Raw genomic sequence first — 922746 nt, forward strand, 5'->3', positions numbered from 1 at the left:
CTCTCCGGGGGAGCTTGGACCAGAGCGTGAAAGAGCAGATCGTAGCCGAACACAGCGCCGCGCCTGTCGAGAATAGGTTGCCGGGCCAGATATCCCACGCGCCGCAGTTCTTCTTCGACATTCTGTTCTGTTGCTATGCTGCCGAATCCCGCCATTTCTTTTTTATCGGCCACCTTCGGCTGAAGTTCAGAGGCGTCCCTCTGCTTGATCTGTTTGGCTTCCCACCTTTGCGCAGGGGATGTAACAATCGCTTGCGGAATCCAACTGTCCCCGGGAGATCTTCTGTACGATGCCTGCTCGCTCTGCGACCCGCTCAGCCCTTGCCTTTCTTTTTGTATCTGGTCTTGTTGTTCATTCATCCGCGCAGAAAAGCGCTGGCGGAAATGCGGACTGGGCTGCTTATAACGGTGGGCTGAACGGCGACCACTATGCCCGGCTGACGCAGATTACGCGCGCGAACGTGCAGAAGCTCAGGCAGGCATGGGTGTACGACACGGGGGAGCCCGGCGGGATTCAGACGAATCCGCTGGTGGTGAACGGGGTTCTGTATGGGTACACGCCAACGCAAAAGGTGATCGCGCTGGACGCAGCGACGGGCAAGTTGAAGTGGAAATTCGATTCGGGCATCAAGGGCAATCAGCCGGTGCGCGGACTGAGCCTGTGGAGTGACGGCAAGGAGAGGCGCCTGTTCGCGGGAGTGATGAACTTCCTGTATTGCCTCGATCCAGGAACGGGGCAGCCCATTACGAGCTTTGGGGAAAATGGACGGATCGATCTGCGCAAAGGACTGCGCGAGCCGTGGCAGGATCAGTCGATTGCGCTGACTTCGCCGGGGGTGCTCTACAAGGACCTGATCATCGTGGGCGGACGCGATCCTGAGACGCATCCTGCGCCTCCGGGGGATATTCGTGCCTTCGACGTGCACACGGGCGCGGTGCGTTGGGTGTTTCATACGATCCCGCGGCCGGGTGAGACGGGCTACAAGACCTGGCCAAGGGATGCGTATAAGACTGCGGGAGCCGCGAACAACTGGGCGGGCATGACACTGGATGAGAAGAAGGGAATCCTGTTTGTTCCGACTGGATCAGCAGTGATGGATTTCTACGGCGGCGATCGGCTGGGAGACGATCTGTATGCCAATTGCCTGCTTGCGCTGGATGCGGCGACGGGCAAGCTGCTGTGGCATTTTCAAGGCGTGCACCACGACATATGGGATCGCGACTTTCCCACGCCCCCGGCGTTGTTCACGATGAAGAAGGATGGCAAGGCCATTGAGGCGGTCGCGCAGCCGACGAAGCAAGGGTGGCTGTACGTGCTCGATCGAGCGACGGGCAAACCGCTGTTTCCGGTGAGCGAGAAGGCGTATCCAGCGAGCACGGTTCCGGGCGAGGTGGCGGCGAAGACGCAGCCGCTGCCGGAGTGGCCGAAGCCGTATGCGCGGCAGCAACTGACCGAAGACATGCTGACGACGCGCACGCCGGAGGCGCATGCGTGGGCGGTGCAGCAGTTCCGGGAGATGCAGTCGGCTGGGCAGTTTGTGCCCTTTCTTGCCGGTGGGAAAGAGACGGTTGTGCTGCCGGGGTTTGACGGCGGCGCGGAGTGGGGTGGGCCGGCGGTGGATCCGGTGCACAACGTTATCTATATCAACGCGAATGAAATGGCGTGGCTTGGTGGGCTGCAGGCTGCGGGCAAGACAAACAGCGCAGGCGAAAAGATTTATGCGGATCAGTGCGCGGTGTGCCATGGCGTGAATCGCGCGGGATCGCCGCCGGATTTTCCATCGCTTGTGGATGTGACGAAGCGGCTGCCGGAGGAGAAGATCGCTGCCACGGTGCAGGGCGGCAAGGGACGCATGCCGGGGTTCCCGGATGTGGCGGGGCAGAGGCTCAAGGATCTGCTCGACTATTTGAGGACTGCGCCGGCGCAGGCGGAAGACAAGAAGGAAATGCAGGCCGGTGCGCACGCCGATGATCCGGAGGGCGCGAAGGTGTACGCGCGCCGATGCGCGATGTGCCATGGCGAGAACAGGCAGGGAAATCCGCCTACGTTTCCACCGCTGGCGGATGTGGGCGCTCGCCTCAATGCGCAGCAGGTTACCGATCTGGTCCACCACGGCAAGGGCCGCATGCCCGCGCAGCCGGTGCAGGGAAGCGAACTGGCCGCTCTGCTGCGGTATCTGAACATGAGCGATGCAGCGGATGCGGGATCAGCTGTGCCGGAGTACACGTTCGCGGGGTACAAGAAGTTTCTCGATTCGGAGGGCTATCCGGCGATTGCACCACCGTGGGGGACGCTGAGTGCCATTGATCTGAACACGGGGAATTATCTGTGGAAGATCAATCTGGGCGAATTTCCGGAACTGGTAGCAAAGGGGATGAAGGACACGGGCAGCGAGAATTACGGCGGCCCGATTGTGACCGAGACGGGGGTTCTGTTCATCGGGGCGACGAATCACGACCGCAAGTTCAGGGCGTTTGACTCGTCAAATGGAAAGCTGCTGTGGGAGACGGTGCTGCCGTATCTGGGGAACGCGACGCCGGCCACTTACACGATCGACGGCAAGCAGTATGTGGTGATCGGGGCGAGCGGGGCACGGGACTCAAAGACGCCGCAGGGCAGTGCGTACGTAGCCTTCAGCCTGCCTTAGACGGGCAGAGGGAGAGTTGCAGCGGATTGGGAAGCCCCTGAGTCTCCGGCTGGGTAGGTCGTCGTGACAGGGGCTTTCCTGGTGCCTAGTGGGTGGCCACGGCGACAGGTGTTGTGCTGGCCGCTGCCGTGCTGGCGGCTGTCGTGCTGGCCGGCAGCTCATTAAGGATCCCTACGATGCCTGTGGAAACTGCCTGACCAACCCTTTGAACCTGATCCGACGTGGGTTGAGCGACCCCAAGCGACTTCAGCACTGCAGAGATGTTCGGAGCCAGAGCAGCGGTTACGGCAGCGGCTTTTTGTGCGCCGGTGCCGCTCTGCGTGCCTGCCTGCGCCGCAGCAGACTCGACCGATACGACCTCACGCAATCCCTGATTGATGAGGGAGGAAACGTTCTGCAGTTGGCTGCCAGTGGCCGGGTTCACGGCGGCGGCAACGCCGGTTGCCACGCCTTCTACCGTCGAAATGGTACTCTGCCCCTGGGCGCTGCCGAGGAAAGAGAACACGTGGCCGGCGTCGTGGACGACGCTGGAAAGAAACGATTTGAATCCCATGAGACGCTCCTTTGCTTCATTGATTTATCGGTGGGACAGTTCGACGCTGCGTGCGCCGCGGAGAAACCTGGCGTACCCTGTAACGGGTCTCTGCGAGCCGGTAAATGCTCCCGCCACCTTCTCAGAAAGCAGGAGGATATTCCCACCAAGGCAAGAATGTCGGCGATCCCCAGATAGAAACAGGAATGCTCGAACAGGTCGTTGGACCGCAAAATCATACACCCACGATTCAGTGGTACGCGACGCAGAAATTGTGACCGCGATCCTGAGGCTAACGCTCGCCGATCGGGAAGCTACGCTGACCTATACCGTGCAGGGCAGTGCTTATGTGGCGTATTCACCGCCGCAGAGAAGGCTCGCGGTTCCTGTCAGCGCGGTTACCAGGCCGTCCCGTAATAGCGCTTAAGCCAGGCACAGAGGCCGGGCAAGCCCGGGAAGAGCGTTCGTTCCGATACGTTGTTTTGATCAAGCATGTCCCGGACTTCTGCTTTTACGGAAGCGTCGATGATGATGCGACGCAGCAGGCCCGGATTGCTCTTGAGGTGCTTCTCCAGGAATGCAGTGTGGGAGGAAGCGCCATTGTTCATGATCGATAGAAGTCCGGACTGACTTGCGATCCGCATGTCGAGCGAAGGAGGCTCCCAAAGCAGCATCAACTCGCCATCGATAGCACTGGAATCAAGCGCATCCAGGGTCCGGAAACTCTGCTCCAGGATTGCTGGCTTCATTCACGCCTCGCAGTAAAGATGCGTCCACACTCCAGATTGCTCCGTCGTCCTTCTTGTACTTATCGTCTCCGCATGCGAAGTGTGCTGCGACGAGCGGGGATGTTGTCCAGTCGAGGCAGCGGGTCGGCAATCCGTTATGCTGGCCGACCGCGAGCATGTACCATTCCGATTTTTCATCGAAGCTTCCTGAACTCGCATATTTTCTGAAGCTTCGCAGCAGAGAACGCTCCACGACCTGGGGTTGCGTTGTGGGGAGCTTCGAGATGCGTTGCAGGCTTGTGTCCAGCGACCAACTGGCAACGTCGACCCCGCGAAAAACATAAGGAGAGCGGAGATGGTTGCCTTCTTCGGGACGCGGCTGAACGACCTCTCTCGAGTGCAACTCGGAAACCAGCTCGAGCCATGACTTGACATGAATCTCTCGGCCCAGGGATGGCATGGGTTACTCCTGAAGCTTGGTCCTGATGACGATACAGCGCATTCCAAGGAAGATTCAAGACTTGACTTCAATGGTCTAAGCAAGTCCATCTTCGAGCGCTCAGTTTCACCGAGTTAGCGAATTGACTTTTGAAGACGCCGCACAAGCTACACTGACCATGCCGCGCCGAAGCAGTTCGCGCGGCGGAGGGCCATCTTCATGGGGGGCATGATCAGCGCCTGGCGAACAATGAGCCAGGACCCTTCCGTAGTGAAGCAAAAAGTGAAACCGGGGACGGCGAAGCGCATGCTTTCCTATGCGCTGCCTTACACCGGCCTGCTCGCGCTGTTTCTCATCGTTGTGATCATCGATGCATCGATCGGGATTGTGAATCCGCTGATCTATCGGGAGGTCATCAACGAGGGCATCCTCAAGGGCAACGCGCCGCTCATCGTTCGGCTCGCTATCATCGTTGGAGGACTGGGGCTTTTCGACGGAGCACTGGGCATTGCGCAGACCTTTCTCGCTTCGAAGATTGGCGCGGAGATCGTTCTCTCGATCCGCAATCGGCTCTTCGCGCACATCCAGAGCATGCCACTGGCATTCTTTACCCGCACGCAGACAGGAGCTCTGGTCAGCCGCCTTAATACCGATGTGCAGGGCGCACGCACTGCGTTCACTGACATCCTGTCGAATGTGGTGGGCAATCTGATCACGGTCCTGCTGATCCTGGGCGCGATGTTCGTTCTGTCGTGGCGCATCACGCTGGGTGCGCTGATACTTCTTCCAATCTTTGTGCTGCCGGCGCGCTACTGGGGACGCAAGCTGCAGGCCATTACGCGCGAGACGTACGACCTCGCCGGAAACATGAACAACCTGATGGTGGAGCGGTTCAATGTAGCGGGTGCGTTGTTGTCGAAACTGTTTGGCCGGCCGGAAGAGGACGCGCGTGTATTCAACGAGAAAGCCCAGCGCGTTTCCGACATCAGCATCAAGCTGGCAATCTACGGGCGGCTCTTCTTCACCGCACTAGCAGTTGTGGCCACCGTTGCATCGGCACTCGCGTATGGATGGGGGGGCGTTCTCGCAGTGCATCACGTTCTGGATGTTGGCACTGTGGTTGCGATTACGGCGCTGCTGGCGCGGCTCTATGCTCCACTTGTCGGCCTTTCGAACGTACAGGTCAGCATCATGACGGCGCTGGTCTCGTTCGAGCGCGTCTTTGAAGTGCTCGATCTGAAGCCGATGATTCAGGAGAACCCGCGGGCTTTGCCGATTCCAGCGGGACCTGCCTCCATCGAGTTTGACCGCGTGAGCTTCCGGTATCCTTCGGCGGCCGAGGTTTCACTGGCTTCACTCGAGGCCGTGGCGGTTCCGGATAAGCGACCCCAGACCACCGTGCTCCACGAAATCAGTTTCCGCATTGAGCCGGGGCAGTTCGTGGCATTGGTTGGCCCATCGGGCGCCGGAAAGACGACGATTACGCAGCTTGTGCCACGCCTCTACGATCCGCAAAGCGGGGCCGTGCAGATCAGCGGCATCGATGTCAGGGAGCTCAAGCTTGAGTCGCTCAACCGACGCATTGGCGTTGTTACGCAGGACGCGCATCTCTTCCACGATACGATTCGCGCCAACCTGCTCTACGCCAAGCCTGACGCGAGCGATCAGCAGATATACGCGGCTCTGCGCGACGCACAGATTCTCGGACTCGTCGAGTCACTGCCCGACAAGCTCGACACCATGGTCGGGGAGCGCGGCTATCGCTTCTCGGGGGGCGAGAAGCAGCGCATCGCGATTGCCCGGCTGCTGCTGAAGGGTCCGGACATTGTGATTCTCGACGAGGCAACGGCACATCTCGATTCCGAGTCGGAAGCGGCCATTCAGCGCGCGCTCGAAACGGCGCTTGCGGGACGCACCTCGATCGTGATCGCGCATCGGCTTTCGACCATCCTGAAGGCCGACGAGATTCTGGTGGTGCAGAACGGGCGGATTGTGCAACGCGGAACTCATGCTGCGCTATTGGCGGAGCCAGGGATTTATACCGAACTTTACCAACGGCAATTCGCGGAGGCCGGAGCTAAAACACATCAGCCCGTTGTATAGCTGACAAACTGAGTGGACCTCGTTGCCTATCCGCCTGTAACCTTGACGCTCCACGATGCCCGAGGCTCTCGTTCCCGCCGATGCAACCAGCCGAGCGATCCGCCATGCACTGCGGCGACTGGTTCCGTTCCTGATGCTGATGTTTGTGGTGTCGTTTCTGGATCGCGCCAATGTGGCGTTCGCCAAGCAGGCGCTGGCCGCAACTGAGGGGATATCCGAGCAGATCTACGCGCTGGGTGCCGGACTGTTCTTTCTGTCGTACTCGACATGCGGATTTCCCAGCAATCTGATCCTGCACCGGATTGGCGCGCGGCGATGGCTTAGCACGCTGCTGATTGCGTGGGGACTGGTGAGCACAAGCACGATGTTCGTCACCGGGCCGGAGTCGTTCTATGCGCTGCGGCTGCTGCTGGGCGCGACCGAGGCGGGCTTTTTCCCGGGTGTGATTCTGTACCTGACGTACTGGTTTCCGAATCGGGTGCGGGGGCGGATGATGGGCTTGTTTTACCTGGGAGTGCCGCTCGCGCTGATCCTGGGAGGACCGCTGTCGGGATTTCTGCTCGACCTGCACGGGCGCGGCGGACTGCAGGGATGGCAATGGATGTTTCTGGTGGAAGGGTTGCTGGCTGTGGGCGTCGGCTTTGCTGCGTTTGCACTGCTTGAGGACAAGCCGGTCGAGGCAGCGTGGCTTCCGGGGGACGAGAAGCGGGCGCTGGTAGAGGAACTGGCGAGCGAGGAGCACGCGCGGCGTTCGGCAGGGCCAGTGGAACTGCTGCCGATGCTGCGCGATCCGCGGGTTCTTCGGTTCCTGCTGATTTATGCGCTGATCCAGACCAGCACTTACGGCGTGGTCTTCTATCTTCCTGCGGAGGTCGCCGGGTTGCTGCATCGGCCAGCGGGATTCATCGTCGGACTGGTATCGGCGATTCCGTGGATTTGCGCGTTGGCGGCGGTCTACTTTCTTCCGCACACGGCTGACGCGCGCTGCAATCATCGCCGAGTTGCGGCGCTTACGCTGCTCATTGCCGGGGTGGCCAGCCTGGTATTCCCGACGGCCGGACCGGTCGTTGGGCTTATCGCATTGTCCGTTGCAGCGTCTGGATTTGTCGCGGTACAGCCAGTTTTCTGGACATTCCCCACGAGCTATCTTGCGGGGCGCGCCGCGGCCGGAGGGATCGCACTGATTGGGGCAGGGAACCTGGGCGGATTCTTCGCTCCCAACCTGAAGGTGTGGGCCGATCGGGCGTTTCACTCGCAGACTGCGGGACTTTATCTGCTGGCTGGCCTGACACTGGTGAATGCGGGGCTGATTGCGACGATGCGCAACGCACCCGGAGATCGCTAGGCTGATAAGCTAACTGCAACGTCAGACCACTCATGATTCAGTCCCCCCGGGAGGAGCTTCTGTCCCCGTCGCGCAAGGGTGCCCTGTTCTACTTCGTCGTGGGCGCGGTTTTGTTTCTACTGCTCGGCTTGCTGGCTCACAATATGCCGGGGCAGCAAAACTGCGATTTCAAGGCGCTCTACACCGCATCCAAGGCTTTTCTGCAACATCATGACCCTTACCGCCAGGCCAATCTGGTGCGGGCCTATCAGTCGCTTTACCCGGGATATCATCCGATTCTGAGTCAGGTAGACACGATCTACGTTAACCTGCCCAGCACGGTGGTTCTGCTTGCGCCGTTCGCGTTGTTGCCGTGGACAGCAGCGCAGGTGTTATGGTCAGCTCTGACGGCGGTCAGCGTGATCTTCGCAGCGTGGCTGATGTGGGATCTCGCATACGTGTGGTCCCCGCGCGTTGCAGGGATTCTGACATTCGTTGTGCTCTCGGGCAGCCAGGCGCTACTTTTCGTGGGCAATCCGGCGGGCCTGGTGATTGGCCTCGTTACCATTGGGGCATGGTGTTTTGTCCGCGAGAAGAATGTTGCGATCGGCGTAGCGTGTATGGCAATCGCTCTGTTGATCAAGCCGCAGGACGCTGGCTTTATCTGGTTATATTTCCTGCTGATCGGCGGGAGGTCGCGGCGCCGCGCATTGCAGACTCTTGCCATCGTGATTCCCGTGGCGTGCTGGGCTGCGATCTCGATCGCACAGATCTCGCCTGACTGGATGATCGAGCTGCGTCAGAATCTGATGACAACGATGGGGCCGGAACAAGTCAACAATCCGCTTGCAACAAGGGTTGATCCTTTGTGGCCAGGATCGATGATCGTGAGCCTGCAGACTGTGACCGGCGTGTTCTGGACCGATCCCCGCATTTACAACGGAGTGGCTTATCTGGTGTTGGTGCCGCTGATCGTGTTTTGGGCGCTGAAGAGTAAGGGTTCGCGGCCGGATCCTGCGCGCGCCTGGATCGCTCTTGCGACTATCGTGCCCCTTTCGATGCTCGCGGGCTATCATCGCCAGCACGATACGCGGCTGCTGCTTCTGGCGCTGCCGGCGTGTGCCATGCTTGCCGCGCGCAAAGACCGCGTCGGCAGGCTGGCGGTAGTGTTTACTTCCATTGCCGCGCTGGCCAGCTCGAACCTGGTGCTGCCACTCTTCGGACATGTGAGCTATGGGTTGCGCGACCGAATGCCCGGCTTGGGCGGAAAGCTGCTTTACGCGATTGTGGGGAGGCCGGTGCCGCTGGCTTTGCTGGTGATGAGCGGCTTCTACTGCTGGCTTCTGCTGAGGCCGGCACTCTTGCGTGATGCGGATTTGAGCGTCGGCCGGATCGAGGAAGATGGGCCGGGTGTGGCGGTGATCTAAAGCGGGCACCTATCGTTTGGCCAGCAGAGATTCGTAGAACTCGACGTACTGGGGAATCACGAGCGTGGTGCAGAAACGCTTTTGCGCGGCTTTGCGGCCGGCGTCGCGCATGGTCTGCAGGCGGTCGGGGTTGGTGAGCAGGGCGAGGGCTCCGGCTGCCATCTCGTTGACGGCGCCGACGGAATAGAGAAGGCCAGTTTCGCCATCATCGATGAGCTCAGGCACGCCGCCAACACGAGTGGCGATGGACGGGACCTTGCAGGCCATGGCTTCCAGCGCCGCGAGGCCGAAGGACTCCAGCTCCGAAGGCATCAGCATCAGGTCGGCCAGGGGGAGCAGCTCGTTAACGCGTTCCTGCTTGCCGAGGAAGTGGATCCTGGAGTGGATTTTGAGGTCGTGGGCGAGCCACTCGGCTGCGGAGCGATCGGGGCCGTCGCCGACGAGGATGAGCTGCGCCGGAACCTGCGCGGCTACCTGCGCAAAGACCTTGACTACGTCGACTACTCGCTTGACGGGGCGGAAATTCGACAGGTGGATCAGAAGCTTTTCATCGGGCTTGGCAAAGCGCGCGCGCTCTGCAGCCCATTTCGATTCGTCTTTGTAGGGCTGGTAGACGTTGCAGTTGACGAAGTTGGGCACGACGGCGATGTCGCGCGTGATGCCGAAGGCTGAGAGGGTCTTGTCTTTCAAGTACTGCGAGATGCTGGTGACGCCGTCGCTCTGCTGGATGGAGTAGCGGGTGATGGGAAGATAGCTGCGGTCGAGTCCCACGAGGGTGATGTCCGTGCCGTGCAGCGTGGTAACGAAGGGCAGTTTGCGGCCGCGATCGGCGAGCATCTGCCGGGCGAGCAGCGCGCTCACCGAATGCGGAATGGCGTAGTGCACGTGAAGCAGGTCCAGTTCGTAGAACTCTGCCACTTCAGCCATCCGCGAGGCGAGGGCGAGGTCATACGGTGGAAACTCGAACAGCGGATAGTTCGAGACGGGAACCTCGTGATAGAAGATTCCGCCGTCGCGGCCGTTGAGGCGGAAGGGCTGCGAGTAAGAGATGAAGTGAACCTCATGCCCGAGGGCAGCCAGCTCAATACCGAGTTCCGTGGCGACGACACCCGATCCGCCGTAGGTGGGATAACACGTGATACCGATACGCATGAGGGTTCCTGAGGCTGCAGTTGCGACGACCACAAAATGGCCAACCGGCTATTTTATGGTTTGATCCCAGAGATTGTAGATTCATAGACCGGTGTGAAAGATTCGAAATCAAGGCCAAGGGCCAGTCTCGAGCGGAACAGTCCGCGTGAGAGGATCCACATCATCGAGCATGGTTCAGGATGGCGCCGGCGATCGCGGTTAGAGGAAGAACCTTGCAGACGCCATTCAGCTTGATGGCTTCTTTGGGCATGCCGAACACAATGCAACTTGCTTCATCCTGAGCGATGGTGAAAGCACCGGCTTGTTTCATTTCCAGCATCCCACGAGCACCATCGTCCCCCATTCCTGTCATGATGACACCCACTGCGTTCTGCCCCGCATAGCGCGCCGCGGAACGGAACAGCACGTCGACGGAGGGCCGATGACGGCACACGAGGGGGCCGTCTTTGATCTCAACGTAATATCGTGCGCCGCTGCGTTTGAGCAGCAGATGGTGGTTGCCTGGAGCGATCAGCACGCGGCCACGCAGGACGGTATCGTTCGTCTCGGCTTCTTTGACAGATACGGCACAGAGTCCATCGAGCCTGCTGGCGAAAGCCCGGGTGAACAACTCAGGCATGTGTTGCACGATCACGATTGCGGGAGAGTCGGCGGGCAGCGCTTCAAGCAATGTTTTCAGCGCCTCCGTGCCCCCAGTGGAAGCACCGACAACGATCACCTTTTCCGTGGTCTTCACCATCGCGCTCGTGGCTGGGGAAAGGACTGCATCGGCGGTCAACTTTGGCTCGACCACGTGCGCGGCGCGCAAGGTGCGTACCCGGGCAGACGCTGCTGCCTTGATTGTCTGGCATAGATTGGTGCGCGAATCCTCGAAGAACTGGCGTGCTCCCAGCTTGGGCTTGGTGACAATCTCCACCGCCCCATACTCGAGCGCCTTCAGCGTGCTCTGCGCCCCCTCTTCCGCGAGGCTGGAACAGATCACCACGGGGATGGGGTGCTGGCTCATCAGCTTCCGCAAAAAAGTGAGCCCATCCATGCGCGGCATCTCGATATCGAGCGTGATTACATCGGGAAGCTGCTGGCTGATGCGCTCCGCCGCTGCAAAGGGATCTCCCGCCGATCCGATCACTTCGATCTCCGGGTCTGACGACAGTATCTCAGTCAATGTCTGTCTCACCACCGCCGAGTCGTCCACGATCAACACTCGAACCCGCTTTGCAGTTATCACCCGCGTTCTCCCTCTCAGCGAGTCCGTCCGTGACGGCGAATGTCCGGAAGTGCTTTCTGTGGCGTAAGTGATCCGCTTGTGTCCAGACGTCGGACGAGAACTTCTCCTGTCTGCGTGTGAAAGGTAAGGTGCATCCCCGTGCTGCGGCCGAGACACGATGCGGAAATGCTGTAGCCTTCCTCTTCCAGTACGCGTATCGCGGAATCGCGATTCAGCATCCCCACGGTCGGCCGGCATGCGTCGCTATTAACGGACAGGACGTCGTTTCCGCCAAAGATCTTGACGATGGTTTCAACGCGGGTTGCACCATGGGAATCCAGCCGCCTGGCCATTTCACGAATGGCAAAATCCACATAGCGGCGGCCAGCGTGTACGTCGATCGTCCGGACTTTGTCGGCAGGGCACCGCGGCAACATGGGATGACAGAGCGCGCCAATCTCGAGCCTCGGCACCAGAAACGTGATGCCCACACATGAGCCCAACAACGTGCGCAGGATCGCGGGCCCTTCGACCAGGTGCGACTCGCCCGGCTGCACGTAAATCTCAGACGTGGATCTGTCAGAATCGGCCATGCAGCCTCCTGTAGAGCGCGGGCGCAACCGGGTCCACCGGCAGATCGAGTTCGTGCAGCGTCTCGGAGTGCCCCATGAACAGATAACTCTCCGGCCGCAAATGCTGGGTGAGCTTTGTCAAGATGCTTTGCTGCGTGGGGCGATCGAAATAGATGATTACATTGCGGCAGAAAATCGCGTCGGCTTTGATCTGGATGTCGTAGCTCGAGTCCATGAAGTTCAGGCGGCGGAACTCGATTGTCCTGCGCAACTCCGGCACTACGCGAACACGGGTCGAGCCCGGCTCGCGGCCGCGCATGAAGTATCTGACCCTGAGCGCGTGCGGCACCGGCCGCACTGTTTCCGTTGAGTAGATGCCGCCGGCGGCCTTCTCCAGCACCACCGTTGAGATGTCGGTGGCGAGAATCCTGAAAGAGAACCCGGAATGTGCGCGCGCATATTCGCTCAACACCATGGCCAGCGTGTATGGTTCTTCCCCCGTGGAACAGCCTGCACTCCAGATGAGGAAGGGCCTGCGATTGCTTTCCTGCGCCGCCCATTCAGGCAGTGCTTGCGAGGTGAGGAATTCAAAATGAGCGGGCTCGCGAAAGAAATCTGTCTTATTCGTGGTGACGACATCGACCAGGTGCACCAGCTCTTCCCTCTGACCGCGGTCGGAAAAGAGATAGTCGCAGTAGGCGCGGTAAGAGTGAATTTCCAGCGCCTTGAGCCGGCGGCGCAAACGGCCTTCCAGCATCGTCTTCTTTTGCGAACCCAGCACAATGCCGGCCTCCTCATAAATGAGTTGGCAGAGCCGGCTGAAGTCTGTGGTCGAGATGCTTTCGTCACGGTTGTGCATAGGGGTAAAAGGGGCGGCAGCAATCGCCGCCCTCTGTGATTCTCCTTAGGCAGCTTCCACGAGTTCCTGGGACGACTCCCGGTTGCGCACGAAAGCGAGTTCCTCAGCCGAGAAGACCCGGTCGATGTCGAGGATCATGATGAACTGCGCATCGCGCTTACCCATGCCTCGAATGAAGTCGCTGCGGATCTGGCTGCCGATGCGGGGCGCCGGCTCGATCTGCTCCGGATCCAGGTCGATGACTTCCTCAACGGAATCGGCCAGCGCGCCGATCACCATCGATTCGGAATCGAGCACCACTTCGACGACCACAATGCACGTGTTGCGCGTGGTCTCGGTCCTCGACATCCCGAAACTTAGTCGGAGGTCGACAACTGGAACCACGCTCCCGCGCAGGTTGATCACCCCGGCCATGAAATCGGGCGTCCGGGGGATTGCAGTGATAGGTGTGAGATCGAGCACTTCTCTCACCTTGGCCACGTCGGTGGCAAACACCTCGTTGCCGAGCTTGAAGGTGAGATACTGCCGCGTCTCTGTGATTTCGCTAACACTCATAGTTTTCAACTCCTCGTTGACCGTGAGACGGGGCGGAACTCGCGAGCGCCGCCCCAGGCAGTCAGTAACGCTCGAACTCTGAATCGAGTTCGTCGTGCTTGTCATTCAGCCGCAGAACCACACCTGCCTTCCCATTCGGCTTGACCGCGGCAACAATGGCGTGGGCCTCCGGCTTCGGCGGCCTCGCGGCGGGCGTGTGGGCCAGCCTTGCCGGTCGCGATCCGTTGGCACGCTGCCTGCGGGCGTCTCCCTCGTCGCCGGTGTGGAAGAAGGAAAGCGCGCTGACCAGTTGATCGGATTGTCCGGTAAGCTCCTCTGTTGTTGAGGCCATCTCCTCGGCCGCCGAGGCATTCTGCTGGATCACCTGTTCGAGCTGCTGCAGAGCCTTGTTGATCTGCTCGGCGCCGGTGTCCTGTTCCTTACTGGCTGCGGAGATTTCCTGCACCAACTCTGCGGTGCGCTGGATATCGGGCACCAGTTTTTGCAGCATCTCGCCCGAATTCTCGGAAACCGTGAGTGTTGTTGATGAAAGCTGATTGATCTCTCCAGCGGCCTTCTGGCTGCGCTCGGCCAGTTTCCGCACCTCGGCTGCAACCACGGCGAAGCCTTTGCCATGCTCGCCCGCGCGTGCGGCTTCAATTGCGGCATTCAATGCCAGCAGGTTCGTCTGGCGCGCGATCTCTTCAATGATTGAGATCTTGTTGGCGATCTCCTTCATGGCTGCCACCGCTTCCAGAACGCTCTTGCCGCTCTCCTGCGCGTCCTGAGCGCTCTTGTTGGCGATCTTGTCGGTCTGCTGCGCGTTATCGGCATTCTGCTTGATGTTGGAGACCATCTCCTCCATCGACGACGAAGCCTCTTCGGCCGCAGCGGCCTGCGCGCTTGCGCCCTTCGACACTTGTACCGAGGCAGTCGCGATCGACTGGCTCGCTGCCGCCACTTCGCCTGCGATAGATCGAATGTCGCCCACCGTGCGCGTGAGCCCGGAGACCATCGCGCTCAACGCCTGCATCAATTTGTCCTGCGCGGAGCGTTCTTTGACTGCAACGGTCAGATTGCCGGCCGAAATCTCCTCCGCCGCCCTTGTAATCTCGTTCATGGCGGCAATCAGTGAGTTCAAGTTGTTCTTGATGGTGTTGAAATCGCCATTGTACGTATCAGTGATCTGCGGCGGTATCTCCCCTTTAGAGATCAGTTCAACATACCGCGCCGAAACGTTGAGAGGTGCGATGACGGCGTCGAGAATATCGTTGACTCCGCGTACGATTCCGCTAAACGCTCCTTGAAATTCTGCGTCCCTGCCGCGCGTTGCGAGCTGTCCCTGCCGTCCCGCGTCGGCCAGGCGTCCCAGCTCCTTGTTGAGCGATTGCAGCACGATGCCGACGTTGTTGACGGCCAGCTTCATCTTCTCGTGGTCGCCTTTGTACGTCTGCGTGATCAGCTCGTCGATTTTGCCCGCTGAAATCTGCGCCAGAATGCGATTGCCTTCGCCGATGGGCAGCAGGATTGCGTCAAGCATGGCGTTTACGCCGTGGACGATCTCGGCAAATGTGCCCTGGAACTGATCGGGCCTGCCGCGCTCCGAGAGCAGACCGTCGTGCGAAGCCGCTATGAGCCGCACCATCTCCTTGTTGAGCGATTGCAGCACGATGCCGACGTTGTTGACAGCCAGCTTCATCTTCTCGTGGTCGCCCTTGTACGTCTGGGTGATCAACTCGTCGATCTTGCCGGCTGAAATCTGCGCTAGGATGCGATTGCCTTCGCCGATGGGCAGCAGGATTGCGTCAAGCATGGCGTTTACGCCATGGACGATCTCGGCAAACGTGCCCTCGAACTGATCGGGCCTGCCGCGCTCCGAGAGTCGCCCGGCGTGCGAAGCCGTGATGAGCCGTGCCATCTCCTTCTGCAGGTTCTCCAGTACTTCACCAACGCGATGCAGGCTCAGGGTGAGAACGTCGCGATCCGATTTGGCTGTGAGCTTGGTTGTCAGGTCACCTGCCGCCACCTTCTCAAGCGCCCCTGCAGCCGATCGAATGTACGCGACCAGGCCTCGAAACGATTCGGCTAATGAGCCGACTTCATCGCCAGAGGTGTATTCGACCTTCTGATTCACATCTCCAAGCGAGATGCCTTTCGCCGCCTCGGCGAGCTGAGCAAGCGGCCGCGAAATGCTGCGTGAGATAAAGATGCCCGAGGCAAGGCCAAAGGTCACACCCCCGATCGTGAGGATCAGCATGAACGTGCGGCTGCTGCGGTATACCTGTTCCGTCATACTTGCATCAGACTGCGCCAGCTCCGACTTCAAGGTGGATAGCGCTGTCAACGCGTTGTCCGCAACGTCAGCCTTCTCGCGCTCCGTGCCCATCGACATGTCTACCGAGGCACGATTCTGCTGAAGCTGATCCTTAGCCGCCATCTCAAGCACCTGGTCCAGCACCTGGTTGCGATCCCGTATCGCATCGTCAATTTTGGCGAGCAACTCTTTGCCTTTATCTGTATGGATGCGAGGCCGAGCGTTTTCCAAATTCTCCCGTAGCTTCTCCTGGTCGGATCGGATGGCCCTTCTGTACCGCTCGCGCTGCTCTGCGGTGCTGGCCAGCAGGAAGTTCTTCTCGTCTCTGCCCACGTAGATGAGATCAATATTTGCTTCCTTCAAATAGGAGAGGCCCAGAGTCTCCTTTGCATAGGAAGAAGCCGCACGTTCAGCGATGTCTCCCATCTTCGCAATTCCAATCAGGCCCACTACGGACGTGATGGCGCCCACCATAACGAAGGCTCCGATCAGCTTCGTCCCGATCTTCATGTTGTAGAACCATTTCATCCCGCTGCTCCTTACGGGCAGGTCGCATTGGCCGGCATTGCGGCTGCGCCATACCCTGTCTTTCGTTCTGAATGTCGGCCGGACCGATCAAGCGCATGAGCCGGCCCACGCCCTTCCTCTGCCTTCTTTGCTCCCTGGTCGCTAGCCGGTGTCGGTGTCCGCAATAGGGGGCGGGTCGGTTTGCGCATACCCCCGTGGTCGCTTCGACAGAATGCTTCGGTCCTCCGAATGCGCCGCTTCCTGGATCAGTCGATCAGGATCGAGAATCAAAGCTACGGTCCCGTTTCCGAGGATGGTGGCTCCGGCCACCATCTGCACCTGCCGGTAGACCCGTCCTAGGCTCTTGATCACCGCCTGGCAATTGCCCAGAATCTGATCGACCACCAGCCCCACGCGGCCCTTGCCGTTATCCAGAAAAATGACCTGGTCGATCTCCGGCCCGCGCAACGGCAGGCCGAAGTACTCGCGCAGCCGGATGTAAGGCACGATCTGCCCGCGCACGGTCGCAAAACGATGGCCATTTGACCTCTCGATTTCCTTGTGCGTCAACTCGATACATTCGAGAGTGCTAGCTACTGGCAGCACAAAGCTGCCGTCGCCCACTGTAACCAGCAGGCCGTCGATGATTGCCATAGTCAGCGGCAGGCGCAGCGTAACTGTGGTTCCTGCCCCGTTTCTGCTGGAAACATCCACGGCGCCGCGCAGGCTCTCCACCTTCTGCCGCACCACGTCCATGCCTACGCCGCGGCCTGAAACATCGGTGACTTGCCTGGCGGTCGAGAACCCGGGTTGAAAGATCAACCCATAAATCTGCGTTTCAGTCAGGTCTGCGTCCGCAGGAATCAGCCCGCGCTCGACTGCACGCCGGCGCACTGCCTCGCAGTCGATCCCGCGGCCATCGTCAGCAACCGAGATAAGAACGTTGGCGCCCGAGTGCTTCGCCGACAGGTGAATGCGAGCCATCGCCGCCTTGCCGTTTGCCACGCGGGCCTCCACCGGCTCGATGCCGTGATCCATGCTGTTGCGGATCAGGTGCATCAGTGGATCGCTCAACTGTTCGATCACCGTCTTGTCGAGCTCGGTCTCGGCGCCCTCGATGGTCAGGTCGACGTTTTTGCCAAGATCGCGAGCCAGGTCGTGCACCAGCCGCCGGAACTTATCAAATGTGGCCCGGATCGGCACCAGCCGCATGTTCATAGAGCTCTCGCGCAGAGCCGAGGTCAGCCGCTCCACTTCCTCGCCCACCGCCGTGAGTTCGGCGTCAACCCTGCGGCCGGCAAGCTCGCTCAGGCGCGCCTGCACCGTCACCAGTTCTCCCACGAGGTCTACAAGCTGGTCCAGCTTGGCCGCGGCAATGCGCAGGCTTGTCGCGTTGTCGGGCTTATCGTAGCTGCGCCGTCCACCCGGTGTCCCTCGCGACTCCTTCAGGACGCGGGCATGCTCGTCGGCATCGACGACTGGCGCGGCGTTCTCGCGCATACCCTCTGCCGACGCAGGCACTCCGACGCTCTCGATCTTCAGCTCGCACGTATCTTCGACAAAAATGAAGACTTCGCGAATCGCTTCTCTTTCCGCCCTGGTCTCAAGATGGATCTCCCAACGCACATAGCACCGCTCGGCATCGAACTCCTCGAGAGGTGGAACGGCTTCCATGCCGGCGCGCACTTTTGCGTGCCCCAGTTCGCGCAATTCTCGCAGCAGCATCCGCGGATTGGCGCCAATGCGCATCAGGTCTGGCCCGGGCGCGAACTGAATGCGCCAGGTCTGTATAGGTCCTTCGGGCGCAGGACTCGGTTCCACCTGCACATCAACCTTCGGCTCCGACCCAAGGTCCCTTTGTGGGCTGCTCTCTGCGCCTGAGAGCCGCCGCACGCTCTCGAGCAAGCGCTCGCGGTTCTCCGACCCGACACTCCGGGCCGGATCTTCCTCCAGCATTGCGCTGATCTCATCGAGCGCAGCCAGCGTCAGGTCGATCAGCTCGGAACTCGTCTCCAGCTGCCCGTTGCGCACCAGGTCGAATGCGGTTTCAAGATCGTGTGTAAACGCGGCCAGGTCCTCAAAGCCGAACATGGCGCCCGATCCCTTAATGGTGTGCAGACCCCGGAAGATCCGCCCGACCAGTGCACCGTCGCCGCGATTCTCATTTAATTCCAGCAGCGCCGACTCCAAATCGGTCAGTATCTCCCGCGCCTCTTCGCGAAAGCTCTGCTTGAACATCTCCGCGTTGGCTGTCGTCGCATGCTTCATGTCTTTGTTCCGATCGTCACTGGTGTTTCCGCCGCCGCGCCATTTCAATCAAACAGACGCAGGCCTTCCATACCCAGGTCCTCGACCGCATCCCGCAGCGCCTTGGGTATTTCTCCGCTGAAGCCAAACTTCACGTTCTTCTGCTCAGCCTTTCGCCTGGCCGCCCACAGGAGCGCCAGCGCTGTTACATCGAGATCGGAGACTCTCTCGAACAAGATCCGAATCGAACGCGCATTCTCGAAGCCGGCCATCAGCATGCTCTTCAGTTCCGCCGCCATGCCAATATCGATCGTCCCTGTTAGCCGGATGAGACACGCATCGCCAGACCTGCTCAGCACCAGCGGCTCCTCGCTGCGCGCTTCGGGCGGTTTCGCACACGTCTCCACTTCAACCTCGTCCGGCATCGTCGTCTCCTTGGCCCCACTCCGCCCGTTCCACAGCAACGCCGTCTGAGGCGCTGCTCAGGTCGATCTCGCCTCTTGATGGGCTGATTCAGTACAGAATGCTGGCTAGATTGTTTATCGGAAATTGAATGCAATTTCGAGGCAGAAAATAGATGGCACCGACAGAGGGTTCCTCATGCGGAAAGGGCGGCCCATTCTGGGCCGCCCCTGCGAAAGCATTCGGCGTCAGAGATTCAGAACAACTCAACCGTGGGGCCGCCGTCATCGCTCTGCCCGCCGCCCGCGATTTCCATGTGCGTGCGGGTCTGGCTCGCCATGCGATACTTGCCCAAATGCGTCGCCAGGATTCCCTTGAATGTCTGCTGCAGCTTGCCGTCCCACGTGGAATCGCAACTGAGTGCCGCCAACTGCTGGAGATGATCCCGCATCTCGCCAAGCGCCTCTTCCACGTGCCCCATCCTTTGCCGCATAACGTCCTGGAATTGAATGTGTCCCAGGGCTGTTGAGAGCCTCTCCACCGATTCGCTGTAACTCAACTCCACATCCCGGATGATATCCAGCAAAAGCTCTCCATTCCGGGAGAACTCGTCTCGCATGGAATCGAGGTCGCTTACCAGGTGACTCATCGCAGCCTGGGACTCATGCTGCTCGAGCGCGAGCCGCGCGCCCTTCAGTTCCGTTTCCACACTCTGCGAGGTTGCGTTGATCTTTGCAGCGATCTCCGTTGCTGCCTGCCTGGTTGACTCGGCAAGTTTGCGTACTTCGGTCGCTACGACAGCAAAGCCCCGCCCGGCGCTCCCCGCCCTGGCTGCCTCAATCTCCGCGTTCAAAGCCAGAAGATTCGTCTGCTGCGCGATCGAGGTAATCACCTTGATCATCGGCGTCAGTGAATTCACGCCCAGTGAAAGGTGGTCGATGCGGTCGAAATTCGCGCGCATCTCCTCCAGTTGCACCTGTTGCTCCAGGTGAACTGCGGCCACGACTCCGCGATAGCGCTCTACCCGGTCGCGCGTCGTGTCGGTAAGCGTGCGGCCGCTCTTCACGGAATTGGCCAGGCGCTGCTGCTGCTCCATCGAGCGCTCCACCAGGCTGTTCATCTGCTCGATGGCGGCCACCACCTGTTGTTCGGACTCTTTCAGGGAATCGCTGATGTGCTCCCGGAGTATGTCCACGTATTCCCGCGACTCGGCTATGTCGGCTCCCGCGGCCCGGCTGGCCGCCAGCACCCGCGAAAGCTCGTCAAAGCGCAGGTTCCCGAAGGCCCACATGTCCGCCACGGCCAGGTGTGCGCCCCGCCAGTTCCACCACTGGATCAGCAGCAGAGGGACAATGAGAATGGACGCGAACAACACGGTGGCGGCGATGAGAACACGAACGAAGTCCCGCCCCATCAGCATCCACAGCGAAGCCCACAGCACTGCCGGCAATGCAATCCCGAGAGCCGTCTGCACCAGCAGGCGGGACTCGATCCGCTTCATCCGCTGGCGCAAAACCTGCTGCTCGGTTTGTGCCGCCCGCTCCTCCACCAACGACTCGCGTGCCACTGTTCTACGCTCCCGGGAGTACTTTGCGGATAACCGCAATCAGGTCGTTGCCGGAAAGCGGTTTCACACACCAGCCTGTGGCACCCGCAAGTTTGCCTTCGTTTCGCTTGGCCAGTTCGCTTTCGGTCGTCAAGGTCAGAATGGGAACAAACTTCATGCCGGGAGTGGACCGCACAGCACGGATCAGATCCATCCCGCCCATCACCGGCATGTTAATGTCCGTCACAATCAGATCGGGCTTCAGCCCGGCCTTGAGTTTGTCCAGAGCCTCACGCCCGTTGCCTGCGCCCTCGGCGTGGAAGCCGTTCATTGTGAGCGTTGTCTTCAGGCTCAATACCATCGTGATTGAGTCATCGACAACCAGAATTGTCTTTGCCATTCCGCTGCCCGCTCTCCCAGTTCACCCATCGGCAGAAAGGAGGGCGTCTTTAAGCCCGTACACCTCCCTTTGGAGGAATGACGGGCGGCAAGGCGCGAAGACGGGTCACTTTGGCATTCAAATCAGAACGCGACCGCCAATGCGCCGGTGGTCAGAGCTCGGCGAATGAGATGAGGCAGCGAACTGGCCTAGCCTGCTGGCGGAGAGAGAGCAGGGCATCGCGCTCGATCTCGCGCGAGGAGAGCAGGCGGGTGTTGGCGTGGGCCAGTTCGGCATCATTGTAGCCGGGATGCGTGACGAGTTCGAACGTGCCGGCGCAGGGAAGCGCGTTCAGAAGAGAAGCGACTCCGCGCCCGTCGAGAGTTCCGGTGGCCAGCACGCCGAGGGCGCCCTCTGTTGTGGTGAAGCCCTCTTCGGTGACGATGCGGCGGAACGTAGCCTCCATCAACCGAAGCGCGCGCACCTGCATGCGACGGACGAGTGGAGCGCCTGGAGTGGCGCGGACGCTCCACGAAGGCTCAAATGGGTTGCGAACAGCGCGGATTCCACAGGCTCGCGCCGCGCGCAGGACCGGCCGAAGCACTCGCGGGAACATATGCGTGTGCTTGTGCGTGTCGATATGGGTCAGGCGGATGCCGCGGGCCTGAAGGGAATGAATCTGTGCACGCGCTTCAATCTCGATTTGGTAGTCGACTTTTCCAGACGCTCCCTGCTGGTAAATGCTGCGCAAGAGACTGCCCAGCGTGGGTTCAAACCGCTGTTGAACAGTGGAAGAGATGTTGGGAATGTCGTGCGCGGCAGAGAGGATCGGCTCGCCATCGACCAGAACCACATGACAGCCCACACCGAGGCTGGGCGTAGCCTTCGCGATCTCGATTGCCTCATCGGTTGCCGCAGCGCGCGCCATCACTGTGGCGCTGGTGAGCACGCCGGCCTGGTGCAGCTCGAGAACAGCGCGGTTGACGCCGGAGGTGAGGCCGAAGTCGTCGGCGTTTACGATGATGCGGGGCACCAGCCAGTGTACCAATCGGGCCGGCGCGCGAAGAGGGGCATCCTCTTTCGCTGGTATGATGATGGAAGGGCCTCCAGGGCCTTCCCACCACGCGTGGGCGGATAGCTCAGTTGGTTAGAGCGCCTGCCTTACAAGCAGGATGTCGGGGGTTCGAGTCCCTCTCTGCCCACCAGGAAACCCTTCACAAATCCTTTTTGCAACCGACAGCGTTAATAGAGCAGACATTAGAAGAACTGCCGTAATCTGCCGCGGGTGACGTTCCGGATTGAGTTGTGCAGCCTCGGTGCTATGGCATGCGCCGTCAGTGTTATTGCTGCAGCTGGTACGCCTGCCTTTAGATTAGGTCATTCAGCAAGTCGGGCCCCATGGATGTCTTGCGCCGGTTCTGGGGGAGAGCACGGCGCAAGCCCCTACAACAACGGCATTCCGGGGGAGACAGTGCAACTCGAGACCAAGTACGTGTATCTTGTCCATCTCGATTCCGAAGACGGATCCAGAAAAGCCGGGCAGCCCGCCGCCGTACGCTTCATCTTCGAACTCCTTGCCCATCAGCGGCCTGCCAGGCTTTCCTGCAAGATCGACATGCGCCGGCCGCGTTTGAGCGACTGCCGGGTCGAATTCAACGACTACGATTCAACAGACACAACGCGGGAACAGGAGCAGCCGGAGGCGTGACTTGCGGGGCAGCCGGTATTGGCCTCCGGCCTGCCTGATCCTAGGCGAGCCAGAGCTCGCGTTCCGCATTACGGCGGGTGACCAGCCCTTGCAGGACTTTGCCACCTGCGTGAACCCACTTCGGGAACTCATCTGCGGCTTCGTCCATCTTGCCCTGATTAACGAGCGTGAGCAGGGTTGAGCCCTGCAGGGCTCCGGATCCGAGGTTGAAGGTGAAGTCCACCAGCGCATCGAACTGGTTCTGGTTGAGCGGGACCCGGACTGCAGCGGCGACCGCATTTTCAGCCCACTTGACATCGTTCTGGAGCAGTTCGGTCGCCTGCTCCTCGGTGAGCCCATCGCTGAAGTCTTCCCCCGCCTTGATCAGGTGTCCGTAGCCGATGGTCGGCTTTCCAACGGCGTCCAGATACACGTGACCGACAAACCCCTCTGAGTCCTTGATGAGTTGGAGTCCCTTGTCTGACATTTCCATGGCGATTCCCCCCAGAGTTAAAGTCTTGAAGTTCCAGGGCAATGGAGGCGACGATCCCCAGGCGCTGTTCCGCCGCTACTTCGTTGCCAAGGAGTTTCTCAAGTGATGTTACACAGTTTCTGCATCTAAACCCTCTTATGGCAAGATGCGGCCTTGTGCTCGTCCGCATAATCTGTGTTCTGGCATTGCTTGCGGCTTCAGTGCCCGGATTTGCGTACTCCCTGCTCACCCACGAACAGATCATTGACCTCACCTGGGACGACTCCATCGTTCCGCTGCTGCTGAGCCGTTATCCCGGCCTGACGCCGGCGCAACTAGATGAGGCGCGGGCCTACGCGTATGGCGGGTGCGTCATCCAGGACATCGGCTATTACCCGTTCGGCCAGGCTTCGCTGTCGAACCTGACGCATTACGTGCGTTCGGGCGACTTCGTCATGGCGTTGTTTCGCAATGCCCACAATGCAAACGAGCTGGCGTTTGCGGTGGGCGCACTCTCGCATTATGTCGGCGACTCGATCGGGCATCCGCTCGCGACCAACCTGAGCGTGCCGATCACGTTTACTGAGCTAGGAGAGAAGTACGGCAAAAGCGTGAACTACGCCCAAGGGAAGGTGCAGCACGTGGAGGTGGAGTTTGCGTTCGATGTGGACGAGGACACGCACGGACGCACGGCGCCGATCCAGTACCTGCGCAAGATCGGCATGAGCGTATCGATGCAGCAGCTGTCCCTGGCTTACTACCAGACCTACGGGGTGTCGATGGACTTCTCGGGGACGCGGAAGCGCCGCGTGAATGAGAAGGCCTACCGGTTCGCCGTGCGGTCGTTTGTGCCTGATATCGCGGATGCAACGGGAATTCTGCACAAGCGCCACATGACCGCCGATCTGGATACGCCCGAGGCAAAGGAGCTGCATGGCGAAATCCACGCCATGTCGGTGGCGAACAACTGGGCGGCGTATCGCCATGGGCCCGGATTCGGCGCCCATGTGTTGGCCGGGCTGATTTTCATCATGCCTCGGTTCGGACCCTTCCGGCTGTGTGCCATCAAGGGGCCGACGCCGCAGGCCGAGGCCGATTACGTGCACAGCTTGATGCTTTCAGTCGCGGCCATGCGGCAGATGCTGGCGCGCTTTACTCCGCCAGAGAAGAGACGTGCGGCGGCTACGGATCCGCCTGCGGTAGCGGAGCCCAAGAACGAAGCTAAGCAACTGGAGAAGAGCCGGCACGCGCAAGCCGTGAGCAAAACGAGGTCCGATCCGCACCATCCGCTGCCCAACCGCGACCTGGATACGGGCGCGGTGGTAAAGCCGGGCGGCTATCCGCTCACGGACAGCACCTACGCCTATCTGCTTCACACGCTGACCAGCCAGCCGACCGTGCCCATTCCGCAGGGGATCAAGGAGGACATCCAGGCCTACTACGCGGACTTGGACGTGCCCTTCGCGACGAAAAAGCATTCCGACCAATGGAAGAAGGTGCTGGCGGATTTGCAGACACTGAAGACCATGCCGACAAGCCCGTTCCCGGAGCCGTTTCCAACCTATGAGGAGGAGCAGGGACAGGAATAGCGGTTCTTCTGGTCAGACCTCGTGTGCGGAAGGCACATGGCCGGGCTGGGGGACCAATTCGGTGAGTGCGATTCCGCCGAGGATGAGCATGGCGCCTGTTGCGGGCCGCAGGCCCAGCCGCTCGCCGAGAACAAGAAAGGACGTGATCCAGGCGAAAACCGGCTCAAGCGTGAGCATGAGCGCGGTGTGGGTGGAAGGCAGAATCGACTGAGCCCAGCTTTGAATGGACAATGCTGCCGCGGTAGCCAGGACGGCGGTGATAAGAAGGGCACTAACTAGGCGCTCCGACCAGTGCAAATGGGGTGGCCCCATTACCGGCAGTGTGACGGCCATGAATACCGCGCACCAACCCACCTGCAACGTTGCCAGGGGTTTGAAGTCGATCTTCGGCGAGAGATGGCCAAGTGCCAGGCAGTGCAGAGCGAAGCCGACTGCGCACCCGAAGGACAACACATCGCCCTTGTTGATCTGCCGGAAGTCGGGGATGGCAGCGGCCAGCCCCTTGGCGCCGGAAATTCCCGGAGCGGTGAGCAGGGCGATTCCGGCGAACGCCACGGCGGCGCCCAGGAAGGCGTTCCAGCGCGGCCTGCGCGTGCCCGGCGGATGCAGCCCCGGAATCATAGAGAAGAGCGGCACCAGCACGACGACCATGCCGGTGATGAAGGCCGATTTCGAGGGTGTGGTCCAGACAAGCCCGAGCGTCTGGAACTGGTACCCCATGGCCAGGCAGAAGCCGACGATTGCGCCGGCGCCAATGTGCCACGAGCGAAGTCCGCGAAGGTACCGGTGATAGCCTACCCCCAAAACGATGGAAGCCAGGGCCATGCGCGCCAGGTTGAACGCGGCCGGCGACGCGTCGGCGAGAGCGTCCTTGACGACCACGAAGGTGGCGCCCCATATGGCAACCACGAACAGCATGAGCAGGTAGGCGCGGGCTTTCATCGTTGAATCCATTATTCCAGCCGAGTCTCGGGGCGGGGCCTACTGGGTAGGTCCGGGCTGTTACTGTATGAAATTCTCTCGATAAAACCACCTTTGTGTCCGCTTTGCATCTGAGTAGAAAGGTAGTTCCTGCACTTAAAGCCGAAAGCCAAGCGGAATCAGGCCCTGTTTCGATTGGGTCAGGCCATTTTATCTACGCATGTAACAAACGGGGACCCTTTAGTTATGCGCTTTTTAAGAGCAGTTAGCCTCAGTGGTTTTCTCTGTGCCGCAACACTAGTAACTCCCTTCCAGGCTCAAACTCAGACTTCATCGCCCGCAGCCTGGGTTTACGTCTCGATGACACCGCCGAACAGCTCCGTCAATGAGATTGTGGGCTACGCGGCGGCGGCCAACGGATCCCTCACGCAGCTGCCCGGTTCGCCCTGGACCGCCGACGTCACCTCTATGGCGGTGAACGGCAAGTATCTGTTTGGCGCAAACCAGAACGGCGTCTACATTGACGCTTACCATATGAACGCGACGAGTGGCGCGCTCAGCCTCTGGTCGCAGACCGATGTGGCGAAGATGAACCCGAGTGACTGCGGCCACTCCGGGGATCTTGTGCTCGATCATACTGGCGCTACGCTCTACGATTTGGATTTCGACGATGATGGCTGCGCCAACAACGACTACCGTTCGCTGAAGATCAACAGCTCGGTCGGCAGCCTGTCGAACCTCGGCACAACACAGGGCAACACCTGGCTCACCTCAACCCCCACCATTCTGGCGAACAATGTTTACGCCTACTCGGCATCGTGCCTGGGCAATATGTACTGGGGTGTGTGGGGTTACAAGCGCCAGAGCAACGGCGACCTCACCGACCTGACGAGCTTCACGCGGACGCTGCCGACGCCCAAGTCGGGCGATTTCTGGTGCCCGTCCAATCCGGCGGCCGATCCGACGGGGCATGTTGCGATTGTGATGCAGCCGGTGGTGGCCGACAGCTTCAGCTCAGACGGCGGCGCGCAGATCGCGTCCTTCACGTCCGACGCCAATGGGAACCTGACTACGACCAACACCGCTGCGCAGATGCCGGTGGGCTCGTTCGGCGCGCCGTTTGCCACTTCCATGTCGCCGAGCGGGAAGCTTCTCGCCGTTGGCGGCAGTGCCGGGCTTCAGGTCTTCCATTTCAACGGAGCGGCTACCCCGACGAAGTACACGGGCCTGCTCGCGAATGTGGAAATCGACCAGATGTTCTGGGACAAGCAGAACCATCTCTACGCCATCAGCCGGCCAGCGGGTAAGCTGTACGTCTTCACCATCACGCCTACGGGGGTAAGCCAGGCGCCCGGATCGCCGCATGCCATCAGCTCGCCGCAGCACGTGATTGTGCAGCCGCTGCCGCTGTATCAGTGAAGAGTGGTTAGCAATGAGTGGTCAGTGTCCAGGGTGCAGGACCGACCACTCACCACTTATTTCACCGCCTCGACCAGGCTCTTCTTCTCATCTAGCTGACTCAGTTCCCACATCAACACCGCGTCCCGCTTGGTGTTGATGGCCTGAGCTTTCAAATCCACGGTTTCGCCGGGCGCGTGGGCCCCTTCGCCTGTAGCGCCCACGCCCGCGAGACCGGGCACCAGGTCGGCGACAAAGGCAATGTCTCCCGCGCCGCGCTTCATGGGATCGAGTTCGGGCATTTCACCGAAACCCAACTCCTTGTTGGCACGATTCAGCAACTTCAGCAGCGCGCGATTCTCTTCCGTGGGAGCCATTGCGGGATACCCCTCACCAAACTCGATTGTTGCGCCCGTTTTGGCGAGGTGTTCGCCCACGATCGCGCGCATCTTCTGTTCCACGCGCTCGGTCTGCTCGTTGCTGATGGTCCGGATGTCTCCGCTGGCATAGGCGGTGGGCGCGACGATGTTATCTTTGCCCGACGCGGTTGAGTTGTTGCCGGCATCATCGACGGTGATCTGGGTTCCGCCCGCCACCATGCCGACATTAAAGGTGAGATTCGGTTCGGGGAGTTTTGTGCGGAACTCGTCAATAATCCGGGCAAGCTCGTAGATGGCGCCGTAGCCCATGTGCTCTGAAAAGATCCCAGACGAGTGACCGGTTTCTCCGGTGCTGTGGACGCGCCATGTGATCGAACTGCGCCTGCTGACGCTGCCGTAGAACACTCCGTTCGATCGCGGAGTGCCTTCGAATTCCAGCGCGACGTCGCTCTGCTTTGCCGCCTCGCGCATGTCGCGCCGAGAGATGGACGCGGGCTCTCCGTGAGCTTCTTCATCGCCGCTGAGGACGACTCGCACCTCGATCTGGTCCAGTACACCCGCGGCCTGCAAGGCCTTCAGTGCGTAGAGCATGTCGACTAGGCCGCCCTTCATATCATTCACGCCGGGGCCGGTGGCGATGTCGCCGTTCACGGAGTACTTCTGGAAGGGGCTGGTCAGCTCGAACACCGTGTCCATGTGGCCGATGAGCAGGATGCGCTTTCCGCACTTGCCCTCGCCTTTGGAACAGGGATGCGTTGCGATCAGTACGCCCGCGCGGCCCACGTTATCGGGAGCGCGATCCATCGGCTTGAATTCCACCTGGAACCCGAGCGCCTTCAGCTCGTCCTCCATAATGTGCGCGACCGATCGCACGCCCTCGAGATTATGCGTGCCGCTGTTGATGTTGACGATGCGCTCGAGGAACGAATTGGCCTCGGATTCGTGCGCATCAACCCAGGCGGCGACGGTGCGATCCACGGCAGGAGGCGCCTGGGCGGCGACGGGTAGCGAGCATAAAACCAGAAGAAGAGCAGGGAAGCTGAGTGTCCTAGAGGCGATCATCGCTCACGAGCATACCATCCGGTCTGCCCGGCGACGCTGCGGGGAGCTTAGATGATCGGCTGACAGCGCGAACTCTGGAAATCGTCGAAGTAGGTGACGAGTGCGCGGCAGATATGCTCGGCGGCGCTGTTTTCTCCCGAGGTCTGGAGCACTTCCGTGGACCCGCCGATGCGCCAGTGATCCCTTCCCTCGTACTGTATGTCGACGAACTCGGGATCAGGCGAGGTCGTCGCCCACAGAGCGTGCAGCCCCGGAATTCCGCCAAGCAACAAGGTGAAGGTGCGCGAATCCCATTCGCGTTCGACGAAGCTTAGAGCCACGTTCTTCAGCACCAGGCTTTTGGGATGGGCTGGCAGTACGCGCCAAAGGAACAGTTCGCCCTTGTAGCGTTTGCCCTCGGCGGTGCTGCGAACAGCCTCCTGCAGATCGATCCACGCGCGCTGGGCCTCGCTGCGGAACATCGCCTCTCGCGCAGCCTGAGTAGACTCGCGGTGTTCCCGGAGTTGATCCGCCATTTCCCTTGTACGCAAAAAGTCTGTAAAACCCATGTGGGGGCCCTCCGGCTACGGAAAACGCGCATGAGCGGGGGGATTCTTGCGCGGGTTATGAATGACTTATTTTAACTTTCATTAAGTTACAGGGGGAGTTACGGGCGTTTGTCGGAAAGGTAATCGGGCGTAACCTCGAAAAGTGACGTTTGAGCGGCGGTGAGAGGGGACCAGCCCAGTTCATCCGTCCGAATCCGGCCAAAGCCAGGCCCAGGGCCGGGTGGCGGCAGAGCTTCTATAATGGAAGATGGCCTAATGTGCGTTTGTAACGTCATTGTCATCCATGCACATGCAGCCGTGATTACGCTCTCTTGAGGTCCTTCATCCCTTGAGCTCTGCCAACGAAGCCATCATCATCCGCGGTGCGCGGACGCACAACCTCAAGAACATCTCCTGCGAGATTCCGCACGGCAAGCTCACGGTTGTGAGCGGCGTGAGCGGGTCCGGGAAATCTTCCCTCGCGTTCGACACGATTTACGCCGAGGGGCAGCGCCGATACGTCGAATCGCTGTCAGCCTATGCGCGGCAGTTCCTGGAGCGGATTGAGAAGCCGGATGTGGACGAGATCGACGGTCTGGCTCCGGCAATTGCGATCAAGCAGAAGAACACCACGCGCAATCCCCGTTCGACAGTGGCAACGGCGACCGAGATCTACGACTACCTGAGGCTGCTGTACGCGCGCTGTGGCGTGGTGCATTGCATTTATTGCGATGGGCTGGTGCGCCGCGACAGCATGGACGAGATCGCGGAGAGAATCCTTGCGCTCGGCGAAGGCACCCGCATCCAGGCGCTGTTCCCGGTGAAGCACGAGATCACCAAGGCCGAGCCTGAGAAGCCCACGCGCAAAACCAAGGCCGCGGCGGCGAAGGCGGCTGCTAAAGCTGCGGTTGAGTCGCCCATGACCGATGCGCTGAAGGCGCGGCTGAATGAGTTGCGCAGCGGAGGTTTCAACCGCCTCTATCAGCATGGGCGCATCTTCGAGTTTTCGACGCCGGAGAGCCTGCTTGAGATTGATTTCACGCTGCCGGTATTCGTGCTGGTCGACCGCATCGTGGTGGATGCGGAGAACCGCGCGCGCATCGTGGATGCGGCCGAAATTGCGTATCGCGAGGCCGGCGAGGTGATCTTCGAAGAAGTTCCCAGGGATGAGAATGGCGAGCGTAAGATGCATCGGTTCTCCGCGGCCTATGAGTGTGCGAGCTGTCACCGGCCCGGCCGCGAGCCGGAGCCGCGGCTGTTCAGTTTCAACAATCCGTTTGGCGCATGTCCGCGCTGCCAGGGGTTCGGCAACACGGTCGATTTCGATTTGAACCTGGTGATCCCGGATAAGGGGCTCAGCCTGAACGACGGAGCGATCGATCCGTGGAACCGGCCGAAGTATCGCAGCTGGTTCACCGACATGAAGAAGCAGGCCGGCGCGCTGGGCATCCCCATGGACGTGCCTTGGCGCGAGATGACCGACGAGGCGCGCGAGATTGTGCTGCGCGGCAAGGGCAGCAGCTTCGACGGAGTGTACGGGTTCTTCGCGCAGATGGAGCGGAAGAAGTACAAGCTGCACGTGCGCGTGATGCTGTCGAAGTATCGCGGCTATGCGGAGTGCCCCGAATGCCGAGGACAACGGCTCCGCGCCGAAGCGCGCGCGGTGCGGCTGAACGGCCTGAACATCTGCCAGGGCACGGCGCTCACGGTCGGCAAGGCGAAGGAGTTCTTCTCGAAGCTGACGCTGACGCCGATGCAAGCGGAGATCGCGGGGCAAATTCTGCATGAGGTGCGGCAACGGCTGACGTTCCTGGATGCGGTGGGGCTCGAATACCTGACCTTAGACCGGCTGGCTTCCACGCTATCAGGCGGTGAGGCGCAGCGCATTCAGCTTGCGACTTCGTTGGGGTCGCAGCTTGTGGGTGCGCTCTATGTGCTCGACGAACCGTCGATCGGGCTGCATACGCGCGACACGGACAGGCTGATTCGCATTCTGAAAGACCTGCGCGATCTCGGCAACACGATCGTCGTTGTCGAGCATGATCCAGACGTACTGCGCGCCGCGGATCATCTGCTCGACCTCGGGCCAGGCGCCGGCGAGTTTGGTGGCAAGGTGCTGGCCGACGGCGTTCTGGCGGAGATTGAAGCGAATCCCAATTCGCTCACCGGGCGCTATCTCTCGGGGCAGATCACGATTCCAGTGCCATCGCGCCGGCGCGAGCCGGGCAGGGAAAAGCTGGTGCTGAAGGGCGCCTATGCCAACAACCTGCGTGGGCTGGATGTCGAGATTCCGCTGGGGATGCTGGTGGCGATCACCGGCGTTTCTGGCTCGGGCAAATCGACGCTGGTGCACCAGGTGCTGTATCGCGCCGTCGCACGTGCGCTGGGCCAGAGCGACGGAAGTGATCCGAGTGGCGTGTTCAAGTCGCTGACGGGAGTGGAGCGGCTTAATGACGTTGTGCTCGTCGACCAGACGCCGATCGGGCGCACCCCGCGGTCGAATCCGATCACGTATATCAAGGGCTTCGATCTGATCCGCGAGATCTTTGCGTCGCAACCGGATGCGAAACGGATGTCGCTCACCCCGGGGCATTTCAGCTTCAACGTGCCGGGCGGACGCTGCAACACGTGCGAAGGCGATGGAACCGTCACGGTGGAGATGCAGTTCCTCGCCGATGTGGAACTGCCCTGCGAGGACTGCAACGGAACGCGCTATCAGCCGCGTATTCTCGAGGTGCAGTACAAGGGCAAGAACATCCACGAGGTGCTGCAGATGACGGTGAAGGAGGCGCTGCGGTTCTTCGTGGGCCAGCAGCGTTTGCTCGAGAAAATCGCGGTGCTCGATGAAGTCGGACTCGGTTATCTGCGACTGGGACAGTCGGCCACGACTCTTTCGGGCGGCGAGGCGCAACGCGTGAAACTGGCGGCGCATCTCGCGGCCGTGCGTTCGGCGAATGCGAATGCGAAGCCGTCGCAGGCGAGCCGGATCCTCTACATCCTCGACGAGCCGACGACCGGACTGCACTTCGATGACGTATCTAAGCTGCTCACCGCATTCAAGAAGCTGATTGACGGCGGCGGCTCGCTCATCGTGATTGAGCACAACCTGGACGTGATCAAGTCGGCGGATTGGGTGATCGACCTCGGACCCGAGGGCGGCGAGGGCGGCGGACACATAGTGGCAGAGGGAACGCCGGAGCAGATCGCGTCGAATCTGCATTCGCACACTGGGCACTGGCTGGCGAAGGTGATCTAGATGCGGATTATCGAAACCAATTGTCTATTGAGCCTTCACCAGAACCATCGAGGATGCTAGGCCATCGCCATTGGGAGCGGGTACCGCGCCGTTGATCAGTTTCAATGCCCCAGAAGTCTGATCGACCTGAAGGACGCAGATAGCAGAGGCCGCATTGGAGGCATAGAGGTAGGTTCCGGTGGGATCTACCACGAAAGCCGGCACCGGGCTGCAGCTTCCAGGGCCACCGTTGCCGGTCCAGGTAGAGATATCTTTAAGTTGACCAGTGCTGCTATCGATTGAATACGTGACTATCTGGTTGTAATCCAAAACAAACACGAACTTCCCTGAAGGATGCATCGCCAACCCGGCCAGGAAAGGTCCGGCCGCAAAGGCCGCGCCTGGCATGGGCGTCAATACGCCAGTGGTGGTGTTGCGCGTATATCCCTGGACCTGATTCAACGCTGAGACCGCGACATAGACGAAATGGCCCGTGGGGTCAATCACGGGATCGCCGGGACCTGAGAAACTCGGGAGCAGGTAGGGCGACCCCGAAAGCTGCGTCAGTTCCTTCGTTGTTGGATCGATTGAGAACGCCGCGATACCCGCCTGAGGGTGTCCGTTCGCATCGTCGATGTCTGTTGCACCAATAGCCGCATAAACATTGTGTCCCGATGGGTCTACCACCAGCTGCCCGGCTCCGGATGCATTGCCGGAGTCGGGGCCGAAGCTGATCTTCGTTGAGAGAGGCGTGAGCTTTCCCGTCGCCGTATCGACGCTGAACCCAGTTACAAAGGCCTTCCAGGTGGCTGTGGGCATCATGACGTACAGCGCAGAGTTATCCGGCGTGAGGGCCATGAAGCCTGGGTCCATTCCTGCGAGTTCAGGATCCGGCAGGACAAACGGTGACCCGGCTACCAGCGTCAGGGTGCCATCAGAGTTGATTGAGAACGCATTGAAGGCAGGGCCGGCCGCATTATGCCCGCCATTCTGAGCGGCGAACAGGAATTTCGTCGGAACAGTGGCTGCCATGTTGGGAGCACCCTTGACGTTCATCTGCACCGGCGCATTGGGGATTCCGGTGCTGGTGCTCAGCTTGTATTGATCGATGAAAGGATAGCCGCCTGCGTAAAGGTATTCAGTCACGTAGGTCGGTGGCGGATTCCCGCCTCCGCCGCTGCCGCCGGTCTTGGTTCCCGGAGAGGTGCTGCCGCATCCGACTGTGCAAAGGACCAGCGCAGACACCACGCTCAAACTGCCTGCAAAGCGCAACCCAGATGACGTCACGAGGATTGCCACCTCTCTCTCCTAAGCAGCTTACATGACTTCGGATTTGAGTTGGCAGGAATTATTCAGCAAAGTCAAATGAAGAATCTGTCATCTACTCGACGGCGGTGACTTCGCGGTGTGCGTGTATAGAGAGTCAAGCGCCGATGACGACGGCGCTGTCGGCTACGTCGAAGTCGAGCTAGCGGTAGCTGAAGATGTGGACTTCGAGGAACTCACGGGGCACTGGCTGGCGAAGGTGCTCTAGGCACCGTCGCCAGCTCTCAATGGATCTGGCTGATAACGAATCCGTGCGCGTTGGCCTTTTTGTGGCATTCGAAGCATGACGCTCCCGAGTCATGAATTACGTCTTCAGTCTGGCCGTTGCCCATGAAGCGCTCGAAGCGCCATCCCCCGGTGTTTTTATAAAGGTTTGAGTCTTTGATCATCACGTCGACTCTCCTGCGACTGCCTTCGAAGATGATTCCATTCTGTTGCCGAGCCTCGCGCAGTTCGTACACGACTACCGAACCGTCAGCAAAGTTGCCGGAAGCATAGCCATCGACAGCCTTCTGATTGGCGAAGATATGGTGCATGCCCTGTTCGCTCTCAGGTATCGGGCCGCCAGGCAGAATGACGCCGGTTCCTACATGTACCCACAGGCGGAAGTTGTTTGGGTATTGGATGGGTTCAGATGCGTAGAGCAGCCCCATCGCGAGGATGAGGGTGAGCACCATCCATGCGCTTCGCCGGAAGCCAGCCCGAAGAGTGTTGAAAGAAGAATTCGTCATGGACCGATTCTGCCCATGGCGGAAGCACCCGTATTGTAAGAAATTCAACTTTTTACGGCAGCGGTAATCAAGCTGCTGACATCGCCGGACGCCATCCGGCTGTAGTCACGCGGAGTGATGGCAGCGAAGGCGCGGAAATCGTGGATGAGGTGCGCCTGATCGAAGTATCCACAATCAGCGGCAAGCTCTGCCCAGTTCACGGGAACACCCTTCTCGATCCGTTGGAGAAGAGCGCGAAATCGGCGCACGCGGCCGAACAGTTTCGGCGTAAGACCAACGTGTTCCCGGAACAAATGAATGAACCGTGTATGACTCAAGCCGGTATCCGTCTGAATCCTTTGAATGCTCGCCGAAACGCCTTCGCGCGACAATTGATCGACGGCGTACCGGATTGCCGGATGAAGCGGACGGGCCTCCGCCAGCTTCATGTGCAAATAACGTTCGAGCGCGCGAAACTCGGCGTCGATGCCGACTGCGGAGCAAACGTCGTTGAGCAGACGATTCGCGTCGCCACGGTCAAGATCACAGAGCGTGATATCGATGTTGTGCAGCTCATGCGCAGCTACGGGAAAAAACATGCGAGCCGCGCCAGGACGAAAGACAACGCCGATGGCCGGCGAAGACTGAGACGGGTCGATCTGGAACGATCGCGACCAAGGGCCGGCAAGTAAGGGCACTCGAACGCTGCAGGCCTGGTCGTCAATAAAGAAGCATGTGCTCTCCCGTCGCAGGTGAATCACCAGCGCCATTGAGCCATCGGGATAGATCCGCTGTCGCGACGGCTGCAACCCAGAACCTGTTGCACGCCACATGAATTCGACATACTGCGAGAGCGGAAGAGGGGGCCTGTACACGCGAAGTGCCATGCCTCAAATGGTAGGAAGTCGCCGAATCGCGGAAAACCGTTGCGGTTTGAAGCGGTATCCGAGCGGGGTGAAACGGAGAGTGAGACAGGATTTCCTGCCGGTATTTACTGAGTGCCGTCGGCGGGTTCGGCAGCCGGCCGATGGCCCCAAATTGAGTCGAGCACCAGCAGACAGGCACCGATGACGACGGCGCTGTCGGCCACGTTGAAGTCGGGCCAGTGATAGCTGAAGATGTGGACTTCGAGGAAGTCGACCACGGAGCCGTATTCGATACGGTCGTGCACGTTGCCGAGCGCGCCGCCGAAGATGAGCGCCAGCGCGATCGTGGTAAGCGTGAAGCGATGGCCCAGGCGGACCATCGCGATGAGCACGGCAATCGACGCGATGATGGTGAACCCGATCAGTCCCCAGCGCACTAGGTGCGGCGAAGCGGACTCGGCGAACATCGAGAACGCCGCGCCCTCGTTGGTCCAGTGCGAGAGGCGAAAGATGTGATCAATGACCGGGATGGCGCTGCCGAGCGCAATGTGCGCTTCCACCCAGGTCTTTGTCCAGCGATCCGCCGTGAAGACCGCGAGCGAGATGAGCAGCAGCCACGGCAGCCGGATTGCGGAGGTGAGGCTCACGCTGCATCCTCGGCTTTCGGCGGTTCAATGTTCATTTCTTGCAGGGCCTGATGGCAGCGGGTGCAGACGTTCTGCCAGATGCCGTAGTTCGAGACTTCCGGCATAAAGTTCCAGCAGCGGGCGCACTTGTGGCCGCTGGCGGGCAGGGCAGTGACGCGCAGACTTTCGCCAGAGACCACGCTAACCCGCGACACGTTCAGGATCTCTTTGAGGCCGGCAGCGTGCCTTTCGAGCAGCGCAAGCTGCTCGCCTGCTGCGGCGATTTCGAGCTCAGCTTCAAGCCCCTTGCCGATGCGCTTGGCCTGCCGCGCTTCTTCGAGAACGCGCAGTGCTTCATCGCGCACTTCAAAGAGGCGCTTCCACTCGTCGAGCACAGGAGCCGACTCTGACGCGAACACTTCCTCCGGCTTTGGAAACAGCGCGAGATGGACGCTGACTTCGCGGCCTTCCACAGCGGGCAGGTACTCCCACACTTCATCCGCTGTAAAGCTGAGGATGGGCGCAACGAGCCGCACCAGCGTCTCGGTGATCTTCCAGAGCACGGTCTGGGCCGAGCGCCGCGCCGGGTTCGTCGGCGCGAAGGTGTACATGCGGTCCTTCAGCACGTCGAGGTAGAACGAGCTGAGGTCGACGATGGCAAACTCGTTCACTGCGTGATACACGCGGTGGAACTCGAACGCCGCATACCAGCCGAGGATCTTCTCCGTTAGCTCGCGGGTGCGCGCCAGCATGTATCGATCCAGCGGCAATAGCTCGGCTTCTGGCACAGCATCCGTCGCAGGGTTGAAACCGCTGAGGTTCCCCAGCAGAAACCGGAACGTATTGCGCAGCTTGCGGTAGATCTCCGCGCAGCGGGCCATTAGGTTTTCGCTGGCTGCCATGTCTTCGCGGAAGTCGACCGACGCGACCCAGAGCCGTACGATCTCGCCACCCATGCGCTGAGCGATATCCACCGGGTCGACGCCGTTGCCAAGCGACTTCGACATGGCGCGGCCCTGCTCATCGAGCGTCCAGCCGGCAGTAGCAACGTGCGAATACGGCGCCCGCCCGCGCAGTGCAACGCTGGTGAGCAGGGAAGAGTGGAACCAGCCGCGGTGCTGGTCGCCGCCTTCCAGATACAACACCGTCGGGCCATTGCCCCGCTGAAAGGCCTTATATTGTTCGCGCAGATCCGCGTCCGATTCGCAAACTGCGAACCAGCTCGTGCCGGAGTCGAACCACACATCGAGGATGTCGGTTTCCTTGCGGAACTCGGACTTGCCGCATTTCGCGCACTTCGCATGGGCGGACAGCAGTTCCATCGCTTTGGGGGCGTGCCATGCCTCTGCGCCTTCGTCATCGAAGAGCTGAATGATTTTGCGGTTCAGGCCCGCGTCGATGAAGGGCTCGTTGCAGCCCTCGCACATGAATACGGCGATGGGCACGCCCCAGATGCGCTGGCGGCTGATGCACCAGTCGGGGCGCGTCGCAATCATGTTGGTGATGCGCTCTTTGCCCCAGCCCGGATCCCACGTGACCTTGTCGATCTCTTCAACGCTCAACTGGCGGAAGGTCGTCTCGGATCCGTCCTGGCGCTTCATCGGCGTCTCAAGCGAAATGAACCACTGCTCGGTGGCGCGGAAGATGACCGGGTTGTGGCAGCGCCAGCAGTGCGGATACGAGTGTTCCAGGTTCCCGGAGCCCAGCAGCGCGCCGCGCTCCACAAGCATGGCGATGATGACGGGGTTTGCCTTCCACACGGTGAGGCCGTCGTAAGGCGCAGGAGTAGTGTGCGGCCACGCGGCTTCGTCCACGTGGATGCGCCCCGAGGCATCGACACGGCACGTGAGGTCGAGCCCGTACTTCTGCCCGGTGTAGAAGTCCTCTGCGCCATGCGAAGGCGCCGTGTGCACGGCGCCGGTACCGGTGTCGGCTGTGACGTAATCGCCCAGGACCCCGAGGATAGAGCGATCAAGGAACGGGTGCTGGAAGGTCTGGCGCTCCAGCTTCGCGCCTTTGAAACGTGCGATCTCGACCGGGTTCTCCAACTTTGTCGCTGCCACAACACTGGAGGCGAGTTCGGCAGCCACGATGTACACCGGGCCGTCTGCCGTCGCCAGCGCGACGTAGTCGAAATCAGGATGGAAGGCGACCGCCAGAGACGCGGGCAGCGTCCAGGGCGTCGTCGTCCAGATGATCGTATAGACTTCGCGGCCGGCCAGCGCGGGATCGAGGGCTTCGGCCGGTGAAGTCAGCTTGTAGCGCACATACACCGAAGGACTGGTGTGGTTCTCGTACTCAATTTCGGCGTCGGCCAGCGCGGTGCGGTCGTGGATGCACCAGTAAACCGGCTTGAGTCCGCGGTAGACAAAGCCCTTCTCGAGGAAGCCGTAGAAGGCTTCGAGCGTCCGCGCCTCATAGTCCCGCGACATTGTCTTGTAGGGCGTGGCCCAGCGGCCGAAGACACCGATACGCTCGAATTGCGAGGTCTGCAGGTCAATATATTTCTGCGCGTAGGCGCGGCATGCATCCAACACCTCAGCGGCGGGCATTTCGAGCTTTTTACGGCCGAGCTGCTCGTCAACCTTGATCTCAATCGGCAGGCCATGGCAGTCGTACCCCGGAACGTAGGGGGCATCGTAACCAGCCATCGTCCTGGACTTTACGACGAAGTCCTTCAAGCCCTTGTTGAGGGCGTGGCCCAGGTGAATGGGGCCATTGGCATAAGGCGGACCGTCGTGGAGGATGTAGGAAGGGCGGCCCTTTCCGGCCTTCCGCAGCTCGTCGTAGAGGCGCAGAGACGCCCAGCGGGCCAGGCGAAGTGGTTCATTCTGAGGCAGATTGGCCTTCATGGGGAAGGCCGTCTGGGGCAGATTCAGGGTCGCCTTGAGTTCCGGCGCTGCGGGCATCGTTTCTCCGTAAATTCGTGCAGAATCTTCTCTTCCAGTGTAACTGGCGGGAGCGGCGATTCTTCAATGCCGGCCTGGCTGGAACAATTCCAGGCGCTCCGGTCCGATCGGGCCCGATCTCGTTCCGATCCGATCCGGACCAGAATCCAGAGGAAACGGCACCAAAGCTGGCAGAACGGCTAGTTTCGCGTTAGATTGGGCCTAACTCACACTGTTTTTCGGGATGTGCACCCTAACAACTCACAAGGCGGGTCGTCTATTACTTTATGGGAGTTCCTAAGCCTACAGAATATGAGATTCTGGAGCCCGGACAGTCCCCAGCTCGTCCGGTAGACTCGAGTCATCACTCGGAGACTTCCACCTCGTTCGCCGCGACAAGACCGACGGCATTCGAGCATAATGGATCACTAGGCGGGAATGGCAACGGCCATCACCGGCCTGCAGATCAAAGGGGAACAGAATCCGGCGGAATGGCCGGCAGTACATTTATGACACAGACCATTACCCCGTCTGACGTTCCCACGTCGGAAGGTCATGAACTCGATGCTTTCCTCGGAAAAGCGTTTGAAGAGAAGCCGATCTGGAAGGAGCTGTACGACAACGTACACGACGTCTTCTTCCCGCCCAAGCTTCCGCCGCTCGAGCTGACCTCCACACCGATTCCGGTTCCTGACCGCATGGCGGTCAAGACGAACCCCTGGGCCGTAGGTTCGGCCACCGTGATCAACGGCTTGATTCTCGCAATTGTGCTGGTCTTCGGCGCGCGCAAGATCTACCAGGAAATTAAGAAGCCGCAAGTCACCGGCATGTCCAACATCGATATCTCCGACTTCAAGGCGCCCAAGGCAGCCGTGAAGGCCGGCGGCGGTGGTGGCGGCGGTTCTCATGACCTGGTGGACCCGATCAAGGGACACCTGCCGAAGATTGATCCGCACCCGCAGGCTCCCCCGATGGTTCCGTTGATCGAGAAGCCGAAGCTGGCCGTTGATTCCGCGATCAATGTTCAGAAAGACATCAAGCTGCCTGACAATCCGATGCTGCCCATGATCGGCGTGCACAACTCGCCCAACGTGAGCCTGGCCTCAAATGGGCAGGGAACCGGCGGCGGCATGGGCACGGGATCGGGCGGTGGCCTTGGTTCCGGCAATGGAAACGGCTACGGACCCGGATCCGGCGGGAACACAGGTGGCGGCGTTTACCGCGTCGGCGGCGGCATTTCTGCTCCTGTAGCGATCAACGCGCCTGAAGCGGAATTCAGCGATGAGGCGCGCCGCGCCAAGTACCAGGGCGAAGTCATGATCAGCCTCATCGTGGATGCGCAGGGCAACCCACAGAACCCGCGCGTGGTGCGGCCGCTGGGCATGGGCCTGGACGAGAAAGCGCTGGAAGCTGTACGGAAGTACAAGTTCAAGCCGGCACTGAAGGATGGACGTACGCCGGTCCCGGTGATGGTGACAATCGCGGTGAACTTCCGGCTTTACTAAGCAGCGAGTAGTAGAACAAATCCCCGGCGCCTCTTTGAGGGCCGGGGATTTTCTTTGCGCGAATCTTGCTGCGTTCTAGTGGTACTTGCGCAGGACGCCGAGCACGCGGCCCTGGATGGCAACCTGGTTGGCGGGCACGTAGATCGGCTCCATCTCGATGTTCGAGGGCTGCAGGCGAATCGTGCTGCCTTCCGAGTAGAAGCGTTTCAGCGTGGTTTCAGCGCCGTGTACCAGGGCGACAACGATCTCGCCCTGCTTGGCGGTCTTGGTGCGCTCCACCAGCACGTAATCGCCGGAGATGATGTGCTCGTCGCGCATGGAATCGCCACGAACCTCGAGGGCGAAGACATCGCGATTGCCGACCACGTCGTGCAGCGAAATAGTCTCCACATTTTCGCTGGTCTCAACTGGGAGACCTGCTGCAATGCGCCCGGCAAGGGGAAGCCGGTCGCTGGTACGGGTGCGGGTTCCGGGGGGCAGCACGTCAATGGATCGGCTGCGGTTGTGCACACGGTCGAGCATGCCCTTCTTCTCGAGATTGGTGATGTGCTTGTGCACTGTGGCAAGGCTCTTGAGCCCCATGCCGCGTGCGATCTCTTCGAAGGATGGGGAGTAGCCGTTGCGGCCGACGAAGGTATCGAGGAAGTCGAGGACTTCTTTTTGTCGCCTGGTGACAGCCATGCGTGGATTATAGCGAATAAAAAGCGAATCGCAAGGGGAAATCCTGCCCGGATTGGAACCGCTAGTAACGCGGTTGGTTCCGGAATAGTTAGTGTGCTTTGGCGGAAGCCGGGATATTTTGTTTCGAAGGGGGAGTCATGCAACTCAGCGATCACTTCAGTCTCGATGAAATGACCTTCAGCTCAACCGCCGTCAGGCAGAGCATCGACAACACACCACCGCCCGATGTGGTGGAGCATTTGAAGGCAACAGCCGCCGGCCTCGAACAGGTGCGCGCCTTGCTGGGACTCCCACTCAACATTGATTCCGGGTACCGCTGCCCGGCACTTAACCACGCGGTTGGGGGTGTTCCTACCTCAGCGCATGTGACGGGCTACGCGGCGGATTTCGTTTGCCGGAGCTTCGGCGTTCCTCTGGAGATTGTCAAAAAGATCCAGGCCGACGGGACGATTCAGTTCGACCAGCTGATTCAGGAAGGAACATGGGTGCACATCTCGTTTGATCCGAAGATGCGGGGACAGGTGCTCACGGCGCACTTTGTGAACGGGAAGGCTACATATACGCAAGGGGCGTGAGTTGAGAAGCAGTACAGAGAAACAGGGAAAAGGGGATACAGAGAAACAGCGACCCGATCCGCCGAGGGGAGATTCCCTGCTTCTCTGTTTCTCTTCTTCTCTGTGTTACGGCAGATTGCGGACCCAGATGTTGCGGAAGCTGATGGGCTCTGATTTGTCCCCATGGGCCTGCAGCTTGATGGGCGCGCTGTCGTAGGCCTTGTAGAACGGCTTGCCGATGTAGAGCGTCTGACCCTTCAGCTCGAAGTGATTTTCGACGATGACGCCGTTCCAGAAGACGGTGGCGTACGCGGGCGTCTTGACCGAGCCGTCTTCGTTGAACGTGGGCGCGGTCCAGACGATGTCGTAGACGTTCCACTCGCCGGGCTTGCGCGCGGCATTAGCCAGCGGGATCGCCTGCTTGTAGATGCTGCCGGCCATGCCGTTCACATAAGTCGAGTTCTGGTAGGAGTCGAGCACCTGGAGTTCGTATCCGTCGTCCCCCGGGCCGGTGGAGGCGAGGAAGACTCCGCTGTTGCCGCGGGCCTGGCCTGAGCCGGTGATGGACTCGGGTACGCGGAACTCGATGTGAAGCTGGTAGTTCTTGAACTTCTGCTTGGTTTCGATGTTGCCGCCGGACTTCTTGACCTTCATAAGGCCGTCAACCACGTCCCAGGAAGCAGGGCCGTGATCCTTGACGTTGACCCATTCGTCGAGGTTCTTGCCGTCGAAGAGGACGATGGCGTCAGAGGGCGCGGCGCCGGCGTCTTTGGCGGGCGTAACAACCGGGGGAACCGGCTGCCAGATCTCGGTTTCTTCCGGCTTCATCTTGGGCTGAGTGGGCTGTTGGGCGACGAGGGAAGCACTGAACGAGGCGAGGGCCGAAACTGCTACGAGGGAGAAAACCTGATTGCGCGTCATGGCGGGAGTTTAAAGGTTGAGAGTAGGGGATAGGCAATAGGGACCAGAAATACAGGGATAGAGGGACAAAGGGAAGAAGGACAAACGAACACGGTTGTCGGCTTTCGCGGCTATTGCCTGACGCTCGACTCCGAGAGGACAAGTGCCCAGCGGCGGAGGGATTCCAGTGTGAGCTTGCCGTTGGGCGATTCGGCTGCGGCGAGTTGCACGGCGAAGTTGCCGATGGTGGAGCTTTCGACATTTCCGGTTTCGACGGGAAGGCCGGTGTGCTGGGCGGTGAGGCGCGTGAGGAGCTGGTTCTGGCTGCCTCCGCCAAGAATGTGAATGCGGCGAATGGGCCGGCCCAGCATTGATTCGAGACTCTCGATGGCGGACTTGTAGCGGCTGGCGAGGCTCTCGAAGATGAGGCGCGCAAACTTCGGTTCGTTGCCTGCGCAGTTTTCGATCGTCGCACATCCGATCTTGCGAAGCTCATCATTCAGGCGCTCAGGCATATCTCCATCGAGCATGAGCGGCGCTGCATCAACGGGAATAATGCCTGCGCAGTCGCACTCTTCGGCCTGGGCGATGAGCGCGGAGATCTCCCAGGCGCGGCCGGCCTGCCTCCAGCTCTCGAGACACTGCTTGAGGATCCACATGCCATTGACGTTGGTGTGGAAGCAGAATCCGCCGGCGGCTGCGCCCTGGTTGGTGTAGCCGGCTTGGAGGGCCTCTTCGGTGATGATTGGCGAGGAAACGACCGTACCGACCAGCGACCACGTTCCGGAACAGATGTAGGCTGTTCCATCGAGATCAGTGGCGATGCCGGCGATGGCCGACGCCGTGTCGTGGCACGCGGGAACGACGAGCTGCGTGCTGCGAAACGCTGGCAGCTCAGCGACCGGGCCGTTGAGACGGCCGACGATGGTTCCCGTTGAGACGATCGGCGGCAGATGATCAGCGGGAATGCCGAAGAGATCAAGCAGTTGATGCGACCAGTCGCCAGTGGCGATGTCGACGAGGCCCGTGTGCGTGGCGTTAGTGTACTCGGCAACGCGTCGGCCACCCAGACGGTGCAGCACATACTCAGGCAGGTTGACCCACGGAGCATGCGCATCGATGCCTGACTCCGGATCGGCCATGAGCTGGTAGAGGGTATTGATGCGCAGCGGCTGCGCGCCCGCCTTCTGAAACAGGCTGGCCGCAGAAATGAGCTGGTCGGCGCGCTCTTTGGTTGCGATCGTACGCTCGTCCCGATAGCAGAAGGGATTCGCGATCGGCTCCCCCTGGGCCTTGAGGCGGACGTAGTCGACCGCCCACCCATCCACCGCGATCGAAGCCACACCTTCCGGCGCTGCATCTGCCGCTTTGCGCAGACCTTCTTCAAGACCGGCGAAGATGCGATCGAACGGCCATCGAAGCGAAGAGCCGTCATGGGTCGGGCCGTTCGGCAGGCGATGAATAAGCTCGATTTGCGGCGTGTCGCCTCGCCAGCGGAGCAGCGAAACGCGGCAGCTTTCGGCGCCTAGGTCGATGGCGATGCGGGCAGGCTTCGTGGACACGGAAAAGTCGGAGTCTGAATCCACGAGAGCCTGCCTTTCGATCAGAGAGCCGAAGCGGGTTCGCGCTCGGAGCTCTGGTCGGTTCCATTGTGATTGTCGGGGTCGGCGGAGCCCAGAGTCTCCGGCGTGACGACGCGGTGGCGGACGTAGTTATACGGCGGCACGATGTGTCCGCGCAGCAGTGCGATGCCGAGCTGGATGAGGCGCGGGCCGTAGCTCTCGGCTCCATGCGAGACGGAACCGATAATGGCGCTCTTGCCGCTGCGCATCTCGTCGAGCACCTCAGGAATGCAGTCCTGGCCGACGATGGCGATGTCCTGCTCGCGTCCGGCTTGGCGCGCTGCGTCCAGAACGCCGAGAGCGCTCGAATCAGTCGCGGCGGCCACCAGCGTGCGCTGCCCCTTGCGCTGATTGCGCAGAAACTCCGAGACAGCAACGAAGCTTGGTTGGCGCATGCCGCGGCCTTCAAGGCGCAGGAAGCGGTCGGCGGGAACCTGGTCGAGCCGTTCGCGGATTCCCTCAAATGCGCCGGTGATGCGGCTCTGCACAAACGATCCAGCCTCGCTGAAGCCGATGCCGAGTACCCAGTCGACCTTGCCCTTCCACTTGTTGCAGGCGTACTGCGCGAGCAGCGCCCCTGCCTCGTATCCCACTTCGAAGTTATCGACCCCAAAGTAGGTCGCGTTGGGGTGGGGGATGTCGATCGCCACGAGAGGAATGTCAGCCTTCTTGAAGATGTGCGCGACGTGCGGAGCGACATGCTCTTCCACCTGGAACTCGAGGACTAGGTCGACGCGCTCCTTCACGAACTGCTCCGCATTCTTGATGGCAACATCCGGATCGTAGCGGTTGTCGAGCGTGAGCAGCTCGATGCCGGCAGCCGCCGCAGCCGAAGAAACGCTGTTGCCGACAGCAACGGAGAAGGGCATCTCGGCGCTCTGCGCAGCGAAGCCGAAACGCAGCCGCCGCGGTCGCGAGACGAGCCGGTACTGCCCGTTCTGCCCCTGCGCGACATACCCGCGATGCACGAGCGTCTTCAAGATGCGATAGACACTGGTCTTCGAAATCTTGGTCTGCTGGTAGACGTCTTCCAGAGCAACGGGTGCGTTGGTCTGTTCGAGCAGTTCAAGCACGTCGAGCGCCTTGGAGAGAATCGGGATAAGGTAAAGCCGCTTGATCTTAGTTTTCGACAAAACCGCGTTCCTCCCTCCGGCACCGGCCCCCTTGCGTTGCATCCTGCGTGCTCCTTTGACGGCCGCTGGGCGGCTGTTCACATTCCGCGCTGATGCCCTGCAAAATCCGCTTTCGGCGAGGGCTGCAAATAGATATCCAGCAGTCCGCGCATCCAGCGTTACTCGAGAACAAGAGGACTACGTTGTGCCAGAAAGCGCCACAAAAAGCTCTTCAACGGCGACAATCCAGCACTTGGCTTGCAACCAATCCTGTCACTCGCGATCAACCAATGCCGCTTTCAGTCATAACTCCCGGGCGGAGGCCGCGGCCGGGACCGTGGCCCTCATGTTCGCCTGGAAATCATGGCTCCCGTTAATGATAAGGCGATTTACCCGAGCGCGCCTCCACCTGAGAGATAACTGTCGTGAAACATCCTCGATTACTTCGCTTCCGAGCGAACCACAGCTACCGGTCCAATCAGGCCCGAAGGCAGCAGCGGCGATTTCGCCCGGTACGGTTTCACATCGGCAAAGGTGATTTTGGTCGCGCCGGGCTGCTCGTCGCCAATGAAGCGATTCACCCAGGCGTTCACCACCGTGATGACGACATCGTTCTTGCCCGGCTTGAGCGCCGACGTGACATCGATCCGATAAGGCGCATGCCAGACCACACCGAGGTCCTTTCCGTTCACCGAGACTTCCGCTAGGTTCTTCACATCGCCTAGGTCAAGCCAGAGATGCGAGCCCTTGCTGAACCAGTCGGCTGATGCCTGGATCGTTTTGGTGTAGGTTCCCACGCCGCCAAAGTACTTCACGCCGGGATCGCTGCTCTCGTTCCAGGCGGTGAGCGTGTCCATCGTGATGGAGGGCGGCGCGCCGCGGCCAGACTGGAATGCAACCTGCCACGGGCCTTCGACAGAAGCGACCTTCGTCTCGGTCGGCTTGGGAACAGTGTGTGACTTTTCCGCCGTAGCCTTGCGGAAGACCACGAACACGGTGCCCCATGGCTCCAGGTGCAGCGGAACCGTGGTGCGGCCGTCGGCGATGTTGAACGATGCAGGCTCGCTGGTGCCAGTCTCAGCACGCCAGAGTTCCGGCGCCTTGCCGGTCACCCGGAAAGTGGCATCGACTGTAGCTTCGTTGTCGCCGCGATTGTCGACAAAGTAGAGATCGCCGTCCGCCAGTTTGCGATGTACGAACCGCAGTTCGTTATCCTTCTGCGGCTTGGTGTAGTCGAAGTCGGGCTTGAGCTGCAGCGCATCGAACACAGCGGCCAGCGGCTGGCCTGCATAGACCGTGCCCTTGCCCACCTTGCGCACGCCGGTTCCGTCGCCGAAGAGCTCGTTGTTGAGCTTTGAGAATTCAGCGGCATCATCAGAGAGGCTGGGATCGTCTGCAGGCTTGGCGCCGGCGATCACTGCGCCATCCTGCGCAAGCTTGTAGATGGCGCGCAGCACCGGCAGCGACATGTGCTTGCTGTAGGCATCCAGGCCAAGCACCTTGTAGCGCATACCGCTCTTCGTGGTGAGCTGGCCATTCGAGACGCCCAATTCATGAATCAGCCCGTCTGCGTTGATGTAGTCGAAGCCATAGCCGGCTGGAATGTCAGGCGACTTGTCATTGAAGATTGCCGTCAGGTTCGAATCTTCACCGTAGAAGTAAACAAGGTCCGCGCCGAAGTGGCCCTGCTGCAGCAGGTAGCTCGAGCGGGCCAGATAGTTGATCCACGCGCCGGCCTGCTCCGCCCATGTTTCGTTGCGATTGAACCACTGGCCGAACGGCCCAAGCGTAAGACCTGGCTCCTTCGCCGGATCCACCAGCGGCTGGTGAGCCGACTCGTGAATCACGAAGCGGTTGATGCCGTTGAGCAGTTCTTGATCGGCGGTGGGTTTCAGCGTTGCCGGTGACCACGCCCATGGCGCGGCAGCCGCCGTAAGCGATTCAGCCGCAGCAAGGTTCTGCCCATAAAGGTGGGCCACAGACGCGGATTCGCGATCATCCGCGTTGTAGCCAAACTGTTCCTTGTTCACGCCCGGCGTCTGCGTCCACATGGCAGACATCGGGATCTCATTGAACTTCTTCACTTCCATGCCGTCAGCGACGAAGGCGCGGCCGCCTTCATGCGACTCGCCGTAGTGGCCCATGCCGCGCTCGTGCAGCGTCTCTTCAAGCTGCCCATAGTGTTCGTTGGCGATCAGGTCGCCGATAGTCTTACGGAAGTCCCACAGGAAGCGGTCGCTGGCCTCGGCGCTCTCCACCACGCGGCCTGCAAGCACCGGCATCCACGGCGTGGGATCGTAGCCGCGCAGTTTCTTGAACTGCGCAATCATGTTGTCAGTCCAGTTCTGCGAGCCGGCCTCCCAGCTGTCGTTGATGACGTAGCGGATGCCTTTCTTGCCCATCAGCTCGGGACCCACCGTCTCCTTGTAGCTGTCGAGATACTTCTCGAAATAGTCCTTTACGAAGCGGCGATCGAGCTTGTCCACTTCGAGTCCGGTAGCCTCCTTGGTTGCGGGATGGTTCGTAATGCCAAGCAGAGAGTAGCCAAAGCGAAGCACCACCCAATCGCCATCCGGAGCCGTCCAGTTGAGCGTGCCATCCTGCTGCATCTTCGAAGTGAGATCGACGACGTCAGCCTTCTTGATCGCATCGGCCGCGTCGACTGATGGCGTCGCAAATCCGTAGAGGTCTGGAGCAGGTACAAACGCTGCTTTCTCTTCGAACCGGTTCACGCGCGGCGCAGCATAGAGCGCCATCTCCGCAACTTCGTAATCCTTCGGCGGAGGTGGAATCTTGATCCCCAGTGCCGAGGCATCGAAGCCCTCGGCCCAAGCCGGTGGCGGTGGCGGAGCGGTAGCTTTAAAGGTGACGCGGAAGAACTTGGCTGTCACTGCTGCAAACGAAATGGTGTGTTCCGGCGCATCGCCGCCATTGAGACTCACCACAGGCCGCCAGTTCTGGCCGTCGTCGCTCGCTTCCAGATTCTTCTCGGGCGTTCCCACCATCATTCGCTCGATGAAGTTCGGATCCTTGGTCACGTACGAGATCGCGCGGATCGTCTGCGGAGCAGGGAATTCATACTGCACCCACGACACCGAACCTTTGGCCGGGATCGGAATCTTTGTGGTCTTCTCCAGGTCCCCATCACTTAGCACAGCGGCGTCAAACTCGGAGCCGCCGCTGGACGTGATCTTCGCGTGTTCCGGATCGATCGGCACGTCCGACGCTGCGCGGCGATAGGCGATGACCGCTGCATCCGCATAGAACTGCGGCGGATTCTGCATCTCTCCGCCAAATTGCTCATGAATGGCCATGTTCTGGAACGCGCCGGTGTTCGTAGGAGGATGTGGCAGCTTCCCATTGAACGGCTGCCCTCCCTTCACAACCGTCTCGCTCCAGACGTATTTCTTCATCCCGTGCTCAGCGGGAACCCAGGGCCCTCCCGTCTCGCTCCATCCGGGCGACCCGGCAATGGCTTCTTCCATTCCCAGCTGATCAGTCAGCTTCGTGGCATAGACAAAGGCCTGCTTCCAATCGGGCGTCATATAGGCCAGCCGCTTCGGCACAACCTGCGGAGTCTGCAGCGCGGCGTCGAAGTTCTGATAACCGGCGATCCCGACGCGATGCATCCACTCGAGATCGGCCTTGATGCCCTCCTGCGTGATGTTGCCGTTCATCCAGTGCCACCACACGCGAGGACGCGCGCTTTGAGGCGGGTCCTCGAAACCCTTCTTCAAAGGGTCAGTCGTGCTCTGGGCGAAGGCCGCCGCACCAAAGCCGAGCAGAAGAGTGACTGCAGTGGAAACAAATTTCTTCCAAGGGAAGGTCATGGCCTGATTTCTCCTGTGATGATGCGCCGTGCTGTTGCGCTGAGGACCCCTCTAATTACAGAGAAGGAGATTCGAACTGGTTTACCGTGGCGCGATGTCGAGGGAAATATAGGATTCGAAGAGCGACGCTGTCAAGAATTTTAAAATTATTTCTCTATTGGTTTGAATGAGCTAATTGATCCCGGTCTAAACAAGTTCCGGCGCCCTTGAGAGCACCGGAATTGCCGTTGTCAGGCCTTATGGAGTTTTGGAGTCTTTCCGCCAGCTGTGAACCGGAGCCCTAGGGATGGCGGCCCGCGCTGACCTTGCTCGAGTCCTGGCGCTGCGCTGCCGCGTGTGTCTCATAGCTGTTGAACAGGAATTGTCCGCCCAGAACCAGGAGCCATATCCAAAGGGCCAATCGCAGCGGCCGCCGGGGAACCCGCGCACTCAGCATCGTTCCGGCAATGGCCCCAAACGCACCGCCGGCAATCAGATGCAGCAGCAAGCCCGAGTCCGCTCCGTGGCCAAACCAGTGCGCTCCGCTTCCCAGCAGCGATACAAGGAATCCGAAGGCGATGTCCGTTCCCACCACCTGCGCCGGCTCCAGCGCTGTAAGGCTCAGCAGCGCAGCGCTGCCCAGAGCGCCCGCGCCGGCGGATGAGAATCCAACTTCCGCGCCGACCGGAAGCATGAGCCATGCGAGCCAGCGTGTGCGGTCCGGAGTGTTCACCTTCTGATGCATCGGGCGGAACGAGAACAGCAGCTGCCAGCTAGCCGTGGTCACCAGGATCGCACCAAGCAGGCCGTTCAAAAGATTCTGTGAGCCCGCGGTGACAAGGTGCTTCAGGAACAGAGACCCAATCAGCACGCCGGGCGCACCTCCCAGCAGCATCCATCCCAGCGTGCGCCACGCCACGTTCTTGCGCGCCACCTGCGCCGGTACGAGGATCAACTTCACAGCCGCGGAGAAGGTCAGACCGATTCCCACTGCGATGGGCGCAGGCACGCCGAGGAACAGCACCAGAATCGGCACCGTGATGGTTCCGGCGCCGACGCCGGTGAGCGCGATAAACAGCGCGATCAAAAATCCAATGAGATATTCCAATCGATCCTCGCCGACCTTCTATTTGCCTGCTTCGATATGGATGCCGCACTCCACCTTGCGTCCGGCCCACCGTCCCGACCGCGGATCGTTTGGATCCAGCGGCAACGATGTGCACGGCTCGCAGCCAATCGACGAATAGCCGCGGTCATACAAAGACAGCCGCGGAATTCCCAACTGCTCGCATGCGTGCCAGACGTCGCGTGTCGTCCACTCGGTCAGCGGAGCGAGTTTTATCACCTGCTTGCCGCCAGGAAGCGTGAACAGCGCGCGCTCTTCAAGTGCCGCCCTGCTCTTCGCCTGCTCGCGGCGCAATCCCGTAATCCAGACCCGATACTCGGCGACGGCCTTGAACAGCGGCTCCACCTTGCGAAGCTTGCAGCACTGGTCGGGAGCCGATTGATAGAGGATTCCGAACTGTGCCTCCTGCTGCTCGACCGTCTGCGCAGGCAAAAGGTTCACGAGATTCAGGTTCCACTCGCGCGCAATGCGATCGCGATACTCGTACGTCTCCGTAAAGTGATAGCCGGTGTCGAGGAACAGTATGGGAATCGCCGGATCGATGGCGATGGCCAGCTTTGTCAGCAGCACATCCTCGGCCTGAAAGCTGCACGTGAGGCAGACATCTCCAGCGCCGGTGATCTCCTGGGCGAGCGCGCTGCGCACGTTCTCCAACTTCGCGGCTACTTCATTTGCAATCTCGGCTACGCTCATTACAGGTTGGCCCCTTCTGCAGAAACAAAGATCCCTGCACGATTCAGTAGTTGGTGCACCGCCGATATAGCGTGCATCGGCTCGTTCGCATCCAAGCTGACCGATTCCGTCTCCACGCGCGCGGTCAACTCATCGCCTTCGTTTTCGCGGATGAGCAGCGTCAGGATCCCCGAACGCGTCTGCACGTCGATCAATGTGCCGAGCAGTGCCGGCTGCCTGAGGTCATCGTCGAGGCCCACGCGCGCGGACACCACCCCAATGGTGAACAACGACCGCTCAATCGCATTGATGAGTGTTGCCGGACCGCTAAGCTCGAGCACGCCGCCGCGATGTCCCCATCGCGCCTCGCGTTCGCCTGCCGTTACTTGGCCCCACGCATCCGGCGCATCATCGGCCTGCTCGGTTGCCGCGATCCCCGTCACCATGCCTGCGGCCACGGTCCCGTTGGTCTGCGGGTCGATCAGAATGAACGCACCGGTCGCGCGATTCTCCGCATAGCTATCCAGCGCCATCGGCCGCAGTAGCCTCAAGCGGACGGATCCGATGTCGTTCATCTCCAGCGTGGTAGCCAATTCGCGCTCCAGCAGCGCCACATTGGTGCGATGCTCAAGCGACGAGACGACCGCGGGCGCCGTGTGGCTCGTGTGCTTGATCAGGTACTTCCGCCCGATCTCCAACGGACGCGCGTCCATCCACACAACCGACGCCGTAACATCCCGGCTCACCTGCGCCGAAGGCCCCGCCGCAGTAATCAGATCGCCGCGGCTGATATCGACTTCGCTGTCGAGCACCAGCGTCACCGAAAGAGGCGCATGCGCCTCCTTCAGATCGCCGTCCCACGTAACGATGCGCTGCACCTTTGCGCTGCGGCCCGAGGGCTGCACAGTGATCGCGTCACCCACACGAATCACACCCGAAGCAATCTGCCCCGCGAATCCACGAAACGTATGATTCGGCCGAACCACCCGCTGCACCGGAAAACGGAATGCCTCGTCCTGTGTTGCGCGTGAAGACGGAAGCGACTCCAGCACTTCGAGCAGCGACGGCCCTTCATACCACGGCATCGCATCGGTGCGATGAACGACGTTATCTCCTGCAAGCGCGCTCACTGGAACAAAGACCGCCTCGACCGCCGTCCCGGTGTTCTCCGCGATCGTCGCCAGCACTGCGCGGAAGTCCTTCTCAATCGCGCGGAAAGCACCCTCGTCGTAGCCGATCAAATCCATTTTGTTCACGGCGACAATCGCATGGCGCACTCGCAGCAGCGACGCAATATACGCATGACGGCGCGATTGCACCAGCACGCCCTTGCTCGCGTCGATCAGCACCACCGTAGCATCCGCAGTCGATGCGCCCGTTGCCATGTTGCGCGTGTACTGCTCGTGCCCCGGCGTATCGGCAATGATGAACTTGCGTTTCGCGGTCGAGAAGTAGCGGTACGCCACATCGATGGTGATGCCCTGCTCGCGCTCGGCGCGAAGGCCGTCCGTGAGAAGCGCAAAGTCGATCTGGCCCGGAGCTGTTGTGCCCTTGCCTTCAATCGACCGCACCTGGTCTTCATACACCGACTGCGTGTCGTAGAGCAGGCGCCCGATCAGCGTCGACTTACCGTCATCCACGCTGCCCGCGGTCGAAAACCGCAGCAGGTCCTTGTTGCGCTCCAGCTCCAGAAATTCTTCAATAGAGAAGCGTTCGATAACTGCCGTAGCCATTTAGAAATAACCCTCCCGCTTCTTGATCTCCATCGAACCTTCCTGGTCGTGATCGATGACTCGATTCGCCCGCTCCGACGAGCGGAACGAAATCAGCTCGGCAATGATGTCGGGAATCGTCTCCGCATCCGAGCGGATCGCGCCCGTGCATGGCGAGCATCCCAGGGAACGCAGCCGGCACTTCACCATCTGCGGCTTCTCACCGGGCCACGCCACGAACTCCTGCTCAATCGGCAGCAGCGCCTCTTGTCCTCCGCTCAGCGGCCGCACATACATCGGCCGCTCCTTGGCGAAGTACAAATCCACCACCGGAATCTTCTCCTCGTGGATGTACTGCCACACATCCATCTCGGTCCAGTTCGACAGCGGAAACACGCGAATGCTCTCGCCCGGATGGACGCGCGCGTTGTAGAGGTTCCACAGCTCCGGCCGCTGATTCTTCGGGTCCCACTGCCCGCTTCCGTCGCGGAACGAATAGATGCGTTCCTTGGCGCGCGACTTCTCCTCATCGCGCCGCGCTCCGCCAAATGCAGCGTCAAAGTTGTAATGCCGCAGCCCATCGAGCAGCGCCTGCGTCTTCAGCAGTCCGCAGCAGCGCTTCGTGTCCAGCGCAATGGGATTCGTCCCCGCGGCAATCGCCGGCTCGTTGCGCCACACCAGCAATTCCGCACCCACCTGCCGCGCCATATCATCGCGGAACGCGATCATCTCGCGAAACTTGAATCCCGTATCGATGTGCAGGAGCGGGAAGGGAATCGGCCCCGGATAGAACGCCTTCTGCGCCAGCCGCAGCATCACGGACGAGTCCTTGCCGATGGAGTAGAGCATCACCGGCCGCTCGAACTCCGACGCGACCTCGCGCAGAATATGAATGCTCTCCGCCTCAAGCAGCCGCAGGTGGCTCAGGCGCGAAGAATCACTAACTATAGGAGTGCTTGACTGAATGTCGTTTGCGACAACCGGCATTTCGACCTCGTTGGCTTTGGGGATGCGCTGAGGCCGGTACGGCAAGACGAACTACCCGGCTCTCAAGCTACGGGTGCGTCTTGATCAATATGTGCAGGGAGATCAGAGACTAGCGTGTACACCCGTCGAATTGCATCGACAGGCAACAACAACAGAAGCGGCTTTGGGTGGCACGGTCCATCTGTTCGTTTCATCGTAGCAGAGGATTGCCGCCTGCACAATCCTCTGCCACATGCATCTCTGGATTCACACCATCGAGCAAAGACTCACTTTGTTATCAAAATGACGGCGGCGCAGCCATCTCCGGCTTTGTATCGGGCGTGGCCTGCATCGAAAACTCCAGCCGGTTCAATCCCGTATGCAGCTTCGCAATCGGAATCCAGTAATTCGCAACGCGCTCTCCATTCAGCTTCACGCTCGACACATAAACCCCATCTCCATGCCGCGTGACCTCCAGCGTCCGCCCGCCAGTCATCTTCAGCGCGGCCTTCGCGAACATCGGCGTTCCCAGCACAACTCCGCCAACGCCCGGCACCGCCGGATACATCCCCAGCGCGCCCCACACATACACGCCTGACGTCGCGCCCAGGTCGTCGTTGCCGGGGATTCCATCCGGAGTCGCCTTGAATGCCGTGGCCCCGATGCGAGTCACAACCTTCTGCGTCTTCCACGGCTGGCCCGCCCACACATACGCATAGGGCACCACAAAGTCAGGCTCGTTCTCGATGTTGTAGCAGGGCTCGCCCCAGCAGCGCAGCTTGGTGAAGAACCTGTCCAGCCGAGCCGTCGCCGCATCCTTCCCACCCATCGCATCGAACAGCGCAGGGTAGTCGAACGGCACCATGAACGAATACTGCCAGGTATTGCCTTCCTCGAACCCGGCTTGATCCGACGAACTCACATTGTCTTTCCGCTTCGGGGTCGATTTCTCCGCATCGAATTCGGCCAGCCACGTCCCATCGGCATTGCGCGGCCTGATCCACTTCGTTTCCGGATCGATCAGGTTCTTCCAGTTCCGCGACTGATTTCTGAAGCGGTTCGCCGTCTCCTTGTCGCCCAGCGACTCAGCCATCCGTGAGATCGCAAAGTCATCACTCGCATATTCGAGCGTTCGCGAAGCAGAAAGCGCATCCTCGTCGTTGGTCACGTAACCCAGCTTCAGATAGTTCTCAAGGAACGGCCGCTCCTTGTTGTCCTTTGGCTGCGTCGCCTTCGTCACCATCCACTTCAGCGCGGTCTTCGCGTCGAAGTCCCGTGCTCCGAATGCGTACGACGATGCAATCACCGGCGCCGGCGAGTCACCGCCCATCACGTACGTCACGTCGTTCGCCGCTTCCCATCGCGGAAGCTGCCCACCCTGCTCCGCGTCGTTCACCAGCGACTGCATCATGTCGCCCTCGCGCTCCGGCTCAAACAGCGCCTGCAACTGCACCGTATTGCGATAGATGTCCCAGTCGGAAAAGTTTGCGTACTGCGCCTTCTGCTTCCCGCTGACCGTGCGTACTTTTTTGTCGAAACCGATATACCGCCCATCCACATCGCTGAACAGATTCGGCGACAGAAACGAGTGATACACGCCCGTGTAATAGATCTTCCGTTGCTCGTCGGTGCCCCCTTCGACCGCGAAGCGATCGAGCAGTTCGCTCCACGTGGTCCTTGCCTTAGCTCGCACTTGGTCGAAGTCCCACGCGGGGATCTCGCCATCCAGGTTGTTGAGCGCGCCCATGTTGCTCGCAAACGAGACGCCAACCTTCAGAATCACTTCGCGCGCGTTCCCAAAATCCAGCCACGCGCCAGTTTGCTTTCCCAGAGCCGAGTCGGCCGTCCGCATCAATTCTTCATCCTTCCATACAGCCGTTTTCGTGAACCGCTTATTGAACTGTCCGAGCGCATAGATGATGTAGTGCGAGTCTGACCCGCAGAAATGTCCCGCCCGCGAGAATCCTGAGAACTCGTTACCGTTATTCAGCGCGATGCCGTTTTGCTTGAAATCCTTCGAGCCCGAGGGGATCTGCGCCCAGCTCGATCCCGCATTCACCAGCAGCCGCGCCGGCACTCCCTCAGGAAACGTGAACCGCGCAATGCCCGCGCGATCGCTCACCGTCAGCTCCACCCGCACGCCGTTCGCCAGCGTCACTGCATAGTAGCCCGGATGCGTCTCTTCCTTCGCGTGATCGAATGCCGCTTCATAGGCTCTCAAATCCTTGTCCGGGCTCGTCGTCAACTCGCCAGTCACCGGCAGCACGCCGAAGTCGCCATACACGGGACACCCCGCTCCGCTGATATGCGTCAGCGAGAAACCCAGAATCGTCTTCTCGTCGTACTTGTACCATGCATCCTGGTTCGTATCCGGACTCCACTGCACCATGCCGAACGGCAGCGTCGCGCCGGGAAACGTATTGCCGCCGCCCGCCGTGCCAATCCGCGTATCAACCGAGTCATACGGACTGGCGGCACGTGATTGACTCGATGCCGGAACTGCAACTCCAACGAGCCACCAGAGAGCAACCAAGGCCCATACACATCCACGCAAAAAAAGACTGCGCATGAAAACTCCTCCCAGAATTCCCGTCGAATCATACGCCACGCAGCCACGACGGAAGTGACTGCGAAACATCCCCGGACGACGACCCAACGGTTGTGGAACTGGCGCGGCACGCCTATGCCTGTTTCCCGTTGACCCCGCCCCGGGCCAGGAATTACCGTTGACTCTGCGCACGGGGCGCATCCGGTCCGCGGAGAGGGCAAAGCCCACCTGCAGCAGTTCGAGACACACAACCAGACGAATCTTCTTTCTGCCTGCGCTGCGGACACAGGCGATACACGGAAAGGAGATTTCCATGCCAAGGCAGCTTCCGCCACGTGCCAGTCTCGAGCAGCTCAAAAAACAAGCCAAGGGTCTGCTCAAACACCTGCAATCAGCCGACACCGTTGCGCTCCATCGCATTAGTGAGAGCCATCCGCGCTGGAAGCATCTCTCCGCCGAACAACTTGCCGCGTCACAATTCACCCTTGCCGACGCCCAATGCGCAATCGCAAACGAACATGGATTCCCGTCATGGTCGCGTTTGCAGTCTCACGTCAAGATGCTTGAAGCAGCCGGGACCACTGCGGAGATGGTCGCTTCGTTGCGAAATGCTGCCGGAAAGGGCGATCTTGCCGGGCTGAATGCTCTGCTCGACGCGCATCCGGAACTCATTGACGAGCGCGGCGGCGAGGGCGTCAGAACCGCGCTCCACCAGGCCGTCTTCGGCAACCGCGAATCAGCAGTCAAGCTGCTGCTGGAGCGCGGCGCCAATCCCAACATTCGCTGCGAAGGCGATAATGCTTACCCACTCCACTTTGCCGTGGAGAAGAACCGCGCAACCATCATCCGGCTCCTTGTCGAGCATGGTGCGGACACAGTGGGCGAGGGCGACTATCACGAGCTCGGCGTCATCGGCTGGGCCTCCGCGTGGCCCGACATCCCTGCCGACCCGCAGACCGTTGCCTACCTCCTGGAACACGGCGCGCGGCACAACATCTTTTCGGCCGTGGCCATGGGCGACGTCGATGCCGTTCGCTCCCTCATCGCGACCCGTCCCGGCGATCTCGAGCTGCGCATGCACGGGACGAAAATGAAGTCCATGCCCCTGCATCTGGCCGTCATCAAACGTCAGCCGCAGGTGGTTCTCACGCTGCTCGAACTGGGCGCAAACATCGAATCTCTCGACGAAGCCGGGTTTACTCCGCTCGATCGAGCAGCCATCATCGGCGCTTCCGAAATGGTCACGATTCTCACCGCGGCGGGCGCCAGGCTTCGTCTGCCTGCCGCTGCTGCACTCGGCCGCGACGCCGAAGTAGCCCGCCTGCTGCGGCTCGATCCCAATGCGCTCAAGCCCGGCTGCCGCTGGGGCAATCTCATCGTTCGGGCCAGCGAGCATGGGTCCGGCGAAATGGTGGAAACCCTCCTCCGCAATGGCGCGGTCGTCAATGTCCGTGACAACCCCCAGACCGCGATTGACTCAACCGCCGGCTACACCCCACTCCACGCCGCCGCGTGGAACGGCAATCTCCGAGTCATCCCCGTGTTGATGCGTCATGGCGCGGATGTCCGCGCACGCGAGGAGAAGTATCATGGCACTCCTGCTGGGTGGGCCGACTACGCCGGCCAAATTGAGGCGCGCAACATGATCCTTCAGGGCCACATCGACATCATCGAATCCATCCAATACGATCTCGCCGATCGCATCGCGCCCATCCTCGACGAAGATCCTGCCTGCCTCAACCGCACATTCCGCGACTATGGTCTGTTTCCCTGGGACGCTCAGCCATGGCACACTCCGCTGGCCTATGCGGTGTCGCGCGGGCGCGAACAGATCGCGCGCCTGCTCATTGAGCGCGGCGCTGACGTGACCGTGCGGTCGCCCGAAGGCGAGACGCTGAATGAAATCGCCCGGAAGGCCGGTCATGGAGAGATCGCCCGCATTCTCCGGGCGCCCGAAGCGGCAAATCCCTGACGCGGTTCTCGAGAAGCTTCCTTTAGCTCCCCTGTACCTCTGCCGCAATCCTCCGGATCTCCGGCAGCACATCTCCCAGTGCGACCGGCTCCGCACTGCGCGATCCCAGTGCGAAATAGACCCTCCGATACAGCGGATAGAGCTGCTCGTAGACCGCGGCCTGCTTTGGATCGGGCTCAATCGTCGTGTGATCCAGGCATAGCGCATCCTGCGCTTCCTCCACGGTCTTGAACACGCCCGCCGCCACCATCGCGAAGATGCCCGAGCCCAGGCTCGTCGGAACGCCCGACGGCACCAGCACCGGCTTGCCCAGCACGTTGGCATATACCTGGTTCAGCACCGGGTTGTTCTGCGGAATGCCGCCCCCGTTGATCACGCGATCCACGCGTACACCGTGTTCCGCCATTCGCTCCAGAATGATGCGCGTATGAAACGCCGTGCCCTCGATCGCTGCGAACAGTTCATCCTGAGCGGTATGGATAAGGTTCCAGCCCAGAGTCACGCCGCCCAGTTCGGGATTCACCAGCACCGTGCGGTCACCGTTGTCCCAGCTCAGCCGTAGCAGGCCGGTCTGACCCGCGCGATAGTTCTCCAGCCCTTTGGCCAGTTCCGAAACCTTCACCCCGGCGCGCCGTGCAATCGCCTCAAAGATATCGCCCGTCGCGCTCAGCCCCGCCTCAATGCCCGTGTACTGCGGATGCACGCTGCCCGGTACCACGCCGCAGACGCCCGGCACCAGCTCCGCCTTCTTCGCCATCGCGATAATGCAGGTGGAGGTGCCCACCACGTTCACCACATCGCCCTCGCGGCAACCCGCCCCCAGCGCGTCCCAGTGCGCATCGAAAGCGCCCACCGGCACCGGAATCCCCTCGCGCAGCCCCAGCTGCTCCGCCCAGTGCGCGCTCAAGTGCCCGGCAATCGCGTCGCTGGTCGAGTACTCACCGTTCAGCTTCTCGCGCACGCCATCCAGCAGTGGATCAAGCTTCGACAGGAACTCCTGCGGCGGCAGCCCATCCCACTTGGGATTCCACATCCATTTATGGCCCATCGCGCACACGCTGCGCTTCACCTTCTTGGGATCGGTGATGTCGCACAGCGTCGCGGCCACCATGTCGCAATGCTCGAACGCCGAGGCAAACTGCCCCCGCTTCTCCTCGTTGTTCCTCAGCCAGTGCAGCAGCTTCGCAAATCCCCACTCGTGCGAATACACGCCGCCGCACCACTCAATCGCCTCCAGCCCCTCCGCATGGGCCAGCTTCGTGATCTCCTGCGCTTCCTTCTTCGCGCGGTGATCGCACCACAGGTAGTACTCGTTCAGTGGCTGCATCTGCGCGTCGACGGGGATGACGCTCGAGCCCGTCGTGTCCAGCGCGATCGCCTCTACCTGCTCGCCCTTAAGCGCGGCAGCCGCGACAGCCTTGCGCGTTGCGCTGGCCAGCGCGCGCATGTGGTCTTCGTGCGCCTGTGTTGCGAAGTCCGGATCTTCCCGTTTCCGGTGCAGGGGATACTCCTCCACTGCCGATCCCAGCCGCCCCCGCTCGCTGTCCACAATCGACACCCGCACGCTCAGTGTTCCAAAGTCGACACCCGCAACAATCGCCATCGTTCTCGTCCTCTTTCGCTGCTGTCCAGAGATTCTAATGAAGCAACTTAGCCTACGTGGGTAAACGTTTTCCAGCTTACCAGACCGCTGCTTCTCCTGCCAGCAAACTCACTGATAAACCGAGGCCGCCTTGATCGTCTCGCAGCAACTTGCATGTCGATTGGAAAGCACGTAGCTCCTCAAAATCTACATCGTCTCGAGCAGAGCAAAGCGCCATCAATATGGCTCGGAGCCGATGAGACAATTGCGCTAATCTTGGGTTATCCATGGAGATTGACCAACAGAGCATAATGAATGCCCTGAAAGACAAAGGGCCTGAGGCGTGGAGTGCATATCTGCGTCGTTTCGAGGACGACCCCCAGCTTACGTCGCGCCTAAGTATGCAGGTGATCTTCCACTACGCGGCACCTCTCGCCAAGGATCGAGAGAGCCTGGACTGGGGTGAAGTTGCCGTTCGGGCTGCTGAGTTGGAAGCCCGGAACTGCAGCGGTGTTGAGCATGAAAATGCGCTCTTGTGGGCCATGAACCTGAGATCGTGGTTCATCTGCAAGATGGGATCACGCTCAGGCCATTTGGTTTTGGACAAGGAGATTATTCTCCGCTGGATCAGTGAGGGGCTACCCCTCTCGGTCCAACCGGCAAGGGAAAAGGCAGCGCGGTTCGGGGCGACTCTAACAAGAGGAAAGGTCTCCTCCGATTCCAAAGGGACGCAACTGATAGCTGATGATTTACGGCTGCTCCGGCGAATCAAGCACCGTCTCAATGTCGCCAAGGTGCTTCAAGATTGTGGGCAGCTCACAAGTGATCCCGAATTGGACGAATGGTTGGAAATACGCGAACTCCTGCCCTGACGAAGGGCCCTTGCTCCACTGTAGGGGGCCGTCACCCACGACAGGAAAACTCGGCGACACCGGAGCCACGCCGTCACAGGCGCCCCGGAAGGGGCAGCACGAGAATAGCCCCGGCCATGGTCCGAGCAGCGCGAGGACCTGGCCGGGGTTTCAGCGCCACACTCCCCGCGCGCGTCCCGCAAGGACGGCCGATTCCTCCGGATCACATGAGGGCATTGAAACACGAGCCGAACTCGTCGGGACGGAGAACGGCTATTTTCGAAGGAGCCCGATAAGAGGCGCTCATGATCCTCAGGCTCACAACGGGGCATGAAAAATGGCAGCGAATGGCGTCGGGTCAGAGCTTGGCTAGCTTCGAAGGAGGCCGAGGAGCCCCCCTCCCGGAGGGAGGCGCGAAAATAGCCAGGGACGGGAGTCCCGGGGCCAGCCCCACAATCGACCCTCAAGTCCCGTAAGGGACGTCCGATTCTTCCGATCAGATGGGAGGATTAAAACCCGCGCGTCCCATAAGGGCCGCGTCGAAATCCCTCCACCCGCACGCCTCGCCATGACGACAGTGACGGCCATCACTTCCACGGAAGCTACGCGACCCCATCATGAGAGTGTTGGGATTTGTGTGTCTACCGGTTACGGGGCTTTGAAATGATCATGCGCGCACCGACGAATAAGACGCCTGAACGCCCAAAAACGAAGAAATTGTGGGAGTAACTAGTGAGGTACTGGGTTTACTAGAAAATTAGCTACCCCTCCCCCTGTTTTTACTTCTCCATCCATTCGCCGAAAATCGACCTAACCTGCACAATATAAAACGAATATTGATATACATAATCTCATAGCACCAAAACAACTCGTTACAACATCTTATGCGTCATTGTACTTGTTAGTAAACATGCAGAAACGGGCATCCATTTCACTCAGACATCCCCTCTATTTCACGCTGATCCCGCCATCCACATCCACCACCACATCGTCTCCTTCAATCAGAATGGAGTGGATCTTCAGCCGTTCCAGCGATACCTTGTAGCCCGAGGTCGCAGTCGAGTCCGCCAGCGCCTTCCGCAGCAGATCGGCAGCATTCACCTTCATGCTCGTCGGCACCGTATGGCTCAGAAACGGGCGCACGAAGTTCAGCTCCCGCTGATCGCTCACCCGCTCCAGCCTCGCATCCTTGAAGCCCAGCGTCTCGCCCTCACCATCGGGCGCCACGCTCACCTCCGATGTCGGGGCCAGCGAGATTCCCAGGCAGGCACCGCGCAGAGACGTCCCGAGCTTCGCGTGAGTCTTCACCCGCACCAGAATTCGATCGCCGGCGAACGTCACCTTGGGATCCTCTGCGTACACGTAGCACGACGTCGTGGCCGACCCCTTGAGGTAGTAGCGCCCGTCCGCCGCGCTGAACAACTGCTGCTTCAAGGTCCGCTCCAGCGCGTCTCGAGTGATCTTCAGTTCCACCGCATAAGACTGCGCCGTTAGCAGGCCGCAGCACAGCGCAATCGCCGCAGCAATCCGCCAGATTTTAGCCATGAACCCATGCTGCCACGAGAGGGTTCGGCCTTTCCAGACCGCGCAAGTCCATGTTTAGACAGGCAATACCCCTTGCGTACGCTAAATATATGATTTTCAATAAAAAGGGCGATTCAGAATCTCGCGAGCTTTGATCAATTCGCCTCAGTTTTACACGGTTCGCCTATTGATTTCTGCATGAAAAATCCGTAAACTAAGATTCTAGTGACCGACCCTCAGGACCGGACCAGCCATCCCCAGGCGAAAGGCGTCCGAGGCAGCAAAAATTGAATTCACCCCTCTGAATAAGGACACCAAATGGCAAAGCGTCGTGGAAATCCGAATTGGGGCAAGCCGGAGCCCATCGGGCCCGTTGTGCCCACAGTGACCTCCTTCGAACAGATTGTGAAGGAGTTCAAGCTCACCCCGGACCAGTACATCCGGTCCACCCGTCTTCGCGAGTGGGCTCGTCGTAACAAGAACTCCAAGTACATTCCAGAAGCACTCCTGGAAGCTTGGGGCTTCGAGATCGAATCGACGTTGTAGGCCTCTGAACAGTCCCTTCTCAAGCGCCGCCCTCGGGCGGCGCTTTTGTTTGTTCCTTCTTAATTGCCGGCGAGCAATCTTCAGCCTGTCAATTCCGACAGCATCGGCCAGGTAAATGGCAGTCCCGCCAGAATGCGGCATCCTGGAACCCGCGAGGAGATCGCGGCGGCTTCAAAAATCGCCGTTAAGAATGGACCAGCCGATTAGTTCACGTTCGGGGTCGCGTTCTTTGAGGCGCGAAGCCATTCGTAGAAATAGCGGTCGAGCTGTTCGCTCCACGAGTCTGTTACCTGGTCCGTCGTCAGCTCATCCAGCACCCGCACGTCTTCTCGCATCAGGCTCACCACCATGTTCATCTGGTCACTGAAGGCACTGATCCGCGAGAGAGAACTGAGCATGGCGCGAGAAGCCTCGTCCTGCACCGGAAGGTTCTGCTGCATCTCAGCCGCGTCGTGGCTGAATTCGGTGAACAGCTCATAGAAGGCGTGAAACTTCTGCATGAGGGAGAAGGAAAGGTTCGGGGTATCGGAATTCATGGGGTCGGCCCTCCCGGGAAACGAGATGAAGGGAGTCTAGGACGATCCGCGCGGCGCGGATGTGATTTGCATCACGTCCATGCAAGAAACGAAATCTCGAGCCTGTTTCGCTATCGAAGAATTCTGGGCCGAAGCCAAGCTGCACTAGAGAACCGCGGCCATCTCCGCCAGAATCGCCTCGGCCGCCGCAGCCGGGTCAGGCGCCTGCGTGATCGGCCGTCCCACCACAAGGTAGCTGGCGCCGCTGCGCAGGGCATCGGCAGGTGTGGCTATGCGCTTCTGATCACCAACCGCACCGCCGGCTGGGCGAATCCCGGGAATCACCAAAGTGCCCTCGGGGCCCGTCATCGATCGCAACGCGCCCACCTCCTGCGGCGAACAGACGAATCCGCAGATTCCGCTGTCCATCCCCATGCGTGCAAGCAAGGCGACCTGCTCGGCCGGCGAACGTTCCGCCCCAACTGCTTTCAGCTGCATCTCGTCCATGCTCGTAAGTACCGTCACCGCCAGCAGCTGCGGTCCGTTCGTGAAGGCTGAAGCGGCCTCCTGTGCAGCCGTCAACATTACCGGACCGCCGCCGGCGTGGACGGTCAGCATCTTCGCGCCCAGGCTCGCGGCAGAGCGCACCGCGGCTGCCACCGTATTGGGAATATCGTGCAGCTTGAGGTCCAGGAACACTGAGTAGCCCCGGCGGAGGATCGGCTCCAGCACAGCCGGGCCGGCTGCAACGAAGAGTTCCAGCCCCACCTTGAACCAGGTGCACGTGTCGTCCAGCCGGTCGACGAGCACGGAAGCAGCGCGAGCATCCGGCACATCAAGCGCAACAATCAGGCGTTGGCGGGCCGATTCTCTGGGTTCGGAGCTTGGGCGGCTGGCTGCTTTAGACGCGGAGTTATGCAGGTCGAGGGCCATACTTCCATCGTAGTTGAGATCGAATCTCGTCGCCTGAAAAAGATGGCTTCCGCTGTTTCGAGCCGCGCGTCCGCTGCGCCATCCGAGTACCTGAAATGGCCTAGAATCAAGTCAGAGCCGCCTCATTTGCCCGTCTCGTGGAGAGGAGACTCGCTGCCAGGAGCCTCAACTTGAAGACATCGCGGATCGCGTGGCTGATCGTCCTTTTTATGGCAGGTGTAGCCGTCAGCCATGCCGAGGTCCACACCAATGCGTTGAACCGCGATCCGCTGGTGCGGGAGGCTTTCCAGCACTTCTACGACATGGATTATCCCGCCGCGATCGAACGTTTTCAGCGGGTGCACCAGGCCCATCCAAACGATCCTCAGGCGACCGCGTTGCTGCTTGACGCCGAGATCTTCCAGGAGCTCTATCGGCAGGACCTGCTCGATACCACCTTCTATGCCAACGACGGCTTTTTGACCGGCCATCACGCCACCCGGGAAGACCCTACGACACGCGACAAGATCTTCGCGCTGGCGGATGAAGCGGTACATGAAGCTGACGAGCGCATCTCGCACAATCCACGAGACGTAGATGCTTTGTATGCGCGAGGCTGGGCGCGCGCCTTGCGGTGCACCTATGTTGCGATGGTCGAGCGCGGCTTCGCATCGGGATTCCGGCTGGCGAACAAGGCCAAGGACGACGCCCAGAAGGCTCTGCAGATCGATCCCGACTATGTGGACGCGAATTTGGTCACTGGGGTCTACGAGTACGTGGTCGGGGCGCTGCCTCTGCCATTCAAGTTTTTCATTGGGTTTGCCGGTATAAGTGGCTCAAAGAAAACGGGAATGGCGATGCTGCATGATGCTGGTGAGCGGGGCATTGCCAGCTCTGTGGAGGCGCGCACGGTGATCACGCTTTTCCTCCGTCGCGAAGCGAAGTACAGGGAGGCCATCGAAGTTGTAAGGACGCTCGAGGCGCAGTATCCGCGGAATTATCTGTTCGCGCTCGAGGAAGCGAACCTGCGCAAGGACGCCGGGGAAGGCATGGTCGCCGTCGATGCGTACCGGAAGGTGGTCGCCAGCGCTGAAAGGCCCGGCTACTACGCCTCGGCCCGGCTGGAGCTTGCATACTTCGGTCTAGGCGATGCTCTCCGGGGTCAGCGGCACTTCAAGGAGGCAGCCGAGGCCTACGAGCAGGCCGGCTATACGCAGAATGTGGGGCCGGAGCTAAAGGTGCGGTCGATGCTGGCCGCCGGCCAGTGCCGCGACCTGAACGGAGAACGCGACGTCGCGAAGCGCGACTACCAGATGGCGATTGACGCAGGGCCGTCGACCTCGCGGGCAGACCAGGCGCGGAAGTATTTGAAGGCTCCGTACTCGGGGGCGTGAGAGAAGCAGCCGTTGGCCATCCGCGCTCAGGTTGGGCATAGACGCCGCCCGCCGTTCCGCTCCACAATGGAACCGTAAGTCTTCCCGCTCCGTATGAAAGGCTGAGGATTCGAGGGGGTCCGACCAAATGGCTGTCTTTTGTCATCGATGTGGAACGGGTTTGCCGGCAACCGCACGGTTCTGCTCCAACTGCGGCACGACGGTGCTGGTTTCGCCGCCCATGCCGGGACGGCCGCTGATGCGCCCGATTGTGGGCCGGCAGGTGGCCGGAGTTTGTCTGGCGCTGGCTCGGTCGAACGGCTGGGACGTGGGGCTGATTCGCATCCTTACGGTGATCGGGTTCATATTCTCCGGCGGATTCGTCGGCGTGGCTTACCTCGCCGGATGGATCGGGATTCCCGAGGAGCCGATGCCAATGCCTGGCGCGCAGCCGCCGGCCAACCTATGAGCCAGACGTACCGCTCCGACGGAGCGGCGCTGAATTATGTCGACGAAGGCCACGGCACGCCCGTGGTCTTTCTGCATCCGACGCCTTTGGATCACGATTACTGGCGGCCGATGATCGCGGAACTGCGAGGCGTTCGGGCGATTTTACCGGACTTCCGCGGGCATGGAGCTTCGGAACTGGGAGCGGACCTGCCGATTGGCGGATTCAGCCGCGTGCCGGATGCGCCGGTTCTGACCATGAGCCAGCTTGCCCGCGACGTTCTGTCTCTCCTCGACCACCTCTCGATCCAGACTGCAATCTTCGCCGGCTGCTCGATTGGCGGTTACGTCCTGATGGAGCTCTGGCGGCAGGCTCCGCAGCGTATGCGTGGGCTGGCTTTCATCTGCTCCAAGCCGCAGGCCGACGGTGAACCGGCTCTGCAGAAGCGCGCCGATAACATCGCCAGGGTTCGGGCTGAGGGTGTGAGCGGATTCTTTAACAGCGGAGCGAATTCGCTGCTGGGCGCGTCGGCCCGGAGACGGCGGCCGGAGCTGGTGAATGAAGTTCGCGCGCGTATGACCTTGTCGACGGAAGGAGTGGTCGCTGTTCAGGCTGGTCTGGCTACTCGGCCTGATTCGCTGACTACGGTGAAGACGATCACGGTGCCGGTGCTGTCGATTGCTGGTGGGGAAGACGGCGCGGTGAGCGCGGCGGACATGGCGGCGTTCGGGTTGGCGCCGGGCGGATGCGCGTCGCACGTGATTGCGGATGCGGGGCATTTTGCGGCGTACGAGCAGCCCGGGCGCGTAGCTGGATTGGTGCAGGAATGGCTGAACGGTATCGGGCCGACGTAGGCTGCGCAATTTCTGGCCTCAGACGCGGAAGGCTCCGCCGGGAGGCTCATCAGGTCTGCGTCGCTCTGTTTACTTTCGAGTAACTTCGCGAGTCTTGCGCCCAATTTTGGCCTATGAGATTTTGTAGATAGCTAAGTTGCTTATATTTAGTAGTTTAGCTAAAAATTAGGCTCAAAAAGCGAATATAAGGAGAAGTAAAAACAGGGGGAGGGGTAGCTAATTTTCTAGTAAACTTCCGCTTAAAGCTCCGAAGGCTGCGATCCGTGAACGGAACGCAGCCCATGAATAGAAATTAGCTTGATCGGAGATTCCGGTCTGTGATGGTTGTCACGCTCGATGCGGAAATCGGTTGATTGGAGAAAGCATGCCAGCCGCTTTTCTGAAGAGAAGCGGCTGGCGTGTTCCATTTAAAACCGAGGTTTGGATGTCCGGCTTAAAGGCCGAACGTACCTGACGGTTCAACCGGGTTTGGTGGTGGCGTTCCCGACGTGCCCGGGTGACCGCACCGTAGATGGCTACCAGCCGAGGACGTAGGCGAAGATCAGCGGCGCCACGATGGACGCATCCGACTCCACGATGAACTTCGGCGTCTTCTCGCCGAGCTTGCCCCAGGTGATCTTCTCATTGGGCACGGCGCCGGAGTAGGAGCCGTAGCTGGTGGTGGAGTCGGAGATCTGGCAGAAGTAGCCCCATAGCGGCACGTGTTCGCGCTGCAGATCCTGGTGGAGCATGGGGACGACACAGATGGGGAAGTCGCCCGCAATGCCGCCGCCGATCTGGAAGAAGCCGAGCGAGGAGTCCTTGGTCAGGTTGGTGTACCACTCGGCCAGCTCCATCATGTACTCGATGCCGGTGCGGACAGTGTGGACCTTCTTCACGTCGCCGGAGATACAGTGGCCGGCGTACATATTGCCGAGCGTTGCGTCTTCCCAGCCGGGCACGAACATGGGCAGGTTCTTCTGCGCGGCTGCGAGGAGCCAGCTGTTCTTGGGATCGATCTGATAGGACTTCTCGAGCTGGCCGGACAGCAGGATCTTGTACATGAACTCGTGAGGGAAGTAGCGCTCACCGGCCTGGTCGGCCCTGACCCACTCCTGCAGCACCTCATTCTCGATGCGCCGCATGGCTTCCATCTCGGGGATGCAGGTGTCGGTGACGCGGTTCATGTGGCGGGAGAGAAGGCCGGCCTCGTCGGCGGGGGTTAGATCGCGGTAGTGCGGGACGCGCTCGTAAAAGTCATGCGCCACGAGGTTGAAGACATCCTCTTCGAGGTTCGCGCCGGTGCAGCAGATGCCGTGAATTTTGTCCTGGCGAATCATCTCTGCCAGCGAAAGCCCGAGCTCGGCGGTGCTCATCGCGCCCGCAATGGTGACGAACATCTTGCCGCCGTTGTTCAGGTGGTCGACATAGCCCTGGGCTGCATCGACGAGAGCCGCCGCATTGAAATGGCGATAGTGGTGCTTGATGAATTTGGTGATTTCAGACATGACAGATTCCTCACTCTGCTGGAGCGTATTTCCGTTTGGATTGAAAACCGGAACGTCTCTCGCGGATTTTCCTTCCTCACGCGAGAGGCAGCGGGCGCGCTCCTGAGGGCACACCGGTCGGAACTGCTCTAAATAACCTACCACAGCACTGCAGCGACCAAGATGAACGTTGTGCTACTTGCTTTGAGCGAGGAGGGCATTCACCTTCTCCATCACCTTGAACGCGTCGGCGATGTAGACGACGTCGGCTTTGCCGCGTGCCCAGCCGCAGTTGGGGTCGAGGGAGATGGCGCGGCGCTCGCCGATGAATCGCCAGCCGACGACATGCGGCTCCTCTCCGTGGCAGCAGGTGGAGAGGCCTTTGGCGTGGCGTGGCGTTGCGCCGGTCTGGCCGATCTGGTTCATGTGGGTGAGGAAGGGAAGCACGGGCGCGCCATCGGTGCCCTGGTCGACGAGCGATTTGGAACTGCCGAGCGATGCGCTGGTGCGATGAATAAAGTTGAGGATGATTTCGCCGGCTTCGGCAGCGTGGGTTTGGCCGTCGGGCTGCTTCTTGGTCCAGCCGGCGCCGGCGACGAAGAGCAACTCGGCGTCTGGCCGAATCGTTTGCGCGTCCGATTGCGGCGTACGTACACCAGTGACCGTGGTACGCAACGCGGGCAATTGTATGTCGATATGTTCGAAGTTCGCGGTACCGAGCTGGGCGGAGTAGGCGGCGTGGGTGCCGGAGTCGAGCAGCAGGAACCATGGGCGGGAGTCGCGTGTAACGACAGCTTCAATGCGTTGGCGATAGAACCAGCGCGTCGCTTCCGGCTGAGCGGATCCAGCGATGGCGGTGATATGGGTGTCGATTACGCCGCCGAGACGATGGGCGACGCCTGCGGCGACTCGGGCGAAGCGTGAGGACGAGGGCGCAAGGATGATAGTTGCGTTGGCCGCGTGGCAGAGAGCTTCGCATGCTGCGGCGTCGCTTGCATAGCGGGGCTGCGCGAACGCTTTGCCTGAGACAGCTAGCAGGCGAGTTCCGGTGGCGGCGAGTGCGGATGCGGCAGGCGCGGGATCGACGGCGATGATGCCGATGGAGAGGGAGGCGCCGAGACGCGCGGCGAGTTCGAGGCTGGCCGTGACGGCTTCGAGCGAGGCCTTCGTCAGAGCGGAGTTTTCATCTGTGTGCGTGAGTACGAGAATCGAGTCCATCATTCCGCTCCAATCCATGCGACGACCTCGGCAGCGATCTCGTCGGAGTTCATATCTTTCACCACGCGGGTATCGCGCTGCTGTTTCGGCAGGCTCACCGAGACGTATTTGAGGCCGTTGGGGGCGAGAGCGGCCGGCTTCGCTTTTTGCAGTGCGGGCATTACGGTGCGCATGTTGACCATGCCGATCTGCGGGTTGTTGCGGGGCTCGGGCAGGTTTCCGGTTGCCCAGCCGAGCACAGCGGGCGCGCCTGCGCAGACGCTGGCCTGATGCTTGCCGCCTTCCACGCGCTCGAGTACTTCGAAGCTGCCGTCGTCGTGCAGGTCAATCTGGTCTACGCCCTGGAACTGGTCGGTGATGCCGAGGCGCTCGCCGACAAGCTGGAGCGTGATGCCGGCGCCGCGGGTGGCAGACTCCCAGCCGCCGAAGAGCAGCAGCTTGTCGCGGTCGAGGCCTTGGATTGCGGTGATGGCGTCGGCGAGCGCTGCGGCGGTGGCATGGGCGTCTGCGAATCCGCCGAGAGGACCATCGATTGGCACGAGTTCGAAGGCGACCTTCTGCGCGATGGTCATCATGACTTGCTGCAGCTTAGCCTTCGGGCCGAGAGAGACGAGCCAGAGTTTGCTGCCCGGGTTCTTCGCGACGAGGTTTGCAGCTTCATAGAGAGCGCTTGCGGCCCAGGGGTCGAGAACGGACGGAAGGACCATTTCGTTTTTGAGGCCGGGGCCGGTCGGATTCGTCACAGGTTCCAGCGTTTGAAGAGGATCGGGCACGATTCCGGCACAGACGATTATGTGGAGAGCGTTTGGCATTTGTCCTCGTTGATGTCAGGTTCTAGTTCTCTGCGGAGTGCAGGCCGCCGCTGCCGGCTTGAAAGGCAATGTTGCTGTGCTCGCCATCCATGGAGTGGCTGCAATTCCAGAGGCATGCGCCGCAGTGTACGCACTTTTCTCGTTCGAAGGTGGGCAGTCCGTCGGAGCCCAGGGTGATGGCCTGGCCGGAACACATGGCCACGCAGGTCTTTTCGTCGCACGCGGCGCATACGCGCAGGTCGCGGAAGAAGACGTGGTCGGCGAAGCCGGGCGACGCCTGCACCTTGCCGCCCATCAGGAGCGCGTCCTGGTGCGTGACCAGGAGCTTGCCGTCGAACTCGATCTCGGGCCAGCCGCGGGCCGTGAGCAGGGCATCGTGGAGCGGGCGACCGTCTTCCATGGCCAAGCGCACCGCGGATTCGCGCGTGAGCTTCTCCTTTGGGTCTTCGGTGCGCCGCATTTGCAGCCATGGGGCCGGAGTTGGGCCCTGCATGGTGACGCGTCCGCGGGTCAGGCCGGTAAGGGCCATGCCGATCAGACCGCGCACCGCGCCCTGCTGGAATCCGCCGCGGGCGTGCTCGGCTTCGCGCGCGCCGTGCTCGACCCAACTTGCGCGGCGGCGGGCGGCGTAAGTGGCGGTGAGGTTCTCCTGGGTGAAGGGCTTACCGGCGCGGAGCAGTTCGATGACCGCTTCTCCTAGTTGCACGCCAGTGGTCCACGCTTCGTCTACGCCGGAGTTGGTGAGCACGTTGGTCGAGCCGGAGCCCTCGCCGATGCGCGCGAAGCCGTCTCCGCAGAGAAAGGGCTCGCCCTGACGCCCTGACTCTTCAAGCGACTTCGCGCCCCAGGAGCGCAGCAGGCCATCCTTCAGATGCCGCCAGAGTGCCGGGTGCTGGATGAAGTGCTGCAGGTAGCGGTAAGCGGTCCGCGAGGGGTCGTGCATCCACGACGGCACGAAGATGCCGACCGAGACGAGGCGGTCAGGATGCGCGTAGAGGAATCCAAAGATCTCGGGCTCTGGGTAGCCTATCGTGTGCCAGATGGTTCCCGGTTCGAGTCGACGCTCGGCTGTTTCGGGCAGTTCGATGACGAACTTCATGCCAAGGGCCCACTCGCGGTGGGCGTGGCCCCGGGGCATGCCGAGCGCATCGTCGATCGCCTGACCGACTGCCCCTACGGGGCCATCGCCGACGACGGTAAGACGTGCCTGCACATCCATTCCGGGCAGGTAGCAGTCTTCGGGAGTACCGTGCTTATCGACGCCCTGATCGGCGAGCCGTAGGCCTGTTACGGCGCGGTTCTCCATCAGAGGAGCAGCGATGGGAGTGCCCGGCCAGATCTGCACGAGGCCGGTTTCCATCACCTTGGACGCGACCCACTGGTTGAACTGGCCTAGCGAGAGCAGCAGCCCGCCGTTTTTGTGCAGGAAGGCGGGAGTCCAGGGGAGCTCAAAGGCGAAGTCTTTGACGCCGGCTGCACGGCTGAGGGCGCGCAATACTGAATCGGCAACGCGCATGCCGAAGGGACGGCGGCTCGCGCCGATGGGATCGAGCAGATAGAGCACTCGCTCGTCGCGCACTTCGGCGGACATGGGGACGTCTTCCGGCTTGAAATCGGGAAAACTTCCGCGGATGCCGCGCGCGCTGGTGACGACGCCGCTGACCGCCGCCGCGAGATCGTCGGCGCGTTCGTAGCACAGTACCTGTAAGGGCATGCCGGGAAGGACGGCGCTCTCAAAAGCGGGATCGGCCGGATTTACGCTCCAGGCGCGGACGAGAGTGGTCAGGAATCCGCCCATGGCCGGGCCAAAGCCCGCGCAGGCTATGTCCACGTCCAGCGTCTGCCGGACGTCCTCTCCCAATCCATCGGCTTGGCTTAAGGCATTCATGTCGATCCTCACTGCTGCGTACCTACGGTGCTTTATTGCGGATAATCGAGTGCTTCGGGAATCATTACGGCGCTGACGGTTTCGGCGGCGCGGTCTTTGGCCAGACGAGAGCCGCTCAGGCACCGCGACAGCTTGTTTTGCATCTGCAGGAAGTCGCTCTCGCCGATGCAGCTGGCGCAGGGGCCGGCCTTGTCAGGATGCGAGCCGTCGGCCTTCAGCACATCTAAGACGATGGAGGTGATGCCGGGCATGGTCTGCTCGAACTCGGCCAACTCATCGACGGAGAAGCACTGGTTGCATCCGGCGTCGTTCCACGAGGGGTGCTTTTTGTAGCCGAAGACGAGCTCGGCACAGATGCGGCCCACCTCGCCGGCCGCTTTCGCGGTCTGGACGTGGCAAAGGTCGCCGAGGAACTGCACGGTTCCGCGTAGGGTATCCGCGAGCGATGCATCGGCTGTGCCGCGTGCCTCTAGTTCGAGTACATCGAGAATCTGGCAGCGCGAGGCAAGTAGCCAGCAGAGCGCGTCGGCCATAGCGAACGTCACGCCCTGGCGCTGGCCGTGATAGAGCTTGTTGCCCGCGGCGTCGGTGACCTTCTGCAGATGATTCAGCGTCCACAACCACATCTGCATCGCGGAGGCGAGCGTGCATGCGCCGGTGCCCGGACGGATTGATGCGATGTGGCGCATCTCGGTGATCCAGGCCCGAAACTGGGCGAGGAATACGGTGCTTGTCATGGTCACGGTGAGCTGGCGCCGCTGCACGGCTTCGGGACCTTCGTAAGTGGCTTCGAGCTGCGCGTCCATCCACTTGGAAGCCAGGAAGCCGGGGCAGTCTTCGGTAATGCCGTAGCCGCCCATGAGGCTGACGGCTTCCCGCATCATGTTTGCGCCGTGGCCGGTATTCCAGAGCTTGGTCGCGGGGCAGAGGACGTTGGCTTCGGCGTCTTTCAGCACATATTGCACCAGCGGATCGGCGGCATATTCCGCGCGGCGTGAGTCGTTCGGCTTCATGGTCAAGAACGCAATCGCGCTTTCTTCAGTGGCGCGCAACGCCTTCATCTCCGAGCGACCGCCGGCGATGCCGCGCTCTCTGAGGATGGCCGTCTTCTGCTTCTCCAGCGGGTCTAGCTCGTCGAAGAGTCGCGCCGCCGCGAAGCCGAGAGAGGCGGCTGCTTCACCGCTGGCCCAAACATCGACCAGGCGATGCAGCGCGTCTTCGCGCTGCTGGATGCCCTGTTCATAGCGCACCGTGCCGGGGCGCGCGCCCTCGGCTCCGCGGAAGCGGGAGCGCTGATAGCGGATCACCGGTTCGATAGCGGAAAGAAGCTTGGCGGCGGTCATCAGGCCGACGGTCACGCGCGTGCGGCGGAAGACCGCCTCAATTACTTCGCCGTGCGAGAAGTTCGGCACGATGACGCCGTCTTTGACGGTGTATCCGCCGACGATGCGGCTGGCGGGTACCTTGAGATTGAAGATGGGATCGCCCGTGGAGGAAAGCTGATGCACCAGCTTCCTGGTCGGCGTACCGGGGTCGAAGGTGCCTTCATCGCCGTCTTCGAGGATGATGACGCAACTGCCCTTGATGCGCGGATCATCGGAGCTTACCGCGGCCGTGACAAAGTTGGCGGTGGCGATATTCGTGATGAAGCGGCCGCGCTTGTCTACGTGCAGCAGCGGCTCTTCGCCGCCTTTCCACTCGGCTATGCGGACCTTCCCGCCGAGCATGCCGGTGTCCACGCCGACATAGGGGATAGGCTCTGTCAGCGCAAAGGCTCCGCGCCATGCCTTGCGGTCTTCACCCGGTTGCGGCGGCGCCGCCAGGCTCATGTAGTGTTGCGCCTGTTCCGGTGTGCCGCGCTCATGGATGGGGGAGAGCGCCAGGAACCCCGCAAGACTGGCTGTGGCCGCGCCGCCGTCTACCCACGCAAGCTCGAAGGCCGAGAGCGCCAACGCCAGGTTCTTCGGTCCAACGATGAATCCGCCCTCTTCCGGCTCCATAAAGACTGCAGTGAGGCCTGCGCGGTCGAAGGCGTCCATCATCTCGTCTTTTAGGGGCGTCCAGTCGTGCGTGTTGCGCTCGCCCGCGGCCACCAGCCGCGCCACTGTTCCGCGTGCCACGCCGCGCGCCGACTGCACCAGCATTTGGAGATCGAAACGATCGGCAAATCGCCACAGGATCGACCTCACCTGGTCGGTTGGCAAGGTAAGCATGGACGCGGTTTCAGGCAGCGCAGACGTGCTCATCAAGGGCTCCTCCATCAGCGGGGTAATTGTGCTTGAGGCGGAGCATGGCGTGATGTGACTCACATCACGTGCGCGGAGACAGGATGGCCGGTTACGGAGTGCCGGAGCGTCAAAATGAAGGAATCCGCGTTACTTCTTTCGTTCTGCGGTCCAGATGCCGTCTGCGCGGCCTTCCAGGGCGACGCGCCCGGATGCGGTGTCGCCGTCGAACCAGCCTGCCAGTCGTGCGGTGAAGGGAACTGGCTTCTCGTTGCCATCTTTCCAGTCGCCGGTAAAGCTCAGTTCCACGTAGCCGTCGCGCCAGCGGCCGGTGACTGGGCGACTGTCGCCCAAGGCGCCCGACCACGTGCCGGAGATGGCAGGGCCGTCGCGATTAAGATCCAGGGTTCCTTCAAACCGGCCATAGTCTGTGCCAAGCGCCACGTGCCAGGTTCCTGCGGGTTCGCCGCAGTTGCAGAGCGGGACGGGGGAGGAGGGCGTGATGCGCAGGTTGGAGAAGTACGACTCTTCGCCAGGGTAGCCCCATAGCGCGATGCCGCCCTTGAGGTCTTCACCTTTAAGGCCGTTGATCACCAGGCTCGGCAGCTTCGACCCGTTCAGAAAAAGGCGCGCCGTGCGGCCGTGAAGTTCGATCTGCACATGAGTCCAGGTCTCCGGCTTCAGATCAGCCCAGGCTTCATAGACCCAGGGCCACTGACGGCGGAGCGGGTACCAGTCATAGTCCGGCTTGGCCACGTACTGCACGGAGTGATTGCGCATGGCCTGATCTTCGGCGAGGGAGTTGCGCGGGCGCAGGTAGAACATGTCGTAGTGGGAGCCGTCAGACCGTGAGCGGAAGGCGAGCCCCGTGAATCCCGGCATGCGAACGCCGGGAGGCGTAGTGATTTTGATGGCGAGGTCCACGTCGATGGCGCCGTCCTGGAGATTGCTCCCATTCACGAAGGCGAAGATGTCGCTCTCGGCAGCCGTGGTGAGGCGCACGGCTTTACGGCCCAGATAGTCGGCGGCCTCAGCCTTGCCGCCGGTGACGGCGAGGGCAGATGCATCTGTTAGCGCAAAGTTCTGCGGGGCGGAAGCGGGCGCCGTCGCGTTGCTCTGCGCCATGCAGCAGCCGAGGGTGGCCGCGAGCAGAAGAAACATCCAGTGCGACCCGTGAGCGAAGCTGCTCATAATGCCTCCTGAAGGATCGTGAGGGGAAAGGTACCACTGAGTTGTAGAGCATTGCGCCTGCCATTGCCAAAAAGATCCCAAGTTCGTCACGAACATCGGCTTCCCGTGCAGGACTGTGTTGCGCTGAGGGGCAAACTGCGTCCGAAAGCGAAGGCGCGTGTTCGTTTTCGGACACGTTGAATCCGCAATCGCGCTGGACGTGATGTACGTCTCGCGCACGGAGTCAGCATGTCCACATTCGGTACATCCGTGTGACTTCCATCGCATACACAAGCGAAAACAAGTGATGAATTTGCGTGGTCATTGTGATGCGAGTCACTGATGTGAAACCACAAAAAGGAGTCTTCTCATACTCGTAACTCACCTTCAGCTCTCGGGCGCGGTGCACGAGCCGGATGGGCAGGCCAATCATGGCTGTGCTTTCCGGAGAAAGACGGCAGAATGTTTGAAGCCGCTCAAAGCAGTTGTTTGTTTTGCAGCAATTCTCAAGAGGCCAGTTCTTCGGATCCATACCAGACTGCAATCCTCCTAAATCAATTTCGAAATCTGAGATCTCTGGCCGGGCGGTTTTCGTTCCTTACCTTGGTGTTTGCGCTTATTGGCCTGGTTGGGGGGACGGCTCCGCCCGCGCAGGCGCAGACGGACTGCCTGGCCTGCCACTCCGACCAGAGCATGACGGACAGCAACGGCAACAAGATTGGCGTGGATGGCGACAAGTTCGGCAAGAGCATTCACGGCAGTCTGAAGTGCAACGACTGCCACGCTGATATCAAGGACTATCCGCATCCTGACAAGCCGGCGAAGGTGCAGTGCACGACGTGCCACAGCGACCAGGAAGCGCAGCTCAAGACGAGCGTGCACGCGGATAGCAAGGAGCACCCCTGCACAAGCTGCCACGGCGATCCGCACAGCGTCTTTCCGAAGAGTGACGTGCGCTCGACCGTATATCCCATGAACGTGCCCACCACCTGCGGCAAGTGCCATAGCAATAACGGCATGGCGCAGAAGCACGGGCTGCCCAGCGTGTATCCGAATTATGTGGATTCCATCCATGGCAAAGCATTGAACAAAGCAGGTCTGCTGGTAGCAGCCAACTGCCAGAGTTGTCACGGATCGCACGGCATTCTGAGCCAAAAGGACCCGAAGAGCCCCACGTTCAAGGCGAATATTCCCAACACCTGCGGCACCTGTCACGCCAAGATCAACATGGAGTACATGGATGGCGCGCACGGCAGGGCGGTCGCCGCCGGCAAGATGAAGGCGCCGGTTTGCAGCGACTGCCACACGGCGCACAAGATCCTGCAGCCAACGGAGTCCGAGTTCCGCATGCAGTCCACGCCGATCTGCGGCTCGTGCCACAACGACAAGCTTTCGACCTACCGAGATACGTTCCACTCGCAACTCGGCTCATTGGGCGGCTACGTGGAGACGGCGCGCTGCTGGGATTGCCACGGGGCGCACGATGTGCGAGGCAAGAAGGATCCGGCGTCGCCGATTCACCAGGCCAACTTGGTGACCACATGCGGACACTGCCACGCCGGCGCGAACGTGAATTTTGTTCAATACCAGCCGCACGCCAACGCGCGCGATCGCAAGCTGAATCCGGCGCTTTATTATGTGCGGCTGTTCATGAACGTGCTGCTGGCCAGCGTCCTCACGTTCTTCCTGATTCACACGATTCTCTGGCTGGTCCGCTCGCGCTATGACCAGGTCAAACACCACGGCGGCAACGGAGGGAACCATGCCTGAACTGGTAATCGAAACTGAAAAGACAACCGAGGAGGCAGGTGCCACCGGCGGATCGGCTACGACGGGCCGCTACTTTCAGCGCTTCACACGGGCGCAGCGCCGGCTGCATGCGGTGCTGTTCTCGACATTCCTGGGGCTCGCCGCTACGGGGCTGCCGCTGCGCTTCAGCGAGAGCCTTTGGGCGCGGGGCGCGGCGAAGTTTGTGGGCGGGTTCGGTGCGATTCTGTTCGTCCACAAAGCCTGCGCGTTGGCGCTGACTGTCGCCTTCCTCATCCACGTGAAGGACATTTTCACGCGCGCGTGGCACAGGGAGAAGGGAATCTTCTGGGGCGCCACCTCGATGGTTGCGAACTGGAAGGACGTGAAGGACATGGTGGGCCACATGCGGTGGATGATCGGCATGGGGCCGAGACCGAAGTTTGAGCGCTATGCCTACTGGGAGAAGTTCGACTATTGGGCGGTGTTCTGGGGCATGATGGTGATCGGCTTCAGCGGTTACGCCATGTGGTTTGCCCCGTTCTTCGCGCATTTTTTGCCGGGCTGGGCGCTGAATGCGGTGCTGGTGATCCACAGCGAGGAAGGGCTGCTGGCGATTCTGTTCATCTTCTCGATTCACTTTGTGAACACGCACCTGCGTCCCGACTCGTTCCCGATGGACATGGTGATCTTCACCGGCGTGGAGAGCGAGGAGGAGTTCGCGCACAAGCGTCCGCTCGAATATCAGCGCCTGAAGGCGGAAGGCAAGCTGGAGGCGAAGCTGGGCCAGAAGCCGCAGAGCTGGTTCGTCAACTTCTCGAAGATTGTGGGCTTCACCGCGATCACGATTGGCGTTGTGCTGCTGATTCTGACGCTAACGGCTTATTTCGGCTGATTCAGGCTCTTGGGTCGGATCGGGGTCCGGCAAAGCGCCGGACCCTTTCTGCGTCTGGGGCTGATTAGGTGAGGGCTGATGGTTAGGGCCGCTTTATGAGAAACTGGATTGAGCGGGATTTTTCCCTTTGGGCTGCATTGTTTGCGCCCGATCTTTTGCTTTGAGCCGCCGCGCTGCGCATCTGCGGTGAAGGCAATCAGCTACATCCAGCCAGGATTACATACGCAATGATCAGTGTCAGCAATGTAACCATGCGCTACGGCGCAAAGGTGCTCTTCGAGGAAGTCACAGTCAACTTTGTCCAAGGCCGGCGATACGGCCTTACGGGTCCCAATGGCTCCGGCAAATCGACCTTTATGAAGGTGCTGACCGGGGAGATCGAGGCGCAGAAGGGCGTTGTCGTCCGGCCCCGCAAGATGGGCGTGCTGCGGCAGGATCAGTTCGCCTTTGACGCCTATCGCGTTATCGATACCGTCATCATGGGCAACAAGCCGCTGTGGGCTGCTCTGGAGGAGCGCGACCGCATCTACGAGAAGCCCGAGATGACGGATGCAGACGGCATGCGGCTGGGCGAACTCGAAGGCATTATCGGCGACGAGGACGGCTACACGGCCGAGTCCGACGCGGCGGTGCTGTTGGACGGACTGGACATTCATGAAGACCTGCACGGCCGCAAGATGAGCGAGCTGCAGGGCGGCCAGAAGGTTCGCGTGCTGCTGGCGCAGGCGCTCTTCGGCAAGCCCGAAGCCCTGATGCTGGATGAGCCCACGAACTATCTCGACTTGGACTCGATCCACTGGCTCCAGGACTTTCTGCAGAACTACAACGGCACGCTAATCACCATCTCGCACGATCGGCACTTCCTGAACTCGGTGACCACGCACATCGCCGATATCGACTACGAGACGATCATCACCTATACCGGCGGCTACGACGACATGGTGATGCAGAAGACGCAGATCCGGTCGACGCTGGAGTCGCAGAATGCTCAGCGCGAAAAGAAGATCGCGCAATTGAATGAGTTTATCGCGCGATTTGCGGCCGGTACGCGGTCCAGCCAAGTCACCAGCCGCCGCAAAGAAGTGGAGCGGCTGCAGACCAACGAACTGGCGCGGTCGAATATCCAACGCCCCTACATCAAGTTCGACCAGGTGCGGCCGAGCGGCAAGCACGTGCTGGAGTTCAAGCACATTACGAAGTTTTACGACGACCACAAGGTGATCGACGGCTTCAGCGCGAACCTGTTGCGCGGCGATAAGGTCGTGCTCATGGGGCGTAACGGCGCGGGCAAGACCACGATGATCAAGAGCCTGCTGGCGAACTATCCCGGCCTGAGCGACCCCGAGTTCACGCTCGACAATGGAACGGTGTTCTGGGGACACGAGGCGCAGGTAGGCTATTTCCCACAGGATGTGGCCAACATGATCGAGGCCGATAAAGAGCCCAACCTGACGGTCGCCGATTGGCTGCACCGCTGGGATCCGCAGGCGCATGTTGAGGACATTCGTGGCATTCTCGGCCAGATGCTCTTCCGCGGCGAGGAGGGCGGCAAGCCGCTCAAGGCGCTCTCGGGCGGCGAGCAGGCGCGGTTGCTGTTCTGCAAGCTCATGCTCACGAAGCCGAACATCCTTGTGTTCGACGAGCCGACCAACCACCTCGATCTCGAATCGATTAACGCGCTCAACATTGCGCTGCAGCGCTATGAGGGAACGGTGCTGCTGGTAACGCACGATCACGACCTGATCGATGAGGTGGGCACGCGGTTGTGGATCTTTGAGAACGGGCAGATCGAGGATTTCCAGGGGCCGTATGCGGAGTGGAAGGGCAAGCACAACTAGAGCGCGGCTGGCGGAGCTAGCGGATACTAGCAAGCGACGTGAACATGCGGGCGGGCTGAGCACTCAGGTGGTGAAGCCCGCCCGAATTTTTTCCGGCTGAGTCCTTCTATCCGTGGGCTAGTTACTTCATAGCGCCTTTCGCATTCCGCGGGTCGTCGGCGGGGTTCACATATTTGAACTCCACTGGACCTTGCCCGAACAGAATGATCGTCGTCTCCTGATCGGTGGTGAAGGCGTAGTGATTCATGTTCGCGGGCATGAGCGCGTATCCGCCGACGGGCATGGTCTTGTTCTGGGCGGAGTCCTTCATAAGCTTGTCTCCCATGCCGAAGGTCAGCGCGCCGGAGACGATCACGACATTTTCGTCAGTGGGATGCGAGTGCGCGGCGATGGCGTAATTGGCTGGGAACTTCAGGCGGATGGAGTACGGGCCGGACGCCATAGGATTGCCCGAGAGTACGGCTATTTGCGCTCCTGGGGGAATCAGGGGCGGGGCGGGACCCCAACTGACCATATCGGGGTTGTCGAGGACGTGCTTCTGCGATTGCGAGTGAAGAACGAACAGCGATCCGGCGCAGAGGACCGCGGATGCCGTTAGGACGCGCGTAATCCCTTTCATGAGACCTCCTGGGGACCGAGTTAACTGCGCGAGGAATATACTGCTCGCGCGTCCCGCAGGCAAGGAGATAGTTGTTGCAGCGGACCCGCCCCCGGATATGCGGCGAGTTGCCCTCCGCTGCTGCCGATAGGCTTTCTGCTTGGGATTGGCGTGACTCGTAGATATACTGGCTGCGACTTCCCGAGGCATCCATGGCGACTACGACTTCCTCTCCTGCCGACCAGGCGCTTGCTGGCATTGTCAGCGGGCCCGAGCCTAACACCATTGCCGATGTGATCGCGCTGATGCAGGCCATCGATGCGGCTCTGGGCAATGATGACGGGCTGAAGTGGTTCAACAAGCTCTACCTGATGGTGACCGAGCAAGTGGACCTGAATCCGCCGGGTGGCGCGTGGCAGAGCCCGCGCTGGCTGGTGGCACTGGATGTGGTATTCGCGCGGTACTACTTCGACGCGATTCGCGGGTACCTGGCGGGGACCGGCACTGCGTCATCGTGGAGCGCGGTGTTCGAGGTGCGGTTCAAGGCGGGTGTCGACCGCATCCAGTTCGCCCTGGCGGGGATGAATGCGCACATCAACCACGATCTTGCACAAGCACTGACGGACACTGATGCGGCGCTGAATGTGATGCCCGCGCTGAATGGGCCGGAGCACGCCGACTACGAGTCGGTGAACGGGCTGCTGAACAACCTGATGCCGGCGACGCTTGAGATGCTGGCTTCGGATGTGTTGGGAGTTATTGCGCAGGATACGGGCAAAGTGGGCCAGCTTCTCGCGTTCTGGAACATCTGCAAGGCGCGCGATCTGGCGTGGGATTTCGCCGGTCATCTGCGGAGTCTGCCGGCGTTCGCGCGGCCATTCGCGATGGATGCGCAGGATGCGGTGACGGGCGCGCTGGGGCGGGCGATTTTGACGGTGGTTTAAAGAGACGTCAACGCTTTCCGATTGACAGCGGAATTGTGGCACTTTGTAATAGACGTGGTGGTGATGGAGTTCACCCTTAACCGCTGTCCTCTCTAGGTGGCTGGACAGATGATGACTCCTGACAGGGATGCTGCTGCGGCAGGGAAGCCTGCGGCGGCAGAACAGCCTGTTCCGAAGTCACGTCCCGGCTGCGACTTCCCTGAAAACTTGATCCGCAACGCTGCGGCTCGATCTGTGCCTGTGTGCGGAGCGGCCTGTTGAAAGGAGACAGCCTTGCAGAAGTATCTGCTGATTGCCGTGGGAGGAGCGCTGGGGTCAGTGGCGCGTTATTGGGTGGGAGCGAACGTCGGCAGCCGCATGGGCATTCGCTTTCCGTATGGAACCCTGATTGTGAATCTGACGGCTTGCCTGGTAATCGGATTCACCCTGACGTGGCTAGGGGAGCGGGTGGAATTCAGCGCGGCGTGGCGGTTCTTTATTCCTATCGGCTTCATTGGGGCATACTCGACCTTCTCGACGTATGAGTGGGAGACGCTGGAGACACTGCGCTCGGGCGCGTTTCTGCTGGCGGGTCTCTATGCCGTGGGCAGCCTGGTGCTTGGCCTCGGGGCGACGTGGTGCGGCGCGGCACTGGCGGAGTGGCTGTAGAGCAGCGGGCCGCGATCGCCGATGCTATCGCGCGTGCCTTGAGCTGGGCCGCGTGATGCCTGAATTGGCTCCGTAGCCGAAGACAATTCCGCGGCCGCCCTGTCCGACGTAGACCAGGTCCCTGGTGCGCATGTCCCCCTCGAGCGAGTTGATTTCACCGAACTGCATCCGAGGGGGGTCGCTGATACGGGTCCAGGTCGCGCCAGTGTCCTCCGATTTGTAGATCGCGTCGGCAGTGTCGCCGGGAGCGCGGCCGTGGACATAAATGAAGGGAGTGCTCGCGTCGTTCCCTTTGCCGAAAGCGACGAAGTCGGCGTACTCGAGCGTGGTCACAGGGACGAAGGTCTTGCCGCCGTCGGATGAATGGATGAGTTGATACATCCAAGGCTGGTTGGAGTTCGGCGCGAACGCCATCCAAACGTCGCCTGCCTTCGCGGGGTTAGGCACAATGCTCGCCTGAATGACCCAGTGCGGGTCCTGTGGCCAGGCGACGGTGCGGTTGGTCCATGTTGCGCCGTTGTCGGAGCTTACGTAGAAGTCGCCGTTGTTGAAGTAGTAGTAGGTGCCGGGAGCGACCTGGTCGGCGGTCAGCACGTCGCCGTTCCACCAGGGATTGGAAAGCTGCCAGGATGCGGGCAGCGGGGCGCCGTTCGATTTTGCGGGGTTCCAGACGACGCCACCGTCGAGCGTGTAGACCGGGCTTGCGTTGTAGGGCGCCCAGACCATCTTCTTCGGATCGTCGGCTGCCATGGCGATCTTGCCCGCGGTGCCTGGAGCGGTGTTGGGAATGTGCTTCCAGGTCAGGCCATTGTCTGCCGTGATGCCGGACATCGGCCTGGCAACGTCGGTCTCGTCCCAGCCGACGAAGACGGCGTTGTGGGTCTGCGAGGCACAGTAGGCAATGCCGGTGCCCTGCGCCACATAAGCGAAGGAGTCGATGGTTGCGGCCGGAACTATGTCACGGCTGGCGTGGCGAAATCCAACCATGTCGGCGACCACGCTCAGCAGGTCTGCGCCGGGGGTGTTCGTTCCGGGCACGGTGACGACGGGCGGGACGATCACCTTCTGAACGACCAGCTCTTCGAGGTTGTTCATCTGCCAGGTCCACTGGGTCGAGGCGGCGGTGATGTCTTCGGTCTCGAGTACGCCGTAGCCGTTGGTCTGCCACACGCGCTTGCTGTTTGCGGGATCGATGACGAGGGCCGCATTGCCCCACATTCCTGGGCCGGCGGGGTAGTACTGCGGTGTGTAGACATCCGGCGTAGCGCTCGGGATTGCGGACCAGGTGGCGCCCTGGTCGCTGGAGCGGTAGATTTTGCGATTGGAGTTTGCGGCGGCAAGTACGGTTCGCGGATTGGCAGGATCGACAGTGACGCCGGCAAAGGCGGCGTTTGCACCGGGCGGCGTAATGTCCTGCCACTTTCCGCCGCTATAACGCCCAACGCCTCCGCTGGTGGCGCCTTCGTCGCCGCCGAAGGCGACGAACAGGGCGCCGTCCGATGCGATGGCGGCACGTTCTGGATTTACTGTTGAGGCGATCTGAGTCCAGGTGGAACCGGCGTCGGTGCTGGCATAAACGCCGCTTCCGTAGACGCCCGCATAGAGATTCAGCGTTTCTCCAGAGGAATTGGTGCCGCCTGACTTGTCGAAGAGAACGAAGGTGACGCCTGGCGAGATTGAGGGCGAAGGCAGCGAGGAGGAGACCGGTTGCCAATCGAACTGGTCGCCGGTGGTGCGGACGCCGCGCCACAGACCATTCTGGCGGCTTGCGAAATAGACGACGCCTGGGTCGCTGGGATCGACGACTAGGCGCTCACCTGTTGTACCGCGATAGCTGTCGTTTGCGCCGATGTAGAGGCTCTTTGCTCCGAGCCCGGTGTTTGCCCACGTGGCGCCGCGGTCGTGGGAGACGAGCACTTCGGCGGGCGTCTGTACATTGGAGCCGCTGAGGGTGCGGCCGTGTGCGGCGGCGATGTAGACCGTGTTGGTGTCGGTGGCGTCGACGGCGATGCTCTCGACGCCATAAATTTCGGACTCGAGGCGGCCGTAGCGGTCGAGGAGGGGAATCCACTGCTGGCGCGTGCGGTCAAAGCGGTACGCGCCGCCGACGTCGGTGCGGATGTAGATGTCGTAAGGCGCAAGCGGATGGATGACGAGGCCGGTGACGTAGCCCATCCCCTGAATGTTGACGCTGGCCCAGTTGAAGCCGTTTTCTCCGGGAGTGGTGCGCGGCGTCGCGACGTGAAAGGCCTGCGTGGCGGAGAGCGAGCCCACGGTTGCGGTTACGGTGAAATCGCCCGCTGAGGTCGCGCCGAGCAGGCCGCCGGATGAGACGGTGGCGGGAGCGCCCGAGCTGACGGTCCAAACGGCTGTCGACGTTACGTCGTGAGAGGAACCGTCGGTGTATTTGCTGGTGGCGGTGAGTTGCAGGGTGTCTCCGATGAGCAGGGAAGTTCCGGGCGCGGAGACGGCGAGGCTCTGGGGTGTTGGAGTTGGCGTGGGCGGTGGAGTCGGCGGTGGGGTGGATCCGGAGCTTGATGCTCCACCGCTGCAGGAAACCTGCGCGGCACAGATTGCGAAGGACGCAAGGAGGGTTGCGGTGGGCGTGAGCGAAGAGCGGCGTCTTGAACGAGAAGGCAGATGAGGGCGCAAAGACCGCAGCGACACGAGGGCTCCCAGGTTGAACCGGAATAACGAGCGGATTATAGTCCGGCGTTACGGCAGTGCCTGTGTTGCCCGATACGATCTCGTCATCCGGGAATGGGAGGGCTCCGGTTTGCATCCAAAAAGGTTGGGGGAGCACTTGCATCGAGTGCGAAACGGGTGTCTAATCCGTCGTTGCCCCTGTGAGCGGGTGGCGGCAGCGGCTGCCAACGCTCGAGCTCGCCGCCCCTGATTACGAGGTGTGGCTGAAGAATGGAGCAGCCATGCTGACGACCGGAAAAGCCTTGAAGGTTACGGTGTATCTGAGCGACGGGGCAAAACACAAAGGCGTCCCGGTCTATACGGGGGTTCTGGACTTCCTGTTCAAGCACGAGATTGCGGGAGCGACGGTGTGCAAGGGGGTGGCCGGATTCGGGGCGGGACACCGGATTCATGCGGCGCACATCCTGGAGCTTTCGGATCATCTGCCGATCCGGATCGAGTTCATCGATACGGCCGAGCGGGTGGAGAAGATCATGCCAGAGCTGCAGCAGCGATGCGGGTGCGGGTTGATCGAGGTGCAGGAGACGAATGTGATCGTCCCGCTGCGTACTTAGCGGGACGAATCAGTGCGCTACTCTGGACCCTGTTTCTCCGAGGTGAACGGGGAGGCGGGCAGACCGTCGGAGTTGTAGAGGTTGCACTGGGGGTTGCTGGCCCAGCCGTAGCGAATGCTGACGGGGGTGGGGACGTCGGGGCTGGAGGCGACGATGGTTTCGCCGTCGATGGTGGCCTTGGCCTGGAAGTATTTGCCGTCGGGACCGGCGATCTCGACGCTGGTGACCTCTGCGCCACCTTTCGCTGTGAGTCCTTTGGCGTGATCGAACCAGGCGCGGATGGAGCTGCCCTCGGGGGTGGCCTGGCGGAACATGGGGCCGGAGTACTCGAGTTCGCGCTCGCCGTAGTTGAGGGCGCGGGCCGCGATGGCCAGGCGATGGCCGACGGTTGCCTTGTCGGTGGGATGGATATCGTTGGGATTGCCTACGTCGATGGCCACGGCCATGGCGGTGTTGCGCTCGCCGAGGGTGCGTCGCTGCTGGTCGCGCACATCGGCCCAGTTGGAGTCGGGGCCGGTGATCCAGTTGGCGAGCTGCACGTAATAGAAGGGGAATGGGCCGATGCCCCACTGGCGACGCCAGTCTTCGATCATGTCGCGCATGACGCGGTCGTAGGTGGGGAAGCGGTCGCTGCCGGCATTGGCTTCGCCCTGGTACCAGATGGCTCCTCGGATGGGGAAGGGGGTGAGCGGGGCGATCATGGCATTCCAGAGGTAGCCGAGGCCGAAGCTCTCCGGGGCGGGATGCCAGGGGAACTGCGGCTCGGGCTTTCCGGCGGCCTTGGCTTCGTCGCGCTGGCGCTGCTCGTCTTTGACATGGAGGGCGGTGTCGTTGGCGTCGTCGATCATTTTGCCGCGGAGGGTGATGAGCGAGCTGAGCTGCGCGTCCTGGCCGAGAGCGGTGAGGCGGGTCCATGCCTCAGCGGGGGTGCCTCCCCAGCTTGAGTCGATGACGCCGACCGGCACGTGCTCGCGCTGTTCGATCTCACGGGCGAAGTACCAGGCCACGGCGGAGAACTGCTTTGCGCTCACGGGGCTGGAGGCGGCCCAGCCGGTGGTAGGGATGTCCTCCTGGGGGTAGTCGGATGCCTTGTCATCGACGATGAGCAGGCGGATCTTCGGGTTATCGGCCTTGGGGAGATCAGTGGCGGCGGTGCTGGCGTGGTCCAGGGCGAACTGCATGTTGGACTGGCCGGAGGCAATCCAGACGTCGCCTACGAGGATGTCACGAAGGGTGATCGCCGGCGACTTTACCTGTGAGAGCCCGTTAGCGACCACTGTCATCTCGAAGGGGCCGCCGGCCGCTCCCGGCTTTAGGTACAGGCTCCAGCGGCCGATATTGGTGGAAGTGGTGGATTTCGCTTCGCCGCGGAAGCTGACGGTGACCTGCTCGCCCGGCTGGGCCATGCCCCAGACGTGCACGGGCAGGTCGCGCTGAACCACCATGTGATCGGAAAGGACTTTGGGCAGAATGACCTGAGCGGAAGCTGATAAGGGAAGCAGGGCGAGAAGGGCGAGCAAACGCAGTTTCAAGACGGGTGCCTCGGGATGCGAATCGATTTGAACTTGTTGGTTCGGTTTTCGTATTTCAAATTGCCGGAAAGGTAACGGTATCAAACCGCAGTGCGAGACGTCCCGGATCCTGATGGCAACTCCGAGGGCCGCTAAGTGTCTATTTCCTAAGAGGCGTTCCACAGAGGGTTCGCAAACCCCTGTATGAATTGCTGATAGGCAGGGTTCACGAGGCATATTCCACTGATCTAAACCGACCGAAACTGGGGCATACTTAAATGGAGGAGACCTCGTTTACTTTGCCCCTGGGAGAGACCTGATGCCATTGACGCGTGTAAGGACGATCTTCTGTGTCCTGTCCGTATTGGTCATCCTGGGCTTCTCTTCTTTGCGCAGCCAGGCGCAAGCCGCCCTGCTGATGGAAGAGCCGTACGGACTGTTTGGGACCCTCAACCCCACAGGCCACGCGGCAATTTACTTCTCGCGCCTTTGCGCTGAGACGCCGGTAAAGCTGCGCCGCTGCGAGCCGGGGGAACCGGGCGCCGTGATTGCGCGCTACCAGGGCATCGCCGGGTACGACTGGGTAGCGATGCCGCTCTACCCCTATCTGTATGCTGTTGACGACGCGGCCGATGTTCCACTGCGGGTGAATCGTGATGGGGTGCTGCACCTGCGCAGGGCGTACCACGACGAGCACATGCAGAGCCTGGGAGCCAAGGTCCACGAGGGCAACTTTGTGCACGGAGGCTGGGCCCAACTCATCGGCGTTTCTTACGAACGGAAGATATACGCGTTCCGCTTTGACACCACAGAGGAGCAGGACGAAGCGCTCATGGGGCGCCTGAACGACAGCCGGAACCACACCCAGTTCAACCTGCTGTATAGCAACTGCGCGGATTTTGCGCGGGGAGTGATGAACGATTATTTTCCGCACGTGTTTACGCGGACGTTCTTCCCGGATGCAGGCATGACGACGCCGCGCCAGATTACGTCGAAGCTGGTGCACTATGCCAAGAAGCATCCAGAGACCAAGCTGTCTATCTTCGCGATTCCGCAGATTCCGGGCTATCGTCACCTGAGCCACGCGAACATGAGTGTCTCGGGATCGCTGATGACGACGGCATATGCGATACCGATTGCGATTTTCAATCCTTACCTGGCGGGGGGCCTCTTCATCGACTACCTGGTGCGCGGGCGCTTCCCACGGAGCTACGAGCACTGCCCGACCCTGGAGCCGAGCGAGTTGGCTGAACTGAACGACGAGCCGCGGTTCCCGCCCGCTTCGGCGGCCCCGGCGCTGCAATCGCGGGTGACTTCAACAGCGCCTCAGCCGGGGGCTGCGACAATTGAGCCTATCGCACTGAAAGAGGCCATTGGATCGCATGAGTAAGCCCCAGCCGGTACAGGACTTCAAGCACCACGCACGTTTTCATCCGCCGTTCCACTTCGTCACCGGGTTTGCGCTGATGGCAAACGTGGTGTTTGCGATCGTCTATTTCGTGAAGCACATGAGTGTGTGGAGCGGATGGATCCTGGTGATGTCGATCGTGATCTGGATTCCAGTTTTGCTGATCCGCATTTATGCGCTGAAGGTGCAGGATCGGCTAATCCGGCTGGAGGAAAGGCTGCGATTGCAGTCGCTTGCGCCGCCGGAGTGGCACCCGCAGATCTATCGGCTGACGGAAGACCAGATGGTGGGGCTGCGCTTCGCTTCGGACGATGAGGTGGTGGCGCTGGCCAGGCAGGCGCTGGAAGAGAACCTGAACCGGAAGCAGATCAAAGAGCGGATCAGGTCCTGGCGGCCGGATCACTTCAGAGTCTGAGGGCCATCTCGGCATCCGCAGGGTTGCGCTTTTCTGCGCGCCGCAGCACTGGAACAGGCGTAGAATTTTCGGCATGAGGCGTCTGGCTGCAATCGCGATGGTTGCCGCGCTGGCTTTGCCGGTTGCGGTGGTTGCGCCGGCCCGGGGCCAGCGCGCTGGAGCGCATGGCGGATTTTCAGGCGGCCACAGCGTTGCCGCGCCACGATCGTTCTCGCCTCCGGGCGGTGGGTTCGCGCGGGGCGGCGGAGGCTTTGCGCGCGCGCCGATCGGCGTACGGCCGTCGCCGACGATTCCGCGGGCATTCTCGCCTTCCATGCCGCGGGCGTATTCCCCGGCTCATCCCATTGGACTGCGACCCTCGCCTGCGCCGCGGATGTTCAACTACGCGCCTCATCCGATTCAGCCTCGCTTGGGAAGCAATCCAATTCAGCCCCGCATGGGGAGTCATCCGATTTTGAATCGTCCCGGGCCGAGGATGCCATACACGAGGATCGGTCCGGATCACGGGCATGGTCCCTGGAATGGCCACGATCATGATCATGACCACGATCATCATCATCGCGGGGTGTACTGGGGCGGCTATGTGTATCCGTGGTATCCGTACTACGGTTACTATCCGTGGTATTACACGGGGCCGATCTTCACCGGCTATGTTGATCCGTGGCTGTTCACTCCCGATGACGATTGGTACGGGTATGGAAACACCGGCTATGTTGGCGCGCCGTACAGCGATTATGGGATGCAGTCGCAATCCTCGCAGCCGTATCCGCAGGAGTATTACGACACCGATGCTGCGGCCGTGGGCCAGGCGTTCGGCCGAGCGTCCTACTCGGGGCAGACGCAGGTGAGCGGGGCTGGCTCAGCGCCTGCGCCAACGGGCATGCTGACGGTGATCTTCAACGATGGCAGGCCGCCGGAGGAGATCCACAATTATCTTCTGACGGCGGACAGCCTCACCGTGCTTGACTCACACTATCGCCAGATTCCTATGGCGCAGATCGATGTTGCCGCTACACAGCAGGCGAACCGCGCTGTGGGTGTTGATTTCCGCGTGCCCGTGAAGCAGTAGGTTTTCCGCTTCCATCCCAATCAAAAGAATCAGTCTTGCGCGGGATTGGTCGCGGGATGCTTGCTGCCTTGCTGGCTTCGATCGCCGCGCGGGGTTTCTTCGACAGCGTTAGCCAGTGTTTCGGCGTCGAGTTGGTGCTCCTCGCGGTAGTGATCGGCAGACATCTTGCCATCCCACCAGGCGCTGTTCATCGGGTAGACATCGGGGTCGAAGAACACCTGATAGAAGTGCCATACGACGATGGCGAGCGTGGCGAGAATTGCTTCGTAGAAATGGATGGAGGTAGCTACGTCGACCAGCCAGCGCGCCAGCAGATTGCCTACCCAGACTTTCGCCCAGATCATAACGCCGGTGAGACCCATGAGCGCGGTGCCCCAGACGAGCGCCCAGTACTCGGCTTTCTCGGCGTAATTGAAGCGGTCGAACTTGGGCTTCTCGTCGCGGAGGTGAAGGTAATAGAGCATGGCGGCGAGGGCGTCTTTGAGATCGCGCGGGCCGGGAGCAAGGTCACGAAGCAGGCGGCGGCCGTCGCGGAATTTAGCCACATAGAAGGCGTGGTAGACGCCGGCGGCAATCAACGCGACACCCGCAATGCGATGAACGGTGCTGCGCAAATGCTCGCTCATGCCGAGCAGATGTGCGAACCAGGACTCGGGGTATTTGAGCGCGAAGCCGGTGATGACGAGGACGACGAAGCTCAGGAGTAACACCAGGTGCTGCCAACGTTGGTTGGGCGTCATGCGGACGACGGTGACGCTGTGCGCTTTGTGGCGGTCAGAGAGCTTGCGGCGCCAGATGACCAGGTTATGCAGGGCCATGAATCCGATGACGATGATGATCAACGGAATGTAGATCATGCGGACCCAGCGAACAGCGGTCGAGCCGATGTCACCACCGCCACTGACTCCGCCCGGGCCGCCATCCTGCATGTGTACGCGGGTGAGAACAAACTTCTGCGTCACGCCTTTGTGGCACTGTCCGCAGGTGGCGCTGAGGTTGGCGTGATTGATGCTCGAGTGCGGATCGGTGGAGGGGAGGATGTCGTGCACACCATGGCAGCTTGAGCAGTTCGCGGCGACGACCGATCCGCCTTGCGTGGCGAGGCCGTGGTAGCTGTCGAAGTACGTTGAGACGCGCTGGCCGGGAAGGCCGAACTCCTGCGAGAGGCGCACGCCCTCATGGCAGCGGGCGCAGCTATCGCGCGAGACATTGGCGGCGGCGACGGGGGAACTGGAATCGGTGTGGCGCTTGATGGAGTGGATTCCGTGGCAGTCGGTGCAATCGGGGGCCAGCTTGTTACCGCGTGCGATTCCCTGGCCGTGAATACTGGCTGTGAAGGTCTGCTGGACTTGGGAATGGCATTTGCCGCAGGTGGCAGGGACGTTGAACTTATTGATGGATGAGGCCTGGTCGTTCGGCGGAAGGATAGCGTGATCGCCGTGGCAGTCCGTGCAGACGGCGGCCTGTACGGAGCCGTTCTCGACGGCGTGACCGTGAACGCTGTCCTGGTAGGAGAGGAACGGCTGAGCGCTGCGGCCGTTGGACTCCATGAGGAATTTCTGGCCATGGCAGCGGCCGCAGGTTGCAGGTACGTTGCCGTGGCTTATGGACGCTTTCGGATCGCCGGCGCCGGTGACGTAATGCACGTCGCCATGGCAGTCGCCGCAGGTTGCGGCATTCGCTCCGGCCTTAGTGGCTTTCGCGTGAGTTGACTGATCGTAGGCCGCCTGCGCCTTAGAGTGGCACTGTACGCAGGTGATCTTCGCGGGCGTCTTATCGTGGGCGAGGCTGGTGACGTCCTTGTGGCAATCCACGCAGGCGAAGAGGCGTCCGTGAATGGAATGGCGGAGCTGCTTCTGGTCGACGAAGAGGCTGTGCGGCTTTCCGTTCGCATCCGAGCTCAGAGTGGAGTCGCCGTGGCAGGCGAGGCAATCTGCGTCCTTGAGCTTGTGCTGGCCGAAGAGGGTGGATGCTGCGAGGAGGGAAGTAACAATAAAAATCCGCGATAAAAAACGGGCCGCGTTCACGGCCAACACCATGCGCTTTATGGGCTTCCGGCTGCCGTGACACTGGTCACAGGTGCGCAAATGCTGTCTGCAGAACAGAACGGGAGGGTCTCCGTACCTGGACGCGGGGTCAACCCCTCACAACTGGGCGGCATCTAGTGTCCGAGGAGGAGGCCGGGCAGACGAGTCGGCGCGGCGATCCCCTGGGGCCAGATCTAGATTTCAGAACGACTTTTAGACCATAGACCTATTTAGGAGTAGAGCTATATGCGCAAATTACTTCTTGCCGGGATGGCAACAATCCTGGCGCTTCCCCTTACCCTTTCATCGCAGGTGCAGAGAGCAGGCGAAGGCCAGAGCACCTATAACCACGGTGAGTTCGCAGCCTACGGCGATTATTTCCGCTGGGCTCCGTCAGGACACAGCGCGGTTAACTTCCTCGGCCTGGGTGGCCGGGCGGCCTTCAACGTTCATCCGCACGTGGCTATGGAAGGAGAGATCTCGTACGATTTCGAGCGGAACTTCACAACAATCAATAACAGCGGCGGAACGACGACGACGGTGGTAACCGGAGTTCGTCCGCTGACTGGCTTGTTCGGGCCGAAGTTTCAGGTTGGGACCTCCGGGCCGTTCCGCGCGTTCTTGACTGCAAAGGCCGGGTTCATGGAATTCAGCACCAGCAATAAAGGGCCTTCGACAGGCACGTTCACCGGCGCTTTTGACCAGTTCGGCGGGAACTCGACGCACTTCGCTGCGTATCCGGGCGGCGGCATTGAGGCGTTCGCGGGGCCTTTCGGACTGCGCCTTGAAGCGGGCGATCAGATCTACGTAAGCAACGGGATGCACAACAATCTGCGCGTGGCGGTGGGACCGACGATCCGGTTTTAATACCCGCTCAGCGCACAAACATCGGCCTTTCTTCACTTCCAGTTTGCAGATTGGAAGTGAGGAAAGGCCGTTTTGCGTCTGGGGCATTGTTCTTGAGCCATCCCATCTCATGGACCAATCTCACCCGCCTAGTGATCTAAGTCACAGGAGAATGCGGTCCTAGCTTCGTACGCTTAAGTGAAATCAGCCAGGGATACGGTTTCGCGTTGGACCACGCCTGAGGGGCTTTCGCGATGCCGCGCGCATGCGCTGAAGGACACCTTCGGGGGCCGTATTGAAGCGGGTATTTGCAGCACTTGGTTTGACACTGTTGGCGGCCGCAACGCTCTGGACGGGCCGCGTCCGCGCTGGGCAGGAGCAGCAGTCGCCGCTGGTGAAGATGCCGGACGGGAGCGAATTCCTTCCCGAATATGCGCGGCAGCCCTCGATGTTTCGCCCGGCGACGGAAGCGCCGAACAATATTCTGATCGACGCGCCGGTGAATGGAACCATCTACCCGCCCGATGTGATTGCCCCGCAATTCAAATGGCGCGATAACAATCCGGCAGCGACGGTGTGGCGCGTTGAGATAAATTTCGGCGGGAAGGGGAAGCCGATCCGTGTTTCGTCGGATGGCGAGAAGCTGAAGATCCCCGAAGTCGATGCGAGTCTCAGCGGTTATGTTCCGCCGACGCTGAGCCCTGAAGAGCAGCAGATGCACGCGTGGCGGCCCGATGTGAAGATGTGGGAGGAGATCAAGAAGCGCTCCACCGGTGTGAAGGCGATGGTGACGATCAGCGGATACGCGGCCGAGAAATCGGCGCAGCCTGTTTCGAGCGCGCAGGCTACGTTTGAGACATCGCGCGATGCTGTGGGCGCGCCGATCTTTTATCGCAATGTGCCGCTGATTCCTCCGCAGGAGGGAACGACGCAGCGCGGCGTGATCAAGCCACTGCCTGACTCCGTGCTGCCCAAGATTCGCTGGGAGCTGCGGTATATCAACGAGACGCACAATCACCTGATGATGACGAACCTGCCGACGTGCGGCAATTGCCACTCCTTCTCGCGCGATGGCAAGGTGATGGGCATTGATGTCGACGGACCTGCGAATGACAAGGGCCTTTATGCGCTGACGCCGTTGAATAAGGTCACGACCATCAGCAACGACTACCTGGTGCGCTGGAGCGCCTTCAGCGAGGAGGGCGGGCAGAAGCGTTTCGGGTTCATGAGCCAGGTTTCGCCCGATGGCAAATACGTTGTGAATTCGATTGATGTGCCGCGCGCGAAGGGCATGCGCGTTGTCGATCGGCTGTACAACGGTTTTTATCCTTACTACGGGTTTGGGCAGGTGTTCTATCCCACGCGCGGCGTGCTGGCCTGGTATAGCAAGGAGAGCGGCAAGCTGCAGACATTGCCCGGCGCGGACGATCCCAATTTCGTGCAGACATCAGCCTTCTGGAGCCCCGATGGGAAGTGGCTGATTTTTTCGCGTGCCACGGCGAGCAATCCGTATCCGGCGGGCTACAAGCGCTCGCTGTATGCTAACGATCCCAACGAGACTCAGGTGCAATACGATCTTTACCGCATTCCGTTCAATAACGGAAAGGGCGGAGTGGCCGAGCCTGTGCGGGGCGCGAGCGACAACGGCATGAGCAACAACTTCCCCAAGGTCTCGCCCGACGGCAAGTGGATTGTGTTTGTGCGCTGCAAGAATGGGTTGCTGATGCGGCCTGACAGCAGGCTTTACATTGTGCCGTTCGAGGGCGGGGAAGCGCGGGCGCTTGAGTCGAACCTGCCGGTGATGAACTCGTGGCACTCGTGGTCGCCGAACGGGAAATGGCTGGTGTTCTCGTCAAAGAGCCCGTCGTTCTATACGCGCATGTATCTCACGCACATTGACGAGCAGGGCCACGCGAGCCCGCCGGTTGAAGTGGAGAATGCGACGGCATCGAATCGCGCGGTGAACATTCCGGAATTTTTGAATATCGGCGCGAACGATTTGGACCACATTGAAACGCCGGCCATTGATTACTATCGCGAGTTCGATACAGCGCAGCAGCTACAGGACGAAGCGAAATACGCGGAGGCTATTCCCGCATGGAAGGTGGCTGCGGCCAAGGATCCGACGGATGCGCGGCCTTTCAACAATCTCGGTGTGGCGCTGGCTGCAATGGGACAGTTTGATGATGCGATTGATGCGTACAAAAGATCGCTGACGATCAATCCTGAGAGCTCGCAGACTCACAACAATTTTGGCAGTGCCCTGGCCGAGGCGGGCAGGCTCGACGAGGCGATGGAGAACATCCGCACGGCCATCGAGCTGAATCCGGATAATGGCGCGGCGCACGTGAATCTGGGACACATGCTGGAAGTACGCGGCGGCGCGCGCGAAGAAGCGAAGGCCGAGTTGAGGAAGGGAATTGAGCTCGCGCCCAAGCTCTCCGATGGACACAATGTGTACGGCGTGATTCTGGCGCGCGAAGGGCAGATGGACGAGGCCATAGCGGAGCTGCAGACGGCTGTCGATCTCGCGCCGCGCTCGGCTGAGTGCCAGTTCAATCTTGGACGGGCGATGGCGGCGAGCAACCGCTTCGCGGACGCGGTGCCTCACTTCGAGGCTGCGGCCTCGCTCACCGGCGGCAAGGAGCCGGCTATTCTGCAGATGCTGGCCGGAATTTATTCCGACACCGGCCAATATGCGAAGGCGGTGGACGTGGCGCAGCGCGCGTTAGATATCGCCGAGCAGCGCAACGATCGCGAACTCGCGCAGCAATTGCGTGCAAATCTTTCGCGTTATCGCTCGCAGATGCAGACAGGGCAGCAGTGATCCTGGAGTTGTCAGTTGTCGGTTTTCAGGTATCGGCTAAAGGCCACGCTCACGCTAGGCTGCGGTCGTCGTATCGACAGGGATGAAGATGCGGAAGACTGTGCCCAGGCCTTCTTTGCTGCGCACATTGATCGTGGCGCAGGGCATTCCTGTGCAGCAGCTCGAGCGATTCGGGCGAGAGCGCGGATTGGTTGTTTAGCGCGTCTTCGATCGGACCGAGGATCAGCGTGAGCGGCGTGCGCAGTTCGTGGCTCACGTTGGAGAAGAAGGCCGTTTTGGCGCGGTCGAGTTCCGCCAGTGCCGCAGCCCGGGTGCGTTCTTCTTCGTAGGCTTCGGCATTCACGATGGCGGCGGCGATCTGTCCGGCAACGAGTTCGAGAAAGCGATCGTAAGAGGCGGTGAGTTGCCGGTATGGGTTGAGTCCGGCGATGAATACGCCGGCAGGCCGCTCCTGGCCGCGGCGGGTAATGGGAACCATGCGCGCCTGCACGGGAGGCCGGTCCCATACGCCTCGGGGCCGATCGGGGAACAATTCGGCGAGGTTCTCCACCGTCACGGCACGATTGGTCAGGAGCAGTTGCTCGACGGGCCAGGGGAAGTCCTCACTGTCGGTAGGGCTCTCGCGCACGGCGATCTTCTGGCCGAGCTCAACGCCGCTGTGCGCCACGAGGCGGACGCGCGAGCCATCCTCCTCGAACAGGTAGGTGAGGGCGAAGGGCATGTCGCGCTGGTCGGTCAGGCCTCGCGCGATAGCGGCAAAGACCTCTTCGCGCGTGTTGGCGTCAACCAGGGCAGCGCCCAGGGTACCGAGCGCGGCCATCTGGCGCTCGCCGATGACGCGACCGGTGTCTTCCATGACCACGCAAAGCATGCCTTCAATGTGATCGTTGGAGCCGAGCGGACTGTACGAGAAGGTGTGGTAGGTCTCTTCCTGGTAGCCGCTGCGCTCCAGGATCAGGAACAAGGTCTCATCCCACGATGCTTCGCCCGTTTCCATTACGCGCGCGATGCGGGGGCCGATGTCCGACCAGATCTCCGACCATACTTCCGTTGCGGGCTTGCCGAGGGCCCAGGGATGTTTCTTGCCGAGGGTTACGCGGGCGTAGGCGTCGTTGTAGAGAAAAGTTAGCTCCGGACCCCACGCCATCCACATGGGGAAGCGCGAGGTGAGGAGAATGCGAACGGTGGCTTTGAGGCTTTCGGGCCACTTGTCGGCCGAGCCCAGCGGGGTTGTTGACCAGTCGAAGTCGCGCACCAGGTCGCTCATCGGCTGCACCGGGAATTCCATCGCAATTCCGGCATCCGGAGGCACGAACTGGTCTTTCATTGAGGACTTTCTCCTGATTTCGGCCGGCCGCGCTCTTGCGGCGCAAGGACCGAGGTCTAACCAATTCGGGCGCAATGAATACGTGCGGCAGAAGTTAACACAGTGCAGCAATGATAGAAGAGCAAGGTTCGACCCAGGGGGTTGTCATCTTCGACAGATGCACAATATACCCCAATCAGTTGCCTGATTTCCGCTCGGAAAGCAACGAAAGGTAGGCTTCCTCCATCGCGACGCTTTCCGCTTTGGGAAACGAGGTGCCGGCGCGGGTTCGCGCAGGCTCTAGCACCTGCCTCGATTGGCTCCGTTGGGCTTCGGCCATTTATTCTTCGGCCATGCAAGCCCACTTCCCCCCAGGCGATTCCGGGTCCAACCGGCTGGATCATTCGTCATCTTCCTACCTGCGTTCAGCCCGCCATCAACCCGTGCACTGGCATCCATGGGGTGAGGAGGCGTTCGCCCGCGCCAGGGCCGAAGAGAAGCCGATCCTGCTCGATATCGGAGCGGTCTGGTGCCACTGGTGCCACGTCATGGACCGGGAGTCGTACGAAGATGCTGAGACTGCGGCCATCGTCAACAAGCATTTTGTAGCCGTGAAGGTTGACCGCGACGAACGCCCTGACGTGGATTCGCGCTATCAGGCTGCGGTACAGGCCATAAGCGGGCAGGGCGGATGGCCACTGACGGCGTTCCTGACTCCGGATGGGCACCCCTACTTCGGCGGGACGTATTTCCCCCACGACGAGCGCTACGGCCGCCCTGGTTTTCCGCGGGTCCTGGAGACCATGGCGCAGGTGTGGAAGGATCGCCGCGAGGAGGCGCTCGAGTCGGCATCGAGCGTGATGGCAGCCGTGGAGCACAGCGAGACCTTCACGGGACCGACAGCCGAACTGAGCCTAGGCGTCGTGGACAAGATCGCCGGAGCGATGCTGTCGCAGTTCGACGCTCGTAATGGCGGGTTCGGCTCGCAGCCCAAGTTTCCGCAGCCGGCAGCACTCGATCTGCTGCTCGAAATGGCGATGAACCGCGACAACGAGCAGGCCCGCGACGCGTTTCTCACAACGCTGGAGAAGATGGGCTGCGGCGGCACGTACGACCACCTGGCAGGCGGGTTCCACCGCTATTCAGTCGATGAGCGCTGGCTGGTTCCGCACTTCGAGAAGATGCTCTACGACAATACGGAACTGCTGCGCAACTACGTGCACGGGTTCCAGAGCTATGTTCGGCAGGACTTCAAGTCGGTGGCCAACCACATTATGTTCTGGCTTGACTCGAACATGACGGACCGTTTGCGGGGAGGCTTCTATGCTTCGCAGGATGCTGACTACGGGCTCGACGACGATGGCGACTACTTTACCTGGACTCTCGACGAAGCACGTGCCGTGCTTGGTCCGGACGAGTTGAAGGCCGCGTCGGTTTATTACGACATCGGCGAACTCGGCGACATGCATCACAATCCCGCGAAGAACGTGCTGCACGTGAAAATGACGCGAGAGCAAGCGGCGGTGCTGGTCGGTGTTTCGGTGGAGCAGTTCAATCAATTGCTGGCCTCCGCGCGCTCAAAGATGATTGCGGCGCGGGCGCAGCGGCCGATGCCGTTCATCGATCGCACGCTCTATACGGGCTGGAACGCGATGGCCATCACGGCTTATTTCGAAGCTGGACGCGTGCTCCGTAATCCCGCGGCGATCAACTTCGCACTGCTTACGTTGCGGCGTTTGCTGGCAGAAGCGTGGAGCGGCGCAGACCTGCTGAACCACGTGATCGCCTATTCCGATCAGCTTGCGGGCGAGGAGACGCAGAAGATTCCCGGTACGCTGGACGACTATGCATTCACCGTGCACGCCTGTCTCGACGGATGGTTTGCCAGCGGGCGGATGGAGTTCTACCGCGCCGCAATTACGCTCGCAGATGCGATGATCGCCCGCTTCTACGACTCCACTGCTGGTGCGTTTAATGACACGGCGAGCACGGGCGGGACTCTCGGAGCACTCACCGCAAAGCGAAAGCCTCTTCAGGACTCGCCGACGCCAGCGGGAAATCCTACTGCGGCATCAGCACTGCTGCGGCTTGAAGCGCTCTCGAATCTCTCCGAGTATCGCAAAATCGCAGAGACTACGCTGACGTCTTTTGCTGGCATCGTGGAGCACCTGGGCCTCTACGCGGGCAGCTACGGGCTTGCTCTCGAACGCCTGCTTCTCGATCCAGTCCAGGTGGTGATTGTCGGATCTGGCGCTGAGGCAGCGCGGCTCGAAGCGCTGGCCGTGGCGCGCTACAGCGTGAATAAGACCGTCATGCGCATCGGGCCGTTTCGCGTGACGCCCGGAGGTATTCCCGAAGCGCTGGCCCAGATGCTGCTCAACGTGCCGGCGCCGGAAGGGAAGGATGTGTGGGCGATCGTCTGCCGTGGACGGACGTGCCTGCCGCCGATTACGGATGCTGAGGAGCTGTTGAAGGCGCTGGAAGAAAACTGATCGCGCGACGACCTCGTACCCGGGCATCGGGCGGAAGTTACACTGCTGCCAGCACGAAATCGCCCCTCTCAAAATCGCGAGTACGAAGGGGACACAGCCCATATGGACAACACCAGGGTATTCAGGATGTCGTTCGCGAGCGTCTACCCGCTGCTGGTCGCTAAAGCGGAGAGAAAGGGCCGTACGAAAGAAGAGGTTGATGCCATCATCCGCTGGCTCACGGGCTACGATGACGCTACGCTGCAACGGCAAATCGAGACGAAGGTCGATTACCAAACCTTCTTCGCCCAGGCTCCACGTATGAACCCCAATGTCTCGAAGATCACCGGCGTTATCTGTGGCTATCGAGTGGAGCAGATCGAGGACAAGTTGATGCAGCAGATCCGTCACCTGGACAAGCTGGTGGATGAACTGGCCAAAGGAAAGTCCATGGACAAGATCCTGCGCAAGTGATCGAGATCGAGGTGACATCATCGGCCGGCTCAGCGGCCGATATCATCCTTCACCAGTGAACGGGTTCGTCTCCTGGGGCTTTAAAGTGGTTGGATCTGCGGCTTTAGCCGGCTCCTCGTGCGGGGTTCTCGCTGTGGCAAGAGCCTGCCCTGTTTCGCCGAACGAATTGAATACGCGCATGGGGTCGCCGGGCAACATGTGGTTTTGCTCCAGCGCCAGCCTCACGCGGCGCTGAAATTCACGCATGGGCCCGTACTGTTTGGTCGGCTTGGTCTTGAAGATTACGGGGAAGATCAGCTGCGATCCTTTCACTGAATCGACGCCAAGAATCTGCGGATCGGCCAGAAATGCATCCTTGAATTCCGGCTGGTTGCGGACGTCATTCGCGATCGAGGTCAGAATCTCCAGCACCTTGTTTGGATCGGCGGAGAAGTCGACGCTCACATTGATGGTGGCGTTGTTGAAGTCGACGCTCTGGTTGGCCACCGTGGTGATCTGCGAGTTGGGAATGACGTAAAGCGTTCCGTCGCCGCCGCGGACGGTCGTCTTGCGCAGCGTCATGGTCTCCACCGTGCCGGTCAGCCCGGCCACGGTCACCACATCACCCACGTTGAACTGGTCCTCCAGCAAGATCATGGTGCCGTTCAACATGTCTTTGACCAGGTTCTGCGCCGCGAGGCCTATGGCCACTCCGGCCACGCCGGCCGAGGTCAGCAGCGGGCCCACGTTCACCCCAAGAGCCTCAAGGAACTGCAAACCGACGATGGCGAAGATGATCGCAAGGCCCGTGGTGCGGACGACGCCTGCCAGCGTCTTGACCTGCGCCACGCGCACTATGTCTCCGCCGTGCCGCTCCGCCAGGCGGATCATCCGGTTCGTGATGAGCCGCAGAATACGTGCCAGCACGAGGGCAACAACGGCCAGGACAACCAGGTGCGGCAGCTTCGTCCGGACGAAATCCTGGGTGTCGCTCGCCCACTCGTCGAGGACCTTCCCCATGAACCGTCCTTCGGCAAATAGTCCGGTTCTTATCGTAAACAGGGCGAAACCGTGCATCCCCGCTCCCCCTTTTCCCTATCTATATTGATCAAGCGGGAATCCATATGCCCGCGGAAGTAGTTGTTTCGAGGCCAACAGCCGACCAAGCCCCGTACATTAACTGTAGCTGCAGCACCTACTTGCAACTTGATATCGGGTGCCTCTGCCGGGTGACAAAAAAATGACGAGTCTTTAGTCGATTTTCACCCGAGCGCATGTGAGAATGGCTTATCGCGCTTCCCTTTTCCCATGTGTGACTTGCTTATTTCTCCGGCCTCATAAGGAGTCTCCCATGCCAAGCGGCACACCCAGGGGTAATCGTCTCGATGCTCAACGACGCCCGCGTCGGAGTACGTGGTTGCGGGGCGTTGTTCTCGTTTTCGCCACGGCCACTTTGCTCGCCATCGCTCAGGAGGCGCCTCCGGGCAGCCCGGATCGGCCCCTGATCGATCCTGTCCTGAGCAAACCGCCCGACAAGAACGCCCAGATGCAAATGCAGCAACAGCAGCAGACCAAAAAGGCCAGCTATGAGGCTGCGAACACCGAGCGCAGGCGGCAGATCGCTGATGACTCTTCGAAGATCCTCGAGCTCGCCACCGAGCTGAAAAAAGAGGTCGACAAAACGGACAAGGACACGCTCTCGATCAATGTCATCCGCAAGGCTGAGATGATCGAGAAGCTTGCCAAGGGCGTCCGCGAGAAGATGAAGCTCACCGCCGGCGGACCCAGCTAACGTCCTGGTTCTGCGGCAGAGATGGTGGCCATGCGAGTTCAACTGAGACGACAACGAACCAGCACCTCGCAATGTGTATGCGGCCGGTCCGTGCGCGCCTGGCTCCTCTGCCTGTTCTGTGCCGCGTCTCTACTTCCTGCATTTGGGCAGGCAACGCCCACCTCGCAGAAGCCTACTAACCAAGCCGAGCCCAAGCCTTCGACCCTGCTGAGGCCCGACGCCAATCGGCTGCCTGACGCGAATGCCATCATGATGATGCGCCAGGAGAAGGTCACGAAGGTAAAGTTCGAGGCGGCCAACACGGAGCGCAAGCGCCAGTTGGATGAAGACAGCCTGGCGCTGCTCAAGCTCGCCGCCGAGGTAAACGGGTACCTTGATTCGACGGGCCACAAACCCTCACCTGAGTTGCTGCGCAAGATGGAGGAGATTGAGCGGCTCGCGCACAACGTGCAGGTGAAGATGAAGCTCACCATGACCGCGCCAAAGTAAGAGATGGCGAAAAGGAAAAGGGAAATGTTCGAGCATACTTCCCCTGGTTCGAATCGTCGATTTGCAGCTTCGTTGCTTAACGCGCGCCGGGCCTTTGGCTCTCCCGAAGTGCTGGCGCTGGCCGCGTTCCTGGTGCTTCCGGCGGCGGCGCAGAGCCCGGTGATGCCTTCCGGACCGTCAGGACCATCCCCCAACCATTTTGGGCATCGTCAGCAGCCGCAGCCGGAGTCCGAGATAGGAATGGACGGGCGCATCGAGGCAAGGAGAATCGTGCAGCTGAACCTGCTTCGGCAGAAGTCGATCATCTCCGATTCCGAGAAGCTTCTCCGCCTGGCGCAGGAACTCGATAACGATGCCAAAGCTGGTGCATCGGCCCTGTCGCCGGCAGAGCGCATGCGCAAAGCGGCCGAGATTGAGCGGCTGGCGAAAGAGGTTAAAGAGAAGATGACCTACAGCATCGGAGATCCGCCTCAGCCCGCTACTCCATTCGCCATCTATACGCGGTGACCTTGCGGGCTGAACTCGGCAGGCTCCCTCCCTGCCTCGAATGCCTCCCGGGTTGTACAATCACGGGTGGACTTCCGGGTTATGGCACGACCGGAGTCGCGGCTTCCCAAAGCCAGGAAAGTTGAGCCGAGACTACGACTTAAGTTCGTCCCGGTTCAGTTGTGCGCTGGAGAGGTGATCCTCCGAAGCAGGGAATTGAGATGCCGGAATGAGGGAGCAAACGGCGATGGATCTGGCAGTTTCCAGCCCGCGGGGGCTTGGGCAAGAAGAATTGAACGGCGAGCTCAGCCCGCAGGCAATGATCGACATCTACCGGTTGATGTACATGTCTCGCCGGATCGACGATCGCGAAATTCTCTTAAAGCGGCAGAATAAGATTTTCTTTCAGGTTTCCGGGGCTGGGCATGAGGCTCTGCAGGTGGGCGCGGCGCTGGCTCTGAGGTCCGGATACGACTGGTTCCTCCCGTACTATCGAGACCGCGCGCTCTGTCTCGCTCTTGGCATTTCGCCGACCGACATGTTTCTGCAGGCGGTGGGCGCTGCAACCGATCCACAAAGCGGTGGCCGGCAGATGCCCTGCCACTGGAGCAGCAAGCCGCTGCACATCGTGAGCACGTCTTCGTCGACCGCGACGCAGATGCTGCATGCCATTGGGTGCGCCGAGGCAGGTCGCTATTACAGCGCGCATCCTGAGGCCGCCGAGAAGGCCAACGGCGATTACCGCCAGTTCGCCGGCGTTGAGTTCCATGGCGATGAAGTGGTGCTGGCATGCATCGGCGAGGGGTCTACGTCGGAAGGCGAATTCTGGGAAGCGCTTAACACGGCCTCGAACCAGAAGCTGCCGGTTATCTTCCTGATTGAAGACAATGGCTACGCCATCAGCGTGCCGGTGGAAGTGAACACGCCTGGCGGCAATATTTCGCGCCTGGTCGCCAACTTCCCCAACTTCCACTTCCAGGAGATTGACGGGACCGACGCTGAGACGTGCCTGCGTGCCTTCCAGAATGCTGCGCGCTGGTGCCGCGCGGGCAATGGCCCCGCGTTTGTGCATGGCCATTGCATCCGGCCCTACTCACACTCGCTCTCGGATGACGACAAGCTTTACCGCTCGGCGGCGGAGCGCGAAGCCGACGCCATGCGGGATCCGATCCATCGCATGCAGATGCGCCTGCTACGGGACAAGATCGTCACTACGGACCAGATCACCGAGCTCGAGCACAAGTGGGACCAGGAAGTGATTGAGGCTGCTGACGCCGCGCTGGCTGCGCCGCTTCCGCAGATCGACAGCATTTCGAAGCACGTTTATTCGGAAGACCTCGACATTACTGCGCCGCCGTTTGCGAACGAGAACGCGGCGGAGGCTGGTTCGGCTCCCGGCAAGTCAAAGAGCTCGCAGGGAAGCGCGCCGAAGACAATGGCCGACCTGATCAACGCCTGTCTGCACGATGAAATGCGCCGCGACCCGCGCATCCTCATCTACGGCGAAGACGTTGCCGACGCGAGCCGCGAAGGCGTGCTGGGTGAAGCGAAGGGCAAGGGCGGAGTCTTTAAGCTGACTGCCGGCCTGCAGGCGGAATTCGGCGGGGAGCGCGTGTTCAACTCGCCGCTGGCTGAGGCCAATATCGTTGGCCGCGCCGTTGGTTATGCAGTGCGCGGCATGAAGCCGATTGTCGAAATTCAGTTCTTCGACTACATCTGGCCCGCCATGCATCAGATCCGCAATGAGCTGGCGCTGATGCGCTGGCGCTCGAATGGCGCGTGGGCTTCGCCTGTTGTGATTCGCGTGCCGATCGGCGGCTATCTCACCGGCGGATCGATCTATCACTCGCAGTCGGGCGAAAGCATCTTCACGCACATTCCGGGGCTGCGCATTGCCATGCCGTCGAACGCCCTCGACGCCAACGGACTGTTGCGCACAGCGATCCGCTCGGACGACCCGGTGATGTTCCTCGAGCACAAACGGCTTTATCGCGAGACTTATGGCCGCGCGCCTTATCCGGGGCCGGACTTCGCGATTCCGTTCGGCAAGGCGCGCACGGTTCGCTCCGGGACCGACATCACCCTGATCACCTACGGCGCAGTGGTTCCGCGTGCATTGCAAGCTGCGCAGCTTGCTGAGCGCAAGCACGACATCTCGGTGGAGATCATCGACCTGCGCACGCTCAATCCGTATGATTGGGAAGCCATCGCTGAATCTGTCCTCAAGACGAGCCGCGTCATCGTTGCGCATGAAGACATGATGAGCTGGGGCTACGGCGCTGAGCTTGCCGCGCGCATTGCCGATGAGCTCTTCGAAGACCTGGATGCGCCGGTGAAGCGCGTCGCCGGTATGGACACGTTCGTGGCCTATCAGCCGATTCTCGAAGACGTTATCCTGCCGCAGCCGGAGAAGATTTTGCAGGCGATTGTGGATCTGAAGGCGTGGTAGTCCCGGGCCGCCTGCGCTCAGATTGGCTCGTTTCTCATCCTTTCGCGGCGTTTTGCGGAGGATAGGAAAAGAACCGCTCCGATTTCTTTGTGCCTTTTTCTTACGCGCAGCGTCTGTTCCTCAGTCGTCCCGACAAAATAGAGTGCACCCGAGAGGAACTCCCTGGCCCATGAAGCGCGCCAAAGCCGTTTCCGTCATTCTGGCTGCAGGAATGTCGCTTGCAGCCGCAGCCCAAAATCCAGCCGCCACGGCCGCGGGCTCAACGCCGGCTCCAAAGGTGGGCATCATTCAGTTTCAGGCTGCCGTGACCGCGACGAACGAGTTCCAGCGCGACGTCGCCGCTCTGCAGAAGAAATTTCAGCCTCAGCGCGATCAATTGAAGAGTCTGAGCGATGAGATAGACGCGTTGTCCAAGCAGTTGCAGAGTCAGGGCGCAACGCTCAGCGATGCCGATCGTACAGCCAAGGGTCGCCAACTCGACGAGAAGCAGAAGCAGGCGCAACGCCTGGCCGACGACGCCCAGAACGACTACTCGCAGCAATTGCAGGATGTATTTTCCAGAGTGGCGCAAAAGGTGGATCAGCTCGTGCTCGACTACTCCAAGCAGCAGGGCTTCACCGTAGTCATAGATGGGGGCGCCACCGGACAACAGGACCAGACCCCGATGGTGCTGTATTGGGCCCCTTCGACGGATATCAGCAAGACCATTGTGGATGCTTACAACACCAAGTCGGGTGTGCCTGCGCCGCCGCCGGAAACGCCTTCCGCTCCTGCACCGGCGCCTGCCGCGCCCAGATAGCAAATGATCAGGTGATCAAGTTCTCAGGACGCTTGATCGCCGGAGCAGGCTGATCCACTCGAAGGCTCTGTCACTTTGTAACTTTGTCACTCGGACCCTGAGTGGCCGCATCTTCCTTTGCGAACTCCGCGCTCAGCGTATGCTTCTCCCGCGCGATGGGCAGCAGCGTCGGGTAGAACTGAACGAAGGTTGTATCCACGGCGGCGTGCTGCTGGTGGCACGAGTAGCAGGGCGCCTTCTCAGGAATAAGCGTGCCATTCTTGGTTGGCGAATCGAAGTCGAAGAACGCCCACTTGTTGGGGAAGCGCGCCTGGTCCTTCACGTGCACTTCGAAGCCACCCATGAGCTGCTCAGACTGGAACTGTCCTCGAGTATTGATCGATCCTTTGCTGCGCGCCACGCGGCCCTCGAGGACCAGTACTGTCTTGTCGGGCCAAGTTCCTGTGGCAACAAAGCTGCGATATGCCTCGGGATTCACAAACACGTTGTCGAACATGGACTGACCGCCCCCGGTAGCTTTGGGGTTGTAGCTCATGTCGATACCGGTAGTGAGGTAGATCCATTCACGATAATTGGGCGGAAGCATGTCGCCATTGGCGGCGTAGGCGGGCCCGGCCTGCGGCGCGGCATGCGCTACATGTTGTGGCTTAAGCAAAATGAACAGGAAAGCAGAGAGAGCCAGCAAGCACACGCCTCTGGCAAGCAGTTTCAGGCGCACGGGGACCTCCGATGAGTGAACTACGAAGTACACTAAACCCGGGTTCCCTGAGCCAAAAAAACAGAGTGAACTGTGAACTAAGAACCTCGAACGGCTCTTAGAACACTTTCAGCTTGATCGACAGATACTTCTTAGGGTTCTCGCGGATACCCTTCAAAAGCTGATGTGCCTGGTCCAGGGTCTGGTCCAGATTGTCATAGACTGACCGGTTCTGCATCAACTGTCCCAGCGAGCCTTTGCCCTCGTTCAAGCCCTTAAGAACGGCGTCGAGGTTGCCCACTGTGTCATCGAGCTTCTGCGCGAATGCCGGATCCTGGGTGAGTTTGCCGATCGCACCCTTTCCGCTGTTGATGCCTTCCACCAGCTTGTTGGTGTTGGCCACCGCAGAGTTCAGGTTGTTATAGAGCGTCTCATCGTGCAGCAGCTTGCCGGCGGTGCCATGGCCGGCGGCCAGCGACTCCGAGATCATATCGAGCCGGTCCACCGTGGCATTGAGCTTGTTATAGAGGCTCTCGTCCGTTAACAATTTGCCCAGAGTTCCTTTGCCTTCGTTGATCTGCTGCGTGACGGTCTGCAGATTGCCCGCGACTGCTGTCACCTTCTTGTAGAACCCAGGATCGTTGAGGAACATGCCCATGCTGCCGCGATTGGAGTTCAGCGTATCCAGCAGCGTGTTGACCTTGTTCATCACTTCGGTGAGCTTCAGCAGGCTCTGCTGGCTGGTGTCCACCACCTGCTGGATGCTGGGCGTCTCGCGCACCTTGAGCTCGGCGTTATTCTGGGGCACGGAGCCATGCGCCCCTACTGACGTGATGTCGAGATAGCTGTCGCCCAGTACGCCGGCGGACTGAATGGAGGTCGTGGAGTCCGTGTGGAGTCCATAGGCGGCGTTTTCGCCAACCTGCATGGTGACCTCAACCGGAGTGGGGTTGCGGCCCGGCACCACCCGAATGCGGATCACATTGCCGATGGTGACGCCTTCAAGGGCGACAGGAGCGCCCTTCTTCAAGCCCTCCGCGTTGCGGTAATAAGAGCGCAGCGTCAGCTTCTTGGCAAACAGGCCGCCTGTCGATCCCGACATCAGGAAGATCAGGACCACCAGTACCGCCACGCCCACCAGCACCAGGGCGCCGACCTTCAGTTGAGACCACTGAATTTCCTTCCGGCTTGGCACTCCACTCCTCGTGCGGTTCGTCTGGCGTTAACGGTTGCCCCTAACTACAGCGACTTGAGGCGCTTCGCCTTTTGAGGATAGCAGAACTGCCCGCGCCTACCGGCCATCCTCGAGCACCACGCTGGCCATGGCCAGCGTGCCCGTGTGCGTCAATGACAGTGCCGCGTTGCGCACCCCCATCCTCTCGGCACGTTCGGCGGCGCGGCCGTGGAACTGCAATCCAGGGCGGCCGCCCGACTCTCGCACCACTTCGATCTCGAGCCAGTTCACTCCCTGGCTGATTCCTGTACCCAGTGCCTTTGCACCGGCTTCCTTCGCCGCAAACCGGGCAGCGAAGCTTTCCGCTGCATGGCGCTTGCGCAGGCAATAGGCCTTCTCAGCCGCTGTATACACACGATCCAGGAAGCGGTCGCCATAGCGATCCATCGAGTGTTGGATGCGTGCAATTTCAACCAGATCAATGCCTGAGCCGACGATCATTCTGATTAAAAACTTACATCATGGGACTCGGGCGAGCCCTACGCCTGCTTGTCCTTGTGGCTGGAGCAATCCCCGGGCCGGAAAACGGCTTCAAACTACCAATGCATTTCGGACCCAGTTTCGCGCCGCCAGAAACCTTGACCGGTCCTGTTTCAAAGCCGGTCACGCACCGTTCGACTCCGAAACAGCTGTCATGCTCCAGCGCTCTGCTCCGATATAGGCGGAAGTGAGGTTTCAACGTGCTGCGTCGCAATCTGGCAAATTCGACCATTCCCTGGGCACTGGAAATGAAAGCGGTTTCGCAGGTCGAGCCGTCGCGCCTTGTCTGCAGTCTCACGGGGGCCATCCTCGGCTGCGGCGGGTGGGTGCTGAGTCGCGGCGCCAGCGACACTGGCATGGTCAATATGCTGTTCGAATTTGAACGCAATGCTTGCGTGGATATCTATAGCGTGCTCATTGGCGCGGGAATCGAACTCAGCCAGTACGGCCACCTTCGCTTTACTGAGCTGTGCCAGTGCACCCGCAACCAGGGAAGGGAATGCGGCGCGGAGATCGCCAGCGTCGATCTGGAAGTACAGACTTTCCCAGCCGAAGTGCCGGTCCGGCTTTCGGGCAACCAAGCCGCGTAGAGCTGTCCGTCAGCCGACCCCTCTAACCTGCTTCGACCAGTCCGTAGCGCCGCTGCCAGGCTTCTTTGAGCCGCTCGCGCACGCGGGTTCGCTCTGCTTCCGACACATCCGTTCCGGGGTCCGCCACGAAGCGCGCCGCCTCCTGCTTGGCGAGTTCGAGAACCTGCTTGTCGCGAATCAGATTCGCCACGCGAAAATCCGGCAGGCCGGCCTGCTTGGTTCCGAAGAATTCGCCCGGCCCGCGCATCTGCAGGTCGAGCTCGGCCAGCTCGAATCCGTCCTGTGTGCGCACCATCGCGTTCAGGCGCTCCTCGGCCTGCTCACTCACGCGCTCGCCGGTCATCAGGATGCAGTAGCTCTTCGCGGCGCCGCGGCCCACGCGCCCGCGCAACTGGTGCAACTGGGCGAGGCCGAATCGCTCCGCGTGTTCGATGACCATGACGCTTGCGTTAGGTACATCGACGCCAACTTCGATAACGGTGGTGGACACCAGCACGTCGATTTCGCCGCGCTGGAAACGCCGCATCGTCACTTCCTTGTCGTCGGCGTCGAGGCGCCCATGGAGCAGGCCAACGCGCAGGCCGGCCAGCGGACCGGTGCGCAGCTTCTCGTGCATCTCCATTGCCGATTTCAAGCCAGACTTCGCGGAAGGATTCGCTTCCTTCACCATTTTTGGGAAGAGGGTGGCGGTCTTGCCTTTCCTTGCAGCTTTCGGAGGCGAGGGTTCCGTTGACCCTGGTGCGGGCGAGTCCTGTGCGAAGTCGAACTCCGGCTGATCGTCTTTCGATCCTTCAATTACCGGATAGACCACATACGCCTGCCGCCCCTGCTCGACCTGCTTCCGCACGAAATCCCACACATCGTCTGCGCGCTCGTCGGGAACTCGCCGCGTGACGATCGGCGTGCGCCCGGGAGGCAGCTCGTCCAGCACGCTGGCATCCAGATCGCCATAGAGCGACAGCGCGAGCGTCCGCGGGATCGGCGTCGCGGTCATCACCAGCACGTCAGGCTCCGCCTGGTTGGGCTTCTTCATCAGCCGGAACCGCTGCAGCACGCCGAACCGGTGCTGCTCATCGACGACCACGAGTCCGAGCCGATCAAACTCGACCTTCTCTTCGATAAGCGCATGTGTACCGATCACGAGGTGCGCCTCGCCTCGATTGATGAGGCTGCGGGTCGCGCGCTTGCGGTCTTCGTCGAGTGAGCCGGTCAGCAGCACGATGCGGTAATTGCGCGACGACTTCTCCAGCAGCTTGCGTGCGGCCAGAAAATGCTGCGTTGCGAGGATCTCCGTTGGAGCCATGAGCGCGGCCTGGTAGCCGTTCTCCATCGCCACCAGCATGGCCTGCAGCGCGACGATCGTCTTGCCCGAACCTACATCGCCTTGCAGCAGCCGGCGCATCGGACTCGGCTCACGCATGTCCTGCACAATCTCGCCCAGCGTGCGCTTCTGCGCGGCGGTGGGATGAAACGGCAGCACTTCGCGGATTGCCTCGCGCACCTTGTCGGTCGTGGCGAAACTGATGCCGGCGCGCTCGCGCATCTTGCGCCGCTTCAACTCGAGGCCCAGCTCAAGGAAGAAAAGTTCTTCGAAGATGAGCCGCTTGTGCGCCGGCGTCGCCCAGGCCTGCAACGCATCCATGCGCGTGCCCTCGGGCGGAAAGTGCGCCTGGCACAACGCCATCTCGCGATCGGGCAGGCTGAGCCGGTCGAGCATCGCGCGCGGCAGGCATTCGGGCATCGCGCCGCGCAATCCTTCAAGCAGATGGAAGATGACCTTGCGCTGCCAGCGCGAGGCCAGGCGCGCTCCGCCCAGCGATTCATAGACAGGCGTGATCCGCCCCACTTCGAGCATGCGCGTCTCTGCGTCCTCGCTCGCGTCGGGCAGGATCTCGAATTGCGGATTGATCATCTTGAAGTTCCGCGTGGTCCGCGACGGCTCGACCTTGCCGAATACCGCCACCGTTTGCCCGGTGTGGAACTTGCCTTCCAGATAGCCGCCGTGGAACCACATGCACTTCATCGCCATGCGGCCCTGGCCCAGCGTGACCTCAAAAATTGGAGCCTTGCGCGTGCGCAGCAGCGCGAACCCGCGTACCTCGGCGATGACCGAGGCCATCTCGCCCACTTTCAGCTCATCCAGCGAGCGCGGATTCTGCCGGTCTTCGTAGCGAAAAGGGAGGTGATAGAGCAGGTCTTCGGCGGTCCGGATGCCCTTTGCGGCGAGCATCTCCGCCAGGCGCGGCCCGACGCCGCGCACCCACTTCACTTCATCGTCTAATCCGGGCACATAGTGGATGGTAATTGATGCGCTGGTGGTCGGGTGACAATTGAATCACTCCCCGCTCTTCGGCCGACCCGAGAATCCGCTTGCGCTACGCAGTTCATCCGCGTCCATCAGCTTGCCGTCCATCATCACCACGCGCGTATTGCGCAGATCTCCAATGCGGTGCGAAGGATCGCCCTCCACCAGCACCACATCCGCGTTCTTGCCCACCGCAATAGAGCCCGTGGTCTTGTCCGCCTGCACCAGCCGCGCTGGCATGATGGTCGCGGCTTCGAGCGCCTCCTCCGGCGTGAAGCCGGCCGCAACGTAGAGCTCCAGCTCGCGCACCAGCTCGGCGCCTGATCCATCGGTGCCGGCCACAATGGGAATGCCGTCCTTGTGCATAAGCGCAACGAGATCGCTGAGCTTCTTGAAGCTCTTGCGGAAATCCTCGCGCGTCAGGTCCCTGGGCACCGCGAAGCCGCCCGTCCTGAAGCCGCGCTCGGTGGCCGGGGGCAGCGTGCCCACAAACGGCGCATAGGCCGGCGACAGATCTCCATTCTCCGGCACAAACAGCGACTCCACCACCACGAGCGTCGGATCGGCGTAAATGTGCTTCGCGGCCATCGTGTCGAGCAGCGGCTTGATCGGCGCTGCATCCAGCTTCAGGTCCTTTGCGTAGCGTCCAGTTCCGTTGAAGCGGTTGATGCCGTTCGACGTGTCCACTATGTCCTTCGGCATGGCTTCCATTGAGACGAAGTAGATGTGCGTCAGCTCGTCATAACCGGCGGCAATCGCCTCGGAAGGCCGCATTCCCGCGGGAACATGCCCATGGACATGCAGACCGAGCTTGTGCGCCTCTGCTGCGGCCGGAGCCACCCACGCCGGATTGAAGGTGCCATAGAACTTGATGCCGGTGAAGCCCTCGGCCTTGGCTTTCTGAACCGCGGCAATGGCCTCTTCCGGAGACGTCGCGATTGTCCCTAGTTGCGCGGAGTTCGGGCCTTTCCCGTCGATGAGCAGCGAAGGATACACGTGCGGCATCAGCAGGTCGCCGCTCGCCCGGCGCTTGGCGCGCGCAATCGTCAGATCATTGTTGTTGCCGGGGTCGCGCGCGGACGTGATGCCCAGCGACAGAAGAAACGGGCCGGCAAAGTCATCGCTCACGTGCTGGTGCGAGTCCCACAAGCCGGGCACCAGCGTCTTGCCGGTCCCATCGATCACCTGCGCACTCGCGGGCACCTGGGCTGTGCTCGAAGGGCCGACGCTCACGATCTGGCCGTGATCGACTACGATCGTCTGGTTTTCGGCAAATCGCTCCCCATCCACAAAAGCGCGTACGTGCGTGAATGCCACGGGGCCCGCAGGAGTTTTGGCAAGGCGTTTGGCGAGCGCAGGGCTCTGCGCCGACAGCGCTTCGTCCTGCGCGTTCGTCATCGGTACCAGCGCCGATTCATAGCCCGCCGGCAGCACCGCGAGTACGCCCGCTGCACCAAAGAACTTGCCATCTTCCGTAGCCCACATGGGGCTTGGCGACGGCCCCAGGCCGCTGATGGCCCATGCCACAATCTTCTTCCGCTTGGCGCCTTCGCCCACGGTCAGCTCGGTGAGCCGCTCGGCCCGGGCCTTGCCACCAGGCAGCAGCGCCAGCGAGTGATCCGGACTGGCGAGCAGGGCCTCGAAAAACGATGAATCGGAGAACGTGCCTCCCACGGCAACGTAGAAGGCGGAGCCGGGATAGTCGGTCGTGCCCTTGTCCACGGGGGTCTGCCACTTGGCCTGTTTGCCCGAAACTGCAAAGGTCTCGGCCGCGTTGCCGGTGGGCGTGGAGCCGCGTATCTCCAGCGACGAAGGCATGTGGTCGGCCCCAAGCTGGACCTTTTCATCCACTTCCCACGCCATGCCGCGCAGACGCACGCTCGAGCGTGACATCAGGCTGCCGTCCGCCGCAACCCAGTTGTACGACTTCCCGTTTGTGCCGGACGTCGATAGCACCGTGAACTCCCGCGCATCGGCAGGCGGCTTGGCCAATTGCTCCGGAGGCGTCTGCGAGCCCAGTTGCGAAGCCGATCCGCCGATCAAGAACAACGTGGCACACGTGAAAGACAACCGCCAACGGCGCAGCAACCGAAACAGACTCATAGGAGAGACCTCGCAACAGGAGCAGGGATACTTGTGGGTGCGATCATACTATCCGCTGCTGGCGCCGTGAAATCGCGTCATTTGGGTCCCGACGGCCGCACGCAAAGCAAAGCGGGCAGCGTGACGCTGCCCGCCTATCGACCACCCGACCACGTGATCACCTGATCACGCGACCACTATCCCTTACACGCAGCGATCCGCGCCGTCCGCACTTCGGCCGCCAGCACCTTCAGGATCAGCACGGCCACGCCCGGCTCAGTCAGCATCATCTTCGAGAACTCATCGCGCCCAACGAAGCTGACGTCCGCACCCTGCTTGGCCTTGGCGGAGAGCGAATAGCGCGAGTTGCTCACCACAGCCGGCAGTCCCAGCAGCGATCCCGGCTCTGCTTTCATATCCATAACCGCGTCGCCGTCTCGCGTGCGCATGGCGATCGTCACCGTTCCGCCGTGGACGATATACACACCCACCGGATCATCGCCTTGGTAAAAGAGCGCGCGATCCTCCGAGCAGTCGACCGGGATCGAGCGTCCTTTCAGGACCCGGATCAACTCCTCATCGCCGACAAAAGCTGAAGCATCGAAGTTCACGAGAGCCATTCTTGCATGCGCGAAAAGCATGAAAAAGTGAGCTGCGTCACACCTCGATGTTTATTTGGAGAGACGCGGTCCACGTTAGCCAGCCTGACTCGCCGGTCATCGCCTGCAAAATGGATTGCCCGTAGCGTCGCTCCGTCCGGTCAACCACGACGGCGCCTGCGGGCCGAAATCGCTCGCTATGCGCCCGCATAAATTGAAGTCCGTGATGATTCAGAACGGTCCACTGCTGAAGCGCTGGGATGGAGTGAACACGCCTCCACCGCGCAAAGGCCCCAGCCGACCCGCAGCCTGATGAACTAGTCCTGAAACACTGCTGTCCGGCTTGTCACGTTTAGCTCGTGAGAACGAGAGCCGCCCCCGTAGGCTCGCATCATGAAGAAGAAGCTTCCCCCACATTGGCTCGGTGCGCTGGCCATGTGCGTACTTTTGCTCTCGCAACATTCGACGGCGCAAGCCGCAAAGCCGCTCAACGTTAGCATGACCGCGGAACACTGGCAGACGAAGGAGAACGCGGAGTTCCTGCGCGAGCTGGGCTTCTATCACGGCCTCATGCGCCTCAACAGCGGCGATGCCGTGCTCAAAGACGTGACATTCGCTAACGGGACGATCGAATTTGACGTGAATACAGTGGGCCGGGGAGCGCCCGGAATCGCATTTCATCAGCGGGACGACAAGAATTTCGAGCTTTTATACCTTCGCCCCGACCCTGCCTGTCCAGCGTTCAAGGCTTGCATCCAGTATGCCCCGCAGACGCACGGCGTGTTGTTATGGGATCTCTTCCCGCAATATCAAACACGAGCGCCGCTGCGCGAGAACGGTTGGAACCATATCAGAATGGTGATCTCCGGCCGCCGCATGAACGTCTTCGTAAACGATGCCGCAGTCCCCACACTGGAAGTTGGCAGGCTCGAGGGAGACGTAATGATTGGAAGCTTGCGCCTTCAAGGGCCAGCCACATTCGCCAACATGGTGATCACTCCAGATGCGGTGGAAGGGCTTTCGCCGCAGCCGGCCAAAGACGCGCTGGAAGACGACTCCGGCTTGATCCGAGATTGGCGCCTGTCACCCTTTCTCTCGCTGGCGAAAGGCAAGGACCCGGGCTATGCGGAGCTGCCCTCTGCCTCGCAGCCATGGAGAGACATACGCGTTGAGCGGAATGGATTGGTGAATCTGAGTCGCGAGTACGGCCTTCCCGTGACCGGTCGGAACCGCGCCCTGGCATGGGTCACAACAAAGATAAGTTCCGACAAGAAGCGGTCGGCGAATGCCCAGATTGGCTGGACGCGTGAGGTGTGGGTCTTCGTGAATGGAAAGCTGGTCTATGCCGACAAGAATTTCTTCGACTCTGAAGCCGATAGAAAGATTCCTGATGGCCGATGCTCGCTCGAGAATGGAGCCTTCACGCTGCCTCTGGAGGCAGGGGACAACGAAATCGCCGTAGCTATCGCGGACGACTTCTTTGGGTGGGGACTGATGATGCGCCTGGATGACCCGCAAGGAGTTCACCTGGCATCAAGGTGACGACCACCTGACCAACTGCTCACCTGACCATTACCCTTTTACAGCCGCAATCCGTGCAGTGGCCGATCGAGATCTAATCGCATACCAGCGCAGCGCCTTCGGGATACTCCACCTCAGGCTCCGAATCGAGCTCGGCCGCTGCGCCCTCGGCCAGGCGCGTGGTGAAGAAGGTATCCACCTGCTCCAGGACCGCGGCGCCGGTCTTCGCCTGGTAGATGGAGGCCCGCAGCTTCGCCCCGCCCGGCACGCCGTGGGTGAACCATGACGCAAACTGCTTCATCTTTCCGGCTACTTCGCGCACGGCGGCGTTCTTGTCGCCCGCGGAGGCCTCAGACTCATCGAGCAGCATCTGGAAATACGCTCGGATCATCCGGTACCTATCCTCAACGGTCGGCTGATCGTAGCTGCCGGTCGCGGTGTACTGGGCAATCTGGCGGAAGATCCACGGGTTCGCCGGCGCAGCGCGGCCAATCATCACCGCATCGCAGCCGGTCTTCGCGATCATCGCCGCCGCATCCTCAGGCGTGCGGATGTCGCCATTGCCGATCACCGGAATCGACACAGCCTGCTTGATAGCGGCGATCCACTCCCAGCGCGCCTGGCCCGTATAGGCCTGCTCGCGGGTGCGGGCGTGCAGGGCCACGGCGTTCAGACCCTCGCTTTCGGCCATCCGCGCCAGTTCCACGCAGACGATGTTGGTGTCGTTCCATCCCAGCCGGAACTTCACGGTGAAGGGAATCGTGACCGCTTCGCGCACCGCGCGGAAGATCTCGCCGATCCTGGGCAAATCGCGGAGTAGCCCCGACCCGCCATTGCAGCCCACCACGCGCTTGGCCGGGCAGCCCAGATTCAGGTCCACCGTGTCGAAGCCGGTGTCCTGGATGATGCGGGCGGCCTCGGAAAGCGTCTCGGGGTTCGATCCGAAAATCTGTGCCGAAATGGGATGCTCATCCTCATAAAAAGTGAGATAGCGCTTGCGCTTCGATTCGCGCATCCGTGAGAGCCCATCGGCCGAGGTGAACTCGGTCATCAGGAGCCCGCAACCGGACTGCTGATTGGTAACGTCGGCATCAATACCGGTTTCGACGGTTGTCCCTTTATCCCCCTCTGTCCCTGCAGTAAACAAGCTGGCGTGGCGGATGAAGCGCCGGAACACGGTATCGGTGACGCCGGCCATAGGCGCCAGCACGGTCGCCGGGGCCACCCGCACGGGACCGATGCTCATCTCCGCCGGCACACGCGCTTCGGCGGGCATCTCGTGCTCGATTGGGTTGTCCCAGTGCTTCTTCACCGTGAATCCTCTGCCAGCCACTTCAGCTTTTTAGCTCCTAGCTTCTAGCCTCTAGCTCTTTCCGCTAGCGGTCAACCATTTATGGTTTTCGTCCGGCCGTTTCGGGCACAGAAGTGCGATCTGGCCGATACACTCCGCACCACCACATCACTAGCTAGAAGCTAACGGCTACAAGCTAAGTGCTGCTTTCCCCCAAACACGCTAAGGCCCCCGCCGCGGCGGAGGCCTTTGAAAGCCAAATTGCTGATCAGGCTCGGGTTACTTCGCGTCGGCCTTGGCGTACTTGCGGCGGAACCGCTCCACGCGGCCAGCCGTGTCGACCAGGCGCTGCTTGCCCGTGAAGAACGGGTGGCAAGTCGAGCAGATTTCCACGTGAATGTCGCCCTTGTGGGTCGAACGCGTCTCAAAGTTGTTGCCGCAGGCGCAGACAACCCGCACCGGGGCATAGTTGGGATGAATTTTTTCCTTGGGCATCTGTCTTGTAAAACACCTTTCCTGCAGTCTTTTTATTGTATTTGGAACTAAGCGCATTGGCAATTCCATAGATCACGTAGCAACGTGACAAATCTGGCCTATAATGTGGCCGCAATCAAAAAACAGCTGCACGGATGCCGATTCCTCCGACACCGGCAACTGAGGAGATGACCAATGCGGAAACCCTTACTCCTCCTGCCCGCTGTGCTCGTTATGGCCTACGCAGGTTCGCTCGTCTCGCAGCAAAAACCCGCGCACAAGCCGGCACCCTCCGAGGCCGCCCCGCCTGCCACAATCCAGGTCGAGCCTCCCAGGCCAGAGGTCAAACAGATATATAAGAACGACTGCGCCATCTGCCACGGCGATACCGGCGATGGTAAAGGCGATATCGGAAAGACCATGACTCTGGACGATTGGACGAGCCCCACCGCCCTGGCAGGCAAAAGCGATGAACAGCTCTTTAACGCGATTCGCAAAGGGAGCGACGGCAAAATGCCTCCCGAGGATGCTGCGCGGGCTAAGGATAACGAGATTCGCGGGCTTGTGAAATACATCCGCGGCATGGCGAAACCCGGCCAGCCTGCAGCGGAACCGGCAGCGCAGCCTGCCGCAACTCCGGCTCCGGCGAGTTCGTCGCCAACGACTAAGTAACGGAACGCAGTATCCACCCTGGCTGGCAAGGCACCAATGCGCGGCCAGGGTTGGAACCGACATCTTTACGGTGCGCCGGCCGCAATAAACGGCTGGGCCAATGCCTGTGCGATCCCTTTCTCCACCAGCGGCGCCATGATGGCGTACCCCGCAGGCAGCGGATGCACCCCATCCTTGCTCAGGTTCGCCGGCAGGCCGCCACGCTCATCTTTCATCGCCGAGTAGTAATCCACATACACGTAGCCCTTTTGCGCGGCGTAATCCTTCATCCACGCATTCAGCTTCACGATCTTCGGTGCCGGCTCGAGCCCCGGATGCCATGGAAAATCGTAGGCCGGCAGCACCGAGCACAGGACCACCTTTATTTGGTTGGCGCGGGCGAGGTCCGCCATCGACTCGATGTTTGCCTCGGATTGCGCCAGCGTCATTGGGCCAGTATTGCCGGCAATGTCGTTTGTGCCGGCCAGGATCACCACCACCTTTGGCTTCAGGTCGATCACATCCTGCCGGAAGCGGACCAGCATTTGCGGCGAGGTCTGCCCGCTGATGCCGCGATTGATGTACGGTTTCGTGGCGAAGTCGCCGCCCGGCTTGTCAAAGTGCCAGCCTTCCGTAATGGAGTCGCCCATGAAGACGACGCGGTTCTCGCCGGCGGCCGGCGGGGGCAGCGCGACGTCGGCATCGTGGAAGCGCTCCAGCCAGCCGAAGTCGTTCAGGAGCTGCTTGTCGTGGGCGGTCCAGTAGGCGTCCGCCGGATGGCCACTAGCCGTTGTTTGCGGAACCGCCTTTGCCGGTGCCGGAGCCTGCGTTTCCGGTTTACTCGCAGGTTCCTGCGCGGACGCGGACTGAAATAGAAACACTGCAATAGCAAGAGCCGCCAATGCGCCACAGACTCGATTCACCTTAACCCCCTGAAAGTTCTGCGCTTCCGATTTTAAGCAACCGCAGCCATTCGTGTGTGGGAACACGCCGTAAAGAGTCTACGTAACTGTCCAGGACCGAAGGGAATGATGGGGGGAATGCTGCGGGCCCGAAGCGTTAATGGGTATCCGGTGCGCTCAAATGCACGGTGAATGACTCTACTTAGAACGAGGCAAAGAACCATTGTTGTTCTTCCAGCCGCTCGCGCTCGGTCCTCGCCGGGCCCATCCGGGCTGAAGAATACGCCGGCGGACACACCCGCAAGGGCTCGTCCGCCGGCCTTCGTCACTGGATGGTGACAGTTGAACTAGTCGAATTGTTCGTCTGCCAAAGATCCTGTGTTCCGGCAGAAGTCTTCAGCTGATTGGTGATCTTCGTTCCGCTGCTACCGATCGCGCGCAGGTACACGTTCACATACCAGGTCTGGCCCGGTTCCAGCCGCGCTTTGCGGCACGTGAGCACGCCTGTCGTCGCACCTATGTTGGGCCCTGTGCATCCGTCGCCGTTGGGTACATACACCCCGGCATAGGACATTCCGGCGGGGATCGCATCCGTGAAAACAACCTTGTCGCTGCTGTCAGGTCCGGCATTAAGAACGCGCGCGTGATAGATCACCACACCGTTCCTCGCAATTGAAGTGGCGCTCGTGGTGTTGGACAAACGGAGATCGGCGGCAATGGCGACCTTCAGGGCGAAAGCGTCGTCAAAACCGGCCATCTGCGTTTGCACGGCATTGGACGTGAGAGGTGTTGTCCCGCTGCCAGTTCCGGTCAGGATAGCGTTCCAGGCTTTGTCGAGTGAGATACCCGCGCCACCACCTCCGCCAATGAAGGACGAATAGTAAAGCCTACGACCATCAGCGTTAAACGCCGTGACATATCCGCTGGAAGGTGTCTTGCCGAATGCGCCCGCGCCGAGCGGAAAATCCGTTGAGCTGGTAAATCCGGTAACGAACGCCATCCCCCAGCTGTTCACGGCGATATCAGAAACTGCGTCGTCGCCGGTTCCGCCCAGGAAGGTTGAGTAGAGCTGAATATAGCCGGAGGCGTCGAGTTTCGTGACGAATCCGTCCGTTGAGCCCCCTCTGAACTGAGACTGGAATGCGCCGGGAGTTGTAGCCAGGCCCAGGCTTGCCGCGCCGCCTATGAACGCGTTGAGGCTGCTGTCCACTGCGATGCTCTTGCCCGCTACCCCGCGAAGAATCGTCGCGTCGCGCAAAGCCTGGCCGTAATTTCCGCTCAGCTTCGCCACAAACGTTTCACAGTCTGCGCCCAGCGTGTAGCAGACCCCGCCATAAGTTCCAAACGGGAACTTGCCCGTTCCGAAGCTCGCGATGAATGGCACATCCACGGTGCTGAGGCCAAGAGCGTAAACGTCATCATAGCGATCGACCGCGATGGAACTGATCTCGGTCGCACCGTCCGGCGTTCCGACATAAGTCGCGAAAATCCGCGAGGCGGATCCGCTGGTGTTGAGATTGAATCGTGCCACGTAGCCGCTCTTGCACCCCGCGCTGTTCATCGGGCACGAGTACTGATATGCCCCCGGCGTAGTGGGCAGATACGGATTGCGTGTGCCTCCGGCCAGGAAGACGTCCCCGTTTGACGCCAGTGCGAGCGCATTGGCATAGGTATCGCTCGGTCCCTCGAACGGCGCTGTTGAATCCATCACGCCGCCGAAGTAAGTGGAGTACACCAGGGCGGAGCCACTCTGATTCAGCTTGGTCAGCGTGGCGCAGCCGTTCCCACTGTGACACACCGTTTGATAGGCATTCGTGGTCACCGGGAATCCGCCCGTTACGGCTTCACCGGCGATGTAGGCGTAGCCATTTCCGTCCACCGCCAGCATTTTGCCAGTGGGCTCATGATAAGGGCTGTAGCCAAGGTCGCCCCCCAGGTAGGTGGAGTAAAGCAGCTGGCCGGAACTCGAAAACTTGGTCACGAAGTCCAGCGGTGTGTACACGCAGGCGATTGGAGTCCACGGGCACTCTGTTTGAAGAGCGCCGCGCGTTACCGGAAAGTCGAACGCATAAGTTTGCCCGGCTACAAAGAAGTTCCCTGCAGGATCCACGGCGGTGCTCAGCCCATGGCTGTACGGCCCACCCTCATCCGCCCAACGGTACATCGGGTCATGCACGCCCAGCAGCGTCCCGTATGCTACCACCGGATCGATGACGAGTTCCTTCCCGGGTGTTCTCGCCGGAACGCTGAAGCTGACGCGATTGCCATCGTTGACCGTGTACATTGCCCTAAGGGCGATTCTGCGGCCGTTGCGCATCTCATAGGCCTGCGGAACGGGCTGCCGCAGCCATTCTTTGTCGCCCCTGAGAATGCTGAGCGCGCCATCCTCCTCCACACGAAGGTGATCGGCGCCCTCGATGATCATTCCTACATCGGAGACTGCGGTCCGGCCCGACAGAATCAGGTCGTATTCCAGTTCTCCGCGCGAGCCAGAGTGATATCGGATATCGACGCCACGCAACGCTCCCTCTTCTCGTAACTCCGAGTAATGCGGAACATTGGCGATCCCGCGCGCCGCGTCCGGGCTGAGGAAATAGTTGCTGCGTCCCGCAAGGGGGCCTTTTGGTGTGAAGTGCGGAGTACCGGTCGGACCGGTCCACCGGAATGTGAATGAGCGCGGCTTCGGCGTCGGTGCATCCTTGGCCGAGATCGGGAAGATATATGTGAGCGATTGCGAAGTGATGAGAACCTGGTGAGACGGACGCTGCACCAGGTAGCTGACCTGCGCCGGGGTCTGGCCCATATTCGGTTCAAAGGCTAAAGGAAAGCTATTGATATCGGGTATGTTCTGCGACGCCCCACTGCACGAGAGTGCCACAAAAGCAGTGAGACATAGGAGTCGGGGGTTGGGCATGGTAGGGCCCTCCTGTGCGCAGAATCATGCGGCGGCATATCCCCGTGGGATGTGCTGCCGGTCACAGAGTGGCCGTAAATTCGATCCGATAAAACTGAGCGGTGGAGGCAAAAGTGCGGGGCCGGCGAACGGCCCCGCCCCCTTGTTCTACTGTGAGGACGTGATCCCTCTGATTTCAAAACCCTTCATGCACTTGAGGTACCGAAGGGTTTCAACCGCGCCGAGACGCGGCTTCGTGGGCCCGGTTCGCGTGCTTGTTTACAAAACCAGCAAACGGTCAAAAAACGCCCGATAGCGTTTGAGTGCCTGCCGGAGATCCTCGGTATTGACGTTCTCACCGCGATCCCATTGTTTCTCCAACTGCTCGCGCTCCGATGCGAATTGCTCCGCGATGCGTTTCACCACGTTCGCCACCAGGCTGTCTGCCTGTTCCACCGCTGTGCGAGGCTCATCCACAAACGAGGTCTGTACCTGGTCCCAGCGCGTGCGGAAACCCTGCAGTTCATTCTGAGCAAACAGCGGGTTGTGCTGTACCGCTGGGTTCGCTGCGGCGGCCATTTGGCCAGCACCCGCATTCGGGTCCGCGACGGTCCTCTCGCGAGGGGCCGACTCCGAGCGCGGAGGCTTGGCGATATCGGCGGTTGTTAATCTCTCGTCGTTCCTCACGCCTTCATTCCTGATGCCTTCGTTTTCTCTTTCTTCATGCCTGATCTCTTCTTTACGAAGCGCGTTTAATGGATTCATGAACAACTCCTCTTGGTGTGTCTGCTGGGGATTTCGGGATGTCGAGCAGTTCGTCGAACAGTGAACGGTAGTACACCATTGCCTGGCGCAGCTCTTCGGTTCCGGCTTCGCCGCGCGCATGGCTCTGTGCAATGACGCGGGCAGAGCGGTAGTTTTGCACAACGCCCGGATAGTTAACGGAGAGGTCGGCCGCTCGCTGGTCGAAATCGGCCATCGGGTAGCCCCGCGCTTCCATTACGCGGTTTACAAGCCTGTCAGCGTCGGTGACGGCCATGGATGGATCGTCTACGAAGCGGCGCTGCACGGCGGCCCAGTCTTCGGCGTAGCGTTCCCGCACCTCCGGTGCCAACTGCTTGATCGAGAAGCGATGCACCCGCTCCTCGCGCTTGATCAGCTCCAGCTCGGCCTTCGACGCATCGCCCCGGCTTTGCACCGCGCGATCGTACTCCGGACCGAAGTGTTCCCTGAGGCGCTGGCTTCTGCGTTTGCGAACCATCACCACGATGGCGGCGATCACGATGATCGCGACCACGACCACAACAGCTACGAGGGTTTTCTGGTCCATCTATCAGCCTCCTCGATTTGGGATGCCGAGGCAGGGATGGGGAGATGCCGCCAGAGTTGGACTGGTGCAACTCGCGCCAGAGTAGACGCTGAGGCAACCATCACGTTTTCCACATTCCCGCGCCGCTTTGCCTCCGCCGCATTTGAGATAGCCTTGAGAAAGATCATGAGCACCTGCCCCATCTGCGACGGCGTCGGCCTGGTTCGCGTCATGTCGCGCGACGGCCGTTGGGTTTCCCGCGCCTGCGAATGCCAGGAGATCCAGCGCGAAGAGCGCCGCGTGATTGCCGCCAAGATTCCCGAGCGCTACCGCGATTACGATCTCGACGGCTACGACTTCTTCCCGGGCATCGATGCCTCGCTGCGCCGTGCGCACCAGACCGCCCGCCACTTCGTCGACGCATATCCGGTTGACACGGCCGGGAAAGGCCTGCTCTTCACCGGATCCATCGGGGTAGGGAAGACGCATCTTGCCGTCGGTGTGTTGCGCCGGCTCATCCGCGACCGCGGGGTCAAGGGCTTGTTCTGCGATTACCGCGAGCTACTCAAGAACATCCAGAACAGCTACAACCCGCAGGTCAGCGTCACCGAACTCGAACTCCTGCAGCCGGTCTTCAAGGCGGAAGTACTGGTGCTCGACGATCTGGGCGCACAGAAGCCGAATGAGTGGGTGTGGGATACGGTCTCGCTCATCCTCAACACGCGGTATAACGACAAGCAGACCACCATCATCACGACGAACTACCCCGACATGGCTCCCGGCGGGGGCGCGCAGACCGATGTAGAGCGCGCGGCCCGCGAGCAGACCCTGGGCGATCGCATCGGCGAGCGCATGCGCTCGCGCATCGCGGAGATGTGCATCGCCGTCGAGATGAAAGGCAAGGACTTCCGGCAGACCGTGAAGCGCGCCAGTTTCGCTTAGGGCCGAGTTAAGCTGCTATCGGCGCAGTTTAAAGAGTTATTCGATCGTAGCCATCGGCAGAAAGAGCCGCCGGTGCGAGTCCGGGAAGCGTAGGAAGCCAAAGCTTGAGTAGAACTGGTGAGCGTTGTCATCCTTGGCATCCACCACCACCGCAGCAGAGGCGACATCCTGGCTGATTTGGAGCGCTCGGTGGAGTGCGTCTACGAGAAGCAACTCCCCCACGCCCTGTCCTCTATAGGCCAAATCACGCGCGAGCCGGCCCAGGAGTGTTGCCCCGATATACGGATAACGTGGCAGGTTCAATTGCTTGACGAGTTTTTCGGGTAGATCGGCCGCGTCGATGTTGTCTGCTGAAAGCGTATAGAAGCCAGCGATCCGCGCGCCATCTTCGGACAAGAGGACATAAACGGCCGCAGCTCGCCTGGCGATGTCCTGCGTAGCTTGCTGTTTCAGGTAGCGATCGAGTACTTCACTGCCGCACGAAAACGTCGCCCGAAGGCTTTTGTGATGGTCTCCGAAGGGCTCGACACTCTTGAACCGTTGCGTAGAGATACGCTACCTCCCAAACACCTGCGCATGCCTTGCGACAGCTTTCCGCAGTCGTTCGTTGGGTGCCGGTGGGTTGAGCAGAGCTTCTACAAATGCGAGCCTGTCACGCTTCGTCAAATCGGCCAGCTCACTTTCGCGCAGAATACGATGAGCAGCCTCCAGGGCGCTGCTGATCACGAAGTCCGACATCTTTCTCCCCTGGACTGCCGCCGCTCGCTCCAGCACGTCCTTGGTCTCCTGCGGAACCCGGGCCTCAAGCCGCGCATTGCGGCGCGCGGCATGGATCGATTGTCTCTTCGGGGAAATGGCGGGCATGGCGACTCCTTCGTCTTCACATAATGTACGGCGATTGTCCGTACATGTCAACAGCCGGATGCTACACTGCGGGTATTCCAGATCACCCTCCATCATGATCTAATGCGAGCAAATCCCGCTCGCCTATGAACGTCCCCTTCCACGCATTCGGTCCGGCCCATCTCGCCGTCATCGGCGCGGTTCCCGCACTCGCGGCGGCGCTGGTTTGGGTGCAAAGACGCATTTCCGCCAGCAACCGCGTCATTCGCTACACCCTGGCCGCGCTGCTGCTGCTGAACTTCCTCGCCTACTACACAAGCTTCGCGCTCGCCGGTGAACCGCTGTTTCCCGGGCACATTCCGCTGGAGCTGTGCGATGTATCGGTGCCGCTGACGATCGCAGTACTGCTCACGCGGAACCCGGCTCTCTTCGATGTGGCGTACTATTGGGGGCTGGCCGGGGCAGGGAACGCGCTCTTCACGCCAAACTACACGCACGCTACGTGGTTCATCTGGGTGCAGTACTTCATCTCACACGGGCTGATCGTGGTTGCGACTCTGTATCTGGTCTGGACCCATCAGGCTAGGCCGCGGCTGGGATCGGTCCTGCGTGCTATGGTCGCGACGAACCTCTACGCTTTGATCCCGGGTATCTGCGACTACCTCTACGGAACCAACTATATGTACTTGCGTGGCAAGCCGCCTGCGCCCACGCTGCTCAACGTGCTCGGCCCCTGGCCGTGGTACATCCTGATATGTGAAGTGCTGGCATTCGGGCTCTTCTATCTCTTGTATCTGCCGTTCCGGCAGGTAGGGGAAGCCGCTACGGAACGACAGGAAGACGGAAAAGGAGCCCAAACAAGTCTCAGCCGTAGCTGACGCGGCTCCAGCTATAGGGTCAGAAGGCCCAGAGGCTCCCGAGTACCAGCAGAATGGCGCCCACCGTTACGCATTTATAGACGGCTTCTTCCGCAGCGATGCGTCGGCCGCGCAAATTGTCCGGCGTGCATTCGGTGGGGACCGGGGATGGGGTGCGGGGAACGGACTGCATTGTGCGCTGCCTTTCTATCGCCCTGCGACGAAAAGTTATACTGCGGCCTCAAAAAACACTTCAACCGATACGGCGTCGGAACAACTTGAAATTCCGTTCTTAATGGCTTAGACGCTGCACATTTCTCAGAGATGCCACAAATTCACGGAACTTTTCCTCGACGTCATCGGCACTTCTCTTCTCACCGACCAGACGACCTGAGTTCTCATTCCGCTCCCCATGAGTCGATGTCAACGTGCTCCGAAGGGAACGGGTGTAGAATCCTGCCGTGAACACTGGTCCTGAGCTCATTCGCCCTGCTGAAGCCCGCGAGCGCAACTGGATGCCGATCATCATTGCGGCGGGTGTCGTTGTTCTTGTGGTGGGCATCGTCATCTTTGTGACGAGCCGAAACCATAATTCTCAAGTTGCCCCGGTCACAGCCGCGGCCGATCCTTATGCTGCCAGTCTGCCCGTCACCAACGTGCAGATGAGCGAATCGGCGAACCTCGCCGGAGGCAAGGTCACCTACCTCGACGGCCACATTGCTAATAAGGGGAGCAAGACCGTCAGCGGCATTATGGCGCAGGTGCTGTTTAGAAACTATGCCCATGAAGTTGCACAAAACGAGTCGCAACCCATGATGTTGATTCGCACCCGCGAGCCCTATATCGATACACAACCCGTATCTGCGGCGCCACTCAAACCCGGCGACGAACGCGATTTCCGGCTAAGCTTCGATACCGTTACACCTAATTGGGATGGCGCCTACCCCGAAATTCGCATTCTGCGCGTCCAGACTCAATGAGTCAGACTAACCACTCCCCTGGCTAATCCCGGAGCTGCAGGATGATAGCGTCTGCCGTGGTGCGGCGCCATGGTCATGGTGCGCGGCCTCGAACACGACAATCCACTGGCAGATGTGACAGAGAACCTGGCGCAGTCCGACGCGTTAACGCTCTTCCCGTAGTTGTTTATTTTGCCAACGAGCTGCGGATTCCCTCGGCGTATCCCTTCACCGTGAAGCCATCTGGGAGACCGTCGATCAGACCGAGGTCGTTGATGGAGTTGTTTTTCCGAAGTGGAATGATCGCTTGATACTCCGCAGAGTTATACCAAGCTGTGGCGGCGTTGCGGTCCGGAAATTCCATCAGCACCACCGCTCCCGGCCATGCACCCTCCAATACGTCCAGCGGCCCCATAGCTAGAAACCTGCCGTGAAATGGCTCGACCGTGGCTTCGACCTTCGCAAGGTAATCAACGGCCTGGGCATTTGGAATGTCGCCTGGAATGCGAAGGTGATTCACCAAGTAAGTTTTCATCGTCTGCTTCCTTTCAAGTAATCATCGGAGCAAATACTATCGACACTCCGTCTGAGTTGCCCCCACGGAAGACCCAATCTTAACCGGTCCGGACTGGCGTCCGACGACGTAAGACAGCGTAAGACAAGGCTGGGTGGCTGTCTTACAGCGGCATCGCGGCGCGTAACGGCGCTCCGACACCCATTTCGCCCAACCTCAAAATTCATAGTTGACACACGCACGCCTCTGCGATACTTTGCAATGTAAAGTGAAACGAGGGGCCCGATGGACGATCTAAATAAGGCGCTCGGAGACATCAGCAGCATCCGGCGCCAAATGGCGCGCAGCACCGAATTCCGCGGCTACGGCCCGGCTACCCTCGCCTCCACCGGGTTCATTGCCATCGTGGCTGCCGTGGCCCAGCAGATCTGGCTGACCGATCCTGCCCGCCACGTCCTCGTCTACCTCGGCATCTGGTTCACTACAGCCGCTTTATCTGCCGGCATTATCGGCACGCAGATGGTCACGCGCGCTTACCGGGTCCATTCCGGCATGGCCGACGAGATGATCCACATGGCAGTCGAGCAATTTCTGCCGTCCATGGGCGCCGGCGGCCTGGTGTCGTTGGTGCTTGTCAATCGCGCCCCCGGCGTCGCGTGGATGCTTCCCAGCCTCTGGCTCGTCACCTTCAGCCTCGGAGTTTTCGCGTCCTGCCGGTTCCTGCCCCGGCTGATGGTGCTGGCAGGCGTCTGGTATCTCGCCATGGGACTGATTACTCTGGGCTTGGGCGACGCGCGCTCCCTCGCCCCCTGGACCATGGGCCTCTCGTATGGAGCCGGCCAGCTGCTGGTCGCTGCCATTCTCGCCCTCAGCACAAAGGAGAATCGCGATGAAAGATAAGCCGAATGAAGGTCGCTTCGCCTATGAGGGCCTGGATCGCACCATTCACGAGCGCGCCCGCCTCAGCCTGCTCACGTCGCTCATCACGAATCCCAAGGGCCTCACATTCAACGACCTAAAGGAGCTCTGCGCACTGACCGACGGCAACCTGAGCCGCCACCTGCGCGTGCTTGAAGCCGCCAAACTCGTTGAGATCGCCAAGGGCATCGACAAGAATCGCTCGCTCACCGTCTGCCGCATCACGCCCACTGGGCGCAAGCGCTACCTGCACTACCTCGAAACGCTCGAGCAGGTGGTGCGCGACGCCGCGCAGGTTCCGATCCCCGCCAGCAAAAAAGATCAGCAGACCGACCTGGGCGGCCTCGCGCCGTCCCGGGCCTGATCTTTTTTTTGCCCGATTACTTTGTGCTGCAAAGTTGACGATTGTAAGACGATCGTAAGACAGCGCAAGACCCAACCCAAATATTCCGAAGAGCCAATTCAGGGAGGCAGTGTGAGTCATAACTTTACATCGCAAAGCGGAGATGGCCTGCACGTCGCCATCATCATGGACGGCAATGGCCGCTGGGCCACGCGCCGCGGGCTGCCGCGTGTCGCTGGCCACCGCGCCGGCGTCGCCGCGCTCAAGCGCATCGTGGAGCACGCACCCGACGTGGGTATCCGCGCCCTCACCGTCTATGCCTTCTCCGCTGACAACTGGGCGCGCCCCGCCGGCGAGGTGCAGAGTCTGTTCTGGCTGATGCGCGCCTTCCTCCGTCTCGAAACCGAACGCCTGCGCCAGAAGAGCGTTCGCATGCAGATCATTGGCCGCCGTGACCGCATTCCTGCCGCAGCTCTGCGTGAAGTGAACCGCAGCGAGTTCGTCACAGCCGCCGGTCGCCGCCTGCTCTTCCGTGTCGCCATCGACTACTCCGCGCGCGATGCGATTGCGCGCGCGGCAAGCTCCTCCCCAGCGCAGGAAGCTTCCGTCTCTGCCGCACGCAGTGCAATGCACCACGAGCTCACGCGCGAAGTCGGCGAAGTCGATCTGCTGATTCGTACCGGCGGCGAAAAGCGCCTGTCAGACTTTCTGCTGTGGGAGTCGGCCTACGCCGAGCTCTACTTCACCGACTGCATGTGGCCCGACTTCAGCCCCGCCGAACTCGACGCAGCCCTCGCTGAGTTTCGCCACCGCGAACGCCGCTTTGGCGCAGTGCCCACCGCAGCCGTCGCGGCCGGAGGCAGTCGATGAGCTTGCTCCCGGGATCGCGAATCAATCGGCCCCTGAAGGTGAAGTTCATCCTGCCCGCGCTGACGGAGGCGACGGATCCCTACTGGCGACCGGTGAAGTACTCGCTTTTCCCGCCGCTCGGCCTGGCCACACTGGCGGCTTATCTCAATGCGGACGACGAAGCCCTCATCGAAGACGAGCACGTGCAACCCCTCATCACAGACGACGCGCCTGACCTCGTCATCATTCAGGTCTACATCACCAATGCCTACCGCGCGTATCGCCTCGCCGATCACTATCGCAGCCGCGGCGCGTTCGTCTGTCTCGGCGGATTGCACGTCACGTCGCTGCCCGATGAGGCCGCGCCGCATGCCGATGCCATCTTCCTCGGACCGGGCGAGCAGACCTTTCCGCAGTTTCTCGAAGATTTGCGAGAAGGGAAGCCGCAGAAGGTCTACACTTCAGGCCTCGGGCGCACGCTCGAGCGCATTCCGCCCATACGCCGCGACCTGATCCGGCGCCAGCTATATCTAGTGCCCAACTCCATCGTCGTCACGCGCGGCTGCCCGCAGCACTGCGATTTCTGCTACAAGGATGCGTTCTTTCAGGGCGGTCGCGGCTTCTACACGCAGCGCGTCGACGATGCCCTGGCCGAGATCGATCGACTGCCCGGCCGTCACCTGTATTTCCTCGACGACCATCTGCTGGGCGATGCCCGTTTCGCTGCATCGCTCTTCAGCGGAATGCGCGGCATGAAGCGCGTCTTTCAGGGCGCGGCCACGGTCGACTCCATCCTCCGCGGCAACCTGATCGAGCGCGCCGCCGAAGCCGGCATGCGCAGCATCTTCGTTGGTTTCGAGACGCTGACGCCGGAAAACCTCAAATCCAGCAACAAGCGCCAGAACCTCGGCCGCGATTACAAAGCAGTCACAGACCGGCTGCACAGCCTGGGAATCATGATCAACGGCAGCTTCGTCTTCGGCATGGATGACGACGGCGACGACGTCTTCAGGCGAACAGTCGACTGGGCCATCGAGCAGGGAATCACTACCGCCACATTCCACATCCAGACGCCCTACCCCGGAACCCGCCTCTACGACCGTATGTTACGTGCCGGACGGATGACGAGCAGCAATTGGGATCTCTTTGATACCAGGCATGTTGTTTACCAGCCGGCGCGGCTCGCTCCGGAAAAGCTCAAGACCGGCTACGACTGGGCCTATCACGAGTTCTACCGCTGGTCGGCCATCGCCCAGGCCGCTCTCCATCACGGCACCGTCAAGCACCAAGCCAAGCACTTCTTTTACGCGGCGGGTTGGAAGAAGTTCGAGCCGCTGTGGGATTTCGTGATTCGCGCAAAGCAGCTAGCCTGGATGACCCCGATGCTCGAAGCGGTCCTATCGCGCGTGACCGGCGGACCAGCCCGGCGATTCAGCCCGCCCGCGGATCTGCTGCCCATCCTGCAACAGGAATCAGCGATTCCCGCACCCGCCGTCCAACGCCCGTAATACGGCGTAAGACAAGCTATTCAAAGAGGCTTTCGCCTCCCGGGAAAACCCGCGCCGCCGGGTAGAAACTACCGCCGCGGGTAAAAACTACGCCCCCGGAACCACGCAAATTTTTCCGTCCTTTCCACCTGCCAACTTGTAGACGCAGTCCCCGTATTGATTCCAAGGTACTTAGATTCGTGCCGCCCTCCCCGCGACTTTGGCACGGGGGTTGCTAACTATAGGGCGAGCAGGCAGAACGCTCTTCCCGCGATCTAACGGCGGAGACCAAAAAAGAAGATTAGAGGAGCTTAGATGAAAGCCCGCACTTTGATTCCTGGCCAATTGGCCATTGTCGCTTTGGCATCTGCGATCGCCATTCCCGCAGCTGCGCAGCAAGCGCAGCCTGCGCCCCCTCAGGACAACCCTCCTTCGGCTGCGCAGTCGCAGCCTGCGACGACCCCGCAAGCAAGTTCAGCGTCCCAAACGTCGCAGCAGCAGCCCTCCCCCGATGCAAACCAGCAGCGGCTGAGCAACAAGTCGAAGGAGGGGTTCTGGGGTCACATGCAGCCCTTCGCCCGCAAGAAGTGGGTGAAGCGGCAGACCGATCCAATCAACGATCGGCTCACTGAACTCGATGAACTGAACGCCAAGAACGCGAAGGATATTCAGGACGTCGATTCCCGCGCACAGGCCGGAATTAAGCAGGCCCAGTCCACCGCAGATGCGGCCAACCAGGCCGCAACCCAGGCCGGTGCACAGGCGCAGACCGCCAGCACCACAGCCCAGGGAGCTTCAGGCCACGTAGACCAGATCAACACCAAAGTGAACGGGCTTGACCAGTATCGTCAGGTCTCCGAAGTCGAAGTGCCCTTCCGCAACGGCAGCACAGTCCTCTCCAAGGACGCCAAGGATCAGCTCGATCAGCTCATCCAGAACGTGAACGGCCGTCAGGGCTACATCATCGAAATGGAAGCGCACACGCCGGGCCGCGGCTCGGTGGGTATCCAGAACTCGCAGCGTATTGCCCAGGTTGTAAATCGTTACCTGGCAGAACACGACATTCCCGTCTACCGCATGCATGCAGTGGCGCTGGGCAATGCCCAGGTCGCCTCAAACACTGGCGCCGACGAGCCGGCAGCTCCGGTTCGCAAATCGAGCGTACACGTGCGGTTGATGGAAAACAGCTTGGCGGCCCAAGGCGCCGCATCACCCCAGGGTGCAGCGCCTTCGACAGGTGCGGAGCGGCCCTAAAACCGCAGCCACTCCCCCGAGGCTATTACCGCGCCTTCGGCTCCCCCGCCGACGGCCGCCAAACAAGCTCTCGTAACAGAGAGAACCAAGGCAACTTGGCCCCCGCCGAAAACGGGGGCCGATTTTTTTTTGTGTCTTACGGCCGTCTCACACAGATGCGGGCGCCGTGAGCTCGGGAATTGAGCGGTTCCCTTGAGTAGCGAACGGGTTGAGGCCTCATCATCACGGCTCCTGCACCCATTCGAGCGCGGGACGATCCTCCGTTCCACCTCAATCTGCCCCGCGTTGATCCACGGGAAAAACGTGTGCCAAGCCGTTGATCGCGTGAACTCCATCCGCAGGAATGGACCTGAAGTCCTGGCTTTCTTCGGACACCCGCAGGCTGCGAACTCACATCTTAACCAGTTGTTCATATGGCGGTCTCCGCCGCCCGGAGGTTTTGTTGAGGATTAGGTTTTTTGCCGCGTCGGCTTCACTTGCATTTTGCGCGATCGTCCTGGGTTGCGGCGGAGGCTCAGGCTCGAACTCCCCGTTTACCGGCGGTCCTACTTCCGGCGGAGGCTCTGTCCCATCCAGCCGTCACGTAGTCGTCGTCATGGAGGAGAATCAGATCTACGCATCGGTAGTCGGCAATGCGCTTGTCTGGCCCAACCTCAACAAGCTCATGATGCAGGGCGCACTGGCGACGAATTACTACGCCAATACGCACTACTCCATCGGCAACTACTTCATGCTCACTACAGGACAGATACTGACCAGAGACGATAACTCGAGGCAGATCTGGAACGTGGACAGTATCGCCCGTCGCATGATCTCGGCAGGAGTGTCATTCAAGATCTACGCTGAAGGCGCGACACAGGGTTACACAGGCGGAAACACGGGCCAGTATGTACTTCGTCACAATCCCTTCGCGTTGTTGAGCGACGTTGCCGATTCTCCGACCACCGCCAGGAAGTACATCTGGCCGTTCACTCAATTGGCTTCTGATATCGCCAGCAATGCACTGCCTCAATTCTCCTTTATCATTCCCAGCATCGCGAACGATGCGCATAGCGGACCCCCCACCCAGGCCGATGCATGGCTGCAGTCGAAAGTGGTAGGACCCATCTCGGGCACACCCGCGTTCAAGGCGGGCGGCGACGGAATCCTCGCTGTGCTCTACGACGAAAGCATTGTGAGCGATACGGCCAACGGAGGCGGCCACGTAGCCGCGCTCTTCTGGGGCCCACTCGTTAAGCCCGGCTACCGGCAGAGCTCCAAGACCGTTTACCAGCACCAGAGCATGCTGGCCACTTGGATGGCCGCTCTCGACCTGCCAAATCCTCCGGGACAAGCCGCAAACGCGCCAGTGATGAGTGAGTTCTTCGTGCAAAAGTAGCCGCAACACCGAGGCCGACGCGACTGCCCTCATCCGGAGCAAAGCTCGGCGCTCCTTTATGAAGCGAGTCACGGGCCTGCATTCTTACGTTCTTATCGTGTCCGGAATGTCCTTTCGCCGGCTGAATTACGGGCAAGACAGCATTTCTGTCACTTTGAGCATCCAATTCGCTTAGAGTTTCCTCCTGCGCGGACCGCGGATCTCCAACTCAGTCGCTGTTTTCCCTTCTCCATGCAAAATGACCTTGGCACAGGCGGCGCTGTACAAATTTCCTCGGGAGTAGAGCGAATCTGCGGGCCCGGCGTGATGGCCGATCTCATCCGCACACACCACTGGATGAGTGCCGGCCTCGGCTGCATTGCGGAGTGGCCCGACGCACTTGTGGTTTTGATCAACATGATGCTGGCAAACCAGCATCCCATGATCCTCTTCTGGGGCGATGGCCTCACCCAGTTCTACAACGACGCGGCCATTCCCATCCTCGGTCCCGACAAACACCCTCAATCCCTCGGCCGGCGTGGCGACGAAAGCTGGGCGGAGGTGTGGCACGTGGTCGGCCACCAGATCGAGAGCGCCCGCCAGGGGACCCCCATCTGGAATGAGGACTTCCTCGCTCCCATCTTCCGCGAAGGCCACGTCTCGGATGCCTGGTTCACCTACAGCTACAGCCCGGTGCGCGATGGCTCCGGCCAGATCACGGGCGTTCTGGTCACCTGCCTCGAGACTACGCAAAGCGTCTTGGCGCGACAATCATTCCGCGCAGAGCAGGAGCGGCTGCTTGCGCTCTTTCAGCAGGCCCCGGCATTCTTCGCCGTCCTCCGCGGCCCCGACCACGTCTACGAATTGACGAACCCTCCCTATCAACGGCTGATCTCCGGCCGCAACGTCATCGGAAAGAAACTGCGAGACGTGCTGCCCGAGGCCGTCGAGCAGGGCTACGAGGATGTTCTCAACCGCGTCTATCGAACCGGTGAGCCATTCATCGGCAACGATGTCCAGTTCACCTTTCCGGCCTTTGCAGATCGCCCTGAAGAAGTCCGCAGCCTCGACTTCGTTTACCAGCCCCTGCGTGAGCCGGACGGATCGGTGTCGGGCATCCTCGTCCTGGGTGTCGACACCACGGAGCGCAAGCGCACGCTTGAGGCGCTGCTCGCCACCGAAAAGAGCGCTGCAACCGTGCTCGAGGCCATCAGCGACGGCTTCCATGTGATCGACAACCAAGGCCGCTTCCAGAATTTCAATCCGGCGGGGCGCGCGATCTACGAGTCGCAAGGACTGGACGCCGACGAACTAATCGGCAGAAGCCTGCACGACGTCTTTCCGGGCATTGAGAATTCTGATACTGGCCGCGCTCTCGTGGAATGCTTGCACACCCACCAGCCCACCACGGTCGAAGGGTGCTACCGCCCCTGGAACCGCTGGTTTTCGGTGCGCAACTATCCCACGCCCGATGGCGGCGTGGCCACCTTCTTCCAGGACATCACCGAGCGCCGCCAGACCGAAGACCAGCTCAGCGAGCAGCGCGAGCGCTTTGAATTCGCCACGCGGGCCGCGCAGATTGGCTACTGGTTCTGCAATCTCCCCTTTGACAAGCTCGACTGGGATGACACTGTGAAGGAGCACTTCTGGCTGCCTCCGGATGCAAAGGTCGATATCGAGCTCTTTTACCAGCGCATTCATCCAGACGACCGCGAACGCACCCGCGTGGCCATTGAAACTTCCATTGCCACCAATGGCCGATACGACATCGAGTACCGCACCGTGTCGCCGGACGGCGCGTGCAAATGGATTCGCGCCATTGGCCGCACCGCCTACAACGAAGACGGCAGCCCCGCGCGCTTTGACGGCGTCACCCAGGACATCACTGCCCTCAAGAAGGTGACCGAAGCTCTCGACGCCGAACGCGCACGTCTGAGCGCAGTGTTCGAAAATGTGCCGGTCGGCCTCCTCTTCACGCTCGCTGACGGCCGCATCGTCAGCGGCAATCGCCAGGCTGAACGCATTCTGGGCCGTTCCTTCTCGCACGAGGGGAGTGAGACGTATCGCGACCTGCACGTGCTGCACGCTGACGGTACGCGCGTCGAGGTCGGCGACCGCCCGCTCACGCTCGCTCTTGCCGAAGGTGGAATCCATCGCGGCGAGTATCAATATGTGCGCCCCGACGGCTCATGCATTTGGGTGGAGATGATTGGCGCGCCGATTCTGGATGCGCAAGGAAAAATCATCGGCGCGGTCGATGCTTTTGCCGATATCGACGTGCGCAAGCGAGCTGAGACCGCACTGATCCGTAGCGAGAAGCTGGCGCTCGTCGGGCGGCTTGCAGCGTCCATCTCGCACGAGATCAACAACCCGCTTGAAGCAGTGACGAACTTGCTTTACCTCATCGAGAACAACACCAAAGACGCCACCGCGCGCAACTTCAGCCGCACGGCACAGGATGAGCTCGCCCGCGTTTCGCACATCGTCACGCATACGCTGCGCTTCAACCGCCAGACCGTGGCCCTGGGCGAGCAGAAAATGTCGGGACTCCTCGAATCATCCGTAGCCATCTACGAAGGACGCCTCAAGAACTCCGGCGTTTCCCTCGACCGCGACTATGCCGACACGTCGCGCGTGTTCTGCTCGGGTTCAGAGATCCGCCAGGTGTTTGCCAACGTCGTCGGCAATTCGTTCGACGCCACCAAGACTGGCGGCCGCCTGGTTCTGCGCACGCGCGATCAGCGCCACTGGCGCACTGGCCAGCCGGGCGTGCGCGTCACCATCGCCGACACCGGCCACGGCATGCCCGAAGAGGTTCGCCGCCGCTTGTTTGAGCCGTTCTTCACCACAAAAGGCGACAATGGCACCGGCCTTGGCCTCTGGGTGAGCCGCGAAATCATCGCCAAGCACCACTCCCGCATGCGCGTGAAGTCGCGCCAAGGCGATCGCAGCGGCACCGTCTTTAGCATTTGGTTCCCGCTGAACGCCGTGGCCCAGCGCACCCCGGAAATCATCGAGCCTCACACCCACGCCGTTGTACATTCAGCGTGAAGGGGAATGGCGTCGCCACTCCCCACCGCATCTGTGCTACGTCTCGCTCATTAAGCTCACGGCATCCTCACCTTGCCAACGGTAGGCCCGCTTTCCATCCGGTCATCGCCGGCAACCCGTCCGAGTGACGCAGCGCACACCGGTTTGCCCCGATCTGCCGATTTTTACCTCCGGCCCTCTAAAATTCCCCTATATGGATACGAAAGCCCAGAACAGCGCTGTCGAAGAATCAATTCTGGACGGCAGCCGGTTTGTGCGCGCCTGCCTGCGCAAGCCCGTCGATCGCACCCCCGTATGGTTCCTCCGCCAGGCCGGCCGCTACATGCAGGAGTACCGCGACGTCCGCAAGCACCACACGCTTGTCGAAATCTGCAAGCAGCCCGACCTGGCCGCCGAAGTGACCATTACCGCGGCCGAAAAGCTCGGCGTCGACGCGGCCATCATCTTTGCCGACCTGCTGCTGCCGCTCGAGCCCATGGGCCTCGACTTCGAATTCCAGGCCGGCGAAGGCCCCGTGGTCCACCACCCGGTCCGCACCGCCGACGACGTGAAAGCTCTCCGCACCGACCGCGCCGCCGACCTCGACTACGTCGCCAAGGCCATCAGCAAAGTCGCCGCGCACTTCAAAGACCGCCTCGGCATCATCGGCTTTTGCGGCGCGCCCTACACCCTCGCCAGCTACATGATCGAGGGCGGCGGCTCGCGCAATTACATCGAGACCAAGAAGCTGATGTACGGCAACACCCTTGCCTGGAACAGCCTCCTCGACAAGATCGTCACCGTCCTCACGGAGTACTGCCGCCAGCAGGTGCAGGCCGGAGCCGACGTCATCCAGATCTTCGATAGCTGGGTAGGTTCGCTCTCGCTCACCGACTACCGCGACTACGCCTTCGAAGCCTCGAAGCGCTTGGTGCGCGCTGTGCAGGGAATGGGCGTGCCCGTGATCTACTTCGGCGTCGAAACAGCAGGCCTGCTCACCGACATGGCCGCAACCGGCGCAGACGTGATCGGCCTCGATTGGCACCAGCCTCTCGACGTCGCCTGGCGCTCGGTCGGCTATAACCACGCCGTCCAGGGCAATCTCGATCCCATCACCCTCTTCGCTCCGGTAGAAATCCTCGAGCAGCGCGTGAAGGAAGTTCTGCGCGCCGCCAACGGACGTCCCGGCCACATCTTCAACCTCGGCCACGGCATCGTCCCAAACACCCCCGTAGAGAACGTGCAGGCCGTAGTGAAGATGGTCCGAGAATTCCGGCTACAAGAAACAAGCCTGTAGCTCGTAGCCGGTAGCCTTGAGCTTCTGGCTACAAGCTGCGGGCTACTGGCCCTGAGCCCTAACCCCTAAGCCCTGTTCCCCAAGGATCCCCCGCATGCCCAAACAAGCCGTGCTCCTGCTAGCCCACGGAACTCCTGAAACCGTCGAGCAGATTCCCGAATACCTGCGCAACGTAGTCAGCGGCCGTCCGCTGCCGCAGCATGTCATCGAGGAGATCCAGCACCGCTACGGCCTTATCGGGCGCAGCCCCCTGACCGAGCTCACCATGGAGCAGGCGCGCCTCACTGCGGCGCACCTCGCAGCGGGCGGCGTCGACGTTCCCGTCTACGTGGGCATGCGCAATTGGCGTCCCTATATCCCCGACGTCGTAAAACAGATGCGCGCCGAGGGCATCGAAGAGGCTGCAGTCATCTGCGTCGCTCCGCAGAATTCCCGCACCAGCGTCGGCCTCTACCGCCGCGCCGTGCAGGCTGAGGCCGGCTCCCTTAGCATCGACTTCACCGAATCCTGGCCGCAGCACCCTCTCCTCATCCAGGCTTTCGCAGAACGCCTTCGCACCGCGCTGGCCAAGCTCACCGCTGAAACCGGCCAGCCTGTCCCAGTCCTCTTCACCGCGCACAGCGTTCCGTGCCGCACCGTCCAGACCCCCGCCGCCAGCGAAGGCGCACCGCGCCACTGGCCCGGCGAAGGCGCCGACCCCTACGCGCAGGAAGCCAAGCACACAGCCGAACTCGTCGCCCAGGCCGTTCCTGAAATCCCGCGCTGGTTCTTCGCCTTTCAAAGCCAGGGTGCCAGCGGCGGTCCCTGGATCGGCCCCACAGTGGAACACACCCTCGACACCCTCGCGGAAGCCGGACAGAAAGCTCTCATCCTCCAGCCCATCGGCTTCCTCTGCGATCACGTCGAAATCCTCTACGACGTCGACATCGCGTTCAAGCAGTATGCGCACGAGAAGGGAATCCGCCTCGAGCGCCCCGAGTCACTCAACGGCTCGTCCACCCTGGCAAGCGCCATCGCCGACCTCGCCCGCCAGGGACTTCAGCGGCTCCGCAGCGGGGCCTAGCCAGCCGTTCCAGCGCAAAACATAGACTTCCCAAAATGAAACGCACCCCCGGTAATCACCTCAGGTGACAACCCTAAGTCCTTGTGCATGCTACAATTTTGATTCCTCACAGGAAACGTAAGCGATACTGTCTTGAGCGAGTTAAAGAGTAAAGAGCACACTTCCGAAAAAGACACCAGCAGCGCAATTGTTTGCCCGACCTGCGGCAGGCAGTCCCTTCGCCGCACCTCGCGCAAAGGATTCATGCAGCGCGTCATCTATTCCCGCTTCGGCTATTACCCCTGGAAGTGCTCTGGCTGCCAGGTCATTCAGCTCCTCAAGAATCGTGGCGCGCGCCGTCGCCGCAAATCCAGCGAGTAGCCCGGCCGCACCGTTCTCTATAATGCGAGGGAACCCCTTTCATGGAGCCCCTCTTGCCCCACTCCAGTTCTGTTTTCCTTCGCGCCGCCGCTGCCGTCTGCGCGCTCGCCGCTCTCCCGCTCACCACCCACTCGCAGGCGAAGACTCCCGCGCCCGTTCCCACGACGTACGTCAAAGCCGGCCACCTCTTCGACGCCACCAGCGACAAGCTTCGCGACAACGTCGTGCTCGTTATCGACGGTGAGCGCATCAGCAAGATCGCTCCGGCCGCTGAAGTCACGATCCCCGCCGACGCCAAAGTCCTCGATCTGTCCAGCGCCTGGGTCCTGCCCGGCCTCATCGACTGCCACACGCACCTTGAAGCGCGCTCCGACAAATACGACCCCATCAACGAGGTCAAGCAGACGCCCTTCACGAACGGCTTCAACGGCGTGGTCAATGCGGCCAAGACCCTCCAGGCCGGCTTCACCAGCGTGCGCGACGTGGGCTCAAGCCCCTTCTTCGCCGTCGATCTTCGCCGCTACATCGATGAAGGTTTTATCCCCGGCCCGCGCGTCGTTGCCAGCGGACCAGCGCTCTCCATCACCGGCGGCCACGGCGACATGAACGGCTTCGCCCCGGCGGTCTCCAACATGTTGTACCCCGCCGAAAAGGACTTCGCCATCGTTGACAGTCCCGACGAGATCCGCCACGCCATCCGCGCGCAGGTCAAGTACGGCGTCGACGTCATCAAGATTCTCGCCACCGGCGGCGTGCTCTCCCAGGGCGACAAGCCCGGCGCCGAGCAGTTCACTTACGAAGAGATGAAGACCGCCGTCGAAACCGCGCATGCCACCGGCCGCAAAGTCGCCGCGCACGCCCACGGAACCCAAGGCATCAAGGACGCAGTCCGCGCCGGCGTCGACTCCATCGAGCACGGCAGCCTCATCGATGCCGAAGGCATCCAGCTCATGAAGCAGCACGGCACCTACCTCGTCGCCGACATCTACAACGACGACTACATCCTCGGCAAAGCAGTCGAGTTCGGCCTGCCCCAGGAGAACGTCGACAAGGAGAAAATGGTCGGCCGCCTCCAGCGCGAAAACTTCCAGAAGGCCGTCGAGGCCGGCGTCAAGATCGCCTTCGGCACCGACGCCGGCGTCTATCCCCACGGCGACAACGCCAAGCAGTTCCACTACATGGTCAAGTTCGGCATGACCCCCGCCGGCGCCATCCGCGCCGCCACGCAGTCCGCCGCGGACCTCATCGACCGGTCCAAAGACATAGGCACGCTCGAGTCCGGCAAGTATGCCGACCTGATCGCCGTTACCGCGAATCCTCTCGACAAGGTCGAAGTGCTTGAGCACGTCGGGTTCGTGATGAAGGGCGGCAAGGTCTACAAAGACGAACTCAGCCCTGCGAAGTAACCTCATCGGAAAGGCCGGCCTTGTCGCGAGCCCGCATCGACTCTCTCGTCTACTTCCTGATCGGAGCGGCGGTGTTCCTCGCGCTGGGCTGGCTGACCCCGCCTTACCCTGACCTCAGCCAGTCCGACTTCAAGGCCGTCTACTACGCCTCCAAGGCGCTCGTTCATCACCGGGATCCCTACCTCCAGGCCAACCTGCTTGAGCTCTACAGGTCCGAGCCGGGAAACACGTCCGCCGCGCAGCTCGGCGCATCGCAGGTCGTCACCGTCTGCGTAAACCTCCCCACAGGCCTGCTCCTCATAGCGCCCTTTGCTCTCTTGCCGTGGACCGTTGCCCACATCCTCTGGTCCATACTCACCGCGGCCCTGTTCCTCTTCGCCGCATATCTCATGTGGACCGCCGGCGTAGACCGCGCGCCCCGCGTCACTGGATTCCTGATGCTGGTGCTGCTCTCCGGCAGCCAGCTCCTGCTCCAGACCGGCAACGCCGCCGGCATTGTAGTCAGTCTCTGCGCCATTGCCGCCTGGTGTCTCCTGAGTCAGAGGCATGTTACCGCCGGCGTGATCTGTCTCGGCCTCGCTCTCGCCCTCAAGCCGCAGGACGCCGGATTCATCTGGCTCCTCTTCCTTCTCCTCCCCGCCTTCCGCCGCGCGGCATTGCAGGCTCTCGCTATCATCGCCGCGCTGGCCATTCCCGCCATGTCGTGGGCCTGGCGCATAGCGCCAAACTGGATCGCCGAACTGCGCGCCAACCTGCTCTCGACATTCGCACCGGGCCAGCTCAATAGCCCTGACAATCCGCTCACCGACCCCGCCGTCCGCGGCCCCATGAACGTGAGCCTGCAGACCATCACGGCGATCTACTGGAGCCATCCCGCAATTTATAACGCTGTGGCGTACGTTGTTCTCGCGGTGCTTCTGCTTGTCTGGCTCACTGCGGCTGTACGATCCATGCAGAACCCATGGCTGCTCCTGGCAGCGATCGTCCCCATCGCCGTCATCACCGGCTACCACCGCCAGTACGACACGCGCCTGCTCATCCTCGCTGTCCCTGCCTGCGCCCTGCTCAGCCGCGCAGGCTGCCGACTCGGACGCCTCGCCGTCGCCTTCACCTTCGCTGCTGCAATCCTCACCTCCGACATCGTCATCCCCGACATCGGCAACCTGACTCTGGCCATGCGCACCGACCACACCGGCCATGGCCGAACCATCCTCTACTCCCTCATCGGCCGGCCCGTTCCCTGGGCCATGCTGGCCCTCGCTGCCTTCTATGCGTGGCTGCTGTGGAACCCGCGAGGAACTAACGTAGTTCAGTGACCAAGACGAAACACCATCGGCAAATGCTTGGCGCTGAAGGCGCGATTGGCCGCACCGCAGGTGCCGTGTGGTATACGTTTTCCCATGTCCCGCGCACACATATTTCGCGCTCTCTATCTGCTCGCCATCATCACGTTCCTCTTCGGCCTTCTCGAGTCCGTCGATGCCCAGGCTGCGCCGAAGGCGCAATTGGCCGCACCGCAGGTGCCACCGATGGGCTGGAATAGCTGGGACGCCTACGGTCTCACCATCGACGAAGCCCAGTTCCGCGATAACGTGAAGGTCCTCGCCGGCATGAAGCAGGCCGGCTGGCAGTACGCGGTCATCGACGAAGGCTGGTACATGCGCGATCCCTTCGCCGCCACCACTGAGAAGCAGCAGTACCTCTACGACCCCAACGGCCTCCTTCTGCCGGTTGAGGCTCGCTTTCCCTCGAGTGCCAACGACGCCGGATTCAAGCCGCTTTCCGACTGGGTCCACTCCCTCGGCCTCAAGTTCGGCATCCACGTCATGCGCGGCATCCCCAAGGAAGTCGTAGACCACAACCTGCCCATCGCCGGCTCCAGCTTCCACGCCCCTGACGCCGCCGACCGCGACGCCACCTGTCCCTGGAACGACGCCAACTACGGCGTGGCCGACAACGCCGCCGGCCAGGCCTATTACGATTCCATGCTCAAGCGCTACGCCGACTGGGGCGTTGACTACATCAAGATCGACTGCATCAGCGACCACCCCTACCGCCCCACCGAGATCCGCCAGGTCGCCGAAGCCATCCGCAAATCCGGCCGCCCCATGGTTCTCAGCCTCTCGCCCGGCCCCACCAATCTCTCCCACGCCGACGAAGTTGCGAAGTACGCCAACATGTGGCGCATCACCGACGACCACTGGGACGTGTGGATGGCGAAGAACAAAGGGCAGGGAAGCGAGTTCCCCTTCGGCCTGAAAGAAGAATTCGACCGGATCGCCGCGTGGAACAAGCACGTGAAGCCCGGAACCTGGCCTGACCCCGACATGCTTCCCGAGGGCAACCTCGGCCCCCACCCCGGCCTCGGTGAGGCGCGCCAATCGCACTACACCCAGGACGAGCAGCGCACCGAGTTCACCCTCTGGGCCATCAGCCGCAGCCCCCTCATCTTCGGCGGCAACCTCACCAAACTCGACGACTTCACCCGCTCGCTCATGACCAACAAGGAAGTGATGGATATCAATCAGCACGCAACCGTCAGCGGGCCTGCTCTGATGCCCATGAACGAAGGCCGACCGGACTTGCAATGGCGCGCCTGGTATGCAAAGAGCGGCGGCAAGACCTACGCCGCGGTCTTCAACCTGGCAGATGAGGCAAAGACTCTCGACGTCGCGTGGCTGAGTTTCCACCTTGCCGACAAACCTCACACCGCGTTCGACGTCTGGAACGGCAAGCAAATCCCAACGGCCAAGACGCTCCACGTGGAGCTCCCCCCTCACGGCTGCGCTCTTTATCGCGTCGAATAGAGGGTTCTGCAACAAGGGCACGGCTTTAGCCGGGCCGAAGCGCCGTCCTGCCTCTACAAGCTTCGTATCAGGGGCTGCCTTCAGGCAGCCCGAAACCTCAGATCAAAGATGATGAGGGCTTTAGCCCCCGCGTCCCGAAACCAACACACACGTGACCGCCATCACCGCCCCAACTCACCAAACGCGCTAATCTCCATCTGTCGTGTGCCCTGTTCAGGATCGTCGCGTGAGTTCTGCGCCGTGGCTTCGGAGGTCGGGCAGAGGCCAAGTAAACATGCACCAGAATTGCAGCATGTTTACTAGAAAATTAGCTACCCCTCCCCCTGTTTTTACTTCTCCGAATTTTCGCTTTTTCGGCCGATATTTTCCGATAAAGTTTACTAATTAAGTAAGTTAGATAGGCTCCATAAAATCATAGATTTTTTAGGCGATGAAACGGCGAAACTGTTAAAAGGTTACTCATCTGTTAATAGACGTTCTGTAGCTGGGGCACGGCCGCCGCCTCCAATCTCGCCAGCTCCTCGAACCCCGCGTCAATATGCGACAATCATCCTTCCGCCTTAAGAGCGCTCCCCGCGAATCTCAGGCGCTGAGTCGAACATGGCCCTTTTGCGTTCCGGTTTCATTGCTCTCTCCAAGAACAAAACCCTTCGCCATTTCATGGAGCGCTCCCGCATGGGAGTCAAGCTCAGCTCCCGCTTCATCGCCGGCATGACCATCGACGATGCCGTCCGCGTCTGCGACTCGGTCAACAAGCAGGGCATGGCCGTCACCCTCGACGCCCTCGGCGAAAGCGTCACCGACGCCGCTGCAGCCCACCGCGCCGCCGGCGTCTATCACAAGCTTCTCGACGCCATTGCCGCGCGCAAGCTCAATGCCAACGTCAGCGTGAAGCTCACGCAGATGGGCCTCGAAGTCGACCGCGGCCTGGCCGAAGGCATCGCCCTCGACCTCGCCAAGCATGCGGCGTCCTTCAACAACTTCGTGCGCATCGACATGGAAGACTCGTCGCTCACGCAGGTCACCATCGACATCGTGCGCCGCATTCACGCCATGCCTGGCCTCGCCGGGGCCATCGGCATCGTGATCCAGTCGTACCTCTACCGCTCTGAAGCCGACATCCAGCAACTTCTCGCCGACGGCATTCGCATTCGCTACTGCAAAGGCGCCTACAAAGAACCGCCCGAGGTCGCCTTCCCGAAGAAGGCCGACGTGGACGCCAACTACGTGAAGCTGAGCAAGGTCCTTCTCGACAGCCCGGTTTACCACGGCCTCGCCACGCACGACGAGAAGATGATCGCCGCGGCTAAGGCATACGCCCGCGAGCGCGGCATCGCCAACGACCACTTCGAATTTCAGATGCTGTATGGAGTGCGCCGCGACCTGCAGCGCGACCTGATCCGCGATGGCTACCGAGTGCGCGTCTACGTGCCCTTCGGCAGCGAGTGGTACCCGTACTTCATGCGCCGCCTCGCCGAGCGCCCCGCCAACGTCCTCTTCATCGCAAAGAACCTGATGAGAAGCTAGAGAAGAGAAGGGCTCAGGTTTTAGGGATTAGAAAACAGCGCCAGCCGCAACTAACCCCTAAAACCTGATCCCTAACCCCTGCGCGCGCAGCGCGCTACTGCACCTGCTTCGCCTTCCCATTCTTCAGATACTCATCAATGATCGTGAGTACCTTGCCGTCCATCTCGCGGGCGATGCGTCCCTGCTGCTCGCCCAGCCGGCCCTGCTGTTCACCGAGCTTGCCCTGTTGCTCGCCAAGCCGGCCTTGCTGTTCGCCGAGTTTGCCCTGTTGCTCGCCGATCTTGCCTTCGATGTCGCCGATGCGTCCCTGCAGGTCTCCCAGCTTCTCTGAGATCTCCGCAAGCTGCTCGCTGGTCACAGTTCCGCCCTTCTGCGCGTTAAGCTTGGCGACCGCGTCAGAGAGCTGCTTAAGTTCCTTGCTCACATCCGGAGTGGGCACGCTGGCCTGCTCTTGCTTACGGCCAAGCTCTTCCTGCTGGCGCCCAAGATCTTCCTGCTGCTTGCCGAGCGCCTCCTGCTGCTTGCCTAGGTCTTCCATCCGGTCCTGCATCGGCTTGAGCTGCGCGAGCGCCGCCGGATCGTCGATCACATACGACTTGCCGTCGCGCTCGAACCAGAGAAAATCTCCATGCGCAACCTGGCGCGCCTTCTCGATCTTTTCCTTCGATCCGTGGTCCCAATTACCGGAGAAGTGCACGCTGTGTTCGCCGCTACCGGTGACATAGGCATACGAATCCCGATCCCCGAAGCTGTAGCCGTATCCATAGCCGCCGGCCTTCAGAGCCATCAACTGGCTTTGGTGTCCGGCCAGAACAGCGAATGCCTGCGACTGCTTCTCCATATCCCGCGCAGCTTTCATCGCCGCATTGAATGCGCCTGGCTTTACGTAGACCAGTGGATAGCCGCCACCCAGCGAGACAACGTCGCTGTCCGGTGCAACCGGCGCTACGGCTGGCACACCTGGTGTCTCAGGCGCGACGGGAGCCACTGCAGGTGCACCCGCAACCGGCGGAACGGCAGTCGGAGCAGCGGGAGCCTGCGGCGCAGTCGCGATCGTTTCCGGCTCCGGCGGAACCGCAATACCGGTACGATCGTCTGCCGGCGGCGGCGGAGGAACCGGCGCTGCGACCTGCGGTGCATTCGTCTGCGCAGCTTGCACGCGGACCAGCGCGGTAGCGGCAAACAACGCGACGGGAACCAGCAGCACGGCGACGGCAATGCGCGCGCGGCCGCCTGCAAATGCCTGACGGAAGCTGCTCTCATTCAGCAGCCGTTCAATGCGAGAGATCACATGCCCATGATTTGCCATGGCAACTCCTGTCGGGATGGGGCGCGGCAGCGCCGCGAATTCGAGAAGAACCTGTGCATACGACGCGTGACTGGCGGCATGATCCAATGCCGCGCGGTCGCTGATGGTCTCGCTCAGGTCAGAGAGTTTGCGTTTGATCCACCACCCCAGCGGGCTGAACCAGAACGCAGCGGTGTAAAGCGAAGCGCACAACTGCACCCAGAAATCGCCCTGGCGCACATGCGAAGCCTCATGCGCAAGAACGATGCGCAGCTTTTCGCTGTCCCACTCGGCGTAGTCCGCCGGCAGCACGATCCCCGCACCTAACGTGATGGGCGATGCGACGGACTTGCTGACCCGCACGCGTAATGTCTCAGGGATCGCGTCGGATGAAACCGGCACAGCCCCGCGCCACAGACGGAGTGCAGAAGCAACTCCGAACCCAAGCCGAAGCAGCAGCGCGAAGCATCCGCCCAGGTAAAGGAGCAGAAGTCCATCCGCAAAGTTCAGCCTTCCCGCGGGTCGCAAGGCCGGCTCAGCGGGCAAGAATCTCTGCGAATCTCCGACGCCTGACGAAATAGAGGGAGCAGGGAAGCGGCTGATCGATGCGCTCGGCGCCAAGGTCGAGGTGTCGTCGGCGGATTTCGTCCTTGGATGAAACGCGAGCGGCGCCGCCACCTGCGTGGAAGCTGCAACCGGCGTGTGCGCCTCAATCGGTTTGGCCTCCGGACGCGCATGCCATAAATTCTGCGGAAGCTGAATCGTTGCACTGTGCAGCACCGGGATGCGCGCAGCCCATGGCGCCAGCCAGGGCATCAGCACGGCCGCAGTCAGCACCAGCATCCACGCGGCCTTCTGCGCCACCACGTTGCGTGTGCGGAATGCGAACAAACCCACACCCACAACCGCCGCCACCAACAACGAGCGTGCCGCCGAATCAACCAGCAGAGCAGCCAATGAAGACGACATCATCACTTCGCCTCCTTGTTCCCAGCCTTCTTTTCTGATCCCTTTTGCGCCGCCGCAATTCGTTCCGCCATCCTTTGCAACTGGCGGCGATCGAGCACCTTCGAATCCACCATGCCCACCAGCAGAGCTTCCACTGAGCCGTCGCAGAACCAGTCGACAATGCGCTTCACGGCACGGCCAGCTACCCGTTCAGGCGACTCCGCCGGGCGATAAATGAATGTGCGATTTTCCGTCTCGTGCGCCAGGTAGCCTTTTTCTTCCAGCCGCCGCAGCACCGTCCGGATCGTGGAATCTTTGAGGGGTCGGTCCAGCTCTTCGCGCACCTGCTCGGCTGATACGCTGCCAAGCCGCCACACGGTAGTGAGAATATCGCGCTCTAGTTCGCCAAGCTCGACCGGGTCATGATTAAGGTGAGTGTTACTCGCCATAGTGTTACTGACGGTAACATATGCCGAAGGTGAGCGCAACTGCCGTTTTTTACGGCTGGATGGTCTTACGCCGCGGATTCCTTCTCGACCGGGCTTACCTCGGGCTTGACCCCGGCAATCAGCCGCACTTCCGCCAACGCATCGCTGAGCCGAGTCCACACCCGGCCCTCTTCGGCTCCGCTGATTCGCTTGGCGGCCTCAGCGGGGTCATCAGGATAATTCCAGATTCCGATCATGATCCGCAGCTTTGCATCGCGCGCACGCAGATTGCTGTAAATGCGATGCGAGCGCGCCAGCCCGAACGGCGGCAGCGCCGAGAGGAGCACAACATCAGGCTTTTCCTGGGCGACAGCTTTGAGGACCTCATCGATCCTGCTGGCAGGCAGTGCGACGGCCTGCACGCTTGGCCCCTCGAATACCTGCGCAGCCATGAGCGCGGCCAACTCGTCCGTCTCGTCGCGCACCGGCACGCACATTACCTTGATCGCGGCTCCATCCCCATGGCTCGCAACCGGCGCGAATGTGCGCACATCCGCGCCGTGATTTTCTCTGAAACCGAGTTCCTCGACGAACTCGCGCGACGCGTGGCGAATGAAACGCACTGACGATTCCTCGAGGTTGCCATTCTGCCGATCTTCTTCCGATTTCACCAGCGCAGGAATGAGCACGCCATCGTAGACCTGATCGAGCGGCATATCGCGAAGCGCCGACTCCAGAATCTCCCCGGCCTCGCGGCCATCATGCGCAAGCAGGCGCTGATAAAAGCATGTCCACTGCTGGATCGACGGCTGATCGCCGAGCATGATGGTCAGGAATTCAAGCGCCGGCATATGACTGCCGATGACGACGAGGCAAACGGTGAGCGGGACTGAAAGAACAAGTCCCACTGGACCCCAAAGCAGCGTCCAGAACGCTGCGGCAATCAGAATCGCAAGCGCCGAGAGTCCAGTGTGCTTGCCGTAAATGTGCGGCTCAACATAATTGCCCGTCACCACTTCGAGAACGAGAAATGTTCCCAGAACAATGAGCGACTTCTGCCACCCGTGAAACACGGCCAGTGAGAGCACCGTAGGGAGTGCGGCCGCTCCCATCCAGCCGATGTATGGCACAAAGCGCAGTATCGTCGCAAGCGTACCGAAGAGCAGCGCATGCGGAAGGCCAAGGAAATACAGAACGCCCACAATCACCGCGCCATAAATCGTATTCACCAGAAGTTGCAGTGAAAAGTAGCGGCTGATCCGCGCGCTGGCATCGCGCATGGCCTGCGTAATGCTGGTCACGTTGCGCTCGCCGGTGAGATGAATGACACGGTTGCGCAGGTCTTCACGCTGCAGCAGAACAAAGAATGTGAAGACAACGCTGAGCAGCGCTGTTGTGAGGGGCTCCAGGATGCCCCCGAGCTGGTCGAGTCTGGCCGGCGCGCGCGAGACTTCTCTCACCTGAATGGGGTGCTCGGGGCTCGCGCCCAGCGGCTTCTTTTCCGCGCTCAGACCCGGTGCCGGATTCGACGGAGTGGCATTGCCCAGGCCCAGTTCATCACCCAGCCGCTCAATCTCTCGCTCGGCGCGGCTGTAAGCTGAGTCGCTCGGTCTGTGCATTTTGGCCATCTTCTGGGCGATGTTGCCGCGATACGTTGGCAGGTCGTTCGCGATGGCCACAAGCTGCGTAAAGAAGATCCAACCCGAACAAGCGAGCAGAGCCGCAAATGCCAAGATGACCATAATGGCGGCGAGCGTGCGCGTGAGATGCAGGCGTTCCAGGCGAGCGACCAGCGGGGCCAGCAGGAATGCAAAAAGAACCGCGAAGGCCAGCGGCAGAAAAAGAATTTTGGCGACATATAGAACAGCGATTGCCACTACGCCGGCACTCAGCAGCCACAGCCGCGAAAGAATGCGCGCACTTCCCGTGCCGTTCATGGGCGGGCTCCGGAATTGAGGCGGCTGGCGGCGTGGCGGTCCGGTCGTGGAGAATTGGAACAGTCTTTCAGTCCACGCGCGGCGCTCGCCTGGGATGAGTTCGATAGGTGCACATACTGTTTAGATGCGACCTTTTCCTCCGAAACGGGCGACTGCTGCGTCCAAATCACAACGGTAGCAACTGGGATAAGCTGATCCGGGGGTGGTCCATGTCCGGCATTTTCAGCAGAATGCGCCATTGCGGCGCCGCAGTTGTGCTGGCCTTCGCCCTCGCAGCAACCGCGGCCGCGCAGCAGCCCAGGCTCAACCCTGCGCTTCCCCTTGAGCACACCGGCAGCGAACCCAACTCGGCAGCCGCCCAGAAATCCCACTACGTAGTGCTGGTCTCGCTCGACGGCTTTCGCTGGGACTACGCAACGCGCGACGGCGCAAAGCATCTGCTGGCGTTGGGCAAGTCGGGTGCGTGGGCGCCTGAAGGAATGTTGCCCAGCTACCCATCGCTGACATTCCCCAATCACTTCACCATCGTCACCGGCCTCTATCCCGGGCATCACGGCCTCGTCGCGAACAGCTTCTACGACGAGGCAAAGATGGCGCGCTACACAATGAGCGACGCCAGCGTCGTCACAGACGGATCATGGTATTCCGGCACGCCCATCTGGAGCCTTGCCGAAAGCCAGGGCATGCGCACCGCCTGCCTCTTCTGGCCGGGATCGGAAGCCGAAATCGCAGGACGCAGGCCCACGTGGTATGCGAAGTTCGATGTCAAGACGGAGCGCTCAGAGGCCGTCCAGCAGGCGCGCATTGACGATGCACTTGGGCTGCTCAAATTGCCCGAAGCGCAGCGTCCCCACTTCATCGCCATGTACTTCTCCGAGCCGGATCACGAAGGGCACGAGTTCGGCCCGGACGCGCCGCAAACAAAGGCCGCCGTGCTCAAAATGGACGCAATCATCGGCAGGCTCAAGGCGGCGCTCGACAAAACGAAACTGCCCATTGACCTCGTTGTCGTAAGCGATCACGGTATGGCGAAGGTCGAAGGCGGCTGGATCAATCTCAGCGACTTCGCCGACCTCGGCAACTTCGAGGCGGTCGGCTCGCTGCTCTACGGCAAGTCGGAAGAGAACCGGGCGAAGCTTTACAACGCGCTGAAGCATGCGTCATCGCAGTTCTTTGTGTATCGCCGGAAGGATGTTCCGGCGGGCCTCCACTACAACGAGAATCCGCGCGAAGGCGACCCGGTAATCGTCGCGACCGGTCCGTATGCCATCCGCGCCAGGAAGCCCGCTGAAGGCAAGCCCGATAATCCTCCGCAACCAGGCGCACACGGATACGATCCACGCACCATGCCGGAGATGAAGGCGAGCTTCTTTGCGACGGGTCCGGATATTGTGCCCGGCAAGACCGTGAAGCCTTTCGAAAACGTGAACCTCTATCCGTGGATGGCGCACATGCTCGGGCTCACCACGCCCAAGTCCGACGGCAACCTTAATATTCTCGCCGGAACGCTGCGCGACAACGGTGGCGAGACGCCTGAACCCGAGCCGGAAACGGCCAAGCCGCAATGAATGGAGTGAACGAACGAATGAGTGTAGTCCTGGGGATTGATGGCGGGGGCACGCGCACGCGCGCTTCGATAGTAGAAGGGGATCGTGTGCTGGCCTTTGCTGAGAACGGGTCGATCAAGCGGCTGCGTGTCGGCGCGGAAATCGCCGAGCAGAACCTGCGTGCGCTGTTGAAGGACGTGTATGCGCAGGCTGGCGTAAAGGGAGTCGCCGCAGCATCGGCCGGGGTTGCCAGCGCCACCATGCCCGGAGTGCCCGAGTGGATCCAGGCCGTGTTCACCGAGTTCAGCGTGGAGCGCTCCGAAGTCGTCGGCGATGAAGTGATTGCCCTTGATGCGGCGTTCAAAGGCGGCCCGGGGATTCTGCAGATCGCGGGCACCGGAACCAACTGCATCGGTCGCGCGCCGGACGGCGGACGCGAGGCGGCCGGCGGGTGGAGTTCGCGCCTGGGCGACGAGGGATCCGGCTACTGGATCGGGCTGCATTCCGTGCGGCGTGCGCTCAATGCCTACGATCGCGAGGAGCCGACGCGCGTTTTGGAAGTGGTAGGCCAGATCTGGGGGACGAACGGCATCGACGAGTTGGTAAATCTGGGCGATTCGACGCCGGGGCCGGACTTCTCGAAGCTTGCTCCAGCAATCAGCCAGCTTGCCGAGGAGGGCGACTCGGTGGCGCTCAGCGTTCTCGATCAGGCGGCGAAGGACCTGGTCGGGTTCGTGCTGCTGGTGCGCGCCAAATTACGAAGAAAGCACAGCTTAGCCGCCGAGGTTCCGGTGGCCTGGATCGGCTCCGTCCTCGGCAAATCGCGGCTGGTGCGAGAGCAGTTCTTCGCCGGACTGAAGGCGGCGGCGCCCGAAATGAACGTGCTCGACAAGGAAGTCGTCGCGATCGAAGGGGCGGTTTGGCGCGCGCAGAGCATGGCTAAGTAGGATTCGTCGGCGTCATCGTGGTCAGTTCTCGCCGGAGAGTTTGCAGTAGACTCCTGCTGATACCAGAACGGGCTGCGCTAGGGAACAGAGCGCAGCCCGTTGTTGGTGGAGGTCATTAACGAGTTGAGCGGTCAGTTTGACGCTTTTCCCGCCTCAGACTGATACCGCACCAGGTCCTCTTTGAGTTCGCCAGCCCCTTCCTGATTCTTCTGCCCTGCCACTACCTGAATCGCTGCTTCCGTTACGCGGACGGCATCATTGGGGCGCCCCAGCTTGTCATAGACTTTTCCCAGTTCCGCCAGACATCTCCAATTGCGGCCCTGGCTAAGCTCGACCGCCTTCTCCAGCGATGGAACCGCGTCGGAGTAATCACCGCGCGCCACCAGAACGACACCCAGATTGAAGGGGTATTCCGCTGAAGACGGGTCCAGCTCAATGGCGCGCTTCAATGGAGCGATAGCGCCCTCCTGGTTGCCGTTCAGATACAAAGACATGGCCAGATGATCGAGGTATTTCGGATTGCGCGGCGAAAGTTCTGCAGCCCTTTGGAACTCCCGCTGCGCTTCACCCTCCCGATCGCTGGCGCTCAGCGCCGTCGCCAGCAAGAAGTGCCCGGAGCCGTCTTCGGGATCAGCCTTTACGGCCTCCTGCAGAATGCTGAGCGCGCCTTGAATGTCGTTGGCCTCAATCATCTTGAACGCCTGGTCAAACAAGCGATAGAAGTCCATCGCTTTGGGCTCGATCTTGTCGATACTCATGCCCGCCGGCAGGTTGATGAACTCGGGAATGTTCACGGCACGATTGGATGCGGTCGTGTCGTCCACAATCACCGCGGGCGAGTCATTGCCATTCTCGTCGATGTGCGTCAGCATCAACTGCGTGTAAGGCCCGCGGCCCTTCGTCGAAAATGCCAGCCAGTGCCCGTTGGGCGAGAAAGTGTGCCACGAATTCATCCGTGCCTGGTTACAGTTCATCAGGCGAGCTTTTCCACCATTGAACGGCACCAAGTAGAGCTTGCTATCCGGCCGCATGAGCAGGCCGTTCCTGTTCTGCACGAATACGATCCATTTCCCATCCGGCGACACCTTCGGGAAGTTGTTGCTCATTCCATTCTCTGAACCGCCCTCGATACGCTCAGGCTTGCCTCCGCGGCCTCCATTAAACGGGATCCGGTAGAGGTCGTACTGGATCTGCGTCTCATTCGGATCATTGGCATACTGGGATGGCTTTGCGCCCGGCGGGAATGGTTCGCGCGCAGTCGCACGGCTGAACACAAGGTATTTGCCGTCGGGCGACCAGAACGCGGCCGTTTGGACGAACTGAGGGTCGTCCGCTCCGGGCAGAGGGTGCATCGACTTGTCGTTTGCGTCGTACCAGGCCAGGATGCCGCGTGTGGGATAGAACACCTGGTTGAACTCGACATTCGGGTAATTGACGCTGTAAATACGGTCGAGAATGCCCGAGACAAACCCGGGATCCCTCCTGTCGTTCTTGGTTGTGTTGTTAGGCGGCCCAATCGACGTGATCACATGCCGTCCATCCGGCGACACCTGCGACATGAAACCAAACCGCTTCACTGCCGACTCACCCGGGCGGACCTCTTCGTTCAACCCAAACGAACTCCACCGGATCACGTCCGAGTTCTGAATGGACATATCGCGGGAGACGCTTGCGAGCGCATACAGACCTTTGTCGTTCCTCGGTCCATCAAGATCCAGGCCCAGCGTCTTCCCGTTCCTCGAAAAAGAATGACAATTGGCGCACGTGTGCAGACCGGTCATCACCGTATGGCTTTCCGGCTGCCCGATATCGCGAATCTGCCATTTGATTTTCGGAAGGGAGCTCACCGGCAGAGGCGAAATGGGGCCATGTTCGCTGGGAGGCGGCAGTTGCAAGGGCACATCGCGGTAGAAGATCGGCGCGCCAACCGGATCGGCCGACGTGGATATGCTCACTTTGGCTTCCGAAACGGTGCGTCCGTCCGCGGACACTCCCTCAAAACTGATGTGGGCAGGAGCCTTCACTGACAGCCGCTTGATCCTGGCCCAGAGCTGCGCGTCGGGCTTCCAGGTATGCGTCGCTGCCTGCTCGGCCGTAAGAGGTAGCAGGGGACCGGCATCCGGATCGGGCTCCCTTGGCTGCATCCGGTCACCGGCCGCCTCAATGCGCAGAGCATCGGGGGCACCTTGCAGCGCGATACGAATCACCCATCGCTGCGCCCCCTCGTTCGAGTCGTGCCACAAAAAAGTGGGCGGCGTGATCTCGGGAGGAAACACAGACCCGTTCTGCGGATAGTCGATCTTGATAGGCGTGGTCGGAGTCGTGGCTTGGCCCGATGCTGCTATCTTCCATGGGCCCGCGCTGCAGACCAGGAATACCGCACAGGCAGCGGCAATCCCCGTCAAAAGGATACGTGTTAGTTTGATCTTCATCGGCTTCCGGCGCGGCCCGGGAGTTCCACGCCGCATTTCAGCATTATCCTTAGCGGGTCTGCAGCGGCTCGGTGATTCAGCTCACATCGAGCGATCTGCCTCGGGGACACGTGCAGCCTCGATTGCCCAGCAGGGGATTGCCTATAAGGGTACGCGGTTAGAAGGTTTGCCGCTAGAGAAATTCCCGTCACCCTGTCGCGAGTATCCAAGAAACGGATTCAGGCTCCAGCTTGACAGCCGGTTTGCGACTTCCGCATGCCGTCTCGCATCCTTAACTGGACGGGCAGGCTTCGGCTCTGCCCGCAATTCCATCGGCCCCGTACAATGAACAGGTAAGCCAACCTCCTGAATGACGGACGACGCGCACAAGACTTCCCCCAAGACCGAACAGATTTCCGTTCCCGCAAACGGGAAGGCGGGGGTGTCGGCAAATGGGCTGGATCCGACTGAGGAGGCGCTGGCGGACCGCGGCAACGGCAAGCTGGATGAGGCCGGCCCGGGTGCGGCCGCAATTGCGCCCGGAGCCGATGCAGCTGTAAGCGGCAACGGCACGGGCTCGGTTCGCAAGGTCGATACGGAGACCAGGACTCTGGCTAAAACTGCGGCGAAGAAGGCCGATGACGACCCGGTCGGGAAGGTGTACGACTCGGTTCTGATCAAACGGCTCGGCCACTATGTAAAGCCGTATTGGGTGCAGGCGGTCATCTCGTCGATTTCCGTGATGCTGAAGTCGCTGAGCGACGTGACCGGGCCCTACCTGCTGAAGGTGGCGATCGACCGCTACCTGGTAAAGGAGCCGGGCTCCGAGCTGACCTGGCTGGGACGAAGGCTGCCCTCCGATCCCTGGCACGGGATTACTCAGCTGGCCGAGCTTTACACGCTGACGCTGCTGCTGGCTTACGGCTTCGAGTTCATCCAGACCTACCTGATGCAGTGGCTGGGGCAGAAGATGATGTTCGACCTCCGTCGCGACATCTTCCGCCACATGCAGCGTCTGCACGTGGGCTTCTTCGACACGCATGCCGTGGGGCGGCTGGTCACCCGGCTGACCTCCGACGTGGACGCCATCAACGAGATGTTCACGGCCGGCATTCTCGCCATTGTGGACGACTTCGTCACTCTGACGATCATGGCCGTCATCATGCTGCGGACGAAGTGGTGGCTGGCCCTGTTGGCGTTCAGCGTACTGCCGCTGATTCTGATCGTGACGAGGATGTTCCGCGATTCGGTGCGCGAGAGCTACAGGCGAGTGCGCGCAGCCATTGCGCGCATCAATTCCTTCACGCAGGAACACATCAGCGGCATGAGCGTGGTGCAGCTCTTCAACCGCGAAGAGCGCGCGTACCAGGATTTCGAAGTCGTCAACAAGCAGCACATGGTCGCGTTCAAAGACACGATCTTTGCCTATGCGCTCTACTATCCCGCGGTGGATTTGCTCAGCACCGTGGCCGTGGCGCTGGTGCTGTGGTGGGGCGGATGGAGCGTGCTGGCACATACCAGCGTAACCGTCGGCATGCTGGCCATGTTCAACATGTATTCGCTGCGTTTCTGGCGGCCGATTCAGGATCTGAGCGACAAGTACAACATCCTGCAGGCGGCCATGGCGGCGTGCGAGCGAATCTTCAAGCTGATGGACACCAAGCCGGAGATCGTTTCACCGGCGAAGCCGAAGAAGGGCAACGGCTCGAATCGGATTGAATTCCGCCATGTATGGTTCACGTATCAGAAGTTGACGGACGAACAGAAGGCGGCGGTTCAGCGTGTGGTGGTAGCGGCACGCGACGGCGCTACCGCCAATGAGGAATTAGCCGCGCTCAAGGACATCGACTGGATCCTCAAGGATGTCTCGTTCAGCGTTGAGCCCGGGCAGACGGTGGCCATTGTCGGCCATACGGGTGCGGGCAAGACGACGCTGACCAGCCTGATGATGCGCTTCTACGAAGTGACCGCGGGGCAGATTCTGCTGGATGGCGTGGATGTGCGCGAGCACGATGTGCAGGAATTGCGGCAGCATTTCGCCGTGGTGCTGCAGGATCCCTTCCTGTTCACGGGGACGATTGCGGACAACATTCGCCTCGGCAATGCCGCAATCACGGATGCGCAGATGGAGCAGGCCGCGCGCGATGTGAATGTACTGGACTTCGTCGAGTCGCTGCCGAACAAGTTCGACCAGCCGGTCGAAGAGCGAGGCAATTCGCTCTCGACAGGCCAGAAGCAGCTCATCAATTTTGCCCGGGCGCTGGCTTTCAATCCGCGCATTTTGATTCTCGATGAAGCAACCTCGAGCGTCGACACCGATACGGAGCTGCGCATTCGCGGTGCGCTGGAGCGCATGGTGGAAGGGCGCACCAGTGTGCTCATTGCGCACCGCCTCTCGACGGTGCAGCGGGCCGATTCGATCCTGGTAATGCACAAGGGCCAGTTGCGCGAGATGGGTTCACATCAGCAGTTGCTTGCGCAGCGCGGCCTCTACTGGAAGCTCTATCAGCTTCAGTACAAGGACCAGGAACTCGGCGTCGGCAGCAGATAGTCCGCACTCTCGCGCCGGCCTGCCAGGCGCCTTCCTTGCCGCCAGGTAAAATCGCCCGTCATGAGGTTCGCCCGCCTTTCCTCACTGGTTGGGAAGATGACGATTGTTTTCCTAACCGCGGCGTACACTTGGTAGTCGAATGAGCAACATGGGCCAGAACGGCGGAGCGTCGGACGCGGCGGCAATTGGGGCGGTGCTGGCGGGGGACCGCGACGCCTATGGCGAGCTGGTCAAACGCCATAGTCGGATGCTCTTCCGGCTAGCCTACCGCATGACAGGCAACGAGGCGGATGCGGACGACGTAGTGCAGGACGCATTCCTCCGGGCCTATCAAAAGCTGGCGAGCTTCGAATCACGGGCGGATTTCGGGACGTGGATTTACAGGATCGCCGTCCATTGCGCGCTGGACAAGCTGGCTAAGCGGCGTGCGGAACAGTCGCGGCGCGTGAGCGAGGAAACCGATCCGGAAGAGGGCTCCATCCAGGTCCCCGATTCAAGCCCCAGTCCGGAGAGGCTGGCGCTGAGTGCGGAGATCGCCGCCCTGCACGAGGTTGCAATGCGGGCCCTTACACCGATGGAGCGAACCGCGTTCACTCTCCGGCACATGGAGGATCGCACCACGGAAGAGATCGCGGCGGCGCTGAACGTGACGCCGAATACGGCAAAACAGAGTGTTTACCGGGCGGTGCAGAAAGTACGGCACCGGCTGACGCAATTGAAGGTAATGGCATGAATCACCTGACGGACGAGGAGCTTGTGGAACAGTATTATGCCGCTGCGGCAGGCGCGGCCACGGCCGATGCCGCTGCTGCTGAAGCTATGGCGGGCAGAGCGGCCGAGGCGGCTGCGGCCAACGCCCATCTGCGAGAGTGCGCGCAATGTGCGGCGGCGCTCGCGGCGCTGGAAAGTGACTTGGCGGTGCTGCGTCCCGTGCGGATTCCGGAGCGCGATGAGAACTATGGCGAGCAGATGTGGGCGCGCGTAGAAGGGGCTCTGCCGCCGCGCGCTTTGAAACGGAGTCCGGCCCTCCGATTCGCGCTCTGGCGCGGACTGGCCTATGCCGCGAGCTGCGGCGTACTGGTGGCCGGTGGATTCTTTGTAGGCCGGGTCTGGGAGCAGCGCCACGCAGTGACGACGGCTCACGTAACAGCGGCTCCGGTCATGGTCGCTCCGCAGCCGAAGGTGGTTGTCGTCGTACTGGGGGATCACCTCGATCGTTCGGAGCGGCTGCTGGTGGAATTGAAGCACGCGAATGGCGATACAGCGGATCTGGCTCCGCTGCCTGCTGAGGCTCGAAGCCTGCTGGCGGCAAACAGGGTGTTCCGCGACGATGCGATGACCGATGGCGATCCGGGGCTGACCAAGGCTCTCGATCACCTGGACCGCCTCTTGACCGAGATTGCCAACCGGCCCGGTGGACTGGACGCGGCGGAGGCTGCCCGTATTCGTGACGAAATGAATGCCGAGGGACTGCTGTTCGAAGTCCGTGTGCTGCGATCGAAGAATCCGCACCGCATGAATACCGTGCGCGTGGTTGCAAAGGGGGGTGCGGCATGAAAGCCAATTGGATGTTGCTGACCTGTGTCGCGGCCGGGCTTGCGCTTGGGTCGATGCAGGCGCGGAGCCAGACGGGCGAGGCGCTTCTGGCTTCCGGATCGATATCGGGGGCGTTCGATGAAACGAACATGCCCGCCACTGCGCCAGATTCCAAGGAGTATGCGGTGGGCAAGCAGGCCATCCACGATGGACGCTGGGCCGACGCCGTCACCATCTTCGGAAAGATAGCCGATGCCGGCGGCCCCCACGCTGACAGTGCCTTCTACTGGAAAGCCTATGCGCTGAACAAGAGCGGCAAGGCCGACGAGGCGATCGGCACGTGCGGCCTGCTGCGCGACGTATTCAGGAAGAGCGGCTGGATTGAAGATTGCGATGCGTTGCAGATCGAGATCGACTCGAGCCGCGGCAAGCCGATTCAGGCCAAAGCGGAACAAAGCGATGAGTTGAAGCTGCTGGCCCTGGCAAGCCTGATGCGCTCGGACCCGGAAAAGGCCACCGCGCAGATCAAGGAGATCGTCGGCGGAGACGCCTCAGAGAAGCTGAAGGAGGGCGCGGTCTTCATCCTCGGCCAGCAGGTACCGGACTCGACGTATCCGCAGATTGTGAGGATCAGCTATCTCGAGGGCGACGTCCGAATCGCGCGCGCCAGCGAGAACGAGAAGTCCACAAAACCGGCGTGGGAAACGGCCGTGATGAACCTGCCGCTCAACGAGGGCGACAGCATCGTTACAGGCAAGGATGGCCGCGTCGAGATCGAGTTTGAAGACGCCTCGACGGTTTATCTTGGCGAGAACTCGGTGCTGAACTGCACGGATATGCATACGACCGGCGGAGTTCCGCACACCGAACTGGCCTTGGTAAGCGGCACCATGACAACGCATCTTGACTCGCTGATGGGCGGCGAGATGTTTCTGATCCGCACTCCGAGCGAAAATCTGCTGGCGCGCTACCCCGAGAAATCGGACCTGCGCATCACCAGCTACATTGACGGCATCGGAATCGCGTCGCTCAGCGGCGGCGCATTGAATGTGACCGGTGCGAACAGAGTCGACATGACCTCGGGCAAGACCGTCTTCATCAGCGAAGGTCATCGGGTGAGCACGGCCGAAGAGGCCGGCAAGGCGCAGGACTTCACTGCTTACGATGCGTGGGTCGCCGACCGCCATGCCGCCCGCACCTCGGCCGAGAGGACCGTGATGCAGGAGGCAGGCCTCCAGAAGCCGATTCCGGGGATCGCCGAGATGAAGGATCAGGGACACTTCTTCGAGTGCCCTCCATACGGCGTTTGCTGGGAGCCGAATGCGCCGCAGGCCAGGCCGGTGCTGGCTGCCGGTCCGACTCCTCCCCCGACGCCGAAAACAGCATCACCTTCGGCAGCCGGACGGCCCGCCGGCGGCACCAATGGCTCGGTGTCGGATTGGTTCCCATGCATGACCGCGTGGTATCCGACAGGATATTTGTACAGCCCCAGTTCTTTCTATGCCTTGGTGGATCCGTACACGTGGGGCGTCTGCCACTCCGGCGAGTGGATTCCCTATAACAACAGCTATGCGTGGGTGGCCGGCACCAGGCGCCATCACCGCATCCCGGTTCGCTGGGTCAAGATCGGTCACGACCCCGTCCCGATTCCCATCCATCCCAGGGATGTGAAAGGCAAGCTCCCGATCAACCGCATAGGCCTTCAACCGGTGAAGGGGAAGGATGGCGGCATTCATGTGACGCCGATCGCGGTGGACCCCGGAAAGAGGATGGAACTCCTGAAGTCTCCTCCAAAAGAGTTCCGCAATCTGCCTCAGCCGGTGCTGGCGCGTTCGGACGCTCCACGAATGCAGATGCTCGCAATCCGCGACAACGCCAAGGCGGGAATCACGGCGCACTCTCCGATCCCGATGACGTTCAATCATCAGCAGGGATTCATGACGTCGCACCAGGTAATGCAGGGTGGCCGTCCGGTGGCGGTGAACGTTCCGGTAGGCCGCGTGGGTGGCGGCGGCTTCTCCGGCGGCATGCCGAGCAGCGGCTTCTCGGGGCGTAGCAGTGGCGGTGTTGGGTTCGGCGCAGTGCAGCACGGTGGCGGTGGCTTCAGCGGCGGCAGTGTCAGCCATGGTGGAGGCGGCGTCAGCGTGGGTGGCGGCGGTGGAGGCCCCGCGATGCACAGCGGGGGCACGGTGAGCGCCCCGAGCGTCTCCACTCCGAGTGCGTCCAGCACGGCCGCACCCGCCAGCAGTCCCCGTAAATAATAGATAGAGAGAAAAGCGGGGTTCCGGCCGCGGCAGGCCGGAACCCCCTTTTATTGCGCGAAGCGCACCGGCCCGGAACGACTCACTGACCCAGGAGCAAACGCTTGGGCCAGTCGGGCATCAGAACTGAAAGGGTCTACTCCCCGGGGGATTCTCCGTTTCCGATGTCCAATTCAGATATCACTTCACTCATCCTGGTCCTCTTGTTGCTTGTCGGGCTCGCGCAGCTGCTGGGCTATGTGTTCGTGCGACTTCGGCAGCCCAAGGTCATCGGCGAGATTCTGGCGGGCATCGTGCTCGGGCCGGCGGTGCTGGGAAGAATCCCGGCTGTCTCCGGACTACTGGCGCACGCCAAGCACCAGGGTAATGTGCTGGACTTCATCTATTGGCTCGGTCTGTTGCTGCTGATGTTTCTTTCGGGCGCGGAGACGCAGCAGTTGTTCTCTCGCGAAGAGCGGCGCGAGGTGAGCTGGCTGGCGATTGTCGGCTCTGGGATTCCGTTTGCCCTGGCGCTGGCGCTGGGGCCGTGGCTCATCCGGCCTTCGCTGTTCGGCCCAAATGGGAACCGCATTTCGCTGATCATTATCCTTGCCGTTGGCGTTGCGGTCACGTCGGTGCCGGTGGTCTCCAAGATCTTCGCCGATCTGAAGATTCTTCACACGCGTTTCGCACGCTTGGTGCTCGGCGTAGCGGTCTGCGAGGACATCGTGCTCTGGCTGGCACTCGCAATCGCGACGGCCATGGCCGGCACCGCAGCCCTCGATCCGAAGAAGATGTCGCTGCATCTGCTGGCAACCATCGGATTCTTTCTTGCCGGGCTGACGATTGTGCCGCGCGCGGTGAAGCGCATCAACAAGGCCGAACACAACGTGCTCGTAAAGCAGTCGCCCACCGGCTATGCGCTGGCCGTGCTGTTTGCGTATTGTGCGGTTGCGGGCGCCCTGGATGTGAGCCTGGTGTTTGCGGCGTTTCTGGCGGGCTTCGCGGTGGTGCACAAGAAGCGGCGCATCTTCGCCGAGGCGCTGGACGCGATCGGCAAGGTCGCTTTCGCCTTCTTCATTCCGGTGTACTTCGCGATCGTCGGGCTCAAGCTCGACCTCGTCCGCGGCTTTGCACTGTGGATGCTGGTTGCGTTTCTGATCGGTAGCTGCGTCGTCAAGATGCTCTCGGTGGGGCTGGCGGGCCGGCTCGCCGGCTTCCGCGGACTCGACCTGTTCAATCTTGCGATGACCACGAACGCGCGCGGAGGCCCAGGCATTGTGCTGGCCAGCGTGGCGTTCGATGCCGGAATCATCAGCTCGCAGTTCTACACGACGCTGGTGCTCGCGGCGGTGCTCACTTCGCAGTTCGCCGGCGCGTGGCTGGAGTTCGTGCTGCGCAAGGGCTGGCCGCTGCTGACGCCAAAGGCCGGCGAAGCAGGCGCGGCGGGACTCGCAGCGGAGACTCCGCGCGCGGCCTGATTCCTGCGCAGCGGCTCCAAGACGCAGACAATCGCAGGAAAAGTCACGGCATTGTAAAAGCTGCATAACCACCGCGGGCGCCAGGTCGTCAAAGCTGCTGGATTCGTGCTAGCATCGGGTCCATCGATGCGCTCCCCCCGGTCGCTCGAAGTGACTGGCGACGCATTGGTTTTCCAGGTTCGCCAAATCCAAAGGAGGCGGACATGAGCCTGCCTAAAGTGACAGTCCTCCTGTCGACGTTGTGTTTTGCGGTGGCACTCCCGGCGCAAACAGCTGAAACGCATACAACCAGTGACAATGCATCCAAGGTTCGCATCGTGCGCCTCAGCGAGGTCAAGGGCGACGTGCAGATGGACAGGAACATCGGCCGCGGCATGGAAAACGCCATCGCCAACCTGCCTATCGTGGAACAGACCCGCCTGCAGACCGCCATGGGCGCCGCCGAAGTCGAGTTCGAAGACAACAGCACCCTGCGTGTTGGCCCGAACTCCATCGTAGAATTCCCCAAGCTCGAGCGCATGCCCAACGGAACCACTGTTTCGTGGGCGCGTGTGGTGAGGGGCACGGCGTACGTCAGCCTGATGAAGTCCTCGATGGCGAACCAGTTTGCGCTGCTCTTCGGCGCGCAGACCGTGCAGCTGCCGCCCGCGAGCCATGTCCGGCTCGATATGGGTTCCGGCGATGCCAAGCTAGCGGTCATGGACGGCTCCTTGAAGCTTCAGAGCGCCACCGGCGAGGTGGTTGTTCCCAAGAAGAAGACAGTCACCTTCAACCTGGCCACGGCCGGCGAATTGAACGTCGATAACCACGTCTCCTCCGGGCCGCTGGATCAGTGGGACAAGGAGTCCATCGGATACCACCAGCGCCTGGCAGTGGCGAGTTCCTACAACAGTTCGCCCTACTCGTACGGGATGAGCGACCTCAATTACTACGGCAGCTTCATGGATGCCAGCTCCTGCGGCATGGCAGGGTCGATGATGTGGCGCCCCTACTTCGCTAGCGCGGGCTGGGATCCATACGCGAACGGCTCGTGGGCCTGGTACGGCAACGCGGGCTACTCGTGGGTTTCGCCCTATCCCTGGGGCTGGACCCCCTACCACTCCGGCAGCTGGAATTTCTGCCCCGGCATGGGTTGGGGCTGGATGCCCGGCAGCACCTGGATGGGCCTGAATAACGTTGCCATGCTTCCGCCGCAGAGCGGGCCGGGCGGCGGCGGCGGCGGCCGGCCGCTCCTTCCAATCCGTCCTCCGTCGAGCGGCGCTCCGTCGCTGATCCCGGTCAGTACCCGACCGCTGGTTCGGTCTGAGCTGAAGTCGGGCGACTGGTTCGAGTTCCGCAGGGATTCGGCCGGTATGGGCATTCCGCGCGACACCCTCGGCAAGCTCGACAAGGTCTCGCAGCACGTTATTACGCATGGCTCGGTGCAGACGCCGGTCTATGTCACTGGACCTGTGATGGGTGGCGGCATGAACGGCCGCGCCGGCGCCGGTCCCTCCAGCGGGGCGATGCCGATAACGACGATTCATCGCGGCAGCGTATCGCCGGGGTTCGGGGAACCGCAACAGCCGTCCTTCGGAGCAGGAAGAGGTGGCTCGGGATCAATGCCCTCAGCGTCTGGAGGAGGAGCGCCCGCGCCGACCGCTCCTTCGCATGGCGCGAGCCCGGGCGCACCCAGCGGACGCCCACGCTAAAAACGCCAAAACATAACGAGGGCCGCGTCGCAATCCGGCGCGGCCCTCGTGTTTTCTGCTGAACAATCCGACCTAAACGATTGCAGGACCCTGCTGGACCACCACGGGGGAGGCGGCCTTCGGCGATTCCAGCGCCTTCGTTGCCATTGCGGCGAGCGCCAGCACCACCGCATCTTCGATAACCGCAGCAGGGAAGTCCCTGCCGAACGCCTCGGCGAGTTTGGAACGCATGGCTGAGCCGCCAACGGTTCCAGCCGCTGCTCCCACGCCACCCACAATAATCGCCAGCGGAAACACCGATTCGCCGGCTGTCACGGCGGCTGCACTGACCGCGCCACTGAGAACCCGCCAGGCAAACGCCGGAGGCGACTTCCGGTCGGGCATGAAAGGCAGCTTGTCGGCCACCATCTCGGCGATCGCAATCAGCGCAAACAAGGTGGTCGCGTCCATGTTGCCGATCAGCTTGGGAGACGAACCGCCTGCGGAGTTGCGGCTTCGGGCGGCGGTTACCGCGGCGGCGGGTGCGGACATCGATCGCAATCCGGCCGCGATGCCGAGCAGAAAAGTAGCGAAGAGAGGCATAAGTCCTCCGATAAGCGAAACCATTATCGCCGAATTACGGCCGTATGGAGGGCGAAGGATCGCTGTTCTCTTCGTCGCTGGATTTTGGAGTGTGCTCGCCCGAGTTCTTTTGCTCTTCCTGCTTGTTCAGCGTGGCGTCCTGCGGTTCGGGCGGAATCTTCATGTCGTAGTGGATCGGATCATCGGGCTGGTCGGGCATCTGCATCTCCTCCCCCTGTGAGATGCGGAAAGCTCTGATAGGTAGGGCGAGTGAAGCGAAAAGGCCGCTTCGCTTATGCGAAGCGGCCCTTCAAATTTCCAACAGCTCTGAGGCTTAGCGAGCAGCGACCGAAGGACGCGTGTCCAGCTTGCCGCTCTTGTAGCCGGCAGCCATCTCTTCGATCGGAATCGCCTTGTAGTCCTGCGCGTGGCCGGCCTGGCCGAACTCGCGCATGCGCTGTGCAACCACCTTGGCCATGGCCGCGCGGGCCGGAGTCAGATAATCGCGCGGATCGAACTTCTCCGGCGTCTCCGCGAACACCTTGCGGATGGCGCCGGTGATCGCGAGGCGATTGTCCGTATCGACGTTGATCTTGCGCACGCCGTTCTTGATGCCGAGCTGGATCTCTTCCACCGGAACGCCCCAGGTCTGCTTCAGGTGGCCGCCGTACTGGTTCACGATGTCCTGCAGATCCTTGGGAACCGACGACGAGCCGTGCATCACCAGGTGGGTGTGCGGCAGGCGCTTGTGGATCTGGATCAGCACATCCATCTTGAGCACCGAGCCGTCCGGCTTTTTCGTGAATTTGTAGGCGCCGTGGCTGGTGCCGATGGCGATAGCCAGCGCGTCAACGCCGGTACGCTCCGCGAACTCGACCGCCTGGTCGGGATCGGTGATGTGCTCCAACCCGGTGCCGCCCGCGCCGTGGCCGTCTTCCACGCCGCCCAGAACGCCGATCTCGCCTTCCACCGTAACGCCGCGCTCATGCGCATAGTCCACCACGCGGCGCGTCACTTCAACGTTCTCTTCGAAGGTGGTGGGAGTCTTCCCGTCTTCCTTCAGCGAGCCGTCCATCATCACCGAGGTAAAGCCCAGCGCAATCGCCGACTTGCAGGTTTCGAAGCTGTTGCCGTGGTCCTGGTGCATGGCGATCGGAATATCCGGATTCAGCTCGGCCGCCGCCTCGATCAGTTTGAAGAGATACAGATCCTCGGCAAACTTGCGCGCGCCGCGGCTGGCCTGGGCGATGACGGGGGAGTTGGTCTCCTTGGCCGCCATCATGATGGCCTGAATCTGTTCCATGTCGTTGACATTGAAGGCGCCGACGCCATAACCGCCTTTGGCGGCTTCGTCGAGGAGTTGCCGCATTGAAACGAGAGGCATTGAAAGTCTCCTTTTCTCTGGTCCAACCGCACGATTCTTGCAGGAAACGAACCCCCGCGGCGGGAACTGCAATCGTCCTTATGGTAACAGAGGCTGACAAGCAAAAAGTGTGTTCAAGAGCACACGCGATCAACCAGGGAAGGGTATTCAGACGTGCCCTGAACCCCACGCATTATCATCCCAGCCTTCCCCCCAAACCGGCACTGTGCACACTGACAGATTGTTTTGGGGAGCACAACACAGTTTCGCAACCGCCGGACGCAACGCTCAACCACCGCCCTGGCCTTGGCGACGGTAGAGATCCAGATCCGTCAGCGCGCCAACTTGCCGTGACTTAAGTAGTGCTCAGGCCATTGAGGAGCCTCAACTTCAGTAACATCTCACGTTCGATGGAGTCCCTTTCAATGGCAGGTGGCCCGGTCATGATCTCCAAATCTCACTCACGCATCGCAGAAATCCGAGGCTGTGCCCCGTTCATCGCGCTTTTGCGATGAGCGGGCGGGGAGCTACTCGATTCAGCGATACTTGGCACGCCCCACAACGGCTAGGAATATTAAACTGATCCCGCTGCTGCCTCCCCGGGGGAATACACATGCTGTCTCGTCGCGGGCAGGTGGCCCGGTCATGATTTCCAATCCATTCCAACGCATCGGATAAATCCGAAGCTGTGCCCCGTTCATCGCGCCTTTGCGATGAGCGGGCGGGGAGCTTCTCGATTCAGCGGGAATGCTGAGGCCATTAGCCGAGGTTCAGATCATCTGGCTGCTTAAAAGAGAAACAGCAGCTTCTTCTTGACCGGTTCTTCTGGAATGTTGAGGGCTGTGCGCGCCATCTGGCGGATCACCTTCGCGATTTCGGACCGGTTCATGGCCTGAGATTCGGCGTTGTTCTGCATGGCGCTCACGGCTTCGTAGTCATTCGGGATCTTCCATCTGGCCTTGCGGGTGAGCGCTTTTGTGATGTGATCCTCTGATATGCCGAGTCGTGAGGAGTCGTATCGGTTCAGCACTACCTCGAGCTTAGGGACGCGGCTGCCGAAGACGTCGCTGATAAGGCGGTTCGAATTGCGGAGTTCGGGGATGCTCACCTGGGTCACGAGGTAAAGCGTGGCGTGGGGATCGAAGAGCGTGGTGCCGGTCAGGTCGAATCGCGAGCCGGTATCCACCACCACGCAGTCGAACTCCTGGCGCGCAACCTCGATGAGCTTGTCCACTGCCGGGGACGGGAACTGCACGGGGGCCATCTTGCCGGGCGCCGGCAGCACAGAGAGTCCTGAGTCGTGCTTCAGCAGAAAGCCCTTGAGAAGACTCCCGTCGAGACGCGCATGATTTTGAAGTGCGTCGATCGTGGAGTACTGGGGTGTGAGCCCGAGGTTCAGAACTGCATCGCCGAGGGGGATGTCAAGGTCGATAAGTAAGACTCTCTTGCCGGATTCCTGTGCGGCCGCGGTGGCGAAGTTGGTGGCGATCGTCGTGACGCCCGATCCCCCTTTCGCCCCCCAGAACACGTTCACGAGCCCATCGGCCACCTTGCGCGGCCGCGTACGCCGGGCCGCGGCCCTGACCAGCGCTTCGGCCACCGCCGAGGGCTGCAGGGGCCAATGAAGAAACTCGCGGGCGCCGGCCCGCATGCATCGCAGCATGAGCTCCTGACTTACGCCGTCTGAATAGACCATCACTGTCGTCTGCGGGCTCAACGCACAGACGTTCTCCATCACATCCAATGCAGCGTCCGGGTTGCCCTCGAAATCGACGATCACCGCGTCGGGGCTCTTTTCCACGATTGCGGGAATCCGTGACATTGTCGGGTATCCCTCTATCTCCTTCGGCTCTCCGCACAAAGGCCCCTGCAGTGCATACAGGAGGTCCGACCGGCGGCGCTCGTTGGGAACGATCAGAACCACAGAAAGGCGCTCGGGATCATCGACCCTCGTCGCCGCGTCGTACCTGAGGTCTTTACCGTAAGACTGCAATGCGAATTCAAGTTCCTGGCTGCTCTCTTGGTGATTGGACATCTTGCCCTGGGCTCCTTCGGCGATGCCCTCTATGCGAACGGGCTCTCTGAAAACGGGGCGTTCGCATCTGTTATCGGCTGATTTCCAATTGAACTGTAAGGTTTCTCCAAGGGAATCACATGCTTGCATTGAGCAGTCGCCTGTTTGACTTTCCCTCTACGTTTCCATTCACGAGAAGAACCAGGTCGCAGGTTCCTGTTTCCAGATTGCTCACTAGCGATATGCTTGGCCAGCGCGCCCCACAACGGCCACAAATATTAAACTAATCCCGCTGCTGAACTCCCCGGGGGAATACACATGCTGTCTCGCCGCGGCTTTTTGAAATCAGGCCTCATCACAGGAGCGGCGGGTCTGCCGCTCAGCTCGTCTTTAAGCGCACTCGACGCGCCGCCCGCACTTGCAATCACAACAACCGATGACCATGCCCGCCTCGTTGAGCTTCCTCCGCGGCTGCAACCGGACCACGCCCCACAGCCCTGGCAGAAGAGCGTGCGCCGCGTGGGCCAGACCAACATGACCGAGCACGATCCCGCGGTGATGGACATCGAGGCGTGGGCCGACTACTGGCACGCGGCAAAGGCTGACATCGTATTCGTGAGCGTCACCGGCATCCTGGCTTACTACCCCTCGAAGGTGCCGTTTCATCGCCACGGAAAGTACCTCAACGGCCGCGACTTCTTTGGCGAATGCGCCGCGGCCGCGAAGAAACGCGGCATGCGAGTGGTGGCGCGCATGAGCCCCGACCTCAACTGGCCGGAAGCGCTCGCGGCTCATCCCGAGTGGGCCATGCGCCACAAAGACGGCTCCGTGCAGCACAGCGGCGAAGAACCGCGGCTGTTCAAGACCTGCATGTTCTCGTCGTACATGGATGACTACATTCCCGCCATCATCCGCGAAGTGAATTCGCTCTACGACGTCGATTGCTTCTACGCGAACGGGTGGCCGCCGCTCGGCAGCCTGCCCGACTGCCACTGCGCCATCTGCAGCAAGCTGCCTGCATCCGACACGCCGGCCTACTGGCGTGCGTTCACTGATCGCGTGCTCGACCTCTGGCAGCGCTATGACGCGCTCGCGAAGGAAAGGAAGAACGACAGCTTCTTCTTTGCGAACTCCGGCGGCAACGTGCGCGGCGGCCCCAACCTCGATCGCCTCGCCAAAACACTGGTCTGGTTCCAGGCCGACAACCAGGGGCGCACGCAGCACGAGCCGGCCATCTGGGGCTGCAGCCTGCAGGGGCGCGTGTGCAATGCGGTGCTCGACGGCAAGTTTGCCGCCAACGTCACAGCGGCGTATTCAAGCAGCCAGCCCGGCTGGCGCAACGCGTCGAAGAATCCGTTGGAAGCGCGCATGTGGCTCAACCAGACGCTGGCCAGCGGCATGGTGCCATACTTCCACTTTGTCGGCGCAGAAAATGAAGACCGCCGCTGGCAGCCTGTCGGCCGCGAATACTTTGACTGGACGGCGAAGCACGACGCGCACCTCACCACGCGCCGCTCCATCGCAAACATCGGCGTGGTCATCGGGCAGGGCACCCAGTTGCTCTATCCCGGCCCGGCCACCGCGCGCAGCCGCAACTACATGCACGAAACGACGAACGGAATCTATGACGCACTCCTGCGCGGCCGCTTCGCATGGGACTACGTGCATGAAGATCGGCTCGACCCGGACCGGCTCAAGAAGTATCGTGCCCTCCTGCTGCCCAACGTAGCGATGCTCAGCGATCGCCAATGCGGGCAGTTGCGGGAGTACGTAAAAGCCGGCGGCTCGTTGATGGCGAGCTTCGAAACCGGCCTGTACGACGAAGACCTGAAGCTGCGGGCGGAGTTTGGCCTGGCCGATGTATTCGGCATCAGCCGGGCAGGCGACGCAATCGGCACCAACGGCAATCCCTACTACGCTCGCATCGAATCAAACCACTCAGGCCACGCAATTCTCAACGGCTTCACAGACACGAACTGGCTGCCCGGCGCTGAGAACCGTGTCCCGCTCAAGCCTGTGGATGATCCAGCCCTGACCGTAGTCCCGGGATTTGTCCGCTATCCGCCAGAACTCGCCTACCCGCCGCAGTCACACACCACCGAGCCCGCCGTAGTACTGCGCGAATCCGGTGCAAGCCGCACCGCTTGGTTTGCCGGCGACGTCGAGCGGTCCTGGTGGATCACCGGCCACGGCGACCTGCTTCGACTCATGCACAACACCATCCGCTGGCTCACCAACGATGAACGCCAGATCCAGGTTGAGGGCCCAGGATTCGTTGAGATGTTCGCCTGGGAGACCGCCCCCGGCTATGCGGTTCACCTGCTCAACTACAACACGCCCGACGCGCAGCATGGATGGCTGCAGTCAATAGAGCCGCTCGGGCCGCAACTGGTCCGTATGAAGCTGCCGCCTGGCGCTCGCGTTAAGTCAGTCGAACTCCTCAGGGCCGGCGATGTGATTCCTCATCGCGTGGAAGACGCCGCGCTACAGTTCACGGTTCCAGTAATCCACGACTACGAGGTCGCAGCCGTCACGCTGACATGAAAACAGTGGGCGGGGAAACGCCGAAGAGGCCATGAAAGGGCACGACTTGACAGCTTGCTGAAAGGCTTCGGTGAGGGGCCTTGTATCGTGGCATGGTGTCAGTCATGCCCCTACAAGGCCACCCCCGACAGAAATCCGTGCAACCGCACGGCATGTTTCAGCCCTTGCCGCCAGAGAGTGCGTCTCTCCTTGCAATATTGTTCTTCCGGAATTCCGGTTCCGATAGGCGTTCCGTCTCGAACGCTACACCGTCTTTGATACGCCGAGTAATGATCGCAATACGTGCGCCAAGTCGCTCGGCTGTATCGATGTCGCCAGTACTGGGCCGGTCCTCATCGGCATTGCTTTGTCCCATCGCGCCAAGCCAGGTTCCCAGCCGGTTCAAGTCGCTGCGTGCGCCGCCGCTCCAGTTGTTACCTGGAAGGTCGCTGACTCCAACCCAGATCATGCCCATCTGCATGGCGAAAATTGAAAGTTGGAGTAGCGTTGTAAGCTTGTCGCCATTTTGAGACGCAGAGTTTGTGAAACCTGCTGCAACCTTGTCCTTCCAACGCTGCTCGAACCATCGCGGCTGGAAAGCCGATTCAAGAAACGATTTGAAAATAGCTGAGGCACTCCCCATGTACGTCGCACAGCCCAGCACGATTCCGTCGCAGCTATCGAGTGCGCTCATGAGGGTTTCGTTCGCATAACGTCCGTTATGTATATCCTCGCCACGGATTTCAAAAAGATTGGCGCTCGCCCCCTCAATGCTGTTAATGCCTTTGGATATTGAGTCCGCGAGTACCTTAGTGTGGCCTTTTCCCGACTGAAAAACTACCGCCAGCTTCACCATAGTGCTCTCCCTAGAAATATTTATTGCGTACGGCTTCCCGCAGTATAGAAGAGCCATTTAAGACCATATTGCTTTGTGCCCATTATCACCGCTGGAGGCCGCGGTGCCACAGCCATCCGGAATAAGCGCAGATCACCCACCTCAGCGACACGCATCCTCATCGCCGCTTGCCGCGCACTCAAACTGAACAGCCTGACTTTCACTGCGCAGTGGCTGCTTAGAAGCCGAACAACCGCTTCTTCTTCACCGGTTCTTCAGGAAGGTTCATAGCTGCGCGCGCCATCTGGCGGATTACCTTCGCAATCCCCGACCGGTTCATGGCCTGAGGTTCGGCGTTGTTCTGCATGGCGCTCACGGCTGCGTAGTCGTTCGGAATCCTCCAGCCGGCCTTGCGCGTGAGCGCTTTGGAAATGTGTTCCTCTGAAAGATCCAGCCGCGAGGAATCGTATCGGTTCAGCACGATCTCGAGCTTAGGCCCACGGCTTCGGAAAACGTCGTTAAGCAGGCGGTTCGAATTGCGCAGCTCTGGAATGCTCACCTGCGTCACGAGGTAGAGCATGGCCTGGGGATCGAACACGGTAGTGCCGGTCAGGTCGAATCGCGAGCCGGTATCCACCACCACGCAGTCGAACTCCTGGCGCGCGACCAGGATGAGCTTGTCAATCGCCACGGCAGGGAATTGCACTGGGGCCATCTTGCCCGGCGCGGGCAGCACAAACAGTCCCGAGTCGTGCTTCAGCAGAAACCCCTTAAGAAGATTCCCATCGAGACGCGCATGATTCTGCAACGCGTCGATCGTCGAGTACTGGGGCTTGAGCCCGAGGTTCAGAACCGCATCCCCGAGCGGGATGTCGAGGTCGATGAGCAGGACTCTCTTGCCCGACTCCTGGGCGGCCTCGGTGGCGAATATCGTGGCGACCGTCGTCACGCCCGACCCGCCCTTAGCCCCCCAGAACACGTTCAGGAGGCCATCGCCCGTCTTCCGCGGCCGCGTACGGCGCACCGCCGCCCTGGCAAGCGCTTCGGCTACTGTTGACGAATCGAGAGGCGAGTCAAGAAACTCGCGGGCCCCGGCCCGCATGCACCGCACCATGAGTCCCTGGCTCACTCCGCTTGAATACACCATCACAGTCGTCTGGGCGCTCAATGCAGAGACATTCTCCATCACATCCAATGCCGAGTCCGGGCTGCCGTCGAGATCGACGATCACCACGTCCGGGCTCTTTTCAACAATGAGCGGAATTTGTGACGTTGACGGGTATTCCTCGATCTGCTTCGGCTCGCCGCTTAAATGTTCCTGCAGCGCCAGGAGGAGATCGGTCCGGCGGCGCTCGTCGGGGACAATCAGAACCACCGAAAGGCGTTCCGGGTCATCGACCCTCGTTTCCATTTCTTACCTCAGACATTTACTGCAATACTGCAGTGCAAATTGAGTTCCTTGCCCCTCAATGAACAATCTGGCCCTGGGATTCTTCCGTGATGGTATCCATGCCAACGGGCTCTCCGCAATGACGCCTTAGCATCATTCGCCGAAGGGGGCCCTGCCCAACTCAGCCGGCACCCACCGCTTTTTAGGCCCAATTTGGAACACCGTTGCGCCCACATCCGCCTCGGGCTATCCTGAATCGGCCCATCATCCCCACTGGAGGCCACAGTGTCACAGCCATCCCCGGAAATGCACGAAATCACCCACGTCAGCGACACGGCCCTGATGGTCGCGGCTTGCCGAGCCCTCGAAACCGAAGAGCCTGACGCCTTCGCCCGCGATCCCTTTGCCGCCCGCCTTGCCGGCGAGCGCGGCTTCGCCATCCTGAATGGAATGTCGTGGTCGATGATCCTTCGCTTCGGCATGGCTGTGCGTACGCGTTTCCTCGATGAATTGCTGACGGAAGCTCTTGCAACCCATCCCATCCGCACCGTTCTGACGTCGGCTGCGGCCTCGATACCCGGCCCTGGCGCCTCGAACTGCAGCCGGAATTGCGCTGGATCGAAGTGGATTTTCCCGATGTGCTCGACTACAAACACGGCCTGCTCGCCGGAGAAAAGGCCCATTGCCACGTGGAGCGCCTCAGCGTGGATCTGAACGACGCCGCCCAGCGCCGTGCCCTCTACGAAGCCGCCGGAACCGAGCCGTCCATCGTGATCACCGAGGGCGTGCTCATGTATCTTCCGGCTGCCACCGTGGACGCACTGGCCGCCGAGATCCCCAAGGCTTCCGGTGTAACCCACTGGATCAGCGACATCACCACCACCGGTTTCGGCAAAGCGATCCGCGGCGGCCAAACCGTGGAAAGCGGCTTCGAGCACGTCCGCGCCCCCGACGCCCTGGAAGGCGAGCAGATCCTTGATGTCCTGCACACCCGCGGCTGGACGACGGAAGCCATGCGCAGCTACATACGCGATGCTGCCTTCACCCACGACCGTGTGCGCCGCATCTTCGGCGAAAGGCCGCAGTCGGCCCCGCCGCCGTTCGCTCCGGACGACCCCACGGGCATCCACCGCTTCGCGCGCGCCTAGATTCCACCGGGCAGAGACGAACAAATGCGAGAGGTCCGAGTTGGCGACAGTTCACCCGGAACGACACACTGGCGCGATATTTGATCGTTCGTCTGTTCTCGAAAACTTGGCCCAATTGACAATAGCTATTTCGAAAGCTACATAGTCTAAAGGGGCCTCCTGCGTCGGCATCTTTCGATTTCATCCTGAGCCTTGCGCCTTGATTCAATCACCTTAGCCGTTCAGGAGAGCTTGAATGAAAGCCACCGTCCTCTATAGACTCGCCAGCGTTTTGCTGATTGTCTTTGTCGCAGCCAATACAATCTGGCTCGTGTACTTTTGGCACACCGCGGCGACGAACGCCCCTCATTTTCCGTTTGGCCACAGCGACCTCAGTTACGCGCAGGTGGTCCTCGCTCTTGAGGTCTTTGGTTCCCTCTGCATACTGTTTGGAGCATACCTCTCATGGCACCTAGGAGCTATCGCTCGAAGAATGCCACAGGCCATTGGCGCGTTGGGCTGGGCCTTGCTCGCGTTCCAGACTGTCGGCGCTTTTGTGTGTTTGTTTTACCTCTCCGGTTTTGCGTTCCTCGTTGCCGCCTTGATTGCAGTCTGCACGGCCGGGGCGATCGGAAGAACACCGCAGGCATCAGCATAGGGTGTTCCGGGCGAGTGACCCCCATTCGGAAGTAACCCGTTCTTGAAGCCCTTCATTCTATCTTCTGTCGATACTTCGATCTGATATGTGTTCGTGCAACACTCTTTCATGGACCTCCGGCTCCGCGCCTATTGTGCGAATGACTTTGAGTTCGCGCGAGGGCTGTATTTCCAGACAATGCGCTGGGCGATTGAACGGATTTTCGGATGGGACCAGGCTTTTCAAGAAGCCAATTTTGTCGAATGGTTCAAGCCTGACGAAATCAGCATCATTGTGGCGGATGGCGCCGACGTGGGCTGGATCCAGCAGCGGCTCGATGGAGAAGCGATCTTCCTCGGTTCAATCTACATCGCTCCAGCCATGCAGCGAAAAGGCATCGGCACACGGGTCATCCAGGCCACTCTAGATTTGGCTCGGCTTCGGCATCAAGTAGTCACTCTGGCAGTAATGAAGATCAATCCGGCCTTAGCCCTGTATGAGCGCCTCGGGTTTCGCTTCACGCATCAAGACGAACACAAACTCTATCTGCGGGCTGATCCCTCATCCGCTAGTCGTTGCGGTCGAATAACCGCCAATTCGGAAGTGGTCATTTCAGGAGGGCACGGCTTTAGCCGCTGAGGGACGCTTTTGAGCCGCCCGACTCGCCACTGGGAGCTTTCCGCAGCCTCTTTAGCCCCGCTTGTGGTCTCCAATCAGGGCATCACTTCAGTGGTTCCGCAAGAGGCTGATCGTATGAACTCAGGCCGTTAGCCCGGCAGTTCTTCTCCCTGCAAGGAATTCCTTGCGCAGTCCACACACGTGACAGCCATCACGGACGCCCATCGCCGCACCCGCTACCATCCAGAAAGGGTTGCGCTCTTATCAGAAGCGCAGCCCTTCACAGTCTGAGCCAAAGTTTACTAGAAAATTAGCTACCCCTCCCCCTGTTTCGGCTTCTCCTTATCTTCGCTTTTCAGGCGGATTTTTCCGGTAACCATTTGACTAAAAATGACTTAGCTATTTACAAAATTCCATAGGCCCAAATTGGGAACAAAACGCACGAAGTTACTTAGCAGTTAACAGGCAGCGCAGCCAAGTCTCTTCTGTCGGATCTCAAAAGCGAAGGGCCGCTCCCGGAGGAGCGGCCCCTTTAGACGCTTCGTTCGGCAGAACGAAACCTTACAGCTTTTCGAAGAAATCGCAGGCTGAGCACGAAATGTAGACGCCGCCCGGAACGCCGCGCTCGCGGTCCTTCACGCGCTTCACAATGCGCGTCGGCTTGCTGCACTTGGGGCAGTCGGTCGACTTGGTCGTATCCATGACCTTCTTACGGTCACCAGTTTTTGCAATCTTTGCCATAGCTTGGGTGAATCTCCTTCTCGGAATTGTCTCTGCTCACAGGCACCGTCTCCGTGCCGCCAGCCCCAAAAGGAGTTGGCCGCACCGCAGGTGCCCGGCTTCAACGGCGCGGTCAGTATGCTCTTCTCTTGTCGCCTGAAAATGCGGGAGGGAGCGGACTCGCTCCCTCCAGTTTACATCAAGGCGTGATTTTAGGTCCGCATCAGCGTTGCGGTGACGGCTGCTGCTGTGCGGGCGGATTCGCCGGGGGCTTCTGGGCATCCGCTGGCTTATTCGCATCCTCGTCTGCGGGCGCAGGAGTTCGCGGCAGACCGGTAGCATCGGGATAGTCATCGGGCTTCTGCTGCGGGAACTGCACTGGCTTCATAGCGTCGTCGGGTCGCCTGTTCATAACGGCGGGGTCCGGTGTGTCGCCCTCTTTGTGCAGGGTGGGCGGCGGCGCCGGAGCCTGCGTGTTCGGGTCGCGGACCACGTCTCCGAGCGCCACCGTCCGAGTGTGATCATCGGTCGGCGCCAGCGGAGAGCCGTCTGTCCGCATCAGCCCCTCGACTTCATCTTTCTCAAAGATCTGCGGCGACTTGCCGACCGCAGCGATCTCCAGCCGGATGACGCGGTTGCCGTTGATCCGCACGAACTGCACCGGTTTCGGCGGCGCGCCATAGATCCACTCCTCGAAAGGCGTCTGGCCCTCCGTCTCGCGAACCTTGCGGTCAGGCTGCCCCATCGCGAACATCACCATGTCGGTGGTCATGCCCACCATCACATGGTGGTTGAGAATCGCGTCTTTCAGGGCCGGTGGAAGTGTGTCGGTGAAGGCCTGGATAGGCGTCTTCAGATCGAAGGAGATGAGCGGCGACAGGAGCGCTTTGACCTCCTTGTCAGTCAGTGGAGGAACCTGACCCTTGAAGGCGAGTGTCAAGCGGGCACCCTGCGGGTCCTGGCCATCGTCCTGCACAACCGGCGAGGTCATGCCTCCACCGGCGCCGATCTGGATGTGCCGGAGGAACCTATGCTTGGCATCAGGGCCGCCGTTCAGCATCAGGATGATCTTGTCCTTCTCGAACTTCAGGTCGGTAATCACCAGCCGCTCACCCGGTTTCGCGGAGATGCCCTGCTCCGTGACCATGTTGAGATAGGGCTCACCGGCGGGAATCAACTTGCCGTTGGCCTCTATCGTCAGACCCTTGTGGCCCTTGGGGAACGGCCGCATCGCGAATCCCTGCTCAGCCTGCAGCAGGCGGATCAGCTCCAGCCGCGTTTTGGTATCGAGAGGCCCGCTCGGCAACTGCACATGCGTAGGGGTGATCTGCGCGTATCGGCGATCAACCGGAGCGCCGGTCGCACGGCCATGCGTATCGATGGTGATCGCTTGGGAGAACGCCCGAGGCGCCGTTGCGCACACTGCGGCCAGAACCAGGGATCCGACCCAAACCCGGTGAGCTTTAGTCATATTCGGCCTGAGATACGATAACGAGCTCTTCATGGGGTTCCTCCCATGTTGCATCAAGCATGCGCCGCAGGCAGCGAGTGAAGCAAGAGCAAAGCCCAAATTCGCTTTTGTCCGGCTCTGCAGCCCGGTAAGACGGACCTGCAGGTTTGGACTTCCCGGACCCGGCGCGGTTACCGTGAGTTCGGGCCGCGAGCGAACGAATCCAACCCTGAACTCCTTGCGAAGCCGGAGGATGAAGACCGCCATTCTCTCTGCGGGAAGCGATTCAGCCAGGCCTTCAAGCGCCCTTTTGTTCCCGTCCCGAAACGTTACGCGTCTGGCCCACGGTACTTACTGTGAGGACCTACCGCGTGGATTCGTTGCCTGTATTCGGCTCGTCCGGCTCAGGATTCGCCGCTGGAGCTTGGGGAATCATCGGAGCCACCAAGGGCGCGCTCAGCGGGGCAATCTGCACCAGCGGGGGCGGAGCGGGCTCCGACGCGCCCATCGCGTCTTCGTGCTGGCGTCGCGCTGCGGCATCAATGTCAACTGGGATGCCGCCGGGGATGAGCTCTGGCACGTTGTAGCGGTAGTCCAGTTCGCGCGTCATGCGATAAATGACGGGGACAAGAGCCAGCATAACGATAAAGGCCAACCAGCTCGACTCCAATCCAAAGCCGCCGCCTGTTAGCCAGAAGGAGCCGGTGGGGTCGCCCTGCACGACCGCCGAGTGGCTGTTGTCTCCGTTGACCGCAAGGCCGAACAGCAGCGCCCGGCTGGCCTTCCAGCCGAAATTCAGTCCCCAGCTTACCCACAATGCTTGGGTGCGCAGGTATGCAAGCGACAGACCCACTGCCAGGACAAACGAGGTCACGGCGGTCGTTCGCGACGCGCCCGGGGTCATGCTCTCGAGGAATGCGTAGAGCAGGGAAAACCCGAATACCGCGCCCGCCTGCCCGGTGGCGCGCGCGAATCGCTGGAAGGCGTAACCGCGGAAGGTCAGTTCTTCGCCAAGGCAGAGCAGCGCGAAGTATGCGAAGTCGACCAGCAGCCAGCCCCATGAAGAAAGGGAAGGCGAGATAGACACGGCAATGCCGCCAAAGAGGGCCATGGCCGCCACGCATACCGCGGCGACGCCCCAGCCGGCAGCAAGCCCCATACCGAACTCCTGCATGAACCCCGCACGGCGCGGCAAGCCCTGTGCGCTGATGGGCTGAACCTGCCGATTCAGCGAGAAGCCCAGACCCGCAAATCCCAGGAGCAGCAGAAAGACGAGCATGGCCTGCTCAGTGAGCGGCTGCCACCGCTCGCCCACCAACCCGAGCGCGCCGTGATGCGCCAGCGCCCGGGCCAGAAAGTAATAGAACAGCGCAAACAGGAACTGCCCGTAAGCGCGGAGGCGGCTGTCGCGCACCTGAACTGTTGCGGTCGTCATCAGGCCCGCCTTCTCGGCCAAGCCAAATGCACGGGGCTGCCGTTGACACAGGAACTCAAGACAACTGCGAGATGAGCTTCACGACGCGCCAAGGACTAACCTTCCGTGTAGAACTGGGCCATCTTGCGGAACTTGGCCTGGCGTGTCGCGATGAGCTGATCGATCGGCTGTGCCTTGATCTCCGCCAGATGCTTGCGAAGAGCGTCGCCCAGCAGGCTGGCGGCAGCTTCGTGATCGGTATGAGCGCCGTCCTGGGGTTCGCGAATGATCTCGTCTACGCAGCCCAGCTTGGCCACTTCAGGCGCGGCGATGCGCATGGCTTCGGCGGCAAGCTGCTTCTGGTTCGCATCGCGCCACATAATGGCCGCGCAAGACTCCGGCGTAATCACGAAGTAGAGCGCATTCTCCAGGATGAGCACGCGGTCCGTCACCGCCAGTGCCAGCGCTCCGCCCGATCCGCCTTCTCCCGTGATGACCGAGATGGTGGGAACGCGCAGGCGGCTCATTTCCAGAATGTTGCGGGCAATGGCTTCGGCCTGGCCGCGCTCTTCAGCACCGAGTCCGGGAAAGGCGCCGGGCAGGTCGATGAAGCTGATGACCGGCCGGTTGAACTTCTCGGCGATGCGCATGCAGCGCAGCGCTTTTCGATATCCCTCCGGATGAGGCATGCCGAAGTTGCGGCGCACCTTCTCCTTCGTAGTTCCACCCTTGCGGTTGCCGATTACGAGGACTTCTTCGCCGTCGAGCCGCGCCATGCCGCACGCCACCGCTTCGTCGTCGCCAAAGGCGCGATCCCCGTGAATCTCGCTGAAATCAGTGAAGATCCGCTCGATGAACTCCATCGGATAAGGCCGCTCGTTATGCCGGGCTCGCTCGATTCTCGCCCACGCCGCTGAAACGGCCGGCGCTTGCGTTGCACTGCCAGTATGTTCGCTCATCGACACCTTAAATGAATGCGGACGCCGGGGAGGCCGCCCGTCTCTCAAAGATTCTACGGGGCGAGGCTACCTGCGACAAATATATGTCACTTGCGGTGCCGCCCGTACACTGGTGTGACACGCGCGTTCAGCGCGATCCCCATGGAGCGAGACCCCGCCGCATGAGCGCTGCCATTGAATTTCGCGACGTATCGCTTGCCACGCGCGAGGGCCGGCACATTCTCAACGGCGTTTCATTCACTATCGAAGAGGGAACCGTCACAGCGATTCTCGGCCGCAGCGGGTCGGGGAAGACCACGCTGCTGCGCACAGTGAATCGCCTGATTGTGCCTACCGGCGGGGACGTCTTGGTGCGGGGACATTCCGCCGCCGATGCCGATTTGATTGCTCTGCGGCGCGGCATCGGGTACGTCATCCAGGAGACAGGGCTGTTTCCGCACTTCACTGTGGAGCGCAACGTGGGCCTTGTGCTTGAAGTCGAGGGTCGCGCGCGCGCTGAGCGCAGTGAACGCAGCCATGAACTGCTCTCTGCTGTGGGACTCGAGCCTGGCACATACAGCCGCCGCTATCCCCATCAGCTTTCCGGAGGACAGCGCCAACGCGTGGGCCTGGCGCGTGCCCTCGCCGCCGATCCGCCGATTCTGCTGATGGATGAGCCATTCGGCGCACTCGATCCACTGACGCGCGCGGAGATGCAGGATATGCTGCGCACCCTGCTGGGGCGTATCCACGAAACCGTTCTGCTGGTGACGCACGATCTGGATGAGGCGCTCTACCTGGCTGATCGCATCGTTCTGCTGCACGAGGGACGTCTGGTAGTGCAGCTCTCGCCGGATGAATTTGTTCACTCTGCGCAGCCGGAAGTGCAGGCCTACATCCGCGCGTTTCATCGCGGCGAGCGCAACCGCGGCGAGCGCAATGCGGAGACGCGCTCATGACGCGCTTCCTGTCGCAGTACGGATCCCAGATCGGAACGCTCACGCTGGAGCATCTGTGGCTCACGGTAGGAGCAATGCTGTTTGCGACAGCAATTGCCGTGCCCGCGGGGATCTGGCTCACGCGTGCTCCACGATGGGCGCGCCCGGTCATTGGCGTGGCCAATGTGCTGCAGACGATTCCGTCACTGGCGATGTTCGGATTTCTTCTGCCTCTGCCGTGGCTGGGCGATCGCGCGGCGCGCATCGCCATCGTTGCGTTGACGGCCTATGCACTGCTGCCGATTCTGCGCAACACCTATGCGGGGATTCGCGGCATCGATCCGGCGGTGCTCGAAGTAGCGCGGGCGCTGGGACTGACCGGAACGCAACGGTTGTTCAAGGTGGAGCTGCCGCTGGCCGCATCGTTCATTCTTGCTGGATTGCGAACGGCAACGGTGACATGCGTAGGAATCGCAACGATTGCGGCTGCTGTCGGCGCAGGTGGATTGGGTGAGTTGATCTTCCGCGGCGTAGCTTCCGTGGATAATCGGCTGGTTCTTGCAGGCGCCGTGCCCGCCGCGCTACTGGCCCTGCTTGCGGATGGCGCGCTAGGCTTGCTGGAAAGACGGTTCAAGGTGCCGGCGTGAGAATCCTTGCCGCGGCATGCGCTTTCTTGATCGCGCTCACGGGCTGTGCGCCACCGCGTCCTGATCATCCCGTCATCGGCGCGAAAAACTTCACCGAACAGGTCGTCCTGGGCGAGTTGCTGGCCCAGGAGATCGAGGCCAAGTCGAATCTCAAGGTGGAGCGCCGCTTCTATCTCGCCGGCAGCTACATCTCAAACCAGGCGCTGGTCTCGGGCCGCATCGATGCGTACGTGGAATACACCGGCACAGCGCTGACGGCGATTCTGAAGCAACCGGTGGACCGTGACCCCGAGCGCGCGCTTGCCACGGTCAGGCGCCTTTACGAATCGAAGGATCACGTTACGGTTGGTCCTCCGCTGGGTTTCGAGAACACGTTCGCCATGGTGATTCGCGGAGATGACGCGCGCCGCTTGCACCTCGCCACGCTGAGCCAGGCCGCGCCCTATACGCCTCAGTGGAAGCTCGGCGTGGGATACGAATTCGAGCAGCGTCCCGACGGGTTGCCGGGCTTGAGCGCAGCCTATGGGCTGAAGTTCGAAGGCTCGCCGCGCACCATGGATCTGGGGTTGCTGTATCGCGCGCTGAGTGCGCACCAGGTGGACATGATCGCCGCCAATTCGACCGATGGCCCGATACAGGCAATGGGGCTTACCGCGCTAGCTGACGATCGACACTATTTCCCGCCCTATCAAGCCGTGCCGCTGGTGCGCGACGAGGCCCTGCAACGATGGCCGCAGATCCGCACAGCTCTGGATGCGCTGGCAGGGAAGGTGAGCGCGGAAGACATGCGCGGCATGAATGAGGCTGTCGATGGGCAACATCGCGATCCGGCAGATGTGGTGAGGGAGTTTCGCGCACGGAAGGGCCTTTGAAGCCGGAATTCGCATTTGCTTTTCTGGTCTGTCATTCCCGAAGGGAATCTGCTTGTCAGACCTCGGCTTGGCATACCAAGCCCGCTCCCCCAACAGATGTCATCCCGAGGCGAAGCCGAGGGATCTGTGGTTGTTCTTGCTTTTGCTTTCTGACAGTTCCCTGCAGAATCTCCCACTGCCCATCATCCCGTCGCCAAATTAAATGAAAGCCCGCCCAAACGCCTCGGCAGCTTCACGGCCCAGTTCCTCGATGTCTATCTTGGCTTTGCCATGAAAGATGTGGCGGTAGAGCATGGGGCCGAGAAGAAGGCAGATGGAAACGTCGATATCGAGACCGCTGGAAAGCTGGCCGCGCTCGATGCCGCGTTTTAGCGCATTGGCGATGGCCTTGCGGGCCGGCTCCATGATGTTGTGGCGCCACGCGGCGCCGAACTCGGGGTGAGTAGCGGAGTAAGCGACCAGGCCGGGCATCATGCGGCTGCGCAATTCTTCAAATGCGTCAGGCGGACGGCGCGTGAGGATCCAGGTGAGGTCCTCGACAACGTCTCCTGAATCGTACTCGCGGCGTTCGTCAGAGACGCCGTTGACGTAGAGCATGACCTCCATCATCAGCGCTTCTTTGTCAGCCCAGTGGTTGTAGAGGGTGGGCTTGGCGACGCCGGCTTCGCGTGCAATCGCATCCATGCTGGTGGATTCGAAGCCGCGCTCTGCAAACAGGCGGAGCGCGGCCTGAACCATGCGTTGATGTACTTCGTTACTGCGAGTCCTTGCCATCCTGCTAGATTTCGATCTTTGTGAAGCGCCATGCTCCAAAGACGAGGAGGATGACGCCGACGACTACAAGGACTGAAGCGTTCATGGTTGGAGGAAACGCGACATTCGGTGAGCCGAATGCGTGCCGCATCCCGTCGATGCCGTACGACAGGGGGTCGATGCGAGTGGCGTATTTCAACGGCAGCGCGATATCGGTGTTGAGGGGGAACATCGCGCCGGAGAGGAAGTAAATGGGCATGACGAGGAAGTTCATGATGAGCTGAAATCCCTGCATGTCCTGAAGCCCCGAGCCGATAGCCATACCCAGCGCTGCGAACAGCACAGCGATCAGCACCATGAATCCGAGGGCGACGGGAATGGCGGTGAAGCTAGTTGGCCGGAACCCGAACACCAAGCAGAGCACCATGACGAGCACGCCCTGAATGCATGCAACCGTGGCACCGCCGAGCGTTCGGCCGATCATGATTTGCAGGCGAGGCACGGGCGCGACCATCGTCTCCTTGAGGAACCCGAACTGGCGATCCCACAAGAGGCCGAGGCCGGAGAAGATGGACGAAAACAGCACCGACATGCCGATCACGCCCGGTGCAACAAACTGCAGATAATTGCCCGCGCCCGCCCGCTTGAAGATCGGCCCGAGGCCGAAGCCCAGCACGAGCAGATACAGCATGGGCTGGCCGAGTGAGGCGATGATCTGCGCGCGCGAGCGCGTGTAGCGCTTCAATTCACGCAACCACAAAATGTAGATGGCGTTCATGAGTTATCTCCTGTTCTGCTGCCACATTTTGGCAAATTGCCGCATTGCCGCCGCGGGGTCGGCGCTCTCGTCGCGGATGGTGTTGCCGGTGAGCTTCAGGAATGCGTCTTCAAGCGTCTGCGTGTCGGTCTGCTGCTTGATCTCGGCCGGCGTGCCCTGGGTGACCAGCTTGCCGTGATCGATGATGCCGATGCGATGCGCCACGCGGTCCGCCTCATCCATGTAGTGCGTGGTCAGGAAGACGGTTACGCGCTCGGTTTCGTTGACTTTCTTCACGATGGTCCAGAGCTGGTTGCGGCTTTGGGGATCGAGGCCGAGCGTCGGCTCGTCGAGAAACAGAATGCGGGGCGTGTGCAGGAATCCGCGGGCGATTTCGAGGCGCCGCTTCATTCCGCCGGAGAACTTCTTCACCTGATCGTTGCGGCGGTCCCACAGCTCGAACAGTTTGAGCAGTTCCTCGGTACGCTGCTTTCCGATCTTATGGGGCACGTGGTAGAGCACGGCATGAATCTGCATGTTTTCATATGCGGTCAGGTCGCCGTCTAGCGAGGGATCCTGGAACACGATGCCGAAGCGTTGCCGTGCCTGATTTTGGTGCGTTTGCGGGTCAAGCCCATCGAGCTGAATTGACCCGCTGGTGGGCTTCAGCAGTGTGGTGAGCATCTTGATGGTGGTCGTCTTTCCGGCGCCGTTGGGGCCGAGAAAGGCAAAGATCTCTCCCGCCGCCACGTCGAACGAAACATCATCGACGGCGGTAAAAGAGCCAAAGGTCTTCTTCAGGTTTTGGACGCGAATCAAGGAGCCGCCCTCCTGGGTGGAACGGTTGATGGGATTGTGTTGTATGGAGACGTACGAAGTGCGCTGTTATTGTGTCAGGGGATAACTATACCCCACAGTATAGTTATTGACAAGAGCTAAAATTGGCGAATTTGAAGGCGTGGTATGCTCGCATGTTTCGGTGATGCGGATGAAATTGTTTCTTGTCTTGACTTTGTTCATCGCCATGGCTCCTGCTGCATCGGCGGAGAGATGCTTCACGATTCGCGGGCGCGCGGTTTGGTACCGAGGTGACGGATTCTTTGCGATCTGGCATATCGGCACACACCACGAGTTCTATCCAAGAGGCGATGCTTCCATCGATCTGCTATGCAAAGAATTCGATTGCGAGAGCGGTCAGCGCCAACCCGCCTTGTTTGCAGACTTCACCGTTTGTCCGATGGACAAATATGTGCCAGGCGCAGCACAGGCGGTAACTGTGACGAAGGTCGAGCATCCGCGTGTCGTTGCCGATTGGCCTCCAGCTGATACGGCGAAGGAGTATATCGAGAGTTTTGTGGAATGGTGCGGCCCGCCTCGCGCCCCTGGAGAGATCACTCCGAAACGTAACGAGACATTGCGCTTGGCCCAGTGGGATCAAGGTCAGGAATTGCGGAACCTGATCGAACGAAACCCGGGCATCCTTACGCAGTGCGGAGATCTACTTCAAGGCGGCCCCGAAAAAGCAAGGACCACGGGTGTCGAGGAGGAATTCCGGGTAGGAGAAGTTACTCGAAGAGGCGGTCACTATCAGGCGCAGGTTCTTTGCTTCGATTCTCAACATGCCAACGGTACCCTGATGTCGGTAGTCGAATTCCGAAAGGACGCCGACAGATGGCTGATCGACAACTTCCGATACCCCTCCAATGGGACGGATTTGCTCGCGATCCTGAAGGCGAAATCTTCTAGATGATCTCGCCTTCATCCTTTGTGTGGGTTCAGTACTCTTCCGGCGGGCCCTCGGGGTTCACAGGCCCTACCGGTTTTGCGGCGACTGGCTCCTGTGGCTCGAGTTCTTCCGGATCAGGGCCAGCTTGCGGGCCGGTCTTAGGTACGGTTTCCAGGGCTTCTTTTTCTGGCGTGGCTGCAGGTTCCGTTGCCGCTGCAGGCGGTTGCGGCTCCAGGATTTCGTCGAGGCGATAACCTGCGTCCTCAAGCGTGACCAGCGCCTTCTCGATGTCGTCGAGAGTGATGGCTGCTTCCGCGCGATGCGGTGCAGCCGACTCAGCCAGCAGCAACAGCCGCGGCAGCGCCAGCCACCAGAGCAGGCTTTCGTACTGCTCGCGGACCAGGTAAGTGTGATCGCCGGCAACGTGCGCGCCGGTCAGCCAGCAGACGTCAGGATCCGCCCACAAGCCCGGAGGCACGATCAGAGCGTCTGCGGATATCTGCTCCTTTGCCGTTGTTGGCGCGGTTGTTTGCGTCGTTGCGGTTTGGGGCGCGTTTACCTCGACTGGGACCTCAGCCTTCGCCTGCGCGATCTTCCCGACGCCGCTCTGCATCAGCAGCAGCACCTTTACGCGGGCTGCCGCCATCCAGCCGTCTTCATCTTCGAGGCCGAGCGCCTGGAAGGCCTGCGCCAGCGGTTCACGCAAGCGGAGGCGATCGAAAAGCTCCAGTGCGATTGCCTGCCAGTTATCCACGTCAATGGCCTGGGCCAGCACCTGCAGCATGCAGGAAGCCAGCACCGGGCCCCATAACGCGGTGGATGGAACCTCCGGATGATCATTGGGAATCACGCGTCGTGCCGCTGCAGTCCACTTCTGCGGAAACAGTCCTTCGAGAGCGGGCACCCGGGTGGCCGCGCGCAACAACTTGCGCAACACCGGCGCCATCGTAGCCGGATCTGTGGAATACGCCACCGTACGGTTGCCGGCGAGCTTCGCATAGGCGGGCAATGCGGCGGTCTGCAACTCGGCGAATGCCTGCCATGCGCGATCCTGCAAGGCGTTCTGTGCCTTCGTGGCTGGCTTGTTCTGGCCGCTCGCTGCCTGCGCTGCCGGAGCCTCCGCGGCTTCCACCAGCATGTGCACAATCGCAGGATCGAGCGCGCGGCGCAGGGCGTCATGCACCGGCCGCAGCTCAAGGTTGACCAGAGCGTCATCGAGCGACGGCACGCCGCGGCCGCCGAGGATGTCGCAGAGACGATCCCAGGGCCTTTCTGCCGTCGCATGCAACTCGCGCCAGTCAAGAAAGACGTGGCTCTGATAGGCGTGCAGGTTGAGGCGAATTCCGCGCTCGCCCAGTTCATTGGCGCGGCGCAGATATTCGAGGTTGGTAAGCGAATCGCGGAAGGCAAGAATCGAGTTGCCATCCTGCAGGCCCAGGCCTTCCCACAGTGAACGTTGGCGGAGGCCGCCGGCACCCTTATCCGCGTAGGCGGCGGAGATGCGGATGGTGCCGCTCGTGGACCCGTAGACGTTGTTGTAGACCACAAGCGCGCGCTGGTCGTTCACGCGGTTCGAATAGGCGAAGACATTCTCGTCGACAGCGCCGGAGTCGTGGAAGAAGTCATAGAGCAGGAAGTTGTAGCTCTCCGCAAACAGCCAGCGGCGCTTGAGCAGGGGAGCGATCTGCACCTCGTGCCGCTCGATCATCCACTGGTCCGGCGTCTCGTCATAGCGCGGGCGCTGGTACTCCATGCCGTACTTTTCGGTAAAGCCCTCGATCTGCCCATGCCCGAACATCGGCAGCCCGGGCAGCGTTGCCATCATCACCGTCACGCCGAAGGCCTTGTCGCCTTTGCCGTACTGGTCGATTGCGGTGCGCTCGTCGGGGTTCGACATGAAGTTGACGTAGCGCTTCATGATGTCGGGATCGAACTCGAGCGTGTTCTTGAGCACCGACCGATACTTCGCATTGTCCTCGTCGCGCGTCATGACCATGAATGCAGAGTTGTACACGCGGTGCATGCCGAGCGTCCGAACGAAGTAGCCCTCCATGAGCCAGAACGCTTCAGCTAGTAGCAGCGTGCCGGGCACTTCCTGGGCGACACGGTCCACGACTTCGCGCCAGAACTCCTGCGGCATGATGCGATTGAATTCCTCGTCGCTCATGCCGTATTCGGCACGCGATGGGATCGCTCCGCTGGCGCCCGGACCTGGGAACCACAAGCGATGGAAGTGGCGCTTCGCCAGCGTCATGGCGGCATCAAAGCGGATCACCGGGAACAAACGGGCGACATGGAGGATAGTCTGGATGACCTGCTCGCGCACCGCGGGATTGAGATAGTCGAGCTGCGCGGTGTCGTTCCAGGGGAAGCTGGTGCCGTCGTTACCGTGATAGATGTAGCGCGTTTCGCCGGTGTGCTTGTCGCGGCGGCGGAAAACTACGGCCGCATCGGTCTGCGTGTAGTAGTGATCGTCGATCTTGATCTCGACGCGATCGTCGGCGGAGAGATCTGGACCGTTGAAGCTGTAGGCCGGATAAGGCGATTCCCAGCGGCCGATGAACCACTCGGGATGCTCCACAACCCAGGGTGAATCGATGCCCATGTGGTTCGGCACCATGTCGCTGGCGAGGCGAATGCCATGCCGGAAGGCACGATCGCGCAGCGCAACGTAGGCCTGGTCGCCACCGAGGTCATCGGCAATGCGGTAGTCGAAAAGGGAATAAGCGGAAGCAACGGCGTCCTGATTTCCGCACAGCAGCTTGATCGTTTTCGAGGCGCGGCTACGCTCCCAGATACCGATCAGCCAGAGCGTATTGATGCCGCGATGCGCGAGCGCTGCAAGCTCTTCATCCGGAATCTCGCTGACGTATTTGATATGCCGGCCGTACTTTTTGCTCAACTGCGCCAGCCACACCCACGTGCTCTTCGCCATCATCACGGTGGTCGGCATCCATGCGGTGTCGGGCGAGAACTTTTCGTACTCATGCTGCGGATCGCCGAAGGTGATGACCTCGGCAGTCGACGCCAGCGTGGGCCACTGCTGCTCCCCGCGTTCGCGCCGGCGCCGCGCGGCTTCTTCGGCCTCAGCCCGGGTGCGGGCCGCATCGGGGTTGAACTGCATCCAGATGGCCAGCTCTTCTTCACGCAGAATTTCGCCGGCGATCATGAGGAAGCGCTCCATGGCGTCGCCCAGCAGCGGCGTCCACAGTTTCCGAAGCAGTTCGAGTTGATCCTTAAGCGAGTTCGGCGCGCCCTTCGCCGGTGCGCGCAGCAACTCCAGGAGACTAATCGCGGTTGCGCCGGGAATCGGCACCAGCGGACGCGTTGCGAAGTACTCCGGCAACTGCTGCGTCACCTGCTTGTAGACGGTACGCTCGGCCAGCGGCTTGTCTTCAAACAGCTCTGCAAACGGCTTGAACGCTTCGTTGCGGTTAGCGGTCCAGAGCATCAGCAGTTCTTCGAGCGCCGCCTCGCGATGCGCGCGCCCGTTCGTGGATCCGGCGAGCCACTGCTTCGGAGTTTCTTCGCCGCGCATCACGGTCGATCCCGGAAAATGCTCGACGAAGGTGAGCAGCAGCTTGTCCAACTGCTCGGGGCCCACCTGGCCGCCGAAGAAGGCGAGGGCGTCGGTCATCACCTGGCTGTCGTACTGCTCGCGATAGCGCTGCAGCAGCACGTGGCCGGCCTCATCTATTAGCCCCATGGCAAACAGCGCGCCGGCATGCACCGCGCGGTCGGGATACTTCTCCGACTCGCGCACCTGGTTCATGCGGTAGGCGAAGGCGCGGCAGGCTCCCATGTTGGCGAAGACGACGTTGCCGTTGAAGGAAAACAGGGTGTCGGGGAACTGATAGCGGTCGCGTGCACTGCGCGAAATGTGGAATTCCAGCATAGAGGGTTACGTGCTCCCGAACTCGCGTTGCCGGTTGTGGAACGGGCGGCTGCGCCGTCCGTTCAATTCGTACTGGTGATGCTCCTCGACCTTCAGCTTAACCACCGCAGCTTAACCATCGTAGTACCGGGAGGTTAAGTATTGACAAGCGAATCGCGCCGGCCCCGCGCGGCAGGCGGGGTCGATCTCATCGGGTCGAAACCGTATGGATGCGGAATGCGGGGGTTAGGGTCGCTTCGGGCGAGGGAACCGGCGCCCTCGGCGGGAATGCCCGAGACAGGCAGGCGGCCGAACCAGGAGCTGAATTGCCACGTTGATCCGCTTGCCGTTAGACTAGGAAAGTCCCCAAAGCGGAGAGGTGGCAGAGTGGTTGAATGCACCCGCCTCGAAAGCGGACGTAGCTGAAAGGCTACCGGGAGTTCGAATCTCCCCCTCTCCGCCAGAATTGCAGGCAGCCACTGCTCGCTAGTCGCTCGCTCCCGCTTCTGCGTTTTCCCTCCCGAACCCCAAGCTTGTCCTGCCGCTTCAGACAACCGAACTAGTCTTCGCAGCACCCGTCTGACCGCTCAGAACGCTGCGGATCGTGTCCGATCCAAATCCCAGCCCAACCAACTGCCACCAGAATCCGGTCGTGTTTTGATCCGCGGTGGAGATTGCCAACGCGCACAGCGGAACGAGCAAGACTGCACCGAGTTCGAATGTTTCGAAAATCACCCGGCGCACCGAATCTTTCCGCGCCGACTTTCTTCGTGAAGCATTCTCCACCTGAAGGTCGATTTCATACTGATAGATGAGAGGTCGATCCGAGCCCGGGTTCACCGTGACCGGTTTTCCTTCCCAGTAAAAGCGCACTTCGACGGGGCAGCTCCGCAGGAAGCTCTCGAAATAGTGATATACGTCCCAGCCTCTTTCCCGGTAATAGGAAGGCCTCGACTCATCCGACCGCGGGCTGGTTTCCGATGCATCCAAAACCGAGCCTGGTGACGCCGGCGGCAGGCTGTTTCCGGCGTCGCCGGCAGAAGAGGTTGTGACCGGTGCCTTCTCCGGTGTTCCACTCTGCAGCGTCCCGCTTTGGGCGCTGATCCGCCACTCACAGAGAATCTCTCTTCTCGCGGCGGCAGAATTAAAGGTGGGCCGCCTGAAACGTACGGACATCCGGACCCGCTCTCCGGATCCGACGCTTTGGGGATCGAGTTCGATTTGGGCCTCACCGGCCTGGAGCGCTTCAATCAGCGCCCGAGGATCGACCCCTTCCGCGAGTTGCCGAAGCAAGCTTCTCGCCTCATTCAAGTTGTCGAGCGCGGGCGTGGCCAGCCATGTAATGAGGCGGTCTCTGGCTCGAACCCAGTGGTCAGTAAAAGCGGCCGGCGCAAGAAACTCGAACTCCCGAATCAACTCCAGCGCAGAGATCTGCAGGTCGGCGCGCACCGTTCCGATTTCCTCAATCCATTTGCGGCCGTCGTCGCCATCTTTCGGTAGCGATTCGGGAAGAGGGAACGATGACGTCATGGGCTGCAGGTCGATTGGCAGCGTCAGCGTCAAGCCCGCGCCAGCGACAAACTTGAAATGGCCGCTGATGTTCTTCCACCGCTCAACCAAAGAGGTCTGAAATGCGCTCTTATCTTCCTCCGTGGGATCATTGAGAAGCTTGTCTGCCGACTCCAGTGTTTGCTGAATGAGAACCCAGTCCTCATCACGGAACTGAACGCTCTGCAGTGCTTCCGAAGCCAGGTCCAGATGCCGCTCGATGGCTGCGATCCTGGTGGGAGGCGCAAGCTCATTCGCAACCAGCAGGTGCAAACGGTTGAGCGAGGCATCCAGGCGCCTTACGTAATCGATCCGGCGCTTCAGCGTTGTGATTCCTGAAGAGACTCTCTGTTCAACAGAGGTGAATCCAGGGCTTATGACCGAAACAGCCTTCCGCAGCGTGTCCAGGCTGAGACGCTCGACCCTCAACTGCACTCTCAGCATGGAATCCACTTCGTCCGTGATGCCCCGGGTCACCTTCGCGACCTCGATCAACTCTTCGCGAAGCGATCGAAAGCGCCGGTAATTAGGAATGGCGACGCGGAGCAGCACAGACCCCAGAGCGCCAACCAGCAACCACACTGCGACCCAGAGGTAATTCACGGTTCTGCTTCTCAGGCCCAGTTTGAATTCGGTTTCGACCGGAATGTTCTGTTCGTCGATGACCTGCGGGGCCTTATCGCCCCCTGAAACATAGCGAAGCGTTAACACACCCTTCTGCTTCCCGCTTCGCGCCAGTCCCGCTGCCTTATCCACAAACCAGCCGTGAGGCGGCGAAGTTCGCAGCGACACTCCGGCGTACTGCGGCAACGAGAAGGAACTCCATTTGGCCACATCGGCACAATCAGACGATCCGCTTCGCGTTGGCGGCTTCGAAAATTGTTCGACCGAGAAGTCGCAGACATCCGTGCCGTCGAATCTCAGCCGAACGCTGACCGAGTCGTAGCCAATGCTTGTCGGATTGCGCAACACGAAGAGAAGATCCTGATCCTCGGACTGCACCTGCGGAAAGTTGTCGATTGCCAAGCCGGTCTTGATGATGCGCAGGGTATTGATTTTCGTTCCCTGGAAATAGACCGGCACTGTCGAAGTCCCAAACGGAATGCGTCCGCTTATAGTCGCCGTCACCGCCCATTTGTTCCCGGCCTTGAGAGCTTTCTGAACCTGAATGGAAGGGAGGATCTGAAGGTCAGGGGATTCCGTGCTTGCCAGGGGGCCGACGACAAAATCCTCCTGTTTGGGTTCATCCGCCGCTGACACCAGCAGAGTTTTCGAAAACGAGTTGAGATTCGCGGACAGAAGTACCGGCATATCAGGAGGAGTGCTCGCGTCCGATGGAACCGCCCGCGATGGGGCTTCTTGCGCGTTCTGGGCGCTCGCCTGGTGAACAGCCGAAAGCACGAGCAATACGCCAGCAAAGATCCGACACCCTCTGGCCATCGGCACGATCCTCCGATTGATTGGGCATTATCGCGGGGATGATTTGCGATCGAGCGCCAACATATCACAACGGAAGAGGCTCGGAAAACGGTGTTTATCGCCGGTAGTCGCACCGATATGCGCGAAACCATAGGTCGTCAAGTGCATATCGACAGAAGAAGTCCCGAAAGCGCGACCTCCAACAAATGGCCGCACCCCAACGCTGAGTCATCCCGACCGCACCCTGAACGAAGTGAAGGGGAAGTGGAGGGATCTGCGGTTGCCTCTGACGATCCCCAGCCAGCGTTACCTCCGAGTCGGCGACCACGCAGGAGTTACGCAACTAAAATTGCGACATGCCACATATTCGCGTAGAGATTGTAGAGTTTGTGGACTCTGGCCAGCCGGGGTGGGTCGCCTGTACGTTTCGCGATGCGGACGCTAAGCTGCATCGGATCATCGACAAGATACCGCTATTTACGGCAGAGAACCTCTGGAGTGATTCCACATATCCTCAGCCCGGAATAATTGAATGCCGCGTGCTTGAGAGGATACCGAGCCCAAGCGGGAACCTCGTGCGCATTAGCATCGAACCCTACCACTACGAGTTGACAGACGAACAATCAGAGTTCGTGATCAACGAGGCCGACCTTCATCCGGGGAGCGGTTGGCAATGAGCTAATTCGGCTGTTCCGAGCGAGGGACCCCCTACTCTTCCCCTACAATCCGGACCGCGAAGCGGCAGCGCCCCGGAGGGGCAGCGCGATAATAGCCCCGGATGAAGTCCGAGCGCACTGCGCGCGGACGCGAATTCGGGGAAACTGACCCTATACTCCTCTAAGCCCCGGAGGGGCGACAGAAATCAGCCCCCGCAGTCCGCATCGCGGCGTAACGGATCAATGCGGGTCGACGCCGAAAACACAAAGCCCCGGCGGGGGAACCGGGGCTTTGCACTCTGCTTAGGCGGGCACAGTCGCATGGGGGATGCCGCGCCATTCAACTCGATGCGCTTGGGGGAGGAGCATCGAGAACGCCTGCGACAAGAGACGCAGCAACCGGTAGATGGGATGCTCCCCGTTCAAAGATCATCCGCCCGACATATTCATGTCGCACGCGCAGGGTCGCCCCGCGCGGTGCCGGTTTTGGATGACCGGGGCCGTTTGGGGTGGGTTACCCGCAATATCATGTAGCTGCCATGCACACCCCATTTGATCCTGATTGGCTCGACCGGCGCATCAAGGAACGTACAGACCAGAGACTGGCAGACCGGCTAAGGAACAGAGATCCGAACGTCGTGTCTATCGACGCCACCCAGTTCGCCCGGCAACTCTCCGACCTATCAATGACGCTCATGCACAAAGTCGAGAGAGAAGCACCACAGAATGTTCCGCCTTCATTGGTTGTGGACACCGGGGTGATCCTGCGGCAATTGAACGAGACCTACAACCTGATACTGTTTGTTAACGCGGAGGACACTCGCTTTAGACAACCGGGATACCGTCTGCCATACAGCTTCGTCATCCTGCCACTGGTCCGCACCATGATTGATGGATTTTACAACTGCACCGCACTTCTGGATGACCCCTCACGGTGCCGCACGTTTCGCATCAGTGGGTACTACCGAGTCCGTGAGACACTTCTCGCCGATGAGGCTGCCCATGGTCATGATGCGAACTGGACGAGCTATCTGCAGGCTACCCGCACTCGGCTAGAGAACGGCCTGAGAGCAGAAAGCCTGACGCATGCAGACCTCGACAACAAGAGGAACAAGTGGCCGCTGCTGGGCGCGTATTTAGAGAGCACACCAGACACAGCCCACAAGCAGATGCTCCGGAAGCTGACGCTTGGTTTCTGGAAAGAGTATTCATCGATCTCGCATGCTAGCTTTGATGGACTTGCCAGCATGGTTCCCTTCATCTGCCCCGATAAAGTCAAACACGACGAGCGTGAGCTGTTCGATGACGTCGCCGATCGTCACATCGCGATGCATATTGGGCGCACAGCTGGCGTCCTGCTGTGCCTTCTTACGGATATCCAGCACTTCTTCAAATTTGATGGCGCCGACATTGACGGCAGGCTATCTAAGATCTGGGCAGCGATCATACCTATGCTTGAAGTACGCGAACTATTCGACTTCCGGTACAAAGACCTGCTCAAGCACCCATTGCCATAGATGATGCCTAACCAAGGGGTGACTACGAAGAACCGCGAGGCGAAAGCAAGGCGAATATGAAACAATCCTTGTCGAGGCGACAGGGCGATGCAGGAGCGCACATCTGCGGATGCTGCCGTCATCGATGAGAGCACTGCCGAAAGCATTGCCGCGATTGGCAAGCGCAAGATCGTTCACGTCGATATGGACGCGTTCTACGCTTCCGTCGAACAACGCGACGATCCCAGCCTGCGCGGACGCCCGGTGGTGGTCGCATGGAAAGGAAAGCGCTCCGTGGTCTGCGCCGCATCGTATGAGGCGCGACGGTACGGCGTTCGTTCCGCCATGCCGGCAGTGACCGCCGAGCGCCTGTGCCCCGCCGCTGTCTTCCTTCCTCCCGACTTCGTCCGCTACAAGGCGGTGTCGCAGGCTGTGCGCGCGATCTTCCAAAGGCACAGCGATGCGATCGAGCCTCTGTCGCTGGACGAAGCCTATCTGGATGTCACCGAAAACAAAATGGGACTTCCGACAGCTACGCTCGTGGCCAAAACGATCCGCCGGCAGATATGGGATGAACTCCATCTGACTGCATCGGCGGGCGTGGCTCCCAACAAGTTTCTCGCCAAGATTGCGTCGGACTGGCGCAAGCCAAACGGCCTCTTCGTCATTCAACCGCACGAGGCGCAGGCGTTCCTCATGACGCTGCCCGTGGGCCGCATCCCGGGCGTGGGGAAGGTGACGGAAGAGCGCATGGCCCGGGCAGGAATCAAGCTCGTCGGCGACATCTACACGATTCCGTTGGAGGCGCTCGAGCAATCGTTCGGAAGCTACGCGCAGCGACTCTACGAACTGGCCCGCGGGATCGACCACAACCCGGTGGTATCCAATCGCGTCCGCAAACAGATTTCGGCCGAGGATACGTTCCCGGAGGATATTCCTCTCAGCGCATGCGAACCCCACGTCCGCCGCCTCGCAGAGAGAATCTGGGCGGCCTCGCATGACAATAAGCGCGAGGCCAAGACAGTCGTGCTGAAGCTGAAGACCAAAGAGTTCCAGTCGCTGACCCGGAGCATGACACTGGGCGGTCCGGTCGAAAGCTGCGACGTGCTTGTCAGCATCGCCCTGAGCCTCTGCGCGAAGGTGGATCTCCCGGAGAAACAGCTCTTTCGCCTGGTGGGCGTGGGCCTCAGCAATTTCCGCTTGGAACGGGAAACGGATGCGGCGGCCGAAACGTCGGACGAGCCTGCCTTGATTCCATACGATCTAGGCGTGCTGCCGTCGGCGGCAGTCGGCGATACCGACGATCTGTGACGACCGGCACAGGAAAGAAGGTTCATATCCGCGCATAATCGTCCTCCTGCCCTCCGCGGCGGCAAGGGAGAGCTATGCCCATTCGTCCGAAATCCACCCCTTCTCCCTTGTCCCTTTGTCCCTCTGTCCCTTTGTCCCTCTGTCCCTTTGTCCCTCCCGTCCCCCCCCCCGCAGAGCGAGGGACTCGAATCTATCCGGGAGCAGCACCCCCCACCCCCCCACGCAGAGCGAGGGACTCGAATCTATCCGGGAGCAGCACCCCCCCACCCCCCCACGCAGAGCGAGGGACTCGAATCTATCCGGGAGCAGCACCCCCCCACCCCCCCCCGCAGAGCGAGGGACTCGAATCTATCCGGGAGCAGCACCCCCCCACCCCCCCCGCAGAGCGAGGGACTCGAATCTATCCGGGAGCAGCACCCCCCACCCCCCCCGCAGAGCGGCGCGCGCATGGGGCGAAATTTCCACTGAAATATTCGCCGTTTATTCGCCTATACTGGATGCATGTTCAACATCCCGTCAACCCGGCGCTCCGACTTTACGGTTCGCTGCAAGGGTTGCGGAGAGAACATCCCCGCCCCCGTCGAGACCTTGCCTGACACCTGGATCATCGCGGACTGCCCGCTGTGCCGCGAGAAGCGGCGCTACGTGCCGTCCGAGATCTTCAGGGGAGTTCTTTCTGCCCGGCTGGATGCCCGAGCAATGGCGAGGAGGCGCACAGCCTGATGGGCGAGATGAGACGAGCCATCGACCGGGAGCAGCAGGACAGGCAGAAGCTGCGGGACAGGTTTGCCAGCACGCTGGTAATCGCGGCGGCGATCATCGCAGCGGTGCGATTGGCAAGGGAGACTGACATCACCAAGCCGACCCCCCGGCTCCTTTCAGTGGTCGCGGACAGCGTGTCACTGGCACAGAGGATCCTGGACAGGATTGTGGGCTAATCGCGGTACATAACCGCGGGAATTGGCTCCCTGGCGCGCCACTCCTTCCAGCAGGTCCGGATGCCGACAAAGTGGTTGCAGCATTCCGGTTATCATGGCCATTAACTGATTTCATACAGCCTTGAGCGGAATTCCCGGCGTACCGGTGCGGACCGGCTTCGAGGCTTTGTTGCAAGGGGTTGCGCGGGTCATGTTCAAGAGGGTCCTGATCGCGGGTCTTGCCGCACTTGGTTCTTTCGCTGGCTCTTCAGGCTGTACGCACGTGAGCGACGCCAAGCAGAGCCAGTCGCCCACGCCTTTCATCGTCGTCGATCAGTTTGGTTATCTACCGGACGCAAAGAAGGTCGCCGTTGTCCGCGACCCGGCTAGCGGTTTCGACAGTCAAAGGCACTTTGCGCCCGGCAAGGTCTACCAGGTCGTCGACGTGAAGACTGGCACAGTCGTCTTCAAAGGGGCGCCCGTGGCCTGGCACGACGGCGCAGTCGATCCTTCCTCGGGGGACCGTGTTTGGCAGTTCGACTTTTCGCGGGTTGTGAAACCCGGGCGCTATCTCATACGGGACCAGCAGGCGGGGTATGATTCCGTACCCTTTTCGGTGGCTCCGAATCTCTACAAGCCGATCCTGGTGCAGGCCGTGCGCATGCTCTATTACCAGCGCGCCGGTTTTACCAAGGAGGCGCGTTATGCCGGCGCCGGCTGGGCAGACAAGGCGAGTCATATGGGGCCCGGACAAGACTCGGAAGCTCGGCTCTACAGCGCGAAGAGCGATAAGGCGACGGCGCGCGACCTGCACGGCGGATGGTATGACGCCGGGGATTTCAATCGCTATACCCGCTGGAGCGGTGACTATGTGGTGGGCCTTCTTCACGCTTATCACGAAAGCCCGTCAGCCTTTACCGACGACTTCAACATTCCGGAATCCGGGAACGGCATTCCCGATTTGCTTGATGAGGTCCAATGGGAGATTGAATGGCTGAAGCGCATGCAGAACGAGGATGGGTCGCTGCTCTCGGTGATCGGATCCGCGTCGGGAAGCCCGGCTTCGGCGGCTACGGGGCGCAGCTTCTATGGGCCGGCGACGACCTCAGCGACTTATGCGGGCGCAGAGGCCTTTGCCTACGCGGCCAAGACCTACGGGCAGTTTCCGGCCCTCACGGCATTTGCCGATGATCTGAGGGTGCGGGCGATCAAGGCCTGGGGATGGGCCCAGGCCCATCCGCACGTGCTCTTTTACAACAACGATCCGCGCGATCATTCTGTCGGGCTTGCGGCGGGGCAGCAGGAGGTCGACGATTACGGACGCGAGATGGGAGCCATAGCCGCGGCCGTGTACCTCTTCGACCTGACCGGAGAGACGATCTACCGCGACTATGTCGACGCGCATTACCGCGACAATCAGATCTTCACAGAGCATCGCACGCTCGATTTCGACTACGTGCAAACAGCACCTTTGGTCTACTATGCGAGCCTGACTGGGGCGACGCCGTCGGTTTCGTCTGCCATCAAGACCGAGTTTGCCAGAGGGTTTGAAAACGACGGTTGGAAGGCCGCGGAGAGCGATCCCTACCGGGCCCATATTTCAGCGTATGTCTGGGGCAGCAACGCGACCAAATCCAACCACGGGGACATTTTCGGCGATGAAGCGCTTTATGGCCTGGGCAGCCACAGCGCGGCCGAGGCGACGAACGCCGCGGCGGATTATCTGCACTATATCGATGGGGTCAATCCACTCGGCAAGGTTTATCTGTCGAACATGAAGGCGTTCGGCGCGAGCAATTCGGTGGACGGTTTTTACCACACCTGGTTTACCCACGGCAGTGCGCTTTGGGGCAGCGTAAGCGGCTCGAAATTCGGCCCTCCGCCCGGCTACCTCGTGGGCGGCCCCAACCCTGGCTACACCTGGGCGAAGGGGTGCCCGGGCATCGACCGCCACTGTGGGCAGACGCCGCCTTCGCCCCCAGTTGGTCAGGCGCCACAGAAGGCCTATGCAGATTTCAGCGATGGCTGGCCCCTCGATTCCTGGGAAGTTACTGAGCCGTCAATCTCCTACCAGACCGCCTATATCCGGCTCCTGGCCAGGTTCGTTCGGTAGAGCGCCGAGTCAAGCGTGGCTGTTGAACCAATCGATTTCTATCTTGCTCAAGTTTGCTGTGGCGGTGGTGAGAATTTTGCTCGGGGATGGGAATTGGGCGAGAATAAAGCGAAGCAGAAAGTGAAGATATGAGTTTGCCGCGTACGCCCGAGCCACCGTTTATTGACGTCCCTGGAGCACTCGACGAGATTCGCGCGGGGCGGATGGTTGTGGTGGTCGACGACGAGGACCGGGAGAATGAGGGCGACCTGACGCTTGCCGCCGAGTTCGTGACGCCGGAGGCCATCAATTTCATGGCCCGCTATGGGAGGGGCCTGATCTGCCTTACGCTGACGGAGGAGCGCGCCGACTACCTGCGGCTGTTCCCGATGACGCGGCAGAATTCGTCGCGGTTCGGTACTGCGTTTACGGAGACAATCGAGGCCCGCGAGGGCGTTACGACGGGGATCTCGGCTGCCGACCGTGCGCACACTGTTCGTGTCGCGATTGACGAGGAGTCGACTGCGGCCGACCTGGCACGGCCGGGGCATATCTTTCCTTTGCGGGCGCGCCGTGGAGGCGTGCTGGTGCGTGCGGGACAGACGGAGGCTTCAGTCGATCTAGCGCGCATGGCGGGGCTGAATCCTTCGGGCGTGATCTGCGAAATCATGCGCGACGACGGCGAGATGGCAAGGGTGCCCGACCTGATTCCGTTCTGCCGCGAGCACGGGCTGCGGATTCTTACGGTGGCCGAGCTGATCCGGTACCGGCTGCGCCACGAGCGCTACATCGTGAGAGCGGGCGAAACTCGCGTGAATACTCGCTACGGCGAGTTCCGCATGATCGCCTACGAGTCGGAAGTGAATGGTGGGGAGAGCCACATCGCTCTGGTACGTGGCGATCTGTGCCCGGGCGGATGTCCCGCGTTCATTGCCGGGCCGGCAGGAATGCCGGGCGAGGCGAACTATCGGCCGCCGTGCTGCCATGCCGTGCTGGTGAGGGTACATACGCGTTGCACTGCCGGCGATGTTTTCGGGGCTGACTGCCACTGCCGCGAGACGCTGGACCAGTCGATGCGGATGATCGCCGAGGAAGGCTGCGGCGCCATTATTTATCTGCACAACACCTCGCGCGGCTTCGATATTGAGCACTCACCGGCCAAGGCGTTCGAGGCAGGCGGGGTGGTTCCGCCGTCGAAGGTGGATCCGGTGCAGCCGGGGCAGATCATCCTCCACCAGGAGCTGCGGTCGCGCGAAGGCGCCCAGGACCGATCGGGGCGAATACTGCGCGCGATCGGGCTCGGCGGACAGATCCTGTCGGATCTCGGCATTCAGCGGATTCGGTTGCTGTCGAATACGCCGATGCATATCCCCGCGCTGGAGGGGTTCGGGCTGGAGATTGTGGAGCAGGTGCCGATTCCGCTGGAGACGCCGGGCAAGGCTGCTAAAGCAGAGGCGGCGGTTGCCGATCCCTGGTCAGTGATCGAGGAGTAGCAGGTCCCTGGCCGCGAGCCATCAGCCGTCAGCCATCAGTTTGACTCTACTGTGATTCAGATCACCGGGAAGGGTGCCGAGCGCGTCCTTGTGCTCGCTTTTGCACTATTGTTGGTGCAGTGACGGGGGTGGGGGTACCCCTTCGGCTGGTACGGTCGCCCGGTTTGGCAAAGTGGCAGAGTCCCCGGTGGATGCCCGTCCGCTCCATTGGTGAGGGAGGGGGGGGAGGGGGGGTACCGCTCCTGCTCCGTCGCGGTACCGCTGCGATGTCTGCTGGCGATGGCCCGGGGGGGAGGGGGGTACCCCTTTCGGATGGTGGGGTCGCTCGGTTTGGCAAAATGGCAGTGACCCCCGGTGGATGCCTGTCCGCTCCATTGGTGGGGAGGGGGTGGGGGTGCCGCTCCTGCTCGGTTGCGGTACTGTTGCGATGGTCGGCTGGCGATGGCCCCCGGGGGGGGGAGGGGGGTACCCTCGGTCTGAATGGTCGCCCGGTGTGCCGGAGCGGCAGAGGCCCTGCGGCTCGGGAGAGGGAGGGGGCCCCGCTGTGCGCTTGCCGATGGGTTTGGGAGTGGATGTCAGACAAAATGGGCATAACTCTCCCTTGCCGCCGCAAGCAGCAGGAAGCGATTATGCGCCGATGTGAACTCCGGTTCTGTGCTGGCTGTCACGGGTATGAGGACCTGCCAAGTCTCCGGCCACGGCAGGTCGGAGGGTGATGAGTTGTTCGGGAGGTTTGGGTTTGTCAGTGGTGCGAGCACCCCTCCCAGGTCTCCAAAAACGGGAGACCTGGGGTACCCCTCGTAAGCCGACTGCAATGACCGGGGATGTGGGCCACCCGCCCGCGCAGTTCGATGTAGGCCAATCACCGAAATAGGGTGACGCTCTTTCAAAATCATTGGGATATCCACTGCTGCTTGAGGCGCAGATAGCCCTATTCAGTTCGCAATGCTTGAACTGGATCGATGCGCGACGCCCTCCACGCCGGAATCAGGCAAGCCAGCACCGCCACGGCCACCAGCATCGACGCTGCCGCTGCAAATGTCGTTGGATCCAGTGGCCGCGTTCCGTACAGCATCGACCTAAGCAGTCGCGTAGCCAGAGCGCTGGCTGCCACGCCAAAGACGAGTCCCACGATTGCAGGCCGCAGCCCCTCGACGAGGACAAGCCGCAGGAGCTGCGATCGCTGTGCGCCCACTGCGATGCGCAGACCGATATCCGGCGTCCGCTGCGTGGTCAGGTACGAGAGCACTCCATACAGGCCCACCGCCGCCAGCAGAAGTGAAAGCGCCGCAAAGGCGAGCACCAGGTTGGACGCGAATCCCTGGCTCGCCGAATTCTTGCCGAGAATCTGGTCCATGGTCAGCGCGTTGTAGACGGGCAGCTCCGGTTCGAGCGCCGAAATCTGTCGCTGGATTGGCATCGACATCGTGAGCGGATCGGCGGAAGTGTATGCAACGATGGTCGCCTCCGAAGTGCGATCCGGAATGCCGGAGAGAATCGGAAAGTACATTGTCGGTCGAATCGGCTTGGTAGTGTCATTGACCGTGTCGCCGACTTCACCGAGGATCTCGTAAACTTCAGGCTTCGTGTCCCAGTCCACGCGGACATGCTTGCCGACCGGGTCGTTGCCCGCCAGATACTGATCGACGAACGTCTTGCTCACAACGATGTAGTGGTCGTTGCTGAGCCGCTCGTGTTCCGTGAAGACGCGGCCGCGCAGGAGGGGAATCTGCATCACGCTGAAGTACTGCGGGTCGGCAGTGAAAATGGCGGCTTCGTACTGAAGGCTGTAGCTGGGTGCGGGCCGCTCGAGAACACTGAATACCCGGTCAAATGAGAAGCCCGCGCCTGGTGGCACCGAAACTAATGCCGCGCCGCGCACGCCAGGCAGGCGCCGCAGGCGCTCTAGCAACGCCTCGTGAAAGCGCACGATCTTTTCGCGCGTATCGTACTGGATCTCCGGCAGGCCGAACTTCATGGTGATCACGTGATCGATGCGGCACCCGAGATCGGTCGTGCGCAGATGGAGGAAGCTCTTGAAGAGCAGGCCGGCCGAGATCAACAGGACAACAGTAAGGGCGATTTCCACTGTCAGCATCGTCTTGCGCAGCCGCGCCCGCGCGCCGCTCGCGCCCACCATGCGCGTCGAATCGCGCAGCCCCGAAAGCAGACCTCTTCCGGTAGACGAAATTGCGGGCACAAGGCCAGCCAGCAGTGCCGCGGCTGCCACGATCGCCAGCGTAAACGTCAGAACCCACGCATCCACATGCACGGATTCGGCGCGCGGCAGGTTGCGCCAGTGCGCCGCGAGCCAGTAAGTGGAAGCCAGCGACAGCAGCAGGCCCAGTGCTCCGCCGGCCAGACAGATCAGCAAACTCTCAGTCATCTGCTCGCAGATAAGAACTATACGGCTGCCGCCCAGCGCGCCGCGGACTGCAACCTCCCTGCGCCGCGTAGCCGACCGCGCCACCAGTAGATTGGTAAGGTTCAGGCAGGCAATGAGCAGCATGCAGCCTACCGCGCCCAGCAGCACCAGCAGAGGCGTGCGCACATTCTTGGCCAAGTCGTCGATCATCGGCCTCCACCACACGTCTTCAGCTACTGGCTTCGACGCGTTGGCCAGGTGGATCTGATACTGCAGCGCGCTCACCTCGCGCGTCGCCGCCGCTGCGCTCACACCCTGTTTGAGCCGTGCCACTACCGTGCTCTGATGGTCGGCGTGGCCGTAGTCGCCCGGCGAGAAAGTCTGCCAATACGGCAGCCAGAATTGAATCCTTGCATCGGGATACGTAAACCAGCTCGGCAGCACGCCGATCACCGTGGTGGGTTTCGTGTCCAGATGAACCTGCTTGCCGATGATCGACGGATCGCCGGCAAAGCGCCGCTGAAAAATGCTCCACGTCAGCAGCACAACGGGCTGCCCTTCCGGCTGGTCTTCAGCGTCAGTAAAGGTACGCCCCAATACCGGCGACACGCCCAGCAGCGGAAAGAGATTGGCCGTTCCTGCGGCGCTCTGCACAACTTCAGGCAGCTCACTCTGCACGCCTGAGATGATGCCTCCGTAGCCGCGCATGGCGGCCATGTCTTCAAAGCTGTGGGTTTGCGCGCGCCAGTCGCGGTAGTCGCCGGCGGCCACGGTATTAAACCCATCCCCGCGTTGGTCGTGGCGAAAATGATCGTAGAGCATCACCAGCCTGCCGGGATCGCGAAACGGTAGCGGCCTCAGAAGTACAGCTCGCACAATGGTGAACAGCGATGTAGTTGCGCCGATACCGAGCGCCATCACCAGCACCGACACAATCGAGAAACTCGGCGAGCGCCACAACGTGCGTGCGCCATATTTCAGATCGCGCACCAAGCGCTCGAGCCAGTTCCACGTCCAAACGGCGCGCGTCTGCTCGCGAATCACCGTGGGATTGCCGAAGGCGCGCATGGCCGCAAAACGGGCCTCTTCCGCGGACACGCCTCGTTCCCGCTGCTCTTCCTCTTCCAGCTCAAGGTCGCACTGGAGTTCCCTCGCCAGCTCCTCATCCCGCTGCTTCCGGCGCCACCATCGCATATCAGCTCTCCTCGGGCGCAGGCCACATCACGCGCGCGACCGCCTCCGCCATCTGCTTCCACTGCGATTCTTCAACCAACAACTGTTTGCGGCCTCGCGGAGTTAACCGGTAGTACTTGAATTCTCGATTCCGGTCTGGAGCGGTTTCCCACTTCGCAGTGACCCAACCCCTTTTCTCCAGCCTATGGAGGGCGGGATAAAGAGAACCGTGCTGCATCTGAAGGAAATCATTGGTGGTCCGCTGAATGTGTTTCCCAATCTCGTGGCCATGGGCGGCGCCGGAGAGCAGCGTTCGGAGGATCAACATGTCGAGTGTGCCCTGAAGAAGACCGTTTCGTTTTTCCATAGAAGACAGACTACCCTCAACTGTGGGTGATGGTAGACATCCGACCATCGCCCCGTCAAGGACGGCGTTGTGAAATGGCGAGAACCTGCTTGAACCAGGAAGCCCGGGGATGGGCCAAGCCAAAGCCATGGATTGAGCGGCCGTTGATCCCTTCCTGGTTGGCCAAGACGGGAGCCGTTTCGCTTTCGCCAATCGCGGCATCTTAGTCTATAAGCGGTATTTACCTGATGTGGTCGATTTAGAATCGGTAGCGATCTGTTTTGTCTGGCCGCGCAAGCTCGGCGGGGACTCACAAGGTCACTGAACCGATCCATTTCCCGGCGCCGAGTGCATCGGACGCCAAGGAGCCCCATGCCAGCTACCACGAATGACTCATTGCACAAAGGAATTTGCTCTACCGGCCTGCAAGGGCTGGACGCCATCATCAATGGCGGTCTGCCGAGCAATTGCTTCTACCTCGTCCAGGGTGACCCCGGCTCGGGCAAGACAACTCTGGCGCTGCAGTTCTTGTTTGAGGGGCGGCGGCGCGGGGAGCCGGTCTTGTACATCACGCTTTCCGAGACAAGGGACGAGCTCGAGAAGGTCGCTACATCCCATGGTTGGTCTCTGGAAGGCATCCCGCTGCTGGAGTTTTCGGCTATCGAATCGCTGACTCAGCCTGAATCGCAGACTACGGTGTTTCATGCTGCTGAAATGGAGCTGAGCAAGGTGACGAAGTTGCTGCGGGACGAGATTGCCAAACATCGGCCTAAGCGCCTGGTTTTCGACTCGCTTTCGGAGTTTCGCCTCCTGGCCGAAACGCCCCTTCGTTACCGCCGGCAGTTGCTGAATCTGAAGCAGGATCTGGCGAGGCAGGGCAGCACGGTGCTGCTGCTCGACGACAAGATGGACAGCAACCGTATTGGCAGCGACCCGCACGTGCTGAGCCTCACGCACGGCGTGATCGAGATGGAGCAGCTGTCGCCCGACTACGGCAAGTCGAGGAGGCGGTTACGGGTGATGAAGATGCGAGGTGTCGGCTTCAGCGAGGGGTATCACGACTACATCATCGAGACGGGCGGCATTCGGGTTTTCCCGCGCCTGATAGCTGCGGATCATCATGTGGATTTCAAGCAGGAGTCAGTGAGCAGCGGGTGCGCTCCTCTGGACGAGTTGCTGGGTGGCGGATTGGACCGCGGCACAACGGCATTGATCATGGGTCCGGCGGGGACGGGCAAATCCACGCTGGCGCTTCAGTACGCGTGCAGCATGGCAGAGCGCGGAGAGCACAGTCTCCTGTTCACGTTCGACGAAACCCGCCAGACCATGCTGGCGCGTGCGGATGCGCTTGGACTTGGGCTGGTGGAGCACATTCGGAATGGTCTCATCCAGGTGCAGCAGGTCGACCCTGCGGAGATTTCTCCAGGAGAATTTGCGGGGCGAATTCAGGACGGGGTGGAAAAGGGAGCCAGGATGGTCGCGATCGACACGCTGAACGGCTACCTTAATGCGATGCCGGGCGAGCAATATCTGGCCAACCAACTCCATGAACTTTCAGCGTATCTGAATCAGCAGGGTATTCTGACGATCTTTACTCTCGCCCAGCATGGCGTGGTGTCTACTCTTGAGTCTCCGGTCGACCTTAGTTACCTGGCCGATACGGTGCTGAGTTTGCGCTACTTTGAGTCTGCAGGCGCAATGAAGAAGGCAATTGCCGTGATGAAGAAGCGTAGCGGTCGCCACGAGCAAACCATTAGGGAGTTTGCGCTTCGGACGGGAAAGGGTATCCGCATTGGCGGGCCTCTGACGGAGTTCCAGGGCATACTCACGGGTGTGCCTCAGTTTCGCGGCAGCTTAGAACAGATCATGCAGCGTAATGATGGAGAGTAGCCAAGTCGACGAGCGCGTCCTGATCCTCGCACCGGTCGGGAGGGATGGGCCGGCTATGGCGGCATTGCTGATGGGGCATGGCTTTGCGGCTGTGGTGTGCGAGAGCTCGGCGGAACTGCGCGCGAGCATGACGGAAGGGGCAGGGGCGCTGCTTCTGACTGAGGAGGCGCTTGAACTGGCGCGGCTTCCGGAGTTGCTGGAGCGGTTGCAAGCGCAGCCTTCGTGGTCCGAGCTGCCGCTCATCATCCTGACCCATGGGGGCGAGTCCCGCCGGGGACGCCTGCTCGATACAGTGGCCGCGGCAGCGGGGGGAATTTCGGTGCTGGAGCGCCCCATTGGCACAGCCACGCTGGTGCGCGCGGTTGAAGTGGCTGTGCGCAGTCGGCGGCGGCAGTACCAGGTGCGCAACTTGCTCGTTGAGAGCGCCAAGCAGATTGCGGAGCTGAAGGAGAACGAGCGCACAATTCGATTTCAGGAGGAGCGGCTGCGCAAGGTGGAAAAGCTGGCGGCAGCAGGGCAGTTGGCCGCGTCGCTGGCGCACGAGATCAACAATCCGCTTGCGGCGGTCACAAATGCGCTCTACATTCTGCAGAACTATTCGGAGCTGCCGGAGGAGACCAACTCGCTGGTAAATACGGCGGCGAGCGAGATTGCGCGGGTCTCAAGGATCGTGAAGCAGAGTCTCTCGTATTACCGTGTGGACCGATCTCCGAAAGAAGTAGATCTGGCGCAGATTCTGGAGGAGTCGCTGCGCATCTTCGAGGAGAAGTTCCGCAAGTCGGATCTGCAGGTGCGCGCGAGGATTCGTCCGCACATTACGATTCTTGGATTTGGAGACGAGATCCGGCAGGCGATCGACAACCTGCTGCTCAACGCGGTGGAGGCGACGCCCAAAGGAGGGCGGCTTGCGGTCTCGTTGCGGTGGTCGCGGGACAGGAAGGACGAGAGCCAGCCGGGGATCGCGCGGCTGACGATTGCGGATACGGGCCTGGGGATCTCCAGGGAGCAGCGTTCGCGGCTGTTCGAGCCGTTCTTCACGACGAAAGCGGAGAAGGGCAACGGGCTGGGGTTGTGGGTGGTGCGCGGCATTGTGACCAAGCATGAAGGCAGCATCAGGATTTGGAGCTCAACGAGGGAGAGCTGCCGGGGGACGGCGGTCTCGATTCTGTGGCCGCTTCAGCAAAAGGGTGCCGCGGCGGTAGCGCAGCCGGTGAATGTGGTCGCGCACGGGAAGTGATGGGCGGACGCCAGCCATGAGAGCCGCCGGACGCCCGCCGCCCATGAGTAGTAGCGTGCCTCCCGGCAGGACTTTGCTGTGGGCGCAGCGGGTCACCTGATGCCGGCGCTGCCGTTGTGGTGCTCGTCATTCCTCCACAAGCTGCCGGACAAGGTAGGCATCGCGCCAGGAGCTTATCGGTCCCGGCGCGATGGTTCATTGCGGCAGTTCCTAAGTCGATTGCTCCACGGCGAGGGCCGCGGCGGCCGGCGTATCCGTGGCATCCTCGGCGGGCCCGAAGGTCGGAAGATAGCTGCCGAAGTTCAGTTCGAAATCGCTTCGAACACCGTAACCGACGCCACGGAGCTTGGCGCGGCGCGCCTGCGCAGTGGGCCACGCCAAGGTTGGGAAGAACAGGTCGTTACTCGACTGAAGCTCGGCGGCTGTCGGCATTGCGAATCGATTGATCTGAGCCTTTGCTGCTCCGAGGGCTTCGCGGTCGAACGAAGCGAGGCGGCCGACCATGTTGTCGACAAAAGAGTCGAGGTCGTCATCATCGAGCGTGCGGTTGACCCAGCCATAGCGCTCGACGATATCGGCATCGAAATCATCGCCGCTCAGCACGATCTCGAGTGCGCGCGAGCGGCCGACGATGCGCGGCAGCCATTCCAGCGCTCCTCCGCCCGGGACTAATCCGACACCGACTTCGGGATTGCCGAAGATAGCGTTTTGCCGGCTGGCAAAGCGCATGTCGCAGGCCAGGATAAATTCGTTGCCGATGCCGCGGGTGCGGCCGCGAACCTTGGCAATGCTCACGACCGGCGAGGATGAGAGGCGTAGTACAAAATCGCGCCAAAGATCCAGCGTCTCCCGTCTTTCAGCTGCCTTGCCCACGTCGAGGTGAGCGATGAAGAAGTCGGGATTCTCCGACTGGAAGACTATGACTCTAACGTGCGGGTCCGTCTCGATCTCGCTCATGAGCGTCCGCAATTCGTCGATGGTTGCTGGGATGAACATGTTGACGGGCGGATTGCTGAAGGTGATGGTCCAGTGACTCGGGTGTGTGCGGTCGATGTTGAACTGCGCAATTTCAGGCATGGCGCATCTCCCTCCTTTTTAGGGAAGAACTCGGTGCAGTGCGTGGAGTAATTCCGGTCCCGCGGCAGTTGTTCTATTGCGGCAGCGTCGCGCCGGATTGTTCCGCAACCATGTAAGCGGCGTACCAGTCCGCCCAGTTTTCATCTCGCTGGCCCAGGCGTTTCTCATGCTCGCCGTGAGCGGCCTCCGCGCGCCGGAATGCGCCGGCTAAATCGGTGGCCGAAGCGAAGCTCGTGGCTGTGGAATCGATACGGCCGGGGAGCCGTGCTGTGATTTCCTGGAAGATCCAGCCGTTTCCGTCGGGATCGCTGAAGGAGGCGAAGGAGCGGTAGCTGCGACGCTCAGGGTCAGCACCGTTTACCCGAATGCGTCCGAAGAGGTACGGCTCGTCCGGTCCTGCATAGACGTTCTCGCCGCCATGGAACACTTCTCCGACGGCGATGCCGCGCCGCAGAAGATTTTTGCGCGCAGCCTCAATGTCGGTGACGATCAGGTAAAGACCCTGCGCGGAGCCGGGAGCCGCTGCCGTGACATTTTTGCCGAAGATGACGGAGCACCCGGACCCGGGCGGCGTGAACTGGATTACGCGAAAGTCGCTGCCATTGTCGTAGTCGGCATCCAATCGCCAACCGAGCTTCGCGTAGAACTCTTTGGCGCGATCGATGTCGGAGACCGGAATCACAACGATTTCGAACTTCATATCGACTTGCTGAACGCTCGCTACGCCGGCAGCGTCATCAGCCTGGACTTCGTATGTCGCATCTGCCATGTGATTTTCTCCTTTTGTTCATTTCCTTCGGTAGGCCCCAGCAGCGGAGCAAGGGCACAAGAGTGCAACTACCGCTAAAGGCTGAGGTTAGATAAACGATTGAAACCGTATGCTGAACGGTCTGTTTGCTTCCCGTTAACGAGAACTGAATTGATCAGGATTTAGGCGTTCTTTTGCCGAGGAATTCTGTCAATGCTCAGGCCCTGAAGGGTGCCTCCTCGTGCGGGGCGGCTGGGCGAGAGCGCGTTGTTCGGAAGGGAATCGAGAAATCGGGTTTGCCGATCTCTGCCGGGGGCCCTGCATCTTGCAACTGACGTGATGGCGTGCACGGGAAGCCGAACGTGACCGAGTATAAACCGATGATGCCTGCGCGAGCCAGCAATTACGCGGTTAAAAAGTCACACAGCACGTGGAGGCGAGGTGGACGGTCGAATCGCAATCACTTCGTGGCGGCGGGCTTTGGTGCGACGTAGCCTTTGCGGGCATGGACTTCGAGGCCGGGTTTGGCGAGTTTCACTTCCAGACGGTGATAGGCTCCGTTCGGCTTCACGTCTGCAAGGGAGATTTCGAGCAGGTAGGAGTTCTCTGGAACGTTGGCCAGCATCTCCAATCCGCCCTGGAGATCGTTGTTGTTATGGAAGTAGCGGCCGCCGGTTCCCACCGCGAGTTCCGACATGGCATTCTCGCTCGCCTGCATGGAAGCGAGGTGATTCTGGCCTTGCTGGTTGGTAACCAGCGCCATGGTGGATGTACTGCCGCCCTGGCTGGCATCGAGATTTCCAGCGTAGAGACCACGTGCATCGAGAGCATTTACGACCACGTCGTTCCTTGCCGCGAGGTCCATGATCTCGGACCTCAGGCTCATGGTTTCAGGAGACGGCGAAAGAAATCCGCTCGATACAAGGATCAGCACTCTTTCACCGGAGAGCTTCGTCATCGCGTTGATGACGTTCTCCACGGAGGCAAGCGACTCTCGCGCATCTTCTTCCCCCACAGCGAGGGCACGCGTCGCTGCGGCCATGGCTGCGCGCTGATAGGGATCATTGGGATTGCTGATTCCTGTGTATGGATCCTCGCTCGAACCCTGCGTCTGAATGCCTAAACACTGCCTCGCCTTCTCTACGGCCATCTGAAACTCCATGGCATTGTGGTGGTTCATGATCTGATCCGCGGAGTAGTAGTCGACATCGGGACAGTCGAACCGGTCGTGCTGAAGCGCCTGATGCAAGCTGAGCTTTGCGACGGCGGCCTGCAAGACAGCATGATCGTTGGTGATTCCAGAGTTGGCACCCATGAGCGACACGACTGCCGCGTAATCGTCCTCCGCGAGAGGCTGGTTCAGAAGGCCGTTCGCGGCCTTCTGCACGCGCGGCAAATCGTCGGCTGTCATGTGGCGATCGTCGAAGAGGAAGATCAGAAACCGCTTTCGGTTCTGGGCGGATGGCGGGGCTTCGGGCGCGGGCTTGTCCGGTGAGGTCTTGTCTGGGGTTGTCTCTTTCTCGTTGGTGCGGCTCTCGGTATTCCGCGTGCGCTTGAGCAAGGTGAATCCGGTGATGGCGCGCGGCTTTCCGTTATCGAGCACAACAAAGTCTTGTTTGCCAAGGCCTCCGACAGATCGTCCGGCCTTGTCGAGGACTACAGCCGGAACAAGCAGGGAATTCACGGCGATTCGGAAGGTAGGGACGCTTTCACTCGCCGCATTGGAGGAGACCGTCAGCGGAAGATCGGGAGCTTTCGTGGGCGCTGGAGCAGGCTGCGGCGGAGCAGGTTCTGCTGTGGCTTCGAGTGGTGGAGCTTCGGGCGTAACTGCGGGGGTAGACGGTGCGGGCGGCGCGGGCTTGCTCGTCTCGGCCACTGGTGTTTGCGGCTGCGGGGGTGGCGCTGGCTCTGCTGGCTGCGGTGTTGCGGATTCCGGCGCGGCTGCGCCTGCGGTGTCATTGACGATCCGCGCGCTGGAGCCGAAGCGGTGATAGTTGCTGAAGCGGGTCTCGTTGAGCCACTCCGTGACGCCATTTCCAATCATCGCTTCTGCGTTGGCTTGAGATTCAGAGACTGCCAGGCTGCGCAATGGGCAGATGAACGCGGTGCCTGAAATGTTGACCGGACCGTATTCAACAAGCATCGCCGCACGTTTGAACGGGGCACCCTTGCTCATGTCGGCTTCCATGGTGATGCGGTAGACGGAACCGTCGGCGGGGTCAATCCAGAGGGAGCCATGGTATGCCGGCTTGGTGCGGACGTATTCGATGTTGCTGGAATTGATGTTTGGCCGGAGCTCGATCCCCGAAACGCCGCGCCCATCGCGAGCAGAGCGGGTTCCTTCCACGCTTGTCTCACGCTGAAATGAGCTGATGATCTCAAAATGCGATCCGGAGGCTGGAACCGAGTAGCGGAACACCGCAAGTGTGCCTTTTGCGCCTTTCTCCCAGTGGTTCCATTTCACGTCCGCCGGGGCAGCCTCCGTGAGGATCATGCCGAGCGTGCTTCCGAATTCTCCGCCGGAGACAAGGCCGAACTTCGCTTGCCAAACGGCTGAACTCTGCGTCGCGGGCTGATCGTCCCTCTCGCGGTTTGCGGAGACCTCCGCGCTGGTAGCGCCTATGAGGTGCAGGCCGGAGCGCGTTGGCCAACCGCCCTCCGGCGGCGGTTGAGGCCTGTCGTCGTAGAGATCTATGGTGCGGGTGGCGAGAAGGTTTGGAAGTCCACGGAGCGTGTTCGCGACATAGTGCCGCGTGTTGTCGAGGATGCGCAGTTGTGCGGCATCGTCTGGCGCAGGGTCTGCGGCGATTTCGCTCGCAGGTGCATCCAGGAATTCGGATTGATTGGCGAGGACACGCAGAGCGAGCACAGTCTGCGAGTTCGATGGAAACTGCGCGATGAGCTGCGCGAAGGTGGCCTGAGGGATGCGCTCAGAGAGAGCAGTGTTTGCCAGCCGTTTGGCAATGTCGGAGTCGCGTTTGTGCGCTGCGATGTCCGCTGCCAGCGACTGCTGGAGCTGCGTGACGGTCAGCCGTTTTGGAGCAGCCTCAGAGGACAGCGCCGTGAAGACGAGAAGCCCGAGGAACAGAAACCATCGCAACCTGCGCACGTTGGCATGATACCGCCGAAAGTGATTATTCGTGGCGGAGAGCTTTTATTGGGTCGATGGTGGCTGCGCGGCGGGCGGGAAGCCAGCTTGCCGCGAGTGCGACGAGGACGAGCACCGCGGCCGCACCGGCGAGGGTGGCGGGATCGTGCGCCTTGAGTCCGTAGAGCTGACTGGCGATGATGCGGCCGGATGCGAGCGCAGCGCCAAGGCCGGCGACGATGCCGATGAGGGTCATCCAGCTTGCTTCGCCGAGAACCATGCGCATGACCTGCTCGGCACGAGCGCCGAGGGCCATGCGGATGCCGATCTCGTTGGTGCGGCGTGAGACCGAGTAGGCGAGGATGCCGTAGATGCCGATGGATGCGAGCACGAGCGCGAGCACGCCGAAGGAGACGGTGAGGTCGGCGAAGATGCGCTCATTGGAGAGCAACTGGTCGATCTGCTCCTGCTGGGTGCGGACGTCGACGAGGGGAAGGTTTCGATCTATGGACTGGATGGCGCGGCGCAGCGCGGGCGTGATGGCGGCGCGCGCAGAGGTTGTGCGCACGGCGTAGGTCATGCCCCAATCGACTTCGGGTGCCTGGCGATAGTTGAGATAGAAGACCGGCGGAGGATCTTCGCGAAGGCTGGCGTAGTGGGCATCGGCGCACAGTCCGACTATATGGAAGACGAGCTTATTCTGCTTGTTGTCCGTGGTCGAAAAGGTCTTGCCGATGGGGTTCTGGTTTGGGAAGTACTTTTTGGCGAGCGCCTGGTTGACGATGGCTACCTTGGGCGAGGTTTCGGTGTCGGTGAGCGCGAAGGCTCGGCCCGCAACGATGGGAATGCGAAGTGTCTCGAAGTAGCGCTCGCCGACGGTGGACTCGTTGACGCCCTGCGAATCGGAATCGAGCTTGGCGCCTTCGGGAGTGAAGTCATTGGTGTCGTAGCTGTTGGCGAGAGGGGGCACGCTGGTGAGCGCGACGGACTCGACGCCCGGCTGAGCGGCGATGCTGTCCGTAAGCTGGCGGAAGAGCTGGATCTGCTTCTCTCCGGTGTAGAGCTTAAGCGGAGGGCGGACATCGAACAGGACGAGGTTGTGGGGATCGAAGCCGGGGTTGATGCGGTTGAGATTGATAAGCGTGCGCAGGAAGAATCCGGCGGAGATGACGAGCAGCGTGGAAAGAGCGACCTGGAAGACGACGATGAATTTGCCGGCGAGGCCGCGTTGGCGGCGAGTGACGGTCTGGGCGCGGTCTTTCAGTGTCGTGTTGGCCTGGGTGCGCGTGAGCTGCCAGGCAGGGGCTGCGCCGAAGAGAAGTCCTGTGATGATGGAGAGGGCGGCGCAGAATGCGAAGACGCCCCAGTCGAACCCGTTGCTGATGATGAGCGGTTCTGATGGGCCGGAGAGCATGGCGACGATAGCCTTCTTGCCGAAGGCACCTAATGCCAGTCCAGCAAGTCCGCCGAGCACCGCGAGCAGGAGGCTTTCTGTCATGACTTGGCGGACGATGCGCCAGCGGCCGGCGCCAAGTGCGAGGCGCACACCGATCTCGCGCTGACGAGCCTCAGAGCGCGAGAGCAGCAGGTTGGCCATGTTGGCGCAGGCGAGGAGCAGGACGAGTCCGGAGAGAGCCATCAGGGACCAGAGCGGCTTGGCCATTTGTCCTTGAGCCTGATTGAGGCCGCGGCTGCCATCGTTGACTTCGATGTTGGGGATGGACTCGTTGGGCTTGATGATAGCGGTGGCGCGGATCGCGCTCTTGAAGGCGACGTCGAGTGCCGCGCGGGCTTTCTGTTCATCCGTGCCCGGAGAGACGCGCGCCATGATCTGCATCCACCAGACCTTGCCGCTGGAGAGCAGGGAATCGGCCGTCTGATATGGGTAGACGGCGGGCTGCACGCTGAAGGGCAAGAATAGCTGCGGGGAACTTAGGGCACCTTTCGCTCCTGTGAACAAGGGCGGATTCACTCCGACGATGGTAACGGGAACGAGATTGACGAGGATCGTTTTGCCGAGCGCGGATTGCGAACGGTTGAAGCGATGCTGCCAGTAGGCGTCGCTGATGACGGCGACTGGTGTTGCACCGGCGGTATCGTCGGAAGGGCTGATGGCGCGGCCTTGCTGCGGCTGCACCTGCATCTGCTGGTAGAAATTGCCTGAGACGAGATCGCCCTGGAGGACTTCGGCCTCGCCATCGACCGAGACGTTGAGGCGGCCTAGATTCTTGAATGCGAAGAGATCGCCGAGATCGTGATTCTGGCGGCGCATCTGCTCGAAGACGGGATAAGTGAACGAGGTGCTGCCACTGCCGTCGGGAGTTGAGTGAAACTCACCCCAGGAACTGTGCACAATGCTGTGGCCCTTGACGCGCCAGGCGAGCAGCCGCAATTGGCCGGGCTGCGGAACGTTGAGCTGATCGAGTAGAACCGCCTTAGCCATGGAGAAGATTGCGGTGTTGGCGCCGATGCCGAGCGCGAGGGAGCCGATGGCGATGGCGGTGAAGCTGGGGCTCTTGGAGAGCATGCGGGCGGCGAAGCGTAGATCGGCGCGGAGGTTGTCGATGAAACGCGTACCCCACGCGGTGCGGCATTGTTCACTGCTAGCAGGGATGCTGCCCAACTCGGCCTTCGCGCGACGGAGTGCTTCGCTGCGCGGAACGCCTTTGTTCATCAGGTCTTCGGCGTAGCACTCGATATGGAACTTGAGCTCTTCCTGAACCTGGGTGGCAAGTTGGCTGGGTTTCGACACGGCACTCCACCATGTTCTCATTCGGCTTTGCAGACTCATATCTCCTCCGCCGCAGTGCTGAGGATGGCGCCGATCACGTCGGCCATTTCGTGCCACTTGCGCGTTTCGGCATCGAGGCGGCGGCGGCCGGCGGTGGTGAGGCGGTAGAAGCGGGCGCGGCGGTTGTTCTCGCTCTGGCCCCAGTCGCCGGCGATCCAGCCTTCGTGCTCGAGGCGGTAGAGGGCGGGGTAGAGGGACCCCTGCGGGACCTCGAGGCGGTTGCCGGAGATCTGCTGGATGCGCAGCAGCACGCCGTAGCCATGCAACGGGCCAAGAGATACGGCCTTGAGCACGAGCATATCGAGCGTGCCCTGGAGCAATTCCATGCCCTGATCCTGCTTTTGCGCCATTGGTGGTCCTTCCCTAGATCATCTAGGAAGGACGTTACACGGGTTTTCCTAGACCGTCAAGGAGAAGGTTCGGTTCGGATTTTCCAGGGAATCGGAACAGCAGATTCCCCGACGGGAGTGGAGAAAGAAAGGCAAGAACAACAGCGGGTTCTTCGTCGCTGCGTTCTTCAGAATGACAAAGTGGCGGGGGGTACGCAAAGCAAAGACGGCGAAGAAGACGGGGAACTTACCTGGCGCTGGTCGCGTATTGTGTCGGCAGAGGTACTTTATGGTACACGTGCGTCCAGCTGCTCTTACCTTCGCTGCCGTGGCTCTGCTCTTCGCCGCATCCGTTGCAAGGGCGGAGTCGGACTGGCAGAAGTCCTATGCTGTCAATGGGAAACCTTCGCTGAGCTTCAGTACCGGCGATGCCGCCGTGGAGGTCACGTCGTGCGGCGGGTGCAAGGAGATCCGCATCCGTGTGCAGTGGAACGACCGCAACCCGTCGGACTACAACCTGAATGAGGTGCAGACGGGCGATCACGTGAATTTTGAGCTGCGCGAGAAAGGGCGCATGCACATCGTGATGGGGGTTCACCACGAGCCCCGCGTGTTTGTTCAAACCCCGTCGAGCATCGATCTGGAGGGCCGCACATCGGACGGGGGCCTGAAGGTCGCAGGGCTCAACGGGACGGTGCAACTGCAGACAAGCGACGGCTCGGTTGATCTGTCGGACGTGAGCGGCGCGGTGCGGTTGAAGGCGAGCGATGGCTCGATCCAAATGCGCAATATCTCGGGGACGCTGGAATCGCGTTCTTCGGACGGTCGGGTTCAGATCGACGGCCAGTTCACCGGCGTGCAGGTCCACACCTCGGACGGGAGCCTGGATCTCACGATGGCTGAAGGTACGAAGCTCGGTATAGCCTCGCGCATTGAAAGCTCTGACGGTCGCGTGATGATTCACGTTCCGCGGACGCTTGCTGCCGATCTTGAGGTTCATACCAGCGATGGGCGCATTCAGTGCGATCTGCCGCTGGTCATGGACGGATTCAATTCGAAGAGCGACTCCGGGCACAACCTGCGCGGCCGAGTTAATGGCGGTGGGGTGCCGCTGAGCATCCGCACGAGCGATGGCAATGTGACAATTGCATCGAAGTAGAACGCCTTGCAGGCACACGCGCAAAAACGCATTGGCCCTGTCCACGTGTTGTGGACAGGGCCAAATAGCAGCACTCCCCCGAGGCTTGCTATCGCCAGGCGCCCCAGGCGCTTACCAGCGATAGAGCGCGAGGTTATCTAGATACGCTGTCGAGCTACCGCTCCCGCTGAGCGCGCCGCCGATCTGGAAGTTGGTCAGGATTGTGGGAGCCCACCCCAGCTTGAATGCCGAGAAGACCTTGGCATTGATGCTCTGCACGGCGCCATCGAGCGCAACCGATTGGTAGGTCACGTAGCCTGAGGAATCGCGCGAATACCTGATCTGCACATGGTGCCAGGTGTTTTGCGCCCATTTGGTGGGATTGCACTTGGCTGCCGAGTGAATCCAGGCGTCTTTCGGATAGCTCGCCGAACCTTTGTTCGCGGTGTAGTCCCAGGTGCCGGTCCACTTGCTGCACTGGAATCCGAAGATCACGGTGAGCCCGTTCGACATCACCTGGTTCACATCCATCTCGATGTTGGAGACGGTGGTTGCCGTGTTGTGCAGGAATATCCAACCGTCATAGAGGAAGTTCTTGGCATTCACGTCATCGGCTATGGAGACCGAATAGCGCTGACCGCCGTAGTTCGTGAACGAGGTGAAGAACTTACGCGCGTTGCCGCTCTTGGAGGGCGATCCGGTCATGCTCATGGTGCCGCTGGAAGTGCCAGTAGTGCCCGCGTCGTGCTTGCTCTTCCAACTGCTCAGTGTCTGTAGTGAGCTGACCTTGGTGGCATAGGACGGAGCACTGAGCGCACCGGTGCCGCCGGTGCTGACAGAGCTATTCACGGCAACGGTCACATCGGCTACGCAGGACGCGCCGTTCAGGCCCCAGGCCTTGACGTGCAGCGTGTGCGTACCGGTGGCGGGAGCCGAAATGGTCTTGCTGATGGAGTTGCCGCTGGAAGTGGCGGTGGAGGAACTGCTGTCCCACGAGTAGCCCATGGAGCCAACCTGCTGTGAACTGCAAGCGGAGGCATTGGCCGAAAGGGTGAAGGAGGTGTTGACCGACTCGCCGGCCGTGGGGCTGGCCACCGTTACTCCGGCAAACGCGGGGATCGCGAGGGAGGCGAAGATGGCAGAAGCAAGAAGCTTAGTGAACTTCATAAGGAACCCTTGGGGATGAAATATTGGTGCGGCGGCGAAGGCCCGGTTCCGTGCTGAGACTTCGCTTCTTTCTTGAATCTTGCTAAACAACGCATTTATCGCGCGTCCGCATCTACATAAAGAGGTGCTTGAGCGCTCGAGCTAAGGTGTGGATATTTTCCGACCCACTTTGCGCTTGCACCTGATTGTCGGGCTTGATTGAGCAATCTTGCTCTTGCGGCTCACAAACTCTATTTACTTGGTCCCGGTTCTCCCTTGCCATCGAACCAGGGATGGACACGGCGGAATCCCTTTGCGAATCGATGCTTCGGATCTAGCTATATTGTTGCGGTCCGAATCGTTCGCTAAACTCTTCCGCTCCGGTCTGGCAGAACAACCTGTATGAATGTCCAACACCATCGTTACATCACTGTTGCATTGGGGCAAGCAAATCGGCGAAAAATCTGAGGAATTTTGCTCTTTTTCAGGCATCCCGGAAAACATTACCGGCATCGTGCAAATTCTTCACTGTGGCTGCGTAAGTTCTGCGTAGCACGATGGTTGTAGGCATGGCCTGATCGGAGCAGAGTCTCGGTCCCGTTCCATCTTCTGGCTTGTTCTGTTGTTATGGCTATTTGATTCAAATAATAAGCGGAAGATTCAGCGTAGTACTCGGGATCCGGCGCTGCGTCGCGGGCGAAGATGGTACCCATGGGAGACGCGGGTACGCGGCGGGACTCAATGATGGAAATCAGCTCTTCGAGAAAGCCGCAGCGGACGATCGCAAGCAGACCAGCCCACTCCAACTGGCCTCTTTCGGCTTCGCTCACGAGCTTGTCGCCGAGCACCAGGTCTTCGTTCTGCTTTCCGCGGAGGTTGCGCGAGACATGCTCTGCCCATTGCGGCGTCTTCTCGTCCTGCACTCCGGCGTAGCCGGCTGATGTCTTCTGCCACGCAGCGGCCCCGGAAGAGCGCGGCATCATTGCGCGCGGTGCGGATCAGTTCGATTTCCGCGAGAGGAAGGAGCAGAAGTAGCGCAAGGGCGAGGATCTGCTTGCGGGAGCGGCGGTCTTTGTGTATTCGCTTGGCGCTGCGGACCGATCTCACTCCAAACGGATCTCTGGACACATACGCCAAGTGCGCCGGCCTGTTTTCGTCTCGAGGGCATGCGTGACCACATCGTACATGCAGCCCCGTGCTGTTAGGCTCGAACTAACGCAATTCATTTCAGGACATCATCTTGCCCCGTAATCAATCCAGTTCCGCAGTTGCCTCGGCGAGGCCATTCCAGCATTCCGATTCGAAGTCTCCGCTCCATTGCGGGGCAGTGTCGCTCGAAGCACTCGCGAATAAATATGGCACTCCACTGTATGTGTACTCCGCCGACCAGATACTGGACCGGCTGGGGATGTTTCATGAGGCGCTGGAGGGCCGCGACCATCTGGTGTGCTATGCGGTGAAGGCAAACTCATCGCTTGCGATTCTCAAGCTGCTTGCGGAACATGGCGCAGGGTTCGATATTGTGTCGGGTGGGGAACTGGACCGCGTGCTTGCTGCCGCACCTGAGGCGGCGGGGCGGGTGGTGTTTTCGGGAGTGGGGAAGACTGCAGACGAGATTGATCACGCACTGAACGTGGGGATTCTGGAATTCAACGTGGAGAGCGAGGCGGAGCTGGACCTGCTTTCTGCGCGAGCCGCGAAGCTGAAGCGCAAGACGCGTTTCGCGCTGCGGGTGAATCCAGATGTGTTCGCGGAAACGCATCCGTATATCTCGACGGGGTTGCGCGAACACAAATTCGGTATCGACATCAAGCGCGCTGCCGAGTTGTACAAGCGAGTGAAGGGGAATAAGTGGCTTGAGGCGCATGGCATCAGCGTGCACATCGGGTCGCAGATTCGCTCGGCTGATCCGTTTGGCGCGGCGCTGGGACGCGTGCACAAGCTGGTGCGGCAGCTCAGGCGCGAGGGGATCGAGCTTCGATCGATTGATGCGGGCGGAGGATTGGGGATCGATTACCACGGCGGCAACTCCGATCCTGCGGCGCGTGTGCGCGATTATGCGGTGGCGATCAACGCGGCCCTGGATGGGTTCGAAGGCAGGCTGCTGCTGGAGCCGGGGCGGTTCCTGGTGGCGCAGGCGGGAGCGCTGGTGACACGGGTGCTCAACGTGAAGCAGAACGGGCGCAAGACGTTTGTGATTACCGATGCGGCGATGAACGACCTGATCCGGCCGGCGCTGTACCAGGCGCATCACGAGATTGTGCCGGTGATGCCGCGTGCGGGGCGTGCGCGAGCGGTGGATATTGTGGGGCCGGTATGCGAGTCGGGCGACTTCTTTGCTCGAGATCGGAAGCTTGCGCCGGTCGAGACGGGCGATCTGCTGGCGCTGCTGGATGCGGGAGCGTATGGGATGTCGCAGGCATCGAATTACAATACGCGGCTGCGCCCGGCAGAGGTGCTGGTGGAAGGGAAGCGGGCGCGGCTGATCAAGCGCAGAGAGACTATCGCGGATCTGCTGGCGACGGAGATCCCCTAGACGCCGAACTGCCGCAGATGATGATCGACGTGCTTGTACATGAGGATTGCCCAGTGTTCCGGCTTTAGGGGTCCGAAGAAGGGATGCGGGTACCGGGAACAGCACGCCGGGCCCTTTGTGGCGAAGCTCTCGATGGCTGCGATGAGTTGAGTGCGTTCATGATCGAAATCAGACGGTGCGATATCCGCGCGGAGGAGTTCCGGCGCGGTGGGTGAGTTGCGGCGGAAGGGCTTGTCGTCGCCTAAAACCATCGGCTTGATGAGGCGTCCCAGAACGTTGGCGGGAAAGGGTGCGCGTTTGGGATTGACACTGCCCGTGGCCATGTCAAAGGCGGAGGTGCAGTGCGCCAGCGTCTGCACGACGGACATCTTGCCCCATTGCCGCTCACTATCGGGTTGGAGGCGCAGGATGCGCTGCTTTAGTTCGTATGCCTGGGCAGGGTCAAAGAGGTTTTTCATGGTTTGTTGGTCACCAGCATGCATGCATTATCGCGGACCAGTTTCAAGAGCTTTGTATCATGCGAGGCGGAGCGATTCGGTGGCCCGGTTGCGAAAAGGCATCCTGGCTGGTTGAGCGGGAATCTCGGCCAGTCCATCGCAAATTCCGAATTGCAGCAACTGACCTTCTGAAACCTTCCCGCATCGCCGCCCGTCCCTATATCGTTACCTCCGGAGGAAATTCATGACGCATTTCGCTATGAAGGCGGCGTGTGCTTTGGCAGCCGTAGCGCTGCTTGGGCTCAACCTGACCGCCAAGGCAGATCCACTCACCGTTAAGACAGATCAGGGAAAAGTTCACGGGAAGACTATCAATGGCGACAAGGTCCGGGCATGGCTCGGGCTGCCATACGCCGCGCCGCCGGTAGGCGATCTTCGCTGGAAGGCTCCGCAGCCTGCGGCCAAGTGGAAGGGCGAGCGCGACGCCACCAAATATGGCCCGCATTGCGCGCAGAATCCTGTGTTCGCCGACATGATCTTCCAGGACGACACGAAGAACGGCAGCGAGGACTGCCTGTCTCTGAATGTCTACGCGCCTGCGACGGCGGATAGCAAAGCCAAGCTTCCGGTCATGTTCTGGATTCACGGCGGCGGCTTCTCCGGCGGCGGCAGCAACGAGCCGCGCCACAATGGCGATTTTCTTCCGCTGAAGGGTGTTGTGCTGGTTACGATCAACTACCGCCTTGGCGTTTTCGGATTCCTGGCGACCGCTGACCTGGCGAAAGAGGCAGATGGCGCGGCCGGCAATTACGGCCTAATGGATATGGTTGCCGCGCTTAAGTGGGTGAAGGCCAACATCGGGGAGTTCGGCGGCGACCCGAACAACGTGACGATCTTCGGCGAGAGCGCGGGATCGTTTGCGGTGAGCACTCTGATGGCATCGCCGATGGCGCAGGGGCTGTTCCATAAGGCTATTGGCGAATCGGGAGCAGCGGTTGGCCACGGGCCGATGCCCTACCAGTCGCTCGCGGACCGCGAAGTGAAAGATGCGCAGTGGGTAGCCGGGCTCAACGTGAAAACGCTTGCCGAGCTCCGCGCGATGCCCACGCAGGCCATTCTGGACGCAGCGAAGAAGCCCGGCGTTGGGTTTCCGCCGGACGTGGACGGCAAAGTGCTCGCTGTGCCTGTCGAAGAAACCTACACGGCCGGCAAGCAGGCGCACGTGCCCCTGCTGGCTGGATGGAACGCGGATGAAGGCAGCTTCTTCGCCATGCGCGGGATGACCGTGGCGCAGTGGAAAGAGTCGGCCGAGAAGAATTTCAAGGGTAAGTCCGCCGAGTTCTTGAAGCTCTATCCCGGGGACGACGATGCGCAGGCGCTGCGTTCGGCGATCGATTTCGGCAGCGATCAGTTCATTGCCTTCGGCACTTGGAGCTGGCTGGAGGCGCATCGCAAGACGGGCAACGCCCCGGTGTATCGTTACCACTTCGAACTCGCGGCAACGCCAAGCAAATTCCACCCCGGTACATTTGCTTTCCACTCGGATGACATCGAGTATGTGTTCGGCACGCTCGACACGCGGCCAGGTTGGAATGTCCGCCCCGAGGACCGTACGTTGAGCGATCAGATGATGACTTACTGGTCGAACTTCGCGAAGACGGGCGACCCGAATGGCGGAGATCTGCCGAAGTGGCCGAAGTACAACCAGGAGGGCTATCCGCTGATCCATCTGAACTCGACGATCACGGCAGGGCCGGATACTCTACGCCCGCGGTACGAGTTCCTGACGGATAACATGCCGCCGATGCATTTCTGACCTGAAAGGCTCAGCGTGTTGATGGAGGGCCGCGATGATCGCGGCCCTTTCATTTTTTGCGAGGGTCGAGATTCAGGGAAGCGGTTCCTGGCGGTAGAGTTCGGCAGTGTGGCGGGCGGCGGTGACCAGAGCCATGGCGGCCATGCCGATGGTTGCGAGGAGGCCGCCCACATCGAAAAGCAGCCAGGTGTGGCCGAAGAGATGGGAATATGGGCTGCGCAGCAGGGCCAGGTTGCCGATGATGAGGAGAATGCGGATTTCGGTCGGGCCGAAGATTCCCTGCGACATTTCGAATCGCCCGAGCGCATGGGTAGCGAGATAGCTCTCGGCCGAGAGCACGAGAAACGCGATCAGCATGGTGATAGCAATTTGTGGATGGACCAGGCCGGAGAGCGCCATGCCCGACATGAGCGCAACGGATCCGAGGATATCGACGATGTGATCGACGTAGAAGCCATAGCGCGGGCGCTGCTGGTTGCGAACGCGGGCGAGGGTGCCGTCCATGCTATCGCCGAGCCAGTTTAGGGCGAGGCAGAGGCAAGCGCCGATGAGCCAAAAGTGGTTGAAGCGAGCGAGCGCGTAGCAGCCTCCGGCGGCGATCTGGGCGGCGAGGCCGAGGATAGTGAGTTGGTCGGAGGTGACCCAGCGCGGCGCTCGGCTGGCCATCCATTCGAGTGCGCGCTTTTCTGCGGCTGCTGTGAGCGAACGGTTGATGCGCTGCGCGGCGGTGGCGGAGCCCATGACTGAGACTGCGGAGTGCGTGCTCATCGGCCGCCTCCTTTGGCGAGCTGCGGCGATCTTTTCAGTGCGTCGCAGGTTTGGCGCAAGGTAAACTCGAGCGATTCGCGAGGGACGGACTCGACAAACGGACGCGCCACCCAGCCAAGGCCGGCGGGGATGGAACGTGTGAGGGAGATTGACTCAATCTGGAGGTAAAGGCCGCCGTCGCGTTCTTCCCAGGTCCAGTAGGTGTTGAGGCGCCAGAGGAAGCCGTGTTCCTCTTTCGGCGCGAGGGCACGTTCCTTGTTGGTGCCGGCGTTTTCGATTTCGCGGATCTCGGTGCTGCGCGAGATGCTCCAACCGCCGGTGCGGCTTGGGGTGGAGAAGGTCACATCGTAGGTGGTATCCATGACGACGGTGAGCACGTGCTTCTGCTTGACGCGCATGGTGACGGAGTAGGCGTTGGTGTTGTGGGAGACGACGGCGGAGCGGACCACCTCGGGCGCGTAGATGCTTGTGTAGGAAGGGAAATCGCGGAGGAGGCGTTCGAAGTCGGCGGCTGTGGCGCCAGGGGCGAAGGCGGTGCCGCGCCAGTCGTGGAGCATGGCTCCGGGCGGATCGGCTTGCTTTTCGGGGATGAGCTTCTGGATGACCAGCTCGCCGGCACGGAGGCGATTGTGGTCAGCGGCGGCGAGGGCAGTGTTCTTCGAGGCGTGCTCGGTGGCGAGGCGCGACTCGACGGCGGAGGCGTAGGTGCTGAAGTCCGCTGCCGCTTTCGACGGGGCCTGGGCGTGCGCAGCTGGCAGCGCTGAAAAGAGGAGTAGTCCGGCGGAACCTGCGAGCTTCCGGAGTGTGCGTGTCATACCCAGATCATGCACTTATCGCCTCGTGAGAGCAATGGACGGCGGCTCATGCGAGCGCCCATGTTCCTCACCGGCTAAGTGGCTGTGATTCAGCGAATTGAAGCGAGTTCTCACGGCCGCTTAAGACTCTGGGCGGGGATCAAGGTCGGGTAAACTGTTGATCAAATGTCAGACGGTTCGATTCAACGGCGATATCGGTTCGGCACGTTCGAGGCTGATGCGGCTACGGGTGAGCTGCGCCGTCGAGGAATTCGGGTCAGGCTCAACGCGCAGCCGTTTCAGCTGCTCGTGATGCTGCTGGAGCGACCGGGTGAGCTGGTGACGCGCGAGGAGATTGCAGGAGCGCTTTGGCCCGATGGGACCTTTGTGGACTTTGAGCATGGGGTCAATTCCACGATGAACCGGATTCGTGATGCGCTGGGGGATTCGGCGGCCAATCCGCGGTTTGTGGAGACGCTGGCGCGGCGCGGGTACCGGTTTATCGCTCCGGTGGAGCGGGCGGAGGCGAACGCGGCAGACGGAAACGGCGCGGCGGAGGCTGGTCCGGCGTCGGCGGCCGCTGAGTTGGAACCGGCGCCGGGCGGGATTCTGCCTACGCCGCACGATCTGCCGAAGGCGTCGCGGCCGCTGGTGAACGCGCTGTTCCTTCTGTTTCAGTTGATGTACCTGGGTTTCTATGTGGGCGCGCTGGCGAACCTGGCGGAGATTCAGGATTTGCTGGCGCCTCTGCCGCGCGCCGGCCTGGTCTATCATCTGCTGATTGTGACGGCGGCGATTCTGATCCCGGCGCGGGCGTTCCTGCTGTGTGCTGTGCTGTTTCATGCTCCTGGGTTCAAGAGAAGATTCCTCCGGATGTGGATTTTCCTGCTGGTGTTCGATGTGATGTGGTCGCTCGCGCCGTTTCTGCTGCTGCACCATATCAACTTCGGGTTGGCGCTGGCGTGCACAGCGCTGCTGGTTTATTCGCCGTTTGTGCAGCGGTCTCTGGTGCTGATGGGAGCAGGAGGCGCGGCGCCGGCGGCGGAGAGCTGAAGCCACTGTCCGAATCCGGACGGCTGATCGCACCGGCGAACATTCGGATGGTCTGAGGCCTCAATTAAATCATTTGCTTTCTGCGCGTCGTGTGGTGCGGGGCGTGCAGACGTGTGGGTCGGATCCACGTGTGAGAGGGGAAGACGATGTTTCATCTTGCCACCGATGTGCGATATGGTCTGCGTAAGTTTCTGCGGGCGCCTCTTCTCATCTCCGCCGCCGTGATAACGCTGGCGCTGGGGATTGGGGCGAATGCGGCGATCTTCAGCCTGGTGGATGGGATCTGGATGCGGCCGCTGGCGATTGCCGATCCCGGACACCTGGTGGCTATTCAGAGCCTGAAAGCGGGAGCGACAACGGATTCGGAGCGGACCGATACCGCATCGTCGTTTGCGGAGTTCGATGATATTCGCGCGCAGACGCCGGCGTTTGCGGATGTGGCGGCGGTGGCTGATCGCGGGCTGGTGCTCGAGACGAACGACGGAATCCAACTGCTGTTGGCGCGGGTGGTCAGCGACAACTACTTCGCGTTCATGGGCGTGAAGCCGGAGCTGGGGCGGTTGCCGTCGGAGAGTGAGTGGAAGAACTCGACGACGCCACTGCTGGTGTTCAGCCATGGCGCGTGGCAGAGGGTGCTCGGTGGCGACAAGAACATCATCGGGCAGACGATCCGGCTGAAGGGAGCGCAGGCAGTTGCGGTGGCCGTGATGCCGGCGGGGTTCCGCGGGACAGACCGGATGATGGATCCGCAGGTGTATGTTGCGCAGTCGAGCTGGCTGGCGCTGCACCCGGGCGAGCGCAACCGGCCTCGTGGAGATCGCGAGTACAACGTATATGCGCGGCTGCGGCCCGGGGTGACGCTGGTGCAGGCGAGAGGGCAGTTGCAGGCGGCGAGCGCGAACCTCGCAGCGGCGTATCCGCAGACGAACCAGGGACGGACGTTTTCGGCGGACTGGAATTCGAACGTCAGCGACACGTTCATGCGGACGGTAAGCCTGTTGCTGCTGGGGATCGCGGGAGCGGTGCTGCTGATTGCTTGCACCAACGTGGCGAATCTGCTGATGGCGCTGAATGATTCGCGGCGGCGTGAGATTGCGATGCGAGTGGCGCTGGGGGCGACGCGCGGACAGCTTCTGCGGCAGCTTGTGACGGAGTATGCGCTGCTGGCGCTGGCGGGGCTGGGCGGCGCTTTGTTGATTGCAAGGCAGGTGATTGCGATTGTTCCGGCGCTGCTGCCAACGATGGGTTTTCCGTTGGGCTTCGATTTTCGCATTGATGACCGCGTGATCTTCTTTTCGGCTGTGGTGGCGCTTGTGGCGCTGCTGGCGTTCGGTTTGACCCCGGCGTTGTCTTCTACGCGGCTAGACCCGCTGGCGGCGCTGCGGGCGCAGATGGCTCCGCAGGGGCGATTCAGGATTCCGGCGCGGAAGATTTTCGTGGTGGCGCAGATTGCGATTTCAATGGGGCTGCTGATCGCGACGGGGCTGCTGATCAAGGCGCTGATCCATGTGCAGACGATGGACATGGGCTTCAACAGCGCGCAGAACGCGGTGCTGCTCGACATTGCGGTGCCGGAGGATTCTCCGCGCTACCACCAGATGCTGGACGAGATTGCGACGCGGGCGAGGGCGTTGCCGGGCGTGACGAATGCGAGTGTGGCGCGCGTGGTTCCGTTTCCCGATAACGGCGGCGGAGCGACGCAGGTGGTGCTGAAGCCGGGCGAGGTTGCGTCGCCGACCGCCGGCACGAGTGTCTGGTACAACCTGATCGACAACGAGTACTTCCGCACGATGCAGGTGCCGCTGCTGCGAGGGCGGAACTTCGGGAGCGAGGACGGTGCGAAGACGACGCGTGTTGCGATCCTGAACCAGACGCTGGCGAAGCAGTTGTTCGGGACTGAGGACGTGGTGGGCAAACATTTCCGGTTGGGGCGCAGGCAGCCGGTGGATGTGGAGGTTGTGGGACTGGCGAAGAACGGCGTGTATGGCGATTTGAACGAGGCGCCGCAGCCGTTTCTGTACCTGCCGTCGATTCAGTATGAGTGGACTGACATGATGCTCATCGCTACGACGTCGGGCGATGCAAATGCGCTGTTGCCCGCGGCACGCAAGATGATTCGCGATGTGAGTCAAGACATTATTGTGCTGGAGCCGCAGACGATGACCGATCACATGCAGGTGGCGACGTATTCGAACCGCATGGCGGCGTGGCTGACGACGTCGCTGGGCGGGCTCGCGCTGCTGCTTACCGGGATCGGGCTCTATGGAGTGACGGCTTACGCTGTGTCGCGGCGGACGCGGGAGATCGGGATTCGCATGGCGCTGGGAGCGATGCGGGGATCAGTTTTTGCCTCGGTTGTGCGCGACGGTTTGGTGCTTACAGCCGTGGGAGCTGCGATCGGCGTAGGACTGGCGCTGTTGTTGGGGCGCGGGCTGAGCAGCTTCGCGTTTGGCGTGAAGCCGATGGATCCGGAGATTTTGGCGGTGGCGGCGGCGATCGTTGCAGCTACTTCGCTGGCGGCGCTGGTGTCGCCGGCGCGAAGGGCGCTGAAGGTGGATCCGGTGCGCGCGCTGAGAGACGAGTAAGGCGGAGAACAGGCAACAGGGAACAGGAAATCTCCGACTTTGCTGTTTACTCGGATCTAACATGTGCGATTTAGCACCCAAATTCGGCCTATGAGATATTGTAGATAGTCAAGTCGCTTGTTGTGAATAAGTTATCGAAACATTCGACTCAAAAAGCGAAGAATAGGAGAAGCAAAAACAGGGGGAGGGGTAGCTAATTTTCTAGTAAACTTTCGCTGAAACTTCGAAGGGCTGCGCTCAGTGGATCTGAGCACAGCCCTAGAGTACGATAGCGGCTGTCGGAAGCCGGGTCTGTGATGGTTGTCACGCAGGCGATAGCTCTACGGCCCTTTTTATAGTTGGAGGGAATTACTTGACGTAGTTGCTGATCGTTTCCGTCACTGCGGCGAGAGACAATCCGCTCAATTCCCCGGCCAACTTGTCGTCGGGGTACTCGCGCTGGCCGACGAGTTGAACCGTATCTTCTGGCGTAATGCTTAGAGCGCCTGCAGAGCCGACGGTAGGGACCAGTCGCCCATCGGCTCTGCTAAGGAAGAAGATGTACCGGGCTCCCACAGCGAGGGAATCTGAAAGGTCTCCGTGTAGAGTCGCGACGTGTCCGTTGCTGAACGCGACATGTCCACCCTCGGCGGTGACGGCTATTTGAGAGGCGTTGGTCCCTTTCAAAGACTGTTTAATGTCAAGGTTGAAGGTCGTCTCGATCCGATTCCCGTCCGGGGTCAGTTGACTGGCTTTGCTGGTGACTGACGCAATGACGATCAAGTTGCTTCTTCTGGCAAGAGAATCGAGACTGTCCTGGCCCCACGACTCGTTTTGATTCGTGAACTCAACATCCCCAAATTTTGCGGTGAGCTTCTCAAGTCCGCCCGGCTGACGTAAGAATGCCTTGATCTCTCCAGGTGTCGGCCGCGTCGCCTTCGGAGAACCGGCTGAGGTCTGCGAAGCTGCGGAGCCGGCCATGAGGCCAAAGCTGAGGAAAATAGGAACAACCATGAATAGGCTTCTCATTTTGCTTCTCCTTAATAGCACTCGATACTGTCCAAGTTCAATTCCGCGCTGTCGAATACGCCATCGACGTAGAAGTTGATCGTTCGATAGGTGTAATAGCAGGTCTGCCCCCCCGATAGTGCTGAAAATGAGCCTCCCGTAGGGGTGCTGGAACTGTCTCCTCCCTGCCTGTTTATGTATGTTCGCGTCTGAAACCTGCAAAGCGGGATTGCAACTGCATCGCTGTGCAGGACAGACGTGGTTGGCACATTCGGATTAGTGCAGGCAAAGGGTAACGAGTTCGAGGGATTGTTCATAATTGTCGGGGGGGACGGGTTAGCTCCCGCATCCTTTAACCCGAGAGCGTGGCCGAGCTCGTGAGCTAGGATTGTGGCTCCAACGCCGTTTTGAGCCGCTTGGAGAAAGGTTGGACCATAATTGATTCTTCCGCTCAAATAGTCGTATTGAGCGCATCCGCCAGAGTTCGAATCAGTGCTCGATTTTACCTGTATATCCGGCCCGGCGTCGGGGTTAGGCGGTAGGTAGTCGATTTTGACGAGACTCGTGCTACTTTGGGCATTCCACTGGTTTGCGGCAGCTTGCATGGCGGAAGCTACGTTTTGGTCAGGTGTTGTTGGATTTCCTGACGAATCGACGTATGAGTATGTGATGTGTATGAAGCCGTCGGAGCCTGGAGCTAGGCTGTCGGCTGGATTATTGGCGTTCGTTGCTGCGGGGTTGCAACTTTGCGAGAGTATCGGTTGTACAGCAAGAAGCAACAGGACAATCGGTGGTGCAACACTCCGCAGGGTTCCTGAGAGCGATTGCTTTAGGAGCATGTGAAGGGGCCTTTTGTGGGGATCGAGTTACCCCTGCAACGGTAGTGCGAGTTGATGAGTCCTCAAAGGTCACGAGAGTACGATGTCCAAAAGTAATCCTCGTGAGCTATGTCTCAGACAGCAGTATCCCAGCCGCGGGGCTAACTCGGTAACGGAAGGCATACTTCATCGCCGTTTCGAGGATGTCACCGCTCCTTACTTGGAGAACCCGCTAAGCTTCTCACCACAAAGCACCGGGATCAGAATGAACTCTGAAGCCAAATGGAGATACTTGACTACCCCCAGCGTCCAATCTGAATGATGCTATTCCCGAAAGGTAGCCCCAGATCTTTCGTTGGATGACAGTACAGCAGAAAGGCCGCCCTCGGCGGCCTTTTGCGGATAGAGGATCGCGGAACGGCTACTTGTTCACGCCCGCGGCGGCGGCGAATCCGGCCGTCTGGGGGGCGGGAATGGTGCTGGAGGAGGTGGCCGGAGGGGCGGCGGAGGCTACGTCCTTGGCATTGATAGCGGTAGAGTAGTCGGGGCCAAGTCCGAGCTTCACGAGGGCGCGGGAGTCGGGCATCAGCTTGGTCTGCCAGCCCTGGTCAGCCTGAAACTTCTGCATGGCAGCCTGGGTGGTCGAGTCCCACACGCCGTTGGCATCGCCCGTGAGGTAGTGCTCACGGATGAGCGCCTGCTGGATCTCAGTAACCCGCTCAGCGTCAATGGCTTGCTGCCCGTGAAGTTTGTGGGATTTGGCCGATTTGGCCTTCGACTTACTGTGGCTCGACGACTTGTGGGACGAGGTGTGGTGAGTGGTGGTCGTTGCTGCAATGGCGGGCGCCGCGATCAGGAATGCAGCTGCAAAAAGAGAAATGACTGCTCGAAAGGACTTCATCCTGAGCGCACCTCCAGGTAGAGAATAAAGACTTTGGTTATGGGCGCTTCTCGTTCCACGAAGTGTATCGGAAGAGCCCGGAGTTTACTAGTGTGAAAATCGATTAACCGCGAAACAAATGTGCCGAACCCGGAACACACGGGGCGCATGGGACCCCAGTCCCACACGCCCCTTGAGATGCAGGCTTATTGCAAAGTGCCGCCTACGTAGTTGATTCCGAGTTCGGGATGGCGTGGATCCACGACCTCGAAGACCACGTCATCGCCGGATTTTAGCTTGCTGACGACGGCGTTGAACTGGTCGCGATTGCCGGTGTCCTGCTTGTTGATGCGAATGATCACCAGGCCGGGCTCGAGCCCCTGGAGATCGGCAAAGGAGCCGGTGCGTACGGACTGAACGACGACGCCGGGGTGCTTGATCTTGTTGGCCATTTCCGGAGAGACGTCGCGGACCATGATGCCGAGCTTGCTTTCGCCGGCGTTGCCGCCCTCTTCGGGCTGATCGTTCCGTTGCGGGTTGCCGAGGTCGGCGAAGACCTGGTCGCGGTCACCGATGGTGACGGTGGCGTCCTGGGGCTTGCCGTCGCGGACGAAGCCGAGGCGGATGGAGGAGCCGGGCCGGCGGCTGGCGATCTCGCTGACGAGATCGTCGCCATCCTTAATCTGTCGGCCGTCGATGGTGGTGATGATGTCGCCGGGCTTGAGGCCTGCCTTGGCGGCGGGGCCGTTGGGCTGCACCTGCTGGACCAGCACGCCGTTCTTGAAGCCGTAGACGCGGTTAACCGCGCCACTGAGGCCTTGCTTGAACTGGATGCCGATGGAGCCGCGCACCACCTTGTGGCTGGGCGAGATGAGGTCGTTGTAGATGTCGACGACGGTGTTGGAGGGCATGGCGAAGCCGATGCCCTGGTAGCCGGCGCTCTGGGTGTAGATGGCGGTGTTGACGCCGATGACTTCACCGGCCATGTTGAGGAGCGGGCCGCCGGAGTTGCCGGGATTGATGGCCGCGTCCGTCTGGAGGAAGTGCTGGAACTGGCCGCTGGCGCCGGGCTCGATGGTGCGGTTTTTGGCCGAGATGATGCCGGCAGTGACGGTCTGGGCAAGGGCGAAGGGGCTGCCGATGGCTTCAACCCAATCGCCAACCTGCACCTGCTCGCTGTTGCCGAGCTTGACGGTGGGGAGGGCCGAGGGGGCGTCGATCTTGATGACCGCGAGGTCGGTGGCCTTGTCGACGCCGATCACGCGCGCTGGACGGCCGAGGTCCTGGGAGTCGGGGTCGGTGGACAGCTTGACGTAGATCTTGTCGGCTTTGTCGACCACGTGGTTGTTGGTGATGATGTAGCCCTTGGCGTCGACGATGAAGCCGGAGCCGAGCGACTCGCGGACCTGGCCGCCGCCGTCGTCATCGCCATCAGGACCCTGCTGGCCGAAGAAGCGGTTGAAGAAGTCCTGGAATCCCTGCTGTCCCTGGTCGCCGCCCTGACCACCCTGGCCACCCTGACCGCCGTCCTGATCGTCATCGCCGTCAGGAGGGGCCTGCGGATTGGGCATGTTGCGGCCGTGGAAGCGCCGGCCGGGACGGTTGGCGGACTGCTTGGGCAGTGTCTGGGTGTTGATGTTCACCACTGCCGGTCCGACCTGCTTCGCGATTTTGGCGAAGACGTTCTGGAACTCATTGCTTGGGAGATTTGAGTTGGAGACCTTGAGAGGGGTGGCGTCGGTGGAGCTGTTCTGTTTCTCCTGCCCGCGCACTCCGTGGGCGAGGAAGGAGCCGCCCACAATTGCCACAGAGAGAGTGCTGAGAAGTACGAAGATCGAGGCGAGACGGCGTGTGCGCAGCCGTTCGATAAGCGATTTCATGAATTCGTAGACCTCGTTCATTGCTGAAGGTTCGGTTCGCAGTCCCGATCCTCAGTATAGCTGCTGGAGGATTGACGACGGCCTGTAACGGGAGCCATGAGAGCTGTGCTTAGGTTCGGTCAGACCCGGTGGGGACGGAATAGTCCCTATTAGTTACTTAGACGTAGATGCCGGGCTGGGGGTCGCGGGCCGCATGCTAACATCCGCCCATGGCTTCCCATGGCAAGGTTCTTTCTCTTCTACTGCTTTCCTGCTCAATGACATTTGCCCAGAACGCAACTTCAGGTCAACAAAGCTATCTGGATCGGCTGAACGCGCGGATCAACGGCGGACCAGGCGCATGGACGCCTGAACAGATTACGCGGATGCAGCAGATTCGCGATGCCGCGATGCGCGACCCGTACGCGCTGAATGAGCTGCGGCACCTGACGGACAATATCGGGCCGCGGCTGGCGGGGTCGCCGCAGGCTGAGCAGGCCGTGCAGTGGGTAGCGGCGGAGATGCGTTCGCTGGGTGCGGAGGTGACGCTCGAGAAGGCGATGGTTCCGCATTGGGTGCGGGGCGTGGAAACAGGCGAGCTGATGGCGTGGCCGGGGCAGGCGGCGGGAACGACGCAGAAGGTGGTGCTGACGGCTCTGGGCGGGTCGGTGGCTACTCCGGCGGATGGGCTGACGGCTGAGGTGATTGTGGTGCCGGACTTCGCGGCGCTGAAGGCGCTGCCGGCGGGGGCGGCGAAGGGGAAGATTCTGCTGTTCAACCATCCGTTCGACAAGGAACTGGCGGCGGTGGGGAATGGTGGCGCGGCGTACGGCGGCGCGGTGACGTATCGCGGAGCCGGGCCGATTGCTGCGGGAGCGGTTGGGGCGGTGGCGGTGCTGGTGCGGTCGGCGGGCGGGGCAGACTACCGGCTCCCGCACACGGGGATGACGATGTATGCCCCGGATGTGACGAAGATTCCGGCGGCGGCGGTGACGGCGGAGGATGCCGAGATGCTGGCGAACCTGGCGGCGCAGGGGCCGGTGAAGATGCATTTGAAACTGACTCCGCAGACGCTGCAGGATGCGCAGAGCTATAACGTGATCGCGGACTGGAAGGGCAGCGAGCACCCGGAGCAGGTGGTGATCGTGTCGGGGCACCTGGACTCGTGGGATCTGGGGACGGGTGCGATTGATGATGGCGCGGGGATCGCGGTGTCGATGCAGGCGATTCACGTGTTGAAGGAGCTGGGGATCCGGCCGAAGCGCACTGTGCGGTTTGTGGCGTGGATGTGCGAAGAGCAGGGGTCGCAGGGCGCCGAGCAGTATGTGAAGGATTACAAGGATCAGATCGCGAACCATATCGGGGCGATTGAGAGCGATCTCGGCGCGGATCATCCGACCGGCATTTCATATGAGGGCAAGCCGGAGCTGGGGAAGTTTCTGCGGCCGGTGGCGCAGGTGCTGGACGGGATCGGCGCGCCGCTGCTGGAGAGCGGCGGGTCGGGCGAGGACCTTGCGGGATTGGCGGAGAAGGGCGTACCGAGCTTCGCGCCGATCCAGGACAGCCGGTTTTATTTCAACTATCACCACACGGCGGCGGATACGTTCGACAAGGTGGATCCGAAGCATTTGAATGAGAATGCGGCGATTATGGCGGTGCTGGCTTATGCGCTGGCGGATAGTGGGGCGGGGGCGCCGCGGTAAAGCAGGAAGGCCGCTCCTCAAGGTTCGTGGTCTCCCACCCTTGCGACAGAAAAAAGTCGCAAGGATGGGGCACGGTGAGACAAACACTCGGCCCGGCGTCCCATTGGTGCTAAAGCCGTCTCATCACGGCACTGATCGCACAGTCGATTCAACTAAAATGGGTCTCGTGCGATCCCCCAGTGTTGTTGTGAAACTGCTCTCGTTGCCGCTGCTCGTTGTTCTTGCCGGATGCGGCGGTAAGCCTTCCATTGATGTGCCTGCTTCGCTCACTTCGATCGGGCAGGCGACGCCGGTGAGTGTGGTCGTGCATGACAAGCATGGGGTGAGTAAGGTGACCGCTACGCTGGAACAGAACGGCGCGCAGTATCCGGCGTGGCAATCGAGCGCGGCGACGAAGGATGCCGATTCGACGTTCAACTTCACGGTGGGCGCGAAGACGACTCCACAGCTCAAAGAGGGCAAGGCGAAGCTGATTGTGGAGGCGACGTCTGCGGGGTTCGGGCATGGCTCGGCGCGCGTGGAGCGCGAGGTGAGCGTGGTGACGCAGCCGCCGACTGTGAGCGCCGACTCGGACCAGCACTATCTCTATCGCGGCATGGCCGATCTGGCGACGCTGAATGTCACAGGGTCGTATACGGCAGCGGGCGTGCGCGTGGGAGAGCAGGTGTTTCGCGCATGGCCAATGCCGGGAGGTAAGCCGGGGCTCTTCTCCTTGTATGCGTTTGCCTGGAACATGCCGGACGGGACGTCGCCGGTGGTGTTTGCTTCGAACGGCGCGGGGAACGATGTGACCACGCCGCTGACGGTGATCTTCCCGAAGAAGGAGCAGCCGGTTTATACGCAGCACCAGATCCAGGTGACGGACCAGTTTATGAATAAGGTGCTGGGCGAACTGGATCCGAATGGGACGGGCGATCCGGTGGCGCGGTTTGTGAAGATCAACAGCGAGATGCGCAAGGCGAATAACAAGACGTTGTCGGATTTGCGGTTGAAGACGGCGGATCACTGGCTGTTCTCGCAGACGTTTGCGCGGCAGGCCAACTCGGCTGCCGAGGCTACGTTTGCGGACAATCGCGCTTACATCTATCACGGGCAGAAGATCGATCAGCAGACGCACCTGGGATACGACCTGGCGGTTACGCAGCATGTGGGCGTGGAGGCGTCGAATGACGGGCGCGTGGTTTGGGCCGCTCCGCTGGGTATTTACGGCAACTGCGTCGTTGTGGATCACGGGTATGGCTTGCAGACGATTTACGGGCACATGAGCCGGATCGATGTGCACGAAGGCGACATGGTGAAGCGGAGCCAGGTGATGGGCCTAAGCGGCATGACGGGCATGGCGGGGGGCGATCACATCCACTTTGCGATGCAACTGGATGGAGTGCAGATCGATCCGAAGGAGTGGTGGGATCCGCACTGGATTCAGGATCATGTTGCGCGGCGAGTAGAGTTGCCTGGATTCAGTGTGAGCGCAGCGGCGGCGGCTCCCGCGCCGAGGTCACATCATGCTGGGCACAAGCGGCGGTGAGTTTGTGGGGCTTGATGCACCATCGAGTTACTGAAACTTCTGCCAGCTTTCTTGCGGGCCGTGCGATTCTAGGCTGACAGATTGCGCGGGGCGACGAGAATGATTGTCATCTTTTTGGAAGGCTTGCTGCTACGCAACTGGAGGCTTGCTATGAGATTTGCGCGGAACCGGACCCTGATTGGAACTTTGGCGTTTTCCATGGTTGTTCTGCTCGCTGGGGCGCAGGCGGGTGGGCCGGTACTGCCCGACCCTGGCAATCCGCACATGAGCAAGGATCAGCAACAGCAGCTTGGGTTGCAGGCAGCGGGGCAGGTCTATCAGCAGATGCCGGTGCTGCCGGACTCGAGCCCGGAGACGCAATATATCCGGAAGCTGGGGATGCGGCTGGTTGCACAGATTCCGCCGGATCGCTCGTGGCCGTTTGAGTTCCACGTGGTGGCGCAGAAGGAGATCAACGCGTTTGCGCTGCCGGGCGGGCAGATGTTCGTGAACATCGGGACCATTGAGGCGGCGGCGAATGAGGCGCAGCTTGCGGGCGTGATGGGGCATGAGATGTCGCATGTGTATATGCAGCACTCGGCCAAGCAGCAGTACAAGGCGGAGTGGACAGAGGGGCTGGCGGGGCTGGCGGGTGCGGTGCTGGGCAGCCGCGGCGGGATGGTGGGCCAGCTGGGACAGATGGGCACACAGTATGGCGCTGGCCTGATGATGCTGAAGTACTCGCGGACCGATGAGGCCCAGGCGGATGCGGTAGGCGCGATGATTCTGTACAAGGCTGGCTATGATCCCCGGCAGCTTGCTGAATTTTTCAGAATGCTGGAAGCGCAGGGTGGAGCGCCGCCGCAGTTCCTCAGCGACCATCCGAGCCCAGGTAACCGCCTGGACGCGATCAAGAAGGAAGTTGCGGCGTGGCCGCCGCATAAGTACCTTGGCGACTCTCCTGATTTCGCGCAGGTGCGCCAGCATGCAAAGGGCGTGAAGTCGTATAACGCGCAGGAGATTGAGGCGGGAGCGAAGAACAAGCAGTGGGAGTCATTCAACAAGAGCCACGGTGCGGTGTTCAATGGGCCGCAGCCGGTGAATGGGACTGCGCAGGGAACGGAGCAGGCGCAGGGATCGCAGGGGGCTCCGTCGCAACAGAGTCCAGTGAACGCGCAGAGGGGAACCATAGCGTGGTCGCAGGTTGCGCCGAGCGATCGCTACCAGATGGTGGATCTCGGGCCGATCCATATTGCGCACCCTGAGAACTGGAACGTAATCGCGCCGAAGAAGCAGGGGCAGTCGATCACCATTGCGCCGGCCGCTGCTGTTGCGGGCGATGGCGTGGGCTATGGGGTTGTGATCAATGGCGCTGCACCCAAGCAGCAGGGCATGTCGATCGATGCGCTGACCGATGAGCTGGTGAACACGTTCCAAAGCGGCCAGGCCGGCATGAAGAAGATTGGCAGCACAAGGACGGTGCAGGTTGCGGGCGTCACTGGCCGCAGCGTGCAGATGCAGTCGCCCTCGCCGATTCCCGATGCGAACGGGAAGCCGCAGAACGAGCGGGATCAACTGGTCACGGTTCCGCAGCCGGATGGTTCGGTGATCTTCCTGGTGTTCGTTGCGCCGGAGTCGCAGTTTGAGCAGCTTCACTCGGCGTTCAACAAGATCCTGAGCAGCGTGTCGATCGATAAGGATTAGGCGCGATTAAGCCTGCGGTTTTTCCTTAGTCATGACCGCTGGATTTCTCTTCGGAGAGCCAGTTCGTGTCTGGTCCGCCACGTGACGGATCGCCTGGATTACCAGCTCGGGCGCGTCCTCCTGAACGTAATGCCGGCTGTTGGGCGCGAGCACCTGTTTGATCTCCGGAGACTGCGCCAGCAGCTCTTTGTGGAGCTGCATCTTGAGGTCCTGCTCCATGGGATTTCCGGGGAAACCAGGATCCTTCAGGGTGCCCGTCAACAGCACTGTTGGCACGGCGGGCAGGGGCAGTGAGTTCTCCACCAGCTTGCCGCTTTCCTTTGATGCTTCCAGCTCGGCCTTCTGCGCAGGGGATGCGGCTGCCATCATCTTTTCCAGCATTTGCTGGCGCGCGTCCCAATCGGCCTTGTCAAGATGCGCGTGAAGCAGCTCGAGCAGCCTTCCATCCTCCGGATCGACCAGCACGAGCCCAGCGATTTCATCCGCATATCGGTGCGCGTAGATCTCCACAATGGCTCCGCCGAGCGAGTGCCCGACCAGCACATAGGGAGGCTTCAGGCCGCTATTTCTCAGGACAGTGTGCAACTCATTCAACATTTGGTCCATGTCCTTCGGGCCCGGCGCGTCTTGCGACTTCCCGAGTCCCGCGCGATCGTACACAAACGTGCGGCTGAACTTCGCCACCTCGGGAGCCACCTTGTCCCAGGTGGACGAGTCTTCTCCCAGGCCGGCCACAAACACCACGGTCGGAGACCCCGATCCGCTCACAGCAGTGAACACTCTGTATCCGCCCGCGTCGATATTGGCGCCGGCCGGCTTCTGGGCGACTGCCAATCCGGGCAAAGCAATTCCAATGGCGAAAAGGACAATGAGGGCCCGAGGGTGCAGAGTGCGCAGCATGGTTGACCTCCTGCAACGACTACGGAGGGCGCGCACGCAAGGTTCCGACCGTGCCCCTCGAGAGCCCGATTTTTGATGCAGAACGAATCGCCGGCTCGGTGAAATCTTCCTTCGATGCTTTGAGAGGTTCGGCCTAGCGGGTATCGCCGAAGGCTACGAAGGCGCCCAGGCCCATCATTCCTATGCCGGAGGCGACTCGCTGATTGCGGCGGAAGCGCGCGCTGGAACGGAGCCGCGTGCCAATGGGCGCAGCGAACGAGACCACGAGCACGTCGGCTGTGGTGTTCAGCGTGACCGAGATGAGCCCGAGCAGCAGGAACTGCACGACGGCGTGACCGAGCGCGGGGTTCACAAACTGCGGAAGGAACGAGAGGAAGAACAGAGCTGTTTTGGGATTGAGAAGCTCTGTCATCACGCCCTGGCGAAAGGGGTGATTCCGCTTGGGAGTTTCTGAGGGCTCGTCCATGGGGACGTTGCGTGTGCGGATCATGCGGAAGCCGAGCCAGACAAGGTAGAGGGCGCCTGCGTACTTGACCACGGCGAACGCTGTGGCAGATGCGGCGAGGACCGCGGAGAGGCCGAGGGCGGCGGCCACGACGTGGATCAATCCACCGCCGAATGTGCCGAACGAGGAGAGCATGCCTTCGCGCTTTCCGCCGGCGAGGGTGCGGGTGAGGACGTAGAAGATGCCGGGTCCGGGCGTGACGGCGAGCAGAGTGGCGGCGGCGAGGAAGAGTACGAGGAGATGCGTGTCCAGCATGTGGGGATTATAGAGGCGGGAGAAAAGTTAGCTGGGAACGCCACAGCAGATTCCCTACGTTACGCGCGTTCCCATTACGGTACTTGTGGCGACGGCTCGTGGGCCTTCCGGCTTCTTATGAATCCTGCTTAACGTTCAAGACGGCCATGTCGATGAAGTCTATTAAGCACATTTGCTTGCGAGAGACTTCATGCGAAAGACACGCGGAAATCGGGAGCTGAGCCGTCGGGATTTCATCAAGACCGTGAGTGTTGGTCTGGGCGCCATGCCCGTTGTTGGAGTGGGCATTGGGACTCTGCTCACCGGTTGCGGAGGCGAGCAAAGCCCGGCGCCAACGGCGTGGCCGATTGCGCGGCCGGTGCTCACCACGGCGCAGCAGCAGGTTCTTCCGGTGGCGGTGCCCGCGACTGCGGGTCCAATCATCCCGGACGATGTGCCTGCGTATGCCGAACAAGGCTACAGTGCGTGGAATATGGGCGGACCGCTGGCGCATGTTCCTCGCCACGATCTTGCGCCGGCTTACAAGGGCGCTCCCAACCAGGCCCGGCTGCTGTATTACTACGCGATGTCAGACATTCACATTGCCGACAAAGAGTCGCCGGCGCAGCCCATTTTTGTCGGAGTAAACGCCGGGTACGGCTCGGGTATGTTGACGGCGTATTCGCCGATCCTGTTGTCGACGACGCAGGTGCTGGATGCGGCTGTGCAGACGATCAACGCGCTGCACGAGGAGACTCCGTTCGACTTCGGTCTCTCCCTGGGCGATGACGCCAACAACTCGCAGTACAACGAACTGCGCTGGTTCATTGACGTCCTCGACGGCAAGGTGATCACTCCCAGTTCGGGCAAACACCTTGGCGCCTGGACGATCGACTATCAGAAGCCGTATCAGGCAGCGGGCATCAATCCGGCAATCCCGTGGTATCAGGTGGTGGGCAATCACGACCAGTACTGGATGGGCTCGGCTATGGAAGATACGAAGACGCGGAACGCACATATTGCGGACACCATCATCAATATGGGAGACGATCCGAAGAGTCATGATTCGGTAAACGGCGAAGGCTACTATATGGGTGTCGTGGACGGCTCGACCCCCTACGGCGATATCGTTGGGGCCGGCGCGGTAAGCGAGTTCAAGAAGCCGCCCGCGGTTGCGGCGGATCAGGATCGCCACACGATGTCGACTGAAAAATCAACCACCCTCGGCTGGATGCGGGAGTTCTTCAATACCAGTTCGCAGCCGGTGGGCCATGGCTTCAAGCAGTCGAATCTGGATAAGGATTTCGCTTGTTACAGTTTTGTGCCGAAGTCGGATATTCCGATCAAGTTCATCGTGCTGGACGATACGGTGAAAGGGGCGGACCAGCCGGATTATGCGGCGGGCGGGCTGGATGATGCTCGCTATGACTGGCTGGTGAACGAGCTGGAGGCGGGCCAGGCCGCCAATCAGCTCATGGTCATCGCCGCGCACGTTCCCATCCTGCCGCAGACTGAGCTGACGGATACCACTCCTTTTCCCGTCTGGCCCGGCCCGGTATACACAGACGACTACGTGCTCACCATGCTGCACAAATATCCCAATCTGATCATGTGGATGGCGGGGCATCGGCACCTCAACGTGGTAACCCCGCAACCCGACCCCAGCGGCGACCCCACACTCGGCTTCTGGGAGGTGGAGACCTGCTCTCTGCGCGATTTCCCGCAGCAGTTCCGCACGTTTGATATTCGCCGCGACCAGGACAACACAGTTTCGATCGTCATCAGTAATGTGGATCCAGCCGTGAAGGCCGGCTCGCCCGCGTACAAGTCGCGCGGCTATGCCATTGGCGCGGCGCGGGTGTATGCCCAGTATCCGCGAACCGACACAACGTCTCATTCCTACAACGCTGAGCTGGTGGTGCAATTGACGCCGGTGATGCAAGGGATTGTTGCGCAGGCAGGAACAACGCTGAAATAAGCGGGTTGAGAGCTGAAGGAAAAGCATACGAGGGTGGCCCGCCCTGACCACAGTCTTAGGTGGTTGGGACGGGTGCTGCCACGTTATCAGTATGCCCTGATGACTGTCGGGGACAAGATGTTTCCAGCCTCGCCGGAACTTCGGTATCATTCGCACCAATCCGTTTCCCCAGCGTGCTTCGTACATCTTGCGGGTCCCCAAATTCCTGCAGTGAGGTCGATCGATGGCGCGCATAGGCGTGTTCTGCTTTCCGGGCACCGGGCACATCAATCCCATGACGGCGCTAGCGCGCACGCTGGAGCGGCGCGGCCACTCGGTTGTGATCTATGGCATTGCCGATACGGAGGCGCGGATTCGGGCGGCGGGGATCGAGTTCATGCAGATTGGCGCGGAGCACTATCCGCTGGGTACGCTGCGGCAGCTCGATGAGCATCTGGGCACGCTGAAGGGGCTGGCCACGTTCAAGTTCACGGTGGAGCGCGTGCGGAATACGGCTCGGATGATTCTGCGGGATGGGCCGGATGCGGTGCGGCGGTCGGGCGCAGAGGTTCTGCTGGTGGATGAGGCCGACATGGGCGGGACCGTGGCCGAGTATCTCGGGCTGCCGTTCGTGTCGATTGCGATGTTTCCGCCGCTGATCCGGGACGCGCGCATTCCAGCGTTTTGTTTTCCGTGGCAGGCGGGGGAGAGCTGGTGGATTCGCTTGCGGAACATTCTCGGGTTTCGGCTTCTGTCGCGGGTGGCTTCTCCGATTCATAAGCTGGTGAACGCGCAGCGGCGGGCGTGGGGGCTTGAGGTTCGCCGGCATGCGGTTGAATTCCTCTCGCCGATTGCGCAGATTGCGCAGCTGCCTGCCGCGCTGGAATTCGATGTGCAGGGGCTGCCGGATGTCGTGCACTACACGGGGCCATTCGTGGATCAGCAGCAGAGGCCGCCGGTCGAGTTTCCGTGGGAGAAGCTGGATGGGCGGCCGCTGGTGTATGCGTCGCTGGGGACGATGCAGAATGGGTCGGAGTCGATCTTTCGCACGATTGCAGAGGCGAGCGCCGGGCTGCCGGTGCAACTTGTGATCTCGCTGGGCGGTGGGCTTGCGCCGGAGAGGCTGGGTGAGTTGCCGGGAGAGCCGATTGTTGTATCGTATGCGCCGCAGCTCGAACTGGTGAAGAAGGCAGCGGTAGTGATTACGCATGCCGGATTGAATACGGTGCTGGAGTCGTTGGCGGAGGGCGTGCCGCTGGTGTGCATTCCGTTGGGGAACGATCAGCCGGGCGTGGCGGCGAGAGTGGCTGCGCGGCGGGCGGGGCTGGTGGTAGAACGCAGCAAGCTCAACGCGAAGCGGCTGGGGGCTGCGCTGGCGGAGGTGCTGGGGAATGCGATGTATCGGGAGTCGGCGGCGAGGCTGAGGGATGACATCCGAGGCGTCGACGGGTTGAACCGGGCGGCGGATGTTATCGAGGGAGCGCTGCGGCTAAAGGGCAAGGGACAGGCAACAGAGATCAGAGAGCGCGTGATGCAGGGGCAGATTCCAGCGCTTGGAATCAGTTTCTATCGGCCCGAATGAAGAGGCCGTGAAGTGCCCGCCGGAGAAACATGCCTCAGGGGCTGAAGCCCCGAAACTCTTATCTGTTCGGTTGTCCGGGCTAAAGCCCGGACCTACCTAAAACTCGGACCCACCTAGATCGCGATGCCGGCGTGGTGGTTGGTGGGCACTTCGGGTTCATGGCTGAGGGGTTCGCCGCCGGCGAGGGGCTGAGCGGGCACGTTGAGTGCGGCGCTGACGGGCAGGAAGACGCGGAAGCAGGTGACGTTGCCGTCGCGGCCGCGGAAGGTGCGGCAGGTGAGGGTGCCGTCGTACTTCTGAATGATGCCCTTGCTGATCCAGAGGCCCAGACCGGTGCCCTTCGTTGACTTGGTGGAGAAGAAGGGCTGGAAGAGGCGTTTGAGGTCGTCGGGCTGAATGCCGATGCCGGTGTCGAGGATGGAGATGGCGGTGCCTTTGCGGTTGCGCGACCAGTCGCTGACCTCGCGCAGGTAGACGCCGAGGGTGCCACCGGTGGGCATGGCCTGTACGGCGTTTCCGATGAGGTTGAGGAAGACCTGGCGCAGCTCGACGGGGAAGCCATGGACGACCGGCGTGGCGAGGTAGCGCTTGGCGAGCCGGATGCGGCTGGTGCTGAGGGCGCGCTCCTGGAGGTCGAGCACGTCATCGAGCAGCTCGGGAAGATTGACCGGGATGGGCTGCTTGGATTCGCGATAGAAGCTGAGCGTCTGGCGGGTGATGTGCGAGACGCGCTGCAGCTCCTGCTCGGCGACATCGGCGAAATGGCGCGCGGTGTCGTCGAGGGAGGGGTGATTGCGCACGAGGTAGAGTGTGTTGGTGATGGCGGCCAGGGGGTTGTTGATCTCATGGGCGATGATGCCGGCGACGCGGCCCATGGCGGCGAGCTTCTCGGCTTCGCGCAGAGCTTCCTGAGCCTGCAGCTGCTCGGTGATATCGCGGCTGACTTCGAGGATGAGATTGCCCTGCTGGGTCATGGTCTTGCGGCACGCCACGACAACTTCGTTGCCGTTGCGGGTCTTCTGAACCAGATTGCCCGACCAGGATTTCTGCTCTCCCAGCATGGATTCGATTTCGGAGCGGGGGACAGGAAATACGGTCTGGAGCAGGCCGTGCATGTCCTGGTGCATCACTTCGTCGCGAGTCCACCCGTAGAGGGCCTCAGCGCCGGAGTTCCAGAACTGAACATGGCCCTCGAGATCGCGGACCATGATGGCCTCGGTGGCGAGATCGAGCAGCTCGGCGCGGGTGCGGTACTGCTCTTCGCGTTGGCGCAACTCTTCTGTGCGCGCTGTTACGCGCTCTTCGAGCTCGGCGTTGAGGACCTCGAGCTGGCGGGTTTTGCGATGGAGTTCGACGAAGACGCTGATCTTGGCGCGCAGCACTTCAGGAACGACCGGGACGGAGATGTAGTCGACTGCGCCGGAACGGTAGCCCTGGATCTTGTCGGAGTCAGTGAGGTGGACGCCGGAGATGAAGATGATGGCGGTCTTCTGGAAGCGGGGATGCTGGCGGATGACGTCGGCGAGTTCGAAGCCGTCGAGGTCGGGCATGCTGACGTCCATGAGGACGACACCGATGTCAGTCTTGAGCAGTACGTTGAGGGCTTCGCTGGCGGTATTCGCCTTGATGAGGTTCTCGCCGAGCTCGGCGAGGATGACCTCATAGCTGAGCAGTTTTGCGGGCTGATCGTCCACCATCAGTATGTTGACTTTGTCGTCAGCTCTCATTCGTTCCCTCGATACTTCCCGGGCATAGATTCCTTATGCAGCAAGCGCCCGACCGCAGTCAACCGCGACCGGATGCGCCGTTTTAATGTGTGAGACCGCGCACGAAGAACCGCGGGCTCAAGCTGCCGCCTAGCGATGCAGCCACATCCGCAGAGCGGAGAGAAGCTGTTCCGTATTGACGGGTTTGGCAAGATATTCGCTTGCGCCGGCTTCGAGGCACTTTTCGCGGTCGCCCTTCATGGCCTTCGCGGTGAGGGCGATGATGGGCAGGCGGCGCAGGGCCGGGTTCTGGCGAATGATCTGCATGGTTTCGTAGCCGTCCATCTCGGGCATCATGATGTCCATGAGGACGATGGCGAGGTCGGGAGTGGACTCGATGATCTGAATCGCTTCGCGGCCGTTGCCGGCAGAGACGACCTGCATGCCGCGGCGTTCAAGCACGCTGGACAGGGCGAAGATGTTGCGGACGTCGTCGTCGACCACGAGCACCTTGCGTCCGGCGAGGGCATCGTCAGACTTGTGCAGACGGTCGAGCATGTCCTGCTTGGGCTTGGGCAGGTCAGAGACGACGCGGTGGAGGAAGAGCGCAGTCTCGTCGAGCAGGCGCTCGGGCGATTCCACGTCCTTGACCACAACGCTGCGAGCCAACGAATGGAGCTGGGTGTCCTCTTCGGCGGTGAGGTCGCGGCCGGTGAAGACGACCACCGGCAGATCCTGCAGGCCGGGTGTGTCGCGCATCTTCTCAAGGACCTCGAAGCCGGTCATATCCGGCAGACGAAGGTCGAGTACGGCGCAGTCATACTGGCCGGAGGAGAGGGATTCAAGCGCGCCCGCACCAGTGTCAACGGTGTCGATGTCGATGTCCTTGTGGCCGAGGAGTTCCTTGATGCTGAGCTGCTCAGCGGGATTGTCTTCGACGACCAGCAGGCGCTTGCGGCGCGGCTGCGAGTAGTCCCAGATGCGGGTGAGAGCAGAGTCGAGGCCCTCAGTGCTGGTGGGCTTGGTGACGAAGGAGAATGCGCCGCGCGACAGGCCGTGATGGCGATCCTCGTCGAGTGTGAGCATCTGCACGGGGATGTGGCGCGTCCGCGGATCCTGCTTGAGGTGGTTGAGGATGGTCCAACCGAGCATGTCAGGCAGGAAGACATCCAGCGAGATAGCGGTGGGGTTGTACTCGCGGGCGAGGGCGAGGGCCTCTGCGCCCGTCAGGGCAGAGAGGACCTTGAAGCCCTTGTCGCGCGAGAGATCGCAAAGGATGCGGGCGTAGTGCAGATCGTCTTCGACGATGAGCAGCACGGCGTCGCCTTCCTGAATGTTGCGGCGATCATCCTCGATGCGCGACTCGGTTTCAGCCGCGGCAACGTTGGTGAGGAAGATGGGAACCTGCTGCTGCGGCGCCAGGCCGGGACGCTCCGGCGCCTTGACGATGGCGGGAGCGGCTGGACCGACGTAGGTCTGCGGCAGATAGAGGGTGAAGGTGGAGCCCACGCCAGGCTGCGACTTGAGCTGGATCTCGCCGCCGAGCAGGGCAGCCAGTTCGCGGCTGATGGCGAGGCCCAGGCCGGTTCCGCCGTACTTGCGGGAGGTGCCGGCATCGGCCTGCTGGAAGGCCTCGAAGATGATGCGCTGCTTCTCGGGTGGGATACCGATTCCGGTATCGGAGACTTCGAAGGCGATGACCGAGCCTGCGCCGGCGAGGAGCGGGTGATCGGGGGTCCAACCGCTGGTGACAGGCGAGATCTTCAGCTTCACGCTGCCTTGCTCCGTGAACTTGAAGGCGTTGGAGAGCAGGTTCTTGAGGACCTGCTGCAAGCGCTTGGAGTCAGTGACGAGGCTGCGGCCAAGGCCGGCTTCAGCGGTGATGTCGAAGGTGAGCTTGCGATTTTCGGCCTCGTGACGGAACGGACGGGCGACGGTTTCAAGCAGAGCGCCGAAGAAGATTTCTTCAGCCTCGACGGACACCGTGCCAGACTCGATCTTCGACAGGTCGAGAATGTCGGAGATGAGGTTGAGCAGGTCGGTTCCTGCGGCGTGGATGGTGCGGGCGAACTCGACCTGCTTGGGCGAGAGGCTGCCGTCGGGGTTTTCGGCAAGTTGCTGGCCGAGGACCAGGATGGAGTTGAGCGGCGTGCGCAACTCGTGCGACATGTTGGCAAGGAACTCGGACTTGTACTTCGAGGTGAGGGCGAGCTCGCGGGCCTTTTCTTCGAGGGCACGGCGGGCCTGCTCAATTTCCTGGTTCTTGCGTTCCACTTCGTAGTTCTGTTCGGCGAGCTGCTGAGCCTTCTGGGCGAGCTGCTCGTTGGTGCCCTGCAGTTCCTTCTGCTGCGTCTGAAGCTCGGTGGCGAGCTGCTGCGACTGCTTGAGCAGGCCTTCGGTCTGCATCGTTGCTTCAATGGAGTTGAGCACGATGCCGATGGAAGAGGTGAGCTGTTCGAGGAAGGCGAGGTGCGAAGGCGTAAACGCGCTCAACGATGCGAGCTCGATTACGGCCTTGATGCGGTCTTCGAACAGAACCGGCAGCACGATGATGTTTTTGGGCGGCGCCTTGAAGAGGCCGCTGCGGATGGGAGCGGTCTTCTTGGGCAACTCGGTGATGAGCATGCGGCGCTTCTCGAGGGCGCACTGTCCGACGAGGCCTTCGCCGGGGCGAATCTCCTGCAAGTGGCCTTCAGGAGTGTCGGCAAAGGTGGAGAGCAGGACGAGGCGGCCATCGGGCTGGTCAGGGTCGCTTTCCATCTGGTAGATGACGCCCTGCTGCGCGTTGACGAGCGGGGAGAGTTCTCCCAGCAGCATGCGGCCGACGACCCCAAGGTCGCGCTGGCCCTGAAGCATGTTGGTGAAGCGGGCCAGGTTGGTCTTGAGCCAGTCCTGTTCCGTGTTTCGATCGGTGGTGAGTCGAAGGTTGTCAATCATCGTGTTGATGTTGTCCTTCAACTCGGCGACTTCGCCGCGAGCTTCCACCTGGATGGACCGGGTGAGATCGCCCTTGGTGACGGCGGTTGCCACTTCAGCGATGGCGCGGACCTGGTTGGTGAGGTTGTCGGCGAGCAGGTTGACGTTGCCGACGAGGTCCTTCCAGGTGCCGGCGGCGCCGGGCACGTTGGCCTGACCGCCGAGACGGCCTTCCACGCCGACTTCGCGCGCCACGGTGGTGACCTGGTCGGCGAAGGTGGCGAGCGTGTCGGTCATGCCGTTGATGGTTTCGGCGAGGGCAGCGACTTCGCCCTTGGCGTTCACGGTGAGCTTCTGGGTGAGCACGCCATTGGCGACGGCGGTCACGACCTTCACAATGCCGCGGACCTGTTCAGTAAGGTTGGCGGCCATGACGTTGACGTTGTCGGTGAGATCTTTCCACGTGCCGGCGACACCGGGTACGTTGGCCTGACCGCCGAGCTTGCCGTCTGTACCGACTTCGCGGGCCACGCGGGTGACTTCGGCAGCGAACGCGTTGAGCTGATCAACCATGGTGTTAATGGTGTCTTTGAGCTCGAGGATTTCGCCCTTCACGTCGACGGTAATCTTGCGGGACAAATCGCCGCGGGCCACGGCGGTGGTGACTTCGGCGATGTTTCGGACCTGCGCGGTGAGGTTGCCGGCCATCGAGTTGACCGAGTCAGTCAAGTCCTTCCAGGTACCGGCGACGCCAGGCACGTTGGCTTGACCGCCGAGACGGCCTTCGGAGCCGACTTCGCGAGCGACGCGCGTGACTTCAGCAGCGAACGAACGAAGCTGCTCGACCATGGTGTTGAGCGTTTCTTTGAGCTGCAGGATTTCGCCGCGAACGTCGACGGTAATCTTGCGGCTCAAGTCGCCGTTGGCGATTGCGGTGGCGACTTCAGCGATGTTTCGGACCTGGGCGGTGAGGTTGCCGGCCATGAAGTTGACCGAGTCGGTCAAATCCTTCCAGGTACCGGCGACACCGGGCACGACGGCCTGGCCGCCGAGTTTACCGTCGGTTCCGACTTCGCGGGCGACGCGGGTGACTTCGCCGGCGAATGCGTTGAGCTGGTCGACCATGGTGTTGATGGTGTTCTTGAGCTCGAGGATTTCGCCCTTCACGTCGACGGTGATTTTGCGGCTCAAGTCGCCGCGCGCCACGGCGGTGGTCACTTCGGCGATGTTTCGGACCTGGCCGGTAAGGTTGCCGGCCATGAAGTTCACGTTGTCGGTGAGATCCTTCCAGGTGCCGGCGACACCAGGCACGTTGGCCTGGCCGCCGAGCTTGCCTTCGGTGCCGACTTCGCGGGCCACACGGGTGACTTCGCCGGCGAAGCGGTTGAGCTGGTCGACCATCGTGTTGATGGTTTCCTTCAGCAGGAGGATTTCGCCCGAGACGTTGACGGTGATCTTCTTCGACAAGTCACCGTTGGCGATGGCGGTTGCGACTTCAGCGATGTTTCGGACCTGGCCGGTGAGGTTGGAGGCCATGGAGTTCACCGAGTCGGTGAGATCCTTCCACGTGCCGCCGACGCCGGGGACGTTGGCCTGGCCACCGAGCTTACCGTCCGTACCGACTTCGCGGGCGACGCGGGTGACTTCGCCGGCGAACGCATTGAGCTGGTCGACCATGGTGTTGATGGTGTCTTTGAGCTCGAGGATTTCGCCCTTCACGTCGACGGTGATCTTGCGGGACAAATCGCCGCGGGCCACGGCGGTTGCGACTTCGGCAATGTTACGGACCTGGCCGGTGAGGTTCGACGCCATGAAGTTGACGTTGTCGGTGAGATCCTTCCACGTTCCGGCGACACCGGGTACCTGGGCCTGACCGCCGAGCTTGCCGTCGGTACCGACTTCGCGTGCGACGCGTGTGACTTCGCCAGCGAACGCATTGAGCTGGTCAACCATGGTGTTGATGGTGTTCTTCAGCTCGAGGATTTCGCCCTTCACATCGACAGTGATCTTGCGGGACAAGTCGCCGCGTGCCACGGCGGTTGTGACTTCGGCGATGTTTCGAACCTGGGCGGTAAGGTTGCCGGCCATTGCGTTGACCGAGTCAGTGAGATCCTTCCAGGTGCCGGCGACGCCAGGCACGTTGGCCTGACCACCGAGACGGCCTTCCGAACCGACTTCGCGGGCGACGCGGGTGACTTCGCCGGCGAATCGGTTGAGCTGGTCGACCATGGTGTTGAGGGTTTCTTTAAGCTGCAGGATCTCGCCGCGGACGTCGACGGTGATCTTGCGGCTCAAGTCGCCGTTGGCGATGGCGGTTGCCACTTCAGCGATGTTTCGGACCTGGCCGGTGAGGTTGCCGGCCATGAAGTTCACGTTGTCGGTAAGGTCTTTCCAGGTGCCGGCAACGCCCGGGACGTTGGCCTGACCGCCAAGCTTGCCTTCGGTTCCGACTTCGCGGGCGACGCGGGTGACTTCCGAAGCGAAGCCGTTGAGCTGGTCGACCATGGTGTTGATGGTGTCTTTGAGCTCGAGGATTTCGCCCTTCACGTCCACGGTGATCTTGCGGGAGAGATCGCCGCGGGCCACGGCGGTGGTGACTTCAGCGATGTTTCGGACCTGGGCCGTGAGGTTGCCGGCCATGGCGTTGACCGAGTCGGTGAGATCCTTCCAGGTTCCGGCGACGCCAGGGACGACGGCCTGACCGCCGAGTTTGCCATCGGTGCCGACTTCGCGGGCTACGCGCGTCACTTCCGAAGCGAACGAGCGGAGCTGGTCGACCATGGTGTTGATGGCTTCTTTGAGCTGGAGGATTTCGCCGCGGACGTCGACCGTGATTTTGCGGGAGAGGTCGCCCGAGGCCACGGCGTTGGTGACTTCAGCGATGTTACGTACTTGGCCGGTGAGGTTGGAGGCCATGGAGTTGACCGAGTCAGTAAGGTCCTTCCAGGTGCCGGCGACGCCGGGAACGACGGCCTGACCGCCGAGCTTGCCGTCTGTACCGACTTCGCGGGCCACGCGCGTCACTTCCGAGGTGAAGATGGAGAGCTGCTGGATCATCGTGTTGACGATGTTGGCGGAGCGCAGGAACTCGCCTTCCAGCGGGCGGCCGTCGACGTCGAGGCGGACGGTCTGGGTGAGATTGCCCTGGGCTACGGCGCCGATGGCGCGGGTCACTTCAGTGGTGGGGCGGAGCAGGTCTTCTACCAGGGTGTTGACCGAGACTTCCATTTCGTCCCAGGCGCCGCGGCGGCGCTCGAAGCGGAGACGCTCGCGGGTCTTGCCTTCTTTTCCGACGGCCTGGCCTACGCGCTTCAACTCAAGAGCCATCTGCTGGTTGGCAGTAACAATCTCATTGAAGCTGTCGGCGATTTTGCCGGCGAGGCCTGTCCAGGTCACGGGCAGGCGAACGCTGAAATCGCCGTCGCGCATGGTCTGGAGGCTCTCAAGGATGGCGGCCATGTATGCCGATTCGGCGTAGCTGCCGTTGCCATTTTGGAGGCCCGCAGTAGCTTCTGAAGGGAGACGATTGGGATCGTCTTGGCCAAGGCCAGGCTGTTCGAACGAAGTAGCCATTTTGTTCACTGCTCCTGCGCAGGTAGATCGGGAGAGGCGCCACACCCAGACGTGAAATGCCTTGAATCCCCAGAAATGCAAGATATTTATCTCAAGGCGTTCTGTGCGTAAGGGAATGCTCTGAATGGGGTTGGATGCACGCAGCGGCCATCCGGTTGTTTCCAGTTTTGAACTTGCGGGGGAGATCGCTCACCGAACCGGTCGAGACTGCTGGTAGAGCCCTATGTATAGATCCAGTGCAGCTTGACGGCACGGGAGCAGCCCTGGGCCGGTGGGATGCTATCCCTTCTGAACCAGACTCGCACATATCGTAGTGCGATTCAACTGGAGGAACAGGAGCTTCAAAGGCGTTGTAAGCTGGTTCGCCGGGCGGATATGGTTAGGACGTGAGCCTTTACTGCGGAGTTGGCGGCGTTGACAGGGAACTAGGCGAGGGAGAGCTGCGGGAGCTGCTGACCGCAGCGCTGGGGAGGATGGGTCTGCGGCAGCGGGTGCTGGCGGTGCCCCCGGACTTGACGCGTATTCACTCGCAGGCTGGGGTGCTGACCCGAATGGCCTATCAATACTATGGCGACCGGCTGGCGGCGGTGCTGCCGGCGCTGGGCACGCATGTCCCATTGAGGCCGGAGCAGATTACGCACATGTTCGGCGACGTGCCGCAGGAACGGTTCCTGGTGCACAACTGGCGCACGGATATCGAAACGCTGGGCGAGGTTCCGGCGGAGTATATTCGCGAGCAGAGCGAGGGCAAGCTCAATTACGCATGGCCGGCGCAGGTGAACAAGCACATTGCGCACGGCGGGTTCGACTTGATCCTGTCGATTGGGCAAGTGGTGCCGCACGAAGTGATCGGGATGGCGAACTACAACAAGAACATCCTGGTGGGCACGGGCGGACGCGAAGGGATCAACCGCAGCCATTACCTGGGCGCGGTGTATGGCATGGAACGCATCATGGGCCGGGCAGAGAACCCCGTGCGCAACGTGCTGAACTATGCGGCGGACCGGTTCCTGAAGCATTTGCCGATTGTGTATGTGCACACGGTGGTGGGGCGGCGGGACGATGGCGAACTGGCTGTGCGCGGGCTCTATATTGGCGATGACCAGGAGTGCTTTCTGCGGGCGGCCGAGCTGAGCGTGCAGGTGAATTTCGAGCATCTGGATGAGCCGATCAGGAAAGCTGTGGTGTACCTCGATCCGCACGAATTCCATTCGACGTGGCTGGGGAACAAGGCGGTGTATCGAACGCGCATGGCGCTTGCAGACGGCGGGGAACTGATCATTCTTGCGCCGGGAGTGCGCGAGTTCGGCGAGGACAAGCGCATCGATGAGTTGATTCGGAAATATGGGTACCGTGGGACTCCGGCGACGCTGGCGGCGGTACGGGATAACCCCGATCTGGCGAGCGATCTGAGCGCGGCAGCGCATCTGATTCATGGCTCGTCGGAGGGGCGGTTCCGGATTACGTATTGTCCGGGTGGGTTGAGCAGGGAAGAGATCGAGGGCGTGGGATTCGAATACGGCGACCTGGCGGAGATGATGCGGAAGTACGATCCGGCGAAGTTACAGCATGGGTATAACCGTGTGGATGGGGAGGATTTTTTCTTTATTGCGCATCCGGGACTGGGGCTTTGGGCGCATAAGTCGCGGTTGAGTCAGTAAATCCGGCATTGCACTGCGATCGTGATCATTACGGGAACCGGCTGCTTGCCTTTGAAGATAGCCGGTTTGAATCTCGCATTGCGCACTGCGTCGATGGCCTTTTGATCTAGGCCTTTTCCGAGCGGGCGGGCCACGCGGACATTCATCGGCATGCCGAAGGCATCGACGATCAGGGTAACCATCACCTCGCCTGAGTATTTGGCCGTGTTGCCGGAACCAATCTCGACGATGGGAGCGGCCGGTAACATGACCGGGGGAGTCACGTCTGGACCCGGCCTGAATATGCCGCCGTTTAGATCCAAGGTAGCATTCGTGTAGATCACCTCGCCCGGATAGATCTCAGTCGGTGAGAGGTGCAGTTGCGGCTGTGAGCGGACCCGAAGGAACGTTGCGCCGGGCGAGCCGGACTGCACCTGCACCGGACAGGCGTCGAGCTTTATGGAGACGGATTCCGCCACCGGCACTGGTGAGCCATTCGATTCACCGGGTTGGAAGGGTGCGGCGGCAAGCGTGCTCAATGCGAGGCTGTCGAGGTCATTGCCGAGCGGGTGCACAAACATGATGTTGCGAGGCGCGCCTGAGACGTCGATGATCGTGGCGAGTTCGATTTCACCGGAGAGCGGAGTTGCGCAATCCGCGGTTGCGAAGCTCGTGGGGAGCAACTCCGGTGCCGTGACGCCATTACCTGCTTTGAAGACCCTGACTGTCTCAGGCTCTGCGACTTCCAGTTTGACGGATTGCTGCGCGGCCGCGAGCGAAAGCGCCGACACTAGAAGCGCCAAAACAAAAAGGCCGTTGCGCATGAGTTGGTCCTGAAGGCGCGGACAGTGTCTCACAGCATTCCGAGTTCCTTCAGCAGGAAGGCGTAGTCGAAGGCGATCTCCTTGAGGTAGTCGTAGCGGCCGCTGGCGCCGCCGTGGCCCGCCTTCATGTTGGTGACGAGGAGCAGGGGATTGTTGTCGGTCTTCAGGGTGCGGAGTTTCGCGACGTACTTGGCCGGTTCCCAGTACATGACCTGGCTGTCGTGCAGGCTGGTCTTGACTAACATCGATGGGTATCTCGCCGCCTTCAGGTTGTCGTAGGGCGAGTAACTCAGCATGTAGTTGAAATACTGCTCTTCGTTCGGATTGCCCCATTCTTCGTACTCGGGAACGGTGAGGGGCAGGGTCGCGTCGAGCATCGTGTTCATGACATCGACGAAGGGCACGTGCGAGACGACGGCGCGGAAGAGATCGGGGCGCAGATTGACGACGGCGCCCATTAGCAGTCCGCCGGCCGAGCCGCCTTCGATAGCCACGCGCGCGGGATCGCCGTAACCATTCGCAGTGAGATGTTCGACGGCGGCGATGAAGTCGGTGAAGGTGTTGCGCTTGACGAGCATCTTGCCGGCGTCATGCCAGGTTTTGCCGAGATCACCGCCTCCGCGGATGTGTGCGTATGCGATAACGATGCCGCGGTCCATGAGGCTGAGGCGATTAGAGCCAAAGCCTAGTGGGAGCGCGTATCCGTAAGAGCCGTAGCCGTAGACGTAGAGGGGGTTCTTATCAGTCTGCCGCTTGTCTTTGCGGTAGACGATGGAGATGGGGACCTGGGTGCCGTCCGACGCAGTGGCATGGATGCGCTCGCTGCCGTAGAGAGTGCGGTCGAATCCACCGGGCACTTCAACCTGCTTGAGTAGCAGCGACTCGCCGGTGCCGAAGTCGTATTCGTACACGGAGCTGGGCGTGACGAGCGACTGATAAGCGTAGCGGAAGGTGCGGGTGTCGAAGTTGCGATTGATGTGCGGGTGCGCGCTGTAGGCCGGCTCGGGGAAGGCAATTTCACCGATGCTCTCGGCGATGGATGTTTTGCGCATGAAGCGCCAGAGCCGCAGGCGCGGCAGGCCGCCTTCGCGCTCGCAGGCGATGTAGAAGCGGTCGAAGAGATCGACATCTTCGAGCATCACGTTCTCGCGGTGCGGAATGCACTCCATCCAGTGATCACGCTGCTCGCGGCCCACTGGGCAGACGACGAGGCGGAAGTTGCGGCCATGGTCGTTGGTGCGGATGTACCAGAGGCCGTGGCGATGATCGATGTAGTATTCGTGCTCGTCCTGGCGCTCCAGGATGATGCGGAACTCGCCTTCGGGCTCGTCCGCGCAGAGGACCCGGCACTCGGTAGTGGTGTGGCTGGCTGATTCCAGGATGATGTATTCGCCATCGCGGGTGCGGCCGGCGCCGATGTTGAAGCGCTCGTCGTCGTCCTGGTAGACGAGGTAGTCGGCCGCATAGGGCGCGCCGCGCATGTGACGCCAGAACTGGAACTGGCGCTTCTGCTCCTCGTCTTCGACGGTGTAGAAGAGGTTGAAGTCGTCGGCGGCCCAGACGACCGAGCCGACGCGCTCGACGGAGCCGGGCAGCAGTTCGCCGGATTCGAGATCCTTGATGAAGAGCGTGTACTGGCGGAAGCCGGTGTAGTCAACGGTGTAGGCGAGCCAGCGGCCGTTATCGGTGATATCGGTTGCGCCAATGGCGAAGAACGGACGACCTTCAGCCATGACGTTGCCGTCGAGGAGGACTTCTTCGTGTGCGCTGTCGTGCGGGCCGTCCTCATCGCCGCGTTTGCGGCAGAAGATAGCGTATTGCTTGCCCTCTTCGGTACGCGAGTAGTACCAGTACTTGCCGTCGCGGAAGGAAACGGAGATGTCAGTCTGCTTGATGTGGCTGAGCATCTCGTTGTAGAGCTGATCGCGCAGCTCCGCCTGCGGCGCCATGTAGGCTTCGGCCCAGGCGTTTTCGGCTTCGAGATACTCGGCGACCTCGGGGTTCTCCTTCTCGCGGAGCCACGCGTAGTCATCGGTGAGGACGATACCGTGCAGAGGAGTTTCCTTTGGTTCCTTGCGGGCGACGGGAGGGGCGGGAAGACTGGTAGTGCTCATGTCTAATCCAGTTTACCGGTTTGACTGCGGGTGGAGAGAACTGTACAGTTCAAGAGAGCGGAGTGTACAGTCCATGGCTGGATCAGCGGCGCAAAAAGTAAGGGTAATTTCGGCATTGAACGCGCGTGCGAACCTGGGCAAGCTCCTGAACCATCTGGAGCAGGAGTCGGAATCTCTCGTTATCGAAAAACGGGGAACTCCTCGGGCAGTACTGATGAGTTTGCGCGATTACGTGAAGATGGCAGCGCCGGAGCCTGAGGTGCTTCGCCTGATAGGTGAAGAATCGAAGCGCAAGGGGACAGATGCGCTAAGTTCTCGGCAGATAGACCAGGCAATCAAGGCAACACGGAATCAGAAGACGCGCTGATGCTGGCGCTTCGGCTGGTGGTGGACACGAATGTTGTGGTTTCGGCAGCACTGAAGCCGGATGGCCTGGAGCGCACAGCTTTTCTGATCGCCATTACGAAACCCGCTCGTTTCTATGTCTCTGAACCCATCCTCAAAGAATATGGCGACGTGATGGCGCGGCCCTGGCTGGGTATCCGGCGGGGAGCGCGATTGCAGCTGCTGGATACGATTCGGAATCGAGCGATCATGATCGCTCCGCGCATTCATCTCGCAGTCAGCAATGATCCGGGTGATAACAAATTCGTGGAGTGCGCCGATGCTGCGAGGGCCGATTACCTGATCACGGGCAACCGGCGGCACTTTCCGCAGTACTGGAAGTCGACGAAGGTGATCACGGCCAGAGAATTCCTAGAGCTGGCGTCGCCGCATCTGTTGCCGTGAGGCCCATCAACGGAACCTGATGACCATCCAAAACGTACAATTGTTAGCGATGAACTCCTCTTATCGCGATATTGCGAAAGGGTTGCGACTGGTCATCGTCGCGACCCTGCTTTTTGCCACCGCGGTGCTTCGCGCCGAGCGGCCGGAAGACCTGCCCCTTCCCACGGACTATGTGAGCGACTTCGCCCATGTGCTTTCGCCCGATGCTGTTACGCGTCTCGATCAGTATTGTAAGCAGCTCGATACGCAGGCCAAGGCGAAGATTGCTGTGGTGACTGTGAAGTCGCTGGACGGGCAAGACTCCGCCGACTGGTCGAATGCGCTGGAAACCCACTGGAAGATGGGGAGCAAGAGCGCCGGCGGTGACCGACTGGTATTGATCCTGCTCGCGGTGAACGACCACAAGCGGCGCATTGACGTCGGGTATGGGCTGGAAGGCATTCTGCCTGACGGAAAAGTCGGCGATATCGGCCGGGAGATGGTGCCGTACCTGCGACAGAACAACTTTGATGCCGCAATGATGACGGCAGTGAAGCACGTGGGGCAGGTTATTGCCGACGACGCAAAGGTGACGCTGGAGGACTCGGGCGACGAGTGGCAGTTGCCGCAACCTCAGCAACAGCAGCATCGCCGAGTGCATCACGGGAATCCACTAGGTGGATTCATTTTGCTGATCATCCTGCTGGTGATTTTCGGCGGCGGGTCGATCTTCCGGCTGCTCTTCGGCTGGGGCCTGCTTTCGGCGCTGTTCGGCGGCGGCCGCGGCATTGGTGGCGGAGGCTGGGGTGGAGGCGGTTTTGGCGGCTTCGGCGGTGGAGGTGGAGACAGCGGCGGCGGCGGTGGTTTTGGCGGGTTTGGCGGCGACGGCGGCGGGTTTGGCGGTGGCGGAGCCGGCGGAGACTGGTAAAAGCAGGCATTAGGGATCAGGCATTAGGCATTAGAAAACCGGGGCTCGGATGAGCCGGAGGAGAACGTACTGTATGCGTCGAGGATCTTTGGTCCTTCTGGTCGTAGTCGGAATCATCGTGATTGCCGGGATGTTTGTTTACGGCAGCTTTAAGAGCGCGCAGAACCAGATGGTGCAGAAGCAGGAGAATGTCTCGTCGAAGTGGTCAGACGTGGACGTGAACCTGCAGCGCCGCGCCGATCTGATTCCCAACCTGGTGGAGACCGTGAAGGGCTTTACCAAGGAAGAGAACAGCGTGTTTGCCGATATCGCTAACGCGCGCGCCGGCCTGCTGAGCGCCAGCACGCCGCAAGACAAGATTCGCGCCAACGGAACGCTGGATTCGGCGTTTGGCCGTTTGCTGGCGCTGACCGAGAACTATCCGCAACTGCGGTCGAGCGATCAGTTCATGCGTCTGCAGGATGAGCTATCGGGGACGGAGAACCGGATTGCCGTTTCGCGCCGGTACTATAACCAGGCAGTGCAGGACTACAACACGTTCATCGGGCAGTTTCCCAACAGCATCTGGGCAAACATTCTGGGCTTCCATCGGAACGACGCGTATTTCCAGGCGAGCGAGGCGTCGCGTACGGCTCCGAATGTGAAGTTCTGACGAGACAGCTTCTAGCCGCTAGCTTCTAGCTTGAAAGGCCATATGGCCTTTCTGTTTTTGTGACGTTCAGGCCGAAGCAGACTGTGTGCGGCTGACGGCCCTCCAGGCCATGAAGCCGATGGCGACGCCGGCTGCGGCGAAGCCGATGGCTGCAGGGACGAAGGATGAGCGGCGGGAGCGCCGCGGATGTTGTTGCGGCGCCGGACGCACGTGCTCAGGTTGGGCGCCCATTCCGATGGCATGGCCCAGCAGTCGCTGCACGCCAGGGATTTGTGTGACTACTCTGATCTGCCAGGGGGCCTTCATAGGGCCGGTGGCAGCGAAGATGCGCGAGAATCCGCGATGCGCAAGCGATTGCGCCCCCTGCGTGATCCGGGTGGGAAGGTCCCGGCGGCGCTGCACTGCGGCCAGTGTGGAGATCCCGGAACGGCCCGCGAGCAGCGGTTCTGCCAGGATGTTGGCGGCGGCGACGGCGTCCTGGATAGCCAGATTGATGCCGACTCCACCGGCGGGCGACATCGCGTGCGCGGCGTCTCCGATGCAGAGCAGGCCTTCGCGGTACCAGCGTCGGAGCCTGTTGATCTGCACGGTGAGGATCTTGACCTGATCCCAGCTCTGGATTTCGTGGACACGATCGGACAGGTATGAAACGATTCGGACGATGCTGGCGCGGAAAGCTTCGAGCCCCTCTGACCGGACGTCGTCATAAGAACCCTTGGGGATAATAAAGCCAGCCTGGAAGTAGGTGGAGCGATTGATGAGGATGAGGGCCCTGCCGTAGTTGACGTTTCCGAGGACTTCGCCGGGATCGTCTGGCTTGCGGCTGATGCGGAACCAAAGCACGTCGATGGGAACGCCCTGCTCGATGACCTCGAGTCCGGCTGCTTTGCGGGTGATGGAGTGGCGTCCATCGCAGCCCACCACAAGATCGGCGCGCACGTGCACCTCGCGGCTTTCGTTTTGCGCTATGACTCCTGTGATCCGGTCGTCACTGCTGAGCAGATTGGTGACCTCGTGCTGCATCCGCAGTTGGAACTGCGGAATATTGCGAGCGTGGCTGGTCAGGAAGTTGAGGAAGTCCCACTGCGGCATGAGCGCCACAAACCTGCATGTGGCCGGCAGGTGGCTGAAGTCTGCCACTCCGAGGTTTTCGTCGCCGAAGTGTAGTCGGGCGGTCTTGATTTGCTGGTGCGGAAGGCTGAGGAACTCGTCGAGCAACCCAAGCTCGCGCAGCACTTCAAGCGTGGAGGGATGGACGGTGTCGCCCCGAAAGTCGCGGAAAAAGTCGGCATGCTTTTCGAGGACGGTGACGGCGACACCGCGGCGTGCGAGAAGATAGCCGAGCATGACGCCGGCGGGGCCTCCGCCTACGACACAACAAGTCGTATCAAGGACCTCAGGTTCCATGGGGAAGGCCTCCTGGGGAGTGGCTCGAAGACACTCTCTGTGGCCGATCGTACTGCGACGTGCTTCTATCCTGTTTGATGCCTTGCAAATAAAAAGGCCATCCCCAAGGGACGGCCTTCTCCGCATAGTTCGGTGCGATTTACTTAAACGAGGCGATGCCGCTGGCTTCATCCTCGTAGATATCGAATACGGTATAGAGCTTGGTCAGCTGCAGAACGTCCTTGACCTTCTTATTGAGGCCGAGCAGCTTGACGCTGGCGCCCTGATTCTTGGCCGTGGTGAAAGCGCTCACCAATTCGCCCAGTCCCGAGCTATCGATGTAGTTGACGTCACCCATGTTCAGCAGGATGGTCTTGGAGCCCTTGCTGATCAGATCGCGAACGGCCTCACGCAACTGCACACTGCCCTCGCCCAGGGTAATCCGCCCGTTGAGGTCCAGAACGGTGACGCCGTCCACTTCACGGGAGCTAATAGTAAGTGCCACGGAAATTCCTCCTTTTGCAGGTACTACGGTTATAGCACTCTCTCACGCAGGCCCGGGGAAACGCATGTGCAAAGCGGCCCTGAAGGCCAGCGGCGCGCCGTTTCCGGTCAGCCGCGGGAGGGTGCTTTTAGCTGGTCGAAGCCGGTGCCGCCAGGTGCTTGACCAGCGTCAGCTCGGTTCCAGGATGCAGTTGACGGAAGTTTACCTCATCCATCATGGAGCGGATGAGAAAGATGCCACGGCCGGTGCCGCGCAGAAGGTTTTCAGGATCGCGAGGATCGGGCAGCTTGGCCGGGTCGAGACCGATGCCCTCGTCAGAGAGGGTGAAGACCAGGTCTTTGCCGGTGTTCTCGAAGGTGAAGGTAACGAACTTGGCAGGATCGTATTCGTTGCCGTGCAGTACGGCGTTGACTGCCGCCTCGCGTACGGCCATGGTCACGTGAAAGGTGGCGTCTTCATCCAGCCCAGCGTCGTTGGCGATCTTTTCCGCCATCCCCTCAATCTCGCTGACGCTCTCCATGGTGGAGGTAAGGCGAATGGTCCGCCGTGCTTCAATCGGCTCGCTCAACAGTTTCCAACCCCGCAATCTTGCCGCGAACCGGGTATGCCGGCCGGCCTTGCTCGTTACAGGAATCCTGACCGAAGTTTCTTAGCTGGAACAGATTGTGTCAAGAAGCAGAAGATGAAAAGGCGGACTCGGAGTGCCCTCTAATCGGGTTACCGAACCAGGTGCGTGCCTGTCCGCGAACCCGCGGAAAGCGGCTACACTCATCCCATGCCGCCTCGTATTACATCCCGCGTCAGTCTCACGGCTCTTCTGGGCACGCCGGTGACGGATTCGCAGGGGCATCTGAAGGGGAAGCTCAAAGACATTGCGGTGGCGACCGGGCCCGATGCGGGCAACGTCGCCGGGCTGGTGCTGAAGACGCGCTCCGGGCTGTGCATTGTTCCTTCGCAAGAGGTGATGGAGACGCCCGCCGGCACCCTGGAACTGCGCAGGCCGAGCGCCCTGGTTCCGCTGAAGGACGACGGCAACTTCATCTACCTGCAGCAGGACCTGGTGGACCGCCAGATCATCGACATTCACGGGCGCAAGGTCGTCCGTGTGAACGACGTTGAGCTGGAGTGGATGGGGCAGGGTTCGGCCCATCTGCTGCGGGTGACCGAAGTGGAAGTTGGGGTCCGGGGCGCGCTGCGGCGGATCTTCAAGGGCATGCTGCCACGCACGCAGATCGAGAAGATTGCCGTACGTTTCACGCCCAAGGTCATCCCGTGGCAGTTCGTGGACGTGATCGAAGTCGATCCGGCGCGACGCGTAAAGCTCCGCATCGAGTACGAGCGCCTGGCCGACATGCATCCTTCGGATCTGGCCGATATCCTCGAAGACCTGTCGCCGGCAGAACGCGAGGCCGTGTTTCAGTCGCTGGATGAAGAAGTGGCGGCCGACACGCTGGAAGAGGTCGATCCCAAGCTGCAGGTTTCGCTTCTCGAAAAGCTGGACGAAGAGAAGATCGCCGACATTGTGGAGGAGATGGATCCGGGTGCGGCGGCCGATCTGCTGGCCGAGCTGCCGGAAGAGCAGTCAGACGCCATTCTCGAAGAGATGGAGCCGGAGGAGCGGCAGGAGGTCGAAGAGCTCCTGGAGTTCGACGAGCGGTCGGCGGCTGGGAGCATGACCACCGAATTCGTCTCGGTGAACGAGAATGCCACAGTGCAGGACGCGGTGCAGGCGCTGCGCAGTTTCGACGGCGATCCGGAATCGGTGACGGAGATTTATCTGCTGGGCGATCGGCGGCTCCTGAAGGGCGCGGTGCCGCTGGCGCGGCTCATCATGGCGCAGCCGGAGTCTCGTGTGGCAGTGCTCGCCGATGCGCGCGTGCTCTCATGCCCGGCGGATCTCAGCCAGAATGCGCTGGCGGAGATGTTCGACAAGTACAACCTGCACGCCCTGCCTGTGGTGAACTCGCAGGGGCGTATGGTGGGCGTGGTCCAGGCCGATCACGTGATCAGCTACCTACGGGAACGCATCTAAGTTTTCCTCAATCGGCACTCCAACAAAATAGTGCGATCCCTGTCACGGCAAAGCCGTTCTGAAAGCGGTATCATCCGTGCCGGTCGAGTTGCGCGGCTCCGCGGCGGTGCGACCGCGCGGGGCCAGAAAAGATGTGCGTCATGCAAGCTACGGTGACATTGGTGGAAGCGGTTATCGCTGGCGGAATTGGCACGATCACCCTGAATCATCCGGAGAAAAAGAATTGCCTGAGCGAGGCGCTGATCTGCGATCTGTGCGCGGCGCTGGAAGAGATGTGGCGGCATGAGGCCAGGGCAGTGATCCTGCGCGCGCCTGCTGGGTCTCAAGTCTTCTCGGCGGGCCACGATGTGCGGGAACTGCCTACGCACGGACGTGATCCGCTCACGTACAACGATCCGTTGCGGCGAGCCGTGCGCGCGATCGAGCTGTTCCCGGCGCCGGTGATCGCGATGGTGGAGGGCAGTGTGTGGGGCGGCGCCTGCGAGCTGGTGATGAGCTGCGATCTCATTGTGGCGAGCGATGACTGCACATTCGCGATGACAGTAGCCAAGATGGGCGTGCCTTACAACATATCGGGTGTGCAGAACCTGATGAATACCTGCGGTATGCCGCTGTGCAAGGAGATGCTGTTTACCGCGCAGCCCATGCCCGTAAAGCGGCTGGCGCACCAGGGCATTGTGAGCCACGCCGTGCCCCGCGCGCGATTGGAAACGGTGACGCGGAGCATCGCCGAGCAGATCGTGAAGAATTCGCCGCTGGTAATCTCGCTGCTGAAAGAAGAACTGCGGCTGCTCTCCGCATCGCACAACCTGGGGCCGGAGACATTCGAACGCGTGCAGGCCATGCGGCGTCGCATTTACGACAGCGCCGATTACCAGGAAGGCATTCACGCGTTCTTCGAGAGGCGCTCGCCGCAGTTCGAGGGTAAATAGCCCGGTGAAAACCCTTGACTGGGTCAACCCGCGTCGGCCATCTGCATCCATGCCAAGGAACCCCGGGCCCCCAGAGAGCAGCAGACCATGGCCAATGTACCCCGCACCCAGTTCCGGAACCGCATCCTCAACCGTCTTTCAGAGTCGAATCCTGAGGTGCTCTCGCGCCTTACTGCACTGGATCTGCCGCTCAGCATGGTTCTGCGTGGACCGGGCGGAGAGGACGGGCAAATCTATTTCATCGAAGAGGGCATGGCGTCGGCAACCGCGCTCTCCAGCCAGGGAAGCTCGATCGAAGTAGGCCTGATTGGCCGCGAGGGGCTGGTGGGTGTTGGCTCGGTGCTAGGGCATCCTGGGCTGCCTCACCAGACCTTGATGCAGGTGGCAGGGCGAGGTTTCTCCATGCCAACGGACCTGTTTCGTGTGGAGTTCGCGAAGCCCGGGCCGGTGATGGCGGCGGTGCACGACTTTCTCTATGCCCAATTGATTCAAGCTTCCCAGGCGGCGTTATGCAACCGCCTGCACCCCACTGAGCCTCGTCTGGCCAAGTGGCTGCTCAATACCTCGGACATTGTGGAATCAAACACGCTTCAACTGACCCAGGAGTTCCTTGCCCAGATGATCGGGGCGGAGCGCTCCAGTGCGACGATAGCGGCGGGCGCTCTCAAGCGCGCCGGACTGATCGACTACCAGCGGGGCCTTGTGGAAATTATCAACCGGCCCATGCTGGAGGATGCAGCCTGCGAGTGCTATGCCACAGTACGCGCTGAATTTGCTGCTATTTTCGGTGGGGATCATGCTTCTGTGGGATAGCCCACAGATTCAAGGCCCACGTTCCCGGTAGAAGAGAAGAAGATACTTATTTCTTCCCGGGTGCTTATGTCTTTTTCGGAGGCCCGCAAGGGCGTTCCAGCTAATTCAAGTGTGCGTGTGCTGCAGATCAGCGATGATCCGGATATCGCGGTACCGCGCGTATTACTGCTTGAGAGTGCTGGTTTTGTGGTAGAACATTGCACAACCTGGCAGGTTCGCACGCTTGGCAACCTGGACAGGTTTGACGTCTTTTTCTTTTGCCAGTCGATTGACCCTCAAAGTGCGGGAGAACTGGCGATCCGGATCCGGCGGGAAGCGCCGCGAGCGCGGATTCTGCGGGTGCGTGCCAAGCGCGGCGACTACGATCATCTGGCAAATTTATACCTGCATGCGCCGACACCACCGGAGGAACTGCTCCACGCGATGCAACTGCTTGTTTCCACGCTTCCGCCACGGCCGGAGCACGGCGAGAGCGTGCTGTAGACGGAAACTCGACAAACCGGGGAAATCTGCTGGCTGCATTGAGGCTTTCCTCTGAGTGGAGCGGGCGTAGTATTCTGTCCGCCATCCTGCGGTTCCCCGGAGGTTCTCATGAAGCTTGCCCCGCTTCTTGCTATGTGTCTTGCGGCCGGCGTTTCGTTTGCGCAGATGTCGATGGCGCCGAAGCCGCCTGCCCTTATGTCCGGGCTGAGCAATCTGCACCATCCTGTTTCGACGACGAATGCCGAGGCGCAGCAGTTCTTCGACCAGGGGCTGCGGCTGGTGTATGCCTTCAATCACGACGAGGCTGCGCGGGCGTTTCATCGTGCCGCTGAGCTCGACCCGAAGATGGCGATGGCGTGGTGGGGCGTGGCGCTGGCGGTGGGGCCGAACTACAACCTGCCCGTGGATCCGGAACACGAGAAGGTTGCGGTAGACGCGATCGACAAAGCGAATTCACTCAGCGCCGCTTCTCCGCAAATCGAGAAGGATTACATCGAGGCTCTGGGGCGGCGCTTTACGCATGAGGCGAATCCCGACTATCAGAAGCTCAATGCAGATTATGCGAAGGCGATGCATGATTTGTCGGCGAAGTATCCGGACGACCTTGATGCTGCGACGCTGTACGCCGACAGCATGATGAATCTGCGGCCGTGGAAGCTGTGGAATGCGGATGGCACTCCGGCCCCGGGAACTGAGCAGATTGTGTCTACGCTGGAATCAGTGCTGCGGCGCGATCCCAACCACATTGGTGCGATGCACTTTTACATTCACGCGGTTGAGGCGTCGCCGAATCCGGAGCGCGCGCTACCCTATGCGGATCGCATTCCGCAACTTGCACCGGCGGCGGGACACCTGGTGCACATGCCGGCGCACATTTACGAGCGCACAGGGAACTACGATGGCGCGCGGGTGCAGAATGTGTCGGCTGCAAAGGCCGATGAAGATTATGCCGCTGCGACAGGCATGATGGGCGTGTACACGATGATGTACTACTCGCACAATCTGCACTTTGGCGCGATTGCGGCGAGCATGCAGGGCCGGTGTGCCGAGGCGCAAAGCCAGGCGGATCGGCTGGCTGAGAATGTCCGCCCGGGCGTGAAAGAGATGCCCATGCTCGAGGCGTTCATGACGATCCCGCTGGTGGTATCGGTGCGGTGCCAGCGCTGGGACAGCTTGCTTGCGATGAGCGAGCCGGCCGCGCAGACACCGGCGCTGAAGGCTCTCTGGCTCTACAGCCGCGGGAGCGCGCTGGTGGCGAAGGGGAAGACCGCCGAAGCGGAGGCGCTGCAGAAACAGCTTGCTGCAGTTGAGAGTGCAACGCCGAAGGAGGATATCTACATGCCGCCGGTGGAGAATCATTCGCGGCAAATCTTCCATATCGCAAATAGTGTGCTCTCGGCGCGCATTGCCGCTGAAAAGGGCGATAAGCAGGAGGCGATCCGATTGCTGAGCGATGCGGTGGCGGAGCAGGACAAGCTTCTTTACGACGAGCCCACCGACTGGTACTACCCGGTTCGCGAAACGCTGGGCGGGATGCTGCTGCAGACCGGCGATAGCAAAGGCGCGGAAGAGGTGTTTCGCAGGGACCTCCAGCTGACTCCGCGGAACCCACGGAGTCTGTTCGGACTGCACGAAGCTTTAACACGGCAGAACCGGAGTTACGAGGCCGGTTGGGTCAAGCAGCAGTTCGACAATGCGTGGCAAGGCGCTGACACTCAGATCAAGGTCGAGGATCTGTAAGTCATCGGTTTGGTTGAATTGGCATGATTGAGGACTAAAGAAACTATCGCCGTCCAGAAACTGGACGGCGATAGGGCAGATTGAGCTGAGTGAGCCGGAATACTGCGTATGTCACAGCCGCTCTGCACTGAGAGGGCCCGCCTCGAGCGGTAAGTCGCGTTATGCCGGGCCCGTTACCGCTGGGGTCTACCGCCGGCTTTACGGTTGTCGCCGCGGAGGTGCGCTTTTGGCGCAGTCCCACGGAAACATTCCGCCCGATCCCACGAGTCGGCCCTTACTACATCCGGCCGGAATGTTTCCTGAAACTCCATCATCCTACCCATAATTTGTTAGATATGTTGTGATCGTTATCACCCTAGTATGTTTACGCAAGACGCGTCGTAAGCCGACCTATTTGCTTGACTTAGAGCATTTAAGCAGATTCCACGCCCGATTTCAGCAGCTAACTCTGGAAAACTCAGCACTAACTCAGATCGCTGTTTGCTGCCGCCAGCAGAAACACAAGCGGCGCATTCCAGTTAATGGCGATCTCATTCATGGAGTAGGCCCGCTCATCGTCGATCCACATTTTCATGGGGGGCTGCTTGGGCAGTTTGTTCGCTACCGGGTCGCCACCGCCGGCATTGGGTCCGCCGGAGAGCAGGCCCGGCCAGGGCGCCTCGATCTTGTCTGCACCACTTGGACGGTGGTGCGGGCGTTGAAAAGGCTTGTGCCCCAGTTGCGTGACCCACGAGACGCCGTGACAGTTGCAGCCGATGAGATAGTGTAGGTTCGCAAGCGCCGCATCTACGGCTGCGCGATTCGGCTTGAGGCGATGCGCCATGAGCAGGAGAAGGGAATCGTTGGCAGCAGCGCTGTTCGAGCCCCACACGTAGTCGGTCAGGCGCAGCGTGTTGCCGTAGCCACTGCGGCTGGAGCGCAGAATCCGCAGCGTCGCTGCTTCTGCCGTGGCTTCCGCAATGCGCGTGCGCAGGAAGCGATTGCTCTTCTCAGCCAGGGCGTAGGACCACCATGCCATGGGAGCCACGCTGCCCCATGTCGCGGTATCGAGCGCTGTCATATCAGGCAGATCGGCCATGAATGCACGGGCGTATTGGTCTTCGCCGGTGGTGCGGAACAATTCTGCGGTGGCCCACAGGATCTCGTCATCGCAGTTGCGGTCGCCGTATTCGCCAGTCGAGATGCCCTTGGGATTGCGGAAGATCACCTTCGGATTCGCGACGGCCCAGGACCAGGCCTTGCGTGCTGCGGCGAGGCAGCGGTCTGCATACGCGGCGTCGTAAGGCTTGAAGCAGCGCGCGGCGATCGCGGCTACGGCAGCCAGGTTCGCTGTGGCGCCAGTGCTCTTGTAGGGCTCTGTGCCCGTGCCGACAACGTAACTGGTGAGGTTGTCCTGCTCAGGCATGATGAACGCGCAGAAGGCTTCGCTGGTCTGCTTATGCCAGACACCGCCATCGGTCGGGTCCTGCATCGAGAGCATCCAGTTGAGATTCCAGCGGATTTCGGCGAGGTAGTCGGGCACCTTGCCGCCTGACTCGGGAATTTCAAGCTTAAGATTGCGCAGCGGCTCGGGGTATAGCTCCCACGCCCACAGCAGAGTCCCAGTGGTGATGCCGGAGTTCACTACGTAACGTCCGTAGTCGCCTGCATCGTGCCAGCCGCCGCTGTTGGCAATCTTGCCGTCTTTGCCGGACGTTTTGTGGAATGCGCCATCCATGTGGCAGGCTTCGTGATGATAGCCATCGCCGAGGTCGACTTTGCAGCCGCAACGTTGGCCGTAGAACGACCGCATTGTCAGGTGCAGGGCTGCGGCGTAGGCGTCCTCGCCAATGACAAATGTGTCGCTTTGCTTTCCGCAGACTTCAAGGCGATACGTGCCGGGATCGGCGAGGGAAGAGAAGTCAGCCCACGCAACACGATCGCCGGAGGCTTCGTCCTGCGCGGGTTCGGTCAGCTTGCCTTCTTTGCGTACGGCTCCACTGGCAGCCTCGACGACGCGAAACGCAGCGACGGCAGGAGCGCTGCCATCCAACACAACCGCCGCCTTCTTCGCATGTTTGGGACGGAAGCCGACCTGGTTGAGCGCGATCATGACCACGCCGCAGGAAGCCCCATGATCGCCGGCCGGCGCAAATAAAGAAAAGCCTCTTGCCCGTTCGGCAAGAGGCGCAGCAAGCACACCAGCAGCAAGAGACCGCAGAAGATGACGTCGATTCATGGCAACAGGATAAAGGTAAAAAGCGATTTAGTGCTCGTGCTTGCCGGGACGCATCATCAAATCCCGCAGCGCCTCGCGTGGGTCCTTGCCTTGTTCGAGGATGAGCTCCATCTGCTCGGCGATCGGCATCTCCACGCGATGCTGGCGCGCGAGCCCGAGGGCGGCGCGCGTGGTCAGTACGCCCTCGGCCACATGGCCGCCGAGCGACGCTAGAACATCGGGCAGCTTGCGGCCTTTGCCCAGTTCCATGCCCACGGTGCGGTTGCGGCTCAACGATCCGGTGCAGGTGAGCACCAGGTCGCCTGTGCCCGAGAGGCCGGCGAGCGTTTCGCGCCTGCCGCCGCAGGCGACCGCGAGACGCGTGATTTCGGCTATGCCTCGCGTGATCAGGCCGGCCGTGGAATTGTAGCCGAGCCCGATGCCTGCTGCTACGCCAGCGGCGATGGCGATGACATTCTTCAAAGCGCCGCCGAGTTCTACGCCGATCACGTCGGAAGAGGTGTACAGGCGCATGGACTCAGACGATGCCTCGCGCTGCACTAACGCCGCGACCGCGCGATCATCGAAGGCCACGGTGACTGCGGTGGGCTGCCCTTCGGCAACTTCCTTTGCGAAACTTGGGCCGCTCAATGCGCCGATCGGAAGCGTGAGTCCAACCTCGGCCACCGACGATGCGATCACCTGGGTCATGCGCAGGAATGTGTTGTTCTCGACGCCCTTGGTGGCGCTCACCAGGATCTGCTCAGAGTGCATCTGGCTGCGAAGCCGCGCGATGGTCGGGCGCAGGAACTCCGAGGGAATGACTGAAAAGAGCAGGTCGGCATGCGCAATCGCGGTGTCGTCGCCTGTGACGACGATGTTTTCAGGCAGCCGGAATCCCGGCAGGAACTGCGTGTTTTCATGCGCGGTGTTGATGTCGCGCGCGAGTTCCGGCATGTGTGCCCACAGGGTGACAGTGCGGCCATTGCGAGCCAGAGAAAGGGCCATTGCGGTGCCCCAGGCTCCAGCGCCGAGCACTACGATTCGGGGAGCGATTGGCAGAACGGTCATTTGTTTTTCGCCGCTCCAAAGCGGTTTTCCGTGCCGGACAGCAGCCGGCGAATATTCGCATGATGTTTGATGATGATCAGCGAGGCAACAGTGATCTGCACGGCAATAAAGAATGCGGGCCGCTGCCCTGAAACCGTAAACCACGCGAACACAGGGAAGCTCGCGGCGCCGAGAATCGAAGCGAGAGAAACGTAACGGCTGAGCGCTACCAGGATGAAGAACACGGTGATGGCTGCGAGAGCGGCGAGTGGAGCCGCATAAAGGAATACGCCAAATCCCGTCGCCACACCTTTGCCGCCTCGAAAACGCAGCCAGACAGGAAACATGTGTCCGAGCACAGCGAACAGCGCCGCGAGTGCTTCAACGTTTCGCTGTGGCCAGGTGGGAATCAACGGCGCGGCGAGATGGGCCGCCAGCATAACCGCAGCGTAGCCCTTCACCGCATCGAGCAGGAAGGTTGCTGCGCCAAGTCCCTTGCCGCCCGAGCGTAGAACATTTGTGGCGCCAATGTTGCCGCTGCCTACGGTGCGGATGTCCTGCTTGCGAAAGATGCGCACGAGCAGATAGCCCACCGGAATGGAGCCGAAGAGGTAGGCGAGAACAGCTATCCAGACGCTTGCAAGGGGCATCACTCAAACGAGTTTAGCAGGCGAAAGTCTGTGTATGACTCGCGTAAGTGCGCATTGCGCTTGCATGGCGAGCTACCTAGTCGACCATCAGCTCGCCGGGCAGAATGGGCCGTGTGCGCGGAAGCTTACCACCCCATGCAGCCATGCCCATGGTGACGAGAGCGCCCGCATACACGATCAGCTTGATGACGGATCCCTCTCGCGTGTGAGCAAGATCAGCGGGCATTGCCTTCCACATCACCAGCAGCAGGGTCTGACCAGTGACTACTGCCCATACCGATCCGTAGAAGTAGCGCCGCTCAGTGCCTTCGCCTTTCGTGGAGCGGCCCACGCGCGGCAAAAGTCCGAGCGCGCCGAGCAGCAGAATGAGAATGCACAGCGGCAGATAGACGTATTGATACAACTGCTTCATCACCCAAACGCCGGTGATGGTGGCGATCAGGAGGCCTGCGAGGTTGAGGATCGCGAAGTTCAGGATGGCGTTCCACGCAAACGTGTAGCACACCTTGCGATAGAGCGGATTGGGCCGGTCTTCATCGAAACGAAGAATGTACGGTGCGGGCTCACAGCCGGGCGCCTGCCCGAAAGCCAACGCGATGCCGGTTCCGCAGAGCACCAGGGCCAGCCAGATGGAGTTGGCCACGCTGAAGCCGGTCGCGAAGAGGCTGAACGTCAGGGGGCCGGGCGCGAGGAAGAAAACCCAAATCCAGATGGGCCAGTGAAGAAAGCGGTAATACGTTTTGTTGCGGGTGCGCATTTTTCGGGCGTCCGCATATTCAACTCTGCCGCTGTATCGCATGGCGGCAGTTTTGCAGAGCGCGAGCGGGCGCGTCAATGGCGCCAATGAGAGACAATGGGAACGGAACACTGACTCACCCTTTGACTGCATGTTCTCACCTCTCACCGCACACATCCTGATCATTGCTATCGTGGCGCTCAGCATCACGCTCATGTTGCTGCGCCCGCGCCGCATTGCCGAGGTGTATTGGATCGGCGGCGGCGCGTTGCTGCTGCTGATCCTGCGGTTGATTCCGCTGGAGCTTGCGGGGCGCGCGATCGCGGAGGGGACGGACGTCTACCTGTTTCTGACCGGCATGATGCTGCTGTCGGAGCTGGCGCGCATCTTCGGCGTGTTCGACTGGGTCGCGTCTGTTGCGGTGGAGCACGCGCGCGGATCGTGCATGCGGCTGTTTACGCTGATCTACCTGGCGGGAACCGTCGTGACGATTCTCATGTCGAACGACGCGACGGCTGTGGTGCTCACGCCCGCGGTGTTCAGTGCCGTGCGGCGATCGAAGGCCGAGCCGCTGCCGAACCTATTTGCGTGCGCGTTCATCGCCAATGCTGCGTCGTTCGTGCTGCCCATATCGAATCCCGCGAACCTGGTGGTGTTTCGCACGCAGATGCCGCCGCTGGGCCAATGGGTCGCTGCGTTCGGGCTGCCATCGCTCCTGTCGATTGTTTCGACCTATTTGATTTTGTCCTGGTACTTCCGCCGCGATCTGGTCTGCGATCTGCCGCGCGATCAGCAGCCGACTAGGCTAACTGGCAACGGACGGCTCGTGCTCGTCGGCATCGTGCTCACGGCTGTGGTTCTGCTGGTGGCGTCAGCAATGAAACGCGACTTGGGGCTGCCCACCTGCATCTGCGCGGTTGCTGTGTCGTGCATCGTTCTCATCAGGGCACGCATAAACCCGATGCGTGTGGTGCGCGATATCAGCTGGGGCGTGCTGCCGCTGGTCGGCGGCCTCTTCATCCTTGTGGAGGCAATCGACTCTATAGGCGCGATGCGGCTGAGTGCCGCAGTCATGCAATGGGCGGAGAAGTTGCCGCCGATTTCCGGAGCGCTGATTACCGCAGGCGTGGTGGGTGTGGGCAACAATCTGGTCAACAACCTGCCGCTTGGGCTGATTGCGGGTAGCACGCTGAAGGCGACCAGCGCGCATGGTCTGATTGCCAACGCGGTGCTGATCGCGGTCGACCTCGGCCCGAATCTCTCGGTGACCGGGTCGCTTGCGACGATCCTATGGCTTATTGCGCTGCGCCGCGAAGGCGTGCACGTGGATTTCCGGGATTTTCTGAAGGTAGGCGCGATTGCCATGCCGATTGCGTTGGCGCTTGCCATCGCCGGGGCTGTGGTGGTCAACGCGCTCTGAGGTCGCTTACATCAACTTGCGGCGAATCAGGTCGAGCGCCTGCTGTGCGGTCCACTCGCGCACGCGCTGGCGCGGGCCGCGGAAATTGCGTTCGAGCACGTCGGTGCGCTGCGGGTCGCTCACGGCGATGTAGACCAGACCAACTGGCTTCGTATCGGTGCCGCCGGTGGGCCCGGCGATTCCGGTAATGCCGAGGCCGATGGTCGCGCCGGTTCGCTGGCGAATGCCCGAGGCCAATGCGCTAGCGACTTCTTCGCTGACGGCGCCGTGCTGTTCGATCAGCTCCGGTGGTACGCCCGCGAATGCAGTCTTAAGCTCGTTGGAGTAGACCAGAGCTCCACCAAGAAACGAGCGTGAACTTCCCGGTATCGCGGTGATGCGTTGAGCGACCAGGCCGCCGGTGCAGCTTTCGGCTGTCGCGAGAGTTGCCTGGCGCAGGCCGAGATAGTAGAGAACGATCTGCTCCAGCGTCTCGCCTTCAGTGGAGTAAAGCCAGTCGTCGAGCGCCTCTTCCATCTTTGTGGCGAGTTCTTCCACGCGCTGCTCGGCCGTATCCATGTCGCGCTTCGCACAGAGCAGCGAAAGTTGAATGTCGCCGTTGTGCGCGAGGATCGTTGTCTCGATGTCGGTATAGGTCGTGTAGATGGGGGCCAGCAGCTTGTCGCATTGCGACTCTGGAATCATCGCAGCCTTGAGCGTGCGCTTAGCGATGAAGCGGGGCGGGACAATCTCTCGAAGTCGCGGCAGGCACTCGGCTTCGAACAGCGGCTTGCACTCGCTGGGCGGCCCGGGAATGAGCATGATCAGCTTGCGAAAGCCCTCGAACGTGACGTCAAGCCACTGGCCGGGCGCGCTGCCGTTGGCATTCTGCAACACGGTTGCGCCGTCAATCACGTCGGCCTGCTTGAGGTTGTTCTCCGGCATAGCAATGCGCCAGGTCGCGGCGCGTGCGTGCAGAGCGGCCACCAGCGGAGCTTCGCGGCGGAGTTCTAGATTGAGAGCTTCCGCAGTCGCTTCGCGGGTAAGGTCGTCTTCTGTCGGCCCGAGCCCGCCCATCAGGATCAGGATGTCGGCGCGGCCAAGAGCGGTCCGAATCGCGTTCACAAGATCCTTGCGGCGGTCGCCGACAATGGTCTTGAAGGCGACGGTCACGCCGATCTCGTTCAACTTTTCAGTCAAGAAGAGGGAATTGGTGTCCTGGCGGAACGGAGTGAGCATCTCAGAGCCGATGGCCACGATCTCAGATTTCATAAATGCAGCTCTTAGCCCTCAGTTTCTAATCGGAACTATCGGGCTAAAACAACGCCAGCCCCTCGACTCCCAAGTCCACATCATAAATGGCCTGGTTGGTCGCGAGCGCGGCGGTGCCGAGCGGGCTGAAGGCGATGCCCACCAGGTTGTTCCCGGCCAGCACTAGTTGCGCCGATCCGTCGCCGCTGACACGCACAATGCCGCGTCGGCCATGCAGGCACGCTGCAACGTAGATGCTGTCGTCAATGGCGATGGCCATGCCCTGTGGCCGGCCCAGTCCGCGATACCACGGCCGGGTGTCGCCGTTCGGCTCGATGGCCCAGATGGTCTCGTTCGAGGAGAGCGTCGGGGCCGTGACGAAGAGCGTTCCTTCGGAATTCACCGCCATGTGGTAAGCGGAGACGCTCGGTTCCAGCGTGGCGTGCACGAAGATCTTGCGGTCGGTATCGATCTTGAAGATGGTTCCGCTGCGGTCGCCCACAAACAGATTGCCGTCGCGGTCGAATGTGGCGCCGGTGGCTACTCCCATGCCTTCGGCGTAGACCGTGAACTCTCCGGCGGCGTCGACGCGATACACATTGCCCTCGGCGCGAGAGCTCACGAACAGGTCGCCGTCGGGATTGAAGGCCAGGCCAGTTGCGTTCAGAATGCCTTCGACGAACGGAGTGCCACGTCCGTCCGGGCTGATGCGCACGATCGAAACCGGAGTGGCTTTCCCGCGCGGGCCGGAGATGGTCGCATAGATCATTCCCGAGCGGCTGACCGCCGGGCTCGTCACCGGATGCAGACCCGAGTTCAGCTCCCGCGCAATGCGTAGCGGGACCGAATTACTGGTGGCTCCGTGGCTGCGGACCTCAACCTGCCCCGTCGTCGCGCTCGCCGGCACTTGGAACATGACGCGCGATGAGCGGCTCATGCAAATGTGTGCGGCGCTTCCATCGACAAGTACAACCGGGGGAGTGGAGCCGCTGGGGCCGAGGTTCGATCCGATCAGTTCGACTTCGCCGCCGGGCAATGCGGCCGCGGGCGTAACGTCGTCAATACGCGGCTCTGAGCTGCCGTCAGCGGCTTGGGGTCGGAAACGAGGCATGTGAAAAGGAGCCATTGCTCTAGAGCCAGATGCGTACGATCGCGGCTACTCCCCAAGCATACAACCCGGCGGCAACGTCGTCGAAGACGATGCCCCAGCCTTCGGGCAGGGCCTCAAGCTGGCGCGCGGGAAAGGGCTTGGTGATATCGAAAAGCCGGAACAGCACCAGCGCGATCAGGCCATGCTTCCAGTCGGCGGGGCTGCCCAGCAGAGCGATCCATTGGCCGGCGACTTCGTCGACGACGACGAACCCCGGATCCTTCCGGCCGCTTTCGCGTGCGGAGATGGTGGCGGCCGGAACGCCGAGCGCGATCGAAAGCACAATTCCGCCGATTAGCGCGATCAACACGGTCGATGCCGGCGCATGAGCTCCCATCGCGAGTGCCGCCCACAGCAGCAGCGCGGCAAGCGAGCCCCACGTGCCCGGGGCCGGCTTCAGCAGGCCTGAGCCGAAGAAGGTGGCGATCGCCCACGCCCAAAGCGTCTTGCGCGTACATGCAGGTGCGGGGGTGGTGCTATTCACGTTCTGTGTCCTTGGGGTGGCCGGCCAGACCGCCCAGATCTTCCAGCACTTCAGGATCGAGCACCGGCGAGCTGATCTTGTAGACACCCATGGCCCACTTGCCTAGATCGATCTTGCGGCAGCGGTCACTGCAGAAAGGGAAGTCCTCGTCCTTGGCTTGGACAAGCATGGCGCACGTGGGGCAGCGAAGAACTTTTGCGGTTTTTTTCTTGGGAGCCATAGGTAAATTCCCGGGTTCGGACTACAGCTATTTTCTCACCATGACGATGATGCCGCTTGCCCACGACATTGCTGCGCTGCGGAAGCGTGTATCCTGCGCGAGCTGTTCCATCAGAGCTGCAGCTTTCTGGTCGTGGCCTTCGGGCCAGGTCGGCTGGGGCAGCATGTCGTCCACGATGTAGTAACCGCCTGGCTTCACCAGATCCAGAGCTTCATCCAGCGCCACGTACTTGCCGGGCATGGCATCGGCGAACACCAAGTCAAAACTGGCCTGCTTCTGCCGCCACAAAAAGCCGCAAGCGTCTACGGCGAGGAGAGTCAGGCGTTTGTCTTGACCAAGCACATCGCGCGCAACCTGCTGAACCTGCTCGTCTGTATCGACACTGATCAGGGTTGAAGCTGCATCCATGCCGTCGAGCAGCCATGCCGTAGCAAGTCCGGTGCCCGTGCCGAGTTCGAGTATGCGGCCGCCGGGTTTGGTCGCGGCAAGCGTCCGCAACAACATGCCGGTGCGCGGCTCTGACGCCATTGCAAACTGCAACTCCTGCGTCCGGGCCTCAATAGCATTGACTGCTGCTGGTGGATTGAGGAAGAGGGTCTCGTTCATGTTCTTTCACTTACATGGGGCCCGAAGTAATCCGCGCCACCAGGTCATAGTCGTGCGCCTCGGTAATCTCCGCGCGATAAAAGCGGCCGCCCTCCAGCGCTTCCAGATCGCCGAAGTCGTTGATGTACACCTTGCCATCGATCTCGGGCGCGTGGAACTGCGTGCGGCCTTCCCAGAGCAGCGGCGTCTCTTCGCTTTCGCCCTCGGCCAGGATCACCAGTTCACGTCCGACCCACTGCTGCTTGGCCTCCTTCGAGATGCCCTGCTGCAGCTTCATCAGCTTGCGCTTGCGGGATTCGATGGTGCGCTTGGCGACTTTGCCGTCGTAGGCGAATGCCCCCGAGCCTTCTTCATCCGAATAGGTGAACACGCCCAGCCAATCGAATTTCGCGGCTTTCACGAAATCCTCAAGCACCTTCACATCTTCAGCGGTCTCGCCCGGGAAGCCGACGATGAATGACGTGCGCAGGGCGATGCCCGGAACGGCGGCGCGTACCTTGTCCAGAGTCTTCAGGAAGATGTCGGCCCCGGCGCCGCGCTTCATCGACTTGAGCACCGACGCAGACGCGTGTTGCAGAGGCACGTCCAGATACTTGCAGATGTTGTCGTGCTTAGCGATCGTCTCCAGCAGCTTGCCTGTGATTCGATTGGGATAGGCATAGAGGAACCGCAGCCAGCGCAGGCCTTCGATCTTTGCCAATTCATCGAGCAGAAGCGCGAGGCCATCCTTCAGGCCCAGGTCCTCGCCGTAGCAGGTCGTGTCCTGGCCGATCAGCGTGATCTCCTGCACGCCGCGCTCGACGAGGCTGCGTGCCTCGGCCACAACCGACTCAAACCGTCGCGAGCGGAACTTGCCGCGCAGGTTGGGAATCACGCAGAACGTGCACGGGTGATCGCAGCCTTCGGCAATCTTGATGTAAGCCGATGCCTTGCCGGTCGCCAAGAGCCGCGGTGTGGTCTCGTCGTAGAGGTAAGTGGGCAGCATGTGCGCCGCGCCTTCCCAATCGTCGCGGGTAAAGCGGCCCTGCTGCTCCCTCAGATCGCCCTCAGCTCTCGCCGGAGTTGGCCGCACCGCAGGTGCTTTGTGGGTGCCTGAGAGCGATTCCTGCCCCAAGTGCACCTCAGCCTGAACGCTGGTCAGGATATTGAACGGCGAAGCCGGCCTGGGCGCCTGCTGCACGCCCGCAGCTTCCAGAATCGACTCGAGTTCGCCCGTGCCGACGACCGCGTCCACCTCGGGAATGTTCTTGCGGATCTCGTCGCGATAGCGCTCGACCAGACACCCGGCAACGATCAACTTCGACGCGCGGCCTTCAGTCTTGTGGCGCGCCATCTCCAGAATCGTGTCGACGGATTCCTGCTTGGCGGAGTCAATAAAGCTGCAGGTATTCACGACCAGGATCTCAGCCTCTTCGGGCTTCCCGGTCAGCCGCGCACCGGCGCGGTCCAGCAGCCCCATCATCACCTCGGAATCGACCAGGTTTTTGGGGCAGCCTAACGAAATAAAGCCCACGGTAGGCGCCGTGGGTGGGGAAACTTTGCTCACTTCTCTATTGTACCGGGAACCTGATTTTATGGGGCCTTAAGCGTCTGGCGGTGTTAGACTAGCTTAAGCTAGCTCATTTGGAGGGGCTCCGTGCAGATTGGCGCGTTTGAAGCAAAGAACACATTAGGCTCACTTCTCGATCGGGTTCAGCAGGGTGAGGAGATTGAGATCACGCGACACGGCAAGGTGGTCGCGCGATTGGTTCCCACCAGCGGAGCTGTTGACCGAGTCGCAGCGCGTGCCGCATTCGACCGAATCCGCGCGCGTGCACCTCAGGCAAGAGTCAAGTTCGATTGGGCGGAACTTAAAACAGACCGCGACACGGGTCGTCCATGAGTCTCGTGCTCGACAGTTCGGTCACTTTGGCTTCTGTCTATCCTGACGAAGCAAGCCACGCCGTACTCGAGGCTTTTGCTCGAGTGATTGCAGAGGGCGCGTGGGTTCCCGCCCTCTGGAGGCTTGAAGTGGCGAATGTGCTGGAGATGGGTGTTCGCCGCGCCCGTATCGATGCAGATTTTCGCGAAGCCGCGCTGCGCGACTTGGCGCTTCTGCCCATTCGGATTGACTCGGAAACGAATACGCACGCGTGGAGCGAAACACTGCGCATTGCCGAAAAACACAGGTTGACCCTCTACGATGCGGCATATCTTGAGTTGGCCATTCGTAGGGCGTTGCCTCTTGCTACGCTAGACTCCGAACTAAGAGGCGCAGCTCTATCTGAGGATGTGGAATTGCTGGGAATGTAGGAGACCTCATGATCGCACGTCACTGGCGTGGATGGACAAAACCTGAAGATGCTGATGCTTACGAGAAACTCCTGCGCGACACTGTGTTGCCCGAGATCCAGAACATTGAGGGGCACAAGGGCGTTCTTCTCCTCCGCAACGACGGGCCCCAGGAGTGCCAGTTCGTCGTGATCAACTTCTTTGAGTCGCTGGACGCGGTGAAGCGCTTTGCCGGCAATGACTACCGGGTTCCGGTTTTTGAGCCAGAGGCAAGACGTCTGCTCTCGCGCGTCGATCCGTTTGCCAATCATTTTGACGTGCGGGCCGCCCACCTGCCGGAATAGCCACTGCTGATTCGGGCCTAGGTCCGATCCAGGTTCCGGTAGACATCCGCGACACATCCGCTCACGTCGTTCTGCAGCGGCGGCGTCGATCCGAAATGGGTGTTCTCGGCCCATTGGGTCCTCTGCAGAAACTCGCCGTATCCGTTGGATTGCAGAGACTTGAGCGATGCGACCGTGATCCGCTTCTTTATCTCGTCGAGCTGCTGCCCGGCGGCTTTGCCGTCTGACACGCGCTCGGCCAGCTCCTCGATAAAGTTTCTCTGGCTCATCATCACGGTGCGGTTGTTCTGCATCGGTCCGTGGCCGCCGAGCACATGCTGAAAGTCTGCCTTGGCAACCTCGTCGATGGTTGCCGGCCACTGCCGCGGATATCCGTCGCCTATATTCGGTACCCAGCAGTGGCTCGCGTCGCCTGTCGCGATGGCACGCAGCTGGGGGCAGAACACGAACACATCGCCAGAGGTATGCGAGCGCCCATGCCACTCCAGGTGCAGATCGAAGGCCGCATCCTGAAGCAGGTGTGTCTTGTCGAACGTGATGGTCGGCAGTTCCAGCGTGAAGTCCTTCATCTCCGCCTGGTAGGCCTGGATGTGACTGATCTCGTCAGCGCAGAAAGCCTTCTCGGCAGCCGACGACGCCTTGCCTGCCCGCTCGCGCAGCACTTCGATCTGCTTCGACATTTCATCGAGCGACTGCTTCAGCCGGTCCATCGAATACTGCGACATGTTCTGCTTTGTGGCTTCGCTGGCGATGATGTCGACCTGCGAACCTGTCTCCTTATAGGCTTGCGTGCCCTGCATGTGATCCCAATGGAAATGCGTGTTGATCACATAGCGAACAGGCTTGTCGGTGATCTCACTGCGAATCTGCTGGATCAACGACGCGGCGGCCGAGGGCTTCGAATGCGCATCGACAACCACCACATCCTTCGAGCGCACAAACACTGCAGCATTGCAGTTAATTACGGTCTGTGGGCGCGCATGGGCGAAGAAAACTCCGTCGGCGGCCTTCTGCAAGTCGAAAAGCTTGGCCTCGCTGGCCGGCGCAGTAGTGCGAGCCCATGCGGCGCGGTGCCAGGCAAGCTCCATCATGGATGCGCCGGTGAGCGTAGTCCCCATCAGGGTGCGCAGGAAATCACGGCGCGTAGGCAGTCGTTCCGGGACCACATGGCGGTGCGAGAGCGCGTGCGAGTGAGGCTGAAGAGAATGCTTGTCGTGGAACTGGCACATTGTCGCTACCTCCGTTCAGGAGATTCTCCGAGGCCCCGAATGCAGACTGCGACAGCTTATTTCGTGATGCCAGCCCCGGCAAGAATTGCTTTTGCGTCCGAGGAATAGGGGCCCTTCGGATCGAGTTGCAGGTACTTCTGATAAGCATCGGCGCAACCCGGCGGCAGAATCATCTTGCCCGAGGAATCCATGGTCGCCTTCGCGACCAGAGCCTGGCCCTTGAAGTAGTAATTGGCAGGGCGAGTCGGATCGAGGGCGATGGCCTGATTGGCGGCTTCGAGTTGTGCGTCAGAGTTGCCCGCCAGGAAGAACACCACCGTTTCGTTGTGGCGGAACTGCGGTGCGCGAGCCGGCAGGGTCTTGACTGCCTTATCGAAGGCGGCCTGGGCCTCGGCTGTTTTCTTTTCGTGCGCGTAGATTTCGCCCAGTCCGGCCCATGAGACGCCTACAACTTCCGGCGTGCGCGAATCCGTAGTGACGACTACATCATCTCCGGCAGTATTGCGCGACGCGCGTGTCGCTGAGGCGGCGACAACACCCGGAGCGTCGGGTTGCACGTAAAAGTTGTCGGAGCGAGCCTTCTGAATGGTGGCCGGGTCTATCCCGAGCGCCGTCATGTAGCTGGTCTTCGCATCGTCGAACTTCTTCAGACCCAGTTGCGCAGCCCCAAGTTCTACCCAGGGCAGGATCAGGGTTGGATTGTCATGGGTGACTTTGAGCATCATGGCTTCTGAGTCTGCGTAGCGGCCCTCCGCAGTGGCTCGGCGAGCCTCGACAACGATTGCGTTAATGCTCCCGGAGACCTTCTTGGTGATGACACTATCGTCGGGTCGGGCAATGGGAGCGAGGGGCGGAGCGGGCTTCGGCAAGGGGGCGCCATTGTCCTGGGCCAGGGCGATAGGCAGCGACGAGCAGACGACTACGAACAGCAGCAATGGGCGGACCATTCATTACCTCTCAGCAGGGCTTTCAGTCGGTGGCGGAAGTATATCCCGATCACAAGGTGAGACAAAGACTGCTCCGGGAGGTTAGTCACAAATTCATCCCCACCTTGAGTGGTAAAATCCATAAGTGCCGGGTCCTACGCGACGTAATCCCGCCAACCCCGCCAGGTCCGGAAGGAAGCAACGGTAACGGGCTAGTACGGGCGCAGTAGGTCACCCGGTACTTTTATGGGCGCAATCGGTGCTATTCGGCCCGTAGCCCAGTGCTTTCATTCAAGGCGCGCTGCGGCATTTCCTGAGTTCGTGTGCTCTCGCCCGCATCCTGCCAGGTCTTCGCTCCCGGATGGTCGCGACGACTTGAGATCATCGGGTTCGGCTATAGTTGCTCAGGAAATGCGATAGCGCCTTTTATCATTGCGATGCGCTGCACCTCAGCCGGCCGCTGCGCAATGACGTTGTAAGGAGAATTGCTTTGAGCCTTTCTGTGCGTCCCGTAGTGGGCCGCCGCGCAAAAATCACCGCGCTCGGCACGTACGTTCCTCCCCAGGTTCTGACCAATCAAGACCTCGAAAAGATGGTGGAAACCACAGACCAGTGGATCCTGGAGCGGACCGGCATTCGCGAGCGCCATGTGCTGGAGAAGGGCAAAGGCGTCAGCGATATCTGCGTGGAGGCCGCGAAGAAGGCTCTGGCCGCGCGCGGCGTTGGGCCTGAGGCGGTCGAGGCCATCATTGTCGGCACCGTTACGCCCGACATGATGTTTCCCTCCACAGCATGCCTGGTGCAGACCAAGCTCGGCGCTCCCCGCGCGTGGGGATTCGACGTATCGGCAGGCTGTTCGGGATTCGTGTTTGCGCTACAGGCCGGTGTGAAACTGGTGGAGAGCGGCGCGCACAAGATGGTCCTGGTGTGCGGAGCCGACGCCAATACGCGCATGACCGACTACACCGATCGCGCGACCTGCGTTTTATTCGGCGATGGCGGCGGCGCCGTGCTGATCGAACCCTGCGAAGAGGGCGAGATCGGCATGATCGACTTCGTCCATGAGATTGACGGCTCTGGCGGTGTGGCTTTGAATCTTCCGGCCGGCGGAAGCCTGCTGCCGTCGAGCCACGAGACGATCGATCAGAAGAAGCACTTCATCCACCAGGACGGGCAGGCGGTCTACAAGTTTGCCGTTCGCAAGATGGCCGAGGCCACCAGCACCCTGCTGCAGCGAAACGGAGTCGAAGGCAAGGATCTCGGATGCTTCATTCCGCACCAGGCCAACAAGCGCATCATCACCTCCACATCCGACCGGCTGGGTATGGATCCGGAGCGTGTGATCATCAACATCGATAAATACGGCAACACCTCGGCCGGAACCATTCCCCTGGCGCTTGAGACAGCCATCGAAGAGGGCAAACTCAAGAAGGGTGACCTGGTCCTGCTTGCTGCTGTGGGCGCAGGATTCACCGTGGGTACAGCCCTGCTGCGCTGGGAGATCTAGCGAACAGGAGCTTTCATAGTGAGAGGCCGCTTTTGCCGGGATGGCGAGAGCGGCTTTTCATTGGTCGCTAGTGAAAGAGTGAAGTAGAGAAGCAGCGAAGAAGAGCCTCATCATTGAATCAACGACCGTGACCGCCATCACTTACACCAGGAATCACAACTTCCTACCATCGCAGGGTCAGTGAAAAGGCAGGGGAGTTGTGTTCGATACCCCTGCAATTCGTAAGAAGCTCGCGGCATGGTAACCACAAAAATAACAGATAAATTGCATGTTGAAATAAATCTGTGGAAAACGTCGCCGATATAACTCAAATATTTCCAACTAAATAACGGAAATATTCAACGTCACAAACTTTCGCCCCTATCCCGAAGAAAAGGCGAATCTGAAGCGAAGATTTCGACGGCCGTTTCGGCAGCAAGGTTAACTACCGAGTAAACACGTCGCCAGCTCCCACATCACTCCTTCACTCCAGCGGCTTCAACTCGCCGAGCACCGTCGGTATGAGCTCCGCCACCGTGGGGTGGATATGGACCGAGTGCGCCAGCAGTGACGCGGGCTGCCGGGCGTACATGCAGGTGGCGATGCAGTGGATGGCCTCATCGGCCCCGGGGCCAATCAGTGTGGCGCCCAGGATGTGCTGTGTATGCTCGTCTACCAGGATCTTGATGAACCCGAAGGTCTCGCCTTTCTCGATCGCCCGCGACACGCGGGTCATGGCGCGCTTGCCGATCAACGCGCGAATGCCGCGTTCCCGGACTTCATGCTCGCGCAGCCCGACATGGGCGAGCGGCGGATCGGTGAAGAGCGCGTAGATGGGCAGGCGGTCCGAGAGGCTGCGCGCAGCTCCGTTGAGCAGGTTGTCCGCGACGATCTCATAGTCGTTGTAGGCGGTGTGGGTGAAGGCAGCGCGTCCGTTGCAGTCGCCAAGCGCGAAGATGTTGTGAACGTTGGTGCGGAGCTGCTCGTCGACGGGAATGTAGCCGCGATCGTCGGTGTGAACGCCGGCGACGGCGAGGTTAAGGTCGTGCGTGTTGGGCGCGCGGCCAATGGCGAGCAGCACGTGCGAGGCCTCGATGTGCGGGGCCCGCTCGTCGCACTTGATGCCGACGTGAATGCTGCCCTCACTCTGCTCGAGATGGATGCATGTGGCGTTGACGGCGATGTCGATGCCTTCCGCTTTGAATACCTCGTGGATAACCGCAGAGGCGTCTTCGTCTTCGCGTGGCGCGAGGCGCCCATGCATGTCGAGGATGGTGACTTCAGAGCCGAAGCGGCGAAACATCTGCGCAAACTCGCAGCCGACGTATCCACCGCCCACGACGGCGAGGTGACGCGGCAGTTCTTCAAGTTCGAGGATGGACGTGCTGGTGAGGTAGGGCACGGTGCCGATGCCTGGCATGTCGGGTATGAGCGGCCGCGCGCCGACGTTGAGGAAGATCTGATCGGCTTCGAGAATGTCGTCGCCAACACGCAAGGAGCGGGGCGATTCGAATGCGGCGTGGCCTTGAATGACCGTGCAGTTCTCGGTGCCGCGCAGCCATTTCTCCACTCCGGAGCGGGAGCGCTCGACGACCGCGTTCTTGCGTGCTTTGACGGCGCGCAGGTCGACCCGGACGTCGCCCGCGGTGAAGCCGAAATCGGGGCCGCGGCGGGCGAGGTGAGCGGCGTGAGCGCTGGCCACCATTGTCTTGGTGGGCGTGCAGCCGGTGTTCACGCAGGTCCCGCCGAAGAGGTGCCGCTCGACCAGGGCTACTTTCTGTCCACCGGTGGCGAGGCGGACGGCAAGAGACGGGCCGGCCTGGCCTGCTCCAACGACAATGGCGTCAAAGGATTGCTTCATGTGTGGCCTCGCGGGGAATGGGGATAGGGCCAAGGAGAATCGTAATTGATCAGGCGAAACCGAGCACTTGCGCTATTTGCGGTCAGCGAGGGGAATACGGACGAGGATAGCGTCATCTACGCGAACGATGAGCGAGGAGAAGCGTGGCTTGCCGACGTTGTCGAGCGCGAGATAGTGCGGATTCTGCGGCTCGACGATGACGCGGAGCGGAGCTTTGGGATCGCGAGGGACGTCGAAGTTGACAACGACGTCAGGACGGCCGTCGCCGTCGATGTCGACCATATCGGAGATGCGCGCGGGCAGGGCTTTGGCGGGTTTCCAGTCAAGCTGCACGTAGGGCTTTTCGCTCTGGAACATGTGCGTGGAGACTTCGCGATGGACCTGGATGGCGTAGGCGCCCATGGGGATTGCACGCACTGCAGGACCGCCGGTGATGACTTCGTCGATTTGCAGCGGTAGCGCAGCCACGCCGCGGCTGAAAAAGCCGCTGAGCCAGAACGGTGTGAGTATCGCCAGAACAAGAGTCAGGGTGGCTCCGGTGTAGCCGAGAACGGCGCGCGGTTTCATAAGCATCTCAACCTCGCAGGACCAAGTGAAGGATGGTGTAGAGTCCGGCGGCGATGATGGTTCCGCCAAACATGGTGGCGAGGGCCCAGGCCGAGTAGAGAAACATCAGGCGGGCGCGTTCGGGATTGGCGTCAGAGCCGGTTCCTTTGATGTGGAAGCTGACGGCATGCCGCGGGCAGGCATCCACGCACGCTCCGCACTTCATGCAACTCATCAGAGCTTCGCCGCGGTCGATGGCTTCGTCAGTGATGGACAAATTGGGGCAGGCATTCTTGCAGAGCAAGCACGGCCGGCAGCGGGTGCGGTCGATCTTCACCGTGAAGAAGCTGATCTTGTTGAACAGCGATTGAAATGCCCCGAACGGGCACCAGAAGGCGCACTGCGTGCGCTTCTTGGTGAGCCAGGGAAGAACGATGACGAGTCCAGCGAAGAGCAGGATGAAGATGATGTTCTGGATGAGGCCGAGAAGATTGCGGGCGGCGATGTACTCAGTGACAGCTTTGAAGGGGCAGAACCAGACGCAGTAGGCCGGCTCAAAAAACGCCAGTGAAAGCAGCACGATGGTGAGCAGCACCGCCCAGGGAACGAAGCGCCAGCGCTTGTCGATGTGGCGGATGCGGGGTTTGGCGGGGATGGCCGCGACTCCCTCTTCAATTCCGCCGAAGAAGCAGGCATAGCTGCACCAGGCTTTGCCGAGCACGATGGCGAAAGCCAGCCACAGCCCGACCATTACGGCGATGCCTGCGCCGGATGCGCCTCCGCCGGCGGCAAGCGAGCCCGGGAACGGAACGGATCGCGTGAGCGCCGCGGGAAGAATCATGGTGGGGATGGGCATGAAGCAGAACGGAGTACGGCCGGCGATCATCTCTTCCATCGGGATCCCCATGGAGCCGCGCACCACGATGAGGTTATGGATGAATTCGACCGGGAAGAGCACCCCGAGAGCGACGAAGAAAGCGCGACGCCAGCGGTAGGTGGTGCGGGTGCGCATCATCGCGAAGAAGAGCGCGGTCATGAAGAGCGCTGTGATGGAGGCGGCGATGAAATAGGCGCGGTTGGTTCCTGTGCCGGGACGAAGGAGCATCAGCAGCGACCAGAGAAGGATCGGCGCAGTGAGCAGCAGGGAGCGGCCGAGGCTTCGGGGGGTGGGCGCGAGGCGGGAGGCGATGGGTGGGTGCGTGCTAGTTGCCATAGACTCTTACTCCGGCGAAGAAGGCGATTCCCAGGAAGAGATAGTAGAGGGCGACGAGAGCCATGGTGATGCGCGCCACGGTCACGACGGCTTCATTGCGTGCGACGCATCCGATTGCGGTGAAGGGAATGAACCAGACCGAGGTTCCGAGGAAGAAGAGCGCGAAGAAGGCGAGGGCTTGGAGCATGCTGGCTGATTGCGCGGCGCGGATCCCGGCGGCGATGAAGGGCGGACAGAGGTTGAGGCCCGTGAGGAGTCCAAGTGCGGCTGGACCCGCAATTCGCCCGGCCACGCGCTGAGGTGCCGGATCGCCGATCTGAACCAGCTTGGAGGCGGCGCAGGCGTGCACGGGAGCGAAGTGGCTCGACCACGCGTACCAGAGCAGGACGACGGCTAGAAGCGTATACACCGCCGCCGTGAGAGTGAGGCGAGCGGCGACCGAAATCGAGATGAGGGCGCCGAGCTGCCACGCGATGGCTGCGAAGAGCAAATAGCCGGTGAGGCGGGCGGCGAGGAAGACGGTGAGGTAGTTGGCTGCGGGGCGGATTCCGCGGTTGCCGGCGAGGAGTGTGGGAACGAGCACAGGTCCGCAGGCAGCCAGGCACACCGGGCCGGAGGCGATGCCGAGGGCTACGGCTTCGCCGCAGAGCGCGACTCCGCTTGCGTTTGACACGACAGACCCTAATAGCACCAGGGAACTTGCTGGGTCTGTGACTGGCAATACGTACGCGTGTGTCGAGACCTTGAGCGAGTGCACCATTGCTGTGGGATCGCGCAGCGACACCCGGGAGCGAGCGCCTATACTTTCTTTTTGGTTGTTGATTGCGAGGAGCCTGAATGTCGTCAGCTGCAGTTGCCTTTGCGCGCGAAAACCATGCGCGATTCCTGGATGAGTTGAAGAGTTTGTTGCGGATTCCGTCGATTTCGACGCTGCCGGAGCACGCCGGCGATTGCCGCAAAGCCGCGGAGACGTTGGCCGCGGAGTTCCGGCGGATTGGGATGGAGAATGTGAGGCTCGTCGAGACCGCGCACGAGGGCGGGCACCCGATGGTCTATGCCGATTGGTTGCATGCGGCGGGCAAGCCGACGGTGCTGGTCTATGGGCACTACGATGTGCAGCCGGTAGATCCGATCGATGAGTGGCTCTCACCACCATTCGAACCGACTGAGCGGGATGGGAATGTGTACGCGCGCGGCGCGGTGGACGACAAGGGTCAGGTTTGGATGCAGGTGAAGGCGCTTGAGAGTCTGCTGGCAACGGGCGGACTACCGTTGAATGTGCGGGTGTTGCTCGAAGGCGAGGAAGAGGTTGGCGGCGAGGGCATTGCGGAGTACGTCGCGTCAAAGCCTGCCGATCTGAAGGCGGACTTCGCGCTGGTGAGCGATACCGAGATGTTCGCGCCTGACTTGCCCACTCTGTGCGTGGGACTGCGCGGCATGATCTATACCGAGCTTGAGGTGAAGGGCGCGAAGACCGATCTGCACTCCGGCATGTACGGCGGCGCGGCGCCGAATCCTTTCATGGCGCTGGCGCACATCCTCGCGAAGCTGAAGGACGAGAACGGGCGCATTCTGATTCCGGGCTTCTATGACGATGTGCTGCCGCCGAGCAAGGAAGAGCTTGCGGCGTGGAGGAGCCTGCCGTTCGACGAGGAGCACTATCGCCAGACCGAGGTGGGCTCGAAGACACTTGTAGGCGAAGAAGGCTATAGCGTCCTGGAGCGCACGTGGGCGCGGCCGACCCTGGAAGTGCATGGTATGCCGGGCGGATTTACGGGCGCTGGCGCGAAGACGGTGATTCCGGCGAAGGCGCTGGCGAAGGTCTCGATGCGCCTGGTGCCGAACATGACGCCGGCGAAAGCGTTTGAGCAGTACAAGGCGTATGTCGAAAAGATCGCGCCCGCAGGTGTAGATGTGACGGTTCGGCTGATTCACCAGGGCGATGCGTGTCTCATTCCGGTCAATAACAAGTACATCCAGGCAAGTGTGCGCGCCATGCACGAGGTTTGGGGCAAGGACACTGTGTTCATCCGTTCCGGAGGGTCGATTCCGATTGTGGGTGATTTCGACCGGCACCTTGGATTGTCGAGCGTGATGATGGGATTCGGCCTCCCCGATGACAATCTGCATGCGCCAAATGAGAAGTTCAATCTGAAGAACTTCCGGCTGGGGATCGAGTCGCTGATTCGCTTCCTGGAAGAAGCCGCGGCTTGAGCATTACCTGCGGTGCGGCGTGAGTGCGCTATTGTCGGCCGAAGGGTTCGTACTGGCGGGCGGCCAGTCGAGCCGCATGGGCCGGGACAAGGCTCTCCTCGAACTGGCCGGAAAGCCGCTCATTTTCAGGGCGCTAAACACGCTGCGGAGTGCGGGTCTGCTCGCGAAGATTGCGGGTGCAAAGGCAGACTTGAGCCCTTTTTCATCGGTAGTTCCGGATGAGATTACGGATGCGGGGCCGCTGGGTGGTATCTGCTCGGCGCTCGAAGTCGCGGAAGCCGACCTGATCGCGTTCTTGCCGGTCGACCTGCCGTTGATTCCTGCATCGCTGATTCGAATCCTGATCGAAGATGCAGGTCTGACTGGTGTGGCGGTGACGGTGCCTTCGCTGAACGGATTTGCCCAGACTTTTCCAGCGGTGGTGCGGCGGGAGGCGTCGCGCGTATTAAGGGCGGAACTGGAGGCCGGGCGCTTAGGCGTGTTCGCGGCGTTCCGTTCGTTGGGTGTGCGAGTTGTGCCGGTGGAGTTCGTCCCACTGAGCGATGAGCACGGCTGGCCTGCATATCGCTGGTTCTGGAATGTGAATACGCCGGAAGACCTCGCCAGAGTGGAATCTGCTTTGAGCGCCGGCTGAGGCTCTCATAGGTGTTCGCGTAAGCTGAAACATAGGGATGTCAGATCTGGTCAATTCGGGGAATGGGCTGAAAGCGCGCGCGGCGGAGGTCGCCGAGCCGGTCATCGTGTTCGAGAACGTCTTTATTTCGTTCAGCGGACGGCCGGTCCTGGAAGACGTGAGCTATCACGTCGGAAAGGGGCAGACGCTTTGCATCCTGGGCCGTAGCGGCGTGGGGAAATCGGTTTCGTTGCGGGTTTTGATGGGGTTTCTGAAGCCCGACGCGGGTTCGGTGCGGGTAGAAGGGCAGGAGATCACAGACCTGAGTGAGACGGAGATGAATGCGCTCCGCCGCCGGATCACAATGGTTTTCCAGAACGGCGCGCTGTTCGACTCGCTGACGGTGCGCGAGAACGTGGCGTTCCCGCTGCGAGAGCAGGGGGGCCTGGAAGAAGACCAGATCATGCAGGTGGTTGACCGGCTGTTGGATCTGGTGGGTGCATCGGATGTGGAGGGGCTGCTGCCGGCAAGCCTGTCAACGGGGCGCAGGCGTGCTGTGGCGATAGCCCGGGCGCTGGCGGCGCAGCCGGAGATCGTGCTCTACGACGAGCCGACCACGATGGTTGATCCGCTGATTGCGCGGCGGCTCGGCAGCATTATTCAGCGGCTAAAGAGCCAGCTTGGATACACCAGCATTGTGGTAACTCATGATATGCGGTTCGCGGAGCGGTTGGCGGACCTGGTGCTGTTCCTGCACCAGGGCAAGGCGCACTTCTTCGGACCGCTGAAGGCGTTCATGGAATCTCAGGATGAAGCAATCCAGCAATTTTTGACGCTCGATGCTTACGAACTGCCCATGGATTGAGTAGCTTGCGAGCGAATTGACAGTCGTAACGAAGTTTTCACTTGAAAGCGCGGCACCCGGGGCGCGATCCTGTAGGTGCACTGAACAGCAGTACAGAGAATCGCTCCGAAGCAATGGGCTCTTATATTGAAAGCGAGGAGCGCGGGATCTGCCTCTTTTGAACGTTTGATTTGTTCTCTTTGCTCCTTGGTGTGGGGACCCTCTTCTACGGATCGCGGATCTGGAACGATCGCGTCCCACATAAGCAACAAAGACCGGTGAGAAGAGCTTGGGCTATTTACTGCTGATCCTGCGTTGATGCCGGATCGGTTGACTTAGGTTGCGCCGGGCAAATCAGCCAGTGCTGTTCCTTGATCGCATGAAAAACGAACCAACGCGGCCGATGTCTTTGGCTGAAGCGAGTTGGGTATATGGTTACGTCGAACTCATGGCAGAGAATCGTGGCGACGGTCAGTCCCGCGGAGTGGGCGCAGCAATCGCCGGATGAGGCTTTCGGCGGTTATTCCGCGGGGGCAGCCAAACGTCTGCTTGATCTGAGCATGGCGGGATTGGGACTTGTAGTGCTATTCCCGCTGCTGGCGGTCATCGCGCTTGCGGTGAAGCTGGATTCGCGAGGGTCCGCGTTATTCATCTCGCGGAGGCTTGGAAGGAACGGCCGCGTGTTCCAATGCTGGAAGTTCCGTACCATGACGCAGGACGTGCAGGAGACGCGGCTGGGACTCTGGCTGCGCCGGCACGGGCTTGACGAACTACCACAGTTGATCAACGTGATCCGCGGTGAGATGAGCGTCGTGGGGCCAAAGCCGCTGATGGCATCGGAGTTCCCGAAGGAAACGGCATCTCGCTTGCGGCGGCTGCAGATGATGCCGGGAATGACCGGATTATGGGCTGTATCGGATGCGGAGTCCTCTCCGCTTACACCCTACATCTCGCCCGATGATGTTTATCGCAGGAACTGGAGCATTTGGCTGGACGTGATAATCGTGGCTAGGAGCATGGGCGCGGCGGTGGTTGGCCATTAGGCTTCCGCCCCGGGATTTAGACTGGAAGCGTGAAGATTGCGCTGGCGCAGATTGATCCCACCATCGGTGATTTCACAGGAAATCTTGCGAAGATTGTAGAAGTCAGCCGGCGTGCGGCCGAACAGGGCGCGCGGCTGGCGGTGTTCTCAGAGCTATGCGTCTGCGGCTATTTGCCGGCGGATTTCCTGGAGAAGCCGAGCTTTCTGGAGCGGTGTCGCACTGCTGTGGATGAGCTTGCGGCTGCCACGAGAGAGTTACCGGTAGCAATCCTGGTGGGGGCGGCATTGAAGGCTCCCGAGGGAGCAGGCAAGCCGGCGGTGAATGCCGCATTCCTCATCGACAAGGGCCAAATTCTGCTGGAGCAGCATAAGCGCCTGCTGCCGTTCTACGATGTCTTCGATGAACAGCGCTACTTCAGCGCCGGGAACTCGCAGAAAGTAGTGGAACTGGATGGCGTGCGCCTCGCAGTGAGCGTTTGCGAGGACGCGTGGAACGACAAGAATTTCTGGCCGCAGCCTATCTACTCCATCGATCCCATAGAAGAGCTGATGGCGCAGCACCCGCAGATTCACATCAACATCTCGGCGTCGCCTTACTGGCACGGCAAGCGCGCGGTACGGCGCAGGATGTTATCCGCGATTGCGAAGCGCGATGGCATTCCGGTAATGCTTTCGAACCAGGTGGGTGGAAACGACAGCCTGATCTGCGACGGATCGTCCCTGGCGATCAATGCGCAGGGCCAACTGGTGGCGCAGGCGAAAAGCTTCGACGAGGACCTGTTGATCGTAGATCCATTTACGGCGCCGGGGATCGCCGATCCAGATGAGGACGACACCGAGGGCGCGTATCACGCGCTAGTGCTGGGCACGCGCGACTATGTGCGCAAATGCGGATTCAAGAAGGCGATTGTGGCGCTGAGCGGCGGCATCGATTCGGCGCTGGTGGCGGCTATCGCTAAGGATGCGCTGGGAGCGGAGAATGTGCTGGGTATTGGGATGCCAAGCCCATATTCTTCGCAAGGTTCGATCGACGACAGTAAACGGCTGGCTGCGAACCTGAGGATTCGCTTCGAAGTGATCGGCATCAGCAATTTGTTTAGCGGATTTACCGAGGCCTTGGAACCGTTCTTTGCCGGCAAAGCGGCGGACCTGACGGAGGAGAATATTCAGCCGCGCATTCGCGGAACGCTGTTGATGGCGCTGTCGAACAAGCTGGGCGCGCTGGTGCTGACCACGGGCAACAAGAGCGAAATGGCTGTGGGCTACTGCACGCTCTACGGCGACATGGTGGGAGCACTGGCGGTAATCGGGGACTTGATGAAATTGCGCGTGTATGCGCTGTGCCGCTGGCTCAATCGCGATGGCGAGGTAATTCCGGAGGCGATTCTCACCAAGCCGCCGTCGGCGGAACTGCGGCCGGGGCAGATGGATACGGACTCGCTGCCGCCCTACGAAGTACTCGATCCGATTCTCGAGGCATATGTCGAGCGGTACGAGACGCCCGAAGCAATTGCTGAGACTCACGGATTTTCGCGGGACATCGTCCAACAAGTGGTGCGGCTGGTCGAGCGGTCGGAGTACAAGCGGCAGCAGGCTGCGCCGGTATTGAAGGTTACGTCGAAGTCGTTCGGCATGGGGCGCAGGTTTCCCATTGCCGTGAAGGTTCAGGTATAAGGATCGAGGGACAAGGATTCCGGTGCCGGTTGGTCCTGCTGTGGCGCGCCCCCAAGCAGGGAAGAGATAATAGAAGCATTCGCTCGAAGGAGAAGGATTTGATTCGTCAACTTGGCCGTTTTGCCAGCTTCGCCGCGCTGGCCGTATCCACCACCACATTTGTGGCTGTCGCGCAGCAGGACCAGCCGAAGCAGGTTCCCCCGGCGCCGGCACAGGCCCAGGCACCCTCAGCACCCGCGCCCACAGCCGAGGCGCCCAAGTTTCCCCCGCCGGATCCGAAGAACTTTACGGCCGATAAGCCGACCAAGCAGGACATCGATGCCTTCCTGACGGCAAGCTGGGGCTACGATCAGAATCGCGTGTGGGAGGTGGCCGCGATCCTCAAGACTCCCGTGGAAGGCCTCAGCAAGGTAGTTGTTTACGTGGGCGACAAGACCGGGCAGCAGAAGCCGAGCGCCTTCGGGTTCTTTGCATTGCCTGACGGCAAGCACATTATTGCGGGCGACGACGTGTATCCGTTTGGCGCAAAGCCCTATGTGGAAGCGCGTGCGAAGCTGCAGGCCGATGCCAACGGGCCGTATCGCGGCGCTGCGGAAAAAACGCTCGAGCTGGTGGAGTTCGCTGACTTCCAGTGCCCGCACTGCAAGGAAGTGCAGGCCAACATGGACAAGCTGGCGACGGATTATCCAAAGGCTCGCATTGTCTTCCAGAACTATCCCCTGGAGCGCATTCATCCGCAGGCCAAGCAGGCGGCTGAGTACGGCGAGTGCGTAACCAAGCTCGGCGGCAACCAGGCGTTCTTCACGTTCGCGAATGCGGTGTTCGAGGGACAGGACGGCCTAAATACGGCGGACGGCGCGCAGTTGACTCTGAACAGCGCGGTCACAAAGGCGGGACTGGACCCCGCGAAGGTGGATGCCTGCTCGAAGACTCCGGAGACGGCGGACGCGGTTGAAAAGTCGGTGAAGCTGGCGCAGGATCTCAACATCAACCAGACGCCCACGCTGGTGATCAACGGGCGGCAGGTGCCGATCGGTGCGGTGCCGTACGACATGATCAAGAAGATCATCGACTACCAGGCAAAGATGGACGGGATCGGACAGTAGCGTTTTTGGTCGGGAGCAAAGCCCCATGCCTGGCAGGCGTGGGGCTTTTGCTTTTCCGCGCCCAAAATCACATGCCCATTGAAGGGGATCGCTCGTGGTGAGCATGAGAGCGTACTCGAAGAAGAAGCAGCGAAAAGGCGCATGCATGAAGGCGATTCTGTCGTCTTTCGCGATACCGAATACGTCTATCTTCACAGGTCTCTTCCCCTGCCACGCACGCGATCCGCATCACTCTGCGGACCAGATTTGTGTGACTTGAGACCGTGGGGCTCGCTTGCTTCGATTTCCGAGACTGATGAGTGGTACGCTGCGCGCACTCGGCTGGCGCGCTCTCATGTTGATTGCGTCCACGGTGGCGATCTTGGCGGCCGGAACGGTGCGCATGACTTCCGTCGCTTCAGCTGAGCGGACAGAACCGCCGCCACCGAGCGCCTACGCGGGTGATGCGGCATGTGCGCAGTGTCATGCGCAGCAGGCATCAACTTATGGTGTGACTCCGCATGCGAAGGATTCCGCAGTTGCTGACAAACACCATATTCTCGGCAGTTTCAGCGATGAACACAATGTGCTGCGTACAGCGAATCCCAACCTGATTATCGCCATGACCCGCGAGCCCAACGGATTCTTCCAGAGTGGCATCAACATCAGCGATCCGAAGCATCCCACGGGAGAGGCAGAGCGGTTTGACATCGTCATCGGCTCGGGACGCCACGGACAAACGTACCTGTACTGGGACGGGGATCAGCTCTACGAGCTCCCCGTTTCGTACTCGACCTGGAAGCATGAATGGGCGATGAGTCCGGGGTATCCGCCGGACAAGGTGCATTTCGACAGGCCGGTTGTGCCGCGTTGCCTTGAATGCCATAGCAGCTACTTCCAGTGGTTGAATCCTCCAGCGAATCGATTCGCGAAGGACAGCCTGGTGCTGGGCATTGGCTGCGAGCGGTGCCATGGCCCGGGGGCTCTGCACGTGGAGCGGGAGCGTTCTGCTGCTCCTCCGCCGCGCGGCTCGGAGCAGGAAGCGATTGTTAATCCGGCGAGCCTGACGCAGGAGCGGCAAATGAGTCTCTGCTCTCTGTGTCATGCGGGTGCAGTCGCTCCAATTGGCGCGCCGATGCGGTTTGTGGCTGGCGACAATATCCGCAATTATCTGGAGATTCTGCCGCCGAGTCCCGATGCGCCGGTGGATGTGCATGGCAATCAGGTGGGTGCTCTGGAACAGAGCAAGTGCTTTGGTTCCGGCAAGCTGACCTGCTCGACCTGCCACGATGTGCATCGGGTCCAGGAGAACGCGGATTCGTTATCCAACCATTGCCTGACCTGCCACAAGATGCAGACCTGCGGAACTTACAAGAAGCTGGGCGCGTATATCCAAACGCGGTGTGTGGAATGCCACATGCCGGTGCAGGATTCTGCGAAGATCACCTTCAGTGAAGGCACGAACACGCTGCGCGCCGAGTTGCGCTCGCATCGAATCGCGATCTATAGCGACGTCTCGGAGAGGGTGGAGCGCCGCCTGCAAAGAAAATGACGCGAACTGAAATCGCGTCGTACCGATGGCAGAACTGGGCTACACTGTTGCCGCAGCAGAACCGTGTCCAAGAGGCACCTGAAAGGTGAATGAGCAACATGAAGAATCTACTTCGAGGCGTAGTGGCGTTTTCCGTTTTTATGGGTTCAGTCGCATTGAGCGCGCAGACTGCTGACGAGGTCGTCAGCAAGCACCTTGAGGCGATTGGCGGCAAAGACTCAATCGCGCAGGTAAAGTCGATGTCGATGGATACCTCGGTCCAGGTGATGGGCAATGATGCCCCGTCGAGCATCGTCGTGGTGGATGGTGTTGGCTACAAGTCGGAGACCGACTTTAACGGCTCGAAGATCATCCAGTGCTACAACGGCAAAGGCGGATGGACGGTGAACCCCATGGCCGGAGCGGCTGACCCCACCCCGATGAGCGACGACGAATACAAGTTGGGGAAGGACCAGATCTACGTCGGTGGCGCGCTTTATGACTATGCCGCCAGGGGCAGCAAGGTCGAGTTGGTCTCAAAGGATGCGGACACCTACAAGATCAAGGTGACGCCCAAGGATGGGACCGAGAGTGTGTACACGATCGACGCCAAGACATACTACGTGAAGTCTGTGGCAGGTAAGGCGCCGATGCAGGGGCAGTTGGTGGATTTGACGACGAACTTCTCCGACTACCGCAAGACGGATGGCGGCTTCGTGATTCCTTACTCGATGGATATCGATTTTGGCGGACAGTTCCAGCTCAGCATCACGGTGAAAAAAGTCGAAGTGAATAAGACGATCGATCCGGCGATCTTCGAAATGCCGAAGGCAGCCGCTCCGGCGAGCGCGCCGGCAAAATAGGCGAGTCAAGTTTTCACGTAAACGGGAGGGCTGCCGCGCTGCGGCGGCCCTTTTATTTGGCGTTATCGATTCCCCTGCGTGCGCTCGACGCGGTACATGGGCGTGTGCCCTGCGGCATGAGGGCTGCGCAGCACGTGCGGCGTAATGATGATGAGGAGCGTGGCAGAATTGACTTGGTCGTTCTTCTGGGTGACGTTGTTGAGGCCGGGAATCTCGCTGAGTCCGGGCCAGCCGCTGATGGCACGGCTCTCGGTCCTGTCGATCTCGGCGGCGAGGACGACACCTTGGTTGACCGGCACCGTGACCGCGCCGGTGTAACTGCGGTTGGCCAGAATGGGCACGTTGTTGATGGCGCTCCCAGCAAGGGCGGTGATCTTCATGTCGAGGGTCATGGCCACGTCGCCGGAGCGCAGCACGCGCGGCCGCGCCTTGAGTGTCAGGCCAAGGTCTTCGTACTGGAACTGCGGGATGTTGGAGGCGCCTCCGGTGAAGTTGGCGAGCAGCGAATTGAGACCGCCGGAGGTGCCGGGAAGAGTAACGCCCGCCAGCCCGGAGCCGGCGATGCCCAGGTTCGAGAAGGTCGACGTCATGATGGGATAGCGCGTTCCACTCTTGAGCGTGCCCTCTTCGCCGTCTTCCAGGCGCAGCGTGGAGCTCTGGAGGGCGCGCGACTCCGATGAGTTGAGACTGAGGTTCACCGTTGCGATGGTGCCAGGCGTGACCCCCGTTAGGGTCAAACCTCCACCGAAGACAAAGAAGCCATTCTGAAAGATCGAACTGGAGACCGCCCCGGAGGCGATGAGAATGGCGAGGATGGCGAGTGTGTCGCCCGGCGAAGCGAGCCCGGAGGCGATGATCTGCTGGATCAGCGCCTGGTTCTGCTGGAAGATGGACTGCACTTCAGAAGTGACATTGAATGCGGTGAGCGTTTGCATTGGCTGAATGCCCGTGTTCAGTCCACGATTGTGTGCCAGTTGGATCATGCGTACATCGAGGAGGACTTCGCTGCGGCCTTCGGAGAGATTGTCGAAGGTGGCATTAAAGGCGTTGAGCGTATCCGTGGGGCCACGCAGGACGATGGTTGCAGCGCTTTGATCGACGTTCAACTGGCGCACATCGAAGACATTGCGCGCGATGTTGCCAATCTCTGTCATGTCGTTCGTCGACATGCCGGAGAGGTAAACCGTATCGACTGCATTGCGCTCGTATTGCATGCGATTAGCGACCGTGTTGCGCGCGACCAGCACTCGATGCATGTCGATGGGCACGTAGAACGAATTGCTCATCAGCATGAGCGCGCGCGAGGCCTGGGTGAAGTCGACGTCATCAATATCGAAGCGGACGCGATCGCTGCGCACGGTGCTATCAATGGTGGCGTTGATTCCGTAGGCGGTGAAGACCTGCTGAATAACCTGCCGCGCGCTGCTGTGCAGGTGAAAACTCTGAGTGCCCGGTTTGGGCAGGATCTCGATAGGACCACCCAATGCAGGCGCTCTAGAGGCCAGCTCAAGAGCAGTCGGCTGGCGAATGGCGGCATCGGCCAGGCCGCGCATGCGATCGGCAACACCGGTGTTCTGCGGATCGAGCTGCTGCGCGCGCTCGAGCGCGGCGCGCGATGCGGCGAAGTCGCCCCTGATTTGATTCTTGGTGGACTCCTGAATGAGCGCCGTCACCGCATGGCTCCGCGCGACTTCTGCGGCGAGCGCGTAGTTGGGATTGGTCGGATCCAGTTCGGCGGCCTGGCGGTTGAGCTCCATCGCCTTTTCGAACTGCTGCGCCTCGTAGAGTGACGCGGCCTGCATATAAAGCTTCGTGGCACGGCGACGCTCGGAGGTCGTAGGTAGCTTGGTGTTCTTCGCCGGTTGCGTCTCGGCCGGCTTTGAAGCTGCGTCTGCCGGCGTTGCGGGTGCGGGCGATTGGGCCTGCGCTGATGTGAGCGCGGCCACCAGCACAAGGCTCACGAAGCGCTGAAGAGTGGAGAAACGCGGCTGGTTCATGTGGCGCTCTCATCGTTGCCGCGCGTGTATACCAGAAGATCGGCGAGGGTGGTGGCGCAGGCTTCAGGATGAAGCGCTTGCAGCTCTTCAAAGCTCGACCGGCCGGTGGCAACCGCGATTACGGGAAGGGAATTGGCGTGTGCGGCTGCGATGTCGCGCGGAGTGTCTCCCACGACGCAAACGCGTGCGGTGGGCCCTGCCAGCTCTCTGGCCTTTTGAGCGGCGTGCCCGATCAGCTCGGAGCGCACCGGGAAGTTATCGCTGAATCCGCCGAACCGGAACCACTCGCGCAAACCGGCATGTTCCACCTTGAGCCAGCCGATCACTTCGAGGTTACCGGTGGCGACTCCAAGGAGCTTGCCGCGCGCCGCGAGATGGCGCAGCGCGTCTTCAACGCCGGGCATGCGCACCAGTTCCATCTCATGGCGCTGGGCCGTGACACGGTCGCACATGGCTTCAAGAATGGCCGCAGTTTGCGACTGAAGCACATCTGCTGGAATACCGGCCTGCTCGCACGCTTCGCGCAGAATGCCGGTATCCGTGTTGCCCTGAAGCGCGATGCCTTCGAGCGAAACCTCGAAGCCGAGGATGCGCTGGACGCTGTGGGCAAAAGAGTTGACGTGAATGCGGTCGCGGCTGCGCAAAAGAGTGCCGTCAATATCGAACAGATAGGCGTCCTGCTCGTCCCACATGAAACCGGGGGCGATGGCTATCTGTGGCTTCGGTATGGCTTCTTGAATCCGGGTCTCCATCGAATACGGCGCAGTATCCAGTTTACGGAATGAGACCGGGCTTGTGGGGAAACCGGGACGTGTGGTCCCACCCCGAACGCAAAAAGCAACCTTAGGATGGGCAACGAACGGCGCCCGGTCCCTACAGCAAACAGGCTCGAATTTCCGCAGACGGATCAGCCCTGGCGAAGGCCGTGGCGTATCGCGCTGAATACAGGACGCTCGGAGCGTGGCGGACGCTTGAGGCTGGCGCGCACTTCGGCGAGACTGAGACCCAGCTCAGCCATGGCGCGGCTGAGGGTGTTGCGGTGCATACCCAATTCTTCGGCGGCTTTGCATTGATTCCCGCGATGGGAAATCAGGACCTCGCGGAGGTATTGCCTCTTGAATTCCTTGACAGCATCTTCATAGCGGATTCCGCTGGAATGCATCTGTGTTACCAGGCTGTCCAGTTCTCGTCTCAACTTGCACCTCTCGCGCTTCCTGATAGATTGCCACAACCGCCAAGACTGCACACTGCTAAAACAAACACATCAACTCTGCCCCGGATGCAGCCAGCGCGGAGACTCCGCCTCCCACGCTCGCAATCCGCTACGAACCCGCTCGCCGAGCTCGGCCGGCGTAACGTTGGCGCTCACGTGACATGCTCCGAAGAACATGCGCGGCAGCCGGGCATCTGCGATCCAGTGGGCTTGCGGGAAAAATGCCACAACCACCAGAATGCCGATGATGACCAGCAACGCTCCCTGGAAAAAGCCGAACACAGCGCCGGCAAGGCCGTCGAGCCACCCCAGACCGAGCAGGCGAAGCGTTTTGGCCAACAGGTTTCCGATCAGGCCGATAACGGCCATCACGGCAATTGCGATAAGCAGAAAGGCAATTGTATTCGCAACGGCCGGAATTTTGACAAGCGGCAGAAACAAAGAGGCAACTTTTCCGTAATTCCAGGCCGCAGTGACAAGTCCGAGAATGACACCGAGCAGTCCGCAGACTGAACGGAAGAACCCCTGGGCCAGTCCGGCAAGGACTGCGCACGCCAGGATAATGACAACTCCCCAATCGACTGCCGTCATTCGGCCATGCTCCGCGTTACGCGTAATTCTAAGGTCAGAGATTTAGATGCCGGCCAGTGAGGAGCCGGAACGCCTCGAGGTACTTCTCCTGTGTGCGAGCGGCCACATCATCAGGTAGCGAAGGAGCTGGCGCCTGCTTGTTCCAGCGGATCGACTCAAGATAATCGCGTACAAACTGTTTGTCGAATGAGGCCTGAGCGCCGCCGGGATGCCAGAGCTTTCCATCCCAGAAGCGCGAAGAATCAGGAGTGAGCACTTCGTCGGCCAGGATGATGCGTCTGCCGCCGGATCCGTCCTCGACGGTGCCGAATTCAAACTTGGTATCAGCGAGAATGAGGCCGCGCGACTCGGCATGTGCGGCAGCCTTTGCATAGATCGCCATGGTCAGGCGGCGGAGTTCGTTGGCATCCGCGGGGCCAACGAGCTCGGCAACGCGGTCGAAGGGAATGTTTTCATCGTGTGCGCCGTCCTGGCTTTTGGTCGCGGGAGTGAAGATCGGTTCGGGCAGCCGCGAACCGTCTTGAAGACCGGCAGGCAGCGGAATGCCGCACACGGTGCCCTCGGCCTTGTATTCCTTCCAGCCGGAGCCGGCCAGGTAACCGCGCGCCACGCATTCAACCGGGAACATCGTCGCGCGCCTGACCAACATGGAGCGGCCCTCAAGCTGATCGCGATAAGGCTGCAACTCGGCAGGGAAGTCGTTCACGTCGGCGGAGATGATGTGGTTGGGAACAATGTCCGCGAGCAGGTCGAACCAGAACAGCGAGATCTGCGTGAGGATTTTGCCCTTGCCAGGAATTCCGGTGCCCAGGACGTGATCGAATGCAGAGATGCGATCCGTGGCGACGAGCAGAAGATTGTCGCCTACAGCATAGAGATCGCGGACCTTTCCGCGGCCAAGGAGAGGAACGTTTCCAAGATCAGTTTTGATGAGGGCGCTCAAGGCGGGGCCTTTCGTAAGACGGCTTGAAGTCTCGATTTTCGAGCGGACGGCGGGGTTTGTCAAACGGGCAAATCACCGGCATGTGAGATGGCATGGGCCCGCGCTGGAACGTTGAAGATGCTCATTTTATTCGTGAACAAACCTGTGTGACGGCCGTCACGGATTGATTGGTTACGATAGGCGAAACTCCAGTTGTCAACATGGTTCGAGAGGCGTGTAGTAAGGCCTCTCTAGAGCCGGGCGACACGAGACAGCCGTGGAAAGGGGAAGCCGCAGCTGAGCTCGTTCTAAGGGATCGCCAGTAGCCGCGCACTACCGACCTCCAGTGCCGGCTACTGGTCCCCGTTCGCTATCTTGTGACACGCAAGCGCCTCCGAAGCGACGATTTCCTTCGGAGGCGATTTTTTTGTAAACGTGACGCAAGTGCTTACGAATTCCATATGCTCCTCGAAGTTGCGTCTTAAAGGATGCGGCGCAATCCCGGCACGCGCACGAGTGGATCGGCGACAAGCCAGCAGGCTGCGACCGCGATTGACCCAGTGCATGCCCACTTGATCATCGGCAGCGCAGCCCAGGATCGCAGCAGCAGCGCAGCCCCAACCAGCAGAACTGGATGGATGATGTAAGCGGCATAGGCGCGACGGTCAAGCCACAACCACATAGGCGTCTTCACATTGGTGTATTTGCGAAACGCGAGCAGAAATGCGGCGATGAAACCCCACGCCACGAACGGCTCCCACACTGCCCAAAAGATCGCTGCCCAGGGCATGCCCTTCGCGAAGCTCACTGCCGACCACGTGTCGGGCGTGCGATCGAGCGAGAGATGAATGGGCATCAGCACCCAGAGAAACGGAAGGCTCAGTATCCACCAGCGCGCACGCGCCCATGTAAGCTGGCGCAACCAATCGTGCCGCCATGCAGCCACGCCGACGGCGAACAGAAAGATGTAGCTCGAAAAGAAGCCGATCTGCAGGCCGAGAGCATTTTTGCCGACAGGGTACCGCACGCGAAAGAGCACCGCCACCGCGCCTACCACCACTGCGCTTGCCAGCCACCACACAGACCGCGGAACCGACGAGCTGTCACGGCGCGCCTGATTGAGCGGAGTTCGTGTCAGCCAGCGATAGACGCAGTAAGCAACACTGAACATCAACAACGCCTGGGTGAACCACAGAGGGCCGTTAACGAAATACATTCCCTTCCAGACGCTCAGCATCGTCTGCCAGAAGTCCCGTCCCTGTGCCGTCTGCGCCATGGCAATCGTGAGCGGTCCGAGAAATATGCAGAAAGCGAGCAGCGGCAGGCCAAGGCGCAGGAGGCGGTCGGCGATGAACCGCGCGTAACCCTTGCGCTCCAGCGAAGGCGGTGTGAAGTAACCCGCAAGCAGGAAGAAGAACCCCATGAAGTACGCCTGGCTGGTGAGCACGAACAGCGAAAGGATTTGGCTCGATAGCGCTTCTGAATGCTTCACTTCGAAATAGAACCAGCCTCCGACGCTGCCGTAAGTGATGGCGCAATGAAACACGATCACCTGCATGGTGAGCACGGTGCGCAGGTGGTCAATGTAGTATTCGCGCTGCGGCGGGTTTTCCTGCCTGGCGAATTGATCCCGGATAACTCGCGGTTCCACAATGGCGGTAGTCATAGGATTCTCCGAAGTCCCGGCATTCGAACAAGCGGGTCGGCGATGAGCCAGCAGATCGCGCAGCTAACTGTGCCGGTCACAGCAAATTTGACGAGTGCGGGTGCTGTCCATAGATGCAGCAGAATAGTGATGCCCACCAGGATCGGCGGGTGAATGATGTACACCGCGTAGGCGCGGCGATTGAGCCATGACCAGAACGCGGAAGGTTGGTTGCCGAATCGCCGCATGAACAGTAGCCACGCGGCGATGAATCCCCAGGCCACGAATGGCTCCCAGAGCGCATAGAGAGCGGCATGCCACGAGATGCCACCGGCAAAATCACCCTTGCTGTGCGTGATCTGCGCGACAGCCACGCCGGCAGGCATCAACGGAAGCGCGATTGCGCCGGCATAGATGGCGGTCTTTGCGTTGTTCCAGTTGAGTTGACGGATCCAGTCGTAACGCCACGCGGCGATCCCCGCCGCGAAGAGAACGATATACGTTGCGAAGTAGCCGAGCTGCAGCGAAGCGATGTTCACACCGACGTGAATGAATTGCCGGATCGCAAATGCGCCGATGCCGGTAAGTAGCGCGCTCAAGAGCCATATCCCGGCGCTGGGCACTGGCCGCGGCGTGCGCTCAGCTCCGGCAAGCGGCGCGCCGAACATTGCCCGCCAGCCGCAATAGGCTAGGCAGAAGATGAGCAGGGCTTCTGCAAACCATAGCGGTCCGGGGATGAGAATGAAATGTTGCGCGAGATAAGGGAAGACCTCCCAGAAGCGCCCCGTATCGGCTGCATGCGCGATAGCTGCGGTGAGTGGACCGAGAATCAGAATGAACCCGAGCAACGGCAGACCGAGGCGTGTGAAGCGGTCGCGCAGGAAGGCTCCGTACCCCTTCCGCTCCAGCGAGGCCGGCGTGAAGTATCCGGCCAGCAGGAAGAAGAACCCCATGAAGTAAGCCTGATTGATGGTGCAGAACTGGATGAGCACCTGGCTTGAGATCGCTCGCGAAGGCTTCAGCTCATACCAGAACCAGCCTCCGATGGCTCCATAGGTAATGGCCGTGTGATGCAGAATGACGAAAGCCGTCATGATGCTGCGCAGGCGATCGATGTAAAGGTCCCGAGGGCGGCTCAGCTTGATAGCCGCATCGGCAGCGGCTTCGATTGTGCGTTCTTGCGTGGCTTCCGGCATGAGCCATGATACGCAGAGACGCTTGTGCTGGTTCGAACAGAGCATGAAAAATCCCAGGCCTCAATTGAGACCTGGGATTTTCAGAATCAGGGACGAAACGAGTTAGTACTTCACAATGGACGCGAACGAATCGGGCTTGAGGCTGGCGCCGCCGACCAATGCGCCGTCAATCTCTTCCTGTCCGATGAGCGCTGTGGCGTTGTCGGGCTTCACGCTGCCGCCGTAGAGAATACGCATGTTGGCCGCGACGTCCGAACCTAGCAGGCTGGACACTTCCGCGCGAATGATGCGATGCGCATCGGCAGCCATTTCCGGCGTGGCGGTCTTCCCGGTGCCGATAGCCCACACGGGCTCGTAGGCGATCACGATGGAAGAGATGACCTCGGCAGCCAGGCCTTTGATGCCAGCGAATGCGCCGTTCACCTGAATCTTCAGCACGCTTGCTGTCATGCCGGCTTCGCGCTCTCCCAGCACTTCACCAATGCAGACTACTGGCACAAAACCGTGCTTGAGCGCGGTGTGCAGCTTCTTGTTGACGATGTCGTCAGTCTCGCCGAAGTACTGGCGACGTTCAGAGTGGCCGATGAGCGTATGCGTTCCGCCAATGGCGGCGAGCTGGCTGGCGGAGGTTTCGCCGGTGTAGGCGCCTTCTTCTGCAAAGTGGATATTCTGCGCCCCGATGGCGATACTGGAGCCGCGCGCCGCTTCGACTACTGTGGGCAGCAGCACAGGCGACGGGAACAAGGCGATCTCGTCACGTGTGTGGTCGGCAACGAGAGGCAAAAAAGCATCCACAAACGCCTTGGCTTCGGCAGGCGTCTTGTACATCTTCCAGTTGGCAGCAATCAAGGCTTTTCGAGACATGTGTTGTTGTTCCTCATGTCCGATTTTAGAGGACGGATTCGCGGCGCAGCGTGACGCGGGGCACACGATGAGCGTGTCCCCTGTTTGCCCGATCAGGCGCTAGTGGTGAAACCTGGGCCGCATATGCCAGTGATGCGCTTTGCGCGGTCGCTCCGCGACTCGATTCGTCAGAGTCGTGAGGCCGGCGCCCAATGCTGCCACGATCACAATCGCGATCGATAGAACGGCGAAATGTGCCTGTGCGCGAGTGTGCATAAGTTGCGGAATGTAATTGAGGATCAAATAGGAAACCAGCCACCACAGTCCCAGAACCAGTGCGAAGCTGGCGGCCGAGAGAAGAGTAGCAACGCCTACAATCGTTGCCCGGCGTTTCACGGAGCGCCCCTCAAGGGAATGCCACTTGCCGGGGAAAGCATTGGCATCACGATCCCTTTGTGATCAGTGACTATAGCGCGATCGGAGCGAGGGTTCAAGCGGGCAACGGGCGCGACCGGAGCCATGCTCGGCGCGCTTCCGGTCTGTATTTTTTTAATTCCCCGACGCAATTTGCCGGGTATACACTTACTCCTCCGGGTCATGTTGTTGGACGAAACCGTGATTAAGTTCGGTTCGCCCAGGGAATCCCCGCTCCTTACGCTGACCTTCCTGTTTTGTTGCCCGACGATAGAAACCGGCCCCCTCGCGTCCGAGAGAAGACGGATTTCAACCAGTTGGAGATGAGTCATGCGAATCAATCAGACCTTGCTGGCGGGCCTTTGCCTTCTGGCAACCGCGGCGATGTACGGCCAGACAGCCTCTGTGCAGCGCAACCCTAAACAGAACAAACTGGGTCCCATGAGCTTCAGTTACGATGCTCAGCACGATCAGATCGTGCCGAATGGCATACAGCTGAATGCGCACGCAGCCAACATCAACATCACGCCCACCACCGGCAGGATCGAGGTGACGGTGAACATCAACCCCCAGAGCCACTTCGATAAGGGCACGAAGTTTCACTGCTCGTTGCTCGTAATAGGTGGTGAGATCGACACTACGGATGGCGTTGTCGGCGGCGGAATCGAAACCACTAACTCTGTGGCGAAGAAAGATACCTGCACTCTGACCATTCCGTACTCCTGGACCATCCCGCCAGACTCCGGCGCTTCTTCTGGAATGATCCTTGCGGTCGGCGTATCGGCCGTCCAGGGTGGTGAGCCCGGTCATTCGGGGCACGACGCCGAATGGAACGGCAATGGCGGCGGAATGGTCGTCCGCACTTCGCTGCAGGTAGGCGGTGTGGAGGCGCTTCCGCCTAACGGTTCAACCACCTCGATCACGTTTGAAATTGTGCTGTAAAAGAGTTCGTTCTAGGAAAAGCACCTTGAGAACTTGGGCCCGCGCCTCGAAGTGGTCCGGCCAAATGTATCTACGCTGAACGGAAGGACAGATTTGCCGGCAACTCGATCGATACGAGCGTGCCACGTCCGGGATTGCTGACTACCGTGAAGCGCGCCTCTGTGCCGTAGAGGACCTCGAGGCGCTCCTGCACGTTCTTCATCCCGATGCCGTTGCCGGTGCGCTTCAACGCCGAATCGGGCCGCGCCACGATGCCCACGCCGTCGTCAGCGACTTCGATCATCACCCGCTCGCCCTGCAGACGGCTGCGCAGCGTAACGGTGCCGCCATTGATGCGCGGTTCGAGTCCGTGCTTGATGCTGTTCTCAATCAGAGGCTGCAACAGGATGCTCGGCACCAGCACGTCGAGCGTCAGCGGATCAATCTCCTTTTCGACGCGCAGCTTGTCTGCGCCGAAACGCACCACTTCGATATCGAGGTAGTCGTCCGTGAAGCTGAGCTCCTGGCTCAACGGCACGTAGGTGTCGTGTTCCTTCAGCAGGGCGCGCAGAATATTCGCGAGCTTCACGGTCATTTGTCGTGCCAGCTCGGGTTTCACCCGCACAAGGGATGCAATCGAGTTCAGCGTATTGAACAGAAAGTGCGGATTGATCTGCCGCTGCAGCGCGTCAAGGCGTGCCTCGAGCAGCAGACGCTCCTGCTGCTTGAGCTTGATCTCGACGCGGAGGGTGTTCCATACCTTGAGCACGATTCCGACGACGACGGGCGCGCAGAGCCAGACCAGCACCTGCAACTCCCACCGATTGGTGTTGAGCGCGAACAAGCGCCGAGGATGCATGCGGCCGATCCATTCACGCACGATCTCCAGCACCACGATGACGAAGAGCATCAAAAACTGGCGATCGACGCGCAGCTGGCGCAGGTTGCGCCGGACCCAGCGATAAAGGCTCAGGTCAATGAAGGGCGTGAAGCCCCAGATCTCTTCGCGCTCCACGAAGCGGCCCAGCGTGCCGGCGGCGAAGCCGAGCGCGGCATAGAAGGGAAGCGAAAGGTATTCGCCATGGATCATGGCGGGCCCGGAGAGCACGATGCCGCCCAGCATCGCCCACCACGGGCCGACTATCAGGCCCAGCAGAATTACGGTTTCAAACGAAATGTCGGCGGCCAGAAAGTTGGAGACCGTGGTGCGAACCCACACACCCAAGGTCAGCGGCACTAGCAGGAACGCCAGCAGACCGACGGTTTGGCGGGCGCTTCGCCGCTCGGCGAAAAGCAGACGCTGGAAGGTGTGCGCCCGCGCCAGCGCGCTGGCCACCGACGCGGCCACGCCCAGCTTGACCAGCAGCGTGATCAGAATGAGGGTGTTGGTCACGCTTGTATCCTACCCGCTGGCCGGCCTCGTAACCAATCTACGCAGCCCCGTATGCAACGGCGCCGCACTTGCTGCTTCTTCAAGTGCCGCTCGAGCATCTGTGATGGATGACGCGGCGACAAATCCTTGGGCCGGTAGAATGGGAATATGGAGTTTGAAAGCGTAAATAAGGTGGCACAGGCGGCCTTTCCTACCCGCTGGGGCAGTTTCCAGATCATGGGCTTTGAGGGCATTCTGCCCTCGGCACGCCCGTGCTGCGAGCATGGCGAAGCGTCGGGCAAGCGCGTGGAGGGCCTGGTCGCCCTGGTGATGGGAGACATCCACGGCGCTCCGCCGGTGGTGCGTATCCACTCGCAATGCCTGACGGGGGACGTGTTCGGATCGCTGCGCTGCGACTGCCGGCTGCAGCTTGAGCTGGCGCTCAAGAAGATTGCCGACGAGGGCGCGGGCATTCTGCTCTATGAGCAGCAGGAGGGCCGCGGCATCGGCCTGATGGCCAAGCTGAAGGCCTACGAGCTGCAGGACCAGGGCTTCGACACGGTTGAGGCCAATGTGGAACTCGGCTTTGCGCCTGACTGCCGTGCCTATGAGCTTCCTGCCGAGGTGCTCAAGCTACTCGGCGTTCCAGCGGTGCGGCTGATCACCAACAATCCGGAAAAGGTGGCGGCACTGCAGTCCGCGGGCATTGAAGTGGTGGAGCGGGTCAGTGCCGAAGTCGAAGCGCAAGATACCTTCGAGCGCTACCTCAGGACCAAGCAGGAGAAGATGGGACACATACTCGATTCGATTCCCGATGCGCTGGTGGGCGAGGAGTAGCGCTTAATTGGCTGTGTAGCCCGCCATCCTTGCGCGGCGCCACCATGGCGTGCGCAAGGATGACCGGGAGATGAAGTTCGTTCAGGCTGCCGTGGTGCGGCTGAAGATGCTGCGGCTCCTGATGGATGCCGGCCAGGTGTCCAGGTCGCTGGGCTGCGCGCTGATGGGTGGAATGCGCGGTGGCTGGTGGATGTGACTTATCGGTGGCAACGCTCTGACACTGCTTGCGTCATCCGCATCGATAGGCAGTTCGTCGCAGAAAGGCGAATGCGAGGTCGCATTTGACGCGCTTACGGTCATTGGTTCAAAGAGGTCGACAAAAGCTGACAACTGAACAGGCGTCATGCGTTCTACCAGGTCATGAGCCTGTTGCCTTGCAGGAGCGGGGGGTGGCAACATGGTTCTCTCTCCTGGGCAAACATGCTTGCGCCAGTCAAGCACCGCTGTCAATAGGGGTGTTCACGGGGTCTTCGCGCCAGCGGCGCGGGCCAGCAGTCCGAGCATTGGCAGTGCGACTGCAACGCAATAAAGGGCTCCGAGAGTCCAATTCAGCCACCTCGTGGGGTGATTGATCCAGTAGCAGAGCAGCGCCGAAAGCAGCAGCGCTTGCGGAACAATCTCAAGATAGCCGCGCATCTGCATCAGCACCGGTGTGGTGGTGAAGATGAACCCTTCCAGTGAGCCTGAAGGCGCGGCGAAGGTGCCAAGAATTCCGATGCCGATCAGCATCCATGCCATGCGCAGCCAGCCGTTCTTCCGGCCGAAAAACTGCTCCCGGAACAGGTAGAAGATTGAGGCGAAGAGAATTCCGCGGAAGATCTGCAGCGGCGCACCCAGCATGATCCACAGGGAATCGAACGGGCGCAAGCCTGAGTTGGGCTGGTTGAAGATCTGCTCGTAATGCAGGAAGTGCGCAGCCAGCGCGCCCATCAGCATGTAAGTGACTGTATGGCAGACGACCGTCTTTGCCGCCAAAGGCAGAAAACGGGGTTGCGGCTCTTGCATGGCAACGCTCCGGCGCTTTTGGATTTTGCGAAATCCTAACGTACCGTCCTATGCGCAGCTATGAGCGCGGTCACAATGCGATGTGAGAGGCGACGGTCAGGCTTCGGCGCGCAGCGCCCTGAGCAGCTTGGCTGTTGTAACCACCTGGCCGGTGTGGCGCTGGGTGTGATCGGCCACGTGGATCAGTGCACCGCCCATGCTGGTGGGCAACTGTTTGCGGCCTACACCGCGCAGCTCATCATAATTACCGCCGGCGAGCGTTCGAACACGGGTTTCGGCCGAACTGAACGCGGATTCGAGCTCAGCCAGAAGCTCAGCGAGTGTTTCGGCGCCGGCCTGCTCCGCCTTCATCGCGGCGAGCTGGTCCGGCGTTAGCTGACCGCCTTCGGCATAAGTGAGGATGCGGTCTGTGGAGCGCGCAATGTGCTTGATGTGAAACGACACGGCACTGAGACCCAGCGGCTGCGCGTGGACCTCGGTGTCGGTCAGCCCGTCGGTCCACTTGCGGATGTCGTCGAGCGCAAGCTCAAGCGCGTGCAGCACGGCGCGACCCACGGCCGGAACGTCGGTGTGCGTTCCGCGGAGCCAGGGCTCCGTGTAAGGGGCGGATACGGGGGAAGAATTCATCGGCAACTCTCCGGTACTGGATGGGCGCGGACGCCTCATCCAGTTTCAAGGACGACTTGGCGGTTGTGCAAATTGCAGAAAGACGCGGGCCGCCACTCCACCGCAGCGGGCCCACTCACTCAACCCTGAGCGCGGCGCAGCACCACCGGAATAGTTCTCGGAATGCTCCACGACGGATCAATCGATGGGTCGGAGCCGTCGGGGGCGGGACCGATCGCCGGCGCATTCGGTGCTGGTTGCGCAGGTGTTGGCACGTCCCAGGGAATCTTCACCGATCTCTGAAGTTCAATGCGATCGCCTTTGATGGTGCCCTCGAAGGTGTTCATGCCGGATTTGAAAGCAACCTTGTTGCCGTCGACCAGACCTTCCGTTACCGGCACTGGTACATCGTCGCCGCCAAAGAACCCGCCGCTACCTTCCACCGTACCTGAGAGGCTGTCACCCTGCTGCTTGAGCGTAAAGACGGAGTCGGTCCCGAGGAACTGGGACGCGAAGTCATCGGAGCCTGAGCGCTCCGGCCGCCATAGGCCAGTGATGCCCGCGCCTTTCGGGATCTCGCGCTGCCAAACGGGTATCTGGGGCCGCAGGTCAACACGCTGCGTGGCCACGTTAACGGAACCGGAAGCCAGGCCCGGTGAAGAGGCCTCTACAGAGATGTCTCCCGGTTCTTTGCTTGCCTGCACCAGCGCCATGCAGTATCCCGAGAACGCCTTGCGCGTTGAACCTTTGTCGGGGTCCTGATCTGTAGGATCTCCGTTGCCCACGCCCAACAGCTTGCCTGCACCCGTGACGCGAAACGCAATTTCGTTCGAGGTGATGGGCACAGTGCGACCCTGCCCATCCTGAACTTCCACCGCAACCATCACCACATCTTCGCCGTCTGCGGAGACACTCTTGCGATCGCTCGTCACTACCAGCTTCGCGGCATCGCCGGTGGTTTCGCGTTTCGCGGTCATCACCTGCTTTCCGTCTTTGAAGCCGCGGGCCTCAAGGGAACCCGGCGCGTACTTTACGTTCCACGCCACGTGCGAGTCCTTCTTCACATCTTTTGCGCCCAGGCTCTTGCCGTTGTGGAAGAGCTCCACGCGATCGAGATTGGAGTAGACCCACACCGCGATCTCCTTGCCTTCATAACCAGGCCAGTTCCAGTGCGGGAACAGGTGCAGCACCGGTTTCGCGGTCCACCACGACTGATAGTAGTAGAACGAGTCCTTGGGGAAGCCGCAGGTGTCGATGATGCCGTACTGCGAGCTTATGTTGGGCCAGCCATTCGGCGAGGGCTCGCCACGATAATCGAAGCCGGTCCACACAAACCCACCGGAGAGCCAGGGGCGCGCATTGCAGAAGCTCCACCAGCCTTCCGCGGACGCTCGGCCTGACGTCGTGTAGGGATCGTAAGAACTCACGAATCCCTTCTTGGCATCCGTGATATAAATGCCGCGCGTTCCCACCGCACTTACCGTCTCCGTGCCCATCACCGGCTTTTCAGGATGCTGCTTGTGGAAAGCCTCCGCCGCTGGATCCATGTAGTTGTAGCCGGCCACGTCGCATACCGCCAGACCGCCCGCGTTGATGGCGCCCGTCGGCGCAATCGAGACGGGGCGTGTACCGTCGCAGCGCTTGGCCACTTCCTTCATGGCCGTGAGAATCAGCTCGCCGCGCGGCGTGTTGGCCTGGCCTTCTTCATTGCCCATAGACCACATGAACACGCTGGGACGGTTGCGATCGCGCCGCACCAGGTTCTCGAATTGCGCCAAGCCCTCCGGGTTCGACGACATCATGCGTGTCTCGTCGAATACCAGCATGCCCAGTTGATCGCACGCGTCCAGCAACTCAGACGTGGGCGGGTTGTGCGAAGTGCGCAGAGAATTGCAGCCCATCTCCTGCAGCTTGCGCACGCGATAGTACTGCACGGCGTCAGGCAGCGCGGCGCCAATACCCGCGTGATCCTGGTGATTGCACGTTCCCTTCAGCTTCACCGGCGTGCCATTGAGAAGAAGCCCGCGCAGCGGGTCGAAGGCCGCGGTGCGAATGCCGAAAGGAGTCTCGTATCGATCGACCGCTTCACCGTCCACCTGGATCTCTGTCACGAGTTTGTAGAGGTTGCGTTCTTCCAACGACCACAGCTTGGGACGGTCGACCTTGAACTCCTGGTGATAATCGCGGTCGCCGCCCGCGGGGATCGCAGATGCGGCAGTCACGTCTTTCGCAATGGCAGAGCCGGATGGATCGATAATGGTGGAGACTACCCGCGCCGCGCGGTCGGAAACATCGTCGTTGCACAGTTCGGTGAGGATGGACAGCTCTGCATCCGATGCCCGCACATCCGATCGCACAAACGTGCCCCACTTCTTCACGTGCACCGGATGCGTTTTGACCAGCCACACATGCCGGTAAATACCCGCGCCCTCGTAGAACCAGCCGTCGCTCTCGGTGGCGTCCACGCGGACAAGAAGAACATTGCGCTCGCCCACATGGGCGAACGTGGTCACATCGAAGCTGAAAGGGTCATAGCCGCCGCTATGGCGGCCGATGTAGAACCCGTTCAGCACCACCATTGCCTCGCGATACGCGCCGTCGAACTCGAGCGTTATCCGCTTGCCCGCATCTTCCGCCGGAAGATGGAAAACGCGCCTGTACCAGCCCACACTGGTCTCAGGGAATTTGCGACCGAGTGGATAGAAACCTTTGCTCTGCAGCTCCGGATCCTTGGTAAAGGGCAGTTCTATGGCCCAGTCGTGGGGCAGATTGACCGCATGCCAATCCGTATCGTCGAACGCAATTGCGCCAGCAGGAATGAAGTTGCCAGTCTTCTGGAAGTTGCCCGTCTCAGCCGTGCCGAATCCAAAGTCCTTAGCGGGCTCGTTGGCGTGCCCCAGATGGAACCGCCACCCGAAATCGAGCAGGAGGCGTTCGCGGCCGGCGCCCGGCGTGGGATTCGCGAGCGGCGTGGGAGTCAGAGGGCCGCTTGTCTCCTCAAATGCATGAGTGGCGGCATGAACGGGGTTCGATCCCTGGACTGCCGCAACCGCGGCTGGAGCGATCAAAGAAGATTTGAGAAGGTCGCGGCGTGAAAAGGTTTTCATTCTGCCCTCCGATAACTGCGCTCGCTGAATTCAGACCGCCCTGCTTTGGGGCGAATCCGAGAATTGGAATTGAAAGCGAGCGAAGTATACGTCAGCCCTCGAAAGCTTCGGAAGGGAATTCAGTGATCTGTTGGAAGGCGCATGTGTGCTCTGCTCACCTTTTTAACAAGCAGAGCAGGTCACGCAGGAGCAAGAATCGAATTCGGCAAAGCCGGGATTGTGCGGCGAAACAGCTAGCCCGCGCTCTTCACTCTGACCACCGTAATCTTCGAGAACCCTTCCTCGAAAACAGGCGGCTTCAGCTTTTCGGCCATCTTGCGCATCACCTCCTCGGCAACCATGCGGTCGCGCGAGCGGTTGCGCTCCAGGCAAACTTCCAGCGGCACATCGAAGAACACGGCCTGTACGTCATAGCCGAAGCTCTTCGCCATCTTGATCCACTGGCGACGCTCGTGGGCCGACAAATTCGTCGCGTCCACATAATTCCACGGCATCTTGGCGATCAGCCGCGCGCGGAGCAGGGAACGCAGCGTGGAGAAAACCAGCCCCTGATAGCGCTGCTCCTCCACGTCGTCGAAAAGGATATTGCGCAGCAGGTCGCTCGAGAGCGGCGTAACGCCCCGGCGGCGGAACCAGGTGGTCTTGCCTGATCCCGGCAGCCCGATGGTCAGCACGACATACCCCTTGGGCGCTTGCGCTTGCGGATCTGGCGGAGGCACGGACGGCATCTCCGGCTGGGTTTCTAGCTCTAGCTTGCCGGCCGCGGTGGACGGGTTGTACTCCGGCATCTGCGGACGGGGCGCCCGGGAAGCCGACGACGGTCGCTGCTCCTGGTTGCGCGAGTCGGCACGGGATTCGGAACGCCCTTCCCGGCGATCATCCGGCGAAGACCGGCGGTTTTCCTGAGGGGGCGGCGCTTGGCGCGTCATAGGAGGCTGGTCAAGATAGCTTGGCACCAGCGGCGCCGGCTGATTGGCGGGTATCTCCTGCCCGATTTTGCCCGTTGATTCAGAAAGATTGGGTGCGCGTTTCGACCGTCTTCTCATTCCGCCTTCAACCCCAAAGAGTTACCTACCGGTATAACGCACTGGGGTTAAGCGCTGCAAACTACTGACCTCATTCGACGACCGGCCTCGCCAAGGAACTGTGCATTTTGTCACATCCGGCCGTGTGCTCTCCCGTGCAAACTAGCGTTGAGCGGTTTCATTTGTGGGAACGGCGCGCGATTTAAGCCCCTCGAATTTCTGTACCCGTTGACAGGAATGGTAGGATCAAGGGTTTGGTGGAATTGCCTGCAGGGCTGTCTTATAGCCGCCGAACGCCACGTTTTCAATCCAGTTTCTAACCAGCTTCTTGAAGGAGAACTCACACATGGCAGTGAAGGTTGGCATTAACGGCTTTGGCCGGATTGGCCGCAACGTTTTGCGCGCCGCCCTTGGCAATCCCGAAATCGAATTCGTCGCGGTCAATGACCTGACCAGCCCCGCAACCCTGGCTCACCTGCTCAAGTACGACTCCATCCTCGGCAACCTGCCCAACGAGATCAGCGCGACCGAAGATTCGATCATCGTCGACGGCAAAGCCATCAAGGTATGGGCGGAGCGCGATCCCGCCAAGCTGGATTGGGCTTCGGTCGGCGCGCAGATCGTAGTCGAGTCCACCGGCCACTTTACCGACGCCACCAAGGCGAAGGCGCACCTCGGCGCAACCGTAAAGAAGGTCATCATCTCCGCTCCCGCCACCAACGAAGACATCACCCTCGTGCTCGGCGTCAACCAGGACAAGTACGACGCCTCCAAGCACAATGTCATCTCCAACGCGAGCTGCACCACCAACTGCCTCGCGCCTGTCGTCAAGGTGCTCATCAAGGAGTTCGGCATCGTCAGCGGCATCATGACGACGATCCACAGCTACACCAACGACCAGGTCATCCTCGACTTCCCGCACAAGGACCTGCGCCGCGCCCGTGCCGCTGCTATCAACATGATCCCCAGCTCCACGGGCGCCGCCAAGGCCCTCAAGCTGGTCATCCCTGAGACGGCCGGCAAGCTCGACGGCTTCGCCATCCGCGTCCCAACCCCGAACGTCTCGATCGTCGATCTCACCTTCATCAGCGAGAAGACGACCGACGCCAAGGCCGTGAACGCCGCCCTCAAGGCCACCAGCGAAGGCGATCTCAAGGGTATCCTTGGCTACGACGAGAATCTGCTGGTCAGCTCCGACTTCAAGGGCGACAAGCGCTCCTCGATCGTCGACGCGCCTCTCACCAAGGTTGTCGGCCAGAGCGTGAAGGTGCTGAGCTGGTACGACAACGAGTGGGGCTACTCCAACCGCGTCGTTGACCTGATCGGCTTCCTGAACTCCAAGGGGCTGTAAGCGCAGTTCATAGTTCGCAGTTCTTAGTTCTCGGTTTGCGGCCACTTGTCTGGCTATGAGCTGCGAACTGAGAACTGTGAACTCCTTATTTTCGACCTATTCGTATGCGAAAAAACATCAGCGGCACCTCTCCCTACGAACCAACCATCGGCTTCTCGCGCGCCGTCCGCGTGGGCAATACCGTTCACGTCTCCGGCACTGGCCCTGTGGGCGCTGACAACGAAGACGCTGCCGGCCAGACCCGCCGCATCTTCGCCATCGCCGAGAAAGCACTCGCCGAAGCCGGCGCATCGTTCAACGATGTCGTTCGCACGCGCATGTACCTCACCCACACCGAAGACTGGGAAGCCATCGGCCGCGTGCATGGCGAGTTCTTCGCTAATGCTCGTCCCGCCGCCACCATGGTCGTCGTCGCCGCGCTGCTCAATCCGGCGTGGCGCATTGAAATGGAATTCGAAGCAATCATCCCCGATTCCAACTGAATCGGCCAGCCGCCATCAACTGTGAACTGCGAACTGCTCTCAAGGAAGGCATCATGGCGAAACTCACGATCCGCGACATCGACCTGACCAATAAACGCGTTTTCATCCGCGTTGATTTCAATGTGCCGCTCACCGAAGACGGCTCGACTATCACCGACGACACGCGCATTGTGGCAACGCTGCCCACTATCGAATACGCCCTGCGCCACAAGGCAAAGGTCATCCTCGCCTCGCACCTGGGCCGTCCCAAGGGAAAGCCCAATCCGAAGTACTCGCTGCGTCCGGTGGTCGACCGCCTGCGCGAACTGCTCGACAAGCAGATCGGCGACAGCATCAATGTGGCTTTCGCGCCCGACTGTGTCGGCGAAGTGGCCGAAGAAATGGCTCGCCAGCTCGAGTCGCGCCAGGTGCTGCTGCTTGAGAACCTGCGGTACCACGCAGAAGAGGAAGCCAACGACCCTACCTTCAGCCGCAAGCTCGCCAGTCTGGCCGAGATCTACGTAAACGACGCCTTCGGCTCAGCACACCGCGCGCATGCGTCCACTGAAGGCATCACGCACTTCCTCAAGCCCTCGGTAGCCGGCCTGCTGATGGAGAAGGAAATCACCTATCTAGGTAAGGCGCTCGAAGCCCCCGAAAAGCCCTTCGTCGCCATCATCGGCGGCTCCAAGATCTCCGGCAAAATCGACGTCATCCAGAACCTGCTCGACAAGGTCGACACGCTGGTGATCGTCGGCGGCATGGCGTATACCTTCTATCGCGCGCTAGGCGTCTCCACGGCTAAGTCGCTCGTCGAAGAGGACAAGATCGAGCTCGCCAAGGAGACGCTCGCCAAGGCAAGGGCCAAGGGCGTGAACCTGATGCTTCCGCAGGACAACATCCTCGCCGACAGCTTCGCCAACGACGCCAAGACGCAGGTGTGGGATTCGAGCAAAGACTTCCCGGCTGACTGGCAGGGCCTCGACATCGGTCCCAAGTCTGTCGCGGCCATTGAAGAAGTGGTCTCCACAGCGCGCACCATCGTGTGGAACGGCCCCGCCGGCGTGTTCGAGTTCCCGACCTTCGCCAAGGGCACGAACGCCATCGCCAAAGCAGTTGCGGCCAACAAGGCGGCCACGTCCATCATTGGGGGCGGCGACAGCGTAAGCGCCATCAACCAGGCCGGCGTTGCCGACCAGATCACGCACATCTCCACCGGCGGCGGCGCCAGCCTCGAATTCCTCGAAGGCAAAAAGCTCCCCGGCGTAGAAGCACTGACCGACAAGTAGCACATGGCGGTTGGTAACTCGCCCTCAGGGGACCACCAAAAATCGAATCGCATCCGGTGAAGGTCTTGCTGGATGCGATTCGTTTTCTCAACTACTGCCCAATAGCACAGAATAGGGAACGCCACTATCCGGCTGGAGGAATGCATGGGGTATTACACGCGGGTCCTGTCCAAGCTCGATGACTATCCCTCGTTCGATGACTTGAACCAATTCATCCGCTCCGAGCACCCTTCCTGCAAACTGGTGATCGAAGAGGGAACTGAGGACGAGTGGGACTCGCTTCTGCTTTCAACCGATGACGACGTCGAAATCGCGGTGCTTGAGCGCAACCCCGTTGCAGATGGTTCGATCGGCCAGGATGAGATCGCCGACTTCATCGAGGACACACAGGACAGCAAGCCAGAGAGCGGCGTTCTATGGCTGCACGAATTTCTCGTAGAGGTGAAGACCGTCTACGCTTTCCAGCATCTTCAGGGTGCGGACTCTGTCGAAGGTTCGGCAGCCCTTCATGCTCTGCGCTCACACCTCTGGGAGCGTGGTGAATCCATCATCCAGGCTGACCAGGAAGGCTTCACCAACGAAGACGGCTACCACATCGTCTGGCAGTTCTCAGACACAGTTTCCGGTCCTTGGAACATGGCCGTCCTGCAGGATGGCACCTGGCATCATTTCAAGATGGATCTGGGCGATCCCGACCAGCGCGAAGCCTTCCTGAATGGAGAAGTCCCACCCGACGCGGCGACCGTTCAGCTCGCGCGCCCCGGCGAATAGCCGAGCCTCCGCAGTCAGCGGCTACCGCTTACACGCCGCCTTGGCCATCTTCGACCAATCCGGCACATACACCCGCATCGACTTATCGGGCTGTGCCTTGATGTTTCCCGCCACCATCTGGCACCAGTAATTGTTCAGGTAGAACTCGAACGGATCAGAGGGCGTCGAGTCGATCATCGCCAGATCCGAGTCAAACATCTGCTCGCGGCCATATTGCATGGTCCCGCCCCGCATGGCCATGTAGTTCTTCCACGGCCGCGGCTGCAGCTTTGGTGCGCCTTGCCCGAACGTGAGCACCAGGCCTTGCCCCACGATCTTCACCCCGGAAATCTTCGCCCGAATCTGCGGCGGTGGAAATGCCGATTGCGGATCAATCAGGAACGCGTCCTTGTCCACCGAGAGCCCGCGCAGCCCCTTCTGGCTGATCAGGTCATCGAGGCTCATCCCCATCGCGTCCATCAGTCCCTTCACCGGCAGATCGGCGGCCTTGACCTTCTCTACCCAAATCCGAATCCGATTGTCGTTGCTGATCCCCACCGTGGCCCTCGAGCTGAACGGAACGTGCAGCCCTTTCTTCATCGTGCCGCGGATCAGCAGCCGATCGCCCTCCGCCGCGATACGTACATCCTTGAGCTGTGCCTTGGGCGACGCGAGCAGCCACGAGTTCATCAGCGCGCTGAGTTGCGCAGTGCTCATGCGCATCTCCGCGGCATCGGTCGCCACCACAAACGACGATGCATCGTTGAAGCTCACCACCGCATGGCCTTTCGCGGGAAGGAGGCTGCCGCGCAGCCGCACAATGTTCACCGTCAGTTCCGGAGAGTAGCGAAACAGCACGTTCGCAATCTCAATCGACACGCCTCTGTCCGCATCAGCCGAAGCGGCTGGCTGTTCTGTCTCCGCGTCTTCCGGAAGAAGCAGCACAGCGCAACACAGCGCCAGGAAATACAGCACCGTCGGAACGAGGAGCAGAAAACTGCGTAGGGTGAGGAGCATGGGGAACTTTCAGGGTGGCTCGATTAACGGCCCACTCAATGGGATGCGCCGCGACGCCTTCGCGATAGGCAATCCGCCCGAACCTCCGCCTCAGAACATCGCCGCGACGCTGCTCAGTCCCGTGGTATACCGTTAGCTGAGTGAACTTGAGCGAGGTCGCCGCCCGTGAGCTACCAGTCCCACACCCCTGAATCTGTGGTGCACTTCGAGAAGATCGGCCAGATCGCCGTCACCGTCACAGATTTAGCCCGAGCCAGGGATTTCTACCTCAACACGCTTGGCATGCGGTTCCTCTTTGAGACCGGCCCGCTGGTCTTCTTCCAGTGCGGCGACATCCGCCTGATGCTCAGCAACACTGAGGCCAGCCAGTCCCGCGGCGGCACCGTCCTGTACTTCAAAGTGGAAGATATACACGTGGTTTATGAAGCGCTCAAGGCCCGTAGCGTGAACTTCGTCGACACCCCGCACCTCATCGCCAGAATGCCCGACCACGACCTATGGATGGTCTTCCTCAAAGATCCTGACGAGAACCTCATCGGCGTCATGTGCGAGATTCCCCAGCCTGACCGGCCGGAGTTCATGCCGAAGTAGTCTGCGCGGCCGCAACTTTGCGCTGCTTCTCCCGGTCCGCGCGCCACATTGAGAACTCTTCGTTTGCCGTGCGCCCGGCGCGCTGGAACTTGCGCTTGCCCCGCAGATACTCTGTGAATTCCGCATAGTCGTCGTGCGTGCCCTGGGGCATATTCTCCGGTTCCATGGCAACATGCGACGTCTTGGGGCGCTCGAACAGCCATCTGACCTCGAACGGTGCAAGTCCGGGGACCACGTACTGCAGCAGCCCAAACAGCGGCACCTTCTCTCTGCCCAGAACCATTCCGATCATCGCCCCTACAAAGCACAGGTGACCGACGATGGCCATGGGAACCGACATCGATAAGCCAATCTTCTGTACTCCTGTTACTCCCACATGCATGATCAGGTACAGCACAAACAGGTGGTACGAGACCAGCACGGGTATATAGGGTGTCGCTGCACTCGCCGGCAGATAGTTTCCGGCTAAATAGCCCACGCCGGCACAAAGGACATACACGACAAAAGGCATGAATCCACCTTCCGCTAGCCTTAAATTTCAGAACCGTTTGGCTGCTGAGATTGGGTAGCTGTATTTAGCCAACGAAATCCTCCAAACTCAATGACACAAACGGGTCAGCTAATTGCTCAGGGCCCAATTCCGGAACTATGCCGGGCGATTTGAACTTGCTTTCTCGCGAGCGGCCTCGGCAAGCGCGCGCTTCTTCCGGTAATCCTTGAGCCAGGCGGCGTATTCCTGATGGAGCGTGTAGCCGGCTTTCTGGAACTTGCGTTCGCCGCGTCTCATGCATTCCAGGAATTCGCTGTATTCGTCTTCGTTGGCTTGAGGCATCCGCGACTCTTGCACGCTTGCCGAGTGGCTGTGCAAAGTGTTGCTCTCGAACGGTTGAATCGACGCTTTCAACTCCTCTGGGGTAATCAGCGGAGAATTCGCCGTTTTAGTCCTGCGCAGATAAAGGCCTCCCCGAATCGCATTCCAGTAGTAGGGAAGCACCATAAGAATGATCACGATCCGATAAGTAAGATGCGGGTGGAGGAGGATTGCCGACACTCTCTCAAGGATGTACAGAACCAGGCCGGCGATCGCCCATGGCAGGGACAAACGATAAACGCGCCATGCCACAACCGCGAACAATGTCGCATCAATGAGACCCCATCCGTGTGCACCCAGGACTGGGGTCTGTGTGAGGATTGCTGCGACATTGATTGCGCCGGTGACCACTGCAACCAGGCTGGCAGCATAGGCCCCATTGTGCATCGCCTGGGTGGCATTTTGCGGATTCGAGATAGTCGGAAACCACTTGTCATCAAGGCCGTTCGCCATGGAGCGTTCCATTCTAAAAAGGAGATTGCACGAATGTTAGGACGTTCCAGATTGCGCTTAAATGGCGCTTTTGGGGGAGTGCTCCTCGTTTTGGCCGTCCATCACGGCTAGTAACTGACTGGTGACCGATTGCGGTCCGCGCCGCTTCAGTTGGCTGTATGCTCAAGGAATGGTCCGCTTCACAGTGCTGGCTTCCGGTTCCAAGGGCAACAGCACGGTTGTCACCGGCGGGCACACCCGCATTCTGGTCGACGCCGGCCTGAGCTGCCGCGAGCTCTTCAAGCGAATGGCCGCCGCGGGTGAAGACCCTGCCTCGCTCGACGCCATCATCGTTACCCACGAGCACCAGGACCACGTTAACGGCATCGGGGTCACTGCACGCAAACTCGGCATTCCTGTTTATTTCACTGAGGCCACGCACCGCGCCTGGATGCGCTGGCTGACCCCGCGTCGCCAGATGACCTACGCCCAGTGGCTTGAGCAGTGCCGTCAGCAGGCGGCCGCACGCCAGGCTGAAGCCGAGCCGGCAGAATGCGAATGCGACGATACGGAAGCCGAGTCGGCCGAAGCTGCCGCTTCAAAACCTGCAACGGAAGAGACGGCGAAATCCCAGCAGGAAAAACCCGACCCAACGTGGCTGCCCTCTGTGCAGTACTTCCAGGCCGGCAAGCCCTTCCGCATCGGCGACATCGCGGTGAGCCCGTTCACCATCCCCCACGATGCCACCGACCCGGTCGGATTTGTCTTTGAAGCCGAGGGCGTCCGAATGGCCTTGGCCACGGACCTCGGTTACATGCCGCCCAACGTCAAGGCGCAGCTCAAGAAGCTGGATCTGTTGATGTTGGAGTCCAACCACGATCTCGAGATGCTGCGCGACGGCCCATACCCCTGGCAGGTCAAGCAGCGCGTCCTCTCACGGGTCGGCCACCTCTCCAATGATGCCGCCGCAGAATTTCTTGAGTCTGGATACGATGGACAAGCGACTTATGTCATTCTCGGGCATCTCTCAGAGAGTAACAATCTTCCGGAGCTGGCCAGAGTGGCTGCGGAACGGGCCCTCAGTAACCATGCCAGCCTGCTTGCCAATCGGTTGGTTCTGGCGGCACAGGGCGAGCCACTTTCCTCTATCCACTTTTGAGGGAAGAAGTTACAATAGTAAGAGCACGGGCATCACTCTGTACTTTCAGGGGATTGGCGCAGGGCGTCAAGGCCGCAGAGCTTGACGCATACCCTTTGCGAGGCGACTCAACCTTTTGTGTAGGCATCGTAAGCGGGGACAGCCTGGCAGCAAAACCGCGCGTTTGTTTCGCGCTGGGAAAGCGGACTTTCTTCATAGGTGAGTGATTATGGGAAGAACCCGGTGCAATGATCACGTCGTTGGCGCAATTCTCGCCAGCTGGCGCTACGACATCTCAGGGATCTCGCCCGAGATGCGCAAAGACTATGAGCTGCACTTTGCAGGTTGCGCGCACTGCCGCGCGCGGCTGCAATTCCACCGCAGCCTCGACGTCACTCTTGCAGTGCTCACTTCGCTGGCCGTGTTCTTCTTCCTCTTCGCGCTGGCGGTTCTCAAGCACATCAAGCCCCTGGAACACGTCGCTTTCAACGTCTTCGGACTCGACATCGAGGACACCTACCGCATGCTGTTCTCGGCAGGAATTGCGGGTCTGATCTTCAGCATTGTAGCGTTCGCCCTGGTGCTGATGGCGACTCCCGCGCCCACTTACCTGGGCGGAATCGCCGCCGAGCGCGCCAAGGTCATCGAAGAGCGCCTGCCCGCCGCAATCCGTTCGTTGCGTTCCCGCTGACCCATTCTCGACTCCCACAAAGCCGGCTGCTCGTTCAGCCGGCTTTTGTGTTTCTGCCGCAGGAGGGAACCGTCGTCTAGCGCCGTGCGTAAGGCACTTCTATGAACAGGGGAGTATCGCTGGCTCTTTCTGCCGCCTGCGCTCTTGCATCCGTGTCGGCTCTGTGCGCGCAGCCGCGGCCTACCTCGTCCACAGTGAGTGCCGCGGATATCATGGCTCGCGTCGCGGCCAACCAGGACCGCGCCGAGGCCGAACGCGCCCACTATGTCTACGTGCAGCACTCCACCATGTCCTCGCGCAAAGGCAAGACAATCCAATGTGAAGAAATCACCGACTACCGCATCACGCCTTCTGACAATGGCGTGCACGACGAACTCGTCAAACTCGACGGCCGCCTGCGCGTGAACGGCAACTACGTCACCTACCACACCCTCGCCCCTGACAGCGATAGCTCGAAGGTCGAGAACGAGAAGGACTCCGTATCTGTAACCATCGGCGGCGACAGCGCTGATCGCGACATGGTCGAGCACATGCGCGCCAACCTCATGCACGACAAGTCAAAGGACGGCCTGAATACCAAGCTCTTCCCCTTGACCTCGAAGGAGCAGGCCGATTACGCCTTCCAACTGACTGGACAGGAACGCATGAACGGCCGCGACGTCTACCACATCACATTTCGCCCCAAGGATAAGGACGACTTTGGATGGAAAGGTGAGGCGTACGTCGATACTGAGGCATTTGAGCCGGTAATGGTGACCACTGGCATGGCGCGTAAGATTCCCTTTGCCGTGCGCACATTCCTTGGAACCAACCTACCCGGCCTGGGATTCACCGTGATTTACGCGCCTCAACCCGATGGCGTCTGGTTCCCGGCATCGTTCTCTACGGAGTTCAAGATCCACGTGCTCTACTTCTTCCGCCGCGATATCTTGATGAACGCGCAGAACCGCGAATTTGAGAAGACCCATTCAACCTCGCGCATGCTCGACGATGTCACGCCCGTTGACCCCGCCAAGCCGTAGCGGTTGCCAATCCAACTCGCTCTCTTATCTCAGGGCACCTCCTGCGGCAAACTCTATGACGGCAAGAACGCCAGCACTCTTGGTCCATGACGGTTGCGAAGTGCCAAAATGGGAGTTTAGGTTCGGCGCGCTCCATGCCCTCACGTTTCTGGTAGACACATTTTCGAAGCCGTGGCTAGTATCCAGGCACTAATACCGTGCGGGGAGCCTCCCGCTTTCCCGCGCAGTGCTATTTGCATGCGTGGAAAATATTCCCCGTACTCCGACCCATGGCGTTTGGAGTCCGGCACCGCCCCAATGAACTACCGGAATTATCTCCAGGGGAAATGAGTCTCGATAGGACTTGCGTCTATCCCATCAGGATCAGAAGCTGATTATCATCATGCGCAATAAGCGGCAGTGCGCCTTTTGCGCTTTGCGCGGAGTTTTTTCCCGCATCTAATTCGCTCAGACAGTTTTGCGCGTAAAACAGCGCACTCAGACGATCACGGTTGATTGGTGGGCTCCCGGGCTCTGCAAGTCATTTCCCAGGAGGTCAACCCGATGCGCACCAGTGGGCGCTCAATCCTTTTCGCAATGTTTTTCGCGTTCCGCTTACTCGCTCCATCTGCTCTGGACGCGCAGGACGACACCAACAAGGAATCTTGCCGATGGAGGATTCACGAACCAACGATCTCCATCTGCGTGCAGCTTGCAGATCGTTTTCGGGACGAAACGGAACAGCAACATCGCGCCATCATCTCTGATCTGATGTTGCGGATCGATGATTTAAAGAAGCTCGCATTGATCTCAGACGATTTGCGCTGGCTCGTTGAGGAGGGCCACAATGCCAACAACGCTGCCGAACAGGATAGGCGCCTCCAGATAATCGGAAAGACATCCTGGAACCTGTGCCGCAATCGCAACGCGCGTTCCGCCTGTCGAGCGGCGTTCCGCCTCGACAAGGGGAGCGGCGCAAACGACCTGGGGGCGGACGTGGTGCTTCGGACGATGCAGGCGGACGTGTCCTTCTGCATGGGCCTGCTCAAAGGCTCAGGCGTAGCCGACGTCCACTACTCGGAGCGTCTTCAGAAAATTGCGGCCGGCGCTGTTCGTCTGTCCGCTCTGTTCAAGCCAATGTAACTCGGGTCGACGTGCCGCATAAAACGGCGAAGCCGCAATGGCTTCGCCGTTTTTGTTCTGGGGCAGGGAACTAGTTCTTTACCGGCACGCGCAGATCGCCGCCGGTCATCTCCTTCGGCAATCCAAGCTTCAGCAGGTTCAGCAGCGTCGGGCTGATATCCCGCAGCGATCCATCCGTGCGCAGGCGATAGTTGTTCGCCTCCTCGCTGATATAGATCATGGGCACCGGATTCGTCGTATGCGCGGTGTGCGGGCCGCCCGTAACCGGATCCACCATCAATTCAGCATTGCCGTGGTCAGCGGTGATGAGCCAGCTTCCATTGCGCTCCTTCACAGCCTTGTAGATGCGCGCCAGCTGCGCGTCCACCGCTTCAATCGCCTTGATGGTCGGCTCCAGCTTGCCAGAGTGACCCACCATGTCGGCGTTGGCAAAGTTCACAACAATCAGGTCGAACGCTGTATCGTTCACGGCCTTCACCACCGTATCGCCGATCGCCTCTGCTTTCATCTCCGGCGCCAGATCATAGGTCGCCACCTTCAGCGAGGGAACAAGCTGCCGATCCTCGCCCGGGAACGGAACTTCAATGCCGCCGTTGAAGAAGTAGGTCACGTGCGCAAACTTCTCCGTCTCCGCAACGCGCAGGTTGCGCAGTTGGTGCGCTGACAGGATGTTCGCCAGAATGTTGTCCATCGACTCCGGCAGAATCACCAGCGACAGCTCATAGAGCTTGTCATACTGCGTCATGCAAACGTAGTGCAGGCCCTTGGGAATCTCGCTGCGCGGGATGATCTCGTCCAGCGCTTCCCATGCGTCCAGATCGCGCCCACCGTTCTTGTTCAATCCGCTCTCGCGCGCCAGCACGCGTGTAATCTGCCGCGCACGGTCGGCCCGGAAGTTGAAATTGATGCACACGTCCTCATCCCGGATCTGCGCGACAGGCTTGCCGGCGTGGTCGGTGACCACAAACGGAATCAGAAACTCATCTGTGACGCCGTTGTTGTAGCTCTCCTTGATGCGCGCCACGGGTTCGGCATACGCGCCGCCCTCGGCCTTGCCATTCACCATCGCGTCAAAAGCCTTGCGCTCACGCTCCCATCGCTTGTCGCGGTCCATAGCGTAGTAGCGGCCGCTCACTGACGCGATCTTGCCCACACCGTATTCGCGCATCTTCTGCTCGAGCTTTGCCACGTATTCCGCGCCCGAAGTGGGCAGCGTGTCGCGCCCATCCATGAAGGCATGCACAAACACGCGTTCCAGCTTGTACTCGCGCGCAATCCGCAGCAGCGCATACAGGTGCTCCTGGTGCGAGTGCACGCCGCCGTCCGACAGCAATCCAAACAGATGCAGCTGCCGTCCGCCTTCGCGGGCGCGCTGCATGGCGTTCACGATCGCAGGATTCTTTTGGAGTTCACCCGTGCGGATAGCCTCGTCGATGCGCGTGATATCCATCTGCACAATGCGGCCCGCGCCGATGTTCAGGTGACCCACTTCGCTGTTGCCCATCTGCCCGTCCGGCAGACCCACAAAATGTTCAGACGCCCGGATCAGTGTGTTGGGAAACTCACGCAGAAGCTTGTCATAAGCAGGCTTGCGAGCCAGCGCAATAGCGTTGTTGGTGGTTTCAGCGCGATAACCCCATCCGTCAAGGATGGTCAAGACTAGAGGACGTTTCGACACGCAAAGAACCTCGATTCCGAGAGAAGATTGGCACTTTCAGAATAAATGCTGAACCTATTCAGCGGGTGTGAGTTGCAGCACAACCATGAATCGCTTTAGCGGGCACCGCAAGCGTTCCCTCCCGTGACCGCCTCATGCTCACGCGGGAATGTGCCAGCGGGAGAAACTCGAGATGCGAGCAGCAATCGTGCGGATCGGTGTCGGAGCGACCTTATTACCGACCGATATTGGTAGGAACACATACATCGGCTTCTGTCCATGCACAAACAATGAGCGCGAGCATACCCTCCTACTACGGAAGGGTGGCTGCCGGTGACAGCAGCTCGCTTTGGTTCGAGGACACCAAAGGCACTCTTCGGCAGGTCGCCATCCCTGCAGGCAATACCGTATTTACGATCAGTCGCCAGAAATAAGTCACTTGGAGGCAGCCGGTGCGTGGCTGGCCGCATGCTTCCGCTTCACTCCGGCAGCATGCTGCTTGCTACCATGATGTGCGGTGCGCACCATGTGCGCCCCTGCAGGCCTCTGCTCAATCTCTTCCTGCAACGGCGGCAAACCTGCCAGCGCCAGCAGCGCATTGTTCGCGCCTTTGAACAAATTGAAGCCGCGCGTTCCGGCTCCCGGCAGCCCATCCGTTGAGGCAAGAAACAAAGCCGTATGGCTTGCCGGATGAATTGCGATATACGTCAGAAATCCTGCTCCGCCTCCGGTCTTCTCAATAATGTGGAATGGATCGTCGTTCCCGCCCAGGTGCATCCATGCCAGCCCAATTCCTGTCGGCGCGCCCGCATGATCCAGGCCGCTCACCCGCACCAGCTTGGACGCCAGCAGATAGATCCCATGCGCATCATCCGCTTGCGCCGGAGCACCCGCTCCCCCGGCGCCCAGCAGATACTTGAGCCACCTCGCCATATCGTTAGGCGTGGAGTAGAGCCCGCTGCTCCCCATGGTGTTCTCGGTGCTGGTGCAGGGGCCCTGATCGTTGGCGCCCAGCAGCAAGTGGGCACACTGGGTCGCGTCTGGAAACAACGTGGTCTGCTCCATGTTCAGCGGCGTCAGTGTGCGCGATGCCAGTAGCGCGGCATACGGATGGTGCGCTGCATCGGCCAGCGCATCGGCCAGCAGGTCATATCCCGTATTCGAATAGAGCGCCACCGTCCCCGGCGTAGAAAGCAGCCGCTGCTTGCTTAGCCATTCCCATCGCGTGGCATAGCTCGGATACGTAAAATGCGGCGTGCCATGCGGCGCAGTTCCAATCTCACGCGTCAGTCCCGCCGTATGCATCGCCAGTTCCTGCAGCGTGATCGGCTTTTCGCGCTCCGGCACCACCGCATCGCGCGGAGCAAAACGCTGTAGATGATCATCCAGACGCACCGTATGATCCGCCGCCAGCTTCGCAAGCAGATCCGCGGTGAACGTCTTGGTCAGCGAGCAAAGCCGCACCACCGAGTCGCTCTGCGGAACCAGGTGCGATCCTACCGCGGTCTCACCATAACCGTGAAAGTACACCTCGTCTCCGCGCACCACCACCAGCACAAGTCCCGTCGAACCCGTATTCCTATAGAGGTGATCGCCCAGCGCTTGGGCTTCTTTCAAGTCGTGGAGCGAAATAGCCGGTGCTGCCCGCTGCGCATAAATAGGCAGGATTCCGAACATCAGCAACAGGGCCATCAATGCGCGCATGCATGTCCAGTGTAGCGTCGGATGCAAATTAAGCGAATCTTCAGCTTCAACCCAAAAAGAGAAGGGGAGAGCCAAATTCGCTCTCCCCTTCAGCACTCCCGTTCGCTCCACCACAGTTGGCGGCGAAGCCGCAGTCAGCCCCACCGCAGGTGGTGCTTAGTCGTTGTAGTTCAGGCTCTCCAGCCCCAGGAATGCCGCGCCCGAGCCCAGCTCTTCCTCAATCCGGAGAAGTTGGTTGTACTTCGCAATACGGTCCGTGCGGCTGACTGAACCGGTCTTGATCTGGCCCACACCCGTCGCCACAGCGAGGTCGGCGATAAACGTGTCTTCGCTCTCGCCCGAACGGTGGCTCATCACGGCGGTGTAGCCGTACCGGCGGCCCAGGTCGATCGCTTCCAGCGTCTCGGTCAGCGTGCCGATCTGGTTTACCTTGATCAGGATCGAGTTGGCCACGCCTTCTTCAATGCCCTTCTGCAGACGCTTCACGTTCGTCACGAACAGGTCGTCGCCCACGAGCTGAATGCGGCTGCCCAGCTTGTCGGTAATCAGCTTCCAGCCCGCCCAGTCATCCTCGGCCAGACCGTCTTCAATCGACACGATTGGGTACTGCTTCACCCAGCCAGCCCAGTAGTCGACCATCTGTTCGCTCGTCAGCTCGCGCTTGTCGCTCTTCTTGAAGACATACTTCTGCTTTTCCTTGTCGTAGAACTCGCTCGATGCCGGATCCAGCGCAATGCAGATCTGCTCGCCCGCCTTATAGCCGGCCTGCTCGATGGCTTCCAGGATCAGCTCCACAGCCTCGTCGTTCGACTTCAGCGAAGGAGCAAATCCGCCCTCATCGCCCACCGCCGTGTTGTAGCCCTTCTTCTTGAGCACGCTCTTCAGCGTGTGGAACGTCTCCGCCGACCAGCGCAGCGCGTCCGAGAAGCGTTCCGCGCCCACCGGCATGATCATGAATTCCTGAAAGTCCACGTTGGAGTCAGCATGCGCGCCGCCGTTCAGGACGTTCAGCATCGGCGTCGGCAGAATGCTCGCGTTCACGCCGCCCAGATAGCGGTACAGCGGAATCTCCAGCGTCTGCGCCACCGCGCGCGCATTGGCCATCGAAACCGCCAGAATCGCATTCGCGCCCAGCTTGCCCTTGTTCGGCGTGCCGTCCAGCGCAATCATCGTCGCGTCAATCAGCCGCTGGTTGGCCGCATCCATGCCTTCGAGTTCCGGCGCAATCACAGTCTCAACGTTTTCAACAGCGTGCAGCACACCCTTGCCCAGGTAGTGCGTCTTGTCGCCGTCGCGCAGTTCAACGGCCTCATGCTCGCCGGTGGAGGCGCCCGAAGGCACAATGGCGCGTCCCAGCGCGCCGCTTTCCAGAATCACATCGGCTTCAACGGTCGGATTTCCGCGCGAATCTAAAACCTCGCGCGCGCGAATGGCAACAATTTCAGTCATATCTGTCCTCGCAATGCGGTGCAGCAGCCGGTCATTCAACTTGGGACGGCGATCGACGGCAACATCTTCTCCGGCCGCGCTTTGGATTGTGGTCAGAAGATCAAGCCCGGTTCGCATTTCCACGCCATCCCATACATAAAAACGTCGGATATTTCCAAAGGGATTCTAACAAACGACCTCGCGCAACCCCGTGTGGCGTCCGTCACAACAAGGCGCTTTCCCGACTTCGCCTCAGCAGTGCCTTTCCTGATTCGTAACGCATGAGGCACACAGATCCGGGAAGCCATGTGCGCGCGTCTCACAGCACGGTAGCCTTAACTTGAACCAGGTGTCTCCTGTCAAAAAATCCCTATCGCGGGAGAGCAACACTGGATCGGTGGCGGGGTCTTATATACCACGGTGCGCTGCGCCCGCCTCCAAGGAGTTTCTATGCATCGGCCGATTCTGACCTGCGCCTTCCTCGTCTTAACCAGCGCCGCTTACGCGCAACAGCAGCAGAGCCCCTCTGATCCCTACGAGGGCCAGTCGAAGCCGCCCTCCGACGACGTGATCGTCGCTACGCAGCCCGACCAACCTACGCCCCCGAAGGCCAAGCCTCAGGCTGGTAAGCCACTCGCCCCGCCGCAGGCTCAGCCTGCCGAGGTTGTGCCGCCTCCCGCGACGGTCGCACCCAGCGCTGCGCCGCAGCCCTCTCCCGTTGCCCAGTCGGCCGATTCTCCTGATCCTGACGCGAACGGCACCGACGACGGCATCGTGGGCGTCGCCAGGCCGGAGCCTGCCACTCAGGCTCAAGCCCCAGCGCAGTCCTACTCCGCTCCGTCCGACTCACAGCCGGCGCTCATGACCCGCGGCGCCGCGGCTGATCCCGACGGCGACATCGTCCGGCCAACCGGACCAGGCGAGCTTGCCTACGGAACTACCATCCGCGTACGCCTTCTCACGCCGCTCTCGAGCGATAAGACCCAGCAGGGCGACATGTTCCGCACCCAGGTTGCCACAGATGTTCTCCAGGACGGCCAGGTGCTCATCCCCGCGGGCTCAGAGATCAGCGGACGGGTAACCCAGGTAAGCGCAGGCACAAAGCGCAGCCACGGCAGCATCCTTCTCCGGCCTGAAACCGTCACCCTGCCAGACGGCAACCGTTACAAGCTGCAGGCGCAAGTCACCGGCACTCCCGGTTCCAAGACCCGCGTCAATCACGAAGGATTCATCGACCCGCCCTCGCGCCTGAAGAAGGATGCAATGCTCTACGGCGCCGCGGTGGGCACGGGAGCGGGCGTCGGGGCGGTGCTCGGCGGCGGAGTGGGTGCTCTGACGGGCAGCGCCATTGGCGCCGGAGTCATCACATTCCACATACTCAGCAGCCACTCTGAAACCAACCTTGAACCCGGAACCGTCCTTCTCCTCACCCTCAGCAACCGGCTCAATTTGCAGGCGGCTGCCCCCGTGGCCAACCCAACTGGAAATTGAAACGGTCACAACTGCTGCACGTGGGCGGCGCGACCTCAAAGGTCGCGCCGCTTTTCTCGTTGAGCAGGAAATGAGTGCGGTCTCCCAACCGTCTGTCGTGCGGGGTCTCAAAATCCGCGCTCCCCGACGCGAAGCTGTGAACTACAAACTGTGCACTGCGAACTCGCCTCTCAGCACTTCGGGTGCGGATTCTTGAAATCGATCTCCACCGGCAGCCAGTCTGACAGGCGCTTATTCTCGAGTTCCGACTCCGTTGGCCTCGGATTCACGCTAGACCGCTCGAATGCGATCTGAATCTTGACCTTCCCCTTCAGGCAATACGCGCCTAGATAAGCCGCCAGCTCCTCGCTCATGTGGTCCATATAGTCCGCCGGCAGCGCGCCTTCCGCGCCCGGAATATCCGTCGCGCCCATGATCATCTGGTTCATCACCGCGTCGTCTTTTTTGCCGCCCGACACGTCGAACCGCACCGCCACAGCCGCGCGTCTTTCCAGCAGGTCCGGATTGGCCGTCCACTTCACCGTGGGAATCGTGAGCCCCGCCGAGTTCGGCTTCCGCTCCTTCGTGTCGAACGCCAGGCGGTAAGGAAGCCCCTTCCACTTCGGCGTCGCAGGCGCCGCCGCCTGCTTATTTCCTTCGCAGCCCGCTACGAACAGTAATCCGGTCAGGACCAGCAACATGGTCTTCCTCAAAACACCCTCCTCTTTTCAGACGACTCAAATTGTGCAGGAATTTGCGCAACCAGCTTACTCGAAGCCAACCGTATATCGCATCTGTTTCTCATCTGTTCGTGATAACCATCACGGACAGCCCCGCCCGCCGCCTCCGACCATGAACGGCAGAACGAATTTCAGCCGAAATCGCTACGAGGAGGGCCCGTGTTCAACCGGCGCGAAATCCTGATCGGCGCAGCCGCGGCGAGCACAGCTCTCCTCTCGGGTTGCCATTCCCCTGGATCAACCTGGCTCGTCTTCACCGACGACCAGGCCCGCACCCTCACCGCCCTGTGCGACCAGATCATCCCCGCCGACGACTGGTCCAGCGCCTCCCAGGCCGGCGTCCTCACCTTCATTGACCGCCAGCTCACCGGCCCCTATCGCCGCCACCGCACGACCTACCGGCAGGGAATCGAAGCCACCGAAAAGCTCTGCCACGACCGGTTCGGCCTCGACCTCACCGCCGCTATGCCCACCCAGCAACTAGAGATCGCTAAAGCCCTCGAGCACCAAAACTCAGCTTTCTTCGCCCTCGTCCGCACCCACACCATGCAGGGCTACTACGGCTCCCCCCGCCACGGCGGCAACAAAGACGCCGTCTCCTACCGCATGCTCGGCCTTGACTATCCCCTCCTCCGCGGTCGCGCCCAATACGACTTCACCGCCGGACCCAAATCATGAAGCGCGTCAACGCAGTCATCGTCGGAGCAGGCGCAGCCGGTGGAATTGTCGCCAAGGAACTCGCCACCGCTGGGCTCAGTGTCGTCCTCTGCGAGCGCGGCCCCTGGTACACAGCCCACGACTGCCGCAAAGACGATCTCCGCAACCAGCGCGTCACAGCGCTCGGCAACGCCTTCGGCCCTGACGACGATGGCAACCCGCGCGTAATCGTTGACTCGAAGGGCATCCCCCGCGAAGTCCTCCCCTCCGACGGCAGCTACAACAACAACGCCGCCTGCGTTGGCGGCGGAACCCTCAGCTACGGCGCGCAGGCTTGGCGCTTCATGCCCCAGGACTTCCGCATGCGTTCCACCTATGGCGCGCCCGCTGGCAGCTCGCTTGAAGACTGGCCCATCTCCTACGACGACCTGGAGCCCTTCTACGACAAGGCTGAGCACGAAATTGGCGTCTCCGGCGACGTCTCCACCGACCCCTTTCACGGCCCCCGCAAACGCGACCTCCCCATGCCGCCGCTGCCGCCCAACAAGGAAATGGACATCCTCTGGCCCGCCGCCAAGCGTCTCGGCCTCCATCCATTCAACGTCCCCATGCTGCGCAACTCCGTGCCCTACAACGGCCGCGGCCCCTGCATGCGCTGCCGCTGGTGCTGCGGATACGCCTGCGAAGTCGACGCCAAGAACGGCTCCCAGAACACCGTCATCCCCATGGCCCTCGCCACCGGCAACTGCGAGCTCCGCACCGAATGCATGGTCCGTGAAATCCTCACCGACTCGCATGGCCGCGCCGCCGGCGTCTCCTACATTGATTCCCGCGGCAACTCGCGCGAGCAATACGCCGACATCGTTATCGTCTCCTCCGCCGCCATCGAATCCGCCCGCCTGCTGCTCAATTCCAAATCGCGCCTCTTCCCTAACGGACTCGGCAACCGCTACGACCAGGTCGGCCGCAATCTACAGGGGCACCACTACACCGGCGCCACAGGCTACTTTGACTACGAGGTCTACGACGACCTGGGGCCCGGCGTCTCGGTCGCCGTTTGCGACTACAACCACGGCACTCCCGGCCTCAGCGGCGGCGGCATGCTTGCCAACGAGTTCACCCGCCTCCCCTATCAGATGACCGACCGCCTGCCGCCCGGTACCCCCTCCTGGGGACTTGCGCATAAGCAGGCCATGCGCCAGTGGCACAAGCGCGCCATCATCATCATGGGCCCCACCCAGCAGATACCCTCCCCCTCCGCCCGCGTTACCCTCGACCCCAAGGTCCGCGACAAGTACGGTATGCCCGTAGCGCGTCTCGAAGGCAACGTCCACCCCCACACCTTCGAGATCGGCGACCGCCAGTCGGAGCGGGCCGTGGCTTGGCTCAAGGAAGGCGGCGCCATCCACGTCAGCCCCATGAACTGGCACCCCGATACCGTCAGCGCCGGCCAGCACCAGGCCGGGACCTGCCGCATGGGAACCGACCCCCACGCCTCGGTGGTGAACAAGAACTGCCAGCTTCACGACGTCGACAACGTCTTCGTCATCGACGGCTCCGTGCACGTCACCAACGGCGGATTCAACCCTGTGCTCACCATCATGGCCGTCGCCTACTACGCCTCTGACGCCCTGGTGCGGAACTGGAAAGGAACCCGGTTCCGCTCATGAGATTCAGGCTTATCAGCAGCGCCATCGCGGCCTTCTTTGTTGTCGGCATCGCCGTCCTCGTCACCTGGGGCAGCACTCTTTACTACGCCGCCGGTCACGGATCCAACTGCGCCAACTGCCACGAGATGGCCGCCTCTGTCAGCGCCATGCACGCCTCCCCGCATGGCAACGCCCAATGCGCCGACTGCCACGATGTCTCCCTCGGTGACAAACTCCGCCACGTCCGCGTGCACCTCTTTGGCAGCCGTCCCGATGGCGTTCGTCTCCACGAAGCCGACGTCCGCAGCATGATGACCAAGTGCCAGTCGTGCCACCAACACGAGTATGCAAGCTGGCACGCGGGCCCGCACTCCGCCACATATTCCGCCATCTTCACAGACGCCAAGCACAACACCAGCCGCCGCCTCATGGACGATTGCTTCCGCTGCCACGGCATGTACTTCAACGGAGGCGTCCGCGACATCGTCCAGCCTCAAAACACCAGCGGCCCGTGGCACCTCACCCACCCCGAACTGGCCAGCGAACCCACCATCCCCTGCCAGTCCTGCCACTGGATCCACCGCGAAGAAGCTCCGCAGTCCAAACCAGCCGCCCGCATCTCCACAGCCGGCCCCGCCGTCCGCGACTCGCTCGCCTTCTACGACCGCCGCGAAGAACTGCACTTCCGCGCCGCAGCCCTCTCTATTCCCGAGCTCTACGACGGCCCCAACAAATTGAAGATCAGCGCCGACCCGCGCCAGGCCGTCTGTTACCAGTGCCACGCCCCGCGCCCATCCGAGCCCAACTCCATCGCCGCCGCAGCGAACTGGAAACTCCAGGCTGGCTCCGGCGATGACCGTACCCCCATGGGCGTCCATGAAGGCCTCAGTTGCGTCGCCTGCCACAACGGCCACAACGAGAACGCCCGCGCCTCCTGCGCCAACTGCCATCCTGCGCTGTCCAACTGCGGCCGTGAAGTCGAGAAGATGGACACGACCTTCGCCGACCCCAAGAGCACCCATAACATCCACTGGGTAAAATGCGCCGACTGCCACCAGCACGGCATTCCCAAATCCCGCAAATCCGCCCTCTCCCAAGGCGAATAGCGTTCTTGTATTTCGATTTCTGGCCTCTCCCGCGGGGAATCCGCCGTTGCTTCTGTTCCCTGTTGCCTGTTCCCTATTCCCTGTCCTTCGCCAAGTACAATACCCAGATGGAGCCAGACCAGCACATCCTTCCGACCAAACGCGGAAAAAAGGCGGTTCTGCCCGCATGAAGCGCTTTATCGGACTGCTCCGGTTTGGGCTGCCGTACACGTTTTACTGGTTGCCGGGCGTCCTCTTGTTAGCCGCTGTTGGATTCCTCGATGCCCTCCGGATGGCCTTCTTCGTTCCGATCCTGGGCGTCGTTCTCAAGCCCGACAATCCATCCAGCGCTCTGCCGCTCTTTCCCTTCGCTCCCGCCAAATGGCAGTTCGACATCCACCGGTTCTTCCCGCCGGCACTGCACATTCACAACGTGCTCACCGTTGTAGCCTGGGCGCTTGTTGGTTCCACGGTTCTCAAAGGGATTTGCGACTACGTCGGCACCTATCTCGTCAATTACGCCGGCTTCGGCCTCATCACCGATCTCCGCAACCGCCTCTACGAAGTCATCATGCGCCGCTCGGCGAGCTTCTTCCATCGCCACCCCACGGCCTCCATTCTCTCCACGCTGATCAACGACGTAGACAAGGTCCAGACCTCGGTCAGCACGGTTCTCGGAGACTTCCTCCAACAGTTCTTCACCTTCGTCTTCACCGTCGCGCTTGTCATCATGCTCGGCGGACGGCTCAGTTGGGTGCTGCTGCTCTTCGTGCCCGTCGTCATCACATCCGCGCGGCGCATTGGCCGTTCCGTGCAATCGCGCACCCGCACCGGCCAGGACAAGCTCGCTGAAATCCAGAACATCCTTCACGAGACCGTCACCGGCCATCGCATCGTCAAAGCCTTCTCCAACGAGATCTTTGAGATCACTCGCTTCAAAAGCGCTGCGCGCCGCCTCTTCAAAGCCAACCTCCGCAGCGTCCGCATTCAGTCCATCAGCTCGCCGCTCATGGACACCATCGGCTCCATCGCCATCGCCTTGCTGTTGTGGATTGGTCGCAATGAAATCAACCACGGCCGCATGGACGCAGCCGTTTTCATTACTTTCATCATCGCCCTTTTCAAGCTCTACGACCCGGTTCGCCGCTTCGCGTCCTACTACAACAGCTTCCATCAGGCCCTTGGCGCGTCGGCGTCCATCTTCACCTTCCTCGAGCATCGTGACGACGTGAAAGAGAAACCCCATCCCCGCGGCCTGCCCGGCTTCCACAAATTCATCAAGTTTGAGAATGTTGGCTTCTCCTATTCCAGCGAAGATGGCGAACACCAGATCCTCCACAACATCGACCTAGAAGTCCGCGCCGGCGAAGTCCTCGCGCTCGTCGGACCCAGCGGGGCAGGGAAGTCCACCCTCGTCAATCTCATCCCTCGCTTTTTCGATGTCACCTCCGGCCGCATTCTCATCGACAACTACGACATCCGCGACCTCTCTCTCAATTCCCTCCGCCGTCAGATCGCCCAGGTCACCCAAGAAACCATCCTCTTCAACGACACCGTGCGCCACAACATCGCCTATGGCCAGCCCGAAATGAAGTTCGAGCTCGTTGAGGCCGCCGCGCGCAACGCCCTTGCTCACGACTTCATCACCCGCATGCCCCAGGGCTACGACACCGTCATCGGCGAAAAAGGCTTCCGCCTCTCCGGCGGCGAGCGCCAGCGCATGGCCATCGCGCGCGCCATCCTCAAGAACGCGCCCATCCTCATCCTCGACGAAGCCACTTCCGCCCTCGATGCGGAGAGCGAGTCGCTCGTGCAGACCGCGCTCGCCAACCTCATCCAGAACCGCACCGTCGTCGTCATCGCGCATCGCCTCAGCACCGTGCGCCGCGCCAATCGCATCGCCGTTGTCGAAGAAGGCCGCATCACCGCCATCGGCTCGCATGACGAGCTCCTGATCACCTCGCCCACCTATCGCCGCCTCTATCAGCTCCAGTTCATGGAACCCGCCGAAGGCAACGGCGATCGCGGTCCAAATCACGGTCTCGACCAGCTCGAACCCGAACCCACACCACCACAGCTTCTCGAACCCGCTCTCTCTCGCGAGGCGGAGGAATAACGCAAGATGCCTCTCTATTCAATGACCGGCTATGCCCGCGTCCAGGTCAGCGTCCCCATCGGGGAGCAGGCCCAGCTCGGCTACACACTCAGCCTCAAGAGCGTCAATCACCGCTTCCTCGACATCCAGCTGCGCCTGCCTTCCGGCCTCGATGAACTCGAGATGGAGCTGCGCCGCGCCCTCAAGGAAAACCTCGTCCGCGGCCACGTCGATCTCACACTCTCTATCGAGCGCTCCGCCCAGACCGCCGCCGGTTACAACCGCGAGTTCGTTGCCAATTACATCGCCGCGTTCGCCGCCGCGCGCGAAGAGCACGCCCTCACCGGCCAGCCCGACCTCAACGCCATTCTCCGTCTCCCCGGTGCGCTCCAGGCTGACAGTCGCAGCAACAGTGATCAAGATCTCGCCCCGCTTACGGAGAGCGTCAAAAACGAGATCGGCCCGCTCCTCCAGCAGCTCAAGGCCATGCGCGCTCGCGAGGGCGAATCGCTCGAAGCCATCCTGCACGCCTCGCTTGACCGCCTCACTGAAGCCGTTGCCGGCGTCGCGCAGCTCCGTCCTGAGGTCGACCAGCGCTACCAGGAGCGGCTCACGCAGCGCCTCACCACTGCGGTCGGCAATGAGTTCAACCGCCAGCGCTTGCTTGAAGAGGTCGCCGTCCTCGTCGATCGCAGCGACATCGCCGAAGAACTCGCCCGCATGAACACCCACATCGGCCACTTCCGCGAACTGCTCTCCGCCGGCGGCGAAGTCGGCAAGAAGCTCGACTTCCTCCTGCAGGAGATGAACCGCGAAGCCAACACGCTTTTGTCGAAAACCGGCGGCGTCGGCGGCAAAGGCACCAAGATTACCGAGCTCGGCCTCGCCATGAAAGCCGAAATCGAAAAAGCCCGCGAACAAATCCAGAACGTCGAATAAAGACAGCCCCTAGCTTCTAGCCTCTAGCTTTCGTTCGTGCAGTACAAGGATCCTCGACTCACCGGGAACGAGCTAGAAGCAAGGAAGCTAGCAGCTAAGGAAAGCAATGGCAGGCATCCTCTTCATCATCTCCGCACCCTCCGGCTCCGGTAAGAGCACCATCGTCAACGAGCTGCGCAAGCAGGTTACGGGCATCGACTTTTCCATCTCCTACACCACCCGCGCCCCGCGCGGCTCTGAAGAAGATGGCCGCGAGTACCATTTCTGTAATCGCGCCGACTTCGAGCGCATGATCGCCGAAGGCGCCTTCCTCGAGCATGCCGAAGTCTTCGGCAACCTCTACGGCACAGCCCGCCACTCGCTTGAAGACGCCCGCAAGCAAGGCCACGACCTGCTCCTCGACATCGATGTGCAAGGCGCCGCGCAGGTCCGCCAGAAAATGCCGGAGGCAGTCAGCGTCTTCGTCATGCCGCCCAACCCCAAGGTCCTGCGCACCCGCCTGCGCAACCGCAGCCGCGCTGAGGGCCAGGTAAACGAGGCCGAGCTCTACCGCCGCCTATCTGAAGCCAGCAAGGAGATCGAGAACTACACCGGCTATACCTACATACTGGTCAACGACATACTCGACCGCGCCGTGGCCCAGCTTGAAGCAATCGTGCGAGCTGAGCGATACTATCGCAACAGCGAACCGATAGCCGTCCGCTCACGCCGTGTACTTGAAGTTGCAGCGGCCTGTCGCCAGTCCAACTCCCAGGAACGGCTCAAGCCCGTTCTTGAGGCCTTTGGGATAGGCCCCGATTCGAACCAGCAGCAGTTCAATTTCGAAGAGGACCCGGATGAAGATTGAGACTCAGTTCGATTCCAACTACCGTAAAGTTCTCGTCGCGGCCCGCCGCGCCCGCCAGATCCAGAACGGCTCTTCAGCCCTCGTCAACACCCACTCCACCAAGGCCTGCCGCATCGCCCAGGACGAAATCGAAGCCGGCAAGATCGCCTTCGTTCGCAAGGAAGAGGTCCCCGTCGTCAAGCCCGCTGTCGACGAAAACGGCCTACCGATCATCCACGGCTAACTCCTCATCGGAATCCCTTCTCGCGGCGCGGTGGCCATTCGCGCTACCGCTCTGCCTGTCCGTGGGAACCATTTCTGGCCGGCCGCTCTCGATGGCCACCCCGTCGCGGCGCTCTAACTGACGATGCCGGTCACGGCAGATGATCGTAATAACACGCTCCGTTTGTGTTCTGCGCTGGCGGGGTAGGCGGGGATATCCAAGGCGGATTGTCAAAGTCGAAAAACTCCGTCATGTCCATCTGTGCCGCGTCGCGCTTGGTGAGCGAAGGCAGATTGAATCGCGTTTCAATCAGCTTCAGGATCGCCGTTGTATCCGCTACGGTATGCGAGACGTAGTGCCTTTTTGTGAAAGGAGAAACCACGATCAGTGGAATGCGGCCCCCGGTGTAGACAAAATCACAGATCGGGCCGGTCGACCGCGTACACAATTCGCCGGGCTCAAGATCCAAAGGCTTGATACCGTCGGGGCTGGGCTCCGGCTGCGGGGAGACGTGGTCGTAGAACCCGCCGCTCTCGTCGTAGGTCAAAATAAAGACCGAATCTTTCCACGATTGGCTCTGCATGAGCGCGTTGATCAGCGTGGACACATACTGAGCACCACGCTGCACGTTGGTGCCCGGGTGTTCGTCCCGGCCCCATTGCGTTATCTCCGCCACCTGTGGAAGTGTGCCGTTCTTCACATCGCTGAAATACTCAGAAATAGGTGCGATGTGTCGAGGGTATTCCTCAGCCGCCTTCTGGTAGAAAGAGAAGCCCCACAAATCGCTCAGCGTCACCAGACATGCCGGATCATACGGTGGCCCTTTGCAAGCGCTCCCCGCCGGATTCACATAGATCTTCCATGTGATGCCGGCAGTCTCGAGTTGCTGAAAGATCGTCTTGACATCGAGCGCAGACCGGTCGGAGCGATCAGTTCCCAAGGGGTAAACATATCCGCCCGACGTGCCCGCGATTAAATATGCTCGACCTGGTGCAGTATTCGACATCACGGGTTGGAACCATCGATCGGACGTGGCGAAATTCGAGGCCATGAAGTAGTAGTAGTTCAGGTCATCGCCATCGTAGTACCCCATCGCGCGGCGGCCCTCGATATCGTGAAACTGCTTGTAGCGGGCGGTTTGCGCGGCTGACCAGACAAAACCATTCATCTTCGCTGCGTGGTTGCCCACGGGATCGTTGTAATCCCAGTCGAAATGCGATGGACCCCACGCGCCCGAAAGCGATTCGGTGCACTCGGTCTGGTAATGAAACGAAACGATCGGGCGGGCAGGATCCCAGATACAATTGGATGCCGGTGAACTGGGATCGCAACCAGGGAGCGACGGCGGCGCACCGTAGTGTGGCAACGCACCGTTCATTGGATTGAATTGCGGTAGACCGTCGAAAGACTCGTCCGGGTAGCCGTTCTGGGACCAATACTCCCTGAGCGCGCCAAAGTAGCTGTCCAGACTTCGGTTTTCCTCTTCCATGAAGACAATGTGCTTCAACGCTGTAATCGTCTCAGGAGCCGGTTGAGGCGGTTGAGGCGGTTGAGGCGCTTGAGGCGGTTCAGATTCTGGCCTCAAATCAAACGAAGCGCACCCGGATAGAAACAGCGCAAAACTCACCGGGATCGCGCAGATACGCGCAATTTTGGATGAATCCATGTTTTTCTCAGAAAGTCGAGCTAGGTGGCCGGAAACGCGGAGCCCAAGACGGTCATAGGATGCGTGCTTACGATTTAGAGATGTCCGGCCTTCAGATCTCGAACCTTCCGATCAGCAGCCCGGGGTCAAGCTGAACACCTTGAATCGAACGGAGTGACTCCTGATTCGTCAGTTAACGACTCGCACACAAAATCATCGGGAGCTACCACGCGCCTTCTCTTCCTGAAGCTCCACTCCCGCCTTCAATCAGCTCAAGAGCGATCAGCAGAACGTCGTCATGCCCTGCGGCGATCCCCTCAATCGTGGGGCCGGCCACAACGTCCGGAACGATGCCCACCCGCTGCGTTTGCCGATGATCCGGGTAGTACACCCCCAGGCCGCTGATCATCGTGCTCAGGTTTCCTGGCAGTGGGATGCGCGACACGTTCCCATCAGCACCCGCCGTCGTGCTCCCCACCACCAGCGCATTCGGCATCGCCCGCAGCGCCATCGCCGTGTACTCCGCCTGGCTCTGCGACATTTCATCCACCAGGATGATCATCTTCCCGCCATAGTGCTCGGGCCCCGGCTGAATCAGCGGACCCGGCCCGAACCGAAATGCTCCCGGATTGGCAAGCTCCGCGAACGTGAAGCTGACAAAAGGTGTCGGCTTCGTCGCAAAATACTGGCCTATCGCAAACGGCATGAACTCCGAAGGGTAGTTGCGAATATCCACGATCAACCCCTTCGTGCCCTTCGCCTTCGCAAAATAGCCCGGCAAGTCGCTGGCTTTGATGCTCGACAACTTCACATAGGCCACCGATGGCGACAAGAGCTGGAACGTATCTCCTCCCTTATCGTGCGTAGCAAATCCAGCCTTGTCTGCCACTCGCTGCGTTTTGATCGTCTCCGTCTTCCCAGCCCGCGTTACGTCAATCGAAACCGCACCGCACGCTCCCCGCGTAAGACTCGCGGCCATATCCCGCCGCCGCGCCGCTTCATTTGAATCTGCATAGAAGACCCGCCAGTCGGCCACCAACTGTGCAACGGGCGCACCCTCAAGCCTCTCAATGACATCCCCGGCCTGCAGCCCGCCATCGTTCGCTGGCGTGCGATACACAACGGCCTTGTCATTCACAAAGCGCACATCCACGGGCACTCTGCACTCGCCTGTGGGCGGGCGATCCGCGAGAGAACTCCATAGATTCGCGTGCGTGTCATTGGCCGTCGCGATCAGTTCGAACAAGGCCAGCTCATACGCTTTCTTGTCCGCCGCGAGCGCTACCTTGCGAATGGAATGCGCCAGCACTGCGGGCCAGTCCTGGCCTGCAATCTCCCGATCCGGCGCCCAGTACTGCATGATGTTCCACCATCGGAAAAGCGCCAGCAGTTGAAAACCAAAGTCAGCATAGGCCAGCTGCGGATAGGCTCCCTCATGGACAAAAGCAGGATTTCCCACATCTGGAGCCAGCGACACATAGAACTGCCGTCCGCTCCGATTCGCATAGATCTGCTCAAGCGATGCGGCGAGCGGCACTCCAAGCGCAGAGCGGTCATGTATCCATTCGAGCGCCGGCTTCAAACTCAGATCGCCTATCGGCGCAGGAACACAAGGCTTGCATTCACTCACCGGACCCAGCGCCTCAATCCACTTCAGAATAGCGTCGTCTGCCTGCTTTCGATCCGACGCCGCAAGCACCTCCGGCAGCACACGGAACAGGTCGTAGTCCCAGTTGCGCCGTCCGGCGGTAACCGCGGGGTGGTGATATTTCAAAAATCCCCACACGCGTCCCAGCGTGACCAGGTTATCCACCTGCACATCCGAGAGAGCCGTTACCTGAATGCGCGATCCCTTGTCGAACTCTGTGTCCGCCGGAACATCCGCTGCAGCAGCCTTGGCTGCCACCTGCTCAATCGGCTTTCCATCCACGTAGAACTGCAAATCGTCCGCCCAGACTTTGCCGGCGCTTCCGGAAGCGAGCACGCCGAAGTAGAGTTCCTGTGCCTGTGCGTCAAGCGGCAGGGTGATCCGGTACTCCGTCCAATCGTGCGATCCTGTCACCTTCTGCGACTGCATGTTTTCGAGCGCCAGCATCTGCCCGTCGGCATCTTCACGCATCCACAGTCCTGCATAGCCCGAAATATTTTCGAGTCGCAGAGATCCCCGCAGCTCAACCACCCCTCCCTGAAAATCGACCGGAATCTTGCGCGTGATTGCCGAGAATCCATCCGCCGTCTGCCCGTCTCGCTGCAATCGCACTGACCAGCGGCCGCTGTGCGCTACCTGGTCGTCGGCAAAAACCGTCCCCGCAGGGTTCAAGTACCACCCCGACAGCTCGTGACTTGTCTGATCCTCGAATCCAAGGATGGTCTGTACACTCGCGCGGGAAACAGCAACCTGCGCGATTCCAGGAAGATAAGACAACAAAAGGAACGACAAAACGGCACGCACGGTCATAGTGGCCCCTGTCTTTTGCGCTGGAGAACCAACAATTAGACGTTGCAGAACGGCCAAATTATAGGTCAGCCAGCCCGCCGTAACCTGTTGTACGCATCACGCTTTCTCAGAGCCAGGCAGATTTGCCAACAGATGTGCGGATCCCTCGCGATCGCAAGGTTTTTTGCGTCCCAAACCGGCCCTCTCGGCCGATTCCGAATCTAAGTCTCTCGGCCCTGTTTTGCAGCGCTGATATCTGCAACCAAAACAGGGGAGAGAGGCAACCTTATGAAGAGAGCGGTAGTCGTGCTCGCACTTCTTGGCTTTGCGTTTCAGTGTCTGGCCGAGTCCGATCGCGAGAAAGACATCAACCGGCTTGATAAAGCGGCTAGATCGTTGCACGAACTCATGAGTGCACCCGACCAGCGAATCCCTGACCACGTTCTGAAGCACGCCAGGTGCCTGGCAGTGGTGCCACATCTGGTCAAGGGTGGCTTCGTCTTCGGTGGAGAAGAAGGAAAAGGTGTCGCCACCTGTCGCACTGCGACAGGCTGGAGCGCCCCAACGTTCTTCGAGATGGGTGGCGGTAGCTGGGGAACTCAGTTCGGCGTAGAATCCGTGGATCTCGTAATGGTCGTGAGGGGCAGGGAAGGGATGCAGAAACTCCTGTCCAGCAAGTTCGAGCTGGGTAGGGATGCATCGGCGGCCGTAGGGCCAGTGGGCCGGCACTCGTCAGAGAACGTGGACCTGAAGATGAATGCGCTCATCCTTACCTACTCGCACGCCAAGGGCGCCTTTCTAGGCATGACCTTCGACGGCGCTGTGGTGCGTCCTGATAATTCCGCACAGCGCGCAATGTACGGCGCTCGGGGCACCACCAGCAGAGCGCTGCTCGGAGAGATTCCTCCGCCGGCCTCCGCTAGGCCATTCCTGATCGCCGTGCGCGGTGCGGAAGGCCGCGCAGTCGCACACCGGAGCGGAAGGCACGCAAGAACGCACACAAGAGCGTTGCACGAAACAGCAAGCGCCCATTGAACGCCAAGCTGACTTCACGACCGTTCCTTGATCGCACTGAGTGCCGTCAACAACGGTCGTGCACAAACCCGCTCCGAGGCTGATTCCCGGACTCCCTCGCGAAGGGGTCCGCTCCCACCCTGTCACTCACGTCACAGTCGCCCATCCTCCGTCCCGTCGAATCTGCTCCCGCTTTCCTGACAGGTGCAGCGATGAGAGCGAAGTGCTATGCTTTCCGCCTCCCCAAAAGCCCGGCGATATGCGTCGTGCATACGCCTGAGGACAACAACGACGGATCCGGGCCCGCGGCATGTCCTGAAATCCGGGCTCGCGGCAAACACCGACGCAGGGAGCAGTCATGAGTACCACGAGTACTGAGCACAGCACCCAGGCAATCACTCACTTGCGCAAGCCTGAACGCAGCTTCTGGCAGATCTGGAACATGAGCTTCGGCTTCCTTGGAATCCAGTTCGGCTGGGGCTTGCAAATGGCCAACATGAGCGCCATTTATGAATATCTGGGGGCCGAGGCTCACCAGATACCGATCCTGTGGCTGGCCGCTCCCCTCACAGGCCTGCTGGTTCAGCCCATCATCGGGCAGGCGAGCGACCGCACCTGGGGTCCTCTCGGCCGGCGCCGGCCCTACTTCCTCGCTGGAGCGATCCTCAGTTCGCTGATGCTCGTTCTCATGCCCAACAGTTCTTCCCTCTGGATGGCGGCCGGCATGCTCTGGATCCTCGATGCCTCCATCAACATCAGCATGGAGCCTTTCCGCGCTTTCGTGGCCGACATCCTGCCTGAAGGCCAGCGAACATCCGGTTTCGCCATGCAGAGCCTGTTCATCGGGCTCGGCGCAGTCATAGCGTCCGCGATGCCGTGGCTGCTCACCAACGTCTTTCACATGCAGCAGGCCGCAGGAGACACGCACGCCATTCCCACCACCGTGCGAGTCTCCTTCTACATCGGGGCAGTCGCATTCATGGGCGCCGTCTTGTGGACCATCTTCACCACAAAGGAGTATCCGCCCGAGGACGTCGACGCATTTCGCAAAGCCAAAGCCCGGAAAGCGGGGCTCGCGGCCAACGCAAAGGAAATCTTCGCGGCTATCGCAGAAATGCCTCAGACCATGCGCAGGCTCGGCCCCGTGCAGCTATTCACATGGTTGGGACTGTTCTGCATGTGGCTCTACTTCCCGGTTGCTGTAGCTCGTAACGTATTCGGCGCAGAAGACCCCAGCTCCCCGCTTTACAAGGAGGGAGTGGAATGGGGTGGCATCTGCTTTGCCCTCTATTCCGCCGTCTGCTTCGGCTTCTCGTTCATATTGCCAATCCTGGCTCGGAAGCTCGGACGCAAATCTACGCACATCCTCTGCCTGGTCTGCGGCGCCGCCGGCCTCTCGTCAGTGGCCGTGATCCACGACAAATACCTTCTCCTGCTCACTATGGTCGGAGTCGGTATCGCTTGGGCCAGCACCCTGTCGATGCCCTATGCTCTGCTCGCCGCCTCTCTGCCGCCGCAGCGAACCGGCGTCTACATGGGGATATTCAATTTCTTCATCGTGACGCCGGAGATTCTCGCGTCTCTCTTCTTCGGATGGCTGATGCTCCACCTTCTCAACAACAACCGGATCCTCGCAGTCATTGCGGGTGGCGGGTTCATGCTTGTCGCTGCAGTACTCATGCTCCGCGTAAACGATCCGCGAATCCTTAGTGTGGAGGACGTCTAGAGCAGACTAAGATTCTCACCATTGGCAGGCCGGCGCCCATCCTTGACGCCATCTTCTCGCATCACGGATGGGCAACCTTCGACCGAAATCTCACCTACGCCGCAAATCCACCATCAATCAGCAACGAAGCGCCCGTAATGTATCCGGCCTCCGGACCCGCCAGGTACGCCGTCATCGCCGCAATCTCATCCGCATGTGCGTAGCGTTTCATTGCCAACAAGCCAAGCATGACTTCTGCAAAAGCCCCGCTCGCCGGATTCGCCTCCGTATCCACCGGCCCCGGCTGAATATTGTTCACCGTGATCTTCCGCTCGCCCAAATCGCGCGCCAGCCCCTTCGTAAAGCTCGCCACCGCTCCCTTCGTCAGCGCGTAAATCGATCCGCCCTGGAACGGCATCCTCTCGCTGTTCACTGACCCGATCGTGATGATCCGCCCACCGTCCGGCATATGCCGCAACGCCTCCTGGACCGCCGTAAAAACACTCTTCACATTGATTGAGAGCGCCCTCTCGAAATCATCTGCCGGATAGTCAGCGATCGTTCCCAGCGCTAGAACGCCCGCGTTGTTGACCAGAATGTCAATCTTCCCAAACTCCTTCGCCGCCTTCTGCACCGCCTCCCGCACAGCCGCTTGGTCCGCCGCATCCGCCTTGATCGCAATCGCCTTGCCGCCGTCCTTTACGATCCCGTCCACAACCGCCTGCGCCCGATCTGGTGAAGAACTATACGTGATCGCGACCGCGGCCCCTTCTTTCGCCAGTCGCTTCGCAATGGCCGCGCCAATTCCGCGCGACGCCCCCGTAACAATCGCCGACTTTCCCGCCAGTGTCGCCATTCTCATCTCCTCCAACTCGTCTCTTATTTCTGGAGCCACCCGTAAAGCAATATCGATTCCGCTTATTCTCAAGCCTGAGTTTCAGTTACGTTGTGGAATTCTTGCGAATTGTTGGTGGCCAGATCGCATTTAAGCGCTGACTTGCTCTCTCGCTGCCGCGCCAACTCGCTGCTAGAATTCAGCTATGCGCGTAACCGTTGGCGTCTCAGGAGGCATCGCTGCCTACAAGGCCGCAGAGCTGGTCCGCGAACTGCAGCGTCAGGCTCTTGAAGTTCACGTAGTGATGACAGAAGCTGCCTGCAAGTTCGTGCAGCCGCTCACCTTCGCTGCACTCAGCGGGCACAAGGTCATCACCGGCCTGTGGGACGACTCCGACTCCGCTCAGGGTTCCTACGAATCCTCCATCGAGCACATCGGCGAAGCTCAGTGGGCCGACGCCCTCGTCGTCGCCCCCGCTACCGCCGACACCCTCGCCAAATTCGCCCACGGCATCGCCGATAATTTCCTCACCACCATGTACCTCGCCACCAAGGCACCGGTCCTCGTCGCTCCCGCCATGAACGTCAATATGTGGGAGCACCCGGCCACTCAGGCAAATCTCCATATCCTTCGAGAGCGCGGCGTCAGAGTCATCGACCCCGGCACTGGCGACCTCGCTTGCGGCATGGTCGGCGCCGGCCGCATGGCCGAGCCCGCCGCCATCGCGGAAGCCGTCCTCAACATCCTGGGCCCTCGCCACGACCTCGCCGGCGAGACCATCCTCGTCACCGCCGGAGGCACCCGCGAAGCCCTCGACCCAGTCCGCTTCATTGGCAACCGCTCCAGCGGCAAAATGGGTTACGCCATCGCTGAAGCCGCCCAATCTCGCGGAGCGAAAGTCGTCCTCATCAGCGGCCCCTCCGCGCTCTACCCCCCCTCCCACGTTGAGCTTGTGAAGGTCACGACCGCTGACCAGATGCGCAACGCCGTCCTCGAGCACCTCAACGATGCCAGCATCGTCATCAAGGCCGCCGCCGTCGCCGACTACCGCCCTGTCGTCGTTTCCGATCAGAAGCTCAAGCGCACGGGCCCCATGACCATCGAGCTCGCGCCCACTGAGGACATCCTCGCGGAAGTCGCGCGACGCCGTCGTCCCGGCCAGCTCATCATCGGCTTCGCCGCCGAAACCGAAAACCGTGTTGAAAACGGGCGCGCCAAGCTCCTCCGCAAGGGTGCCGACGCCATCGTCATTAACGACGTCTCCGGCGACCGCACCGGCATCGACTCCGACCTGAACGCGGCCACCTTCCTTACCCCCTCCACCTCCATCGAGATGCCCGTCATGACCAAGCGCCGCCTGGCCGACCGCATCCTCGACGAAACCCTGCTCCTCCGTCGCCCCAAGCCGCTTGTTGTCGAAGTCGAAGGAGTGAACCCGCAGGACAAGGTCCTCCAGCAGTCCCTCACACCCGCTCGTCGCCCCGTCATCGTGGAGTAGCCGGTGCCCGCCCTCGATCCCGCAACCCAGCAGGCCCTCGCCGCGCGCCTCCGCTTCTACCGCGACCTCGGCCTCACCGACTTCTACCGCCGCCCCCTCGACCCTGCGCTTCTGGAATCACTCGCATCCGAGCCCACAGCTCCGGGTGCCCCCGGTCCCTCGCACTTGGGGACCGGGGACTCTCCAACCCAGCCCGAACCTTCCCGTGCCCCATCCTTACCGGCAGCTTCATCGCCGGAAAGGGTGGGAGACCACGAACCCCACCCCATCGATGTTCAGGAGTCCGACATCCCGCCCCGCAAGCCCATCGCCGCCCCGCCCGCCGTCGCTCCCGCGGTCACCGACCCCGCCGAAGCCCTTCGCATAATCCGCGACGAAATCGGTGACTGCACCCGCTGCGGGCTCCACAAGGGTCGCAACAAGCTCGTCTTCGGCGACGGCTCTCCCACGGCACGCCTCATGTTCGTAGGTGAAGGCCCAGGAGCCGATGAAGACGCACAAGGCCTCCCCTTCGTCGGCAAAGCCGGTCAGCTCCTCAACAACATGATCACGGCCATGGGGCTCAAGCGCGAAGACGTCTACATCGCCAACGTGGTCAAGTGCCGGCCCCCGCAGAACCGCACCCCCGAGCCCGACGAAGCCAACACCTGCTCCCCGTTCCTCTTCCAGCAGATCGACGCCATCCGCCCCGAAGTCATCGTTGCCCTCGGCGCCACCGCCGCGACGTATCTGCTCGGCCAGCGCCAGCCTCTCGCCGGTCTCCGCGGACGCGTCCACACCTGGCGCGGCAGCAAGCTCATCGTGACCTACCACCCCGCCTTCCTGCTCCGCGACCCGCGCCAGAAGAAGGAGGCCTGGGCCGATCTCCAGATCGCCATGCGCGAACTAGGCCTGAAAGTAGCAGGTAAATCCTGAAGCTCTCTACCTCTTCCACGCCGTCAGGAAATCCCTGATCGCCTTCTCGCTGTATCCGGTATTCCCGCTCTCCAGCGTGTTCGTGTCCACCGACTTCAGCAGCTTCCCGTCACCATCCAGAACAAAGATCCATGGGTAACCCGGAATCGCCGGATATTGCGATAGAAACGCCACGTTTTCGTTATTCCCGCTGAAGTTCACTTTCAGCAGCACGAACTCTGCATCGCGAGCCGACCGCACATCGGCATGCTCCAGAAAGAACTTGTCCAGGATCTTGCACCACGAGCACCAGTCGCCGCCCACTTCCATCAGAATGCGCTTGTGGCCAGCCGCGGCCTGCGCCTGCGCCGCCGCCAGATCCTTTGCTGGATCGCGCTTTGGGTCGTACGCGCTTGAAAAATCCTCTGGCGCAGTCAACACCGCCTTCGGCTTTGGCCTGTCGTACGACGGCACAAACGGCTTGCCATCGATCGGGTAAAACACTGTCTGCGCCACTTCAACCGGTTGCCCGTCCACATGGTATGGCTTGTACTTCCACTTGTTGATCGCGTTCTCCAGCGCATCACCAAGCTGCGTTGAGAACACCGCCAACTGCCCACGCTGCACCTTCACGCTGCCATCTTTCAGAATAACGATGGGCACCGGTATAGCACCGCGATAAGGAAAGGTGGGGGCCATCCCCAGCGACGCTGCCACCTCATACACCGACTCCGGCTTCGGCATTCCCGACTCCACCACGTAAGGCTCCGGTACGGCACCCACCGGCGGCTTCACCTCTGCCTCACTTCCCGCCGGCAGCGCCTCCAGAGCCGACACCTTCATCTCTGCCAGTAGTCTTCCTTGCTGAATCACTTTGACGTTTCGCGCCACCGCCTTGCCCTGAAACATCTGCACATCGTCGAACTGAACCGTCGTATCCCCCGCCACCGTCAGCCGTAGATGCAGATCCGTGTCGAAGCACGTCGTCGCGAAAATGAAGTCCGGCTCATCCGTGTACCGCGCGCCGTCCACTACCGACGCGCAGTTCAGGGTCACCCCCTCGGTGGTCGTGCGCACTGCCTTCATCTCGTAATCAGGCTTGACGTTCGCTGCCTGATACAACGGCTCGATCACCGGACGCGTCACCCGTAGCAGTAGGAAGTGATAGCCCTGCGGACGCATGCCGCGCTTTGAAGTGAATCGCTCGGTGCGCGAAGTGCTCCACTCGGTGCCCGTGGCGCCTTCATCGGAACTGGTGTAGGTCCGCCGCCATTGGTAGGGCCCCGCGTGCCACTCCTCGACGCTCCCGCTCACCAGCTTGGGGCTAGGATCATTGCGCATCTGGTAGTCGATCTTGATATGCCACGGCGCAAGATTCTCGTCGGCGAGGGCATTCGTCTTCAGCCCCGCCTGCAGCAGCCTGTGCGCCAGCCCGTTCAGCTTCGCATTCGTCGGCGGCAGGTGGGCGTCAGGCCCCGTTGTTGTTGTCGGCGTATTCGATCCGGCGGCCGCGCCGCCATTCGGTCCTGAAGCAGTCTGTGCGACCACAACTCCAGTTGGTAGAAGAACGCAGAGAATCCCCCGCAGCAAAGCAGAAGTAAATCCAGCGCACATGAAAGGCCCCTTTGATTGTTTGCGGGCCATTGTTTCACGTTCGGCTCATGCTGGAAAGTGCACAGGCCACCTCAACGCCGCGCTACAATCCGCGACGCAATCAGCAGCGGCACAATCGCCAGCCACGATGCCACCGGCACCGCGAGAAACGCAAATGTGGTGTGGCGGCCTGGTCCGCTCATCGCTGCCGCTCCATAGATCCCCAGCGAGCAGACCATGATCACCAGCGCCGAGCCGCGCATCGAGTTCGCAATCCCCGTCGGCACTCGCTCCGCGCTTCGTTCCGCAAGCAACAGACCCGCGAACGGCGACAGCACCCACACCGCGAACAATGCCCTCAGCAACACGGATGCATTATGCCGGCCCGCATACACCGTGAAGCACAGCGAACCAACGGCGCCGACCCACAATCCTGCGCGCACCATCGCGCGCAATGTTTCGCCGGCCTTCATCGAGCGTTTCGGCGAGTTGCATGCTCGCTCAGCGTGTCATCCCGCCACAGCGCCACTCCGCCCAGCAGGCCGGTCTCATTCGACACCACCGTCACATCGTCCGGCAGCTTGAACTCGATCTTCTTCGTGTTCCCGCCGCCCAGGTAGAGACGATCCCAATTGAACGTATTCCGCAACTGATCGATCATCTCCAGCACGTACTTGTTCCAGCGCTTCTTGCCGTACTTGTCCAGCCCGCGCCGCCCAATGTAGTCCTCGTACGTGAACTTCTTCCACGGATGATGCCCCAACTCCATCGCCACCAGCCGCCCGGACGTATACACGGCATTTCCCATGCCCGTCCCCAGCGTGATGACCATCTCGATCCCATCGCCCTTGATCGCACCATAGCCCTGGATCGCTGCGTCGTTCGCCACGCGCACCGGCTTCTTCCAGCGCTTTTCCAACTCGAGCTGCAAATGGAATCCACTCCACGTGGGGTGCAGGTTGAATGCGCTCATCGTCACCCCGCGCTTCACCACGCCAGGAAATCCCACCGACACGCGATCGAAGTTCGGCAGCAACTCCCGCAGCTTGTCGAGCTCCTTCATTACCGCGTTCGCCGTTGGAATCGCCGGCGTCGGTATGCGCTCCCGCTCACTCACCGGGTTTCCGGCCGCGTCCAGCAGCATGGCCTTCAATCCCGATCCGCCAATGTCGATTGCCAGGGTGATTGGTCCGAGAGATTTCGTCGAGAGTGCCTGCGAGGCAGCAGTGGGCTTGGCCGAAGCTTTAGGTTTCATCACCCGGAATTGTATCGAATGAGGGATAGGGAGAGGCGAACGAGGGAGAGAAAAGTAATCGCCTTTGCCTTTGTTTTTCTTTCTGTCATTCCCGGAGGGAATCTGCTTTTCGTCTTTCTGATGTTGGAACTCCGCCCTTGCGGCTTCTTTCTGCCGCAAGGGTGGGAAAGCACGACCGCATTACGGCCAAGAATGGCGGCGAAGCCGCAGTTGGCCGCACCGCAGGTGCCTACTAAACTGGACTTTGCCCTTCATGCCTCTCTACTGCGAAGTCGCGCTGCCCGTCCCGCTGGACCGCACCTTCACCTACGCGGCCCCCGACGGCCAATATCCGCAGCGCGGCTCCCGCGTCATCGCCCCCTTGCGCAATGAGAAGCTCATCGGCGTCGTCATGAGCGTCAGCAACACCGCGCCTGCCGACTTCGAAGCCCGCTATCTCGAAGCCGTACTGGATCAAACTGCAGACCAGAGCCTCGAGTCCAGCGCCGAAGCCGAACCGCTCCTCAGCGAAGCCCTTCTCTCCCTCGCCGAATGGATCGCGCAATATTACCTCGCCCCCATCGGCGAAGTCCTCCGCGGCATGTTGCCTCTCATGGCCGAGGTCAGCCGCACCGTCTACTACCGCATCACCGACCTCGGCCGCGACATCCTCGCCAACTCGCTCGAAAACCAGTCCGGCATCCCCTTCGCGAACAAGACCGCCAATCCGCGCAAGCCTGCGAAGAACGACAACACCGGCGAAGAACAAAACACGCCGCGCCGCATCCTCGAGCGCCTCGCCTCCGGTGATCCCGTCAAAGTCTCCACGCTGCGCACCGCCTCCGGCGCGTCTCTCTCCGATCTCGCCGCCCTCGTCCGCAAAAAATGGATCGCGCGCGAAACCGCCGCCGCCGAGCGCGACGCACGTCGCACCGAGCGCTTCGCCGTCCTCATTCCTGAAGCGCGCCTGCCCGCTCTCTCTACGAACCAGCAAGCCATCCTCGCCGAGCTCGCCGCCTGCGGTGGCGAAATCCCCATCCTCGAGCTGCGCAAACGCGGACTCTCCAATGCCACACTGCAAACCCTCGTCCGGCGCGGCCTGGTCCGCATCGACGAACGCGCTGCCGCCTTCCGCCTCGGCGGCATCGAGCGCTCCAGCCCGCCCATCCGCCTCAACGAGTCGCAAACAGAAGCACTCGCCTCCATCGCTTCCGCACTCGGCGCATTCCACCCCTTCCTGCTTCACGGCGTCACTGGATCAGGCAAGACCGCAGTCTACCTCGCCGCCATGCAGCGCGCGCTCGATCGCAACCTTGCCTCCATCCTCCTCGTCCCCGAAATCGGCCTCACGCCGCAGACCGCCGGCCTCCTCGACGCCGCCTTCGGCAGCAAGGTCGCCCTGCTTCATTCCGCACTCACGCCTGAAGAACGCAGCGAGCAGTGGCGCCGCATACGCAACGGAGACGCGCCCATCGTCGTAGGCACGCGCTCCGCAATCTTCGCGCCCGTGCCCCACCTTGGCCTCATCCTCGTCGATGAAGAGCACGACCAGAGCTACAAGCAGGAAGAGACCCCGCGCTACAACGCACGCGACGTGGCCGTCATGCGCGCCAAGTTCGCCAACGCCGTCGTCGTCCTCGGCTCCGCCACGCCCTCACTTGAAACCTGGCACAACTCCGAGCAGTCGAAGTACAAGCGCATCGAAATGCGCGAGCGCGTCAATCAGCGCCCGCTGCCCGAAGTTGAGCTAGTCGATATGCGCGGCGAGTTCCAGCAGACCGGCCAGGAAAATCTCTTCTCGCGCTCGCTTATCCAGCAAACGCAGGCCGCCCTCGAACGCGGCGAGCAGGCCATCATTCTCCTCAACCGCCGTGGCTATTCCTTCGCCGTCATGTGCCGCGCCTGCGGAGCCAAGCTCGAGTGCCAGAACTGCGCCATCGCCCTCACCCATCACAAGCCGCCCGCCGAAGGCGAGCTCGCGCGTGAAGGCCAGCGCCTCGAATGCCACTACTGCGGCTACCGGCGCACCGTTCCAGCGCGCTGTCCGCAATGCGACTCCGAGCACCTCTACTACCTCGGCGCAGGCTCGCAGCAGGGCGAAGAACGTCTCACTGAAATCTTTCCCACTGCCCGCATCGGCCGCATGGATCGCGACACCGTGCGCGGCCGCCACGATCTTGAACGCCTGCTCTCCCGCCTGCACTCCGGCGAAATCAATCTCCTCGTCGGCACGCAGATGATCGCCAAAGGCCACGACATCCACGGCGTCACGCTCGTAGGCGTCGTTGGTTGCGATCACGCGCTTTCCATGCCCGACTTCCGTGCCGCCGAGCGCGTCTTCCAGCTCATGACCCAGGTCTCAGGCCGCGCCGGCCGCGGCGAACTCCCCGGCCGCGTCGTCGTGCAGACCTACCACCCCGACCACTACGCCATCCTCGCCGCCGCCAAGCACGACTATGCCGCCTTCATCGAGAAGGAACTCAAGTATCGCCGCTGGATGCACTACCCGCCCTTTGGCGTCCTCGCCAACGTGCTCATCCAGTCACCCAAACTTGAAGAAGCCGCCAACTGGTCTGCGATCCTCGGCAAATGGTTCCAGCAGACCGCCCCGCAAGGCGTACGCGTGCTGGGCCCGTGCACCGCGCCGGTCGCGCGCATCAAGGGCATCTACCGCTTTCACCTGATTCTGAAATCCGTCTCGCGCCAGACACTCAACGGTGTCCTCCGCAGCATGCTCGCCCACGCCGACACCGCCAACATCCCCCGCCGCAACATCACCGTAGACGTAGACGCCCAACGCCTCATGTAACGAGAGGCGCCTTCGTCAGCCCAGTAAGCGGAGTGAGCGGCGTGCCAGTTCCCCCACAGCGCTGTCATCCTGAGCGAAGCGCAGCGGAGTCGAAGGATCTGCAGTTGTCTATGCTCTTGCTTTTCTTGCTGTCATTCCCACACCGACTGCTGTTCCGGCGCCAACTGAATCTACTGCGCCGGCGGCTCCCCCGACTCCGGCACAATCCTCAACTCTCCCCGGAACACCTGGTATTTCTCGAACCGTATGTCATTCACCGCCGTCACAGGGAATTTATCCACCACCTTGAAGACTTCGTAATTCGTCTGCGTCCAGTTGGCGGCGTGAGTTGCGGGTACAAGCATGGTCGAAATTCCCTTCAGAGGAAGAAAGTAGCTCTTGCCTCCTATCTCAATCGGGCCATACTCCACCACGATTCCCGCCCGCGTGATCGGTGCATCCTTCTCGAGCTCTGCCATGATGGTGAGGCGTACAACCTTCCCTGTCTCCGGCTCGACCGCAATCTCACCGTGATACGGTGGAACGGCTTCAAACTCGTTCATTCCGCCGCCGGGCCGCATATAGCAGCACCACTTCAAGTAATACGTCGAGTCGTTCTTGTCGATCGCAAACCGAAGGACCGCAACTTTGCCCGCCGCGCTCCGTTCCCAGCGGCTCCAGCCCACCTTCGATTCGACGATGTCGCGCATTGCGTGAGCGAGGAGCGGCCCAAAGATGCCCTGCATCGTCAGCCCCATTCGCGATGGACGAAAGGTGGCTGCCGATTCCGGATCTTCAGTCACCCAGCCTGCAGGACCGTGCGATCCGCCCCAGCGTTGGTCCTCTTCGGCCTCCATCCAGCCGATGTACTGCACCTGCGCGCTGTTTCGATCGAGAAGGTGAAACACTCCCGGTGTGAAGTATTCCGGGATATTTGCATTCGGAACGTTCTTCGTGTCTTGGAATCGGGTCGTCTTCCGCGTCGCGATGAAGTTCGGCAATCTCTCCGTTTCCCGACCAACAAACTCAACGGCGCGCGTGAGAATCTCACCCTGCACCTTCATCTCCGGAGCGGGATCGGTCGGTATCTCGGCGGCGGGTGGAATCAGGAAGGCCGACGCGTCGGCCAGCGCCAGCAGTGCCATGCGCGACTTATCACCGGGAAGTGCGGCGCTCATCCGTTCAAGCCTGGCAGTGCTCAAGCGTTCCGTGAGCGTAAAGTTCGACAGCCGCGTTGCAATTTTCTTGTCTGAGTCTTTGTGCCAGCCTGACAGTCGCTCCTCGAGCCCTTGAACGCTGACCTTCTCCAGAGCAACAGCCGGAATTCCAATCAGCAGAACGCACAGCAGCAAACCGACCCTTCGCATAAAGGCCCCTCGGATCTACTCATCGGAACGCGCCAGAATCATACCGCAACTGCAATCAAGAGCAACGCTCACGACCGCGCCGGCTTACCGCGCACACGTTCACCCAACTGACGTCCCGAGCCACGCTGCGGTTATTGCGGAGGCTCCAACACTGCAGAATCGGCCAGCTCCGCCAGCACAGCCAACCCCGCTGCTACCACTGCGTCACCTTGAACGGATCAATCCCAGTCAGTTGCGCCAGCCACGCGTTATCAAACGGAACCGGCGTGAACGTCAGGATCAGAATGAGCAGCCCCACCCAATCCGGCAGCACGCGACTTGGCTCAGCGGCTCTTACGCCGGCATCTTCGAATGCCGCATGGCCGAATCGTCAGCATGAAGAGGGCGCCGTTCGCAGTCGTGGTGAGGACGCTGCCCGCCAGCAGCAGGAGAGGAATCCCATGGCACAAACGCTTTGCGCGCACTCGTGGACGGGACGCCCATCCTCGGCAGACGGAACAGCTTCGCCGCTTATTATCCGCGTAGAAGGCACGCCCAGGCACACCCCTGGCACCCCAGTTTGGTGGGCTCTTAGAACCGGCTGCTGGCCCAACCTGGTTTATTCGCCGTTTGCAGGTGTGCTGCCGCCGGAGCTGTCGCCCTCCAGCGCGTGCAGGTCTTTGCCCGGCTTGAATCGGACCGCCTTGCCCGGCGTGATGCTGACTTCGGTCCCCGTGCGCGGATTCCGTCCAATGCCCGTCTTGCGCGCCCGTACGCTGAACACGCCAAATCCCCGCAGCTCGATTCGTTCGCCCGCTGCCAAAGCCTGCTTCAAGCCTTCGAACACCGTATCGACGGCCGCTTCTGCCTTGGTCCGAGGCAGGCCAGTGCGCTCAATCACATGATGAACAATGTCCTGCTTAATCAATGGGGAACCTCGCAATAGCAATTTTCAACCGCACGCTTCAACGCCTTCGCTCGTCCGACTGCTTCGTGCTGGGTCCGGAACGATCTCAGCTCTCGCTGAAATCGGTTCTGAGCTGCCGCTCAAGCGCTCTACCTTAGTGATGCTACAGGTTTTGCGCCGTTTGGGGAACTGCCGAATTTGATCCCTTGCTCGATTTTCTTCCCATTCCTACGTCCCGGCCCCAGCCAGCTCGGTCCCGCGTTGTCTTTGACCGCTAACTCCCGTAGGATGAAAGCACCGACGGTTATCAACCTGTGAAAGCCATTTGACGGCGAACCGGATTACCGCAGCATCCCGCCCTCACAGGCCCACAGCCGCAAAACGTTGCATTTCTTGACCCAGCTCTAAGTTACCCAAATGGCCGAGGCAGGTTCCCAGTTCAGCCTGGTACGGAGTAATGCGTGTCCATAGATAGAACCCCGCAGCCGATTCGCATCGGCGTCCTCGCCGGCGAGGAGATCCGTCTCCAGGGCCTCACCATGATTTTCGAACAGGCCCCCCCTCCCGATCAGCCCCGCCTCCTGCCCGTCTTCGATACCCTCGAAAAGCTGCTTTCGAACCCAGAGGTTGAATACCTGGTAGTCGATCTCAACTCCGCTGACGGCGGCTTTCACACCCTTGAAGTCGTGCGCCGCTCCCGTCCCGCTATGCGCCAGATCGTCATCGGCCCCGACGACGACGACAAGGTCCTCGAAGCCATCATCGCCGGCGCTCGCGCCTACCTCTACTCCTCCGCCACCCCCGAAACCGTCCGCATGGCCATCGACATCGTCGTGAGCGGCTCTATCTGGGCCCCCCGCCGCCTGCTCTCCCGGCTCATCGACGAACTTCTTGGTATTAGCGGCAGCAAGGTGATCGCACCCGGTGCGCAACTTACCGACCGCGAACGCCAGGTCCTGAAGTTAATACTCGAAGCTAAGTCGAATCGCGAAATTGCAGAGGAGCTCGAAATCGAGGAACGCACCGTGAAGGCCCACGTAGGCCGCCTCATGCGCAAGACCGGCGCCGAGAACCGCATCCAGCTGACCACCCGCGCTATGAACCGTTCCCTCCTGCCGGAAGGCCAACACCCCCCTCGCTCCGCCGAAGAAGACTGACCCCCCACGTCTGCTCCTCATCTTGAATCTCCCTGGCGTGCTTCAGCTGTCCGCAAGTCGGTGAAAAGATAACCTTGTCATCCTTAACCGCGGCGAAGGATCTGCTGTTCCCATTCAGCCAACGCGTTCCCGGGAAGCAGGGAAGTACGCATTTTGCGCTGGAGTCCAAGAACCCGCCTAAACCTGGTGGATACCCCGGTTACCTTTGCGGTAACGGCATGGTTACTAAAATCCATTGTCCTTCCGTACTCTTGTTACAAATACCCATCCCCGCGAAACTCATGTCAGAAACAACGCAGATCTGGGGAAAGGAGTTCTCCGGTACGCCGAAGAACTCCTCTTTTTTTTGCCCCGCCACCTCGATCGCGTTTTCCTACTCCCTACTTCCTAATCTCTATTGCCTGCTTTGTCCGCCCCCTGCTGCTTAATAGCTCTCTAGATACCACCCCCTCCCTATTCCCATCACATGGCGGTAGCCTGAAGCAGACAGGACGCCCCGTCCGCGACTTCCTCGCGCCGTTTGCGTCTGTACCTGCAACGCCCCGCCCCTGAGCGGGCCGAAAGGATTTACGAATGAAGAAGCTGCTTGCAACTGTTTCCCTGTGCCTCCTGCTCTCCTGCACCGCCTTCGCCGCTTCTTCCCGCGAGGAGCTGCAGGCGCGCGTTGACTCGGCCAAAGACGTTCTCGATGCCATCATGGGCGCGCAGGACAGCAGCATCCCGGCCAATATCCTCCAGCACGCCACCTGCGTCGGCGTCGTCCCTGGCCTCAAGAAGGGCGCCTTCGTCTTCGGCGGTCAGTACGGCCAGGGCGTCGTGACCTGCCGCACCGGCCATGGCTGGAGCGCCCCCGTCTTCATCCGTATGGCAGGCGGTTCCTGGGGCCTTCAGATCGGCGCGCAGTCCACGGACCTCGTCCTCATCGCCGTGAACAAGCAGGGCTTCCAGGATCTGCTCCGCAATAAGTTCAAGATCGGCGCTGACGCCGCAGCCGCGGCCGGTCCCGTCGGCCGCAACGGACAGGCCGCCACCGACTGGAAGATGAACGCCGAGCTGCTCACCTACTCGCGCAGCAAGGGTCTCTTCGCCGGTATCGATCTTGACGGCACCGTAGTCAGCCAGAACACCGACGACACCCAGCTCTACTTCGGCCGCGAGCTCGGCGCCGATCAGATCCTCACCGGCACGGTCGACGTCCCCGTAGGCGCAGTACCTTTCGTCAAAGACGTGGCCCACCACTTCGTTGCCGCCAAGCGCGGCGAATGATGATTTTCGGCCTGCACGTCTCGAATCGATCGTAGATTCGTCATCCTGAGCCGCAGGCGAAGGACCCGCTTTTCTGGTCTCCGTTCCTCCTAAGACCAACCGTGCCCCATCCTGTCGACTTCTTTCTGTCGACAGGGTGGGAAAGCACGAACCTGACCGCTCGGTTTTGCTCTTCTTTCTGTCATTCCCGTCAGGGAATCTGCTTCTTCTCCCAGCGTTCCGCAGCAATTACACTTGATCTTTACGCATGCAGGAACGCCTCGAATACTGGCTGGTCACGGCCGTCGCGCGCACTCTTGGCCGATTGCCCCGCGGTATCTCCCGCATCCTCGTCCGCATCCTCACCTTCACCTGTTACATAGCGCTGTCCCGCCTCCGCCGCGTCGGCCAGCGCAACCTGGATCTTGCCCTTCCCAAACTCCCGCCCAACACTAAGAAAAAAATCCTGCGCCACGTCTACCGCAATCTCGGCTGGCAACTCGTCGAGTTCTGCCGCATGCCCCGCTACACGCCCGAAAACACCCGCAACTGGATCCGCACCGAGGGCCTCGACCATTACCTCGCCGCCCGCGCCCGCGGCAAAGGCGTGCTCATTCTCACCGGCCACCTCGGCGCATGGGAGCTTTCCAGCTTCTACCACTCCCTCATGGGGTACCCCATGGGCATGGTCATCCGCCGCCTCGACAACCGCGTCCTCGACGAGTACGTCAACGGCATCCGCTGCCTCCATGGCAACCGCGTCCTCCACAAAGACGACTTCGCCCGCGGCCTCCTCACCGCCATGCGCTCCGGCCAGACCGTTGGCATCCTCATGGACACGAACATGACCCCGCCCCAGGGCGAGTTCGTCAAGTTCTTCGGCGTGACTGCCTGCACCGCCTCCGGCCTCGCCCGCGTCGCGCTCAAAACCGGAGCCGCCGTCCTCCCCGGCTTCTGCCTCTGGGAAGAGAAGGAGCAGCAGTACGTCCTTCACTTCGGCCCCGAGCTCGACTTCACCCGCACCCCCAAACCTGAATCAGCCCACGAAGCCGACATCCTCGCGCTCACCCAGCAGTGCAACGACGTCCTCGAATCCTGGATCCGCCGCTACCCCGACCAGTGGCTCTGGATCCACCGCCGCTGGAAAACCCGGGCGCCAGGAGAAGCTGGCGTGTATTGAGTTGTATTCCGAGAGGCCACACTAGATCAAGCGGATCAAGGAATCGGATGAAAGAGAGATTCAGCAGCACCTCGCGCGGTCAAAGGGCGTCTCCGTCGATGACGCCGTTGTCCACATGATCTGGCTGCCGTATGAGTAGATGCGCTATATCGAGGGCGACAGGCACATCACTGGTGGTTTTACGAGAGAGTTCGTTTCCGAGCCTTGGTACTACTGGTATTCATCGATTGCGCGGGAGCTTTTCACGCCCAAGAGGTGGGTGGTTTCGCTGACCGATCCGGTCTGCTGGGATAACGAATCTGATCCTATCCCAGAGGAACGCCTGACGTTGACACTTAACCGAATTGAAAGGGCAGTCCTCAGCAGGGGAAAGCGATGCCGGATTGAGGTCGTCGATGGGGATGACCGAGTCACTATTCGTCAGAAATAACGGTGCGGGCTTGGGTACTCATCCCGTCAACGCCGTAATCTTGTAGTCGAATGAAACTCAGCGACCTAATCGAACGCCTGGGCGGCACACTCGCGCAGGGCAGCCCTGACCACCGCCTCCGCGGCGTCACCTCACCCTCCCGCGCAGGCGCCAATGACATCGTCTTCGCCGAAGACTCCGCTTCCGCCGAAGACGCCCTAGCCAGCAAAGCCGGAGCCGTCGTCCTTCGCAAAGGCCTCGTCGGTTCCTACCCCGCCGCCAAATGCGTCGTCGAAACCCCGCAGCCCCGCCTCTGGTTCGCCCGCGCCGCCAAGCTCCTCAAGCCCGCCCTCCCCGTCGGCGGAGTCCATCCCAGCGCAGTTATCGGCTCCAAGGTCCAGCTTGGTGAAGACGTCACCATCGGTCCCTGTGCCGTCATTGAAGACAACGCCCACGTCGGCGCACGCACCCGCATCGAAGCGGGAGCAGTCATCGGCCGGTGCGTCGACATCGGCGACTACTGCCACATCCACCCACGCGCCGTCCTCTATCCCGGCACCACACTCGGCAACTGGGTCGTCGTGCACGCCGGTGCAGTCCTCGGCGCCGATGGCTTCGGCTACGTCCGCAACCCCCAGAACGGCGCCTACACCCAGTTTCCCCAGCAGGGAACCCTCGTGATCGAAGACGAAGTCGAAATCGGCGCCAACACCACCATCGACCGCGGCGCACTCGCCGAAACCCGCATCCGTCGCGGCGTCAAAATCGACAACCTCGTCCACGTCGGCCACAACTGTGACATCGGCGAAGACGTCATCCTCGTCGCCCTCACCGGCATTTCCGGCTCCAGCACGGTAGGGAAGTCCGCAGTCCTCGCCGGCCAGGTCGGCATTGGCGACCACGCCCACGTTGCCCCCGGAGTCATCCTCGGAGGCCAGTCCGGCGTCTTCAACGGCAAGACCGCCGCCGCCGAGCCCGGCACCGTCCTCTACGGAACCCCCGCCCGCCCCCTCAAGCAGGTCCTCCGCGAACAAGCCGTCCTAGCCCGCCTCGCCAAACGCTCCAAGCCGAGCGACCGTAGTAACTAACTGTGACCTACGAACTACGAACTGTGAACTTTAAAGCTGTCTCAAAGCGCGACACTCCACACCACCGTCATTAAAGTCCCCGCCCCACCCGCCGATAACCTCCCTATCCGCGAAGGGAGGACCCCCATGGACATCGGCCCGGTAAACGCCATCCGTCCCGTCCAGGCGGTCCGCCCTTCGCCTCCTGGTTCCGGCAACAACCCCGACCTCACCGGCGTCTTCGCCACCGAGTTCCGTCACCAGCAGCGCGACGACTCCTACTCCCCCAGCCGCAACCCCTCCCGCGGCCTCGAAGACGAAGACGACGACCTCGACCCCGAACCAGCCAACGAAACCACACCCGAGTTCAGGCTATCCCCATCCTCCAACTCCATCAGCTTCTTCGCCTGATATTCCCCGTCGCCCGTTTTTAGGCAACAATAGACAAGTGAAGCGTTCCGGCACCGCCGATCTCCCCCTCCACGGCGGACGTGTCCCCCAATGGCTCGCCACCCGCATGACCGAGCTCGGCACCGCCATCACCGAGCAGATCGTCCTCCACTACGGCCCGTCGGAATTCCTCTCCCGCCTCAGCGACCCCTTCTGGTTCCAGGCCTTCGGCGCCGTCATGGGCATGGACTGGCACTCCTCCGGAATCACCACCTCCGTCATGGGTGCGCTCAAGCGCGGCCTCAACCCGCGTCTCTCCGAACTCGGCTTCCAGATCTGCGGCGGCCGCGGCCGTCACTCTAAGCGAACCCCCGATGAACTCCGCGACTTCTCCGCCCGCAGCGGCCTCGACGGCAACACTCTCGCCCGCACCAGCCGCCTCACCGCCCGCATCGACAACAACGCCATCGCCGACGGCTTCCAGCTCTACCTGCACACCTTTGTCATCCACACCTCCGGCGAGTGGTCCGTCATCCAGCAGGGCATGAACGACGCCACCGGCCTCGCCCGCCGCTACCACTGGCATTCGCCCGCGGTGCGCGACTTCGTCCACGACCCGCACACCGCCATCCTCGGCCGTCCCCAGGGCGAAATCCTCAACCTCGTCGATTCCCGCGCCACCTCTGCCCAGCAAGCCCTGCTCACCATCGCCGGCCAGCCCGTCCAGGCCTCAATCGACGAAGCCCGCCGACTCGTCATGCCGCGCCATCACGACGTTCGCGCCGAAGATGTCGACCTCAAGCGACTCGGCGCAGTCCTCGCCGTGGCGCACGAACAGGACCTCCGCGATTTTGCCTCTCTGCTTCTGGTCGAAGGCCTCGGTCCGCGTACCCTGCAGTCGCTCGCTCTCATCGCGGAAGTCGTCCACGGCGCGCCCAGCCGATTCTCCGATCCCGCGCGCTTCTCCTGGGCCCATGGAGGCAAAGACGGGCACCCGTTCCCTGTGCCCCTCAAGACTTACGACGAATCCCTCGCCGTGCTTCGCCGCTCGCTCGACGCAACCCGTCTCGGCCACACGGAGAAGTCAGAAGGCTTCCGGCGCCTCGACAAGCTCACTCGCGCCGTCGAGCAGAACCGCGATCCGCTCGCCGACTTCACCGCCGCCCTCGAGCACGAGCGAGAGATCTCACCCTCGCTCAACGGCCGCACAGTATTCGACGACCGCCGCAGCGCGCGCCGCAAGCCCGCCGATCCGCAGTTGCCGCTATTCCCTGCTCAAGGCTTCGACACGACATAGCGGCGCATGAGCGACTCCAGATCATCCCACACGTACGCATGCTCCATCAGCGGAGCGCCGCCAATCTCGATTTGCTTGGCGCGCACAAAGTGTGCTCCCAAGCGCGTGTAGAACGTCTTCGCCGGATTCCTCGCCAGAACCCACACCGCCATCTTCCGCAGTCCGCGACGCCTAAGCGCGTGAGCCAGTTCGCGCACCAGGTCCTTCCCGATCCTGGCCCGCTGCTCCTCCTGCAGCAGGTACACAGCGTAGAGCTCTCCATCGCATTGTTGGGTGCGGTCCCTGCATCTCCCGCCCATGATGAATCCAACAATCAGCCCCTCGCGTTCGGCTACGAAGGTGTCGTAGTCACCCCCGAGAAGATCCTGCCACAACTGCGTGCGGTCTGGCTCGTCCAGAGCATCCAGGTAAGCATCGGGAACGATTCCCTTGTAGGTGGTGCGCCAGCTCTGTACATGCACGTGCGCGATCCCAGCCGCGTCGTCCGGCTCCGCCTTACGAATGAGGATCATGGTACCGGTAATCTAGCACCAATTCTGCGCCAGCTCTTGTGACGTTAGTCTCTCAAGTGTGGTGACCTGAGCACCTGATCACGATTACCAGGTCAGCCTGATGACCCGACCATCTGACCACCTGATCACCCGATCACTTAGCCAGTAGCACTAACCAGTGATCACTCGTACCTAAGCGCCTCAGCCGGCAGAATCCGCGAAGCCGCCACCGACGGATACAGCGTAGCCAGCAGCGACACCCCAATCGACACCGCCGCCACAATCACGCCATCGATTACCCGCGGCGCAAATGGCAGCGTGTCGATCGAGTACACCTCGGCCGACAGATGAATGAAGTGATAGTGCCCGCCTGCCCACGACGCGATATACCCCATCACCAGCCCCGCCAATGTGCCCACCACAGAGATCAGGAAGCCCTGCAGCAGAAAAATCCTCCGCACCTGCATTGGATCGACGCCGAAGCTCATTAACACGGCGATATCGCGCGTCTTCTCCATCACCATCATGGTCAGCGCAATCAGAATGTTCAGCGCCGCCACCACCACAATCAGCGTGATGATGATGAACGTCACCACCTGCTCCAGCCGCAACGCGCGGAACAACTCGCGGTTCTGTTCCATCCAGTTGTTGGTCATGAAGCCTTTGCCCGCGGCCTGCTCAATCGCGCGTCCCACCTCCGGCGCGCGGTTCAGGTTGTCGACCTTGAAGCTGATCACGCTCAGCAAATCCGGCTCATCGAACAGCCTTTGCGCATCCGCCAGGCGTATAAAGCCCCAACTCGCGTCGTACTGATAAAAGCCCGAGTGGAAAGTCCCCGCCAGCCGGAACGGCACCATCTTGGGTATCTGCCCATACGGAGTCATCTCGCCCTGCGGACTGATGAGAATAATGCGATCGCCGATCGTCGCTCCAACTGTCTCGGCCAGGTCTGATCCCAGCACAATCGGCTGCAGATCGCCTGGCTTCGGAGTAGTTCCTTCCGGCAGCGGCTGCAACGCCGCAACGGACCCCGGTGTCGCCTGCTTCAGCAGGCTGCTCACCGTAATCTCCTGGTCCGGCAAAACGCCCTCAATCAGCGCACCGCCATCCCGCGCTCCCCGCGCCACGAGTACCTGCTCATACAATCCTGGAGAAGCCGCCGTCACATGCGGTACCTTCCGGAGCCGCTCCAGCAGCGGCCGCCAGTCGCGGATGCCGTCGCCCTCCACGCGCATCAACTGCACGTGTGCACTCGTGTCCACCAGACGATCCTGCAGGTCGCGCCGCATCCCGTTCGTGATCGCCAATGCGATGATCAATGCCGCCACGCCCGCAGCCACGCCGGCAATCGAGATGGACGTGACCACGCCCACTACCGCCTGCCTGCGCTTGGCCCGCAGATACCGCGCCGCAACGAACAGTTCAAACCGCATCGTTCAACCTTTGTCGGATCATCAACTGAGTTGTCATCCTGAGCGAAGTTGGCGCGCTTTTCGCCAACGAAGTCGAAGGATCTGCGGTTGTTTGTTCTTCGGATCGCTCCATCATCAGCTCCGGAGAATTTACTTCCCCTCGCCCGCCGACATAAACACCGTCTTCGCCAACCCCACATTCTCATGCCGGTCATACACGCGCACCGCTAACAGATGCTCGCCCGTCTTGCCATTGAACGCGGCCTCCGGAATGCGGAAGTCATAATGCTCGCGCTTCGAATCCGACAGCGCGCCCACCGGCTCCACATACTGCCACGGACCCGCATCCAGCGAGTACTCGGCCTTCACCACCGCCGACATCACATCCTCAGCATCGAACGTCACCTGTGCTGCGCAAGGCGCCTTCGCGCACGGAGCCGTCTCTGCGGCGTGCAACGCCGTAATCACCGGCGGAGTGGTGTCCACTTCAAATCGGTCGCTGATCTTCTCGCCCATCAAAGCATCGGCCGGTGTATGCGAAGGCGCATCGCTCGCAACCACCCTCATCTGGTACCCGCCGTCGGGAATCAGCGTCTGGTCGAAGCTGTATGCCTTCTCCGTAATGTTGTCCTTCAGCAACCGCCACACGTGCTCGCCGTCCCCGCGCAGATAGAGCGCATACGTGAGGTCGTCGCCGTTGTCGTCATGCGCGGCCCATCGCGCCGTAACTGCGGTCCGGTCCTTCGTTGCCGTAATCGAACTCGCCGCGCTGCCGCCATCGAATGAAACGCTCGCCGCTGCCTGGTTTGAGGGCAGGGAAATGTTCACCGTTTGCGCCTGCCCGCTCTGCTGCGCCTGGGGCGTCATCCGCGCGCCTGGAACCACAACCACATCCTCAACCACCGGTGCGGCATTCACCGCGAGATAGTTCACACCCACGCCGCTCAGCGTGCCGCCCTGGTGCAGCACAGCCTTCCATTGCAGAAAACGTCCCGCCGGCGAAGCCACCGTGCCCGCATTCAACGGTTGCCAGTCACTCCAACCGCGCACCGGCTGCTCCACATTGCCGCTGCGTGTCATCAGGTCATAGCCCGTAGACCCCGGCTCAATCTCCACGCGTCCGAACCGCGCCAGCGCGCCGGCATCCAGCACATCGCTCAGATACTCGTGCTTCTCCGGTGCGCCAAACTCAACCATCTTGCCGGTGTTTCCTGTCGCAATCAGAATCGCCCCGTGCGCTCCCGCTGTCATCGCCAGACCCTGCTGCGCATCCAGATGCCCCACATCGGCGTAATCCCCGTTCTCCTGGATGCGGAACACGCGCCCGCGATTTCCCGTCAACGCCAGCAGCCCGTCCGGCCGCGCCGCCAGCGCATACACAACCTCATCCTTGCCCGTCCATATCTTGCGCGGTGCCTGGCCTTCCTTCAGCGCGTAAACCTCCGTGCCCTCGGGAGCAGACGTGCTCGCATTCGCCGCCTGCAGCGATCCCGGCTGCACCACCGTGAACGTCACCACGCCCGTACCCTGGACCGGCAGCGGCGGCAGCGGATTGCGTGACTTGTCCCCAACGCTCGCCGCGTAAATGGTTCCATCCGCACCAATCGCAAGCGCCGGAATCTCCCTTCGCGGCGCGTCGAACAGCACGTATCCCTTGCCCTCGGGACTGATGCGATACACCAGCCCGCTGCCATCCGACCCCGCAATCAGGTTGCCCTTCGCATCCCATGCGAGGCAGCGAATATGAGGCTCATCGCTTTTGAAGAACAGCTCCGGCGTCGCGCCGCTCTTGGCCGCATCCACGCGATACACAGCCCCCGGCCCACCCGTTGCGATATACAACCGCCCCCCTGAGTCGAACGTCATGTCCCAAACGTAGTGCGACTTCGACTGATCCTTCGCGGCCGACTTATCATCATCGCCTTCAGCCTTCGCAGCTTCCGCACCCGGCACTTTCGCAGGATCGAAAACAACTGTCGCGCTCGCCTCATCCTGCTTTGTCGACGCGTTCGCGCTCAGCTTGTACACCTTGCCGCTCGGCATCGTCGCAGCGTACAGCGCGCCATCCGGCCCCAGCCGCACCGCCTGCACGCTCAGGTCTTTCGTTTCAAAAAGAGTGAACGGCTTGCCGTCAGCGCCCACGCGCAGCACCGTCGCCGGTGAGCCGGTTCCCAGGTACGCCGTCCCATTCTTGTCCGCGGCCACAGACCAAACGAACGTCGAAGGCGTAGTCGCAATCTCTTTTAGTCCCGGCCCCTCGCGCAGACTGCCATCGCTGGCCAGAGCCACACCCTGCGGCGTGCCCTTCTCGAACTCCTCCAGGCGCGACTGCGTCCACAGATGAGTCCCCTGCGCCCTGGCCGGCGTCAATCCGGCGACACAGGCAAGAAAGGCCGCACCTGCGGCCACCACAATTTTGTAAGGAATGCGGGTGAGACGGGCTGCTATCACCATGCTGCTGTTGAGTCTACTAAACGGAAGCGGCACGCTGCAGGAAGCCTCGGAGTGAGTTCAGGTGATCTGACCACCTGTACACCTGATCACCGGGCGCGTCAGCGCCCGCCCCGGAACTGAATAATCCTCCGCCGATCGCGCTTGCTCGGCCGGCGCTCCGGCAGAGGCATGAACTCCTGCATCGCCTTCCGCTCCGCAGCAGCCTTCTCGCGCGCATCCTTGCTGGCATCGGTTTCGCGATACAGCGTATGCGCCACCGCGGCGGGCCCGCGCATCTCGCTCAGCCCCAGCACCTCGACTTCGTAGTCGCCGCCCTCAGTCTTGATCTGCAGCATGTCGCCGGCCTTCACATCGCGCGCCGGTTTGGCCTCTGTCCCATGCGACTTGATCCGCCCCAGATCGCAAGCCTTCGCAGCCATCGCGCGCGTCTTGAAGAACCGCGCCGCCCACAGCCACTTATCCATGCGCACAGAAGTCAGCGATGTATTCACTAGCGCCTAATCCCTAATGCCTGCTTCTCTCAGTTGGAGAGCACCGCCCGATACCGAACCTTGTTCTTCTTCACCCGCTCGATGGCCTCATTCACCTTGCCCATCGCGAAGCGTTCGGTCTGCGCCTTCAACCCATGCCGTGCGGCCACATCCAGCATCTCGCGGATACGGTGCGGCGGCCCGATCGGGCTTCCCGTAATCGTGCGCACACCCGAAATCATCGGGAACGCATGCACACTCACCGGCGCCGGCGGAACACCCACAAAGCACAGCGTTCCATTGGGCCGCAGCGCCTGCATGTAAATGCTCCAGTCTTGATCGGCGTTCACCGTGCTCAAAATGAAATCGAACGTACAGGCCAGGTCCTTCAGTGCCCTTGTCTCGCGCGTATTCACAAACCGGTGAGCTCCCAGCGCGCGCGCCTCTTCCTCTTTCGCGGCCGACGTCGAAAACGCCGTCACTTCCGCTCCAAACACCTTCGCAAACTGGATCCCCAGATGCCCCAGTCCTCCAATGCCGATCACGCCCACGCGCGACGAAGGATTGATGCCGTGACTGCGCAGCGGATTGTAGACCGTGATCCCCCCGCACAGCAGCGGAGCCGTGTTCTCGCTCTCCAGCGCCTCGGGAATCGGCATGACAAACCGGGCGTTCGCGCGCACTCGGTCCGCATAGCCTCCATGCCGGCGGACACAGGTAGCCTCCGACTTCAGGCAAAGGTTCTCCAGGCCCTTGGTACACCACTCGCACTCGCCGCACGAGTTCGACTGCCACCCCAGCCCCACGCGCTGACCCATCTTCAGGTCGCGCACCTCGGAGCCAACCAGCTGAATCTTCCCTACAATCTCGTGCCCCGGAATAAACGGAAACTGGCTGATCCCCCAATCGTTCGAAATCAGATGAAGATCGCTATGGCATATGCCGCAATGGGAAATCGCAATCTCTACTTCGTGTGCCCCCAGCGGACCGGGATCGTAACGAAACGGCAGAAGTTCGGCTCCTGCTGCGTGAGCTGCTAATCCTTGAATATTGGACATGTCTCTGGATCCTCACTGGGGGTTTAAGTGTGCGGGATGGCCGCGGCTATCCTGGCCTTCCTTAACACAAAGCCACACTGCTCAAAAAAACTTAACCGCTATTTGTATGCCTGTACAGCAGAACCAGATTCATGTCCCACCCGACGGCGCTCAATTCAGGTTACCCCGGAGCACGAATCACTCCGCACGGGCGAGCGCGACAAGCCTTCTCTGGTTTTGCTTTAGTCTACCCCGCCGCCCGGTTCAATGCGGAGATTAAGTACCTGGAACCCCGACAGCACTCCTCCCGCCGCCGCCGCCGCCGCCACCTGCGCCGACTCCCCATTCAGCGAAACATCCTGCGCCGCCCGCATCGGCTCCAGCGCATTGGCCATCGAGATCGGCACGCTCGAAAGCGTCTGGCCCTGCATTCCCGCCTGCGTCTCGGGCACCAGCAGGCTTACATACACCCGGTCCTGCGGATGTTGATTCCGCGCTTCCGCCAGCGCCGTCTGCATGTCTGATGGCCGCGGTATCATCTTCGGCTGCGATAACGTCCTGTCCAGCGTCCCCGCATCCGATACCAGCACCCGCACATTTCCACCCTGCAGCCGAGCCGGAACCTTGAACGAGATCCGCACATTCTTCTCCGGCTGCTGCCACGGCCTGAGGGTCGCCTCCACCGTCACCGTATCGCCGGGGTGCACAATATTTCCCGACGTGAACCGCGCCGAAGCCAGTTCCACCGACGCCCGGTGCGGGATCGCCTCCACCTTGAGATTCACCCCCCGAATCGCGCCAAGCCGCGCTCCATTCGTATAGAGCTTCTGGAACCGATCTGCCGACAGCAGCGCCGCGGCAAGCTGCGGAGGCAGTCCCTCCGACCCCCCAGCCCACACATCCACCGGTGACGCCGGATATCCATCCACGTCGATCGTGCCCGTCACGTGATAGCTGTTATCGGCCCCGCTCTCATTCGTCTGCAGCAGAACCTCGTACATGCTCACCAGCACGGCCTGCGACGTGAGGGAAGGCAAGTCCAGCACCTCGATATTGAGGTTGCGCGTCTTCTTCCCGGAGTGCACCGCTATGTGCACCGGAATCGTCTGCGCAGTAGCGCCCAGTACTCCCCGGATGGCCGCATCGCGATCTTCGGTAAATGCGCCAATGCGCTCGCCCGTATTCACGATTTTGAAGGCGTTCAGCGGCGATGCCAGGGTAGCCACCACCTCGGTAGCAGTCATCGGAAGCGAAACCGGCCCCGCCTGTTGAAGGGGATGCCCGCAGGCCAGAAGCTGTTTGAGGTCGACATAGGTAACGGTGCACGTCGCCGCAATCTCCAGGTCGCCCCCCACCAGCAGCGCGCTCACCGCCGATCCCGGAACGATGCTTGCCGCTGCAGCAGCTGAAATCTTATCGGACTTAGACGTCCCTCCGCCTCCGGCTGCAACCGTTTCCAGCCCCGTGCCCTCCATCTTCTGCTGCCACAGCTTGATCGCCTCGGGATGAAAACCGCTCATCACCAGTGGCGTCTCCATTGGCAAAAAGGCCGGCTCCTCGCCCATCGGCCCGGTGTCCTTCTTCCGCTGCAACTCGGCCACGCGCGTCTGCTCGCCCACCGGGATATCGCGCACCTCGAGCATCTGTGCAATCGGCGTAATGCCGGCAATGGGGTCCTTGCTGAACTGCCCGATCCGGTACGACAGCGATCCCAGCAGCTTGTCGCCCACATATACCGGGCTGCCGCTCATTCCCGCTACTACGCCCGTGTACTCCGGCTTGGTGCCGTGGAGCTGCGCCAGAATCATGTCGTGCCCCGGGCCCCGTGCGCCCTTGAGCACTCCCAGAATCTCCACCTGCATGGGCTCCGGCTTGGTCCCGGTGAACACCGTCCAAGCGGTCGCCATCAGTCCACGATGGACCTCGCTCAGCGGGAAGAATCCGCCCGTCGAAGGCGGCGGTCCAGCCGCCGAAGTGGCCGCAAGGTTCGCAGATTGAGAAAGAAGCGTGCCGGGCAGGGCAGTGCCCGCCAGAACGGCGGCAGCCAAAATGAGGGGGAGCCGGATGTCCTTCATGCCGATTTCCACGTCTATTAAATGTAAACCGGCTCTCCGGCCCGCTGTGTGAGCTCAAATACAGTACTGCTTCCACGGGAAGCGCAAAGGCCACGAGCCCCGGTTCTATCTAGAATGAGTCATATCCGCGTATGCTGTTGAGCACAGAGGTCGCCATGCCCAGGAAGTATCTGATGCCGTATCTTCGTCACCGCCTGCACATTTGCACGTTATTTATTCTCGCCGCCCTTGCCGCGGCTCCCCTGATCGCGAGTGCGCAGGCCCCTGCGCCCGCGCCGCAAAAGCCTCAAACACCCGACCAGACCTCTCCTGACTCAGGCGGCCCCACCGGCGACAACGGCTCCATCGCGCTGCCCAAGAAAAAGGAATCCGACACGCCGCCTCCTGCGCCTGCCGAGCCCAAGTTCAAGAATCCTGCCAACGCCCCCACCTACAACCTGCGAGTCGAAGTTCCCGAAGTCACCGTCGACGTGGGCGTCATCATCGACAAGACCCACCAGTTCGTCCCCGGCCTCAAGCCCGCCAATTTCAAAGTCTTCGAAGACGGCGTGGAGCAGAAGGTGATCGGCTTCAAGCGCGTCGAGGCGCCCATCACCGTGCTGATGCTCTGCGAATTCGCCGGCAGCAATTACACCTACGCGTTCCAGTACGACATGCTCAACGCCGCCTGGGTCTTCGCCTCGCAACTCCGCCCCGACGACTACGCCGCGCTCATGACCTACGACATGCGCACGCACATCATCTCGGACTTCACGCAGGACAAGCGCCAGGTCTTCGAAGCCATCCGCCAGCTCATGATTCCCGGATTCAACGAGCGGAACATGTTCGACGCCGTGTCCGAGGCAATGGACCGGCTGAGCCGCGTGGAAGGGCGGAAGTATATTGTCCTGATCGGATCGGGCCGCGACACCTTCTCAAAGCTCACCTGGGACCAGTTCCGCAAGAAGGTAGCGAACTCGAAAGATATCACCATCTACACCGTTTCGACCGGAGGAGCCCTCCGCGCCATCACTGAAGGCCGCCCCGGCTGGGGCAACGAAATGCGCGATATGGATTACCTCCAGGCCGACAACGAAATGAAGACCATCGCCAACATGACCGGAGGCAACTCGTACTTTCCGCGGTTCGAGGGTGAGCTCCCTGAGGATTTTGCGGATATCAACAAGAACATCCGCTCCAAGTACGAGCTGGTCTACCACCCCACCAATCCCAAGCAGGACGGCACCTATCGCAAGCTGCGCGTGGAACTGGTGGACGACGAAGGCAAGCCGCTGCACTTTCAGGACGAGAAGCACAAGCCGCTCAAGTACCAGATCATCACCCGCGACGGCTACCGCGCCCGCCCCGAAGTGGAATAAAAAAGCGAATTAGGTCATCCGCAAAAGCGTGAAGGAGCGAAACTGCAACGCCAAATGCGCTCGCCAGATCGCTCCTTCACTGCTTCACTGTCTCACCTCCGGGCTTCGTATTAGGGCTTTGCATGTCCTAACGGGCCGAAAACTTACTGAGGGTTCGTATCAGGGGCTGATTTTAATCAGCCCACCAACCGGCCCGAAAAGTACCTGGGCTTTAGCCCCCGTCCGGCCGGTTGATCTCGCCCACACCGCCTGCACGCAGGCCCGCTGCTTTGTATCAGGGCTCTCGACTTGCGAAGCTCGGTGAAAAACTCTGGTAAGGGTGCTTCGTATCAGGGGCTGATTTCAATCAGCGCGCAAGCTGCACCATAAACACTTGAGCTTTAGCCTCCGCCACGCTTCTTCATCCGTGCCAGTTAGGCATAACAATACGGCCACTCGTCAGGGGCCGGCGCAAGTCCGGCCTTCACCGGATTCTGGGCGATGTAGGCCCTATGCTGTGCCAGGCTCCTCTCATCCATCACCCGAACTTCGGAGTACCCTTTCTGCCAGACCTCGCCAAGGTATCCCGCCTCTTTTTTCAGTAGATACGAGAATCCACCTTTGACCAGTTGCATGGCCTTCTCAATCGACATGCCATCCCTCACCTCCACCAGCAGATGAAGATGGTTAGGCATCACAACGAAATCGAGCACGCGGAATCTGCTGGCCGTCGCGCACGTCCGCAACACTTCAATCAGAAGCGTCGCGTTTCGCTCAGACTGAAGCAGGAACTTCCCTTGAAACGTATTGGTCGTAGCGAAAAAGATCCGGGCTCGGGACACGATATCCGCAGAATCAGCATTGCGAGCAGGCCTCGCCATAGGTTTACGCAACTCCAATTCTAGAAATCAGGTTAGGCTGCAAACACCTTCTGCTTCGTATTCTGCAAACACCTTTTGCTTCGTATCAGGGGCTGATTTCAATCAGCCCGTTCACCGGCCCAATAAGGACCTGGGGCTTTAGCCCCCGTGGGGAATCTCCGCGCTGCAACGTAAAAGCGGGATGCAGAGAGTGAACTCCGCATCCCGCCTTTCCTTTGCGGGTCGAGAGACATATCGGAGCGGGTTAGGCCCCATTCAGGTAGACAAACCCTCGATCTCCCGAGGCCAGGCCCCGAGAGCTCGCGCAGCCGGTCCAGCCCTGCTAGAACTGGTGGAAGATGTCGTAAATGTAGTAGCCGATTACGAACACCGTGGCCACGGCGGTAACCGTCACCATGGCACGAAACACCGGCTGCACCTTATTGACTTTGGTGACGATGGCTGCCTGGGCCGCACGTTCATGGCTGAAGGCATCGTCGATGAAGATCTGGTCCTCTTCGTCGCGCTCCAGCCGTGAGCGATAGATCCAGACGGCCGCAGAAATCACAACTAATGCACCCCATACCGTCCACATGACGGGTACCATAACCACCTCCGGAACTTTCCGGTCCCAGAACCCGCGCCCGTAAAGGAACCGCGGATCGTGAGTGCAGGGGCCCTTACGGTCCACCATCATAGCGCTGGTTCAGCTCAGGTAACGTGACAAAGATCACTGTCGTTTGTATTGCGAAAACGTCTTAATAAGGAGTTCTCAGGTCCAAATCGGAAGCCGGATAGATTCCGAAGCCGATTCCGGACCTGTAGCATCCAATGGAACGGCTGCGGGATCAGGTCTTGTGTCGGATTTCCCGGGCCGGTAAACTAGCAATAGGACAGAATTTCACGTTTTGGGAGAAAACATGGCCACCACAGCCACCGTACCCGCTCAGGAAACCAAAAAGGCGCCCCTTGTGCTGACGCCCCAGGCTATCGCGAAGGTCCGCGAAATCATGGCGACCCAGGATCCGATCCCGGCCGGGCTGCGCATCGGCGTGGTCGGCGGAGGCTGCTCCGGCTTCCAGTACTCCATGGCCTTCGAGAACCAGGGCGGCATGATGGATAAGGTCTTCAGCTTCGATGACCTGAAAGTCTTTGTCGACGCCACGTCGCTGATGTACCTGAACGGCTGCACGGTCGATTACGTCGAGACCCTCGAAGCCGCCGGCTTCAAGTTCGACAACCCCCAGGTGAAGTCCACCTGCGGTTGCGGCTCCTCGTTCAACGTCTAAGCCTTAGTTCCTCGCACAGAAGCCCGCCCCCCCCCCCCGAGGCGGGCTTTCTCATTCAGTTTTGAAAGGGCACCACTTCAGTGGGTGCCGTTGAGCTGCGCGGAACGAACGAGGCTTTAGCCGCTGAGGGATGGCTTTGACCTGCCAGCCTAACCAGTTCAGTGTTCTTCCGCAGCCTCTGCATTCATCACATCGACCGGTGAGCCCCATCACCGCCACGCCCTCAGTTTGGCCCTATCCTGTTTCTCAGGCGGCGAGAAACGTCAGCGCGGTTCTGTGCCCGAAAACAGCCCTCCGCATAATCGAAAGCTTAAGGGCCACAGCGACACCCCCCACCCCCCTGGCGATCCGGGGATCAGGGCTGGGACAGCGATGAGCAGATCGAAAGGCAGGAAGACCCACCCCCCTCCCCCCCACCAGACATGGCGGGTCAGATGACCTCCCTCGGAAAAGGGCAGACCACCAGGGCAGAGGGCAGAGCGGCTCTGAAGGGCACCCCCCACCCCCCCGGGTGGAGCATTCGGCGGATGAGGGGAAGGGAGACATTCCCACCCCCTCCCCCCTGCCAAGAGCAATGGTGAACCGGAGGGATCCCCCCGATGGCTCGAGGTCAGGGCAAAACGGGCGACTCGGGCGGAAGGCGACCCCCCCCTCCCGTGCACCAGAAATGGTGCAAGCAGAAACGGGAGACATATTTCGCGAAGCGTCGGGCTGAATCCGAAACGGAGTACCCCCACCCCCGCGCCACAAAAAGAAATAGTGAAGTGCCTACTTGACAATCCTCTCGACCGACCCGATACTTAAGCCATAGCTTCAGTGTCTACAGAGGAGGGCAACAACATGGCGGACCCCAAGGTTATTCACAGCACCTTTGTTCTCGAGCGCAAATTCTCCAAACCAGCCGCAACCGTCTTCGCGGCGCTGTCAGAACCGGAGAAGGTGAGGCAGTGGTTCACCGACGAGAAGAACAGTGAGACGCTCGAGTTCTCCCTTCGCTTTGCCGTAGGCGGCTCGCGGCGCCTGGTCTACCGCCTCGGACCGACTACGCCGGTAGCAGGCATGGTCATCATCAACGACGGCTACTTCCAGGACATAGTTCCCAACGAGCGCATCGTCACTGCTACCACCATGACCTCGGGTGACAAACGCCTGGAAGCCTCCCTCACCACCTTCGAACTTCTGCCTTCCGACGAGGGCACGGACCTGGTCTGCACCGTGCAAGGAGCCTTCTTCGAGGGCCTCGGTCCCGACCCGGTGGGCCTTATCAAAGCCGGCTGGAACGGCCTGCTCAACAAACTCATGTCCGTCGTGAACGCAGAATGACCGCGGCAAGCGGTCCGCGGGGGATCCGATGTCCGAAAGCATCAACATCGATCGGCTGTTTCACGCCCTGGGAGATCCGACGCGGCGCGCTATTCTCGATCGTCTGAGGGAGCGCCCGCTGTCTGTCTCTAGGCTCGCTGAACCGCTCGGGATCACGCTCACAGCGGTGATGCAGCACCTTCAGATTTTGGAGGAGTGCGGCCTCGCGCACACGGAGAAGGTCGGCCGCGTGCGTACCTGCCGCATCGGCACGGCAGGCTTCGACGCGCTGGAGAAGTGGGTGAAAGAGCACCGCACCGCCTGGGATCAGCAGCTGGATCGCTTGGGCGAGCTGTTGGAGTAGGGCGCTGATATGACTGTTGCGGTCCGGCAAAGAGAGAAGTGATCAGGCGATCTGCGGCTGCAGAATCGCTTCGATCACGTCGGCAGCGGAGTAGGTGTGCTCGCCCGGCCGCAAGTAGCGCGCGACAGTATTGATGTCGTCGCCGAGCGTGACCAGTGGTGGCTCAACCACGCCGTCCGTGCGAAGCTGGGCATGGCCAATATTGGCCAGCAGGGCATTGCACAGGCACTTCCTGCCGACGGTAGCTTCTTCCGCGCCGCCTTTGGCGACGTAACAGGAGAGGGGCTCCGCGGAGCAGCGCCACGCGAGTTCGCCGTCCGCACGGACATAGGGTTCGCGCAGGAGGCCGACGTCGCAGAGGCGCGGACGCAGCGCGGCCACTGCGGAATCAGAGGCAGTTCCGGCGAGTTGGGCGACTTTGAAGGGAAATCCGGTCGGCGAAGCGAGCGGGTCCGTGAGGACGCGGCCAGTTCCAGCGACGGCCTGGGCGAGCAACTCACGCTTCAAGTCGGAACGGAGACCGGATTCTTCGCTGAAGGCGAACGCGGTGCCCACCTGGACGCCGGACGCGCCCTCCGCCAGTGCTTCGGCGAGCTTCTCAGGGCTGCCGTATCCTCCGGCAAGCCAGAAGGGAACGCCGAGAGCGCGCATTTCAGCCAAGTTCACGCGGTCACGATCGCCGTAGAGTGGCTCGCCGCTCGCGTTGAGTTGCAGCTTGCCGCGAGGCGGGGCGTTGTGTCCGCCGGCGGTGGGGCCTTCCACGACGAATCCATCGACGCGGCCGGAGGCGCGGCGCAGCAAGCTGGCGGCCAGAGTGTGGGACGAAACAATCGCGAGGAAAGTCGGGCGAGTGAGGGACGGCAGAGGCGCATCGTCGGCGTAGTCGGCCGGGTCGAATCTGACCGTTGCGTCTGCTGTGTGCTCGGTGCCTCCGCCGGAGACGGAAAGACGATACTCAGCCGGCCGGCGCGCCGCGAAGGCGTCGAGAATTCCCGGAACCTGGGAGGGGATTCCGGCGCCCATCAGGACGTAGCCCACGCCGGCGAGCATCGCTCCGTAGATGGAGGCGAGGTGGGGGAGCTGGACTTTCTCCAGGAAGTTGATGCCGACTGGGTTCTGATGGCCCTCGCGGGCGAGGAAGACCTCAGCGAAATTGGCGGCCATGCAGAGCTCAACGAGCTTGCGAGGCTGGCGGTGGCTGTGGAGCGGCAGGGCCGGGTAGGGCTGCGTGGCGGGCTTGCCGCCCGCAATGAAGAATTCGTCGAGGATGCGGCGGGCGACAGCGGGGAAGGGAAAAGCAGCGAGGGCGCGGCGCATGGCGCCGCTCGGGTCGCCGTCGGCGAGACGGCGCACGAGGACCTGGTCGAGCGCGGTGCCCGAAACTACGCCGAGCTGGGCGGTCAGGGAGACGGCCTGGGCCAGCCGCCAGTTCGAGATGCCGACACCCATGCCGCCCTGAATGATCGTGGGGACTTTAAACATCGGTAGATTCTCTCATCCAACACGGCGAGGGAGTTCGTGACGGGGCTCACACTTGTTGGGCAGTGAGCATTTGTAGGAGGATTTCGCCGGCGTGTTGGGGCTCGTCGGTCTTGAGTGCCGGATCGACCGCAAGGACTTTGGCGTTGGGCGCGAGGCTTCGGAAAGTAGCGAGGGTCTGTTCGAGGGCGTCAGGGCGGGTGCTGGGCCCGACGAGGATGAAGTTGGGCTTCTCGATCATGAGGAGGATCTTTGCATCGCGAACCAGGCTGGCCGCCTTTACTTCATAGGCATGCTGGGTGAGCACGGCTGTGGCGAAGGCACAGAAGTCGGGTGACTGATCTACGAGCACCACGCAGCCGGCGGCGCAGGGCACGCAGGCGGTGCTGGCGTCTCTCTCGAGGAATGAAAGGACAGCTTCGTCTTCGGAGGCGAATAGCTTCAGGACGGAGTCGAGCCGCGTCATCCTGAGGATTTCGAGGATCGTCGGGGTGACGGCGGCAAGACGGAGGTCGCCGCCGCGCTGGCGAAGGCTGTTGGCGTAGCGGACGATGAGGCCGATTCCGGAGCTGTCGATTCGGCTGACGCCAGCCATGCCGAGCACAACATGCTTGAGGTTGCGGAACGAGTCCTTATGCAGAACAGCGAGGAGCGACTCGGTTTCGGGGCCGGAAGCGATGCGGCCGGCGCACTCGACGATGAGGACGGTTCCGCAGATGTGCGTATTGAGTTCGAGAGGCATGGGACTTTTGGGTTCAATTGAAAATAGCATGTGAGGCAGTTGTCGGTTACCAGTTTTCAGCCCGGTTGTGCCCCCAAGGTGCTCAGATCTGCGCTGTTTACTATCGAGTACAATCTCGCAGTGTTTGTTGCAACGACTTGTTTTGGTGCTATGGGATTTTGTAGAACGATAAATCTAAACATCTATATCAGTTAGGTTGATTTTTGGCGAATAGATGGAGAAGTAAAAACAGGGGGAGGGGTAGCTAATTTTCTAGTAAACCCAGTTACTGCCTAATTAACCGCCCTTTTTGGTCTTCGTGTGGCAGTGCGTGATCAGTGCTCTCGGGTCTCTCCATGGATCGCTGCGGCAGATGAGACATGAAACACTACTCCCTGCCTTCTGAAAGGCCCTCTAATGGTAGGACGTCGGACTGAGTGAGTATGTGATGGCGGTCACGAATGCGGGACGTTCTTGGGACTGTGGTTTCCACGGAAATGCGGGGCTGCCAGAACGCGTGGTTTCCAGGCAAAATGCCAATTGATATCACACTCAGACGCCAAGTGGGTGGAGGTTTTGGCACCGACTATTATTACGGAAATGCTCAGGGAGAAGTGGAACCTCCAGCAGACGGAGTGCTTACACTCATCTGGAGAGAGCAGCAAGCGTCCAGTTGATCGCGTCCGCAGGTTTCGTGCGAAACGATATGGACTTCGCCCGATACGCCGCCAGAAGTTCTAAGGAGCCTCATTGCCAAGTTCGGAGACCATCCGAGAGTAGCAGGAAATGTCTAAGGTCTCGGCCTGAGTTTCAGCCCTCTTTTCCATAGCACAATATTCCCAGAACGAAACGCGCTGCACAGAGCGGCAATCGCATCCCTTCTCACGGCCTCCGAAGCCGTCTTCTTGGGTGGCGTCTTCCTTTTTGGTGGCTCAGGTGCGCGAAAGATCTTTTGGCATCGTTTCCTCGAAGGTCTTTCGCGCATGTAGCCCTTCCTTGTGTTGGTATTTCACCTTGTTGCCTCAGCTTTCGGGGTAGGGCCATTATGATGATTGCAGTTGAATATGGCGTCCTGGTGTCCGAGAGTAAATGAGCAGAATTCATATGTATGTATGAGTCTGTCAGGGCCTCTCCATTTGAACCTGCCTAAGATGAATGCGATAACCCTCCCATCCGCGCTGGCAAGGCTCTGAGCGGTTTGCTGCGAAAACTTCTCATTGCCCTTGATAGTTACATAGTTTTTGCCGGGAGGTACTGTCATGTTGAAATTGGTGTTTTGGGGCTCATCAGCGGCAAAATAGCGCCATACATGTTCCTGCAAATCAAGCCAATTGTCATTGTTCGAGGGAATAGGTTTATCGGAGTCACTGATCGCTACCGTGACGCGCCCTCGCATACTCAGGTCCACCGTCGATGGCCCCAGATTCTCGAAGTAAACGTTGACGCGCTGTTCCTGTCCCTCTTGCGGTGGCGAAAAATCATATGGTTTGTACAGATGCATCTGCGGCCTTACCGCGTCGTCCAAACGGGAGGCGGATGATCTTCTTGTGGACCTCAACGATTGCGGCATCGGTCCAGAAGGTTCTGATTGCGACAATGACGGCTTGGGCGGTGGTCCCGTAATGGAGAGCGTAGGAAGGTTTTCCTTCCCTTGAGATGGTTGTGTCGCCATAGGGATAGATCGGTCCAGTAGGAATGCAATCGCGCCCGTTGCAAGGACAGCCCCGATGAACCATCCCTTCCAATACCTTCGCTTATATAGCCAAGACAGACACAGAAGAACTAGCCCTAGCCAAGCTAATGCGAGAAATACACGCGAGCCTCCCTTACTTTGGTACCCACGTGTTTGTAGAAACTCGTTAAATCCCCAGATCGCCAAAGCGCCGAAAGACACAGAGAAGACCGAGCGAAAGAAAGTCTGCTTAATGCGGCGCTGCCGCATTTCCGAAGGTTCCGCGATTTGATGATCCTCGTCGGCGCCTTGCATGTGCTGATTTTCGCGCGACGGAAGAATCTCAGGCTTTTCGGCCATGGCGCATTACCTCCTTAGCGGAACTGTGCTAGCGCATAGAAACAGGCGACTGAGGCGGGTAGGTGCAGGTTCCGCCACCGGCCACGTTGGGAGGGAGTCGTAGAAATGGCGAAGTGGTGATGTCCCCATGACGTTCTTCGGAAACTGAAGGCTTCGTATCATACCCTCCGTCCACCGCTCGCACGTCACTTGGAGTAGTTCCGCTATACACAAGATTAAAGCGCCGCTCCTCTCCTGCGAAAAGTACGTCAAACTGCGGCGAAAGAACAAGTCTTCCGTGAAGGTCAGTGCATTTCATAACCCATATCGGATAGTCCGAGGTCAAATAGAAGTCTTCCAGTTTTGCCTTGGGGTCCACGTATAACAGCGTGGCCACATTGTAGGCGTCCCGATTCGTTTGATTACTGACCCTGTATCGAAACACCTGTCCAGATTGGATGGTGATCTGCTTCGGGCTGATCGATATCAGTGGCCATAACCAATAGCCATACGCAACCAGAGGTATCGCATGGAGGAGGAGCAGTAACGCTCTTAGGCCCGGTGTGGGGATGAAAAGACGTCAACAGTTCCAGCCGGGATGCCACAACAGAATGTAGGCAAGTGACAGGCACCCGATAATTGTGAGAGGCGAGTGCGGGGCAAAGCTGACAACTATTCCCACGACGGCACACCCCAACCCGAGCCATCGGTCCATTGGTGACGTGGCAGTATTCGCAGCTTCTGCCTTTGTAATTCCACCTGCCTCCTGCCGAGAGGAGAATCGCTCAGCGCGGCGCGTCCGGCGATTCGGTTTCGCCTCCAGGCCCTTATTATGTGGCATGACTCAATTGTCCCCTGATTAGGGACGTGCTTCAAGTGTGTTATTAGCCAAACTGGTAGACCACTTGGGGACTTTGAACCCAAAGGTGGAGTCGGGGGGAGACCGGGGTCGTTGACTTTTTGTATGGTCCCACAGGGACTTGGTGCACCTGATGGAACAGATTTCCCCAAGTTGAAACGCGGGGCTAACGATCGCTGCGCCTACGGCGCGGGATGGTGAGGGCGGCGGGGCGGGGTTTGTGGTTTCCCACTCATCCACGATAAGGCAGTGGATGAATGGGGCACTCAGGTTTCTGGTGACCTCATGACCGGGCCACCTGCCTCAGCCGGACACACTTTAAGGGATTTAGCGGCGCGAATAAAGTCGTGCCCTTTCGAAACAAAGGTTGGGCGCAGCCCGAAAGCTGCGCCCTCGCTTTGTTCGCGGCCAGTTGATCAGCAGGTGCCGGAGTGCACGTCTGGCCCCGTCTGTTTCTCCTGGAGTGCCGCCTGCGCTGCGGCAAGCCTTGCCGTCAGCAACCGGAAGGGCGAGCACGATACATAGTTGAGCCCGATCTTGTGGCAGAACTTGACGGACTCAGGGTCGCCGCCATGTTCGCCGCAGATGCCGACCTTCAGCGTCGGACGCGTATTACGTCCCTTGGCAACGGCGGTCTTCACCAGCGATCCAACGCCAGCCTGGTCGAGGGTGGCGAACGGATCCTGCTTGAAGATGCCGGCTTTGAGATACGCGGGCAGGAAGTGGTTGATGTCGTCGCGCGAGATGCCGAACGTGGTCTGCGTCAGGTCGTTGGTGCCGAACGAGAAGAACTCGGCTTCCTCGGCGATCTGATCGGCAGTCAAGGCTGCGCGCGGCAGCTCGATCATGGTACCCACCATGAAGTCGACCGTGGTGCCCTTCTCCTTGAAGACCTGCGCGGCAATCCGCTTCACAACCGCGGACTGGTTGCGCATCTCTTCGATGGAGCCGATGAGCGGAATCATGATCTCGAGGTGCGGATCGCCGCCGTGGTTCTTCACGTTGACGGCCGCTTCGAGGATGGCCCGCGCCTGCATTTCGGTGATCTCGGGGAAAGCGATGCCGAGGCGGCAGCCGCGCAGTCCGAGCATGGGGTTGACTTCGTGCAGCTCCTGCACGCGAGCCAGAAGGACGCGGAGCTCCTTCAGCTTGGGCGAGCGGGGCTTGGTGTCTTCAAGGTGCTGGATTTCGACCAGCAGCTCTTCGCGCTGCGGCAGGAACTCATGCAGCGGCGGGTCGAGCAGGCGGATAGTCACAGGCAGCGATTCCATCGACTTGAACAGCCCGATGAAATCCTGGCGCTGCATGGGCAGCAGGTGCTTGAGGGCGGCGCGGCGCTCCTGCTCGGTGTGAGCCAGGATCATGGCGCGCACGTGCTCAATGCGGCCTTCCGCAAAGAACATGTGCTCCGTGCGGCACAGTCCGATGCCCTCGGCACCGAACAGGCGGGCCTGCTTGGCGTCGCGCGGAACGTCGGCATTGGCGCGGATGCGCAGCTTGCGGACGGGGTCAGCCCAGCCCATGAAACGGACGAGGTCCGGATCATCAGGCTGTGCCGGGATGGTCTTCAGCTTGCCCTCGATGACGCGGCCCGTGGTGCCGTCCAGCGAGATCCAGTCGCCCTGCCGGAAGGTCTTGCCCTTCACGCGGAGCTCCTTGCGGTTCTCGTCGACCGTGCACTCGCCGGCGCCGGCTACGCAGCACTTGCCCATACCGCGGGTGACGACTGCAGCGTGCGAGGTCATGCCGCCGCGCGAGGTGAGGATGCCGGAGGCTACTTCCATGCCGCCGATATCCTCAGGCGTTGTTTCGCCGCGGACCAGGATGATGGAGGTGTAATCGCCCTTGTGATGGTGCTTCACAGCATCTTCAGCCGTGAACACGATCTGTCCGACAGCCGCGCCCGGCGACGCCGGAAGACCGGTGGCCAGCACTTCAACCTTGGCGCCCTTCTCATCGAGACGAGGCACAAGGAAGTCATAGAGCTGGTTCGGTTCTACGCGGAAGATAGCCTCTTCCTGCGTGATGAGTCCTTCGCGCACCATGTCAATGGCCACGCGAACGGCCGCGAGGCCGGTGCGCTTGCCATTGCGGGTCTGCAGCATATAGAGCTTGCCATCCTGGATGGTGAACTCGAAATCCTGCATATCGCGATAGTGCTTTTCCATCTTCCAGGTAATGGTGCGGAGCTGGTCGTAGACCTTGGGCATGGCCTTCTCGAGCTCGCTGATGGGCATGGGAGTCCGAACGCCCGAAACGACGTCTTCGCCCTGCGCGTTCATCAGGTATTCGCCGAAGAAGATGCGCTCGCCGGTGGCGGGATTGCGGGTGAAGCCCACCCCCGTGCCGGAGTTGTCGCCCAGGTTGCCGAACACCATGGCTTGCACGTTGACCGCTGTGCCAAGCCAGTCATCGATGTGGTTGATGCGGCGATACGTCTTGGCGCGTTCGTTCTGCCAGGAGCGGAACACGGCGTCACGCGCGGCCGAAAGCTGTTCCAGCGGATTCTGCGGAAACTCCTTGCCGGTCTCTTTCTTCACCAGCTTCTTGTATTCCGCGATGATGTCTTTCAGAGCAGCGGGCTGCAGCTCGTAGTCGTAGTGCGCCTTCTCGCGCTCCTTGACGGAGTCGAAGATGTGCTCGAACTTCTTTTTGGGAATGTCGAGGACAACGTCACCAAACATCTGGATGAGGCGGCGATAGGAATCATAAGCAAAGCGCGGATTGTTGCTGCGTTTGGCGAGCGCTTCAACGGCGTTGTCGTTCAGGCCCAGGTTAAGAATGGTGTCCATCATGCCCGGCATGGAGAACTTTGCGCCGGAACGCACGGAGACGAGCAGCGGGTTGTCGCCTGCGCCGAGCTTCTGGCCCTGCATGCGCTCCAGGCGCTCAAGGGCGGCGTGCATCTCGGCATCCATCTGCGGGTTGAGCTGCCCGCGCATGTACTCGCGGCACGACTCGGTCTGGATGGTGAATCCGGGGGGAACAGGAAGGCCCGCGTTTGTCATCTCCGCCAGGCCGGCGCCCTTGCCGCCCAGCGTGTCCTTCATTCGACCGTTACCATCTGCCTGGCCGCCGCCGAAGAAGTAAACGTATTTGGTGGTTGCTGAAGTTGACGTCGAGCTTGCTGTGTCGGCAAGCTGCTGTTCCATCACGCCCTGCGTCATGGCGATGATGCCTCCGTGCGTGAGATGCCCGGATTCATTTGCGACCGTTCTCGCCTGGATCCGGGTTGCCGTAAAACGGCACGCATGAGGGATGAAGGGACGTTGAGCTCAGCCGGCAACGGGAAGAACTAGATTTCGGCTGGGCGCGTGCGAATCACCCGTCATTCGAGACACGTTTCGCGGGTACTGCGATTGCGCAAGTACAAATAGTCCTCCGGGTCAACACTTGAATGTGTTGATCGTCACAGACAATCTTGTTGCAAAGGGAGTCAAGTGTGTACCTTGGGTGGGAATTTTTCGCATTTCAAGACAAACCCAGCCCCGAAACTCGTCATATGAGACGATTTCAGGCGTTTCGCGCAAAGCGAGACACGAAACCCGCGCCGGATTACGAAGTGCGAACCGCATGGTGAGATCCAACCTGAGCATCTGACCACCCGACTTCCAAAGATGTCAAATGCAAATGCGGCGGCGGGCTTGTGCCCGCGCGGATCAGATCGGCTGGATCGCGACACTCGCGTTGGCAATTGCCGGCAGACGGAAATCTGGAACCGAGAGTTCCAGGCGCGTGCGGGTTGCCAGCGCGTAGGTGGTGAAGGTGATCGGCGTGCCAGGGCAGAGCTGCCGCATGTGGACGCGTCTATCGTCATTCTGGTTCGAAACCGTAAACGAATTGGTTAGGTCTATGGGAATGCTCCACACGCCGGTAAGGCTGAACGCTGCCGGGGCTGGATCGAGCGCCCCCGTCCAGCCGTAGCCGGAAATGGGCCCTCGCTCGGCGGAGTCGGAAGTCAGACACTTGTCGTGCCAGACTGCCGTGATGTAGGTGAGGTCCGGCTGGCGCATGGGGGCGAGACACCCTATCCCAACCGTGATCGGTTCGCCGTCCCAGCCGGTCTCAGGGGTGCATATCCCGAACCCGGGCACCTCGAACCTGGCTGCAGGAAGCGCGATCGTGCTGGTGCGGATCGCGCGCCCCTGATCGATGGCAAGCGTCAGATGAAGAGCTACGGGGCCGTTACGGAACTGGTCGAAAATCGCACGGGGCATGGCAAGGCGCAAGACTATGTCTGTCAGGCCCGGAACGAGTTTTTCTCCGCCCATTTGCTGCCATGGCGATTCCCAGCGCACCCCGTCCGCACGGTCCAGCGTGACCTTCCGCGCGGTCGGGATCAGCACCGATCCGGAGGCGACGCCGTCGACATGAACGGGCAGGGCAACTTCCACAATTCCCTTGTTGCTCGTTTCGTGCGAAAAGGGTTTGTGCATGGAGTCGGAGCCGTAGGTGATCTGCGCGAGCGGGGCCGCATTTTGGCTGGCGGCTGGATAGTGGCCGTTCATGAACGGCTGATCGGCGTCGTAAAACGCGGTGGACCCGAGGAGCAAAACGGTGGCCGCGGCAACGATCCAGGCAGTCCGCGTGCGGCGGCGGGCGTACTGGACCACGATGACAGCGGCGGCTCCGCAGATCGCAACAACAAAGCTCACGAAGCCAGTAACGAGGCTGGGTGAGCTGGCGAGCCGGGGTATGAGATTCGAGGCGGTGACGAGGCCCGCGACATAAACCACAAACCCCAGGATGATCAGGGTCATGCGCGCCAAATTGCTGGTGAGCACGGAAAGCGCCATCAGCGGCAGCACCAGCAATCCGGTCAGCAGGACTGCATTAAATAGGAGCCCCGGCACGTGCGCGAGTGGATTGAAGCCCGCCACGCGCAACAGGATGCATTGGATGATCACGAAGGGCAGATACACAAACGCCCCAACAAATAGAGCCTTGGCGCCGAGCAGCAGCGGCCACTGATAAGGCCGCGTGACCCAGAACTGCGTGTTGCCAACGAGTCGCTCCTCATGGACAAGCCGCGCCACCAGCACCCACCAGCTGATGGGTATAAGCAGGATGAGCAGGCTGGTGAAGAGGTCTGGGGAAGCGGCCAGTGCCATGAACGAATAGCTGACCACCTCGTGGTGGAAGTCGGCATGAGCCCATTGCCGCGGATACAGGATGATAAGCGCGGACTGCAAAGCCAGTGAGACGAGAATCTCCGGACACAAGTGGCGGACATCTTTGCGGAAGATAGCGACGATCTGCTTCATACGTTCAGCTCCCGGGGTTCGGCTGCAACGGCGACAGGTACCGGCTGGGCGCGGCCGGACTTAGCGACAGCCAGAAAGATGGCCCGCAGGCTCATAGGCTCGACGGCGATATCGCGCGCGCCGGGGAACATGGCCGCCAGTTCCTGCTGTGCCGCGGCGGGCTCATAGCGGCTGTGCACGAAGCGCAGCACGCGGTCCACGCTTTCGCATTGGAGCCAGTGCGGCGGAACAGGGAATGGTCGCGGCACAGGCTCGGCAAGCGTGACCGTCACTTCGCGGAACCGGGCGGTGAGGGAGGTCATCTCTTCGGAGAAGAGCAGGCGGCCATTTTCGAGATAGCCCACATGGCTCGAGAAGCCTTCGATCTCCGCGAGGTCGTGCGAGGAGAGAAATACTGTCGTCTCAGGTGCTCGCTCCAGCAGGCCATCGATAAGCTCGTCGCGCACCAGTGGGTCCAGGCCGGAGAGGGGCTCGTCAAGGACGATCAGAGAAGGCCGGTAGGCGAGCGACGAAGCGAAGGCAGCCTTCATGCGCTGGCCGCGCGACATGTGCTTGAGCTTGCGGTCGAGCGGCAGGTTGAACTGGCGAATGAGCTGCTGCTCGAGCGCTGTGTCCCACTCAGGGTAGAAGTTGCGGTAGTAGTCGAGGAGCCCGCGGACCGTCATCCACTCGGGCATCTCCTGGTTTTCCGAGACATACCCGATCTTCGTAAAGTGCTTACCGGCGATGAGGCGTGAGTCGACCCCGAGCACAGTGGCCGATCCGCTGGAGGGCTGAAAGATGTTCATCAGCACTTTAATCAGCGTGGTCTTGCCGGCCCCGTTCGCGCCCACAAGCGCGTAGATAGCGCCCTCGGGTACATCAAGGTCAACGCCGGCGAGTGCGACCGTGCGGCCGAAGTTCCGGGCGAGAGCGTGCGTGTGAATCACGGCGTTCATGGGCTATTCGGCTCCCTTGGTAACGGACTTGGGGGACATTTGGGCGGTGTCGGGGCTGAGGCGGTTCCAGTGTTTTGCGAACGAGGCGAGCATTTCGTCCAGCTCGATGCCGAGACGCTTGGCCTCTACCACCAGCTCTTCCATTTCCTGGCCGAGCAAGGCGGTGCGCTGCTTGCGTGTGGAGTCGGGGAGGGAAGCGACGACCGTGCCGATGCCGGGGCGCGTTTCGAGCAGGCCCTCGTTGATCAGCGAGGCGACAATCTTGTGCGCAGTATTGGGATTGATCTTGAGTTCTTTGCTGAGGGCGCGGACGGAAGGAAATGCGTCGCCGGGGAATAGCTGGCCGGAGATCAGGGCTTTCTTCGCGGCGTAAACCACCTGCTCGAAGATGGACGCGCCGGCGCGAAATTGAACTCGGAACGGAATCACATGTGTACTATGACGCATAGTACACCGCGACGCAAGATTTTTTTTAGGCTGGATCCGCTGGCTACCGTTTAGGCGGGGAGAAAAGAGCGGCCCGGTCCCTCGGGTTTGCCGCAGAGGACCGGGCCGGAAGGGTTGATTAGTTCTGCGGCATCTCGACGCTATCGACAGCAAAGACCTTCACGGCCTGCTGTGTTGACTGAAGGTCCAGGCCATACTGATCGCGCAGCGTGGAGGCCAACTGGCCGGGATCGGCGGCGGATGAGAAGGAAAGTTCGAAGTCGTAGCGGCCGGTCAGCCCGGTCTTGTCGACGACTTCATGGCCCAGTTGCCGTGAGAGGCTGTCACACAACACTTGCGGCACCCCATTGATGATGGAGTAGGAGTGCTGGTTATCTTGCACGCGGTCTTCCACTCGGGCCTTCATCTCCACGTGCGTTACGTTGGAGGGCTCTGGATCGCGCGTGGGGGTGAGCTTAGAGCCTCCGTTGGCTACCACCAGTTCGTAGACCGGAAGGACTGCGGAATCGCCGCGGACCCTGAGGCCGACGCGTTCGACAAGGAAATTCCGCAACATGGCCTGGAGCGCGGCGGGAGCGGGAATCTGGGTTGCTCCGGGTGCGTGACCGGGGCCTGCGGTAGCAAACATCACCTTAGACATGGTGTGGGCTGGAGCAGGGGGCGCACCGGGTGGCGGAATCTCCGATGTGGTTTCGGCAGTGGGAGTCCAGCGCGCTTCAAAGTCGAACCGCTGCGTGTTGATCCAGTCTGGGCCGCCGACTATACGGTCGGGTCTCACTCCGTATGCAGTAGCGATCAGGCTCTTCAAGGTGATGCTTTTTGAGACGAACTCTTTGTCGTGCAACATGAAAAAGGTGTTGCTGTTGTCGCCCTGCGTAGGTGTGAGCGAGACGGAATCGAACTTCAGCGCAGAGAACTGCTGCGCTTCATCGGCCTTCACAACACTGGGATTCAGCAGGCCCAGTGCGATCGGGCATGCAACGGCTGCGACGGCCACTCCTGCCAGGAGCATCTTGCGGCTGCGGCTGAGGGGGATTGTAGCTGCATTCATGATTTGCACCATCCTTCTTTTCAGATCGGATCCCGAGACTCCTGACACACAAGTAAGTGGAGATTCCACGCAAAAACGGCAGGCTTTGAGAATCGCGTCCGCATATTGTGCCGGCTCGTTTCCGATCTGCAGCACGGCTTCGTCACAGGAGCGCTCCCGCTCTTCGAGCAGGCGCGCTCCCATCCACCACACCAGGGGATGGAACCAGAACGCAGCTTCCACACACATGTGCAGAAGCGCGAGAAGATTGTCGCGGCGGCGCACGTGCCATACCTCGTGCGCCACAATCGCAGAGACCTGCGCATCGTCCAGATGCGCTGAAATGCCTTCAGGCCACAGCAGCACGGGGCGGAAGATTCCGAAAACTCCCGGCTCCATGCAGTCCTTCGAGAGCAGCAGCGGCAGCGGCCGCCGGAGGCCGACAATGCTCTCGGTCGCGCGCAGCATCTCGACTTCGCGGCCCTCATGCTGCGGCACTGCCAGCTTCACCAGCCGGCGCACACGCGCCATGCGGACCAGCCACGTAAGCACCACTGCAACTGCGCCCGCAGCCCACAGAAGCACAATGCAGAGCAGCCACGGGAAATGACCGGCCGCAGCTGCGTGCTGAGCAGTCGCGGCAGGCAGACCTGAGAATGGCTTGCCAATATCCATGACCGTCGTGACTACGGCGCTCGACGGCGCCTCGAACACGCGGCGCGTTGCGATCCGCTGGCCGATCTGCTCCAGCAGCGCAAACGGCACCAGAAACTTGAGCGAGGCAAGCATCCACGTCGCATGACGGAACCGCGCTTCGCTCTTGCGCAACGACCACGCCAGACCGACAGCGACGCCGGCAACCAGCGTCGATTGCCACAAATGATCGGCCGCAAGCCGGGCCACGGCAGAGGGATCAGACATGGTCATGGCTTCTCCTTCTTCTGCATCTCTTCAAGCGCGCGCTCCGCTTCACGCACATCGTCCATCGTCAACTTGCCTGACTCGATGAGGTGCGCCATAACGGGCTGTGTCTTGCCGCCAAAAAACGCGAGCAGATCGTCAATCACGCGGCGCTGCGCGGACGCGCGCGACAGCGTCGCCGCAAACAGATGGAAGTTGCCCACCTTGCGCACCCGGCGTACCGCATCCTTCGCTTCCATGCGATACACGGTGGTCTGAATGGTGGTGTATGCGGGCTTCTTCTTTCCGGGAATGCCTTCTTGAATGTCGCGGATGGAGCACTCTCCGCGCTCCCACAGAACATTCATAATGGCGAACTCAAGTTTGGACAGCCGGGTCTGGGTCACTCGCCCCTCCTACATGTGTATGCGAATCTACTACACGTGTTTGAGACGAGTCAACAGTAAATTTGTCACCAGCCCAAAATCGGCTTGAACCGACTTGCGCGAGCCCAGTGAATTAGTTCACTGCTTGTTGTCCTGCTTCAGAAACTCGCCGGTCTTTTGCGTACTCTTCTTGAGGGCGTTCCAGACATTCCGGCTTGACCGGCTGAGGGCGTTCCCGGTCTTTCCGGCGGCTGTTCCAAGCGCAGCGCCTGTGTTGTCGTCGGCGACGCCGAGAGCGGAGTCGGTAGCTTGCGCTCCCGTTGCCGCGCCGCCCAGGCCGGCGTTGACTCCCAGGATGGCGGCCTGCGCCGGGCGCTTCGACGGATTTGCCCACACCGCATAGGACTCCCTCAAGCGATCCGCTCGCGCGAGTCTGGCGTCGCTGAAATCGGACCGGCCCAGTTTGTCCTTGAGAGGCCACTCGGGCGAAAGCAGCCAGTCGCTCCCATTCATTGGCGCGCCAATCTCGCCGACATTGACGATGGCTCGGGTCTTCACGGGCTCCACCTCTTCGCAACGATCGCCGCCGCAGCCGTGCGCACAAAGCTCTTTGGAGAGAAACGAGCCATGTTTTCCGGAAGAGATCCACACCGTGGCTCCGTGATCTTCCGCAGCGACACTCTTGGCGCGCGCCAGATGGCTCGCATCGCAGACCGTGTCCTCATGTGCGGCGGCATACCAGTAGAGAGCCTTCGCTGAATCTGCATCCCCGTCAAGGTGAATGAGAGCGGAGACGTGTTCCGCGTCCAGAGCATGGCCGAGCTCGCCGCAGTCTTTGCGCCACAAATGGTAGTAATGCAGCTCAACCTCTCCCGGGCGATCTTTGCGAGGGAAGGCCTGGCCATAGATGGTGCCATCGTCTTCCATCACCGTAGGCTTGGTTATCTGCCGCACAAACCGCGCCGGCATCACAGAGCAGTCCGTTCTGCTCACCATAAAGACGGGAGAGAAGCGCGCCAGAAGCGCAGCCTCAAGTGAATCTGAAAGCCCATCACGGTCACTATCCTGCGCCGGAGTGGACAGCGGTTTGTCGTTTGCATGCAGAGGATTCGCAGCCATCAAACAGAGCAGGAACACAAAGAGAACGATGAGGATGCGATGGGTTCTCCCGCTGAAAAGCCTCGAGCACAACTGGTGTTCCACGGAGCCAGGTCCCTTCTGCTACGTCACCAGTGTCGCAGAGGTACCCGCGGGCAGCTAGTGCGCGGGCAGAGAAGGGAACCTGTATTAAGTTGTTCGATTGATTTCTGGGGAAGGGAAGCCGAAGTGCCCGGCTGAAATAAATCTATGCGCTTGCTCTATGCGGATTTAAGCACGAGGCAATCGCATTACGCGGCTGGGCACTCCACGCAGGGTTGCATGGCAGGCGGCGGGATCTGGACGGCATCCTGCGTTACGAGGATGTGGTCCAGCCCCACGAGTCCGAGAATCTCCGCAACGTGCGGAGTCACATTGCACACGCGGAAGCTGTGTCCCGCGGTGCGCGCGCTGCCATAGATGGAGATGAGCGCCGCAATGCCGGCCGCATCAATGCGGCGCACTTCACTAAGGTCGAGCACAGCGTTCCGCTCGCGTACCACGGGCGTTAACAGCGCCATCAGCCGATCCTCATTCCCGCGCACGAGTTCATGGAAGTCGGCAGGCGCGCTCACAAGAGATCCGTTGTTCTGGCTCATGATCGTATTCATTCTTTCCTCCCTCACAGCCCTTCGGCAATTCCTTGGGTCACTGCGTACCGCTCGATTTCCCGAAAGGTCGCCGCTCCTTTGTTGTCGCGTCGACTTGAACGCATCGGCTTCGCGATATGCCCCCAGGAATTGCGTGTGCGTCTGCCTGGTCAGGCTGTGTTGGCCATTGATATTGCATGCCGCGGGCCAAAGGTCCGGCGACGGAATATGCTGAAAGCAGAGGGGATATTGAAACTACAGCGAATCCCCGTTTGCTGACCCCTGTTCGAATGCGCATTCGGTGTTCGCAATCGAACATGCTGTGGACTATTACGATGACGGAGGCGACCCGGTTCCATGAATTCGAAAGAGACAATTTCGAATGACGGTCCAGGTTCCTCCTCAGGGCCTTCTATCAATACAGACGAGATAAGAGCGCTTGCGGTTAACAGCGGTTTCAGTAAAGCCGGCGTCGTCGCACTGCCCCATGCCCACGATGTGCGCGATGCGCGGAGATTCTCTGATTGGGTTGATGCTGGCCGCGCCGGAACGATGCAGTATCTCAAGCGTACGAACCCCGAAGGTGAACTGGTCCGCGCGCGCGTTTCCACTCCGTTTGAATGGGCACGTTCCGCGATTGTGTGCCTCGCGAATTACAACAGCGATCAGCCCAAATCGACCGACCCCACATCCCCCAATGCAGCTTGGATTGCGCGTTACGCATGGTCGAGCCGCATCGATCCGCAGCGCGGCCGCGTGCCTAGCGATTATCACAAGGTTCTGCTCAAGCGATTGAAGGCCCTTGAATCGCAGTTGCAAGAGCGCTATGGCGAATTCGAATCCCGCGCCTATGTAGATACCGGCCCAGTGGTGGAGCGGTCACTCGCGGTAGCCGCAGGCCTGGGGTGGTCCGCAAAAAACGCCTGCCTCATTCATCCGAAGCTCGGTTCCTACGTCTTCCTATCAGTACTGATCACGTCGCTGGACGTCGTGGCGGAAGGCACTGTGCTCAGCGTGCCGGATCGCTGCGGATCATGCACGCGCTGCATCGAGGCTTGCCCCACCAACGCGCTCTTCACGCCTTACCAGATGGACGCGACGAAGTGCATCTCCTATCTCACCATCGAGCACAAGGGAGAGATCGCTCCGGAGCTGATGCAGGGTATGGGACGGCAGGTCTTCGGCTGCGATATCTGCCAGGACGTGTGTCCATGGAACCGCAAGGCCCCCGTCGCCGCCGATCCGGAACTCGCCGCACGTGAAAATCTCGTGAATCCCGCGCTGGGATGGCTTGCCGACCTGGACGAGCAGTCCTTTGAGCGCGCGTTTAACGGCTCGCCGGTTCGCCGGGCGCAATACGGCGGGCTGCGCCGCAACGTCGCCATCGCTATAGGCAACGCCTTCGCGGCAGGCCATTGCGACGCGCGCCTTATCGAGCGCCTGCGCGCCTGGTCCCACTCGGAGGACGAAGGAATTCGCACCGCCGCCGAGTGGGCGCTAAGTCAATTGGAGATTCGGGGAAGCACCGCAGAAAACCGCTGACCGCAATAATCAGGCGTGCTGCACAAGCAGAGCGACTGAGGAAGCCGCCCGCGCACTTCCTACGAAACCCGGAGAACGTTTGCCGCGCTTAGGCCCTTGGGACCCTGCTGGCACTCGAATTCCACGCTCTCGCCCTCATTGAGCGTCTTGTAGCCCTTCTCCTGAATCGCCGAGAAGTGGACGAAGACGTCCTCGCCGGTGGAGCGCTGGATGAACCCGTAACCCTTGGCCCCGTTAAACCACTTCACAACACCTTGTTCCTTCATGCGCATTTCTCCTCTATGGGTAAGGCACAGCTAAACTGCCGGCCTGCTCATGGAACCGCAAAATTTCTGGCAGGATGCGTTGGACTCGTTAAGGGAAGACCATAGGCGCGAACATGATACCCCCGCCGCGCCGTGCCTCAGTTATGGCAGGAAATTGGTTGATATGCAAGGATAAAATTGCGTGTTTTCCTTTCCCAACAGGAAGTTTGAAGTCACGAAATAGCCGGAAAGTTTATCCTGATTACAAAACCTCCTAAGCCTGACGGCATGTTCGATCTGCCGTGGAGGCTCAAATCCATGGAGCCAATCCAGGAGTTATGCAGTGGCCGTTATCTCAGATCCCGGTACAGTTGCGGAGCCAGTTGTAGAAGCCCCGGCAGGACCGGACTGCGCGCCCTCCGTTGTCGACTCTGCCGCTGTTTCCGTAGAGATACCCAAGTGGTACCGGCTGCGCAAGGAAGGCGCAGCGCTCATCAGCTACCTGCTCGACAGCGAAGTGCACACGTTCGCCTTCAGCGTGGCAGCCAACGCAATCCTGTCATTTATCCCCCTGATCCTTTTGCTCTACACGCTTGCTATGCGTGTATTTCATTCGCAGGCCATGATCGGCGTCATCGGAGATATGGTTGATTACTTCCTGCCGGCCACGACCACTCCGCGTAACTGGGTCGCGAATAACATCCAGATAGCTGCCGCACTGTCATCGAGTCACGGCATCCAGATCTTCTCGCTGATCATGATCCTTATCTCGTGCACCGGTATCTTCCTGCCGCTCGAGGTGGCGCTGAACCAGGCATGGGGCGTGAAGAAGAGCCGCAATTACCTGATGAACCAGGTGGTGGCCTTCGGCCTCGCGATTCTGATGGTTGGATTGGGTATGGTGGCGATCGTGCTGAGCGCGGGCCAGCGCGCCATTCTTGATTTCCTGTTCTTCCATCACACAGAAGGCGGCGGATTCCTGCCCTGGCTGTTCAATGCGATCAGCACCGGCTGGATGGCGATTTCGAGTGGCGCGGCATGTATCGTGTTCTTCTTCTTCGTTTACTGGCTGCTGCCTAACTGCAAGGTGCCGCCGCGGCCAGTCATGCGCGCTTCCATCGTGGTGGGACTTATCTGGCTCGCGTCTCGCTATATCTTCGTGCTGGTCCTGCCGCACCTTGACTTGAAGTCGATGTACGGACCGTTCTATGTCAGCGTCGGCATCCTCTTCTGGGCCTATATCTCGGGGCTGATCCTCTTCGCCGGCGCGCAATACAGCGTGAAGCAATTAGGAACGGCGAAGTAAGCCCCTAATCTTTCGTTCCGACGAGCCGCCCGTTGCGGCTCTATACCTGTTCAGGTATATTAGGACGCGAGTGGACAGCACGGAAAAGCCGCTGTACTGGATCGGGAGCAGCAAGCGCGATCTAATGGAACTGCCCGTCCCCGTTCGAAAGTTCTTCGGCCATGCGCTCCATTTCGCCCAGTTGGGCGAACAGCACGAGGCGGCAAAACCGTTGAAAGGATTCGGCGGCGCGGGCGTACTTGAGATCGTTGAGGACAGCGTTGGCGGCACATATCGCGCGGTCTACACGGTGAAGTTCGCAGAAGCCGTCTTCGTGTTGCACTGTTTTCAAAAGAAGAGTAAGAGCGGGATTGCGACGCCCAAGAAGGAATTGGATGTTATTTCTTCGCGACTGAAAGTCGCCGAAGCCGTTGCAAGGGAGATTCGTCATGCCAAAGCACGCCAATAAGAACGCCGAGGTCGAGCGCAGCTCCGGCAATGTCTTTGCCGATCTTGCCCTGCATGATGCCGAGCGGCTGAAGATCAAATCTGGTCTCGCGATCGAAATCACGCGGGCAGTGCGCCGCCTTGGCCTGACCCAGCAGGAAGCGGCTGCGCGGATGGGCATCTCGCAGGCCAAGATATCCGGCCTGATGCGGGGGGATTTCAGCAACCTGTCGGAACACAAGTTGATGGAATGTCTGAACCGCATTGGCTACAACATTGAGATCAAGGTGACTGCGGGGGAGCGGGTACCGGGTACCCGCAAACTCAAGGTCGCTTGATCGTCTACTTCACCGTGAACGCCTTCACCGCAATCGCATTCGGCCCGCGTCCGGCGGGCAGCATGGTGAACAGCGAGCGCGTCGATGTCCGCACCACTGCCACATCGCCCGAGCGCGAATCCACCACAAACAGCAGGTGCCCAGCCGTGGAGAAAGCCATCGCCGAAGGTCCGTCCCCAATGTGGATAGAGGCCGCGCGCTTGCCGTCGTCGATGGAGTACATCGTCACTTCCGACGAGCGGGCCGCGGCCACGTAGAGCAGTGAATTGTCGCTTGAGACGATGCCGCGCACCGGGTCATCGCCGATGAGCGACGCTCCGCCCACGTCATTCGTCGTCGTCACCACTTCGCTGATCGAGTCCGACTGCTCATTCGAGACAAACAGTTCGCCGCCGTCGGGCTTCAGCGCCAGGTGCACCGGAGCGCGGCCCACGTCCATCATGGCCTCCAGTTGGTCCGCGCCGCCCACGTTGAACTTCGAATTTGCCAGCGTAATCGCCATCAGCTGGTGCCCTGAAGAGCAGGCGACAAACGCCTTCGACGAGTCCGGCAGAATCACCGCATCGCTCGCGCCCGGGCAGCCCTCGAAGATGGCGCGCACGCGGCGCGAACCCGCATCGATGATGCTGACCGAGTTGCCCGTGCGGTTCGGCACCACAATGGTCTTGCCGTCCGGCGCAACGCGCGCTGTTGCCGGGTGCTCGCCCGTGCCGATCTGCGCTATCTCGCGCCTGTTCTTCAAATCCACCACCGAGACGCTGTTCGATCCCCAATTGGCCACGTAGGCCAGGTCGTGTTCGGCGTCGATATCGATGGATTGCGATTCCTTGTGCAGCGGGATCGTCGCGGCGATGCTGTTCTTTTCAGCATTCAGCACGGTGACGGCACCCTGCCCCGTTGCCGCGCCCTGGTTCACCACATAGACCTCGTTGCGCGAGGGGCTCACCGCGACGGCTACTGGCCGCTGGCCCACCTGGACTTCGCGATCGAGCCGCACGTTCACCACGTCGTAGATAGACACGGTGCCGCTCTCGCCATTCGTCACATAGGCATATTCGCGATAATTCGCCGGATACTGCGGAAAATCATGCCGCCGGCAGGCTGTGAAGAAGCAGGCGACGAATAAGAGGCAGGAGAAGAGAGAGACGCGGAAAAGGCGGCCACTGCGGCCGCCTTCCTCGATGGTGGGTATTTGCTTACTTTCTTCCGTCATGGACGCCGGTCGTGCTCTCCACATGAATGCCGCGCGGAAGGGTGCGATGCACCACCGGCGCGATCTGCTCAATCTCATTCATCATGGTAACGAACTGTTCCGGGTAGATGGACTGCGGGCCGTCGCTGAGCGCCTTTTCCGGCTGATGATGCACTTCCACCAGCACGCCGTCCGCGCCCACCGCAACCGCGGCCCGCGCCATCGGCAGAACCTTGTTGCGCTTGCCCGTTCCGTGGCTTGGATCCACCAGAATAGGCAGATGGCTGAGCCGCTGCACAGCCGGCACGATGCTCAGGTCGAGCGTGTTCCGCGTGTGGTCGGCGAACGTGCGCACGCCGCGCTCGCACAGAATCACCTCGTAGTTGCCCTCGCTCATGATGTACTCGGCGGCCATTAGGAACTCGTCGAGCGTCGCAGACATCCCACGCTTCAGCAGAACCGGCTTCCTCAGCCGCCCGGCATGCTTCAGCAGCGAGAAGTTCTGCATATTGCGCGCGCCAATCTGGATAACGTCGGCCCACTCGGCCACCAGTTCCAGCGTCTCGTTGTCGATGGCCTCGGTGATAATGCGCAGCCCGAATTGGTCGCGAATCTCCGCCATGATCTTCAGAGCTTCCACGCCCAGACCCTGGAATGCGTAAGGCGATGTGCGCGGCTTGTAGGCGCCCCCGCGGAAGAACTGCGCTCCGGCCTTTGCCACCTGCTCTGCTATCGCGAATGCCTGTTCGCGGCTCTCGATCGAGCACGGTCCCGCCACGATGGCGAGGCTCCTCCCGCCGATCTGCGCGTCGGTGCCTTCAAACCTGATGATGGTGTCTTCTTCTTTGACGTCGCGGCTGGCCAGCTTATAGGGCTTACTGACGCGGATCACTTCCGCCACACCCGAAAGCTCTTCGATATTGCCGCGATCCACTTCGCCCTGGTTGCCGGTGACGCCGATTGCCGTGCGCTGTGCGCCGGGCATGGGATGGGCGCGGAAGCCCAACTGTTCAATATGGTCGCAGACGGCCTGGACCTGCTCCGGCGTGGCCTGCGCCTTCATGACTACTAGCATTGCGGAACCCTCAACCCCTGAGTCTACCGGGTTGAGAGTTGAAGGGCAATGTCGTTTGCAATGAGAACAGGCACACGAGCCTCTCCGGGTCTGTGTGCCTGCAGGCAGAGAAAACCAAGGATGATTGCTTTACAACAACGCAGATCCGGGTGTCGATCCGGGGTAAAAGTGATGATTGCGTCAGCCGGCTATTTGCCTGCTTGGAGGAGAGGAGATTTGTCCACCCGGGCCGAAACGATTGCCGGAGCAACTACCATTCCGACAAAGGCAAGGGCGATCAGCAGATCGTGCATCTCTGGCTTCTTCACTCCGGGCGGTGGGCTGTGTTGGCCATCCGCCTCTACAACCCATAATCGGCCTGAACGGCATTTAGCTGAATCCCACGAACACCGAAAGTAATAGCCCCAAAGGTGGGATTCACGGGAAAAGCCGCAGATAAGCCCCGATGATCGACTGGCCCCAAAGCGCGCTGACGATGCCGCCGATACAAAGAAAGGTGCCAAGCGGCAGCTGCGCCGTGGCCCATGAGCCCTCGCCTCGTCTTGACCGCATCATGAGCGTGCCCACCGCATAGACCGCCCCGAGCACGACCCCAAGGAAGAGCGACAGCAGCGCCCCTTCCAGCCCCAACCACGCAGCCAGCATCGCCATCAGCTTGGCGTCGCCCAGCCCCATGCCTTCGCGCCGGCGAATGAGCCAGTAGATCCAGCGGATGATAAGGATGATGGTGGCCGAGATTGCGATCGCCAGCAATCGCATTCCTATCCCCTTGGCGTCGCCCCACCGATCGCTAGGCACGTGGAGAGCCCAACCTACTTGTTCGCCCTGAATGAGCCACCACAGAAAACCAACTCCGATCCCGGTCAGCGTCATCGCATCCGGAAGCCAGAGATATTCGGAGTCAAGGACGGCGAGGCCGATCAATAGCCATAAAAAGAACATCATTCCAGCGGCGTATTCGACCGGCAAGAAAGCCTTCCATGACTTCCACGCCATAAGTGCCCAAGTTACCCCCACCGCCGCTTCCACCAGCGGATACCGCACCCGGATCCAAACCCCGCACCCCCGGCATCTGCCCCGCAGTGCGACCCAGCTCACCAGCGGCACATTCTCCCACCACGCCAGCGTCCGCCCACACGCGCGGCAATGCGAGCGCGGATGCACCACGCTTTCGCCGGCCGGCCAGCGGCTCAGGCAGACGTTCAGGAAGCTGCCGAAGCAGAGCCCCAGCAGCGCCGCGAAGATCGTTCCGATGATGCGAAGCATGAGTCGGCTTGAGTATACGTGGGCTGGACGTTCAAGGAGCTATTTCCGCTCGTACACAACACGCCCGTCGAAGATCGTCATATCCACCTTCGTCTTCTCAATCGCTTCCGGCGGAATCGTGAAGATGTCCTCCGACAGCACCACAAGATCGGCCAGCTTCCCCGGCTCAATCGAACCCTTCACCTTTTCCTGGTGCTCCGCAAAGGCCGACCCCATCGTGTACGCGTGCACAGCCTGCGCCACCGTGATCCGCTGCTCTGGCACCCACCCGTTGGGGTTATTTCCGTCGAGGGTGCGCCGCGTCGTAGCGGCATAGATCCCCATCACCGGATCGAGCGGCGCAACCGGCCAGTCTGACCCGAAGGCCAGCGTCGCCCCCGCATCCAGCAGCGACTTCCACGCATAGCTTGACTTGATCCGCTCTGGACCAAGTTCGGTCACAGCCCACCGTCCGTCATCAATCGCGTGATACGGCTGCATCGACGCGATGACGCCGAGCTGCGCAAACCGAGCATAATCCGCCGGGTGCAGATGTTGCGCGTGCTCAATCCGCAGCCGTCGATCGGCCGGGCCATTCTCCTTTTCAAGCCGCTCATACAGATCGAGAATCGTCCGGTTCGCGCGATCGCCGATCGCGTGAATCGCAATCTGCAACCCCGCCTTATCCGCCTGCCGTAGCTCTCCGTAGTACTTGTCCGGATCGAGCAGGTCAGCGCTCGAGATGCCGCTGTAACCGGGTTGATTCGTAAACGGCTCATCCATCCACGCGGTCTCCGAGCCCAGCGCTCCATCGGCAAACGACTTCAGATTGCCGATGCGCAGGCTAGCATTGCCGAACGGCGCGACCACGCCGCTGTCGGCCAGTGCTTTCCAATCGCGAATATTCATCGCCTCATAGATACGGAGCGTGAGCTTGCCCGAGCGCTCCAGCTTCTGAAATTCACGGAACTGATTTGGCTGGTCCTCATCCTCGGGTGTGTCCGCCATGTTCTGCACGCTGGTCACGCCATGCGCGGCCGCTTCGCGCATGGCCGCCTCCATCGCGCGGTCCTGCTCCTCGGCAGAGAGCGGCGGCATGATGCGGACCACCATCGCTGCTGCCGCGTCTTTCAGGATGCCTGTCGGATTCCCGTCGCGATCGCGCTCAATTTCGCCGCCTGGCGGATTCTTCGTGTTGCGGTCGATCCCGGCCAGCTTCAGTGCCAGCGCGTTCACCAGCACCATGTGTCCGTCGATCCGCCACAGAAAAACCGGATGATCGCCGGTCACGCCGTCAATGAGCTGGTGATTGGGCAGCGCCACCGGAGTCCAGTTCTGGTGGTCCCACACGCCATCGCGAATCCACGTGCCGGCCGGCAGCGTCTTCGCGAAATCTGCAATCCGCTGCTTGAACTCTGCCTGGCTCTTCGCATCCCGCGTCTGCACCGTGGTCAGCGACTCGCCGCCGCCGAACAGATGCACATGCGCGTCGTTGAACCCAGGCAGCAGCAGCCGCCCGTTCAGGTCGATCACCCGCGTGCCGGCGCCAGCAAGCTTGCGAATCTCGTCATCCGTACCGACGGCGATGATCCTGTTGCCGTCCAGAGCCACCGCCTGCGCGGTCGGCTCCGCCGGGTTCTCGGTCCAGACCTTGCCATGCACCAGGATCAGCGTCGCCTCACCCGCCCACGCCGAAGCGGACACAAGCAGGACGGACAACACAAGCAGCAGCAGGCGAAGACGCAATTGCATTTGGAATCTCTCAGATGGGAAGTTGATCTGCCCAAGTGTACAGGGGCTCAGCGCTCGAGTGATGCCCGCGACTCCATGTAGGTCTGTTCCTCGGCAGCCGCGCCATGCGACCGCCGAAAGGGGCCCAACAGTCCCCACATTGCCAATTGCCACCAAACCAAAGTGCCGAACGTTACGACCATCTGGCTGAAGAAGTCATCTGCTTCATCTCGTGCGGTAGGCACGCCAATACTGAACCATGCGCGCAGAACTGCGATCCCTACGGCTGCCGTCAAGCCCATAGCCACCACTACGTGACGGTGGTGCGCAGTGAACGGGTTGGCAGGGATGCGGAAGTCGGGCGGTGTGTGCACATACCAGCGCCAACACCAGAGGACCAGGATCAGAAGCCCGGCGGCCGAGCTGACGAGCTGCAGAATCGAGCTGAGATGCCACCAGCCGAGCCCCGGCAGGCGGAACCCATGGTGCAGCCACTCTACGTGCTGACCGATCCAGTACCGGTCATGTGTGACGCCGTCCCATACCAGGTGGGTCGCAATGCCGATCAGCATGGATAAAACCACATGCAGAAATCGCAACGGTGGCCAGAATCGACACGGCACAAGCGTTCCGGTGAGCCGCGCCCGGACGCTGTCCGGCAGAAGATACGCAAGCGGCACCTTCACCAGCCGATGAAACAGCCATAGCGTCGCCAGCCCTAGTGGCAGGTCAAGGCCGAAGATGCCCACAAGAGTATGCCCCCAGCCGCCGCCAGACCCGAGCCGGATGAAGTACTCGAGGTCAGGCGCAAACGTGCCGATCAGCAGTGCCGAAGGTACGAGGCGCGCTCGCCGGAAAGGCAACGCTGCTGCCGCATGAGATAGGGTGAAGGGCACAATCCCCATTATTGACGACAGGCAGGAGATTGTCTCGCGGAGCAGGCCGGAGTGTGCGGCCGGAGATCCTGCTCGGTCGTCCAGATCGCGTCCGGCCCAGATTGAGCCGGACGCGCCTGAACCAAAAGCTATTTGCGCTGGCCGCTGAACATCGCGCGGAGAGTGCCGGTGAGTTCGTCGGGCTGGCGCTCCTGCGGAAGCTCCACGACAGGCGCAGCCGGAGCGGGTGCTGCTTCAACTACCGGCGCCAGGTACGAGGGCGTCGCTGCCGAAACGGCTGGCGTGGAACCCAGGGAGCGTCCGTTGCTTGAGCTGCTGCCCAGGCCCACGCGGCGCTGCAGCCGTTCAATCGCTGCTATATCGAGCTTGTACTCTTCTTCAATCTGCCGCTTCAGGGCTTCAAGTTGATCGCGATCCAGGTTCATTGGGAGCTATACCTCCAAAATCCTTCCAGTTGGAAACTTGTATGGAAGTGTGCCATGAGGCAGCGGATATTGTGCCTACACGAAGGTGTTACGACGAATGTCACTTGATGGTGCTGTTGCCCCACGCCTTCCCGTCGTGCTGACCCGAATCGAGACACTTCCTCCCATCCCAGCGGTTATCCTGTTGAGGATGGACGTTGCACCCGGCGCAGGCAGTCCAGATTCCAGTGTCCCCGCTTCCCAGTCCGGCTCGGCGGTCGCGACCGATCCGGCGGGAGCGGCGCAGCTCTTTGAGCAGTCGGCCGAAATCATGCGCCGCCTGCGTGCTCCCGGCGGCTGCCCCTGGGACCGCGAGCAGACCTTCGACACCATCCGCAAATACACCCTCGAAGAGGCCTACGAAGTTTTCGACGCCATCGAGCGGCGCGACTTCCCCCACCTTGCCGAGGAACTCGGCGACCTGCTGCTGCAGGTCCTTTTCTACGCCGAAATGGCAGCCAACGAAGGCCGCTTCACCATCAGCGATGTGCTCGAGCACCTCAATCGTAAGCTGATCCGGCGTCACCCCCACGTTTTCGGCGAAGAGGCCTCGCGCGCTGCCGGCAATCGCGCCGACGTCGATGCCGATGTGCAGGGCTCGTCCTCCGCCGTGCTGCGAAATTGGGAAGAAATCAAGGCCCTCGAAGCATTGCATGCAGCGAAGTCTTCAGAGCCCCAAGGCAGGTTGGAAGGGGTGTCCCGCGCAATGCCCGCTCTTGCCGAGGCTGCGAAAATCGGCGGAAAAGCTGCCAAGGCAGGATTCGACTGGCCGCACTGGCGCGATCTGCTGCCCAAGATCGCCGAGGAAGTAACCGAGCTCGAAGCCGAAGCGGAAAGCGGCGACCAACCGCGGATCGAAGCCGAATTGGGCGACCTGCTGTTCACCGTCGTGAACCTCGCGCGCCATCTCGACGTCGACGCCGAGATGGCCTTGCGCGGCTGCAATCTCCGCTTCCGCCAACGATTCAAAGAAATGGAACGAGCAGCACCCAAACCGCTCGAAGACCTATCTCCCCCCGAACTGGAAGAACTCTGGTCCGCAGCGAAGAGAAAAGAACGGGGACAAGAGAACAGGGAATAGGCAGTAGGGAATAGGGAATAAAGACAGCACGAAGAGCAAACAGGGTTCAGGCCTGATGAGCTGGTGGCTGACAGCTATCAACTACCAACTGTGAACTGTGAACTAACAACGGAGCTCGCTTGATCCAAATCCGCACCTGTCAGGGACATGACGAACTGGAGGCCTGCGTGCAACTCCAGGTCGAGACCTGGGGCTACGACGCCACCGACATCATCCCGCGCAAGGCCTTCCTCGTCATGCAGAAGGTCGGCGGCCAGGTTCTCGGCGCATTCGACTCGGACCTGCCCGGCGCCCCCGTGAACGGCGACGCGTCCAGCATGATCGGATTCGCCCTCTCTTTGCCGGGTGTGAAAACGGGACCAAATTCCCCCAATGGCCAGCCGTATCCTTATATCCACTCACACATGCTGGCGGTCAAAGAGGGCTACCGCAATCGCGGCCTCGGCGCGCAACTCAAGCTGGCTCAGCGCCACGATGCCCTTGCTCGCGGAATCACCCATATCGAGTGGACCTTCGACCCTGTGGAAATCAAAAACGCTTTCCTCAATATCAACAAGTTAGGCGCGATTGTCCGCCGTTATACCGAGAATTTCTATGGTGTATCCTCTTCTCGACTGCAGGGCGGCCTCCCCACCGATCGCCTGATTGCCGAGTGGGAACTGGACTCTGCGCGCGTAAAAGGCATTTTGGAGGGGAAACCTCCCGCGGACCTGGTCATTGAAGAGCGCATATGCGTTCCGGCTTCCATCTACCAGTGGAAAGCTTCGGAACCGGATAGGCCGCGGGCCCTCGCTGTACACACCGAGAATCGCCACAAGTTTCAACAGGCATTTGCGCGCGGTCTGGCCGTCATCGGCTTTCAGCGCGACCCCCAAGGCAACGGAATCTTTGAACTGGGACCACTGGACCAGCCCGGACTGGGCATCTAAGAACCCAAGGACAGCGAGAATATGCGAATCGACGGAATCGTTCTTCGAGAGATCCAGTTACCGCTGGTGCGCCCTTTTGAGACAAGCTTCGGCGTCACGCGCCATCGCCGCATCCTTTTAGCGGAAGTCCGATCGGAAGGCCTGGTCGGCTGGGGTGAGTGCACCGCTGGCGAGCGGCCTTACTTCTCCGCCGAGTCCACCGACACCTGCTGGCAGGTGATCCTAAGCGAACTCGGTCCCATGCTTGCCGCGGCGCCGGACCTCGAGCACGGAGGCGACTGCCCCAAGCTATTCAACCAGGTGCGCGGCCACCAAATGGCCAAGGCCACGCTTGAAAACGCTATCTGGGATATCGAAGCGCAGCGCGAAGCCCTGCCGCTCTCGACGTTGCTGGGTGGCGTGCGCGAGAAGATTCCCTGCGGCGTTTCGCTTGGCATTCAGAAGTCCATCCTCGAACTGATGGCCATCATCGAGAAGGAACTGGCCGCCGGCTATCAGCGGATCAAGCTCAAATGCAAACCGGGCTGGGACGTCGACGTATTCGAAAAGGTTCGCAGCCGCTGGCCCGATATTCTGCTGAGCTGCGACGCCAACTCCGCTTACCGCCTGCGCGACCAGGAACACATCAGCGCCTTTGACCAGTTCGATCTCCTCATGATCGAGCAGCCCCTCTGGCACGACGATTTCTTCTTCCACTCCTCCTTGCAGAAGCATCTCAAGACCGCTATCTGTCTCGACGAGTCCATCCGCAACCGGCGCGACGCGCTGGCCGCTATTGAGATGGAGTCCTGCCGCATCATCAACATCAAGCTGGGCCGCGTCGGCGGATTTTCTGAAGCCATCGCTGTGCACAACGCCGCCATGGAGCGCGGCGTTCCCGTCTGGTGCGGCGGCATGCTCGAGGCGGGCATTGGCCGCTCGCATAACATCGCACTGGCATCGCTTGAAAACTTCTCGCTGCCCGGCGATGTGTCGGCCTCGGCGCGCTACTGGGCCGAAGACATCATCGAGCCCGAAGTTACCGTCACCAGCAAGGGCGAAATCGAAATCCCCGCGATCCCCGGCCGCGGCTACGAGGTCCGCACCGACCTCATCGAAAGCCTCACCGTGCGCAAGGAGACAATCCGCGAAGTCGTGATGGCGTAAGCCCGCGCACGACCTGCGCGATTAGCCGATGGTCCGACACTCTCTCCTGCCAATCCGGGATAAGTACCCTACGCGCGGCAAGCGCCGTCCACCAGTCCGCGTGCTTGTTGCGGCAGCAATTCTGGCCTTGCTCTGCGGTACCTGGGTCGCGCTCTACGTTCAACAGCGCACGCTTCAATCCCGCGCCGAGACCCTGCTTGCCGCTGTGCAACGGGTTAAGCTCGGCACTACAAGTTCCGCCGATGCTCAGGCCGTCATTGCCACCTGGTATCAATTTGGCCCGGTCGGCACGACCTGCGGCCCCGACGGATGCTCGTCAGTAATTCGCCTCCGTCACACGCTGCCCGGCCCACTTACCCGCCACGGCGAGAGGCCGGCGAACAACCAGCTCGCGGGTCTGGCAGATCACCTCGGCCTGCGCGGCTCCGCCGTGAGCGCCGGCTTGAAATACAAGAATGGAGTAGTTACCGGCAAGGCATTCTCCGTGGAAGTCATGCTGCCGTTCCGCGACTGGTTGGTGCGCGGAGAGTTCGTTCCCAACCTAGCCGTGTTGTCGAATGAAACCGCCGCGTTCACTGAAGACGAGCTCCAGCACGTCTTGCCCACGCGTCCCTATTGTGTGGTGCGCAGGATGAAGGGTCCAGGCAGCCTCAGCATCAGCTTCATGCCCCAGGAGCCCGCTGATCGCCAGGCGCAATACATGGACTTTCGCCTCTCCTGCATCTCGCAGTTCACCCCATGCAACCAGGAAAGCCAGATACTCCCGGCAGCCTCGGAGTTAGTAAACGAGACATTCTGAGTTAGAACGAACAGCACCGCACAAAAAACGGGACGGAGAGCGGTCAGTCTCTCCATCCCTTCACGTCTTACAACCGGCCAGCGCCTTTTGTCTGGCCTTCTTTCATCTCGCTTACCAGCTATACAGCATGAAGTTGTCGAGATACACCTTCGACGAACCCGACGTCGATGTATAGCCGTCAATCTGGAAGTTCGCATTGAGGCTCGGACCCCAGCCCAGCGCAAATGCCGACAGCACAGTTACGTTCAGATCCTGCTGCGTGCCATCCAGCCAAACTGATTGGTAAGTCACGTTGCCCGAGCTATCGCGCGAGTACTGCATCTGCACGTGATGCCACGTATTGGTAGCCCACTTCTGCGGATTGCAAGTCTGCGTCGAGTGAAGCCAGTGAGCTACCGGGCTCGTCGGGCTTCCGCTGTTCACCGTGTAGTCCCACGTGTTCGACCATCCATCGCACTGGAACCCGAAGATCACCGTCTGCCCATTCGACATCACCTGATTGAGATCCATCTCGATATTGGCGATCCCCGTCGACGGGCTGGCAATGTAGATCCGCGTGTCATACACAAAGTTCGTGTAAGTCTGGTTGTTTCCGAACTTGACGTTGTAGCGCTCGCCGCCGTAGTTGGTATACGACGTCGCAAACTGCCGCGCAGAGCCGCTCACCGCGGGACTCGTCACCAGTTGCATCGCGCCCGTGGAAGTCCCCGGCGTGCCCGCGTCATGCTCCCCGGTCCACACCGTCAGGTTCTGCAGGGCCTTGGCAACCACGGCGTTCGACGGAATGGTCGGTCCAGAGGAGCCAGAGGTTGTGACCGGAGCCTTGACTGATACCGCCACGTCGGTCACGCACGAAGCTCCATTCGTACCCCATGACTTCACGTGCAGCGTGTGCGCGCCTGTGCTTGCGCTCACTTTGGCGTTCACGCTCGTCGCATTCACGATCGTTGTGGACGAACTCGAGTCAAGCGAGTAGCCGAACGCGGTAAGCGTCTTCCCCTGGCACAGAGTGCCTGAAGCGACCAGCGAAAACGGCGACGTCAACGAAGCACCCGCCGTTGGGCTCGAAACCACAACGTTGGTGCTGGTCGAACTTGCCGGCGCGGCCTGAACCACGGAAATGTTTACATTGGTCGTGCAGGATGCGCCCTTGTTACCCCACGACTTCACATGCAGAACGTGGGCCCCTTGCGGCGCGGAGACGCTCGCGGTCATCGAACTGCCCGATGCCGTAATTGTGTTGGTGCTGTTATCGAGGGAGTAGCCCATAGCTGAGATAGTTTGCGAAGAGCACGGGCTGGCGGTTGCGGAAAAGCTAAAGGGTGAAGTCACTGTCGCGCCGTTCGCTGGGCTATTGACGGTAACGTTGGCCAGGGCCGGCGCTGCACACGGCAGCGCAAGAACAAAAAGGCAGAGAGCTTTCATCAGAGGGCCGTACCATTTCTCTGCAGACACACATCGGCTTGCAAGATCCTGCTCTTGCAGAGGACTGTCTGTGTGCCCAGGCGAACGGGGAGGTCACACAGCAGTGCCTCAGAAGATCTACACGACTGTAATCGTTGCAGCTTTATTTTGATTGTTGAGTCGACGTTACCCTAAGGAGGTAACCAAAGCAATAGATTTCCGACGTTACGTGAGTTGTAGTGACCATCGTCACAATCGGCCTCTAAGTGCTAGAAACTACGTCAGGCCTTCGAGTTACATAAGCCGACTTGCATACACGCAATAGGTCGTCTCATATCGTGAAAAGTCAGTGACTCAGGTCACATGTGAACCAACGGGAACCCGCGCCCCGCTTGCTTCGTACCGTTTTGGGGCGCGTGCAACTTTGTCCCTGTGCCTGCGTCTCAATCGGGAGGCGCAGGCCCTGTTAAACCAAAGGCGCAGCCGGAGGAAACTCAGTGACTCCCCAGGAACAACAGCTCTTGATGCAACTCACCCAGCGAATCAACCAGACACCACTCCAGGAGAAGGATCCCGACGCGCAGAACCTGCTGGGACGCGAACTCGGCGCCAACTCCGATGCGCTCTACATCATGGCGCAGACCGTGCTGGTGCAGAACATGGCGCTCGAACAGCTCAAGTCGCAAGTGGAGCAACTGAAGCAGCAGGCCCAGCAGGTACAGCAGCCCGCGCACGCCACCAGCTTTCTCGGCCGCCTCTTCGGCGACAAGGATGACGCGCAGCCCGCGCCAACGCAGCAATATCAGCAGCCGCAGCAATACCAGCCGCAGCAACAGGGCTGGCAGCCTGTGCCCAACTACCAGCAAGCTCCTCCGCCGCCATACGCGCAGCCGCAATATTCGCAGCCACAGTATGTCCAGCCCCAATACGCGCAGCCGCAATACGGAGCAGTCCCAGGAGGCCAGCCCAGCTTCCTGCGCGGCGCAATGCAAACCGCCGCGGGAGTCGCCGCCGGCGCGCTCGTCTTTGAAGGCGTCGAATCTCTGTTACATCCCTGGGGCCACGGCGGCGGCTGGGGATACGGCGGAGGCCCTGGCTTTGGTGGAGGCTTTGGCGGCCCTGCTTTTGGAGGCGGCTACGAGCGCCCTGTCGAAGAGACCGTCATCAACAACTACTACGATCAGCCCGGCCAGCCCGGCGCCGAACACCACGTGTCCGACAGCGGCGGCAATCTCAATGATCAGCTCGATCGCGACTTCGGCAGCGAACACCATGCCCACGAGCCCGCGCAATTCGCCGACGCCAGCCAGAACACCAGCCAGCTCGATCAGGGTTTCGACAACAGCCTCGATAGCGATTCCGTCATCAACGACAGCAGCCTCGATAACGTGCAGATCGACGACTCCGGCAATAGCTTCGATTCCGGCAGCTTTGATGACAGCAGCAGCTTCGACGACGGCGGCGGCTTCGACAACAGCGGCAACGACGGATTCTAAAAAACAGGGAACAGGCAACAGGGATCAGAAAACCAAAAGGCCGGAACCCCCAAGGGGCTCCGGCCTTTCACATTCCAGCACAGGTTCTAGTTCGTCGCCGCCGCTGCCGGCTTCACAGCCTGCACCCGCACCACCTTGCACTCCACCTTCTTGCCCTGGGCGCTTTTCAACTTCGCCTTGTCCTCATCCAGCTCATAGGTGATGTTGCCGCCCACGGGCCACTCGGTCGCCTTCACCTTATCGTCGTTCTTGGTGCGGCAAACGTACTCGTTCCCCGACGCCTCGAACGTCAGATCGAAAAGCTGCTTCTTCTGATATTTTGTGTCGGTCGTTCCGGCCGGTTGAAAGTCCTTGAGCGTTGCCGCTCCCTTCTGCTTGTCACCAGCCATAGCCGGCAGGCTGCACAGCAGTGCCAATACCAATACGCCCTTGCTGAATCGCATGCACTATCCCCCGGAAAATCGCAAACAGTTTCGCAGCGTCCGGCGGGTACCGCAACTGTCAGGATAGGAAATCAAAGGCAGCGGCGAACTCTCCTGTTCCGCCGCTCCCTGATCGCCCACTGAACCGGCCTAAGGCGTCTGCTGCGCCGTCACTTCCGGATACGACAACACTCCGCTAACCGCCTTAACCAGCCCATAGTAGGTCGGCGTCAGATGCTGATACATCAGCACCGATCCCCACGTGTTCCAGTTCGCCGGGTTCGCACCCTCGTTGGTCAGGAACGTCTGCATCTCCTGCTGGCTCGGCAACGTCATGGTTGAAGTAAGCGGCATCAACTGCACATTTTCCGGCCGCGCGTAAGCGGGCACGTACTTGGCGATTTCCTTCACCAATTCCTGCTGCTCCACCAGGTGCTCTTCATGCTTAGCCGCGTTTCCGGTTCCAAAGACGGTCGGCCCATAGTTCAGGAAGCCTGACGGCCACTGATACTTGCCCCACAGGTTCCCGGCGTTATCCAGCGCAGGTTCTGAAAACGCGCAGGGCACCAGGTCATCCTGATTCACCCAGAACTGGCTGCTGCTGCCGAAAATCCCGTTGTAGTACGTGACAAAATCCGCGTCGCCCACCGTCGGCGGCGCAAACGCGTGCGCAATCACAGGCGAAGCCGTCGACAGCCCGCTCAGCTGCCAGTTGAGATAAGCTGCCACAACCTGCGTCAGCGCGCCGCCCAGGCTATGCCCGGTCACAATCACCGGCGTCCCCGGATAGCTGTTGAGCAGGCTCAGAAGCTCGCCCGCAAGATACGTCGGCGTCTGGCTATTTATTTCACTGTACTGCACCAGGTTGCTCACTGCGATCAGTGCGTCGGCGCTGCCTTGGGCAACATTGCCGGTCGCCGACGACGGCACCGCAAGCGAAGCGGGATTCTGAAGCGTCCAGCCGTTCGTGCTCCCGCCATAGCTGTAAGCACCGCTGAGAACGTTCGCCCACGGCTGCAGGCTGAAAGCATCCAGATCTTCGGTCACCTGCGCCAGCCCGCCACCGGCATCGGTGCCGCGGCAAATCACGGCAAAGAAGAGAGGCGTCCCGGAGCTCGACCCCTCCCGGTAGGAAAGAATGGCGATGAGATTGTCGTTGAAAAGTCCGCCGGCGTTCGTGCACAGCGCCGGGCCCCAATCCAGATTCCAATACCCCGTTGAAGGCAACTGCGACTGCGTGATCGCCGGCATCGCCGCAACCGCGCTCGCCATATTGGCCGCAATGCTGAGCGGATAGTCCTGGCAGGTGTAAGCAATGGTAGCCATGGCCAGATGTACCAGCCCGTAGCTGGTCCCGCCAAGGTCTTCGATAAAGCCGCTGTAAGGTGGCGCGTACGCCATGCGTATCTCCTTCGGTAACTCGTGATAAACACGCATCTCCGGGAGGGAAGGGAAGTAACAGCTTTGCAGTTGTGAATATCTGATGATTCCGTTGGTGCCCGTGGACTGCACGAAAGCTTGGTTAACGGCAGCCGCAGCGCCCCGGCCTCGTTTGAAAACCCGCGATTTTCCAGCTTGCCGACACCGTTCATTGTGGGCGGGCTTTGTATCAGGGCATGACTTCAGCCATGCCGATAGACCCCCAAAAAGATCCGAGCGATCTCAGCCCCGAGGCGCGATTTGCCCAGTCTCCGACTCACCACAGACAGACAAATCCGCCGTGTTTCACCGGTAACTCAAAATGTGTATCTAAACACTCACGGAAAGAAATGCAGGGACGGCAGTAACTACGGGGAATTACCTTGATAACTCATCCCAGCCGAGTTACGCAAGAGGATTCTCTCCGCGTCGGACCTGCGCAGCTAGGGCCGGCTCGATCTGCCCCAATCGAACCGCCGCCCCAGAATTCCCTTGATCAGCCATCGATCCGTCGCCGCTGTCGGACCAATGCCCGCGCCAAAGTTGATCTCCCACTTTGGCGACACGTCCAAATCCGACACCACAAAGATCTGCTGCTGCTGTTCGTGCAGCGGCAGCATGTTGGTAATGTCCCCATAATCGGCGTAGTACTCCGTGCCTGCGCTTACCACCTTGGTGAAATTCCAGCCCACCTTCACGGCCGGTATGAACTGCAGCCCCTCATGAATGCCTGGCCCATGCAGCGCCCGCTCAAAAGCCGGATTGATCGACCAATAGAGCCGCCCCTTCTGCTTATCCACAATCGGCCGGATCTCCCACGTCCACGTGTCTGCCTGGAACCGCGCACGCTGGTAGCCCACTTCCTGGCTCAGGCTCACGCCCACCGGCCAGTGCCAGCTCTCTGGCGCGCGCACTCGCGGCCGGATATGATCCCCCACCCAGTCGAACCCCGCGTCCGGCTTGATGCTCGTGAAGACGTAGAAACCCACTTCCGACCAGCTCGTGATTCCGTGCGTAATCTCCAGCGTCTCGTGCGTCGCGTGGTGTGTCGGAGCCACCCCGTCCACATAGTTCTTCTGGCCTTCCAGCGTGAAGTTCGAGTGCAGCTCGAACATCGTGTTGCGTGGCTTCACCATGTCGGATCCGTACACCTGGATCTCGTAATTTCCCTGGGCGTGCGCGGCCACTGTGGCCAGCGCGGTCAACATCAGCAGAGCAGCAAGTATCTTCAAAAGCACCCCTGAATGAGTAACCCCGGATGAAAAGCAAGCGTGGGGAAAGCTAGCTGTTAAGACGTTCTAAAAACCGCTCGGTTGCGGAATCGTCGCCCTGACCAGTTAGCGCGGGGGAAGTCTTCTCCCTTGTCCCTGTTGTCCCTGTACTTCCATCCTCGCATTTTTTTGGTAACATCACGCGCTCTTTCAGAGTGCTCAAAATCACACCACTTCGGCGGGCATTTCAATCTATTCGATCAATCAACGCAACGGTGCCAAGCTTCATCAAACGCGTTAACGATGGAGCCGCGAGCCCGCAACCTCAAGATGAGGGCTGATGGCTGAGGACTGAAAGCTGCCTCACACTCGGAGATTTGCACGTGGGCCACAACTATAAGAGCGAGTACGAACGCCGCCGCGAAGTGCAAGCGCGAGCGATACGTCAAGCCCGCCATCTCGACCTGAAAATCGTCGAAGCCGTTTTGACCCGAACCGAGAAGTCCCTTCAGGGTTCGTTCGAACGCCTCAAGCGCAGCGACCAAGTGCTCCAGCAGTACTGGGCCTCCGTTGGCGGCCCCCCGCTGAAATAGCCGATTGCGGCCCCTCGCCGGGGCCTTCCAGCCAATCCGCCGAATGGTATACTCCGGAAGGGCGGGCGCGTGCGAACGCCTGCATTTTCACCATTCTGAGGTTCCCATGTCCGGCCATTCGAAATGGGCCACAATCAAGCACAAGAAGGGCGCGCTCGATGCCAAGCGCGGCAAGATATTCACCCGCCTGATCAAGGAAATCAGCATTGCCGCCAAGCACGGCGGCGGCGACCCCGACGGCAATCCGCGCCTGCGTACCGCCATCCTCGCTGCCAAAGCCGAGAACATGCCGGGCGACAACATCAAGAAGGCCATCCAGCGCGGCACCGGCGAGCTTGAGGGCGTCAACTACGAAGAAATCACCTTCGAGGGCTACGGCCCCGGCGGCGTCGCTGTCATCGTGGAAACCCTCACCGATAATCGCAACCGCACCGTCAGCGAAATCCGCCACACCTTCTCGAAGATCGGCGGCAATCTCGGATCCACCGGCTCCGTCATGCACATGTTCTCTAAGAAGGGCGTCATCGCCATCGCAAAGACAGCGGCCAGCGAAGATGATCTTATGAACATCGTCCTCGAGGCCGGCGGCGAAGACCTCAATGACGAAGGCGATAACTGGGAGATCACCACTGACCCCGCCAGCTACGAGAGCGTGCTCAACGCCGTCAAGGCCGCGAACATTCCCGTCGAAAACAGCGAAGTCACCATGGTCGCCTCCACTTACACGCAGCTCGACGACGTCGCCGCCAAGCAGATGATGCGGCTCCTCGAAGCGCTTGAAGACCACGACGACACTCAGAACGTTTACTCGAACTTCGACATGACCGCCGAGCAAATGGAGCTCGCCGGCTGACGAAGGTTCTTCCGCACCAAGGTTGGAAGGGCCGCCTCACTCGGCGGCCTTTCTTATGAAGTCTGAACATCTTTATGACAAATTGATGCACTGAGGAACGAACGTTGATGGGATATCGGAAGGTCTTGCCTGCCCTGGTGCTCTTCTCTGCAATGCTCGGCGTTCAGGCCCAAAGCGATTCCAGCCATGTCGCCACGAACAGCCGGAATTTCGCACCTCTCGCCGCGCTGCCCGACGATAGTCCGGCTCCCCACAGCCGCGGTGCCCGCGCCTTCCACTGGGGGCCCTTCGTCAATTACGGCAACGGCATCAGTGAGCGCTCCGACTTCCGCTTCCTCTCCGCCGGTGTCGAAGCCGGCAAGGCGCTCACTCCCGTCCTCCACGCCGGACCCCTCAGCGGCCAGTTCGAGCTCGCCGGAAACATCATGCCCGTGTGGTCCTCCTTCACCCCCGCGCCGCACACCGAGACCAAGACCTGCGTCGACCAGAATGGCCAAACCTACAGTTGCCAGCTCCCCGTTGGTGGCGGCAACTACTTCGGCTTCTCCGTCACCCCCGTCATCTTCCGCTGGAAATTCGCCACCCCCTGGAAAGTCGTCCAGCCCTGGTTCCAGGGCCAGGGCGGAGTGGTGTACACCACCCACAAGTTCCCGCCTGACGTCCTCGTCGTCCCCGGCATGTCCGGCGGCACCTCCGTCTGGAACTTCACCTCCGGCGCTGGCCTCGGCACCCACATCTTCGTCAGCCCCAAGCGCTCGGTAGACGTCCATGTAAACGCGATCCACCTCTCCTCGGCATCTCTGGGCGATCGCAACCCGGGCGTGAACGCGCAAATTCAGGTGCAACTGGGATACACGTTCTGGAGATGACCCCCCACACCCAATCCGCCGGCCCTCAGGTGGTCGAGTGCGTCCCCAATTTCAGTGAGGGCGCCGACCCCGAGCGCGTCAAAGCCATCATCGCCGCCATGCGTGTCGATGGCGTCCATCTCCTCGACTGGTCCATGAATGAGGATCACAATCGCTGCATCGTCACCATCGCCGGCGAGCCCAACGCCGTCGTTGATGCCGCCGTGCGCGGCGCCGGCAAGGCGGCCGAGCTCATCGATCTCACCGTCCAGCAGGGTCAGCACCCTCGCATCGGCGCGGCTGACGTCATCCCCTTCGTCCCTGTCTCGGGAATCCGCCTCGAGCAATGCGCCCTCCTCGCCCGCCAGGCTGGGCTCGAAATCTGGCGTCGCTACGGCATCCCCATTTACTTCTACGAGGCTGCCGCCGCTCGCCCAGACCGCGCCAGCGTCGAAGACATCCGCCGCGATCAGTTCGAAGGCCTCCGCGATATCGTGCGCAAAGACGCCTCCCGCCGCCCCGACATAGGCGGTCCCGGCCTCCACCCCACCGCGGGAGCCTGCGCCGTCGGAGCCCGCAAGTTCCTCGTCACTTACAACATCTCCTTCGACTCCAGCGACGTCGCCCTGGCCCGCGCCATCGCCAAGGAGATCCGCGCCTCCGGAGCCGGCAAGAGCCTCAAGGCCATCGGCGCACTTCGTCACGGCCGCGCTCAGCTCACCATGAACATCTCCGACTACGAGCGCACCCCCATCTCCGAGATCTTCGCCAAGGTCTCCAAGCTCGCCGCCAAGCACAAAACCGCCATGGTCGGTGGCGAGGTCGTCGGCCTCATCCCCGAAGCCGCCTGCGAGCGCGAAAGCGAGTGGATGCGTCACTTGATTGAGTTTGATCCCGCGGCACGCATACTCGAGCGCCGCCTGGAGAACCCGCTCGTCTGGCCGGATAAAGCACCCTCGACCTGATCGCGCGGCCGCCCCGGGCGTACCGCAACTTGTTCACGCCCGTCGGGGTTCATGCCGATCAGTTACGACGAAGCCTTTTCGGGCGTCTAAATCACATAGCGGGTAAAATGAAAAACAGGATCGCAATTTCCTGGGCACGCGCGCTGCCAGTTAGGTCAGGACTTTAGCCCTGACAATATCCCGCCAAACCTGTCCGGCCTTTAGGCCCTGAGGTTTAATCCAGGAACCAGCGCTCCGGAGGAAGAGCTTTGTTGAGGAATTCATTCAAATCGGCCGCTGCCATCGCGGCTCTTGTCGTTGCTTCTGGTCTTTCCGCAAACGCCGCCCAGCTATCCGGCGACGCGCGCGCCGCCATTCCTCGCGATGTGCAGCAGCTCGTCGTAATCGACTACCGCCAGATGCAGAATTCGCCCACGGCCATGCAGCTTCGCGACCGCGTCATGCCTCCCGATCTGCGCCAGTTCGATGAAGCGCTGCGCCGCTCCGGCCTCAATGAGAATCACGACGTCGATCAGCTCGCCTTCGCGCTCTTCCGCCCCAACCAGGCGCAGGAAGATGTGACCACCGTTGGCATCGCGCAGGGCCAGTTCCCGATCGACGACATCATGGCCAAGTTCAAGAAGGGCGCAGTCAAGCCCAAGCTCATCCGCACCAACAAGGTCTACCCCATGGGTAAGACCGGCTTCGTGCTCTGCTTCGTTGATCAGTCCACTATGGTCTTCGGCCAGTCTGATGCGGTGAAGGCTTCGCTCGACGCCCGCGACGGCCAGGTCCAATCGCTGCTCAACAACTCCTCGCTCATGGACGCGATGAAGACCGTCGACTCCGAAGATCTCTGGAGCGTACTCGACGCCAAGGGCACCCAGAACATGATGAAGCAGGTCCTCGGCGAGGCCGGATCGATGGCCGATTACGAGTCCGTGCGCAAGCGCCTCCAGACCTCCTACTACTCCATGAACTTCCAGCACGGCGTGAAGTTCGACCTCACCATCCAGACCGGCGACGCCTTCGCCGCTGCTACCGTCTCTTCGCTCCTCAATGCCGCGGTGGTCTACCGCCGCATGACCGGCGATGAAACTGAAAAGACGGCCATGTCCGGCACCGATGTCACCTCCAGCTCCGGCAAGCTAGCCATCCACTTCGCCGCCAGCGACAACGACTTCGCCAGCCTCCTAAAATCCCAGCTCTTCCAAAGCATGGTCCGATAAGGGCAGGGAACAGGCAATAAGGAACAGAAAGACAACGGCTGCATCGATCGTCGATGCAGCCGTTGCTGCTTTTTGCCTTTGCTTTTCTTTCTGTCATTCCCGTAAGGGAATCTGCTGTTCCCGCGTCCCGCAGAATGCGTAGCTTTAGCATCCCTCAACACGGTCCAGAACGTGAAGTGGATAAATCTGTCCCTTCAACTCCCGACCCTCAAGCCAGCGGCAGTACACCTCATCGTCCAACATCTCGAAGACCACCATGACTCGGCCACCAGATCGCAACCTTGCGCAGTCTCCCCGCTTGAGTTCGTGGGCCACCCGGGAACTTCTCCTATTCAGCATTCTGCAGAGACATGCCCACGAAATCTGTGATCAAGCTCACCTGCCGGAAAACCCCTCTGCTATTTCCCGCGCTTCAGCAACACCCTCACGATCGGCATCAACGTACCCGCCAAAATCTCCGACCCCTTCGCCGTAGGATGAATCCCATCCGCCTGGATCGTCCCCTGCTGCTTGATCACATCCTTGTAAAGCATCGGCACAAACGCCGTGTGATGCTTCGCCGCCAGCTCTTTGAAAATCCCCTCGAACGTGCGTATGTAGTCCGCGCCGTAATTCGGCGGCAGCGTAATCCCCGCCAGCAGCACCTTCACATGCGCGGCTTCGAGCTGCGTCAGCACCGCATCCAGATTCTTCCGCGTCACATCCAGCGGCAGCCCGCGCAGCCCGTCGTTCCCGCCGAACTCCACAATCACCACCTGCGGCTTCAGCCTCAGCACCGCGGGAACGCTCGCCACCGCATCCTTGGTCGTCGCCCCGCTAGTCCCTTCGTTCACCACCTTGTAGTGGTACCCCGCCGCATCCAGCTTGCGCTGCAAGGCCGCCGGATAAGCCTCATTCGGCTGCAACCCATAGCCTGCTGTGATGCTGTCGCCAAAGCACACCAGCACCGGCCGCTCGGCCGCCCTTGCCGGAAATGCCACAATCAGAACCAGGAATGAAACGAGAACACGCCGAAATACGTCCACAGGGATAGGGTACAGGGTTCAGGGCTCATGGTTCAGGCATCAGAAAACCTCAACCCGGAACCACCAGCCCCGCAGCACGTAATACCAACTGGGAACTACGAACTGAGAACTGCGAACTGAGGGAACCTCTTGATCGAAGTCCGCGATGCAAAGAAATGGATCCAGAACGGCTCCCGCCGTGTCGACATCCTCAAAGGAATTTCCCTCACCATCCCCGCCGGCCAGTTCGTAGCCATCGTCGGCGCCAGCGGCAGCGGCAAGAGCACCCTCCTCGGCCTGCTCGCCGGACTCGACTCCCCCAGCTCCGGCGAAATCTGGCTCGACGGCGTGCCCATCCACAACCTCGCCGAAGCCCAGCTCGCCTCCGTCCGCGGCCGCAAAATCGGATTCGTCTTCCAGTCCTACCAGCTCATCCAGACCCTTACCGCCCTCGAAAATGTCCTGCTCCCCCACGAGCTCAACGCCGAGGGCGGCGGCCTTCCCAAGGCTCGCGAGCTGCTCACCTCAGTCGGCCTCGCCGAGCGCATGGACCACTACCCCATCCAGCTCTCCGGCGGCGAGCAGCAGCGCGTCGCCATCGCCCGCGCCTTCGTCGTCGAGCCCCCCATCATCATGGCCGACGAGCCCACCGGCAACCTCGACACCTCCAACGGCCGCATGATCCTCGACCTCCTCCTCGAGCACAACAAGCGCGCCGGAACCACCCTCGTCCTCGTCACCCACGATCCCGGAGTCGCCGCCTCCGCCGACCGCCAGATCCACCTCCGTGACGGCCTCATCGTCGAAGACACTCTCCCCTTCGCATCCGATCCGGCCGCCGAGCAGGTCCACCATGGCTAGCCCAGCCATCCCGACAGCCCCGAAACGCGCCCTGACTTGGAGGCGCGCCACAGCCATCGCCCTCCGCGACCTCAAGTCCGCCCCCGGCAAATTCGGATTCGTCGTCCTCTCCGTCGCTATTGGTGTCGCCGCCCTCGTCGGAGTCCGCGGATTCGCCGAGAGCTTCCGCCGCACCCTCGGCTTTGAAGCCCGCTCCCTGATGGCCGGCGACCTCAGCGCCCGCATCTTCGGCCTCCCCACCCCAGCCGAAAACACTAGGATCCAGGCCGTAGAAAAAGGCCTTCCCGGCACCCGCTCCACTTGGGTCACTGAGACCCTCTCCATGGCTTCGGTTGCCCCCGACCCTGTCCCGCTGCTCGTTACTTTGAAAGCTGTCGATCCAACAGCTTACCCGTTCTATGGTGAAGCAAAACTTCAACCTTCCATGACCCTCCAGCAGGCCCTCGCCGGAGACTCCGCCGTCGTCGCCGACGAGTTCCTCGTCCGCCTCAACGCCCACGTCGGCCAGAGCCTCCGCCTCGGCGACAAAACCTACCGCATCGCCGCCGTCCTCCAGCAGGAGCCCGACCGCATCAGTGCCGGAGCGGGCATGGGCCCCCGCGTCATGATCTCCCGCGCCAGCCTCGACGCCTCCGGACTCATCGCCCCCGGCAGCCGCGCCTCCGCCCGCCTGCTCCTCAAGCTCCCTGACCCCCTCCCCAAGGGCGTCACCCCCCTCAGCGTCCGCCACGACCTTGAAGCCGCCATGCCCGACGCCCAGGTCATGGACTACCGCGAGGGCAATCCAGCCATCACTGACGGCCTCGACCGCGCTACCGCCATCCTCTCCCTCATCTGTCTCGTCGCCATGGTCCTCGGAGCCATCGGCGTCGCCATGGCGATGCACGCCCACCTTGAGCAGCGTATGGACATGCTCGCCATCCTCAAAGCCATTGGCGCGGGCTCGGCCGACCTCCTCCGCATATTCCTCATCCAGACCCTCGGCCTCGGCCTCGCCGGAGGCCTCCTCGGAGTCGCTGCCGGAATCGGCGTCATGAAGCTCCTTCCCGCTGTCTTCGGAAAACTCCTGCCGGTCCATACCGTCCTTGAAGTCCCGTGGCACAGCATCGCCGCCGGTCTCGGCACCGGCCTCCTCACCACGCTCCTCTTCTGCCTGCCGCCCCTGCTCGATGTCCGCGCCGTCCGCCCCGTCCTCGTCCTACGCCGTTTAGTCGAGCAAGGCCCCGAAGGCATCGGCGGATGGGTCGCGAAACTCCGCGCCCGCTGGCTCCAGCTCGCCATCGCGCTCGTCGTGCTCGCCGCTCTCGTCGGAATCGCCTGGGCCCTATCTGACTCCGCCACTGTCGGCTTCTGGTTCGCCGCCGGTCTCACCGGCGCCCTCGCCGTCCTCCTCGTTCTCGCCTTCCTCCTCCTCCGGTTCCTCCGCTGGATCCTCAACCGCGTCCGCCTTCACCTGCCGTCCTCCCTCCGCCACGGACTCGCCAACCTCTACCGCCCCGGCAACCAGTCCGCCGCGGTCCTGGCCTCCCTCGGCACCGGCGTCATGCTCATCCTCTCCGTCTATCTCATGCAGTCGTCGCTGCTCCGCGAGATCAAGGAGACCGCCTCGCCCAAGCTCCCCAACATGTTCCTCATCGACATCACCAGCGACGAGGCCCCCGGACTCCGCGACTTCCTCGCCCACCAGCACGGCGTCACTGAACCGGTCGACCTCATGCCCATCGTCCGCGGCGAATTCGTCTCCATCCACGGCAAGCCACTCGACCAGTTCAAGGGCCAGCACGTCCCCCTCCGCTCCCTTCAGAACTCCGAACTCACCTGGTCCGACAAGCTTCCCGAAGGTCTCAAAGTGCTCAAAGGCGCATGGTTCACTGGCCCCGACGTCCAGCAGATCGCCGTAGCCGACTGGATCGCCGACCGCCTCCACCTCGCCATCGGCTCCAGCATGGAACTCGACACCGCCGCCAACGGCCGGCACAAGCTCACCGTGTCCACCATTTACAAAGGCGACGGTCAGCACACCTCCAGCCGCGAATCCTTTGTCCTGCCCTCCGGAGCCCTCAAAGGTGAAGTCGCCACCTGGTACGGCGGCGTCCACGCCCAGGCCGCCCAGATTCCCGCCATTGAGCGCGCCCTCTTCCAGGCCTATCCCACCGTTACCGTCATCAATATTGCTGACATCCTCACCCGCATTGAGACCGTCGTCGACCAGATCACCTTCGTCATCCACTTCCTCGCCGGCTTCTCCATCTTTGCGGGACTCACCATCCTTGCCTCCTCGATCGCCAGCACGCGCTTCCGCCGTATGCGCGAGGCAGTCGTGCTCAAAACCCTCGGCGCAACTCGCATGCGCATCGTCCGCACCTTCAGCGTGGAGTTCAGTGTCCTCGGCCTGCTCGCCGGCATGGTGGGAGTCGTCTTCGCCAATCTGCTCACCCGCGTCCTGCTCCACCGCATGCAGGTCGGCTATCACATCAACTGGCCTGGCGCCGCCGTCGCCCTCATAGGCACCGCCATCCTCGCCACCGGCACCGGCTGGATCGCCAGCTACCGCATCCTCGGCCTCCGTCCCCTCGAAGTCCTCCGCGAAGAATAGACCTCCACAAATTTGTCATTGTGAGCGTTTGTCATTGTGATGCGCACAGAAGAACTTGCTTCTCGAGGGCGCCCCCGACCTCGATTGGGACCGGGCAAAGCACGAACTTTCGTCACCATCCTCGCAACTTTTCCCGGCCGCCCGGGTTGGAGACTAGAATGCCAACTCTGCCCGTCCGGACATCAAAGACGAACCCCAGATACGAGCACGGAAGGGCACCGTGGGCAGTGCAAACCTGAACCCTGAGGCAGCCTTCGTCCGCTCGCAAGCATCTTATAAACCAGAGGGTTCCATCCCAATGTCCGGTGCAGAGCGGTCAACCTCAGGCGGGTCAATTAGAATCGCCAAGTACTGAAGCCGGCTTGCATCAACTTGGTGCCTTCCAGCTTTCATTTCCCCAATGGTCCGATTAAAACCAATATCTGCTGGAGGTCAGCCGATGGCTGAGATGAGTCTTCCAAAGCGCATTCTCATCGTCGATGACGAAAAGAACATTGCCGACACGCTCGCCATGGTCTTCAAGATCAAGGGTCATGAATCCATGGCGGTCTACAGTGCTGAAACCGCCGTCGAAACCATCGAGGTCTTTGAGCCCGACGTGGTCCTGAGCGACGTCATGATGGGGAAAATGACCGGCGTCGACCTTGCCATCTACCTCTCCAAGGCTCGCCCCGACTGCAAGGTCCTTCTGTTCTCCGGCCAGGCAGCCACCGCCGACCTGCTCCGCGAAGCCAGCCGCAAAGGACACGAGTTCCGCCTCCTCGCCAAGCCCATCCATCCCCAAAAGCTCCTCGACGACATCGGCAGCCTGTAATCCCCACTCGCCCCACGGCCGCGCTTCGGCTACTCCCCACCTTGCCCTCAAATTTCGGGTGCCCCATCCTTCGCGCGCGAAGGGTGGGAGACCACTGACCTTCCCCTGCCGCGCTTTTGCTCTTCTTTCTCTCATCCCCGCAGGCGATCTGCTGTTACGTGGCGCACTCCCATTTGACATTCCGCCCCATCGGCATCACCATCGAGCCATCGGGAGTTCGGCCATGCTGGACACATACGATGAAATCGCCTCCCAGATCCTCATCTCAGATGCTGAGCTGGCTCTGACTTTCGTCCACCTCGGCAATATTCATTCCGATGAGGAAAGCCGAAGGGCGTCGTTCTCGCGCGCATCCGAGGCGTATCACTCAATCGGCGAATCCATGTGCAGGATACGATTGAAGAAACACGATCTCGAGAAGCTGGGGCTGCTGCTCCAGGAACTCAGGCATAAACTCGATCGCGCCCGCTCCACCCAGTGAACCTCCGCTCACTCATCTGGCCGTCCTGCAAAGCTAACCCAGCAGCAACCCTGATTCGAAACGCCGAATCTATCCGAGGTGCGCGCACCAGGTTAGTTTTGGGGCTCACATACGAGAAAGAAACGCCACACCCGCACTTTAGATAAAGCGTCCAGAAAGCGCCGCTCCGGCGACTTTCAACCAACACCTGCTCGATCGCCCATCCGCGGCGAAGGAGTACAGTTTTCATGCCGACATTCCCTGGATTTGCATATCGTGCGCTGGCCGTGCCGGCGCTGGCCGCGTGCGCGCTGTTTCCTCTGCGCGCCCTGACGCAAACCTCGCCAACCTTTGCAGCCCACACCTTTTACAACGGTGAAGATATGGCAGTCCTGGCGCACGGTGATTTCAATAACGACGGGCGCGAGGACCTGATCGCCAGAGTCACTGACAACAGCAACGCCTATCTGTACTTGTCCAACAGCGACGGCACCTATAACGCTCCCATCCAGATGTCATCTCCCAACAACGTACCGTTTGCCGTGGGCGATTTTAACCACGACGGTAATCTTGACCTCGCGGTGGGAGATGCGACCGGACGGGGCGTTCACGTGTTGCAGGGCCATGGAGACGGAACGTTCACGGACGTCGCAGACCTGACGTCCGATCTCGGCGCGGGGAATCTCCTCGCGATCGACGTAAACCACGACAGTTGTACCGATCTCGTGGTGGTGGCCTCCAATAATGGAGCCACCAGCGTCCAGACATGGAAAAGCAACTGTAGCTCGACCGCGTCGTTCACCAAAGGGCAGTACCTCACCTCCAGCTCAGGCGTCATCGCGGCCTACGTCGCCGCGTCCGGAGACTTCGATGGCGATGGCAAGCCGGACCTGGCGCTCATCTACACCAGCAGCAGCAGCCCGGCCACCAGGGTGCAGGTCTGGTACGGTGACGGAGCCGGCAACTTCGCAAACCCCATTCAGGCCACCGATCCCAGGGCCGAATCAAATGCCCTGGGCAGTGTCGCGGACCTTGACGACAACGGCACAAGCGACCTGGTGATGACGCCGCGCGGCAGCTCGCCTGCGTATCCTTACTTCGTCGCGTTCAAGGGCAACACCAATCGCACACTCACTTTCCAGACCATCAATACGCCCAACGGTGATTGCACCCGCGGTGGCCTCCAGGTAGCTGACTTCAACGGCGACGGCCTGAACGACATTGCCTACACCACCATGTCCTGCAGCTCCACCACTTCAACCGCAAATGATGTCCGCGTACTGTCGGCAACGGGGAAGGGCGTGTTTGGCGCCGAGACCTCCATCTACTCCTCTGCTTATGGAGCAATTGATCTGAAGGCGGTGAAGTCGACCCAGGGCACCAGGCCCGATCTTGTGGGGACAGAGTATGCGTCGCAGAACGCGTCTTCCTATCCTCCCGTGAACCTTTACCTGCTCGAAAACAACACCAGTGGTGGGTTCCCGGGCTGCGGCACAACCAAGCAGGCCGAAGGCATCCGCGTGTGCTCGCCCAGCACTGCCAGCGCCAATTCCCCGGTGAAGTTCTCCATCAGTGCGGCAGGGCCGACGCCCATGCGCACCGTGGCTGTGTGGGCCGATGGCACAAAGTTGAAGGAACAGTTGACGCACGCCTTCTCGAACTACTCGTTCCTCGACCAGTCAATCTCGCTCGGTGCCGGCACGCACAACATCACAATCTATGGCACTGGCTGGGACAACACTCTCCAGAAGAAGAGCTTCTCGCTGACAGTCGGCACAAGCGGTTGCGCTGCGCCTTCGGGCTATGGCGTGAACGTGTGCAGCCCTGTGAACGGCTCGACAGTGCACTCGCCAGTACAGGTCACGGCCACGGCGCATATCCCCGGTACGCTCGCACGTATGGAGATCTGGGCCAACGGCGTCAAGAAATACACGGAGACGACCAGTACGAGCTTGAGTACCACCGTCAGCCTGACCGCGGGCACGTATCAGTTCGACATCTACGCGGTGAACACGGCGGGTGCCAAGTACGAAACAACGGTACGCGCCACCGTGCAGTGACATTCTGACCTGGGGCGAAGCCGAAGGAGAAGAACCCCCTCTTCTCCGCCCGTTCCCCCACAAACCCATGCGCCCCATCCTGTCGCCTTTTCTGACGACAGGGTGGGAAACCACGTTCCTCCGCATCCGGGAAATGAGCTCCAACGTGCAACGTCCGAATGAGGTCACCCCGCGAAAGACACCCCAGCCGTGCAATCGCCGCTTCACCCCGGTCCCGCGCTCACCACAGGAGATCCCACCTAATTTCCCCATTACCCTCTCGGGGCACGAAGGCACCCCAAGCGCAGTCGGCCGCACCGCAGGTGCCCTCAGAAATTGAACAGCGCGAACGGATGCTCCTCGCCCTTTTCCCTCAGGATGCTCAGCGCTACGTTGCACACCCGCACCCCCCCCTTCGACTCGGCCGAGAAGGTCCCATGATGCGCATGCCCATGCACTGCCAGCGCCGGCTTGTGCTTGTCGATCGCCCTCTGCAGCCGAGAGCTTCCCAGGAAGGGAAAGATCGGCTCCGGCTCGCCCACCACTGTCTCCTTAATGGGCGCATAGTGCATGATCGCGATCTTCACCGGCGTCTTCAGTTGCTCCAGCCCGTAGTCGAGCTTCACCGCCTCGCGCTCCGCAATCTCCACAAAGTTCTTGATCCCGAATTCGCCAAACGGCATCAGCTCATACGGCGAAAAGCCACCCGCAAACCCCTTCGTCCCCGCGAACCCCACTCCATCCACTTCGAAGCAGTGCCCGTCCAGCAGGTGCACACCGGCGACGCGCAGCATGCCTGCCAGCTCATCCTGGTAGCCGCTCTCGTGATCGTGATTGCCCAGGACAGCAATGATGGGAACCTGCACGCACTCCAGCACCGCGAGCACCGCGCGCATCTCTTCCGGCAATCCATGATTGGTGAAGTCTCCGGCAACCACCAGCGCATCGGCCAGATCGTTCACCTTCGAGAATGCCGCGACATTCTTCTCGTGATCCTCAGCCTTCAAATGGATATCGGCTACGGCTGCAAGCCTCATTCCTCGCTCCCGACCGAATTTTCGACGCGCAACGGGCAAGGGTGGTTGTCGCAGTACTCCTGGTAGAGATTGCGCTCACCCCACTCATTCACGTCGATGGCAAACATGCGCGGATCCACCAGCGATCCGCGGAAAGGCGCGCTCTTGTCCGGCTGCCGCAGCTGCTCACCGAAGCGCTGCGTCAGCTCGCGCCACACCGGCTCCGGCACCACGTCCGTATGCGCGGGATACACATATGCGTACAGAATCAGCGACCAGTACAGCAGCTCCCAGTGATCGCCCATCAGGTCGAACACGCGCCGCCAGTCGAGCCGCCGTCCGCACGCCTTAATCAGATGCACAATGTCCGCGCCGTCAAACCGCTCGCGAAACGCTACGAAGCACTTCGATGCGATGCACTCCTCCGGGCCCAGCACGCAGCAGGGAACTCCCAGCACGATCTCGTGCAGCCCGCGGTCAATCCATGTGCGGTCGATGACGAGGCTCGCGTTCCCAACGCCCGTGATGAGATCGACAAAGCAGTCGCCTCGCTTCGCCTTCGCCAGCCACACCGGATCTTCCACGCTGGTCGCGAATCCGGCCATCTCGAGCCGCCTGAACGCTGCTGGAATGTCACAAGGTGCCAGAAAGAAATCGATGTCTTTCGTCGTCCGCCAAATGCCGGTGTGCCGATGAATCGCGAACGCCCCGCCCACGACAAAAGGAACAGGCGGCCCGTCCTCCGGATGGCTGGCAAGAAGCGCCTTTAACGCCTCCCGGTAACACTCCTCTGCTTCCGCTGTCCACGCTGGTTCTTCCGAGGAGGTTAAAGGAAGCCGCGGGTCCCAATGCGCCATGGAAATGTTTGACGCACGAAACGCCTTCCGCAGCCGCTTCACTGCTGAAACGCTTCAAGTTCTTCGCATCAGGGAGCACTCCAGCGTCGCGTGTCTCGAACACCAAATACGAAAGGGAAGCACCCGGTTTGATCGTTTGACCTCAGCCGCGCAGCCCACGTATGATGAACAAGTTGGCTGCGGTTACCGGCGCCTGCCGGGAATGTGTGCCAACGTGGCACCCCGCCAGAACAACGGCGCTTGTTGCCCCCTCGTTCAATGGTAGGACAGCTGACTCTGGATCAGCATATCGGGGTTCGAATCCCTGGGGGGCAGCCATTGTAGAATCAATCACTTACCGCTCCGTAAAACCTCCCAAAAAAACGAACATTGCAAGTACTGCTAAGTCCTTTAAAGGCGCATATGGGCGCACCAGGTCTTGATTCCACATTTGGCAGCCGTTCGCCCGAGCTTATTGGCGGGCGCGTTAATAATGTGCCGATTTAGGCGTAGGGTTGGCATTCATGGTTTGGCCGCTCTGACGGCTTGAGGAGGTTGTTGCGGCCATCCTCCTGCAAGTGATTTGTAGAGGCTGACTGCCGCGCTGGCGCTCTCAAGATGGCTCGTCGCATATGCATCTTCGGCCTCAAGCTCGACACGTTCCGCATCCAGCATATCGAGAAGCCCCGTCGCACCTTCCCGGTACCGGACATTGGCGAGGTCGGCCGCGCGCTTGCTGTCCGCGGCGGCTTGACGCAATTGATCATCCTGCTCACGCGAGCGTGCATATCTCACCAGCGCGTCCTCAATATCCTGCAGTGCAAGCAGAATCGTCTGCTGATATTGGGCAAGCTGAGCGTCCCCATCGGCACGGCTCGCCGCGATCCTGGCACGCACCCTGCCTCGATCGAGGAACGACCAGTCAATGTTGAGTGCAGCCAGGTTGACAGGGCTCACTCCATCGAAGGTTGAGTCGGAATGATATTGAAACATTCCCAACAGTCCGGCAAAGTTCACCCGGGGAAACAGATCCGCCGTTTGTACGCCGATCTGCTCGGTTGCCGCATGAAGGCGCTGCTCCGATGCACTGACATCTGGACGGCGTCGAACAACATCGGCCGGTGTGCCGGGATCTATCTTCTCCGGCAGGTCAGGCAGAGCCTTTTGCTGATCGAGCTCGGCGACGAGCGCACCCGGCAACTGACCGCATAGAACGGCCAGCCGATGCTCATCGAGCGCGATTGCCGACTGGAGAGCCGGAATACGCGAGGTCGTGCTCTCATAGAGCGCACGCACTCTGGCCAGATCGAATTGTGTCCCACGTCCGGCCGAGTAGGTCGCTTCGACAAGCTTTACGGTGCGGCCTTCATTTTCTACATTCTGTCGTGCTACGCGAAGCCGCTCCTGCTGTCCGCGCAGATCGATGTAGGTCTGGGCGACCTCGCCTGCGATCGCCACTTGCATCGCAGCCAGATCGCTTCCGCTGGCCAGGAGCTGCTGCCGCTGCGACTCGACGTTGTGACGAATTCGCCCGAAAAAATCGAGTTCCCAACTAGCATTGACGGTTGAGTTCGAGTACCGGCCGTTCCTCGGAAAGCCAAACGCCTGGCTGGCCGCCAGCTTCTGACGCCCGACTTCTTCGCTCGCCGTTACCGTCGGATAGCGATCGAACTTGCTCAAGCGCCACAGAGCATTGGCCGCATCGTAATGGGCCAGAGCGCTCCGCAGATTGTTGTTTGATGCCAGAGCCCGTTCGACCAGAGCGGTCAGCTCTGGATCGTGAAAGCTATGCCAGAATTGCGTATCGGCCGCTTCGGGCTGCGGAGACGAACTCACCGGGCCCGATGCAACGGGTGCCGTAAACTGAGCCGGCAGGTTCGTATCGGGCCGTTTGTAGTGCGGCCCAACAGAGCAAGCCATGCAACTCAACAGCACGATGGATGCAAGCAATGCATTAAGCGACCGCATCGAGTTCTTCTCCTTCTTCTTCTACTTCGCGAAGCTTGGCCGCTCCGCTCCACTTACGAAGGGCGACATAGAATACCGGCGTCAGGAACAGACCAAAGAGGGTCACGCCGAGCATTCCCGAAAACACCGTAATGCCTGTCGCCTTTCGCACCTCACTGCCCGCTCCGTGGCCCAGAAGCAGCGGCACCGAGCCGGCGATGAAGGCGATGGACGTCATGATGATGGGCCTCAGTCGCAAGCGGCAGGCCTCAAGGGCCGCGTCAATTGTGCTTCTGCCTTGTAGTTCCAACTCCCGGGCGAACTCGACGATTAGGATTGCGTTCTTGCACGCGAGCCCCATCAGCACTACGAGTCCCACCTGAACGAAGATGTTGTTATCGCCGTCTGAGAGCCACACGCCGAACAGAGCCGCGAAGATGCAAACCGGAACGATAAGAATCACAGCGAGCGGCAGAGTCCAGCTCTCATAGAGCGAAGCGAGAACCAGGAATACGAGCAGGATTGCCAACGGGAACACAACCGCCGCGGCATGGCTCTGCGTCGTCTGCTGATAACTCAGGTCGGTCCACTCCAGCACCATGCCGGGGGGAAGAACCTTTTTCGCAATCTCGTTCAGCTTGTCGATCACCTGCCCCGACGACAGAATGCGCGGGTCCGAGTCGCCGATTACATCCGCGGCGGGATACCCGTTGTAGCGCATCACAGGGTCCGGTCCGTAGGCCTGTGTAATCGTGGCCACCGAGCCGATCGGCACCATCTCTCCGCTGCTGTTGCGGACACGGAGATTGGTGATGTCCTCAGGCCGCTGCCGGTACCGGCTGTCTGCTTGCACCATGACCCGGTAGACACGGCCAAAGGTGTTGAAGTCGTTGACATAGTCCGAGCCGAGGTAGGTTTGCAGCGTGCCGAAGACATCTGTCAGCGCGATACCCTGTGCTTTTGCCTTTTCGCGGTCGACGTTCACCTCAAGCTGCGGAATATTCGATTGGTACGATGAGATGGGAAACGTCATGCCTGGCGTTTGCGCTACCGTTGCCTGGAATGCGGAGAGCGCCTTTTGCAGTGCACCATAGCCGAGGCCGGCTCGATCTTCAATGTAGAGCGAGTAGCCGGAGCCATTGCCTAGGCCCTGAATGGGCGGCGGCATGAGAGCAAAGGTGATGGCGCCGGGTATCTTCGAATACTTCTGATTGATCTCCTTGACGATTTGCGCGGCGGACTCATGCCGCTCCTCGAAGCCCTTCAAGCGGATGTACGAGGTCGCGAGGTTCGGAGTGTTGGTGACCTGCAGCGCGTTGTAACCCGACATTGCGGGCAGCATCTCGACCCCGTCCACCTCGTGCGCTGTTTGCACCATCTCCCTCAACACGGCATCGGTACGGGCCAGCGACGCTCCTTCTGGCAACTTTGCGCCGCCAAAGAGGTAGAGCTTGTCCTGCGTTGGAATAAAGCCGCCGGGCACATGGTTGAACAGAACATAGATCGATCCGAGCAGCACCGCGTAGGCGAGAAACACGACGCCGCGCATGCGAAAGCTGCGTCCAACTGCTCCCTGATAAGCCTCGGAGCCGCGCTGAAAGAAGCGATTGAAAGGCCGGAAGAACCAGCCCAGAGTGAATTCGATGACTCGCGCCAGGCGGTCTTTGGGCGCGCCGCGCTCGCGAAGCAGCTTCGCAGCCAGAGCCGGAGACAACGTCAACGAGTTGATGGCGGAGATGACTGTAGAGATCGCAATGGTCACCGCAAACTGTTTGTAGAACTGGCCCGTGATTCCCGTGAGAAAGGCCATGGGCACAAAGACCGCGCACAGCACGAGTGCGATTGCAACGATCGGACCGGAAACCTCCTTCATGGCATGATGCGCCGCGTCGCGTGGACTAAGGCCGTGCTCGATAAAGCGCTCGACGTTCTCGACGACAACGATGGCGTCATCCACAACGATGCCGATTGCCAGAACCAGGCCGAACAACGTGAGCGTATTGATGGAGTAGCCCAATAGATAGAGCCACGCAAACGTGCCGACAATCGATACGGGCACCGACACAAGCGGAATAACCGAGGCGCGCCACGTCTGGAGAAAGACAATGACAACAATTACGACCAGGATCACAGCTTCGATCAGCGTATGCTCGACTGCGGAAACCGACTCCCGCACGAAGACAGTCGGGTCCCAGACAATGCGATACGTCATGCCCTGTGGAAACGCTTTGGACAACTCGGCGAGTCTTGCATACACATCCTTCGCCACTCCAAGCGCATTGGCGCCAGGAGAGAGAAAGATTCCGATGAATGCCGATTCGCGCGTGTCGATATAGGTGTGCAGCGTGTAGTCGCTCGAGCCAAGCGAGACTCGCGCCACATCGGAGAGGTGAACGACCTGGCCGTCCGGACCCGATTTCAGGACGATGTTGGCAAACTCCTGCTCAGTGGTCAGGCGTCCACGTACGTTGATCGAAGTCAGAAAATCCGGCTTGTTCGGAGAGGGTTCGGCACCAAGCTGTCCCGCGGACACCTCGACGTTCTGTTCGCGGATCGCGCGGATAACATCGTCTGAAGTCATCCCGCGAGAAGCGAGACGATTCGGATCGAGCCAGATGCGCATGGCGTAGTCGCCGGAACCGAGCAACTGCACGTCGCCAATTCCGGTCAGCCTGGAGAGCTCGTCTTTGACGTGGAGCAGGCCGTAATTGCGCAGATAGAGCGAATCGACCTTTCCGTCTTTCGACTCCAGCGCAACATACATCAGGGGTGTCGGCGATTGCTTCTGCGTGGTGACGCCAAACTGCCGCACTTCGTCCGGAAGACGCGACAGAGCCTGGCTGACGCGGTTCTGCACGCGCACCGCGGCCGTATCCGGGTCCACGCCGGGCCGGAAGGTTACGATGACCTGAAGGCTGCCATCCGAACCGGCGACGGACTTCATGTACATGATTCCCTCGACGCCGTTGATGGCCTCTTCAAGCGGCTCAGCTACGGTTTCAGCAATCGCTTTTGGATTGGCGCCGGGGTAGTTGGTGTGAACGACGACGCTTGGAGGTACTACTTCCGGATACTCGCCCGAGGGAAGAATGGGGATAGCGATCAAGCCAAGGCAGAAGATGATGATCGACAGAACAATGGCGAAGATCGGGCGATCGATAAAGAACTTGGAAAAATCCATGGCCGTGGCCTCCTTATTTCGTCTCTGCAGCGGCCAGAGTGTCTGCTACGTGGAGCGAGGCGTCCATCGTGGTCGCCTTTGGCGAAACCGGAGCGCCGGGGAAGTAAATCGTCTGTAGCCCGCCCACAATCACTCGATCCTGAGGCGACAGTCCGGACTTGACGATGCGAAGGCCATCGACCATGCCACCGAGCGCAATATCCTTGCGCTGTGCGGTGTCGCCTGGGCCAACGACATAGACATATTTGCGGTCCTGGTCGGTTAGTACTGCTTTGTCATCGATCAGCACGGCCTGCTGCAACGCAGCGCTCTGCAGTTGCACGCGCGCAAACAAGCCCGGCGTCAACGAATGATCCGGATTAGGAAGAACAACACGCGCCCGAATCGTTCCGGTAGAAGGATTGAGTGCGTTATCGACAAAGTCGATGTGTCCTGTGTGCGGAAAGCCATTTTCGTCTGCGAGAGCGACCCGCACCGGATTGTCCGAGCCAACCGCGGCGCCGTGGCGCCGGCCCTGTTGGAAACGCAAATAGCTTTGCTCATCGCAATCGAAATAGACGTAAACAGGGTCGATGCTAACGACAGTTGTAAGAATGGTCTGGTCTGCCTGGGCAAGATTTCCGGGCGTGAGTTGTGTGCGGCTTATCCGGCCGTCGATCGGAGAGCGGACTTCGGTGTAGGAAAGATTGAGCTCGGCCGATGCCAGGGCAGCCTCGGCCGCCTTGACACGGGCACCACTCTGGAGCAGATCGGAACCGCGATTCTGCAGCTCTTCCTGCGAGACCGCGTCGGACTTCTTGAGTCTCTCCGCACGGTCCGTCTGGATCTTCGCAAAATCCGCCGCAGCCCGTTGGCGGTCAAGCTCAGCCTTCGCGCTGTCAACGGCGTCCTTGTAGGGGCGCGGATCGATGACATACAGCAGATCACCGCGGTGCACCATCTGTCCTTCGCGGAATGCAATGCGGTCGATGTAGCCGCTTACCCTTGGCCGGATAGCAACATCGTCCGTTGCCCAAACGCGGCCGTTGAACTCGTCGGAGACGCGAACTTGTTTCACCACAACCGGGGCGGCGCTCACTTGAGCGGGGGCGGAAGGTTTGGCCTCCACGGCGGTGTGCTTGCAGCCCGCCACTGCGACCAAGGTCGACAAGCCAAGCACCAGCAGTCCCAGGTTGGCCGGCGTCAATCCTCGTTTGTGATCTATGTGCATTGGACCTCTCCATTTTTAGAACGAACGTTCCTAATCGATGTCTGGAGAGTCGACAGGATGCGATTTTTTCTGTAACGTACAGTCCAATAATTCAGGAGTCACAAATGTCGCAACGCGGGCGTCCCAAATGTTTCGACCGGGAGAAAGCGTTGGATGCGGCTCTACTTCTGTTCTGGGAGCAAGGATTCGAGCAGACCAGCGTGGACGATGCGGCCGCCGCCATGGGAATAGGCACTTCAAGCCTCTATTCCTCCTTTGGAGACAAAGAGGCCCTGTTCCTTGCTGTGATCCGGCAATATCTGGCAGGCAGGGGAAGTGTTTACAACAAAGTCGTGAGAGAAGCTAAGACCGCGCGCGAGGCGTTCTCCAAGCTGCTTCACGTTTCGGCAATCGAATTGACCCGGCCGGATCAGCCGCGAGGCTGCTTGCTATGGCTCGCGCTGCCGACCTGCACTCCAAAGTACGAAAAATTTCAGGAGCAGATGAATCAGTTTCGCGATGAGACAGAAGCCGTGTGGCTTGAGCGCTTGCACGAGGCCGTCGAATCGGGGGAACTACCGAAATCAACGGACATTCGTTTGATCGCTTCCTACTTTCGAACAACTCTGGCAGGAATGTCACTGCAATCGCGGTCTGGCGCTACGCGCAAACAGCTGATTCACATCGGTGAGCTGGCGATGGCGATCTGGCCCGCGCCTCCTGCCAACCGATAGAACGTTAGCGCGCAAGTCAGCATCCTTTGCGCGTTGGCCGACTATCTCGCCCGCGCACATGTCGAATCGTTCGAGAGGCGATCAGCTGGGCGCTGCGCCCGACGGCAGGAAGGAATCGCTGATTGGGAGCATTCGCCGAACACGGCGTCGTTGGTCTGACAGTGCGCCGGACGTCAGAAAACGTCAATCTCGAGCGTTGTACGTTGGGCCAGCAGGGAAGAAGGCACCAATACGCGGATCTTTTCCACTGTACCCAGGGAGGAGCCGCGCAGTGGACGTCCATCGGACGCATGGATGTGCACGTGCAAATCGCCGGCAAACGCTTCGGTCAGCGCGAGGTTCACCTTCCATCTGCCATTGTTCCCCGCCTCGGTTGTCCAGGAGATCGGCCCAAATCGTGTGGCACAGTTCTCCACGTGAATGCGTTGACCTGCGCTGAACCAGGATTTTGGCGCGGCTTTCTGCAAGTGAACCACATCCCGCTCATGCTTCACTACTGTCGCATGGCGACCTCAGGGTTTACCGCTTATCGAGCGCGAAGGAAGCGCAGCCGTCTGTCAGTTCACGAGTGGGCGATAATGCGTGACACGAGAACCATCTCAGGCGACAAGCCCGTTTACCTTCTGCTTTCAGCTCAGGCATAGGGACAGTTGAATTTATCCCGGCGCACTGGTCTTGCGATGATTCGTAAGGTGACAGCAACCGCGTTCTCAGTAGCAATCTTCTCGTTTGCGATCCACGAAGCGGTTCGCGAATGGTGCGGGGCAGCCACCCCGACGCTCGGGTGCAACCGGGACGGCTTTGTTGCCTCAAGAATTAGGCGATCTGCGCGTCTTCAGCTTTTGTTTAACCTCTTCGCGTACGCAATGGACGGCCTGAATCAGGCGGCCAAGATGCCTTGAATGCAACAGCCACACCGAGAGCACCGGGGAAAAGTCTTTCACCCTTATCGCTCGCACGCGGCCTCGCAACGCGGAAGTCTCGATGGCTTGAGGCAGCATGAGACCGAGGCCAACCCCTTCGGAGATCAGCGAAAGCTGTAACTCATATCCTTCTGCTTCGACGGCAATAACGAAGGGAATCGCGCGCTGACGAAACGCCGCTTCCAACATTTGGTGGCTGCTGCATCCACTGGGATTGATCAGCCATTTATGGAACGCCAGTTCTTTCAACGTTGTGGGTTGAGGTATTCTCTCCGTCTTCGCGGCAACAAACGTGAGCGGCACATTGCCGAGGCGCTCGGAGACAAGTGAATCCGGTGGTGTGGTTCCTTCAGGCAAGAGCACAATGCCGGCATCGAGAGTCCGGGTTGTGAGGCGCTCCAGGAGCACTGCGGACCACTGCACAAAGGCCTGGATCTGCACTCGAGGAAATTGTCCGCGCAGGCGACTGATGGGTGCACCTATGGCAAGATCCCCAAGAGCCCGCGACATCCCAAAGCGAAAGTTGCCTGAAGGCTCTCCCCCATGCAAGATGCCCACCTTCAGATCGTTGACAGAACTCAGCACGGGTTTGGCGAACTCGTATGTCTCTTGCCCCGCACGCGTGAGCAGCAAGGGCCGGGTCTTGCGATCGAGAAGGGGCATGCCGAGCGCATCTTCGAGATTCTGAATCCGGCGTGTCACGGCCGATTGCGTGAGATGCAGCCAAGCCGCTGCCGCCACCACAGAGCCGTGATCCACCACAGAAACGAAGGCTTCCAAATCGGAGAGATTCATAGGACTTCCATCCTTGGTGTCTGTTGACTGTGATGTCTTACATTCCGGCCTGGATTCCCATTTTCGCGGTTGCGATCGATATAAAATGCCCAACTCGCATAATGAGTATCGAGAAGTTTCATGATTCTTAGTATGCACAAGTGGAATCTATCATTTCGTACCCCGACTGCCGCACCTCAGGTAACGGGCAAGGCCGCTTCCGGCGTACGGCCATCGCCAAGCGAGGAAAAAGCACATGTGGATTGTCAGACTAGCCCTTAACCGGCCTTACACGTTCATCGTGCTGGCTCTGCTCATTGTTCTGGTGAGCCCCGCCGCCATACTCCGCACTCCGACCGACATCTTCCCCAACATTGACATCCCGGTGATCGCGGTGGCCTGGGCCTATACCGGACTGGATCCGGAGGATATCGAGACCCGCCTGACCACGCCATACGAGAAGGCTCTCACGACGTTGGTCGACAATATCCAGCACATCGAGTCGACCAGCTATAACGGCGCCTCCGTGGTGAAGATCTATCTGCAGCCGGGAACCAGTCTCGACACGGCGAATGCGCAGGTTGTTGCGGTAGGCCAATACTCGCTGCGCAACCTGCCACCGGGTATCCAGCCGCCCGAGATCATCAATTTCAGCGCATCCAGCGTTCCCATCCTGCAGCTTGGGCTTTCGGGAAAAGGGATGTCGGAACAGGCTCTGAACGACGAAGGATTCAACTTCCTTCGTCCCCAGTTGATTACTGTTCCGGGCGCGGTGATCCCTTATCCCTATGGCGGCAAGCAGCGGCAGGTAATGATCGGCTTGGATCAGAGCCGTATGGAGGCCAAGGGGATTTCGCCCACGGATGTGCTGAACGCCGTCAATGCCCAGAATCTGATTCTGCCGACGGGGACGGCGAAGATCGCCGAGAACGAACTGGACGTTCGGATGAACGTGGCTCCACGCACCATCGAAGCGCTAAATAACATTCCCATCCGGCAGATCGGCAACACCACCATCTACCTCCGCGATGTGGCTCGCGTCAGCGATGGGTTCGCGGTGCAGACCAACGTTGTCCGTCAGGATGGCCATCGCGGTGTACTCGTGTCGATACTCAAGTCAGGGAAGTCATCGACCTTGAGCGTGGTGTCCGATATCAAGCGCCTGCTGCCTCATGCGGCAGCGGTTTTGCCCCCGGAAATGAAGATTACCCCGCTCGCGGATCAATCGCTGTTTGTCCGCAGCGCGATTTCCGGAGTCATTCGCGAAGGGGCGATCGCAGGAGCATTGACCGGGTTGATGATCTTGCTCTTCATCGGCAGTTGGAGAAGCACACTCATCATTGCCATTTCAATTCCACTGTCGGTTCTCACATCCATACTTGCCCTAAGCGTACTCGGGGAAACCATCAACATCATGACGCTTGGGGGCTTGGCCCTCGCCGTCGGGATTCTGGTCGACGATGCCACCGTCGTGATCGAGAACATCAACCGCATTCTCGAAGAAGAGGACGAAACGGACATCAGGCAGGCGATTCTTGATGGGTCGCAGCAGGTGGCGATCCCCGCGCTGGTATCCACGCTCTGCATTTGTATCGTCTTCATGCCACTGTTCCTCCTCAGCGGTGTGGCGCGATTCCTCTTCGTTCCGCTCGCGGAAGCGGTGGTGTTCGCCATGCTTGCTTCCTATTTCTTCTCTCGAACGCTGGTGCCGACTCTGGCGATGTACATGCTCAAGCTGAACGAAGGCCGCGAGGCGTCGCGGAATCCATTCGTCCTGCTTCAGAGGACATTCGAGCGGGGCTTTGCGAGAGTTCGAAGCGCGCATGAGCGACTGCTGGGGTGGTTCGTGAGGCACCGCAGATTCTTCGTACCTGCGTGTCTCGCGCTCTGCACGTGCACGTTCCTTCTCGCACCCTGGCTCGGAGAAGACTTTTTTCCCGATACCGATAGCGGTCAATTCGCACTCCACATTCGTGCCAAGACGGGGACCAGGATTGATGACTCGGCGCAGCTTGCCGACCTGATAGAGGCTTCTATTCGGAAGGAAATACCGCCGCAGGAAGTCGACAGCATCCTCGATAACATCGGTTTGCCTTATAGCCCGTATAACACGATGCATTCTACTTCCGGTGTGATTGGCGCCGGCGACGCCGATGTGCTTGTGACGTTGCGGCGCCACCACCACCCCACGTCGCAATACGTTCGATCGCTTCGCCAGCAGCTTCCGCGGGAATTTCCAGGAGCGACGTTCTACTTTCCTCCTGCGGATATCGTGGCGCAGATTCTCAATTTCGGCATTCCGGCGCCGATCGACGTTCAGGTCGAAGGGAACAATCTTCAGGCCGATCACGGTCTCGCCGAGAAGATCATGGCCGACCTGCGCAAGGTGGCCGGCTTGACCGACCTCCACATTCAACAGCCCCTTGACTATCCCACCCTCGAAATCAACGTAGACAGGACTAAGGCATTGCAGGCGGGTTACCAGGAACGAGATATCGCGTCGAGCGTGCTGAATTCTTTAACCGGCAGTTTCCAGACCACCCCCAACTTCTTCGTCAACTGGAAGAACGGAGTGACCTACAACCTCGTTGCGCAGACCCCGCAATACCGGATCCAGTCATTCAAGGACCTTCAAAATATCCCCATCTCCGCAAGCGGCAAGGCCACCCCTGAGATTCTTGCCGACGTTGCCTCGATCACGCGGGGCAGTGAGGTCGCCGTCATCTCTCACTACAACCTGCGCCGCGTGATCGACATCTATGGCGCGCCACAGGGCCGCGACCTCGCCGCAGTGAACAGCGACGTCCAGCAGGTCGTCGCTAAGTATCGCAAGGCGTTGCCTCGAGGAACCTTTATCACTATCCGCGGCCAGGTCGAGACCATGCGTGAATCGTACACCGGCTTGGTTGCGGGGCTGGGATTTGCCATCGTATTGGTCTACCTGCTCATCGTGGTGAACTTCCAATCGTGGTTGGACCCCTTCATTATCATCACGGCAATTCCTGCAGCCATGGCGGGCATCGTTCTCATGCTCTTCTTCACGCACACCCATTTGAGCGTCCCGGCGCTCATGGGAGCACTGATGTGCGTAGGGGTTGCTACTGCCAACAGCATTCTAGTCGTCTCTTTCGCCAAGGATAGGCTCGTGGTCCACGGCGATGGTGCAAGGGCCGCGCTTGAGGCCGGCGCCACCCGGTTCAGACCCGTCATCATGACGGCACTCGCCATGATCATCGGTATGGTCCCCATGGCGCTGGGTCTCGGCGATGGCGGCGAGCAGAACGCACCCCTGGGGCGAGCCGTGATTGGCGGCCTCTTGTGCGCCACGGCGGCGACGCTGCTCTTCGTCCCCTCGGTGTTCGCACTCTTTCATAAGGTTTCTCCCGTTGCCGCTTCTCTCGAGCAGCCAGAAGCGGACCGGGACCAACTTATCGCTTAAGACGGAGGCCCCTCATGACACCCATCGAGACAAATCAGGCACAAACTGCAACTCCCAAGCCGACATGGGCCGGCAGATGGTGGATCATCGCCCTGGGAGCAACTCTCACCCTCGGCTTTGCCTACGCGGTATTTGAGGGGATTCATTCCCGTGTCGAGGCAAAGACTGAGTTGCACCAAATGGCCATTCAGTCCGCCGTCTCTTCCGTTAACGTTGTGTTTCCAAGTGGCGGGAACCAGTCAGAAGACATCGAACTGCCAGGCAGCACACAGGCGTTCACCGAAACGCCAATCTATGCCCGGACCAGCGGCTATGTAAGGCACTGGTACGCCGATATTGGCGCGCGGGTCAAGCACGGCCAACTCCTGGCTGTGATCGAGACGCCCGAACTCGATCAACAGTTGCAACAGGCCATGGCAGACCTGAAGAATGCCGAAGCGAATCTGCAGATCGCCGATATCACCGCCACGCGCTGGCAAAACCTGCTGAGGTCCGACTCGGTCTCGCACCAGGAGGCGGACCAGGCGGTCAGTGACTTCCATGCCAAGGAGGCACTGGTTGAATCGAAGCGCGCCAACGTGGACCGCCTCCAACAGCTGCAAGCATTTGAGCGCATCGTCGCGCCATTTGACGGCGTCATCACCGCGCGGAACACAGACATCGGAGCCCTGATCCAGGCCGATACCACGGCTCCGAAGGAGCTCTTTCACATTTCTGCCGTTCAGAAGTTGCGCATCTACGTTCCCATTCCCGAAATCTATGCTCCTACGTTGAAGACCGGAGACAAGGCCGCAGTGACCTTCGACGCGTTTCCGGGCCAGCCGTTTGCGGGAGTGCTGGTACGCAATGCGAATGCAATCGACCCCAACTCCCGGACATTGACCGTTGAAGTCGATATCGACAACTCTTCCCGGCAACTGATGCCGGGAGCCTACGCCTTCGTGCATTTCAAGGTCCCGCCCAGGAAAGGATCCGTCACCATCCCGTCGAATGCTCTGTTGTTTCGCTCGGAAGGCTTGCGCGTGGGCGTAGTCCGGAATTCGCGTGTGGTCCTCGTTCCCATCGCCATCGGCCAGGACTATGGGGATGCGGTCGAAGTAATTTCGGGACTGGCCGCACATGATGCCGTAATCGTGAATCCTTCCGACTCGCTCACCGGCGGCGCAGAGGTTCGGGTCGAGAGCAATCCAAATGGCGGAGAGCGGAAATGAAGCGTGATTGGTCTGTTGCAGTGAAAAGGTTGCGGAACATGAAAAACCCTGTCGTACTTCGGTCGCCGCGGCGATCGAAGTATCCGCGGTTGCCTTCCTGGGCTTCTGGTAAACAACTCCCCGGGACAGGCCTCTCTCTGGGAATCGTCGGAAGCGCCGTCATTCTTTTGCTGACCGGGTGCATGGTGGGCCCGAAATACTCGAAGCCCACTGCGCCACTTGCTCCCGGCTTCAAGGAAGCCACGAATTGGAAGCAGGGTGATGGCTGGAAAATTGCCCAGCCCGACGAACCGGTGCTGTCCGGAAAATGGTGGCAGCTCTATGGCGATGCGAAGTTGAACGGGTTGGAAGAACAGGTAGATTCTGCCAACCAGACGTTGAAGATTGCAGAAGCCAACTTCCGTCAGGCGCGCGCGGCCGTCCGCTTCCAGCGCGCTGCGGAGGCACCGACGATCGGGACCTCTCCCAAGATCGAATCTCTGCGAGCTTCTGCCAACACCCCATATTTTCCCAGCAGCCAGGCGAACAATGGCTCAGGCGATTTTGTCCTGCCGGTCGATCTCACCTACGAGGTCGACCTGTGGGGGCGCGTGCGCCGCAGTGTGACGGCTGCGAAAGAGGAGATGCAGGCCGGCGGCGCGGATCTTGAAACAGCCCGTTTAAGTCTGCATGCCGAGGTCGCCATCGACTACTTTGAGGTTCGCAGCGCCGATGCGCAGGAGAAACTCCTCAATGACACCGTTGCCGCCTATAACAAAGCGCTCGAATTGACAAGAAATCGATATCAGGGCGGAGCCGCTCCCAGGTCGGATGTGGCGCAGGCCCAGACGCAACTCGACACTGCGCGCGTTCTCGCGACAGACGTCATGGTGCAGCGCGCCCAGTACGAGCATGCTCTGGCCATCCTGATTGGGAAGCTTCCCGCCTCATTCAGCCTGCCCTCCATTCCTCTCAATGTCCAAGCGCCTCAACTGCCCCGTGTACCCGTCACTCTGCCGGCGCAGCTGCTTGAGCGGCGTCCCGATATTGCGGGGGCCGAGCGACGCATGGCAGCGGCCAACGAGCAGATTGGAATTGCTGAGGCCGCCTACTACCCGACGCTGAATCTTGCCGCAACCGCAGGTCTTGAAGGCTCGTCCCTCTTCAATTGGTTCAACTGGCCCAGCCGCTTCTGGGCGGTTGGACCAGCGCTCTCTGAAACACTGTTCGATGCGGGAAGACGCCGCGCCACTACTGAGTCGGCGCGAGCGAATTACGACGCAACTGTCGCCAATTACCGTCAGACCGTGCTGACCTCATTCCAGCAGGTCGAAGACAATCTTGCAGTTCTGCGGATATTATGCAGGGAACTATCAGAACAGCACGAAGCCACTGCCTCCGCCGAGGACTCACTCCGCCTCTTTCAGAATCGCTATGCCGGAGGCGTCGATACATACCTTCAGGTTGTCACCGCACAAGCCACCGCCCTTGCCAACGAGCGCAATGACATTGAGTTGATGCGGAGGCAACTGGAAGCCAATGTGTTGCTGATCAAAGCCGTGGGTGGAGGATGGAATACCTCGAATCTTCCTGTGTCGTGACCCCGTCAGGTCTAGCGCAACCCGATCGCTACTTTGATTTCACGGAATAGATCATGCACAGAAGTATCCGAGGAGATTGCCGCCCGCGTCAGGGAGTCGTTTGAACGCCGGGGAGCGCGCGTACATCTCAATACCCAGGTGGTCTCCGTAGTTGATGGCCATGTAGTACTTTCGACGGGTGAGCAGTTCGACGCTCATATCATAGTTTGGGCCGCTGGAAACGGTGCCAACCCAGTTGTCGCCAGGCACACCGAGATTCATGCCGGTCGGCCCTGAAATGAGCTTGCTTTTTCCTCAGATTGAATGTTCGATCATTTGATCGAGAACGGGCTCCTCCGCTCAGGCGAAGACGTGAAGCGCCGTTGTCTCTAAGGTTCCTTCTTAGAAGAAGCGATGGGGTGCGATTCTCTCCTCATCAGCCGCCGCCCTGCAAACTTCCCGTACACTCGAGGCCGATCGTACGCAAGAAGAAGCCGCTCCAGGCCTTAGAAATTCCCCGCGGAGGAAGTGTTGGCTGACAAGTTGATCAGAATCCTGGTTGTTGAGGATCACCACGTCGTTCGCAAAAGCCTGGTCACTCTCCTGGAGACCGTCGCAGGCTTCGAGGTTGTAGGTGAAGCTGGAGATGGCGTCGAAGCAATTAACCAATTCCATCTTTGCCAACCGGATGTGACGTTGATCGACTTGCGATTGCCTGGGATATCGGGTGCGGAAGTGGTCAGGAGCATTCGCAGTGAAGCCAAGCATGCTCGCTTCATCGTGTTGACCACCTATGACGGTGAAGACGACGTCTACCGCGCACTGCGATCCGGTGCACAGAGTTATCTTCTCAAGGGCATTACGAGAGACGAACTCATTGCGGCAATTCATTTGGTCAACGAAGGCCGATCTCATGTTCCGCCTGAGATATTTGCAAAACTGGCCAGGCGATTGGAATGGGAGGAGTTCACTCCTCGGGAATCGGAGGTTCTGGAACATATAGTCCAGGGCCGGTCAAACAAACAGATTGCTCAGTCGCTCGGCGTTTCCGAAGCCACGATCAAAGCGCATATCAACAGCCTGCTTAGCAAGCTGGGCGTATCAGATCGCACGCAGGCAGCGATGACCGCCATTCAGCGCGGCCTCGTTACTCTGGACTTCTCGTAGGAACTACACGGGGGATCCGGAGGATGACCCTCCCTGTCGAGATATCAGATTCCTCTTCAGGCAGGCCTCCATCGAATGGCTAATTTCCAGCTTCGACCTTGGGAGGGAGACAGGGACGCTTCCTATCTAGAGAATTCTTTGACGAGCCCCTTTTCTTCTCCTGAGGTCACAAGTTTGAGATCTTCACGGTTTTTCGAGCGCCTCCCCCTCGTTTTCGCTCCTTGCATCCTGAGTGCGTGCCTGTCCGCCGCCCAGTCCGCGACCACCCCATCGCAGCCGCCGCTCTACGGTGGCAAGGGGCCTGCAGCTCAAACCGGTTCTTCGACTGCAGGCGTATTTGCACCCGTGCTTGACTCGGAGCAGCGCCCCATCACTGCTGGAGGCTTCGTCAAATCCGGCCCAATCATCTACCAGGACATCTCAGAGAAGGCTGGCCTGACCACGTGGAAGCACAAGATGGGCACACCGCAGAAGCCATACATCCTTGAGACGATCGGCTCCGGGGTGGCGCTGCTCGACTATGACCTTGACGGCTGGCTCGACATATATCTCGTGAACGGCTCCACGAAGGAAGGACTGGACGGAAGCGCCGAGCCGCCGCATGCAGTCCTCTTTCATAACAATCACGACGGCACATTTACAAATGTCACAGCCAAGGCAGGAGTGAGCAACGACCGGTGGGGATTCGGCGTCGCAGTTGGCGACTACGACAATGACGGCTGGCCCGATCTCTATGTCGGGAACTACGGCAAAAACCGCCTTTATCACAACAATCATGACGGCACGTTCACAGATATCGCGGAGACAGCGGGCGTAACGCTCGGCAACTGGTCGACCGGGCCCAGTTTCGGTGATTACGACGGCGATGGCCTGCTCGACATCTTTGTCCCTGGTTACATCCACTGGGACATGGACCACCTGCCGCTCTCCGGCAATAAGGAGGTCGGATTCGCGAACTGCTCGTTCCGCGGCGCGGCAACCATGTGCGGCCCACGCGGCCTGCCGGGCGAACCGGATCATCTGTTCCACAACAACGGAAACGGGACGTTCACCGATGTGAGCGTGAAAACCGGCGTGAACGATAAGAGTCACTACTACGGCTTTTCATCCACATTTGTCGACATTGACGACGACGGCAAGCTTGACCTGATCGTTACTGACGATTCTTCACCTAACTACCTGTATCTGAACAAGGGCGACGGTACATTCCAGGACGCGAGCTTCTACTCCGGCTTTGCGCTGAACCAGGACGCGCGCGAAACCGCGTCCATGGGCCTGGCCGTGGGCGACTACGCGAACAACGGACATCTCGACCTGTATACAACGACCTTTTCAGATGACTACAAGACCCTCTATCGAAATGATGGCGACGCGAACTTTGTCGATATCACACCGCAGATGGGGATCGCCGAACCGACCTACCCATTCCTTAGCTGGGGAACGCAATTCTTCGACTACGACAATGACGGCTGGAAGGATCTGATGTTTGTCAGCGGTCATGTGTATCCGCAGGTGGATCAGCACAACTGGGGCACCTCCTTCGCCGAGCGTCCCCTGCTGTTCCACAACCTGGTTCACGGGAAGAAGTTCGAGGTAATGCCGGCGGTTGAAGGAACCGGACTTGCCGATGTGCTCCCGGCCCGCGGCGCGGCATTTGGCGACCTCTTCAACGATGGCAAAATCGACGTCGTCATCAACTGCCTCGATCACACACCTGTTCTGCTCAGAAATGTGAACGCCGACAAGAATCACTGGGTCGGATTGCAACTGATCGGTGGCCCCAAGAGCCCGCGGGACGCGGTAGGTTCCACGGTATACCTCACGGCAGGAGGCCAGCGGCAGCGCGGAGACGTGATGAGCGGCGGCAGCTTTGAATCCTCAAACGACTTTCGGGTGCATTTCGGGCTAGGTGACACCGCGGCCATCGATAAGGTCGAAATTCACTGGCCTGACGGCAAGAAAGAGACAATACAGGTCCCCGGGATCGACCGCTATTTCGCGATCGAGGAAGGCAGGGGAATCGTTCCCAGTGTGTATGACGGCATCGCGGCCGATCATGCCTCTGCGAAAGGCAACACGGCGTACGGCGGCCGCTGAACTCAATCGCCATGCCTGAACGAGGAGGACACAAACGATGAAATCTCTACCACTCGTCTGCTCATGCCTTGCGATTGCCGGCTGGCTGATGCTACCCGCCATCGGGCAGGAGTTGGGGCCGCCCCCAGCCTACACTCCTCCTCCGGCAGGTAGTGCGCCTGCGGTCGACACTCCCGCACAGCAGGGACGCCTGAAGCTTCTGGAAGAGCACGCTCAACAGAAACAGCAGAGCGACCGCGAAGCTCACAATAAGCTCGTCGATCCGGAGTACAACTTCCATTACGGCAAAAGGAACCCCTTCACTCCGGGCAATCTGCAGGTGCAGGGTGAAGGTTTCATCCAGCCGGGGGCGTTCCCAACCGCCGAGTATTGTGGCGCCTGCCACCAGGAGGCCTACAGCCAATGGCGGCAGGCATTGCACTCCAACTCGTTCCGAACTCCTTTCTATCGCACCAGCGTCAACCTGCTGCTACGCGACAAGACGCGCGGCATTAGCTTTGCTCGCCACTGCGATAGTTGCCATAATCCAATCGCTGTGGTCTCGGGCGCCTTAACCGAGAATCCGAAGGTCGATCGTACTCAGATGGATGGCGATGGCTTGACGTGCACCACATGCCATTCCGTGCTATCGCTCGATTCCACCAACGGTAACTCAAGCATTCAACTCGGAGTGCCTGCGGTCATAGTTGACGAGAAGGGCGATCGCATCCCGGGCGAGGTCCCATTCTCCGAGATCCTTCGCCATCCCGAGCGGCATTCACAGGCCGTCATGCACGACTTCCTGCACAAACCCGAGTTCTGCGCTGCATGCCACAAAGCGAACCTCCCGGCTCCTCTCAATGATTACAAGTTCATCCGTGCTTTCACGGCCTATGACGAATGGCAGCAGTCGAAGTTCTCAAAGCGCAATCCCCTCACGTTCTATCAGGCGGATTTCACTTCATGCCAGGGCTGTCATATGAAGCGTAATGCTGTGACGCATCCGGAATACGGAGCGAAAGACGGTACCTTTGCATCGCATCGCTGGCTCGCTGGCAATACTGCTGTGCCGTTCTACTACAACTTCGACGAGCAGTTGAAGAAGACAATCGAGTTCCTGCGCGCTGGCAATTATCTCAACGTCGATATCTTCGCCCTCAAAAAAGAAGGCAGCGATCAGATGATTGCGCCCTTGGGCAGCACCCACTACTCCCTCGCGCCGGGCGATACGGTCGAGGCATTCGTGGTGGTGCAAAACAAGAATATCGGGCACTCGCTCATCCCTGAAGTCCGCGATCTGTTCGAGGCATGGGTCGAATTCACAGTTAAAGATACGAACGGCAAAGAGCTCTATCACAGCGGATTTCTCAAGCCAGATGGGATGCTTGATCCACGCGCACACAGCTTCACTAATCGTCCGGTGACGAACGAAGGTGACTTCGTGGACAACCACAAGGTGTGGACAATCCACTCAGTCGCCTATGACAACACCGTGCAGGCTGGCCGTTCCGTGTTGGTTCGTTATCAGTTCCATCTGCCCCCCGACATCACCGGAGTCGTGTCCGTGACTGCGAAAGTCAATTACCGGCACCTGCGTCAGAGTTACCTCAACAACATCTTCGGCAAGGGCGATCATCCGGCCTATCCTGTCGTCGAAATCGCTTCCCGCACGCGTATGCTCAAGATCGGTGAGAACAGTCCTCAGGCTCCGGATGAACACGACAATCCCGATTGGATGCGCTGGAACAATCTGGGCATTGCTCTCCTCGATCAGACTCAGTATGCAGAGTCGGTCGCGGCATTTACTGAGGTAATCAAACTGCGCTATGACTATGCCGACGCATACACCAATGTTGGGCTTACCGAGATCCTTTGGGAGAAGTACGACTCGGCGCGCACGGCCATCCACAAAGCGCTGACGCTCGATCCAAACAATGTCCGCGCTCATTACTATGACGGGCTGTTGCAGCGCCGGGCGGGCAACACAGAGCAGGAGATCGCCGACTTCAAGAAAGTCGTCGAGGCGTATCCTGACTCGCGCGACGCGCGACGCGAGCTGGGAATCACCTATTACCAGCAGAACATGGACAAGGAGGCCGTCGAACAGTTCGAAGCGCTGCAGCGCATCGATCCCGACGATTTGGCCGCTCACTATAACCTGTCGATTCTCTATCGCCGGGCGGGCCGCCGCAAGGAAGCTGCCGACCAGCAGGCCATGTTCGTAGATAAGAAGGTCGACCCTGGCGCCCCCACTTACTCGCTGAACTATTTACGCGTGCATCCGGAGATTGCGACAGAAAGCATACCTTGGCATATGCACACGGACATGAATCAGAGCGGAGGCCAGACGAGCAATGGACGCTAAGGTGCTGAATCTCGCGCGATGCATCGCACTGCTTGCCATAATTCTGGGATTCTCCACGATGGCACGCGCTGCAAACAACTGTCCCTGGCTCAATGAGGCGACGGCTTCCGGCATCCTTGGGGGCGATGCGACAGGCCTTTACGAGCCGGCAGAAGCGGGCAAGCCAGCTACCTGCACATTCGCTCAAACGGAGAGCGGCATTACACGCCAGCTCGTCATCGCGGTCGAGATCGTCGCGAAGCCGCATGATCGTCTGGTAGAGCTGATGCACAACTGTGGCCCCATGTCACAACCGGTGCCGTCCATCGGCAACGAAGCATTGCGCTGTGCGGCAGCAGATGGCAAGGCGCACGGAGAGCGTGTGATCGGCCGTGTGCGCGATCAAATCTTCACTATTTCCATCACGACCACTGCGGAACGGGATTCCGTCCTTGCTCCACATGAACTTGCCATGCGTTCGCTGACCGCAGCCGAGGAAGTGTCGGGAAACCTCTTCTGATTCGGCGATGGGCCCGGGGAAAATGACACGAATCACGCAAATCGCAGCTCTGAGTCTCATCCTGTTCCTGTGCTTACGTGGAGCATCTGGTCAGGAGGATGACTCAGAGTCCGTCATGCGCAGCCACTATGATGCTGCGTACCGATTGCAGTCGGCCGGCAGGTTCGATCAAGCGGACCGTGAATATACTGCCTTTCTCGTGGCTACGCTGTGCCGGCTCGCCAATGGATTTGCGAATACCGGCAACTATGCGAAAGCCAAGCTCACATATGAGGAAGCTTTGCGGCTGGAACCTGGCAAAGCCCGGCTTGTTCGCGACTTCGCCGCCGCGGCACTGAATGCTAAAGACACGGACACAACAGAGCGGTTGCTCTCTTCGGCACTCTCTTCTACTGATGCCATGAGCCCTGCTCAGCAGGCTGAGGTGCACGTATTGCGCGGCAAATTGCAACTGGCGACCAAAGGGCGTCAAGCGGACTTGAACGAATTTCGATCTGCCGTTGAGCTTGAGGCGAGTTGCGAAAACATTTACGAACTGGCCACTGCCGAGCTTGCTGTGGCCGGCCCCGCTGCCGCGGAACGCGACTACACCCATTACCGGGCGCGATGCGGAAATACCCCCGCCGTCCGGATCAAGATTGGCCGCGCCTATGCGATCAACGGCGCTCCCGACCGCGCCCTCGTTGAGTTTCGTGCCGCCGCGGTTCTGGATACCCATCATCCCGGCGTTCACTATTGCATTGGCGCCGCTCTGCTGCAAGCTTCGAAATCCAACTTCGACGCTGCGGAAGCTGAATTGCGAAAGGAGCTATTGCTCCACCCAAATGATCGTCTCAGCCACGCCCAACTCGGGCATAGTGCGATCTTGCGGCACAACAACGCAGAAGCTGAGCGGGACTATCGCCGCGCGGTCGCTCTTAATCCACGGGAAGCGTCGAACTTTATTGAACTGGGTCAGCTTCTGGCCACATCCAATCGAGGTCCCGAGGCCGAGCCGCTACTGCGGAAAGCTATCGAATTAACACCCGACCCATCGCGAAACAACTATGACATCGAGCGGGCACATTTCCAACTTGGCCGCGTGCTCATGAAGGAAGGGCATCAGGAGGAGGCGCAACGGGAGCTCGCCATTGCCGCTGACCTGCTGAATCGAAGCCGCCATCAAGCTGAAGCCGATCTCAACGGCGACTCGTCCTCCGCTGCCAACCCCCTGGCTGTTACGCGCGTACCCACGGAGCAGGAGAAGTCTCAAGTCGAAGCTTACGTTCGCGGGATCGCGCCCTTGCTTGCATCGGCATACAACAATCTCGGCGTGCACATGGCCAACGCCGGCAGCCTTTCGCTCGCGGCCTCAGACTTTGCAGCGGCGGCGCGATGGAATCCCACGCTCTCAGGCGTTGATGCGAACTGGGGCAGGGCGGCGTATCTGGCCGGCGAATTCGCCGAAGCAGTCGCGCCACTTGAGCGAGCAGTGCGAGCGCATCCGGGCGAATCGGAATTGAGCAGCATGCTCGAACTGTCCCGCCAGCGCGCATCCCCCACGAACCGGCCGTAATAAGCCACCAAGAGTGATCTAAATCACTCATCCGCTAATACATACGATCTAGTCAAAGACACGCCGAAGGGGCGATGCGGGCTCAGACCAAGCCTCATATCCTTTCTTTGTCCATTCCCCGACAGACATCTTATGGAGTCCCCGTTACGACAGGCGTGCTGTCTCGGCTTATCGCGAACGGCGGACTTGCGATGTAGATGAGTCGGGGACCATCGGAAGAAGGGAAATGCTCGTGATTCAGAAGATCCGGCAGTTCCAGTTTGCCAGCTTTGATTGTCTTTATGAGGCCAATTCATGAAACGCACCGTTCTCTTCATCTGTGTGGCGATCTATCTCACGCTGCTGCCCAACACAGCGCAGGGTCAAAGCGCCACCGCCTCTCTGCGTGGCGTTGTCATGGATGCGACCAGGGCTGTAGTGCCGGGCGCCGAAGTCACCCTCTCGTCGACTGATACGGCTCTCCAGCGAATAGTGCGCACTGACAGCAACGGCGAATTTTCGTTTCAGGAACTCTTCGTCGGTGATTATCGCGTCGAAGTGCGATCTCAGGGCTTCGCGACCTGGGTTAATTCACGCATACACCTCGATGTTGGAAACCAGTCACAGATCGTCGTGCAGCTTGTCGCGTCCGCCGGCCAGGAGACGGTTGAGGTGAATGCCGAAGGCGCGGGACTTGAAACTCATGAAATGGCGCAAGGCGCTGTAGTCAGCGAACGGGAGATTGCCAACCTGCCGTTGAATGGGCGCAGTTTCGCTCAGCTCGGAATTCTGCAGCCGGGAGTGCGTCCGACCTCGGCGAGTCTGATGGTCATGGGCACGTTTCGCCGGAATGGGCAGAACTATGAAGTGAACGGTCAGCGTCCCGAGTCCAACACCTTCCTGGTGGATGGCATGCGCAACATCAACCGCATGGACGGTGGATATGCCTATCGTCCGCCTGCCGACTCGATTGCTGAGTTCCGCATTCTCACCACCACCGCACCGGCTGAGTTCGGCGGAACGAATGGCGGCATTACGACGATCGTCACGCGTTCAGGCACCAACAAATTTCACGGCACGGTGTACGAGTTCTTACGCAACGACGTGCTGAATGCGAATAACTATTTCGCGCCGAAAAAGGAAGCGGTCAGGCAAAACCAGTTCGGCGGCACCATCGGCGGCCCACTGGTCCAAAACCACGCTTACTTCTTCACGTATTACGAGGGCCTGCGCAACACGCAGGACATCACGCACGGGGTGATCGTGCCCACAATGGCGGAACGCAAAGGGGACTTTTCAGCGGACGCGCCCATCCTTCTGAATGGCTCGCTCAAGCCCTTCGGCAATGATCTTTCTGGTCAGATCAGCCCGATAACGGCTCGATATCTCGCAATGTTTCCAGTGCCGAATTCAGCGCAGGATCCCCATCTGGCGCAATCCACAAATCCGAGTGATTACAACAGCGATCAGGGCGGCATAAAGGCTGACTGGCTGCCGCGAAACGCAGATGTGCTCAGCGCGCGCTACAGCTACTCCACCATGGAACTCATCAGCCCCTATTCGGAGTTGGGCGCGGATTCGCCGGGCTTTCCGGTCGGCTACTACACCAATACTCATCTGGGCGGCCTTACGGAGACGCATACCTTCTCGGCGAACACCGTGCTGACTGCCAATGCCAGCTTTTTTCAGAACCACATCGTTCTCGACAAGAGGCTCTCCGGCTACTCGCCGCAAGCCTTCGGATTTGGTTACACGTCCACATGGCCCTCGGCCACCGGAGCGCCCTTGATCATGACGCAGGGCTACTCCAACGTCGGCGATCCAATCATCAATCCGCGCGATACCATTCAGAACGACTACGCTTACATGGCTAATCTCGCTCACACGCAGGGCAAGCATGTCATGAGTTTCGGCGCTCAGTTTCGCAGGACGCAGCTCAACGGATACCAATCGAACTTCGCTTCGGGCACTTTTTCCTTTACCGTTCAGGGCTACACCAACAACGCCCTGGCAAACTTCTTGCTTGGCCATCCGGACATATTCACCCAGGCCGGCGGCGACTTCACGCGCGCCCTGCGTGGGTGGGAGTTAGGCTCCTACGCCCAGGACGAGTACCGTATTAGCCCGAAGCTTACCCTGAATTACGGCGTACGCTATGAAATCACCACGCCTTTCAACGACATTCATAACCGGTTGATGGCATTCGCTCCGGGCAAGCAATCTTCGGTCTATCCGCAGGCGCCAACGGGGCTACTGTTCCCAGGCGATTCTGGGATTCCCAACACCATTGCTCCCATCTTCAAAGGCGATTTCGCGCCGCGGGTCGGCTTCGCATGGGACCCACGCGGGAACGGCCGCACCGTGATCCGTTCAGCTTATGGCATCTTCTACGACTGCCTGTTGAACGGCGTCGGCATGCCGATGCGTGCAGCCAGCAACGCACTGCCTCAGACAGTGGTTCGCACTCTTACCGGATACACAAAAATCAACTATGCCAACCCCCTCGGCGCGGTATCCGACCCGTTCGCACCCGGGCAAATCGCTCTGCCCGCGTCGACGTTCACCATCGATCGCAACCTCCTGCCGCCCTATACCCAGGACTGGAACCTGACTGTGGACCAGACGCTCGGGAATCAAGTGCTGTCGATCGGATACATCGGCGCAAAGGGAACTCGCCTGCCGCGCCTTGTGGAAGCCAATCCCGCGATCTATGAACCGGGGGCAACATTTGCCAACTCGCCTCGGCGGCGGCTCTACTCCGGCTGCACGCTAACAAGCGGCACCTGCACGTTGGGCACGGCCGGGCTGGTGGAAGGAAATGCCAATTCAACTTTTCACTCAGCACAGGCTTCCATCACGCGCCGCGGCGCCAAGGACCTGAACTACACGTTCTCCTACACCTTCTCAAAGGACCTCGACTATATCTCGAGTCTCCACATGTCCGGTCCCGCCCCATGGCTTGTTCTGGGAGAACTTGATATCGCTCAGAACAACCAGAACCTGAAAGCAGAACACGGGCGCTCGCTGTTCGATGCCCGCCACCGCATCGCCGCCAGCCTGACCTATGCCGTCCCGTTTGCGCGTAGTCTTACGGGACCGTCTCGCATTCTGCTGGATGGCTGGCAATTCAACGCTCTGCTGGCGGCGAACACCAGCACGCCTTTCACCGTCTACGATTCGGCGAATGTCTCTCTGCAGGCGCCGCATCCGGGAGTGTCAGGCATGTTCGGAGACCGGCCGAATGTAACCGGCAACCCGAACAAGAGAGCCCCCCACAAGATTTCCGAATGGGTATCCCGTTCCGCATTCCAGCGGCTCGATCCGGTCGCAAACGCTGGTCAATTCGGTAACCTAGGGCGAAACAGCGTGAATGGCCCGGCGTTCGGCAGTCTGGATGCTTCGCTCGACAAGAGCTTCATGCTAGGCGAGACCGCAAAGGTTCAGTTGCGTGTCGAGGCGTTCAATGTAACGAACCATCTGAACCTCATATCGCCGGTGTTCGATCTCAACTCGCCTGTCTTCGGTGAAGTCACCGAAGCGCAGGCCCCGCGAGTCATTCAGCTTGCTCTGAAATTTCAGTGGTGAGCTCGTGTTCACTGCGCCAGCGCATGATTCAGGTCGTCGATGAACGTGATTTCATTCTGCTCAGATCGCTCGAACACGAAAAGCGCCACGCTCACTGCGGCCTTACCGTTTGGAACCGCGCCACCGAATAGCCCATCGCAGATCCTAGGAATACATCGGAAGGGAAGTGCGCCAGCGTAGTAATCCGCGATGCCGCGATCGTCGAGGCAAGCGCATACGCCAGAACCGGAACCCACTTGTGATTGCGGTAGCGATACGCAACCACCGTGGCGACTGAGAACGCAGCCGTTGCATGTCCTGATGGGAAACTCGATCCCTTCAGCGGCGACTTTCCGCCATTGAAAAACGTCCCCGTGAATGGTTCACCGTAAGGCACGTCCGACGGCCTCTCGCGGCGGGTAATGGCCTTGATAAGCAGATTGGGAATCACGCTGTCCCCGTAGGCCAGTGCACCCATCAAGCCAGTGCTGATCTGGTAGTTGTCATGCCGCGCATAGCCGGCCGCCAGCAGCCCCGCCGGGAGCGCCACGACCATGCCCGTCGTGATCATCGGATCGAAGCCGTCGTTGATCTTGTCGATATTCTTCTGGTGGTCGCGGAAGTAAGGCATGATGTGCGGATCGGCGTAGATCAGCCCCGCAGTCACGCCCGCCACCGCCAGCACCGGAACCCAGTGGTGCCCCGTCGCCAGCTTGCCAGGGAAAGTAAACCAGATGTCTTTCTGGTCATGCAGGAAGTCGCGCGGCAGAGTCTTCCACGTAACCATGCGCGCGTTCGCCCGTTCGGGGTGATACTTATGCCCGGTGGCTCCGGGGCCCGCCGGCTCTGGCGCATCGGGTAGCCCCGGCGCATCAGGCAGACCGTCGACGTTCAGATCAATCGCCAGCATCTCCGCGGACGAACTCGTCCCGCCATCGCGTCGGCCGCTCATGGCGACCGGCTGGAGTGTATAGCCCGCTCCGCGTGTTTCCCAGTTCTCCAGCAGATGGAAACGAGGCGTAGTCGAGCCGCCCCATATGTCCCGCTCCTGAACCCCCGGACGGGATCGATCCGGGCGGAAGACGCCATCGTCCAGCAGCGCCGCGGACGCGGTGAAATGCGGTTCCGGAAGACTGCTCACCTGAGCTGAGCCGGCCGCTGAAACGCCCCAAAACGGGGCACAGGAAATCAAAGCAAACAGGGGAGACCAACCACCGAGTTTCATCAACGGGATTGGATGCGAGTTGCAGAATCCGCGGCAGTTCGACTTTTCAAAAAGCACCGAAAGGGGACGATGCATGCGACAGAGCCCGAAGCGAAGACGGGGCCGATCTCACCTTGCCGCTTCGCAACAATTGCCGCTTTTTCTTCGCCCTTTAACGCATTTCTGTTTTATCCTTGCTTCCGCACCCGGAGGTAGCATTAATGGACGTTCTGAAAAGCATCATCGCCGAATTCGATTCCGAAACGGAAAGCACCCGCAAACTTCTCAACGCCATACCTGACGGCGCGGACTTCTCCTGGAAGCCGCACGACAAATCCATGACCCTCGGCAAACTCGCCAACCATGTCGCCGACTGCACCGGCGACTGGGCGGTCCATGCCCTCACCACCGATCGCCTCGACTGGACGCCCGACATGGCGCCAGCCGATTACAAGAACAAAGCCGATCTGCTCGCCCAATTCGAGGCGAAACTGGCGACCGCCAAGTCAGCACTCTCCGCCATGACTCCCGAAAAATGGGATTCCAACTGGAAGTTCGTCGCCGGCGATCAGACCTGGATCGATGACACGAAATACAACGTCATGCGCACTTGGGTGCTCAACCACATGATCCACCACCGCGCGCAGCTTGGCGTCTATCTTCGTCTGCTCGGCACGAAAATCCCCGGCATGTACGGCCCCTCCGCCGACGAGATGCCCGCAGAGCAACCGGCCGAAGTGGCCTAAGAACCAGCCCCTCAGCTTCAGCCGTCAGCTCAAGGCAATCAACACAGCCAGGCTGGCGGCTGACGCCTCTCGGACCGTCTACTCTGATTGCATGGCTTATCAGTTCCCGCCGATCTATCCGATTCTTGATTCCTCGTTCATTCCTGCCAGCGGTCGCAGGCAGTTTCTTCACGACCTCGGCGCTGCCCTCGCGGACGCAGGCGTCACGCTTCTCGAGTACCGCAAGAAGACCGGCTCCGACGCTGAGCTCCGTTCCGATGCCGAGACTCTGCGCGCGGTCATGTCCGACGAGAGCATCCGACTCATCCTGGACGACCGCGCCGACCTCGTATGCGAGGTGGGATTCGACGGCGTCCACGTCGACGCAGGTGATATCTCGGTTCGCGAGGCCCGAAGGATCGTTGGCCCGGGCCGCATCATCGGGACCTTCGCCGGGAGTGACGCGCTGATTCCCGGCATTCTCGACGAGCCCGCAAACTACTTCGCCATCGGTCCTGTCTTCTCGACGACCACCAAGCAGACCGACAAGAAGCCCATCGGCATCGATGGCGTCCGTCGTCTGCGTCAGCAGGCTGGACCGGACGTGATTCTCACCGCCGCGGCGGGCATCACCCTCGACACGGCTCCGCTCGTACTCGAAGCCGGGGCATCAACCGTCGCCGTCGCAGCCGCGCTCTTCAGCGCCGCAGATCCCGCATCCGAATTCCGCCGCTGGCGCGAACGCCTGGCCGACTTCTAGCAGGTATCCTCCAATGACCCATCCACGTCACTAGTCTTTAGGCCGTCGCTATGGACGGATCTCACCTCTTGCGCTTACCTTGGAACCACCCCTGCACGCGAGAAAGATAAAGACATCCTGGATAGAAAAGCGTAAGAATGAGCGAAGTGACGACCCCCCAAACCGTTCCCGGCACCCAGGCCGCTCCAAGCAAAAACGGCTCAACCAAAATGGTTCAGAGCCTGGGCCTGTTCAGCTCCACGGCACTCGTCATCGGCTCCATGATCGGTTCGGGCATCTTCCTCGTCGACTCCGACATTGCCCGCGTAACCAACTCTCCGGCTCTCTACCTTGGCGCCTGGGTCGTGACCGGGGTCCTCACCATCATTGCCGCGCTCAGCTACGGCGAACTTGCCGCCATGATGCCCAAGGCCGGCGGTCAATATGTCTATCTTCGAGAGTCGCTCGGCCCGCTATGGGGTTTCCTCTACGGCTGGACACTCTTTGTCGTCATCCAGACCGGCACCATTGCCGCGGTCTGCGTCGCATTCGGCAAGTTCCTCGGCGTCTTCTTCCCGTCCGTATCCACGACGAATTGGCTCTGGCACATCGCGCACGTGCCGCCCATCCATGTCGGCCCCATGGTCCTCGGCAACATGGACATCGGCGTAAACACCGCCAACCTTACGGGCATCGTCATCGTCTTCCTGTTGGCGTTCGTCAACATCTTCGGCGTCAAACTCGGCGCGCTCATCCAGAACGTCTTCACCTCGGCGAAAGCTCTCTCACTGGCCGCGCTCATCATCCTCGGCATCACCATCGGTCGCAACGCCGGCGCCATCAATTCCAACTTCGGCGCGCACTTCACCGAGTTCTGGTCGAACTCAGGCTGGCACGCTCTGCACCCCGTTCAGGTCGGCGTCGGGGGACCCATCGTCATGGTCAACCTGTTCGTCGTCCTCGCCGTCGTGCAGGTCGGATCGCTCTTCTCCTCAGACGCGTGGAACAACATCACCTTCACCGCCGGGGAAGTGAAGAACCCCAGGCGCAACATCCCGCTGTCCCTAGTCCTCGGCACTGGGTTCGTCATCACCGCTTACATCCTTGCGTCGCTTGTCTACATCATGGTCCTGCCCATGCATGGCGACCCCAACGGCGCAACCGTCTTTACGCGCGGCGTGCAATATGCCACCGAAGATCGAGTAGCGACCGCGGCACTCAACCAGATATTCAGCTTTGGCGGAGCCAAGCTGATGGCCGCTGCCATTCTGATCTCTACGTTCGGCTGCGCCAACGGCCTCACACTGGCCGGCGCGCGCGTCTATTACGCCATGAGCCGCGACGGCCTCTTCTTCAAGTCCGTCGGCAAGCTCAATCCGAAGTACCACACGCCTGTTGCGGGGCTCGCCGTTCAAGCCATCTGGACAGCCGTCCTTTGCGTCTCCGGCTCTTACAGTCAGTTACTCGACTACATCATCTTTGCCGTGCTCGTCTTCTATATCCTCACCATCATCGGCTTGTTCGTTCTGCGCTTCAAATGGCCCGCCGCACCCCGCCCCTATCGAGCCCTCGGATATCCAGTTCTACCGGCCATCTATATCGTCATGGCCAGTTGGATATGTATCGTATTATTGCGGTACAAACCCCAGTACACCTGGCCGGGTCTGGTCCTCGTTCTCATTGGCATTCCCGTCTATTTCCTGTGGTCGCGGCGCGCGCCCGCAATGCAAGAAAGCTGATTCTGATTTCGAATACTTGAGAGAGGCAGTTCCTCGTCATGTCCAGACTGTTTCGAACTAAACCCATGTCGTTACTTTCGGCCGAAGCGAACGAGCAGGGCGAACATACGCTCAAGCGCTCCCTGGGTGCCGTTAACCTCATCACCTTGGGAATCGGGGCCATCATCGGAGCAGGCATCTTCGTCCTGACTGGAACCGCTGCGGCTGAAGACGCCGGTCCGGCCGTCTCCCTGAGCTTCGTTCTCGCGGGAATTACCTGTGCTTTCGCTGGACTCTGCTACGCCGAATTCGCCTCAATCATCCCGATCGCGGGTTCCGCATACACCTACGGTTACGCCACTCTCGGTGAGTTTGTCGCCTGGATCATCGGATGGGATCTCTGCCTCGAGTACGGTTTCGGTGCGGCTACAGTTGCAGCCGGCTGGTCAGGATACCTCTCCAGTCTGCTGGCCCAGTTTCACATCTACATTCCGCCTCAGTTCACTGCCACGCCTGGCACCCAGCTTGTCTTCTTCCAGAACGAATGGATCCCGCTGAAGTCGCTGCCCATGGGTATTGATCCCACCAATCTGCAGCATGCCACCGGGCTCTTCAACCTCGTGGCCCTGCTGGCCATCCTCGCCGTCACCACCATTCTGGTCATCGGCATCAAGGAATCGGCGAATCTCAACAGCTTCATCGTCTTCGTCAAGCTCGGCGTAGTCGCCGTCTTCATCGTGCTCGGCGGATGGTTCCTCTTCCAGCATCCTCACATCGCCACGGCCAACTGGCATCCTTTCATTCCGCCCTCCGACGGGGCAGGGCATTTCGGCCTGAATGGAATCGCTATGGGTGCGGCGTCGGTCTTCTTCGCCTACATCGGCTTTGACGCAGTCTCCACCGCGGCGCAGGAAGCCCGCAATCCGCAGAAGGATATGCCCATCGGTATCCTCGGATCGCTGGTCGTCTGCACCATCCTCTACATCATCGTCTCCACCATCCTCACCGGTCTGGTGAAGTACTCCAACCTCGACGTCGCCGCTCCCGTCGCTCTTGGCATCAAGGTGACAGGAGTCGGCTGGGGCACGCTGCTCGTTGATATCGGCGCGGTTTTCGGGCTTGGCACTGTCATGCTGGTCATGCTCCTTGGCCAGTCGCGAGTCTTTTTCTCCATGTCGAAAGACGGTCTCTTGCCGAGATGGTGCTCCGACATTCACCCGCGCTTCCGTACGCCGTGGATTTCTACGATCATTGTGGGATTGGTTGTGGCTGTGATGCCGGCATTCCTCGATGTCAACGCTCTCTCGAAGCTGGTAAACATCGGTACTCTGTTGGCGTTCACGATCGTTAGTGCCGGTGTCTGGGTCCTTCGCGTCCGCGAGCCCAATTTGCCCCGCCCGTTCAAGACTCCCTTGGTGCCGCTGGTGCCTATTCTTGGAATGATCTCGGCGCTCTTCCTGATGACCCGCCTGCCTGCCATCACCTGGGAGGTCATGATTGGATGGCTGCTCGTTGGCCTGATCATCTACTTCGGCTATTCCCGCAAGCACAGCAAAGTACAGGCGCTTCCCGAAAGCGTCGCTGCAGGCGACTGACACCGCAAGCGACCGGCCTGGATCCACACTGGCACGACAACGGCCTCCCGCAAGGGAGGCCGTCCCTTTTGGTTTCCCCGGTTGACTGGGGCCCCCTTATGTCCGCTAGGCAACTTTGTCCGGCCTCAGACGCATCCAAGCTCTCATCGCACGTGCATCTTGCGTTTTCAAGAGGTAATGGGTGGATTCAGAGGTGAAGTCCGCTTCAACGGGCTCAGGTCCTGCAGTGTCAGTGGGGGAACGGGTCATAATCGAGGGCTCCGATACTCAGTACGTCGTACTGAGCGTGGACCATGGAACAGGCCAGGCAGAACTGCTGCGCCTGAACACGGGACGCATAGAAAGCAATGTCCCGCTATCGAACTTACAACGGAAGTCGGAGGCCGGGGGCGGCTCGCGTGAGCAGTGAGATTTAGCGTTCCCTTACACGAAATGAGAATGCCCCGTGTGCGCGATCGTGTGCGCGTAGAAGGACACGACGAAGTTTTTGTAGTGGCGTATGTAAACGAAGGCAGCGGTTGGGCGGATCTGGCTTGCGTCGAAAGAGTCGGCTTCCTCACCCAGGTGCCCTTGCCTTTGATTTCGCTGGCCGACGAGGACGGCTCGGCGCGTGAGGTCACATAAAACAGAACACAAGTGACATGAGCAACCCGTTTGGGCGCCGCGCGAGCTGCGCCCATTGTTTTTTGCCCCTTTGTGCGTTACGCCGAGCGTGACCAGCGCCAGCCGCCCCTTAACAGTCGTGTTCCAATTCCGAACCGCCGCTGCATCCACAGGCACTTGGGTGTACAGGTCGCGCCCCCATGCGCTATCCTGACCCTTAGTCCATGATCTTTTCCCGTGAATACATTGGTTACCTGGGCCGTCGCACGGTCAAGCACCTCGTTGACTCCAAGTTCATCACCACGAGCGACTTGAAAGCGACGGAAGAGCGCGTCTCCGCAGCCCTCATAGAAGAGCTGTCTCTCGAGGACCGCATCAACGAAGAGGTGCGCATGATCCTCGAGGCCTACTCCGAAGAAATGCGCAAATCCGGCGCCCAATACGCCGAGATGTTCAAGAAGGTAAAGGGTGAGCTCGCGCGCAAATACAAGGCGGTGCTATGAGAATCAGCCGCGACAAGCTGAACAAGCTCGCCCACACCGTGGCCGACGCCCTCGCCGATATCGAGCAGGTCGGCTTCCTCGAGGATCGCAACACCATCCGCCAGGAAGCCCGCAAAGCCCTCGAGTCACTGCTCATGGAAGAGGCCCGCATCGACACCGCTGCCCGCGCCAAGATCGCCAGCCAGCGCAAGATCATCCTCGAAGGCTCCCAGGAGTGGGAGATCCTCTACCGCAAGTACTACAACGAGGAAGTCCGCAAACTCGGCATCTGAAGCGGCTACCCGCGCCGAAGCCCTTTGGCGCAAACGCAGTTTTTTGTTAAAGTAAGGGAAGTGGCCTTGGGGTCATCCCCGTCAAAGTGTGGCGCTATCGTCTAGGGGTTAGGACGTGAGATTCTCAATCTTAAAACACGGGTTCGATTCCCGTTAGCGCTACCAAAACACCTTCCGAAGAAGTCCAATACAGTCCAGACAATAAACTAACTCCTTTATTTGCAACGGACCGGTTCCGAGAAGGTCTGAGTGCGTTTGTTGACAGCCAGACCCATCTGGGGGCAAACATTGGAGGCAACTACGGGAGCGGCTTCTCACAGTTGCCCCCAGCCTATTGCAGAGACCCAAATGCCCCTTACGGAACTACAAATCAGAAATGCCAGGCGCCTGGAGGGAAAAACTGTCAGGCTATTTGATGCCCGCGGTTCGTACCTCGAAATTTCGGCAGCGGGTGGAACCTGTGGCGACTGAAGTATCGCTATGCGGGGAAGGAAACCGTAGGTGAAATCGTGCGATCTTGGCGTGAACTCAGGCGATTTAGCCAGCTGGAACTCGCTCTTGAAGCTGAGGTCTCTCAAAGGCATCTGAGCTTCATCGAAAGCGGACGTTCGGCACCATCCAGGGGAAATGGTTCTGCATTTGGCAGAACACCTGGACGTTCCTCTGAGAGAACGGAATGTGATGCTCCTCGCCGCGGGATATTCGCCCCTTTATGGCGATCGGTCATTACAGGATCCAACGTTACTCCATGCCAAGGCTGCTCTCGAACGACTCCTAAGGGCCCATGAGCCCTATCCCGCGTTGCTCGTGGATCGGCACTGGAATTATTGTCGGTGCGAATGAGGCTCTCGCACCGTTACTCGATGGTGTCGATTCTGAGTTGCTGAAGCGCCCCGCGAGCGCCTTACGCATCAGCCTTCATCCGCGCGGACTCGCCCGAATATCGTTAACCTTGGCGAATGGCGTCAGCACTTGCTCGATCGCTTACGCCGGCAAATTCGGATTTCCCGCGACGCTGCGTTGGATACTCTCCTGAACGAGTTGAGCAATTATCCACTCAACTCCAGTGAGCAACAGAATGGTTCCGAAGGTCACTCGGCGAATGAAGTAGCGCTCCCTCTGAGATTGAAAACGCCAAACGGAGACCTATCGTTTCTCAGTACAGTGACCGTATTTGGCACCCCAATTGAGATCGAATTGTCGGAAGTGACGCTGGAAGCATTTTATCCAGCTGATGAAAAGACCGCACAAGCTCTAGGAATTGGCAGATAGATTTCTCCACCCGCGTAACGCTGAGGAAGGCGTGAAGTTCCAACTGCATGGTGTCCAACAAACGGCGTATATAGCCGAGATAATCGAACTTCACTTTTATGTCGCCGCTTCCAGGTAAGCGATTTCAGATTCAGGCGGGTACCAGCCATGAGAAACAATTTGAACAGGTCGATAGCGCTCATTTTATTGTCATGGTCGCCGATCGTCGGCTGTCACCGGAGGCATCCAGCGTGAAAGCCGATGGCACACCAAAGTGATTGGGTGTACCAGAGGCTCAGGCAGAAGATAAGACCGCCGACGCCGGCGACGACCAGGCCGAGCAACGATTCGCCAACATTATTGATTGGGATTGGGGTCAGTCGTTTCTGTATGGTACGCCTGACAGTGGTGAACTCGCTAGCGGTCATCTTTTGGATTCTCGCGCTATCGGAAATCCTTTGTGGAGCGGAGGATCCACCGGGCCCGAGGGAAGCCTTCTTATGCTTCCTCTTCTCGTCGGGATCGGTTTGTCGATCTGGGCTTGGTGGGGCCGGAGACGGGGTGCGGGCTCTTGAGTGAATGTCCTCGTGCGCAAGACACGGGATATGGCGGCTGCTCCATGCAATCCAATAAATCCCGGCAGGGAATAGAGCCTGGCGAAGGGCGCACCTCTCGGTGAGAAGGTACAGTGTCGGATTGACGCCTGGACCTGATTACCAGCTTGTAGTCGATCTCTTGTTAAACGTTCAATTGGATCGGAGCGGAAGGAGTTTGACAACCATAGAGTACGGTAGTACGCTATCAAGCATGCGGTACTCTCAGGAACACAAAGCAAAGAACCACGAGAATATCCTTTCCGTTGCTGCTCGTTCTTTTCGCGAGCATGGCGCCGATATCAGCGGTATCGGAACCGTGATGAAGAAGGTCGGCCTGACGAAAGGTGGCTTCTACCGGCATTTCGAGAGCAAGGATGATCTGTTCGTCGAAGCTGTGACGCGAGCCTTCGACGAGATGGGAAATGGCATGGTGGAAGCTGCAGAGTCCGCACCGAAAGGCCACGCTTTGCGAGCCATGATTGAGCGATACCTAAGTATGCGGCATGCGAATTCACCGGGTTCGGGTTGTGTCGTTTCTGCGTTAGGGCCGGAACTCGCGCGGAAGCCTGTCTCGGTGCGAAGAAGGGTGGAGGCATCGTTGGACGCGTATCGCGAGCGGTTGTTGCCATTCATTCCCGGTCGAAGTCGAGAAGAAAGACTTGCCAAGTGCAGGTTGTTGTTTTCAAGCATGGCCGGTGTGTTGATGATGGTCCGAATTACTTCGGACCCTCAACTTCGCGAGCAGAGATTGAACGAAGCAAAGGAATTCTTTATCCGAAGCTTCGCGGAGTAATTTTGTTGACTCAATAAAGAGTACGATCGTACGCGATGATGGAGACCTACTAACATTCCCCGAACCGAGAGGTAAACCTGATGAAATCTGTAAATGCAATTCTCCTTGGGGTGCTGTCGACAGCTTCCCTGGCTTTCTCACAATCTGCGGCTCCTTCTGGCCTGCCTAGCATAGCCGTTCCGAAAACCACTGCAGTGCTCGTGATCGAGACCCCCAAACAGGGCGTCAGCTTCCAACAAGTAATGTCTGTCATTCCTCTAGAGGTCCGAGCGACCGTCAAGCTATACCTCGATGGGAAGATTCGTGAATGGTATTCGCGTGGGGATGGCAAAGGGGTCGTTTTTCTCGTTGACGCGAAGAACGAAGATGAGGCGAGAGCAGTGATGGAGACGCTGCCGTTCGCGAAGGAGCAACTGATGGATGCCGAATACATCCCCGTTGGCCCCCTCATGCCGCTCAGAGCTTTGATGGCTCCTGGCGGACAACAACAGCCGCCCTCTCCCCAATAGCCGTAGGTGAGAGACGGCGCTATTGGAGATGATGATGTTCGAGTCGAAGGTCACGATGGTCGGCCCGGATGGACGGTGTGGTAGCCGCGCCACCGCTCAGTTGCGGAATGTACTCAATTCTTGCCTCACTGCGGAATACGGGGAAGACAGTCTGATCTACCCGCAGAATGGGAGGAGACACCGAATGAGATTTCTTGCGGTTGTTGCGCTGTTTATCTGCTTCTTCTCTACTCGAGCGGCATTTGCCGGCGAGATCAAGCCATACAATCCGGCTGAGTTCGCTAAACTCGCCGGCGAAGGCAAGCCGATACTGCTCGATGTTCGAGCAGACTGGTGTCAAACCTGCGCGGCGCAAGCGCCTGTGATTCGGGACCTGATGGCGCAAAGCAAGTACAAGGACGTGACGGCGTTCACGATCAATTTCGACACCGACACGGCACTGCTGCTTGCCTACCATGTGGAGGTTCAAAGCACGCTGATCGTATTGAAGGGAAAACAGGAGGAAGGCCGGTCGGTTGGCGATACCAGCAAACAAGGCATCGAGCGCTTGCTAAGCAGCGTAGTTCACTGAGACTCGTGGGCTTGACTCAGCATGACGAGAACGAGAATATCCTTTCGAGCAGCGTCCACTTGTGGCGCAGGGATGGCATTTGTTGCGTTCTATGTTTTCGCACTTTGCTACCCCCAGCCGTTTTTTCACTACTCGATCCGTCACGACAACATTCGTCTCTATTCGACCGCTCCAATTCCAGCCAATGCAGTAGCCCTTCTGGAAGAGGTTGAGGCAAGGCTGTCAACATCGCCCATTTATGACCGCAGCATTGAACAACGTGTCTTTGTCTGCGGGAGTGCTGCACATTTGCGTTCTTCGCGAATTCTGGATTCAAGTCGAGCGCGCTTACGTACGCTTCCCTCAATCGGAATGTGTTTCTGCGGCCATCCGAACTTGATCGGAATGAGTTGATTGAGTATACGGGTCGTGAAGTGAGGGACGATCGAGATCTGGTGTACTACATGACCCATGAGCTCACCCACAGCATGACTGCTTCCTACGCCGGAGCGGGCCGTTGGCGCGATATCCCTAGATGGTTGAGAGAGGGCTACTCGGATTACGTCGGGAAAGGACAAAGCTCATTCGCGGATCTCGAGCGGAAGTTCGGCGATTCTTCCTTTCAGACCAATCGCGAGTACCTTCGCTATCAGCTGATAACCGCCTATTTGCTACAGGTGAGGGGAGTGAAGGTTCGCGACCTGCTTGGTGGTAATTACGCCGCCAACAGTGCTGCGGCCGTCAGGTTCGTCGAAAGCTTGAAGCAATGAAACCCTCCCTGCGAGGGCCGAGGGGAACCTTATCACAGTGAGCTATTGATAGTGCACATAGGATTTGCATCGTACGCTGTTGCTTTCTTGGCAGGACTACTGTCGACCTTGTCGCCATGCGTGTTGCCAATTGTGCCGATTCTTCTCGGCACCGCAATCAGCATGCATCGTCGTGCACCGATAGCATTAGCCGCAGGATTGGCGGTGTCCTATACGGCAATCGGAACGATTCTGGCACGGTCAGGCGCTGCGCTTGGCTTCGGTCCTGGCATCGCAAGGATTCTCGGTGCAGTTGTTCTCGGACTCTTCGCGCTGATCCTTCTCTCTTCAGAGCTTCAACAACGTTTCGTTATTGCAACCTCGCGAATTGCCAACACTGGGAACTGGCTGCTATCGCGCGTTTCCTTGAATGGAATTTACGGGCAATTCGTCATCGGGATCGCGCTCGGGATGATCTGGAGCCCTTGCGTCGGTCCGACTCTGGGCACTGCCATCGTACTGGCTAGCCAAGGAAACGAGCTTCTAAGCTCTGCAGCGCTCATGAGCCTATTCAGTCTAGGCGCTGTGCTTCCGATCGTGCTTCTTGCCTATATTTCGCGGTCAGCGACGATCGGCGTCCGCGACCGACTCGCGCAGGCCGGAAGCATGGGTAAGGCGGCACTCGGCAGCTTGATGCTGGTAATCGCGATTGCAACCGTCACAGGCAAGGATAGGTTGGCCGAGGCTTGGTTCGTTGAGCATTCCCCAGTGTGGCTGACGAGCCTCACCACACGGTTTTGAACCTGGAAGGATAAAGGCGATGATTCAAGACTTAGGTGCAATCCGGCGAGGAAGCCCGTCACGCCGGGCGGCGGTCATCATCATGTTCCTCTGTAGTGTCTCTGGTATCGCGCGCAACGCGATGGGGCAAACCGTGCAACATGAGATTCACGCGCTCAAGGTTACGGTTCTTTCGACGATGCTGGTCGGCGACACTTCCGGGATCGGTGAATGGGGTTTTTCCGCTCTGGTTGAGGCAGATGGTCACCGGATCCTTGTGGATACGGGGGCGCGACCCGACACGGTGATCAGAAATGCGCATGATCTCCATGTCGACTTGTCGGGCGTGCAGGAGGTTGTTCTCACTCACTCGCACTGGGACCATGTCGACGGTCTGCTCGCACTTCGTCGCGAGTTGATGAAGAATGATCCAAAAGCACTGTCGATTGTCCACGTCTCAGAAGGCATCTTCGAGAGCCGTCCTGCGGAATCCGGGGAGCGCAATCCAATGATCGCTATCCGTAAAGAGTATGTCGCGACGGGCGGCCGCTTTGTTGTACATCGGTTCAGCGCGGAACTGATTCCCGGTGTTTGGTTCACTGGTCCGATACCTCGCGTTTATCCAGAACACAACTGGGACGGGCCAGGAAGAGTTGTAACCGCGGCAGGAGTTGCTGAAGACAACATTCCAGAAGACTCGTCCTTGGTGCTCAATACCGCTAAAGGACTGGTGGTGGTTACAGGATGCGGGCACGCCGGAATCGTGAACATCGTGACGCAGGCCGCGAAACTCGTTAACGGCAAACCTATCTTCGGAGTCGTCGGTGGTCTACATCTGTTCAGGGCTACGGATGAAACGGTTGACTGGACCGCCTCCAAATTGCAGGGATTTCACCTAGCAAACCTGCTTGCTGCGCATTGCACCGGGATCGAAGCTACCTTTCGATTGCGGCAAGATCTTGGCCTCACGCGCAAGTCGGCTGTGGTCGCGAGCGTAGGTTCTTCGCTTTCACTGGCTGCCGGGATCGAAGCAGGTCCTCTCGCCCAATGAACGAGATGAGAACTTAGCTCGGGCACATTTCTTGTTCTCGTCGACTCCCTAACGGTTGAACAAGCAAATAACGCGAGAAGCTGCGTCAGATGAAGCATTCCGGCGCGGACCTAATTGCATTCTACGAAGAGTACGACAGTACGCTTACAAGGAGCGCGACTGCCACGCAACTGAGCAGTGGCGAACTGTTGAAACCGCGAATCCAAGGCTGGACATTTAGCTAAAGGAGCTGACTTGAGAGCACGAATATGGCATCTTGTGATGGTGGCAATCGTGACCATCCTTTCGGGATGTAAGGGGTTCTGGGATCCGCCGCCGTCGCCAACACCGAAGAGCAGTAGTGGAGTCTTTTACGTTCTTAATCGGAAAGCCCTCCAAATTGAAGGTTTCACCATCGTTTCCGGATCCATAAGAAGCGTGGCTGGAAGCCCATATTCCTTGAGTTCTGAGCCCATCGCCGTTGCACTTTCACCGAGCGGCCATTTCGTATATGTAAGTACGAGTGCTGGAATCTTCCTCTTCAGAGCGGGGAATAGCGGTACTCTGACTTTAGCCAATGGCGGAGCAGTGATATCATCCGACCCTGCGGAGGCGATGCAGGTCGCTCCGGGTGGATTGTGGTTGCTGGAGGCAGTTTCGGGAAGTGGAACACTGAGCGCAATTCCGTTGGATTATACAACCGGATTACCAGCGGATGGGGCATCAGCGCAGTCCGTGGCGTTGCCATCCAGTAATGTTCCGCAGCTAGCGATGTCTCCCTCCAATTCGACACATCCATATCTCTTTGTGGCCATGGCAGCGCATGGTACTGCCGTGATTCCGTTCTCCGCTGGCAATACAAACCCTTTGGGGGCAATCAGGACTATCCCAGTGATGAGTTCGACCGGGGAAGCCACCGCTGTTGCCGTTGATGTGGCTAATCGCCTTCTCTTTGTTGGAGAAACGGCTGCGCTTCCCGGAACACAGAGTGGCGGCGTGCGAGTTTTCGATATCACTTCCAACATAGGCGAATTGTCCGATTCTCCCTATCGGACTGGTGGAACCGGACCCGCTGCAATTCTCGCAACCGAGTACTACGTCTATGTCGCGAACAAATCTGTGAGCGGTAGTACTAAAGGTAATATCGCCGGATTTGCAATCACTGAGACGGGGTCGGAGTACTCCCTGACCACGCTGAGTAGCATTGCAGCAGGCATTGCAACTGTCGGGCTGGCGGAGGACAACACCTTGACCTATATCGCGGCGGCAAATTCGGGTGGCGGCCCCGACTTGAATGTATATACGTTCGACTCGAGCACACATGGCAAGTTGGATTCTGTGACAACCGGCTCGATCGACGCCGGCGCAAATCAGGCAGTTGCAATCGCGGCTACTCCGTAGAAAGAACTGGGGGAGGATGGGAACTAGGTGTCGATCGTTATGCGATATTGTCGACGATTGCGATGGCATTGGGGGACAATCTAGTCGGAATACACCGAATCCGGAGATAGTACGGAAGATCCTACCCGCTTGCGGGCAGAGGGTTGTAAGCATGATCACAGTTTCCAACGGAGCCAGACGATTTCGGCAAGGCCGGTATTACACATTCGCTCTCATCGTAGTCGTCACTGCATCGGCCTATCCGCTGGCCGCCGCGCAGGCGCTCTCACTGCAATCAAAAAAGGAACTAAAGGAGTCCTTCCAACGCCAAGAGCAACTCCTAATGGATTCGGTTGCCATCGGCGATAAGCATCCATGGAACAATACGCTCGATGATGACTGCATCATTACGAATGAGGAAGGCGAGGTCCTGACCAAGAAGACGTTTTTGGAGCAGCTTGCAGGATTGCCTGGTGGGCTTTCGGGAAGTATCGAAGTTGCCGAGCTAACTGTCCAGCGGGTCAGCGACTCTGTCGCGGTGGTCAGGTTTCGCATGAATGAGAAGGAAACGGTCTTCGGTCAACAACTCACAACCAGCTACCGATCTACCGATACGTTTGTGCGGAAGGGGACCGCTTGGAAGATGATAGCTTCGCACCAGAGCCTAATTACGTCCAATCCTCCCACCCAAGAGGTCTCAAAAGCGAATTGGCCGGCCTTCGCAGGAACGTACCAACTCCTTCCGAATGGATGGGTTGTGCACGTTGTGCTGAGGAACGGCCAGTTGTACAGCGGCCGCGATTTGAACGATCTGAAGAGGTTGATACCGATAGGCCCAAACGTTTTTACGCGCGAGGGCGACCTCGGAGAGTGGATCTTCTGCCTCGATGAAAAGCAAAAAGCAACGAAGATTGTCGAACTGCGAAAGTTCGAACCGCTTGTCTGGACCTTCGAAAGCGAGGGCCCCTGATGATTGGATGGGCGATCAAGTACGCGGTCGCAAGAATGACGGCGATCGAATGTGGGTATCGGTAGGTGCCTGGCAATCCTCAGAGTGCTGGCCACCGCGTGGAGCGAGGATCAGCATCGTCTTGGACAAAATGCATCCTGTCCGAACGTATGCATCAACCCCCATTCGCTACGTAGGATGGGAACATCTCTCTTCAACTCGTAGGAGCACGCAAGGCGGGAACGGTCCATTTTGGCTTGAAAAAGTACTGAGTGAGTGATGTGCAAAGGGGCGTCATTAGAGCGGTTCCAACGTTTGACGCACTCTCAACCACGGAGTCGGCCCGATATGCATCATGAAGAACCGATCGACAGTGAGCTGTTCTCGCGCTACCGCGTCTGAGAGTTCAGACACAGTTTGAGGGTAAAAGAGCTCCCTTTCTTCCAGTTCCTGGAATGGATCGCTGCCATATAGTAGCTTTTGCTCCGGGAAATAGACCATCATTTGCCGTTCGCTCGTTTCTCCGTGAATGGGATAAATCTCAATTCTGTTGGGACCTGATCCCACTACTGTCTTTCCACTCACGGGCAGCAAAACGGGTGGCGTTGGCTTTTGGCTGAGATGATCGGGGAATTCAATACGAGGTGCGTATAGAAACCTGTCGATCAGCGGAACGGTTCTGTCCAGCACATATGCAGGGATTCCTTCTGCAACATACTCGCGTACTCCGCCGATATGAGGCCACGAATCAGAGGTCGTTATGACGGCCTTGATCGGGATCCCGGGGAACTTGGTCTTTGCAAGTTGAATTACCTTCGCCGAATACCCAGAAGAGATCGGTGCTTCTAGAATCACGATTCCGTCTTCCTGCCGAATGATTGTGGTGTTCCATGCACCGGGAATGAACAGAATGCCCGGCGCCAGTTCCGTAACGGCTTGTCCAGGTGCCCGGTCATCTATAGTTTTGCCAGCCCGTGAGGTAAATGCCGTTCTGGTCTCGGGCGTGATGGAGAATGTACTAGGCGAAAATGATGTGTTGAACTCGAGCTTCGTGATGGTTAGTGTCTGATCGTGAAGACCATCACGAAAGATATCGGCTTGAAGCGGGTAGTGAATGCCATCCTGTAACCACCAGAAGGAATAATAGATGCGCGTGTTCACATCACCCCAGATACTCCAGAAGACGCCGTATGGATATGCACATGTCCACTCCACTTCTGTCGGCAAATGCGTATCGGAATTCAAGTAGACGCGGATGAGCCTGCGGTTCCATGTGAAGGCAATGGCATGATGGGTCACTCCCTGTAACACAGAGTCGGGAAGGGAGCGGAGATCGGCACTTGCTGCAGCCGTTATCAGCACGCGCTCGGGGCTTATGGCCAACGCTTCTGCAGCGTCCTGGAGTTGCTGCCCTGAGGCGGGTGCTGGGTGGCCATCGTAGCTTAGCGATGCGGCACCCTCGTCAACGACTGCCTCCACAATAAATTCCGGTTGCATGGATACATGTGCTTTAGATCTCTTCTTCCATGCAGCCGCTCGGAAATCGCGCCATTCTTCTACCTGACCGGTTTCTAGAATGTAAGGACCTTCGGGCCGCTCCGATTGCTCAAGTTCGTTCCGCACGACAGAAGCTACAAGGTGTATTCCAGCCAGATCGTGGAGCTTCTGCGCTCCGCCCATTGCATTCAGCCCCGCAGTAATAAAGGTCATTGCGGGGTCGGGAGATTGGGGATGCGCCACGACCGAGAAGCCAAGAATGAAGAAGAGAAGGGAAGAAGCCTTCATGCCACTCCTCCGGAGGAACTCTGAACGGGATCACTGCTTAACTTCTACGCAAGCCTGGTCGCGTTTCCACGTAAGTTGTAATGAAGCGGTCTCCTGATGCGTCAGAGCGGCTGACCATAAAAGTCATCGGCCTGGCCGGGCTTAGAGATGATCGTTACGGCACCTAGTTCCGGCTATCAATTTCGAGCCAGCTGCATTTCAGCTGAATCTTTCCCGAAAACAAATCTGCATCCAATAGAGTACGATCATAATCTTACACTCGATGCGGGTTTGAGGCGGTGACCATATCCGCGGGCGATCCGAAGAATGCGAAAAGTCAACCGAGGTGAACTGGATGACGACTCAAGAACTACCTAGCGCGGCTATACCCACACCGATGGAAGTGTTGGTCCTTTTGGCCCCAAAACAGGGCGTAACTGTTCAACAGATCATGGCCGTTCTGCCCTTAGAGATTCGAGCAACGGTGAAGCTGTATCTCGATGGGAAGATCCGTCAGTGGTATTCGCGCGGAGATGGCAAAGGCGTGCTCTTCTTCCTTAAGGCTCAGACCGAAGACGAAGCGCGAGCCATCATGGAGACCCTACCCCTCGCAAAGGAACAGTTGATGGAGCATCAATACATCCCAGTTGGGCCCCTCATGCCTCTTCGGATGTTGTTGGGAACAGAAACTCAACAGTGATCTGGACGATCATCTCCAGAGCGGCGCCGCTTTCCACTCGCGATGGTTGCTATCGGCACGACGTGATGGCGCAAACTGGGCAGGAGAATCGCGGCCTTTACATGTTCTTTGCCAGCCAGAAGCAACTGGCTATGCAGATGTTCGCTATTCCGTGGAACATGCGCTTGCGGCAAGATCCGACGGCTTGTCGGGGATCGGAGGGGTCGGCAGAGCCTTCGTTCGTTTGTGATCGGCTCGCTTAAATACTCGATCTTCCAAGAGCCAACCCGGAATTGAGCACAGTGCTCAATGGCCGATGACGGCAACCCGGCGTTGCGCTAGCCGGTACAGCAGAGACGGCGAGAATCATCCCAATACGCCCTCAAACCGAAGCTGCCGCCATAAGAAGAGGATCAGCCAATACGTCTGAAAGGAGAGGAATCGCATGCCAAACCCAGTATTAGTCACCGGAGCAGCCGGCGGACAGCAGGGAGCAAGCGGACGCCACGTCGCATCGCACCTGCTTGAACGAGGGATACCTGTTCGAGCTTTTGTCCGAACGGTTGACCATCGGGCCGATGCACTGCGCAAAGAAGGCGCTGAAATCTTTGTGGGGGATCTTCTTAACCCGGTTTCAGTCCACGAGGCAATGAAAGATGTTCGGCGTGCTTACTTTACCTACCCTGTCGCTGACGGGCTTATGGAAGCAGCCACGATGTTCGCCGCGCTAGCCCGCAGTCACGGACTAGAACTCGTTGTCAATAATTCGCAATTCCAGGACACGCCGGACGACAAATTCATCCGCGATCTTGTGGGTGCCCCCACACGTAGAAACCTGCAGCACCGCCTGACAGATCGAGTCTTTGATTGGGCAGACATTGGAGCAGTCCATGTTCAGGCTCCTCCCTATTACGAAAACGTGCGGGCACTCGTGAACCGCACCGTCTCCGAAAAGGACACCATATTCCTGCCCTGGGGCAACGGAGACGCTGTCTTTCCCCTTGCAGGCGGGGAGGACGTTGCTTGGGTTGCCGCTACCCTCCTGGCCAACAATGCCCCGCCTTCGCAAAGGGTGTATCCTCTGGTGAACGAGGCTCTAACAGTGCAACAGATTGTCCAGACGCTCAGCAAGGTGCTTGGCCGTCCAATTAACTACGTGTCAATCACTGATGAGCAGTGGGCCAACTCGGTGAAGGAGCGCATCAACCCCCACGCGGTCGATCATCTCTCCCGCCTCTGGAGTTACTTCAGGACTCGCGAACATCAGGCACGCCCCACAGATGTCATTCGTAAAGTCACCGGTCGAAATCCGCAGAGGCTAGAAGAGTTCTTCAGGGCAAACATCGAATTCTTCGCTCCAGTGAACTAGCAGACTGGTTGCTGAAACGGCGGCGAAGGATGGCACTTCGGCACCTTCAGCGCCGACCACAATATCTGGATATTCCCTTTGAAAAGCAAGTGATCACAGAAACCTCTGATAGAAGCCATCCAGGCGTGGCGTGACAAGCTCCTCCTCAGTATGGAAACGGGATTTCTCAGGTAAAACAAACCGGGCTTTCCAGCGTTGACCGAGTACACAACGGGCCGATTAGCTACTCGACCGGTTATCCAGAAATGGCGCAGGTCGTGGCTGCGCAATCAAGGAACCTATGGCATTTGAACTGTTCACGGTTCGCGATTGGTTTTTCTTTCTTGGAGGTTACATTTGCTGGTGCCTCGTGGCTAACGGTATCTGGTATTTTGCCCGTAGGCGACTCAGAGGGCTAGCATTGCGGGCCTTAGTCTTCGGCATCCTATTTGCGCCAGGTGCAATACCTCTTGTTCGCGAAGTGTATGTGATTGGCCCCGCTCTACTCGCACTCATTTGCGTTTGTGCCTTCGTAGTAATCCGACCTGGAGCGGGTCTTTCTGTTTTGATTGGTATGTTGCCGGTAAGCATTCTTTCAATCGGTGTGCTAGCCTGTGCGTTTGCCGTGGTAGCTCGGAGACGTCCATTGTAGGTAAGCAGATCACAAAGCGGCCGGAGCGTGCCGGTTGCGTTCGCGACGAAGGTTCCCTGGGCACGTTCCGAAATCCGGCAGCAGTCAGCTGCTGCGGAGCGCAGGCGGGTGTCCTCGATTCGATGACCCTTCCTAGTCGTGCCCACGGTACCGTGCCTGTTCCGGCATCCGCGACGACGCGACTGCTCAGCACCCTTCTATACGGGGTACGAGCGCTGGATCCAATTACGTTTATTGCGGCTTCCCAGCTGTTCATCGTGGCGGGTTTCGTGTTGATTGCATGCCATGGCCACACGAAGATCCGCACCCGCGCAAAAAGAAGGAGCCGACTCAGAGCCGGCCCCACGGAAAGCAACAAGGCGAAACGGTTAGTTGACGATGACGCTGATCTTTGCGGTCTGCGTTGCGACTGAGCTTCCGGAAGCAGGTGCGGCCGTAACGGTCACGGTGTAGGTGCCCGGGGTTACGGTCAGTGCCGATTTCTTTTTCGAGTTGCCGCTATCACCACAGCCGACCAGCATTGCGCCCGCGGAGAGGAGAACAACGAGCCCGAGAGCCGAGAGCATGCGGATGCGTTTGCGCCGGCCGATGAAGATGCCGAACATCACGACAAGGCTTAATCCGGCTGCCGGAACTTGCCACGGAGATGCCGGCTGCTGCAATTGGGCATGGTCCGCGGTTGTGCCGATCACCAGAGTTGCCGTGGCAGAACCGTCAGCCGCCAGGGTCACGCTGCCTGGGTTGATTGCGCAGGTGCCATTGGTGGGCATCCCTGAGCAAGTGAGAGTGACCGTGCCGCTGAAAGTGGAGTTGGCGGTCACTCCGAGCGTCACAATGCCCTGCGCGCCGCCCGTCACCGTGACGGATGCGGGCGAACCGGTGAGGGTAAACGCCGGGGGGACAGTCGCTACTGTGATGGTGGTTGTGGCGGGGGGTGCGGGATTGAAGTTGTCATCGCCCGAGTAGACCGCCTTGATGGTGTGCGAGCCAACCGCCAGCGGCGCCGGAACGTACGCGGCGGAACCGTCGCTCAAAGTGCTGGTACCCAGAAGCGTGGTTCCTTCGTAGAACGAGACCGTACCGGTGGCCGCGGGTCGACCGGAAAGAGCGGCGGTAACTTTCGCGGTAAGCGTTTCGCTGTTGCCGAAGTTGATGGCTGTCGCCGAGGGAGTGAGCGCGAGCGTTGAACCACCCTGGCCGATGAAAAGCGCAGGGCCGTAAGCTGTCGCGGTCATCACGTCCATAGCGCCATCGGCGTAGAAGCTGCCTGCCTGCGGCGTGTCGCTCGCCAGGCTCTCAAGCTGGTTGACCGGTGCGGCGAAGAGACCATTACCGTAGCCGAGCAGCGTGACCATACCGTAGTACTCGACGGGCTGGCCCTGGTGTTGATAGAGCGTGGCGACGATATCCTGATTGCCGTCGTTGTTCATGTCGGCAATCTGCAACCCGAGGAAGAAGTTGTTGGAGGTGATCATGGAGGGCGCGTTGAAGGTGCCGTCGCCATTGCCGAGGAAGGTGAGGATGCCGCCTGTAGTGATATCACTGCCAACAACCTCTTCAGCGCTGAGGACGAGGTCCATCTTGCCGTCGTTATTGATGTCAGCGGCGGCGACGTCGCTGACAATGTAGCTGCTTTCAACGGTGATCGCGTTACCGAAAGTGCCGTTGCCATTGCCTGGAAGAAGGGAAACCTCGTAGCCGGAACCATTGATGAAGGGCACATCGTTGAGGATCATGTCGGGCACGCCGTCGCCGTTCATGTCAGCTAGCACGGCGCTGTAAAGTTCTGTGCCGAAGGCAGTGAAGGCAGGTTTAGCGAAAGTGCCATCGCCCTTGCCGAGGGCAACCCAATAGCCCGAGGCGCCTCCGGCAGTAGAGCCGCAGGCCGAATCGCCGGCGTAGGGAATCACGATGTCGACTTTGCCGTCGCCGTTGATATCATTTACGTCGGCATAGTATTCAGGACAGGGCTCGGCGCCGAGGCCGATCGACTTGGGAGTTGTGAAGGTACCATCGCCTTTCGAGAGCGAAACAAGAACGTCTCCGGTTGCATTTGTGTAGGCGATATCTTCCAGACCGTCGCCGTTGAAGTCGGCATGGAAGGGTTCGAAATATACAAGATCGGAAGGCACACCGCCGGCCAGGGCCTGGACGACTTTGAAGTGACCCTCGCCATCGTTGACCATCGTGTCGACGGCGGACAGGTTCTTGATCGCGTTGGTATAGAACACGAGGGGGCTGACGTATCCCGAAGCGGTGTACTTTCCGCTCGTGGCCAGCACCCAATTGGTGGAGACCGGATCCTTTGAACCAGTTACAACGGGGGCTCCGCGCAGCGTTGTGCCGTTGTTGAAGAACAGCGAGACCTGCTTGTAATCGCCTCCGAGCTGGGCGATGTCCTGCTTGCCGTCGCCATTGAAGTCTCCGGCTGCCAGCGAGTAGGAACCAGCAGGGTCAATGATGAACTGACTTCCGTAGGCGGGAGTGGTAAAGGTGCCGTCGCCCTTGCCGAGCATAACTCCCAGGGTGTCACCTGCAACGACAAAGTCTTGTTTGCCATCGCCATTCACATCGAGAATGACCGCAGTAGAGCCATCGGAGATTGGCTCATCGCTCGAAACGGCTACGCCGAAGTTGCCGTCGCCAGTGCCGGGAGCGGTGTAGATGGTTCCGTTCATATCCGAGACGATGTCGAGCTTGCTGTCGCCGTTCACGTCCTGCAGATAGATTCCGGAGGTGGCAAATGGGACAAGGTAACCCCGGACGAGCTGGATTCCCTGGATCGTAGCCGAGGTGAGCTGCGCTTTTCCGAGGGCTGCAAAGGAGCCATCGCCGTTGCCGAGGGCGGTGGTCACAATGTACAAACCCGTTTTGCCGAAGTTTTCGTTCACCCCGAGCGCGAGATCCAGTTTCCCATCGCCATTGAGGTCCGCGATCGCCATGCTTTCGACCTGGCTTTGCTGTGCATCGGCGGCTACGGTGAACTGCTGTGTCTTGGCATCAGAGGGCTTGCCGAAGGTCCCATCGCCAACGCCCAATAGAGACTCCACCATGATGGTGGAGCTTGTGGGGGACTCGTTGGTGGTCATGGTATAAACAACGTCCGCTTTGCCGTCCCCGTTGATGTCTGCGACATATACGGTGTTGGCATATCCGAAGGTGGTGTCGAGCGGAGTGGTGATAGCAGCGTTGAACGTGCCATTGCCGAGGTTAAGCCAGGTGATCATGGCATTGTTCAGGTAGTCGTATGCGATCACATCGGGACTGCCGTCGCCATTAACATCCGCGGCATAAGCAACCAGGACGTTGGTCGTCTGCTGGTTGGGATTCAGGTAGCTCACAGGAGTGGCCAGATTGCCTGCTCCGTCTCCCAGCAGGACGTTGAGCGTCCCCAATTCCTGGAGTACGGCAAGATCCGGCTTGCCATCCTTATTGAAATCGGCGACAAGCTCGACCGTTACAGCGGTATCGAAGATGCCCGATGCCAGCGATGCGGTGTTGCGCGCTGCGAACATCGGGGCGTTGACGTATCCGCCGAAGTTCGGTCTTGCCATGTCGCTCTTTGACGATGTCGCCCAATTGGGAGCCGCCTTCGCGTGCGCCTTCAAGTAAGGAATCATGACCATATCGGCAGGCGTCTTGTAACGCTTCTGCTGTGCCGATTTGTTGAGTACGGTATATGACCGCACCGGCAGGGTTCGCACAGGCCGCGCGGCGAACGAGATACCGGAAATCATCATCGTAAATAGCGCGGCAACTCGCGCGCCGGCAGGGAACAATCGCAGCATTGATAGCCTCCTCGGAATCCTCTTGGCACTATGAAAGAACTGCACTAACTCGGGACTGAAGCTCATCGCATCCCCGCGTCTGGGGCATTCACTCACCTTTTGAAACCCGCTTGGATCGTGGGCTTCATAGAGTTTGTCCGCATAGTTGTGATCATGCGATGAGCTCTAGTCTCAATTCACCGTTACATTGACCGTCGTTGTCTGTGTGGTTGCATCCGGCGCTGTTGCGGTCACCGTTACTACGTACGCCCCGGCAGTGGTTCCGGTCTGTTTGGTACCACCTCCGCCGGTGGACGACGTCCCGCTGCCGCCGCATCCCATCAGGCCGCCGAGTGACACCAATCCGGACAGCACATTCAGCGCGAGCAATCCGCGAAGCTTGCGGCTGCGCTTAAGCGGCAGTATGAAGAGCAGGCCGAAAGCAAGGGCTGTTCCGCCGCCCACGCTGCTCAGAGAGGGCTCAAGGAGAGCACTCGTCGTACGCGCCGTCGAGCTGATGGTGAGCGTAGAAGTTGCAGCAGCCGCACCGCTGACCGTGACAGAGGACGGAGAGACGGCGCAGGTAATTGGATCGGTGGCTCCAGACGGCGAAGTTGTCACCGAACACGCGAGGGCGACTGCTCCGGCGAATCCATTGAGAGGTGTCACTGTCAGCTTCGCCGTGTTTCCTGAGGTGGCGCCCGCAGTCAGCGCAATCACTCCACTGTTAGACAGGAAGATCCCAGGCTGAGCGGTGACAGTCACAGCACTTGTCGTTGAGGCGGTAATCTTGCCCGTCGCCGCATCTGTGCCGGTGATCGTCACAACGTATGATCCAGCGGTTGTAGACGCGGTGGAGTTTACCGTGAGTGTCGCTGTGGCGGCGCTTGTGCCCGTCATCAGCAGTTGTGCGGGGACCCTGCAGGTGATCGGGCTGGTTGCGTTCGCTGGTGACGTGGTGACGGAGCACTTCAGGTTCACCAGTCCGGCAAAGCTGCCCGTTGACGTCGCGGTGATGGTCGCAGTGTTGCCGGTGGTTGCGCCGGCAGTGATATTGATTGCGGTCGCTTTCAACGTGAAGCCCGACCCATTCATGGTGACCGTGATCGTGCCCGTAGAGCCTGCATAATTCGAGTCGCCGCTGTAGGTTGCGGTGAGCGTGTTGATGCCGTTAGCAAGTTGCGAGCCTTGCACCGGGAAAGTAGCCGAGGCTACAACGGTGCCATCGCTGACAGACGATCCACCGCTCAACGTTGTGGTGGTACCCAGCGTCGTGCCGTTTGCTGTCAGCGTGATGGTGCCCGTGGGAGGAGCGGCCAAGCTGGATGTCGTGATGTCAACCTCAATGTTGTCGGTTGACGAGGATGTCACCGTTGGCGTGGCCGGATACAGCATTGGCTTCGTCGTCCCCTTTACCACGGTGAAGGTGACGGCATTGGATGTATTCGCCTTGTAGCTGGCATCGCCGGGGTACGTTGCTGTTACGGTGTGTGTGCCCGCCGCGTAGGGATAGACTCCTCTCGTCAGTTTGGGGAACGAAGCGAAGTTGCCACTGGTGATGGGAGCAGTGCCGATGATCGCTCCGTTGTCGAGCATCGATATCGTGCCGGTTGCGTAACCGAGCGACGCATCATAGCCCTCTGGCGTGCCATAGACCGAGCTCTCGGAGAAGATGTAGGACCCATAGGGGATGGCGTTCAGGTTTGCGATGGTCGCCTGGTTCGACGCCGCATATGCGTTTACCCAGAGCTTCGTTGAACTGGCCTCGGCAACGATATCTACGCTGATCGCATTCGACTGGCTGGCTGACGTGGAGGTGTCGCCTCCATAGGAGGCATAGACCGTGTACTGACCGCCGGGAAGACCGTTATAGGTGCCTGTGCCGGAGCCGTTGCTGATTGGAATCGTAAAGGGCTGACCGTTTAGCGTGGGTTCTCCCGCAGCGGCAGTTGCGGTGGTCACCAGGGCAGCCACGCCAGTGGAACTGGTGGGATCGATACTCACGCCGAAGTTCAGGCTTGTGCCATGCGTCGCCTTGATTGCCGCTGTGGATCCGTCAATCGTCAGCGTGGTTTTCGAACTGGCTCCTGTCGCCGAGTTCCAGTTCGCCACCATCTGTGTCGCATCGACACTGCCCAGACCGGAGGCCATATCGTATCCGGCGACGGCGTCGTAGCCACTGGTGAAGCCATTCGCACCGCAGTCCGGAGTTCCTTGCGTGCATACAACAGCGTTGTTGCCATCTGTTATGTCATGAAAGACCGTGCTGTACTTCGTCGCTGCCAGCCTGTAAAGGACATTGTTGACGTTGCCGAGGCGTGAACCGATCGCCTGTTCCAGCAGCGCCAACATACCTGCGAAGGCCGGCGTAGATGCCGAGGTTCCGCCTGCGCCAGAGAATCGCGCACTGTCGGCGAAGACCCCATTGCTGTTCTCGCAATCGACCCCATAGAGGGCGCCCTCATCCGTGCATAGCACCCATACTGCGCCGTAGAGCCCGTTCGCAGCCAGGAAGGACACGTCGGGGACGTCGCGCGCGCCGTCCGGCGGCGTGAGCGATGTTTGAAACACGGGCTTCGTCCACATGCTGCTCCGGCCGCCGCCGGCGCCGATGATATCGGTTGTACCGGAGGAGAGCATGAACGGCTGATTGTTTCCCAAAGCACCGTTGACGCTGGTCGAATCGTTCCACGGCTCCTCAGGAATGTAGGAGAGCGCTGTCTTGTAGTAGGGCGGCTGGCCGCTGTTTTGATTTCCGCTGCTATCGGTCGTGCTTACATACTTAGTGAACGATGTTTCCAATACGTCGTAATCGGTGCCGCCTACCGAGACGTTGTAAGGGGACGATCCCAGTCCGTTCACCGCAAGCCCGCGCGTAGCAGTGGTCTCAACATTATCGTTGTCGCAACCCGCGGCGCCGGCATCTCCTGAAGAGACGGTGACGGTGATGCCCTGCGCAGACGCCTGCGCGAAAAGCTCTCCCATGTACTGCACAGTGGTTGCGCCCAGGCCGGCTTCGCACGCTCCAAAGCTCATGCTCAGGATGCTCACCGTGTTGTCGTTGATGGCGCGTTCCAGCGCGTTGAAAAGGCCCGCCGAGAGATCGCTGTCGCCGCTGGTGTAGAAGTTGATTTTGGCCTTGGGCGCGATGCCACCCAGGATCTCAAGATCGAGCCATGCTTCGAGCTGATCGCCATTCGTGCCGGGGTCCGCGCCGTCGACGATGACCGTCGGCAGATTCACGTTGCCGGTCGTCTCTCCAAGGAACGCCGTGCGGTAATTTGCGACAGGAGACAGTTCCACATCCGTATCGCCCACAACGCCGACAGTGATTCCGGCGCCATCATAGGACGTGCCTTTATACGACGTGTTCAGGCTTGCATTCGGAGTGTCATAGATCGTTGCGGCGTCTGCCGGATCTACGTAGAAATACGGATTGCCCTTGCCATCAAACAGAGTGAAATCAGGTACGAACTTGCGCGCTGTTTTGTCGAACTTTGCCGTGGGTCCGGCGACGGCGTTCGAGCGCGGATGGAAATCGTCCAACCCCACGATGCCCTTGACCGCCGGCGCCAGAGCACGCGGAATCCGCGGCTGGCTGATGTTGGCTATGTGCTTCTCGCCATGCACGAGCACGGAATGAATCGAAGTTGAGAACGCTGCCTGCATCTGTCCAACGGAGCCAGACACCATGATCGTGTTCGCAGCTTGGGATGCGCGTTCAATCTTCAGCCCCTGCGACTGCAGCCAGGCTGTGATCGTTTCCACATCCTCGCTTGCTGCGCCAAAGCGCGCACCATACTCGGCCGGCGTCAGCCAGTGATGATAGTTCGCAGAGTTCTTGTTCTGCACATCGCTCAGGTACTGGTCGAGCGCTGCCTGACGAGCTGCGCTGCGTGCAAGCAGCAGCGCCACATGACGCGCGGAGAGGGAAGGGTCCGCGGCACCCAGGTCCGTCCCCCTTGCAATATCGCGCCGCATGCTTCCTGTGAGAGCGACCCTGTCGGCGTTATTCACCGCGGTTGTGATGGCTCGCGTGGCCGGCGTGACTTGAGCTCTCGCGGGAACCAGCGAGAGGATGCCCGCTACAAGAACAGTTCCTGCCTGAAGCGTGCGATACAGTGCATTCCGAATCATTCCAAAGACTCCTGTTTCACTTGCAATCGAACTACTGGAGATAGAGCGTTCAGTACAGGTTCAGGACACGGCTGCTTTGCATTGTTTTCTTTCAGTGAGGGTGCACGATCGCCAGCAGAACAGCCTGGGCTATCAACATTGGCGAAGCGCTGTGCATCAATGCTGTCGAGGCAGCAGGTGAATGCTCATGTATGTTGCTTGGGTCTGAGCGTACATCTGGAAACATGGCGGCAATCTAAGGATCGTTACGGTATGCGACGAACCGTGCATTTTCTGCGCCGAACAGAGGCCCTTACTCATCTTGTGGCGCTCTGTGGTATGCGTACAATGAGTAGCAATGCCACGCACTTCCTCTAATCGGCGCATGGCGCGCTTCTGGCCTTTGCAGCTCATGGGCTGGGGCCTCTACACCGCCATCAACGTGCTCTGTTCTCTCCCCTGGTGGAGACGAATCGACTATGACGCCTTCCGCGGAGGCTTTCTGGTCGCCAGCTTTCTTTCCAGTTTCCCGATGTATTGGCTTTGTCACCAACTGTGGAAGCGCAAGGTGGATCTGCGCATCGCCGCCGTGATCTGCATGGTTGTGGCATTCCCCCTGGGGATGCTGGGTTCTTTATGCGCCTTCCAGTCAGCGCTGTACTTCAGTAATACGCGGCCTCCCTTCCACTGGACCGACATCATCACCGCGACGCCAAGCGGGTGGTATGCGCTGATGTCCTGGGTTTCCTTCTACTTCGGCATCAAGCACTATCTCTCTCTCGAAGCGAAACACCGCCAGCTCATCGCCACCGAGATGCTCGCAAAGGAGGCGCAACTACGTGCTCTTCGATTTCAGTTGCAGCCCCATTTTCTCTTCAACACCATGAACGCCATATCTACGCTGGTTCTCAACGATCAGCCGCACGCGGCGACGGAAATGATCGGCAAGCTTGCGCATCTGCTGCGCAGTACGCTGGACGCACCTGAACTGCATCAAATTTCGCTGGCCGATGAACTGGCTACCACCGAGGAGTATCTGGCTATCGAGGCAATTCGCTTTGGCGATCGCCTCACGGTCCGCTGGGATCTCGATGACGCTCTGGTCGATGTCCTGGTGCCGCGTCTCATTCTTCAACCTCTGGTTGAGAACGCCGTTCGCCACGGCATCGCGCGCCGTCCTGCCGGCGGTTTCGTCCTGGTCAGAACGCGGCGTGACGGCGACTATCTTCGCATACTCATTGAAAATGAGCCGCCCGAAGAGTCGGCCTCAATTCTGCTCGACGGCTTCACACGTCCGGGCGGAATCGGCCTGCAAAATGTACGTCAGCGTCTCGAAAAGATGTATGGCGATGCAAGCACTATGCACACTTCCACGAACGCACGGGGAAATTTCGAAGTCTCCTTTACGCTACCGATTGAATACAGCCGCAGCCTGTTGGCCCATAAACTATCCATGGCAACAGATGAAGCATAGTGTCCTGATCGTCGATGATGAACCTCTCGCCCGTCGTGGAGTGACGCTGCGGCTTCAATCCAACAGTGATCTCGAGGTTGTTGGCGAATGTTCGAATGGACGGGACGCGGTCCAGTTCATTACCAGCAACAAGCCTGATTTGGTTTTCCTCGATATTCAGATGCCCGTGATGAATGGGATTGAGGTGATGCGGGCGCTGAATCCTGAAGTGCTCCCTTTCGTTATCTTCCTGACCGCGTTCGATCAATACGTGATGCGCGCCTTTGAAGTACACGCGATCGACTATCTTCTCAAGCCGGTGGACGATGCGCGTTTCAATGCATCGTTGAATCATGCACGCCGGATCCTGGGCGCGCAGCAGGCTGCGGCTTATAGCCGGCGCCTGCAAGCCGTCCTCGATAGGAAGCCAGCTCCGGAACCATTCCGCAGGATCGCGGTTCGCGTAGGTAAGCTGGTGCGTTTTGTTTCCGTTGATGACATCGATTGGATAGAAGCGCAGGGAGACTATGCAGAGATTCATGTAGGCACGCGATCGCACTTGATTCGCGAGCCACTTAACACGCTGACTGAGCGGCTCAATCCGGAAGATTTTCTTCGTATTCATCGCTCGGCAATCGTGCGCCTTAATCGCATCGCGGGCGTGAACTCACTTCCCAATCGCGACTGCACGGTCACGTTGCATAATGGAACATCGCTACGCGTGAGCCGGAGCTATAGCGATCATTTGCGCAAGCTGCTCAGGAACCAACTGTAGTTGGCCAAACTCGATCTGGGGCCGGGTAATCCTATTTATCATCTCGATTGTCCTCGTGGTTTCATTGCTCGCCGTGAGTGCGATGGGGCAACCTTCAACCCACAGCTCCCCAAGGATTCTTCTGTGCCTTCCCATGCTCGTCTTCTTTTCCGTCGGAATCGTACTCTGCGGCTCGCGCTCGAGCAGTCCTACGCCTCGGGTGACGAATGTCTGGACCTCGTCGAACCAGATTGTGAATTCGACGTTCAGCCGCCACCAGGCATCTGGCTGAAGAGCTTGGAGCAAGCGGTTGAACAAGTTCGGAACCTGCGGCGCGTTTCACAACAACTCCGACCGGATTGCGTGCACGTCCGAGATGTTTCCGAGAGGCTTCGCGATAAATGCGCCCGCCTTCTAGAGGGAGGAACACTCGATGTCGCGGACCTGTGCGATACGATCAGTCGCTAACGCACCGCGGCTTAACTCGCTGATCGCGCTTTCGCTCGCCATCGGAATCGGGGCCACCAACGCCATCTTCAGCTTGACAGACACGTTGTAGCTCAAGCCTGTGCTTTATCCCCATCGCGAACGGCTCGCGACTCTGAGTGCTCACCTTGCCGAGTCGCGCACATCTAATAGATAAAGGTCAAAACTGGAGGCACCATATTATGCTCGAAAGCAAGGTCAGTCGACTCCTTGCAGTCGTGGTTGTGTGCAGTAGCTTTGCCGCCGCATCAAGAGTGCCCGTGCCCAGGGTTTTCATCGGCGAAACGGACTGGGGAACCGAATCGAACGCAGCCCCTGCATTCACGCCAGACGGCAAGACCGTCTTCTTCACGCATTGGCATGATGGCGATGGCACCATCATGGTCTCTCATCTGCGCGGCGGCACGTGGTCAAAGCCGGAAACGGCGCCTTTCTCCGGCCAGTGGCGAGATATTGAGCCGGCCATGGCGCCCGACGGTTCCTATTTAGTATTCAGTTCAAATCGCCCGGCGATAGAGGGCGGGAAGGCCATTGACGGATTTTTTCAAGGAAAGATTCAACCGGGAAAAGGCGGGAACTTGTGGCGAGTAAATAGGACTGCCAACGGTTGGGGCAAACCGACGCGTCTTCCCGATGAAGTCAACAGCAATACGGCTGTTTACTCCCCCTCGGTGGCGCGAAGCGGAAATCTCTACTTCAATCAGAGCGACCCTGTTACCAAAAAAGAGCGCCTTTGCTGGTCGAAGTGGATAGACGGCCACTATACCGCGCCGCAGCCTGTCTCGTTTGACGACGGTGAGACAAGAAACTTCACTGCCGCAGTTGCCCCTGATGAGTCATTCATCCTATTTTCGGGGCATCGTCCTCCCAGTCCGGACCATCGGGCTGTGGTATTCGTGGCGTTCGCGAAACATCACAAATGGCAGACGCCTATTCCCTTCAAGCCTTACCTGTACGGGGAACAAGAGCGGTTGAGTCCCGATCTGAAGACGCTGTATTTCGTGTCTGATCGACCGCGCATGGACGCAGGCAATCCAAATCCGAACGTAAATGCTCCCAGGAAGATATGGCAGATATCGCTGCGAGACTGGACTGTGTTGGGAAAGTGAGCGCAACCATCTGGCGCTACGCCACCGAGCCCATTGAGGGTGAGGATGGCGGGCTTCACGCGGCGACCAGGTGCGCCTGCAGCGGTTCGAGGTTGATGTAGTAACCGGCGGTTTGGTCGATGGGAAACTGTTTGCGGCCGTCGGCAGCGACAATATCGGCTGCCTCCTGCGCTCGCTTGAACGGAATGCCATCGCGGAGCCTTCCGATGGGACGAATGGAGAAGCTGATGCGATCGGCGGCGTCGTAGCCAAGGCGATTGGCCATCCAGATCTCGGGCGCGGCCTCTTCGTCGGCGTCCGGAGGGAAATACAAATGGAAGCCGGGAGCGAGCGCCCCGGCAATCACTGGCCCCGGCCCGCCGGAGAACTGCATCGTCTGGCCGATGACGGCCTGGTTGCCGCCAAACCGACGCATGAAGTACTTGTAGCTCAGGATCGCAACCGGGGGCAGCTTGGGAGGAGCAGCGGGCGCAGAGCCGCCCGGCGGAGCCTGCGGCTGCGGCACTCCGTCCTCGGCGTTGAAGTCGCGGCCATACATGACTCGTGCGCCCGTCAGGTGACGATGGCATAGCGAAGCTGCTCCGGCGTGCTGTCCGCGCTCGGAGCGATCAGCCGGCCAGTAAAGACGCCGGCCATGTCGGAGAAAACTGACTTGGTGCCCTCGCGCAGATCGAATGAAGTCGGCGTTCGAGAAAGGCAAATTCTGGCGGAGTTCCATGCCCGCGATGACGAGTTTGCCGGGTTCGCGATAGGGAAGCAGGCGAAGCAGGACCGCATTGGCAACGCTGAAGATCGCGGTGCTGGTTCCCACGCCGAGGGAGATGGTGAGCACTGCAACGGCCGTGAAGAGTGGATTCCGGGCCAGGACGCGGACAGCAAGAACCAGCGTACGCGGGGACATCGGTGACCTCACTGCCGCCGGAGCGTGATCGCCGGCGGGTTCGCGGACGTTAGACTATTATCCACCCCAACAGGTTCAATCGGGACGCAGGCAGCAAGGCCTTCAACAGCGTCTGGATTTATGGCAGATCAACTCCCATTTAGGCCGGCGTTAGGGAGTTGGAACTCAACTGTCGCGCGCGGCCAAGGTACTCATTGAGCGGGAGAGCGGCTCACCAAACTTCCGTTCCCTGCTGAAGATCGGTCGATTGCGGCATCTTCTTCACTCGGAATCCGACAACAGCCCTACGCGTGTCCTGTTGGATGTCAAGGGCATTAGGTCGTTGTGCATCAGTATCGAATTGTGACCCCGGTAGATACTGCACGTACATTGTGATCGGAAGTTGTAATTGAATATCCGAGGCCTCCAGCACGGCTCCGAGAGTGACCTTGCCGTTCTGTTGGGCAATCAACGCGATCAAAAATGTTTAGTTCACACCGCCGACTTTCCTCACTATTCTGAACATGGATTCGCTCCTATCCTGGGATCCTCAGGACAATTAATGATGCGTATGTGGCTAGCGCTGTTCTTGTCGGCGGCTTCTCACCTGTCGTGGGCGTCTCCTGCCGATCAAAATCTGGCCACCGCGCGCGATGAAATCAAGGCTGTTCGCGCAGCGCTGGATGCGGCTGCATCGGCACATGACAAAGCTGCGTACGAACGGCTGCTCGCGCCAGGTTTCATGTTCATCCATTCGACCGGAGCAACGGAGACTCGCGAAGAGTACATAGCGCGAGCGTCCAGAGGAGCACTCGCTTTTCAACGGCAGGTGTCACCACGGGTGTTCTTTGGCAGGACGGACGTGAGATATGGCGAGCCGCCCGCACGCACTGAGTCGTGCCGGCCACAGAGTGTATTGCACAATGCGAACCGCTTCGGGAAGTTTTTGCCTTCTCATTGGCAATACCAATCAGAGTAGTGCGCCTCGAAGGCGCAAAAGCGCGCTCGACATCCATATCAAGAGATATTCATCGTTCACGAAGGCCACGCAGGGTTCACGGTTGGAACAAGCTCGCAAGACCACTCCCGTTCCGGAAATGCAGGTGGGGCGATATCCCTCAACATTGCGGGCGAAAAAGTAAGTATTTCGCCTTGAAGTCAACCTGAGCCGACATGCGATACGCTACCGGCACAGCGCAACCTGTGATGAGCGAGGCTGCATTTTGGCGCCTCGTTGGATAGCCGTTGTCGGATGTCTGGGACCGCATAGAATAGCTCAATCGACAGCCGCCTTAAGGGAGCCAACTCTGAACACCCTGGTGACACGATCTGCAACACAGAAGAAGTCTCTTGGGCTGTTTGCAGGCTTGTGTATGGTGGCGCTTGGATTGAGGCTCGCAGGCGCGATCTTCTTCTCAGCCGAACTGCCCGGCGCGCAGATCGCACGAGCAATGCTAGCCGCATGCGGCTTCACGCTGCTTTTGATTGGCGGTAGCAGGTTGCTGCGTCGAGACGGGTTCCCGGCAGATGCTTTGGGACTGAAATTCAACTCGCGGCACACGGAAGGTCTTCTTCTGGGAGTAGGGAGCGCTACAGCAATCATTGCCTTGCTGGCTGCGGTACTCGCCGTTCAAGTGCCAATCCATTGGGCCAAAGGCATGTTACGGCTCAGCGATGCTGCCCTGGCCGCTCATATATGTCGCAGCAAATTTCTCTTGCATCGATTTACTAAATTGATTTATTGTCTCTGCGCAGCAAATCTGCAGCTTTGAGGTCACTCTAACGGCTCAAAGCGCTTCCCGGTCGAAAAGCACGCCACAAGACTACGCCCCAAAAACGTGGCGACATGCCGCGCGGGGAGACTTGTGCCCCTTCTGCTTCAATTTGCCCCACCTGCCTTGCACCCACTTTTTCCAACGAGGGTAATCACCATGAAGAACACACTCCCCTTCGCAGTCGTAGTTCTGACTGCTGCGTTCGCCTGCGCCTCCGTCGTCACAGCCCAGGGCACAGCGTATGTTGACTTCGGCTCATCCCAGCAGTCCATTGCGGGATTCGGCGGGGCCAGCGCATGGCTATCCCTCAGTAGCTCGCAGGTAACCACCCTGTACGACAGCGGCCCCGGACATCTCGGCCTCTCCGTGCTACGAGTCCGCATCGATCCCGGAGGTCAAGCCAACTGGGGTACGGAACTGTCCAATGCCAAGCTTGCAAAAAGCCACGGCGCAATCGTCATCGCCACGCCCTGGACTCCGCCTGCCTCCATGAAATCCAACGGCAGCACCGTCGGCGGCAGCCTCAATGCGTCGCAATACGGCGCTTACGCCAGCTACCTCCAAAGCTACGTCAACTACATGTCCAGCAACGGCGCCTCTCTGTATGCCATCTCCATGCAAAACGAGCCCGACGCCAACGTTACCTATGAGTCTTGCTTCTGGACCGGTGCTCAAATGGACACTTGGACGGCCAATAACGCCTCCACTTTAAGCATTCCCCTCTTCATGCCCGAGTCGGAGAGCTTCACCACTAGCTACTCTGATCCGGCCCTTAACGACACCAACGCGGTCAGCCACATCGGTGCAATCGGCGGACACCTCTACGGAGTTTCCCCGTCCTACTACACCAACGCGTTCAACCATGGTAAGCAGGTCTGGATGACCGAGCACTACATCGACGGAACCGGCATCGGCAACGCGCTGTCTGTAGCCAAGGAAATCAACGACTCCATGGCTGTGGCCAATTACAGCATGTACGTGTGGTGGTGGCTCACCGATTTGCCGTCGCAGAACTCCTACATCGGACTTATCGACGCCAACGGAAACGTGAAGCCGGCTGGCTGGGCGCTGGCACAGTACGCCCGCTTCATCCGTCCCGGATATGTCCGCTCTAACGCCACCTACAATCCCACCACTAACGTCTATGTCACGGCCTACAAGGGAAGCGGCAGCTATGTGATCGTCGCGATCAACATGGGGACGGCGGGAGTCAACCAGCCGTTCACCATCCAGAACCAGTCCATCGGCTCGCTCACGCCCTACCAAACCTCGGCTTCCGCGCTCTCGATGCAGCAGCTCGCCACCGTATACACCGCCAATAACTCCACCTTTACCGGCTACCTCCCGCCCCAGAGCATCACTACCTATGTCGCGCAGGGCTCCACGGGCGGCACCATCAACACCAGCGCGTGGTACCAAGTCGTCAACAAAACCAGCGGCATGTGCGCCGATGATAATGGCAACTCCACCACCCCCGGCACCGCCCTCATCCAATGGCCCTGCGGAAGTGGAAAATACAACCAGGAGTGGCAGTTCCGCCCGGCCTCCACCACCGGCTACTACGATGTCTTCAATCGCAACGCGTCTTCGCTCGTCTGGGACGATTACAACTTTGGCGCCTCCAACGGCACCAACGTCGACCTCTGGACCTACATCAGTGGACAGAGCAATCAGCAGTGGCAGAGCACTTATCTGGGCAACGGCCTCTGGACGTTCAAAAACTTGAACAGCGGCCTCTGCCTCGATAACACTGGCTCCACCACCCAGGGCCAGCAGATGTGGCAATGGCAATGCCAGTCCGGCAACACCAACCAGCAGTTCCAGCTCGTACAGCAGCCCTGACCGAGCTATCCCTCTGCCCCATCAGAGCGCCACCGTTCAGGGGCGCTCTGATCAGGTCGTCGGCGTCACTAGGCTGGAATATCGATTGCACGAATTGGCACTTGGCTCGTCATGTTTTGTATCGTCGGCTGTTGCGTCGTCTGAAAAGCATTTGGAAGGTCATTTCCGATCAATTTGAAGAACCCGGACCGTTCCTCGGCGCTTTTGATCCGCGGATTGTGACGGCTCGCTTTAGCTGACCGCCAATCTCGCCAACGTCGCCTATCTGGGCAAAAAACGTAGGGGTGATGTCGTACCAGACTTCCGGTACCGGCGGGAGCGCCGACATGCTGGAGGGACCGAGCGCGCATTGCTGCGTGAATTTCGGTCCTCACGGAGGCTGCGCGAGCCGTACCTCGAGTCCATTGGAAATACGCGCCAAGAGCTCGCAATATTGGACCTATTGATGCTGCGTCGCATTGCTTATTTGCCCAACAAAGTGAACAGATCTCAGGTACGTGATCTGCCGAGTTCAAATGCTCACACGCCTAAGAGAAACCGACAGTTAAGCGCGAGCACGATGGCGCAGGTAGCCAAAATGCGGTACCAATTGATCGGCACTCGACGTGCATCGACAACATAGATTGAGAGCAGAACCACGCAGATGCTGAGTTGCAGCAAACGGTAGTGCGTGACGACCAAGGGACCAACCGAAAGCAGACCCGGCGGACAAACCGATGCTCCCTGCACAATAAGGTCAAGCACGAAATGCGAAAACACAGCCAGCCAGAGAACGCATATGACTCTCCGCGCCCATCTCCCGAACAATGCGGAGAAGAGACTGGCCCAGAGCATCGACATAACGAGCGAGTGCGACCAGTCATCGTAGTTTGTTCGATCAATCCGAAGGACACTTAACATGATCCAAAGGCCGTCCAGCACACAGGCGCCCAGGATTAGCTCTATCAACGGGGCCCGAGGTGCACGACCCTTGAGAGCAAGACCTGCAGCGAAATGAGCAGCGAACATCAGCGTTTCTCCCACCAATCTCTGCTGTGATTAAGCGCGCTGATACAAAGTGCCGGCAATACGATAAATAGCAATTCGATGATTGCTCGCCGTAATGTCATGCTTGACCTCCGACAATCAACGTCACCGCCTTTATGTCGTATGGTGTGCGTTTGGCAGCTCATAGCGGCATACTCTTCGAGATCATATCCGCGACCCCGACTAATCCGGATCAAAAGAGAATCTTTCTAAGACAAAACCCGACAAATATGCAGCGCTCCACAGGATAAGAAAAGCGTCCAATCCTGCAGTGCGGCTTCGTTCGTCGCCGTGCCGAAAGTCCGTTGCACCAGCTAGAGGCAGCAAGGGACTCTGAACAGGCATTTGCAATCTGAGCTATGGGCGTATTTATCTTTCAAAACGGCAGCAACTCCGGCTGGAAGCGGATTGATCGCAGTCGACAGATTTGGCCGAGTGCTGTTTATTTCGGGTTCATATTGGCAGGCTTGTTGGGAACTTACTTCCTGATGACCAGACTGATCGACGCGCCCCGAACTCTGCCCGATTCCGCGCGGGCGAGCGAATCGTACAGATTGTTGCCGACGCTAACTGCTGTGAGTGTCAAGCGACGTGCGACATTGATTCTGATTCCGGCAGGCACAGTTCAGATTGGCGACAACAACGGACCAAGCGCAGAACGGCCAGCATTCGAGTTCAGATCGCGCGCCTTCCTCATGGATCGTACGCCCGTGACCGTCTCTCAGTTTGCTGACTTCGTCAAAGTCACCAGATACAAGACGGACGCCGAACGATACGGGTTTGGCGGTCATCTCGAGAAGTCGAGTGGCGCCTGGGTCGCCGTGCCTGGAGCGTCCTGGAGGTATCCCCTTGGTCCAAAGAGATCGCCTGCTCTTGACGACCATCCCGTGACCCAAGTGAGTTGGTTCGATGCCAATGAGTTCTGCAGGGCGTATGGTCTGCGGCTCCCCACAGAGTCCGAATGGGAGCGCGCAGCGCGGATGGGCCAAACACCTGACGGGCACGTGTTCAAAGCTGGCGATCCTATTGAACTGAGCCATCGCTACTTATTGAACGCGTGGGAAGGAACATTTCCGCTCGCGAACACCGGAGCCGATGGCTATCAGACGACCTCACCCGTCGGGGCATTTGGAGTCACACCGTCTGGGCTCACGGACATGGCCGGCAACGTCTGGGAGTGGACTTCCTCCAGGTATCTGCCATACGGCGCTCCACAACAAGAAAGCACGAGGATCCCGGCAGAAATGGTCTCGCGCGGGGGATCGTTTTTGTGTTCGCCGGAATTCTGTCAAGGTTACCGTGCCAGTGCTCGCAATCACACTACGCCTGATACATCGCTGGAGAACATCGGCTTTCGATGTGCTGCCGATCCGGGCTTACCCACAGAAAGCAGGAAAGAAAGCCAATGAGCATAAACAGAAGACAATTGAGAATTGCCTCCCTTTTGATTTCGGTTGGCCTTATCGCGATCGCGAGCGCAGTGGTGTGGAACTCATGGCTCGCTCAGCAACGCGTCCCGGTAATCGCGGCGACAAAACCGAACATCATCGTAATTTTGGCGGATGACCTCGGATATGCGGATATATCCGCGTACAAAATCGACCGCTTTCATACCCCAAACATCGACCGCATCGGCTTGCAGGGAGTTCGCTTTACCGACGGTTACGCGACCGCTCCGGTCTGCGGACCATCCCGTGCAAGTTTGATGACCGGCCGTTATCAGGAACGTTTTGGGTTTGAATTCAATCCTGAAAGCACAGAGGCAACTTTGGGCCAGGGACCTGGCCTGGCTGTGGGTGAGATCACCATTGCCCAGCTGCTACGCAGTGCCGGCTACCACACAGGCCTGATTGGCAAATGGCACCTCGGCAGCCAGGATCAGTTCTATCCCACAAATCGCGGGTTCGACGAATTTGTTGGATTTCTCCCCGGCCAGACAGCCTATATGGATCCAAAGCAGCCTGGCTTACACGCCTCGGTCGGATCTATCGGAGACGCTGCTCTGACGAGTCGGACTCAGCCCACGATCGAAGATGCCGATCAGGAAAGAAGAATGAACAAAGTTGCCGGTCTGTTCGTTCGTCGCCCAACAAACGAGATCATTGAAGGACCTGATCGTCATGTTATTCACAATGAATCCGAGTACCTCACTGACTATTTCGGGAAACGCGCGACAGAATACATTCAACACAATGCGAAGAGCGGTAAGCCCTACTTTCTTTACCTCGCTTTCAATGCTGTACACGCGCCGCATATGGTGACGTCGCAGTACTATGATCGGTTTCCACAGATTCAGGACCATCAGATGCGCGTCTACGCGGCCATGGTCGCAGCCCTCGACGATAACGTAGGTCGAGTGCTTGACGCGGTTGATGCCACGGGTCAAGCGAACAACACCATCATCTACTTTGCTTCAGACAATGGATGCGCTGCCTATTTTCCGGGCTTGTGCAGCTGCACGCCTCTGCGCGGTGGGAAATTGTCTCACTTTGAAGGTGGGACACGCGTACCATTCATGATGCGCTGGGCAGGACACATCCACTCAGGAAGTGTTTATCGGGATGTGGTCTCACTGCTGGACGTTCTTCCCACCTCGGTCAATGCAGCTGGCGGCACGCTCCCGGCTGATCGGATCTATGACGGTGTAGACCTGATGCCGTATTTGATGGGGAGGAAAACTGGCTCTCCGCACGATATGTTGGCGTGGCGGCGCTTGCCTTTGTTTTCAATTCGTCAGGGAGACTGGAAGCTCTGGGAGTCGGTAGACGACAAGACCGGCAAGTACGGCGAGTATAAGCTGCTGTTCAATGTGAAAGAAGATTTAGACGAGACGACCAATCTGGCGGATAAGTACCCTCAACGCGTCAGGCAATTGGAGGGCCTGGCGCATCAATGGGCAAAGGAGATGACGGATCCCAAGTGGCCGACAAGAAAAACGGTCACATATAACGTGTGTGGGACTCCGTTTACGCTTCCCATTTGAGGCGCCGATCCTCGGCATTTCGATCGCCGGACTGTCGCTTCCGCAGGTATCTGCTTCTCCTTCACGCGCCACGGAAGCTAAGGTCGGAATCAGCTGTCGTGCGGGTGAATCTTCAACGCGAGAACCGACAAAATCCGACAATTAGAAGACGGCCAGCTCAACTGTTGAATCGTCTGAACGATTGTGCAAAACGAAATCAAAACCGATACGCTAACCGAGTCGCTTAAACAGGAACTTCCCACAGCAGTGAAGAGTGCAAGCGGAACCCCATGGTATCTTTGGTGCTCGATCTCTGCAGTGACGTCAGGGATGATTGGCGCTCGCTGGGATGTCTCGTGGCACGAGTCGATCGGGCGCGACACCTTCTGGACGCCCGCCCACATGGCGATCTATCTGTGCAGCGTGCTTGCGGGCGTGGTCTGCGGTTATCTGATCCTGAACACGACGCTTCGCTCGCCTCAGCAGTTCGTACCTCGGTCCGTCCATGTGTTGGGCTTCAGAGCACCGCTTGGAGCCTTCCTGGCCGCCTGGGGTGGCGTCGCCATGCTCACTTCAGCGCCCTTTGATAATTGGTGGCATAGTGCCTATGGACTCGACGTCAAAATTATCAGCCCGCCCCACGCCCTCTTGATGTTGGGCAGCGTTGCGATTGAAACCGGAACCCTTTTGCTGACCCTGGCGGAGATGAACCGCGCAGCCACCAGCCAATGCAGGACCAGGCAGCTCCAGTGGCTCTTGATCTACCTGTTTGGAATCTTGCTTCTGGCGGTCACTTTCTTCTGTTCGGAATACACACGCGACGTGTTGCTCCATTCTCCACTCTCGTATCTCGTCCTGAGCGTCGGTGTCCCATTTTGCTTTGCGTTGGCATGGAAGGCGTCACGCCATCGTTGGGCAATGACCGCGATTGCGGGGATCTACACCATCGTGACGATGGGCTTCATTTTGATCCTTCCTCTTTTCCCGGCACAGCCAAAACTGGGGCCGGTCTATCAGCCGGTCACGCACTTCGTGCCACCACAATTTCCGTTGTTGCTGCTTGTGCCCGCTGTATTCCTGGACCTCCTCTTCTGGCGTATCGGAAATCGAGACCGGTGGCTGATTGCTCTCGCAGGCGCAACGGTGTTCCTTCTCAGCCTCTTGGCCGTGGAGTGGCCCTTCGCCGATTTTCTGATGACCACAGCTGCACAGAACCCTTTCTTCGCGACCGGTTACCATGCCTACTTTGTGCCGCCGTGGAGTGCAGGGGTAACGCGACAGTTCATCCGCGTGGCCCATGGAGTGCGGTTCCAGGGCTTCGGCCTGGCGATGTTCTGCGCTGTGATCAGCATGTGGCTGGGACTCAAGCTGGGTGACTGGATGCGAAAGGTACAACGATGATGCGATTCAAACAAGCGGTGTCTGCGTTCATCCTTCTGTGTTCACCTGTGGCATACGCGCATGTCGGAAGCTCGGATGTTTACGCTGAGGGCCAAGCAGGTCCATACAAGCTGTCGGTCGTTGTGCGACCTCCGGTTGTTATTCCCGGCGTCGCGGAGCTGAACGTGCGCGTGCAGACGGAGGGAGTAGACCACATCACAATCACACCAGTTCCACTGGTGGGCGAAGCCTCAAAACATCCACCGGTGCCCGATACCATGCGGCAGCCTACAAAAGATCCACGATTCTTTACGGGACAGCTGTGGATTATGGCTCCGGGTTCCTGGCAAGTTGAGTTCGCGGTGAGCGGCAGCCAGGGACCGGGGACAGTATCGATTCCGCTACCGGCAACGGCATTGGCTACGCGAAAGATGTCGCCCGCCCTAGGAGTACTGCTAGCAGTCTTGGGCATCTTTCTGGTCTTGGGAATGGTAGGTATTATCGGCGCCGCTGCTCGGGAAGCTCAAGTGCCTACCGGCATGCCAGTTTCTGCGGCACGCCGACGGCGTGGCTACGTCGCCATGACGGCAACCTTCGTCTTCTTGGCGCTTGTGATTCTATTGGGAGACCGTTGGTGGAAGGCTGATGCAGCAAGCTACTCCGGGAACATTTACAAGCCACTTAACATGCAGCCGACTCTTGAGCATGGCAACCTACTTGATTTGAAGATCTCACATGGGGGTTGGCTTTCACAACGTCAACTTGACGACTTCATTCCGGATCATAACCACCTCATGCACCTCTACATGATCCGTTGGCCGCAGATGGATTTCGTCTTTCATCTGCATCCTGAGCCGATAGGAACTGGCGAATTTCAGCTCGCTCTTCCAGATTTGCCCGCTGGGGAGTATCACCTCTATGCAGATGTGGTTCACGCTGACGGATTTCCAGAGACGCTGGTGGCGGAGACATCTTTGCCATTAGTTTCTGGCAGAGCGTTAGCTGGTGATGATGCTGAAGGCCAAGCGAATCCAGTAGAGAACAGCGCAGCATTAGCCGCCAATAGAACTTTGCATGAAGAGCGGTTCAAACTGAGTGATGGGTACACGATGGTGTGGTCTATGCCTGCTGCAATAGCTCCGCAGGTTCCGGAAACATTCAGCTTTGAGTTGCTTGACCCGACGGGAAAGCCTCCGAGCGATATGGACCTTTATATGGGTATGCAGGGCCACGCGGCTTTCGTCAAAACCGACGGGACGGTCTTCGCCCACATTCATCCCACCGGAACCGTAGCTATGGCCGCATACATGATGGCCAATCCTGCTACCCCCTCGCTGGATTCAAAGCAGATGCCTGACATGCCAGGCATGGACAGGACCGAAACCTCACTTCCCAACAGCGTGAGCTTCCCCTACGGCTTTCCGAACGCAGGACGCTACCGCATCTTCGTGCAAATGAAGCATGGCGACAAAGTCGAAACCGGCATCTTCGACGTGGACGTGCCGCAGGCGCGTTAGATTCTCTGACAATTACCGACAGAACACCTTCTTCGCTTGAAGTCAGTTTGCGTCTATTCGGACGAAGGAGCTAAACCCGGAGGTCTTATGAAAACCAAACATTCAATCTACTTGGCGTGTGCGTTGGTCATTGCGATTGCGCAGACCAGTACTCTTTCGCACGCAAGCACCGCGGCACCAGCATCAACTCTCCAGAATGCTACGCCGGACAACGATGCCGCTCGGAGTCTCACTGGAAGCTGGCAGGTGTCATTTGCCGGCAGAAAGGGAGAACGCCAGGCAACTATGCAACTCCGGCAAGACGACAACAAGCTTAGCGGATCGTTCGAGGGAGGACGCGGCGGAGCGCCTCTAACGGGCAGTTTGAGCGGAAATCACGTTTCGTTCACCGTAAAGATGCCGCGGCGGAAAGTCGAGTTCACAGGGACAGTTGAAGGTGACAAGATGACCGGTTCGACCAAGGAAGGAGGCTCCTGGACGGCAACACGACAGTGACTCACCTTCGTCGATCTCCGCTTTGAGTCTGGTCAGTTGAGATCGCAAACGAACTTCTAAACGATACGCCGATGCCGCAGCGAAGTGCATTTCCGATCCCTCGAGATCACTTGCTGCGGCAAAGGTGTCTTGTGACGAAAATGGATTTCCGCACCATAGCAGATGTGGCCGCAATGCTATCTCCAAATTCTTGCATTTCCTGAAGACGGGATTGCCGCCGATTATGCCAGTAATGCACGCTCTTAAAATAGAGGCGACGCCATGCCGCTCAAAGAAGATCCAGCGAAATCGATTCGGTCCGATTCCCAGGGATTATCACGCCCTATTCTTTTAATCGACGATGATCGTGATATGGCCGAAATGTTGGCCGAGTATCTCCGCCCGGAGGGGTTCGATCTTCATCTTGCATACAAAGGAAAGGACGGGTTGGAGCGTCTGAAGGATGGTGGGCTCATGCTCGTCATCCTCGATGTCATGCTTCCGGACCTAGATGGATTCACAGTTTTACGCGAAATCCGTCGAACGAGCCACATACCGGTCGTCATGCTTACAACACGGTCCGCGATGGAAGACAAGCTCATCGGCTTAAACGGCGGCGCGGATGACTATATTCCCAAGCCATTCACCCCCGTCGAACTGCTGGCAAGAATCCGTTCAGTTCTTCGACGTACCCAGCCTTCGCGATTTGGCTTGCCTTTTTTGACTATCGAAGATCTGACGTTGGACACCGGTTCGCGCACGATCGAGCGCGGTGGAAGAACGATTGACTGCACGGCGGCGGAATTCGACGTTCTGCACGCCCTCGTGTCGAGTGCGGGCCAAGTCGTGACACGAGAGCACCTCACGCGCGTGGCGCTGGGGCGCTCACCTTACGCTGGAGACCGCGCCATCGATAATCTAGTCAGTGCTCTGAGAAAGAAGCTAGGACCGTACGAGAACGGTCAGGAACGCTTCCGGTCATCTCGTAACACCGGATACATCTATCTCCGCAGTAGAGTTGTTGAACCGCAAGGAGAGGATAGATGAGGCTGTTCTTGCGCATCTTTCTTGCATTCTGGCTGGCCACGATCTTGATGATTGCCGCCGTGCTCGCTGCGGGAGAACTCTGGCCGGCAAGTTTCCCTGGAGAGCGGGGCGCTCTATTCAAACCTGAAGCGGCATCATCCGTGCTGAGGAGGGCGATCAACACCTATGAGGTTCGGGGAGCAGAAGCGTTCGTTGCGGAGGTCCAGACATCTGCACTCCTCCGCAACGGTTCTTTGCATTTGATCGATCCGAAGGGGCATGTCCTGGCGAGTGACGGCACCCCTCCACCATTCATGGCACAACTCGCTGATGATGCTTTCAAGAGCAATTCTATCGAGGTGATGCGTTCAGCACTGCGAGTGGAATTTGCGTTTCCGATTCAAAGTGGCTCGGGAAAACGCTATGTTGCCGTACTCACGGCGTTGGGCGCCAAGCGCCGGATCTCCAGGCCGCATTTCTGGTTTCATCTATCGTTGGCGACACTGCCGGCCACTCTGGTTTGCATAGCGCTTTCGCTCTACCTGACGCGGCCAATCACTCGCTTGCGCGCGACAGCTCAGCGTCTTGCCGAAGGCGATCTGGCTGCGCGATCCTCGCCGCGCCGAATCACCCGCGGAGATGAGTTGGGAGATCTTGCACGCGACTTTGACATTATGGCAGCAAGAATTCAGCAATTGATGACGGCACAGCGTCGATTTGTCGCCGACGTCTCGCACGAACTTGGTGCACCCCTCACGCGAATGCATTTAGCACAGGCCTTGCTGCGCCGAGAAATCGAAGGAGCTTCAAGTCAGGCTCTGAAGCGGATTGAGCGCGAAACTGACAAGCTCAGTAGCCTGGTTCAACAGTTGTTGCTTCTCGCAGGGTTGGAGGCGGGGCGTTGTCCGGAGGAAACGATGGTGCCGGTAGCCCTGCACTCCTTGTGCATGAGCCTCATCGATGATGCGAATCTTGAAGCCGAACACGCGAACTGCCGAGTTGAGAGCACGCGAGATGACGTTACCATCCTCGCTTATCCGCAACTTTTGCGGCGTGCTATAGACAATGTTCTCCGGAACGCAATTCGCTATGCGCCCCCAGGTTCTGAAATCCAACTGAATTGCAGAACTGATGCAGTGAAGAAGGAGGTTATCGTGGAAGTCCTCGATTCCGGACCAGGCGTTCCGGATTCGATGCTCTTTGATATCTTTTTACCGTTCTTCCGCACGGCTCCAGGGCGGGAGAGTAACAGCGGCGGAACGGGTCTCGGTCTCGCCATCGCCGCCGAGGCGGTACGTCTCCATGATGGCACTATTGCAGCGTGGAATCGTCGGGACGGAGGGCTTCAAGTTGTGATCGCCCTCCCCCACCGACTTCCCGTTTCGTAGCAAGGGACAAGAGTTGCGAATGTTAGAGTCGTTTTCGAATGAGTGTTTCGGCTCTCCACCAAGCTCATGATTGGCAAGAATCTCATCTGGTAATCAGGCGATTACCAGATGAGATTCCGTATATAACGGAGGCCAAAACTGACGCCTGCCTCTCTGAAGATGTTTGCGCCCGTCGAGCCTGCCGGATACCATGTGTTGACCGCCACGATACCGCCCGAGAACGGGCCGATGAATCGAGCAACAGAAAAGGCTTCATGGCCATCGTCTCCTCTCCTGGCCAGAAAGGTATTCTCGAACGCAATCTTGAAACGCGAGACCGAGCACGGATGGCTGCAATGAACATGCCGGATATCCTCTCGCAAGAGGTCCGCGAGCAGGTATTCTGTGGTGCCGCGTACGGCATGTTCCCCCATCGCGGAGCCAAATCTATCTGCGTATCCCTCCGCACCCTGCGGCCATTCGCTAGGGTGATCACGTGCTTGCGCAATTCCGGCGTGCGCTCCGGCTTCAAGGATGGATTTTACACCGTACGTTTGTCGTAAGTAGCTCTTGAATCGTTCTTCTTGCGTAGGGCGAGCATAGTCTGAGTTCGCTGATTTTGATATAGACAGATCCGGAGCATCCGGCAAGTGCGTCGGCGCCTGTTGTGCCCAGCAGACGCCGTACGACAGACTGAAGATTCCCAGAAAGAGAGCAGCAAAGTCTCTCATCAAACCTCCCGAAGAATTGAGCGTCGAGTCCGGGGAACAGGACAACGCCAGATTTAAAGCTGCAGCAGACTACTTTCTGCGACGGTATGTGCGGGAATTGCCATTCGGTCCGGTCACAGTGGTCCTGTTTCCATAAGGTCCATGAGTCGTCGATCTGCTGTACGTTTTGCCGTTCACTCCAGTTCGAGTGTCGGACGTGACGAGTCGGCCGTTGGCATTTCGGCTGGCGGTGTAATCATTCGTGTGTGTCTTTCCATCCGGAGTGGTAACAGTCCTGTCATTGGTGTATTGCCCATTTTGAAACGAGCGCGTATCCGTAACTGTGTCGCCTTTTCGATTGGTGCGGGTAGTTGTCTGCTGTGCAAAGGTGGCGTTAGCTGCGAGGACCGACGCCAGTGCGAGTGCTGTCTTCCGTAGAATTGGAATCATTGATATTCCTCCTTCGATTGACTTTCAATTGCATAGACCGGCGGATGCGAAAGAAAGTCGTCCCTGGAGCTCGACTCGCGACAATTCCCGACAATTCTCATGATTGGAATCTCTTTGAGCTGCGCTGCCTTCGGCCTGACTTGCCCCGACCCAGGCAGGCGACGCAAACACTATGGCGATCCCGCACACACTTTCGTCTCGACGCTTGGTGGACATGCGAGGTTTACAATCGCGATTGCGTCGATCAAAAGTGCTATGCCAATAGTCGTCATGATCGCGGCCACAATGCCACATAGATACATACGCCCGAGAGTTCGGAATCAAAACCAAATGGTTGGACATCTGAACCGAACTCGGGCACTTCGCACATTCATGACAGAGCTTTGTCGTAACGGTGCACTGAACATGCGCAGGATTGGTCAGAGCAGATGTATCCGGAACGAAGGGCTGTCGGCCCGAGTGCAGGGCCTCTTTCGGCCTGCTATCGATCGCATTACTGCTGTATCCGTGTCTCTATGCTTCATGCGCAATGTAGCAGTCAAAAGACGAGGTGGGCGTTCGGAATTGTGAGCGTGCCTGGCTGACGGCTCTTCGGAACCGTGACGCTGCAACGCTCGATTGTCTCCTCGATGAGGACTTCATCGACACAACTTGGAATGGGCAGTTAGGCGCCTAGTCTCCCTTTCACCTTTCCATCATCGAAAACGATGAAGGATTGATCAGGCGCGATCGCCGGAACATGCACCGACACCGCTGGATCACTGAGCGTCACAAACTCCGCAGGCAAATAGATCCCGCCCACATTTCGCGAACGCCAGAAATGCATCGCTTTTCATCCGGCATTCCAACGCATGAAATAGAGCGTGCCAACAAGAGCATTACTGGGAAGGTCGACGAAGACATCATTGTTAATAAATGGGGCCAAGCCAGACGGGCTCGCCCCAGCCGTCTTCTTTGCGGTCCACCCTTCATATGTTGGTACCCGGTGCTTTCCCGTCGGCAAAATAGTTCTGCGTCAGAGGCAAGCCTCCCGGTCGGATCGCTGCGATCGAAAAGACTGTATTCCCGTCCAGCGTCAGAGCGAGTATGTCGTCGCTATCGGAATAGATAATGCCATCCAACGTGACCTGCATGCCTCTCCCGTCGGTGGTTCAGCTACAAGGGCCCAAGGGGTCGCCCACAGCATGGCTGCAGCCACAATGAGGCCTGCTAAACGCGCGACATGATGTGCGTGCTCTGTGCGTCTGTCGGAAAGATCTTCGTCCTGCGCAGATCGAAATGCCGGGGATCTATCGTTTCATGCTGGCCTCGCTCAGGGATCGAGACCTGGCCGAGACGTTGACGCAGGAATCCTTTCTGAAGGCATATCGAAACCGATGCAGCTTCCGCGGGGAGTCTTGCGCCGGGACTTGGCTGATGCGGACCGCGATCAATCTTCAAAAAGATCATTGGCGCGATCGCAAGAGGCGCTTTTGGCGTGAGATGCAGACATGCCGTGGACGCGGATAGCGCGATGGAACTGCTGCCGGGCGCGGAACCGTGACCGGAGGAGCGGATCATCGCTCGCGAACAGACCACGCGGATTTGGGAGTTCGTTAGATGTCTCAGTGACCGCGAACGGAGTGTCTTCCTGCTGCGTTATGTGGAAGAACTCGAATTTCGCGAGATTGAGCAGTGCACCGGCTTAAAAGTGGGAGCGCTGAAGGTGTACCTGAATCGAGCGCTGACAAAGGTTCGGGACGGATTGGAAATCGTCAAACGTCGACTTTTCTCGCCAGGGCGAAAATTTGCTCGAAAAACTCGAGCGAACGGGAAGTTTCTGCGTCGCTGACTCCAATACAAGGCAGGGTAGACATTGCGGTGGTCATGGATTGGTCGAAACAAAGGTCCGAAGACTAGCACCACTTGGTCCGATGCTGAGCTTATCATCCGGCTGAAGCAGAGGGACGAGGGCGCTTTCCTAGATGTCTATGACCTGCATCGCTCCTCGGTCTTTCGGTTCTTGATGCACATGACCGGGTCAATCGCCTTAGCGGAAGAACTTACGCAGGAAGTGTTAGTCGTGATTCTCGATTCAATGACCACGGGAACCATCGGGCAATTCGATCCCCAAAGGGGAACAATGGAAGGTTATCTGCTCGGAATTGCGAGAAATCTGGCCAGAGCGGAAAGACGGAGATCGAACCGAGTGGTTTCGTTGGATAGCGTCGTAGAGACACCGGAATGGAACCAGCTTCTCGACGACGCTTGTCGGAGGATTCAGACGCGGGACATTTCGATGATCCTGGAGAAGCGATCTGAGTTGACGGAACTCTACCGCGCGATATTTGATTTGCCGGAGCATTACCGGGAAGCAGTGGTACTTTGCAGTCTTCAGGAGAAGAGCTACCGCGAGGTTGCCGGGATTCTGGAATGCTCGGAAGGGACCGTTGCCTCGCGAATGAATCGTGCGAAGGCGATCCTGGCGGCGAAGCTGCGCAGGACTGGATCGACTGGTTTGCGCGAGATTGTCGCGCAAGGACAGGGGGAGTCGGATGCCGGAACCGCGATTGAAGCAAGCGGAGACTGAAGATGTAATGCACGTTGATTCACTTTTGAGCCTCATCGGCAACCTGTCGAAACGGGATCCCTCTCCTGCCCTCCGGGAACACCTCAATGCCCTTGCGTCTGAACGCTTGAATCCGATTTCCCGAACTGTTTGCCGCAGGTCAGAGGCAAGGTTGAAACCTGCTATGGCAACTGTGTGCCTCCTTGCAGTTGGACTCGCAGCGGGATTGTCATTTCATTTCCGCCAAGGCGAACCCGTTCACCGCGGTAAAACCGTCATAGCAAAGACGCCTGCTGTTTCGACGCAAATCGCCGCCCACTCTGAGCCACGAGCTGTGCCGTCGGCCGGCAGGTCACGCAACACGCGCCGTTCACGCAACCTGGATATGGAGCCTACTCGTCCGCGACAAATGACGGTACAGCTTCCCTATTCCAACAGCGCAATCGAAACCGGAACCGGCGCTACGATTAGAGTCTCGATGTCGCAGTCCGATCTGTTGTCGCTTGGATTTCCCATCAACACAACCGTTCAGGAGAGGCGCATCGTTGCCGAATTGACCCTCGGTGATGATGGCTTGCCTCGCGCGATCAGCCTGCCTCTGCCCCTTGAGGTAATGAAGGAGAAGGAATGATCTCATCGATTCGTAAGAGATCGCTCTACGGCTTGGCGGCAGTACTGCTCACCAAGACCGCTGTCAGTATCGCTCAAGCACCCGGTACCCCCATGTCAATGCCCGCGCCGCCTTGCATGGATGGTAGTTGTCCGGGCCCGCAAATCTCTGTCGCCGCCATCGGCGCTCCTCCGATCGGACCTGCGCAGGTCGGCGTAATCACTACCGGCGGAATGGCTGTTGCTCTCCAGGAGAATACCGAAACGGTGAAGAACCAGCCATACCAGGCTGTGGCGATCACCGATGTTAAGCAGACTCTTGCAGACGGATCGCATATCACGCAAACGACTAGCGCTACTGTGGCTCGGGACAGTGACGGCCGGACGGCTCGCGTTCAGCAATTAAGCACCATCGGCCCATGGCGGTCTGGGACGGACTCTTCCCAGACGAAGGGTCCGACGCTCACGACTATCTTCGATCCGGTAGCAAAGACCCATACCGACTACACATCGGATGACAAGGTGGCGCATGTATCGAAGTTCCCACCAATGCCACCGTCCGACGCATCGACAGGTCATAGCGGAGGTGGCTTTGCAGCATTCTCCTTCGCTCCGACAGCTGGTGCGCCAGGCGGAGGTACGCCAATGACGTTGACTGTGCAAGGGCCCGCAATTCCACCCCAGGCAGACCAAGACCAGGCAGCGCCTGACGTTAGGACCGAATCGCTCGGCTCCAAGATCATCGAGGGTATTCCTGCGACCGGGACGAGGACTACGACGATCATTCCCGCAGGTGCTATCGGTAACGACAAGGATCTGTCGATAACCCGCGAGACCTGGTATTCGGCAGATCTCAAGTTAGTCATCCAGAGCACGCAAACTGATCCGCGTTTTGGCGAATCAACGTACACGCTCACCAAGATCCAGCGGAGCGAGCCCGATCCGAGCATGTTCCAGGTGCCCTCTGGATACACGGTAGACAAGATTCCGATGGTTATCCAGAAGCGCTGAGCAGGGTGCTTTTGATCACGATTGTGGTGGCGCTCCTGGTTTAGCTGCGATCTGAGGTAAGTTGCGTTCACGACCGATTGGTCAGGCCGGCGACGTCAGAATCCTCGCGCAATCCCAATTGTGAACCCCTCTGGTTGTTGTCCTGCGCTGCTCGAGGGCCTTGGAAGATCGTCAACAGAATCGTTCATCCGCTGGCTTGAGCGGAATTGTTCCATGCGGCGTCTTTTGGAAGGCACTGCTGCCGCGCTCCTATGGCTGAATACGATTCGGAATTGACGCGTCTTGTCGAGCAGATCAATCGCTCGGCCAAGGAACCCAAAGCGGACGAAAGCAAGCTGCTCGACCAATTCTTGAGCCTCGCAGTACAGCGTGAGGCTTCGGATCTTCTTCTAGTCGCTGGTTCGGCCGCCATTCTGCGGGTGAATGGCGGCCTCACCGCCGGAGTCGGGCAAATTCTCTCAACCGCCGAATTGCGGGGCATTTTGCTGCCAATCCTGACCCCAGCGCAGAGCGAAGAACTGCAGGCCCGCAAATCGATCGACTTTTGCTTCGTGCGACAGGAGATCGGCAGGTTCCGGGCCAACTATCACTATCAGCGAGGGACTCTGGCAGCCGCAATTCGCCTATTGTCCGAGCAGGTTCCTTCACTGGAATCGCTGCACCTGCCGCCCACCCTCGCGCTCCTGATGGAGCGGCGGCAAGGCCTTGTGCTGGTTACCGGTCCTACTGGATCGGGAAAGAGTTCGACCTTGGCGGCGTTGATCGACCTGATCAACCGCAAGCGTCGCGACCACATCATCACGATTGAAGACCCGATGGAATATCAGCATCCCAATCGAAGCTCCATTGTTGAGCAGATCGAGCTTGGCCACGATACGCTGAGTTTCGCGGATGCTGTGCGCGCAGCTCTCCGGCAAGATCCGAACGTAATTTTGATCGGTGAGATGCGTGACGCCGACACCATGGCTGCAGCATTGACCGCGGCTGAGACAGGCCATCTTGTTTTGAGTTCTCTGCACACGAATGATGCTGTGCAGACTGTCCTGCGCATCCTCGACATCTTTCCGTCCAGCTATCAGTCGCAGATACGGCAGCAACTCTCATTGGCTCTTGTGGCAGTGATCTCGCAGAAACTCATTCCGGCGGCAGCCGGAAGCGGACGCTATCCGGCAGTCGAAATCATGCTCGCCACTCCAGCGATTCGCAACCTGATTCGGCGCGGGGACGATCACCAACTCCGCGCCCACATAGAAACCGGAAGGGCTGAAGGAATGCTCACCACCGAGCAGTCTCTTGCCGAGTTGGTCCGAAGAGGGCGAATCTCCCGTGACACTGCATTCGATCATTCCCATCACCCCGATGATTTAGAGCGCCATCTCATCCCCTGACCGTTTCCTAATTGCTCTCACGAGATCAAGGCAGTAAGAAATCCTGAGCATCCTGAGCTCGTTCTGCGTCAATGCGGACAGGACCACTGACTGGGTGTTCAGAGCAGCATTGCCACCACGCATGCCGCTTCCTATTGAATAACGGCCCTTCCGTCCTCCTCTCGGACGTTTCAAAATAATTCCACTTCAATCTGGAAGTTTTCCTCTCTCTCGGAGCAATCCCCGTTAGGGGTATTTTCCTTGTGAAGACTTCGAAACGAGCAACAGCACATTTAGTCCTCATTTGCACTCTTATCTTCCTTGCCGCGCCTTTGCCGATACGCGCGAGCCAGTCTGCTAAGTCACTTTATAAGCAGGGGCAATCCGCTGAAGCTCGCGAGGACTATGACTCGGCCTGCAACGCCTACCGAAAGGCGATGCTGGACGAACCCGGCAACCTCAAGTACAAGACAGCCTACGAGCGAATCCGACCGCTCGCCTCGGAACAACACATCACCCGCGGAAAAGAACTGAAGGAGAACGGGAAGATCACAGGCGCTCTGGCCGAGTTTCTCCGCGCAGCGGCTATCGATCCGTCAAACGAAGCGGCGGGGCAGGGCATTGCCAGCCTGAAAGATCAGATCACGCCAGCTCCACAGAAAAGCGATATGCCCCAATTGCCAAATGAGCGAAAGCGGCTGGCGGGCTTGGCCAGGCCTGTTGAGCTTAGACCTATCTCCGATGAACCCATCTCGCTGCACATGGCGGAGGACGCGAAGATCATCTACGAAAGTCTCTCCAAGGCGGCGGGCATCAATGTCTTGTTTGACCCGGAATACAACTCCAAACGTATTTCCGTGGACCTCACGAACACGGGCCTCGAGGATGCGCTGCGCGTGGTCGCCACCACCTCTGGGACGTTTTGGAAACCCCTTACCGGGAACACGATATTTGTGGCGGCCGACACCCGTGCCAAGAGAACGCAACTGGAACAGCAGGCAATTCAGGTTCTCTATCTGGCAAACGCGACACAGCAGAACGATCTGAACGATATCCAGACCGCGCTGCGCAACGTGCTGACAAACGTAAAACTTTATGGTGTGCAAAGCCAGGATGCCATTGTCATGCGCGGCTCTCCCGATGAACTTCTCCTGGCAGAGCAGCTCATCGATGACCTCGACAAACCCAGGCCCGAGGTCATGATCGACGTAACGGTAATGCAGGTCGACAAAGACAAGGTCCGGAATATGGGGGTGCAGTGGCCGCAGACCCTCAGTGCAACCCTCAAAACAACCAGCACCGATTCCAATGCCACGTTGACGCTCAATGATCTGGCCAATCTGAACGCGAAGAATTTCTCCCTCACCGTCGGGACCGCTCAGGCCGAGATGCTGCTGACCGATACCGATACGCAGATAATGCAAAATCCACGGCTGCGCGCCGCCGACGGCCAGAAGGCGACGATGAAGATCGGGGAGAGAATCCCGATTGCCACCGGATCGTTCTCCGGCGCCAGTGCGTCTGCTGCCAACCCCTACGTGAATACGCAATTTCAATACATCGATATTGGTGTGGTGATGGAGATGACGCCCATCATTCATTACAACGGCGATGTGACCCTCAAGGTCAAGGTTGAAATCACTTCCCACAACGGCGATACGACCATCAGCGGCGTCACCGAACCCATTATCGGCCAGCAGAGTGTGGAAGAGATGATCCGCCTCAAGGAGGGCGAGAGCAACATCCTCGGCGGACTCGTTCAGGAACTGAACAACAAAGGCGTGAGCGGAACTCCGGGATTGGGAGAAATCCCCGGCCTGAAGTATCTCTTCAGCATCCAGAGTCACGAAGTTCAGCACGAAGAGATCGTCTTTCTGATCCGTCCTCACCTGGTTCGCGGGATCGAGATCGATCCGCTCAATCTGCGGCCAATCGATACGGGGACCAGCAACGCCATCGAATTGCGAGAGGTGCGATCGACTGCGACGGACACGTCTGTCTCTCCGCAATGAGCTTTGTCCGGAATGTACTCTCTGCAACCGACTGGCCCTGCCGTGAACGGACGGGAAGTTGCAGAACAAGGAATACCACTCGATAACGAAGCCTTCAACCAGGACGGCGGCGATGAAACGAAAACGGATTCATTCACCAGGGAGTACAGCAGCACTGCTTCGGCTTATGGCATTCGCATTCATCCTCCTCATGCTTGTCGGATGCAAAAACTTCTTTATCGGTCCGACGCTCACTACGGTTACGGTAGCCCCGTCAACGCCATCGGTGGCCGTTGGTAAAACGCAACACATGAGCGCCACCGGCACCTACGATAACGGCGTCACGGACACAGTCACGGACTCCGTCAGTTGGTCGACTTCGGACAGCTCTATCGCGACGGTAAGTTCCACCGGGTTGGTCACGGGGGCATCCACGGGCGCCGCAACAATCAGCGCCACGTTGAACGGCCTCAGTGGCTCAACGACGGTGACCGTGACGCTGGCAAACCTTTCCTCGATCTCGATAACGACCACCAGCAGTTCGCTTTCTTCGGGTCAGACGGCGCAGTTCACGGCCACTGGCGTCCTCCAGAACGGAAACACTGTGAACCTGACCGACGCGGTGACTTGGAACTCCTCGAATACGTCGGTTGCTACGATCGGCAGTTCTGGACTCGCGACCGCCCAGACCGTGAGCAGTACGTCAACCACGACGATCACAGCCAAGTCCGGAAGCGTTAAGAGCAACGCGATTACGCTGACCGTCTCCCCTTCTTCCTAAAGCGGAGCCTCATGAGTATGAATGCGACACGATACATTCCCATCGTTCTGACTGCCGTGGCCTTCGCAGTGCCCATGCAGGCGGTGGTCGCGGGGCCCGCCACGCCTATTCTGGACTCGGCTCTCGCCACGCTCAGCCCTGCGCTTACACTCGATCCCCACAACCCTGAGGTCGCGCAGCACATTGATCAGCCAGGGGAGGACGCTCCGCACACCGCGCCCCAGTCTCTCTATGAAAGTAAGAGCAGTTCCGCCGCTGAAGCCGAGCGGCTCCTCTATGGTTCCGGTCACCGCAGCTTTCATCTGCGCGGCGACCAGGGCCATGTCATTCAGCAGGTCTTCAAGGCCTTCGGCGTCGATACGATCTTGGACGACAGCGTGCGGGCGACTCCCGCGCGGTTCGATCTCGACGACGTGGATTTCGAGACGGCAACGGAGATTCTCGGTCTCGCCACCGACGCATTCTTCGTTCCACTGGACCCGCACCATGCTCTGGCAGCGCGGAACTCCCGGGAAAACCGCGCCCGGCTTGAGCGCCGGCTGAGTCGAACTTTCTACTTTCCCGGCTTGACTGCGAAGGAACTGACGGATATGTGGAATATCGCAGCGAAGATCGTCGGTGCTTCCCAGAGCCGGATGGAGCCTCTCCAAGGGACTTTGACTGTTCGCGCCTCGGAGGCGGAGCTGGAGGCGCTCGATGCGGTCTACGCGGAATTACTGCACGGGCGGAGCGTTGTGCAACTCGACGTGCGCCTGTATGAAATCGACAGGACCCGGGCGACGAACGTGGGCATCCTGCTGCCGGCCTCGACAACCGTGTTCAATGTTCCCTCGGAGGTCAACCGTATCCTCGAGAGCAATGCGGGCCTGGTGGATCAGATCCTGAAGGAATACCCGTCTCTGGCCGGCAACGATGAAGCCATCCTCGCGGCCCTGCTTGCCGCCGGTCTGCTGACGGGCACTGTCTTCAACGGCCCGTTTGCACTCTTCGGCGGGGGACTCACGGAGACAGGGATCGACCTGCGCGAGATCAATGTCAACCTGCTTCTGAACTCGTCAGACGCGCGGTTGCTCGACGATATGCAGCTGCGCGTGCTCGACCAGGAGGAAGCGACGATCCGCAGCGGCGAACGGTATCCGATTTTGATTTCCAGCTTTTCGACCGTGGCAGGCGCCTCATCCTCGAACAACACGATCCCCCAGTTCCAGTATGAGGATCTGGGGTTGACGCTGAAGGCGACACCGCACGTCGAATCCAGCGATAAAGTATCGCTCAACCTGGACATGAAGCTCTCGTCGCTGGCCGGCACCAGCCTCAACAACATTCCCATTCTCGCCAACCGCCAGTATGCGGGCATCGTATCGCTCGGGCTCGGCGAAAGCGCGATCCTGGTCAGCGACTTGTCCGAGCAAGAGTCGCTGGAGACCACCGGCGTTCCAGGCTTGGGTAACCTGCCGGGCCTGTCCGGGGCAACTAACCGCAAGGCCACCAAGGACATCATGGAACTGGCCATCGTGGTCACTCCCCATCTTGTCCGCAGGGCGCATCAGGGGGCCGGGGGATCGATCTGGCTCCTGCCGCGGCAGTGATCCCTGCCGCGCGAAGAGCGGCAAACGGGGACACGACCAGTCGTCAGCACGAAGGTCTCCCGCTGCGGTGCCTGCCCCGCACGGCGGGATCCGGCGTTGCGCCCTCCCTAGCCACCGCCGGGAACATGGAATTCTCGGGCGGTGAGGGGATCTTTCCGGGAAAGGGCGGGCGGCGATCGAGAAGAGGAATAAAGGTACGGCAACGAGGTAAACGCAACCCAGATTTGTGAATTCCGCTTCAGAGTCCCGGAAAAAGATCATCGAGAATGATCGCCGCTTCGATTTCGCGGCCTGTTCGTTCGCTTAACCCTGCTAATGCAGGAAAAGCCGAACGGTAGGCTCGACTGACCGGATTATTGTGGTCGACGTGGAAGTTTGCGGAGTCGAACGAACTCCTGGTACTCGGATCTTAACCGGCAGGTTAGGATTCGAGCCAGACCTGAGGGGCCAATATCATCCAAAATCAACATGGACGACATCAATTCGATGCTCATCGAAGCTTGGTCCAGTTTTGGTACAACTTGGTCCAAGAAGGCAGTGTGCAGGTGACAAGATGCTTGTTTTGTTCGGCGATAAACAATTCGGAATTGTTGGAATCGGAGTAGATCGGATTGTCGCCCAGACGGCTAGAGCGAACTCGGCGAAATAACTGTGCGACGAAGCTCAGCCCGAGAGGTAGAGCTGGCTCCCTTTCGCAGCGCGCCAGACTACGCGGTGTCGATCTTTCGGCCTCAAACCTGACTCCGACAACGGAGCGAGCCCAGATTCCATCCACGACAGTTTGTTCGCGCCGGAAGGAGCCTGTCGCGAAGTAGTTGCCTCCAGAGGCCACTGTGATATCGATAGATTGCCAGGAGGACACGCGCCCAATTTCCTCAGACGTGCGTACCATCCAGCAGATCGTTGTTGATTCGCACCACGGTTCAGCGCGCGGACGATGCGGTTCCCCCGCGCGCTAGCCCATGAAACACCGCCAATTACTGACTCATCGTCTAAGCCGTAAAGCGGTATGAAGAGACTCTCTCGGTCGTACCAGCGCAAAATGTGATTTCAGGGCCGCCGAGGTTGCAGTGGCAGTTTGATTCTCAAACGCGCCTGTCGCAAGTTGATTCCCGTCAGTCTCGACAAAGATCGCGGTTGAATCGTCCACTACGTAGAAGGCCAGATTGAGCGCCCCGATCATTGAGTTGCTACTTGTCTGCAAGTCTGGGAACGAGGCGGTCCCCCGGCCGTTCGAATCAATCGAATAGCTGCCGTTCCCAAGACTGAATCCCGTCATGGTCCAGCCAAAATTGTTCACATCGTACAGGCCCGCCATATTGTTAGCGGTGTTCGTCGAGAACTCGGAGATCAGGTCGACTCCGCCATTTCCATTCACACCCGAAAGATTGAGTCCGTACCCTTGAGTTTGTGGAATGGAGGTTGCGGTCTGTATGTACATGTTCCCGCCTGATATCCCTGGCGTGTTGCTTGCGCCGTTATCTGTTTCCATAAGCATAATGCCGCCATTGTACGGATAAGCTGCAAAGGTATAGTTGCCGGTCCCAAGGCTATTGTTGACGAAATAACCGTTGTAGATGCCGTTCAATGTAAGAGTTGTTCGTGGGCCGTCTGAAGTGAACACGCCATGGATGCTAGGCGTCTGGGACACGTAGCCATCATCGTTGATGTCCTCAAGGCCTCCGGTGATCTGGCTTGATCCGTCGGAGGTGAGCTGTCCGGCGGCGGCAAACGATCCTGCCAATGTGTCTTCGCCCGCTAAATCAAACACGAGCGGTCCAGAAGGGAATGTAGTATGACCGGTAGAAACAAGAGCGTCGCCTGCGAGGAATGCGACCGAATCCGTTTCGATTAGCTTCAAGTGGGTCGCATCAATTGCAAACAAGTCGAAATGCAGAGCGCCGAATCCAGCAGCGTTCGTTGTAAGCTGAGCCATTCCGGGGGACCCAGCGTTTACTCTGCCTCGCATCGTAAGAGCTCGAAGACCTCTGGAGTTTCCGTCGTCGTTGAAATCCTGAACGCCAGACGTGACGTTTCCATTCGAGTCGAGTGTGAACGCTCCGACTGATGACAACGGGTTGTCGATGGTGGAGTCAACGCCGTTCAGTCCGAAGGCATAGGAACCCTGCAGTGAAGTCTGGTCGATGTTGGACGCTTGCAGATCAATGGAGCCGCTGCCGCTGCCGTTCTGATCGAATCGGCTGATGAGTCCATGAGTGCCGGACATTAGCACAAAATCGATACCGAACTGAACCTGGCTCCCATTGATGGTTGCCGAAAGCGAGCCGCTGCCCCGACCGTCCGCCGAAATACTGTACGATCCGGAAGTCGTCAGGCGATTGAAAACGTAGCCGGTGCTGAGAGCCGCACCTAAGGCAGGATCATCTACGTCGATCGTTCCTCCGGTGAAACTGCCGCTTCCATTTGCGGTCACTGTTCCCAGCACGGCGAAGAAGCTCTCGTTGCGATTTGTATCGTCGTAACCGGAAAAGGAAATTACGTATGTTCCGTTCAGGCTGCTGTTGCTGAATGAGCCTCCGGGAGGTGGAGTCGGCTGGCTGACTCCTGCTCCACAGCCCGCGAGGGTTATGCACGCTGCAAGGGCGCAGAACATAGCAATTGTGAATGCTGCGAGTGTCTTGAACATTATCTCCTCATGAACCAAGTGTTTGAGGACCGCGTCCGGGAGAATGCGATCGTTAGGCGGAATGCCCTTGTAGTTTTTGAGCGCACAGCCGCAAGCGGAGGAAACGCTCGTTCCCGCCATTGGCAGTGCGCTTGATTGCGAATCGTATTTACCGAGGGTCTAAACGGGTTCTTGTCTTCGTTCCCCTCGGACCGGTGCGGGTGATGGTTGCCTTGCCGGTCCCGCGGCCGGTCACTGTTCGGCTTCCAGTGTTTCCGTTCGGCCCCGTGATGGTGGTTGACTTCCCACCTGGGTAGTGAGACGTCGATTCGGTTGCGGTTCTGCCGTTTGCCCCAGTGACAGTCCGCGTATTGTTGTATTGACCATTGCCGATCGAGCGCTGATCGGTATACGTTGCGCCATTTGGGCCGGTCATAGTGCGGGTGTTGTTGTAGTGCCCATCTCCTACGGCACGCTGATCGGTGTAGGTGCCTCCATGTGGGCCGACCACCGTGCGCGTAGCTATGCTTTGGTTAAAGGAACGGGCAGCCACGGTGTGATCGAAACGGCCATAGTAGCCATGATTGACGACCGTTACACTTCGAGAAATGTAGGTTGTGTGGTTGTAAACAATGGTGCGTGAATACCAATTCGGGGCCCAATGACTGCATCCCCAGCCATAGGAAAGGAAAGCACCGACCGCGACGCCTGCTGCAAATCCAACAACAGCGGCGGTTACGACACCAGCCGGACGGGGCGGCGCCACATAGTAATAAGCAGGATAGATCGGGACCGGATCGCCGTAGACAACCCAAGGGTTGTAGAGCGGCACGTAGATGACAGCTGGGTTGACAGGCCGAATCACAATACTAGACGGCTGATAGATCACATTTAGTTGCGGTGATGTTCTGAGCGTTCCTGCGGCGTAGGCCCGCTGGCGCATCTCTTGCACGGCGATCATGACATCCTGCGGCTGGTTGTAGTATGCGTCACCTAGACGGCCGGTCCATTGAAGGTTGTGGTCGAGATTCGAAAGCACTGAAGGAAATGCCGTGAGAGCTTTGACGCTTGGATCCCAAGGCTGAGCGTCCACGGCGCGTGCCAGCTCCGGTTGCGGCATGGCGGCATTTCTTTGCACGAAGCGGTCCGCTTCAACGATCTGCGGGGAGAAGGTAGCCGCAGCGAGGATCTGGGCGACTAGGGCATCGGGATAAAGCGCGATAGGAGCTACGAGTTGGTCAAGTTGACCTGGAGGAATTTGGGAATATTGGGGTCGCACAGTTGCGACCTCTTGCGCAGGAAGATCCTCGGTGCTCAGCGGAATCATGCAGCAGATTAGTGCCATTGCGATGGCGCTGCGTACCTTTTGGATCAGCAGGTCATTCAAAGAAGGGCTTTGCTTCGAGAATGAAGGTGTCGTTCCCATAAGTCGCGAAGTCATGTGAAACCTCGAATGTGTGAACTCGATGCGAATCGATGTTCTCGGACAGGATCTCTACTGTCGGCGGAACGGAGTATCGATGCACCCGTTCAGTCTGACCCGAGTGGATGAGAAGTTATGTCAAGAAATGTCGGACCAATGCAGGAGCGCTTCGTTCTCTTGACCGGCTAACTGACGTAGGCTAACGCCTGCTCATCATCTCGAGTTCGGCGCGAATGCGACAGAGCGCACGGTGCAGATGTGCCTTTACCGTGCCCACATTGAGACCGGCAATCTCCGCAATCTCGCCTATTTTGAGATCTTCAACAAACCGAAGCAGGAACACGGTTCGTTGTCGCTCTGGAAGGTCGTCAGCAATCCTCCAAATCAGGCGGACATGTTCCCGTGCGGAGGCTTGGTCTTCAGGGGACCTTTCGCAAGTCGGGAGCCAGTTGCTCACGTCATCCAACTCGACGGAGGATCTCGTCATTTGGCGCCAGAACTGCAAGCGCCGGTTGCGCCAGTGGTCTTTTTGCAGATTTTCAGCGATCCGGATCAACCAGGTTCTCGGGTTCGACGCCCCTCGAAAACTAGACCAGTGAAAGTGCGCCTTCAAAAGACATTCCTGCGTGAGAGTTTCCGCAAGATCCGCATCGCGAAGGGATGCCAATAAGAATCGGAAGACATAGGGTCGGCAGGTTGAGGCGACAGCGGCAAACTCTTCTGCCGCTTGGCCGAGAGTTGAAGGGATCTGATTCCCAAGTGCCAATTCATTAAGTCGAGACATTCCAAAAATCCATCCTTCTATTCGTGAAGCAGGGGAAGGCCGCGTCTTGAGTCGAGCAGCGGGGAGCCGCACGGTGGATCTAGTTGGGTTGCGACAATCGTCCTCCATCATGGACATAGATAGGCCTCTCTCGCCAACGAATCTAGCTCCACGCGAGAACACACAATGTCAGGAATTATTGGAAAGGAGGCCGCAGGAAAGCACTGGGCTGAATGTTATGAAAGAGAGCCGCTCCAGTTTGATTGAGTTCCTCTGAAGTCACAACGGCGCCCGTCCTTCTCCGGCCATATGGCAATCGAATTGCGAGATATGCCGAAGCCATCGAGCCAATGCTGATGCGCCGTTGCGTTCAGGCTCCTGGCTCTTGCCGACTTTTAGGGTTGGGGTGCTGGTGTGACCGTTCTGGAGTTGGTGACTTGTCCATTCGAGACGGTACGCTGGTCGGTGTACGTTGCACCATTCGGCCCAACCGCTGTTTTCGTGCTAGTCAGCTCGCCTGGTTGTGCTGAGCGCTCCGACGAGTATGTGGCCCCATTTGGTCCTATCGCCGTGCGTGTATCAGAGTACTGGCCATTACCGGCGGTTTTCTGGTTGGTATAGGTCCCACCATTGGGACCGGTCGCCTGGCGCGTGCCTGAGAATTGGCCGTTCCCGCGGGTTTGAGTCATGTTGCGCGTACCTCCTCGGGGGCCGATAGTTGACCTGTGGCGGAGTGCCTGGGCGTGCGAGAAAGTCGTGCCCATCAGAAGGGCGATTGCGAGCATGGTGAAAGAGCGTTGGGGAGTCATCGTTGTACCTCATTGGAGCAGTGTCACGGAATCACACCGTGCGATTGTTACACGGCCGATTGTCGCTCTAAGTCATGCAGCGAAATGCAAGGAAATGTAAAGTTCACCGCGGCTCGATCTAGACAAAACCTTACGCAAGAGGTGCTACGGACAGTGCACGATTAGGGGAAGGATGCCGTTCAACGATATCCACGAACAATTCAATCAGCCTGAGGTAACGGATGCGTCGCAAGTGTGCAATGTCAATAGCAATGTGGATGATCCTGGTCGGGGCGAGCACCGCTTCCGCACAAAGGAGTCTAGAACCACTACAGTCGGCTCCAGTGCAACCGGAGCAGCCACTTCTCGGTCCGGGTGGAAGCGCGAAGAGTTCTCGGTCAACTGTGCGCATCGAAATTCCTGGTGGCGCGCAAGGAGGATGGCTATTCTTGCCATCGAACCCGGCCCCGACGAATGCGCCCGTCGTGATTTTTTGTCACGGCTTCTCCGCAATTCTGCCGCGGGGATACCAGGCATGGATCGATCACCTGGTGTCCCGAGGAAACATCGTGCTGTGGCCCAACTATCAGGACAACTTGCGAGTGCCAACGCGCGGATTCGTTCCCAACGCCCTGGCGGGAGTGAAGGCGGGGCTCCACATTCTTCAATCCGGCCCCGGTGGCGTTCTTCCAGATCTTGAGCGAGTTGCGGTCGTGGGGCATTCGGCGGGCGGCATGGTTGCTGCCGGCATTGCTGCGAGCGCATCTGCAGAAGGCCTCCCGAAGGTTAAGGCTTTGATGCCCGTTGAACCGGGCGACAGCCGTCGCGGCGGTGTGGCATCCGTACCCTTAGCGGACCTGAGTACCCTCCCTGACGATATTCTCCTTTTGATTCTCGTGGGCGAGGACGACACTTCTGTTGCCACCTTTGACGGTGAGCGCATCCTGCACGAGTCGACTTCGGTTCCCGCAGAGAACAAGGCTCTATTCATGCTTCACAGCGATAGTCATGGATCGCCTGCCTTGGTTGCCAATCACTTCACCCCGACCGCGGTACTGAATACCGATGGCTCATTTGCTAAAACCCCGGTGAGGCCGGGCGTAAGCAGAAACACGATGAACATCGGAGTAGTTGACGCATTCGACTATATGGGGACGTGGCGCCTTCTCGATCGACTGCTTGGAGCAGCCTTTTCCGATGCACCTCGAGACCAGTTATTCAGAGATCGAAGCCTAATGCTAATGGGGAAATGGAGTGATGGCGTACCTGTCGTTCCTCTGACCCGGCTGAACTAGCAATCCGCAGCTAAAGCTGCGGATTGCCATTGCCACGTTGTTGCATTCGTGATTGCATCTGTTCGCGACGTTCTTCTTTCATCTGTTCGTACGTCTTCTTTTGATCGCTGCTCAACAACGCTTCGATCTTCTTGTCGCTGTCGGACATGATCGACTTTGCCTTCCTCGCCTTTTGCAGCCTCCGTCCGGATGAGTCAGCCAGTTCCCGCATCTTTGTCTGCCGGTCTGCGATGATGGGGGTTATCTTGCTTTTCTGATCGTCTGAGAGATTCAGCTTACTGCTCAGCCGAGCAACTGCCTCGTCAGGGGATGGCCAGCCCCCGGTGGTTGTTGGAACAGATGTGCTGGGGATTGGCTGGTCACTGCTTGACGGGGAAGTCTGCTGACCAAATGCGATTCGCGAACAGGGCAAGCTCGCGATGGCGAGACTTGCGACGATTAGGATCTTCAACTGCATAAAACCTCCTTCCCTAAATCTAGGACAACCCAGAGTGATGAAACCGCCGAGCGCGTGTAAAGTTTTGTCGGAAGACGTGTAAGGGCTAGGGATGCAAGGGATACTTGAAATAGCTTGACGTCCGCGCTGCGGAGAATCGAATCAGGAGTTCCCCTCATGAGTCTGGAAGCGTGCCATCCGGCCCTGGGCATTTTTGATGTTGTTCTGGCGACGTCGTTTTACCTTCAGTGGCTTCGATTTCAACTCGACTGGGAGCACCGGCCAGAGAACGGCGGCCCATCGATAATGGAAGTGAGCCGAGATCTGGCCGTTCTGCATTTAACGGAACACTACGGGGCGGATCACCGAGTGCACGTATTCATCGGAATCGACGATCTCGAGGAATTGCATCAAGAAATCTCGGAACGCCCAAATCACAATATGAGGCCCGGTATCGAAACCGCAGCATGGCGCGAGGAGTTCATGAGCGTCATCGATCCTTTTGGCAATCGTCTCGCATTGATTCAGCAATCATCTTGAGTCGACCAAAGACAGAATGACTTTAGCTCCCATTGGAACCCCATCATGGACACTACAATCCTCTTAGTAGATGACGATACCGAACTGTGCGAGTCCCTGACCCGCTTGCTCGCAATGGATCAGATCGCGGTGTCATCGGCGAACAGCGTCTCTGAAGGCAAGGCTGAAATCTCGTCAAAGCGATACGATCTGATCGTTCTGGATGTCATGCTGCCGGATGGTGATGGCCGCAAGATGCTGCAGAAGATTAGGGAAGAGTCTGATATTCCGGTCATTATGCTCACAGCGCGTGGTGACGCCGGCGATCGAATCGCGGGTCTTGAGAGCGGGGCGGACGACTATATTCCGAAGCCTTTTGTGGCGGCGGAACTAGTCGCGCGCATTCGTGCAGTGTTGCGTCGCCGTGTTGGAGGAAGGGGCAGCACATTGTTGACCGGGGATCTCAAGATAGAAATCTCCACTCGGCGTGTTCTCCGCGATGAGGAGGAGATTGCCTTAACCTCGGCCGAATTCGACATTCTAGTCGCTCTTGTTCGCCGCAGCGGCGAATGTGTCACTCGAGAAGAACTTATCCAGCATGTACTCGGAAGACCTGTGGGCCTCTTCGACCGGTCCATCGACAACCACATCAGTAGCCTGCGCCGGAAACTGGGATCCCAAGCGGGGGGCAACGAACGGATTCGCAGCATCCGTAGTCTGGGATATTGTTATACGGGACATCTGCGTGCGTAGCCTCTTCGTGCGCGTGTTTCTGACTTTCTGCCTGGCGTCGGCACTGACTGTAGTCAGTCTCGCTGTCATCACCGGCGTTACAAGTGCCCGTCCCCTTTCGCATCGATGGCTCATGCATTCGCTTGATCTCTATACGAAAACCGCAGTCGACCTCTACGAAGATGGGGGGCCAAGAAGGCTAGGAGAGTTTCTGTCCGATATTCAGGAGGATTCGCAGATCACGGCGACACTTCTAAAAGGGGATTCGAACCTCACTGGAACACCCGTACCAAGTGATGCGGTGGATCTGCTCGCCGAGGCAAGGATCGCAAAGCAATCTCAGTTCGCCTTTAAGCGCCCGTGGCTCGGTGTGGTCCGCGAGGTGCGAGGAAACAACGAATACTTCTTTGTGGCGCAGGTGAAGCGTGTCAGGATGTTTGGGACCTTTATCGACCCGGATACGACCGCCTTTCGAGTAGGAATTGCCTTGTTGATTTGTTCTTCGCTTTGTGGTCTGTTGGCTCGAAGTATTACGAAGCCAATTCGCAGTCTCCAAAAGACAGCAATGGCTATCGCGCATGGCGACCTGACGGCCCGCGTGTCTCCGGTCCTTGAAGGTCGCAAGGACGAGTTAGCCCTGTTGGGAAAAGACTTTGATCGGATGGCTCAACAGGTACAAACACTACTCGATCAGCAGAAGCTGCTTCTTCGCGACATCTCGCACGAACTTCGCTCGCCATTATCCCGCCTGAGCGTATCTGCGGAGCTTGTACAGCGGGGAGACCTGGGAGCGGCAGCACGCATGCAGGCCGACATCAAGACGCTCGAAAACATGATCGCCGACCTGCTGACACTTGCGCGCATCGACGCTACCGAGAAAAATTCGCGGCGCGAGAGCGTCCACATGGGCCGGCTGGTACAGCAGATTGTTAAGGACGCGTCATTCGAAGGAATCGCAGCAAACAAAACAGTTGTGCAGACAGGATTGTTCGATCGCTTCGTGCTTGCCGATACGACTCTGGTTCATAGCTGTATTGAGAATGTCGTTCGCAACGCCCTGAGACATACACGCCCCGGTGGCCTTGTCGAGGTGAACATTGCAGAATCAAACGAATTTGGAATCGCTGCAGTTGCCATCACCACAACAGATGAGGGAACGGGAGTTCCAGACGATTCGCTGGAACAGATCTTCGAGCCGTTTTTCAGGGTTGCGTCTCCCGACTCTCACAAACAAGGTGGTGCGGGGCTCGGACTGTCCATTAGCAAGAGAATTGCCAATCTCTATGGTGGTGGCATCTCGGCAATCAATATTGATGGCGGAGGTTTGCAGGTCAAGATCACGTTTCCGGTCTGTGTACCAAGCCAAGGGTGAAAATCGCGATGCGAGTGTGTCGTCGCTCAGGAGTTATTGGTAAGGGCAGATTCCAGCGTTGCACGGCCAGTGCTCGTCACCGTGACGAGGGTTGTACGCCCATGTCAAGTGAGCCGCAATGAGCTTTCGCAGCGTCACACGGCTCAACTGGCGAGACAGACGGCTTTATCCCATTCCGTCACTGACGCAAGTTCCCGTTGACGCATTCCGCTTTTGCGAAGGCCGCCAGACGTGCATGCACACAAAGCCCGAATCGGAGAGTCCGGCGGCCTGCGGCCATCAGGAATGACGTGCCGAGTGTCGCCCCAGGCAGTTGCGCTATTCATCTGCAGAATGGAACATCGGCCCTTGAACTTCTCCCATAACGTTGTTTCGGTTGTCGCTGGATGACGAGGTTCGCAGGTTCACTGCATCGGGGCTCGTGTACACGACAAGTGGTCTGCGGTCTCCCAGTTCGCCGTGGATGTTCGGCTAATCTGCCATTCGACTGTGAACGAGTCTTTCCCCGTAATGGAATATACAAACCGGTTGATGACATAGGTGGCTTTGGCATCGGAAGAGATTGGTGAGGTCATGACGAGGACCCCGTTTTGCCAGCCCATCTCACTCGAATAGACGGCGGTTCCGAAGCTGTTTGCGTCGAACTCCACCAGCTGCTTTTGGTTTGGATCATAGCCGATAAGGTACTTCGCAACGTAGCCGGATACCGGTTCAGTATCTCGTTCCGTCAACTCCAGCCATTTCCCATCGAGAACTGCCGAGCCGGTATAAATGGATCGATGAATTTTCTTGTTGCGGAAAGCCCCCTCGCAACCCCAAGTTCCGGCGAAGTCAAATCCGTTTGTCGGCAGAGCTGCGAGCCTCTTTGAATCCTGTGCGGATAGAGATATCGCACACAACGCAGTACAGAAAACCAATAGAGAGCGATAGATCAAGCAGGTCATTGGATCCCTCCGTCGCGTTATCTCAGAACTCGTTCAACGCGCGCGGGTAAGACGCCGACATTGAACCCGCCCGGCCCACTGCGTGCTAGTTGTCCCGGAGAAGCAAAGCTGGTTGCGCACGCATGGCTCGCCGTGCCGGTACGGCGGCCGCTGTAATCCCGATCATAATCATCGATGCAATAGTGCCGATCAAGACCATCGGATCGTAAACGGTGGCTTGGTAAACAATCCTGGACAATAGAGCGCTCGTGGCGACTCCGAGACCCAATCCGGCCAGCGATCCGCCCACCAGGAGCAGTACGGTACGCCCCAGCGCCGAGCGCAGCACCTGAAGTCTATCGGCACCCAGAGCCACACGTATGCCTAGCTCGCGCAGTCTACGGGCAACGGCATAGCTAGCCATGCCAAATATGCCGGTCGCAGCGAGCACTCCAGCAAGCAGGCCCATCATACCCAGTAACGCAGTCGCAACGCGAGCTGGAAAGCGGGCCAGGTCAAGATTGTCAGCCCAGCTCTCGATCTTAATCGGAACGTTGGGCGTTGTCTGAGCAAGGACACCAGCGAGTTCCTTCCTTAATTCAGCAGGGTTGCGCGTAGAACGAACGACCAGGTATGCCGTGTTGTCGTTCACTTGAGCAAGTGGCCGGTACATGGCGGGTTTAGGATCTTCGGTGATCGAGTTGTACTTTCCATTTCCGACCACGCCAATGATTTCGTAGGATTGCTTTCCCGCGGTTTCGAAGTGTCTTCCCACCGCCAGTTCGTTGTCAAAAAGGATTTTGGCTAAGGTTTGATTGATCAACGCGACGCGAGGAGTGTCATGGGTGTCCGCCGAGGTGAAGTTGCGACCGGCGAGCAGCGCCATGCGGGCAGCCGGAAGATAACCGGGCGAGACTGTGAAGAACGAAGCCTGGGCAATGCTGTTCGAATCCCTGAAGTCAGACGTGCCTTGCCGGAAAACAGAGGTCGTACTGCCTCCTCCTTGGAGAGGAAGCGAATTTATAGTGCCTGCGGCCGTGACTCCAGGGATCCGCTCTGTCTGTTCGACCAATCTCTGCTCGATTGGAAATGCGTCGGAGTCGTGATAACCCGCCATCCATAAACTTACCTGCGCAAGTTCGACACTGTCCGGATCGAAACCTAACTGTGTGTGGAGAGAGCGCTGAAGACCTCGTAATCCAACGAAGGCGCTGGTAACGAGGAGAGCGCAAATTGTGACTTGGAGGCCAAGCAGCACATCTCGGATGCTCAGCCGGCGAAACGCAGGCTCGATCGGGCCTCGCATTGCGTGTCTTGCGTCTGCGTCCATGATCTCGCGTGCTGTGAGCAGGGGAGGTAGCACGCTGGCGAGCACTGCAAGCGCGAATGCCGTGGCGATGATCCGTCCATCGAGAGCCACAATAACATGAATAGGATATTCAGGGATGGGATGCCAGTTGCTGATCAAACGCATTAACACAGCTGACGTTGCAGCTCCGAGAACACAGCCGAGAAAGGACAACAGGACTGATTCTGCAAGTAGCTGACGGACAAGATGCCATCGGCTGCAGCCAATGGCAACGCGAACTGAAAGTTCACGGGCGCGATCTGAGGTGCGAGCGGCGAAGATGCTGGCGAGGTTCACGCAAGCCGCGGCTAGTACGAGTAGAGCAAAAAAGAAGACGCCCAACAGAAAATTGCGAGCGGGCTTTCCGAGGGCGTCACCCAACAGGCCGGGAACTACGAGACGCACCCCCAAGCGATCATCCGTCTGCGGGTAAATCCCGGAGAGCTGAACGGCGACAGAATTGAGGTCTGCAGTACCTTGCTGCTCTGACACTCCGGATTTGAGGCGCCCGAGCACAAACAGTGTATGGCTATAGCGTTGGTCGAGGAAGCTGAGACCAGTCAGTTCGGGCGCATCAACTATAGGCGCCCAGAAGTCGGGCCAGAGAAACAGCTCTGTTCCGTGGAAAGCAGGAGGCGCGACTCCAATCACCGTATATGGATGCTGGTTGATTTCGACGGCGCTGCCGAGGATGTGAGGATCGGCCGCGAAGCGTGCGCGCCAGAAGGCGTCACTGAGGACAATATAGGGTGCTGAGTTCGGCCCCCGATCGTCACGCGCATGGAAGAACCGCCCGAGCGCCGGCTGAACTCCTAGAAGATCGAAATAGTTGCAGCTAACTTCGTAGTACCAACTGCGTGTGGGGGAGTCGCCGTCCTTAGACACACCGGCTCTATCGAACCGAAACGCGAGCAAGTCGGTGAAGGCGGAATTGCGATTTCGAAAGTCCAGAAAATCAGGGTACGACTGCGTGATGAGACCAGGTATCCGCTGCTCGACTTCGAATAAACGGTCGGATTGAGGAAGGTTGATTGGATGGAGAATGCCCGCGTTGAGCAAACCGAAGACCACCAGGTTGACAGCAATCGAGATGCCCAGTGTAAATGTCGCGGTCAGCGTAAAGCCGGGGGACTTCCGTAACCTGCGCGCGGCAATTCGCAGGTCATTCCAAAAGCTGTTTTTCATCTTCTACTCCGTGTGGAAACAATTACCAGCATTGACAGAGCATCAGCGCCGATTTGGACATCGAGCATTCATCGAAAAGCGATGGGCCCTACATGACAGGGTAAGCAAATGGAGACGCTGGAATGTAAAGATTTGTTGCCAAGCGGTCCTTTCGCCTCGTCATCGTGAACAGTTCAATGTACTGAGAAGTTTGAAGCTTACTCAAGGAACTGCTAAACCGGGCCGGAGCAGATCAGTTGATTCTCCAAGGCTAAGGACCACGCTCCAGTGATGTGATGGGGTCGAAGTTCCTTACTTTGCATTTCATACGAGGTTCTATGTTACGTCACAACTGTCTATTGGTGTCCTTTTACGCGGATGCCGTATGAGGTATGGATGTGGCATTGGATCTGGGAGAGCGATTGCTTTCTCGTACTGATTGTCTGGGGACGCACACGCATGTCGACGCTTCGTACCCTAAGGATGTTTCCGAAAGGCTTCGTTGAAAGCCCTTCACTCGCCGGTGTTCGAGCCCTTCATGACCGGTCTCGCAGCAGGGTGCGCAACTATCATCGCTTATCATCTGGAGTTGCAAGTCCCAAGCGAGGATTCGCCTGACGACGCTCTCTTGAATCTGTGGTGAACCTGAGCGACGATCGATGATGTCCAGCCTGTTCCACCTCCTGCTCGTCGGGTGCGCGTTTTGCGCCTCGAGATGGAAGCCTTTGACAAGTGAGACTCGCGATTAGGATTGCGCGAAGCGTCATCTCCATAGTGTCCTTGGAGGATTTCGAGCCGTCCATGTCGCGTCAGATAGCAACGCGCCTCGATGTGGCATCGTGCTGCTCTGCCTCCCCGCATCGAAACACTCTAGTTATCCGATCCCCCCTCCGCCCATGCGGCCGTGTTGGTTGGACGCCGACCTGATCTAGTCCCTTCACACTCCTCGAAAAGACTTTAATCCAGTTCGGCACTCCGCAAGGACAGTTGGTCAAAAACATATGTCAGCATCTTCTGTTGTGCTCTAGGCTTGCAGTGTAGCCGGAGAGCTGGACACATGGAATGAGGCTAAGGAAGGTGATGACTCACTCTGCGTTCTGGCCCCTATCTAAGCGACACGTGAGAGATAGACCGATGAAAAGTGGAGTATGGTTTTATGGCTTGGGGACTGTCCTGACGGGCGTTCTGGATATTGCCTGGGGTGCGCTCGATACCTCCCATCAGCCCTTCCTATTCCTGGGCAAGAATTCTCTGGGTCAACACATACTGGCCTATGTCGTAGGACTCTGGCTGGTTGCAGCGGGTACCGCAGTGTTGCTTCGGCGCAGCGCGAAACGTGGCGCCGTGGCCTCGGCGAGCGCTTACTTGATTTTTGTGGTCATGTGGCTGCTTAAGTGTTACGCCGGAATTCACGCACTGGGCTGGCGGTTCAACGTCTTGGCAGGTAGCTCTTTCGGGGTCGCTCAGCAGGTAATGTTGATCGCTCCGGCAGCAATCGTTTACCTATCCGCCGCCTCGACAGATTCATCGTTGCAAACGAGAGTGACAATCGCGGCGCGTTGGATGTTGGGCTTGCCTCCTATCGTCTTCGGCGTACTCCATCTCATCGGCATCCAGGTCTTTGCGCCCATCGTCCCGCATTGGATCCCGTTCGCATATTTTTGGGCGGCAATAACCGGAATAGCCTTCATGCTGTCGGGAATTGCCATTTGCTCCGGGATTAGAGACATTCTGGCCGCCAGACTCCTTGCGCTGATGCTCCTGCTGTTTGAGGGTCTTGTAGAAATTCCTCCTATTTTTGCCCGTCTGCACAATCAGGCGACGTGGGGTGCCGCCGTCTATAACCTGTCTGCGATTGGGGCGTGTTTGATATTCGCTGAGATCCTCGCAAGCCGCGTAGATCGACGACAACTTGGATCCGCCGAGAATCTTAATGTGCTTCGTTCCGATTCAGTGATCGCGTGACGTAGTCAAGCCCTCTATCGAATCGAACGATCTTTCCGGGTTGAAGTGGCGATCCACCCATTGCCCCAAGTAACTTTGTTGGAGCTGGTGGGCCAACTTTTGAGCGCTGACTGATAGAACCAGCACTGCCGTAGCGAAGTTGGGTCGAGGAGTTGATCAATATGCCAAACAAAGCAAGAGTAATGGTTCAAGAGTGCCAACCCGGGATAACTCTCTTGTCGATTGGGCTCATTGCAATGGGCGCGCTGTCGGTGATCTATCGGGATTTTGCCTACACCTGGCAGCCTGTCCCGGCATTTCATCCCGGGCGAGGTGTGCTCGCGATAGCCAGCGGTCTCTTCATGATCGGGTCAGGCGTCGCGTTGTTCTTTCGCGCCACACTAGCCGTCGCTGTCCGGGCTCTCTTTGCTCTTCTTCTGGCTTGGATGTGTCTCCCGATTCCTTACTTAATTGCAATGCCCCAAAGGGAAGGTCGCTGGTTAGGAACCGGGGAAATTGCCATGTTGCTTGCCGGAGGATGGGTCCTGTTCGCGCGCTTGTCCGGCTTGCAGAAGGCAAGATTCTTCTCGTACATCACCGGGGCAAAGGGTGTTCGCATCTCTCAGATCATCTTCGGGCTGGCCGTGCTTCCAGTCGGACTCTCGCATATCTTTTACACCCAGATCACGGCCTCTCTCGTGCCAGCGTGGCTGCCTTTCCGAACGGGCCTTGCGTATCTGACAGGGGTTGGGCAGATGGCCTGCGGCCTCGCAATTCTGTTTTCCATCTGGCCGCGAATGGCAGCCTTGATCGAAACGGGCATGCTGGGTCTGTTTGCCTTCCTGGTTTGGGGACCCGACACCTGGTTCGCCACAACGCCTAAGATGGCTGGAGCGCCAGCAGGAGCGCGGTTTCCTCTTACCGCGTTCCTCATTACGTGGGTGATTGGGGCTTCGGCTTTGCTGGTCGCCGGAAATGGCGCCGGCAAGGCCGGCGAGTCGCTCAATCTTGAGCACGACAGCGGCGCAGAAGCTGATCTCGCAGGATCACCGATCAAAGCATCACGCTGACAATAGCGCGCTCTCCGTGAGGCACGCCTGCCAGTTACAGCTGTTTTTCGACGTGGCACTCCTCAACCGCACCACGGCGAGCACGCCAAAGTGAGAACTGCCTGTATGCCTCTCTAAAGACACTTGGCACATTCCCCATGCCGTGCCGATCTCATCTGCGGCCATACCGGGGCTCTTCAGAACGGGCGGACATATGTTTTTGACGAACTGTCTTGCTGGGATGCCGCACTGGATTCAGACCCTGGCGAGCGCGATCTTCCATGGTTCCAGACCATTTCGTCAAAAGATCGCTGAGAGAAGAGGCACATCATGGCAGAATGAACCGGTAATGTCTCCTCAGATGTCTCGACGGATTCGATCAATCCTGTGGGTCTGGTTCGGCTGGACGATCACTGGGCTTTTCTACATCGTGCAGGACACGGTACCGCGCCTCTACCGAGGCGGCGCCGTGCCATGGAAGTATGTGTTCGTTGGCTGGATGACGGGAATGTATGTGTGCGCCGGGCTCACGCCGGCGCTCCTATGGCTCAGCAATCGATGGCCCATCGAGCGCCGGGTCCTATACGCTGGGTGGCACCTTTGCTTCAGCGTCATTTTCTCCATCCTTGCCTCCACGCTTGAAGTTCCGTTTTTGCTGCTGCTCGGCGTCTTTCCCGTTCACGGGCCTCCTCCATCGCTCGTGGCGGGAATCCGAATCTTCCTTGGCTTCGGCCTGCAGGGTGGCATCATTCGCTATTGGGCGGTCATTGCGCTTCACACAGTGTATCGTTCGCAAAAGAACGCCAAGAGACGCGAGCGGGAGGCATATGAACTGAAGGTGCATGCGTCCGAACTTGCCCAGCAGCTTGCAACCGCACAGTTGAGTTCCCTGAAGATGCAGTTGCAACCGCATTTTCTATTCAATACGCTCGGCGCCATCATGGTGCTGATTCAGCAGCAGAAGACTGCGCAGGCCGAAGCCATGGTTGAGAAACTCGGGGATCTCCTCCGCCTCACGCTTGAGGATGTGGAGGCCCAGGAAGTCCCGCTCTGGCGCGAGCTCGAGTTCCTGCGATTGTACCTTTCGATCGAGCAGGTCCGCTTCGCGGATCGGCTGCATGTGGAGATTGCACCGTCTACGACGCTCTCTGACGTCTTAGTGCCACACATGGTCCTTCAGCCAATCGTTGAAAACGCGGTTCGCCATGGCCTTGGCCAAAGCGAAGAGCCGGTAACAATCAAGGTGTTGGCGACCAGCTCGAATGAGACTCTGCGTCTCATCGTGTCCGATGATGGACCGGGGCTACTTTCCTCTCGTCCTGGCCGCTTAGGAATCGGATTGACGAATACGAGGAACCGGCTGTCACGTCTCTATGGCGAAAGTGCGCATCTCTCCATCGAGCCTGCTTCTGGCCGAGGTGTCCGGGTTGCGATCGTACTCCCAATGCGAACAGTACCATCCGAGGCTGCACTGACAGAGGACTCCCGATGCGATTGACCGCGCTCGTTGTAGATGACGAACCTCTTGCGCGCCAAGGGCTCAAACTGTTGCTCGGCCGTTATCCCCAAGTCGAGTCAGTATCCGACGCGCGCAATGGACGCGAAGCCATCACTCTCATTCGCGAGAAGAAGTTCGATCTCCTGCTTCTCGATGTGCAGATGCCTCGGACCGATGGCTTTGCGGTGGTCCATGCCATTGGAGCAGAGCGCATGCCGCCGGTCATCTTCGTGACCGCGCACGATCAGTATGCAATTCGGGCATTCGAAATTGCGGCTATCGACTACCTCCTTAAACCAGTAACCGAGGAAAGATTTGATCTCGCATTCCAGCGAGCCCTTGGGAGGTTGCGAGGTGCGCCGCACGAGGATGCCACGAAACAAGTGCTGACGATGCTCCATGCCATCGCGAATCCGCCTCGTCAGCTCGAGCGATTCGCCGTGCGATCCGGTGAAAACACGATTTTCGTACCCGTTGATGAGGTAGATTGGATCGAAGCCTTCCAGAACTACGTCAGGCTGCACGTCGGTGTGACAACATACCTCCTCCACGTCCCAATGAACACCATCGAGGGTGTGCTCGATTCCAGCCGCTTCCTGCGTATTCATCGATCGCACATCGTAAACCTTCAGCGCATTGCGCAATTGTGGTCGATCGCGCACGGCCAATATGCCGTCGAACTCAAGTCGGGACAACGGTTGCAATCGGGCCGCACTTACAGTGAGCGCATCCGCGGAACGCTCACGAACCCGTTCTGATTGGCTCACTGCGGCGATACCGTTAGAGCCGACTTCAAGAGGATTGTCAACTATAAAATTAAGAATTGCGGAATCCACCCACAGCTAGGTCAAGGCCTGTCGTAGAAGCGGAAGAACAAACTCGGTGATAAGGCCTACCGAGACTGGCCATGGGATCCGTTGAAAAAACTGGGGTGAGCTCCCTTCCTAAGTCACAAAGCAGGAAGGGCGCGACCTGGCGTGTTTACGCGGAGGCATCGGCGTGGTAGAGTCTTAGCGCTTGTGTCAAACTTTGATTCGCTCCTTTCGGTCAGCGTTTAGAAAGACCATTCGAGGAGGTCCCCCGTGTCAAATGTGTCTGCGATCGACGACAGCTCGAACCTCGTCACAGTGCTTCTGAACGGAGATGCCGGAGACATACTCGCCGGCGGAAACGGTCAGGGCGGTCGCCTCAGCCTCTATCCCAAAAAAGCCAACGCCACCATTCCCGATACAGCGATCATTGACCTTCGCAGCGGCGACGGCCATGCGCGCATTGGCGGCGGCTACTACCAAGCCTCCGGACAGGTCTCAGGACCTCCCGTGATTGGCGTGGACGGCACCCTCAGTGTCCAGAACAAATATGGCAACGGCACGGTGGTTGCCGACGGCACGAACGGATCACTGTTGCTCGGCGACAGTACGGACAAGGGCGCTCCCATCCGCCTGGACCCAGGCAGCGGACTGGTGCGCGTGGGAGGCGGAAGCGCCCCTCCGCCGGGCGGCGGCGTGGGACAGCTTCCGCAGGGCACCAACGGAGTCGTGTCCGTGCAGGACGCGGCCCGGAATGAGGTGATCCGCTTGGGGGCGGCCTCGGCGTACATGATGGCGGGAGGCAATGGTCACGACGGCGACCTGGCGCTGTTTGCGAAGACGACGGGAAGTGGGGCTGCGGTCACGGATACGACCGACCCCAGTAAAGCCACTATTCATCTTGGCGCCCACGCCGCAACCATGCGCGCGGGAGGCAACGGACAGGATGGCGACGTGCTGCTGTTCCCACGCACTGCGTCGAGCACCGACGTCGCAAATAACGCTAATCCTACGATTCACATGGACGGCCAGAAGGGAAATATCACGATAGCCGGAGACGTGATATTGACCGGAGCGGTGATGTCGAGCGGAGGCGATTGCGCCGAAGAGTTCGGAATTGACGAAACCCACCCTGTCGAACCGGGTACCGTGATGGTCATTGGAGACGAAGGAACTCTGCGGGCCAGCGATCGGGCCTATGACAAACGGGTTGCCGGCGTGATTGCGGGCGCCGGCGACTATCGCCCCGGCATCGTGCTCGACCGCATTGCCTCCGAGCGAAACAGGCAGCCGGTGGCGTTGTTCGGAAAGGTGTACTGCAAGGTGGATGCGGGGTCCTCCCCGATTGAGGTGGGCGATTTGTTGACGACCTCAGAGACGCCCGGTTGCGCGATGAAGGCGTTGGATCCGGCTCGGAGTTTTGGAGCCGTGATCGGCAAGGCGCTGCGGCCCGTGAAAGAAGGCGGGGCGCTGATTCCCATTCTCGTGTCTCTCCAGTGACTGTCTATCCACCTTGGCTTTGATGGTGGTGGGCGCACGCCGTGCCTCTCAATCGCAAAGCCGGGTGAGGAGATGCCATGATGAAGCAATCACCTCTGGATATGGCCAGCAGATTGAAACTGACGAGCCTCCGCGCGATCGCCACGGAGGTCGCTCATCTCAATCACATCCCGGTTCCCTCGTCGTTTACGTTGACCGAACTGATGAAGTTGTTCAGCAACGTGGCGGGGCCGAAGGCGCCCATCATCACGGAGATTTACAACTGGGGAAGAGTGGATTGGAAAGACGCGAGTGCGGGAACGTTTCGCTTCGCCACTCTCTATCACCCCAACTTCGAGATGTACCTCGACGGCAACTGGGAGCGGGGCTGGGATGGTTGGACTTCCGACACGGCCTGGTTGAGCCAGGGGGAACTCTCCTACGACACCGATTGGAGGGTGTCTGTCGTGGCCTGGAACGAGTGGGGGCACAGCGACAAGCGATGGAGCGACTCGTTCAATCGAGGCGATGACCCCAGCAAACCTCCTCCGTCGCCCGATCCCGGCCCGGGCCCGCAAGAACAGCACCCCAGCGGGATTGAGTTTTACAACTGCGACAACACGCCGATGAGCGACACGGGGCATCTGCCGGTCCTCTTCCACCTGCGGAATGTGACCACGAATGGAGCCTGGCAATACTGGAATGTCGATGCGGGGTACGACGACAACCTCGAATGCGGCGCGAGAAGCATGCTGCAACCCTTCACGGTTCCCGGGCTTACGGCGGGCAATACGTACGAATGGGTAGTCACGAAGCCGGATGATCCTGAATGTTCGGACAGCAGCACCGATCCTACCGATCCAAGCCACTGTCCTGTTTTTGGGCCGGGAACTGTAACGATCGGCAGCGACAACGTGCTCGTTATCCAATATCCGCCGGTTTAGGGCTTGGCCGGGCGGCGCTGCGCCGCGTCCTCTCAGTGCAGATATGCGGAGTGCTCCTGCGCCAGCTTAGGCATCGCGAGATGCACAGGGGCGAATATGAACATCGAAGGCGTGCTTTCCGGGCTTAAAGGGCTGAGGTCAAGTCTCGCCGATTCCAAACCTATTAATGGCGCGATTCTGCTCATCAGGACACTGGAACACGAATACATCACCACGCGCGGACTCCGGTGCACCGATCGGAACCCTGCGGAAGTGGACCCCTATTGGATAAAGCGCGATGCGTTTCAATTGTCCCCTCTTGAGGAAAATTGACCTTTTAGAGAGCCTCAACGCATTCGAGCTCGTTGTTCCTGACATTCACGACCAAACAAGCCTATTGAGCGCTTCCTCAGCCGGTTGACGAGTAACGGGCTAGCCTGACAGATGCGTCTTGTTGTCCGCTATCGAAATTAGGGCCTTCACGCTCATTGGCAGCGGCACGGTCGTAGTCTCGGCACCTTTGAGGCCCGTTCGTTACCCGGCTCCTATTCCGGTCGGGAGACAGTCGTGCCTCCTCAACTCATCAGCGGCCTCGAAGTGGAACCCTCTTTTTCCGACACGTCCTGGGTCGCAAACGACACGAATTCCGACGGGAGATCGGGAAGGAAAAGGGCAGTTTCGAGTCTCTTTTCGACGTGGGGGCAACAATGGGGGCAACTATTCCAAGAAGCAATTTTTAGGCATCTTAGAATCAGCAATATAGGTCTTCATTTTGGTAGTCGTTAACGCTACCAAAGATTCTTCGCTAAAGCCCGCTCATCCAGCGGGCTTTTCGATCGCTCGGAAATCGAGTTAGCGCGTCCTGGTGGCACATCGTTCAAAAGATGTGGCACAATTTCTCGCACGGTGCCCCCCTCCCCGCGGGCATCTCCAAAGTCCGTTCGGCTCTGACCACTCCGTAAGCTCACTCGATTTCGTGCACTGACAGCGCAACACCCGGCATTTGATCCCAGAAGTGCTCTCCGGAAGGATGCCAGCGCGATGTACGCAAGGAAGAACAACTCGATCGCGAGCAGCCAGCCGGATACGCATTCTCCGAGGCGACCCGCCTCCACAGTTCAGAGCGCCGTCATCGGCAACCAGGCCATGTTGCGCCGGCTCTCCCGGTCTTCCCCGCACCTTCACCGCAAACTCGCAATCGGCGCAGTCCATGATCCGCTCGAAGCCCAAGCCGACCATGTCGCAGACCGCGTCATGCGCATGCCTGAACCTGCAGGCGCCAACCGGAACAACATCCTGCAAAGGAAATGCGCCGAATGCGAAGAGGAAGAGAAGCTGCACAGGAAGACCGAGGCGGCTCCCCAATCGGATAGCGAAGCGCCGCCCATCGTTCATGACGTCCTGAACGCGCCGGGGGAGCCATTGGACGCGCAGAGCCGCGCCTTCATGGAGCCTCGCTTAGGAACCTCGCTTGACCCGGTACGCATTCACACCACCAACCGCGCTTCCGATTCTGCGCGGGTTGTTGGAGCGCGTGCCTATACGGTCGGCAACGATATCGTATTCGGCCACGGCGAGTATTCACCGAGCACTCGAGAAGGCCGGCATTTGCTGGCGCATGAGTTAGCCCACGTCGCGCAGCAGTCAGCTTTCGATGGATATGGCCCGAACACTCTGCGCCGATCGCCGGTCACGGAAGGATCGGTGGGTGAGTTCTATCTGCAACAGGAGACTCCAGAACAGTTGCAGGCCGATGCCGCAGAGATAGTTGCGGCGCTGCGCGCTCCTAACCTCGATGCCTACACGAAGATGTTGCTGGAGAACAACCTTCAGGCCGTGGAAAAGCATGCCTCTGCCCGAAGCGTCGACCTTCCGGTTGCCGCAGGCTATCGGCTCGGCCAAATCATCTTCGCCTTGGCTACTGATATGAAGGGACTCACCGAGGAATTGCGCGTGATCGGCAGCATGAAGGTGGGGTATCAGACGGTAGGAAGCGACATGGGGTTCTCATCGTTCTACCCCGAGCTGAACTGGGACGTCGACGAGCTCCAGTGGGTCGCGCAGACTCTGATGGAAGGAGCCGACCTCGCTGGCGCCGGAGAAGCTGGCGGCCCACAGAGTGCCGATCAGTTGCGCGCTGCCGGCGCTCATGTTACGGCTGCGTTGTTTGCTTTTCGAGGGGTGGCTGTACACATGGCCTATCTTCACACGGGAGTCGCGTTTGCAACTGAGGGGACGCAGCACACAATCGCCAGGAAAGTGGGATGGGTCCGCGAGGATATCCAAAAGATGCTGGCGCCGATGCGCACTCTTGATCCCGCGACCGTCGAAAAGGCCGTGAAGCAGATTGACAGTCCATCGTTCGGGTTCGGGACCGACTTCGATTCATTCGTAGAGGAACTGGAGGATAACGCGCGTACTTGGCACAGGGTTGGGCAGATCGCGAATATTGTCGGACTCGCGTTGACCGCAGGAGAACTTGCATTGTCCGGCGGAGCCGGGCCCTCCGGCGCAGGCGAAGGCGGAGGCGGGGGAGGATTCGGCGGAGCCGTCGCGACCGTGAGGGGTGCAACTTTGACGAGCGGCGCGGTTGGTTCACTCGAGTGGATTGAAGCCATGCGCCGACTGGTGGCGATTGGAGCGATTTCCTCGGCTACCCTCGGGCGGCTCGGAGGCGGCGTTGAGCCGCAGCCTTCTAAGCCGATGGAAAGCTCTGCACCCAAACCAAAAACGGAGCTACCGAAAGCGAAAGTCGACCCTGCCGTCGATAAGGCGGTCGAAGAAGGCATCGAGGAATATGAAGGGCCCCAGACCAAGCCGCCCAAGGCCCCCTTGCGTCGTCCCGCAAGCAAGGCGGCTTCCGAAGCTGCACGGACCAAGTTTGAAAAGATTCGCGACGGTTTTGCCCAGAAGCTCGGATTGCCGAAGGGCGGTCAGGTCCATCACGCCATCGAGCTGCAGGTGCTTGACCGCTTCCCCGGCGCTTTCAGCGAATCCGAACTCAATTCCTTAGATAATATGCGCGGAGTGCCCCCGGAACTCGAAGGCAAAATGCAGTTACACCAATCGAAGATTCGTGAGGTGTGGAATAGGCACTATCGAACAATCGAAGCCGAGATTGCGCAGAAAGGCCTGAAGGAAGGTACCGCCGCTTATCGCGACCTTGTTCGGCGCGCGCTGATTGAAGACAGCAGAGAAATAGACCATTTGCTAGGCCAGTTCTTCAGTGAGGAAGGAGCCGGCCGGGCTGTGAAAGGCCTCCAGAATTGAAGCACGGTGGCGCGGCCCTTAGTCGGACAAAGCAAAAGCCCGCACGATCGAGCGGGCTCTTGCTTTCCAGCATGCATGCATGCGCCGGGGTTCTTCGAAACACAGAACCGCGAATTGCCAGATTTGCAGTTCGCGGCAGAGCAGGGAAGAGAAAAATAAAGGGAGAGCCGCACCAGAGTTCCCGGTGAATCTTGCGCTCTCCCCGGGTTCAGGAGACCTTCAGTTTCCGGATCTTGATGTCCGGATTCATGCAATCGTGACGCCCCTAGGCGAACAACTGCGTCAGGAAGGTTTTACAGCGTTGAGCGAATGGAAGAACCTCCGGGGCATCCAGGTAAATCTGCTTCCGGAGAGTCTTCAGCAAATCCACTGTGCAAGCATGATCGTTCAATTCAGTTATCGAACTCCCCTGATGAATGTACTCATCGGTGAGGTATTCAATCGCGTGGTTAAGCTTCTCAAGCGCGCGACCCAGTTCAGGAGTAATGCGCCTGCGTCTTCGAGGGAGATCCGTGGCAACTTCAACTTCAGATACTGCAAAACGAAAACGTGTCGTTGTGGCCGTCATTGATTCTGTCCCGTGGTCTTTTTGACTTGGCCTGCATTGGTTTCCAACTCCAGCTACGACTCATCTCGCCGGGCCTGAACGGTTTCGAGCCCCGATGGCCCAACTTTTCAGGTGCTCCCACTGACTGCGGCTCCTCCATACAAGGTTGCGTTCACTAAGTTGGCTGAGACGAGTTATACGAAGCAATCAGCAACTCTGATGCCACAACGCTAACTCCGACAAGATCATAGACTTACGTCTGAGCTACGTCATCACGGTGTTCACCGCAGTGAACACAATGCCGCCGGAAGGTGCAGCACGTGCACAGTGCAGAATCTAAAGTCGTGTGGCAAGCTTTGCGGCAGGGAAGTACGCGAGAGCCGAGCCCGGTTACCGAACGTGGGCTGCAACCAGCGCCGAGTGTTCAGCATTAGCTGTGACAAACTCCAGGCCTACGCCGTCTGAGCCCCACCGGCTCACTCGCAATTCCATACTGGTGGGGATCATCGTTGCATCGTCGAGCGCATCTGTACGTTGCAAGTTCATCCGTACGCGGGTTCCCAGCGGCCAGCGCTCGTCGGTCAGCAAATAGAGCCCGGTCGTGCTGATATCGCGAACCGCGTGCGCCTCCGTCGCATCTGTCTCAGTCTCCACAGCCGACAGATGCGGCCAGCGTTTCCGCTGTGATTCGCGCCAATCCTTCTTCTCTGGAGTCTGCGACAGCCAGTTCTTAACCGCATCTGACGCGCCGACAGCCGGCCAATGATCGGTCTCATCCAGCAACGATTGTGCATTGCGAAGACGAGCTTGCATCTCTTCGGCCACGCATATCACGAGGTGATCGCCGAGTTGTGTTTGCGTGGACTCAATGGTGCCGACAGGCAGCGCCAGCATGCTCTTCGCTTCAGGATGCTGCGGCGCTACGCGGAACCGCGGAAAGGACTCGAGGACACGAACGACTCTCAGCTGTGTATCTAGATATATAAGGTCCCGCGGAGATAGGAGACCCACCGTGCCGAGCCCCTTAGCCTGCTTGATCCAACTTCCCTCATAAAACTTGAAGGGCCCCTTCCCGAACACGCCCTTCAACTGCGCGCTGGTGTTATTCCCGACTGTGACTCCAAGGCTGAGGAAGCACTCATTTGTCTCGTTGTAGACGCAGTACCTGCGTGGATCCATGCCTTTTAGCCTTCCTGAAGTCAGACAAGCACTACAAATCTTGCAATTTTTGTTCAGACCAGGGACATCATTCTTCTGATACTCGGGCCCAAATAGAGTTCTCATAATGCCTTCGGCTGCGCGCCGGGAAGAGCGTCAGTTCGAACCAGACGTCTCGCCCGGCGCATCACACCAGAAGATACTGGACAGGGGGATGATCGCCCGCGTACTTACTTTACGCGCGAGCGACGGCGCTGAACCAGCAGGCCCAGCACGACGACGAACAGAACGCCGGCAATAACCCGGATGATGGTAGCGTTGTCCATGACTGTCTCCTTTCCTTCTGAATCTCTTTCAAATCTCAAGTACGTCAGGGCTCATCAATGCGGCCCTGGCCTAAAACAATCCGAATAGAGCCTTCTTCTTCTCCGGCTCACTGTTCAGCCCGCATGCGGTCCGCGCCATCTGCTTGATGACTTTCGCGACACCGGAATCGCCCTGCACCAGTGGCGTTGCCGTGTTCTGCATCTCGCGCAGCGTCGCCCTGTCCTCCGGAATCCGCCACGTGGCAGGACGCGTCAACGCTCGGGTGATGTGCTCGTCATCTACGCCCAGTGCCGAAGAGGAGTAGCGATTCAAGATGATCTCCACGCGCGGCAGGGTAGCGGGGAACAGTTCGGAAATAATGCGGTTCGAATTGCGCAGCTCCGAGATGCCCACATGCGAAACCAGGTACACAACGGCTTCCTGTCCGAAGACCGCGCTGCCTTTCAACTGGAACCTGGATCCGGAATCGATCACCACTGTGTCGTATTCCTGGCGTGCCACCTGGATCAGCTTGTTCACAGCCTCCTGGTTCAGGTCGAAGTTGACGAAATTCCCTGGCGCTGCCAGAACGTGCAAGCCGGAATCATGCTGCACAATCAGGCGCGAAAGCAGGTTTGAATCCAGCCGCCCGGAGTTCTGCAAAGCATCCACGGTGGAGTACTGTGCGTTCAATCCCAACACCAGCGCCGAGTCGCCCAGCGGCAGGTCGAGGTCAATCAGAAGAACCTTTTCCCCGGTCTCCTTGGCAGCCGAAACCGCGAAGTTCGACGCCATCGTCGTAACTCCGGCGCCACCCTTGGCCCCGCAGAAAACGCACAGTCGGCCGTTCTCCTTCGTGCCTGGCCGAACCGCAGTGCGGCGCGCCGAAGCCCGAACCATCGCCTCGTTGATCGCTGCAGGCGTGATCGGAAACGTCAGGAACTCCCGAGCTCCCGCCCGCATGCAGCTCAACATCAGCTCCGAGTCCAGCCGCATGGAGTAGACCATTACGGTTAGCTGCGAGTTGGCGCAGAGATTTTCAACCAGCTCCAGCGCAGACTCGGGGTCGCTATCCAGGTCGAGAATTGCAATATCGAAGTTCTGTTTAAGAATCCGGGGAAGCTGGTCCAGATGGGGATACGACGATAGCTGGTTGCTCACTCGGCACGGCGCTCCGGTCAGCGCGCTGGCGACTGAGTAGCGCCGGCTCTCGTCCGGGCCGATCAGCACCACCGAGAGACCGTCCCCAGTCACAGCCACCGGCGCGTAACTCGTCGCCGGTGCCGGGGCTGGCTCCTGTCTCGTCATCTCGTAATCGCTGATCTTCAGACTCTGTAGCATTTCTTCTAAAAATGTCCTTTTCCGGCCCATACCCGCCGGAAATCCTTGCGTCGTGTGCTGCCGCTTCTCACGAGTCCGAAGACGGTGATCCTTCACCGGGCCCGAGTACTTCCGTTACGTAATGCGGTATTGCGGGGGGGTCGCGAAGCCTCCCAAGCCGGTCGAGAGGGTTTAATTCCTTCTAACTGGTGCCTATAAATATGCAATCCGCGTACCAAAGTTCCAACGCGGGAATCTGCCTAATTTTCTTGATCTTACAGTCCATTTTGGGACAAGTGTGTACGCCCGTTTACAGGTAGGCGCCTAAGCGGCACTCAATCGGACACAGATTCAATTCGCACGATAGTTACCTTTGAGATGATTACCGATGCGTAATTTCGTTGTGCTTGCTTCTTGGAGGGTGTTACTTTACCTCCACTGTTACATTTTGCAGTTGGAGCTTTCCGTGATCCGAGTCGGTTTGTACTCGCAGGATTTTGCCTTGCAACCTCTGTTATCTTCCGGACTGGGAAACGAGTTCCAGTTCTTCCTCGATTCCACTGAGTCGGGGATTCGGAGTCTTGTCGAAGATGAAGAATGTACCGTCGTCATCCTCGATCTCAACTCCCGGGAGGGGCCCCTCAAGGATCGAATCGAGTCTGCCCGGCGCCTCATTGCAGCCCAGATCACGCTGCTGGTCCTGGCCGACGACGCTGTCCGAGTTACCGCGAACGAGCTGGTAAGGAGCGGGGCGTACAGCTATTGCCGCCGTCCACCCTCCCTTCGCGACCTTCGCATCCTTCTCCGCCGCGCCCATGAGGCTGCCCTCCGCAAGCAGGAGTTCAGCTCCGCCCAGGCACGGCTCGAAGAAGCCGCCGCCAGCCGCAACCTAATGATCGGCGACAGCGAAGTCATGCAGCGGGTCAACCATCTCATCGACCGCGTGGGAAATATCGACGCTTCCGTGCTCATCAACGGTGAAAGCGGCACGGGCAAGGAACTGGTCGCGCGCGCGATTCACGAGCGCGGATCGCGGGCGCGCCGCCCGTTCGTTGCGGTAGCCTGCGGCGCCATCCCTGAAACCCTCATTGAGGCCGAACTGTTCGGGCATGAAAAAGGGGCTTTCACCGGAACGGCCGGCGCCCGCGAAGGCTTTCTCGAGCAGGCCGGTGACGGCACCCTCTTCCTCGACGAAATCGGCGAGCTCAGTCTCTATACGCAGGTGAAGCTGCTCCGCGTCCTTCAGCAGCGCGAGTTTAGCCGCCTGGGCAGCAACCGGCTAATTCCGCTTCGGGCGCGGCTTCTCTTCGCTACTCATCGCGACTTGGACGAGATGGTCGCACAAGGCCGGTTCCGGCAGGATCTCTACTACCGCATCAATGTAATGAAAATTGAGACCCCCGCCCTGCAGGAACACTCCGAAGACATCCCGCAGATCGCAATGCACTTCCTCAGCCACTACAGCCAGCTCTTCCAGAAAAGGATGACCGCCATCGAACCCGAGGCCCTCGCCCTTCTCCAGGACTACCACTGGCCAGGTAATGTGCGAGAGCTGGAAAACGTTATCCAGCGCGCCATAATCCTTACTCCCGGCACCACCCTTCGCGCCCAGGACCTGCCCCGCAATCTGCATGAAGAGGCCGTCACCAACGAAGAGGATTGCCTGGCCGGCGGATCCTTCGAGCGCCAGCTCCGTGACTACAAGATCCGCCTGGCGGAAAACGCCCTCCGCGAGAACAACGGCAATAAGACGATGGCGGCCCGCAGCCTCTGCATCTCGCGCGGCTACCTCCACCGCCTCATTCGCCTCGCCGAATCAGATGCGCTCATCTCCTCAGCAACCCTTGAAGGTGCGGAAATATAGTCCATTCCGCAAACAAAAGTGCTCCAAGTGGTCGACCCCCCACAGAGGCGTCATCCCGAGTGCAGCGAGGGATCTGCGGTTGCGTTGTTTTCTGAGACCCGTCGCAGACCACGATTTCTGCTACCCGAAAACGTCCCCGCGACCTCTCCAAATCGTTGTCAAGCCCCTCTCCTGTGGAAAACCGACCTAACCCCTTGAATCCACTAACTCCAAAATGTGGAAAACTAATTGCCGATTACTGTTCCAATTTGCTAGCCTAAATATAGGAGCAAAAACAGTGCCCGCCGGACCCCAATCCGGCGGGCATTTTCTTTTGCGCCAAATCTCTCGCACTTAAAGGAAACGCTCATGCCTGTAGCCGACGAAATTACCATCAACTCTGCCGTCCAACGCTGCGTCAACGCCTGGCGCGAAGCCCTCACCCGCAAGAACTGCAAAGACCCCGTCGATCCGGGCGTCTGGGAGCGCGACTACGCCGGCAAGGCATACCGCAAGGCACTCCCCTGGCTCTCCACCCCCGACAACGTCGACGCCTTCATCGCCTGCGTAGCCCAGGGCCTCGCCATCGGCGCCATCGACCCGTCCCACGCCACCAAACTGCTTTACGCCGCTCAGGTCGCCATCACCTCCCGCCGCGGCCGCCTCCAGGCCGACAAAGAAGCACGCGCCGAAACAGCCGACCGCGCGAAGAAGGAGGCCAGCACCCCCACCCCCTCCCCCCTAGGCAAGAGTGGCGGCGAAGCCGCAGTGGCCGCACCGCAGGTGCCCTCCTCCCCCCTCTCTCAAAGCCGGGTGCCCAAGGTCCCCGCAGTTGGGACCTGGGAAACCACAAATCCCACCCTGCCAACAGTGCAGCCGCAGGTACCCCCCACCCCCCTCCCTCCGCGCAAAGAGGACACCGATGCCGCGTTAGCCGCAGGCGGGCTTCGTATCAGGGCATGACTTCAGTCATGCCGCAAGCTGCTCATTTTAGGTAGCGTGGGCTTCAGCCCCCGTCTGACCTCCGACGGCCGAAAGGCTTCACCTGGGGCACCCCCCCCTAGGCACGGGTGGCTCCGCAGGTGCAGTCGGCCGCACCGCCGGTGCCTGACTTGCTGCTTTTGAGAGAGAGAGACGACCCCCACCCCCCGGGACAGGGAACTAAGCGCTAGCTCGCCAACTTGCCACGTCCGAACCAGGGTCCCCGCGGACCGGTCTTTGGTTCGTGGGGTGGAGAAGGTCGCCAACCCGCCAGGAAGGACCATAAACAGCCGTTCGCACTTGCCGCTTCACCCCACGCCCAAACGCACCACAGGAGATCCCTGCCTAAAATCCGATTCGCCTCTCGAGGCACGAATGGCGGCGAAGTGGCCGTACCACAGGTGTTGGCTGCTATTGCCCGTTCGCCATCCCCTGCGTCCCGAGCCACTTGGTCAGATTCGCCTGCTGCAGGCCGCGGAACTCAATGCATCCATTGATCCGCTCCACTGCGTGCTTCAGCGTCTGATCGGCCGATGCTACCTTATGCGCCGTGAAAAACTGCTCGACATCTTGGCGCGCGTCCGCCGAGCAGAACGTGGACGTTGAGCTCACCAGCGCCGCGCCCAGCTCCGGCGTCAGCAGCCCGCGGACCGCTTCCCAATGTTCCTTCACGTACTGCCACGCCCGATCGCGTGTCTCGGCGCTCTGCAGCGCAATAGCAAACTGGAACGCTGCATCCTGCTTCCGCACTTTATCCGTCAGCGCATAATCCATCGCCCTCTGTTCCAGCGCCGGTTCCTGGAACATCGCCAGCATCGCCAGCGACGCCTCCTGCATCTCGGGGTCGGTCGATGTCTCAAAAACGTGCTGCAGCTTGTCGAACAGGGCCGCATCTCCATGCTGAGCCGCAATCGCGGTAGCCGTCTGCGCCAGCGTTGCATCCTGCGACCCCGGATCGGCAATGTACTTCTCGGCAATCTCCTTCGCCTGCTGAATCACCTTCGGATCCTTGCCAAAACCGCCCAGCGTGCGCATCAACGTTGCCCGTAACTCGCGCTTGTTCGGTGAATCGCTCTCCGCCGGCGGCCCCAGCTTCGCATATTCGTCCGAGAAGGTATTCCGAATCCACGCACCCAGCCGCTCCTGCTCCTCCTTGGTCGCCGCCACGCGCGAGTAGATGCTTCCCACCCCGCTCAGCGCGTTCGCGATCACCTCGGCATTTCCGTCACTCTTCACTGCGCTCACCAGATTCAGGTAGTCGCCCACCGTGGCCTTGTCGGCACGCACCTGCGCCCACTCATCGCCGATCAAATTGATGCGCTCCGTCGGCTTCAGACCCGTCTCGACCTGCTTCACCAGGGCCGCGTACTTGTCCGCCGGATACGCGCTCCGATAGAAGCCGCGGCCACCCGCATTGGCGAAGAACAGCGAACCCGCCGGAACGCTTAGACTGGTCGACTCTGGCGTCATCACCTGGCAGTCTTGGCCATTAGCAGCTTTGAAGCAAACAGGGATCGTCCACTTCTGCGCCGCATCCGGCTTGATGCTCGGACTCAGAAAGAACCGCCGCTGCGATACCTCGACCTTCCCGCCCGTCGGATCACCAAACGTCAACAGCGGCGCTCCCGCTTGGGCCACAAAGCTGTCCATGATCTTGTCGATCGGTTTGTGGCTTGCCGCGGTCTGCGCTCCCCAGAAGTCCTCGGCCGTCGCGTTCGCGTACTCATGCGCGGCCAGGTAGTTGTGCACGCCCTTGCGGAACGTCTCGCGGCCCTCGTAGTTCTCAACCATGTTGAGCACCGCACCGGCTTTGCCGTACGAGATGCCGTCGAACATCTGCTCGATCTCTTCCCGCGTATCGGCCTTAGCGCGAATTGCCCGTGTCGTCGGTTGCGCATCCAGGTCCAACACTCCGTCCAGTCCCGCGGCTTCCGCCTGGTCGATGTTCCACTCGGGATGCATCGCCTCCACCGGCTTCATCTCCATCCACGTCGCGAAGCCTTCATTCAACCAGAGATTGTCCCACCAGGCCATCGTCACCAGGTCGCCGAACCACTGGTGCGCCATCTCGTGCGCAATCACTTGCGCCACTTCCTTCTTTGCACCCACGGATGCCGTCTTCTCATCGATCAGCAGCGCCGTCTCGCGATAGGTGATCGCCCCGAAGTTCTCCATCGCACCCGCTTCGAAATCCGGCAGCCCGATCAAATCGAGCTTCTTCAGCGGATAGGGAATTCCGAAGTAGTCGTTGTAGTAGTGCAGCACGTACTTCGCAACATCCACGCCATAATGCGTCAACTGCACCTTGTCCGGCGTTGCGCACACCCGGATCTTCACTCCATCCTGCTCGCCGCCCGTGCACTGGAAATCACCCACCAGGAACGCCACAAGATACGTCGACATCTTCGGCGTCGTGCCGAACTTCAGCGTGTGCTTGTCCGCGCCCGGCCCCGGCGTGTCGCTCTCAATCTCGCTGTTCGAGATCGCCGTATCGCCCTTATCGACGACCAGGGTCACATCGTAGGTCGCCTTCAGCGCCGGCTCATCAAAGCTCGGATACGCCCGCCGCGCGTCCGTCGACTCAAACTGCGTCACGGCATAATTGCGCTTGGCAGTCTTCGAGAGATAGAAGCCCCGCAGTTCGTTGTTCAGAATCCCCGTGTAATGAATCGACACCGATGCCTTGCCCGTTGCAATTTCCTGCGGCACCGTGAAGGTCGTCTGCTCCTTCTCCTTGTCCGTTGCAACCGTCGCCGTCTGCTCCTTGCCGCCGGCCTTCACCGTCACAGCCTGAAACTCGATCTCGGCCGAGTTGAGCGTGATGGTCTTCGTCGGCTGCTTCACCTCCACGTCGATCCGCTCCACGCCCGCGAACGTGGCAGCCTTCAAATCGGGAGTCAGCGTCAGCACGTAGTGTTCCGGCTTCACGTTCTGCGGAAGGCGTTCCGCGCTGCTTTCCGTTGCCGACACAGTGAACAGCAACGCAACAGCAGCCGCGCTCAGCGCATGCCAGAAGGGAGCAGAAATGTTTCGCATAAAACCTCGTGACGGAGTTGTGGAACTGCGCGTAGCCCGAGCCCGACTGCACCGGCTCTGTGTTCAGACACCGGACAAGCCTCTATTCTAGGCGGCGAAGCCTAATGCCTGATCCCTAATGCCTAATCCCTCGCCTACTCCGGATTCCCATCCCGCAGCCGCCGAATCCCCAATGGATTCGCATCCTGCAACTCGGCCGGAAGCAGAGCCTGCGGAAAGTTCTGGAAGCACACCGGCTTGGCAAACCGATAGATCGCCTGCGATCCCACTGACGTAAACCGCGGGTCAGAGGTAGATGGATAAGGCCCGCCATGCACCATCGCATGTGCCACCTCGACGCCCGTCGGGAAGCCGTTGACGATGAGCCGTCCCGCTTTCTGCTCCAGCACCTCAACCAGCTCACGATGCGCGATCAGGTCCTCCTCATCCCCCAGGATCGATGCTGTCAGGTGCCCGTCTAGCGAGCGCGCCGCCCGCACGTAGTCCTGCGTCGTGTCGCAATGCACAAGCAGGGTGTCCGGCCCGAAGATCTCGTCGGCGAGCTCCGGCTGCCCGATAAGCTTGTCCAGGCGCACGGTGAACAGCTTCGAATGAGCCGCGAACCCGGGCGCCTCCGCAACGGCCGCGGCGGCCGCCAGCGGAATCTGCCCGGCCCGCTCATTGGTCGCGCTGCCGTAAGCCTTAGCAATTCCCGCCGTAAGAAGCGTGAACGGCTGCGCCTTCTCGACCAGCGATTTGAGTTCCTCGAAGAATTGCTGTCCCTCCGCAGCCTCGGGTACCAGCACGATTCCGGGCTTGGTGCACATCTGGCCCGCGCCCAGCGTCACCGATCCAAACAGGTTCTTCGCCAGCTCCGCTGGCCCTTTGCGCAGTGCGCTGGGCAGCACAAACACCGGATTGCCGCTCGACATCTCCGTGAAGCAGGGAATCGGCGTCGGCCGTGCAGCCGCCAGGTCCATCAGCGCCCGCCCTGCCTTCAAGGAGCCAGTGAATGCGACAGCCTTGATAAGCGGGTGCTGCACCAGCGCCGATCCAATCTCAACGCCTGCATCGTAGACCATGGTGAACACGCCCCGATGCAGTCCCTCAGCCGCGACGGCTTCGCTGATGATCTCGGCCGCAATCTCACTTGTCCCCGGATGTGCCGGATGCGCCTTCACCACCACCGGGCATCCCGCCGCCAGAGCCGACGCCGTATCGCCGCCTGCCACCGAAAACGCCAGCGGAAAGTTGCTCGCTCCGAACACCGCCACCGGGCCCAGCGGCCTCAGCATCGACCGCAAATCCACCCGCGGAAGCGGCTGCCGCTCCGGCAGCGCAGGGTCAATCCGCGCCTGCACCCACGATCCTTCTTCGACCATCGACGCAAACAACCGCAATTGTCCCGCCGTCCGGGCGATTTCGCCCACTAGCCGCGGCGTGATCGGCAGAGCCGTCTCTAGATTCGCCCGCTCGGCCAGTTCCTGCTTCCGCGCGTCGAATCCGTCAGCGCAACGCCGCAGAAAGGCCGCCTTCCCTTTGCCCGAAGCCTTCGAGTAGCTCTCGAAGGCTTCCGCCGCCAGCCGCACCGCTTGATCCAGTTCAGCGACAGTCGCCGAGTGGTACACCGGTCCAACAGCTTCGCCGCTTGCAGGGTTCGCAGCCTGAAACGTGCGGCCGCCGGTCGCACCGCGCTTGTTGCCGAGGAAGGACAGTCCAGTTAGTTCCATCACATCTGCATTATCCCGCACTGCCCCGAGCAGGAGCGTGGGTTTGCCATCTCATGCTGCAATTCGATAGAACGGTGCGGACGGCTTTTCGGCCTTTTTTCGCGCATACAACCACAGGCCCGTCCCGGAGGCATCTTCTTGCAGAGCATCCCGACCGTTACCTCCCAGACCAACGGACAAACGAATCTCCACGCTCCGCTGGTTCCCCGTGGACGCATGTTGCCGTTTGTCCTGGTGACTGCGCTGTTCTTCCTATGGGCAATTCCCAACAACTTCAATGACATCCTGATCCGTCAGTTCATGAAGTCGTTCGAGATCAACCGCCTTGAAGCCGGCCTGGTGCAGTTCGCCTTCTATCTCGGATACTTTTTCCTCGCATATCCGGCAGGCGTGATCATGCGCCGCGCGGGATACAAAACAGGCATCGTGATCGGCCTATGCCTCTACGGTGCAGGCTGCATCCTGTTCTACCCCGCCGCGCACGTAGGCCAGTACTGGTTCTTCCTCACCGCGCTGTTCGTCATCGCCAGCGGCCTGGCTTTTCTTGAGACCGGCGCCAGCCCATTCATCATTCAGATCGGTGATCCGGCGAGTGCGGCGCAGCGCGTCAACTTTTCGCAATCGTTCAATCCGCTCGGAAGCATCACGGCGGTGCTCATCGGGAGCCGCTTCATCTTCTCCGGCATTGAGCTGAAGCCGGACCAGGTCGCCGCGCTCCAGGCTGCCGGAACCTACCAGGCCTACCTCAAGTCCGAAACACTGCGCGTCGTAACACCCTATCTCGTGCTCGGTTCGTTGGTGCTGCTGTGGGCAATCCTCATCGCACGCACGCCGTTCCCGCACACCGGCATGGACTACTCGCGCAACACCCTCGAGCACGACACCTCCAAACCGCTCTGGAAGCGCAAGCACTTCGTCTTCGCGGTGCTCGCGCAGTTCCTGTATGTAGGCGCGCAGGTGGGCGCATGGAGCTGGCAGATTCCCTACGTGCAGAGCTACACCGGAATGGGCGAGCGCAAAGCAGGTTATCTGCTGACCGTCGCACTGGTCGCGTTCACCACCGGCCGATTCTTCTCAACGTGGTTATTGCGGCACGTGAAGGCCTCGCGGCTTCTTGCCGTCTACGCCATCATCAACACCATTACCTGCGGAGTGGCCGTGATCCGGCCCGGCTGGCTCGGCGTCGGGTGCCTCGTCGCAACCAGCTTCTTCATGTCCATGATGTTCCCGACCATCTTCGCGCTGGGAGTGAAGGGCCTTGGAACTCACACCAAGACTGGTGGCGCGGTCATAGTCATGTCGATCGTCGGCGGGGCGGCGATTCCGCTGGTAATGGGGCGCGTAGGCGATATGGAGGGTCTGGCCGTCTCCTACGTGGTGCCCGCGCTCTGTTTTGCGGCTATCGCGCTTTATGCCTGGCTCGGCTCCGCGCCCGATCAGGAAGAACTGGCCGCAGAGCCCGGCCTGGCGCTCGGATAAAGAACGCAGCACTAACGGTGCGGGCCGGGATCGATCGAATTGCGGCCCGCGACTCTTTATTCAGCTACCACCGGATTGGTCAGCGATCCCAGTCCTTCCACGCTGACGGTGACGGTCTCGCCCGGCTTGAGCCACCGCTTTGGATTCCGTCCCAGTCCAACGCCCGGCGGCGTACCCGTCGAGATCACGTCTCCCGGCAGCAGCGGCGTAATCGACGAGAGATGCTCAATCAGCGCAGGAATCCCAAACACCAGCTCGCGGGTGCTCGAGTTCTGCAGCGTCTCGCCATCGATCGTCAGGCCGATCTGCAGAGCATGCGGATCGGCGATCTCATTGGCAGTTACAATTGCCGGGCCCATCGGGCAGAATGTGGGAAAGCTCTTGCTCATCGACCACTGCGTCGTAGCAAACTGCACATCGCGCGCACTCACGTCGTTCACGATGGTGTAGCCGTAGACGTGCTTGCGCCAGTCGTCCGCCGCGATCCGATATCCGCCCTTGCCGATGACGAACGCAAACTCAGCCTCGTAATCCGGCATGGTCGAGTTCTTCGGCAGCACAATCGCGTCACCAGGCCCGATCACCGAGGTCGTCAGCTTGAAGAACACCACCGGCGAGGTAGGCAGCTCCATCCCGGATTCCTTGGCGTGATCCCTGTAGTTGAGCCCAATCGCAAACACACGCGGTGGATTGGGAAGCGGCGCGTGAAGCTTGACGTCGCTGAGCCGATGCCCCGCGTACGCGCCCGGATTTTTTGGCACTTCGCTGATACCGGCAGCAATCACGGCCAGCGCATCCTTGCATCCGGTCGCGCTGAGATCAACAACCAGATTGCTTTCAGACTCAAGCGCTCCCGGCCGCAGCACGCCGTCTTTCGTCGAAAAGGTGACAAGTTTCACGAATCAAGCCTCCAAATGAAATCGCTAATGAATGAAAGTAGGGAATCTAAGCCGCGGTCCACCCGCCGTCAATAGCCAGCGCCGCTCCGGTGATAAACGCAGCCTCGTCGGACGCGAGATAGCGCACCATGGCCGCGACCTCCTCAGGCCTGCCCAGCCGCCCGATAGGCTGCCTCGCCCGCAGCTCCGCGCGAATCTCTTCCTTGTTGTGCTTGTGGAACTTCTCCAGATAGCCCTCGACAAACGGCGTCTCCACCGTCCCCGGGCAGATGGCATTCACGCGCAGCGTCTTGGGGAACTCCACCGCAAGCTGCTTTGTCATCGCGATCACCGCGCCTTTGGTAGTGCAATAGGCGAAACGCTGCCGGATGCCGACCTGCCCAGCCACAGACGCGATGTTTACGATGTTGCCCGAGTGCCGCTCGTCCTGCGCGGCCAGCAGCAGCGGCAGAAACGCGCGCGTCACAAGGTAAACGGCGCGCACATTCACGTTCAGCAGCCGGTCGAAATCCTCAGGCTCGGTCGCCTCAATCGATCCCACGTGGCCGATGCCTGCATTGTTGACGAGAATGTCGAGCCGCTGCACCTGCGCGACTGTCGTAGCGATTGACTCCTGACTGGTGACATCGAGCGCGATGGCCTGCGCTGAGCCCGTGGATTCAGCGAGAGCCTGCGCTGCGGGCAGATTGATATCGGCAATCCATACGAAAGCCCCGGCGCGAACAAGCTCCCGGACCGTGGCTTCACCTATGCCGCTGGCGCCGCCCGTGACGAGAGCGTGGCGGCCGTCGAGCCGGAACGGCGATTGCACATCAGAAGACGATGATGAGTTGTTCATGAAGAACTTCCTGAAGCCAACTGCGTCGAGCGCAGCGATGATTTGTTGTAACCATCCAGCATAGCCGCTCAGACCCGCCGGAGCCGCGCCTTGTGCACAGACACGGGCGCGATGAACGATACTGGTAGCGGGCAAGAGGAACCAGGAGAGGGGACTCAGGGTGGCACTTCTGAACGACGACAGGCTGTTCCCGGCAGACGAGACAACACGGGCCATTGCACGGCGCTTATATCAGGGGATTCGCGCGCTGCCGATTGTGAGCCCCCACGGACACACGCAGGCCTCGTGGTTTGCGCGCAATGAGCCGTTCCCCGATCCCGTAAAGCTCTTCGTGCAGCCCGACCACTACGTCTTCCGCATGCTGTACAGCCAGGGCGTCACGCTTGAAGAACTCGAAATCGGCAAGGACCACATCGAGAATCCGCGCAAGGTGTGGCGCACCTTTGCCAAGCATTATTATCTGTTCCGCGGCACGCCCACGCGGCTCTGGCTTGACTATGCCTTTCAGGAGCTATTCGGGCTGACGGACCGGCTCTCAGCCGCCAACGCCGACCACTACTACGACGTGATAGCCGCCAAGCTGGCCACGCCGGAATTCCTGCCGCGCGCGCTGTTCGAGAAGTTCAACATCGAGGTGCTGGCAACGACAGACTCGCCTCTCGACTACCTCGCCGATCACCAGGCGATCCGCAGTTCGCGATGGAAGGGGCGCATCGTTCCCACCTTCCGACCTGATCCAGTCGTAGACCCGCAGTCTCCTGGTTTTGCCGACAATGTTCGCGCGCTCGGCGCGCTCACCGGCGAAGACACCTTCAGCTGGCGCGGGTACCTGCGCGCACTACAAACCCGACGCGAATTCTTCAAATCGCTGGGGGCAACGGCCACCGATCACGGCCATCCCACCGCTCTTACCGAAGACCTGGGCGAAACCAGCGCAGCGGAGTTGTTCGAACAGGTCATCAAGGGCACGGCCTATGCCGCCGATCTCGAGATCTTCCGCGGGCAGATGCTCACCGAGATGGCGCGCATGAGCGTCGAAGACGGCCTGGTGATGCAGATTCATCCCGGCTCTGTGCGCAATCACAACGCGCATTTGTTCGCGAGATACGGCCGCGACATGGGCGCCGATATTCCCGCGCCGACCAACTACGTAGAAGCGCTGCGGCCTCTACTCAACCGGTTCGGCAACGAGCGCAACCTCACCATCATCCTGTTCACGCTCGACGAGACCACCTACAGCAGGGAACTGGCGCCCCTTGCCGGGCACTATCCGTGCCTCAGGCTGGGGCCGCCATGGTGGTTCCACGATAGTGCCGAAGGCATGCGCCGCTTCCGCCAAATGGCGACCGAGACCGCTGGCTTCTACAACACCGTCGGCTTCAACGACGACACGCGGGCATTCCTGTCCATTCCGGCGCGCCACGATGTGGCCCGCAGAATCGATGCGGCATTCCTGGCCGAGCTGGTAGCCGATCATCGGCTCGAAGAGGATGAGGCAGCAGACGTCGCCCGCGAACTGACCGTGGGCTTGGTGCGGAAGGCCTACAAGCTGTAGCGGGGATCTCCTGATCCCCGCTACAACACCCGTTTAGGCAAAAAGATAGGGCCTAGCTCGTCACGATCTCGCTGAAGTCCGCGATCCCCGAGAAGTTCCGCAGCACTTCATCGATCAGCGCCAGATTTGCGCCGCGCACCGTCTCATCCGGATCGAGCACCATCACCTTATCGAAGAACAAATCCACCGTGGGCCGCAGCGTCGCTATTTCGCTTAGTGCGGCCTCATAGGCGCGCTCCTGGCGCAACTTCGCCACCCGCGGAGCGAGCGACCCCGCTGCATCCGCCAACTGCTGCGCCTCGGTCGCGAGCTTGGCGTCTTTCACCGAGCCCAACGGGATCTTCTTCTCCTCGGCCTGCTTGAGGATGTTCTTGATGCGCTTGAAGGCGGCGGAAACGGCTGCGAAGTCCTCGGAGCCGCGCACCGCAGTGAGCGCCTCGGCACGAGCGATCGCATCGCGCACATCGTCGGAACCGGCGGACAAAACCGCATTGATCACGTCGTAGGCGAATCCGCGTACGTCTTTGAGGTAGAAGTGCAGCCTCTCCTTGAAGAAAGCTACGAGCGAGGGCAATTTGGCTTCAGCCTTGTCGCTCTGGTCGACCTCGGCAGCCGCGATTGCCAGCAACTCGTCCACTCTCAGTGGCAATTCTGATTCCGCCAGAATCTTGACGATCCCGTTCGCAGCTCTGCGCAGAGCAAATGGATCCCTTGATCCAGTTGGTTCCAGACCAATAGCGAACATCGCCACGATCGTCTGGACCCGGTCGACCAGACCGAGCAGCTGCCCTTCGCCGCTGGGCGGAATCGGGTCGTCACCCGACGCCGGCAAATATTGGTGGTAGATTGCTGACGACACAACCTCACTAAGTCCCTGGCTTCGGGCGTAGAGTCCACCCACAATCCCCTGCAGCTCGGTGAATTCCTTCACCAGCTCTGTGGTGAGGTCCGCCTTGGCCAGGGTGACGGCCTGATGAAGAGCCGCCGAGTCGATCGCGATGTGCTTCAGGGCAAGAATGCCCGCAAGCTCTTTCGCGATCCTTTCGTTGGCGGCGGTCTTGTCCCAATAGCTGCCCAGTTCCTTCTGGAAGGTGACGTTCTTCAGGCTCTCCACCCGCTTTGCTAGCGGAGTCTTCTGGTCAAAGTCCCAGAAGAACTGTGCATCCTTGAACCGCGCCCGCAGCTCGCGTGCATTTCCATTCCGAATGATCTGCTGACCTTCTTCGTCGACTTCCGTGTTGAGAACGGCGAGGAAGTGTGGAGCAAGTTTCTTGTTGGCGTCTTCCACCGCAAAATACTTCTGGTGGTCGCGCATCACCGTGACCAGGACTTCCTCCGGCAGCGCGAGATACTCCTGCTCGAATTCGCCAATAATCGCCGACGGCCACTCTGTGAGGTGCGTAACGGTCTCGACCAGAGCCTCGTCCTCACGCCAGCGCGCTCCGGGAACAGTACGCGTCACCTTATCCAGCGCTTTGCGAATCACCTGCCGCCGCTCTGCCACATCAACAATCACCTTTGCGGCGCGCAGATTCTCCGCGTAGCCCTTTGGCGATCCGATCGTCACCGGCTCTGCACCGTGCAGCACGCGATGTCCGCGGCTGGCACTCCCAGCAGCAATCCCGGCAATCTCGACTGGCACCACATCCGAATCAAGCAGCGCCACAACCCAGCGCACCGGCCGCACAAACCGCTCCGGCTTCCCCGCGCGCCAATACATGTTCTTCGCCCAGTAGATAGAGAGCACTTCCTTGGGCAGATCGCCTTGCAGAATCTCCGCCGCTGAACGGCCCGCGCGCTTCACGGATGCGCCAATGTATTCACCCTTGGGCGTGGTGACCTTGGAGAGCGCGCTCACATCCACGCCGGCCTTTTTCGCAAAGGCTTCGGCTGCCTTGGTGGGAGAACCGTCTTTGAAGGCCACGGCCCACGAGGGGCCAGTGAGCTGCTCTTCAATGTCAGCCTGCGCGGCAAGAACGCCTTCCACCACGACAGCCAGTCGGCGCGGAGTGGAGTAGGTGGTGACCGTCGCGCCGGCGTCGAGCAGACGCTCGCGCGTAAGCAGGTCAGTAACGCGGCGGCCGAGCTCTGCCTCAGCCGAGGCAATCATGCGGGCGGGTACTTCTTCGAGACCTACTTCGAGTAGAAAATCTGCCATGTGAAAGTCTTTCCTGGTCCTTCAGCCCGTAGCCTGTAGCTCGTAGCGAAAGAGAGAACACGAAGCGTATGGTTGGGAGCCGGATGCCGGTATCTACAGGCTGCGAGCTACCGGCTTCTGGCTTTCTCTAGGCCGCCTGTTGCAGCGCGTATGCCTTGGCCACGCCCACTGCTAGGTTGCGGATACGCCCGATGATGCCGACGCGCTCGGTCACGCTGATGGCGCCGCGGGCATCGAGCAGGTTGAACAGGTTCGAGCATTTCAGCGCAAGCTCATACGTGGCCAGCAGCGGGAAGCGGCGCTTATCTGTCGCGCTAGCGTTATCGTCATTCAGCAGCGTGTTTGCCTGCGCGAGCAGCGACTTGGCTTCCGCCTCGAACGAGTTGAAGTGATCCCAGAGGCGTGGCACGTCGGCATACTCGAAGTTGTACACCGAGAACTGAAGCTCTTCGGCCAGGCGGACGTCGCCGTAGGTGACCTCTTCGCCGGTCTCGGGATCGCGCGACCAAACGATGTCGTAGATCGACTTCACATCCTGCAGGTACTTAGCAATACGCTCCAGCCCATATGTCAGCTCGGCGCACATAGGGTCGAGGTCAAGGCCACCGCACTGCTGGAAATAGGTGAACTGCGTGATCTCGAGGCCATCGAGCATCACCTGCCAGCCGACGCCCCAGGCCCCGCCCGCGGGCCACTCCCAGTTGTCTTCTTCAAACTTGAGGTCGTGCTGGCGCAGGTCGATGCCGATGGCTTCGAGCGACTGCAGATAGAGCTCCTGCACGTTCTCCGGCGGCGGCTTTAGGATGAGCTGGAACTGCGTGTGCTTGAACAGGCGGTTGGGGTTCTCGCCGTAGCGGCCGTCCGCGGGGCGGCGCGAAGGCTGCGCATAGCCGACCTTGTACGGCTTGGGCCCCAGCACGCGCAAGAACGTCTCTGGCGACATGGTGCCCGCGCCGACTTCAACGTCGTAAGGCTGCTGCAGCACGCATCCGCGCTCGGCCCAAAAGCCTTGCAGCCGGAAGAGCAGGTCCTGGAAAGTCAGCGCGGTCTTGGCGCCGGAGCCTGCCTGGTTGGTGGAAAGCGTTGATGAAGACACGTATCCTCTCTCTTGCTGCGCTGCTGGCGCAGATCGGATGGGACTCAGCTAGATTTTAACAGTCGCATCGTGCGGGCTCCACCGCGACGGGAGATCCAATTTTTCATGCAGCGCGGCCTGTTTCTCTGGTAGACAGGATGCAATGTCCCAATCAGCCAGCGGCACTCCCGCAGTGAGGCGATACCGGCCGAAGTGGTGGCTGCGCATCTTCGCCCTGTTCTTCCTGGGGTTCTCGGGTACCGGCATGATCAGTCTTTGGGCCCCGATGCTCTCAGGCAGTCGGCCGCTGAATACGATCAGCTTTGTCGCGCCTGCCGTGCTCACAGTGGTGGGTGCGTGCATGACTGCCCATTACTTCAACAGCTTTGTGGTCCTCTATTCGGACGCCATCGAGCTGCAGACGTTCTTCTCGAACAGGAAGCTGTCGTTCGCTGAGATTCGCGGCAAGCGCGAGTACGAGACCACCGACTCAGATGGCGTAACCACGCGCTATATCCGGCTGGACCCTGTCGATCCAAGCAAACGTGCACTGGAATTCACCCGGTACTTCAACTTCGATTCGGACTTCTACGACTGGCTCAGCCAAGTGCCGCAAGTGCGGCGTGACGCCGGAACTGCTATCCGCTGAGGCGCGCCAGGGCCTCTGCGGACCGCAGTTTCCGCTCCATATGCCGCTCCAGCGTGTGCTGCATGAACCGCCGCAGATCCTGCCCCCTGCGCCTCGGCCAGTCTTCAGCCGCGAAGCTCGCAACTGGCGCGCGAAGCATCCGCAAAGCCATCTGCCAGGAATCCGGCGAGAGCAGGGTATCGCTGGTGTGCCGGTGCACCGCGCAGAAAAGCCCATCGGCATGGGAGTTGAAGTTGACCTCGTCCGAGCCAAGGGCCTCACCGCAGATGGTGCAGTGCGAAATATCCGGCAGCAGGCCCATCAGCCGCGTCATCCATAGGGTGAAGTAGGTCAGTGGCATCCAAGGACGCTCGGCAGTGGTCTGCTCCAGCACTGAATTCGCCAGTCGGAAAATCGTTTCCTGCGGATCGCGCTCCGGCAGTGCCTCTTCAAGCACTTCGGCATAGAAGCTCAGAACGCCGAGTCGGGTGGCGTCCACTGGCCGAGAGAGCGGGGAAGTGATGATCTCGAGCTGATCCAGCCGCACCAGGTCCTGCTTGGGTTTTTCGGCGAACCAGGCGCGGGCGATTGTCATCGGCTCAAGAGCGCCACCGAAACGCTTGCGGCTCTTCAGAGCCGACTTGGCCACCCCGCGGAGCTTGCCGTAGTCGCGCGTGAAGAGGCTGACGATGAGGTCAGCTTCATGCACGGGCCACGTGCGCAGAACCACGGCTTCAGAAGTGAGAACGGCCATTCCGATCCCTCATCTCAAAACACAAACGCGCATCCCGCCGGAGCAGGATGCGCGTCGATGACACACGAAAGCCGTAGTCGCAGTGAGCGTGGTGGTTTAGCGGCCGAAATGCGCGGCGTTCTTCTCGGTGAAATGCGCCCACTTCTCCGGCAGATCGTCTGCCGCGAAGATGGCGGACACCGGGCAGGCCGGAACGCAGGCGCCGCAGTCGATGCACTCGACCGGATCGATGAACAGCTGATCGGCTCCGTCGTGACCGTCCTCGTCCTTCTTGGGGTGGATGCAATCGACCGGACACGCATCTACGCAGGCGGTGTCCTTGGTGCCGATACAGGGTTCTGCAATCACATATGCCATCTTGTTCTGTCTCCGGTTAGGGAACTCTCGACGCTGAGAATAGCACAGGACCCCTTTGCCTCGGTCAACACTCATTCAATGAGTTTTGCCATGCGGGAAGCCCTGGCCGAACGGGCCAGAGCCTATGCCCTGAGCCTCTGAAAGATCTGGAGATAAGCTCGCGCCGCCTCCGTGATCACCTCCGGCCTGCCCTCATCCACCGCCGTTAGATTCACGAGATCGCTGCCCACCCCCAGCGCGCGTGCTCCGGCCTTCAGGAAGCTCTCCGCCGTATCCACCGTCACCCCGCCTGTAGGGATCAGTTTCAGAAACGGGAACGGAGCGAGCAGAGCTTTCAAATATGGCGCGCCTCCCATCGCCGAGCAGGGAAAGATCTTCACGTAGTCCGCCCCTGCCCGATGCGCCGTAATCACCTCAGTCGGGGTCAGCGCTCCCGGCACTGACAGCTTGTGCGCCGCCTTGGTCGCCTGAATCACCTCGGGGTGCAGGCTCGGGCTGACAACGAACTCTGCGCCGGCCTCAATGGTGGCCTCGGCTTCCTTCGCAGTCGTTACCGTCCCGGACCCGAGCAGAAGTTCCTCGCCGTACTTCTGCTTCAAATCCCGCAGCACGTCAATCGCGCCGGGAACCGTCATGGTGACTTCAACCACGGTGATTCCACCGGCGATCATGGCATCCACGACCGCATGTGCCTGTTTTGCGTTCTTCGCCCGGAGGACCGGAATTAGCCCAACGCGTTCAATTCGTTCTGCTGTAGTTTCCGCCATCTTTATCTTCCTTGTTGGACCTGGACCACCATGACTCGGCATCAGAAGCTCGAACCCGACTTCTGACAACTGAAAACTGACAACTCAATTCACCGCGCGATCCGCGCCCCGCCGCCCTTCATCGCCCGTTCCACTTCGGCCAGCGAAGCCATGCTGGTATCGCCTGGGGTCGTCATAGCAAGCGCTCCGTGCGCTACGCCACACTTCACAGCCCATTCAAAGCCCTTGCCTGCAAGGAAACCGTAGACAAGGCCCGAAGCGAAACTGTCGCCCCCGCCTACGCGATCGAAAATTTCTATCTCACGTTGCGGAACGTGCGCAATCTCGCCGTTGTACAGCGCAATCGCGCCCCAGGCATTGCGCGTCGCCGTGTGCGCGGTACGCAATGTGCTCGCCACCACCTTGAGATTGGGATACGCCGCCGCCACTTCGCGCAGCATCTCCTCGTAGCTCGCAATGGGCAGTTCGCCGAAGTCCTCAGTCACACCCTTGATCTCGACGCCCAGCATGGCGGAGAAGTCTTCCTCATTGCCGAGCAGCACGTCGACCTTTCGCACCAGTTCGCGATTCACTTCCTGCGCGCGCTCTTTACCGCCAATCGACTTCCACAACGACTCGCGATAGTTCAGGTCGAATGATATGGGCGTCTCAGTATCCCAGGCCACCTGCATCGCTTCTAGTGCCACGTCCGCCGTCGACTCGGACAACGCCGCAAAAATCCCGCCTGTATGGAACCAGCGCGCGCCGTTCCGCTCGCCGAAGATCGCCTTCCAGTCGAAGTCGCCGCGCTTCACCTGGCTCATCGCGGTATGTCCGCGATCGCTGCATCCAGCCGCCGCGCGCATGCCGAATCCGCGCTCCGTGAAGTTCAGTCCGTTCCGCACTTCGCGGCCAACACCGTCATATTTCACCCAGCGGAGAAGGGAACTGTCCACGCCGCCCTGCAGGATCAGATCCTCCACCAGCCGGCCCGTCGCGTTGTCGGCCAGTGCAGTTGCTATCGCAGTCTTGAGCCCGAAACAACGCCGAAGCCCGCGAGCCACGTTGTACTCGCCGCCGCCCTCCCACACATCGAACCGCCGCGTGGTGTGTATTCGCCCTTCACCGGGATCGAGCCGCAACATCACTTCGCCCAGGCTCAAACAATCCCATCTGCGGGATTCAGGAACAACAATCGTATCCATCGAGCTCCCTTGGAAATGCCTATAGACCACTCTAACGCAGTGGCCATACCCCAAAGCGGTGCGCTCCGCCAAGCATGAGTAAATCGACTTACATGATAGATTTCTTGCGTCGGCAGGAAGTACTCATGACCGCACTCCACCCCATCCTGTAAAGTGAACCGGTGTACGGGAGTCATACAAAATGAGCAAGCTATTTGATCTGAAGGGCCGCGTTGCCGTGGTCACTGGCGGCACGACAGGCCTTGGCCACGCCATCGCACTTGGCCTAGCTGAAGCAGGAGCCGACGTCGTCGCCAGTTCGCGCCGCACCGAGCAAGTAGACAAGGTCGCAGCCGAGATTGAAGCATTAGGCCGCCGAACGCTGCGCGTTACAAGCGACGTGCTGAACCGCGATTCGATCCAGGCGCTGCACGACGCCGCCATCAAGGAATTCGGCAAGATCGATATCCTGGTGAACGCCGCCGGTGTTACGCACAAATCCGCCACCCTCGACGAGAGTGAAGCGGAGTGGTCGCGCGTCATCGAAACCAACCTCACTGGCACTCTGCGGTCCTGCCAAATTTTCGGCAAAACGATGGTGAACGCGGGCTACGGCCGCATCATCAACATCGCATCGCTCACAACGTTCCTCGGCTTCTTCCAGGTCGCCGCCTACTCAGCAAGCAAGGCGGCCGTTGGTTCGCTCACCAAGGTGCTGGCCATCGAACTCGCCAAGACCGGCGTAAACGTCAACGCCATCGCGCCCGGAATGTTCCCCACTGAGCTGAACGCCAAGCTGATCACCGGCACTCCGCGCGGCGAGGAACTGCACATGCGCGTGCCTATGGAGCGCTTTGGCAAAGCCGAGGAACTGCAGGGCGCGGCGATCTTCCTCGCCTCCGAAGCCTCCGCCTACGTCACCGGCGAAATCATCGCCGTCGATGGCGGCTTCCTCGCCAGCGGCGTCAATCGATAAGGCGCCTCCAAGGGCCAGAAGCTAGTAGCTAGAAGCTAGGAGCTGCTTTTGAAAATCACCAATGGGTACGTCAACATCACCTCGCCGGGCCGCAACTTCATCACGCTCAAGATTGAGACGGATGAAGGCATCTACGGCCTCGGCGACGGCACGTTGAACGGGCGCGAACTCGCGGTCGCCAGCTATCTCACCGACCACGTGATCCCATGCCTCATCGGCCGCGACCCCTTCCAGACCGAGGATATCTGGCAGTACCTCTATCGCGGCCCCTACTGGCGTCGCGGCCCGGTGACCATGTCCGCAATCGGCGCAGTTGACATGGCCCTCTGGGATATCAAGGGCAAGGCGCTCAACACGCCCGTCTACAACCTGCTCGGCGGCAAGAGCCGCGACGGCGTGCTCGTCTACTGTCACGCCTTCGGCAAAGACATCGACGCAGCCCTGGAAGATGTCGCGCACCACAAAAACCTCGGCTATCGCGCCATTCGCGTGCAAAGCGGCATTGCAGGCCTCAAGTCCACCTATGGCGTCGCGAAGGGCCCCGGCCGCTACGAGCCTGCTGAGCGCGGCCTTCCCTCCGAGTACGAATGGGAAACCGAGCCCTATCTACGCTCAGTACCCAAGCTGTTTGCTCGCGTGCGCGAAGCTTTCGGCGAAGACCTCTACCTGCTCCACGACTGCCACCATCGCCTAACGCCCATCGAAGCCGCGCGCCTCGGCAAGGAACTCGAGCCCTTCCATCTCTTCTGGATCGAGGACCCGACGCCAGCCGAGTTGCAGGAGGGCTTCCGAACGATACGCGAGCACACCACAACACCGCTCGCAGTCGGTGAAGTCTTCAATTCTCTTTGGGATGCGCACGATCTCATCCGCAACCAGTGGATCGACTACATCCGCGCCACGCTCACGCATGCCGGCGGCTTTACGCCAATGAAGAAGCTGGCGGATTTCGCGGAGCTCTATCACGTCAAGACCGGCTGCCATGGCGCCACCGACCTTTCCCCGGTATGCATGGCCGCCGCGCTCCACTTCGACACGGCCATCCACAACTTCGGCATTCAGGAGCACATGCCGCACACCGACGAAACCGACGCTGTGTTTCCGCACCAGTACTATTTCAAAGACGGCTACATGTATCCCGGTGATGCGCCGGGTCTCGGAGTCGATCTCGACGAGGCGCTTGCCGCAAAGTATCCTTACCAGCGCGCCTATCTTCCCGTGAATCGCAAAATCGACGGCACCCTGACAGACTGGTAACCCCGACCGCATGAACGCAAGCGAAGAACCCATCGAGTCTCTAGCTGAACCGCCCCCATTGCGCGGTCGCTGGACCATCTGCGCCATGCTCTTCGTGGCCACGACGATCAACTACGTCGATCGCCAGGTGCTCTCGATCCTCAAGCCGATCCTACACGGCCAGACGATTCAACTGCAGCCCCTGTTCCCCGGTTGGCCTTCCTTCGAAACTACCATCAACGTCACCGACCGCGAGTACGGATACATCCTCGCCGCGTTCCAGGTAGCATACGCATTGGGCGTCATCTTCGCCGGCCGCTTCGTAGACCGCGTCGGTTGCCGCAAAGGCTATCCCATCGTCACCGGCCTCTGGAGCCTCGCGGCCATGGCGCATGCGTTGGTGCGCACCGTCATGGGCTTCGGCATCGCGCGCTTCTTCCTCGGCCTCGGCGAAAGCGGCAACTTCCCCGCAGCCATCAAGGCAACAGCGGAGTGGTTCCCGCCTAAAGAACGCTCGCTCGCCACCGGAATTTTCAACTCCGGCGCGGGCGTGGGCGCAATTCTAGCGCCGCTCGCTGTGCCGTGGGTGGCACTCCACTTCGGCTGGCGCGCTGCATTCCTCATCACCGGCATCTTCTCCGCCATCTGGATCGTCTGGTGGTCGATCCGCTATCGGCGGCCGCACGAAACCATGGACCAGTCGCGCGGACACATCGTCATCGCTCCACCTGCCTCGGTTGTTCCCTGGTGGAGCCTGCTCAAGCATCGCCAGGCATGGGCATTCATGGTGGGCAAGTTCCTCACCGACCCCGTCTGGTGGTTCTTCCTTTTCTGGCTGCCGCAGTACTTCCATTCGCGTTTCGCGCTCGATCTCACGCACATCGGTCCGCCGCTCGTCACGGTGTATGTCGTCTCCACCATCGGCAGCGTCTACGGTGGTTGGCTCCCGCGCGGATACATGCGTGTCGGCATGCAGCTCAAGCGCGCGCGGCTTGCGGCAATGCTCACCTGCGCCTGCTGCGTTCTGCCGGTGCTTACCGCCGGAAGCCTCAGTTCCGAGTGGATCGCAGTGGCTCTGTTATCGCTGGCCGCTGCTGCACATCAGGGCTGGTCGGCAAACATCTTTACCACCGCGTCTGACATGTTTCCCTCAGAGCACGTGGGCACCGTCGTAAGCTTCGGCCAGGTTGCCGGCGCGCTCGGCGGAGCCATTTTTCAGCCCATCGCCGGAAACATCCTGCAGCTGACGCACAGCTACGTCCCGCTGTTTCTCTATTCCGGCTGCGCCTATCTCGTGGCGCTGCTCCTGCTTCGCACCCTCGCGCCAGGACTGAAACGAGCGCAACTCGGAACCTCCGGCTTGTCATGAATCCACTGCACCGCAAGGCCGTCCTTGGGATTCTGCGGATGTTTGTCGTGTTGTTTATTGCGGTCTTCGGCCCTCCCTGGACTCTCCATTACTGGCAGGGTTGGACCGCCCTGGCCGCTTTCTTCATACCTTCCTGCGTCATCACAGTCTATGTCGCGAAAAATGATCCAGCCTTACTCGAACGCCGTCTCAAAGCAGGGCCCAAGGACGAAAAAGAAATCGGCCAGAAGATCGTTCAGGCAATCGCATTGGTTGTCTTCATCGCCGATTTCGTCCTCCCCGCATTCGATCGCCGATTTGGCTGGTCACCCGTTTCTTCATGGGCGTCCATCGCAGGCGCCATCATGATGCTCATCGGCTTCTGGATTACCTTCGCAGTATTCAGGGCAAACTCTTTTACCTCCGCCACAATCGAAGTCGCCGAAAACCAGAAGGTCATCTCCACCGGGCCGTATGCGCTCGTTCGCCATCCCCTGTATACCGGGGCATTGATTATGCTGTTTGGGATTCCTTTGGCGCTAGGATCGTGGTTGGGTGAGCTCGTAAACATAGTCATGACGATCGCGATTGTCTGGCGCCTTCTGGATGAAGAGAAGCTGCTTGTCAGGGAACTGCCGGGTTATGCGGAGTACCGCGGAACCGTGCGACACAGGCTTGTTCCCTATGTCTGGTGAGAAAGCCTGCAACCGTATTGACCAAAAGAGAGAGGACTGATGGCAGAATCACGAAAGCTTCGCATGGGAATGGTAGGCGGCGGCCCCGGCGCATTCATTGGTGCGGTGCACCGCGTCGCCGCCGAACTGGACGGCCGCATTGAAATGGTTGCCGGAGCGTTTTCGTCGTCACCCGAGAAATCGAAAGCCGCCGGTGCCTCCTACCGCATCGATCCCGCCCGCGCCTACGGCAGCTACGACGAGATGATCGCGAAGGAGAAGCAGCGCGAAGACGGCATCGACTTCATCGTCATCGCCACGCCCAACAGCACGCATCTTCCCATCGCCAAGGCCGCGCTTGAGGCCGGCATCCCGGTCATGAGCGACAAGCCCGCGACGGCCACCTACGACGAGGTCCTCGAACTCGAGAAGGTCGTCATGAAGGCTGGACTGCCCTACGGCCTCACCCACACCTATGCGGGATACGCCCTGGTCCGCGATGCGCGCGCTCTCTGCGCAGCCGGCGAGATCGGCCCCATCCGCAAGGTCGTCGTCGAATACCTCCAGGGCTGGCTCAGCGATAAGCTCGAAGAAACCGGACAGAAGCAAGCCTCATGGCGCGCCGATCCCAAAATCAGCGGCCCCGGCGGCTGCATCGGCGACATCGGCACCCACGCCTTCCATCTGCTCGAGTACATCACGGGCCTCGACGTCACCGCGCTGCAGGGCACTCTCCGCTCGGTAGTCGAAGGCCGCCGCGTCGACGACGATTGCACCGCGCTCCTCAAGCTCAGCAACGGCGCGCAGGGCATTCTGCTCGCCTCGCAAATCGCCGCGGGCGAGGGCAACGGCATCCGCATCCGCGTTTATGGCGAGAAGGCCAGCCTCCACTGGCAGCAGGAGAATCCCAACACGCTGCTCCTCCGCCGCAACACCGGCCCAGACGAGACACGCCACGCGTCGGCTGGCTATCTCTCCGCCGATGCCCGCGCCGTAGCGCGCCTGCCTGGCGGCCACCCCGAAGGCTACTTCGAAGCGTTTGCAGTGCTCTATCGCGAATTCGCCGACTGGCTCGAAGCCTGGCGCGCGACCAAGGCCGAAGCGCCCGCCACGCTGCCCGGCATCCGCGCTGCCGTCCGCGGCATGCGTTTCATCGATCGCGCCATTGAAAGCAACAAAACCGGCAACTGGGTTGAGTTTTAGGGAGAAGACACAATGAAGACCATCAAAGGACCGGGCATTTTTCTAGCGCAGTTCGCCGGCGACAACCCGCCATTCAACACGCTCGCCAACATGGCTCGCTGGGCCGCTGACCTCGGCTTCGTCGGCATCCAGATCCCCACGTGGGACGCGCGTCTATTCAATCTCCAGCAGGCCGCCGACAGCCAGGCCTACTGCGACGAGATCCTCGGCACCGCGCGCGATGCCGGCGTGGCCATCACCGAGCTCTCCACGCATCTCCAGGGCCAGCTCGTCGCCGTGCATCCGGCTTACGATGCAATGTTCGCGGACTTCGCCCCCGCCGGCCTCGATCCGCAGGCGCGCCAGCAGTGGGCCGTGCAGCAGTTACACTGGGCCGCAAAGGCCAGTCGCAATCTCGGACTCAACGCGCACGCAACGTTTTCGGGCGCGCTGGCTTGGCCGTTCTTCTACCCATGGCCACAACGCCCCGCGGGCCTTGTCGAAGAATCCTTCGCCGAACTCGGCCGCCGCTGGCTGCCCATCCTCAACGTCTTCGAAGAAAACGGTGTCGACGCCTGCTTCGAACTGCACCCCGGCGAAGACCTCCACGACGGCGTCACCTTCGAGCGCTTCCTCGCCGCGGTCGACAACCACCCGCGCGCCAACATCCTCTACGACCCCAGCCACATGGTGCTGCAGCAGCTCGACTACCTCGAGTTCATCGACATCTACCACCAGCGCATTCGCGCCTTCCACGTGAAGGACGCAGAGTTCAACCCCACCGGCCGCGTCGGCGTCTACGGAGGCTATCTCCCCTGGGTCGAGCGCGCGGGCCGCTTCCGCTCTCTCGGCGACGGCGAAGTGGACTTCAGCCAGATCTTCTCGAAGTTCGCACAGTACGACTATCCCGGCTGGGCCGTCCTCGAGTGGGAGTGCTGCCTCAAGCATCCTGAGCAGGGTGCAGCCGAAGGCGCTCCGTTCATCCAGAACCACATCATCCGCGTCACCGAAAAAGCCTTCGACGACTTCGCCGGCGGGTCCACCGACAAAGAACGCAATCGCAAAATCCTCGGACTCGCTTAGCGAGTAGCTTGTAGTCGGCAGCCTGTACCTTCAGATTCCGAGCTACAGGCTACCGGCTACTGGCTGCAGGCCTTTACTTCACTCCCGAATTCTCCCGAATAAACGCCGCCGTCTGCTCATGCAGTTCCTTCAGCGCGCTTTCATTCACATAAACCATGTGCCCCGTCTGGAACCAGTGATAGCTGATATTCGACTGCAGGCTCTGCGGCATCGGCAGATGCTTCATCTCATACGTGGCGCCGAAATACAGTGTGCCCAGGTCGAAATATCCGCCCATGAGCATCACCTTTATCTTGGGATTGCGCTTCATCGCCACCGCCAGATCGGTCATCACATTCACGCTCGACTCCCAGCCCTGTCCGCCCGGAGGCACGTGCGCCAGGTTCCAGTGCCAGCCCGGCTGCCGCGCACTCGGCTTGTAGGTCATGTTCTCGCCGTACTTCAGCTCCTCGCGCGCGTATTGATTGATCGCCGTTACATAGGCTGCCGTAATCGAATTCGTGAACGGATCGTACTCCGCTTCCTTACTCAGCCGATCCATGTCCGGCCCTTGATAGCGCGTATCGAGACGCCCCGTGGTCAGCCCTTCCTCGCTCTGCAACTCCTTTGAATAGTCGCCGCCGCTCACCCGCAGATTGGCCTTCATCCAATACGCGGCAGGCACGCCGGTATACCCCTGCAGCTTGTCGGCGATAGCCTTCTTGCGGTCCGCAGATAGATCGGCACCCTGCAGCAGCGCGCTCGCATATTCGCCCAGGCTGAACTGCTCCACCTCGCGCAGAAATGGCTCGAGCTGCGCAGTCTGATTCGGCACACGATGGTGATACCACGCCGTCGCCGCCATCGAAGGCAGCGACAGAAAATAAGGCTGATCCGTGCCGGGATTCCCCTCGGGCCCATCCGCGCTGTTGTCAAAGCTCAGAATCTGCGACAGCAGCACCACGCCATTCAAATCCACGCCCTGCAGCATCCGGCTTAGCACTGCGCTACGTGTCGTGCCATAGCTCTCACCAAAGATGTACTTGGGCGAATTCCAACGGCTGTACTTCGTCAGGAATCGCCGGATGAACCGATCGAAGGCGTGCGCATCCTCATCCGTTCCGAAAAACGCTTTGCCTGCATCCTTGCCCATCACGCGGCTGAAACCCGCTCCCGGCGCGTCGATAAACACGAGATCGCTCACGTCGAGAAGGCTGTACTGGTTCTCCACCAGCGGATAGGGCGCCGCAGCCTGATGCTGTCCGTCCGGCGTCACAATGCGCTTCGGCCCGAACGCACCCATATGCAGGTACATCGTCGCAGAGCCCGGCCCCCCGTTATAGAGAAATGTGATGGGGCGCGACGCGGCTTGCGCGCCCTTCTTGAAGTACGCCGTATAGAACATCCGCGCAGTAGCAGGCTGGTCCTCAGGCTTGCCCGGCAAATCGATCCCTGAGTCCGGCAGATACTTGCCGTCGAGGCCCAGCATCGCATCCTGTGCATCCGTCGAGCCCACGGTGAGCACGCCAGCCACGGCGCGATAAGCGATCGCCTGACCTCCAACCGTGACCGATCCATCTGTAGCGGAATCACCCTGCGGCGTAGCCACCGCCGCTTTTGTCTCCGCGTCCTTTCTGCCATCCGGCTTGTCCTGCGCTACCATCGCGCCGTTCACCAACGAGGCCGACAATGTAACCAAAGCACACAGGGGAAGTAGACCTTTTCCTGCTTTCAATTGAGCCCTCCAATGGGATCCGATGTTGAGGCGAAGTATATCGACTAGCCGCGCATTCTTTCGAGCATTCGTCAGCGCCGCCTCATCGCCGGCTTCTTTGTCACCGTCACGAGCTTTCCCATCACCGCATACTTCCTTCTCTCCACAGGCGACGACAGCACCACGCTCGTAATCGGCGTCCCATAAGGCAGCAGCGCCTCGATCAGCGCCTCCAGATCACTCATATTTGTAGTCGTCACTTTCAGCAGCAGGTCGTCGCCGCCAGTGAGGTGATGGCACTCGCGCACCTCCTCGAGAGTCTGCACAAAATCCAGCAGCCGGTGATACTGCGGCCCGTTGCAGCTCATGCGGATAAACGCCATCACTTCGAGCCCCAAAGCCTCGCGATCAATCTCCACCGTGTACGCGTGCAGAATGCCCACTTCCTCCATCTGCCGCAGCCGCTCCGCCGTTGCCGTCGGCGATAGCTCGATCCGCCGTCCCAGCTCCGCCACGCTCAGTCGCGCGTTCGCCTGCAGCTCATCCAACAGCTTTCGCCCATAGGTATCCATCAGCGCCGTGGAATCCATTGCCATAAGCTTTCAGCATAGTCGATTCGGCCAGCATTTCGAGCCTTGGCTGTCCAATCCGTCTGTACCCAAACTCGCTCACTCCGTAGCATCAGCAATATGGAAGTTCTCGCCCTGAATGGCCAGCCGTTGACCCTGGCCGACATCGAAGCCGTGGCCGTCTCTCGCATTCGCGTTGAAGTCGCTCCTTCCGCCCGCGAGCGTGTCGCCGCCAGCCGCGCCCTCATTGAGCAGGTCCTCGCCTCGGGCCAAACCGTCTACGGCGTCAACACCGGCTTCGGCAAGCTTGCCGATGTGCGCGTCTCCAATGAAAACCTCGCACAGCTCCAGACCAACCTCGTCCGCAGCCACGCCGGCGGAGTAGGCCAGCCCATGAGCGAAGCTGAGTCGCGCGCCATGCTCCTGCTCCGCGCCAACGTGCTGGCCAAGGGCTTCAGCGGCACGCGCATCGAAGTCCTCGAACTCCTCGTCGCCCTGCTCAACACCGGCATTCATCCTGTCATCCCGGAGAAGGGAAGCGTCGGCGCCAGCGGCGATCTCGCCCCTCTTGCCCATCTTGCACTGGTGGTCATCGGCGAGGGCGAAGCCTTCTACAAAAGCGAGCGCATCCCCGGCGGAGAAGCCCTCCGTCGCGCGGGCCTCAAGCCCGTCCAGCTAGCCGCCAAGGAAGGTCTCGCTCTCCTCAACGGCACGCAGGCCATGGTCGCCGTCGGCGGCCTTGCCGTCGCCCGTGCCCAGCGCCTGGTCCGCCTGGCTGATGTCGCCGGAGCCATGTCCCTCGACGCCCTCCTCGGCACCCCCGTAGCCTTCGATCCGCGCATTCAGCATGCACGTCCGCACCAAGGCCAGATCGCCGCCGCCGCCCACCTCACCGCCCTCATGCAGGGCTCAGAAATCCGCGAGTCCCATCGCGAGCACTGTTCCCGCGTGCAGGACGCCTACTGCCTCCGCTGCATGCCGCAGGTCCACGGCGCCGTCCGGGGAGCCCTCGCCCACGTTGCCTCCGTCCTCGAAACCGAAGCCGGCTCGGCCACCGACAACCCCCTCATCTTCCCTGACGGCAACGGCACCGGAGACGTCCTCTCCGGCGGCAACTTCCACGGCGCGCCGCTCTCCTACGCGCTCGACTACGCAGCCATCGCCATCACCGACCTCGCCGGCATCACCGAGCGCCGTATAGACCGCCTCCTCAACCCTGATATCAACGAAGGCCTGCCCGCCTTCCTCTCGCCCGATCCCGGCCTCTCATCCGGCTTCATGATCGCGCAGATCGTCGCGGCCGCCCTCATCAACGAGTGCCAGGTTCTCGCGCACCCCTCCTCCACCGGCAGCATCCCAACGGACGGCGGCAAGGAAGACCACGTCTCCATGGGCATGACCGGCGCGCTCAAACTGCGCCAGATCGTCGAGCACGTAGAGCGCATCGTCGCCATCGAGCTTATGTGCGCCGCCCAGGCCGTTGAATTCCGCCGCCCCCTCAAATCAAGCCCCCGTCTTGAGGCTGTCCACGATGCGGTCCGCGCCGTTGTCCCTAAGCTCGAACAGGACCGTGTCCTCGCCGGTGACATCGACGCCCTCGCCTCTGCCATCCGCAACGGCGCCTTCAATAAATGGAGCGATCCGGCGTAAATTCAAACCACAAAACTCGCACATTTCACAGCCGCCGTCCTCGAAGACTGGATGTAGCATGATGAGGCATACTGGGAGGGCGCGGATATGAGACTCTTTCGCACTACTACCGGTTCTTTTGTCGAGAAGGCAGGGAAGTACTACCCCCTCAACGGCGCCAGTTGGAACGAGCTGTTCCAGCGCGACGATCTCGAAGGCTATCTTGCCTCGACGGTCAACGGCGACGCCAAGCCCACGGCTGCGTTCTCACGCGCTGACCTGCTCCCGCCCATCGAGCAGCAGGAAGTCTGGGCGGCCGGCGTCACCTATTACCGCAGCCGCAGCGCGCGCATGGAAGAATCCGAAAGCGCGGGCGGCGGCGACTTCTACGATCGCGTCTATTCAGCCCCGAGGCCTGAGCTGTTCTTCAAGTCGACGGCCAGCCGCACCGTAGGTTCGGGCGGCAAGGTACGCATCCGCCACGACGCAAAGTGGTCCGTCCCTGAGCCGGAACTGGTCCTGGTCATCAGCGCGCAAGGCAAGATCGTCGGCTACACCATCGGCAATGACATGAGCTCGCGCGACATCGAGGGCGAGAACCCGCTCTACCTGCCGCAGGCCAAGGTCTACGACGGCAGTTGTGCGCTCGGCCCCGGCATCCTCGTCGCGTCCAAGGCACTGCCCAGGACCACCGAGATCGCTCTCGAGATCTTCCGTGGCGAGGGTTGCGCCTTCGCCGGCTGCATCAAGATTTCCGAGATCAAGCGCGACTTTGCCACGCTGGTCGAGTACCTGTTCCGCGACAATTCATTTCCGAACGGTTGCTTCTTGATGACCGGCACAGGCATCGTTCCGCCGAACGACTTCACCTTGGACCACGGCGACCGCGTGCGCATCACCATCGACCCCATCGGCACGCTGGAAAACGAAGTCGCCTAGCAAGCGAGATCCCTGTCCTGAAAATAGGCCCGTTCCCCCACTGAGTTGTCATCCCGAGCGCAGTCGAGGGATCTGCGGTTGTCTTTAGCGCGCTCAATGGAAGGCACGAACCAAATGCAGCCTGACATCATTGTCTCGGGTGGCGACGCCATTCCGACAGGCGATCAGTGCGGCCGTCCCGGCAACACAAAATGCTCAGCGCAGCGCGGTTCATAGTTATCACCGGCCATAATCACCGGGCTCTCATACTCTGCCGGCTTCCCGTCAATCAGCCGCTGCGGATAAATCGCGCGACTGCCGCACGCGCAATACGAGACCAGCTCAGTGATGTTCCCCGCGTAGTGCCGCACCAGCCACGACAGGTCCAGCATCTCCCCGAACGGCAGCCCGCGAAAATCGAGCTCCAGCCCCGACACCATCACGTCATGCCCCGACTCCAGCAGGCGTTTGGTGAACAGGAACAGGTCCGCGACAAACTGGCCCTCGTCGATGGCCACGCACTCCACGCGCTTGCCAATGCGCTGTTCCATCTCCGAGAGAATCGGCAGAGCCGCCCAGGGATTCACGGAAGGGAACTCGACCGCTTCCATCTTTCCGCAGCCGTTCCCGTTCCGGCTCTCCACCAGGCCGGGAGCAGCCTTGGTGTCCGCACACGGCTTCAGCAGCAACACATGCTGCTTGGCATACTGGCGGCGGATCTCGATGCGGCGTAGCAACTCCGCCGTCTTGTTGCTCCGCATCGGTCCCACAATCACTTCCAGCTTGCCCGGCACAAGTTTCTCCAATTCCGCCACAACCCCCTATTCTAGCGGCTGTCGGATTGGGCCCAAGTGCAACGCCAGCTGCGGAATTGTTGATAAGCGGTGCGGAATCTCAGGCTATGGTGCGACGCAACTCGGCCGGCAGAAGCTTACGTCTTCTGCCGGCCAATTCGCTACTTCGCCGCCTGCAGCGCCTCCGTCAGCGCCGGCACCACCTCGAACAGATCCCCCACAATCCCGTAGTCGGCCACTTCAAAGATCGGTGCCTCCGGGTCTTTGTTGATGGCCACGATGCACTGCGATCCCTTCATGCCCACCAGGTGCTGAATCGCACCCGAGATGCCAACCGCGAGATACAGCTTCGGCGACACCGTCTGTCCCGAGCTGCCCACCTGCCGCTCCATCGGCAGCCACCCGTTGTCGCAGATCGGCCGCGAAGCCGCAACCTCCGCATCGAGCGCCGTTGCGAGTTCCTGCACCAGGGGCAGATTGTCCGACTCCTTGATGCCGCGTCCCACGCTGACAATCCTCTGCGCCGAGCCAAGATCGACCGTCTGTGCCGACCCGCGGAACGGCTCGCCTGGCTTCGTCCGAATCTGCGTCGCATCGATAGTCGGCGCAAACGTCGTCACTTCAGCCGATCCCGCGCCTACCTCCTCCGCCCGAAACGCGCCGGCCTGCACCGACACAAAACACGGCCCATTACCCCGATGCCGATACGCGCCCGCAAGCCGCCCCTGCATCAGTTGCCGCGTAAACACAGGCCCCTCGGCAATCCCCACCACGTCGCTGATCAGCACTTCATTCATACGTGCCGCCAGCGCCGGCGCAAAGTCGCGCACCTGGTACGTATGCGGAAACACCACGAACTCCGGCTGCTCCTGCTCAAAAAACTGATGCAGCGCGATCGTGTATCCATCCGGCGTATAGGCCGCCAACAGCGCATGCTCCACGCGCGCGACCTTTCCGACCGCCTTCGCCGCAGTCTCGCCCGCCAGTGCTTCAGTCGAAGCGCCGATCACGGCCGCATTCAATGCTTTTCCCGTCAGCGAAGCCAGCTTCTGCCCGGCCGCCAGCGCTTCCCAGCTTGCGCGGCCCACGCGGCCGTCGCGCTCTTCAAGAACAACCCAGATTCCGCTCATAGTACGCGCGCCTCGAACTTCAGTTTCTCCACCAGTGTTGCCGCCGCCTGCTTCGCATCGCCCTCTATTATCTGCGTGGACTTCTGCTTCTGCGGCAGCGTGACGTTATCAAGGGTCGCCAGCGCGGGCTGCGCGGCGCCCAGATCGTCGCAACCCACCACGCGCATCTCCTTGGTCTTTGCCTTTTTAATCCCCATCAGCGTCGCGTAGCGCAGCTTGTTGCCGCCACTCTGCATGGCCAGCACCGCGGGCAGCGGCAGTTCAATCTCCTGGAACCACCCCGCCTCGAGCTCTCGCTTCACCTTCAGCCCCGCATCGGTCTTCTCGACAGTGAGAATGAGCGAGGCATGCGGCACGCTCAGCAACTCGGCCAGAATCACGCCCGTCTGCCCATACCCAAGATCGTCGGACTGCAACCCGCTCAGCACCAGGTCCGGACTCTCCGGCTTGATGGCATCGGCCAGCAGCCGCGCCACAGACAGCGCATCGCGCGTCGCCAGATCGTTGCAGTCCACGTGGATCGCGCGATCCGCGCCCTTGGCCAGCGCCTCGCGAATCGTGGTGCCCACGCGCTCCGGCCCCGCGCTCAGCACGATCACCTCGCCGCCGTGCTTCTCCTTCAGTTGCAGCGCCTCTTCCAGCGCATACGCATCCGACTCGTTCATCGCATACTGCACGTCGGACTCTTCTATCCATTTGCCTGAAGCATCAATGCGCACCTGCGCATCCCGCTCCGGCACCTGCTTGATTGCGACGATAATCTTCATTCATTGCACCTATCTGAGTTTCAGATGATTGTTGTAGATAATCGCACCGAACGTGATGATGATTCCCAAAGGGATGCAGATCGCTGCGGTGTAGAGCGGCCAGCGTCCAACATGTTCTTTCACTAGTGACCAGTAACGTGTCTCGAGAGGATGCCTCGGTCCTCGATTCACGCTTTGCCGAGGTATGCGCACGTTCGCATAGTTCAGCGCGAAAAATCCGGCCCCGGCGATTACAAAGCCGATCCACATGATTTCCATCGGGCCGCGAAGCATACTAGTCCACCCTCACGGTAGTCTGTTCCTTTGCAGGCAGCCCGCGCGCCACCAACTGCGCCACATCCATCAACTCCGGCGCTGTCCCATCCATCTCCCCCAGCGCATCCCTGAACATCGAATTACAGAACGGGCACGCCGTCCCAATCGCCTGCGCCCCCGTCGCCACAAGCTCCTTCGCTCGCGTATGGCTCACGCGATCACCGGTTTCTTCACCGAGAAACACCAGCCCGCCGCCGGCCCCACAGCAGAAACTCCGCTCCTTATGTCGCGGAGCCTCCACAAGCGTCGCCGAAATCTGCACCAACTCCCGCGGCTGCTCATACACATCGCGATACCGACCCAGGTAGCACGGATCGTGATAGACAACCTTCCCGCCGCTATTCTGCTTCGGCAACCGATCTGCAAAACGAGCCATGAACTCCGTATGATGCTCGATCTCCGGCGGAGTGCCGTAAGCCTTCCAGTCCTCCTGAATCGTCCGCACGCAATGCGGGCAGATCGACACGATCTTCTTCACCTTGTTCTGCGCCAGGTTCTTCAGGTTCTCCTCTGCCAGGGTCTGAAACACGAGATCATTCCCCAGTCGCCGCACCGGATCGCCCGTGCACTTCTCCTTCTTCAGCACGCCAAAGCTCGTGCCCAGGTAATTCATCACCTGCGCAAACGCGGTTACAATCTCGCGCCCCTTCGGATCGTACGCGCCCATGCAGCCCAGCCACAGGCAATACTCCTGCGTCCCATCGAAAATCGGGAACCCCGACTTCTGCACGAACTTGTCACGTTCCAGCGCACTGATCCCCAGCGCATTGCTGCCGCGCTCAAGCTGGTTGAACAGCTTCGCGCCATAATCGTCTTCCCACGTGCCGGTATTCACCGCGCCGCGCCGCAGCCCGACCATAATAGGAAGGTGCTCAATGCCCACCGGGCACTGGAACTCGCACGCCCCGCACGTCGTGCACTGAAACACGGCCTTCTGCGAGACGTGATTGCCGTAGGTCCCATCGGCAGCAACACCGTTGAGGAGCGCGTCCTCAGAAGCCGGCCCGACATGGTTGAGATAGCCTCTCAGCCCGAGGATCACTTCCTTCGGGTTCAGCTCCTTCCCCGTATTCGTCGCCGGGCAGTGCTCGCTGCAGCGCCCGCACTCCACGCAGCTATACGCCTGCAGGCTCACAAGCTGCGTCAAGTCCTTGCCAGTAACGAGCCCGAAATCCTCATCCCCCACCAGCGGCGGAATCTTGCTGAACCCTCCCCGCGACAGAAATATAGTTGCCGGGCTCAGCACCAGGTGCAGATGCTTCGTATGCGGAATGATCGGCAGAAAAGCCAGCAGCGTCACCGTGTGCAGCCACCACAGCGTCCGCGCGTCAGCGCTATCTTTTGTCGTGAAGAACGCCGCCAGGTACGTCAGCATCAGCACGAAGATCAGCCAAGCAATTACGCCCGACTCATACGAGACCTTCGCGCCCAGCCAGCGCGGCCGCGCGAAGAACCGCCGCACAAACAGGCCTGCGATCCCAACCGCGCAGGCAATCGCAAACGCTGCCGCCAGGTAGTAGTAAAACCGCCCGAATACGCCCGCCGGGTCCAGAAACCCAATCCCCAGCCCCACCGCCGCGTGGTTCAGCGTCACCAGCGCGAAGGCGCAGAAACCCCAGAATACGAACGCATGCGCCAGCCCCGGCAGCGGCCTCTGCTTGATCACCTTGGCCTGACAGATCACCTCGGTGAAGAAATCCCACACGCGCCTGCCCACCGGCGCCAGCTTGAAATCCGGATCTTTCTTCGACGCCAGAATCCGCTTCAGAATCGGCCCAAAACGCCTAAAGAACAGCCCCAGCGATGTCGCGGCAAGGATCAGAAAAATCAACTTCTCTGTGAGCGAGAAGGATTGCGGTTCGGCCAATGTGGCGTGCAAGGGGATCATAACCAAACCCACTCAAGATACACGATCACCCCTCGTTGCGTCGTGACAGGCAGGCCCGTGAACCGGGCCACGCGGCCGCCCGAAAACAACGCTGCAGTACCGTGACTTGGGTACTGTGACGCATCTCACAAGCAATTCACCGTTCGCGACCCCAAACTTCTAAAGAACACTCGGCAGTACCATTTTGGGACTTTCATGCTGGCGGTGCCCTGCCGACGGACCGTTTTAGACCCCGAGGTTTCCGCGTTGGCCGACGCACCCGCAGTACACCCCGTTGATGAGCTCAGAGTAGCCGAGATGCTGCCGGCTCACACAATTAGGCCATCGTCTCACTTATCACTTCCTCTATCCGTGCGCAGGCTCCTGGATCACTGGCGGCTCTTCTCATCCGTGCTCGGCAGCCTTCTGTTGCTCTGCCTCCTTTACTGCCTGTTCGCCCCCAAACAATACGAAGCCAAGACGCGCCTTGCTCTGCGCATCGGCCCCGTAAGCGCGCTCAACCTTGATACCGCCGATACACCGCACCCCAATTCGCTCGCTGCGGGCGAAATTCAGTTGGAGACCCTCGCCAACGTCCTGCGCAGCGATGAACTCGCATGGCGGGTCATTCTCGAAAAAAAGCTCTACGAATCTCCCGGCTTTGTCGGCGTTCTCCCGCCTCGGTTCTCGCCCTTTCACGCCGATTCACCTTCTCCCGACGCGCGCGCCTGGCTTCTCGAGCGGTTCCAAAACGCGCTGCACGTTCGAACCGTCCCCCGCACCATGCTGTTCGAACTCCGCTTCCAGTCGCGCGATCCGAACCTCTCCGCCGGCGTGCTCAACGCGTTGGTCCGTGCCTATCAGAGCGAAGAGACCGAGACCCGCATCCTGGCCACCACGCAGGCCACCGGCTGGCTCAACACCCAGCTTCAGGACCTGAAAGCCAAAGCTGATCGCGACGAACAGAGGCTGGCGGATTTCCAGAACCAGCATGGCCTCCTCATCGCTCCTGACACTCCCGGCAACAGCCAGTCAGGCGGCCGGCACGTTACGGCTCTGCTGGAAGTCGACGAACTCGGCCGGGACCTGGTCGCGGCCACTTCCGAGCGCATTCTTCGCGAGGCCGAATATCGGGCCGCTATGCAGGGCGATCCCGAACTCGTCCTGGCCTCTGACCCGCGTCTGCAGAACGACAATGGAGGCCTGTCTGTCTCCGCGCTTCGCCAGATTCGCCAGCGCCGTGGTGATCTCGAGCAGGAGCGCGCCCAGCTTTCCGCCGAGCACGGCCCGAACTTTCCGCGCGTCGTCGAAATCCGCCAGCAGCTCGACGACCTCGATCGCCAGCAGCAGGCTGAAGACGCGAAGCTTCGCGACCGCTTCCGCAGCGCCTTCCAAACTGCCTCGGACCGCGAGCAGCTCGTGCGCAGCAACCTGGCTCAGCGCACCGGTGAGGGACAACAAGTCGTTGCCGCGGCAGCTCAATACGAAGGCATGCGCCGTGAGGCCGAAGCGAGCCGCGAGCTCTACGTCCGTATGCTGGGCAAAGTTGAGGAGGCCGGACTCGCCGCCGGGGTGCACGTTCCTGAGCTCTGGGTCATCGATCCCGCACACCCCCCTGCCAAACCCTCCGCGCCGGATCTACCGCTCTATATGGCCATCACATTCTTTGCCGGGCTCTGGATCGCAACCGGAGCCGTCTATCTCGTCCGCATCGTTCAGTCCTCCCGGATGCGCTACCTGCTCGCAGCTCTTCTTCTTGCATCGGTCGCTCTCACTCTGTCCGCCCAGGCGCCCACGCCCAGCACCTCCGGCCTGCCCACTGGAGTCGTCAAAATCCCGGCGGCCAAAGACACAAAGAACTACCCCAATCCGAAAGAAGCTCCGCCGGTCTGGACCGGAACAGATTCCGCGTCTACATCGCCTGCCGCCGGTTCGCTTGCGCCGCTTGCCGGTCCCATCGTGCCCGGAGAACAGCTTGAAATCACGGAATACCACACGCCCGAGTTCCACTCCAGCGTCCGCGTCGCCGCAGATGGAACCGTGATGCTGCCGATGATCGGCGAAATCCATCTCGCCGGTCTCGATGAATCCGAGGCCGCCCGTGTCATCGCCGACACCTTGATAGGCAAAGGCATGCTGCTGCATCCGCAGGTCACGGTGCAGACCACCGCCTACGTCGGCCAGGACGTAACCATACTCGGCGAAGTCGGCCGCCCCGGCGTCTATCCTTTCGCCGCACACCATCGCCTCCTCGACCTCATCTCCGCCGCTTCCGGCCTCAACGTCACCGCCGGCGGCCTCGTGGACATCACGCATCGCGATCACCCCGACAGCCCCGAGATGATCACGCTCGACTTCAGCCAGTCCGGCAGCGAGCGGCAGAATCCTGAACTGCTTCCCGGCGACCTGGTCCACGTCAGCCGCGCCGGCCTCGTCTATGTGGTGGGCGACGTCAACCGTCCCGGCGGCTTTACGCTCGACCCTGCCCAGCGCACAACCGTGCTCCAGGCGTTGTCGCTGGCCTGGGGCCCCTCGCAGAACGCATCGCTCTCCAAAGCTCTTCTCATCCACGCCAAAGACGATGGCCGCACCGTCACCACGCTCGATCTGAAGCGCATGCTTCGCGGCCAGGATCCCGACCTCCCCGTCAACGAGCGCGACATCCTCTTCGTCCCCGATTCCACCGCAAAGAACCTGTGGAACCGCACCATGGAGTCCGCAATTCAATCCGCGGTCGGCGTCAGCATCTATGCGGGTATGGTCTACTCGCAGAGGTTCTAGCCATGCGCCGCCTGGCCCGGGCCCTGCTGCTCTTGGCGGCATTCACCATTCCTTGGGAATACTCCCTCGACTTCGGCCCCCCGCTCGGCAACATCGCGCGCCTCGCTATCATCGCGGTCTTCCTGGCCATGATCACCGCGATCCTTCAGGCCGGCACCATGCGCAAACCCGGCCCGTTGCAGATTCTCGTCCTGCTCTTGTTCCTGTGGTTCTGCTGCGGATGCTTCTGGACCATCGATCGCGCCGAAACCCTGCACCACCTGCGCGGCTACATTCAGGAGTTCATCCTCGTCTGGCTCGTGTGGGAACTTGTCGACTCTCCGGAGAACCTGCTCGATCTCCTTCGCGCCTATCTCGCCGGCGCATTCGTGCTTGCGGCCGTCACCGTGGGCAGTTTTCTGCTCTCTTCCAGCGCAGACCAGGTTCGCTTTTTCGCAGAAAACCAGGATCCCAACGACGTCGCCCGATTTCTAGATCTGGCTTTCCCGCTCGCCGCATTGCTCTTCGGCAGCGAGTCGCGATGGCCCGGAAAACTGCTAGCGGCGACGTACGTCCCCTTCGGAATCCTCGCTGTCCTGCTCACGGCTTCGCGTTCCGGATTCCTCGAGGCCCTGATCGCACTGACCGGCAGCGCCGTGCTCATCCTCCACAACCATCGGCGCGCATTCACACTAGGCTTCTACGCCTTGCCCGCTGTGCTTGCGGCAATCTGGTTCGCCGTTCCGCGTCAGACCCTGGAGCGTCTCGCCACCATTCCCGGCGAGCTCACGCAACGCGACCTCAATCAGCGCTGGGAAATCTGGGCCGCCGGCTGGCAAGCCTTCGTGCACGCGCCGCTCCTCGGCTCCGGTGCAGGCTCGTTTGTCGCGGCCGCCGGCCTCGCGCCCATCGACACAGCACATAACACCGCCCTCGCCCTGCTCGTCGAAGGCGGCATCGTCGCAATCCTGATCGCTACCGCCATCGTCATCACCACCGCATCCTGCGCGCTAGCGCTCGCCGGCACTTTGCGGCTCGCAACCGGCACAGCGTTACTCACCTTGCTTGTCGGTTCCATCGTTGCCACGGTCCACGAGAACCGCGCCACGTGGCTGCTGCTCGGAATCGTTGCCCTAGCAGCGCGTCTGCATGCCGAATCGCCCAAAGCACTCCTGCACATCTTCCCGACGAGCCTCCCTGGGCGCGCAACCACCGTCGCAGGGCTCGTGACCCAGGAGTAACCGTGAGCGCAGACCGGGCCGTCGCAATTCCTCTCGTGCCCTCGCACCAGGACCAGAGCACCGGCCGGCGAGTCCTCCGCGCTGCCGCTTCCGTCACCGCCGCGGGAGTCGTCGTCAAGCTCGCGGCCATGTTCAAGGAAGTCGTCGTCGCCTCCGCCTACGGCCGCTCCGACGCCATGGACGCCTTCCTCGTCGCCTTCCTCATCCCCAATTTGCTCATCAACCTCATCGCCGAGTCGATGAATCAGGCGCTTATCCCCACGCTCATACGCGTACGACTCCAGCAGGGCCAGGCGCGCGCGCAGCAACTGCTCTCAACCTCGATGCTTGCGACCTCATCCATGCTGATCGCCGTGAGCGTCGCGATGGGCATATTTGCGCGCCTCTTCTTCCCGTTCATCGGCGCAAACTTCACCGCATCCAAGCTCACCCTCTCCATCCATCTCTTCTACGCACTCCTGCCGTGCGTAGTCCTCGGCGGAATCGCTTCCAACTGCACAGCCGTGCTCAACACCCTCGGCCGATTCACCTGGCCCGCGCTCGCGCCGCTCATCGTCTCGGCATGCATCGTCTTCTCCACGCTCGCGCTTCGGAACCGCATCGGCATCTGGGCCCTGGTGATCGCCACCGTAGTCGGCACCGCACTTCAGGCTGGCGTACTCGCCGCCGGAATGCACACAAGTGGCTACGCCCTCCAACTCCGCTGGCCCCGCCACGACGAAGCCTCGCGCGAAGTAGCGCACCAGTTCGCACCCGTCCTGTTGAGTTCAATCGTCGCGTCCGGCGGGCTGCTCGTCGATCAAGCCATGGCCGCCATGCTTCCCGCAGGCAGCGTCTCCGCGCTTGTATTCGCAGGCCGATTCGTCAGCGTCGCCATCACCCTGCTTGCCGGTTCGCTGGCAACCGCCGTCGCGCCGTACTTCTCAGAACTCGCCGCGCGCCGCGACTGGCCCGCCTGCCGCGTCGCGCTGCGTGTCTGGTCCTTCCGCTCCGCTGCCGTCTCCGTCCCCATCGCCCTCGCCTTGATCCTCGGCGCGCATCCGCTCGTGCGCCTCACGCTCCAGCATGGAGCCTTCACCGCGCACGACACCGCCGCGGTCGCATCGACGCTCGCCATGTACGCCGTGCAGATCCCGTTCTTTGTAGTGAGCCGCGTCTTCTATCGCTTCGTCGTCGCCATGCGCCGCACCGACCTCATCTTCTACTGCGGCGCCATCAACCTCGCCCTCGACATCGCACTCAACCTCGTCCTCATGCGCTTCATGGGAGTGGCCGGCATCGCGCTCTCCACCTCTTTCTGGACCGTGAGCACATGCCTCCTGTTCTGGTACTGGTCGCGACGTCTGCTTACCGCCGCGGAACCTGAGAGCGCACACCCATGACGCGAATCCCCACACCCGCACAGTACCTGCTCCGCATCGACGACCTCTGCCCAACGGTCCACGCCGGCCGCTGGACCCGCCTCCGCGCAATCATCGATGAATTCAAGATTCAGCCCATCCTCGCCATCGTCCCCGACAATCACGACCCCGATCTCGACGCCTCACCGCCCGATCCCGCGTTCTGGAACCAGATGCCCTCCATGCAATCTGCCGGAGCAGCCATCGCGCTTCATGGTCTGAACCACATCTGCGACGTGCAAGGTAAGAGCCTCATCCCCCTGCTTCGCACTTCGGAATTCGCAGGCGCACCTCTCGACGTCCAGCGACATCGCATCGCCCGTGGCCTTGCCATTCTGCGCAGCTACGGCCTGGCACCGAAGCTGTTCGTTGCCCCGCGCCACGGATTCGACCGCAACACGCTTCTCGCCCTGCGCGAACAAGGCATCCGCTACATCTCTGACGGCTTCGCACGCGTACCGTTCGTGCGCCACGGCGTCACCTGGATTCCGATGCAACTTTGGTCACCAGTTGCGCGCGCCTCTGGCCTCTGGACCCTCTGCATCCATCCCAATACTGCAGATGACGCCAGCATCGAATGCCTGCGCCGCTTCCTCAGGGTCCACGCACAGCACTTCACATCGTTCGATCGCGTGATTTTGGAGTTCGACGGCGTCTCGAGCAGCATCCGCGAACGGGCCTACGAGATTGCCTCAGCAGCTCGCGTCGCGATACGCCGCCGCATCAACTGCCTCCAAAGACAGGGAGAATCGTAACTGGCGACTTCCTTCCGGCGAGGCGCCGCGGATGCGAATTCGTCTTCAACAAATTGCGGTAGAGCCCGTCCCACTGCTCCAGCACGTCTTCCATATTGAACAGCTCGATCACCCTCTTGCGCGCAAGCTGGCCCATGGCACGACGCCGGTCCATCGGCGTTCTCATCAGCCGCATCATGGCCTTGCGCATGCTAGCCGGGTGATCGGGCCGGCTCAGGAATCCGGTGGCTTCGTCTATCACTACTTCGCGTGTTCCGGGTACGCGGGTAGCAACGCACGGAACCTCACAGGCGCCGGCTTCCAGTAGACAAACCGGCAAGCCTTCCCACAACGAAGAGAGCACGAAACCATCTGCCGCCTGCATCCACGGACGCACATCCGACTGAAAACCCAGGAAATGCACCCTGTTCTGCAGATCAAGAGCGTCTACCAGCTTGCGCAGCGGGCCCGCTTCGGAGCCCGCGCCGGCGATCACCAATTGCGCGGAATCTGCGAGCCCCATGAACGCAAGAATCATGGTGGGATAGTCCTTCACGGGTTCCAGCCGACCGGCCGTAAACCATAGGAATTCTTCGTCCCTTACGCCGAGTTCGCGCCGCATGCGCGCACGCGCCGCCGCATCCGGCCGCCATTCCTCGACATCTACCCCGTTGGGCAGCACGGTCAAGCGTTCGGGTCTGATCATCCTGGCCTGAACGCAGGCATCGGCTGCGGCTTCACTCACCGCCGTCATGCGATCGGAAAGCCAGCCGGTAACTTCGTAACCAAGGCGCCGCGTCGGCCTTCCGATCACGGAGGTGTGGACGGTATCGACAACCACACGCAGTGGCGCCATCAGACGCACGCCGCGCGCCACCCAAGTCGCATGCGGCAGGTGTGCATGCACCACGTCGGGCATTTCCTGCTGGATCCATTGGCGCAAGGCAACCCACCCCCGCGGGTCGGCGATCCCCTTGCGCATGTGCAGCGAGACAAAGTCCACGCCGCCGCGCAGCAGTTCCCGAGCGGCGCTTCCACCGTTCCCCGTCAGGACCACCATCGTGGCGCGCCATCCGCGACGTGCAAGTCCCTGGGCAAGATTGATTACCTGGCGCTCTGCGCCGCCAATTTTGTCAATCCCCGGGATTAGAAACGCAATGTGATGATGTTTCACTGCACCGCTTTACCGCACCGGCTCCGCCAATGATTCGTCGATGCACGCTTCGTAAGCTGCGATAGCCCGATCTTTGCTGAACGCCTCCACCCAGCTATGCGCGAACCGCGTGTCCGGCGTCACTCGCTCTAGGGCCTCTCCGAGTGCCTCGGCAATCGCTTCGGCCGACGCCTCCTTTGCGATCCACACGCCCGGGTCCCCGCGCATCAGGTCCAGCAAGCCTTCTGAAACCGCGGTCGCCACAATCGGCAGCCCTGCCGACGCCGCCTCCAGCACTGCATTCGGCAGCGCCTCATGGCGCGAAGAAAGCACAAACGCTGTCGCGCCCTTGAACCATATCGCCGGCTGTTCAACGTGCCCCAACAGCCGTGCCGCCTGCCGCACCCCAAGCAGCCACGCCAGCATCTCCAGCGCCCGTCTCTCCCGGCCCTCGCCCACAATGGTCAAATCGGCGGAAGGGAACCGCTCCCGCACCTTGGCGAAGGCCTGCAGCAGCAGGTCGAACCCTTTCTCCGGCGCCAGCCGGCCCACAGCCAGCAGATGCGGCCCCGGCCCGCTCCAAAGGTTAGGTCCCGACAAAGCCGCAGCGCGAGTCTTCTCCAGGTCCACCGGATTGGGCAGCACCCGCAGATTCCGCTTCACCCCCGCCACCTTTGCCAGATCACCCGCCATCGCCGCGGTCTGGCACACCACCGCATCGGCCTTCGGATAGAGCTTGCGGTAAGCGCTGATCGAGCCCGCCGCCCGTATGCACCCGTTCTGCCGCACCAGGATCCTCGTGTTGCGCGGAAACAGCGGCCGCAGAATCAGCAGCAGCATATTCAGGTGCGCCATACCGGAGAGGATCACCCGCGGTCTTAATCGCCATATCAGCCGCAACAGCCCCCACCACCCCGCGCGCACTCGCCGCGCTCCGATTCCGTGCACCGTCACCCATGTTGGAAGCTCAAATTCCGCGGCATTCCACTGCGTCACCAAAGCCAGGTGAATATCGAAACGCGCCGGGTTCAGGCCGCCCGCCAGAAGCGTAAAGACACGCTCCGCCCCTCCGCCGCCCAAGTGCGGAATCACCAACAGAACCGTGGCCCGTCCATTCATCTTCTAGGGTTACCAGCGTACTCAAACCCTCACACGAACGACTGTGACCACCGGCACAAGTGGAGATGTTTCGAATTGATACAGTTTTTTAGATTCTTTTAACGAACTCTCGCAGCCGACGAGAGAGGGACGACTCCTTTCGGGGGCTCTTCATGGGAATACTTGGAGCGCGCTCACGAGCGCGGCTTCTTCGGGCCTGTTCAGCCGGCCAGCCATTGGCTGTTGTGGGTATCACACACTCGCAGAGTTGCCTTATCCTGCGTGGCCGTCTTCGCGCTCTTCGGGATGCCGGCTTCTCCGTTGTCCTCATCAGCAGTCCCGGAGAAATGGCCGAGCAACTCGCCTCGGATGAAGGCGCCAACCTCATCTCAATTCCCATCCAGCGCGGCATATCCCCCCTCGCGGATATCGTCTCCCTCTTCCGCCTCACATGGGCCTTGGGACACCTGCGCCCATCCATCGCCGAATTCAGCACGCCCAAGGCAGGATTGCTCGGAAGCCTGGCTGCCTTTCTCTGCCGCGTGCCCAGCCGCGTCTACCTGCTCCGCGGGCTGCGCCTTGAAACCAGCTCGGGCCTCAAGCGCGCCGTGCTCAAAGCATCTGAAAAGCTTGCTGCCGCGTGCGCGCACACAGTTGTATGCAACAGCGAAAGCCTGAGGCGGCAGACCATCGACCTCCGCCTTGCACCCGGAAGCAAGTTGAAGGTCCTCGGCGGCGGCAGCAGCAACGGAGTTGACATCGTAAAATTCACCCCAGGCCCCGATACGATGCGCGCCAAGCTCGGCATCCCTGCCGGCGCGCCCGTTGTCGGATTCGTCGGCCGCCTCACCCGCGACAAAGGCATCCCTGAATTACTCGAAGCCTTCAACCGCCTGCTTGAAAAAATGCCTGACACCCGTCTTCTTCTGGTCGGCTGGTTCGATGAGTCGGAAGACGCCCTCTCCGTCTATCAGCGCGCCCGCATCGAGGCGCACCCGCGCATCATCCGAACCGGCTTTGTCGCCAACACAGCGCCCTACTATCGCGCGATGGATCTCCTCGTGCTCCCAACCTGGCGCGAGGGATTTCCCAATGCTGTGCTCGAAGCCGCCGCGGCCGGTTTGCCCGTGATTACAACCCAGACCACCGGCGCGCGCGATGCCGTACTGCCCGGCCTCACAGGCGTGCTCGTTCCGCCTGGAGAGCCCCTCGCCCTTGCTGAAGCACTGCTCTCATTGCTGCAGCACCCCGAGCGCCGTCTCTCCATGGGCGCAACCGCTCGTCAATGGGTTGTTCAGGAATTTGGCAATCGCAGGGTTCTGGGACTGACGGTAAACCTCTACCTCCAGCTACTCCGCCAGGCGGATACACGGAATCGCCGCCGCGCCCCGGAACCCGCCCTGCTCAGACAGCTTGCTAAGGATGCGGTTGCATCGGGGGATTAGCCCCCTGCGTCGTCGTATCCATGCCCGGCACTTGCAGCGTGTGGGCCGCCGTCTCCGCAGCCTTTAGAACCGTGTTAGGAACAATGCCCAGCGCCAGCGTAGCCGCCGTCGTGAACAGCAGCGCCGCACCCACCGCAATCCCAACCTGCGGCAGAGCGAACGGCCTGCGACCCTCTTCTTCCGGTTTCTGCGCCGCCGTGAATGCCAGCCGCAGATAATACGCCGCCGACACGCCCGAGTTCAGTAGTCCAATCAGCGCCAGCGCAATCGCGCCTCCGCCCACCGCCGCTGAAAATGCATAGAACTTGCCGAAGAATCCGCTGGTGAAGGGAATTCCCACCAGGGACACCAGGAAGAAGATCAGCAGAATGCCCAGCAGCGGCGACCGGTAAATCAGCCCACGGAAGTCGTTCACCATAGGCAGTTCTTCCTCGTAGCCCTCAGCCAGCGTCACCACTGCGAACACGCCTACATTCATCGCCGCGTACGCCGCGGTGTAGAACGCTGCCGCCGCCACGCCGGTCTGTCCCAGTCCCGCAAACGCCGCCAGCAAATAGCCCGCATGCGCAATCGACGAGTACGCCAGCATGCGCTTCACATTCTGCTGCCGCAGCGCCGCCAGGTTGCCGATCGTCATCGACGCCACTGCCACCACCCACAGCAACGGCTGCCAGTAGCTTCGCAGCGTCGGCAGCATCTCATAAGTCACGCGCAGCAGCAATGCAAACGCAGCCGCCTTCGGCCCCGTCGACATCAACGCCACCACCGGCGATGGCGCGCCTTCATATGCATCTGGCGTCCACACATGAAATGGCGCTGCCGACACCTTGAAGAGGATGCCGATCAGCATCATGATCAGCGCCATAATCACAAACGGATGGTTCTGCACTCCCGGCACAATCCGCGCAATCTCGTAGATCTGCGTCGTCCCAGTTGCGCCAAAGATCAGCGCGACGCCATACAGCAGGAATGCCGTCGCAAACGACCCCAGCAGGAAGTACTTGATCGCCGCTTCCGGCCCTTGGCCCGTCTGCTTGCGGAAACCCGCCAGCACATATGTCGCAATGGACGAAATCTCCAGCGCGATAAACACCACCAGCAGCTCGATCGCGCTCGTCAGCAGGCACATGCCCACCGCGCCGAACACCATCAGGGCGTAATACTCGCCTTGGTGATGCGAGTCTTCCGGCAGCGCATCCATCGACAGCAGAATTGACACCAGCACGATCCCGCAGATCAGCACGTGGAAGAACACCGTGAACGGGCTCGTCTCCACCGCGCCGAAGAACGCCGTCCCCGTCTGCAGATTGAGCTGCCACACGCTGCTCCACAGCGCGACGGTCGTGCCGATCGCCCCCAGCCATCCCAGCGAGCGCCGCGCCATACCCGCGGGCATGCTCGCGTCAATCAGCATGATCAAAATGCCCGTAATCGTCAGGACAATCTCAGGCAGTATGCGAAGGCTGTCTTGTGCGTTCATTTACTTTGCCTCCGCGGAGACGTTCGAAATAACCATTCGTACAGATTGCGGAGCAGGACTGTTCTTATCTACCAGCTGCACCCGCACCGGTCCTTCGAAATCCTCAATCGCGCGCAGCCACACATTCGGCGCAACGCCCATCACCAGCATCAGCACCGCCAGCGGCGCCAGCGCAACCCACTCGTTGACGCGCAGATCGTGCACAGGTTCCGTCGCCGCCATCGGGCTCTCCGGACCGTAGAACAAGCGCTGCACCAGCCACAGCACATACGCCGCGCCCAGGATAACCGTCACCGTCGCCACGATCGCCCAGCCCTTGTTCACGCCCGTAAACGTGCTCGACAGGATCAGGAACTCGCCGATGAAGCCGTTCATCAGCGGAAGCCCCACCATCGCCAGGCTCGTGATCACGAAGAACGTTGCCGTCCGCGGCAGCTTCGCGGCCACGCCGCCGTAGCTCGCAATCTGGCTCGTCCGGTAGCGCGTATCCAGCACGCCCAGCAGCACGAACAGCGCGCCCTCAATCACGCCCTCATTCAGCGTCTGGAACACCGCTCCATCGCGGCCCGCCAGCGTAAACCCGTACACGCCCAGCGTGATCAGACTGAAGTGGCTCACCGTCGCAAACGCAATCAGCTTCCAGAAATCCCTCTGCACCAGCGCCAGGCACGCCCCGTAGATCACGCCGATCACCGTCAGCACAATCAGCGTCGGCGCAATCGCCTTCGCCTGAGCAGGGAAGAGCCCCACATGGAACCGGATCATCGAATACAGTCCCAGCTTGCCCGCAATCACCATTGACAGTGCAACCGGCGCCTCGCTGAAGCTGTCCGCCAGCCATCCATGAAGCGGAAACACCGGCACCTTCACCGCGAACGCGAAGAGGAACGCCAGCGCCACCCAGAACATCGCCGTCCCTGAATACGTCGAGCTCGCCAGCATCACCCGCAGATCGACAAAGTTGAACGTCCCCGTCTTCGCCCACAGCCACAGAATCGCCACCAGCAGCGGAGCCGACGGAATGAACGTAAACAGGAAGAACTTCGTCGCCGCAGCCGGCCCGTTCTTGCGCCCGTACATCGCCATCAGCACGGCCATCGGCACCAGCGTCAGCTCCCAGAACCCGTAGTACACCATGAGGTCCAGTGCCACAAACACGCCGAACATCGCCGTCTGCTGCACCATAAACAGCGAATAGAAAACCTTCTTCCGTTCCTTGATCGCGTTCCAGCTCGCCAGCACGCCGACGGGGCCGAGCAGCCCACTCAGCACCACGAGCCACATGCTCAGTCCGTCCACGCCCACGTGATACGCAATGCCCGAAGAGTGCGAAGCAAAATCAGCCGAACCGCCGAGATCGATCCACGGCTTATTGATCTCAAACTGGAACCCCGGCTGCCCCGCGATGAAATGCGCCGGCAGATGCAACGTCAGCCCGAACGTCACCAGCGTCGTAATCAGTCCCACCCACGCAGCCAGCTTGCCGCGGTCCGGCAAAATCGCAATCAGAATCGCACCGGCAAGCGGCGCCAGCAGGATCCACGTGAGAACCGAATTATTGATAGCGTCCATCGTCTCAGTGCCCCGCCCAATCAATGTGCATACCGCCGATGTGCAGTCCAAGATGACTCAGCATGCCGTTCCAGCCAGCCAGCGCGAACAGCAGCAGCACCGCCGCCGCCGCGGCCAGCCACGCCGCATACGAACGCAGATTGCCGCTCTGCCATTTCTGCAGAATCGCCCCGCTCAGCAAAGCCGAGCCGGAGAGCAGCCACGCCAGCCCGCCCAGGATGGCGTACTCCACAACCCACTCCAGCACAAACCGCGAAATCGCCAGCAGCGGCTTCACGATCACCGCGCCATACAATTCATCCACCCAGTACTTGCGCTCCAGCACAACGTACCCAGGCGCGGAAGCCAGCGGCTCCTGCCCCTCGTTATCGCGGTAGAGGAGGTGCGCAATGCCCAGCCCGGCCAGCGCCGCCAGCACTGCCAGTCCTATCAGCACCCATTTCGTAGTGCCCTCAGGCTCCGCCGCCACCGCGCCCGCGGCTGGCTGCAGGAATGTGCCAAAGTGTTCCGCGCCAATCCACCCGCCGCCAATCGACAGCAGCGCCAGAATCACCAGCGGCCCCAGCATCGACCACGGGCTCTCATGCGCATGAACCTCATGGCTGCGCGGCTTGCCCAGGAACGTCAGGTACCACAACCGGAACATGTAGAACGAGGTCAGCAGGGCAGTGAAGAGTCCGATAAACCAGAACACCTTCCCGCTGGTGCCGTGCTCAAACGCCGCCGCCAAAATCGCGTCCTTCGAATAGAACGCCGCCAGGAACGGGAATCCAGCAATCGTGAACACCGCGATCGTCATCGTCCAGAACGTCACCGGCATTGCTTTGCGCAACCCGCCCATCTTGCGCATATCCTGCTCGCCGCCCATGCCGTGAATCACCGACCCGGCCGCGAGGAACAGCAGCGCCTTGAAGAACGCATGCGTCATCAGGTGGAAAATGCCGGCCGAGTAAGCCGCCACGCCGCACGCCAGGAACATGTACCCAAGCTGCGACACAGTCGAGTACGCCAGCACCCGCTTGATATCCGTCTGCACCAAACCAATCGTCGCCGCAAACAGCGCCGTCGCCGCGCCCACCAGCGCCACAATGAACATCGCCAGCGGCGAGCGGTCGAACAGGAAGTGCGTGCGCGCAATCATGTACACGCCCGCCGTCACCATCGTCGCCGCGTGAATCAGCGCCGACACCGGCGTCGGGCCTTCCATCGCATCCGGCAGCCACACATACAGCGGCAACTGCGCGCTCTTGCCCGTCGCGCCAATCAGCAGGCAGATCGCGATCGTTGTCAGCACTCCGCCGGTCCATCCCGGATTCATCGCCAGTTTCGCCGCAATCTCACCGAAGCCGAGCGATCCGAAATTCGCCAGCAGCAGGAACATCCCGATCAGGAATCCGAAATCGCCGATGCGGTTGACGATGAACGCCTTCTTGCCCGCATCCGCCGCCGACGTCTTCTGATACCAGAACCCGATCAGCAGGTACGACGCCAGGCCCACGCCCTCCCAGCCCACAAACATCAGCAGGGCATTGCCCGCCAGCACCAGCGTGGTCATGAAGAACAGGAACAGGTTCAGGTAGGCGAAGTAGCGCCAGTAGGCCCTGTCCTCATGCATGTAGCGCACGGAATAGATATGGATCAGGAAGCCCACGCCCGTGATCACCAGCAGCATCACCAGCGAAAGCTGATCGAGCACGAAACTGAAATCAATGTGGAGCGATCCGGCAGTTAGCCAAGTGCCGACATTCTCAATGACCGGTTGAAAAACGGAACAAGGTCCAATACCGGGGCCGCATTGAATGTGGGTGAAGATGTACGCGCGTACTGCAGCATTCAGCACCACGCCGAATGAAGCCAGCGGCGCAAGCAGCGCCACCGCACTCACCACAGCCTTCGGCAATCGCGCGCCCAGAATTCCATTAATGAGGAACCCCGCAAACGGCAGCAGCGGAATCAGCCAGAGATACATAGATCCGGTCATAGTTTCATCAGGTCGATTCGGTCGACGGCCAAGGTACCGCGTGCGCGGAAGATAGCAATAATGATGGCCAGTCCCACAGCCGCTTCAGCCGCGGCCACCACCATCACAAAGAAAACGAAAATCTGCCCCTTCACCAAATGCCACTGGTGCGCGAAGGTGACAAACGAAAGATTCACGCCGTTCAGCATCAGCTCAATCGACATGAACACCGTAATGATGTTGCGCTTGATCAGAAACCCGACAATGCCCAAACAGAATAGCGTCGCGCTCAGCAGCAGATACCAGGAGATCGGAATCACTTGCTCACCGTCCGTTCTTCGCGCACCGAGTTCGTGAACGGCACCTTGACTTTGGGTTGGTCACCGCTTCCATGACGCGCCAATGCCACCGCGCCCAGAATTGCAATCAGGATCAGCACCGACGTCACTTCAAACGGCAGCAGCAGTTCGTGGAAGAGCACGCGGCTCAGTTCTTCAGTGCTGGTGATCGGGTCGCTCAGCGAAACCTGGCCCAGCCCCGGCGCTTTCAGAATCACGGTGGCAATCACCGCCAGCACCACGGCCACGGCAGGGAAGCCCAGCACGGTCGCGGCCCTGCTGCCCAGCGTGCGCTCCTCGCGCCCCGCGTTCAGCAGCATCACCACAAAGGTGAACAGCACCATGATTGCGCCGGCATACACGATGATCTGCGCCGCCGCCAGAAACTCGGCCCCCAGCAGCAGATACAGCACAGCCAGCGAACTCATCACCACCACCAGCGACAGCGCGCTGTTGATGGGATGTTTCTGTAGCAGGAGATTCAGCGCTCCCGCTATGCAGAGTCCGGCGAAAATTACAAAGAGTACCAGGTGCATCGTTCCATCGCATGCAGCAGGCAGCAAGCAGTTACGCTCGCCGATTTGAAGGGAGGCCGCAAAGCAAATTCGCTTCGTGAGACTACCCCGATTTTACTTGGCCCGGGTGCCCCCTCCAAGCTCTGCTTGGGTGGGAAAACCAGACTACGCGTCCCGGATCTGACACCGGGGATCCGCACAACTACTGCTTAAACGCAAACCACAGGCTGGTGCCAATTACATTCAAAATTGCCAGCGGCAACAGGAACCGCCAGCCGAAATTCATCAACTGGTCATAGCGGAAACGCGGCAGCGTGCCGCGCACCCACACATACAGAAACAGGAAGCTGAACACCTTCAGCACAAACCAGAAGATCGGAAACACCACATTCGCAAACGTGCTCTGGAACGGCCCGATCAGATCACCCAGCGGGCTCGTCCATCCGCCCAGGAACAAGAGCGTCGCCACGCATCCCACCGTGATCATGTTCGCGTACTCAGCCATGAAGAACATCGCAAACTTCATCGAACTGTACTCGGTGTGATATCCCGCCGTCAGTTCGCTCTCGGCTTCCGGCAGATCGAACGGCGCTCGATTGGTCTCTGCATACGCCGCCATCAGGTAGATGAAGAACCCGATAAACTGCAGCCCGCCAAACAAATTCCAGCTCAGAATCCCGTGCCGTGCCTGGCTCTCCACAATCTCGCGCAGGTTCAGCGTGCCCGCCCGCAGCACCACGCCCACCAGCGACAACCCCAGCGCCAGCTCATAGCTGATCAGCTGCGCCGATGACCGCAGCGAACCCAGCAGCGAATACTTGTTATTCGACGACCAACCCGCCAGCGCAATCCCGTACACGCCAACCGACGTGATCCCCAGAATCACCAGCAGCCCAATGTTGACATCCGCAATCTGAAAGAACCGGAATCCGTCCTTCGCAATGTCAGGCGATCCGAACGGCACCACCGAAATCGAAATCATCGCGCAGCCCAGCGACAGAATCGGCGCCAGCAGATACAGCGGCCGATACACCGTCCCCGGAATGATGTCTTCCTTCAGGAAATTCTTCGCGCCATCCACCAGCGGCTGCAGCAGCCCAAACGGACCCACGCGGCTGGGTCCCCAGCGATTCTGGATCCTTCCCACCAGCTTGCGCTCCAGCAGCACCGTGTAGGCGACGCCCATCAGCAGCACCACCGTCACCACGATGACCTTGAGGATGCTCCAAAGTACAAACTGCAGAATCGTCACTTGCCTGAACCTTTCTACCCAACCACTGCTCTGTACTCAACCACTACCTTCTACTAACCACTACGTTGTCATCCTGAGCGGAGCGAAGGATCTGCGGTTGTTTTTCAATCCGCCGCAGTCTCCGCCACTTCCTTTTGTCGCGACTGATACTCATTCAACTCGCGCATGTACCCGCTATACCGCCCGAGCGTTCCCGAGGTGAACAGCCCATCGTGCGCCGGCGCAACCTGCTCTGACCGCCCGTTCGTCAGTGCCGACAACGGCACAAACCCCGGCTCACTCTTCACATCATTTCCTGTGAGTAGGCTCAGCCGATCCAGCTTGTACGAAGGCACCAGCCGCTCGATCTCATCCAGCACCGCCAGCGGATCGAATGGGCTCAGCCTCGGCTCTAGCCCGCGCCCCGCCAGCCACACACCATGCCGATCGGCCTCACCCGATTGCGCTCCGCGTGTCTGCCCGAGGTCCCCGCGCACACCGCGCTTCCCAAACGGAACCAGCGTCTTCACATCGGCGCCCATCATCGTTGCCAGCCGAACCAGAATCTCGAAGTCAGGCCGCACGCCCGGACGGTCCGCAGCCTTCTTCACCATCTGCACATCGCCAAACGTGTTCGTCACCGTTCCCGACTTCTCATACAGACTTGCCGCCGGAAACACCACGTCCGCCAGCGCCGCCGTCTCTGTCAGGAACAAATCCTGCACCACCACAAACGTGTTCTTCAGCGAGGCCGGCTCGATATTCAGCCTGCCCACCGGATTCGCACCCATCACCAGCAGCCCGCCAATCGAGCGATGCTGCGCGGCATCCATCATCTCCGCCACCGTCTTGCCCGGCGTCGACGGCAATCCCGGATACTCCTGCGCGAACCCGCCCGCATCCGCCACCGGCACATACCCCGGCAGCAGATCAGGCAGCACCCCCATGTCTGCCGCGCCGCGCGAATTCGAGTGATCGCCCAGAAACGCGAACTTCACATTTCCGCGCTTCAATCCCCAGCTGACCAGCGCGCCAATCTGTTCGCCGCGGAACTCCTGCCCGAAGATCACCAGCAGCGACTCTTCAGCCGCAACCGCCTTCGCAAAATCGCCCTGCCCGCCATCGACAAGCGCTGTCAGATCGCGATACCCATTCGGCGGCACGCCTTGCGACGCCTTCGCCTGCCGCTCCAACTTGATCGAGCGGTGATTCACGATGTACAGCCGCGCCTTGTTCAGCCGCACATTGCTGCGCAACTGCCACGCCAGCAGGGGATGCTCCTCCGTCGGATTGCCGCCCACCAGCAAAATCGCCGGAGCTGTCGCCGCATCGCGCATGCTCGCGGCCTTGTCCTCGTGCCCCGCCATCGCCCGCGCAAACGCCGCAAAATCCGCGGTCCGGTGATGATCGATGTTGTTCGTCTGTAGCACCGTGCGCGCGAACTTCTGCAGCAGGTAGTTCTCTTCGTTCGTCGTGCGGTTCGAACCGATCACGCCGATCCCATCGCCGCCCCGGCTGTCTAGGACATCCTTCAATCCCGCCGCCGCAGTCTTCAGCGCATTCTCCCACGATGCCGGCTCGAGCTGCCCATTCGCATTGCGCACCAGCGGCTTCGTAAGCCGGTCCGCGCTATCCACAAAGTCAAAGCCGAAGCGTCCCTTGGCGCACAAAAAGTCGCCATTGATGCCGCTCTTGTCGCGATTGTCCGCGCGCAGAATGTCCGCGCCTTCCTGCGACTGCCTTACGCCCAGCGTCACCTTGCATCCATCCGCGCAGTGCGTGCACACAGTCGAAACGTGGTTCATCTCCCACGGCCGCGTCTTGTAGCGATACGCGCCGCTTGTCAGCGCGCCCACCGGGCATGCGTCGATGCACATGCCGCACTCTTCGCAATCCAGATGATCGCCGCCGTTCGGCGCAATCACCGCCGTCACGCCGCGATTCTGAATCCCCAGCGCCCACACATCCATGCCTTCGCCGCACATGCGCACGCACCGGTAACACAGAATGCACCGCGGCCGATCGAAGAACACCTGCGGCGACCACTGCTGCTCTTCGCGATGCCGTTTGGCGTCCACCATCAAACTGGTGCCCGCGCCGTACTTGAACGTCATGTCCTGCAGTTCGCACTCGCCGCCCGCGTCGCACACCGGGCAGTCCAGCGGATGATTCCCCAGCAGCAGCTCAATCGTCGCCTTGCGCGCCTGCGAAATCTCCGGCGAATCCGTCACGAACACCTGGCCCTCAGCCACCGTCGTCGTGCACGCCGTCTGCAGCTTCGGCACCTTCTCCTGGCGCACCACGCACATGCGGCACGCGGCCTGCAGGCTCAACCCCGGGTAGTAGCAGAAGGCAGGAATCTCAATGCCCGCCTTGCGGCACGCCTCAATCAGCAGCGTCCCCGCGGGAGCCGTCAGCTTCTTTCCGTCAACCGTAAACGTTACGTCCGGCATTCTCTTCCTTAGTCTTTGCCGTTCCCCTGAACGGCTGTCATCCTGATCGAGCCTTGCACTACCAACCCCTCTAACCTTGCCGAAAAATCCCAACCTCTGACCTTGTCTTCCTTCCGAAACTGCCCCAACCAAAGCTCTGTCATCCTGAGCGGAGCAGGTGCGTTCTTTGCACGTGCGGAGTCGAAGGATCTGCGGTTGCTCTTGCTGTTGCTTTTCCTCTCAGCCCTTCAATGAACTCAAATCAACGAGTCGCCAACTGAACTTCTGGAACCTCAACTTCCAACCACTCGACCACGTAATGGTCAACCGACTCAACCCTAATCTCGCCAAAATCGAAACTCGTCGTTACAGGTAATGGCATTGGCTCACCATCTTCAGCGATTGCACTTAGGTAAAGTTCCAAGCATTCCTTCATCATCGCCCGCATTTCATTCAGGTCGTCGCCTACTGAACCAGCTCCTGGTATATCCGGCGAAAAGCCGGAGTAGTTGTGCTCCAGATGCTCATAAACGACCATGAACTTCTGCTTCATCTTCCCTTACACCACCGCCAACTCCACATGCTTGGCAAACGGGCACGGCTTCCCGTTCAAGTGATCCTCAAACTCTTTCCTGAACTTCTTCACGAATCCCAACGTCGGCATCGCCGCCGCATCACCCAGCGGGCAGAACGTCCGTCCCATCATGTTCTCCGCGATATACCGGATGTTGTCGATGTCCTTCTCCGTCCCGAAACCCGCGTGAAACCGCGTCAGCGACTTCTTCAGCCAATCCGTTCCCTCGCGGCACGGAATGCACCATCCGCAGCTTTCATGCTGATAAAAGCTGATCGTCCGCAGCGCGAACTCCACAATACAAGTCTGGTCGTCGATCACTACGACGCCGCCTGAACCCAGCATCGATCCGGCCTTGCCCACCTGGTCGAAATCCATTCCCAGGTTCTCAATCTCTTCCGGCAGAAGCACCGGCGTCGATGACCCGCCCGGCACCACAGCCTTCAGCTTCCGCCCGCCGCGAATGCCGCCGCCCACCTCGTAAATCATCTTCTTGAGGTTGTAGCCCATTGGCAGTTCATACACGCCCGGACGCTCAACATGCCCGCTCAACCCGAACAGCCTTGTCCCGCCGTTGCGTTCGGTGCCCACCGCCGCATACTCGGCCGCGCCCATCGAAATCACATGCGGAACCGTCGCAATCGTCTCGGCGTTATTGATCACCGTGGGACCGCCATATAGGCCAACCACAGCAGGGAAGGGAGGCTTGATCCGCGGCACGCCGCGCTTGCCCTCAAGCGACTCCATCAGCGCCGACTCCTCGCCCACCTCATACGCGCCCGCGCCCGTCTGCGTAATCACATTGAACTCGAAGTCCGACCCCAAAATGTTCTTGCCCAGGATGCCCTTCGCGTACGCATCCGCAACGGCCCGCTCCATGATCTCCAGCAGGTAGCGATACTCGCCGCGCAGGTAGATGAACCCCACCTTCGCGCCGATCGCCAGCCCCGCGATCATCGTCCCTTCAATCACCGCATGCGGATCGTGCAGGAAAATCAGGTGGTCCTTGCAGGTGCCGGGCTCGCTCTCGTCGCCGTTCACCAGCACATACTTCGGCTTCGGGCTCTGCTTCGGCACAAACGACCACTTCAGTCCCGTCGGAAACCCCGCCCCTCCGCGCCCGCGCAGATTCGAGGCTTTCATCTCGTTGATCGTCCACTCGGGCCCCTGCGCCAGGCACTTCGCCAACGCCTGGTATCCGCCCAGCTCAACGTACTTATTGATGTCCGTCGCGCCCATCCCAAACCGGCGCGTCACAATCTTCACTTCATCGGGATGCGAAACCAGCCTCGGCATCAGCGACCTCCCCTTCCGTTGGCCTGTCCGCGATATCCCGCGATGATTCCCGGCACATGATCCGGCGTCAGCTCATCGTGAAAGTCGTAGTTCACCTGGATCGCCGGAGCCCAGCAGCACGCCCCAATGCACTCCACTTCTTCCAGGCTGAACACCCCGTCCTTCGTCACTCCCTTGTGCCCGACCCCCAGTTCCTCCTGGAACCGTTCAAAAACTTCATACGCTCCGCGTAGCATGCAGCTGATATTCGTGCACACCTGCACGTTGAACTTGCCCGCCGGCTTGAACCGCAGCATCGAGTAGTAGCTGGCCACATTCCGCACATCCAGTTGCGTCAGCGACAGCCGCTCCGCAATCTCGGCAATCGCCGCATCGCTCAGGTAGCCGATCTCGTCCTGCGCATACAGCATCATCGGAATCAGTGCCGACCGCTTCACGGGATACTTCTCGACCAGCGCGTCGAACCGCGCCGCGAGCTGCGGCGAAAAGATGCTCATCGTCTCCGCGCTCATGCCATCAACTCCCGCGCCCAAGCCTCAGCCACCATATCCATCTCTTCCTCGCGTTCACCGGTTCTCAGCTGACCGGCCTCCGTCAATTCCATCAAACCGTCGCGCCCATCTTCGCGCCGCCACCGGACCTGCGCTCCATCCCGCACCAACTCCAGCCAGGCCGCGTCATGCCGAACCGTAATCCGTTCCTCGCCCAGCTCCACCGTGGCCTGCCGATTCCCATTCAACCCATGCGCCGCGGTGTAACTGCGGAGCAGGGAAGCCAGCGAAACCCACAGCTCGACATAAACCTGATCGTCCAGTTGAGTCACTCTCATCCAGTCGTAGGCGCTTACTACTCCCTACTCCCTACTCCCTGCCTCTTACCGGTCAATCTCGCCCAGCACAATGTCAATCGACCCAATCACCGCCACCACATCCGCCAGCAGCCGTCCCTTGCACATCGTCTCCAGCGCCTGCAGATCCGCAAACGATGGATACCGCATGTGGCACCGATACGGCTTCGGCCCACCGTCACTCACTATGTAGTACCCAACCTGTCCGTGCCCCGACTCGATCGATTGATACACCTCGCCCGCCGGCACCGGGAACCCTTCCGTCACAATCTTGAAGTGATGGATCAACGCCTCCATCTGCGTCTTCATCTCTTCGCGATCCGGAAGCAGAATCTTCGGCGCATTCGCCTTGATCGGCCCTTCCGGCATCCCATCCAGCACCTGCTGGCAGATCTTCACGCTCTGCCGCATCTCTTCCAGGCGGCACACATACCGCGCCCACACATCGCAATCATTCGAAACCGGCACCGTGAACTGGAACTTCTCGTAGCTCGAGTACGGCATGTCCCGCCGGACATCGAAGTCAATCCCCGAAGCCCGCATTACCGGCCCCGTAACGCCCAGTGCCAGCGCGTCCGGACCTGACAAATGCCCGATCCCCTTCAGCCGGTTCACAAAAATCGGATTCCCCGTCAGCAGGTTCGAATACTCGTCAATCTTCTCCGGGAACGTGGAGATAAAATTCTGCACCCGCTCCAGCCATCCCAGCGGCGGCTCCATGCTCAGCCCGCCAATGCGGATATACGACGTCATCATCCGCTGCCCGCTCACAGCCTCAAAGATGCGCAGCAAATCCTCGCGTTCCCGGAACGTGTAAAGGAACACCGTCAGCGCGCCAATATCCATGGCGTGCGTGCCCAACCATATAAGGTGCGAATTGATCCGCGTCAGCTCGCTCAGCAGCACCCGCAGCCACTGCGCCTTGGCCGGAATCTCCAACTCCAGCAGCTTCTCCACCGCCAGCGAGTAGACCAGGTTGTTGTTCATCGGCCCCAGGTAGTCCACCCGGTCCGTCAGCGGAACCACCTGCTGATAAAACTTCGCCTCGCAGGTCTTCTCGATCCCCGTATGCAGATACCCAATCTCGGGATACATCCGCACCACGATCTCGCCGTCGATCTCCAGCACCAGCCGCAGGACGCCGTGCGTCGAAGGATGCTGCGGGCCCATGTTCAGCACCATGTGCTGATCGCGCGAGCCCTCCGCTGTCGGAGCCTGCAATATAGGAGTGCCTACTTCGGGCAGCGTCGGCATTAGAGATCGGCTCCTGTGGGGTCTGTCTGGTAGGTCCGGGCTTTAGCCCGGACAATCTGCCGCGCGAGAGGAAGGGGCTTTAGCCCCTGAGGAAAACTCGCCATTACCGGTACCCCTCCACCGGATAATCCTTCCGTAGCGGATGCCCAACCCACTCGTCCGGCATCATGATGCGGCGCAGGTTCGGGTGCCCCTCAAACCGGATCCCGAACAGATCGAAAACTTCGCGCTCGTAGTAGTTCGCCCCCGGCCACACCGGTGTGATCGAGTCCACCGTCGGATCCGACTCATCCACCAGCACCGTGAGCCGAATCACATGCTTGTACCTGTGCGAACACGCGTGATACACCACCCGAAACCGCGGCGTAGAAGGGAACCAGTCCACGGCCGTTACGTCCTGAAATGCGTTGTATCCGGCCGCGATCAGCGTCTCGCACGCGCCCCTGATCTGGTCCTTCGCAATCGTCAGCGTCAGCTCACCGCGATCGAATCGCGCATCCGTCAGCGCATCCGCATTCCATCCCAGCAATGCCGTAACCGCCGGATGCTCCGCCATGCTCTCCAGAACGGCCGCCTTGCCGATCAGAGTCGTCTTAGCGTCCGCCATTAAAGATCCGCCTTGTCCAGGCTCCAGTCCAGGATGCCCTTGCGCACGATGTAGTACAGGCCCACCGCGATGAATCCGAGATACACCAACATCTCCCAGAATCCGAACAGATGCGATCCGGTGATCGCGGGAAGCTTGCGGTAGATCACCGCCCAGGGCATCATGAACACCGCTTCCACATCGAACAGGATGAACAGCATCGCCACCATGTAGAAGCGCACGCTGAACCGCTGCCGCGCGTCGCCCACGGCCACAATTCCACATTCATAAGCGGCCATCTTGGTCGCACTGTTCCGGTGCCGCCCGATAAACCACGACCCGGCCACCATCGCCGCACCCATGCCGAACGCCACCAGGATTTGCAGCAGGAGCGGCACATACTGCCAGTGGTAGGGAATCGATCCGCTATTCATCGCGTGCAGCCCCCAAAAGTGACGAATTTGCGCGGTTGGCACAGAGAGATCGTGCTCCCTTATTAAGCACAACCGCTGGTTTGAGCTTAGGTTTTCAACCTAGCTCCGGTCAAGGACGACACCTTAACTGCAAATCATGCATCAGATGAGATAACGAGGCACTGGGAACGGTGCAATCCAGTACCTCTAAGAAACAAGCTGATCAGATCACCCCGCCAACTAGGAGTGATCCTCATCACTTCGTTTCCCAGGCAGCGAACGCATAATCTGACCATTCCTGTTGTGGACTTAGGTACCTCGGTCATCTGAATACGTCAAAGAATTGGCCGAGGAATAACATGAGGATCAACTGTATGATCGGGACCGCAGCTCAGCACCTCGCTTTCTCGGGATCTGCCTCAGCCTTCCCCTCCCAGGCCGCCTGCGTTCGGCGTCGTATCACTCCTCAAGCCGGACACGCACTCGAAAAACTTGGCCATGCCATCGAGTACCTCACCGACGAATTCATGAACGAAGAAGGGCAGCCGCCCTTCCGCCGCGACGGTCGCCTCGAAGCCATCGAACTCCTCATGGCCGCCAACCGCGAGATCTACTACCACTGCCCTGAAGTGCCGAGTTTCCGCACCCGCTTTTCAGCTTTCCTGCACCGCTTCGTTTAATCCGCCACTCCTCCTCCAAAACAAACGGGTCCAGCCCAATGGCCGGACCCGTTCTTTCTGCCGTGCTTCTGCTCGTGCTCTTGCTATTCTTGCTGCCACTCCCGGTGGGAATCTGCTGTTAGGGTGCCCGTCCCCCCGGGTTAGCGACGCGCACACCGCGTGTTCCAGCAAGGCCGCGGGACCCCCGTCCCTGTTCGCCCCGGTCACTAGTGCCTCGACCCAGAGCGAAGATCGCTTCGCTCAATACAATGAAGAGCGGCTGCAACATTAGAGGCACGTTTGACTACTCGCCAGAAGAAAGCCGCGCCCGGCATAAACATCTCAAGATTGCTCGACCCACGTGCGCTTGAGCGATCGGAGATCGTTGCAAACGCCTGCATGAATCGCGAATGAAATCTATTCGGCGCGAATAGTTACGAAGCAGATCTCGGGCTTGACCCCCTGAAATTTCTGGCCGATATTCTTCAAAACCAAGGGGAAGCTGCGTGGCTCGATCTTTGTTGCGGCGCCGGACGGGCATTGCTCCAGGCGGCCGCTGCCATCGAAGGAGCTGGCCCTGCCTCCCGAATCCAGTTGCTCGGTGTGGATCTCGTCCCCATGTTCGATCCCATACCAACTGGCCTGAGTCAGATCCGTCTGATTTCTGCATCCGTGGAGACATGGCAGACACAACAGCGGTTTGATCTGATCACGTGTGTTCACGGCCTCCATTACATCGGCGACAAGCTTGGCCTTCTTCAGCGGGCGGCCCGATGGATGAGAGGGAATGGCCTCCTCATGGCGCACTTGGACTATCGAAATCTGAGAATCACTGGCAAACAGCAATCCGGCGCGGTGATCGGCAAGGACCTCCGTCGCGCCGGATTTGAATACATGCCGGGTCGGCATCTGCTGATTCGAAAGGGCGCCACTACTCCCGTCGTCCTTCCTTACCGTTATTTGGGCGCTGACGATAGTGCTGGGCCTAATTACACCGGACAATCGGCTGTCGAGTCCTTTTATGAGAGGGTTCAGGTCTGACTACCTATTTCCGGCCTCCCCATGCCTCGCGCAGCCTAATCCGGCGAGCAAATCCCTACTCAGCGCATTCGAACTCGCTTGGTCTCAGTGCGAATCCGCCCGAAGCCGCACAAATACCGAGACCCCCACTGGATCAGACCCGTAGATCGGTTTCAGTGGCGCGCCCACTCCATACGTCGATACTTGCGCACCCACTGCCGATGAGATGCCCGGCACCAGGCGAATCTCACGGTCATACCCAACCGTGTAGGCCTGGACATGGGTAAGCGGCTCCTCCTTGAATCCAGATGGCAGAGGATTCTCGCCTGCAACCAGCTCGTTGGATCTGCCGGCATTCTCGAGCCGGACCCACGCGTAGTTCTTCTCCAGAAACTTCACCGTCGACTCGAACAGATAGCTGTTTTCCTTCGCCGAGTCTTCCAGCGATCTGGTTCTGCCCCACACAGCGCTGCTGGCCCAGTTCCCATGCTGGAAAGGCTTGTTGTACATCACTGAGGCCGTGGTCCTGGCCTGGTCTTCGGAGGGAAACAGCGCCTCTGGGCTCGTGATGCGGCCATAGGAAAACTGCCCGCTCCAGTTCTGGCCCGGTTGCACCGTCAAGCGCGCCGACCAGGAATCGATCTTGCCCTGGTCGATATTCCACCGGAACTCATCTGGCTCCCTCCCGTGGAAGCCGCTCATTTCCACGCGGACCATGCGATGCGTGAATCCGGCCGTAACTACGTCGTTGGCAATATGCGTCGAGTCCTGCTGATGGTGCCCCAGCGTACCGACCGGGTTTTCTGAAGCCGATGCGCGATGTGGGTAAGCTGTAGGGCCAATCGCTGGGTCACCCACAGGTGCCGCGTAGAACGTCAGAAGGCTCCGCTCACCAATCGGCACATCGTACAGGGCGCCCAGTTCCATGAAGAAGTCGTGCGGATGCTGGGCATCTGCCAGCGGAACCCCGTATGCTGTCTCACCCTGCTGAAACAGCAGGGGGTACCGGCGATCCGTCACGGTGGCCGGCTCAAGGCTGAACATCGCGCGAAGGTTCAGTTGTCCCGGGCCAAGGGAACGCTGCGCCATGGGCATAAACCAATTCGTCGAAAAGAACTTGTCGCCGCCGCGTGGGCTTGTCTGCTGGGTATCCAGCAAGAATGCGTTCGCATGAAACATCAGCATCCAGCCGCCCTTCATCCACATAACCATCGGAGTTGGTGTGGAATTTGGCTCCGCACTTGTCCCTGAAGCCGCATGGTGCCTGACCTCCTGGATGAAGGTCTTCGGATGCATCTGCTCCATCAGATCTCCCATGCCGCCGTGCATCCCGTGCATAGACTTGTCCGAGGGCATTTTCATCTGATCCGCCGACTCTTTTGGCGAACTCTGCTGGCTACTTAAAACAGCAGTCGAGACTGCGAACAAGATCAAAGCAAGAATCGAGATTTGTGAAAGCCGCATTCTCATTCTTTACAGATGTATTCCTCGTCCTTCAGATGCGCACGCGCCTCGAAGGGGCGCACTCCAGCATGCCAGGAAAGTCTTGCTGGCGAAGCCTCCGCACTAGTTTTGACCAAATGAATTGAATCGGACCGGACTTATTTCCCCCGCGCGCACAACCACCCGTTCGTTTCCAGCCACTCCAAAATCGCCCCCTGCCAGCGATCGCGCGGCATCAGAAAGAAGCCATGCTGTCCCTTTTCAAACAGGCGCGCCTCAACGGGCACACCTGCGTGCCGCAATGCCTCATAAAACTGGATGGTATTGTCCACGTCCACCAGGCGATCGTCACTCGCGTGAAGAAGCAGCGTCGGCGGCGTCTCGGGCGTCACCTGCAACTCATTTGAGAACAGCCGGACAAGGTCGTCGCTCGGATTCGCGCCCAGCAGCGCTTTGCGCGAATCCATGTGGGTGATCTTGGCGTCCATGCTGATCACCGGATACACCGCGATCAGGAAGTCAGGCCGGAGGCTCACCTGATCGGGGTTGTCGACATATGCCTTGCTGAAGTGCGTGGCCAGCGTCGTGGCCACATGGCCGCCCGCCGAAAATCCGATGACGCCCACGCGCGACGGATCCACATTCCACTCCCGCGCGTGCTGGCGCACGAAACGAATCGCCTGCTGCGCGTCCTGGAGCGGCCCAATGGATTTGTCCACCATCGTCTTATCGCTGGGCAGCCGATACTTCACCACAAACGCCGCGATCCCGTGATCGACGAAAAATGCCGCCTGCTGCGTGCCCTCAAACTCGTAGCTCAGCCCGGCGTACCCACCGCCGGGAATAACCAGCACTCCCGCCCCGGTAGCCTTCACCTTCGCCGGCAGATACACCTCGATCTTCGGCCGCGACACCCTCTGCACCCAGCCCGTATTCGTACCCGTCTCCTCGTCGGGACCGGGCTTCGAATTGGGAATCGCCTCGTCCCCGTACAGCGGAAAGCTTTGCATCTTCGGTGGAAACGCGCTGGCCATGTCGAACGGCTGGGCCGCCGGCTTCTGCTGTGCGGTCAAAATCGTGCACAGGCTGGCGGAAAGCAAAATCAAAAATTGGATCGTCCGAGTTTTCATGCGCGGGTTATGCCTTTCACCGCCGCCGATCATAGCACCCGCCATTCGGGCGCCCCGGTCCGGCCCCTCGCCTTCGGGGACCTGAGTGGGACGCCGACCGGCCCGTCGGCCTGGGTCCCTCAAGAATCGTTGTCAAGCCCCCGTCCTGTGGAAAACAGGCCTAACCCGGTGAATCTACTCACTCCAAAATGTGGAAAACTAATTGCCGATTACTCTTCGAATTTGCTAGCCTAAATATAGGAGCAAAAACAGTGCCCGCCGGACCCCAATCCGGCGGGCATTTTCTTTTGCGCCAAATCTTTCGCACTTAAAGGAAACGCTCATGCCTGTAGCCGACGAAATCACCATAAACTCTGCCGTCCAACGCTGCGTCAACGCTTGGCGCGAAGCCCTCACCCGCAAGAACTGCAAGGACCCCATCGATCCCGGCGTCTGGGAGCGCGACTATGCCGGCAAAGCCTACCGCAAGGCCCTCCCCTGGCTCTCCACCCCTGACAACGTCGACGCCTTCATCGCCTGCGTAGCCCAGGGCCTCGCCATCGGCGCCATCGACCCGTCCCACGCCACCAAACTGCTCTATGCCGCTCAGGTCGCCATCACCTCCCGCCGCGCCCGCCTCCACGCCGAAAAAGAAGCCCGCGCCCAAACCAAGGTGGGTGCCCCCGGTCCCTCGCCCTTGGGGACCGGGGAAGGATCTCACCCAACCACCCCCTCCCCCCTAGGCAAGAAGGTCGGCGAAGCCGCAGCCGCCGCACCGCAGGTGCCCGAGGGTGCCCCACCCTTGGGGACGCCTTCATCGTCACCAAGGGTGGGAGACCACGAACCCAAACCAGCCCCTAACGGCGCTGAAGCGCCACAGGCTCCCCCCACCCCCTCCCAGATGACATCGAGTTGGATCAACCACTTGGGGCCAGAAATACCGGGAAACCACGGACCTAGATCCGTAACCTCAGCACCCCCCCCACCCCTCCCCCTGGGCACTGAAAGGGCCGCAGGCGCAGTTGGCCGCACCGCAGGTGCCTGACTTGCTGCTTTTCTGACAGAAAGAGACCCCCACCCCCCCGGGCAGGGAATTAAGCGCCAACTCGCCAACCTGCCACGTCCGAAAGGACGCCAACCCGCGAAAGAGGACCATCAAAGCGAACGCAATCGCCGCTTCACCCCACGCTCAAACGCATGAGAGGAGATCCCTGCCCAAAATGCCCCTTGGAGGCGAAGCCGCAGTTGGCCGCACCGCAGGTGCCTGGTCCCTCGCTTTACTGCCCCACCGCCAGCACCGCAAACAGAAGGATCCAGGCCGCGCCCAGCGTATGCCAGTACCAGCCCGTCACGTCCACGGCAATCTGCCGCGACTCCACCCGCTTGAACCAGCCCAGCGCCGTCACGCACAACATCAGCGCCAGCACCCCCAGCACAAGGTGCGCCGCATGCAGCCCCGTTACGAGATAGAAGAAGTAGCTCGCCGGCGTCGATCGGCCGCCGAACTCGAATCCCTCTGCTGTCAGCTGCTTCCAGGCAATCACCTGGCCGGTCACAAAGAGCGCGCCCATCGCCAGTGTCGCCCCCAGCCACGGCAGCGCTCGCCGGAGCGCGGGCCGCCCCAGCCCCAGCCACTCTTCCAGCACATCGATCTCTCGGAAGATGTGCCTTCGCGCAAACTCCATCGTCACGCTGCTCAAAAGAAGAATTGCAGTATTGAGATACAGAATTGGAGGCAGCTCGATCGGGTGCCAGTCGCCGATCATCTCGTGGCTCCGCGGGTCCATGTGCATCCCCGCCTGCCGCGCGAAGAACAGCACCACCAGTGCCGCGAAGAACATCATGTCCCCAGCTAGAGCGAAGAACACAAAGAACCGGATGCGCTGGAGCCGCTCTCGAGGCCCTTTTCGGGGACTTTGCCAATCGTCGTCGCCTCCGCCGCCCCCTCCGCCGGTGGGCCGGCGGTCAACAGGGGGCTTCCCCCCAATTCCTGGTTCTTTCCGTTCTACTTCAACGGGAGCGCGGCTGCTAAAGGCGATGGGCATGGGGAAGCCTCGATGTGTTCGTGAGAAATTGTTCCCACTCCATGCTTGGACGCACGGACCAGAGCATGAGATGGTCGATTTTCTACCAGAACCTCGTCTCTGCGACAGAGAAATTTTATTTCCGCTTTTCTTCCCTTGCCATCTCGACAAACTGACGGTGCACGCGCCTGTCCTGCGACAGCTCCGGATGAAACGTCGCCGCCATCAACTTCCCCTGCCGAACCAGCACAGGAAATCCGTCGCGGCGCGCTAATACTTCGACGCCCGGACCAGCCTCCACGATGCGCGGTGCGCGAATAAAAACCATCTCCAGCGGATCGCCGGGAAGGGAAGACGGCGCAGTCTCGATACTCGAATCGATCTGTCGCCCGTACGCGTTCCGCTCCACCACCGCATCCAGCGCTCCCAAACTCTTCTGCGCCGGGTGACGCACTTCCTTCGCCAGCAGAATCGCCCCCGCGCATGTGCCGAACGTCGGCCGCGCCTGCACAAACTCTTTGAGCGCGTCGAAGAACCGCCGCCGCTCCAGGAACTTCAGCATGGTCGTCGACTCGCCCCCGGGAATGATGAGCCCATCCAGCCCATCCAGTTCTTCGGGATTGCGAACCTCTACCGCCTCGGCTCCCGCCTCCGTCAGAGCCTCGGCATGCGCCGCAAAATTCCCCTGAATCGCCAGCACCCCAATCCGCGGCCGCGTCGTGTCTCCCGTCAACTCAGTCCCTTTCTTTTACCGATCCTAAAAGCAAACCGGAGATGCATCGCATCTCCGGTCCGCGTTAGCGATACTCTTGGCGTCATTCGCCGAAGGCAGTTGGCCCCACCGCAGGTGGTTACCAGCCGCGGGTCTGCAGAAGTTCCTTCTCTTCAATCGCCGCTGCCGCCAGGCCCTTCATCGTGCCGGTCACCTGCTCGCTCACTTCGGCCAGGATCTTCGCGTCGTTGTAGTGCGTCGTAGCAACCACAATCGCCTTCGCCCGCGAAACCGCCTCCGCGCGCTCCTTCGGATCGTTCTCCACGTCCAGCGGAGTCGCCCGTTCCTTCATGAAGATGCCGGACCCAACGAAGATCGCCTCGGCGCCCAACTGCATCATCAGCGCTGCATCCGCCGGCGTAGCAATGCCGCCAGCCGAGAAGTTCGGCACCGGCAGCTTGCCCGTCTGCGCCACCATCCGGATCAGCTCATAAGGAGCCTGGTGCTCCTTGGCAGCCGCGTAGAGCTCCTGCTCGCTCAGAACGGTGAGGGCCTTCATCTCCTTGACGATCTGCCGCATGTGCTGCACGGCGTGAACCACGTCGCCTGTTCCCGCTTCGCCCTTGGTGCGGATCATCGCCGCGCCCTCGGCAATGCGCCGCAGCGCCTCGCCCAGGTTCCGCGCGCCGCACACAAATGGAGTGGTGAACGCATGCTTGTCGATATGGTGAACCTCATCGGCCGGTGTCAGCACTTCGCTCTCATCGATAAAGTCGACGCCGAGCTCCTGCAGAATCTGCGCCTCGGCAAAGTGCCCGATCCGCGCCTTGGCCATCACCGGAATGGAAACCGCGTCAATGATGCCTTTGATCAGCTTGGGACTTGCCATGCGAGCCACGCCGCCCTCGGCGCGGATCATCGCCGGCACGCGCTCCAGCGCCATCACCGAAGTGGCGCCCGCTTCCTCCGCAATCCGGGCCTGCTCCACGTTCATCACGTCCATGATGACGCCGCCCTTCAGCATCTCAGCCAGCCCTACCTTCAGACGCAGGCTCGTTCCCGTAAAGCTCTTGTTTCCATTCAGTTCAGACATGTCAGTTTCCTCTTCCGGGTATACGCCGCGCGCACAATCTAAGGCGTCAGCGGCAATTGGAGGTCAATATCCAGTGTATCAGTGATTTCGCTCTGCCTATCCGATGCGAAACCCCACCTGTCGGGCGCAATTCTTAAAGCCTCCTAATGAGAATGTCCTGCTTCTGGTCAACCGGCTGCATACTTCCAAGCCGCATGGCCGCCGCAGCACATCCCGTCACGCCGCCACCGCCGCTTCAGCCGCCGCCGGCCAGCGCCGCAGAAACCGAAACCGCCCTGGTGCAGGCCGAGACTCCAGCTCCGCTCCAGCGTTCTGAGATCGATGCCGATTCCGTAGTCGGTCGTCTGCCGGTGGAACTCGAAATCGGCGTGCCCGTTCACGACTTTCGTGTTCGCAACCTGCTGGCGCTCGAGCCAGGCGTCATCGTCGGCTCCCATTGGAGCCACGGCGACGACCTTCCGCTCCGTGCCGGGAACGTGCAGCTGGCCTGGACCGAGTTCGAGGTCGTCATCAACAACCTGGCAGCACGCATCACCCGCATCGCCTGAGACCGCACCGGAGAAACCTCTTATGAAGACCCCAAACCCTGCGGTGCCCGGCGGACTGGCCGGTTGGATTCTCGCCCGGTGGAAGAACCGCGGCCGCGTACAACCGCGTCTCGCACTCCTTGAGCGCATCAGCCTCGCTCCGCGCCAGACGCTCTCGCTCGTTGAGGCCGAAGGCCGCCGCTTCCTCATCGCCATCTCGCCCGACGGTTCTCCGGCCTTCTTCGCGCTCGATGGGCCCGCACCTGCGAAGCGCTCCGGGAGGATCTCGTGGTAGTTCTCCTCGCCGCCGCGCGCAATGCTTCGGTGCCGCTGTTGCCCGATCTGAACTCGAAGCTGCACGCCTCCGACTCGACCCCCTGGACGATCGTCTTCGTCCTCACGCTCATCACTCTGCTGCCCGCAATCCTGATGGCCATGACGCCGCTGGTGCGACTCACCGTCGTCTTCCACTTTCTGCGCCAGGCGCTCGGCACGCAGACTGCGCCCTCGAACACCACATTGCTCGGCTTGGCTCTGATGATGACGTGGTTTCTGATGACGCCGGTCCTCACCCTGGTTGATCAGCAGGCCGTCGAGCCCTTTCGCTCCGGCCAGATCACCGGCATGGAAGCCATCGACCGCGGCGCGCAGCCTGTGAAGCACTTCATGCTGCACTATGCCCGCGAGAAGGACCTGGCGCTATTCACCGCTGCCGGCCAGATCCAGCGGCCCAACTCGCCCGACGACCTGCCCATGCGCGTCGTCATTCCGGCCTACGTGCTCTCCGAGCTCAAAGCTGGGTTCGCTATCGGAGCTGTCCTCTTTCTGCCATTTCTGCTCATCGACATGGTGACCGCTTCGATCACCACATCGATCGGCATGTTCCAGTTGCCGCCCGTTGTTGTGTCCACGCCGCTCAAAATTCTGCTCTTCGTCATGGTGGATGGCTGGAACCTGCTGGCCAGCTCGCTGTTGAAGAGCTTTTAGGAGACTCCAATGACCGCCGACATGGTTGCCGAGTTACTGCGCCAGCTCATGCGCGAAGCCATGATCCTCTCCGCGCCCGTTCTCGTCATTGCGGCTCTGCTGAGCTTCGTTCTCAGCCTGGTCCAGACCCTCACCAGCCTCCAGGATCAGTCGCTCACCACCGTTCCACGCCTGGTCGTAGTCGCCGCGGTTCTGCTCGTCGGCATGCCATGGTTCCTTGGCCGCATGACGGAGTACACGCGGGTCCTCCTCATGGACCTGCACAAGTATCTGGGATGAGAAAGGCAGCCAGTAGCCGGTAGCCGGTAGGTGATCAGTCCACGGGCGGCCGAGGCTACAGGCTACTAGCTACGAGCTACAGGCTATGAACGACTGGCCCACATTCCTGAGCGCGATGACTCTGGCCCTGATCCGGATCAGCGGCATTGTGCTCTTTGCACCGCTGTTCTCTTCCAACGCTCTCCCCGTGCGCACCAAGGCTGCCTTCGTCCTCGTCGTCGCCTATCTGCTTGCGCCGCTCGTGGCCACGCTGCCCAATGCGCATGCGGAAATCAACTTCGCCGCAATCCTCGGCGAACTGGCTGTTGGCTTGGTCTACGGACTCACGCTCGCCCTGCTCAACGAAATGCTTCTGTTCGCCGGACAGATCATGGGCATGCAGCTCAGCTTTTCGCTGGTTAACCTGATGGACCCTTCCTCGCCCATCGAAACCCCGCTGCTCGGCACCATGTTTCAGCTCATGGGCACGCTGGTCATCATTGCCGCTGGCCTCGACCGCATTCTGATTGCCTCGATGGTGCGCAGTTTCCACGCCGTTCCGCTGGGAACCTACGCGCTCGCTCCTGTCACTGGCCTCGCCATTGTTCGTGCTGCCGGCGGAATCTTTGTAGCCGCGCTCGAACTGGCCGCCCCTGTTCTGGCCGCCACCATGCTGGTTGAGATCTCCGTCTCCCTGATGGGCAAGCTCAGCCCCCAACTGCCGGTCATGAACTTGACGGTTCCCATTAAGACCCTCACCGGCTTCATCGTTCTGGCGGGATCGCTCGCTCTCTGGCCGCGCTTCATCGAAGGCCGCTTCAGCGCGCTGCTCGATTTTGCCGAACAACTCATCGCGGGCCACGCACAGGCCGCCGGACTGGGAGGCTGATCCATGCCCGGCGACCGCACCGAACAGGCAACGCCGCACCGGCGGGAAAAAGCCCGCAAAGACGGCGACATCCTGCACAGCCGCGAGCTCACCGCAGCAGCCGGCACCCTCGCCGGCGTTCTCGCCCTCGGCCTGCTCGGCAGCCGGTCGCTTCTCGCCTGGCGCAGTATCTTCGGGCAATTCCTCGACCTCGGGCACCCCGCGCATTGGGAGCCCAGCCAGATTGCACCCACCATGATCGCGCTGCGCCGCCTGTCGCTCGCGGTCTTCGGCCCAGTGGCCATCGTGATGGCGGTCGTAGCCGCTGCGGCTCTCGGCGTCGCCGTTGTCCAGACTGGCGGCCTCTCCGTTCAGGCCGGCGCAGTGGGATTCAAGCTCGACCGTATCAATCCGCTCTCGAATCTGAGGAACCTGTTCTCGCTGCGCGCCGCTGGCCGTCTCGGCAAGTCGCTGATCCCGGCCGCCATTCTCGCCGTCTTTGCCGTGCAGCGCATCGCGCACCAGTTCTCGGTGCCGCCCTTCTCCACCGCCCGCCTCGAGATGTTGGGAAACGACATCTTCGGCCTGTTGCAGGCCGCCGCATGGCTGCTCTTCGGCTGGGCGGCAATCGACTACCTCATCGAGTGGCAGAGCCGCGAGTCCCGCCTCAAGATGAGCCGCCAGGACATGCGTGACGAGTTCAAGGAGACGGAAGGCTCGCCTCAGGTCCGCAGTCGCATCAAGGGCCTGCAGCGCCAGATGCGTCGCCGCAAGGTGAAGCAGGATGTAAGCCGCGCCGCAGCCATCATCACCAACCCGACGCACTACGCCGTCGCTCTCGGCTTCGACTTCAACACCATGGAAGCGCCCAAGGTCCTCGCCAAAGGCCGCAACCTTCTGGCCGAGGAGATCAAGGCCGAAGGCCGCTGGGCCGGCGTGCCCATTGTCGAGAATCCGCCGCTGGCCCGTTCGCTCTACCGCTCGGTCGAAGTTGGCCAATCGATCCCGGTCGACCTCTACCAGGCCGTCGCGTCGATCCTCGCCTACCTGTACCGCCAGCGTGTGGAGTCCGAAGTCCGTGAGCGCCGCGCCCGCGAAGCCGCTGCCCGGAACGCTGCCCAGGCACGCGCCCGCGCTTTCCGCGGCGTCCGCCCCAATCCTCAATCACCACCTGACTCGCGAGGCCCGCAATGAGCACCACTGCCGTCGCACCTGCACCGCCGTCCCCCGCGGCGTTTTCCTTCCTGGCTCGCTTCAAGGACTACGCGCTGCCGTTCGCCGCCATCAGCGTGATCTTCGTGATGCTGGTGCCGCTGCCTGCCGTGGCGCTCGACCTGCTGCTGGCGCTCTCGATGGCCGCCTCGATGATCGTCTTCCTGGCCTCCGTGCAGATACGTCGCGCCGTCGAGCTCAGCGTCTTCCCCACGCTGCTGCTTCTGCTCACGCTGTTCCGGCTCTCGCTCAACATCGCCTCCAGCCGCCGCATCCTCCTGCACGGCTCAGAAGGCACCTCCGCCGCCGGCAAGGTGATCGAAGCCTTCGGCCAGTTCGTCGTTGGCGGAAACTACGTCGTCGGTTTCGTTCTGTTTCTCGCTCTCATCGCGATCCAGTTCTTAGTGGTTTCTCATGGAGCGGTTCGCACCGCTGAGGTCACTGCCCGCTTCACCCTCGATGCACTGCCCGGCAAGCAGATGGCGATCGACGCCGACATGAACGCCGGCTCCATCGATGAGGCTGAAGCCCGTCGCCGTCGCCAGGCCGTTGCCCGCGAAGCCGAGTTCTACGGTGCCATGGACGGCGCGGCACGCTTCAACCAGCGCGACTCGCTGGCTACCATCCTTATTACCGCAATCAACATCATCGCCGGCCTCCTGATCGGAACGCTGCAGCAGGGTATCGGCCTAAGTGAGGCGGTCCGCACTTACACCATCCTCACCGTCGGCGACGGCCTCGTGACCATGATCCCCTCGCTGCTCGTGTCTGTTGCCGGCGGCATCACCCTCACCCGCGCCAACTCCGCCGGAATGCTGGGCGGCGAGATCCGGCAGCAACTCCTGGCCCGGCCTTCGACACTCTACCTTGCCTCGATCGTCACCGGAGCACTGTGCCTGATCCCGGGTCTGCCCAAGTTCGCCTTCCTGCTGGTTGCGTCCGTCCTCTTCATCGCCGGCCGCCGGGTTGCCGCCGCCCCGGCCGCAGCGCCTCCGGCTGAGCTGGGGCAGATCGAGAAAAAGAAAGCCGAACAACAGGCGCAGCCAAACGAGCTGGCCAATCTGCTCCGGCTCGAAGACCTGACCCTCGAGATCGGCTTCCAGCTGATTCCGCTGGTCGATGAAAAACAGGGCGGCCAGCTTCTCACCAGGATCCGCACGCTGCGTCGTCACCTTTCAGGTGAGCTAGGTTTCCTGGTTCCTCCGGTGCACATTTCGGACAATCTCCGCCTCAAGCCTCGCGAGTACGTCTTCTCCCTGCGCGGCCTCGAGATCGCCCGCTGGCAGACCGAAGGCCCGCAGCTTCTCGCCGTCTCGGGCGATGCGAATCGGCGCCCTCTGGCGGGCCGAGAGACCCGCGAGCCCGCATTCGGCGTGCCCGCGCTCTGGATTGCTCCTCAGCTCGAAGAGCAGGCAATCGCAGCCGGCTATTCCGTGGTCGACGCCGCCACCGTGATCACCACTCATTTGGGTGAACTGATCCGGCAGCACGCCTGGGAGCTGCTGAATCGCGCCGAAATCAAGCGCCTGATGGAGTCGCTCAACGAATCGCACCCCAAGCTGATGGAAGAGCTTGTCCCCAAGTTGCTCACGCTCGGCGAAGTCGGCCGCGTGCTCGAGCAGCTTCTGCGCGAGCGTGTTTCCATCCGCGACTTCGGCGCCATCCTCGAAGCCCTGCTCGAGACCGCTCCGCTGAACAAAAGCACCGAGGCGCTGGTCGAGGCGGCGCGGCAGGCGATGGGCCGACGACTCGTGCAGCCGCTGCTCGACGGAGACGGCCAGCTTCCCGTACTGCTACTCGACGCCGCCATCGAGGACGAGATCCTCTCCACTGTCTCCCCAGACCCCGGCCAGCGCATGCTTTCGGCCGCTTCGGTCCCCGGCACTCCGCTGGTGCGTCGGCTGGTGGATTCTTTGAAATCTCTTATCGCTTCCAGTTCCCCTGCGGCCTCGCCCGTGCTCCTTTGTCCGAGTCCTGCCCGTTATTACGTCCGGCGCTGGCTGGAACCGATCTTCCCGCGCCTTGCCGTGGTGGCGGCCGGGGAGATTCCTCCCGAGGTGAGGCTGCGCCCGGTAGGAACGGTTCGGTAATGCAGTCCGGTGATGCGGTTCGGGACAGGTAAACAGGCCAGGGGGCGCGAGGCATGGGGATGCTCGATTCAGGGTATACGGCTGCAGTTCAAGGCCAGGCAGTTCGTCGCGGGATGCCGCTTACAGGAAGTTATCCGCCGTCCGGCAGCAATGCCGGAATGACTGCGGAGCAGGAACGAATGCTCCTCGAGCATCTGCCCGTGGTGCGTTTTCTGGCGCGCAGGATTCATGAGCGGCTGCCGCAGCACGTCGAAATCGAAGATCTTGTTTCGGCGGGTGTAGTCGGGTTGCTCGACGCCTTCGCCAAGTTCGATCCCGAAAAGAAGGTCCAGTTCCGCAGCTACGCGCAGTTCCGCATCCGCGGCGCCATTCTCGACAGCCTGCGTACCCTCGACTGGAGCCCGCGCGAGTTGCGCCGCAAGGGCCGCGCGGTCGAAGAAGCCATTCGCGTCCTGACAGCCCGCATGGGTCGTCCGCCGCACGAGAACGAAGTCGCCCAGGAGATGGATCTGTCACTCGACGAGTATCAGCAATTGCTCGGTGACCTGAAGGGTCTCGAAATCGGCACGCTGCACATGGAGCGTAACGAAGACTCAGGCGAAGAAGAGCTCGCCTACGTTCCTGGTAATCCCGAGGAGGATCCACTCTTCCGGTGCCTCCGCGGTGAACTCGCAGAGCGGCTCACGGATGCCATTCAGAATCTGCCCGACCGCGAGCGGCTGGTGATGACCCTCTACTACTTCGAAGAGATGACCATGCGCGAGATCGGCCTGGCGCTCGGAGTGGTTGAGTCGCGCGTCTCACAGATTCACGCCTCGGCCGTGATCCACCTGCGTTCGGCCCTGAAGGACCTGGCGGCCAAAGGCGCGTTCGAACGCAACGGCAGGAAGCGGCTGAACAAGCGGACACTTGCAAGCTAGGGGCAAGCTGAGGACTAACCCATGGAAAAGATGCTGAAGCAGGACGAGATCGATGCGCTGTTTGAGGCGGCGCGCACGCAGACGGCCGATGGAGAGCCGCACGAAGAAGTCCGCGCCCGCGTGGTGCCGTACAGCTTCGCCTCCGCCGGCCAGATCTCGACCGAACAGCTACGCGCCATCAGCATGCTCAACGACCTGTTCGCGCGCAATCTCACGCACAACCTTGCGGCTTCGCTGCGCACGCGTTTTCAGGTCAACCTGGTCTCGGCCGAGCAGATTCAGTTCAACGACTTCATCCTGCGCATCCCGGAGATCAGCTACGTGGCCTCGGTGCGTCTCGAGCCGCTGGGCGCTTTGTCGATCCTGCAGCTCGAAATGTCGCTGGCTCCTCCCATCATCGATCTGCTTCTCGGCGGCGATGGCAAGCAGGGAACCCTCCGCGAGCTGACCGAGATCGAGGAATCCATCCTGGGCAGCGTGATGGAAATCATCTGCCGTGAGCTGACCGCGGCCTGGCAGGCAGTTGGACTCAGCTTCAGTTTCGATCGCCGCCAGATGCTCACGCAGGTGGCGCGCGTCATCAGCGTGAATGAGAAGACGCTGTGCCTCAGCTTCGAGATTCGCATGCCGCACGGCTCGGGCCTTCTGAACCTGGCGTTTCCGGCGGTTGTTGCCAATGCCATCCTGCGCCGCCTGACAGTGGACTTCGGCCGCGGCAGCCGCCATCCCTCCGAGACCCGCGCGCTTCTTGAGGAGCGCGTGAAGAGGATCCGTTTCGGTACCAGTCTGCAGCTCCCAAGCGTCCGGGTTCCTGCCAGGGCCATTGAAGAATTGGCACCGGGCTCGTTGATCCGTTTCGATCTGCCTGCCCGGGTGGCGCCACTGTGGTGCGCCGGCGGGCAGGTGCTTACAGCAGCTCAGGCGGTGCGGCAGGGCGCAATCCGCGGCGCCCGAGTTGAACGCGGAGTATCCGCCCAAGAGGGGAACAACGCATGACCTACCTCGATTGCTGGATCTCGTCCGCTACCGCGCTGTTCTCGCAGGCCCTCGCTGGCGAGCCAGAACTGGTCGAATCGCTGCCCCGGCCCACGGGCGCCACCATTGCATTTACCGCGACTGTTTCCGGCGACCAGGAGGGCCGCTTCACTGTCATCCTGGATCGCACGGTTCTGGATACGCCGCTGCTCGGTGAAGGAGTCGACCAGGAGTCGGCCTGGTCCGAACTGCTCCGTGAGGTCGCCGATGCCGCGGTGGGCGAGTTGCTGGCCGAGACCGGCAAGAAATGCCGCGTTGATCGTTTTGAAGCCGGCAGCGGCGAAGATAAGGTCAGTCGCGCGTTTCAATTGAAATCGGGCGAACATGCCTGGACGGTTCTGGTGCGCGATGAGGTTCGGGCCCCTAAGGCAGAGGCTCCCAAACTCGACGGGAAGAAGCCTGCCGTTTCACCGTCACCTACAGCGGCAAGATCAGCTGCAGCGGCAACCGGCGCAGTGCCGGACGGCGTCGCGGCTCTTTCGCCGGGACTCGAATTGCTGTTGGATGTCGAGCTCGACGCCACGCTCCGATTTGGGTGCCGCGAGCTTCCGCTGGGCCAGATTCTCGAGCTCGGCCCCGGCGATGTCGTCCAGCTCGACCGTATGGTCAACGATCCCGCCGACCTCATTGTTGGCGACAAGATTGTAGCCCGCGGCGAGGTGGTCCTGATCAACGGCAACTTTGGACTACGCGTGACCGAAGTGGCCGCTCCGCGGAAGCGCCTGGAGACGATTCGATGCCTCTTCTAATCCGGCGCAGCAGCGCGCCCCTGGCTCTTCCGGCCCCGCAGCTTGAAATCGAGCGGCAGACCACTTTGGATACGGCTTCCTGGTGGCCGCCCGAGCCTGCCTTGGTGAAATCCCGCATTCCCGGTCGCGCGCTGATACAGACCTGCGCGAATTCGGAGTGTCGTTCTGGCTGGCTGCAGGTATGGCGCAGCCGTTCGGCGCCCATCTTTGAAGGCGGGTGGAACTGCTCGCCGGAGTGTACGGCACAGCGCATGCAGGCGGCCATCAGCCGCGAGCTGGACGCTCGTGGCTCCTCAGTGGAACGGCATCGCCATCGTGTACCGCTGGGCCTTCTGATGCTGGAGCAGGGCTGGATCACGGCCGCGCAGCTCCGCGGCGCGCTCGAACGCCAGCGCGCCAACAAGGCCGGCCGCCTTGGTCACTGGCTCATGGCGAGGGAAGGCGTGAGCGAGCAACTCGTGACGCGCGCGCTCGGCTTGCAGTGGAGCTGCCCGGTGCTGCCGCTCGAGTTTCATGATCCCGAGGGGTTGAGTCCCCTGCTGCCGCGCCTGTTTGTCGACGCCTTCGGCGCGTTACCGTTGCGGGTGGCTGCCGGCAAGCTGATCTACCTGGGATTCGAAGACCGCCTCGACCCCGCGCTCTCTCTCGCACTCGAGAGAATGTCTGGCCTGCATGTGGAGAGCGGAGTAGTGCAAGGCTCGCAATTCCATCCTGCGCACACGCGCATGCTCGAGGCGAAGTTCCCTCCGGTCGAACTCCTGGAGGCCGCCTCCGAACCGGCGCTGGTGCGGGTTCTCACCAAGGCCATCGAGCGGACAAAGCCAGTTGAATCGCGCATGGTTCGCGTGCATGACTGCCTGTGGCTGCGCATGTGGCGCCGGCCACAAACTACGGCGGTGCCGGATGTGAACTCAGTCCAGGACCTGATCTGCACGATCGCCGGCTAACCCCCTTTTCTGGCTTTCTTGGAACTCATGGTCTGGAGCCGAGCGCCGATACAGCCAAAGGGAGGGAGTGACGGCATGAGTGAAATACAGACATTGATCGTGGACGACTCATCGGTCATGCGCAAGATTGTGGAACGGGCGTTGCGACAGGCGGGGCTGGACTCGATGCACGTATACGAGGCGGGAAACGGGGCCGAGGGATTGGAGATCCTGCGGTCCTCAACGGTGGACCTGATTCTGTCGGATATCAATATGCCGGCAATGGATGGGCTCGAATTTCTCAGGCAGATCAAGGATCAGAAGCTGGCCCAGGGAGTGCCGGTTGTGATGATCACTACCGAATCGAGTGAGGAACACGTCAAGCAGGCCATCGCTGCCGGGGCGCGCGGATACATTCGCAAGCCGTTCACACCCGAGCAGGTGAAAGAGCGCGTACTGCCGCTCGTGAAAGTGGCCTGAGTCCGATGTGGCTTTATGGAGTTCGCAATGCCTCCCGGGACCACGGGCTAGGCAGGGAAATGGAGAGGGTAATGCCGTTATCGTTGCGTGAGTCACTGAGCGAGATCGCCGATCCTCGCAACCTGGATCTTACCGTCGAGGAAATATGCCAGATGATGCTGGGCATTCACTGCCGGCGCGGCGAGAGGCCGCTGGAGGAAGAGGCGGAGCGGGTGACGGCCGTGGTCGGCTTTGGCGGGCTGCTCAGCGGAGCCTGCGTGTTCCGCTCCGGCGGCGGCGCCGCGTGCGCCCTGGCTTCGCACATGACCGGCATGGAACTCACCGAGGTGGATGACACCGTCAAGGACGGCATTGGAGAAATCTGCAACATGCTCGCCGGCTCATGGAAGGGCAAGGTTCCGGAGCTGGCGGCGCACTGCGGACTGTCGGTGCCTGCGGTCATCACGGGACGCGACTACAACCTGCACGTGCAGGCACCGGAGTTCAGGCTGGAGCACGTGTACGAATTTGAAGGCAACACATTTGAGGTGACCATCCTCTGCGACGGCCTCCAGTAGCTCCTCCCCTTGGGCCGGCTCTCTGCTTGGGCATGAAGCCGGCCTCCGCTTTTCCTTCCCCACTGCCCTGATTTCGGCTGCTTTCCTTGTCTTCTTCTAATCTTGTCCCTGTTCCGCTGGTTCTTCACCTGCATCGTTCCTCTTCGTTGCTGAGGAGCGGTGAATGGACAGCGGATACTATGCGGCGATGACGGGACTGCTGGCGCGCACCCAGGCGCTGGACGCCGCGGCCGCCAACCTTGCCAATGCACAGACTCCCGGCTATCGCGCCGAGCGCGAGTACTTCCGATCGGTGCTGCTCGATTCCGCGCCGGCTTCGCAGATCGGGCAGGCGGTGAACCACTTCGGACTGCTCGGAGGCGACCGGCTGAATATGGGCCAGGGACCGATTCAGCCCACAGGCAATCCGCTCGATCTGGCGATCGAAGGCCAGGGCTTCTTCCAGATACAGACGCAGAACGGCCCGCGCTTCACGCGTGACGGCAGCTTTCACCGCTCTCAGACAGGCATGCTGGTGACGGAAAAAAGCGAACCGGTGCTTTCGAGCGGAGGTAAGCCGATCCAGATTCCGCCGGGCGAGGTGTCGGTCGGGGCCAATGGCGTGGTGTCGGTGGCAGGCGGAGCGGTAGACACAGTGGGAGTCTTCGCATTTCCGTCGACGGCTCAGCTCACGCCGGAAGGAGCCGACCGCTACGTGGTTCCGCAAGGAGTCGCACCGCAGTTATCGAAGGACGCGGTAGTTCGCGAGGGCGCTCTGGAATCGGCCAACGAGGACACCATTCAGGGCACGCTCGATCTGGTGGTCATGCAGCGCCAGGCCGAGATGATGCAAAAGGCGCTCACGGTCTTCCATACCGAGTTCAACAAGTTTGCCAGCGAGGACCTGGCCAGGGTTTAGAGGCAGGGCAGAGGGAGCCCTGACTCCTGAACAGGAGCAGCGAAATGATTCGAGCCTTGTATACGGCGGCCAGCGGTATGAGCGCGCAGCAGATGAATCTGGACACGATTGCCAACAACCTGGCGAACTCGGCGACCACCGGATTCAAGCAGCTACGGCTGCAGTTTCAGGACATGGTCTACCAGAACATGGTGACGCCGGGAGCGGCGCAGAGCCAGTCGACGGTCTCTGCCGGGTTGCAGATTGGACTCGGAACCAAATCGGCGGCGACCGAGGTGATCATGAGCCAGGGACCGCTGAACCAGACCTCGAACCCGCTGGATGTGGCCATCGAAGGATCGGGCTTCTTCCAGGTGCAGCGCCCCGACGGAACCATCGCTTACACCCGGGCGGGGCAGTTCCACCTCAACAGCCAGGGCACGATTGTGACCACCGACGGAGATCCGTTGGTGCCGAGCATCACGATTCCTCCTAACGCGACGGCCGTAACCATCACTCAGTACGGCGTGGTGAATGCCACGCTGCCGGGGCAGAAGAACCCTTCGCAACTGGGGCAGCTGCAGTTGGCCATGTTTCCGAATGCAGGCGGCCTCGAAAGCATGGGGTCGAACCTGCTTGCTGCAACGCTTAGCTCAGGCGATCCGGTGCTCGGGAATCCGGGTGGCACCGAAGGCCTGGGGACGCTGCAGCAGGGGTATCTCGAGAACTCGAATGTGGATGTGGTCACCGAGTTCGTGCAGATGGTGTTGGCTCAGCGCGCCTACGAGTCGAACTCGAAGGTCATCAAGGCCGCCGACGATATGTATTCGCAAGTCAACAACATGACGCGGTGAGGTTGAGGCTTTCGATGAGATTTATCAGGCGCATTGGATGGGTGTTGTGCTGGGTTCTTGTGGCTGGAATGGCAATGCTGGCACAAGCGCCGGCGGCCACGCAGAAGGCGGCGGGACCTGGGGCGGTTCGCGAGATCGACGATCCTCATTTGGGCGAGCGATGGCTGCTGGTGAAAGACGCGGAACATCCCGGCGGACCGGGGCGACTGGTTCCGCTTGGTCCTGGCGTACATGGGTTGCGGACGCTGACTGGGTCAGCGGAGTTGGTCGAGGCCCCGGTGATTCATGCTGGCGATCGAATTGTAGTGGAAAAGCATACCGAGAGGTTGGACGCGGTGCTCGAAGCCGTGGCTCTGGGATCGGCGGTGGAGCAGGGTTGGTTTCATGCGCGGCTCCGGATTGGCGGTCGCGTGGTGCCGGTAGTTGCGGTTCGAGCGGGGCACGCGATGTTGCCGGCGGTTGCGGAGGCAAAGCCATGAATCCTGGACGGAGGATTGCAGTTGTCCTGATTGCCGGTATTGGATGGAGCTCACTATGCAGGCCCGTCGCGGCGAAGGCGCCGAAGACGCCGGAAGGGCGCGTGGCTACGCCCCCCGAGGCCTCGCTGACCTCGTATGTGCAGCGGGTGAGGGCGCAGCAGGCAGCTGAGGTTCGGACGGCCGGTTCGATCTGGAGCCCTAACGGGCAGCTCGTACGGCTCGGTACCGATGTTAAGGCCTTTCGGCTACACGACGTAGTTTCGATTGTGGTGACGGAGAGCTTGGCGGCTTCGACCGACGGCGCAGTGAAGAATTCGAGGGCATCGAATGCTAAGTCGAGCATCACGGCGCTGTTCGGCGCGCTGAAGCCGAGCAACGCGCTGCAGAATCTGGTCAACCAGACGTCCTCGTCGGGACTGACGGCGCAGGGGCAGAGCACAACCAATTCGAGCCTGACGACGACCTTCGGCGGCGAGGTTGTGGATGTGCTGCCGAACGGGATGCTGGTGGTGCAGGCGACGCGGCAGTTGACCTTTTCGCAGCAGACGCAGCTGATCCGGCTGCGCGGGCTGGTGCGGCCGGAAGACGTGAGCGCACAGAACCAGATCCAGTCGACCGCCATGACAGACCTGGAGCTCGAGGTCACGGGCAAAGGCATCGTAAACGATTCCACGTATCGGCAGAACCCGCTGGTACGGTGGCTGGAGCGGTTCATCATTTTCTAGGAAACAGCAGGCATCAGGCATTCGGGATCAGGCATGATTCGGGTCGATAGACATCTCGTTGTAGTACTGGGGGCTCTCCTGAGCGCGAGTCTGATGTGCGCCGAAAGCGTGCCGCAGAGGTCGCGCCTCAAGGACGTGGCGACGATCGAGGGCATTCGCGACAACCAGCTTGTGGGCTATGGGCTGGTGGTGGGCCTCAAAGGCACGGGGGACAGTTCGCAGACTGTTTTTCCAGCGCAGACGCTGATCTCTGCTTTGCAGCGGATGGGCATTACGGTGCCGCAGACGGGATCGAATTCCGCCAGCAACATGCAGGTGAAGAACATGGCGGCGGTGTTCGTGGTGGCTACGCTGCCTCCGTTCAGCCGGCCCGGCTACAAGATGGACGTGACGGTGTCGTCGGCGGGCGATGCGCGGTCACTCGAGGGCGGCATTCTGCTAATGACGCCAATGTACGGGCCCGACGGGCAGATATATGCCGAGGCGCAGGGCTCGCTGGTGCTGGGCGGCTACATGGCGACGGCGGGAGGCAACGCGCGCCAGATGAATCATCCGACAACAGGGCGCATTCCCGGCGGAGCGCTGGTGGAGCGGACGGTGCCTCTGGATTTGAAGCAGATGCAGTCGCTGAATGTGATTCTCAATGACGCGGATTTTCATACCGCGGAGCGGATGGCGGCAGCTATCGATGCGGCGCTGGGCTCGCCGCGGGCGCATGCGGTCGATAGCCGGCGCGTGGAGGTGACTCCGGCAGCGGATGAGGACCGGGCGGCGTTGCTGGACCGGATTGAGTCGGTCGAGGTGGAGATTTCGCCGCGCGCGCGGGTGGTGGTGAACGAGCGCACCGGCACGGTGGTGATTGGCGGGACGGTGCGGCTGCAGCCGGTGTCGATCCTGCATGGCGGTCTGACAGTGAACGTGATCTCCGAGGTGAAGGTGTCGCAGCCCAATCCAATGGCGGCCGGGAGAACCGAGGTGGTGCGGCAGACCACGCTGCAGGCCGACGACAAACCGGTGAACCGGATCGACCTTAAGGAGGGCGCTACGGTGGAAGACCTGGTGCAGGAGTTGCAGCGCACCGGGGCCGGAGCACGCGACGTGATCTCGATTCTGCAGGCCATGAAAGAGGCCGGAGCTCTCGAAGCCGACCTGGCGGTGCTGTGATGCAGATCCACGGAGCCACTGCGGCGCATGCGCAGCCAGCGACCGCCAATTCTCAGCCGCGTCTAATCCGCGCAGCGCATGAATTTGAAGGGCAAATGCTGAAGGAAATGCTAAAGCCGCTGACCGCCGGAGATGGATTGACCGGCGAGGAGGCGGATAGCTCAAAGGGGATCCTGGGCGAGTATGCCTCGGAGGCTTTGGGGAAGGCTTTGAGCGAGCAGGGCGGGTTCGGAATTGCTGACCGGATTCTGCACGATCTTTCCCGTTCCGGTAACTGACCCGGAACGGAAGCGGTAACCGGGAAAGAGCACTTCAATACCGGTATAAGAAGGTTCAAATCACTAGAGTGATTAGCGGGTGCTGCCGATGAAGGCAGCGAGGAGTTCCAAAAATGGACATTCGCACTGGCTTGGACGGATTGAGATCTCTGCTTGGCGTGTCGCAACCCGGCGCAACTTCAACGCCGGCGGCAAAGAGCGCCACTACGAAGGAGAACAGCCCTGTTTCTAGCGACGTAGCCACGCTGAGCAGTGCAGGCAGCGAGGTGGCGCAGTCGGCTGCCGATGGCGGCGTCCGCATGGACAAGGTGACCCAGATTCAGGCAGCGCTGGCTGCCGGTACCTACAACGTTCCGGCATCGGCCGTGGCCTCACGGATGGTGGACGCGATGCTGGCCGGGGCAAGGTAAGCCTCCGGATCGGATTGAATCGGGAAGAAGGAGCCATGTACGGGTTGGGGACGCGCCGGTTCGATCCGGAGCTGAAGGAGATTGTTGCGGAGGCCTCGCAGGCACTGGCACTCCTGGACGCCGATCGGCTGGAGGAGCTGGCGCGCGCTTGCCAGGCTTTGAACCGCGATCATGCGCACCTGGCAGAAAGAGCGCGCGAGGCGCGCGATGCTGCTGGAGGCATGGCAGTGCTGGCGCGGGTGCTGGATGCGACGCGGTCGAACCTGCGGGTGATGCATCGGCTGCGGGAACTGCGGATGGGTGCTTTGGAGTATGGCGAGACGGTGTCACAGGTATCTCGCTGGGCTCTGCCGGAGAGCTGCGATGGGAACGATTAACAGCGCATTCAGCATTATTGCTGGGGCTCTCAATGCGGACCAGTCGGGGCTGAGCATCATCGCCGGCAACGTGGCCAACGCCAATACGCCGGGCTACACGCGCCAGCGGCCGACGTTCCACGAAAACTCTACGGTCACGATCAATGGACGGTCGTTTGGGACGGGAGTGCTGGAGACAGGTGCGCAGTCGATCCGGGACCGGGTGTTGATGGAGCGGCTGGACCAGCAGCAGCAGGTAGCGTCGGCATCGGGAGCACGGCTCTCGGCGCTCAATCTGCTGCAGAACCTGTTCACGCCGGCCTCGGGATCCAATGTTTCGGCGGCCGGCGATATCGGCACGGACATCACCAGTTTTTTCAATTCGTTTGCGTCGCTCGAAGCCAATCCCGGCAACAACGCGCTGCGGCAGCAGGTGTTGTCGTCAGGGAAGATGCTGGCGGCCGACATCTCGAATACCGCGTCGAGCGTCAATGCACAGCGGGCAGCGGTGGATCGGGAGGCTGCGGGAGTCGCGAGCCAGGTGAATGCGCTGACGGCATCGATTGCCACCCTGAACCAGCAGATCCAGTCGATGTCGGCTGGCGGCGACGCGGGAACTCTCGAGGACGAGCGGCAGCAGGATCTGAACCAGCTTTCGCAACTAATCGGGATTAACCAGATCACGACCGAGAACAACGGCCTCACGATTACGACGACGGCCGGGCAGACGCTTGTATCCGAAGGTGTGGCGACGCGGATGACGACCGGGATTGTAGGCGGCGTGACGCACTTCTTCATCGGCGCTAACAATGACGTGACGATTGGGCTGACGGGCGGCGGAGGGCAACTGGGTGGATACCTGACGGCGCGCGACCAGGATATTCCGCAGGTGATGGGACAGCTCGATCAACTTGCTTTCGGGATTTCGGTCGAGGTGAACGCGCAGAACGCGAAGGGCATCGACCTGAACGGTAATGCGGGCGCGGCGATCTTTTCGCAGTCGACGACGATGGCGGGAAGCGCGATGAACATGAAGGTTGTAATGACCGATCCCAACCAGATTGCGGCGGCGGCTGTTGGACAGGGAACCGGGGACAACACGAATGCGATCGCATTGGCGCAGCTTGGGACGCAGGTCAATCCGGCGATTCTGAACGGTCTTACCTTGCCGGATGGAACGACGCTTGCGGGGGGCCAGACGCTGCTGACCGGCCAGACACCGAGCGGGTATTTTTCGGGGTTCGTGATTTCGCTGGGGTCGACGGTGGCGCAGGTGGAGACGGAGAACACGGCCGAGAACGCGTCGGTGACGCAACTACAGACCATGAACAACTCGCTCTCGCAGGTGAACCTGAACGACGAGGCTTCGGCGTTGACCACGCTGGAGAGGAGTTACCAGGCGGCGTCAAGGGTGTTCGGGCTGCTGAACTCGATCATGTCGTCGGCGTTGAACCTGGGGCAGCAGACGGCGGTGTCGTAAAGACAGGGAACAGGGCGTTGGGAATAGAGAACAGGGAATAGGGAGTAGACGCGATGCGGGTGGATCCTAGCTATGTCACGAATCTGGTGGGGGCGCTTAACCAGACGCAGTTGAATGCGCAGCAGTTGACTGCGGAGTTGTCGAGCGGCGTGCGGGTGACGTCGTTGAGCAAGGACCCGCTGGCGGCGGGGCAGAATGTTCTTCTGCTGAACCAGATGCAGCAGGATGACTCGTTCACGCTGTCGACGAACCAGGTGACGGGGCAGTTGCAGGTGGCAGATTCGGCGCTGGGTCAGGTGGTGGCGCAACTGACGCAGGCGATCGCGCTGGCAACGTCAGCGAACAACGGGACGATGAACGCGAACAACCGGATGTCGATCGCGAATCAGATTGCGGGGATTCGGGCCGAGGTTCTGTCGCTGGCGAACACGAGCTACCAGGGACAGTTCATCTTTGCGGGCGGGAAGACAGGGAACTCGCCGTTTGCTCTGTCGACGGCGACGACGCCGGCCACGGTGACCTACTCGGGCGATGCGGATGTGAACTATCTTCAGTCGCCGAGCGGGCAGCAGATTCAGTTGAATGTTCCGGGAAGACAGATCTTTTCGGCGGGGGGCGCGAACGACGTGTTTGCGGCGCTCAACAACCTTGTGGCGGACTACCAGGCGGCCACACTGGACACGCCGATGGCAGTGGCGGATACGACCGCGCTGAATACGGCGATGAACTGGATCTCGCAGCAGCGGGTGACCATCGATAACTCGATCACGCAACTGAGCTCGGCGGCGGCGGCGGCGAGCAGCCAGCAGACGCAGTTGACGGCGGCGCAGACGGACCTGATGCAGGCGGATGTGGGACAGATATCGACGCAGTTGGCGATGGCGGAGACGCAGCAGACTGCGCTAATGTCCGTGATTGCGCAGCTTGGCTCGGGGAGCTTGTTCGATAAGCTCTAGGGAACAGGACAGGGTCGAGGACGGCCTAATTATATACTAAATAGTAACCTATTTACATACTAGTTATAGGAGACGCTTCGCCTTAGTTTCGCCGTTTATTTGCGATAGGGGCGAAAATAGCTGATCTGCGATTTTACCTGTAAACCAATGGAACCATTCGCTTAATTTGGTTTCTGTTTTATGCATGAATATACACTTTTTGCATTTAACTGTTATTTTTATCGTTAACAGGTCTGAACCAACCTTGCGAGCGCAGCGGTACAGACACTCCCGTCATGCTAAGCGATTATGGTACGAGCTGAAGTGAGGTGGCTGTATCGGCGGTCACAGAAGACGGGGCGTATGGAATGGGGAGCAGGGTTGCAGAAGCAAAAGCAAATCCTCCGACTGCGCAGATGCGACAAAGCTTGCACCTTCTCCGTTCAGGATCACGGATCGGTTCGACTTGCGTGGTGTGTGTGGAATGTGGCGCCTTGATGACGCTTGAGTTTGAGGGACGCGAACGTGGAATCGCTATACTGGACCTAACAGGAATCACCTTGTTCGAACCGATCCGTTTTCTGTGGAATGCGACGCGTGGCTCGCGTCTGAGGCCGTGGCGCAGCGAGTATCTACGCTGGCGCATCGAGACCTATTCCGGTAAATGGGCGGAGAAGCTGACGATGCGCGAGGTGTTCGGGTTCATGTGGGCGTCGCGATGGGAGCTGCTGAGGTTTCTGGCCTGGACCGGGGATGTGCAGCGGGACGCGCGAAGGAAGCCCTGAAGGGTACTTTTGAGACCTGATTCTGCGGTAGATGACTGCGCAGTGGGAGCGCGGTATCCAGCGGAAATGCACTCGCGTCGCAGCATTATCCCCCCAGAAGATCGTAATGTTTGAGAGTAAATCGCTCGAAGCATCTAAGGTTTCGTGCAGACACGAATCCTGTGCGTTGACGACGATGCGGCCGTATTGAGGTCGCTGGAGGCGGTTCTAGTGAGCAGCGGCTTCGCTGTGGATGCGGTCTCAAGCGTCAGGGAGGCGCTGGAGAGCATCAGCCGCCGGAAGTATGATGTGCTGCTGGCCGATCTTAACGTGGGCGAACCGGGCGACGGTTTCACGGTGGTAAGCGCAATGCGCCGAGTGCAGCCGGACGCAACCACGTTCATCCTTACGGGCTACCCCGATTTCGAGTCGGCGATTCGCGCGATCCGCGCGCAGGTGGATGATTACTTTCCGAAGCCCCTGAACGTGCAGGACCTGCTTGCGGCGATCAGGACATCGCGCAAGGGGAAGAGCTCTGTGAGCAAGATGCAGAGCCCCGTGAAGTTGTATGAGTACCTGCGCCGGCACAGCGATGATTTTTGCGAGCGATGGCTGCAGGAGACACTGAAAGACCCCGAGGTAGCGGCGCTGCCCCTGACGAGGGAAGAGCGGATCGACCACGTTCCCAAGCTGCTGGAAGAACTGGCGCGCACGATGGAACTGGGTGTCGACGTGCTGAGCGACGGCATGACCGAAAGCGCGCGGAAGCATGGGCGCACGCGCTACGAGCAGGGATACACGATTTCGCAGATTGTGACGGAATCGCGGGTGTTGCAGCAGGTGTTGAGCACGAGCATCCAGACGGACCTGCTGGCTATCGATTTGAGCGCACTGGTTCCGGACACGTTCAGGATTGGGGAGTTTGTGGAGGCGGCGCTGGAGACGTCACTTCATGCGTACCAGGCGCAGGTTCCGCGGTCGCTGCAGACATCGGTTTCGATGCTGTACAAGTCGCCGCACCTGGGGGTGGGGATTGCGGATGAAAACCGGATCACCGACGCGAATGACGCGCTGCTGACCATGATTCAGTACACGCGCGAGCAGATGCTGGCGGGCGAGATTGACTGGCTGAAGATGACGCCGGTGGAGTTGCGCCAACGCGACATCAATGCGATGGAACAGATTCGCGAGTACGGCGCGTGCGTTCCATTCGAGAAGGAGTTTATTCTTCCGGATGGGTCACGGCTACCGTTCCTGGTGGGAGCGGTGCGGCTGACGGCGCAGCCTCTGCAGTGGTCAGTCTACATTGTGAACCTGACGGAGCAGAGAAAACTACACGAGGCGGAGACGAAGGTTCGGGATTGGGAGTCACGGTACGCGATTATCAACCGGCTGGCGCACGAGATTAACAATCCGCTGGCGGCGCTGATGTTCGTGGTTCACCTGATGGGGACGCATCCGGATCTGTCGGGGGATTCGCGCGAGCTGGCCGTTAGTGCTGAGGAAATGCTGAAGAGGATTGCGGCGGTGGTGGCGCAGGTGCTGGAGGAGAGCCGGGTGGCCACCTGCGGTGGGGCTGACTGCGCCTCCGGCGCCACTCCAGACTGATTTAGGGTTGTGGTTTTCCACCCTGTCGACAGAAAGAAGTCGACAGGATGGGGCACGGGTGGTTCTGGGGTGGAACGGTCCAAAAGACGGCGGTGTTAGTGGATGCGGATGTCGCCGGAGCCGGTTTCGGCGCGAAGGGTGGGTCCACCGCCGCTAACCTTGCCGACGATGTGGTGCTTGTCAAACGATCCCTGGACCGACATTTCCTTATCGGTGTGGATACTGCCCGAGCCGGTGGATGCGTCGAGCGTGAAGCCGGTGCTACCGGCCCAGATCTCGATGCTGCCAGAGCCGGTGCCGAGCTTCCAGTCAGAGCTGGGTGAGCCGGTGGCCTTGATGTCGCCAGAGCCGGTTTGCGCGTGCAGGGCGCCGTGGAGATTCTTGAGCTCGATGTTGCCCGAGCCGGTCTCCGCTTTCACATCGCCGGAGCCGGATTGCTCGGCGTAGATGTTGCCGGAACCGGTGCCGACGTTGAAGCTGCCCTTGAGGCCGGTGGCGTGGATGTTTCCGGAACCGCTCTGGAGTTTCGCGGTCTGGCCTACGCCGTCATCGGTGACATTGCCGGAGCCGGAACTGGCTTCGAGGTAGGCGTCGGCTGGGGCTTCGATCTCGTAATCGATGCTGATGTTGTGGTAGTTCTCGTGGTTCTTGCCGATGCGGATGATATTGCCGGTCTGCTCGACGGGCGGATTTTTGGCGATTTCCTGGACGCGTTCTTCGCTGCCGCCCCAATTGGACTTGACGCGTCCGTGGATTTTGACCTGTGAGCCTGAGCCTTGGGTGAGATGGATGTTGCCTGAGCCGGTGCCGACGTCGAGCTGGACGTGGCCGGTGACCGAGAGCGTCCGGTCGAAGGTGGCTTCGGCGGCGAAGGCGGGAATCGCGAGGAGCGCGAGTGCCGCTGCTGCAAGTGCGATCTTCTTCATGATAGGTGCCTCGTGGAAAAGAGTGGTCAGTGATCAGTGGTTAGTGGTCAGGTGAGCCGGTGATCCAATTGTCTAGTGCTCACGTGATTCTTCACCAGGTACTGTGGCAAGAGTTTTGCCAAACTGGTGCTTGCGGTAAGTGGCTTTGCTGCTTCTGCTTGGGACGTCTGCGAGGTGGACTCTGCCGATGTCCGGATGTTCACTTTCGAACAGTGTTGTGCTGGTGCGAACATGCGGCCTGCAGGGTTCGTGCCTCACGTGGAGCGCGTTAAGGCAACTGCGGATCCCTCGACTGCGGCTCCGGATGAAAACTCAGTGGGGGAGCGGTCATCAAGCCCAAGCGCGATCAGCATTACTGCTGCAGGATGACCTGGTCGCCTTCTTTGAGGCCGCTGAGGATCTCGGTTTTGGAGCCGTCGGATAGGCCGACTTTGACCGGGACTTTGCGCTTGCCTTCTTTCTGGCTCTTGTCGGGAATCTCGACGGAAGCGTTCTTCTGGTTGTCGTACATGACGGCGTTTTCAGGAATGTTGAGGACGCCCTTGTGTTCGTCGAGAAGGATTTCGGCGTTGGCGGTCATGTTGGCTTTGAGCTCGCCGCCGGGGTTGTCGATGGAGACGCGCACCTCGAAGGTGGTGACGTTGTCCTTTTCGACGCCGAGGGGGGCGATCTTGGTGACGCGGCCGTTGAAGACGCGGTCGCGGAAGCTCTCGACCTTGATGCGGGCGGCCTGATTCATGTAGACATGCGCGATGTCGGCTTCATCGACTTTGCCCTGGACGTAGACCTGGGTGGTGTCGCCTTCAGTCATGACGAGGGTGGCGGTGGAGCCGAGGACAAGGATGGAGCTGACGGCGTCGCCCATTTCAACGTCGCGGGAGAGAATGACGCCATCCATGGGCGCGACGATTGTGGTGTAGCTGAACTGTTCCTGGAGCTGCTTGAGGCTTGCCTGGCTTTGGGCGACCTGCGCTTTGGCCTGCTTGAGTTTGGCTGTGTCGACGAGGATCTGCGCACGTGCGCCGTCGCGCTTGTTGAGGGCAGCGAGATAATCCTTGTTGGCGTTGTCGAGGGCCTGCTGACTGACGACGCCTTCTTTGGCCATCTGCATGTTGCGGTCGAGCGTCTGCTTGTACATGGGCAGATCCGGGGCGGCGGCGTTGACCTTGTCCTGCTCGATGTTGGCCTCGTAAGTGCCGACGTTCGCTTCAGCGGAGGCGAGTGCGGCTTTCTGCGCTTCGACCTGGGCGGAGATCTCCTGCTGATCGAGTTCGGCGAGAGGCTGGCCTTTGCGGACGTGGCTGTTGATGTCGACGAAGAGTTTTTCGACGATGCCGGACGCTTTGGATTTGACTTCGACTTTTGTGATGGGCTGAATTTTGCCTGTGGCGATAACGGAACGGGCGACGTCTCCGCGGGTGACTTTGGCGATCTTGTTGGGGTCGATGGAGCCGCCGGAGACCATGCGGGCTACGGCTACTCCGCCAGCGCCGATGACGACGACTACGATGGCGATGATCCAGATCCAGAGTTTCTTGCTTCTTCGCGCAGCCACTGGATACCTCCCCGCGGCGCACGGCCGCACTATCGAGGACGATGACGGTTATGAGACTCGTGCCCGGTGAAAACGTTGAGCCGGGCGCGGCGAGTAATTCAGCTTCGCTCGCCGTTATGGAGGCAGATACGCAGGTGAGGCGGGGTTGGTTCCGTTGTAAAGAGAAGCGGAGATTGTTGCTCTTGTTCAGCCGGTCAGTGTCGCTGCGCGATGTGGCGAGTCAGCCGCGACGCGGAGTTTACAGAGGTGATTGAAGTCACAAATGCTATTCTCTGAACGAGATGCACGGGCCGGTGCTGCTGCAATGCGTGGCTGTTGCAATGCTGATTGTGGCCAACGGTTTTTTTGTGGCCGCAGAGTTCGCGCTTGTGTCCGTGAGGGACACGCGGATACAGCAACTGATTGACGCGCATGTGCCCGGGGCGCGGGCTGTGCGGAAGCTGCAGCACGACCTCGATGACTTTCTTCCTGCTGTGCAACTGGGCGTGACGCTGTGCTCGCTGGCGCTGGGGTGGATTGGCGAGCCGCTGGCTGCGGATGCGTTTCAGGCACTGTTCGCAATGCTTCCGCATCCGATGGCGCACCCGCACCTGGTGGCGCATGCTCTGTCGCTGGTTGCGGTGGCGCTGGGATTCTGCGCGATTACTTATTTCCACGTTGTGGCCGGGGAACTGGTGCCGAAGTCGCTGGCGCTGCGGCGGGCAGAGGCCCTTGCGGTTGCGGTGGCTACGCCGATGCTGTTCTTCATGCGGATGGCGCGGCCGGCAGTGCGGCTGCTGAGCCGGTCGGCGGGGGTGGTGCTGCGCGGGTTCGATATTCCCATGACGGAGCGGGCATCAGTGCACTCGCCGGAGGAGCTGAAGCTGCTGGCGACGGCGGCGCGGCGTATGGGGGTGCTGCCCAAGTTCCAGGAGACGCTGGTGCACCGCGCACTGGAACTAAACGATGTGCCGGTGCGCGAGATCATGACCCCGCGGCAGAAGATCTTCTCGCTGCCATCGAGCATGCTGATCGAGGATGCGGCGGCGAAGGTGATTGAGCTGCTGCACTCGCGGGTGCCGGTGTATGACGAGGCGCGCGGGCCGGAACACATTGTGGGCGTGGTGTACTCGAAGGACCTGTCGCGGCTGATGTTCTTTCGGAGGGGGGCTGCGCCATTTGTGCAACTGCGGCTGAGCCAGATTATGCGCGAGGTTTCGGTTGTGCCGGAGACGAAGTCGGCACTGGATTTGCTGCGGGAGTTCCAGAAGAAGCGGCGGCATCTTGCAATTGTGGTGGACGAGTACGGATCGACCGTGGGGCTGGTGACGGCGGAAGACGCGATTGAACAGCTGACGGGCGAAATCGACGATGAGTTCGATGATCCCACGCGGCCGCTGCTGACGAGCGCGAAGGGCGTGTTCATGCTGGATGGGAGTGCGAATCTGCGCGACCTGGAAACGCAGATGCAATGGGATCTGCCGCGCGATGGGGGAGTGGAGACGCTGGCGGGATTCATCCTGACGCGGCTGGGGCATATTCCGGGGGTTGGCGAGTCAGTGGATTATGAGACGCGGCGGCTGACGGTGGCGGAGATGGATGGGCGGCGGATCAGCAAGGTCAGGGTTGAGCCGCTAGCGCAGGACGCGGATACGCAAAAAAAGACTTGAGCTTAAGAACGTCATCACTCGACGAGGAAAAGGGCACCAATGATTTCGCGCCGATTGATCCTTACAGGGCTACTGGGCCTTGTCGCGGAGCACCCTGGTGGTGCTTGGGCTTTTGCCGGAAGTGGGGAGGACGCATTTGCAGACATCCCGATCGAACGCCATGAACGGTCGATGCGGCAGGCGATCGCCGCTGCGCGGCTCAACCCGAGCGCGCCGTTCGGGGCCGTGATAGCTCGATTATCGGATGGCGAGATCCTGGCGGAAGGTGTCAATTCGTCGGGACGGAATCCTATCTTGCACGGCGAGATTGCGGCCATGAATAACTACGTGCGCCGGCACGGCAACCGCGAATGGCAAACGACAATTTTGTATACGACGGCGGAGCCCTGCCCTATGTGCATGAGTGCGATTGTGTGGGCGGGGATCGGGGGAGTCGTGTTCGGTACGTCTATTGAGGGGTTGAAGCGCGCGGGATTTGATCAGATCGATATCGCGTCTGCTGCCGTGGCGGGAGCCTCGCGTTTTTGGCACGGTCAGGTACGCGGCGGGGTACTGGCGAGCGAGACGGACAAACTCTTTATGGAGAGGACGAGGTGAGGCCGATCACTCGCTAAGCGGGGTAACGTTCTTGTAGCAGATGATGGCGTCGTAGGCGTCAGACCAGTAGATGAGGGTCGATTCGAGGGGAGTACGTTTCTCCTGCGGGATAGCGTGCAGGAATGGACGGAGCGGGCGGAGGTCGAAGACTGTCGCCGCGTACTTTGCGCGGGAAGCGAGGAGCGCAAAGGTGGGCTCGTCTGCGGTCTCGTCCATGCTGAAGGTTTCACCCATCAGGGTGGCTTTGCCACCGGCTCCGAATGCGCCGACGTTGAAGGTGGTTTCGCCGCGTGAGAGGGCGAATTCCGCGATGAAGTTTCCGAGCGTCGAAATGCCGCGCGCGTCATAGCCGCGATGGAGGTGATTGCGGCCGAAGCGAAGCAAGACTCTCGCTGGGGCGTGCGCGCGGAGATGGGCCAGGAATTGCGTCTTCATGAGCTGCTCGCGATCCTGCTGCGCGGCCATCTTGGTTGTGGGGACGGAGCGGAAGGAATCGATCTGTAAGGTGGCGAGCAGGCTCTTGTAGAGCGAGATGTCATTAATGGTTTTGTCGTGTTGGGGCGGCGCGGCTGCGAGTTGGAGCAGTTGTGCGGTCATGCTTCGCTGGTAGCCGCTCTTTGTGAGCGCGTCCATCTGCTGGAGCGAAGGATATGCGGGGTTGAGGCGAGCGAGTTCGCGGATGAGGTATTCGGGGTGGATCTCTTCCATGTCGCAGCCCCAGAGGATGTGTGAGCGTGGGCCGGCGATGGCGTGGAGATCGTCGGCCTGCCTGCGGGTCCAGAGGCCTTCGATGTGTTCGCTGGGGTTGGCGGATTCGAGTTGGTCGGCAGTCCAGGGGCTTACTTCGGCGGCGACGTAGCGATAGCCGTTGTGCCACAGATCTGGCCAGAGGGTGTGGAGGAGAGCGGGGATTTCGTTGTCACCGTGGAGTTCGCCTAGGAGGAAGTAGTTGTTCTTCTTCGCTTCCGATAAGAGGAAGATGCGGCCGTTGGTTTGGAGGTCGTAGGTGTGGGAGTCGAGGGCGATTTCGGCAGGCGTGGGCGCGTGATTTTGTGGGCGCGCGTTTAGAGGGGTGAGGAGTAGCAGGAGAGCGGGAAGGGCGGCGCGCATGGGGATTCATACGCAGGGGAGGGGCATTTGTTCCGGAGGAGCGTAGATGCGGGCCTTGAGATAAGACGGAGCCCTGGTTCGTGCCTTCCATCGGGCGCGCTAAAGGCAACCGCAGATCCCTCGACTGCGCTCGGGATGACAACTCTGCGGCGGAGCGAGCGACTACGGTCGGGATGACACACCAATAACTCGGGCTAACTGAGGCTGCTTAGTTCTTCGAGGATGCGGCGGACGGTTTCGTCTCTGGCTTGCTCGCATTGCTCGGAGAGTTCCATCGAGATGGGCTGCTTGGGGTCGATGGAGATGGCGTAGAGGATGACGTCGCGGTTGCCGCCCTGGATGTAGAAGGCGTCGAGGAGGTCTTTGACGCCGATGTCGTGGGCGGTGAGGGTGGGGGGGTAGTCCTTTACGAATTTGGGGGTGGTGCGGGTGACGGTGCCGTAGGGGTTTTCGTCGGCGGTGGCGTCGATAAGGAAGATGCGGTCGGCCTGCTGGAGGGGCTCGAGAAGGATGAAGCCGCCTGTGCCGCCGTCGAGGCATTCGACGTTGGGGGGGAGGGGGTGCGTCTCGATGGCGCGGACGGTGTGGACGCCGACGCCTTCGTCGCCCATGATTACATTGCCGAGACCGAGGATGAGGGTTTTGGGTGGGGTGGACACTAGAGTCTTATACCTTTCGTGGAGTGCAAAAAGGAAGGGAGTAGAAATGAATCTCTACTCCCTTGAGTTGGTTTGCCAATGATCAATACTCGAAAGTTCACACGAGAAAACAAATAGCAGATTCCCATGGGGAAATGACACGACAAGAAAAACAACAGCAACAAGAACCGCAGATGCTTCGACAGGAGCGCTAGAGCCTGGTTTGCGGTTTCCCACCCTTGCGACAGAATGCGTCGCAAGGATGGGGCCCGGGACCCGCACCGAACAGAGGGAGGGCTGCGTCAGTCCTTCTGGTGCGGGTCGCGTTCGAATTTCCAGCCGCCAATGATGGAGGAGATGGTGCCCCGGCCTTCGATGTAGTCGTGGTAGAAGCTCAGGTAGATGTGGACCACGATGAAGGTGACGAAGAACCACAGGAAGATGTGGTGGACCTGGCGCACGCCCATCTCGCCGCCCAGCAGGGGGACGATCCAGGTGAACATGCGCGGGATGAAGGAATTGCTCATGCTGGAGTAGAGCGCGAAGCCGGTGATGCACTGCACGCAAAACGCCAGGAAGGTCAGGAAATAGATGAAGGCGGCCAGCGAATTGTGGCCGGTCGAGATGCCGCCGTGCAGCTTGGTCTGGAGCACGTCGGTCTTCACGACATCTACGATTTCCTGCCGCTGCTTCCTGGTCAGCGGGAAGAAGTTGTTCCACTTCGCGTACTTGTTGCCCACGAAGCCCCAATAGATGCGCGCCAGGAAGTTGAACGCCCAGACATAGGCGCTCGCAAAGTGGATGAAGCGGATCCAACCGAACCAGTACTGCTGATAGGCTTCGACCGCGGCGAATGCGCGGATGGGCTTGCCGATCAGGTAGCCGGTGACGCAGAGCAACACCATGCAGATGGCGTTGATCCAGTGGTAGGCGCGGACGGGCATCTCCCAGACGTACACGCGGCGATATTCAACCGGGTGACTGCCCCATCCCTCGTGGTTGCCCCAGCCGTTGAGGCGGCCTTTGCCTTTGATTGAAGCTGATGGCGTGCTCATAGGCTCACTCGAAAGAGATCTGGTGAAGGTGACGGCCCTGCGGATCGTAAAGGTGCACGGCGCAGGCGAGGCACGGGTCAAAGGAGTGGACGGTACGCAGGATTTCGACCGGCTGGTCGAGCTTGTCGATCGGGGTGCCGATAAGCGACTCCTCGAAGGCGGACCGCTGCTGTTTGGCGTCGCGGGGCGAGCCGTTCCAGGTGGTCGGGACAACGAGCTGGTAGTTGTCGATCTTGCCGTCCTTGATCTTGATCCAGTGGGCGAGGGAGCCGCGGGGAGCTTCGCTGAGGCCGACGCCTTCGCACTCCTGCGGCCAGTTCTTCGGATCCCACTTCTCGCTGTTGAAGGTAGAGACTTCGTTGGTCTTCACGCGAGCAATGAGATCGCCGTTGAACTCTTTGAGCCAGGCCATGGTGAGGGCTGCGTCGATGCCGCGGGCGGCGGTGCGTCCGAGCGTCGAGAAGACCGCGGTGACCGGCACGTTGAGCTTGCCGAGCACCATGTTGACGAGTTCTTTCATGTCGGTGCTGCCGGAGGCAAGGCCGACGACGACGCGGGCGAGCGGGCCGACTTCCATCGCGTTGTCTTTCCAGCGCGGAGTCTTGAGGAACGAGTACTTCTCATAGCCGGCGAGGGTCTCGAAGGGAGGCTGCGGGCCGGTGTAGTTGATCTTTGTCTCGCCGACCGAGGGGTGCGCGCCCTGGGAGTTGCCGCCTTCGTAGTCGTACCAGGAGTGGGCGATGTACTCCTTGATCTCCTGCGTGTCCTTGGCGTTGACGGGGTAGACGTGGCTGAGGTCGCGGTTGAGAACGACGCCGCGCGGGAACTTGAACGACTCGGGCTGGTTGTAGCCCTTGGTCGGGAAGTCGCCGTAGCTGAGGTAGTTCTTGAGGCCGCCGCCGTAGGCTGCCCAGTCCTTGTAGAAGCCGGCGACTGCGAGCAGGTCAGGAATGTAGACCTGGTTGACGAATTCGTCTGCCTGAGCGATGAGGCGGGAGACGAGATTGAGTCGCTCGCCATTGATGGCGGCAACTTCATTGACGTTGATGGAGCAGGGAACGCCGCCGACGAGGTAATTCGGATGCGGATTCTTGCCGCCGAAGACCGCGTGAATTTTGACGATTTCCTTCTGCCACTCGAGGGCGTCGAGGTAGTGCGCGACGGCGATGAGGTTTACTTCGGGCGGCAGCTTGTAGGCGGAGTGCCCCCAGTAGCCGTTAGCGAAGATGCCGAGGCCGCTGGCGGCGAAGGCCTTGATCTTGTCCTGGACATCAGAGAAGTAGCCGGGCGTGTTCTTGTCCCACTTGGAGAGGGATTGTGCGAGCTCGGCGGCTTTCTTGGGATCGGCTTTGAGGGCGTTGACGATGTCGACCCAGTCGAGCGCGTGCAGGTGATAGAAGTGGATGACGTGATCCTGCACATACTGGGTTGCGGCCATGATGTTGCGGATGATTTCCGCGGTGGGCGGCACGGAGATGCCGAGAGCGTCTTCAACGGCGCGCACGCTGGCGAGCGCATGCACGGTGGTGCAGACGCCGCATACGCGCTCAGTGATTGCCCATGCGTCACGCGGATCACGGCCGATGAGGACCTTCTCGAGGCCGCGCACCATGGTGCCTGCGCTGTAAGCGTCGGTGATGACGCCGTTTTCGACCACGGCTTCAATGCGCAGGTGGCCTTCAATGCGAGTTACGGGATCAACAACAATTCGTGCCATAGTTCCTCACGATTCCTTCATGTCTTCTGCGTGAACTTCCGCGATGACTGCTTTCTTGCGAATGTTGGTGACGACGGCGTGGGCGGCTACTCCGGCGAGCGTGGTGAGGCCGACGGCGGTGCCGATGGTGTCGGCAGTGTGCTCAATGCCGAAGCCGGGGAACGACGCCAGGTGCTGGTAGAACGGGCCGTTGTCCCAGAAGCCGGGCTCGCTGCAACCGATGCAGGGATGGCCTGACTTGACAGGCGAACTGGTGCCTTCGTTCCACATGGTCACGGAGCAGGCGTTGTAAGTAACGGGCCCGCGGCAGCCGACCTTATAGAGGCAATAGCCCTTCTTGGCGTTTTCGTCGTCGAAGGACTCAACGAAGAGGCCGGCGTCGTAATTCGGGCGACGATAGCAGGTGTCATGCACGCGGCGGCCGTAGAACTCCTTGGGACGACCAAGGGAGTCAAGCTCAGGAATCTGGCCGAGGACGACGACGTGCGAAATGACGGCCATCATTACATCGCCGATGGGCGGGCAGCCGGGCACGTTGATCACCGGCTTGTTGATGAGCTTGCTGATGGGATGAGCGCCCGTGGGATTGGGCTTGGCAGCCTGCACTCCGCCGAAGGAAGCGCATGCGCCCCAGGCGACCACGGCAGCGGCATCGGCGGCTACTTCCTTGAGGATCGATTCGGCTGTCTTGCCGCGAATCATGCAGTAGACGCCGTTGTCCTTTGTGGGGACCGCGCCTTCGACGACAAGGATGTACTTGCCCTTCTGGTCGCGCATGGTGTCGGCGAGGCTTTTTTCAGCCTGGAGGCCCGAGGGCGCCATCAGTGTTTCCTGATAATTGACGTTGACGACGTCGAGAAGCGCGTCGGCCACGATGGGATGCGACGCACGGATGAATGACTCGCTGCAGCCGGTGCACTCCTGAAAATGAAGCCAGATAACGGCGGGTTTTTCCTTCTTTTCGAAGGCTGAAACCACCTGCGCCACACCGGACTTCCGGAGTCCGATGGTGGTTGCGGCGACGCCGCAGAACTGGAGGAATTGGCGGCGGCTGTATCCCTTTTCCTGCATGGATTGCCAAACGGTTTTGCCCATGACCACCTCTACTTTCCATCTGGCGATACAACCATGTGATTCAGCACACATGCTCGCCAATGACACAGCGACGGTACGCGATATAAAACACAGTCGACTGTGCGCGTCGTCACAAGTGTTGGGTTAAGTTAATGCGACCGAGTTGGTCCGAAATGCAGGGAACAGGGAATAGGGAACAGGAAGTAGGGAATAGGGAGTAGGGAGACGGGGGTAGATATTCATAACTGATGAGAGTGCAGGTAAGTCGAACGTACGAACGGGATGCAACTCGCGAATGTTGAGTGACGGATGTCACTGGGTGTGAGCGGGCTTGTCGCGGTGTTGTAAGTTTGGTGGTGGTATCTCGGGAGGGTCCTATGGGTCGAACTGTTGCGCTCTTTTCTACGTTGCTGCTTGGTTCTGCTTTTTTAGTGGCGCAAGGCGGCAAGGATACGCCGGGGTCGGACGCGACGCTGCATATCGAGAGCCGCGCGGTGCTGGTGGATGTGATTGTCACGGATCAGCATGGGAACGCGGTGACGGGGCTGAAGCAGGATGCGTTCACCGTGACGGAGCAGGGGAAGCCGCAGGCGATCTCGTATTTTGAGGAGCACACGCCGGGGAAGGCGGCGGGGCCGGTGGAGTTTCCGAAGCTGCCGCCGAATGTGTTCACGAATCTGTCGCCGTTGCCGCAACCGCCTGCGGTGACAGTGCTGCTGCTGGACTCGCTGAACACGCGGATGGAGAACCAGAGCTATGTGCACACGCAGGCGCTGAAGTTTCTGAAGACGGCCAAGCCGGGATCGCGCATGGCGATTTTTACGATGGGGCTGGGGCTGCACTTCGTGCAGGGATTCACGGACGATCCGGCACTTCTGGTCGCAGCGCTGAGCAATAAGAAGAACAACGAGGTGGAAACCTCAGTGATGCTGAAGGGGCAGGATGAGTCGAATGCGCAGGCCAATGTGCTGGCGATGATGTCGGCGGGGCAGGGCAATGGCGCGACGGCGGCTTCGGCGGGGGCAATTGCGGCGCTTGCCAGATTCTTCCAGGAGAACGATGACTCGCGGACAGTGAATCGCGACCTGCTGACGCTGGAGAACTTCAACCGGCTGGCAACGTTTCTGAACAGCTTTCCGGGGCGCAAGAACGTGATCTGGTTTTCCGAGGCGTTTCCGCTGGTCACCAGCGGGAGCTTCGATCCGCGGCTTGGGGACGCGGCGCGCAGGACGATGGACATGTTGGCGGCCGCGCGGGTTGCGTTGTATCCCGTGGATGCCGGCGGGGCGGCGCCGCAGCAGGTTTACATGGCGCAGACGAATATGCCCTCCACGGTTCACGATCCGGCAGCGATGCAGAATGCGCTGAACGGCTCGCGCCTGGGCGAGGACCAGGAGCGGAATGCGAACCAGGAGACCATGAAGATGGTCGCGGAGGCGACGGGCGGCAAGGCGTTCACGAACGGCAACGGGCTGGCGAAGATCATCGGGGATGTTACGGCGTCGAGCGCGAACTTCTATTCGCTGTCGTACGCGCCGACAGATACGAAGATGGATGGGTCGTACCGTGGGATCGAAGTGAAGGTGGCGGGCGGTAAATACAAGTTGCTGTACCGGCGAGGGTATATAGCCTTGGGCGACGACCTGCCCGGGTCGGGTATGATGCAGCGCGAAAAAGCGATTCAGGATCTGGCGCAGAAGAATCCGGGGCAGGTGGATCCGCTGCTGCCGTTCATGGATCTGGGGATGCCGCAGAGCCAGCAGATTCTGTATGAGGCGAAGATTCAGCCTGTGCCGGTGGGCGATTCAAAGGCGGGGGATCCGAAGGATGCTACCAGGCGGTATGCGGTGGACTTCGCTGTGGACGCCAAGGATTTGAAGCTGCCGCAGGGGCCGGATGGGTTGAGGTCGGGGACGCTGAATATTTCTCTCATTGTGTATGACCGCTACGGCAATGTGGTCAGCCGGAAGGACCACATCGTGCAGTTGGACGTGAAGCCGGATGTGTGGGCGGTGTATCAGAACACGGGCGTGCAACTGCATGCGGATATCGCGGTGCCGAAGGGGAACTACTGGTTGCGGACCGGGATTTTCGATAAGCAGTCGCGGAAGGTGGGAACGATGGAGGTGGCGCTGGCGGGGGTGCAGGGAACTCAGACGGCGCAGAGCGCGAGTCCGGTGGGGAAGTGAGTTGCTTCAGGGGACTAGAGGGAATGGTAGTGCCCCGCCTAACAGTCAGGACGGGGCACACGGTTTGGGGCGGTCGCAGCACGCGCGAAGTCTGCACCAGATCGAATGAGATGACGATTTCAGCGACCAACTGAATGCGCCATAGAGACACGTTCGCTCTCAAGCGCCTGCCTGTCGAGTTTGCCTGAAATCATCGTCCCGTATTGAATTGACTGAAGAAGGTGCGTTTGCCCGACCGTATCGAAGTTCAAGGCGACCTTGCTCTCCGATGGGGATGGCGTGCCGGGACCGATCAGGCAACTGGTGTGGTACTGGGATGAGCTCTTTGCAGCCAGTGTCACGTAGTCGCGCTGGTCATCGCGAGAGAGCCAATAGTTACCGGCGGGAAAGGTTTTTCCGGCGACCTCGAAGCTGAACGGAACTTTGACGGTGATCGTTTGCGCTACCGCAGGGCTTGCGCTTAGAGCGGCAGCCACAATAACGGCTGATGCCAAGGCGATATGAAGTATGGATCGCATGGAATTCAACCTCCTTGCAAGCTACGTTAATGAGATTCTGATCGGGTGTCGTCGAGCATCCGTCCAGAATTGATCAAATCTAGAAGGAGCAAACGACCGGGACATTACGCTAATACGCAGCGAACTCGGCTTTGACTGCGTCCGGTACCATTGAACAAGTTATGTCGAGCGTGGCTCCAACGACGACTGCGGCGGCTCTGAGCGGGTTTGTGCGGGTGCTGATCCAGTTTGATGTGTGCGAAGAGATCAGGCTGGACAAGGTGCAGCAGGCGTTGAGTGCGCGGACGCTGAAGCAGCCGAGCACGAAGCAGGCGGCGCCTTCCTATGTCCGATATGAGCGGCCGCCGGTGGTGGGGCATCTGGAGGCGCTGACGCTGGAGTCGGGCGAGCGGCTCGAGGGCGAGATCAAGTATTTCGATTATGGCGTGGTGAGTGTCACGTACCAGTTGCCGTTTGCGGGCGACTGGGACGAGCTCATCAAGCTGTCGAGCCGGTGGGTGTGGGACGTGGATTTTGCGTCGCGGATCGAGCCGATGATCCGGCGGACACTGGAGCGGTCGGAAGCGGCGTTCCTGAAGCCGTATGAGCGCTGGCTCAGCGAGGACTACTTCATTTTTCATGTGAGGGAGGTAGGAGGCGTGCCGGCGGGGGCCGGGGCTCCGATGGCTGCGGAGCTGGTGCGGTCGCATGGGCAGCAGATTGCGCAGGTGGTGCGCGGGGATCGCATTACGCTGGCGGAAAACGAATGCCACGAGGTGCTGCAGTCGCAGGTTTCGTACTATGCGCATGACCTGGCGGTGATTGGGTGGAACGCGGCGTTTGTGTATGACTCGAGCGCCGGAGCGGAGACGGCAGTGCAACTGCTGGAGTATGCCAATTCGCAGTTGCTGGAGTTTCGGCATTATGACGAGTTGCTGAGCGATGTGCTGGGCGGCGTGTATGACCAGCTAGCGGAGAAGCGCGGGCGCTTCGCGCGGTGGCGGATGGCAAAGCGAGCACGGAATCTTCAGCGCGTGCTGCTGGAGATTGGCGAGCTGACGGAGCATGCAGATAACGCGATCAAGTTTTTGAGCGATATGTTTGCAGCGAGACTGTATCGGCTGGCGGCGGCCAAGGTGGGCGTGCCGGATTACCAGGGTCTGGTGGCTGAGAAGCTGAAGACTGCAGAGGATCTGCACCAGGATATGACGGAGCAGTTCAATGAGAGCCGCGCGTTCTTCCTGGAGGTTGTGGTGGTGCTGATTTTGTTGATTGAGTTGTATTACGCGTTTAAAGGCAAAGGATGAAGACAGGGAGTAGGGAATAGGGAGTAGAAAAGATTGAGGCCCGCCGGGTTTGGCGGGCCTCTTCTGTTGTGAAGGCGACGCGAGCTATGGTTTGGCGCCGCGGTTGAAGTCGATGGTTGTGGTGTAGGTGCCGTTCTCGTAGACGTTGGCTGCCCAGGGGACAGTGAGGGTCCACTTCGCGTTGGGATTGCAGCTGTTGATGCGGAGGGTGAACGTGACGGAGGCGGAGCCGTCCGCGGGCAGGTCGCCAAGGACCATGGGGAAGCTCGGTGCCGTCATGGTCGGCGTGCACAACGGGCCCGAGGTCTGCTTGAGGGTGAGGCCGTTGAGCTGCATGCCCCAGGCCGTACCCACGCTGCCGTTGGTTGCGGTGAGCGTGATGGTGCGGGTATCGCTGGTGCCGGCGGTTACGGTGGACGAGAGCGTCATGCCGTAGCCGGGGAGCTGGGACTTGTCGACGATGCCCCAGTAGGCTGGTTTGGCCTGGAGGGTGTGGTCGAAGGGCAATGGGTAGTCGGTGCGGTTGATGGGGAAGCTGTCGAGCCAAGTGTCGTCGTCAGCCATGCCCCAGATGGTTACGCGGTTGAGTTTGCCTGCGAGGCTCTTGAAGGCGTCGAAGGTGTCGGCGTAGAGCCAGCCTTGTTCGGCCAGGACGGACGGCGGAATGTTACTGCCGTAGTCGTGGGTGCGATCGCCGCCGTTGTAGACGCTCTCGTCGTATTCAGTGACTTGCTGTTCGATGCCCGGGAAGTTGTCAGCGATGGTGTTGATGGCATGCACCATTGCGTTGACTGACGGGTAGTTGATGGCGTTGTGCATCTCGTGGCCGACGCCATCGACCGGAACGCCGCGCGAGCGCAGGTCGTTGACCACTTGCACGAGGCAGGCGAGGCGGTTGGTGTCGGCGGTTGAGTAGTCGTTGAGGTAGAGCTTTGTGCCCGCGGGAGCGTACTGGCGCGCTGCCTGGAAAGCGACGTCGAGATAGCTCTTGCCGAGCACCTGATAGAACGGGCCGTGCACGAGGCAGTCAGGCTGGTTGGGATCGAGCGGTTCGTTGACCACATCCCAGAGTCCGACCTTAGTGCCGAAGTGCTGCACCTCGTTCTGGATGTGCTCCTGGATGTTGGCGATGACGGTGGCTTGATTGGTGGGCGAGTTGGTGCCGTCGCCATAGGCGTAGGACGGGGTTTGCGCGCCGGTGGCCCAGACGAGGTTGTGTCCGCGGACCAGCATGTTATTGCAGACGGCTACGTTGACTTCGTTGTCGGCAGGGCCGAAGGTGAAGCTGCCCTTGGTGCTTTCAACGGAGCTCCACTTCATTTCGTTGCCGGGCGTGATGCTGTTGAAGTGCTTGGTGAGGAGTTGCTCATGCGCGCCGGAGAGGTCGGTTGCATCGACGGCCGCGCCGACGGGGAAGAAGGGCGACAACGTCTGGAAGATCGACGGGATGTCGGTCTGGATGGACGGGGGCGCCACGTAGGTGAGTTGGAAGTCGTCGAGGTAGAACGAAACGAGGTCGTTGCCTGAGGACACGGTCTGGAAGTAGAGGCTGGCTTGACCCTGATCGTAGGCGCTGGCCATGTTGTAGCCCATCACGCTGACCTGGTGCCACTGACCGTCGGCCGGGATAGTTGGGCCGGGGTACGGAGTGACGCTCGGGAAGCTGGTGTTGCCGCCGATGGTGGTCTGGAGGCTGACGTTGATGGTGTGGTTGGTGCCGTCATTTGGCTGCAACATGACCCAGCCGCTGATGTTGTACACGGAGCCGGGATACATCTTGTTGCTGATGCTGATGGAGGCGCCGTTCCAATTGGCGGTGCGGCCGGTGACGTAGAGGCTGTTGGTGCCGGTGTGCGCTACGTTGGCGGTGTTGGTGACGGTTGCAGAGCCGCGGCCGGTCCAGCCGTCGGTGCCGCCATCGTCAAAGTTGGTGCTGATGCCGGAGTTGTCCTGCTGGCTGGGATCGGGCGGCGGCGGCGCGAGCTGACTGATGACGACGTCGCTGATGTAGAAGGAGTCCGTCGCGCTGCTGGACTGGAAGTAAAGGGTGAGTCCAGTGGGCGGGCCGGGCTGATTGCTGAAGCTGAATGTGCCTTGCAGCTTGGCCCAGGTGCCGCCAGTCAGCGGGCTGGATGTGGCGAGATTGCTGTAGGTGCCGGAGGTGGCGCAGTCCGCAAGCTTGGTGGACATGGAGATGGTGGGACTGCTGGCATCAGCCTGCGCCAGCATGACATAGGCGCTGACCTGGTAGGTGGCTCCCGCCTTGAGGGTATTCAGGCTGAGCAGGTTGAGGGCGGGGCCCATGTAACCCGCGGTCCGATTGGTGGTGAGCAGGGCGTGCTGATTGCCGGCCGGATCGGTGGCCATGGCGTTGGTCAGCGTGGGAGAGCCGAAGGGGAACCAGCCGTCGAGGCCGCCGTCGGCCCAGGTGTAAGTTGCGACGGGGGTTCCGCCGGGGGGCGGGGCGGTCTGGGTTATCACCACGTCATCGAGATAGAACGACTGCGAGGCGCCGGCACCGACGAGCTGCGCATAGAGCAGGGCACCGGTTTCAGTGGCGGAGGCATTGAAGGTACCGCCGATCTGCGCCCAGCCGGAGCTGTTTACGGGCACCTGGTAGGTGCCGATGGTGTCGTAGCAGGTTCCGCCGGAGCAGGAGGGGTCAGTGCGCGCGATGGTGAAGTTGGCATTAGTAGCGGTCTCGCCACTCGTGAGGCGCACGAATCCAGTGATGGTGTATTTTGCGCCGGGAAGCAGAACGCCGGCGAGCTGGATGGAGGGGCCCCCGGTGGCTCCAGCGCTGGTGGTGGTGAGCAGGCTGTAGTTGCCGCTCTGAGCGGCGGCGCTGGTGGACACCGGTGTGCTGGCGTTGTAGAACGAGCCCCATCCCTGGGTGCTGCCGTTCTCGAAGTCATAGGTGGCAACGACCTGCGCGTGCAGAGAGCGCGGCGCGAGGAAGAAGGCGAGGGTGAGGAGATAGGCGAAGAGTCTTATCGACCGCTGCCGATTGAAGTCACTGGCAAAGTGAAACATGGGCCCTCCTGGTACAGGCAATAGGAAAAGTGACGCCTCTTGAAGGCGAGCGAGGAGGCGAGGGAAATCGCACCGAGTAATTCGATTTACTCGATCGTGCGGGAGTATAGACACGGCTTTGCAGGGGTGTCAAGGTGGTTTTTGGAAGGTAAGCCCGGGGCGGGGATTGCGGAGGGATCAGGTGGGGAATGAGTTGAAAAGAACGAAGGAGCGAAAGATCCCCCGGTGTGGCCGGGGGACTTTCAGCTTTCTTTGCGGTAGAGCATGTCGCGCATGGTTTTGCGGCGGGCTTCGTTCATCTCCGCATTGTCAGTGCGGTAGTCGCCTGCCGTGGGTTTGGTGGTGTCCTCTTCAGGCTCGGAACAGACGGGGCAACGGTTGGCAAAGCCCGGTTTGCCGGGGCGCAGCTCGAACTCATCTCCACAGACGACGCAGGTTTTGATCGGGAATGGCATGGCTTTTTCTCTTCGTGCTTTTTGATGTTGTTTTAGCGATTGGGTTGCGGTCTGCTGTTGAAATTTCCAGTTTGTGCGGGGCCGCTAGGGCTTCGGAATCTCGAGGGCCTTCGTTAGGCTGGTGACGGACTCGATGTGATGGCCGCGGCACCAAGATTCGAGGCCCTTGACGAGACGCTCGGTGGCGCGCGGATCGGCGTAGCTTGCGGTGCCGACCTGGACAGCAGTGGCTCCGGCGAGGAGGAATTCAACCGCGTCTTCTGGCGTGATGATGCCGCCCATACCAAGGATCGGGATCTTCACGGCGCGGGCCGTTTCATAGACCATGCGCAGGGCGATGGGCTTGATGGCGGGGCCGGAGAGGCCGCCGGTGATGTTGGTGAGGCGGGGCTGGCGGGTTTCGACGTCGATGGACATGGCCATGAAGGTGTTGACGAGGCTGACGGCGTCGGCGCCGGAGCTTTCGCTGATTTGGGCCATCTGCGCGATGGAGGTGACGTTGGGCGAGAGCTTGACGATGAGGGGGCGCTTGCTGATGGCCTTGACGCGGCCAACGAGGTATTCGAGCGAGCCGCAATCGGAACCGAAGGCCATGCCGCCGGCGTGGACATTGGGGCAGGAGACGTTGAGTTCGTAGGCGGCGATGCCTTCAGCCTGATTGAGGCGCTCGACAACGGCAACGTAGTCGCCGACGGTGTAGCCGAAGACGTTGACGATGACGTTGGCGCGCGGGTATTTCTTCAGCGCGGAAAGCTTGGTGGCGATGAAGTCTTCGACGCCGACGTTCTGGAGGCCGATGGCGTTGAGCATGCCGGCGGCGGTCTGGATGAGGCGCGGGGCTCGGTTGCCCTCCATGGGCTGGAGGGAGATGCCCTTGGTGACGAAAGCGCCGAGGGCTTCGAGGGAGACGATCTCCTCGAATTCGATTCCGTAGCCGAAGGTGCCGCTGGCGGCGATGATGGGGTTGGCCAGGGTGATGCCGGCCAACGTGACTTGCATGTTGGGCTTCAATGAATGAGTTTCCAGTGATTAGTGGTTAGTAGCAGGCGAACACGTAGTCCGTTGGCCACGTGATCAGCCATTTCTGCGCATTCGTCGCCTTCTATTTTATCGCTGCGGTGGCGGTGGGCTTGAGGGCCTCGGTGAGGACGCGGCCGACGGAGGCTGACGGCTGATTGACGCCGGCGAGGGAGGCGAAGGTGGCGGCGAGGTCGACGGGCGCTACGCGCTCGCGGTACTCGCCGGGGGCGAAGGGCGCGCCGTAGAAGGCGAGAGGGACGTGGCGGTCGTAAGACCAGGGGCTGTAGTGGGTGGTGCCTCCGGCGCCGCTGCCCTGGATCTGGTAGGCATCGAGCATGGCCATCACGAACCAGTTGCCGTGATCGGCGTAGCTGTGGGCGATGCGGCGGCCCCACTCGGAGGGCGGAAGCTCAGAGTGGGCGAGTTGCAGGCGCGTGTAGACAGCCTGTACGCGGGGCGCCGGCGGGAGGCGATGCTGGAGGGGGAGTTCAGACTTGGGCTGGGGAGCGGAGGCGGCGACGGCTTCTTGCACGAGGGCGGCGACGGCGTCTTCGGCAGTCTTTTCGTCGACTTTAGCTTGCTCGAATGCCTGCTTGTTGAGGGTGATGTAGGGCAGGTCGGGATCGGGCATGAGGTACTGGGTCTCGCTGCCGGGGGAGAAGCGCTCGTTGAGTTTCGTATTGATGGCAGCATCGATTTCCGTCATGTTGACGGCGACGGCGGAGATGCCAAGCTGGGCGGCCTCGCTGGGAACGGGGGCAACGCCGTGATCGGCGCTGAGGGCTAGCCAGACGTTCTTCAGGCCGACGGTCTTGTCGAGCCAGGTGAAGAATGCGTCGAGGTCGTGGTCGAGGCCGAGGACCATCCGGTGTTCCTGAGGGGAATCGGGGCCGAAGGCGTGGCCTTCGATGTCGTTGGCTGAGAGGGAGATGGTGATCTCGTCGGTGACTCCGTTCTGGCCGAGATGTTCATTCTGGATGAGCGCCTGCGCGAAGTCGAGCTCGTAGCTGTTGGCGGCGGGCATGCGGCCGACCTGCTCGAAGAACTGGTCAGTGCCGTCGGCGAGGGCTTCATGCGCGGCGCGCTGGCGGCGGTCGCTCGCGTTGAAGGCGTGGACCCACTCGGGGAGGTGCTCCATGTAATAGGTGGAGGTGGTGAACTGGCCGCTGGCGGGTTCGAGCCAGTAAGCGGCGTTGGCGGATTGGCCGGAAGGAAGGATGGAGGCGCGGTCTTTGAGCGAGACGCCGAAGACGCGTGCCTTGCCCTGCGTGGCGAGGCGTAGTTCGTCGCCGAGAGTGGTGGCGCGGAGGTTGCGCGGGGAGGAACCGATGAGGTACTTGAGGGCGCTCGGCTGGGCGTTGGGCAGGTTGGCGGGGATGACGTTCGATGGCACGTCTACGAGCTGATAGCGCTCGTCTTCAACGGAGCTGATTTTGTGGTGGGCGTCGCGTGAGGTGTCCCACCACTCGTTGGTTTCGATGCCGTGGCCGTCAGAGTACGCGCCTGTGCCGATGGTGGCGTGGCCGGGAGCGGTCTTGGTGTTGGCGTAGTCGTAGTAGCAGTTGGTGAACCACGCGCCTTCATCAGTGAAGAGGCGGAAGCCGCGGCCTTTGAATTCGGAGTGGAAGCGATTGAGGTAGTCGCCGCGGAACTGGTCGATGACGACGATGACGATGAGTTTGGGGTTGCCGGAGTAGACCTGCGCAGGAAGGAAGGTGGGAGAGAAGAAAAGGATCAGAAGAGCAAGGCAAGAGAAGAGGGCATAGGACCGACGCCGGGGCATGGACATAGTTCGATGATAAAGAACGGAGGGTTACAGGGTTGTTGCAGTATTCGTGGAGCGTGCGAAAGGCAACCGCAGATCCCTCCACTCCGCTACGCTTTGGTCGGGATGACACCTCTGTGGAGGAGCGCGCCTTTTTCCGTTAGCTGATCTTCTTCAGGACAGAGAAAGCAGAGCAAAGCAGCAAAACGGGCAGCCTGAGTAGCTGCCCGTTCTGTTGTGAGATCGAGATTGTTGTTAGGCGCTGACGGTTTCCTGGCTGCCGACTTTGACTGGGGTGAGCCAGCCGAACTTGTCGGGCTTGAGGCCGTTGGCGATGCCGAAGAATTCGTCGGCAATGCGCTTGGTGATTTCGCCGGGCTTACCGTCACCGATGACAACGCGATCGATGGAGCGGATGGGCGAGACTTCCGCGGCAGTGCCGGTGAAGAAGACTTCGTCTGCGATGTAGAGCAGCTCGCGCGGAATGGTCTGCTCGATGACCGTGAGGCCGAGGTGGCGCGAGATGGTGAGTACGGAGTCGCGCGTGATGCCGGAGAGCGCGGAGTTGGAAAGCGGCGGGGTGTAGAGGACGCCGTTACGGATGATGAAGACGTTCTCGCCGGAGCCCTCGCTGACGTACCCATTTACGTCGAGGGCAATGCCTTCGGCGTAGCCGTTGGTGTCGGCTTCCATACGGATGAGCTGCGAGTTCATGTAGTTTGCGCCGGCCTTGGCGAGAGCGGGCATGGTGTTGGGAGCAAGGCGGTTCCAGCTGGAGACGCAGACGTCGGCCGCATCGCCGCCGGAGACGTACTTGCCCCACGGATAGTTGGCGATGTAGATGTCGATGGGCGAGCCCTTGGGGTTGACGCCGATTTCGCCGTAGCCGCGCAGGGCGATGGGCCGGATGTAGCACGGGGCTACCCCGTTGGCTTCAATGGTGTCGACCACCGCGGCGCAGAGCTCGTCAAGCGAGTAGGGCAACGCCATGCGGTAGATCTTGGCAGAGTCAATAAGACGCTGCATGTGTTCAGGCAGACGAAACACGGCCGCACCCTGCGGCTGTGAGTAGCAGCGGATGCCCTCGAACACGCTGGAGCCGTAGTGAACCACGTGGCTCATGACGTGGATGGTCGCGCTCTCCCAGGGGATCAGGTTGCCGTTGTGCCAGATTTTTGAGGTGGGCTGGATGGGCATGAGACTCCTTGCCGCGCGAACCCCGCGCGTGTACTCAAGCCTACCGCGATCAGGGTGCACGTGTCATCCGCGCGTAAATACCCCCTCAACGTCGTTTTCGCAGGGATCACGTGCGTTGTTGAGGTGACGAGTTCTGATCGCCCAGCCCACCAGGGTGATACTGCGCTGTTGCGCAGACGCGGCACGCAAGTCTATTTGCCTGAACCTGGGACAGCTACGAATCGCGAATTGTATTTAGTTCTAGGTGCGGACCGAGCCCATTTCGCAGCCGGGGTGCCCGCAGGTGCAGAGGATCTCCACTTTGGTGGCGACGCCCTCGCAATGAGCGCTGCAATATTTAGCGTTGGCGGGGGGCACACAGCTACAAGCCGCATTTCCGCATTTTTTGGGGGTCTGGGCAGCCATTAGGTTCTCCTCCTTGATGTAAGAAACGGAGCCGAACTGGGGAATCACTGCCTTACAAAACAATTCCGCGAAAAGCATAGCCCAAGTGAAGCGGAATTGTCACGGCGCTGCCGAGTGGGTAGTGGTTAGCGAGTAGTGACCAGCAGGTGGGCTACTTGCGGAACTGAGAGATGATCCACAACACCAGGGTGAGAACGATGCTGATGAGAATGGATGTTCCCAGAGGGAAATAGACCTGCGTGTTTTTGCCGCGCCAGGCGAAGTCACCGGGTAAACGGCCGAGCGGGAGGCCGATGCGTCCGGCGAGCATGAGCACGGCGCCGATGACGACGAGGACCAGGCCGAGGCCGAGGATGAGTTTGCCCAGATCTGTCACGGGACTGTGCTGCGCCTCTGATGGCTAGAATACAAGCACCGGCAGCGAATGTTTCACGCCTGCCGTGCGCATAGGAACGGAGGCAGCTTTGCGCATCTTCACTCTTATCGCGGGTGTGTTTTGTGTAGTGATTGTGCTGGTGGATGCATTCCAGACCATCATTTCGCCGCGCCGTGCAGCGGGGCCGGTGCGCCTGACGCGATGGTTCTATCTCGCCACATGGCACCCATGGGCATTTCTGGCCAAGCGCATTCGCGATCCGCGCGGTCGGGAGACGGCGTTCAGTTTCTACGGGCCATTGTCGCTGATTCTGCTGCTGGCGTTCTGGGCGGCGGTGATTCTGTTCGGGTTCGGGTTGATCTACTTTTCGCTGGGCACGTCGTTCTGGGATTCGCGGGAGCGGGCGGGCCTGATGTCAGACCTGTATATGAGCGGTTCGGCGATCTTCACGCTGGGGCCTGAAGACGCCGGTCCCACCACTCCGCTGGCGCGCATGCTGGTGGTGCTCGAAGCCGGAACAGGGTTTGCATTTCTTGCTGTGGTGATGGGGTACTTTCCGGTGCTGTATGGAGCGTTTTCACGGCGCGAGGTGAGCATATCGCTGCTGGACGCCAGAGCGGGTTCTCCGCCGACCGCGGCGGAGTTGATGCGGCGGCACGCGCATGACGGGGCGGATACGGAGCTTTCGACGCTGCTGATCGAGTGGGAGCGGTGGTCGGCGGAACTGCTGGAGAGCCACATTTCGTTTCCGCTGCTGTGCTATTTCCGATCGCAGCATACGAACCAGAGCTGGATCAGCGCGCTGACGGCAATCCTGGACACGTGCGCGCTGCTGATTGCGGGCGTGCAGGGGCACGAGGCGCGGCAGGCGCAACTGACATTCGCAATGGCGCGGCATGCGATGGTGGATTTGTCGCAGGTGGTGTCGTTGCGGCCGATTGAGGATGCGCCGGACCGGCTGACACAGGCGCGCTATGACGAGCTGTATGGGCTGCTTTGCCAAAGCGGCGTGAGCGTGTGCCGCGACACGAATAGCGAGAATCGGCTGCGCGAGATGCGGAAGCTTTACGAACCGTATGCCGAGGCGCTGAGCGCGCATTTCCAGATGGCGTTGCCGCCGTGGATTGCCCAGAAGCCGCACAAGGACAATTGGCTGACGGTGGCGAAGGTTCGTGCGAGCGCGGAGAAGGCGAATCCGAAGACGACGAAGGTTGCAGGCGAGAGCAGAAGTTCCGTGGATCTGCTGCTTGACGATCATCACGACTTTTAGCAAGAGGCGATGTGAATTCTTCAGGGGAACGCAGGCGACTGCCGGGGTTGACGGTTAGAGATGGGCTTATTCCGCATCCGTTTGATGTTGAGAACGGCGTGCGCACCAGCGGGCTTGTTGCGGGGCGGCATCTCAAGTCGGGGCACGCGCATGACAGACATGCGACAGCTTATTTCGGCGTGGCGCCCTCGGTGTTTCACAAACTGATGGGGCGCTGGGAGAGGACGCGGCCTGCGGCGGAGATTAGCGAGACAACATTCATTGATGTGGGCGCGGGGATGGGGCGCGCTGTGCTGCTGGCCGCGGAGATGCCGTTCCGGCAGGTGATTGGCGTGGAACTGCATCCGGCACTGGTGCGCACGGCGCGGCGCAACGTCGCGGTGTGGCGGAAAGCGGGTCGCGTGAAAGTGCCGGTGCGCGTGGTACAGGCGGACGCGGCGGAGTTTGCGTTTCCAGCGGAGCCGACGGTGCTGTTCCTGTTCAATCCGTTTGGCGCGGTGGTGATGCGACGGCTGTTGAAGAGGCTGGCGCGCGCGTTCGCGGAGCGGCCGGGTGCGCTGGATGTGCTGTACGTGAACGATGAGCAGGCGTGGGTCTTGGAGCAGCAGAAGGGATTCGCGCGGCTGTTCTCAGGCAAGGTGCCACGGTCGCGCGCGGACAACGCGGCAGACAAGCGGATCCTCGACAATCAGCCGGACGGGGAGTATGCGTCGGCGCCGTATGAGGATTGTTCGATCTGGCGGTGGATGGGCGTCGAATAACAGAATGCGCTGCGGCGCTCGAGGGAGTCGCAGCGCATGGGTTCGTTGTTCAGGCTTTCGACACCGGTTCGCGCAGGATGGTCTTCAGCTTGGATGGATCGCACCGGCGCGGATCGGAGAGGTAGATTTCATGGTGCGGGCCGGAGATGCGCATGCCTTGCTTTTCCGCGAATGCCCGCATTGCATCAATGGTTTTAGATTCGTTTTCATATGGGCCGATGTGCATCGCCTGCACGCACAGACCTTCTGAGATGGCATGTAATCGGACGCGATCGGCATGATCGCCCTTGCCGCGTTTGGCGAGGGTCCGGACTGCGTCGCGGAGGTCGCCGGGGGTGACGAACTCAGGCGTGCGAATGAGTAGTTGCCAATTGGGTTCGGCGGCTGTGCCCCAGTCGGGCCAGAGAGCTTCAAGTTTGCAGACGGAGTAGTCTTCTTTGCCTGCGAATTTGCGGGTCATCTTCACAGTGAAGGCCACGCCATAGAGAGCGCCAATGGCATCCGTGAATGCGGGGCTGCCGGGCGCGCCTTGACCAGTGATGGTGAGATACACGGCGGGGCGAATCTCGACGAGGGTGGGTTTCGCAGAAGCCGCATATTCCTTCTTGTGTGCTTCATAGAGATCGAGCTTTGTGTCGGAGATCGTTGCGCTAGTCATACTCAATCCTTTGCGGCGAGGACCGCCGCCTGCACGGGCGCGAAGATGTCGGTGAGCAATTCGTCGGGCGGTGTCGACTGCGGATCGTTGACGTAGACCTCGAAGCAGGGCAGGTTGCGCAGCTCGTGGCCGCTGCGCGGAAGCCACTGGCCGAGGAATTCGGAGTAGGTTTTTCCGACCTGGTTGTAGGGGCCTTTGTGGGTGGTGACGGCGTATTCGCCGCCTGCGATGGTTTGCACGCCGATGTCGCCCGTGGGTGAAAAGCTGTCATCGACGGCGAGGCACGCGTCGTAGCGGACTTTGTCGGGCGGTGTGACTTCAGGGTCGTCATGGACGATGCCGAGCATCATGGGATTTCCCGCGAGGTAGCCTTCTTTGCCCATGAATGTGAGCAGGCGATCCCAGGCCTGGCCCACTTCAGAGTACGGACCGGTATGGCGGATGAAGGCGACACGCACGGGCTTCAGTTGGCGGATTTCGACTTTCATGGTTCCTCCTTTACGCAGAGTGCGAAAGCGGATGGTGACGGGTTGTCCGTAGTGGATGCCTGAGGGCGCCAGTGCCGCGCGTTGATGGTTGGCGAGGCGGAACTGTGACGGCGCGGCGCCGAATGTGGCTTTGAACGATCGAGTGAACGCTTCGTGGCTGTCGTAGCCGGCTTCGAGCGCGATGTCGATGATGGTGGCGGAGCCGAACTTGAGGCGGCTCGCGGAGCGCTCAAGGCGCAGTCGGCGCACGTACTCCTTCACGGACTCGCCCATCATGCCGTGAAACACGCGATGAAAGTGATAGGGCGAGAAGCAGGCAATGCGCGCCAGCTCATCGAGCGGCAGCGCATCGCCGAGATGCCGATCGATGTGACCGAGGACGCGCAGCATGCGCTGCTTGTAATCGTGGAGAGTGGCTGTTCTCATAGCGCAACACCATCGTAGGCGGGATGCAGTGGGGCGTCTTGATGAAACTTGCGGAATTGTGATGCCGTGATTTGCGTCACGCGTGGAGCGCCGATTGTTGCCAGGTGAATACGGCCGGTTTTCCAGTTGACGAAGGGGGGGCGGAGGGGGAAAGCTGTCTGCTGCAGCCGGCGGAGGATGGAGCGAGACCGGCTTGAGGAGTTGCTCTGATGGAACCGCATCTTGTACTGGGGATTGGCGAGTTGCTTTGGGATGTGCTGCCTTCGGGCGCCGTGCTGGGCGGTGCGCCGGCGAACTTCACCGTGATGGCCGGAAGGCTGGGCAGCCGCGCGGCGGTCTTGAGCCGCATTGGGCGCGACGACCTGGGAAGACAGGCCGTGGATGTGCTCGATCCGATGCCGGTGGATACGGAGTATCTGCAGATCGATTCGGTGCATGAGACAGGGCGCGTGACGGTGGAGTTGAAGAAGGGGCAGCCGTCGTACGTGATCCACGAACCTGCGGCGTGGGACTTCATGGAGCTTACGGACGACTGGGTTCGGCTGGCGGAGCGGGCAGATGCGATCTGTTTTGGGTCGCTGGCGCAGAGGTCGCTGGAGTCACGGCAGACGATTCAGACGCTGGCCGCGCAGACCAGGACGGATTGCGTGCGGGTGTTCGACGTGAATTTGCGGCCGCCGTTCTACTCGAGCGAGGTGCTGCAGGAGTCGCTGGAACTGGCGATGGTGATGAAGCTGAACGATGCGGAGATGCCACTGGTTCTGGGACTTCTGGGGCTGCCTGCAGCGGAGGCGGGCGATCCGATCGCGTTGCGCAATGGGGCGGAGAAGCTGCTGGCGGAGTTCCCCACGCTGCGCATGGTGGCGGTGACGCGTGGCGGGGAGGGCAGCCTGCTGGCGTCGCGCGAGGGAGTGCATGAGCATCCAGGTGTGACGACGAAGGTGGCCGACACGATTGGCGCCGGCGATGCGTTTACCGCTGCGATGACGCACTACCTGCTGCGCGGTGCGGGGCTGGATGCGGCCGGGTTGGCGACGCTGAATGAGGCAGGGAACCGCTGGGGAGCCTGGGTTGCGTCGCAGAAGGGCGCAATGCCGCCGCTGACAGATGTGGTGATGGAGCGGTTGACGGGGGCGATTGAGGCGCGGATGGTGAATTCCCTCCTGCGTTAGGCTAACTAGACGCTTTCAGTGGAGTAGCCGGTGTTCTGAGTAGAAGGACTACGAAAATGATTACAAGCACTGAGAGCGCTGCAATCAGGAAGTACTGCGCCCATAACACGCGGTTCGCTTTGAGTCTGACAACCTCCCTTATGTCCCTAATCGCATTCGACCAATGGTCCGATTGTGCGCGGTAATAGTCGATGATGTGTTGTTGCGAGAACTCGTTGCAGTCGAGATCGGCTAGGTTTCTCGCCTCTCGGATGCGCTCTGGTGCGTCAAAGGGTTCTACAACCTCAGTGACTCTTGCTCCAAATAGAGAGAAGATAATTGCAATCAGCGCAAGAACGGGTGAAGCAATTATCAAGGTTACATATAGGCAGTTACCCCGGGCGGCTTCCGGCACCTGTCCGTCCTTCAAGAATGCAACCACCGCGGCGAGCACGATTCCACCCACTGTGGTAATCGCAGCTGCCTTGGTGTCGATATTGACGAATGCATTGGCGTAGTCTTCGTAGTGCTTGGCCGCCCCTTCGCAGGCATCGGTAAGCAGTTCAGCTTTCCCGCGTTCGCACATCTCATTAGCTTGTGGTGTCATCTCTTCTTGGCTGCTTTCTTCACCGCCTTTTTGGCTGCTGCCTTCTTTACGGCGGTCACGGAGGACTTCCTCATCACCACTTTGACTTTGGAAACGGAACGGTAGTTGGGACCGTGAGTTCCGCAGTAATTGCTGCCCTCTAATGCGTTCCAAGGGCACCGCTTCCCGGAGAGTGTCTTCGCAATGCAAATCTTAACCACTGCCAACCCTCGCGCAACCTGTAGATGATTTGATGACCGCATTTTTGCACGATTTCTGAAGATCGTAAACATCTTAAGTCCTATAGAGTGGTTCTGTGATCATCAACATTGCACGGCGGGCGCATGACCACAATTGGGAGCTGGACCCGATTGTGCGGTCGCTGCTGGATACCGACTTCTACAAGCTGCTGATGCTGCAGTTCATCTGGAAACACTTTCCGCGGACGCGCGCGACATTCGCGGTGCAGAACCGCAGCGTGCAGGTGCGACTGGCCGACATCATCGATCTGCATGGGCTGTGCGATCAGCTTGAGCATGCGCGTCAGCTGCGGTTCCACAAGTCAGAGATGATCTGGCTGGCGGGCAATACATTCTTCGGCAAACGGGGTATGTTCGAGCCGGCGTTTCTGGAGTGGCTGGAGAAGGATTTTCGGCTGTCGGACTATGAGGTTGCGGTTGAGAATGGGCAGGTCTCTTTGCGGTTCGAAGGGCTGTGGACCGAGACGACGATGTGGGAGATCTATGCGCTGGCGATCATCGATGAATTGAAGACGCGCGCTGCGCTGAAGCCACTTAGCGAGTTCGAACTGGATGTGCTGTACGCGCGGGCGAAGACGCGGCTGTGGGAGAAGATGGTGCGGCTGCGCGGCGTTCCGGGGTTGAGCCTGAGCGACTTTGGAACGCGGCGGCGGCACAGCTTCTTGTGGCAGGAGTACGTGGTGCTGGCGATGCGCGACGTGCTGGGGGAAAGCTTCACGGGCAGCTCGAATACGTATCTGGCCTACAAGCATGACCTCGAAGCGATGGGAACAAACGCGCACGAGTTGCCGATGGCCGTGGCAGCGCTGGCGAATACAGATGAGGAGCTGAAACGCGCCCAGTATCGGCTGCTGGAGTTGTGGCAGCAGACGTATGCGGGCGAGTTGCTGATTCTGCTGCCGGACACGTTCGGCACGACCCAGTTTTTGCGCAACGCTCCGGAGTGGGTGGCGGACTGGACGGGGCAGAGGATCGACAGCAAAGATCCGTTTGTCGCCGGCGATGAGTATATTGCGTGGCTGGAGCAGAGAGGGCGCGATCCGCGGCGGAAGCGATTGATTGCCAGCGATGCGCTGGATGTGGACAAGATCCTGGCGCTGCATGCGCATTTCGCGGGCAGGATTCTGGACGGGACGGACCCGTGGGATTTCCGGACGGCGGCGGACTTCAAGGATGCGCAGAGGTGGACGCCGGAGCGGAGGATCCGGTTCAGCTCGGGGTGGGGGACGTTTCTGACGAACGACTTCAGGAACTGCAATCCGCATGGCGATAAGAGCTTCGATCCGATTAGCCTGGTGTGCAAGTTAGTGGAGGTGGATGGCAGACCGGCGGCCAAGCTCTCGGACAACTACGCCAAGTCGATGGGGCCGGCAGAAGAAGTGGAGCGCTACCGGCGGGTGTTCGGGACGGAAGGGCAGATCAATGTGCCGGTGGAGGCCTAGGACTTGGCGGTGCGCTGGAGAGTGACTTCGAGTACATCTGCGCCCGTTAAGCCGCGATCACGGAAGCGTCTGGTTCTGGCTGTGCTGAAGTGGGCCGGGATTGGCGTTGCTTCACTGTGGTTGCTGCTGGTGCTGATGCTGGTGGTTCTGCGGTGGATCGATCCGCCGACAACCGCGGTGCACATGCAGCGGCGGGTGCAGTCCTGGTTCAGCGACAAGCCGTATCGCGAGCGGTATGAGTTTGTCCCGCTGAAACAGATATCGCTGAATTTGCAGCATGCTGTGATTGCCGCGGAAGATGCGCGGTTCTACCAGCATCACGGGTTCGACTGGAATCAGATCGAGATTGCTACGGACGAGGCCATGGAGGGCGGCCGCAGGCGCGGTGCTTCGACTATTACGCAGCAGCTTGTGAAGAACCTCTTCTTCGGAACCGGGAGGTCGGTGCTTCGCAAGGGCGCGGAGTTCACGCTGGTTCCGGTGGCGGAACTGGTGTTGGGGAAGCAGCGCATTCTGGAGCTCTATCTCAACGTGGTGGAGTGGGGGCCGGGCGTTTACGGCGCGGACGCTGCGTGCCGCTCGTGGTATGGGACATGGGCGCGGAACATCGATGCGCAGAGGGCCGCGCGGCTGGCGGCCATTCTGCCGGCGCCGCTGAGGCGGCATCCCGAGCGTATGAATAACTACGCGGGGATCATTCTGGAGCGCGAGCGGCAGATGGGCTGGTGAGTGCTCGCTCAACTGAGGGCAAGGGAAGTGCTCTAAACTGAAGGTGTGGCTTCTCCTGCTCAGCGCCGCCTACGTATAGCTGCTATTCGCTTTCTCAATCCCGCCCCACTGATGTGGGACTTCGATCATGCGCCGCACGCTGAACGACTGGCTGAGCGCTACCAGATCGACTGGATGCTTCCTTCAGAGTGTGCTGACCGCCTGGCTACGGGGGCTGCCGACATTGGCCTTGTGCCGATTGCGGCACTGGCCGTTACGCCGGGGCTGCGGATTCTGCCGGGCTGCACAATTGCGTCGAAGGATCGCGTGCGGTCGCTGCTGCTGGTGCGGCGCACGCGGCAGCCGCTGAGCGCGATTCGCACTGTGGCTGCTGATACGGCGAGCCGTACGACGATTGCCTATTCGCGCATTCTTTTCCAGAAGTGGGGAAATGCGGGCGCGGAGTTTGTTCCCATGGCTGCGGATCTGGATGCCATGCTCGAGAAAGCCGACGCGGCGATTGTGATCGGCGATCCGGCGCTGCTGGCGCTTGAGGAAGAGGCCAATCAGCTTGAGCGGTCGGGTGAAGAGCTGGTGTATCACGATTTGGCGCATGAATGGCGAGCGCTGACGGGGCTGCCGTTCGTTTCCGCCGTGTGGTGTGCGGCGCCGGGAGTTCCGCTGGATGACCGCGTGGCGGAGGATTTCATTCGGTCACGGGATCATGGTCTCGCGAATATCGAAGCTCTGGCGGAGGAGTGGGCTGGGAAGCTGCCGCTGGATGAGAGCACGATCCGGCACTATCTGAGCGTGAATATTCACTACGTGCTGGATGAGGAGTGCGTGGCGGGGATGGAAGGGTTCTTTGAGGCTGCGGCGGAGGCGGGCGTGTTGCCGCGGTATGAGCTGGCGGGGATGGCTGGAGCACGCTAAGAAACCTGACGATCTCATGTCTGTGATATGCGATGATATATATCAGGAGACGAGGCCAATGGCAAGCCAGAAAACTTCGGTGTTCATGAATGGACGCAGCCAGGCGGTGCGAATTCCGGCGAATCTGCGTCTTCAAGGCAAGCAGGTATACATCCGGCGCGATCCGCATACCGGTGACATTGTTCTGACCGAGCCGAGCCGGAAGCGCAGCCTCAAGGATGTGCTCGATGCGATTGCTAGTGATCCCTTTCCGGAGGACTTCTTGGCAGAGCGCAATCAGGGAGAGCTCAAAGAGCGTGAATCGCTGTGAGCCAGCGGCTTTACATGCTCGATACGAATGTTGTCAGCTACATCCTCAAGCTGAAGTCACGATCCGCTTTTGACCGGCTTGCGAACCTCACCCGGGATGAGAAGGCATGCGTCTCGTGCGTAACCGAGGCGGAGCTGTGGTATGGACTGCATCGGTCGCATGCGGGCCAAAAGCAACGTCTTCATCTCGAAGAGTTTCTCCTCAACGTGGTTCCGTTACCATGGCGCAGCCAGGAAGCACACGCGTTCGGGCTGATTCGGGCCCAGCAGGAAGCCGCTGGCCACACGTTGGCGCCATTCGACATGATGATCGCTGCTCATGCGATCAGTGTCGGAGCCATTCTCGTCAGCAGCGATCGAGCATTCAGGTACGTGACAGGGCTTCCCGGCCTGGAAAACTGGGCTACTGATCTGATTGCCGGCGGGTAATCAAGTTCCTGAGCAGCCGCACTCGAAGCCGGTGGGGCCAAGTTTTTGCGACGGCCATCATATCCAGACTTTGGAGTCGAGTGTGGTGCTTTCTTTGTCGGATGGGTACTCGTGCGGCGGTCCGACGCGGTTCATTCTTGCGTAGTTCGGAATGGCGACCAGTTCTGAGCCGTCGGACCATTTGCCTTTGATGACCGTGACGCCGCCTAGCAGGTCGGGCTGCCACTCGGTGGTGAGTGGAGCGTCGCCCACTTTGCGTTCGATGTTGTGGTTGTCGGCGGTTTCGACGTTGTAGACGAGCGGGCCGTACTTGAGGGCGACGGTGTTCACGTCGGCCATGATGCGCGGATCGGCGGTGACGCGCTGCGGGGCCATGGGGAGTTCGAGCTCGATGCGGTCGCCGGCTTTCCACTCGCGCGTGACTACGGCGTAGCCCTTGCGGATTTCAGGGTTCACTTCCTTGCCGTTTACGGCGAAGCCCTTGAGGCCGCTGATCGCGGGCGTGTCCTTGTAGAGCTTGCTGGTGGTGCGGTTGGGGATGCGCACGTAGACGCTGAAGGTTTTGGGCTGCTCAGGGTTGACGGTGAGGGCGACGGAGCCCTTCCAGGGGTAGTCGGTCTTCTGGATGATTTCGACGCCGGTGCCGGCGACTTGGCCGACGTGGATGCGGCTGCCGATGAACATGTTGACGTAGAGGCCGTTCGCGTCCTTGACATAGGTCCAGGTGGGGACCATCAGCAGCGTGCGCGAGAAGTTGCCCACGCAGCAGGGGCAGGTGTGCCACTCAGCGCGCTCGGTGTTGACGAGGGGATTGGTGTAACAGTAGCTCTTGCCGTCGAGGGCGACTCCGCCGAGGAGCGCGTTGTACATGGTCTGTTCGTAGAGGTCGGCGTACTTCGCGTCGTGGTAGGCGAGGTTGAGCTTGTACTGGAAGAAGACCAGGCCGCATGAGGAACAGGTTTCGCAGTAGGCCTCGTTGCGCAGGGAGTAGTTGGGGCCGAAGCCCTCGGAAGTTTCGCCTGAGCCGATGCCTCCGGTGAGGTAGTACTTCTTGTTCACCATGTTGTCCCAGAGGGAGATGACCGCGCTCTGGTAGTCGGGGTCGTGGGTTTCGGCGGCGATGTCGGCCATGCCGGAGTAGAAGTAAGTGGCGCGGACGGCGTGACCAACGGCTTCGTACTGCTGGCCGGGGGGCAGGTGGCTCTGGTCGTACTCGGAGCCGCCGCGGCGGGAGTCGAGGAGGAACTTGGCGAGGGCGATGTAGGCGTCACCGCGATGATTGCCTTCCTGGTCGTTGACGAAGCGGCCGAAGCGGACGAGAGCCTGCTCCATCTCCTGGTGGCCGTCGAACCAGTCCTTTTTGCCGGGGCCGATGTTGGCAACCCAGCAGTCGGCGAGCTTTTTGGCGGCGTTGTAGAGGCGGAGGTCTTGGCCGTTGGTCAGCGTGTAGTGATTGATGGCCGACTCGATGAAGTAGCCGGAGACGTAGCCCTCGTGATTGCCGCGATGATCGGGCGACCAGCGCTCGGGCCACTCCTTGCGATCGGCGAGGATGTAGGCGGTCTGGAGGTAGCCATCGGGCATCTGGGCGGCGAGGATGACGGGAATCCAGCGGTCGAGGGTGTCGCGCATCATTTGTTGCGCGGCAAGGATGTCGGGGTCGCCTTGCGCGTCGACCATGAGGGCGATGCACATGGATTCGACGGTCTGGTGGACCCAGGCGTTGGAGAAGACGAAGCCCTTGTGCTTGCCGTGGGGCTCGCCGCGGTTGGCCTTGGCGGCCTCAATGAAGTTGTCGATGCCGCCGTCGCCGCGCATGGGCGCGATGTCAGTGCGCTCGCACATCTTGATGCAGTGGGGGATCCAGTCGACAATGAGGGTTTTGGCGCGGGCGTTCCAGAAGGGGCTTTCAATGGAGTAGCTGCGAGTGTAAACGACGTCGAGGCGGTCTTTGGGCGGCTCCTGCTCGACGTGAACTGCGATGGAGTGGGTGCGGTCTTCAGTGCCCGAGGCGGCGAGGGTGAGGGTGTAGTCGCCGGGGGCGGAGAACTTGGCCTTGGTTACGCCGGCGGCCGCGTCATCGAAGCTCACGGAGCCGGGGCCGGAGGCCTTGAGCCAGCGGGAGGAGTTTTTCGGGGTGTCCTGGAGCCAGGTGACCTTGCCGGCGAGATAGGTTTTGGCGCCGAGCATTACGGAGCGGTCTACGCCTGCGTCGATGACGGGGGGGAGGGAGGGGGTGGGGCCGGCATTGTAGACACGCCACTCGAGAACGCCGGAGGGCTGGCCTTTTTGGGGCGTGACTTCGAGGCGGAGTTTGGTGGTTTTGACGGGCTCGAAGGAGGTGGAGTTGAAAGTGTCAGGCGAGACGCCGAGGCCCTGCGGCTGTTTGACGGGGACGAAATCGGTGCCGTTCCAGTAGAGGATGCGGTACGCGTCGGGGACATGCAGGCGGGGCCACTCGGAACCAGGAGCGCCGGCGGGGCGGGGGCGATCGACGGCCCAGAAGATTTCGACTTTGTCGACGGAGACGGGGGTGGGCCATTCGTACTGGGCCCAAGGCGTCTTGCCCTGGTTGTCCCAGAGGTTGTGGAGGGCGTAAAGGCCGTGGGAACGGTCGAAGGAATCGGCGGGGACGAAGCCGTCGTTGAGGGCAGAGATCTTGTTTTCGCTGGCCAGGGAGAAGCTGGTGGGGATGGCAACGCGGGCGATGTTCAGGGGGCCGTCAGCGGACTGTGCGGAGACTGACTTGGGGCCGGAGAGGCCGGCAAGGGCGGCGGTGCCAGCAAGGCCGGTGAGGAACTCGCGGCGCGTGGACCCCTGATCGCTGGCGACTTGCTGGACTGGCGCTGGTGCGTTGGAAGGATTGGTGTTCATGGAAGGTGTCCCCGTTTGTGGTCAGTTGTGCAAGGTCGGTCTCGTACAGTCTAGCTCTTCCGGTAAACGTTTGCTGGGATCCTGGGAGAGCGAGGTTAGGGCTGGGCCTTCCGCTACGTGCCCGCTTGCCGTTTGAATTGGAAGCCCTGGATTCTTCCGGCGTCGAGCACGAATCCGGTTACGCGATGGGCAGAATCGCGCGTAAAGCGAAGAGTGCCGATCTGGCCGGCGAAGACGTCCTGCACGGTGGGGCGCAGCAGATCGGGCTTGTGTTTCATGCGAAGGAGGGCGAGTTTGCCGTCGCGCACTTCGAATCTGTACACCGGGTCGATTTCATCGCTCACGTAAGCGCCACCGTACTCGGCGAGCTGCGCGGGAGTTGGGTCAACCGCCTGCACCCACTCGTAGGTGTCGGGCTTCCCTCCGTCCCAGGACTGCTCCAGCTTTGCCGGCTTGGTACCTGAGGCGGCAACGAAGTGCAGGTCCATGTGCTCGCTCCAGGGAACGCCGTCGACGCGGAAATGGGATTCGGCCAGCGGTTTCAAGGGGTGATACTCGTCTCCCCCGAAATCGAGCTGGAGCGTGTTGTCCTTCAGAACAATTCTCTGGTAGTCGTTGTCGTCTTTCTTCCAGTAGGTTCCGGCTACAGCTTTCATCTGCTCGGCTGTGAGAGCGACTGGCCCGGTGGGTTTGGGAGTGGTCGCTGCGGCCGGAGAGGGAGTGGGTTCCTTGATGTCTTTGGCGAGGACGATTTCGGCGACCTGGCGGGTGAGGGCACCGGGGTTCGCGTCGGCGCGATTGCACAATGCCGTAGCGGTGAAGTGCTGCTGGGGGAAGCGCACCATGTCGGAGCGATATCCGGCGTCGGCTCCGCCGTGACCGACTGTTGGCAGACCCTTGTAGGTGCCGATGGAGAGACCCGAAGCATAGTCCTGCTTTTTGCCGCTGTTCAGGATGCCCGGCTCCAGCATCTGCTTCACGAATTCCGGCCCACCCACGCGCGGGTTATAAAAGTTCTCGTCCCACAACAGGAGGTCCTGGACCGTGGTGTGCAGGCTGGTGGCGCCGGTGGTGTCGAAGTTGGTCAGGCTCATGCGGTAGGGCTTGCCCTCGCCGTCCTGCTCGTAGCCGAGAGCGTCATGCTTGATGACCTCTTCGTGATCGTCGCGGAAATGCGTGTTCTTCATACCCAGCGGTTCGAAGATATTCTTCGTCGTGTATTCGCGCAGGGACACGCCGCTTACGCGCTTCACGACAAGCGCCAGCAGGGTGAATCCCGTGTTGCTGTAGAGGAACTTCTCGCCCGGCTTGAAGTTCAGCGCCTTCTGATGAACCATCACGGACATGACGTCGTCGTCGGTGATGAGATCCTGCGAGTAGCGCCATCCGGCAAGCCCCAGCAGGGCCCACTGATCGCGCAGGCCGCTGGTGTGGTGCATGAGATGCCGCAGAGTGATGCGCTCGCCGAAGTCCGGCAGCTCTGGAATGTATTTGTGTATGTCGTCGTCGAGGGAAAGCTTGCCTTGCTGAGCAAGGAGGATGATGGACGCCGCGGTGAACTGCTTGGACATTGAAGCGACGTGAAATACCGTTGATGGCGTGATGGTTACGTCATCGTTCAGGTTGGACATTCCATAGCCATGCTCGTAGATGATCTGGCCGTTTTGATAAACGCCGAGGGCGCAGCCGGGCGAGTCTGGCCGGTTCCATTGATCGAAGAGTTTGTCGATCTTTGCGCCCGTCTCTGGGGGAAGAGCCTGCGCGTGCGACAGGGCTGAAGTGAAGAGGATTCCACTAAGCGCCAAGGCTGAACGTGACGTCATCATGCAGTGTCCCTCCGGAGTACGAGCGCATTATACGGGCTTGCGCGGCGGCCGGAATGGGGTGTGCGGTGTGAGCTACGTCACGCGCGGGAGGGTTTCAGGTAGTTTATTGTCCGATGAAATGACCACAACTTTGGCGAACCTGGGTGGTGCGGCCGTGCAGCCGCTGGATGAGGACCGGTTGGCGTGGCTGGCGATGGCTCTAACCCCGGGGCTGGGCCCGCGACGCATTGTGGAAGCGATGCGCAACCTGGAGCCGGCGGGCAGTTTGTTCGAGTTGCCGCTCACGGGGCTCGAGGCGTTGCAGCTTCCGGCGCCGGCGGCTCAGTTCATCTTTGATGGAAAGGCGCGAAGAGCGGCTGAACAGGAGTGGGAAACCGCGGCGCAGGCGAGCGCGGCGATTGTGACGGTGGGATGCGCGGCGTATCCCGAGCGGCTGCGTGAGATCTATGATCCGCCGCCGGTGCTGTGGGCGAGGGGAGATGTGTCGCTGCTGGCGAGGCCGTCGCTGGCGATCGTGGGGACACGGCATCCGTCGCCTTACGGGTCGGGCGTGGCGGAGATGATTGCGCGCGATCTGAGCGCGCGACGACTGCTGATCGTCAGTGGAATGGCACGCGGCATCGACACGAGCGCGCATAAGGGCGCGATAGCAGCGCGCATGCCCACGATTGCGGTGTGGGGAACGGGCATCGACGTGGTCTATCCCAAGGAGAACAGGAGACTTGCTGAGCAGATTCTGGAACTGGGCGGAGCGATTGTGAGCGAGGTGCCGATGGGGACGTTTCCGGCTCCGCAGAATTTCCCACGGCGCAACCGGATCATCAGCGGCGTGAGCATTGGCGTGCTGGTAGTTGAGGCTAGCGAGAACTCCGGAACGCGCGTGACGGCGCGGTGCGCGGAGGAGCAGAACCGCGACGTGTTTGCGATTCCCGGCAACGTGACCAGCAAGAATTCGTGGACGCCTAACACGCTGATAAAGCAGGGCGCAAAGCTGGTCGCGAGCTGGGAGGACGTATGGGAGGAACTTCCTTCCGACGTGCGCATCCAATTGGAAGGCGAGAAAGGCGTTGCATCCGAAGCGGCCCCGGGCGCATCTTTGTTGGCGGACCCGCCGTTGCGGCCCGAAGAGGCCATGGTGATGGAACATCTGCGAGCTGACGAGTCGCTGCAGATCGATGAAATTCTCTCGCTCCTCGAAACACAACTGACCTCGAGCGAAGTGTTTACCGCTCTGTTCGAACTGGAAATGGCGGGGCGCGTGCGCCAGTTACCGGGGAAGAATTATGTGCGGGTGTTGTGAAAGGTGATTCCGGCTCCCTTCCTGTTTTCTTTTACGCGAAAGAAATTTTTTAGTCGCCGTGAGAACCGCTTGCAAGCCTCGTGTTTGCAGCGTGAAGGGGGCATGCAAGTGCAGCGGATTCGCGGCAGAGGGGCGGAAGGAGAGTTGATGAAAGTTTGCAAGACTGCACGAATTACGCGTACTCTCGCGGGAAGCGAACACGGCAGAATGCGGTGCACAGACTGGAAACGCAAGCGGCTTCCATGATAGTTTCCAAATTTCACGGCCAACTCAGGAAGTAAAGGCCAGGGCCCTTGGTTTCGTGCGGCCTTGAAACCTTGAGCCGCCCAGCGTAATCACAAGAGAGACCAAATCCTCACAAACGAGTCAAATGGCCGCGTGGGGTGGTTGCAGTAATAAGGATGGCAATGAGCAAATCACTGGTGATCGTCGAGTCGCCTGCTAAAGCGAAGACGATTGGAAAATATCTTGGCAAGGACTTCGAAGTGCTCGCCAGCGTGGGGCACATCATGGACCTGCCCAAAAACGATCTGGGCGTTGAGCTGAAGAAGCGGACGTTCGAGCCTACGCTGATTGTGTCTCCGGGCAAGGAGAAGGTCGTGGGCCAGTTGCGCAAAGCTGCGTCGAAGGCCGACCAGATTTTCCTGGCGCCTGACCCTGACCGCGAAGGCGAGGCCATTGCGTACCACCTGCTTCTGCAGCTCGGAACCTCGGGCAACGAAAAGAAGAAGATTCACCGCGTCACCTTCAACGAGATCACGAAGAAGGCCGTGCAGGACGCGTTCCAGCATGCACGCGACGTGGATCAGAACCTTGTAGACGCGCAGCAGACGCGCCGCGTGCTCGATCGCCTGGTGGGCTATCAGATTTCACCGCTGCTGTGGGATAAGGTGCGCCGCGGACTTTCCGCAGGGCGCGTGCAGACAGTGGCCGTGCGGCTGATTGTGGAACGCGAGCGCGAGATTGGCGCGTTCAAGCCGGTTGAGTACTGGACGCTGGATGCATTTTTGCACCCTGAGAAGCAGGCGAACGGCAGCTTCAAGGCGCGGTTTGTCGGCATCAATGGCGAGCCGGCGCGCGTTGCCAATGGCAAGGACAAGGACGGCAGGGATCAGTTCATCGCGAACGCGTTGCCTGACAAGAAGCAGATGGACGAGGTGGTGGCGGCGCTCGGCGATGCGAAGTGGTCAGTCGTGTCGGTTGAATCGCAGCAGAAGCAGCGGCGGCCGCTAGCTCCGTTCATCACCAGCCAGTTGCAGCGCGATGCAGCCAGCAAGCTTGGCTACAACGTGCGGCGCACGATGGGCGTGGCACAGCGTTTGTATGAAGGCGTGGAGATTGGATCGGAAGGCCCAGTGGGCCTGATCACTTACATGCGTACCGACTCGCCGCGCGTAGCGCCGGAAGCCAAGCTGAGCGCGCGGGAATGGATTGCGAAGAACCTGGGCCCGCAGTATCTGCCCGCTACACCGAATGAGTATCGCGGGAAGAAAGATGCGCAGGACGCGCACGAAGCGATTCGCCCGACGGATGCATCGCGGACGCCGGAGTCGCTGGCGAAGTTTCTGACGGATGAGCAGTTGAAGCTGTATCGCCTGATCTGGCAGCGCTTTGTTGCGTCGCAGATGACGCCGGCGCAGTTCGATGTGACCACGGCGAAGATTGCGGCGGTATCGCAGAAGAACAGCAAGACTTACGACTTCCGCGTGAGCGGATCTGTACTGCGCTTCGATGGCTTCCTCAAGGTCTATGAGGCGTTCGAAGACAAGAACAACGATGACGAGGATGAAGCGAAGAACAAGCTGCCGAATCTCGACGGAGTGAAGGCTCTGGCGTTGGAGAAGCTGGAGCCGGAAGACCACTTCACATCGCCGCCTCCGCGCTACAACGAAGCGTCGCTGGTGAAGGTTCTGGAAGAGCGAGGCATCGGCAGGCCGTCGACTTATGCGTCGATTATTTCGACCATCCAGGATCGTGAGTACGTGACGAAGATTGCAGGGCGGTTCTATCCGACGGAGATCGGCATGGTGGTTTGCGATCTGCTGGTGGAGAGCTTCCCGTACATCTTTGACACGCAGTACACGGCGCGGCTTGAGGAAGAGCTTGACGACATCGAAGACGGCAAGGAGAAGTGGACGACGCTGCTGAACGGCTTCTACGACCACTTCGAAGACGAGCTGAACCACGCCGACAAGAAGATGCGCAACATCAAGCGCATGGAGCAGATGACGGACGAGAAGTGCGATCTTTGCGGATCGCCTCTGCTGTTGAAGTGGGGCAAGTTCGGCAGCTTCTATGCGTGCTCGGCTTACAACAAGAAGGATCCGACGAGCTGCACGTTCACCAAGGAGAACACGGCCAACAAGCCGGATCTGAATACGCCGGAGGCCGAAGGCGCAGCCGAGCAGGATGAGTACTGCGAGAACTGCGGCAAGGTGATGGTGTTGCGGCGCGGACCGTTCGGCATGTTCATGGCGTGCCCGGACTACAACGCCGATCCGCCGTGCAGGACGTTCCGCAAGCTTACGTCGAAGCAGCAGCAGAAGCAGAGCGCTCCGCAGCCGACGGGTGAAGACTGCCCGCAGTGCGGCAAGCCGTTGGTGCTGCGCCAGGGCGCGTATGGCGAGTTCGTATCGTGCTCGGGATATCCCAAGTGCAAGTACGTGAAGCAGAACATCATTGAGGGCATGAAGTGCCCGAAGTGCGGCACCGGCGATATTGCCGAGCGCAAGGCGAAGCGCGGCAACATCTTCTGGGGATGCACGAACTATCCCAAGTGCGACTTCACGTCGAACTACAAGCCTGTGCCGGAGAAGTGCCCGGAATGCGGCAGTGCTTATCTGCTTGAGAAGACGCTGAAGAGCGGCATCTACCTTGAATGCCCGAACAAGAAGGCGAGCAAGGAAGAGGCGCCTGCGCCGAAGAAGAAGGGCAAGAAGGCCGCCGCTGAAGTAGAGCAGGGAACTGGCACGTGTCACTTCTCGAAGCGCATCGGGGATGCGCCGCCACCACCTACGGCCGAGACGCACGGGCCGGTGGTGGATGGCGCAGAGAAGAAGCACGAGCTGCTGCCGGCGTAAAAAGCAGGGAACAGGATGCGGCAGTAGATCGTGCCTGTTCCCTGATCCTTTTTGCCTGATTGAAGTCAGTCGCGCTCGGCGTTCTAACGCGCGAAGCAGGCTTGATCCGTTACCATGGGCAGCGGAGAGTCAGAAATGGAACGGATGCCCATGGAAAGTTCGCTGGCGACGCCGGCTGATGCCGAAATCATTCTCAAGCTCTACGATCTGCGGCGCGAAGAGTTGATGCGCAAGGCGCGCGCATGGGTCATCGGCGAGTTCTGGCCTTCTACCGCAGAGGAATATTTCGCCACCGCGATGAATCCGGCAGATCCTCACAACGCCTATGTGCGCCAGGTGATCGGCTACTGGGAAATGGCCGCGGCGCTGGTGTTGCACGGGACTGTTTCGGCGGAGCTTTTTGTTGACTGCAACAACGAGGGCTTCCTGCTTCTGGCGAAGTTCGAGCCGATCATCGACGGAATCCGGGAACGGAGCCCGATGTTCATGGCGCGCACAGCGGATCTGGTCAAGCGCTTTCCATCAGCGGCGGCGCGGATGGAGGTCGTGAGGAAGATGACGGACGGCATGCGGGCGCGCATGAAGGCGGCTGCAGCGTCGCGACAGGCAGAGGCGTTGAAGGCGTAGGCGCGCGGTCCTTTGCCGGGTCGACAATCGGCGAAGCCCCTTTACCGCGCGGCAATACCGGCTTTTTGGATTGGCTTGCCTAAATTGACAGGCTGATGGATGATGGTAGCGGTAAAAGAACTCCCCAATTTACCGGAGGTCGTAAATGAAGCGTATCTTTGCTTTGCTGTTGGCGGCAGGTGCATTGTCTGCGGTTTCGGCCAGCGCGGCTGACTCAAGCTCGATGAACGGCTGGATTTCGGACTCGATGTGCGGCGCGAAGCATGCCGGCAGCGGCGCAGCCTGCGTGAAGAAGTGCGTTGAAGGCGGCATGCAGCCCGTGTTCGTCTCCGAAAAGGACAAGTCTGTCCTGACGATCGACAACCCCGACACCGTGAAGGAGTACTACGGCAGCAAGGTCACCGTTAAGGGCACGGTGGGGGGAGACGGCAAGAGCGTTCACATCGACTCGGTAACTGCAGCCAAGTAGGTACTCTCCGGATTCGGATCGAACTCCCGGACGTCGCGCTCCGAGCCGATTTCTGCTACTGTCATATGGATTGTGGCGACCCGCGGCCGAACACAGCCGCGGGGGCTGCACATCGTCGGGCCGGTCTAGCCGGCGCGACGAAAAACTGTGCGAAGTGGAAACTTCAATGGCTCGAGCAACTTGGAACGGCAAGGTGATTGCCGAAAGCGATCAGACCGAGGAAGTGGAAGGGAACGTTTACTTTCCTGAATCGAGTCTCAAGCGGGAGTACTTCCGCCCCAGCTCCACCACCTCAACCTGCCCGTGGAAGGGGCAGGCCCGTTACATGAGCCTGCTGATCGACGGGCAGGACAATCCCGACGCAGCCTGGTACTATCCTGATCCCAAGCCCGCAGCGCGCAAGATCAAAGGCCATGTGGCCTTCTGGCGCGGCGTCGAAATTGAGAAATAGCGCGGCGCTGCTTGCGGCAGCTCTTGCCGGGGTCTTGGCGATCGGTGCGAGCGGCTGCGGGCATCGCGACCCGGTACCACCGCCATCTTCGGCTACCGCGCCTACCCTTCAGGGCGATGCAGTCCACCCGGGGCAGACCAGCGGCTGGGTGGATACCAAGCTATATTTCGGCTTGGGGCCAGCGGATCATCCGGAGCAGGGAATCAGCGAAGCGAAATGGCGGGAGTTCCTGGACCGCGAGGTCACGCCGCGCTTTCCTGATGGGCTAAGTGTGCTGGACGTCTATGGCCAGTGGCTCAGCAAAGGCCAGACCGTGCCGGAGCGGCTGCATACCAAGATGCTGGTGATCTACTACGCCGATTCAGCCGAGAATCGCGGCAAAATCGATGGGATTCGCGCGGCGTGGAAGAAGATGACGGGGGATCAGTCCGTGCTGCGAGTGACCGAGCCGGCGGACGTGTCGTTCTAAAAACAGTGGTCAGTCAGTCATCAGTGATCAGCTGTGAGGGATGGGGCGGAATGACGCGACCAGGGCGTTGATGTCGGCCTGCGTGACTTTGCGGGAGTCCGGCGGCGAGGTTATCGTCAGCTCGTAACGCCGGCCGTTCACGTCGAATAACTCCAAGGTGACCTGGAACGGAGCGATGGCGTGATCGCTGAACTGAAAGCCACGCAGTTCCTCATTCTCTATCTTGTATGTGACGGATCCGCGCTGTAGGTTCAGCTCTTTCATGGCCAACAGATAGCCCAGTCGCGCTGAACCCGAGCGGTCCCACCAGTGGATCTGCTCCGGCGTCGCATTGAGTTCGGCGGCCAATGAGTTATACCCATGATTTACAAAGATGAGTCCGAGGTCGTGGACACTGACACGCTTTGGGTCGATGGTTTGCGCTGAGTCGGACTTGCTCACCGGCTCGAATGCGGTGAGTATCGGGCCATCGTTCCACAGGAAAATGGTGGCGTGTTTCAGGTCTTTGCGCGTGTCCACCTTACCCCAGGGAGATTGAAAGGAATACTCGAATGCTCGCAGCCGCTCCGGATCGACAGGGGAGCGATCCGTGTCGTGTAGACGTGCCGGTTCGACATGCAGGGCGAGCATGTGGCTTCCGATTTGTCGCGCGGAGTACCAAGGCTGCAGATACCAAGCCAACAAAACTGGAAAGGGAACGATCACGCACAGGGCTGTGAACACCCGCGTCCACCGGAGTTTCCACCATGAGTGGTGCGGATCGGCCGGCGTGATCGGGTCTGTCATGCGCTCGTGGTGTAGCCGAGGCCGGTGAGCACTCCGCGCTGGTAGGCGATGCTCTCGATGACGCCGGGCATGGGGTCATCGGCTTTGATTTCGTATTCGAGGTCGACGAAGCCCTTGTAGCCGGTGATGATGAGTGCCTGAAAGATTTCGCGCACGGGCATCTTGCCTGCGCCCACGGAGACCTGGCTCTCTTTGTCGGTGAAGCTGGCCAGATCCTTCATGTGCATGTTGAAGAGGCGCGGGCCGACGGCGCGGATGGCTTCGACAACATCAGTGCCGGCGCGGACGGTGTGGCCTACGTCGATGCAGCAGCCAATGCGCTGGTCGAGGCCCTTGATGTCCTTGAGGATGTCGAGCGGGCTGGGCCAGAGCTTGTCCTCAGGGCCGTGGTTGTGGATGGCGATGCGGATGTCGTATTCCTTCGCGAAGGACTCGATTTTGGGCAGGGTCTCGGGGGTTGGGTCGCCGGCCACGATGACGGGAATGCCTGCGCGCTTTACATATTCGAACTGGGCGCGGACGTCAGCCTCTTCGTTCTTGCGGAAGTAAATGGCGCCGGCGGCGTGCAGGTGGATGCCATTGGCCTTGTAGTCGTCGACGGCGGCCTGCTCCTGGGTTGGGTCGGTGGGCAGATGATCCTTCACGTCCTTGGCGTTCAGCTCTGAGATGTGGAGCTGCTTGAGGAAGGGGATCATCTGGGCGCGCGTAAAGTTGCGAAAGGTGTAGCTGCAGAGGCCGAGGCGAATGGGTGATGGCTTGCCGGTTTCGGCCTTGGGCTCGGCGAAGGAGGGCAGCGCGGTGGCTGCGGCGGCGAGTGCGGAGGACTGGAGGAGCTTGCGGCGAGAGAGGGTCGGTGTCATGAGTGTTTACTCTTATGGTTCGGTAGTTCTGGGTGTTTTAGCCGAAAGCCTGCCGGTGCTCTGGATTGCTTTCGCGGAATGCAGGTCCTTTGATTGCGCGCTTCGCGCCCCGTTCAGGATGGCAAATCCGGAATGGAGCGCGGTGGCGGCTTGGAGGTTCAAACGGTCGGTGCCCAGCCTTTCTCGTAGGTGCGGCCCCAGTGCTTCATTGCTTCGGCATCATTCTTGATTTTTGCGTCTGCGGTGTCGAGCGAGAGGACGCGGTTCGTTTCCCAGGCCACGTTCGAGAGCTGCAGCATTGTTACCGCGACGTTGCCGATCTCGATGGGGGCGTGAAGCTTCTCGCCGGACTTGACCGCAGCGATGAAGTTGGCGAAGTGGCGGTCGGTCATGGAGTCGCGGCCGGTGAGGTCGGCTGATGAGGTCTGTTCCTTCTGTGCTCTCACCTCGCCGGTCTTCTTGCCTTTCCAGTCGTAGGTCTCGTAGCCGTCGCGGTCGACGATCACGGAGCCTTCGGTACCGAGGATCACGGAACCGCGGTCGCGATTGTAGGTGCGCATTCCCTGGCAGCTATTGCCTTCCCAGGTGATCATCTTGCCGCCGGTCGCGCCGACCGCAGGGTAGTTGAAGTTGGTGATCAGGGTGTCGTAGAACTGCCAGTCGTCCTTGTATTGATAGCGGCCGCCCTGTGCGCTCACGGTCTCGGGGTAATCCACGCCGAGTGCCCAGCGGCAGACATCGACTTCATGGGTGCCGTTGTTGAGCGTTTCGCCTGTGCCCCAGACGCGGAACCAGTGCCAGTTGTATGGCTGCACGTTGTCCTTGTATTCCTGGCGCGGCGCGGGCCCCTGCCAGAGGTCCCAGTCGAGCTGTGCCGGTACAGGCGCCGGCTTGCCCACACCAATGGACTTGCGGGTGTTCGCGTACCAGGCCTTGGCGAGGTAGGGCGTGCCGATTGCGCCGGAGTGAATCTTGTCGATGATCTCGATGGTGTGCGGCGAGGAGCGCTGCTGCGTGCCCATCTGCACCTTCTTGCCGTATTTGCGCACGGCCTGAAGCAGCATCGCGCCTTCAGCGGGATTGTGGCTGCAGGGCTTTTCGAGATACACATGCTTGCCCGCCTTGAGGCCGAGGATCGCCAGAGGCGTGTGCCAGTGATCGGGCGTTGCGATGGTGATGGCGTCGACGTCTTTCTTCGCGAGAATGTTGCGGAAGTCGCGCTCTGCGGCTGCGGGTTCGCCCATCTCCTGCTGTGTGGCGTCGGCGAACTTTTTCAGTGTCTCCGAATCCACGTCGCACACGTAGGTGATGCGCGCGGAGCTTTTATTGGCTTTGAGCGACGAGAGATGTGCGTAGGCGCGGCTGCGCACGCCAATGACGGCGAAGTTGAGCCGATCGTTGGCGCCCATGATCTGTCCGTAGGATTTTGCAGTTGAGCTGATAGCAAGTCCGGCAGTGCCGATTGCGAGCGTGTCGAGGAATTCACGCCGAGTAACCAAGGTGTTGCCTCCCATGGGAATCTAGAGTTGAAGCGAAGAAAAGCGCGGTTGAAGAGCGGTTGCGCAGCGCATTTTCCGACCAGAGAATCTTACTCTGTCGAGGCGCGGGAGGGTGGCGATCAGGAGATCGCCACGACAGCCGGTCAGGAGACCGGCGCTACAAATTCATCGACACAAAACAGAAAGAGCATCCGGGACTGCGATCCGGATGCTCTCTTGTTTTAAGTGCTATTGTGCTTAGGCTTCGGTGCCGTGGCACTTCTTGTACTTCTTGCCGGAGCCGCAGGGGCAGGGGTCGTTGCGGCCGACCTTGTCGCCGGTACGGCGCTGGCTGGGCTGGCTGGCGGCTGAGCCTCCGGCCATGCTGGCGTGCGCAAGCTCGCGCTGCTTCTTCTTCGCGAACTCCTTCTCCAACTGGTCGATGGTTGTCTGCGGTGCGCGCGTAGGAACGGGAATCTCGCGCGGCGCTTCCAGCACCGGGGCGCGATGTCCATCGCCAGGAGCGGGCCGAGCAGCAGAGGCTACGGGCGGCGCTGCCGGCACTTCGCGGCGAGGCTGCGGAGCGGCGTTCACAGGCTGGCCGTCCGGTCCGATGATCTGCATGCGGAACAGGAAGCGCACGGTGTCTTCCTGGAACTTCAGCATCATCGCTTCGAACATGTCGAACGATTCGCGCTTGTATTCGACGAGCGGGTCGCGCTGCGCATAGCCGCGCAACCCGATGCCTTCCTTCAGGTGATCCATGGAGAGGAGGTGATCTTTCCAGAGACCGTCCATGACACTGAGCATGACCATGCGTTCGTGATAACGCATGGTGGGCGCGCCGAGGATGTTCTCCTTGGCTTCGTATTCCTGCTTCAGGCGCTCGAAGATTTCGTCGCCGAGTTCGTGGCGCGCCAATTCCAGTGGCTTGATGCCCGCTGCTTCGAGGCTTACGCCGAACTGGCCCATCAGTTTTTCCTGCAGGCCCTTGATGTTCCACTGGTCCGCGTGCTTGTCTTCGGGGGCAAACTCGTCGAGCGAACTTGAAAGGATGCCTCCGACGTAGTCTTCCAGGATGAGCTCGCGCTGATCGACGCCTTCGAGAAGCTGGCGGCGAAGACCGTAGACCGCCTCGCGCTGCTTGTTCATGACGTCGTCGTACTCGAGAACGTGTTTGCGGGATTCGAAGTTCTGGGATTCGACGGCCTTCTGCGCGGCCTCAATGCGGTTGGAGATCATGCGCGACTCGATCGGCACGCCCTCTTCCATACCGAGACGCTCAAGCAGCGTGGAAACCCACTGCTTGGCAAAGATGCGCATGAGGTCGTCTTCAAGCGAGAGGAAGAAGCGTGAGGCGCCGGGATCGCCCTGGCGTCCGGCGCGTCCGCGCAACTGGTTGTCGATGCGGCGTGACTCGTGGCGCTCGGTGCCAAGGATGAAGAGGCCGCCGGCCTCGATGACTTGGGCGTGTTCCTGCGCGGCCGCTTCCGCGTGAATCTTGTTTACCTCGGCCCAGTCGGTCTCGGAGACTTCGAACTCCTGGCCTTGGTAGTAGAAGCGCAGGAAGCCCGCGGGGGCCATGGGGTTGATCTTGCCTTCGCCTGCGCTGAGCGCACGCGCGTTGTTCTGCTTGACGAGCTGCTGGCGAGTCATGAAGTCGGCGTTGCCGCCGAGCAAAATGTCGGTTCCGCGGCCTGCCATGTTGGTGGCGATGGTGACGCGGCCCAGCTTGCCGGCCTGGGCTACAATCTCGGCTTCACGCTCATGGAACTTGGCGTTGAGCACGACGTGCGGCACGCCTTTGCGTTGCAGAATCGCTGAGAGGCGCTCCGACTTTTCGATAGACGTGGTGCCGACGAGAGCGGGCTGCTTTTTCTCGTACAGCTCGGCGATGTTATCGGCAACGGCCGTGTACTTTTCTTTCTCGGTGCGATAGACGACGTCGGAGTTCTCGACGCGCAGAAGAGGCTTGTTCGTCGGTATGACAACGATTTCGAGCTTGTAGATCTTCTCGAATTCGGCGGCCTCAGTTTCGGCCGTGCCTGTCATACCGCTCAGCTTTTGATAGAGGCGGAAGTAGTTCTGGAAGGTGATGGTCGCCAGCGTCTGGTCTTCCTTGCGGACCTGCACGCCTTCCTTGGCTTCGATGGACTGGTGCAGCCCATCGCTCCAGCGGCGCCCTGGCATCAGGCGGCCAGTGAAGGTGTCGACGATGATGACTTCGCCGTCCTTCACGACGTAGTCAACGTCGCGCTTGTACAGGGCATGTGCTTTGATCGCCGTTTCGACAAAGTGCTTGAGATCCCAGTTTTCTGCGTCGGCAATGTTGTCGATGTTGAGCTCTCGCTCGATGCTGACCCAGCCTTCGTCCGTGACGCCAATGGTACGATGCTTCTCGTCCACTACGTAGTCGCCGGTGAACGTTTTGCCTTCCAGCGTCTCGGTTTCTTCGCCCTTGACCAGCTTGGGAATGATTCCCTTCACGCGCTGGTACTTGTCGGTGGTCTGGTCCGTTGGGCCCGAGATGATGAGTGGCGTACGCGCTTCGTCGATGAGGATCGAGTCGACTTCGTCGACGATAGAGTAGTAGTGCCCGCGCTGCACGCAGTCCTTGATATCGAACTTCATGTTGTCGCGGAGGTAGTCGAAGCCGAACTCGTTGTTGGTACCGTAGGTGATGTCGGCGCCATAAGCCGCGCGGCGCTCGTCGTCGCTCAGATCGTGCACGATGACACCGACGGTGAGGCCGAGGAACTCGTAGATCTTGCCCATCCACTCGGCGTCGCGCTTGGCCAGGTAGTCGTTGACCGTGACGACGTGGACGCCGCGCCCGGCGAGCGCGTTGAGATAGCAGGCAAGGGTGGCGACCAGCGTTTTGCCTTCGCCGGTCTTCATTTCGGAAATTTTGCCGTGGTGCAGAACCATGCCGCCGATGAGCTGCACGTCGAAGTGGCGCATTTTGACCGTACGCCAGCCGGCCTCGCGAACCACGGCGAAGGCTTCGGGCAGGATCTCGTCGAGCGCCGCGCGCTCCGCCTGCTTAATGGCGTCGGGGTCGGTCAGCCCTTCCAGGCGCTGGGCGATGCGTGTCTTGAACTCGGCTGTCTTGGCCTTCAACTGCTCGTCTGACAGTTCTTTCGTAGCCGGCTCTAACGCGTTGATGCTGTTCACAATGGGAATCAGCTTCTTGATCACGCGCTCGTTGGCCGTGCCGAATACTTTCGTAAATGCCTTATCGAAAAACACAGAATTCTCCGTTTACCAGTGTAAATGCCGTGTGTTCTGCACCGACGGACGAACGAGCCGTCCGTGGGTTCCGGTTTTTGCGCCAGGCTCGCTCATTCCAGCTTCCAGATGAGGCGGTCGACGGGCTCGCCCCGGCGAATGCTCCGCAATTGGCGAAGGAAGCGACGGATTGGCGATTCGGGTTCGCCGCTGTCGTCTTCGTCCTGCTGCTCCTGCTGTTGAGTTTGTGCCGTTGCGGCCAGTTCCAGCCGGGGGTGGTAGAACATTGAAAAATAAAGGAATGTCGCTCCGAGAGCGTAAGCGGCGCCGGTGCGGCGGACACTCTTTCGGGCGCGAGCTTTGGGGTCGAAGTGCAGACGCAGGCCTTGCAGAAAAGCAAGCAGCACCAGCGCAACGATGCACACGAGCGGGGCAGACAGGAACAGGGTTCCAAGCCATTGCATTAGAGTTCACTCCTCTGAGTAGAAGGGTTCGCGACAGGTCTGATTTACAGCAGGGCAAACCGGCCCATGAACTGCGATCAGAAGGCGAAGCGACTAGAGGAGTTGTGCTGGAGGAGGCCGCTGGAAGAGCGCGGGGATCGCCGGCGCCGCAAACTGCCGGCCAAGAGAAAGGGAACTGAGCGGTGACAGAAGACCGAAGGGCAGAAGCAGGCCGACAAACAGAATCGGCAGCAGTTCCAGCCACATGCCGGAGTTCGTGCTTGTAGAGGAAAGAGCCCGGGCCGCCGCGACCGATCCCTTGTGAATCTGTGCGGTTTCTGCGGCTTGCGCCTGGTGGTCCGTCGCCAGATACACCAGCACCGGATTGGCATAGACTCGCGCCAGCTCGAAGCCGGACTCGGCGCGTGCCACGGTCGCAAGCGCGATCGCGGTGATCGCGACCCAGATCCATGCGTTCCTGTGGCGGTTCGGTGTCATCTATGCTTCCGTCTCATATTGTGCCATAAGTGCTGCGCTTCCGCTGCGCAACAAAGCCGCCGCGCTAGTTCTTGGGCTTTGTCGGTTAGACTCAGAAACACTTCGTTCGTTCCTTTCAGCCTTCCGACGGTTCCCCTGGAGAGTTAGATGCGACTCAAATGCTGGTTTGCGGCAAGTCTACTCCCGACTGCGGCATTGATTGCGCAGAGTGCTACCGTCACTCTCCCTGCGTCGCCGTCTACGGTGGTCTGGGGATACTACTCGGCGAAGGCGAAGCCCGTGATGACGGTCCACACCGGCGAGACCGTGCGCATCCAGACGCTTTCCACGTGCGGCCCGACCGAACGCATGGTTGCGGAAGGAGTCGCCACCGCTGACATCCCCGCCTACAACGCCGAAATCTACTCCCAGGTGAAGGACCGCGGTCCTGGCGGACACATTCTGACCGGGCCACTGGAGATCGCCGAGGCAGAACCCGGCGATGTGCTCGAAGTGCAGATTGTGAAGATCGACATCGATGTGCCTTTCGCGTGCAATGGATTCGGCGTGGGGCGCGGATTCCTGCCGAACGATTTCCCGTACAGCCGCCGCAAGATCATCCCGCTCGACCGCGAAAAGATGGTCGCGAAGTTCGCACCCGGCATCGAAATCCCGCTGCACCCGTTCTTCGGCAGCATGGGCGTGGCGCCGCCTGATTCCGCCGCCCGCTATGACAGCGCACCGCCATGGATGCACGGCGGCAACATGGATAACAAGGAACTGGTCGCGGGAATCACGCTTTACCTGCCGGTGCATGCCAAGGGGGCGCTCTTTGAAGTGGGCGACGGCCACGCGGGGCAGGGAAATGGCGAGGTCGATATCACCGCACTGGAGACATTCCTCTCCGGTACTTTTCGCTTCGTCGTCCACAAAGACAGGCACTTGCTGTGGCCGCGCGCTGAAACGCCGACCAGCTACATCAGCATGGGGTTCAGTCCTGATCTCAAGGAAGCTACTACGCTCGCGGTTCGCGACATGATCAACTTCCTGGTTGACGAAAAGCACCTCTCGCGCGACGAAGCCTACATGCTAACCAGCGTTGCAGTCGACGTCGACATCACGCAGCTTGTGGATGGCAACGTCGGCGTGCACGCGATGTGTCCGAAGTCGATCTTCAAGCAGTGAGCTGACTGCGATCAATCCGGGGCGGCGCACGCAGATGCGCCGTAGTATCCTTCAAAGCAATCACCGGACATCCGGTTTGCAGCCGTGTTCCGCAAGGGCCTTCTTCGCGCCTGTACGCCCTGGGAACCGCGCGCTCAAGGGAGCTCTCATGCTGATTCGCCCTATCCTGCGCCGTGCAGCCATTCTTGCCTCGTTCTCACTCGCAGCTTTCCCGCTCCTTGCGGCCACACCCGATACGAACGGAGCCGAGAACACCCACCGCGGCTACTACCGCAATCCGGCCGTGCATGGCGACACAATCGTCTTCACCTCTGAGGGCGATCTGTGGACCGTGAGTTTGAAGGGCGGAACCGCGGAGCGTCTCACCACCGCGCCCGGCACTGAGACGACCCCCGTGATCTCGCCTGACGGCAAGACCGTCGCCTTTCTCGCGGATTACGAAGGTCCGAACGAGGTGTACACGATGCGGATCAGCGGTGGGCTTCCGCAGCGCCGCACGTGGGAGGGCGCTGCTGCGCCCGCTGGCTGGTCACCCGATGGGCGGCTGATGATCGCGACATCGCGCTACTCCACGCTGCCGGGCGACAGGCTGGTGCTGGTGGACGCGCAGGGCAAGCGCGAGATTGTGCCTCTGGCGGAAGCCGCGGAAGGCGCCTGGTCCGCCGATGGTCACACGCTTTTCTTCACGCGCTGGACGAGGCAATGGAGCGAAACAAAGCGCTACAAGGGCGGATGGGCCGAGAACCTGTGGCGCTTCGACGGGACGAATGAAGCTGTGCCGCTCACGGCCGATTACGACGGCGCTTCCGCACATCCGATGGTTGCCAGCGGCCGCGTCTACTTCCTCAGTGACCGCGACGGCGTGATGAATGTCTGGTCGATGAATGCGGACGGCAAGGATGTGAAGCAGGAGAGTCATCAGAAGATCTTTGACGTGCAGTCGGCGTCGCTTTCGGATGGCCACATCGTCTACGCCGCGGGCGCTGATTTGTGGAACCTGGATCTGGCGAACGGACATGACGAGGTCATTCCCGTCACGCTCCAGTCGGATTTCGACCAGTTGCGCGAACACTGGGTGAAGAAGCCGGCGGATTATCTAACCGCCGTGCACATTGCTCCCGACGGTTCCAAGGCCGTCTTCACGGCACGCGGTGAAGTGTTCACCATCCCGGCGCAGAACGGGCGCACGGTGCGCGTGGCTGCTGACTCCGGCGTGCGATTCCGCGAAGCGATGTTCTCGCCTGACGGCAAGTCGATCGTCGCTCTCTCCACGCAGACAGGCGAGGCGGAATTCTGGAGCTTCCCCGCGAATGGCGTGGGCAAGCCCGAGCAGTGGACGAAGGAGGCGAAGGTGCTGCGCAATGGTGGCGTGATTTCGCCTGACGGCAAGTGGCTGGCGCACACCAACAAAGACCAGGAGCTCTGGCTGTTCGATATCAAGGCGAAGACGGACAAGCGCATCGCGCAGTCGATGAACGGCGACTTCACCGACCTGACCTGGTCACCGGATTCGAAGTGGCTGGCCTATAGCGAGAGCGCGGATAACCAGTTCCAGCAGGTGAAGATCCTCAGCACTGATTCGGGCAAGATTGAGACGATTACATCGAACCGGTTTAACTCCGGGAGTCCGGCGTGGTCGAGCGATGGCAAGTGGCTCTACTTTCTCTCGGACCGCGAGTTGAAGACGACGGTGCCTTCACCCTGGGGGCCGCGTGAACCCGAGCCGCACTACGACCGGCCGGTAAAGGTCTACCAGCTTGCTCTGACTGCCGGGCTGCGCTCGCCCTTCCTACAGCCGGATGAACTGCATCCGGACAAGAAGGACGACGAGAAGAAAGAAGAAAAGAAGGAAGAGAAGAAGGACGACAAGTCGGCAGATAAGAAGTCCACGGACAAGGCCGCCGCCGACAAGAAGGACGAGAAGAAGCCGGAGGAGAAGAAAGAAGACAAAAAGGAAGAGAAGAAGGTCGAGGTCAAGATCGACTTCGATGATCTGGCTTCGCGATTGTCCGAAGTGCCCGCGCCTTCCGGCAACTACTTTGGCCTCCAGGCCACGGAGAAGCGTCTGTGCTGGGGCAATGCTGCCGACGAGCGCGGCGAACACATCGCGCTGCAGTGTCTCGACATTGCCAATAAGGGCGATGAAGTGGATACGGTGATGAGCGATGTGAAGGGCTTTGAGATCTCCGCCGACCGCAAAAAGATGCTGATCGCCAAAGGCGACAACTTCTACATCTACGACTCGGATGTGAAAAGTACGAGCGACGCGAAGGCGCAGGCTAAGGCCGCTGTAAATCTCTCGCGCTGGCAAATCAACGTGAATCCGCGTGAAGAGTTCCGCGGCATCTTTCTCGATGCGTGGCGGCTGCAGCGCGATTACTTCTACGACAAGAACATGCATGGCGTGAACTGGTCGGCGATGCGGGACCGCTATCTGCCGCTGGTGGATCGCGTGGCCGATCGCGACGAACTAAATGACGTTATCGCGCAGATGGTCGGTGAGCTTTCGGCGCTGCACACATTCGTACAAGGCGGTGATGCGCGGAAGACCGCCGACCACGTTGATGTCGCTACGCTCGGAGCACAGTTGAAGCGCGACGAAAAGGCCGGCGGTTACGTGGTGGAGCACATCTACGCGCACGATCCTGACCTACCCAACCTCGCACCTCCGTTCGCCAGGCCGGATTCGCTGGTGAAGGAAGGCGAGGTCATCACCTCCATCGATGGCACAGACACGCTCAGCGTCCCGGACGAAGGCGCTCTGCTGCGCAACAAATCCGGCGCGCAGGTTCTGCTGCACGTGAAGGACGCAAAGGGTGATGCTAGAGACGTTCTGGTCACGCCGGTCTCGGCGCGAGACGACTCGCAGCTTCGCTACAACGAATGGGAGTACACGCGGCGCCTGGCTGTGGAGAAGGAATCGAACAACAGCATTGGGTATGTGCATCTGCGCGCCATGGGGCCCAATGATATGGATCAGTGGGCGCGCGACTTTTATCCCGTCTTCGATCGCCAGGGGCTGATCATCGACGTGCGCCACAACCACGGCGGCAACATCGATTCATGGCTGCTGAGCAAGCTGCTGCGCCAGGCCTGGTTCTACTTTGCGCCGCGCGTGGGCAATCCAAGCTGGAACATGCAGTATGCCTTCCGCGGGCACATCGTTGTGCTCTGCGATCACGAGACCGCTTCAGACGGCGAGGCCTTCAGCGAGGGTTTCAGACGGCTCAAGCTGGGCAAGGTGATCGGCATGCGTACCTGGGGCGGCGAGATCTGGCTCAGCTTCGACAACCGGCAGGCCGACAACGGCATTGCCTCGGCCGCCGAGACCGGCGTCTACGCGGACGGCAAGTGGCTGATTGAAGGGCACGGCGTCGATCCAGACATGGTTGTCGATAACCTCCCGCATGCAAGCTACAGCGGTAACGACGCGCAGCTTGAAGCGGCAATCAAGGAGCTGCAGGCCGAGATCAAAGCCGATCCGCGCCCGGTGCCGGCGATCCCGGGGCGGCCGGACAAATCGTTCAAGGGCAGTCAATAGGAAAGCAGGAAATACTGAAAAGAGGGGGCCGACCGGCCCCCTTTTGTTTTAGAGCATCCTTTTGGCATGCCTGCGAATCTTCTCAACGGAACCAACTGAGGAGACCCATGCCCGAGACAGCCGTCCTGCGCAAACAGCTCATTGAGAACCTCAACGGCAGCAACGCTCACGCTGACTTCGCACAATCGATCAGGGATTTTCCCGCGGAGCTTCGCGGCAAGCGGCCCAAGGGCTCGCCGCACAGCCCCTGGGAGGTTCTGGAGCACATGCGCATTGCACAATGGGACATCCTCGAGTTCTCGCGGAACGGTAAGCATGAGTCGCCGAAGTGGCCGGAGGGCTACTGGCCGCCGAAGCCTGAGCCGCCCGATGAAAAGGCCTGGGACCGCAGCGTCCACCAGTACTGCCAGGACAACGACGCGCTATGCAAGCTGATTCAAGATGAGTCCAACGACTTGTTCGCGAAGATTCCGCACGGGGACGGTCAGACTCTCATGCGCGAGGCGCTGCTCGCTGCGGATCACAATGCATACCATCTGGGCCAGCTTGTGCTGCTGCGGCGCATCTTGGGTGGGTGGAGCGGTGAATAGCTTAGTGGCTGTGCGCAATCACCAGACGCTCTGACACGGCTTCGACGATTTGCTCATGCACGTCATCAATGCTGAGATCGCCTTCGATCGCGACCACTCTGTCTGAGTCGCGGTGCGCGATCTCGCGATACTTCTCCCACACGCGGCGGAAGAACGCATCCTGCTCGCCTTCGAAGCGGCTCTCGTCGGGGCCGTTCTTTTCGGCGGTGCGATCGTTACGGCGCCGCGCGCGGTCGAGGCTCTTGTCGAGCGAGGGGAGCAAGAGTAGCGTGAGATCCGGCTGAAGATTGCCGCAGATGAGCCGGTGCATCTCGAGCACGACTTCCGAGCCTAGCTCGCGGCCACCGCCCTGGTAGGCCTCTGTCGAATCTGTAAAGCGGTCGCAGAGCACGGTTTTGCCTGAGGCCAGCGCCGGCTCAATTACCTCTGCAATGGCCTGTGCGCGATCGGCGAACATCATGGCCATTTCTGTCATCGGAGACAGATGTACCGAGCGCGAATCAAGCAGCAGTTCACGGATGCGGTCCCCTGTGGCGGTTCCGCCGGGCTGCCGCGTGATGACTGGCGATACTCCGCGTTTCTGCATCCAATTCGAAAGCCGTTTCAGCTGCGTTGTCTTTCCCGAACCATCGAGGCCCTCGAGCGTGATGAACAGACCGCGTGACATGGCGAGAGTCTACCATTGAGCGCCCCAAGACGATCCTTACCTGCTTGTGATAAAAGACTGGTTTGTTCCAGACCTGCGTAATTCCCCAATCGGAGGTCACGGTTCTATGAGCAGATCCATCCCGGGCGCACTGCTGCGTCTAGGCTTGTTCCTTCTTCTGGCCGGTTCGGTCCTTCCGGCGCAGCATCTCACGCTTGAAGGCCAGACCGGCGGATTCATTACGCCCACTGCTTACGTGGTTCCATCGAAGGACAAACACATCTTCTCCTTCCCCGCCGTTGGCTACCATTTCGTCAACGTTGACCAGGTGATTGGAAACGTTCAGACCTTCAACATCACAGAGGGATTTGCCAACCGCGCTGAAATTGGTTACACGCGCGAGGTTCATTCATTGGGCAATGATCCGCTATTCAGCAAGCTCTGGCACTTTGCGGGCATGAACATCGTGCACGGAAAGGTGGTGTTGCTGAAGGATGGTCAGTTCAAGACGCCTGTTCCCGGCGTGGCGGTGGGTTTCGTCACGCGCTGGGACGATAAGTTCGTTACCGGCGCGCTGGACGAGGCTTTCACCGGCACCTTGAAGAGCTACACGAACGGGGACGTCTACGCCGCGGCAACCAAGACGTGGTTGCACAAGCCGCTGCCATTCCTGGCGAATTTCGGACTGAAATTCACGAATGCGTCAATCTATGGAATAGGCGGCCAGGCGACGCGATTTGGCGGACGTCTTTTCGGCGGGCTCGGTTTCCCGTTGCCAGGACCACTGCATACCGCCATCGTTCCAGCCGCCGGATTCTCGCAGCAGCCGCCTACATCCAAGAACCTGGACGCCATCATGTATCCACCGGGGTCGCGCGCCCATCTGCCAACGACGCTTGATTATGCGGTTCGCATTACCCAGCGCGAAAATCCGCATTTTGCATTCGACGTAGGGATCGGGCAGGTCGCGGGCATGATCGGACAAACGGCGGTGATCGGCCCGGGAGGCACACCCATCGTCATCCCGGTTAACCTGCACGCGCGCAGCGTCTTCGGACTCGGCCTCAGCCTTCGCTATTGATCCCCGTATCTGCGGGACTGAAAACCCTACAGCGCGCAAGGTTTTTTCCGAATTTGACAACTTTCATCAGCAAACCGCGTTCAAACTAAGTAGCTCGGGCAGGCCCTCCGGCCTGCCCGAGCGCTAAATGGGTTCCGCGGCTCTTCTCGTTTTAACAAACGCAATGCCGACGTCGACTCGGCTGGGCCGCTGACACAAATCGAATCGAATGGGCCACTCAATCAGGTGCCCCGTAGAATCTGGCAATCAAAGAAGGGCACAACCGACTCAGGAGGGTTTTTATGCGTCTGTTTCGATCCGCACGCTGGCTGATGCTGGCGCTGCTTCTTTCCCTCACTATTTCGCAGGCTCGCGCAGGGGTATTTGTCAGCGTGAATATCGCACCCCCCGTCCTGCCAGTTTATGAGCAACCCCCTTGCCCTGAGCCCGGCCTGATGTGGTCGCCCGGCTACTGGGCTTACGACTACGACGCGGCCGGCTACTACTGGGTGCCCGGCGCATGGGTGCCGGCTCCTTATGAGGGCGCGCTTTGGACACCGCCCTACTGGGGCTTTGAGAACGGCGTCTACCTATTCCACGCCGGATACTGGGGCCCGCACGTGGGCTACTACGGCGGCGTGAACTATGGATACGGCTACATGGGTGTTGGCTTCGCAGGCGGCGAATGGCGCGGCCACGAGTTCGCCTACAACACGGCTGTTGTTCATGTGAATGAGACAGTCATTCACAACACGTACATCAATAAGACCGTAGTGGTGCAGAACACAGTTGTGAACAACAACCGCGTTGCTTATTCAGGCGGGCCTGGCGGCATCCGCCACGAGCCTACTCCGCAAGAGCAGGTGGCGATGCACGAGCAGCACCAGGCTCCCACTCAGTATCAGCAGCAGCATATTCAGACTGCGCGTACTGACAAGGGCAACTTCTACAACAACAATCACGGCCGCCCGCAGCAGGTAGCGCTGGCCAAGCCTCTACCGGCCGCACACTACAATCCGCCGCCGGCGGCCGCCAACGCTCATGGGAATGTGAACGCCCGCCCTGGCGAAGTAAATGGCAATGCCAACGCGCGTCCCGGTGCGGTGACTGCAAACCCGAACAACCGCCCCGAGTATCGCCAGGCTCAGCCGAACCAGCCCGGCAATCATCCCGAAGCACGTCCTGAGACGCGTCCCACTCCGCAGGGCCAGCCGCAGCCGCGGCCCGAAATGCGTCCGGCTCCGCAGCCGCAGGCACGGCCAGAATCGCGTCCAATCCCGCAGCCTCAACCGCGTCCGGACTCCCGCCCGGCACCGATGCCTCAGTCGCATCCGCAATCGCGTCCTGAACCGCGTCCGGAGCCGCATGCCGCACCGCAACCGCGGCAGGAATCACACCCTGCTCCGCAACCGCATCCCAACTCGCATCCTCGGGAGCCGCAGCGCTAATGCGGATTCCACAGACACGCACGAAGGCCCACGGTTAACCGTGGGCCTTGTCGTTTCGTGAAGAATGAATCAGGCTTCCGCGGGGCGAATCCCCACGGCTTCGATTTCTACGCCGCCATATTGCGGATGATCGTTCTCGCGAATTCGGTACGCCACGTCTACCTGACTGCCGGCGACCAACTGCATTTGCAGGCAGCGCTCTGCCCAGTCCCAGCCCACGCAGCGCGTAGTGCGGCCGCCCGCGCCCATGCTGTCCTGCTGCAGATCGAGCCGGATATGACGATCTTTCATAATGCGCGGAGCCGAGGCAATCCGCGCCCCGCGTGCCATGAAGATCGGCTCCGGGTTGCCGTGGCCAAGAGGCTCCAGCTTTTTGAGCCATCCGGCGAGCACGGAGGTGATGCGGTCCAGCGGAAGCTCTGCGTGAATCCGCAACAGATGCTCTGGCTCTTTCGCGCCCAGCCGCTCTTCCGCGTGGATGTTCAGCCGCCGCCGCAGTTCCGGCAGCGCCTCCGCCGGCATGGCAAAGCCCACGGCAAAGGCGTGGCCTCCAAATCGCGTGAACAGGTCGCCGCAGGTCTCTATCGCCTCGAGAAGAGGGAAGCCGTCCACGGACCGTCCCGACCCATGAGCGATGTTGTCTTCCACGCTGACCACGATGGCCGGTTTGGCGGTGCGCTCCACCACGCGCGAGGCGAGGATGCCGATGACGCCTCGATGCCACCCCTCGCCGTCGACAACAAGCAAGCGACTCGCCGCGAACTCCGCGTCGTCGGCCAGCCGTGAGTCGATGGTGGTCAGTGCGGCGGCTTCGGCTTCGCGGCGCTGGCGATTGAGGGATTCGAGATTCGTCGCCAGTTCCTGAGCGCGCGCGCCGTCGCGTGTGCAGAACAGCTCGATTACCTGCGACGCCACATCCATGCGTCCCGCCGCATTGATTCGCGGTGCGAGCCGGAACGCTACATCGAACCCCGTCAGCGCCTTCGCCGCTGGATCAAGCTGCGCCGCCGAGAACAGCGCACGCAATCCCGCGCCTACCGGGTGCCGCAACTCGCGCAGCCCCAGCGCGGCGATGGTCCGGTTCTCTCCGTGCAGCGGAACTGCATCAGCGATGGTGGCAATCGCCGCCATCTTCAGAAAGCTCGGCAGGGTTTTCTCGCGCGTCCGCGCCGGATCGCGCCGCTCCAGCAGCGCCTGCGCCAGTTTGAGCGCGACTGCCGCTCCGCACAGCGACTTCTCCGGATAACCGCAACCTACCTGATTGGGATTGAGAATCGCGAGCGCATCGGGTGGAGCCTCGGTTGCACTAGGCAAGTGATGGTCCGTGACGATCAGGTCCAACCCGAGTCGTCGAGCAGTATCGGCTTCAGCAAACGCGCGCATGCCCGTGTCCACTGTGATCACCAGCCGCACGCCTTCTGCGTAGGCCTGCTCCAGCACACTCGATTGCAGCCCGTAGCCCTCGCGGATCCGATGCGGTACATGAAAACGCACGCTTCCACCGAGCATCTCGATGGCAGTCTTGAGCAGGACCACAGCCGTGGTGCCGTCCACGTCGTAATCGCCATAGAGCAGGATGGTCTCGTCTGCCGCGATGGCTCGCTCGACGCGCCCCACCGCCTCCGCCATGCCCAGCATGAGCAGCGGATCGTGCAAGTGCCCTACATCAGGATTGAGGAATCGATGCGCCTGGTGGGCGTCAGTGACGCCACGAGCCACCAGCAGCTCCGAAAGCACTGCGGGCAGATTGGCGGCTTTGGCCAGGGCTTCTGCCTGTTCGGTGTGAGGAGGTGCGATTACCCAACGCTGTCGCGGGAACGTCCTTGTTGCCCTGCCTGGAGCCGCCGCGCCTGCTGTTGTTCCCACCGGGATTACTCGTCCTCTTCGTCGCCTTCGTGCGCGTCGTCGATCACGATGTCGTGGAAGCTCTCTACGTCTTCGAGCAGCGACTGGTAGCGCTCGTACCACTCCGTCGTGGTTTCATGCAGAAACACGATCCCTTGGTAGACAAATCCGAGCTGGATGTATCCCAGCATGCCCGCGTACTTGCGCAGCCACTGCGCCTCAACGAGCTCGGTCGCTTCCTCGTCGGGGAAGTTCATTTCGCCGGCTTCGTCAATCAGCGCGTCCAGCTCTTCGCGCTCCAGCGTCACTTCGCTGAACGTGATGAACGGTGATCCAACATGCTTCGCCATCTCGACGAAGTCTTTCCATGCTTCAGGATTCCCTTTGCCGTCCCACAGTACAGAGGAAATGTCTTCAGTTACGAACCCGGGCAAACGCTGCATGCCATGGCCCTCGATGAAGGCCACCATGTCGTCTTTCAGCGCAAGAAGATTGTCTTTGCTCATGGTCAACGCCTTATTTTCGCAGATGGACCCCACCCCACGCGTCCACCTGTGGAAACTTGGACATTTGTCTTCGCCCATGTCCCTCTGTCCCGAAGCCTGGCCTGAGCGAAGTCGAAGGGTCCAGGCGTTTCTGTCCCCTGTAATCTAAGAGGAGGAGATCACCATTGTCCCTTTACGACCACCACGTCTTTGTCTGTCATAACGTACGCCCCGAGGGCGCTCCCCGCCCCTCCTGCACAGCCGATGGCAAGAGCGAAGTGTTCACGCAACTGCAGCAGGCCACCAAGGCCGCTGGCCTTACCAATGTGCGCATCAACAAGTCCCTCTGTCTCGATCAGTGCGAGCACGGCCCCACCATCGTCGTCTACCCTGAGGCGGTCTGGTACGGCTTCGTGAAACCGGAAGACGCGGCCGAGATCGTCGAAGAGCACCTGGTGAATGGCCGCCCGGTCGAGCGCCTGCGCATCGCGGACTCCTGCATCAATTCCAAGGCCTGTCCGCATCGCGGTTAAGACTGCTAAGACTTGCAGGTGTCAGTTCACGAAATACCTGATACAAGGTCCTCGTGAACTGCAACTGCAAGCTGTCGCTAAGCCGTAGAGTGGAAGGTCTGCCAGATGGTCTGAGCCCGCGCATTTTCGCCGGCCTGGGCCGCAGCGCTCTGGCCGAGATCCTGGCCAGGGCCAGACACCAGCGATTCACTGGTGCTTCCGTCGTGATCAACGAAGGCGATGCCGCCGAGCACCTCTATCTGCTCACCAGCGGACAGGGCGCGCATTCGGTCATAACCCGGGATGGCCGCAAGATCCTGGTCTACTGGCTCACAGCCGGGCAGGTATTCGGAGGCATGGCAATGCTCTCTTCTCCCAGTCCCTACGTGGCCAGCACAGAAATGCATACACCTGGTTGCGGGCTGGTGTGGAACCGGCAGACGATCCGCGAGTTCGCAATGCGCTATCCGATCATTCTTGACAATGCGCTTTCTATCGCAGCCACGGAGCATTGCGCCTGGCAATTGTCTGCGCGGATCTCGATCGGGACCGAAGAGGCTTCTGTTCGGGTCGCGCGCTTGCTGGTGTCGCTCGCCTGCGGCATCGGCAAGAGCGTGCCCGGCGGCGTCGAGATTCTGGTAGCCAACGAAGACCTTGCGGGAGCCACCGCGGTCACACCCTACACCGTCAGCCGACTGACAGCGGAGTGGCAGCGAGCCGGGATCATCATCAAAAAGAGGGGACGCATTATTTTGCGCCGGCCGGAGCAGCTTGGAGTAGGCAATGAAGCGAAAGAAGCCACGGATATGAGGCGCTCCGTAGCTTGATTGCCCCAGCGCAACGACACCCATTCTTCTTGATGACAAACTCGAAAGAGTGGTAAAGATGCCCGGGCCCAGTCAATGGCGGTCTTCTGCTGTATCTCCGGCGGTTCTCAAGGGCCGAGTCAGGGGATGTGGAGAACGCTAGTTACTCGCTTCTCATAGCGTGCAGTCTGGACCTGAGCTGTTGTACCTGCTGCACTTCAGGCAGCGCAGTTCACCTTGAGATGCCGGGTGCAGCTTTAGTCCTTCCGCTTAAAGGGTCTCTCGTTTTCGGACTTCGCCGGTCGAACGAGAGACCCTTTTTTTCTGATCGACATTCTGGAATCACACTGCGCGCAGCTGGCGCTAGAAACAGCAATCCCTCCGGCCCGGCTGCGCAAGGCGCACCAGACCGAAGGGATCGACTAACGACTACTACCCACTGACAACAGAATCTAAACGGTAGCCTTGGTGCACAGCTCGTCAAACGCACGCACCAGTTCGCCCGCTATTTGCTGTGCGGTGGCCTGCTCGATGACAAACCGCTGCATCAGGTAGACCAGCTTGCCGTCGCGCATGATGGCGATGGCCGGCGACGTGGGCGGATTTCCGTCAAAGTAGCTGCGCGCCCGCTCCGTGGCCTCGCGGTCCTGTCCGGCAAATACAGTGATCTTGCGGTCCGGCAGATTGGCCGAGTTGGCCAGCGCCATGCGCACGCCGGGACGCATCTTGCCCGCCGCGCAGCCGCAGATCGAGTTCACCACTACGAGCGTTGTGCCGGGCTGGTTGACTGCCGCGTCCACTTCGTCCGCGGTCTTCGTTTCCTGGATTCCGGCGCGGGTCAGCTCCTCGCGCATCGGGATGACCATAATCTCTGGATACATTGAAAAACCTCCGGCAGGGAATGCCTGTCCTTAATTCTACGGGAAACTGCGTGATGTAGCCTTGTTTCAAGATGCGTATAGAAGAAAGTAAGATTCTTGCGCCCTTTACAACGTTCGGCATTGGCGGCCCCGCCCGCTGGTTTGTCGAGGCCCAATCGGAAGCCGACATCCTCGAAGCAACCGCTTGGGCGGACGAGCGAAAGGTCCCTCTTTTCGTTCTCGGCGGGGGTAGCAACGTCCTCATCGCCGACGCCGGATTCAACGGCCTGGTTATTCATATCGCCATCAAGGGAATCGAGGAGCAGGACGTCCGCGACGACCGTGTCCTTGTCCGCGCCGCCGCGGGCGAAGAGTGGTCTGAACTCGTTCAGCGCGCCGTGGAAGAGGATTGCGCCGGGATCGAGTGTCTCGCCGGTATCCCCGGCACGGCGGGCGGTACTCCGGTGCAGAATGTGGGCGCCTACGGGCAGGAGGTGTCCTCGGTTATCACCCGCGTGCGGACCCTCGATCTAAAAGAACGCCGGATGTGCGAGTTCGATGCCGAACAGTGCGGTTTTTCCTACAGGCGGAGCCGGTTCAACACGACAGATGCGGGACGATTTGTGGTTACCCGGGTCGACTACCAGCTTGTCCGGGACGGCGCGCCAACCCTCAAATATCCTGATCTTCAGCATGCCTTTCCGGCCGGTTCAGCACCCTCACTGGTTGAGGTTGCGAAGGAGGTTTGCCGCATCCGCGCGTCCAAAGCGATGGTACTGGCGGACTGCGAACCGGATTGCTGCAGTGCTGGAAGTTTCTTCAAGAACCCCATCATTTCAGAGGATTTAGCGAACCGCATCGAGTTCAAGACCCGCACTGCGCCGCCCCGTTTTGTGGCGGGCGCTGGAAGGGTGAAGATTCCGGCGGCGTGGCTCATCGAGCAGGCCGGATTTCAGCGCGGCTTCTCCATCGGCAACGCCGGCATATCGACGAAGCACACACTCGCCCTGGTCAACCGCGGCGGTGCCACGGCCAGCGAAATTCTTGCTCTTGCCGCGGAAATCCGCTCCACTGTCGAGAAGAAATTCGGCGTGGTCCTTCAGCCCGAGCCGGTGTTTGTGGGGTTCTAACCGAGCCACACGCCTTTGTACTGAGTGATCGGAATTGGGTGTAAGATTCCTCTGTTTCCCCGGTGAGGTCGAGTAGAGAGCGCCGCCATGCGGATCACTCGCACTTCGCTCATCGCTTTCCTCAAGACTCAAGCGGTATACATCGCGTTTTCTATCGTCGTAGCCGGCATCTTCTGGGCCATCGGCGAAGACATCAATCCGCTTACGATCCTCGTTTATTCGCTTACGCTCGGAAACCTGACGATGCTTCCAATGGGTAAGGCGTCAACCCTCTACCTTGGCCGCCGCTTTCCCTACAACTGGCTCGTCTTTCTGTCGCTGCTTTCGGTGCTCCTGCTTCCGGTCTATCTGATCTCATCCACGCTGGTGTGGCTGATCGCCCCGCCGAGTCCGCAGAGCCTGGGCCATTATGTGCAAACGGGCTGGAAGTTCCCCATCCTGATCACCACCGTATTCAGCATCGGATTCTTCGTTTACGAGACAAGCCGGAAGCGATTCGAGGAGCGCAACCGCGAATTAGAGCAGTCTGTGGAGCGGGAATCCGCCAAGGTAGAGTCGCAGAAGGAAGAGCTGCGGCGCGCCCGTGAGATACAGGAGTCGCTGCTGCCAAAGGAGATTCCAAAGGTCGATGGCTTCGACCTTGCGGCGGCGTGGCGCCCAGCGCGGGAGGTGAGCGGCGACTACTTTGATGTCTTCCGGCTCGGCGAAAGCCTCATCGCATTCTGTGTGGCCGACGTGGTAGGGAAGGGCGTCTCGGCGGCGCTGCTCATGGCCAACGTACAGGCTGCAGTCCGGGCCTTTGCCAGCGAACACATCAGTCCGGCCGAGTTGTGCGGAAAGGTCAATCGGCTGCTATGCGAGAACGTGGCGACGGGCAAGTTTGTGACGTTTCTGTTCGGGATTCTCGACTGCGGCGCGCGCCGGCTCGTCTACTGCAACGCCGGTCATCCTGATCCGATTCTCGTTACACAGGGGAAGGCTGCCGCGCTCAACGACAGCGGCGCCGTGCTGGGCGTATTTCCGGCGTGGCAGTACAAGGACGAAGTAGTCGAGCTGGCCGAAGGAGACCGCTTCCTGGTGTTTACCGACGGATTGACCGAGGCCGAAGCGCCTGACGAAGTGGAGTTCGGAGAAGAGCGGATCGCTGATTTCGCCGCGCGCCACAGCAGCCAGTCCGCGATGGAGTTGAGCACATCGCTCCTGGATCGTGTAGACGCGTATTGCCGGTCGCAGTTTCAGGATGACGCCACGCTGGTGGTTGTCGCTGCGAAGTAGTTGCGCCTCACTTTAGACGAACGGCACGATTGCTGAGCCGCGAAGTAATCCGTTCGCGCTCCTGCGCCAGCACCTCTTGCGGCGGGCCCAGCGCGGCGAGACGTCCGTCCTGAAGCAGCGCGACCTCGGCTCCGAGAGCGAATGCATCGGCAGCTTCGTGTGTGGCCATTACGGTCTGCACGCCGTTGTTGCGCAGCCAGACTTGGAGCCGATCGAGCAGGGCATCGGCCGCCGGCCCGTCGAGCGCCGAAAAAGGCTCGTCCAGCAGAAGCAGCTTTGGCCGCACGGCGATGGCACGGGCCACCGCGACCCGTTGTGCTTCGCCGCCGGATAAATCGCGGGGATACCTGTCGTGAAGATCGGACGCCCCCACCAACGCGAGTGCCTCATCGACGCGCCCCATCCATTCGCGCAGATTGTTTCGCGGGCGCACTCCGTAGACGACGTTGCTGCGCACGTTCATGTGAGGGAAGAGCGCCGGCTGCTGGGTTACGAACGCGCAGCCTCGCCGGCCAGGGGCCATGAAGAGCCGAGCGGCGATGTCAGTCAAAATGGTGCCGCCGAACGCAATGCGGCCGTTGTCGGGCCGGTCCAGTCCTGCGAGTAAGCGCAGGAGAGTGCTCTTACCGGCGCCGGAATGGCCGAAGATCACGGTCCATTCGGCCGTGAGCCGGCAGGAGATTTCGAGGTGGAATGCGCCGCGGCGGGCGTCGAGCGCGAACTCAAGCACGGCGACTTCTCCGGAAATCACCGCGCGGGTTGGCCGTCGTATAAATGGCGATCAGAGCCAGCACGCTCAATCCGAGCAGCAGCGCCGCGGTGCGATAAGCGGCTGCGTAGTCGAAGTTCTCGACCTGGTTATAGAGCACGATCGACAGCGTGCGCGTCGCGCCCGGAATGTCGCCGCCCAGCATCAGCACCACGCCGAACTCGCCCACTGTATGCAAAAAGGTGAGTACCGCGGCAGCGATGATCGATCGCTTGGCGAGCGGAACCAGCAGCGTCCGGACCAGCCGCTCCGGGCCGGCCCCGAGCAGACGCGCGGCATCCACCAGGTTGGGTTCGACTGCCGAGAATCCCGCTACGATGGGCTGCACCGCAAAGGGCAGGCTGTAGATCACCGATCCCACCACTAATCCCGAGAACGAGAATGCCAGCGGGTGGCCGAGGACTGCGATGATGCCGCGCCCGAATGCCGTGCGCGGTCCGAGCATGACGAGGAGGAAGAATCCGAGCACGGTTGGCGGCAGTACCAGAGGCAAAGCGGCCAGCGCTTCCACGACCGCCAGCCAGCGCGAGCGCCCTAGGACCAGCAGTGCGCTGAGCGGGATCGCGATGACGAGCAGGATGGCTGTCGTCAGCCCTGCGAGCCGCAGCGTCAGGAAGAAGGCCTGCCAATCCATAGGTTCCTGAACAGGATAAAGCGTGGAAGGCAGTTGCCAGTTCTCAGTTGTCGGTTGTCAGTCGGCCTGTGCGTCTAAGGCACCCGGCGCCCGGGCGTAAGGCCGTACCTGCGCAACTGCTCCTGCACCGGCGCGGACATGAGGAAGACCAGAAACTTTTTCGCCGCGACCCGTTGCTGCGTTCTCGAGACGAGAACCGCGCCCTGCTCGATCGGCGGATACGAATCCGCGGGAATCTCAAAGTATCGCCCATCTGCCGTGAGCCGCGCCGTCTTAGCCGAAGTCAGCGAGATGAGGCCCGCGTCCGCATTCCCCGAATCCACGAACTGGGCGGCCTGCGAGATGTTCTCCGCGATGACGAACTTCGGCTTGAGCGCCTCATACAATCCGAGTTTTTGCAGCGCCGCTATTGCTGCTTTGCCATAAGGCGCACGGTCCGGGTTGGCGATCGCCAGCCGCTTCAACGCTCGGTTCCGTAATAGTTCGACCGACGGCGTCAGGGACCCGTCCTTCCGCGTCCACAGCACCAGGGCGCCCTTGGCATAGACGATCGGCGAACCCGCCGTTCCATCGCCTAAGCCCTCGGCCAGCCCCGCTGCAATCAGCTTCCGCGGATAATCGAGATTCGCCGACAGGAACAAATCGAAAGGCGCGCCGTTCTGGATCTGCGTAGTGAGCGCAGCCGAGGCCTGATACGTGACCTGCGCATTGATCCCCGTCGCCTGCTTGAACTGCTCGACAATCGGCGGCAGCACAGGCTCCAGATCAGCCGCCGCCGCAATGCGAATCTGTTGCGCGGGGAAGGCGGGTGCCGCAAGGATCGCGCATGCAACCAGGATGAGATGACGCATCATGAAAGCTCCCAGCTACAGGCTACCGGCTGACGCCTGATAGCTGACGGCTGTCCTTCGCTGCTAGGCTATCAACAGGCATGAACGACAATCTGCATACATTACGCTGTTTCGGCTGCAGTGCGCGCATTTCCGGCCCTGAGGCCCAGCCGGACTTCCGTTGCGCCGACTGCGGCGATCTTTTTGAGGTGGATTATCCGGGGTGGGCGCACCGCCAGGCCCAGACCCGTCCCAACCCCGGCGCGCTGAAGTGGCTGTGGCGCGAGCGGCGCTGCTCCAGCGAGCTGCTGGACCGCTCCGGCGTATGGCGTTTTCGCGAACTGCTCCCGATTCTGGACAACTTCGGCAACGCGATCACTCTTCAGGAGGGCAACACGCCGCTCTATCAGCTGTCGCGCGCCGGCAAGGCGCTCGGCCTCGATCAGCTTTATGCCAAGCACCAGGGCATGAACCCCTCCGGCTCGTTCAAAGACACCGGCATGACCGCGGCGCTGAGCGTCGCGCGGGAGCGCGGCTTCCAATGGGTGGCGTGCGCTTCTACTGGAAACACCTCGGCAGCGATGGCGGCCTATGCGGCACGCGCGGGAATGCGTAGCCTCGTGCTGATTCCCGAGGGCAAGATCGCATGGGGCAAGCTCTCGCAGGCCATGGACTACGGCGCGGTGACCTGCCAGCTCAAGACCGACTTCGACGGCTGCCTGCGCGTTCTGCTGGAGATCGTGCGCGAGGCGCCGATTTACCTCCTGAACTCGATGAACCCCTATCGTCTGGAAGGGCAGAAGACTCCGGCGCTGGAGATTGCGGAAGCGTTCGACTGGAACGTGCCCGACCACCTCATCGTCCCAGGCGGCAACCTTGCCAACTCGTCGGCGCTCGGCAAGGGCTTCAAAGAGATGAAGGAGCTGGGCCTGGTCGCGCGCGTTCCAAAGATTTCCGTCATCCAGGCGGCGGGCGCGAATCCGCTGGTGCAGTACCTCGGTGCGGGCGTAGGGGCTGAATTCAAGTCGGTCGAAGCGCACACGCGCGCAACAGCCATCCGCATCGGCAACCCGGCTTCGTGGAAAAAGGCGGCGCGCGTAGTGGAAGAAACCGGCGGCTGGTGCCTCGACGTTACAGAAGCTGAGATCGCCATCGCCAAGGCCGAGATCGGCCTGGAAGGCATTGGCTGCGAGCCGGCTTCGGCCGTCACTCTCGCTGGCCTCAAAAAGCTGCGCGCGCAGGGATCGGTGGCCAACGGCGACTCGGTCGTGCTTCTGCTCACCGGGCACACGCTGAAGGATGCCGATTACACCATCGACTTCCATCGCGGAACGCTCCTGCGGCCCGAAGAGGCTGCAGGGCACGAAGCTGTGATTGACGGCTTGCGGCGCAACGCGCGCGTGGTGGATGCGACCCCGAGCGCAGTGCTGGCCGCCATGAAGGACGTGCCGGCATGAGCCAGACCGCCGACAGGATCCGGGTACGGCTGCCGGCGACCTCGGCGAATCTAGGGCCGGGGTTCGACACGGCCGCGGTGGCGCTGGACTTTCACCTGACGGTGGAGGCAGAGCCTGCGGCGGCGTTCTCGATCGCCGCCACGGGCCGCGATGCGGAACGCTGCGGGGCGCTCGAGGACAACCTAGTCATCGAACTCTATCGCACCCTGTTGGAGCGCGAGGGCAGGCCAGCGACGCCCCTGGCCATCCGAATGGAAAACGAGATCCCGCTCGGCATGGGCTGCGGCTCTTCGGCAGCCGGGCGCCTCGCCGCGATTGTGCTGGCGAATCACTTCGGTAGCCTGGGCTGGTCCAGTGACCGCGTTCTGGCTGAGGCGTCCGAGCTCGAGGGCCATCCTGACAATGCCGCTGCCTGCTGGCTGGGCGGATTCGTCGCTTCGGGCACGCAGGGCGGGGAAGTTCACGTTGCTCGGGTGACTCCGCCGGAGGACTGGCGCGCGATAGTAGTGTTGCCCACTGAGCCACTGGCCACCAGCAAGGCGCGTGCGGTGCTTCCGGCCATCTATGCGCGCACCGACGTGGTGATCAATCTGCAGGGTGTGGCCATGCTCGGCCTCGCCTTTGCGCAGGGCAGGGGAGAGCTGCTGAAAGCCGCAATGACGGACCGGGTGCATCAGCCGTACCGCTCTGCGATCTGCCCGCAGTTACCAAAGTTGCTGCCTTTGGCCGGGCAGGAAGGCATTCTGGGAGTTGCGCTGAGCGGCGCCGGGCCGGCAGTACTGGCCATCGTGAATGGCGAGCGCAGTGTCGCAGGGGCTTTCCGCGTCATCTTCGATGCTATGCAGGAGATTCAGCGGCCTGAATTGCTTTTGTGCAGGTTTGAATCTCAGGGAACGGTGGTCGAGACCGGCGTACATGCTTGAGTTTTCAGCCCCGAAGCATCGCGGCTCTGAGCAACTTCGCTGGCGGATTGCTGTATGAAGTTCGGTTAAAGAGCGCGGATTCAGTAGTATCCAAAATGCAAATACCCCATAGGTGATTACTCAAAAGATTACCTAAGATTGCTTGTTTTTCTAGTTCAGAAAACTTAAAGTCTCGTTCGTGGGCAGTTCTGGGGGAGGGCTGCTCTAGCGCCCGTGATTCCTGATGGAATCCGGGCGCTTTAATTTTGGAACCTGGCAGTGTCCACGCTCCGCCACGCCGGTGCGACTTTCCAACAGGCTGCGGCATCCCATAAGAGCAGGCTGCAGGGTTACACTGAACCGGTGCAGTATCAGCAAGGAGGAGCATGGCTGGAGTGGGCGTTTTGGAAGTGACGGATGCGAGCTTTGATCAGGAAGTGTTGAAGAGCGAGCAGCCGGTTCTGGTGGATTTCTGGGCGGGCTGGTGCGGGCCCTGCAAGATGATTGCGCCCGCCGTCGACAAGGTGGCGGAGACCTACGCGGGCAAGCTGAAGGTGACCAAGGTGAACGTGGACCAGAACGGCGCCACGCCTTCGCGATACGGCATTCGCGGCATCCCCGCGCTGCTGTTCTTCAAGGGCGGCAAGGTCGCCGACCAGATCGTGGGCTACGTTGGACAGGACGTGATCGAAGAGAAGGTCCAGAAGATCATCGGATAAGCCCCGTCGGATAAGTCTGAATCCAGGCGAAGCGTAAAGCCCGGCCGCTGCCGGGCTTTGCTGCGTCTAGGCTCTGATGGGTGTCAGGCGGGCCTTAGGCGGGCTCGTACTGCTCGTCGGTTACGTGCTCCAGCCAGTCGACCATTTTGCCATCGAGCTTCTCTTGAATAGCGATGTGGGTCACGGAGGTGGTGGGAGCGGCACCGTGCCAGTGCTTCTCGCCGGGCGCGAACCAGACGACGTCGCCAGGATGGATCTCCTGGATGGGTTCGCCCCATTTCTGCGCGTGGCCGCAGCCGGCGGTGACGATGAGTGTCTGGCCGAGTGGATGCGTGTGCCACGCCGTGCGCGCGCCGGGCTCAAAGGTGACGCTGGCGCCAGCCGCACGCGCTGGCTCAGGTGCCGTGAAGAGCGGATCGATCCGGACCGTGCCGGTGAACCAGTCGGCTGGCCCTTTGCCGGAGGGCTGCGTGCCTGCGGGTTTGATCTCCATGGATCGTCTCCTATGCGGTTCGTGGCGGCCGTCTTTTACAGGCCAGTCATCTTCTCAAGCGCTTCTGGATAACGTTCGCCCTGGATCTTGATTTTCGCGGCAGCTTCGTCGATTTCACGCAGGTCTTCGGGCGTGAGCTCGATGTTCACTGCTCCGATATTTTCCTCGAGCCGGTGCAGCTTGGTCGTTCCGGGAATCGGAACGATCCACGGCTTCTGCGCCAGAAGCCAGGCCAGTGCGATCTGCGCGGGAGTTGCGCCTTTCTCGCTGCCAATGCGCGCCAGCAGGTCAACCACTGCCTGGTTATTCTTGCGGGCTTCGGCCTGGAACCGCGGCAGCCGGCTGCGGAAGTCGTCGCTGCCGAGTTCGGTAGACGCGTCCATCTTTCCAGTGAGGAAGCCTTTGCCGAGCGGGCTGTACGGCACGAGACCGATGCCGAGTTCCTCCAGCATAGGAATCAGTTCCTCTTCGGGCCGCCGGAACCACAGAGAGTACTCGTTCTGCACAGTCGTCACGGGCTGCACTGCATGGGCGCGGCGCACGGTCTGCGCACCCGCTTCCGACATGCCGAAGTGCTTCACCTTGCCTTCCGTAATCAAGTCCTTCACCGTACCGGCGACATCTTCAATGGGCACATCGGGATCGACGCGATGCTGATAAAACAGCTCGATCACATCCACGCGCAGCCGCTTCAGCGAATTCTCCGCGACCCGGCGAATGCGTTCGGGACGGCTGTTGAGCCCTTGCCATCCCGGGCTTCCGTCCGGGTTCAGATTGAATCCGAACTTGGTGGCGATAGCGACCTTCCCCTTGTACGGTTCCAGTGCTTCGCCGACCAGTTCTTCATTCGCGAAAGGTCCGTACACCTCCGCCGTGTCGAAGAAAGTGATGCCGCGATCCACCGCCGCATGCATCAGCGAGATCATCTCCTGTTTATCCTTCGGCGGCCCGTAGCTGAAGCTCATGCCCATGCACCCGAGGCCAAGGGCGGAGACTTCAAGATTGCTCTTTCCTAACTTGCGCGTTTGCATTGCCACTCCTGTGGTGTCACCGCGGTATAGCGGCGGGCCCTCCGCCATGCCGCGGCGGTCTTGTTATTCCGCTTTGAGCGATGCCATATCGATCGAGAAGCGGTACTTCACGTCGGACTTCACGACGCGATCGTACGCCTCATTGATCTTCTGGATCGGAATCACTTCCACATCGGAGGTGATGTTGTTCTTGCCGCAGAAATCGAGCATCTCCTGCGTTTCGGCGATGCCTCCGATCAGCGAGCCGGAGAAGCTGCGGCGGCGGAAGAGCAGGCCGAACACGCCGACCGGAAGCGGCTTGTCGGGCGCGCCGACCATGGTGATGTTGCCGTCGCGCCGGAGCATGTTGATGTAGGCGTTGATGTCGTGCTGGGCGGCGACAGCGTCGAGAATGAAGTCGAAGCTGCCCGCGTGCTTCGCCATTTCGTTCGCGTCCTTCGAGATCACCACCTCATCCGCGCCAAGGCGCTTCGCGTCTTCTACCTTACTGGGTGACGTCGTGAACACAACGGTGTGCGCGCCCAGAGCGTGCGCGAACTTCACGCCCATATGGCCGAGTCCGCCGAGTCCGACAACTCCAACCTTCTTGCCCTCGGTCACGCACCAGTGCTTCATGGGGGAGTAGGTGGTGATGCCCGCGCAGAGCAGCGGCGCGGCTCCGGCCAGGTCGAGGTTCGACGGCACATTCAGCACGAAGTGCTCATCCACAACGATGCTGTCTGAATATCCGCCGTATGTGACCTTACCGGTGTGCTTGTCGGGGAAGTTGTAGGTGAATTCCATGTTGTTGCAGAACTGCTCGAGCCCGGCCTTGCACTCGGGACAGGTCCGGTCGGAATCAACCATGCAGCCCACGGCGGCAATGTCGCCTACCTTGAACTTTGTGACTGCGGAGCCCACTTTGGTGACGCGGCCCACGATTTCATGGCCGGGCACGCAGGGATAGACGGTGGGCATCACTTCCTTCCACTCATCGCGTGCGGTGTGCACGTCAGAGTGGCAGACGCCGCAGAAAAGAATTTCGATTTGCACGTCTTTGTCGGTTGGATCGCGCCGCACGATCGTGGTGGGAGCAAACGGCGATGTCGCACTGGGAGTAGCGTAAGCTTTCGCGTTGTACATGAATCAACCTCGGCCTGTTCGACGCGTTGTTGTTGAGATGCTTCGGGGATTGAACTGATGCGCCGAATCTTGACCCATCAGGAATCCTAATTCCCCTGCGTTCCCGTTGAATGAAGACTAAGGAAAAGGCGCAGAGGAGCGGTATCCTGATCCTGCCGATCTCTTGCCTGATTCTCTTGCTGGCCGCAGATTCTTGCATAGCGGCTCGAATTCAGCGGTATCGTCATAGAAAGAAGGGGGCCGTGATGCGGACGCAGACCAGAGTGGACTCTAAGATCAAGCAGAACGCACGCGTTGAGCAGATTCGCGCTGATCTGGTGCGGAAGATCATGGCGCATTGCAAAGGGGAGGGCATTGCCGGCACTCCGATTCCTGGGCTGATGCTCTACCGGCGCAGCGAGCCAACGGCGTGCACTTCGGCGGCCTACAAGCCTAGCCTGATCGTCTACGTACAGGGAAAGAAGCGGATCAACGTGGGCCAGTCCACGCTGGTGTGCGATGAGACGACTTTTCTTCTCACTTCGATCGATCTGCCGGTAGTGAGCCAGGTCATCGGCGCCACGCGTGAGAAGCCAATCCTCTGCCTCACGCTCGATCTTGAAACGCCCGAAGTGCGGCGCATTCTCAGCGAGCATGAACTGCCGGATTCAGGACAGCCCGCCAGCGCCCGCGGCATGTCCGTGGGCGAAACAACGGCGGAGTTGCTCGATGCCTGTTCGCGCCTTGTGGACCTGCTGGATGCGCCGCAGGACATCCCCTTCCTCGCCGCGCACATCGAGCGCGAAGTCATCTACCGGCTTCTCCGCAGCCCGCAGGGCGCGCATCTGCGCGCCATCGCAACGCTCGGAGAACAGAGCAATCGCACAGCGAAGGCCGTGTCGTGGCTCAAGGAGAACTACGCCAAACCGCTGCGCGTGGAAGAACTGGCCGGCGTCGCGCAGATGGGCGTCTCCACCCTGCACCATCATTTCCGCTCATTGACTGCGATGAGCCCGCTGCAGTATCAGAAGCAGCTCCGCCTTCATGTAGCGCGCGAGCGCATGTTGAACGGCCTGGATGCAGCCAGCGCGGCATTCGAGGTTGGCTACGAAAGCGCCAGCCAGTTCAGTCGCGAGTACAGCCGCTTCTTCGGCCAGCCGCCCATGCGCGACGTGAAGAGCCAGCGCCTTCCCGGCGCCGAACCGCGCGAGTAACAGTACGCTCCCAGGCACGGGAGAAACAGCAAAGGCCGGATTGCTCCGGCCTTCGTTTCAGCTGAGGTTGTAATCGACTAGCAGACCAGCCGCTGCCGGTTGAGCTTGATCCCATCCAGCCGGCCCAGCAGCGTGACCGCGATCTTCTCCGGGTCAAAGAGCCGCTGCGCCATTGCCTGCACCTGCTCCGGCGTCACTGCTTCCACCTTCGCGATGATCTCGTCGGCCGAGAAGAACTGGCCGAAGTAGATCTCCTGACGCGCCAGGTTGGCCATGCGCGAGTTCGAGCTCTCCAGCCCCATCAGGATGTTGCCCTTGAGCTGGTCCTTGGCGCGGGTCAGTTCCTCGTCGCTTAAAGGCTCTTCCTTCAGCTTGCGGAATTCAGTCATGACCAGGTCGATGCACTCCAGCGCCTTGGCCGCCGAAGTGCCGGCGTAGACGCACAGCGTCCCCGTATCGCGGTAGGGGCTCAGGTCGCTGAAGACCGAGTAAGCCATGCCGCGCTCTTCGCGGATGGTTTGGAAGAGGCGCGAGCTCATGCCGCCGCCCAGAACCGTGTTCAAGATCAGCGTGGCGTAGCGGTTCTCGTCGGTGATAGCCGGGGAAGGAACCCCAAGGCAGATCTGCACCTGTTCCAAAGCCTTCTTGTTCTTCAGCAGAATGCGCGCGCTCGATACAGGCGCCGCCAGTTCGGTCAGCGGCTGTCCGCTGTGGAGAGGAGCGAACTGCTTCGCTACCGCCTCGACGAACTCGTCGTGCGCGAGATTGCCTGCTGCCGAAAAGACCATATTCCCTGCGTGGAAACGCCCGGAATGGTAGTCGAGCAGCTTGGGCTGGTCGAGGCGGTTCACTGTCTGCGTAGTGCCCAGGATCGGCTTCCCGAGTGGGTGGTCCTTCCAGAAACTCTGGGTAAAGAGCTCGTGGACGAGCACGTCGGGGTTATCCTCATCGATCTTGATTTCCTCAAGGATTACTCCACGTTCTCGCTCTATATCGCTGGAAGCAAAGACAGGATTGAGGACCAGATCTGATAGCACGTCGAGGGCGATGGGCACGTGGTCGGCCAGCGACTTCACGTTGAAGCAGATGGTTTCCTTGCCGGTGAAGGCATCCAGATTGCCACCGATGGAGTCCATCTCGCGGGCTATGTGCTGGGCAGTGCGGTTGCGGGTGCCCTTAAACACCATGTGTTCAACAAAATGGGAAATGCCGTTGGTTTCGGCGGCCTCGCCGCGGGAACCCGATTTGATCCAAACGCCCATGGCCACGGAACGGAGATGTTCCATGCGCTCGGTCAGTACGATCAGACCGTTGGGCAGCACGGTGCGGCGAAGATTACGCTCGATAGTCATCGTCTACCCCTGTTACAGATTCAATTTTAGGCCAGATGGTGCAAGGGGAATGCTGGGAAGCATGGGGGCTGGTGTCCGGGAGCGGCACCGCCGACTGCAGTCTTGGATGGCAAATATCTGGGAACAGGCTGCATCGCCATCGTGAATGCACTAGTCTGGAGTTTGGCGTGAATCCCGAAAAATCACAACTCGTTTCGCTGGGTGAGACGAACGTTTCACCGCGTAAATTCCTCTTTGGAATGGGCCGCGCCGAACTGGCCGCACTGATGAAGGAGATGGGCGAGCCCGCATTCCGAGGCGCGCAGCTGGCCGAAGCCCTGTACCGCCAGCGAGTTGCGGACATCAGCGACATTACGACCCTCCCCAAATCGCTGCGCGAACGCCTCGCAGCCGGGAACTGGACCGTCGGCCGGCCGCGGATCGCTCAGGTCTTCCGCAGCGTCGATGGCACCGAGCGGTACCTCGTCGAGGGGCAATCCGGAACCGACACTGTTGAGACGGTCTGGATGCCGGAAGGTGACGAGGGCGAGTCCGGGGACGGAAGCGATGCGGGGGACGAGGAACTTTCTCCCGCCGGGCGGACTTCGCACAGAACGCGCGCTACCATCTGCATTTCAAGCCAGGTGGGCTGCGCCGTCAACTGTCAGTTCTGCCTGACCGCCCGCCTTGGCCTCCAGCGGAACCTGTCGGCCGCCGAAATTGCCGGCCAGGTGATCGCCGTTCTCGACCGCCATGCCGTGGAGATCGGGCGTGACCGGCTCAATCTGGTCTTCATGGGAATGGGCGAGCCGTTCCTGAATTACGAGAGCTTTATGGCGGCGGTCCGGATGCTTGTGGAAGAAGCTGACCTCAGCCCTCAGCGGATGACGGTTTCGACTTCAGGGATCGTGCCGGGCATCCAGAAGTTTGCGCTCGAACCGCCGGAACTTCGCCCCAAGCTGGCCATCAGTCTCAATGCGCCGAATGACGATGTCCGCAGCCAAATCATGCCGATCAACCGCAAGTGGCCAATCGAGACCGTGGTCGATGCAGTCCGCGGCATACGGCTCCGTCCTCGCGAGCGGGTCACCTTCGAGTACGTTCTGCTGGGCGGCGTCACTGATCGACCCGAGCACGCGCGCGAGGTTGCCCGGCTCGTCCGTCGCACGGGACTGCCTGCGAAGGTGAACCTGATCGCGTGGAATCCTGGCCCAGGAGTGCCCTACAGCACGCCCGATCCGAACGCGGCAGACAACTTCAAGCGCAGCCTGGCGGGTGAGGGAATTGCCGCCTATCTTCGCCGTCCGCGCGGGCGGGATATTTATGCGGCGTGCGGGCAGTTGAAGCGCACCGTGGAGCAATAGCAGCAGGTGACGCTCGCGGCTTAGGCGGCTCGGTCAACGATCTTCATCACGACGCCTTCGCGCTTTTGCAGATAGGAGACGAGCTCAAAGAGGTTTCGTGCCTGCGGATTTCCCGATGCGCTCAGCATTCGCATCAGAACCTTCGGCGAACGGCCAAGATCGGCTCCAAGTTGCACGAATCCGACTGTCGCATTGACGTATTTGCGCAATACAGACTTTCCTGTTTCCAGATCTCCGTCGATCATGCACTGAATTGCTTCTTTGAGAAGCGCGCGACGAAAGGCGCCACTCTTCTGAAGCTTCTCCTTTACAGTTTCGTTGAAATCTTTAGTCAGGACCATCTCGCCTCCCCTTCCGCTCCTTGTATTCCTGCCAGAGTCGTTTTGCCACTGCGATTTCCGCGTCTTGCCGCCTCTTGGTGCCGCCCACGAGGAGAATTACGAGCGAGTCGCCGTCGCGGCCGAAGTAGACGCGGTAGCCTGGCCCAAAATCGAGGCGCAATTCCAACACACCTCCTCCCACGCTTTTTGCTGGAGGTGCGCTGCTTCTTTCCAGCGATCGAGAGCAATCGTTATCCGGGCGCGCGCGGTCTCTGCCAGATCGTTAAACCATTTTTCGAAACGATTGCGGCCCTGCCGGTCGACGTACTGCCGGAGTTGGAGCATCTGGTTGATGGTAGCACAAAAGATACCATCATAAGACCTGGAATACCATGCTGATCAACCGATCAATTAAACTCAACTCACCTGAATCTTGCCCACGGGACCATCCATGCCACAGCGCCTGCAGGAGTTCGCGACATTTTTCGGTCTTGCGCTCAGCGCCCTTCTGCCGTTGGTGAATCCACTCGGCAGCGCGCTGATGTTCGTGGGCCTGGTGGGAGACGCGCCTCCTGTCGTGTATCGCACGCTGGCGCGTCGAATCGCGATCAACACCACTCTGTTCTTCCTCGCCATCCAGGTGGTTGGCACGGCTGTGCTCAAGTTTTTCGGTATCTCATTGCCGGTGGTGCAGGTGGCGGGCGGCCTGGCGATCGCGTCGATGGGCTGGGGACTGCTGACCGGAAACGAGGCGCCGGGAAAGCAGAACGTCAAAGAGTTTGACGACCACGCCTTCGAATCCCTGAAGAAGAAGAGCTTCTACCCCTTCACGTTTCCGCTCACAGCGGGACCTGGAAGCCTGGTGGTGACGATCACGCTGAGCGCGCATACTCCCGCCAAGGGCTTCTTCATCGACTTCGCCGCTCACGCCGGCATCATGGCCGCGGCGGTCCTGTTGAGCGTGGCCGTTTACTTCTGCTACGGATACGCGCCCAGACTCACTGCGCGCATTTCAAAGCAGACTGCCGAGGGCATCACGCGGGTGATTGCATTTGTGCTGCTATGCATCGGCGTGCAGATTATGTGGAACGGTGTCGAGCTCCTGCTCAAAGCCGTACTGCGCTCATGACGGCAGTCTTAGGCCCTGCTCCTCGCAGCATGACCCAAATACGCATCTCTTCCGTTCGGTTTCGCGCGGAGATCGAACCCAAGCACGTCGGCGCACTCTCTCAGTAACTGAAGCGGGCCGCCTTTCAATGCCATGCACCGGCCTATGTGGCGCTCATGGTCTTTTGTGCCTGGTCCCAGCAGCGACAACAGCGTGGGCTTAGGCTTCTGGTGTTCCACCATGCCGGCCACTTGCTGGCACTCGGCATCAGTCAGGGTGTCGCACAAGACGATCAGATCGAACTCGCGCTTGGAGAGAATGGAACCGGCTTCAGATATCCGGCCTGCTGCCTCTACTTCAAAATAAGTTCCTAAGATAAGCCGGTGAGTCTGCAGCAGCATCTGATCCCGGCCTACAACGAGAATCTGCGAATGATGGTTCATAGCCCTCTCTCAAACATGTGTCGATAGAGCAGAGCATGCAAATCATGCCGAAGGCACAGTCTCAAAGCGAGGCCCAGGCATGAGAAGGAACATCCGCTGCGACCGACCTTTTTTTGAACTGCTAAGCGGGTCGCTTCATCATGCTTACGTCTTGGTCGTGCGCCTTTGTGTATGCGCATCAACATTGTCAGAGTAGAGATTTTCGTGGGTGCTTTGAACTAGGATCATCCCTAGTAAAACCATCGGGGGTATGACTTTTTGTTCATTTGATAAATATCGTGACGCGATATTTGATGATATCGAAATGTTTAGCTGCTTCCATAGAGCAAGGCGCGCTTCAGGAGTGGGGAAACATTTGTCTATCGCCTGGATGAGACATGCGCCCGGCCAAGCGCCAGCAGGGCGCCGGTGACGCGGCTCGCGGCATGCCGAACCACTTCGCCTTCGCTGGCAAAGTTGCCCGCGACGCAACGCACGCCCATCGCTTCAACGCGTTCAATGTCAGCGCTGATGGGCGATGCGTTTTCGGCCGCGTAGCGCGCAAGCGTGTCGTCAGAAAACTCCGCGGTATTCACGAGCGCGTAATCGAAGATGGGCGCGCCCGCGTGCTCGTAGATCTTTTCAATATGCTCGGACGCCGTGAGCCCCAGGCTCTCATTGGCCTCGGTCATCAGGTTGCAGACAAAGACGCGCAGCCCGCGCGCCTTAGCCAGAGCTTCGGGAATCCCCTGCACAAGCAGGTTGGTGATGATCGACGTGTAGAGCGATCCTGGCCCGATGGTGATCAAGTCCGCCTGCTCAATCGCGGCCAGGGTTTCCGGCAGGGCCGCTGCGTCGGGCGGTTCAATCATCAGCTCCTCAATGCGCTGCTGGCTCGCGTTGATGTTGGTCTCGCCGCTCACCAGGGAGCCGTCGTCCATGCGAGCCACCAGCGTTGCATTTGCAGTGGTCACCGGATAAATGCTGCCTCGCGTTGCGAGAATCTTTGACGAGAGCTGCACCGCGTGCGCGAAGTCGCCGGTGATCTCCGTGAGTGCCGCGACGAACAGATTGCCGAAGCTGTGCCCCTCCAGTGCGTCGCCACCTCGAAAGCGATGCGCGAAGAGCTTGGCCAGCAGATCGCCTTCCTCGCTGAGCGCGACCATGCAGTTGCGCAGGTCTCCCGGAGGCAGCATGTTGAAGTCGCGACGCAAGCGGCCGGAGGAGCCGCCATCATCGGTTACGCACACCACCGCTGCAAGATCCGAGATCGTTCCCATGGCCGGCGAGTGCGTCCCCGGAGTGGTCACGTGACGGCACAACCCGCGCAGCAAGGTAGACAAACCCGTGCCGCCGCCCATCGCAACCACGCGCAGCGGAGTCACCTCGGTGCCCAATGCCTCTTCGACAGAAGTAGCTATCAAGTCGTTCTCCGAGGTTTGGACGTTCGCGGGCCCGTTTAGGCCTCAGGGAAGCTCAGGGTAGAGCAGCTCCGTGAATCGCGGATCGTCCGCCATATTCTGGAAGTCGCCGTCTGAGCGCGCCTGTAGCCGGTTCTTCTGGTTCAGCTCGATGGCGCGGCCCAGGTTTGCCAGGCACTCCTGCGGGCGTCCGGTCATGCTGTCCAGCACCGCCAGCCCATAGAAGGCGTAGTCCGCATTCGGAGAGTCTTTCGCCACCGCGCTGAGCTGTTCCCGAGCCTCTTCATAAAGGCCCTGGTTCAACTGCGAGATGGCGTAGTCGTACCGCTCTTCCGGCGTGCGGAACTGCAGGCTCGACTTCTCCAACTGCCGCTGGCAGGTGGCAATGTACATGCGGCAGCGCTCGGCTAACTCCGGCGGCGCGGCGGGCAGAAACTTTTCCAGAGCCGCAATCGCCTTGTCGTACTTGCCCTGCTGCACCAGCTGCACAGCCGATTGGTAGTGCTGATAGGCCGCCGTGTTGGACTGGCCCTGAGACTTCGTTGCCGCTTGCGGTTTCTTGCGGCTCGCAGCCGCGGTCTTGGCCTCTTGCATCATTAGTTTACCGGGAGCCATTTTCCTCCAAGGCTGTTCGCTGCATGTGTTTGCAGGTGTGCCAGGGTGTTTATGCGCTCAGGCCATACTTATACGCAGAACCCCTCGCTGCGTCAATGGCACAGACGTCTGAGTGCGGCTGTTCACTTCTCCTGCCGCCGGTAAATCGCCGGATTCAGAGCCGGGTCGTTGTACATCTTCAACTGCCTGTAGACCTTGAAGTAGCGCGTCCCAGCCATTACCTCCGCCCACAAATCGTCCAGGCACTGCCGCAGGTCGGCATGCTGCATCTCCAGCACGTCCAGCCGGTGCCGGTTCCGCTCGCTGTGGCCCGCCGGAGCGTCGGTGCGGCGCATTTCCTCGCGCGTATGGTAGATCTTCAGCTCCAGGATCGAGAGCCTGTCGATGATCATCCCCGGCGTTTCCGAGTGCTGCTTCTCCAGCGAGTTCGGCAGATTGTAGGGCTCCAGGTAGGCAAGAAGCGCTTCATCCAGCTTCTCGACAAGGTCATTGCGCACCTGATTCGTCTTGTCGATGCCGCGCTTGGTGTCGGCAATCTGTGCGTCACTGGCGCCGGCCTCGCGAGCCTTATCCTCCAGATGCCACAGGTCGCAATTGGCATAGTGATGCTGCGAGATGAGCTTCTCCCAGTCGCTGAGCGCGTAGGGAGTCGTGTCCGGTTCCTCGTGCCAGTGCTTGGTGCAGCGGTCGTGGAGGTACTTGATTGAGTTCGCCGAGAGCATCTTTTGTGTTGTCCGTATTCAGTTGTTGGCGGCTAGGTGCTTGATCATCTGACCACTGTTCACTGATCACTGTTCACTGCCTATGGTAGAACTATCCCTATTCAGTGGTCCAAGTTCACTCCGGCGAGGAGCTCCATGGGCGACACGACGCAGCGAATTCTCTGCATCTCCACCTACGAAAAAGGGCAGGACTTCCTCCGCCAGTGCGCCGAGATGGGCGTGCGCCCCACGCTCCTTACGGTGGAAAAGCTCCGCAGCGCCGACTGGCCGCGCGACGTGCTCGAAGACATCGCGTTCATGCCCGACAACCTTACGACTGAGCAGGTGCTGAACACGGTCAGTTGGATGGCCCGCGGTCGCCGCTTCGACCGCGTAGTGGCTCTCGACGAGTTCGACCAGGAGACCGCTGCCGCCGTCCGCGAGCACTGGTGCATCCGAGGCATGGGCCTCACCACAACAGCGTTCTATCGTGACAAGCTGGCCATGCGTACCGGAGCACGCGAGGCCGGCTTCAACGTCCCCGATTTCACCCGGGTGCTCAACTACGACGAGCTGCGCGACTACATGGCGCAGGTGCCCGCGCCGTGGCTGCTCAAGCCGCGGACGTCGGCCTCGGCTCTGGGCATTCGCAAAATTCACCAGCCGGAAGACCTGTGGCGCGCCCTCGAGGAACTGGGCGACCGCCAGACGCACTTCCTCCTCGAGCGTTTCGTGCCCGGCGACATCTACCACGTCGACTCCATCATCAGCGGCGGCAAGGTCGTCTTCTCCGTTGTGCACAAATACGGCAAGCCGCCCATGCAGGTCATGCATGAAGGCGGCGTCTTCACCACCCGCACCGTCGACCGCGACAGCAATGACTGGAAGGAACTCACCAAGTTCAACGCCTCTCTGGCGCCTGCACTCGGCATGACCCGCGGCGTTACGCATGCGGAATACATCCGCGCCCACGCCGATGACCGCCTCTACTTCCTTGAGATTGCCGCACGCGTCGGCGGAGCCTTCATAGTCGACCTCGTCGAGGCCGCAACAGGAATTAACCTCTGGCGTGAGTGGGCGCGCATCGAAGTCATGGATCTCCTCGGCGTTCCGTACGAGCTCCCCCAAGCGCGCGCCGACTATGCCGGCAGCGTTCTCTGCCTCGCGCAGACCGCCGAGCCAGACACTTCCGCGTTCACGGCACCGGAGATCGTCTTCCGCATGAAGAAGCACCACCATGCCGGTCTCATCGTCCGCTCCCCGCAATCAGAGCGGGTGAGGGAACTCCTCGACGACTACGCGCAGCAATTCGCCAGCCGCTATCTAGCCAGCATGCCGCCGCCTGAAAAGCCAACAGCCTGACCCTTCAATGCGCTGTCATCCCGACCGGAGCGCAGCGTCGAGGACAGATCTGCCCTCAGACTTGCCTTTTCTCTGAAGTGTCATCCCGAGAGTCCGCGCGCTTTCTTCAGCGGACCGAGGGACCCGCAGTTGCCCTTCGGGTGTTGAACCGAGAAGCATGATCGAAAAGGAGCCTCCGGCACTTTCCAGGCCCCTCGGAATTCCGTCATCTCGTTGAGCTCGGGCCAGAACATGGCGGCCTCTCCGCTGGTTGCTGCCGACTTCAACCACGATGGCCATCTCGACCTCGTCATCGTTGGATCGAACAGCACCAACACCACAGTCTACGTTCTGCCTGGCAACGGCACCGGATCGTTCGGCGCGGTCCAGCCAGTCTTCACCACCTCCACCGCGGGCAGCGTTTGGGGTTCCGCGGTTCACAACATGGTCATAGGCGACTTCGACGGAGATGCCAATGCCGACATCGCCCTCACCGCCGGCTCATCCACGCCAACGGTGAATTTCAATGCGACGGCGCACTCCTGGGGTCAGCTCCGCAAGATGGAGCTCTGGGTCGACGGCAAGAAGCTGGCGGAGCAATTCCACGCGTGGGAGGGCAACGCCTACTTCAACTACGCTTCGACGCTCGCATCCGGCACGCACAAGGGAACGATCTACGCCGCGGACGTCGACAACAGTCTCAAGCGCTTCGACTTCAACTTCACAGTAGGCGCTCCGAGTTGCTCTGCGCCCTCTTCCTACGGGGTCCATATCTGCGCGCCCGCCAACGGCTCCACAACTTCATACAATCCCGTGCTGGTCTCGGCAACATCCAAGATCTCCGGCACGCTGGCTCGCATGGAGGTCTGGGTTGATGGAGCAAAGAAGTACACGGAGACGAACTCAACCTCGCTGGCCGCCTCCCTCAACCTGAACGCTGGCAGCCACCAGTTCACCGTCTATGCCGTGAACACCAGCGGCACAGCATGGAAGTCCACCGTGACCGCAACCGTTCCATAAACATGACGCAATTCCGAACAGGGGCGATCGGTAGCCGCGAAATATTCGCGGACCCGAGCGTCCCCATCCGGCAATCCCTCTGATGGGTCAGTCTTTGGAGTTAGGCGCGCGGTATAATTCGCCATCATCCAAAACTGGGCATTTGGGGGCGGTAAATGGATATCGTGTTCGTTGTCCTTCTTGCGGTCGTTGCGATCGTTCTGTTGACCTTCGTTCTTGGCAGCTTTTTCACGGTGAGCACCGCCGAAGTGGCCGTCGTCACGCGCTTCGGCAAATTCCTTCGCGTCGCCGAGCCCGGCCTCAACTGGAAGGTGCCGTACATCGACACCGTCGCCGGCATCGTGAGCCTGCGCGTCAACCAGATCAACCTGACCATGGAAACGAAGACCAAGGACAACGTCTTCGTCACCATTCCGCTCTCTGTGCAGAATCGCGTCCGTCCTGAAAAGGTCGTCGATGCCTTCTACAAGCTCTCCAGTCCCGCGCAGCAAATTCAGTCGTATGTCGAGCAGGTCATCCTCGGCCACGTGCCCGGCATGACGCTCGACGAGGTCTTTGCATCGCAGTCGAGCATTGCGCTCGCCGTGAAGAAGGAACTGGACGCCGACATGGCGGAGTTCGGCTACGAGATCGTGAACGTGCTTGTCACCGACATCGTGCCCGACGCCAAGGTCAAATCGGCGATGAACGACATCAACGCCGCGCAGCGTGAGCAGGTCGCAGCCAACGCGCGCGGCGAAGCCGAAAAGATTCTCGTAGTGAAGAAGGCCGAAGCCGAGGCAGAGAGCAAGGCGCTCCAGGGGCAGGGCATTGCCAACCAGCGGAAGGCGATCATTGAAGGCCTGCAGACTTCGGTCGAGCAATTCCAAAAGGCCGTAGAAGGCGCGACCGCGAAGGAAGTCATGCAGCTTGTTCTCGTCACGCAATACTTCGATACGCTGAAGTCCATCGGCGAGAGCGACAAGACCAACACGCTGTTCCTCTCCCACTCGCCCGGCGCGGTGAAGGAGGTTTCGGACCAGATCCTCGAATCGATGCTGGTTGCGGAGCGCTCGAAGTACTAAGCTTTTTCATGCAGCGTGAGACCGGCCCCTTCCGGTCTCCACTGCCATGTCCCCTGGGAGGTCCTTCGTGTCCACTGTTTCGCAGCCGCACGCACCATCTTCATCCGCGCCCTCAAAAGCCGCTCTCTGGACCGGCCGCGTTCTCAGCGCACTGACAATTCTCTTCATGCTCTTCGACGCGTTCGGCAAATTCGCCAAGCCGGTGCAGGTCACCGACGCGTTCACAAAACTGGGCCTGCCAATCTCCACCAGCGTCACCATCGGCGTGCTGATCACGATCTGCACCGTGCTCTATGCCATCCCCCGAACCGCCGTGTTAGGCGCCGTGCTGCTCACGGGCTTTTTGGGCGGCGCGGTAGCCATCCAGCTCCGCGCCGGCAGTCCAACGTTCGAAACGTGGTTCCCGGTGATTTTTGCCGCCATCGCTTGGCTCGGCACTTATCTGCGTTATCCGGCACTCAAGGTCGTCCTGCCACTCTGTTAAGCGCGAGCCTCAACACCCACAACTCGTGATGTAAGCTGGCACCCGTATGAGAATTGAACGCAGAGACTTCCTGAAAGTCTCCGCCGCGGCTGCGGCCGGACTCGTGTACTCGAAGCGCATGCACGCTGCGGCCAGCACCGCAGCCATACGCCTCGGCGGCCCCATCTTCATCAACTCCACAGACCCCGCGGAGCTCGCCCGCGAGCATCGCCGCCTGGGTTACGCCGCGGCGTACTGTCCCGACATCGCCACCCTCAGCGACACGCAGCTTCTACAAAAGATCGAGCAAGCCTACGCATCCCAGAACGTCGTCATCGCCGAGGTAGGCGCCTGGAAGAACATGCTCGACCCGGACGCCGAGAAGCGCCGCGCCAACCTCGACTACGTGACCCAGCGGTGCGCCCTCGCCGACGCCCTGGGAGCGCTCAACTGCGTCGACATCGCCGGCTCCTACAACCCTGACGTCTGGTACGGACCCAATCCGAAAAACCTTTCGCGCGAGTTCTTCGACGCCACGATCGAGAACGTCCGCCACATCCTCGACCACGTCAAGCCCACACGCACAAAGTTCACCGTTGAGATGATGGGCTGGAACCTGCCCGACGGCCCCGACGGTTACGTCGAACTCATCCGCGCCGTCGACCGCAAGGCTTTCGGTGTTCACCTTGACGTCTGCAACGGCATCAACTCACCGCAGCGCTACTATCACAACGCCGACTTCATCCGCGAGTGCTTCAGCAAACTTGGGCCTTGGATCGTCTCCTGCCACGCCAAAGACCTTCGCTGGGATGTCGAGATGAACGTGCATTTCGAAGAGGTCGTACCCGGCCGCGGCCAGGTGGACTACACGACCTACCTCACCGAGCTCTCCAAACTCGGCAGGGAAGTCCCACTCATGCTCGAGCACCTCAAGACAGCCGAGGAGTATGACGAGGGCCGGCACTATATTCAGACGGTGGGCTCGGCCGCCGGCCTGAAATTTGCCTGAATACCGCCCGGCCTCGCCGGCAACTGAAAACTGAGAACTGAAAACTGATATGGAACACCGCCTCGATCACACCATCGCCCTGCTCGAACGCACTCCCGGTGCGCTCGATGAGCTCCTGCGCGGCCTGCCCGCTGAATGGACTGACGCTAATGAAGGCGGCGACTCCTGGGGTCCGCGCGAAATCGTTGCACACCTGGCTCACGCCGACCGCACTGACTGGATGGTGCGCATCCGCCACCTGCTCGACGTCGGCGAGACGCAGCCCTTTCCGCCGTTCGACCGCCTCGGCCAGCGCGAGGCCATGCAAGGCAAGTCGCTGCCCGAGGTCCTGGAGGATTTCACCGCGGCGCGTGCAGCCAGTCTGGACGATCTGCGAGCACTGAACCTCAGCCTGGCCGACCTTCAACGCCGCGGCACCCACCCCACGTTCGGCTCGGTCACACTGAGCCAGCTGCTCGCCACCTGGGCCGCGCACGACCTGACGCACCTGCACCAGATCTCGCGCGTGATGGCGCACCAGTATCGCGAAGCCGTCGGCCCATGGACCCAGTTTCTCGGCGTGATGCAATGCGGAGGACACGGTGGCTAAGGCAGATCCGGCGGTTCCGGTCTGTCTGCGGAGTCGAGCTTCTGCTGCAGGAACTGCCCGATGGGACTATCCGGCTTCATCGCCTGAGCCGTCCGCAGTTCCGCGGCGGCCAGATCCATCTTTCCGTTCTGAATCGCCCGGGCGGCGGCGTCGAGATGCACCAGATAGAGGTTGTGCTGCCGAAACTCGAATGCGCCGGCCGCGAGCATGGCGGCCGCGGCGCCGAAGGTCACCAGCTGGACCAGTCGCTTCCGTCGAGATCCCAGCGAAAGAACGCACCCAAGAATCGCCCCCGCTGTGAGGCCGCCGATGTGGCACGCGTTATCAACACGCAGATCTGCGAAGCCCGGCCAGAAGGACGTCCAGATATAAATTCCGAGCGCAACCAGCCGGATGCGCCGTTTCCTCGACAACGTGCGCACCCGAAGCAGGTAGAAAACGAACAGCCCGGCGCACACGCCGAACACGGCGCCCGACGCACCGCATGCAACCTGCTCCGGGGCCGCAATCAGCGAAACGACGCTGCCCGTTATGCCGCATGTCAGGTAAAACGCAAGAAACACACAATGTCCAAGATTCCGTTCCAGCCGGCCGCCCAGGAATCCCAGCGGAATCATGTTCCACACGAAATGCCCCAGCGAGTTGTGGACAAAGAAGGCAGTCACCAGCCGCCACCACTCGCCACCGGCGATGCCCGGGCCGAATTTCGCCCCCAGCGGAAACTGCTCGCGGCTGAAGCCCAGCCCCACCGCGCTCGCAACCGCCGTCACCACAACCAGCGTCCAGGTCACCCAGGGTCCCGGCGCTTCGGCCGCCACCGGGGCCGGCTCACACTTCTCGCAGAGAGGGCCGGCTTCCTCCGCCATGAGGCGGCCGCATTGCGGGCAGACAGGAATCTCCACAGCGGGCTCCGAACCGATGAAACAGGGTTGATTCCCAAGATTATGCACCCGATACAGTGCGGACGCATACCAGGCCCGGCCCTGGTCCGGAAAGGGCGTTCAATGTGCTACTTTTGAACTAGCGGCTTGAACGAGCTCGTAGCTCAGGTGGTAGAGCAACGCACTTTTAATGCGTGGGTCCTGGGTTCGAATCCCAGCGAGCTCACCAGCACTCCTTCCGGCCGCATCCTTTCCCAACCCATCAGTCCAAGGCGAGCCGCCACGCCCTATCCAAACAGAAGTTTTTGTTAACCAGGAAGATACCCCTTTCTGGCCTTCCGCCTTGCGCATTGCCGCCTTCATCTTCCACGCATGCCGCGTTCCATTACCTGCGTGTTACCTTTTCGCGGACGCAAAGGTGCCGTTTGCGGAATCCCTCGTGTTTACAGCGGTTTCCGAGAAAGGTACATCCTGAAAACATGACCCAAAAGTGGTAGGAACGAAGCGTTCTGAGTGGTATTGTTCAGGAGACAAGTAAAACCATACGATCAGTGTGCGAGACCATCTCCGGCGAGCCTGCGTGCCAACGTTTCCCCTGGGCTATAGGGACGGGCGCGTCAAGCATCTTCAGCCGCCAGGGAACGAGGGTGCAAATGACTGACCACAGAGCGTTCACCGACTCGAATGAGACCCCGGAAGACGTAGCCACACTGTATTCGTGGGCCAACCTCCACGGCGCAAAGTATCGGGATTTCTCCGCCTCGCGTGCCCAGACTCGCGAAAAGGCCAGACAGCGCGTGCAGGAAGCCATCGAAACCGAGCGTCAGCGTCAGCGCGACGAAGCCGATATGATGCAGCGCGCCGAGATCGATCGTGCCGCGGAAGCCGACCGGCAGGTCGAGTATGAAGCCCGTCAGCGCGCTGAGCAGCAGGCCGCCGCCGAGCGCGCCGCCCAGATGCACGCCGCGCAGCAGCGCCCCTATGTGCCCCAGCCGCCCCAGTACGCAGTTCCGCAGTATCAGCCCGTTTCCGTGCCTTATCCTGAGGCTGCTCCCGCCTATGCACCCCCGGCGCCACCTGCTTATCCGATCGCTGCTCCCTATTACCCGCCGCAGCCGGCTCCCCAGCCCCCTGCATATCCTCCATACGCGCAGCCGCAGCAGCAATATGTGCCGCCTGCTCCTCCGCGCGAAGAGCGGATTGCTCCCGGCCGGCCCTGGACTCCGCCGGCAGAGCCTCAGGAAAACGTAACCCGCCCGGCGTGGCTTGCGGCGAATCGCAGTGACTATTCCCCGGCCCAGACTCCGAACCCCATGGAAGACACCCTTCAGGGATCGCGCGACCGCATCACTTCGCGCTGGTTCGCTCTGAAGGGAGTCTTCTCGGGCGGTGCACCCGCCCAGGCCGAGCCTGCTCCTGCTCCGGCGGCTACGCGTGCGCCGGTGCTCGCAGTGTTCTCGCTTGCCGGCGGTGTCGGCAAAACCAGCCTCGTTGCGACTCTCGGGCGCGCTCTCTCCGCTCGCGGCGAACGCATCATGCTCGTCGATACCGCGTCCTACGGCCTGCTGCCATTCTTCTTCGGCGCCCGCGATCAGCGCCCCGGCGTGCTTCGCACCTTTACTGCGCCCGGCAACGGCGCAGACGCACCCGTTCAGCTCCTCACCATCGATTGCGAAAACCTCGGCCCGGAGTCAGCGCCGCAGGAGCAGCTTTCTACCGAGATCGCGCGCAATGGCCACGCCGCCAGCCGCATCCTGGTCGATCTCGCCACCGCCTCCGGCGCCATCACCCGCCGCGTTCTGCGTATGCGCCCCACTGTGCTCGTGCCGGTAATCCCTGATATGAGCTCGGTGGTCAGCGTTGCCTCCATCGATACCTTCTTTCAACGCGTGAGCAGTGGACAAGTGCTCCCGTACTACGTGCTGAATCAGTACGATCCTTCTCTCCCCCTTCATCTGGATGTACGGGAGGTTCTGCGTGAACAGCTCGGCGATCGCCTGCTGCCGTTCTCGCTGCGCCGCACGCCCGCCGTCAGTGAGGCCCTGGCGGAAGGGATGACGGTCGTGGATTACTCTCCCAACTCGGCGGTCGCTGAAGACTTCGGCGCGCTGGCAGGGTGGGTCAAGAGCCTCGCTGCACCTGCTTCGGCTGGTTTCCGCGGGGTGCGGTGGAGTGAGAGATGACCCCAACCGGTTTATGGCAGGACATAGGAGCGGGTGAAAACCTGCTCATGCGCCTGCTGCGGTTTGTGTTCCTGGGAGCCGCAGCCGTCGCGTTCTATTTCCTGGCTGTCCTGCCTCTGACCTGGCCGCAGCAGGCTGTTTGCGGACTGCTGACCCTGCTGATGGCCATGGCCCTTTCGCGCAGCTCAGACTCCTACCTGATCACTCTCACCCTGATGATCATGTCGATGTTCTGCACCTTCCGTTACGGATATTGGCGCATATCATCGACCGTGCAGTTTTTTGAGGACCCCGCCAACCACCCCGGCATGCTCGACGGGTTCTTCATCCTCAGCCTGGTGTTGGCTGAGGTATACGCATTTATCATTCTCTTCCTCGGATACTTCCAGACGATCTGGCCCCTGCGTCGCGCGCCCGTGGCCCTCCCAGACGATGAAGACGAGTGGCCGCACATCGACGTCCTCATTCCGACCTATAACGAGCCGCTCGATGTTGTGCGTTACACCGCTCTCGGCGCGCTCAACATGGATTGGCCGGCCGACAAAATGCACGTCTATATTCTCGACGACGGTCGCCGTAAGGAGTTCGAGCAGTTCGCGTTTGAGGCAGGCATCGGATACAAGACCCGCACCGATAACAAGCACGCCAAGGCCGGCAACATCAACACGGCGCTTAAGGCACTGAGCTCTCCTTACGTCGCCATCTTCGACTGCGATCACGTGCCAACGCGCAGCTTCCTGCAGATGACCATGGGCTGGTTCATGCGCGATTCCAAGCTGGCCATGCTGCAGACGCCGCACCATTTCTATTCGCCCGATCCGTTCGAGCGCAACCTGCAGCAGTTCCGTATCATTCCCAACGAAGGCGAGCTGTTCTACGGAATCGTGCAGGACGGCAACGACTTCTGGAACGCCACATTCTTCTGCGGCTCCTGCGCGGTGCTTCGCCGCGAGGCGCTCGATGAAATCGGCGGCATCGCTGTCGAGACCGTCACGGAAGACGCGCACACCTCTCTGCGCATGCAGATGAACGGGTGGGGCACTGCCTACATCAACATTCCTCAGGCTGCCGGGCTCGCAACCGAGCGCCTTTCCGCGCACGTCGGCCAGCGAATTCGCTGGGCTCGCGGCATGATCCAGATTCTGCGCACCGACAATCCTCTCTTCGCACCGGGGCTGAAATTTCCGCAGCGTCTTTGCTACTTCAACGCAATGATGCACTTCATGTATGCGATTCCGCGCCTGATCTTCCTCACCGCGCCGCTGATCTACCTGATCCTGTCGCACACCAATGTGCCGGGCTACTGGGCCGCGATTCTCGCGTACGCATTGCCGCACTTGATTCTCTCCAACGTCACCAACTCGCGCATTCAGGGTGAGCACCGCCATTCGTTCTGGAACGAGATCTACGAGACCGTGCTCTCGCCTTACATCCTGCTGCCCACCGTGATGGCGCTGATCAACCCCAAGCTGGGTAAGTTCAACGTCACGGCCAAGGGTGGCGTGGTCAGGCAGACGTTCTTCGACACCAAGATCGCACAGCCGTTCCTGATCCTGCTACTCTTCAACGTCGCAGGGCTGTTGGTTGCCATTCCGCGCTACTTCATCTGGGACCGCGATCGTCCGGGCACGGTGTTGATGAACGTCTTGTGGTCGGTCTTCAACATCATCATTCTCGGTGTCACCACAGCCGTAGCGCGCGAAATGCGCCAGCTTCGCACCACCGTCCGCATCTCGATCGTCACGCCGGTCATGGCGCGCATGCCCGATGGCTCCCTGATTGAGGGCGAGACCGTCGACATGTCTTCGGGCGGCACCGCCATTCGGTTCAACCAGACAGTGGAACTGGCGCCTCAGACAGAGGTGATGCTCGCCTTCCCAATGCCGAACGGAACGCAACAGCTCCATGCCAAGGTCGTTGGAGGCGACGGAGCGACGCTGCGGGTGAAGTTCGAGAACCTGACCATCGCGGAACAGGAAGTGCTCACAATGGTTTTGTACTCCCGTGCCGATTCCTGGCTGGGTTGGGGCGAATCCCGCGAAAGCGACAACGTATTGAAGAGCCTGTCCCGCATCTTCCAAATCTCCATGCACGGTCTTTCGCAAACCGCCAAAAGCCTGGTCACCCCCAGGGCCAAGTCGAAGAAGAAGAAAGCCGCCAGCGTCGCTGCGGCAACTTCCGCTGTGCTGGTCATCGCCGCCATGATCGGACTGGACGCGCCGCGCCTGCATGCGCAGCCGGCGGTCAGCGCCAGCGGAGAACAAGCCCGCCCCGGCACAACCGCCGCTTCCGCTGTACCGGCGCCCCCCGGCCAGTTTCGCGACACCTTCAGCCTGGGCGATACCGGTTCTTCGCAGATCGACATGCACGGTGTGGACAGCTCCACCACCATCTACTTCACGCTGCCACAGACCCACGTTGCAAAGACCGCGAAGATTCACGTCAGCTACGCATTCTCTCCCGCGCTGTTGCCCGAGATCAGCCACCTTAAGCTGATATTGAACGGCACCCTGTTTGCCACCATCGAGCCCACGCCCGATGGATCCGGCCGCAGCAAAGGCGAAGTATCTGAAGCTGAGTTCAATATCCCGCCCGAGCTCATGGTGCACAACAACGCGCTGACCATGCAGTTCATCGGTCACTACACGCTGATGTGCGAGGACCCGGCGAACTCCACCCTATGGGCGCGCGTTCACCGCACCACTTATCTCGACATGCAGGGCGACCTCCTGCCGCTGGCCGACGATCTGAAGCAGCTCCCGCTGCCGTTCCTCGACGCCGCTGTTGTGCAGCCCTTGAGCCTGCCGGTTGTGTTCGCCTCGGCTCCGGACTCCAAAGCCATTCAGGCCGCCGGCATCGTCACCAGCTACTTCGGCATGATCTCCGAAGGGCGTCCGGTTCGTTTTCCGGTCCATATCGGAGAACTCCCCGCCGGCAACGCCGTCATCATTTCCGACAGCCCATCGAATCTGCCTGCCGGCATCAATCTCGGCGCAGGCGCCAGTGGCCCCATCGTGGCCATGCGGCCCAATCCCAACGATCCCTACGGGAAAGTTCTTGTCGTCGCCGGCGGTGATCCCGACCAGGTCATCCAGGCTGCCCAGGCTGTTGCGCTGCAGAGCGGACTTCTACAAGGCCCGCAAGCCTCCATCGACCGCCTCGACCTTCCCGCAAGACGGCCCGCGGACTCCGCACCACGCTGGGCGCAGACCGATCAGAAGATCGCCCTCTGGGACTACAAGGCGCGCGACTCCATGCAGGGAGACGGCTCCGCCCCGCTCAATGTCTATTTCCGTATCCCGCCCGACATTTACTTCGCAGATCGTCCCAACTCGATCCTGCACATGTCCTATCGCTATAACTCGATCCCCATCGGGCCGATCTCGAGCATGCAGATACGCATCAACAACGCCTTCCTTGGCTCGATCCCATTGACCCCGGGCCAGGAAGCATCAAAGCGCAGCGAGATCGATCTGCCGGTGCCGGTCGTCAATCTTCGCCCGTTCTCGAACTCGCTCTCGTTCGATTTCACATTCCAGCTCTTGAGAAAAGGGAACTGCCAGGACACCACGCCCATCAATATGCAGGGCGCGGTTTTGGGTGACAGCTATCTCGATTTGCGCGGCTATCCGCATTACGCGCCGCTGCCGAACCTCGAAATCTTCGCCAACTCGGGCTTCCCGTTCACGCGCTATCCCGATCTGGCCACCACCACCGTCGTGCTGCCTCCCACTCCAACCTCAGAAGAGATCGAAACCTTCATTACGTTGATGGGCCACTTCGGGCGTCAGAGCGGCTACCCCACTCTGCGGGTAACTGTCGCCGGCCCGGATGCGATGCAAGCCGGCGCTGCCTCCGATTTCCTGGTCATCGGTATCGGAGAAGATCAGCCGGCCTTCGACAAGATCAACAAGTTCTTACCGGTCGCGCTATCGAGCGGCCGTGTCCAGACGCACGACACCCAGGGCTTCTTCGCGCCCATCCATCGCGCCTGGTGGAAGGTGCAGACCAATGAACGCGCCGAGTCCGGCGAGCTCATTGCCTCCGGCTCACCTGACGGCATCATCGAAGGCATCGAATCGCCCTTCATGAGCGGCAGCAGCATCGTTGCCATCCGCATGAAAGACGCAGCCACCTTCGCGCCCTTCATGCAGACCTTCCTGTACGTGCAGCAGGCGAGCGATATTCAGGGCTCCATATCGATGCTTCTAGGCACGCGCTTCCAGTCTTTCCGCGTGGGTTCGGCTATTTACCACGTCGGCACACTGCCCTGGTGGACGCGCCTCACCATGCAGTTCAGAGAAGTTCCGTGGCTGGTCGCCATCATCGTCATGTTGCTCGCATTCCTGCTGGCAATCTGGATGCGCAACTGGCTTCGCATGAAGGCAAGGGCCCGGCTCAAGATGCTCGACTGATCGCGCCTCCGCTTTCAATAGAGCTTCATGGCGTGGCGATTTTACTTAAAGAGAACGCCACGCCTTACATAGCTTGAAATGGATTAAGTTAACTGTAAAAATGCCATTTCAAAGCCTTGGCTTCGTCAGGATGAGCGGCAGGCCTTGAAGCCTGTACGCCAGGTAACTGGTCAGGGATCATGGACCTCCTCTCCGTGATTTCGAACACTGTTTTGTGGAAATCATCTGGAGCTTTCTTTGTTGGATCTGTCATCGCGCCGCTGGCTGAAAAAGGGTTCGCTTGCTGTCGTGCTGCTGCTGGCCGCGGCGACCGCCGGATGCCGCCAGGGACCGTGGGATTTGTGGGAAGCCTACTCGGCGCATTTCATCAATGCGGATGGGCGCGTGGTCGAGCACAGCGTCAACGACCGCACCACCTCCGAAGGGCAGTCGTACGCCCTCTTCTTCGCGCTGGTCGATAACGACCGCCCCCGTTTCGAAAAGGTCCTCTCGTGGACGCAGAACAATCTCGCCGGCGGCGATCTGGGCAAGAAGCTTCCCGGCTGGCAATGGGGCAAAGCGCCGGACGGCCAGTGGAAGCTCCTCGATCCCAACCCCGCCTCCGACGCCGACTGCTGGATTGCTTACACCCTGATCGAAGCCGGAAGGCTCTGGCAGCACCCCGACTACAAAGAAACCGGCCGTCGAATGCTCAGCCTGATCGCCAAGCAGGAAGTCGCCGATCTCCCCGGCTTCGGCTCGATGCTGATGCCCGGCAACACTGAGAACTGGGTTCACAACAATGTCTGGACGCTGAATCCCAGCTACCTGCCCCTCTTCCAGTTCCAGCGCTTCGCTGAAGTCGACCCCTCCGGCCCCTGGGGCAGCATCGCCATGAACATCCCGCGCCTCCTGCGTCAGGGTTCGCCCAAGGGCTTTGCGATGGACTGGATCAACTACATCCCCAACGACGGCTTCTCGCCCGCACCCCCTCCCGGACCCAACCCGCCGCCCCCTGCCCCCCTGCCGCAAACCGGCACCAAGCCGAACGGCAACTACACCTCCAACCAGGTGATCCCGCAGCCTCCTCCAGTCACCGGGCAGCCGATGGGCAGCTACGACGCCATCCGCGTCTACCTCTGGGCCGGAATGGTCGACCCCAACGGCCGCACCCGCGAAGACCTGGTGAACTCGCTTTCCGGTATGGGCGTCTATCTCTCCGATCCTGAACGCACCGCTCCACCGGAAAAGGTAAGCGCGCACGGACTCCCCGAGCCCCAGGACGGTCCGGTGGGATTTTCGGCGGCGCTTCTTCCTTATTTATGGGCCAAGCCCGACCTCGCCCGAGTCGCCGCGCAGCAGAGAGTTAGGATGAGTGCACAGCGACAACCAGACTCGGGCCTCTACGGGAAGCAGCCCGTGTATTATGACCAAAACCTTGTTCTGTTTGCGATTGGGTATCTGGATAGCAGGTTCCGGTTTGGACCGCGCGGGGAACTAAAGGTAGAGTGGACACGGTGATGAAGTTGTTGGGCAAGGTCTTATCTATCCCGATATCTGCTATATGCATGAGCCTGATCCTGCAAACAGGCTTTGCGCAGAAAACGGCGACTCCTGCCAATACGGCAGAGAAGACACGCCAGACTTTGGCAGCAAATGCGCGGGCTCTCGAGTCACGCGGCCGGCCCGACATGGCCATCCAGATCTGGCAGCAGATTCTGCTCTCCGATCCCAAGAACGCCGAAGCCCTCGCCGGCCTGGCCCGCGACTATAAACTGAGCGGCTCTGCCAAGGAATCGGACAACGCCCTCGAAAAGCTGCGCACCATCAACCCCAACGATCCCAACATCGGAAAAATCCAGTCTCTCTCCACCTCTCGCGTCCAGAATGACGACCTCCGCCGCGCCGGCGAACTTGCCCGCCAGGGGCACAACGAAGACGCGATGAAGATATATCGGCAGCTCTACGCCGATCGCCCTCCTGAAGGCGACATCGCGCTGGCCTACTATCAGACGCTGTACGGCACCGCCACCGGCAAAGAGCAGGCCATCGGCGCAATGCGCGCTCTCGCGCAGAAGAACCCCGGCGACTCGCGCTACTCCGTCGAACTCGGCCGCATGCTCACTTACGATCCGAGGACGCGCACAGAAGGCATCAGGCTGCTCGAAGAGCATCCCCTCGATCCCGCTGCTCGCAGTGCTCTTCGCCAGGCTCTCATCTGGGACTCGGCCAATCCGGCTTCCGCCGCGGAACTGCGCAAGTACATGCAGGCCCATCCCCAGGATGCCGAGCTGGCTTCGCGCCTCAAAGAGAACGAGTCCAAGCTCGCCGAGATGAACTCCGGCATCGCGCGCACTCCTGAAGAGCGTGCAGCCTTTGCAGCGCTGAATGCCAAGCGCCTCGACGAAGCCGAGAAACGCTTCCAGGAACTTCTCGAAAAGGATCCGAACAACGGCCGCGTAGCCGCCGGCATGGGTTTCCTGCGCATGCAGCAGCAGAACTTCGGTGGGGCCGTCAGCTATCTCACCCAGGCCGAGCAGAACGGCTACAAAACCGCCGTCGTCGAGAACGCACTCGCCACTTCGCGCTTCTGGTACACCATGGGCGAGGCCACCCAGGCCTTTGACGCCAACCAGCTCGACGTGGCCGCGCAGAAATACCAGGAAGCGCTGGCCATGAAGCCCAAGAGCCCCGAGGCCCTCAACGGCCTCGCCGGCCTCTACATTAAGGAGCAGCAGTACCAGCAGGCCGCTGGCGTCTATCAGGACCTGCTCAAATCGCAGCCTTCCAATGCCGATGCCTGGCGCGGCCTGTTCCTCGCCTATGCCCGCGACGGCCAGAACGAAAAAGCGCTCGCCACCGCAGCCAAGTTCCCCGCGCGTATCAAAACTGAAATGGCGAAGGACCCCGAGTACCTTCGCACCCTAGCCACCATCTACAAGGCGGAAGGCCGTCCCATCGAGGCGCAGAAAGTCCTCTCGCAAGCACTGGCTCTGCCATTCCCTGACAACGGTGCGAACCTCAAGCAGGGCACGCGCCTGCAATACGCCGGCATCCTGATGGAAGCAAGCCGCTTCGATCAGGCCGCCGCCATCTATACCCAGATCCTCAACGACGACGCCAACAGCCTTCCCGCCTGGATGGGCCTCGTCAGCGCGCACCACGAGCTCGGACAGGACACCGCCGCCATCGGCGATGTCGAGAAGATGCCCCCCTCGGTCTACGAGTCGGCGCTCTCTGATTCCGGCTTCCTCACGATGCTCGGATCCATCTACCAGCAGGCCAACCAGCCCGACGTGGCACAGACCCTGCTCGAGCGCAGCGTGAAGGTGCAACAGGCGCAAGGCGCGCAGCCCTCCGTGCAGTTGCAGTTGCAGCTTGCCGGCATCTATCTGCAGCGCGGCAACACCGATCAGGCCTACGCCATTTACCGCCAGGTGCTCACCGCCAACCCCGAGCGCGCCGATGCCTGGAAGGGCCTCATCTCAACCCTGCAGGCCACCGACCATTCAACGGAAGCCCTGCAGCAGCTCGTCTACATCCCCCCCTCCGTCCGCAAGGAACTCGAGACCGATCCGCAGTTCGTCCAGACCGTGGCCAGCATCTACGCCACTGCCGGCGACATCCCCCATGCCACGGAATACATGGCCCGCGTGCAGCGGTACTACGCGCAGCAGGGAACTGCCATGCCTTCCGACACGGCCATTCAGAATGCGTGGCTCCTCTACAACACCAAGAACGACCGTGCCCTCTATCCCGAGTTGATGCGGCTCGGTTCGCGTCCCGATCTCACCGCCGCCCAGCGCGAAACCGTGCAAACCATCTGGGCAAGCTGGGCCGTCCGCCGTGCCGGCGCCGCCATGGACAACGGCGACAACCAGCGCGCCGTGGAGATTCTCGAGGCTGCATCTCAGGCCTTTCCTGAGAACGTCCAGGTCAAGCGCATCCTCGCCGGCGGCTATCTCCGCACCGGCCAGACCCGCGCCTCGCTTGCCCTCTATAAGAGCCTGCCCATGCAGGATGCCGGCGTAAACGACTTCCAGGGCGCGATCGGTGCCGCCCTCGCTGCCAACGACAAGGTCCAGGCCGAGGCTTGGCTGCGTCAGGCGCTCGAGCGCTTCCCGCACGATTACAAGATTCTCGGCATGGCGGCCAGGTACGAACAGGCGCGCGGCGATGCCCAGCGCTCCGCGGATTACTGGCGTGCCGCCATTGCCGCCATGCCCGCGGGCTCGCCCACCGACAAGCTGGCGCATGAGCTTGCCTACCCCGACCAGAACACCAAAGCGCAGAAGGCGCGTTCCAACGCCGATCTCCAGCAACTTCTCAATCCTGACAACGCGGCCATGAATGACCCGTTCCAGAAGACAGTGAAGCTACCGCCGCTGCCCTCCTACGGCCCAGACCCCTACCTCGGCACTGCGCCTGTGATTCTCCAGCCGCAACAGGCCGCCGTCCGGCCGAACGACATTCCCACCGCGCCCCCCGTCACGCAGGCCCCGGTCACACAGGCCCCGATCGTGCAGGTGCCGGCAACCGAACCTACCCCCACCCCCCGCACCACCACGCATCGCGGCTCCGCCCCGCTACCCGCGCCAAAGCAGGGAACTCAGCCCTCGACAAACCACAAGAAGCCCACAACTGGAACCTCGGGCCCGGGCGGCTACACCGGGCGCATGAACATTCCCGAAGAGCACATCACCGTTCCGGAGCCCCGCCCGGCGCAATCGCCGACGCCTTCCTACACCCCCTCCTACACGGCTCCCCCGCAGCAACCGGCAGATCAGAATCGGCCGGTCCTGCCCGTCCCCTCCACCGGGGACAAGCCCAAGGTCTACATCCCCGCCCCGCAATCGTCCATCGCACCCAACGCCGGCTCGCAGCCGGCGTATCGTCTTTCAACGCCGTCCACGGGCGACAAGGCTTCTCAGGCGCAGGCGCTCTTCGCCCAGCAAACGGATTCGCAGCTCACCCCCGGGTCTGACCAGCAGATCCGCCAGCTCGGAAATGTGCCCCTCACTCTGCCGGGTGACGCCCCCCACCCCTCTGAAACCTCGTCTGCGGTCGCGACCGTCAGACCGGCCATGAGCGGCATCCAGTACACCCCCTCCGCACAGGAAGCAGCTACCGGCGCCTACTCCGCTCAGCAGCCCAAGCAGGCGCCTCCCGAGCCGCAGCCTCGGAAGCAGCAGCAGGCACCCCCCCCTCCCCCCCCAGCCTCCACCGCCCAGCCGGAGCAGCAGCAGCCCAAAAAGCACCAAAAGCACAGTGCCAAAACCGCGCAGGAGACAGTTCCGACCCTCGTGACTGCTCCCACCGAGGCGGCCCCTCTGCCCCCCCCTCCTGGGGTCGACCAGACCCAGCAGCCGCAGCCCGCCCAGCAGCAGCCGGCAGCGCCCGACACTTCCGCTCCCGGTGGCCTCACCGACGAGCAGCTTCAGGATCGCAATCTTCCTCCGCTCCGCGGCCCCTGGGTCAAAGTGCAGCGCCAGCCCAAGGTGATCAGCCCCCGCGAAGAGGCAGAGCAGCAATTGCAGTCTCTTGAAAGCAGTTACAGCGCCTGGCTCGCCGGCACCGGCATCATCAACTACCGCAGCGGCGATCTCGGCTACAGCCGCCTTTCGGCCTTTGAAGTCCCATTCGAGTGGTCCGCTCCCGTCGGCTACCACGGACGCATCTCCGTCATCGCCAAGCCCGTCTTCCTCGACTCCGGTCAAGCCGACGGCACCAGCGTCATCACCGTGCAGGAGCTGACATCGGGCGCCCGCACCCTGGTCACCATTCCGCAGCCCCTCGGCACCATGACCAACACAGGCCCCACCGCCGGCACGACCTTCACGGGTGCCCCCCCGGCCCAGCAGAACGCCACCGGTCTCTCGCCGGAGATTCAGCTCACCACTCCCACCTTTGCCGCTGCCGGCGGGTACACCCCCCTCGGCTTCCTGGTTGCCAACTGGACCGCGCGCGCCTCCTGGCGTCCCGGCAACGGACCCATCACCTTCAGCTTCACGCGCGACTCCATCAAGGACTCGCAGCTCTCCTATGGCGGCCTCCGCGATCCCGGCACTTCGTCCCTCAGCTACCCGGGAACCATCTGGGGCGGCGTTGTGGGCACGGGCGGCAACGTCCAGTACGTGCACGGCGATGCCATCTCCGGCTTCTATCTCGGCGGCGGCGGCCAGTACATCAACGGCTATAACACTCAAACCAATTACCGCGTCGACGGCAATGGCGGCGCTTACTGGCGCGTCAAGGCCTTCCCCGAGTTCGGCTCGCTGAGCATCGGCACCAACTTCTTCGCCATGCATTACAAGAACAACCAGGGAGCCTTCACCTTCGGAATGGGCGGCTACTTCAGCCCGCAGGCATACTTCCTGGCCAACGTGCCCGTCACGTGGGCCGGCCATTACCAGACCCGCTGGCACTACCAGATCGTCGGCGGCCTCGGCGTGCAAGCCTTCCAGACGGACCTGACCCCCCTCTACCCCCTGCCCGAGCAGAAGCCCATCCTGATCGGCCTCAACAACGCCTCGCTTCCCGCGACTACCAGCATCGGAGCGAACTACGACATCCGCGCCAACGGCGCCTACCAGGTCAGCCCGCACTGGTTCATAGAAGGGTTCGCAAGCGGAAACAACGCCCGCAACTACAACGCCGCCACCGCGGGCTTCTCCATCCACTACATGTTCCGCGCCCAGCCCTCCACGGTGACGGCCCCCACCGGCCTCTTCCCCCACGACGGCATCCGCCCCTTCACGGTGCCATAGCACCTTTCTTTTGGCGACAGGATGGGAAACCGCTGACCCCACTCAGCCCTTGGCCGTTCCCCCACAAAGTTGTCATCCCGAAGCGCAGTCGAGGGATCCGCGGTCGTCTTTCGCGCAATCGATGGAAAGTACGAACCAGATATAACATGCTTCGTATCAGGGGCTGCCTTCAGGCAGCCCGCACGCCGCTCCCGATCGACGTGGGCTTCAGCCCCTGCAGGATACCGATTCAAACCACGGTAACTTCCCCATCGGCGACAACTCGACCGGATCGATTTTAGCGTGACGATTGACGGAACCAACTGAAGGTGCGAACTGCAAGCCATGTGATCGCGCCGATCAAGCCGTAGAACAGTGCGTTCTTGACAATCGCAACTGTATAGACGAACACCACCGTCGAACGGGCGGTGCCCGGTGCGTCGAGTGCCATGAACATCACTGAACTCGGCCAAAGCCAGCCCTCGACACTTCCAAACGAATGCTGAAATACGAACCACCGAAACGTCAGGACGAGCGGCACGGCCACGCCAATCGCCCCCGCAATAGCAGCGAACTTCAGAAATGATCCGCGCCAACTCATGGCTGAAATCATATCGAACAACGTGGATCGGCCCGATAGGGAACGAGTGACCCCCAATTCGGAAGCTTCGCCCACCGGTCACCCATCACGCGAGCGTGTGACCAGGCGCACATCCCCAATCCCACGAATCCCGCATGATAGCTATCCCCACTCGAAGCCCCCGAGCTGTTTCGGCGGGCAACGGGCTCAGTCCGGGAAGGGAAGAGGACCACATGTTTGCCGGCGATGGTTGGTGGTCCAAGCTACAAACAGTACCCCCACCCCCCTCAGAGCGAGGGACTCAGAAGTCTCCGGGAGCGGCACCCCCCCCCCCCCCCTCAGCGCGAGGGACTCAGAAGTCTCCGGGAGCGGCACCCCCCACCCCCTCTCAGAGCGAGTGACTCGGAAGTCTCCGAGAGCGGCGCCGGCCACCTGCTGATAAATCGTCTGGAGCGTGGTGATAAATAAAATTAAGAAATAGTATTGCAAGAATGAACAAATTTGATATTGTTCTCGTATCAGGTCTACGAGGACACAGAAATGGCATCAGCAGGCAAGCCGGACTCCGAGTGGCAGGAAGTCCTTAGAATCGCCCAGGGCGCGCCCATCGTCATCGAGCGCGTCTCCATCCCAGACAAGGGAATCGCCGTCGAGGGCGCCTTTGCACCCCCCCAGCTAGCCCGCCTCACCCTGGAAGACCAGGTCTTCGTGGTCGCCTTCCTGCGCTCCCACGGCTCCATCAAGGAGATGGAACAGGTCTTCGGCGTGAGCTACCCCACCATCAAGGCCCGGCTGAACCGGATCGCCGGCCAGCTCGAATTCGTGGAAACCAACCCGTCGCCTTCCCGAGCAGAAGTACTCAACCGTCTCAGCCGCGGCGAACTGTCGGCCGACGATGCCATCCGTGCGCTCGAAGCGCTGAATGATTAGGAGGACCAGTGATACCGAACATCGCTGTCGTAAGGGTCCAGAGCGAGCACTTCTGGTGCCTGCCGATTCCGGTCCCGCTGTTTCTGCTCTGGCTGTTGGTCCTGCTGCTGTCACCACTGCTTCTGGTGGTGCTGCTGGTGGTCTGGCCATTCTGCCTGGGCGCAGGTTTTCCGCTCGGCCGGGCCATCGAGGCGTTCTGGGGCATTCTCTGCGCGCTCCCGGGAACAAGTGTCCGCGTCACCGCGGAAGGCAAGCACATCACGGTGCGGATTCTTTAGGCCAGGCATGAGGGAGCAGGAGATGAACATGCGAAGTGAGCGAAGGACGATTTTGGGGCTGGTGGAGGCTGGCCGGATCTCTGCCGTCGAGGCCGAGCGCCTGCTGCGGGTCTGGGCCGACGCCCGCGAGGAGCTCTGGATCGTCGCAGCCTGCCTGCTGATCTGCGCGACGCAGGTTCACCTGCATCTCTCGCTGGACGGAGTGGGCCACTTGATCGAGGGGTTTGCGCGCGAAGTCTTCAATGCATGGAGCGCGGCGTTTTCAATGCTGACGAAGGGAATGGGAGAAACGATATGAACGAGAATCGCAGACAGATTCTGCAAATGCTTGCAGATGGAAAGATCACAGCAGACGAAGCCGACCGGCTGATTGCGGCGCTGGATCCGGTGAATGTGCTTGGGGAGTTTTCAGGCAAGACCAGCAACGGCGCCACGGTCAAGACACGGTCCAAGTACCTGCGGGTGTTGGTGGAGGCAGACGAGTCTTCAACCGGGCTAAAGGGCCTGACGACCGTGAATGTCCGCGTGCCGATGCAGTTGCTGCGGGCGGGCGTACGGCTGGCCGCGCTGATTCCCCAGCAGGCGCACGGCCAACTGGACGAAGCACTCAGCAAGCACGGTGTGCCGATCACCCTGTCGCAGATCAAGCCAGAGAACCTGGAGGAACTGATCGACCACCTCGAGGATCTGACGGTGGATGTCGATGGTGCGGAAGGAAACAAGACCAAGGTGCGGGTCTTCTGCGAATAGACTCGTCAGGCGGAGCGTCGAGCGGACTTCTGTGTAGGGACGACCTGAACCGTGACGTCGCGGACTTCGGCGAGGAAACGGTTCAGGGTTGAACCCCGGAGCAGGATCTCCCAGCGCGAGCGGGCGGACTGGCCGAAGACGACGTGCGAGATGCTTTCCTGCTGAGCGAAGCGGATCAAAGCATCCGAGACGTTCTTGTCTTCGAGCTTGACGACCGTGGCGCCCAGGTCGCGGGCCATGCGCTCATACTCCTCGATGCGGTGGCGTGCCTCGGGATCGGCCATCTTCGGATCCTTGGGCTTGGAGACAAAGACGGCGTACCAGTTAGTCGCGAGACGGCCGGCAATGCGCGCGCCCACGCGGATCAGCTTCTCAGTGCCGGGCCGCGGGCTCAGGCAGACCATGACCTTCTCGGGGACGGTGGCTTGTTCGAGTCCCTGGGTACGGCGGTACTCGGACTCGCGCCGGGAGACCTGCTCCGCAGTGGTGCGCAGAGCCAGTTCCCGCAGAAGGTTCAGGTTCCCGATTCGGAAGAAGTTAGCGAGCGCCTTCTCGACCTTGTCGGCAGCGTAAATCTTGCCCTGGCGCAATCGGTTGCGAAGCTCCGTCACCGTGACATCGACGTTGACCACTTCATCAGCGCGCTTAAAGAAGCTGTCGGGAACGGTTTCGCGGATCTCCGTGTTGGCGGAGCGGCTGACCGCGTCATTCAGAGTCTCAAGATGCTGAATGTTGACGGCGGTCATTACGTTAATGCCGGCTTCGAGCAGCTCCAGCACGTCTTCGTAGCGCTTCTGGTTGCGACTGCCGGGCACGTTGGTGTGCGCCAGTTCGTCGACGAGGACTGTATGCGGTTTGCGGGCGAGTATCGCGTCCACGTCGAGCTCTTTGAACTTAACGTCGCGATATTGAACCACTCGCTGCGGGATGATCTCCAGATCGCGGATCCGGGCGCTGGTCTCAGGGCGGCCATGCGGTTCTACAAAGCCGATGACGACGTCGATGCCTTCCTGGTGCATCATGCGCCAGGCATCGTTGAGCATGTCGTAGGTCTTTCCGACTCCGGGCGCCGCGCCGATGTAGATCCGTAGCTTGCCTTCCTGCGCGCGACGTTCGAGCTTGACTTCGGGCATGTGCTAACCGACCTCGACGGTGTGCCGTGCCGGTTCAACCACTGCCACGGGAAGTGTGAAGCGGAAGGTTGTGCCGGTGCCGACGCGGCTCTCGACGGCGATCTGGCCGCCGAGCGACTGCACGAGGCGGCGCACCAGGGCGAGTCCCATGCCGGTACCGGATTCGGACGATGTATTGAAGCGATCGAAGATGTTGGCGAGCCGCTCGGGTTCGATGCCGGTGCCGGAGTCGCGCACCGTGAATTGGACGAAGTCTTTGGTCTCCTCGGCCGCGAGCAGGATGTGGCCTTCGGCCGGGGTGAAACGCAGCGCGTTTGTGAGGAGATTATCGAAGATGCTGCGCACCGCGCGGCGGTCCGCGTAGACGGGCGAGAGATCGGCAAAGGCGTTTACGTGAATGTCGATCTGCTTTGCAGCGGCCTGGTCGGAGTAGCGCGCTTCGGCATCGCGCAGGATCGCAAGCGGACGAAGGTTCTCGAGCTTCATCTCGCGCTTGCCCACGTCGATTTCAGCGACTTCGATGAGGTCGGCCATGAGGTCGTCGAGCTTCTGTGAGTCTTCGACCGTGGAAGCGAGAAGGTCTTGCTGAAGCGGCGAGAGCTCGCCGGCAAAGCCTTTTGTAAGCGCGTAGAGCCCACGGCGAACCTGGAGGAGCGGGTCGCGCAGCTTGCGGCTGGCGACGGCGATGAATTGGGTCTTAAACCGGTCGGTGTTCTGCAGGCTGGTCACGTCTTCGAGCGTGGTGACGGTGCCGAGGAGCCGGCCTTCGGAGTCGCGCATGGGCGTGGTGCGGAGGCGGAAGCTGCGATCGGCTTTGCCGATGCGCATGGGCAGCAGCGCCGACTCGCCTTCGCCGGCAACAGCCTTCTGCATGGCGATCGCGTCGCGGATGGCCGAGAGGATTTTGCCGCCGCCGGGTGTGTTGGTCAGGGCCATGCGGTCTGCGGCGTTCTCGCCGAGAAGCTGCGCGGCTGCCTGGTTGACCTTGAGGATGTGCCCTTTGCCGTCGGTGACGATGATGGGCTCGAAGATGGACTGGAGCACGGCGTCGGAGAGTTGGAACTCCATCTGGCGACGGCCGGCTTCGGAGTCGCGCAGGTCGCGGAGGCGGACAGCGACGCGGTTCAGTTCGGCGGCGATGATGCCGAGGGTGTCGTGGCCGGCCCAGTCGGTGCGGTGTTCGAGGTTGCCTTCGGCGATGCGCTTGGTGTCGCGCGCGAGGGAACGAATGGGCTGGAGGACCAGAAGAAAGGTCGCGATAGCGATGGCGACTGCGGCGATGGGAAGGACAATGCTGAGGAGCGGATGGCCCGCGGCGGCCATGGGCTGATGCGCGGCGACGGCAAGCCAGACGGTCAGGCCGGCGAGTGCAACGCATCCGAGGATCAACCGCTGGGTGAGATTCAGCATGTGGCGATTCTTAGAGTGAAGGCAGCATATTCATTGTGGCTGATGGAGGCGTGTCAGCGCAAAGTTGGGCTTGAGTAGGAAAGGAGTTGGAGTGAATCGATTTAGGAGGTTGCGGGGTTTGGGATTGATCGGTGCAATCGCGATGTTTGGCGTTTCGTCCGCTGCCTGGGGGTGAGTGCGTGGGAATGGGTGTTTACTATGGAGTAAAAAACCGAATTAGTTGTTGTAACGATCTGTTCTTAGCCTATGAAATTCAGGATCGCTGTATGTGTCTTAGAGTGTGCATCATAAGTGCAGAATTGGCGAAGATACGGAGAAGCAAAAACAGGGGGAGGGGTAGCTAATTTTCTAGTAACCCCAGTTACCACCTGGTTAACTGCCCTTAGACCCTTCCCGCGGAGATGCGCGGTCCATACGATTCGCTCTCTCAATGACACGCCGCGGGAGAGGAGACACCACTCCCTGCCTTCTGAAAGGCCTTCCGATGATAGGACATCGGACTTAGCGTGTATGTGATAGCGATCACGAACGTTGGAAGGGGTCCTGGAACTGGGTTCGCACGGGAAACGCGGGGCTGACAAACGCCGCGTCCACGGCGCGGGGGTCGGTGAATGCGGGGCGAGGTTCGTGGTTTCCCACTCATCCACGATAAGGCCGTGGATGAATGGGGCACTCAGGTTTCTCGTGACCTCGTGACCGGGCCACCTGCCCCGGAACAAGACAATGGCGCTACACTCGTTCCCGTTCAGAGGTGCGCCAGAATGGTCTACTTCAAGAGCGTGTTAGTCGGACTCGGCACCGCGCTATTGGGATGTGTGGTTACGCCAATTGTAATGATGGTCTGGGTGTCTTGGAGAATTTTCAAAGCTGCACCGACTGGACCGGGGGAACAGGTGACGGTTTCCTTCAGCCCGTTGGGTTTTATAGATCACTTCTGGTGGTTCTTGCCTTTCATCCTTGCACTGTTCTGCGTAGGTTTCTTGCTCTCCGTGTATTCGCGGAGAAGATGAGGCATTGGTCGGACTGCCGCCCATTGTTCCCGAGTGGTCGGCGACTCGTCTCTATCGTTTTTGTTCGTCCCTCCCGGCGGGCATACTTCCGAGTAGGGGGTCACCCGCCGCAATCCGCAGGTGGAGTCTACCTCCCGGTGCCTCGCACGCAGAGCGCACGCATAAGTGAGGAGGAGTAGGGGAACCCGCTCGGCTCATTGTCTGACCTTCCCTCGTTGAAGTCGTAATACCACGCGTAACCCGATGGATGTCCACGATCATCGTTTATGCGCTCACTGCTCCACTGATCACCGGTCAGGAACAGGTTGCCCTTCACGTGATAAGTGAAGGAACTGTCTTTGCCCGAGCCTGCTAATCCGGGAGCATTGGCATTGCGGTCGTAGATCGCCCCCAACTCAGCAACTGTCGCCAGTCGCCAGTCCGAGTACCCGGCCAATCGGAGATCGCGGCAGTACTTTACAGCAGCCTTCCAACTCACGTCTCTCCCGTTATCTCCACCGGCCCACATCAGCCGCGTGGATGGATCAGTCCAAGTACCGGTTACTGATGTCTCCTGTGCGAAGACACGTTGCTCCGTCGAAGATTGAGCGGCGGAAATCAGGGCAACACCGAAGAGAAGGCTCAGGATCACCTTGGCGTTCATACCCTCCGAGAGTAAAGGCGGCGATGCAGTGAATGAGCAATCGACTGTGACACTTTCGCTACTGCTCCATAGGGCTACCGTGTACACTGCCTAGTTTGGCCCGAGTTGTCGCCGACTCGCCCCTTTGACGGCTGTTCGCCCCCGCCAGAATCGGATCACTTCCGAGTAGGGGGTATCTCGCTCCCTACTGTGGAGTGCTGTCCGACGATGTAAACCAGATCGGGATTATCCTCTGCTCCAGCGCATTCAGACGGCGCTCCAACATTTGCGCCCATTCGCGTGTAGCTGGGGCGTTCACTGGGATGACGTCACGGGATGTTCGTCCCTCTTTTGCGAGAGCAACCCATTTCCTCACCTCCCAGATGTAGCCTTCGAGAGCCTCTTTCGGTGAGGGGCAGTCATCCGTAACGAGGTACGCGGACGGGATGTCACCGACGATAACCCAGACGTATTCATCAACTGACGGGCGATTGGGTTTTATCCGGGCTAAGAAGATGGCAAACACGTCACCAATTCCCTCGCCAAAATAGAACTCGCGGATTTCACTACACCAGTCGAAATCGCTCAGAAACGCTCGCGCCGTGGCCTCCATGCTGCGAAGCCTCTGCGTCTCGTCATCGTCCTCTCCCCGCATTTCCGCAATCGGCACTACTCCCGACACCGGAAGCTCTCTCTTCACAAACGGACTCCTTTGCTAACCCGGCAGACTAACACGCGACGGTTCCGGGCGAGTTGTCGCGTATACGGAAGTATGCCGTTGTTCGCCTCTGACCGAATAGCTTCCGTATAGGCGGTTAACCGCTCGGATTCCATCCAAGGTACGTCAGTGCCGGGTGAATCGCCGCTGGAAGCTGACAATTCGCGGACGGGCCCGCTCAGTGAGACGAAGAGCCTCGACCAGAAACAGTCTGCTTCGCGAGGCTCTTTGCCGAAGGGACGCAATCTTCAGGTACTGGGGCGACGTTTCAAAAGACCTTGCGACTGCCAAGCTGGGAAATTCAATGATTACGAACCGGCCAGTTGGAGCGTCTCCTTCGACGGGAACGACAACTCCGGCACGAACGAGATATTTCCCTCCAGAATCGGCCACAACGGGCGTGACGGCATCTACGTAGCTCTTATATGCAACTGGATCAGTCACGTTGATCTCAGCGATCGCGTAAGCCTTTGGAACTGCTGACGGTGTGCCTCGTGCTGTCGTCGCTACTATTACAAGGCCAATCCCCAACGCAGATATAAGCGTGAGTCGCTTGTGAAGCATCAGCCTATGCACTGAACTCCCCCTTTCCGGTTCCGAACGTTTGCCACTCGGTATTCTGCCATTTTCAAGAAACTTCCGTATTGGCGGTCACTCGTTCCCGAACAGCTAATGCTCTGACCTCAGTTCCCCCGCTCTGGGCTGACAGTGGGCTCACAGGTAACGGATCGGTATGTATGCCTTCAAAGGCTGCTGGGCCGCCCGCCGCACGTTTTTGAGGGGCCCGAAGGCCCCTGCTCGCTCGGGCAGCTCAATAGCTATTGTTTGTCGTAGACGAGCGTGATGGAGATGGGCTTGCCTGCAGCGTCGGTTCCTTTGGCATTCATGGTCATAGTCTTGCCGTCTGCCGAGATTACGAGCCGACCGCTGACGTGGTATTTGTTCGTGCTGTTCTTCGATTCGTAACTGAAGGTGTTCGCGTTGACCTGCTTGAGAGAGATGGTGTCGTAGGGGGCACCCTGGCCGGAGACAGATGCGGGAGTTCCATCAAACTTTGCTGTATATGTGGCGTTGATGGCCGAGCCGTCAGCGCGCTCGCCGGTGGTGGTAACTTTGACTCCCTCGCCATCGGCTTCGCGCGTGCTGCTGAGGCTCTTCACAGGAAGTGGGCCGGGAGAGTATTTGCTTTTTGCCACGTTCAACTTCCAGGAGCCGAGAGAGTTGTCCGCAGCAAAGGCGGCGGCGGCCGAGGTGATTGCCAGAGTTGCGATAGCCAGTCTGAGGAAGCGTTGCATTCGAATTCTCCTTGTCTTTGGTTCACGGAATGAAGCCGGTATGACTGAGGAGGACTTCCTATGAGGGGAAACCGCAGGTGAAAAGCGGTGCCAATGTAAGCCCGGGGTTGTGGGGGAGTCAAGTTGAAAGGGAGCACCGTCTCCACACACCTTGTCGTCGGTACCGGTCAGGTGGGCGTTGGTGGTCTCCCACCCTAGCAGAGCCAGGATGGGGCACCCTTGTGCCTTGGTTGATTTGCATCCCTCCCGGGTCTCCAAGTGGTAGAGGCCGGGGGCACCCGCGCCCTTTTTCGTGCTGGATCAAGTGTGTAACAGCGGGTTTTTCGCCTGCGGCTCAGAATGACAAGGTTGTGGCTGACAGAGTCGTGGATGGCGAAGTTGCGGATGGGATGCGGCAGACGGCGTAGCCCTGCTGCTGGTAGGGGCAATTTAGGCCGGTGAGGGCAGGGCCGTGGACTACGGTCCAGGTGACGGCGGGGTATTCGGTGTTGAGACGCTGGAAGTCGGCCTGGGTGAAGTGATTGAGGCCGGTGGTGGCGGTGCTCATCTGCTTCCACTCGTCGGCCAGGGTGGGAAAGAGCGAGGCTGCGCCCGAGTCCTTGTAGTAGTCGGCGAGGGCGGAGCGCTCGGAGACGGCGCGGAATCCGTGGGAGTCGGTGAGGTCGTCGCGGAGGTAGTGGGAGTCGACGGCGAAGACAGCGTCTTCGGGGGTGTTCTGGCGGATCCAGAGCAGGGTGTTGACCCACGCGTTGGGACTGGTTGCGGCGGGCAACTCGATCTGCTGGCTGTGCGGATAGGTGGCGCGGCCAACGAAGAACATTCCAATGGCAAGCGAGCCGGCGAGGGCGGGAATGGCCCAGGTGCGGCTGCGGCCGTCGCGGCGGATGCCGGCGAATTCTCCAAAGACCCCGGCGAGGAGGATGACGAAGACGATAGTGATGAGGTGGAAGGTGCGCAGGGGCTGAAGGCGGATGAAGTTGTCGAAGATGGGCGAGCTGGAGATGACGATCGCCGCGACAATCGACAGGATGCCGAACGGGATCATGACGAAACTGAGCAGGGAGAAAGAATCGGTGGTCCCGCGAAGGCGTCCGCGCCAGAACCAGGCGAGGATCGCGAGGGGAGCGAGCATTCCCAACCAGTGATACCACTGCCAGTTGTAGAGGAAGTAATAGTCGCGCGAGTAGAGCACTTCGCGATAGGCGCCGGTCGCGGGCTTGAAGTCAAAGCCGGTGGGAAGGACGGCGATGGCTGAGGCGAGGGCGGGTACCGGGTGCTTGGCGCGGGCCTTGCTCTGCTCGGTCACCAGGATCACGACGGCGAGCACCATGAGGTAGGCGACCATCTGCGGATGGAAGAGGCCGGTGATGAGGGCGGTGACTCCAGCAAGGGCGTATCGGCGCTGGAGCAGGCCGCCGAGCGCGATGAGCGTGAGCGGGGTGGAGAAGGAGCGGGCGGTCAGGTAGGGGTCGTTGAGCAGGAGCGCGGTGTTGGCAGCGGGCATGGCCAGGACCGCGGTGACGATGCCGACAGCGGACCAGCGCGCGCGCGAAGAGGTGAAGCAGCCCGAAGCAATGAGCCAGCAGGAGGCGATCATGCCGAAGAGGCAGACGACGTACCAGAGGAAGATGGACCAGTCGATGGGCAGATGGGTGAAGTGCGACGTGGCTGCGACGACGGATCCGAAGATGGAGAGGTGCTCGTGATCGAGGAAGAACTCGGGCGAGAAGGGGTAGAGCGCGGGGTTGGCGAGCTTTTTGGCGGCGGGGACGTAGATTTCGGCGTCTTCAACGCCGAAGTAGTAGCCGTGAATGGCAAGGGCCGCAAGGGTGAGGCCCGCGAGGCGCAGGATGGGGAAAGGCTTACGTTCGCTAAAGGGCACTTCTTCTCCAGCAGTCAATCGTGTCGTTTCAGGCCGAGGCCTGAATTATCGGGGCCCGTCTGTTTCTAAAAAGTCGGAAATACCACAGTCAACCAAGGGCAACGATAGAAAGAAGGACTGCGAAGAGTAAGAATGCACGACAAGATTGCGGGCAGCGGGGCTCGCAATTGAACTTCGCGGAAAGAAATACGGGGCGCTCTGGGAACGCGAATGGCCGGCAGCGGTGCAACGCACTAGGCCTATATTCGCTGGCTTTTGAAGCGCGAGGCTGGTGGCAGATCGGGGTGCAGGCATTCAACGTCTCAGAGGGCGAAATAATTATCTCAGCTTAGCACTTGGACGCGTTTAGCCGGGAAAACGATTACATGGGCAGCTCGAATTTTTGAAGGCGTTTCGCATGGTGGAGGACGGACGCGGCGGGATTTTCTGTGGGATCAAGGAATGCGGCAGACGAAGATCTGCTGACTGGACCAGGGACACTGGAGGCCGGGGGGTGGGGTGCGATCGAGTAGAAGCCATTCGACTCCGACGTTGCGTTTGAGCTGCTTGAAGTCGGCTAGCTGGAAGCGATCCCATCCTTGCTGGGCATTGAGCTGGCGTTGCCACTCGGGGATGAGAGCGGGGGCCTTGCTGAGGACGGAGCGGTCCTTGAGGTCGTCGGCGAGGATGCTGTGCTCGGCGAGGGCGCGGAAGCTGTGCATGTCTTCTGCGGGAGCGGCGAGGTATTGGGGGCCGGCGGCGAAGTACGCATCGGGAGGCGTGTTGACGCGGATCCAAGTGAAGGCCTGTAGCCATGGGTTAGTGCTGGGGGCTCCGGGGAGCTCGATGTGAGGCGTCGCGGCGAAGAGATGGCGCTGGACGAGGAACATAGGGATGTTGAGGACGAGGAGGAAGATGGTCCAGCGGGCCGCGTGGGCTTTGAGAATGCTGCGGCCGAGCAGCGCGCCACCGACGAGAGCGAGAAAGATGTAGACGAGCTGGAGGTAGCGCATGGGCTCCGTTGTGGCGAGCACGACGAGAGCGCTGGGGCCGCAGAGGATCATGGCGATTGCCTGGTGGAAGAGGGCGAAGAGCAGTACGGCGATGGAGAAGCGGGCGAGCGGGGTTTCGCCACGGGCGCGGACCCAGCGCATGAGCGCATAAAAGAGGATGAGCGGAGCGAGTGCGCCGAGCCACTCATACCAGGTCCATTGGTAGAGCCAGAAGCAGTGGCGGGGACGCATGGCATCGACCCAGCCGGGGGGCGGGGGTTTTAGGATCCAGCCGATGGGGAGGACGGCGAGTGCGTGCTGGGGGGTGCGGGTGAAGCGGTTGAGCTTCGCGAGGATGGTGGGGCTGTGGGTGAGGGCGAGGAAGGCGCAGAAAGAGAGGCCGAATGCGCCCATCATGGGGTGGAGCAGGATGGCTGCGGTGAGGAGGAGGGGGGCGGTGATCCAGCGGCGTTCGAGTACGCGGAGGCAGGCGAGGAGGATGAGTGCGGTGGCGAGATTGCGTGGATGCAGATATTGGTCGGCGATGTAGAGGGCTGTTCCGGCGATGGGGAGCGTGAGCATGGCAGAGAGGACAGCAAGACCACCCCAGCGCGCGGGTATTTCGTCGAAGAGGATGCAGAGGATGCGCCACGAGGCCCAGAAGATGAGAACGATGGCGAGAAGCTGACCAAGGAGTTCGGCCCACGCGAGGGGAATGTGCGTGAGGCGGACGAAGGCGGCCATCGCGGTGTCGAAGACGCTGGCCTGCATTTGGAGCTTGAAGAAGGCGGAGTCGTGCGGGTAAAGGGCGGGGTTGAGCCTGGATTTGATGGCGGCGAGGTAGACGGCGTCGTCTTCGGCGCCGGGATGATAGCCCATTACGAGAAAGCCGAGGACCGAGAAGAACGCGACTGGCAGTATTGCCGAGGGTAAGGCCGGGAGTCGCAACGATAGGATCTCCGAGAGGTTGAAAGGCGTCTGCGGATTTAGTCTATTTCGTTCGAAGCCTGTTTGTTCGTATCTGGGTTGTGCGGGGCGGGTGTGGATGCGGTTGGAAGAGAAGTTGGCGCTGGTGATTCCGACGTTGAATGAAGCTGAGTGCCTGCCGGCGATGCTGGAGCGTGTGCTGGCGGTGATGGCGGCGCTGCCGGTTGCGTTCGAAATATTGGTGGTGGATGACGATAGCCCTGATGCGACCGCGGCGGTGGTGGCTGCGATCGCGGAGCGGGAGCCGAGGGTGCGGCTGCTGGTGCGGCGCGGAGAGCGCGGGCTGGCCGGGGCGATTCTGCATGGATGGCAAAACACCGATGCATCGCTGCTTGGGGTGATGGATGCGGACATGCAGCATCCGCCGGAGGTGCTGCGTGAGCTGGTGAATGCGATGGAGGCGGGTGCGGATGTTGCGCTGGCAAGCCGGTTCGCTGCGCTGGGGGCGGGGCATAGGTGGAGGAATCCGCTGCGACGGCTGGCTACGGCGGTGTCGATCTGGATGGCGCGGCCGCTGCAGCCCGCGGAGTTTCGCGTGAGTGATCCGTTGTCGGGGTACTTCCTGGTGCGGCGGCGGTGCGTGGCGGGGGTTGCGTTTCGGCAGACGGGGTTCAAGCTGCTGCTGGAGATTTTGACGCGAGGGCGGTTGCGCTCCGTCGTGGAAGTCCCGTTTGAATTTGGACGGCGTGGTGGCGGGCGGAGTAAGGCGGGAGCGCGGGTGGCGTGGGATTATGTGTTGCTGCTGTGCAGGCTTTATCAGGAGAAGTGGAAGGCTATGGTTGGAGCCCCTGAGAGTTCGGCGGAGTGAAGAGTGAACAGGCAGGGATGGCAGTGGGCCGGCAAAGGTGCTTCCTTCATCGATTGCAGCCTGACGACGTGGGTACGATGGATGTGCAGTGAGTGAGGACGATGGCGAGCGAGGAAGAACTGCTGCACGAGTTGATGGTTTGCACGCTGACGCTGGGCGATGCCACGTTCGTCCATCAACACGTGGTGGATGCGTGGGCCGTGCAGCATGCAACGGAGGATTCGAAGCCGATTGCGGTAATGTTTGGCCTGATCGGGCTGTATCTGCACCTGGAGCGGGGATTCAATGGACGCGAGGTGCAGCGAGCGCACATGCAACTGGGCACGCCGCGACGGACATGGTCGATGCCGGAGTTGCCGGAGCGGCGCGGGGCGATTCGGGTCGACGATGTGCTCGAGGCTGTTCCAGGATTGGACCTGCAGGTGATGATCGACGTGTGGTGCAACTCGGTGTGGGAGGCGTGCGAGGCGCTGCATAGCCAGATCGGTGAGACCTGTGCGTTCGAGCTGGGCGTGTGGTGAGCCGGATGGTCCATTGACAAGGGGCAAGGCTGCCAACTAGAAAACCTTTGGCTTTCATTCTTTTCCCGAGGAGAGGTGTGCGCATGAACAGAGTGAACCGGCGGAAGCTGCTGGGTGGGATTGTGTCGGCGGGAGCGATTGCTGGATTGACTGGGGCTGCGGCTCCGGCATATGCGGCCGATGCGCCGGGCGGTGGCGAGATTCCGGAGGGGCTGCTGGACCTGGCCCGGCTGCGCAGTTATAAGACGCGGCGGTCATCGAGCTGGGATCGGACGGGTGGCAATGGCGACTCGGTTCCGGTTATGCCGGGGAAGACAGTCACGCTGCTTGATGAGAAGGGTGCAGGAGTAATCACGCACATCTGGTTCACGATCAACTCAGAGGATCCGCATCACCTGAAGAACCTGGTGCTGCGCATGTGGTGGGATGGGGAGTCGTCGCCATCGGTGGAGGTGCCGATTGGAGATTTCTACGGGCTCACGCTGGGCGAGTACTTCACGTATCAGTCGGCGCTGACCACGGTGGCACCGGTGAAGGCGCTGAACTGCTACTTCGAGATGCCGTTCTCAAGTGGGGCGAAGATCACCGTGACCAACGAGGGGAAGGCGCCTACGCGGAATCTCTACTATGCGGTTGATTATGTGACGCTGGCGTCGCTGCCGGGAGATGTGGGGCGGTTCCACGCGCAGTATCGGCAGGCCGCGCCGGCGAAGGGCTGGACGAATGACTGGAAAAACAACTGGGACAAGGGCGCAGGCGACAAGCCGAACCTGAACGGTGAAGGGAACTACGTCTTCATGGAGGCGACTGGGCGTGGGCACTTTGTGGGCGTAACGCACGGCGTGCTGCAGAATCAGGAGCAGTGGTTCGGCGAAGGCGACGACATGATCTTCATCGACGGCGAAACGAATCCCACGATCAACGGCACGGGGACCGAGGACTACTACAATGGGGCGTGGGACTTCGGGCTACAGGCGTTTGCGTATCCGCATAACGGCGCGCCGTACATGGTGGATCCGGAGCGGATTGGCGGGCGTTATTGCCTTTATCGGTGGCATGTCGAGAGCCCCATCACGTTTGAGAAGTCGATCAAAGTGACGATGGAGCACGGGCATGCGAATTGCCGGTCGGATGATTTCTATACGGTGGCTTATTGGTATCAGACGGAGCCGCACTTGGAGTTTCCGACGCTGCCGAAGGCCGAGGATCGCTTGCCGCGGGTGTTTGCTGTGGGTGGGCCGGGGGCGGAGAAGGCGAAAGACTAGTGGCGAAGTTGCAGAGTGGCAAGGTGGCAAAGTTACAAAATGGCAGAGTTACAGAGTGGAAATGAGACTTTGTGACTTTGTCACTTTGTAACTTGGTCCATGTCTATTGCTGGGGCGGGGTGGGCTGCGTGGGCGGAGTGCCGATACCGCCGCCGGTACCGGGACCACCAATGCCGGGACCGCCGATCCCAGGTCCGCCAATACCGGGTCCACCGATGCCGCCGCCGGGGTTGGCGACTGGCTGGCCAATGGTGCCGGTGTTACCGCCCATCATGGTCTGCTGGTCCATCAGGGTGGAGTAGGTGAACTCCCACTGGTTGTAGTGGTCTTTCTTCTTGTAGACGAGGATCGACTTCTTGTCGACGGAAGGCTTGACGCCCATGATGCCACCGCCGCCGAAGGTCTGGTTGTTGTTGTTGTCGCCGAAGATGCCGCCGCCGTTGGTTCCCGAACTACCGTTGTCGCCGGTTCCGGTCGTGGTGCCGGTGCCTGGCTGCTGGCCGGAGTTGTCAGTGCCACCCGTTCCACCGGGGCCGCCGGGCGCGGGGGCAGTAGGGGCAGTAGGTGTGGTGGGATTGCTGCCGAAGGCACCGCCGCCTATCGGGCTGGGCTGGGTGCCCTGGCCGGGCTGACCGCCTTGATTCGGGAACAGAGTGCTGCCGCCATTGATGCCATTGCCACCGCTTGGGCCCGTTCCGGCCATGATGCCGCAACCGCTGGTGGGGCCGAGAGGCTGACCGAAGAAGCCCATCGCGACCGGCGCCTTGTTCTGGCAGTAGCCGATGGTCTTCCAGTCGTCTTTGCCGGTTAGGGGGTCGGTGTAGCGCTTGCGCAGGAAACGGATTTCGTTGGTCTTGACGAGCGCGTCGATGCTGGGCGGATAGGCGTTGAACTTGCGGTAGTAGAGCTGAATGGCGCGGATGTACTGCTTGCCACGGTGCATGGTTTCGACTTCGCGGTCGCGCTGTATGTCGGCGGCGATGCGGGGCGCCGCGAGCGCCATGCCGATGATGAAGATGGCCAGGAGGATGATGACGCCGAGAAGGACATAGCCGGATTCGGAGGGCTTGCCTATGCGCCTCGCAGGTCTTTCCATCGCAGGCTCGGCGTTTCGGATTGGATTGAACTTCGTCACTCGACTTAACGATGCGCCTGCTACTGCATGAGCGGCAGGCTTTGCGTGTTGTTATACGACAGATCGGTTACCTGGATGCTTCCGGGAGAGATGCTGCCGATTTTGTAGCGGTGGTCGACGATCTCGCCGGACCTGGCCATGAAGATGTCGTCGCCGTGGACGAGGAAGGCGCGGATGTTCGACTTGTCCCTGGATTGCGAGTAGCCGAAGTACTTGAGGTCAATGGAGGGCGCCTGCGGAGGGGGCGGAGGCGTGTTGACTGCAACGTTGTTGTCGTTGGGCCGAGCAGGCGCGACGGGCTGGTCGATGTGAACGGGCGCCGATTCCGCAGAGAAGATGTTGCGGCCAGTGCCGGCGTACTCGACGTCTTCGCTCTGGGCAAGCTTGGCCAAGTGCAGTGTGGGATCAATGTTATTGCTGCTGACCTTCTGGGCCTCGGGCGCGGAGATTGCAGAACTGCTGATCGCGACGCGAGCAGGGGCATTGGTCGCGCCAGCGCGCGGAGTTGTTGCGATCTGCGCGGGGAGGGGGCGGGGAGCAGGGGTGGCGAAGTAGCCGTAGAGCTCCCAGATGGCCGCCGGGATGATGATGACCAGGAGGCCGGCCAGGATCATTACCTTCTTCTTGTCTTCAGCGCCAGTCTTCATTGCGGCTGCGCCTCCTGCGCCTGAGGATTTTCCTGTTGCGGCGGCAGGCCGCTGGCGGCTGCGTCTGCCGGGCGCAGCCATGTGGAGAGCTGCAGGCGCAGGTTGACCGCGCCGCCCTGCTGGCCAGTGAGGCCCATGCCGCGGATGACGAACAGGGTCTTGCTCCGCTCGAGCGAGTTGATGAAGTGCATGATCTTCGGGTATTCGCCGGTGATACCGGCGTCGAGCGTGATCTCAGAGAGATTATTCTCGGGCGGCTTCTGTGCGTACTGCAGGCGTGTGAGGCGCACGCCGGACTTCACTTCGAGAGCGCCGATCTGCGTGGCGATCTCGGAGTAGCTGGGCGGAATTCGCTTGGCGTAGAAGTCCTTGATGTCGGTCCGGGTCTGGTCGATCTTCTTGTCGAGGCCGCGCAGAGGCGCTGTCTGCAGTTCCAGTGACTTGAGCTGGATTTGTTTTTCCGCGAGCGCGTCGGTGGTGCTGGCGCTGGTGGCGGCCCAGTCGAGTGCGAAGCGCGTGGCCAGGGCGATGACAGCGACGAGCAGAATCGAAAATCCCACGTAGTGCCAAGTGAGCGGGGAGGCGAGCCGCTCGCGCCAGACGTCAGAGTTCTTCACGTTCATTGGGGGCCTCCGGGAGTGTGCCGGGGAGCGGGTCGGCCGGTAGGCGGTGGACCGGTATAAGGAGTGCGCTGGCGGCCAGGTGATCCGGTGCGCGGCGTTGCGGCCGCGGTGGGCGCAGGCGTTTGCTCGGACTGCTCGGAGTCTTTCTTTTTCGGTTCCGTCTTGTGCTCGGCCGAAGCTGCGGCGTTGTAGTCGGCAAGAAGGTCGAAGTTGACACGGTTGCTGAGGCTGACCGGTTCGAGCTGCTGCTGTCCGTTGCCGGCGCTCTCAGCGCTTTCACCCGTGATGCGCGGCTGGAGGAAGTGACGGGAGTGCTCGAGGTTCTGCACCAGTTCCACTGCCTTGTCACGCGCTCCGATGACGCGCATGCGGACGGTGATGTGTCCGTCTTTCTTGTCGACGATGGGCTCGAGCGTGGTGACCTGCACGCCGCCGGGAAGAACGGACTCGAGGTCTTCCATGGCGAGGGTCCAGGAGAACGCCTTGGTATCGATCAGGCGGTTGAGCGAGGCGACCTGGTTGAGCACGGCGGCATTGTCAGGCTGCTGCATCATGACCTGCGCCTGCTGACGCTCCTGATTAATCCTGGCGATGGAACCGTCGAGCGAATGGGCGCGGGCGCGGGCTGCTTCGGCCTGGCTGTGCAGGAAGTGCAGAGCGATGCCGAGCGCGAGGGCAACGATGGCGAGTGCACCCATGGCCATGCGCAGGCGCCGGAGGATAGGGCCGAGGTCGGCAAATGGCTTGGTGGCGAGGTTGACTGTTATTCGCATCAGGCTACCCCCGCAAGCGCGCCGGAGACTCCGGCGAATCCGATGGGGCCGAGCGTGGTGACGGCGCCTGTTGTTGGCGTGGGCGTGGTTTCGATGACATTGAGGCCGGTGTCGCTGATGGCGCGCGCGAACTCCTGGGCGGGAACGGCTCCAGCGTAATGCAATTCGCGGGGCGCGCTGCCAACTTTGTCTTCATAATATGCGGCAGCCACCGCGATGTTGCGCTGCACGTCAGAGACGCGCGTGGCATTGTCCGCGGGAAGCTCTAGCGTGCGGTAAAGCAGCAGGTCGTCGCCGCTGGTGATGGAGGTGGTGAGCGCCGTGCTGCTGAGATTCGCGGCGAGTGCGGGGGAGGGATCAGTGAGCGCGGCGAGGGAGGCCAGGCTCGAGAGCAGCACTACGCCGGGCTCGTATCCAGCGGCCTGTACGCACGACTCGTATTCGGCCAGGTTGGTTTTGGGCATGATGGTGACGAGAACCTTGACGGCGCCCTCGCCGCCCCCGGGGTCCTGCGAGAGGATCTGGTAGCTGAGCGCGGCATGCTCCACTTCAAACGGAACCATCTTGCGGAGACGGAAGCGCAGCACGGGATAGACCACCTCGGGGGCCTTGGGAGGCAGGGTGTCGAAGTCGAGGACGAAGACGCGGGCCGCGGTGTCAGGCACGATGAGGGTGACGTTGTGGTTGCGTGGCGACACTTGATCGATTGCGCTACGCAGGGTTTCGACGACAGCATCGTGGGCCATGACATTGGTACCGCTGATGCCGGGCGAGAGAGCACCGGGCCGCAACGGAGCGAATGCGTAGACGGGCGTCGTGCCGCCGTTAGGAATGGCGGCAGCCAATGCGCCCTCCGGCGTGAGTTCCACCGCCGTGTGCGGGCGGGCCGCCGCGGGCGCCGTGTTGAACGTGAATTTCTTCGAGAGCAGAGCCACTATCTTGAAGCCTCGATGAATGTAACCTTGTTGATTTCCTTGAGTGTCGTGATGCCGTTGCGTACGCGGTCAATGGCGGATTCGCGCAGGAAGGTCATGCCTTCTTTCTGCGCTAGCTTGCGAATCTCCGATGTGGGCTTCTTGTCGAGGATAAGCTCGCGGATCGGATCGGTGAGGTCGAGCAACTCGTGGATGGCGGTTCGTCCGCGATAGCCGGTGCCGCCGCACTCCATGCAGCCGGAGCCCTCGCGAAACTCGAAGTCGCGCCACTCGATGGGATCGAGGCCGGCGGCGAGGAGCGTTTCTTCGTCGTATTTCACAGTGCGCGGGCAATACTCGCAGATGGTGCGGACCAACCGCTGCGCAAGGATGCAGTTGAGCGCGGAGACGAAGTTGTATGCCTCGACGCCCATGTTGAGGAAGCGACCGAGCACGTCGACCACGTTGTTGGCGTGAACGGTGGTGAAGACCAGGTGGCCGGTGAGCGCCGAGTTGATGGCGATCTGCGCGGTTTCCTGGTCGCGGATTTCGCCGACGAGGATCTTGTCGGGGTCGTGGCGCAGGATAGAGCGCAGTCCGCGCGCGAAGGTGAGGCCCTTCTTCTCGTTTACCGGGATTTGGGTGATGCCGCGGATCTGGTATTCGACGGGATCCTCAATAGTGATGATCTTGTCTTCGTCGGACTTGATCTCATTGAGCGCGGCGTAGAGCGTGGTGGTCTTGCCGGAGCCGGTGGGGCCGGTGACCAGCACCATGCCGTAGGGCTCGCGGATATAGCGGCGGAAGCGGCGCAGGTCGCTTTCAGCAAAGCCCACAACCTCGAGAGTGAGATTGCGGAATTTCTCCGACATGGATTCTTTATCGAGCACGCGAAGCACGGCGTTTTCGCCATGCACGGTGGGCATGATGGAGACGCGGAAGTCGATGAGGCGCCCCTTGTAGCGCACGCGGAAACGGCCGTCCTGCGGGACGCGGCGCTCGGCAATGTCGAGCTCCGACATAATTTTGATACGCGAAAGGATGGTGGTGTGGTGCTCGCGTGCGATGGGCGCCATGGCCATCTGCAGTACGCCGTCGATGCGGTACTTGACGATGACGGAATCGTCGAGCGTTTCGATATGAATGTCGGATGCGCGGCGCTCGAGCGCGGTGAAGATGGTGGTGTCGACCAGGCGAATGATGGGGCTGATGTCTTCTTCGCGCGTGAGCTTCTCGATCGAGATGTTCTCGTCGGAATTGTCTTCGCCGCTGACGACGTCGAAGGTCAAGCCTTCGCTGGCTTCTTCGAGGACGCGCTGCGATTGCTCGGTCTTCTTGAGGACTTCGTTGATCTGCGAGAGCGTGGCGACACGGGCGATGATGCGATGGCCGAGCAAGCCTGCGATCTCGTCGAGGATCATCAACTGCGATGGGTCGCTGACGGCGATCACCAGCGCGTCGCCCTGCTGCTCGATGGGAACGAAGTTGTAGCGGAACATGAGTTCCACCGGAACTGTGCGCAGCAGATCGTGCTGGATTTTGAAGTTCTTGAGGTCGACGAACTCGGCACGATAGCGCTTGGCGAGCGCTTCGGCGTTGGCGCGCTCGTCAACGCCGGCGGGGAGCGGGATTGCGAGTACAGTCGTTTCAGCCATACGTATACACCTGATGCATTACTGGCCCGTGGGGGCCTGGCCCATCGAAAAGATAGGCAGGTAAAGAGAGATAAGGATGATGACGACCACAAGGCCCATGAAGATGAGGATGATGGGCTCGATCAATGCAAGTGCGGCTGTGAGGGCCGTAGCTACGTCTTCTTCGAAGAATTCGGCGACGGAGTTGAGCATCTGCGGCAGCGCGCCGGTCTGCTCGCCTACCTGGATCATCTCGGTGGCGAGGCCGGGGAAGACGGTTGTGCGCTGAAGCGAGTCGGCCAGCGACTTGCCTTCGCGAACCGTAACGATGGAGTTCATTACCGCTTTTGACACGCGGCGCGAAGAGATGGACTTGGCGGCAGTCTCAAGCGAAGGCACGAGCGGCAGGCCGCCGGTGAGCAGTGTGGAGAGTGTGCGGGCGAACAAGGCGACCTGGTACTTGAGCCAGATCTTGCCGAGGACCGGCATCCTCACGCGTATGACGTCGATGATGTCGCGGCCGCGGTCAGTGAGCGCAAATCGCCAGAGTCCGAAGGCCACGGCGAGCGCCACGATGATGATGTACAGAATGCTGTGCTGGAGCCATTTGCCGAAGTTCAGCAGGTAGAGCGTAAGCGTGGGGAGCTTGCTGCCGAGCTGTTCGAAGAGCTCAGCGAATTTGGGAATGACGAACGTGAACATGAACGTCATCAGTCCGATGACGAGAGCGACGAGCACGCTGGGGTAGATCAGCGATGTGATCAGCTTCTTGCGGAACGTGAGCGTGACGCGCTGGAAGTTGACATAGCGCTCGAGAACCTCCTGCAGGTTGCCGGAACGCTCGCCTGCAAGCAGGGTGGTGGTGTACATGAGCGGGAATCCGCTCTGCGCTTCGAAGGCGCCGGAGAGGGCTTCACCGGTTTTGACGCGGTTGGAGACGTCTTCAAGCTGGCCGGCGAAGTGGGCGTTCTTCTGGATCTTGCCGAGCATCTGGAGCGAGCCCAGGATGGGCAGGCCGGCGCGGATGAGCGTGAGGAATTGCTGGTTGAAGATCAGGAATGGCTCGAGCTTGACCTTGCGCTTGGAGAAGAGGCCGCGGCCGCCACGGGCCTTGACGGAAAAGACGTGATAGCCGGCGTGGGAGAAGCGCAAACGCAACTCCTCGGCAGATGCGGCGGTCTGCACCTGCTCCGATACGCGGCCGCGTTCATCGGCCAGCCTGATGACGAACTCTGCCATGCGGTTCCGGTGGCCGGAGGGACTGAAAAGCCGGCCGTATCCTCTACAAGTTCCTCAGTTTCAAGGGTAACAGTGCTTACAGCACTATAGACGCGGGGGAGGGGCGGAGCGTTCGCTGAGGAAGTTCGACGTTCCGCACAGGTTCGATGCGGGATTCAGAGCCTAGTAGCCGTTGGCGACGAGCCAGGATTCGGTGAGGTCGAAGGCGGGCTTTTGCTGGTCCTGAAGCTGCTGCCAGGCGAGCTTAACGAGGACGTCGGCTTCGAGGTTTACCGGGGCGCCAATCGCGAGGGAGTGGAGGTTGGTCCGCCAATAGGTGAGGGGTAGGATGGCGATGGAGATCTCGGAGCCGTCTTCGTTCACTCCGGCGATGGTAAGGGAGATGCCTTCGATGGCTACAGATCCCTTTGAAACCATCCACTTGCGAATGTTTTCCGGAACTGAAACTTTAAGGGTCCAGTCGGTGGTCTGGATGTCGAAGGCAGGGTCGTCGCGGGAGACGATGGGATCGAGGGCGGTGATGGAGCCGGTGCCGTCGACGTGGCCTTGGACGACGTGGCCGCCGAGAGGACTTCCGGCGGCGGTGGGCAGTTCGAGATTCACCTTGGAGCCTGGCTGGAGCGCACCGAGCGAGGTTTTGTCCAAGGTTTCGTGAGCGAGGTCGGCGTGGAAGTAGACGGGGTCGACGTCGAGGGCGGTGAGGCAGACGCCGGAGACGGCCAGCGAATCGCCTTCACGGAGGCGGGCGGCCAGGCCCGGGGCTTCGACGGTGATGCGGCTGACGCCGCCGCGGTTCTCAAGGCTGATGAGGGTGCCTGTCTGCTCGACGATGCCGGTGAACATGGCTCTATTTTAGTGGTTAGTGGTTAGTGATGAGTGCTTGGGACTCCATCACTGATCACTCATCACTAACCACTGCCCCTCAAAAGTGCGTGAAGCCCTTCTCGCCCATTTCGGCGAAGATGCCCAGGAGATTGGTGAGGCCTAGGAGCTCCTTAACCTTGGGGCCGAGATTGATGAGCTGGAGCTTAACGCCGGCCGACTTTGAGGCGACGTAGAGGCGGACGAGCGTGCCAAGGCCCATGCTGTCGACCCACTCGAGCTCGGTGAAGTCGAGGATGATGTGTTTGGTGTCGGGGATAAGGCAGTGGACCTTGTTGTAGAGGAAGCTGCAGACACCGGAGACCAGGCGGCCACGAAGGTGGACGATGATGCATTCGGGTTTACGTTCAGTCTCGACAGTAAGCGAGATAGGGGGTGCTTGCGTGGCCATGTTTTTCCTCGAAGGGGAAGTCCTGGTGCGGGGAGTTGATTCATTGTGCAGGAAGAACAGGGGATAGGGAAAGAGGGAAATCGAGACAGGGGAGCAAAGAAGATGTGACGAAAGGGGCAGAGCGGCCGGATCAGGGTCGCTGAAAGCCCTGTAGGTTTTGCTGGAGGCGGAGGGCGTTGGGGTAGGCGTGGCCGTGGGCGGTGTTGTCGAAGATGACCCAGGCGTTTCGGTGGGGAGCGATGCGAGCGGCAAGTGTCGAGAGAAACGCGTCGTCGTAGCTGGAGTAATAAGTGCGGGGCGAGCCGTGCAGGCGGTAGTAGGCAAGGTTGGGGTCGCCTCCGGGATCGAAGGCGTGCTCGGAAGCTTTGGCGGGATCGGCGGCGACACGGGCGATGGCCTGCAGGCGCAGCAGGGTATCTGATTCGGCGGAGAACCAGGTGGCGTGACGGGGTTCGAGAGCGACATCTCCGGGGTACAGTTCGCGCACGGTTGCGAGGAAGTCGGCGGCCAGGGCCGAATCCAATGCGAGCGACGGCGGGAGTTGGAAGAGGATGGGGCCGAGCTTCGGGCGTATGGGACCGATTTGATCGAGGAAGGCGCGGAGCAGCGGTTCGGGATCGCGCAGTTTGGCTTCGTGGGTGATCGTTTTTGGTGCTTTGACGGAGAAGCGGAAATCCGGCGGTGTTTCGGCTGCCCACCGAGCGAAGGTGGCGGGGCGGTGCGGGCGATAGAAGGTAGTGTTGATTTCGACGCAGTTGAGGGTCTGGGCATAGTGGTGCAGGTGCGAGCCTTCTGCGCTGGGTTTTGCGGGGAGGGTCCAACCGGCGGTGCCGATGCGGGGTGTCATTCAGGAGATTAGAGTCGCCGAACCGGGCAAAAGGTCATACTGCACTCGATCGAGATGACGAACCACGGCAGGAGGGCGGTCTCGGTATTCATGGAGCATTGTAGAGCGGGTGTGCAGAGGGCGGCTCTGGGAACCGGTGCTACAACCTCTCCCATGGAGCGCGGAGGAGTGAGCAGAAGCCCAGGTCGAGGACGGCGAGGAATAGAGAAAACATGGAATGGGTGTAGGAAATATGGGGCCGATCCGACTGGCTGGCGATCGGCCCCAATTTCGAGCAGTAGGAGAGAACTCCGGCGCTACGGCAGGTGGTCCAGGTAGCAGGCCCCGTTAGTCTTCTGGGCGGGCGGCGTAGGGGGAGTCATCCACGATGGATTGTTGAAGTCGAAGAATTCGGTCATGTCCATTTGCGCCGCATCGCGCTTCGTGAGTGGAGCGAGGTTGAAGCGAGTCTCAATGAACTTGAGCATTGCGGTGTAGTCAGCAACCGTATGCGAAACGTAGTGCTTCTTCGCGAACGGGGAGATGACGACCAGCGGCACCCGGTAGCCGGTATAGGTGAAGTCGCAGGTGGGGCCGCTGACCTTGGTGCAGACATCGCCCGGCTGCAGGTCGACGGGCTTGATGCCATCGGGGCTTACCGCAGGTTGCGGGGGAACGTGGTCGTAGAGGCCACCGTTCTCGTCGTAGGTCATGAAGAGCGCCGAACTGTTCCAAGCCGAGCTGGTCATGAGGGCGTTGATGAGCGACTCGGCGTAGGCCTCGCCTCGCTGGATGTTGGTGGGCATGGAGTCCGAGTCTGAACCGTGTTCGTCGTCTCCATCCATGGACGCCGGCTCGAGCACCACGACCTGAGGGAGCGTGTTGTTCTGCAGATCGGTGTAGTACTGCGAAATCGGTGCGATGTTTTGCGGATATTGCGAGATTACCGTCTGCGAGTAGCTGAAGTTCTGCAGATAGCTCAGCGTCATGAGGCATGAAGCCTGATAGGGCTGCGAGCATTTGCTGTTCTGCGGATTGACATAGATCTTCCAACTCACTCCGGCATCGGTCAGTTCCTGGTAGATTGTTTTTGCCGTCAGCAGCGCCTGATCGCGGCTGTTGGTTCCGTTCGGATACGCGTATCCCTGGGAGGTGGCGGCGATCATGTACTCGCGGTTGATATTGGTGCGCGACATGACTGGATGGAACCAGCGGTCGGACGTGGAGAAGTTCGAGGCCATGAAGTAGAGGAAGTTGAGATCGCCGGCATCGTAGTATCCCATGACCCGAATGCCGTCGGTATCGTAGAAGCCTTCGGCGCGCGAGTCGTGACCGGTGACCCATCCGAAGCCATCGTTCGTTGCCGGGTATCTGCCGACCTGGTCTTCGTAGCTCCAGTCGACGTGGGCCTCATTCCAGCTCGGGCTGGTGTTCTCAGTGCACATGGTCTTGAGATGAAACGACGTGATGGGATGCGTGGGGTCAAAGCTGCAATCGGCCGGTGGAGGGTTGTTCGGATTGCAGCCGGGCACGGACGGCGCTGGTCCCTCAAGCGGCGCTTCACCGGTCGTTGGATTGAACTGAGCCAATCCGTCGAAGGATATGTCGGCGTAGCCGTTGTCGCGCCAGTACTGCCGCAGCGCGCCGAGATAGTTATCGAGGGAGCGGTTCTCCTGCGTGACCAGAACGATGTGGTTGATTACGTCGATTCCGTTGCTGTTGCTGCTGATGTTGAAGGTGGCGCCGACGGTGGTGTCGGCGTCGATGGTGACGGTACAGTTTCCGCTGCCGGAGCAGGCGCCGGTCCATCCGCCAAACGATGAGCCGGTGCCGGCGGAGGCGGTCAGCGTGACCGCGGTTCCGCTGTTGAAGGTGGCAGTGCAGGTTGAACCGCAATTGATACCGGATGGAGCACTGGTGATGGTGCCGGAGCCACTGCCCGCGTCCTGAACCGTGAGTTGATAGGTGGGCGGCGGAACTGCGGTGAAGCTGGCTGTAACGGTGGTGTTGGCGGTGAGGGTCAATGAGCAGGTGGATGTTCCGGAACATGCGCCCGACCATCCGGCGAAAGTAGAGCCGCTGGCTGCAGCAGCGGTCAGCGTGACGGATGTTCCGCTCGGGAAGCTTGCGGAGCAGGTTGATCCGCAATTGATCCCCGGGGGAGTGCTGGTGACCGTTCCGGTGCCTGTGCCGGAGTTCTGCACCGTGAGCTGGACCGGCGGTCCAGTTGCCGTATTGAAGGTGGCGGTGACCGACGTTGCAGACGAGAGGACGACGGTGCAGGCGCCCGTTCCGGAACATGCGCCCGACCACCCGGCGAAGGTCGAGCCGCTGGCTGCAGTAGCCGTCAGCGTGACGGATGTTCCGCTCGGGAAGCTTGCGGAGCAGGTTAATCCGCAGTTGATTCCCGACGGATTGCTGGTGACGGCACCCGTGCCTGTTCCAGCATCCTGCACCGTGAGCTGAACCGGCGGCACTGTGGATGTATTGAAGGTGGCGGTGACCGAGGTTGCAGACGAGAGCGCTACGGTGCAGGTGTCTGTGCCGGTGCAGGCGCCTGACCAACCGGCGAAGGTAGAGCCTGCCGCTGCCGTGGCCGTGAGCGTGATCGAAGTTCCGCTGGAGAAGGTTGCGGAGCACGTTGACCCGCAGTTAATTCCTGACGGATTGCTCGTGACCGTGCCTGTTCCTGTTCCCGCATCCTGCACCGTGAGCTGAACCGGCGGCACGGTCGCGGTATTGAAGGTGGCGGTGACCGAAGCTGCAGACTCGAGCGCGACGGTGCACGTGTCGCTGCCAGTGCAGGCCCCGGACCATCCGGCGAAGGTTGAGCCGGCAGCGGCCGTGGCTGTCAGCGTGACCGATGTTCCAGTGGGAAAGCTTGCGGAGCACGTCGACCCGCAGTTGATTCCGGAAGGATTGCTGGTGACGGTGCCCGTGCCAGCGCCAGCCAATGCGACAGTGAGCTGCGCCGGCGGGACAGTGGCAGTGCTGAACGTTGCCGAGACCGAGGTGTCGCCGGAGAGGCTGATATTGCACGATGCTGTGCCGCTGCAGGCGCCGCCCCATCCGGAAAAGGTCATGCCCGATGCTGCGGTTGCGGTGAGCGAGATGTTGGTTCCGGCCGGATAGACTGCGGAACATGTCTGACCGCAGTTAATGCCAGATGGCGTACTGGTGATGGTTCCATTACCGGTAGGTTGAATAACCAGGAGATAATTTTGTGTAGATACCCTGTTGGTGGAAGAACAAGCGCAAACCAGGCACACAACTGCAAGACAGCAGAAGCTGTAAATAGATCTGATTGTAGGCATTGAAACCCAGAGCCCCCGATTGATTTGGATGGCGTGACTCTGCTTTTTGGTTGGGTTAGGCGGAATGAAGATGTTGCGGTTTTCAGCAATGGCCACGAGGCAGTGGCCGTAAGTCCGGGAGTAACGTATACCTAGTAACGTTACAGGAATGTTACTGGGGACTTATAGCACACTTATTTGATCGCCTCGGGGTCCACCCGCCATGGATCGCGCAAAAGAGAGCAGATGCCGAGGTCGTTCTCGTAGCGCTCGACTTCTACCGTTCCCATCTGAATGGGATGGGCTAGAGCCTTGAAGGCGGGGACGGCGTCGGAGCCCATGATCTGCGGGCTGACGAAGATGTGAACGCGATCGACGAGGCCGCCGGCGAGCAGCGCAGTGTTGAGGCGCGTGCCTGTTTCGGTGAGCAGGTTGAGGATTCCTTCGGAGCCCAGCATGTCAAGTGCGGCGGGTAACGGGACGCGGCCAGCCTCGGCAGGTAGTACTTCGACGCGGACACCGCGGCGGGTAAGCTCGGTAATCTTCTTGTCGTCTTTGGAGACGGTGAAGAGGATGACGTCGAAGTCGGCGGTGCGGACGAGCTTGCAATCGAGCGGCATGCGCAGGGCTGAGTCGAGGATGACGCGCAGGAGCGGCCGGCGGCGGCGGAGGCCGCTGCGGTCGGTGAGGTGCGGGTCGTCAGCCAGCACGGTGTCGACGCCGACCACGACGGCGTCGGCCTGCCAGCGGAGCGGCTGCACGGCGGCGCGGGCGGCTTCGCTGGTGATCCAGTAGGGCTCACGGGCCGAATGTTGTCCAGGCGGCGGGGCGATGCGGCCGTCGAGGGTCATGGCCACCTTCATCAGGACGAAGGGGCGCTTGTGCTGGATCCAGCGGGCGAAGCCCTCGTTGATGCGACGGGCTTCGTTCTCGCAGACGCCGAGTACGGTTTCGAGCCCCGCTGCATGCAGTGCTTCCATGCCGTGGCCGGAGACGTTGGGGTTGGGGTCGCCGGTGGCGGCGACTACGCGTTTGACGCCCGCGGCGATGAGCGCCTGGGTGCAGGGGCCGGTGCGGCCGGTGTGATTGCAGGGCTCGAGCGTGACGTAGGCTGTGCCGCCCTTGAGGCGCGCGGAGGCGTGCTGCTGCGCGACTTTGAGGGCGGCGACTTCGGCGTGGTCGAGCAGATCGTACTCATGCCATCCCTCGCCGATGACTTGTCCGGCGCAGTCGAGGATGACGCAGCCGACGGCGGGATTGGGTGAGGTGATGCCGATGCCGCGGCGGGCAAGCTCGAGGGCGCGCTGCATCCAGTAGATGTCTTCTTCGTGCTGGGTTGGCATGGTATCCGCTCTGGGGAAAGTGTAAAGGACGGGGACAAAGGGACAAGAGGGCTATTACGGCTTCTCTCTGGCCCGCTGAATTGCGCGCATCTGTTTTCCGATGGGGCTGCGATTGACGGCGAGTTGGAATGCAAGTCCGATGAGGTTGCCGGTGGCCCAGTAAAGCGAGAGGCCGGAGGCGTAGTGCCACAGGGTGAACCCCATGATCAGCGGCATGACGACGGCGAGGATTCGCCGCTGCGATGGATCGGCACCGGGCATAGGGGTGATCCATTGAGTGAGAAACATGCTGGCGATAATCACGAGCGGCAGGATGTGCAGAGGGTCCGGTGCGGCAAGATCGGGCAGCCACAGCCATGCAGCGTGCCGCAACTCGGGGGCGTGCTGCAGCACGCGGTAGCAGGCAAACAGCAGAGGCATTTGCAGAAGGGCGGGAAGGCAGCCGCCGTACATGTTTGCGCCTTCGGCTTTGTAGATGGCCGTCATCTCCGCGTTCATCTCGGCGCGCCTGGGATCGTTCAGCTTAAGACCGGCGTATTGCTTGCGAATGGCGTCGAGCTTGGGTTGAACGCGCATCACTTTGAGGGAAGACTTCACTGCGAGGAGCCGCGGCCAGAGCAAGACGAGATTGAAGGCGACAGTGAGGAGGATGATTGCCCAGCCCCAATTGGCTATGGCGTGGCTGTAGATGAGCCGTAGAGCAAGATAGAGCGGCGTGGCGAGAAAGCGCAGCCAGCCGAAGTCGGGTTGCGAGACCAAGATGCACCTTTCCTTCCGGGCGAGAGGCCCAGTTTCAGTCAAAGCAAGACGAATGCACGGCCACGGATGTGGCGCGGTACGGCTTCAGTGAACTGAAATCACGAAAAGAGAGGAGGCGGGCGCTGGAAGGAGGGGACAAGAGCGGGCCCTGACAGCGGCAAGGCGAGAGGAACGACAGGCCAGGTGCGCTGTACGGACGGGGCCGGGGCCATCCATGAGAAGGGAAGAGCTCTCAGGCATGCGGCGAATGCGGCGGTGGCCTGTGGTGCTTGTCCAACCACAAACGCTAGCAGGATAGTGAGGCAGAGGAAGGAGAGCGAGCCGGTGATCCCGGCCATGAGCAGCGAATGCCAGTAGGGAAGGCAGAACACGAGCAGGCAGAAGCATGTCTCTGCTGCGGTTCGTAAATGGCCTTCGGGCTTGCGCACGGGATCATTGTACGGCAGACGTGAGTTGCGGGTTCCCCGGAAGCAGCAGGCCGGCGCCGAGCCAAATAGGCCAAATGCAACTGCGGATCCCTCTGTCCGCTGAAGACGACGCGCGGACTGTCGGGATGACACCGCGTGGGGTAGCCGGAGAAACGCGAAAAGCGCGGCTTTTGGCCGCGCCTTTCTTTGAGAACCAAGGAAACCAAGGGTGAGGAAGGTTAGAACTCGGCGATGTTGTCTTCGATTGCGAGGCGGACGTTCCCGTCGGACTTGGCGAGGCGGCGTACCGCTTCGGGCTTGTCCACTTTGGCCTTGAGCATCACCAGGGCAACGGGCACGCTGCGGCCGGCGGACTTGATGGTGTCGACGGCGGTGGTGCGATCAATGTTGCAGGCCTTCATGAGAATGCGGATGCCGCGCTCGACCAGCTTGGAGTTCTGCATGTGCACGTTGACCATGAGGTTCTCGTACACATAGCCCATGCGAGTCATGGCGCCGGTGGTGATCATGTTGAGGATCATCTTCTGGGCGCTGGCGGCCTTCATGCGGGTGGAACCCGAGACGACTTCTGCGCCGACTTCAGCGACGATGGCGATGTCGGAGACTTCAGCCAGCGGCGTGCCTTGATTGCAGGTGACGGCGGCTGCGTAGGCTCCGCGGGCTCGGGCATAAGCGGTGGCGGCGACAACGTAAGGGGTGCGGCCGGAAGCGCTGAGCCCGATGACGACGTCTTTGCGGGTGGGGCGGCGGCGGGCGATGTCGCGCTGGCCGAGTTCCTCGGAGTCCTCATTGACTTCAACGGCAGAGGCGAGGGCCTTGGGACCGCCGGCCATGATGTACTGGACCTGGCCTGGGGCAGTGGAGTAGGTGGGGGGACACTCAGAGGCGTCGAGGGCGGCGATGCGGCCGCTGGATCCTGCGCCTATATAAATCAGACGGCCGCCGTCGCGGAGGGAGCGGGCGACCTGGTCGATGACCTGAGCGATTTCGGGAAGCGCCTTCTTGACCGCGGCAGCAACCTTGGAGTCTTCATGGTTGATGATGCGGGCAATTTCGAGGGCGGATTTAGTGTCAAATCCCTGAGAGGCTTCGTTTTGGCTCTCAGTGGTCAGGTGCTGAAGCAAGGTCGCCGTGTCTTTTTTGCTTGGCTCTTTCCCGTTCGGCCCGGCGTTCGCTTGCATCGGAGAAGTAGTTAACATCAGGCTGGTCCTTATTTAGATTGTAGCTTGAACTGAGATCAAGGGAAATAGGATTCGCATAGCCCAAACGGGTCAGGAGCAGGGCGGGAGCGCTGAATCGATTAAGTAGGCGAGTTCTGGCGTGACGGATACGACATAATTCCGCGCAAGCCAGTGGGCGGCAGTTGCTCTGGGTCACTTAGCGGACAGATGTGTGGCTAAAGTGCCTCGCGGATGGCATCGTGGAAGGCGGGGCGGACCTGACGGATGGCCTGGTTGGCGCGGTCGGGCCAGGTACGGTTGGTCAGCAGAACCACGGCGATACCGGCGTCGAGATCGATCCAAAGCGAGCATCCACTAAAGCCGAGATGGCCGATGGAATGTGGTGAGAAGTGCCGGCCGGACGAGGAGTTTTCGCTGGGAGTGTCCCAGCCGAGGGCGCGGCTGCTGCCGGTGGGCTCCTGCCGCTGGGCGAAACGCTCAATGGTGGTGCGTTCGAAGAGCCGGGCGGGCTGCGCGATCGAGGGGTGGCCGGAGCCCGCGAGAATCTCGGCGGCGAGACGCAGCAGGTCAGAGACGTTGGAGAACAGGCCTGCGTGGCCCGCGGCACCGTGGAGGATGAACGCGTTCTCATCCTGCACTTCACCCTGAATGGTGCGGAAGCGAAGGCTGTTGTCGATCTCAGTGGGCGCGATGGCGTGGCGCGCCGAGAGACGCGGGCAGAAGGCGCTGGAGTTCATGCCCAGCGGATCGAAGATCTCGCGGTGAACGAACTGCGGGAGGTACTCGCCAGCGATGACCTCGAGGGCTTTGCCGAGGAGGATGAAGCCGGGGTCGGAGTATTCTGCGCGCGTGCCGGGCGCGGCTTCAAGCGGCAGTTCGAGGCAGGCGCGGAAGAGCCGGGCGGGGGTGGAGTGGGTGCGGAAGAAGTCAACGTAAGCGGGCAGACCGGAGTTGTGCGCGAGGAGGTGGCGCAGGGTGACTTGGCGAGCAATGGGTTCGTGGCCGTGGCCGACGATGAAGCCGGGCAGCAGATCGCCGACAAGGGTGGCGGGATCGAGCAGGCCGCGCTGATTGAGCAGCATGGCCGCGGCGGTGGTGGCCGCGACTTTGGTGAGGCTGGCGACGTCGAAGACTGTGTTGGGCAGGACCGCGGGGCTATCTGCCTCATAGATGAAGCGACCGAGCGCGCCGTGGTCGACGATGCGGCCGCCGGCGAGGACGCCGAAGGCGCAGCCGGGAAAGGCGCGCGCTGTGATCGCATCCTCAAGCACCTTATGGGCTGCGGCAAACGTGCCGGCTGCTCCAAACGCGCTCTTGGCAGCAAACCGGGTGGATTCGGCGGCAGACTCGGCGATGGGTACAGCGGTCTCGGACGTCATGATTCGTCATCGTACCGCGAATCGGGGCGCGACGGATGTGATGTGCCGCTTGAATTTGATTACCGCCGGAGAATTTCGGGCTATCCTTGGTGTCGAATAGTCCGTCTATGAGGATGGGCGCAGTGGGGATCCGATTGCAGCAGAGGAGAGCAGGTATGGCTTTTCGGCCGTGGATGGTGGTGGTAGCCGCCCTGGTGGTGGGGTCGTGCGCGGCTTGGGGCCAGGATCCTGAGTTTGTGCAGCCCGTTCCTCAGCCAGCTGCGGCGGGGCAACCGGCTCAGGCCGCGAGCTCGGATGCCCAGCCTGCTGCAGCGCCGGCAGTTGCGTCGGCTGATCCGGCCGCCGGTGTTCCGGCTAAGAAGACATTCGTGGTTCCGGCAGGGACCAAGGTGCTGCTGCAGTTGCGCAGCTCAGTGAATACGAAGAGCGCGAAGCCTGGCGACGGCGTTTACCTTGCCTCGACGTTCCCAGTCGTGGTGGGCAATCATGTGCTGATTCCGGCAGGCGTTTACGTGCAGGGCATGGTGGACCACGTGGCGCGCGCGGGACATGTTAAAGGCCATGCGTTGCTCGACATGCACTTCACGTCGATGATCTTCCCCAACGGCACCGTAGTGGAGATTCCGGGGCTGGTGAACAGTCTGCCCGGCGCCAACAAGCAACATGTGAAGGGCAATGGCGAAGGCACTATTGAAGAGGAAGGCGACAAGGCGCGGAACATGGGCAAGGTCGCTGCGATAACGATTCCGGCTGGGACCACGGGCGGGGCCATCGGCGGCGGGGTGAGCGGACATCCAGTTGAGGGCACGCTGGGCGGCATGGCCGGGGGGCTCGCGGCGGCGGGAATCGTGGCGCTGTTCACGCGCGGCGCCGATGTCGACCTGCAGGCCGGCTCGCAGGTGGAGATGGTGTTGCAGCGTCCGCTGATGCTGGAAGAGGAGAACTTGTCGGCGGCGACAGGGTTCCCGGCGCTTGTTCCGGCGGCGGACCAGCCGAAGCCGATGGAGAAGCCGAAAGCGCACGTGCTGTGCCCGCCGGGCGGGCTGGGCTGCGAGTGATTTTTTGAGGAATGGTGCTTATGCGCAAGCAAGAGAGAGAACATTGCGGGTAAGCTGGAATTAAAGAACCATGTTGCCAGAAGACGAAAACCTCTCTCCAAATTGCACGACTTCTCCGGACCAAACCCAGACCGCTGCCCCTGCGCCAGTTGTTGCGCCCGCGGAGCCGGCACGCACCAATGGTCTGACTCTGTGGCTGCGCGATATCTTGATTGCGATTGCCGCTTCGGTGCTGATGGTCCTGTTTCTCTACCAGCCGGTAAAGGTGGAAGGCACCAGCATGCTGCCGCGGCTGGAAGACCGCGACCGGCTGTTCATCAACAAATTTGTCTATCATTTCGAAGACATTCATCGCGGCGACGTGGTGGTGTTTCACTATCCACGCGACCCGGAGAAGAGCTACATTAAGCGCGTGATCGCAGTGCCGGGCGATAGGCTGCGGATCGATCGCGGCGAGGTCTACCTCAACGACAAGCATTTGCCGGAGCCGTATTTGCCGGATGAGTTCCGCGACATGAAGTCGATGCCCGAGATGGTGATTCCCGAGGACGAGTACTTCATGATGGGCGACCACCGCTGCATCTCGTCGGACAGCAGGGAATTCGGCCCTGTGGATCGGGACCTCATCTACGGCAAGGCCGTGCTTGTGTACTGGCCTACCAAGGATGCGGGCGTGGTGAATTAGCTGCGGCTATCGCGCGTAATAGCCGGTCCGCGCGCGCACGTTATAGCTCGACTCTTCAGTCGAAATCACAACCTTGTGGAAGGTTCCGTCGCGCTTGTGATGTGTGGAGTGGTAAGCGATGGAGTAGAGCGAACGTAACTCTTCGCTGATCTGCTCGAACGCTTTGGGCATGTCCACGTGCAGGGCGTCGAAGTCGGTTCCTCCTGTTTCAGCCGACAAATGATGGAGGGCCGCTATTCCCTGGCGGGAGTGGGCGGTCAGGCCGTGTTTCTCCGACTCGGTGTAGCGAATCGCGTAGATCAGCGTGTCTGAATCCTGAGCGATGCCGATTGCTTCCAGTAGATCGTGAGCGCTTGAGTTCTCTTCGCCGTCGGTGAACAGAATTAAGGCGCGGCGCCGGCCCTGGGCCTGCGAGAGCTTTTGCCTGACACCGTAATAGATCGCGTCATAGAGAGCGGTGCCGCCTTCACGCTTATCATCGGGCGCCAGCTCAGGGAAGTTGCGATCGCCGTGATCGAAGCGGTTGAGACCATCCATGATGTCGCCGACGGACGAACTGCTGTCGTTGGTCAGGCGAAGGTGATTGCCGAAGCAGAGTGTGAACGCCTGATCATTCGGGCCCATCACGGTTTTGAGGAACTTCTCGATGTCCTTGTAGTGACGCTTGATGAACTTGCTCTGGCTGTCGCTGGCGTCGACGATGAGGCCGAGCGTGAGAGGCAGGTCCGTCTCTTTGCCGAAGAAGGCGATCTTTTGAGGGACGCCGTCTTCGGTGATCTGAAAGTCGTCGCGCGTGAGGCTCTTGACAAGGGTGCCATCCGCTTTGCGCACGCTGAAGGTGAAGTCGATGAGGTGGGTTTCCGAGCGGAAAGTGGGCTGATCCTGCGCGTGAGCGGGCACCAGCGCGGCGGCAAAGATTAAGAGCGCGACAAGACGGGCGGGGCACCAGAGGCGCTTCCTGTTGGGCATTGTCAGAAGTATAGAGCCGGTGGGAATGCGGATGGCGAACTTCATTTGAGGCTGTAATGCATGATTCTGGCGGACGTGAGCCGAGAGCCTGGTTTGACATCGCCGTGATCGTCGAGCTGGCCCCAGCCAGAGTTTGCGATGTAGTAGAAGTCGTTGCCAACCACGACTCCGTGGGTGGGGTCGGTTTGAGCAGGCGATTGGTCAATCACCTTGCTGTTTGTGATGCGGGTAAGGGAAGCGTCGAGTTCCAGCCGAAGCACGCGCTGCGGCGAGGTTCCGTTCTGCGTCAGGATCAGCGAGCGGCCGTGCAGATAGAGGCCGTCTACGCCGTTGAGCGCGATCTTGCTTCCGTCGAGCCACGAGACTTGCTGGGTGCTCAGGTTGAGGAGCCCGATGCCGCGCAGGTAGTCGGGCACAAGGATCGCGTCGCCGCCGGGTGTCCGCGCTGGAGTCTGCGGAGAGATGAACTCGTTGCTCTCGATCGGACGGAGATTGTCACCAATCAGGCGGTAAAGCTTTCCGCCCTGGCCGTCGCTGAGGATTGGCTCGCCGTCTGGGGTGAGCACCATGTCGCCGAGAGCGGTTTTCGGCGGCCCTTCGATGCGGCGCAGGAGCTTGCCGCTTTTGAGGTCGTAGCACAGCACGGCGGAGCGGCCCCACGCTTCTTTTGGCGCGGAGGTGAAGCCGTCCAACGCGACCTCCGTGGCCCAGACACGGTTGCGGGGAGCGTCCAATTTGATGGCCAGCATTGGCCAGCGGTCAGGCGAAGAGGAAAAGTCGGTGATTCGCCCGTCGAGCCCTGCGCGAATGATCTTGTGCTCGAGCACGCTGGTGATGAGAAACGTGTGCGTCGAGGGGTCGAAGTCGATGTCTTCAGTGAGGAGGCCGGGATCAGTAAGCGTGATCGCCGTTGCGCCGAGCGAGACCGATTGCTGATTTTGGCGAAATCGCTCCAGAACACCTTTGTACTCAGGGTGAGACTGTAGTGAAGAGAAGGCCTTGTCGCTGCCGTTCATCAGGTTGTCTGCGGCCAGGCCCATATCGGCAATGCGATTGAGCGTGGCCACGGCGTTCGTGGCGTCACCAGCCGCGACGTAAGCGCGCGCCAGGGCCAGCAGGGCATCGGGTGAGCCATGCAGGAACCGCAGTAATTCCTGATCCGTGGCAATGCGCGATTGCTGATCGCCGGCCTTGATGGCGGTTCTGATGCGCGCCTGCATGTCTTCAAATTGCTGACGAGCCGTGGGCGCAGACGGTGCAACTGCAGCGATGATGGCCACGATTGCGGCTGCGGCAATTCGCATGGTGTGCAGGCCTCCCAAGCAGGTTTCGAGCGGACGTCTGATTCTAGCAATCGCTGGTTTTGTCGCCGTTGGAAGTTGCTGAGCGCCCGAACGGGAGAGACTGTGGCAAATCGTGCACACCGCCCCCGAGAAAATCCGCGCGCGAACCTGTATAATTCATTGAATCCACTCCTCGGAGAGGCGATGCAGGCGATCCTTGCGCTCGAAGACGGGCGCATCTTCCGCGGCGAAGGCTACGGGCACCCCGGCGAATGCCAGGGAGAAGTAGTTTTCAATACTTCCCTAACCGGTTATCAGGAAATCGCAACTGATCCTTCCTACGCCGGGCAAATAGTCGTTCTGACAAACCCGCAGATCGGGAACTACGGCACAAACCAGGCGGATAATGAGGCCTCGAAGCCCTTCATTGAAGGGCTGATTGTGCGCGAGTTCTCGCCCATCAGCTCGAACTGGCGCTCGGAGCAGGTCACCGACGAGTACATGGAACGGTTCCAGGTTCCGGTGCTGGCGGAGATCGATACACGCGCGCTGGTGCGGCACCTGCGCAATAACGGCGTAATGCGCGGCGTGATCTCGACGCTCTCGACGGATGCCGAAGCGCTCGTCCAGAAGGCCAGAAAAATCCGCAAGATGGACGGGACCGACCTGGCCAAGGTCGTCTCGACGAAGGCGATCTACCACTTCGACGAGAACGATCCGCGATACCAGGCGGGCGATCCGCTGCTTCCGTCGATGGTTGACGCGGCGCCGCTGCATGTTGTCGCTTACGACTTCGGCATCAAGCAGAACATTCTGCGCATGCTGGCGCGCGAGAACTGCAAGGTCACGGTCGTTCCGGCGCAGACTTCAGCCGAGGATGTGCTGGCGCTGAAGCCCAATGGCGTGTTTCTCTCCAATGGTCCCGGAGACCCGGAGCCGGTGGACTATGCGGTGAAGGCTATCCGCGGGATGATGGGGCGCGTGCCGGTGTTCGGCATCTGCCTCGGACACCAGTTGTGCGGCCTCGCGCTGGGCGGCAAGACTTACAAGCTCAAGTTCGGGCACCACGGTGGCAATCATCCGGTGCGCAACAACGTCACAGGCAAGGTGGAGATCACGGCGCACAACCACAACTTCGCGGTCGATCCTGATTCGGTCAATGCGAACGAAGTGGAACTGACGCACGTGGACCTCAACGACAACACGCTCGAAGGCCTGCGGCACAAGAGCCTGCCGCTGTTCAGCGTGCAATATCACCCAGAGGCTGCGCCGGGTCCGCACGACTCGCACTACTTGTTCCGCGATTTCCGCCAGATGATGGAGGAGTGGAAGGGATGACCTTCGCAGCGAGCGAGAGTATCGGCATTTCAAGGCAGCGGGGCTTTTGGCTCCGCTGTTTTTTGGGTGCGGCGATGTGTGTGGCGGCTTGTGTTGTCTCGTATGCACAGGTTGAAGTCGACAAGCCCGAGCACATTGCCAAGGCAGAAGGCCTGGTGGTCAACACCCAGGGCAAGCCGCTGGCGCATGCAGAGGTCACGCTCAACCAGGACGGCAAGCCCGTTTACACGACGCATACCGACGATCGCGGCGCATTCCGCTTCGATCATGCCGATGGGCAGTTCACGTTTCGCGTTGCACGGACGAGCAAGTATGCGCCGGCCGCGAAGGACGTCGTCGTCGATTTTCAGATTGCAAGCTCGATCGCGCGGAAGAGGCTCTACGTGATCGTGGGGCCGGGGGCGTGTGAGGATGCGTGCTCGTCGGTGTTCACCAGCGAGGGCGAGTTCAAGAAGGCGATCAAGAAGAAGAACAAACACTGAGTCAGGGAAACAATGCCACGCAGAAATGACATTCAGAAGATTCTCGTGATCGGCTCCGGTCCGATCGTGATCGGCCAGTCGGCCGAGTTCGACTACTCGGGCACGCAGGCCTGCAAGGCGCTCAAAGCCGAGGGCTATGAGGTGGTGCTGGTGAACTCCAACCCCGCCACCATCATGACCGACCCCGAACTCGCCGACCGCACGTACATCGAGCCGCTGACGGTGGGCTACGTCGAGGAGATCATCCGCAAGGAAGCCGCCATGCTTGGCGCAGGCGCGGGCAAGTTCGCGCTGTTGCCGACAGTGGGCGGACAGACGGCGCTGAACCTTGCCGTCGATCTCTCTGACGCAGGCATCCTCGACAAGTACAACGTCGAGCTGATTGGCGCCAAGCTTGAGGCCATCAAAAAAGCCGAAGACCGCCTGCTCTTCAAGGATGCGATGCTGCGCATCGGGCTCGATGTGTCGAAATCAGCGCTGGTGAACAATCTCCGCGACGGGCTCGACTTCGCCGGTAAGCTTGGTTTCCCGGTGCTGATTCGGCCCAGCTTCACGCTCGGTGGCTCGGGCGGCGGTATCGCTTACAACCGCGAAGAGTTGATGGAGATTCTGGCGCGCGGGCTGGACCTCTCGCCGGTGCACGAGTGCCTCATCGAGGAGAGCGTGCTGGGCTGGAAGGAGTACGAGCTCGAGGTGATGCGCGATCTCGCAGACAACGTCATCATCATCTGCTCGATTGAGAACTTCGATCCGATGGGCGTGCACACCGGCGATTCGATCACCGTTGCTCCGGCGCAGACGCTGACCGATCGCGAGTACCAGAAGATGCGCGACGCTGCGATTGCCGTGATGCGCGAGATCGGCGTGGAGACGGGCGGATCGAACGTGCAGTTTGCGGTGAATCCCGCCGATGGCCGCATGACCGTCATCGAGATGAATCCGCGCGTGTCGCGGTCGTCCGCGCTGGCGTCGAAGGCCACGGGCTTCCCGATTGCGAAGATCGCTGCAAAGCTCGCGGTGGGCTATACGCTCGACGAGATTCCCAACGACATCACACGCAAGACACCTGCCTGCTTCGAGCCGACGATTGATTACGTGGTCACGAAGATCCCCAAGTGGCAGTTCGAGAAGTTTCCCGGCGCGGATGACACGCTGGGCCCGCAAATGAAGTCGGTGGGCGAAGTGATGGCGATCGGCCGCACGTTCAAGGAATCGCTGATGAAGGCCTGGCGCGCGCTTGAGACGGGCAAGAAGACTGGCCAGGAAGTTGTGCTGGAGCCGCGGCGGTTGACGCAGATGTTGGTAACCCCGAAGCCGGAGCGGCTGGCTTACATCCGGTTCGCATTCGAGCGCGGCATGAGCGTGCGCGAAGTTGCGCGGCTGACGGGGATGGATCCGTGGTTCCTGCACCAGATTCGCGAGATTACCCTTGAGCAGCAGAAGATTGCAAAGACCTCGCCGGAGGCCATCGATGAGACGCAGCTTCGCAAGCTGAAGCGCATGGGCCTGAGCGACGAGCGCATCGCCACCGAGTGGATGCTGGAAGGCCACGAGGGAACAAAGCGTGTGCGCGAGCTGCGCGAGTCGAAAAACATTCGGCCGGTCTTCAAGCTCGTGGACACGTGCGCGGCCGAATTCGAATCGATGACGCCGTATCTCTACTCGACGTATGACGAAGAGGACGAAGCGCCGCCGACCGACAAGGACAAGATCATCATTCTCGGCTCGGGGCCGAACCGTATCGGGCAGGGAATTGAGTTCGATTACTGCTGTTGCCACGCGGCGTTCGCGCTCAAGGAAGACGGTTACGAGACCATCATGGTGAACTGCAATCCTGAGACGGTTTCGACGGACTACGACACCAGCGACCGCCTCTACTTCGAGCCGCTGGTGCTGGAAGACGTGCTCGCTATCTACAACCACGAGGCGAGCAGTGGCGCGAAGATCGGCGTCATTGTGCAGTACGGTGGGCAGACGCCGCTGAACCTGGCGCAGCGTTTGCGCGCGGCCGGAGTGCCGATCATCGGAACGTCGCCTGAGTCGATCGATCTTGCGGAAGACCGCAAGCGTTTCGGCAAGCTGCTCGAAGACCTGAAGATTCCGCAGCCAGCGGGCGGCACGGCGACCAGCGTGGAAGAAGCTCTTGCCGTGGGCGACCGTATCGGCTACCCGGTGCTGGTGCGGCCCAGCTACGTGCTTGGCGGACGCGCGATGGTGATCGCCTACGACGCGGCTGCTGTGGCGACGTACATGCGCGCGGCGGTTGAGTACTCGCAGGAGCGGCCGGTACTCGTCGATCACTTCCTGGAGAACGCTGTCGAGGTCGATGTTGACGCACTCTGCGATTCGAAAGACGTGATCATCGCGGGCATCATGCAGCACATTGAGGAAGCGGGCATCCACTCCGGCGACTCGAGCTGCGTGCTGCCGGCCGTGAGCATTCGCGAAGAGACTCTCAACACCATCCGGGAATACACGCGCAAGCTCGCTCTGTCGCTCAAGGTGATCGGCCTGGTAAACATCCAGTTCGCCATCCAGCGCGATGCAAACGACCAGGATCACGTGTATGTCATCGAAGTGAACCCGCGGGCTTCGCGCACTGTGCCATACGTATCGAAGGCTACAGGGGTGCCGCTGGCGAAGGTGGCGGCGCGGCTCATGACCGGGCGCACGCTGGCCGAGCTGTTGCCTGAGCAATTGGCGAGCGGCAAGGACCTGGACGTGGGCGATCACTTCTACGTCAAGTCGCCAGTGTTCCCGTGGAACAAGTTTGCGGGCGTCGACACGGTGCTTGGGCCGGAGATGAAGTCGACCGGTGAAGTGATGGGAGTGGCGGAGACGTTCGGCGAGGCCTTCGCGAAGGCTCAGCTTTCGGCCGGGCAGCTGCTGCCGCTGGAAGGCACCGTGTTCTTCAGCGTGAATGACCACGACAAGTCAGCGGTGGTGGAACTTGCGCGGCGCTATGTGGAGCTTGGGTTCAAGCTGATCGCCACGGAGGGCACGGCGCGTGTTTTGCAGGCAGGACTGGGCTTCGCGATCGACACGGTGTTCAAGGTGAAGGAAGGCCGTCCCAATGTGGTTGACCTAATCAAGGGAGAGCGCATTCAGCTCGTGATCAACACGCCGCGCGGGCAGGACACGTTCTTCGATGAGAAGGCGATCCGGCGGGCAGCAGTGCTGGCGCGGGTTCCGACGATTACGACGATCGCCGCGGCACAGGCGGCTGCGGAGGGAATCGCTGCAATGCAGCGTCGGCAGATCACGGCGTTCGCGTTACAGAAGCTGCATGAGGCGCGCGCGTAACTGGGCATCGTAGCAAACAAACGGCCGCAGCCCGAAGGAGGGTTGCGGCCATTTGTGCTTCAGCGCGAGCCGCGATCGAAGCGGCAGCCTGCGGCTTAGTCTTTGCGGCGCATGGCCAGACGCGCGCCAATGGAGTAACCGATCAGCGCAGCTGCGGGCCAGGTGCAGAGGAACGGGCCGTTGTCGTCGATGAGACCGCTGGGGCGCGGAAAGCTGAAGAGGGCGCGGGTGAGCTTCTCGCTTGCGTTGCAGTCGTTGCAGGCGTTGGGGCCGGTGGGCATGTCGAGGATCCAAAGGGATACGATCATCATCCAGATGACGCCAGCGAGCCAGACGTGCCCTGCCATCGGTTCCGGCTTCGCGCGCAGAAAGAGGAAGCCGACCCCCGCGGGGACAACCAGCGAGAGTAACAAGATGAAGGCCTGCGGCACCGATGGCTGAACAGCGTAGCCAACCAGCATCAGGCCGACCCAGGTGCCCAGCGCGACTACCAGATGCAGAAAGAACGAGAGCGCCTGCCGTGAGAGCTTATCGCTGGCTTCATCTTCATCGCTCATCACTAACTTTGTATCCATGCAGCAACTCCTCAATTCTTGTGCCTGGGTAGATCGGCCACGGTCCTGGGGATTTGCCTATTACGCTACACGGTGAGGGCCGAAACCACAATGCACACATTGTGTAAGGGTTGCCGATCCCGCACAGTACGCTTTCCGCACTCTGCGGCCAAAAGCGGCGGAAGGTAAAATATGCCTATGCTACTGGAAGGAATTTTCGCCGCGGCCCCTACGCCGTTCTACTCCGACGAGCGCGTTTATTTCCGCAAGATCGAGCACAACATGGCGCGCTACTCGCGCAGCCTGCTTTCAGGCATGGTGGTGCTGGGGTCGACAGGCGAGGCGGTCGAACTGACCGATGCTGAGTCGCGCGAGGTGCTCCGCGTGGCGGCCGAAGCAACTGCACCGGAGAAGGTTCTGATCGCCGGCGTGGGCCGCGAAAGCGTACGGGCCACGGTAGAACTGGCCGAGGCTGCCGCTGAGGCGGAATACGACGCCGTGCTGGTGCGGACGCCCACCTACTACGCGCCGCTGATGACCACTGCGGCCGTGCTCCATTACTACCGCAGCGTAGCCGATCGCTCGCCGCTTCCCGTGATCCTGTACCACATTCCCAAGTTCGTGCCGTACCCGTTTCCAGTAGAGGTGATCGCGGAGCTGGCGCATCATCCGAACATCATCGGAACGAAGGATTCGACAGGCAGCGTGGACCGCATCAAGGCGCTGGTGGAAGCCACGAAGAACGCGCCCAAGCGGACGGTTCCCGTAACGACAGTGTTCGAGGCCGTAACCGGACGCATGATGAAGCCGAAGACTGAGGCGGCCGGCGGATTCGTGCCGGCAACGGAACTGGGTGGAGGTGTCGCCGTAGCTGTTGCGCCGCCCGCCCCGCAGATCAAGACGCGCACCAAGGAAGTCGGATTCCAGGTGCTGACCGGCTCGCCGAGTTCGCTGCTTGAGTCGCTTGAAGCGGGCGCAAATGGATCGGTGCTTGGGTTTGCCGCCTGCGCGCCGCAGGCCTGCCAGGAGATCTATCTCGCCTGGAAGGATCACGACAAACCGCTCGCGGCAGAGAAGCAGAAACGAATCGCGGGGCCTAGTCAGCGGATCGCGGGTGCGCTGGGCATTCCAGGCATCAAGTACGGCTGTGATTTCAACGGCTACTACGGCGGCCGCGCGCGTTCGCCGCTGCTGCCGCTGACAGCGGATGAGAAGGCTGAAGTCGAGCGGCTGCTGGCGGAGATCCGGAATTAGGCCAGAACTACCACTTGATCAGCAGCAGTGGAATGACGATTCCTGCGAGGAACGTTACGCCGATAGCAATGCGGCTGCGGCGGTATTTCCACGCCATCCACGCGCCTGAGAAGGTGGACACGAACAGGCTCACGCAAACCAGCAGGAAGAATATCTGCATGCCGAGTGGCTTGCGCGGCGGCTGGAACGCTGGCTGCTTCGGCGGTGCCTGCTGACCTTGCGGTGCTGCCGGTGGTCCATCAGGCCTCCCCGCATCGAGCGCAGTCTTCTGGGGCTTTGGTGCTGCTGAGCCTTCGGGCGGGGAGGGTCTCCGCTGCGGAAGCTGGACCGATTGCTTCTTGTGCAGTTGCGCCAGAACCGAGATCCAGTGCGGCGGTGTGTAGTTGCCGTCGGGGGAGCGGTCGTTCAAAGATAGCGTTTGCAGTGCGCCAGTCAACGCAAAGAACAGGATTGCGGGCGCTGTGAAAAGGCCGAGGTACAGGTGGGCAAGCCGAAGCCATTGCGTCAGAACATGCGGGCGCATGCGAGGGATCGTCTCCTTGTGATATCCGGGGAACGCGGACGAATCGACCGCTTTGTAGCGACTATACGTTGCTTAGCTTATATGACGTTGATCCCTGGGGGAGGATGACATGGCCCGTCATGTAATGGGGGAGGATGGCCCGTACGGCGTTCTAGTTATATCTCGAGGCTGACATCGCCTCAAGAGCTTCTGGTGCGAGGAATGCCGCTTCCGGCTCGTTGGACCGGATCAGCCTGTGCAGGTAAGCGCGCGAGATGCTCAGGCTTCTGGCGGCCATTGTCTTGTTGCCGTTGTTTTCGCGGATGGCATTCTCTGCCAGGCGAATCTTGTAGTCGCGTAACTGCCGCTCGAAGGAGCCGCTGGGGAGCGAGTCATCGCTCATCATCGACGAAGCCTCTTCACGCAGGTGCGCAGGCAACTGATCAGTGCGAATCTGCCGGCTGTCTGCCATGATGACCGCCTGCTGGATTACGTTCTCCAATTCGCGCACGTTGCCGGGCCAGTTGTAGTTCTGCAGGACTGCCATGGCGCCGCTGTCGATGCCGGCAACATGCTTGCCGAATCTCTGCGAGTAGCGGTGCAGGAAATGCATGGCGATCTGCGGAATGTCCTCGGAGTGTTCATCGAGCGAGGGTGTCTCGATCTTCATCACGTTGATGCGATAGTAGAGGTCCTGGCGGAATTTGCCTTCGGCAACCAGGCGGGAGAGGTCGCGGTGCGTAGCGAAGACCAGACGGGCGCGCAGCGGGATCAGCTTGTTGCTGCCCAGACGGCTGAACTCGCGCTGCTGAAGCACGCGTAGCAGCTTGACCTGCGTATAAGGAGAGAGCTCCCCGATTTCGTCGAGGAAGAGCGTACCGTCGCCGGCTTGCTCAAAGAAACCTTCGCGAGCGCCAACCGTTCCGGTGAAGGCACCTTTCTCGTGCCCGAACAGCTCGGCTTCAATGAGGGTCTCGGGGATCGCTCCGCAAGACACAGCAACGAACGGCTTGCGAGCGCGAGATCCGCGGTTATGAATCGCCCGGGCAACGAGTTCCTTACCGGTACCGCTTTCGCCGACGATCAGCACCGACGCATCGATATTGGCCACGCAGCCGACCAGGTGGTGAACCTGCCGCATGGAGTCACTGGAGCCGACCATCGCATCTTCGCTATCTGCCGCGGCCACGGCGGGCTCAGTCTCGTCCGGCGTCTGCTTGATGAGCGAGCTCTCATAGGCGCGGCGCAGCATCACCCGTAGTTCGCGGATCGACGGGGGACGGCGCAGGTAGCCATAGGCCCCCTGGCGAACCAGGTCGCTGGCCGTGGCGCGCATGCTGTCGTCCGCCAGGATGACAAGCGTGATTCCTTCGGCCATCAGGCGTTTGCCGCACTCAATGCGGTCCTGAACGCCATCCTGGTGCGAGTTCATGTCGAGAATCACAACGTCGCAGGGACGATCCTCGAGCAATTCCCGGATCTCCTCTTCGTCCTGGCCAAGAAAGAACTGAAATTCCTTACCCGTCGCGGACGCCAAGAGCAACTGCAAAGCGGTGTCTTGTGAAAACAGCCCAACCCGTATCACTGGAAGCACCTCAAGTACTGATTTGGAAGTCGTAATTACCCTATCGGCAGATCTACCTTCCGCAAATACAACGAATTATCCATTTAGGTACACCCACGTTCGAATCATGGTTCTGGCCAAAAAGTAACCTGTGTCGTTTGGGCGTTACCCGGCTGTTCTCACTTGTATACAGCGGGTGACACCTGGAGAGGACGGTGGCAGCCAAGCGTATCGTACTAAAAGGTTTACGGCCCACGGATGCTTTGGAATCGCAATTGCAGCTAGTAGGGCACTCGATATCCCTGAAGGAGAGATTGGTATGCAGCACTTCCTTCTTTGGCCAACGCTCAGCATTCTGGCCGGCGCGTCCGCGACTATCCCGGTCGTCCAGAATTCCTACACTCGGAACCTTCTTTACTGGCTTGTGCTGTCGCCGATTGCAGTGGGACTGCTGTCGGTAGTCTGCATGGGGATTCGGTAGGTATTTGAATGAGCATGCATTCGATCGCCTGGTGGCCCACGGTAATCGCGCTGGCGATCGCCACATTCACAGATCTGCGCAGCCGGCGTATTCCCAACTGGCTGGTGTTCCCGTTTATGGCCGCAGGATTTGGCGTGCAGGCCTGGTTTCACGGTTGGCATGGGGTCGTCCAGAGCCTGGAAGGATTCGCCCTCGGCGCGGTGATCTTCGGCGTTCTGGCTGTCATGGGCGGCATGGGGATGGGGGATGTGAAGCTTTTTGCCGGCATCGGAGCCTGGATCGGCCCCGGGCAGATCATGCTGGCGCTGGTGATTACCGGCTTGGCCGGCGGCGTGATGGCGCTGGGCTGGGCGATTGTCGGCGGATTTGCCGGTGATTTGTTGAAGGGGTCGGGGGACCTGTTACTGGGCTGGAAGAAGCGGGGGACCATCACTCCTCCCGATCTTAAATTGACCAATCCGATGGCGCGAAAGATGCCGTATGCTCCGGCGATCGCCATTGGAACCTTGATTTCGTTCTTCGCCCATTAGGGCTCGCACGACAGGGTTGCTCGCGGAGAGGACGGGTCTTACCGGCCCGCATAGGAAAGATGTCGCAAAACGCTGGGAATCAAATCTTCGAATCGGCACGCGAGCGCACCGAAGGGCCCGCCGGGGAAAGTCTTCTGTCTGTTGTAGTCATTGGTCCCGACGATCGTCGGCGCAGCGATGTGGTCTTCGCCCTCAAGGGTCCGCTGTGCTCAGAGCCACACCAGGTGTCGCAATATCCCAGAAAACCCCAGATCGGCCGCCTCATCGAGTTTCACCCCGATGTGGTGCTCGTGGATCTGGATGGCAATCCTGAAACGGCGCTCAATGTTGTAGAGCAGGTGTGCGCGGCCTGCCAGGCCACGGTGATGGTCTACTCCAGTGGCATGCATCAGGACATGATGGTTCGCTGCATGCGGGCTGGAGCGCGCGAGTACCTCGATCTGCCCATCCCGTCGTCGAGCATGACGGAGGCTCTGGAGCGTGCTTCAGCCCGCCGCGAAAACCACCAATCGGAGAAAAGGGCGACTGGGATTCTTTGCGTCTTTTGGGGCGCCAAGGGTGGCTCAGGTGTAACGACCATCGCGACGAACTTCGCCATCGCCGCGGCCCAGGAGGCAGACAAGAGTGTTCTGCTGATTGATCTCGACATTCCGTTGGGAGACGCGGTGGTGAATCTGGGCCTGGCCCCCCTGTATTCCACCGTGGATGCGCTGCAGAACTACCATCGCCTCGATGCGAACTATCTGAGCCGTCTCACCCTGCAGCATGAGACCGGCATCAGCATTCTGCCTGCGCCGGGCAAGCTAGTGCCCGTGCACTACACGGCGGAAGCAGTTGACAGGCTCATCGAAGTGGCGCGGCGGGAATTCGACTGCGTCGTGGTTGATTCGGGTTCCCGCTTCGACCTGACCGGCACGGTACTCTTCGATCCGATCGCCGCCACTTACCTGGTATGCCAGGTGAACGTTCCGGAACTACGCAATTCGAACCGCCTGGTTTCGGATTTCTTTGGATCAAAGGCCCCAAAGTTCGAAATCGTTCTTAACCGGTATGACTCTTCGTCTCTCGATATCAATGAAGAGCACATCGAAAAGGTTTTGACACGCAAGCCGAAGTGGAAGATCCCCAACGATTACGTCGCAGTTAGCGCGATGCAAAACAATGCGATCCCGATAGTCACACGTGAGTCGGGAATCTCGCGTGTGATCCGCCAGATGGCCCGGGCTGCTTTCGACCTGCCCGGAAAGCCCGACAGAAAAAAGCAATTAGTGAACATGCTGTGAGGTGTATGCATCCATGAGTTCCCCAGTTGATGTCCTCGACCTAGAGAAATACAAAACCGATATACATCGGCTGCTGATCTCCAAGCTGGATCTGGAGAAGCTCTCGCGCGTCGACACCCAGCAGGCCCGCAAGGTAGTCGCGGGTCTGATCGATGAAATCATCCGCAGCCAGGGCGTGCCGCTCAGCTTCGAAGAGCAGTCGAGGATCCAGTCGGATCTTCTGGACGAGATCTTCGGCCTGGGCCCCCTTGAGACCCTGCTTCGTGATCCCGATGTCTCCGACATCCTGATCAACAGCCGCGATGTCATCTTCATCGAGCGCAAAGGCAAGATGACCAAGGCCGCCGCGCGCTTCCGGGATGACGCGCACCTGCTACAGATCATCGATCGTATCGTCTCCCGGGTAGGCCGTCGCGTTGACGAGTCTTCGCCTATGGTGGACGCCCGCTTGCCTGACGGCTCGCGCGTCAACGCGATCATTCCGCCTCTGGCCCTCGATGGTCCTTCGATGTCGATTCGCCGCCAGGGTGGCGGCCCGGTGAACGCGAACCGTCTGGTGGAACTGAAGAGCCTCACGGCCGAGATGATGATGGTGCTGGAAGGAGCCGCGCGTGCGCGGTTGACCATCCTCATCTCGGGAGGCACCGGCGCCGGAAAGACGACGCTGCTCAACATTCTGTCGCGCAACATCCCGCACGGCGAGCGCGTGATTACCATCGAAGACGCGGCCGAACTGCAGATTGCTTTGCCGAATCTGGTGCGGCTCGAAACGCGTCCGCCGAACGTGGAAGGGCAGGGAGCCATCCGCCAGCGGCAGCTGCTCATTAACTGCCTGCGTATGCGCCCCGACCGCATCATCCTGGGCGAGGTCCGCGGCGAAGAAGCGTTCGACATGCTCCAGGCCATGAACACCGGCCACGAAGGGTCGATGGCCACCATTCACGCCAACACCCCGCGTGATGCCCTGATGCGTCTCGAATCGATGGTAGCCATGGGCGGCCTGACGCTTACTGAAAAGACGGTTCGCTCCCAGATCGCTTCAGCTATCGACATCGTCGTGCAGGTGACCCGCATGAGCGACGGCACCCGTAAGATCACCAGCATTTCAGAGATCACGGGGATGGAAGAGAACGTGATCACGATGCAGGAGATCTTCAGCTTTGAGAAGCGCGGCATTGGAATGGATGGAAAGGTGCTCGGCACCTTCAAGCCATCGCGCATTCGTCCGCGGTTCATTGAGCGCCTTCGCACCGCCGGCATTCTGCTGCCTTCCGACACATTCGACAAATCCCTGGAAGTGAACTAAGGAAAGGAGACAGCGAATGTTGATGGTCATACTGATTTTTGTTGCTGTGTTTGCTGTCGCAGCTCCCATCCTGGTCTGGTCCAGCGGAGCTCACAATGCCGGCAAAAAGGAGAAGGTCGCTGAGGTTCTGGATAATGCTCTCGGAAAGGCTTCCGGAGACGAGAAGCACGATCCGCTGAGCTTCCGCAAAGCCGACAACAGCAGCAACATTCCGCTCCTCGACCGCTTCCTGCAGCAGCTCGATCTGATCCCGCGCATAGCAATGCTGCTGCGTCAGGCCGACCTCAAATGGACTCCCGGGGCACTGGTCCTGATGTGCGCAGTGGCGTTTGCTGTACCCGCATACATCGTCAACTTCAAGACCGGCATTCTCCTTATAGCTCTTGGCGTGGGCGTAGCCACCGGCTTGCTCCCGCTCGCGTTCGTCTGGTTCAAGCGCGTGCAGCGCTTTGGCAAATTTGAAGGACAGTTGCCCGAAGCGCTGGATCTCATTTGCAGCGCTTTGCGCGCCGGACATAGCCTCAGCGCGGCTCTTGGCCTGGTCACCCGAGAGTGCCAGGATCCGCTAGCGGGCGAATTTCGCCTGGCGTTTGACGAGCAGAACTTCGGTCTGGATATGCGTACCGCGCTCGAGAACCTCGTCAAGCGCGTGCCGCTTCAGGATCTCAAGATGGCGATCACCGCGATCATTATCCAGCGCGAAAGCGGCGGCAATCTCGCAGAAGTTCTGGAGAAGACCGCACACATGGTGCGCGAACGCTTCCGCCTTAAGAAGCAGGTGAAGGTGCACACCGCGCAGGGGCGCCTGACGGGCCTGGTGCTGACGATCCTTCCCGTCGCCCTCGGCTTCGGTCTCTGGGTTATCAACCCTGACAACGAGAGCATGCTGTGGCATCGTCCGATCGGCATCAAGCTTCTCATCGGGGCAGGCGTTTCGCTGGTCATCGGCAGCGCGATCATTCAGAAGATCGTCCGGCTGAAGGTTTAAGAGAGGAACCATGTCTTTTGCCATAATCGTATTTCTTTCGGTGTTTCTGCTGATCGGCAGCCTTGGCTTCCTGCTGTTCTATCGCGAAGCAATGGTGCAGCGCATTGCCGCGGTGGTCTTTGATCGCCCGCAGCGGAGCGGTATCGCGGGCACCATCGAAAAGGCCGGAGAGTCGCTAGGTGTCGTTCTCGAGAAGGTCGAGAAGGTCGTCCCGAAATCGCAGTCGGAGATCTCGGTCATTCAGCAGCGCCTTGTGCGCGCCGGATTCCGCAAGGAGTCGGCGATGAAGTACTTCTACGCCAGCAAGGCCATCACCCCGCTGATTTTCTGCGTTCTCCTGTCATTCACGGAGTTCGCGAAAGATAGTCCGTTCATCTTCTACGCCGGTGGTCTCGGTCTCGGCTATCTGGCTCCGGATTTCTGGCTGGGCCGCAAGATCAAGAAGCGCCAGGAAGAGATCAGCCGCAGCCTGCCCGACGTGCTTGACCTGCTCGTCATCTGTCTTGAAGCGGGTCTCGGTATGGACCAGGCGACGACGCGCACAACCACCGAGCTTGCGAGCACGCACCCCATCATTTCCGACGAACTGGACCTGATCGTGCTCGAGCAACGCGCCGGGCGCCCGCGTTCCGATTGCTGGCGGCACATGGCCGACCGTACCGATGTAGATCTGGTCCGCAATCTGGTTTCGACCATGGTGCAAGCCGAACAGTTTGGCACGAGCATTGCAAAGACTCTTCGTACACACTCTGACACGATGCGCACGCAGCGCATTCAACAGGTTGAAGAGCAGGCTGCAAAGACGACGATCAAGCTGATCTTCCCGCTTGTTCTGTTCATCTTCCCCTGCATGTTCATCGTGACCATTGGACCGGCCATCATCGTGATTCAGGAACAGTTCAAGAACCTTTTCAATCAATAAGGAGAAAGGAGAACGACACATGGATTCACCGACCATCATTCGCATCGTCGCTGGCGTTCTGTTCGTCGTCGTGCTGGGGCTGCTCATTCAGCGCCGCCGCTCTCGCGTTAAGTAAGTCTCTGGCGTGGCGAGGAAGAAACCTCGCTCCGCGGCAGACTCCAAACCGCGTGATGGGATGACGCACAGGCACTTTGATTCGCATCATCCCGCACGCCGCACCTGTTCCAATTTCCTGCGCCGCGCGCAGTTGCAGCAAAGACCCCGGGTTCGCCCGTGACCAAAGCTCAAGAAAGGAGGAGGAGAAATGCAGCGGCAAGACTACTGTGTGTACAACCAGACCAACGAATGCTTCCTCAGCCTCGGAGCGACGCTGGGCGACGGGCCCTTCGCGCGCCTCAAGCAACGGTTCCACATCGGCCGCCGTCGTGCGGATGAAGGTTCGTGGTTCAAGCCCTACCAGCCCCAGAACGCACTCACGATGTTCAATACGCGCGATCTGCTTTACCTCGACGCCGCGCAGCGCGTGGTGCACATTGTCGAATCGCATCCTGCTCTTCGAATCATCCCGCAGCACCAGGATGCAGTAAGCCTGCTCGCCCTGCCCATACACACCATTTCGTCTTCGCAGACAAAGGCAGGAAACCAGTTGCTGATCTGCGTTCCCACTGAGATGGAACGCAAGCTGCGCAAGCTTTTCGAGCCGAAGCGAAGCACGAGCGTGCAGTCGCCGGCCGCAACTCCTTCCATCCACTCGTTCACGAGTCAGCCGGAAGAGCCCGCCGTTCGAGCTGCCGTCGTCGATGCTACGAGTTCGATCTCCATGCCCGTAGTCACCGTTCCGGCACAGCGTAACCGGCAGGTTGCACTGTCGCCTGCAGTTCCCGTCACCGAAGTCGACGAGCTCTCGTTGCACGCGATCCGCAATCTAAGCGCGACCGGCCTCTATCTGGTCACCCACGATCGCTGGCCCATTGGCGCGGAAATCAACATGAATCTGCACCCTGCCGGCGCAGCCTCTAGAAACGCCCTAAGCCCTGTTACCGTACGTATGCGCGTGACGAGCTGGGGCACGGACGGTGTCAGTCTCGAATTCGCAGGAGCCCCCGCGGAATCAAGCGATCAGACGTCGCCCTACGTGTGCTGAGCGGAGACGATCATGCCAGCACGCCGCATCGCCTCTGACCCCTCAGTCGTTCTCTTCGGGAATGATGAGCAGGACTTCAACTGCGGTTGGTTTGCCGCGCTGTTGTGCGGGACGAAATTGCCATTGCTGCAGCTCATGCAGCACATAGCTGCCGTGAACGTATCCCGCGGGATAGGCGATCGCCAGATTCACAAGCTTGCCTGCCTCATTCAGGACGCCGTGCACCATGAGGGCATCGGCGTTCAGATCCTTCGCGAGCATGTTGGGACGGAGAATGTCATAGGGCCACGGCGCTTCGAGATGCGCCACCGTTCCACCCGCCGACGCGTCCGCTTCGCGCAACTGGGCATACTGCAGAATCCACGCTTTCGGCGTTCCCACGTGCAGATAAGCCGTGTAAGCAACGCGATCGCTCCACACCTGCAGAGTTTCGGGGTACTGGTCGGAAAGGGAAGAGCCCACCACGACCACATTGAATCGCCCGTCTTTGGGCAATTCGATGTGCTCTGCGCTTTCGGCGGCCGCGGCCTGGTCCGCCTCACTGATTGCGGCGCTCGCTCTCGTTCCCTTGGCACTCGAACTGGAGTCCTTGGTGCTACTGCTGGCGCTCTCTGCATGCCCTGGATCACCGATTGCGTTCTGCACGCCCTGCTGGCCAGCAGCTGCCCCAGCCTTGCTCTGATCGCCCCGGGTCTCGTTCACCGGAGGCAGAGCGACCGTGCCGTTGTTCATGCGGATGTCACTTGCGGAGAGAATCGCGGCCGGCGCCGGATTACCGCTGGGAGCCGCTGCAGTTGCGGGCGGCGTTTTCGCCTCGCTCGGTCCTTGCGTGGCGATGGGAGAAGTGTTGCCGGCGGGAGCCGTTTCCATCAACGGTTTGCGATCGGCAGCAACTTCGGGCAGGTCCGCCAACTGCTGCTCCTGGTTTGGAGCATTCAGGGAAGCATGTACCTCAACGGTCGCGAGCGGCTGCGGGGCCGGGGGCACGACGGTGTCTGCGGGCTTCGCAGCGGGCGTCCACACCAGGACACTCGGCAGAGCAATTTCCACCTTTGCCAACTGGTTGCGTTCCTCTGGTTGGACCAGGATCTGCTTACCTCGGCCGCCATCGGGAAGCCGCAGCGCGGGGACGCCGCGCGGACGGGGGGCAGCCTCTGCCGTCTGTTGGGTACCCTTGGCCGAGACGTCGTGCTTTGCCGCAGGCTTCGCGGGGTTGTTCTTGTTCGGATAGAGAGCGTCGGCGGCGAGCGATTCGGCCGTCTCGGGGACCTGAATCCGCAGATTGCGGACCTTGTAGTTCTTGCTCAGCGGGTCTCTGACGATGGCCGGCGTGTGGAGAAGAGCCCACATCACCGCCGCAATGCCGAATCCATGCACTGCGGTGGAGATCGCGAAGGCGGGAAATCCGTAACGCCGCGGCTGCGGCACCTGGAAGAGACCCGTCAACTCGTTATCCGTGTTCGCCAATCCCAGAGTCCTCAAAACGCTTGCATCCGCATCACAACCGGTCTTTCCTGCGAAGCTAAAAACCGTCTGAGGAAGGTCCGTTCATTTAAATCAGGCGGAAGCTCGATCAACTGGTTGAGCGGGAATGTGACCAGTATATCGGCATCTCGCTCAATTTCCCCTGCGATGACTCTGCCACGGACGTTGGTGCAGAGTAACTCTTTCGCGTACCAGAGGTACCCAGATAGTGACATGGAAGCGGATCGTAACCACCGTTACGCTTCCCTGACGGAGCTGTGAAATATGAACCGTAAACTCTTGACTGTTTTGCTTCTTGCTTTCGTGCTCGCGGGCGGCTGCTCGTTGATCGTCTACCGCATGGTCGGGCACAAAGTTGCCGCCAGCCACGCATCGCAGACGACCCGCATTGTCGCCGCCAACGCTGACATCAAGCTGGGCACGATACTGACCGCTGCGAACCTGACTTCAGTCGACATCGCCGGTGCCGTTCCCAAGGGCGCACTGCTCAAGCCTGAGGATGCTATTGGCCGCGGGGTCATGAGCAATCTCTACCAGGGTGAGCCGATTCTCGACAACCGCTTGGCGCCAAAGGGATCCGGCGGCGGTCTGGCGGCGAGTATCAAGCAGGGCATGCGCGCCTGTGCCGTCAGGGTCGACGAAGTCGTCGGCGTGGCGGGATTCGTTACCCCTGGCATGCGCGTGGATGTTCTCGCTTCCGGCGACCCTCCGGGTAACCCCGATCCCAAGTCGGGTACGAAGGTGAAGACCCTGCTCCAGAACATCGAGGTCCTCTCGGCCGGCACCGACATCCAGAAGGACGCCGAGGGCAAGCCTGTCCAGGTGCGCGTGGTGAACCTGCTGGTTACGCCCGATCAGGCTGAAGTGCTGAGCCTGGCCGCCTCGCATGCCCAGATCCAACTCGTGCTGCGCAACCCGCTCGATACCCAGACAGCCCCGGTACAGACGACGGCGTTGGGCAACATCTTCGCGGATGGCGATCAAATTGCTAAACCAAAGAGTGCGGTTCACGTTGGCGCCAGGGTGAGTAAGCCAGTAGTGCGCAGCGTTTCCGTAGAAGTGATTAACGGCGGCCAGAGGAGTGAAAAGAAATTCTCGGCGCCTGAGGCTAGCGAATGAAAACGCAGACCCATTTATCCGGCAAGCTCGTCGGATTGCTCTTAGTTGCCTTCTCCGCATCGGTATTCGGCGCGACTCCGAAGTCCGGATCCCAGGGCGCGACCTCGCGCCAGGACGCGACCAACGATCTGGCACTGGTGGTCGGCCGCTCAGTGCTTCTCGATACGGCGCAACCGGTTCAACGCGTGGCTGTCGGGCTCGGCGACTTCGCTGAAGCCTCTGTCATCACGCCGACCGAGATCATGGTCAACGGCAAAGCGCCCGGCGAAACCACACTCATCCTCTGGGAGAGCGGCGGCAATCGCGAGTTCTTCAATGTTGTGGTGCGTCCCAGCACCGCCGCTTCGGTGGACAAACTGGAGGGTGTGCGCCGCGAGCTTCGCAGTGAGTTGCCAAATCAGAACATCAAGGTCACGCAGGAAGGCAATTCGGTTTTCCTTCGCGGCACCGTTGACAATCTGGTCAGCTCCGACCGCGCCGAAAAAATCGCCGCGACCGGCGGCAAGGTAGTCAACCTGCTCAACGTGCAGATCCCTACCTCGCGGCCGCAGATCCTGCTCAAGTGCAACTTCGCCGCGGTCGATCGCTCCAAAACGAAAGAACTCGGCATTAACATCTTCTCCACGGGCCTGGGCAATGTGATCGGTGCGATCACAACCGGTCAATTTTCGCCGCCGGGCGTAAGTTTCAACAATAGCGGCAGCGGCGGCAGCGGCGGCACATCCACCGCCACCATAGGCAACGATCTCAATCTGTTCGCCTTTTTCCCGGGGCTTGATCTCGGCGCCACCATCAAGGCTCTCGAAGATAAGGGCATCGTCCAGGTGCTCTCCGAGCCGAACGTTCTCGCGGAAGATGGCAAGCAGGGTTCGATTCTGGCAGGCGGCCAGTATCCATACCCGGTCGCGCAGAGCTCTGGCACCGGTGGTGGCTCCGCGATCTCCATCACCTTCAAAGAGTACGGCGTTCGTCTTATCTTCCTGCCGCACATCACCGCGCAGGGGACCATCGATCTGCAGGTGATCTCGGAGGTCAGCTCGCTCGACTTCGCAAACGCCGTAACACTGTCTGGCTTCACGGTTCCGGCAATCGCGCAGCGCCGCGTTCAGACGAGCGTCGAACTTGCCAAGGGACAGAGCTTTGCCATCGGCGGCCTGCTCGACAACCGCACGCAGGAAACGCTGCTGAAGATCCCATTCATCTCCAACATTCCCATCCTCGGCAAGTTCTTCCAGTCCATAAGCAAGACGAAGACGAACTCTGAGCTCATCGTGATTGTCACGCCTGAAATCGTGCAGCCCGCGTCCGAGGGCACTATTCCGAATCCAAAGTTCCCCCTGCCCTATCTGGAACCGAACTCCAATTCGCCGATGCATCATCCTGACGGCACCGGCACGGGCATCGCAACGGCGGCGCCCTCTGCGCAGGTACCGGTGTCTATGCCTGTAGAACAGCTCATTCAGAGCATGAAGGGCACACCGACGATCTCGGATCCGGGTGGCATCAACGGATCTGGCGGTGGTGAGATGGGAGGCGGCTCCGGAGCGGGATCTACTCCGCAGATGGCCCCGCCGCAACAATAGGGAAGTATTGATTGGCTGACCCGCAACCTAAACCCTCCCTGTGGAGGCGCGTCTTTCCCGCGCAGGAACCTGGCCCCGCCCGGTTCCTGCGCATTCGCAATATCACCCGTCAAACAGAGATTGGCGCGGGCATCGAGGTAGCCGATACGGCTGCCCGCCGCAACAAAGGCCTTCTCGGCCGCACCGGCCTTGAACCAGGCGAAGGCCTGTGGATCGTCCCCTGCGAGGCCGTCCACACCTTCGCCATGAAGTTCTCTCTCGACTTGATCTATCTCGATCGCAAGCGACGCGTCGTAAAGGTTCGCGGCGACGTGCGTCCCGGCCGCATTTCTGGAGCTTTCCGCTCCCACTCCGTCATCGAGCTGCCCACCGGCGCCATCGCCGCCAGCCAGACACAGCGCGGCGATATCCTCGAATTCGACTCCCTCGATTCCTGAGCGTGCCGCTCTCATAAGTCGCAGATCCGAATTTCCCAGATATCTAAAGCTCGGCTCGCCAGTCCGCTGCCTGTCATCTCTGCCAGGTCGTTAACTTCTCCTAACTCTGGGTAGCTCCGATTCAGGTTCCCAAATTGGAACGAAGTGACTGATTGGGAAGGGGATAGCACTAAAGTGTTGTGTACGCGTCGACACTCGCCGCAAACACGTGTATACACCCGGGAACATCTCCGGCCTCGATATAGGACCCATCGGATCGTAACTTATTGATTTCGCTCTTGATCCCAAGTTGGCATACCGATTGCAACCCTATGTGCAACCCCGGCTTCCGCCGGAATTCCTAAAACCCACGGGGAGAAAAAATGAAGGACACCATGCTCAAGCTGTACATCAAGATGCAGAACCTGAAGAGCTCGCTCATGCAGGAAGAAGGTCAGGACCTGGTTGAGTACGCGCTCGTTGTCGCCTTGATCGCTCTGGCCGCCACCGCCGGTATGCGAGTTCTTGCCAGCGACATCAACAATGCCTTCTCGGGCATCGGCAACACCCTCAACACCGATATGTAATCCGTTCCAGGGCCTCAATAAGGCCCAGGTCCCCAATGTCCGTGGGGGGGACGACAGCGCGTTACCCCCAGGCGGCGCTTTGTCGCTCCCCCCACGCAACTCCGGAACATGCGAAGCGGTTGCCGGCCGGGCCTTCCTCCCCCACCAACTTGAGGCCCTTCATCGAGCGAGTTTTGGCCGCGCCGTTTCGCATCGCTCCGCCAGAGATAACTCACCACGCCGTCGCCGCACGTGATCAATCCACACACCGCATCCGGGGCATTTTTTGACGTGACGTTCTCAAAGACACTTTCGCGCCGAAAAACAGCTCTCTGCCTTGTGCTCGCCGTCCTCTTTTCCGCGGCATGGGGATACTGGCTCAACCACGGCAGGCATGGTGGAAACGTCGTAGACTTCAGGGCTGTCTACTACGGCGCCCGCACAGCCATCAATCATCACGATCCATATAGCGTGCAGGAGTTCCTCCAGGTTTACCGCCAGGAAGGCGGCACCGTTCCCGCCGAGCCGGCGCGCATGCGCGGATTCATGGGGGCTGTCCCCATCTGCGTCAATCTGCCCTCGACTCTTCTGGTCGTTTCGCCCTTCGCAGCGCTCGGCTGGGCGCCTGCGCTAATCATCTGGATGTCTCTTCTCACCGCCGGCCTCGCCATCGCTGCATGGCTCATCCTGGATCTCGCTGGAAACCGAGCACCCGCGTTCGCCCTCACCCTGGCGTGCGTCATTCTGGCAAATTGCCAAAACCTCATGCAGATCGGCAATAGCTCCGGCGTTGCCGTCAGCCTCTGCATCGTCGGCGTATGGTGCTTCTTCAAGCAGCGCTACAAGTGGTTAGGCATCGTTTGCTTCGCCCTCGGACTCGCCCTCAAGCCCACCGAGGTAGCGCCAATCTGTCTTTTCCTCCTGCTCGCACGCGGCGCATTCCGGCGTCGTGCCTGGCAGGTTTCGGCATTGGCTCTCGTTCTGTTTGCGATCGGCACCGTCTGGGTGGCGCAAGTTTCGCCCCATTGGTTCCAGGAATGGCGCATGAACGTTGCGGCCACCTCCGGTCGCGGGGAGCTGAACGACCCCGGCCCCACTTCGTTCGGCAATGGCGGCGCGGGAATGATCGTCAGCCTGCAGTCTCTCCTCAGCTTCTTCCGCGATGATCCGCACTTCTACAATCCCGCGGCACTCCTTCTGGCCGGCGGCCTCCTTCTCGTCTGGTGCATCATCACATTCCGTTCGCACCTCAATGAAGAGGGAAGATGGCTCGCGCTTGCTTCTCTGGCCCCGTTGAGCCTGCTGCCTGTCTATCACCGGCAGTACGACACCAAGCTGCTTCTGCTCTGCATCCCAGCGTGCGCCGCACTTTGGGCCAGTGGGGTTACAGCGCGCAAAGCGGCCGCCGCGTTCTGTGCAATCGGCATAGTCCTCACATGCGATATCTCGAGTGCAGCGCTCATCGTAACGAGCAAAGGACTCCACCTCTCGCAGGACCACCTGGCAGGCAAATTCGCTGCAGCCTTTATGACTCGAAGCCCCGTGTTTGGTTTGCTCCTGGTCAGCGGTTTCTCTCTGGGTGCATATATCCAGCACGCACGGCTCGCAAGAGCCAAAGCCTTGGAGAGGACAGACCCCGAACTAGAGATGGTGAGTTTGGCATCATGACGACATTCAACCCAATCTCGCGCCGGAACGCCCTGATCTGTTTGATCCTCTCAGCCTCGCTGTCCATTGCGTGGGCCTTGGCGATCGACACCTCGAGGCACGGCGGCGCCCTGGGCGATTTCCGGGCCATCTACTATGGCGCGCGGACAGCCATCAATCATCACGATCCATACAAGCCGGATCAGTTCCTTCAGGTCTACCGCCAGGAAGGCGGCAATTTCCCCACTGAGCCGGACCGCTTGCGCAGCTTCTCGCGCGCTGTTCCCGTTTGCGTGAATCTGCCCACAACGTTGTTGGTCGTGCTGCCCCTGGCCTTGCTCAGTTGGGTGCCCGCGCATTTCATCTGGATGGCCCTACTGCCGGCGAGCCTGATCATTGCTGCCTGGCTCATGTGGGATCTTGCGGAAACCCGCGCGCCCGGCTTCATCCTTTTCCTGAGCTGCCTCCTCCTCGCGAATTGCGAAAACCTGCTGTTGCTCGGCAATGGATCAGGCATGGCCATGAGCCTCGGTGCTATCGCGGTCTGGTGCTTCCTCAAGCAGCGGCACGAGATCCTGGGCATCGTCTGCTTCACGCTCGGCCTCGCTCTCAAGCCGCAGGAAATCGGCCTGATCTGGCTCTTTTTCCTGCTTGCCGGCGGCACGTATCGCAAGCGCGCCTGGCAAGTGGCGGGAGCGGCAACAGTAGTCGCCACCCTGAGCCTTTTGTGGGTCTCGCAGGCCTCGCCGCATTGGATCGAAGAGTGGCGCGCCAACATTGCCGCGACCTCCATGCGCGGCGACTTGAATGATCCCGGCCCCACGTCGATCGGCAATCAAGCCGTCGGCATGATCGTCAGCCTGCAATCGGTCATCAGCTACTTCTGGGACGATCCGCACATCTATAATCCTGTCGCACTCCTCATCGGAGGAGCGCTCATCCTGATCTGGTGCATCGTCACCGTTCGCTCGCGCCCCTCACGTGAGGGAGCGTTGCTGGCCATTGCCTCCATGGCGGCCCTGAGCCTTCTGCCCATTTACCACCGTCAATACGACACCAAGATCCTACTCCTAACTCTTCCTGCCTGCGCACTGCTCTGGGCACAGAAGAGCCCGCTGCGCAAACTCGCGACCGCCATAACTACTGTAGGAATCATCTTCGTCTCCGATATTCCCGTCGCCAGCATGGTCATGCTCAGGAAGAGCCTCAATCTTCCACTCGACCAGTTCCATGGGCAGTTGTTCTCAGTGCTCCTCGGCCGCACCCCCACGCTCGCACTACTTCTTGTGGGCAGCTTCTACCTTTGGGCCTACGCCAAATACGAAGTGATGGACAGGGCGAAGGCATCTGCGTCTGCTGAGACAGAGCCAGAGCTGGATATGGCCGCACTCTCCGCGTAATCAAACCGCTTCTTGATCGATCGGCTTCGCCGTGGTCTATTAAGAATCACGATGCAGACCTTTGAAGCCTTCATCGACTCAACCCATCCCGATGCGCCCGTCAGGGGCTACCTGCACCGACCCCCCGATCCCGCCGCAGACTGCCTCATTCTCACCCACGGCGCCGGCGTGAACTGCCAAGCGCCGCTCCTCGTCGCATTAGCGGATGCATTCTGCGCAGCCGGCATCACCGTCCTTCGCTGCGATCTTCCGTTCCGCCAGGCCCGTCCCTCCGGCCCACCTCCGCGCGGCGCCGCGGAACGCGATCAAGGCGGCCTGCGCGCCGCTGTCGAAGCCATGCGCCGCATGAATCCGCGTCACGTCTTCCTCGGCGGCCACTCCTACGGAGGACGCCAGGCATCCATATTGGCGGCGAGCGATCCCCGAATCGCCGACGCCCTCCTCTTGCTCTCCTATCCTCTCCATCCGCCCAAACAACCCGCCCAGCTGCGAACAGCGCACTTTCCCTCGCTGCAGGTGCCTGCTCTCTTCGTTCACGGAGTCCGCGACGGCTTCGCAACCTCCGCGGAGATGGAGTCGGCCCTCAGCCTCATCCCCGCGCGTACTGAAATCCTCTCCGTCGTCGGGGCAGGGCATGAGCTCATGACGAAGACCAACCGCGACAACCTCATCGCACAGGTAACAAACAGGTTTGCCGCGTTCACGCATCCAACTGCCTGATGACGACCTCCGCGAAATCCCGCTCTCAGTCGGCCAAGGCGGTCGACCGCCAGCTCGCGCGTTATCGCGAGATGCGTGACTTCCACATCACCGCGGAGCCGCGCGGCGACGGCGCACCAGCCACGAAGACCAATGCGTTGCCGTTTGTAGTGCAAAAGCACTCCGCCACGCGCCTTCATTACGACTTCCGCCTCGGCTGGAACGGAGTGCTCAAGAGCTGGGCAGTCACCAAGGGCCCCAGCTACTACACCGGCGACAAGCGCCTCGCTGTCGAAGTGGAAGACCACCCCATGGAATACGGCGGCTTCGAAGGCAGCATCCCCAAAGGCCAGTACGGTGGCGGCACCGTCATGGTGTGGGACTTCGGGGAGTGGGAACCCCTTGGAGATGTCGACAAGCAGCTGGCCGAGGGCAACCTGAAATTCGTGTTGAAGGGAACCAAGCTAAAAGGGAAGTGGGCGCTCATTCGCATGAAACCCAATCCGGAGCGCGACCGTTCCGGCAAGCCGAACTGGCTCCTGCTCAAGGAGCGCGACGAATACGCGCAGCACGAAGAAGGCCCGTCCATCACGGAACTCGCCCCCAACAGCGCGCTAACCAAGCGCTCCATTGAAGAGATCGCCGCAAGCGAAGATCACGTGTGGGATTCGCGGAGCGGCCTTCGCAAATCCGAAGACAACGGCGCGCGCAAGTCGCCGGCGCAAAAAGCCAAAACGCAGGACCGGAAAGTCAAGTCCCTCGACAAGCTGCTGAAGGACATCCCGCGCGAAAGCTATCCGGGATTCATTCCGCCGCAGCTTGCCGAACAATCGCGCTCATCGCCCTCGGGCAACGATTGGGTCCACGAACTCAAGCTCGACGGATACCGCACCCAGATCCACGTGCGCGCTTCCACACAAAAGGGCGGACCAACCAAGGCGCGCATCTTCACCCGCAAAGGCCTTGACTGGACCGCGCGCATGCCCAGGCTCGCAGAGGCCGCGGCAACGCTGGGTGTCGAAAGCGCCATACTCGACGGCGAATTAGTCGTGCTCGACCACAGCGGCAAAAGCAGCTTCTCCGATCTGCAGGCCGCGTTTCAGGAAAGTAAAAAAGTTGACCTCGTTTACTTCGCCTTCGACATCCTCCATCTGAACGGCCACAACCTGCGCGGCCTGCCTCTGCTCAAACGCAAAGAGATTCTCCAAAAGCTTCTACCGCCTGACGATCCAACCCTGCGCTTCTCGGAACACATCCGCAGCGATGGCGAGCATGTATTCCAAAAAGCCTGCGAGCTCGGCGCCGAAGGAATCGTCTCCAAGCAAGTCGCGGCTCCCTACATCTCCGGCCGCGGTAACACATGGCTCAAACGGAAGGGAAGTCTCAGGCAGGAGTTCGTCATCGGCGGATTCACTCCGGTTTCAACTACAGGCCGCGGTGTGGGCGCTTTGGTGCTTGGCTACTACGACGACAAGGGCAAGCTCATCTACGCTGGCCGCACTGGCACGGGCTTCTCCCAAGCAACGGAGCGCATGCTGCGCGTCCGCCTCGATGCGCTCGTGCAGAAGGCGCCCAGCTTCGCTGAACTGCCGCGTGAAGCCCGCGAGAACGCCACCTGGGTCAAGCCCGAACTCGTCGCCGAAGTTCATTTCGCGTCGTGGACCAAGGACAATCTGATCCGCCAGTCCTCCTTCAAAGGCCTTCGCGAAGACAAGCCCGCAAACGAGGTTGTCCGCGAAACATCGTTTGCCGATGTCGCGCCGTCTACTTCTCCTGTGAGGTCCTCGGTGAAACACGCCCCCGCCAAAGCTGCTCCCAAAGCAGCCAGATCAGTTCCAAAGCCCGATCTCCCCATCCCCATCTCGCGGCCCGACAAAGTGCTTGACGAAACCAGCGGCATGACGAAGCAGGACCTTGCTGAGTATCTCGTCGCAGTAGCCGACCGCATGCTCCCCCACATCGCCGATCGCCCCATCAGCATCCTGCGTCTCCCTAACGGAGTCGGCAAACAATCATTCTTTCAGCGCCACGTCAGCGCGGGCCTTCCTCCCGGCGTTCACACCATTCCCGTGGCCAGCAGAAAAACCGGCGAACACACCGACTATCTCTACCTGAACTCCGTTGAGGGTCTCGTCGGCATGGCGCAGATGGGCGTCCTCGAAATTCACCCTTGGGGATCGAAGATTGACAACGTCGACAAGCCCGATCGCATCATCTTCGACCTCGACCCCGACGAGGCGATCCCCTGGTCCACACTCTCCGAGGCCGCATTCGACATCCGCTCGCGCCTCAAGCGCCTCGGCCTCACAAGTTACGTGAAGAGCACCGGCGGCAAAGGCCTGCACGTCGTCATCGCCATCGAGCCGGAACACGGCTGGGCCACCATCAAGCAGTTCGCGCACAACGTCGTTCTCCAAATGGAGAAGGACAATCCGAGCCTCTACCTCACCAAGATGTCGAAGGCCGCGCGCAAAAACCATATCTACCTCGACTACCTTCGCAACGACCGCGAATCCACCGCCGTCGCGCCATTCTCAACCCGCGCGCGCCCCGGCGTCCCCGTCGCCGTCACGCTCGACTGGAAGGAAATCAAGGCGGACTCTCGCCCGGTCTTCCACGTCTGCGATCTCGACCAGTGGCGCGCCCGACTGCGCAAAGACCCGTGGAAGGAAATGCTCACCTCGCCGCAACGTCTAACCAAAGAAATGCTTCTATCTGCAGGTGTGAAGCTTTGAAGCCAACGAAGAAATGGCGAAAGCCCGGCGTTTTACGTTGATTTCACTTCAAATGCAGCAATGATTGCGATAAACTCCACACTCTACGGGGTCTAATTCGAGCACGGCACGAGTGCTCGAGGGGGTCAGAATGGCACGTCCCTATTGGACGGGAAACCTGCAGATATCGCTTGTCTCATTTGGTGTCAGTCTCTATGTAGCAACCGAGACCAAAAGCCAAATCAGCTTTCACCAGATCAGCCGCCGCACCGGCGAGCGTATCCGCCACCAGAAGGTGCTTGAGAGCGCCGTCGAAAACAACGAGCCCAGCACAGCCGTCGAGAAAGACGAGATCGTCAAGGGCTACGAGTACCGCAAGGGCCAATACGTCATCATCGAACCGTCCGAGCTTGAGAACCTCCGCGTCCCCTCCAAGCACACCATCGCGGTTTCGCAGTTCGTCGACCGGGCCGACCTCAATCCCGAATACGTTGAGAAGCCTTACTTCGTCCTGCCCGAGAACGACGCGCAGACCGAATCCTTCAACACCATCCGCGAGGCTCTGCTCAAGACCGGCAAAATCGCCATCGGCAAGGTCGCATTCTCCGGCCGCGAGAACATCGTCGCCGTGCTACCGGCGCCCGGCGATAAAGGCATGATGGCCTACACGCTTCGTTATCAGAACGAGCTCCGCAACGCGGCTGACTACTTCCGCGACATTAAGGCCACCGCAGTCGACGAGGATTCGCTCGGGCTCGCCGAAATGCTCATTAAGAAAATGAGCACGAAATTCGACCTCAGCAAATTTGAGGACGGCTACGAAACTGCGGTCAAGGCTCTCGTCGAGGCGAAGGTCAACAACATGCCGATCCCCACCGAGGAAGCGCCCAAGCCGCAGACCGGCAAGGTCATCAACCTCATGGACGCGCTGCGCAAGAGCATCGGCGACGATTCTCGTTCCACTAAGAAGCCTCCCAAGAGCGAGAAGGAACCGCAGCCCGGCAAACTCGGCCTCGTCAAGGGCCAGAGCAAAGCGCCCGCCAAACGCAAATCCGCCTGAGTTGGAGTCCCCATGCAACTCGTCATCAAAGTCGACCTGGACAAGACACAGCTGTCCCTGCCTGAAATCTTCAAGCTCATCGGAGACTGCGCCGCGCGCGAAGAGGTGAGGGAAGAGCCGCAGTTCGGCGGGGAGGGCTTGATTCGTGACAGCCGCTCCCACGCCATCGGCGAATGGGCCATCGAGGACGAAGAGACCGAACGTCCCAATCCGCTCGAGTCCCCCTATCGCGCTGCCGCAATCGCTCGCTACGTGCGCCCCGGCCAAATTGAAGTCGACCGCTTCGCATCGGTCAGCACAGCGGACAACGGCGCGTTCGTCCAAGGCTGGCTCTTCGTTCCCCAATCCGAAATCGGATCGAGCGGAGCCGACGCACTCCCGCCACGCAAACCGCCGCAGTCCATTAACTCCACACCCACCGCCGGCCGCCGAGCCGTATAACCGGTCAAACGGAGCATTAAACGTAGCACCGGACTGTCAGAGTTCTCCGCCTTCAAAAGCGAGGCGCCGCCACCTCATTCCAAACGTGATGGATGCCGGTCTTGCTCCCAATGCGTGGTGACGGGCGGATCGCGCGTGCTGTTCCCACAGGCGCCACAGGGCGCCCAGAGGTACGTGGCTGCATGCCCGAAGATACCGATGCCGTATACGGCAGCGGTGCTGGTTCCTTGATCGCACTGAGATCCACGATCGCGATTCCCGTTCCCGTCTTCCCTGTGATCGCCAGGAGGATGTTGTCCTTCCCATCTCCGACCAGGGCGTCATAGTTCTGTGAGAGCTCCACCGGAAGCGCGATACGGGTCAGCAGCTTGCCCAATCTCCCATCAAATACATCGATGCCGTTAGTTCCGGGTTGAAACAGGAGCGTGCCGTCGCCGCTCAACTGCGCGCCGTAGACATAATCCACCACCATCATCTCGGCGTCGTTCAAGGTCAGATAAGACTTGGCGCTCAGATTTGTGTCGAAGAGATAGCTGCCAGCCGCAAGCGTCTTCTGGTCAGCTGAGAGCGCCAGCTCGTAGTCTCCCCCGCAGCACTCCGCGCCGTTTGCTGACCACGTAACGGCGTCCGTCGCCGTATCCACAGTGAACAGTCCACCCATATCGTTGAAGAACACCCGCGAATTATCCGACAGAATCGCGACCTTATAGAACGGACGCAAATCTCCCAGGATGCGATAATCGGTCACTGCGCCGGACGTCGAATCGATCTTGTAGAACGAGTCGAATCCTTCATGGTTCACAGCCGCGGCAAAGTAGATCATTCCTGAGTCGCTGACGGCGATCCCTGCCGGCAATGCCGTGCCTGAGTCCGAGGGGCCGCCCGCAAAGTACGGATGGTTGAATACGAAAGATTGAACGCTGCCCGGAGAATCCGGATGGAGCAGGTAAATCATGCCCGCGCCTGCGTCGGAAACCGCCAGCTTGCTGCCGTCGGGTGAAAGAGCAATCCCCCACAGCCGATGCGCCCTCCCTGTTGCGGCGCCCGGCACGCTGATTGAAGGGAGCCACGCCCCGCTGCTTCGAGAGTAGACCCGTATTTGCGATGCGTCGGTGAAGTAGTAGACGTCCCGCTTCGGGTCGTAGAGTCCCTGTGCCAAGGAAGCAGTTCCAGACAGAGTGACAGGCTGCGTCGCAGGCAGATAGTGCAGTCCTCCTGATAACTCCACAGATCCTGCGTCCGAAGTAATCTTGATATCGGCGTCCGTCCCAGCAGTTCCCGCTGGCAACGTGAAAGAAAACGACTGAATCTGCCACGGCGCTGAGGAAACATGATATGGATTGTCCGTATAGGCGGTAATGGGCGCGGGTTTGCCATTCACCTCGATCTGCAGATTCGCCGGAATCTGGTTGGGAGGAGTTGTTCTCGGCCCAAAGCCGAAACCATAGACAACCGCCGCGCCGCCGCCTTCCGCCGCGGCGCTATCCGGGGTGATTTGGAGAACGCTGGGCCCGTAACTGAACGCGTACGGAAGGTATTGCATGCCTCCGTCGGTAAGCAACGTAACCACATCAACTGGCCCCGGTTGGCCGGGCGGCGTAGTGGCAGTAACATGCGACGGAACCCCTCCGATCGCCGCCTGCTTCTGCCCAAAGTAGACTGCGGCAAAGTTTGCAACGTGAAAGAACGAGTTGTCGACAACCGTGCCGCCCTCCAGCGCCCCCGCTGGCGGATCGACATAGTCTGCGACTGAAGCTGTTCCTTCTGCGCCGGTTCGCATGGCGGCGGTGTCCAGAATCCCGATCCCCTCGACCATGACGCCGGCGAGTTGCCCGCTGTTATCGATGGCGCTGATCCAGGTGCCGAGTACGCTTGATCCCCCGAGGCTCAGGTCCGGTAACCAGCCAGCCTGGCTGCCGCTCCCAAGATCGTATGCTCGAACAATTCCTCCCAGCAGTTGCGGCGCAATAAAGACGGTCTTGGAATCGGGACTGACCACCATCATCGCTCCCGCGTCCGTTTTTACCGGAAAGGACCCAGTCTCCGCGAGTGTAACCGCATCCAGTACGAGCAGTTGAGCCGGATTGCCGGCTTGAAGAACGAGCAGCGATTTCCCGTCAGGCGTTACGGCTAATCCACTTACATACGTTCCACTTGAAGTCATCTGGCCCGAAACCGGGTCGAGCGCGCAGAGCGTGGGGCCGTTGCTGATCACCACCCGCCTTCGATCGCCTGTAACTTCGAAATCAAAGACAGCGTTCAGATCGCATCCGGCCGGCGCCGGGTCGTACCTCGACTCGAGCACATTATCTTTGGGATTCCAGATCGCGAAGCTGTTGTAGCCCACTATGGTGCGGTCGCCGCCGGAGCCCCCTAGCAGGGCGAGATCTCCGTTGGCGAGCACCCTGACTGAGTAAGTTGGATATCCAGTGGCGCCAATCTGCGCGGCAACATAGCGGTGCTTGATCGCCATCGCTACCGGGTCGATCGCGTAGATGTCCCCAATCTCTTGCGTTCCCACGTAGAGAGTGCTGTGGTCCGGCGTCACGTCCATTCCGTATGCGCCCGGAACAACAATCGATCGCAATAGTTTGTGAGTCGCCGCATCGATGACAAACACCTGGCTCGAACCCGCATCACTCATGAAGAAGCGGTTCGTTCCGGAATCAAACACCACGGTAAATGGCAGCACCGCGTCGGTTCGAACGTACCCCGTGCGCGTCCGGCCGATATTCCCGGCGAACGGCGATAGGTCGAGGCTTAGCGTCGTCGATTTCTTGCCGACCGTTCCCGCGCCGTCGATGGTGACAGCTGCCGTGGACGCGGCGATATATGGAGCGGCGGTGAATGTGAACTTCTGCGAGTCACCCGGCCGCAGCAGTGCGCTCGCCGGCGAAACCGAGACCCCGAAAGGCAGGGTGCCGACAGCCACATTCACATCCGATGTGTAGCCGTTCTCTCCTGTCACCGTCGCCGTGACCGAGCCTGAAGTAGCGCCCGAGATATTCAGAGTTGAACTCGAGAGGGAAAGGCTAAACGCTGGGGTCGGCTGCGGGCCGCTGGAGCCTCCCGAGTTTCCCCCGCTCCCGCAGCCGGCAATCAATAGGAGAGAAACGATCGAGAAGGGAATTGCTAAGTGATAAGTTCGACAGGAAAACACGCACAAATGCCCCAACGGTCTGCGACCCAACTGCGCCATTGAAATGGTCCTTTGATGAATGACGTAATTCTGTCATATGTCCGGTGCTCGCACAATCCCCGGTCACGAAATGCCGCGCGGAAGCCGCGGAGCGGTTGTGTAGCGCAGTCCCGTTTGCTAGCTTGGCGTAGATGCCGTCAACTGCGCCGGAACAACTCCGCAGCACGATCGAGACACTCTACCGCTCGGAATCGGGCCGCGTCCTGGCCACGCTCGTGCGCCTCCTCGGCGATCTCGATCTCGCCGAAGAGTCGATGCATGAAGCGTTCGCCGCCGCTCTCGAGTCCTGGCCCCAGACCGGCATCCCGCAAAACCCACGCCCCTGGATGATCTCAACTGCCCGCTTCAAAGCGATCGACAAGATACGCCGTCGTGCCCGCTTCGATGCGGCACAAACCGATCTCGTGCGTCACCTCGAGACCCGTCTTAACGAGACAAGCTCGGAAGCGGACGAGATCGACGACGACCGTCTCCGCCTCATCTTCACCTGCTGCCATCCCTTACTCGCTCCCGAAGCCCAGGTAGCGCTCACTCTCCGCGAACTCTGCGGCCTCACAACGGAAGAGATCGCCCGCGCATTTCTCGTTACGCCGGCTACGCTCGCGCAGCGCATCGTACGCGCCAAAACAAAGATCCGCGAGACACCGATCCCGTACGAGGTGCCCACGCCACAAGAGCTGCCCGAGCGGCTCGACGCAGTGCTTCAGGTCATCTATCTCGTCTTCAACGAGGGCTACTCCTCCGCAGCGGGAAGGGAAGTCACACGCGCCGAGCTCACAGGCGAAGCCATCCGGCTCGGTCGCCTGCTGCTCGAACTTCAACCCGAGCCAGAAGTGATGGGTCTGCTCGCCCTTATGTTGCTGCAGGAATCCCGTCGCGCCGCGCGAACCTCTCCAACTGGCGAGCTGATCCTGCTCGAGAATCAAGACCGCGCACTCTGGAACAAAGAGCAGATCGCCGAGGGCACAGCATTGGTAGAGAAGGCCCTCGCGTCCCGCCGCTTCGGCTCCTACACACTGCAAGCCGCGATCGCCGCCGTTCATGCGCAGGCGGAGACGGCCGCGGCGACAGACTGGCGGCAGATCGTCGCCCTTTACAACCAGTTGGTGCGCATTCAGCCTTCGCCGGTCGTGCAGCTCAATCGTGCCGTCGCCGTAGCCATGCGCGACGGCCCCGAAGCCGGCCTCAAGCACATCGATGCCATCTTCCAACAAGGTGAGTTGGCCAATTACTACCTCGCGCATTCAGCTCGCGCGGAAATGTGCCGCCGCCTGGGTAGGATAGCCGAGGCAAAATCCGCTTACGAGAAAGCACTGGCACTCACGCAACAGGAACCCGAACGCCGCTTCCTGCAGGACCGCATTCAGCAGCTGAAATAAAACTAAAAATCTTCGGAGCAAGCTGTCGATTTCCCGTCTCCCCGACGACTATAGGGCAAAGAACGATGCGCTACCGCTCCTGAGTGAACAGGAACGAGTCATCGGGAACACATCGGAACAAGGAGAAATGCTCATGCCACAGTATCTCGTCTGCAACTACATGCCTGACGACTTCGACCCCTCCACCGTAACCGAAGAGATGATGGAGCAGATTCACGCCCTCAACCGCGAACTGATCGCCTCCGGCGCTCGGAAGTTCGCCTGCGGCATCGCACCGCCAGCCGCCGCGAAAACCTTGCGCAGACAGCCCGACGGTAAGGTGCTCGTCACCGACGGCCCCTACACCGAGACCAAGGAGCACATGGGCGGATTCTGGATTCTCGAAGCCGCCAACATGGACGAGGCGCTCGCATGGGCGAAGAAAGCCGCCATCGTCTGTGACGTCCCTGGAGAGGTCCGTGAGCTTCTCTTCTTCCCAGCTCAGTGACAAAAGGCGACGGCAACAACACCGGGAGGCCAGGAGGAATCAGATGGGAAATCTAATCTACGCAATCAACCTCACTTTGGATGGTTGTTGCGACCACACCAGATTCAGGCCAGAGGAAGACGGCTTCGAATATCACATAAACCTCCTGCAAAGCGTGGATACGCTCGTCTTCGGTCGCAAAACCTATCAGCTGATGGTCCCCTATTGGCCTGACGTCCTCAAAGACCCATCTGCGACAACTGCAGATATCGAGTTTGCCAGGGCGTTCGAATCCACCAGAAAGATCGTCTTCTCCCGAACGCTGGAAAGCACCGAAGACCAAAACACTCACATTGTGCGCGGAGACCTTCGCGAAGAAATGCTCAAGCTCAAACAGGGCGGAGCCAGGAATATTTTGGCCGGTGGTGTAGATCTTCCCTCCCAGCTCATTGAGCTAGGCCTCGTCGATGAATTCCGTTTTCTCATCGCACCAACACTTGCAGGAGCAGGAAGGAGGTTGCTCAACAGTGCCAGCCTGCCTGCAAACTTGCATTTGAAACTGGTGGAATCCACTCCATTCAAATCAGGATGGATCGCACTTCGCTATCTAAAACAGTGATAAAGAAACTCATTGCGTGCTTGTCCTAACTTGTCAGGGCTGTGAAGAGATGTCATCAGGAGGGTAGAACCGTGAAATATATTTGTTTGGGCTACTTCGACGAAGCCAAATTCGAAGCCATGTCGGAAGGCGAACGAAACGAGATGTTCGACGCATGCTTTGAATACGACGAGCATATGCGCGCCAGCGGAAACTGGGATCGTGGAGAAGCGCTTCAGGGTCCGGAAACTGCCTTGACCCTATCGTGGAAGGACGGCAAAGTAGCAACTACTGACGGCCCTTTTGCGGAAACCAAGGAACAGATCGGCGGCATCGGATTCCTCGAGGCCCGCGACATGAATCATGCTGTGCAACTCATCGCGGAGCATCCGTCCCTGCGATACGGCAGCACCTGGGAGATTCGGCCGGCAGGAGACCTGACCGAAATCCAGAAAGCAAGCGAGCAGCGACGCAAAAAAAACGCTGCTCACTGAAAACACGCGGCGATCACGGATCGAAGTTCGTTCACCCAACTGCCATCTCGAACTCCTGATTCGTGCGCCGCGTCCACTCATCCCCAAAGCTGATATCAAGCGCCCGTCCCACCACCACACCCTGCCCGTCGAGCGGCACATGCTTCAACTTCGCCAGCGCCTACGGAACTTTCCTGCCGCCTCTGCGTACTTCAAAGGAGATTCTCAATAAGCAACAGGAAGGTGAGCGCCCATGAACGTTTGGCGGCATCTCCGTTATGCATGGCGCACAGTCTGGCAGGCGCCCGGACTCTCCGCAGTCATTATTCTCTCCATCGCCCTCGGCATCGCGGCGCCCACCACCGTCTTCAGCGTTGCCAATGGACTCCTCTGGGGACTGCTTCCGGTAAAAGATCCCGGCCGGCTCGTCATGTTTTCTGAAGGCGAATCCTTCTCCTACCCCGATTACCTCGACTTTCGCGATCAAACGTCAGACATATTCGACGGCGGCGTCGCGGCGCATTTCCCCATCATTCCCGCCAGTGTGGGCGGCAGCGGCGCGCCCGAGCGCGTTTGGGGCCAGGCCGTCAGCGGCAACTACTTCGCCATCCTCGCTCTGAAAATGCAATTGGGCCGTCCGATCCTTCCTCAGGAAGACACGGTGCTTGGCCGAGACCCCGTAGTGGTTCTCAGCCATGAGTTGTGGAAACGCCGGTTCGGCGCTGACCCGCAGGTCCTCAATCGCGAAGTCGTCCTGAACGGAAAGCCCTACACCGTTGTCGGAGTGGCGCCTCCCGGATTCGAGGGGTCCGATCGCGGCATCGTTTCGGAGTTCTGGGTTCCGCTCGCCATGTGCGAAACCATCGCGCCCTTCCTCGAAACTGATTCCGGCGGAAGAAACAACCGCAGCAACAACTGGCTCATGCTCAATGCCCGATTGCAGCCTGGCGTGAATCGCGCAACAGCCGTAGCCAAAGTCAATCTGCTCAAGAAAGGCCTCGATCAGAAGTACCGGCCCGGCCAGAAAGACTACCGGGCCATCACCCTGCAGCCCGCCGGCGGCATGATCGCCGGATCAGTCTCTCCCGCGTATCTCCTGGTCACGGTGCTGATGGTGCTGGCAGGCGCTTTGCTCCTGCTCGTCTGTGCCAACGTGGGCAATCTCCTGTTGGCGCGGTCAAGCGGACGCCAAAAGGAAATCGCCATTCGCATGGCCCTCGGTTCTGCCCGCAGCAAGCTGGTGACCCAGTTGCTCATAGAAAGCACCCTGGTCGCTGCTCTCGGAGCCGCATTGGGCCTCGTGCTCGCCGCCGGCGCCGCGCACGCCCTCTCGACGTTCCAGCTTCCCATTCCGCTGCCCATCAAATTCGATTTCAATGTCGACGTGCGTGTGCTCGCGTTCACAGCTCTTCTGATTCCTCTCACCGCTCTCGCCTTCGGACTCATCCCGGCCCTGCGCTCCACGCGTCTTGACATCGCCGCAGTCCTCAAAACAGTTCCCGGAGATTCGTCGCGCGGACGGCGATTCACCTTGCGCAACGCGCTGGTGGTCTTCCAGGTAGCCATCTCCGTAGCTCTATTAGCAGCGGCCGGATTGTTCATCCGCAGCGCCCACAACGCCGCTCTCATCGACATCGGGTTTAAGCCCGACGGCATCCTGATCGCGGCGATCGACCCCAGAACCCACGGATACTCCGCCGAAAAAACGGTCCAGTTCACGTCCCAGCTTCGCGACAAAGTAGCGGCCATACCCGGAGTACGATCCGTCAGCTTCACTGACCTCGTGCCCCTCAGCTTTGCTGGAACCAACTACGATTTCTCAACCCAGAGCGAGGGAAGCGCGCCCGAGCAGAAGGTCAACGCCAACGTCTTCACCGTCAGCGACGGCTTCTTTCAGACCATGGAAATGCCAATCCGGCAGGGAAGGGACTTCCATCGGCAGGCAGAGTCGGCCGGCGCAGTCATCGTCAACGAGCACTTCGCCGCACAACTGTTCCCGCGCCAGGACCCAATAGGCAGGCAGATTCACCAGGGCAAAACGACATACTCCATCATCGGCGTCGCTCAGAACTCGAAGACGCGCTTCATCTCAGAAGCGCCTGACAACACCATCTATCTCCAATTGGGATCGGTGCCCAGCGCGTCGGCAAGCTTCTTCGGAATGTCCATCCTGGTGAAGAGCGCTGGCGACGCACGCAAATTCGAGCGCCCCTTGCGAGACGCGATCGCCTCCCTCGACCCCAACATGGCTGTATTCAACGTCGAGACGATGGAGGATCACGTATCCAAGTCGCTCCTGCTGCCCAAAATCTCGAGCATCCTGCTTGGCCTCTTCGGCGCAATCGGGCTCGGGCTCGCCGCCATCGGCCTGTTCGCCGTGATGAGCTACTGGGTCCGCCGCCGCGTGCATGAGATCGGCATCCGCATGGCGCTTGGCGCGCGGCGCGGCGAACTGCTGCAGATGGTGCTCGGCCAGGCGCTGGCAATGACTGCCATGGGATTAGTCATAGGCATCGGGCTCGCGCTGCTCCTCGGCCGGTCCATGGCCAGCCTGCTTTATGGAGTGAAGGGAGCCGACCTGGCCACGTGTTGCACTGTTTCGGCCGTATTACTGGCCACCGCAATTGTCGCCACCATCGTACCCGCGCTCAAAGCGGCACACGTAGAACCAAGCATCGCGTTGCGCCACGAGTGACAAGCCGCGCTGGACGGATCGCTGAGCCCTGTTGACATCCAGATCCGTCCTCCCCCTGAGTTTTGATTCCGCGAGCACGGGCTGTGCTTCGTAGTAAAGTGAAGGCGCGCAGGAAGACATGACACACGCAGCCCGGTTTTACCTCGGCAGCATTGCGTTCGCTTTGATCATCGTTCTCCCTGTTTTTGTCTACCTCAAGCGGCGTCGTCAGAGCGAAGGGCGCATCGTGCTGTGGATCCTTGGCATTTGGGTCATCTGGAATCTCGTGAATGCCCCAATCCATGAGGTATCGCATCTCTTAGGCGGCTGGTCTGCAGGTCAACATGTGAACGATTACCGGCTCATCCCGCACTTTTGGGAAGGAGACTTTGTTCATGCATACATATCCTGGGAAGCCGGCACGCCATCGCAATACAAGGTGAGCACTCTGGCTCCTTACGCAATTGACGGTCTGGTTATCTTGCTCGGATTCGCCCTATGCTGGCGGCAAAATAGAATGCCTCCATTTACAGGCACGCTGATTCTTTTCCTATTCTTTCTTCGCCCGTTCTACGACGTCGCCACAAACTATGCCGCAGATGCAATTCTGGGCGGAACTGGCGACGTCGCATTCCTGCTGTACGCTTATCCGCGACCAGCCGTACATCTGTGCGCCTGGATGCTGATGTTCCTGGCTGCCGCGGGTGCGTTCCGCGAGATCTGGACGGAGCCGCGCAACCACGAAATATCGATCTCTGCTTCCGCGACAGAGCGATAATAGGTACGGCACTGGTCCGTCGCGCCGAGCAGGGCCGCGTTTGCTTCCATTTGGGAAGCACGACCTGAATCCTCCGATTCGAGCTCGTGTAGCCGCTCACCCGCCGAGGTGCAAATGAACGCCCTCCTAGTCTACCCGCAGTTTCCCGAAACATACTGGAGTTTTAAGTACGCGCTGTCATTCCTGGGCAAGAAGTCGGCGCAACCTCCACTGGGGCTGATGACCGTTTCCGCTCTGTTGCCAGATCACTGGCAGAAGCGATTGGTAGACACCAACATTGAGCCGATTCGCGAACGCGACCTTAACTGGGCCGACGTGGTCCTGTTGAGCGGCATGCATATCCAGCGCGACGCTTTGCTGGCCATCGTCGAGCGATGCCATGCACGCGGATTGCGGACCGTCGTTGGCGGACCTGTTGCGAGCAGTGTGGCCGCGGCTGATCTGAAAGCGGATCATGTAGTGATTGGCGAAGCGGAAAGCCTGATTGCCGATCTGGCGCGCGACCTCGAACAAGGCGCTGCTCGTGCGGTATACCAGGCACGCGAAAGACCGGATATGGCTACCAGCCCCCTGCCCGATCTGAGCCTCATCAAGATGAATCGCTACTCCACCATGACCGTGCAGTACTCGCGCGGCTGTCCGTTCAACTGCGAATTCTGCGACATCATCGAGATCTACGGCCGCCGCCCACGGACCAAGGCGGTGGCTCAGGTGCTCGCTGAACTTGACCAATTGCGCGCTGCGGGCTGGCGCGAATCCGTCTTCATCGTCGACGATAACTTCATCGGGAACAAGGACCGCGCCAGGCAGTTGTGCGTCGCCCTCGCCGAATGGCGTCAGCAATTCAAAACCAGCTTTGATCTCACCACTGAAGCTTCGCTGAACCTGGCTGACGATCCGGAGTTGATGGGTCTGATGAAGGAAGCGGGATTCAAAGGCGTGTTCCTGGGCATCGAAACCCCCGATGAGTCGGGGCTGATCTCCAGCAACAAGTTGCAGAACACGCGGCGAAGCCTGCTTGAATGCGTAGCAACCATCCAGAGCTATGGCATGGAGGTCATGGGCGGATTCATTCTGGGGTTTGACACCGACAAGCCCGACATCTTCGATCGCATGGTCGACTTCATCGAAAAAAGTGGCATCCCGATCGCCATGGTGGGACTGCTGCAGGCCATGCCCGGAACGCAGCTATTCCGGCGCTTGTGGAAAGAGGGCCGAATCCTCGACGCCGGTCATGGTGATAACACCGGAGTCCATTTGAACTTCCTTCCCCACATGAGCCCAGAGCGCCTGGTTGCGGGCTACAGGTCCGTGCTGCAACGAATCTACAACAACGAAGCTTATTTCAAGCGCGTCAAGCTCTATCTCAGCCGGGCGCCGTCACCGCGTGGTGATCGGTCCTCCCAGCGCCGCTGGTTCACTCATAGCAATGTCCGCGCCCTCGTCACGTCGATGCTTCGCCAGGGAATCTTCGGCCGTCAGCGTTGGGCCTATTGGAAGTTTGTAATGACGGCTGCCACGCGCTATCACCGTTCCTTTGGCCCCGCAATGGCCTTGGCGGTGATGGGCTATCACCTCCAGGTCGTCACTCGCAAGCTCTTGAAGGCCGAAGATGGAACCGGCTTTTCTCTCGCCGATTGACAGCGCCTTTGCGGAAGAATCCGCTCTCAGTGACCTGCGGAAATCCCCATCTCGCCGCTCTCCTCGATGAGTCCGCTTAATCGTTTGCAGTGGGCGGGTCACCCTGCGCCGCCCGGCCGCATCACAAGGCGGATGGAGAGGCCATCCACCGGTGCACAGCACGCGCTCGCGAGAGTAGCCTCCCAACCCAGTCTGCGCAGCGCGCAGCAAAGGAGTTCCAACATGACGGATCCAATCAAGTTGTTGAGGATCGCGAGTCTTTCGCTGGCCACGTGTGTTTTCGCAGCAGGAGCAGCCGCACAGGCTCCCGCCACCGGCACTCAGAGCACCACTGGCTCTCAACAAAATCCGCAAACCGGAGCCCCGTCCGGTTCCCAGTCAGGCGCTCAGTCAGGGCAGCAATCCGGCTCGTCAAGCTCCCAGTCGGGCTCCAAGACCCACAAGCATCACAAAAACAAGTCTGGTTCCGGAAGCAGTACGGACGGGACAGAGTCAGGCACCATCGGTGGTGATTCCACCGTAGGCGGCGGCACCACCTCCGGATCCGGACAGAAATCCACCCACCACAAGCGTGGATCGAAAAATCCCAACGGCTCCACAAACGGCAGCGGCTCGGGAACCGGATCAGGCTCCGGCACATCGGGCACGGACAGCAGCCAGCCTCAGACCCCGCCCCCCAACCAGTCCCAGCCGCAGTCGCAACCCCAATCGCAGCCGCACTAATCCAACCTCCGCAACCCTCACGCAGAGGCGCCCGACAGAACGACTCAGCGGGCGCCCTCGCTGTCCTCGCCAACCAATGCGTGGTGTGTGCAACAACGGAAATTCGCGGGAATCAGAGGCTCTAACGCCGACGGAGGCCGCTACTTCCTCGACGCCTGTATCGTCATGCCTTTCTTGAACGGTCCACCGGGCGGCCCTATGAAGCCTTCCTCCAGGAAGGAAGTCGGTGTGATATTCGACCAAACGATCCGCGATGTCATCGGTTTACCTTCGAATGACTCCGGCTCTTCGACAATCAACTCCTTTCCGTTCCACTGCACAGTCATCCCGTCTTTTGCGTCCTTCAGGTCGCATGTGTGTTGGTTCTGATTGTTGCAATCAAGAGCACGTAAATTGTGGCTCGCTCCGTCAGCCCAGAAGAGACCGACGATTTGCATTTTCATCGGTCCAGCACTGAAGGATTCCTCGTCTATGAGCACGAGCGCTCCCGGAGTAAGATGCCAAACCTCTTCTCCAGATCCTTCAATACCGTTCGGCGAACTGGGGCTCGGCTCGAACTTGACCTTCAATTTCCAGTTGCCCGAGAGAGAATCGGCGACGCTTTGCAATTTGCCAGTTGGTGTCTCTGCGGCCTGGGCATGCGCCGCAGCTGAAGAGAAACTCAAACCTGTGAGTAGCACACAGGCTACTAGTGCTTTCATAGCTCACTCCTGAGTTCGATCGGGGACAGAACAACCTTCCGCATCTCCGCGGCCACTGCGAGAAATACAAGATATCTCGACTGCGAGGCGAATGGCTATGAGCAAATGCAAAGGGACGCAAAATCATCGTCGAAAACCGCACCGCATACATTCTTAAGTCCAGTCCCCAGCAATCCCGCGATGCGCTAGCTGGACGTTGGTTACGGCCCTCGTTAGACTCGGAAGTCGAGAGGTCCTAACTTGAGTTGGACACTTGCGTCTCTGCAAAACTTCGGCGACGATGTACGGTTTAGTCTTCGCCAATTCAGGCGGGCACCCGGATATGCGGCATTCACCGTCCTGGTGCTGGCACTCGGCGTAGGAACCGTTACAGCAATGTTTGCTATCTGCTATGCCGTCCTGCTCAAGCCGTTGCCGTTTGAAGCAGATCAAACGCTCTTCCAGCCGGTGGCAAAGACTACCGCGGGAACTGAGCCCGAGAGCTTCTCCTACAACGAGATCAAGGCCTGGCAGACTGCAACGGAGGGAACGGCCGACCTCGCATTCAGCCAAGGCGGCTTGAATATAGCCGACGGCCCCGCAGGAGCGGTGTTAATTACAGAGGTCAACGCCAGCCAGAATCTGTTTCAAATGCTCGGCGCCAGGCCCATGATGGGCCGCGGATTTCTGCCTGACGAGCTGGAGGGCAGCGGCTCTGACGTGGTGATACTCAGTCATGCGCTCTGGCAGCAGAACTTCGCAGGAAACAAAGATGTCCTGGGCAAAACACTGCACATCGGAGGCGTGCCGCGGACAGTCGTTGGCGTAATGCCCCCGCAATTCATGTACCCGCTGTGGGAGAACCGCCCCGAGGCCTGGGTTCCTATAGACCGCAGCGAGTTGGGCGCATCGAACAAGGACGCATATTCCTATTTCACTCCTCTGCTCCGCGTCGAACCCGGAGCCTCTACAAAGGCGGTGGAGACTCAACTGGCGCAGGCGCACGCACCGTTCGCCAAAGCGAACGACGCGAAAATTCAGTTATCAGGACTACGCGAATTGCTCGTGACCGACGTGCGGCCGGCGCTTCTCGCCTTGGAAGTTGCAGTGATTGTGGTGTGGCTGATCGCCTGTAGCAACGTAGCCGGCCTTCTCCTGGCCCGAGTCGTATCGCGGCGAAGCGAGATTGCTGTGCGAGCCGCCCTGGGTGCGGCGCGGAGCCGGATCGTGGCGCAGTTCTTGACCGAGAGCCTCGCGCTCAGTTGCATCAGCGCCACCGGAGGGCTGGGTCTCGCGGTCGTGATGCTCCACATCTTCCGTCGCACTCTGAGCGAGAAATTGCCGTTGGGTACTGAAATCCATTTGAACTGGGCAGTGTGGACCAGTCTGCTGGCGCTCACCATTGTCACAACGTTGGCGTTTGGCGCAGTTCCTGCGCTGATCGCCTCGCGCACGCACATGGACGCCGGGCTGAAGAGCAGCGGTCGCAAGTCGGCCGGTGATCGGGGACAGAATCGAATCCGCAGCGCGCTGCTGGTCGGCCAGATCGCCTTGTCCATCACGCTGCTCATCGGCGCGGGTCTGATGATGCGCACCATGTATGCGCTGCGGCACGTGCCGCTCGGGTTCAGAACCGATCACTTGGTGTTGACCAGCCTCACCATTCCAAATGATCTCTACAAGGATCGCAATGCAGGCACTGCGGTGTGGCAGCCGCTGCTCGACGAGATTCGCCGTCTGCCCGGTGTGCGCGACGCGGCGCTCTCCACCGTTCTCCCCATTCAGCATCCGGTGGAGCTGATCACCGCCATATATGCGACGGAGTGGATGAAAGGGGATGGAAGCGCCGCGGTTCGCGCTGCCACTCCAGGATTAGTGGACGCTCTTGGCGTGCACATGCGCACCGGGCGGTTCTTTAATGATGGAGACACGGCGACGAGTCTGCCCGTGATGGTGGTGAACCAGACGTTTGTGAATCGATATCTGGGTGGCGGAAAGGCAGTCGGCCGCCAGATTCGATACGGCCATGTTCCGCGGACCGCCACCATTGTGGGCGTAATCGAAGACGTGCATCAGGATGGCGTGGCCGAAGAAAGCCAGCCAGAGTTTTATCTGAGCATGTCCCAACTTGACCAGCAGCAGCAGATTTACCGCGCTCTCCTCGGCCGGTTCATGCAGGTAGCAGTGCGAACCGAGACTGCACCCGGCGTGTTGATACCCGAGTTACGGCAGGGAATTCATAGAGCCAATCCGCATCTGGCCATTGGAGCATGCAGCACAATGGCCGAGGCGGTGGAGGACTCAATCGGCGCACAGAAAGTGGCTGCGCACGTGATTGCCGTCTTTGGAGGGCTCGTGCTGCTGATAACCGTGGTCGGGCTGTATGGACTGCTGAGTTATATGGTGGCACAGAGAACACAGGAAATCGGAATCCGCATGGCATTGGGAGCGGATCGCCGCCACGTAGTGGGCATGGTGCTGCGGCAGACGCTGATCTGGCTGGGCACAGGAACCGTGATCGGTATCGCGTTAGCCATCGTCAGCGGTCGACTGCTCAACGGATTCCTGTTTGGCGTCCGCGCAATCGATCCATGGACGATTGGGTTGGTATCCGCAGGGCTGTTCGTGTGCGGGATGCTGGCCGCAATGCCGCCCGCCCGGAGAGCAGCTTCATCGAACCCGGTTGACGCCTTGAGAGCAGAGTGAAGCACACGTAGAGTAGCGGATTGCCGTAAATTTCTCAGATGACCCATTCACGTCAAACCACTCATCAACCCTGTGTGAGAGTTAGATCGAGGTTTCTGCTCCTGCTGCATATCGTCGTCGAAAACTAACTCTGATTTTGAGCGGCTGAGTTCTGTGCCTTACTCTTGCACTGGCATGTATTCAAGTCCATTGAGGGGTCCTATGAACAAATCGAAGTGGCTGGCGCTTGTCGCGGCTCCGCTGGTGATGATCGCAACCGCAGTGCCATGCGTCTTCTCCGCGCAGGCGCTCGCTCAGAACAGCAGTAGTCCGTTTTCCGGAAAGTGGGATTTCGACGTCTCCGGTCCGCGAGGCATAAGCGCTCGGTGGCTTGGCGTCACTGAAAAGGGAAGCAACCTTGAGGTCTGGTATCAGCCCGGCGGCGGCCATGTCCATCCCGTCGATGATGTTCACGTGACCGGATCGCATATGACTCTGACCGTGGCTCCTGCCTCCAAAGACCATCCAGCGATCACCTGGGAGTTGGAAGCAAAAGGCGGCAAACTCGTCGGAGAAGAAAAGAGCGGCAGCACCACCACCGCGATCACAGGCGTGCGCGCGCCGGAATTGAAAAGCGCCGCTCCAAAGAAATGGACGGACCCGAAGCCGCTGTTCAATGGCAAGGACCTTCAGGGATGGGAGCCGGTTGGCGATGCCGCATCGAGTCACTGGACAGTTCAGGATGGGGTGCTGGTGAACACGGCCCGCGGCGCAAACCTCAAGACAACATCGAAATTCGAGGACTTCAAGCTGCATTTTGAAGTGAGCAGCCCGGAAGATTGCAACAGTGGTGTCTATTTGCGCGGCCGCTACGAAGTCCAGATCGAAACCGAAACGCCAGTCAAGGATCCAGTCGAGCGCCGCATCGGATCGATCTACGGCCGGATCGCGCCGCAACCCGAAATACCGCGAGCGACCGGGAAGTGGGAGTCCTTCGACATCACCCTGGTAGGCCGCACCGTCACTGAGGTCCACGACGGAGTCACCGTAATCGACCACAAGGTGATCGATGGCATCACCGGCGGCGCATTAGACGCCGACGAAGGCGAACCTGGTCCCTTCTACATCCAGGGTGATCACACCGGCAATCTGAAATTCCGCAACATCACCGTTTCACTGCCGAAGAAGTAGGCATCTGCCGGCATCTCCCGGCGACACTCGTCGGAAGATGCCGAGTTCCTCCATGCAATGCGTCGATGCTTTCTGGCTTCCGACTCCGCAGTCGTGGGGAACGGTTCTAAAATGAGATGTGCGCGCACTTGTTCTCACCCGTCGACCCGCGCCAGGTACTCTCCCGGATGTCCTTCGCATGGCGGAGCTCGCCGAACCCTCACTCCGTTCCCGCGACGTTCTCATTCGAGTATCTGCTTCCAGCATCAACATCGATGACATTCACTTTGCCGAAGGGACTTTCTATGGCGGCCTTCCCCTCGGTCCGCGTCCAAAACCACACGCGCCCGTTACGCCTGGCAGTGACGTAGCCGGCGTAGTGGTTGCCGTCGGTCGCCATGTTCAATCAGTCCAGGTCGGTGATGCCGTTTTTGGGGTGCAGTTGCCATTCCGAAGAGGAGGCGCATGGGCAGAGTTATGCGCTGTAGATGAACGATGGATCACCAGAAAACCTGAACACGTTTCCTTTAGAGATGCCGCGGCCTGCGGTGTCTCCGGGCTCGTGGCGCTCTTCGCAATGAATGCTATGAAGATCCGCGCCGGCCAGCAAATCGTGATCCTCGGAGTCACAGGCGGAATCGGCACCATAGCAGCTCAGCTTGCGATTCGCGCCGGGGCTAAAGTCATCGGCGTATGCGGCACGAGAAACATCGATCGAGCCTATCGCCTCGGCTGTTCACTCGTCATGGATTACAGCCAGGGCCCTTGGGATCATCTGCTCCGAGAGCACGGAATAACATCCGTTGACCGTGTACTCGACCTGGTTGGCGGTCGACACAACGAACGGATGGGGCAAAGTATTCTCCAACACCATGGAGCTTATGTCACGGTCGTAGGGCCCGAGCGATTCGTCGGAGACCGGCGTCTCGGCTGGACAGGAATCCTGGCGAATCTCGCGCACGTAGGCTATCGCAGCATCAGCTCCTATTTTCGAGGTCCGCGCTATATCCTGACCGGGCCCGGTCTCAATGCAGGTAAACAACTTCCCAACATTGCCGCTGCCGCGAGTGCAGGTGTGCTGCCGGCGATTGACTCAACCGTGCCATTCGAACTGGCACCGATCCGCGATGCCCTCAGACGAGCTGTCGCTCACTCGAACACCGGTCGAATCGTAATTGAGATCAGCCGAACACCAACGCCGGAATAGTCACTGTCGATATTGCAAATAGTTGTTGACCTATCGTTCATAGGCATAATACTGTTATGCCTATGAACGATATGCTTGACGCGCTGAGTCCGGCCGGCGCTCTTCCCATGCTCATCCTTCGCGTGCTGCAGTCGGAGTCATTGCATGGCTATGCAATCGCACAACGCATTCATTTGCTTTCCAGTGAGGTGCTGGCTGTGGAGGAAGGACTCTTGTATCCCACGCTGCAGAAGTTGCTGCGCAAAGGATTGGTTCAAGCGGAGTGGGGCATATCAGAAACAAATCGCAAGGTGCGCTTCTACCGCCTCACGCCGCAAGGCAAGGCCGAGTTAAAACGCGAATTGGCCAGCTATGGACGAATCACGCAGGCCATCCAGGAAGTCCTTCGAACCGCATAGCAATCCTTTGAGCTTGGGAGGGTCCATCGTGCGCGAATTCCTTCGGCGAATTCATTATTTGATCAACAAGCGTCGGCTCGATGCCGAACTTCAGAATGACATGGAGTTCCATCGTGAAATGGCCGCGCGTGCGGGACGAAAGAACTTCGGCAACACTCTGCGCATGCGGGAACAGGCGCATGAAGCGTGGGGTTGGACCTGGCTCGAGCGCCTGATCCAGGACCTGCGCTATGGCGTAAGACTTCTCGTGCGCGCGCCCGGATTCACGCTCATGGCTGTGCTCGTGCTGGCCATCGGCATCGGAATCAATGTTTCCGCATTCAGCCTGTTCAACATGGTCGCGCTCAAACCTCTTCCGGTCCTCGACGCTGAGCGCCTCGTGCGGCTGGAGCGCCGCTCACCCACCAGCTACACAAGCGAAATGGCGTATCCGTCGTTTATCTTTTATCGCGATCATGCGCGGACCCTTTCTGCCGCAATTGCAGTTCTCGGCGTACCGCCCATGCAGATTGATGCCGATCAACAACTCACCAGCCTCTCCTTCGTCACGCCGAACTACTTTACGGAGTTGGGCACTCAAGCCGCATATGGCCGTTTACTCGATCCGGACAGCGATGGAAATGCAGATTCCCCTGCCGCTGCGATCTTGAGCTACGGCCTGTGGCAACGGCGGTTTGGCAGTGATCCGAACGTGATCGGCCGCGTCATCCACTTGAATGGAAAACCGGTCACGGTCCTAGGCATAACGCCCTATGCATTCGCCAGTCTTGGCGGGCAGCATCCGGACATCTGGCTGCCGATCGCGCAGCAACCCTACTTCTTTCAACACAGCGCTGTTCTCAAGGATTGGACGAACGCGAGCGTGCGCATGTGGGGCAAACTGGCTCCGGGTGTGAGTGCAAAGGCCGCTGAACAGGAGCTGCGTTCCCTGACGAATGAACTGCGCCACGAGCATCCCGAAGCGGTATGGGATGGCGAATTCATTCAGAGCTCTCCGGGAGGGCATCTGCAGGTGATGCAGCCGCAGATGTATCAGATCGCGGCCATGATCGGTGTGCTGACGCTGCTTATCCTGGTCGTGTCCTGCGCTAATGTCGGCGGGCTCATGCTGGCGCGGGCTGTTGCACGACAACACGAAATCGGAATTCGCCTCGCCATTGGCGCTGGACGTTGGCGCATCTTGCGGCAACTCTGCACGGAGAGCCTTGTGCTCGGCGCTCTCGGCTCTCTTGCAGCATTGGGCCTGTCGTGCGCGGCTCTCAAGCTGATAATTGCTAAAGTGGATGCGCCGAAATGGCTGGACGCGCGGCCTGACTGGCGCGTGCTGTTGTTCACGGTCGGAATGACGATTGCCGCCACACTCTTCTTTGGCCTCATGCCCGCATTGCAGATTGCCCGCCAGCGGCAACAGAAGACGCTGGCGCGGCAGATTCTGGTCGGCGCGCAAATCGCGGCAAGCTCAGTTCTGCTCATTGTGGCGGCCCTATTGGTGCGCGCAACGCAACACGCGCTTTATACCGATCCGGGCTTTGGATACGAGCACCTCGTCTCCATCGATCCTCAACTCGCACGCCATGGCTACACCGCGGCGGCGGCGAAAGATTACCTGAACCAGATGCAGAATCGGCTCCAAAATCAGCCCGGAGTGAACGCCGTCTCACTGGTGAAGCTTCCTCCGTTAGGGCACACCGTCGCCAATTCAACGACGGAGATTCGCGGTAAACGAGTGGTGATTTATCCCAACTGGGTCGCGCCGGATTTCTTCAGCACGATGGCAATCCCCCTGCGAATGGGACGCACCTTCAATACCGGCGAAAAACACGTCGTTATCGTGGGCGAGTCGTTCGCGCGTCGGCAGTGGCCCGGAGAAAATCCGCTGGGACAGACAGTCGGCGACGGAGCCATCAAGGACATGGTCATCGGCGTAGCTGGCGATGCCCACATCAATGCCCTGAGCGATGACGATGCGGTGGAGCAGTACTGGCCAGAGCAACCAGAAGACATGCCGGATATGGTGTTGATCGCGCGCGCGGCGGGCGAGCCAGGCTCACTCGCTCCCGTCGCAAAGACAATCGCCACAACCCTCGATGCTTCGGTCGTTCCCGAAGTTCGGCAGCTCAAGATGCTTTATCGCGAGAACATGCAACAGATTGAGACGGTCGCTGCCACTGTGAGTGTGGTGGGCATGGTTGCGGTCACGCTCGCAGCAATCGGACTCATGGGATTGGTCGGATATGTAGTAACGCAACGCACCAAGGAAATCGCGATCCGCATGGCGCTCGGGGCACAGCCGCTCGCTGTATTGAATGCAGTCCTGCTGCAGTTCCGATGGCCTTTGCTCGTGGGCCTCACAGTGGGCACTGCATTTGCCGCGTACGGATCAAAGCTCCTGCGCGTAGGGCTGTACGGTATCAACAATCTGGATCTGGTCAGCTATCTCGCTGCATTGTTCACGCTGGGCGCAATCGCGGCGCTTGCAATGGTCCTTCCCGCGGCCCGTACTCTGCGCCTGAATGTCGCGGCGATTCTCCACCATGATTAGTGACTTTGGGGGTCAATAAGATGAGAAGCTAGTTTGACTTAGGCGTTAACCCTGCCCACGTCCCGTCGGAGTTATCAACTGCCGCACGTCGCGACTCTTAGTCTGAAAGACTCGGGAGCTCTAAATCCGCTGGAAAGAGCCCTCCTTTATCTATTAAGTGATGGCCAGCACAGACATTTCTGCGCAGTGGAGCTACTTTCTTCCCTCCATATGGAGTGGGCTTTCTCTGTCCTGAGCTTCTGGGAACCACTGAAGTAATCGAGAACATGCCCCTGGGAATTGTCCAAGTGCAGTAAGTTTCCGCGAATGGGCCATAACCGGTCTACGGCAGCGCCTGCGCGACTCACTCGAGGACTCCGGCCACCCACAGCTCTGGAGAGTACGCATAGAGCTAAGTCTGTTGGGGGGTGGATCGCTTCGTCCTCCTTCTCCTCACAGACTATGCGACATGAACGATCCCAAGCACCGCGGATGAGCGAACCATTGCATCCCGTATCCGGCGCGTGGCGCAGCAACTTCGTTCTCGCTGCGGGAGGATCCGCCTCGCAACACCGGCTGCGATGAGCGCACACCAGACCAGGAACTGAAAGGAGATCTTCTATGGCTACAGCATTCATGAACCAAGCGGATCCTCGTTCGGGTCGAGGGCCCGCACTCTGGAACATCTTTAGAAAGTTGCAGATTTGGTGGTTGTTCCTGATTGCTTCAGGCGCCATCCTGACGATTCTGCTGCTGTATGCCCATCACCGCCAGGATTCTGTGGCAATCGTGGATGCGAGATACCCTCACGCTTCAGAGGCAACCCTGTTGGCTCTCATGACGACGGGCGCGCTGTTCCTCGCCGGCATCCTTCTCAGCACGATTAAGACGGAGAGAAAAGCGGCGAAGGAGCAAATGTGGGATCATCCGTTCGTCTGGATGGCCCGCCTGCGCTGCATGATGGCCCTCGGCATCACCGTCCTGATAGGCTTTGCCGTCGCGCACAGGGACGCTAATCCCGTCGCCATTGCCTGCGTAGCTATTCTCACAGCGGGGGCTGCGTGGGTAGCGGGGATGCTCCTGGGCTTCATTTTTGGTCTGCCCCAGCCGTCCCCCAAGCCTCAGATTTCGGCCCCAAATCAACCGCCCCTGGCAGCCAACTCAAACCAGCCTGATCCATCTCAGGCGGCTTCCAAGCCTCAAGCCTTGACTTCAAATCAATCGGCCTCGGCAGCCAACTCAAACCAGCCTGATCCATCTCAGGCGGCTTCCAAGCTTCAGACTCCAGCTACAGATCAACCGGTCCCGGCAGCCGATGCAACGAAACAGGATTCGCACCCACCCACAAACTTGGATCAGATCGGTGATTGGCTGACCAAGCTAATCCTCGGTGCAGGACTAACCCAGATCGCCAAACTTCCAGGCGGTTTGGACCAGCTCGGTACGTACATCGGCAGCAATATGGGATCCGGAAATGATTTCAAGCTGGTGGCAATGGCCATTTGTGTCTTTTTTCCCGCCTGCGGCTTCTTGTTCGGTTATATCTGGGGAAGGATTTTCTTGCCCGGCGCCTTCCGCTTGCCGGACGTCTTGCGACTTTCCCCAGAAAGTCCCGGCATTCATCGGGAACTGAAAACGACCGCTCCGTAGTCAGACGGACTGCCGACGAGCGCTCCTGGTAGAGAGGGCGGCGATGTCCTCTGCTCTTTTTTAGGCTCCTCCGGGGCTCATCGAAAGATTCGACGCTTTCCTCTTCGCGATGGAACTGGTAGCTGGTGGTGTGTCAGCCAGGATCCGTTGATCCAGCGGGCGGTCTTCTCAATTATCGAGAGCAGACCGGGTCACTCATGCACAGGACTTCGACCCTGATGAGCTGGATCCGATGGGTGGACAGCGCGAGTGGTCGAGTAGGTCCGGAATGCCGCGCCTGCGATTGAGTTCGCTGGTTCGTGTGATGATGTTCGATCGACTGGAATGAAAATCTGCCTGAGGCATTAGTGAGTGCATTGGCGATGGTGCGCCAGTTAAGCATGGCTTCCGTCCAGACTGCGACGACTTGTCAGGTCAGCCTGTAGATGATGGCTGAGGGATTTGCGCGCAGAAATGCCTACCCACGTTCTGACCTATCGCATCAGACTTGCGCGTACCGCGCTTTCAATGACTGCTTGCGAACTGGTGCGGTGGAACTCGCTGCCATCCGGGTGCACCGTCCTCCCATTGGTTGTCCGTGAGCTGTTCGACCCCGGTGCCGTCGGAGCGCATTACGAAGATCTCGCCGTAAGGCTGTGGCGCATCGGTGTACGCCGCTTCATCTTTGAAGCCCATCCTGGAACTTGCAAACGCGATGTACTCACCATCGGGCGACCAGGTCATATGAGCGTCGTTGCCATTCCCGTTCGTCAGACGCTTCAGATCGCTGCCGTCCGGCCTTATGGTGTAGACGTCGTAGGTCTCACCGGGCGCGTAGTTTCCCCCGGAAAGACGCGCAAACATGATCAGGTCACCGCGTGGAGACCACAGCGGAAAGTTGTCATATCCATCGGTCAGCTTCATGACACCTTTCGTCTCCAGGTCCATGATGCGCAGACCCATCCCTTCGCGGCTGAACGTTCGATACACGAATCGCTTTCCGTCCGGAGCAAAAGAGGGAAATGCGTTATTGCCTGCGCCGTCGGTCAGTTCCTGGAATCCGGTTCCATCGGCATTCACAACCGCCACCTTCGCCCCGCCATTGATGCGATCGTCAGGCTTCAAAAACTCAGAATGGAACCCATCAAAAAACGCCGCGAACTGACCGATGCCGAAGAGTATCTTGCGGCCGTCCGGCGACCACGATCCTGCCAGCGCGTTGTTGGTCTTGTCTTGATAAACCACCTGGGAGGCGCCTGTCGCCACCGTCGTCACGGTGATGGCAGAGGTGCTTACACCGCCGTTCGGACCACCAGTCGTTGCGAATTGCGTGCCCGAGGGATTGAAGGAGGGAAGAGTCCCGCCCACAACTTTCAGATCGTATCGCGAGTCCCGGCTGAAGACTTTCAACATCGGTACGGATTGCCCGGAAACGCGTCTGTGAAAGACGACCAGTTTCCCATCGGGCGACCAGGATGCCGTCCGGATGGCCCCTCGTGGACCTCGGCGACCGCTGAGGTAATAAATGCCGGGCTCTGACGTGCCTTTGCGTATATAGCCGATGTCATTCTGGCCAAGCGGAGACGGATTGATCTTCACGCCCGCAGCCGGCAGTTCGGCGGTTGCGCCTATCCCGGTATCGACTGACAGAAGGCGCGTGTCATTGCCCGGCTCAGGATTCGGCATCCGGTTCGGCAGCGTTTGCTGGGCAGTCATGCAATACGCGACTACGCGACGGCTGTCGGTCATCCACTTCGGGCTTCCGCAGAAATCCTGGTTCACAGGTACTTTCTTCAAGCCAGAGCCGTCAGGGTGCACTATATAAAGATCGGTCATCTGAAGGCGCTCCCACCGGCCCTCGCTGAAAGGCATAGGCTTCCCACGTCCAGACGAAAACGCAATCCATTTTCCGTCTGGCGACCATGCGGGGCGATAATCGCCGCCTGCCCCCGTCGTCAGTCTATGCACGCTCAGCGACACTATATCCAGCACCCAAAGATTCGCGGTTCCGCCTTCACGTGTACTGACGAAGACCAGCTTCTGACTATCTGGCGAGAAAGCAGCCTGATCGTCATAGGCCGGATCGGTTGTCAGTGCCTTCAGACCGCTGCCATCGGGTTTTACTTGGAAAAGATCCGCCGATCCATTTCGTTCGGAAGTGAACACGATCGATTTGCCATCCGGCGACCACACCGCGTCATAGTCATCCTCAGAGTTGGGAAGGAGAGGATGCTCGCCGCTGCCGTCGGATGCGGCCACGAAAATACGTGGATGGCCACCTCGCAACTCGACCCGGTTAAACGCAATGGTGGGTGCGCTGGGTCCCTGGGCACCCAGCAGCATGAGGCCAGCAACTGCAACCAGAATGGAACGCATCGCGAAAGTATATCGCTGAGATATTCGCATCGTCGTTGAAATAATGTGCTCATACCGCGATCGAATGCGGCGAGCCTGCGCTTGAGCTGCTAAGCCCTGAGGGTCGGTATCAACTACGGAGCCGGACTAGTCGGCCGTCGATTCTCGAGAACAGGCCAAAGCGCTCATCGAGACCTCGCCTATATCCGGAGGAGTCAACCAACTGTGATGGCCAACACAGAGGCCGGACTTCCCATCGGCGCACAATCTCCCTTCTGCCCCCTCTTCGGCGGCAAGGGAGAGTTATGCCCATGCGTCTGACATCCACCCTCACCCGTATCGGCAGAGGAGAAGGAGGCACGCCCCCACACCCTCCCCCCTCCCGGACCGGAAGGGCGGCCTTATTCAGAAAAGTGCATCCGAAAGCGACTCTCCACCCCCCGACAAAGGGAAGCGGGAGAGCCGAATGGGAATCCACGGCGGAGAGCAGTGGCACCCCCCACCCCCTCCCCCAGTCCGGTGGATGGGCGGAGGTCACAACACTGGAGCAGTTCACTCCAGAACGGACCGCGCAGCGGCCCGGCGAATACCCCACCCCTCCCCCCTCCGGCATCGTCGGACGGGAACATCCAAGTTGGGGAACAAGCAGCGCGACGCAGGGGCACCCCCCACCCCCATACGACGGTCTGGGAGTGCGAACCAGGAGCCGAACATTCCAGAACGGACCAGCTTCGGGGCCTCAGCGGGTACCCCACCCACCCCACCCTGGAAGCGAATCCGCGCGCAACAAAGGGGCAGGGAAATACCCCACCCCCCCGGGAGCTACGCAAACCGGAGGCACCCACCCTCCCCTTGTCACCTCAAGGAGAGGAGCCGGCGATCGGATGTTAACTGTAAGGTAAGGGTACCCCCTCCCCTTTCATTCTTCGTTTATTCGCCTCTTCTGTGCATGTAAACCACACAAACAAGTACACTAATGGAATCGTCTACCGTGCCTCGATGGAGATTTTCGGAGTGGTGCAGTGAGTGGGCAAAGATAACGGATGAGTAACACTATCAAAGCTGACCGGTCAGCTCCGTTATCCGACGCGTCAGGCTCATGGCATCGTGGGGCGCCCGGACCTTCACGTCATCATCGAAGTAGACGAACACATCCCGCGCCGCCTGCTTCGGCCCCGGCTCAGGATGCATCCGCACTCCGTCCGTGACCTCCTCGCCGCGCGACCAAGCCAGCACTCGCTGCGCCCAGCTTTCGATCCCGGCCTCGTCGTATCCGTTCGGATAGACCTCTTCATTCCCATGCAGCCGGCAATAGACGAAGTCCGCCGTCACATCCATCATCCGCGGCCACTTGTCCGTATCGGCGACAACCCCGGCGACCTGGTACTTGCGCAGCAGGGAAATATACTCCGACGTCGCGAAACTCTTGTTGCGCGCCTCCACCGCATGGCGCAGCGGCAGGTCCTCTTCCACTTCGAGCCACGACCGTTCGGCCATCCACTCATCGCGCTGCTTCGCATAGGCGGCCGCCTGCTCGTGCGTGTGCGGCAGCAGCGCCAGGAACTCCTCCAGGCGCTGGGGATCGAACTTGAAATTCGGCGGAAGCTGCCACAGGATCGGCCCAAGCTTCCTGCCCAGCCTCAGCAACCCCTGTGCCAGGAAGTTCGCCAGCGGAGTAGCCACGTTCTCCAGCTTTCTTATATGAGTGATGAACTGCGTACCCTTGACCGAGAAGACGAAGTCATCCGGCGTCTCCTTGCTCCAGTCAAGATAGCTCTTGGGCTTCTGGAGGGAATAGAACGTCCCGTTCAGCTCGATCGAGTTAAGCTGCCGCGAGGCGTACTCGAGCTCGCGCCGTTGCGCGAGCTTCTCCGGATAGAAGGTTCCGCGCCAGTCATCATAGCGCCAGCCGGACATTCCGATGCGTATCTGTCCACGTTCAGTCATGGGCGGGAAGGGAAGTTGGCTTTACCGCAGGCGTGCCAACGCAGCCGTGCCAACATTGTCCCATGTCACGGCCGGTTGGAGAGAAGGGAAGCGGCGAGGCTATGCGTCCAGCACCGCACTTTGTCGAGCCGGCCTCTTCGAGAAAAGCCGGAGCACCCAGTGCCCCTTCCACATCCACAGCCCTGTCATCACCATAATCGGCAGAAACACATACCGCGTCGGCCCTGCATACTGCGGAATCTTGTCAAACGGACTGTAGATGTACCCCACAATCGGAATGGCAAGGACGACGTGAATCCAGCGGAAGATCACCCGTTGCGTAGCATTGCTGATCATTGAGACCTCCGATAAAGATGTTCTTACTGCGCCGCCGGCGGCTGCCATTTTGGCGATTCGATCCCGAACTGTTCCGCGTATTCGGCGTTCAGCCGCTGCCAATCGAACTTAAGAGCGTCGCTCCCAACCGTACGGCCGATGGGATTCCGGTCGAGAAGGCGATCGAGCACGTCGAGACAAATGTGCCAACCAGCCGCCCCCCACGCAATGAAGCGCCGATCGATGTTGTGCCACAGCGTTAACCGTGTGCCGGTCCCAACTGGCTGAAGCTCCCACCGAAGGTTGCTTTCACCCCAGCTGTATTCGAGTAGCCTGGGCGCTTCCGCCCGCTTCACTGAAGTCTCAAACACTGTGGGCTTCGGCGTCCTCGCCATCGACATCGTCACCGGACCGACGGAGGACAAATTACGGTCGGCGTCGAACGGAGCCCACTCGCTGAGCTGCGCGGGATCTGTCAGCGCCTCCCACACCATCTCCGGTGCATGGCGCAGCTCCCGAACGAGGACGAGGGTCCACTTGTCTCCGTCTTTCTCTACCCGCGCTCCGCCGGCGGGCCCCGGCACATACTTCATACGATCGGTCATTTCCGTCTACCACCCCTTGAGCTGCGTGATCTGAACCAGATTTCCGCAGGTGTCCTTGAGCATCGCAATCCAGGCGTACTGCACATCCGTAGGACGCATCGTAAATTGGGCCCCCCGGCCCTTGATACTTTCGTACTCGGTCTTAAGATTGTCGGTAAAGACATTGGCCGCCGGCTGATTCTGCTGGAAGATGGCCTGCTGGTACGCAGCGGCCGCTGGATTGTTGTTCAAAGCCAATTGCAGCTCGGTGCCGGCTGGATCCTCGGCCGAGGTTACGGTTAGCCACCGATACGTGCCATTACTGAAATCGCTCTTCTTCGCAAAACCTAATACCTCCGTATAGAAGCGAAGGGCTTTCTCCTGATCGTCGACATACACGCTGCTCAGTTTGATCTTCATCGGATTCCTCGTCTTTTCGGATTGGGGCTGCGTTACGTGTTTTCGGTGGTGGAGTCTCCGCTCGTTCGAACCCGCTCCATGTTGTCCAGGTGGCGTTCAAGCGCATCCACGTGCGTCGACCAGAACCGGCGGAACTGGGAAAGCCAGGCATCAACCTCCTGGAACGGTTCCGGCCTGAGCCGATAAAGCCGGCGCTGCGCGTCCACGCTAGACTCAACGAAGCCGGCCTCGCGTAGTACACGCAAGTGTTTCGAGACAGTCGGCTGAGACATGCGAAGCTGACGCTCGATCTCTCCAACCGACTGCTCAGAGATGACCAGTAAGCTGAGGATTGCTCGACGGTTCGGTTCAGCGATGATTTCGAAGGCTGAGTCCACAAAACATTATATACACGTATAGGTATATACACGTCAAGGCATAAGAGGCCTTAGATACAATGAATGTCCGATAACAGATATTCTGGACAGTAGGATCGTCCGTTGAAGCAGCGGTGCCTGGATCGGATTTTCAATCGCTACTCGCTCCCCTTTTGGAGGGGCTCACATCTTGTAGCGGCTGCCCAAGTCTTCGTCGTTGAGGCCTTCGAGCCAGCCACGCAGTTGCTCGCTGTTCTGGCCTTCTGACGTGGCGGAACCGCTGATCCTGGCGGATTGCAGCACCTGCTCGGTGACATAGATGGGACAGTCGAAGCGGAGTGCCAGGGCTATGGCGTCAGACGGGCGGGCGTCGACCATAACGGATTCGTCGCCCTGCCGGAGCCACAGCACGGCAAAGAATGTATCTTCCCTAATCTCAGTAATTACAACCTTTTCCAAACCGCCATTCAAGTGATGGACGAGGTTTCTGGTCAGGTCGTGGGTCAGGGGCCGAGGCGCCGAGACCTTTTCAAGCTCAATGGCGATGGCGTTGGCTTCGAAGATCCCGACCCAGATGGGCATGACTGCATCGGAGGCGGGGTCCTTCAGGACGACGATCGGCATATTGGTGGCGGGGTCCATCATGAGTCCGCGAATTCTGACTTCGACGTCCATTTCAATCCCCCTCTCTCAGTTTCGATGCTCCAGGCCTTTAGACTGCTTCGCCTACAAGGCTGTTTGGGTGGGTGGCCGTGATCTTCACTTGCAGGTAACTGCCGGGGGCGGGTGCGATTGGATTCGGCCAGGTGAAGTTGACGGGCTTGTTCTGGCTGCTGCGGCCGGAGATTTGCCCGCGTGCCACGTTCTGCCCCTCAACCATCACTTCTATTACCTCGCCTAAGTGATTCGCGTAATTCGCCCTTTGTATCTCGCGCTGACGATCAAGCAGTACTTGAAGCCGGTGCGCCTTCTCGGATTCCGGTATGGAGTCGATCATGACCAAGGCCGGCGTGTTGGGCCGGGCCGAGTACTTGAATCCGAAGACGCCATCGTACTGCACTTCGGCGAGGAGGTCCATGGTCTCGATGAAGTCTTCGGGGGTTTCGCCTGGGAAGCCGACGATGATGTCGGTCGAGAGTGAGATCCTGCGTTTCGCCGCTTTGATCCAGGAGATGCGCTCAAGGTACCAGTCGCGGGTGTACTCCCGGGCCATGGCTTTCAGTACCCTGCTTGAGCCGGACTGGACGGGCAGATGGACGTGGTCGCAGAGGGTGGGCACGGAGTCGATGGCTTCGACGATGTCTTTGGTGAAGTGGCGAGGGTGGCTGGTGGTGAACCGGACGCGGCGGATGCCGGGGACCTGGCCGACTGCGGCGAGGAGTTCGGCGAAGGACAACTTCCCTTCCGGGTCTTTATAGCTGTTGACGTTCTGTCCGAGGAGCTGGATCTCGGTGTAGCCGAGGTCGGCGATGCGGCGGGCTTCCTCGAGAACCGAGTCGGAGGTGCGGCTGCGCTCTTTTCCGCGGGTGTAGGGGACGACGCAGTAGGCGCAGAATTTGTCGCAGCCTTCGATGATGGTGATGTAGCCGCGGTAGGGATTCTGGCGCGAGGTGAACTCGGTCTCGAAGGTCTCGTCGGTCTGGCGGTCGTCGAGGCCGGTGATGCGGTTCTCGCCGGATTCGAGGCGGGCGAGCATCTCGGGCAGCTTGCGGTAGGACGCGGAGCCGGAGACGAGCGAGACGTAGGGCGCGCGCTCGAAGATCTTCTCGCCTTCCTGCTGGGCTACGCAGCCGAGGACGCCGAAGCGCTTGCCGGACTTGTAGAGCTTCTTGTAGTCGTTGAGGCGGTTGAAGACCTTCTGCTCGGCTTTATCGCGGATGGAGCAGGTGTTGTAGAGGATGAGCCCGGCTTCCTCTTCCGAGTTGACCTGGCGATAGCCCTCACTTTGGAGTGTGCCAATCACCTTCTCGGAGTCATGGGCATTCATCTGGCAGCCGAAGGTCTCAAGGTAGAAGGTTTTTTCGGGTGCCATAGCACTCTTGAGTATAGCTTGAGTGCTGGATTGAGCGGCTGGGGAGCTAAGTTCCCTGTTTACTGACTAGTTAAATTGCCGATTCGGCGGCCGAACTCTGCCTATGGAATCTTGTAGAATGTTAAGTCGTTTAAATTATGACGGTTGGCAAAAAATCAGGGCAGAAAAGCGAATATAAGGAGAAGCCAAAACAGGGGGAGGGGTAGCTAATTTTATAGTAAACTCTGCCTCGTTCTCCACAAGTGGGCGGCGCTGCTGTCCACGCCCCAAAAAGGCCCGAGGGGGTGGGGGGTGGTTGCCAGTTCCCTGCTCCCGGATAGCTGGGTACCGGGGGGGGACCCTCTGAGATCGCCAACGCTGCCCCATTTTGGAGGGTTCCGCTCCAATGTCGCGATCCGCCGCGATCCACGGCGTGGGGGGAGGGGGGTAGGGGTACTCCCTGCGCTGCTATCCAGGGAGGTGGGGGTGCCTCGCAGTTCCCTCGCCCGTGGGTTTGTCGGGATGTCAGACAAAAGGGCATAAATCTCCCTTGCCGCCGCAAGCAGCAGAAGGAGATTATGTGCCGATGTGAACTCCGGTTCTGTGCTGGCGGTCACAGATGTCGGAATTGTCTGCGCAGGAGGTCGAAACGAGGCTTTGCGAACGGGGCACACCCTGAGCGCATGCATGCTGTCCCGAGGAATGAGTGGGCCACCTGCCATCTATCTGGCCGGGTGGGCGCCTAGGCGATTTTGCGTAAACCGAGAAACGCTACGTAGCGATGAGCCGACTTCCCGTTCCTGAGGGCGAACTGCATCCCGTGTGTCGTTGCCGTTTTGACGGCTTCATTTCTTGATTGCGTTTATCGCAGTTTCAACTGCAAACTTAACAAGCTCTTTCAACTCTTTGGAGTTCGCGAGGTCAACCACCGATGTAGGGCTCTTTCCATGAAATTGGATATCTGCCTCACGCCCAAAGGACCGCTCCCCAATCTGAATTCTAAATTTGTTCTGATCTTCCACAGGAAGAGGCGCCAAATAAGGGCCGATAGCCTCGAGTTCGAGAGCCAATTTCCTGTTCCGCCTTTCTTCCGTAAATAGTCTGTCCCCTTGAATTCCGCTGTATGCCGCGATCACCCCAAGCGATAAGAGAACTAGGACCCTCGCCGCGAAGCCTACCCAACTGAATTGTCCGTTCTGACCTTCAACCGCGTGTAGGGTTCTATACGCAACAATGCTTAAGGTAATCATGGACCCCACGGTTACGGCCTGCCAGAGCCACATGGCCCATCTCGATTGGTTCGCTACCCGCAGATATCCGGAAGTGACACCCAAATTGCCTATAACGCCCACCAACTTCTCTACATAATTTTGCTTCTCCCGCAAGTCATCGACGATCTCGGTCCCCCGCACCTTGAATTCTGACACCAAAGCCCCTAAATCAGTCTCTGAGGCCGTGACAAAGGCCGTGCGCTGTTTGGTGAATTCGGCATCTTGATCTGCAAGTTTCTTGATGAATTCCGCAATTGTGTCGTTGAACGTTTTTTGCCTTGCTAGCTCAGCCGCAGTGTTCTCCGCACTCCTTGCGTCTTGGGCACTAGAAAATTGGCTCTGATAATCAGTTATGAGTCTTGTCAAGTTTTCGTTCCCGGCTCGCAAGGATTCGCTGAATTCCTTACTGCGGGCCTCTTGAGCTGACGAGAATTGGCCTTGGTGGTCAGTTGCAATTTGGCTCAGCTTCTGCTGCTCGATTTGAAGTGAGCTAGCAAACTGCGCCAAATCGACTGAATAGTTGTCGAGTCGGGCTTTGAGCTTTGCTAACTCGCCCTCGGATGCCTCACTCAGTTTTGCTTGGCCTTCCTCCGACAGAGAATTGAGTTGCTTTACCTCCTGCTTGGCCTCTGACAAGGCTTTCCTAACCAAAACTCGGTATTCAGATGTGGCCGCGATGAGTGCACCCAACTCCTCTGGGCTATAGTCTCCAGGAATCTGAGAGAGAGGAGGGAGAACCGCATCCGCATTTTGATTCGCGGCAACTATGTGCGAGGAATCTCCGTTGCTGATAAAGGCTGCAAGGGCGTTATTGATGGCCTGCAAACTGGATGCGATCAAGTCCAAGGGTTGAGGGACAGTGATTAGAGGGTCAGCTGCCGCAATACGCTTGCCGCAATAGGTCAGCACCGCCTTTAGCCGTTCGAGGTCTAGGACGGATTCCGGTGTAATTCCTTCGACTGAAAGCGACTGATCTATGGCCGGACCTAGAGTTGCCATTTCGGTCCATACGCGGTGACCGCGTACGCGCTCGTCCCAAGGGCCCATGAGTTCACCTCACGCTTTTAAGTGATTCTTCCGCGTAATTGGCGGTGGAGTTGAAACAAGTGTAAACCCACTTTAGACGCAACCGGCCTACAACTCTCTCATACCCATTTCGTGGTATCCGGATGCTCCGGCGGGGGCGATGTTTCGATTCTCAGACCTGGAAGTGCAACAACGCCGAGGGCGTCACAAGCAACTGCGGATCCCTCCGTCCGCTGATGATCACCCCACGAACGAAGACCTGTTCGCGGGGTCCCCGACGAAAGCGCGCGGACTGTCGGGATGACACGGTGTGGAGGACGTTGAGTATCTGGCGCTTCAAGCATCGCTGCGGCGGCTAAAGCCCGGGTTCTTATGCAGGCTGGAGGGCTGATTGAAATCAGCCCCTGATACGAAGCGGACTTCGACCCAAGTTCCCTTCTCGGGTCGCTGAAACCAGGAACGCCGGGCGTCCTTTCAAACAGGTAGCCAGGAATGGAGATGGGTGCATCGACCAGCTTTCAAAAGCGTCCCTCAGGGGCTAAAGCCCAAGCCTCTCAGTAGGCATTATCGGCACGACTAAAGTCGTGCCCTTTCGCGAGGCCCGTCTCGCCGCTGAAGAGAACGCGCGGACTGTCGGGATGACACGGTGTGTGGGGGGTTGGGTAACTGGCACGATTCTGGCATCGCTGCGGAGGCTAGAGCCTGGGGTCTTATCCATGCCTAGAGGGCTGATTGAAATCAGCCCCTGATACGAAGCGGGCTTCAACCCAAGTTCCCTTCGCGGGTCTCCGAAATCAGGAACGCCTTGGTGTCCTTTTCATAGCAGGTAGCCGGGAATGGAGGTGGGGCCATTGACCAGCTTTCAAAGCGTCCGTCAGGGGCTAAAGCCCAAGCCTCTTAGTAGGCATTATCGACACGACTAAAGTCGTGCCCTTTCGCGAGGCCCGTCTCGCCGCTGAAGAGAACGGCGCGGACTGTCGGGGGATGACACGGTGTGTGGGAGGTTGGGTATCTGGCGTGATTTAGGCATCCCTGGGGGGCTAAAGCCCGGGTCCTAATCGCGCCTGGAGGGCTGATTGAAATCAGCCCCTGGTGCGAAGCGGAGTTTAACCCTTCCCTTCCCGGGCATGCACTCAGGAGTTCCGGACGGTGCAGGTTCCGGTCACGGACGCGGGCTGCGGGTCATTGAAGTATCTACGCTGAAAGTAGAGAGCCAGGTTGACCAGCGCGATCATGACGGGGACCTCAACCAGAGGACCGATGACTGCGGCAAAGGCGGCACCGGAGCTGATTCCGAACACGGACACGGCCACCGCGATCGCCAATTCGAAGTTGTTCGAAGCCGCGGTGAACGAGAGGGTGGTCGTCTTGGAATAGTCCGCACCGAGTTTGCGGCCCATCCAAAATGACACCAAGAACATGACAACGAAGTAGATGAGAAGCGGAACGGCAATTCGCAGCACGTCGAGCGGAAGCCGGACGATGTAGCTGCCCTTGAGCGAGAACATCACCACGATGGTGAACAGGAGCGCAACCAATGTCAGCGGTGCTACGCGCGGAACAAAGCTGCGGTCGTACCACTCGCGGCCTTTCGCTTTCACCAGCACCGTGCGCGTGATGAACCCCGCGAGAAACGGAATACCGAGGTACACAAAGACGCTGCGTGCAATTTCTCCGATGGAGATGTTGACCACGGCGCCCTTCAGGCCGAACCAACCGGGCAGGACGGTGATGAAGACCCAGGAGTAGACGCTGTAAAAGAAGACCTGGAACAGCGAATTGAAGGCGACCAGTCCAGCGGCGTATTGCGTGTCTCCCTTAGCGAGTTCGTTCCACACGATCACCATGGCGATGCAGCGGGCGAGACCGATCATGATCAGCCCGGCCATGTACTCGGGATATCCGCGCAGGAATATGATGGCGAGCGCAAACATGAGCACAGGGCCGATGACCCAGTTCTGAGCAAGAGAAAGCGTAAGCACGCGCTTGTTGCGAAAGACCTCGTGCAGTTCTTCATAGCGCACGCGCGTGAAGGGCGGATACATCATGAGGATCAATCCCGCTGCAATGGGAATCGACGTGGTACCCACACTGAAGCGATTCAAGAATGGCACGACGCCCGGGGCCAGCCAGCCCAGAAGGACTCCGACTGCCATGGCTGCGAAAATCCAGGCGGTCAGATAGCGGTCTAGAAAAGACAGACGACTCTTTTTCACGCGGGCACCTTACGACCGGCCGATCTGATCGATCTCGCGCTTGATGGCCATGTTCTCAAGCGTGGATAAGGGGAGGGAGAGGAATAGTCCGATTCTGCGATCGAGGATCGTGAACGCGTCACGGAAGGCTCGGGCGATCTCCTCCGGCGTTCCCTTCACCGCGGCAGGATCCGCAATTCCCCAATGCGCCGTCATGGGCTGCCCTGGCCAGTAGGGGCACTGCTCATTGGCTGCGTTGTCGCAGACGGTGAACACAAAGTCCAGCTTCGGAGCATCCGGCGCGGCGAACTCGTCCCATGACTTCGAGCGGAGCCCTTCGGTGGGCATGCCGCAGGACTCAATCTGCTTGAGGGCTTCGGGTCGCGGCTGGCCCGAAGGATGACTGCCGGCGCTGTAGGCGGTGAAGCGTCCTTTGCCTTTGTGGTTGAGGAGCGCCTCGGCCATGATGGAACGCGCCGAGTTGCCGGTGCAGAGAAACAGTACGTTGTAGTGTTCCGCCATGCTAAGCCTTGCCTCCGATCGCGACGACATCGCAGCAACCGGGTGCGCAGCACGGTGCCTTCGGCTTGGTCGCACGGATGAATCCACTGAAGAACTTGTTGTTCACCTGCGGCGCGATTGCGTCCACGTCGACTCCGGCGTCGGTGAGGAACTGCCGCGCATCTTCGACGTTGTATTCGCGCGTAGGCTCCATGGATACGTTCTCAAAGCCGGCGTTGCGGAGCCTGGAGAGATAATCGTTCTCCTCAAGCGCGCCGGCGATGCAGCCCACCCACAGCAGCATGCTCTTGCGAACTTCTTCCGGCACGTCTCCGCGAACCACCACATCGGACACGGCGAAGCGGCCACCGGGCTTGAGCACGCGCATGGCTTCGCGCAGCACGCGATCTTTGTCGGCGGAAAGATTGATTACGCAGTTGGAAATGATCACATCGACTGCGTTGTCGGGGAGCGGGATGTTCTCGATTTCGCCGCGGAGAAATTCGACGTTGGCCACGCCGGCCTGCCGCTGGTTTTCACGCGCGAGGGCAAGCATGTCGTCGGTCATGTCGAGGCCGTACGCCTTACCGGTGGGTCCGACGCGCTGCGCCGAGAGCAGCACATCGATTCCGCCGCCGGAGCCGAGGTCGAGGACGACTTCTCCTTCGCGCAACTCCGCCAGTGCTGTGGGATTGCCGCAGCCGAGCGAAGCCAGCACGGCCTTTGCTGGAATCTGGCCCTTCTGATCGGTACTGTACAAATTTGTTGTAAAGGGATCGCAGCAGCGCAGACCCGGATCGCAGCAGGCCTGCACGCTGCCGGATTGCGCGACGGCTCGCGCCGCACTGCCGTACTTTTCCTTCACCTGGTCCCGAACGTCCGTAGTAGAAGATGCCATGATGACTCCTCGTATTCGTTAAAGCAAATGTATTACCGCTGGACATATTTGTCAATGCGTATATCATGAGAGCGTGGAACGTTCCCCGAAGACCTACGATCTGGCGTTGTTTTTTGCGGCGCTGTCTGACCAAACCCGGCTGCGGCTGCTCAATCTGATGAACGGGCGGGAAGTCTGCGTGTGCTACTTTGTCGAGATTCTGGGCCAGGGGCAGCCCAAGATCTCGCGGCATCTGGCCTACCTGCGCAAGGCCGGAATCGTGGAAGCGCGGCGTGAGGGCAAGTGGATGCACTACCGCATTGTGTCTCCTAACCACGAAGGCGCCGCGAAGTTGCTGACCGAGACGTTGACCGTTCTCCGCGAGCAGAAAGCGATGCAGGCAGATTTTGCGCGATTGCAAAAGGCTTGTTGCGCTCCACGCAGATCGGCGGCACTGGAAGGGGCGCCGATTCCCGTTCAAATGGGTTCGCATCAATGCGAAACCTGTTGATGAATCATGCACTGCCGAAGACCAGAATCCCTAGCCGCCGCGATCCCGATCAGGACGCACAAGCCGTGGGCATGGCGTGGTGTGGTGTGTGGGGATCGGCTATCTGGCGCGATTCAAGGATCGATGCGGGGGCTAAGGCCCGGGTCCTCATCCAAGCCTGGAGAGCTGATCAGAATCAGCTCCTTATACAAACGGGGTTTGACCGGGCTTCCCTTCTCAGGTCTCGAAAATCGGGAGCCCGTTCTACCTTCGCTCACGGTTGCCGGCTATCACTTCGAAGCCGGTTGAAGAACTCGCCGCTGGCTCCGGACGCCAAAATGGGGATCCAAGACACGGCAGCGGCCAACGATTGTGTTGGCCGCTGCTATGCCCGTTTCATGATGCCGAGTTACTACTCACAGAAGCTCTACGGCGTGAGCCGCCGAGCACACTCGGATGTATGGAGGCAAATCGCGCTCAGTGGAGCTCCTGGGCGAGTCCGATGAGGATGCCTTCAGGGCCGCGGATGTAGCAGAGCCGATACGAGTCCTGATAGCGCACTACTTCTCCCACCAGCTGTGCGCCGCGCTTGAGGAGCCGGCCAAGTGTGTCGTCGATGTCGTCGACGGCAAACATGACTCGAAGATAGCCCAGAGCGTTCACGGGATCGGTGCGGTGATCCGCGATGACAGGCGGGTGAAGGAAGCGGGAGAGCTCAAGACGGCTGTGGCCGTCGGGCGTGCGCATCATGGCAATCTCGACGCGCTGATCGGCGAGTCCGGTAACACGCCCTGCCCACTCTCCTTCGATGGTGGCTCGCCCCTCAAGCTCGAGGCCGAGTTCCCGGAAGAAGCCGATTGTCGCTGCGAGGTCGTCAACGACGATTCCTACGTTATCCATTCGTTTGAGCGCCATTGGTCGAATTTACATAAGCTGGCTCGATCGGACAACGGGGGCTTTGCTGAAAATCTCTGATTGAACGGCCGTCGCTTGAGATGACAACTCGGGAGATTGGTAGGTGAAGACTCACCATCAGAAACTGAAGCGCAGTCACGCCGGCGACCTCATCTGTATGATCGCCGGCCTGGGGGCGCTGGATGCTGGTTCCTGAGGAGGTTTCTAACCACGTCTTGGAATGCGGTTAAAGCAGGAGAAATCCATTTACTGCGATGCCAAGCGAGCTGAGTTGAAACATCGAGAGATGTTCCGGCCCACCGCAAGGCAATGCATTGCGCTTGATCCAGTTCGCGGCCGACTGCAATTGCGGGCAGGAGCGCTATACCCATTCCGGCCATCGCGCACTGCTTGATGGCTTCCACACTTGAGAATTCTGTAACGTGGCCTGGAAGGATCTTCTGACTGGAGAGCATTCGCTCGAACTTGGATCGATATGCGCAACCGTGCTCGGGCAAAAGAAGATTTTTACCGGCCAGATGGGTAGGCTTAACGCGCACTTGTCTCGCCAGGTCGTCGCTCGGGGCGCATAGCAGCAAGATTCTCTCTCGGTACAGTCTCGTCGAGCAAAACAGGGACTTGGGGAAGGTATCGCACATGTGGAAAGCGAAATCGATCTTTCCCGTTTCAAGATCGCCGAAGACCGATGCTCCAACGTGGGGACGGAATACTAGCTCGATGCGGGGAAATTGCTCTCGAAAGGTGCTGACAATCTGCGGAAGTCGATAGGCAAGAACGCTCTCTGGTGCTCCGATCCGCAATGGGCCGCTCAGGTCGGCGTCCGGCGCAACGGCACGCTTTCCCTCCTCCATGGCATTGAGAGCTTGAATGGCAAATTGCCGGAATCGTTGTCCTGGTTCCGTGAGAACGATTCGATGGCCGAGCCGGTCGAAAAGCTTCACGCCTAATTCGTGCTCGAGAGATTTGATTTGTGCGGTGACATTCGATTGGACGGTGTGAGCTCGTTCGGCGGCGCGGGTGAAGCGCAGTTCTTCCGCGAGAATACAGAAGATTTGCAGCTGACGAACTTCCATGGAGTCTATCTCCCAAATAGATTATATAATTCCGTACAATCTATTGGACAGATACGTTGGTGACCGTCATGCTGAATGCAGAGTGACGGCGGTATGAAATCTACGCGGAGGAAGGTGAGACGTCGAGCGATCATGTGGTGTCACTTTCCGAGCGGGGACCAGACATGTGGAATGACGCGGTTGGCTACGAAAACTATGTCGGACGTTGGAGCCGATCTATTGCACCCCTATTCCTTGACTGGCTGAGCCTGCCGTCAGGGATCGAGTGGCTCGATATTGCATGCGGAACCGGAGCGCTTACGTCAGCCATTCTCGCAAAATGCAATCCTGCGGGAATTATTGGAATTGACTCGTCAGCAGATTATCTGAGTTCGGCAAGACGGAGTTGCCAGGATCTTCGGGCGCAATTCATCCTCGGTGATGGGAGTAAGCTTTCATTTCCATCGTCCAGCTTTGACGTGAGTGTCTCCGCTCTCGCCCTGAATTTTATGGACTATCGGCGCGTTCTCGCAGAACAGCACCGAGTGATTCGTCCAGGTGGAACTATCGCAGCTTACGTCTGGGATTACGGCGGCGAATATGAATTTGCAAGGCGTTTTTGGGACGCTGCTCTGTCCTTTGACCCGCGCGCTTCTGCTTACGATCCTGGACGCAAGGCGACAATCTGCCGTGAAGAGAATCTTCATCGGGCGATGGCGTCAACTGGATTCACTGAGGTAGAGACGTGTTCGATCGATCACACCGGTCAATTCCCATCGCGCGAAAGCTACTGGGACGCATTCGATGCTCGTCAGGGCTCCACGTTCGAATACCTTTCCTTGCTGACAAGCGAGCAGCGCATCCAGCTTAAGGAGTCGTTGCTGTCATCGCTGCCGACCGAAGGACCAGTGACTCTGAAGCTGAGAGCTCTTGCTGTCAGGGGCCGGCGGCAATAGAGGCCTCGTTGAACCTACCTCTTCATAAGGCGGTACCCACGAAGGTTCCGTTGCTGTTATTCATAGTTACTAAGAAAATGCCGGGGTAGTCGGGACAATCCTGGATGATGTCGTGGCCTCCGTCGTTGTTGGGATCAATGGAGTAAGCGGTGTCGGGGTGGCCGACGTAACTGCTGAAGAGGTTGTTGAAGGTGACTGCCTTTTGGGCGTAAGACAGCATAGACGCCACGGCGAGCATGCCGGTGGCGAGCGCGAGATGAGTGGAAGACACAGCGGCCTCCTGGGAGATTGTTCGTCTGGAGAATGCGGCCCTTGCTCCGCACTTATCTAGAGTGCGGATGGTGCCAATCCGGTTGCTGCGAGGGCAAAAAGTGCATAGAGGGGGATAGGAATTCATGGGGGTACCTATATAAGGAGAGCGGACCGAGCGGGCGGGAGGCGCGGGTTTCTGGGTTGTGGAGACAGCTCTTGTTACGACTGGCTCTCTTCGCTTTGTTGGGATACGCGGTTGCGGTCGAACCACCATGCCCAGAGAATCATTAGCGCGCCCAGAATCAGACCGGGCCAGGCCACCTCTGTAGTCACGTTATGCGGCGGCTTTCCGCTGAAACTGCTCTGTAGATAGCTCAAGAGCAATGCAGCGACATATGCCCAAAAGGCGTATCGACCGACTCGGTTGAGCGGGCGGGTTGCGGAGAGGTAGAACACCACACCAACTGCGAACATCGACAGCTCGATAATTACGGTTGTGTTGACGAGGTTCCAAAGACCGAGGCCGAACGTCTTGCTTCCGGGATAGAGGGGCATGTCGGGCTTGTGGGTGATCCAGTCGAGAACCCAATGACTGAGGACGCCGAGCGCAACGGCGACGGTTCCTTTCGAATAGCCTGTGATCGAGTAGTAGATCGCAGCGAAGAGGGTAGCCCACGCCAGGCACACGAGCAGGCTATGGGACCATGGATAACTCACGAAATCAAACGCGGCCAACTTCATTCCGTTGGGGTCAATGCGCACGACCTCCCATCCGAGTAACAGGAAGATTGGCCACAGCAAGTCGGAGAGGAGGCTGGCAGCGAGCAGCACGGCTAAGGAGGTTCTGGGAGCGTATCTCTTTGCTGCAAAGCCGACTGCGAAATGGCCGACGAACATCCATGATCTCCTCGACCTAGTCTAGCCGCCAGACCTGGATGTGAAGGTGGAAGAAAAAAGCGGGCGGCCTGAAGGCTGCCCGCTGATGAGTGACCTGCGCGTGTTTACTGGCAGGTGAAGGAAACGTCTGCGATGGCGTTCTGGAAATCGGGTCCGTTGGTGAAGCCAAACGCAACGAGGTAGATAAGCTGGCCCTGGAAAAGGTTTGTGGTCCCGCCCGCATTGCACGTTGCTGGATTGGTGCCCGCTGTGACGGTGCAAAGGATGGGGACGAGACTTATCAGGTTTCCAATAGCGTCGGCGTCGGTTGAGATGGCGAGCCCGAATGTAGCCGTCGATGAACCTTGGGCTCCGAACACCTTTACCTGCCAGTTAGACGCGCTGCAGTTCTGGGGTACGGCAAGCGCGTTGCGCAGAACGCTTCCGATCGGTCCGGTTGCGACGCCGATTCCGGATGCGGGGTAAGCCATAGCTTCTCCATTGGCGATGGAAGCGGGAAGCTGGAGGGCCGCGGACCAGATCTGGCCTCCTGCGGGCCCGGCAGGTCCAGCAGATCCGGTATCGCCCTTGGGACCCTGCGGACCCGCCGGCCCGATCGGACCCTGCGCGCCTGTATCGCCTTTGGGGCCCGGCAATCCTGCGGGTCCGGTATCGCCCTTGGGCCCTTGGGCTCCAGTAAGTCCGATTGGACCTTGCGGTCCTGCAGGTCCGACGGGGCCCTGAAGCCCTTGCGGTCCGGCAGGCCCGATGGGGCCCTGAGGTCCTTGCGGGCCGGCGGGGCCGATTTGGCCGATGGCCGCTTCGAAGAAGCCGGTAAGAGCAGGATGATTGCGTTCAACGCGCAGCAGGTACGCACCGGCTGCGAGGCCCGAGGGAATATTCGCGGTGATGGAGCTGAGGCTGTTCTGCGCGACGGTCAGCGCTGCCGTGCCGAGCCAAACGCGGGGTAGTTCAGAACCGAAGTTGGTTCCTGCGATGGTGATCTGCGTTCCAGCGCTGTTTTCAGTGACGTTGAAAATGACGGGGGCTTTTCCTTGTTGCTGTGCCTGGACACTTACCTGAGCGATAGCGGCTATTGCGATGGGCAACACAAGGCATGTACGTAAAAGCATCGATCTTCTCCTATGCCGGTGTCCCGGCACACGGATAGAGGAGTGGTCCTGCAAACAGGTACCACGGTCAAAGAGCGCGCGGACGTCGCGCCTCCAGGCCTGGCGGAATGATTCGCCTCAATTTCGAAAAGAAGGGAAAGTGTACAGGTCCCGGAACTCAGGTAATGGTCCCCGGTTCGTGCTTGCAGTCTGGAGAGTATCGGATGGGGAGAATTGGCTGTCAAACAAAAACTTAGCGGGAGGGATTGGCGGGGCAGGATCCGGGTGCGCCTGGCAGGGACTTGTACTGCTTCTGCCCTGCTGAGGGCCGGTTCCGTAGCGGGGGCCGTTGTGACTCGACTGAGTGTTCGGTCCCCCTTCCGGGTGAGAAGCTTATTGGCGAGGCGGCATGGGGCGTTCGTGCAGGATCATCCAGTTGATTCCGAACTGATCGCGTACCTGGCCAAATCGAGAAGCGAAGAATGTCTCGTCCATCGGCATCAGAACTTGACCACCATCAGAGAGCGCGGCATAGATGCGCTCGGCTTCCTGGTCGCTGTCGACGTTCAATGTGAGATAGGCGCTGCGCATTGGCTCTGCATTGGGGATATCGGCGGCCGACACTTCGGCGTCACCGATGGAAATGCGGGCGTGAAGGACTTTGTCTTTCCAGTCTGAGCCGATGCCGGTGGGATGGGGTAGTTGTTGATGCGTCATTACCATACCGATCTTTGCCCCGAGGTGCTTCTCGTAATAGCGGAATGCTTCCGCGCAGTTGCCGCGGAAATTGATGTAGGTGCTCAACTTCATAGAGTCTCTCCTTTGGTGCGCGAATGATTTTACTGCAATTCCTCTGCGGGAGCGCCATGCGCGAGGGAGGGCGTATGCGTCGGGGTTTGCGGGGGTAGGAACTCGCGGCGAATCTCCAGCCAGTGGTCGATTCTTCGGTAGCGGGTCTCAGAGGCGTTGTGGGGTGCTGAGAACAAGAGGCCGACTCCCTTGAACTTTGCGAAATGCCGGGCCTCATCGTCGATTAGATAGTCGGCTTCGATTAGGGATTTATCTCCACAGAAGACGACGTTTCTCTCTGGGATGAATGGGAAGTGCTTTCGCAGCCAGCGATGCTTGGCGGCGAAGGATTCTGGTATTTCCATAGCAGCCGAGACGATGAATACATCGTGCTCGCGAATCAGTTCCTGGATGACCTCGCGGGCGTTGTCGATGACGTCGAGGGCGTCAAAGAAGGATTCATCGTGGATTGCGCGACGGACAGCTTCGCGGCGTTCGGGCGGGACTATTTCCTCAAGGCCGGTGCCGCGCAGATCGGCGACCGAGATCGACTCGGCAAACTGTGCGTTATAGCGACGGACCTGCTCCTTGACGCTGTCGGCGATTGTGCCATCCATATCGATTGCAATGCGGAGGCGTTTCTTCTGGTGGGTGGCTGATTTGCGCTGGTCCGACCGCAGCTTGAGGATGAGGCAAGCGCCGGCGAAGGCGATGGAGGCTCCGTTGGCGAGGCTCAAAGCGATGGCATGGATCGAGACGCCGTACAGCAGCCATAGCGTTACTCCCGTGACGTATAGCGAGAGCATCGCGACCGAGACGTCTTCGCCACCGGTTTGCCGGATCTTCCGGATCTGGGGGACGAACGCCACTGTGCTCGCGAGTGTGGCGGCGGCTCCCAGGATTGGTGTGGCTAGTTCCTTCACGCTTCCCTCCCCTTAATTGCGATTGTCCGGGGGATCGCACCATAACGTCCAATGAAACTTCAGTGGCCTTGCGATAACCTGTAGTTATGGAACTCGATCTGGAGCAGATGCGCTCGGTTGTCGTTCTTGCGGAGCATCGAAATTTCGGACGCGCAGCCGCGGCCTTGTTCATCAGCCAACCCGCGCTGACGAAGCAGATCCGCAAGATAGAGGAGACGCTGGGTGGGACGCTGTTTATCCGGAAGCCCCGGCAGCTCACTCTTACTCGGGCGGGAGAGGTGTTTGTAGAGCGGGCCCGGGCTTTGCTTCTGGATGCGAAAAACGCGGTTGACGTGTCGCGGAGCGCGATCAGGGGAGAAGCGGGACTGTTGCGGATCGGTTTCGGCCTTCCGTCGATGGCTACTGGTCTGCCGGATCTGATTCAGAAATTTCGGCGACGCTTCCCTCTCGTCCAGATCTCGTTGCGCGAGATGTCGACTCCGCCACAACTGACGGCCCTTGCGAGCGGTGCATTGGATGTGGGTTTTGTTCGTCTGCCGATCCAGGACGAGAGGATCAGGAGTGTTCCGCTGTTCGGCGATCGACTGATGATTGTTGCAAGCGTTCATTGTTCCAAGAAGAGCGGGCACGGACTGAGACAGTTCGCAATGCAGCCATTCATCGTGGTGAGCCGATCCGCATCGGCCAGCCTTCACGATCACGTGATGCGAACCTGCAATGCGGCGGGTTTTTCGCCTCAGATTGTGCAGGAGGCCGCCGAGCTATTTACGGTGCTGAATTTCGTTCGGGCTGGTGCGGGAGTGGCCTTGGTTCCCAATTCGTGCAGAGTGATGAATGTGCCTGAGATCAGGTTTCTGAATACGGGGATCGCGTCGGCTTCATGGAAGGTGGGAATTGCGTATCACAAGTCTCGCGACATGGACCCAGCCATTCGCAACTTCGTGTCTATGGCTCGGGAGAGTGCGAAGGGATCGGCGTAGCAGTGCGCTGCAAGAGCCACTCTTCGGCCTTCTGGACGGCGGGGTCGAAGGTGATTCTGGTTGGGGCGGACGGGCCGTCGATCTCGATGTCCGGCTCTATGCCTTCGGCGTAAGGTTGCCGGTTTCGATCGAAGACTTCTTCTTGCGCGACCCAGAGCACCGCTCCATCTGCAAGGGGCCAGAACGTGCCGACTTGGGTGTATCCCGCGGTGCGCCTGCCGAGGAAGAGCGTATTGCTTCTGCCCTTGAAGGCGATCAGCAGGGATTCCGCTGCTCCCTCAGTGCCGCGATCGTGCAGGAGCACTACGGGCAGAGCGCCGGCTGAGTAGTCGACTGCCTCGTCGATGTGTTCACCAGTTTGAGCGGGATGTTTGCCAGCGCCCATGAGGACTTGTTGCTGATGGATCGAGTAGTACGTGGTGCGGCTGCGGCCGCGGGTGATGAGGACCTGCTCCTCTCCGAGGAGAGACTGGACGCCGGCCAACATGGTTGCAAGGTATCCGCCGCCGGAGTTACCGCGGAGGTCGAGTATCCATCCCTGAACGTGTTCGGATCCGCCGCGGGTGATGGCGGAGTACAAGTTCTCAGCCCACGCGTGACGCAGGTGCGGATCTGCGTATTCGGTATATGAGGACGCGCAACGAGGGATGACGACGTAGCCGTATTTGCGCCCGTTGACGGGGATTGTGGCGTAGAGCAGAGCTCGATTTACGAAGGGCGAAGGATGCGTTTTGATCAGAGGGATTGCGTGGGGCCTTGCGTGGAAGGAAACGGCGAGCGATTGGCATTGTTGCTGAACAGCCACGGGCGTGTTTTCTGGTGTGATCAACTCACAGATCTTGTTTCTCGGTTTCGCGCACGCATAGAGGATTGCAGGGTAGGTCTCGAAGGAGCTTTGCGCGCCAGCGGCGTATTGTTTTGCTTCGTGCAGGAGTGGCTTCCAGTCGATCTGGTCGCGATAGAGGTTGTTCTTTTCAATGAGCTGGAAGGCACGGTCGAGGTACTGCCTGGCTTCGGGAGAGATGCGGGGCGTTTGAGCGATGGCCGGGCAGAGGAGAATCCCGAGGAAGACCGCGCGCCGAAATTTGCGGAGAGATTTCATTTGCAGGGATGGTCGGCAGTCGCGCCGCATCTGGCGTCGAGGACGGCCATGTAAGTGGAACCCAAGACGGTGCTGGTCTGCGACGAGAGCCGCGATAGCGCGAAGTCCGGCGTTATCGCTTATACCGGCGTCCGCTCAATCAGGAATCCTTGCTGCACCAAAGCCTGCAGCAGTTCGTCGGCGCCTTTACGCAGGGCAGATTGCGCCATCATCTCAACCGGGCTGGGCGATGACGCGTTGCTGCCCCCGTTGCCGACGAAGCGGTCAACGATTTCACGCGCCGAATAGTGTCCCTGGAGATCGGTGAGTAGAGGCTTGAAAGAGGCGTCTACCTCGAGTTCCAGACCGGACGCCTGGTTGACTACGGCGAATGACTCTTCGGGGATATCGTAGCGACGCATAACCACGCCGTCAGGCATGGCGAGGACGGCGTCGTCTTTCCATGCGGGGACGTCCGGCTCAACGGCGATCGGATCGAGCGGTAACTCGCCGTGCTTGAGGACCGTGTGTGTGAGACAGCCACCCTGGCAATTCCATGACTCACGCCAGGCGCAAGTCTGGCACTCGTCGAGCGGATATAGACGGGACTGGTAGAGTGCCAAAGCCCTGCGGTAGTAGTCGTAGATTTCCTCGAGGTTCTGAAACTCATCGAGGTGCCGATTCCACATCTTCGAAAGGCAGAAGCAGCACCATACGCGCAGGTCGGGCCCGATGTCGATGACCGGCCGGCAGCTCATGTTGCGCTCGAGATCGATGACTTTCTTCAACAGCAGCTCGCCGGCCTGCTCATAGGTGAACATGCAGAGAGGGACGGCGTTGTCCATGCATACCTGCACACCACGCTGCTGCGCGCGGCGGACGAAGTCGACTATAAAGGGCGTCATCTGCTTGTAGTCTTCGAGCTTCAGGCAGGCGTTATTTGCGCCCAGGACGGGCAGAGACAGACTCATTCGGATTTTGTCGATGCGATATTTCTGCGCCAACTCGAGGACGTACTCGTCCTTAGGTTCTTTCTCGAAGACATTGAAGCTGAGGGTAACGGTGCCGCGGTCAGCGAGGGCTTCAAGGTTGTTCTGGATTCTCTGCCAGACGGGCGGCGCATATCGCCCGGGCTGATCGATATTGAGGAGAAAGACTACCCGCCGGGGCGACGTACGACGGAACAGATCGTTGTAACTCTCAGGCCAGGTGGCATTGCTGAGCACGTCGACGCGCATACCGTGCTTCAGCGCCATTTCGAGAATGGATGGGAAGTCGGGATGAAGAGTGGGTTCTCCCCCCATGGCGCGAAAGAATGGATGATTGGAGCGCGAGAGGAAGTTGATTACTTTCTCGACGTCCTTCAGCGCCATGGAAACCCGCTGTCCGTCAGCCAGCTTCTCCTGGGCGAAACAGTATGGGCATTTGAGATTGCAGCGGGTGGTCAGGAGGACGTTGGCCATGAAAATTCTCCTTCTTGTTAGCGCGAACAGCGAAGCGCAATGAATGCCTGGCCTTGGGTGCCGGCCGACTCCAAGAAAGCAGCCGGCCGGGTTGGATGTTGGTGAGGAGGGTGCCCGCTAACGCGCCTTGGTGTTGACCTCTTCGGTCTGGATCGCTTCCCGGATTCTCCCCTCCCAGGCAACCGGATAGAAGCCCCACTTCCACCACGGGATCTTGGCCGCGGAAATCAGCCGGTTGTTCCGAATTGCGTTGTCCCATGCCGGATAGAAGATCGGGTAGAAGCTGGGACGATAGAAGATGATGTGGTTGGCCATCGCCGTCTTCCAAGCCATCTCGATCGGGTACCCGGAGGGACCGGGGATTCCAGGCCGATGGGCTTTGAACTCGTCGATGATCTGCTGGAGCTTTTGTACCCGCTTGAGCTGATCGATCTCTTCTTTCGCCAAGGTTATGCCGAATTCTTTGGCCACCTCGTCGGGCTTATTCACGAAGCGATCGAACAGCGCGGGCTCCTTTTCGCATGCCTGCATGAGCTTGCGAACGCCTGCTTCATTGCTCACGATAGGTCCTCCCTGCCCCGGGGCACCTCTGCTTGCAGCGGACGCGTGCGGTTCAACAGGATGAATCTTGTCCGCTCAGCGAAGTAGATTCCCCGGGAATGCACTTCGCCGGGCAGAGCCAAGGAAAGAAGCAGCAGATCAACACGCGCAAACGCACCGCATGGGTCTACAAAATCGCGAACCCCGGGACCGGGGGGCCGCATGGGTTGAATCCGGGCATCGAGCGGAAAGCGCCTTTGTATTGGTCCCGAAACTGGCCCAAGAAAGCTGAGTTTGGCTACATCCGCGATGAATGCCCAAGCCTTTGGGCGGTGCTCCATTTGGAAACGCCACTCGCAAGCGGGGCGAGTGTATCGCGCGCCGGGCACTTCGGCAGTGCCGGAAGTCACAATGCGGCGTGATTACCAAATACTCGGTGTGACCTACCCAAACGGATGGGACTGGACTGGAGCATTCTCCCAGGCGCCTTTGTCCGATTGCGGACGGTTGAAGGTGGCAATGGACATTCGGCGGGCGGGTCAGTTCCCCTCGTTTGTTGAGAACGTGCGACTTAGCTGACACGAGATTTGGCCGAGCGCATGCATCTGTTGGGGCGTTCCTCTCGGACGGAGGACTTCCCTTTCGGTGGCAATTGAGGTTACGGGCGTTGCACCGCTGGTGCAGGTGTTCGACGTGCCGAAGTCGATCCGGTTCTATCGCGATGTGCTGGGGTTTGCGGTGACGGAGCGAGCGAAGGCCAAGCAGGCATTGAGCAACAGGCATTAGGCATTCGGGCTCAGGCGATAGGAGCAGGCGATGCGGACTGTGCTGCAGGATTTGCGCTATTCGTTCCGGCAATTGTTGAAGACGCCGGGATTCGCTTTGACGGCTGTGATTTCGCTGGCGCTGGGGATCGGCGCGACGACGGCGGTGTTCAGCGTGGTGTACGCGATCCTGATGGATCCGTATCCTTATGCGGCGCCGGACCGGATGGCGCACATGCTGCTGACGGCGTCGAATGGCGATCGCCGAGGCTTTGGGGTTACGGCCGCGCAGTGGCAGATTCTGCGGAAGTCTCCGGTGCTGGAAGATGCGTTCATCACCGATGACTGGAACCTGACGGTGACGGGATCGGATTTGCCGGAGGACATCGACGGCCAGTACGTTACCTCGAACATGTTCGCCTTTATGGGCGTGCCGGCGGCGCTGGGGCGCGGATTGCAGCCGAGCGATGCAATCGACGGGCAGGATCCACAGCCGGTTGTGGTGCTGGCACACGCGTTCTGGCAGAGGCATTTCAACGGCGACACAGGTGTGGTGGGCAAGACCATCCAGTTGATGCGGAAGAACTACACCGTTGTAGGCGTGGCGGCGTCGCGCTTCACGTGGGGCGATGCGGACGTGTATCTGCCGCTGAAGGTAACCGGCGACCAGCTCAGGGGCTATGAGCCGGAGATTCGGCTGAAGCCGGGAGTGACCCGCGCACAGGCCGAGGCCGCGCTACAGCCGCTGGTTGAGCAGTTCCACAAAGAGGCGCCCAATCATTTCCCGAAGGAACCCGCCAAGCTGCGCATCGAAGGGCTGAATGACATGTTCATCCGGGAGCTTGGCGGAACGCTCTATCTCCTGTTCGGGTCGGTGGCGTTGCTGCTTATGATCGGCTGCGGCAACGTTTCGATTCTGCTGCTGGCGCGGGCCACTGCGCGGGAGCGGGAGTTTGCGGTGCGATCGGCAATCGGTGCTTCGCGCCGGCGGCTGATTCGCCAATTGCTCACCGAGTCGATTCTGCTTTCGTTTGCGGGAGCGGGATTGGGGCTGGTGCTGGCGTACCGGATCCTGGCGGTGATTGTGGCGAATCTGCCGCAGTTCTCGTTTCCGCACGAGGCATCGATTCATATCAACGTGCCGGTGCTTGTGTTCTGCGTGACGGTGGCCGTTGTTACAGGAGTGTTGTTCGGCTTGTCGCCGGCGTGGCGGCTGTCGCGGCCGGAGGTCAGCCAGGTGATGCAGTCGGCCTCAAGAAAGACGACAGCAGGTGTGAGCGGGCGGAAGGTGCATCGCACGCTGATTGCCGGACAGATTGCGCTAACCCTGCTGATGCTGGCGGGAGCGGCGGCTGCAATTGAGGGCTTTTTAAAAGTAGCGCACATGAAGCTGGGCTACGATCCGCAGAACGTAATGTCGGTGGGCATTCCTATTCACGATGGAACGTACAAGACATGGGAAGAGCGGGAGGCGTACTTCGTGCGGCTGCACGACGCTGCGCAGACCGTGCCTGGCGTTACGGTGGCAGCGATCTCGAGCAATGCGACGCCGCCTTCGAACGGGTTCAGAACGGACTTTGAGATTGTGGGGAAGCCCTCCACCAGTGAACAGAAGTTGCACTTGAATTTGGTGAGCCGTGAGTACTTCCCTACCCTGCGGATTCCGTTGCAGCAGGGGCGCGTCTGGGATGCGGATGAAGAGCATCGCGGCGCGGCCATAATGGTGATCAATCAGACGATGGCAAAGCGGTTCTTTCCGAATGGCGATGCTATCGGGCACATGCTGAAGATTCCAGATGCGAAGCCGCAGCCGCCGTATAGGCTGGTTTCTCCAGCGGGCCAAGGTCCAGTGTTGATTGTGGGTGTGATGGCCGACAAGCTGGACGATGGACTGTCGAAGCCTGTGGCTCCCGAAGGATTTGTTCCCTACACGATGATGATGGGGATGTATACGCAGATCCTGGTAAGGGCGGAGGCGTCGCCCCTTCCACTAGTGCGAGCAGTGAGCGCGGCAGTCAACTCGGTAGATCACGATCAGCAGACGAACCACAACGTGAAGGACCTGGAGCACTGGATCTCAGGCGAGCCTGAGTATGCGCGGGGGCAGCTTGTTTCCTGGCTGTTCGGGGGATTTGCCGCCCTGGCGCTGGCGCTGGCAGCGGTGGGGCTTTACAGCGTGGTGTCGTACACGGTGGCGCAGCGGACAAACGAGTTTGGGATTCGCATTGCGCTGGGCGCGCAGCGCGGGCACGTTACGGGGCTCGTGTTTCGCTCGATGCTGCTGAGTGTTGGTGGAGGCATCGCGGCGGGGGTGGTGCTGTCGATTGCGCTGAGCAAGGTGCTGGCGCACTGGTCGAGCGAGAGCGCGAGCTCGCGCGATCCGCTGCTGCTGGCGGGCGTGACGTGCGCGATGGCGGTGGTGGCATCGCTGGCGTGCGCTTTGCCGGCGCGGCGCGCATCGGGACTGGATCCGGTGGAGGCGATCCGGTATGAGTGAGCGGCGAGCGCGGGTTGCTTAACGATTGGATGGCTCAGCGCAGGCCGCCGTGGAGGTAGGCCAGGAGCGCGGCCATCTGCTCCTGCGTGAATCGGTTTGTAAATGCGGGCATCATTCCCTTCCCCTGGAGGATCACGCGGGTGACTTCGGCATCTGTGGCGGGTGCGCCGCTGGGGAGCTTGGGGTTGCGGAAGAGGCCGTTCAAGTCGGGTGGGACCTTCTTGAGGGCGAGATCGTTGTCACGGTGGCAGTGGGCGCAGCGGACTTCATACAGGTGCTGGCCTTCAGCTTCCTGAGGAGTAAGTGCTGGCTGGGAATGGCAGCCGGCGATAAGGACAACCAAGCCTATCGACAGCCAATCAGTTCGAATAGATATAGAGATATTTCGCGCGCGACTGCTGACGTTTGCGAAGCTCTGCCGCAAGCGACAAGCAACGGCCTTTGCCCGTTGATGTTTCAGACTCGACAAATGGATCATCACCCTTGACAAAGGCAGAATAGGCAAGCTCGAGAGGTAAATAGTGGGTATCCTCATCTACCTTCCATTCTCTTCCGTTATAGCGGAAGAACCCGAACGCTTTTCGTTTACCTCCAGTTCGCTCTCCATCAAGTCGAATGTCATTTGGATGTTCTTGCTGACGCGGGATTACTGCTAAACGCATGAATGCGCCGAAATCTTCATAGACCATGGAATACTCCGTTTGGGATGATCAAATTCATGGTAACCAAGTCCAGGTAAACAGCACAGGAAAAACCGTGGGACGCGGGGTTCGCTATGCTGAATCCATGAAGCTGCCCGGGCTAAACCAGATTGAGCAAGCGCAACAGCTTGTGTACCGTTACATGCCGCCGACGCCGCAGTACACGTGGCCGCTGCTGAATGAGCGGCTCGGCGCTGAGGCGTGGGTCAAGCATGAGAATCACTCGCCTGTGGGTGCTTTCAAAATTCGCGGGGCGCTGGTCTACATGGATTGGCTGAAGAAGATGCAGCCTGACGCGGCGGGCGTGGTTGCCGCGACACGGGGCAATCATGGGCAGGGCGTGGCGCTGGCCGCGCGCATGATGGGCCTGAAGGCGGTGATCGTGGTGCCCCACGGAAACAGCATCGAGAAGAATCGCGCGATGCAGGCGCAGGGCGCGGAGCTGATCGAACATGGGCACGATTTTCAGGAGTCGCTGGAATATGCGCGTCGACTGGCGGAGGAACGAGGGTTGACGATGGTGGACTCGTTCCATGAACGGCTGGTGATGGGCACTGCTTCTTACGCTCTGGAGTTCTTTCGCGCGGCGCCGCCGCTGGAACGTATCTATGTGCCGATCGGATTGGGATCGTCGATCTGCGGTGTGGCGGCTGCGCGCAATGCCCTGAGCCTGCCGACAGAGATTGTGGGCGTGGTGTCGGCGGCATCGCCGTCGTATGCGATGAGCTTCGCCCAGAAGAAGGTTGTGGAGGCTCCGTCGACGACGCGGATTGCCGATGGGCTGGCTTGCCGCGTTCCGAATGCGCAGGCAATGGAGGCGATCTGGGACAACGTCGCACGCATCGTTGAAGTGAGCGATGAGCAGATCGCGGCCGCGATGCGGATCTATTATGAGGACACGCATAACGTGGCGGAGGGGGCTGGAGCCGCAGCGCTGGCAGGCGCGCTGATGGATGGGAATCGCAGGAAGCGCATTGGCGTTGTGTTCACCGGTGGGAACGTGGATCGCGCCGTGTATCAATCGGTGCTGGCGGGGGATCTTTGAATAAGATGACGAAGCCGTTGCAGGTAGAGAAGCTAACTCGCTATGCGGATGCGGTAAGAAAGTTTGCGAGTGCCGCACAGAATCGTTGCTTTGGATGTGGAGCTGCGAATGAGCACGGGCTTCATCTGGAGTTCTATCTGACGCAGGAGTTGCATGCTGTCTGCGAGACTACTGTGGGCGACTTCTTCGAAGGACCGAAGGGATTCGTTCATGGCGGCATTATTGCGACTCTGCTGGATGAAACGATGTCGAAGGCAGTTCGCGCGCATGGGCTGGTTGCGATGACGCGGCACATGGAAGTGGATTATCAGCGGCCCGTTCCTTCCTCGGAAGAGATTCGCCTGGAAGGGCGCGTCACACGCAATGAGGGCCGCAAGCACTGGACCGAGGCGCTCATCCTGAATGGCCACGGCAAAGTGCTGGCGCACGGCAAGGGGCTGTTCATCGAGGTGAAGCCAGCGCCAGATCCTGATCCGGTGAAGGATGGTCCCACGCCGCACGGATGAAAGCCGGGCTGGCGGGATGCCGTGAAAAAGTGGCCCCGGACTGCGCTTTTGAGCGCATGTATCCGGGGCAAAAGGAAGTTCACGAGAGAAGGCCGGCAACGCGAGGGGATTAGTGAATCATCTGAATGGTTTCTTGTGTTATGGAGTCGAAGGTCGTGACGGTCTTTGAATTCGCTTCGAATGCGCGCTGCGCGATGATCAGGTTCGCAAATTCGGCAGAGATGTTGACGTTTGAGCCTTCGAGCGCTGCATCCTGCATTTTGCCAAGACCTGCACTGCCAGATGTTCCGATGGTTGGCGTGCCGCTTGCGAGCGTCGCGGAGTAGTTGCCGTTGCCATCGGCCTCGAGTCCCTGAGGATTGGCAACATTGCCGAGAGCGATCTGGCCGACGTTCATCTTCTGCTGATTCGAGAACGTGACCGTGACCGTTCCGTCAGAACCGATGGTGAAGTCCTGATACTGGCCGCTGGTATAGCCATCCTGGAGGGTGCCGCTGACAGCGGACTTGGAGGCGACCTGACTGATGGTCGGCGTGCCGCTTGCACCGAGCAGGTTCCAGTTCATTGTGAGGTTCGCCGCTCCATCGGTAAGGCCAGTGAAGGAAACGGGAATTGAGGAGACAGCGCCGGCGCCTGTGCCGACGGGTGAAGCGCTGGCTGCGCCTGTGGGCTGGATGGTCTTGAGATTGCCGCTGCTATCGAAGGTCATGGTTCCGGTTACGCTTTGAGCCGCCGTGGTGTCGGACGCGGGGAGCGAGATGGAGTAGTTCCAGCTGCCGTTTCCATTGGCGATGTAGGTTACGGTTGCCGTGTGCATCTGGCCGAGCGAGTCGTAAATGTTTACGGTCGCGGGGAAATTCGAGTTTGCGGTCGTAGTGGAGTCGAGGTTAGCCGCGATGCTGAAGGAGCTCGTGGCTTTCGGCGAAAGTATTGCGCTCTCAGGAATATTGATGGGCACGAGTGACGTGTTGGTGTTGATTGCTCCATTCACGGCCGGATAACCCATGACGCGAAAGCCATTCGCGGTAATGAGATTGCCGCTGGAATCGAGCGAGAAGTTGCCGGCGCGCGTGAGATATTGGCTGGCCCCGTTGCTAACGATGAAGAATCCATTGCCCTGCAGCGCGACGTCGGTGTTAAGTCCGGTGTAGTTGGAGGTGCCGCTGGAGAAGTCTGTTGAGATGGACGCGATCTGCGTGCCTGCGCCAACCTGGATGGGGTTGCCGTTGCCTGTCGCTCCGATCTGCTGATAGAAGAGGTCAGCGAACTGGGCCATGCGGGCCTTGAAACCGATGGTGTTCATGTTGGCGAGGTTGTTGGCGATGGTGTTGAGGGCAGACGAATCGGCGTTCAAGCCGGTAAGCGGAATGAAAAAACTTGGCATGGGAGGGTCTCCTCTTTGGTTATTCGGTTCTGCGCGGGGTTCGACGGTGCGTCGTGCGAGAGCCGGTCAGTTCAAATGTGTTTTCCGCTGAGCGCCTGCGCGATGGTCACTGCGGCAGGATTGGTTTCGGGAATGCCTAGATTTCCTGGCGTTTCGCGGATGGAATGAGAGGCGCCGGCAAGTGAGAAACTCTTGTCGGAACTCGGCACAGTGCCAGCGCGGTGCGAGTCGAGCCCCACCTGCGCGAATGATGTCGAGGAGGAACTGGGCTGGTTGCCGCCGAAGAGGCCCACTGCCAGTGTTTCGTTGATCTGAATGAGCTGCTGAAGGCTGTTTACGCTGACGAGCTGGTTGATGTACTGGTTGGGATCGTTCGCGGAAGTCGGATCCTGATTCTTCATCTCCGTGACAAGGAGCGTGAGGAAGTCGTTGGCCGAAATCGTGGAGGATGGGGATGTGTCATTCGAGTTACCGCCAGAGTCAGCCATTGGCTTGGCGTTCACAGCGGACGCTCCCTGCGCGTTGGCCGTGTTCCAGATTCCCGTAGTGGTTGTCATGCTTCTCCTTCCGGCTTGTTCGAGTTCTTGCTCGTGAGGGATCAGGCGATCACTGAGATGTGTGCCCCTTGGCGTGAATAGAGAGGCGCTTCCGAAGTGGTGCGCGACGAAGTGGGAGTAGCCGCAATTGCGGCAGCAGATGAGGCGAACAGCGAAGCTCCGCCGCGCTGTGATTGCTGGTGCGGTTGCTGCTGCGGCGAGCCGCCGCTGGAGTTGTTGAGTGCGCTTTGCTGCTGGCCCTGGTCCGGTGAGGCAATCGCGACGGTAGAGGAGCGCCCGTGGTGTTCGGCCACGAAGGAATTCAATGAAGCCACATGCCCGCCGAGCGCCTGCGCTGCTTCGCCGGATCCTGGAACAATGGTGGCGTGCAGCGCGAATCCGCTGCCTTCGGCACGAACTCCAATCCAGCCGAGAGAGGGATCCAGGTATCCGGCTTCGGCGTGGTGTGTGCCGGCCTGCGACCACGTTGGTGCGGGCGCTGCGGTGCGGCGATCAAGAGCAGCAAAGGGGTCGCGCGCCGTGGATGCGGAAGATTGGGGTACAGCGCGTGGGCTGAGAACGCTCGCGTGTTCCGATCGCATCGTCGCGTCAACAGTCAGCGGACCAGGTGCGATTGACTGGTCTTGCAGATGCGTGGTGTAAGAAGCGTTTGTGGGCGTGGCGGCGGAGTGAGTCCCGGCTGCGACTTTGGTTGGCGCGATTTCAGTTGGCTTTGGTCGAGCGAAGCCGGCGTCTGCCGCACCAGCTGCAGAAGGCCGCTGCGATCGGGGCTCATGCTGCTGCGGTGTCGGAGTTGTGGAGTTGCGCTGTTCACGTTTCGATGCGGACGACGCGTCCTGTGTGAGTGCTGATTTTGAAGAGAGAGATGGTGCAGCACCCAAAGAATGCTGGGCAGTACGATCCGCTTCAAGATGCGGAGATGGATGCGGCATGGAAGTATGGCCAGTGACTGAGGTGGAATGATCGGTGAGGGGCTGATCGGTTTCCGGATGGAGGTCGGCCGAAGCAATATGGGCGTCGGCTACGTTCATGGTTGCGGAGGTTGGCTCGCCCGATTGCGTTGGGACGGCGATTTCGTGAAGCGATTCGCTGCCACCGGGAAGACCGGACGTGTTTGTGGGAAGAGAAGACAGGTGCGATGGCGTGTCGCCTGTAGCGTCTTCCGCATCAGGAGGAACTTCTTCTTTGAGTTCAACCGCCGTAGTCGTCGTGATTTGTGAAATGGGGTTCGTGGCCGGAGACAGTAGCGCAGAGGCTTGCGCGTCAGAGACTGGGGTTGCCGCGGGAATCTGCGGAAGGAATGACAGGGGCGCGGAACTCGTCGTTTCGAGGGTCGTGATGGAGATGGAGAGAGCGGCGCTGTCCGCGGTCGAGGCGCGTTTCTCGGAGTTCGCCTTTCGCGGTTCGGTTAAGGCTCCGGTGGAGAGTGCTTCTGCGGATTTCGTTGCGTCTGGCCGAAGGGCTGTGCGGATGTGCTGAAGGCCGGCGTGTGAGCGGTTTCGATGCGCGGTTACCTGCTGAATCCGTACTGATAAACCTGTGCTCGGCAGACTGCACTCAACCGGATCTCCGGTCACTGGAGATGCTGTTTTCAGAGCGTTCAAGATCTGCTGCAAGTTTTTGCGGAATCCGGCGGAATCTCCCGAAGCCCTTTCTCCCGTCAAAGCAGCATGACCTGTCAACTGCGCGATCGCGCCGGTTGCTGCTCCCAGATCGATGAGTGCCGTTGAAGTCACGGCAATGGAAAGAGCAGATGGCGTGCCAAACTTTCGTGGAGGGTGGTTAGAGAGTTGTTACAGATTGGACCTTAGTTCCTCTTCAGGAATCGAATCTGTTTCTTTGTGATTCTTGATCTCAAGTTTGTTTGCCGAACGGCGAGTACCGGTGTGCTGTTGCCGCCGCGCGGAGAACCACTCATCTACGGTTTGCTGGTTGCGACGCGCTGCCTCGGCGTGCTGGGCTTGTTCGGCCTCCTCAAGGACGGTTTCTACCTGCCGCCGCTCGACGCGCTTGGAGAGATACTCCTCGCGTGCAGTGTTGGCGCGCAGCATAGCCTGAGGGATGTGGGCATCGAGGATTTGCGCGCCGTGACGTGCCGACTCACATTCGACAAGGCCCGCTATGCGGTCGGCTGCGTCGCCGGAACGCACACTAAGGGCGACGCGTTGTCTGCCGCTGCGCTCGCTTTCTTGCGCGGCTCGAAGCGCGCCTTGAAGACGATGCAGTTCGGACAGAGCGGACTCAAGCGCCGTCTTGCGCTGCTCTTCCTCGAGCATGCGAATGTGCAACAGCCGGCGCATTGAGCCTGAGATGGCCATGATTACACCGTTGCGCAGAGGGCGGCAAGGCGTTCGATGGTGTTGCGCAGAGGAGCACTCTCATCAGCGTTCTGCATGAGGAAGGATCGCAGCGGTGCACGGGCACGAAGGGCGCGATCCAGTTCGGGATCGGCTCCCGGCTTGTAGGCGCCGATGCGTACCAGATCTTCAGAACGTGCGTAGACAGCCATGAGGCGACGCAACAGAGCGGCCTGGTCGCGATGCTCGGGCGAGGCGACCGCAGACATCAACCGGCTGATGGAGTCGAGCACCTGCACCGGGGGATACCAGCCTTCCGAAGCGAGCGCGCGCGATAATACGACATGTCCATCAAGCAGAGACCGCACTGCATCGACCAGCGGATCCTGCTGATCATCGCCTTCCATGAGGACGGAATAGAACGCAGTAATGGAGCCCGAGCGGAATTCACCGGCGCGCTCCACCAGGCGGGCAAGACGCGTGAAGACCGAGGGCGTGTATCCCTTGGCAGTGGGCGGCTCGCCCGCGGCCAGACCGATTTCGCGAGCGGCCATGGCGAAGCGCGTCAGCGAATCGAGGACGAGAAGAACATGCTTGCCCTGGGCGGCGAAGTATTCGGCCGCGGTGGTGGCGGCGAGCGCAGCGCGCATGCGCAGCAACGGCGATTGGTCGGATGTAGAGACGATGACGACCGAACGCGCGAGGCCTTCTTCGCCGAGTGAGTTCTCGAGGAACTCGCCGACCTCGCGGCCTCGCTCGCCGACTAGGCCCACGACGGTGATGTCCGCTTCCGTGTTGCGCGACATCATGCCGACGAGCGTGCTCTTCCCTACCCCCGAGCCGCCAAAGATGCCGATTCTCTGTCCGCGCCCGACGGTGAGCAGCGCGTCGAGAACCCGGATGCCGGTGCCAAGCGGTGTCCGGATGGGCACGCGATCGAGCGGCGGACGCACAAGGCCTTCGAGCGGCAGAAATGTTTGGGCATGGATTGGGGGGCCGGCATCGAGCGGTTCACCAAGCGCGTTCAAAACGCGGCCGGCGAGCCCCGGCCCCGCATTCAAGGCGGGATGACGGCCGAGGGCGGTGATGGCATCGCCGTAGCGAATGCCTTCGCAGGATTCGACGGGCATCGATAACACATTCGAGCCGCGAAAACCAATGACTTCGCCGCCGTGCGTCCTGCCCATCTGGTCAATGATCTCGCAGCACTCGCCGACGGAAGCCAATGGGCCCGAGGACTCGATTGTTTGGCCAACCGACTCAAGCACGCGGCCGCGCCATCGCCATGACTGGCGCGAATCGAGCCGTGCGAAATAGCGTTCGAGCAGCTGGGTCATAGCGGCGACACCATTAGCTCTGAATCGCTGTGGATGGTCCCGGAGTTGCGATCGAGCAGGCTGCGCTCGATTTCTGTCATCTGCACGCGGACTCCGAGGTCCGCCGATCCGAGTTCGGTTTCCATCAGGCACTCGCCGGTGCGCAAGTCTTCTGCGGCGATGACTTCGGGCTTCGTGTCGCGGTTAGGAAGAAGAGTCATGGCTTCGATCCATAATTCTGCGTCGGATGCGGGAACGCGCAACCGCACTTTGGTGGAGGTCGTGAGCTGGCCAAGGGCAACACGCACCGCTCCCAGCAGGAACAGCGGATCCATCTGGGCCTCGCGCCGCAGAATGCGTCCGGCAATGGCGAGCGCCAGCCGAACGGCTTCCTGTTCAAGGCGTTCGTAGTAGCGGGCGCGCTCAGAGGCGAAAGTCTCCGTCATGCTTTCGACTGCGGTGGCGATTGTGCGAAGCTGTTCCGCATGAGCGGCCTGCTGGGCCTCGCGCGCGGCGCCGAGGCTGTCCTCACGACCGCGCGCGTATCCAGATTCGTAACTGCGGCGTGTCTCTTCAGCGATGCGGGCGCCGAATTGTTCATTGAGAAGCGTGGCGTCTGAGTGGCTCCCCTCTTTTTCGCTGAAGACGGGCTTGCCTTCGGCATCCACTTCAAGCAACGGCCAATCCTCGCACGATTCGGCGAGGGGGGTAGGCGCGGGCGCGGCGCCGGCATAGCCGTAGGGCTCGACGTGGAGCAGCGGTGCGAGTTGATTCATGCGGCCTCCGCTCAGGCAAGCATCTCGTCGCCGGTTTCAAGCTTGAGGATGACTTTGCCTTCCGCTTCGAGACGGCGCGCGAGATTGAGAATCTCCTGCTGGGCCTGCGTGACTTCGCGCGCGCGGACAGGTCCGAGCACCTCCATGTCTTCTTTCAACATCTCAACGGCGCGGGAGCTCATCGACTTGAAGATGGTGGCGCGTAGTTCTTCGTTTGCGCCGCGAAGGGCGAGCGCAAGCTGCCGTTTGTCGACTCCGCTGACGATCTCGCGGATACTGGCGGCGGGCACGGTCACCAGGTCCTCGAAGGTGAACATGAGATTGCGGATGTTCAATGCGAGTTCGGGATCGCTGTCTTCGACGACTTCGAGAATGTGTTTGGCTTCGTCGGCGTTCAGGCGGTTGAGCAGGTCGGCCACCGCCTTGAAGCCGGAGTAGTTCTGCCGCTGCGTGTCGCCCATGCTCTCAAGGCGGCGATGCAGGCTGTGCGCAACCTTCTGCGCCATCTCCGGCGAGAACTGCCGCATTTCGGCCAGGCGCTGCAGGCTTACGACCTTGTGTTCTTCGCTGAGATTGTCGACAACTTGCGAAGCACGGCGGGGATCAAGATGAGCAAGAACGAGCGCGATGGTCTGGGGATGCTCCGCGTCAAGCAGCTTGCCGAGTTGCTGCGGATCGGTGCGCTGCAGCTTGGCAAGGTTGCCCTGCGCGGCTTCCTGCGAGCGCCGTACCATGGTCATCAGATCCTCCGCCCGCTCTTTTCCGAAGGTCTCCATCAGGAGGCGATTGGCGTAATCGAGACCGCCATGCACGAGAAAGCTCTGCGTTTCGAGAACGTCCCAGAACTCCTCGATGACCTGCGCGGACAACTCGGGGCTCACGGTGCGGATCTCGGCGAGCTCCTCGGTGAGCAACTGCACATCGGATTCATTGAGCGTACGAAGGATTTCCTTCGCCGTTTCCTCACCCAGGGCAACCAGTAGAATGGCTGCTTTGCGCAGCCCGGTCATTGAGGACCGCCGCTGTACTCCTCCGTTTTGGCCCGCCATATCCGCCAAGACATGCACCTCATGCGCGAAGATTTTCCGCGCACTATTTCAGTTAATCGGAATGAATCCAACTCTGCAGCAGACGCGAGCTCTGCGCCGGCTGTTTCTTCACTGCTCCTGCAACCTGGTCGAGAAGTTCCTGCACCCGCTGCCGTTCAGGGTCAAGGAGCGCCTGCTCGGGCGTCGCAAGCACCGCCTGCGAGGATGCCTGTGCAGCCAACTCGGGAGTCTTCTCAGGTTTGACCTTCTTGTCTTCCTTTACGGTGGCTCTTCTCATGGCGGGGCGCAGGCCGAAGGTGACGAGCACCAGCAAGCCGATTACCAGAGCTACACATTTGATCAGCACCGGCGAGGATTCCGCCTGCTGCAGCGCACGGGTTACGGGCGATATTGGTTCGGGCGAGCGATTGTCATCGAAGGCAAGGTCCTGCACCGTCAACATGTCGCCGCGCTGCTGATCGAATCCCACCGCGGCCTGTGCCAGCGCGGTCAGATTGCGAATCTCGTCTGCGGAGCGTGGCTGCCACAAGGCCGGCTTGTTCTTCGACTGGACCTGCACCAGTCGGTCGTTGACGACGATGGCGGCCGTCATGCGGCGAACGCGCCCCGGCGCCTCGCTGGTGTGGCGCACGGATTTCGATGCGCCGTAGGTGCTGGACTCGCTTTTCGCCGACTGCGGTGGCGTGGATTCGTGAGGATAGACCGGCAGTGTCTGCGAGTTCGGCGCATTGGAGGCCGTGCCCGGAACGCCCGCCGCGACCGGCTGCGGGCCCGAGGTCTGCTCGGTGCGCTGCATCGAGAGCGTCACGGTCTGATCCGGTTTGTAAACTTCGTCAGTCTGCTCGGCGGCGGTGGGATCGTAGTCAAGCGTGACGGAGGCACGCACGTTGCCGGTGCCGGTGACAGGTTCGAGCGTTGCGATCAGCTTCTCTTCGAGAGCCTGTTCGGCGCTGAGGCGCAGAGCATCAGGAGTCTTGGGCCCGAGAGGAAGATGGCCTGCTGCATCAACCAGCACAACGCGATCGGACGTGAGGCCGTCGACGGCAGAGGCTACGAGGTTGCGGATGGACTCGGGCTCGCCGTCGGCGAGGCTGCGATGGCGGAGCTTGAGGACTACCGAGGCCTTGGCTGGCCGCTCCTGCTCGCGAAAGAGCGAATCGTGCGCCATGACCAGGTGGACGCGGGCAGACTCGACGTCAGCGAGGGACGCTACGGTGTGCTCGAGTTCGCCCTCAAGAGCGCGCTGGTAGTTCACCTGTTCATCGAACTCCGAGCCGACCCAGTTGGGCTTGTCGAAGAGCTCGAAGCCCATGCGTCCGCTCTTCACACCGCCCTTCGCCGAGGTTGCCAGGCGCGCCTTGTCAAGCTGTGCCGCGGGCACACGGACGATGCCGCCGGTCTCTGCGACTTCAAAGGTGATCTGAGCGGCGGTGAGTTCCTGGACAATCTGACGCGCATCTTCGGAGTCGAGGTCGGCGTAGAGGACGCGCCAGTCGGTGCGAAGCGCATACCAGCTGAGAAAGCCGAGAAACGCGGCTGCAAGGGTGAGCGAAATGACGGCCCAGATCCGCTGCTTTGGCTGCATGCCCGCCCACGCAATCCGGCTGCGCGTCCAGATGGCGCCGAGTCCCGCTCCCAGCGGGACATTGCCGGGAATTGCCGGCGCGCTCTTCTGCAGCTGTGTCTCCGTTGCCATGCTTCCCGCGTCCTGCCTGCTCTCTTCCGTTGTCGACGTCTGTGCGCGATGGATCTATTCGCACACTTCAGAACTGCATGCTCATTACCTGCTGATAGGCCTGTACGGCCTTGTTGCGCACTGCCAGCGCAAGCTCGAACGCCATGCTCGCCTTTTCAGTGGCAATCATCGCCGTGTGCACATCGACGCCGGTGCCGGTCATCAAGCCCGTGACCGCTGCCTGCGCCTGCGCCTGCAGCGAATCGACCTCGCCGACTGCATCCCGCATGAGATTCGAGAAGGGCGCGGCGCTTTCGGCAGCCGGAGTTGACGGCGCAATTGAATTCGCGATTGGCGTGGCCGAGCTCGATGCCAGATTCGAAATTGCCTGGATACCTGTCGCCATAATTCAGCTCTTTATCTGCGTGTCAGCCCTTCGCAATGTCAAGAGCCGCAGTGATCATGCCCTTCTCCGCCTGCACAGCCGATCCGTTCAGACCGTATGCACGGGTCGCGCTCATCAGATCGACCATCTCTGTGAGCGGATTAATGTCTGGATACGCGACATAGCCATCGGGCCCTGCATCGGGATGGCCGGGATCGTAGCGCTTCAACGGCGATGCAGGATCCTGCACCACGCCCGCGATGTGCACGCCGCCCGCTGCCTTGTTCGGCGCGGTGCCCAACGGAAGCAGGTTGGAGGCGACCGAGCCGCTCGTGCTGTTGCCGAGAACGTCGGCAAAGGACGTCGCCTTCGCATTGGCTTCAAAGACCACATGCTGGCGACGGTAAGGTCCGCCCGATTCGGTGCGCGTGGTTTCGGCGTTCGCCATGTTGGCTGCGACGACCTCAGCGCGTACGCGCTCGGCCTGCATCGCGCTGCCTGAGGCTTCCATCAATCCGAACAGGTTCATCTAATCCTCCCGTGCCTCAGGTTCACTTGCCGTTATCCGCGTGGATCGCGTCCATGGTCATCTGGTACTGCTGCTTGAGCAGGGTGATGCCGGTGCGATAGCGTAACTGCGCTTCGGCGAGATTGAGGCTTTCGCGATCCATTGAAACGTTGTTGCCATCCGGGCGCGCGACAAGGCCGTCCTCAAGCCCGGCCTGTGCGGGGGCAGCTGCTGTGGGCCCATCGCCGAGCATGCGGCGCATCTCGGCTTCAAAGTCGATGCCCATGGCGCGGTAGCCGGGCGTATCGACATTCGCCATGTTCTGCGCGGTCAGCTTGGCCTGGGTCGTCGCCACATCGAGGTAGCGGGTCAACTGATCGCTCATGATGCTTTCGATATGCATGGATTGCCTCAATTCGCCGGAAGGCCGAAGTCGATTTCATAGGTCGTGATCTCGCAGCAGTCGCCCGCGAGAATGGCGGCGCGCTCCAGCACGTGTTCGAGTTCGCGGACATTGCCCGGCCAGGCATGCTCTTTCAGAGTTGACATCGCGCCAGCGTCGATGCGCTTCACCGGCTCCGTGCGGCCGAGCTTTTCGAGGAAGTGGTTGACCAGCAGCGGCAGATCGTCAATGTGATCGGCTAGCGCCGGTGTGCGAATGAGAAATACTGCCAGCCGGTAGTAGAGGTCGGAGCGGAATGTGCCTTCACCGGCGTGCTTGGCCAGCGGCCGGTGGGTCGCGGCTATGATGCGCACATCCACCTTGACGGTTTCGTTGTCGCCGACGCGCTGCAACTCGCCGCATTCCACGAAGCGCAGCAGCTTCGATTGCAGGCTCAGCGGCATCTCTCCGATCTCATCGAGAAAGAGCGTGCCGCCGTCGGCGGCTTCAATGCGTCCCATGCGCCCCTGGACCGCACCTGTAAATGCGCCGCGAGTATGGCCGAAGAGTTCCGCTTCAAGCAGCGCTTCAGGAATGGCCGCGCAATTGAGCGCAATAAACGGTTTGCGGCTGCGCGTGGACAGGCGATGCAGAGCTTCGGCCACGAGCTCCTTGCCGGAGCCCGTGGGACCTTCGATCAGCACGGGGGTGGAACGCGGTGCGACCAGGCGGATGCGGCGGCTGATTTCAAGCATGCAGGACGCATTGCCAATCAGTTCAGGCAGGCGCTCGATGGCGGGAGCTTCGCGACGAGTCGTTGCAAGCGGTGGTGCGAGCAGCACAGGGCGCGGAGCAGCTTCGGGCTCTTCGGCCGCCTGCGCCAGAACGCGCTCGGGCTGAACAATCGCGGGCGGCTTCTTGGTTTCCGCAGTGACCTGTGGCGCTGGCCCGTCGCCGAGATCGCAGGCGGTATTCCATGCGGCGGTATCGGTGTCCTGACACATGCGCAGTGCGTAGAGAAGTTCCTGCCGGTAAGGACTGCGCGGTCCATCGCTTGAGCCGCCGGCCTCTGACGTCAGCACATCTACGCGCGGAAACGAACCGCGAAACTCGCGCAGGAACTCCACCACATCAAGGTCGGGAAGCCATGAATCGACGATGACAGCTTCAGGTGATGAGGTTTCGGCCGCGGCCCATGCCTGAGCGCCGGTTTCTGCTTCCCGTATCTGCCAGCGCAGGCCGGTGAGTCTCTGCTGTAGGCGCTGACGGAAGCTGGCGTCGGCGCTCGCGATGATAGCGGTGCGTGCACGCATGCGCGTGGGCGAGGGAGGCATGAGGACGGAGACAGGAACAGGTAAGGCCACGGCGAATCTCCTGGGCAACGATCTAACGCAATCAATGAACCTGGACGATGGGAAGTCCAGCGTTCTGTATGCCGGACGGGATAGCGGCAACAAAAGCACCGAGTTCGGCTTCGGAGGGGACCAGGTAGCCCTGGCCGCGCACCGTGCGAATCAGGTGGCCCGGCGCCGGATCCTTGAGCTTACGGCGAAGATAGTTGATGTAGACATCGACGATGTTGGTGGTCTGCGCCGGCTCCATGCGCCAGACCGAGTCGAGAAGTTCGACGCGGGAGACGCACTGGCCGCGATTGAGCATCAGGTGCTCGAGCAGCGCGAATTCCTTGTTGGTGAGGGTCACGCATTCGCCATTGCGGCGCGCGCTGTGCTCCATGCGGTCCAGTTCCAGGTCGCCGGCGCGCAGCAGAAGGCGCGCTTCCCTCTTGCGCCGCAGCAGTGCGCGACAACGCGCACGGAGTTCATGAAGGCTGAACGGCTTGGTCATCAGATCGTCAGCGCCGCGGTCAAGGCAGCGCACACGCGTTTCCACTTCCTGCCGCGCGGTCAGAACGAGCACGGGCAGTTCGTCATTTACAGCGCGCATCTCTTCGAGGACCAGCTCGCCGTCTTTCACGGGCAGGTTGAGGTCGAGAATGGTGAGATCGGGCAGATCCTGGCGAAATGCTTCTGCGGCGCTGGCGCCGTCCATGGCTACCCGTACGCGGTGGCCATCGGCTTCAAGTCCGCGGGTCAGGAACAATCCAAGTGCTCGATCATCTTCTGCAATCAGCAGCCTCATAGAACCCCTTCCATCGCCGGCAGCTTCTTTCGATGAATTCCATTTCAACGCCGGCGATTAGAAACGCTTGCAGCAGTCTGCCCATTTCCCAATCACTTTAATTAGCGATTGCTAATGGTGTAATTGGGGGACCGCTCCAATGTCGCCTGAGTTGAGAACGAACTCAAGATTTGCGATCGGAAAAGATGAAGGTGCTGTTTTGGAACGGGAATCCCTGGAGATTGGTTCCAAAATGGAAACCGCTCCGGACTCGCTCAGGCTGGTCCCGGGGGGCTGTTCGAGCTTGATCGACGATTACGCGATTTTGGTGGGAGGGCGGCCGGCGCGCTTGTTCTGGTACATGGCGGCGTCAGCGCGGTCGAGTAGCTCTTTCATGGATTCAGGCGCAGCGAACTCCGCAAGACCCACGGAGGCGCCAACCGTCAGTTTCACGGGCCCTTCGGTTCCCTGCACTGTATAGTTGCCGCACGCCCATTTGACGGCGCGGTCGATCTGCGCCTGGGCATTGTCTATGCCGCAGTCAAGCAACACCAGGAATTCGTCGCCGCCCCAGCGGCCGACGATATCCGAAGATCGGCAGGCGGAGCGCAGTTCTGCGGCGAAGTGTTTGAGCAATTCATCTCCCAGAACATGGCCGTGCGTATCGTTGACCGATTTGAATCCGTCGATGTCGAGGATGGCCACGCAGAAGCGCGAGCCGGCAGAGATGCGCTGCGCCAATTGGTCTTCGAGATAGAGCCGGTTGCGAAGATGAGTCAGCGGGTCGCACGCGGCGAAATCTTCCGCCTCCTGGAGTTTGGTCTCGAATGCGGCGACCTTGGCCTGCATCTGGTCAAGGACGGCGCGACCCTCGACCTGCATCCGATCGATGGATGCCTTGAGATTGGCCGCGTTGTGCTCGATAGCTCGCCGCATGGCGCTGATGTCATCGAGCGAGGTGATGCGCTGCAGGCTGGTGGTGATGGATGTCAATTGGTCAGTGCATCTCTGGTCGCGCTGCGTGACCGCCGCGGTGGTCTGCGCCATTGCAAGCAGGATCTGTTTTACTTCTGCTGCTTTCTGCTGAAAGTGACGCGCGGTGTTGTGCGACCATTCCTTAAGACACGCACGCACCTGCGCGGCGCTGGCGGCGACCAGATCTGCGGAGCGCGAGGAAGCCAGCCCATCCGAGGTACGCACCAGGCTGTTCTCAAGCGGGGCTCCGGTCGAAGCACAGACATCCACGCTGCATCGACCGAAATCAGTAAGCGCGGAGCGGTAAGCATCAAGGTAGACAGCGGCGACCTCCAGTGTTGAGCGGCGGTTGCGTGTCTCAGGGGCAGGGGTGACAGCGACTGCTTCCGGTCCATCGAGGTATTTGCGGATGGAGATCATGGTCACACTTCCAGAAAGTTGCTCTGAAGTGCGCTATCGGCAGAATTCGCCGGATCATGAATCTCTAATGAGAGGTTCGGCAGGCAGGCGTCAATAGCGTGAGATTGTGGGGTCGATTTGGATGGACCATGCGTCGATGCCGCCGCGTAGAGATTGCACATTCTCAAATCCCTGATTGCGCAGCCACACCGTCACATTCAGCGATCGCTGGCCGTGATGGCAGAGAATGACCAGGTGCTCATCGGGATCGAACTCCTGATGAGCGCGCGCTGGGACGTCGCCCATGGGAATCAGCATACTGCCGTCAATATGAGCGGTCTCAAACTCCCATGGCTCGCGCACATCAATGAGACGGGCCTGCTTGTTACGCATTAGTTCAGCGGTTTCGGTCGCGGAGATTTCATAGTCCAGCATTCTCTTCAGTCTACTGTGCCGAGCGCTGTGCCGCTCAGGGCGCTACGCAGGCGAAGTTCGCAGCGTCATTGCTGTCGCCCGAGCCTTTGTATTTCGCGACTTTGGGATAAGTGCAGAGCGGGCGCGTGAGCGCAGCCTTCGGCGCTTCTTTCGCTGCTTGCCGCTCAAACTTACTAGCGACCACTTCCTCATCCAGCGCTCCCTTCTCCACCCAGTTAACGAGCGAATCGAAGAGGCCGAATTGCGGGCCCTTCCCTGCGGGGATTCCTAACTGGCCGAAGGCACTGGCGCCGGGGCCGCCGAGGCAGTGCTCCATGCCGGGAACCATGTAAAGGCGCACGAACGAGTCGGCCTTGTCTGCGCCCATCGTCTGCTGCACCTGCTTGTAGTAGTCGATGGTGAAGCCGGGCGCGATGGCTGGATCGTTCCAGCCATGATAGAGAATCAGCTTGCCGCCGCGCGCTGCGAACTTGGCCAGGTCCGGGTCGGTCGAATCGAGATCGGCTGCCGTATTTTCGTGCGAGAGCTTCAGCATGGCATCGGGGTCCGCCGTAAGTCCGTTCCACTTCGGATCGCCCGTGACCAGGTAGCGAAAATCATTGCGGACGAAGCTGGCAAAGGCAGATGCTTCGGGATCTTCGCCGGTGATCCAGTTTTTCCACGCGGGCTCGTCACCCGGCGTGAAGCCATGGCCCCACTGCTTGCCGCTCTTGTCCTTTGCGCCGGTGTAGAGCATGCGCAGTGCATCGATCTGAGGTTGCGTGAGGCACTCGCGCCTTTCTTCGCCCTTGCATAGGAGCACCTGCGGGTCGAAGTGACATTGATTCGGATCGGCAATGATGCCGTCCTTCAAGCCGTCCGACTCATCGCATGCATCGAGAGCGGCTTTCTGAATTGCCGGAAGCTTGAGCGACGAAATGTAGGCCTTCGGGTCGCCGAGTGCCTGCATCGCCGGGACGCCGGAGGCCAGAAGCGTGGACCACGCATAGGCGGGAGCGCCCGCAAGGATGCCGTCGTAATCCGCGGGAAAACGCTCGGCTTCCATCAGCGCCTCGCGGCCCCCGTCGGAGCACGCATCGAAGTAGGACTTCTGCTGCGGCTTGCCGTAGTAGGCGCTGACAATCTGCTTAGAGCGCTCGGCAGCGAGATGGATGGCGCGCCAGCCGAAGTCCTTGACCTTCTCAGGGTGGCCGAAGGCCCAGGTCGCATCGGTGCCGTTGGCATCATGGCCGGTGTCAGTGCCGCTGACCACGAATCCGCGCATCAGATAACCGGCCATCTGCTCGTAGCTGAACGAGCCGGCAAAGCCGCCGTTGCCCGAGCCCAGCAGGCGTCCGTTCCAGTCCTTTTCAGGAAGCCAGACCTCGAAGTCGATCTTCGAGTCTGCGGAGGGACGCATGATTCCGCGCAGGCGGCAGAACGCGGGCAGACCTTGCACACCGGCGTCTTCGACTGTTCCAGAGGTCACGGTTTCGGCTGAAACGATGTCTGTTGCTTCAAGCTTGAGGCTCTTGAGGCTGGCACAATCCGCGGCCCAGGCCGCTCCCGTGGCCAGCATCATTCCGCTTATCAGTACGCACGCACGAAATATCCGCATCCACCGACCTCCCGCATTCGAGCCTTTATACCAAACGAGATCGTGCAATCCGTTAACCTTAAAGAGATGCCGCCAATTCTCAACGCCCAATCCGTTACCAAGCAATTCGGCGCTGTGCCGCTGTTCCGTGGTATTTCGTTCACGGTGGAGGACAGCGACCGTATTGGCCTCATCGGTCCCAATGGCGCGGGCAAGTCAACGCTGCTGGCGCTTCTCGCCGGCCAAGTTGAGGCCGACAAGGGAGAGCTTGCAGTGCGCAGGCGGGCGCGCACCGCGTATGTGCCGCAGGATTCGCAATTCGAACCAGGGCTGACGGTGCGCGATGTGCTGGAGAACGCGATGGCTGCCGCGCACGTGGCGGAGACGGATCGCGAAGGACGCCTGCGGGAGCTGGCCGGCCGCACGGGCTTCGAGCGGCTTGAAGCTGAGGCTGCTTCGCTCTCCGGCGGATGGCGCAAGCGACTGGCTATTGCGGAGGCGCTGGTCAGCGCGCCTGATGTGCTGCTGCTGGATGAGCCGACGAATCATCTCGACCTCGCCGGGATTGAGTGGCTGGAGGAGTTACTCGGCGCCGCTTCATTCGCTGTGGTGACGGTCAGCCACGACCGCTACTTCTTGGAGTCGACCTGCACACAGATCATCGAGCTCGATCGCGTGTACGCGGAAGGCCTGCTGCGCGTGCGCGGTAACTTCAGCAAGTTCCTGGAAGAGAAGCAGGCGTATCTCGAATCGCAGAACCGGCAGATGGAGTCGCTGCGTAATCGAGTGCGCACTGAGATCGAGTGGCTGAGACGTGGGCCGAAGGCGCGGACGACTAAATCGAAGGCGCGGATCGACACGGCTAACGCGATGATCGATCAGCTTGCCGGCATGCAGGCGCGCACCGCGCAGGGTTCAGCGGGAATCGACTTTGCTGCCACACAGCGCAAGACCAAACGCCTGGTCGAGTTTGAAGATGTTGCCTGCGACATTGGCGGACGGCGCCTGTTCAGCGGACTCAATTTCAATCTCATCGCGGGAAGCAAGGTTGGCCTGGTTGGGCCTAACGGCAGCGGAAAGACAACGCTTCTGCGGCTGCTCCGCGGCGAGATTGACCCGGTTGAGGGCCATGTGCGGCGCGCCGACACGTTGAGGCTGGTCTACTTCAGCCAGATGCGCGAAATCGACACGGAACTCACCTTGCGGCGCGCGCTGGCTCCTGAAGGCGATTCCGTGATTCACAACGGCAGGCCGGTGCACGTGGCGAGCTGGGCAGAGCGGTTTCTCTTCCGCGGCGAGCAGTTGAACCAGCCGGTAAAGAACCTTAGCGGCGGCGAGCGTGCACGCGTGCTGATCGCACGGCTAATGCTGCAGCCGGCCGACGTGCTGCTTCTCGACGAACCTACCAACGATCTCGACATCCCCACGCTCGAAATCCTCGAAGACAATTTGCTCGAATTTCCGGGTGCGCTCGTGCTAGTTACGCACGACCGGTACCTGCTCAATACGGTTGCAACAACAGTGCTTGGGCTCGATGGCCAGGGACACATCGGCCAGTTTGCCGACTTTGCGCAGTGGGAGCAGTGGATCGCCGAGCAGCAGGAGGCACCCGCGAAGCCGCAAACCGCGGCGCCGGCCACCGCAAGTGTGTCCAGCTCAGCTGGTCCGGCAAAGAAGAAGCTCTCGTATCTTGAAGCGCGGGAGTTTGCCACGATCGAGCAGCGGGTTGAGGAGTCGGATGCGCGGCTCGCCGCGGCCCGCGCCAAGCTGGAGCAGCCTGACATCGCCATCAATGCCGCAGCGCTGCAGCAGACGCTGGCTGAGGTGGCCGAGGCTGAGAAGGAAAATGAGGCTCTCTACGCCCGCTGGGCCGAGTTGACCGAGAAGGCCGGCTGAAGCAGCCTCCAACCGCGTGGTAGAACAGTATCAACGGTTTTTCGTTCCGCTGAGTTTTCTTATGCCCCCAGGAGTCAAGGTTTTAATCGTCGAAGATGAGCCCCACGCGTTGATGGGGCTTGCTGAACTCATCTCAGGATGGGGTTACCGCACTGAGACCGCGCGCGACGGCATCGAAGGCTGGGAGAAGATCCTGGCCTGGAGCCCGGCGATTGTCGTCACCGACTTGAAGATGCCGCGGCTCGACGGCCTCGGGCTGCTGGCGCGCCTGTCTGAAGAGGGCCACAATTTCAAGTCCAGCGCCGCAGTGGTGCTGCTCACCGCCCAGGGCACGATTCAGACGGCTGTCGAAGCCATGAAGCTGGGCGCTTACGACTTCCTTTTGAAGCCGGTGGATGCGACGCGGCTGCGCAACATTCTGGCGAACGCAACGCGGCAGCGAGAGACCGAGATTGAGCTGGAAGTGGCTCGGCGGCGGCTGCGCGAGACTGGCGTGCTGGGTTCGATGGTTGGCACGTCAAAGGCGATGCGTGAGATATTCTCACTGATCGAGCAGATTGCACCGTCGAACGTATCGGTGCTGATCACCGGCGAGAGCGGCACAGGCAAAGAGCTGGTTGCGCGCACGCTGCACGACCTGAGTCCGCGCAAGCCGCATCCGTTTGTCGCGGTGAATTGCGCGGCGATTCCGGAGACGCTGATCGAAAGCGAGATCTTCGGCCACGAGAAGGGTTCCTTCACTGGCGCGCTGGAACGGCGCATCGGGTGCTTCGAGCTGGCGACACAGGGTACTCTGCTGCTCGACGAGCTTGCGGAGATGCCTATCGGCACACAGGCCAAGCTGCTGCGCGTACTTGAAGAGCGCAAGCTGCGCCGCTTAGGTGCTCGGACTGAAGTCGACGTCGACGTTCGCGTGCTGGCCGCCACCAACCGCAACCCTGAAGAAGCGATATCCGGCGGCAATCTGCGCGCCGACCTGTTCTATCGGCTTAACGTGTTTCACATTCACATGCCGCCGCTGCGTACGCACCTGGAGGATCTGCCTTCGATGGCGGAGGCGATGCTGGCGGAGATGAACGCCAAGCACAATCGCAATGTAGCGGGGCTGGCGCCGTCGATTCTCGACCGCATGATTGCCTACAACTGGCCTGGGAATGCGCGCGAATTGCGCAACACGATTGAGCGCGCTGTGATTCTCTGCCCCGACCGCGCCCCGCTCGACGCCGGGCACCTGCCGCCGGGCTTCGGCAAGCAGCACACCGCTGCGCCGGTGGCTGACGACAGCAGCGTGATTCCAGTACGCGTGGGCAACACCGTCGACGAAGCCGAGCGCATGCTCATCTTGAAGACGCTTGAGGCTACGGGGCAGAACAAGACGCGCGCGGCCGAGATTCTGGGCGTGAGCCTGAAGACGCTGCACAACAAGCTCAAGGAGTACAGCCAGGCCGGACAGCCGGCCTGAGCTTCGCCCGCCTCCGTGCATCTGCTCGAATAGCAGCTAGACAATCTCTGCCCGGCAAGGCAAGATGGTCCATTCACAAACTTGCTGGACGGAGACGAGCCGGTGATTACGGTGCCTCGCAAGATCAGGTGGGCTGTTGGGTTCTTGTTTGTCAGCGCGGCTTTCGCGCTGCTTTCTTTCGCACAGGATTCGCACTATTCGCCGCACGGGCAGCAGATTCCGCCGCCGGAGTGCTTCACGATTAAAGGCGCGTGGGAGGGCGGCTACTCGCCGTGTAATCCCGGCAGCCACCAGGCGTGGCTCCACGACATCACGCACTGGCGCATGGAGCGCCGCGTCCGCGTCGGGTACGATCCAGCTCGCTACATGATGCCGGAGCTGAAATGGACGCAGTCCAGCTTCATGCAGCCGCAGATGATGGTGCACGACCGCTACTTCTACGATCCGGTTGCGGGTAAATACACCGTAGACCGTTACCTCGACGATCTGGAGAAGCGCTACGGCGGCATCGATGCCGTACTGATCTGGGCGACGTATCCGAATATGGGTATCGACGACCGCAACCAGCTCGACATGGTGCGATCCATGCCGGGTGGCGTCGAGGGCGTGCGCAAGATGGTCGCCGACTTTCATCGCCGTGGCGTGAGGGTGCTCTTCCCCATGATGATGTGGGACCAGGGCACGCGGCAGCCCGACAAACCCTGGCCCGACGCACTCGCCGAGCTGATGAAGGAGATCGGCGCGGACGGCGTGAACGGCGACACCCAGGATGGCGTGCCACTGGCGTTTTCGCTGGCGGCGGAGAAGATCGGGCATCCGCTTGCGTTTGAGCCTGAAGGCGGCCCGCACGACGAAGGCATCTCGTGGAACGTGATGACCTGGGGCCAGTACACATTCCAATTTGTGCCCACCGTCGATCGCTATCGCTGGCTCGAGCCGCGGCACATGGTTAATATTCAGGGCCGCTGGAATCGCGACAAGACCGACGACCTGCAGTTCGCCTTCTTCAACGGCGAGGGCTGGGAGAGCTGGGAGAACGTGTGGGGCATCTGGAACGGCGTGACGCCGCGCGATGGCGAGGCGACGCGACGGGTGGCGGCGATCGAGCGCGGCATCGCTCAATTTCTCGTCAGCCAGGACTGGGAGCCGTTCTATCCGATGCACCGCTATGGAGTGTTCGCGAGCCGCTGGCCGCTTGGCGGCCGCACTGCGTTCACCATCGTGAACCGCAATGACTACGCCGTCGAAGGCCGGCAGATTTCGCTGCCGCACAAGGACGGCATGCGGTACTTCGACCTCTATCACGGCGAAGAACTCAAACCGGAGACCGAAGCCGGCGCGGACGTGCTTTCGTTTGTGACGGAAGCGCACGCCTATGGCGCGATCCTCGCTCAGCCTGGCGAGCCCGATGAGGGCACTCGAGCGCTGATGGCGAAGATGAAGCAGATGACGGCGCAGCCGTTGGCCAGCTACTCGCATGAGTGGAGGGCGCTTGGGCAGCAGCTTGTGGAGATTGCGCCGACCGCGCCCGCGGCAACGGCCCCGGATGGCATGGTGCGCATTCCCGGCGGGGACTGGCTTTTCAAGGTGGAAGGCATCGAGATCGAGGGCGACAACGATGCGGGCGTGGACGTGCAGTATCCGTGGGAGGATTCGGCGCGGCGTTTCCACGAGCACCCCATGCAGATCAAGCCGTTCTACATGGACAAGTTCCCGGTGACGAACGCCGAGTTCAAGAAGTTCCTCGACGCCTCGCATTACCACCCCACAGATGATCTCAACTTTCTGAAAGATTGGAAGGACGGCACGTACCCCGATGGCGCGGCCAAGAAGCCGGTGACGTGGGTTTCGCTGGAGGATGCGCGCGCCTACGCGAAGTGGGCCGGCAAGCGGCTGCCGCATGAGTGGGAGTGGCAGTTCGCAGCTCAGGGTACGGATAACCGCATCTTTCCATGGGGTGAGTGCGACTGGCTCGCGCCCATTACTGCCGGCGGTCCATTCGCGTGCCCCTGGCAGAAGGACCCCGCGGATGCACCCGCGCCGGTGCCCGATAAGGAGCGCGTGATGGCCGCGGCCAGCGACGTGGATGCGCATCCGCATGGAGCCAGTCCGTTCGGCGTGATGGACATGGTGGGCAATGTGTGGCAGTGGACCGATGAGTATGTCGATGACCATACCCGTGCGGCGATTCTGCGCGGCGGCAGCCACTATGAACCGCAGGGATCAATCTGGTACTTCCCGCAGGCTTATCGCAACTCGCAGCACGGCAAGCTGCTCCTGATGGGTCCGAGCTACGACCGGTCGGGTGCGTTGGGATTCCGCTGTGTGAAGGACGCACAGTAGCCGATTCACATTCTGTTGCAGCCGGTTCGATGAGCGCCCATGCCGCGTCACCGCTGGTCCGCTCACATTTTCCTGCTTCCTGAAATCCAACTTGGCATAAGGGACGTACTTCTTCCGCACGCCGCTATCTCTCCTCCGCAGGCGGCGGGAGAAGCGGCGCCTGCGCGATGGGTTCGGCCTGCCTGGGGGGCGCGCCGGACCCTTCGAGCGGGACAACGAGGCTGAATCGTTTGGGAGGCCCGGTGAGTCTCTGGTATCGGACCTCCCTCTTTTTGTGTGAGGATGCTCGCTATGAGATGGGGACTTATCTTTTCGTAGAGGAATGTTCCAGGGCAATCCAGGAGACGAAGGACCGCCAGAGGGACGATGTGGGCGACCAGCCGCCCGAAACTCTCGGTTTGGGGTTATCATGGGCGTTCCGATGATTCAAGTGGAAACAACGTGAAACTTCTTGCGCTCATCTCGGTTCTACTCGCATTTGCTGTCCCCACCTGTGCTTCGCCGGTCCAGCAGGACGCGAAATCCATCATTCTCAAATTCGCCGTGGACGGGCAGCGCGTGACGTGCAAAGTTTTGGAAATCAGGCTTTCACTTGGCACCGAGGCACTCACCCCGGTTCGCGTACCCGATGGGTTTCTAGTCCCCAAAGAGATTCTCGACGCGTATGCTGCCGAATCCACCCGCGCACAGAGCAATGTGTCATCAGAAGTGACCTGCGATCAACGAACTGTTACGCTCACTGGGTTGTACCCGGCACAAGTCCTGCCGGGACAATGGACAGTCGGAATTGCCTATCCGACCACATGGTTTGACAGCCCATCGGGTGCGCCGGAACAGGGCACGTGGGTCAGCTATGTCGTTGCAGAATGCAACGACTGTGATCCGGGCATTGTGGTGTTCCAGGCGCATTCAGATGTGCCCGCGACCGAAATTCTCAAACTCCAGACCGAGCCACATAGAAACGCGGAGCGGGATCGAGACGTCGCATACGCCCTTGCGGTGTTTGGTGTCGATTATGCGCCTCATCGGGATCATCTTGTAAAGATTTTGCGAGAGTGTCTTCAGCGGCCACCAAATTCCCCCGAAGACGATCTGTGCGATGGAAGACTCGTGCAATACATATCGAATCTCTACTGGCGCGGCGACAGCGAGCTTCTGCATCTCCTGCTCGACATCGCAGAGAAACGCGAGGACGTTGTGGATGAGGCGGGAACGTTCTACGCTGATTTGCTTGATCGTCGCCCGGACGTAGCAATTGCCGCACTGAGTTCTATTTCGCCGGAGAAACAACGAACCGCATGCACAATGGCCTTCGATAACGACCTCCGTTTTGATCGTCCCAAATTCGACCGTATCGCATCAAAACTCCGCAATATGGTCACCGACGCCGGGCAGAGATGTCTGGATGCACTTCAGATTGATCGATCAAGAAGAGGGTTCTGAGCGAGTCCACCGTCTCCTCAGGAGTTACTTTTCAGTAAACATCTTGGGCGTACGCACAAAATGCAATACGATGGAGTGGCTCATCCGTACCCATGCCTGATCGGTTCTCAAATCCGGTTGCGGGCCCCGCGCGTTCCCCTAGTGGAGGCGCGCAACCACGCAACTCCGCTGAGGACGACCGGCTTCTGCTCGAACGTGTGGAAGCGCGCGATCAGGGGGCAATGGCTGCGATCTTCGACAGCTACAGCCGCATGGCCTACTCCATTGCGCTGCGGGTGTTGAAGGATCCGGCGCAGGCCGAAGATGTGATGCAGGACGTATTCTTCCAAGTCTGGCAAAATCCGCGGGCATTTGCCCCCGAACGTGGCTCACTGGGCGCGTGGCTGGCCGTGGTGGTGCGCAACCGCGCCATCGACGCGATGCGCAGAAGGCGGCCGTCCGATCCGGTGGAAGACGTAGTGCTGGCCTCGGCTGCGGATGTTGCGGGCGAGGTGGAACAGTCAACGATGATTGAGCGCGTGCGCGGCGTGATGAAGAACCTTCCGCCGGAGCAGCGTGAGAGTCTGGAGCTGGCTTTCTTTGGAGGCATGACCCACACGGAGATCGCAGAGAAGAAGGGCGAGCCGCTCGGCACGGTGAAGACTCGCATAAGGGCAGCACTTGGCAGCCTGCGAAAGGCTTTTCAGACATGACGGACAGCATCCACATTCCGCAGGACGACCTCGCGCTCTACGCGATGCGTGCCCTTTCGCCTGAAGAGGCGGCGCAGGTGCGTGCGCACGTGGATGCCTGCGCGGAGTGCCGCGAGGAACTGGCTGCGTTGTCTGGGGATCTGGCTGCCGTGGCAATGTCGGTGGAGCAGCAGGAGCTTCCCGCCGGTGCGCGGGAGCGGTTCCTGAACCGGATTGCGGCGGACGCTCGCACGGACAGCCAGTCCGCGCCGACGCCAGCTGCAAGGGGCTCGGTCGTGTCGATCGACTCCGCACCTCGCCGCAGTGCCCGGCCCAGTTGGATTGCCTGGGGAGCGGTTGCGGCAATGCTTGTAATTGCTGCGGGGCTGGAGTTGCGGGTGCGCTTCCTCCGCGGGCAGGTCGCACTGCAGGCCCGGGTCATCGAACAGCAGCAGCAGGCAAACGCCAAGGCGCAGATGGTCATGGACCTGCTCAAGGATCCGACGGCGCAGCATGTGATGCTGACCGCGGCGAAGTCGAAGCCCGCGCCAATGGCCAAGACGGTCTACATGGCGTCGAAGGGCGCGTTGCTCATGCAGGCGAGCAATCTCGATCCACTTCCCTCCAACAAAACGTATGAACTTTGGGTCATCCCGATGAAGGGCGCACCAATGCCGGCGGGGATGTTCAAGCCCGACGCGGCGGGAAATGCCAGCGTGGTGATGCCGGATATGCCAAAGGGCATTGAAGCGAAAGCATTTGGCGTCACCATCGAGAACGCCGGTGGCTCGGCTACGCCGACCATGCCCATTGTGCTGGCAGGCGCGGCGCCGGCTGCGGGCCTCTAGGCCCCATTAACACTATTGGGATGGCGGCGACGGGAGCCGATTTTTCCGAGTTCTAGAAGCGAGGAGCGACGCATACCGGGTGTCTGTTAGCGACGAGCGACAACGAAATCGGGAAAATCGGCCCCGTCCCTGCGGGTTGCGGCGCAAATTGGACCATACTTCGTTGTCGTCCTAGGCGGTGGACCCGCCACAGCCGTCGTCCTCCGCCTCGTCTGGTCCAATTTCCGCTCGCAACGGCATCCATTCCAGTAGTGTTAACGGGCCCTAGCGCTTCCTGGGGCTTTCCCTTCTGCGTCCAAATCCTTACCATAGGGTCAGTGCTTCCCCAGTCGAATTTCTTGCCTGGCGCAATATATAGTTGCTCTCATTCGACGGGGCGGTCGGACCGCGTATATACACCTGACGCATGCGATTGAAAACAAAACTCGTTCTGGCTATCACAGCCCTGGTGCTGCTTATTTCGGGGCTGCTCTCGATGGTCTACGTCAGCCAGCTTCTGCATGCGTCGGTGCAGCAGTCTTATGAGACCAACCGCATGGTCGCGGACGACGTCCGATTCGCGCTGCAGAATGCGCTTCAATCGGGGCTCGAAGGCCGGACCGTGGATCCGAACCAGCCCGAGCAGTTGCGCGACCTGACCCGCAACGCCATCCGCACGAGCCCGGTACTTAAGAACGTCGTCGACGCGGCAAACCGTTATTCGCCCACGGTTTACGACATCAATATCGGCGACAACGAACTGCACACCCTGCTCAGCACCAATCCCGACAACAACGACAAGCCGCTGCCGATCCGGCCCAGCTACAAGGAACTGCTCGACGCCAACCCGGTGGATCTGATGCGGCGCGTATTCGGCGAGGAACCGCGCGTTTATGAGATCAGCGTGCCGCTGGAACGCAACGGCTCGCCGTTTGCCACGGTCCGCGTAGGCGTCCGCACGACATTTTTGCGCGAGGTGTACAAACCGTGGCTCGAAGAGGCGTTCACGCTGATGGGCTTCGCGCTGGGCACCGCGATCCTGGTGGCGCTGCTGTTGTCGAACTTGGCACTCCGTCCGTTGGAAGAAATCAGCCTTCAGCTCGATTACTGGAGCCCCTCGCCCGACGGTGTTTCATCATCCGAACCGGAGCCGCAGGACACGGCCGAGCGCGTTTCGCACCAGATCGAGCGCATCGGGCAGCGTATTCGCAATGTGGAAGAAGTCTTCTCTGCCCTGCGCGAAAACATCGACCAGATCCTTGCCAATCTGCAGGATGGGCTGCTGCTGTTCACGGCGGACAGCCGCGCTGTGCTGGTGTCGGAAGCCGCGCGCAGGTTTCTCCAAATCGATCGCGACCGCGTGCTCGGCATGCAGTCATCGGAGATCTTCAATCGGTCTACGACCCTCGGCCGCACCCTGCGTGAAGCCTTCGATGCGCGCATCGCACTGATCAAAGAGGAGGTTCGCACCGAGAACGGGCGCCGCATTGAGGTCTCGGTCGACTTCATCCACGACGACATGACCCGCCAGGGGCTCGGAGCACTGGTCACCCTGCGCGATCTGGAATCGGTTGAGGCCATTGAATCCGAACTCGAGCTGTCGCGGCGCATGTCGGCTATCGGACGGCTCACCTCCGGGGTTGCCCACGAGGTCAAGAACCCCATCAACGCCATCGTGGTTCATCTGGAACTGCTCAGGAACAAGCTCGAGGGCACCAGCCCCAATGCCCAGCGGCATTTGGACGTGATTGAGGCGGAGATCAAGCGGCTCGACCGCGTGGTTCAGACGCTGGTCGACTTCTCGCGGCCGGTGGAACTGCAACTCCGCGAGCAGGACCTGCGCGCCATCATCGACGATGTGCTGGCGCTGGCGACCGATGAGCTGCGCATGCGGAGTGTGACGGTCCATAGCCAGCTTCCGTCAAACCCAGTGATCGTAAACGTGGACGCCGACCTGCTCAAGCAGGCGGTTATCAACGTAGTTCAGAACGGCGCACAGGCTATGCCGGAGGGCGGTCGGCTCGACTTGATCCTCGAGATCGACCGCAGATCCGCCGAGTTACGCATTCTTGATGAAGGAGTTGGCATTCCCGAGGAGATTCGGGAGAAGATCTTCGATCTCTACTTCACCACCAAGTCCGAAGGAAGCGGTATCGGATTAGCCATGACCTACCGCATCCTGCAATTGCACCACGGCAGTGTGGAAGTACAATCAAGAAGAGATCGAGGAACAGAGTTCAAGTTTCGGATACCGCTCTCTGCGGTTGACTGGGGCCGCCGACCTCTGCAAGCGGCGGTGATTGAACAAGATGAGGGGCTGGAATGAAGTCGTCGCATATTGTACGCGCCGCTTTGCTATTGCCATTGCTGCTGAGCGGGTGCGTCCATAAACAGAAAACTGCGCAGAATCAGCCTCCCCTTGCGCCGCCGATCGAAGATGTGCCGCCGTCGAAGCCGAACAGCGCTCCCACCAATTTGCCGCCACCTGTGATCACGGTGCCGCCGCCTACGCAGCCGGCTGCAACCAACACGCAGCCGCCGCCACCGGCGCCCAAGCCTAAGCCGCACCGCAGCAAGCCGAAGCCGGCGGAGAGCGAACAGCAAAACACCCAGATGGCCAGCAACAACCCGCCGGCGGCTGTCAGCGCCGTGGGGGACCTCTCCACCGGTGAGCCGGCCGACCTGCGCAAGCAGACCGACGATACGATCAGCCAGACCGAACGCGGGCTGAACGGCATCACGCGGACGCTCAACGATCAGGAGAAGAAGACCAGCATGCAGATCCGGGAGTTCCTGAAGCAGGCCAAGGCCGCGCTGACGACTGGTGACGTGGATGGCGCACATACCCTGGCGCAGAAGGCCAAGGTGTTGCTGGGCGAGCTGACGACACAATAAGACTAGTCGGGGCTATCTCTCGCCCCAGCTCAGCTTCGTCCGCAGCGCTTCAAAGAAGCCGCCTTCCTTCAGCCGCACCAGGTTCACTGTGTAAGGCGACTTGTGGCAGCGGATGTCATCGCCCACGCAAAGCTCAACCGCACGCTGACCGTCCACGGTGAGCAAAGCGAGGTTGGGGATTCCCTCGGCGCGCACAGTCAGTAAAGCGTCTCCGCGCACCACGATCGGCCGCAGCGTGAGCAGGTGCGGACAGATCGGCGTCGCCACCATGGCATCCACGTTAGGCGTAAGAATAGGCCCGTTCGCAGCGAGGTTGTAAGCCGTCGAGCCCGTGGGGGTGGAAACGATCACGCCATCGGCGCGGAACTGCGCCACCGTGTTGCCATCCAGCTCCACCGCGAAGTCGCCCATACGTGCGATCTCGCCCTTGGTCACAACGATGTCGTTGAGCGCGTCGTACTCGGAGTGCTTCTGACCGTTGCGCCACAGTTCCGCGCGCAGCATGGCGCGCTTCTCGATGAGGTGGCAGTCGTGGCACCAGCCTTCGAGCGTCTCATAGAGTTCACTGAGGCGCACCTCTGTCAAGAATCCGAGCGTGCCCAGGTTGACGCTCAAGAGCGGCGTTCCGACGGAGGCAAAGATGCGGCCGACGGAGAGCAATGTCCCGTCGCCGCCCAGCACGATGACCAGCTCTGGCGCGTGCTGCGGCAGCTCCGCCCGGGGAACCGCCCGCGCATCGCTGGTGTAGCGCGCGCTCTCCTCGTCGAGAAGCGGATCGTACCCGCGCGCTCGCAGCCACGCAATCAACTCCGGCAGCAGCCGGGACATCTCTTCTTTCTGAGGCTTGGAGACAATCGCAATGCGAGCCATGCGGTCTCAGTGTAACGGATGCGCGCCGATTTCTTTGTGACCGCTGGTTAGAGATCCCTCATGAACAGCGCGGTCGCTTCGCCGCCGCCGCCCGAGCTCACGATACGCACGTGATCGCCCTTGTCGGCGTGGAACTTGTCGCCGGGCACAGCGCCCATGTTACCCTCGGCGACCGTCTGCGCGTCCATTTTGAGCGTCTGCACGGCGCCGGACTGATCTTTCACCGCGATTGTATGGCCATGCGAGTCGAAGTTCGTCACCGTGCCCTCAACCGAGCTGAACGGGCCCTTGCCCAGGCTCTTGAGCGCCACCACGGTGCGCGCGTCGCCCTGGCCGTAGTAGAAGAACACGATGGCATAGGCGCCCTGCTTATCGAAAGACGCAGCCGCCGTGCTGTCAGCCTCGATCCGCTTGTCGAATGCGATGCGCGTCTTGGGATTCGACAACAGGTCGAAGTCGCGGCGCGTACCGTTGTCTTGAAGAACCGAGATCGTCTTGGAAGCACCGTTGATGGAGGCGACGGTTCCGGTCAGCGCATGAATGATCTCCTGCGCTCCCGCGGCCGGAAGAGAAACAAGGCAACCGGCAAACAAACACGTACTCACGAACCTGCGAAGCATGACCAATCTCCTGAGCAGAGGTTGAAATTGCTAGGTAGTATACGCCGCGGCAAAGATGCCAGCGGCCTCGCAGCCAATATAGCCCCAGAGACCAATTTATCGCAACACGATATATTTGCCCAATCAAATCGCCTGGTCAGGTTACCGGATTTATAGAGGCTTGCGAGCGTAGAGCAGAAACTCCTGGTTACCTTCCGCGCCGGCGATGGGCGAAGGTATTGTTCCGACGATTTCCCAGCGCAGCGAGCGAACGCATTCTGAAACTTTGTCGATCGCCAGACGATGCGCCCTGGGATCGCGCACGATGCCGCCCTTGCCCACGTGCTCACGCCCGGCCTCAAACTGAGGCTTGACCAGGATGACGGCTTCGCGCAGACCAGGCGCCGCATCAAAGACAGGCTCGAGCAGCAGTGTCGCGGAGATAAACGACACATCCATCACCAACAGCGAAGGCTCAGGCCCGAGCGCGCCCGGTTCAAGTAGGCGCGCATTGGTGCGCTCCATCAGGTGTACACGCCCGTCATTGCGCAGCTTCATCGCGATCTGTCCGAAGCCGGTGTCGACCGCCGTCACGCGCACCGCTCCGCGCTGCAAGAGGCAGTCGGTGAAGCCGCCCGTCGAAGTGCCGACATCGATGCACTGGCGGCCTTCGACTGAAATCTTCCAATGATCGAGTGCGCCTTCGAGTTTGAGGCCTCCACGGCTGACGTATTTCAGGTCCTCCCCGAGAAGGCGCACCGCCGCCTCCGCAGGGACGCTAGCGCCCGGCTTGTCGACTTTCTGCTCGTTCACCAGCACGCGCCCGGCAAGGATCAGCGCACGTGCGCGCTCGCGGCTCGGCACCAGTCCGCGGTCTACAAGCAGCACGTCAATGCGGATCTTCGCCGGCATAGTCTTACCTTACATTTTCCTGCCAAAGAAAAAGGGCCGACCCGGACAGGATCGGCCCCTGTTCCGCATTTCTGTTTACGGCATCAGGGAGCAATTTGCCGCCGTCGGGGTCAACACATTGGGCGGCAGGTTGCACGGCTCCCCAAAGCCCGGCTTGCGGCTCACGACAACGGAATTGCCACGGTTGCCGTCCTGGGTCGAGGTCCGGACGTCGACAATGTTGCCCTGCACCAGCACGGTGGCATCGATGATGTCCTGATCCACGCGCAGAATCGTCAGGTAGGGGCTGTCAGGCGAAGAAACGTAGACCTTACCGTTGATCGAGTTCTGCGTGGAAACCACAGTGCGCGGATGACCGTGCACTGCCAGTGTCTTGGTCAGCGTGTGGCTAGTGAGATTCACCACACTCACCGTGCCGTCCGCCTGGTTGGCGGTGTAGGCCCGGCTTCCATCATTCAGCACGGTTACGCTCGCGGGATTGGTGCCCACCGGAATGGTGAAGGTAGTACCGAAGTTGGGTCCATCGTTGCCGTACTCATCGAGGCCCACATCGATGACGCTGACCGTGCCGCCGTCGTAATTCGCCACCACAATTTGGTTGGTCGCAGCGTTGTACTCGGCGTAGACCGGCCCGGCCACCGCGGGCACATTAGCGCCGGTGAGGCCCGCTGAAGTCGACAGCGGAAGGCTGGGATGGCAGGTCACAAGGCGTCCGCTTTGGCTGACGAACGGGGTGCACTGGTCCAGCGTGTTGTTCTGGCTGTTGATCACCGTAATGGTGTCGTCGCCGCGATTCAAAACGAAGAGCCGCCTGCTATCGGTCGATTGCACAGCGTAAACCGGGCACTTGCCTACGGGAATGCTGGCCGATACTGTGAAGGTCGACGTTTCCATCGCGTCGGCGTGCCCTGTAGCGGCAACTGTGCGCGGCGATAGATTGCAGGCTACAGTGGAGAGATCCGAGAAGCCCTGCGCGATCGCGTAGTCGCGCTGACCGAGAATCGCGGGACCAACCACCGTCACAGGCGTGGAAGACACCGGAATCGCCAGCTTGAACGTCGCAGGAAAACCGTTCAGCACGTCGACCACGTTTCCTGTGAGGTCCGTTGCCCACAGACCGGTCGACGGGGAGAACAGGTTCACGATTTTCGCTGTAGAAGGCAGCGTGCTGTACTGCACCAGCTTCTGCTGCAGGTTGGTCGAAACGGGGAAGTTGGTCAGCGTGCCGTCAGTATTGACGGTGTAGCCATTCGAGCCGGTCTGGTCGATGGTGAACGACTGGGGTCCGGGGCCGATGGGCGCTGTGGCCATAATAGTGTCGCCCGCGTAGTCGATAATGGTGGCCACTCCCGGAGTGGTCAACCCGGTCGATGAGACAACCGCCACCTGCGATGAAGGCTGGGGAGGCGGTCCGCTCGGATTAATGGGCGTGATCACCGGACGGTAGCCCGCGCCGCACCCTGCCAACACGGCGCCTGACACAACTATGGCGCTCGCCTTTACCAACCGCGCGTGCGCCTGGTTAAAACGTGAGGAAAAAAGCTTCATTCAGTTTCGTTCCTGCTTACTCAGGTGATTGTAAATGACTGACCGCCAGACCTAATCCGGATGCCGTTTAGACGCAGGGTTCCCCTGGACGTTTCCGCCCCGCAATCTGGAACCCATCCCGCTGGGAAGCGGGACGGGTCTTCTACTATCTCTATTTCTGCCCCATCACTTCAACAACATCGCTGTCCGCGCCGGTCCAGGCGGCCGCGCCGTCATGGCCCAGCTTCTGTGCGGCATCGTCCCACTTGAGATGAGTGATCGCGCCCGCGCCCTTCTCGTACGCGTAGGTGGTCCCGTCGTCGTTGAACAGTGTGAAGCTCGCGTCGGCGCCTGGATACACCCGAACCTTGGTGATTGCCTGCTTCTCGTGCGTGCTCTCAACCATCGCGCCAAAGGGAATGATTGAACCCGCGCGCACGAAGAGCGGAATGGTATCGATGGGGGCGTCGACCTTGACCGTCTGGCCGCCCTTCACCTTCTCGTTAGTCCAGTAGTTGTACCAATCCGCGCCTGCCGGCAAATACACCTCGCGGCTTGTCGCGCCCTGCTCCGTTACCGGAGCAACCAGGAATGCCGGCCCGAACATGTACTCGTCGCGCAGGTCGGCGACCTTCGGATCATCCGGGAAGTCCAGCGGCAGCGCGCGCAGGAACGGTGCTCCGGTCTCCCACGTGTGATAACCGAGCGAGTAAATGTACGGAATCAGCTCGTAGCGCAGGCGCAGATACTTCTCGAGAATCGGCTCCGCCGCCTTGCCGTAGCTCCAGACTTCGTTTTCCTCGCGGCTCCCGTGCGTGCGCATGATGGGCAGGAAGGTTGCGTACTGGAACCAGCGCGTGTAGAGCTCAGGGTAATCGTCGTATCCGCCCACCACCTTGCGGGCGTCGCTCGGGTCGAGCAGCGGTGGATGCGCAGGCTTGTGCTCGCGCGGCAGCCACTGCCAGCCGCCCGTGTCGTTCGACCAGTAGGTCAGCCCCGACGCGGCGAAATCGAGTCCCGTGGGAATCTGCCGCCGGTAAGTGTCCCACGTAGGGAAGATGTCCGACGACCAGAAGATGGTTCCGTTGGACTGCGCGCCCAGGTACGCATCGCGCGAGAGGATCGCCGCGCGCTTCTGCGGTTCATCCTTCCGGTAGCCGTCGTAGAGCGCCTTGGTGTGGAAGTACGGATACACGTTGAAGTACTGCGTGCCCGGCCCCACGTGCAGAAACCCGCCGTTCGGCGGCACATCGGGCTCGGTCTCGTCGGCCCACAGCGCATCGAAGCCGAGGCTCATGATGTTCTTGTGCACGATGTCCCAGTACCACTTGCCGGCTTCGGGATTGGTCGTGTCAATGTCAGAACCGGCGATGTCATACGGCTTGCCATCGAGCGGCTTGCCGTCTGCATAGTGCTCGAACCAACCGTTCTTGAGCACCGTGTCGTAGTAGCGGTCTTCTGGAACAAAACGCGGCCACACGCTGATCATGGTCTCGAAGCCCATATCATGAAGCTGCCTGTTCATCGCCTTGGGATCGGGCCAGTACTTCGGGTCCATATCGAATTGGCCCATCTTCGTGTAGTAGAACCAGTCCACCACGAGCATGTCGGCGGGCAGATGGCGGTCGCGATAACCCTTCGCCACTGCCAGCAATTCATCCTGGGTGCTGTAGCGCTGCTTGCACTGGATATATCCATACGCGGCCTTTGGCAGCATATGCGTCGGCCCGGTCAGCAACTTGTATCCCGCGTAGATTTCGTCCACGTTGTTCGCGGCGATCACGAAGTAGGAAACGCGATTGCCGGCCTGCGACTCGAACTTTGTCTGCTCGTTGAAGCCAGGCTCCACCTTCGTCTTTGCCGGATTGTCCCAGAGAATCGCATACCCCTTGCTGCTCAGCATGAACGGCACGCACACGCTCGGCGCAGCCGCGGCAAGGTAGTCGTGCGCGCACATCATTGCGTGCCCGCGCTGATCGAGGAAGCCCTCCTGGTTCTGTCCCAGGCCGTAGTAGTGCTCATCGTCGCGCGACGAGAAGCTCGCGCTCACGACGTACGAAGGCGGATCGCTCTTGCGGAAGTCATTGGCGAGCTGCGCCGTGCCGTCCTTCTGGTTGTAAACCGCCTGCCCCCAGCCATTCATGTCCACGAGCTTCTTGCCGTCGGCAGTGGAGAAATGAATGCTCGCCCACGGAGCCGAACCGCGGAAGAACACCGACGTTCCCGTATCCCCGAAGAGCTTTGTAGGAGCGGGGCCGCTGGGATGCTGCACAGAGACGCTCATGCGGCCGGACTTGTACACGTCCGCGCCGTTTTCCTTGCTGGCGGTCCAGCCGCTCGCGTCGGGCTTGGCGATGATGCCGTAGCCAGGCGCTGCTTTTGCTGCTGCGTCATCCATGCTGAGCGTGACGCGCAGGATATTCGGCGCATAAGGCTCGAGAACGATGGTCTCGCCGCCGCCGGCAAGCACCACACGCGAACTGTCAGATTGAGCCGGTGCTGACGCCGCGAATGCGACAGCCGCGGACAAAACCAGGGCCGTTGTATACCTTTTCATAATCGCTCCCAGAATGAGCACAGAAGATGAGAATTGCTGGCGAGATGAGTTTAAACGAGTGGCCCGGTTTGTGCCCGTGTAAAACGATTGACCGAAGCTCCTCCACCGATTTGTCATCCTGAGCCGGAGGCGAGGCGACCCGTTGTGAAGAGGTAGCAAGCTACGATAGATCCGTGCCCCCGCGCTCTCTGAACTGGCAATCAAAGCTGATCCTTCTCCTCGTCGTCCCCTGGACGGCGCTCAGCCTTCTTTTCCAGGTGCAGTGGTTCTTCGCGCACGGGCCCAACATGGTCCTCTGGTCCCTCGGCATCAGCGCAGCCCTGGGCCTGCTCGCCCTGGCAACCCGCGCCGGCACCCCCGCCGCCGCCGCAACTGGCGCCTTGCTCACAGCGAGCATGATGCTGGGCGTGGCCGATGCCTCATTCCAACCCTGGCGCTCCGCCATCGTCCCCGTTCTGGCGTTCATGGTCATCACCTCGCTTGCCACGCGCTACGGGCGTGATCGCAAGCAGCGCCTGGGCACTGCGGAAGATAAACACGGCCGAGTCGCCGCGCAGGTAGCCGCGAATCTCGGCGTGGCGACGCTGGCTTTCGACCCCTGGTTACATGTCTGGTTGATTAACTCGGGGCTCTTCTACACGCGTGGCATTGCTCCCATGCCGATCGTTGCCCCCGCCCTCGCTGCACTCGCAGAAGCCGCCGCCGACACCGTCTCCTCCGAAATCGGCCAGGTCCTGGGCGGACGCCCTTTCATGCTCACCACATTCCGCCGCGTCGATCCCGGCACCGACGGCGCGATCAGCCTGGCCGGCACATTGGCCGGCATCCTCGCGGCCGCCGCGGTTGCTGCAAGCGGCGCGTGGGCACTTCACGGATCGGTGCGAGTGTTCCTTCTGAGTTGGATCGGCGGCATCTTCGGCCTCTTCTTCGACAGCCTGCTCGGCGCAACCGTCGAACGCGCCCGCTGGCTCAACAACGACGCGGTCAACTTCCTCTCCACCGCCAGCGCCGCCGTATTTACGCTAGTACTGATGGCCGCAACCCCGCATCACGCCATCACCGACTTCTGATTAACGACATCACCCGCGATGTGATATCATGTTTTAGTGAGACTCGTGCTCGACACCGACGTTGTGGTGGCAGCCATGCGAAGTCCTCGCGGTGGCGCAGCAGAACTGCTCCGGCGCATTGAACGAGGCGACGCCACGATTGCCTTGACTGTGGCGCTTGCATTGGAATACGAAGCTACTTGCCTTCGCCCAGAGCATCAACTCGCATCTGGACTATCACAGGAAGAGATTCAGACGTATGTGACTACTCTGATTTCGCTCGCTGACCCCGTTAAGCTCCACTTCAGATGGCGTCCCCAGTTGAGCGATCCCGGCGATGAACTGGTTCTGGAAGCTGCAATCAACGGCCAGGCTGAAGCGATTATCACGTTTAACTCGAGGGACTTTCGCGGAACAGAAAACTTCGGCATTACTGTCATGCGTCCAGGAGAAGCCCTCAGGAGGTTAAAGCCATGAAAACTAGAACTGCGACATTCCCCTTGCGCTTGCCGGTGTCACTCAAGGCAGCTCTTGAGACGATTAGCGAACGCGACGGAACGAGCATGAATCAGTTCCTGGTCATCGCCGCGGCGGAGAAGATCTCTGCTATGCAGACGGAGGAGTTCTTTGCGAATCGAAAGAAGAACGCGGATCGCAAGGCCTTTCTCCGCATCCTGAACCGCAAGGGCGGCGAGCCTCCACGTCGGGAAGACTCAATCGACTAGTGCCGCTTTAATCCAGCTTCACCCGCCACAGCGTATACGTCACAATCTCGTGCCAGATGGGATCGGACGGCGGCAGATGCTCCTCCGTCTTCTCGCTCGGTGGCCGCGGCGACGTCACCACGTTCAGCCCATCCGCCGCGCAGATCGCATGAATCCGGAACAGGTGCATGGGATCGCTGACCACCACAATCCGCTGCAGATGATTGGCCCGCGCAATTACAGCCAGCCGCGCTGCGGACTCCGTCGTATTCCGGCTGTGTGTCTCCGCAATCAGGTCTGATTCGGGAATGCCCGTGCCCATGAGATACGCCTGCCCCACGCCGCCTTCGGTGAAGCGATCGCCCCCCGGGCCGCCCAGCGTAATGATCAGCGAAGCGATCCCATGTGCGTAGAGGTTCTTGGCATGATCAAGCCGCGCGCGATACACCGGTGACGGCTTGCCCGCATACTCAGCAGCGCCGAACACCGCAATCGCATCGGAGGGCGCCGCCTGGTCCGTTCGCGCGAAGTAGAGAATCTGCGCTGCGACCCACCAGCACCACAGGCCGGCGGCAACCAGCAGGACCAGCAGCGACAGCCCGATCCAGCGCAGCGCCCTGTGTTCCCTTCTCGCTCTGCGCGGACGATCGTCCCAGGTCGTGCTCATCAGCGTGGCCTTACCGTTCGAGCACCATCACGATTTCGTGCGTGGGAATTGCGCCTTCGCGCAGGATCATCCAGCGGCCAGGTCCCAGCGACAGGTCCACAATCGTGGTCGGTAGCGCGCGCCCCGTAGGCCCGCCGTCCACAATCAGCGGAATGCGATCGCCGATCTGGTCGCGCACGCACGCCGCATGCGTACACTCACTCGCCCCCTGCAGGTTTGCAGCGGTGGCCGTAATGGGCAGACCAAACTTCTCCACCACCGCACGCGGAATCGCCGCATCCGGCACGCGCAACGCTACGTTGCCGGTGTTCGCCGTCGAACGCAGCGGAAGCCGCGTGCCGGCGCGCACAATGATAGTCAGCGGACCCGGCCAGAACTTGTCTGCCAGCCGGTCGAACGACATGTCGATGTCGCGCGCAACCTGGTACGCCTGCGCCAGGCTCGAAATCAGCAGCGATAGCGGCTTATGCTTCTGCCGGCTTTTGAGCTGATAAATCTGCTCCACGGCACGCAGGTTCACCGGATCGACCGCAAGACCATAAAACGTGTCGGTGGGCATCGCCACCAGGTCGCCCTTCTTCAAACAGGACACAATGTAGTCGACCCGGTCTGGTTGAGGCTCGTCAGGATGGACACGCAAGATTTCCGCGGACAAGGATCTACCTCAAATTCCTCTAAATTACCGCAAACACGGAAGCTATCACAGCCCTATTCACGGTGCAAGTCGGCCCACCCCGCAGCAGACGCACAACCGTGGTTCCCACCCAAACAGAATAAAATCAGGTGAGTCGTGAGGCCATTGGATGCCTGTCCGCATTGTACAGAGTAAGAACAACGCGCGTTTGAAAGAGCTGCGGAAAGCCTTCGTGCGCCCAGGACGCGACACCCGTGGGCTGGTCGCCGTCGAGGGGCCGCATCTGCTTGAGGAAGCCCTCCGTGCCGGCCTGCGTATTGCGACCGTGTTCCTCCGATCCAATGGCAGGGGAGATCTCGGGTACGAACCCCGTGTTGGCGAAGATGTCGAAATTCTCTTGGTTGATCCTGATCTCTTCGACGACGTGGTTCAAACCGAAACCCCGCAGCCCGTCGCCGCTCTTGTCGAGATGCCCGACTGGACCTGGGCCCACATTTTGCGTCAGGCCGAGTCTTGGCCGCCGCTGCTCATCGTCCTCGCCGGCTTGCAGGACCCCGGCAATCTGGGCACCATCCTTCGCTCGGCTGAAGCTTTCAAATCCACCGGCATCATCAGCCTGCCTGGCACGGTCAACGAGTGGAACCCCAAGGTGGTCCGCTCCTCCGCCGGAAGCATCTTCCGCCTGCCGCTCATCCACGCTATGCCGGAAGAGTGCTTCACGATGCTGCGCGAAGCCGGCGCGCGCGTACTCTCCACGTCTGTTTCGAATGCCACTCCGATTCACGGCGCCAACCTCACCGGCCCCGTCGCCTTCCTCATCGGCAACGAAGGCGCGGGCGTGCCCGCCGAGATCGCAAAGCAAGCCGACAGCGCCGTCACGATTCCCTGCCCCGGTCCGGTCGAGAGCCTCAACGCTGCCGTCGCCGCCGGCGTGCTGCTCTATGAAACCTTCCGCCAGCGCGACACGCTCGTTATGAGAGAAGCTGAATTGCGAGGCAGTTCTCGATGAGTCTCTTTGACGGCGAGCCCGACGGACCACAACTTTCGTCCAAAGCTGCGCCGCGCCCAGGCCGCGGAGCGCCGCTTGCCGAGCGCATGCGCCCGCGCTCGCTTGACGACTATGTTGGCCAGGAGCACCTGCTCGGCCCGGGCAAGCCGCTGCGCATTCAAATCGAGCGCGACGACCCTGGTTCGATGATTTTCTGGGGCCCGCCGGGCGTGGGCAAAACCACTCTCGCCAAAATCATCGCTGAAACCACCAAAGCGAGCTTCATCGAGTTCTCCGCCGTGCTCTCCGGCATCAAGGAGATCAAGCAGGTGATGGCCGACGCCGCCCGCGCCGCCGAACTGCACTCGCGCACCATCCTCTTCGTCGACGAGATCCATCGCTTCAACAAAGCGCAGCAGGACGCATTCCTGCCCTACGTCGAGCGCGGCACCATCCGCCTCATCGGCGCCACCACTGAGAATCCTTCGTTCGAGATCATCTCCGCGCTGCTCTCCCGCTGCCGTGTCTACGTGCTGCAGCCGCTGAGCGAAGACCGCATCGCCGGCCTGCTCCGCAAAGCTCTTGAAGACAGCGAGCGCGGCCTCGGAGCAATGAACCTCACGGCCGACGACGATGCGCTGCTACTCATGGCCGGCTACTCCAGCGGCGACTGCCGCTCGGCCTACAACACGCTTGAAGTCGCCGCGCAGCTTGCCGCCAATCCGGGCTCGGAAGATCCGGGTTCGGTAGGTCCGGGTTCGGTAGGTCCGGGCTTTAGCCCGGACACAACAATGGATTCATCAAGCGGGGCTTTAGCCCCTGAGGTATTGTCTTCGCGCCGTCTCAACCACATCGACAAGGCGATCGCCACCGAAGCCGTGCAGCAGCGCGTGCTGATGTACGACAAGTCCGGCGAGGAGCACTACAACCTCATCTCCGCGCTGCACAAGAGCGTCCGCAACTCCGATCCAGACGCCGCGCTCTACTGGCTCGCCCGCATGTTTGCCTCCGGCGAAGACCCGCTCTATCTCGCTCGCCGCGTGGTCCGCATGGCTGTTGAAGACATCGGCCTGGCCGCACCGGAAGCGCTGAATCTCTGTCTCAGCGCGAAAGAGGCCATAGACTTCCTCGGCTCGCCTGAAGGCGACCTTGCCCTCGCCGAAGCGGTCGTCTATCTCTGCCTCGCGCCCAAGTCGAACGCCGTTTACACCGCGTACGGCGCTGTGCAATCCGAGATCGAGCACACCCGGCAGGAGCCCGTCCCGCTGCATTTGCGCAATGCGCCAACGCGTTTGATGAAAGAGCTTGACTACGGCAAGGGCTACAAATATGCGCACGACGAGGAAGGCCGCGTGGCCGACATGGACTGCCTTCCTGACTCGCTCAAAGGACGCACCTATTACCACCCCACGCAGGAGGGCCGCGAAAAGCAACTCGCGCTGCGCATGGAAGAGATTCGCCGCATCAGATCAGGCAAGCACAACCGCACATAACCTTCAACACCCAGGTCTACATTCACATTGGGCTGGCGGAGTAGCCACACTTGGAGTTTGCAATATCGCAGCCTCCGAACCCCTTCACAGCAGCTTTGAACAATGTGCCGCTCGGAGTGTCGTTGCTCAACTCCCAGAACATCACCCCACCAAGTCCCTGGGCCGCTGCCCACCTCGACTTGTAAGTCAGAGATGTTGCGTCGTCATAGGTCCAGAACGTAAGTGTCGATGCATTCCAAAGCCATGGTTCCTGGGTCTTGCTGTCCCGATATTTCGTATAACCCGTGAGCGCCGCGATCTGCCAGTACGGGTAGGGATAACTATCGGGCGTACCGGGCTGGAACAAGCCCTGATGAAAGTAGCCCACCTTCGTCCAGCGCCACCCATACAACGGCATTCCGAACACGATCTTCTGCTTCTCCACGCCCATCGCCAGATACTTCGCCACAACGGAGCTCGCATTATTTCCCGCGCTTGGATCGAATGACGCCTGCGACAACGGCGCATTCAGGCCGGTCATGTTGCTCCACGGCCCATCAAAGTCGTACATCGGCACATTGAAGAAATCTACGAAACTCTGCGCCGCGTTCAGGTTCATGTAATCCCACTGGCCCCACCAGGTCCCGCCCACGCTCGTCAGCAGATATCCCGATCCAAGTGCATTCAACTGCGTGCGGAACTCCTGCAGCAGCGCCAGGTAGTTGCTGAGATCGGTTGCATTCTTCGGGAACTCCCAGTCGATGTCGATGCCCGTGAAAATTCCCGGTCCCGACAGTCCCGGTGCAAAGTTCCCCTTGATGTACATGTTGATGCAGCTGGCTACAAACGCCTGGCGATTCTGCGGCTGTGCAGCCGTGGCGAACACCGCGGGATCCATGCCGCCGCCGCCAATCGAAATCATGATCGGCAGCGAGGGATAGCTCTTCTTCAGCAATTGAAGCTGATGGAAATTCCCGGCCAGCACCCCCGGCGCTTCCACATCGGCAATTCCATTCAGCGTGGAGACTGCCGGCAACGGCTGCCGGTAATCCGCCCAGTCGTCATAGGTGGCGCACTGATTGTTCTCGATGTCTGAAAAGGCGTAAATGAGATGCGTGAGCAGCGGAGCCGCCCCGCTCGTCACCAGGTTCTTTACGTTATAGGGCCGAGTGTTGAACATGCCCCACTGCGGGTAATATCCAACCACCTTAAAAGGTGACGCAGCAGCAGAGCAGAGCGGAATCGCAAGGCAGATCAGAAACAGGAACAGCAAAGAACAACGGCGCCAGGCTTTCACAAGCACCTCTATCGGAGCTTTGGGATTTGCTCACCATTGTGCCCGAAGTAACCACCTATCGGCACCTGATCATAGGTTACCTTCGTCCATTGTCCATAAGGGAACATGGCTGCCCACTCCCCTATTGCGGGGCGGAAGTAGCCTGTAAGCAGAGGTTTGCGAGAGCTCCGACGTTCCCGCTATTTCGACGGCGCCGCGGCCGTTTGCGTCGAATTGCGCGGCAGAGAATTGAGCGCCTCCAGCACGATTCCCGGCGTCAGCGCTTCCGGCAGGAGCCGCGGCGTCGCCTCGCCAGGGACATACAGCGCATACACCGGAACGCCGCTCCGGCCCAGCCGCTCAAGCTCCTGCGAGATCGCATCGTCGTGCTGCGTCCAATCGGCCTTCAGCAGCGCCACATGCGCGTCGGCAAAGGCCTTCATCACTTCCGGCCGCGTAAGCGCCACGCGCTCATTCACCTGGCAGCTCAGACACCACTTGGCGGTGAAGTCGACGAAGACGGGTGTGCCAGCCGCGACGTGTTCGCTAACCGAACTTGAAGACCACTGCTCCCAAACCGTTCCCGCTGGGAGGATGAGGCTCTGCGCATAAGGTCCATCTTCCCGGGCCAAGTTTTTGATTGTGTTATCCGGGGCAAGCTCCAGCGAGGAGTACATGCCGAGCCCAATGACGCACAGTATGATGACTCCCGCCAGCACCGCCGACCACGCCTTAGCCGGCCACCTTCCCAAAAACCAACCCGCGATCGCCAGCAGCAGAAAGCTCGCCAACAGCGCCGCCAGCATCGTCGCGCCATACGCATTGGCTACAACCCACGCCAGCCAGATCACCGTTCCGAAGATCGGCACCGACACCGCCTGCCGCAGCACTTCCATCCACGCGCCCGGCCGCGGCAAAATGTGCGTCCACGCAGGCTGCAGCGTCAACACCAGGTATGGCGCAGCCAATCCCAGCGCCAGCATCGTGAACACCGCAAACGTCGCGATAGCCGGGGCCGCCAGCGCATACCCGATCGCCGCCCCCATAAACGGCGCAGTACACGGCGTAGCCACAATCACCGCCAGCACGCCCGTAAAGAAGCTGCCCGTGTAGCCCTGCTTCTGCGCCAGGCTCCCGCCCGTGCTGGTCAGCGACAGGCCAATCTCAAACTGCCCCGCCAGAGACAACCCCAGGAAGAACAGCAACCCCGCCATCAGGAACAGAAACACCGGCGACTGGAACTGGAATCCCCATCCCAGCCGAGCGCCGGCCGCGCGCAACCCCAGCAGCAAGCCCACCAGCGCCCAGAACGACACCACGATGCCGGCCGTATAAACCAGCCCATGCGCCCGCAGCCTGTGCCGCTCCTCGGCGCCCGAGTTCACCAGCGCCAGCCCCTTCAAAAACAGCACCGGAAACACGCACGGCATCAGGTTCAGAATGATCCCGCCCAAAAACGCCAGCGCAATTACCTTCGCAAACCCCGGCTGAGTCGCCGCCCTCGGACCCGCACCCTGCCATGCCGGAGCGCTTGGAGCGCCTGCTGCCGGTGCATTGGTGCCTGTCGCCGCTGGGGCCGCAGCATCCGCTTTTGGGTAGGCCGGGGCTTTAGCCCCGGCATCCGCGGCAGCAGGAGATGGGGCTTCAGCCCCTGAGGCTTGAGCTTGCCCAGCCTTCACCGCACCCTGCGGCGCAGCAATCTCATACGCCCTTCCGCCACTCAGCTCGATCACGCCCCGCAACGCATCCGGAGCCTTCGCCAGATTCGCATCCTTCGCAATCTCGAGCGTGAGCCCCTTCGCAGTCGGAGTCACTTTCTGCGGCGCCGCATTCTGAATCACATCCTGATCCGCAGGAAAGAACGACGCCTCGGTCTCGCGCCGCCCGGTCTCCACCGTCAACTTGAATCCCGCTGGTGTGGATACAAACCCGAGCTTCGACTTCGCGGGCAGCGCCGCGGGCAGCTTGTCGGCGAGCCGCGCATAAAGACCCGCATCCGGCTCAATCGGCGCACCGGCCGCATCTCCCACCGCGCGCGTGATCGCCAAATCCGCCTTGCCCGGAATGCAGACTTCGCGGCACACCAGCCAGTTCACATGCGCCTGCAGCGTCACCGGTCCCGGCTTCGCATCGCTCCCCGCGGTCAGGCTGAACGAGAACAGGACCTCATTCTCATACCCGAAATCCATCAGCGGACCGACTGGCAGCCGCTTCGGGACCGGGAACAGCAGCGCGCTCGCGCTGATCCCCTGCGGAAGCGTCCACTTAATGCGCGGCGGTTCCCCCGCATCGCCCGCGTTCTTCCAATAGACGTGCCATCCTGGTTCCAGCTTGAAGTAGAGCCCAGCCTTCGCTGGCCGCCCGTTGGCCGCAATCGATTGACTGGGCGCCACCAACTGCACGTGCACATGAGCGGCATCCGCCGAACTCGACGCCGCAAACCCCGGCGCCCCCGCCAGCAGCAGGACGACAATCAGCAAGAAGAGTCTTCGCGAAAAACACATCCAGTTCGGCTCTGATCCTTTGGACTCAGTCTACCGAAGTTACGTCGCAGAATTGTCATCCGCGCGTAAGCTTGTTCCATTCAGGCTCTTGCCCACCGCCAGCCGGATGCGTTCAAGCCAGCACGCAGTCGGGTTTTCTGTTCCCTGATGCCTGTTGCCTGTTCCCTGCTTCTAAAACATCTGCGCGTGCCGGCGATAAATACAGTCATTCTGCACGCACTTCACGCCTGCAGCCTCAGCCTTGCGCACCGCCTCGTGCGCCGTCACGCCATCCTGCAGCCACACGTACTTGATCCCCAGCCGCATCACGTCGTCGATAATCGGCGGCACAAACTCCGGCGCGCGAAACACATCTACCAAGTCGATCTCTCCGCCCTCGGCACGCACAGCGTTCTGCGCCGCCTCCAGATCGGGATAGCACGCCATTCCCAGCACCGCTTTCAGCGCCGGATTCACCGGCACCACGCGATAGCCGTTCGCTGCCAGATACTTGCCAATATGAAAGCTTGCGCGCGAATCCTTGTCGCTCATCCCCACCACGGCAATCGTCTTCGACTCCCGCAGCATCTCCTCAATCATCGCCGGCTCATTCATATCAGCTCCTAGCCTCTAGCTTCATCTTTGATGCTTCAGGGGTTTATCGGTTCCGACCTGGATGGCCTACGCTCTTTCGTTAGCGCCGTGCGAGCTAGCAGCTTGGAGCTAGTGGCTAGAAGCTGTCTCTACACGTCCAGATCATCCTCGCCGCCGCCGTTTGCCGTGCCGCGCCGCTTGGCCAGCAGATACCCACGCAGAAACGGCTCTAGATACCCATCGAGCACCTTGTCCACGTCGCCCACTTCCACCTTGGTGCGATGATCCTTGGCCATGCGATACGGCTGCAGCACATACGAGCGAATCTGCGACCCGAAGTTGATATCGAGCTTCGAGTCTTCGAGTTTCTTCGTCTCCGCGCGCTTCTTTTCCAGCTCATACTCGTAGAGCCGCGAGCGCAGCATCTTCATCGCCTTCTCGCGGTTCTGGATCTGCGAACGCTCATTCTGGCACTGCACCACAATCCCGGTGGGCAGGTGCGTCATGCGCACGGCCGAGTCGGTCGTATTCACATGCTGGCCACCCTTGCCGCCCGAACGATACGTATCGATGCGCAGGTCTTCCAGCTTCAAATCGACGTGGATGGTCTCATCGATTTCCGGCGACACAAACACCGACGCAAACGACGTGTGCCTCCGCTTCGCCGCGTCAAACGGCGAGATGCGCACCAGCCGGTGCACGCCGCTTTCGCCCGCAAGCTGCCCAAAGGCATACTCGCCGGTGATGGTGAATGTGGCTGACTTGATGCCCGCGCCGTCGCCCGGCTGTTCGTCATTCATAACCGTCTTGAAGCCCTGCTGTTCGGCCCATCGCAGGTACATGCGCACCAGCATCTCGGCCCAGTCCTGGCTCTCCGTGCCGCCCGCTCCCGGATGCACCGTGACGATCGCATTCAGCGGATCGGCCTCGCCCGAAAGCATCGTCTTGGCTTCCAGGTCCTCGGCAAACGTGCGCAGCGACTCAACGTCCCGGTTCAAATCCGCGAGCACGTCTTCGCCCTCACGCGCCAGTTCGAAATAAGCTTCGACGTCGCTGCTGCGGCGGACGAGTTCCTCGTCGTTCGCCACAAGCCCTTCCAGCCGCTTGCGGTCGCGCATCAGCGGCTGCGAGGCTGCGGGATCGCTCCACAACGCCGGATCGGCTAGTTTCGTTTCAATTTCTCCGAGTTCCCTGCGGATGCGGGCAGGGTCAAAGATACTCCCGCAGGTCGCGCACCTGGTCGCGCACGGGAGCATAAGCGAATTCGAGATCCTGCAAGGATGCCATTTGCTCTTAGACCTGACTTTGGCTTGAACTTAAGAACGTCACTACACCTCTCATGATAGCAACTCTGCATCAGTCCGACTCGCGTAGCTCATCCAATTGGATCCTCCTGCTTTTTCCTCGCTGTTTTAGCTCGACTACAGATTGCAGGTGCTCCCAGCGCTCGGCTTCTCCGATGCGTCTTGGAACCCCGTAATAGCCATTTCGATACAGATCGGCCAACAGGCGCCTCGCACTCCAATCGCCTTGCATAGCTGCGCGATGAATCCACTGAAGCCCCTCGTCAACGTCGGCTTCTGTTCCTTCACCCAGGATGTACATGAATCCCAAGTTGTATTGGGCATCGGAATGACCGCGCTCAGCGGCCAAACGGTACCAATAGAAACCGCGAGCCGGGTCCTTCGGCCCGGTCCAGTCTCCGGTCGAATAAAGAGCGCCTAGATCGCGCTGCGCGCCGCGGCTTCCCAACTCGGCCGCTCTGATCAGAAGTTCGTCTGCTTCTTGGCCTATCGCGTGGCCTCTTTTGGCTATCCAATACATGGCATCGGCGTGACCCGCTTTGGCCGCTTCCTGAAGGTATTCGCGGGCACGATCGTTCACTGGCTCCGGCGCGTTGATGTACCACAAGATCAAGACGGCGAAGCACACCCTGGATTCCAAATCCCCCTGATCGATCAAGGGCCTCCACACCCGACGAATCGCGCACCAGTCGTCTCGTTTCTTCGCGAGCAAACGCTCGGTCAAAGTCAGGAGGCGTTCTTTCTGCGATGCGTTCATTTTCGAGCGGGTACTCCTGGACTTAATGGGTTACCAGTTTTGTCGCCGACCAGCCGACGATCGCTATTGCGGACAAGGCACACAGCCACCCAAACACATCCCCATGCTGCGTGTAGAACGTAACGTCGTCCCTGAACCCGTACTGCGCCGGCAGCGCATCCACCGCATGCCGCGGAATGCTCTGTCGCACCCTCCCATACGGATCGATCGCCGCAGTCACGCCGTTGTTGGTGTCCCGCAAAAGCCAGCGCCGGTTCTCGATGGCCCGCATCCGCGCCATGTTCAGGTGCTGCCACGGAGCGCTTGTGTCCCCATACCACCCGTCGTCGCTCAGGTTCACCAGCACTTCGGCGCCGTTCTTCGCAAACTCCCGCACCTCGTCGGCAAACACCGCCTCATAGCAGATCAGGAACCCGTACCGATGCAGCGTTCCCTTCTGATCAGGAATCCGGAACACCATCCGGTCCGTTCCGCGGGAGAAGCTGCTTACGCGCCCGGTCAGCTTGTGCGCAAACGTCAGCAGATCCTTGAACGGAATGTACTCGCCAAACGGCACCAGGTGGATCTTGTCGTATCGGCCCTGGAACGATCCATCGGCGCGGAACAGCATGGCTGAGTTGTAATTGTGCCAGCCTTCGTCGCCGCCAACCCACTCCGTTCCGATGCCGCCAACCACCAGCGGAGACTGCACTGACTGGGCGACCTGCGCGGCAGCCTTCTGGAACTTCGCGTCTGGCTGGATAAACGGTGCCGGCGCCTCTGGCCACGCCACTAGATCCGGATGCGTCGGCCACGGCGGGCACTGAATCTCGCCGTTCGATGCACCCGTCTGCGGAATCCCCGCAATATACGTCTTGCACTCCTCGCCCGCCAGCTTGGTGAACTGCGCGATGTGCGTGTCCCAGTCCGGCCCATTCCAGTCGTTGTCCGCCGTCACATCCAGATTCGGCTGCACGAGGACTGCCGTCGCACTCGTTGGAGCTTTGTCGCGCGTCGTCCTTAAAGTTCCTGCGAAGAGTGTCCCAATAATGAGCCCGAATGCGATTCCCTTTGCCATACCGCGCAAGTTCTGCCCGCGATAGCCAAACCGTCCCATCCACGAACCAACAAAAAGCGCATTAACCGCCACCAGCACAAAGCTGATCCCATACACGCCTGTCCAGGGCGCGAGCAGGGTCAGCCGAGCGTTGTCCACCTGCGAATACCCCAACTGATCCCACGGAACGGACGTAATCCGCGCCCCCACCAGCTCCTGCGCCACCCACAAAAACGGCGCAGCCGCCAGCGCCCATCCAATGCCAAACCGCCGACGCACCACCGCCAGCCCCAGCCCGAATAGCCCGAAGTACCCCCCCAGCACTAGGCTGAACATCACCAGCAGCAGCGCCGAAACAACCGGCGGCAGCCCGCCGTGAATCTCCATCGTGGCGTAGATCCAGTAGCAGTTGCCCATGTACCAGAGCACGCCGCACAGATATGCCACCAGAAACGAGCGCCGCAGCGGTCGATCCTCATCCTCCGACGCGCGGAGAACCGCCCAGATCAGCGGAGCCAGCCCAAACCAAGCAAACACGCTCCGCCACGGGGGCATCGGCCCCGCCAGTGGAAACGGCAACTCCAGCAGCCCGGCGCTCAAAACCGCCGCCGCCCACCTCATCCAACGTTGTCCCTGCATCCTGCGCCGAGTGTATCGCACAGATCGTGATGGCCCTCGCTCCCCGCACACCCGACGCAGCGCCTCGGTAAACCGTTCCCCCTTTGGACCCGAAACGGCGTTACAATCGTTTACATGCTTCCCCTGTTTTCGACATCTTCCAGTTCGTCAACGGCGTTCCTGGTTCCTTAGGCCAGCATTAAGTTGTTCCTTATGAGCCTCTTCGGTTTCTTCATGCGGATTTAATTGACTCCCGCGATCTTCGGCTCTAGACTCAGCCAAGGGCGGACACAGAACGCAGAGAATCTCGCCCCAAGGAAGCTATAAGGCCGGCCGCTCGCCGGCAATTTTGTGATGGCCTCTTCGCGAACGACCGTAGCACCGCCTCCCGACCGCGTTCGGCTCATTGTGGCATCCTCCGTGATGCTCAGCTTCATCTCCTTCTGGCGAGCCGCCGCAATTGTCCTCAACGACCTGGGCTCATCCGCCTTTTATGCCGGCGGCATCGCTGAGCAGGCCATTGGCAAGTCCGCCCCCTGGTTCATCCTCGGCATCATGCTGTTCAGCTTCGCCGTGCGCGCCGTGTACGTCGAAAGCTGTTCCATGTTCACCCGGGGCGGCGTTTACCGCGTCGTCAAGGAGGCGCTCGGCGGAACCTTCGCCAAGCTCAGTGTCTCCGCCCTGATGTTCGACTACATCCTCACGGGCCCCATCTCGGGCGTGTCGGCCGGGCAGTACATCGTCGGCCTCATGAACGAGCTGATGCACGTGCTGATGCAGTATCACTGGCTGCCGCCCGCGCTGATCTCCAACGGCGTCCCTTACCAGTTCGACGTCAATCACACCTCAGCAGTCTTCGCGGGCATCGTCACCATTTATTACTGGTGGCAGAACGTCAAGGGCATCGAGGAGTCCAGCGACAAGGCTCTCCGCGTCATGCAGATCACCACCATCATGGTGGTCGTCCTCATGGCCTGGGGCGTCTACTCCGTCTTCACGCAAGGCGTTCACCTGCCGCCGCCCCCCACGCCTTCCAATCTGAAGTTCAGTGACGACGCTCTAGGCTTCCTTAAGTACAAGCCCGATCTTCTGCCCAGCCTTGGCCTCTTCGGCATCCTCATGGCGTTCGGCCACTCCATCCTCGCCATGTCCGGCGAAGAGAGTCTCGCCCAGGTCAATCGCGAAATCGAGCATCCCAAGCTAAAGAACCTCAAGCGCGCGGCCATTGTCATCGCGATCTACAGCTTGATCTTTACGGGCGGCGCAACTCTGCTCGCCGCGATGCTCATTCCAGACTGGCCACGGACCCATATCTACCAGGACAACCTCATTGCCGGTCTTGCCATGTACATGACCGGCCCAATGGCCGCCAGAATCTGCTTCCGCATCTTCGTCGTGATCGTCGGCTTCCTCATCCTCTCCGGAGCCATCAACACCTCCATGATCGGCTCCACCGGCGTTCTCCAGCGCGTTGCTGAAGACGGCGTACTCACCGACTGGTTCCGCAAACCTCACCCCAAGTTCGGATCTCCCTCGCGCATCGTGAACCTCGTCTTCGCGCTGCAGATGTTCACCATCATCGCCACCCGAGGCAACGTCATCACTCTCGGCGAAGCGTATGCCTTCGGCGTGATCTGGTCCTTCACCTTCAATGCGCTGGCCATGCTCGTCCTCCGATGGAAATACAAAGGCGAGCGCGGCTGGAAGGTCCCGCCCAACATCCGCATCGGCAAGACCGAGGTCCCCATCGGCCTCATATGCGTCTTCCTGGTCCTCTTCTCCACGGCCGTCACCAACCTCTTCACCAAGTCGGTAGCCACGGTCAGCGGCATTGCCTTTGCCGGCACATTCTTCATCATCTTCACGGTCAGCGAGCACCAGAACAAGCGCAGGCATGCTCTCACCGCCCGCCAGATGAAGGACCACTTCCAGCTTGAGCACCAGGACACCATCAGCCGCGAGTCAGTCGACATCCGGCCCGGCGGAGTCATGGTCACCATGCGCGACGCCGCCAACCCCTTCGCGCTCAAATGGGCGCTCGCCAAGCACGCCAGCGACGACACCGATGTTGTCGTCCTCAGCGCCCGTATCATGGCTGCCGGCGGACCCGAGTTTCTATCCTCTGAAGAGCAGAGCTTCTCTGAACACGAGCAGATGCTCTTCACCAAAGCCATCTCAGTAGCTGAGAGCTTCGGCAAGACTGTCTCCCTGCTCGTGGTTCCTGCAGGCGACATCTTCGCCGCACTCGCGCAGAGCGCTAACAATCTCGAAGTCGACTCCATTGTCTCCGGTGTCTCGTCCAAGATGACTTCCGAAGACCAGGCCTATCACATGGGACAGGCCTGGGAAGCTCTGCCCGAGCCCAAACGCCAGTTCAACTTCTACGTCGTCGAGCCGAACGGCCAGTCCAAGGTCTTCTACATAGGTCCGCACGCACCCAATCTCAGCCCCGACGACGTACAGTTAGTGCACCGTCTCTGGCTCAACATGCGCCGCGATCCAACCGTCTCTGACCTCCATCACAGCGACATCATCACCTACGCGCTGACTCGTCTGGCCGGTCAGTACGCGCGTGAGAAAGCCGATATTCTGCGCGATATCAGGAATTACCGCGCCGCAAACCTCCCCGCTGACTCGGGGCCTCTCGGGAGTCATCAACTCGCCGGCACTCATCCAGCAGGTGATACGAACGAGCGGCACGGCGCTCCCCCTCGCAGTAATTGAATACCGCGACTGCAACCATTACCTTCGTACTCCAGAAACAGCGTACAAATGCCCCGCGCCTGGTGCCCTTTTTACTTTGTCTTAATCACCCATTGGCAGTTATTGTTATTCGCAGGTGGGCTAGCCACGGAGTTCAGATCGACAACATGGTTGGACCACTCCGAACAAGGAAACATAAAACAGGAGGAAGTCCGTGGGAGTCTCTGAAATACTTTCCCAGATCGATCGCGAAATTGCTCTGCTGCAGCAGGCACGTGCGCTGCTCGCAGGTTCCGGTGCTCAGACGAAGAAGAGCACTGCAGCTGCTGCCGCAAAACCCGCCAAGAAGAAGCGCCGCCTGAGCCCTGAAGGACGCAAGCGTATCGCCGAAGCCGTGAAACGCCGCTGGGCCGAGCAGAGAAAAGCAGCAGGCAAGTAAATTCACAGATTTAAGACAGGGCTGGCTCAATGCCAGCCCTCTTTACATCTCGACTTAAGTCTTCTGTCCCTTGTCCCCTGTCCCTGCTTTTCTATTCCCTATTCCCTGGTCCCTGTTCCCTGCCTTTTACGCCGTCTCTCCCGGCGACCAGTGCACGACCTTCACACTCGTATCCACCAGGCTTGCCAGTTCCTGAGGCGTTCCCGTCAGCATCGGGAAAGTCCCCCAGTGAATAGGAAGCACCGTCTTGCAGCCGATCAGCTTTGCCGCCATCGCGCCTTCTTTCGGATCCATCGTGAAATGCCCGCCAATCGGAAGCATAGCAATCTCGGGTTTGTATAACTCGCCGATCAGACGCATGTCTCCGAACACGCACGTATCGCCCGCGTGATAAAGCACCGGCCCTTCATCCGGAGTGATGATGAATCCGACCGCTACACCCACGTAGTGAGTCCCCGCTGCATCCTGCGCGCCTGACGAATGCTTTGCGTCCACCATTGTCACGGACATATCGTCCAGCTTTACAGTGCCGCCCAGGTTCATCCCGATCGTCTTCTCCACCCCTTGTTTTTTGATGAAGTCACTCAGCTCGTAAATCGCCACCACAGTCGACCCATGCTTCTTCGCCACTGGAGCCGCGTCCGAGATGTGGTCCCCGTGCCCATGACTCAGCAGGACGTAATGAATCGTCGAAGGCAGCTCGTAGTCCTTCGGATACTTCGGATTGTTCTGCATGAACGGATCGATCAGGATGTTGGTGCCCTTCGCTGTCTCCACCAGCACCGTCGCATGTCCCAGCCACGTAATCCGCAATCCCGTCTTTGAAGCCATCTCTTCAACTCCTCCGCCGTTAGAATGACACACCCGACCACGACTCACTGATCCACCGACTAGGATTTCACCACCGCCTTCAAGGTAGGCTGACCGTCGACGGCCTGTGCCGTAGCTGCATCATGCCCCATTGCATCCAGCACGCTCTGCGTAACCTTCTGGTCCGTTTCTGCAGCCCGTCCCATGGGTACCGGATACAACACCGAATACTGCAGCCCATCCGCCAGTTGCAGGCGCGCTTCAACCCGCGGCTTTGGCACTGCTGTATCCATCCACGCCTCGGTCTCCGCGTGCTGCCGCTCCATCTGCTCGCAGTACTCGTCATACACCGTCTGCACCGCACCGCGAATCGACTTCAGCGCCGGTTCGTAATCCGTTCCCGGCTTCAGCTTCACCACCACCTCGTGCCACGCATAGCTCGTTCCCGGAATCTGCTTGTAGAGCGGCGTTCCCGTCTGGAACAGCACCGAGTTCGCGAACACCGCCACGCGTCCGGTCGGATGCAGATCCACGCCCGTGCCCGCCAGTTCCAGCATGTAGAAGCGCGCCAGCCCCACTTCCACCACATCGCCCGTCACATTCGCCACCGTGATGCGGTCGCCCACCTTCACGCCGTAACGCCCCACGATGAAGAAATACGCCGCCACCGATAGCAGCACTGTCTGCAATCCCACGGCAATGCCCGCGGAGATGAAACCTGCAAACGTGGCCAGCGAGCTGAACTGCGTAACGAATCCCAGCAGGATCACCACCGCGCTCATAAAGCCAATCACCATCCTGCGAACCACCAACAGCTGTCGGCGCCGCCGCAGATCCTGCACATAGCGCATCACCGCGCGCCGCCACACCTCGCCCACAATAAAGACGATCATCAGCACCGCGGCAATCAGCACCAGCCTGATCAGCAGCGCATGCAGAATCTCGATCCGCTCCGCATCCACCGCTGCACGCCACGAAATGAAATTCCCCTGCGCTTGCTCCAGCAGAAGAATCTCCTGCCCGATCGGCACTGACACGCCGGAAATCGTCTTGAACGCATCCGTCAGCTCGTCATACTTCTTCCTCAACTCCGCGCGACTATTTGAAGAGGGTGCCCCAGGTCCGGGGACCCCACGAACAGGTCTTCGTTCGTGGGGTGGAGGTCCCTCGCCGTTGGGGACCTGGGAAGAATCTTCGCCACCCGATGCACCCGCCTGCATTTTCTGCCCCTGCTTCACCGTCGCCCGCAGAATATTCACCAGAGGCGTTCTCAGTTCCTGCGCCTCCTCGTGCAGCCGCTTCACTTCTGCGATGCGCTGGTCGATGGCATGCAGCGTCCCCATCAACTGAAACAGCACCTGCCCCTGCGTCACCACGCCCGCATCGCGCAGCGAACCCAGGCTCTCCATCGTGTTCGCCACCGGCTTGACTTTGTTGTCGATCACCTCCGGCACCGCGCTCTGCAGCTTGTCGATCTCGCTCTGCAGCTGGCTGTTCGTCTGCGGCACGGATATACCTGCCACCTTCGCAAGCGCCTCCTGCTCCGCGGCAGCCAGCTCCAGTTGCCCCATCACATCGGTCTTCTGATCTTCAAGGTCTGCGCGCTGCGCACTCGTGGACTTGGCAATCTGCTGATCCAGATCCGCGGCCGTTGCTTGCAACTCCCGCACGCGCTGAGCAATGCGCATCTGCGCGCTCTGCAGTCGCTGCGCCTCGGCCTCCTGTGGATGCTCCGCCGCCTTCCCTGTCGCACCCTGTATCCGAGCCAGCAATGCCGCCTCATCCCGCGCCGACTGGAACGCCAACTGCGTCGCCTGTGTGGCCGTACTCTGCGCCTGCTGCCCATACAGCATGTCGCTCGGCTCGCCCGTCTTCTGAATCGGCGTCGCGGTCATGCGGTAGAACTTGATGGCCTCATTCAGGTGCGCCAGGATCACCTGCGACCGCTGATTCACGTCGATGCCCTCTGTCAACGCTCGCGGCAAAGGCTTGGGCAACTGCTCGAGATGCAGCGCCGTGATTTCCTTAGGCGCGGTCGGCTGCCCAGGAGCGCTGCCATGCGCGGCCTGTTCTGAGCCCGCTGCGTTCGATGGCTCATGCGAAGGACTCTTCGCCTCTGTCGCGGTTCCCTGCTTTTGAGATGAGGAGCGGGGCGCCTGCTGCCCGCTCAACTCTGAATCAGCGCCGATTGAAAGACTTGCAGCAAAAAGCAAAACCAGAAGAGCACGGCCCATACCTCGCCGTGCCCTCCTGCGGAAGAAGAGCTTCATGCATTGCTTTGAAGCACATTGCTGCTCAACGGATGTGAACCGCTTCCGAACTGCTCCTCAGTGCTCCGTCCACAGAAATCCGTGGCTGATGTTGTTCGCGTCGATGAAATACCCCGCCACGTTCCCGGCATCGTTCAAGTTCATCGCGAGTGTCCCTTGATTGGCCGAAGTCCCCGCATTCGGTGCGTCGATCTTGAACAACCGGCCATTGCGCATGAGCAGGAATGCATGAGCCGCGGAGTTCGCGTCATAATACGTCCCCAGCACATCCCCGCCGTGATTGATGTTCGTTATGTAAAACAGCTGCCCATCCGGGATCTGCGGAAAGGTGATCGTCGAGACTTGCCCGTCGGGATAGCGCACGTATCCTGCAGGCTGAAAGCTGTCGTTATAGTAGAAGCCCGTCACCAGGCCCTGATCCGTGATGCGGGTGGCGAAGGCTCCTGCATAGGGCAGCGTGGATGCTCCCGGAACCGCGAAATCGATGATGTTCCCATCATGCATCCTGAGGAAGGAGTGGATCGCCGCGTTGGCATCGTGGTAATAGCCGCATACATCGCCGAATGAGTTGATGCTGGTCGCTGTCGTTCCATTCCAGAACCCTGAAAACGAAGCATCCGGCGCGTCGAAAGACGTGATCGTTCCATCGGCGCTGCGGATGTATCCGTGATACGCAGTCGGATAATCGATGTAATCCCCGGTAACCTGGCCCCTGTTGTTGATGGCGAAAGAACGGGTCGAAGGCGCGTACCAGCTCAACGACTGCGGGCCGTGAAAGTCCGTGAACTCCCCCTTTGCCGTGCGGACAAAAGCGTATGTCTGGCCGTTCTCGTTCACGCCTACCCCTGTCGCCACGCCTGCATCATTCAGCGCGTACGGCGTCGTTCCCACCTGGTTGATCCAGGAACTGACCGCGGTTCCCGCGCTCGGATCGTTGGAGACCTCCATCCGTCCATCCGGATACCGGATGAATGTCTGAAACACAGTGTTGGCATCGTCGTTGAAATCTCCCACAATCTCTCCCCGCGCGTTGATGTCAGCCACCATCGTTCCATGCAGCGGGTAGGTTGAGCTCTGCGGGGCAGAACTCGCGCCGGGCGCGTCGAAGACAACAAACTTCTGACGTTCTGGCTGGGCTTTGAGGGTCAATGTAGCCAGGCAAATCAAGGTCGCAAAAACAAAGGCATTACGCATATCTTCTCCGTATTGCTCAGGGCCTTCTCGCATCTCTCTGCGAAGAGGCGTCAGTTCAAGCGAGGTCGAATATCCGGCACGTGATTCGTGCTCGACAGGTTTGATCTGGGTGAGTGAGTCGTGAATCAGTAAACGGCAAGTCTCACCATGCGGTCAAGCCCATTGATCTGCAGGCAACCTCAACTCACTCCTTCGTATCCAACGTGCCCGGCGGAGTTTTTATCGACTCCGCCTATTTGGGCTCTTTCTGGTAAATCGCTTTAGATCAGATCCCCGATCCTGGAGTCATAGAAAACAAAAGAAGAGAACCTTTGTAGATGGTTTCATTTCCATTCACTGCAATTGAATGAATTCAGGCGCGCTCAGACAGTTCGGACGCGCCCTTAAAGCCAACTACACGAAAGACCCAACCTTTTTGGAGGCACACCAATGCGATCTCCCCGGTGCAGGTTGTTCCTGCTCCTCGCACTCCTATTGTCCGCATTCACCACATTGCGGGCACAGCAAAACTCTGAAATCACCGGCATCGTCACCGATCCATCCGGCAACGTCATCAACGGCGCCCAGGTGACCCTCACCGAAGACAACACTAATTTCACCCGCACCCTTACTACCGACACTGCGGGCCTCTTCACCTTCCCCGCCCTCAACATCGGCACCTACTCGTTGCAGGTCACGGCGCCTGGCTTTCAGACTTACACTGCGCATGGCATCGTTCTGAACGTCTCGCGCACCCAACGCAACGACGTCCAGATGAAAATTGGCGAGGCCGCTGAAACCGTCACCGTGCAGGCCGACGCCCTCACCGTGCAGACCGACTCCAACGTCGTCAGCACCCTCGTCAACTCCGAGCAAATCACGCACATCGCCACCGAGAACCGCAACTTCGCGGCTCTTGCAGCCCTGGGCCTGGGAGTCAGTTCAGCATTGCCTGACAACAACACCCCAACCTCCATCGCGTCCAACTTCACCATCAGCATCAACGGCCTTCGTCAGAGCCACAACATCTGGCTCATCGACGGCGCGGAAGCCGATGACCGCGGCGCCGGCGGCGGCATGTCCGTCATGCCTTCGCAGGACGCCATCTCCGAATTCCAGACACTCACCAGTAACTACCCGCCTGACTACGGCATCTCTTCCGGCGCAACCATCACACTCGCCTTCAAGAGCGGCACCCAGAAGTTTCACGGTGGGGTATGGGAGTTCAACCGGAACACCGTCTTCAACGCCAATAACTGGTTCAACAAACATGTCGCGCCCGGTGATACCCCCACCCCGCGGCAGAAGCTGAACTACAACATCTTCGGCGGCAACATCGGCGGGCCCCTGCTTCCCTTCCAGCATCCGCGCCGCACCTTCTTCTTCTGGAACGAAGAGTGGCGTAGGCTCATCCAGGGCAGCACCCCCACGCTGGTCAACACGCTCCCCGCGGCGGACTTCCCCACGGCCGGCACCGACCTCCACTACGTCGCGCCTGCCTTCGCTTCGAGTACCAAGCTCGTCGTCCCCCAGGTCGCCGACCCCGCCTTCAACGCAAAGCTCGCTGCAGACGGTCTCACCCCGGGCGGATCCTTCCCCAACAACACCATTCCGGCCAACCTCTTTGACCCGAATGCTGTGCTCTACTTCAACAGCGGCGTGGTCCCGCATCCCAGCAACTCCAGCGACCAGGTAATCTCGCAGGCTGAAACTCCCATCAATGTGCGCGATGACATCGTGCGCATCGATCATCAGGTCAGCACCAAGTGGCAGCTCATGGGCCACTACGAGCACAACGCTGTTATGCAGGGAAACGCGCAACCCATGCTAGGGTGGCTTGGAGCCAACTACAACACGGTCACCAGCACCCTCGCCAACCCATCTAACTCCGTCGCCATCAAGCTCAGCGGAACCATCAACCCCAACCTGCTCGTTGAGGCCAGCATGAACTACGATGGCAACACCATCAACATCACCAACAGCAGCAACTCCCAACTGCCCAGCGGATGGAGCGTCAACGGCTTCTTCAACAACGGCTCCAAGTCCATTCCCGGCGTCACCGGCTTCGGGCCGCCCTACTACACGGCGGAAGATATGGGCTCCGCTCCCTGGCACAACGCCGCTCAGGACTACATGCCCCGCGTCGACGTCTCCTGGACGCGCGGCAAACATGCCTTCAAATTCGGCTTCAGCTACAACCGCTACACCAAGAACCAGCAGCTCTTCGGCGACCCGGAAGGCGCCTACACCTTCAGCGGTCTCTCCAACGACGGCATGATGGACTTCCTCATGGGCCTCTCGGCAACCTACGCCCAGTTCCAGTCCCTTCCCACCCGTCACTACGTCAACCAGACTCCCTCGGGTTACGGCAATGACAACTGGCACGTGACAAAGAATCTCAGCCTTCAGATCGGCCTTCGTTACGACGCCCTGCCGCACGCCTGGGAGCGCAGCAACGCTGTGGCCAACTTCAATCCCGCCGCGTACGATCCGGGCGCCCGGCCCGCCTGGCGCCCCGACGGATCCATGGACCCCTCCGGTCCCGGCTTCGCCGTCGTCAACAACACACCCTTCTACCTCAACGGCATGCAACTCGCGGGACAGAACGGCACGGCGCGTGGCCTGGTCAAAAACGATTTCATGACCATCCAGCCGCGTGTCGGCTTCTCCTGGGACATCTTCGGCAACGGCGGCACAGTCCTTCGCGGAGGCGCCGGCACCTTCTACGAGCGCATGCAGGGCAACGACATCTACAACGCCGCCACCGCCCCGCCGTTCGCGTATAACCCCACAGCCTCGAACGTCTACGTATCCGATCCGCACACCAGCTGGGTCACAGGCGGCACCGCTGCCGTTCCGTTCTTCCCGGCCAACGGCCTCTTCAACCTCTCCGAGTACTACCCCGCCCCCGCCGTCGCGCAATACAGCCTCGGCTTCCAGCGGCAGGTAGCCCCCTCGGTCATCTTCGTCATCCAGTACGTCGGCAACAGCGCATGGAATCAGAACATCGAGCGCCGCATCAACAACTTCCCGCTCGACACGCCTCTCCCCATTCGCGCCGACGCCGGCGACCCGCAAAACAAGAGCGGCACAAACCTCGGCGGCACCACCCTGTCCAATCCCAACCTCTATCGCACGTTCCAGGGATACGGCACCATCAACCAGCAGGAGAACTCCACCAACGGCAGCTACAACGGCTTCCAGACCGGCCTCCGCGCGCAAGGCAAACACGGCCTCACGGGCGAAATCGACTACACCTGGTCGCATGAGATCGACATCACCAGCTACGACCTCAACCAGGTCAGCAACCCATTCGACCTCAAATACGACAGGGGATCCGGCGCGCTCGATCGCCGTCACATCCTCAGCGCCAACTACGTCTACGCACTGCCCATCTTCCCCAGCGGACGCGGCCTCGCTGCTTCCCTCCTCGGCGGATGGCAGATCGCCGGCGTAGTCACCGCCGAATCCGGACATATCATCGCCAACCAGGGCCCCGGCCTCTCGCTCCCTTACGACCCCGTCGGCCTTGGCGGCGATTACACCAACCGTCCCAACGTAAGCGCAAAACCGCGCTCGCTCAAGAAACCCGGCGAGTGGTTTGACACCTCAGTCTTCTCCGCTCCCACACCTGCATGGGCCGGCGGCCCCAACAACGGCTTCGGCAATGCCCGTAAGGACATCGCCCTCGGCCCCGGCCGCTTCAACTTCGACACCTCGCTCTACAAGACCTTCAAGCTTCGCGAGTTCGCCAACATCGAGCTCCGCGCCGAATCCTTCAACACCTTCAACCACACCGAGTTCAACGGCATCGGCTCGAACTTCGGCAACAGCACCTTCGGCAAAGCCACCAGCACCTGGGACCCCCGCGTCCTCCAGTTCGGCGGCAAGTTCAACTTCTAAGTTCACACACAAACACCCGGGTGCAACCACACCCGGGTGTTTCTACTCCCTCCCAGTGCTCCCCCCTTGCTTTTCTTTCTGTCATTCCCGCAGGGAATCTGCTGTTACATCGTGCATTCGCGCACACATCTGTTGACACCTCGATCTCACGCATGGTTCCGCGTCGCGGCTAAACTGAATTGCCCGGTCTCGTATTCTGCGGGAGTGCAATCAACTTGTCCCTGTTGAGAAGAACCGGCCTCGTATCAGGGGCTGCCTTCAGGCAGCCCGCACACCGCTCCCATTGACCTGGGCTTTAGCCCCCGAGCGATGCGTGAGAATAGCCGAAATCAACGCTGCACCGCGCACACCCCTAGTACAGTCATCCTGACCCAGAGCAACGCGAAGGGGAAGGATCTGCGGTTAGCCTGCCCTGAGCTTGTGGAATTTACCCCGAGAAGTAGCCCTTCGAATCGCGGAGACGATGGCGTCATGAGGGCGATCATTTCAAAGCGAGCGGGTGTTTGGATTCGACTCCGCAAAATTTGCTGACCGGAAATCTGCAACCGGGGTGGCTCTGCAGGTGTTCGATGTGAGCTCGGGCGCCAGTGCTGGATTCTTTCAATGCTTGCACCGGACCGTGGCAGTATTTGCAGCGCATCAGCTCGCTGCGCTCCACAAGGGCCTCGAACAGCGTGCAGGGCAGCCAGCGACCCCGCACTTTGACCTCGCACTCCGTCATCACCGGCGGTTTCTTTTTCATAGCCATTGCACGATTGGATGCTCCTGACCGTAGCGCCGGTCTCTAGACCGGCCCCCTCCCGCTCACTCCTATCTCCGCCCAATGCACTGTCATCCTGACCCAGAGCAACGCGAAGGGGAAGGATCTGCGGTTGCTTTTAGAGATTTTCCGAGTAGGCATTGCCTCGCCCCGAGCGACTCATAGAGCCAACCCGTAGCGTTCCGCGTATTCCGATCGCAAAGTATTTTGGTACCAGGCGTCGAACGTATCGAACCACCGCGCCGCCGCAGTCATTTTTGACATCCGGGTACTGGTGGAATGTGGACACGTTCGCCTCTGTTCATCTGCTCAACCTGCATTTTCTGGGAAGCTAGTGGCGGAACACAGAAGCTCTGCCGCATGGCATCAGGCAAAAACTGTTCGTCATACGGCTGCTGAACTACAACGTCGGAGTCTTTCAAGCTTTGGAGCTTCTGCGCAAGATCGGGATCGCTCCGATGCTGCAGCATGTACAAGTAGCCTTTGTCCAAAAACTGAGTACCGAACACCTGCTTCCGACCGATCGATTGCAGGTACCGGTCAAGAGTTGCCGCTGCTATCCATCTGGACTCCGAATCCCCCATGACGACAGCTTGCATTGCCAGTAAATGCGCGAGGAGATAGTCGTCCGGCTGGTCGCTGTGTTGGAAGATGAATGCCGCGTCGTGGTAATCCGATGCACTGGACAGTGGGCCAGCGGCCAGGAGCGACCGAACTCGGTCCCGGCGACCAGCATCGCGCTTTATCAAGGTCTGGTCATCCAGCGGTTTAGGACTGGGTGCGTTGGACGGTTGCTTGATCGATTCGCCGTTATCTGTCAGTGCCATCCCGCGATCTCGCTGGTCCTCGACATATATTTGACGCATAGGCGATATTCTCCCAACAATGGTCTGAGAGACAGCGGGTAAGCAAAATAAGACGAGAGCGCACAGGTGGGGTGTGCCGGAGCGCATGAATCCTCCTTGGTGATGAGCGAAACGTCAGTATACGTTGGAGCGAGGACATCTCCGGATGCCTGAAGGAACACGGATCGCCACTCTTCGCGCCGGGTCAATCTGTGCTCTTTTGCGAAACGTCGCCCTGCGGTTTACTTCCGAGTAGACGGTCACTCGCCCAAGATCGGCAATGCGAGGTTTCTAGCCATCAACAGCTAATGGCTTCTGTGGGGATTTCATCCACGCCATGAAGCGGAACAGAAGCCAAAACCCGACTGCTAGGGGCGCAGCACCGGCAATCAGAAATGCCACCATTGAGATTCGCTGACCGGAACTTCTGGGGCCGTGGAAAGACTCCGTCGGAGTGAGATTAACTGCTCTTTTCACCGCACTCGCTAGTTGATCTTCGTTTGCGAAGTCGGTCGTCTGACCGCCGCGCGTATCAAATAGGAAGTAGTTTCTCTCAGCCTCCTCAATCTTTCTAGGAAAATACGTGTAGTCATAGTGGCCCAAGACGTACGGGCCTTCCACTTGGACGCTTCCTACCCACGCGACACCGTGGATCGAATCTCCATCCTTTGCGATCCTTCCTGCCTCAGGCATTTTGTCTAATGCGGTGAGCCTGTACCCATTCGGCAGCGCCTCGTTGATGTCACCGAACAGCAAATCTGGCGTCCCGATTAGCCTGGAAAGCATGGCGGAAACGATAAGACAACCCAACCAATACGCCATCGTTGCAGGCGGGAACAGTGCAGCTATCAGGCAGGCACTCCGGCTTTGCCTCCTCTTGAGGCGCAAGAGCAGGATAACGACGACGACGCAAAACGCTCCGGCGATACAGGCCACTGACATCAGGGTGGCCATCATTAGCAATCGTCCGATTATCTCCACGCTATCCGCTCCCTGTGGCTGTTAATTGTAATTTCAGGAAACCATAGCTCCCGGGTCGTCGCCTATTCGTCACTATCGCGTTGGTTCGCCTCCGCAATATGACCAGCAACTCCTCAGGGCTATTAGCACAGTGGACCTTTAGTCTTTAGTCGCTTGTATTCAGAAGATGAGAGTCTCAGTGCATGACGGAATGTCCTCTGAAGTGCGCGAAGCTCGCGGTTGCTAATTTCGTCGCACGAACTGGTCGCGCTCCATACATCTCCCGTGTAGGCGTCAACAGCGAAATTTGCGACGACGACGCTATCCTTTGGTCCTGAGTCCCAGACGATTGTGAAGAACATGAATCGTGGAGCTTCAGGGTCGTCGAATGAGTCTGCTCCCACGCCGGGGAGCTTCCGCTGTTCAGGTGTCAGCGCGGCAAGTGCAAGGCGCTCGGTCTGACCACGATTCAATCTACGGCGCGCGGGTTCAGATGCGAATGCGAACCCAATCACTGAAAAGAGAGTAGCGAGAACAAAGAGCCTCTTCATGACGCTCAATCCCCGACCGGGTAGGGTAAATGATTCCTCGCGAGCGAATGGTCGCCCATCCGGAAGCAGTAGGATCGCCTGCAACTCCCACCCGCCAGACACCTCCCAAAACTCTGTCAAGCCCCCCACCTGTGGAAAACAAGCCTAAACCGCTCATTCCAATCACTACAAAATGTGGAAAACTAATTGCCGATTACTGATCGAATCTGCCATACTTGATATAGAGAAGAAAAACGAATGCCCGCCGAAACCCGGCGGGCATTTTCTTTTGCCTTGGAAAGGAAAACACCCACATGACCACCACCGACGCAGCCTCACACACCACAGTCCTCGATTCCATCGTCAAACTCTGCAACGCTGCTTACGAAGACACCCTGGCCGCCGAAAAGGCCCGCGGCCTCGAAAGCTGGAAAGCCCGCGACAAAGCCAAAGAAGCCTTCATGCGCGCTCTGCCGAACCTCACCGCCGATACCTCAATCCGCGCATACATCGCTTGCATCGCCCGCGCTATGTCGCTCGAAATCGTCACCAAACCCGAGGGTGCCAAACTCCTTTACGCGGCCCAGATCGCCATGAACGCCCTGCCGAAACCCGCCCGCGAAGCCGGACGTTCAGGCCCTGGCAGCCAAGGAAGACAAACGGGAGTTACCGTAAGGTAATGGGGGTTACTAGAAAATTAGCTACCCCTCCCCGTCTTTTTACTTCTCCAGATCTTCGCCAAAAATCGCGAAATTGACACAATATAAATAACATATCAATATTCCGAATTCCATAGCCTCCAAACAAGTCGTCGCACCAACTAATCCGTAAATATACTCATCAGTAAACACCCCGAAGAGCAGAAGATCTCCTTCCCCGCTGCTCTTGCAGGCCGGTTCTACATCCCTTGCCGCTGCCTGTCCTTAGAGGTCCTCCCTGCGAACGGTATCATCAAAGCTGAATCCTTCAGATTCACGTATGAGAGGACCGTTGATGTCAGTTTCTGCGAATCGTATTTGGCGACAGATGCCTGAAGAGCTTCGAATCGCTGCCTCCAAAGTCTTTTGGGCCGAGTCAAAGAGCGCCGAGAAGCAGTTTCTCTCTGCATCTCTAGCGAAGGCGAAAAAGCTGCGTGAAGTCACTGTTCGCAAAAGTCCGATTGAGAGGCTGGCGAACTGGACGGCCACAACCCCGACGCTTCCCGACCTCATTCTGGATGATCTTCTGAAGATCTATCTCCTCCGCGAGCATCGTGCCGTAATCATCAGCTTTCTTGAACTGCTCAATATCCCCCATGCCGACGGCATGATCGAAGAGTCGTTTGACCTCGCCACGCTCCCAACTGAACAAGTTCAGAAGGCTGCTCAAAGCTTGCTCGAATCGGCTGATCGTACAGGCGCAGTGCTCTACCTGAAATACCTGGTGAGTCAGGGCGGACCCTGGGCAGCGATTGAAGAAGTCCTGCCCGCCGAAGAATAGAGACCGCGGGCCAATCCTCCGCTCCATTCTCAGAGGGGCTCAAGTTGAGAACCGAAACACCAGTATCGTTAAGGCACATTAAGGCAGACCATGCAAACGCACTTAGCAGAGACGCAGATGCAAACTCAGGATTTTGTCGACCTTGAAAGCCAATACGGAGCGCACAATTATCGTCCTCTCGACGTAGTGATTGAACGTGCTGAGGGCGTTTGGGTCTACGACGTCGACGGCAAACGTTATCTGGATTGCCTGGCCGCTTACTCCGCAGTGAATCAAGGTCACTGTCACCCAAAGATTCTTCGCACTCTCGAAGAACAGGCCAGGAAAGTTACCCTGACCTCGCGCGCATTTCGAAACGACCAGCTACCCCTGCTTTGTAAAGATCTTCACGATCTGACGGGATTCGACATGGTGCTGCCGATGAATTCCGGCACCGAGGCTGTCGAAAGCGCCATCAAGGTCGCGCGCAAATGGGGCTACAAGGTGAAGGGCATCCCACAGGACCAGGCCGAGGTCATTGTCTGCGCCAACAACTTCCATGGGCGCACCGTCACTATCGTCGGCTTCTCAACCGATGAACATTATCGCGATGGCTTCGGTCCCTTCGCGCCGGGATTCAAGGTGATCCCCTACGGCGACGCTGAGGCTCTGCGCAGCGCCATTACCCCGAATACCTGCGCGTTCCTCGTGGAGCCGATCCAGGGCGAGGCTGGAATCCTGATACCCCCGGCCGGGTTCCTTCGCGAAGCTGCTGAGATCTGCCGCCAGAACCGCGTGCTTCTCATGACGGATGAAATTCAGTCCGGTCTGGGGCGCACCGGCAAGCTCTTCGCTTACATGCACGAAGAAATTACCCCGGACGTATTGATCGTGGGAAAAGCCCTGGCAGGCGGATTCTATCCAGTCTCGGCCGTCCTCGCTTCGCGCGAGATTCTGGGGGTCATCACCCCCGGCGACCACGGCAGCACATTTGGAGGGAACCCGCTCGGATGCGCCATTGCCAGAACCGCTCTGCGTGTCCTGATCGAAGAGAAGATGGTCGAGCAGTCCGCGGACTTGGGAGCTTACTTCCTCTCGCGGCTTCAATCGCTCCGCAGTCCTGCCATCAAGGAGATTCGTGGAAAGGGTCTCTGGATTGGTATCGAGCTCCACGGGAAGGCCCGCCCCTATTGCGAAGCCCTGATGCACGAAGGGATCTTGTGCAAAGAGACTCACGATCACGTCATCCGCATAGGCCCCCCCTTGGTCGTCAAACGGGAAGAACTCGATTGGGCATTTGAGAGGATCGCAAAGGTGACCGCGACAAGCCAGTAGCGGCACGGGCCCTTTTTCACAGTCTCTTTTCGTCAGCAGTTGGCCAATATCCCCGCGATTCGGGCGAATCTACTCAAGTCTTGAGAACAGGCCAACTCCCAATCTGAGAAAAGCAGGGGTGCGGTATTCACCCACCCCCTTCTCTTCAACAGTGAGATAAATCACTTGACGTGGCGACCAAAACGGGAATATAAGGCGAATATATGGCGAAGACAGAGTCCCTCTTCCCCACCGCCGAATTCCCTGCGGAACCCGTCCGCCGCCTCAACCTCCTCGCCCGCGCGGCAGCCTCCGCGCCCCTCGATTCGGCCGGTCACCTGACCGAATACCGCCCCGTTCAATCCCGTTCCATCATCTCTAAAGTGCAGAGCAACCGAGGCTTACCCTTTACACACGCGATCAATCCCTATCGCGGATGCGAGTTCGCCTGCCGCTACTGCTACGCCCGCTACGCCCACGAATTCATGGAGCTCACCCCCGAAGACTTCGAGCGCAAGATCTTCTTCAAAGAGAACGCCGGCTGGCTGGTCCAGCAGGAGTTGGCGCATCTCAAGTCCAACACTCCAATAGCCTTGGGCACAGCCACGGATCCATGGCAGCCCATCGAACGCCGCCAGCGCATCACCCGCTCCATCCTCGAAGCGTTCGCCAAAACCAGCGGTTTCGGCCTCGGAATCGTCACCAAATCCACCCTGATCCTGCGCGATATCGAGCTGCTCCGGACCATCTCCCGGCACCACGACCTCACCGTCCACATCACCGTAACCACGATGGATACAGCGCTCGCGAGGGCACTCGAGCCGCGGGCGCCGCGACCCGATCTCCGCATCTGGACCCTTCGCCGCATGCGCGAAGCGGGCATTCGTGCAGGCGTGTTGTGTTGCCCGGTCATGCCGGGGATTACAGATTCGCGCCGATCGCTGGAGGCAGTGGCGAAGGCGGCCTCTGAGGCCGGAGCCAGCTTCTTTGCCGCGAATCCGCTCTTTCTCCAGGCCTGCTCGCTGCCCACGTTTTTCAAATTCGTGGAGGAGCATTTCCCGGGACAGCTCGATGCCTATCGCCAACGCTATGGCGCCAACGCCTTCGTTTCCGCGGAGTACAGCAAGCGTATTGCGGACCTGGTGAACGCGATCTGCCGCCAGTACAAGCTCGGTCGACGCCAGGAACCAAAACCGCCGGCCAGCGAAATGCAGCCTCCAGAGTTGGTCCAGATCCAGACTTCGCTGCCCTTCACCGCGTGAGCAGGCTGACGTCGCCACCCTGAGCTACTTAGCTTTTTCAGCCTGGATAGGTTTCATATTGGCAGGCGCTCCCACGGGAAGAATCTCAGCATGAGTCTCGTCCTTCAACGTCACGGTGAAAGCGAATCCATCGTTCAGCTTGATCTGCAATGCAGAACCTTCCAGCGTTGCCCTGGCGACCGGCACAGGGGTGCTGTCTTCGGCCGGATCGGCCTGGCGCAATCCACCGTCGTCGTTCAACGCGATGCGCGATGGGGTCACGGTTCCTCGAAAACCCGCTCCGGTCCGCGCAAGAATCATGGTGGAGAAGCTGGTTCCATCAAACATCCAGTGCCAAGTGCCCGTGAACCTGTCTGCCGTGCTCGAAGGCTCGGAGGTTGTTTGCATTTTCTGTGCGTGCGCAAGCACCGCTCCCGCGCCGAAGGTGATGCATGTTGCCAGCACAAACGTCCGTGCCGCTGCTCTCGTGAATCTCTTCTGGATGAGCGTCATGATTCAAACCCTCCTTTGTTTTGCATTCGCTTCGGGCAAAGAGCCGTTCAGATGCTTCTATTCCTGGCGAAGCACGGACAACAAATCGGTTCGCGCAGCACTGACGGCAGGTACGACGCTGGCGACGAGCGCAATGAGTGTCATGAACACCCACGCCAGCGAAAACGACAGCGTGTCATGCGGTGTAATGCCCACGAGTGTGCTTGCAAGCAACCTGCTTAAGAACCATCCGGCACCTATACCGATGGCTCCTCCGAAGGAAATCAGCCGGGCCGCCTGTAGAACGATCAACCGCAGCAAACTATTTCGTGTGGCACCAAGAGCCAGTCGAATTCCCATTTCCTGCGTGCGCTGACTCACTGTGTACGTGAAGACTCCAAACACGCCGACCGCAGCGAGGATGACTGCGAGCACGGCAAAGCTGGCGATGAGAGACATCATCAGCTTTCGCGGCGCTACAAGATTGGAGAGGCGTTCCTCCATCGTTTGCACGTCAAAGAGGGGTTGCTGGTGATCGACAGCTGTGACCGCTGCGTGCATCGCATTGGAGAGCGAGGCCTGGCCGGCGCTGGTGCGCAGGACCAAGTCGACCTCCTCGGGAGGCCTCTGGCCCATTGGGACATAGAATTCCGGCTGCACCTTTTCTAGAAGCCCGTTGTGCCGGACGTTCTCGGCTATGCCCACAACTGTTGCCGGCAGAAATTGAAACTGGCCATTGGACGATTGGCCGATGTTGAAATGCTTGCCTAAGGCGTCTGCTGAGAAGAATTCCTTTTCAAATGCGATGTTCACAATCGCGACGGGCGGCGAACTCGCGGTGTCCTGATTGCCGAAGGCTCTTCCTTTCAACAAAGGCGTCCCGATGGCACGAAAATAGTCCGGAGTCACCGCGATGATGGTGACGACCTTGCGCTGTGCGACGGGAGGATTGGGATTATCGTCAAACGAAACCGGACCGCCGTCGACATGGGCCAACGGAAGCGAACTGGCTAATGCCGCCGCATTCACCTGCGGAAGAGCCTGGAGGCGAGGCATCAGCTCTTTTACGAACCTGCGGCGAGCATCGGCCGATTGATATCGACTGCCAGTGAGAAGAGTCTTCCCCGTAACGACATTGTTCGGGTCGAAACCAGAGCCGTATTGGAGCACGTTTACGAAACTGTGGACCAGCAGTCCCGCCGCGGCCAGAAGCATCACCGCAAGTGAGATCTGCAAGACGAGCAGAGACTGACGGAAGAATCGCTGCTCTCGGCTCGATGTGACGCGCAGGGCGGCAGTCTGCAACACGTTCCGCAGATCCGTCCGCGCACCGTTCACGGCGGGCACCACGCCGGACAGCAGAGTGGCAAGCAGAGCCAGGCCTGCAGTGAAGGCCAGCACCCACCCGTTTATGTGAATGACCGTGCTTAACTTTCCGAACGGCAACTGGAGCGATTCTCCTCCATAGGAGATCGTCGCGTCTGCGGTGGTCTGTCCCACACGATGAATGAGAACCGTAATCAACAAAGCGATGCCGAGTCCAAGCACAGCAGCAAATAGCGACAAGACGAAGCTCTCGACCAGGGATTTGCGGAGAAGCCGAAAGCGTGAAGCGCCCAGCGCCCCGCGTACGGCAGTCTCGTGGCGTGATGAGACAGCGCGCGCCAGTTGCAGGTTGGCCACATTTGAACACGCGATCAGCAAGACGCCAGCCACGGCCGCAAGCAGTATCCAGAGAGGCCGCCGGTCGTCGCCTGTGAGATGCCTCTGCAACGATCCGACTGCCGCCTGTCGTCCACTCGACAGGAAATCGAAACCCGGAGGATAACCGCGGCCGCGATCTTCAAAGAACGTCTGCATCTCTGCCTGCGCATGCTCTGCGGTAACACCGGGCCGGAGTCTTGCGATGGTGAAGATGCCCATCACCGGCTTTTCAGGGGAGACGCTCGTGTCTGGGCTGAGGTCCGCTGGGGCGTAGACGTCTGGCTCCAGGCCATAGTTCGGGAAAGTGAAATTCGCCGGCAGCACCCCGATGACTGTCTCGGCTTTTCCGTCGATGCTGACTGACTTGCCGACGATGTGGGGATCAGCCTGGAACTGACTTAACCAAATGCGATTGCTTAAGAGGACTAATGGAGGGCCGCCGGGCCGATCCTCGTTCTCGGCGAAGTTGCGACCCAGTTGGGGAGTCACTCCCAGCATGGGCAGGAAATTTGCGGTGACTCCGGCCCAGACAATTCGAACCGGGTCGCCGGAGCCAGTCAGATTGCGATTTGCCCACCAGTATCCTGCGAGTTGAGAGAAGGACTTCACCGCGTGCTGCGCGGAAACGAAGTCCGGCGAAATGAGTACGTCTAATTTGAACTTGGGAGTTTGCGCCGTGACCGAAACGAGTTGATCTGAGCTGGAATATGGAAGAGGACGCAGCAGCAGTGAATACACAGCGGAGAAGATGGACGTTGTGGCTCCAATGCCGAGCCCGAGGGTGATGATCGCGGTCAGCGTGAACGAGGGATTGCGTCGAAGGACGCGAAGGCCGTAGTGCACATCCTGCCAGAGGGACTCTATTGTTGTGCCGGAGCGAGTTTCCCTGACCGCCTGCTTGACCTGCTCCATTCCTCCCATTTCAGCCAGGGCGGCGCGGCGGGCTTCTGAGGGAGACATGCCGGACCGGATCTTCTCGTCGGCGACAGCTTCAGCGTAATCACGAATCTCGGCGTCAAGGTCGGTCTCGAGGGATTGCTTGCGCAGAAGGTTCGAAACAACAGTTTTGATCCGCAGCCAGATTCCCATGCACGGCCTCCTAAGTTGCCTTGAGTGCATTTGCGATGGCGCTAGCGATCACTTCCCATTCTTTAGTCTCGACGCCTAGCTGGCGCTCGCCCGCCTTGGTCCGGCGGTAGAACTTGGCGCGGCGATTGTTCTCGGATTCGCCCCAGAAGGACGTCAGCCAGCCCGCCTCTTCCATGCGGTGGAGAGCGGGAAAGAGCGAGCCGGGCTTGACCTGAAATGTGCCTTGCGTGATCTGCTCGATGCGACGCGAAATCCCGAGGCCGTGAAACTCGCCGTCGCCAACTGCTTTGAGGATGAGCAGGTCGAGTGTTCCCTGAAGAAGATTCGTCTGATTCTGTTCCATCGAGGCTTCCTATCGATCGTCTATAGAAGCATGGACCTACTCCTACAGAATGTCAATAGGAGGGCAATGCGAAAGGCCAGATCGGCAGGATGGTTCGAGGAGGGCGTAATTGGAAGGATGTTTCCTAACTTATAACATTTCGGTATCGTGCGCCTTTTGATCGCCCAACATAAATCCAAATTTCGTAACCAACAATAATTCGTCTATTTCGACCACTTTGTCGGGTATTGCGCTCTAGAAAGCGAATGTGTAGAGAAGCCAAAAGAGGGGAGGGGTGCCAATTTCTAATAACCCTTCCATTGTTCCTACGGAGAACGCGCCCTGAACAGACCTCTACCCGAGGAATAGGTTAGCGGATTCACGGAGCTGGATCTGTGATAGCTGTCACTTCTCTGCTCTGATCCGCACCAAAGTATCCGAGAGAAACCAAGACTTTTCCGCGGGAATCCAACTTGTATGGACTGTGACGAACGCCGGGAACCGGAACGGATGATATTTGCCTCCGTAAACATCCTGTCTCAGTTCTCTATACAGGGCTCAAATGAAGCCCGACGGCGGAGTGCGATCGGCACCTCCACTGATTTCAAATCCTTTCAACTGGACTATTCTGCAGAGTTCTCGCGTCTGAAGACGTGGCGCGAGTGCCTCGAACTCGATCACTCCGTCCACAATTGCGGTGATTCCTCAGACTGCTCCACCCTTCCATCAGGCGATTACGAAAAAGAGGGACCGTGAAACACGACCCGCAGCACCCGAACGCAGATTCCGGCGTGAACGATAAGTCGGTCATGCAAAATATTGCTGAGTCCAATGAGATTGGTGTGGACCTTCTGATCACCGACTGCGGTATGGCACTGACCCTCCTTGACCTGGCGGAAACGACCGACGTATTGGAAAGCCGATCTCGCCGAATCGGAGAAGCACATCACGCGTACAACACGATAGTCCATTTTTTGGAGCGACTCTCACCGACAGTTGAGCAGGGCGAGGAACTCCATAAGGGGTTGGAAAAGCTCAAAGCTCGTTTGCAGACCGCGGGTGTGAGCATTTGACTTTCTTCCATCGACGTCGAGGGAGGCTGGACACATAAGGGGCCAACCCTCGACGATCACGCGCTGCCTCGAGTCAATGGCTAGAAGATCCGAAGTTCCCCGAGAACGTGATATCGCCTAGCATTCCCTCGCTGCTCGGTAGTGTTGCACCATGCCGATCTTCCTCGAGATCAACGTAGTCAGACGCACGTGCCTGCCATTGTTTCAGCTCCTTGCTCGACGTTGAGTTCCACCTTGATTTCAGGCGGGCTGAGGAGAGTGTTCTTAACGAGGCAATGCTCGACCGAACGCATCAAGGCTTCGCTTTGCTCAGTCGTGAGGGGGACCGGGCTGTTGACGCGGATTCGGAAGTTGCCAAGTCGCGCCGGTCCTTTCAGCTTTTCAGATGTGACGGAGACAGAAACGCCCGAGGTGGCGAGCCCTCGCGTGCGCAAATATTCAGCCGCGTAATAGGCTGCGCACGTGCCGAGCGAGGCCAGGAGCAATTCCGGCGGAGTCATGCCGGCGTCAGTGCCGCCGTTTTCCTGGGGTTGATCGCAAATGATGGTTTGCGTCCGTGCGTTGACTGAGAACTTGACGCCTTCGACTTGGTGGACTTGAACTTCCATATGATTTCTCCGAAAGAATGATGGGACTCATGTTCCCTGCGGCTTGCTACCTGATGAAAGGCTCCGCTCGACACGAACGTTACATACTATGGGATGGTTTTTGGCGGAAACGGATTCCTCGGATGGCGAGTTCTCTGGAGCCGGGCGCTATATTCCTGCTTTCCTTGCTCTTACAGCAGGGCGTGACGACGCCACCACAGCGGGGATGGAAAGGAGCCGCAAATACTCCTTTGTCATCAGCGAGCGCATGCGCGCAGCAACGTCCGCATCGCAGGCGACTTCCATGGAGCGGCAGCGGTCGATGGCGGCACGCAGATCATTGATAAATGCGATGCAGGCTGGGCACCCCTCGATATGGGCTCTCATCTGCTCGCAGGTTCGCGGTTCAACCCGTGCATCCAGGTATTCCGATAAGTTCGCGAAGAGCTCCCGGCATTCAGCGGGGCGATCAGTGACTGCCGGTTTGACTACTATGTTCTTTTCCGGCATTCCCGCGAGGAGATCCGCCATGTGCTTGCGTACCGCCAGACGGGCCCGATGAAGGCGAACGCGCACGGTGCCAACCTGAACGTCGAGTATCTGGGCGATCTGTTCAGACTCCAGTTCTTCCATGTCGTGAAGGACCAGAACCATGCGCAGCGGGACGGGGAGACGCAAAACGGCCTGATGCAGTAGCTGGCGTTGTTCGGCACGGATGGCGTCGTGTTCAGGGCCACTTTCTGCGGCAAGCAGCAGGCGCCTAAGTTCGTCATCGTCGGGAATGAGCTCGTCGAGTGAGAGCTTGGTTTCGTTGCGCTGGAGGGGGCCTCGTCTCATGCGATGGCAGCGGTTCTTTGTAACGGTGTAGAGCCAGGCAGCGAGGGCGTGGGCATCCTCCAACTTGCTGAGGTGTTTGAGTGAGCGAAAGAGGACTTCCTGCGCGGTGTCTTCGGCATCCTGGCGATGCCCGCACATCTTCATGCTGAAGGAGAAGACGGTGTTTTGCAGGAGGCCGATCGCTTCCTCGATCGCTTCAGGAGTGTTTCTGCGCAACAGTTCCGATGCCTGGATCAACTCGGTTCGCATGCCCGTGAGGTTCTCTACATACCAGTATAGAGAGGTAGAGATGCCGCAAGAGTGCTTTAGATCACGACGGTTGACCGCATTCGCGTCCTTCTCCGAGAGCGGCCTCAATCATTCGAAGGCCTAGTGGACAAATGGTGCGCAACCAGTCTGCGAACTCCTGCCGTGCCGACAGCGACTCACACTGAACCATGGCTCGTAGCAAGGCGAGGGCGAGGGCCATTTCGGCTCCGGGCCGATTTGCCTCAAGCCGCAACATCTCGCGGTAGACCTCATCTTTGAGGTGATTTGCTTTGCGCACTTGCAGCGCTCGGCCTGCCGCGGGTGCGTGTTCCACGGCAGGAGGAGAAGAGGTGCGAGCCTTGCTTGTGCGGGCCATTCATCGTCTCACTTGTGGAGCTGCTCTACCGGGGAAACGGCGCAGACGGCGTCTTTCAGGCCGACGGCGCGCAGAATCGCCATTGCCGGGCACCAGTTGGTGAACGCCGATTGCAGAAGGTTGAGGCCGATGAACACGGTCAGCCACATCCAGTAATGAGAGACGTAGTAAGTGAGAGCAACGGACAGGAGCACCATCACTCCGGCCATCAGGCGCAGTGCACGTTCAACGGTCATTGAGCCACTCCTTCATATGCTTTGGTTTCGGAGGCCACCGCGGTTTCGGCTTTGCGATGGACCATGTAGTAAAGGATGGGAATGGTCGGCCACGAGAGGAAGGTGGACGCGATTGCTCCCGCCATCAGCGATACGGCAAGGCCCTGGAAGATGGGGTCGGTAAGGATGACGCTGGCGCCGACTACCACTGCGGCGGCGGTCAGCAACATAGGCCGGAAGCGGATGGCGCCCGCATCAATCACGGCGTCGGCGAGGGGCGCTCCCTGTGCGCGGCGCAGTTCGATGAAGTCGACGAGGATGATGGAATTGCGCACAATGATTCCGGCGCCGGCGATGAACCCGATCATCGATGTGGCGGTGAAGAAGGCTCCCATGATCGCGTGTGCCGGCAGAATGCCGATCAGCGTCAACGGAATGGGCGCCATGATGATCAGCGGCACGACGAAGGAGCGGAACCATCCCACAACGAGCACGTAGATGAGAAGCAGGACGGTCGCGAACGCCAAGCCGAGATCGCGGAACACTTCGATGGTGATATGCCATTCGCCATCCCACTTCATGGAGTAGTGATCGGTTGATTCCGGCATATTCGCGTTGTAGCGCGCGAGTGTGTAGCCAGCGGGAAGCTTGAGCTGGTCGAGGTCTTTGTTCATCTTCAGGATGGCGTAGACCGGGCTCTCTTCCGCGCCGGCTACGTCGCCCGTGACATAGACAACGCGCCGCAGGTTCTTGTGATAGATGCTGCGCTGGATCGTGTCGTGCTCCACAGTAACAAGCTCGCGGAGCGACACCATCGTTCCATCCGCTGCAGGCAGATGCATATCTTGCAGCGCCTGCTCGGAAGAACGGTCTGCGCGGGTGAGTTGCACAGTAGCGGGGATTGGCTCGCGCGCATTGGGATCGTGGACCAGTCCCACTTCCATTCCCGAGGTTGCGAGCGCGAGCGCCTTGGCCACATCTGCCACGGCGATACCGTGTTGCGCAGCCTTTACGCTGTCCACCTGAACAGCGAGCCGTGGCTGCGGGTCCTCAACATACCAGTCAGTGTCTACAACTCCTGGCGTGTGCTGAAAGATGGACTTGATCTGCTGCGCGACGCGCGTCTGCCCATCGAGATCCGGACCGTACACTTCCGCGACCAGGGTTTGAATGACCGGCGGGCCGGGCGGCACCTCGCTCACCTGGATGCGCGCTCCATACTGATTGCCGATGGCAACCAGCAGCGGGCGAAGCCGGCGGGCAATGGCGTGGCTCTGTTCTTTGCGCTGCCCCGCGGGGACAAAGTTGACCTGGATGTCTGCCTGGTTTGGCATGCGCCGCATGTAGTAGTGGCGCACAAGTCCGTTGAAGTTGAAAGGACCGGACGTGCCTGCGTAGAGCTGATAATTCAGCACGTCTGGCAGTTTCGATAGCTCAGTGCCGAGTGCCTGGGTCACGGCGAGCGTCTGCTCCAGAGGCGTTCCGTCAGGCATGTTGATGACTACCTGAAGTTCGCTCTTGTTGTCAAAGGGCAGCATTTTTACGCGGACAGCTCCCCAAGGGACCAGCGCCGCGGAGAGAAGGAGCAAGCCGATCACCGCCACAAAAAACAGCAGGCGGTTACGCGCGGAGGCAATGAGAGGAGCCATTACCTTGCGGTAGATCCGGGTGCGCCAGTTCTCGTGTTCCGGCTCGAGCAGATGAGCCCCACCAAGGTGCTTTCCTAGCAGGCGCATGGCTGCCCAGGGCGACACCACGAACGCCACGATCAGTGAAAAGATCATTGCGGCGGAGGAGCCGACCGGAATGGGCCGCATATACGGACCCATGAGGCCGCGAACAAACGCCATGGGCAGCACTGCCGCGATGACCGCGAAGGTAGCGAGGATAGTGGGATTTCCCACTTCAGCTACGGCCTCGACGGTGATGTCGCTGGGGGACCGATGCTGATTCTCTTTTAGCCGGAAATGGCGCACGATGTTTTCGACCACGACGATGGCGTCGTCAACCAGAATGCCGATGCTGAAGATGAGAGCGAACAGCGTGACTCGATTAATGGTGTAGCCGAGGAAGTAGAAGATGGACATGGTCAGCGCGAGCGTGACCGGTATAGCCAGGAGTACCACACCGGACTCGCGCCATCCGAGAAACAAGGCGATGAGCAACGTAACGGAGAGGGTGGCCAGAAGAAGATGCTCGAGGAGCTCGTCTGACTTGGCTTTTGCCGTGTCTCCGTAGTTTCGCGTTGTGGTGACGTTCACGTCGTTGGGAATCTGCACGCCCTTCATTTCATCGATGCGCTTGAGCGCCGCATTGGCGATGTCGGTCGCGTTGGTTCCCTTGCGCTTGGCAAGCGTGATTGAGACGGCGGGAAACTGCTGCGGCGCTTTCGCTCCGGCAGTCGCGTTGGTCGTCCCAAAGAGCACGTAATTCGCGGGGTCGGAAGGCCCGTCAATGATCTGATCGGCAACGTCGCGCAGGTAGACCGGGCGGCCGTGATCGACCGCAACTACCACGGACTCGAGATCCTGCCGGCTTGTAAACAAATTGCCGGCATCGATGCGGATTTCGCGGTTGTTCTCAGCGAAGCTGCCTGCCTGCAGGCTGGCATTGGCGGCCTGCAGGCGGCCGACGATGGCCAGAGGAGACTGCCCGTATGCATTGAGCTTCGCGGTATTCAGCATGACGCGCATGGTGCGGGGGAGACCGCCGATGACGTTGCTCTCCGATACGTCTGGAATCTGCTGCAGGTTGTGCTGAATCTCATCCGCAATCGCGCGCAGTTGGCAGCCGTTGTAGTGTTCGCCCCACAGCGTCAGCGAAAGGATGGGAACGTCGTCTATGGATCGCGCCTTGATGATGGGCTGCGTGATGCCGGGCGGTATCTGATCGAAATTCGAGTAGAGCTTGCTGTAGACCTTGATCAGCGCATCTTCCTGCGGGGTGCCAACGAGGAAGCGCACGATGACCAGACTCATGCCGGGGCTGGATGTGGAGTAGACGTACTCGACACCAGGGATCTGGTGCACGAGGCGCTCGATGGGGAGCGTGACCCGCTCTTCCACTTCGGCAGGCGATGCGCCAGGCATAGCGGTGGCGATGTCGAGCATGGGGACCAGGATCTGCGGATCCTCTTCGCGCGGTATGACGATAACGGAGAGGATTCCGAGTGCGAGCGAGGCCACGACAAAGAGCGGCGTCAGCTTGGAATTGAGGAACGCGTGGGCGAGGCGCCCCGCCAGGCCCAGGCCTGCAGTGCCGGAGGTCTTCATGACCGCACCCCTGCGGCCGACTCAATCCGCTTGCCAGCCAAGTCGCGATCGCCGGGCTCGTCGACCAGTTTGTCGCCGGCGGAAATGCCCGACAGGACCTCCACCAGGTCGCCCTGTTGCGCGCCGAGAGTCACATATCGAAGTTGGGCGATGCCGTTGCTGTCGAGGATGTAAGCGCACGAGAGCGAGCCGCGAAGAACGACTGCCGAGCGCGGCACGAAGGTCGCTTGACGGGAGCCCGTTGGAATGGCGGCTGTGGCATACATGCCCGCGCGAAGTTGAGGCGAAGACGGAAGATCGACTTTGACGAGGAAGCTGTGACTGGCCGGATCAGCCGCGGGAACGATTTCGCTTACGGTGCCTGCAGGGTCCAGAGACGGTGCGGAGTCTACGGTGACGTTGAGTTTCATGCCGAGCCGCACGGAGGCGATGGCGGACTCGTCGACCGTCGTCTGCAACTCGAGGGGGCCGGCGCTGTCAATCTGCAGCAGCGGCACGCCCGGGGCGGCCAACGCGCCGGGGTCGGCCATGCGGGCCGTCACTACTCCAGCGAAAGGAGCCGTGATGCGCGTGTAGCCCAGCATGGCTCGGGCTCCGGTCTCCTGGGCTTTTGCTGCCGTGACCTGCGCGCGCGCGACTTCTACTTGCGCGGAAGAGCCTTCGGCGCGCCGGGAGATCTCGTCGAGCTCTTGCGGGCTTACGCTCTTCTGCGCCTGAAGCTGTTTGTAGCGCGCCAGCGTGCTTGCAGCTAATTCCGCGTTGGTTTGCGCAGCGGCCTGCTGATTTTCCGCGGCTTTGATGGACGCTTGCGCCTGGTCCACCGAGGCCTTCAGAGTGGCGTCGTCCAGGACCGCTAGAGTTTGACCGGCGCGTACCACGTCGCCCTGGCGAACGAGAATCTGCTGGATGCGTCCGACAACTTGCGCGGAGATTGTCGCGCTCTGTCGCGCGTGCAGCGTACCGGTGGAGCGGACCGTCAAGGCCGTCTGCTGCTGATGGCTTTCCACCACGCGCGCCTGCACCGTCTGAACCGCGACAGGGCGAGAAGGCTCGCTTGAATTGCAGCCGGCGAGCGTCGCGGCGCCGGCCGCCAATAGAAGGCCTGACCAAAGTAGTTTCATTGCAATTCCTCCGCCGCCTCGGGAGTCAGAGTCCCGGTTGCAAAAAGTGTTCCTGCATACGCCACCGCGTTGCCGTAAACCGCGCGCCAGTAGTTTGCCTGGGCCTGCCGTTCCGCATCTTCGCCGCGGAGTAGATCCGTGATGGTGGCGAGTCCGGCGTTATACCGGTTGGTGAGGATGCGCAGGCTCTCGGTCGCCTGATCGATGGCTGCTTTCGCGGTATCGAGCGATTGCTTCGCTGTCTGGCGCTGAATGTGCGCCTGGCTCACCTGAAGGCGTACCTGCTGCTGATAGGAGTTCAACTGCGCGTCGATGCGGGCCTTGGCCGCGGTCTCCCTCGCAAGTTGGGCGCGTTTGCTGAAGGGCAGGATGTCGATGCTCACCTGAACGCCGGCCACCCAGTTGTTGCCGCCGGAGTCCAGGCCGTGATCGTCTTCCCAATTGCCGTAGGCATTCACGCGCGGGCCGTACGACATCTTCGCCGCGCTGACGGCCAGTCCCTGCGCCGACTGCGCCTTGCCGAGCGCGGCCAGATCGGGCCGGGTTTTCGCGGCGGTTTGCAGTTCCTCCTCGAGAGAGTTTTCTGCGAACGCTTTCGCTTCGATTGCCTGCAATTTGGATTGCGGCAATTCGGGGGCGCCCATCGCAAGCCGCAAGCGCGCCCACGAGAGGTCGAGTTCGCCCTGTGCTGCGATCAGGCCCTGCTTCATTGCGGCCTCGTTCACCTGGGCGGAGATGCGGTCCGACTCCACCGCCAGCCCCGCTTTCACGCGATCGTCCACTGAACTGAGCAGGGATTGCGCGGTTTCCAGTTCGTGCTGCGCCACGGCAACCTGCCGCTCGGCGTACAGCACGTCCTGATAGGACTGGACGACATCGAAGACGATCTTCTGATCGACCGCTTTGGCCGAGGTCTCTGCGCTCGATCGCATCAGGTCGGCACTGTGGATCAATTTTTGGGTGCGAAAGGAGTCGAACGCCTGCCAGCCGCCGGAGATCCGCGTGGCGAAATTGCCGATTGGTTCGGGACGATTGAGGGCGTTCAGGTTGAAG

General features: G+C 60.4%; 782 protein-coding genes, 5 tRNA genes, 1 other RNA gene, 5 pseudogenes and 1 riboswitch (2 of these 794 only partly in view). Of the genes and pseudogenes, 400 read left to right on the plus strand and 393 right to left on the minus strand.

Annotated features, from left to right (window positions below; all coding sequences use genetic code 11):
• Positions 1-173 carry the 5' portion of an EAL and HDOD domain-containing protein gene (locus MOP44_RS17965; RefSeq protein ID WP_260791628.1) on the minus strand. The gene continues 1156 nt to the left of window position 1, outside the view, so 173 of the gene's 1329 nt are visible here — the first part of the coding sequence; its start codon is at positions 171-173; its stop codon lies beyond the left edge, outside the window.
• Between the two features lie 116 nt (positions 174-289).
• Between MOP44_RS17965 and MOP44_RS17970 the strand changes: the two genes are divergently transcribed.
• Positions 290-2647, plus strand: a complete 2358-nt coding sequence (locus MOP44_RS17970) for a c-type cytochrome (RefSeq protein ID WP_260791629.1) — start codon at positions 290-292, stop codon at positions 2645-2647.
• Positions 2648-2732: 85 nt separating this feature from the next.
• Here MOP44_RS17970 and MOP44_RS17975 read toward each other — a convergent pair whose 3' ends face one another.
• The 3 genes from MOP44_RS17975 to MOP44_RS28130 form a co-directional block, all read right to left on the minus strand.
• Entirely contained in the window at positions 2733-3200 is a 468-nt protein-coding gene (locus MOP44_RS17975; RefSeq protein WP_260791630.1) for a hypothetical protein, read from the minus strand.
• Between the two features lie 377 nt (positions 3201-3577).
• Positions 3578-3928 carry a hypothetical protein gene (locus MOP44_RS17980; RefSeq protein ID WP_260791631.1) on the minus strand — a complete coding sequence of 117 codons (351 nt, stop codon included), beginning with the start codon at positions 3926-3928 and terminating at the stop codon, positions 3578-3580.
• A complete protein-coding gene (locus tag MOP44_RS28130; protein WP_390905444.1) occupies positions 3879-4367 on the minus strand; it encodes an FRG domain-containing protein in 489 nt (162 codons plus the stop codon). Before MOP44_RS28130 ends, MOP44_RS17980 begins: the two co-directional genes overlap by 50 nt.
• Positions 4368-4616: 249 nt before the next feature.
• Between MOP44_RS28130 and MOP44_RS17985 the strand changes: the two genes are divergently transcribed.
• The 3 genes from MOP44_RS17985 to MOP44_RS17995 are packed head-to-tail and all read left to right on the plus strand — an operon-like array spanning position 4617 to position 9200.
• Positions 4617-6449: an ABC transporter ATP-binding protein gene (locus MOP44_RS17985; RefSeq protein WP_260791632.1), complete on the plus strand. Its 1833-nt coding sequence runs from the start codon at positions 4617-4619 to the stop codon at positions 6447-6449.
• 55 nt (positions 6450-6504) lie between these two features.
• Complete coding sequence (locus MOP44_RS17990; protein ID WP_260791633.1) at positions 6505-7794, plus strand: MFS transporter; 1290 nt, start codon at positions 6505-6507, stop codon at positions 7792-7794.
• Between the two features lie 32 nt (positions 7795-7826).
• Positions 7827-9200 (plus strand): glycosyltransferase family 87 protein, encoded by a 1374-nt coding sequence (locus MOP44_RS17995; RefSeq protein ID WP_260791634.1) that lies wholly within the window; start codon positions 7827-7829, stop codon positions 9198-9200.
• Between the two features lie 9 nt (positions 9201-9209).
• Here MOP44_RS17995 and bshA read toward each other — a convergent pair whose 3' ends face one another.
• From bshA to MOP44_RS18050, 11 genes are all read right to left on the minus strand, one after another.
• A complete protein-coding gene (bshA, locus tag MOP44_RS18000) occupies positions 9210-10352 on the minus strand; it encodes an N-acetyl-alpha-D-glucosaminyl L-malate synthase BshA (RefSeq protein ID WP_260791635.1) in 1143 nt (380 codons plus the stop codon).
• A gap of 160 nt (positions 10353-10512) precedes the next feature.
• Entirely contained in the window at positions 10513-11580 is a 1068-nt protein-coding gene (locus MOP44_RS18005; RefSeq protein ID WP_260791636.1) for a protein-glutamate methylesterase/protein-glutamine glutaminase, read from the minus strand.
• Between the two features lie 14 nt (positions 11581-11594).
• Positions 11595-12152: a chemotaxis protein CheD gene (locus MOP44_RS18010; RefSeq protein ID WP_260791637.1), complete on the minus strand. Its 558-nt coding sequence runs from the start codon at positions 12150-12152 to the stop codon at positions 11595-11597.
• The gene (locus tag MOP44_RS18015; RefSeq protein ID WP_260791638.1) at positions 12139-12990 is read right to left on the minus strand and encodes a CheR family methyltransferase; all 852 of its coding nucleotides are present in this window, start codon (positions 12988-12990) and stop codon (positions 12139-12141) included. The genes MOP44_RS18010 and MOP44_RS18015 overlap by 14 nt, the downstream gene beginning before the upstream one ends.
• Before the next feature lie 45 nt (positions 12991-13035).
• Positions 13036-13545 (minus strand): chemotaxis protein CheW, encoded by a 510-nt coding sequence (locus tag MOP44_RS18020; protein WP_260791639.1) that lies wholly within the window; start codon positions 13543-13545, stop codon positions 13036-13038.
• Between the two features lie 61 nt (positions 13546-13606).
• Entirely contained in the window at positions 13607-16366 is a 2760-nt protein-coding gene (locus tag MOP44_RS18025; protein WP_260791640.1) for a methyl-accepting chemotaxis protein, read from the minus strand.
• 141 nt (positions 16367-16507) lie between these two features.
• Positions 16508-18613: a chemotaxis protein CheA gene (locus MOP44_RS18030; protein WP_260791641.1), complete on the minus strand. Its 2106-nt coding sequence runs from the start codon at positions 18611-18613 to the stop codon at positions 16508-16510.
• 44 nt (positions 18614-18657) lie between these two features.
• A complete protein-coding gene (locus tag MOP44_RS18035) occupies positions 18658-19017 on the minus strand; it encodes an STAS domain-containing protein (protein ID WP_260791642.1) in 360 nt (119 codons plus the stop codon).
• A gap of 233 nt (positions 19018-19250) precedes the next feature.
• Positions 19251-20561 carry a methyl-accepting chemotaxis protein gene (locus MOP44_RS18040; protein WP_260791643.1) on the minus strand — a complete coding sequence of 437 codons (1311 nt, stop codon included), beginning with the start codon at positions 20559-20561 and terminating at the stop codon, positions 19251-19253.
• 4 nt (positions 20562-20565) lie between these two features.
• Positions 20566-20940 carry a response regulator gene (locus MOP44_RS18045; RefSeq protein ID WP_260791644.1) on the minus strand — a complete coding sequence of 125 codons (375 nt, stop codon included), beginning with the start codon at positions 20938-20940 and terminating at the stop codon, positions 20566-20568.
• Positions 20941-21091: 151 nt separating this feature from the next.
• Complete coding sequence (locus tag MOP44_RS18050) at positions 21092-21952, minus strand: ChbG/HpnK family deacetylase (protein ID WP_260791645.1); 861 nt, start codon at positions 21950-21952, stop codon at positions 21092-21094.
• A 95-nt stretch (positions 21953-22047) separates the two neighbouring features.
• On the opposite strand from MOP44_RS18050, the gene MOP44_RS18055 reads away from it, so the two are divergent.
• Together MOP44_RS18055 and MOP44_RS18060 are read left to right on the plus strand one after the other, a co-directional pair.
• A tRNA-Val gene (locus MOP44_RS18055) sits at positions 22048-22124 on the plus strand.
• A gap of 266 nt (positions 22125-22390) precedes the next feature.
• The gene (locus MOP44_RS18060) at positions 22391-22627 is read left to right on the plus strand and encodes a hypothetical protein (RefSeq protein WP_260791646.1); all 237 of its coding nucleotides are present in this window, start codon (positions 22391-22393) and stop codon (positions 22625-22627) included.
• Between the two features lie 40 nt (positions 22628-22667).
• Here the strand turns inward: MOP44_RS18060 and MOP44_RS18065 are convergent, their stop codons facing one another.
• Positions 22668-23099 carry a lysozyme gene (locus MOP44_RS18065; protein WP_260791647.1) on the minus strand — a complete coding sequence of 144 codons (432 nt, stop codon included), beginning with the start codon at positions 23097-23099 and terminating at the stop codon, positions 22668-22670.
• Positions 23100-23236: 137 nt separating this feature from the next.
• On the opposite strand from MOP44_RS18065, the gene MOP44_RS18070 reads away from it, so the two are divergent.
• The gene (locus tag MOP44_RS18070) at positions 23237-24667 is read left to right on the plus strand and encodes a zinc dependent phospholipase C family protein (protein ID WP_260791648.1); all 1431 of its coding nucleotides are present in this window, start codon (positions 23237-23239) and stop codon (positions 24665-24667) included.
• A gap of 12 nt (positions 24668-24679) precedes the next feature.
• On the opposite strand, the gene MOP44_RS18075 is transcribed toward MOP44_RS18070, so the two are convergent.
• Positions 24680-25621 carry a DMT family transporter gene (locus MOP44_RS18075; RefSeq protein WP_260791649.1) on the minus strand — a complete coding sequence of 314 codons (942 nt, stop codon included), beginning with the start codon at positions 25619-25621 and terminating at the stop codon, positions 24680-24682.
• Between the two features lie 327 nt (positions 25622-25948).
• Here MOP44_RS18075 and MOP44_RS18080 point away from each other — a divergent pair, with 327 nt between their 5' ends.
• Entirely contained in the window at positions 25949-27007 is a 1059-nt protein-coding gene (locus MOP44_RS18080; protein WP_260791650.1) for a hypothetical protein, read from the plus strand.
• A 56-nt stretch (positions 27008-27063) separates the two neighbouring features.
• Here the strand turns inward: MOP44_RS18080 and MOP44_RS18085 are convergent, their stop codons facing one another.
• Positions 27064-28428 (minus strand): M20/M25/M40 family metallo-hydrolase, encoded by a 1365-nt coding sequence (locus tag MOP44_RS18085; protein WP_260791651.1) that lies wholly within the window; start codon positions 28426-28428, stop codon positions 27064-27066.
• Between the two features lie 47 nt (positions 28429-28475).
• A complete protein-coding gene (locus tag MOP44_RS18090) occupies positions 28476-28943 on the minus strand; it encodes a hypothetical protein (RefSeq protein ID WP_260791652.1) in 468 nt (155 codons plus the stop codon).
• A 361-nt stretch (positions 28944-29304) separates the two neighbouring features.
• Here MOP44_RS18090 and uvrA point away from each other — a divergent pair, with 361 nt between their 5' ends.
• Complete coding sequence (gene uvrA, locus MOP44_RS18095) at positions 29305-32211, plus strand: excinuclease ABC subunit UvrA (protein ID WP_260791653.1); 2907 nt, start codon at positions 29305-29307, stop codon at positions 32209-32211.
• Positions 32212-32235: 24 nt separating this feature from the next.
• Here the strand turns inward: uvrA and MOP44_RS18100 are convergent, their stop codons facing one another.
• On the minus strand, positions 32236-33489 hold the full coding sequence (locus MOP44_RS18100) for a lactonase family protein (protein ID WP_260791654.1): 1254 nt from the start codon (positions 33487-33489) through the stop codon (positions 32236-32238).
• Between the two features lie 112 nt (positions 33490-33601).
• Between MOP44_RS18100 and MOP44_RS18105 the strand changes: the two genes are divergently transcribed.
• The gene (locus tag MOP44_RS18105) at positions 33602-33724 is read left to right on the plus strand and encodes a hypothetical protein (protein WP_260791655.1); all 123 of its coding nucleotides are present in this window, start codon (positions 33602-33604) and stop codon (positions 33722-33724) included.
• A gap of 16 nt (positions 33725-33740) precedes the next feature.
• On the opposite strand, the gene MOP44_RS18110 is transcribed toward MOP44_RS18105, so the two are convergent.
• The 4 genes from MOP44_RS18110 to ileS all read right to left on the minus strand — a co-directional run bounded on the left by MOP44_RS18110 (position 33741) and on the right by ileS (position 38627).
• On the minus strand, positions 33741-34247 hold the full coding sequence (locus tag MOP44_RS18110) for a cytochrome P460 family protein (RefSeq protein WP_260791656.1): 507 nt from the start codon (positions 34245-34247) through the stop codon (positions 33741-33743).
• Positions 34248-34291: 44 nt separating this feature from the next.
• Positions 34292-35113: an AraC family transcriptional regulator gene (locus MOP44_RS18115; protein ID WP_260791657.1), complete on the minus strand. Its 822-nt coding sequence runs from the start codon at positions 35111-35113 to the stop codon at positions 34292-34294.
• Between the two features lie 104 nt (positions 35114-35217).
• Positions 35218-35739, minus strand: a complete 522-nt coding sequence (gene lspA / locus MOP44_RS18120; protein ID WP_260791658.1) for a signal peptidase II — start codon at positions 35737-35739, stop codon at positions 35218-35220.
• Positions 35736-38627, minus strand: a complete 2892-nt coding sequence (gene ileS, locus MOP44_RS18125; protein WP_260791659.1) for an isoleucine--tRNA ligase — start codon at positions 38625-38627, stop codon at positions 35736-35738. The genes lspA and ileS overlap by 4 nt, the downstream gene beginning before the upstream one ends.
• A 488-nt stretch (positions 38628-39115) precedes the next feature.
• On the opposite strand from ileS, the gene MOP44_RS18130 reads away from it, so the two are divergent.
• On the plus strand, positions 39116-40111 hold the full coding sequence (locus MOP44_RS18130; RefSeq protein WP_260791660.1) for an energy transducer TonB: 996 nt from the start codon (positions 39116-39118) through the stop codon (positions 40109-40111).
• A 75-nt stretch (positions 40112-40186) separates the two neighbouring features.
• On the opposite strand, the gene lexA is transcribed toward MOP44_RS18130, so the two are convergent.
• Complete coding sequence (gene lexA / locus MOP44_RS18135) at positions 40187-40792, minus strand: transcriptional repressor LexA (RefSeq protein WP_260791661.1); 606 nt, start codon at positions 40790-40792, stop codon at positions 40187-40189.
• A gap of 137 nt (positions 40793-40929) precedes the next feature.
• On the opposite strand from lexA, the gene MOP44_RS18140 reads away from it, so the two are divergent.
• Entirely contained in the window at positions 40930-41367 is a 438-nt protein-coding gene (locus tag MOP44_RS18140; RefSeq protein ID WP_260791662.1) for a D-Ala-D-Ala carboxypeptidase family metallohydrolase, read from the plus strand.
• A 105-nt stretch (positions 41368-41472) separates the two neighbouring features.
• Here MOP44_RS18140 and MOP44_RS18145 read toward each other — a convergent pair whose 3' ends face one another.
• The 9 genes from MOP44_RS18145 to MOP44_RS18185 all read right to left on the minus strand — a co-directional run bounded on the left by MOP44_RS18145 (position 41473) and on the right by MOP44_RS18185 (position 55834).
• Positions 41473-42267, minus strand: a complete 795-nt coding sequence (locus tag MOP44_RS18145) for a 3-keto-disaccharide hydrolase (RefSeq protein ID WP_260791663.1) — start codon at positions 42265-42267, stop codon at positions 41473-41475.
• 110 nt (positions 42268-42377) lie between these two features.
• Positions 42378-43808, minus strand: coding sequence for a rhamnulokinase (locus tag MOP44_RS18150; protein ID WP_260791664.1), 1431 nt, complete (start codon positions 43806-43808; stop codon positions 42378-42380).
• A gap of 41 nt (positions 43809-43849) precedes the next feature.
• On the minus strand, positions 43850-45001 hold the full coding sequence (locus MOP44_RS18155) for a substrate-binding domain-containing protein (protein WP_260791665.1): 1152 nt from the start codon (positions 44999-45001) through the stop codon (positions 43850-43852).
• A 419-nt stretch (positions 45002-45420) separates the two neighbouring features.
• Complete coding sequence (locus tag MOP44_RS18160) at positions 45421-48810, minus strand: glycosyl hydrolase (protein ID WP_260791666.1); 3390 nt, start codon at positions 48808-48810, stop codon at positions 45421-45423.
• Positions 48811-49090: 280 nt separating this feature from the next.
• Positions 49091-49897: a sulfite exporter TauE/SafE family protein gene (locus tag MOP44_RS18165; RefSeq protein ID WP_260791667.1), complete on the minus strand. Its 807-nt coding sequence runs from the start codon at positions 49895-49897 to the stop codon at positions 49091-49093.
• A gap of 18 nt (positions 49898-49915) precedes the next feature.
• Positions 49916-50608 carry a phosphoadenylyl-sulfate reductase gene (locus tag MOP44_RS18170; RefSeq protein ID WP_260791668.1) on the minus strand — a complete coding sequence of 231 codons (693 nt, stop codon included), beginning with the start codon at positions 50606-50608 and terminating at the stop codon, positions 49916-49918.
• Positions 50608-52320: a sulfate adenylyltransferase subunit CysN gene (gene cysN / locus MOP44_RS18175; RefSeq protein WP_260791669.1), complete on the minus strand. Its 1713-nt coding sequence runs from the start codon at positions 52318-52320 to the stop codon at positions 50608-50610. The genes MOP44_RS18170 and cysN overlap by 1 nt, the downstream gene beginning before the upstream one ends.
• Positions 52321-53286, minus strand: coding sequence for a sulfate adenylyltransferase subunit CysD (gene cysD, locus MOP44_RS18180; protein WP_260791670.1), 966 nt, complete (start codon positions 53284-53286; stop codon positions 52321-52323).
• Between the two features lie 277 nt (positions 53287-53563).
• Entirely contained in the window at positions 53564-55834 is a 2271-nt protein-coding gene (locus tag MOP44_RS18185; RefSeq protein ID WP_260791671.1) for a GH92 family glycosyl hydrolase, read from the minus strand.
• A 292-nt stretch (positions 55835-56126) separates the two neighbouring features.
• On the opposite strand from MOP44_RS18185, the gene MOP44_RS18190 reads away from it, so the two are divergent.
• Entirely contained in the window at positions 56127-57785 is a 1659-nt protein-coding gene (locus tag MOP44_RS18190) for an ankyrin repeat domain-containing protein (RefSeq protein ID WP_260791672.1), read from the plus strand.
• A 22-nt stretch (positions 57786-57807) separates the two neighbouring features.
• Here MOP44_RS18190 and MOP44_RS18195 read toward each other — a convergent pair whose 3' ends face one another.
• Complete coding sequence (locus MOP44_RS18195) at positions 57808-59388, minus strand: ribulokinase (RefSeq protein ID WP_260791673.1); 1581 nt, start codon at positions 59386-59388, stop codon at positions 57808-57810.
• Positions 59389-59654: 266 nt separating this feature from the next.
• Here MOP44_RS18195 and MOP44_RS18200 point away from each other — a divergent pair, with 266 nt between their 5' ends.
• Positions 59655-60239: a hypothetical protein gene (locus MOP44_RS18200; RefSeq protein ID WP_260791674.1), complete on the plus strand. Its 585-nt coding sequence runs from the start codon at positions 59655-59657 to the stop codon at positions 60237-60239.
• A gap of 927 nt (positions 60240-61166) precedes the next feature.
• On the opposite strand, the gene MOP44_RS18205 is transcribed toward MOP44_RS18200, so the two are convergent.
• Positions 61167-61763, minus strand: a complete 597-nt coding sequence (locus MOP44_RS18205) for a hypothetical protein (protein WP_260791675.1) — start codon at positions 61761-61763, stop codon at positions 61167-61169.
• Between the two features lie 297 nt (positions 61764-62060).
• Between MOP44_RS18205 and MOP44_RS18210 the strand changes: the two genes are divergently transcribed.
• Complete coding sequence (locus MOP44_RS18210; protein WP_026447189.1) at positions 62061-62288, plus strand: hypothetical protein; 228 nt, start codon at positions 62061-62063, stop codon at positions 62286-62288.
• Positions 62289-62491: 203 nt separating this feature from the next.
• On the opposite strand, the gene MOP44_RS18215 is transcribed toward MOP44_RS18210, so the two are convergent.
• A complete protein-coding gene (locus MOP44_RS18215; RefSeq protein WP_260791676.1) occupies positions 62492-62824 on the minus strand; it encodes a hypothetical protein in 333 nt (110 codons plus the stop codon).
• Between the two features lie 144 nt (positions 62825-62968).
• Positions 62969-63736: an orotidine-5'-phosphate decarboxylase gene (gene pyrF / locus MOP44_RS18220; RefSeq protein WP_260791677.1), complete on the minus strand. Its 768-nt coding sequence runs from the start codon at positions 63734-63736 to the stop codon at positions 62969-62971.
• A gap of 170 nt (positions 63737-63906) precedes the next feature.
• Here pyrF and MOP44_RS18225 point away from each other — a divergent pair, with 170 nt between their 5' ends.
• The 3 genes from MOP44_RS18225 (at position 63907) to MOP44_RS18235 (ending at position 66390) form a co-directional block, all read left to right on the plus strand.
• On the plus strand, positions 63907-65109 hold the full coding sequence (locus MOP44_RS18225) for a tetratricopeptide repeat protein (RefSeq protein ID WP_260791678.1): 1203 nt from the start codon (positions 63907-63909) through the stop codon (positions 65107-65109).
• 127 nt (positions 65110-65236) lie between these two features.
• A complete protein-coding gene (locus MOP44_RS18230; protein ID WP_260791679.1) occupies positions 65237-65557 on the plus strand; it encodes a PspC domain-containing protein in 321 nt (106 codons plus the stop codon).
• Positions 65554-66390: an alpha/beta fold hydrolase gene (locus tag MOP44_RS18235; protein ID WP_260791680.1), complete on the plus strand. Its 837-nt coding sequence runs from the start codon at positions 65554-65556 to the stop codon at positions 66388-66390. The genes MOP44_RS18230 and MOP44_RS18235 overlap by 4 nt, the downstream gene beginning before the upstream one ends.
• A 515-nt stretch (positions 66391-66905) precedes the next feature.
• On the opposite strand, the gene MOP44_RS18240 is transcribed toward MOP44_RS18235, so the two are convergent.
• From MOP44_RS18240 to MOP44_RS18265, 6 genes are all read right to left on the minus strand, one after another.
• Entirely contained in the window at positions 66906-67877 is a 972-nt protein-coding gene (locus tag MOP44_RS18240) for a deoxyhypusine synthase family protein (RefSeq protein ID WP_260791681.1), read from the minus strand.
• A gap of 174 nt (positions 67878-68051) precedes the next feature.
• Complete coding sequence (locus MOP44_RS18245) at positions 68052-69092, minus strand: hypothetical protein (protein ID WP_260791682.1); 1041 nt, start codon at positions 69090-69092, stop codon at positions 68052-68054.
• Complete coding sequence (locus MOP44_RS18250) at positions 69074-69886, minus strand: hypothetical protein (RefSeq protein WP_260791683.1); 813 nt, start codon at positions 69884-69886, stop codon at positions 69074-69076. The genes MOP44_RS18245 and MOP44_RS18250 overlap by 19 nt, the downstream gene beginning before the upstream one ends.
• Before the next feature lie 22 nt (positions 69887-69908).
• A complete protein-coding gene (locus MOP44_RS18255; protein ID WP_260791684.1) occupies positions 69909-71774 on the minus strand; it encodes a hypothetical protein in 1866 nt (621 codons plus the stop codon).
• 32 nt (positions 71775-71806) lie between these two features.
• Positions 71807-74020: an acyl-CoA dehydrogenase family protein gene (locus MOP44_RS18260; protein WP_260791685.1), complete on the minus strand. Its 2214-nt coding sequence runs from the start codon at positions 74018-74020 to the stop codon at positions 71807-71809.
• A gap of 129 nt (positions 74021-74149) precedes the next feature.
• Entirely contained in the window at positions 74150-75190 is a 1041-nt protein-coding gene (locus MOP44_RS18265; protein WP_260791686.1) for a DUF1080 domain-containing protein, read from the minus strand.
• 585 nt (positions 75191-75775) lie between these two features.
• Here MOP44_RS18265 and MOP44_RS18270 point away from each other — a divergent pair.
• From MOP44_RS18270 to MOP44_RS18280, 3 genes are all read left to right on the plus strand, one after another.
• Complete coding sequence (locus tag MOP44_RS18270) at positions 75776-76939, plus strand: cytochrome c3 family protein (RefSeq protein WP_260791687.1); 1164 nt, start codon at positions 75776-75778, stop codon at positions 76937-76939.
• Positions 76932-77810: a formate dehydrogenase subunit gamma gene (locus MOP44_RS18275; RefSeq protein WP_260791688.1), complete on the plus strand. Its 879-nt coding sequence runs from the start codon at positions 76932-76934 to the stop codon at positions 77808-77810. Before MOP44_RS18270 ends, MOP44_RS18275 begins: the two co-directional genes overlap by 8 nt.
• 227 nt (positions 77811-78037) lie before the next feature.
• Positions 78038-79648: an ABC-F family ATP-binding cassette domain-containing protein gene (locus tag MOP44_RS18280; protein WP_260791689.1), complete on the plus strand. Its 1611-nt coding sequence runs from the start codon at positions 78038-78040 to the stop codon at positions 79646-79648.
• A gap of 121 nt (positions 79649-79769) precedes the next feature.
• Here MOP44_RS18280 and MOP44_RS18285 read toward each other — a convergent pair whose 3' ends face one another.
• Positions 79770-80267: a cupin domain-containing protein gene (locus MOP44_RS18285; RefSeq protein ID WP_260791690.1), complete on the minus strand. Its 498-nt coding sequence runs from the start codon at positions 80265-80267 to the stop codon at positions 79770-79772.
• Between the two features lie 191 nt (positions 80268-80458).
• Here MOP44_RS18285 and MOP44_RS18290 point away from each other — a divergent pair, with 191 nt between their 5' ends.
• Both MOP44_RS18290 and crcB read left to right on the plus strand, forming a co-directional pair.
• The gene (locus MOP44_RS18290) at positions 80459-81190 is read left to right on the plus strand and encodes a DUF5995 family protein (protein WP_260791691.1); all 732 of its coding nucleotides are present in this window, start codon (positions 80459-80461) and stop codon (positions 81188-81190) included.
• A 50-nt stretch (positions 81191-81240) separates the two neighbouring features.
• A riboswitch (Fluoride riboswitch) is annotated at positions 81241-81318 on the plus strand.
• 145 nt (positions 81319-81463) lie between these two features.
• The gene (gene crcB / locus MOP44_RS18295) at positions 81464-81838 is read left to right on the plus strand and encodes a fluoride efflux transporter CrcB (protein WP_260791692.1); all 375 of its coding nucleotides are present in this window, start codon (positions 81464-81466) and stop codon (positions 81836-81838) included.
• Positions 81839-81862: 24 nt separating this feature from the next.
• Here the strand turns inward: crcB and MOP44_RS18300 are convergent, their stop codons facing one another.
• Positions 81863-84505: an Ig-like domain-containing protein gene (locus MOP44_RS18300; RefSeq protein WP_260791693.1), complete on the minus strand. Its 2643-nt coding sequence runs from the start codon at positions 84503-84505 to the stop codon at positions 81863-81865.
• 179 nt (positions 84506-84684) lie between these two features.
• On the opposite strand from MOP44_RS18300, the gene MOP44_RS18305 reads away from it, so the two are divergent.
• Positions 84685-85098, plus strand: coding sequence for a DUF190 domain-containing protein (locus MOP44_RS18305; RefSeq protein ID WP_260791694.1), 414 nt, complete (start codon positions 84685-84687; stop codon positions 85096-85098).
• 17 nt (positions 85099-85115) lie between these two features.
• Here the strand turns inward: MOP44_RS18305 and MOP44_RS18310 are convergent, their stop codons facing one another.
• On the minus strand, positions 85116-86630 hold the full coding sequence (locus MOP44_RS18310) for a sialate O-acetylesterase (protein ID WP_260791695.1): 1515 nt from the start codon (positions 86628-86630) through the stop codon (positions 85116-85118).
• 298 nt (positions 86631-86928) lie between these two features.
• Here MOP44_RS18310 and MOP44_RS18315 point away from each other — a divergent pair, with 298 nt between their 5' ends.
• The 3 genes from MOP44_RS18315 (at position 86929) to MOP44_RS18325 (ending at position 89501) form a co-directional block, all read left to right on the plus strand.
• Complete coding sequence (locus MOP44_RS18315; RefSeq protein WP_260791696.1) at positions 86929-87999, plus strand: hypothetical protein; 1071 nt, start codon at positions 86929-86931, stop codon at positions 87997-87999.
• Positions 87992-88432 carry a DUF6526 family protein gene (locus tag MOP44_RS18320; protein WP_260791697.1) on the plus strand — a complete coding sequence of 147 codons (441 nt, stop codon included), beginning with the start codon at positions 87992-87994 and terminating at the stop codon, positions 88430-88432. Before MOP44_RS18315 ends, MOP44_RS18320 begins: the two co-directional genes overlap by 8 nt.
• A gap of 73 nt (positions 88433-88505) precedes the next feature.
• The gene (locus MOP44_RS18325; RefSeq protein ID WP_260791698.1) at positions 88506-89501 is read left to right on the plus strand and encodes a hypothetical protein; all 996 of its coding nucleotides are present in this window, start codon (positions 88506-88508) and stop codon (positions 89499-89501) included.
• 29 nt (positions 89502-89530) lie between these two features.
• Here MOP44_RS18325 and MOP44_RS18330 read toward each other — a convergent pair whose 3' ends face one another.
• Entirely contained in the window at positions 89531-91540 is a 2010-nt protein-coding gene (locus MOP44_RS18330) for a cytochrome b/b6 domain-containing protein (protein WP_260791699.1), read from the minus strand.
• Between the two features lie 234 nt (positions 91541-91774).
• Between MOP44_RS18330 and MOP44_RS18335 the strand changes: the two genes are divergently transcribed.
• Positions 91775-92395 (plus strand): hypothetical protein, encoded by a 621-nt coding sequence (locus MOP44_RS18335; protein WP_260791700.1) that lies wholly within the window; start codon positions 91775-91777, stop codon positions 92393-92395.
• Positions 92396-92696: 301 nt separating this feature from the next.
• Positions 92697-95201, plus strand: a complete 2505-nt coding sequence (locus MOP44_RS18340) for a tetratricopeptide repeat protein (RefSeq protein WP_260791701.1) — start codon at positions 92697-92699, stop codon at positions 95199-95201.
• A 49-nt stretch (positions 95202-95250) separates the two neighbouring features.
• On the opposite strand, the gene MOP44_RS18345 is transcribed toward MOP44_RS18340, so the two are convergent.
• The gene (locus MOP44_RS18345) at positions 95251-96528 is read right to left on the minus strand and encodes a sensor histidine kinase (protein WP_260791702.1); all 1278 of its coding nucleotides are present in this window, start codon (positions 96526-96528) and stop codon (positions 95251-95253) included.
• 332 nt (positions 96529-96860) lie between these two features.
• Here MOP44_RS18345 and MOP44_RS18350 point away from each other — a divergent pair, with 332 nt between their 5' ends.
• Positions 96861-98999: a thioredoxin domain-containing protein gene (locus tag MOP44_RS18350; protein WP_260791703.1), complete on the plus strand. Its 2139-nt coding sequence runs from the start codon at positions 96861-96863 to the stop codon at positions 98997-98999.
• A 102-nt stretch (positions 99000-99101) separates the two neighbouring features.
• A complete protein-coding gene (locus MOP44_RS18355; RefSeq protein WP_260791704.1) occupies positions 99102-99452 on the plus strand; it encodes a DUF2200 domain-containing protein in 351 nt (116 codons plus the stop codon).
• Positions 99453-99494: 42 nt separating this feature from the next.
• On the opposite strand, the gene MOP44_RS18360 is transcribed toward MOP44_RS18355, so the two are convergent.
• The gene (locus tag MOP44_RS18360) at positions 99495-100508 is read right to left on the minus strand and encodes a mechanosensitive ion channel family protein (protein ID WP_260791705.1); all 1014 of its coding nucleotides are present in this window, start codon (positions 100506-100508) and stop codon (positions 99495-99497) included.
• Between the two features lie 340 nt (positions 100509-100848).
• Between MOP44_RS18360 and MOP44_RS18365 the strand changes: the two genes are divergently transcribed.
• The 5 genes from MOP44_RS18365 (at position 100849) to MOP44_RS18385 (ending at position 105446) form a co-directional block, all read left to right on the plus strand.
• A complete protein-coding gene (locus tag MOP44_RS18365) occupies positions 100849-101223 on the plus strand; it encodes a hypothetical protein (protein WP_260791706.1) in 375 nt (124 codons plus the stop codon).
• Positions 101224-101313: 90 nt separating this feature from the next.
• Entirely contained in the window at positions 101314-101712 is a 399-nt protein-coding gene (locus tag MOP44_RS18370; RefSeq protein ID WP_260791707.1) for a hypothetical protein, read from the plus strand.
• A 24-nt stretch (positions 101713-101736) separates the two neighbouring features.
• On the plus strand, positions 101737-102219 hold the full coding sequence (locus MOP44_RS18375; protein ID WP_260791708.1) for a hypothetical protein: 483 nt from the start codon (positions 101737-101739) through the stop codon (positions 102217-102219).
• Between the two features lie 208 nt (positions 102220-102427).
• A complete protein-coding gene (locus tag MOP44_RS18380; RefSeq protein ID WP_390905445.1) occupies positions 102428-104647 on the plus strand; it encodes an alpha-ketoacid dehydrogenase subunit alpha/beta in 2220 nt (739 codons plus the stop codon).
• Positions 104648-104816: 169 nt separating this feature from the next.
• Positions 104817-105446, plus strand: a complete 630-nt coding sequence (locus MOP44_RS18385) for an OmpH family outer membrane protein (protein WP_260791709.1) — start codon at positions 104817-104819, stop codon at positions 105444-105446.
• A 70-nt stretch (positions 105447-105516) separates the two neighbouring features.
• Here the strand turns inward: MOP44_RS18385 and MOP44_RS18390 are convergent, their stop codons facing one another.
• The 3 genes from MOP44_RS18390 to acpS form a co-directional block, all read right to left on the minus strand.
• A complete protein-coding gene (locus MOP44_RS18390; RefSeq protein WP_313901019.1) occupies positions 105517-106164 on the minus strand; it encodes a cytochrome P460 family protein in 648 nt (215 codons plus the stop codon).
• A gap of 97 nt (positions 106165-106261) precedes the next feature.
• Positions 106262-107338, minus strand: coding sequence for an MlaD family protein (locus tag MOP44_RS18395; RefSeq protein ID WP_260791710.1), 1077 nt, complete (start codon positions 107336-107338; stop codon positions 106262-106264).
• 96 nt (positions 107339-107434) lie between these two features.
• Positions 107435-107818 carry a holo-ACP synthase gene (gene acpS / locus MOP44_RS18400; protein ID WP_260791711.1) on the minus strand — a complete coding sequence of 128 codons (384 nt, stop codon included), beginning with the start codon at positions 107816-107818 and terminating at the stop codon, positions 107435-107437.
• Positions 107819-108057: 239 nt separating this feature from the next.
• Between acpS and MOP44_RS18405 the strand changes: the two genes are divergently transcribed.
• Complete coding sequence (locus MOP44_RS18405; RefSeq protein WP_260791712.1) at positions 108058-108447, plus strand: hypothetical protein; 390 nt, start codon at positions 108058-108060, stop codon at positions 108445-108447.
• A gap of 22 nt (positions 108448-108469) precedes the next feature.
• On the opposite strand, the gene recG is transcribed toward MOP44_RS18405, so the two are convergent.
• The 3 genes from recG to MOP44_RS18420 form a co-directional block, all read right to left on the minus strand.
• Complete coding sequence (gene recG, locus MOP44_RS18410) at positions 108470-110737, minus strand: ATP-dependent DNA helicase RecG (RefSeq protein WP_260791713.1); 2268 nt, start codon at positions 110735-110737, stop codon at positions 108470-108472.
• A gap of 45 nt (positions 110738-110782) precedes the next feature.
• Complete coding sequence (locus MOP44_RS18415; RefSeq protein WP_260791714.1) at positions 110783-112855, minus strand: amidohydrolase family protein; 2073 nt, start codon at positions 112853-112855, stop codon at positions 110783-110785.
• Between the two features lie 176 nt (positions 112856-113031).
• A complete protein-coding gene (locus tag MOP44_RS18420; protein ID WP_260791715.1) occupies positions 113032-113454 on the minus strand; it encodes a Crp/Fnr family transcriptional regulator in 423 nt (140 codons plus the stop codon).
• Between the two features lie 372 nt (positions 113455-113826).
• Between MOP44_RS18420 and MOP44_RS18425 the strand changes: the two genes are divergently transcribed.
• The gene (locus MOP44_RS18425; RefSeq protein WP_260791716.1) at positions 113827-114975 is read left to right on the plus strand and encodes a hypothetical protein; all 1149 of its coding nucleotides are present in this window, start codon (positions 113827-113829) and stop codon (positions 114973-114975) included.
• Between the two features lie 73 nt (positions 114976-115048).
• On the opposite strand, the gene dusB is transcribed toward MOP44_RS18425, so the two are convergent.
• Together dusB and rpmE are read right to left on the minus strand one after the other, a co-directional pair.
• Entirely contained in the window at positions 115049-116266 is a 1218-nt protein-coding gene (gene dusB / locus MOP44_RS18430; RefSeq protein ID WP_260796676.1) for a tRNA dihydrouridine synthase DusB, read from the minus strand.
• A gap of 258 nt (positions 116267-116524) precedes the next feature.
• Positions 116525-116740, minus strand: coding sequence for a 50S ribosomal protein L31 (gene rpmE / locus MOP44_RS18435; RefSeq protein ID WP_260791717.1), 216 nt, complete (start codon positions 116738-116740; stop codon positions 116525-116527).
• Between the two features lie 174 nt (positions 116741-116914).
• Between rpmE and MOP44_RS18440 the strand changes: the two genes are divergently transcribed.
• Positions 116915-117391 (plus strand): c-type cytochrome, encoded by a 477-nt coding sequence (locus tag MOP44_RS18440; RefSeq protein ID WP_260791718.1) that lies wholly within the window; start codon positions 116915-116917, stop codon positions 117389-117391.
• 65 nt (positions 117392-117456) lie between these two features.
• Here the strand turns inward: MOP44_RS18440 and MOP44_RS18445 are convergent, their stop codons facing one another.
• From MOP44_RS18445 to MOP44_RS18460, 4 genes are all read right to left on the minus strand, one after another.
• A complete protein-coding gene (locus tag MOP44_RS18445) occupies positions 117457-118293 on the minus strand; it encodes an SGNH/GDSL hydrolase family protein (protein WP_260791719.1) in 837 nt (278 codons plus the stop codon).
• A 304-nt stretch (positions 118294-118597) separates the two neighbouring features.
• Positions 118598-121186, minus strand: a complete 2589-nt coding sequence (locus MOP44_RS18450; RefSeq protein ID WP_260791720.1) for a DUF11 domain-containing protein — start codon at positions 121184-121186, stop codon at positions 118598-118600.
• A 258-nt stretch (positions 121187-121444) separates the two neighbouring features.
• Complete coding sequence (locus MOP44_RS18455; protein WP_260791721.1) at positions 121445-121936, minus strand: hypothetical protein; 492 nt, start codon at positions 121934-121936, stop codon at positions 121445-121447.
• Positions 121905-122495: a hypothetical protein gene (locus MOP44_RS18460; protein WP_260791722.1), complete on the minus strand. Its 591-nt coding sequence runs from the start codon at positions 122493-122495 to the stop codon at positions 121905-121907. Before MOP44_RS18460 ends, MOP44_RS18455 begins: the two co-directional genes overlap by 32 nt.
• A gap of 165 nt (positions 122496-122660) precedes the next feature.
• On the opposite strand from MOP44_RS18460, the gene MOP44_RS18465 reads away from it, so the two are divergent.
• Positions 122661-123416: an ATP-binding protein gene (locus MOP44_RS18465; RefSeq protein WP_260791723.1), complete on the plus strand. Its 756-nt coding sequence runs from the start codon at positions 122661-122663 to the stop codon at positions 123414-123416.
• A 36-nt stretch (positions 123417-123452) separates the two neighbouring features.
• On the opposite strand, the gene MOP44_RS18470 is transcribed toward MOP44_RS18465, so the two are convergent.
• Positions 123453-123968, minus strand: a complete 516-nt coding sequence (locus MOP44_RS18470; protein ID WP_313901074.1) for a GNAT family N-acetyltransferase — start codon at positions 123966-123968, stop codon at positions 123453-123455.
• A 3-nt stretch (positions 123969-123971) separates the two neighbouring features.
• Entirely contained in the window at positions 123972-124280 is a 309-nt protein-coding gene (locus tag MOP44_RS18475) for a type II toxin-antitoxin system TacA family antitoxin (protein ID WP_260791724.1), read from the minus strand.
• Positions 124281-124405: 125 nt separating this feature from the next.
• On the opposite strand from MOP44_RS18475, the gene MOP44_RS18480 reads away from it, so the two are divergent.
• Positions 124406-125137, plus strand: coding sequence for a YwaF family protein (locus tag MOP44_RS18480; protein WP_260791725.1), 732 nt, complete (start codon positions 124406-124408; stop codon positions 125135-125137).
• Between the two features lie 19 nt (positions 125138-125156).
• Here the strand turns inward: MOP44_RS18480 and MOP44_RS18485 are convergent, their stop codons facing one another.
• Entirely contained in the window at positions 125157-125309 is a 153-nt protein-coding gene (locus MOP44_RS18485; RefSeq protein ID WP_260791726.1) for a hypothetical protein, read from the minus strand.
• A 268-nt stretch (positions 125310-125577) separates the two neighbouring features.
• Between MOP44_RS18485 and MOP44_RS18490 the strand changes: the two genes are divergently transcribed.
• Entirely contained in the window at positions 125578-126096 is a 519-nt protein-coding gene (locus tag MOP44_RS18490) for a DUF2393 domain-containing protein (protein WP_260791727.1), read from the plus strand.
• Between the two features lie 166 nt (positions 126097-126262).
• Here MOP44_RS18490 and MOP44_RS18495 read toward each other — a convergent pair whose 3' ends face one another.
• Positions 126263-126610, minus strand: a complete 348-nt coding sequence (locus MOP44_RS18495; protein ID WP_260791728.1) for a DUF1330 domain-containing protein — start codon at positions 126608-126610, stop codon at positions 126263-126265.
• 264 nt (positions 126611-126874) lie between these two features.
• On the opposite strand from MOP44_RS18495, the gene MOP44_RS18500 reads away from it, so the two are divergent.
• The 13 genes from MOP44_RS18500 (at position 126875) to MOP44_RS18560 (ending at position 144287) form a co-directional block, all read left to right on the plus strand.
• The gene (locus tag MOP44_RS18500) at positions 126875-127489 is read left to right on the plus strand and encodes a hypothetical protein (RefSeq protein ID WP_260791729.1); all 615 of its coding nucleotides are present in this window, start codon (positions 126875-126877) and stop codon (positions 127487-127489) included.
• The gene (locus MOP44_RS18505; protein ID WP_260791730.1) at positions 127479-127871 is read left to right on the plus strand and encodes a transcriptional regulator; all 393 of its coding nucleotides are present in this window, start codon (positions 127479-127481) and stop codon (positions 127869-127871) included. Before MOP44_RS18500 ends, MOP44_RS18505 begins: the two co-directional genes overlap by 11 nt.
• A 111-nt stretch (positions 127872-127982) precedes the next feature.
• Positions 127983-128720, plus strand: a complete 738-nt coding sequence (locus MOP44_RS18510; RefSeq protein WP_260791731.1) for a di-trans,poly-cis-decaprenylcistransferase — start codon at positions 127983-127985, stop codon at positions 128718-128720.
• On the plus strand, positions 128717-130207 hold the full coding sequence (locus MOP44_RS18515) for a B12-binding domain-containing radical SAM protein (RefSeq protein WP_260791732.1): 1491 nt from the start codon (positions 128717-128719) through the stop codon (positions 130205-130207). The genes MOP44_RS18510 and MOP44_RS18515 overlap by 4 nt, the downstream gene beginning before the upstream one ends.
• 294 nt (positions 130208-130501) lie before the next feature.
• On the plus strand, positions 130502-131440 hold the full coding sequence (locus MOP44_RS18520; RefSeq protein WP_260791733.1) for an OmpA family protein: 939 nt from the start codon (positions 130502-130504) through the stop codon (positions 131438-131440).
• Positions 131441-131882: 442 nt separating this feature from the next.
• Positions 131883-132818, plus strand: coding sequence for an alkaline phosphatase family protein (locus MOP44_RS18525; RefSeq protein WP_260791734.1), 936 nt, complete (start codon positions 131883-131885; stop codon positions 132816-132818).
• Between the two features lie 231 nt (positions 132819-133049).
• The gene (locus tag MOP44_RS18530) at positions 133050-135848 is read left to right on the plus strand and encodes a PAS domain-containing sensor histidine kinase (RefSeq protein WP_260791735.1); all 2799 of its coding nucleotides are present in this window, start codon (positions 133050-133052) and stop codon (positions 135846-135848) included.
• A gap of 193 nt (positions 135849-136041) precedes the next feature.
• Positions 136042-137124 carry a uroporphyrinogen decarboxylase gene (gene hemE, locus MOP44_RS18535; protein WP_260791736.1) on the plus strand — a complete coding sequence of 361 codons (1083 nt, stop codon included), beginning with the start codon at positions 136042-136044 and terminating at the stop codon, positions 137122-137124.
• 94 nt (positions 137125-137218) lie between these two features.
• Positions 137219-138187 carry a ferrochelatase gene (gene hemH / locus MOP44_RS18540; RefSeq protein ID WP_260791737.1) on the plus strand — a complete coding sequence of 323 codons (969 nt, stop codon included), beginning with the start codon at positions 137219-137221 and terminating at the stop codon, positions 138185-138187.
• A gap of 413 nt (positions 138188-138600) precedes the next feature.
• A complete protein-coding gene (locus MOP44_RS18545) occupies positions 138601-139953 on the plus strand; it encodes a Xaa-Pro dipeptidase (protein WP_260791738.1) in 1353 nt (450 codons plus the stop codon).
• A 20-nt stretch (positions 139954-139973) separates the two neighbouring features.
• Positions 139974-141269 (plus strand): glycosyltransferase family 87 protein, encoded by a 1296-nt coding sequence (locus MOP44_RS18550; protein ID WP_260791739.1) that lies wholly within the window; start codon positions 139974-139976, stop codon positions 141267-141269.
• An 84-nt stretch (positions 141270-141353) separates the two neighbouring features.
• Positions 141354-142760, plus strand: coding sequence for a glycoside hydrolase family 27 protein (locus MOP44_RS18555; protein WP_260791740.1), 1407 nt, complete (start codon positions 141354-141356; stop codon positions 142758-142760).
• Positions 142761-143360: 600 nt separating this feature from the next.
• Positions 143361-144287, plus strand: a complete 927-nt coding sequence (locus tag MOP44_RS18560) for a proline dehydrogenase family protein (RefSeq protein WP_260791741.1) — start codon at positions 143361-143363, stop codon at positions 144285-144287.
• A gap of 94 nt (positions 144288-144381) precedes the next feature.
• Here MOP44_RS18560 and MOP44_RS18565 read toward each other — a convergent pair whose 3' ends face one another.
• The 3 genes from MOP44_RS18565 to MOP44_RS18575 form a co-directional block, all read right to left on the minus strand.
• A complete protein-coding gene (locus tag MOP44_RS18565; protein WP_260791742.1) occupies positions 144382-146547 on the minus strand; it encodes a M56 family metallopeptidase in 2166 nt (721 codons plus the stop codon).
• Positions 146547-146972 carry a BlaI/MecI/CopY family transcriptional regulator gene (locus MOP44_RS18570; protein ID WP_260791743.1) on the minus strand — a complete coding sequence of 142 codons (426 nt, stop codon included), beginning with the start codon at positions 146970-146972 and terminating at the stop codon, positions 146547-146549. The genes MOP44_RS18565 and MOP44_RS18570 overlap by 1 nt, the downstream gene beginning before the upstream one ends.
• Before the next feature lie 65 nt (positions 146973-147037).
• Entirely contained in the window at positions 147038-148888 is a 1851-nt protein-coding gene (locus MOP44_RS18575) for an AI-2E family transporter (protein WP_260791744.1), read from the minus strand.
• Between the two features lie 209 nt (positions 148889-149097).
• On the opposite strand from MOP44_RS18575, the gene MOP44_RS18580 reads away from it, so the two are divergent.
• The gene (locus tag MOP44_RS18580) at positions 149098-150456 is read left to right on the plus strand and encodes an alkaline phosphatase family protein (RefSeq protein ID WP_260791745.1); all 1359 of its coding nucleotides are present in this window, start codon (positions 149098-149100) and stop codon (positions 150454-150456) included.
• Between the two features lie 17 nt (positions 150457-150473).
• Positions 150474-151382, plus strand: a complete 909-nt coding sequence (locus MOP44_RS18585) for an N-acetylglucosamine kinase (protein WP_260791746.1) — start codon at positions 150474-150476, stop codon at positions 151380-151382.
• A gap of 131 nt (positions 151383-151513) precedes the next feature.
• On the opposite strand, the gene MOP44_RS18590 is transcribed toward MOP44_RS18585, so the two are convergent.
• Positions 151514-153850 (minus strand): tetratricopeptide repeat protein, encoded by a 2337-nt coding sequence (locus tag MOP44_RS18590; protein ID WP_260791747.1) that lies wholly within the window; start codon positions 153848-153850, stop codon positions 151514-151516.
• A gap of 313 nt (positions 153851-154163) precedes the next feature.
• On the opposite strand from MOP44_RS18590, the gene MOP44_RS18595 reads away from it, so the two are divergent.
• The 6 genes from MOP44_RS18595 to MOP44_RS18620 all read left to right on the plus strand — a co-directional run bounded on the left by MOP44_RS18595 (position 154164) and on the right by MOP44_RS18620 (position 163292).
• Positions 154164-156344 (plus strand): ABC transporter ATP-binding protein, encoded by a 2181-nt coding sequence (locus MOP44_RS18595; protein ID WP_260791748.1) that lies wholly within the window; start codon positions 154164-154166, stop codon positions 156342-156344.
• 139 nt (positions 156345-156483) lie between these two features.
• Positions 156484-157077, plus strand: a complete 594-nt coding sequence (locus tag MOP44_RS18600; protein WP_260791749.1) for an RNA polymerase sigma factor — start codon at positions 156484-156486, stop codon at positions 157075-157077.
• Positions 157074-157901 (plus strand): hypothetical protein, encoded by an 828-nt coding sequence (locus MOP44_RS18605; protein WP_260791750.1) that lies wholly within the window; start codon positions 157074-157076, stop codon positions 157899-157901. Before MOP44_RS18600 ends, MOP44_RS18605 begins: the two co-directional genes overlap by 4 nt.
• Positions 157898-160141: a FecR domain-containing protein gene (locus MOP44_RS18610; RefSeq protein ID WP_260791751.1), complete on the plus strand. Its 2244-nt coding sequence runs from the start codon at positions 157898-157900 to the stop codon at positions 160139-160141. Before MOP44_RS18605 ends, MOP44_RS18610 begins: the two co-directional genes overlap by 4 nt.
• A 164-nt stretch (positions 160142-160305) precedes the next feature.
• Complete coding sequence (locus MOP44_RS18615; protein WP_260791752.1) at positions 160306-161601, plus strand: cation:proton antiporter; 1296 nt, start codon at positions 160306-160308, stop codon at positions 161599-161601.
• Between the two features lie 203 nt (positions 161602-161804).
• Entirely contained in the window at positions 161805-163292 is a 1488-nt protein-coding gene (locus MOP44_RS18620; RefSeq protein ID WP_260791753.1) for a DUF6600 domain-containing protein, read from the plus strand.
• 72 nt (positions 163293-163364) lie between these two features.
• On the opposite strand, the gene MOP44_RS18625 is transcribed toward MOP44_RS18620, so the two are convergent.
• The 4 genes from MOP44_RS18625 to MOP44_RS18640 form a co-directional block, all read right to left on the minus strand.
• Positions 163365-163874: a DUF4126 family protein gene (locus MOP44_RS18625; protein ID WP_260791754.1), complete on the minus strand. Its 510-nt coding sequence runs from the start codon at positions 163872-163874 to the stop codon at positions 163365-163367.
• Between the two features lie 34 nt (positions 163875-163908).
• Positions 163909-164073 (minus strand): hypothetical protein, encoded by a 165-nt coding sequence (locus tag MOP44_RS18630; RefSeq protein ID WP_260791755.1) that lies wholly within the window; start codon positions 164071-164073, stop codon positions 163909-163911.
• A gap of 114 nt (positions 164074-164187) precedes the next feature.
• The gene (locus tag MOP44_RS18635; protein ID WP_260791756.1) at positions 164188-165237 is read right to left on the minus strand and encodes a ketose-bisphosphate aldolase; all 1050 of its coding nucleotides are present in this window, start codon (positions 165235-165237) and stop codon (positions 164188-164190) included.
• Positions 165238-166003: 766 nt separating this feature from the next.
• On the minus strand, positions 166004-167251 hold the full coding sequence (locus MOP44_RS18640; protein ID WP_260791757.1) for a nucleotide-binding protein: 1248 nt from the start codon (positions 167249-167251) through the stop codon (positions 166004-166006).
• Between the two features lie 297 nt (positions 167252-167548).
• Between MOP44_RS18640 and MOP44_RS18645 the strand changes: the two genes are divergently transcribed.
• Complete coding sequence (locus tag MOP44_RS18645; RefSeq protein ID WP_260791758.1) at positions 167549-169774, plus strand: alpha-amylase family protein; 2226 nt, start codon at positions 167549-167551, stop codon at positions 169772-169774.
• A gap of 157 nt (positions 169775-169931) precedes the next feature.
• Here MOP44_RS18645 and MOP44_RS18650 read toward each other — a convergent pair whose 3' ends face one another.
• The gene (locus MOP44_RS18650; protein ID WP_260791759.1) at positions 169932-170609 is read right to left on the minus strand and encodes a flavodoxin family protein; all 678 of its coding nucleotides are present in this window, start codon (positions 170607-170609) and stop codon (positions 169932-169934) included.
• A gap of 217 nt (positions 170610-170826) precedes the next feature.
• A complete protein-coding gene (locus MOP44_RS18655; RefSeq protein WP_260791760.1) occupies positions 170827-171999 on the minus strand; it encodes an AAA family ATPase in 1173 nt (390 codons plus the stop codon).
• A gap of 321 nt (positions 172000-172320) precedes the next feature.
• Between MOP44_RS18655 and MOP44_RS28135 the strand changes: the two are divergent.
• The 4 genes and pseudogenes from MOP44_RS28135 to MOP44_RS18675 form a co-directional block, all read left to right on the plus strand.
• Positions 172321-172467, plus strand: a pseudogene (locus tag MOP44_RS28135) (hypothetical protein); the annotation flags it as partial.
• 20 nt (positions 172468-172487) lie between these two features.
• A complete protein-coding gene (locus MOP44_RS18665; protein ID WP_260796678.1) occupies positions 172488-173126 on the plus strand; it encodes a class I SAM-dependent methyltransferase in 639 nt (212 codons plus the stop codon).
• Positions 173127-173361: 235 nt separating this feature from the next.
• Positions 173362-173763, plus strand: a complete 402-nt coding sequence (locus MOP44_RS18670) for a hypothetical protein (protein ID WP_260791762.1) — start codon at positions 173362-173364, stop codon at positions 173761-173763.
• Positions 173764-173871: 108 nt separating this feature from the next.
• The gene (locus tag MOP44_RS18675) at positions 173872-174381 is read left to right on the plus strand and encodes a GNAT family N-acetyltransferase (RefSeq protein ID WP_260791763.1); all 510 of its coding nucleotides are present in this window, start codon (positions 173872-173874) and stop codon (positions 174379-174381) included.
• Between the two features lie 540 nt (positions 174382-174921).
• Here the strand turns inward: MOP44_RS18675 and MOP44_RS18680 are convergent.
• From MOP44_RS18680 to MOP44_RS18695, 4 genes are all read right to left on the minus strand, one after another.
• Positions 174922-175101 carry an Rcat domain-containing protein gene (locus MOP44_RS18680; protein ID WP_260791764.1) on the minus strand — a complete coding sequence of 60 codons (180 nt, stop codon included), beginning with the start codon at positions 175099-175101 and terminating at the stop codon, positions 174922-174924.
• A gap of 202 nt (positions 175102-175303) precedes the next feature.
• Positions 175304-176584 carry a hypothetical protein gene (locus MOP44_RS18685; RefSeq protein WP_260791765.1) on the minus strand — a complete coding sequence of 427 codons (1281 nt, stop codon included), beginning with the start codon at positions 176582-176584 and terminating at the stop codon, positions 175304-175306.
• A 310-nt stretch (positions 176585-176894) separates the two neighbouring features.
• On the minus strand, positions 176895-177965 hold the full coding sequence (locus MOP44_RS18690; protein ID WP_260791766.1) for a CPBP family intramembrane glutamic endopeptidase: 1071 nt from the start codon (positions 177963-177965) through the stop codon (positions 176895-176897).
• A 95-nt stretch (positions 177966-178060) separates the two neighbouring features.
• Positions 178061-178903 (minus strand): acetyl-CoA carboxylase carboxyltransferase subunit alpha, encoded by an 843-nt coding sequence (locus tag MOP44_RS18695; RefSeq protein ID WP_260791767.1) that lies wholly within the window; start codon positions 178901-178903, stop codon positions 178061-178063.
• Between the two features lie 161 nt (positions 178904-179064).
• Between MOP44_RS18695 and MOP44_RS18700 the strand changes: the two genes are divergently transcribed.
• Genes MOP44_RS18700 through MOP44_RS18710 form a run of 3 tightly spaced genes read left to right on the plus strand, consistent with a single transcriptional unit; the run spans position 179065 to position 181339 of the window.
• Positions 179065-179841, plus strand: a complete 777-nt coding sequence (locus MOP44_RS18700) for an ATP-binding cassette domain-containing protein (protein ID WP_260791768.1) — start codon at positions 179065-179067, stop codon at positions 179839-179841.
• Entirely contained in the window at positions 179838-180467 is a 630-nt protein-coding gene (locus MOP44_RS18705; protein WP_260791769.1) for an ABC transporter permease, read from the plus strand. The genes MOP44_RS18700 and MOP44_RS18705 overlap by 4 nt, the downstream gene beginning before the upstream one ends.
• Positions 180464-181339, plus strand: a complete 876-nt coding sequence (locus MOP44_RS18710; protein ID WP_260791770.1) for a glycine betaine ABC transporter substrate-binding protein — start codon at positions 180464-180466, stop codon at positions 181337-181339. Before MOP44_RS18705 ends, MOP44_RS18710 begins: the two co-directional genes overlap by 4 nt.
• A 198-nt stretch (positions 181340-181537) precedes the next feature.
• On the opposite strand, the gene MOP44_RS18715 is transcribed toward MOP44_RS18710, so the two are convergent.
• Genes MOP44_RS18715 through MOP44_RS18725 form a run of 3 tightly spaced genes read right to left on the minus strand, consistent with a single transcriptional unit; the run spans position 181538 to position 183668 of the window.
• Positions 181538-182113 (minus strand): TetR/AcrR family transcriptional regulator, encoded by a 576-nt coding sequence (locus tag MOP44_RS18715; protein ID WP_260791771.1) that lies wholly within the window; start codon positions 182111-182113, stop codon positions 181538-181540.
• Positions 182114-182117: 4 nt separating this feature from the next.
• Complete coding sequence (locus MOP44_RS18720) at positions 182118-182870, minus strand: ABC transporter permease (RefSeq protein WP_260791772.1); 753 nt, start codon at positions 182868-182870, stop codon at positions 182118-182120.
• A gap of 3 nt (positions 182871-182873) precedes the next feature.
• A complete protein-coding gene (locus MOP44_RS18725) occupies positions 182874-183668 on the minus strand; it encodes an ABC transporter ATP-binding protein (protein ID WP_260791773.1) in 795 nt (264 codons plus the stop codon).
• Positions 183669-183774: 106 nt separating this feature from the next.
• Between MOP44_RS18725 and MOP44_RS18730 the strand changes: the two genes are divergently transcribed.
• Positions 183775-184599, plus strand: a complete 825-nt coding sequence (locus MOP44_RS18730) for a hypothetical protein (protein WP_260791774.1) — start codon at positions 183775-183777, stop codon at positions 184597-184599.
• Positions 184600-184624: 25 nt separating this feature from the next.
• Here the strand turns inward: MOP44_RS18730 and MOP44_RS18735 are convergent, their stop codons facing one another.
• Complete coding sequence (locus tag MOP44_RS18735; RefSeq protein ID WP_260791775.1) at positions 184625-188470, minus strand: alpha-amylase family protein; 3846 nt, start codon at positions 188468-188470, stop codon at positions 184625-184627.
• A 352-nt stretch (positions 188471-188822) separates the two neighbouring features.
• Here MOP44_RS18735 and MOP44_RS18740 point away from each other — a divergent pair.
• Positions 188823-188912: transfer RNA gene (locus MOP44_RS18740), tRNA-Ser, on the plus strand.
• Between the two features lie 83 nt (positions 188913-188995).
• On the opposite strand, the gene MOP44_RS18745 is transcribed toward MOP44_RS18740, so the two are convergent.
• Positions 188996-191437 (minus strand): hypothetical protein, encoded by a 2442-nt coding sequence (locus MOP44_RS18745; RefSeq protein WP_260791776.1) that lies wholly within the window; start codon positions 191435-191437, stop codon positions 188996-188998.
• A 335-nt stretch (positions 191438-191772) separates the two neighbouring features.
• On the opposite strand from MOP44_RS18745, the gene MOP44_RS18750 reads away from it, so the two are divergent.
• From MOP44_RS18750 to ribB, 7 genes are all read left to right on the plus strand, one after another.
• The gene (locus MOP44_RS18750; RefSeq protein ID WP_260791777.1) at positions 191773-192093 is read left to right on the plus strand and encodes a hypothetical protein; all 321 of its coding nucleotides are present in this window, start codon (positions 191773-191775) and stop codon (positions 192091-192093) included.
• A gap of 518 nt (positions 192094-192611) precedes the next feature.
• Positions 192612-193589, plus strand: a complete 978-nt coding sequence (locus MOP44_RS18755) for a hypothetical protein (protein WP_260791778.1) — start codon at positions 192612-192614, stop codon at positions 193587-193589.
• Positions 193590-193676: 87 nt separating this feature from the next.
• The gene (gene dinB, locus MOP44_RS18760) at positions 193677-194879 is read left to right on the plus strand and encodes a DNA polymerase IV (RefSeq protein WP_260791779.1); all 1203 of its coding nucleotides are present in this window, start codon (positions 193677-193679) and stop codon (positions 194877-194879) included.
• A 501-nt stretch (positions 194880-195380) separates the two neighbouring features.
• Entirely contained in the window at positions 195381-195602 is a 222-nt protein-coding gene (locus tag MOP44_RS18765; RefSeq protein ID WP_260791780.1) for a hypothetical protein, read from the plus strand.
• Positions 195602-195817 carry a hypothetical protein gene (locus tag MOP44_RS18770; protein WP_260791781.1) on the plus strand — a complete coding sequence of 72 codons (216 nt, stop codon included), beginning with the start codon at positions 195602-195604 and terminating at the stop codon, positions 195815-195817. The genes MOP44_RS18765 and MOP44_RS18770 overlap by 1 nt, the downstream gene beginning before the upstream one ends.
• Positions 195818-196007: 190 nt before the next feature.
• Positions 196008-197909, plus strand: coding sequence for a glycoside hydrolase family 9 protein (locus tag MOP44_RS18775; protein ID WP_260791782.1), 1902 nt, complete (start codon positions 196008-196010; stop codon positions 197907-197909).
• Positions 197910-198037: 128 nt separating this feature from the next.
• A complete protein-coding gene (ribB, locus tag MOP44_RS18780; protein WP_260791783.1) occupies positions 198038-199381 on the plus strand; it encodes a 3,4-dihydroxy-2-butanone-4-phosphate synthase in 1344 nt (447 codons plus the stop codon).
• 931 nt (positions 199382-200312) lie between these two features.
• Here the strand turns inward: ribB and MOP44_RS18785 are convergent.
• Together MOP44_RS18785 and MOP44_RS18790 are read right to left on the minus strand one after the other, a co-directional pair.
• The gene (locus MOP44_RS18785; RefSeq protein ID WP_260791784.1) at positions 200313-202940 is read right to left on the minus strand and encodes an ABC transporter permease; all 2628 of its coding nucleotides are present in this window, start codon (positions 202938-202940) and stop codon (positions 200313-200315) included.
• Between the two features lies 1 nt (position 202941).
• Positions 202942-203286 carry a PadR family transcriptional regulator gene (locus tag MOP44_RS18790; RefSeq protein ID WP_260791785.1) on the minus strand — a complete coding sequence of 115 codons (345 nt, stop codon included), beginning with the start codon at positions 203284-203286 and terminating at the stop codon, positions 202942-202944.
• Between the two features lie 351 nt (positions 203287-203637).
• On the opposite strand from MOP44_RS18790, the gene MOP44_RS18795 reads away from it, so the two are divergent.
• Together MOP44_RS18795 and MOP44_RS18800 are read left to right on the plus strand one after the other, a co-directional pair.
• Entirely contained in the window at positions 203638-205155 is a 1518-nt protein-coding gene (locus tag MOP44_RS18795; protein WP_260791786.1) for an ATPase domain-containing protein, read from the plus strand.
• Positions 205142-206392, plus strand: coding sequence for a sensor histidine kinase (locus tag MOP44_RS18800; RefSeq protein WP_260791787.1), 1251 nt, complete (start codon positions 205142-205144; stop codon positions 206390-206392). The genes MOP44_RS18795 and MOP44_RS18800 overlap by 14 nt, the downstream gene beginning before the upstream one ends.
• 210 nt (positions 206393-206602) lie before the next feature.
• Here MOP44_RS18800 and MOP44_RS18805 read toward each other — a convergent pair whose 3' ends face one another.
• The 5 genes from MOP44_RS18805 to MOP44_RS18825 form a co-directional block, all read right to left on the minus strand.
• Positions 206603-207469, minus strand: coding sequence for an enoyl-CoA hydratase/isomerase family protein (locus tag MOP44_RS18805; protein WP_260791788.1), 867 nt, complete (start codon positions 207467-207469; stop codon positions 206603-206605).
• 73 nt (positions 207470-207542) lie between these two features.
• Complete coding sequence (locus tag MOP44_RS18810) at positions 207543-208238, minus strand: VOC family protein (protein WP_260791789.1); 696 nt, start codon at positions 208236-208238, stop codon at positions 207543-207545.
• Positions 208239-208677: 439 nt separating this feature from the next.
• Positions 208678-211326 carry a VWA domain-containing protein gene (locus MOP44_RS18815; RefSeq protein ID WP_260791790.1) on the minus strand — a complete coding sequence of 883 codons (2649 nt, stop codon included), beginning with the start codon at positions 211324-211326 and terminating at the stop codon, positions 208678-208680.
• Positions 211327-211351: 25 nt separating this feature from the next.
• Positions 211352-214057: an ABC transporter permease gene (locus tag MOP44_RS18820; RefSeq protein WP_260791791.1), complete on the minus strand. Its 2706-nt coding sequence runs from the start codon at positions 214055-214057 to the stop codon at positions 211352-211354.
• A 35-nt stretch (positions 214058-214092) separates the two neighbouring features.
• Positions 214093-214446, minus strand: a complete 354-nt coding sequence (locus MOP44_RS18825) for a PadR family transcriptional regulator (RefSeq protein ID WP_260791792.1) — start codon at positions 214444-214446, stop codon at positions 214093-214095.
• A 268-nt stretch (positions 214447-214714) separates the two neighbouring features.
• On the opposite strand from MOP44_RS18825, the gene MOP44_RS18830 reads away from it, so the two are divergent.
• Positions 214715-215584, plus strand: a complete 870-nt coding sequence (locus MOP44_RS18830; protein ID WP_260791793.1) for a DUF4097 family beta strand repeat-containing protein — start codon at positions 214715-214717, stop codon at positions 215582-215584.
• Between the two features lie 111 nt (positions 215585-215695).
• Here MOP44_RS18830 and MOP44_RS18835 read toward each other — a convergent pair whose 3' ends face one another.
• Positions 215696-216730: a hypothetical protein gene (locus MOP44_RS18835; protein ID WP_260791794.1), complete on the minus strand. Its 1035-nt coding sequence runs from the start codon at positions 216728-216730 to the stop codon at positions 215696-215698.
• A 482-nt stretch (positions 216731-217212) separates the two neighbouring features.
• Positions 217213-217692 (minus strand): hypothetical protein, encoded by a 480-nt coding sequence (locus tag MOP44_RS18840; protein WP_260791795.1) that lies wholly within the window; start codon positions 217690-217692, stop codon positions 217213-217215.
• 257 nt (positions 217693-217949) lie between these two features.
• Here MOP44_RS18840 and lysA point away from each other — a divergent pair, with 257 nt between their 5' ends.
• Positions 217950-219245, plus strand: a complete 1296-nt coding sequence (gene lysA, locus MOP44_RS18845) for a diaminopimelate decarboxylase (protein ID WP_390905446.1) — start codon at positions 217950-217952, stop codon at positions 219243-219245.
• On the opposite strand, the gene MOP44_RS18850 is transcribed toward lysA, so the two are convergent.
• Positions 219242-219703 (minus strand): DUF1569 domain-containing protein, encoded by a 462-nt coding sequence (locus tag MOP44_RS18850; protein WP_260791796.1) that lies wholly within the window; start codon positions 219701-219703, stop codon positions 219242-219244. The genes lysA and MOP44_RS18850 overlap by 4 nt on opposite strands.
• A gap of 223 nt (positions 219704-219926) precedes the next feature.
• Here MOP44_RS18850 and MOP44_RS18855 point away from each other — a divergent pair, with 223 nt between their 5' ends.
• Positions 219927-221498 carry a carboxylesterase/lipase family protein gene (locus MOP44_RS18855; RefSeq protein ID WP_260791797.1) on the plus strand — a complete coding sequence of 524 codons (1572 nt, stop codon included), beginning with the start codon at positions 219927-219929 and terminating at the stop codon, positions 221496-221498.
• A gap of 72 nt (positions 221499-221570) precedes the next feature.
• Here the strand turns inward: MOP44_RS18855 and MOP44_RS18860 are convergent, their stop codons facing one another.
• Both MOP44_RS18860 and MOP44_RS18865 read right to left on the minus strand, forming a co-directional pair.
• Positions 221571-222266, minus strand: a complete 696-nt coding sequence (locus tag MOP44_RS18860) for a CDP-alcohol phosphatidyltransferase family protein (RefSeq protein WP_260791798.1) — start codon at positions 222264-222266, stop codon at positions 221571-221573.
• Positions 222263-223081 (minus strand): hypothetical protein, encoded by an 819-nt coding sequence (locus tag MOP44_RS18865; protein ID WP_260791799.1) that lies wholly within the window; start codon positions 223079-223081, stop codon positions 222263-222265. Before MOP44_RS18865 ends, MOP44_RS18860 begins: the two co-directional genes overlap by 4 nt.
• Positions 223082-223246: 165 nt before the next feature.
• Here MOP44_RS18865 and MOP44_RS18870 point away from each other — a divergent pair, with 165 nt between their 5' ends.
• Together MOP44_RS18870 and MOP44_RS18875 are read left to right on the plus strand one after the other, a co-directional pair.
• Positions 223247-224113, plus strand: coding sequence for a winged helix-turn-helix domain-containing protein (locus tag MOP44_RS18870; protein ID WP_260791800.1), 867 nt, complete (start codon positions 223247-223249; stop codon positions 224111-224113).
• A 146-nt stretch (positions 224114-224259) separates the two neighbouring features.
• The gene (locus MOP44_RS18875; RefSeq protein WP_260791801.1) at positions 224260-226698 is read left to right on the plus strand and encodes an ADOP family duplicated permease; all 2439 of its coding nucleotides are present in this window, start codon (positions 224260-224262) and stop codon (positions 226696-226698) included.
• 348 nt (positions 226699-227046) lie between these two features.
• Here MOP44_RS18875 and MOP44_RS18880 read toward each other — a convergent pair whose 3' ends face one another.
• From MOP44_RS18880 to MOP44_RS18890, 3 genes are all read right to left on the minus strand, one after another.
• Positions 227047-227706: a hypothetical protein gene (locus MOP44_RS18880; RefSeq protein WP_260791802.1), complete on the minus strand. Its 660-nt coding sequence runs from the start codon at positions 227704-227706 to the stop codon at positions 227047-227049.
• A gap of 1218 nt (positions 227707-228924) precedes the next feature.
• Entirely contained in the window at positions 228925-229404 is a 480-nt protein-coding gene (locus MOP44_RS18885) for a peptidoglycan-binding domain-containing protein (protein WP_260791803.1), read from the minus strand.
• Positions 229405-229589: 185 nt separating this feature from the next.
• Positions 229590-231263 carry a trypsin-like peptidase domain-containing protein gene (locus tag MOP44_RS18890; protein ID WP_260791804.1) on the minus strand — a complete coding sequence of 558 codons (1674 nt, stop codon included), beginning with the start codon at positions 231261-231263 and terminating at the stop codon, positions 229590-229592.
• Positions 231264-231520: 257 nt separating this feature from the next.
• On the opposite strand from MOP44_RS18890, the gene MOP44_RS18895 reads away from it, so the two are divergent.
• The 3 genes from MOP44_RS18895 to MOP44_RS18905 all read left to right on the plus strand — a co-directional run bounded on the left by MOP44_RS18895 (position 231521) and on the right by MOP44_RS18905 (position 236156).
• Positions 231521-232945 (plus strand): M20/M25/M40 family metallo-hydrolase, encoded by a 1425-nt coding sequence (locus MOP44_RS18895; protein WP_260791805.1) that lies wholly within the window; start codon positions 231521-231523, stop codon positions 232943-232945.
• Between the two features lie 166 nt (positions 232946-233111).
• Entirely contained in the window at positions 233112-234473 is a 1362-nt protein-coding gene (locus MOP44_RS18900; protein ID WP_260791806.1) for a M23 family metallopeptidase, read from the plus strand.
• A gap of 150 nt (positions 234474-234623) precedes the next feature.
• On the plus strand, positions 234624-236156 hold the full coding sequence (locus MOP44_RS18905; RefSeq protein WP_260791807.1) for a M48 family metalloprotease: 1533 nt from the start codon (positions 234624-234626) through the stop codon (positions 236154-236156).
• 6 nt (positions 236157-236162) lie between these two features.
• Here the strand turns inward: MOP44_RS18905 and MOP44_RS18910 are convergent, their stop codons facing one another.
• Together MOP44_RS18910 and MOP44_RS18915 are read right to left on the minus strand one after the other, a co-directional pair.
• The gene (locus MOP44_RS18910; RefSeq protein WP_260791808.1) at positions 236163-237056 is read right to left on the minus strand and encodes an alpha/beta fold hydrolase; all 894 of its coding nucleotides are present in this window, start codon (positions 237054-237056) and stop codon (positions 236163-236165) included.
• A gap of 133 nt (positions 237057-237189) precedes the next feature.
• Positions 237190-237816 carry a LysE family translocator gene (locus tag MOP44_RS18915; RefSeq protein WP_260791809.1) on the minus strand — a complete coding sequence of 209 codons (627 nt, stop codon included), beginning with the start codon at positions 237814-237816 and terminating at the stop codon, positions 237190-237192.
• Positions 237817-238006: 190 nt separating this feature from the next.
• Here MOP44_RS18915 and MOP44_RS18920 point away from each other — a divergent pair, with 190 nt between their 5' ends.
• Both MOP44_RS18920 and MOP44_RS18925 read left to right on the plus strand, forming a co-directional pair.
• Positions 238007-239773, plus strand: a complete 1767-nt coding sequence (locus tag MOP44_RS18920) for a TIGR03768 family metallophosphoesterase (RefSeq protein ID WP_260791810.1) — start codon at positions 238007-238009, stop codon at positions 239771-239773.
• 223 nt (positions 239774-239996) lie between these two features.
• On the plus strand, positions 239997-241334 hold the full coding sequence (locus MOP44_RS18925; RefSeq protein ID WP_260791811.1) for a glycosyltransferase: 1338 nt from the start codon (positions 239997-239999) through the stop codon (positions 241332-241334).
• A 113-nt stretch (positions 241335-241447) separates the two neighbouring features.
• On the opposite strand, the gene MOP44_RS18930 is transcribed toward MOP44_RS18925, so the two are convergent.
• Both MOP44_RS18930 and MOP44_RS18935 read right to left on the minus strand, forming a co-directional pair.
• Positions 241448-243061, minus strand: a complete 1614-nt coding sequence (locus MOP44_RS18930; protein ID WP_260791812.1) for an ATP-binding response regulator — start codon at positions 243059-243061, stop codon at positions 241448-241450.
• Between the two features lie 129 nt (positions 243062-243190).
• Positions 243191-249529: a HAMP domain-containing protein gene (locus MOP44_RS18935; RefSeq protein WP_260791813.1), complete on the minus strand. Its 6339-nt coding sequence runs from the start codon at positions 249527-249529 to the stop codon at positions 243191-243193.
• A gap of 386 nt (positions 249530-249915) precedes the next feature.
• Here MOP44_RS18935 and MOP44_RS18940 point away from each other — a divergent pair, with 386 nt between their 5' ends.
• On the plus strand, positions 249916-251190 hold the full coding sequence (locus MOP44_RS18940) for a lactate racemase domain-containing protein (RefSeq protein ID WP_260791814.1): 1275 nt from the start codon (positions 249916-249918) through the stop codon (positions 251188-251190).
• On the opposite strand, the gene MOP44_RS18945 is transcribed toward MOP44_RS18940, so the two are convergent.
• Both MOP44_RS18945 and MOP44_RS18950 read right to left on the minus strand, forming a co-directional pair.
• A complete protein-coding gene (locus MOP44_RS18945) occupies positions 251184-251993 on the minus strand; it encodes an energy transducer TonB (RefSeq protein WP_260791815.1) in 810 nt (269 codons plus the stop codon). The genes MOP44_RS18940 and MOP44_RS18945 overlap by 7 nt on opposite strands.
• A 29-nt stretch (positions 251994-252022) precedes the next feature.
• On the minus strand, positions 252023-254107 hold the full coding sequence (locus MOP44_RS18950) for a S9 family peptidase (protein WP_260791816.1): 2085 nt from the start codon (positions 254105-254107) through the stop codon (positions 252023-252025).
• A gap of 73 nt (positions 254108-254180) precedes the next feature.
• Between MOP44_RS18950 and MOP44_RS18955 the strand changes: the two genes are divergently transcribed.
• From MOP44_RS18955 to MOP44_RS18970, 4 genes are all read left to right on the plus strand, one after another.
• Positions 254181-254474 (plus strand): type II toxin-antitoxin system Phd/YefM family antitoxin, encoded by a 294-nt coding sequence (locus MOP44_RS18955; protein ID WP_260791817.1) that lies wholly within the window; start codon positions 254181-254183, stop codon positions 254472-254474.
• The gene (locus tag MOP44_RS18960) at positions 254474-254896 is read left to right on the plus strand and encodes a putative toxin-antitoxin system toxin component, PIN family (protein WP_260791818.1); all 423 of its coding nucleotides are present in this window, start codon (positions 254474-254476) and stop codon (positions 254894-254896) included. The genes MOP44_RS18955 and MOP44_RS18960 overlap by 1 nt, the downstream gene beginning before the upstream one ends.
• Before the next feature lie 49 nt (positions 254897-254945).
• On the plus strand, positions 254946-255803 hold the full coding sequence (locus MOP44_RS27895) for a TPM domain-containing protein (RefSeq protein ID WP_313901020.1): 858 nt from the start codon (positions 254946-254948) through the stop codon (positions 255801-255803).
• Between the two features lie 73 nt (positions 255804-255876).
• Positions 255877-256455 carry a LemA family protein gene (locus tag MOP44_RS18970; RefSeq protein WP_260791819.1) on the plus strand — a complete coding sequence of 193 codons (579 nt, stop codon included), beginning with the start codon at positions 255877-255879 and terminating at the stop codon, positions 256453-256455.
• A 66-nt stretch (positions 256456-256521) separates the two neighbouring features.
• Here the strand turns inward: MOP44_RS18970 and MOP44_RS18975 are convergent, their stop codons facing one another.
• The 3 genes from MOP44_RS18975 to MOP44_RS18985 form a co-directional block, all read right to left on the minus strand.
• A complete protein-coding gene (locus MOP44_RS18975; protein WP_260791820.1) occupies positions 256522-257862 on the minus strand; it encodes an FAD-dependent oxidoreductase in 1341 nt (446 codons plus the stop codon).
• A gap of 139 nt (positions 257863-258001) precedes the next feature.
• A complete protein-coding gene (locus MOP44_RS18980) occupies positions 258002-258346 on the minus strand; it encodes an STAS domain-containing protein (RefSeq protein ID WP_260791821.1) in 345 nt (114 codons plus the stop codon).
• 127 nt (positions 258347-258473) lie between these two features.
• On the minus strand, positions 258474-258914 hold the full coding sequence (locus tag MOP44_RS18985; protein WP_260791822.1) for an ATP-binding protein: 441 nt from the start codon (positions 258912-258914) through the stop codon (positions 258474-258476).
• Between the two features lie 207 nt (positions 258915-259121).
• On the opposite strand from MOP44_RS18985, the gene MOP44_RS18990 reads away from it, so the two are divergent.
• The 5 genes from MOP44_RS18990 (at position 259122) to MOP44_RS19010 (ending at position 264346) form a co-directional block, all read left to right on the plus strand.
• On the plus strand, positions 259122-260378 hold the full coding sequence (locus MOP44_RS18990) for a magnesium transporter MgtE N-terminal domain-containing protein (RefSeq protein WP_260791823.1): 1257 nt from the start codon (positions 259122-259124) through the stop codon (positions 260376-260378).
• A gap of 140 nt (positions 260379-260518) precedes the next feature.
• Complete coding sequence (gene scpB / locus MOP44_RS18995) at positions 260519-261310, plus strand: methylmalonyl-CoA decarboxylase (protein WP_260791824.1); 792 nt, start codon at positions 260519-260521, stop codon at positions 261308-261310.
• Between the two features lie 87 nt (positions 261311-261397).
• Complete coding sequence (locus MOP44_RS19000) at positions 261398-262123, plus strand: Crp/Fnr family transcriptional regulator (RefSeq protein ID WP_260791825.1); 726 nt, start codon at positions 261398-261400, stop codon at positions 262121-262123.
• Between the two features lie 117 nt (positions 262124-262240).
• Positions 262241-262606, plus strand: coding sequence for a hypothetical protein (locus MOP44_RS19005; RefSeq protein ID WP_260791826.1), 366 nt, complete (start codon positions 262241-262243; stop codon positions 262604-262606).
• 108 nt (positions 262607-262714) lie between these two features.
• On the plus strand, positions 262715-264346 hold the full coding sequence (locus MOP44_RS19010) for a tetratricopeptide repeat protein (RefSeq protein ID WP_260791827.1): 1632 nt from the start codon (positions 262715-262717) through the stop codon (positions 264344-264346).
• 463 nt (positions 264347-264809) lie between these two features.
• On the opposite strand, the gene MOP44_RS19015 is transcribed toward MOP44_RS19010, so the two are convergent.
• The 4 genes from MOP44_RS19015 to MOP44_RS19030 all read right to left on the minus strand — a co-directional run bounded on the left by MOP44_RS19015 (position 264810) and on the right by MOP44_RS19030 (position 269000).
• Positions 264810-266564 (minus strand): glycoside hydrolase family 9 protein, encoded by a 1755-nt coding sequence (locus MOP44_RS19015; protein ID WP_260791828.1) that lies wholly within the window; start codon positions 266562-266564, stop codon positions 264810-264812.
• A 27-nt stretch (positions 266565-266591) separates the two neighbouring features.
• Positions 266592-267614 carry an NAD(P)H-dependent glycerol-3-phosphate dehydrogenase gene (locus MOP44_RS19020; RefSeq protein ID WP_260791829.1) on the minus strand — a complete coding sequence of 341 codons (1023 nt, stop codon included), beginning with the start codon at positions 267612-267614 and terminating at the stop codon, positions 266592-266594.
• On the minus strand, positions 267611-268243 hold the full coding sequence (gene plsY / locus MOP44_RS19025; RefSeq protein WP_260791830.1) for a glycerol-3-phosphate 1-O-acyltransferase PlsY: 633 nt from the start codon (positions 268241-268243) through the stop codon (positions 267611-267613). Before plsY ends, MOP44_RS19020 begins: the two co-directional genes overlap by 4 nt.
• Before the next feature lie 76 nt (positions 268244-268319).
• A complete protein-coding gene (locus MOP44_RS19030) occupies positions 268320-269000 on the minus strand; it encodes a hypothetical protein (RefSeq protein WP_260791831.1) in 681 nt (226 codons plus the stop codon).
• A 130-nt stretch (positions 269001-269130) separates the two neighbouring features.
• Here MOP44_RS19030 and MOP44_RS19035 point away from each other — a divergent pair, with 130 nt between their 5' ends.
• Positions 269131-270399 (plus strand): arsenic transporter, encoded by a 1269-nt coding sequence (locus MOP44_RS19035; RefSeq protein ID WP_260791832.1) that lies wholly within the window; start codon positions 269131-269133, stop codon positions 270397-270399.
• Between the two features lie 6 nt (positions 270400-270405).
• Here MOP44_RS19035 and MOP44_RS19040 read toward each other — a convergent pair whose 3' ends face one another.
• Genes MOP44_RS19040 through rimO form a run of 6 tightly spaced genes read right to left on the minus strand, consistent with a single transcriptional unit; the run spans position 270406 to position 275551 of the window.
• A complete protein-coding gene (locus MOP44_RS19040; protein WP_260791833.1) occupies positions 270406-271650 on the minus strand; it encodes a competence/damage-inducible protein A in 1245 nt (414 codons plus the stop codon).
• Positions 271651-271693: 43 nt separating this feature from the next.
• Positions 271694-272740, minus strand: a complete 1047-nt coding sequence (locus MOP44_RS19045) for an IPT/TIG domain-containing protein (RefSeq protein ID WP_260791834.1) — start codon at positions 272738-272740, stop codon at positions 271694-271696.
• Positions 272741-272759: 19 nt separating this feature from the next.
• Positions 272760-273263: a phosphatidylglycerophosphatase A family protein gene (locus MOP44_RS19050; RefSeq protein WP_260791835.1), complete on the minus strand. Its 504-nt coding sequence runs from the start codon at positions 273261-273263 to the stop codon at positions 272760-272762.
• The gene (locus MOP44_RS19055) at positions 273256-273483 is read right to left on the minus strand and encodes a DNA gyrase inhibitor YacG (RefSeq protein ID WP_260791836.1); all 228 of its coding nucleotides are present in this window, start codon (positions 273481-273483) and stop codon (positions 273256-273258) included. The genes MOP44_RS19050 and MOP44_RS19055 overlap by 8 nt, the downstream gene beginning before the upstream one ends.
• Before the next feature lie 27 nt (positions 273484-273510).
• Positions 273511-274089, minus strand: a complete 579-nt coding sequence (locus tag MOP44_RS19060; protein WP_260791837.1) for an O-methyltransferase — start codon at positions 274087-274089, stop codon at positions 273511-273513.
• 10 nt (positions 274090-274099) lie between these two features.
• The gene (gene rimO / locus MOP44_RS19065; protein WP_390905500.1) at positions 274100-275551 is read right to left on the minus strand and encodes a 30S ribosomal protein S12 methylthiotransferase RimO; all 1452 of its coding nucleotides are present in this window, start codon (positions 275549-275551) and stop codon (positions 274100-274102) included.
• Between the two features lie 174 nt (positions 275552-275725).
• Here rimO and MOP44_RS28140 point away from each other — a divergent pair, with 174 nt between their 5' ends.
• Genes MOP44_RS28140 through MOP44_RS19075 form a run of 3 tightly spaced genes read left to right on the plus strand, consistent with a single transcriptional unit; the run spans position 275726 to position 276704 of the window.
• A complete protein-coding gene (locus MOP44_RS28140; RefSeq protein ID WP_390905447.1) occupies positions 275726-275971 on the plus strand; it encodes a type II toxin-antitoxin system Phd/YefM family antitoxin in 246 nt (81 codons plus the stop codon).
• Entirely contained in the window at positions 275968-276381 is a 414-nt protein-coding gene (locus tag MOP44_RS19070) for a type II toxin-antitoxin system VapC family toxin (RefSeq protein WP_260791839.1), read from the plus strand. The genes MOP44_RS28140 and MOP44_RS19070 overlap by 4 nt, the downstream gene beginning before the upstream one ends.
• Before the next feature lie 8 nt (positions 276382-276389).
• The gene (locus MOP44_RS19075; protein WP_260791840.1) at positions 276390-276704 is read left to right on the plus strand and encodes an antibiotic biosynthesis monooxygenase family protein; all 315 of its coding nucleotides are present in this window, start codon (positions 276390-276392) and stop codon (positions 276702-276704) included.
• Between the two features lie 17 nt (positions 276705-276721).
• On the opposite strand, the gene MOP44_RS19080 is transcribed toward MOP44_RS19075, so the two are convergent.
• Together MOP44_RS19080 and MOP44_RS19085 are read right to left on the minus strand one after the other, a co-directional pair.
• On the minus strand, positions 276722-277933 hold the full coding sequence (locus MOP44_RS19080) for an MBL fold metallo-hydrolase (protein WP_260791841.1): 1212 nt from the start codon (positions 277931-277933) through the stop codon (positions 276722-276724).
• Positions 277934-277989: 56 nt separating this feature from the next.
• Entirely contained in the window at positions 277990-278880 is an 891-nt protein-coding gene (locus MOP44_RS19085; protein WP_260791842.1) for a tetratricopeptide repeat protein, read from the minus strand.
• A gap of 125 nt (positions 278881-279005) precedes the next feature.
• Here MOP44_RS19085 and ffs point away from each other — a divergent pair.
• Both ffs and MOP44_RS19095 read left to right on the plus strand, forming a co-directional pair.
• Positions 279006-279103, plus strand: an RNA gene (gene ffs, locus MOP44_RS19090) — signal recognition particle sRNA small type.
• A gap of 246 nt (positions 279104-279349) precedes the next feature.
• The gene (locus MOP44_RS19095) at positions 279350-280366 is read left to right on the plus strand and encodes a beta-ketoacyl-ACP synthase III (protein ID WP_260791843.1); all 1017 of its coding nucleotides are present in this window, start codon (positions 279350-279352) and stop codon (positions 280364-280366) included.
• A 463-nt stretch (positions 280367-280829) separates the two neighbouring features.
• On the opposite strand, the gene MOP44_RS19100 is transcribed toward MOP44_RS19095, so the two are convergent.
• The 4 genes from MOP44_RS19100 to MOP44_RS19115 all read right to left on the minus strand — a co-directional run bounded on the left by MOP44_RS19100 (position 280830) and on the right by MOP44_RS19115 (position 284638).
• A complete protein-coding gene (locus tag MOP44_RS19100) occupies positions 280830-282206 on the minus strand; it encodes an FAD-containing oxidoreductase (RefSeq protein WP_260791844.1) in 1377 nt (458 codons plus the stop codon).
• Between the two features lie 72 nt (positions 282207-282278).
• Positions 282279-282773, minus strand: coding sequence for a hypothetical protein (locus MOP44_RS19105; RefSeq protein WP_260791845.1), 495 nt, complete (start codon positions 282771-282773; stop codon positions 282279-282281).
• Positions 282774-282780: 7 nt separating this feature from the next.
• Positions 282781-283965 (minus strand): 4Fe-4S binding protein, encoded by a 1185-nt coding sequence (locus MOP44_RS19110; RefSeq protein WP_260791846.1) that lies wholly within the window; start codon positions 283963-283965, stop codon positions 282781-282783.
• Complete coding sequence (locus MOP44_RS19115; protein ID WP_260791847.1) at positions 283955-284638, minus strand: sulfite exporter TauE/SafE family protein; 684 nt, start codon at positions 284636-284638, stop codon at positions 283955-283957. Before MOP44_RS19115 ends, MOP44_RS19110 begins: the two co-directional genes overlap by 11 nt.
• Positions 284639-284802: 164 nt before the next feature.
• Between MOP44_RS19115 and MOP44_RS19120 the strand changes: the two genes are divergently transcribed.
• The 8 genes from MOP44_RS19120 to MOP44_RS19155 all read left to right on the plus strand — a co-directional run bounded on the left by MOP44_RS19120 (position 284803) and on the right by MOP44_RS19155 (position 293831).
• The gene (locus MOP44_RS19120; RefSeq protein WP_260791848.1) at positions 284803-286179 is read left to right on the plus strand and encodes a dipeptidase; all 1377 of its coding nucleotides are present in this window, start codon (positions 284803-284805) and stop codon (positions 286177-286179) included.
• A gap of 19 nt (positions 286180-286198) precedes the next feature.
• A complete protein-coding gene (gene mobA, locus MOP44_RS19125) occupies positions 286199-286813 on the plus strand; it encodes a molybdenum cofactor guanylyltransferase (protein WP_260791849.1) in 615 nt (204 codons plus the stop codon).
• 37 nt (positions 286814-286850) lie between these two features.
• Positions 286851-287657 (plus strand): ABC transporter ATP-binding protein, encoded by an 807-nt coding sequence (locus MOP44_RS19130; RefSeq protein ID WP_260791850.1) that lies wholly within the window; start codon positions 286851-286853, stop codon positions 287655-287657.
• 410 nt (positions 287658-288067) lie between these two features.
• Positions 288068-288679, plus strand: coding sequence for a sugar transferase (locus MOP44_RS19135; RefSeq protein ID WP_260791851.1), 612 nt, complete (start codon positions 288068-288070; stop codon positions 288677-288679).
• A 29-nt stretch (positions 288680-288708) separates the two neighbouring features.
• The gene (locus MOP44_RS19140) at positions 288709-290352 is read left to right on the plus strand and encodes an NAD+ synthase (RefSeq protein ID WP_260791852.1); all 1644 of its coding nucleotides are present in this window, start codon (positions 288709-288711) and stop codon (positions 290350-290352) included.
• A 98-nt stretch (positions 290353-290450) separates the two neighbouring features.
• Positions 290451-291458, plus strand: coding sequence for a DsbA family protein (locus MOP44_RS19145; RefSeq protein ID WP_260791853.1), 1008 nt, complete (start codon positions 290451-290453; stop codon positions 291456-291458).
• 295 nt (positions 291459-291753) lie between these two features.
• The gene (locus MOP44_RS19150; RefSeq protein WP_260791854.1) at positions 291754-292989 is read left to right on the plus strand and encodes a cytochrome c family protein; all 1236 of its coding nucleotides are present in this window, start codon (positions 291754-291756) and stop codon (positions 292987-292989) included.
• Positions 292990-293087: 98 nt separating this feature from the next.
• The gene (locus MOP44_RS19155) at positions 293088-293831 is read left to right on the plus strand and encodes a LolA-like protein (protein WP_260791855.1); all 744 of its coding nucleotides are present in this window, start codon (positions 293088-293090) and stop codon (positions 293829-293831) included.
• Between the two features lie 62 nt (positions 293832-293893).
• On the opposite strand, the gene MOP44_RS19160 is transcribed toward MOP44_RS19155, so the two are convergent.
• From MOP44_RS19160 to MOP44_RS19200, 9 genes are all read right to left on the minus strand, one after another.
• Positions 293894-295828, minus strand: a complete 1935-nt coding sequence (locus MOP44_RS19160) for a hypothetical protein (protein ID WP_260791856.1) — start codon at positions 295826-295828, stop codon at positions 293894-293896.
• Positions 295825-296580 carry an HAD family hydrolase gene (locus tag MOP44_RS19165; RefSeq protein ID WP_260791857.1) on the minus strand — a complete coding sequence of 252 codons (756 nt, stop codon included), beginning with the start codon at positions 296578-296580 and terminating at the stop codon, positions 295825-295827. Before MOP44_RS19165 ends, MOP44_RS19160 begins: the two co-directional genes overlap by 4 nt.
• Before the next feature lie 155 nt (positions 296581-296735).
• Positions 296736-297023 (minus strand): helix-turn-helix domain-containing protein, encoded by a 288-nt coding sequence (locus MOP44_RS19170; protein ID WP_260791858.1) that lies wholly within the window; start codon positions 297021-297023, stop codon positions 296736-296738.
• A 69-nt stretch (positions 297024-297092) separates the two neighbouring features.
• Complete coding sequence (locus MOP44_RS19175) at positions 297093-297632, minus strand: CvpA family protein (RefSeq protein WP_260791859.1); 540 nt, start codon at positions 297630-297632, stop codon at positions 297093-297095.
• A gap of 34 nt (positions 297633-297666) precedes the next feature.
• Positions 297667-298575: a phosphoribosylaminoimidazolesuccinocarboxamide synthase gene (locus MOP44_RS19180; RefSeq protein ID WP_260791860.1), complete on the minus strand. Its 909-nt coding sequence runs from the start codon at positions 298573-298575 to the stop codon at positions 297667-297669.
• A 460-nt stretch (positions 298576-299035) separates the two neighbouring features.
• Positions 299036-300220 carry an acyltransferase family protein gene (locus MOP44_RS19185; RefSeq protein ID WP_260791861.1) on the minus strand — a complete coding sequence of 395 codons (1185 nt, stop codon included), beginning with the start codon at positions 300218-300220 and terminating at the stop codon, positions 299036-299038.
• Positions 300217-301395 carry an acyltransferase family protein gene (locus MOP44_RS19190; protein ID WP_260791862.1) on the minus strand — a complete coding sequence of 393 codons (1179 nt, stop codon included), beginning with the start codon at positions 301393-301395 and terminating at the stop codon, positions 300217-300219. The genes MOP44_RS19185 and MOP44_RS19190 overlap by 4 nt, the downstream gene beginning before the upstream one ends.
• Positions 301396-301497: 102 nt before the next feature.
• Positions 301498-302259, minus strand: a complete 762-nt coding sequence (gene tpiA, locus MOP44_RS19195) for a triose-phosphate isomerase (RefSeq protein ID WP_260791863.1) — start codon at positions 302257-302259, stop codon at positions 301498-301500.
• A gap of 99 nt (positions 302260-302358) precedes the next feature.
• Positions 302359-302634 carry a hypothetical protein gene (locus tag MOP44_RS19200; RefSeq protein ID WP_260791864.1) on the minus strand — a complete coding sequence of 92 codons (276 nt, stop codon included), beginning with the start codon at positions 302632-302634 and terminating at the stop codon, positions 302359-302361.
• A gap of 348 nt (positions 302635-302982) precedes the next feature.
• Here MOP44_RS19200 and MOP44_RS19205 point away from each other — a divergent pair, with 348 nt between their 5' ends.
• Positions 302983-303594 carry a hypothetical protein gene (locus tag MOP44_RS19205; RefSeq protein WP_260791865.1) on the plus strand — a complete coding sequence of 204 codons (612 nt, stop codon included), beginning with the start codon at positions 302983-302985 and terminating at the stop codon, positions 303592-303594.
• Positions 303595-303664: 70 nt separating this feature from the next.
• On the opposite strand, the gene MOP44_RS19210 is transcribed toward MOP44_RS19205, so the two are convergent.
• The gene (locus tag MOP44_RS19210; protein WP_260791866.1) at positions 303665-304966 is read right to left on the minus strand and encodes a sensor histidine kinase; all 1302 of its coding nucleotides are present in this window, start codon (positions 304964-304966) and stop codon (positions 303665-303667) included.
• A gap of 147 nt (positions 304967-305113) precedes the next feature.
• Here MOP44_RS19210 and ribA point away from each other — a divergent pair, with 147 nt between their 5' ends.
• The gene (gene ribA / locus MOP44_RS19215; RefSeq protein WP_260791867.1) at positions 305114-305782 is read left to right on the plus strand and encodes a GTP cyclohydrolase II; all 669 of its coding nucleotides are present in this window, start codon (positions 305114-305116) and stop codon (positions 305780-305782) included.
• A gap of 70 nt (positions 305783-305852) precedes the next feature.
• Positions 305853-305978, plus strand: coding sequence for a hypothetical protein (locus MOP44_RS19220; RefSeq protein WP_260791868.1), 126 nt, complete (start codon positions 305853-305855; stop codon positions 305976-305978).
• A 263-nt stretch (positions 305979-306241) separates the two neighbouring features.
• Here the strand turns inward: MOP44_RS19220 and MOP44_RS19225 are convergent, their stop codons facing one another.
• From MOP44_RS19225 to MOP44_RS19240, 4 genes are all read right to left on the minus strand, one after another.
• Positions 306242-306787 carry a hypothetical protein gene (locus MOP44_RS19225; RefSeq protein ID WP_260791869.1) on the minus strand — a complete coding sequence of 182 codons (546 nt, stop codon included), beginning with the start codon at positions 306785-306787 and terminating at the stop codon, positions 306242-306244.
• A 96-nt stretch (positions 306788-306883) separates the two neighbouring features.
• Positions 306884-307414, minus strand: coding sequence for a DinB family protein (locus tag MOP44_RS19230; protein ID WP_260791870.1), 531 nt, complete (start codon positions 307412-307414; stop codon positions 306884-306886).
• A gap of 119 nt (positions 307415-307533) precedes the next feature.
• The gene (galA, locus tag MOP44_RS19235; protein WP_260791871.1) at positions 307534-310500 is read right to left on the minus strand and encodes a beta-galactosidase GalA; all 2967 of its coding nucleotides are present in this window, start codon (positions 310498-310500) and stop codon (positions 307534-307536) included.
• A gap of 233 nt (positions 310501-310733) precedes the next feature.
• Complete coding sequence (locus tag MOP44_RS19240) at positions 310734-311546, minus strand: ATP-binding protein (protein ID WP_260791872.1); 813 nt, start codon at positions 311544-311546, stop codon at positions 310734-310736.
• 325 nt (positions 311547-311871) lie between these two features.
• Here MOP44_RS19240 and gap point away from each other — a divergent pair, with 325 nt between their 5' ends.
• The 4 genes from gap to MOP44_RS19260 all read left to right on the plus strand — a co-directional run bounded on the left by gap (position 311872) and on the right by MOP44_RS19260 (position 315397).
• Positions 311872-312876, plus strand: a complete 1005-nt coding sequence (gene gap, locus MOP44_RS19245) for a type I glyceraldehyde-3-phosphate dehydrogenase (protein ID WP_260791873.1) — start codon at positions 311872-311874, stop codon at positions 312874-312876.
• Positions 312877-312980: 104 nt separating this feature from the next.
• Positions 312981-313358 carry a RidA family protein gene (locus MOP44_RS19250; RefSeq protein ID WP_260791874.1) on the plus strand — a complete coding sequence of 126 codons (378 nt, stop codon included), beginning with the start codon at positions 312981-312983 and terminating at the stop codon, positions 313356-313358.
• 53 nt (positions 313359-313411) lie between these two features.
• Positions 313412-314626 (plus strand): phosphoglycerate kinase, encoded by a 1215-nt coding sequence (locus MOP44_RS19255; RefSeq protein WP_260791875.1) that lies wholly within the window; start codon positions 313412-313414, stop codon positions 314624-314626.
• 144 nt (positions 314627-314770) lie between these two features.
• Complete coding sequence (locus tag MOP44_RS19260) at positions 314771-315397, plus strand: hypothetical protein (RefSeq protein WP_260791876.1); 627 nt, start codon at positions 314771-314773, stop codon at positions 315395-315397.
• A gap of 21 nt (positions 315398-315418) precedes the next feature.
• On the opposite strand, the gene MOP44_RS19265 is transcribed toward MOP44_RS19260, so the two are convergent.
• A complete protein-coding gene (locus tag MOP44_RS19265; protein ID WP_260791877.1) occupies positions 315419-316393 on the minus strand; it encodes a hypothetical protein in 975 nt (324 codons plus the stop codon).
• A 165-nt stretch (positions 316394-316558) separates the two neighbouring features.
• Between MOP44_RS19265 and MOP44_RS19270 the strand changes: the two genes are divergently transcribed.
• Positions 316559-316984, plus strand: a complete 426-nt coding sequence (locus MOP44_RS19270; protein WP_260791878.1) for a VOC family protein — start codon at positions 316559-316561, stop codon at positions 316982-316984.
• On the opposite strand, the gene MOP44_RS19275 is transcribed toward MOP44_RS19270, so the two are convergent.
• Both MOP44_RS19275 and MOP44_RS19280 read right to left on the minus strand, forming a co-directional pair.
• Complete coding sequence (locus tag MOP44_RS19275) at positions 316971-317495, minus strand: hypothetical protein (RefSeq protein ID WP_260791879.1); 525 nt, start codon at positions 317493-317495, stop codon at positions 316971-316973. The genes MOP44_RS19270 and MOP44_RS19275 overlap by 14 nt on opposite strands.
• 135 nt (positions 317496-317630) lie before the next feature.
• Entirely contained in the window at positions 317631-318308 is a 678-nt protein-coding gene (locus tag MOP44_RS19280; RefSeq protein WP_260791880.1) for a hypothetical protein, read from the minus strand.
• 169 nt (positions 318309-318477) lie between these two features.
• On the opposite strand from MOP44_RS19280, the gene MOP44_RS19285 reads away from it, so the two are divergent.
• The 4 genes from MOP44_RS19285 (at position 318478) to MOP44_RS19300 (ending at position 322260) form a co-directional block, all read left to right on the plus strand.
• Complete coding sequence (locus tag MOP44_RS19285) at positions 318478-319446, plus strand: MBL fold metallo-hydrolase (protein ID WP_260791881.1); 969 nt, start codon at positions 318478-318480, stop codon at positions 319444-319446.
• A 208-nt stretch (positions 319447-319654) separates the two neighbouring features.
• Entirely contained in the window at positions 319655-320116 is a 462-nt protein-coding gene (locus tag MOP44_RS19290) for a hypothetical protein (RefSeq protein WP_260791882.1), read from the plus strand.
• A gap of 212 nt (positions 320117-320328) precedes the next feature.
• The gene (locus MOP44_RS19295) at positions 320329-321138 is read left to right on the plus strand and encodes a LolA-like protein (protein WP_260791883.1); all 810 of its coding nucleotides are present in this window, start codon (positions 320329-320331) and stop codon (positions 321136-321138) included.
• A 576-nt stretch (positions 321139-321714) separates the two neighbouring features.
• A complete protein-coding gene (locus MOP44_RS19300; protein WP_260791884.1) occupies positions 321715-322260 on the plus strand; it encodes a hypothetical protein in 546 nt (181 codons plus the stop codon).
• Between the two features lie 70 nt (positions 322261-322330).
• On the opposite strand, the gene gpmI is transcribed toward MOP44_RS19300, so the two are convergent.
• From gpmI to eno, 3 genes are all read right to left on the minus strand, one after another.
• Positions 322331-323938, minus strand: coding sequence for a 2,3-bisphosphoglycerate-independent phosphoglycerate mutase (gene gpmI / locus MOP44_RS19305; protein ID WP_260791885.1), 1608 nt, complete (start codon positions 323936-323938; stop codon positions 322331-322333).
• Positions 323939-324352: 414 nt separating this feature from the next.
• Positions 324353-325621, minus strand: a complete 1269-nt coding sequence (gene ampH / locus MOP44_RS19310) for a D-alanyl-D-alanine-carboxypeptidase/endopeptidase AmpH (protein WP_260791886.1) — start codon at positions 325619-325621, stop codon at positions 324353-324355.
• A gap of 156 nt (positions 325622-325777) precedes the next feature.
• On the minus strand, positions 325778-327187 hold the full coding sequence (eno, locus tag MOP44_RS19315; RefSeq protein ID WP_449290003.1) for a phosphopyruvate hydratase: 1410 nt from the start codon (positions 327185-327187) through the stop codon (positions 325778-325780).
• A gap of 312 nt (positions 327188-327499) precedes the next feature.
• Between eno and MOP44_RS19320 the strand changes: the two genes are divergently transcribed.
• Positions 327500-328540, plus strand: coding sequence for a TrbI/VirB10 family protein (locus MOP44_RS19320; RefSeq protein WP_260791887.1), 1041 nt, complete (start codon positions 327500-327502; stop codon positions 328538-328540).
• A gap of 170 nt (positions 328541-328710) precedes the next feature.
• On the opposite strand, the gene MOP44_RS19325 is transcribed toward MOP44_RS19320, so the two are convergent.
• The gene (locus MOP44_RS19325; RefSeq protein ID WP_260791888.1) at positions 328711-329232 is read right to left on the minus strand and encodes a hypothetical protein; all 522 of its coding nucleotides are present in this window, start codon (positions 329230-329232) and stop codon (positions 328711-328713) included.
• A 186-nt stretch (positions 329233-329418) separates the two neighbouring features.
• Here MOP44_RS19325 and MOP44_RS19330 point away from each other — a divergent pair, with 186 nt between their 5' ends.
• From MOP44_RS19330 to rpoZ, 7 genes are all read left to right on the plus strand, one after another.
• Complete coding sequence (locus MOP44_RS19330; RefSeq protein WP_260791889.1) at positions 329419-329937, plus strand: gluconate 2-dehydrogenase subunit 3 family protein; 519 nt, start codon at positions 329419-329421, stop codon at positions 329935-329937.
• On the plus strand, positions 329934-331586 hold the full coding sequence (locus MOP44_RS19335) for a GMC family oxidoreductase (RefSeq protein WP_260791890.1): 1653 nt from the start codon (positions 329934-329936) through the stop codon (positions 331584-331586). The genes MOP44_RS19330 and MOP44_RS19335 overlap by 4 nt, the downstream gene beginning before the upstream one ends.
• Positions 331583-332671, plus strand: coding sequence for a cytochrome c3 family protein (locus tag MOP44_RS19340; protein ID WP_260791891.1), 1089 nt, complete (start codon positions 331583-331585; stop codon positions 332669-332671). The genes MOP44_RS19335 and MOP44_RS19340 overlap by 4 nt, the downstream gene beginning before the upstream one ends.
• Positions 332672-332837: 166 nt before the next feature.
• Positions 332838-334766, plus strand: coding sequence for an ABC transporter ATP-binding protein (locus tag MOP44_RS19345; RefSeq protein ID WP_260791892.1), 1929 nt, complete (start codon positions 332838-332840; stop codon positions 334764-334766).
• Positions 334767-334772: 6 nt separating this feature from the next.
• On the plus strand, positions 334773-335684 hold the full coding sequence (locus MOP44_RS19350) for a YicC/YloC family endoribonuclease (protein WP_260791893.1): 912 nt from the start codon (positions 334773-334775) through the stop codon (positions 335682-335684).
• A 106-nt stretch (positions 335685-335790) separates the two neighbouring features.
• Positions 335791-336531, plus strand: coding sequence for a guanylate kinase (gene gmk, locus MOP44_RS19355; RefSeq protein WP_260791894.1), 741 nt, complete (start codon positions 335791-335793; stop codon positions 336529-336531).
• Entirely contained in the window at positions 336521-336754 is a 234-nt protein-coding gene (rpoZ, locus tag MOP44_RS19360; RefSeq protein ID WP_260791895.1) for a DNA-directed RNA polymerase subunit omega, read from the plus strand. The genes gmk and rpoZ overlap by 11 nt, the downstream gene beginning before the upstream one ends.
• Before the next feature lie 130 nt (positions 336755-336884).
• Here rpoZ and MOP44_RS19365 read toward each other — a convergent pair whose 3' ends face one another.
• Both MOP44_RS19365 and MOP44_RS19370 read right to left on the minus strand, forming a co-directional pair.
• Positions 336885-338240 carry a phospholipase C gene (locus MOP44_RS19365; RefSeq protein ID WP_260791896.1) on the minus strand — a complete coding sequence of 452 codons (1356 nt, stop codon included), beginning with the start codon at positions 338238-338240 and terminating at the stop codon, positions 336885-336887.
• A 361-nt stretch (positions 338241-338601) separates the two neighbouring features.
• Positions 338602-340836, minus strand: a complete 2235-nt coding sequence (locus tag MOP44_RS19370; protein ID WP_260791897.1) for a S41 family peptidase — start codon at positions 340834-340836, stop codon at positions 338602-338604.
• A gap of 267 nt (positions 340837-341103) precedes the next feature.
• On the opposite strand from MOP44_RS19370, the gene MOP44_RS19375 reads away from it, so the two are divergent.
• Positions 341104-341850, plus strand: coding sequence for a lipid-binding SYLF domain-containing protein (locus MOP44_RS19375; RefSeq protein ID WP_260791898.1), 747 nt, complete (start codon positions 341104-341106; stop codon positions 341848-341850).
• Positions 341851-342187: 337 nt separating this feature from the next.
• Positions 342188-343555, plus strand: coding sequence for an MFS transporter (locus MOP44_RS19380; RefSeq protein ID WP_260791899.1), 1368 nt, complete (start codon positions 342188-342190; stop codon positions 343553-343555).
• Between the two features lie 94 nt (positions 343556-343649).
• On the opposite strand, the gene MOP44_RS19385 is transcribed toward MOP44_RS19380, so the two are convergent.
• The gene (locus tag MOP44_RS19385; RefSeq protein WP_260791900.1) at positions 343650-344390 is read right to left on the minus strand and encodes a 3-oxoacyl-ACP reductase family protein; all 741 of its coding nucleotides are present in this window, start codon (positions 344388-344390) and stop codon (positions 343650-343652) included.
• Between the two features lie 184 nt (positions 344391-344574).
• On the opposite strand from MOP44_RS19385, the gene coaBC reads away from it, so the two are divergent.
• Both coaBC and MOP44_RS19395 read left to right on the plus strand, forming a co-directional pair.
• Positions 344575-345867 carry a bifunctional phosphopantothenoylcysteine decarboxylase/phosphopantothenate--cysteine ligase CoaBC gene (gene coaBC / locus MOP44_RS19390; protein WP_260791901.1) on the plus strand — a complete coding sequence of 431 codons (1293 nt, stop codon included), beginning with the start codon at positions 344575-344577 and terminating at the stop codon, positions 345865-345867.
• A gap of 3 nt (positions 345868-345870) precedes the next feature.
• Entirely contained in the window at positions 345871-346782 is a 912-nt protein-coding gene (locus tag MOP44_RS19395; protein ID WP_260791902.1) for a uracil-DNA glycosylase, read from the plus strand.
• Between the two features lie 6 nt (positions 346783-346788).
• Here the strand turns inward: MOP44_RS19395 and MOP44_RS19400 are convergent, their stop codons facing one another.
• From MOP44_RS19400 to MOP44_RS19410, 3 genes are all read right to left on the minus strand, one after another.
• On the minus strand, positions 346789-348309 hold the full coding sequence (locus tag MOP44_RS19400; protein ID WP_260791903.1) for a thioredoxin family protein: 1521 nt from the start codon (positions 348307-348309) through the stop codon (positions 346789-346791).
• 137 nt (positions 348310-348446) lie between these two features.
• Positions 348447-348827 carry a hypothetical protein gene (locus tag MOP44_RS19405; RefSeq protein WP_260791904.1) on the minus strand — a complete coding sequence of 127 codons (381 nt, stop codon included), beginning with the start codon at positions 348825-348827 and terminating at the stop codon, positions 348447-348449.
• Positions 348824-349609: an ROK family protein gene (locus tag MOP44_RS19410; protein ID WP_260791905.1), complete on the minus strand. Its 786-nt coding sequence runs from the start codon at positions 349607-349609 to the stop codon at positions 348824-348826. Before MOP44_RS19410 ends, MOP44_RS19405 begins: the two co-directional genes overlap by 4 nt.
• 253 nt (positions 349610-349862) lie before the next feature.
• On the opposite strand from MOP44_RS19410, the gene priA reads away from it, so the two are divergent.
• Positions 349863-352397 carry a replication restart helicase PriA gene (priA, locus tag MOP44_RS19415; RefSeq protein WP_260791906.1) on the plus strand — a complete coding sequence of 845 codons (2535 nt, stop codon included), beginning with the start codon at positions 349863-349865 and terminating at the stop codon, positions 352395-352397.
• A 170-nt stretch (positions 352398-352567) separates the two neighbouring features.
• On the opposite strand, the gene MOP44_RS19420 is transcribed toward priA, so the two are convergent.
• Together MOP44_RS19420 and MOP44_RS19425 are read right to left on the minus strand one after the other, a co-directional pair.
• Positions 352568-353743, minus strand: coding sequence for a hypothetical protein (locus MOP44_RS19420; protein ID WP_260791907.1), 1176 nt, complete (start codon positions 353741-353743; stop codon positions 352568-352570).
• Positions 353744-354341: 598 nt separating this feature from the next.
• Complete coding sequence (locus tag MOP44_RS19425) at positions 354342-354650, minus strand: HU family DNA-binding protein (protein WP_260791908.1); 309 nt, start codon at positions 354648-354650, stop codon at positions 354342-354344.
• Positions 354651-355090: 440 nt separating this feature from the next.
• Here MOP44_RS19425 and MOP44_RS19430 point away from each other — a divergent pair, with 440 nt between their 5' ends.
• The 6 genes from MOP44_RS19430 to MOP44_RS19455 all read left to right on the plus strand — a co-directional run bounded on the left by MOP44_RS19430 (position 355091) and on the right by MOP44_RS19455 (position 361374).
• Complete coding sequence (locus tag MOP44_RS19430; protein ID WP_260791909.1) at positions 355091-355786, plus strand: response regulator transcription factor; 696 nt, start codon at positions 355091-355093, stop codon at positions 355784-355786.
• A gap of 573 nt (positions 355787-356359) precedes the next feature.
• Positions 356360-357052 (plus strand): lipid-binding SYLF domain-containing protein, encoded by a 693-nt coding sequence (locus tag MOP44_RS19435; RefSeq protein ID WP_260791910.1) that lies wholly within the window; start codon positions 356360-356362, stop codon positions 357050-357052.
• 247 nt (positions 357053-357299) lie between these two features.
• Positions 357300-358211, plus strand: a complete 912-nt coding sequence (locus MOP44_RS19440) for a lysophospholipid acyltransferase family protein (protein ID WP_260791911.1) — start codon at positions 357300-357302, stop codon at positions 358209-358211.
• Between the two features lie 480 nt (positions 358212-358691).
• Entirely contained in the window at positions 358692-359708 is a 1017-nt protein-coding gene (gene lpxD / locus MOP44_RS19445; protein WP_260791912.1) for a UDP-3-O-(3-hydroxymyristoyl)glucosamine N-acyltransferase, read from the plus strand.
• A gap of 126 nt (positions 359709-359834) precedes the next feature.
• A complete protein-coding gene (locus tag MOP44_RS19450) occupies positions 359835-360098 on the plus strand; it encodes a hypothetical protein (protein ID WP_260791913.1) in 264 nt (87 codons plus the stop codon).
• 37 nt (positions 360099-360135) lie between these two features.
• Entirely contained in the window at positions 360136-361374 is a 1239-nt protein-coding gene (locus tag MOP44_RS19455) for a DUF763 domain-containing protein (RefSeq protein ID WP_260791914.1), read from the plus strand.
• On the opposite strand, the gene MOP44_RS19460 is transcribed toward MOP44_RS19455, so the two are convergent.
• From MOP44_RS19460 to MOP44_RS19485, 6 genes are all read right to left on the minus strand, one after another.
• Positions 361353-361886, minus strand: coding sequence for a GNAT family N-acetyltransferase (locus MOP44_RS19460; protein ID WP_260791915.1), 534 nt, complete (start codon positions 361884-361886; stop codon positions 361353-361355). The genes MOP44_RS19455 and MOP44_RS19460 overlap by 22 nt on opposite strands.
• 161 nt (positions 361887-362047) lie before the next feature.
• Positions 362048-363298 (minus strand): FtsX-like permease family protein, encoded by a 1251-nt coding sequence (locus MOP44_RS19465; RefSeq protein ID WP_260791916.1) that lies wholly within the window; start codon positions 363296-363298, stop codon positions 362048-362050.
• A 129-nt stretch (positions 363299-363427) separates the two neighbouring features.
• Positions 363428-365731, minus strand: a complete 2304-nt coding sequence (locus MOP44_RS19470; RefSeq protein WP_260791917.1) for a hypothetical protein — start codon at positions 365729-365731, stop codon at positions 363428-363430.
• Positions 365732-365829: 98 nt separating this feature from the next.
• Positions 365830-366195 (minus strand): RNA-binding S4 domain-containing protein, encoded by a 366-nt coding sequence (locus tag MOP44_RS19475; protein ID WP_260791918.1) that lies wholly within the window; start codon positions 366193-366195, stop codon positions 365830-365832.
• A gap of 56 nt (positions 366196-366251) precedes the next feature.
• Positions 366252-367259 (minus strand): NAD(P)-dependent alcohol dehydrogenase, encoded by a 1008-nt coding sequence (locus MOP44_RS19480; RefSeq protein ID WP_260791919.1) that lies wholly within the window; start codon positions 367257-367259, stop codon positions 366252-366254.
• A 221-nt stretch (positions 367260-367480) separates the two neighbouring features.
• Positions 367481-369313, minus strand: a complete 1833-nt coding sequence (locus MOP44_RS19485) for a SpoIVB peptidase S55 (protein WP_260791920.1) — start codon at positions 369311-369313, stop codon at positions 367481-367483.
• Between the two features lie 155 nt (positions 369314-369468).
• Here MOP44_RS19485 and MOP44_RS19490 point away from each other — a divergent pair, with 155 nt between their 5' ends.
• Positions 369469-370671: a VWA domain-containing protein gene (locus MOP44_RS19490; protein WP_260791921.1), complete on the plus strand. Its 1203-nt coding sequence runs from the start codon at positions 369469-369471 to the stop codon at positions 370669-370671.
• Positions 370672-371084: 413 nt separating this feature from the next.
• On the opposite strand, the gene MOP44_RS19495 is transcribed toward MOP44_RS19490, so the two are convergent.
• Together MOP44_RS19495 and MOP44_RS19500 are read right to left on the minus strand one after the other, a co-directional pair.
• Positions 371085-371492, minus strand: coding sequence for an REP-associated tyrosine transposase (locus MOP44_RS19495; RefSeq protein WP_260791922.1), 408 nt, complete (start codon positions 371490-371492; stop codon positions 371085-371087).
• A gap of 361 nt (positions 371493-371853) precedes the next feature.
• Entirely contained in the window at positions 371854-372117 is a 264-nt protein-coding gene (locus tag MOP44_RS19500) for a hypothetical protein (RefSeq protein ID WP_260791923.1), read from the minus strand.
• A gap of 313 nt (positions 372118-372430) precedes the next feature.
• Between MOP44_RS19500 and MOP44_RS19505 the strand changes: the two genes are divergently transcribed.
• The 3 genes from MOP44_RS19505 (at position 372431) to MOP44_RS19515 (ending at position 374465) form a co-directional block, all read left to right on the plus strand.
• Positions 372431-372799 (plus strand): HesB/IscA family protein, encoded by a 369-nt coding sequence (locus tag MOP44_RS19505; RefSeq protein WP_260791924.1) that lies wholly within the window; start codon positions 372431-372433, stop codon positions 372797-372799.
• 840 nt (positions 372800-373639) lie between these two features.
• Positions 373640-374122, plus strand: coding sequence for an SRPBCC domain-containing protein (locus MOP44_RS19510; protein WP_260791925.1), 483 nt, complete (start codon positions 373640-373642; stop codon positions 374120-374122).
• 28 nt (positions 374123-374150) lie between these two features.
• Complete coding sequence (locus MOP44_RS19515; RefSeq protein WP_260791926.1) at positions 374151-374465, plus strand: ArsR/SmtB family transcription factor; 315 nt, start codon at positions 374151-374153, stop codon at positions 374463-374465.
• Between the two features lie 42 nt (positions 374466-374507).
• On the opposite strand, the gene MOP44_RS19520 is transcribed toward MOP44_RS19515, so the two are convergent.
• The 11 genes from MOP44_RS19520 to MOP44_RS19570 form a co-directional block, all read right to left on the minus strand.
• Entirely contained in the window at positions 374508-375947 is a 1440-nt protein-coding gene (locus MOP44_RS19520) for a nitronate monooxygenase (RefSeq protein ID WP_260791927.1), read from the minus strand.
• A gap of 46 nt (positions 375948-375993) precedes the next feature.
• Positions 375994-376686, minus strand: coding sequence for an STAS domain-containing protein (locus MOP44_RS19525; protein ID WP_260791928.1), 693 nt, complete (start codon positions 376684-376686; stop codon positions 375994-375996).
• Between the two features lie 988 nt (positions 376687-377674).
• The gene (locus tag MOP44_RS19530; RefSeq protein ID WP_260791929.1) at positions 377675-378697 is read right to left on the minus strand and encodes a hypothetical protein; all 1023 of its coding nucleotides are present in this window, start codon (positions 378695-378697) and stop codon (positions 377675-377677) included.
• 1254 nt (positions 378698-379951) lie between these two features.
• On the minus strand, positions 379952-382702 hold the full coding sequence (gene ppdK / locus MOP44_RS19535) for a pyruvate, phosphate dikinase (protein WP_260791930.1): 2751 nt from the start codon (positions 382700-382702) through the stop codon (positions 379952-379954).
• Positions 382703-383194: 492 nt separating this feature from the next.
• Positions 383195-384799 carry a hypothetical protein gene (locus MOP44_RS19540; RefSeq protein WP_260791931.1) on the minus strand — a complete coding sequence of 535 codons (1605 nt, stop codon included), beginning with the start codon at positions 384797-384799 and terminating at the stop codon, positions 383195-383197.
• Positions 384796-385737, minus strand: a complete 942-nt coding sequence (locus MOP44_RS19545) for an ABC transporter ATP-binding protein (RefSeq protein ID WP_260791932.1) — start codon at positions 385735-385737, stop codon at positions 384796-384798. Before MOP44_RS19545 ends, MOP44_RS19540 begins: the two co-directional genes overlap by 4 nt.
• Before the next feature lie 3 nt (positions 385738-385740).
• Entirely contained in the window at positions 385741-386166 is a 426-nt protein-coding gene (locus MOP44_RS19550; RefSeq protein ID WP_260791935.1) for a GntR family transcriptional regulator, read from the minus strand.
• 136 nt (positions 386167-386302) lie between these two features.
• Positions 386303-388135 (minus strand): M56 family metallopeptidase, encoded by a 1833-nt coding sequence (locus tag MOP44_RS19555; protein ID WP_260791937.1) that lies wholly within the window; start codon positions 388133-388135, stop codon positions 386303-386305.
• Between the two features lie 2 nt (positions 388136-388137).
• Positions 388138-388521 (minus strand): BlaI/MecI/CopY family transcriptional regulator, encoded by a 384-nt coding sequence (locus MOP44_RS19560; protein WP_260791938.1) that lies wholly within the window; start codon positions 388519-388521, stop codon positions 388138-388140.
• Positions 388522-388638: 117 nt separating this feature from the next.
• The gene (locus tag MOP44_RS19565) at positions 388639-389619 is read right to left on the minus strand and encodes a hypothetical protein (protein WP_260791940.1); all 981 of its coding nucleotides are present in this window, start codon (positions 389617-389619) and stop codon (positions 388639-388641) included.
• Between the two features lie 269 nt (positions 389620-389888).
• On the minus strand, positions 389889-390248 hold the full coding sequence (locus tag MOP44_RS19570) for an STAS domain-containing protein (RefSeq protein ID WP_260791941.1): 360 nt from the start codon (positions 390246-390248) through the stop codon (positions 389889-389891).
• Positions 390249-390584: 336 nt separating this feature from the next.
• On the opposite strand from MOP44_RS19570, the gene queG reads away from it, so the two are divergent.
• The gene (gene queG, locus MOP44_RS19575; RefSeq protein WP_260791946.1) at positions 390585-391769 is read left to right on the plus strand and encodes a tRNA epoxyqueuosine(34) reductase QueG; all 1185 of its coding nucleotides are present in this window, start codon (positions 390585-390587) and stop codon (positions 391767-391769) included.
• Between the two features lie 59 nt (positions 391770-391828).
• On the opposite strand, the gene MOP44_RS19580 is transcribed toward queG, so the two are convergent.
• On the minus strand, positions 391829-392035 hold the full coding sequence (locus MOP44_RS19580) for a cold-shock protein (RefSeq protein WP_260791948.1): 207 nt from the start codon (positions 392033-392035) through the stop codon (positions 391829-391831).
• Between the two features lie 322 nt (positions 392036-392357).
• On the opposite strand from MOP44_RS19580, the gene MOP44_RS19585 reads away from it, so the two are divergent.
• The 3 genes from MOP44_RS19585 (at position 392358) to MOP44_RS19595 (ending at position 394084) form a co-directional block, all read left to right on the plus strand.
• The gene (locus MOP44_RS19585; RefSeq protein WP_260791949.1) at positions 392358-393320 is read left to right on the plus strand and encodes a YihY/virulence factor BrkB family protein; all 963 of its coding nucleotides are present in this window, start codon (positions 392358-392360) and stop codon (positions 393318-393320) included.
• A 70-nt stretch (positions 393321-393390) separates the two neighbouring features.
• Positions 393391-393768, plus strand: coding sequence for a type II toxin-antitoxin system RelE/ParE family toxin (locus tag MOP44_RS19590; RefSeq protein WP_260791951.1), 378 nt, complete (start codon positions 393391-393393; stop codon positions 393766-393768).
• The gene (locus MOP44_RS19595) at positions 393749-394084 is read left to right on the plus strand and encodes a helix-turn-helix domain-containing protein (RefSeq protein WP_260791953.1); all 336 of its coding nucleotides are present in this window, start codon (positions 393749-393751) and stop codon (positions 394082-394084) included. The genes MOP44_RS19590 and MOP44_RS19595 overlap by 20 nt, the downstream gene beginning before the upstream one ends.
• A gap of 4 nt (positions 394085-394088) precedes the next feature.
• On the opposite strand, the gene MOP44_RS19600 is transcribed toward MOP44_RS19595, so the two are convergent.
• The 6 genes from MOP44_RS19600 to MOP44_RS19625 all read right to left on the minus strand — a co-directional run bounded on the left by MOP44_RS19600 (position 394089) and on the right by MOP44_RS19625 (position 400648).
• Positions 394089-395297 carry a YVTN family beta-propeller repeat protein gene (locus MOP44_RS19600; protein ID WP_260791955.1) on the minus strand — a complete coding sequence of 403 codons (1209 nt, stop codon included), beginning with the start codon at positions 395295-395297 and terminating at the stop codon, positions 394089-394091.
• Positions 395281-396351, minus strand: coding sequence for a 3-deoxy-7-phosphoheptulonate synthase (gene aroF / locus MOP44_RS19605; RefSeq protein WP_260791960.1), 1071 nt, complete (start codon positions 396349-396351; stop codon positions 395281-395283). The genes MOP44_RS19600 and aroF overlap by 17 nt, the downstream gene beginning before the upstream one ends.
• 417 nt (positions 396352-396768) lie before the next feature.
• Complete coding sequence (locus MOP44_RS19610; RefSeq protein WP_260791962.1) at positions 396769-397617, minus strand: prepilin peptidase; 849 nt, start codon at positions 397615-397617, stop codon at positions 396769-396771.
• A gap of 39 nt (positions 397618-397656) precedes the next feature.
• Positions 397657-399348 (minus strand): amidohydrolase, encoded by a 1692-nt coding sequence (locus MOP44_RS19615; protein WP_260791963.1) that lies wholly within the window; start codon positions 399346-399348, stop codon positions 397657-397659.
• 47 nt (positions 399349-399395) lie between these two features.
• The gene (locus tag MOP44_RS19620) at positions 399396-400223 is read right to left on the minus strand and encodes a DUF4184 family protein (protein WP_260791964.1); all 828 of its coding nucleotides are present in this window, start codon (positions 400221-400223) and stop codon (positions 399396-399398) included.
• A 128-nt stretch (positions 400224-400351) separates the two neighbouring features.
• Positions 400352-400648, minus strand: a complete 297-nt coding sequence (locus MOP44_RS19625; protein ID WP_260791966.1) for a hypothetical protein — start codon at positions 400646-400648, stop codon at positions 400352-400354.
• A 190-nt stretch (positions 400649-400838) separates the two neighbouring features.
• On the opposite strand from MOP44_RS19625, the gene mazG reads away from it, so the two are divergent.
• The 4 genes from mazG to MOP44_RS19645 all read left to right on the plus strand — a co-directional run bounded on the left by mazG (position 400839) and on the right by MOP44_RS19645 (position 404642).
• Positions 400839-401768: a nucleoside triphosphate pyrophosphohydrolase gene (gene mazG, locus MOP44_RS19630; RefSeq protein ID WP_260791967.1), complete on the plus strand. Its 930-nt coding sequence runs from the start codon at positions 400839-400841 to the stop codon at positions 401766-401768.
• A gap of 167 nt (positions 401769-401935) precedes the next feature.
• Complete coding sequence (locus MOP44_RS19635; protein ID WP_260791968.1) at positions 401936-402697, plus strand: GNAT family N-acetyltransferase; 762 nt, start codon at positions 401936-401938, stop codon at positions 402695-402697.
• A 21-nt stretch (positions 402698-402718) separates the two neighbouring features.
• Positions 402719-403843 carry an o-succinylbenzoate synthase gene (menC, locus tag MOP44_RS19640; RefSeq protein WP_260791970.1) on the plus strand — a complete coding sequence of 375 codons (1125 nt, stop codon included), beginning with the start codon at positions 402719-402721 and terminating at the stop codon, positions 403841-403843.
• 28 nt (positions 403844-403871) lie between these two features.
• Positions 403872-404642 carry a hypothetical protein gene (locus MOP44_RS19645; RefSeq protein WP_260791972.1) on the plus strand — a complete coding sequence of 257 codons (771 nt, stop codon included), beginning with the start codon at positions 403872-403874 and terminating at the stop codon, positions 404640-404642.
• Between the two features lie 111 nt (positions 404643-404753).
• Here the strand turns inward: MOP44_RS19645 and MOP44_RS19650 are convergent, their stop codons facing one another.
• Positions 404754-405911, minus strand: coding sequence for a hypothetical protein (locus MOP44_RS19650; protein ID WP_260791974.1), 1158 nt, complete (start codon positions 405909-405911; stop codon positions 404754-404756).
• Between the two features lie 632 nt (positions 405912-406543).
• On the opposite strand from MOP44_RS19650, the gene MOP44_RS19655 reads away from it, so the two are divergent.
• Positions 406544-407542 carry a DUF2076 domain-containing protein gene (locus MOP44_RS19655; protein ID WP_260791975.1) on the plus strand — a complete coding sequence of 333 codons (999 nt, stop codon included), beginning with the start codon at positions 406544-406546 and terminating at the stop codon, positions 407540-407542.
• Positions 407543-407628: 86 nt separating this feature from the next.
• On the opposite strand, the gene MOP44_RS19660 is transcribed toward MOP44_RS19655, so the two are convergent.
• The 3 genes from MOP44_RS19660 to MOP44_RS19670 form a co-directional block, all read right to left on the minus strand.
• Positions 407629-407985: a hypothetical protein gene (locus tag MOP44_RS19660; RefSeq protein ID WP_260791977.1), complete on the minus strand. Its 357-nt coding sequence runs from the start codon at positions 407983-407985 to the stop codon at positions 407629-407631.
• Between the two features lie 129 nt (positions 407986-408114).
• The gene (locus tag MOP44_RS19665; RefSeq protein WP_260791979.1) at positions 408115-409365 is read right to left on the minus strand and encodes a lipase family protein; all 1251 of its coding nucleotides are present in this window, start codon (positions 409363-409365) and stop codon (positions 408115-408117) included.
• Between the two features lie 461 nt (positions 409366-409826).
• Positions 409827-410615, minus strand: a complete 789-nt coding sequence (locus MOP44_RS19670) for a hypothetical protein (RefSeq protein ID WP_260791980.1) — start codon at positions 410613-410615, stop codon at positions 409827-409829.
• A gap of 362 nt (positions 410616-410977) precedes the next feature.
• On the opposite strand from MOP44_RS19670, the gene MOP44_RS19675 reads away from it, so the two are divergent.
• The 5 genes from MOP44_RS19675 (at position 410978) to MOP44_RS19695 (ending at position 415061) form a co-directional block, all read left to right on the plus strand.
• On the plus strand, positions 410978-411187 hold the full coding sequence (locus MOP44_RS19675) for a hypothetical protein (RefSeq protein ID WP_260791982.1): 210 nt from the start codon (positions 410978-410980) through the stop codon (positions 411185-411187).
• 106 nt (positions 411188-411293) lie between these two features.
• Positions 411294-412040, plus strand: a complete 747-nt coding sequence (locus MOP44_RS19680) for a YebC/PmpR family DNA-binding transcriptional regulator (protein WP_260791984.1) — start codon at positions 411294-411296, stop codon at positions 412038-412040.
• A 107-nt stretch (positions 412041-412147) separates the two neighbouring features.
• Positions 412148-412909: an acyloxyacyl hydrolase gene (locus MOP44_RS19685; protein WP_260791985.1), complete on the plus strand. Its 762-nt coding sequence runs from the start codon at positions 412148-412150 to the stop codon at positions 412907-412909.
• Entirely contained in the window at positions 412906-413853 is a 948-nt protein-coding gene (ftcD, locus tag MOP44_RS19690; protein ID WP_260791990.1) for a glutamate formimidoyltransferase, read from the plus strand. Before MOP44_RS19685 ends, ftcD begins: the two co-directional genes overlap by 4 nt.
• 248 nt (positions 413854-414101) lie before the next feature.
• Positions 414102-415061, plus strand: coding sequence for a hypothetical protein (locus tag MOP44_RS19695; RefSeq protein WP_260791992.1), 960 nt, complete (start codon positions 414102-414104; stop codon positions 415059-415061).
• 398 nt (positions 415062-415459) lie between these two features.
• Here the strand turns inward: MOP44_RS19695 and MOP44_RS19700 are convergent, their stop codons facing one another.
• Positions 415460-416086, minus strand: a complete 627-nt coding sequence (locus tag MOP44_RS19700) for an arylesterase (protein WP_260791993.1) — start codon at positions 416084-416086, stop codon at positions 415460-415462.
• A gap of 129 nt (positions 416087-416215) precedes the next feature.
• Between MOP44_RS19700 and MOP44_RS19705 the strand changes: the two genes are divergently transcribed.
• From MOP44_RS19705 to MOP44_RS19725, 5 genes are all read left to right on the plus strand, one after another.
• Positions 416216-416926: an ABC transporter ATP-binding protein gene (locus MOP44_RS19705; protein WP_260791994.1), complete on the plus strand. Its 711-nt coding sequence runs from the start codon at positions 416216-416218 to the stop codon at positions 416924-416926.
• Positions 416919-419522: an ABC transporter permease gene (locus MOP44_RS19710; RefSeq protein ID WP_260791996.1), complete on the plus strand. Its 2604-nt coding sequence runs from the start codon at positions 416919-416921 to the stop codon at positions 419520-419522. The genes MOP44_RS19705 and MOP44_RS19710 overlap by 8 nt, the downstream gene beginning before the upstream one ends.
• Positions 419523-419961: 439 nt before the next feature.
• Entirely contained in the window at positions 419962-420336 is a 375-nt protein-coding gene (locus tag MOP44_RS19715) for a response regulator (RefSeq protein ID WP_260791998.1), read from the plus strand.
• A 223-nt stretch (positions 420337-420559) separates the two neighbouring features.
• A complete protein-coding gene (locus MOP44_RS19720; protein ID WP_260791999.1) occupies positions 420560-420817 on the plus strand; it encodes a hypothetical protein in 258 nt (85 codons plus the stop codon).
• A 227-nt stretch (positions 420818-421044) separates the two neighbouring features.
• Positions 421045-422856, plus strand: coding sequence for an FG-GAP repeat domain-containing protein (locus MOP44_RS19725; protein WP_260792000.1), 1812 nt, complete (start codon positions 421045-421047; stop codon positions 422854-422856).
• Between the two features lie 308 nt (positions 422857-423164).
• On the opposite strand, the gene MOP44_RS19730 is transcribed toward MOP44_RS19725, so the two are convergent.
• Together MOP44_RS19730 and MOP44_RS19735 are read right to left on the minus strand one after the other, a co-directional pair.
• Positions 423165-423872, minus strand: coding sequence for a metallophosphoesterase family protein (locus MOP44_RS19730; RefSeq protein WP_260792002.1), 708 nt, complete (start codon positions 423870-423872; stop codon positions 423165-423167).
• Entirely contained in the window at positions 423869-424456 is a 588-nt protein-coding gene (locus MOP44_RS19735) for a hypothetical protein (protein WP_260792003.1), read from the minus strand. The genes MOP44_RS19730 and MOP44_RS19735 overlap by 4 nt, the downstream gene beginning before the upstream one ends.
• A 496-nt stretch (positions 424457-424952) precedes the next feature.
• Here MOP44_RS19735 and MOP44_RS19740 point away from each other — a divergent pair.
• A tRNA-Gln gene (locus MOP44_RS19740) sits at positions 424953-425026 on the plus strand.
• A 183-nt stretch (positions 425027-425209) separates the two neighbouring features.
• On the opposite strand, the gene MOP44_RS19745 is transcribed toward MOP44_RS19740, so the two are convergent.
• From MOP44_RS19745 to MOP44_RS19755, 3 genes are read right to left on the minus strand one after another with little or no spacing between them, the layout of a single operon-like run.
• Positions 425210-426655 (minus strand): efflux transporter outer membrane subunit, encoded by a 1446-nt coding sequence (locus MOP44_RS19745; protein WP_260792004.1) that lies wholly within the window; start codon positions 426653-426655, stop codon positions 425210-425212.
• Complete coding sequence (locus tag MOP44_RS19750; RefSeq protein WP_260792006.1) at positions 426642-429815, minus strand: efflux RND transporter permease subunit; 3174 nt, start codon at positions 429813-429815, stop codon at positions 426642-426644. Before MOP44_RS19750 ends, MOP44_RS19745 begins: the two co-directional genes overlap by 14 nt.
• Positions 429816-429828: 13 nt before the next feature.
• Positions 429829-431025, minus strand: a complete 1197-nt coding sequence (locus MOP44_RS19755; protein ID WP_260792007.1) for an efflux RND transporter periplasmic adaptor subunit — start codon at positions 431023-431025, stop codon at positions 429829-429831.
• A 104-nt stretch (positions 431026-431129) separates the two neighbouring features.
• On the opposite strand from MOP44_RS19755, the gene MOP44_RS19760 reads away from it, so the two are divergent.
• A complete protein-coding gene (locus MOP44_RS19760; RefSeq protein WP_260792009.1) occupies positions 431130-431738 on the plus strand; it encodes a TetR/AcrR family transcriptional regulator in 609 nt (202 codons plus the stop codon).
• 173 nt (positions 431739-431911) lie between these two features.
• Here MOP44_RS19760 and MOP44_RS19765 read toward each other — a convergent pair whose 3' ends face one another.
• Positions 431912-432205 carry a hypothetical protein gene (locus MOP44_RS19765; RefSeq protein WP_260792010.1) on the minus strand — a complete coding sequence of 98 codons (294 nt, stop codon included), beginning with the start codon at positions 432203-432205 and terminating at the stop codon, positions 431912-431914.
• Positions 432206-432547: 342 nt separating this feature from the next.
• Positions 432548-433594, minus strand: a complete 1047-nt coding sequence (locus tag MOP44_RS19770; protein ID WP_260792012.1) for a LysR family transcriptional regulator — start codon at positions 433592-433594, stop codon at positions 432548-432550.
• A gap of 97 nt (positions 433595-433691) precedes the next feature.
• On the opposite strand from MOP44_RS19770, the gene MOP44_RS19775 reads away from it, so the two are divergent.
• The 10 genes from MOP44_RS19775 (at position 433692) to MOP44_RS19820 (ending at position 450870) form a co-directional block, all read left to right on the plus strand.
• A complete protein-coding gene (locus tag MOP44_RS19775; RefSeq protein WP_260792014.1) occupies positions 433692-436874 on the plus strand; it encodes an efflux RND transporter permease subunit in 3183 nt (1060 codons plus the stop codon).
• Positions 436875-436888: 14 nt separating this feature from the next.
• Positions 436889-438085 (plus strand): efflux RND transporter periplasmic adaptor subunit, encoded by a 1197-nt coding sequence (locus MOP44_RS19780; protein ID WP_260792015.1) that lies wholly within the window; start codon positions 436889-436891, stop codon positions 438083-438085.
• Between the two features lie 167 nt (positions 438086-438252).
• Positions 438253-439665 carry an efflux transporter outer membrane subunit gene (locus tag MOP44_RS19785; protein WP_313901075.1) on the plus strand — a complete coding sequence of 471 codons (1413 nt, stop codon included), beginning with the start codon at positions 438253-438255 and terminating at the stop codon, positions 439663-439665.
• Between the two features lie 33 nt (positions 439666-439698).
• Positions 439699-439941: an FAD-dependent oxidoreductase gene (locus MOP44_RS28145; RefSeq protein ID WP_390905448.1), complete on the plus strand. Its 243-nt coding sequence runs from the start codon at positions 439699-439701 to the stop codon at positions 439939-439941.
• A gap of 231 nt (positions 439942-440172) precedes the next feature.
• Positions 440173-440811 carry a response regulator gene (locus MOP44_RS19795; protein WP_260792018.1) on the plus strand — a complete coding sequence of 213 codons (639 nt, stop codon included), beginning with the start codon at positions 440173-440175 and terminating at the stop codon, positions 440809-440811.
• Positions 440812-440985: 174 nt separating this feature from the next.
• On the plus strand, positions 440986-442908 hold the full coding sequence (locus MOP44_RS19800; RefSeq protein WP_390905449.1) for a CRTAC1 family protein: 1923 nt from the start codon (positions 440986-440988) through the stop codon (positions 442906-442908).
• A 37-nt stretch (positions 442909-442945) separates the two neighbouring features.
• Positions 442946-445252, plus strand: coding sequence for a tetratricopeptide repeat protein (locus MOP44_RS19805; RefSeq protein ID WP_260792020.1), 2307 nt, complete (start codon positions 442946-442948; stop codon positions 445250-445252).
• The gene (locus MOP44_RS19810; protein WP_260792021.1) at positions 445242-445751 is read left to right on the plus strand and encodes a hypothetical protein; all 510 of its coding nucleotides are present in this window, start codon (positions 445242-445244) and stop codon (positions 445749-445751) included. The genes MOP44_RS19805 and MOP44_RS19810 overlap by 11 nt, the downstream gene beginning before the upstream one ends.
• 199 nt (positions 445752-445950) lie before the next feature.
• Positions 445951-447306: a tetratricopeptide repeat protein gene (locus MOP44_RS19815; protein WP_260792023.1), complete on the plus strand. Its 1356-nt coding sequence runs from the start codon at positions 445951-445953 to the stop codon at positions 447304-447306.
• Between the two features lie 294 nt (positions 447307-447600).
• Positions 447601-450870, plus strand: a complete 3270-nt coding sequence (locus tag MOP44_RS19820) for a TonB-dependent receptor (protein ID WP_260792025.1) — start codon at positions 447601-447603, stop codon at positions 450868-450870.
• A gap of 91 nt (positions 450871-450961) precedes the next feature.
• Here the strand turns inward: MOP44_RS19820 and MOP44_RS19825 are convergent, their stop codons facing one another.
• Positions 450962-451990, minus strand: a complete 1029-nt coding sequence (locus tag MOP44_RS19825) for a phosphatase PAP2 family protein (RefSeq protein WP_260792026.1) — start codon at positions 451988-451990, stop codon at positions 450962-450964.
• Positions 451991-452274: 284 nt separating this feature from the next.
• On the opposite strand from MOP44_RS19825, the gene MOP44_RS19830 reads away from it, so the two are divergent.
• The 10 genes and pseudogenes from MOP44_RS19830 to MOP44_RS28155 all read left to right on the plus strand — a co-directional run.
• Complete coding sequence (locus tag MOP44_RS19830; protein ID WP_260792027.1) at positions 452275-452799, plus strand: DinB family protein; 525 nt, start codon at positions 452275-452277, stop codon at positions 452797-452799.
• 91 nt (positions 452800-452890) lie between these two features.
• Positions 452891-453538: a thiamine phosphate synthase gene (locus tag MOP44_RS19835; protein ID WP_260792028.1), complete on the plus strand. Its 648-nt coding sequence runs from the start codon at positions 452891-452893 to the stop codon at positions 453536-453538.
• Between the two features lie 137 nt (positions 453539-453675).
• Positions 453676-455256, plus strand: coding sequence for an APC family permease (locus MOP44_RS19840; protein WP_260792030.1), 1581 nt, complete (start codon positions 453676-453678; stop codon positions 455254-455256).
• Positions 455257-455321: 65 nt separating this feature from the next.
• The gene (locus MOP44_RS19845) at positions 455322-456830 is read left to right on the plus strand and encodes an amino acid permease (protein WP_390905450.1); all 1509 of its coding nucleotides are present in this window, start codon (positions 455322-455324) and stop codon (positions 456828-456830) included.
• 432 nt (positions 456831-457262) lie between these two features.
• A complete protein-coding gene (locus MOP44_RS19850; RefSeq protein ID WP_260792033.1) occupies positions 457263-457454 on the plus strand; it encodes a hypothetical protein in 192 nt (63 codons plus the stop codon).
• 203 nt (positions 457455-457657) lie between these two features.
• Positions 457658-457936, plus strand: coding sequence for a DUF507 family protein (locus MOP44_RS19855; RefSeq protein ID WP_260792034.1), 279 nt, complete (start codon positions 457658-457660; stop codon positions 457934-457936).
• Positions 457933-458208 (plus strand): DUF507 family protein, encoded by a 276-nt coding sequence (locus MOP44_RS19860; protein WP_260792035.1) that lies wholly within the window; start codon positions 457933-457935, stop codon positions 458206-458208. The genes MOP44_RS19855 and MOP44_RS19860 overlap by 4 nt, the downstream gene beginning before the upstream one ends.
• A 90-nt stretch (positions 458209-458298) precedes the next feature.
• Positions 458299-458373: transfer RNA gene (locus MOP44_RS19865), tRNA-Glu, on the plus strand.
• Between the two features lie 344 nt (positions 458374-458717).
• The gene (locus MOP44_RS28150; RefSeq protein WP_390905451.1) at positions 458718-458996 is read left to right on the plus strand and encodes a helix-turn-helix transcriptional regulator; all 279 of its coding nucleotides are present in this window, start codon (positions 458718-458720) and stop codon (positions 458994-458996) included.
• A gap of 145 nt (positions 458997-459141) precedes the next feature.
• A pseudogene (locus MOP44_RS28155) lies at positions 459142-459480 on the plus strand (MmyB family transcriptional regulator); the annotation flags it as partial.
• A 212-nt stretch (positions 459481-459692) separates the two neighbouring features.
• Here the strand turns inward: MOP44_RS28155 and MOP44_RS28160 are convergent.
• Positions 459693-459887: a CPBP family glutamic-type intramembrane protease gene (locus tag MOP44_RS28160; RefSeq protein ID WP_390905453.1), complete on the minus strand. Its 195-nt coding sequence runs from the start codon at positions 459885-459887 to the stop codon at positions 459693-459695.
• A gap of 379 nt (positions 459888-460266) precedes the next feature.
• On the opposite strand from MOP44_RS28160, the gene MOP44_RS19870 reads away from it, so the two are divergent.
• The 8 genes from MOP44_RS19870 to MOP44_RS19905 all read left to right on the plus strand — a co-directional run bounded on the left by MOP44_RS19870 (position 460267) and on the right by MOP44_RS19905 (position 466816).
• Positions 460267-460848, plus strand: a complete 582-nt coding sequence (locus tag MOP44_RS19870; RefSeq protein WP_260792036.1) for a TetR/AcrR family transcriptional regulator — start codon at positions 460267-460269, stop codon at positions 460846-460848.
• Between the two features lie 80 nt (positions 460849-460928).
• Entirely contained in the window at positions 460929-461357 is a 429-nt protein-coding gene (locus MOP44_RS19875; protein ID WP_260792037.1) for a hypothetical protein, read from the plus strand.
• Positions 461358-461541: 184 nt separating this feature from the next.
• Positions 461542-461928 carry a thioredoxin family protein gene (locus MOP44_RS19880; RefSeq protein WP_260792038.1) on the plus strand — a complete coding sequence of 129 codons (387 nt, stop codon included), beginning with the start codon at positions 461542-461544 and terminating at the stop codon, positions 461926-461928.
• 443 nt (positions 461929-462371) lie between these two features.
• The gene (locus tag MOP44_RS19885) at positions 462372-462677 is read left to right on the plus strand and encodes a hypothetical protein (protein ID WP_260792039.1); all 306 of its coding nucleotides are present in this window, start codon (positions 462372-462374) and stop codon (positions 462675-462677) included.
• 51 nt (positions 462678-462728) lie between these two features.
• The gene (locus MOP44_RS19890; protein ID WP_260792041.1) at positions 462729-463457 is read left to right on the plus strand and encodes a cytochrome c biogenesis CcdA family protein; all 729 of its coding nucleotides are present in this window, start codon (positions 462729-462731) and stop codon (positions 463455-463457) included.
• 19 nt (positions 463458-463476) lie between these two features.
• Positions 463477-464487 carry an MBL fold metallo-hydrolase gene (locus tag MOP44_RS19895; RefSeq protein ID WP_260792042.1) on the plus strand — a complete coding sequence of 337 codons (1011 nt, stop codon included), beginning with the start codon at positions 463477-463479 and terminating at the stop codon, positions 464485-464487.
• Positions 464488-465081: 594 nt separating this feature from the next.
• Positions 465082-465867, plus strand: a complete 786-nt coding sequence (locus MOP44_RS19900) for a hypothetical protein (protein WP_260792044.1) — start codon at positions 465082-465084, stop codon at positions 465865-465867.
• A 151-nt stretch (positions 465868-466018) separates the two neighbouring features.
• Positions 466019-466816, plus strand: a complete 798-nt coding sequence (locus tag MOP44_RS19905; protein ID WP_260792045.1) for a nuclear transport factor 2 family protein — start codon at positions 466019-466021, stop codon at positions 466814-466816.
• A 276-nt stretch (positions 466817-467092) separates the two neighbouring features.
• Here the strand turns inward: MOP44_RS19905 and MOP44_RS19910 are convergent, their stop codons facing one another.
• On the minus strand, positions 467093-468580 hold the full coding sequence (locus MOP44_RS19910) for an MBL fold metallo-hydrolase (RefSeq protein WP_260792046.1): 1488 nt from the start codon (positions 468578-468580) through the stop codon (positions 467093-467095).
• A 376-nt stretch (positions 468581-468956) separates the two neighbouring features.
• On the opposite strand from MOP44_RS19910, the gene MOP44_RS19915 reads away from it, so the two are divergent.
• Both MOP44_RS19915 and MOP44_RS19920 read left to right on the plus strand, forming a co-directional pair.
• The gene (locus MOP44_RS19915; protein ID WP_260792047.1) at positions 468957-469259 is read left to right on the plus strand and encodes a hypothetical protein; all 303 of its coding nucleotides are present in this window, start codon (positions 468957-468959) and stop codon (positions 469257-469259) included.
• 424 nt (positions 469260-469683) lie between these two features.
• Complete coding sequence (locus MOP44_RS19920) at positions 469684-470607, plus strand: NmrA family NAD(P)-binding protein (protein ID WP_260792052.1); 924 nt, start codon at positions 469684-469686, stop codon at positions 470605-470607.
• A 999-nt stretch (positions 470608-471606) separates the two neighbouring features.
• Here the strand turns inward: MOP44_RS19920 and MOP44_RS19925 are convergent.
• Complete coding sequence (locus MOP44_RS19925) at positions 471607-475026, minus strand: FG-GAP-like repeat-containing protein (RefSeq protein ID WP_260792054.1); 3420 nt, start codon at positions 475024-475026, stop codon at positions 471607-471609.
• A gap of 171 nt (positions 475027-475197) precedes the next feature.
• Complete coding sequence (locus MOP44_RS19930) at positions 475198-479142, minus strand: protease pro-enzyme activation domain-containing protein (RefSeq protein WP_260792060.1); 3945 nt, start codon at positions 479140-479142, stop codon at positions 475198-475200.
• 364 nt (positions 479143-479506) lie between these two features.
• Between MOP44_RS19930 and MOP44_RS19935 the strand changes: the two genes are divergently transcribed.
• From MOP44_RS19935 to MOP44_RS19945, 3 genes are all read left to right on the plus strand, one after another.
• Positions 479507-480595 (plus strand): sensor histidine kinase, encoded by a 1089-nt coding sequence (locus tag MOP44_RS19935; protein WP_260792061.1) that lies wholly within the window; start codon positions 479507-479509, stop codon positions 480593-480595.
• Positions 480585-481349, plus strand: a complete 765-nt coding sequence (locus MOP44_RS19940) for a LytR/AlgR family response regulator transcription factor (RefSeq protein WP_260796683.1) — start codon at positions 480585-480587, stop codon at positions 481347-481349. The genes MOP44_RS19935 and MOP44_RS19940 overlap by 11 nt, the downstream gene beginning before the upstream one ends.
• Before the next feature lie 647 nt (positions 481350-481996).
• Positions 481997-482923, plus strand: a complete 927-nt coding sequence (locus MOP44_RS19945) for a TolB family protein (protein ID WP_260792063.1) — start codon at positions 481997-481999, stop codon at positions 482921-482923.
• 55 nt (positions 482924-482978) lie between these two features.
• On the opposite strand, the gene MOP44_RS19950 is transcribed toward MOP44_RS19945, so the two are convergent.
• Complete coding sequence (locus MOP44_RS19950; protein ID WP_260792064.1) at positions 482979-483824, minus strand: ADOP family protein; 846 nt, start codon at positions 483822-483824, stop codon at positions 482979-482981.
• 211 nt (positions 483825-484035) lie between these two features.
• Positions 484036-484284, minus strand: a complete 249-nt coding sequence (locus MOP44_RS19955) for a hypothetical protein (protein ID WP_260792065.1) — start codon at positions 484282-484284, stop codon at positions 484036-484038.
• 90 nt (positions 484285-484374) lie between these two features.
• Here MOP44_RS19955 and MOP44_RS28165 point away from each other — a divergent pair, with 90 nt between their 5' ends.
• The 10 genes from MOP44_RS28165 to MOP44_RS20000 all read left to right on the plus strand — a co-directional run bounded on the left by MOP44_RS28165 (position 484375) and on the right by MOP44_RS20000 (position 497193).
• On the plus strand, positions 484375-484782 hold the full coding sequence (locus MOP44_RS28165; protein WP_390905502.1) for a DUF4440 domain-containing protein: 408 nt from the start codon (positions 484375-484377) through the stop codon (positions 484780-484782).
• 394 nt (positions 484783-485176) lie between these two features.
• The gene (locus tag MOP44_RS19960) at positions 485177-485575 is read left to right on the plus strand and encodes a hypothetical protein (RefSeq protein WP_260792067.1); all 399 of its coding nucleotides are present in this window, start codon (positions 485177-485179) and stop codon (positions 485573-485575) included.
• A gap of 159 nt (positions 485576-485734) precedes the next feature.
• Positions 485735-487420, plus strand: a complete 1686-nt coding sequence (locus tag MOP44_RS19965) for an RICIN domain-containing protein (RefSeq protein WP_260792069.1) — start codon at positions 485735-485737, stop codon at positions 487418-487420.
• 1385 nt (positions 487421-488805) lie between these two features.
• Positions 488806-489855, plus strand: coding sequence for a formylglycine-generating enzyme family protein (locus MOP44_RS19970; RefSeq protein ID WP_260792071.1), 1050 nt, complete (start codon positions 488806-488808; stop codon positions 489853-489855).
• Complete coding sequence (locus tag MOP44_RS19975; protein ID WP_260792072.1) at positions 489852-491429, plus strand: sulfatase family protein; 1578 nt, start codon at positions 489852-489854, stop codon at positions 491427-491429. Before MOP44_RS19970 ends, MOP44_RS19975 begins: the two co-directional genes overlap by 4 nt.
• A gap of 183 nt (positions 491430-491612) precedes the next feature.
• Positions 491613-492809, plus strand: a complete 1197-nt coding sequence (locus MOP44_RS19980; RefSeq protein WP_260792074.1) for a hypothetical protein — start codon at positions 491613-491615, stop codon at positions 492807-492809.
• Between the two features lie 443 nt (positions 492810-493252).
• A complete protein-coding gene (locus tag MOP44_RS19985) occupies positions 493253-494305 on the plus strand; it encodes a hypothetical protein (RefSeq protein WP_260792076.1) in 1053 nt (350 codons plus the stop codon).
• Between the two features lie 285 nt (positions 494306-494590).
• On the plus strand, positions 494591-494800 hold the full coding sequence (locus MOP44_RS19990) for a hypothetical protein (RefSeq protein ID WP_260792078.1): 210 nt from the start codon (positions 494591-494593) through the stop codon (positions 494798-494800).
• 261 nt (positions 494801-495061) lie between these two features.
• Positions 495062-495826, plus strand: a complete 765-nt coding sequence (locus MOP44_RS19995; RefSeq protein WP_260792080.1) for a response regulator transcription factor — start codon at positions 495062-495064, stop codon at positions 495824-495826.
• The gene (locus MOP44_RS20000) at positions 495823-497193 is read left to right on the plus strand and encodes an ATP-binding protein (protein WP_260792082.1); all 1371 of its coding nucleotides are present in this window, start codon (positions 495823-495825) and stop codon (positions 497191-497193) included. The genes MOP44_RS19995 and MOP44_RS20000 overlap by 4 nt, the downstream gene beginning before the upstream one ends.
• A gap of 101 nt (positions 497194-497294) precedes the next feature.
• Here MOP44_RS20000 and MOP44_RS20005 read toward each other — a convergent pair whose 3' ends face one another.
• Positions 497295-497903: a hypothetical protein gene (locus MOP44_RS20005; protein WP_260792084.1), complete on the minus strand. Its 609-nt coding sequence runs from the start codon at positions 497901-497903 to the stop codon at positions 497295-497297.
• A 1707-nt stretch (positions 497904-499610) separates the two neighbouring features.
• Between MOP44_RS20005 and MOP44_RS28170 the strand changes: the two genes are divergently transcribed.
• From MOP44_RS28170 to MOP44_RS20040, 9 genes are all read left to right on the plus strand, one after another.
• Positions 499611-499841: a sigma factor gene (locus MOP44_RS28170; RefSeq protein WP_390905454.1), complete on the plus strand. Its 231-nt coding sequence runs from the start codon at positions 499611-499613 to the stop codon at positions 499839-499841.
• A gap of 73 nt (positions 499842-499914) precedes the next feature.
• Positions 499915-500163 carry an RNA polymerase sigma factor gene (locus MOP44_RS28175; protein ID WP_390905503.1) on the plus strand — a complete coding sequence of 83 codons (249 nt, stop codon included), beginning with the start codon at positions 499915-499917 and terminating at the stop codon, positions 500161-500163.
• 24 nt (positions 500164-500187) lie between these two features.
• Positions 500188-500901, plus strand: a complete 714-nt coding sequence (locus MOP44_RS20010) for an RNA polymerase sigma factor (RefSeq protein ID WP_260792086.1) — start codon at positions 500188-500190, stop codon at positions 500899-500901.
• A gap of 388 nt (positions 500902-501289) precedes the next feature.
• The gene (locus tag MOP44_RS20015) at positions 501290-501511 is read left to right on the plus strand and encodes a hypothetical protein (RefSeq protein WP_260792088.1); all 222 of its coding nucleotides are present in this window, start codon (positions 501290-501292) and stop codon (positions 501509-501511) included.
• Positions 501508-502500 carry a hypothetical protein gene (locus tag MOP44_RS20020; RefSeq protein WP_260792089.1) on the plus strand — a complete coding sequence of 331 codons (993 nt, stop codon included), beginning with the start codon at positions 501508-501510 and terminating at the stop codon, positions 502498-502500. The genes MOP44_RS20015 and MOP44_RS20020 overlap by 4 nt, the downstream gene beginning before the upstream one ends.
• A 272-nt stretch (positions 502501-502772) precedes the next feature.
• Positions 502773-503888 (plus strand): type IV pilus twitching motility protein PilT, encoded by a 1116-nt coding sequence (locus MOP44_RS20025; RefSeq protein WP_260792091.1) that lies wholly within the window; start codon positions 502773-502775, stop codon positions 503886-503888.
• A gap of 311 nt (positions 503889-504199) precedes the next feature.
• A complete protein-coding gene (locus MOP44_RS20030; RefSeq protein WP_260792093.1) occupies positions 504200-505879 on the plus strand; it encodes a type II and III secretion system protein in 1680 nt (559 codons plus the stop codon).
• A gap of 166 nt (positions 505880-506045) precedes the next feature.
• On the plus strand, positions 506046-506639 hold the full coding sequence (locus MOP44_RS20035; RefSeq protein WP_260792100.1) for an Ig-like domain-containing protein: 594 nt from the start codon (positions 506046-506048) through the stop codon (positions 506637-506639).
• A gap of 56 nt (positions 506640-506695) precedes the next feature.
• A complete protein-coding gene (locus MOP44_RS20040) occupies positions 506696-508228 on the plus strand; it encodes a type II secretion system protein GspD (RefSeq protein WP_260792102.1) in 1533 nt (510 codons plus the stop codon).
• A gap of 985 nt (positions 508229-509213) precedes the next feature.
• Here MOP44_RS20040 and MOP44_RS20045 read toward each other — a convergent pair.
• The 4 genes from MOP44_RS20045 to MOP44_RS20060 all read right to left on the minus strand — a co-directional run bounded on the left by MOP44_RS20045 (position 509214) and on the right by MOP44_RS20060 (position 513729).
• On the minus strand, positions 509214-510875 hold the full coding sequence (locus tag MOP44_RS20045; RefSeq protein ID WP_260792104.1) for a hypothetical protein: 1662 nt from the start codon (positions 510873-510875) through the stop codon (positions 509214-509216).
• Between the two features lie 148 nt (positions 510876-511023).
• A complete protein-coding gene (locus MOP44_RS20050; protein WP_260792106.1) occupies positions 511024-512280 on the minus strand; it encodes a DUF3300 domain-containing protein in 1257 nt (418 codons plus the stop codon).
• 196 nt (positions 512281-512476) lie between these two features.
• Positions 512477-513061, minus strand: coding sequence for an RNA polymerase sigma factor (locus MOP44_RS20055; RefSeq protein ID WP_260792107.1), 585 nt, complete (start codon positions 513059-513061; stop codon positions 512477-512479).
• A 374-nt stretch (positions 513062-513435) separates the two neighbouring features.
• The gene (locus MOP44_RS20060; RefSeq protein WP_260792109.1) at positions 513436-513729 is read right to left on the minus strand and encodes a hypothetical protein; all 294 of its coding nucleotides are present in this window, start codon (positions 513727-513729) and stop codon (positions 513436-513438) included.
• Positions 513730-514277: 548 nt separating this feature from the next.
• Between MOP44_RS20060 and MOP44_RS20065 the strand changes: the two genes are divergently transcribed.
• Positions 514278-515123, plus strand: a complete 846-nt coding sequence (locus MOP44_RS20065; RefSeq protein ID WP_260792111.1) for an alpha/beta hydrolase family protein — start codon at positions 514278-514280, stop codon at positions 515121-515123.
• A 10-nt stretch (positions 515124-515133) separates the two neighbouring features.
• Here the strand turns inward: MOP44_RS20065 and MOP44_RS20070 are convergent, their stop codons facing one another.
• Entirely contained in the window at positions 515134-515580 is a 447-nt protein-coding gene (locus MOP44_RS20070; protein ID WP_260792113.1) for a hypothetical protein, read from the minus strand.
• Between the two features lie 156 nt (positions 515581-515736).
• On the opposite strand from MOP44_RS20070, the gene MOP44_RS20075 reads away from it, so the two are divergent.
• From MOP44_RS20075 to MOP44_RS20085, 3 genes are read left to right on the plus strand one after another with little or no spacing between them, the layout of a single operon-like run.
• Entirely contained in the window at positions 515737-516099 is a 363-nt protein-coding gene (locus MOP44_RS20075; RefSeq protein ID WP_260792114.1) for a glyoxalase superfamily protein, read from the plus strand.
• Between the two features lie 45 nt (positions 516100-516144).
• Positions 516145-516831: a response regulator transcription factor gene (locus MOP44_RS20080; RefSeq protein ID WP_260792116.1), complete on the plus strand. Its 687-nt coding sequence runs from the start codon at positions 516145-516147 to the stop codon at positions 516829-516831.
• A gap of 13 nt (positions 516832-516844) precedes the next feature.
• Positions 516845-518182: a sensor histidine kinase gene (locus tag MOP44_RS20085; RefSeq protein WP_260792118.1), complete on the plus strand. Its 1338-nt coding sequence runs from the start codon at positions 516845-516847 to the stop codon at positions 518180-518182.
• A 404-nt stretch (positions 518183-518586) separates the two neighbouring features.
• Here the strand turns inward: MOP44_RS20085 and MOP44_RS20090 are convergent, their stop codons facing one another.
• Together MOP44_RS20090 and MOP44_RS20095 are read right to left on the minus strand one after the other, a co-directional pair.
• Positions 518587-519126: a hypothetical protein gene (locus tag MOP44_RS20090; RefSeq protein ID WP_260792119.1), complete on the minus strand. Its 540-nt coding sequence runs from the start codon at positions 519124-519126 to the stop codon at positions 518587-518589.
• An 85-nt stretch (positions 519127-519211) separates the two neighbouring features.
• Positions 519212-521638 carry an ABC transporter permease gene (locus tag MOP44_RS20095; RefSeq protein WP_260792121.1) on the minus strand — a complete coding sequence of 809 codons (2427 nt, stop codon included), beginning with the start codon at positions 521636-521638 and terminating at the stop codon, positions 519212-519214.
• 1113 nt (positions 521639-522751) lie between these two features.
• Here MOP44_RS20095 and MOP44_RS20100 point away from each other — a divergent pair.
• From MOP44_RS20100 to MOP44_RS20135, 8 genes are all read left to right on the plus strand, one after another.
• On the plus strand, positions 522752-523582 hold the full coding sequence (locus MOP44_RS20100; RefSeq protein ID WP_260792123.1) for a DoxX family protein: 831 nt from the start codon (positions 522752-522754) through the stop codon (positions 523580-523582).
• A 500-nt stretch (positions 523583-524082) separates the two neighbouring features.
• Positions 524083-524631, plus strand: coding sequence for a DoxX family protein (locus MOP44_RS20105; RefSeq protein WP_260792125.1), 549 nt, complete (start codon positions 524083-524085; stop codon positions 524629-524631).
• 340 nt (positions 524632-524971) lie between these two features.
• A complete protein-coding gene (locus tag MOP44_RS20110; protein WP_260792127.1) occupies positions 524972-526108 on the plus strand; it encodes a sensor histidine kinase in 1137 nt (378 codons plus the stop codon).
• Entirely contained in the window at positions 526099-526866 is a 768-nt protein-coding gene (locus tag MOP44_RS20115) for a LytR/AlgR family response regulator transcription factor (protein WP_260792129.1), read from the plus strand. Before MOP44_RS20110 ends, MOP44_RS20115 begins: the two co-directional genes overlap by 10 nt.
• A 324-nt stretch (positions 526867-527190) precedes the next feature.
• Positions 527191-528417, plus strand: coding sequence for a hypothetical protein (locus MOP44_RS20120; protein WP_260792132.1), 1227 nt, complete (start codon positions 527191-527193; stop codon positions 528415-528417).
• A 77-nt stretch (positions 528418-528494) separates the two neighbouring features.
• Entirely contained in the window at positions 528495-529340 is an 846-nt protein-coding gene (locus tag MOP44_RS20125; RefSeq protein WP_260792134.1) for a hypothetical protein, read from the plus strand.
• A 96-nt stretch (positions 529341-529436) separates the two neighbouring features.
• Positions 529437-529652 carry a hypothetical protein gene (locus MOP44_RS20130; protein ID WP_260792136.1) on the plus strand — a complete coding sequence of 72 codons (216 nt, stop codon included), beginning with the start codon at positions 529437-529439 and terminating at the stop codon, positions 529650-529652.
• Between the two features lie 708 nt (positions 529653-530360).
• Positions 530361-532589 carry an eCIS core domain-containing protein gene (locus tag MOP44_RS20135; RefSeq protein WP_260792137.1) on the plus strand — a complete coding sequence of 743 codons (2229 nt, stop codon included), beginning with the start codon at positions 530361-530363 and terminating at the stop codon, positions 532587-532589.
• A gap of 265 nt (positions 532590-532854) precedes the next feature.
• Here the strand turns inward: MOP44_RS20135 and MOP44_RS20140 are convergent, their stop codons facing one another.
• The 3 genes from MOP44_RS20140 to MOP44_RS20150 form a co-directional block, all read right to left on the minus strand.
• Positions 532855-533157 carry a hypothetical protein gene (locus MOP44_RS20140; protein ID WP_260792139.1) on the minus strand — a complete coding sequence of 101 codons (303 nt, stop codon included), beginning with the start codon at positions 533155-533157 and terminating at the stop codon, positions 532855-532857.
• Between the two features lie 369 nt (positions 533158-533526).
• A complete protein-coding gene (locus MOP44_RS20145) occupies positions 533527-534315 on the minus strand; it encodes a PilZ domain-containing protein (protein ID WP_260792146.1) in 789 nt (262 codons plus the stop codon).
• A gap of 375 nt (positions 534316-534690) precedes the next feature.
• Positions 534691-535941, minus strand: a complete 1251-nt coding sequence (locus tag MOP44_RS20150; RefSeq protein WP_260792148.1) for an AAA family ATPase — start codon at positions 535939-535941, stop codon at positions 534691-534693.
• A gap of 481 nt (positions 535942-536422) precedes the next feature.
• Between MOP44_RS20150 and MOP44_RS20155 the strand changes: the two genes are divergently transcribed.
• Together MOP44_RS20155 and MOP44_RS20160 are read left to right on the plus strand one after the other, a co-directional pair.
• Complete coding sequence (locus tag MOP44_RS20155; protein ID WP_260792149.1) at positions 536423-537784, plus strand: sigma-54 interaction domain-containing protein; 1362 nt, start codon at positions 536423-536425, stop codon at positions 537782-537784.
• Between the two features lie 348 nt (positions 537785-538132).
• Positions 538133-538726, plus strand: coding sequence for a hypothetical protein (locus MOP44_RS20160; RefSeq protein WP_260792151.1), 594 nt, complete (start codon positions 538133-538135; stop codon positions 538724-538726).
• Positions 538727-539155: 429 nt separating this feature from the next.
• On the opposite strand, the gene MOP44_RS20165 is transcribed toward MOP44_RS20160, so the two are convergent.
• Positions 539156-541780, minus strand: coding sequence for a M1 family metallopeptidase (locus MOP44_RS20165; protein ID WP_260792153.1), 2625 nt, complete (start codon positions 541778-541780; stop codon positions 539156-539158).
• Positions 541781-541914: 134 nt separating this feature from the next.
• Positions 541915-543489, minus strand: coding sequence for an aldehyde dehydrogenase (NADP(+)) (locus tag MOP44_RS20170; protein ID WP_260792161.1), 1575 nt, complete (start codon positions 543487-543489; stop codon positions 541915-541917).
• Positions 543490-543627: 138 nt separating this feature from the next.
• Here MOP44_RS20170 and fucP point away from each other — a divergent pair, with 138 nt between their 5' ends.
• Positions 543628-544968, plus strand: a complete 1341-nt coding sequence (gene fucP, locus MOP44_RS20175; protein WP_260792163.1) for an L-fucose:H+ symporter permease — start codon at positions 543628-543630, stop codon at positions 544966-544968.
• Between the two features lie 56 nt (positions 544969-545024).
• Here fucP and MOP44_RS20180 read toward each other — a convergent pair whose 3' ends face one another.
• Together MOP44_RS20180 and MOP44_RS20185 are read right to left on the minus strand one after the other, a co-directional pair.
• Positions 545025-545867: a fumarylacetoacetate hydrolase family protein gene (locus tag MOP44_RS20180; RefSeq protein ID WP_260792164.1), complete on the minus strand. Its 843-nt coding sequence runs from the start codon at positions 545865-545867 to the stop codon at positions 545025-545027.
• Positions 545868-545913: 46 nt separating this feature from the next.
• Positions 545914-546705, minus strand: coding sequence for an SDR family NAD(P)-dependent oxidoreductase (locus MOP44_RS20185; protein ID WP_260792166.1), 792 nt, complete (start codon positions 546703-546705; stop codon positions 545914-545916).
• 160 nt (positions 546706-546865) lie between these two features.
• On the opposite strand from MOP44_RS20185, the gene uxaC reads away from it, so the two are divergent.
• The gene (gene uxaC / locus MOP44_RS20190) at positions 546866-548260 is read left to right on the plus strand and encodes a glucuronate isomerase (RefSeq protein ID WP_260792175.1); all 1395 of its coding nucleotides are present in this window, start codon (positions 546866-546868) and stop codon (positions 548258-548260) included.
• Positions 548261-548312: 52 nt separating this feature from the next.
• Here the strand turns inward: uxaC and glyS are convergent, their stop codons facing one another.
• A complete protein-coding gene (gene glyS, locus MOP44_RS20195) occupies positions 548313-550418 on the minus strand; it encodes a glycine--tRNA ligase subunit beta (RefSeq protein ID WP_260792180.1) in 2106 nt (701 codons plus the stop codon).
• A gap of 127 nt (positions 550419-550545) precedes the next feature.
• Entirely contained in the window at positions 550546-551514 is a 969-nt protein-coding gene (locus MOP44_RS20200) for a glycine--tRNA ligase subunit alpha (protein ID WP_260792182.1), read from the minus strand.
• 142 nt (positions 551515-551656) lie between these two features.
• On the opposite strand from MOP44_RS20200, the gene MOP44_RS20205 reads away from it, so the two are divergent.
• Positions 551657-552142 carry a hypothetical protein gene (locus MOP44_RS20205; protein ID WP_260792183.1) on the plus strand — a complete coding sequence of 162 codons (486 nt, stop codon included), beginning with the start codon at positions 551657-551659 and terminating at the stop codon, positions 552140-552142.
• On the opposite strand, the gene recO is transcribed toward MOP44_RS20205, so the two are convergent.
• The 4 genes from recO to MOP44_RS20225 form a co-directional block, all read right to left on the minus strand.
• Positions 552132-552875 (minus strand): DNA repair protein RecO, encoded by a 744-nt coding sequence (recO, locus tag MOP44_RS20210; RefSeq protein WP_260792189.1) that lies wholly within the window; start codon positions 552873-552875, stop codon positions 552132-552134. The two genes, MOP44_RS20205 and recO, sit on opposite strands and share 11 nt — an antisense overlap.
• A 96-nt stretch (positions 552876-552971) precedes the next feature.
• Positions 552972-553232 (minus strand): 4Fe-4S dicluster domain-containing protein, encoded by a 261-nt coding sequence (locus tag MOP44_RS20215; protein ID WP_260792191.1) that lies wholly within the window; start codon positions 553230-553232, stop codon positions 552972-552974.
• A 122-nt stretch (positions 553233-553354) separates the two neighbouring features.
• The gene (locus MOP44_RS20220) at positions 553355-553999 is read right to left on the minus strand and encodes a bifunctional 4-hydroxy-2-oxoglutarate aldolase/2-dehydro-3-deoxy-phosphogluconate aldolase (protein ID WP_260792193.1); all 645 of its coding nucleotides are present in this window, start codon (positions 553997-553999) and stop codon (positions 553355-553357) included.
• An 89-nt stretch (positions 554000-554088) separates the two neighbouring features.
• Entirely contained in the window at positions 554089-555183 is a 1095-nt protein-coding gene (locus tag MOP44_RS20225; protein ID WP_260792195.1) for a sugar kinase, read from the minus strand.
• Between the two features lie 181 nt (positions 555184-555364).
• Between MOP44_RS20225 and MOP44_RS20230 the strand changes: the two genes are divergently transcribed.
• The 6 genes from MOP44_RS20230 to MOP44_RS20255 are packed head-to-tail and all read left to right on the plus strand — an operon-like array spanning position 555365 to position 561661.
• Positions 555365-556138 carry an SDR family NAD(P)-dependent oxidoreductase gene (locus MOP44_RS20230; protein WP_260792197.1) on the plus strand — a complete coding sequence of 258 codons (774 nt, stop codon included), beginning with the start codon at positions 555365-555367 and terminating at the stop codon, positions 556136-556138.
• Positions 556139-556186: 48 nt separating this feature from the next.
• On the plus strand, positions 556187-557395 hold the full coding sequence (manD, locus tag MOP44_RS20235) for a D-mannonate dehydratase ManD (protein WP_260792199.1): 1209 nt from the start codon (positions 556187-556189) through the stop codon (positions 557393-557395).
• Between the two features lie 10 nt (positions 557396-557405).
• A complete protein-coding gene (locus MOP44_RS20240) occupies positions 557406-558743 on the plus strand; it encodes an MFS transporter (protein ID WP_260792201.1) in 1338 nt (445 codons plus the stop codon).
• Positions 558744-558781: 38 nt separating this feature from the next.
• Positions 558782-559417 (plus strand): methyltransferase family protein, encoded by a 636-nt coding sequence (locus MOP44_RS20245; RefSeq protein ID WP_260792203.1) that lies wholly within the window; start codon positions 558782-558784, stop codon positions 559415-559417.
• A gap of 39 nt (positions 559418-559456) precedes the next feature.
• The gene (locus MOP44_RS20250) at positions 559457-560599 is read left to right on the plus strand and encodes a Gfo/Idh/MocA family protein (protein ID WP_260792205.1); all 1143 of its coding nucleotides are present in this window, start codon (positions 559457-559459) and stop codon (positions 560597-560599) included.
• 12 nt (positions 560600-560611) lie between these two features.
• A complete protein-coding gene (locus tag MOP44_RS20255; protein ID WP_260792207.1) occupies positions 560612-561661 on the plus strand; it encodes a sugar phosphate isomerase/epimerase family protein in 1050 nt (349 codons plus the stop codon).
• A gap of 73 nt (positions 561662-561734) precedes the next feature.
• On the opposite strand, the gene MOP44_RS20260 is transcribed toward MOP44_RS20255, so the two are convergent.
• Positions 561735-563339: a S10 family peptidase gene (locus tag MOP44_RS20260; RefSeq protein WP_260792209.1), complete on the minus strand. Its 1605-nt coding sequence runs from the start codon at positions 563337-563339 to the stop codon at positions 561735-561737.
• Between the two features lie 107 nt (positions 563340-563446).
• Entirely contained in the window at positions 563447-563950 is a 504-nt protein-coding gene (locus MOP44_RS20265; protein WP_260792211.1) for an Lrp/AsnC family transcriptional regulator, read from the minus strand.
• Between the two features lie 93 nt (positions 563951-564043).
• Between MOP44_RS20265 and hutH the strand changes: the two genes are divergently transcribed.
• Together hutH and MOP44_RS20275 are read left to right on the plus strand one after the other, a co-directional pair.
• Positions 564044-565573: a histidine ammonia-lyase gene (gene hutH / locus MOP44_RS20270; protein WP_260792213.1), complete on the plus strand. Its 1530-nt coding sequence runs from the start codon at positions 564044-564046 to the stop codon at positions 565571-565573.
• Between the two features lie 87 nt (positions 565574-565660).
• A complete protein-coding gene (locus MOP44_RS20275; RefSeq protein WP_260792217.1) occupies positions 565661-566491 on the plus strand; it encodes a fumarylacetoacetate hydrolase family protein in 831 nt (276 codons plus the stop codon).
• Between the two features lie 164 nt (positions 566492-566655).
• Here the strand turns inward: MOP44_RS20275 and MOP44_RS20280 are convergent, their stop codons facing one another.
• The 5 genes from MOP44_RS20280 to MOP44_RS20300 form a co-directional block, all read right to left on the minus strand.
• Positions 566656-567285 (minus strand): thymidine kinase, encoded by a 630-nt coding sequence (locus tag MOP44_RS20280; RefSeq protein ID WP_260792218.1) that lies wholly within the window; start codon positions 567283-567285, stop codon positions 566656-566658.
• 140 nt (positions 567286-567425) lie between these two features.
• On the minus strand, positions 567426-568394 hold the full coding sequence (locus tag MOP44_RS20285) for an electron transfer flavoprotein subunit alpha/FixB family protein (RefSeq protein ID WP_260792219.1): 969 nt from the start codon (positions 568392-568394) through the stop codon (positions 567426-567428).
• Positions 568391-569161 (minus strand): electron transfer flavoprotein subunit beta/FixA family protein, encoded by a 771-nt coding sequence (locus MOP44_RS20290; RefSeq protein WP_260792220.1) that lies wholly within the window; start codon positions 569159-569161, stop codon positions 568391-568393. The genes MOP44_RS20285 and MOP44_RS20290 overlap by 4 nt, the downstream gene beginning before the upstream one ends.
• Before the next feature lie 9 nt (positions 569162-569170).
• Complete coding sequence (locus MOP44_RS20295) at positions 569171-569419, minus strand: DUF4570 domain-containing protein (RefSeq protein WP_260792221.1); 249 nt, start codon at positions 569417-569419, stop codon at positions 569171-569173.
• A gap of 16 nt (positions 569420-569435) precedes the next feature.
• A complete protein-coding gene (locus MOP44_RS20300) occupies positions 569436-571355 on the minus strand; it encodes a (Fe-S)-binding protein (protein WP_260792222.1) in 1920 nt (639 codons plus the stop codon).
• A gap of 360 nt (positions 571356-571715) precedes the next feature.
• Here MOP44_RS20300 and MOP44_RS20305 point away from each other — a divergent pair, with 360 nt between their 5' ends.
• From MOP44_RS20305 to MOP44_RS20320, 4 genes are read left to right on the plus strand one after another with little or no spacing between them, the layout of a single operon-like run.
• Positions 571716-574124, plus strand: a complete 2409-nt coding sequence (locus tag MOP44_RS20305; RefSeq protein ID WP_260792223.1) for a polysaccharide biosynthesis/export family protein — start codon at positions 571716-571718, stop codon at positions 574122-574124.
• A gap of 2 nt (positions 574125-574126) precedes the next feature.
• Positions 574127-575344: an O-antigen ligase family protein gene (locus tag MOP44_RS20310; protein WP_260792224.1), complete on the plus strand. Its 1218-nt coding sequence runs from the start codon at positions 574127-574129 to the stop codon at positions 575342-575344.
• Positions 575345-575346: 2 nt separating this feature from the next.
• Positions 575347-576726, plus strand: coding sequence for a murein biosynthesis integral membrane protein MurJ (murJ, locus tag MOP44_RS20315; RefSeq protein ID WP_260792225.1), 1380 nt, complete (start codon positions 575347-575349; stop codon positions 576724-576726).
• Entirely contained in the window at positions 576723-577499 is a 777-nt protein-coding gene (locus MOP44_RS20320) for a DUF2334 domain-containing protein (RefSeq protein WP_260792226.1), read from the plus strand. The genes murJ and MOP44_RS20320 overlap by 4 nt, the downstream gene beginning before the upstream one ends.
• Here the strand turns inward: MOP44_RS20320 and MOP44_RS20325 are convergent.
• The gene (locus MOP44_RS20325; protein ID WP_260792227.1) at positions 577468-578652 is read right to left on the minus strand and encodes a glycosyltransferase; all 1185 of its coding nucleotides are present in this window, start codon (positions 578650-578652) and stop codon (positions 577468-577470) included. The genes MOP44_RS20320 and MOP44_RS20325 overlap by 32 nt on opposite strands.
• Before the next feature lie 9 nt (positions 578653-578661).
• Complete coding sequence (locus tag MOP44_RS20330; protein ID WP_260792228.1) at positions 578662-579750, minus strand: glycosyltransferase; 1089 nt, start codon at positions 579748-579750, stop codon at positions 578662-578664.
• A 152-nt stretch (positions 579751-579902) separates the two neighbouring features.
• On the opposite strand from MOP44_RS20330, the gene MOP44_RS20335 reads away from it, so the two are divergent.
• The gene (locus MOP44_RS20335; protein WP_260792229.1) at positions 579903-581174 is read left to right on the plus strand and encodes a glycosyltransferase family 4 protein; all 1272 of its coding nucleotides are present in this window, start codon (positions 579903-579905) and stop codon (positions 581172-581174) included.
• Here the strand turns inward: MOP44_RS20335 and MOP44_RS20340 are convergent.
• From MOP44_RS20340 to MOP44_RS20405, 14 genes are all read right to left on the minus strand, one after another.
• The gene (locus tag MOP44_RS20340; RefSeq protein ID WP_260792230.1) at positions 581146-582654 is read right to left on the minus strand and encodes an NADH-quinone oxidoreductase subunit N; all 1509 of its coding nucleotides are present in this window, start codon (positions 582652-582654) and stop codon (positions 581146-581148) included. The genes MOP44_RS20335 and MOP44_RS20340 overlap by 29 nt on opposite strands.
• Entirely contained in the window at positions 582655-584226 is a 1572-nt protein-coding gene (locus MOP44_RS20345; RefSeq protein ID WP_260792231.1) for a complex I subunit 4 family protein, read from the minus strand.
• A 4-nt stretch (positions 584227-584230) separates the two neighbouring features.
• Complete coding sequence (gene nuoL, locus MOP44_RS20350; protein WP_260792232.1) at positions 584231-586207, minus strand: NADH-quinone oxidoreductase subunit L; 1977 nt, start codon at positions 586205-586207, stop codon at positions 584231-584233.
• Positions 586204-586506 (minus strand): NADH-quinone oxidoreductase subunit NuoK, encoded by a 303-nt coding sequence (nuoK, locus tag MOP44_RS20355; protein ID WP_313901021.1) that lies wholly within the window; start codon positions 586504-586506, stop codon positions 586204-586206. The genes nuoL and nuoK overlap by 4 nt, the downstream gene beginning before the upstream one ends.
• The gene (locus MOP44_RS20360) at positions 586503-587060 is read right to left on the minus strand and encodes an NADH-quinone oxidoreductase subunit J family protein (protein ID WP_260792233.1); all 558 of its coding nucleotides are present in this window, start codon (positions 587058-587060) and stop codon (positions 586503-586505) included. Before MOP44_RS20360 ends, nuoK begins: the two co-directional genes overlap by 4 nt.
• A 181-nt stretch (positions 587061-587241) precedes the next feature.
• A complete protein-coding gene (gene nuoH / locus MOP44_RS20365; protein ID WP_260792234.1) occupies positions 587242-588291 on the minus strand; it encodes an NADH-quinone oxidoreductase subunit NuoH in 1050 nt (349 codons plus the stop codon).
• A 104-nt stretch (positions 588292-588395) separates the two neighbouring features.
• Entirely contained in the window at positions 588396-590723 is a 2328-nt protein-coding gene (gene nuoG / locus MOP44_RS20370) for an NADH-quinone oxidoreductase subunit NuoG (protein WP_260792235.1), read from the minus strand.
• A 241-nt stretch (positions 590724-590964) separates the two neighbouring features.
• Positions 590965-591255, minus strand: a complete 291-nt coding sequence (locus tag MOP44_RS20375) for a type II toxin-antitoxin system HicB family antitoxin (RefSeq protein WP_260792236.1) — start codon at positions 591253-591255, stop codon at positions 590965-590967.
• A 6-nt stretch (positions 591256-591261) separates the two neighbouring features.
• The gene (nuoF, locus tag MOP44_RS20380) at positions 591262-592572 is read right to left on the minus strand and encodes an NADH-quinone oxidoreductase subunit NuoF (protein ID WP_260792237.1); all 1311 of its coding nucleotides are present in this window, start codon (positions 592570-592572) and stop codon (positions 591262-591264) included.
• Complete coding sequence (locus tag MOP44_RS20385) at positions 592572-593084, minus strand: NADH-quinone oxidoreductase subunit NuoE family protein (protein WP_260792238.1); 513 nt, start codon at positions 593082-593084, stop codon at positions 592572-592574. Before MOP44_RS20385 ends, nuoF begins: the two co-directional genes overlap by 1 nt.
• Positions 593081-593401 carry a transcriptional regulator gene (locus MOP44_RS20390; protein WP_260792239.1) on the minus strand — a complete coding sequence of 107 codons (321 nt, stop codon included), beginning with the start codon at positions 593399-593401 and terminating at the stop codon, positions 593081-593083. The genes MOP44_RS20385 and MOP44_RS20390 overlap by 4 nt, the downstream gene beginning before the upstream one ends.
• 45 nt (positions 593402-593446) lie before the next feature.
• Complete coding sequence (gene nuoD / locus MOP44_RS20395) at positions 593447-594673, minus strand: NADH dehydrogenase (quinone) subunit D (RefSeq protein ID WP_260792240.1); 1227 nt, start codon at positions 594671-594673, stop codon at positions 593447-593449.
• A gap of 103 nt (positions 594674-594776) precedes the next feature.
• Complete coding sequence (locus tag MOP44_RS20400) at positions 594777-595280, minus strand: NADH-quinone oxidoreductase subunit C (protein ID WP_260792241.1); 504 nt, start codon at positions 595278-595280, stop codon at positions 594777-594779.
• Positions 595280-595693: an NADH-quinone oxidoreductase subunit A gene (locus MOP44_RS20405; RefSeq protein WP_260792242.1), complete on the minus strand. Its 414-nt coding sequence runs from the start codon at positions 595691-595693 to the stop codon at positions 595280-595282. Before MOP44_RS20405 ends, MOP44_RS20400 begins: the two co-directional genes overlap by 1 nt.
• Positions 595694-596046: 353 nt before the next feature.
• On the opposite strand from MOP44_RS20405, the gene MOP44_RS20410 reads away from it, so the two are divergent.
• Together MOP44_RS20410 and MOP44_RS28180 are read left to right on the plus strand one after the other, a co-directional pair.
• Positions 596047-596352 carry a hypothetical protein gene (locus MOP44_RS20410; protein ID WP_260792243.1) on the plus strand — a complete coding sequence of 102 codons (306 nt, stop codon included), beginning with the start codon at positions 596047-596049 and terminating at the stop codon, positions 596350-596352.
• A 459-nt stretch (positions 596353-596811) separates the two neighbouring features.
• Positions 596812-597372 (plus strand): class I SAM-dependent methyltransferase, encoded by a 561-nt coding sequence (locus MOP44_RS28180; protein ID WP_390905504.1) that lies wholly within the window; start codon positions 596812-596814, stop codon positions 597370-597372.
• A gap of 84 nt (positions 597373-597456) precedes the next feature.
• Here MOP44_RS28180 and MOP44_RS20420 read toward each other — a convergent pair whose 3' ends face one another.
• Positions 597457-598713: a hypothetical protein gene (locus MOP44_RS20420; protein ID WP_260792245.1), complete on the minus strand. Its 1257-nt coding sequence runs from the start codon at positions 598711-598713 to the stop codon at positions 597457-597459.
• 239 nt (positions 598714-598952) lie between these two features.
• Entirely contained in the window at positions 598953-599900 is a 948-nt protein-coding gene (locus tag MOP44_RS20425; RefSeq protein ID WP_260792246.1) for an alpha/beta hydrolase, read from the minus strand.
• 346 nt (positions 599901-600246) lie between these two features.
• Here MOP44_RS20425 and MOP44_RS20430 point away from each other — a divergent pair, with 346 nt between their 5' ends.
• A complete protein-coding gene (locus MOP44_RS20430; protein ID WP_260792247.1) occupies positions 600247-600948 on the plus strand; it encodes a hypothetical protein in 702 nt (233 codons plus the stop codon).
• A gap of 232 nt (positions 600949-601180) precedes the next feature.
• On the opposite strand, the gene MOP44_RS20435 is transcribed toward MOP44_RS20430, so the two are convergent.
• The 3 genes from MOP44_RS20435 to pdxS form a co-directional block, all read right to left on the minus strand.
• The gene (locus tag MOP44_RS20435; protein ID WP_260792248.1) at positions 601181-601948 is read right to left on the minus strand and encodes a cytochrome c oxidase subunit 3; all 768 of its coding nucleotides are present in this window, start codon (positions 601946-601948) and stop codon (positions 601181-601183) included.
• A gap of 115 nt (positions 601949-602063) precedes the next feature.
• Positions 602064-602660, minus strand: a complete 597-nt coding sequence (gene pdxT / locus MOP44_RS20440) for a pyridoxal 5'-phosphate synthase glutaminase subunit PdxT (protein ID WP_260792249.1) — start codon at positions 602658-602660, stop codon at positions 602064-602066.
• A gap of 118 nt (positions 602661-602778) precedes the next feature.
• Positions 602779-603732, minus strand: a complete 954-nt coding sequence (gene pdxS / locus MOP44_RS20445) for a pyridoxal 5'-phosphate synthase lyase subunit PdxS (RefSeq protein ID WP_260792250.1) — start codon at positions 603730-603732, stop codon at positions 602779-602781.
• 152 nt (positions 603733-603884) lie between these two features.
• Here pdxS and MOP44_RS20450 point away from each other — a divergent pair, with 152 nt between their 5' ends.
• From MOP44_RS20450 to MOP44_RS20570, 25 genes are all read left to right on the plus strand, one after another.
• Positions 603885-604280 carry a FliM/FliN family flagellar motor C-terminal domain-containing protein gene (locus MOP44_RS20450; RefSeq protein ID WP_260792251.1) on the plus strand — a complete coding sequence of 132 codons (396 nt, stop codon included), beginning with the start codon at positions 603885-603887 and terminating at the stop codon, positions 604278-604280.
• 22 nt (positions 604281-604302) lie between these two features.
• The gene (locus MOP44_RS20455) at positions 604303-604554 is read left to right on the plus strand and encodes a flagellar biosynthetic protein FliO (RefSeq protein ID WP_260792252.1); all 252 of its coding nucleotides are present in this window, start codon (positions 604303-604305) and stop codon (positions 604552-604554) included.
• Positions 604548-605246, plus strand: coding sequence for a flagellar type III secretion system pore protein FliP (gene fliP, locus MOP44_RS20460; protein ID WP_260792253.1), 699 nt, complete (start codon positions 604548-604550; stop codon positions 605244-605246). The genes MOP44_RS20455 and fliP overlap by 7 nt, the downstream gene beginning before the upstream one ends.
• 9 nt (positions 605247-605255) lie before the next feature.
• Positions 605256-605525 carry a flagellar biosynthetic protein FliQ gene (locus MOP44_RS20465; RefSeq protein ID WP_260792254.1) on the plus strand — a complete coding sequence of 90 codons (270 nt, stop codon included), beginning with the start codon at positions 605256-605258 and terminating at the stop codon, positions 605523-605525.
• Positions 605526-605610: 85 nt separating this feature from the next.
• On the plus strand, positions 605611-606393 hold the full coding sequence (locus MOP44_RS20470) for a flagellar biosynthetic protein FliR (RefSeq protein ID WP_260792255.1): 783 nt from the start codon (positions 605611-605613) through the stop codon (positions 606391-606393).
• A gap of 3 nt (positions 606394-606396) precedes the next feature.
• Positions 606397-607566 (plus strand): EscU/YscU/HrcU family type III secretion system export apparatus switch protein, encoded by a 1170-nt coding sequence (locus MOP44_RS20475; protein WP_260792256.1) that lies wholly within the window; start codon positions 606397-606399, stop codon positions 607564-607566.
• Positions 607563-609674, plus strand: coding sequence for a flagellar biosynthesis protein FlhA (locus tag MOP44_RS20480; RefSeq protein WP_260792257.1), 2112 nt, complete (start codon positions 607563-607565; stop codon positions 609672-609674). Before MOP44_RS20475 ends, MOP44_RS20480 begins: the two co-directional genes overlap by 4 nt.
• 53 nt (positions 609675-609727) lie before the next feature.
• Positions 609728-610594: a sigma-70 family RNA polymerase sigma factor gene (locus MOP44_RS20485; RefSeq protein WP_260792258.1), complete on the plus strand. Its 867-nt coding sequence runs from the start codon at positions 609728-609730 to the stop codon at positions 610592-610594.
• 21 nt (positions 610595-610615) lie between these two features.
• A complete protein-coding gene (locus MOP44_RS20490) occupies positions 610616-611590 on the plus strand; it encodes a flagellar motor switch protein FliM (RefSeq protein WP_260792259.1) in 975 nt (324 codons plus the stop codon).
• A complete protein-coding gene (locus MOP44_RS20495; RefSeq protein WP_260792260.1) occupies positions 611587-612378 on the plus strand; it encodes a FliM/FliN family flagellar motor C-terminal domain-containing protein in 792 nt (263 codons plus the stop codon). The genes MOP44_RS20490 and MOP44_RS20495 overlap by 4 nt, the downstream gene beginning before the upstream one ends.
• Positions 612366-613325 (plus strand): hypothetical protein, encoded by a 960-nt coding sequence (locus MOP44_RS20500; RefSeq protein WP_260792261.1) that lies wholly within the window; start codon positions 612366-612368, stop codon positions 613323-613325. Before MOP44_RS20495 ends, MOP44_RS20500 begins: the two co-directional genes overlap by 13 nt.
• Positions 613326-613400: 75 nt before the next feature.
• A complete protein-coding gene (locus MOP44_RS20505) occupies positions 613401-613784 on the plus strand; it encodes a response regulator (RefSeq protein WP_260792262.1) in 384 nt (127 codons plus the stop codon).
• 71 nt (positions 613785-613855) lie between these two features.
• Positions 613856-614341: a chemotaxis protein CheX gene (locus MOP44_RS20510; protein WP_260792263.1), complete on the plus strand. Its 486-nt coding sequence runs from the start codon at positions 613856-613858 to the stop codon at positions 614339-614341.
• A gap of 163 nt (positions 614342-614504) precedes the next feature.
• Positions 614505-615239 carry a flagellar hook-basal body protein gene (locus MOP44_RS20515; protein ID WP_260792264.1) on the plus strand — a complete coding sequence of 245 codons (735 nt, stop codon included), beginning with the start codon at positions 614505-614507 and terminating at the stop codon, positions 615237-615239.
• Positions 615240-615283: 44 nt separating this feature from the next.
• Positions 615284-616072, plus strand: coding sequence for a flagellar basal-body rod protein FlgG (gene flgG / locus MOP44_RS20520; protein WP_260792265.1), 789 nt, complete (start codon positions 615284-615286; stop codon positions 616070-616072).
• A 14-nt stretch (positions 616073-616086) separates the two neighbouring features.
• Positions 616087-616551 carry a hypothetical protein gene (locus MOP44_RS20525; protein ID WP_260792266.1) on the plus strand — a complete coding sequence of 155 codons (465 nt, stop codon included), beginning with the start codon at positions 616087-616089 and terminating at the stop codon, positions 616549-616551.
• Complete coding sequence (locus MOP44_RS20530; RefSeq protein WP_260792267.1) at positions 616548-617276, plus strand: flagellar basal body L-ring protein FlgH; 729 nt, start codon at positions 616548-616550, stop codon at positions 617274-617276. The genes MOP44_RS20525 and MOP44_RS20530 overlap by 4 nt, the downstream gene beginning before the upstream one ends.
• Before the next feature lie 93 nt (positions 617277-617369).
• Positions 617370-618440 carry a flagellar basal body P-ring protein FlgI gene (locus tag MOP44_RS20535; RefSeq protein WP_260792268.1) on the plus strand — a complete coding sequence of 357 codons (1071 nt, stop codon included), beginning with the start codon at positions 617370-617372 and terminating at the stop codon, positions 618438-618440.
• Positions 618441-618535: 95 nt separating this feature from the next.
• Positions 618536-618718, plus strand: a complete 183-nt coding sequence (locus tag MOP44_RS20540) for a hypothetical protein (protein ID WP_260792269.1) — start codon at positions 618536-618538, stop codon at positions 618716-618718.
• A 113-nt stretch (positions 618719-618831) separates the two neighbouring features.
• Positions 618832-619128: a flagellar biosynthesis anti-sigma factor FlgM gene (gene flgM, locus MOP44_RS20545; RefSeq protein WP_260792270.1), complete on the plus strand. Its 297-nt coding sequence runs from the start codon at positions 618832-618834 to the stop codon at positions 619126-619128.
• A 35-nt stretch (positions 619129-619163) separates the two neighbouring features.
• A complete protein-coding gene (locus MOP44_RS20550) occupies positions 619164-619505 on the plus strand; it encodes a hypothetical protein (protein WP_260792271.1) in 342 nt (113 codons plus the stop codon).
• Positions 619492-620964 carry a flagellar hook-associated protein FlgK gene (gene flgK / locus MOP44_RS20555; RefSeq protein WP_260792272.1) on the plus strand — a complete coding sequence of 491 codons (1473 nt, stop codon included), beginning with the start codon at positions 619492-619494 and terminating at the stop codon, positions 620962-620964. Before MOP44_RS20550 ends, flgK begins: the two co-directional genes overlap by 14 nt.
• 53 nt (positions 620965-621017) lie before the next feature.
• A complete protein-coding gene (locus MOP44_RS20560) occupies positions 621018-621920 on the plus strand; it encodes a flagellin N-terminal helical domain-containing protein (protein WP_260792273.1) in 903 nt (300 codons plus the stop codon).
• A 539-nt stretch (positions 621921-622459) separates the two neighbouring features.
• The gene (locus MOP44_RS20565) at positions 622460-622684 is read left to right on the plus strand and encodes a hypothetical protein (protein ID WP_260792274.1); all 225 of its coding nucleotides are present in this window, start codon (positions 622460-622462) and stop codon (positions 622682-622684) included.
• Positions 622685-622828: 144 nt separating this feature from the next.
• Positions 622829-624271, plus strand: coding sequence for a response regulator (locus MOP44_RS20570; protein WP_260792275.1), 1443 nt, complete (start codon positions 622829-622831; stop codon positions 624269-624271).
• Between the two features lie 95 nt (positions 624272-624366).
• Here MOP44_RS20570 and MOP44_RS20575 read toward each other — a convergent pair whose 3' ends face one another.
• Positions 624367-625197: a DUF4097 family beta strand repeat-containing protein gene (locus MOP44_RS20575; protein WP_260792276.1), complete on the minus strand. Its 831-nt coding sequence runs from the start codon at positions 625195-625197 to the stop codon at positions 624367-624369.
• A gap of 352 nt (positions 625198-625549) precedes the next feature.
• Entirely contained in the window at positions 625550-626752 is a 1203-nt protein-coding gene (locus tag MOP44_RS20580) for an efflux RND transporter periplasmic adaptor subunit (protein ID WP_260792277.1), read from the minus strand.
• Positions 626753-627033: 281 nt separating this feature from the next.
• On the opposite strand from MOP44_RS20580, the gene MOP44_RS20585 reads away from it, so the two are divergent.
• Complete coding sequence (locus MOP44_RS20585; protein WP_260792278.1) at positions 627034-628401, plus strand: hemolysin family protein; 1368 nt, start codon at positions 627034-627036, stop codon at positions 628399-628401.
• A gap of 39 nt (positions 628402-628440) precedes the next feature.
• The gene (locus MOP44_RS20590; protein ID WP_260792279.1) at positions 628441-628998 is read left to right on the plus strand and encodes a nucleoside deaminase; all 558 of its coding nucleotides are present in this window, start codon (positions 628441-628443) and stop codon (positions 628996-628998) included.
• A gap of 6 nt (positions 628999-629004) precedes the next feature.
• On the opposite strand, the gene MOP44_RS20595 is transcribed toward MOP44_RS20590, so the two are convergent.
• The 5 genes from MOP44_RS20595 to MOP44_RS20615 all read right to left on the minus strand — a co-directional run bounded on the left by MOP44_RS20595 (position 629005) and on the right by MOP44_RS20615 (position 634613).
• Complete coding sequence (locus MOP44_RS20595) at positions 629005-630108, minus strand: hypothetical protein (RefSeq protein ID WP_260792280.1); 1104 nt, start codon at positions 630106-630108, stop codon at positions 629005-629007.
• A 194-nt stretch (positions 630109-630302) separates the two neighbouring features.
• Positions 630303-630767: a hydrogenase maturation protease gene (locus MOP44_RS20600; protein WP_260792281.1), complete on the minus strand. Its 465-nt coding sequence runs from the start codon at positions 630765-630767 to the stop codon at positions 630303-630305.
• A gap of 281 nt (positions 630768-631048) precedes the next feature.
• Positions 631049-631801 carry a Ni/Fe-hydrogenase, b-type cytochrome subunit gene (gene cybH / locus MOP44_RS20605; RefSeq protein ID WP_260792282.1) on the minus strand — a complete coding sequence of 251 codons (753 nt, stop codon included), beginning with the start codon at positions 631799-631801 and terminating at the stop codon, positions 631049-631051.
• 4 nt (positions 631802-631805) lie between these two features.
• Positions 631806-633518 carry a nickel-dependent hydrogenase large subunit gene (locus MOP44_RS20610; protein WP_260792283.1) on the minus strand — a complete coding sequence of 571 codons (1713 nt, stop codon included), beginning with the start codon at positions 633516-633518 and terminating at the stop codon, positions 631806-631808.
• A 6-nt stretch (positions 633519-633524) separates the two neighbouring features.
• Entirely contained in the window at positions 633525-634613 is a 1089-nt protein-coding gene (locus MOP44_RS20615) for a hydrogenase small subunit (RefSeq protein ID WP_260792284.1), read from the minus strand.
• A gap of 356 nt (positions 634614-634969) precedes the next feature.
• Here MOP44_RS20615 and MOP44_RS20620 point away from each other — a divergent pair, with 356 nt between their 5' ends.
• The gene (locus MOP44_RS20620; protein ID WP_260792285.1) at positions 634970-636781 is read left to right on the plus strand and encodes a VWA domain-containing protein; all 1812 of its coding nucleotides are present in this window, start codon (positions 634970-634972) and stop codon (positions 636779-636781) included.
• A gap of 119 nt (positions 636782-636900) precedes the next feature.
• Here MOP44_RS20620 and MOP44_RS20625 read toward each other — a convergent pair whose 3' ends face one another.
• Positions 636901-637299 (minus strand): hypothetical protein, encoded by a 399-nt coding sequence (locus tag MOP44_RS20625; protein WP_260792286.1) that lies wholly within the window; start codon positions 637297-637299, stop codon positions 636901-636903.
• A 161-nt stretch (positions 637300-637460) separates the two neighbouring features.
• Here MOP44_RS20625 and MOP44_RS20630 point away from each other — a divergent pair, with 161 nt between their 5' ends.
• Positions 637461-638585 carry a hypothetical protein gene (locus tag MOP44_RS20630; RefSeq protein ID WP_260792287.1) on the plus strand — a complete coding sequence of 375 codons (1125 nt, stop codon included), beginning with the start codon at positions 637461-637463 and terminating at the stop codon, positions 638583-638585.
• 84 nt (positions 638586-638669) lie between these two features.
• Here MOP44_RS20630 and MOP44_RS20635 read toward each other — a convergent pair whose 3' ends face one another.
• From MOP44_RS20635 to MOP44_RS20660, 6 genes are all read right to left on the minus strand, one after another.
• Positions 638670-641618, minus strand: coding sequence for an endo-1,4-beta-xylanase (locus MOP44_RS20635; RefSeq protein ID WP_260792288.1), 2949 nt, complete (start codon positions 641616-641618; stop codon positions 638670-638672).
• 242 nt (positions 641619-641860) lie between these two features.
• A complete protein-coding gene (locus tag MOP44_RS20640) occupies positions 641861-642073 on the minus strand; it encodes a hypothetical protein (RefSeq protein ID WP_260792289.1) in 213 nt (70 codons plus the stop codon).
• A gap of 84 nt (positions 642074-642157) precedes the next feature.
• On the minus strand, positions 642158-643072 hold the full coding sequence (locus MOP44_RS20645) for a dihydroorotate dehydrogenase (RefSeq protein WP_260792290.1): 915 nt from the start codon (positions 643070-643072) through the stop codon (positions 642158-642160).
• A gap of 103 nt (positions 643073-643175) precedes the next feature.
• On the minus strand, positions 643176-644882 hold the full coding sequence (locus MOP44_RS20650) for an alkaline phosphatase family protein (protein WP_260792291.1): 1707 nt from the start codon (positions 644880-644882) through the stop codon (positions 643176-643178).
• A gap of 231 nt (positions 644883-645113) precedes the next feature.
• Complete coding sequence (locus tag MOP44_RS20655; protein WP_260792292.1) at positions 645114-646055, minus strand: branched-chain amino acid transaminase; 942 nt, start codon at positions 646053-646055, stop codon at positions 645114-645116.
• A gap of 556 nt (positions 646056-646611) precedes the next feature.
• Entirely contained in the window at positions 646612-646836 is a 225-nt protein-coding gene (locus MOP44_RS20660) for a DUF2905 domain-containing protein (protein ID WP_260792293.1), read from the minus strand.
• Positions 646837-646924: 88 nt separating this feature from the next.
• Between MOP44_RS20660 and MOP44_RS20665 the strand changes: the two genes are divergently transcribed.
• Positions 646925-648106: a potassium channel family protein gene (locus MOP44_RS20665; RefSeq protein ID WP_260792294.1), complete on the plus strand. Its 1182-nt coding sequence runs from the start codon at positions 646925-646927 to the stop codon at positions 648104-648106.
• Between the two features lie 11 nt (positions 648107-648117).
• On the plus strand, positions 648118-648867 hold the full coding sequence (locus MOP44_RS20670; RefSeq protein ID WP_260792295.1) for a class I SAM-dependent methyltransferase: 750 nt from the start codon (positions 648118-648120) through the stop codon (positions 648865-648867).
• 49 nt (positions 648868-648916) lie between these two features.
• Here MOP44_RS20670 and MOP44_RS20675 read toward each other — a convergent pair whose 3' ends face one another.
• Both MOP44_RS20675 and MOP44_RS20680 read right to left on the minus strand, forming a co-directional pair.
• Entirely contained in the window at positions 648917-649525 is a 609-nt protein-coding gene (locus MOP44_RS20675; protein WP_260792296.1) for a GyrI-like domain-containing protein, read from the minus strand.
• A gap of 2 nt (positions 649526-649527) precedes the next feature.
• Positions 649528-650439, minus strand: coding sequence for an AraC family transcriptional regulator (locus tag MOP44_RS20680; RefSeq protein ID WP_260792297.1), 912 nt, complete (start codon positions 650437-650439; stop codon positions 649528-649530).
• A 209-nt stretch (positions 650440-650648) separates the two neighbouring features.
• Between MOP44_RS20680 and MOP44_RS20685 the strand changes: the two genes are divergently transcribed.
• The gene (locus MOP44_RS20685; RefSeq protein ID WP_260792298.1) at positions 650649-651611 is read left to right on the plus strand and encodes a carbohydrate kinase family protein; all 963 of its coding nucleotides are present in this window, start codon (positions 650649-650651) and stop codon (positions 651609-651611) included.
• A gap of 1 nt (position 651612) precedes the next feature.
• Here the strand turns inward: MOP44_RS20685 and MOP44_RS20690 are convergent, their stop codons facing one another.
• Complete coding sequence (locus tag MOP44_RS20690) at positions 651613-652350, minus strand: hypothetical protein (RefSeq protein ID WP_260792299.1); 738 nt, start codon at positions 652348-652350, stop codon at positions 651613-651615.
• Between the two features lie 142 nt (positions 652351-652492).
• On the opposite strand from MOP44_RS20690, the gene MOP44_RS20695 reads away from it, so the two are divergent.
• Genes MOP44_RS20695 through MOP44_RS20715 form a run of 5 tightly spaced genes read left to right on the plus strand, consistent with a single transcriptional unit; the run spans position 652493 to position 656257 of the window.
• A complete protein-coding gene (locus tag MOP44_RS20695) occupies positions 652493-653878 on the plus strand; it encodes a nicotinate phosphoribosyltransferase (protein WP_260792300.1) in 1386 nt (461 codons plus the stop codon).
• Between the two features lie 21 nt (positions 653879-653899).
• A complete protein-coding gene (mtgA, locus tag MOP44_RS20700) occupies positions 653900-654607 on the plus strand; it encodes a monofunctional biosynthetic peptidoglycan transglycosylase (protein WP_260792301.1) in 708 nt (235 codons plus the stop codon).
• A 45-nt stretch (positions 654608-654652) separates the two neighbouring features.
• Positions 654653-655519 (plus strand): menaquinone biosynthetic enzyme MqnA/MqnD family protein, encoded by an 867-nt coding sequence (locus tag MOP44_RS20705; protein WP_260792302.1) that lies wholly within the window; start codon positions 654653-654655, stop codon positions 655517-655519.
• A 58-nt stretch (positions 655520-655577) separates the two neighbouring features.
• Positions 655578-655829: an antitoxin gene (locus tag MOP44_RS20710; RefSeq protein WP_260792303.1), complete on the plus strand. Its 252-nt coding sequence runs from the start codon at positions 655578-655580 to the stop codon at positions 655827-655829.
• Positions 655826-656257: a type II toxin-antitoxin system VapC family toxin gene (locus tag MOP44_RS20715; RefSeq protein WP_260792304.1), complete on the plus strand. Its 432-nt coding sequence runs from the start codon at positions 655826-655828 to the stop codon at positions 656255-656257. Before MOP44_RS20710 ends, MOP44_RS20715 begins: the two co-directional genes overlap by 4 nt.
• A gap of 57 nt (positions 656258-656314) precedes the next feature.
• On the opposite strand, the gene MOP44_RS20720 is transcribed toward MOP44_RS20715, so the two are convergent.
• Both MOP44_RS20720 and MOP44_RS20725 read right to left on the minus strand, forming a co-directional pair.
• Positions 656315-659131: a glycoside hydrolase family 127 protein gene (locus tag MOP44_RS20720; RefSeq protein ID WP_260792305.1), complete on the minus strand. Its 2817-nt coding sequence runs from the start codon at positions 659129-659131 to the stop codon at positions 656315-656317.
• 113 nt (positions 659132-659244) lie between these two features.
• Positions 659245-660957 (minus strand): serine hydrolase domain-containing protein, encoded by a 1713-nt coding sequence (locus MOP44_RS20725; RefSeq protein WP_260792306.1) that lies wholly within the window; start codon positions 660955-660957, stop codon positions 659245-659247.
• A gap of 118 nt (positions 660958-661075) precedes the next feature.
• Between MOP44_RS20725 and dprA the strand changes: the two genes are divergently transcribed.
• The 6 genes from dprA (at position 661076) to MOP44_RS20755 (ending at position 667353) form a co-directional block, all read left to right on the plus strand.
• Positions 661076-662257, plus strand: a complete 1182-nt coding sequence (gene dprA, locus MOP44_RS20730; protein ID WP_260792307.1) for a DNA-processing protein DprA — start codon at positions 661076-661078, stop codon at positions 662255-662257.
• 407 nt (positions 662258-662664) lie between these two features.
• A complete protein-coding gene (topA, locus tag MOP44_RS20735) occupies positions 662665-665337 on the plus strand; it encodes a type I DNA topoisomerase (RefSeq protein WP_260792308.1) in 2673 nt (890 codons plus the stop codon).
• 135 nt (positions 665338-665472) lie between these two features.
• Positions 665473-665964, plus strand: coding sequence for a DUF4760 domain-containing protein (locus MOP44_RS20740; RefSeq protein ID WP_260792309.1), 492 nt, complete (start codon positions 665473-665475; stop codon positions 665962-665964).
• Between the two features lie 145 nt (positions 665965-666109).
• On the plus strand, positions 666110-666433 hold the full coding sequence (locus MOP44_RS20745; protein ID WP_260792310.1) for a hypothetical protein: 324 nt from the start codon (positions 666110-666112) through the stop codon (positions 666431-666433).
• Between the two features lie 166 nt (positions 666434-666599).
• Positions 666600-666884, plus strand: a complete 285-nt coding sequence (locus MOP44_RS20750) for a DUF427 domain-containing protein (protein ID WP_260792311.1) — start codon at positions 666600-666602, stop codon at positions 666882-666884.
• The gene (locus MOP44_RS20755; protein ID WP_260792312.1) at positions 666874-667353 is read left to right on the plus strand and encodes a DUF3574 domain-containing protein; all 480 of its coding nucleotides are present in this window, start codon (positions 666874-666876) and stop codon (positions 667351-667353) included. The genes MOP44_RS20750 and MOP44_RS20755 overlap by 11 nt, the downstream gene beginning before the upstream one ends.
• A 27-nt stretch (positions 667354-667380) precedes the next feature.
• On the opposite strand, the gene MOP44_RS20760 is transcribed toward MOP44_RS20755, so the two are convergent.
• The 6 genes from MOP44_RS20760 to MOP44_RS20785 form a co-directional block, all read right to left on the minus strand.
• The gene (locus MOP44_RS20760) at positions 667381-668139 is read right to left on the minus strand and encodes a hypothetical protein (protein WP_260792313.1); all 759 of its coding nucleotides are present in this window, start codon (positions 668137-668139) and stop codon (positions 667381-667383) included.
• On the minus strand, positions 668136-668999 hold the full coding sequence (locus tag MOP44_RS20765) for a sugar phosphate isomerase/epimerase family protein (protein ID WP_260792314.1): 864 nt from the start codon (positions 668997-668999) through the stop codon (positions 668136-668138). Before MOP44_RS20765 ends, MOP44_RS20760 begins: the two co-directional genes overlap by 4 nt.
• Before the next feature lie 158 nt (positions 669000-669157).
• Complete coding sequence (locus MOP44_RS20770; protein WP_260792315.1) at positions 669158-670498, minus strand: Gfo/Idh/MocA family protein; 1341 nt, start codon at positions 670496-670498, stop codon at positions 669158-669160.
• Positions 670499-670735: 237 nt separating this feature from the next.
• Positions 670736-673726, minus strand: coding sequence for a preprotein translocase subunit SecA (secA, locus tag MOP44_RS20775; RefSeq protein ID WP_260792316.1), 2991 nt, complete (start codon positions 673724-673726; stop codon positions 670736-670738).
• A 92-nt stretch (positions 673727-673818) separates the two neighbouring features.
• Positions 673819-674169 carry a hypothetical protein gene (locus MOP44_RS20780; RefSeq protein ID WP_260792317.1) on the minus strand — a complete coding sequence of 117 codons (351 nt, stop codon included), beginning with the start codon at positions 674167-674169 and terminating at the stop codon, positions 673819-673821.
• A gap of 93 nt (positions 674170-674262) precedes the next feature.
• A complete protein-coding gene (locus MOP44_RS20785; protein WP_260792318.1) occupies positions 674263-674646 on the minus strand; it encodes a hypothetical protein in 384 nt (127 codons plus the stop codon).
• A 147-nt stretch (positions 674647-674793) separates the two neighbouring features.
• Here MOP44_RS20785 and MOP44_RS20790 point away from each other — a divergent pair, with 147 nt between their 5' ends.
• From MOP44_RS20790 to MOP44_RS20800, 3 genes are all read left to right on the plus strand, one after another.
• Positions 674794-675810 (plus strand): acetamidase/formamidase family protein, encoded by a 1017-nt coding sequence (locus MOP44_RS20790; protein ID WP_260792319.1) that lies wholly within the window; start codon positions 674794-674796, stop codon positions 675808-675810.
• Between the two features lie 148 nt (positions 675811-675958).
• Complete coding sequence (locus MOP44_RS20795; protein ID WP_260792320.1) at positions 675959-679351, plus strand: S41 family peptidase; 3393 nt, start codon at positions 675959-675961, stop codon at positions 679349-679351.
• A gap of 107 nt (positions 679352-679458) precedes the next feature.
• A complete protein-coding gene (locus tag MOP44_RS20800) occupies positions 679459-679941 on the plus strand; it encodes a DinB family protein (protein WP_260792321.1) in 483 nt (160 codons plus the stop codon).
• 1 nt (position 679942) lies between these two features.
• Here the strand turns inward: MOP44_RS20800 and tmk are convergent, their stop codons facing one another.
• Entirely contained in the window at positions 679943-680608 is a 666-nt protein-coding gene (gene tmk / locus MOP44_RS20805; RefSeq protein ID WP_260792322.1) for a dTMP kinase, read from the minus strand.
• A 106-nt stretch (positions 680609-680714) separates the two neighbouring features.
• Here tmk and MOP44_RS20810 point away from each other — a divergent pair, with 106 nt between their 5' ends.
• On the plus strand, positions 680715-681668 hold the full coding sequence (locus MOP44_RS20810) for a DUF3034 family protein (RefSeq protein ID WP_260792323.1): 954 nt from the start codon (positions 680715-680717) through the stop codon (positions 681666-681668).
• Between the two features lie 281 nt (positions 681669-681949).
• Positions 681950-683095, plus strand: a complete 1146-nt coding sequence (locus MOP44_RS20815) for a PAT1 family protein (protein ID WP_260792324.1) — start codon at positions 681950-681952, stop codon at positions 683093-683095.
• Positions 683096-683164: 69 nt separating this feature from the next.
• Here MOP44_RS20815 and recJ read toward each other — a convergent pair whose 3' ends face one another.
• Together recJ and MOP44_RS20825 are read right to left on the minus strand one after the other, a co-directional pair.
• Positions 683165-684961 carry a single-stranded-DNA-specific exonuclease RecJ gene (gene recJ / locus MOP44_RS20820; protein WP_260792325.1) on the minus strand — a complete coding sequence of 599 codons (1797 nt, stop codon included), beginning with the start codon at positions 684959-684961 and terminating at the stop codon, positions 683165-683167.
• Between the two features lie 5 nt (positions 684962-684966).
• The gene (locus tag MOP44_RS20825; RefSeq protein ID WP_260792326.1) at positions 684967-685446 is read right to left on the minus strand and encodes a hypothetical protein; all 480 of its coding nucleotides are present in this window, start codon (positions 685444-685446) and stop codon (positions 684967-684969) included.
• Positions 685447-685610: 164 nt separating this feature from the next.
• Here MOP44_RS20825 and MOP44_RS20830 point away from each other — a divergent pair, with 164 nt between their 5' ends.
• Together MOP44_RS20830 and MOP44_RS20835 are read left to right on the plus strand one after the other, a co-directional pair.
• A complete protein-coding gene (locus MOP44_RS20830; RefSeq protein ID WP_260792327.1) occupies positions 685611-685958 on the plus strand; it encodes a (2Fe-2S) ferredoxin domain-containing protein in 348 nt (115 codons plus the stop codon).
• Positions 685959-686011: 53 nt separating this feature from the next.
• A complete protein-coding gene (locus tag MOP44_RS20835; RefSeq protein WP_260792328.1) occupies positions 686012-686764 on the plus strand; it encodes a Crp/Fnr family transcriptional regulator in 753 nt (250 codons plus the stop codon).
• Positions 686765-687195: 431 nt separating this feature from the next.
• Here MOP44_RS20835 and MOP44_RS20840 read toward each other — a convergent pair whose 3' ends face one another.
• A complete protein-coding gene (locus MOP44_RS20840) occupies positions 687196-687624 on the minus strand; it encodes a BrxA/BrxB family bacilliredoxin (RefSeq protein ID WP_260792329.1) in 429 nt (142 codons plus the stop codon).
• Between the two features lie 71 nt (positions 687625-687695).
• Between MOP44_RS20840 and MOP44_RS20845 the strand changes: the two genes are divergently transcribed.
• The gene (locus tag MOP44_RS20845) at positions 687696-688733 is read left to right on the plus strand and encodes a UDP-N-acetylmuramate dehydrogenase (RefSeq protein WP_260792330.1); all 1038 of its coding nucleotides are present in this window, start codon (positions 687696-687698) and stop codon (positions 688731-688733) included.
• An 87-nt stretch (positions 688734-688820) separates the two neighbouring features.
• Complete coding sequence (locus tag MOP44_RS20850; RefSeq protein ID WP_260792331.1) at positions 688821-690008, plus strand: PP2C family protein-serine/threonine phosphatase; 1188 nt, start codon at positions 688821-688823, stop codon at positions 690006-690008.
• 7 nt (positions 690009-690015) lie between these two features.
• Here MOP44_RS20850 and MOP44_RS20855 read toward each other — a convergent pair whose 3' ends face one another.
• From MOP44_RS20855 to modA, 3 genes are all read right to left on the minus strand, one after another.
• Positions 690016-690738 carry an ABC transporter ATP-binding protein gene (locus tag MOP44_RS20855; RefSeq protein WP_260792332.1) on the minus strand — a complete coding sequence of 241 codons (723 nt, stop codon included), beginning with the start codon at positions 690736-690738 and terminating at the stop codon, positions 690016-690018.
• The gene (gene modB, locus MOP44_RS20860) at positions 690731-691411 is read right to left on the minus strand and encodes a molybdate ABC transporter permease subunit (protein ID WP_260792333.1); all 681 of its coding nucleotides are present in this window, start codon (positions 691409-691411) and stop codon (positions 690731-690733) included. Before modB ends, MOP44_RS20855 begins: the two co-directional genes overlap by 8 nt.
• Positions 691412-691485: 74 nt before the next feature.
• Positions 691486-692265 carry a molybdate ABC transporter substrate-binding protein gene (modA, locus tag MOP44_RS20865; protein ID WP_260792334.1) on the minus strand — a complete coding sequence of 260 codons (780 nt, stop codon included), beginning with the start codon at positions 692263-692265 and terminating at the stop codon, positions 691486-691488.
• 77 nt (positions 692266-692342) lie between these two features.
• Between modA and thrC the strand changes: the two genes are divergently transcribed.
• The 3 genes from thrC (at position 692343) to trxA (ending at position 695319) form a co-directional block, all read left to right on the plus strand.
• Complete coding sequence (thrC, locus tag MOP44_RS20870; RefSeq protein WP_260792335.1) at positions 692343-693698, plus strand: threonine synthase; 1356 nt, start codon at positions 692343-692345, stop codon at positions 693696-693698.
• The gene (gene thrB / locus MOP44_RS20875) at positions 693695-694621 is read left to right on the plus strand and encodes a homoserine kinase (protein ID WP_260792336.1); all 927 of its coding nucleotides are present in this window, start codon (positions 693695-693697) and stop codon (positions 694619-694621) included. The genes thrC and thrB overlap by 4 nt, the downstream gene beginning before the upstream one ends.
• A gap of 365 nt (positions 694622-694986) precedes the next feature.
• Positions 694987-695319, plus strand: a complete 333-nt coding sequence (gene trxA, locus MOP44_RS20880; protein ID WP_260792337.1) for a thioredoxin — start codon at positions 694987-694989, stop codon at positions 695317-695319.
• A gap of 94 nt (positions 695320-695413) precedes the next feature.
• Here trxA and MOP44_RS20885 read toward each other — a convergent pair whose 3' ends face one another.
• From MOP44_RS20885 to MOP44_RS20895, 3 genes are all read right to left on the minus strand, one after another.
• Entirely contained in the window at positions 695414-695812 is a 399-nt protein-coding gene (locus MOP44_RS20885) for a (R)-mandelonitrile lyase (protein WP_260792338.1), read from the minus strand.
• Between the two features lie 35 nt (positions 695813-695847).
• Positions 695848-696843, minus strand: coding sequence for an aldo/keto reductase (locus tag MOP44_RS20890; protein WP_260792339.1), 996 nt, complete (start codon positions 696841-696843; stop codon positions 695848-695850).
• 63 nt (positions 696844-696906) lie between these two features.
• On the minus strand, positions 696907-697965 hold the full coding sequence (locus MOP44_RS20895; RefSeq protein WP_260792340.1) for an NAD(P)-dependent alcohol dehydrogenase: 1059 nt from the start codon (positions 697963-697965) through the stop codon (positions 696907-696909).
• A gap of 245 nt (positions 697966-698210) precedes the next feature.
• On the opposite strand from MOP44_RS20895, the gene MOP44_RS20900 reads away from it, so the two are divergent.
• The gene (locus tag MOP44_RS20900) at positions 698211-699158 is read left to right on the plus strand and encodes an AraC family transcriptional regulator (protein WP_260792341.1); all 948 of its coding nucleotides are present in this window, start codon (positions 698211-698213) and stop codon (positions 699156-699158) included.
• A 77-nt stretch (positions 699159-699235) separates the two neighbouring features.
• Here MOP44_RS20900 and MOP44_RS20905 read toward each other — a convergent pair whose 3' ends face one another.
• Positions 699236-700510 carry a M16 family metallopeptidase gene (locus tag MOP44_RS20905; RefSeq protein WP_260792342.1) on the minus strand — a complete coding sequence of 425 codons (1275 nt, stop codon included), beginning with the start codon at positions 700508-700510 and terminating at the stop codon, positions 699236-699238.
• 167 nt (positions 700511-700677) lie between these two features.
• Between MOP44_RS20905 and rlmN the strand changes: the two genes are divergently transcribed.
• Positions 700678-701853 (plus strand): 23S rRNA (adenine(2503)-C(2))-methyltransferase RlmN, encoded by a 1176-nt coding sequence (gene rlmN, locus MOP44_RS20910; protein WP_260792343.1) that lies wholly within the window; start codon positions 700678-700680, stop codon positions 701851-701853.
• Between the two features lie 20 nt (positions 701854-701873).
• Here rlmN and MOP44_RS20915 read toward each other — a convergent pair whose 3' ends face one another.
• Both MOP44_RS20915 and MOP44_RS20920 read right to left on the minus strand, forming a co-directional pair.
• Complete coding sequence (locus MOP44_RS20915; RefSeq protein WP_260792344.1) at positions 701874-702194, minus strand: helix-turn-helix domain-containing transcriptional regulator; 321 nt, start codon at positions 702192-702194, stop codon at positions 701874-701876.
• The gene (locus MOP44_RS20920) at positions 702181-702360 is read right to left on the minus strand and encodes a type II toxin-antitoxin system RelE/ParE family toxin (RefSeq protein ID WP_260792345.1); all 180 of its coding nucleotides are present in this window, start codon (positions 702358-702360) and stop codon (positions 702181-702183) included. Before MOP44_RS20920 ends, MOP44_RS20915 begins: the two co-directional genes overlap by 14 nt.
• 264 nt (positions 702361-702624) lie before the next feature.
• Between MOP44_RS20920 and MOP44_RS20925 the strand changes: the two genes are divergently transcribed.
• A complete protein-coding gene (locus MOP44_RS20925; protein WP_260792346.1) occupies positions 702625-703302 on the plus strand; it encodes a MarC family protein in 678 nt (225 codons plus the stop codon).
• A gap of 8 nt (positions 703303-703310) precedes the next feature.
• On the opposite strand, the gene MOP44_RS20930 is transcribed toward MOP44_RS20925, so the two are convergent.
• From MOP44_RS20930 to MOP44_RS20945, 4 genes are all read right to left on the minus strand, one after another.
• Entirely contained in the window at positions 703311-703724 is a 414-nt protein-coding gene (locus MOP44_RS20930) for a hypothetical protein (protein WP_260792347.1), read from the minus strand.
• Positions 703725-704083: 359 nt separating this feature from the next.
• On the minus strand, positions 704084-705064 hold the full coding sequence (locus MOP44_RS20935) for a gluconeogenesis factor YvcK family protein (RefSeq protein WP_260796685.1): 981 nt from the start codon (positions 705062-705064) through the stop codon (positions 704084-704086).
• A gap of 105 nt (positions 705065-705169) precedes the next feature.
• Entirely contained in the window at positions 705170-705739 is a 570-nt protein-coding gene (locus tag MOP44_RS20940) for a tetratricopeptide repeat protein (RefSeq protein ID WP_260792348.1), read from the minus strand.
• A gap of 122 nt (positions 705740-705861) precedes the next feature.
• Positions 705862-706461, minus strand: a complete 600-nt coding sequence (locus MOP44_RS20945) for a DUF4254 domain-containing protein (protein ID WP_260792349.1) — start codon at positions 706459-706461, stop codon at positions 705862-705864.
• Positions 706462-706596: 135 nt separating this feature from the next.
• Between MOP44_RS20945 and MOP44_RS20950 the strand changes: the two genes are divergently transcribed.
• From MOP44_RS20950 to MOP44_RS20975, 6 genes are all read left to right on the plus strand, one after another.
• Positions 706597-707802 (plus strand): ATP-grasp domain-containing protein, encoded by a 1206-nt coding sequence (locus MOP44_RS20950; protein ID WP_260792350.1) that lies wholly within the window; start codon positions 706597-706599, stop codon positions 707800-707802.
• 231 nt (positions 707803-708033) lie between these two features.
• Positions 708034-708801: an Ig-like domain-containing protein gene (locus MOP44_RS20955; RefSeq protein WP_260792351.1), complete on the plus strand. Its 768-nt coding sequence runs from the start codon at positions 708034-708036 to the stop codon at positions 708799-708801.
• A 155-nt stretch (positions 708802-708956) separates the two neighbouring features.
• A complete protein-coding gene (locus tag MOP44_RS20960) occupies positions 708957-709865 on the plus strand; it encodes an SPFH domain-containing protein (RefSeq protein WP_260792352.1) in 909 nt (302 codons plus the stop codon).
• A 67-nt stretch (positions 709866-709932) separates the two neighbouring features.
• The gene (locus MOP44_RS20965) at positions 709933-710349 is read left to right on the plus strand and encodes a DoxX family protein (protein WP_260792353.1); all 417 of its coding nucleotides are present in this window, start codon (positions 709933-709935) and stop codon (positions 710347-710349) included.
• A gap of 46 nt (positions 710350-710395) precedes the next feature.
• On the plus strand, positions 710396-711337 hold the full coding sequence (locus MOP44_RS20970) for a sugar phosphate isomerase/epimerase family protein (RefSeq protein WP_260792354.1): 942 nt from the start codon (positions 710396-710398) through the stop codon (positions 711335-711337).
• 49 nt (positions 711338-711386) lie between these two features.
• Positions 711387-711926 carry a DinB family protein gene (locus MOP44_RS20975; protein ID WP_260792355.1) on the plus strand — a complete coding sequence of 180 codons (540 nt, stop codon included), beginning with the start codon at positions 711387-711389 and terminating at the stop codon, positions 711924-711926.
• On the opposite strand, the gene MOP44_RS20980 is transcribed toward MOP44_RS20975, so the two are convergent.
• Positions 711923-712828, minus strand: a complete 906-nt coding sequence (locus MOP44_RS20980) for a rhomboid family intramembrane serine protease (RefSeq protein ID WP_260792356.1) — start codon at positions 712826-712828, stop codon at positions 711923-711925. The two genes, MOP44_RS20975 and MOP44_RS20980, sit on opposite strands and share 4 nt — an antisense overlap.
• Positions 712829-712960: 132 nt before the next feature.
• Here MOP44_RS20980 and MOP44_RS20985 point away from each other — a divergent pair.
• The 5 genes from MOP44_RS20985 to MOP44_RS21005 all read left to right on the plus strand — a co-directional run bounded on the left by MOP44_RS20985 (position 712961) and on the right by MOP44_RS21005 (position 726151).
• Positions 712961-713036: transfer RNA gene (locus MOP44_RS20985), tRNA-Lys, on the plus strand.
• A gap of 424 nt (positions 713037-713460) precedes the next feature.
• Positions 713461-714990 (plus strand): cellulose synthase operon protein YhjQ/BcsQ, encoded by a 1530-nt coding sequence (locus MOP44_RS20990; protein ID WP_260792357.1) that lies wholly within the window; start codon positions 713461-713463, stop codon positions 714988-714990.
• Positions 714987-719405 (plus strand): UDP-forming cellulose synthase catalytic subunit, encoded by a 4419-nt coding sequence (gene bcsA / locus MOP44_RS20995; protein ID WP_260792358.1) that lies wholly within the window; start codon positions 714987-714989, stop codon positions 719403-719405. Before MOP44_RS20990 ends, bcsA begins: the two co-directional genes overlap by 4 nt.
• A 237-nt stretch (positions 719406-719642) precedes the next feature.
• Positions 719643-720905: a cellulose synthase complex periplasmic endoglucanase BcsZ gene (bcsZ, locus tag MOP44_RS21000; RefSeq protein WP_260792359.1), complete on the plus strand. Its 1263-nt coding sequence runs from the start codon at positions 719643-719645 to the stop codon at positions 720903-720905.
• Positions 720906-720952: 47 nt separating this feature from the next.
• A complete protein-coding gene (locus MOP44_RS21005; protein WP_260792360.1) occupies positions 720953-726151 on the plus strand; it encodes a cellulose synthase subunit BcsC-related outer membrane protein in 5199 nt (1732 codons plus the stop codon).
• A gap of 277 nt (positions 726152-726428) precedes the next feature.
• Here the strand turns inward: MOP44_RS21005 and MOP44_RS21010 are convergent, their stop codons facing one another.
• Positions 726429-726731: a hypothetical protein gene (locus tag MOP44_RS21010; protein ID WP_260792361.1), complete on the minus strand. Its 303-nt coding sequence runs from the start codon at positions 726729-726731 to the stop codon at positions 726429-726431.
• 519 nt (positions 726732-727250) lie between these two features.
• On the opposite strand from MOP44_RS21010, the gene MOP44_RS21015 reads away from it, so the two are divergent.
• From MOP44_RS21015 to MOP44_RS21030, 4 genes are read left to right on the plus strand one after another with little or no spacing between them, the layout of a single operon-like run.
• A complete protein-coding gene (locus MOP44_RS21015) occupies positions 727251-727640 on the plus strand; it encodes a DUF2089 domain-containing protein (RefSeq protein ID WP_260792362.1) in 390 nt (129 codons plus the stop codon).
• Positions 727641-727648: 8 nt separating this feature from the next.
• Positions 727649-727918 carry a hypothetical protein gene (locus tag MOP44_RS21020; RefSeq protein WP_260792363.1) on the plus strand — a complete coding sequence of 90 codons (270 nt, stop codon included), beginning with the start codon at positions 727649-727651 and terminating at the stop codon, positions 727916-727918.
• A 28-nt stretch (positions 727919-727946) separates the two neighbouring features.
• Positions 727947-728216: a hypothetical protein gene (locus MOP44_RS21025; protein WP_260792364.1), complete on the plus strand. Its 270-nt coding sequence runs from the start codon at positions 727947-727949 to the stop codon at positions 728214-728216.
• Positions 728213-728668: an SHOCT-like domain-containing protein gene (locus MOP44_RS21030; RefSeq protein ID WP_260792365.1), complete on the plus strand. Its 456-nt coding sequence runs from the start codon at positions 728213-728215 to the stop codon at positions 728666-728668. Before MOP44_RS21025 ends, MOP44_RS21030 begins: the two co-directional genes overlap by 4 nt.
• A gap of 5 nt (positions 728669-728673) precedes the next feature.
• Here the strand turns inward: MOP44_RS21030 and MOP44_RS21035 are convergent, their stop codons facing one another.
• From MOP44_RS21035 to MOP44_RS21065, 8 genes are all read right to left on the minus strand, one after another.
• Positions 728674-729801, minus strand: coding sequence for a universal stress protein (locus MOP44_RS21035; protein WP_260792366.1), 1128 nt, complete (start codon positions 729799-729801; stop codon positions 728674-728676).
• Between the two features lie 3 nt (positions 729802-729804).
• Positions 729805-731211, minus strand: coding sequence for an ATP-binding protein (locus MOP44_RS21040; RefSeq protein WP_260792367.1), 1407 nt, complete (start codon positions 731209-731211; stop codon positions 729805-729807).
• Positions 731212-732348: 1137 nt separating this feature from the next.
• Entirely contained in the window at positions 732349-732864 is a 516-nt protein-coding gene (locus MOP44_RS21045) for an Lcl C-terminal domain-containing protein (RefSeq protein WP_260792368.1), read from the minus strand.
• 184 nt (positions 732865-733048) lie between these two features.
• Positions 733049-733543, minus strand: a complete 495-nt coding sequence (locus tag MOP44_RS21050; RefSeq protein WP_260792369.1) for a hypothetical protein — start codon at positions 733541-733543, stop codon at positions 733049-733051.
• 144 nt (positions 733544-733687) lie between these two features.
• Complete coding sequence (locus MOP44_RS28185; RefSeq protein WP_390905505.1) at positions 733688-734125, minus strand: DUF1330 domain-containing protein; 438 nt, start codon at positions 734123-734125, stop codon at positions 733688-733690.
• Between the two features lie 254 nt (positions 734126-734379).
• Positions 734380-734856, minus strand: coding sequence for a hypothetical protein (locus MOP44_RS21055; RefSeq protein ID WP_260792370.1), 477 nt, complete (start codon positions 734854-734856; stop codon positions 734380-734382).
• A 334-nt stretch (positions 734857-735190) separates the two neighbouring features.
• Entirely contained in the window at positions 735191-736738 is a 1548-nt protein-coding gene (locus tag MOP44_RS21060) for a DUF6798 domain-containing protein (RefSeq protein ID WP_260792371.1), read from the minus strand.
• A 434-nt stretch (positions 736739-737172) separates the two neighbouring features.
• A complete protein-coding gene (locus MOP44_RS21065) occupies positions 737173-738657 on the minus strand; it encodes a glycosyltransferase family protein (RefSeq protein WP_260792372.1) in 1485 nt (494 codons plus the stop codon).
• A 97-nt stretch (positions 738658-738754) separates the two neighbouring features.
• Between MOP44_RS21065 and MOP44_RS21070 the strand changes: the two genes are divergently transcribed.
• From MOP44_RS21070 to MOP44_RS21080, 3 genes are all read left to right on the plus strand, one after another.
• Positions 738755-739504, plus strand: a complete 750-nt coding sequence (locus tag MOP44_RS21070) for a glycosyltransferase (protein ID WP_260792373.1) — start codon at positions 738755-738757, stop codon at positions 739502-739504.
• 101 nt (positions 739505-739605) lie between these two features.
• Positions 739606-740025 carry a DUF5946 family protein gene (locus MOP44_RS21075; protein ID WP_260792374.1) on the plus strand — a complete coding sequence of 140 codons (420 nt, stop codon included), beginning with the start codon at positions 739606-739608 and terminating at the stop codon, positions 740023-740025.
• A gap of 83 nt (positions 740026-740108) precedes the next feature.
• On the plus strand, positions 740109-741290 hold the full coding sequence (locus MOP44_RS21080) for a glycoside hydrolase family 172 protein (RefSeq protein ID WP_260792375.1): 1182 nt from the start codon (positions 740109-740111) through the stop codon (positions 741288-741290).
• A 103-nt stretch (positions 741291-741393) separates the two neighbouring features.
• Here the strand turns inward: MOP44_RS21080 and MOP44_RS21085 are convergent, their stop codons facing one another.
• From MOP44_RS21085 to MOP44_RS21175, 18 genes and pseudogenes are all read right to left on the minus strand, one after another.
• The gene (locus MOP44_RS21085) at positions 741394-742386 is read right to left on the minus strand and encodes a hypothetical protein (protein ID WP_260792376.1); all 993 of its coding nucleotides are present in this window, start codon (positions 742384-742386) and stop codon (positions 741394-741396) included.
• Positions 742387-742445: 59 nt separating this feature from the next.
• Positions 742446-743072 carry a hypothetical protein gene (locus MOP44_RS21090; RefSeq protein WP_260792377.1) on the minus strand — a complete coding sequence of 209 codons (627 nt, stop codon included), beginning with the start codon at positions 743070-743072 and terminating at the stop codon, positions 742446-742448.
• Positions 743069-743695 (minus strand): GspMb/PilO family protein, encoded by a 627-nt coding sequence (locus tag MOP44_RS21095; protein WP_260792378.1) that lies wholly within the window; start codon positions 743693-743695, stop codon positions 743069-743071. The genes MOP44_RS21090 and MOP44_RS21095 overlap by 4 nt, the downstream gene beginning before the upstream one ends.
• Entirely contained in the window at positions 743692-744468 is a 777-nt protein-coding gene (locus MOP44_RS21100) for a fimbrial assembly protein (protein WP_260792379.1), read from the minus strand. The genes MOP44_RS21095 and MOP44_RS21100 overlap by 4 nt, the downstream gene beginning before the upstream one ends.
• A complete protein-coding gene (locus MOP44_RS21105; RefSeq protein ID WP_260792380.1) occupies positions 744468-745403 on the minus strand; it encodes a type IV pilus biogenesis protein PilM in 936 nt (311 codons plus the stop codon). The genes MOP44_RS21100 and MOP44_RS21105 overlap by 1 nt, the downstream gene beginning before the upstream one ends.
• On the minus strand, positions 745403-747037 hold the full coding sequence (locus tag MOP44_RS21110; RefSeq protein ID WP_260792381.1) for a GspE/PulE family protein: 1635 nt from the start codon (positions 747035-747037) through the stop codon (positions 745403-745405). Before MOP44_RS21110 ends, MOP44_RS21105 begins: the two co-directional genes overlap by 1 nt.
• Before the next feature lie 18 nt (positions 747038-747055).
• Positions 747056-748255 carry a type II secretion system F family protein gene (locus MOP44_RS21115; RefSeq protein ID WP_260792382.1) on the minus strand — a complete coding sequence of 400 codons (1200 nt, stop codon included), beginning with the start codon at positions 748253-748255 and terminating at the stop codon, positions 747056-747058.
• A 162-nt stretch (positions 748256-748417) separates the two neighbouring features.
• Positions 748418-749098: a riboflavin synthase gene (locus tag MOP44_RS21120; RefSeq protein WP_260792383.1), complete on the minus strand. Its 681-nt coding sequence runs from the start codon at positions 749096-749098 to the stop codon at positions 748418-748420.
• Positions 749099-749177: 79 nt separating this feature from the next.
• A complete protein-coding gene (locus MOP44_RS21125) occupies positions 749178-749528 on the minus strand; it encodes an STAS domain-containing protein (RefSeq protein ID WP_260792384.1) in 351 nt (116 codons plus the stop codon).
• 130 nt (positions 749529-749658) lie between these two features.
• The gene (locus MOP44_RS21130) at positions 749659-750375 is read right to left on the minus strand and encodes a DUF72 domain-containing protein (RefSeq protein WP_260792385.1); all 717 of its coding nucleotides are present in this window, start codon (positions 750373-750375) and stop codon (positions 749659-749661) included.
• Between the two features lie 296 nt (positions 750376-750671).
• Positions 750672-752378 carry an alkaline phosphatase family protein gene (locus tag MOP44_RS21135; protein ID WP_313901077.1) on the minus strand — a complete coding sequence of 569 codons (1707 nt, stop codon included), beginning with the start codon at positions 752376-752378 and terminating at the stop codon, positions 750672-750674.
• 12 nt (positions 752379-752390) lie between these two features.
• A pseudogene (locus MOP44_RS27900) lies at positions 752391-752963 on the minus strand (InlB B-repeat-containing protein); the annotation flags it as partial.
• 186 nt (positions 752964-753149) lie between these two features.
• Positions 753150-753668: pseudogene (locus MOP44_RS28190) on the minus strand (InlB B-repeat-containing protein); the annotation flags it as partial.
• Positions 753669-753841: 173 nt separating this feature from the next.
• Positions 753842-754990, minus strand: coding sequence for a bifunctional diaminohydroxyphosphoribosylaminopyrimidine deaminase/5-amino-6-(5-phosphoribosylamino)uracil reductase RibD (gene ribD / locus MOP44_RS21155; protein ID WP_260792388.1), 1149 nt, complete (start codon positions 754988-754990; stop codon positions 753842-753844).
• 54 nt (positions 754991-755044) lie between these two features.
• Positions 755045-755749: a YidC/Oxa1 family membrane protein insertase gene (locus MOP44_RS21160; protein WP_260792389.1), complete on the minus strand. Its 705-nt coding sequence runs from the start codon at positions 755747-755749 to the stop codon at positions 755045-755047.
• 98 nt (positions 755750-755847) lie between these two features.
• Positions 755848-756177, minus strand: coding sequence for a hypothetical protein (locus tag MOP44_RS21165; protein ID WP_260792390.1), 330 nt, complete (start codon positions 756175-756177; stop codon positions 755848-755850).
• A gap of 218 nt (positions 756178-756395) precedes the next feature.
• On the minus strand, positions 756396-757358 hold the full coding sequence (murQ, locus tag MOP44_RS21170) for an N-acetylmuramic acid 6-phosphate etherase (RefSeq protein WP_260792391.1): 963 nt from the start codon (positions 757356-757358) through the stop codon (positions 756396-756398).
• Between the two features lie 215 nt (positions 757359-757573).
• Entirely contained in the window at positions 757574-758737 is a 1164-nt protein-coding gene (locus tag MOP44_RS21175; RefSeq protein WP_260792392.1) for a serine hydrolase domain-containing protein, read from the minus strand.
• 155 nt (positions 758738-758892) lie between these two features.
• Between MOP44_RS21175 and MOP44_RS21180 the strand changes: the two genes are divergently transcribed.
• A complete protein-coding gene (locus MOP44_RS21180) occupies positions 758893-759795 on the plus strand; it encodes a TrbI/VirB10 family protein (protein ID WP_260792393.1) in 903 nt (300 codons plus the stop codon).
• 70 nt (positions 759796-759865) lie between these two features.
• On the plus strand, positions 759866-760480 hold the full coding sequence (gene lepB / locus MOP44_RS21185) for a signal peptidase I (RefSeq protein WP_260792394.1): 615 nt from the start codon (positions 759866-759868) through the stop codon (positions 760478-760480).
• 6 nt (positions 760481-760486) lie between these two features.
• Here lepB and MOP44_RS21190 read toward each other — a convergent pair whose 3' ends face one another.
• The gene (locus MOP44_RS21190; protein ID WP_260792395.1) at positions 760487-761449 is read right to left on the minus strand and encodes a VWA domain-containing protein; all 963 of its coding nucleotides are present in this window, start codon (positions 761447-761449) and stop codon (positions 760487-760489) included.
• 41 nt (positions 761450-761490) lie between these two features.
• Positions 761491-762753 carry a hypothetical protein gene (locus tag MOP44_RS21195; protein WP_260792396.1) on the minus strand — a complete coding sequence of 421 codons (1263 nt, stop codon included), beginning with the start codon at positions 762751-762753 and terminating at the stop codon, positions 761491-761493.
• A gap of 183 nt (positions 762754-762936) precedes the next feature.
• Between MOP44_RS21195 and carA the strand changes: the two genes are divergently transcribed.
• Genes carA through carB form a run of 3 tightly spaced genes read left to right on the plus strand, consistent with a single transcriptional unit; the run spans position 762937 to position 767855 of the window.
• The gene (carA, locus tag MOP44_RS21200; RefSeq protein ID WP_260792397.1) at positions 762937-764070 is read left to right on the plus strand and encodes a glutamine-hydrolyzing carbamoyl-phosphate synthase small subunit; all 1134 of its coding nucleotides are present in this window, start codon (positions 762937-762939) and stop codon (positions 764068-764070) included.
• Entirely contained in the window at positions 764067-764552 is a 486-nt protein-coding gene (locus MOP44_RS21205; RefSeq protein WP_260792398.1) for a carboxypeptidase-like regulatory domain-containing protein, read from the plus strand. The genes carA and MOP44_RS21205 overlap by 4 nt, the downstream gene beginning before the upstream one ends.
• Before the next feature lie 12 nt (positions 764553-764564).
• Complete coding sequence (gene carB, locus MOP44_RS21210) at positions 764565-767855, plus strand: carbamoyl-phosphate synthase large subunit (protein WP_260792399.1); 3291 nt, start codon at positions 764565-764567, stop codon at positions 767853-767855.
• A gap of 95 nt (positions 767856-767950) precedes the next feature.
• Here carB and MOP44_RS21215 read toward each other — a convergent pair whose 3' ends face one another.
• The gene (locus MOP44_RS21215; RefSeq protein WP_260792400.1) at positions 767951-768430 is read right to left on the minus strand and encodes a hypothetical protein; all 480 of its coding nucleotides are present in this window, start codon (positions 768428-768430) and stop codon (positions 767951-767953) included.
• A gap of 177 nt (positions 768431-768607) precedes the next feature.
• On the opposite strand from MOP44_RS21215, the gene MOP44_RS21220 reads away from it, so the two are divergent.
• Entirely contained in the window at positions 768608-769663 is a 1056-nt protein-coding gene (locus tag MOP44_RS21220; protein WP_260792401.1) for a dihydrodipicolinate synthase family protein, read from the plus strand.
• Positions 769664-769670: 7 nt separating this feature from the next.
• Here the strand turns inward: MOP44_RS21220 and MOP44_RS21225 are convergent, their stop codons facing one another.
• A complete protein-coding gene (locus MOP44_RS21225; RefSeq protein WP_260792402.1) occupies positions 769671-770186 on the minus strand; it encodes a PepSY domain-containing protein in 516 nt (171 codons plus the stop codon).
• Positions 770187-770337: 151 nt separating this feature from the next.
• Entirely contained in the window at positions 770338-771714 is a 1377-nt protein-coding gene (locus MOP44_RS21230) for a sigma-54 interaction domain-containing protein (RefSeq protein ID WP_260792403.1), read from the minus strand.
• A 334-nt stretch (positions 771715-772048) separates the two neighbouring features.
• Here MOP44_RS21230 and MOP44_RS21235 point away from each other — a divergent pair, with 334 nt between their 5' ends.
• The 7 genes from MOP44_RS21235 to MOP44_RS21265 all read left to right on the plus strand — a co-directional run bounded on the left by MOP44_RS21235 (position 772049) and on the right by MOP44_RS21265 (position 778383).
• On the plus strand, positions 772049-772210 hold the full coding sequence (locus tag MOP44_RS21235; RefSeq protein WP_260792404.1) for a hypothetical protein: 162 nt from the start codon (positions 772049-772051) through the stop codon (positions 772208-772210).
• Positions 772211-772218: 8 nt separating this feature from the next.
• Complete coding sequence (locus MOP44_RS21240; protein WP_260792405.1) at positions 772219-772740, plus strand: A24 family peptidase; 522 nt, start codon at positions 772219-772221, stop codon at positions 772738-772740.
• Between the two features lie 59 nt (positions 772741-772799).
• Complete coding sequence (locus MOP44_RS21245) at positions 772800-774023, plus strand: nucleotide-binding protein (RefSeq protein ID WP_260792406.1); 1224 nt, start codon at positions 772800-772802, stop codon at positions 774021-774023.
• Positions 774024-774036: 13 nt separating this feature from the next.
• Positions 774037-775329 (plus strand): CpaF family protein, encoded by a 1293-nt coding sequence (locus tag MOP44_RS21250; protein WP_260792407.1) that lies wholly within the window; start codon positions 774037-774039, stop codon positions 775327-775329.
• Positions 775330-775345: 16 nt separating this feature from the next.
• Entirely contained in the window at positions 775346-776317 is a 972-nt protein-coding gene (locus tag MOP44_RS21255; RefSeq protein ID WP_260792408.1) for a type II secretion system F family protein, read from the plus strand.
• 10 nt (positions 776318-776327) lie between these two features.
• Positions 776328-777239 carry a type II secretion system F family protein gene (locus tag MOP44_RS21260; RefSeq protein WP_260792409.1) on the plus strand — a complete coding sequence of 304 codons (912 nt, stop codon included), beginning with the start codon at positions 776328-776330 and terminating at the stop codon, positions 777237-777239.
• Positions 777240-777543: 304 nt separating this feature from the next.
• Positions 777544-778383, plus strand: coding sequence for a DUF192 domain-containing protein (locus tag MOP44_RS21265; protein WP_260792410.1), 840 nt, complete (start codon positions 777544-777546; stop codon positions 778381-778383).
• 42 nt (positions 778384-778425) lie between these two features.
• Here the strand turns inward: MOP44_RS21265 and MOP44_RS21270 are convergent, their stop codons facing one another.
• Positions 778426-779850: a hypothetical protein gene (locus tag MOP44_RS21270; RefSeq protein ID WP_260792411.1), complete on the minus strand. Its 1425-nt coding sequence runs from the start codon at positions 779848-779850 to the stop codon at positions 778426-778428.
• 282 nt (positions 779851-780132) lie between these two features.
• On the opposite strand from MOP44_RS21270, the gene cpaB reads away from it, so the two are divergent.
• From cpaB to MOP44_RS21320, 10 genes are all read left to right on the plus strand, one after another.
• Complete coding sequence (gene cpaB, locus MOP44_RS21275; protein WP_260792412.1) at positions 780133-780987, plus strand: Flp pilus assembly protein CpaB; 855 nt, start codon at positions 780133-780135, stop codon at positions 780985-780987.
• Positions 780984-782570 (plus strand): type II and III secretion system protein family protein, encoded by a 1587-nt coding sequence (locus MOP44_RS21280; RefSeq protein WP_260792413.1) that lies wholly within the window; start codon positions 780984-780986, stop codon positions 782568-782570. Before cpaB ends, MOP44_RS21280 begins: the two co-directional genes overlap by 4 nt.
• 11 nt (positions 782571-782581) lie before the next feature.
• Positions 782582-783007: a DUF192 domain-containing protein gene (locus tag MOP44_RS21285; RefSeq protein ID WP_260792414.1), complete on the plus strand. Its 426-nt coding sequence runs from the start codon at positions 782582-782584 to the stop codon at positions 783005-783007.
• 362 nt (positions 783008-783369) lie between these two features.
• Positions 783370-783573, plus strand: a complete 204-nt coding sequence (locus MOP44_RS21290; RefSeq protein WP_260792415.1) for a Flp family type IVb pilin — start codon at positions 783370-783372, stop codon at positions 783571-783573.
• Between the two features lie 318 nt (positions 783574-783891).
• Positions 783892-785220: a glycosyltransferase family 87 protein gene (locus tag MOP44_RS21295; RefSeq protein ID WP_260792416.1), complete on the plus strand. Its 1329-nt coding sequence runs from the start codon at positions 783892-783894 to the stop codon at positions 785218-785220.
• Positions 785217-786599 (plus strand): glycosyltransferase family 87 protein, encoded by a 1383-nt coding sequence (locus tag MOP44_RS21300; RefSeq protein ID WP_260792417.1) that lies wholly within the window; start codon positions 785217-785219, stop codon positions 786597-786599. The genes MOP44_RS21295 and MOP44_RS21300 overlap by 4 nt, the downstream gene beginning before the upstream one ends.
• A gap of 51 nt (positions 786600-786650) precedes the next feature.
• Positions 786651-787319 carry an alpha/beta hydrolase family protein gene (locus tag MOP44_RS21305; protein ID WP_260792418.1) on the plus strand — a complete coding sequence of 223 codons (669 nt, stop codon included), beginning with the start codon at positions 786651-786653 and terminating at the stop codon, positions 787317-787319.
• On the plus strand, positions 787319-790033 hold the full coding sequence (gene ligD / locus MOP44_RS21310; protein WP_260792419.1) for a DNA ligase D: 2715 nt from the start codon (positions 787319-787321) through the stop codon (positions 790031-790033). The genes MOP44_RS21305 and ligD overlap by 1 nt, the downstream gene beginning before the upstream one ends.
• Positions 790034-790163: 130 nt before the next feature.
• Positions 790164-791072: a non-homologous end joining protein Ku gene (gene ku, locus MOP44_RS21315; RefSeq protein WP_260792420.1), complete on the plus strand. Its 909-nt coding sequence runs from the start codon at positions 790164-790166 to the stop codon at positions 791070-791072.
• A 12-nt stretch (positions 791073-791084) separates the two neighbouring features.
• A complete protein-coding gene (locus MOP44_RS21320) occupies positions 791085-791513 on the plus strand; it encodes a hypothetical protein (protein ID WP_260792421.1) in 429 nt (142 codons plus the stop codon).
• Positions 791514-791565: 52 nt separating this feature from the next.
• On the opposite strand, the gene MOP44_RS21325 is transcribed toward MOP44_RS21320, so the two are convergent.
• Positions 791566-794481 (minus strand): hypothetical protein, encoded by a 2916-nt coding sequence (locus tag MOP44_RS21325; RefSeq protein ID WP_260792422.1) that lies wholly within the window; start codon positions 794479-794481, stop codon positions 791566-791568.
• Between the two features lie 362 nt (positions 794482-794843).
• Between MOP44_RS21325 and MOP44_RS21330 the strand changes: the two genes are divergently transcribed.
• The 8 genes from MOP44_RS21330 (at position 794844) to MOP44_RS21365 (ending at position 803444) form a co-directional block, all read left to right on the plus strand.
• Positions 794844-796091, plus strand: coding sequence for an RNA polymerase sigma factor (locus MOP44_RS21330; protein ID WP_260792423.1), 1248 nt, complete (start codon positions 794844-794846; stop codon positions 796089-796091).
• Positions 796092-796224: 133 nt separating this feature from the next.
• Positions 796225-796578 (plus strand): YciI family protein, encoded by a 354-nt coding sequence (locus MOP44_RS21335; protein WP_260792424.1) that lies wholly within the window; start codon positions 796225-796227, stop codon positions 796576-796578.
• A 43-nt stretch (positions 796579-796621) separates the two neighbouring features.
• A complete protein-coding gene (locus MOP44_RS21340; RefSeq protein WP_260792425.1) occupies positions 796622-797176 on the plus strand; it encodes a dihydrofolate reductase family protein in 555 nt (184 codons plus the stop codon).
• A gap of 71 nt (positions 797177-797247) precedes the next feature.
• Complete coding sequence (locus MOP44_RS21345; protein ID WP_260792426.1) at positions 797248-797649, plus strand: YciI family protein; 402 nt, start codon at positions 797248-797250, stop codon at positions 797647-797649.
• A 232-nt stretch (positions 797650-797881) separates the two neighbouring features.
• On the plus strand, positions 797882-800323 hold the full coding sequence (locus MOP44_RS21350; protein ID WP_260792427.1) for an ABC transporter permease: 2442 nt from the start codon (positions 797882-797884) through the stop codon (positions 800321-800323).
• 118 nt (positions 800324-800441) lie between these two features.
• Complete coding sequence (locus tag MOP44_RS21355) at positions 800442-801080, plus strand: hypothetical protein (RefSeq protein WP_260792428.1); 639 nt, start codon at positions 800442-800444, stop codon at positions 801078-801080.
• Between the two features lie 114 nt (positions 801081-801194).
• On the plus strand, positions 801195-802721 hold the full coding sequence (locus MOP44_RS21360) for a B12-binding domain-containing radical SAM protein (RefSeq protein WP_260792429.1): 1527 nt from the start codon (positions 801195-801197) through the stop codon (positions 802719-802721).
• Positions 802722-802943: 222 nt separating this feature from the next.
• On the plus strand, positions 802944-803444 hold the full coding sequence (locus MOP44_RS21365; protein ID WP_260792430.1) for a hypothetical protein: 501 nt from the start codon (positions 802944-802946) through the stop codon (positions 803442-803444).
• A gap of 140 nt (positions 803445-803584) precedes the next feature.
• Here MOP44_RS21365 and MOP44_RS21370 read toward each other — a convergent pair whose 3' ends face one another.
• Positions 803585-804145 carry a hypothetical protein gene (locus MOP44_RS21370; RefSeq protein WP_260792431.1) on the minus strand — a complete coding sequence of 187 codons (561 nt, stop codon included), beginning with the start codon at positions 804143-804145 and terminating at the stop codon, positions 803585-803587.
• Between the two features lie 240 nt (positions 804146-804385).
• On the opposite strand from MOP44_RS21370, the gene MOP44_RS21375 reads away from it, so the two are divergent.
• The 6 genes from MOP44_RS21375 to MOP44_RS21400 all read left to right on the plus strand — a co-directional run bounded on the left by MOP44_RS21375 (position 804386) and on the right by MOP44_RS21400 (position 813755).
• Positions 804386-806830, plus strand: a complete 2445-nt coding sequence (locus tag MOP44_RS21375) for an ABC transporter permease (protein ID WP_260792432.1) — start codon at positions 804386-804388, stop codon at positions 806828-806830.
• Between the two features lie 201 nt (positions 806831-807031).
• Positions 807032-808000, plus strand: a complete 969-nt coding sequence (locus tag MOP44_RS21380; protein ID WP_260792433.1) for a 3-keto-disaccharide hydrolase — start codon at positions 807032-807034, stop codon at positions 807998-808000.
• A 178-nt stretch (positions 808001-808178) separates the two neighbouring features.
• Positions 808179-809186, plus strand: coding sequence for an NAD(P)-dependent alcohol dehydrogenase (locus tag MOP44_RS21385; protein ID WP_260792434.1), 1008 nt, complete (start codon positions 808179-808181; stop codon positions 809184-809186).
• A 56-nt stretch (positions 809187-809242) separates the two neighbouring features.
• Positions 809243-809584 carry a PadR family transcriptional regulator gene (locus MOP44_RS21390; RefSeq protein ID WP_260792435.1) on the plus strand — a complete coding sequence of 114 codons (342 nt, stop codon included), beginning with the start codon at positions 809243-809245 and terminating at the stop codon, positions 809582-809584.
• Positions 809585-809612: 28 nt separating this feature from the next.
• A complete protein-coding gene (locus MOP44_RS21395; protein WP_260792436.1) occupies positions 809613-812126 on the plus strand; it encodes an ABC transporter permease in 2514 nt (837 codons plus the stop codon).
• A gap of 600 nt (positions 812127-812726) precedes the next feature.
• Positions 812727-813755 carry a hypothetical protein gene (locus MOP44_RS21400; protein ID WP_260792437.1) on the plus strand — a complete coding sequence of 343 codons (1029 nt, stop codon included), beginning with the start codon at positions 812727-812729 and terminating at the stop codon, positions 813753-813755.
• A 504-nt stretch (positions 813756-814259) separates the two neighbouring features.
• Here the strand turns inward: MOP44_RS21400 and MOP44_RS21405 are convergent.
• The 12 genes from MOP44_RS21405 to MOP44_RS21460 all read right to left on the minus strand — a co-directional run bounded on the left by MOP44_RS21405 (position 814260) and on the right by MOP44_RS21460 (position 827613).
• The gene (locus MOP44_RS21405) at positions 814260-816110 is read right to left on the minus strand and encodes a TolB family protein (protein WP_260792438.1); all 1851 of its coding nucleotides are present in this window, start codon (positions 816108-816110) and stop codon (positions 814260-814262) included.
• A 1035-nt stretch (positions 816111-817145) separates the two neighbouring features.
• Positions 817146-818036, minus strand: coding sequence for a DUF72 domain-containing protein (locus MOP44_RS21410; protein WP_260792439.1), 891 nt, complete (start codon positions 818034-818036; stop codon positions 817146-817148).
• A gap of 99 nt (positions 818037-818135) precedes the next feature.
• Positions 818136-818372 (minus strand): hypothetical protein, encoded by a 237-nt coding sequence (locus MOP44_RS21415; protein WP_260792440.1) that lies wholly within the window; start codon positions 818370-818372, stop codon positions 818136-818138.
• 23 nt (positions 818373-818395) lie between these two features.
• The gene (locus tag MOP44_RS21420) at positions 818396-818956 is read right to left on the minus strand and encodes an SRPBCC family protein (protein ID WP_260792441.1); all 561 of its coding nucleotides are present in this window, start codon (positions 818954-818956) and stop codon (positions 818396-818398) included.
• Positions 818957-818962: 6 nt separating this feature from the next.
• Positions 818963-819355: a VOC family protein gene (locus MOP44_RS21425; protein WP_260792442.1), complete on the minus strand. Its 393-nt coding sequence runs from the start codon at positions 819353-819355 to the stop codon at positions 818963-818965.
• Between the two features lie 32 nt (positions 819356-819387).
• Complete coding sequence (locus MOP44_RS21430) at positions 819388-819732, minus strand: ArsR/SmtB family transcription factor (protein WP_260792443.1); 345 nt, start codon at positions 819730-819732, stop codon at positions 819388-819390.
• A gap of 162 nt (positions 819733-819894) precedes the next feature.
• Positions 819895-820386: a bifunctional nuclease family protein gene (locus MOP44_RS21435; RefSeq protein WP_260792444.1), complete on the minus strand. Its 492-nt coding sequence runs from the start codon at positions 820384-820386 to the stop codon at positions 819895-819897.
• Between the two features lie 37 nt (positions 820387-820423).
• Positions 820424-821743: a tRNA (N6-isopentenyl adenosine(37)-C2)-methylthiotransferase MiaB gene (gene miaB, locus MOP44_RS21440; RefSeq protein ID WP_260792445.1), complete on the minus strand. Its 1320-nt coding sequence runs from the start codon at positions 821741-821743 to the stop codon at positions 820424-820426.
• Positions 821744-822567: 824 nt separating this feature from the next.
• Positions 822568-824040, minus strand: a complete 1473-nt coding sequence (locus tag MOP44_RS21445; protein ID WP_260792446.1) for a hypothetical protein — start codon at positions 824038-824040, stop codon at positions 822568-822570.
• A 1112-nt stretch (positions 824041-825152) separates the two neighbouring features.
• Positions 825153-826235, minus strand: a complete 1083-nt coding sequence (gene arsB, locus MOP44_RS21450) for an ACR3 family arsenite efflux transporter (protein ID WP_260792447.1) — start codon at positions 826233-826235, stop codon at positions 825153-825155.
• A 9-nt stretch (positions 826236-826244) separates the two neighbouring features.
• Entirely contained in the window at positions 826245-826736 is a 492-nt protein-coding gene (locus tag MOP44_RS21455) for an arsenate reductase ArsC (RefSeq protein WP_260792448.1), read from the minus strand.
• Between the two features lies 1 nt (position 826737).
• Positions 826738-827613, minus strand: coding sequence for an arsenite methyltransferase (locus MOP44_RS21460; RefSeq protein ID WP_260792449.1), 876 nt, complete (start codon positions 827611-827613; stop codon positions 826738-826740).
• Positions 827614-827686: 73 nt separating this feature from the next.
• On the opposite strand from MOP44_RS21460, the gene MOP44_RS21465 reads away from it, so the two are divergent.
• Positions 827687-828103 carry an ArsR/SmtB family transcription factor gene (locus tag MOP44_RS21465; RefSeq protein WP_260792450.1) on the plus strand — a complete coding sequence of 139 codons (417 nt, stop codon included), beginning with the start codon at positions 827687-827689 and terminating at the stop codon, positions 828101-828103.
• 456 nt (positions 828104-828559) lie between these two features.
• Here the strand turns inward: MOP44_RS21465 and MOP44_RS21470 are convergent, their stop codons facing one another.
• Together MOP44_RS21470 and MOP44_RS21475 are read right to left on the minus strand one after the other, a co-directional pair.
• Complete coding sequence (locus MOP44_RS21470) at positions 828560-828997, minus strand: VOC family protein (protein ID WP_260792451.1); 438 nt, start codon at positions 828995-828997, stop codon at positions 828560-828562.
• A 149-nt stretch (positions 828998-829146) separates the two neighbouring features.
• Complete coding sequence (locus MOP44_RS21475) at positions 829147-830070, minus strand: LysR family transcriptional regulator (RefSeq protein WP_260792452.1); 924 nt, start codon at positions 830068-830070, stop codon at positions 829147-829149.
• 164 nt (positions 830071-830234) lie between these two features.
• Here MOP44_RS21475 and MOP44_RS28195 point away from each other — a divergent pair.
• Both MOP44_RS28195 and MOP44_RS28200 read left to right on the plus strand, forming a co-directional pair.
• Positions 830235-830612 (plus strand): annotated as a pseudogene (locus tag MOP44_RS28195) (class I SAM-dependent methyltransferase); the annotation flags it as partial.
• Positions 830613-830762: 150 nt separating this feature from the next.
• On the plus strand, positions 830763-831005 hold the full coding sequence (locus MOP44_RS28200; protein WP_390905512.1) for a hypothetical protein: 243 nt from the start codon (positions 830763-830765) through the stop codon (positions 831003-831005).
• 22 nt (positions 831006-831027) lie between these two features.
• Here MOP44_RS28200 and MOP44_RS21485 read toward each other — a convergent pair whose 3' ends face one another.
• From MOP44_RS21485 to MOP44_RS21505, 5 genes are all read right to left on the minus strand, one after another.
• Positions 831028-831276: a hypothetical protein gene (locus MOP44_RS21485; protein ID WP_260792454.1), complete on the minus strand. Its 249-nt coding sequence runs from the start codon at positions 831274-831276 to the stop codon at positions 831028-831030.
• A 200-nt stretch (positions 831277-831476) separates the two neighbouring features.
• A complete protein-coding gene (locus MOP44_RS21490) occupies positions 831477-832154 on the minus strand; it encodes a metal-dependent hydrolase (RefSeq protein ID WP_260792455.1) in 678 nt (225 codons plus the stop codon).
• Positions 832155-832258: 104 nt separating this feature from the next.
• On the minus strand, positions 832259-833266 hold the full coding sequence (locus MOP44_RS27905) for an IPT/TIG domain-containing protein (RefSeq protein ID WP_313901023.1): 1008 nt from the start codon (positions 833264-833266) through the stop codon (positions 832259-832261).
• A gap of 372 nt (positions 833267-833638) precedes the next feature.
• Positions 833639-834055: a VOC family protein gene (locus tag MOP44_RS21500; RefSeq protein WP_260792456.1), complete on the minus strand. Its 417-nt coding sequence runs from the start codon at positions 834053-834055 to the stop codon at positions 833639-833641.
• Positions 834056-834084: 29 nt separating this feature from the next.
• Positions 834085-834957 carry a 5' nucleotidase, NT5C type gene (locus MOP44_RS21505; RefSeq protein WP_260792457.1) on the minus strand — a complete coding sequence of 291 codons (873 nt, stop codon included), beginning with the start codon at positions 834955-834957 and terminating at the stop codon, positions 834085-834087.
• Between the two features lie 86 nt (positions 834958-835043).
• On the opposite strand from MOP44_RS21505, the gene MOP44_RS21510 reads away from it, so the two are divergent.
• Entirely contained in the window at positions 835044-835937 is an 894-nt protein-coding gene (locus tag MOP44_RS21510) for a LysR family transcriptional regulator (RefSeq protein ID WP_260792458.1), read from the plus strand.
• Here MOP44_RS21510 and MOP44_RS21515 read toward each other — a convergent pair.
• The 3 genes from MOP44_RS21515 to MOP44_RS21525 form a co-directional block, all read right to left on the minus strand.
• The gene (locus MOP44_RS21515) at positions 835903-837039 is read right to left on the minus strand and encodes a S41 family peptidase (protein WP_260792459.1); all 1137 of its coding nucleotides are present in this window, start codon (positions 837037-837039) and stop codon (positions 835903-835905) included. The genes MOP44_RS21510 and MOP44_RS21515 overlap by 35 nt on opposite strands.
• Positions 837040-837158: 119 nt before the next feature.
• A complete protein-coding gene (locus MOP44_RS21520; RefSeq protein WP_260792460.1) occupies positions 837159-838481 on the minus strand; it encodes a radical SAM protein in 1323 nt (440 codons plus the stop codon).
• A gap of 117 nt (positions 838482-838598) precedes the next feature.
• Positions 838599-839042 carry a hypothetical protein gene (locus tag MOP44_RS21525; protein ID WP_260792461.1) on the minus strand — a complete coding sequence of 148 codons (444 nt, stop codon included), beginning with the start codon at positions 839040-839042 and terminating at the stop codon, positions 838599-838601.
• A gap of 624 nt (positions 839043-839666) precedes the next feature.
• On the opposite strand from MOP44_RS21525, the gene MOP44_RS21530 reads away from it, so the two are divergent.
• The gene (locus tag MOP44_RS21530) at positions 839667-839807 is read left to right on the plus strand and encodes a VOC family protein (RefSeq protein ID WP_260792462.1); all 141 of its coding nucleotides are present in this window, start codon (positions 839667-839669) and stop codon (positions 839805-839807) included.
• A gap of 30 nt (positions 839808-839837) precedes the next feature.
• Complete coding sequence (locus MOP44_RS21535; protein ID WP_260792463.1) at positions 839838-842282, plus strand: ABC transporter permease; 2445 nt, start codon at positions 839838-839840, stop codon at positions 842280-842282.
• A 34-nt stretch (positions 842283-842316) separates the two neighbouring features.
• Here MOP44_RS21535 and MOP44_RS21540 read toward each other — a convergent pair whose 3' ends face one another.
• Both MOP44_RS21540 and MOP44_RS21545 read right to left on the minus strand, forming a co-directional pair.
• Positions 842317-842625, minus strand: coding sequence for a c-type cytochrome (locus tag MOP44_RS21540; protein WP_260792464.1), 309 nt, complete (start codon positions 842623-842625; stop codon positions 842317-842319).
• A 16-nt stretch (positions 842626-842641) separates the two neighbouring features.
• Entirely contained in the window at positions 842642-842971 is a 330-nt protein-coding gene (locus MOP44_RS21545; RefSeq protein WP_260792465.1) for a hypothetical protein, read from the minus strand.
• A gap of 97 nt (positions 842972-843068) precedes the next feature.
• On the opposite strand from MOP44_RS21545, the gene MOP44_RS21550 reads away from it, so the two are divergent.
• Both MOP44_RS21550 and MOP44_RS21555 read left to right on the plus strand, forming a co-directional pair.
• Entirely contained in the window at positions 843069-844028 is a 960-nt protein-coding gene (locus tag MOP44_RS21550; RefSeq protein ID WP_260792466.1) for a threonine dehydratase, read from the plus strand.
• 5 nt (positions 844029-844033) lie between these two features.
• Positions 844034-844534 (plus strand): PaaI family thioesterase, encoded by a 501-nt coding sequence (locus MOP44_RS21555; RefSeq protein ID WP_260792467.1) that lies wholly within the window; start codon positions 844034-844036, stop codon positions 844532-844534.
• A gap of 109 nt (positions 844535-844643) precedes the next feature.
• Here MOP44_RS21555 and MOP44_RS21560 read toward each other — a convergent pair whose 3' ends face one another.
• From MOP44_RS21560 to MOP44_RS21570, 3 genes are all read right to left on the minus strand, one after another.
• Positions 844644-845918 (minus strand): flagellar hook protein FlgE, encoded by a 1275-nt coding sequence (locus tag MOP44_RS21560; RefSeq protein ID WP_260792468.1) that lies wholly within the window; start codon positions 845916-845918, stop codon positions 844644-844646.
• A 71-nt stretch (positions 845919-845989) separates the two neighbouring features.
• Positions 845990-846475: a flagellar hook assembly protein FlgD gene (locus MOP44_RS21565; RefSeq protein WP_260792469.1), complete on the minus strand. Its 486-nt coding sequence runs from the start codon at positions 846473-846475 to the stop codon at positions 845990-845992.
• Positions 846476-846516: 41 nt separating this feature from the next.
• On the minus strand, positions 846517-848211 hold the full coding sequence (locus MOP44_RS21570) for a hypothetical protein (RefSeq protein WP_260792470.1): 1695 nt from the start codon (positions 848209-848211) through the stop codon (positions 846517-846519).
• A 105-nt stretch (positions 848212-848316) separates the two neighbouring features.
• Between MOP44_RS21570 and MOP44_RS21575 the strand changes: the two genes are divergently transcribed.
• Positions 848317-848778 carry a hypothetical protein gene (locus MOP44_RS21575; RefSeq protein ID WP_260792471.1) on the plus strand — a complete coding sequence of 154 codons (462 nt, stop codon included), beginning with the start codon at positions 848317-848319 and terminating at the stop codon, positions 848776-848778.
• 17 nt (positions 848779-848795) lie between these two features.
• Here the strand turns inward: MOP44_RS21575 and MOP44_RS21580 are convergent, their stop codons facing one another.
• The 12 genes from MOP44_RS21580 to MOP44_RS21635 form a co-directional block, all read right to left on the minus strand.
• Positions 848796-850109: a FliI/YscN family ATPase gene (locus MOP44_RS21580; protein WP_260792472.1), complete on the minus strand. Its 1314-nt coding sequence runs from the start codon at positions 850107-850109 to the stop codon at positions 848796-848798.
• On the minus strand, positions 850106-850864 hold the full coding sequence (locus MOP44_RS21585) for a FliH/SctL family protein (RefSeq protein WP_260792473.1): 759 nt from the start codon (positions 850862-850864) through the stop codon (positions 850106-850108). The genes MOP44_RS21580 and MOP44_RS21585 overlap by 4 nt, the downstream gene beginning before the upstream one ends.
• Positions 850865-850875: 11 nt before the next feature.
• A complete protein-coding gene (gene fliG, locus MOP44_RS21590; RefSeq protein WP_260796687.1) occupies positions 850876-851913 on the minus strand; it encodes a flagellar motor switch protein FliG in 1038 nt (345 codons plus the stop codon).
• A gap of 52 nt (positions 851914-851965) precedes the next feature.
• A complete protein-coding gene (fliF, locus tag MOP44_RS21595; RefSeq protein WP_260792474.1) occupies positions 851966-853609 on the minus strand; it encodes a flagellar basal-body MS-ring/collar protein FliF in 1644 nt (547 codons plus the stop codon).
• A gap of 67 nt (positions 853610-853676) precedes the next feature.
• Positions 853677-853994 (minus strand): flagellar hook-basal body complex protein FliE, encoded by a 318-nt coding sequence (fliE, locus tag MOP44_RS21600; RefSeq protein ID WP_260792475.1) that lies wholly within the window; start codon positions 853992-853994, stop codon positions 853677-853679.
• 22 nt (positions 853995-854016) lie between these two features.
• Positions 854017-854502 (minus strand): flagellar basal body rod protein FlgC, encoded by a 486-nt coding sequence (gene flgC / locus MOP44_RS21605; protein WP_260792476.1) that lies wholly within the window; start codon positions 854500-854502, stop codon positions 854017-854019.
• Positions 854503-854524: 22 nt separating this feature from the next.
• Complete coding sequence (locus MOP44_RS21610; protein WP_260792477.1) at positions 854525-854884, minus strand: flagellar basal body rod protein FlgB; 360 nt, start codon at positions 854882-854884, stop codon at positions 854525-854527.
• Positions 854885-854892: 8 nt separating this feature from the next.
• The gene (locus tag MOP44_RS21615) at positions 854893-856227 is read right to left on the minus strand and encodes a sigma-54-dependent transcriptional regulator (protein ID WP_260792478.1); all 1335 of its coding nucleotides are present in this window, start codon (positions 856225-856227) and stop codon (positions 854893-854895) included.
• A 31-nt stretch (positions 856228-856258) separates the two neighbouring features.
• Positions 856259-857002: a response regulator transcription factor gene (locus MOP44_RS21620; RefSeq protein ID WP_260792479.1), complete on the minus strand. Its 744-nt coding sequence runs from the start codon at positions 857000-857002 to the stop codon at positions 856259-856261.
• Between the two features lie 294 nt (positions 857003-857296).
• Positions 857297-858376 (minus strand): GGDEF domain-containing protein, encoded by a 1080-nt coding sequence (locus MOP44_RS21625; RefSeq protein ID WP_260792480.1) that lies wholly within the window; start codon positions 858374-858376, stop codon positions 857297-857299.
• Between the two features lie 90 nt (positions 858377-858466).
• Entirely contained in the window at positions 858467-858790 is a 324-nt protein-coding gene (locus MOP44_RS21630) for a rhodanese-like domain-containing protein (RefSeq protein WP_260792481.1), read from the minus strand.
• 34 nt (positions 858791-858824) lie between these two features.
• Positions 858825-860387 (minus strand): tannase/feruloyl esterase family alpha/beta hydrolase, encoded by a 1563-nt coding sequence (locus MOP44_RS21635; protein ID WP_260792482.1) that lies wholly within the window; start codon positions 860385-860387, stop codon positions 858825-858827.
• Positions 860388-860453: 66 nt separating this feature from the next.
• Here MOP44_RS21635 and MOP44_RS21640 point away from each other — a divergent pair, with 66 nt between their 5' ends.
• From MOP44_RS21640 to MOP44_RS21675, 8 genes are all read left to right on the plus strand, one after another.
• Complete coding sequence (locus MOP44_RS21640) at positions 860454-862262, plus strand: ABC-F family ATP-binding cassette domain-containing protein (RefSeq protein ID WP_260792483.1); 1809 nt, start codon at positions 860454-860456, stop codon at positions 862260-862262.
• Between the two features lie 61 nt (positions 862263-862323).
• Positions 862324-863724 carry a sigma-54-dependent transcriptional regulator gene (locus MOP44_RS21645; protein ID WP_260792484.1) on the plus strand — a complete coding sequence of 467 codons (1401 nt, stop codon included), beginning with the start codon at positions 862324-862326 and terminating at the stop codon, positions 863722-863724.
• An 81-nt stretch (positions 863725-863805) separates the two neighbouring features.
• Positions 863806-866067 carry a formylglycine-generating enzyme family protein gene (locus MOP44_RS21650; RefSeq protein ID WP_260792485.1) on the plus strand — a complete coding sequence of 754 codons (2262 nt, stop codon included), beginning with the start codon at positions 863806-863808 and terminating at the stop codon, positions 866065-866067.
• Positions 866068-866433: 366 nt separating this feature from the next.
• Positions 866434-867510: a hypothetical protein gene (locus MOP44_RS21655; protein WP_260792486.1), complete on the plus strand. Its 1077-nt coding sequence runs from the start codon at positions 866434-866436 to the stop codon at positions 867508-867510.
• Positions 867511-867602: 92 nt separating this feature from the next.
• A complete protein-coding gene (locus MOP44_RS21660) occupies positions 867603-868202 on the plus strand; it encodes an RNA polymerase sigma factor (RefSeq protein ID WP_260792487.1) in 600 nt (199 codons plus the stop codon).
• Positions 868199-869029, plus strand: coding sequence for an anti-sigma factor (locus MOP44_RS21665; RefSeq protein WP_260792488.1), 831 nt, complete (start codon positions 868199-868201; stop codon positions 869027-869029). The genes MOP44_RS21660 and MOP44_RS21665 overlap by 4 nt, the downstream gene beginning before the upstream one ends.
• A 406-nt stretch (positions 869030-869435) precedes the next feature.
• Entirely contained in the window at positions 869436-871334 is a 1899-nt protein-coding gene (locus MOP44_RS21670; RefSeq protein WP_260792489.1) for a sensor histidine kinase, read from the plus strand.
• Positions 871331-871903, plus strand: coding sequence for a hypothetical protein (locus MOP44_RS21675; RefSeq protein ID WP_260792490.1), 573 nt, complete (start codon positions 871331-871333; stop codon positions 871901-871903). The genes MOP44_RS21670 and MOP44_RS21675 overlap by 4 nt, the downstream gene beginning before the upstream one ends.
• Positions 871904-871915: 12 nt before the next feature.
• Here MOP44_RS21675 and MOP44_RS21680 read toward each other — a convergent pair whose 3' ends face one another.
• The 5 genes from MOP44_RS21680 to MOP44_RS21700 form a co-directional block, all read right to left on the minus strand.
• Positions 871916-872773, minus strand: a complete 858-nt coding sequence (locus tag MOP44_RS21680) for an NAD(+)/NADH kinase (protein ID WP_260792491.1) — start codon at positions 872771-872773, stop codon at positions 871916-871918.
• Between the two features lie 47 nt (positions 872774-872820).
• Positions 872821-873393, minus strand: a complete 573-nt coding sequence (locus tag MOP44_RS21685; RefSeq protein ID WP_260792492.1) for a hypothetical protein — start codon at positions 873391-873393, stop codon at positions 872821-872823.
• A gap of 150 nt (positions 873394-873543) precedes the next feature.
• Complete coding sequence (locus MOP44_RS21690; protein ID WP_260792493.1) at positions 873544-874284, minus strand: TlyA family RNA methyltransferase; 741 nt, start codon at positions 874282-874284, stop codon at positions 873544-873546.
• Between the two features lie 75 nt (positions 874285-874359).
• Positions 874360-875832, minus strand: coding sequence for a YncE family protein (locus MOP44_RS21695; protein ID WP_260792494.1), 1473 nt, complete (start codon positions 875830-875832; stop codon positions 874360-874362).
• A 151-nt stretch (positions 875833-875983) separates the two neighbouring features.
• Positions 875984-878368, minus strand: coding sequence for a glycoside hydrolase family 31 protein (locus MOP44_RS21700; protein ID WP_260792495.1), 2385 nt, complete (start codon positions 878366-878368; stop codon positions 875984-875986).
• A gap of 173 nt (positions 878369-878541) precedes the next feature.
• Here MOP44_RS21700 and MOP44_RS21705 point away from each other — a divergent pair, with 173 nt between their 5' ends.
• Genes MOP44_RS21705 through MOP44_RS21715 form a run of 3 tightly spaced genes read left to right on the plus strand, consistent with a single transcriptional unit; the run spans position 878542 to position 880142 of the window.
• Complete coding sequence (locus tag MOP44_RS21705; protein ID WP_260792496.1) at positions 878542-879438, plus strand: DUF92 domain-containing protein; 897 nt, start codon at positions 878542-878544, stop codon at positions 879436-879438.
• A gap of 36 nt (positions 879439-879474) precedes the next feature.
• Positions 879475-879894 (plus strand): putative toxin-antitoxin system toxin component, PIN family, encoded by a 420-nt coding sequence (locus MOP44_RS21710; RefSeq protein ID WP_260792497.1) that lies wholly within the window; start codon positions 879475-879477, stop codon positions 879892-879894.
• Positions 879891-880142 (plus strand): hypothetical protein, encoded by a 252-nt coding sequence (locus MOP44_RS21715; RefSeq protein WP_260792498.1) that lies wholly within the window; start codon positions 879891-879893, stop codon positions 880140-880142. Before MOP44_RS21710 ends, MOP44_RS21715 begins: the two co-directional genes overlap by 4 nt.
• A gap of 7 nt (positions 880143-880149) precedes the next feature.
• Here MOP44_RS21715 and MOP44_RS21720 read toward each other — a convergent pair whose 3' ends face one another.
• Both MOP44_RS21720 and MOP44_RS21725 read right to left on the minus strand, forming a co-directional pair.
• Entirely contained in the window at positions 880150-880788 is a 639-nt protein-coding gene (locus MOP44_RS21720) for a YdcF family protein (protein WP_260792499.1), read from the minus strand.
• A gap of 10 nt (positions 880789-880798) precedes the next feature.
• A complete protein-coding gene (locus MOP44_RS21725; RefSeq protein ID WP_260792500.1) occupies positions 880799-881443 on the minus strand; it encodes an L-threonylcarbamoyladenylate synthase in 645 nt (214 codons plus the stop codon).
• A gap of 148 nt (positions 881444-881591) precedes the next feature.
• Here MOP44_RS21725 and MOP44_RS21730 point away from each other — a divergent pair, with 148 nt between their 5' ends.
• Positions 881592-882431: a TrmH family RNA methyltransferase gene (locus MOP44_RS21730; protein ID WP_260792501.1), complete on the plus strand. Its 840-nt coding sequence runs from the start codon at positions 881592-881594 to the stop codon at positions 882429-882431.
• On the plus strand, positions 882428-883903 hold the full coding sequence (locus tag MOP44_RS21735; RefSeq protein ID WP_260792502.1) for a replication-associated recombination protein A: 1476 nt from the start codon (positions 882428-882430) through the stop codon (positions 883901-883903). The genes MOP44_RS21730 and MOP44_RS21735 overlap by 4 nt, the downstream gene beginning before the upstream one ends.
• Before the next feature lie 22 nt (positions 883904-883925).
• Here the strand turns inward: MOP44_RS21735 and MOP44_RS21740 are convergent, their stop codons facing one another.
• The 6 genes from MOP44_RS21740 to lnt form a co-directional block, all read right to left on the minus strand.
• A complete protein-coding gene (locus MOP44_RS21740) occupies positions 883926-885089 on the minus strand; it encodes a glycoside hydrolase family 18 protein (protein WP_260792503.1) in 1164 nt (387 codons plus the stop codon).
• 269 nt (positions 885090-885358) lie between these two features.
• On the minus strand, positions 885359-887638 hold the full coding sequence (locus tag MOP44_RS21745) for a protein-disulfide reductase DsbD family protein (RefSeq protein ID WP_260792504.1): 2280 nt from the start codon (positions 887636-887638) through the stop codon (positions 885359-885361).
• A gap of 195 nt (positions 887639-887833) precedes the next feature.
• Positions 887834-888256 carry a CoA-binding protein gene (locus tag MOP44_RS21750; RefSeq protein WP_260792505.1) on the minus strand — a complete coding sequence of 141 codons (423 nt, stop codon included), beginning with the start codon at positions 888254-888256 and terminating at the stop codon, positions 887834-887836.
• A 128-nt stretch (positions 888257-888384) separates the two neighbouring features.
• Positions 888385-889522, minus strand: a protein-coding gene (gene prfB / locus MOP44_RS21755; RefSeq protein WP_260792506.1) for a peptide chain release factor 2 whose coding sequence is annotated in 2 segments (ribosomal slippage) — positions 888385-889446 and positions 889448-889522 — 1137 coding nt in all. Because the reading frame shifts where the segments join, the coding sequence is not laid out codon by codon here.
• Between the two features lie 69 nt (positions 889523-889591).
• Positions 889592-890296, minus strand: coding sequence for a tetratricopeptide repeat protein (locus MOP44_RS21760; RefSeq protein ID WP_260792507.1), 705 nt, complete (start codon positions 890294-890296; stop codon positions 889592-889594).
• Between the two features lie 22 nt (positions 890297-890318).
• A complete protein-coding gene (lnt, locus tag MOP44_RS21765; RefSeq protein ID WP_260792508.1) occupies positions 890319-891971 on the minus strand; it encodes an apolipoprotein N-acyltransferase in 1653 nt (550 codons plus the stop codon).
• A 333-nt stretch (positions 891972-892304) separates the two neighbouring features.
• Between lnt and MOP44_RS21770 the strand changes: the two genes are divergently transcribed.
• Both MOP44_RS21770 and MOP44_RS21775 read left to right on the plus strand, forming a co-directional pair.
• Positions 892305-894674, plus strand: a complete 2370-nt coding sequence (locus tag MOP44_RS21770; protein WP_260792509.1) for an APC family permease — start codon at positions 892305-892307, stop codon at positions 894672-894674.
• 193 nt (positions 894675-894867) lie between these two features.
• Positions 894868-895092, plus strand: coding sequence for a hypothetical protein (locus MOP44_RS21775; protein ID WP_260792510.1), 225 nt, complete (start codon positions 894868-894870; stop codon positions 895090-895092).
• A 126-nt stretch (positions 895093-895218) separates the two neighbouring features.
• On the opposite strand, the gene MOP44_RS21780 is transcribed toward MOP44_RS21775, so the two are convergent.
• The 3 genes from MOP44_RS21780 to MOP44_RS21790 form a co-directional block, all read right to left on the minus strand.
• On the minus strand, positions 895219-895923 hold the full coding sequence (locus MOP44_RS21780; RefSeq protein WP_260792511.1) for a metal-dependent hydrolase: 705 nt from the start codon (positions 895921-895923) through the stop codon (positions 895219-895221).
• A gap of 59 nt (positions 895924-895982) precedes the next feature.
• The gene (locus MOP44_RS21785; RefSeq protein ID WP_260792512.1) at positions 895983-898136 is read right to left on the minus strand and encodes a mechanosensitive ion channel family protein; all 2154 of its coding nucleotides are present in this window, start codon (positions 898134-898136) and stop codon (positions 895983-895985) included.
• A 93-nt stretch (positions 898137-898229) separates the two neighbouring features.
• Entirely contained in the window at positions 898230-899366 is a 1137-nt protein-coding gene (locus tag MOP44_RS21790) for a hypothetical protein (RefSeq protein ID WP_260792513.1), read from the minus strand.
• Positions 899367-899795: 429 nt separating this feature from the next.
• Here MOP44_RS21790 and MOP44_RS21795 point away from each other — a divergent pair, with 429 nt between their 5' ends.
• On the plus strand, positions 899796-903248 hold the full coding sequence (locus tag MOP44_RS21795) for a TonB-dependent receptor (RefSeq protein ID WP_260792514.1): 3453 nt from the start codon (positions 899796-899798) through the stop codon (positions 903246-903248).
• 481 nt (positions 903249-903729) lie between these two features.
• On the opposite strand, the gene MOP44_RS21800 is transcribed toward MOP44_RS21795, so the two are convergent.
• The 3 genes from MOP44_RS21800 to MOP44_RS21810 all read right to left on the minus strand — a co-directional run bounded on the left by MOP44_RS21800 (position 903730) and on the right by MOP44_RS21810 (position 905810).
• The gene (locus tag MOP44_RS21800) at positions 903730-903996 is read right to left on the minus strand and encodes a hypothetical protein (protein ID WP_260792515.1); all 267 of its coding nucleotides are present in this window, start codon (positions 903994-903996) and stop codon (positions 903730-903732) included.
• A 263-nt stretch (positions 903997-904259) separates the two neighbouring features.
• Positions 904260-904835: a hypothetical protein gene (locus MOP44_RS21805; RefSeq protein WP_260792516.1), complete on the minus strand. Its 576-nt coding sequence runs from the start codon at positions 904833-904835 to the stop codon at positions 904260-904262.
• Positions 904836-905144: 309 nt separating this feature from the next.
• A complete protein-coding gene (locus MOP44_RS21810) occupies positions 905145-905810 on the minus strand; it encodes a hypothetical protein (RefSeq protein WP_260792517.1) in 666 nt (221 codons plus the stop codon).
• Positions 905811-906657: 847 nt separating this feature from the next.
• On the opposite strand from MOP44_RS21810, the gene MOP44_RS21815 reads away from it, so the two are divergent.
• The 4 genes from MOP44_RS21815 (at position 906658) to MOP44_RS21830 (ending at position 910377) form a co-directional block, all read left to right on the plus strand.
• The gene (locus tag MOP44_RS21815) at positions 906658-907023 is read left to right on the plus strand and encodes a hypothetical protein (protein ID WP_260792518.1); all 366 of its coding nucleotides are present in this window, start codon (positions 906658-906660) and stop codon (positions 907021-907023) included.
• 346 nt (positions 907024-907369) lie between these two features.
• Positions 907370-907822 carry a hypothetical protein gene (locus MOP44_RS21820; protein ID WP_260792519.1) on the plus strand — a complete coding sequence of 151 codons (453 nt, stop codon included), beginning with the start codon at positions 907370-907372 and terminating at the stop codon, positions 907820-907822.
• A gap of 90 nt (positions 907823-907912) precedes the next feature.
• Positions 907913-909136 carry an ornithine--oxo-acid transaminase gene (gene rocD, locus MOP44_RS21825; protein ID WP_313901024.1) on the plus strand — a complete coding sequence of 408 codons (1224 nt, stop codon included), beginning with the start codon at positions 907913-907915 and terminating at the stop codon, positions 909134-909136.
• Positions 909137-909339: 203 nt separating this feature from the next.
• On the plus strand, positions 909340-910377 hold the full coding sequence (locus MOP44_RS21830) for an SPL family radical SAM protein (RefSeq protein WP_260792520.1): 1038 nt from the start codon (positions 909340-909342) through the stop codon (positions 910375-910377).
• Between the two features lie 24 nt (positions 910378-910401).
• On the opposite strand, the gene MOP44_RS21835 is transcribed toward MOP44_RS21830, so the two are convergent.
• The 3 genes from MOP44_RS21835 to MOP44_RS21845 are packed head-to-tail and all read right to left on the minus strand — an operon-like array spanning position 910402 to position 913984.
• Positions 910402-910869, minus strand: coding sequence for a hypothetical protein (locus tag MOP44_RS21835; protein ID WP_260792521.1), 468 nt, complete (start codon positions 910867-910869; stop codon positions 910402-910404).
• Positions 910870-910926: 57 nt separating this feature from the next.
• Positions 910927-913641, minus strand: coding sequence for an ABC transporter permease (locus tag MOP44_RS21840; RefSeq protein ID WP_260792522.1), 2715 nt, complete (start codon positions 913639-913641; stop codon positions 910927-910929).
• A gap of 10 nt (positions 913642-913651) precedes the next feature.
• Positions 913652-913984 carry a PadR family transcriptional regulator gene (locus MOP44_RS21845; RefSeq protein WP_260792523.1) on the minus strand — a complete coding sequence of 111 codons (333 nt, stop codon included), beginning with the start codon at positions 913982-913984 and terminating at the stop codon, positions 913652-913654.
• Positions 913985-914715: 731 nt separating this feature from the next.
• Between MOP44_RS21845 and MOP44_RS21850 the strand changes: the two genes are divergently transcribed.
• Positions 914716-915036 carry a hypothetical protein gene (locus MOP44_RS21850; protein WP_260792524.1) on the plus strand — a complete coding sequence of 107 codons (321 nt, stop codon included), beginning with the start codon at positions 914716-914718 and terminating at the stop codon, positions 915034-915036.
• A gap of 179 nt (positions 915037-915215) precedes the next feature.
• Here MOP44_RS21850 and MOP44_RS21855 read toward each other — a convergent pair whose 3' ends face one another.
• The 6 genes from MOP44_RS21855 to MOP44_RS21880 all read right to left on the minus strand — a co-directional run.
• Positions 915216-915644 (minus strand): OsmC family protein, encoded by a 429-nt coding sequence (locus MOP44_RS21855; protein ID WP_260792525.1) that lies wholly within the window; start codon positions 915642-915644, stop codon positions 915216-915218.
• A gap of 147 nt (positions 915645-915791) precedes the next feature.
• Positions 915792-916709, minus strand: a complete 918-nt coding sequence (locus tag MOP44_RS21860; protein ID WP_260792526.1) for a sigma-70 family RNA polymerase sigma factor — start codon at positions 916707-916709, stop codon at positions 915792-915794.
• Between the two features lie 384 nt (positions 916710-917093).
• Entirely contained in the window at positions 917094-917321 is a 228-nt protein-coding gene (locus MOP44_RS21865; protein WP_260792527.1) for a YgaP family membrane protein, read from the minus strand.
• Positions 917318-920572: an efflux RND transporter permease subunit gene (locus MOP44_RS21870; RefSeq protein ID WP_260792528.1), complete on the minus strand. Its 3255-nt coding sequence runs from the start codon at positions 920570-920572 to the stop codon at positions 917318-917320. The genes MOP44_RS21865 and MOP44_RS21870 overlap by 4 nt, the downstream gene beginning before the upstream one ends.
• On the minus strand, positions 920569-921693 hold the full coding sequence (locus tag MOP44_RS21875; RefSeq protein WP_260792529.1) for an efflux RND transporter periplasmic adaptor subunit: 1125 nt from the start codon (positions 921691-921693) through the stop codon (positions 920569-920571). The genes MOP44_RS21870 and MOP44_RS21875 overlap by 4 nt, the downstream gene beginning before the upstream one ends.
• On the minus strand, positions 921690-922746 hold the 3' portion of the coding sequence (locus tag MOP44_RS21880; RefSeq protein ID WP_260792530.1) for a TolC family protein. Its footprint extends 293 nt past the window's final position; 1057 of the gene's 1350 nt are visible here — the last part of the coding sequence; its start codon lies off the right edge, out of view; it ends in the stop codon at positions 921690-921692. Before MOP44_RS21880 ends, MOP44_RS21875 begins: the two co-directional genes overlap by 4 nt.

Source organism: Occallatibacter riparius, assembly GCF_025264625.1.
Taxonomy (GTDB): Bacteria; Acidobacteriota; Terriglobia; order Terriglobales; family Acidobacteriaceae; genus Telmatobacter; species Telmatobacter riparius.

What these genes read in the sequence shown, in the direction of transcription:
- MOP44_RS18800 (WP_260791787.1), top strand. Translation starts at nt 205,142, where the DNA reads ATGATGGAGAGTAGCCAAGTCGACGAGCGCGTCCTGATCCTCGCACCG.
- MOP44_RS18715 (WP_260791771.1), bottom strand. Translation starts at nt 182,113, where the DNA reads ATGGCAAGGACTCGCAGTAACGAAGTACATCAACGCATGGTTCAGGCC.
- mazG (WP_260791967.1), top strand. Translation starts at nt 400,839, where the DNA reads ATGGACGTTGCACCCGGCGCAGGCAGTCCAGATTCCAGTGTCCCCGCT.
- MOP44_RS18750 (WP_260791777.1), top strand. Translation starts at nt 191,773, where the DNA reads ATGCCACATATTCGCGTAGAGATTGTAGAGTTTGTGGACTCTGGCCAG.
- MOP44_RS21470 (WP_260792451.1), bottom strand. Translation starts at nt 828,997, where the DNA reads ATGGCGCTCAAACGAATGGATAACGTAGGAATCGTCGTTGACGACCTC.
- MOP44_RS18065 (WP_260791647.1), bottom strand. Translation starts at nt 23,099, where the DNA reads ATGGAAATGTCAGACAAGGGACTCCAACTCATCAAGGACTCAGAGGGG.
- MOP44_RS18570 (WP_260791743.1), bottom strand. Translation starts at nt 146,972, where the DNA reads ATGGCGAGTAACACTCACCTTAATCATGACCCGGTCGAGCTTGGCGAA.
- MOP44_RS18360 (WP_260791705.1), bottom strand. Translation starts at nt 100,508, where the DNA reads ATGCACGGTTTCGCCCTGTTTACGATAAGAACCGGACTATTTGCCGAA.
- MOP44_RS18245 (WP_260791682.1), bottom strand. Translation starts at nt 69,092, where the DNA reads ATGGATTGGAGCGGAATGATGGACTCGATTCTCGTACTCACGCACACA.
- MOP44_RS18235 (WP_260791680.1), top strand. Translation starts at nt 65,554, where the DNA reads ATGAGCCAGACGTACCGCTCCGACGGAGCGGCGCTGAATTATGTCGAC.
- MOP44_RS19540 (WP_260791931.1), bottom strand. Translation starts at nt 384,799, where the DNA reads ATGAAGCAGATCGTCGCTATCTTCCGCAAAGATGTCCGCCACTTGTGT.
- gmk (WP_260791894.1), top strand. Translation starts at nt 335,791, where the DNA reads ATGGCAGGCATCCTCTTCATCATCTCCGCACCCTCCGGCTCCGGTAAG.
- MOP44_RS20975 (WP_260792355.1), top strand. Translation starts at nt 711,387, where the DNA reads ATGGAACACCGCCTCGATCACACCATCGCCCTGCTCGAACGCACTCCC.
- MOP44_RS18070 (WP_260791648.1), top strand. Translation starts at nt 23,237, where the DNA reads ATGGCAAGATGCGGCCTTGTGCTCGTCCGCATAATCTGTGTTCTGGCA.
- MOP44_RS18735 (WP_260791775.1), bottom strand. Translation starts at nt 188,470, where the DNA reads ATGCTGGAATTCCACATTTCGCGCAGTGCACGCGACCGCTATCAGTTC.
- MOP44_RS18915 (WP_260791809.1), bottom strand. Translation starts at nt 237,816, where the DNA reads ATGCTGGACACGCATCTCCTCGTACTCTTCCTCGCCGCCGCCACTCTG.
- MOP44_RS28130 (WP_390905444.1), bottom strand. Translation starts at nt 4,367, where the DNA reads ATGCCATCCCTGGGCCGAGAGATTCATGTCAAGTCATGGCTCGAGCTG.
- MOP44_RS20140 (WP_260792139.1), bottom strand. Translation starts at nt 533,157, where the DNA reads ATGACGGCCACAACGACACGTTTTCGTTTTGCAGTATCTGAAGTTGAA.
- MOP44_RS20290 (WP_260792220.1), bottom strand. Translation starts at nt 569,161, where the DNA reads ATGAAGATTATCGTCGCAATCAAGCAGGTGCCGGAGCGGGATGCGCAG.
- MOP44_RS21800 (WP_260792515.1), bottom strand. Translation starts at nt 903,996, where the DNA reads ATGGCTATGAAAAAGAAACCGCCGGTGATGACGGAGTGCGAGGTCAAA.
- MOP44_RS20360 (WP_260792233.1), bottom strand. Translation starts at nt 587,060, where the DNA reads ATGCACCTGGTACTCTTTGTAATTTTCGCCGGACTCTGCATAGCGGGA.
- MOP44_RS18210 (WP_026447189.1), top strand. Translation starts at nt 62,061, where the DNA reads ATGGCAAAGCGTCGTGGAAATCCGAATTGGGGCAAGCCGGAGCCCATC.
- MOP44_RS19220 (WP_260791868.1), top strand. Translation starts at nt 305,853, where the DNA reads ATGAAGTTCGTTCAGGCTGCCGTGGTGCGGCTGAAGATGCTGCGGCTC.
- MOP44_RS21645 (WP_260792484.1), top strand. Translation starts at nt 862,324, where the DNA reads ATGCCCCCAGGAGTCAAGGTTTTAATCGTCGAAGATGAGCCCCACGCG.
- MOP44_RS18375 (WP_260791708.1), top strand. Translation starts at nt 101,737, where the DNA reads ATGTTCGAGCATACTTCCCCTGGTTCGAATCGTCGATTTGCAGCTTCG.
- MOP44_RS18195 (WP_260791673.1), bottom strand. Translation starts at nt 59,388, where the DNA reads ATGGCGATTGTTGCGGGTGTCGACTTTGGAACACTGAGCGTGCGGGTG.
- MOP44_RS18680 (WP_260791764.1), bottom strand. Translation starts at nt 175,101, where the DNA reads ATGGCAAAGATTGCAAAAACTGGTGACCGTAAGAAGGTCATGGATACG.
- MOP44_RS21835 (WP_260792521.1), bottom strand. Translation starts at nt 910,869, where the DNA reads ATGACGCTCATCCAGAAGAGATTCACGAGAGCAGCGGCACGGACGTTT.
- MOP44_RS20955 (WP_260792351.1), top strand. Translation starts at nt 708,034, where the DNA reads ATGGCGGCCTCTCCGCTGGTTGCTGCCGACTTCAACCACGATGGCCAT.
- MOP44_RS19565 (WP_260791940.1), bottom strand. Translation starts at nt 389,619, where the DNA reads ATGGCTGCGAATCCTCTGCATGCAAACGACAAACCGCTGTCCACTCCG.
- MOP44_RS20095 (WP_260792121.1), bottom strand. Translation starts at nt 521,638, where the DNA reads ATGAAAAACAGCTTTTGGAATGACCTGCGAATTGCCGCGCGCAGGTTA.
- MOP44_RS18475 (WP_260791724.1), bottom strand. Translation starts at nt 124,280, where the DNA reads ATGCCCGCCATTTCCCCGAAGAGACAATCGATCCATGCCGCGCGCCGC.
- MOP44_RS21190 (WP_260792395.1), bottom strand. Translation starts at nt 761,449, where the DNA reads ATGCCCAACAGGAAGCGCCTCTGGTGCCCCGCCCGTCTTGTCGCGCTC.
- MOP44_RS21610 (WP_260792477.1), bottom strand. Translation starts at nt 854,884, where the DNA reads ATGCATATCGAAAGCATCATGAGCGATCAGTTGACCCGCTACCTCGAT.
- gap (WP_260791873.1), top strand. Translation starts at nt 311,872, where the DNA reads ATGGCAGTGAAGGTTGGCATTAACGGCTTTGGCCGGATTGGCCGCAAC.
- MOP44_RS21410 (WP_260792439.1), bottom strand. Translation starts at nt 818,036, where the DNA reads ATGACTGAACGTGGACAGATACGCATCGGAATGTCCGGCTGGCGCTAT.
- MOP44_RS20765 (WP_260792314.1), bottom strand. Translation starts at nt 668,999, where the DNA reads ATGACACCGACCCTCTCTCGCCGCAAGCTCCTCCAGTCCTCCGCACTC.
- MOP44_RS21500 (WP_260792456.1), bottom strand. Translation starts at nt 834,055, where the DNA reads ATGAAGTTGAGCACCTACATCAATTTCCGCGGCAACTGCGCGGAAGCA.
- MOP44_RS21455 (WP_260792448.1), bottom strand. Translation starts at nt 826,736, where the DNA reads ATGGCGGAACACTACAACGTACTGTTTCTCTGCACCGGCAACTCGGCG.
- MOP44_RS21720 (WP_260792499.1), bottom strand. Translation starts at nt 880,788, where the DNA reads ATGAGCACGACCTGGGACGATCGTCCGCGCAGAGCGAGAAGGGAACAC.
- MOP44_RS20635 (WP_260792288.1), bottom strand. Translation starts at nt 641,618, where the DNA reads ATGTTTCACTTTGCCAGTGACTTCAATCGGCAGCGGTCGATAAGACTC.
- MOP44_RS19880 (WP_260792038.1), top strand. Translation starts at nt 461,542, where the DNA reads ATGAGATTTCTTGCGGTTGTTGCGCTGTTTATCTGCTTCTTCTCTACT.
- MOP44_RS19780 (WP_260792015.1), top strand. Translation starts at nt 436,889, where the DNA reads ATGACACCCATCGAGACAAATCAGGCACAAACTGCAACTCCCAAGCCG.
- MOP44_RS18755 (WP_260791778.1), top strand. Translation starts at nt 192,612, where the DNA reads ATGCACACCCCATTTGATCCTGATTGGCTCGACCGGCGCATCAAGGAA.
- MOP44_RS21015 (WP_260792362.1), top strand. Translation starts at nt 727,251, where the DNA reads ATGGCATCAGCAGGCAAGCCGGACTCCGAGTGGCAGGAAGTCCTTAGA.
- MOP44_RS21855 (WP_260792525.1), bottom strand. Translation starts at nt 915,644, where the DNA reads ATGGAAGTTCAAGTCCACCAAGTCGAAGGCGTCAAGTTCTCAGTCAAC.
- MOP44_RS21860 (WP_260792526.1), bottom strand. Translation starts at nt 916,709, where the DNA reads ATGCGAACCGAGTTGATCCAGGCATCGGAACTGTTGCGCAGAAACACT.
- MOP44_RS20610 (WP_260792283.1), bottom strand. Translation starts at nt 633,518, where the DNA reads ATGGCACGAATTGTTGTTGATCCCGTAACTCGCATTGAAGGCCACCTG.
- MOP44_RS19950 (WP_260792064.1), bottom strand. Translation starts at nt 483,824, where the DNA reads ATGTCCCCGCGTACGCTGGTTCTTGCTGTCCGCGTCCTGGCCCGGAAT.
- flgM (WP_260792270.1), top strand. Translation starts at nt 618,832, where the DNA reads ATGGACATTCGCACTGGCTTGGACGGATTGAGATCTCTGCTTGGCGTG.
- MOP44_RS20050 (WP_260792106.1), bottom strand. Translation starts at nt 512,280, where the DNA reads ATGGGAACGACACCTTCATTCTCGAAGCAAAGCCCTTCTTTGAATGAC.
- MOP44_RS19645 (WP_260791972.1), top strand. Translation starts at nt 403,872, where the DNA reads ATGGTCCGACACTCTCTCCTGCCAATCCGGGATAAGTACCCTACGCGC.
- MOP44_RS20400 (WP_260792241.1), bottom strand. Translation starts at nt 595,280, where the DNA reads ATGGCGGACGCTAAGACGACTCTGATCGGCAAGGCGGCCGTTCTGGAG.
- MOP44_RS18675 (WP_260791763.1), top strand. Translation starts at nt 173,872, where the DNA reads ATGGACCTCCGGCTCCGCGCCTATTGTGCGAATGACTTTGAGTTCGCG.
- MOP44_RS19610 (WP_260791962.1), bottom strand. Translation starts at nt 397,617, where the DNA reads ATGCTTCGCATCATCGGAACGATCTTCGCGGCGCTGCTGGGGCTCTGC.
- MOP44_RS20285 (WP_260792219.1), bottom strand. Translation starts at nt 568,394, where the DNA reads ATGAGCGGAATCTGGGTTGTTCTTGAAGAGCGCGACGGCCGCGTGGGC.
- MOP44_RS19420 (WP_260791907.1), bottom strand. Translation starts at nt 353,743, where the DNA reads ATGCGAAGGGTCGGTTTGCTGCTGTGCGTTCTGCTGATTGGAATTCCG.
- MOP44_RS20960 (WP_260792352.1), top strand. Translation starts at nt 708,957, where the DNA reads ATGGATATCGTGTTCGTTGTCCTTCTTGCGGTCGTTGCGATCGTTCTG.
- MOP44_RS18255 (WP_260791684.1), bottom strand. Translation starts at nt 71,774, where the DNA reads ATGAATGCCTTAAGCCAAGCCGATGGATTGGGAGAGGACGTCCGGCAG.
- nuoD (WP_260792240.1), bottom strand. Translation starts at nt 594,673, where the DNA reads ATGCCGACGCTGCCCGAAGTAGGCACTCCTATATTGCAGGCTCCGACA.
- MOP44_RS19385 (WP_260791900.1), bottom strand. Translation starts at nt 344,390, where the DNA reads ATGGCGACACTGGCGGGAAAGTCGGCGATTGTTACGGGGGCGTCGCGC.
- MOP44_RS20245 (WP_260792203.1), top strand. Translation starts at nt 558,782, where the DNA reads ATGTTTGTCGTGTTGTTTATTGCGGTCTTCGGCCCTCCCTGGACTCTC.
- MOP44_RS21180 (WP_260792393.1), top strand. Translation starts at nt 758,893, where the DNA reads ATGGCTTTTCGGCCGTGGATGGTGGTGGTAGCCGCCCTGGTGGTGGGG.
- nuoG (WP_260792235.1), bottom strand. Translation starts at nt 590,723, where the DNA reads ATGCCGGACGTAACGTTTACGGTTGACGGAAAGAAGCTGACGGCTCCC.
- MOP44_RS18185 (WP_260791671.1), bottom strand. Translation starts at nt 55,834, where the DNA reads ATGCGCAGTCTTTTTTTGCGTGGATGTGTATGGGCCTTGGTTGCTCTC.
- MOP44_RS19915 (WP_260792047.1), top strand. Translation starts at nt 468,957, where the DNA reads ATGGAAGTGTTGGTCCTTTTGGCCCCAAAACAGGGCGTAACTGTTCAA.
- MOP44_RS19570 (WP_260791941.1), bottom strand. Translation starts at nt 390,248, where the DNA reads ATGAATACGATCATGAGCCAGAACAACGGATCTCTTGTGAGCGCGCCT.
- MOP44_RS21415 (WP_260792440.1), bottom strand. Translation starts at nt 818,372, where the DNA reads ATGATCAGCAATGCTACGCAACGGGTGATCTTCCGCTGGATTCACGTC.
- MOP44_RS21550 (WP_260792466.1), top strand. Translation starts at nt 843,069, where the DNA reads ATGAAGCTGCCCGGGCTAAACCAGATTGAGCAAGCGCAACAGCTTGTG.
- MOP44_RS20240 (WP_260792201.1), top strand. Translation starts at nt 557,406, where the DNA reads ATGAACGCAAGCGAAGAACCCATCGAGTCTCTAGCTGAACCGCCCCCA.
- MOP44_RS19930 (WP_260792060.1), bottom strand. Translation starts at nt 479,142, where the DNA reads ATGATTCGGAATGCACTGTATCGCACGCTTCAGGCAGGAACTGTTCTT.
- MOP44_RS18385 (WP_260791709.1), top strand. Translation starts at nt 104,817, where the DNA reads ATGAAGCGCGCCAAAGCCGTTTCCGTCATTCTGGCTGCAGGAATGTCG.
- MOP44_RS20720 (WP_260792305.1), bottom strand. Translation starts at nt 659,131, where the DNA reads ATGAACACCAATCCTTCCAACGCACCAGCGCCAGTCCAGCAAGTCGCC.
- bshA (WP_260791635.1), bottom strand. Translation starts at nt 10,352, where the DNA reads ATGCGTATCGGTATCACGTGTTATCCCACCTACGGCGGATCGGGTGTC.
- ileS (WP_260791659.1), bottom strand. Translation starts at nt 38,627, where the DNA reads ATGCCCGCAGCGCCGGAACTCAAGGCGACCCTGAATCTGCCCCAGACG.
- MOP44_RS20840 (WP_260792329.1), bottom strand. Translation starts at nt 687,624, where the DNA reads ATGTATCCAGAGATTATGGTCATCCCGATGCGCGAGGAGCTGACCCGC.
- MOP44_RS19990 (WP_260792078.1), top strand. Translation starts at nt 494,591, where the DNA reads ATGCAACTCCGGCAAGACGACAACAAGCTTAGCGGATCGTTCGAGGGA.
- MOP44_RS18925 (WP_260791811.1), top strand. Translation starts at nt 239,997, where the DNA reads ATGGCGCGCATAGGCGTGTTCTGCTTTCCGGGCACCGGGCACATCAAT.
- MOP44_RS19905 (WP_260792045.1), top strand. Translation starts at nt 466,019, where the DNA reads ATGATCACAGTTTCCAACGGAGCCAGACGATTTCGGCAAGGCCGGTAT.
- MOP44_RS19100 (WP_260791844.1), bottom strand. Translation starts at nt 282,206, where the DNA reads ATGAAGCAATCCTTTGACGCCATTGTCGTTGGAGCAGGCCAGGCCGGC.
- MOP44_RS19370 (WP_260791897.1), bottom strand. Translation starts at nt 340,836, where the DNA reads ATGACCGTGCGTGCCGTTTTGTCGTTCCTTTTGTTGTCTTATCTTCCT.
- trxA (WP_260792337.1), top strand. Translation starts at nt 694,987, where the DNA reads ATGGCTGGAGTGGGCGTTTTGGAAGTGACGGATGCGAGCTTTGATCAG.
- MOP44_RS18990 (WP_260791823.1), top strand. Translation starts at nt 259,122, where the DNA reads ATGCCGCCTCGTATTACATCCCGCGTCAGTCTCACGGCTCTTCTGGGC.
- MOP44_RS20005 (WP_260792084.1), bottom strand. Translation starts at nt 497,903, where the DNA reads ATGAGAGACTTTGCTGCTCTCTTTCTGGGAATCTTCAGTCTGTCGTAC.
- MOP44_RS21630 (WP_260792481.1), bottom strand. Translation starts at nt 858,790, where the DNA reads ATGCTGGACTATGAAATCTCCGCGACCGAAACCGCTGAACTAATGCGT.
- MOP44_RS19075 (WP_260791840.1), top strand. Translation starts at nt 276,390, where the DNA reads ATGATCGCACGTCACTGGCGTGGATGGACAAAACCTGAAGATGCTGAT.
- MOP44_RS20630 (WP_260792287.1), top strand. Translation starts at nt 637,461, where the DNA reads ATGTCGAGCGTGGCTCCAACGACGACTGCGGCGGCTCTGAGCGGGTTT.
- MOP44_RS20575 (WP_260792276.1), bottom strand. Translation starts at nt 625,197, where the DNA reads ATGAAGAAGATCGCACTTGCAGCAGCGGCACTCGCGCTCCTCGCGATT.
- MOP44_RS21845 (WP_260792523.1), bottom strand. Translation starts at nt 913,984, where the DNA reads ATGGAACAGAATCAGACGAATCTTCTTCAGGGAACACTCGACCTGCTC.
- MOP44_RS17970 (WP_260791629.1), top strand. Translation starts at nt 290, where the DNA reads ATGCCTGCTCGCTCTGCGACCCGCTCAGCCCTTGCCTTTCTTTTTGTA.
- MOP44_RS20845 (WP_260792330.1), top strand. Translation starts at nt 687,696, where the DNA reads ATGCGTATAGAAGAAAGTAAGATTCTTGCGCCCTTTACAACGTTCGGC.
- MOP44_RS18690 (WP_260791766.1), bottom strand. Translation starts at nt 177,965, where the DNA reads ATGACGACCGCAACAGTTCAGGTGCGCGACAGCCGCCTCCGCGCTTAC.
- MOP44_RS19925 (WP_260792054.1), bottom strand. Translation starts at nt 475,026, where the DNA reads ATGCTGCGATTGTTCCCTGCCGGCGCGCGAGTTGCCGCGCTATTTACG.
- MOP44_RS18875 (WP_260791801.1), top strand. Translation starts at nt 224,260, where the DNA reads ATGTTTCATCTTGCCACCGATGTGCGATATGGTCTGCGTAAGTTTCTG.
- MOP44_RS20750 (WP_260792311.1), top strand. Translation starts at nt 666,600, where the DNA reads ATGGCTCGAGCAACTTGGAACGGCAAGGTGATTGCCGAAAGCGATCAG.
- MOP44_RS20740 (WP_260792309.1), top strand. Translation starts at nt 665,473, where the DNA reads ATGGAACGGATGCCCATGGAAAGTTCGCTGGCGACGCCGGCTGATGCC.
- MOP44_RS19745 (WP_260792004.1), bottom strand. Translation starts at nt 426,655, where the DNA reads ATGCGGTCGCTTAATGCATTGCTTGCATCCATCGTGCTGTTGAGTTGC.
- MOP44_RS20115 (WP_260792129.1), top strand. Translation starts at nt 526,099, where the DNA reads ATGCGATTGACCGCGCTCGTTGTAGATGACGAACCTCTTGCGCGCCAA.
- MOP44_RS19480 (WP_260791919.1), bottom strand. Translation starts at nt 367,259, where the DNA reads ATGTCCAATATTCAAGGATTAGCAGCTCACGCAGCAGGAGCCGAACTT.
- MOP44_RS18025 (WP_260791640.1), bottom strand. Translation starts at nt 16,366, where the DNA reads ATGAAATGGTTCTACAACATGAAGATCGGGACGAAGCTGATCGGAGCC.
- MOP44_RS21695 (WP_260792494.1), bottom strand. Translation starts at nt 875,832, where the DNA reads ATGAAGCTTTTTTCCTCACGTTTTAACCAGGCGCACGCGCGGTTGGTA.
- MOP44_RS19940 (WP_260796683.1), top strand. Translation starts at nt 480,585, where the DNA reads ATGAAGCATAGTGTCCTGATCGTCGATGATGAACCTCTCGCCCGTCGT.
- MOP44_RS19070 (WP_260791839.1), top strand. Translation starts at nt 275,968, where the DNA reads ATGAGTCTCGTGCTCGACAGTTCGGTCACTTTGGCTTCTGTCTATCCT.
- MOP44_RS21290 (WP_260792415.1), top strand. Translation starts at nt 783,370, where the DNA reads ATGAAGGACACCATGCTCAAGCTGTACATCAAGATGCAGAACCTGAAG.
- MOP44_RS21670 (WP_260792489.1), top strand. Translation starts at nt 869,436, where the DNA reads ATGCGATTGAAAACAAAACTCGTTCTGGCTATCACAGCCCTGGTGCTG.
- MOP44_RS21260 (WP_260792409.1), top strand. Translation starts at nt 776,328, where the DNA reads ATGTCTTTTGCCATAATCGTATTTCTTTCGGTGTTTCTGCTGATCGGC.
- MOP44_RS20215 (WP_260792191.1), bottom strand. Translation starts at nt 553,232, where the DNA reads ATGGCATATGTGATTGCAGAACCCTGTATCGGCACCAAGGACACCGCC.
- cpaB (WP_260792412.1), top strand. Translation starts at nt 780,133, where the DNA reads ATGAACCGTAAACTCTTGACTGTTTTGCTTCTTGCTTTCGTGCTCGCG.
- MOP44_RS20335 (WP_260792229.1), top strand. Translation starts at nt 579,903, where the DNA reads ATGGGAATACTTGGAGCGCGCTCACGAGCGCGGCTTCTTCGGGCCTGT.
- MOP44_RS18855 (WP_260791797.1), top strand. Translation starts at nt 219,927, where the DNA reads ATGACGCATTTCGCTATGAAGGCGGCGTGTGCTTTGGCAGCCGTAGCG.
- MOP44_RS18720 (WP_260791772.1), bottom strand. Translation starts at nt 182,870, where the DNA reads ATGAACGCCATCTACATTTTGTGGTTGCGTGAATTGAAGCGCTACACG.
- MOP44_RS20070 (WP_260792113.1), bottom strand. Translation starts at nt 515,580, where the DNA reads ATGCAGTTGAAGATCCTAATCGTCGCAAGTCTCGCCATCGCGAGCTTG.
- MOP44_RS20560 (WP_260792273.1), top strand. Translation starts at nt 621,018, where the DNA reads ATGCGGGTGGATCCTAGCTATGTCACGAATCTGGTGGGGGCGCTTAAC.
- MOP44_RS21665 (WP_260792488.1), top strand. Translation starts at nt 868,199, where the DNA reads ATGACGGACAGCATCCACATTCCGCAGGACGACCTCGCGCTCTACGCG.
- MOP44_RS19435 (WP_260791910.1), top strand. Translation starts at nt 356,360, where the DNA reads ATGAAGAAGCTGCTTGCAACTGTTTCCCTGTGCCTCCTGCTCTCCTGC.
- MOP44_RS18695 (WP_260791767.1), bottom strand. Translation starts at nt 178,903, where the DNA reads ATGAGCGAACATACTGGCAGTGCAACGCAAGCGCCGGCCGTTTCAGCG.
- MOP44_RS19110 (WP_260791846.1), bottom strand. Translation starts at nt 283,965, where the DNA reads ATGGCAACTAGCACGCACCCACCCATCGCCTCCCGCCTCGCGCCCACC.
- MOP44_RS20785 (WP_260792318.1), bottom strand. Translation starts at nt 674,646, where the DNA reads ATGACACCGAACCGCCACAGGAACGCATGGATCTGGGTCGCGATCACC.
- MOP44_RS19440 (WP_260791911.1), top strand. Translation starts at nt 357,300, where the DNA reads ATGCAGGAACGCCTCGAATACTGGCTGGTCACGGCCGTCGCGCGCACT.
- MOP44_RS21125 (WP_260792384.1), bottom strand. Translation starts at nt 749,528, where the DNA reads ATGGCCACGCAAGCACCCCCTATCTCGCTTACTGTCGAGACTGAACGT.
- MOP44_RS19080 (WP_260791841.1), bottom strand. Translation starts at nt 277,933, where the DNA reads ATGTGCCAGTTCCACGACAAGCATTCTCTTCAGCCTCACTCGCACGCG.
- MOP44_RS20405 (WP_260792242.1), bottom strand. Translation starts at nt 595,693, where the DNA reads ATGAATAGCGGATCGATTCCCTACCACTGGCAGTATGTGCCGCTCCTG.
- flgK (WP_260792272.1), top strand. Translation starts at nt 619,492, where the DNA reads ATGGGAACGATTAACAGCGCATTCAGCATTATTGCTGGGGCTCTCAAT.
- MOP44_RS18330 (WP_260791699.1), bottom strand. Translation starts at nt 91,540, where the DNA reads ATGGTGTTGGCCGTGAACGCGGCCCGTTTTTTATCGCGGATTTTTATT.
- MOP44_RS20090 (WP_260792119.1), bottom strand. Translation starts at nt 519,126, where the DNA reads ATGACCTGCTTGATCTATCGCTCTCTATTGGTTTTCTGTACTGCGTTG.
- MOP44_RS18090 (WP_260791652.1), bottom strand. Translation starts at nt 28,943, where the DNA reads ATGGCGGATCAACTCCGGGAACACCGCGAGTCTACTCAGGCTGCGCGA.
- MOP44_RS19835 (WP_260792028.1), top strand. Translation starts at nt 452,891, where the DNA reads ATGGCTTATCAGTTCCCGCCGATCTATCCGATTCTTGATTCCTCGTTC.
- MOP44_RS21245 (WP_260792406.1), top strand. Translation starts at nt 772,800, where the DNA reads ATGTCGCAAAACGCTGGGAATCAAATCTTCGAATCGGCACGCGAGCGC.
- MOP44_RS18355 (WP_260791704.1), top strand. Translation starts at nt 99,102, where the DNA reads ATGGACAACACCAGGGTATTCAGGATGTCGTTCGCGAGCGTCTACCCG.
- MOP44_RS18440 (WP_260791718.1), top strand. Translation starts at nt 116,915, where the DNA reads ATGCGGAAACCCTTACTCCTCCTGCCCGCTGTGCTCGTTATGGCCTAC.
- MOP44_RS18200 (WP_260791674.1), top strand. Translation starts at nt 59,655, where the DNA reads ATGGAGATTGACCAACAGAGCATAATGAATGCCCTGAAAGACAAAGGG.
- MOP44_RS19130 (WP_260791850.1), top strand. Translation starts at nt 286,851, where the DNA reads ATGTCAGATCTGGTCAATTCGGGGAATGGGCTGAAAGCGCGCGCGGCG.
- MOP44_RS19600 (WP_260791955.1), bottom strand. Translation starts at nt 395,297, where the DNA reads ATGACGGAAGAAAGTAAGCAAATACCCACCATCGAGGAAGGCGGCCGC.
- MOP44_RS19970 (WP_260792071.1), top strand. Translation starts at nt 488,806, where the DNA reads ATGGGCGTATTTATCTTTCAAAACGGCAGCAACTCCGGCTGGAAGCGG.
- MOP44_RS18895 (WP_260791805.1), top strand. Translation starts at nt 231,521, where the DNA reads ATGACATTTGCCCAGAACGCAACTTCAGGTCAACAAAGCTATCTGGAT.
- MOP44_RS21385 (WP_260792434.1), top strand. Translation starts at nt 808,179, where the DNA reads ATGGCGGAGCTCGCCGAACCCTCACTCCGTTCCCGCGACGTTCTCATT.
- MOP44_RS20430 (WP_260792247.1), top strand. Translation starts at nt 600,247, where the DNA reads ATGCCTGTAGCCGACGAAATCACCATAAACTCTGCCGTCCAACGCTGC.
- MOP44_RS21620 (WP_260792479.1), bottom strand. Translation starts at nt 857,002, where the DNA reads ATGAGGCTGCTGATTGCAGAAGATGATCGAGCACTTGGATTGTTCCTG.
- MOP44_RS19010 (WP_260791827.1), top strand. Translation starts at nt 262,715, where the DNA reads ATGAAGCTTGCCCCGCTTCTTGCTATGTGTCTTGCGGCCGGCGTTTCG.
- coaBC (WP_260791901.1), top strand. Translation starts at nt 344,575, where the DNA reads ATGCGCGTAACCGTTGGCGTCTCAGGAGGCATCGCTGCCTACAAGGCC.
- MOP44_RS18485 (WP_260791726.1), bottom strand. Translation starts at nt 125,309, where the DNA reads ATGCAGTCCGTTCCCCGCACCCCATCCCCGGTCCCCACCGAATGCACG.
- MOP44_RS20480 (WP_260792257.1), top strand. Translation starts at nt 607,563, where the DNA reads ATGAGCACCACTGCCGTCGCACCTGCACCGCCGTCCCCCGCGGCGTTT.
- MOP44_RS18380 (WP_390905445.1), top strand. Translation starts at nt 102,428, where the DNA reads ATGAGGGAGCAAACGGCGATGGATCTGGCAGTTTCCAGCCCGCGGGGG.
- MOP44_RS21390 (WP_260792435.1), top strand. Translation starts at nt 809,243, where the DNA reads ATGCCTATGAACGATATGCTTGACGCGCTGAGTCCGGCCGGCGCTCTT.
- MOP44_RS18645 (WP_260791758.1), top strand. Translation starts at nt 167,549, where the DNA reads ATGCTGTCTCGCCGCGGCTTTTTGAAATCAGGCCTCATCACAGGAGCG.
- MOP44_RS20135 (WP_260792137.1), top strand. Translation starts at nt 530,361, where the DNA reads ATGTACGCAAGGAAGAACAACTCGATCGCGAGCAGCCAGCCGGATACG.
- MOP44_RS19840 (WP_260792030.1), top strand. Translation starts at nt 453,676, where the DNA reads ATGAGCGAAGTGACGACCCCCCAAACCGTTCCCGGCACCCAGGCCGCT.
- lnt (WP_260792508.1), bottom strand. Translation starts at nt 891,971, where the DNA reads ATGCAGGGACAACGTTGGATGAGGTGGGCGGCGGCGGTTTTGAGCGCC.
- MOP44_RS18350 (WP_260791703.1), top strand. Translation starts at nt 96,861, where the DNA reads ATGCAAGCCCACTTCCCCCCAGGCGATTCCGGGTCCAACCGGCTGGAT.
- MOP44_RS19900 (WP_260792044.1), top strand. Translation starts at nt 465,082, where the DNA reads ATGCAGGTCGCTCCGGGTGGATTGTGGTTGCTGGAGGCAGTTTCGGGA.
- MOP44_RS18130 (WP_260791660.1), top strand. Translation starts at nt 39,116, where the DNA reads ATGACACAGACCATTACCCCGTCTGACGTTCCCACGTCGGAAGGTCAT.
- MOP44_RS20745 (WP_260792310.1), top strand. Translation starts at nt 666,110, where the DNA reads ATGAAGCGTATCTTTGCTTTGCTGTTGGCGGCAGGTGCATTGTCTGCG.
- MOP44_RS18415 (WP_260791714.1), bottom strand. Translation starts at nt 112,855, where the DNA reads ATGAGTCTGTTTCGGTTGCTGCGCCGTTGGCGGTTGTCTTTCACGTGT.
- MOP44_RS20130 (WP_260792136.1), top strand. Translation starts at nt 529,437, where the DNA reads ATGAACATCGAAGGCGTGCTTTCCGGGCTTAAAGGGCTGAGGTCAAGT.
- MOP44_RS19935 (WP_260792061.1), top strand. Translation starts at nt 479,507, where the DNA reads ATGGCGCGCTTCTGGCCTTTGCAGCTCATGGGCTGGGGCCTCTACACC.
- MOP44_RS20075 (WP_260792114.1), top strand. Translation starts at nt 515,737, where the DNA reads ATGAGTCTGGAAGCGTGCCATCCGGCCCTGGGCATTTTTGATGTTGTT.
- MOP44_RS21875 (WP_260792529.1), bottom strand. Translation starts at nt 921,693, where the DNA reads ATGAAACTACTTTGGTCAGGCCTTCTATTGGCGGCCGGCGCCGCGACG.
- MOP44_RS20675 (WP_260792296.1), bottom strand. Translation starts at nt 649,525, where the DNA reads ATGACTAGCGCAACGATCTCCGACACAAAGCTCGATCTCTATGAAGCA.
- MOP44_RS19470 (WP_260791917.1), bottom strand. Translation starts at nt 365,731, where the DNA reads ATGGTGATAGCAGCCCGTCTCACCCGCATTCCTTACAAAATTGTGGTG.
- MOP44_RS20220 (WP_260792193.1), bottom strand. Translation starts at nt 553,999, where the DNA reads ATGGCGGAAACTACAGCAGAACGAATTGAACGCGTTGGGCTAATTCCG.
- carB (WP_260792399.1), top strand. Translation starts at nt 764,565, where the DNA reads ATGCCACGCAGAAATGACATTCAGAAGATTCTCGTGATCGGCTCCGGT.
- MOP44_RS20375 (WP_260792236.1), bottom strand. Translation starts at nt 591,255, where the DNA reads ATGAAGCAGAAGTTCATGGTCGTTTATGAGCATCTGGAGCACAACTAC.
- MOP44_RS20515 (WP_260792264.1), top strand. Translation starts at nt 614,505, where the DNA reads ATGGACAGCGGATACTATGCGGCGATGACGGGACTGCTGGCGCGCACC.
- MOP44_RS21205 (WP_260792398.1), top strand. Translation starts at nt 764,067, where the DNA reads ATGACCTTCGCAGCGAGCGAGAGTATCGGCATTTCAAGGCAGCGGGGC.
- MOP44_RS19975 (WP_260792072.1), top strand. Translation starts at nt 489,852, where the DNA reads ATGAGCATAAACAGAAGACAATTGAGAATTGCCTCCCTTTTGATTTCG.
- MOP44_RS20615 (WP_260792284.1), bottom strand. Translation starts at nt 634,613, where the DNA reads ATGGGCAAAACCGTTTGGCAATCCATGCAGGAAAAGGGATACAGCCGC.
- MOP44_RS19870 (WP_260792036.1), top strand. Translation starts at nt 460,267, where the DNA reads ATGCGGTACTCTCAGGAACACAAAGCAAAGAACCACGAGAATATCCTT.
- MOP44_RS19490 (WP_260791921.1), top strand. Translation starts at nt 369,469, where the DNA reads ATGCCCAGGAAGTATCTGATGCCGTATCTTCGTCACCGCCTGCACATT.
- MOP44_RS19735 (WP_260792003.1), bottom strand. Translation starts at nt 424,456, where the DNA reads ATGGCCGGATTCGCGACCAGCGTGGAAGATCCGGTGTGGCTGGCGAAG.
- MOP44_RS19860 (WP_260792035.1), top strand. Translation starts at nt 457,933, where the DNA reads ATGAGAATCAGCCGCGACAAGCTGAACAAGCTCGCCCACACCGTGGCC.
- MOP44_RS18615 (WP_260791752.1), top strand. Translation starts at nt 160,306, where the DNA reads ATGTCCAATTCAGATATCACTTCACTCATCCTGGTCCTCTTGTTGCTT.
- MOP44_RS20045 (WP_260792104.1), bottom strand. Translation starts at nt 510,875, where the DNA reads ATGTTCAAGACACTCGCAGCATTCACAATTGCTATGTTCTGCGCCCTT.
- MOP44_RS21045 (WP_260792368.1), bottom strand. Translation starts at nt 732,864, where the DNA reads ATGAACGCCAAGGTGATCCTGAGCCTTCTCTTCGGTGTTGCCCTGATT.
- MOP44_RS20595 (WP_260792280.1), bottom strand. Translation starts at nt 630,108, where the DNA reads ATGCGCGCCGCCCTTCCCGCTCTCCTGCTACTCCTCACCCCTCTAAAC.
- MOP44_RS19190 (WP_260791862.1), bottom strand. Translation starts at nt 301,395, where the DNA reads ATGCCGGAAGCCACGCAAGAACGCACAATCGAAGCCGCTGCCGATGCG.
- MOP44_RS17980 (WP_260791631.1), bottom strand. Translation starts at nt 3,928, where the DNA reads ATGAAGCCAGCAATCCTGGAGCAGAGTTTCCGGACCCTGGATGCGCTT.
- MOP44_RS20895 (WP_260792340.1), bottom strand. Translation starts at nt 697,965, where the DNA reads ATGTACAACGCGAAAGCTTACGCTACTCCCAGTGCGACATCGCCGTTT.
- MOP44_RS18140 (WP_260791662.1), top strand. Translation starts at nt 40,930, where the DNA reads ATGCAACTCAGCGATCACTTCAGTCTCGATGAAATGACCTTCAGCTCA.
- tmk (WP_260792322.1), bottom strand. Translation starts at nt 680,608, where the DNA reads ATGTCACGCGGTCTGTTCATCACGCTCGAGGGCCTCGATGGTTCGGGA.
- MOP44_RS19410 (WP_260791905.1), bottom strand. Translation starts at nt 349,609, where the DNA reads ATGAAACCTAAAGCTTCGGCCAAGCCCACTGCTGCCTCGCAGGCACTC.
- MOP44_RS18840 (WP_260791795.1), bottom strand. Translation starts at nt 217,692, where the DNA reads ATGATGCCGCGCTCTTCCGGGGCCGCTGCGTGGCAGAAGACATCAGCC.
- MOP44_RS18075 (WP_260791649.1), bottom strand. Translation starts at nt 25,621, where the DNA reads ATGGATTCAACGATGAAAGCCCGCGCCTACCTGCTCATGCTGTTCGTG.
- MOP44_RS18450 (WP_260791720.1), bottom strand. Translation starts at nt 121,186, where the DNA reads ATGCCCAACCCCCGACTCCTATGTCTCACTGCTTTTGTGGCACTCTCG.
- scpB (WP_260791824.1), top strand. Translation starts at nt 260,519, where the DNA reads ATGCAAGCTACGGTGACATTGGTGGAAGCGGTTATCGCTGGCGGAATT.
- MOP44_RS18280 (WP_260791689.1), top strand. Translation starts at nt 78,038, where the DNA reads ATGATCAGTGTCAGCAATGTAACCATGCGCTACGGCGCAAAGGTGCTC.
- MOP44_RS21635 (WP_260792482.1), bottom strand. Translation starts at nt 860,387, where the DNA reads ATGCGGATATTTCGTGCGTGCGTACTGATAAGCGGAATGATGCTGGCC.
- MOP44_RS19830 (WP_260792027.1), top strand. Translation starts at nt 452,275, where the DNA reads ATGGACGTTCTGAAAAGCATCATCGCCGAATTCGATTCCGAAACGGAA.
- MOP44_RS17990 (WP_260791633.1), top strand. Translation starts at nt 6,505, where the DNA reads ATGCCCGAGGCTCTCGTTCCCGCCGATGCAACCAGCCGAGCGATCCGC.
- MOP44_RS18320 (WP_260791697.1), top strand. Translation starts at nt 87,992, where the DNA reads ATGAGTAAGCCCCAGCCGGTACAGGACTTCAAGCACCACGCACGTTTT.
- MOP44_RS18870 (WP_260791800.1), top strand. Translation starts at nt 223,247, where the DNA reads ATGTCAGACGGTTCGATTCAACGGCGATATCGGTTCGGCACGTTCGAG.
- MOP44_RS21355 (WP_260792428.1), top strand. Translation starts at nt 800,442, where the DNA reads ATGACACACGCAGCCCGGTTTTACCTCGGCAGCATTGCGTTCGCTTTG.
- MOP44_RS21830 (WP_260792520.1), top strand. Translation starts at nt 909,340, where the DNA reads ATGGCGAAGACAGAGTCCCTCTTCCCCACCGCCGAATTCCCTGCGGAA.
- MOP44_RS18110 (WP_260791656.1), bottom strand. Translation starts at nt 34,247, where the DNA reads ATGACGAATTCTTCTTTCAACACTCTTCGGGCTGGCTTCCGGCGAAGC.
- MOP44_RS21175 (WP_260792392.1), bottom strand. Translation starts at nt 758,737, where the DNA reads ATGACGTCCGAGACCGCTGTACCCATCGCCGAGTCTGCCGCCGAATCC.
- MOP44_RS20150 (WP_260792148.1), bottom strand. Translation starts at nt 535,941, where the DNA reads ATGCTACAGAGTCTGAAGATCAGCGATTACGAGATGACGAGACAGGAG.
- MOP44_RS20645 (WP_260792290.1), bottom strand. Translation starts at nt 643,072, where the DNA reads ATGCAAGTCACGTTGGCCGGCATCACCCTGGCCAACCCCATCATCGCC.
- MOP44_RS18215 (WP_260791676.1), bottom strand. Translation starts at nt 62,824, where the DNA reads ATGAATTCCGATACCCCGAACCTTTCCTTCTCCCTCATGCAGAAGTTT.
- MOP44_RS20650 (WP_260792291.1), bottom strand. Translation starts at nt 644,882, where the DNA reads ATGTCCATGCCCCGGCGTCGGTCCTATGCCCTCTTCTCTTGCCTTGCT.
- MOP44_RS28200 (WP_390905512.1), top strand. Translation starts at nt 830,763, where the DNA reads ATGGCGTCAACTGGATTCACTGAGGTAGAGACGTGTTCGATCGATCAC.
- MOP44_RS20450 (WP_260792251.1), top strand. Translation starts at nt 603,885, where the DNA reads ATGTCCTGCTTCTGGTCAACCGGCTGCATACTTCCAAGCCGCATGGCC.
- MOP44_RS20905 (WP_260792342.1), bottom strand. Translation starts at nt 700,510, where the DNA reads ATGACTATCGAGCGTAATCTTCGCCGCACCGTGCTGCCCAACGGTCTG.
- MOP44_RS21280 (WP_260792413.1), top strand. Translation starts at nt 780,984, where the DNA reads ATGAAAACGCAGACCCATTTATCCGGCAAGCTCGTCGGATTGCTCTTA.
- thrC (WP_260792335.1), top strand. Translation starts at nt 692,343, where the DNA reads ATGAACGACAATCTGCATACATTACGCTGTTTCGGCTGCAGTGCGCGC.
- MOP44_RS21220 (WP_260792401.1), top strand. Translation starts at nt 768,608, where the DNA reads ATGCTACTGGAAGGAATTTTCGCCGCGGCCCCTACGCCGTTCTACTCC.
- dprA (WP_260792307.1), top strand. Translation starts at nt 661,076, where the DNA reads ATGACCACAACTTTGGCGAACCTGGGTGGTGCGGCCGTGCAGCCGCTG.
- MOP44_RS21010 (WP_260792361.1), bottom strand. Translation starts at nt 726,731, where the DNA reads ATGAGTTGGCGCGGATCATTTCTGAAGTTCGCTGCTATTGCGGGGGCG.
- MOP44_RS18795 (WP_260791786.1), top strand. Translation starts at nt 203,638, where the DNA reads ATGCCAGCTACCACGAATGACTCATTGCACAAAGGAATTTGCTCTACC.
- MOP44_RS20410 (WP_260792243.1), top strand. Translation starts at nt 596,047, where the DNA reads ATGATCGGGACCGCAGCTCAGCACCTCGCTTTCTCGGGATCTGCCTCA.
- MOP44_RS28185 (WP_390905505.1), bottom strand. Translation starts at nt 734,125, where the DNA reads ATGCTTCACAAGCGACTCACGCTTATATCTGCGTTGGGGATTGGCCTT.
- MOP44_RS19300 (WP_260791884.1), top strand. Translation starts at nt 321,715, where the DNA reads ATGTTTTTCGCGTTCCGCTTACTCGCTCCATCTGCTCTGGACGCGCAG.
- MOP44_RS21660 (WP_260792487.1), top strand. Translation starts at nt 867,603, where the DNA reads ATGCCTGATCGGTTCTCAAATCCGGTTGCGGGCCCCGCGCGTTCCCCT.
- MOP44_RS19105 (WP_260791845.1), bottom strand. Translation starts at nt 282,773, where the DNA reads ATGAAACCGCGCGCCGTTCTCGGCTACACCGGAGCCACCCTGACTCTT.
- MOP44_RS20330 (WP_260792228.1), bottom strand. Translation starts at nt 579,750, where the DNA reads ATGAATGGACGGGCCACGGTTCTGTTGGTGATTCCGCACTTGGGCGGC.
- MOP44_RS19465 (WP_260791916.1), bottom strand. Translation starts at nt 363,298, where the DNA reads ATGCGGTTTGAACTGTTCGTTGCGGCGCGGTATCTGCGGGCCAAGCGC.
- MOP44_RS18785 (WP_260791784.1), bottom strand. Translation starts at nt 202,940, where the DNA reads ATGCGATGGTGGCGCCGGAAGCAGCGGGATGAGGAGCTGGCGAGGGAA.
- MOP44_RS20525 (WP_260792266.1), top strand. Translation starts at nt 616,087, where the DNA reads ATGAGATTTATCAGGCGCATTGGATGGGTGTTGTGCTGGGTTCTTGTG.
- topA (WP_260792308.1), top strand. Translation starts at nt 662,665, where the DNA reads ATGAGCAAATCACTGGTGATCGTCGAGTCGCCTGCTAAAGCGAAGACG.
- ppdK (WP_260791930.1), bottom strand. Translation starts at nt 382,702, where the DNA reads ATGACGCAGGGCGTGATGGAACAGCAGCTTGCCGACACAGCAAGCTCG.
- MOP44_RS21535 (WP_260792463.1), top strand. Translation starts at nt 839,838, where the DNA reads ATGCGGACTGTGCTGCAGGATTTGCGCTATTCGTTCCGGCAATTGTTG.
- hemH (WP_260791737.1), top strand. Translation starts at nt 137,219, where the DNA reads ATGCCCAAACAAGCCGTGCTCCTGCTAGCCCACGGAACTCCTGAAACC.
- MOP44_RS20295 (WP_260792221.1), bottom strand. Translation starts at nt 569,419, where the DNA reads ATGGAAATCATGTGGATCGGCTTTGTAATCGCCGGGGCCGGATTTTTC.
- MOP44_RS20890 (WP_260792339.1), bottom strand. Translation starts at nt 696,843, where the DNA reads ATGCAAACGCGCAAGTTAGGAAAGAGCAATCTTGAAGTCTCCGCCCTT.
- MOP44_RS19665 (WP_260791979.1), bottom strand. Translation starts at nt 409,365, where the DNA reads ATGGCGTACGCGCCACCTTACAGCGGCTTTATCGAAGACCTTGGCGGG.
- aroF (WP_260791960.1), bottom strand. Translation starts at nt 396,351, where the DNA reads ATGCTAGTAGTCATGAAGGCGCAGGCCACGCCGGAGCAGGTCCAGGCC.
- MOP44_RS20640 (WP_260792289.1), bottom strand. Translation starts at nt 642,073, where the DNA reads ATGCCATTCCCGATCAAAACCTGCGTCGTCTGTGGAGATGAGTTCGAG.
- MOP44_RS19625 (WP_260791966.1), bottom strand. Translation starts at nt 400,648, where the DNA reads ATGAACCTGGATCGCGATCAACTTGAAGCCCTGAAGCGGCAGATTGAA.
- MOP44_RS18500 (WP_260791729.1), top strand. Translation starts at nt 126,875, where the DNA reads ATGGACGATCTAAATAAGGCGCTCGGAGACATCAGCAGCATCCGGCGC.
- MOP44_RS21130 (WP_260792385.1), bottom strand. Translation starts at nt 750,375, where the DNA reads ATGACACCCCGCATCGGCACCGCCGGTTGGACCCTCCCCGCAAAACCC.
- MOP44_RS21815 (WP_260792518.1), top strand. Translation starts at nt 906,658, where the DNA reads ATGACCACCACCGACGCAGCCTCACACACCACAGTCCTCGATTCCATC.
- MOP44_RS18860 (WP_260791798.1), bottom strand. Translation starts at nt 222,266, where the DNA reads ATGAGCACGCACTCCGCAGTCTCAGTCATGGGCTCCGCCACCGCCGCG.
- murQ (WP_260792391.1), bottom strand. Translation starts at nt 757,358, where the DNA reads ATGCAAGCGAACGCCGGGCCGAACGGGAAAGAGCCAAGCAAAAAAGAC.
- MOP44_RS20110 (WP_260792127.1), top strand. Translation starts at nt 524,972, where the DNA reads ATGTCTCGACGGATTCGATCAATCCTGTGGGTCTGGTTCGGCTGGACG.
- MOP44_RS20490 (WP_260792259.1), top strand. Translation starts at nt 610,616, where the DNA reads ATGGAAAAGATGCTGAAGCAGGACGAGATCGATGCGCTGTTTGAGGCG.
- MOP44_RS21335 (WP_260792424.1), top strand. Translation starts at nt 796,225, where the DNA reads ATGCCACAGTATCTCGTCTGCAACTACATGCCTGACGACTTCGACCCC.
- MOP44_RS19875 (WP_260792037.1), top strand. Translation starts at nt 460,929, where the DNA reads ATGAAATCTGTAAATGCAATTCTCCTTGGGGTGCTGTCGACAGCTTCC.
- MOP44_RS21680 (WP_260792491.1), bottom strand. Translation starts at nt 872,773, where the DNA reads ATGGCTCGCATTGCGATTGTCTCCAAGCCTCAGAAAGAAGAGATGTCC.
- glyS (WP_260792180.1), bottom strand. Translation starts at nt 550,418, where the DNA reads ATGGCAGATTTTCTACTCGAAGTAGGTCTCGAAGAAGTACCCGCCCGC.
- MOP44_RS20165 (WP_260792153.1), bottom strand. Translation starts at nt 541,780, where the DNA reads ATGCGAAACATTTCTGCTCCCTTCTGGCATGCGCTGAGCGCGGCTGCT.
- MOP44_RS20970 (WP_260792354.1), top strand. Translation starts at nt 710,396, where the DNA reads ATGAGAATTGAACGCAGAGACTTCCTGAAAGTCTCCGCCGCGGCTGCG.
- MOP44_RS19285 (WP_260791881.1), top strand. Translation starts at nt 318,478, where the DNA reads ATGGTCCGCTTCACAGTGCTGGCTTCCGGTTCCAAGGGCAACAGCACG.
- MOP44_RS18970 (WP_260791819.1), top strand. Translation starts at nt 255,877, where the DNA reads ATGCGTCGAGGATCTTTGGTCCTTCTGGTCGTAGTCGGAATCATCGTG.
- MOP44_RS19885 (WP_260792039.1), top strand. Translation starts at nt 462,372, where the DNA reads ATGACCCATGAGCTCACCCACAGCATGACTGCTTCCTACGCCGGAGCG.
- MOP44_RS18955 (WP_260791817.1), top strand. Translation starts at nt 254,181, where the DNA reads ATGGCTGGATCAGCGGCGCAAAAAGTAAGGGTAATTTCGGCATTGAAC.
- MOP44_RS18425 (WP_260791716.1), top strand. Translation starts at nt 113,827, where the DNA reads ATGAAGAAGAAGCTTCCCCCACATTGGCTCGGTGCGCTGGCCATGTGC.
- MOP44_RS21640 (WP_260792483.1), top strand. Translation starts at nt 860,454, where the DNA reads ATGCCGCCAATTCTCAACGCCCAATCCGTTACCAAGCAATTCGGCGCT.
- MOP44_RS19320 (WP_260791887.1), top strand. Translation starts at nt 327,500, where the DNA reads ATGCATCGGCCGATTCTGACCTGCGCCTTCCTCGTCTTAACCAGCGCC.
- menC (WP_260791970.1), top strand. Translation starts at nt 402,719, where the DNA reads ATGCGAATCGACGGAATCGTTCTTCGAGAGATCCAGTTACCGCTGGTG.
- ligD (WP_260792419.1), top strand. Translation starts at nt 787,319, where the DNA reads ATGACGACCTCCGCGAAATCCCGCTCTCAGTCGGCCAAGGCGGTCGAC.
- MOP44_RS18810 (WP_260791789.1), bottom strand. Translation starts at nt 208,238, where the DNA reads ATGGCAGATGCGACATACGAAGTCCAGGCTGATGACGCTGCCGGCGTA.
- MOP44_RS20590 (WP_260792279.1), top strand. Translation starts at nt 628,441, where the DNA reads ATGATTTCGCGCCGATTGATCCTTACAGGGCTACTGGGCCTTGTCGCG.
- MOP44_RS18115 (WP_260791657.1), bottom strand. Translation starts at nt 35,113, where the DNA reads ATGGCACTTCGCGTGTACAGGCCCCCTCTTCCGCTCTCGCAGTATGTC.
- MOP44_RS18555 (WP_260791740.1), top strand. Translation starts at nt 141,354, where the DNA reads ATGTCCCGCGCACACATATTTCGCGCTCTCTATCTGCTCGCCATCATC.
- ribD (WP_260792388.1), bottom strand. Translation starts at nt 754,990, where the DNA reads ATGCCAACCCAGCACGAAGAAGACATCTACTGGATGCAGCGCGCCCTC.
- fliF (WP_260792474.1), bottom strand. Translation starts at nt 853,609, where the DNA reads ATGGCAACGGAGACACAGCTGCAGAAGAGCGCGCCGGCAATTCCCGGC.
- MOP44_RS19515 (WP_260791926.1), top strand. Translation starts at nt 374,151, where the DNA reads ATGTCCGAAAGCATCAACATCGATCGGCTGTTTCACGCCCTGGGAGAT.
- MOP44_RS21095 (WP_260792378.1), bottom strand. Translation starts at nt 743,695, where the DNA reads ATGAACGTGAAGAACTCTGACGTCTGGCGCGAGCGGCTCGCCTCCCCG.
- MOP44_RS19030 (WP_260791831.1), bottom strand. Translation starts at nt 269,000, where the DNA reads ATGCGCACCCGCAACAAAACGTATTACCGCTTTCTTCACTGGCCCATC.
- MOP44_RS19175 (WP_260791859.1), bottom strand. Translation starts at nt 297,632, where the DNA reads ATGACGGCAGTCGATTGGGGAGTTGTCATTATCCTGGCGTGCGCAGTC.
- fliE (WP_260792475.1), bottom strand. Translation starts at nt 853,994, where the DNA reads ATGGCGACAGGTATCCAGGCAATTTCGAATCTGGCATCGAGCTCGGCC.
- eno (WP_449290003.1), bottom strand. Translation starts at nt 327,187, where the DNA reads ATGCGAACCGGGCTTGATCTTCTGACCACAATCCAAAGCGCGGCCGGA.
- MOP44_RS19265 (WP_260791877.1), bottom strand. Translation starts at nt 316,393, where the DNA reads ATGCTCCTCACCCTACGCAGTTTTCTGCTCCTCGTTCCGACGGTGCTG.
- MOP44_RS19120 (WP_260791848.1), top strand. Translation starts at nt 284,803, where the DNA reads ATGTCGTCAGCTGCAGTTGCCTTTGCGCGCGAAAACCATGCGCGATTC.
- MOP44_RS18575 (WP_260791744.1), bottom strand. Translation starts at nt 148,888, where the DNA reads ATGAACGGCACGGGAAGTGCGCGCATTCTTTCGCGGCTGTGGCTGCTG.
- MOP44_RS19850 (WP_260792033.1), top strand. Translation starts at nt 457,263, where the DNA reads ATGAGAATGCCCCGTGTGCGCGATCGTGTGCGCGTAGAAGGACACGAC.
- MOP44_RS19960 (WP_260792067.1), top strand. Translation starts at nt 485,177, where the DNA reads ATGGTGGCGCTTGGATTGAGGCTCGCAGGCGCGATCTTCTTCTCAGCC.
- MOP44_RS19185 (WP_260791861.1), bottom strand. Translation starts at nt 300,220, where the DNA reads ATGACTACCGCCATTGTGGAACCGCGAGTTATCCGGGATCAATTCGCC.
- MOP44_RS19910 (WP_260792046.1), bottom strand. Translation starts at nt 468,580, where the DNA reads ATGAAGGCTTCTTCCCTTCTCTTCTTCATTCTTGGCTTCTCGGTCGTG.
- dinB (WP_260791779.1), top strand. Translation starts at nt 193,677, where the DNA reads ATGCAGGAGCGCACATCTGCGGATGCTGCCGTCATCGATGAGAGCACT.
- MOP44_RS18275 (WP_260791688.1), top strand. Translation starts at nt 76,932, where the DNA reads ATGCCTGAACTGGTAATCGAAACTGAAAAGACAACCGAGGAGGCAGGT.
- MOP44_RS21580 (WP_260792472.1), bottom strand. Translation starts at nt 850,109, where the DNA reads ATGACCCAGCTGCTCGAACGCTATTTCGCACGGCTCGATTCGCGCCAG.
- recO (WP_260792189.1), bottom strand. Translation starts at nt 552,875, where the DNA reads ATGGCCGTTCTCACTTCTGAAGCCGTGGTTCTGCGCACGTGGCCCGTG.
- rpoZ (WP_260791895.1), top strand. Translation starts at nt 336,521, where the DNA reads ATGAAGATTGAGACTCAGTTCGATTCCAACTACCGTAAAGTTCTCGTC.
- MOP44_RS18520 (WP_260791733.1), top strand. Translation starts at nt 130,502, where the DNA reads ATGAAAGCCCGCACTTTGATTCCTGGCCAATTGGCCATTGTCGCTTTG.
- bcsA (WP_260792358.1), top strand. Translation starts at nt 714,987, where the DNA reads ATGACCCCAACCGGTTTATGGCAGGACATAGGAGCGGGTGAAAACCTG.
- MOP44_RS21770 (WP_260792509.1), top strand. Translation starts at nt 892,305, where the DNA reads ATGGCCTCTTCGCGAACGACCGTAGCACCGCCTCCCGACCGCGTTCGG.
- MOP44_RS20230 (WP_260792197.1), top strand. Translation starts at nt 555,365, where the DNA reads ATGAGCAAGCTATTTGATCTGAAGGGCCGCGTTGCCGTGGTCACTGGC.
- MOP44_RS19525 (WP_260791928.1), bottom strand. Translation starts at nt 376,686, where the DNA reads ATGCCTCTCGAACTCAATACGCACATCTGCGGAACCGTCCTCATCGTC.
- modB (WP_260792333.1), bottom strand. Translation starts at nt 691,411, where the DNA reads ATGGATTGGCAGGCCTTCTTCCTGACGCTGCGGCTCGCAGGGCTGACG.
- MOP44_RS20950 (WP_260792350.1), top strand. Translation starts at nt 706,597, where the DNA reads ATGGGCGACACGACGCAGCGAATTCTCTGCATCTCCACCTACGAAAAA.
- MOP44_RS18625 (WP_260791754.1), bottom strand. Translation starts at nt 163,874, where the DNA reads ATGCCTCTCTTCGCTACTTTTCTGCTCGGCATCGCGGCCGGATTGCGA.
- MOP44_RS19810 (WP_260792021.1), top strand. Translation starts at nt 445,242, where the DNA reads ATGGACGCTAAGGTGCTGAATCTCGCGCGATGCATCGCACTGCTTGCC.
- MOP44_RS21625 (WP_260792480.1), bottom strand. Translation starts at nt 858,376, where the DNA reads ATGATCTCCATCCGCAAATACCTCGATGGACCGGAAGCAGTCGCTGTC.
- MOP44_RS20685 (WP_260792298.1), top strand. Translation starts at nt 650,649, where the DNA reads ATGGAACCGCATCTTGTACTGGGGATTGGCGAGTTGCTTTGGGATGTG.
- MOP44_RS21685 (WP_260792492.1), bottom strand. Translation starts at nt 873,393, where the DNA reads ATGCTTCGCAGGTTCGTGAGTACGTGTTTGTTTGCCGGTTGCCTTGTT.
- MOP44_RS19855 (WP_260792034.1), top strand. Translation starts at nt 457,658, where the DNA reads ATGATCTTTTCCCGTGAATACATTGGTTACCTGGGCCGTCGCACGGTC.
- MOP44_RS21080 (WP_260792375.1), top strand. Translation starts at nt 740,109, where the DNA reads ATGAACAGAGTGAACCGGCGGAAGCTGCTGGGTGGGATTGTGTCGGCG.
- MOP44_RS21365 (WP_260792430.1), top strand. Translation starts at nt 802,944, where the DNA reads ATGACGGATCCAATCAAGTTGTTGAGGATCGCGAGTCTTTCGCTGGCC.
- MOP44_RS20500 (WP_260792261.1), top strand. Translation starts at nt 612,366, where the DNA reads ATGCCTCTTCTAATCCGGCGCAGCAGCGCGCCCCTGGCTCTTCCGGCC.
- MOP44_RS19280 (WP_260791880.1), bottom strand. Translation starts at nt 318,308, where the DNA reads ATGGCGAACGGCCTTGATGACAAGTGGTTTCCGACTATCTCGAATCCG.
- MOP44_RS20800 (WP_260792321.1), top strand. Translation starts at nt 679,459, where the DNA reads ATGCCCGAGACAGCCGTCCTGCGCAAACAGCTCATTGAGAACCTCAAC.
- MOP44_RS19450 (WP_260791913.1), top strand. Translation starts at nt 359,835, where the DNA reads ATGGACATCGGCCCGGTAAACGCCATCCGTCCCGTCCAGGCGGTCCGC.
- MOP44_RS20510 (WP_260792263.1), top strand. Translation starts at nt 613,856, where the DNA reads ATGCCGTTATCGTTGCGTGAGTCACTGAGCGAGATCGCCGATCCTCGC.
- MOP44_RS21700 (WP_260792495.1), bottom strand. Translation starts at nt 878,368, where the DNA reads ATGAAAAGGTATACAACGGCCCTGGTTTTGTCCGCGGCTGTCGCATTC.
- MOP44_RS28165 (WP_390905502.1), top strand. Translation starts at nt 484,375, where the DNA reads ATGTGGCTAGCGCTGTTCTTGTCGGCGGCTTCTCACCTGTCGTGGGCG.
- MOP44_RS19580 (WP_260791948.1), bottom strand. Translation starts at nt 392,035, where the DNA reads ATGAAGGAACAAGGTGTTGTGAAGTGGTTTAACGGGGCCAAGGGTTAC.
- MOP44_RS21490 (WP_260792455.1), bottom strand. Translation starts at nt 832,154, where the DNA reads ATGTTCGTCGGCCATTTCGCAGTCGGCTTTGCAGCAAAGAGATACGCT.
- MOP44_RS20625 (WP_260792286.1), bottom strand. Translation starts at nt 637,299, where the DNA reads ATGCGATCCATACTTCATATCGCCTTGGCATCAGCCGTTATTGTGGCT.
- MOP44_RS20680 (WP_260792297.1), bottom strand. Translation starts at nt 650,439, where the DNA reads ATGAGAACAGCCACTCTCCACGATTACAAGCAGCGCATGCTGCGCGTC.
- MOP44_RS18975 (WP_260791820.1), bottom strand. Translation starts at nt 257,862, where the DNA reads ATGGAACCTGAGGTCCTTGATACGACTTGTTGTGTCGTAGGCGGAGGC.
- acpS (WP_260791711.1), bottom strand. Translation starts at nt 107,818, where the DNA reads ATGATCGTCGGCTCAGGCATTGATCTGGTTGAAATTGCACGCATCCAA.
- MOP44_RS20125 (WP_260792134.1), top strand. Translation starts at nt 528,495, where the DNA reads ATGATGAAGCAATCACCTCTGGATATGGCCAGCAGATTGAAACTGACG.
- MOP44_RS21585 (WP_260792473.1), bottom strand. Translation starts at nt 850,864, where the DNA reads ATGAATCAACTCGCACCGCTGCTCCACGTCGAGCCCTACGGCTATGCC.
- hutH (WP_260792213.1), top strand. Translation starts at nt 564,044, where the DNA reads ATGGAAGTTCTCGCCCTGAATGGCCAGCCGTTGACCCTGGCCGACATC.
- MOP44_RS20145 (WP_260792146.1), bottom strand. Translation starts at nt 534,315, where the DNA reads ATGGATCCACGCAGGTACTGCGTCTACAACGAGACAAATGAGTGCTTC.
- MOP44_RS20945 (WP_260792349.1), bottom strand. Translation starts at nt 706,461, where the DNA reads ATGCTCTCGGCGAACTCAATCAAGTACCTCCACGACCGCTGCACCAAG.
- MOP44_RS21520 (WP_260792460.1), bottom strand. Translation starts at nt 838,481, where the DNA reads ATGGCCAACGTCCTCCTGACCACCCGCTGCAATCTCAAATGCCCATAC.
- MOP44_RS19045 (WP_260791834.1), bottom strand. Translation starts at nt 272,740, where the DNA reads ATGCCTCGTTTCCGACCCCAAGCCGCTGACGGCAGCTCAGAGCCGCGT.
- MOP44_RS19260 (WP_260791876.1), top strand. Translation starts at nt 314,771, where the DNA reads ATGGGGTATTACACGCGGGTCCTGTCCAAGCTCGATGACTATCCCTCG.
- MOP44_RS18920 (WP_260791810.1), top strand. Translation starts at nt 238,007, where the DNA reads ATGCGAAAGACACGCGGAAATCGGGAGCTGAGCCGTCGGGATTTCATC.
- MOP44_RS21350 (WP_260792427.1), top strand. Translation starts at nt 797,882, where the DNA reads ATGAACGTTTGGCGGCATCTCCGTTATGCATGGCGCACAGTCTGGCAG.
- MOP44_RS21565 (WP_260792469.1), bottom strand. Translation starts at nt 846,475, where the DNA reads ATGACAACCACTACGGGAATCTGGAACACGGCCAACGCGCAGGGAGCG.
- lexA (WP_260791661.1), bottom strand. Translation starts at nt 40,792, where the DNA reads ATGGCTGTCACCAGGCGACAAAAAGAAGTCCTCGACTTCCTCGATACC.
- MOP44_RS21240 (WP_260792405.1), top strand. Translation starts at nt 772,219, where the DNA reads ATGAGCATGCATTCGATCGCCTGGTGGCCCACGGTAATCGCGCTGGCG.
- MOP44_RS20485 (WP_260792258.1), top strand. Translation starts at nt 609,728, where the DNA reads ATGGGGATGCTCGATTCAGGGTATACGGCTGCAGTTCAAGGCCAGGCA.
- MOP44_RS18020 (WP_260791639.1), bottom strand. Translation starts at nt 13,545, where the DNA reads ATGAGTGTTAGCGAAATCACAGAGACGCGGCAGTATCTCACCTTCAAG.
- MOP44_RS21030 (WP_260792365.1), top strand. Translation starts at nt 728,213, where the DNA reads ATGAACGAGAATCGCAGACAGATTCTGCAAATGCTTGCAGATGGAAAG.
- MOP44_RS19760 (WP_260792009.1), top strand. Translation starts at nt 431,130, where the DNA reads ATGTCGCAACGCGGGCGTCCCAAATGTTTCGACCGGGAGAAAGCGTTG.
- MOP44_RS20780 (WP_260792317.1), bottom strand. Translation starts at nt 674,169, where the DNA reads ATGCAATGGCTTGGAACCCTGTTCCTGTCTGCCCCGCTCGTGTGCATC.
- MOP44_RS19805 (WP_260792020.1), top strand. Translation starts at nt 442,946, where the DNA reads ATGAAATCTCTACCACTCGTCTGCTCATGCCTTGCGATTGCCGGCTGG.
- MOP44_RS18080 (WP_260791650.1), top strand. Translation starts at nt 25,949, where the DNA reads ATGACACCGCCGAACAGCTCCGTCAATGAGATTGTGGGCTACGCGGCG.
- MOP44_RS19775 (WP_260792014.1), top strand. Translation starts at nt 433,692, where the DNA reads ATGTGGATTGTCAGACTAGCCCTTAACCGGCCTTACACGTTCATCGTG.
- miaB (WP_260792445.1), bottom strand. Translation starts at nt 821,743, where the DNA reads ATGGCACCCGAAAAAACCTTCTACCTTGAGACCTTCGGCTGCCAGATG.
- MOP44_RS18460 (WP_260791722.1), bottom strand. Translation starts at nt 122,495, where the DNA reads ATGGACCAGAAAACCCTCGTAGCTGTTGTGGTCGTGGTCGCGATCATC.
- MOP44_RS19820 (WP_260792025.1), top strand. Translation starts at nt 447,601, where the DNA reads ATGAAACGCACCGTTCTCTTCATCTGTGTGGCGATCTATCTCACGCTG.
- MOP44_RS20470 (WP_260792255.1), top strand. Translation starts at nt 605,611, where the DNA reads ATGAACGACTGGCCCACATTCCTGAGCGCGATGACTCTGGCCCTGATC.
- MOP44_RS21715 (WP_260792498.1), top strand. Translation starts at nt 879,891, where the DNA reads ATGAAAACTAGAACTGCGACATTCCCCTTGCGCTTGCCGGTGTCACTC.
- MOP44_RS18240 (WP_260791681.1), bottom strand. Translation starts at nt 67,877, where the DNA reads ATGTCTGAAATCACCAAATTCATCAAGCACCACTATCGCCATTTCAAT.
- MOP44_RS18145 (WP_260791663.1), bottom strand. Translation starts at nt 42,267, where the DNA reads ATGACGCGCAATCAGGTTTTCTCCCTCGTAGCAGTTTCGGCCCTCGCC.
- MOP44_RS21820 (WP_260792519.1), top strand. Translation starts at nt 907,370, where the DNA reads ATGCCTGAAGAGCTTCGAATCGCTGCCTCCAAAGTCTTTTGGGCCGAG.
- MOP44_RS18190 (WP_260791672.1), top strand. Translation starts at nt 56,127, where the DNA reads ATGCCAAGGCAGCTTCCGCCACGTGCCAGTCTCGAGCAGCTCAAAAAA.
- MOP44_RS20925 (WP_260792346.1), top strand. Translation starts at nt 702,625, where the DNA reads ATGCCACAGCGCCTGCAGGAGTTCGCGACATTTTTCGGTCTTGCGCTC.
- thrB (WP_260792336.1), top strand. Translation starts at nt 693,695, where the DNA reads ATGAGCCAGACCGCCGACAGGATCCGGGTACGGCTGCCGGCGACCTCG.
- MOP44_RS18230 (WP_260791679.1), top strand. Translation starts at nt 65,237, where the DNA reads ATGGCTGTCTTTTGTCATCGATGTGGAACGGGTTTGCCGGCAACCGCA.
- MOP44_RS20105 (WP_260792125.1), top strand. Translation starts at nt 524,083, where the DNA reads ATGTTGCTTGCCGGAGGATGGGTCCTGTTCGCGCGCTTGTCCGGCTTG.
- MOP44_RS19460 (WP_260791915.1), bottom strand. Translation starts at nt 361,886, where the DNA reads ATGATCCTCATTCGTAAGGCGGAGCCGGACGACGCGGCTGGGATCGCG.
- MOP44_RS18265 (WP_260791686.1), bottom strand. Translation starts at nt 75,190, where the DNA reads ATGAGCAGCTTCGCTCACGGGTCGCACTGGATGTTTCTTCTGCTCGCG.
- ku (WP_260792420.1), top strand. Translation starts at nt 790,164, where the DNA reads ATGGCACGTCCCTATTGGACGGGAAACCTGCAGATATCGCTTGTCTCA.
- MOP44_RS19205 (WP_260791865.1), top strand. Translation starts at nt 302,983, where the DNA reads ATGCGAATCAATCAGACCTTGCTGGCGGGCCTTTGCCTTCTGGCAACC.
- MOP44_RS18045 (WP_260791644.1), bottom strand. Translation starts at nt 20,940, where the DNA reads ATGGCAAAGACAATTCTGGTTGTCGATGACTCAATCACGATGGTATTG.
- MOP44_RS21380 (WP_260792433.1), top strand. Translation starts at nt 807,032, where the DNA reads ATGAACAAATCGAAGTGGCTGGCGCTTGTCGCGGCTCCGCTGGTGATG.
- plsY (WP_260791830.1), bottom strand. Translation starts at nt 268,243, where the DNA reads ATGCCCCTTGCAAGCGTCTGGATAGCTGTTCTCGCCTACCTCTTCGGC.
- MOP44_RS20420 (WP_260792245.1), bottom strand. Translation starts at nt 598,713, where the DNA reads ATGAAAATGCCCTCGGACAAGTCTATGCACGGGATGCACGGCGGCATG.
- MOP44_RS20455 (WP_260792252.1), top strand. Translation starts at nt 604,303, where the DNA reads ATGAAGACCCCAAACCCTGCGGTGCCCGGCGGACTGGCCGGTTGGATT.
- MOP44_RS21115 (WP_260792382.1), bottom strand. Translation starts at nt 748,255, where the DNA reads ATGGCAGAGTTCGTCATCAGGCTGGCCGATGAACGCGGCCGCGTATCG.
- MOP44_RS19240 (WP_260791872.1), bottom strand. Translation starts at nt 311,546, where the DNA reads ATGAGAAGACGGTCGAAACGCGCACCCAATCTTTCTGAATCAACGGGC.
- MOP44_RS19650 (WP_260791974.1), bottom strand. Translation starts at nt 405,911, where the DNA reads ATGGGCTACTCCCTCGATAACAGCACCAACACAATTACGGCATCGGGC.
- MOP44_RS20465 (WP_260792254.1), top strand. Translation starts at nt 605,256, where the DNA reads ATGACCGCCGACATGGTTGCCGAGTTACTGCGCCAGCTCATGCGCGAA.
- MOP44_RS21090 (WP_260792377.1), bottom strand. Translation starts at nt 743,072, where the DNA reads ATGAAGACTGGCGCTGAAGACAAGAAGAAGGTAATGATCCTGGCCGGC.
- MOP44_RS21435 (WP_260792444.1), bottom strand. Translation starts at nt 820,386, where the DNA reads ATGGACGTCGAAGTCAGAATTCGCGGACTCATGATGGACCCCGCCACC.
- MOP44_RS19380 (WP_260791899.1), top strand. Translation starts at nt 342,188, where the DNA reads ATGAGTACCACGAGTACTGAGCACAGCACCCAGGCAATCACTCACTTG.
- MOP44_RS21195 (WP_260792396.1), bottom strand. Translation starts at nt 762,753, where the DNA reads ATGCGAATTGCCGCAGCCGCAATCGTGGCCATCATCGCTGCAGTTGCA.
- MOP44_RS21730 (WP_260792501.1), top strand. Translation starts at nt 881,592, where the DNA reads ATGCCTGTCCGCATTGTACAGAGTAAGAACAACGCGCGTTTGAAAGAG.
- MOP44_RS18850 (WP_260791796.1), bottom strand. Translation starts at nt 219,703, where the DNA reads ATGAAAAACCTCTTTGACCCTGCCCAGGCATACGAACTAAAGCAGCGC.
- MOP44_RS21460 (WP_260792449.1), bottom strand. Translation starts at nt 827,613, where the DNA reads ATGGCATCTTCTACTACGGACGTTCGGGACCAGGTGAAGGAAAAGTAC.
- ampH (WP_260791886.1), bottom strand. Translation starts at nt 325,621, where the DNA reads ATGCGCGCATTGATGGCCCTGTTGCTGATGTTCGGAATCCTGCCTATT.
- MOP44_RS19500 (WP_260791923.1), bottom strand. Translation starts at nt 372,117, where the DNA reads ATGGTACCCGTCATGTGGACGGTATGGGGTGCATTAGTTGTGATTTCT.
- MOP44_RS18035 (WP_260791642.1), bottom strand. Translation starts at nt 19,017, where the DNA reads ATGCCGGACGAGGTTGAAGTGGAGACGTGTGCGAAACCGCCCGAAGCG.
- MOP44_RS18655 (WP_260791760.1), bottom strand. Translation starts at nt 171,999, where the DNA reads ATGGAAACGAGGGTCGATGACCCGGAACGCCTTTCGGTGGTTCTGATT.
- MOP44_RS18345 (WP_260791702.1), bottom strand. Translation starts at nt 96,528, where the DNA reads ATGAAAGACCAGTTCGTGCCTCCGGATGCCGGAATTGCGATGGAATTC.
- MOP44_RS19255 (WP_260791875.1), top strand. Translation starts at nt 313,412, where the DNA reads ATGGCGAAACTCACGATCCGCGACATCGACCTGACCAATAAACGCGTT.
- MOP44_RS18585 (WP_260791746.1), top strand. Translation starts at nt 150,474, where the DNA reads ATGAGTGTAGTCCTGGGGATTGATGGCGGGGGCACGCGCACGCGCGCT.
- MOP44_RS19035 (WP_260791832.1), top strand. Translation starts at nt 269,131, where the DNA reads ATGTTCTCACCTCTCACCGCACACATCCTGATCATTGCTATCGTGGCG.
- MOP44_RS21515 (WP_260792459.1), bottom strand. Translation starts at nt 837,039, where the DNA reads ATGAAATCTCTCCGCAAATTTCGGCGCGCGGTCTTCCTCGGGATTCTC.
- MOP44_RS20160 (WP_260792151.1), top strand. Translation starts at nt 538,133, where the DNA reads ATGCCTGTAGCCGACGAAATTACCATCAACTCTGCCGTCCAACGCTGC.
- MOP44_RS20035 (WP_260792100.1), top strand. Translation starts at nt 506,046, where the DNA reads ATGGCATTCGCATTCATCCTCCTCATGCTTGTCGGATGCAAAAACTTC.
- MOP44_RS19485 (WP_260791920.1), bottom strand. Translation starts at nt 369,313, where the DNA reads ATGAAGGACATCCGGCTCCCCCTCATTTTGGCTGCCGCCGTTCTGGCG.
- MOP44_RS21780 (WP_260792511.1), bottom strand. Translation starts at nt 895,923, where the DNA reads ATGGCTTCAAAGACGGGATTGCGGATTACGTGGCTGGGACATGCGACG.
- MOP44_RS21255 (WP_260792408.1), top strand. Translation starts at nt 775,346, where the DNA reads ATGTTGATGGTCATACTGATTTTTGTTGCTGTGTTTGCTGTCGCAGCT.
- MOP44_RS19135 (WP_260791851.1), top strand. Translation starts at nt 288,068, where the DNA reads ATGGTTACGTCGAACTCATGGCAGAGAATCGTGGCGACGGTCAGTCCC.
- MOP44_RS21690 (WP_260792493.1), bottom strand. Translation starts at nt 874,284, where the DNA reads ATGCCGGCGAAGATCCGCATTGACGTGCTGCTTGTAGACCGCGGACTG.
- rocD (WP_313901024.1), top strand. Translation starts at nt 907,913, where the DNA reads ATGCAAACGCACTTAGCAGAGACGCAGATGCAAACTCAGGATTTTGTC.
- MOP44_RS19520 (WP_260791927.1), bottom strand. Translation starts at nt 375,947, where the DNA reads ATGTTTAAAGTCCCCACGATCATTCAGGGCGGCATGGGTGTCGGCATC.
- MOP44_RS19895 (WP_260792042.1), top strand. Translation starts at nt 463,477, where the DNA reads ATGATTCAAGACTTAGGTGCAATCCGGCGAGGAAGCCCGTCACGCCGG.
- MOP44_RS18700 (WP_260791768.1), top strand. Translation starts at nt 179,065, where the DNA reads ATGAGCGCTGCCATTGAATTTCGCGACGTATCGCTTGCCACGCGCGAG.
- MOP44_RS27895 (WP_313901020.1), top strand. Translation starts at nt 254,946, where the DNA reads ATGAACTCCTCTTATCGCGATATTGCGAAAGGGTTGCGACTGGTCATC.
- MOP44_RS18250 (WP_260791683.1), bottom strand. Translation starts at nt 69,886, where the DNA reads ATGCCAAACGCTCTCCACATAATCGTCTGTGCCGGAATCGTGCCCGAT.
- cybH (WP_260792282.1), bottom strand. Translation starts at nt 631,801, where the DNA reads ATGAGCACGCCATCAGCTTCAATCAAAGGCAAAGGCCGCCTCAACGGC.
- MOP44_RS20585 (WP_260792278.1), top strand. Translation starts at nt 627,034, where the DNA reads ATGCACGGGCCGGTGCTGCTGCAATGCGTGGCTGTTGCAATGCTGATT.
- MOP44_RS19335 (WP_260791890.1), top strand. Translation starts at nt 329,934, where the DNA reads ATGAAGCGCGTCAACGCAGTCATCGTCGGAGCAGGCGCAGCCGGTGGA.
- MOP44_RS19755 (WP_260792007.1), bottom strand. Translation starts at nt 431,025, where the DNA reads ATGCACATAGATCACAAACGAGGATTGACGCCGGCCAACCTGGGACTG.
- MOP44_RS21085 (WP_260792376.1), bottom strand. Translation starts at nt 742,386, where the DNA reads ATGGAAAGACCTGCGAGGCGCATAGGCAAGCCCTCCGAATCCGGCTAT.
- MOP44_RS19710 (WP_260791996.1), top strand. Translation starts at nt 416,919, where the DNA reads ATGGCTAGCCCAGCCATCCCGACAGCCCCGAAACGCGCCCTGACTTGG.
- carA (WP_260792397.1), top strand. Translation starts at nt 762,937, where the DNA reads ATGCAGGCGATCCTTGCGCTCGAAGACGGGCGCATCTTCCGCGGCGAA.
- galA (WP_260791871.1), bottom strand. Translation starts at nt 310,500, where the DNA reads ATGAAAACCTTTTCACGCCGCGACCTTCTCAAATCTTCTTTGATCGCT.
- MOP44_RS20225 (WP_260792195.1), bottom strand. Translation starts at nt 555,183, where the DNA reads ATGGATACGATTGTTGTTCCTGAATCCCGCAGATGGGATTGTTTGAGC.
- MOP44_RS21805 (WP_260792516.1), bottom strand. Translation starts at nt 904,835, where the DNA reads ATGGCACTGACAGATAACGGCGAATCGATCAAGCAACCGTCCAACGCA.
- MOP44_RS18685 (WP_260791765.1), bottom strand. Translation starts at nt 176,584, where the DNA reads ATGAAGAGCTCGTTATCGTATCTCAGGCCGAATATGACTAAAGCTCAC.
- MOP44_RS27905 (WP_313901023.1), bottom strand. Translation starts at nt 833,266, where the DNA reads ATGCTTTTACGTACATGCCTTGTGTTGCCCATCGCAATAGCCGCTATC.
- MOP44_RS19160 (WP_260791856.1), bottom strand. Translation starts at nt 295,828, where the DNA reads ATGAACCAGCCGCGTTTCTCCACTCTTCAGCGCTTCGTGAGCCTTGTG.
- MOP44_RS18935 (WP_260791813.1), bottom strand. Translation starts at nt 249,529, where the DNA reads ATGGCTACTTCGTTCGAACAGCCTGGCCTTGGCCAAGACGATCCCAAT.
- modA (WP_260792334.1), bottom strand. Translation starts at nt 692,265, where the DNA reads ATGATGCGTCATCTCATCCTGGTTGCATGCGCGATCCTTGCGGCACCC.
- MOP44_RS18465 (WP_260791723.1), top strand. Translation starts at nt 122,661, where the DNA reads ATGAGCACCTGCCCCATCTGCGACGGCGTCGGCCTGGTTCGCGTCATG.
- MOP44_RS18530 (WP_260791735.1), top strand. Translation starts at nt 133,050, where the DNA reads ATGCAAAATGACCTTGGCACAGGCGGCGCTGTACAAATTTCCTCGGGA.
- MOP44_RS18515 (WP_260791732.1), top strand. Translation starts at nt 128,717, where the DNA reads ATGAGCTTGCTCCCGGGATCGCGAATCAATCGGCCCCTGAAGGTGAAG.
- MOP44_RS21560 (WP_260792468.1), bottom strand. Translation starts at nt 845,918, where the DNA reads ATGCCAAGTTTTTTCATTCCGCTTACCGGCTTGAACGCCGATTCGTCT.
- MOP44_RS19020 (WP_260791829.1), bottom strand. Translation starts at nt 267,614, where the DNA reads ATGACCGTTCTGCCAATCGCTCCCCGAATCGTAGTGCTCGGCGCTGGA.
- MOP44_RS18560 (WP_260791741.1), top strand. Translation starts at nt 143,361, where the DNA reads ATGGCCCTTTTGCGTTCCGGTTTCATTGCTCTCTCCAAGAACAAAACC.
- MOP44_RS18590 (WP_260791747.1), bottom strand. Translation starts at nt 153,850, where the DNA reads ATGCGGCGTGGAACTCCCGGGCCGCGCCGGAAGCCGATGAAGATCAAA.
- MOP44_RS21110 (WP_260792381.1), bottom strand. Translation starts at nt 747,037, where the DNA reads ATGGCTGAAACGACTGTACTCGCAATCCCGCTCCCCGCCGGCGTTGAC.
- pdxS (WP_260792250.1), bottom strand. Translation starts at nt 603,732, where the DNA reads ATGTCTGAACTGAATGGAAACAAGAGCTTTACGGGAACGAGCCTGCGT.
- MOP44_RS19680 (WP_260791984.1), top strand. Translation starts at nt 411,294, where the DNA reads ATGTCCGGCCATTCGAAATGGGCCACAATCAAGCACAAGAAGGGCGCG.
- MOP44_RS18635 (WP_260791756.1), bottom strand. Translation starts at nt 165,237, where the DNA reads ATGCCTCTCGTTTCAATGCGGCAACTCCTCGACGAAGCCGCCAAAGGC.
- MOP44_RS21870 (WP_260792528.1), bottom strand. Translation starts at nt 920,572, where the DNA reads ATGAAGACCTCCGGCACTGCAGGCCTGGGCCTGGCGGGGCGCCTCGCC.
- MOP44_RS19085 (WP_260791842.1), bottom strand. Translation starts at nt 278,880, where the DNA reads ATGGTCCGCCCATTGCTGCTGTTCGTAGTCGTCTGCTCGTCGCTGCCT.
- MOP44_RS18890 (WP_260791804.1), bottom strand. Translation starts at nt 231,263, where the DNA reads ATGAAATCGCTTATCGAACGGCTGCGCACACGCCGTCTCGCCTCGATC.
- MOP44_RS21330 (WP_260792423.1), top strand. Translation starts at nt 794,844, where the DNA reads ATGCCGTCAACTGCGCCGGAACAACTCCGCAGCACGATCGAGACACTC.
- MOP44_RS20185 (WP_260792166.1), bottom strand. Translation starts at nt 546,705, where the DNA reads ATGAACAACTCATCATCGTCTTCTGATGTGCAATCGCCGTTCCGGCTC.
- MOP44_RS21070 (WP_260792373.1), top strand. Translation starts at nt 738,755, where the DNA reads ATGCGGTTGGAAGAGAAGTTGGCGCTGGTGATTCCGACGTTGAATGAA.
- MOP44_RS18910 (WP_260791808.1), bottom strand. Translation starts at nt 237,056, where the DNA reads ATGCTGCGCACTCTGCACCCTCGGGCCCTCATTGTCCTTTTCGCCATT.
- MOP44_RS18315 (WP_260791696.1), top strand. Translation starts at nt 86,929, where the DNA reads ATGCCATTGACGCGTGTAAGGACGATCTTCTGTGTCCTGTCCGTATTG.
- MOP44_RS18505 (WP_260791730.1), top strand. Translation starts at nt 127,479, where the DNA reads ATGAAAGATAAGCCGAATGAAGGTCGCTTCGCCTATGAGGGCCTGGAT.
- MOP44_RS20760 (WP_260792313.1), bottom strand. Translation starts at nt 668,139, where the DNA reads ATGACAGACCCGATCACGCCGGCCGATCCGCACCACTCATGGTGGAAA.
- MOP44_RS19225 (WP_260791869.1), bottom strand. Translation starts at nt 306,787, where the DNA reads ATGCAAGAGCCGCAACCCCGTTTTCTGCCTTTGGCGGCAAAGACGGTC.
- flgG (WP_260792265.1), top strand. Translation starts at nt 615,284, where the DNA reads ATGATTCGAGCCTTGTATACGGCGGCCAGCGGTATGAGCGCGCAGCAG.
- cysN (WP_260791669.1), bottom strand. Translation starts at nt 52,320, where the DNA reads ATGGCTACGGCAGTTATCGAACGCTTCTCTATTGAAGAATTTCTGGAG.
- MOP44_RS18790 (WP_260791785.1), bottom strand. Translation starts at nt 203,286, where the DNA reads ATGGAAAAACGAAACGGTCTTCTTCAGGGCACACTCGACATGTTGATC.
- MOP44_RS19595 (WP_260791953.1), top strand. Translation starts at nt 393,749, where the DNA reads ATGCCAAAGCACGCCAATAAGAACGCCGAGGTCGAGCGCAGCTCCGGC.
- MOP44_RS19945 (WP_260792063.1), top strand. Translation starts at nt 481,997, where the DNA reads ATGCTCGAAAGCAAGGTCAGTCGACTCCTTGCAGTCGTGGTTGTGTGC.
- MOP44_RS20100 (WP_260792123.1), top strand. Translation starts at nt 522,752, where the DNA reads ATGAAAAGTGGAGTATGGTTTTATGGCTTGGGGACTGTCCTGACGGGC.
- MOP44_RS21305 (WP_260792418.1), top strand. Translation starts at nt 786,651, where the DNA reads ATGCAGACCTTTGAAGCCTTCATCGACTCAACCCATCCCGATGCGCCC.
- MOP44_RS20015 (WP_260792088.1), top strand. Translation starts at nt 501,290, where the DNA reads ATGACGGTACAGCTTCCCTATTCCAACAGCGCAATCGAAACCGGAACC.
- MOP44_RS21035 (WP_260792366.1), bottom strand. Translation starts at nt 729,801, where the DNA reads ATGCCCGAAGTCAAGCTCGAACGTCGCGCGCAGGAAGGCAAGCTACGG.
- ribB (WP_260791783.1), top strand. Translation starts at nt 198,038, where the DNA reads ATGAGTTTGCCGCGTACGCCCGAGCCACCGTTTATTGACGTCCCTGGA.
- MOP44_RS18595 (WP_260791748.1), top strand. Translation starts at nt 154,164, where the DNA reads ATGACGGACGACGCGCACAAGACTTCCCCCAAGACCGAACAGATTTCC.
- MOP44_RS20020 (WP_260792089.1), top strand. Translation starts at nt 501,508, where the DNA reads ATGATCTCATCGATTCGTAAGAGATCGCTCTACGGCTTGGCGGCAGTA.
- MOP44_RS21055 (WP_260792370.1), bottom strand. Translation starts at nt 734,856, where the DNA reads ATGCAACGCTTCCTCAGACTGGCTATCGCAACTCTGGCAATCACCTCG.
- MOP44_RS20530 (WP_260792267.1), top strand. Translation starts at nt 616,548, where the DNA reads ATGAATCCTGGACGGAGGATTGCAGTTGTCCTGATTGCCGGTATTGGA.
- MOP44_RS19685 (WP_260791985.1), top strand. Translation starts at nt 412,148, where the DNA reads ATGGGATATCGGAAGGTCTTGCCTGCCCTGGTGCTCTTCTCTGCAATG.
- MOP44_RS19475 (WP_260791918.1), bottom strand. Translation starts at nt 366,195, where the DNA reads ATGGATAAGTGGCTGTGGGCGGCGCGGTTCTTCAAGACGCGCGCGATG.
- cysD (WP_260791670.1), bottom strand. Translation starts at nt 53,286, where the DNA reads ATGCCGGTTGTCGCAAACGACATTCAGTCAAGCACTCCTATAGTTAGT.
- MOP44_RS19250 (WP_260791874.1), top strand. Translation starts at nt 312,981, where the DNA reads ATGCGAAAAAACATCAGCGGCACCTCTCCCTACGAACCAACCATCGGC.
- MOP44_RS18610 (WP_260791751.1), top strand. Translation starts at nt 157,898, where the DNA reads ATGAAAGCCAATTGGATGTTGCTGACCTGTGTCGCGGCCGGGCTTGCG.
- MOP44_RS20935 (WP_260796685.1), bottom strand. Translation starts at nt 705,064, where the DNA reads ATGGGCGGCGGCACGGGTTTGTCTACCTTGCTGCGCGGGTTGTGCCGT.
- lpxD (WP_260791912.1), top strand. Translation starts at nt 358,692, where the DNA reads ATGAAACTCAGCGACCTAATCGAACGCCTGGGCGGCACACTCGCGCAG.
- MOP44_RS20900 (WP_260792341.1), top strand. Translation starts at nt 698,211, where the DNA reads ATGCGGACGCAGACCAGAGTGGACTCTAAGATCAAGCAGAACGCACGC.
- MOP44_RS19350 (WP_260791893.1), top strand. Translation starts at nt 334,773, where the DNA reads ATGCCTCTCTATTCAATGACCGGCTATGCCCGCGTCCAGGTCAGCGTC.
- MOP44_RS19720 (WP_260791999.1), top strand. Translation starts at nt 420,560, where the DNA reads ATGCTGGACACATACGATGAAATCGCCTCCCAGATCCTCATCTCAGAT.
- MOP44_RS21795 (WP_260792514.1), top strand. Translation starts at nt 899,796, where the DNA reads ATGCGATCTCCCCGGTGCAGGTTGTTCCTGCTCCTCGCACTCCTATTG.
- MOP44_RS21320 (WP_260792421.1), top strand. Translation starts at nt 791,085, where the DNA reads ATGCAACTCGTCATCAAAGTCGACCTGGACAAGACACAGCTGTCCCTG.
- MOP44_RS19995 (WP_260792080.1), top strand. Translation starts at nt 495,062, where the DNA reads ATGCCGCTCAAAGAAGATCCAGCGAAATCGATTCGGTCCGATTCCCAG.
- MOP44_RS20620 (WP_260792285.1), top strand. Translation starts at nt 634,970, where the DNA reads ATGGGTCGAACTGTTGCGCTCTTTTCTACGTTGCTGCTTGGTTCTGCT.
- tpiA (WP_260791863.1), bottom strand. Translation starts at nt 302,259, where the DNA reads ATGTCTCGAAAAGCCTTGATTGCTGCCAACTGGAAGATGTACAAGACG.
- MOP44_RS20915 (WP_260792344.1), bottom strand. Translation starts at nt 702,194, where the DNA reads ATGGTCCTGACTAAAGATTTCAACGAAACTGTAAAGGAGAAGCTTCAG.
- MOP44_RS20310 (WP_260792224.1), top strand. Translation starts at nt 574,127, where the DNA reads ATGCGCCGCCTGGCCCGGGCCCTGCTGCTCTTGGCGGCATTCACCATT.
- MOP44_RS19295 (WP_260791883.1), top strand. Translation starts at nt 320,329, where the DNA reads ATGGCTCGCGTCGCGGCCAACCAGGACCGCGCCGAGGCCGAACGCGCC.
- MOP44_RS18480 (WP_260791725.1), top strand. Translation starts at nt 124,406, where the DNA reads ATGAACGTCCCCTTCCACGCATTCGGTCCGGCCCATCTCGCCGTCATC.
- MOP44_RS18010 (WP_260791637.1), bottom strand. Translation starts at nt 12,152, where the DNA reads ATGGCCGATTCTGACAGATCCACGTCTGAGATTTACGTGCAGCCGGGC.
- MOP44_RS20540 (WP_260792269.1), top strand. Translation starts at nt 618,536, where the DNA reads ATGCTGAAGGAAATGCTAAAGCCGCTGACCGCCGGAGATGGATTGACC.
- MOP44_RS20990 (WP_260792357.1), top strand. Translation starts at nt 713,461, where the DNA reads ATGACTGACCACAGAGCGTTCACCGACTCGAATGAGACCCCGGAAGAC.
- MOP44_RS19275 (WP_260791879.1), bottom strand. Translation starts at nt 317,495, where the DNA reads ATGCCTTTTGTCGTGTATGTCCTTTGTGCCGGCGTGGGCTATTTAGCC.
- MOP44_RS20495 (WP_260792260.1), top strand. Translation starts at nt 611,587, where the DNA reads ATGACCTACCTCGATTGCTGGATCTCGTCCGCTACCGCGCTGTTCTCG.
- MOP44_RS21005 (WP_260792360.1), top strand. Translation starts at nt 720,953, where the DNA reads ATGAGCCTGATCCTGCAAACAGGCTTTGCGCAGAAAACGGCGACTCCT.
- MOP44_RS18620 (WP_260791753.1), top strand. Translation starts at nt 161,805, where the DNA reads ATGAGCCTGCCTAAAGTGACAGTCCTCCTGTCGACGTTGTGTTTTGCG.
- MOP44_RS18580 (WP_260791745.1), top strand. Translation starts at nt 149,098, where the DNA reads ATGTCCGGCATTTTCAGCAGAATGCGCCATTGCGGCGCCGCAGTTGTG.
- MOP44_RS18030 (WP_260791641.1), bottom strand. Translation starts at nt 18,613, where the DNA reads ATGAAGCATGCGACGACAGCCAACGCGGAGATGTTCAAGCAGAGCTTT.
- MOP44_RS21370 (WP_260792431.1), bottom strand. Translation starts at nt 804,145, where the DNA reads ATGAAAGCACTAGTAGCCTGTGTGCTACTCACAGGTTTGAGTTTCTCT.
- MOP44_RS21475 (WP_260792452.1), bottom strand. Translation starts at nt 830,070, where the DNA reads ATGGAAGTTCGTCAGCTGCAAATCTTCTGTATTCTCGCGGAAGAACTG.
- MOP44_RS19510 (WP_260791925.1), top strand. Translation starts at nt 373,640, where the DNA reads ATGGCGGACCCCAAGGTTATTCACAGCACCTTTGTTCTCGAGCGCAAA.
- MOP44_RS20000 (WP_260792082.1), top strand. Translation starts at nt 495,823, where the DNA reads ATGAGGCTGTTCTTGCGCATCTTTCTTGCATTCTGGCTGGCCACGATC.
- MOP44_RS18830 (WP_260791793.1), top strand. Translation starts at nt 214,715, where the DNA reads ATGGTACACGTGCGTCCAGCTGCTCTTACCTTCGCTGCCGTGGCTCTG.
- MOP44_RS20340 (WP_260792230.1), bottom strand. Translation starts at nt 582,654, where the DNA reads ATGAACGCACAAGACAGCCTTCGCATACTGCCTGAGATTGTCCTGACG.
- lepB (WP_260792394.1), top strand. Translation starts at nt 759,866, where the DNA reads ATGTTGCCAGAAGACGAAAACCTCTCTCCAAATTGCACGACTTCTCCG.
- MOP44_RS18650 (WP_260791759.1), bottom strand. Translation starts at nt 170,609, where the DNA reads ATGGTGAAGCTGGCGGTAGTTTTTCAGTCGGGAAAAGGCCACACTAAG.
- MOP44_RS19060 (WP_260791837.1), bottom strand. Translation starts at nt 274,089, where the DNA reads ATGAACGAGACCCTCTTCCTCAATCCACCAGCAGCAGTCAATGCTATT.
- MOP44_RS20790 (WP_260792319.1), top strand. Translation starts at nt 674,794, where the DNA reads ATGCGACTCAAATGCTGGTTTGCGGCAAGTCTACTCCCGACTGCGGCA.
- MOP44_RS21120 (WP_260792383.1), bottom strand. Translation starts at nt 749,098, where the DNA reads ATGTTCACCGGCATCGTCGAGCAGACAGGCACCCTCATCAGCCTTGAG.
- MOP44_RS20205 (WP_260792183.1), top strand. Translation starts at nt 551,657, where the DNA reads ATGTCCCAATCAGCCAGCGGCACTCCCGCAGTGAGGCGATACCGGCCG.
- MOP44_RS20170 (WP_260792161.1), bottom strand. Translation starts at nt 543,489, where the DNA reads ATGGAACTAACTGGACTGTCCTTCCTCGGCAACAAGCGCGGTGCGACC.
- MOP44_RS20060 (WP_260792109.1), bottom strand. Translation starts at nt 513,729, where the DNA reads ATGACTCAAACCCGCGGGAACGGCCAATTCTCAGGCACGCGCCAGGCG.
- MOP44_RS19615 (WP_260791963.1), bottom strand. Translation starts at nt 399,348, where the DNA reads ATGCAATTGCGTCTTCGCCTGCTGCTGCTTGTGTTGTCCGTCCTGCTT.
- MOP44_RS18905 (WP_260791807.1), top strand. Translation starts at nt 234,624, where the DNA reads ATGAGATTTGCGCGGAACCGGACCCTGATTGGAACTTTGGCGTTTTCC.
- MOP44_RS20885 (WP_260792338.1), bottom strand. Translation starts at nt 695,812, where the DNA reads ATGGAGATCAAACCCGCAGGCACGCAGCCCTCCGGCAAAGGGCCAGCC.
- MOP44_RS18290 (WP_260791691.1), top strand. Translation starts at nt 80,459, where the DNA reads ATGGCGACTACGACTTCCTCTCCTGCCGACCAGGCGCTTGCTGGCATT.
- MOP44_RS20345 (WP_260792231.1), bottom strand. Translation starts at nt 584,226, where the DNA reads ATGGACGCTATCAATAATTCGGTTCTCACGTGGATCCTGCTGGCGCCG.
- MOP44_RS21810 (WP_260792517.1), bottom strand. Translation starts at nt 905,810, where the DNA reads ATGATGGCCACCCTGATGTCAGTGGCCTGTATCGCCGGAGCGTTTTGC.
- MOP44_RS18705 (WP_260791769.1), top strand. Translation starts at nt 179,838, where the DNA reads ATGACGCGCTTCCTGTCGCAGTACGGATCCCAGATCGGAACGCTCACG.
- MOP44_RS28160 (WP_390905453.1), bottom strand. Translation starts at nt 459,887, where the DNA reads ATGACCGCTAGCGAGTTCACCACTGTCAGGCGTACCATACAGAAACGA.
- MOP44_RS18865 (WP_260791799.1), bottom strand. Translation starts at nt 223,081, where the DNA reads ATGACACGCACACTCCGGAAGCTCGCAGGTTCCGCCGGACTACTCCTC.
- ftcD (WP_260791990.1), top strand. Translation starts at nt 412,906, where the DNA reads ATGACCCCCCACACCCAATCCGCCGGCCCTCAGGTGGTCGAGTGCGTC.
- MOP44_RS20250 (WP_260792205.1), top strand. Translation starts at nt 559,457, where the DNA reads ATGGCAGAATCACGAAAGCTTCGCATGGGAATGGTAGGCGGCGGCCCC.
- MOP44_RS20265 (WP_260792211.1), bottom strand. Translation starts at nt 563,950, where the DNA reads ATGGCAATGGATTCCACGGCGCTGATGGATACCTATGGGCGAAAGCTG.
- MOP44_RS21760 (WP_260792507.1), bottom strand. Translation starts at nt 890,296, where the DNA reads ATGAACGCATCGCAGAAAGAACGCCTCCTGACTTTGACCGAGCGTTTG.
- MOP44_RS21265 (WP_260792410.1), top strand. Translation starts at nt 777,544, where the DNA reads ATGCAGCGGCAAGACTACTGTGTGTACAACCAGACCAACGAATGCTTC.
- MOP44_RS21445 (WP_260792446.1), bottom strand. Translation starts at nt 824,040, where the DNA reads ATGGGCCCTTGGGACGAGCGCGTACGCGGTCACCGCGTATGGACCGAA.
- MOP44_RS19530 (WP_260791929.1), bottom strand. Translation starts at nt 378,697, where the DNA reads ATGGCCGAAAAGCCTGAGATTCTTCCGTCGCGCGAAAATCAGCACATG.
- MOP44_RS19965 (WP_260792069.1), top strand. Translation starts at nt 485,735, where the DNA reads ATGAAGAACACACTCCCCTTCGCAGTCGTAGTTCTGACTGCTGCGTTC.
- MOP44_RS20255 (WP_260792207.1), top strand. Translation starts at nt 560,612, where the DNA reads ATGAAGACCATCAAAGGACCGGGCATTTTTCTAGCGCAGTTCGCCGGC.
- MOP44_RS18945 (WP_260791815.1), bottom strand. Translation starts at nt 251,993, where the DNA reads ATGCGCAACGGCCTTTTTGTTTTGGCGCTTCTAGTGTCGGCGCTTTCG.
- MOP44_RS21040 (WP_260792367.1), bottom strand. Translation starts at nt 731,211, where the DNA reads ATGCTGAATCTCACCCAGCGGTTGATCCTCGGATGCGTTGCACTCGCC.
- MOP44_RS19230 (WP_260791870.1), bottom strand. Translation starts at nt 307,414, where the DNA reads ATGAATTCTTCCCCCGTATCCGCCCCTTACACGGAGCCCTGGCTCCGC.
- MOP44_RS18015 (WP_260791638.1), bottom strand. Translation starts at nt 12,990, where the DNA reads ATGCACAACCGTGACGAAAGCATCTCGACCACAGACTTCAGCCGGCTC.
- MOP44_RS20815 (WP_260792324.1), top strand. Translation starts at nt 681,950, where the DNA reads ATGCGTCTGTTTCGATCCGCACGCTGGCTGATGCTGGCGCTGCTTCTT.
- MOP44_RS18420 (WP_260791715.1), bottom strand. Translation starts at nt 113,454, where the DNA reads ATGGCTCTCGTGAACTTCGATGCTTCAGCTTTTGTCGGCGATGAGGAG.
- MOP44_RS21555 (WP_260792467.1), top strand. Translation starts at nt 844,034, where the DNA reads ATGACGAAGCCGTTGCAGGTAGAGAAGCTAACTCGCTATGCGGATGCG.
- MOP44_RS18260 (WP_260791685.1), bottom strand. Translation starts at nt 74,020, where the DNA reads ATGAGCACGTCTGCGCTGCCTGAAACCGCGTCCATGCTTACCTTGCCA.
- MOP44_RS21785 (WP_260792512.1), bottom strand. Translation starts at nt 898,136, where the DNA reads ATGGGCCGTGCTCTTCTGGTTTTGCTTTTTGCTGCAAGTCTTTCAATC.
- queG (WP_260791946.1), top strand. Translation starts at nt 390,585, where the DNA reads ATGAATTCGAAAGAGACAATTTCGAATGACGGTCCAGGTTCCTCCTCA.
- MOP44_RS19545 (WP_260791932.1), bottom strand. Translation starts at nt 385,737, where the DNA reads ATGAACGCCGTGATTCACACGCACGCTCTCGCCCGGAACTTCGGCCGC.
- MOP44_RS18160 (WP_260791666.1), bottom strand. Translation starts at nt 48,810, where the DNA reads ATGACCTTCCCTTGGAAGAAATTTGTTTCCACTGCAGTCACTCTTCTG.
- MOP44_RS20655 (WP_260792292.1), bottom strand. Translation starts at nt 646,055, where the DNA reads ATGCCCATCCAGCCCACCTCAAAAATCTGGCACAACGGCAACCTGATC.
- MOP44_RS19165 (WP_260791857.1), bottom strand. Translation starts at nt 296,580, where the DNA reads ATGGAGACCCGGATTCAAGAAGCCATACCGAAGCCACAGATAGCCATC.
- MOP44_RS19555 (WP_260791937.1), bottom strand. Translation starts at nt 388,135, where the DNA reads ATGTCTGATCCCTCTGCCGTGGCCCGGCTTGCGGCCGATCATTTGTGG.
- MOP44_RS19055 (WP_260791836.1), bottom strand. Translation starts at nt 273,483, where the DNA reads ATGGCTCCCAAGAAAAAAACCGCAAAAGTTCTTCGCTGCCCCACGTGC.
- MOP44_RS19155 (WP_260791855.1), top strand. Translation starts at nt 293,088, where the DNA reads ATGAAGAATCTACTTCGAGGCGTAGTGGCGTTTTCCGTTTTTATGGGT.
- MOP44_RS18205 (WP_260791675.1), bottom strand. Translation starts at nt 61,763, where the DNA reads ATGGCTAAAATCTGGCGGATTGCTGCGGCGATTGCGCTGTGCTGCGGC.
- MOP44_RS19660 (WP_260791977.1), bottom strand. Translation starts at nt 407,985, where the DNA reads ATGCGATTCAGCAAGGGCGTATTGGTATTGGCACTGCTGTGCAGCCTG.
- rpmE (WP_260791717.1), bottom strand. Translation starts at nt 116,740, where the DNA reads ATGCCCAAGGAAAAAATTCATCCCAACTATGCCCCGGTGCGGGTTGTC.
- flgC (WP_260792476.1), bottom strand. Translation starts at nt 854,502, where the DNA reads ATGAACCTGTTCGGATTGATGGAAGCCTCAGGCAGCGCGATGCAGGCC.
- MOP44_RS21840 (WP_260792522.1), bottom strand. Translation starts at nt 913,641, where the DNA reads ATGGGAATCTGGCTGCGGATCAAAACTGTTGTTTCGAACCTTCTGCGC.
- MOP44_RS20825 (WP_260792326.1), bottom strand. Translation starts at nt 685,446, where the DNA reads ATGAGCAAAGACAATCTTCTTGCGCTGAAAGACGACATGGTGGCCTTC.
- MOP44_RS21235 (WP_260792404.1), top strand. Translation starts at nt 772,049, where the DNA reads ATGCAGCACTTCCTTCTTTGGCCAACGCTCAGCATTCTGGCCGGCGCG.
- MOP44_RS18335 (WP_260791700.1), top strand. Translation starts at nt 91,775, where the DNA reads ATGCGCAAATTACTTCTTGCCGGGATGGCAACAATCCTGGCGCTTCCC.
- MOP44_RS18670 (WP_260791762.1), top strand. Translation starts at nt 173,362, where the DNA reads ATGAAAGCCACCGTCCTCTATAGACTCGCCAGCGTTTTGCTGATTGTC.
- priA (WP_260791906.1), top strand. Translation starts at nt 349,863, where the DNA reads ATGCCTCTCTACTGCGAAGTCGCGCTGCCCGTCCCGCTGGACCGCACC.
- MOP44_RS19405 (WP_260791904.1), bottom strand. Translation starts at nt 348,827, where the DNA reads ATGAAGGCCGGCGAAACATTGCGCGCGATGGTGCGCGCAGGATTGTGG.
- MOP44_RS17995 (WP_260791634.1), top strand. Translation starts at nt 7,827, where the DNA reads ATGATTCAGTCCCCCCGGGAGGAGCTTCTGTCCCCGTCGCGCAAGGGT.
- MOP44_RS20320 (WP_260792226.1), top strand. Translation starts at nt 576,723, where the DNA reads ATGACGCGAATCCCCACACCCGCACAGTACCTGCTCCGCATCGACGAC.
- MOP44_RS20535 (WP_260792268.1), top strand. Translation starts at nt 617,370, where the DNA reads ATGTGCGCCGAAAGCGTGCCGCAGAGGTCGCGCCTCAAGGACGTGGCG.
- MOP44_RS18770 (WP_260791781.1), top strand. Translation starts at nt 195,602, where the DNA reads ATGGGCGAGATGAGACGAGCCATCGACCGGGAGCAGCAGGACAGGCAG.
- MOP44_RS19345 (WP_260791892.1), top strand. Translation starts at nt 332,838, where the DNA reads ATGAAGCGCTTTATCGGACTGCTCCGGTTTGGGCTGCCGTACACGTTT.
- MOP44_RS20390 (WP_260792239.1), bottom strand. Translation starts at nt 593,401, where the DNA reads ATGAGAGTGACTCAACTGGACGATCAGGTTTATGTCGAGCTGTGGGTT.
- MOP44_RS21250 (WP_260792407.1), top strand. Translation starts at nt 774,037, where the DNA reads ATGAGTTCCCCAGTTGATGTCCTCGACCTAGAGAAATACAAAACCGAT.
- MOP44_RS18605 (WP_260791750.1), top strand. Translation starts at nt 157,074, where the DNA reads ATGAATCACCTGACGGACGAGGAGCTTGTGGAACAGTATTATGCCGCT.
- MOP44_RS21405 (WP_260792438.1), bottom strand. Translation starts at nt 816,110, where the DNA reads ATGCGTTCCATTCTGGTTGCAGTTGCTGGCCTCATGCTGCTGGGTGCC.
- MOP44_RS21675 (WP_260792490.1), top strand. Translation starts at nt 871,331, where the DNA reads ATGAAGTCGTCGCATATTGTACGCGCCGCTTTGCTATTGCCATTGCTG.
- ribA (WP_260791867.1), top strand. Translation starts at nt 305,114, where the DNA reads ATGGAGTTTGAAAGCGTAAATAAGGTGGCACAGGCGGCCTTTCCTACC.
- MOP44_RS21340 (WP_260792425.1), top strand. Translation starts at nt 796,622, where the DNA reads ATGGGAAATCTAATCTACGCAATCAACCTCACTTTGGATGGTTGTTGC.
- MOP44_RS18775 (WP_260791782.1), top strand. Translation starts at nt 196,008, where the DNA reads ATGTTCAAGAGGGTCCTGATCGCGGGTCTTGCCGCACTTGGTTCTTTC.
- MOP44_RS19000 (WP_260791825.1), top strand. Translation starts at nt 261,398, where the DNA reads ATGGCCAATGTACCCCGCACCCAGTTCCGGAACCGCATCCTCAACCGT.
- MOP44_RS20550 (WP_260792271.1), top strand. Translation starts at nt 619,164, where the DNA reads ATGTACGGGTTGGGGACGCGCCGGTTCGATCCGGAGCTGAAGGAGATT.
- MOP44_RS20475 (WP_260792256.1), top strand. Translation starts at nt 606,397, where the DNA reads ATGCCCGGCGACCGCACCGAACAGGCAACGCCGCACCGGCGGGAAAAA.
- MOP44_RS20810 (WP_260792323.1), top strand. Translation starts at nt 680,715, where the DNA reads ATGAGCAGATCCATCCCGGGCGCACTGCTGCGTCTAGGCTTGTTCCTT.
- MOP44_RS19505 (WP_260791924.1), top strand. Translation starts at nt 372,431, where the DNA reads ATGGCCACCACAGCCACCGTACCCGCTCAGGAAACCAAAAAGGCGCCC.
- MOP44_RS19015 (WP_260791828.1), bottom strand. Translation starts at nt 266,564, where the DNA reads ATGAATCGACGTCATCTTCTGCGGTCTCTTGCTGCTGGTGTGCTTGCT.
- MOP44_RS18835 (WP_260791794.1), bottom strand. Translation starts at nt 216,730, where the DNA reads ATGAAGTTCACTAAGCTTCTTGCTTCTGCCATCTTCGCCTCCCTCGCG.
- MOP44_RS20505 (WP_260792262.1), top strand. Translation starts at nt 613,401, where the DNA reads ATGAGTGAAATACAGACATTGATCGTGGACGACTCATCGGTCATGCGC.
- MOP44_RS19040 (WP_260791833.1), bottom strand. Translation starts at nt 271,650, where the DNA reads ATGAAATCTGAGATCGTGGCCATCGGCTCTGAGATGCTCACTCCGTTC.
- MOP44_RS20435 (WP_260792248.1), bottom strand. Translation starts at nt 601,948, where the DNA reads ATGCCCATCGCCTTTAGCAGCCGCGCTCCCGTTGAAGTAGAACGGAAA.
- MOP44_RS19725 (WP_260792000.1), top strand. Translation starts at nt 421,045, where the DNA reads ATGCCGACATTCCCTGGATTTGCATATCGTGCGCTGGCCGTGCCGGCG.
- MOP44_RS19375 (WP_260791898.1), top strand. Translation starts at nt 341,104, where the DNA reads ATGAAGAGAGCGGTAGTCGTGCTCGCACTTCTTGGCTTTGCGTTTCAG.
- MOP44_RS18805 (WP_260791788.1), bottom strand. Translation starts at nt 207,469, where the DNA reads ATGCCTGAAATTGCGCAGTTCAACATCGACCGCACACACCCGAGTCAC.
- pyrF (WP_260791677.1), bottom strand. Translation starts at nt 63,736, where the DNA reads ATGGCCCTCGACCTGCATAACTCCGCGTCTAAAGCAGCCAGCCGCCCA.
- MOP44_RS19290 (WP_260791882.1), top strand. Translation starts at nt 319,655, where the DNA reads ATGGGAAGAACCCGGTGCAATGATCACGTCGTTGGCGCAATTCTCGCC.
- MOP44_RS18745 (WP_260791776.1), bottom strand. Translation starts at nt 191,437, where the DNA reads ATGGCCAGAGGGTGTCGGATCTTTGCTGGCGTATTGCTCGTGCTTTCG.
- MOP44_RS18885 (WP_260791803.1), bottom strand. Translation starts at nt 229,404, where the DNA reads ATGAAGTCCTTTCGAGCAGTCATTTCTCTTTTTGCAGCTGCATTCCTG.
- MOP44_RS21400 (WP_260792437.1), top strand. Translation starts at nt 812,727, where the DNA reads ATGGCTACAGCATTCATGAACCAAGCGGATCCTCGTTCGGGTCGAGGG.
- MOP44_RS20930 (WP_260792347.1), bottom strand. Translation starts at nt 703,724, where the DNA reads ATGAACCATCATTCGCAGATTCTCGTTGTAGGCCGGGATCAGATGCTG.
- MOP44_RS18825 (WP_260791792.1), bottom strand. Translation starts at nt 214,446, where the DNA reads ATGGCGCAAAAGCAGGATCAGGGCATGGAATTGCTCCAGGGCACGCTC.
- MOP44_RS18495 (WP_260791728.1), bottom strand. Translation starts at nt 126,610, where the DNA reads ATGAAAACTTACTTGGTGAATCACCTTCGCATTCCAGGCGACATTCCA.
- MOP44_RS21750 (WP_260792505.1), bottom strand. Translation starts at nt 888,256, where the DNA reads ATGAATGAGCCGGCGATGATTGAGGAGATGCTGCGGGAGTCGAAGACG.
- MOP44_RS21735 (WP_260792502.1), top strand. Translation starts at nt 882,428, where the DNA reads ATGAGTCTCTTTGACGGCGAGCCCGACGGACCACAACTTTCGTCCAAA.
- MOP44_RS21545 (WP_260792465.1), bottom strand. Translation starts at nt 842,971, where the DNA reads ATGGTCTATGAAGATTTCGGCGCATTCATGCGTTTAGCAGTAATCCCG.
- MOP44_RS19340 (WP_260791891.1), top strand. Translation starts at nt 331,583, where the DNA reads ATGAGATTCAGGCTTATCAGCAGCGCCATCGCGGCCTTCTTTGTTGTC.
- MOP44_RS20940 (WP_260792348.1), bottom strand. Translation starts at nt 705,739, where the DNA reads ATGGCTCCCGGTAAACTAATGATGCAAGAGGCCAAGACCGCGGCTGCG.
- MOP44_RS21360 (WP_260792429.1), top strand. Translation starts at nt 801,195, where the DNA reads ATGAACGCCCTCCTAGTCTACCCGCAGTTTCCCGAAACATACTGGAGT.
- MOP44_RS18565 (WP_260791742.1), bottom strand. Translation starts at nt 146,547, where the DNA reads ATGATGTCGTCTTCATTGGCTGCTCTGCTGGTTGATTCGGCGGCACGC.
- MOP44_RS28170 (WP_390905454.1), top strand. Translation starts at nt 499,611, where the DNA reads ATGCCGGGGATCTATCGTTTCATGCTGGCCTCGCTCAGGGATCGAGAC.
- MOP44_RS18765 (WP_260791780.1), top strand. Translation starts at nt 195,381, where the DNA reads ATGTTCAACATCCCGTCAACCCGGCGCTCCGACTTTACGGTTCGCTGC.
- MOP44_RS20725 (WP_260792306.1), bottom strand. Translation starts at nt 660,957, where the DNA reads ATGATGACGTCACGTTCAGCCTTGGCGCTTAGTGGAATCCTCTTCACT.
- MOP44_RS19750 (WP_260792006.1), bottom strand. Translation starts at nt 429,815, where the DNA reads ATGGATTTTTCCAAGTTCTTTATCGATCGCCCGATCTTCGCCATTGTT.
- MOP44_RS21425 (WP_260792442.1), bottom strand. Translation starts at nt 819,355, where the DNA reads ATGAAGATCAAACTGAGCAGCGTGTATGTCGACGATCAGGAGAAAGCC.
- MOP44_RS18880 (WP_260791802.1), bottom strand. Translation starts at nt 227,706, where the DNA reads ATGAGAAGCCTATTCATGGTTGTTCCTATTTTCCTCAGCTTTGGCCTC.
- MOP44_RS18325 (WP_260791698.1), top strand. Translation starts at nt 88,506, where the DNA reads ATGAGGCGTCTGGCTGCAATCGCGATGGTTGCCGCGCTGGCTTTGCCG.
- fliG (WP_260796687.1), bottom strand. Translation starts at nt 851,913, where the DNA reads ATGGCGGGCCAAAACGGAGGAGTACAGCGGCGGTCCTCAATGACCGGG.
- MOP44_RS21025 (WP_260792364.1), top strand. Translation starts at nt 727,947, where the DNA reads ATGCGAAGTGAGCGAAGGACGATTTTGGGGCTGGTGGAGGCTGGCCGG.
- MOP44_RS20795 (WP_260792320.1), top strand. Translation starts at nt 675,959, where the DNA reads ATGCTGATTCGCCCTATCCTGCGCCGTGCAGCCATTCTTGCCTCGTTC.
- MOP44_RS19845 (WP_390905450.1), top strand. Translation starts at nt 455,322, where the DNA reads ATGTCGTTACTTTCGGCCGAAGCGAACGAGCAGGGCGAACATACGCTC.
- MOP44_RS20080 (WP_260792116.1), top strand. Translation starts at nt 516,145, where the DNA reads ATGGACACTACAATCCTCTTAGTAGATGACGATACCGAACTGTGCGAG.
- MOP44_RS21420 (WP_260792441.1), bottom strand. Translation starts at nt 818,956, where the DNA reads ATGACCGATCGTATGAAGTATGTGCCGGGGCCCGCCGGCGGAGCGCGG.
- MOP44_RS20275 (WP_260792217.1), top strand. Translation starts at nt 565,661, where the DNA reads ATGAGACTCTTTCGCACTACTACCGGTTCTTTTGTCGAGAAGGCAGGG.
- rimO (WP_390905500.1), bottom strand. Translation starts at nt 275,551, where the DNA reads ATGATGGGGCTGCTGGACCGCGCCGGTGCGCGGCTGACCGGGAAGCCC.
- nuoL (WP_260792232.1), bottom strand. Translation starts at nt 586,207, where the DNA reads ATGACCGGATCTATGTATCTCTGGCTGATTCCGCTGCTGCCGTTTGCG.
- MOP44_RS20710 (WP_260792303.1), top strand. Translation starts at nt 655,578, where the DNA reads ATGGCAAGCCAGAAAACTTCGGTGTTCATGAATGGACGCAGCCAGGCG.
- MOP44_RS21865 (WP_260792527.1), bottom strand. Translation starts at nt 917,321, where the DNA reads ATGACCGTTGAACGTGCACTGCGCCTGATGGCCGGAGTGATGGTGCTC.
- MOP44_RS18950 (WP_260791816.1), bottom strand. Translation starts at nt 254,107, where the DNA reads ATGAGCACTACCAGTCTTCCCGCCCCTCCCGTCGCCCGCAAGGAACCA.
- MOP44_RS21790 (WP_260792513.1), bottom strand. Translation starts at nt 899,366, where the DNA reads ATGCGTAATGCCTTTGTTTTTGCGACCTTGATTTGCCTGGCTACATTG.
- MOP44_RS19150 (WP_260791854.1), top strand. Translation starts at nt 291,754, where the DNA reads ATGAGTGGTACGCTGCGCGCACTCGGCTGGCGCGCTCTCATGTTGATT.
- MOP44_RS18640 (WP_260791757.1), bottom strand. Translation starts at nt 167,251, where the DNA reads ATGTCCAATCACCAAGAGAGCAGCCAGGAACTTGAATTCGCATTGCAG.
- MOP44_RS19715 (WP_260791998.1), top strand. Translation starts at nt 419,962, where the DNA reads ATGGCTGAGATGAGTCTTCCAAAGCGCATTCTCATCGTCGATGACGAA.
- MOP44_RS20850 (WP_260792331.1), top strand. Translation starts at nt 688,821, where the DNA reads ATGCGGATCACTCGCACTTCGCTCATCGCTTTCCTCAAGACTCAAGCG.
- MOP44_RS20055 (WP_260792107.1), bottom strand. Translation starts at nt 513,061, where the DNA reads ATGTCTCGACTTAATGAATTGGCACTTGGGAATCAGATCCCTTCAACT.
- MOP44_RS18630 (WP_260791755.1), bottom strand. Translation starts at nt 164,073, where the DNA reads ATGCCCGACCAGCCCGATGATCCGATCCACTACGACATGAAGATTCCG.
- MOP44_RS21300 (WP_260792417.1), top strand. Translation starts at nt 785,217, where the DNA reads ATGACGACATTCAACCCAATCTCGCGCCGGAACGCCCTGATCTGTTTG.
- MOP44_RS18960 (WP_260791818.1), top strand. Translation starts at nt 254,474, where the DNA reads ATGCTGGCGCTTCGGCTGGTGGTGGACACGAATGTTGTGGTTTCGGCA.
- hemE (WP_260791736.1), top strand. Translation starts at nt 136,042, where the DNA reads ATGGATACGAAAGCCCAGAACAGCGCTGTCGAAGAATCAATTCTGGAC.
- MOP44_RS21100 (WP_260792379.1), bottom strand. Translation starts at nt 744,468, where the DNA reads ATGCGAATAACAGTCAACCTCGCCACCAAGCCATTTGCCGACCTCGGC.
- MOP44_RS18285 (WP_260791690.1), bottom strand. Translation starts at nt 80,267, where the DNA reads ATGAAAGGGATTACGCGCGTCCTAACGGCATCCGCGGTCCTCTGCGCC.
- MOP44_RS19730 (WP_260792002.1), bottom strand. Translation starts at nt 423,872, where the DNA reads ATGAGGCTTGCAGCCGTAGCCGATATCCATTTGAAGGCTGAGGATCAC.
- MOP44_RS21510 (WP_260792458.1), top strand. Translation starts at nt 835,044, where the DNA reads ATGGAACTCGATCTGGAGCAGATGCGCTCGGTTGTCGTTCTTGCGGAG.
- MOP44_RS21225 (WP_260792402.1), bottom strand. Translation starts at nt 770,186, where the DNA reads ATGCGCCCGCATGTTCTGACGCAATGGCTTCGGCTTGCCCACCTGTAC.
- MOP44_RS17975 (WP_260791630.1), bottom strand. Translation starts at nt 3,200, where the DNA reads ATGGGATTCAAATCGTTTCTTTCCAGCGTCGTCCACGACGCCGGCCAC.
- MOP44_RS21215 (WP_260792400.1), bottom strand. Translation starts at nt 768,430, where the DNA reads ATGGATACAAAGTTAGTGATGAGCGATGAAGATGAAGCCAGCGATAAG.
- MOP44_RS18170 (WP_260791668.1), bottom strand. Translation starts at nt 50,608, where the DNA reads ATGAGCGTAGCCGAGATTGCAAATGAAGTAGCCGCGAAGTTGGAGAAC.
- MOP44_RS21075 (WP_260792374.1), top strand. Translation starts at nt 739,606, where the DNA reads ATGGCGAGCGAGGAAGAACTGCTGCACGAGTTGATGGTTTGCACGCTG.
- MOP44_RS21655 (WP_260792486.1), top strand. Translation starts at nt 866,434, where the DNA reads ATGTGGGCGACCAGCCGCCCGAAACTCTCGGTTTGGGGTTATCATGGG.
- MOP44_RS20385 (WP_260792238.1), bottom strand. Translation starts at nt 593,084, where the DNA reads ATGAGCGCGGAGACGATGAGCATCTTTTCGCCGCAGCTCGCGGCGCGG.
- MOP44_RS18085 (WP_260791651.1), bottom strand. Translation starts at nt 28,428, where the DNA reads ATGATCGCCTCTAGGACACTCAGCTTCCCTGCTCTTCTTCTGGTTTTA.
- nuoF (WP_260792237.1), bottom strand. Translation starts at nt 592,572, where the DNA reads ATGCCGAGGCTGGTTTCGCATCCCGATGAAGTGAAGATTGTGACGCGC.
- MOP44_RS18930 (WP_260791812.1), bottom strand. Translation starts at nt 243,061, where the DNA reads ATGAGAGCTGACGACAAAGTCAACATACTGATGGTGGACGATCAGCCC.
- MOP44_RS18600 (WP_260791749.1), top strand. Translation starts at nt 156,484, where the DNA reads ATGAGCAACATGGGCCAGAACGGCGGAGCGTCGGACGCGGCGGCAATT.
- MOP44_RS19920 (WP_260792052.1), top strand. Translation starts at nt 469,684, where the DNA reads ATGCCAAACCCAGTATTAGTCACCGGAGCAGCCGGCGGACAGCAGGGA.